The following is a 922746-nucleotide window of genomic DNA, read 5'->3' on the forward strand; positions in this document are numbered from 1 at the left end:
CAGGTCGGCCGTGAGCAGTTCCACGATCAGCGCCGCCGACGCCTCGGTACCCGGTGCCCGGACCTCGGGCGTCCGGTGTCCGGCCCAGTAGGCGGCGAGTTCGCGGTGCGCCGGGGAGGCGGCGAGCCGTCTCAGGCGAACGTCGGCGGCGGACACGTCACCGGCTTCGGCCGCGAGGGGTTCGACCCATGCCTGACAACCCTCCCGATGGCAGCGCAGCCAGCCGACCCCCTGGGCGGGAAGGCGGTCGGCCGCGTCCCACAGACTTTCGGGTACGGGCGAGTCGAGGCACCAGACGACCACGGCCGGCTTCCCGTCCGGGAGTCCGGTGCGCGCCTCGGCCATCGCCGCGATCCCCTCGGGGCCGGGGCGGGTGACGTCGGCGCCTTCCTCTGCGGCCCGGCGCGCCAGGCCGTCGGCCAGCGGCTTGTCGCCCAGGACGAGAACGGCCCGGCCGGCCAGCGGCAGTGCGGCCGGCGCCATGGCGCGTTCCGCGTATCCGGCGTCCTCGAACGCCGCCACGAGTCGCTCCAGCTCAGGGCTTCCTTCCCGGCCGCCTTCGAGCCTCGACACCAGTTCCTCGGGCGCCACCTGCCCGGTGTCCACGCGCAGGAACTCTCCGTCCTGCGTGCGCACCGCGAGGCCCTGTCCGGGCACGGTGACGAGCTCGACGCCTGGTGCGATTCTGCTGAGGGTCACGAGGAGGCTCCTAGGTGGGGAACGGCTGCGCAGACGGAGCGGGCCCGCCCAACGACTGGGCGGGCCCGCTCACTTGGTTCTACTTGTCGTCGTCGGCGGCGAACTCGGCGCCGTCGAAGGGGTTCTCGACGAGGGCGTTGGAGTGGGTCGCCGACAGGTGGGCCAGCTGACCCTGCTCGGCGATCGGGCTGAACACCTTGTGCTGCTCCATGAGAAGTCTCCATTCGCTTGTGGGACCGCGGCGCCCTGTCGGCGCCGCACCACAGACACTAATGAATACGATTATCATTCCGCAATAGCTCTTCAGGGGGCAGAGGGTGATCTGGGTAACACACCGGCCAGCCACCGACCGGGTCCACACCCACCCGCCCCGCGACGCCCAGCACTTCGGCCAGCAGGCCGGGGGTGACGATGCGTCCGGGCGGGCCGTCGGCGGCCACCCGGCCGTCCCGCAGAGCGACGATGCGGTCCGCGAAGCGCGCGGCGTGGCCCAGGTCGTGCAGCACCATCACCACGGTCAGGGAACGTTCCTCCCGGAGCCTCACCACCGTTTGCAGCACCTCGAGCTGGTGGCGCAGGTCCAGGTACGTGGTCGGCTCGTCCAGGAGCAGTACGTTCGTGTCCTGAGCCAGGGACATGGCCAGCCGGACCCGCTGGCGCTCACCGCCGGAGAGCGAATCGACCATCCTGTCCGACCAGTCGCTCACTCCCACATCGGCCAGTGCCCGCGCGCAGACGTCGTCGTCGCCCTCCCGGAGCATCCCGAGGGGGCCCCTGGACGCGTACCGCCCCTGTTTCACCAGCTGCCGAACCGTCATGCCCGGCACCGCGGGTGAGGACTGGTGGAGCAGTGCGACCCTGCGCGCGGTGGCCCGGCGGGAGAGCCGCGACACGTCCTCGCCGGCCAGCAGCACGCGCCCGGCCGAGGGCCGCAGCAGCCCGGCGACGAGTCTGAGCAGCGTGCTCTTCCCGCAGCCGTTGAGGCCCACCAGGGCCACCGACTCACCAGGGGCGACGGACAGGTGCACGTCCGAGAGGACCGTACGTCCCGGATAGCCGAAGCTCACTCCGTCCACGGAGATGGCGTCCTGCGGCGCGGTGCCGGTGACGCCCGCGGCTTGTGCCGCACCCGGCTCCCGCACAGCCGCGTCCGAGTTCTGCGGGATGGTCATCCGTCCTCCTGAATACACTGAGGTGTCACCTGTCGCGCTGTTCACACCTGTCCCGCCCCGTGGCGTCGGGCCACGACCAGCAGCAGCACGGCGCCCACGCATGTCGTCAACGCGCCCGCGGGCACGGTCATCCGCTCGGCGCCCAGCCCTTCCACCAGCAGCCGGGAGAGCACCTGCGCCGCCGCGTCCGCACCGCACACCACGACCGCGCCGATGAGCGCGGCGCCCGGCAGCGTGGTGCGCAGGTCGGCGCCGAAGACCGCGAGCGCCAGATGCGGCACCAGCAGCCCTACGAACCCGAGCGCCCCCACGGCGGAGACCGCACCGGCGGTCAGCGCGACGGCACCGACGAGTGCCGCTCCGCGCGCCCTCCCCACGGCCAGCCCCGCCGCCGTCGCCTGTTCGTCGCCGCACCGCAGCAGCGTCAGCGGTGCGGCCAGGGCGCAGGAGGCGACGCCCCACGCCAGCGCCCAGGGCCACAGGAGCGCCCAGTGCTCCCAGACCCGGCCCTCGGTCGAACCGATCAGCCACTGCACGACGCTCCCGAGTTCACCCGGCGCGACGAGCAGCACCATCGAGGTGAGCCCGGCGAGTACGGCGGAGACCAGGACCCCGTAGACCGCCGTCTCCTCGGGGTCGCTCTTGCGGCGCCCGGCGAGCAGCCACAGCAGTCCCGCCCCGGTGAAGCCGCCCAGACACGCGGCGACGACCACCGCCGCCGGAGACTCCCAGCCGGCCAGGCCCAGTCCGGTCGCGGTCACGGCTCCGAGTACGGCGCCGGGGGTGACGCCGGTGACCTCCGGTCCGGCCAGCGGGTTGCGCAGCGCGGACTGGAGCAGGAGACCGGCCAGGCCGAGGCTCGCGCCGGCACCGAGGGCGACGAGCGCGCGGGGCACCCGCAGCTGAAGCACGATGTGCCGGGCGGTGGAGTCCGCCTGGCCGGTCAGCACGTCCCACACCTGGCCGGCGGACGGGCTCCGCCCGGCGAACAGGCAGGCGCAGAACGTGACGGCCACGAGCAGCACGAGCAGGCCGAGCCTCGGCCCCGCTCCGAACGTGGCCGGTCCGCGCGGGTTCCCGGGCGCCCGTGTCCCTACAGCAGTCGGTACGCTCACCGTCCTCCTCCCACCATGACGTCACTCCCTTCGGACGCCTGCCGCGAGGGCCTGTCGCGCCGGATGCGCATCAGTGCCACGCCTGCCGGAACCCCGAGCAGCGCGGTCCACGCGCCGACCGGCGTCTCGACCGGCGCCAGCGCGAGCCGGGCAGGCTGGTCCGCGCACAGCACGACCAGCGCACCGCACAGGGCCGACCACGGCAGCAGGCTCAGGGCTTCCGACCCCGGTCGGATCCTTCGCGCCAGCTGCGGGGCGAGGAAGCCGACCCAGGCGACCGGACCGCAGACCGCCACGACCGGGGCGATCAGCACGATCGCGAGGGCCAGGGCACCGAAGCGGGCCCACCGGACACGTACGCCCAGGGCCCGGGCGTCGTCGTCGCCGAGGCGCAGCACACCGAGGACCGGAGCGCACAGCACCAGCGCGGGCACCGCGACGAGCAGCCAGGGCCCGAGGCCCACCACGTCGTCCCAGGTGCGGGCGGACAGACTGCCCAGCAGGTAGCGGTAGATCAGCTGGAGGTCCAGTTGGTCAGCCAGCACCATCAGCACCAGAAGCCCGGCCTGCAGTGCCGCCGACACGGCCGCCCCGGTCAGGAGCACGGCGGAGGGGCTGCGCCCGAATCCCGCCGCGACGAGCGTGAGCACCCCGCCGAACACCGCACCGCCGAGCGCGAGCAGAGGCTGCGCCGCGGCGGGGACCGAGAGCGCCAGCACCAGGGGCGCGGCGACGCCAAGGGCGGCGCCCGAGGAGACGCCGATCATCTCCGGCACCGCGAGGGGGTTGCGCAGCGCTTCCTGGAGCACCAGGCCCGCGGCTCCCAGACAGGCTCCGGCGGTGACTGCGAGGACCAGCCGGGGCAGCCGGAGTTCGGTCAGGATGACCGCCTCCAGGCCGTCCCCGGTCAGCGCCGCGGGCAGCTGGTGCGGTGCCACGTACGGCGTACCGAGGCAGAGCGCGACACCGGCGGCGGCCACCAGGAGGGCGAGAGCGCCCGCCAGTTGACGTATCACCGCAGGGCGGCCGTTGCCTCGTCGAGGACGATGCCGAGCGAACGGGTCCCCCGCCCCTTGGCCCAGACCTCGGAGTTCACCTCGACGACCTTGTCGTTCCTCACGGCCGGGATGCGCGACCAGAGCGGGTTGTCGGCGAGCTTGGCGGAGAGCTTCCCGTCCGAGGCGCCGAAGGAGAGCGTCTCGACGAAGAGCACGTCGACATCGCGGGCGAGGATCTCCTCCAGGCTGTAGCTGCCCTCGACGCCGCGCCCCTTCCAGGGATACGAGGAGATCTTCGGGAAGAGCCCGGCGGCGACGTCGTTCTTCGGCGTCGCCACACCGAAGTTCTCGTCACTGCCGAAGATGATCAGCGCGGTCTTGTCGCTCTTGTTCCTCTCCGCCGCGGCGAGCTTCGTCCGCAGCCGCTTCTCAGCCGCCTCGGCCTGCTCCGTACGGCCGGTCAGCGCGGCCAGGTTCCGCAGATAGCCGACGCTGTCCTCCCAGGTGGAGGGCTGGACCGGCCAGAAGGTGGTCGCACCCTTCAGGGCGGGGGCGAGCTTGCCGTGCGTGTCCTCCAGGCCGATGACGAGATCCGGCTCGTGCGACAGGATCGCCTCGGCCTCCGGGCTGATGAAGCCACCGGGGATCACCGGAATCCGGCCCGCCCGCTCGGGGCCCAGGAACGCCGGGTGGGCGAGCAGCGTGGAGTTGCTGGCCGTCGGGGTCATCCCCAGCTCGGCGAGCATGTCGTCGCACAGGGCGACGAGGCACACCACGCGCTTCGGCTGCCGCTCGGCGGTGATGGTGACGCCCTGGGCGTCGGTGATCGTGTGCGACGCCTCGACGGGCCGGACGTCCACGGACGTGCTCGGACCGGAGTCGTCCGCACCGGCCCTGCCTGGCGCGGGCTCCTCGGTGGCGCCGCATCCCACCAGGAACGACCCCATCACGATGGCCGCCGCCCACCGGCGGATTCCTCTTGCTGCGCGCGACATGACGTGCCCTCTGTTCCTGTTGATGGCCGGGACCACTGACCGGTGCCGAGGGGGCCGTCCCGGACCGGCCTCTCCCCACCGAGATTTAGACATGATAATCATTATCAAAGCAAGTCCCGTCCGCCGCCCAGCCCCCGGAGACCGCCCCATGCCCCTCGGACCGCGCCTGATCGTCGCCGACCAAGTAGCCGGACACATCAGGGTCGTCGACCTGCGCGACGGCCGTACGACAGCCCGGCTCGACGGGCGGCATCCCGCAGAGCACGCGGGCTTCCTCGCCCTTCCGCACGACCGCACCGCCTGCGTGGACGACCGGGCGGGCGAGCTGCTGATCCTCGATCCGTACGGGCCGGACTCGGGCCGCCCGCTCGTCGAACGCCGGATACCGGTCGCGGTGCCCGCCGAGCACCTGGCCGCCGACCCCACCGGCCGCCTGATCGCCGTCACCACCGGGCTCGGCCGCAACTGGTCCGCCTGGTCCGACCAGTTGACCGCCGTCGACCTGGCGGACGTGCGGGGTGCGGGGGCCGTGCGCGTACGGACCCGGGCCGGCGAACCGGGGGTCACGGTCACCGGACCCGCGGAGGATCCGATGGTCGTGCTGCGTCACCGGGAGCCCGGCGAGCTGACCGCCTACCGGCACTCCGCCCTCATGGCGGCCGCCCCCTCGTGCCCGCCCGCCGAACCCGTATCGACCCTTCCTCTCGGCGACGACGACGGGCACGGCGACGCCTACGACCCCCTGACGGGCCGGGTGTTCGCCGCCGCCGGCTCGGGGGTCCACCGGTCCTGTCCGGACGGGGACGTACTCCTGCGCGGTACGACCCTCCCCTGGGCGGCCGGCGGACGCGACGGGGGCCGCGGCTACTACCTGAGACTCGATGCCGCACACCGGATGCTCTGGTCCTGCGTACGCGGCGGCCCCGGGGCGCCCGAGAGCTGGCCGGACTGGACCAACGACGCCTGGTGGCACCACCTGGACACGGGCGGGACCGGCCGGCTGGACCTCGGACCCGGCCTGGTCTTCCGCCTGGCGGTGGCGGCGGACCATGTCGCCTTCAGCCGCGTCCACCCCGACGGCGACGAGCTCGTCCTCGTCTCCACCGGGGGTCGCACTCCTGCCGTCAGCGCGCGGTTGCCGCTGCCCCCCATGGCGGGCGCGCCGCGCCGGGGCGGCACCCCGTGGGACGGCGTCCAGCGCCGCGCCGTCGCGGCCTCGCCCGGCGGGTCCTTGATCGCCGTATCGCGCGGGGGTCACGGCGAGGTCCATGTCTTCGACGCCGCGACAGCCCGGCAGACCGCGCTCGTCACCGTGCCGACCCGACTGGACGAGGGCGGGCTGCTGGCACTGATGGAACCCGGCGACGGGGCATACCACGATCCGGTCGGCCGCTGACACAGGCGGCCCGCACCCCGGCGGGGGTGCGGGCCGCCGCGCTCAGCCGGGCACCGGCCCCGTCACCAGGACGACTTGGTGACTCCCGGCAGGAATCCCGCGTGCGCCTGCTCGCGCATCCGCACCCGGGACAGCCCGAACTTCCGCAGGTGCCCCCGGGGCCTGCCGTCCACGGAGTCACGGTTACGGACCCTGGTGGCACTCGCGTCACGGGGCTGAGCACGCAACTCCGCGACCGCTGAGGCCCGTTCGGCGTCGGTCGAGGCCGGCCGCCGGACGATCTCCTTCAGCTCGGCCCGCCGGGCCGCGTACCGCGCGACGACGCCCTTGCGCTTCTCGTTCTGCGCGATCTTGCTCTTCTTGGCCATCAGAGCTTCACTCCCCGCGCCCGAATACGGGCCACGGCGGCCTCGATGCCGATGATGTCGATGGCCTTGATGGCCCTGGCGCTGAGGGTCAGGCGCACATAGCGGCCCTCGCTCGGAAGCCAGTAGCGCTTGCGCTGGATGTTCGGGTCGAAGCGGCGCGAGGTACGCCGGTGCGAGTGGGAAATGCTGTTGCCGAAGCCCGGCTGGGCGCCGGTCAGCTGACAGTGGGCGGACATGGGTCTACCTGCTCTCTACGGACGGAATCTTAACGATAATGGAAACCATTCCCACATAGTAGCCCGCAGCGTTACGGACGGCCGGCTCGGCTCAGCGCGGACGCCATGGTCAAGGACTTCAAGCAGCGTGGTGTGCCCATCGACTGCGTGGGCTTCCAGAGCCACTTCAACAGCCAGTCCCCCGTCCCCGCCGACTACCAGCCGACGAGAAGACGCAAGGGCCCTTCGCGGGCGGGTTGTCCCACCGCCCGCGAAGGGCCCTTGCCACCCGTATGTGTGCCGGGCTACGGCGCGTCCGCCAGGATCTCCGTCGCCACCTCCATGTGCAGCCGCCGGGTGTGGTCGACCGTGCGCACCGGCCCGGTCAGGGTGACCCGGGCCGTCAGGCGCGCGTCGGTGCTCGACGCGCTCAGCCGCAGTTCGAGATCACCCGGTTCGACGATCCGGTGGCCGTCACGGCCAGTGAAGGACGCGAGGTCCGCCGGAACCCTCGCCCGCACCCTCGCCGCCTGCCCCGGAAGGAGGTCGAGGCGCACGTAACCGATGAGGCGCTGCACCGGCTGGACGACGGAGGCGACCGGGTCGTTGAGATACACCTGGAGCACCTCGGTCCCCGCCCGCCCACCGGTGTTGCGGATGGTGCAGGAGAGTGCGAACTCCCCGTCCGTGGGCGCCCGGCCGTGCTCCACGACGAGGTCGCTCCACTCGAAGCGGGTGTACGTCAGACCGTGGCCGAACCCGAACGCCGGCGTCGGGTCGATGCTGGACACATCGCTGGAGTGGCCGAGCCGCGACGCCAGATACGTGGACGGCTGGGAGCCCGGATGGCGCGGCACGCTGACGGGCAGCCGGCCCGACGGCGCGGTCCGGCCGCTGAGCACCGAGGCGATGGCCGTCGTCCCCTCCTCACCGGGGAAGAACGACTGCACGACGGCGGCGGCCCGCTCCACCGCGCTCCCGAGGGCGTAGGGGCGCCCGGCGAGCAGGGTGACGACGACCGGGGTGCCCGTGCCGAGGAGGGCGTCGAGCAACTGCTGCTGCACACCGGGCAGTGCCAGGTCCTCGGCGTCACACCCCTCTCCGCTCGTGCCGCGCCCGAAGAGCCCGGCCCGGTCGCCGAGCGCGACGATCACGAGGTCGGCGCCCGCGGCCAGTCCGGCGGCTTCGGCGAAGCCGTCGGTGTCGGAGCCGTCGATGTCCGCGCCTCGGGCGGTGACGATCTCGCAGTGCGGGAACTCCGCCGCCAACGCCGCCCGAAGTGTGGGGAGTTCGATGCCGAACGGTGTCTCCGGGTGCTGGCCGCCGACGTGGACCGGGAAGGCGTAGCAGCCGAGGACCGCGGTGGGGGTGTCGGCGTTGGGCCCGATCAGCGCGATGCGGGCGGGAGGCGTCGCCAGGGGCAGCGTGCCGTCGTTGCTCAGCAGCACGACGGCCTGCTCGGCTACGCGGCGGGCGAGTGCGCGGTTCCCGTCGGTGTCGAGCCGGACGGTTCCGCGCAGCGCTCCCGACCGCTCTGTGCCCGGTGCCATCCCGGACAGCGCCGGGGACACCGGACTCCAGTCCGGGTCCAGCAGCCCCAACCGGGCTTTCTGGACGAGCACGCGGCGTACCGCTCGGTCCACCAGGGCCTCGGGTACGAGACCCTCCTCGATCGCCTCGCTCAGCGGGCTGCCGAACGCCTTGACGGTCGGCAGCTCCACGTCCACGCCCGCGCCGAGCGCGGCACCGGCCGCCTCACCGAAGGTTCCCGCCACACCGTGCAGCGTCTTCAGGAACGCGATGCCGAAGTAGTCGGCGACGACGGTCCCCTCGAAGCCCCAGGTGTCGCGCAGCAGGCCGGTAAGCAGTGGTCCGTCGGCCGCGGAGGGTATCCCGTCGGTGTCGGTGTAGGCGTGCATGACGGACCGTACGCCGCTTTCGCGTACGGCCATCTCGAACGGCGTCAGGATGATGTCGGCCCGCTCGCGCGCCCCCATGCCGACGGGCGCGAGGTTGCGGCCCGCCCGTGAGGCGGAGTACCCGGCGAAGTGCTTGAGCGTGGCGACGACACCGGCCGACTCCAGGCCCCGCACGTACGCGGTGGCGACCGTGCCCACCAGGTAGGGGTCCTCGCCGATCGTCTCCTCGACGCGGCCCCAGCGTGCGTCGCGTACGACGTCGAGGACCGGGGCGAGGCCCTGGTGCACGCCGACGGAACGCATGTCGCGGCCGATCGCGGCGGCCATCTCACGGACCAGTTCCGGATGGAAGGTGGCACCCCAGGACAGGGGTACCGGGTAGGCGGTGGCACCCCAGGTGGCGAAGCCCGCGAGGCATTCCTCGTGGGCGAGCGCCGGGATGCCGAATCGATTCGCTCCGGCGATCCGCTCCTGGGTGCGCGACAGCGAGAGCGCTCCCACGGCCGCGTCGACCGGCGCCGTTCCGAATGGGCGGGTCAGCTGCCCGAGGCCGTACGGAAGGAGGTCGTCGAGGGCGACGGCCTCCTCCATGTCGTGCTGGAACGGGGCGACTTCGGCGCCCTCGTCGGACGCGCCCACCCAGACGCCGAAGAGCTGGGAGATCTTCTCCTGGAGGGTCATCGCGGCGATCAGGGCATCGGCCCTGGCCTCCGGAGCGAGCGTGGGATCGCGCCACGGCGTGGTGCGGTGGTCCGTGGCGCCGGATGCCGGCGCCCGGGAGTCGGTGGTCTCGGCGGGTGTCGGCACGCCGGCGCGGTCGATGTTGGCGGTCACTTTCCTCCGACTCCCATCAGCCCCTGGACCAGGGCACGACGGGCGAACAGGTAGACGATCAGGATGGGGAGCATGGAAAGGACGACCGCGGCGAGCAGCCCGGGGGTGTCGACTCCGTGTTCCGTCTGGAAGTCGTAGAGCCCCATGGTGATCACCTTGGTCTCCGCGGACTGCGTCAGGACGAGGGGGAAGAGGAAGCCGTTCCACGCCTGGAGCGCGGAGAAGACGATGATCGTCGAGACGCCGCTCCTGGACAGCGGCAGCACCAGCTGGAAGAAGACCCGCCGGGAGGAGGCACCGTCGATCGTCATCGCCTCGTACAGATCGGGGGTGATGTCACGCATCACGCCCGTGAGGATCAGCGCGCACACCGGCATCGCGAAGGCCGCGGTCGGCAGGATGACGCCGATGAGGTTGTCGTAGAGGCCGGCCTCGCTGATGACGAAGAACATCGGGACGACGACCGCCTGCGAGGGGATCGCCAGGCCGAGGAGGAACAGCCGGAACACCGTGGTGGTGGCCCGGCCCCGGCTCCTGACGATGGTGTACGCCAGGGGCGGGACGAGGAGCACGACGATGCCCACCACGCACATGGTGACGATCACCGTGTTGAGGAAGTACTGCGCGAAACCGCTGTTGAGGTCGTTGATGTAGTTGTCGAGCGTGAAGTGCTCGGGGAAGGCCAGCGGGCCGTTCGCCGCGTAGTCGGGGCGCGACTGGAACGTGGCGACGAGCATCACGTACAGCGGCAGCCCGACGACGAGGAGCCAGACCAGCGAGCCGAAACCGGCGAAGTAGTTGGGACGGTTCCTGCTCACAGTCCCTCCATGGTGCTGCGCATCTTGTCGTAGCCCGAGAGCCGCACCACGATCAGCGAGATGAGCGTGGAGACGAGGACGAGGAGGAGGGCGATGGCGGACGCCGCTCCGTAGTCGAAGCTCTTGAACGCCTTCTGGTACATGTAGTAGGCGCTGATGGTCGTGTCGCTGCCCGGTCCGCCCTGGGTCAGGATGAGCACGGTGTCGAAGGTCGTGAGTCCGCCGACCACCATCAGGATCATGGAGGTGATGATCGAGTTGCGCAGCTGAGGCAGCGTGATGTGGAAGAACTGCCGCACCGTGCCGGCGCCGTCGATCTGCGCCGCCTGGTAGAGGACCTGCGGCACCGCGCGGGCCGCGCCCTGGTAGATCAGTGTGTGCAGCGGGGTGAACTGCCAGGTGCTGACGAAGACCAGGACGCCGATCGCACTGGACTGCATCCCGAACAGGTTGCCGTCGCCGAAGAGCCACTTCGCCTGGGCGGGAACCCCGAAGTTGGGGTCCAGGACGGCGCGCCACAGGACGGACACGGCCGCGATGGACAGCAGCATCGGGACGAAGTAGATGGCCGAGAGGACGGCCCGGTTGCGCTGGTGCCCCGCCGCCCAGACGCCGAGCAGGATGCTCAGCGGGGTCTGGACGACGACCCCGAGCAGGGTGAGCAGGACGCTCAGCCAGAGGCTCTTGATCATGACCGGGTCGTCGAGGAGCTTCCTCCAGTTGTCGAGCCCGGCGAACTCGGGGTCGCTCAGACCGTCCCAGCTGGCGAAGGAGAGTACGGCGACCATGACGAGCGGGACGATGGCGAAGAGGCCGAAGAAGACGGCGGCGGGGGCCGCCCAGAGGAATCCCGGGCGGCCCGCTCCGATGCCGGACGGGCCGGCCCTCCTGACCTTCTCGCTGCGCGTGGCGGCTGTGGCAGGTGGGGTCATGTCATGTGTTCCGGGTCCGGATGTCAGGGAGCTCACGAGGTCGGCAGTGCCTGCATGGCCTCGATGAAGGCGTCCTCGTCCATCGAGCCGTTGAAGAACTGCTGGAGGGACTGGTGCATCGTGGTGGCCGCCGACTGGGGGTACGCCTGGTCCCAGGAGAGCTGGAACGCCGGGGCCGCCTTGACCAGGTCGTACTGGAACTTCGCGAACTCGGGGCTGGCCGCGGTGTCCAGGAAGCCTTCGGTGTTCGTCGTGGTCGGCAGGTTCCCGACGCCCAGCTGGGCCTTGACGAACTGGTCCGAGTACATGAGCTTCAGGAACTCGGCGACGGCCCGCGGGTGCTTCGTCTTCTTGTGGACCGAGTAGAAGTTGTTCGTGTTGCCGACGATGTTCGCCTGGTCGCCCTTGCCGCCCTCGACCGACGGGAAGGCGCTGTAGCCGAGGTCGTTCTCGGCGAACTCGGGGTGCGCGTCCTGCTGGGTCGAGTACTCCCACGAACCCATCAGCTCGAACGCGGCCTTACCGGTGGCCAGTAGCGTGGGAGATCCCTGGTCGGTGAACTTCACGGAGTCGTAGTTGGTGCCGAACGCCCCGGAGTCCACCAGCTCCTTGATCATGCCGAGCGCCTTCCTGCTGTCCGGGCTCGCCCAGGCGTCCTGGTCGCCGTCCAGGGCCTTCTGGAAGAGCTCCGGGCCGGCGATGCGGTCGTAGAGGTACTCGAACCACATCAGTGTCGGCCACCGGTCACCGCCGCCCAGCGCGATCGGGGTGACGCCGTCGGCCTTCAGCGCCTTGACCGCCGCCAGCAGGTCGTCCCAGGTCTTCGGCGGCTCTACGCCGGCCTCTTTGAGGACCTTGCCGTTGTTGAACAGCAGCACCGGCTGGGTCCCGCGCATCGGGACGCCGTACGACGTACCGTCGAGCACCGCGCTGTTGAACACGGACGGCAGGAACTTCGCCTTGAGGTCGGGCTCCTTGGCGATGAAGGGGTCCAGCGGGAGCAGCAGGCCGGCATCGACGAACGGCTTGATGCTGCCGCCGCCCCAGTTGAAGAAGACGTCCGGCGCCTGCTTGCTGCTGATAATCGTCTGCAGTTTGGCCTGGTAGTCGGCGCCCGGGATCGTATCCAGGACGGCCTTCACCTTCGAGGTCTTGTTGAAGGTGGCGACGAGCTCCTTCTCCACCTTGTTCGTCGCGTCCCCGTAGACCAGGACGTGGATGGTGTCGTCGCCGCCGGCCGCGTCGGAGCCCCCTCCGCACGCGGACAGGGACAGCACCAGGGCCAGCGCGGCACCACCGACGACAACGGTCCGCGAGAACCGTGCGCGTTGCTTCATCGACTCGCCTCTCGAAACATTTTCGGTACGATTACCGAAACTTCCTGAGTCGGGACGCTAGGACCCCTCACCTGGGGGGTCAACCCTCGGTCTCCGCGTTACCAAAGCGTTACGCCTCGGCGGCGGTTGTTCCGTGCTTTATGCTCCTCGCCATGCGCGATGACGAGGAAATGGGCCGTATCACCCTTGCCCAGGTGGCCCAGCAGGCCGGCGTCTCCATTTCGACAGTTTCGAAGGTCCTCAACGGGCGGCAGGACGTGGCTCCCCCGACGAGGGTCAAGGTGGAGCGCCTGCTGGAGACGCATGCGTACCGGCGCACCACGCGGTCGGCCCGCGAGGCACCGCTCATCGAGATCGTGTTCCACGAGCTGGAGAGCATCTGGGCGATGGAGCTGATCCGGGGGGTGGAGAACGTCGCCAAGGCGCACAACGCCGGCGTCGTCCTCACCGAGAGCGGAACCCGCCACTCACCCAGCCCCGACTGGATGGAGGCGATGCTCCAGCGCCGGCCGCTCGGTGTCGTCCTGGTCTTCTCCGCCCTGCCCAGCGAGGTGAAGCAGCAGCTCAGGGCGCGTTCGATCCCGTTCGTGATCATCGACCCGGCAGGCGACCCCGACCCCGACGTACCGTCGGTCGGCTCGGCCAACTGGAACGGCGGACTGGCCGCCACCCGCCATCTGATCGAGTGCGGGCACCGGCGCATCGGGATCATCACGGGACCCGAGGACATGCTGTGCTCCCGCGCCCGGCTCGACGGGTACCGGTCGGCGATGACCATGGCCGGACTGGAGGTCGACCCCGGGCTCATCCTGTTCGGCGACTTCCACGTGGAGGGCGGCTACGACCGCGCCACCGAGATGCTGTCCCGTCCCCAGCGCCCCACCGCGATCTTCGCCGGCAGCGACCTCCAGGCACTCGGCGTCCTGGAGGCCGCCCGGGTGCACGGCCTGCGCGTTCCGCACGACCTCTCGGTCGTCGGCTACGACGACGTGTCCATCGCCCGCTGGGCCAGCCCGGCCCTGACCACGGTCCATCAGCCGCTGCGTCAGATGGCGGAGGAGGCGGCACAGATGCTGATGCGGCTGCGGGCCCAGGAACCGGTGTCGACGCGGCTCGAACTGGCCACCAGCCTGGTCGTACGCAAGAGCACGGCACCGCCGCCGCCCGAGGGCTGAGCGGGACGGCGGGGTCGCGCGCCGAGCCGTCCGGCCCCGCCCACCATCGCCTTCCGCGCCCTGCAGGGCTTCTTCGGCGCGCTGCTGATGTCCGACACCCCCGGTCTGCCGCATGCGGTGTTCCCGGTCTCGATGGACGCCCGGACCGAAGCCGCGTTGCCGCGCCGGACACTCCTTCGGCGGCCAGACGGCGGGCAGTCTGCTGGTCCTGCGCGTCCTCGATCCGGTGAGCCGGATCGCAGAAGACCTCCTCGGTGCCGCCGCCGCTGAAGCGGACGGCGCTGCGCAGACCGCCGTGCCGCCTTGGGGCCGCGACCGTCCGTGAGCCCGGTGGTGACGGCTCAGGTCACCCGCGACAGGACCCTGGTCATGGTCGGGCTTCCTGCCGGGCGCGCGGGTCGTCCTCGCGGTGGAGCACGAGGTGCTCGTGGAAGAGAACGCCGTCGCGGACATCGCCGGTGGCGGTGAAGCCGGTGTCGTCGACGTAGTCGAGGTGGCTGCCGGTGACGGTGTAACGGCCGGTGTAGGCGCTCCGGCGGCTGCCCCGGGCCTCGTCGTAACGGCCGTTCGGCAGCAGTTCCTGGCGGATGAAGCCGTCCGCGGTCACCCACATCCCGACGTACGGGTGTGGATCGCGTGGCGTGTCGTTGCTGGTCATGACTCCACCCTCGGCCCTGCGGCGGGACGCGACCAGGCCGCCGTCCCCCCGGGTGAGAACTTCCTGGGTGCCGCGCACCCACCGTCAGGGGGGGCGTGATCACCGTCGCGCCTCCTGAGCGGACCGTCCGGGCCGCCCCTGGTTCACGTCGCCCCTCGCTCTCGACCGTGCCGGCGGCGACCACCGTGGGTGCGGTGGACCTGGGGAGACGGCGGCCTGGTTCCGATGACGGAACGCACCGAAGCTGATGGCGCAGAAGCCGCCCGGCGCCATCCGGCGCCCGCTCGGCCCGGAGCAGCGCACTTCGCGTATCGCCCACCGGAAATCCTGAACCCGTCTGAGGAGCGAGCCATGAGCACCACCGACACGGACATCGCGGGCTGGAACTCCCAGGCCCTCGACGACATCCTTTCGAACGACGCGGGACGTCCCGTGCTGTTCACCAACGCCCGCATCCTGACGATGGACCCGCTGATCGGGACCATGGCCGGCGCCGACATCCTGTTCGTCGGTTCCCTGATCGTGGCGGTCGGCCCGTCCCTGTTCACCGCCGCGGAGGACGACAACGCCATCGTCGTCGACTCCACGGGCATGACCATCGTCCCCGCCGTCGTGGACGCCGCCGCGCTGGCCGGCGGCCGCGGCGAACGCGCTGAGCACGTCGCGACGCTGACCCCGGGCAACGCCAGCGACCTGCTGGTGGTACCCGACGAGCTCGCCGCCGACGTACCGAGCGCCCTGGCCACGCTCATGTCCCGGCCGGAGCAGGTCCGCGCACTGGTCGCGGCCGGCCGTCCCGTGCTCTGGGCCGGCGGCGACGCCCCCGGCCGGGCCACCGCCCCCGCCGTGGGCATCCCGGCCTCCCCGGACCTGACCGGCAGCCCGCGGGTCGGCGTCTGGATCGACCAGGACGACTTCCTGCACCAGGAACTCACCGCCGACGGCCGCTACGACGAGACCCGGGGCGGCCGGCCGCACGCCTACCAGGGCCGGTTCTGGATCGACGGTGACCGGATCGACTACCTCGACGACCTCGGCTTCTGGGCCGTGGGCTACTTCCGCGGTCACGAACTGCACCACGTCGGCTACGTCATGCACCTGGGCTGACTCCCCCGGGCGGCCCCAGGTTCGGACAGGTGTGGCCGCTGATCGGCCTATGCCGCTGGTCCACCCGCCACGACGGGGAACGGCGTGAACAGCAGGTGCACACCGGGCAGGAGGTGGAGGAGGGCCGCGCGCCCCCGTGTTCGCGGTCGGGCGTCACCACCCGGACGCGGCACGGGCCTCTCAGGCAGTGGCCGTCCCGGCCAGCGTCGCCCTCGACGCGGCGGCGACGTCGTCCGGGTTGCCCGCCCCGGCCGAGCGGATCACCCGGGTGGTCTGCTGGAGCACCGTCTCCCGCAGACCACCGGCGACCCGCTGCCGCTCGCTGTGGACCAGTTCCCTCGCTTCCGGCAACAGGGCCGTGAGCGCCGCGTCCTGGCGGCTCAACTCCCGCCTGCGGCACGTGTTCATCAGCCACCCCGCCCCCCACGCGACCGTGATTCCCGAGCCGAGAGAGAAGAACAGCGGGGTGAGGGGGAAGAACCCGTGGAGCAGCAGTCGGAAAGAGAATCGACCGGCTCCCCGAGCCGCGTTCCGTCGACCGTCAGACGGCCGTCATCGAGGCTGTCGTACCTGGCGGTCCCTCAGGCGACCACGTCTCCGTCGGGAGTCGTGTCCGCTGCGAACGGGCCCTACGTGATCCGCTTCGGTGAGTCTTCCTGGTGCCCGGAGCGGGCGGTCGCCGCCAGCGAGCCGAGCAGGCGGAGCGCGTCCGCGGTCCGAGTGCCTTCCTGCGCGTGGTAGATGATCAACTGCTGGCCAGGAGCGGACCGTACGTCGAAGGTCTGCATGCGCAGGGTGAGCTCACCGACGGCGGGGTGCAGCAGGACCTTCGCGGCATCACTCTTGCCCCGTGCGTCCCGCCTCTGCCAGAGGTCGGCGAACTCGCGGCTGCTCTCCGATGCCGTCCGCAGGACCTCATGGATCCTCGGGTCGTTCGGCCGGGCGCCCTCCAGGAAGCGGAATCCCGCGACCGCGTTGGCGGCGGCCTTGCCCCAGTCCGCGTGGAACGAGCGGACCGACGGGTCGAGGAACATGGACAGCAGCAGGTTCTCGCCGGGTTCGAGGTGGGGGAAGACGGCCCGTCCCAGCGTGTTCATGGCCAGGACGTCGTACGCCCGTCCCAGGAGCAGGGCCGGCGTGCGGTCCCACAGTTCGGCCATCGCCAGCAGCTGGGGGTCGGCTCGCTCGATGGTGCCCTCGTGGCGCGGGAGCGGGGTCATGCCCGCGATCCGGTACAGGTGCAGCCGCCCGTCGTCGTCCAGCAGCAGCGCGTCGCTCAGGGCGTCCAGGACCTGCGTCGACGGGCGCCGCTCACGGCCCTGCTCCAGTCGCAGGTAGTAGTCGACGCTGATGCGGGCCAGCATCGCGACCTCTTCGCGGCGCAGACCGGGGACACGTCGCCGCCCGTCCTGCGGCAGACCGACGTCGGACGGCGTCACCCGCGCGCGCCGGCCTTGCAGGTAGTCACCCAGTCTCGAGGTTGTCATGTCAGCCAGGTTAGGCTCCCGCGCGGCTCGGAGCCTGGTCCCAGTGCCCCCAGGGTGGAGCATGAGGGCCACGCCCCCATCGTCGAGGCGGCGGCCGAGGGCGCGGATCCCGTCCTCGTCATCGGCGACAAGGGTGATGGCCGAACCGCGGCGCGATACCGCGGTCACCAGGGCACGGGGCCGGTGGCGCCGACGAAGGCAGGGGTCGGTGTGCCGGGCCCGGCGGTGGCGGCGGCGACGATCACCGCGGCGCCCTCCTCGACACTCTGGGTGCCCTGGTGGCCGTTCAGGTCGGTCGCGGTGAACCCGGGGTCGACCGAGACCACGCTGATTCGCGGGAGGGACCGAGCGTAGACGACGGTCAGCATGTTCAGAGCGGCCTTGGACGAGTTGTAGGCCAGCAGTGGCGCCCAAGCCGGGAGCAGATCGCCGTGGGCGGCCGGGTCGGCGTTGATCGTCAGCGAGCCGAGCGCGCTGGACACGTTCACGATTGCGGGCCGAGCCGCCTGCTGGAGCAGGGGCAGGAAGGCGCGGGTGGTGCGCACGGCACCGAAGACGTTGGTGTCGAAGACGTACCGCAGGTCGGCGGCGGTCAGCTCGTCGGCCGGGGCGGCTGGGCCGGCGACGCCCGCGTTGTTGACCAGGACATCGACCCGGCCCGCCTCGGCACGCACCTGTGCGGCGGCCGCGGCGACGGACGCGTCGTCGGTGATGTCGATCAGCAGCGGGCGGGCTCCGAGGAGCTTGGCGGCCCGCTCGCCGCGGTGGGCGTCGCGGGCCCCGGCGTAGACGGTGTGACCCGCCTCGACGAGGCGGCGGGCGGTTTCGAAACCGAGGCCCTTGTTGGCCCCGGTGATCACGGTGACGGTTGTTGTCATGCCGCTCAGCCTGCGCGGAACCGGACGGGGCAGGGAGAGCCCTCCCCGACGGGGGGTCGGCCAGTACCAGGCTTACCCAAGGACCGGCGGACAAGGGACACATGAACCGGCGCGGCAAGGAACGCGACATCGCCTGGAAGACCGTCCGGCCCGCCGTGCGGGGCCGCTCGGCCCTGTCGGCCCGTGCGCGACGGCCGGAAGAGTGACCCGTGGGCCTCCGGGGCCGGGCCCGGCGCTTGAGCTGCCGCCCTCGGATGCCGATGACCAAGGGCACGGCGGTCGAGTGCCGAGCCGCACGACAACGACTGCGAGACGGACGGGATGGGTTCGGGTGGACGTCAACGAGGTGCTGCTGCCCGGTGTGGGGCTGCTCTACGAGTTCGTCAATCGGGAGGGCGACAAGATCGGTGTGGTCGCACGGCGCTCGGGTGACTTCGAACTGGCGGTCTACGAAGAAGGGGACCCGGACCAGGCGCGGGCCGTGTTCCGACTCACCGGCGAGGAGGCGGACGTGGTCGCCGATATTCTCGGCGCACCGCGCATCGCCGAGCGGTTCGCGGATCTGACCAAAGAGGTGCCCGGTCTCAGCGCCGGGCAGGTCGAGGTACTCGCCGGCACCCCGTTCGCCGGCCGCCCGCTGGGAGAATCGAGGGCACGGACACGGACGGGCGCGTCGATCGTGGCGATCGTCCGTGGTGAGGATGTCATTCCCTCCCCTGGGCCGGAGCAGATCCTGAGAGCCGGGGACGTGCTGGTGGTGATCGGGACCCGCGAGGGAATCGCCGCGGTGGAACAGCTCGTCCGGAGCTGAGCGGATGCACATCTCGGTCGCCCTGCTGCTGGAGCTGGGCATCATCCTCGCCTTCCTGGGTCTGCTCGGCACGCTGGCGCGGCGTTTCGCGCTGTCCCCGGTCCCGTTGTACCTCCTGGTGGGCCTGGCGCTGGGCGAGGGAGGAATCGCCCCGGTGCCGGCAGCCGGGTCCTTCGTGGAGACCGGCGCGGGCATCGGCGTCGTCCTCCTGCTGCTGGTACTCGGTCTCGAGTTCACCGTGCCGGAGTTCACGGTCAGTCTGCGCCGCCACCTGCCGTCGGCATGGGTCGACCTCGTGCTGAACGCGACCCCCGGTGCGGTGGCGGGATGGCTGCTCGGACTCGACGCCGGAGGGATCCTCGCGCTCGCCGGGGTGACCTACATCTCCTCCTCGGGCATCATCGCCCGGCTCCTGGGCGACCTGCGGAGGATGAGCAACCGGGAGACCCCGGCCGTGCTGTCCGTGCTGGTGCTGGAGGACTTCGCGATGGCCGCGTATCTTCCGCTGCTCGCCGTCGTGGCCGCCGGCGGCACGTGGCAGCAGGCCCTGCTGGGAGTGCTGCTGGCCCTGGGCGCGGTGGTGGCCGCCCTCACCATGTCCTACTGGTGGGGGCATCATCTGGGGCGGCTGCTGTCGCACCCGGACGAGGAGCAGCTGTTGCTGCGCGTCCTGGGCGTGACACTGATCGTCTCCGCCCTCGCGGAGGCCGTCCACGTCTCGGCGGCAGTTGGCGCCTTCCTGGTCGGGCTGTCGCTCACGGGCGAGGCGGCCGACCGGGCACGGAAGGTGCTGAGCCCGCTGCGGGACCTGTTCGCCGCGGTGTTCTTCCTCGCCATCGGCCTGTCCATCCCACCGGACTCGCTGCTGCCGGTACTTCCGGTCGCCCTGCTCCTGGCCGTGGTCACCGCCGCGACCAAGGTGGCGTCCGGTTGGTACGCGGCACGCCGCGAAGGCGCGGGACGCCGAGGACGGCTGCGTGCGGGGACCGCGCTCATCGCCCGGGGCGAGTTCTCCATCGTCATCATCGGCCTGATGGGTACGGGCCATGACCGACTCGGTGCTCTGGTGGCCGCCTACGTCCTCCTGCTCGCCGTGGCCGGCCCGGTGATCACCCGCTTCACAGGCCCCCGCGCCTCCGGTACGAAGCACTCACCGCGCCAGGGCACGCCCGTGCCCTGAGCCGGGACGGCACCGCGGCGGTCGCACCGTGGTGGGATGACCCAGCCCCTCGAAGGAACAGCGGTACGGGCCCGCGGCCGTATCCGGAGAGGCCCACGGCCCCGCCCGAGGGCACCGGTCAGGCAGGTGGGGCCGAACGGCCCACCAGCGGGCCCGACCGGCACATGGCCCGCACCCCGGCCGGGGTGGGGTGCGTCTTCCGTCCCGCGTGTCCCCTCGTCCCCCACCGAGGCCGTTGCCGTCACACCCCTTGACCGTGCCGTCACACCACGTCGGGCACGACCACGACAGGGCAGCCGGAGTGGTGCAGGACCGTGTGGACGACCCGTCCGAGACGGGGGCCGAGGTGGCCGGGACGCCGTCGGCCGACGATGAGGAGGCCGGCGTCCCGCGAGGCGGCCAGGAGGACGCTGCGGGCGGGGCCCTCCACCGTGCGTCGCCGCAGTCGAACCTCCACGGGAGCCTCGGCGAGGGCGGCCTCCAGCTCCCTGGCCGCTCGTTCCTCGTACAGGCGCTCGGGATCACCCGTGAGCAGGGGGTGGTCGACCGTCTCGTGCATGGGGCACCGCCACGCCCGTACCGCCTCCAACGGCACATCGCGCCGCTTCGCCTCCGCGTAGGCGAAGCGCACGGCCGCTGTCGGCACGTCGGCCACTCCGACCGCGATGTGGCCGTGACGTCCGCCGACAGCGCGGTTGCTGTGGTTGCCACGGATCACGATGACCGGGCAGTTTGCTTGTGTGGCCACGGTCAGGCTGACGGAGCCCAGGAGGAGATCGGCGAGACCGCTGCGTCCGCGGGTTCCCATGACGAGGGCGGACGCGTTGCGGCCCTCGCGCACGAGGGCGTACTCGGGTTCCTCCGGCACGTCGGCCGTAGTCGTGGGCAGCTCGGCATGATGGCGCAGCGCACGCAGGGCCGCGGCTGCGAGGATGTCCTGCGCGGTGACCCGCCCGGACGAGCTGCCGACTTCCGGCGCGAGTGCGGGCCCCTCGTAGCGCTCCCACAGGGATGCGTACACGATCCGCAGGGGCACCCCGCGCAGGGCGGCCTCGTCGGCCGCCCAGTCGACGGCCCGCAGGCTGGGCTCGGAGCCGTCGACACCGACGACAAGGGGCAGGTTCATCGCTCTCAGCCTCCCGTGCCGAGGTCGAAGACGATGCGGGCTTTGACCTGACCGCGCAGGACCTCGTCGATCGATTCGTTGACGGCGGTGAGCGGGCGGGTCTCCTGGATGACCTTCGTCCGGCCGGCCGCGTGGAGCTGGAAGACCTCCGCGAGGTCCTGGCGGGTACCGACGATGGAGCCGATCACCGAGGTGCCGTTGAGCACGGTGTCGAAGATCGGCAACTGGATGGTGCCGTGCGCGGGCAAGGCCACCATGACGAGCTTCCCGCCGCGTCGCAGGCCCGAGTTGACGGCTTCGAACGCGGCCGGGCTCACGGCGAGGGCGAGGGCGACGTGGGCGCCGCCGTGCCGCTTCAGCTCCGCGCCGACATCCTGGGTACGGGCGTCGATGATGATGTCGGCGCCCAGTTCACGGGCGAGTGCGAGCTTCTCGTCGGTCACGTCGATGGCGGCGACGGTGGCGCCGGCGATCTTCGCGTACTGCACCGCCAGATGGCCGAGGCCGCCCACGCCGGAGATGGCGACGAGCTGGGCGGGCCGGACGTCGGCGACCTTCAGGGCCTTGTACGTGGTGACGCCCGCGCAGGTCAGCGGGGCGGCGTCAACGGCGCTGACACCCTCGGGCACCGCCTGGGCGAAGTCGGCCCAGGCCAGCATCTTCTCGGCGTATCCGCCGTCGCAGCCGTAACCGGTGTTGATCTGGCTCTCGCACAGCGTCTCCCAGCCCGACAGGCAGTGCTCGCAGCGCCCGCACGCCCGGCCGAGCCACGGCACGGCGACCCGTTGGCCGACAGCGAGATGGGTGACTCCCTCGCCGAGCTTCTCGACGAGGCCGACGCCTTCGTGACCGGGCACGAACGGCGGGGTGGGCTTGACGGGCCAGTCCCCGTGCGCGGCGTGGATGTCGGTGTGGCACAGCCCGCACGCCTCGACGCGGACGCGGACCTGCCCGGGGCCGGGCTCGGGGTCGGGGCGCTCCTCGATGACCAGGGGCTGACCGAATTCCCGGACGACCGCTGCCTTCATGATGTCCTCGCTTCTCCTGTGTCGGATGCTCTGGTTCCAGCATCGCGTTCGGCGGGTTCTCAGGGCAGGGGCCCGCTGGTCCCCCGCGGAGGCCGACCGGCCCCATCCGCGCGGGTGGGCGGCGCGGCGGGTCGGAGGCACCGGTGGTGTTCAGCCGTGGTCATCCGTTGCCTCGGGCGACCGGACGCCCGGACGCCAGGCGGCCACACCGCCATCATCACGGCCGGTGCGGCACCGGACCGGTACCGTGCCGACCGTACGCGCTCACAGGTGTCGGACCACTGCCACCGGGGCCGCGGCGTGGTGCAGCACCGCGTGCGTGACCGGCCCGACGTGCGTGCCGACCGGTGCGCGGCGTACACGCCGTCCCACCACCAGCAGTGAGGCCTCCGCGGAGGCGTCCACGAGGTGGCCGGCGGCCCTGCCGACGACACACTGTTCCGTGACCTCGACATCCGGGAAGGTGCCGCGCCACGGCCGCAGTACGTCTGTGAGCGCGCTCGCCTCGCCCAGTTCCCGGGCTACACGATGGCCGGGATCGGTGGCTGCGGGGTCGAAGTCGAAGGCGGCCGGAGCGGTCCGGCCGTGGATGACCCGCAGCCCGACCGCCCGAGCGGAGGCGGCCGCGAAGGCGTAGGCGATCAACTCGTCACACGGCCGGGAGAGGTCGAGGCCGAGCACCACGTCGAGGTGCTGCCTCGTGTCGGCCACGCTGTCACCGGCCTCGGGCCACAGTTCGCCCTCGGCCCGTGCGCCGGGCCGTACGACGACGACCGGGCACTCGGCACGTGCGATGACGGGCATGGACACCGATCCGGCCAGGAAACCGCTGAGGACACCGAGCCCTCGCGATCCCATCACCAGGACCTCCGCCTCCGCCGTCGCGGAGAGCAGCGCCTCGGCGGGGCGCCCGAAGACCTGCTCGACGCCGACGTCCAGGTCGGGATACTCCTCCCGCAGCCGGTCGGCCGTCTCGCCAAGGGCGCACTCCGCCCGGTGCCGGGTCATGGTCGTCCCGTCGGGCGTGGTGTCCGTGCCCCTCGACGGGGCGGGGCTGAAGACCGACGAACGGTCCTGCCGGGCGTGGAGGAGGTGCAGGGGCAGACCGCGCAGGCGAGCCTCCCGGGCGGCCCACGCCGCTGCGGCGAGCGACTCGGCCGAGCCGTCCACAGCGGCGATGACGGTACGTCGTGACATGGTTTCCTCCGAAATACGGGGTGCGTCAGGTTGAGGAGCGGTGGCGGAGCGGGGGCGAGGGCAGGGCAACGGCCCGGACGCGGTACCTGGCGGCGGCGAGCGGGCCGTTGACGGCGAGCCGTCCGTTTCCGGAAGAGCCGGAAGGGCCGGTGCGGTGGTGAGATGTCACTACAGGGCTGGGGTAATCAGTCCGTAGTGACCGTCGTAGCGGTGGTAGAGCACACTTCCCCGGCCGGTGCCGGTGTCGTGGAAGAAGACGAAGGGCAAGCCGGTCAGGCGCAGCCGCTGGACGGCCTCGCCCACATCGATCGAGGGGACGGGGACCGTGCTGACGCTCAGAGGTCCCTCGAAGTCCCTTTGCGGGCCGCTGCGGCCGAGCGACGCCATGCGGTGCCGGCCGGCCGGGACGTCCCGGTAGACCACGCTGTCGTACCCCGAGGCCAGGTCGGTGAAGACCCAGAAGTCGTGGTCCATGGCCTCCAGGTCGATCAGGGCGTCCTCGGGTGTCTGCCGGGCCAGGCTGAACGACTTGTGCCGGATGATGCGGCGCTCTTCGGCCGGAAGGTACTGGCGGTGCGGGCGGTGCTCATGGCCCGAGCCGTCCCACCATGTCCGGCCGTCCGGGCCGCCGCCATCGCGCGGTCCGCGCGTCCCGTGCCGCCGTACCCGGGCGATGCGCGCGGTCAGGCGCTCCTGCAAAAGATCGACGGCCTCGAACATGGTGGTCGCGGCGACATGGGCCCGTACCGGCCGGCCGTTGACGTCCACCACGGCCTGAGCCGTAGCCGGACGGGCCGCCGAAGCGTTGGCGGCTTGCGTGAGCTTCACCTGGGCCGACAGGACCGGTTCGCCCACATGGCTGATCACCGCGAGCACCTTCCTCCGGGCATAGGCTTCCGCACCGTCCGGTACCTGTCCTCGGTTCCGCACCTGGACGCCGACTTCTTCGCTGGTCCTGAGACCACTCATGGCAACTCCTCCTCGGTCTCTCCCAGCCTGGCTTTCGCCACCCCTCCCCGGCAGAGCCGACAGGTCCGCGCCGCAGTGCCACCCGTACCCGTGCCAGGCGCGTGCGCGAGGACCACCGGCCTGCCGGTGAGGGCCGGTCGGCCCACAACCACCAGGGGCTCCGCGAGGGTTGGACAGGCAAGCACGAAAAGCGTTACCAGGAACTCTTCTTCGCGTCGCGCCCCTGGAACTCCCCCGCCGCCGAGGGACCTTGACGGCTCGCACGGCCACGCTCGTGAACCGCCGGTGCCGTCACCGCGGCCAGTCGTTCGCGGCCCCGTGCGGCACACTCGTGCCCAGGTCGGACCGGGAGTCGTCGAAGCGGTGGGTGAGTCGGTTCACGACGTCGACGACTCCGTCGGTCTTGCGGGTCATGGCCACGGCGATCTCGGTCTCACTCCTGCGTTCCACCTGGCCCTGCAACGTGACGACGCCTTCGGTCACTGTGACGTCGATGCTGCCGGGGACAAGCCACAGTCCGCGCTCCAGCACCTCGTGGATCACCGACTCGCGGATCTCCGCGTCCGGGCGCAGGAAGACGCGCAGCAGATCATGCCGGGTGACGATGCCGACCAGGCGGTCTTCCTCGTCGATCACCGGGAGCCGGTTCACCCGGTGCTGAACCATGGTGCGGGCGGCCTCCACGACGGTGTCCTCGGCGCGCACACTGACGGCGGGGGCGGTCATCAGCCCGTCCGCCGTACGAGCCCGTGCCTTCGCCGTCCGTCGGCGGGCCCGGGGCAGCACCTGCGCGACGCGGAACCGCGGGGGCAACTCGTAGGCGAGTGGCGTCGCGGCCTGGTGGAACATCAGGTCCGTCTCGGAGACGACGCCGATGACGTGTTCCTCATCGTCCACCACGGGCAGTCCGCTGACGCGGTGTTCGGAGAGCAGCCTGGCAACGGTCTTGAAGGGGGTGCCGCACTCGGCGCGGACCACCTCGGTGGTCATCACGGCACCGATCTTCTGGTCCCTCATGTCTGTTCCTCCTCAGCTCGGTCGGCGCGGACAGGAGCCCTGCGGCCGGCGTGGCAGCAGGGGTGTCCGCGCGTCTCATACAGTGCCTCCGCAGGAGGCGGAAGGCCGGGTCGTAGCCGGGCCCGACGGGGTGTGCGGGTCCATGGCCGTTCCTGACAGCCGGTGGCGCACCTGCCCCGGCGGCGAACGGCCCGGTGTCGTGGACTGCGAGCGGCTGAACGGCTGAACGGCACACCCGGTGATGAGCCCTTCGGAGCGTGGCCGCGGGGTCCTGGCGCGTCAGTCGTGTGCGACGACGCGACTGGCGCGATGGCGTGGTGCATGGCCGCGTGGGCCACGGCACCGATGTGCGCGCCGAAGGGGCTGCGGCGCACGCGTCGGCCCACCACGACGAGGGAGGCGTCGCGGGAGGCGTCGATCAGGATGGCGGCGGGGCTGCCGAGCCGGGACACCTCGGTCACCTCCACCTCCGGGTACTTCTCCCGCCACGGCAGCAGCACTTCGCTGAGTGCCGTGGCCTGCTCCCGGATGACGTCCTCGCGGAGGTCTACACCGGCGGCCAGGCCGTACGCGTAGGAGGACGGCAGGTTCCAGCCCGTGGCGACGGTCAGCACGGCCCCGCGGCGCCGTGCCTCCTCGAAAGCAAAGGTGATCACCGAGTCGTCGGGACTGCCGGTGTCCAGGCCCAGGACCACGGGTCGGAAGCCGGTGGCGGCGGAAGGGATGCCGGCGGAGTCCTTGACGTGTTCGTCAGCGGCCTGTTCACCCGCTCGGACGAGGACCACGGGCACCTCGGCGCGGGCGACCACCGGCTGGCCGACCGACCCGACCAGGAAACCCGTGAGGCCACCCAGTGCGCGGGAACCCAGCACCAGCAGTTCCGCGTCGCGCGCGGCGTCGAGCAGGACCTCGACCGGAGCTCCCGTCCGCTGCTCGGTTCTCACCTCGACGCCGGGGTGACGCAGCATCAGGCTCTCCGCGGCTTCCCGGGGGATCCTCTCGGTCCAGTGCTGATGCGTCTCGGCGCCGAGAAGCGGAGCCTGGGCCATGTGATCCGGCACCGGCTGCCACACGTGGAGCAGCCGTACCGGCAGCTCACGCAGCGCCGCTTCGCGGGCCGCCCACTCAGCTGCTGCCCGGCTCTCGAGGGAGCCGTCGAGTCCTACGGTGATCGTGCGGGCCATGCTGCCCACCTCCTGTGTCATTCGGTCTGCTCCCAGCGTGTCTTGCGACGGCCGCCCGGGGCAGGGACCGCTGGTCCCGGAGGAGAGCCGACGGTCCCTTCGCCGCGCGGCTCGGCCGCGCGGACGGTGGAGGGCGACGTGCGGTCGTGGACCGCCCGGTCCGCCGACAGCACGCGCCGTGCACCCTGCCCTCCCTGGCTCTCCGGTTCCATGTCGCCGCCGAGCCTTCCGTGCCCGTTCCGCCGTGCCGGCCAGGCCGCCGCGGCGGCCTGGCCGGGATGCCGACGCCGTCGCTCCGTCGCGACGGCGGCCTGCTGGGCGAGGACCTGGAGCGGCTCGGTCTCCTGCGCGGTGAACTCCCGGCCGCCCAGATGAAGGGGATGCCGGGGAAGGTGTTCTCTTTCGCCTGCGTCAATGGGCCACGAGCCCACGCTCGCGGAACTGACCCCGTACCCGGTCCACCAGCGCCGGGTCGGGAACCGGAGTGTCGCGCAAGGGGAAGGGGATGCCCAGCGCGTCGTACTTGGCGGCGCCGAGCTTGTGGAACGGAAGGACGTCGACCCGCTCCACGCAGCCCAGGCCCGAGAGGAACGCGGCGAGTCCGTCGATGGCGGACTCGTCGTCGGTCCAGCCGGGCACCAGGACGTACCTGATCCACACCCGCTTGCCCAGCCGCTCGAGACGGGTCACGAAGCTGAGAGTGGGAGCGAGTGCGCCGCCGGTCAGCTTCTCGTAGGTGGTGATGTCGAAGGACTTGATGTCGAGGAGCACCAGATCGGTGTCGGCGAGGAGCTCGTCCGAGGCCCGGGCACCCAGGAGGCCGGAGGTGTCGAGGGCCGTGTGCAGACCGGCCTCCTTGCAGCGGCGCAGGAGCGTCCCGGTGAAGGCCGACTGGAGCAGGGGTTCACCACCGGTGAGGGTGACCCCGCCCCCGGCCGTGGTGATGAAGCCCCGGTACTTGCCGATCTCCGCCATCATCTCGTCGACGGTGGCCTCCCGCCCGTCGCGCATGTGCCAGGTGTCGGGATTGGCGCAGTACAGGCAGCGCAGCGGGCAGCCGCTCACGAACAGCACGAACCGGGTCCCGGGACCGTCCACGCCGGTGGACAGGTCCCAGGAGTGGATCCGGCCTGTGGTCACGTTGCTCACAGTGCTCCGTGGAAGGTGCGGCTGATCACGTCGAGCTGCTGCTCGCGGGTCAGGCGGACGAAGTTCACCGCGTATCCGGAGACCCTGATGGTGAGCTCGGGGTAGTTCTCCGGGTGCTCCATGGCGTCCTCCAGCACGGCCCGGTTCAGCACGTTGACGTTCATGTGGAAGCCGCCCGCGGCCACGTAGGCGTCGAGGATGCCGACCAGATGACCGGCGCGCTCCCCGGGGACGTGCCCCAGACCCTCCGGGGTGATCGTGGTGGTCAGGGAGATGCCGTCCCGTGCCGCCTCGTAGGGCAGTTTGGCCACCGAGAGGGCCGAGGCGGCGACTCCGTGCTTGTCGCGGCCGTTCATCGGGTTGGCGCCGGGAGCGAAGGGCTGTCCGGCTCGCCGGCCGTCAGGGGTGTTGCCGGTGTGCTTGCCGTACACGACGTTGGAGGTGATGGTCAGCACGGACTGGGTGTGCTCCGCGTCCCGGTAGGCGGGGTGCCGGCGCACCTTCGCCATGAACGACTCCACCAGCTCGACGGCGATGCTGTCGGCACGGTCGTCGTTGTTGCCGTACGCGGGGAACTCCCCCTCGGTACGGAAGTCGACGGCCAGTCCCGTCCGGTCGCGGAAGACTTTGACGCGTGCGTGCCTGACCGCGGACAGGCTGTCCGCGGCGACCGACAGACCGGCGATGCCGCAGGCCATGAAGCGGTGGACCGGATAGTCGTGCAGCGCCATCTCGATGCGCTCGTAGGCGTACTTGTCGTGCATGTAGTGGATGACGTTGAGCGCGTCGACGTACGTCTGCGCGAGCCAGTCCAGGACGCGGTCGTAGGCGGCCGACAGCTCGTCGTAGTCCAGGTACTCACCGGTCAGGGGCGGCATCTCGGGGGTGATCTGGTCGCCGGTCATCTCGTCCCGGCCACCGTTGACGGCATACAGCAGTGCCTTCGCGAGGTTGACGCGGGCTCCGAAGAACTGCATCTGCCTGCCCACCTCCATGGCGGAGACGCAGCAGGCGATCGCGGTGTCGTCGCCGGTGCGTTCGCGCATCAGGTCGTCCGACTCGTACTGGACGGCGCTGGTGTCGATGGACAACTGGGCGCAGAACTGCTTGAAGCCGTCCGGAAGCCGCGGCGACCACAGCACGGTGAGGTTCGGTTCCGGGGCGGGGCCGAGGTTGTAGAGCGTCTGCAGGAAGCGGAAGGAGGTTCGGGTGACCAGCGGGCGGCCGTCTGCGCCGACGCCGCCGATGGACTCCGTCACCCAGGTCGGGTCGCCGGAGAACAGCGAGTCGTACTCGGGGGTGCGCAGGAAGCGGACGATGCGGAGCTTGATGACGAAGTCGTCGATCAGTTCCTGGGCACGCGTCTCGTCGAGGAGTCCCTCGTCCAGGTCTCGCTGGAGGTAGACGTCCAGGAAGGTGGAGGTCCGGCCGAGCGACATCGCCGCGCCGTTCTGCTCCTTCACGGCGGCCAGGTAGCCGAGGTAGAGCCACTGCACGGCCTCGTGCGCGGTAGCCGCAGGACGGCTGACGTCACAGCCGTACGTCGCCGCCATGGCCGTCAGCTCGCCCAGTGCCCGGACCTGTTCGGCGAGTTCCTCCCGGTCACGGATGACGTCCGCGGTGGACGGCCTGGCGTCGAGGCCGGCACGTTCGGCACGCTTGGCCCCGATGAGCCGGTCGGTGCCGTAGAGGGCGACGCGCCGGTAGTCGCCGATGATCCGGCCGCGGCCGTAGGCGTCCGGCAGGCCGGTGATGATGCCGACCCTGCGGGCGGCGCGCATCGCCGGGGTGTAGGCGTCGAAGACGCCGGCGTTGTGGGTCTTGCGGTAGGTGTCGAACACCCTCGTCACGAACGGGTCGGGCTCGTAGCCGTACGCCTTCAGCCCGTTCTCCACCATGCGCAGGCCGCCGTTGGGCATGATCGCCCGCTTCAGCGGGGCGTCGGTCTGCAGGCCGACGATCAGCTCACGGTCGCGGTCGATCCAGCCAGGGGCGTGCGAGGTGATCGTGGAGGGGGTGGCGGTGTCCACGTCGAGGACTCCCCTGCGCCGCTCCTCGGGGAACAGCGCGCTGACCTTTTCCCATACCGCCCGTGTGCGGTCCGTGGCACCGGTCAGGAAGGAGGCGTCGCCTTCGTAGGGCGTGTAGTTGGCCTGGATGAAGTCACGCACGTCGATGCGCGCGCGCCAACCGCTCCCGGTGAACTGTCGCCAGGCGTCGGCGGTCCGGGGGACGGCTGTCACCGTCGTGGTCATCACAGGTCCTCTCGTCGGACGGTCTTGTCACTGCCGATGCTCGTCGTGCGGGCCGGTGGCGAGGAGTGCCGGACAGGGCACCGGGTGAGCCCCGTGCGGCCCCGATCGGCGGGACCTTCGGCCCCCCATGGGCAGATACGGGGCGCGGTGCGTCGAGCCGGTCAGCGGCAGTGTTCGATCCGGCGCCGAATGGACCTCCGGCACAGGGCGTAAGGGGCCGGGCGTAAGGGGCCGGGCGTAAGGAGCCGGGCGTAAGGGGCCGGGCGTAAGGAGCCGGGCGTAAGGAGCCGGGCGTAAGGAGCCGGGCCTCGTCGTGGCCGCTGGTCAGGTGGTGGGCAGGGCGGTGGCGAGCAGGACCACGCCGAGTGAGCCGACGAGGGAGACGACCGCCAGGGCGCGAGCCAGGTCGGCGCGGCCCCTGGCATGGGCGATGCCGTGGCAGGCCGCGGCGAGCATCACCACCACGAAGAGGGCGAGTTTGGTCGCCAGGGTCCGGCCGTAGCCGGGTTCTGCGAGGGAAGCCCAGGTCACTCCCCCGTGCCAGGCCATGGCCCAGCCGGTGGCCAGCTGTACGGGCAGGAACACCGTCCCGGTCAGCATGCCGAACCGGCGGCCGGCCGCGGCGGTGAAGCGGTCCTTGGCTTCCGGGGCGAGCAGATGGCGGGCGAGCGGCAGGACGACAAGGGAGAGGGCCAGCTGGCCGCCGACCCACAGGGCGGCGCCTGCCACATGCGCGAACCGTACGAGGGACCACCAGCCGACGGTGTCCACTACTTGCGCACCTCCACCATGCCGTGCGCGCCTGCTTCGGCGTGGCGCATGTCGTGGTCGACGAAGGCGTAGTGGCCGGCACCGGGGAATGTCGTCTCGACGAATCCGCCCTGCGCCGGAGCGAGGTCCAGGACCTGTGCGCCGCCCGGCTGACCCGGTTCCAGGAGATGGGCTCCTTCCTTGTACACGGTGTCGAACACGGTGCCGACGATGTGGAAGGCGATTGGGTCGCTGGGCCCCGCGGCGACCACCCAGAAGCGGGCCCGCTCACCGGCCTTCACCTTCAAGGGCTGCTGGGCGTACTGGTTGGCCACGCCGTTGAACGCCCATGCGTCCGGGGTGTTCTCCCGCATCTTCGCCACCTGGGCGGTGCTGCCGGGGGTACCGAGGTAGAGCGCGGAGGAGACCAGCAGGTACTCGTGGTCCACCTCCGCCAGGCCGGGTGGGTCGATGACGACGGCGCCGTACATCCCGTTGCCGATGTGCTGGAGCATCGGTGTGGTGCTGCAGTGGTACAACCACGCTCCGGCCTTCTCGGCGCGGAAGCGGTAGACGAGTCGTTCGCCCGGGTCGAGGGTGCGCATGGGCCTGTCGGGGGCGAGGGCGCCGGCATGGAAGTCGATGCCGTGGCCCATGCCGGTGTCGTCGTTGACGAGCGTGATCTCGAAGACGTCGCCGACCTTGCCGCGCAGGGTGGGGCCGGGTGCGGTGCCGCCGAAGGTCCACATCTGCTGCCTCACGCCCGGAGCCACTTCGACCATGGTGTGCGCGGCGCGCAGTTCGGATGTGTGGACCGTCCCGCCGGGCGCGGGCGCCAGATCGGCGTCGCGTGCCCGCCAGCCGGTGGAGAAGTCCGCGGAGAGGTCCAGGCCGGTGCTGTCGGCGGCCGATGCGTGTCCCTCGTGTTCGCCGCTGTCCTTCGCCGTGCCGTCGTGGCCCTTGACGACGATGTCCATCGTCATCCCGGCCGCCTTGTGACCTGGCAGGGTGCACCAGGCCTCACGGTTCCTGGTGACCGGTCCGACATCCAGCACGCGGGTGTCGCCCTGGGCGAGCATCGGGGTGGCGGGGCCGTCCGCCACCTTGAGGTCGTGACGCCGGGCGTCGTCGTTGGTGACCTTCAGACGCAGGACGGTGCCTGCCGCGACCTCGATCCGGGCGGGGCGGACGCGCATGTCGGCGAGGGTGACGTCGACCGTGCGGGTCGCGGCGACGGCGCCGCCTCCCGTCGCGGAGGCGACCGCCGGTTCGTCGGTGTCCCCGCCGCTGTTGGCCACGAGCACAGCGAGAACGGTCAGGACGACGCCCGCGGCAGTGCCCCACACGGCGGGACGCCGTGACGCGCTGCCCGTGCCCGCGTCCCGCGAAGGTGCCCGGCCGCTGCGGACGAGGACGACCGTCGTCAGGACCAGGAACGTGGCGCCGGACAGAGCGGCCAGCAGCACGCCGGCCGTCGCGGCCGGGCCGGACAGCGGGAGCGCCGTGAGCGCGACACCGGTGTTGAGCGCCACCAGCCGTGGCAGCCGGCCCCGCTCCAGCACTGTCCGTACGGCCGCCCGGTCCTTGGGACCACTGCTGAGGACGACCGGCAGCAGATAGGTGAGCGCGCCGATCAGGATCTGCGCGACGAAGCCGATCAGCAGCACCGGGAGCAGAGCGTCGAACCCGGCCTGTGCTTCCGCGAGCGGCCGTGCGGCCAGCCATGCCAGATCCGTCGCCACCGCGATCAGCAGCCAGCAGGTGGCCGCGGCGATCATCCAGGCCGCCGCCGCGGAGACGGGCCGGCTGCCGCGTACGGTACGGACGAGGAGGTTGACGGCGAGGGCCGCTCCCCCGGCGTAGAGGGCGAGGCCCGCCGCGGCCGGCCGGCGGAGGCCGAGCGCCAGAGCGGCGACCGCCACCAGCAGTCCGCTGCCGGTGAGCCACAGCACCCACCGCGACACCTTCGTGGTGCGGTCCTTCATCCGTACGCCCAGCACGGTCGGCCACAGCATGAACAGCGTGCCCAGGACGGGCAGACCGATCCAGCCGAGCAGAGTGACGTGGATGTGGGCCAGGCGCAGCCCGGCGTACCGGTCGGGCCCCCCGGCACCGCCGGTGGCCAGCAACCCGCCGAGGACGGCACCCGCGATCAAGGCCGCCGTGGCCACCCGGTAGTAGGCGACGATCGGCTTGAGCCGCCCTCCGAGCGCACCCCGCCCGAGGCGGATCAGCATCACCAGATGTGCGACGGCCGCGGCCACCAGCAGCGTGGCGGAGACAGCGGTCAGCGCCGGCGACGCGGTCCACATCCCGACGATCAGCCCGGCCACGGCGAGGTTGGCGGTCCCGAGCCGGGCGGCACTCCATCGTGCGTCGGGGACCTTGGCGTGCAGCAGGGCGACGGCGAAGTGCTCGCTCCAGATCAGGATGGCCGTGGTGACTGCGCCGAGCAGGAACATGTGCACGGCCAGCCACCGGGCCACCGGCAACGTCCCCTGCGCCGCGACCGCGAGCAGGGCCGCCGCCAGCCATGCCACGACCAGGACGTGGGCGCGCAGATGCCGGGCCTTCACACGCGAGGCCCTGAACCTGTTCGGGTACGTACCGGGCTCACTCCCGTTCCCGTTCCCGGTGCCGGTGGGCGGCCGGGCCTCGATGCTGGTCATGCCACTCCTTGACGTCGGGGCGAACCCTCGCCGGCGTTCTGGTGCGATGCGCTGCCGGCCGTGTGTCCACGGACCGGCCGGCCCTCGGCGCCGCTGCCGCCGGACACCAGCGCGGCCAGTTCGCGCTGGTACGGGAAGGAGCCGGGGACGTATCCGCACCACGGCTCCTCGGCATACGGGTCACCGGTGAGGCCGTACGCCCGAGCGGGTTCCTGCCGCTGGGCGCCGGAAGCGTGCGCGAGACGCCGTTGACGGAGATCTACCGGGCTGTGTCCGGCCGCCCTGGAGTCAGGGCGGACGAGGCGGGCGGCCGGACGGTGACCGGGCCTGACCGTGCGCGGCAGCCATCGTCGGCGGCGGTGGAATCGGCCTCCAGGGTGGTCTGCGTCGTCGTGCACGGTTCCTTCTTTCCTCGTGTGCTGCGGGGAGGACGGTGCGGGCACGCTGGTCGATCAACGACGGCGCGCCGTCTGAAAGACGGGAACGGCTTCCGGTCAGCGGTGGCTGAGCCTCAGCCGCCAGACCTCGGGGCCGCGTTCCAGGTACTCCACCGAGAACGTGCCGGGGCCGCGCTGCTCGATCTGGGCGAGCAGCGGCAGGGGGTCGTGCGGGGCGACCAGCACCATGGCGGTGCCCGCCGGGACGGCGTCGAGCGCGCCGAAGACCGTCGCGTGGCGCAGGGCGTGCGGCACCTCCCGCACGTCCAGTTCGGGTTCGGCCTCCTCCTCCTCGTCACCGCAGCCGCAGACTCCCCCGCAACCGCCGGTCTCCTCGGCCCGTTCCCGCGGGTCCTGTCCTTCCTCGGTGTTCTGAGCCCCTTCGGTGCCCGTGGCAGGCACGTCCCTCGCGAGCCGGCGGTGCGTGTCCGCGAGCAGCTCGGCCAGGGAGACCTCGGGCGTGATGGCGAGCAGGGGCAGCACGAGGCCGTTCTCCTTGGCCACGTGCTCCTCGAAGAGCACCTGCAGGGCCCTGGCGTCGGCCGCCGCGCCCGCCGGGCCGGATGCGGTGCGCAGGGCGTCGACGAGGGCGGTGAGGCAACGGTGTTCGCCGATCAGGCCCTCGATGAGCAGACGGGCCTCGGGCATGCCGTGGGCCACGGGGTAGAGCACGGCTTCCTCGGCCGCGGCGTGCGGCAGCAGCGAGCGGTCGCAGAAGGTGACGAGACCGGCGTGGATCTTCTCGGCGGCGCCCGGGTCGCGGTCCACGGCCGTGAGCAGCATCGTGACGCGTCCGGCCAGTTCCCCGGCCAGCCGGGCGTGGTGTGCCTCGGCGGCTTCGAGAGCCGTGGCGTCCTTGGGGTCCGAGGCGAGGGTGAGCACGCTCATGGTCGTGTCTCCAGCAGGTCGGGCCGGCGCGGCCGGCCGATGCGGGTGGGCTGGCATTCCGGTACCGACTCGCGGGGCGGATGCCGCGTCCGGCCGCAGAGAGCGGCCGGACGCTCGACCGAACCGGGTGCCCACGCGCCGTACGCGCCGCACCCGCGGCAGCCGGGGACGGGGAATTCGGCCGCCGGACGGGCACGGAACGCGGTGGCGCGGACGGGCACCTGCGGTTCGGTCATTGGCCAGCATGCACGCCAGGCACCGTGGGCTCGCTCGCCGACCGGACCCGGCACAGTGCCATTGGTCCCTGTTACGCCCGGCCAGATGGGGCCGGACGGTCATCCGGCAGGGACCGCCAGCCCAGGCACTCCCATGCCCGCGGCCCATAGCGTTCCCTGTCATGGAGAACGAGCAGAACGCACGGCGCAAGGCGTCGCCCACCGGAGAAGGCTGGCCGCTGGCGGCCCGCAGACTGCTGACACGCCGCGAGGTGTCGGCCGACGGCCGGGCCGTGTTCGGCGAGGGCGACCCGAAGTGGGAGAGTTTCTACCGGGACCGGTGGGCCCACGACAAGGTGGTGCGTTCCACGCACGGGGTCAACTGCACCGGGTCCTGTTCGTGGATGGTGTACGTCAAGGACGGCATCATCACGTGGGAGCACCAGGCCACCGACTACCCGTCCATCGGCACGGACTGCCCCGAGTACGAGCCCCGCGGCTGCCCGCGCGGGGCGTCGTTCTCCTGGTACACCTACTCGCCCAGCAGGGTCCGCTACCCGTACGTGCGCGGCGCGTTGCTGAAACTGTGGCGTGAGGCCCGCAAGCGCCTCGGTGACCCGGTGGCGGCCTGGGCCGAGATCACCGGCGACCCGGCCAAGGCCCGCGCGTACAAGCGGGCCCGCGGGAAGGGCGGCCTGGTGCGCGCCGGCTGGGAGGAGGTCAGCGAGCTGATCGCCGCCGCCCAGGTGCACACCGTGAAGGAGTACGGCCCCGACCGCGTCGCCGGCTTCTCTCCGATCCCCGCGATGTCCATGGCGTCGTTCGCGGCCGGGGCGAGGTTCCACTCGCTGATCGGCGGCACCCTGCTGTCCTTCTACGACTGGTACGCCGACCTGCCGATCGCCTCGCCGCAGGTGTTCGGCGACCAGACCGACGTGCCGGAGTCCGCTGACTGGTGGAACGCCGGCTATCTGATCATGTGGGGCTCCAACATCCCCGTGACCCGTACGCCGGACGCGCACTTCATGACCGAGACCCGTTACAACGGCACCAAGGTCGTCGCGGTCAGCCCCGACTACGCCGACAACGTCAAGCACGCCGACGAGTGGATGGCCCCGCACCCCGGCACGGACGGGGCGCTGGCGATGGCCATGGGCCACGTGATCCTGCGCGAGTTCCTCGTCGACCGCGAGGTCCCCTACTTCCAGGACTACATGCGGAAGTTCACCGACGCGCCGTTCCTGGTGACCCTGCGCGAACACGAGCACGGTCTCGTCCCCGACGGGTTCCTGACGGCGGCCGACCTGGGCCACGAGGAGGAGAACGCCCACTCCAAGACCGTTCTCCTCGACTCGGCCACCGGCGAACCGGTCGTGCCGAACGGCTCGCTCGGCTTCCGGTGGGGGGAGACGGGCGAGGGCCGCTGGAACCTCGACCTCGGCGAGGTGATACCCGAACTGACGCTGCTGGAGCGGGCGGAGGAGACGGCCGAGGTGGCACTGCCCCGTTTCGACGAGGGCGCCACCGAGGGTGGTTCCACCATGCTGCGCGGGGTGCCGGTGCGCCGGGTCGCGGGGCGGCTGGTCACCACGGTCTTCGACCTGATGCTGGCCCAGTACGGTGTCGTACGCCCCGGGCTGCCGGGCAGCTGGCCCACCGGGTACGACGACGCGAGCCAGCCGTACACCCCGGCCTGGCAGGAGACGATCACCTCGGTCCCGGCGGTGCAGGCGGCGCGGATCGGCCGCGAGTTCGCCCGCAACGCGGAGCGCACCCAGGGCCGTTCGATGATCGCGATGGGTGCGGGCACCAACCACTGGTTCCACTCCGACACCATCTACCGGGCGTTCCTGGCGCTGACGACGATGACGGGCTGCCAGGGCGTCAACGGTGGGGGCTGGGCGCACTACGTCGGGCAGGAGAAGGTGCGCCCGGTCACCGGGCAGCAGCACCTGTCGTTCGCCTTCGACTGGCAGCGGCCCACGCGGCACATGGCGGGCACGTCGTACTGGTACCTCAACTCCGACCAGTGGCGCTACGAGGCGTTCGGACCGGATGAGCTGGCCTCGCCGCTCGGCAGCGGCCGGTTCAAGGGCAAGGCGTTCGCGGACACTCTCGCGCAGGCCGTGCGGCTGGGCTGGACGCCCGGCCACCCCGGTTTCAACCGCAACCCCCTCGATGTGACGGACGAGGCAGCCGCCGCGGGCCGGCCGGTCGCGGAGCACATCGTCGACGAACTCAAGTCCGGCAGGCTGCGGTTCGCTGTCGAGGACCCGGACGACCCGGCGAACTTCCCCCGCGTGCTGACCGTGTGGCGGGCCAACCTGCTGGGCTCCTCCGGCAAGGGCAACGAGTACTTCCTGCGGCACCTGCTGGGCACCGACGCGGCCGTACGCTCCGAGGAGACCCCGCCCGAGGGGCGCCCGAAGGACGTGGTGTGGCGGGACGAGGCCCCCGAGGGCAAGCTCGACCTGCTGGTCACGATGGACTTCCGGATGACCTCCACCGGCCTGCTCTCCGACGTCGTCCTGCCGGCCGCGACCTGGTACGAGAAGGACGACCTGTCCAGCACGGACATGCACCCCTTCGTGCACGCCTTCACCCCGGCCATCGCCCCGCCCTGGCAGGCCCGCACCGACTACGACACCTTCCTGACCATGGCCGACAAGTTCAGCGAGCTGGCCGCCGAGCACCTGGGCACCCGTACCGACGTCATCGCCGTGCCGCTGCTGCACGACACCCCCGACGAACTCGCCCAGCCCGGCGGGACCGTACGGGACTGGAAGAACGGCGAGTGCGAGCCGATCCCCGGGCGCACCATGCCGAAGCTCGTCGTCATCGAACGGGACTACGCGGCCGTGGCGCAGAAGATGCGCGCCATCGGCCCGCTGCTGGACACCCTGGGCACCACCACCAAGGGCGTCACCGTCCACCCGAACCAGGAGATCGACGAGCTGCGGCGTCACAACGGCGCCGTCAGGGAAGGGATCGCCGCCGGACGGCCCTCCCTCGCCACCGCCTCCGACATGTGCGAGGCGATCCTCGCCCTGTCCGGCACCACCAACGGGCGCCTGGCCACCGAGGGCTTCCGGGAGCTGGAGCGGCAGACCGGCAGCAAGGGCCTGGTGGAACTGGCCTCCGAACGCGAGGCCGAGCGCATCACCTTCGCCGACACCCGCACCCAGCCGCGCGCGGTCATCACCTCGTACGAATGGTCGGGCTCGGAGACGGGCGGGCGCCGCTACTCACCGTTCGTCATCAACACCGAGCACAAGAAGCCCTGGCACACGCTCACCGGCCGCCAGCACTTCTTCGTCCAGCACGACTGGATCGCCGAACTGGGCGAGCAACTCCCCGTCTACCGACCTCCGTTGAACTCGCCACGGCACTACGGCGACGAGCACCTGCACGACAGCGGGCGCGCCGAGGTCACCGTCCGCTACCTGACCCCGCACTCCAAGTGGTCCATCCACTCGAACTACCAGGACAACAAGTACATGCTCGACCTGTCCCGCGGCGGCCCGACGATCTGGATGTCCACCGAGGACGCCGAGAAGATCGGCGTCAAGGACAACGAGTGGATCGAGGCGTACAACCGCAACGGCGTCGTCGCCGCCCGCGCCGTGGTCACCCATCGCATGCCCGAGGGCACCGTCTACATGCACCACGCCCAGGACCGCAACGTGAACGTCCCGAAGACCGAGGTCAGCGGCAAGCGGGGCGGCATCCACAACTCCCTCACCCGCCTCCTGCTCAAGCCCACGCATCTCGCGGGCGGCTACGCCCAGTTCACTTACGCCTTCAACTACTACGGCCCGACCGGCAACCAGCGCGACGAGGTCACCGTCATCCGCCGCCGCAGCCAGCAAGTGGAGTACTGACATGCGCGTCATGGCACAGATCGCAATGGTGATGAACCTCGACAAGTGCATCGGCTGCCACACCTGCTCGGTCACCTGCAAGCAGACGTGGACCAACCGCACCGGCGTCGAGTACGCCTGGTTCAACAACGTCGAGACCAAGCCCGGCGTCGGCTACCCGCGCCGCTACGAGGACCAGGAGCACTGGAAGGGCGGCTGGATGCTCGACAAGCGCGGGCGTCTCGTCCTGCGCTCCGGGGGGAGGGTCAAGCGGCTCCTCTCGCTCTTCTCCAACCCCGACCTGCCGTCCATCGAGGACTACTACGAGCCGGTCACCTACGACTACGACAACCTCGTCAACGCCCCGGCGGGCAAGGACATGCCCGTGGCCCGCCCCCGTTCCGTCCTCACCGGCAAGCCCACCGCCATCACCTGGGGCGCGAACTGGGAGGACGGCCTCGGCGGGGCTCCCGAGAACGCCGGCGGCGACCCGAACCTGACCGGCGAGTGGGCCGAGAAGGTGAAGTTCGAGTTCGAGCAGACCTTCCTCTTCCACCTGCCGCGGCTGTGCGAGCACTGCCTCAACCCGGCCTGCGTGTCGGCCTGTCCGTCCGGGGCCATGTACAAGCGGGTCGAGGACGGCATCGTCCTGGTCGACCAGGACAAGTGCCGCGGCTGGCGGATGTGCGTGACGGCGTGCCCGTACAAGAAGGTGTACGTCAACCACGTCACCGGCAAGGCCGAGAAGTGCACCTTCTGCTTCCCGCGCATCGAGGCCGGCCAGCCCACCGTCTGCTCCGAGACCTGCGTCGGACGGCTGCGCTACCTCGGCCTGCTGCTCTACGACGCCGACCGGGTCGGCGAGGCCGCCGCCACTCCCGACGAGAAGGACCTCCTGGACGCACAGCGCGGGGTCTTCCTCGACCCGCGCGACCCCGACGTGATCGCGGCGGCACGGGAAGCCGGGATCCCCGAGGACTGGCTGGACGCGGCCCGCCGCTCCCCGGTGTACGACCTCGTCATGCGGTACAAGGTCGCGCTGCCGCTCCACCCGGAATACCGCACCCTGCCCATGGTCTGGTACGTACCGCCGCTCTCCCCCGTCCTGGACGCCGTCGACGCCGCGGGCGGAAACCAGGACGACCCCGACCACGTCTTCGCCGCCGTCACCCGGCTGCGCATCCCACTGGAGTACCTGGCGGAGCTGTTCAGCGCCGGGGACGCCGACGTGGTCGCCGGAGTGCTGATGAAACTCACAGCCCTGCGCTCCTACATGCGCGAGCGCACCCTCGGCGAGGACGGCGACGAAGCCGTGCTCAAGGCCGTCGGCCTCACCGCCCAGGAGGCCACCGACCTGCACCGCCTGCTCGCCATCGCCAAGTACGAGGACCGCTACGTCGTCCCCGCCGCCCACAAGGAGGACGCCGCCGCGCTGACCGCCATGGAGGAGCGCTGCCCCGTCGAATCCTCCGGCGAGCCCGCGGAGGCCGGTGGCCGACGGGTGATGCTCGGCATCCCCACCCTGCGCCGCAAGACCACCGGAGGTCACGCGTGAGCCCGCTGCCCGCAAGCGTTCCCGCCCTCGTCCGCACCCGCATCCGGGCGGCCGTTCGCCGCCCGGCCCGGCTCTCGCCCGAGGAGACACAGGAGCGCGCCCTGCTGCTGCGGCTCTGCTCGCTGCTGCTGCAGTATCCGGACGACGAACTCGCCGCTTCCGCACCGGGGTTGGCGGCCACCATCGAGGCGCTGGCGCCCTCGCCCGCCGCCGGGCACCTGGCCGACTTCACCACCTGGCTCACGGGCCAGGAGACGGACGCCGTCGAGCGGCACTACGTCGAGACGTTCGACCTGCGCCGCAGGAGCAGCCTCTACCTCACCTACTACCTGCACGGCGACACCCGCCGCCGCGGCATGGCCCTGCTCACGTTGAACCAGCGCTACCGCGCCACCGGCTGGGACATCGAAGGGGGTGAACTGCCCGACCACCTCCCGGTCGTGCTGGAGTTCGCCGCTCTGATGGGCCCAGGCGGCGGCGAAGCACCGCTGCGCCAGCACCGGCGGGGGCTGGAGCTGATCCACCGGGCGCTGACCGACGCCGAATCGCCGTACCGGCACGTCATGACCGCGCTGCTCACCCTGCTGCCGCCGCCCACCGACGCGGACCGCGCGGCGGTGGCCCAGCTCGTCGCCGAGGGACCGCCGGACGAGGAAGTCGGCCTCGATCCCTACGGGACGTACGGGGAGGGGGAGTTCGCCCCTCCGGGCACCTTCGTGCCGCCGATGGCCGCTCCGCCGACCCGTGTGCCGCCCGCCGATCCGACCACCACCCGTATGGAAGGCACCCGATGAACGCCGTATCCCCGTCCCCGTCGGCCGCGGCGGCGGTGAGCGGCACCGACCTCCTGCTGTGGGTCGCCGTCCCCTACGTCTGCCTCGCGGTGTTCGTCGTCGGGCACGTCTGGCGCTACCGCCAGGATCAGTTCGGCTGGACCACCCACACCAGCCAACTCCTCGAACACCGCTGGCTGCGCTGGGGCAGCCCGCTGTTCCACCTCGGCGCCTTCATGGTGATCGCCGGCCATGTCGTGGGACTCGCCGTCCCCGACTCGTGGACCGAGGCGGTCGGCATCTCCGAGCACGCCTACCACACCACCGCCGTCTGGGCGGGCTCCGTGGCGGGCGTCGCCATGGTCGCCGGGCTGGGCATGCTGTGCGCCCGCCGGCTGCTGAACCGCACGATCCGCCTCGGCACCGACCGCAGCGACAAGCTCCTCTTCCCCCTGCTGTCGGCGACCGTCCTGCTCGGCATCACCGCGACCGCCGCCCACAACGTCTTCGGCGCCGGCTACGACTACCGCTCCACCGTCTCCGTATGGTTCCGCGGCCTGTTCGTCCTCCAGCCACAGCCCGAGGCGATCGTCGGGGCACCCCTGCTGTTCCAGCTGCACGCCCTGACCGCCTTCCTCCTCTTCGCCGCCTGGCCGTTCACCCGGCTGGTGCACGTGTGGAGCGCCCCGATCGGGTACCTCGCCAGGCCCTATCTCGTCTACCGCAGGCGGGCCGCACCGGCAGCGGCTCCGGGCCGATCGCGCTCGGCGTCCGGCTCCCGGTGAGCCGCGTGAAGCACGGGCCCGCACTCGCCCCGGACGCCGCGACCGGCCGGCGCGCGGGCCCGGTCGGAGCGAGCCGCCGAACGGGCCTGGTCATGCTCCTCACCGGGATCGTCGGCTGGCTCGCTTCCTTCCAGCTCACCGTGGACGACTGGCACCTCCTGAAGGACCCGTCCTACCGGCCGCCCTGCAACATCAGCCCGGTCGTGAGCTGCGGCAGCGTCATGTCCAGCCCGCAGGGCAGCCTGTTCGGCTTCCCCAACATGCTGCTCGGACTGGGTGCCTTCGCCGCCGTGGCCGCCCTCGGCGTGGCCGTGCTCTGCGGGGCGCGCCTGCACCGGCGGCTCTGGCTCGCACTGAACGCCGGGGCGCTGGTGGCAGTGGTGTTCGTCCACTGGCTGATCTGGCAGTCGCTCTACGAGCTCAACAAGCTGTGCCCCTACTGCGCCGTCGTCTGGGTGGTCACCATCGCCCTGTTCTGGTACCTCATGGTCCACTGCGTGGAACGGGGCATCGTCCGCGTGCCCCGTGGTGCGCTGGCGGTCGTACGGGACACGCACTGGATGCTGCTCGGCGCCTGGTACGGGGTCATCGCGATGCTGGTCCTCACCCGATTCTGGACGTACTGGAGCAGCCTGCTGTAACCGGCCGGGGCAGCACAGCGCCGGGGACCGGCCGGCGTGGTGAGCGGCTGCGCGTACGATCCGCGGTTCGCCGGTGACGGTGGGCAGGCCGGACCCGCCCACCACGGCGTGGTCATGTGCCGGCGAGCGGTTGGGCGTCAGCCGTGTTTGGCGACGGTGAGCAGCACCGCCGCGTCCTCGATCGCGTACAGACCGTGGCGGGCGTCGGGGATGGTGAGCAGGTCGCCGTTCCGGCCTTCCCAGGAGGTGTCCCCGCTGGTGAGCCGGACGCGCCCGCGCAGCACCAGCAGGGTCGCTTCGCCGGGGTTCTCGTGTTCGGCGAGCGAGGTGCCGGCGGTGAACGCGAGGACGGTCTGGCGCAGGACGTGTTCGTGGCCGCCGTAGACGGTGGTGGCGCTGCGGCCGGTGGAGACGGCGGCGGCGCGTTCCATGTGCTCGCGGGCGAGGGCGTCGAGTGAGAGCTTCTGCATGGTTCCCAGTCTCCATGGTTCCGCGGATGTGAGGGGGATCTTCGGCGAACCGTGCGAGTGGTGGCAGGCGAAATGCCGCTGCGGCGCCGACTGCGCGGCGGGGAGTCCGCAGGTCACATCTCGACGACCATGCCGCGCGTAGCGGATGCGCCGGCCGCCCTCACTCGTCCGAATTCACCCAGCCGTGATCACTGTCACCGGCCCCCGCGAGCCCGGCATGATCCAAAGGAAAGACCCTAGGTTCTGTCTGGAGTTCCAGCGCGGGAGAAGGAGCGGCGTCCGGTGCCGTCGAATCCAAGGCGGAGGAGGGAGCGATGGCGGAGCCCTCGCGACTGACGACAACGCCGGAGGCGGCGGTGCCGGACGCCGCGACGCCGCGGGGGAACTCCAGACAGGACCTAGCCCGCCGGCGCGGTGGAGAGGTGGGCGTCCACGTCGACGACACCATCGACGCCTTGGCACAGACCCACGACCACCGGCACGAGACGCGGTGCCGGGACGTGACCCCGAAGGGTGACGACACCTTCCCGGACCTCGACGGCGACGGTGCCCTCAGCCAGGTCGAGGATGCGCACCAGGACGTCCTGCTCCACCTCGCCGCGGATCTCGGCGTCGGAGCGGATGAAGGCGTCGAGCAGGTCGCTGCGGGTGACGATGCCGGTGAGGAGGTCGTCGTCGCCGACCACCGGTAGCTGCTTGACGTGCCGACTGCGCAGTTCCCGCGCGGCCCGGGGGATCGTCCAGTCGGCGCGGGCGGTGAAGACGGGGCTGCTCATGAGCGCGCCCGCGGTCCGTGCCCGCGCCTTGCTCCAGGCGTGTTCGTCGGTCCCGTTCTGCCCCTGCGGCTCGGGCGTGCCGGTCTCGTGCCGCAGTACGTCGGACGCCGACACGACGCCGACCGGGGCGCCGTCGTCGTCCAGGACCGGCGCCGCGACGATGTCGTTCGCGTCCAGCAGGGCGGCGGCCTCCCGGAGTGGTGTGCTGGGGCGGAGGGTGAGGACCTCCTTGGTCATCATGTCTCCGACCGTACGGCGGTGCAGCATGGCATCGGCCTCCTTCGCTGTGCGGCGGGGCGTCCGCGGTCGGACCGCCCGGCCGGAGCACGCGCGGTACGTCGGCTCGTACACGCCGTCTTCCCTACCCATGACAACACCGCACCGCTCCGGCAACCAGTGGCGTTCGGCCTGGCGGGGAGGGCCGAGGGTCCCCACGGCCGGGGTCGCGGCCGCACGGGCGGGAACCGCGGACGCCGTGCGCGCGGCCCTGCGCCTGCCGACGGGGTGATCAGCCACCCCATCCGGTCCGTGTGTGCAGCGTCATCGGGCTGCGGACCTCGGCCGCTGACACGCGGCATCCCACCCGGCTCCGGGCCGATCGCCCTCGGCGGCGGCGCCGGTTCGAGGCCGTATGGCGGGCTGGAAGGGGCCGGTCAACCCTCTCCCGAGCGGGGGTCCCTACGCAGAGTGGGCGAGACGGGATGAGCTTCGCAGAGGAGATCCACCATGCAGACCCGGAAAGTCGACGCCACAGCCGTCCAGTCCCTGTTGACCGCCGCGGTGGCCGCGCCGTCGATCCACAACACGCAGCCCTGGCGTTTCGGCCTGGACCCGGACAGCCGGTCGGTCGAGGTCCGCGCCGACTTCGGACGGCCGCTGCCGATGACCGATCCCGACCTGCGCGCCCAGCACCTTTCGGTGGGCGCGGCCCTCTTCAACCTCCGGGTCGCCGCAGCGCACCTGGGCTGGGAACCCGTCGTCCGGCTGCTGCCCGCCCCGGACGATCCCGATCTGCTGGCCACCGTGCGACTGTCCGGGTCCGCCGAGGACGGACCGGCGTCGCCGCGGCACCTGTACGAGGCCGTCGAGCGGCGTCACACCAGCCGCATGCCGTTCACCGGCCGTCCGGTGCCGGAACCGATCGTGGCGGAGATGATCAGCGCGGCACGGGCGGAGGGCGCGCATCTGGATGTGCCCGACATCGTGGGGACCCGGCGACTGCTGCGGTTGACCCGGACGGGCGAGGTCCGCAACGCGTCGCACCCGGGCCGCACGGACGAGGCACGCGGTTGGCTCACCGCCCCTGGACGCGGCACCGGCTACGGCATCCCCGTGACCGCGGTCGGGGCCTTGGACGCGTCCGGGCGGATGCCGATGCGGGACTTCACCGGCCGGCTGCCCGTGCCGCATCTTCCCGCCCTGCACTTCGAACGCCACGCGCAGGTGGCGCTGCTGTGGACGGCGTGGGACCGGCGGGAGGACTGGCTGCGTGCGGGTCAGGCTCTGCAGCATGTGCTGCTCACGGCGACCGCGTACGGGGTGCGGACCTCGATGCTGCATCAGGCGATGGAATGGATGGATCTGCGGACGGCGACGGGCGGATCACGCCAGCGGTGCTGCCCGCAGATACTGATCCGCTTCGGCTACGGCCCCGAGGGCGGGCGCACGCCCCGCGCGGCGGGCGCCCTGCCGCATCCCGCGCCCGGGACCTGACCCGGCAGCCTCCCGTGGGACGACCGCTCCTCGCGCACGACCGTGTCCGGTCAGCGGACGGCCGAGCCGCCGTTCCGAAGGAATCGCGCGAGCGATCCGGGGCACCGGTCCGAGGTGGAGGGCCGGCCGGACCGGAGTCGGGGACCGTCAGCCGCGCGGCAGGGACCCATGGCCCATGCCGCCCCAGTGACCCAGGGCCGACAGTGGCTGTGGGGTCGCCGAACCTCGGGCAAGAGGCCCGCGGTTCGCCTGCGGCCCCTGTCGCGGAACCACCGTGGGCAAGAGGGAAGGGACGGACAGCATGGTCCAGTCTTCGATGACGGAGAGCAACAGGACGGCCTCGGGTACGCCGGTGCCCGGCCGGGCCTGGCTGATGCTGGCCTTGGCCACTGTCGGTTTCGCCGTCAACTTCTGGGCGTGGGCGCTGCTCAGCCCGCTCGGCCCTCGGTTCAAGGACGGTCTCGACCTGTCGTCGTTCGAGCAGTCGTTGCTGGTGGCGGTGCCGGTCGTCGTCGGCTCCCTGGGCCGCATCCCGGTCGGCGCGCTGACCGACCGGTTCGGGGGACGCGTCATGTTCCCGATCGTGTCGGCGGCCACCATCGTGCCGGTGCTCTACCTCGGCCTGGCCGGACACTCCTCCCTCGCCGCCCTGCTCGTCGGCGGGTTCTTCCTCGGCATCGGCGGCACCGCCTTCGCTGTCGGCGTGCCCCTCGTCAACGCCTGGTTCCCGCCCGAGCGGCGCGGTCTTGCCATCGGCGTCTTCGGCGCGGGTATGGGCGGCACCGCCATCAGCGCCCTGACCACGGTGAAGCTGGTCGACGCCAACAGCATGTCCACGCCGTTCCTGATCACCGCAGGGGTCCTCGCGGTGTACGCCGTGGCTGCCGCGCTCCTGCTGCGTGACGCGCCCGGCCGCACGGTGCCGTCCGAGCCGCTGGCACGCCGCCTGGCCGCCACCGTCCGGCTGCCCATCACCCGGCAGGCGTCCGCACTGTACGCCGTCGCGTTCGGCGGCTACGTGGCCTTCTCCGTCTACCTGCCGACCTACCTCAAGACCGGCTACGGCCTCAGCCAGGCCGACGCGGCGAACCGCATGGCCGGGTTCGTTCTCCTCGCGGTGGCGATGCGCCCGTTCGGTGGCTGGCTGTCCGACCGGATCGGCCCGGTCCGGGTGCTGGCCGCCTCGCTGACCACGGTCGTGGCCGGTGCCGTCGCGCAGGCCTTCACCCCCGCTCTGGCGCCGGTGGGCACCATCGCCTTCCTGGCCATGGCCGCCGCACTCGGCGCCGGCAGCGGGGCGACCTTCGCCCTGGTGGCCCTGCGCACCCCGGCCGACCAGGTCGGCTCGGTGACCGGGGTGGTCGGCGCCGCAGGCGGACTGGGCGGATTCCTGCCACCGCTGGTGATGGGCTCGCTGTACGGGGCGTACGAGTCGTACGCGATCGGCCTCGTCCTGCTCGCGATCGTGTCCGCGGGAGCTCTGGCCTTCACCCTGACGGCCGTCCGCGCCCCTCATGCGGGCGGTGAGGGGAAGGCGCGCACCGGCCGACGGCGCGAGCCCCGCACCTCCGGCACCACCGCGTGAGTGCCGACGGCCCGGACCGACAGGAACGAAGGACAGGGAGAGAACCGGTGTGCGAGTACTGCGGCTGCCAGTCGCTGGCGTCGATAGACGAACTGACCCGTGAGCACGACGAGGTCGTCCGCCTGATAAGTCACCTTCACCCCGCCCGTCAGGACGGTGACGTCGCCCGGATGGCGCAGGTCGCCCGCGAGATCACCACGGTGCTCGCCCCGCACACCCGCGTCGAGGAGCACGGCCTGTTCCCCGCGATGGCGGTGGACTTCCCCGAACAGATCGCCGCCCTGGAGGCCGAGCACCGCCGCATCGAGGCGGTGCTCGCCGAGGCCTCCGACGGCGCGACGCCCTCGGACCCGGCCTGGCCGGACCGGCTCGTCGAGGCGATGGCCCTGCTGCGCGACCACATCCTCAAGGAGCAGGACGGCGTGTTCCCCGCCTCGCTTGCGACCCTGTCGACCGATCAGTGGGAAGCCGTCGAGGCGACACGCGCCGAAGCGGGCAGTGCCCTGACCCGGCCGGCCTACTGACCGACCGCCCCGGCCGGGCGGCCCCGATCGCTCCGGCCCGCCCGTTCACCGTTCCCCGTGCCCGACCGGACCTTCCGGCCGGGCACGGGGACGTTCGGCATGGTTCCGCGGAACCCCGAGGTAGCCGCTTCGGCTCGCGGAAGATCTCCATCAGCCGCATTTCGTCTGATCGCGGTGTGATGGTTGACCTTCCGGGGGGCCGCGGTCATAGAGTCGTTCGCGGCCGGACTTGATCACAACTCGACGGGCTCACTCGGCCCGGGGCGGAGTGGCACGGTGAGCTCGGAGACCAGGCGGGAACAGGCGGGCATGGACGGCGAGCTGGCGGAAGCGCTGGTGCGCAGTCGCCGCTTCTTCACCCGGGCGGAGGTGTCCAAGGACCTGCGCACCCTGCACAGGACCGGCGGGCGGCAGGCTGACGACTTCTACCGGGACCGCTGGTCGCACGACAAAGTGGTGCGCTCCACGCACGGCGTGAACTGCACGGGGTCCTGTTCGTGGAAGGTGTACGTCAAGGACGGCATCATCACCTGGGAGGCCCAGCAGACCGACTACCCCTCGGTCGGCCCGGACCGTCCCGAGTACGAGCCGCGCGGCTGCCCGCGGGGCGCCGCCTTCTCCTGGTACACCTACTCCCCCACCCGGGTGCGCTACCCCTACGTGCGCGGTGTGCTGCTGCGGATGTACCGGGAGGCGAAGGCCCGTCTCGGTGACCCGGTGGCGGCCTGGGCCGACATCGTCTCCGATCCCGAGCGTTCCCGCCGCTACAAGCGGGCGCGCGGCAGGGGCGGCCTGGTGCGGGCGAGCTGGGACGAGGCGGTGGAGATGATCGCCGCCGCCCACGTGCACACGATCAAGGAGTACGGGCCCGACCGGCTGGCCGGCTTCTCACCGATCCCGGCGATGTCGATGGTCTCCCACGCGGCCGGCGCCCGCTTCTACTCGCTGGTCGGCGGCGCGATGCTGTCGTTCTACGACTGGTACGCCGACCTCCCGGTGGCCTCCCCCCAGGTCTTCGGCGACCAGACCGACGTACCGGAGTCCGGGGACTGGTGGGACGCCGGGTACCTGATCATGTGGGGCTCCAACCTCCCGGTGACCCGTACACCGGACGCGCACTGGATGACGGAGGCCCGCTACCGGGGCCAGAAGGTCGTCGCCGTGTCGCCCGACTACGCGGACAACGTGAAGTTCGCCGACGAGTGGCTCGCGGCCCAGCCGGGCACCGACGGGGCGTTGGCGATGGCCATGGGGCATGTGATCCTCAAGGAGTTCTTCGTCGACCGGGCCACGCCGCACTTCACCGATTACGTCAAGAAGTACACGGATCTGCCCTTCCTGGTCGCTCTCGACGAAGACGAGGGCGAGCCGGGGACGTACCGGCCCGGCAAGTTCCTGACCGCCGCCGACCTCGGCGGCGAGGAGGCAACGGCCGAGCACGCGGATTTCCGCACGGTGCTGTTGGACGCGGACACGGGTCGGCCGGTGGTGCCCAACGGCACGCTGGGCGACCGCTTCGGCGAGTCCGGCGCCGGGAAGTGGAACCTGGACCTCGGCGACACCCGGCCCTCGCTGTCCGCCGCGGGTGGCGACGAGGCACCGGTCTCCGTCGAACTGCCGCGCTTCGACGCCTCCGACGGCGGCGCGGCTCGACTGCGGCGCGGCGTACCGGTGCGGCGGGTCGCCGGACGTCTGGTGACCACGGTGTACGACCTGCTGCTCGCCCAGTACGGGGTCGCTCGCGACGGCCTCCCCGGCCGGTGGCCCACCGGCTACGACGACGCGGAGGAGCCGTACACACCGGCCTGGCAGGCGGCGATCACCGGAGTGGACGCTCAGAAGGCCGCGCGGATCGCGCGGGAGTTCGCCGCCAACGCCGAGGAGTCCGGCGGCCGGTCGATGATCATCATGGGGGCGGGCACCAACCACTGGTTCCACTCCGACACCATCTACCGGGCTTTTCTGACGCTGACGACACTGACCGGCTGCCAGGGAGTCAACGGCGGCGGCTGGGCCCACTACGTCGGCCAGGAGAAGGTCCGTCCGATCACCGGCTACTCGGCGATCGCGACCGCCGCCGACTGGAACCGGCCGGCCCGCCAGATGATCCAGACCGCCTACTGGTACCTGCACGCCGACCAGTTCCGCTACGACCCGTTCTCCGCCGACACCCTCGCGGCGGCCGGTCCGGGCACGGGCGGCCCGTTCGCCGGGAAGACCACGGCGGACGTCATCGCGCAGTCGGCGCGGATGGGCTGGATGCCGTCGTATCCGACCTTCGACCGCAACCCACTCGACCTCGCCGACGAAGCCGACGCCGCGGGCCGCCCGGCCGCCGAGCACATCGTCGACGAGCTGAAGTCCGGGCGCCTGCGGTTCGCGGGCGAGGACCCTGACGCCCCCGAGAACTTCCCACGGGTGCTGACCATCTGGCGGGCCAACCTGCTCGGCTCCTCCGCCAAGGGAAACGAGTACTTCCTCAAGCACCTGCTCGGCACCGACCACGCGGTCCGGGCGGCCGAGGCGCCGCCGGACGCCCGGCCCAGGGACGTCGTGTGGCGGGAAGAGGCCCCCGAGGGCAAGCTCGACCTGCTGCTGACCCTGGACTTCCGCATGACCAGCACGACCGTCTTCTCCGACATCGTCCTGCCCGCCGCGACCTGGTACGAGAAGCACGACCTGTCCAGCACGGACATGCATCCCTTCGTGCACGCCTTCAACCCGGCGATCGCCCCGCCCTGGCAGACCCGCACCGACTGGGACGCCTTCCACACCATCGCCAAGGAGTTCAGCCGCCAGGCCGCCGATCACCTGGGCGTCCGCAAGGACGTGGTCGCCGCCGCACTTCAGCACGACACCCCGGACGAGATGGCCAACCCGCACGGCCGGGTACTCGACTGGAAGGCGGGGGAATGCGAGCCGGTTCCCGGCCGCACCATGCCGAAACTCGTGACGGTGGAACGCGACTACGCGGCCGTCGCCGACAAGATGAGTGCTCTCGGCCCCCTGCTGGACAGCCTGGGCGCAACCACCAAGGGCGTCACCTTCAAGGTCGGCCGCGAGCTGGAGTACCTGCGGCAGAAGAACGGCGTCGTGCGCGGCGGTGCGGCCGACGGACGGCCCTCGATCGCCCGGGACACGCAAGCCTGCGAGGCGATCCTCGCCCTGTCCGGCACCACCAACGGCCACCTCGCCACCCAGGGCTTCACCACGCTCGAAGCCCGCACCGGCACACAGCTCGCGGACCTGGCCGCCGAACACCAGGGCAAGCAGATCACCTTCGCCGACACCCAGGCCGCCCCCGTCCCGGTCATCACGTCCCCGGAGTGGTCCGGTTCGGAGACCGGCGGCCGCCGCTACTCCCCGTTCACCATCAACGTCGAGCGCCTCAAGCCCTGGCACACCCTGACCGGCCGCCAGCACTTCTACCTCGACCACGACTGGATGACCGCACTCGGAGAGCAACTTCCCGTCTACCGTCCACCGTTGGACATGCACGCCCTCTTCGACGAGCCCCGCATCGGCGAGACGGGCGAACTCGGCGTCACCGTGCGCTACCTCACCCCGCACAACAAGTGGTCCATCCACTCCGAGTACCAGGACAACCTGTTCATGCTCTCGCTGTCCCGGGGCGGCCCGACCATCTGGATGAGCACGCAGGACGCGGCGAAGGTCGGCGTGAAGGACAACGACTGGATCGAGGCGGTCAACCGCAACGGCGTGGTCGCCGCCCGCGCCGTCGTCTCGCACCGCATGCCCGAGGGCACGGTCTACATGCACCACGCCCAGGACCGCCTGATCGACGTGCCCCGCACCGAGACCAACGGCCGGCGCGGCGGCATCCACAACTCCCTGACCCGCCTGCTGATCAAACCCAGTCACCTCATCGGCGGCTACGCCCAGCTCTCCTACGCCTTCAACTACCTCGGCCCCACCGGCAACCAGCGCGACGAGGTCACCGTCATCCGCCGCCGCACGAACCAGGAGGTGACGTACTGATGCGCGTCATGGCACAGATGGCGATGGTGATGAACCTCGACAAGTGCATCGGCTGCCACACCTGCTCGGTCACCTGCAAACAGGCGTGGACCAACCGCACCGGCGTCGAGTACGTCTGGTTCAACAACGTCGAGACCCGCCCCGGCCAGGGCTACCCGCGCCGCTACGAGGACCAGGACACCTGGAAGGGCGGCTGGGAACTCAACAAGAAGGGCCGCCTCGCGCTGAAGGCGGGCGGCCGGTTCAAGAAGCTGATCCAGATCTTCTCCAACCCCAAGCTGCCGTCCCTCGACGACTACTACGAGCCCTGGACCTACGACTACGAGACCCTGACCAACGCCCCTCTCCAGGAGCACATTCCCGTCGCCCGGCCCAAGTCCCTGATCAGCGGCAAGGACATGAAGATCTCCTGGTCGGCGAACTGGGACGACGACCTCGGCGGCTCGGCGGCCACCAGCGAGCAGGACGTGCTGCTGAACGAGGTCTCCGAGAAGATCAAGTTCGAGTTCGAGCAGACCTTCATGTTCTACCTGCCGAGGATCTGCGAGCACTGCCTCAACCCGTCCTGCGCCGCCTCCTGCCCCTCCGGCGCGATCTACAAGCGGGAGGAGGACGGCATCGTCCTGGTCGACCAGGACAAGTGCCGCGGCTGGCGGATGTGCGTCACGGGGTGCCCGTACAAGAAGGTGTACTTCAACCACCGCACCGGCAAGGCCGAGAAGTGCACCTTCTGCTTCCCGCGCATCGAGGTGGGCCTGCCCACCGTCTGCTCCGAGACCTGCGTCGGCCGCCTTCGCTACATCGGGCTGGTCCTCTACGACGCCGACAAGGTCCTGGAAGCCGCCTCCACACCCGAGGAGACCGGTCTCTACGAGGCCCAGCGCAACGTCTTCCTCGACCCCGCCGACCCCCGGGTCATCGCCGGAGCCGAGGAGGCGGGCATCCCCCGCGACTGGATCGACGCCGCCCAGCGCTCCCCGATCCATGCCCTGATCAACACCTACAAGGTCGCCCTGCCGCTGCACCCTGAGTACCGGACGATGCCGATGGTCTGGTACATCCCGCCGCTGTCGCCGGTGGTCGACGCCGTGCGTGACACGGGCCGGGACGCCGAGGACCACCAGAACCTCTTCGCGGCCGTCGAGTCCCTGCGCATCCCCGTCGACTACCTCGCCCAGTTGTTCACCGCGGGCGATCCGAAGCCGGTGGACGCGGTCCTGCGTCGCCTGGCGGCCATGCGCTCGTACATGCGCGACATCAACCTCGGCCGCGAGCCGGACGACGCCATCCCCGAGGAGGTCGGGATGACAGGGGAGCAGGTGTACGACATGTACCGGCTTCTGGCGCTGGCCAAGTACGACGAGCGCTACGTCATCCCGTCCGCCCACGCCGAACAGGCCCACAAGCTCGAAGAGCTGGCGACCGAGTGCAGTCTCGACTACGAGGGCGGCCCCGGCATGGGCGGCTCGGGCCCCTTCGGGGAGATGTCCGGCGGTGGCGCCCCGATCGCGGTGGAGAACTTCCACGCCCTGCGTGACCGGCAGACCGCCGACACGTCGGCCACGCCCAGCGACAAGGCCTCCCGGGTCAACCTCCTGAACTGGGACGGCAAGAGCTCTCCGCCCGGCCTGTTCCCGGACAAACCGTCCGGCGACGACGGAGAGACGGAGCCGAAGCCATGAAGAGGAAGAACACCCGCACGGCGCGGACGGAGTCCTGGCTCGCCAACGCGTGGCAGGCCCAGTCCCTGTTGCTCGCCTACCCCGACGAGGAGTACGAGCAGCACCTGACCCTGGCCGCCCGGGTCGCCGCCACCCTGCCGGACCCGGTCGCCCGCCCCCTGCTCGGCTTCGTCGCCCACGCCGGGCAGACCGCCGCTGAGGACCTGGCCACCACCTATGTGGCCACCTTCGACCACCGCAAGCGCTGTTGCCTGTACCTGACGTACTACGCGCACGGCGACACCAGGAAGCGCGGCATCGGCCTGCTGCGGTTGAAGCAGACCTACGCCGCGGCCGGATGGCGCCTGGGCGACGACGAACTGCCCGACCACCTGGCCGTCGTCCTCGAATTCGCCGCCACCGACCCCGCCGCCGGAACGCGCCTGCTCACCGGACATCGCGCCGGCCTGGAACTCCTGCGGCTGGCCCTGAACGACGACGGCTCCCCCTGGGCCCAGGTGCTGGACTCCGTCTCCGCCACCCTGCCCGCCCTCGCCGGCAACGACCGCGAAGCCGTCATGCGCCTCGCCGCCCAGGGCCCGCCCGAGGAGCAGGTCGGCCTCGACCCGTACGCATCCACCGTGTTCCTGCCCGACCCCGTCGTAGGAGGTCCCCGATGACCGCGCCCGCGCAGCCCCTCACCCTGGCGGCGGACGCAGGAACCGGCGGCGTCCTGCTGTGGGTCGCCCTGCCCTACGTCGTCCTCGCGGTGTTCGTGCTCGGCCACCTCTGGCGCTACCGGTACGACAAGTTCGGCTGGACCACCCGCTCCTCCCAGCTCTACGAAAGCCGGCTGCTGCGCATCGGCAGCCCGCTGTTCCACTTCGGAGTCCTCGTCGTCCTGCTCGGCCACATCGGCGGACTGATCATCCCCAAGAGCTGGACCGAAGCGGTCGGCATCAGCGAGCACATGTACCACGTCGGCGCGGTCGTCCTCGGCACCGTCGCGGGCATCGCCACCCTGGGCGGGCTCGCCATCCTGATCTACCGGCGCCGCACCGTGGGCCCCGTCTTCTCCGCCACCACCCGCAACGACAAGGCGATGTACGTCTCCCTGACGGTGACCATCGCGCTCGGCCTGGCCGCCACGGTGGCCGCGAACGTCGTCGGCGGGGGATACGACTACCGCGAGACCATCTCCCCCTGGTTCCGCTCCATCTTCTACCTCCAGCCCGACCCCGCGCTGATGGCCGGAGCCCCGGTGCTCTTCCAGCTCCACGCGATCAGCGCCCTGCTCCTGTTCGCGGCCTGGCCGTTCACCCGGCTCGTGCACATGCTCACCGCACCACTGGGCTACCTGACCCGGCCGTACATCGTCTACCGCAGCCGTGACGCCCAGCTGGGCGCCCGAGCCCCTCATCGTGGCTGGGAACGCACGGGGTCATGAGCGGTCGGCCCCAGGGGGCGAGCCGTATCGGCTCCGGTTCGCGGATCAGCGGGCCGCCGACGCCCAGGGCCTGGCGAGGGCATCGGCGGCCTCTTCCGTATCGCGGTCACGCGTCGGCTTCCCTGAGGGAGGTGAGGGCTGCGTCGAGACGGCGGGTGGCCTCCTCCGCGACGTCGGCCATGGCGTCGAGGCCGGTGAGGGTGACCATGGTGCCGGGGTCGATGGCCTGCACCAGCATGTGGTCTCCGTCGGCGCGGACCACGACGTTGCAGGGAAGCAGGAGCCCGACCGAGCGGTCCACCTCAAGCGCCCGGTGGGCGAGGGGCGGATTACAGGCGCCCAGGATCAGGTACGGCTCCATGTCGTGGTCGAGCTTGGTCTTGAGCGTGGCCTGGACGTCGATCTCCGTCAGGACACCGAAGCCCTGATCCGCCAGGGCCTGGCGGACGGCCTGCACGACCTCCTCGAACGTCCCCTTCAGCTTCACGGTGCGGTCATAGGGCACGGCGTCCCACCTCGTTCCTCTCGTCGCCGACGTCGGCGAGCACGATTCGTACGCAACGGCTAATACACCTCGAAATATACCCCCGGGGGTAAGAATGATACGGTGGACGGCATACCCCGGGGGGTACTTTATATACGAAAGGAGTAGCCCTGTGTTCTTCGTTGACACCATCGAGCTGGAGGGCCTCGGCAACCGCAGCTACCTGGCAGGTGGCGCGCGGGCTGCGGTGGCGGTCGATCCGCCGCGGGACATCGACACCGTCCTGGAGGCCGCCGCCCGGCGGGGAGTGCGTATTTCGCATGTGGTGGAGACGCACATACACAACGACTACGTGACCGGCGGCCTGGAGCTGGCGCGGATCACCGGAGCCACCTATCTGGTTCCGGCCGGTGCGCGTGTCTCGTTCGCCCGGACCGCGGTCGCCGACGGCGACACCGTCGACATCGACGAGACGCTGACCCTGGCAGCCGTGGCGACCCCGGGGCACACACCGCACCACACGGCGTACGTACTGAGCGAAGCCGGCCGGCCCGTCGCGGCCTTCACCGGCGGTTCTCTGCTCATCGGTACGGTCGGCCGACCCGATCTCGTCGAGCCTCGCCTGACCGAGCGGTTGGCGCGCGCCCAGCACGCCTCCGCCCACCGTCTCGCGGACGCCCTGCCCGACGAGACCGCGGTGCTGCCCACCCACGGGTTCGGCAGCTTCTGCTCCTCGGCGCAGGCCGACGGGGACTCCACCACGATCGGCAAGGAGAAGACCGCCAACACGGCCCTCACCGTCGACGTGGACACCTTCGTCGCCGAGCTCCTCGCCGGCCTGGAGGACGTGCCCGCCTACTACGCGCACATGGGCCCCGCCAACGCAGCCGGCCCCGCGCCCGTCGATCTGACCCCGCCCGCGGTCGCCGATCCGGACGAGATCGCCGCCCGGCTCGCGGCAGGAGAGTGGGTGGTGGACCTGCGCAGCCGGATCGCGTTCGCCGAGGGACATGTCGCGGGTTCGTTCAACTTCGAGGCGGACGGCAAGATCGCCACGTACCTGGCCTGGATGATCCCGTGGGGCAAGCCCGTCACCCTGCTCGCCGAGTCGGCCGAGCAGTTGGCCGCCGCCCAGCGCGAGCTGGTCCGCGTCGGCATCGACCGCCCGGCCGCGGCCTCGACCGGCAGGCCCGCCGACTGGCTCCGGGACAACGAGAGCCCCGCGTCGTTCCCTCGCTCCACGTTCGCGGAGCTGGCGGAGCAGGACATGGGCGGGATCGTCGTGCTCGACGTGCGCCGTGACTCCGAACGCGCGGACGGCTGGATCAGGGGATCGGTCCACATCCCGATACACGAGCTGCACGGCCGCACGGACGAGGTGCCCGACGGCACGGTCTGGGTGCACTGCGCCGGCGGCATGCGTGCCGGTATCGCCGCCTCACTGCTGGATGCCGCCGGGCGACAGGTGGTCGCCGTGGACGACGGCTTCGACGCCGCCGACGAGGCCGGACTCGCCATCATCCGCGGCTGACACGAGCAGCGCCCGGCCGGACCGGGCCTGAGCCCCACCCGACAAGAAAGGTGACGTCGACGATGTTCCAGTTCCGTAAGAGCGCGGAGCGCCTGTCCACCGACGAGGCGCGCAGCCGTACGGGCGGCGACAAGCCCGAAGCGGTCCTGCTGGATGTGCGGGAGAAGCCCGAGTGGACAGCCGGACATGCTCCGGGCGCGGTGCACGCACCGCTGACCGGCCTGATCGCGGGCGCCGCCCTTCCGTCCGCGGCACAGGGTCACCCACTGGTGGTGATCTGCCGCAGCGGGCACCGCTCGCAGCAGGCGGCCAAGCTGCTGACCGAGCGGGGCGCGGACGCGGTGGACGTCAAGGGCGGTATGAACGCGTGGGCCGCCGCCGGATTCCCAGTCGTCGATGAGCGCGGGAACAGCGGCTCGATCGCGTGAGCACCCTCGTTCTCGCCCTCCTCGCCGGGGCCGTCATCGGTCTCGCCCTCGGCGCTCTGGGCGGCGGCGGCAGCGTCCTGGCCGTTCCGGCCCTGATCTACCTGCTCGGCTTCTCACCGGCATCAGCCACCACCGCCAGCCTGATCATCGTGACCGCCACGTCGGCCACCGCTCTCTACGCCCACGCGAGGGACGGGAACGTGGCCTGGAAGACGGGCGCGCTGTTCGCCGCGGCGGGCGTCGTCCCGGCCTTCCTCGCCGGAGCCGCCGCAGGCCACCTGCCCGAAGTGGCCCTCACCACGGCGTTCGCGGTCATCGCCGCGGTGGCGGCGCTTGGCATGCTACGGCCATCCAGCATCGAGCCGCCGGACCGTGTACGGCCTGTCAAGGCGGCCGGAGCCGGCGCGGGACTCGGAGTTGTGACCGGGTTCCTCGGCGTGGGGGGTGGGTTCCTCGCCGTACCCGCCCTGGTGAGCGTCCTCGGCCTGCGCATGAAACAGGCCGTGGGCACCAGCCTGCTCGTCATCACCGTCAACTCCCTCGCCGCTCTCACCGCGCGGACGGGAACCGGCGGCGATCTGCGCTGGGAGGTGATCGCGCCCTTCACCGGAGCCGCGATCCTCGGCGCCTGGGACGGTAAGCGCCTCGCGACGAAGATCACCGGTGCGACGCTGCAGAGGATCTTCGCCGGTGTTCTGCTGGCGGTCGCGGCCTTCATGCTCATTGATGTGATTCTCTGACGAGGAAGGCCGCCGGGATATCAGGCCAGGGAGAGGAACAGCTTCTCCAGCCGGCCGCGCATCTCGGCCCCGTCCGCACCGGAACGACGGCCGTCCTCCATCTCGGTCAGACACTGCTGCAGCCCGGTCGCGATGATCGCGAACCCCGCCCGGTCAAGCGCCCGCGAGGCAGCCGCAAGCTGCGTGACGACCTCCTCGCAGTCCCGGCCTTCCTCGATCATCCGGATCACTCCGGAGATCTGACCCTGCGCCCTGCGCAGCCGGTTCAGGACCGCCTTCAGCTCGGCTCCCGCCAGATCAAGCTCCATCTTCACTCCTCATAAATACCCCCAGGGGTAATATACTCCCCCGCTGGGGGCCACCACCGACAGAAAAGGATGACACCCGACGATGAACACCCCCACCACCCTCGCCACCCATGAGGCCCACAACCGCCTGCACGAGCTGACCGTCATCGACGTCCGCACCCCCGGCGAATACGCCGGCGGTCACCTCCCCGGCGCTCTCAACATCCCCCTCGACCAGATCCGGCGGGCCCTTCCCGACATCAGCCACGCCGCCGCCCGCGGTCACGTCCTGGTCGTCTGCGCGTCCGGCGCCCGCTCGGAGAACGCCTGCCGCATCCTCGCAGAGAACGGCATCACCACCGCCACCCTCAGTGGTGGCACCGGGGCCTGGGCCGCCGACGGCCACGACCTGCACCGCCCCCAGGGAAGTGCTCGCGCCACGTGGGGCATGGAGCGCCAGGTCCGCTTCACCGCGGGCACCGTCGTACTCCTCGGTCTGCTCCTCGGCTTCGTCCTCCACCCCGCCTTCCAGATCCTGTCCGCCGGGATCGCTGCCGGGCTGGTCTTCTCCGCCCTCACCAACACCTGCGGCATGGCCGCCGTGCTCGCCAAGCTCCCCCACAACCGGCCCCGCGCCGCCGACCTCGACGACACCCTCGCAGCACTGCGCAACCGCTGACGACGATGGGGCGGTCCCACTGCCCCGGCTCTCCGAGTACGGCTTCTCCCTGCGCCATCAGGGCCGGCGCGCAGCGGTGACCGGGGCCGTTCGGAGGCGGCCAGGGACCAACGGCCCCTGCTGCGGCGTCCCGTGACCGAGGGAAAGTGAGCACATCCGCAGACGACCCGTTACCGGAGGCTCGAATGCCCCGTACCGTAACCGCAGGTACCGACCCTTCGCGCGAGAGTCTCGCGGCGGTGCAATGGGCCGCCGCCGAGGCATCGCGGCGAGGGCTGCCGCTTCGGCTGCTCCACGTCCGGGAGGCCTCGCCGGCGGTGAACGCCTCGCTCACGGGGACCGAGCGGGCGGGTTGGCCCTACGGCGGACCGGAGCTGGCGGCCGAGGCCCTCCGGACCCGGCATCCGGGGCTCGAAGTGGCGGCCGACGACGTTCTCGGCAGGCCGGCCGAAGTCCTCTGCGCGGCGGCGAAGGACCAGGAACTCCTCGTGCTCGGCTCACGAGGCCTGGGCCGACTGGCGGGTTTCCTCCTCGGCTCCGTCTCGCTGTCGGTCATCGCCCGCAGCACCGCACCGGTCGTCCTGGTGCGGGCGGAGGACACCTCGTCCGCCCGGGAGTGGCGGACGTCAGGCGACGTCGTCGTCGGTGTGGACACCTCCCAGCCGTGCGACGCCGTGCTGGAGTTCGCCTTCGCCCACGCCGAACGGCACGGGCTCGCACTGCGGGCGCTGCACAGCTGGCAGCTGCCACCCGTGTACGCCGCAGACCCGACAGGCGCGATGCTGACGGTCCGGACCGAACTGGACAGGCTGACGAACGAGTGGCTGACGGAGGCTCTCGCGCCCTGGCGCGAGAAGTTCCCCGCGGTCGCCGTCACCGAGCGGTGCCGGCTGGGCCACCCCGCGCACGACCTCGTGGAGGCATCGCACGATGCCGGTCTCCTCGTCGTGGGCCGCAGAGAGCGTCGAGCGGGCGCAGGCATGCACATCGGCCCTGTCACACACGCGGTACTGCACCACTCCAAGAACGCGGTCGCCGTGGTACCTCACGCCTGACCAGACGACCAGGCTCCCGCGCGCAACCGGTAAGGCCGACGCCAGGACGAATGCCGTACGGGGCGGACACCCCGCCCCCTCCCTCCGCCGGGGCAGCCGCCTCCGGCCCACGAAAGGCAGGCTGCCCATGCCGCATTCGTGATGTCGGCCAGTCCGCGGTCCGTGCCCCTCCTGCGTCGGCCGGCACAGACGCCGGCCCGCAGTCGGCAACTGTCCGAGACGACCGAGGAGGCACTCACCGTGATCGTCACGGAACTGGCGACCAACGCGGTGCTGCACAGCGGAAGCCCTGACCTCTCGGTGATGTTCGAGGCCGACGACGCGTCGCTGACCGTCACGGTACGTGATGGCGGGCACTGGCGGGCCCGGCCGGCTCCGCGCTGCGAGGGGGCGGACATGGACGCGGCGTTCGGCCGCGGCCTCTCACTGGTCGACGCGTACTCCGTGGACACGTCGGTGCGCCGCTCCGCCGAGGGCACCGTGGTCCGCGCCGTCGTCGCCCTGTGAACCGGGCTGGGCGGCGTGTCGGTTTCCGGCCCGGCGCCCGGTCGGTGCGAAGGCGGGTGCCACCATCGGGGGATGGACATGTCCGCTGTCGGCCTCTCCGCTCGCCTGCGCGGCGGTCCGGTGCGAGTGGCGTGACCGAGCACCACACAGTTCACCGGCCCCCGCCCGGGACAGCACGAGGAGTGGATCGCCCGCCATGACCGCCAAGCGCACGCCGTTCGACGAGCTCGACCGGAAGATCGTCGCGATGCTGATCGAGAACGCCCGGGCGAGTTTCGCCGAGATCGGTACGGTCGTCGGCCTGTCGGCCACCGCCGTCAAACGCCGGGTGGACCGGCTGCGCAAGGACGGTGTGATCACGGGGTTCAGGGCGTCCGTCCGCCCCGCCGCGCTCGGCTGGCGTACGGAGGCGTACATCGAGGTGTACTGCGACAGCGCGGCACCGCCCAGGCGTCTCGCCGAGGTGGCCCGCAAGTACCCGGAGATCGCGGCGGCCATGACGGTGACCGGGGCGGCCGACGCGCTGCTGCACGTCAGAGCCACCGACGTCGGTCATTTCGAGGAGGTGCTGGAGCGCATCCGCAACGAACCCTTCGTCCGCAAGACGATCAGTTACATGGTGCTGTCCCACCTGTTGCCGGAGAGTCCTGAGGCGGGGGCCAGCGAGTCCGCGCCGGGCGCCTACGCCGACGGCCTTCCGGGTGACGCAGCGATCATGCTTTGACGGGACGATGCACGCAGTATTCCTGCGTATGCACGCAGTTCTTCGCTCTTGTCGCGCGTGCCAGAGGCTTTCTACGGTGGAAGCACCCCCGATCGTCACCGCAGGAAGCGGAGGGACCCTCTGTGCGCGCAGGACCTGCTCCGCACATCCGTAGCCGTCCCCGGCGCTACGTCATGTGCGAACCTCGCTACTTCGATGTGCGCTACACCATCAACCCGTGGATGAGCACCGACGATCCGGTCGATCTCACGCTCGCCCGTGACCAGTGGTCGACTCTCGTTCACACGTACCGCGAGCACGGCCACACGGTGGAGACGGTGGCTCCGGTGGAGGGCCTGCCCGACATGGTGTTCGCGGCGAACGCCGCGGTGGTCGTGGACGGCCGGGTCTTCGGCTCCTCCTTCCACGCGCCCGAGCGGCGGCCGGAGTCGTCGGTGTACCAGACCTGGTTCAAGGCGGCCGGATTCGACGTCCACCAGCCCGGTTCGGTCTGCGAGGGCGAGGGAGACCTGGTGCCGGCCGGCCGCTTCGTGCTGGCGGGGACCGGATTCCGTACGCACAGGGCCGCCCACCGCGAGGTGCAGGACTTCTTCGGCAGGCCGGTGATCAGCCTGGATCTGGTTGATTCCCGCTTCTACCACCTGGACACCGCACTGTTCTTCCTCGGCGGGGAGGGGGACGCGTCGCAGGACGGGGACATCGCCTACTACCCGGGGGCGTTCTCCCCCGGCAGCATCGAGGTCCTGCGGCGGCTCTACCCGCGCGCGGTGATCGCCACCGAGGAGGACGCCCTCGCGTTCGGCCTCAACTCGGTATCCGACGGCCGCCACGTCTTCGTCGCTCCGCAGGCGGGCGGCCTCGTCGCTCAGCTCGCCCACCGTGGATACGTCCCCGTCCCCGTCGACCTTTCGGAGTTCCGCAAGGCCGGCGGAGGAATCAAGTGCTGCACCCAGGAGATCCGATCATGACCGGTCCCACCACCCCTGCCCCCTCGTCCTGGCCCGCGTCCGGGTCCGCTTCCGAGACCCGTTCGTCGGCGCGGCTGATCCTCGCCGAGGCCCCGGTGCTCGCGCACAACTACCACCCGTTGCCCGTGGTCGTCGCCCGCGCGGAGGGCACCTGGGTCCAGGACGTCGAGGGCCGCCGGTACCTCGACATGCTGGCCGGCTACTCGGCACTCAACTTCGGGCACCGCCACCCCGCACTCATCGAGGCGGCGCACCGCCAGCTCGACCGGCTCACGCTCACCTCGCGCGCCTTCCACAACGACCAGCTGGTCGGCTTCGCCGAGCGCCTGGCCGCGCTGACCGGCCTCGACATGGTGCTGCCGATGAACACCGGCGCCGAGGCCGTGGAGAGCGCGGTCAAGGTGGCCCGCAAGTGGGCGTACGAGGTCAAGGGCGTCGCACCGGACCGGGCCACGATCATCGTCGCCGACGGCAACTTCCACGGCCGCACGACGACCATCGTGAGCTTCTCGACGGACGAAACGGCACGCGCCGGTTTCGGGCCCTTCACACCGGGCTTCCGTGTCGTCCCGTACAACGACCTCGCCGCGCTGGAGGCAGCCGTGGACGAGACGACGGCGGCCGTGCTGATCGAGCCCATCCAGGGCGAGGCGGGCGTTCTCATCCCCGACGAGGGCTACCTGGCCGGTGTCCGCGAACTGACCCGGCGCACGGGGTGCCTCTTCATCGCCGACGAGATCCAGTCCGGTCTGGGGCGTACGGGGCGGACGCTGGCCGTCGACCACGAGTCGGTGGTGCCGGACATCCTGCTCCTGGGCAAGGCCCTGGGCGGCGGCATCGTTCCGGTCTCCGCGGTGGTCGCCCGCCGTGAGGTGCTCTCCGTGCTGCGGCCCGGCGAGCACGGCTCCACGTTCGGCGGCAACCCGCTGTCGGCGGCGGTCGGTTCGGCGGTGGTCGACCTACTGGCCACCGGCGAGTTCCAGCGGCGGGCCGCCGAGCTCGGCGACGTAATGGACCGAGTCCTGGCCGCGCTCACCGGCGCGGGGGTCACCTCCTACCGGGTCCGTGGGCTCTGGGCGGGTGTGGACATCGATCCCGCGCTCGGTACGGGGCGCCAGATCAGCGAACGGCTCCTCGCCGAAGGCGTACTGGTCAAGGACACGCATGGCTCCACGATCCGGCTGGCGCCGCCGCTGACCATCACGGAGGAGGAACTGCGGTCCGCACTCGGGGCCCTGAAGAAGGTCCTGGGGTAGCCGCGGCCACCGCGGAGCCGGGGTGGCCGGCCGTGGTGTGGAGCCAGGCTGCTCAAGACCGCACGACACGTACTGGGTGGTTGTCAGCCTGCGGTGGGGCCGGCCCAGGCCACGGGGACGTGACCGAGGCGGACCCGCTGCGGGTGGTCGCCGACAGGGATCGAGGTGACCTTCCGGCCGGTGGCGAAGTCGATCGCCGTCACCTGGTCGGTGCCGCTCTCGGACACCACGCAGTGCTTGCCGTCTCCGCTGACGGTGGCCCAGTACGGCTTGGAGGCGGTGACGAGCGGGCCTTCCTGGAGCGTCTCGCGGTTCACGACGGTGACGTAGTCGTCCATGGTCCCGGCGATGCAGAGCTTGTCGCCCTGGGGGCTCATGGACATGCCGTGGTGGCGGGAGTCGTTGACGTAGGTGGTGCGTTCGTCGCTGGTGTCCGGGTTCTTCGGCAGCGTCTTCACACGGGTGATCTTGTCGTTGTGCACGTCGTACTCGACGAAGCCGTTGAAGAAGGAGACCTGGAAGTACATCTTCGACTCGTCGGGCGTGAAGGCGACGGGGCGCAGCGCGTCGGACAGGTCCTTGCGGCCGAAGGCGTCGAGCCGCTCGCGCATGTCGATGATCTTCTTGACCTCGAAGGTCCTCGCGTCGGCGACGGTGATGCGGCGGTCGCCCTTGGTGAAGTCCTGCCAGGGCGCGTCCATGTCGGTGTTCACCTCGCCGATGGCCATGTTCCAGAGGTACCTGCCGCCGTCGGTGTACACGTTCTCGTGCGGCTTGTCGCCCGTCTTGAAGCTGCCCGCCTCCTTGCCCGTCGCCATGTCGAGGACGTGCACGGTGCTGGAGATGGAGGAGGAGACGGCGACCTGGGTGCCGTCGGGCGAGACCGCCATGTGGTCGGAGCGGTAACCGGACACCGGGAAGCGCCAGTTGATCCTGCCGCTCTCCACGTCGATGGAGACCACGTCGGCGAAACTCGGCCGGGAGGCGACGACGGACCTGCCGTCCTTCGTGGTGTACATGTCGTCGACGTACTGGTCGTGACCCTCGCCCGGCCCCGTCCGGATACCGAGGAAGAAGGCGAGCTTGACGGGGTTGAGGTAGATCTCCCGCAGGCGCTCCTTCTTGTCGGGGATCATGTCGATCCGGCCGATCTTGCCGTAGTCGCCACGGGAGTTGATGACGTCGGCGGTGCCCTCCCAGTTGTTGCCGACGAAGAGCACCTCCTTGAGCTCCTCCGAAGCGGCTTCCCGTGCCTGCTTCGGGGTCTCGCTCGCGCCGGCCGGGCCGGGGGTGGAGGGCAGCACGCCTGCGGTCAGTCCCGCGGTGACGAGGGCGACCGCGCCGAAGGTGCGCAGGCGGTGTGCACGACGGGTGGGGGAACACGTCACGGTGAACTCCAGAGGCAAGGGGGTGGGCGGCGCGCCGTCAGGCAGGCCCGCAACTGTTACTGGAGGTAACGTAGCCAGGAGAGGGGAACTTGAACAGAGCCCGATCGAGATTCCTCGGCGTGCGGCCGTCGAGCCTCGGCTGCTTCTCGCTGCCCCCTCGCGGCTTCCCGGTCATGCGGCACCTTCCCAAGGACCGGTGGCGCCGGCATCTTCGGGCCGCTGCGGAACGCACCGGCCCGCGTGGCATTTGACCTGCGCGATCCAGCAAGCCGGCGGCCGATTGGAACGAGTGTCATGTGAGCATCACGAACGCCGTCTCAGCGTCAGGACACAGCCCGCAGCACCCGCACCGCACATCACCCGTACGCTCCGAACAGCAGGTCAGGCACCCTTTGTCAGCGGCTTGGGGATGGCCACGCACTCCACGTGCGACGTCATGGGAAGGACGGGCACCCGGAGCCGGACCCACGAACACGCAGGTAGTCAGCGTTTCCGCGGGCCTTTCCCTTTCGGTTGAGAGACCCTGAGCGTCGAACGAGCGTCATGACGGCTGGTTTCCGGGCCTGGCCGTCCGAGGCACGACAGACCGGCAATGGCACCTACCCGGCGGGGTCTGGCCCTCGCGTACCCGAATGGGGGCTCGCGCGCCAGCGAGAAATGAGGAGTGACGATGACCGTGCACGGGTCCGACGAGAAAGGTGAGGCGACCACTCGTGCTCCCGGGAATACGGGAGGCCGGGACGGGTCGATGACCTTGGCGAAGACGCTGGCGGCGGCGGAGGCCGCAGCGCCCGTGGAGTCGCTCGACGTGGTCGCGCGCATGCTCCAGGAGTACCTGGGGCAGCGTCGGTGTCGTTCCTGATCACCGACTTCACCGGCGGGTCGGTCGTACGGCTGGGGGTGGCCGACAGCGTCGACACCGAAGAACCCGCCCGGCGCATCACGCTGCGGGGCACCATGTACGACGACGTGATCCGCACCCAGCGGCCGAGCGTGGAGGGCGAGGGCGAGGGCGAGGGCGAGGGCTCACTGGTGCGAGTCGTCGCCCCGGTGACCAACCGCGGGGACGCCATCGGGCTCCTCGAACTGTTCCTGCGCGCGGCGCCGGACGCGGAGGTGATGCGTGAGATCGGCGAGACCGCGCACGCCCTGGCGTACATCGTCATCGCCAATCGGGCCTTCACCGACATGTACCAGTGGGGCCGCCGGACCATCCCTCTGAGCCTGGCCGCGGAGATCCAGCACCGGTTGCTCCCTTCCTCGCTGACGTGCGAGGCCGCACAGTTCGCGGTGGCCGGAGCGCTGGAGCCCGCCGAGCACGTCGGTGGTGACACCTTCGACTACGTGATCGACCGGGACACCGTCCAGCTCTCCGTCACCGATGCCATGGGGCACGATGTCGGCGCCGCGTTGCTGGCCACCCTCCTCGTGGGCGCCTTGCGCCGGGCACGCCGGGCAGGTGCCGACCTCGCCGAACAGGCTCACCAGGCCGACAAGGCCGTGCGTGCGCACGGCCTCCATGGCTACGTCACCGGCCAGCTCCTGCGCATCAGCCTGGTCGACGGCACGACCGAGTTCGTCAACGCCGGCCACCCCTGGCCGCTGCTGATGCGGGACGGACAGGTTCAGGAGATCGTGCCAGAGGTCGATCTGCCATTCGGCGTCGATGTCCCTCACACCTACCAGGTCCAGTCGCTTGACCTGCGGCCGGGTGACCGGCTGGTGATGCTGACCGACGGAATGCTCGGGCGCAACACCGACAGCCTCGATCTGTCCGGCCTGGTCGTGCGCACCCGCGAGCTGCACCCCCGCGAGGCCGTCCGCACCCTCGTCGCGACGGTCGCCGGCGCCAACGACGGCCCCCTCCGGGACGACGCGACCGTCATGTGCCTGGACTGGCACGGCATCGGCCATTCCCGGCGGCACGCCGACACCGGCGCCGACCTCGCCGACGCCTCCGCGCCGTCACCGATCGACCGGCAGGACCGCTCCTGAGCGATGACCGACCGCACTCGGCGGGACCGAACTCGGCGGGCCGTCCATCAAGCCCCTCCGAGAACTGCCCGGCACGATCCGACGGACCCCCGCAACATCCGCGCGGCCAGGGGAGAGACTGCGCGCGGCCGTGAACTCGCTTACTCCTTCACCAGCCGCACCAGACCGTTCGCGCGGACGAGCGTCCGGCGCCGGAACGGGCGTCGGACGAGTGTCCCGCCGGCCACCTCCACGCGATGTACCGACAGTCTTGTCGGTAACATCCGCTAGGATGCCGACACGTAAGTCGTCAAGTTTACGCAAAGCACCGGTTGCGTGCCGTCGCCTGCCCCCGCCACCCTCATCGCTCGGAGATTCCGTGTTCCTTGCCCTACGCGATCTGCGCTTCGCCCGCGGTCGCTTCGCCCTCATGGGTGCGGTGGTCGCACTCATCGCCGTACTCGGCGTACTCCTGTCCGGGCTCGCCTCAGGCCTGGCGGATGCCGGTATATCCGGTCTGCGCGCGCTGCCCATGACCCATATGGCCTTCGACGGGAAAGCGACCAGCGAGCAGTTCTCCCGTTCGACCGTGGAGCAGGAGGACTGGCAGGCATGGTCCGAGGCCCCGGGCGTGGAGCGGGCGGAGCCGTTCGGGAACACCCTGGCCAACGCCCAGGTGACCCAGGGTGCCGAGAAGGGCGAGCAGGTCAACCTCGCCGTCTTCGGTATGGCGCCGGACTCGCCCATGGCTCCCAGGTCCACCAAGGGCGAGGGTCTGAAGGAGAACGGTGCGGGGATCGTCATCACACAGGAGATCGCCGATCTGGGGGTCGAGGTCGGGGATGTGCTGACCGCGGACAAGAGCATGGTGCCGCTGAAGGTCGTCGGCATGGTCGCCGAGACCGTCTCCTACGGCCACATCGGGGTCGCCTACACGGACCTCGGCACCTGGCAGCGTCTGCACTACGGCCTGCCGGGTGACCTGCCCGAGGCCGCACGCCGGCAGGCCACGGCCGTCGCCCTGACTCTGGAGGAGGGTGCCGACGTCGCCGCTGTGGCGAAGGCGACCGACACCCGCGCCGACACCAAGGAGGCCACCTTCGACGCGTCCCCGGGCTACACGGCCGAGTCGAGCACCATGGCCCTGATCAAGGGCTTCCTGTATGCCATCTCGGCTCTGGTCGTCGGTGCCTTCTTCACCGTCTGGACCGTGCAGCGCAAGGCCGAGATCGCCCTGCTGAAGGCGCTCGGCGCGCCGACTGGATACATCCTGCGCGACGCACTGGCACAGGTCGTCGCCGTGCTCGTCGGTGCGACGGCCGTCGGCACCGCTGTCGGCCTGGCCCTGGGGAGCGCGATGATCGGAAAGGCCCCGTTCTCCCTCTCCGCCCCGGCCATCGCCACTTCCTCCGGCCTCCTCATCGGGCTCGGAACCGTGGGCGCCATCGTTGCCGTCCGCCGCATCACCGCCGTCGACCCCCTGACCGCTCTGGGAGCCACCCGATGACCACACCCTCCACCGACCACCGGGCCGCCTCGGACGCGACAGGATCCGGTGGGCTGCGACTGCTCGGCATCACCCTCACCCTGGGAGACGGCGACACCGCCGTCACCGCCCTCGACGACGTCGACCTGACCGTCGCTCCCGGAGAGTTCGTCGCCGTCGTCGGCCCCTCGGGCTCCGGCAAGTCCAGCCTCCTCGCCGTCGCCGGGGGCCTTCAGCAGCCCACCTCGGGCAGAGTCCACATCGCCGGCACCGAGCTGACCGCGCTGTCGGACAAGGAACGCACCGCGGCCCGCCGTCGCCATATCGGCTTCGTCTTCCAGCAGTCGAATCTGCTGGCCTCCCTGACCGTGCGGGAACAGCTTCTACTGCCCCTGCACATCGACGGCCGCCTCGACGCCGCGGCCCGGACCCGGGCCGACGAGCTCATCGACGCGGTCGGGCTCTCACACCGCGCCGGCTCCCGTCCGCACCAGCTGTCCGGAGGCGAACGCCAGCGCGCCGGTCTGGCCCGCGCGCTGATGACCTCCCCCGCCGTCCTGCTGGTGGACGAACCCACCTCCGCGCTGGACCGGGTACGTTCGGCCGAGGCGGTACAGCTGATCGCCGAGCAGACCCATGAGCGCGGCACGGCCACGGTCATGGTCACCCACGACACGGCGATAATGGACGCTGCCGACCGGGTGCACGAGATGGTCGACGGCCGCCTGTCCTGACCGGCGCCGCAGGCCGACGCCTCAGCGCCCGGCCCCGCTCGCCACCCAGGAGTCTGTCCCGCATGCCGAAGATCAACGCCTCCACCGTCGCCGAACATCGCGCCCAGCAGCGCGAAGCGCTGATCGGGGCAGCGATCGACATCCTGGTGACCGAGGGCGCCACCGCCGTCACACCCGCGGCGGTCGGCGCCCGGGCGGGCCTGGCCCGCTCCAGCGTGTATCAGTACTTCAACTCATCCGCAGCCCTGCTGGCCACCATCACCGAGGAAGCGTTCCGGCGCTCCAACGAAGCACTCACCAACGCCATGGCCGCCGCGAACGGCCCGGTGGAACGCGTCGAGGCGTTCTTCAGGGAAAGCCTCCGCCTCGGCGCCGAAGGCGCGCACCGGCCGACGGCCGCCCTCATGAGCGCCGGTCTGCCTCCCGCCGGCCTGGAGAGGCTGATGGAACTCCACCTGGAGCAGGTCGCACCGTTCCGTGACGCCGTCAGGGAGATCGACATCCCCGACCCCGAGCTCACGGCCGACCTGATCGCCGGAATGCTGCACACGGCCCTGTCCGCCGTGGAGCACGGCACCCCACTCGACACGGTCACCGAGCGCACTCTCACACTGGTACGCCGCTGCCTCACTCCGGCCGACAGCGTGATCCGCGAACCGAAGCAAGGCATCTGAAGGCCCGCCAGTAAGGCCGGCCCCGCTGCCTCGGCAGGGCAGAACCCGTGGCTGTGTGGAGAGAGCCGCACGGGGGCGACCGAGGCCGGGCCTGTTCCCCGGTGGAACAGTCGGACACGCCGCTGTACCGCACGGCCAGGTCGAGAGCCTCCCTGCCACCATCCGACGCCGCGAGCACCATGAGTTCCCTGACGCCCTCGCCCGCCTCGGCGGGACTCGCGGTCTTCAGAAGCGCTCTCAACCGGTCCATCCGGTCCGAGGTGTGGTCGCTTTCCAGTGCATCGCCGGTCGGTGTACCGGCGGAAGTCGGTGGTGTCATGGGAGGGACTGCAGGGGCTGGGTGAGACAACGGGAGCAGCACATGTTCCCCCGGTCGGCCGTCAGGCGACGGACGCCGTCGCCGGTCCGGAGGCCGGACCCTGCGGGCGCAGCAGATCCGTCGCCCGGAAGGCGGTGGCGTCCGCGTCGGGCGGCAGGAAGCGGCTGGCCTTGCCGCTCCAGCTGACGACGAGCTCGTCACGGGCGCGGGTGGCGGCGACGAAGACCAGGGATCGTGCTCGCTGTTCCTCCAGCCGGTAGCGGTCGGGGTTGGCGAGCCGGTACTGCTCGATACTCTGGCGCGGCACCTGCCCCTCGCCGACGGAGGTGAGGAAGACGCGCTGGAATTCGAGGCCCTTGAAGCGGTGCATGGTGCCGATGCGTACGGCGTCCTCGCCGGAGCGGACACCCTCCTTGCCGAGAGGAACGACCGGGATGCGGAACTCGTCGGCGAGCCGGTACGCGAACTCCTGGGCGGCGCTCTGGTCGGGCACGGCGACAGCCATGGCCGAGTAGGGCGTGCCGTGTGCGTCGTGGCGCTCCTTGATGAGAACGGCCACCGCCCGCATCTCGCTCGTCCGGTCGGGGGCACGCCAGAACTGCGGGGCGAGTCCGGTGAGTACGGACCGGTAGCCGTCGAGCGTGTCGGTTCCGGTGTCCAGGTCGTCGAAGGACGCGCCGGCGATCAGCCCGTTGGCGCTGCCCAGAATCTGTCGTGTGGTGCGGTAGTTGAGCGTGAGGCGTCGCGAGGCGCGGCCCCGGATCACGATGCCGTGATCGCTCAGGACGACCCGGCCCCCGTAGATCCGCTGGTGGGCGTCTCCGACGAGGAAGATGTCGTCGGGGCCCTTGCGGACCATGGCCCGGAGCATGCGCCAGTGCGAACCGGACAGGTCCTGGGCCTCGTCGACCACCACGTGCTGGTATCTGGGCCTGAGCCACATACCGCTGCCCGCCTCCCGGTGGATGAGGTCGCGGCCGCCCTGCTCGTCCTTGTAGCGGGCCTGCTCCTCGACGCGCGCCATCCGGTGCTGTTCGAGGCCGGCCGCCCGGTCGGCGATGACCGCGTAGGTCGTCCGCCGTGGCGCGACGGCCAGGCGGGCCTGGTACGCCTGAACGAGCTGCCACACCTCGTGGCGCTGAGGTGGGGTGATGCGGGGACGGCCGGTGCGGCCGATCCGCCGGTAGAGGTCCCAGGATCCGCAGCGCTTCGCGAGGATGACGTGCTTGAACTCGCTGTCGAGGAACTCGGCGTCGTAGTGGAGCAGCCCGGTCTCCACGCGGATGTCGTGCCAGAGGTTGATCGCCGCCTCGTCGTCCAGCGGCCTGCCGAGTTCCGTGCGGGACTCCTGGAGGATCTCGCGGGCGAGCACGTCGACGGACTTGACGTCGACCCGGCGCAACAGCTCGTCGCCGCCCAGGTCCCGCAGCCGTTCGCGCAGTTCGAGGGCGAGGTTGGTGTTGTACGTGGTGAGCAGCACGGCACGGTTGTGGCCGGGCGTCAGCCGGTCGACGAGTTGCTGTACGCGGTGCAGGGCGACGACCGTCTTGCCCGTTCCGGGGCCGCCGGTCACCTTGGCCGAACCCTTGAAGGCCGCCTTCGCGAGCCGGCGCTGTTCGGGGTGGAGGAAGAGCCGCCAGGCGTCGAATCCGTTGCCCAGAGCTTCGAGTACGGCGTCGTCGTCGGTCTCGGCCTGGGAGACGGCTCGCCGGGCCGCACCCGCCCAGTCCCGGACGTCGACGTCCTCTCCCTCGGGACGCCAGGTGCTCGTGATCAGGCGTTCCACATCCGCGGGGTCCCTGTGGTCGCGCAGGGCGGTCAGGACGTCGCGGGTGAGTTCCGGAAGGTTGTGGGTGAGCAGCTTGTCCAGTTGCTCATCCGTGGTGATCTTCCGGATGGCCGGCAGCAGGGACCGCACCACACCGAGCTTGACCAGGAGCTCGTCGTCGTGGGCGGCGAAGAGTGGTGGACGCAGACTGCTCGTGGAAGCGGTCGGCGCGGTGTCGGTGGCCGGCGGGGCGGGACCGGTGGCCGGCGTCCCGGTCCCGGAGCGCTCGGAGAGGGCGACGACGTTGGCGGTGGCCTCACCCTGATCGGCCACCTCGACGGCGCCGGACTCGGAGTTGATGGCGACGGTGAGACGGGTGAGTTCGTCGCGGGCGAAGGCGCCGTCCCGGACGGCGAGAAGCTGTACTTCGTCTCCGCCCTCGGTCGAAAGGAGCAGGACCATGCACCGGGCGTCTGCACGCCCCAGGTGGAGATCCGCCCCGTCACCGGCGGCGCGCAGGAAGCTCAGGCTCAGCGCCTTGTTGTGACGGTCGGCCCGCAGACGGCGGACGAAGACCCCGACGGCGTCCTTGACGGCCCCGCCCCGCCGGGTGATGTCCGCACCGGCCTGACGGCTCGCCCGGACCCGGGTCCTGGCCGGGCCTCCCGGCCGCCCTGCCGCCTGAGTCATCGGGTGTCCTCCTCTTCGCCCAGCATGCGGGCGAGCTCGTCGGCGTCCCACTCCCCCGGCGCGCGTACCTGCCATCCCGCCGCGGCACACCGCGCCATGTACTCGGCGTCCCCGGCGTCCTCGGCGAGGACGATCCCGACGCGGCGGTCGGGCCAGGCCAGTTCCACGGTGCGGGGCACCCCGTCGATGTCCCAGCCGGCCCGCCCCGCGGGGACGTCACCGCGGCCCGCGAGGCGCGCGGCGAACTCCGCGACATCGGGGTCGCCGTACTTGGAGAGCTCTCCCAGAACCAGCTGCCACACAGTCTGTTCGAGGGAGGTCCTGCCGGCCTCGGGTACCTCGGCCCGCGCGGCTCGCTCCTCGGCAGCCGGAGCCCGGACCGCCGCAGGGTCCCTCTCCCCTGGTTCCGCGTCGGGTTCGGGGAGGGGGAGCCCGGTGCCGGGCGCTTCGGCGCGCAGTGCGGGCAACAGCCCGGTGACCGGGCCCGCCGTGGCGGCGAGCAGCGCGGCGTCGAACCCGTCGAGCGTCGTACGGGCCAGCGCGAGTCCGTCGGCCTGCCCCGCACCGGTGGGGTCGAGGAACTGGATGATGTTGCCCCAGCCCAGCCACGCCTTCCAGCGGCGCCGGTGCTCGGGGCGGTCGCCGGCGACGGCCTCGTCCCGGTCGTCGAGGACGGCGAGGGCGCTCCACCGAAGCGCCTTGCCGTCGGTGCGTGAGGCGGCCGCGAGGACCAGAGGCAGTCCGGAACCGTCCTTGAGGCGCAGCAGTCTGAGCCCGTTCCCGCTGACTGCCGGCAGAGGTTCGTCGCGTACGGCGGCCTCGATCCAGCGGGTCGCGGAGGCCGGGTCCGCACCGACGAGTTCCCTCTGTCGCAGGGCCGCGGGCGCGCTGACGGCCAGCGTGGCCAGCAGTTGCCACTTGGCAGGCCGGGGATCGCGCAGAAACGCGAGCAGCGCGGGGACGGCTCCGGCGTACAGGGCGTCCACGTCTGCCGGGTCGTGGCGTCGCCGCTGCCACAGCTCCCGCACCTTGGCGCCGGGCCCCGCCGGGTCCGCCACGTCGTACGGCGGCCAGGCGGCGTCCGCCGCGGGGCCGGCGACGACGGCGGCGAGCGGGTCGGGCGCGGCGTCGGCCGCCGGTTCCGGACTCCCCCTGAGGGCGTGGTCCCATGCGACGACGTCGTCCCAGGTGATCTGCCAGACGAGTATCCCGTCGGCGCGCAGCCGGGCCCGTTTGGCCGCGTCGGAGGCGACGCGGTTGGTACGGGACGAGGCGTGCCAGCGGTATCCGTCGAGGTAGACGGCGATCGGCAGCGGTGGCGCCCCGTCGCCGGTGGTGTCCCCGGCCACGGGGCGGAAGAGCAGGTCGGGGCGGGTGCGGTAACCGTGGAGGTCCTTCTGGGCGACGACCTCCCAGCGCACGGCGTGACCGTCCGGCCGGGGCAGGGTGAACTGCTTGCCGTGCCTGCCGGTGGGCGTCTGCGTGTGATCGGCCGCGACCGCGTTGCCGGGGGCGGCGAGCCAGCGGTCGAGACATTCGATGAAGCGGAGTTCCAGGTCGCTCTCCGCCTGGTCGGCGAAGCGGAGCCGGGCGTCGGGGGCCTCCTTGCGGACGTCCCAGTCGCTGCCGCCGTCGGCGCCGAGCAGATGGTCCAGCATCCACAGGGCCTCCTGCCGGTCGACGTCCTTGTACTCCCTCTCGGGGGCGTAGGGCAGCAGGCAGCGGTGGCAGGCGCGGCGCGTGGTGTCGTCCTTGCAGGGGCAGGCGCGCAGGCGCTTCTGGGCCTCGGCGAGGACGTCGCGGAACTCCTCGCCCTCGCGGTCCGCGAGGCGCTGGAGGTAGCCGGTGCCGCCCGGAAGGGCGTCGTAGAGGACCAGGTAGTTGCGGGTGAGTCCGGTCTCCCGGTCGGGTTCGGTGACGGCGGCGGAGCGGATGTGCGCGGGGTCGCCGCCGTAGCGCAGGGCGAGGCCGAGGTGGAGGGTCGCGGAGAACGAGGCGAGGCGTTCGGGGACGTTGAGGGTGGCCGCGGGCAACAGGATGCGCAGGGCTTCCGTGCGGTGTTCGGTGGCGGTGATCACCTGGACGTCCTCGGGCCTGGCCTGCTTGTCGCGGCGCCGGACCACGCACCAGGGCCGGTGGTGGGCCAGTTCGGTCCTGCCGAGGAGGGACTGGCTGATGGCTTCCTGGGCGGGGCCGTGGCCGGGCTCGCGGTCGGTGGCACCGCCGCAGCGCGGGCAGACGGTGAACCCCGTCACCGTCGTCTCCCGGCCCGCGAAGAAGGTCTCGTCGCGCCGCCCGTGCCGGCTCTTGCCGAGGTTGAAGCGGCGGATGACGGCCTCGCGGACGTGGTCGACGCCGAAGGTCGTCTTCTGGTGCCGCCAGGTCTCCTTGATGTCGGCCGGGTCGATGTCGACGGCGGTGACCGTGGTGTAGGGCGTGCGCGTGCGGTTGTCGTGGTCGTCGACGATCCTGGCGTCGTCCCGCTTGTCGTGGGCGGTGACCTTGTGGGGCACGACGACCCGGTGCAGGGCGGTGCGTCCGCCGATGCCGGTGCCGCCGCAGCGCGGACAGGCCGAGGTGTCCTGTTCGGCCCGGTCGCCGGTGCGCACGTGCCCGCAGTCCTTGCACACCCGCCACAGCCGGAGGCCGACGGGCGTGTGGTCGGAGGAGTCCTCGCGTACGGGGCCGAGGTCGAAGCCGTCGACGACGTGCCGGTAACCGCGGACGTAGTAGGCGTTGCCCGGGGCGAGTTCGGTCAGGGCGGACGCCGCGGGGCGATCGTAGACCCGGGGCTCGCTGCGCCAGCGTTCGGCGGGGCCGTCCCCGCCGGCCACCGCGACCTCGCCGCGCTTCCTGCGCACCGGCTCCTTGCGGCTGAGCATGGCCTCCAGGCGTACCCCGTCCTCGACGAGGCTGTAGTTGGGGAGCAGCCCGTATTCGACGAGGAAGCCCTGGGCGCCGGCGAGCGCCATCGTCTGGAGGCGCGCCGCGACTCCGGCCGCTTCCCGGACGAGGTTCCGTTTCTCCCGGGCCTCGTCCTCCACGGCTTCCTGGAGGGAGTCGACCGCCTCGTTGATCAGGTGGCGGCGGCGGGCGAGTTCGGCGCGGTCGGCCTCCCAGGCGGCCTCCGCCGCGCGCAGCCGGTCGGCGAGCTTCTCCCGGGCGTACCGTCGTACGACCGCGCGCGCGTCCCGGGAGACTCCGGAGCCGGGCACGCCGTCGATGTCGGGGAACAGCCGCAGGAAGTCCTCGACGAGGTGCGCGTGGGAGGTCGCCGCTTCACGGAATTGCTTCAGCCAGGCGTTGCGGCCCATGAGCTGGGTGACCCGGTCGGGCAGCGGCGGGACGCCTTCCAGCTTCCCCCGGGCGGACCGGTCGATGAGGTAGGCGGTGTACTGCCGGCACAGCAGCTCGCCCGCGGACAGGAAGCAGCCGGGCGGCAGGATGGGACCGGCGATCAGGTGCCGGGGTTCCGCGAGGTGGTACAGCGCGCGCGGACTGGTGTCGGCGAGCGAGACCATGAACGCGTTGCCGGTGGAGCGGCCCGCCCGGCCGACCCGCTGGACGTAGCCGGCCGTGGTGGGGGGCAGCGAGGCGAGGACGACCGCTTCCAGCTGGCCGATGTCGATGCCGAGTTCCAGGGTGGGCGTGCAGGAGAGGACGTTGGGGTCGGTGTGCTTCTCACCGCGCCGGAAGCCCTTCTCCACCTCTTCGCGTTCCTTGCGGCTGAGGACACCGGTGTGCTCGGCGGCGACCACGCTGTACGGTTCGGCCTCCCGGTAGAGCCGCCGGTAGTAGTCGGAGCGGTAGTCGCGGGCGGCCCGGCCTCCGGCGTCGGCCGAGGGGCGGGCGAGGGTTCCCTCACAGCGCTTGAGCGGGCACCGGGTGCCCTGCCAGACGGCGGCACGCTCGGGCGGCACGGTCTGGGTCCAGCCGCACTCGGGGCAGGTGAGGGCGGCGGCACCGGTCTGTTCGTCCTCCAGGGGCCGGACGCGGATGTGCCCGGGGGTGAGCCCGTACACACCATGTCCCTGCCGGTTGTCGCCGCCGCTGATCCGTCGCCGGGCCAGCGCGCCGATCCGCTCGTCGGAGAGCTGCTCGAAGAGGGCGGCGAGGTACGTCCCGGCGGCCTCCTGGTCCAGGCCGAGACAGCGGCGGGTGAAGTCGACGTACCAGCTGTCGCGGGTGTCGATCCGCTCGAACTTCGTCCGCCCGCCGCCCGGTCCGACGAGGACGAACGCCGGGAACTCGGAATGGCGTCCGAACGCGGGCATGCCCGGCGGCCGGGCGGAGGAGAGGAGGTAGCGGTTGCGGCCGCCGTCGTCGATGAAGGCGTCCAGCCATCGGTGGTGGATGCCGCCGGACTGCCGGAGGTGTTCGAGCAGGCCGCGGACGTATCCCTCGAAGAAGCGCAGCCGCTCGGGTGTTCCTTCGGCGGGCGGCCCGGCCTGCCGCCCCCACGCGGCGGCCGGTGTCCCGTCACCGTCGCCGGGTGCGTCGGGAGTCAGGGGCAGTCGCGCGCTCAGCTGGACGTCGAACAGCGCCTCGGCCGCCTCGGCGGCTCTCGCGGGGTCGGGCAGATGCACCTCGGCCGCGACCGTGCGGGTCAGTTCCAGGGTCCGGCCGAGCCGGGAGTGGAGTCCGAACTCCAGGAGCGTGTTGAAGGCGAGGCGCTCGCCGACCAGCTTCCATGTCGCCCTGGTGACGTTCTTCTTGCCGTCGAGGAGGCGCCTGACCGGTTCGATGGTGTCCAGGTCGGGCGGTACGACGGCGGCGAGGAGTTGTTCGCCGGGCTCGGCCGAACGGGCCACGAGGGAGGCGATCAGTTCGTTGAGCGGTGCGCCGTGGGCCGCGTACTCCGGGCTCTCGGCGATTCCCGCCACCAACTGGTCGTGGAGGAGTGAGCGCAGCGAGAACTTCCAGGAGCGGCTGGCGACGAACCCGGCACGGTGAGCGGCGTCCTGCACCGAGTCGTTGAAGATCAGCGTCTTGCGGCGGTCCCGCTGCTGCTCGTCCGCCTTCGGCAGCTCGCCGCCGGTGAAGAGCTGGGTGACGACGACGGAGGCGAGCGGGGCGACGCCCGCACCGAGGAAGCGGATGCCCTGGTTCTGCCCGCAGGCGGGGCAACGGTCCTGCTCGGAGTAGTCGGCCTTCTCCGCGTGGTTGTCGAACCACGCCCACACGTAGACGCCGTTCTCCGGCGCCGGCGCGATCGCGCCGCCCTCCCCATGGGGCAGGACCTCGTCCGGGTCGAGGCTGCGCAGGGCTCGCCCGTTTTCCTCCAGGACCAGCAGGCTCGCGTCGTGGGCGGCGCCCTTGCGTGCCCGGTGGGCGGACTTGCGGGCGATCTTGGCCCGGGCCTGTTCGGCCGCTTCGGCCGGGGTGGCCGCGATCATGGCCCTCACGCGCCCCTTCGCGGCGCCACCGGACGCGGCGGCGCGATAGATCTCGTCGGAGGCGTGGTTCAGGTTCTGCGGGTCGCGGTCGGGGCAGATCGCCGCCCAGCCGGAGCGCCCGCAGTGCCGGCAGTAGGCGGCGGGCAGGCGCCCCGCTCCCCGCGCGTGCAGTCGCCGCTCGGCCTGCGCGGCGACGGTCACGGAGTGCCGCTCGGCCGCCGGGCCGTCCTGCGCGGCAGGAGCGACCTGGTCTCCGTCCGACCAGGAGAACACCGGCCGAGGTGCGACGAACCGCAGCACCCGCGACATGGCCCGGAGCCACAGGTGGTTCTCCACGAGCAGCAGCGGCCGCTCCCGCCCGTCGGGTCCGGGCTTCGGGTCGCGTGCCACCGAGATCAGCGCCACGAAGCGCGCGAGGGCGCGGGCGGCGGTGTCCGGGTCCCGCTCGGCCGCGGCACGCCAGGCCGAGGTGGCGGGGAAGACCTCAAGCGCTTCCACGGCGGTCAGCGGCGCGTCCTTGGACCGCAGCAGCTCGTGGGTGAGCGGGTGGGCCAGCAGGCGCCGCCCGAGCTCTCCCGCGTCGGCCGTGTCGCATCCGAGGGTCGCGCGCGCGATGGCGTCCATGCCGTCGGTCGTACGCGCCGGGTCCGGCAGGCCTGCCAGCTCGCCGGGCGACGGGAGCGGCAGCGAGTGGTCGACGGGCAGCAGGAACTCCTCGGTGTCCCGCCGGTCCTCACCGATCACGGCGTCGTCGGGGAACCGCACCCCGAACACCTGCGAGGCCACGTCCAGCATGGCCCGGGGACCGGACGCCGCCGGGTCCCCGCCCCCTGCGGAGCCGAGCGTCGCGGAGGTCGCGACCGGGCAGATCCCGCCCAGCGGACGTCCCTCGTCGTCGGCACCGACGACGGCGGCGAGCCGTCGGAGCAGCATCGCCACATCGGTGCCCTGGGCCCCGTCGTAGGTGTGGAACTCGTCGACGACGACGTAGGCCAGGTCGGCGTCCGCCCACAACTGGGCGTCCTGCTGCCGCTGGAGCAGCAGGTCGAGCATCTTGTAGTTGGTGATCAGGATGTCCGGGGGATTGCGGCGGATCTCCGCCCGGTCCACCATCACCCGCCCGTACGGCGACGTGCCCCCGGAGGACGCCTCGCCGATGTACAGCCCGGCCGTGACCTCGCCCAGCCGCGTGTCCCGGTCGAGGAGATCCCCGAGGCGGTCGGCCTGGTCGCCGGCGAGTGCGTTCATCGGATACAGCAGGACCGCCTTGATCCCGGCCCGCCCCGCCTCACGCTCCCGTCGGCAGTGGTCGAGCACGGGGATCAGGAAGGACTCCGTCTTGCCCGAGCCCGTCCCGGTGGTGACCAGGGTCGGCTCCGGCCTGTGCCCGTCCTTGCTGCTCAGCCGCACGAAGGACTCCGCCTGGTGCGCGTACGGCTGGAAGGCGTCGGGATACCAGTCGAGCCGCTCCTGCCAACCGTCCGCCGCGGGCCGGAAAGGCCGCCGGATCCGCAGATAGGGGCCGCGGAAGAGGCCGTCGGCCGGATCGGTGAGGAAGTCCTCCAGGGCCTCCTGGGTGTCGGGTTCGGCCAGCGCGAACGTCGTCGTCAGATACTCGACCGTGGTGTCGCGCAGTGTCTGCGCGGCGAGTGTGGGTCGCATGACGTGCGTGGCCCCCGTCTTCCCTTGCCGTCCCGTGGTGGTGCGCGATCCGGCCACCGGCGGCTCACCGTGGATGACCGGGACCGATCACGCCCACTCTACGAGGGGGGACCGACAGTCCCACCCCCTTCGACGGGATCGGCGGCACGCTGCTCGGCTCGGGCCGAGGCGGGCAGCGCGGAGCAGGAGGTCCCGCACTCGGCCAGACCGTCTTCCCCGGCCCCTGGGGCCTCGAGTGCGAGCCCCAGCGGGCGGCGGGCCCTTCGCGAGCAACAGCCCACGGCCTCCTCCGTCCCGCGAGCCCGGGAGCGCGGAGCCGTCCGGGCCTGGGGGGCACTCGCTCGGCCCGGGTGGCCGTGACTTGGGTCCGGGCGGCCGGGCGGGGCCGGACCGCGTTCGCGGACAGCTCCACGGTGCTCAGCACGACCGCTCCGTGCGGCCTCGGCCCGTACGGCACACCTCACTCGTCGAGCCGGACCGCGACCGGGCGACGGGCGAGGCGGGCGCCCCGGGGTGCGGAGGTGAACCGCAGGGCGAAGGACGGGGTACGCAAGTAAGGAAAGTCGCTGCTGGGTTGGGTGGTACGGCCGGGGCTGTCGAGGTTGCTCGTCATGACCAACAGCGCCCTCACGGTGGCGTAGCGTGACCAGCGGTGACGCATCGACGCGACCTCCTTGTACGCGCGGTGTCGGCCACCGGTACGTGGGGCACGGCATGACGGGCGCTCCGGCGTGGGCGTCGTCCGGGGAGGTTGGGTGCGATGACGGCGGAACAGACGGAGCGCGGGGCCGAGGCCGAGGCCGAGGCGTCGGATGGCGCGCGGGCTGCGGACAAATCAGGAAACGGAGTGGTCGCCGCTTTCGGGCAGACCCTGAAGACGCTGCGGTTGCGGGCGGGAATGGAGCGGGAGGAGCTCGGGAAACGGCTGGGGTACTCCGCTTCGAGCATCGCCTCGTTCGAGCAGGGGCGGAGGATTCCACCGCCGAGGGCGATCGACCGGGCGGACGAGGCGCTGGACGCGGGCGGGCTGCTGGCGCTGTGGAAGGAGGAGGTGGAGAAGGCGCAGTACCCGGTGTTCTTCCAGGGGATGGCGCAGTTGGAGAAGCAGGCGATGGAGCTGCTGGTCTACGACACGCACGTGGTCAACGGCCTGCTCCAGACCGAAGAGTACATGCGGGCACTCCTCGCCATGCGGCGACCGTACCTGGATCAGGAAACAGCCGAGCAGCGAGTATCTGCACGGCTGGCGCGCCAGGACATCTTCGACCGCCGCCCCACGCCTCTACTGAGTTTCGTGATGGACGAGTCGGTGCTGCGACACCGGTACGGCGGCAGAGACGTGGTGCGCGGGCAGCTGGAGCTGCTTCTCCTGATCGGCCAGAAACGCAACGTCGAGCTCCAGGTCATGCCGACCGAATGCGATGACAACGCAGGCGTGAACGGCCCGTTCACCGTCGTCACGCGGAAGGACGGCAAAAAGTTCCTGTACGTCGAGGCGTTGAACACCAGCTCGTTGGAAACTGAACCGGCGCAGACAGTTCTCGCTTCCGCCCGCTATGGGATCATCCGTTCACAGGCTCTCACCCCGCGAGAGTCGCTGGAGTTCATCGAGAAGTTGCTGGGAGAGCTATGAACAACGCTAAGCCCCTCTTGTGGTTCAAGAGCAGCTACAGCGGAACTGAGGGCGGCCAGTGCGTCGAGGTCGCGGCGAGCGCGGGAACCGTGCACGTCCGTGACTCGAAGGCCGTGACTGGCCCGGTCCTTCAGGTGTCGCGTGAGGCCTGGTCAGGGTTCGTCGGGCTCGCCACGGCGGAGTAGTACAACCAAAGTCTGTACGCGCGAGAGCCCTGCCGGTCCGAGTCGGACGGCAGGGCTCTCGCCCTGTACGGTCCGGGTCAGGCCCTGGCATCCTCCGGAGCCTTCGTGTCACCGGGCTCCCAGCCGACCGCCCGCATCCGCCGCGTGAACTCAGCGTGAGCGGCGTTCATTTCTTCCTTGCGGTTGGCCCGGTGGAGAGGAGCGGTGTACCCGTCCGGTACCTCGTGCTCGATCGGAAACGCCTCGGGCTTGCTCAACTGCTTCCACGCCTCCTTGGACTGCCCGTACCCGTACTGCTGATGGGCCTTGGCGATCCGTCGCCCCGCCGCGTCGAACCACATGTTCTCCTCGTACTGCTGGAGCACGGGGAATCTGGCGTCATACATGGCGACCAGCTCATTGGCGCTGATCCCAAGCCAGACGGCGACGAGGGCATCGATCTCGACGAGCGCGGCCCGCCGCGCGAACTCCGCGCGGAGGGGCGTGTCCCGGGTCCAGGTGGGTCCGACGCCGCCGGTGAGCGGCGGAGTGTCATCGGGCCATTCCTTCTCGGCAGCCCAGGTGTCGTGCTGCCAGGCGGAGTCGTAGAGCTCTTCCCAGAGAGGGGCGTAGGCGTTGGTCTGAGCGTTGAGACGGAGGGTACGGAGTAGGAGAGCCTGTTCAAGGGGGTGGCCTGGCGTGGGGGCGGGAAGCGACTTAGTCTCACCGATCCGGAGATCACTTCGACCGGTGGATCGTAGGAAGTAGTCCAAGGGGAGTGCAGCCATAAAGCCACCGGCCAAGGTCGTCTCGGTGGTGTCAGCCAGCGCCATGGAGTTCACCAAGTCGACATGGGCAGGGCCAGGCGGGACAACTGCCGCGAAGAGACTACGCTCAGTGTTGGAGGCAATCTGCCTACGCCACGCCACCCTGTAGAACTCTGAGTACGGTCGGAGGCTTGCCTCTCGAAGCAGCGCATTGGTGGCTCTGATCAGATCATCGCCACCCACCTTCGGATCGGCAGCCTTGACATCATCTTCCGCTGCGGCGACTGCCGCCAAGTTGCCCTGCAATTGCGTAAGACGACTGTGGTCTACCCAGCGGTCCTGTGCGGCCACGAACTTCGAACGGGAGCCGCTAGGCCGGTAGTTCGTTCGCGGGACTGCCTCCACGGCCAGGTTGAGGTGATCCCACGCCTCGTAGTCACGCATGCTCTTCGAGCCGCCCTCGGGTGGCTGCTTATGAAGGGGCGTCGCAATGTGAATGAGCGGCCCCTGCAGGATGACCTCCTTCCAACTGTCAACGGGGCCGGGGGTCCAGGAGAAGTAGCCAGCCGTGCGGTCGTTCTTCTCGTGGAATCCAGGGCTGATTCGCGGGATGAACGCTCCAAGCCGTCGTGGCCATTGCGCAAGGGCCGCGATTGCTGACTCTTCCGCCCGCGTCACGGGGTACAAGATCTTGGTCTGCTCCACCGGAGGCGGGTTCTCTTCTCCTGCCAGTGCACGCCACTTGACCAGGCGCGCCCTGTCCACCGTAACGATCCGCTCCCGGTGCGGGCGCAGGTCCCATTTACCCTGATCCTTGACGCCCGGCACAGGCCCTCCACCTCCATGTCGCACGGACCTGACAAGTACGCTCGGGTGCAAAAGCCAGCTCATGTGCTGAAAGCGAATGTCCTTGTCCTTGCCGTACACGTTCACGCTGAAGTGACTGCTGTTACCCACAGGGTTCGCAAAGATGAGCAGCTCATTGGTGAAGTCGGCATGGAACCGGAGATGCCGATAGGCGGCCGCGCGCAGCGCCCCCTCCTTCGCCCCCGTGAGGTGCGTCGACGGATGGATCAGCCCCGCCGTCCCCCGCTCTCCCACCGCTCGCCACACCAGCAGCATGAACGCCCGGTACAGATCCGGCTGCGTCCCCACCAGCTCCGGATACGTGTCCACCGACCCCAGGAACTGGCCCATCGCCGCATGGTCCGCCAGCTCACCCATGAAGGCCGACCGGACCCCCGGCCACGCCATCACCTCGGCCTTTCGCTCGTCCCATGCCTCGTTGCTCGGCTTCTCTGCCAGTTCGAACCACGGCTCGAACTCCGCGAGGACCCCGCTCTCCTTCCACTCCTGCTTGACCCACGGCGGATTCCCCACCATCAAGTCGAACCCACCCCCCGCAAACACATGCGCGAAGTCCAACTCCCAGTGGAAGAACCCCCGTTCCCGAGCGATCCGGGCCGCAGTCTCGTACCAGGGAAACGTGTAACCGAGGTCCATCGGCTCGGACCACGCCCCCATCTCGGCCATCAGCTCGCCGAGTTCGCGCTCCTTGGCGTCCAGCTCCTCCAGGCTCCGGACCCCGTCGAAGGACAGCAGCGCCCCCTGCTTCCCCTCCTCCGTCGTCGCGTCCACGCGTCCCACGACCGACTCGGCGAACTCCAGCCAGTCCTTGAGTTCCGTGAGAGCGACGCGGCGCCGGTGACTGTCCTTCGGCAGGGCGCGCAGGTCCTCGCCGCCCGGCCGGTACTCGAAGTCGTCCGAGCCGTCGAGCTGGCCGGTCTTCTCCAGCGGCCAGAACCAGAGCGCGCACCACGTGTCCATCAGCTGCTTGAGCCGCCAGTACGGGGTGCCCTCGCGGTGCAGGGCCGCCAGGACCGCGTCCCGGTCCACCGGCGTTCTGCCGCTGTCGCCGCCCACCACCGCCGCCGCTCCCCACACGTCGACGTGACGGGAGATCTCCTGCTCCGACAGCTTCAGGCGCATGACGACCAGGTCCCACAGGAACTCGACGCGGCGGGCGAGGCGGATGAGGCGGCCCGTCTCCGTCTTCTCGCCGGGCTCCCGGTCCTCGTCGGTGTCGGGGGCGGCCGTCGCGGCCGTCGCGGTCGGGGCGGCCGGGGCGGCGGCGGTCAGCGTGGGCTGGTCCCAGAACCCCATGCCGAGGTCCAGGAACAGTTCGTCCGTCTCCGCGCTCTGCGCCGCCACCGTCTTCTTCTTCGGCTTCGCGGTCGCCGTCTTCTTCTTCGGGTCGCCCTTCGGGTTGCGCCGCATCGCCGAGCGCCACTTGCGCAGCGCCTCGACGAGCTTCGGGTCCAGCCAGTCCACGACGTCGCCGTCGACGACGGCCTTCACGGTCTCGTCCGGCTTGCCCTTGTTCAGGGTCCGTACGGACACCTTCTCGCCGATCGAGCCCCAGCCCATCGCCGGCAGCAGGAACTGGTGCACCTCCCGTGACTTCAGCTTCTCCGCGAGCGGGACGGGCCTCGGCTTCTGCGGGGCCTTGGAGGTCAGCCAGCCGCCGTCGCGCAGGGAGTTGCCCGGGTAGACCCTGCGGGCCGCGCCGACGAGCGAGTTGCCACGGTGCAGGTGGAGCCCATACCAAGGGGCCCTCATCCCCCGGTACATGGTGTTCAGCCACAGCGAGATCTCGGCCAGCTCGACGGCGGTCTCGTTGAGGTCGACGCCGTAGGCGTTGTGCAGGGCGATGTAGGCCTTGGTCCTCTGCAGTTCGGCCTGGTAGTCCTCGGGGTCGATCTCCACGCCCCGCTCCCGCTGGGCGAGCCGCAGGTAGAGCTCGGCGAGCTGGTTGACGGCCTCGTTGAGGAACGCGCCGGAGCCGAGGGCCGGTTCGCAGACGCGCCAGCGCAGGACGTCGGCGGCGTTGACCCACGCCTTCTCCGGCTCCTTGGGGTCGACGGCGCCCTTCTCGTCGAGGCGGAAGCGCAGGGTCTGCTCCACCGTCGCCTGGGTGAGGGACTCGGGGGTGTAGTAGGAGGCGCTGGTCTGACGGTCGCGGCCGGCGAGGCGGTAGACGTAACTGCCGACCTTGTGCGGGATCGCGACCCGCTGCCCGGTCTGCGGGTTGAAGTCGGTCTTGACGAAGACGCTGTCGTCCGGGCCGTCCGGGTACCGCCCGGAACCGACCTGGGCGGGGCGGATCAGCCAGGAACCACCGCTGGGATCGCCGCCCTTGGCCACCTCGTACAGCGGCTCGTCGGCGATGAAGCCGGTGTACGACATCAGGCCCTCGTACACGGAACCGAGGTGGTTGATGCTGAGGTTGGCGTACGAGATGAAACCGCCCCGGCCGGTGCGGCCGGTGCCTTCGGCGATGGTCAGGTGGCGCAGCACCCGGTGCAGAACCCTGTTGCGGAGCCGCAGGTCGAGGGTGCGGGCTCCCTCCTGGGGCCTTCCCTCCGCATCGACGTCGCCGGGGTGGACGATCTTCTGGTCGACGAGCCCTATCGACGTGGGGTCGAAGAGGCGGGATCGCAGGGCCTCGATGCGTACGCCGGCGTGGCCGTCGTCCTCGGCCAGCTCGCCGGCCCCGGCCCCGGTGTCGGTGTCGGTGTCTGCCGGAAGGCCGCGCGTGGTGACCGTACCGGCGACCGGGTGGCCGGTGAAGACCTTCTCGAAGAGGAGGGCCAGGGAGTCGTGGAAGTGGTAGCGGTCGCGGGAGGCGCTGGACAGCTTCTCCTGGACGACGAGTTCGCGGAGCCGGGCCACGCTGTAGCCGGAGGCGTACTCCTCGCTCTTCATCGGAAGGATGTCGAGTTCGGGGCGGGCCTCCGCGTACAGCAGGAACAGGACGCGGTACAGGTACCGGAGGGATTCCTGCGTGAGGACGCGCTGGAGCGAGCCGGGCTCGGCGAGGGTGTCGGGAAGCCAGGCGGGCAGGTCGTCGGGGGTGACGCCCTGCTGGTCCGCTCGTTCCAGGACCTCGTTGGCGATCAGCTGGACGGACTCCTTCAGGCCCTCGCGCAGCGCCTCGGTCACGCCGACGGAGTGGTCGCGGGACTCCGCGACGAGACGGGAGATGTCGTCGTCGCCGCCGTCCTCGGCGGGGCGGAACGCCTGGGCGCCGAAGAGGGCGGCGATCACGTCGAGCTCTCCGGCCGTCGCGCCCTTCGTGCCCTTGCGGGGCAGTGCCACCTCCAGGCTGACGGCGAGGTGCCGGCCTCGGGAGTAGTTCTCGCGGTCGGCGAGAACCATGACACCGCCGAAGAGGAGAAGCGCGTAGCGGGGGGCGTCCTCGGCGGCGAGCAGCCAGGCGGCGAGGTCCGTGACGGTCGTGAGGGTGCGGCCGGAGGCGATGCGGATGGGGGCCGCGAGCCGGTTGGCGTGGCCGTCGCCGCGGGTGGCCGCGATGTCGTCGGCGAAGCCGCCGGTCAGGACGGCGATGCCGGGCTCGTGATGGGCGACGGGGAGGGCCACCGGGCCGGCGGCGCCGTGGACGGTGAGGTGTCCGGGTTCCGGGGTGAAGCCGAGGGCCTTCAGGACGTCCGTGTGCCAGGAGTCCAGGGCCGCCCGCCAGATCCCCTCGGGATCGTCCGGGTGCGTACGGGGGCCCGGTGCGGGCCGGAAGACCGGCGGCCCGTCCGGGCCGCTGTGGTCCTTGAGCTCCTCGACGGCCTGCCGCTGGGCGGCCTGCGCGCCGGGATCGGGCAGGGCGTTGAACTTCTCCGCCTCGCCGCCGAGCGTGATGCGTACGTCGAAGTAGCGGCCGCTGAGATCACGCAGACCCTGCCGCGGAGTGGGACGGCCGTGGCGCTCCTCGGCCGCCCACTCCTTCAGGCGGCCCGTCCTGAGCTGCTTGGGCAGGATCGTGTCCAGGTAGAAGGGCGGGAAGTACTCGCCCTGGTTGATCAGCGCGTCGAACTTCACGCGTGGCGCTCCTGCCGGATGACGTGACGGGTGGGACGGGGATCACGGGTCGCGTGCTGCGCGGTGGGCAGGGTCATGTGCTCGGCTCCAGGACGGCGAGGACCCGCACCATCGGGTCGTCACCGGCGGTACGAAGGCGGGTCGCGGCTCTCTTCAGGTTCTCCGCGGCCCGTTCGCGGGCGCCGCGGCCGCCGCTGAACCCCGGGAGGGGCTGCTCGTGCCAGAGGCCGACGCGCTCCTCGTACTCCCGCAGCGGCTGGTCGACGCGCTCCTCCGCCTTGCCCCGCAGCTCGGTCATCCTGTGGCGGGTGGCGGCCACGGCCTCCGCCACGTGGCACTGGAGCGCGGCCGGGTCGCCCTGGGCGAAGTGGTCGGGCATGTCCGGGCTCAGTCCGAGCTCGGCGAGGAGTTCACGGGTCAGCTTGCGGACGCGCGGTCCCGCTCCGTCACCGCCGAGCCGGTCGACGGCGAGGAACGCCACGACGGTCGGGCGGCCCTCCTGGTTGGACCAGACGCCCTGGGTCAGGAACACCGGTTCCGGGACACGGGCGCGGTCGACCTGGAGTACGAGCGCCTGCTGACGGCCGAGCTGGACGAGGACCTTGTCGGTGATCCACTCCAGGACGGGGTGCAGCTCCCCGACGTAGTGGGCGTCCGGCCAGAGGGAGGGCGAGTCGGCGTCCTCCCGGGCCCGCTTCAGTGAGTCCGCCGCGTCCTTCCCGCTGAAGGTGAGCTTCATGCGCTTGGTGATGCCGTGGTCGCGCAGATAGCCGGGCGGCAGGACGTCGAGCCGGTCGGCGAGGTCCTCCGGGGTGTCGAAGCTGAGGTCGGTGCCGTCGACGGTGGTGTCCAGGCGGAAGGACTCGAGATCGGCGAGTTCTTCGAGTCCGGTCAGGACGTAGTCGCGGCGGTCGGCGAAGAGACGCAGTTCCTCGATGAACCGGAGGGGCGCGGGGGCGCCGGAGGCGGGTCCGGGGGGCGTCGTCGCCCCGCCGGACGGTTCGGAGGGGGCGTCGTCGTCGGAGACGTCGTCGGGGGTGTCCTCGAAGTCGAAACCGGTCTCGTCCTCGAAGTCCGTTTCGAAGGAGAAGCCGAACTCCGCGTCGTCGTACGAGTCGCCACCCGTGCCGAACTCGGCGTTGAGCCGCTGGGCGAGCGGCAGATCCTGCGGCGCCGTCCCGGATTCCCCGGTCAGGGGAAAGGCCTCCAGACCGGCCACCGCTTCCTGCGCGGACGTACCCCTGAACAACGCCTCCATGACACGCCGCTCCTCCAGCGTGCCGTCGTTCTCCTTGGTCGCGGCCTCCACGGCGCCGAGGATGGCGTGCACCTTCTGTTCCCTGGCGAGGACCCGCTCGGCGACATGGGTGTCATCCAGTGCGCCCTCGACCGCCGATTCGAGGATCATCGCGCGGAACTCGGGGCGCTGGGTCTGGCCGTAGCGGTCGATGCGGCCGTTGCGCTGCTCGACGCGGATCAGGCTCCAGGGCAGATCCCAGTGGATCAGGTGGTGGCACTGACGGTGCAGGTTGACGCCTTCGGAGGCTCCGTCGCCGGAGAGCAGGAGGCGGACGTCGCCGCCTGCTCGGGCGAACTCGTCGACGTACTCCATCTGCACGCGGTCCGATACGCCGGTGCTGTGCAGCACCTTGACCGCCGCCTTGGCGTCGTCCCCGTCCTTCCAGCCGAGCAGAGGCGGAAGCACCTGGCCCAGCCAGTCGAGCGTCTCGCGGCGTTCGGAGAAGACGACCGCGCGGGTGGGGCTGCCCGCCCCGACGCCGATCTCTCTCAGTTCGTCGACGAGCCCCGCCAGTTTGGAGGCCTCATCCGGCGCACCGCCTCCGGCCGTCGCCTGCTCGATGGCACGGGCCAGCTCCATGAGACGCAGGAGCGAGGCCGCCTCCGGGGTGACGGGTTCGATCCCGCTCGGGCGCTCGTCGGTGATCCTGTGCGTGCCGGTGAGGGCGTGCCCGGTCTTGGCCAGCCGGTCGCGGGCCGTGGCGAACAGGGCCCGGTGGGAGGAGAGGAACGACTTCAGCAGGACGAAGGGGAAGAGGTGATCCTCGGCGCCGGCCCTCGTCGCCGTGCGGTCGGCGGGTCGCTTCAGCCAGTGGTCGGCAAGCTCCTGGAAGACCGCCTCTTCCCTGCCGTTGGCCTGACGCCGGACCGGGCGGGAGTCACCACGCGGCGCCCAGCCCTTCAGCTGGTCGGCCACCTCGGCGCTGACCTTGGTGCGGCGCACCATCAGGTGCTCCAGCTCGGCGGCCTTCGGGTCACGGGGGTCCTTGACGGCCATGGGGTCGAGCAGCCGGATCAGCCCGGTGAAGGCCGGCATGTCGCCGTTGTGCGGGGTGGCACTGGCCAGGATGAGGGCGTCGGTGCGCTCGGCGAGAAGGTCGGCGAGGGCCCGTCGGTCGCTGCCCTGGTTGATGAGGTTGTGGGACTCGTCGATGACGACGGCGTCCCAGTGGATGTGCTCCAGCCACGGTCGGTAGCGGCGGGGGTTCTTCAGCGTGTCCATGGAGATGATCACGCGCTTGTAGTAGGTGAACGGGTTGCGTCCTGCCGGGATCTTCCGCTCGATGCGGGCGATGCCCGCACTGTCCAGACGGACCAGCGGCAGGGAGAACCGCGTCCACATCTCGTGCTGGAACTGTTCCAGGACGGGTGCGGGCGTGACGACGAGGATGCGCTCGCCCCGTCCCCGGCGGATCAGCTCTCCGAGCAGCGCCCCGATCTCCAGGGTCTTTCCCAGCCCCACCACGTCACCGATCAGGAGCCGCGGCCGCAGCGGGTTGGCGAGTGCCTTCGCGGCGGGCCGGAGCTGGTAGTCCATGCGGTCCAGGAGAAAGCCGTCGGCCAGGGCGAGACGGCGCTCCGTCTGGGGCAGCGGGGTCTTGCGGAGCACGGCTTCCAGGAAGAGACGGCTGCGCCGGAAGTGCGGCGAACCGTCGGCGATCAGCTTCGTGTCCTGCGGACGCAGCACGCGGGGCCGGTCCATCGTCGGCGCGAGGAACCGGGCCTCCTGCCCGCGCACGAGGTCGGAGGCGCCGACGGCCTCGATCAGGTGCTCCCCGGGCCGCACCTGCCTGCTGCTGCGGACCATCCACTCCTCGTCGCGGACCTCGATGACCGTGCCGGCCGGCGGAGGGCCCCCGGGTGCCGGCGTGGCCTGGGTGTCGGTGCGGGCCTCGGTGGTGCCGGGCACTGCGTCGGACATCGGGGGTGGTCCTGCCTCTCGGTTCATGGGGGTCTTTGAAGGGTAGGCGGTCCGCGCGGGCCGGAGGGCGGGCCGGCTGAGCCGGTGCACCCGCACGGAACCGGTCGGCGGTCCCCTGCGTACCGGCGCCTCCTACAGGTCGCCCCGGTGCGCGTACGCCTTCCGCAGCTCCGCGGCGACCTGCAGGGCAGCCCGCGGCAGGACCGGCGGCCGGTTCTGCCGGGCGGGCCGCGGAGGCGCGAGGACGTAGCTCGTGGGCAGCGGTGACACCGGGACGGGCGCCTCGTGGGCCGGACCGGCCTCGACGGCCGGTTCATGGGGGGCCGGCTCCTGGGGCAGCCGCGCGGGGTCCAGGACCGTGGGTGTGTAGCCCTGGGGCTCGGCTTCCTCTTCCGGGGCACCGGCCCCGGCCGCCCACTCGCTCTCGTCCGTGTCGGCGACACCGTAGAAACCGGGGTCGAGGTCCGGAGCGACGGGGGAGGCACCCCCCGCCCAGGGCTCGTCCGGTGCGGCACCGTCGTCGACCGCCTTCTGGGCGATCGCCCGGATCAGTGGGTCCACGTGACCGGTGAGCGCCTCGGGAGGAAGCTCCGGGGTGAGCCCTGAGGCGTGGACGAGGGCCCTGAGCTGTTCCGCAGCGACCTCGGGCGTCAGGTCGGCCTGGGTGAGGACCGCCCGCAGTCCCATGTCCACGCCGTCGAGGTCAGGGCGCTGCCCGGCCGCGGAAACGAGGATCTGCCCGAGCAGGGGAAGGAAGTCGGTGTGGACACCGCTCCAGTTGGGCGGCGTCAGGAGCGGCTGCACCGGGTAGGGCGGACGGCCCGTCAGCGCGAAGAACAGCACCGCGCCGAGCGCGTACACGTCCGCCGGCTCCTTGACCTTCGGGAAGTCGTGGAGCTGCTCGTACGAGGCGTACGGCCAGGACCCCCACGCCTCGCCCGGCTTGGTGACGGCCTGGCTGGTACGGCGCTCCGCCAGGACCGCGAGCCCGAAGTCGAGGACGACCGGACCGTCCGGGCCCAGGACCACGTTCTGCGGCTTGAGGTCCCGGTGGAGAAGCCCGGCTCCGTGGATCGCGCGCAGCGCGTCCACCAGAGCGAGCCCGAAGGCCGCGCAGGGCCCCGGGGCGAGCGGGCCGGCCTTCTCGACCACCCTGCACAGGTCGGATCCGGCGATGTAGTCCATGGCGAACCACGGACGCGGAGAGCTCGGCGGAGCCGCGGCGATCAGTGCGGGAACCCGGTCGCTGACGACGGTGCGCACCGCGTCGATCTCCCGGTCGAACCGTTCCAGCGCCGTGGGCTGACCATCCAGCAGACCGGGCAGGATCATCTTGACGACCACGAGCCGGCTCTCCGCCGGATCCCCGTCACCGTCCGGCTCCGTCAGCCGGTACGCGGCGGCCAGTTCATCACTGAGGCCTTCGAGGGGAAGCGCCCGGGCCAGATAGGCGACGCCCATTCCTCCCGCACCCAGCCGGGCGACCAGCTCGAAGGGCCCCACCACACGCGGGTCGACATCTTGGTCCAAGGATTCCACCGACGCACTCCCCCACACGGTCGTCGCGGCCCTCGCCCCGGCCACGCGGCTGTCGATCAGTCTACGACCGCCTCGAAGGCCCCTTCCGCGCTTACGTGAGACCCGTGCCCCTGCCGGGCGGCCGCGTGACGCGAATACGCCCTTGCCAAGAGCTGACCAGCCACGGGACGACATCAAAGCTGCCGTCGCCGCCGCCTACCCGGACGAGGGTCCGTACACCGTAGGGACGACGGCTGCCCGGACACGAACCGCTGCGAGTGGCGCTCCCGCGAGCCCGCACCGGGAGGTGAGAGGAACCCCGGCCGCCGCACGGCTGGGGTTCCTCGAGGCGGTGGTGTCGGTCAGCGGGTGGAACCGACCCCGACGTGAACCGCTTGCACACACGCCTGCGGACCGCACCACATCACGGTCACCGTGGATCGGGAAGGTCAGCGTCGCAGGGTGAGGACGCCCGGCCGCCACGGCAGTCGGTTGTATTCGCCGCCCGCGTTGGGGTCCTTGCCCTGGTAGAGGAACTGCAGGTTGCAGGGGTCGATGGTCATGGTCTGGTCGGGGTTGTCGCGGACCAGGTCACCGTGACTGATGTCGTTGGTCCAGGTGGCGCCGCTGTTGGCCTTGCCCGCGAAGGGGTTGCTCTCACCGGCGGCCTGCGGGGTCCACGACCCGTTCAGGCTGGAGGCCGTGAAGGATCGGAAGTAGCGCCCGTTCGCGCCCATCGCCTCGACGATCATGAGGTACTGGTTCTGGCCCTGAACCTTGTAGACCTGTACGCCCTCGAAGAGGTTGGCCTTCGTGTCGCTCATGATCGTCGTGTACGACGAGCCGAAGCTGCCCGGGAAGTTCCCGATCGGCATGCTCGCCCGGTAGATCCTGCCGTTGTCACCGGCGAAAAACAGGTACATGTTCTGGCTGTCGGCGATCAGGGTCTGGTCGATCGGGCCGGTGTCGGAGCCGGAGATGCTCCCGGTGAACAGCGGCTGCGGGGAGGACCAGCCGTTGGGGTCGGTGGGGTCGCTCGACGTGCGGTAGATGAAGGGCCACGCACCCCACTGGTACGCCAGCACCCAGATGTTCTTGGGCGCGAAGTAGAACAGCGTGGGCGCCACCGCGGCCTGGCTCATCCCGGTCTGGCCGGCCGACGCCATGTCCGACCAGTTCGTGAAGGGACCGAACATCATCGAGCCGTACGACGATCCCGACACGTTCGACGCGTAGACCAGGTGCCTGCCGTTGTGCGTCACGGTGGTGAAGTCCTTCACCGCGGCCCACCCGTTCGCCGGCTGCGCCAGCACACCCGTCGACGACCAGCGGTACGCCGACGGAAGAGAACACGTGCCGTCCGTCGGCGGCGTCCCGGTCAGACCGCTCCACTTCTGGTTGCTGCCGCCGTTGCACGTCCACAGCTGCACCGCCGTGCCGTTGGCCGTACCGGCGCCCGCGACCTCCAGGCACAGCCCGGACTCCACGCCGACGACCGTGCCGTCGGAGTTCACCCGCCACTGCTGGTTCGCGCCGCCGGAACAACTCCAGATCTGCACCCGGGTGCCGGCCGTGGTGGCGTGGCCCGGAACATCCAGGCACTTGTCGCCGTACACCGTCAACTGGTTGGCGTCCGTCAACGTCCACTGCTGGTTGGTCCCGCTCCAGCAGTCGTAGATCTGCAGGTAGGTGCCGTCGGTCTGGACGGCGCCCGGCACATCGAGACACCGGCCCGAACCGACACCGCGCAAGGCGCCACTGGCAGCCGCCTGAGCCGGGGTGGCGACGAGCATCGCCGCCACCGCGGCCAGGGCCGCGACCACGGCGGCGAGCACCGCGGACGGATGCCTGCGGCTGAAACTTCCTCCGTGCATGGGGACTTCCTCAACCTTGAGTGGACGGTTCCGGGTGGCCTCGTCAGAGGTTGCCCGGACTGTCGGTGTGGTGCGGTGTGCAGCGATCTGTGAGCACCACGGCGTACCGCGGCATTGGCGAGGTCATGACATACGCGCACGGCACGACTCCTGGCGGCACCGCGTTCGGGCGGTGCGACCCGGAGTCGCCCTGCTGCGCGATGGAGCGACTCGACACGTTCGTAATATCGAACAAGGGTCGAGGTATCGATCGCCCCTAATGATAGGGAGCCGGCGAACGGCGTCAATACCTCTCACATGTGTCGCTGTCGACGCCGAAACATTTACGAGAACCCAAGCGCGAAACGTCGCACGTCACACCAGCCGGCGGCCGGGTCGCACCACACTTGGCGCCGAATGGAGGTGGTCCAGCGCGGCCCGGACACCAAAGGGTTCACGTCGGCGCCGACGCGGTGTCTCGGCGAGCAGACCTTCGGGACCGTCGCTGTCGCGCCGACCGGAGACACTCCGGAGGTGCGCGATACGGCTCGCCAGCCCAACGGCCCGCACGGAGAAGGGAAGTTGGGCAAGAGGCGCCCGCACGCTCGTCCCCGACCCCGACCCCGACCCCGGCCCTGCGGCATCCGACGGCGGCGGCGCCGGGGGTTCGCCGTCCGACTCACCGGAATCCCGAAAGTTTCGAACGGGGGACAGAAACTTTTCCTGCGGGGAGTATTGACGATGCATCGTCAATGCCTCAAGTATTCCTTTCTGGGAAACCGGCCACAGCTCGACACTTCGAAGCGCACCGGCCTTGGGCAGTCCGTGCCGCACGGCAGATCCACGCACCACCGCACTGCAGATCCGCACACCGAAGCACCTGCGCCACCCCGTTTCGTTCCGGTGAGGTTCGCACCAGCGCATCCTGGCTCTTCACGCAGCTGGAGAGGTACGCGACGCCGCGTGGCGGTCCCCCGGCTGAGCCGCGATGGAGTACCCCCGTGCCTGTGTCGAAGACCGTCCCGTCCCATGACCGCGGTGTCCGGTGATTCCGTGCTGCCCGGTCTCCGGCCCGCCCCGTCCGTCCGTCCGTCCGTCCGTCTGTCCGTCCGTCCGTCCGCCGAATGGGAGCGGACGACGCAATCCCCTGCGCTTCAGTCCTTCCGTGATTTCTACCTTGGAGGCACAGTCATGGGCTCGTATGCCCTTCCCAGACCCGTTGTCCGCCGGAAGATCCGCAGCCTGCTGTTGGCGCTGGTCGCCGGCGTCCTCGTTGCGGTCGCCGCACTGGTCGCGCCGCCGAGCGCACACGCCGCCGAGAGCACGCTCGGCGCCGCAGCGGCGCAGAGCGGCCGCTACTTCGGCACCGCCATCGCCTCGGGCAGGCTGGGCGACTCGACGTACACGACGATCGCAGGCCGTGAGTTCAACTCGGTGACGGCCGAGAACGAGATGAAGATCGACGCCACCGAACCGCAGCGGGGCCAGTTCAACTTCACCGCCGCTGACCGCGTCTACAACTGGGCGGTGCAGAACGGCAAGCAGGTGCGCGGCCACACCCTGGCCTGGCACTCCCAGCAGCCCGGCTGGATGCAGAGCCTCAGCGGCAGCACACTGCGCCAGGCGATGAATGACCACATCAACGGCGTGATGGCCCACTACAAGGGCAAGATCGCCCAGTGGGACGTCGTGAACGAGGCCTTCGCCGACGGCAGTTCGGGAGCCCGGCGGGACTCCAACCTGCAACGCACCGGCAACGACTGGATCGAGGTCGCCTTCCGCACCGCGCGCGCCGCCGACCCGGCGGCCAAGCTCTGCTACAACGACTACAACGTCGAGGACTGGACCTGGGCCAAGACCCAGGCCATGTACGCCATGGTCCGGGACTTCAAGCAGCGCGGCGTGCCGATCGACTGCGTCGGCTTCCAGTCGCACTTCAACAGCGGCAGCCCCTACAACGGCAACTTCCGCACCACTCTGCAGAACTTCGCCGCCCTCGGCGTCGACGTGGCCATCACCGAACTCGACATCCAGGGCGCCCCGGCCTCGACCTACGCCAACGTGACCAACGACTGCCTGGCCGTCCCGCGCTGCCTCGGCATCACCGTCTGGGGCGTGCGCGACACCGACTCCTGGCGATCGGAGCAGACGCCGCTGCTGTTCAACGGTGACGGCAGCAAGAAGCCCGCCTACACCGCCGTCCTCGACGCACTCAACGGCGGCTCCACCACGCCCCCTGCGGATTCCGGACAGATCAGGGGCGCCGGTTCGGGCCGCTGCCTGGACGTGCCCGGCACCAGCACCACCGACGGCACCCAGCTCCACCTGTGGGACTGCCACGGCGGCACCAACCAGCAGTGGACGTACACCGACGTCGGCGAGCTCAGGGTCTACGGCAACAAGTGCCTGGACGCCGCCGGCACCGGCAACGGCTCCAAAGTCCAGATCTACAGCTGCTGGGGCGGCGACAACCAGAAATGGCGCCTCAACTCTGACGGATCCATCGTCGGCGTCCAGTCCGGCCTCTGCCTCGACGCCGTCGCGGGCGGCACCGCCAACGGAACCCTGATCCAGCTCTACTCCTGCTCGAACGGCAGCAACCAACGCTGGACCCGGACCTGACGGGACCTGCCACCAACGAAAGGGCGCATCGATGACGGCCTGCGGTGCGGCTTCTCCCGCCCCTCCACGAAGTCGTCGTTGATGGTCCCGGGTCGCCGCCGTAGTGGCGGCGACCCTCGCGATCGGCATACTCGCCGCGGTGAATCCGGCGCCCGCCGAGGCGGCGACGGTGGACACCGGCAGTGGGCCGACCACAACGGGGCCAACCAACAGCGGCAGACGATCAAGCTGTCGTCCGGCGGCGGACGCGGGAGCACGTCCTTGCGCAGGGGAGGGCGCGGGGCAAGGAGCACGCCTTCATGCACCGCAGGTCAGCCCGGCCAAGGGCTCGTTGCCGCAGGCGGTGTATTCGAAGACCGAGATGCCCACCGCGACGCCCACCATGATGAGCACCGCTGCCGGCGGCGCGATCCGGATGGTCGCGAGCAGGAGTCCTCCCGCGCAGGGATCAGTCCGTCGAGGGGACGCCCAGGATGGCGTGCATACCGCGCAGCGCCCAGTCTTCCGTCTGGTTGTCGCCGTGAAGAAGTCTCGCCGGGGTGATGCCGGAAGCCAGGGACTCCAGCCCGAAGACGACCTGGGGCGCGTCCGTCCGGTGCGGGAGGTCCCCGGCGGCGACGGCGGCGCCGATGTCACGGCGAAGGGTGTCCCGCCAGCGGGCGCGGCCCTCGGCGATCCGGTCGTGCACAGCGCCGGTGCGACCGTCGTAGTCGTATGTGACCTGGGTGAGCAGGCAGCCCCCGGAGTAGCCCGGATCGACGGCGTAGCGCACCCAGGACGCGCAGACGGCCAACAGCCGCGGCAGCCCCGCATCGAGGTGGCGCACCGGTTGCCAGACCCGGGTGCGGAAGTCCTCCAGGACCAGTTCCACTGTCTCCAGCTGCAGCTTCTCCTTGCTGCGGAACTGGCCGATCACCCCCGCCTTGCTCATCCCCAGCCGCTCCGCGAGCCGACCGATGGTGACGCTGTCCAGGCCCTCCACTGAAGCGAGTTCGCCGGCGGCGCGCAGTACCGATCGCCGGGTCTCGAGCGCTGCCTGAGCCGATGCACGTCCTGCCATGCCCGACAGTTTAGCAAACGACCGTACGGCATTGACGTACGAACGATCGTACTCTTAAATCCTCGCCATGACGCCTTCCACCTCCACTCGTCGCGCCTCCGTCGCCCTGGTACTCGCCTGCGCGGGCACCTTCCTGAGCTTTCTCGACGCCACCGTGACCAACTTGGCGGTCCCGCCGATCGCGGACGACTTCGACGTCTCGCTGACCACCGTCTCGTGGGTCGCCACCGCCTATATGATCCCCTTCGCCGCCATGCTCGCCCCGGCCGGGCCGCTGGCCGACGCGGTCGGCCGTGCCCGTCTGTTCCTGATCGGCGTCGCCGTCTTCACGGCGTCGTCGCTGCTGATCGCCGTGGCCCCGACCCTGCCCGTGCTGCTCGGCGCCCGCGCCGTCCAGGGCCTGGCGGCGGCTCTGCTGGTACCCGCCTCGCTGGGGCTGGTACTCGCGGAGATCCCCGCCGAACGCAGGCGCGCCGCGATCGGCATGTGGAGCGCTGCGGGCGCGCTGGCCGCCGCCGCGGGACCAGCCCTCGGCGGCGTCATGGTCGAGGTGCTCGACTGGCGAGCGCTGTTCTGCCTCAACCTGCCGGTGGGCGTCTGGGTGCTGATCGCCGGAAGGAAGCTGCTGACCGGCGAGTCCCGCACCGGCCGGGGGCCCGACCTCGCAGGCGGCCTGCTGCTCGCCCTGTGCGTCGGCTCGGCGGTGTACGGCCTGACGCAGGGCCCCGGCCACGGCTGGTCCTCGGTGTACGTGCTGGCCGCCTCCGGCGTCACCGTGCTCTCGGGCGTGGCGACCGTGATGCGGGCGCTTCGGCATCGGCGACCGGCGCTGCGACTCGACCTCTTCCACAGCAGGTCCTTCGCCGTCGCGAGCGGCGTCTCCCTCGCGTACGGCACCGCACTGTTCACCTCGATGCTGCTCGGCGTGCTCTTCCTGACCGACGCCTGGAACTACTCCGCCCTGGAGGCCGGCCTCGCGATGAGCCCGGCGGCGCTCGTGACCGCCGTGGTCGCCATCGGCATCGGACGGCTGCGCATCGCCCTCACCCCACGCACGACGGTGGCGGCGGGCTCGGTCCTCGTCGCCGCCTCAACGGCCGCCCTGGCCCTGCTGATCGACACCGAGCCACACTTCTGGACGCTCTGGTTGCCGGCCGGAACGGTGATGGGAGTCGGCGTCGGCATGGCCACCGTCGGCATCTCCAGCGCCGCCACCTTCTCCGTCGCGCCCCAGCACTTCGCCGCCGGGACGGGCATGGTCATGGCGGCACGCCAGGTCGGCGGCGGCCTCGGCATCACCGCCACGGCCGTGATCATCGCGGAGGTCTCGGGCACGGGCGCGGAACCTTACGCCGCCGTGTACTGGTTCGCCACCGCCGTCACCCTGGCCGCCGCCGCCGGCGGTCTCGCCCTGCGCGTCGCGGCCCCACCCCTGCCGCACCCCGCAACCGCGGCCGACCGGTCCCCGGCCGCCGCCCGGATACTCGAAGGAGACCAGCGATGACCTCCCAGCCGCACCGGACCCCCGTCCAGGATCTGGCCGCCAACCCCGCCGCCGAGTTGTCCGACCCGTACTGCATGACCCCGGACGCCGCAGCCGAACTGCTCCGCGATCTCCCGTGGAACCGGCTGGCCGTGGCGGGCGACAGTGTCACCGCCGGCGTGATGGACCCCCTCCCCGGCTACCGCGACCGATCCTTCGCCGACCGCTTCACCGACGCCCTCGCCGCCACACGCCCCGGCTTCGCCGCGGTCAACCTGGCCACGCCTTACCTGCTTCTCGACGAGATCCGGGACCAGCAGCTCGGCCCTGCCCTGGAGTTCGAGCCGGACGTAGTGATGGTGAGCGCAGGCGGCAACGACGCCTTCCGCGGTTTCGACCCGGAGAAGCTGCGGGCCGAACTGGCCTCGTTCCTGACACCCCTCGCCGAGAGCGGCGCCCTTGTCATCACCATCGGTCTGTTCGACCTCGCCCGGTCGGGCCTCGTCCCGCCGGAACACGCCGACGGCATGGCCCGCCGCTTCGACGAGCTCGACCGCATCACCGCCGGCCTGGCACGCGCACTCGGCGGCGTCCACGTCGACACCCACCACCACCCGCTCGCCGCCGACCCGGGCATCTACTCCACCGACCGCATCCATGCCAACGCCCGCGGTCACGCGGTCGCCTTCGCCGCCATCGCAACCACCCTGGCCCAGTAGGGTCAGGGACTGGCGCGGTGGCTGGCGCTCCGTTTCCGGTCCCCGCCGCTTCATCCTCCAATGAGTCGCCCGCTTGGGGCAGTTGGGCGGGCACTACCACGAACCGAGTTGGGTGCAGATCTTTGAGGGTCTGGCCCACCTGCGGTTTTGTACGGATCGAGTCCATCGTCGCCACGGAGCCATCGCGGCCGACCTGCCCGTCCGTCTCTCACGGCACCCGTTCGTCCGCGTCGGCACCGAATGGCCGGGCGCAACTGACGCGGCGTAGCGGTGCTGGACCACGAACCCGCGTCCCCGCCGGCCACGGACGGAACGCCCCCGTATGGAGTGCGTGATCGAGTCCGTGGTGACCAAGCGTTTGGGCGCTCTGCCCGTCGCTGCCGGGTTTCTGCGCCGGCTGGATGTTGCGGGGATCGTCGATGCTCTTTGCCCGCCCGATCCCCGGGCGGAGCTGACGCACAGCCAGGTGATCGAGGTGCTGGTGGCCAACCGGGAGCCGGCCCGCCGGGCCGCGGCCGCCCGCGGCGAAAGCAAGGGCCAAAAGACCCGCCGCCCCCGCTGGACGCTCGCCCGGTGAGCCGTACGCGGCCGCGCTGGGGGACGACCACCGGGGAGTCGTCGCCCGCCGCGCGGCCGCAGGAGTTCGATGAGAACTGCACGATGCGGCGATGAGCATTCCCGGCCCGGCCGGTCTACCGTTCGTCAAGTGATCAGAAACCGCGAAGCAGGAGGAGCGACATGAGCCAGTTGCTGCGGGTCCAGAACTTCACCGTCTCGAGCGACGGGTTCGGCGCCGGCGAGGGCCAGAGCCTCGAGAAGCCTTTCGGCCATGCCGATCCGGGGAACTTGCTCGCGTGGGCCTTTGCCACCGACCACCCACCCATCAACCGCTCCGAACCTGGTGGCAGCCGAGGTCTGGACGACTACTTCACGCGGGACTACGCCCGCAACATCGGCGCCGAGATCATGGGCCGCAACAAGTTCGGACCGCAGCGCGGGCCCTGGCAGGACGACGAGTGGCAGGGGTGGTGGGGTGACGAGCCCCCGTTCCACACGCCGGTGTTCGTCATGACGCACCACAACCGCCCGTCGTTCACGCTCTCCGACACAACGTTCCACTTCGTCGACGGCGACCCGGCCGCGGTGCTCGCCCAGGCGAAGGAGGCGGCTCAGGGCCAGGACGTCCGGCTTGGCGGTGGGGCCACGATCATCCGGCAGTTCCTCGAGGCCGACCTCGTCGACACCTTGCATGTGGCGGTCGCGCCGACGAAGCTCGGCTCCGGGGCCCGGCTGTGGAAGTCCCCCGATGAGCTGCTCGACCGGTTCCACCAGGACGTCGTGCCCAGCCCGAGCGGCGTGACGCACCACCTGTTCTGGCGGAAGTGAGGCCGGACCAGCCAGCCGGCGCGGGCTCCGTCGCCGACGTCCAGCGGCGTCGGAGAAGCATTGAGCGAACACACTTGCGGATGCCGGGGGTTGAGCATGTAGGGCTGGCATGGGACCCAGCCTGATGCGGGCCGAGGTCCGGCGGCAGGCACAGATCCGGCGGGCTTGGTGCTGGTCATGAGGCGTGGTTCTCCTGTCGTGCCCTCTCAGGCCAACCCGCCGAAGCGGAACGTCTCACCCAAGGCTGACAGAGAGGGTGGGGGCCGGGAACGGCCCCGGACGAAGGAGGTTCAGCCGGCCAGCGAGCCGGTGAAGATCTGCCAGGCCAGGAGTGACTTCGCCACGAGGCTGAGAACCAGGTAGGCCTTCTCGCCGTATGCGTAGTCGGACCACCGGCCGACTCCGCGGTACTGGAGCCACTGGTTGAGACCGAAGCTGAAGAAGAGGGCGGCCTGGACGAGAACGATCCCGTACACGAAGCCGGGGATGGCCCCGGTCGCGACGATGTTGTACGTGATCGAGAGCCACGGCGTCACGCCGACCAGCGTCCCGAACCAGAACGGGAGCATCGTGGTCACCGCCCGTCCCGGCGGGTTCATCTCCTCCTCGATCCAGCCGAAGAGAATCATCCCGACGTTGGCGCCGATGACGGCGATGACGGCGTTGAGGCTGGTGATGCCCGAGTAGAAGCCGATGAGGAGCACCATCAGGGTCGCGCTCAGCGCGTACTCCAGCCACCTGAATCGGTTGATGCCGCGTCTGAGGTCGCGTTCGTAGGTGCCGCGGCACACCGTCGCCGTCAGCAGGTGGTCCAGTGCCGCGAGGGTGAGGAAGACGGCGACGGCCCAGCCGATCGGCACGTCGAACAGTGCTTCGGGGGCAGGCGCCTTCGTCCCTGGGGGCCCCTCGGGCAGAGAGGAGGTGACGGTGATCGAGAAGCTGCCGGCGAGGAAGAGGATCGCCAGGGCCTGGACCAGGTGCAGCAGCGTGAGCCCCACGTTCCACGCACGGAGCCCGGCGAGGCGTTCGGCGGTGACACCGGTGGCCACCGGTGTGCCGTCCTCTCTTCTCAAAATTCCTCCCGAGGGTCGGCGCCGCAGTACGTCTGCATGGTCGTCCCGTCCGGGTGGGGATGACGGCAATCACGTCGCTGCCCCGCCAAAAGCCACACGAGTGGCACAACGAACCGCCGCACCCGCCGCCGCACCCGCCGGTCTCCGGGACGGTCCGCGCGCCGAGAGCGAGTTCGCCCCCCATCCCCTTCGGTGCTGATGTGGCCCGCGTCCACGGCCGCATCTGTGCCGCGGTGATCAGCGAGGGCCCAAGCCGCGTCGCCGGGGGCCCGGCCCGATGATCGCCGCCATCGCTGTGGCCGAGGGCCTTCCCCTCCACTCCTCAGTAGGGCCGGGGACTGGCGCGGTGGCTCACGGCTCCGTTTCCAGTCCCCGCCGCTTCAAACCGTGCATGCAGTTCTCCCGCACACGGCTTTCCGACATCGTTCACCGGCTGGCATGCGCTGTCGCCCTGCGTACGTTCCCGGTAAGTCGATAGACCCCGAGCCGGGTGATCCACTCATAGGTATAGCGAGTGGCCCAGTTCCGGCTTTGTCGGGGCCGCTCTCACCCTCACCGGCATCCCCCGGATCAGGCTGCCCCCAGCTTCATCACCCTGCTGCGACAGGGACGATAGCGACGGTCTCTCACCTCCGCACGAGTTCACAGCGCCTCACGGCGCACTGACACCACCCCCCAGGTCATCCGTTCGACAGGGGGACACAGTCATGCCGGGCCCGGAGGCCAGCGGTCCCGTTGCAGGACCGCGAAGAACATGACGGGGGCAGCCAGACCCTGCTGATCCGTACCCCAGCAGGGTGAGGCGCGGCTCAGAGGTGCCGCACATACTCGTTTCCACTGCACGCCCGCCTGCGCGGCCATCCCCCACCTCCATGACCTCGCGTTCGGGTCGTGCCGGGCTCATCCAGCCCGACCCGAACGGGAGGCCCAGGCCGGTGAACCTCACCCTCCCGGGCAACACGGGATCCACGCCAGGTCCCACCGGGCCTGAGCAGGAGACGAATCACAGACACAGGAGCAGCGTCATGAGCGACATCACTCTCGGCCAGGTCGAGGTAACACGGGTCGAGGAACTGTACGGACCGGTCGGCATGACCCCGGAGGTCTTCTTCCCCGAATCGCCCAAGCACAAGTGGGACGAGCACCGTTCCGTCCTCGTCCCGGACTTCCTCGACGATGAGACCGGCATATGCAGGATCGCCGTGCAGACGTGGGTGCTGCGCAGCGAAGGCAGGACCATCCTGATCGACACCGGGGTCGGCAATCACAAGGAACGTCCCTACGCACCGTTCTGGGGTCACCTGGAACTGGACTTCCTGGGCAACCTGGCGCGGGCGGGCGTGCAGCCCGACGACGTCGACATCGTCATCAACACGCACCTGCACGTCGACCACGTGGGCTGGAACACCCGCCTGGAAGGCCAGTCCTGGGTGCCGACCTTCCGCAACGCCTCCTATCTGATGCACAAGGCAGACTTCGAGTTCTGGAACCCGGCCAACAACCCCAAGATCGCCGGCGGGGTCAACCAGAACGTCTTCGAGGACAGCGTCGCACCGGTGTACGCCGCCGGGCAGGTCACGCTCTGGGAAACGAGCCACCGCATCGACACCGCTCTCCATCTGCAGGCCGCGCCCGGCCACACCCCGGGATCGAGCGTCGTGATGCTGGCCTCCGGCACCGAACGCGCGGTCTTCGCGGGCGACCTGCTGCACTCCCCCTTCCAGATCATGCATCCCGAACACAACAGCTGCTTCTGCGAGGACGCCCACGCCGCCCGCAAGACCCGGGGCGAAATTCTCGGCCGGGCCGCCGACACCAACGCGCTCGTCCTGCCCGCCCACTTCACCGGCCACGGCGCGCTGGAAGTGGAACGCAGCGGCACCTCGTTCGGCATCAAGCGGTGGGCCTCGCTCGACCGGCTCTGACCCCCGGCCGGACCCCTGGCCGACACCGAAGGCCCGGGTTCCGGACCTGCTTCATCCCGGACACGTTCAGTCCGACCGCCCGCCGGGCCCAAGGAGAGGAACCCTCGTGAGACATGACACCGGCCCCCTCGTCACTACCGCTCAGGGAGCGGTCCGCGGCCTGCATCAGGACGCAGCCACCGTCTTCCTCAACATCCCCTACGCGGCTCCCCCCCTGGGAGCCGGCCGATTCACCCCGCCGCAGCCGCACGAACCATGGAACGACGTACGGGACGCCACCGTGCCGGGCCCCAACGCCCCTCAGTCCGAGCGCAAGCTCGGCGAGGTGGACATGACCCCCTACTTCGGTGCCGGCTGGAGCCGGGGAGCGGACTACCTCACCGTCAACATCTGGAGGCCCACCACCACGGACGAGGACCTGCCCGTCATGGTCTTCATCCACGGCGGCGGATTCGTCGCCGGATCAACACGGTCCGAGCTGTACGACGGCTCCGGCTTCGCCCGGCACGGCGTCGTACTCGTCACCGTCAACTACCGGCTCGGCATCCCAGGCTTTCTCGACCTCCCCGGAGCGCCCGCCAACCGTGGTCTGCTCGACGTGGTGGCCGCGCTGCGCTGGGTGCGACAGAACATCGCCGCCTTCGGCGGTGACCCCCGCAACGTCACACTCTGCGGCCAGTCGGCCGGGGCCACCATTGTCGGCGGCGTCCTCGCCACGCCCCGGGCCACCGGCCTCTTCAACCGGGCGATCATCCAAAGTGGCAGTGGGCTGGGGGCGTTCACCCCCCAGCAGGCCCGTCGCGTCACCCGGGCAGCAGCCGACGCTCTCGGGGTCGAGCCCCTCGCCGACGCCTTCGCGAGCATCTCCGACGAGCGGCTGGTCGAGACCGCCGGCCGGCTCGCGGGCATCGACCTGCGAACTCCGACCCACTACGACCCCTTGGTCGGACTCAGCCCCTTCAGCCTGGTCCTGGACACACAGCCCGCCATGTCCGTCGCCGCCGGCCACGGTGGCGATGTCGACCTGCTCATCGGAACCAACGCCGAGGAAGGAAACCTCTACCTCGTCCCCACCGGCAACTACGCCGCCTCGACCGCGGCCGACGTCAACGCGTTGGCTGCCCGGACGCACCCGGACCCGGTACGGCTCGTCGAGACCTACCGCACGGCACGGCCCCAGGCATCCTTCGGTGAACTGCGGTCCGCCATCATGGGCGATGCCGCGTTCGGTGCGGGCACCCGGGTTCTGGCCGACGCGCATGCTACACATGCCCGATCCCGCACTTTCGGCTACGAGTTCGCGTGGCGCTCCCAGGCCGTGGGAGGCGAACTCGGCGCCACCCACACGATGGAACTCCCCTTCGTTTTCGACCGCGCGCATCTCCCCGAACTGCACGGCCCCAACGGCCTGCTCGGCCCCCAGCAGCCCCCAGCGGACCTCGCTTCCAGGACGCACGGTGCATGGGTCCGGTTCGCCCGGACCGGCGACCCCGGCTGGGCCCCGTACACCCGTGAGCGCCGAACCACCATGCGCATCGACGCGGAGTGGACCGAGGCCGACGACCCCCGAAGCCAGGAACGACAAGCCTGGAGCTGACGCGCGTCCCACCCGCCCACACCCTCCTCCCACGGGCCACTGTGGAGTCGGCCGAGACCGTCCACTCCACGGTGCCGGGACGGGTCGTGCCCGGCTCCGATCGCTTGTCGCTGTGACCGTGACCTCAAACCCGTCGCCGCACGGTTACCGTCTGCGACAGTTCTTCCGTGACTGATCCCCAACTCCAGGACATCTCTTTCGGCGGAGTGCTGGTGCACCGGCAGCTCTCGGCGAACGCCCGCGACCTCGCCATGCGTGTGGTGGACGAACTCGCGGGCCAGTTGTCCGCCTACGGGGCGCTGCCGTTGGAGGAACTGCGCAGCGAGATCATGAGAGTGGCGTACCAGGGCATTCACGGTTTCGTCGAGGTGCTGCGCACAGGGGAGCTGCCGGGGCGTGAGCAGCTCGCCGTCATCCGGGAGGCGGCCGCTGACCGCGCCGAGGAAGGGCTGATGCTCGACTCGGTGATCAGTGCCTACCACCTGAGCGCGCAGGGTGGTGCTCGATACGTTGACGCCGATGGCGGGGCCGCACGACGTCCGGGCTGTCCTCACGCTGAACCGGGTGCTGATGCAGTACCTCGATGGTCGTCGGCCAAGTCATCGTGTACCGGCTGGAGAACCCGTCCCCGCCACAGGTCGACTGGCCGCGCGACCGGGTGCCGTACCCAGGACTGGACGCATTCGCCGAGGATGAGGCCACCGTGTTCTTCGGCCGGGAAGCGGTGGCTGCCGACCTGACAAGGAAGCTGCACACTTCGTCGGATCAACCGACGAACCGGTTCCACGTACTCGTCGGCGCGTCAGGTAGCGGTAAGTCCTCACTGGTCAAAGCCGGTGTGGTCCCACGGCTGCGGGAGCATCGGTGGACGCTCGTGCCCGTCTTCTCCCCCGGCCCGAACCCGCTCGGCGCTCTGGCTACCGCCCTGGCGGCCGCGAGTGACGGACAGGAACAGGTGACCGCCGTCCTGCGGCGGCTGCGCCAAGGGCCGGATGCCTTGAAAATCGAGCTGTCCCGGCTGCGCGGCGGCCGTTTCCGGCGCGTGCTTCTGGTAATCGATCAGTTCGAGGAAGTGGTCACCCTCACCAGCGAACGGGAACGTGCCCAGTTCTTCGACATGCTCCGTTCCTGCGTGGATCAGGACCCCAGTGTTCGTGTGCCGGCCACACTCCGGGTGGACTTCCTGGGCCGGATCCTGACCACAGAACATGCCGACCTGTTCCAGCACCCCATTACTCTGGGAACGTTGGGAAGAGAACAATTCGCACAAGTGGTAGAGCGTCCCGGCGCCCTGGTGGGACTTACATTCGCTCCCGGGGTGATCGACACGATCCTGGACGAAGCCGGAACGGACGATGCTCTGCCGCTGCTCGCCTACCTTCTCCAGGAGCTCTATTTCGCCTCCGGCCCCGGCGAGACGGTCACACCGGAGCTGTACCGCAGCCTCGGGGGTGTAGCGGGTGCTCTCGCACGGCAAGCGGACCAGACCGTGGCGGAACTCGGCCCGGACAACGGGATCGACTTCGTCCTCCGGGTCCTCCTCCGGTTCGTCACGGTGCAGGGCCAGGATGTTGCTCGCGAACGCGTGACGTTGTCGGACCTCACCGCTCGCGAACGGCGCGTCGTGGACGCCTTCGTCGATGCTCGGCTGCTCGTTTCGGACGCACACGGCGATGCGGTGTCCGGTCAGCAGCCCTGTGCGCAGGTGACGCACGAGGCCCTGTTCCGCCAGTGGGCGCCCCTGCGGCAGAAAGTCGAATCACGCATCGAGCAGTTGCGCGAGCGCGCCGAGCTGGGGCGGTGGGCCGAGGACTGGGAGCAGTCCGGCCGCAGCGACGACTATCTCCTCACGGGGGAGCGACTCTCCCTGGCCCAGCGCCGGCTCGCCGCGCTCGAAGAAATCGGCCAGGCGACACAGCCGGCCCGCACACTCGTCGAGCACTCCCAGCATCGTGATCTCACCTTCCTCCGCCGCCTGTCGGAGAACATCGGCCAGTACGCTCTCGGCAGCGCGGAGAGCCACCCGGAGCGGGCCATCCTTCTGTCCCTGGCCGCCCTCGGTGAGTGCACCCCGACGCCTTCGGCCCGTCGTGGTCTCATGACGGCATTGGCGTCCAGCCATCTCCGTGCCCGGCTGGACGGGCACACGGACACGGTCCGACACGTGGCCTGGTCACCCGGCGGCCAGTACCTGGCCACCGCCTCGCGGGACGGCAGCGCACGTATCTTCGACGCTGCGTCCGGCCGCTCGCTGCTCGTCCTGCCGTCAGACGGTGCCATGGTCGAGTCGGTCGCCTGGTCGCCAGACTCCAGCCTGATCGCAACGGCGGGCAGGGAGCGAGTCGTACGCGTATGGGACGCCCTGTCCGGGGAGCCCGTCCGGCTGCTGACCGGGGCCACGGACACCGTCAGGCAGGTGGCCTGGTCGCCGGACGGCAGGTACGTCGCCGCCACATCGAAGGACTGTGTCGTACGGGTGTGGGACGCCGAAACGGGCCGCATCACGCAGGAGTTACGCGGACACCGCGATGACACCTGGGGCGTCACCTGGTCACCGGACAGCACCCGCCTCGCCTCGGCCTCTCACGATCAGACAGCGATCGTCTGGGATGTGGCAGCCGGAGCATCCGTCGCCACCCTGACCGGTCACTCGGACTTGCGTGTGACCTGCTTGCCGAGACACTCCTGCATGTCATCAAGATCGTCTGCCAGTTTTTTCAACTGCGACGAGGTGTAAGCGAGTTCGGGTTCTTCACCCATGCCGGCCCCCCACGTTCGAACCTGCATTCCAAGCCGGAGACAACCCTAACAAGGGGACACACCTTCACAGGCATGCGGTGTCACGCACCGCGCATACCTCCATCGCCCCTGTCACAAGGGGCGGGCTTCGGAGGGCCAGACATATGGCCGACATGCGACCCGAGGCCCGCACGAACTCCGCTCAGGTGATGAGTAGCATCATTTGTGATTGCTTCTAGGGGGATCACCACCGTGCCGGACGAAGACCGCATCACTGTCAATTTCGCTACCTTGCAGCAGCTTTCGGGTGATCTGGAGGGCATCCTCCGCGTGCTCAACGAGAAGCTGGACACGTTGTACGAGCGGACCGCCAAAGCCATGCTGAGCTGGGACGGCGAGGCGCGTGAGGCGTTCATCGACGAGCTGGACAAGTGGAGCCACTCCGCTGGTGATCTCAAGGCAACCCAGGCTTCGGTGAGTCGGCCTGAGGCGCGGTGTCGGGATTGCTCCCGGTCCGTCTCCTCAGGCCGACTCACCGTTCTCGGCTTCCTGCGCTGATCACCCGTCCGGCAGGCCGCCCGTGCACTTCGGCGCGTGCGCGTGCCCCCATGACCGTCGCAAGGGGTGGCAGCGGCCCGCCCGACCCGGAACCGTCCGAGGGTCTCGATCGCCGGTTGACGCTCCTCGCGGGAGCCGGGGAAGCCGATCGCTCGCCGGTCGCGGACCCGGCGGTGGCCAGGGTGCGATTGGTTGATCGTGCGAGCGTGGGGACTCCTGCCCACATGCGGAAGGACGCAAGGACAGCGATCCCGACTGTCAGTACCGCCCCGCGGTGGCGTTCGCCGCGGGGCGGTGAAGCCGCTGTCCCTTCAAGGCTTGACGCAGGCCGGGGGTTCGGGACCTTTCACGGAAGCCCCACCGAAAGTGCTCTCACGCCCTTCCGTCCGCGGTCCTATCGACCGCTCCCGGCCGTGCGACACCGCATTGCCCCGGACCCGAGCAGCTGTCCCTCCCCTGCCCCTCGCAGCGACGACAGGGCGGACCTCGACGGTAACGTCGGTACCGGCGAGGATTCCGCTCACACGGAGGAACGAGGGGCACGGATGGACGCGGCGAGCTGGGACCAGCGGTATCAGGGCAGCGAACTGGTCTGGAAGGCGGAGCCCAACCGCTTCGTCGAGGAGGAGCTGGCCGGCCTGGAGCCGACCGGGCGGGCGGTGGACCTCGCCGCCGGCGAGGGGCGCAACGCGGTCTGGCTCGCGGAGCGTGGCTGGGAGGTCGACGCCGTGGATTTCTCCGCCGTGGCGCTGGAGAAGGCTGAGCGACTGGCCGCCGGGCGAGGCGTGCGGCTGCGAACCGTCCGCGCCGATCTGGCGCTCTGGACGCCCCCGGGAGCGACGTACGACCTGGCGCTGATCGCCTACCTGCACCTGCCCTGGGCACAGATGAGACAGGTACTGACGCAGGCCGCCGATGGACTGCGCGAGGGCGGAACCCTTCTCCTCGTCGGCCATGACGCGGCCAATCCCGAACGCGGTCACGGAGGCCCGCAGGATCCGCGTGTGTTGTACACCGCGGAGCAGGTCGCCGATCTCTGGCGACCGTACGCCGATATCCTGCGGGCCGAGGCGGTCACCCGGCCTGTGCCCGGCACCGAGGGCGGAAGCCGCAGAGCTGTCGACGCCCTCGTACGCGCTGTGCGGCGGTGACACCGTCCCGACGTGGTCACCGCACCCGCACCGGCACCGCAGCCCCGCACCCGGTGCGGGCCGCCGCCGGGATCGGGCCGGGCGACGAGGTGATCGTGCCCCCGCGTACGCCTTCCACGCCACCACCACCCCGCTGTGCTCGGAGCCCGCCCGCCCTCGCCGACGGCAGCGGACACGACGTCGGCCCCGGCCGTGCGCTCCCCGTTATGTCTTTCGCGGTCCTGAGCGGTCGGCATCCGCGGCCGGATGACCACGGCCTGCCGCGGCGGTAGTCGTGCGCGCGGGTCGCCCACACATCAGCGCCCGGGTCAGGACATCCCGGAGCTTGAGCACGGTCGGCGGCGAGGTATGAGGGCCGAACGGCACCCGCCACACCCTTTCGGCCTCTCGATCCGCCGCACGTTCCGGGGTCGACTGGAACCCGGCAGCTGTCGGCGCCGATAAGAAAGGGCAAGCCCCGTCATGACCAATACCGCACCGCAGGATCTCAGCTCGAGCCAACCGCACGACCCGGACGTGCACCGCTTCGAAGTGACCCATGTCGAAGGGGACGTCTACGCCGCGGACATCCGCGGTCACCGCTTCCAGGTCGACCAGCCCGTCGAGGCCGGAGGCACGGACAGCGCGCCCACCCCCACCGAGCTGTTCGCCGCCTCCCTGGCCACCTGCGTCGCCTTCTACGCGGGCCGTTTCCTGCGACGCCACGACCTGGACCAGGCCGGACTGCGCGTCCGTACAGAGTTCACCATGGCCACCGACCGACCCGCCCGTGTGGCCTCCATGCGCGTCACCATCGTGCCGCCGCCCGGGCTGCCCGAAAAGCGCCGCGCGGCCCTGTTCGCCGTCGCCTCCGCCTGCACGATCCACAACACGCTGCACCAGCCACCCGAGATCAGCGTCGAACTGGCGCCATGACACCCACCCTTGGCGCACGCGTCGAGGTGCGCGGCGCGGGCGTCACGGGCGTGGCTGCGGCATCCGCTCGCCTTCCGCTGCCTCTCGCTGTGCGGGCGGCTCACCCAGGGCCCCCGCCCGCTGATCTTCGCCGGCCGTGGTGCTCATGCGGGCGACGGGGGTGTGAAGGCCGGCTGTCGCTGTCGCTGTCGCTTCGCCCGGCAGATGCGGCAGCAGGCGCTGCAGCCGACGCGGCATCCACCAGGCGCTCCTGCCCAGGAGCGCCATGACGGCGGGCACCAGGACGAGCCGGACCAGGGAGGCGTCGATCGCGATGGCGACGGCGAGGCCGAAACCGAAGAGATTGACGGTCCGCTGGTCGTTCAGCTGGAAGCTGCCGAACACCACGACCATGACCGAGGCGGCGGCGGTGATGACGCGGGCGGTCGCGGCGACGCCGTCGCGGACGGATTTGCTGGAGTCCCCGGACCTCAGGTACTCCTCCCGCACGCGGCTGAGCAGGAACACCTCGTAGTCCATCGACAGGCCGAACAGGACAGCGAACAGCATGACCGGCGCGAACGACTCCACCGGCCCGGCCTCGGCCCCCAGGAGCCCGGCGCCCCAGCCCCATTGGAAGACCGCGACCACGACGCCGTACGCGGCTCCCACGGAGAGCAGGTTCATCACCGCGGCCTTGAGAGGCACGACGAGTGAGCGGAACTCGACCATGAGGAGCAGGAAGCTCAGTCCCACCACGAAGGACATGAACCAGACCATCTTGCTGCCGAGCCGGTCCGCGAGGTCGATGGCGGTGGCGGTGGTGCCGCCGAGGTGTGTCTCGGCGCCGTCGGCGGCGTCCGGGAGGACGTCCTCCCGCAGGCGGTGGACCAACTGCTCGGTGGACTTGTCGTCCGGCGAACTCTTGGGCACCACGGTGTACACCGCGGTGGTCCCGGCCTCGTCCAGTCGCGGCGGCCGTACCTCCTGCACCCCTTCGGTGCTCCGGAGTTCGGTGCGCAGCGCGCCGGCCTGCCGGTTCACGGCAGCCTTCGACTCCTGGCCGTCGAACTGCGCGGTCACCACCAAGGGGCCGGTCCAGCCGGGGCCGAAGTCCCGTGCGATCAGCTCGTACGCGCGGCGTTCCGTACTGCCCTCGGGTGCAGAACCGCCGTCGGCCGTACCCAGGCGCAGCGAGAACAGGGGGATGGCCATGGCGATCAGGACTGCGGCGGACGCGAGGAGGTAGGGCCAGGGGCGCCGCTGGACGTGGCCGGTCCAGCGGTGCCAGCCGCTCACCTGGCCCGTGCCGTGGTCGAACCGCAGCCGCCGCACGCGGAAGCGGTCCAGACCGGCGCCGAAGACGGCCAGCAGGGCCGGCAGCAGGGTGACGGCCGCCAGCAAGGTGGCGGCCACCGTGATGGCGCTCGCCAGGCCCAGGGCGGAGACGAACTGGATGCCGATGAGGTAGAGGCTCAGGATCGCCACGATCACCGTGGCGCCCGCCACGAGCACCGACCGGCCGGCGGTCGTCAGCGCAAGCCGGATCGACTCCTCAGGGGGGTGCCCGGCGTGCATGCCCTCCCGGTGCCGGGTGACCACCAGGAGCGCGTAGTCGATCCCCACCCCCAGGCCGATCATGGCCGCCACCACCGGACCGGACGTACCGATGGTGGCCACCTCGGCGACCATGGTGAGGACCGACATCCCCAGGGCCAGTGCGAACACGGCCGTCAGCAGCGGCACCACCATGGCGAAGACCGATCCGAATGCCACCAGCAGGACCAGAACCGCGGCGGCCAGGCCGATCGCCTCGCTCCCCGACGGGCCATTCTCCTCCTGGAGGACGGCACCGCTGTACTCGACCTGCGCCCCCGCCTCCCGCACCGGGCCGAACGCCTCCTGTGCGGCCTCGACGGACTCCGCGGGCACATCCTTGGCCCGCTCGGTGAACTGTACGGTCGCGAGCGCGGTGCGCCCGTCGTCGGAGACCATGGCGGGCCCCGGTCCGTACGGCGACTGGACCGCCGCCACATCCTGGGAGCCACGCACCTCAGCGGCAGCGTCCGTGACAGCCGCCTTCACCTTCGCCGAGGTGACCCCGGAGTCGCTGTGGATCACCACCTGCATTCCGTCGCCGGAAAGCTCCGGGTACCGCGTGCGCAGGGTGTCATAGGCGGCCTGCGAATCGGTGTTGCTCAAGGTGAGGTCGTTACTGAAGGAACCCCCGACCGATCCGGCGCCCAATGCCGCCCCGACGACGGCCAGCAGCCAGAGGGCGATCACCCACCATCGGTGCCGCACCGAAAAACGAGCAAGCGCAGAAAGCACGGGAGCCTCCATCGTCAGGGCGGGCGGGGTTCGCCCCACTCCGCGGCACATGCGTGTCGGCACAGAGTCGCGCGGCCGCTTCCACAATCTCAACCACGATGAATTCCAGGATGGGCAGCGGGCGGAGAAACCTGACACACGCGCCTGGCTTCCGGACGTCACCCGACGTGCTTCCTCGGGGCGAATACCCGGCGGTCGCCCCCCGTTCCGTCCGGGCCCTGCGGCGCGGACGCCCGCAAGCGGGCCGGAGCGGTCCGCGCGGATCGCGGGCCTTGACCCCGCTACATCCTGAGCCGGGGAGCGGTCGCTTCCCGGGCGCCTGATGAAATACTCCGGATCAACCAGGCATGGTTACGGCTCGTGGAGGTTGACTCGCCCCGGACCGACTTTCGTGGACGACCGGCGGAGCCTGGACCGTCTACGCGGTGTGGGGGCTCACCGCAGCCGTGCTCGCCGTCACCGGCGCGCAACGGTGAGACCGGTGAGAGGGTCGTCCGAAGTGGCAGAGTGGCAGCCCGCACCCGTAAGCGGGTGGTGGTCGGCCCCGGTGTGTCGTCGCCGTTACGCCGAGGCCGTCGGAATCCGCCTGACCGAGGCGCGTTGTCCAACTGCCCCGCCTGCCGGGCCTGCGGCAGGAAACCGGCACTCGAGGCGGTCGCACGCCGTCGGCACCGTCGGCCTCCGTTGCTGACTCCGGGTCGTTGACAAGCGTGGTCACCCCAGCCGTGGCGCAGCGACCGGGATGGTGGGTTGACGGCACTGTTCCTCATCGACGGCATCCGGCCGGTCACTGAAGACGCCGCGGGACCGGGGCTGTTGGACGCGGCGGGCCGGGTGCGTCACCGCAGCGGTACTGCGTGCTGCTGCCTGCGGCGTCAGGGGGTACGAGGCTGGTGTGAGGATTCGCGCAGCGCGACGCGCAAGGGCGGGGCGTAGATCCGGATTATTTCATCAGGCGCCATGGAAGCGACCGGTTCCAGGCGCAGGATGTAGCGGGTCACGACGAGGCCCGCGATCTGCGCGCAGAACGCTCCGGCCCGCTTGCGGGCGTCCGCGCCGCGGAGCCTGGCGGCGATCTTGTCGATTATTTCCCGTTCCATCATCTCTTTGACCAAGCCGGTGATGGCCTGGTCGTGGACGGCGCCGGTTATCAGGGCACGCAGCGGCGCGCCCGATTCGGGGTCCTCCCACAGGGCGAGCAGGTCGAGCAGCGCGCGTTGGGGGAAGGTGGCGGGGTCGCCCTCCGCGGTGCGCGCGAGGGTTTCGGCGGGGTTGGCGGACAGCGCGAGGGCCGCTCCGAACAGGCCCTTCTTGGAGCCGAAGTGGTAGCTGACCAGGGCGACGTCCACACCCGCCTCGGCAGCCACGGAACGCAGGGTGACTGCCGCGTATCCCCCTTCGAGGAAGCGCCGGCGGGCGACGTCGAGGATCTGGGCGCGCGTATCGGGTTTCCCGGCCCTCCTGCCCCGGCCCGATGAATTCATCATGGTTGAGATTGTAGAGGTGGCCGGCGCCAGCTTTGGGTCAAGGGCCCTCCCCCGCCGGGGGAGGGCGAAGTCAGAGACTTCCACTCGACCGCGCCGAACAGCGAGACCAGCGGCAGCAGTGTGAGCAAACAGCCGGTGGACCTCAACGACCCGCTGTCCGGCTACAAACAGGGCGGCATGAATGCCAGGTCGTACGACGTCACCGTATCGACACGCGGCTCGGGTACGACAGCAGCCGCACCCCGCCGTTCACCGTCATGACGTCGATGCCCTCCAAGTCCTAGCGCACGCCGAGAAAGGCCAGCACCACATGCCCCTCGAACAGAATTCTTGGGAAGCCGCCGTACGCCACAGAGCTGATGGCTCGGGCCGTCCCGGACCCCCGGGGCTGGACGGGTCTCGACGATTCGGCGCAGGACCCGGAGCGCGAGGGGTTTGCCACGTATCCGTTCGCTGTGCACCCCCCCGAGTACATCGCGCAGCGTCTCCGCGAGATCGATCGGGCCAGCGCCGAGAACCTGCTGCTGGCCCTCACGGACGACTGCTGCACCCTGTCCAGCCTGAAGCGCTTCACGGAGAGCGAAGGAGAATTGCGGGCGATGGCGAGGACGATCCTCGCACGTTACGGCGACGAGGCCACTTATCACACCAACGTCAGCCGGCCCGGCCCTGTGCCCGGAGCACTCGACTTCACGACGTCGCACTGGGGGGTACAACCCCCTGAGCGTGTACTCGGAGGACTGCGGTCTGATCGTCGTCTCGGACACCGAGGTCGGCATGTTCTGGAACTTCTCCGACCACTGAACCATTTGCCGCTCGTACGAGCGCAGGATCCGACCAGGTGATTTGAAAGGATGCACCGTGCCGACCCGCTCCGCCTCCTATCCCGACCGGAAGACCGCCCAATGGGCCACCCAGCAGGTGGTGACCGCGAACGAACAGGCCGTCCACCGCTGGCTCGCCCAGAACACCCGGGCCCGCCTCACCGTCGAGGCCGCCTGGCCGTCCCGTGAGGAGCCCGTGGGCCGGGTCCAGCTGGAGGGCGACCTGCTGGCCGGGCGAGGGCCCGTCGACGTGCGCGCGGCGCGCGTGGTGCTGCGCCGGGAGCCGACGAGTCCGCTCGGCTTCGTCGTCCACGCGACCGTTCCGTTCTACCTGTAGGGGTCACACGCACATGTCCATGAAGCCCCTCGAACACGACCGGCGGTACGGCGAGCTGGACCAGGTGATGCGCGCATACCTGGGGCAGCCGGCCGACGACACCCCGGAGCGGCGCAGTCGCGCCTTGGACGCGTATCTCCGTCACACCTGGCACACCCGCCCCTCGGCCGTCGCGGAAGCGGAACGCCAGCTACGCGAGTACAGCCGTAATCCTCCGGGCCGCATCCGGCAGGAGCTGGGTGAGTTCTACTCGATCCCGGACACCGGAAAGCCCCAGTCGGACATCGGTGACTGGCTGATGGTGCTGGCCGACCACCTGAAGAGGAGCATCGAGGAGGGGGACGTTCCGGAGCCATCGGTCCCGCAGACGCACTGGGAATGGCACGCGCGTTTCCCGGAGACCGTGCAACTGCTGGGCGGCTGGTTCTCACAGGACATCGTCGACGAGTTCCCCGGCCACGACGCCGCCGTCGCGGACTACGCCGACACCACAAACCCGCAGCTGCTCGCCCGCCTCGTGGGTGAACTCCACGAGTTGCTCGCTCTTCCCCTGAACGAGGGGGACTACGCCCTGGCCGCCGCCGAACTCGGCATGGAGGTGGGCCCGCCGGAGCCGTTCTCCCACGGCGCCTGGTTCCAGTCGCTGGCGGCGACACTGTCCGGCGTCTGATCCGGCTGGACCGTCGAGGCACGGGCGCTCCACCGCCGCAAGACCGCACGAACGTGGACAGCATCGCAGGGCCGAGCCCTCGCGAGACCCCACCTGAAGGTCCGACCGGCCGGTGACCGCAGTCCTTTGAGGACATCGCCAGGGCCTCAACAGCGCAACCCGGAGCAGACGCAGGCGATCCGCAGTCCGGGGCGGATGTATCTCAGCGCCCTGACCGCACCGACCGGGGCCAGGACGGCTACACCGACCTGGCCACCCGGGCAGCCAGATGGCTCGCGGCAGCCAAGAAACCTCTCCTCCGTAATGACGCGACGACCCGTACTGTGCCGTGGGTTCGAGGCTCACCTGACGCATCATCAGGACGAGCGTCAGATGAGCGTCGAGCCCGTCGCGCACCATTCCCGACGAAGGCCGCCGCAGACCGCTTGCCCCTGCGCTCTTGGGTGAAACCGCAGGTCAGAGCAGTGTGCCTGGACGGCCGCGCGCTCCACGTCATGTCCGGTGTGAAACATGTCGAGCGCATCCCGCCATGCCTGAGAACCCCGGGAAAACTGCAGGTCAGAGCCCCTTTGCAGCAGGCTCCAGGATCGCCACGCACTCCACGTGCGAGGTCATCGGAAAGAGGTCGAACGCCCGCAGCGTCCGTACCCTGTAGCCGCCCTCGCGGAAGTACGCCAGGTCGCGGGCCAGAGCGGCCGGGTCGCAGGCCACGTACGCGATGCGGCGGGCGCCCAGGGCGGCGAGGTGCTTGACCGTGGCCTTGCCGGCTCCCGCGCGCGGGGGGTCGAGAACGATCAGGTCGGCTTCCGTGATGCCGGTGCGCGGCAGGACCTGGTCGACCTTGCCGTGCTCGATCCGGACCCGCTCCAGGTCCTTCAGGTTGTGGCGGGCGTCCTCGACGGCGCGCTTGCCGGACTCGATACCGAGCACCGCGCCCTTCTCGCCGATGCGCTGGCCGATGGCGCCGGCGAACAGGCCGACGCCGCAGTAGAGGTCGAGCGCCGTGTCGTTCTTGCGGGGCAGCAGGCCCTGCATCACCGCGCGGACCAGCGTGTCGGCCGCCTGCGGGTGGACCTGCCAGAAGCCGCCGGAGCCGACGCGGTACGTGCGGTCGTCGGCGCGCTCGCGGACGAAGGCGCGTCCGTGGACGCGGTGGACGCCGCCGTCGTGCTCCTCGACGCGCAGCACGGAGACCGGCTTGTCCAGCTCGACGAGGGGGAGCCGGCCGCCGGGCTTCGGGGTGAGGATGACCTGGCGGTCGTGGGAGCCGGTGGCGGAGATGGCCTCCACCGCGGCCAGCTGCGGCCACTCGCGCTTCTCGATGCCCAGCTCGGTGACCCCGGGGGCGGCGATCATGCAGTGGTCGATCGGCTGGACCTCGTGCGAGCGGTGCTTGCGCAGTCCGGCCCGGCCCTCGTCGTCGATCGCGTACTGGACGCGGGTGCGCCAGGCAGGTACCTCGCCGGGCGGGAGCTTGTCGCCCTCGGCCGGCATGACCGTGCCGTCCCAGCCGGCCTCCTCGGGCGTCAGGCCCGCGAGGCGCTTCAGCTGTTCGGTGATGACCTCGCCCTTGAGCCGGCGCTGGGCGCCGGGCTTGGCGTGCTGCCAGTCGCAGCCGCCGCACATTCCGGGACCGGCGTACTTGCAGGGGGCCTCGACGCGGTCCTTGGAGGCTTCGATGATCCGGACGGCGTCGGCCCGCAGGAAGCGCGACCCCGTCTCGCCGTCCGTGACCCGGGCGACGATCTTCTCTCCGGGGAGGGTGTGCCGCACGAAGAGGACCTGGCCCTCCGCGGTGCGGGCGATGCAGTGGCCGCCGTGTGCGACGGGGCCGACCTCGACCTCGTACTCCTCCCCGATCAGCGAGTCCCCGGCCCGCGAGTCCCCGGCCTGCGAGCCCACGGCCTTCGAGTCCGTGGCCTGCGACGGAGTGGATTCGTTCTGCATGAGGGGGTGGCTCCAGAGATCAAAGGGAAAGCGGCCGGACAACGACCCTCCAGTCTACGCGGGTGTCGTCCGACCGCTTACCACAACCGGCTTCGCCGGTCAGCCCTTACCGGTGGGCTCCTTCTGTTTCCGTTCCACGGGGCCTCGGCGCACCGATCCCGGGGCGTTCCATTCCGCCCGCTTCCTCGCCCGCTTCCTCGCGGCCACGGACGACTCCAGCTGGTAAGGCACGGACGTCACCATGACCCCCGGCGTGAACAGCAGCCTGCCCTTAAGCCGCAGTGCGCTCTGGTTGTGGAGCAGGTGCTCGTACCAGTGCCCGACGACGTACTCCGGGATGTAGACGCTGACCACGTCGCGCGGGCTCTCCCGGCGCAGGCCCTTCACGTATTCGATGACCGGGCGGGTCACCTCCCGGTAGGGCGAGTCGAGGATCTTCAGCGGCACGTTGATGCCGCGCCGCTCCCACTCCTCCTTGAGCGTCCTGGTCTCGTCCGCGTCGACACTGACGGACAGCGCCTCCAGCCGGTGGGAACGGATCAGCTGCGCGTACGCCAGGGCGCGCAGTGTGGGCCGGTGGAGCTTGGAGACCAGCACGATCGAGTGGACCCGCGACGGCCGGACCATCTCGTCGGACGGCGTCTCGTCGGCGGCGATCTCCTCGGTCACACGGTCGTAGTGTTTACGGATCGCGGTCATCGTCCCGTAGAAGATCACCATGCCGAGCAGGGCGACCCAGGCTCCGTGGGTGAACTTCGTCGCGAGGACGACCACGAGGACGAGGCCGGTGAAGAAGGCGCCGAAGGTGTTGATCGCACGGGAGCGCATCATGTGGCGGCGGGCGGCGGGGTCCTTCTCGGTCCGCAGATGACGGTTCCAGTGCCGGACCATGCCGGTCTGGCTGAGAGTGAAGGACACGAAGACGCCGACGATGTAGAGCTGGATCAGCTTCGTCGAGTCGGCGCCGTAGACCCAGACCAGCAGGACCGCCGCACCGGCCAGCAGCACGATGCCGTTGGAGAAGGCGAGCCGGTCACCGCGGGTGTGCAACTGGCGCGGCAGGTAACGGTCCTGGGCGAGGATCGAGCCGAGCAGCGGGAAGCCGTTGTACGCGGTGTTGGCGGCCAGGAAGAGGACGAGCGCGGTGGCCGCGGCGAGGACCACGAAGAGGAAGGTCCCGTCACCGAAGACCGCGGCCGCGACCTGGGAGATCACCGGGTCCTGGACGAAGCTCTCGCCGACCGCGACGCCGTCGCGGATCAGGTCCTTCGCCGGGTGCTCGGCCATCTTCACGTCGGTGGCCATGGCCAGCCCGATGATGCCGCAGAACATGGTGACGGCCAGCAGGCCCATCATCGCGAGGGTCGTCGCGGCGTTCTTGCTCTTCGGCTTGCGGAAGGCGGGCACACCGTTGCTGATCGCCTCGACGCCGGTCAGCGCCGCACAGCCGGAGGAGAACGCCCGCAGGAGCAGGAAGACCAGGGCGAAACCGGCCAGCCCCTGGTGTTCCGCCTTGATCTCCAGTTCCGAGGTCGGGGCGTGCATGGTGTCACCGAGCACGAGCCCCCGGTACGCGCCCCACAGGATCATCAGGAAGACGCCGACCACGAAGAGGTACGTCGGAATGGCGAAGAACCTGCCGGATTCCTTGACGCCCCGAAGGTTCATCACCGTCAGCAGCACGATCGCCCCGACGGCGACGGGAACCTTGTGCTCGACGACGAACGGGATCGCCGAGCCGAGGTTCTCCACACCGGAGGAGATCGACACGGCGACGGTCAGGACGTAGTCGACGAGCAGTGCGCTGGCGACCGTGAGCCCGGCCTTGGGTCCCAGGTTGGTGTTGGCGACCTCGTAGTCGCCGCCGCCGCTCGGGTACGCACGCACGTTCTGCCGGTAGGAGGCGACGACCGTGAACATGAGCACCACGACGGCGAGCGCGATCCACGGGCTGAAGTGATAGGCCGACACACCCGCGATGGACAGCACGAGGAGGACTTCTCCGGGTGCGTACGCCACCGAGGACAGCGGGTCGGATGCGAAGACAGGGAGCGCGATGCGTTTGGGGAGGAGCGTTTCTCCCAGATTGTCGCTGCGCAGCGCCCGGCCGATCAGGATCCGTTTGGGCACGTCGGTCAGTTTGGACACGCAGAGGATCGTATGCGTTGCGTAGGAATGCCGATGAGGCACCACCCCACCAAAGCGGAACAATCCCCCCTATTTTCTGGTTTCAGGCAGAGAACTGCACTCAATCTTTAACGTCTTCCTTGCACTCATCCTTCCGCGAAGAGCGCGCTGTATCCGTTGAGCGCGGGCTGCCCGCCGAGATGGGCGTAGAGGACGGTGGCGTCGCGGGCGATCTCCCCGCGCGCGACCAGGTCGGCCATGCCCGCCATCGACTTCCCCTCGTACACCGGGTCGGTGACCATGCCCTCGGTCCGCGCGGCCAGCCGCATCGCGTCGAGAGTGGCCTCGTCGGGGATGCCGTACGTACCCCCGTGGTAACGCTCGTCGAGTTCGATGTCCGCCACGGTGAGCTCGCGCCGGACCCCGAAGAAGGAGGGGGTAGCGCTCGTACGAGGCCATGCCGGCCGGAGAGGTCGTCGTCACGGAAGCTCCTTGCGGTCTCGGGGTGGGCAGGAGGGGAACGGGCAGGGCAGGCGCTCAGGCGCTCAGGCGCCCAGGCAGGGAACGGTCAGGTCAAAGATCAGGGAGCCGGCGACTCGTCCGCGAGCTCCACCAGCACGCGCCAGATCTCCGCCGTGATCAGGGAAGCCGCCTCCGCGTCGCCCCCGGCGCAGGCGTCGATGAGCTGGTCGTGCAGTGCGGCCGAACCGTGCGCCGCACTCGCCGTGCCGAACCGACGCCACTCCAGACGGCGGATCAGAGGGGTGTAGCGCTCGACCGTGGCGGCGACCGCGCGGTTGCCGCAGGCGGCGACGAGCACGTCGTGCAGCTCGTCGTCGGCGCGCAGCGCGGCGGCGGTGTCGCCCTCGGCGGCGGCCGCCCTGAACCGGTCGTTCGCGGCCCGCATCGCCACGATGTCCGTCTCCGTGAGGTGCGGGACCGCGCTGCGGGCGGCCAGTTCCTGCATCGCGCGAACGACGGCCGCGGCGTCCCGGACGTCACGCGGGACGAGCCGGGTGACTCGGGTGTAACTCTGCGGCTTGCTCTCCACGAGCCCCTCGCCCGCGAGCCGGGACAGCGCGTCGCGGACGGGCGCCCGGGAGAGCCCGAGGCGTTCGGCGAGTTCGCCGTCACGGACGGACGTTCCGGGTGGGATGTCACCGCGGACGATGGCGTCGCGAATGGCTTCGTACGCGGTGTCCCGCAGCAGGGTCCGTCTGCCGGGCCGGAGGGTCTCCATGAACTGACATGTTAGATGTCTGTGTTCCTGTACTCAAGAGTCCGGACACAGCGCGGGCGGAGTGCGGGCAGCGGCCGGGAACCCGGGGCACACTCGGATGAGGCGGCCGGTGCGTTGCGGCATAAGCTCAATCCCGGGCAACGCCGAAGGCCGTTGCCCGGTTGTTTGCCCGGCAAGCTGAGAAAGAAGTGTGACCAGGGTGTTTTCGCAGGTCAGCGGGATGACCAGGACGGCGAGGTAGGCGCAAGGTGCACATCGTCATCATGGGTTGCGGGCGAGTCGGAGCCGCTCTCGCGCAGACCCTGGAGAAGCAGGGACACACGGTCGCCGTGATCGACCGCGACCCCACCGCGTTCCGTCGCCTGGGTTCCGGGTTCGGCGGCCGTCGGGTCACCGGGGTCGGGTTCGACCAGGACACCCTCCGCGAGGCCGGGATCGAAGAGGCCGGTGCGTTCGCCGCGGTGAGCAGTGGCGACAACTCCAACATCATCGCGGCCCGCGTGGCCCGCGAGATGTTCGCCATCGAGAACGTCGCCGCCCGGATCTACGACCCGCGGCGTGCCGAGGTCTACCAGCGCCTCGGCATCCCCACCGTGGCCACCGTCCGCTGGACCGCGGACCAGATGCTGCGGCGGCTGCTGCCGTCCGGCGCCGAGCCGCTGTGGCGCGACCCGAGTGGTGGTGTGCAGCTCGCCGAGGTGCACACCACCTCCTCGTGGATCGGCCACAAAATCAGCACGCTCCAGGAGCAGACAGGCGTCCGCGTGGCGTTCCTCACCCGTCTGGGTGAAGCGATCCTGCCGACGTCGCAGACGGTCCTGCAGGAGAGCGACCTGGTCCACGTGATGATGCGTACGGACGAGATCGCGAAGGTCGAGGCGGCCTTCGCCGAGGGCCCGGAAGAAGGCGGTCACTGATGCGCGTGTCGATTGCCGGGGCGGGGGCGGTGGGCCGCTCCATCGCGGCCGAACTGCTGGAGAACGGGCACGAGGTGCTGCTGATCGACAAGGCGCCGACCGCCATCTCGGTGGAGCGGGTTCCGATGGCCGAGTGGCTGCTCGCGGACGCCTGCGAGATCACCTCCCTGGACGAGGCCGCCCTCCAGCGGTGCAACGTCGTGATCGCCGCGACCGGCGACGACAAGGTCAACCTGGTCGTCTCGCTGCTCGCGAAGACCGAGTACGGCGTGCCGAGGGTCGTCGCCCGGGTGAACAACCCGAAGAACGAGTGGCTGTTCAACGAGTCCTGGGGCGTCGACGTCGCGGTCTCCACACCGCGGCTGATGTCGGCCCTGGTCGAGGAGGCGGTGAGCGTCGGCGACCTGGTCCGACTGCTGCGCTTCAGCCACGGCGACGCAAACCTGGTCGAGCTGACGCTGCCCCCGGAGTCGGCGCTCGCCGGCACCCGGGTCGGCGACGTGGCGTGGCCGGAGGACACCTCGCTGGTCACGATCATCCGCGGCACGCGCGTCCTCACGCCGAACGTCGAGGAGTCGCTGGAGGCCGGTGACGAGCTGCTCTTCGTGGCCGCCCAGGCGCGCGAGGAACAGCTGGAGGATCTGCTGTCGGTGCGCCGCGAGCTCACCGAGGACTGATCCGGGCCGCGGTACGCCCCGGGCCGGTACACCCGTACACCCGTACACCCGTACACCCGTACACCCGTACACCCAGGACAACGAGAGGGCCCCGCACCGTTCGCCCGTTCGCCCGGTGCGGGGCCCTCTCGCGTGCTGACTGTCAGCCTTCGTGACCGCCGGGCCGCGCGGCCCGCGCCTTGCGGTCCTTCTCGGCCTGCTCCTGCGCCTCCATCTCGGCGAAGACGTCGATCGGCGGCGGCGCCTTCGCGAGGAAGAGCCACGTCAGATAGACGGCGAGCAGGAACGGCGGGATCTTCAGCGCGACCAGCACCCAGCCGAGCTGAGTGGTGTCGGCCCACCAGTAGAGCGGGAAGAGGATCGCGCACTTGGCGAGCAGGATCAGCCCCCACGCCCAGCTGGCCTTGGCGTACGCGGCCTTGCGGCCGGGGTTCCTGGTGCGCCAGGAGAGGTTCTCCTTGAAGACCGGGCCCAGGATCAGGCCGATCAGCGGCACACCGGCGATCGTCGTGACGATGTAGGCGAGCGCCAGTCCGAGCGTGTAGATCATGCCCGGCAGATAGAAGTCCTTGGCGTTGCCCGTCATCATCGCGAAGGCCACGCCGAAGGCCACGCCGAAGACGCCGCTGAAGGCGTGCTTGACGGTGTCCTTGCGAACCAGCCGCACACCGACCATGAGCAGCGAGACGACCAGGGCCGCGATGGCCGCGGTGTGCAGATCCTTGTTGATGGTGAACATCGTGACGAAGAGCAGTCCGGGAAGGACTGTCTCCACCATGCCGCGGACACCGCCGAACGCCTCGGAGAGCGCGGCCTCGGTGACCGCCTTCGCGGCGGCCGCCTCGCGGGCGGTGGGGTGGGACCTGTCCGTGTGGGACGTGTCCGTGTCGGACGTCGGCTTGTCGAGAGACGTCACCGGCTACTCCTTGCCGAGCGGTCGGAGTTCGTATTTGGGGTTGAACAGCACCCGGCGTCCGTGGCTCATGGAGATACGGCCCGAGGCGATGAGCTTACGGCCCGGTTCGATGCCGACGATGGAACGCCGGCCCAGCCAGACCACGTCGAGCGGCGCCGTACCGTCGAAGAGCTCCGCCTCCAGGGCGGGCACTCCGGCGCGCGGGCGCAGGGTGACGGTCCGCAACGTACCAGTCACCTTCACGAGCTGACGGTCGGAGCACTCGGCGATGCGGGTGCACCCCGACGCCTGCGCGTCCTCCCTCAGCTCCTCGGACTCCAGGTCCTGCTGGGAGCTGGACAGGCGGTCGAGCATCCGGCGGAAGCGGCCGGACTGCCTGTCCGCCCTGCCGGGCTTCTCGAATCGGGGAACAGCGCTCATACCCGAAGGGTACCGGTGTCCTGGGGTGTCGGCGGGCGCCCGGGAGTGTCACTCGGACGGGCGACCTCGGTCGTCCTGGAATGACCCTCACGTCCCCCGTTTTCCGGCGGTCAGCCCCGCTCGAAGCGGTAGCCCATCCCCGGTTCGGTGACGAAGTGCCGGGGGTGCGAGGGATCGGCCTCCAGCTTGCGCCGCAACTGGGCCATGTAGACCCGGAGGTAGTTGGTCTCGGTGCCGTACGAGGGGCCCCAGACCTCCTGGAGCAGCTGCTTCTGGCTGACGAGCCGTCCACCGTTGCGGACGAGGACCTCCAGCAGATGCCACTCGGTGGGGGTGAGGCGCACGTCGCGTCCCCCGCGGTTGACCTTCTTGGCCGCCAGGTCGACGGTGAACCCCTCGGTCTCGACGATCACGACACCTTCGGCGCCGTCCGCTCCGACGGGTTCGGCCCGGCGTACGGCCGCCCGCAGCCGGGCCAGCAGCTCGTCCATGCCGAAGGGCTTGGTGACGTAGTCGTCGGCACCCGCGTCCAGGGCCTCGACCTTCTCGTCCGATGTGTGGCGGGCGGAGAGCACCAGGATCGGCACCCGGGTCCAGCCGCGCAGCCCCCGGATCACCTCGACGCCGTCCATGTCGGGCAGCCCGAGGTCGAGGACCACCACGTCCGGGTGACGGGCGGCGGCCAGCTGGAGGGCCGTCGCCCCGTCGGGCGCCGCGTCCACCTCGTACTTGCGCGCCTTCAGGTTGATCACGAGGGCGCGTACGATCTGCGGCTCGTCGTCGACCACAAGCACCCTGGTCATCGCGGACCTGCCTTTCTGCTGTCGGGAACGCACGGAACGTGTACGGGGTACGGGAGCGTCACGAGGTGACCTGGGCGGGGAGGCCGGTGCTGACGGGAACGTCTCCCGACGCCGCCCTGAGGGTGAGGACCATCGTCATCCCGCCGCCTGGGGTGTCCTCCGCGTCGAGCGTCCCGCCCATCGCCTCCGCGAAACCGCGGGCGACCGCGAGGCCGAGGCCGACCCCGGCGCCGCGCGGGGCGTCGCCGTAGCGCTGGAACGGCTCGAAGATCCGTTCCTTGCCCTCGTCCGGAACGCCCGGACCCCTGTCGGCGACACGCAGTTCGACGCGTTCGCCCAGCGAGCTGGCGGCGACGACGACCCGCTTCCCCTCGGGGCTGTACTTCACCGCGTTCTCGACGATGTTGGCGACGGCACGCTCCAGGAGCCCTGGATCGACGGCGACCATCGGCAGCGTCTCCGGGATGTCGAGGTCGACACTGCCCTCGGGTACGCCTCCGAGGGCCATGGGAACGACCTCGTCGAGGTCGATCTCGCGGATCAGCGGGGTGACGGTGCCGGTCTGGAGGCGGGACATGTCCAGGAGGTTGCCGACGAGGTGATCGAGCCGGTCGGCCCCGTTCTCGATGCCTTCGAGGAGCTCCGCCTCGTCCTCCTGGGACCAGGAGACGTCGTCGGAGCGCAGGGAGCTGACGGCGGCCTTGATGGCGGCCAGGGGGGTACGCAGGTCGTGACTGACGGCGGCGAGGAGCGCGGTCCTGATCCGGTTGCCCTCGGCGAGCCGTCTGGCCTCCTCGGCCTGTCCCACCAGGCGCTGCCGGTCCAGCACGACGGCGGCCTGGGCGGCGAAGGCGCCGAGCACCCGCCGGTCCTCAGCGGGCAGCACCCGCCCGGAGAGGGCCAGCGCCATGTGGTCACCGACGGGCATGTCCACATCGGCGTCCTCGGGGCGGACGACCGGGGAAGGTCCCACGAACCCGGCGCAGGTCCACGGCTCGACGTCGCTCTGCCGCTCCAGCAGGGCGACGGACTCCATCGCGAAGGTCTCGCGGACCCGCTCCAGCAGGGCGTCCAGGGCGGTTTCGCCCCGCAGGACGCTGCCGGCCAGGAAGGAGAGGATCTCGGACTCGGCGCGCAGCCGGGCGGCCTGATGGGTACGGCGGGCCGCCAGGTCCACCACGGAGGCGACCGCGACCGCCACCGCGAAGAAGATCACGATGGCGACGAAGTTCTCGGGGTCCTGGACGGTCAGGGTGTGGGTGGGCGGGGTGAAGAAGTAGTTGAGCAGCAGCGATCCCGCGGCGGCCGACGCCAGAGCCGGGCGCAGTCCGCCGAGCAGAGCGGCGCCGACGGTCAGGAACAGGAAGAGCAGGACGTCGTTGGCGAGCCCGGGCCCGTCCTCCAGCCCTCTGAGGAACAGCGAGAGGGCCACCGGTCCCCCGACGCCGACGGCCCAGCCCCACAGGATGCGGGCCCGTCCGAGCCGGTTGCCGCGCGCGAGGGGCAGCCCGCGGCCCTTGGCGACCTCCTCGTGCGTGACGATGTGGACGTCGAGGTCCGGGCCGGAGTCCCGGGCGACGGTGGCGCCGACGCCCGGGCCGTATATGTACTGCCATGCCTTGCGGCGGCTGGAGCCGAGGACGATCTGCGTGGCGTTGACCCCGCGGGCGAATTCGAGGAGCGCCGAGGGTATGTCGTCACCGATGACGTGGTGGAAGGTGCCGCCCAGGTCCTCGACGAGGGTGCGCTGTACGGCGAGTTCCTTCGGCGAGGCGGCGGTGAGCCCGTCGCTCCGGGCGATGTACACGGCGAGGATCTCGCTGCCCGAGCCCTTGGCCGCCATCCGGGAGGCGCGGCGGATGAGGGTGCGTCCCTCGGGGCCACCGGTCAGCCCGACGACGATGCGTTCGCGGGCCTGCCAGGTGGTGCGGATGTTGTGTTCGCCGCGGTACTGCTGGAGGTATTCGTCGACCCGGTCGGCGACCCAGAGCAGGGCCAGCTCGCGCAGTGCGGTGAGGTTCCCGGGGCGGAAGTAGTTGGAGAGCGCCGCGTCGAGTTTGTCGGGCTTGTAGATGTTGCCGTGCGCCATACGGCGGCGCAGCGCCTGGGGCGACATGTCGACAAGTTCGATCTGGTCGGCCCGGCGTACGACTTCGTCGGGGACGGTCTCGCGCTGCCGCACACCGGTGATCGACTCCACCACGTCGCCGAGCGACTCCAGGTGCTGGATGTTGACGGTCGAGATGACGTCGATGCCGGCCGCGAGGAGTTCCTCGACGTCCTGCCAGCGCTTGGCGTTGCGGGAGCCGGGCACATTGGTGTGGGCCAGCTCGTCCACCAGGGCGACCGCCGGTGCACGGTCCCGGACGGCGTCGACGTCCATCTCGGTGAAGTGGGCGTCCCGGTACTCGATGTCACGGCGCCGGACCTGCTCCAGCCCGTGCAGCATCACCTCGGTGCGCGGGCGGTCGTGGTGCTCCACGAAGGCGACGACGCAGTCGGTGCCCCGCTCCACCCGGCGATGAGCCTCGGAGAGCATCGCGTATGTCTTGCCGACGCCCGGTGCCGCACCCAGGTAGATCCGAAGCTTGCCGCGTCCCATGGCCCCATTGTCTTTCAGAATCGGCCGCGGCCGATGCGGCAGCCGATTCCGAAACTACTCCGAGGATTCCGGGCATATCGGACCGGGGGTGGCTCCGGGGTGCGTATTGACGGGATTCTGATGCCTGAGGGAATGCCCCGCCGGCTTCAGAGGGCCTTGGCGTGCTCCACGATGTGCCCGTCGCTGAGTTCCAGGACCCGGTCCGCGAGACCGAGCAGCTGGGCGTCGTGGGTGGCGACGAGAGCGGTGACGCCCTCACTGCGCACCACCGCGCGCAGCAGCCGCATGACGGCGAGGCCGGTCTCCGCGTCGAGCTGCCCGGTGGGCTCGTCGGCGATCAGCAGGGCCGGCCGGTTGGCGAGCGCGCGGGCGATGGCCACCCGCTGCTGCTGTCCACCGGAGAGCTCGCCGGGGCGTTGCCGGGCGTGGTCACCGAGCCCGACCAGCGAGAGCATCAGCGCCACGCGCTCCTCGCGCTCCTGCGGATCGGCCCTGCGCAGCCGCATCGGCACACCGACGTTCTCGGCGGCGGTCAGGATGGGGAGCAGCCCGAACGACTGGAAGATGAAACCGATCCTGTCGCGGCGCAGTTCGAGCAGCCCGCTCTCGCCCAGTCCGGAGAGATCCGTGCCGTCGACGACGATCCGGCCGCTGTCCGGCGAGTCCAGGCCGCCGACCAGGTTGAGCAGCGTCGTCTTGCCCGATCCGGAGCGCCCCTTGAGCGCGACGAGTTCGCCGCGCGGGATCTCGAAGGAGACGCCGCGCAGGGCGTGGACGGCCGCTGCGCCGGTCCCGTACGAGCGGCGCAGATCCTCGATCCGCACCATGGGCCCCCGCCCCGGTTCCCCGGCCACCGCCGTGCCGCCCTGCGCCACGATGCTCTCGGTCATGTCACTCCCCGTACGTACGCTTCCCCGCCGCCGCCAGTATGTGCATGGGGCACAGGGCCGGGCAATGGCCAGGTGCCGGGGATCGGTCCGGCGTACCGCACGGGACCGCGCGGGACCGCACAGGACCGCGAAAAGCCGGTGGGCCGTACCCCGGACATGCGGGTACGGCCCACCGGCCGATGCTGCGGGGGTGCGCCTCAGCGCACCTCGGTGATCTCGGGTCCGCGCTGGAGCTGACCCATTCCACCGGAGAACTTCGAGCCCTCCTGCTCCTCCTGCTGCACACCCTCCGGCACCATCTGGGCATCGTTGGGGAGCTTCAGGACGATGGGGTCACGCGGCGCCATCGGGCCTTCGCCACGGACGACCACGGTGTCCCGGAAGATCGTCTCCAGCAGTCCGGCGGCCTCGGGCTGCACGGCTCCCTGGCCGGAGATGACTCCGCGCAGGAACCAGCGCGGCCCGTCGACTCCGACGAAGCGCACGAGCTGTACGCCGTTCGTCCCGTCCGGAAGCTGTACGGGGACCTGGGCGCGCAGCTCCCAGCCCAGCGGACCCTCGACCTCGTCGATGATGCCGCCCTGCTGGGTGATGCCCGAGGCGATCTCCTCGCGGACCTCGCCCCAGATGCCCTGCTTCTTGGGGGCCGCGAACGCCTGGAGCTGGATCGCACTGTCCCGCAGGACCACCGTGGCGGCGACGATCGCGTCACCCGCCACCTCGACGCGCAGCTCCATGCCCTCGACTCCGGGCACGAAAACGCCACCCAGGTCGACCCGGCCCTCGCCGGGCTGGGTCACCTCGTCGACGTCCCACGGGCCGTCAGGCCTGGGGGCCGGCGGAAGGTTCATCCGGCGCGAACCGCTCGCGGCACCGTCGGTGAGCTCGTCGGCGACCTGCTCGGCCTCGCGCGCTTCGTCCGCCGCGTCCTCGGCGGAACCACTCTTCTTGCGACGTCCGAACACGTCACTGTCCTTCCCGGTCGGATACGACCGAAGCGTAGCTGTTCCCACCCTGGGTGATCCCGCCCCTGACGCCGTCCACCGCGGCATGACCGCCGGTGGACCCGAAGCCACCTTCGGCCCGCGCCGAACCGGGAAGTTCCGCCACCTCGTGGAAGCGCACCTTCTCGACCTGCTGGACGACCAGCTGGGCGATCCGGTCGAAACGTTCGAACCGCACGGTCTCGCGCGGGTCGAGGTTGACCACGATCACCTTGATCTCCCCACGGTACCCGGCATCAACCGTCCCTGGGGCATTCACGAGGGCCACTCCGCAGCGGGCCGCGAGGCCGGAACGGGGGTGCACGAACGCGGCGTACCCGTCGGGCAGGGCGATCGACACCCCGGTCGGCAGCACCACGCGTTCCCCGGGTGCGAGTTCGGCGGCCTCGGTGGTCACCAGGTCGGCCCCGGCGTCGCCGGGATGACCGTACGAGGGGATCGGCACCTCCGGGTCGAGCAGGCGGATCAGTACGTCGAGAGGAGGATGCATCAGGGGTTCACCTCGAAGGCGCGGGCGCGCTTGACCTGGTCGGGATCGGCCATGGCCGCCTGGATCTCGGCCGGACGGCCGTTCTCGATGAAGTGGTCGACCTTGACCTCGATGAAGAGGGCGTCGGCACGGACCGCGACCGGCCCGTCGGGGCCGCCGATGCGGCCGGTCGCCGTCGAGTAGATCTTGCGGCCGTGGACGGCGGTGATCTCGGCGTCCAGGAAGAGGACGGTGTCCACCGGTACCGGCCGGACGAAGTCGGTCTCCAGCCGTCCGGTCACCGCGATCACCCGCAGCAGCCAGTTGAGCGAACCGAGCGTCTCGTCCAGCGCCGTGGCCAGTACGCCGCCGTGCGCGAGACCCGGGGCCCCCTGGTGGGCGGCCTTCACGGTGAACTCGGCGGTGACGCGTACGCCCTCTCCTGCGCGGGCCTGGAGGTGCAGCCCGTGCGGCTGTCCCCCGCCGCAGCCGAAACAGTGTTCGTAGTGCGCGCCGAGGAGTTCTCCCGGCGCCGGGGCTTCGGGGTGCCGGACCGGCGCCACCGCGTCGGCCGGGGGCGTCAGGGCCCTAGATGTTCCACTCACAGGCGCAGACCTTACCCGCGCGGCCGACCGCGGGTCGCGCCGTGCCAAGCTTGGTTCCATGCAGCCTTCCGCAACGCCCTTCGACGAACGTCTCACCGCTCCCCGTTCGTGGTGGGTCATCGCCTTCGGGGTCGGCATCGCCTGTGCTCTGATGCTGCTGCCGCTCGGGACCTTGCCGCTGCTGGCAGGGCTGGCCGGCGGCACCGCGGCCGCCGCGGTGATCGTGAGTTCGTACGGTTCCGCGCGCATCCGCGTGGTGGCGGGCTCCCTCGTCGCGGGCGACGCGCGGATTCCGCTGTCGGCGCTCGGCGAGGCCGAGGTGCTGGACGCCGAGGACGCGCGTGCCTGGCGCTCGCACAAGGCCGACATGCGCGCGTTCATGCTGCTGCGCAGCTACATCCCGACGGCGGTACGGGTCGAGGTCACGGACCCGGACGACCCGACTCCGTACGTGTTCCTGTCGACCCGCGAACCGCAGGCGCTGGTGGCGGCACTGACGGCGGTACGGGCGGCCTGAGTCCCGGGCGCCTACGCCTCCGGCGCCCCGGGCAGCTGCTTGGGGTTCTCGGGCTGTTCCAGCGCGGGCAGGCCGGGAAGCCGGTCCCAGGGCACCTGATGCTCGCGCAGGTCCTTCCTGACCCGTTCGGCGAGCTTCTGGGTGTCCCGCCGGTTCATCACGGCGCCGACGGCGGCGCCGACCATGAACGGCAGCAGGTTCGGCAGGTCGCGCACCATGCGCTTCATGATCTGCTGGCGCAGTTCGCGCTTCATCTGACCGCCGAGTGCGGCGTTCAGCGTGGTGGGCCGCGAGACGTCGATACCGCGCTCCTCCGTCCAGGACGTCAGATACGCGGTGCCGCGCTGGCCGACGTTGCCGGGCGGGCGCTGTCCGTAGACCTCGTGGAGCTCGGCGACCAGCTTCAGCTCGATGGCGGCGACGCCGGTGATCTCCGCGGCCAGTTCGGCGATCATGGCGGGCGGTACGGGCATCATGGCGGCCGCCCCGATTCCCGCGCCGACGGCGGCGGTGGCCTTGCTCGCACCCGCGATGAGTCTGTCGGCCAGTTCGTCGGGGCCGAGCCCCGGGAACTGCCTGCGCAGGGTGGCGAGATCGCGCACAGGGACACGGGGAGCCGTGTCGATGATCCGGTCGGCCAGCTGGCCGGCCACGGCTCTCGCGCTCTCCCCGCTCTTGTGTACGCGCCGTTTCAGTGTGTTCAGACGGCCTGCCCCGGTCACGGGCTCCGTCCTGCCGGCATCTCCGGCATCGTCTGTGGTGCCTGCGCCTTCCGTCCGGACTGCTTCGAGCGAGGCCGATCGGCCTCGCTCGTCGTCAGTTGCGCCCACGGAGGGCGGCAGGGCGGCAGAACGCTCGGCAGACGGGCTTGCGCCTGCTGCCGGGCCGCCTGTACCGCCCTGATGCGCCTCCGCGGCTTTCCTGCGCCACAAGCGCCGCTTCCGGAACGGTGTGTCGCCTGCCACGGCCGGCCGACCTAGTCGCAGTCGCGGCAGATCGGCTGGCCGTTCTTCTCGCGGGCCAGCTGGCTCCTGTGATGCACGAGGAAGCAGCTCATGCAGGTGAACTCGTCGGCCTGCTTGGGCAGGACCCGTACGGCCAGTTCCTCGTTGGACAGGTCTGCTCCGGGCAGTTCCAGTCCTTCGGCCGCGTCGAATTCGTCGACGTCGACGGCGGACGCGGCCTTGTCGCTCCGACGAGCCTTGAGCTCTTCGAGGCTGTCCTGGTCCACGTCGTCGTCTGTCTTGCGTGGGGTGTCGTAATCCGTTGCCATGTCGCTCTCCCCCTCTTGGGTTTCTGCGGTGTCTCCAGCGCACGTAACGCGTGAGAGGCCGGGCTTGTGCCCGACCTGAGGCGGAGATTTTGCCTCACATCAAGGTCTGTTACTCAATCGACACCCAAACGCGCCCCTCGGGAGAGGTCGGCTTGGGTGGCGATGGGGACCGTACACGGTCCTGATACTGCGGTTCACAGGCGCTACCCCGTGTACTTCCCGTGATAACAACCCCCGAAAACCCGGACGATTCCCGGCTTTCCGACGGTGCTGCGATCACGGAGAGTGGAAGACGGAGTTTTAGCATCTGTGATCGATCGCACAGGGAATCACCGGGAACGGGTCCCGAAAATTCCGCCTAAAGCGAACAGTGCGATCCATTGCGGCCTCACACCACGAACCCTCTCAGACCGGCAGGGTGACGCGCATCACAAGACCACCGCCCTCGCGAGGCTCCGCGATGATACGGCCTCCGTGGGCCCGCGCGACGGATCGCGCGATCGACAGGCCGAGTCCGACCCCCTTGTCGCTGCCCGTCCGCTCCGTACGCAGCCGCCTGAAGGGCTCGAAGAGGTTGTCGATCTCGTACGCGGGCACCACGGGGCCCGTATTCGAGACGACGAGGAGCGCCTGTCCGGGCTGCACCTCCGTGGCCACCTCGACCCAGCCATTTTCGGCCACGTTGTAGCGGACGGCGTTCTGTACGAGGTTCAGCGCGATCCGCTCCAGCAGGACACCGTTGCCCTGGACGACGGCAGCGGCCCTCTCGCCGCGGATCTCCACGCCCTTGGCCACGGCCTCCGCGTGCGCCTGGTCGATGGCGCGCTCCGCGACCTCGGCCAGATCCACGGGTTTCCGTTCGACGTTCTGGTTGTCGCTGCGGGCGAGCAGCAGGAGCCCTTCGACCAGCTGCTCACTGCGCTCGTTGGTGGCCAGCAGGGTCCTGCCGAGCTGCTGGAGCTCCGGTGGGGCCTCCGGGTCGGAGAGGTGGACCTCCAGGAGCGTGCGGTTGATGGCGAGCGGGGTGCGCAGCTCGTGCGAGGCGTTCCCGACGAACCGCTGCTGGGCGGTGAAGGCCCGCTCCAGACGGTCCAGCATGTCGTCGAAGGTGTCGGCCAGCTCCTTCAGCTCGTCGTCCGGTCCGTCCAGCTCGATCCGGCGGGAGAGATCGGTTCCGGCCACCCTGCGGGCGGTGCGGGTGATCCTGCCCAGTGGGGACAGCACCCGGCCCGCCATGGCGTAACCGAAGGCGAAGGCGATGATGCTGAGGCCCACGAGGGCCAGGAGCGAGCGGTTGAGCAGCGTGTCGAGGGCCTGCTTGCGCTGGTGGTTGACGCAGATGTTCATGGCCGCGTTGAAGGCGTCGGGCGTGGCATTCTTGGGAAGGTCGCACACCTCACTGGTGACCTCGCCGGTCACGATCTTGAACGGGAGCTCACTGCCCACGTGCAGGGCCTGCGCCGCCAGCATGTAGATGATCGAGAGCAGCAGAATGCCCGCGATCAGGAACATGCCGCCGTAGAGCAGCGTGAGCCGTATGCGGATGGTCGGGCGCAGCCAGGGGTACTGGGGCTCCTGCTGTTTGGGCTCCCAGGTCGGCTTCGGTGGCGCTGTCACGGGCGCCGGGGCGGCGGGCACGGCGTCCTCAGATCCGGTATCCGGAACCGGGCACCGTGACGATGACGGGCGGTTCTCCGAGCTTGCGGCGCAGGGTCATCACCGTCACGCGCACCACGTTGGTGAACGGGTCGGTGTTCTCGTCCCACGCCTTCTCCAGCAACTGCTCGGCCGAGACGACCGCGCCCTCGCTGCGCATCAGGACCTCCAGTACGGCGAACTCCTTCGGCGCGAGCTGGATCTCCTGCTCGTCCCGGAAGACCTCGCGGCGGTTGGGGTCGAGCTTGATCCCCGCACGCTCCAGGACCGGCGGCAGCGCGACCGTCGTGCGGCGCCCGAGGGCACGTACCCGCGCGGTCAGCTCGCTGAAGGCGAAGGGCTTGGGGAGGTAGTCGTCCGCGCCGAGCTCCAGCCCCTCCACGCGGTCGCTGACGTCTCCGGAGGCGGTGAGCATGAGCACCCTGGTGGGCATCCCCAGCTCGACGATCCTGCGGCAGACGTCGTCGCCGTGGACCAGCGGGAGGTCCCGGTCCAGCACCACCACGTCGTAGTCGTTGACCCCGACACGCTCCAGGGCCGCGGCTCCGTCGTAGACCACGTCGACGGCCATGGCCTCCCGGCGCAGTCCGGTGGCCACCGCATCGGCGAGCAGTTGCTCGTCCTCGACGACGAGTACGCGCACGGCGCTGTCCTTCCTTAGGTACTTCGGCAGATCACGATGACGAACGGCCCTGGTCCGGGCCGCACCGCCGCACGGCCGGCAGAGTGACTGTGCGCGTCCATCCTGCCCGCAACGCGCATAAACCGGCGGTAAGACGACGCGGTACCGGCAGCGGTCCCGGGGAATGCGGAGGATTCACGGGCCAGTTGAGGTTTCTGGCGGATCCGGGCTGGGGATGACGACTTCACACCCGAGATCACACCCTGCACGTGGCATGACACTGCCCGTTCTGTCCCCCTGGGGAAGGCGTGATCACCCGCCCTCCGGCCCTCGGCCGGAGGAACCCCCGGGCACACCCCCGTGCCACCGACCCACGATGAAGGGGCGCTCCATGGACGCTTTCACCGCAGGTCTGCTGCAACGCATCAAGAACACCGAGTCCGACCTCACGAGGGCGCGCGAGACAGGTGACGACTTCCTCGCGGATGTCGAGCAGGGAGAGCTGGACGACCTGCGCCGCCTCGCGGCAGAACACGGCGTCGAAGTCAGCACCACAAGCGTCTGAGCCGTCGCAGGAGGGCCTCGGCTGCCATGACAGGCAACCGGGGCCCTCCTCCGTGTCCGTGCTCCCCCAGGGTCCCGCCAGGGGCCCCCTCGCGCCCGCCGGTCAGTCGTGCCAGGCGCCCAGCTCTTCCAGCAGCGCCTGAAGAGGTTCGAAGACACCGGGGCCGGCGGCCACCGTCAGTCCGCCGTCGGCGGGCCGTCCCGGACGTCCGCCGGTGAGCGCGCCCGCCTCCCGGGCGATGAGGTCGCCGGCGGCGAGGTCCCACGGGTGCAGTCCGCGCTCGTAGTAGCCGTCGAGACGGCCCGCCGCGACATCGCACAGGTCCACGGCGGCCGAGCCGCCCCGGCGGATGTCCCGCAGCCGCGGGATGAGCCGCGCGGCCACGGCCGCCTGGTGGGTGCGGACGTCGGTGACGTAGTTGAAGCCCGTCGAGACGAGCGCCTGGTCGAGCGGGGGCGCGGGGCGGCAGCGCAGCGCGGCGCCGTTCGCGTACGCACCGCCGCCGAGCACCGCGTGGTACGTCTCACGGCGCATCGGGGCCTCGACGACGCCGACGATCCGCTCGCCGTCGCGTTCCGCCGCGATGGAGACCGCCCAGGTGGGCAGGCCGTAGAGGTAGTTCACCGTGCCGTCGAGCGGGTCGATGACCCAGCGGATACCCGTACGGCTCTCGGAGCTCGCGCCCTCCTCGCCGAGGAAGCCGTCGCCGGGGCGGCGCTCGGAGAGGTAGCCGGTGATCAGTTTCTCGGCGGCGATGTCCATCTCGGTGACGACGTCGATGGGGCTGGACTTGGTCGCGGCCACCCCCAGGTCCGCCGGGCGGCCGTCGCGCAGCAGGGCGCCGGCCCGGCGGGCCGCCTCCAGGGCGAGGTCGAGGAGTTCGGTCAGGAAGGGGTCGGTCACGGTGCTCCCAGAAGTGTTGCGGTCACGGCGCGCCCCCGGGGCGCGGGACAAGGGCCTAGGCGTACGGGCTGTCGGCGCCCGCAGCCGCCGGCTTCGGGGTCCGGGCGGGGCAGCAGCCGGCCGGGCAGAGATCGTGACTCGGCCCGAGCGCGCCCAGGGCGCACCGCTCCACGGCCCGGCCCCGTTCGGTCGCGGTGCGTTCCGTGACCAGCTCACGGACGGCCGCGGCGAACCGGGGGTCCGCGCCGACGGTCGGGGACCTGCGTACGGGCAGACCGAGCTCGGCGGCCTTGGCGGTGGCCTCGGTGTCGAGGTCGTACAGGACCTCCATGTGGTCCGAGACGAAGCCGATGGGGACCATGACCACCCCGGTGGCGCCCTCGCCGTGGACGGCCTCCAGGTGGTCGCAGATGTCGGGCTCCAGCCACGGGATGTGCGGGGCGCCGCTGCGGGACTGGTAGACGAGCTGCCACGGGTACGCGGTGCCGGTCCGCTCGCGCACCGCGCCGACGATCACCCGGGCGACGTCGAGGTGCTGGGCGACGTAGGCACCCCCTTCGCCGTGCGCCTCCTCGGGGCCCGAGGTGTCGGCGGCGGAGGTGGGGATGGAGTGCGTCGTGAAGGCGAGGCGCGCGCCCGCCCTGACGTCCTCGGGCAGGTCGGCCAGCGCGGCCAGCACGCCCTCCGTCATGGGCTCCACGAAGCCCGGGTGGTTGAAGTAGTGCCGCAGCTTGTCGACACGCGGCACGGGCAGCCCCTCGGCCTCCAGGACCGCGAGCGACTCGGCGAGGTTCTCGCGGTACTGGCGGCAGCCGGAGTACGAGGCGTAGGCGCTGGTGGCCAGCACCGCGATCCGGCGGTGCCCGGCCGTGGTCATCTCACGCAGGGTGTCAGTGAGGTACGGCGCCCAGTTCCGGTTGCCCCAGTACACCGGGAGGTCCAGGCCGTGTTCCGCGAAATCTCTTCGCAGGGCGTCCAGCAGGGCCCTGTTCTGCCCGTTGATGGGGCTGACACCGCCGAACAGGAAGTAGTGCTTGCCGACTTCCTTCAGGCGCTCCTCGGGGATACCTCGGCCACGGGTCACGTTCGCCAGGAACGGAACCACGTCGTCCGGGCCTTCGGGGCCACCGAAGGAGAGCAGCAGCAGGGCGTCGTAGAGAGCGGGATCGCGCAGATCGGACATGGAACCGATCCTGCCACCCGGGTCCGACAGTGCGGCAGCCGACATCCACCGAGGTGTCGGACGCCCGGTTCCGCCCGTAAGCTGTATCGGCCATCTTCACGTGTGACAGGCTCGACCGGAGTGCCCCTTGCCCAGCCCCTACCGCGCCATCTTCGCCGCCCCGGGTTCCAAGGGATTCTCGACGGCCGGCTTCCTCGGACGGATGCCCCTGTCGATGATGGGGATCGGCGTCGTCACCATGGTCTCCCAGATCACCGGCCGGTACGGGCTGGCCGGCGCGCTCGCGGCCACCCTGGCGATGGCCGCGGCGGTCTTCGGTCCGCAGATCTCCCGGCTGGTCGACCGGTACGGGCAGCGCAGAGTGCTGCGTCCGGCCACGCTCGTCTCGGTGGCCGCGGTCACCGGACTGCTCGTCTGCGCCCAGCAGCGGTGGCCCGACTGGACCCTGTTCGTCTTCGCAGCGGGCGTCGGCTGCGTACCCAGCGTGGGCGCGATGACCCGGGCCCGCTGGGCGGACATCTACCGGGGCTCACCCCGCGAGCTGCACACCGCGTACGCGTGGGAGTCGATCATCGACGAGGTGTGCTTCATCTTCGGACCGATCATCTCGATCGGGCTCTCCACCGCGTGGTTCCCCGAAGCCGGTCCGCTGCTGGCCGGTGTGTTCCTGGCGATCGGCGTCTTCTGGCTGACCGCGCAGCGCGCCACCGAACCGCTCCCGCATCCCAAGTCGGCGCAGTCCCGCGGCTCGGCGCTCCGCTCCCCCGGCCTCCAGGTCCTGGTGATCACCTTCGTGGCTACCGGAACGATCTTCGGAGCGGTGGACGTGGTCACCGTGGCCTTCGCCGAGGAGCAGGGCCACAAGGCGGCTGCCAGCCTCGTACTGGCCGTCTACGCCCTGGGCTCGTGCCTCGCCGGAGCGGTGTTCGGACTGATGCACCTCAAGGGCAGACCGTCCACCACCTGGCTGGTGGGCGTCTGCGTGATGGCCGTGAGTATGATCCCCCTCCAACTGGCCGGGAGCCTGCCGTTCCTGGCCGTGGCGCTCTTTGTCGCGGGCCTCTCCGTCGCACCGACGATGGTGACCACCATGGCCCTCGTCGAGCAGCACGTACCGCGCGCCGAACTGACCGAGGGCATGAGCTGGACCGGCACCGGGCTCGCGGTCGGAGTGGCGCTCGGCTCCTCGGCCGCCGGCTGGGTGGTCGACACGTCCGGAGCGGAGGCGGCGTACGTGGTCCCCGTCGTGGCGGGAGCGCTCGCGGCCGCGGTGGCGTTCCTGGGGTATCGCCGGCTGTCGAAGCCGGTACCTACGGGAGGGCGCGGGGAAGATGAGCGACACCTACGCACGGACGACGACGAGCGCGTGGCGTAACTGGGCGGGGAACGTCACCGCCCGGCCACTACGGGCGGTGACCCCCGCCTCTGTGGACGAGCTCGCCGAGGTGCTCCGCAGGGCGTCCGAGGACGGCCTGAAGGTGAAGCCGGTCGGCACGGGCCATTCGTTCACGGCGGCCGCGGCCACCGACGGCGTGCTGATACGTCCCGATCTGCTCACCGGCATCCGGGACATCGACCGTACGTCGATGACGGTGACGGCGGAGGCCGGCACCCCGCTGAAGCGGCTCAACCTCGCGCTCGCCCGTGAGGGACTCTCCCTCACCAACATGGGCGACATCATGGAGCAGACGGTCGCCGGGGCCACGTCGACCGGCACGCATGGCACCGGCCGCGACTCGGCGTCCATATCCGCCCAGATCCGCGCCCTGGAACTGGTCACGGCGGACGGCACGGTGCTGCGCTGTTCCGAGGCGGAGAATCCCGACGTCTTCGCCGTCGCCCGCCTGGGGCTCGGTGCCCTCGGTGTGATCACCGCGATCACCTTCGCCGTGGAGCCCGTCTTCCTGCTGACGGCCCGTGAGGAGCCGATGACCTTCGACCGGGTCACCGCCGACTTCGACCGGCTCTTCACCGAGAACGAGCACTTCGAGTTCTACTGGTTCCCGCACACCGGCAACTGCAACACCAAGCGCAACAACCGCAGCGCGGGTCCGGCCGCACCGCCCGGCAGGGTCGGCGCCTGGGTCGATGACGAATTGCTCTCGAACGGCGTCTTCCAGGTCGCCTGCTCGCTCGGCCGCGCGGCCCCCGCGACGATTCCGTCGATCGCCAGGCTCTCCAGCCGGGCCCTTTCGGCCCGCACGTACACCGACATCCCGTACAAGGTCTTCACCAGCCCGCGCCGGGTCCGCTTCATGGAGATGGAGTACGCGCTGCCGCGGGAGAGCGCCGTCGAGGCGCTGCGCGAGGTCAAGGCGATGATCGACCGCTCACCCCTGCGAATCAGTTTCCCCGTGGAGGTCAGGACCGCGCCCGCCGACGACATCGCGCTCTCGACGGCCTCGGGCCGGGAGAGCGCGTACATCGCCGTGCATCTGTACCGGGGGACGCCCTACCAGGCGTACTTCACCGCGGTGGAACGGATCATGACCGCGCACGGCGGGCGCCCGCACTGGGGCAAGATCCACACCAGGGACGCCGCGTACCTGGCCGGGGTCTACCCCCGGTTCGGTGAGTTCACCGCCGTACGGGACCGACTCGACCCGGACCGGATGTTCGCGAACGACTACCTGCGCCGGGTGCTTGGCGACTGAACGGAGCCGTACGGGTGACCGGGGTCAGCCGGCGGTTCCCGCGTCCCCGGCCGCCTCGTCCTGCCGCGCCGGAGCCCCGGGCGTCCCGGCCGGGTCCGGGGTGGTGGTGGCACCGTCCGACGGCGTCGTCGGGGTGGGCGTGGGAGTCGGATTCGTCTCGTCGGAACCGGAGCCGGAGGGCGTGGGCGTCGGGCCGGTTGCCGTGCCGTCACCTGCCTGACCGGGGTTCGGGTCGGTGCTCGCACCGTCGCCCTGGTCCGTTCCCGGTGCGGTGCCCGTGCCGGTGCCGGACGGCGCTTCCTGCTCGGTGCCCCGCTCCTGGCCGGTGCTGCCGGACGGCGCGGGTCCGGCCGGCCCGGAACCCTGGTCCTCACCCCGTACGACGGAGCCGAAGGTCGTACCCCGGCCGCCGCTCAGGTCGTTGCCCGAGACGAGCTCGAAGGCGGTGATCCCGAGCATCGCCAGCACGAAGACCGCGACGGCCGCGAGCGCCGGCTTCCGCCGGCCCCGGTTGCGCGTGCCGTGCGTGGTGGCGCCGCGGAACGCGTCGTCCGGCTTCGGCGGCTGCGTGCCGTCCGGGTCGGCCCTCAAAACCTGCGTACGGTCCGGATCCGGCTTCAGGAGCTCCGTACGGTCGAGGCCCAGCATCCGGGTGCGGTCGAGGTCGGTCCCCACCGTCCCCACCGTCCCCACCGAACGCACGGTCCGCACGGTCCGCAATACGGTCGTCGCGTCGTCCACCGGCTGCCGCGGGGCCTGCCGTCCGCGCCCCGCCGAGGTCGTCTCCCTCGTCCGTACGGTCACCTGGCGGCCCGCCGGGTGCTTCACCTGGACCGTGACCTCGCGGATCTGCTCACCCGTGCGGCGGAAGAAGTGCTGGAACACGGAGCCCCCGCAGGTGGCCACGATGCTCATCACGCCCGCGCCGGCGATCGTCCCGTACACGCCCAGCCGCGAGGCCATGACGGCCGCGGCGACCGCTGCCACCGCACTGCCCGCGACCTGCGGCAGACTCAGATCGATACGCCTTTCCTTCGGCTCCGCGTCGCTTTCCGGCTTATCAACCATTACCTGCCCCTGCTTGGCTTCTCTCCCACCGTGCAACAAGAAGGGACCTTTGAGCGAAGTGAATAGTTCCGCTTCCGGTGATTCTGTGAAGCAGGACACGCATTGCACACATATGACCGGTCGGTGCAGGAGTCAACTCCCGTACCCCGCGAGAACCTCAGCGGCGCGCCGGTCCACCCGCGTGGCCCGAATGGAGTACTGTGGCGAGCCCTGGGGCCGGACTCCCGCATGGGTTTCCGCGCCTTACGGGAGGGGGCCGAAGACGGCACTCGAACCGGCGGCGCCGCGGCATCGCACGGCGCCTGCGACATGCGGTGACCACCCGGTCACCGTGCGTCGCGCACAGGTAACCGTGCCATCGCGGTGTTCAAGGGCCAAGGCCCGACACGCCGCGTAACTTGGAAAGGTTGTGGCAGGCTGCACCCGGGCAGGCCACACTCGACTAGCGGAAGCAGCGACGCACGTGACGTCGGCAGGCACCACCCGGGAGGTTCCCATGCCCGAACTGCGTGTCGTGGCCGTCTCAAACGACGGCACACGACTGGTGCTCAAGGCTGCGGACAGCACGGAGTACACGCTTCCGATCGATGAGCGGCTGCGCGCCGCCGTGCGCAACGACCGCGCCCGGCTCGGCCAGATCGAGATCGAGGTGGAGAGCCACCTCAGGCCCCGCGACATCCAGGCCCGCATACGGGCCGGTGCCTCCGCGGAGGAGGTCGCTCAGTTCGCCGGCATCCCCGTCGACCGTGTGCGCCGCTTCGAGGGCCCCGTGCTCGCGGAGCGCGCCTTCATGGCCGAGCGGGCCCGGAAGACTCCCGTGCGCCGTCCCGGCGAGAACGCCGGCCCCCAGCTGGGCGAGGCGGTGCACGAGCGCCTCCTGATGCGGGGCGCCGACAAGGAAACGGTCCAGTGGGACTCCTGGCGCCGCGACGACGGCACCTGGGAAGTCCTCCTGGTCTACCGGGTGGCGGGCGAGCCCCACTCGGCGAGCTGGACCTACGACCCGCCCAGGCGGCTCGTACAGGCGGTGGACGACGAAGCGCGCTCACTGATCGGCGAGACCGACGACGTCGCCGCGCCGGAGCCCAGCTTCCCGTTCGTACCCCGGATCGCACGGCTGCCTCGCGACCGGCCGCTGGACCGCGCCCTGGACCGCCAGATGGAGCGGCCCACTCCGCCACCGCCTCCCGAGCCCGAGGAGCGCATCGGCGGGGTGTCGGCCACCGAGCGCGATTCACTGACGAGCCTCCTGGAGGCCGTACCGAGCTTCCGCGGCGACATGGTCGTACCGGAACGGCCCCAGCAGCCCGAGCCGCCGGCCATCGAACCGGCGGTCCACGAGCCCGAGGCGGACGAGCCGCCCGCGGCGGCGGCCTCCGCCGGAGCGGGGTCGGCGTACGCGGACGTACTGATGCCCCGCGCGGTGGCCGGGCATCGCGACCGGCTCACCGGGACGACGGACCGGCAGGCCGAGGCCGACGGTGTCCGTCCCGGCCGCCGGGCAGCGGTGCCGAGCTGGGACGAGATCGTGTTCGGTACGCGCCGGAAGAAGCAGGACTGATCCGGTGACCGCTCTATGACGAGGGCCCGTACGCGACCACGTACGGGCCCTCGCTCTGCCGCGGCGCCGGAGCCGGCACCGCCCGGAGCGTTACTGCGGGTCCGGGCCCGTCGCGACCGGCCGGGACGCGTCGGAGGACCACTCGGACCAGGAGCCCGCGTACAGAGCCGCCCGGTGTCCGGCGAGCTCCAGCGCCAGCACCTCGTGGGCACCGGAGACTCCCGAACCGCAGTAGACGCCGATCGCACCGGCGTCCCCGTCGGCTCCCAGCCCGCCGAACCGTGCGGCAAGCCGCTCGGCCGGCAGGAACCGGCCGTCCTCGCCGACGTTCTCCGCCGTCGGCGCCGAGACGGCGCCCGGAATATGACCGCCGACCCGGTCGATCGGCTCCACGTCACCTCGGTAGCGCTCGGCGGCCCGCGCGTCGAGCAGCAGCCCGGAACGGGCGAGTGCGGCGGCCGCATCCGCGTCGAGCAGCGGCAGCGCCCCCGGCTCCGGCCGGAAGTCGCCCTCGGCGGGCGTCGGCGTCCCGGTCGAGAGCTCGCCGGACCAGGCCGCGAGACCGCCGTCCAGCACCCTGACGTCAAGATGCCCGGTCCAGCGCAGCAGCCACCAGGCTCGGGCCGCGGCCCAGCCCTGACCACCGTCGTAGACCACCACGGGGGTGTCGCGGGAGACCCCGGCGCGGCGCATCACCGCCCCGAACTCCTCCGGGTCGGGCAGGGGGTGCCGGCCGCCCTTGCCCGCCGGTCCCGCGAGCTCCGCGTCGAGATCGACGAAGACCGCACCGGGCAGGTGCCCGGCTTCGTAGTCGGGGCGGCCGTGCGGACCACCCAGTTGCCAGCGGATGTCCAGGAGCACCGGCGGACGTGGCCCCGCCGACTCGCTCGCACATTCGGATGCGGTGATGATGGGCTTCATGCCTGCCATCCTCGCGCAGGATCCACCCGGCTCGTAGCGGCCGCCGACAGGGACATGTCCACACGAATCGGAACACCCATGTCGAGAAGCCGTCGTAATGCGGCGCGGCCGGGGCCCGTCTCGCGTCAGGTGGTGCAAGCATCTGCACGGACGTACATCATTCCCCCACCCCCGGGCCGGTGTACCGGTCCTGTCCTTTCGTACGGCCACACAATGGTCCGAGGAGAGAGAAGACGATGACCGAGGCTGCCGAGCGGCGCACACCCGGAACGCCGTGCTGGGTAAGTCTGATGGTGCACGGGCTGACGGGCACCCAGGAGTTCTACGCGGCCCTGTTCGGCTGGGAGTTCCGGCCGGGGCCCGCTCAGCTGGGACCGTACGTCCGGGCACTGCTCGACGGCAAGGAGGTCGCGGGGCTCGGACAGCTGGCCCCCGACCGGCACCTGCCGATCGCCTGGACGACCTATCTCGCCACCGACGACGCCGACCTCACCGCGGAGACGATCCGTTCCTGCGGGGGAACGGTCGCGGTCGGGCCCCTCGACGCGGGCGAGGCCGGCCGGCTGGCCATCGCCTCCGACCCGAGCGGGGCGGTCTTCGGTCTCTGGCAGGCAGCCGCCCACCTCGGTACGGCCCTGGAGGGCGCCCCGGGGACCCCGGTCTGGAACGAGCTGGTGACCCGGGAGACCGCGACGGTCGGCAAGTTCTACCAGGCGGTCTTCGGCTTCGAGACGGAGGCGGAGGTCTCCGCCGACTTCGACTACCAGACACTGCGCCTGGACGGCCGCCCCGTGGCCTCGATGCATGGTGTGGGGCACGCGCTGCCGCGCGACCGGGGACCGCACTGGATGACCCACTTCGAGGTCGCCGACACCGACGAGGCCGCGGCCCGGGTGGTCGAGCTCGGCGGGCACGTCCTGCAGCCCCCGGCCGACGGCGCGACGGGGCGGCTGGCGACCGTCTCGGACCCGGAGGGCGCGCTCTTCACGATCGTACGGTCGGCCGCTCGCTGATCCGGGCCGCCCGGCTCAGCCCCGCCGTCCCCCGGGTGCCTTCACGGTGATCACCAGACCGGCCATCAGGCCGGCGAGGAGCACGCTGCCGATCGCCCAGGGGAGTGTGGCGGTGTAGGCACCGAGCAGTTCGCCGGTGAGCTCCTCGGCCGGCACCGCGTGCAAGCTGGCCGTGACGACCGTGCTGAGCACCGCCGAGCCCAGCATGAGACCCAGGTGCTGGGCCGCCGTGATGGCCGCGGACACGGCTCCCGCGCGGTGCGGGCCGACGGCCGCGGTGGCGACGGCGAGGAGCGGCATGAAGGCCAGACCCGTGCCGAAGCCGGTCAGGACCATGCCGGGCAGGATCTGGGCCGCGTAGGCGGCATCCGCCTCCAGGCCGGTCAGGAACAGCATTCCGACGGCCGTGATCACCAGCCCCGGCACGATCAGGACCCGGGGCGCGACCCGGCCCATCAGGCGCGCGGACACCTGCGTGGAGCCGATGACGAGCGCGACGATCATGGGCAGAAAAGCCGCACCGACCATGACGGGGGCGTATCCGCCGACGCTTGGGAGAGAGAAGGCCAGGACCGCGAACGAGAGCAGGGCACCGACGCCGGCCAGGAGCATGGCGAGGAAGCAGCCGAGGCGGTCATGGCCTCTGACCTCGGACGAGGCGACGGTCGCCGCGGGGATGGACTCCGTCCGCGTGGTCTGCCACGCCAGGAAGACCACGAGCAGGATGATGCCCAGCACGAGCGGCACCACGACCAGCGGGACCGTCCAGCCGCGCGGCTCCCCTTCGGACAGGCCGTAGGTGAGGGCGAGGAGTCCGCCGGTACCGAGCAGCGTCCCGACCGTGTCGGGGCGGGCGTCGGTGCGGCGGGGGGCGTCGCGCGGCAGCGTCAGCGCGCCGACGAGGATGATCACGGCGAGGGCGACGCCGGTGTACAGGGACCACCGCCACATCAGGATCTCGAGGAGCCATCCACCGGCGGCCAGTCCCAGCGCCGAGCCGCCGCCCGCGATCACGGCGTAGACGCCGAATGCCGTGCGCCGTTCCTTCGCATCGGTGAAACCGCTGACCACCAGGGCGAGAGCGGACGGCGTCACCAGCGCGCCGGCGACACCCTGCAGCAGACGCGCCACCACCAGGATGAGCGAATCGCCGGCCGAGCCGGCGAGCGCGGAGGCGAGCGCGTATCCGACGAGGCCGATGATCAGAGTGGGTCTGCGCCCCACGCGGTCCGCGAGGTATCCGCCGTAGCAGCAGCAGTCCACCGAAGCCGAGCGCGTAGGCCGTGAACATCAGGGTGACGTCGTCACGGGACATCGCCAGATCGGCCTGGACGGAAGGAACGGCCATGATGAACGCCTCCGCGTCGAGCAGCACCAGCAGCTGCGCGAGGGCGATCACCACCAGTCCCCACCAGCGCCTGGAGTGTGGGGGCGCGGCGTCCTGGAAGCCGGGTGGGGCCGGTTGTGCGGGCCAGGCGCCCGGGAGCGGGCCCGGCGGCGGACCGAAACCGGGCGCGAAGCCCGCGTGCGCCGGAGCCGTGGGAACGTACGCGGGCGGCGCGGGAAGCGGCTGGGGCCGCACGGCCGGAATGCGGGGGTCCGGGTCTGGTTGTACGACCGGTGTCTGGACGGGCAGTTCGGGGGCGTAGTCCAGCAACGCGGCAGCGTGACGGCCCAGTTGCGCCAGGACCGCGCCCGGCAGCCACTCCCCGGCCGGGGCCTTCGCCGTGCGCTCGGCGACCTGCTGGGGCGTGGGCCGCTTGGCCGGGTCCTTCTCCAGGCAGTCGCGTACGAGTTCGACGAGCGTCTCCGGTACGCCGGTCAGGTCCGCCTCGTCCTCGGCGATCCGGAAGAGGTGGGCGGGCAGGCCGGTGTCCGCGGCGCCGAACAGGAGGCGCCCGGTGGAGGCGTGGACGAGGACTGCGCCCAGGCAGAAGACATCGCTGGCCGGGGTGAGTTCGAGGCCGCGCACCTGTTCCGGTGACATGAAGCCGGGGGAACCGATCAGCATGCCGGTACGGGTGTGCAGGCTGTCCCCGGCGAGGCTGTCCATGGCCCGTGCGATACCGAAATCGATGACGCGGGGGCCGTCGACGGTGACGAGGACGTTGGACGGCTTCAGGTCACGGTGGATCAGACCCGCCTCGTGCACGCCCCGCAGAGCGAGGGCGAGGCGGTTGGCGAGGGTGTGTACCGAATGCTCGGGCAGGGGACCGTAGTCCTCGGCCACGACCGTACTCAGGTCGGGCCCCGGGATGTACTGGGTCGCCACCCAGGGGATGGCGGCCTCGGGGTCGGCGTCGAGCACCGCCGCCGTCCAGCTCCCGCCGACCCGCCGCGCGGCGGCCACCTCACGGGCGAAGCGCCTGCGGAACTCTGAGTTCCCGGCGTACTCGGCCTGCACGACCTTCACGGCCACGGTGCGTCCGGCTTCGGAGCGCCCCAGATAGACCAGCCCCATGCCGCCCTCACCCAGCCGGGCGATCAGGCGGTACGGGCCTATGTGTGCCGGGTCATCGGCGGTCAGCTGCTTCACTCGAGAAAGATAGTCCGGCTGTCCCGAGGGAGGTGAGGTGATCGGCCGAATCGTGTCGGGCGGAGTTGACGGGCAGGAAGTCCGGGGCGAGGTGAACTTGATCCGCTTTGAGGGGCATCCACGCGTGTCTCCTCGCCCGGCTCGGGTCACCGGCGCCCGCGCACCCGGCAGTGAACGACGGCCGTTTCGGCCGACACCCCTCAGTCGGAGGCCACCGGCAGGACGTCGGGCGAGAGCGCGCCGGCGTGGACCGAACCGCTCGTCATACGGCGACGATGGTGACGCCGGCACAACACCTCGTAGCCGACCTCCGCAGCGGGGCTGCTCACGTCACCGACGACGACCTGCGCGCCTTCCACCACCATCTCGCCGCCCACCGTGCGGGCGTTGTGCGTGGCACGCGCCCCGCACCAGCACAGTGCCTCCACCTGCAAGGTCTCCACGCGGTCCGCCAGCTCGAACAGCCGCCGCGAACCGGGGAAGAGCTTCGTGCGGAAGTCCGTGGTGATACCGAAGGAGAAGACGTCCAGGCCCAAGTCATCCACGATCCGCGCGAGTTGATCGATCTGCACCGGCTCCAGGAACTGCGCCTCGTCCACGATCAGGTAGTCGACCCTGCCGCCCTGCGAGACCCTGTCGACGACATAGGCGTACAGATTCATGCCCTGCACCGCCTCGACCGCCTCGGTCACCAGCCCGAGCCGTGAAGAGAGCTTCCCCTCCCCCGCACGGTCGTCCCGGGTGAAGTTCAGACCCTGAAGCCCTCTCGCCGACCGGTTGTGGGCGATCTGGAGAGCCAGTGTGCTCTTTCCGCAGTCCATCGTTCCGGAGAAGAACACAAGCTCGGGCATGAGGGGTTGAGCACCTTTCGGGCGGGCGTGACGCGGAGGGAGAAGAGGGCTTACGAGCGTACTTCGAGCAGGGGGACCAGCTGTTCGACGGAGGTCATCGAGCCGTGCATGCCGACCATCGCCGACTCGTGCGGTTCCTGGACGGACGCGGTGATCACCACGTCGTCGTGGGCGGCCGCCACCACGTCGCCGATCCTGCCGTGGACCCGCTCGTCGATCCGGGGGCCGAACCAGCCCGCCGCGATGGCCTCGTCCCGGCTCGCCACCCAGAACCGCTCGCCGAGCACTTCCTGCCAGACGGTCAGGACGTCGGCCTCGGCGCCGGGGACCGCGTACACATGACGGGCCCTGCCCTCGCCGCCGAGCAGCGCGACTCCCGCGCGCAGCTCCCAGTCCTCGTCGAAGTCGATCCGGGACTGCTCGTCGAAGGGGATGTCGATCATGCCGTGGTCTGCCGTGATGTACAGCGCCGAGCGGGGCGGAAGCTGCTCCGCCAGGCGCCGGGCGAGACCGTCGACGTACATCAGCTGGCCGCGCCAGGCGTCGGAGTCGATGCCGAACCGGTGACCCTTGCCGTCGACCTCGCTGTAGTACGTGTAGACCAGGGAACGGTCGCCCGCGGCCAGCCGTTCGGCGGCGATGTCCATGCGGTCCTCGCCGGTGAGCCGGCCGAGGAAGGAGCCGCCACTGAGCGCGACCTTGGTGAGCGGGGTGTGCTCGAAGGTGGGCGCGGACACCTGTGCGGTACGCACGCCGGCGGCGTCGGCGAGCTTGAAGACGGTGGGATTGGGCTGCCAGATCTTGGGTTCGGTCCAGGGGCGCCAGCGGAGCTGGTTCATCAGCGCGCCGGTCTCCGGATTACGGACCGTGTAGCCGGTGAGGCCGTGCTCCCCGGGCGGCAGCCCCGTACCGACCGAGGCGAGCGAGGTCGCGGTGGTCGACGGGAAGCCCGCCGTGATCGGGCGGCCCGTGCCACCGCGCGAGGACGACAGCAGGGAGTGCAGGAACGGAGCCTCGTCGGGGTGGGACCTGATCTGCTCCCAGCCGAGCCCGTCGATCAGGAACACGCAGTTCCGGTCGGCGGGGGCGAGTTCGGGGATCGTGGCCTCGAATCCCGGTACGCCCTGGCCGGCGACGAGCGTCGGCAGCAGGTCGGCGAGCGAGCCGCTCCCGTACTCGGGGACCGGGGCGGTGTCGAGGGGGAGCAGAACGGGGTCCTGCCACGCGGGCTGGACCATCAGCGGCCGGTCGCCGCGGTCGCCGCCGTCGCCTCGGAGAGCGCCTGGGCGAACGCGAGCGTCTCGCGCACGGTGTCCGGGCCGTCACCGGCCTCGCTGACCCGCAGGCTCAGGTCGTCCGCGGTCGAGCTGCCGGTGTACCCGTGGTCGGCCTCGCAGTTGGGGTCACCACAGGCGGCGGGCTCCAGGTCGATACGGGAGACGGCGCCCCAACCGATCGTGAGGACGACCTCGCGGGGCAGGGTCCCCGGCACGTACTTCTCCGGGTTGGCCACGACGCGGCTGAGCACGACGGACGAGATCCGGTCGAGCTTCACCGACTCGGTGGAAGTGGTGGCGAACGGCGTCGGCGAGTCCGTGTCCGCGGTCTGCTCGTCCGTGTGGCTGACGATGAAACGGTTGTCCGTCAGGACGAGCACCGTGACGTGGCGGCGCACCTCGTTGGAGTCGAAGGTGGTCTCCTGGTGCACCAGGTACGAAGCGACCGGCTCTCCGCCGACGGCGGCCTCCACCGCCTCGGCCACTAGGGCCGGGTAGTAGCCACTGCGCTCGATCGCCGCGCGCAGCCCCTGGGTCGTCGTACCGGTCTTTGCCATAGGGACCATCCTACGGGGGCCCGGTGGCTGCCGGGCACGCTGTGCGGCAGGTGCGGCGGGCGGAGGGCGGGACGCACGGAGCACGCTCAGTAACTGGGGAGGCGGCGGGGGCCGAGGTCACTGCGGGCGGGGGGCGGGGCGAGCCGGACGCTCGCTCCGAGGACGGTGAGCCCGGCCGTGGCCACGACCACGGGTTCGAGCGCGACGGAGACCACCTCCGGATGGTCGTCCACCAGCCGCGACACCCGGAGCAGCAGTTCTTCGAGCGCAGGGGTGTCGACGGGCGCGGAACCGCGCCAGCCGAAGAGCATCGGCGCCGCCTTGATGGACCTGACCAGCTCGGCGGCGTCCCGGTCGGTGGCCGGGACCAGCCGGTGGGCGGTGTCTCCGAGCAGTTCGGACGGGGCGCCCGCGAGGCCGAAGGAGAGCACCGCGCCCGCCGCCGCGTCGATCGAGGCGCGGACGACGGTGTCGACTCCGCGCGGCGCCATGGCCTGGACGACCGGCTGGAGTTCGGTCGCCTTCCCGAGGAGTCCGGTCAGCTCGCCGTACGCCCGCCGCAGCTCGCTCTGGTTGGCGAGGTCGAGCCGGACGCCTCCGAGGTCGGCGCGGTGACGCAGGTGGGGGGCGGTGGTCTTGAGCGCCACGGGGTAGCCGAGCCGCTCTGCGGCGGCCGCGGCCGCCTCCGGGGACGGCGCGGGCAGCGTGGGCCGGACGGTGATGCCGTAGGACCCGAGCAGCTCGCGCGCCTCGTCATGGGTGAGCGGACGGCCGCGGGGATCGGGGCCGGGGCCCAGCAGTGCGCCGATCAGGCGGGCCGCCCGGGCCTCGTCGACGGTGTCCTCGAAGTCGGGCACCTTGCCGGGGACGGCCGCCTGCCGGCGCCACTGCGCGTACCTCACCGCTTCGGCCAGCGCCCGGACGGCGCGCTCTGCGGCGGGGTAGGCGGGGATTCGGCCGACATGTGCGGGGGTGCCCGTGGCGGGCTCCGTGGCGGTCCCGGGGGCGGTCTCCGTGGCGGTCTCGGCGATCGACGGGGTGGCCGCCGGTTGCCGTGCGGGGGCGGTCCCGGCGGCCGGGGTGGCCGCCGGTTGCCTGGCGGGGGCCGCCCCGCGTGCCCCGCGGGCGGGAGTGACCGTGCCGGCGGCCGCGGCCAGGGCCTCGGCCAGGCCGCCGATCTCCACGTGGACCACCGCGACGGGCTTGGCGGGGCCGGTGGCCGCCGCGTCGCGCAGAGCCGCGGCCAGGACCTCGCCGTCGCCCGTCTCCGCCTCGCCGTTCTCCCCCACCCAGGGGATCGCGGTCACGATCACGGCGTCGCAGGTCTGGTCACCCAGCGCCCCGGCCAGCGCGTCCCGGAAGTCCTGTGGACTCGCCGCCGTGGTCAGGTCGAGGGGCGGGCGCGGACGCAGTCCCTCCGCGAGGCAGGCGTCGTACGTGAGCAGACCCAGCGACTCCGAGTTCCCGAGGATCGCTACGCGGGGGCCGGCCGGGAGCGGCTGGCCGGCGAGGAGCAGGCCCGCGTCGACCATCTCCGTCACCGTGTCGACGCGGATCACCCCCGCCTGGCGCATCAGCGCGGAGACCGTCGCGTCGGGGATCCGGCTGACGGGCACCGCGTGGCCGGGCGGGTTGGAACCGCTGTGCCGGGCGCCCTTCACCACGACGACCGGTTTCACGGCCGCGGTGCGCCGTGCGAGGCGGGTGAACTTGCGCGGGTTGCCCAGCGATTCGAGGTAGAGGAGGGCGACGTCGGTGTCCTGGTCCTCGTACCAGTACTGGAGGAAGTCGTTTCCTGAGACATCGGCCCGGTTGCCCGCCGAGATGAACGTGGACAGGCCGGCCCCGCGCCGGTGCAGTCCGGACAGCAGCGCGATGCCGATCGCGCCCGACTGGGTGAAGAGCCCTATGTGGCCGCGGGCGGGCGACTCGGGGGCGAGGGAGGCGTTCAGCCGGACGGCTTCGGAGGTGTTGATGATGCCGAAGGCGTTCGGGCCGATGATCCTCATGCCGTACGAGCGGGCCTGGCGGACGAGTTCGCGCTGCCGCTCGCGCCCCTCGGTGCCCTGTTCGGCGTATCCGGCGGAGAGGACGACGAGGCCGCGGACGCCGTGCTCACCGCAGTCGGCGACGGCCTCGGGCACCCGCTCGGCAGGCACGGCGAGTACCGCGAGGTCGACCCGCTCGTCGATCTCGCCGACGGACCGGTGCGCGGGGACGCCGTCGATCTCGGCCAGGTCCGTACCGAAGGCCCGGTTCACGGCGTACGTACGTCCCGTGTAGCCGGAGCCGAGCAGGTTGCGCAGCACGGTGCGGCCGACCCCGCCGTGGGTGCGGCCGGTGCCGACGACGGCGACGGAACCGGGGGCGAGGAGCCGCTGCACCGAGCGCGACTCGGCGCGCTGCTCGCGGCCGCGCTGGACGGCGAGGGATTCCGCCGTGGGTTCGAGGTCGAGCGTGAGGTGGACGGAGCCGTCCTCGAAGCTGCGCTGCTGGGTGTAGCCGGCGTCGCGGAACACCTTGATCATCTTGTTGTTGGCGGGCAGCACCTCGGCGGCGAAGCGGCGGATACCCCGCTCGCGGGCGACCGCCGCGATGTGTTCGAGGAGCGCGGACGCCACCCCGCGGCCCTGGTGGGCGTCCTGGACGAGGAAGGCGACCTCGGCCTCGTCGGCGGGCGCGGTGGCGGGCCGGCCCTGTGCGTCGATGCGGTCGAAGCGCACGGTGGCGATGAACTCGCCGCCGGTCGTGACGGCGAGCCCGACCCGGTCGACGTAGTCGTGATGGGTGAAGCGCCGCACGTCCTTGGCGGAGAGACGCGGATACGGGGCGAAGAAGCGGTAGTACTTCGACTCGTCGGAGACCTGCTCGTAGAAGCTGACCAGCCGCTCGGCGTCGTCGGTCGTGATCGGTCTGATGCGCGCGGTGCCACCGTCGCGGAGCACCACGTCCGCTTCCCAGTGGTCGGGGTACGCGTGATGCGGACTCTGTTCCGGCGTGGGCTGCATGGGCAAAGCCTACGGCTGACGCACCGGTCGCGGAGCGATCGGGGCCGAGGCAGTCTGAGGGTGCTCGGCCGGCCGCCGCGGCCGGGCCCGGGACCGGGCACGGCAGTGCGGACTGCATGAGAGACTGGTCTAGACAACCATTGATTCGTGAAGGGCAGAACCATGGCTGAGCGCCGCGTCAACGTCGGTTGGGCCGAGGGCCTGCACGCCCGCCCCGCTTCCATCTTCGTCCGTGCCGCCACGGCCTCCGGCGTCCCCGTGACGATCGCCAAGGCCGACGGCAACCCGGTGAACGCCGCGTCGATGCTCGCGGTACTCGGCCTGGGCGCCACCGGAGGCGAGGAGATCGTGCTCGCGTCCGAGGCGGACAACGCCGAGGTCGCCCTGGACCGTCTGGCCAAGCTCGTCGCCGAAGGGCTCGAGGAGCTTCCGGAGACGGTCTGATTCCAGCCGGATCCAACCGGATTCAATTCTGCGACGGAGTCGCGGCGTCCCTGAACGGATGCCGCGACTTCTTCGTTTCCGAAAAGCGTCGAGGGACGAATTCGCGCAGCACGAAGAAAGCCCTTCGCGGAATTACCTTATTTGCATACGGCGCAATTGTTAATGCCGGACGCCCGCGATGTGTACGGGATGTTGCGAAGTGCTCACCCGCGACGGCGCGGGACCGGACCCCGGACGGCCGGGCCGGGCCGGGCGCCGCAGCCGATGGGCCGCCGCAGCCCGCTCCGCGTGCTGGACTGCCAGCGCTCTGGCCCGGTCCGCGTCCCCCCGGGCGACCGCGTCCACGATCGCCCCGCGCTCGGCCCAGGACTCCGCGGGACGCGCGGGCTGATCGACGGCGTACATCCAGGCGATCTTGTGCCGGAGCTGGGTGAGCAGCGCGATGAGGCCGGGGCTGCCCGATGCCTGCGCGAGCGTCTCGTGGAACCAGCCGCCCAGGGAGCGCAGGTCCTCGCCATCACCCCGCCGTACTCGCTCCTGACCCAGTCTGACGAGGCCGCGCAGCACCTTGAGGTGCGCCTCGGTGCGCCGCTGTGCCGCCCGCGCCGCACCGAGCGGTTCCAGCAGCATCCGGACCTCCAGGAGATCGGCGGCCTCCTGCTCGGTGGGCTCGGCCACGCATGCGCCGGCATGGCGGCGCGTGACCACGAACCCCTCGGACTCCAGCGTGCGCAGGGCCTCGCGCACCGGGACGCGCGAGACCCCGTAACGACGCGCGAGCACCTCCTCGGTGAGGCGGCTGCCGCGATCGAAGACACCGGAGACGATGTCGTCACGGATTGCCGTGCATACCGAATGCGCGGGAATGCGCATGTCCGAACCTCCGCCTTAATCCCCGCGAAACGCGGCCGATCGACGCCTGTTCTGCGACTCTATTGCAATGAGCCCGAATTTCCGACGGCAGAACGGAATCCAGGGATATCTTCTGACCCCGCGGAGCTTCGGCGGACAGAGTCCGGGTGGTACGCCGAAGGCCCCGGCGGGAAGCCGGGGCCTTCGTGAAGCGCGGGGACGCGGCGCGTGGATCAGACGTTCACACCGTGCGAGCGCAGGTACGCGACGGGGTCCATGTCGGAGCCGTACTCGGGGCTGGTGCGGGCCTCGAAGTGCAGGTGCGGTCCGGTGGAGTTGCCGGTCGAGCCGGAGATGCCTATCTGCTGCCCGGAGGTGACGCTCTGGCCGACGGAGACGCCGATCGAGGCGAGGTGGCCGTACTGGGTGTACGTGCCGTCCGTCATCCGGAGCACGATGTTGTTGCCGTAGGCACCGCCCCAGCCCGCCTCGACGACCGTGCCGGCGCCGACCGCGACGACGGACGAGCCGGACGCGGCGCGGAAGTCGACACCGGAGTGGCTGCCCGAGGACCAGAGCGAGCCACCGGACTTGTAGCCGGTGGTGACGTAGGAACCGGCGACCGGAAGGTGGAACGAGGTCAGCCGCTTGCGCTCGGCCGCGCGGGCGGCACGGGCCTCGGCCTCGCGGACCTCCGCGGCACGGGCCTTCGCCTTGCGCTCGGCCTCCGCCTTGGCCTTGACCCTGGCTTCCGCCTCGGCCTTGGCCTCGGCGACAGCCTTGGCCTTCGCCTTCGCGGCGGCCTCGGCCTGCTGTTCCTGGGCCATCGCCTGGGCGGCGATCTGGTCGGCGAGGGCGCCGTCGATGGCGATGACCTGGGTCAGGCCGGTGTCGCCGACGGTACGGGCCTCGTCCGCGGCGAGGGCCGGAGTGGCCATCCCGCCGATGACGCCTGTGGTGGCCAGTGCCGCGATGCCGGCGACGCGAGCGCTCTTGCGCGTCAGGCGGCTCGGGGCACGGTGCTTCCCGGTGGCACGGGTGAACGCCATGGAGGGGCTGATCCTTTCCTTCCTTCTCGCCTACCGGGTTAGCTGACGGGTTCGGAGCAGGAAGGTCTCCTACGGACCGTCTCCGCCCCGAAGGAGCGCAGACGTCCGATTCACCCCAGGGACTTCGTGGGTCCCCGGCTCCCCAGGCTCGCGCCTGACGGGGACTCGGCGATGGCTGCCCGGCGCCACGGACGCGGCATACACATGACGGACAGCGGAGCCGACGCTAAACGGGGCCACTTTCAATCACCAAACGGACAGGCTGATTTGTCGTACATCCCACAGAGCAGACAGGTAGCCTTCGCGCCAAAATCGGACAAAAGGAAGGGACCCTGATGGGCAATTTGCCCATCGGGGTCCCTTTGGCACGCTTTTGCAAATGTGTTGAAGAGTGGCCGGACGTCAGCCGCTGACGACCGACACCTCGCCGATTCCCAGCGCGCGGACGGGCTCCGCGATCTGGGACGCGTCACCGACGAGCACCGTGACCAGGCGGTCCACCGGGAAGGCGTTGACCACCGCGGCCGTCGCCTCGACCGTGCCGGTCTCGGCCAGGCGCGCGTAGAGCTGGGCCTGGTAGTCGTCCGGGAGGTGCTGCTCGACCTGGTCGGCGAGGGTGCCCGCCACGGAGGCCGCCGTCTCGAACTTCAGCGGGGCGACGCCCACGAGGTTCTGCACGGCCGTCTCGCGCTCGGCGTCGGTGAGCCCCTCGGCCGCGAGGGTCCGCAGGACCTTCCAGAGGTCGTCCAGCGCCGGCCCCGTGGACTCCGTGTCCACCGAGCCGCTGATGGCGAGCATCGCCGCTCCCGTACGCCCCGAGGGGGAGCCCGGGCCCGTGGAGCGCAGGACCTGCGCGAAGGCGCGTACGCCGTAGGTGTAGCCCTTCTCCTCGCGCAGCACCCGGTCGAGACGCGAGGTGAGGGTGCCGCCCAGGCAGTACGTGCCGAGGACCTGGGCCGGCCAGACGCTGTCGTGCCGGTCGGCGCCGATACGGCCGATCAGCAGCTGCGTCTGCACCGCGCCGGGACGGTCCACGACCACGACACGGCCGCGGTCGTCAGCGGTGATGGGCGGGACCGGACGGGGCTCGGCGGTGTTGCCCGACCAGTCGCCCACGGTCTCCGCGAGGAGCGCGTCCACATCGACCCCGGTGAGATCACCGACGATGACGAGCGTCGCGGTGGACGGACGGACGTGCGCGTCGTAGAAAGCGCGCACGGCCGCGGCGTCGATCCGCGCCACCGTCTCCTCGGTGCCCTGCCGCGGACGCGACATACGCGCCGTGGCGGGGAAGAGCTCCTTGGAGAGCTGCTTGGCCGCCTTGCGGGCGGGGTTGGCCTGCTCGTGCGGGATCTCGTCGAGGCGGTTGCCCACCAGGCGCTCGATCTCGCTCTCGGAGAAGGCAGGAGCCCGCAGCGCTTCGGCGATCAGACCCAGCGCCTTGGTCAGCCGGGAGACCGGGACCTCCAGGGAGACCCGGACACCGGGGTGGTCGGCGTGCGCGTCGAGCGTCGCGCCACAGCGCTCCAGCTCGGCGGCGAACTCCTCCGCGGAGCGCTTGTCCGTGCCCTCGGACAGGGCGCGCGACATGATCGTCGCCACCCCGTCGAGGCCCTCGGGCTCCGCGTCCAGCGGCGCGTCGAGGAAGATCTCCACCGCGACCACCTGCTGACCGGGACGGTGACAGCGCAGCACCGTGAGGCCGTTGGGCAGGGCGCCGCGCTCGGGCGCGGGGAAGGCCCAGGGCCTGGCCACGCCCGCCGTCGGCTGCGGGTGGTACTTCATCGCTACTCCAGTCACAGCGGCGTCGCTCACTGCTCGGCCCCTTCGTGCGTGGCGGTGCCGGCTTCGGCATCCGCGTCGGCCGGCGCTTCGACCGGTTCGTAGACCAGGACCGCGCGGTTGTCGGGTCGCAGGCACGCCTTGGCGGCGGCCTGGACCTCCTCCGCGGTGACGTCGAGCACCCGCTGCACGGCCGTCAGGGCCAGCTGCGGGTCCCCGAACAGGACGGCGTACCGGCACAGTTCGTCGGCGCGGCCCTCGACCGTGCCGAGCCGGTCCAGCCACTCGCGCTCCAACTGCGCCTGGGCCCGCTCCATTTCCTCGGGCGTGGGGCCCTCGGCGGCGAACTTGGCCAGTTCCTCGTCGACCGCGGCCTCGATTTCCGGCACCTCGATACCGCCGGACGTCTTGACGTCCAGCCAGCCGAGCGAGGGCGCGCCGGACAGCCTCAGCAGCCCGAATCCGGCCGCCACCGCCGTACGATCGCGGCGGACCAGCCGGTTGTGCAGCCGGGAGGACTCGCCGCCGCCGAGCACGGTCAGTGCCAGATCCGCGGCGTCGCACTCCCGGGTGCCGTCGTGCGGCAGGCGGTAGGCGGCCATCAGCGCGCGCGCCGGGACCTCCGCGTGGACCACTTCGCGCAGCTGCTCACCGATGATGTCCGGCAGCGTGCCGTCGCGCGGCGGCTGCTTGCCGTCGTGGGACGGGATCGAACCGAAGTACTTCTCGACCCAGGCGAGCGTCTCCTGCGGGTCGATGTCACCGACCACCGAGAGCACCGCGTTGTTGGGCGCGTAGTACGTGCGGAAGAACGTACGCGCGTCCTCCAGCGTCGCCGCGTCCAGGTCGGCCATCGAGCCGATCGGGGTGTGGTGGTACGGGTGGCCCTCCGGGTAGGCGAGGGCCGTCAGCTTCTCGAAGGCCGTGCCGTACGGAACGTTGTCGTACCGCTGGCGACGCTCGTTCTTCACGACGTCGCGCTGGTTCTCCATGGACTCCTCGTCGAGCGCGGCGAGGAGGGAGCCCATGCGGTCGGCCTCCAGCCAGAGCGCGAGCTCCAGCTGGTGCGTGGGCATGACCTCGAAGTAGTTGGTCCTCTCGAAACTGGTCGTGCCGTTCAGCGAACCACCGGCTCCCTGTACGAGCTCGAAGTGCCCGTTCCCCTTGACCTGGCCCGAGCCCTGGAACATCAGGTGCTCGAAGAGGTGAGCCAGACCGGTACGCCCCTTGACCTCGTGGCGCGAACCGACGTCGTACCAGAGGCAGACCGCGGCGACCGGGGTCAGATGGTCCTCCGAGAGCACCACACGCAGGCCGTTGGCCAGGCGGTGCTCGGTCGCTGTTCTGCCGCCGGAGCCGGCCTGAGCTGTGGCCGTGTGACCCATGGGCATGTACGTCCCTTCGATCGCGATACAGGTTTTCCTGCCAGACCTGCCACTCTAGGCAAGCGCACGGGCACCTGGCGAAGTTCCCGATCCGTGGATGTTGTCGTAGATGCTGCCGTAAACGGTGGCCCCGGCGGGGCCCGCAGGACCGCTTCGGACGGGTCGAGGTCGGCGTTGTCAGTGCGGCGGTCCACAATGGTCCGCGTCAGAACCTGAGGTTGCCCGAACAGAATCCGTGAAGGAGTCGCAGCAGCGATGGCCCGCCGCAGCACGAAGACCCCGCCGCCGGACGACTTCGAGGAGAGAATCCTCGATATCGACGTCGTCGACGAAATGCAGGGCTCCTTCCTCGAGTACGCCTACTCGGTGATCTACTCAAGGGCCCTGCCCGACGCCCGCGACGGCATGAAGCCGGTGCACCGCCGCATCGTGTCCCAGATGAACGAGATGGGGCTCCGCCCCGACCGCGGCTATGTGAAGTGCGCCCGCGTCGTCGGCGAAGTGATGGGCAAGCTGCACCCCCACGGCGACGCGTCGATCTACGACGCACTGGTACGCATGGCACAGCCGTTCTCGATGCGCCTCCCGCTCGTCGACGGCCACGGCAACTTCGGCTCGCTCGGAAACGACGACCCGCCGGCCGCCATGCGGTACACCGAATGCCGGATGGCCGACGCCACCTCGCTGATGACGGAGTCGATCGACGAGGACACCGTCGACTACCAGTCGAACTACGACGGCCAGGAGCGGGAGCCGGTCGTCCTCCCCGCTGCGTACCCGAACCTCCTGGTCAACGGCACGACGGGGATCGCTGTCGGCATGGCGACCAACATGCCGCCGCACAACCTGGGCGAGGTCATCGCCGCCGCCCGCCACCTCATCAGGCACCCGGGCGCGGACCTGGAGACCCTGATGCGGTTCGTCCCGGGTCCGGACCTGCCGACCGGGGGCCGGATCGTCGGCCTCGGCGGGATCAAGGACGCGTACGCGGCAGGCCGTGGCACGTTCAAGATCCGCGCCACGGTCGCAGTGGAGGACGTCACGCCCCGCCGCAAGGGCCTCGTCGTCACCGAACTGCCCTTCACCGTCGGCCCGGAGAAGGTGATCGCCAAGATCAAGGATCTCGTCTCGGCGAAGAAGCTCCAGGGCATCGCGGACGTCAAGGACCTCACCGACCGGTCGCACGGCCTGCGACTGGTCATCGAGGTGAAGAACGGCTTCGTACCGGAAGCGGTACTGGAGCAGCTCTACAAGCTCACGCCGATGGAGGAGTCCTTCGGCATCAACAACGTGGCGCTGGTCGACGGCCAGCCGCTCACCCTGGGGCTCAAGGAGCTCCTGGAGGTCTACCTCGACCACCGCTTCGAGGTGGTGCGCAGGCGCAGCGAGTTCCGCCGCACCAAGCGCCGCGACCGGCTGCACCTGGTCGAGGGCCTGCTCGTCGCCCTGGTCGACATCGACGAGGTCATCCGCCTCATCCGGGACAGCGACAACTCGGCGCAGGCGAAGCAGCGGCTCATCGAGCACTTCTCGCTGAGTGAGATCCAGACGCAGTACATCCTGGACACTCCGCTGCGCAGGCTCACCCGGTTCGACCGGATCGAGCTGGAGAGCGAGCGGGACCGACTCGACACCGAGATCGGCCAGCTGACCGCCATCCTCGATTCGGACGCGGAGCTGCGCAAGCTGGTCTCCACTGAACTGGCCGCGGTCGCCAAGAAGTTCGGCACCGACCGCCGTACGGTGCTGCTGGAGTCGGCGGGATCACAGGTCGCTTCCGTGCCGCTGGAGGTGGCGGACGACCCGTGCCGGGTGCTGCTCTCCTCCACCGGGCTGCTCGCCCGTACGGCCAACGCGGACCCGATCGTCGTCGGGGAGGACGCCAAGCGCGCCAAGCACGACGTCATCGTGTCGTCCGTGCCCGCGACGGCCCGGGGCGACATCGGCGCGGTCACCTCGGCCGGCCGGCTGCTGCGGCTCGCGGTGATCGATCTGCCGCGGCTTCCTGACACGCACGCCGCCCCCAATCTGTCGGGAGGGGCTCAGGTCGCGGAATTCCTCTCGCTGGAGACGGGTGAGGAGCTGATCTGCCTCACGACGCTGGACGAGGCCTCGCCGGGTCTGGCGATCGGCACCCTCCAGGGCGTGGTGAAGCGCGTGGTGCCCGACTACCCGGCCAACAAGGACGAGCTGGAGGTCATCTCGCTCAGGGACGGTGACCGGATCGTCGGCGCGACCGAGTTGCGTACGGGTGAGGAGGACCTGGTCTTCATCACGTCCGACGCCCAGCTGCTGCGCTACCCGGCCGCTCAGGTACGGCCCCAGGGCCGCCCGGCGGGCGGAATGGCGGGCGTCAAGCTCGCGGCCGGTACCGAGGTGCTCTCGTTCACCGCGGTGGATCCGGCGGTGGACGCGGTGGTGTTCACCGTGGCGGGGTCGCACGGCACGCTGGACGATTCCGAGCTCACGTCGAAGCTCACCCCGTTCGACCAGTATCCGCGCAAGGGCAGGGCCACCGGTGGTGTGCGCTGCCAGCGCTTCCTCAAGGGCGAGGACGTCCTCGTCTTCGCCTGGGCGGGCGCGGTCCCGGCCCGGGCGGCGCAGAAGAACGGGGCGCCGGCGCAGCTGCCGGATCCCGACCCGCGCCGTGACGGTTCGGGCACACCGCTGACGAGCCCGGTCGCGGTGATCGCCGGACCGATGTAGCAGGAAGCCGGACGACGGCGCCGCGACTAGGTCCTGTCTGGAGTTCCAGCGCGGGAGAAGGAGCGGCGTCCGGTGCCGTCGAATCCAAGGCGGAGGAGGGAGCGATGGCGGAGCCCTCGCGACTGACGACAACGCCGGAGGCGGCGGTGCCGGACGCCGCGACGCCGCGGGGGAACTCCAGACAGGACCTAGGAGCGAGCGTCGTCGCCCGGCTGCTGCACGTCCGGGGCCAGCGCGTCCGGCTGCTGCACGTCCGGGTTCTGCACGTCCGGGTTCTGCACGTAGCGCAGAACACCCCACATACTCATGGCATCCGGTTCGGCGCTCTCACGGCAGTCCGCGAGTTCCCTGTACAACGCCTCCGCGTCGATGCCCGAACCGATCAGCACGAGCCGGGTGAGCCGCGGTTCGTCCCGCCCCCACGGCCGCGGTACGAACCGCAGGAACCGGCCCACCGCGTGCAGGGCGTACCGGTTGTCCCTGTCCCCCGCACCGAAGTCGGCGAATCCCTTGATCCGGTAGAGCCCTTCGGGCCGGGTGTCGAGAAAGCTCATGAAGCGACGGGGATTCAGCGGCACGTCGGCGGTGAAGGACACGCTCTCGTACGCCGTGTGGAGATGCTCCGCGTGCTCCTCACCGGCCTGGGCCTCCCGCTCCTCCAGGAACAGGTCCTCGAAGCTGAGCTGACGAGCCCCCTCGTCCTCGTCGGGCCGCAGAACGGGGTCGAAGAGCAGTCCGGGATCGATCCGCCCGTACGCGGCGGAGACGACGGCCGCCCTGCTGCCCACGGCCGCGACGGTCTCGCGCAGCCGCTCGTGTTCCGCTTCGCCGACCCGGTCGGTCTTGTTCAGCACCACGAGGTCGGCGACCGCGAGATGGCGGTCGACCTCCGGATGGCGGACCCGGGTGCTCTCGAATTCGGCCGCGTCGACGACCTCGACCAGTCCCCCGTACCGGATGCGCCGATTGTCGCTGGCCAGCAGCATCCGGACCAGTTCCTGGGGTTCCGCCAGACCGCTCGCCTCGATGACGATCACATCGAGACGGGCGGCGGGCCTGGTCAGAGTGTCCAGGTAGGTATCGAGTTCGCTCGCGTCGACGGCGCAGCAGAGACAGCCGTTGCCCAGCGAGACCGTCGAGCCGACCTGCCCGGCGACGGTCATGGCGTCGATCTCGATGGACCCGAAGTCGTTGACGATCACACCGATCCGGTTGCCCGCGCGGTGCTGGAGCAGGTGGTTGAGCAGGGTCGTCTTTCCCGAGCCCAGGAAGCCCGCCAGGACGATGACCGGGATCTGCGGAGTGCGGGGCGGGTTCAACGGAGGCCTTCCTCATGGAACGGTCAGGGTGCCGGGACCGGCGGGGGCACGGGCGTACCGATGGAGCGGGCCGCCCGGCGGATGATCTTGGAGCTCTCCGCCTGCTCCAGGATATTGGCGCTCCAGCCGATCACACGCGCCGCACAGGCGGTGGGCGTGAACATCTCGCGCGGCAGTCCGCAGAGCTCCAAGGAGCGCAGCATCCGCGAGCTCGGGTCCTCGGTGCGGTGCCCCGCACGGCGGGCTGGGTCGCCTCCGCCCTGGACGAGTACGGGGAACGCCCCTGGCATACGGCCCAGCGGGCAGTACGAGGGGCCCCGCCCCCCACTGCCACTGCCACTGCCTCCCCGCGCCCCCAGCCTGCTGACAGCTGAGCAACAGCCGGAGGATTTCGGAAAGGACCCGTGCGCCATTTACCTTCGTACGGTGACCGCCCCGCCGACCTCCGCCCGGGGACCCCGTCGGCTCGGCTGGCCGAAACGGGTCTTCTCCCAGGTCCTGCTGATCCAGCTGACCATCATCACCGGAGTCACGGTGCTGGTCACGGCCTCTTCCCGGCCCCTCTGAGCGCCCAGCTCGACGACCAGGCGATGCGGCGCGCCCTCGCCATCGCCCAGAGCACAGCGGCCCAGTCCCAGGTCACGGCGTCTCTGCTGACCACGGATCCGGCCGCGGCCGGACCGGTGCAGACCGCGGCCGAGCGGATCAGGAAGGCCACCGGTGCGAAGTACGTCGTGGTGATGGACCGGCGCGGAGTGCGCTGGTCGCACACCGACAGCCGGCAGATCGGCCACGTCGTCGCCACCGACCCCAGCGAGGCGCTCGCCGGCCGGGACGTCATGGAGATCGACAGCGGCACGCTGGGACGCTCGGCGCGCGGCAAGGTACCGCTCCACGACGCGTCCGACCGGATCGTGGGGGCGGTCTCCGTCGGCATCGCGTACGACAGCGTCCGCGCCCGGCTGCCGGCGGCGATCCCCGGACTGCTCGCCTACGCGGGCGGGGCGCTGGCCGTCGGTGTCCTCGCCGCGTATCTGATCTCCCGCCGGCTCCAGCGGCAGACCCACGACCTGGCGTTCTCCGATATCTCGGCGCTGCTCACCGAGCGCGAGGAGATGCTCCACAGCATTCGCGAAGGGGTCGTCGCCCTCGACGGGGCCGGCCGCATCCGGTTGCTGAACGACGAGGCGCAGCGCCTGCTCGGCCTCGGCCCCGAGGCCGCGGGCCGCCCGCTCGACGAAGCGCTGGGCAAGGACCGGACCGCGGACGTGCTGGCCGGCCGGGTGGTCGGTGACGACCTGCTGACCGTCCGGGGCACACGGCAAACGCGGTCTCGGTCTCGCGCTGGTACGACGGCTCGCGGAACGCCAGGGCGGAAGCGCGGCCGTCACCACGGCAGCGGCAGGCGGGGCGGTGTTCACGGTCGTCCTCCCGGAAGCGCTGCGCCACCCCGGAGCCCCGGACGCCAAGCGCCCGGACAGCCCGCTCGCGACGACGGGAGAAGCTCCGTGATCGAGGTGCTGATCGTCGACGACGACGTCCGCGTCGCCCGGATCAACGCGGCGTACGTCGCCAAGGTGCCCGGCTTCCGGGTGGCAGCCCAGGCGCACAGCGCCACCGAGGCGCTCGCCCGCATCGCGGAGGTCCCTGTCGACCTCGTCCTGCTCGACCACTACCTGCCCGACCGCAACGGCCTCTCCGTGGTCCAGGAGCTCCGTGCGCTCGGCCACCACACCGACGTGATCATGGTGACCGCGGCCCGCGACGTCGCCACCGTCCGGGCCGCGATGCGCCACGGCGCGCTGCAGTACCTGGTGAAGCCCTTCACGTATGCGGGCCTGCGCACCAAACCGGAGGCGTACGCCGCCCTGCACCGCACCCTCGAAGGCGGCGGTGAGGCCGAGCAGACCGAGGTGGACCGGCTCTTCGGCGCCCTGTGGACCGTCGGCGAATCCGACCTCCCCAAGGGGCACTCACCGACCACCGCGGAGTTCGTACGGCAAACTCTGCGGACCGCCGGGCAGCGCTCTCCGCCCAGGAGATCGCGGAGAGCGCTGGGATGAGCCGGCAGACCGCTCAGCGTTATCTGAAACTGCTGGAGCGGACCGGGCGGGTCCGGCTCACCCTGCGGTACGGCGAGACGGGCCGCCCGGAACACCGCTACACCTGGGCCGCAGGCAGCTGACAGCTCATCCCGGTCACACCGCGCCCGCCCCGGTCAGGGAGCGGACCTCGGTCTCCGCGTGCTTGGCCTCGTCGGGCGGTTCCGGCGAGGTCACCGTGCCCAGCCAGCCGGCCAGGAAGCCCAGCGGGATGGAGACGAGCCCGGGATTCTCCAGCGGGAAGAACTGGAAGTCCACACCCGGGAAGAGCGAGGCGGGACTGCCGGAGACGACCGGTGAGAGCAGCACGAGCAGGACGGCGGGGACCAGACCGCCGTAGACCGCCCAGACGGCTCCCCGGGTGGTGAAGTTCCGCCAGAACAGCGAGTAGAGCAGCGCCGGGAGGTTGGCCGACGCCGCCACGGCGAAGGCCAGTCCGACCAGGAACGCCACGTTCAGGTTCTGCGCGAGCAGGCCCAGGGCGATGGCGACCACTCCGACACCCGCTGCCGCGACCCTGGCCACCGCCACCTCGCTGTGCTGCCTGACGCCGGGGCGCCTGAGCGAGGCGTAGAGGTCGTGGGCGACGGACGCCGACGAGGCCAGGGTGATGCCGGCGACGACCGCGAGGATGGTCGCGAAGGCGACGGCCGCGACCACGGCGAAGAGAACCGTTCCGCCGGTGGAGCCCTCACCGCCGCCCAGCACCAGGGCCAGCAGCGGAACGGCCGTGTTGCCGGCAGCGTTCGACGCGCGTACGTCCACCGGCCCGACCAGCGCGGCCGCACCGAAGCCGAGCACGATCGTCATCAGGTAGAAGCTGCCGATGAGGCCGATGGACCAGACGACGGAGCGGCGGGCGGCGCGGGCCGTGGGCACGGTGTAGAAGCGCGAGAGGATGTGCGGCAGGCCGGCCGTACCGAGCACCAGGGCCAGGCCCAGGCTGATGAAGTCGAAGCGGGCCGTCCAGCTGCCGCCGTAACGGAGCCCGGGCGCGAGGAAGTCCTTGCCGTGGCCGCTGCGTTCGGCGGCGGAGTTGAGCAGCGCGTTGACGTTGCCGTGGAAGTGCACGAGGACGAGCACGGTGAGCGTGACCGCTCCCGCCATCAGCAGGACGGCCTTGACGATCTGGATCCTGGTGGTCGCGCGCATGCCGCCCATCGACACGTAGATCACCATCAGGGCCCCGACGCCCACGACGGTCCAGGAGCGGGCGGCATCGCTCGTGCCGCCGAGGAGCAGCGCCACGAGGCTGCCCGCGCCGACCATCTGAGCCACCAGGTACAGCACGGAGACGGTGACGGACGAGGCGCCCACCGCCGTGCGCACGGGCCGCTCCGCCATGCGGGCGGCGACCACGTCGGCGAGGGTGAACCGGCCGCAGTTGCGGACGAGTTCGGCCACGAGGAGCAGGACGACCAGCCAGGCGACGAGAAATCCGACGGAGTAGAGCATTCCGTCGTAGCCGAAGAGGGCGATCAGCCCGGAGATGCCGAGGAAGGACGCCGCCGACATGTAGTCACCCGCGATGGCGAATCCGTTCTCCATGGGCGAGAACAGCCGGCCGCCCGCGTAGAACTCCTCGGCGGAACCCTGCCGGTTGCGGCCCACCCACGTGGTGATGCCGAGCGTCACCGCGATGAACGCGCTGAACAGCAGGAGTGCCAGCGTCTGGTGGTCGCCGCCCCACTCGTCCCCGCTCAACGCCCGATCCCTCTCGTCATCTCCTGGGTGTCCCACCGCAGATCGAGCGCCGCCCGGTCCCTGCGCAGCCGCGCGTGCCGCGCGTACGCCCAGGTGAGGAGGAACGTGGTGAGGAACTGGCCGAGTCCGGCGACCATCGCCACGTTGACGGCTCCGATCACCGGGCGGGCCATCAGCTCGTGCGCCGTCGTCGCCGCGACGACATAGGCGACGTACCAGAGGAGGAAGGCGACGGACGCCGGGACCACGAAGCCGCGGTAGCGGCGGCGCACTTCGCGGAACGCCTCGCTGCGCTGCACCTCCAGGTAGATGTCGGCCGCGCTGGGGCCCTGCTCCGGCAGCCCGGGGCCGGGCGGCCCCGCCTGCACGCCGTTGCCCGTACCGTCCAGCTCGTCCCAGCCCAAAGGCGGCTCGTCGCACCACGGGTCGTCCAGCCGGACCGCTGCCGCCTCGGACCCTGCTTCCTTCTCCACCGAACAACTCCCTTGTCCACGGACCTTTTCGGCCGCATAGCCAAGAATGGGCAGATCGGGAAGATCCAGGGCACTTCATTCATCGGGCTTCACCTGTTCAGGTGACGTGTGCCCCGGTCGGTTGCGCGGTGACCCGAATGTGCGTGTACCGCATGCGTCAGGGGTCCTCCCGGGTACGGGAGGACCCCTGAGCGGAGACCCCTGAGCGGGGACCCCCGAGCGGCCTGGCGGAGATCACCGAACGGACATCCCCGGTCGCGCGTCAGACGTCGATGCGCGACCGGTCGAGCGTGGCGGCCGAGCTGGTGATGAATTCCTTGCGCGGCGCGACCTCGTTGCCCATCAGCAGGTCGAACACCTGCTCCGAGGATTCGAGGTCGCCGATGTTGATCCGCCGCAGGGTGCGGTGCCGCGGATCCATCGTGGTCTCCGCCAGCTGGTCCGCGTCCATCTCGCCGAGACCCTTGTAGCGCTGGATCGAGTCCTTGATCCGGACGTTCTTCCGCTGGAGTTCCAGCAGCGTCTGCCGCAGCTCGCCGTCGGAGTACGTGTAGATGTACTTGTCCTGGCCCTTCTTGGGCTGGACGAGTTCGATCCGGTGCAACGGGGGCACGGCGGCGAAGACGCGTCCCGCCTCGACCATGGGCCGCATGTACCGCTGGAAGAGCGTCAGCAGGAGGCAGCGGATGTGGGCCCCGTCGACGTCGGCGTCCACCAGCAGGACGATCTTGCCGTAGCGGGCGGAGTCGATGTCGAAGGTCCGCCCGGAGCCTGCTCCTATGACCTGGATGATCGCGCCGCACTCGGCGTTCTTGAGCATGTCCGAGACGGAGGACTTCTGGACGTTGAGGATCTTGCCCCGGATCGGCAGCAGAGCCTGGAACTCGCTGTTCCGGGCCAGCTTCGCCGTACCGAGTGCCGAGTCGCCCTCCACGATGAAGAGCTCGCTGCGGCCGACGTCGTCACTGCGGCAGTCGGCGAGCTTCGCGGGCAGCGAGGAGGATTCGAGCGCGGTCTTGCGACGCTGCGCGTCCTTGTGCTGACGGGCCGCGATCCTCGTACGGGCCGCGGCGACGACCTTGTCCAGCACCGACCTGGCCTGGGCCTTCGAGTCGCGCTTCGTGGAGGTCAGGAACGCCTTGAGTTCCTTGGCCACCACGTTGGAGACGATCCGGTTGGCCGCCGAGGTGCCGAGCACCTCCTTGGTCTGCCCCTCGAACTGCGGCTCGGCGAGCCGCACGGTGACGACCGCCGTGAGGCCCTCCAGGGCGTCGTCCTTCACGACGTCGTCCTCGGCGACGCGCAGCACCTTGGCGGACCTGAGCACCTCGTTGACCGTCTTGGTCACGGAGCGTTCGAATCCGGACACGTGCGTGCCGCCCTTGGGGGTGGCGATGATGTTCACGAAGGACTTGACGTTGGTGTCGTACCCGGTGCCCCAGCGCAGCGCGATGTCCACGCCGAGTTCCCGGGTCACCTCGGTGGGTGTCATGTGGCCGAGCTCGTCGAGAACCGGCACGGTCTCCTTGAAGGTGCCCGTGCCGGTCAGGCGCTGGATGTCGCAGACGGCCTTGTCCTGGGCGAGGTACTCGCAGAACTCGCTGATGCCGCCGTCGAAACGGAACGTCTCTTCCGTCTTCCCCTCGCCGTCGATGCCGCGCTCGTCACGGACGACGATGGTGAGGCCGGGTACGAGGAAGGCGGTCTGGCGGGCGCGCTGGTAGAGCGTCTCCAGGTTGAGTTTGGCGTCCTTGAGGAAGATCTGCCGGTCCGCCCAGTACCGCACACGGGTACCCGTGCGGTTCTTCGGGACGCGCTTGCCCTTGCGGAGCCCGTTGGCCGGGTCGAACGGGCTGTCCGGACCCTGCTCCGTGAACATCCCGGGGACGCCGCGCCGGAAGCTGATCGAGTGGGTCGAGCCGTTCCGGTCGACCTCGACGTCGAGGCGGGCCGAGAGAGCGTTGACGACGGAGGCACCCACGCCGTGCAGACCGCCCGAGGCCGCGTAGGAGCCGCCGCCGAACTTGCCGCCGGCGTGCAGTTTGGTCATGACGACCTCGATGCCGGAGAGGCCTGTCTTGGGCTCGAGGTCGACGGGGATGCCTCGGCCGTTGTCCCGGACCTCGACGGAGTTGTCGTCGTGGAGGATGACCTCGATGGAGTCGCAGTGGCCACCGAGGGCCTCGTCGACCGAGTTGTCGATGATCTCCCAGACGCAGTGCATGAGCCCGCGGCTGTCGGTGGACCCGATGTACATCCCGGGGCGCTTGCGAACCGCCTCCAGACCCTCAAGGACCAGAAGGTGCCGCGCGGTGTAGTTGGAGCTGTCCCTGTCTACGACGCCGCCTGCTCCGGTCAGCAGCGCAGTGGACGGCACGGACGTATCGGCGGTCACGCGGTTCGCTCCTCGCTGAATTTCATTTGGGGCCCACTGGGTGACGGGCTCGGCTTCGGTAGCCGCTGAGAGCCTACAGAGGCCTGGTAGAGCGGTTGTATCGCCACCCACGGGGAATCCTTATGCTAGTGCAGCGTCGCATACACGTTCGATCATTCGTTGGAGTGACGTGGACATCACGTTCCCTTCGAGGCATGAACCATTTAGGCTCCGGGCACGTCCTCATCAACAACCCGGCAAGCCGGCCGGGCGGGACGCACCCACCGAGACAAGCAACGCGAAACCGTAGCGCTACGCAATACGGCACATTCGCCGCCAACCGGCAGCAGACAGCCATCCTGAGAAGAAGTTTCGAAGAAAAGCCACGAGCGGGAACGTTTTCGGCCTGGTTGGATGTTGACCCTGGTACGACAGCTCGTCGAGCTAGAGAAGAGGCGACGTGACTACTGTTCTGACCCCCGCGAGCCCGCTGACCGCAGCAGACCGCTGTGACCGTTGCGGCGCCCAGGCATACCTGCGCGTCGTCCTCATCAGCGGCGGTGAACTGCTCTTCTGCGCCCACCACGGTCGCAAGTTCGAGCCGGAACTCAAGAAGATCGCCGCGGAAATACAGGATGAGACGGATCGGCTCACTGCCGTGCAGGCAAGTGCCGCCGACGAGGAACAACACTGACACCTCGCATCCACGACGAGCCAAGGGTCCGGTTCCCGCATCGGCCGACGGGCGGTCTTCCCCTCCAGGGGGAAGACCGCCCGTTCTCATGTCCTGCGGTGATGCCGGTCAGTGGCCTGCCATCCAGTCGATGGCCGCGGAAATCCGCGTGTACACCCCCGGGCTGTCCGCCTGGCCGCACCCGTTGCCCCAGGACACCAGGCCCACGAGCCGCCCACGGGCCACCAGAGGCCCTCCACTGTCCCCCTGGCACGCGTCGTGCCCGCCCTCGGGATCGCCCGCGCAGAGCATCGTTCCGGCCTCGTACGCGCCATCCGAGCCCCCCGGGTACGCCTGCTCGCACATCTGGTCGGGCAGCACCTGGACCGGGGCCACCCGCAGAGCGGAGGCGTAGGTCCCGCCTCCCGTGGTGTCGCCCCATCCGTAGACCTGGGCACGGGTGCCCGGCTCGTAGGCCGTGTCACCCTCCTTGGCCATCCGGACGACGCTGCTGTCCGGAAGCTCCCTGGACAGCGTCAGCACCGCCAGATCGCCAGCGTTGCTGTCCGGGTCGTACCCGGGATTGATCCAGGTGCCACGTACCGCGATCTCCTGCCCGCCCGCTCCGCGCAGCTCGTCCCGTCCCGCGATGACGAGCAGGTCGCGCACCTCGCTCGCCTCGGACCCGAGGACCTCACGTCCGAGGCAGTGCGCCGCGGTGAGGACCTTGGCCGGCGCGATCACCACACCACCGCAGAACTGACCTGCCCGGGTACCTCCGAACCGGTCACGGCTGGACACCGCCACGACCCAGGGACTGTCCGCGACGTGGGCCGGCTGCCCGCCGATGATGATGCTGTCCGCTGCCGCCGGAACGGCCGGTCCCCGCGGCAGCACGACGGCGGCAACGGTCAGGGCCAATGCCCCGGTCACGGTGCGGAGGACGGTACGGACCATGGCGACTCCTGACGCTGCGGTGAGCAAGGTCCACCCAGAGTCATCCAGTGCGCCCCGCGCCGCACGCGCGCGAAAGGCCGAGGGCCCGGTTTCCCCCATGGGGTCCGGGCCCTCGGCCTGCGTACGCTGCGGCCTAGTCGAGGTAGTCGCGCAGCACCTGCGACCGTGACGGGTGGCGCAGCTTCGACATGGTCTTCGACTCGATCTGACGGATGCGCTCACGCGTCACGCCGTAGACCTTGCCGATCTCGTCGAGTGTCTTCGGCTGACCGTCGGTGAGACCGAAGCGCATCGAGACGACGCCCGCCTCACGCTCGGAGAGCGTGTCGAGCACCGAGTGCAGCTGCTCCTGGAGCAGCGTGAAGCTGACCGCGTCGGCCGGAACGACCGCCTCGGAGTCCTCGATCAGGTCTCCGAACTCGCTGTCGCCGTCCTCACCCAGCGGGGTGTGGAGGGAGATCGGCTCACGGCCGTACTTCTGGACCTCGATGACCTTCTCGGGGGTCATGTCGAGTTCCTTGGCCAGCTCCTCCGGGGTGGGCTCACGGCCCAGGTCCTGGAGCATCTGGCGCTGCACGCGCGCGAGCTTGTTGATGACCTCGACCATGTGCACCGGGATACGGATGGTGCGGGCCTGGTCGGCCATGGCCCGGGTGATCGCCTGACGAATCCACCAGGTGGCGTACGTGGAGAACTTGTAGCCCTTGGTGTAGTCGAACTTCTCGACCGCGCGGATCAGACCCAGGTTGCCCTCCTGGATCAGGTCCAGGAACAGCATCCCCCGGCCGGTGTAGCGCTTGGCCAGGGAGACCACGAGTCGGAGGTTGGCCTCCAGCAGGTGGTTCTTGGCGCGGCGGCCGTCCTCGGCGATGATCTCCAGCTCGCGCTTGAGCTTCGGAGCGAGCTTGTCGGCGTTCGCCAGCTTGTCCTCGGCGAACAGGCCCGCCTCGATGCGCTTGGCGAGCTCGACCTCCTGCTCCGCGTTGAGGAGCGGGACCTTGCCGATCTGCTTCAGGTAGTCCTTGACGGGGTCGGCCGTGGCGCCGGCGACGGCGACCTGCTGCGCAGGTGCGTCGTCCTCGTCGTCATCGGAGAGGACGAAGCCCTTGCTCTCGCCCTCGCCCTCCTCTTCCTCGCTCTTGCCGGCCTTGACGTCCTCGGTCGACTCGTCGCCGTCGAGGATCTCGTCGTCCTGCTTGCCGGACTTCTTCGCCGCTGTCTTCTTGGCTGCCGTCTTCTTCGCGGCAGTCTTCTTGGCAACCGTCTTCTTGGCTGCCGCCTTCTTGGCCGGAGCCGTCGCGGTGGCGTCGTCGGCCACCGCATCGCCCTCGGCCGCCGGGGCGGCAGTGGCCGCGACGGTCCTCGTCACGGTCGTCTTGGCCGCGACAGTCTTGGTGGCGGTGCGCTTGACCGGGCTCTTCGCTGCGACGCTCTTGCGGGCGCGCTTCGGCGACTCCGCGGCACTGACCATCAGCGTCACACCCTCTTCCTCGAGGATCTGGTTGAGGCTGCGCAGAACGTTCTTCCACTGGGTTGGCGGAATCTGGTCAGCCTCGAAGGCCCGACGCACGTCGTCGCCGGCGATCTGCCCATCAGCCTTTCCCCGCTCGATGAGCGCCATCACAGACTCGGACTCGGCGATCTCCGGCGGGAGCGTACGGGATGTGCTGGCCGACACGAACAACCTCTCGGAACGATGGAAACGGCTTCCGGCCCGGCCCTCGAAGGGCTGGAACCGACGACCGTCGGCTGGGAATGTTGCCGACGGCGCGGGTTTGGCCTCAGAACTGCACAGCGCACTGGGTAGCTGCTGTATTCCTTCCGCGACGGTCACCTCTTAAGTCATCGCACTGTTTCGAGGAGTGTTACGCCCAATCCGCGTGGCCCGAGTCACACCCCATGTGCGACGAACAGTGCCAGAGGTGACATCTCTCCACAATTGTGCCGCCGGATCGGGGTGATCCGGCGACGCCCGGCCCGCGCACCCGGCCCTGCCGCGCTCAGTGCTCGCGGGGCGCGGGCACAACGCGCGGCTCCGCTTCCGGACGCGGCTCCACTTCCGGGTGAACCGTGAGCAACTGGCGCATCGCGAGCTCCGCGCCGGCGGAGTCGCCGGTGGCGAGGGCCTCCACGATCCGCGCATGATGGCCGAGCGATGCCTCGGTCGGCCGGTCACAGCCGGTAATGGGTGCGCCGGAGACCTGGAGCGCGGCCGAGACGATCCCGGAGAGGTGCTCCAGCATGCGGTTGCCCGCGGCCTGGATCAGGAGGGCGTGGAACTCGGCGTCGGCGCGGGAGAAGGTGATCCCGTCACTCTGTGCCATCGCGTGCCCCATGATCTCGACCATGTCGCCGAGGCGCTGCTGGAGGTCCTCGCGGCCGTGGCCGGCGGCGAGCCGGGCGGCCAGCGGCTCGATCGTCCACCGCAGGTCGCCGAGCTCCCTGCGCTGGTCGTCGCGCGACGGGCCGAACGCCCGCCATTCGATGATGTCGGGGTCCAGGAGATTCCAGTCGCTGACCGGACGGACCCTGGTGCCCACGTTCGGACGGGCACTGACCAGCCCCTTGGCCTCGAGAACGCGCAGCGACTCGCGCACGACGGTGCGGGAGACCTCGAAGCGCTGGCCGATCTCCTCCGGCACAAGCGGGCGGTCGGCCCCCAGATCCCCGGAAACGATCATCTGGCCCAGCTGCTGGACGAGTTGGCCATGGAGGCCACGGCCGCGGCTGGCCGCCCCTCGTCGGCTCGCCCGTCCCAACTCGGAATCGGCACCGCCCCAGGAACGCAGCGCGGCGCGTTCGCCGGCCGGCGCCTCCGCGTAGGGATAGCGGTCGAGTTCGCCCGAGCCGGCGAGGCCGGATTCGACGGTGCGGGCGGCGGTCATCATGGTGTGCGCAAGGGTACTCACGCATCCTTTGTCGGCGCGGCTCGCTCACCCCTTGAGGTCTTTGGTGAAAAGCACACGAAAGGGTGATCGGCGCCTACCCCGCAATTGACGACATATATGCATAAAGCGGGCATTTCGCCAGGATTTGCAGGCCGTCTACCGCTATCCGTCCCGCCCGCGATCACCAACGGGCCCTTCCCCGAAGGCTGGTGATCACATACGCGCAGATCAGGGCCGACAACGACAGGGAAAGCGCCGCCCCCACGGGCTGCGCCACGACCTTCACGACGCCGAGCAGCCACCGGTCCGCTTCGTACGGCCACTCCAGCCAGGTCAGTTCGCGCAGCCTGCCCGGAAGCCCGGTGACCGAGCGGGCGGACGGACCCGCCAGCACTTTCTGGACGAGTGGGACGACGAGAACGGGAACGGCCAGAACCGCGGCAATACCGGCTCCCGTCACCCGGAAGACGCCCGCGGCCAGCAGTCCCGCCCAGGCGCAGCCGACGGTGAGGCCTGCCCAACTCGCCGCCAGCGGAACGGCGTTCGACGGAACCTTGACCAAGTCTCCGCCGTACAGCAGCCGCAGGACCTGGGCGTCGGCCAGCACGACCAGCGCCGCCAGCAGAAGCCCGACCCCCGCGGAGACGACCAGCTTGGCCAGGAGCAGACCGATCCGGCGGGGGACGGTACCCCGGCCGGCCGCGAGCGCGGGATAGCGGAACTCGTCCCCGAAGGAGAGCGCCCCGAGCAGACCGGCTCCGAGTGCGGCCGGAGGCAGCGGCAGCAGGGCCGGCCAGGCGCCCAGGAGCTTCGGCAGCGGCGTTCCGCCGGAGCGGGCGAGCAGGACGGACAGTCCGGCGGAGACCACCAGAACGGCCGCCATGATCATGGTGGTTGTCCGCACACCGAACAGCCGGCGGAGCTCGTAGCGGAGCGGACGGAGCGGGCCACGCGCCGGACGTACCGGAATGGGCGGGGGAAGTTCGGAGAGGGCGACGGACGAGTCCGGCCGCTGTCCGGCGTCCGTTCCGGACGCTGCGGGGGGACCTGCGTCACCGACCTCGTCCGCGAGTTGGTGGACGGGGACACCGTGCCGGAACGCCGTGTCCCCGATCTCCGCGCAACTGCTCCCGTACACCGACAGCCGGCAGCTCTCCTCGGCGACGACCTCCACGGAACGCCGCGCGGCGCGCGCCTCGCGGCCGACCACGGCGGCGAGGCGGGCGGCCTGCGGAGTGCGGACCGCGACCCGTGGGCGCAGCCGCGTACGGGAGAAGTCGGCGACGTCCTGGTCCGCGACGAGACGCCCTTCGTCGATGGTGACGACGCGGTCGGCCGTGCGAGCGGCCTCCTTGGGATCGCTGGTGGTGTGCAGGACCGTTCCGCCCTTGGCGGCGTGCGCGCGCAGCAACCCGTACAGCCAGCTGGCCTCGCGCGGCGAAAGCCCGTCCGCGGGCTCGTCGAGAACAAGGGTGTGCGGGTCGCCCAGGAGCGCCGAGGCGAGGCCGAGCCGGCGGTCCATACCGACCGAGAGGGTTCCGATGCGCTGGTCCCCGAGTCCGGCAAGGCCGACCACTTCGAGCACGTCGTCCGCCCGGGACGCGGGCACACCCGCGGCGGCGCAGAGCATCCGGAGCTGGCCGCGGGCCGTACGGGAAGGATGGCCGGGTACGTCCCCGAGGAGCACCCCCACCTCACGCGGGGGGTGGCCGATGCGATGCAGCGGCCGTCCCCGGAAGTAGGTGACGCCCCGCCCCGGTTCGAGTTCGAGCATCAGACGCAGGGCGGTCGTCTTGCCGGAACCCGGGGCACCGAGCAGGGCGGTGACACGGCCGGGACCGGCTTCGAAGGTCAGATCGGCCACGGTGGGCGGAAGGTCGCGGTGGGGGCTGCTGGTGAGTCCGATGGCCTGGAGCATCGCTTCTCTCGCGGGAGGTGAGACCGCTCGGCGGCTGGGTGGGTACCGCAGCAACATAACGCGATAATTCAGACTTTTCGTGCAGCGAGCGCCTACGGGCGTTCCGCAGGACGTCCTGAGGTCAGACTTCGGGCCTCAGCATCGGCGGGTTGAGTACGGTGGCCGCACCCGCACGGAACAGCTGGGCGGGGCGGCCGCCCTGCCGGGTGGTCGTCCCTCCGGACGGCACCAGGAAGCCGGGAGTCCCGGTGACCTTGCGATGGAAGTTGCGGGGGTCGAGAACCACGCCCCACACGGCCTCGTAGACCCTGCGCAGCTCGCCGACGGTGAACTCCGGCGGGCAGAACGCCGTGGCCAGCGAGGAGTACTCGATCTTCGAGCGGGCGCGCTCGACGCCGTCGGCGAGGATCTGGGCATGGTCGAAGGCCAGCGGCGCGGATTGTTCGCCCTCGCGGCCGAAACCTCCCTCGGGACCGAGCATGTCCTCGACGGGCGCCCAGCGGGCGCTGTGGGCGTCACCGCCCGCGCGAGGGGCCGGCAGGTCGGGAGCCAGCGCGAGATGGGCCACACTGACGACCCGCATCCGGGGATCGCGCTTGGGGTCCCCGTACGTCGCGAGCTGCTCCAGGTGTGCGCCGTTTCCGACAGCGGGGGCCGACGGATCATGGGCACACAGCCCGGTCTCCTCGACCAGCTCACGAGCGGCCGCCGCGGCGAGGTCCTCGTCGGCCCTGACGAATCCGCCAGGCAGCGCCCATCTGCCCTGGAACGGTGACTCACCCCGGCGCACGACCAGTGCGCAGAGCGCGTGACGGCGCACGGTGAGCACAACCAGATCGACGGTGACAGCGAAGGGCGGGAAGGTCGACGGGTCGTAGGGCGGCATGCCGTGATCATAGTCGTCTGCCTGACGATAAACAGTCTCTTCGCGATGCTCGTCGTCAGCGGATTCGCGATGTCGGCGCGAGGGGAGGTTTGAGGGGAGGCGGCGGCGCCTGCGGGCGGCCCGGCGTCTTCGCTCGACGGTGATCTCGGGATCGGGCCCGGTGCCGCCCGCCGTACGCACCACGCCCGGGAACCGCGCACCGTCGGAGGTGAGCAGGCCTCCCTGCACGGCGATTGGTTCGCGTCCGCCGATACGCAGGTGGCAGCGGGAGAGCAGCCTGCGGCCGGACCGGTAGAAGCCTTCCCGACCCTGTCCGCTGAGCTGACCGTGTTCGTCGGAGACGGCCATCGACGAAAGGGCGACACAGATGACCGCCTGGTGCGCGGAGAGCAGCTCACCAGGGCGCTGGTCCGCGCCCGGAACAGGATCGGCAGCCCCCGCGGCCCGCACGGACGGAACGGATGGAGCGGGTGGAGCGGGTGGAGCGGCCTGGACGCACGGCACCGGCCGGACGGGCGGGATGGGCACGACGGCGGTGCCGGGAGCCGTCGGCGTGGGACGGCCAAGGTGGGTAACGGGTGAGGGGACCGCGGACTCGGGGTCTCCGGGAGGGACGGTGAGGGCCATGGTGGTCTTTCCGTGCCGTCCGTGCGCTCCGGACAGCCGCTGTGTCTGCGACGCCACGGGTCGTGCGACTCCGCCACCCCCGTGAACGGCTCCATGGGCCGCCCGGTCACGGCTGTCATCGCTCGCTCCTGCTGCCACGCCGGCCCTGGCGCCTGGATTCCCGTGCACGGCGGCGCACCACCACGGCTCCGGGGCCGCTGTCCCCCGGCGCGGTCCTCCGCCGCCGCGTCGCCTGCGAGGGAACGGTGCGTGCTTTGGGCCGCCTCCCCGTACGCCGTCCATCGCGGGCGCCCTGCCCGCCACGGACTTCACCATGGTCATGACGGTCCGCAGCGGCGCCGCGCTCCCCCCGCAGGCAGCGCCGCAAGGTCTCCGGGGCGAGACCCTCGTTGCACGCCTGGTGGAGCAGTTGAGCGAAGGTGTAGTCGGGGTCGGCGCGCAGTGCGAGCCCCAGAGCCACCCTGGCCGCCGGTTCGTCGCCGGTGGACCACGAGACCCAGCCGGCGAGAGTCAGCGGAGCTGCCGCGTGCTCCACATAGGGGCCGACACAGCGGCGGGCGAGCGCCCTCCACAGCCGCAGCGCCGACGCCGCCTCCGGGCCTTCCATCCATTCCGCCGCCTTGTCCCTCGTCTCCCGGTCCTGGAGCCCGAGAATCACGGCGGCGGCCTCGTCATGGCTGATCAGACGGTCGTCGTTCGTGTCCGCGGCGGACGGTGGTCCGGAGGGAGCCCGGCCGAGACGGTCCATGAGCGCGTGGGCGAGCTCCAGGGTCTCCCCCGCCACTTCGACCCGGCCTTCGGTGTCCAGGATCCTGGACACCAGCGCGACACCCGCCGAGTCGAGTGCCTGTTGCTGACTGTGCGCTCCGGCGGTGTCCAAAGGGGCGAGCCGCGCCTCCATGTCGCGCAGCGATCCACGTACATGAATGCCCGCGTAGGCCGCTGCCGCCGCCATGACCGTCGTACCCGGCAGGGCCAGTGGGTTGCCCTCCTCCGGGCAACACCGGGCGTCCGGGCAGCAGTACGACCAGTAGCGGCCCCCGGAGATGCAGAGCGCTTCCAGCACGGGCACGTCGAGCGTCCCGCAGGCCGTACGCAGCAGTTGCGCGAACGGCCTTAGTCGTTCCTTCGCCTGATGTCCCGTCACGCCTTCCTCCGGGTCCCGGCAGAGGAAGAGGACGATCGCGTCGGGCCGGGATCCGCGCCGCTCGCTGCCCGAGACCAGGCACTCGGCAAGCTGGTCGGCGACGGGCCCCCACTCCTGGGGCGACTGCGGAATTCCGAGCCTGAGCCGCCCGCCGAAACGCCCGCGTCCGCCGTGCAGCGCCACCATGACCACGCTGTCGCTGGGGTGGAAACCCATGAGGTACGGAAGGGCGTCGGCGAGCTCGGCAGGCCCGCGCAGGGTGATCTGCTGCTCGTCGGCCGGTACTACAGCCGGTCGTTCACGTGACGTGATGATGATCGGACTCGTTGGCGGTGTATGGGGCTGATGCTGCCGCCGGGTCTGGTCCGGCGTGATGAGTTGACTGCGGACGAGGTCCGGTCCTGGGATGCGGATCTGGAGGCGCTGTGTGCGTCGGTGGATGACGTGTTCCGTCGGCCGGCCTCGCGGGAGAACCTGCGGGCGCTGGTGCGCGGGCTGTTGTCGGATGTGCCGCGCAAGAACATGTGGCAGGTCGCGGAGGCGGCCGGGCATGCCTCGCCGGACCGGTTGCAGGACTTCCTGGCCCGTGCGTCCTGGGACGCCGACGAACTGCGGGATCATGTACGGGAGTTCGTGGTGGACTCGCTGCGGGCCGAGGACGCGGTGCTGATCGCGGACGAGACCGGTGACATCAAGAAGGGCACCAAGAGTGCCGGGGTGGCCCGTCAGTACACCGGTGTCACCGGACAGGTCGAGAACGCCCAGGTCAGCGTGCACCTCTCCTACGGATCCTCGCGCGGGCGGGCGATCATCGACCGGGAGCTGTATGCCGGGCGGCACTGGGCGGGCCGCGGCGAGGAACACCGCCGACGCTGCGAGGAGGCCGGGGTGCCCGAGGAGCGGGCCCGCACCGTGGTCACCAAGCCGGAGCTGGCCCGGCGCATGGTCGAGCGTGCTCTTGCGGCAGGAGTGGCCTTCACCTACTTCCTGGCCGACGAGCTCTACGGCGGCTCGCGGTCGCTGCGCGCCTGGCTGGAAGAACACCAGGTCCACTACGTGATGGCGATCCCGAAGAACGAGGTCCTCACCCTGGCCGACGGCCGCACCCAAGAGGCCCGGCAGCTGTGGGCGAGAGTTCCCGAGACGCTGATGGAGCGACGCAGTTGTGCGGACGGGGCCAAGGGCCCGCGCGCCTACGACTTCGCCGTCGTCGACCTGGCCGACACCGCCGCCGGACTGAAGCGCACCCTGCTGATCCGGCGATCCCCGGTGCCGAACAAGAAGAACAAGGCCGGTGAACTCGTCCGCGAGGTCGCCTACTTCCTGTGCCACCACGCCCCCGGCGCCACCCTGGCCGATCTGGTGATCGCCGCTGGTCAGCGGTGGATGGTCGAGGAGACCTTCCAGGCCGCGAAGAACGAAGTCGGCTTCGACCAGCACGAGGTCCGCAAGTGGTGCTCCTGGTACCGGCAGACCACGGTGTGCATGCTCGCTCTGGCCTTCCTCTCCGACGTACGGAGCCGACGCATACCAACCCACCGGGCCACCACCTGACTCCATCGGCCCGACCAGCGAACGAGAGGAAGTCGCCGTCCCGCTGTCCCTGAACGAGATCCGCCGCATGTACGACCGCATCGTCCTGGCTCCCGCCCGCGCCGCCAGGACCTGGCTCGCCCTCCACTGGAACCGCTGGCGCCGCCGACACCAGACCAGAGCCCGCATCAGCCACTACCGCCAACGAGACCACTCACCGTGACAACACCGGCTGTAGTACCGGTCCGGTGGATTCGTGGTGCTTGTTCATGGGATGACCGTCCCGCGAGTGGCAGAATTCCGAAACCCCCTGTGGATAACTTGCCCACAGGGCCCGGTCCGCCCGGTCGGATCAGCAATCCCGCCGGCGTCAGGGTATGGAAGACCGTGAGCGAGCCGAAGCTCGCCACGGTCACCGTGAATCCGGCGATGACGGGCCGCAGGAGAGCCGGTGGCAGTGCGGTGCACAGGCATAGCAAGCTGGTGAGCACGACCGGTTGGGCTCCGGCGGCGCCGTTCTCCGCGGCGCTCCGGGAGGTTTCGGGAGGTTTCGGTGAACATCCGGGGATCCATCCCCGGAGGGCCACGAGCTCGGCGAGCGAGTAAGGCGTAGCTCGCACGAGGGGGAGGGACGGGGCCCTCGCCCGCCTACCGGAATCCCCGCTACGCTCTGACCCGGATTCTCGGGCAAGGCCCGAACGGGTAAGGGGCCCATGGTGGTGGGAGTGGTGGTGGGAGATCGAATGGTTGCTGGTCGTGTGGTGCGTTTCGACAGCGTGCGGGGATACGGATTCATCGCACCGGACACCGGCGGGGACGACGTGTTTCTGCACGTGAACGACATGCAGATGTCCGAGGAGTACGTGCGCCCCGGCGTGAAGGTGGAGTTCGAGATCGAGAACGGTGAGCGCGGGCCGAAGGCCTCCGCGGTCCGCCTCGCGGAAGGAACGGAGGGCAGGCCGCCGCAGCCTCCGTACGACGATTCCCTGTGCGACGTACTCACGGCGGACGAGTTCGAGCGGGAGGTCACCGAGGTCCTTCTGGCGTCGGCCCCGTCGCTCACGGGTGAGCAGATCCTGCAGGCCCGCACCGGTCTGGCGCAGTTCGCGAAGAGCCACAGCTGGACCGAGGGCTGAACGAACGAAGACGGATCGCCGAGGCGCGGCCACGGCCCGGTGGCGAGACCTCCTGCCGGGCCGTGCCGTACGAGCTGCCCTCACCCCGCCGCGGCAAGAACCAGGGGAAGGACCTGTTCACCGCCTGCCTGGCGGAGCAGCCGGGCGGCGACGGCCAGCGTCCAGCCCGAATCGGTGGAGTCGTCCACGAGCAGGACCGGGCCGGGAGTGTTCGCCAGGGCGTCTGCCAGGTCCTCGGGGACGGCGAAGGCACCGGACAGCGCCCTGAGGCGTTGGGCGGAATTGCTGCGGCGTGCCGCGTGGGCGCCGCCAGGCGCCGTGTACGTGAGGGTTCCCAGGAAGGGAAGGCGGCCGATGGTCGCGATGCCCTGGGCGAGGGACCCGACCAGTTGCGGCCGGGACATGGACGGTACGGCGACGATTCCCACCGGCCGGGCAGCGGCGTCCGGGCTCTGGGACGCCCAGCCCCCCGGAGAGCGGGCCCAGTCGGCGAGGACCGCCACAGCGGCCCGCAGCACGTCGTCCGGGACCGGACCGTCGGGAGCGTTCTCGGCAAGGAGCGGGCGCAGCCGGTTGCCCCAGCCGATGTCCGAGAGCCGCCCCAGGGCGCGCCCGGTGGAGCACTGTTCCTTGGCCGGGATGCGTCCCTTGAGATCGATACCCAGTGCGGGCATTCCCGTCGGCCACATCCGGCGCGGCTCGATCTCCACCCCGGGCCGGTCCAGTTCCTTCGCCGCCCCGGTCAAGGTCTCCGCCGAAACGGAGGAGTCGGCCCAGGCCCCGACGCAGTTGTCGCAGCGTCCGCAGGGGGTCGCCCCCTCGTCGTCCAGCTGCTGGCGCAGGAACTCCATCCGGCACTGGGACGTGCTCACGTAGTCGCGCATGGCCTGCTGCTCGGCGGCCCGCTGCTTGGCCACCCACGCGTAGCGTTCGGCCTCGTACACCCACTCGGCGCCGGTGGCCGCCCAGCCGCCCTTGACCCGCTTGACCGCACCGTCGACGTCAAGAACCTTGAGCATCGACTCCAGGCGGCTGCGCCGAAGATCGACCGCAGCCTCCAGAGCCGGTACGGACAGGGGCCGTCCCGCGTCGGAGAGGGCGGCGAGTGTCTGTCGTACCTGGGTCTCGGGCGGGAAGGCGGTATCGGCGAAGTAGCGCCAGATGGCCTCGTCCTCCTTGCCCGGCAGCAGCAGTACGTCGGCGTGGGCGACGCCGCGCCCCGCACGCCCCACCTGCTGGTAATAGGCGATCGGTGAGGAGGGCGAGCCGAGATGGACCACGAAGCCCAGGTCCGGCTTGTCATAGCCCATACCAAGTGCGGAGGTCGCGACCAGCGCCTTGACCTTGTTCTCCCGCAGGTCGATCTCGGCCTGCAGCCGGTCGGCGTTCTCCGTCTTCCCGGTGTACGAGGCCACGTGGAACCCGCGCTGACGCAGGAAGGCGGTGGCCTCCTCGGCCGCGGCGACGGTGAGGGTGTAGATGATCCCCGAGCCCTGCAGCTCGTCCAGATGCTCGGCGAGCCAGGCCAGGCGGTGGGCGGCGTCCGGCAGCTGGACGACACCGAGCCGCAGGCTCTCTCTGTCGAGGGGCCCCCGCAGCACCAGTGCCTCGCCCGCTCCGGTGCCCAACTGCTCCGCCACGTCAGCGGTCACGCGCGCGTTCGCGGTCGCGGTGGTGGCCAGCACCGGCACACCGGCGGGCAGCTCTGCCAGCATCGCCCGCAGCCGCCGGTAGTCGGGGCGGAAGTCATGTCCCCAGTCGGAGATGCAGTGTGCCTCGTCGACCACCAGCAGGCCGGTCGTGGACGCGAGCTTGGGCAGCACCTGATCACGGAAGTCGACCGAATTGAGACGCTCCGGGCTCACGAGGAGCACATCGGTCTCGCCGCGCTCGACCTCCCCGTAGATCGTCTCCCACTCCTCCGGGTTCGCCGAGTTGATGGTGCGCGCCTGGATACCGGCCCGCGCCGCCGACTCGACCTGGTTGCGCATCAGCGCCAGCAGCGGCGAGATGATCACTGTCGGGCCGGAGCCGCGCCGTCGCAGCAGAGCGGTGGCCACGAAGTACACCGCCGACTTGCCCCAGCCCGTGCGCTGCACCACGAGCGCACGGCGGCGCTCCTGCACCAGGGCCGCCACCGCCTGCCACTGGTCCTCACGCAACCGCGCGGAACCTCCGGGGTCACCGACGAGCTCAGCGAGGATGGCATCGGCTTCGGAGCGGAGTTCCACGTTGTCCATGCCCCCATGCAACCTGATGGCACTGACAATCGGCGACTTCACCCCGCGTGACTGCGTCCTCACATGCGCCGGTATCACCGGCTCCGGGGAAGAATGGCCGCCATGACGACATGCAGGAAGTGCGGAGGGCAGAAGCGGCGTTGGCCTCGTTCGTGCTCACGATGCCGTAGCGAGTCGGACCGGGCGGAGGCGACCGCTGAGGCGGGTGAGCTGGCCGCGGAGCTGGGCGTATTCGGCTGGATGGGCCGTGGGATCGCGACAGGGCTGCGGGTTCTGCTGCGTGCTCTCGACTGACCGGGCCGTCCGGGCGCACGCGCTTCCGGTGCGGGGTCTGTCCCGCGATCAGCCCCGTTCGAAGCAGTGAAAGCGGCCGATGACGGAGAATCCGCGGCGCTCGTACCAGTGCCGTGGCCAGTCCGTCGCGTCAGCGGTCAGGAAGCGGGTCCCGCAGCCCAAGTCGGCGGCCAGGCGCAGAGCAGTGGTCAGGACGGCATCGCCATAGCCCCGACCGAGGTGGGCCTCCGAGGTGACGAGGTCCTCGATCTGAGCCGTACCGGTCGCCCGGTCCACGTAGAGGTCGGCCCACGAGGCCACCTCTCCCTCGTGCGTACGGGCTCCGACGAAGTGCACGAGGTCGGCCCCGCGGTGGCGGGCCTCCCTGCGGTCGACGAGGTGGCGCACGACCTCGTCCCCCACGTCCGGTAGAAAGCCCTGCCATCGCCGGGTGAGCGGGGCACGTATCGCGTCGAGATCCACCACCTCCGCGGCTCCGCCCGGCGGCACCGGACCCGTGTGCAGCATGACCAGACAGACGGAGTGCGTGTATCCGGCACGGGCCAAGGGCTCCACGCACGCCGCTCCGGCCTCGTCGTCGAGGACGGAGATCAGCCGGTGGGGCAGATGCCCGAGCGCCTCGTCCGCGAGGCCGGGCAGTGCCGCGGCGTCGACGACCGTGTCGATGACGACCTGGTTGTTCCCCCGGGAGTGCGCGAAGGCGTCGTCATATACGGCGAATCCGCCCGGAAGGCCGACGCCGCGTGCGGCCTGGCGGCGGGCGAAGGCGGACAGGAAGGCGGTGATCCGGTGCAGTTCGGCATGCGACATGGCGGGAGCGTAGGCACCCGCGCACCAGGGCCGCCTTCGAATTACCCTGGGCCGGAAGGGCCTTGCCGAGGGGGACCTTGCCCGGAGGCGGACCGTCCGGCTCGGACCCTCCGGCGTCGAACCAACACCCACCGCTACTGCGTCAGGGCTGCACAGAGCGGGCCACATGGCGTGTTTCCGCTGGTCCTCGCTGTTCGAACGTGACAGGTGGAGTCGCACTGGCACACTCTGGGCAGGGATATCAGTGTCATTCCGGCTGATTCCCGTCAGCCGAGCCAATTGCTCGTTGCCGCCTGCCGGTAGGCCAGCAAGAATTGGAGTCGCTCCCCGCACGGTCTTTTCGCGGCCCGACTGGGCCGTGCAGTGGCGCGCCCCCACCCGACCCTGCCCGCACCGTGGGCGCGTAGCGAAGGGAGGACCGTGACCTTCGGATTCTCTCCGTCCCAAGCCTCTTCGATGCCAACGTCCTCGGTGTCCGCAGGCTCCGTCAACAGCCTTGCCCGAACGCTGGAACCAGCCGAATGGGCCTCGGCCGGCATACCCCTGCTGCGGAGCCCACGAGAGGTCGTCAGCGGCCTGCACGCCCGCCATCGGCCGACTCCCGCGACCGCGGTCGTCGCCGTCCTCGACCACGAGGAGCGGCTCACCGCCAGCGCCTCGTTCGCCCGGCGGACGGGCGTGGCTGCCGACGGGTGGGAGTTCCGCAACGCCCTGCTGGCTCATCTGCGCCGGGTCCTCCCGCACGATCTGCGCCGCCGCGCTCCCATCCGTACCGCGGTCCTTCTCTACTGCCGCGAGGGCGACGAGCGCTGGACGGAGGAGGACGGTGCGTGGATGTGGGGACTGCGGGACGCCTGCACGCTGCACGGGCTGCGGTGCGGCGCGTACATCACTCTCACCCGGGGAGGGTGGCAGGTGCTCGGCGAGGGCCGGGGCGGGCGTCGGCCCAGTTCCGTATCACCGGCCTCGAAGCTCTCCGAGGCATCCGTGGATTCTGATCCGGCCCCGCAACGCACCGGCGGCGGGGCGGTGGACGCCCTGCGACGGACCGCCGCCCGCTGAGAACCCCACGGTCCCGGCCCCCCTCTACGGGCGGCCGGGACCTACGGAGTACGGCTCAGACTCCCGCACCCAGCACAGCGTTGATCTTCTGCGAGTCCCCGCACACGATCAGCAGCGCGTCGGCGCGGCCGCGGGCCACGGAGAGGGCGTTGGCGGTGGCGTCGTCGACGTCACCGTTGACCGCGACCACGACCACCGGGCGGGACGCGGCCCGGCCGGCCGCCGCGAGGTGAGCGAAGAAGACGTCGTCGCCGGCGTCGTGCTGCGCCCAGTAGGCGGCCTCTCCGAAGGAGATCTCGTGCGCCGTCCAGGGGTGCACCTCACCCGTGGTGAGGACCAGGATGTCGCCCGGCGCGCGCCCCGAGTCGAGCAGCAGGTCGACTGCCTCGTCGGCCGCGTCGAGGGCGCCGCCGGCCGGAGCCGGGATCAGCTGGAGCTGCGGCGCGGAACGATTCTCCGGCTGGGCCGGGCCCGCGTCGGGAGCGGCAGGGGTGGGTGTGGGCTGCGGGCGCGGCGCCGGGGGCGCGGGCCGCGCGGGACCGGGGCCCGGACGTCCGGGGCGCGGCGTGGCCGCGGAACGCGGGCCTGGTACGGGGCGGGGGGTCGGCGCGGTGCGGCCGGCGGCCGGCGTGGCGCGGGGACCCTGGGCACTCTCGGGAATCTGAGGCTCCTCGGGGGTGAGGCGTGAATGTGACGTTCGAGCGCCGACGCTTCGGGCGTCGGCGGGTGGGTACGCGTGCGCGATCAGAAGTCGAAGCCGAGCTGGCCCCCGCTTTCCAGTGCAGCCGCCTCGGCGGAGAATCGGACCTTCTTCAGGTGCTGCCACCTCGGCAACGCATCAAGGTAGGACCAGGAGAGGCGATGGTGGGGCGTGGGCCCCCGCTCCTCCAGTGCGGCCCTGTGTACCGGCGACGGGTATCCCGCGTTGGCGCCGAAGGCGAAGTCCGTGTACTCCCCGGATTCCGCGCCGAGTTCGGCCATCATCGTGTCCCGGTGGACCTTGGCGATCACCGAAGCCGCTGCCACGGCGATACAGGACTGGTCCCCTTTGATCACCGTACGGACCTGCCAGGGATCTCCCAGGTAGTCGTGCTTGCCGTCGAGAATCACGGCATCCGGCCGAACGGGCAGACCGTCGAGGGCCCTGACCGCCGCCAGCCGGAGCGCCGCCGTCATGCCGAGGTCGTCGATCTCCTGCGGCGAGGCGTGTCCCAGCCCGTAGGCGGTGACCCAGTTCTCCAGCAGCGGAGCCATTTCGGCGCGGCGTCTGGAACTGATCAGCTTCGAGTCCGTGAGCCCTTCCGGGGGTCGGCGGAGCCCGGTGACGGCAGCGCAGACGGTGACGGGACCGGCCCACGCTCCGCGTCCGACCTCGTCGACACCGGCGATGGTCCTGGCACCGGTGGTAGCGCGCAGTGAGCGCTCGACGGTGTGCGTGGGTGGTTCGTACGGCATGGCGCCAGCAAGCGTACGCCGACCGCAACGGCAAGAACACCCCGGGGCACCCGGTCTCCCGCGACTTCTCCCGACGCCGCCGCCCGGCAGGCGTCCGCCGTACGCCGTGAGGGGTCTGCGGGGCGCCTGCCGAGCGCCTGACGTGTCGCGTGGCACCACTTCGGACACCGCTCGGCGACAGCGCCGTCAGCGGTCGCCAGAGCGCGGAATCGGCGTCATGATCCCGCCGCAGTCGCGGGCCTCGTCCAGCGGCGGCAGCCCGCACGCGGCACTTCGCCCCGTCCGGGAGCGGCCGGCGGGTCGGGGGGTCGGCGGGTCGGTACGAGTGCTGTACCGACCCGCCGACCGGGAGCCGTCAGTAAGGGTCGTAGGGGTCGTAGAACTCGCCGTCGACGCCTTCCCCTTCGCCGCCCCTCTCGCCGCCCCGTTCGCCGCCCGTCCCGTAACGGCCCACCCCTTCGCACTCGTCCGCACGCTCCAGCGCGCTGCGTTCCGCGAAGATGTCGCGCGCCCGCGTCACACCCCAGCTGGAGGCGTACCAGGGCTCGTCCGAGCGGTCGAGGTTGCGCTCGATCCGGGCGAGCGCGCAGGAGCGCAGCGGTTCCGGCAGCCTGTCCAGTGCCGGTACGGCATCGGCCGAGAGCGTCCTCAGATAGTCGATGTCGATGGACTTCTCGTCCTCGTGCCGCTGGACGTTCTGCTCCGCGATCAGCCCGTCCGGCGAGACCAGGCCGAAAGCGAGCACACCGACGGCGGCACTCACGGCGACAGCGCGCGGGAGCAGCCGCGCACCGAACACGCCCGCGGCGATGATCAGGACCAGCACCACGCCGAGCCAGAGCTCCATGGCCGCGACGGAGATGCGCAGCCTGGTGAGGCCGTACGCGTCCACGTAGAGGTCCATGCGGCGCAGCGCCGAGGCGACGACCACGAGGGTGAGCACGCACAGGACGCCCAGCACTCCGCGTACCAGCGTCCGGTCCCTGGGGCCGCCGCGCGGCGCCCAGCGCAGGGCGAGCGCGATCACGAGAAGCGTGAGCAGGGTGGCCCACAGCAACTGCCAGAAGCCCTGGCGCGCGTACTCCGCGTAGGAGAGGTCGGTCTCGGCCAGCACCTTGTCGTATCCGCCGAACAGGACGGCGAGCTGGAGCGCGATGAACGCCGCGAAGAGCAGATTGAGGACAATCAGCGGAAGCGCCCACTCCACCCTCCCCCGGGCGGGGCCGGGCGTGATGGTGACCTGATCCCAACGGGCCGGGGCTGCCGCGGTGTACGCCGCGGCCAGTGCGCCGACGACACCCAGCAGGAACAGGAAGACCCGCCACGGGCCGTCCCCGATCGACACCTCGGGGACGAGGTTGCCCAGCAGGTCGGCAAAGGCCGCGTCGGCTCCGGCGAACAGCGTTCCGAACACGATGAGCAGCAATACGGCCACCGCCGTCGTACGGAGGACCATGCTCCAGCGCTCGCGTGAGACCTCCGCCTGGGACCGCAGTCCTCGCCACCCCCATCGCAGGCCGGGAACGGCCGAGCCGGCCAGGCCGACCGAACCGAGGAAGATGCCCAGCCAGTTGCGACTTCCGTGCAGCGCCAGCGAACCCAGCGCCAGAGCGGACACCAGGGCGAGGAAGGTCGGCCAGCCGGCGTCCCGGAGGGCAGGCACCGCAAGCAGCGCCAGGCCCCCGACCGCCCAGGTGAGCGTCCAGGGGCGCGGCCGCCGCCCCGCGTGGAGCGCGGCGAAGAAGGCCGCGAGCGCGGCCGGTACCGCGACGATCAGGAGGTTCGGGCCAAGGCCGTCTCCCAGCAGGACGGCGCTGAGGAGCCCGGTGGCGAGGACGGACCAGAGCGTTCCCGCCGGCACTCGAATCGAGGGACCCGGGTGCAGACGGGACCGCGCGCCCGGGGGCCGTACGCCGTGCCACGGATTGGGCTGCTGCCGCTGCCCCGGAACCGGGCGGGCGGGACCGGGGCTCCCGGGATGCGTGGGTGCGGGACCGGGGCTCCCGGGATGCGTGGGTGCGGGACCGGTTCGGTCGGACTCCGCGCCTCCGGTCACCGGCGACGCGCCGGTCCCTTCCCCCGCTGCCCGTGCGCGCGTGGGGCCGGCCCCGGAGACAGCGCCGGCCCCGGGGGTAACACTCACCTCAGGAGCAACGCTCACCTCGGGCGACTTTGACAGTCCGGATGACGTGGACAGTCGGGGTGACGTAGGCGTATCGGGTCGGCTCGGCTCGGCCTCGGACGGTTGATCGGACATTGGGACCCCTCCCCCACCGGGCCCGCTCGCACGGCAAGGAGGCGGCACGATCGCCCCGGCGTCTCGTTCGGCGCATGCCACTGACAAGATCAATGAGTGGCGGCGTGGCCGAAAGGGTATTCCTCCCGCGGCACGCCCCGCGGCCATGGACCGTGCTGTGGCAGGACCGTGACAGTGGACCCGGCCGGGGCGGGTTGTCAGCCGCGCGTCACGTCGAGCCAGGGCGGCGGCTCTTCCGTCTGCGCCAGCCAGTCGGCGGGCGGCGCCCCTGCGGCACCGGCCGAGACCACACCCCCGACGATGGCGCAGGTCGTGTCGACGTCACCACCGGCCTGGGCTGTCACCCAGAAAGCCTGCTCGTAATCCCCGAGACTCCGCGCCGCCGACCACAGGGCGAACGGCACGGTGTCATGCGCACTCGTCCGTCGCCCGTTGCCGAGAACGGCCGCCACCGTCCCCGCATCCCGGTAGTCGAGCATGTCGCGCGCCCGGCGCAGCCCCGCGCCGACCGCGCTGCGCGGCACGAGGGCGATGACACCGTCGAGAAGGTCGCCCGGTGGCGGCCGGCCTCCGGGCGCGGCGGCCAGCGAGGCGGCGGCGGCGACCGCCATGGCGCCGACGACCGCCTCACGGTGCTGGTGCGTCGTGTAGGAGGAGATCTCGGCCTGGTGAACGGCCTGCTCCGGGTCGTCCGCATACCAGGCGCCGAGCGGCGCGATACGCATGGCCGAACCGTTGCCCCAGGAGCCCTGACCGTTGAAGAGCGCGGACGCCAGCTCGCGCCAGTCGCCACCTTCCCGGACCAGTCTGAGCAGCCTGTTCACCGCGGGGCCGTATCCACGGTCGAAGTCATGGTGCCGGGCAAATGAGTGAGCGAGCGCGTCCTGGTCGATACGTCCGTGCTCGGCGAGCACGGCGAGCACGGAGGAAGCCATCTCGGTGTCGTCGGTCCACTGCCAGGGACCGGGCGGCAGAGCACGCCGTTTGAGCAGTGGATAGTTGACGGGGACGAAGAACTGGGAGCCCAGGGCGTCTCCCACGGACAGCCCACGCAGGCTGGCCAGTGCGCGTTCGAAGCGCGGGTCGGAAGAAGAATCAGCGGTCATCGCTCTGCCACTCTATCCGGTGATGCCGTACGGCTCCGGGGTGCGCCAGCGCTCGAACGGCCGGTCAAGCGCGTAGCGGCCGTCCTCACCCAGTACCAGGGTCCGCGTCTCCGCGTTGCCCGGGTTGGACAGCGACTCGAATTCCGCCACCGACCAGTGGAACCAGCGCATACAGAAAAGCCGCATGGTCAGCCCGTGCGTGACCAGCAGGACGTTCTCCGGATGGCTCGGGTCCTCGAAACTCCGGTACAGGCTCTCGAGGAACGCCCCGACCCGGTCGTACACGTCGGCCCCGGACTCGCCCTGGGCGAAGCGGTAGAAGAAGTGGCCGTACGCGTCCCGGTACGCCTTCTGCAGACGTACGTCGTCCCGGTCCTGCCAGTTCCCCCAATCCTGCTCGCGCAGTCTGGGCTCTTCGCGCACCCGCACCTTGTCCGGGTCCAGGCCGAAGAACCTGAACGTCTCGTGGGTCCGGCGGTAGGGCGAGACGTAGACACTGACCCGCTCGCCCTCGAACAGTTCGCGCAGCCGGACCCCGGTCTCCCTGGCCTGCCGCGACCCCTTGGCCGTGAGCCTCAGTGCGTGGTCGGGCTCCCGCTCATACACCGTGTCGTCGGCGTTGCCTTCGGACTCACCGTGCCGGACGAGAACAATGCGCTGCGGTCGTGCCATGCCACGACCCTAGGCCCCGCACGCCTCAATCGAGCAGTTGTCCGGACTCCATCCGGCGTATGTGACCAACGAAACGGCGGCGGAGAAGCCTGTCGTGGGATACCACGACGAGCGCACCCGACCAAGCAGACGTCACGCGTTCCAGAAATGCCGACGCGTTCACCTGGGCGCACGGTGAAGGAGACACCGGCGAGCAGGAGCCGGTCCCCGCGGGACACCGTCATGTCGCGCACAGCGATCTGAGTGGGCAAGAGCACCTCCAGCGTGGACGTCGTCCCGCAAACGCATCCAGCATCGCATTAAGAGGAGTGTGGCACACTTGGCAGCATTAACGCGACAAAAGTAGCAATTGACGAATGAACGGGCTTCCCCACCGGCCGGACCGGATTCCGCCCCCGGCTCCCGCCGTCCGGGCGGCCGCACAGCACGCACGCGAGCCGCCGTCCGCGACGCCGTCCTCACCGGTCTGACCGAGCACGGCTATCCGGGTCTGTCCGTGGAGTACGTGGCGGAACGGTCCGGCGTACACAAGACGACCCTCTACCGGCGCTGGGGCGGCCTCGAAGGGCTCGTCGTCGATGCGCTGGACCTGGCGGGTGAGGACAGCTGGAAGCCCCCCGAGACCGGCTCTCTGCGCGATGACCTGCGCGCGCTCACCCGGGAGACGGCAGCCTCGTTCGCCGATCCGGCCGCGGCGGCCGCGCCCCGCGCGTTCATCGCCGCGGCGTTCCAGTCGGCGAAGGCGGCCGACGCGCTGCACGCCTTCTACGCCGAGCGGTTCCGACGCTGTGAGTCCGTCGTCCTGCGGGCCGTCGAGCGCGGCGAGATCCCGCGGAGCACCGACGCCGGCGCGCTCGTCAGGGCGGCCACCGCCCCGCTGTTCCTCCGTCTGTTCGTCACCCGCGAACCGGTCGACGAAGCCCTCGCCGATCAGTCGGCGGACGGTGCGCTGGCGGCAGCTCTCGCGGGCGTGTTCACCACGCAACCAAAGCCCCAGCTACAGCCAGAACCCCAGCCCCAGCTGTGACCGTCGCCGCTACGTCGCCCCGCCCGCGTGTGCCCCCGTCACCCGACCGGCGACCGGCGACCGGACTCACACGGTCCACAGCGGCTGGAGCTCCACCACGTCCCCGGTCAGCTCCGCCACGTCCGTCTCGGTCTGCGCCCGCTCCGAGAGCCGCTCCACGCCTTGCGGCCGGTACTTGCCCCGCTCAGCGCTCGACTGCCACATCGACAACACAAGAAACTCGTGCCCCGGCGCTTCCCCGAACATCCCGCGCAGCATCCCCGGCGATCCGGCCATCGCGGGATTCCACACCTGTCGCTGCATGAGCGAGAAGTGCTCTCCGCGATCTTCGTGCACCCGGCTGTGCGCGACTCTGACCACATCCGCGTCGGTGAAGTGCGGTTCAAAACCCGTCTTCACGTCGAAGCGGTACTCGAAGAGCTTCACCTGCATGTCCCGGTACATCCCGGACTGCGCCGCGGCCAACCGGTCGTGACCGCGCGCCATGAAGGAATCGTAGAAGACTCGGTTCTCCCAGAACGCGAAGACATGAGCCACGTCCGGCTCCCTCCGGCTCCATCCCCCGCTCTGTCCCCTGAACCCCGGCTCACCCAGCAGCCCCGTCCACTTCCGCTGCCCCCGCTCGAACCCATGACGGTCCACGACGGTGCAGCGAATCCACTTGACCAGCACCGCGCCATCGTACGGCGCCCGGCATGGCGCGGGTCACGCTACGACGGAGTCCACCCGGGGCAATCCCCTCCGGTCGCAGAATGATCACCATCACCGCGCTGCACGCCAATCCCCTGTTCGCCCGGCTCGAGACCTCCAAGCGTGTTCTCGTCGCCGGCGCCGGCGGTGGGTTCGACATCTACGCGGGACTTCCCGTGGTGCTTTCCCTGATGCATCAGGGAAAACACGTCCAGCTCGCCAATCTCACGTTCAGCGCGATCGAGGGGCTCCCGCTCGACGAATGGCTCGCGCCCGACGTCGCCGCAGTCGGACCGCGAAGCTCGCTCCACCAGGCGTACTTCCCGGAACGCACCCTCGCCCAATGGCTCGAACTGCACGGCTATCCCAGCACGGTGCACGCGTTCTCCCGCGTCGGCGTGCAGCCGCTCCGCGCCGCCTACCGCGCGTTGATCGACGCCTACGACATCGATGCCGTGGTGCTCGTCGACGGCGGTACCGACATCCTGATGCGCGGCGACGAGACGGAGCTCGGCACCCCCGAGGAGGACCTCACCAGCGTCGCCGCGCTGGCGGGCATCGATGTGCCCGAGCGCCTGGTCGTCTCCATCGGCTTCGGCGTCGACGCCTACCACGGGGTGAGCCACGGCCTCGTACTGGAGAACATCGCCGCTCTGGAACGCGCGGGCGCCTACCTGGGCGCGTTCTCCGTGCCTCGTGCGACCCGTGAAGGAGCGCTCTTCGTCGATGCCGTGGCGCATGCCCAGCAGCACACCCCCCAACACCCCAGCATCGTCAACGGTTCGATAGGCGCAGCCGTCCAAGGAGCTTTCGGGGACGTCCAGTTCACTTCACGCACCCGTGGGAGCGAGCTGTTCGTCAACCCGTTGATGACGCTCTGCTTCGCCTTCGAACTGGAGGGACTGGCCCGGCAGTGCCTCTACCTCGACCGCATCGAGAACACTCACCTCATCCGCCAGGTCAGCTCCGCGATCGAGCTGTTCCGCGAGGAGGTCGTCCAGCGGCCCCCGCGCCGCATTCCCCACTGAGCGGCCCGGACACGACCATGGTCCGATTGCGTCGCCGCCCACCAAGGCGGTTGGATTCACCGACAGTTACGGTCATGATCGGGCGGTGAGATCGGTCCGCCGCCCGGCGCGAGGAGGGAAGTCCGATGAGCACGCCCAACAAGGACATCGACAAGGTTGAAGTCAGGCTGAAGTGGGACCCCAGTACGACCGGCGAGCCGGCACACGACCTGGACATCATCGCGGGGCCGTACACCACGGACGATCCGTACGGCAGCCCCGCCTATCTGGTGCACTTCGACAGCCGCTCACCGGACGGCACGATCACGCTCAACCGGGACAGCAGGACCGGCCAGGGGCTCGGATTCGACGAGATCATGACGATCGAACTGGACCGGATGGCCGAGACGTACGCCCGGGTGATCGTCGGGATCGCCATCCAGCAGCGGGACGGCCGGAAGACCTTCGGCGACATACAGCGCACCGGCGTACAGATCCTCGAGGGGTACACGAGCCTCTCGGAGAGCGACTTCTCGGAGGTGTCGGGGGCCACTGCGGCGGTGGTCGCGGTGTTCGCCCGGGACAGTTCCGGCGCCTGGACGTTCCACTCCGAGGTGCGTGGCTTCGACGGCGACCCTGACGAGTTCGCCGCTGCCATGGGAAGCCGGACCCCGGGCGACTGAGCGGCGGTCGCCCCCACGGACGCCGCGGCCGCGCGGGGTCGGGGGCAGCCGGTTCCGGTCGGCCGTACAGCGCTCAGGGCGGTGGCGCCGAATATCGGCTCCACCGCCCTGGGCAGGTGTTCTACGCCCTGACCGGGCGTCCTGGATCAGCTGCAGCCACTGGTGGAGCCGCAGCCCTCACAGATGTAGCAGGAACCGGCGCGCTGCATCTTCGTGCCGCAGGAGAAGCAGAGCGGCGCGTCCGCGCTGATACCGAGCTGCATCTCGACCAGCTCGGCCGAGGTGTGGGCCGTCTTCGGAGCCGGCTTCTCGGCCGCCTCCTCCGGGGCCGCGACCGCCTTCAGGGGCTCCACGTGAAGCGGAGCGGACTGGGCGAGGCTCTCGGTGTCCATGCCCTCGTCCTCGAACTCGAACGACGGCTCGTACGAACCGGTGTCGAGGTGACGCTGACGCTCATCGGCCGAGTGGATACCGAGCGCGGAGCGCGTCTCGAAGGGCAGGAAGTCCAGCGCCAGGCGGCGGAAGATGTAGTCGACGATCGACTGCGCCATCCGCACGTCCGGGTCGTCCGTCATACCGGCCGGCTCGAAGCGCATGTTGGTGAACTTCGAGACGTACGTCTCCAGCGGCACGCCGTACTGGAGACCGACCGAGACCGCGATCGAGAAGGCGTCCATCATGCCCGCGAGGGTCGAACCCTGCTTGGACATCTTCAGGAAGACCTCACCGAGGCCGTCGTCCGGGTAGGAGTTGGCGGTCATGTACCCCTCGGCGCCACCGACCGTGAAGGAGGTGGTGATGCCGGGACGGCCCTTGGGCAGACGCTTGCGGACCGGACGGTACTCGATGACCTTCTCCACCGCGGTACGGATGGTGTCCTCGGTCTTCGCGGTGATCGCGTCCTTCTTCTCCTCCCACTTCTTCGTGGAGAGGGGCTGGCCGACCTTGCAGTTGTCGCGGTAGATCGCGAGCGCCTTGACGCCCATCTTCCACGCCTCGAAGTAGACCTCTTCGACGTCCTCGACGGTGGCCGTCTCCGGCAGGTTCACCGTCTTGGAGAGCGCGCCGGAGATCCACGGCTGGATGGCCGCCATCATCCGGACATGGCCCATCGCGGAGATGGACCGCTCGCCCATCGCGCAGTCGAAGACCTCGTAGTGCCCGGGCTTCAGGCCCGGGGCGTCGATCACATTGCCGTTCTCGGCGATGTGGGCGACGACCGCCTCGATCTGCTCCGGCTGGTAGCCGAGGCGGCGCAGCGCCTGCGGGACGGTGCCGTTGACGATCTGCATCGATCCGCCGCCGACGAGCTTCTTGAACTTGACCAGGGCGAGGTCGGGCTCGAGACCGGTGGTGTCGCAGGACATCGCGAGACCGATGGTGCCGGTGGGAGCGATGACCGACGCCTGGGCGTTACGGAAACCGTTCTTCGCACCGAGCCGGATCACGTCCTGCCAGGCCTCCGTGGCGGCGGCCCAGATCGGCGAGTCCAGGTCGTCCACGTGCACCGCGACGGCGTTGGCGTCGGAATGCTGCTTCATGACGCGCTGGTGCGGTTCGGCGTTGCGGGCGTAGCCGTCGTACGCGCCGACGACCGCGGCGAGCTCGGCGGAGCGCTTGTACGAGGTGCCGGTCATCAGCGACGTGATGGCACCGGCGAGCGCGCGGCCGCCTTCGCTGTCGTAGGCGTGGCCGGTCGCCATGAGCAGGGCGCCGAGGTTGGCGTAACCGATGCCCAGCTGCCGGTAGGCGCGGGTGTTCTCGCCGATCTTCTGCGTCGGGAAGTCCGCGAAGCAGATGGAGATGTCCATCGCGGTGATGACCAGCTCGACGACCTTGGAGAAGCGCTCGGACTCGAAGGACTGGTGGCCTTCGCCGTCGTCCTTGAGGAACTTCATCAGGTTCAGCGAGGCCAGGTTGCACGAGGTGTTGTCCAGGTGCATGTACTCGCTGCAGGGGTTCGAGCCGTTGATCCGGCCGGACTCCGGGCAGGTGTGCCAGTGGTTGATGGTGTCGTCGTACTGGATGCCGGGGTCGGCACAGGCCCAGGCCGCCTCGGCCATCTTGCGGAAGAGGGACTTGGCCTCCACCTCCTCGATGACCTCACCGGTCATCCGGGCACGCAGACCGAACTTCCCGCCGGACTCCACGGCCTTCATGAACTCGTCGTTCACACGGACCGAGTTGTTGGCGTTCTGGTACTGGACGGACGTGATGTCGTCGCCGCCCAGGTCCATGTCGAACCCCGCGTCGCGCAGGGCGCGGATCTTCTCCTCCTCCTTGACCTTGGTCTCGATGAAGTTCTCGATGTCGGGGTGGTCGACGTCGAGAATGACCATCTTGGCCGCACGGCGGGTGGCCCCACCGGACTTGATCGTTCCAGCGGACGCGTCGGCGCCGCGCATGAAAGAGACCGGGCCGGAGGCGTTGCCACCGGAGGAGAGCAGCTCCTTGGAGGAGCGGATACGGGAGAGGTTCAGGCCGGCACCGGAGCCGCCCTTGAAGATCATGCCCTCTTCCTTGTACCAGTCGAGGATCGACTCCATGGAGTCGTCGACGGCCAGGATGAAGCAGGCGGAGACCTGCTGCGGCTGAGGCGTTCCGACGTTGAACCAGACCGGCGAGTTGAAGCTGAAGATCTGGTGCAGGAGGGCATACGCCAGCTCGTGCTCGAAGATCTCGGCGTCAGCGGGAGAGGTGAAGTAGTTGTAGTCCTCACCGGCCTTCCGGTACGTCTTGACGATCCGGTCGATGAGCTGCCGCAGACCGGTCTCGCGCTGCGGGGAGCCGACGGCACCCCGGAAGTACTTGCTGGTGACGATGTTGACCGCGTTCACCGACCAGAAGTCGGGGAACTCGACGCCACGCTGCTCGAAGTTGATCGAGCCGTCGCGCCAGTTGGTCATGACGACATCCCGGCGTGCCCACGCCACCTCGTCGTACGGATGCACTCCGGGGGTGGTGTGAATGCGCTCGATACGCAGACCCTGCCGATTCGCAGTCGACTTGGTGCCCTTGGTGCGGGAACCTCGTGCCGGGCCGCTCACCGTCTCTGTCATGCCGCCTCCCATATGTGGGCAAAAACGCCCTGAAGTACCCAGTTCTTCCCAGGGCACAGTGTGTGTCTGATGCTCCGGGCGCCGCTCGCAGCGCCGGGAACAGGTCTTGGTACCGCCCTGCCTCCGGCCGGCAGACCTCCGCCGCCCGACCGGTGCCGATCAGTCGGCGGCGATGGCGGGCGCGGGGACCTCGAGGGTCTCGCCGCTCCCGCGTTCGTTCGCGGGAGGCCGTTGCTCGCGGAGTTGCGCGATGGCGGCCTCGAAGTCGTCGAGTGAGTTGAACGCCCGGTACACGGACGCGAACCGCAGGTACGCGACGAGGTCGAGTTCCTGCAGGGGGCCGAGTATGGCCAGACCCACGTCGTGGGTGGTCAGCTCGGCGCTGCCGGTGGCACGCACCGCCTCTTCGACCCGCTGGCCGAGCTTGGCGAGCGCGTCCTCGGTGACGGGCCGCCCCTGGCACGCCTTCCGGACACCGGAAATGACCTTGGTGCGGCTGAAGGGTTCCGTCACACCGCTGCGCTTGACCACCATCAGCGAACAGGTCTCCACCGTCGTGAAACGGCGGGAGCAGTCGGGGCACTGGCGGCGCCGTCGGATCGACGTGCCGTCGTCGGTGGTGCGACTGTCGACGACCCTGCTGTCGGGGTGCCTGCAGAAGGGGCAGTGCATGGCTCCCAACCCTCCTTCACAGCGCGACTGAATAGCCTCGCCAGGCCCGTCACGGGCCCTTCGAAGCAGGCTCAAGCATAGGCGATCGCCGCTCCCCGATGAACCAGGGACCACAACCTCTGGGTGAGCGAGGCAATCCAACCACTAGATCTAGGGTTTCGCGGCACTTTCGGCCCTAGCGCGTGTCGCGCTTGCGGACCACTGCGGCGGCATGCGGCCAGGCATGAGAGTACGGGAGACACACGACTCCCCCGAGGGCGGGGCGCCGGCTGACGGACTGGCGCCGCGCCCGCCGAAAGGGCCCCCGCAAGCTCGCCGGGAAACTGCGGGCGCTACCGTAATGGCCGGAATTGCCGGTCGCCCTGGAGGCGGCCCATACACCCCGCCATAAGCTCTCGGCGGGCCTTTATTCGTTTTTCACTCGAACGTGTGTTTGGCGCAACCTTTCGAAAGCTACTACCGTTGTCCAACTAGGGAGAACATTCGAGAGGGGCCGACGTGACCACCACCGCAGACAGTGCCACCATCACTGCCCAGGACCACCGCTCCCAGAGCCGACTTGAGCCGGTGCATGCAATGAATGACTCAGTCGTGAACACGGAGGGGCCGGAGCCCGCGCGTCCCGCGCGCTCCATGCCCGGCCGCCCACCAGGAATCCGGGCGGACAGCTCCGGGCTCACGGACCGGCAGCGGCGGGTGATCGAGGTCATTCGCGATTCGGTTCAGCGCCGAGGGTACCCGCCCTCGATGCGGGAGATCGGCCAGGCGGTAGGGCTGTCCAGCACGTCGTCCGTCGCTCACCAGCTGATGGCCCTGGAGCGCAAGGGCTTCCTGCGCCGGGACCCGCACCGCCCTCGTGCGTACGAGGTCCGGGGCTCGGACCAGCCCAGCACCCAGCAGACCGACACGACGGGCAAGCCCGCCGCTTCGTACGTTCCGCTGGTGGGCCGGATCGCGGCCGGTGGTCCGATCCTCGCCGAGGAATCGGTCGAGGACGTCTTCCCGCTACCCCGCCAGCTCGTGGGCGACGGAGAGCTGTTCGTCCTCAAGGTCGTCGGCGATTCGATGATCGAGGCCGCGATCTGTGACGGCGACTGGGTCACGGTCCGGCGCCAGCCGGTCGCGGAGAACGGGGACATCGTGGCGGCCATGCTGGACGGTGAGGCCACCGTCAAGCGGTTCAAGCGCGAGGACGGCCATGTATGGCTCCTCCCGCACAACTCCGCCTACCAGCCGATCCCCGGCGACGAGGCCACCATCCTCGGCAAGGTGGTGGCGGTGCTACGGCGGGTCTGAAACCCGCCGGTTCCGACCGGGCCCCGGGATGCACTGCGCCGATCCCGGGGCCCTGCCATGTCTGCCGCCCGGTCGCCTACCGCCCGTCGGCCTTGGCCGCCGCGTCAATGGCCGCGAGCGAACGCCGCACCTGACTGCGGTCCGTGGTGTACCAGAAGTCGGGCAGCGAAGCGCGCAGATAGCTTCCGTACCGGGCGTTGGCCAGCCGCGGGTCAAGCACGGCGACCACCCCCTTGTCGCCCGTGGCCCGCACGAGCCGTCCGGCGCCCTGTGCCATCAGCAGGGCGGCATGGGTCGCCGCGACGGCCATGAATCCGTTGCCACCCGCCTCTTCGACCGCCTTCTGCCGGGCGCTCATCAGCGGGTCGTCAGGGCGTGGGAACGGAATCCGGTCCATGATCACGAGTTGGCAGCTCGCTCCGGGCACATCGACGCCCTGCCAGAGCGAAAGCGTGCCGAACAGACAGGTCTCCGGGTCGGCGGCGAAGTTCTTGATGAGTTCGCCGAGCGTCTCCTCACCCTGCAGAAGGATCGCCCTCCCGAGCCGGCCCCGCAGTTCCTCGGCCGCCGCCTGGGCCGCCCGCATCGAGGAGAACAGCCCCAGGGTCCGGCCACCTGCCGCCTCGATCAGCTCGGCGAGCTCGTCGAGCATGTCGGTGCGGGAGCCCTCCCGCCCCGGTGTGGCCAGATGACGGGCGACGTAGAGGATTCCCTGCTTCGGATAGTCGAAGGGTGAGCCGACGTCGAGGCCCTTCCACTGCGGGATGTCATCGCCCGCTGTGCCTTCCGGGGCAAGCCCCAGAGACGCTCCGACCCCGTTGAAATCGCCGCCGAGCTTCAGCGTCGCCGAGGTCAGGACCACGGAACGGTCCGCGAAGAGCTTCTCGCGGAGGAGACCCGAGACGGAGAGCGGGGCGACCCGCACCGAGGCACCGAAACGGTCGTGCCGCTCGTACCAGACGACGTCGTACTCGGAGCCCTGGGTGATGCGCTCGGCCACACCGTGAATCGTCTCGACCGACGCCATCGCCTGCTTACGGACCGCGTCCTCGTCCTGGACGGACTTGTCCCGGGTGGAGCCCAGCGCGGAGATCACCGTACGCGCGGCGTCCCGCAGCGCCATGAGCGCGTAGCCCAGGTCCTCGGGGACCTCTTCCAGACGCCCCGGAAGCGCCAGCTCCATCACCCGCTCGAAGCCCTCGGACGCGGTCAGGAGGGCATCGGCCGCCTTCTCGTTGACCAGCTTCGCCGCGCGGCGCACCGCCCGGTTCACCTGGCCGGGGTGAGCTCCCCCGTGGCCACACCCGTCACCCGGGACACCAGCTCATGGGCCTCGTCGACGATCAGCACCTCGTGCTGCGGGAGCACCGGGGCGCCTTCGATGGCGTCGATCGCGAGCAAGGCGTGATTGGTGACGACCACGTCGGCGAGCTTGGCCCGCTCCCGGGCCGTCTCTGCGAAGCATTCGGCGCCGTACGCGCACTTCGAAGCCCCTAGGCACTCCCGGGAGGAGACCGAGATCTGCGCCCACGCCCGGTCCGAGACACCGGGAGTGAGGTCGTCCCTGTCCCCGGTCTCCGTCTCGTCCGCCCAGTCCCGCATACGCAGCAGGTCCTGCCCCAGCTTGCTGGAGGGCGCTGCCGCCTCGAACTGATCGAAGAGGCCGTCCTCCTCTTCCTGCGGTACTCCCTCGTGGAGCCGGTGCAGGCAGAGGTAGTTCGACCGGCCCTTGAGCATGGCGTACTCGGGTCGGCGGCGCAGTATCGGATGCAGGGCGTCGACCGTCCGCGGAAGGTCTCGCTCCACGAGCTGCCGCTGGAGCGCGAGGGTCGCCGTGGCCACCACGACGCGCTCCCCGTGTGCCAGCGCGGGCACCAGATATCCGAGGGACTTGCCCGTGCCGGTTCCAGCCTGGACCAGCAGATGGGAATGGTCGTCGACAGCGTCGGCGACGGCCTCGGCCATGCTGACCTGGCCAGGCCGCTCCGTCCCGCCGACGGCGGTGACGGCGGCGTGGAGGAGTTCGGTGAGGGATGGCTTCGTCATAGCGCGACCAGCCTACGGCGCGGCACTGACAACGACGGTCACCCCCCAACCCGCCCCAGCGGGTGGAGCGGGTTGGGAACCGTGCCGTGGACGGCGGCGTGCGGGCGCTGCGAGCGGTCCCGGTAGCCGTCCACATGCAGACGGTTGCGGTTGAGGCAGAGACGCTCGATGCGAGGGGTCAGCATGTCGAACATCTCGAACCGGTCTTTGAGCTCCGGGAACCGTGCGTGATGCCGGACGATTTCCGCCCGCACGAGTGACCAGAATTCGTCTTCAGGCACTCCCAGCTGTTCCTCGCACAGGGGGGAGAGATAGCGGAAGACACCGACGAACAGTCCGGAGTGGATGAACTGGGTGAGAAAGGTGGGGCTCTCCGTCAGCAGGATGCGGCGCACTGCGTCCGGCATGCTGTCGTGCTCCGGCAGGGGCCGGGCGCTGATGTTCACATCGTCGACGAAGTCCTTGATCGCCAGACGTACCGGGACGTCCTGGTCGTCGAACACGACGATGGCGTTCTCTCCGTGCGGGGAAAAGACCGTGCCGTAGCGGTAGAGGAAATGCAGGAGCGGAGGGAGCAGGGCTCCGAAGAGCCGCGTCAGCCACACGGTGGGTGCCAGCCCGGACCGAGTGACAAGTTCCGCCACGAAGGCACGGCCCTCCGGGTCGGTGTGCAGCAACGACGCCAGCGTGCGGGCCCGCTCTCCGGCCGCGAGCCGGGTATGGAGAGGCTCCCGCCAGATCGCGCCGAGTATCTCCTTGAACTGGTACGGCGTTTCCGGCAGAAGGTCGTAGAGCGGGTGCTCGACGGCTACGGACGCGACCTCGCCGAGGAGGATGACGCCGCAGGTGTCCCGGAGGAACGGGTCGGATTCGCACCGTCCCTGGACCCAGGCCGTCACGGCCGGGGCCGCGAGCGTGCGCTCGGTGGGGAGGCCGCGCCAGACGAGGGTGTTGAGGATGGACAACGGCAGCTTGACCGTGTGCCGGTCCTTCCGTGCCACGTTGGTGAACGTACGGATGGACTGCTGGGGCAGCCGGAGATCGCCGTCGGGGTGCAGCCGCACGATGTCGCCGTCCGCGATCGCCGGAGCGAAGTGCGGCACGATCCACTCGTCCCACTGCCAGGGGTGTACGGGAAGGAACAGGTACTCCCGGGGGTCGAGGCCGCGGGCCCGCAGCGCTGCGTCGAAGGACCTGCGGACGGAGGGGTCCAGTTCCTGGGCGTAGAGCTGCTCGGGGGTGGCGAGACGGGGCACGCCCCGGTATCCCGCGATGCGTGTACTGACGGCGATCCAGGGCAGCCGGACCGCCCGGCGGGCTTCGGGCGCGAAGCAGGCCATGTCCTCGGCGGAGAATCCGAGCCGCCCCTTGTTGGCGACGAGCCAGGGATGGCCGGTCTGATGGCCTTCGAGCTCGGCGTAGTCGAGTTCCGCGAGACGGGCAGCGCTGACGGCGTTGTGATCGAGCCGGGCGTCGGCGGCGAGCGTGGTGGTGACTTCGCGGATGAGATGGCCCAGCGTGGCACCGTCGATTCCCAGAAGCCGGTGGGCACGAGCGAGGAACTGCAGGGGATCACGGAAGGGGCGCGGTACGGAGCGGGGGTTTCCGGCCGCCTCGGCCGGAGATCCCGCGTCGTCTTGGGCCCGGTGCGCGGCGTTGATCGCGGTGGCCGAGCCGGCGTTCGCGGTGGCCGAGCCGGCGTTGTTGCCGGTGGTGTCGGCGTCGATCGCGGTGGTCGAGCCGGCGGTGATCTCGGTGATCGATCCCGCCTCGACGCGCCAACTCCCGTAGACGCCTCGCCGGGCCCGGAAGCGCAGGGTGGCGCCGTCGTCGAGCGGAAGGGAATAGGTGTCGCCGCTCTTGTCCCCCTTGCCCACCGCGGCCGGCTCGATGACCTCCTCGTAAGCGAACTCGCCGAGCATTTTCGCGAGAAGCCGGACCGCGGCACGGTCCCAGCCCGTCCGGTTCAGTTCCGGAGTGCTGTGCGACGCACAGGGCTCCGCCGCGTCATTGCTCGCAGGATATTTCGGCACGGGGACTCCTCCGGGTGGAACCGATGGGGCTCGAGCGGTGTAAGTAGGTCAGCGAGCTGTTCACAGCTGGGCACGATGAGCTCGGTCGCGAACCATCAAAGCGGCGCGCTTGTCGGGCAGTTCGACCTCCGCCGAGAAGCGGAAGCCGGCACTCAGGAAGGCTGCGACGGAAGGGGTGTTACGCATGTCGGGTTCGGCGACCACGCGTCTGCACAAGGGAAGGCTGTCGAGTACGAGGTCGGCGACGGCACGCAGCAGTGTGGTGCCCACGCCCCGGCCACGGTTGGTCACACCGCCGATCAGCAGGTGGATACCCGTGTCGTGCGGCCTCGCCGGGTAGTGGCGCGCCAGCGGGTCCAGATCCGCCCGGTAGATCTCCCAGTAGCTCATGGGGATGCCTCCGAGGACGCCGAGGCAGGGCATGCTCCGTCCGTCCCCTCCCAGCTGCGGCCGGAGGTGATCGGCGGTGACGGTCTCGGCTCCGGCGAGCTCCCAGAACGCGGCGACGGCGGGGTCGTTCATCCAGCGGCTGATCAGCGCGAGGTCACGCTCCAGCCGTACCGGGACAAGCTGGAATACACCGGCGGAGGTGGTGACCGGGCGCCAGGCCGCAGGATCGCCGAGCAGATCGGAGGCGGCCGGCCGGGTGGCGGGCGCCGGGTCCTCACCGAACAGGGCGAGGAGTTCCTCGGAGAGCCTCAGGTCCAAAGTGTCCTCGGTGCCCGTGGCGAGTTGGGGGGCAACGTCGGTTCCGGTGTCCGTGTGCGCGTCGGCAGGAGGCACGTGACGCTCTCCTCTCGTGGGATCAGATGGGCATGTTGTTCAGGATCTTTCAGGGGTGAAGGGGGTTGGTGATGGTGACGTAGACGGACTGGGTGTCGACCGGTCCCACCAGTTCGTCGAGGCCGTGCAGCCGGGTCAGCAGGTTGGCCTTGCAGCGCAGTTGCGTCGTCTCCAGCAGGTACGCGGGCAGCGGGGAGCCCAGTCCTGAGACGCCGTCGAGGAAGCGACGGAATGCGGCGAGCAGCACCTGTTCGTCCGCGAGGCGCTGGGCGCCGAAGGCTCCGATGAGACCGAGGACGTTGTTGATGCCCAGGTAGTAGGCGAAACGCTCGTCCGTGACCGGGTCCGGGACGAAGGTGTCGCTGAGCGCGCCGATGCCGGGAAGCCGGTGTTCCAGTGCGGCCCGGTGGGATTCACGGAAGTAGTAGCCCTGGTTGTCCCGGTAACGGCCGCCGATGGGCCAGCCCTCGGGGTCGAGCAGCACCAGGGTGTTCTGCTGGTGGGCCTCAAGGGCGACTCCGGCCTTGGCGTCGAGCCACAGCACGGGACGTACGACACGGTCCAGGTAGCGAAGGAACCACTCGGCGGAAACGGCTGCCTTGGTCCGGCCGGTGCGTGCGGCCAGCCGGGAGACGCATTCGGCGAGCCGCGAGCGCATGACCGTGCGGTCCGGCCAGGGCCGTGGGGCTGTCAGTCCGGCGAGGCACACCGCGTCGTCCCCGGGGCCGAACGGGTTGTGCCGGAGCATGACGTCGAGTCCGGCGACAGGTTCGCCGTCCGGGGCGTCGACGGCCAGCCAGGCGGGGTCCCTGACGATGTCGAAGCCGGGGTGGACCGCGTGCCACTGGTCGGCGAGACCGCTGCGGAGCAGCCGGTGGACCTCTGCCCCTCGGTGGAGTTCCTTGCGGAGATTCTCACGACGGGAGTTGGTGATGCGTACGCCCAGGGACAGCTTCAGCATGAGCCCGGCGCCGGGCTGGTGCACCGTGCGGACGGAGGATGTGGGGTGCCACGGCGCTCCGTGTGTGCCGAGGTCGTGGAGGAGCCCCGCCTCGAGCAGTGCGCCGACTTCCGGGCGGCGCATCAGGTCGCCGGCCTGCCAGGGGTGGAGCGGGAGTGCCGTGGTGTGGTCGGGAAGGCACAGGCCGTCGGCGTGCGGTGCGACGAGGTGCTGGGCGGAAACCGGGCGGCCTCTCTGCGTCCAGGCCGACTCGGTGGCCAGTACCGACCGGTCGACGGCCATCCAGTGGAGAGGGAAGGAGCCACGCAACTCGGGCGAGTAGAGGCGGGCTTCGGCGTCGGAGAGACCTTGGCGGCTCTTGGGCGTGGGGTGCAGGGGGTGGCCGAGGAGGAGGGACTGCTCGGCGGTGAGGAACAGGTCGGCGTCGGCCGGCTCGGCGGGGGTGCGTCGCCGCTCGTCGATGAACGCGGCCGTGTGCCGTACCGAATCGGCCACCCGGGCCACGAGATCGGAGCCCCTATCACGGTCGGCCTCGCGGCCCAGAAGGGCGGCGAGGGTGACGGCATCGACGGGTGGGGCGGACTCGGGTGCGGTCTCCAGCGTGGGGGCGCCGAAGCGGTGCCAGCCGGTGGCGGACCAGTGGAGGACGGGGGCGAGCAGCGCGGTCCCGGTGGCGGGGAGCGGGATGCGCAGGACGCCGCGGTCCGGGCGGCGGAGGTCGTTCTCCCGGGTCCAGCAGCGCAGGAGGTTCTCGGTACCGGCCGCGTCGGCTGCCCTGAGCGGGTCCGGGTGGTCGAGGAGGTCCTGTGCCGCGCCGATGGATGCGCTCGCGGAGGAACGCCGGTCGCCGCGCGGCGCGGTCTTCTGACGTGGCACGGTCGTCGACTCGACTGCCACGGGACTGTCCGGTCCGTCCTGCCCGGAGTAAGGGCTGGTGAGAGGGCCGTCGGCCTCGGGCGCGGGGGTGGGGTTCACGGCAGTCTTCCTTACGAGGTGTCCGGGATCAGCGGTGCAGCCCGGCTGTGGTCCGACGGTGCGGTGAGCGCTCTGCGGCTGCCAGCGCGTCGGCGAGGCGGTCGACGACCGCTGTTGCCTGTTCGTCCGTGAGAGTCAGAGGAGGGAGCAGACGTACGACTGCGGAGTGGCGTCCGCCGAGTTCGACGATGAGGCCACGGCTCAGACATTCCTGCTGGACTGCGGCGGCGAGGATCGGATCGGCCGACGGGGCGGTCGAGGATGCGGACCGCCCGGCCGGGACGGTGGCCTCCGGGTCGACGAGCTCCATGCCGATCATCAGGCCACGGCCCCGGACGTCGCCGATGCTCGGATGGTCCGCGCGCAGAGCCTGGAGCCGGGCGAGCATCCGGGCTCCCAGCGTCGCGGCGCGTTCCGCGAGCCGGTTCTCGCGCACGTACTTGAGCGTGGCCGCGCCGGCGGCCATGGCCAGTTGATTGCCACGGAAGGTACCGGCGTGCGCTCCGGGCTGCCAGAGGTCCAGCTCGGACCGGTAGACGATCACCGCCAGCGGAAGGGAGCCGCCGATGGCCTTGGACAGCACCATCACATCCGGCACGATGCCGCTGTGCTCGACCGCCCAGAAGGCACCGGTCCGGCCGACGCCGGTCTGCACCTCGTCGGCGATCAGAGGAATGCCGCGCGCCACGGTGATCTCCCGCATGCGCCGCAGCCAGTCGTCGGGCGCGGGATTCACTCCGCCTTCGCCCTGGACCGGTTCCACGATCATCCCGGCGGGAGCGGGCACCCCTGCTTTCGGGTCGTCGAGGAGATGCTCCGTCCAGTGGGCCGCGATCTCCGCTCCGCGCTCCCCGCCCACGCCGAACGGGCAGCGGTACTCCTGCGGAAAGGGCAGGCGTGTCACTTGTACGTCCGGGGCGCCGCCCGACGCCGCCAGCGCTCCGGCCGTCATCCCGTGGTACGCGCCGGTGAAGGCGAGAAGCCCGGAGCGGCCGGTCGCGGCCCGGACCAGCTTGAACGCGGCCTCCACGGCGTCCGTTCCGGCCGGCCCGCAGAACTGGATCCGGGCGTTGTCCGCGAACTGCCGCGGCAGGGTCGCGAACAGCTCGGTCGTGAAGGCGTCCTTGACAGGGGTGGCGAGATCGAGCACATGCAGCGGTGCGCCCGAGTCGATGACCTTCCTGATCGCCTCCAGCACCACCGGGTGGTTGTGGCCCAGCGCCAGGGTGCCCGCCCCGGACAGACAGTCGAGGTAGCGCCGTCCGTCCGCTCCTTCGATGGTCAGCCCCCGGGCCCGGACGGGCACGATCGGCAGGGACCGCGCATAGGTGCGGGCCGCCGATTCACGCTGTGCCTGGCGTCGCAGAATTCCCTCGTGGGCGGGGGAGGGCATTACCGGAGCTGGTTCGGTCACGGCCACGGCTGTTGATCCTCCTGCTGTCACAGTTGCGTTGCACGTCAGTACGTTGCACCCGGGGAAGGGCCGTGACGGTGAACGCTGCCCGGGTGTCCCCCGTACGTACCAACGACGCCGGTCGCGGAGGATCACGGGTAAATCGGAAGATCCTTGCGGCGGCGGAACCATGGCCCTGGTGAGCGCCGTCCCCATCGGCACCGGCATAGTGGGGCGCGCACTCGGGACCGGGGCAGCCGTGCCGGCGTCCCGCGTGTGCGCGGCGCGCTACCACTCGCCACCGCGCCTTACCGAAGTGACGAATGACGAAGTCCCAGGGGGATCACCACATGCGACCCATTCGCCCGACCGATGCCGCACGCCGTGGGAGGAGCGCACGTCGCAAGCTCTCCCCCGTGCTCGCCGCAGCATCTCTCGCGACCGTTCTGGCGCTCACCGCCACCGCCTGCGGCCCGAGCGAAGAAGAAGCGAGCAACAAGCCGACCGACTCCGCGAGCCAGCCCTCCGACGGCAAGATCGCGATCCCGGACGATCTGAAGGACCGGCTCAAGGAGCACGGGATCGACCTCGACGAGTGGAAGAACGGCGAGTGGAAGAACTGGGACAAGGAGAAGTGGCTGCGTGAGGCCAAGGACTACGTCAACCCCGTCATCGAGGACCTCTGGGACCCGGACCGGATGCGGGATGCCGACAAGTCCCCGGAGAAGCCTGTCGACAACGACATCTCGGGTGACGACGGCGTAACGGACCCGACACCGGCTCCGGTGCCGGCCACTCCCCTGGCGACTCCGTACCACGACAACGCACCGGAGTCGGGCAAGCTCCTCTTCGACGGGCCCCAAGGCTCGATGGTCTGCTCCGCGACCGTCGTGAAGGACCCCGCGCACCCCGGCAAGTCCAACATGGTGTGGACCGCCGGACACTGCGTGCACGCGGGCAAGAAGGGCGGCTGGTACCGCAACATCGCCTTCGTCCCGGCGTACAACAACACGGGCATGTCGATGGCCGAGCTCGAGAACGCGACCAAGGAGCAGATCGCTCCCTACGGTGTGTGGTGGGGCCAGTGGGCCCAGACCTCCGAGCAGTGGATCTCCCAGGGCGCCTCGACCGGCGGCCAGGGTGCCCCGTACGACTTCGCGGTCCTGCACGTGACGCCGGAGAAGGGCGCTACGGGCAAGTCCCTGGAGGAGACGGTCGGTTCCGCGCTTCCGGTCGAGTTCAACGCCCCGGCTGTGCCCGAGATCGCCGAGATGACGGCCACCGGCTACCCGGCCGCCCCGCCGTTCGACGGTCAGAAGGCGCTCCAGTGCAAGGACAAGCCGGGCCGCCTCTCGGTCTTCCAGGCCGATCCGACCATGTACCGCATCGGCTGCACGATGACGGGCGGCTCCTCCGGTGGCGGCTGGGTCGGGGCGGGCCAGGACGGCAAGCCCGCACTGGTCTCCAACACGTCCATCGGTCCGGTGACGGCCGGCTGGCTGGCAGGTCCGCGCCTCGGCGCCGAGGCCAAGGGCGTCTTCGACTCGGTCAGCAAGAAGTTCGCCGGCCAGTAGGGCTCCGCCAAAATCCCCAAGATCCCCAAGCGGCACGCCGAAGGCCCGGTTCCCCCGACTGGGTTCCAACGGACCTCGCAACACCCGCGGTCTGTGGGAGTTGCGAGGACCGTCAGAACCCAAGGGGGGGGACCGGGCCTTCGGGTTGTGCGGTACCGCTGTGCTGGACCGTCAGCCGGTCACGGGAACGAACGTCGAGAGGTCCGCCGCCAGTTCCGCATGGACACGCGCCTTGAGGAGAGTGCCGTCCGGGGTGTGCTCCTCGGAAAGGACCTCGCCTTCGGCATGCACCCGGGAGACCAGACCGCCCTGGATGTACGGCACGAGTGCCTCGATCTCCACGGACGGCCGCGGCAGTTCCGCGTCGATCAGCGCGAGCAGTTCGTCGATGCCGGCGCCGGTCCGCGCCGACACGGCGATCGCGTGCTTCTCGATACGCAGCAGCCGTTGCAGCACGACCGGGTCGGCCGCGTCCGCCTTGTTGATCACGACGATCTCGGGAACGTCGAGCGCACCCACTTCGCGGATCACCTCACGGACCGCGGCAAGCTGCTCCTCCGGCACCGGGTGGGAACCGTCCACCACGTGCAGGATCAGGTCGGACTGGCCGACCTCCTCCATGGTGGAGCGGAACGCCTCGACGAGGTGGTGCGGCAGGTGCCGTACGAACCCGACGGTGTCGGCCAGCGTGTAGAGCCGACCGCTCGGTGTCTCGGCCCGGCGCACGGTCGGGTCGAGCGTGGCGAACAGTGAGTTCTCCACGAGGACGCCCGCACCGGTCAGCCGGTTGAGCAGGGAGGACTTGCCGGCGTTGGTGTATCCGGCGATGGCGACCGAAGGCACGTTGTTGCGCTTGCGCTCCTGGCGCTTGAGGTCACGGCCGGTCTTCATCTCCGCGATCTCCCGGCGCATCTTCGCCATCTTCTCGCGGATACGGCGCCGGTCCGTCTCGATCTTGGTCTCACCCGGACCACGCGTGGCCATTCCGCCACCACCACCGGAACCCGCGCCACCCATCTGCCGGGAGAGCGACTGGCCCCAGCCGCGCAGTCGCGGCAGCATGTACTGCATCTGTGCCAGCGATACCTGCGCCTTGCCCTCTCGGGACTTGGCGTGCTGGGCGAAGATGTCCAGGATCAGGGCGGTGCGGTCGACCACCTTGACCTTGACGACGTCTTCCAGGTGGATCAGCTGGCCGGGGCTCAGCTCACCGTCGCAGACGACGGTGTCGGCCCCGGTCTCGAGAACGATGTCGCGCAGCTCGAGTGCCTTGCCGGAACCGATGTAGGTGGCCGGGTCGGGCTTGTCGCGCCGCTGGAACACGGCGTCGAGCACCTGTGAACCAGCCGTCTCGGCAAGCGCCGCGAGCTCCGCGAGTGAGATCTCCGCATCGTGCACGGTGCCGGACGTCCAGACGCCGACCAGCACGACACGCTCAAGGCGCAGCTGGCGGTACTCGACCTCGGTGACGTCCTCCAGCTCGGTGGAGAGACCTGCCACGCGCCGCAGCGCCGTACGCTCAGAACGGTCCAGCTGATCGCCGTCCCGCTCACCGTCGATCTCGTGGCTCCAGGCGACGTCCTCTTCCATCAGGGCGTCGGCCCGAAGGCCCTCGGTGAGGCTTTCGGTCACGTTCTCCGTAGCGCTCTGCGCCTTCTGCGCGTCCTGGGGAAAGGAAGAAGAGGAGGTCATTGGATCCTTACGTCGATGGAATTCGCTTACGTCAGTCACAACGCGTGACCTTGCCGGATGATTCCCCTGCGGGGGTTCCGGGTCAGGTCGCCGCCCCGACCCGTTGATAGTGGCATGGCGCCGGCTGGCCCGTCACTCGGGTTTACCGGTGTTTCCGCCGTTGCCGCCCCGCCCCGGCCCCGCCCGGTCCGGTATCGGGTCACCGGCTCCGGGGCCTCTCGCTGCGCCAGTCCGGATGCCCGGGCATCGGGGGTGTCTTCTCCCCGTACAGCCACGCCTGGAAGAACGCGGTCAGATCGCGGCCGGCGATCCGGGAGGCCATGCCGGTGAAGTCCGCCGTGGTCGCGGACTCGTCCTTGTGGCGCCGCACCCACGTCCGCTCCAGCCGGTCGAAAGCGGCCACTCCGATCTCCTGCCGCAGTGCGTAGAGGACGAGGGCGCTTCCGTCGTACACCACCGGCCTGAAGAGGCTGATCTTGTGGCCCGGCTCGGGGGCGTCGGGGTGGGCCGGGGGGCCTCCGGCGGCCCGCCAGCCGTCGGACCGGGCATAGGCATGGCGCATCCGGCGTTCGAGCGGCTGCTCGGCGTGCTCCTCGGCGTACCGGGCCTCGTACCAGCTGGCATGTCCTTCGTTGAGCCACAGGTCGGACCACGACTTCGGGGAGACGCTGTTGCCGAACCACTGGTGGGCCAGCTCATGCACCATGATCGAGTCGACGTACCACTCGGGATAGCCGGGTTCGGTGAACAAGGACCGCTCGAAGAGCGAGAGCGTCTGGGTCTCCAGCTCGAAGCCCGTCTCCGTGTCCGCGACCAGCAGCCCGTACGTCTCGAAGGGATACCGGCCGACCTGCCGTTCCATCCACTCCATCTGGTCAGGGGTCTTCTTCAGCCAGGGCTCCAGCTTCTGCCGGTCCGCGGTCGGCACGACATCGCGCAGGGGCAGTCCGCCCGGTCCGGTCCGGTGCAGGACCGCGGAGCGGCCGATCGACACCTGGGCGAGCTCGGTGGCCATCGGATGCTCGGTGCGGTAGGTCCACGTGGTCGTGCCTCCCCGGCGCCGGGAGTCGACTGGCAGACCGTTCGCCACGGCGGTCAGCTTGTCGGGGGCGGTGATCCGGAAGGTGAAGTAGGCCTTGTCCGCCGGGTGGTCGTTGCCCGGGAAGACACGGTGCGCGGCATCGGCCTGGTTGGCCATGGCCAGGCCGTCGGCGGTACGCAGCCAACCCCCGTCGGCACGGCTGCCGTTCGGGTCACTGGTGTGCCGGACGGTGATGTGCAGGGGCACTCCGGCGGGGAGTGCCGCGGGTGCCTGGACCACCAGGTCCTCACCCTTCGTACCGAAGTCGGAGACCAGGCCGTTCACTTCGACGGCGCTGACCTTGCCCCGTGCGAAGTCGAGGTTGATGCGCTCCAGCGGTGCGGTGGTCCGTGCTTCGATCTTGGTGACGGCGTCCAGTGGCTTGCTGTTGCTGCCGTGGTACGTGAACGCGATGTCGTACGAGAGGACGTCGTACCCGGGGTTGCCGAGCTGGGGGAAGAGTCTGTCTCCGATGCCGAGCGGCTCGGGCGCGGGAAGGGTGGCGGCGACGAGGGTGGCCGAGGCGGTGGCCAGCAGGGCGGCACGCAGTCGACGGGAGGTGAGCGGCATGGACTACGGCTACCAGCGACCGTCCGCTCCGTCGGGGTGCCGCGCGCCGCACCACCCGAACGAGATCTTCCGGGGACCAGGCTGTCAGGTGGTGGTCGTCTGGTGCTGTGCGCGGCTCACGTCGTACACACCGGGCACGTCCCGCATGGCCCGCATGAGTCCGGGCAGTCCTGCGGCGTCGGGGATGTGCAGGGTGTAGGTGTGCCGGACCCGCTGCTCGCTGGGCGGTTCCACGGTGGCGGAGACGATGGCCGCGTCGGCCGTGGCGATCGCTTCGGTGAGGTCGGCGAGGAGCCTGGGCCGTCCGAAGGATTCCGCTACGAGAGTGACCCGGCACTCCCCCGCTTCCCGCCAGTCCCCGTCGTCGTTCCAGCGGGCCGCGACCGGTGGCCGCCCGGCCGCCCGCATACGGGCCACCGCCGGACACTCCCGGCGGTGCACGGTGACGGCACCGCCGCGCACGGTGAAGCCGGTGACCTCGTCGGGGGGTACGGGGGTGCAGCAGCCCGCGAGGCGTACCGCTGTTCCCGGCCCGTCCACGGCGACACTCACGACGCGTGCCCCCTGCTTGCTCCCGCCGCCCGACGCCTCGTCCGCGGGCTGGGGCTGGGGCTGGGGTTGCGATCTGGGGTGATCGGGCTGGCCGACAGGAGCTTGCGTGGCCTCGGGATGGGCGTCGATCCAGCCGGTGATGGCGATTCGGGCGGCCGCGGTGCGCGCGTGATCGAGCCAGTCGGGGGAAGGACCCGACGTCGCGTCCCGGCTGAGCAGCGGCTGCACGGTGTCGCCGTCGCTCAGGACGGTGCTGAGCGTGGCGAGCCGGCCGTTGACATGCGCTCCGATGCAGCCGTGCGCCTCCTCGCCGTACTGCGCGTACGCGGCGTCGACGCAGCTGGCGCCCGCGGGCAGACCGAGCGTCCCGCCCTCGGTGGAGAAGACGGTGATCTCCCGGTCCTGGGCCAGGTCGGCGTGGAGTGTGGTCCAGAAGGTGTCCGGGTCGGGGGCCGATTCCTGCCAGTCGAGGAGCCGGGAGAGCCAGCCGGGCCGGGTCGGGTCGGCACGCTCCCCTTCCGCCGGTTCCGACTGCTGGGCCGTCGTGCTGTCCGGGGTGTACGGGTTCCCGAGTGCGACGACGCCCGCTTCCGCGACCTTGTGCATCTGGTGCGTACGGACGAGGACCTCGGCGACGGCGCCGTCCCGGCCGACGACCGCGGTGTGCAGTGACTGGTACAGGTTGAACTTGGGGGCCGCGATGAAGTCCTTGAACTCCGAGATCACGGGCGTGAAACAGGTGTGCAGTTCACCGAGGACCGCGTAGCAGTCGGCGTCCTCGGCGACCAGGACCAGCAGGCGTCCGAAGTCGGTACCGCGCAGTTCGCCGCGTTTGATCCTGACCCGGTGCACGGACAGGAAGTGGCGGGGCCTGATCAGGACCTCGGCGGAGATGTCGGCGTCCTTGAGTGTCGCTCTGACGCGCTCGGCGATTTCGGTCAGCGGGTCGTCGCTGCCACCGGAACCGGCGATCAGCGCCCGGGTCTGTTCGTACTCCTCCGGGTGGAGGATCGCGAAGGCGAGGTCCTCCAGCTCTGTCTTGAGGGCCTGCACACCGAGCCGTTCGGCGAGGGGAATGAGGACGTCACGGGTGACCTTGGCGATCCTGACCTGCTTCTCCGGGCGCATCACCCCGAGGGTGCGCATGTTGTGCAGCCGGTCGGCGAGCTTGATCGACATCACCCGGACGTCGTTCCCGGTGGCCACGAGCATCTTGCGGAAGGTCTCGGGCTCGGCCGCCGCTCCGTAGTCGACCTTCTCGAGTTTGGTGACTCCGTCGACGAGGTAGCAGACCTCTTCGCCGAACTGCTCCCGCACCTGATCGAGCGTCACCTCCGTGTCCTCCACCGTGTCGTGGAGGAGCGAGGCGGTCAACGTCGTTGTCTCGGCGCCCAGTTCGGCGAGGATCAGGGTCACGGCGAGGGGGTGCGTGATGTACGGCTCACCGCTCTTGCGCATCTGGCCGCGGTGCGAGGACTCCGCGAGCACGTACGCCCGGCGGAGGATGGTGAGGTCGGCGTCAGGGTAGTGGGCCCGGTGGGCGTCGGCGACATGTCCGATGGCATCGGGCAGGCGGCCGCGGGAGGCCGGGCCGAGCAGCGCCACACGGCCGATCCTACGGAGATCGATCCGGGCACGGCCCCGCCTGCGAAGGGGAGCACCTGGGTTGGTGGCCTCTGCACTCATGGGGCGCCTCCGGCAGACGTCGACCGGCGGTGAGGAGGCGCGGATGCGTCCCCGGGCCGGTGCTTGATGCTACCGACCCCACCACGTGGCACAGTCCGGCTCTCGCTCAGCGTGAAACGGATCACCCATTCGAGCGAAGCTCTAACCGATCACGGTTTCGAGCCACAACGGGTCGATGAATCCTTCGGCGACGATGACAGCGGGCCCGGTCATCTCGATCGCACCGTCCGGGTGCTCGGTGATCACCAGCGTGCCGCCCGGCAGGTCCACCGTGTACGTCACAGGGCTGCCGGTGAGCGCGGGGTCGGCTCCGTCCCTGCGGGCGGCCGCGACAGCCACGGCGCAGGCGCCCGTGCCGCAGGAGCGGGTCTCGCCGGACCCGCGCTCGTGCACGCGCATCGCCACGTGGCGAGGTCCGCGGTCCACGACGAATTCGATGTTGACGCCGTCCGGGTAGACGGCGGCGGGGGCGAACTCCGGCGCGGCGTACAGGTCACCGGCGTGTGCGAGGTCCTCGACGAACGCCACGGCGTGCGGATTGCCCATGTTCACGTTGCGAGCGGGCCAGCTCCGGCCGTCCACCGTGACGGTGACCTGCTCCTCGGGGAGCAGGCGCCGGCCCATGGAGACGGTGATGCTGCCGTCCTCGGCGATGTGGACCTGCTTGACGCCGCCCCTGGTGGCGACGGCCAGGTCGCCCTCCTCGACGAGCCCGGCCCGCAGGAGGTAGTGGGCGAAGACCCGGACGCCGTTTCCGCACATCTCGGCGATCGTGCCGTCCGCGTTGCGGTAGTCCATGAACCACTCGGCCTCGGCCGCCATGGTCCGAGCCTCGGGATGCGCGGCGGACCGTACGACATGCAGCACGCCGTCGCCGCCGATGCCGGCCCGGCGGTCGCACAGACGGGCGACGGCGGCTGCGGGCAGGTCGATGGCGTTGCCCGGGTCGGGAACGATCACGAAGTCGTTCTCGGTGCCGTGGCCCTTGAGGAAGGCGATCTGCGAAGTGCTCACGGAGCAACTGTACGAGCCCGCACCGGCAGCCCGCGAAGGCGGAACGCGGAGAGAGGTACGGATCAGCGGAGGCGCGCCACGCGCCAGACGGCGAGCGCGACCAGTCCGGCGCCCACGGCGACGTACAGGGTGATCACACGCCAGTCGGGACGCTCACCGGTGCCCCTCGCGGGCAGGCCGGGCCAGGTGTGGCCGACGCGGCGGGCGGCCATCATGCCCCACCCTGCGGCGCAGCAGCTGATCAGCAGGCCCAGCATCGCGACGATGGCACCGCCGTCACCGAACTCGAAGGCGAGCGGGAAGGCGAACATCAGCGAGCCGACCGCGGCCAGCATGACGATCGGTGCGAGCTGCCAGATACGCAGTCGGCGTGCGGGGCGCAGCTCGACCTCGACCTCAGGGGTCACGTCAAGCTCGTCGGGCCCGTCGGGGCTCAAGCGTCCCGCCTCGTGCTGCGTGTCCGGTGCGTCTCGGTCTGTGTCGCGAGGGCCGGCTTCCATCGCCACGCGCCCTCCCAACTCGGACTCCACTGGTCGATCGATGCTCGATGATGGCACGCTCCCGGGCACCGAAATGACGGGCGGAGCGTCCCGATGCCATCACGTGATCAGGCTGTTATAGCCCCGATTTAGGGTTTATGCAGGTCAGATGCCTGCTGCTGGTCAGCGAGTCAGCAAAAGGTCAGCAAGAGTCCCAGGTCAGCGCCGGTTTTACCGGTCGCGACCACCCCTGAGAAGGAACCATCTCGATCATGTCGAACAAGCTTGCGCGGGGCATGGGCAGCTTCTTCAAGCCCTGCGAGTGCCGCCGGCCCTCCGGCTGCCCGCACCCCTACACCATCCGCTTCCGCAACACCCGCGGCAGGCAGTCCGAGGAGTCCGGCTTCCCCACCCAGGACGCGGCCATCGAACGCCTGACCGCGCTCTACACAGCCCGCAAAACCACGCCGAGGAGTGTCGCCGAACAGCAGGAGACGCTCGGCGAGATGACCTTCGAGGAGTACGCGAAGGCATGGTTCGCCCGCAAGCGTGGTCTCACCGGCAGCACGAAGGCCGCGACCGAGTCCCGGATGCGCACCCATGCCTATCCGGAGATCGGCTCGCGGAAGATGCACACCTTCGACAGCTTCGTGGTGGAGCGCTTCATCACCGCCATGGAACGCAGCAACGTCGGCGCCGCGACCCAGGCGCAGGTCTTCCTGCGGGTGAAGGGCATCCTCAAGGACGCGCACCGGCGCGGAATAATAGGTCTCGACCCGCTGCTCGATGTCAGCCCGCCGGAGTACCGCCCGGGCCCGACCGTGATCCCCACCAAGGAACAGGTCGGCCTGCTGCGCGCGGCCCGCGACGACGACGCCTTCCGCCTCATCGTCGACCTCATGGCCGGCATGGGCCTGCGCAACGGCGAGGCCCTCGCCGTCAACGCGAACAACATGGTCGCCAAGGACGTTTACCGGGTGCACCAGCAGGTCCACGACCGCACCGTCACCCTGGAACCCCTCAAGCACAGGAAAACCGGCGAGTTCCGCGAGGTGCCCCTGCCCGCTTTCGCCCGAGAAAGCATCGAACACTACGCCGCCACCCACGGAACCTTTCAAGGCGGCTACCTCCTCAAGACCATGCGCCCCAGCACCGGAAACGCGTTCCTCTCCCCCACCACCCTCCGAAGGTGGTGGACCAACCTCCAGCAGCAGAAGCCGGAACACATCCCCCAAGGGATGACCATGTACAGCTTCCGCCACTACTTCGCCTCCAACGCCCTCGGACAAGGCATCCCCATCACCGACGTCGCGGACTGGATGGGACACTCCGACATCAACATCACCTTCCGCACCTACCGCCACCTCCTCCCCGGATCCGTCTCCAAAGCCGCCACACTCCTCAACAACGGCCTCAACTTCAACACCCCGACCGTGGAAGGGCCCGAGGCCGCCACCGCGGCCTGACATATCGGTCGACATGGGACCGGTTCAGCCGCCCGAGGTAGTTCTTCGCACGCACGGAGCGAGGGAAGCGCAGGTTCCGTACGGGGCTTCAAGTCTCTCCATGATCGGGGCCCACCGGCCCAGGCACGCTTGCGTACACGCCAAGCGATCACATGCCCTACCTGTACGGACCCGGCCTCTACGCCAGCACTCGCGGCGCTGACGCCGCTGTCTTCCACTACGGACACGAACAGGGCTTCTCCGTCGCAGTGCACCTGGAATCAGGGGGACTGCGTGTCATCTGCCTGTCCAACAAGACTGACGTCCCGGCCGATCACATCACCGTCGCCGTACTCCAGAACCTCCGTGTCCATCCGTCACGCGACCACGGCCAGGTCCTCGCAGAGGCAGCGAAGATACGCCGGCCGACCCGCCAGGCTCCGCGCGCCCAGGGCGAGTCCGGCCCGCACACCGACATCGGCACCTTCACCTGCGACCAGGCCCCCGGCAGCCTGAGGCTCACGCGCACCACGGACGCCCTCCACCTGTGGCGTCGCGGCACCTGAGACCCACTCATCCGCTCCGGACCAGACACCTACTCCGGCAATGGGTACACGCTCACCCTGCCCGATTGCACAGGCGGGGTGAGCGGCTTCACTCTCGACCTCAAGCGGGCCCCGGGGCTCCAATACATCCGCCAATAGCCACACCTGACATAGGTCATTAGTTCGAATTCCACGGTCATTGTCAGTGCCTTCTGTCAAGGTGTGCGCAATACGAAGTGAGATGAGGGGCGACATTGGTGTTCCAGCGAGATGACTCGGGAGTATCCGAGTCATTCGATCTTGATTCGCTGACGGTGGGCGACCGCCTGCGATTGTTTAACTTCACCCAGCGTGATGACCATGTGGCGTATCTGTGGGTGCTGCGGGCGATGAACGTACTGCGGGCCGTACATCAGCTGCAGGTCCACCCCGACGATGTGGCGAGCGCGCTCAACGAGCTCGCGGCAGCCCATGACGAGGTGCCGTCTGCCGGAGACTTGCGCCTGCGGGCCATGCTCGACAACCTCTCCGCGGACAATGAGCAGGTCCTCTACCGAGTGGAGGACCCGTTGCGGTGCGGCAATTTGGCCGCATACCGAAACCGGCAGTCGGTCTACCAGTTCACGGAGATCGGTTATCGCGTCTACTGCGCCGTGGAGGAGGTCATCGGCTCCCGTGTGCAAGACGCGAACCTGTCACGGCTGGTCTTCGCCGACATCCTGGCGGACTTCAAGGCGCTGGCGGCCGCGAACCGGGAGGGCGACCGGGATGAGGTGTACCGCAAGCTCGCCCGTCTCGACAGCGTGTTGGAGGACATTACGCAGCGGGCGGCGCGTTTCTATCTGACCCTCAACGATGTGGCGCGTACGACAGATATCTCCCCAGAGACATTCCTGCGCTACAAGCACGCGTTGCTGGCGCACATGAGTGAGTTCACAGCAGAGCTGGAACGCTACGCGCCACGGCTGGCCGAGGCCGTGTACGAGGTGGAAGACAGCGGGGTGGAGACCCTGCTGGAGCGGGCCGCCGCTGTAGATGAGCGGCCCATGATGCGTCCGGCCGCGCGGCGTGAGGACTGGCGGCGGCGCTGGATGGGGCTCCGCCAGTGGTTCTTGGCCGAAGGCTCTGCCGAGACCAAGGCCGCCCAGTTGCAAGGCGCTACCCGCACCGCTATTTCCGGTGTCATCGCTCTGTTGCGTCAGGTGACGGAGTCGCGTCGAGGCGGGGTGAGCCGGACCACCCAGCTGCGCCATCTCGCAGCCTGGGCAGCGGGTGCGCCGGATGAGCAGGCGGCGAACGCCCTGGTGTCCGCCGCTTTCGACCTGCGCTCGGTGCGGCATCTGTCGGGCGCGCATGACGACGGTGACCAGATCTCGCCGCGGTCGACGTGGTGGGATGCGCCCGGGGTGGAGGTCAGCATCAGCTTGTTCAGGCATGGCAAGCGGCCGGCCCCGGGTGGCCCGCAGCCGGTCCGTGCGAGCCGTGGCGCCCATGCCCGGCTGCGTGAGCAGCAGCTGGCGGATCGGGCCGCGGACCGGGAGGCCGCCACGGATCTTCTGGACCATGGGCCCCACGATCGGGTGCTGAACGCGGCGGAGACCCGTGCTGTGCTCAAGCTGCTGACCCGTGCTCTGCAGGCGCGGACGATTGTGGCGGGCCGACTGCGTTCGGGGACCGGCAGCAGCGACGTCCTGACGCTGCGCCTGGTCCCGAGCGAGCGCGGAAGCCAGCTGCGGACCGAGACCGGCACACTGCACCTGCCCGGCTTCACTCTGGAGATCAAGCCCCATGGTGCGATGCGTCGGCGCCGAACGGAGACGTCCTGATGCCCGCCCATCGCGTAGCCGCAACTGTGGAGCCTGCGGACCTCGGCTCGTACCAGCAAGCGGCCCGGCTCATGCTGCTGCACGGCGTCGTCAACGAGACTTACCCGCGGGCCAAGGCCCTTGCGCTGGTGCTGCAGTGGGGCGACGAACTGGCCAAGGATTTCCGGGACCTGTTCGGCTACTCCTTGCAGACCAGCGCCCGTCACGCACGGCTGCTGCGCCGGCTGGATACCTTCGATGCCAGCCAGGCATTCCTCACGGTGAAGAGCAAGAAGCCGTTCGACCGACGACGGCTGGCCTACCTCTGTCTGATCCTCGCGTGCCTGCACCGGTCACGTGTGGAGATCAACCTCGCCGATCTCGTCAAACTCCTCGCGCCCTCCGCCAATACGATCGAGCACCTTGGCTTCGATGCGACCGCACCGGGTCACAAGGACGCGGTCGTTGACGTGGTGGACTGGCTGGTCGACCGCGGTGCGCTGCGGATCTCCGACGGGTCCATGGAGGACTGGGCCCGTGACCCCGACCGTGGGGACGCGCTGTTCGACATCGACCACGACACCTGCGCGGCGCTGTTCCGGCCGAACAAGCCCCTGCAGCACCTGGTCAGCGCTGCTGGCCTGCTGGACACGCCGACCATCAGCACCGGACGGGACCCCCGTCGGCGACTCGCTGCCCAGCGAGCCCGGCGGTTGCTCATCGAGTACCCGGTGGTCTACTTCGGCGACACCGACACAGAGACGGCGATAGCACTGCGCCAGCCCACCCTGGCCGAGGACATCGAACGGCTGACCGGGTTGCCGATCGAGCGCCGAGCCGAGGGGATCATGCTCGTCGACACCACTGGGCACTTCACCGACAAGCGGTTCCCCGGCCGCGGCGGAGCGGTCAACCGTACCGCCGGGCTGATGCTCGCGAAGATCGCAGACCTGCGGGAGGACCCGGACCGAGCCAGCAGTCTCCAGTATCTGCTGCCCGCCGATCCGGGAGGGGAACACGCGGATCTTTTGAGCCGTATCGATATGGCCCTACCGCAGGCCGGCACGCTCGAGGCCCTCGCTTATGACCCCCACGCGGACACCGGTCAACAGGCGGACGAGGCCGATCCGGACGCCACAGAGCACGAAGGGCAGACGGGCTTGCCTTTTGTGGAACACGGCACGCTCGAGCAGATGATCACCGAACTCTACGAAGAGTTCGGCCCCTCCTCCTTCACCAACAAATGGCAGGCCGATCCCGGCGGGCTGCTGGCAGAGGCGATCGCGCTCCTGGCAGACCTGCGCCTTGTCCATATCGTCCCCGGCGGGGTCCTGGTGCGGCCCGCGGCCGGCCGCTACCGCAACATCACCGCCGTCCTGCCACGTCCCGCGCTCGACGGCCAGTTCGCTCTCGACTTCCCCACTGAGGAAACTTCTCGATGACGCTCATCCCTCATTCCCGCACCGCTGACCAGCCGGAGGTTCGCTTCAAGCCCACGCGCGCCGGGGTGATCGGCCTCTGGGACTACACCGATGAGGAGTTCGTCTTCGCCGACGGCCGGCTGGTCCTGCGCGGGCACAACGGTTCCGGGAAGACCAAGGCACTCGAAGTACTGTTCCCCCTCGTACTGGACGGTGTCCTTGACGCGCGGCGTCTTGATCCGTTCAGCGGCGAGGAGCGGACCATGAAGTCGAACCTGCTCTACAAGGAGCAGGAGTCCGCTTACGGCTATGTATGGATGGAGTTCGCCCGCACCGGACCCGATGATGAGGTCCTTGAAGCCGTCACCGTAGGGATCGGCATGCGGGTGACGAAGCCCATGTCCACGCCGGCTCGCTTCTTCTTCGTCGCCGAGGGCAGGGTCGGCATCGACTTCGGTCTGCTGGATGCCGCCTCGCGCCCGCTGCGGGAGAACGCCCTGAAGAAGCTGCTGGGGGAAGGGACCACCTACCCCACGGCGGAGTCATACCGTGAGGCGATCGATGACCGGCTGTTCGGGCTGGGCCGCGAGCGCTACAACCAGCTGGTCAATCTTCTGCTCCAACTGCGGCGCCCTCTGCTGGCCAAGGACCTCGACCCGGTCAAGGTGTCCGACACCCTCACTGCCGGACTGCGCCCCGTCGATGAGGCCCTCGTTCTCCAGGCCGCCCGTGACTTCGAGAACCTCGCCGAGATCCAGGCGCTTCTCAACGCCCTTATGGGGGCGGATACCGCGGTCCGCAACTTCCTGCGTGAATACACCAGTTACCTGCGCGCCCATGCCCGTGACCGCGTCGACCATGTCTCCGGGCGTATCCAGGACACGGCCACCCACTGCGAGACAATCATGGAAGCGGCAGGCGACCGCCGCTCCGCCGATCAGCAGCTGACCGCGGCACAGCAGGAGCGGGATACCGGCGAACGCCGGTGCAACGAGATCGATGCCCGCCTGACCGAGTACAAGAACCACGACGCCATCAAGAAGCAGGACGGGCTCAAGGAGCTGCGCGAGCGCGTACGCACCGACCGCCTGGGTATCGCCGGCAGTGAACGCCACCTCAACCGGGCCCAGGAGAGTTTGGCCACTCTCAAGCGGGAGGCGGACCGCGCCCTCCATCGGCACGATGAACTGCGCAAGGCAGCCTCCCGGCACACCCACGGCCTCATGGACGCAGCGCGCCGTTGCGGCATCCTCCACGACGACGACACGCTGGATCTCGGTGCTGAGCTGGACACGCATATCGCGGGTCGGGTTGCCGCGCGTCGCAGCGAACTGCAGGACGTCCACGACCTGCTCGGGGCCTTCGAGAGCGCCACGAAGGACCAAGAGCGCGAGCAGGAGCACTGTGACGCGGCGAGTGGCGAGCTGACGGAGACCGAGCGGCAGTCCGCTGCGGCAGCGGAGAAGCTCACCACCGCCCGCGTCGAGACCGGGCAGGAACTGGACGACTTCATCGGCCGCTGGAGCGGCAGCGACGACACCGCGGTCCTGGTCGCCGCCGACGGTGACATGCTGCGAGCTGCCATCGGCGCCGTGGAGGAACCCGAAGCGGCCCCGCTGCCGGAGGTCTTCCATAACCTCGTCGACCGGCGCCGTACCCACGCACTTTCCCGCGTTGAGACGTTGAAGCGGCAGCACAGCGACATTGCGGACGCTCTGCGAGCCAGGCAGGCCGAGCACGACACCGTGGCAGCCGAGGGCGACGATGCACCCCCCTCCAGTGACCTGCGCCCTGCCAGCCGCGATGAGCGGCCGGGCGCCCCGCTGTGGCAGCTCGTACGGTTCGCCGATCACATCTCCGACGGCCACGCGGCTGCGGTGGAAGGCGCCCTATACGCGGCCGGCCTGCTTACCGCCTGGCTGCACCCCGACGCTGCACTGACCGACCAGGCTCTGCACGCCAAGGTCGCCGACGCCTATCTGCGCCCGCTGCCTCCCGCTCAGCGCCCCACCGGACGCACTCTGGCCGATGTCCTGCTCGTCGAAGATCAGCAGCACGTCACCTCTGCCACCGTCCAGGCTGTTCTGGCCTCCATCGCCGTCATGGACGACGCCCCGGCAGCGGACGATGCGCTCTCTGCTCCCTTGGTGACCACGGGGTCGCACTTCTGCCTCGGCGTCCAGGTCGGTGCGCATCCCAAGGCACAGCCCGAGTACATCGGGACCACCGCACGGGCCGCCCGCCGGCGCGAACGGCTGGAACGCCTCGAAGAATCCATCACCGCCCTGGAAGCTGAGCTCGCCGGCATCGAGGAACAGCAGCGGTACGCGCACGAAGCATTCGACGACTTCGACCGCGCCAGGCGCGAGCTCCCCCGTACCCAGGCGATCACCGAAGCCGTGCGTGAGGTCGCGGTGGTGGCGGAAAAGGTCGCCGGAGCCCGCCGCCGCCTCACCGAAGCACGCAAGCGACTCGACGGGGCGATCGCCCGGGCCCATGAGAAGAACCGGCAGCTTCGGCATGCCGCCACGGCCGCGCGACTGCCCACGCATCGAGAGGAACTGGACAACGTCGCCCAGGCCATCGACGATTTCGCCGACGCCGGCAAAGCGCTCTCCTCCTGCCGTGAGCAGACCGAGGCCGCCGAGCGCGACATCGCCGGCCGCAAGGAGATCATCGACGAGCAGACCGAGTCCTGTACGGAGCAGGCCGAGGCGCTGCAGGCGCGCAGGGACGAGTTCGCCGTTCAGGAGGAGCGTCTGCGGACCCAGGAGGCAACGCTCGAAGCCCCTCTGCAGGAGATTCTCCAGCAGATCGCGGACTCCGAAGAACAGCTCGCGGAGGCACAGACGACATACGGCCGTGCGAAGAAGGATGCGGAAGAGCAGCGAGACCGGCTTCTGAAGGCTGACCACGCCCTGGAGTTCGGCCGTGCAGCACTGGCCACGGCCGTGGCCGAGCAGGTGCGCACCACACTCACGCTGGAGCCGTACGCCCGGCCCGACCTTCTCGGCCTGCTCGAAGCAACCGCAGACGCCCTCTGGCTACCGCACGACATGTGGCCGAGTCCCGAGCAGGCAGTCCAAGCTCTCATGGACAGCCTCACCTCGCCCGATACCTCCCTCACGGGCACGGAGGCCGCCCGAAGCGTCGTCCCCGAATCCGTCGCCTCACTGATCACCGCGCTCGACGAGGCGACCCGTGGGCGCCCGATCACCGCGAGCCTCCTGAAGACCGTCACGACAAAGATTTCCACCGCCATCACCACGCTGGAGTCAGCCCTGCTGGAATCCGACCAGGGCTACCTCTTCGAGTGGGAGCCGTCCGGCGACATCATCCTGGCCCGGGTCACCGACAGCGAAGGACCCGCACCCGTAGCGGACTTCGGACGCCGTCTGGCCGAACAGCTCGCCGACCAGAGTGTGCTGCTGGAAGACAAGGAACGCACCGTCCTGGAGGACGGGCTCCTGACCGGACTGGCCCAGCAGATCCACGACCGCACCATCGCCGCCCGCGACCTGGTCAAAAGCATGGACGCCGATACCCGGGCCAAGCCGATGTCCTCCGGCGCGACGGTTGGCATCAACTGGGTCGTATCCGACGCCCTCACCGACTCCCAGCAGGCCGTCAACAGGCTGCTCGACAAGGACGCCTCCGGCCTTGGCCCCGCCGGGCTGGCCGAACTCCGCTCCCACCTGCGCAGCCAGATCCGCGCCAAGGCCGCTGCCGACAAGAAGCGCAGCTACCAGCAGGTGATCGCCGAAGTCCTGGACTACCGCGCCTGGCGCAGGTTCGAACTCCGCCTGTTCCGGCAGGGCATGAGCCCGGAGGAGAAGAAGAAGGGGGAGGTCCTCACCAAGGCCAAGCACAGCGTGATGTCCGGCGGTGAGAAGTCCGCCTCGATCCACCTGCCGCTCTTCGCAGCCGCCCACGCCCAGTACAGCTCCGCATACCCCACCTGCCCGCGCCTGATCGCGCTGGACGAGGCATTCGCCGGCATCGACGAGAAGTACCGCCCCGACCTTCTCGCCCTCACCGCCAAGTTCGACCTCGACCTCTTCATGACCGGCTACGACCTGTGGATCACCTACCCCGAGGTGCCGCAGATCTCGCACTACGACATGAAGCACGACGAGGCATCCCACACAGTCTCCGCCATGCTGCTCGTCTGGGACGGCGAACAGATCCTCGACGACCTCGAATACCCAGGATCCGACGACCTGGCCGCCGAACTCCTCGGCTTCACACCCCGTCGCCACGTCCCCGCGCAGACAGGACTGCTCGGTGACATCCCCGACGACGAGCCGACGAGCGACGACGCCGAGGAAGCAGAATGACCAAGGCAGCAGAGACATACGAGCGATACCGGGGCCCTGAGTTCCGCCGGCTCCTGGCCGCTGCCCGGCGCTCGCTCGAGCGCAACGGCGGTGAGATCGAGGGCTCCATCGGCCTGACCAACCCGACCACAGCCGAACGCAACGCAGTCATCGGCATCACCGGCACCTACCGCTCGCCCGACATCCGCCGCATCACCATCCCCCTCGCGGCGCTGGAGGAGAGCATCCGCAACGTCGCGGGCATGTCACTCCGCGATGTCCTGGAACGGATCGGCCCAGAGCTGCGCTTCCGCGCCGATGAACGGACCACACTCGAACAAGCCCGGCAGAGAATCCTGGCCGAGGGCGAGACCAGCCCCCTGCACACCGAGCACTCCTGGTACCAGCAATGGCTAGCCGGCCTCGCATCCGACGGCACGATCACCGGGCTGATCAACAAGAAGGACACCCACCTCCTCAGCCAGGCTGTCCGCGTCCTGGAGTTCCTCAACAGCCGACCCAGCGGATCACCCCCGGTCATGCTGCCTTCACTGGCCGACGCCACCACAGGGGACACCAAAGCTCTCAACCCCGGCCGCGGCTCTCTGCCGACCCTGGTCCTGCGAGCCCTGGCCATGGCACGCGGAATGCCACTCGAATCAGGAGCCGAGGCCCGGCGCGAGTTGTGGGACGCCTTCGACGTCATCGTCGACGACCTGGCCAGCCGCGTCCTCGTCCTCAACCTCCCCGCGACCGGACAAGGGCTGGGCCAGTGGCTCAGCGACGCCGCCCGCTACGGCACCCCTTTCCACATCACCCTTCACCAGCTCATCACCCTGCCGATCACCGTGAACCTGCCAACGGTGTACGTCTGCGAGAACCCCGCCGTACTGCGCCGCGCCGCTGGCGAACTTGGCGCGAGCAGCCCACCACTGATCTGCGCAGAAGGCCGCCCCTCAACCGCCTTCCACCGCCTTGCCCGCCTGATCGTCGACAATGGCGGCCTGCTCCGGTACCACGGCGACTTCGACTGGCCCGGCATCGCGATGACCAACGCACTGCGTACCCGCTACGGCGCCGAGCCATGGCGTATGAGCAGCGCGGACTATCTCAACGGTGTCCGTGCCGACATCGACCATGTCCCGCTCGACGGCAAGCCCCAGGACACGCTGTGGGACCCGAGACTCGCCGAGACCATGGCAAGGGAGAAGCTCGCCGTCTACGAGGAAGCCGTCGCCGACAACCTTCTGAAGGATTGGGCCCCTGCCGCCCACCGCCCTACGGAAGTATCTGGATAGCCGGGGCCTGTCCTACCACCTGCATGGCTCTAGAGCTGCAGCAGGCGGATCATGAAGCCGATCAAGCTCCTGGGCATGAGCATGTAAAACGCCGATTTCAAGCCAACGTCCAGTGCTCGGGGCCACACAGTCCGCGAGAGGCCGGATCATGGTCACCTCTCCCTTTTCTCATGGCCACTGGGATGAGTGCCCGGAGACCAGGCAAACTAGCGGCGTAAGTGACCCAAGCAGATGCTGACGTGGAAAGGCGTGGACTGAGCTCATGACCGGGAGCCCCACTCAGATTGGCCGCTATACGGTGGCTCGGGAGCTCGGCTCCGGCGGCATGGGCGAGGTATATCTCGCGTACTCCCCCGCGGGCTCTCCCGTAGCTGTGAAGGTCATTCGCACCGACAAGCTGGACCCGGTCACGCGAGCGCGCTTCGAGAAGGAAGCTCTGATCGCTCGCACAGTGATCGGCACCAACCGGGTGGCGCGGTTCCTGGATGCCGATCCGTTCGCGGATCGTCCGTGGCTGGCGATGGAGTATGTGGCTGGCCGAACCCTGATGGACTGCGTGGATAGTGACGGCGCGCTGCCGCTGCCGCTGGTGGCCAGCCTCGGAGCGCTCCTTGCCGAAGGGCTGAGTGCCGTACACGATGCGGGGCTGCTGCACCGAGACCTGAAGCCTCAGAACGTCATGCTGGGCAGCGAAGGCCCCATAATCATCGACTTCGGACTCAGTGCGTTCATGGACGCTGCCAAGGACACGCTGTCGCACAGCGGGATGATCATCGGGACCGTGCGTTGCATGCCCCCCGAGCAGGCGAGCGGGCATCCGCAGGTGACGCCGGCGGCGGATGTGTACGCGCTGGGCACGGTCCTCCTATACGCCGCGGCCCGGCACTATCCGTACGACGGACACCAGTGGGAAGCCGTCGCCATGCAGGTCTCGAACCCGGAGATCGGCCCGGACCTGAGCGGTGTGCCGGAAGGCTTCAAGGAGCTGCTCGCAGCGATGCTCGCTCACACGCCGGAAGGCCGGCCCACTCTGGCCAAGGTGGCGGATGCCTGCGCGGATCTCATGAAGGCAGCGGGCAGGACGCCAGCCGACGCGCGGCTCGCCCTCATCGACCGCACGACAGCAGCGGGCGGGAACACTCCGACGCCGGAACCGTCCTCTGCATCGATCGAGAAGCTGATCGATGAGCAGGCCGCGATCGTGGACTCGCACAACCTCGTCAGCCCGCTCGACATTCGGCCTGCGCCTGAGGAGCCGGAAGCCGACGAAGAACTGGTGCCTGAGCTGCCCACGCCACCTGTGAGGCCAAAAGCTCGCACTCCGCAGGAGCGGCGTGTGGCATCCAAGCGGGTGGCGGGCGAACTACGGGAGCAGTACGCGGTGAATTCCACCCTTTGACGGCCCGAGGCCGCTATTGCCTGGTGGGAGACTTGCTGGAACGGGTTCGAGTGGCCGGCTGATCTGCTGGCGGCAGGCCCGTTAGAAGTTGAGCGGCGTGAGTGCCGCTGGTGAAGGATCGGAGCGGACGTTGAGCGTCGAGGCGGGAGCCGCGGGCGGCCAGAGCGATGCGGTGTGGGATGCCTGGGAGCCCGACGAGCCCTCGCCCGAGCAACAGTCTCCCGCCACGTCCGGGTACGCAGCGGGAGCGCAGGTGGAGATCCGCGACGAGCTGTGGCTGGTCCGCAAGTGCCGGTCCACGGCCCGCGACGGGTGGATGGTCGAGGTCACCGGCATCTCCTCGTTCGTCCGTGGGGTCGAGGCCGTCTTCTACGACAAGCTCGATCTTGTGAGCGTGCTCGACCCCCACGAGACGCAACTGGTCGCGGACGACTCTGCCAACCATCGGAGAGCCCGCCTGTTCCTTGAGGCGATCATGCGGAAGACGTTCCTGCCCCAGACCGAGCACGGGCTGGCGCTGGCGGACAACTTCCTCATGGACCAGCAGGTCCACCAGCTGCGGCCGGCCGAGCTCGCGCTGTCGATGAAGAACCCACGACCGCGGATCCTCATCGCGGACGTGGTGGGTCTGGGCAAGACCCTGGAGATCGGGGTGCTCCTTGCCGAGCTCATCCGGCGCGGTCGCGGCGAGAAGATCTTGGTCGTGACGCCGCAGCATGTGCTGGAGCAGTTCCAGCGTGAGCTGTGGACCCGGTTCGCGATCCCGCTGGTACGGCTGGACTCGACGGGGATCCAACGGGTGCAGCAGGACATCCCCGCAGGCCGCAACCCGTTCGCGTATTTCAAGCGGGCCATCATCTCCGTGGACACGCTGAAGAGCGACGTCTACGCCCACCACCTGGAGCACACCGAGTGGGACGCCGTCGTCATCGACGAATCCCACAACCTCGTCAACCAGGGCACGAAGAACAACGCGCTCGCCAGGCTGCTAGCGAGGAAGACCGACGCGCTGGTGCTCGCCTCGGCCACGCCGCACAACGGCGATGCCTCTTCATTCGCCGAGCTGGTCAAGATGCTGGACGAGGCGGCGATCGCCAACCCGAACCGGTACGAGGTCAAGGACCTCGACCACCTCTACATCCGGCGTACGAAGACCACGGCAGAGGTACGCGAGTCCCTCAAGGGTGCCTGGGCGGACCGAGGCCCCTCCCAGCCGCTGCGAGCGCCGGCCGGTGAAAAGGAGCTCGCCGTCTTCCACGAGCTGGCCACGCGCTGGATTCCCGGTGACCCCGACCAGCCCTCGGTCAGCCGGCACCAGCTCGTGCCGTACCAGCTGCTCAAGTCTTTTCTGTCCTCGCACCGGGCCCTACGGGCGTCGATCAAGACGCGGATCGCGACGCTGGACAAGCCACCCGTCGAAAAGCCGGCCGACAAGAAGAAGCAGACCCGGCCGGTTGATCCGAAGGTCCGCGAGGCGGAGGCCAAGCGGGAGCGTGCGGCTCTGGTGGAGTTGCAGCAGCTGAACGAGCAGATCCAGGACTCCGACTCGGCGAAGCTCACCGCGCTCCTGGCGGAGCTGCGCGAGATGGGTGTCGGTCCGGGCTCGGACACCCGGGTTGTCGTGTTCTCCGAGCGCATCCCCACCCTGAGGTGGCTGGCCGAGACCGTACCGGCCGCGCTCGGCTTTCCGAGCGGGACCAGCCCGGATGAGAGCAAGCCGTGGCTGGGCTTCGGCGGTGCGGTGCAGGTCATGCACGGCGAGGCCAGCAGCGACGAAGAGCAGCGGGACATCGTGGAGAAGTTCGGGCTGCGCGACGATCCGGTGCGCATCCTGTTTACCGGCGACGTTGCCTCCGAGGGTGTCAACCTGCACCAGCAGTGCCACCTGCTCGTGCACTACGACCTGCCGTGGTCACTGATCCGTATCGAGCAGCGCAACGGCCGTATCGACCGTTACGGCCAGGCGTACCCGCCACAGTTCCGGGCACTGGTTCTGACCAGCGACATCCCGTGGCGCACGGATGAGGCCAGCGGGCAGCCGCGCACCCTCGATGACCGGCTGGTGGGCGAGAAACTCCTGGGGCGCGAGGAAGAAGCCCACAAGATTGAGGGCTCGGCCGAGGCCGTCACCGGCCTGTATCGGGCCAAGGAGGAGGAGAACCGCCTCACCCAGGACCTGATCGCCGGCCGTACCGTCGAGGAGTCGATCAAGCAGTCCCAGCAGGGAGGTGCCGCCTTCCTGGCCGGGCTGCTCGGTCAGGTCGGTGCGGTCCCCGAACACCCCGAAGTACCGCGCGCGGTGGTACCGACGCTCTTCCGCTCCACCGCCGACTATTTCGACGAGGCACTGCGGCAGGTCTGCCACCCCAACCCCGAGGACCAGCTGTCCCTGCGGCGCGACGATGACGGCACCATCGCCTTCGAGCCCCCGCGCGATCTGCTCTACCGGCTCAAGGCGCTACCCAAGTCGTACCTGGACGAGCAGCGGATCATGCCCCGTAAGACCGAACCGGGCCGGCTGCGCGTCACCTTCTCCAAGGACCTCGCTGACGCGCGTCTGAAAGCGGCCCGGGAGACCTCCAAGTCCCAGTGGCCCAACGTCTCTTACGTCACGGACGTCCACCCGGTCCTTGACTGGCTGACCGACAAGGTCCTCGTCGAGATCGGCCGCCACCAGGCCCCGGTACTCGCCGCCGCCGTTGACCGTCCCACCTTCCTGGTACAGGGCATCTACTCCAATGGTCAGGGCCGACCGACCATCGTGGAGTGGATGGCCGTCTCCGGCCTGCCCGAGGAACCGAACACAGTGGAGCTGACCGAAGAGGCCCTGGAGCGTTACGGAGTCGGCCCGAGCATGCCCGGCCGCGCCACTCCCCGGGATCTGCCTGGTCTGACCGCTCTGGTCCCCGCCGCGATCGATGAGGCCAAGAGGCACCTCGGCACGCTTGAGGAGCACTACCGCCAGCGCATCGAGAAGACCCTCGCCCCCTACCGCAAGCGCGTCACCCACTGGAAGCAGGACGCCCTCTCCGCCGGTCTGCGCCCGGACAAGCAGGGAGTCGGCCAAGCCGCGAGTGACCGGATGCGCCTGGCCAAGTCCCTGGAAACGAAGGGCGAGCCGATGCTGCGGCTCCTGGCTGTCCTGGAACCGCACACTGCTGAAGGGGGCACTGCACGATGAGCACCGACTTCGACTCCTTCGTCAATCGCGGCGAGTACCTGTCCGCGTACTACTTCGCCGAACAGCTCGGTGCCGACCTCAAAAAGGGACTGTTCGCCACCTGGACCCTACGCGAGGGCGACGAGAACGACCCGCGCAAGACCCCTCGCGAACAGGTACGCGCTCTGCGCTCCATGTACCTCGCCGAAGACGTACGCGCCTACTTCGCCGATGCGGCCGAACGCGATGCTGGTGACGATGCGCGATTCCATACGCACAACAACCCTGAGTGGGCCAAGCGGCTCACTGAGTGGCACCAGACCGTGCTGCGCGCCCTCGGATACGACGCCACCCCAGATGAACTCACCGTGCACCGCGCCGGACGCGAGCACACCCTGCCCGTCGCCTACCACGGCCACGGCATCATCGCGCTCGACTGCGGCTGGGCCGCCGACAACGACACCGCCCTGGGTGCCGACGGCTCCGGACGCCTCCTGTCGCCCCTGCGCGTCAGCGCGAGCGAGAGTTACGAGACGGGCGCGGATCTGGCCTCCTGGCTCTTCGAAAGCGAGCTGGACGAGCCCGGCGGCGCTCACCCCCGGTTCGTTCTACTGCTTATCGGCGGTGTGATCCTGCTCGCCGACCGCCAGTCCTGGCGCGAAGGCCGCTACCTCGCAGTGAACCTCGATGCCGCCCTGGAACGCAACGACCGCGCCCAACAGGGGGAACTGGCCACCATTGCAGCCCTGTTCAGTCTGGACATGCTCCGCCCCGGTGACAACGACCAGAGCCGGGCGATCGATGGCCTGCTCAAGTCGTCCAGTACCAACGCGGTCGGCGTGTCCAACGAACTGCGCTATGGCCTACAGCGCTCGGTTGAAGTCATCGCCAACGAAGTCCTCAGCCGAATGACCGAGCCGAAGAACAATGTCGCACCGGCCGACATCGAGAACCCGAAGATCCGCTTCGCCCGGGAACTCACCCGCGAATCCCTGCGCTACCTCTATCGGATCCTCTTCCTTCTGTACGCCGAGGCCCGACCCGAACTCGGCATCCTCCCCGCCGACGACGGCAGCTACGAAGCCGGCTACTCCATGGCCCGCCTGCGCGAACTCGTCGAGCGCGACGAGGAACTCGTCGATGAGGAAGCCAAGAACGGCTTCCACCTCTTCCAGTCCCTGGACGTCCTGTTCAACAAAGTCAACTTCGGCCACCGCCCGTACGGCAGCGAGCCCGACGACGACCAACCCGGGGACGACGAAGAGACTCGCGAGGCCAAGGCCGCACGCCGCAGCGAAGACCGCGGTCTTCGCTTCGAGCCCCTGCGAAGCGAACTCTTCGAACCCACCGCCATCCGCCTCATCGGCACCCGCATCCTGGACCCGACCAGCGACGAGGACAACGACCCGCACTGGCTCGACCTGCGCCTGCGCAACTCCGCCCTCCACGAAGTGCTGCGCCTGCTCACCATGAAGAAGGGCAAGCGCGGGGAACGTGGCGGATTCATTTCCTACCGCAACCTGGGCATCAATCAACTCGGCGCCGTATACGAGGGTCTGATGTCGTACACCGGCATCATCGCCGAGGAAGAGCTGTGCGAGGTCGCCAAGGGCGGCGACCCGGAGAAGGGATCCTGGCTCATCCCCTCGCACAAGCAAGACCAGTACCCCGACACGACCCTCATCCACTACAGCGAGGACGACGCCCGCAAGGGGCTACGCGGCGTCAAGAAGTACGACAAGGGCTCCTTTGTCTACCGGCTCGCTGGCCGCGACCGCGAGACCTCCGCCTCGTACTACACCCCCGAGTCGCTCACCCAGGTCACTGTCGAGCTCACTCTGAAAAACCGGCTCGACCAGGAACGTGACGCCGACGGCAACATCATCAAGACCCGCGCGTCCGAGCTCCTCAAGTACAAGATCTGCGAGCCGGCACTCGGCTCCGGGTCCTTCCTCAACGAGGCCATCAACCAAGTCGCCGACGAATACCTACGCCGCCGCCAGGACGAACTCGGCATTCCCATCCCCACCGCCGACGCGCTCACCGAGAAGCAGAAGGCCAGGGCCTACATCGCCCTACACAACGCCTACGGCGTCGACCTCAATGCCACCGGCGTCGAACTCGCGGAGGTGTCCCTGTGGTTGAACACCATGCACCCCGGCATGCGAGCCCCCTGGTTCGGGCTCCACCTGCGCCGCGGCAACTCCCTCATCGGCGCACGTCGAGCCGTCTATACGGGTGAGGAGGTCGCTTCACCAGCTAAAGCATGGCTGAAGAACAAGGGCGCTCTGGCACCGACTCCGCTGGCATTCCTTAAGGACGGCCAACCCCAACCACTGCCCCATGACGCGGTACACCAGTTCTTGCTTCCCAGTCCAGGATGGGCTGCGGTCGCGGGCTCGAAAGAGGCCAAGCAGCTGGCCGAGGAACACGTCAAGCATCTGGCCGAGTGGAAGAAGGGCCTTCTCCAACGCCCCAAGCGCAGCACCGCCCACCTCAACAAGGACGGCAGCCCAAAACTTCACCCCACGACCAAGCTACCGAAGGCGGAAGCGCCGTCACAGTTCACACGGTTGCGGGACGCCGCCCGCCGAGCCGAGTTCCTGTGGTCGCTCGTCGTCAAGCGCATGGAACTCTCCGAACAAGAGATCGCGCGCAGGATCGATGTCTGGCAGGCCGACCCGACGGATCCCGAGTACGCCTTCCTCCACCACCCTGATCAGGCAGTCCCCAAGGAGAAGGTTCTGGAGGACCTCTTCAACTCTGCCGACACCCCTTATTGGCGGTTGAAGAAGGTCATGGACGCCTGGTGCGCCCTGTGGTTTTGGCCCGTCGGTAAAGCCGGCCTACTGGATGGCACGGATGGCGACTACGCGGTCCGCACCGTGGTGAGCAGCGACAGCCTGAGCGAGCTACTGGGTGAAGTGCCTCTTACCGGCGAAGAGCTCAAGGAACAGGTGGCTCCCGAACCGTTGGCTGCCCCGACACCGAAGGCCGAGCCACGCTTCGTCGAAGCGACGGCACTTTTCGCGCTTGGCGCTGAGCAGACCTCCTTCGAAGATCTCGTACTGACCGCCGACGACGAAGCGATCATCGAGACCAAAGAGATCGGACCGAAGGCAGCAAAGCAGGTCGGCGCAAAGCCAAAGGGACCGATGCGCCGCCCGGTCATCCCGCTCAAGGAGCTGGACGACTGGCTGGACTTCTTGGAATCCATGCTTGGAAGAGCCGACGTACCTGACGGAACTTTCCTCGACAACTTCAAAACCCTGGCAGATCTCAAAACGTACGAAGAGACGCTCCCCGGCTTCATGGGAATGGACACCGGAAACCCGGAGGACGTCTTTCCATGGCTGCGCATTACTCGGGACATTGCCGAGGAGCAGGGATTTCTTCACTGGGAGTTGGAGTTCGCTCTCGTATTCGCTCGCAGCGGCGGCTTCGATCTCCAGGTGGGCAATCCCCCCTGGGTGCGTCCTGACTGGGATGAGGCAAGCGTCCTCGCCGAGCACGAACCTTGGTTTGAGTTGGCGGACAGGCCGTCAGCAACCGAGCAGAGCAAGCGGCGATCCATTGCACTGAATCAGCGAAGGACGTTCGATTATTACATTCATGAGCGCGAGAAAGTAAGCGGCTGCTCCTCGTTTTACGGGCATGAGACCACCTATCCCTTGCTCGTAGGAACTCGCCCAGATCTTTATCGGGCATTCATGCTTCAGGTATGGTCTCATCAGTCTCCGTCAGGTATGGCTGGGCTCGTGCATCCCGATACCCACTTCACCGGCGACAAGGAAGGGGCACTTCGCGAGGCCGCATACCATCGTTTGTGCGTCCACGGAGACTTCGTGAATGCCGGACAGCGTTTCTTCCCTCCGCCCGTCGGGCATGCAGCACACTTTGGCGTGCATATTTACGGCAGCCCTTCGGAAATCAATTTTGACCACATGTCATGGTTGGTGTCAGCGGACGCTCTCCGCGATTCAGCCGCGCATGATGGCTCCGGGGAAGTTCCGGGCGTGAGATGGCAAAATGGCGAATTCGATGAACGCCCTCACCGGTCACGCGTCATTCACGTGAACCGAGATCTTCTCGCCGAATGGCAGCGCCTACTGGATGAATCACACCTTCCAGTTGAACAATCCCGCCTTCTATTCCCTGTCAGCACAGCCGAGGCGTCTGCTATCACAGCTCTTTCTGAATACCCATTGCGGCTTGGTAGGTTCAACCCGCCGATCACGCGCGGGCTAATGGAAAGTGACGCAAAGGCTGCTGGGTTGATCGAATACAACCGTCCGAGCAGCCCCACCGGTCATCCATACCAGCCCGACAGGTGGCGTAATGTCATCTTGAAGGGAACTCAACTGGGTATCGCCACGCCAGTATTCAAGTGCCATGACGCTAATAGTAACGACCCTTACGGTCGGGATTTGACCACCCTTGCGTCAGACTTCGTCCCGGACACTGCCTATGTGCGTGCCCCCGGGATGGCGCAGTCGTATCTCGCCAAGCAAGATCGTTGGGTAGACGGCCGAGCCCTGGAGCGACTACGTTCTGACGGTAGGGCGGTATCCAAGGCGCGTTCGCAAATTGCATTGACCGACAACGTTCCAGAAAGCGATGTCGATCCTGCCAAGATTGATGCCCTACTCGAAGAACGAGCGCGTCGCCGATACGTGGTCTTTCCTCGGCTTGCCTGGCGTCGCCAGATCGCCCCGGACACTGAGCGTGCACTCTATGCCGCATTGGTGCCGCCAGGTGTAGCGCACGTTCACTTGGTACACAGCCTGGCCATGCCGAATCTTCGGCTAACCGCATTGGTAGCCGGTTTCTGGGCCTCGCTCCCGCTCGACTACTTCCTCCGCGCTACTGGTCGTGGCGACTTGCAAGTGAAGGGTGCTAAAGCGATGCCCTCACCCGCTGGCGATCACCCCCTCGCTTCCTCGCTACTCCTGCGAACATTGCGGTTGAATTTCCTTACCAGTGCTTACTCGGGGCTGTGGTCAGAACTGTACGACCCAACTTGGACCACACATGAGTCATGGGCGTGCGACTGGACTGGCCTACCGGCGCTGCACGAGGTGTCGCCAGTCTGGCGTCCGGAAACACCACTACGCACCGAGCGGGCACGACGTTCCGCTCTGGTGGAAATTGATGCTCTAGTCGCAGTGTGGCTCGGAATGGAAGCCGACGCTCTTGTCGCGGCATACAAGGGCCGCTTCCCTGTACTGCAGAAGTACGAGGCAGTGACTTGGTTTGATGCCGAGGGATCGAAGATCGCAGGCAACGCACGCACCTTCGGTCAGCGCCAGACCAAGGAAAGCTGGGGCCAATTTGAGGCGTATCAAGCCGACCCGAACAACTTGCCCGTGCCTGAGGGCTATGTCGCTCCCTTCTCCAAGGCGGATCGCGAAACGGAGATGCGAGAGGCGCACGCCGTCTTTCAGAAACGACTAGATGCCGCAGTCGCTCGCGGCGAGTGGGACCTGGAGAAGCAGGAGGTGCCGAAGCCGTGAGGCCGACGCTGGAGGCACGGGGGCTCAAGGAGAGCCTGTTGCAGTATCTGTCGACGACGTACGCGTTGACGGATGAGGGTGCGCGTGAGGCGCTGCACCGGTTCCTGGGTGATGAGACGTCGGGGATGTTCCGGGGCCCGTATCTGCGGATCCGGACGCCGTTCACGGTGGCCGGCGAGGAGTGGCGGCAGCATCTGGAGTGGCAGCGTGAGGGGTTCACCCCGTACGCCCACCAGGCCGTTGCCTTCGAGCGGCTGACGTCGGCGAACGGGCATGTGCCGCAGCCGACTCTCGTGACGACGGGGACGGGCTCGGGTAAGACGGAGGCGTTCCTGTACCCGGTGCTGGATCACTGTCTCCGCGAGCGGGAAGCGGGGAAGGCCGGCATCAAGGCGGTGTTCCTGTACCCGATGAACGCCCTCGCGACCGATCAGGCGCAGCGCATCAACGAGCTGATCACGGAGAACGATGCGCTGAAGAAGTTGTCGGCCGGGCTGTACATCGGCGACAAGGCGGCCATCAAGTACGACAACGTTCGTACGCGCCGCTCGGATATGCAGCTCTCGCCGCCGGACATCTTGATCACGAACTACAAGATGATGGATCTGCTGCTGCAGCGTGCGGATGACGCTCCGCTGTGGCGTGGGGCGGACATCCGGTACGTGGTGGTGGATGAGTTCCACACCTACGACGGTGCGCAGGGCACCGACGTGGCGATGCTGCTGCGGCGGCTCGCGGCTGCGGTGGGGTCGTCCGAGGAGGGGCGTCCGCTGGGTTCGATCTGTCCGGTGGCGACGTCGGCGACGCTCGCGTCTGGGACGGATACCGACGGAGTGGCCCAGCTGCTCGAGGTAGCGACGCAGGTCTTCGGTACGGAGTTCACGGCGGAGTCCATCGTCGGGGAGAACCGGCTGTCGGTGGAGGAGTTCATCCCGCTGGCGGACGTGAAGATGCAGGGGCTGCCGACGCCGGACGAGCTGCTGGCACTGCCCGATCCCGCGACGAGCGATGAGGCGATGCTGGACCTCATCGAGTCGGTTACTGGGGTCCGCAACGACGACCCCCTCGTATTGGGCGCCAACCTGAAGCGGCACCTGTTCACCCGGGCGGTGATGCAGGCGCTGGACGGTGAGGTGAAGACCGGCGCCGAAGTGCTGGACGTCATGTGGCGTGCAGGTGCGGCCGGTTGGGCGGAGGCGGTGGCCCGGCAGCCGGAGAAGGCCGCCGAGGCGCTCGCCCGGTTCGTGGCGCTGTTGTCGTACGCCCGTGACCCGAAGTCGCCGGTGGGAGAGCCGCCGCGGCCGTTCGTGCATGTCGAGGTGCACCAGTGGGCCCGGTCGGTCTCGCGGCTGCTGCGCGGCGTACTGCCGTGGCCCAAGGCGGAGTTCCGCTGGGATGTGGCCGGTGCGGCCGATGCCAGTGCGGGAAGCGGGAACCGTTCGGCGCCGGTGACGACAGCCACGTCGGGGCAGAGCGCGAATCTGTTTCTGCCGGCGGTCTACTGCCGGGACTGCGGGCGGTCGGGCTGGGCGGTGTTCTCGCCGGAGAGCGACGACCACGAGGTCCAGTTCGACACGTACAAGATCCGTCGTGCCTCGTTGGGGCAGGACAAGGCTCGGGTGCGGAACTTGGTCTCGGCGACCGAGCGCGAGGCGCGCGAGGGTTCTGGGGCGGCGGTGCTGCCGGCCAGCGGCCGGGGCGGCAAGGGGACCACGGCCCTGCAGAGTGCGGGCGGTCTGCTGATGGTGCTGGACGGTGCGCGCAAGCGGCTCCGGCTGCCCGATCCACTCAATGACTACGACAAGGAGTCCAAGGAGCCGCGGCTGACGGCCCGCGATTCGGCGTTCGTCCTGGTCAACTTCGGTGATACGGCGAATACCGCGGCCAAGGAGGACTGGTGCCCGGCGTGCGGTGAGCGCAACGCGATCCGCTATCTGGGTACTGGAGCGGCTGCGATGACGGCGGCGTCGATCACCCAGTTGTTCACGGGCGGGGAGCTCGACAAAGAGCGGCACGAAGACAAGACGCTGATGTTCAACGATTCGGTGCAGGATGCCGCGCACCGGGCCGGGTTCGTCGCGAACCGTTCGTACACCTTCTCGTTGCGCGCCCTGTTGGCGAAGCACCTGCGCAGCGACGTGCCCACCGCGCTGAACGATCTGATCGCGAACGTGGTCGAGGCCACGACCGACAAGGAAACCCTGGCCGCGGTGGTGCCGCCGGATCTGCATGGTTTCAAGGGCGTGGACCGGCTGCTGTCCGGGAAGGGGCGCGGCGGGGATCTGCCGACCTGGCGGCTGATCGGTCAGCGCCTGGCGTTCGAAGCGCTGATGGAGTTCGGGTTCCGTTCCCGCAACGGGCGCACCCTGGAGCTGACCCGGACCGCCGCCGCGCAGGTGCGCATCGCGGACCCTGCGGCCGTGGTGGCCCTGGTCAAGCGGATTCACGAGGAGTTCGAGCGCGCCGATCTGCCCCTGCAGCCGCAGGACGACGCACGCTATCTGGCGTTCGTGCGGGTGTTCTTGGAGCGCCTGCGTACGCGGGGCGCGATCGCGCACCAGTGGCTGGACAAGTACGTCGACGAGGCGGGCACCAGCCGCTACTTCATCTGGGGCAAGCGTGCACCCGGCATGCGCGCGTTCCCCAAGCGGGTCGCGGCGCCCGTGTTCCTGCTCGGCTCGCCGAAGAACGGCAGCGAGTTCGACTTCGCGACGGGCCGGCTGTCCTGGTACGAGCGGTGGGCCGGCCGCTGCCTGGGGCTGTCGCGTGAGGCGGCACCGGAGTTCTGGAGCCGCCTCCTGCCGGAACTGGCCGCGATCGGGCTGCTGTCGTGCCGTACGCCGAACGACACCTCGGTACGGGTCTACGGTCTCAAGCCGGGCAACGTAGAAGCGCTGCTCCTGGACGACGAACAGGTCCGGCACGCGTATGTGCGCTGCCCGGTGTGCTTCTGGGAACAGACGGTCCACCCCTCCCTTCTCGATCAGTGGCACGACCAGCCCTGCCCCTCCTACCGCTGCCGCAGAGGCCGTCTGGTGGCCGGAGACCGGCCCGAGCGGCTGGGAGTGCACCACCGCGACCGTGACTACACCCTGGACTACTACCGGCATCTGTACCGGAAGGCCGGTACCTACCAGGTGGTCACCGCCGAGCACACCGGCATGCTCACGCGCCCGCAGCGCGAGAAGGTGGAGGAGGCGTTCAAGCGGCGTACGGGCTTCAAGGACCCCAATGTGCTCTCCTGCACGCCGACGCTGGAGATGGGCATCGACATCGGTGACCTGTCCGCGGTAGTGCTGGCAGCGCTACCGCGCCGGCCGGCCAGTTACGCCCAGCAGGTCGGGCGGGCCGGACGCCGGACCGGCAATGCGTTCTTGCTGACGATTCCCGATCGTCGACGGCGTGACCTGTATTTCCTGGAGCGCCCCAAGGACCTGATCGCCGGCACGATCGTGCCCCCGGGCTGTCATCTCTCGGCGGTGGAGATCCTGCGCCGCCAGTACCTGGCGCACCTGCTGGACCTCGCGGCGGCCGGCCGCCTCGTCCGCGGTGACGGCATCGTGCTGCGCGCCCTGCCGACCAAGGCACCCGCCCTGTTCGGTCCGTCCGGCTACCTGATCGACCTGGTGGAAGTGGCCATCGCCCAGGGGGAAGAGCTCGCCAAGGGCTTCCTGGAGATGTTCCCCACCGGCGTCAACGACCGGGCCAAGGACGACCTGCGCGAGTACGCGACGCACGAGCTGCGCGGCGCGGTGGAAGAGGCCGAGCGGGAGTGGCGCCGCCGAGACCAGGCGCTGCGCGCCCGGCTGGCCCAGATCGACGAGGCCCACGACGAGCTCCACGACTCCGACCCGGATCAGGCGCGGCAGAAAGCCGAACTGGACGCAGAGCGGCGCGGAGTGGGCAGGCGCCTGCTCAACCTGGGCGATACCGCCGCCCAGAGCGCACTGTGCGACCTGGGGCTGCTGCCGAACTACGCGCTGATCGACTCGGTCACCACGCTGTCCGCGACGCTGTACGGCGAGGATGGGGTCGACCCGAAGACGGGGAAGGCGAAGTTCACCTCCACCACCGACTCCTACGACCGGCCGCGCCGCTACGCGCTCTCGGAGCTGGCCCCGGGCAACTCCTTCTATGTCAACGGCTACCGGCACGAGATCACCGGCCTGGAGATCTCCACCGGCGGTCGGCAGGAGTGGCGCACCTGGCGGGTGTGTCCAGGCTGCGGATTTGTGCGCACCGAAGACGCTGCCGAGGACCGCTCGCCGTGCCCGCGCTGCAAGAGCGCCCATATCGCCGACGACGGTTCCTGCCTGTTCCAGATCGTGGAGCCGTCCACCGTGACCTCGCGTGACAAGCGCGAGGACGCCCGGATCCGCGACGACAAGGACGACCGCGACCGCCGCAACTACTCCGTCGTAGACGCGGTGGACATCCCGGTGGGCGACATCGAGCCCGGCTCGTGGCGTCACAAGAAGCAGACGTTCGGCGTCGACTATTGCCGCAGTGCCATGATCCGCCGGATCAACGTGGGGCCGGTCCGTTACGACGCCCCGGCCCGCGATGACTTCGCCGGGCATCTGGTGCGCCTCAACCCGTTCCATGTGTGCACCGCCTGTGGGGCGGCCAGCGCGGACGGCAAGCCGGTCTTCGACCACGACACCGACGCTCTCGACTCCGCAGCAGCCCGTAGCCCGCAGCTCAAGCACCACCGCCCTTGGTGTCCGCTGCGCCGCGGCAAGCGAGACGGGGCCACCCAGGAGCCGGTGCTGCTGGCCCATACGTTGAAGACCGAGGCCCTGCGGGTGTTGATCCCGGCCGCAACGGCGGACGTGGACGCCAAGGTGCACTCCTTCCGTGCCGCGCTGCGGCTCGGTGTGGACCTGCACTTCGGCGGCGACCCGCAACACCTGGACACCACCGTGGCTTCCATGCCGGATGCCGAGAGCGGAGAGCGCCGTTGGTTCCTGGTGCTCTTCGATTCCCTGCCCGGCGGCACCGGCTATCTGGACCGGCTCACCGATCGCGTCGCCTTCCGCGACACCCTCGCGGCGGCGTACGAGATGTTGAAGGAGTGTCCGTGCGCCGAGGAACAGCGCCGGGCCTGCCACCGGTGTCTGCACCGCTATACGCCCGAGCGTTTCCAGGACATCGTCTCGCGTCAGTCAGCGCTGAACATGCTGGAGTCGCTGCTGTTCACGGCAGAGGGTGCGGACGGCTGGGATATCGCTGACGTTGATCACACCGGGCTGGTCGGTCTGGATGCCCAGGTCGAATCCGACTTGGAGGCGCGCTTCCTGGCCGCCCTGCGCGACTGGGTAAAGGTCACCGATGACGCAGCCCTGGATGAGGACGGCCACGCCAGCGGGCATCTGCGTTTCACCGCCGGTTCCGAGGTCACCCATTGGCGACTGACTGCCCAGCAGCAACTTCAGGGCACCCGGACTGATTTCACCTTCACCCGGGTCGACGGTCCGGCCCAGAGCGTCAAGGTCTATCTCGAAGGATTCCGTTTCCACGCCAGCCGTGAACACAACCGCATCGCCCATGACGCGGCTCAGCGCACGAAGCTGCGCGCCGAGGGAGAGATCGTCTTCCAGGTGACCTGGGCGGACATCGACCTGTTCGAGAAGCGCCCCACGCGGACCAAACCCGTCTGGCCGCCCTATCGAGGCACGGCCCAGGAACAGGCCAAGGCCGCCTACGAGCAGTACGGCGGACAGCGCGCCCACTTCGCGAACGCCGTCTTCGCCAACCCGATCGACACGTTGATCGCCTACCTGCGCGATCCTGAGGCCGACCGCTGGGCCCGCCGCTCCCGCGCGCTGGTCACCGGCCTGTTGAGCACTGCGGGAACCACTCCCGTCGCCGCGACCGGGCGCCGCAGCGAGCTAGTGGCGGCGCTGCGCAGTGAGCTGGCCACTTTCAGCAGTAGTGCGCGCCACGACAAGCCGGTTGTACCGGATGCCTCCGGGATCGGGCCCGTGCACGTGTTCCGGACCCAGGACGAGAACGGGCTGCCGATCCTCGTCACCCTGGATGCTGCCGACCCCGAAGCCCCGCGGTGGAGCGCACTCACCGTCCTCGACGACACCGATTCCGTCCTGGAGAGCGACGAGCACAAGCTGCGCTGGCGGTCGTGGCTGTACTGGAGCAACCTCACCCAGTTCCTGTCCCTGGCCGGAGGCGACGGCGTCCAGCTCGCCGCCAGCCGCGCCGCCGCTTTTGAAGTCGAAGTGCTCGCCGTCTGCGGAGGGCTCGGCGAACTCGATTCTCTCGTTGGCGCCCCTGTACCGACGCGCGCCAAACCCGAGGCACCCGCGCCGGCAGAAAGCGTCAAACCGGTCGATCCGAACCCGGACCATGACTCGGCCGCCGAGGCCACCCTCGTCCAGATGCTTCGGGACGCCGTCTGGGACGAGGACATCCTGGAGATACTGCGCGAGGAACCCATCGAGGCCCCTGACCTCCTGCGCCTTGCCGAAACCCTCGCCGACCGAGGCAAGCAGGCTCCCGTCTTCGGCTTCGAACTCGGCACAAGCCGCTGGCAAGCCGAATTCGCCTGGCAGTCCCCCGGACTCAAGATCGCCGTCATGACCGCTCACCAGGGCGAGGACGACCCCGAGGCCCAGCGGCGCGACGCCGCTTACACCGACGACGGCTGGCAGGTCCGCACGGCCGGCGAATGGCTCACCCATCTGGACGAGTTGCTCGACCAGATCCCCGACACGGAAGGCACCACCCGATGACCGCCCGGCTCAGCCTGTACCGCAAGGCCGAACAGGAGCTGTACAAGCTCGACCGCTCGGTCAAAGCCCAGTTCTACGATTTCTGCCACATCTTTAGGACCAACCCCGACCAGCCGGGGCTGAAGAAGCAGAAGCTCAAGGGCGACTCCCGTATCTGGTCAGCCCGGGTCAACCAGTCCTACCGCGCGCTGCTCACGCCCACCGGGGTCGACGCGGACGGTACGGAAAACTGGCTGGTCATCGCCGTACGCCACCGCAGATACGTCTACGAAGAACTCCAAGTCGCCGTCAACCGGGTCACCGGCGAGATCGAGTTCGTCGACCTCGCCGTCGTCGGCGACAGTGCGCTGCGCCGCGCAGGCATTACCCTCACTCCCTCGGAGCCCGAATCTCCGGCCCAGGCACCCGAGCCCGCCCCGGAACCGGTTCAGCACGTCGCCGAACCCGAGGCCGCACCTGCCCTGCTCGCCGCCTACGACGCCGGACAGCTGCGCGACCTCGGTGTCGCCGACCAGCTCATCGAGCTCGCCCTCGCTGTCACCGAGAGCACCGAGCTTGACCAACTCCTCCAGGGCGCCCCGCTGCTGTCCAAGGACGTCCTGTACGGCCTTGCGGCGGGCATGGACATCGACGAGGTCCGCAAGGAGATCACCAAGCCGGTCGAACTCGGCCAGCGGCCCGACCTCGACGACTTCGCCGCCGCCGCGACCCGTACCAAGGTCACCGCTGTCGACGACGACGTCCAGGCCGCCATCGACGAAGGCGACTTCCGCGCCTGGAAGGTCTTCCTGCACCCCACCCAGGAACGCATCGTCCACCGCCACTACAACGGCCCCGCCCGCGTATCCGGCGGTCCCGGCACCGGCAAGACCATCGTCGCGCTCCACCGGGTCAGGCACCTCGCCGAGCAGCTGCCCCCGGGCCACAACAAACCGATCCTGCTGACCACCTTCACCAAGAACCTCACCACCGACCTCCGCCTGCGACTGGCCTCCCTCGTCGAACCCGAACTCCTCGCCCGCGTCGAGATCGCCCACATCGACCAGCTCGCCGCCCGCGTCCTGGGCGAGAACACCGCCCCCGGCCGCGGCAAGCAGCGCGTCTACGACCACGTGGCGCTGAACGAGATGCGACAGCTCCTGGCTGAACTCGACGACCGCCGCTGGGAGCCGGAGTTCCTGCTGGAGGAGTGGGAACAGGTCATCCTCGGCCAGTCCGTCCCCACCCGATCCGCCTATTTCCAAGCCCGTCGCGCCGGCCGGGGGCGGGCACTGACCCGACCCGAGCGCAACCACATCTGGAAGCTCATCGAGCAGTTCACCGCCCGCCTGGACAAGCTCGGCGTGGAAACCTGGGGTCAAGCCTCCGAGCGCGCCGCCCGCTTCGAGATCGAACGCGCCGCGAAGATCAAGTCCCGTCGTGCGTACAAGGAAGAGATCGGCGGCAAGGACCTTATCCATCGCGACAACAGCTCCGGCATGCGCTACCTGGGCCACCGCTTCCAACACATCGTGGTCGACGAGGCCCAGGACCTTCGCCCCGCGCACTGGAAGATGCTGCGCGCCATGGCCGACCCCGATCTCGCCAACGACATGTTCATCGCAGGCGACACCCACCAGCGCATCTACGACCACCAGGTCACCCTCGGCGCCCTCGGCATCAACATCCGCGGTCGATCCTCCCGCCTGACCCTGAGCTATCGCACCACCAAGGAAATCCTCGTCCAGGCCATGCGCGTCGTCGACGACAAGAAAGCCACGTACGACGACCTCGACGACGGCACCGACAACCTCGCCGGCTACCGCTCCGTCCTCCACGGCCCCGCCCCCACGTTCGTCCCGTATGGCACCTGGGACGACGAACTCGCCGGCCTCGCCACCACCCTGACCACCTGGCGCGACGAACTGTCCACCAACGAGAACGGTGCCCCCAGCGACCCCAGTGGCCGCATCGCCGTCTGCGTCGCCGACCGCGACATGGTCAGCCAGGCCATGTACTACCTGGTCACCAAGGCCGGCATCACCTGCGCCGAGCTCACCAAGGACGGCCCCAAGGGCGACGGAGAAGTACACGTCGGCACCATGCACCGCTTCAAGGGACTCGAGTACCAGCGCCTCGCCATCGTCGGTGCCAGTGACGGCATCATTCCCCAGACCAGCCGAATCGAGCGCTACCGCACCGAAGACCCGCCGCGCTACGAGCGCGAGCAGCGCAAGGCCCGCTCGCTGCTCTTCGTCGCCACCACCCGCGCCCGTGACGCCCTAAGCATCAGCTGGCACGGCAAGCCCAGCCCATACCTGCCGGTCTAGCGTTGCCTCCGGGCCCCGGCCAACGCGCCACCGCCAGGGCCCGGAACTTCACACCGGAGTCAGAAGCGGGACAAGGAGCTCGCCTCGTAGCGCAGTTGGTAGGTACGCAGGCCCTCGCCGTTCATCCGGTAGATGGTGATCGCGGACAAGAACTGCTCCTTGATCTCCATGGTGCGACGGCGCTCCTTCCCGTCGATGTCGCTGATCCACTGCTCGATGTGCTTCGGGAGCTTGAACGCCAACTCGTAGGCGCCGGGCTCCTCTACCGGAGCCAGCGTCCACTCCGCTACCGTCCCGCTGCCGCGCCTCTTGATGCGCACCGCATGATCCGGTCTGGCCTCCGCATACCGAAGGAACCGACGGTGATCATCCGCAGCCAGCGGAAGGATGAACGGCGCGGAGGGGAAGCCGAGCAATAGCTCCGTCTCACTGCGCTGGCGAAGAGCAGCGACCAGTTGCTCGAGCGCGGCACGGGCGGCATTCTTGAACTTCCCCTCAGCAATGTCAGCCGAGGACAAGAAGTGCACCGGGGACGTCTCCAGGGCTTCCCTCAGCTGTCGCCGCATCCAGGTGACCGGGAACCCGGGGGGCTTGGGCAGGTACTTCTCCTGCGCCTGGAACAGGCTCCAGGCGGTGCTGCCGATGGCGCCGAGCAGCCAGGTGAATGAGGCTCCGGAGAGGTCCACCAACGAGATCTGGTGGGCCAAGGCGTATCTCTGCGCGTCCGCCGTGAAGCCACCCGCCGAGAACAACGCGTACGAGTACTGGTAGCGCTGCCGGGGGCGTGTGCCCGCATGCGTCATGAAGTTCTCGTTGACGTCGTGGACCACACCATGGGCGTTGCGGACAATCTCCAACCCACAGGGCTTCTGGTAGAACTTGGCCTCCAGAAACATCCGCACCGGCATGGAGAACGCGGGTGTGAAGGCGAACTCGCCGAGCACGTCTACCTGGTGCAGGGCACCACGGCCGCGTACACGAAGCGCCCCCTCTTGATCAACCAGTTCCTCGGGGTCCTGGTCCTCGTGAACCAACAGTCGATACCCACTGAACCGCAGCAGCCAAGCTAGCGATTCCTCCAGCAAGTACCCCCGCAAGACGGCGTCCGTGGCCACCGCTCCCCCTCCCACCGATGCGACACCATGACCCTGCCTGTGATCATCTCATCCGGAGACCGAAGCGGGCAGGGAAGCAGCCCTCCACACCCTGTGGGCAGTTCTGGCGGCGACCCGTGCGCACATCGGGCATGGCGCACACCGCTCACCCGAGCGATTGAACAAACCACATGCGTGACGCGCCCTGGATACCGATAGTGGCTGCATGGATCCGGTTGTCGTCGCCCGCGCCGTTGTAGAGAAACGTTATCCTGTCGCTCGCGCGGCTTTTCTGGGGGGCAGCGTGCTGACGGAGCGCCGCACGGCCTTGTCCGACTTGGACATCGTGGTGCTGTTGCATGGTCCGCCGGCTCCGTACAGAGAGAGCCTTCAGTACGGCGACTGGCCCGTGGAGCTCTTCGTGCACACCGAAGAATCCTGGCACGCATTCGTGGACCGGGAAATTCGCAAGCGCCGGTCCCCGCTCCTGTGGATGTGTGCGGATGGCGAACTGCTCTTCGACGTGGATGGGCTCGGCGTGAGTCTGGCTGCCGAAGCCAGGAAGCTGGCCCTCGCGGGTCCGCCAGCGGCAACAGTGGAGGAGATCGAGGACTTCCGATATTCGATCACGGATCTCCTGGACGATCTTGCTGGGTGCACCGATGAAGGTGAGCGGCTGTTCATCGCCTCAGAGCTGGCGAGACGGGCAGGCGAACTGGCGCTGGCGCTCGGTGGGGCGTGGGGTGGCGGCGGGAAGTGGCTGGCACGTCGCCTAGCCGACGCAGCGCCCGGCCTCAATGTGCGCCTGCACCATGCTGTTCGTGGGGCGTTGAACGGGCAGACCGAAGCCCTTGTTGGCGTCGTTGACGACGTCCTGGCGCGGGCTGGCGGGCGACTGTGGGTCGGGTATCGGCGCAGTGGGACACCGTGACCGATGGGACGGGCTGCGATGACGCCGATCGACACCGTTGGCGGCTCATCGGCTCTACCGTGGAGCGATGGCTGAAGGTCTGGAGGGTCGTGCTCCGTTCCAGGTGTTGGTGCTGCCGTACCGGCGGACTGAGGGAGGACTGTTCCACGCCGTGGTCCGTCGCTTGGACTGCGCCTACTGGCTGGTGGTGGTGAGGCGGGAGAAGCGCCGCCCCAGGCCGCCAGGCGACAGGCAACCGAAGAGGCTGGCCTGGCTGGCGACTTCGAGTTGCTCGAACTGGATGCTCAGTCGGCGATTCCGCTGGTGAGTGTCACTGGCGAGTTCACGTGGGGCCGGAGGTCTTGGTGATTCCTGAGCATGCATTCGGTGTCCGAGCCGACGCATCGGCGTTGGTGCTGTCCAGCGAGCACACCGAGTACAGCTAGTTCAATCTCAACTAGGCAATTTCAGCCGCGCCTTGGGATTCCAACCGCACAGCGTAGTGGGAACTTGACCACCGTCTCCACCACAGCTCGGTGCCCGGAAAAGTCTTGATGGCCATGGGGACGGCGGAGCGGTTCCGCCGTCCCCATGGCCCTGGCGGATGTGGTTCCACCACCCCGACGGCCGATGCCGTGATCTTCAGGTGTGCCCGCTATTTATGGCCTGCAGATTCACTCTGGGCCGGGGCGGTCTTGGTCAGCGTGTCCAGCCGCGTCGGTCGGCGAGCCAGCGCAGCGTGACTTCTCCGCACCAAGTCTGGTGCTGGCGGATGTACGGGGACCAGTCTGCTGGGGGCTGGGCTCCGGAAACGAGAAAGAACCCGGCGAGGGCAGCCAGGGCCGCGTCGAGCTGTTCTCCGTCGACTTCACGGCCGGTGGGGTGGTCCTCGAAGAGGGTGGTGGCGTCGTGTCCGTCGGCGTGTGCTGTGGCCAAGAGCAGCACAAGATCGAACCAGCTCGCAGCGAGACAAGGCCAGCTCCAGTCGCAGATCCAGGCAGCGCCTCCCGTGTCGATCAGGACGTTGTCCTGACGTAGGTCATGGTGGAGGACCGCATCGCCCGCTACGGCTTGTCGCCAGTGGGATTCCAGTTCGGCCAGGGCGCCGAGCCTGTCGGTGGGTACCCATTCCGGCAGGATGCTCGGGCTGGTGGCACCGCCGGTGAGGTCACGCCAGTCCGCAAAGTCGCTGCCGTCACCGATCGGCTTGAGCCCGACCTTCTGAAGTGCCGCCGAGGGCGTGGAGAGCGCCTCGGCCTTGACTGTGCAGGCGTCGAGGGTCGAGGCAAGCTCGTCAGGCTTCCAGGGCGCGGCAGGCATGCGTCCTCCCTCGACCGCATCGAAGCTAAGGACGATCCATCCGTCTTCCGTCTCCTCGGTCCACCGCAAGCGGGGCGCCGGAACCTCGATCGGCAGGGCTTGGTTAATCAATGCCTCGCGCTGGTAGCAGTCGGCGATCACCGCGTTCTCGTTGGCGTTGACTGCTTTGACGAACTCGGGCCCGCCAGCTCCACGGAGCACGGCGGCGAAGCCGCTAGTGAACCCGCTTCCGGCGCTCGGCCCTGCATCCACTACGCCACCCACGCGCAGGGAGATGAGTCGATGAATGCCCTGGGGGAGGTCGTCCCAGCGTGGGCGTACGGCCGTGGAGCTGTACTGGAGGCGCGGAGTGCTGATGTTCGGCATCCCATCACAGTGGAGGAAGGCATTGCCCCTGCGCGACGGATTTCTCGTACGGGACTGGGCTGATCCATCCGGTGATGGCCACTACCTGGCGCGCGATGAGGCCAACCGCTTTAGACGACGGCACACACTCGTACGCATGTCCGAATCTCGCTCTACTGTCATGTCGGAGACGCGGATTTAATCAGACCTTTCGCCCGGAGCTGGCCGGGGGAAACCGAGAGGAGAGCACAGATGGCAGACAGGACATCCTCGCCAGCGGGGACCAGCCCCGCGCTTCTGATCGCCGTGGAGGAGCTGGCAACTGCTCACGACCGCAGCGAGTCCGAGCGGTCCGACGTCACCAGCTCGCAGAACAGTGCGGGCGATGACGGCGACAACCGTGACCTGAACCTCCCGAAGGAGTAGGGGGATCCCATGGAGCACCGGCTCGTCACCCACATCGAGAAGGCTCTCGGCTGGGACGGGCCGGGTTCCGTGGGGACCGCGTTCGCACGCGGCCGTCTCACGGACCCGGAGCTACCCGCACGGCTGTTGACCCCGCACAAGCTGCTGGACCTGATCAAGCGCCGCCACTTGGGTAATCCGCAGCTGCGCTGCTACGCCCAGGGCGACGAAATGCACCCGTCCACATTCCTGTCCACCAATGTCAACCGGCGCAGGCAAGCCGTGAGTCAGGCCGACATGGCGGCGCTCGGACGGATCCTCAGCGAAGGGGGCACCGTCGTCCTGGACCATGTGGACTTCTTCGACCCGACACTGGAGGTCGCCTGCCGAGCCCTGGGCTGGTGGTCGGGCGAACTGACCTCCGCGAACGCATACCTCGCGGTCGGCGAAGCCGACGGATTCCATCTCCACTGGGATGATCACGAGGTCATCGCTGTACAGATTTCGGGCGAGAAGTCATGGGAGGTACGCGGCCCATCTCGGGCGGCACCGATGTACCGCGACGCGGAACGCAATCGCACCCCCTCCGAGGAAGTGCTGTGGAAGGGCACCATGCAGGCCGGGGACGTCATGCACATCCCCCGCGGCTTCTGGCACACCGCCTCCCGCCTCGGTTCCGGAAGCAGTGGCCACTCACTGCATGTGACGTTCGGGTTCACCAGACGAACCGGCGTCACGTGGGCCAACTTCCTCTCTGACGCAGCCCGCGCGGATCAGATATTCCGCCAAAATCTGGAGAGTGTGGAAGGAGTCGCGCACAAAGTGCTGGCGGACAAGCTCAGCGCCTTGGCCGCCGACTACAGTCCCGAGCGGTACCTGGCCGAACTGAGGTCCAGTACCCCGCCCGCACGCCACATGCCGCACGTAGCCGCCTTCGGCCGGCCGGAGGGAGTTGTGGCCGTCACTGAGTTCGCGCCATCCATCGTCCGCTCCGGGGAAACGGTACAAGTCTCCGGCGGTAGCAAGCGGCTGACCCTCCACGCGCGCGCAGAACCCGGCCTCCGGACGCTCCTGTCAGGCCATCCGGTCTACCTCGACGGCGCATCCGAGGACATCATCACTCTGGCCGACCTGCTGATCACGGAGGGGCTATGCGAACCGCTGACCGAGATATCGTCCTCGGGCTACACCGGTCTGGTCACTCCCGTGACCTACTCGAAGCAGCCGCCGACCTCGGCGTGAAACACCTCGACACCGCGTCTAACTACCTTCGTCATCGCTCCCACGAGGTCCTGAAGGCAACGGCCGGCGACCTGCTGCCGAAGTTCTCGGTCTCCACCAAGATCGGATTTTTCCCCGAGGGGCACAGCCTCGATCCCACCCGGCTACGCAGCGCCGTCGAGCAGGCAATCAAGGGTCTCGGGCGGGAGCCGGACGTGGTGTTCCTCCACAACCCGGAGCACTCGGTGCCGGACGCCGAGACGCTGGCGCAGGCATGCTCGGCCCTGGCCGACACCGTGCGAGCAGGGCTCTGCCGTTCCTGGGGCATCTCAACCTGGGACCCGCGCCCGCTCGTGGACCTCGATGTGCCGTGCCCTGATGTCCTCATGGTCCGGGCAGGGCTACTGGTTGGGATCGACATCCTCGAAGCGGCCGAATCTCTGGTGACGAGGTGGCGTCCGTCGCAGGTATGGGGCATGAGCCCCTTCAGCGGAAATGCGACCCAGGAGGTGTGGGAGCGCTTCGATCCGGGCGTCTTCCTGCGGGATTCCGCCTCGGTCACGAAAGTCCAGGCCGCGTTCCGCTCTGCCTACAACCTGCCCCGGGTCGACGCGGTCGCCGTCGGCACGGACAACGTCGATCATCTGCGGGAGCTGACCGAAGCTCTGACGTTCGAGGTGGATGACCAGATCGTCCAGGAGTACCGGCAGCTCCTCAAGGACCGTCAGGCGACCTGAAGTTCCTGCAGCAGTTGCTCTGCCATCTTCCGCGCGGGGACCAGGCGAGGGTCCTCGGGATCTGCGTACGGGCCGAGGATCTTCGCGGCGACGAAGAGCATCATCAGCTTGCCGTCCCGGCTCGCCAGATCGTGGCGCCGCTCCCTGCGGACACGATCGGCCAGAGCCGAGACGGCGAGGGAGGCTCCCCACAGATGTGCCGCGTCCAGGCCGCGCGGAGCCATGCCCCAGTCCTCCCAGTCAAACAAGCACAACACCGGGGCCGTCATATTTGCCCAGTTGAGATCCCCGTGAGCCGGCCGCCAATCGGCCACTGCCGTATCGACGTCGGCGAAGACGTTGCGGATCGTACCCGTGACCAGTTCCTGCGTAACGGTCTCGGTATCCGGTGTCGCGATCCGATTCGTGTGCTGCGCAGCGAGGGCATCCAACGAAACATTCAGCGAAGCCCACCACTCTACGGACAGTTGAGGGCCCTTCGCGACGACGGCGCTACCCACCGGTGCATCCGGCAGGAGCCCGGTCTCATCCGCCCGCCACACCACCGGATCCACCTCGTCCCGCCACGCGACACCGGCGAACCATGCTGGCTTGGCGATCCCGCGCAGGCCGTCCGCGGACGCGGTGCCATCCCCGCCCTGAACCCTGATCCGGTCGAGCCCACGCCGCTCGATGCGCACCCACGTACCACGGTCCGTACGAGCCCCCACAGACCGCCGCTTACGCACCATAGTCTCGCCATCGAGTCGCACCCCCAGCATTCGCTCGGCGCGATCCAGTACGACCTCTACAGGCTCCTTGCGCAAATCCACTGAACGCAGCGTCATACGCCAGAACGTACCAAGCCCCAGCTGCAGCAGTGCGCTCTTCGGATGCCGTAGGACCGCGTCAACAAGGTATGCGTTGGCCGCCTCGGCCCTGCCGGTGGATTATCGCAGTCGCACCGCGCGGGCTGCGTTCGGGCGATGTCCACTAAGTACTCAACTGGCTAGAGGTGTCCCCCTATCCGAGCAGGGTCACGACCCTAGCGGTTACGCGCTCTGGTGCATTGTCCGTGGCCGTTCTTACCCTTATGAGTTATGGCGAACGGCGTGTGGCACACCGGCTATCACCTCAAGATCGAGTTAACGCATGCGGACCTCGGCCACCCAGACCGTCCCGGTCTGTTCGACGAGATCACTCTGCCGATCGAACAGCGCGACCGTGAGCTGCTGCAGTGTTTGCAGCATCACGGCACCGGCATCTGCCAGGCCGAAGAAGAAGATCGGTCCCCCTGGATGACGATCCGTCGGCGTATAGTCGACGGGGTCACAACCCTGGTGGCCGCGCATTTGCCGGTACGCAACAAACCGACAGCCGATGAGAGCGACAAGCACAAGGCTCTCAAGGAGCGGATCGCGCGAGCCGCGCACCGCCACGGCCTCTCGGCACAGATTGAGGCCCGCAGCACAGACGGCAAGGTACGCAACGATGTCCTGGTGTCGGGTAGTGCAGGGCGCGTCGGGTGGGAGGCGCAGTACTCGCCGATCACGGCATCGACAGTTCGACGGCGTTCAACTGCCGCCGCGGACCGCGAGATCATGCCCCTGTGGGTAACCAACGACGACCGGGCAGCGCTGATCGACCGGGCACCCTGGGTGCGGGTCGATGACTGGCCCTGGCGCGACATCGCTTCCGCACGCACGATGCTCGTGCGCGGCGGAATACGGCATCTACAGGACTGGGCCTGCACGCCAGCCGCCCAGAGGCCCTGCCCCCTCAACGGCAGTTCGTGCGGGGGCCTGCACGTTGCCTGGACCCTGCCGGCGCTATGCCTGCCGCCCAAGCCACACACCCAAGTCGACGCCCTGGTCGCGGCCAGCGCCGAGGGCGACTACGTGCCCATGAAGATCCCTGCCAGCACAACCCCCGGGCCTCGACACGGCTATGGGCACCGACAGCCGACCGGGACCGCTGGCGCACCATCATCGGCGAGGACGAACCACTGCCCGACGCCGAACCCCCGGCGGAAGCAGGTCTGACGTTCACTGAACAGGAGCTCGACTCCACCTGCCGCTACGGCGAGGACACCCGCGTCTTCGACGATCGACGACCGCGCCGTGATCACGCTGAGGCATCCGGCCTGCACACCTTCCCCGACGTGCCCCAGCGGATCTTCCGCATCCCCCGACAACCTCAGCGCCTCCATGTCAGCCCCGAGCAGCGCGCCGAGGCGGCACGGTGCTACGGGTGTCCCATCTGGCATGTCGGCCCATGCGCCGGTTGCGGCGCACCCATTTATCGCTATGGCCCGGGCTCCGCACACGCCTGCACCACCTGTCGAAAGCGCGTGCGCTAGGCGGTGGTGTCTCATCAGAGTGTGGTCACCTCGAACCGGGTGTAGCTCTCGCCGAGGGGAAGGTCGTCGATCAGGTTATGAGGCCGTGGAGCAGTCTCAGCACCAGACGGATCGGTGTTCAAAGGCGGGCGGGTCAAGCCGACAGGCCATCTCTTATGAGCCCACGTACAGTTGATCGGCCATGCCAGACCGCAAGCGGCTCACAACCGTGCCATATCGGCAGACGAGACGATGGGAGAGTGACCGTATGGGCGGGTCCCCGACAAAGGCGTGGCTGCAGTTCAGGACCCGAGTGGAAGAACTGGGCGGCGAAGTGCTGGAGGCGCAGTGGCTCGGTAGCCCGGCCAAGCACCGGATTCGCTGCCCCAAGGGACACGAGACGACAGCGATTCCAAACGCAGTGCAACGGGGCCAGGGTATGTGCCGGCCTTGTTCCGGCAGCGATCCGGCCACAGCTTGGGCAGCGTTCAAGGCGCGGGTGCAAGAGCTCGGGGGCACTGTCGTCGAGCCGAAATGGCTAGGGAAGGACAAGCGCCACCGGGTGACCTGCGGGAACGGACACCCGTGCGCACCCCGGCCCGGCTACGTGCGAGCCGGCGGGGGTATCTGTTCAGTGTGCTCCGGCAATGATCCGACAACGGCGTGGGCGGCGTTCAAGGCCCGGGTGCAAGAACTCGGCGGGACCGTCGTAGAGCCGACATGGCTTGGGAAAGCAACACCGCACCGCGTCATCTGCGCGCAGGAGCATCCGTTCACACCCACGCCAAACAATATGCGCAGTGGCACTGGCCGATGCCTCAAGTGCGTCGGCCTTGATCCCGACGCATGTTGGGAGTGGTTTAGGAGCCGGGTGCAAGAACTCGGTGGAACCGTCGACGAACCGCAATGGCTCGGCGATGGAGCGCCGCACCGGCTGTCCTGCCGAGAGGGCCACCAGTGCAAGACCATCCCGAGTGGCGTCAAGCAGGGGCAGGGCATCTGCCGACGATGCACCGGCAAGGTATGGGACGTGTTCTACGTCGTGCAGGACCTGGGCACGGGATGTGTGAAGTTCGGCATTACCTCTGGTGACCCGCGCCCCCGGCTGCGGAATCACTCCGCAGCCGGATTCCGGACACAAGTGCGTGTTGTTCCCGACCTTCCCGGTGACTTCGCACCGAATCTGGAGAACTTCATCCGCCTCACTCTCGCTGACGAGTGTGTGAAGCCGGTGCGAGGACGGGAGTACTTCCCAATTTCTGCCACCCCTTTGATCCTCTCCATCGCTGAGCAGCAGCTCGGCGAGATCGGCCGCTGAGCAAAGCGATGTTCAGGGCTCGGTCTCCGCGCCTCAGCCAGGACGTGGGCGTCCGGACGGCCCGCGAGGACTCGTTCGACCAGGATCCTTCTGCCGTGAACGGTCAGCCGGGCATTACGGTGAGACACGAAGACCTCCAGTGCGGTGCAGTCCTAGACAGCTCCACCACAATGGAGGTCTTCGCCTTTGATCAAGACTCCCATGTCAACAACGTTCGTAATCAATACACCTAGCGGCCAGGGCGGTATAAAGGGGCCTGGTTAAGTGCGTGTTCTAACGTTACGAGGGGCCTCCACGCCGACCCTCCCTCTATTCGACACGCTGCGACTTCACCCAACGGTCAACCTCGCTGCGCCGATAACGCACCTTGGCGGTACGACCACGACCGAATTTGTACCGGGGGAGACCGAGCTGCGTCCCGTATTGGTAGAGCCAGGAAGTCGACACATCCAGATAGACCGCCAGCTCCTTCACTCCCATGAACTGCGAAGCCGCCGACTCATCCGAACGACTTACTACCTGCGTCACGGCTCCTCCAAAACCACCTCGCCCGTCAAGGGGCGAAAAACGAACCACCGAGGTCTGACATCCGCGCGATCCCCTGGTTCCTGAGATCAAGGATCGACGGCCACACTCATCCGCAGGACTCCACCAGCGGAGCCGTCCGCGAACTCCTCAATGGTCGCGACGATCGCCGGTTTGGCTAACCGGCGATCGTCGTCTATGTTGCGCGCCGCATCACGTACCCGACGTCTGCTCGGTCTCTCCATCGGTGAGGGAAAGTAGGTACGAGCGCAAGGCTCTGGGGGTGCTGTCCGACACCACCGCTAGCAGACCGTCGCTCGTAAGCCGGTCGAGATTCACCGTGGCGCAGCGCTCGGGAATCCCGAGGGCCTGCGCCACGTGTCGGGATGTGGTGCCGGGATGCCGTGCAACGTACGCAAGGACGACACGATCACCGCGGTACCCTCGTTGCAAGAGGTCTTCACCGAAAAGGCCGGCCGCACAGACACAGACGCAGAGCCCGGTGGACACCGCAAGGTAGTCGCCCGCCGTTTGGCCAACCCAAGCGTTCAGTCCGCCGAGGGCAAAAAGCGCCGGTGAAGTGAAGCGGGCAGATCGTATTGCGGATTCAGACAGACGGGCCTCCCAAGTAGGGGCCACGCCAGCCGGGCAACCCGCGCGACGCTTCGTTCCGATCGGTATCGGAAACCTGATCGCAGCCGAGCAGTAGCACCGTCTGACCTGGTGTTTGCGGGACGTTGTACGTTGACATAGCCCTGGCACAGCTATCCAGTCTTTCGGCGCTATTTCCTGTCTGCCGTGGCGAATCCGTCCCCGGGGGCCTGCTGAGGTAAGGCTCCCGCATGCGCCGCTGCGAGACGGGCGCGGCGCTTCAGCGCCCCATGGGCCAGATCCAGACCGGCGGCGAAGGCACCGTCATATCTCCGCGAACCCGTCCGACACGAGACGGCGTTGTCCATCGCCGTCCCGGTGTCGGACGCCGGCGCTCCCAGCAGATACCGCGACCCGGCCGCCCAGGTGTACAGCCTGGCTGCGCCGACCCAGTCTCGGGCGCGAAGAGCGAAGTGGCCCTGCGTTCGACGGCCAGGACGGTGTGCGGATGCCGCTCTCCGAGATCGTTGCGGACCTGAGCAGCCAACCGCTCCGCGGCCCCCCGGCGCCCCGCCACTGGGCCGCCCGGTCAGCGGCACGCACCAGCACCGGCAGCTCGTGACGATCAGGCATCCCGTCCATCCACCGCGGATCGACCGGGTCGGTCGGCCGCCTCAGCGGGTGGCGGTCGACGATCACCGCAGTGCCATCCGGGGCAACCGCACGGGCCTCCACCAGCCCATCGGGCCACGCCATAAGTCCAGCTCGGGCTCCCGGATCCTGCGGCGATGTATGGGGACTGACCACCCCCCATAGCCCAGCCGAGCTGGACGTGTGCCGAGATCGTTAGCAGGGGAAGAAAGAGCACGGGAGCTGGCCCCAGTTGCCATGGGGCCAGCTCCCGTCTGGTTCAAGGTCAGGCGAGCAGGTAGTCGAGCTCGCCGGCGCGTGCACCGTCAATAAGGGCCGCGACCTCGGCCTTGGTGTACACCAAGGGCTCCTGCGTCGGCCGCTTGGAGTCGCGCCAGACGATGAACTCGCCTGCCCGGCCGAACTCAGCGCAGTTGTTGTTCCCGCCGGTGAAGGACGTACGCCTCCATTCGACGGAGGAGAGGTCAAGCTCGGCCGCGATCGGCTTCTCGGAGTGCGCGGACTCGGCCGGGGTGGTGCTGCTCACTGATGTAGCTCCTTGATCACTTTCTCGACTCGGTCGAGAGCGGTTGCCAGCGGAATGGCCCGCTGCCAGAGGCTGTTGAATGCCTCGCAATAGGTTTCCACATGCTCTCGTTTCGAGAAGTACGAAGACTCTGCCAGCCCCTCCACCCAGACCACGCTCGGGTTGGGCACGGGAAAGTCCATGATCATGAACGGGCCGTACAGACCTGCGTGACACCCGGTCTCCAGCGGTAGAAGCCTCAGCGATACGGTGCTGAATTCGGCTACTTCCAGCAGCCGCTCCAGTTGCCGCTTCATCAGAGCGGGAGGCCCAACCGGGCGCCTCAGGGCCGCCTCGTCGACGACGGCCTGAAAGACTTTGCCGGCACCGAGCAGCCGCGCCTGGCGCTCCATTCGGATGGTCACCAGTGTCTTGACCTCACGCGCCGTGAGATCAGGTCGCATGGCCCGGATGACCGCCTCGGCGTACTCCTCGGTCTGCACCAAGCCGGGAAGGAGGGCGAGTTCGTAGGCCCGAAGGCCCGTGGCTCCGGCCTCGAACTTGAGATAGCCACCGTACTGCGTGGGGTTGAGTAGGCCGCTATGCCTTCTGTACGGGTCCTCTTCGGCGGAGTCCGCGCGCAGAAGATCGAACATCTTCTCGCGTTCGGAACCCGACACGAGAGTCGCGTAGCAGTCATCGAGAAGCCTGGTGAGCACTTCCTCGGAGACACCGCGGGTAGCCCGCTCGACACGGCTGAGGTGGCCACGGTCCACGCCAGCGACCGAGGCGACCTCGACCAGAGTGCGGCCCGATGCGGCTCGCAACTCCTTCAGAAGTTGCGCAAGTTCTCGGCGTGCCACGGATGCGGGCACTGTGCTCTTCGACTGCGCCATGGCCGCCAGTGTGGCGGCTGTCGGCGCGCTGAACAAGCTTTGTTCAGTCAATTTGACCAGTCACATTGCCACCGACCTCGCAGAGCGGCATGCTTAGCGAGCGTCACAATGCGTGGTACCCCCGTGGCGCCGCGTGGCATATGCGCATGCCCGAGCACTGCGGGAGAGGGGTCCTGGAAGGGTTCCCGTCGTGGAATCAGCTCACAGTACCCGTTGCAGTAAACCCAGTTGACCCTCACGGACAGGGACGGAGGCCATCATGACCTCACGCACGGCCGCCCCGACCTTGTTTCGCGTTCTGGCCCAGCAGCGACGGTGGACCACGTGGGAGATCTTCGCGATCCACTTCGACAAGGCTGCAGCTGCCGTCGTCAGGGCCCAGCCGTCAAGGAAGCCCAAACCGGTCACTGTTGCACGGCGTACGTTCGACCGCTGGTTCACCGGAACATGGCGCGGGCTCCCCCGCGCCGACACGTGCTACGTGCTCGAGCATCTCTTCGGCTTTCCGGCAGAGGACCTCTTCCGGCCCGCCCCAGTCGTTCTGCGCCCTGCGGCAACGCCAGCAGGCCCGGAACAAATCAGGGCGGCCCAGAGCATCGAGACCCGGTGGGCCACGTCCCGTCTGTCGCTCACCACGGCCGGCGGCAGTGGCTGGGACACTTGGGAGCTCGACGGGCGACGCGTGTTCGACGGGACCTCGCTGGCAGTCCACCTCCAGGCCGCGAACTCCCTCGACAACGGGGGCCGGCTGCCAGTCACGGAGCCCGACCAGCTCAAGGAGTTCCTCCGCCCTGTGCGGCGCGGACTCGTCTTAGGCACCCGGACCGCCGACGCAGGACACCAGGTGTTCGTGCTCGACGCTCTAACTGCCCGAAACCAGATCCGAGTCGGTCTCGGGGCCGAGTTCACTTTAGTCATCCCCGACGCTCATCAGCTCGACGACCTGACCTACGGGATCATCTGGGCCATCGCGAACATCGACGACGCCCTCCTGGCCGACGACCAGCTGCTCCACGCCGAGCACGGCGCCCTCAACGCCTACCTCGAACTGCCGCGGACAGCACCAAGCCGCTCTTCGATCCCGGGTCTGACCTCGGTCGGCGCTGCCTGGATCGGCTCCTACTTCTGCTACCGGCACATCACCCGCCACCTTGCCGATGCCTCGGACCTCCCCGTCTTCTGGACACGCGAGCAGTACGGCGAGTCCTCCGTGGGGTGGCTTCTCTGGGCCCACAAGCAGCGGTACCTGCGTGAGATCGAAGACCGCTTCGCAACCCGGCCGGGCCGGGAGGTCACCCGTGCGTTCTGCCTGCCTGAAGCGGCGGTCAAGGACAGCGAGCCGTACGAACTCATTCTCCTGTTCCTGTCCATCGCTCTGATGGAGATGCATCGCGTCAACGTCCACGTCAGCGACGAGCCAGAAATGACGGCCGTCGACGGGTTCGTGCTCGTTCCCGGCCAGCGCGCCGTCATCGCCAACTGGGTTCGCGCAGAGGGGATCTGGCAGGCCACCACAACCAATGGCCATGCCGCGATGCGCGACTACGCCGACGCTGCAGGACACGCAGCACACCACAGCGTGGCGCCCGGGACGACCTCCCCCGAGCGTCTTCAGGCCCTGGCTTCGTACCTCGGGCTCGACTGGGTCTGGACGACGCGCCGCTGCCGCGAGCTGGGCGAGCGGGGCATTGCCGGGATGATCCGCCCCCGGAGCCGGCTGATCGCACTCGACGAACTCGAATCGACGCTTCGCTTCGTCGGAGACCTGGCGACCTAGATCCCCCCTCCCCTCTCGAAAGGCCCCGCCTCGTGTCGCACCGTCCGGAAGTCCACCTCTTCGCCCTCGGTGGCACCATCGCCATGGCTCCCACCGACGGCGAGACGCAGGGCGTGAAGCCCCAGCTCGGCGCGGCGGACCTCCTGGCCGGGGTTCCAGGGCTTTCCGACCTGGATGTGACCCTCCGCTTCACCGACGTCTCGAAGAAGCCGGGGGCGTCGCTGTCAGTGGACGACATCGCGGCACTCGCCCAGATGATCGCCCAGCGCGAGCAAAATGGCGCATCGGGATTCGTCGTGACGCAGGGCACCGACACCATCGAGGAGACGGCGTACCTCCTCGACCTCCTCCATGCAGGCCAGGCGCCCGTGATCGTCACCGGAGCGATGCGACACCCCTCCATCCCCGGCGCGGACGGTCCGGCGAATCTGCTGGCCGCCGTCCAGACAGCGGCCAGCCGGGCCAGCCGGGGAATGGGGTGCCTCGTCGTGTTCTCGGACCAGATCCACGCGGCCAGGTTCGTACGCAAGGAGCACACAACCGCCCCGGGAGCATTCGCGTCACCCCATGCCGGGCCTATCGGGTTCATCGCCGAAGGCGCCCCTCGCCTCCTTCTAACGCCTTCCCCCCAGCAGCACGTGCCGCTGCCCCTTCTCGGGCCCGCGCGCGTCGTCCTAATCACTGCGGCCCTCGGGGACGACGGCGAACTGCTCCAAGGTCTCGGCGACCGTTTCGACGGCGTGGTCATCGCTGCGTTCGGCGCAGGACACGTTCCGGAGACCTGGGTCGAACCGTTGGAGAAGATCGCCGAGCAAATACCCGTCGTCTTCGCGTCGCGTACCGGCGCAGGGAGCACCGCCCGCAACACCTACGGGTTCGCCGGCTCGGAACGCGATCTGCTGCGCCGCGGGCTGATCGCCGCCGGTGACCTCGACCCTTACAAGGCACGGCTCCTCCTGCTCGCCCACCTTCGCGCCGGCACCGACCGCAACGGAATCACCGCCGCCTTCGCCTGATACCGGCTTCCGGGAGAAAACGACCTCATGCGTGCCACCCCATTGACCATCGGCCGGACCTTCGGCGTCGCGTTCGACGACGGGGACGACTTCATTCCGCAGCTCGGCGCGTTCTGTGCCGAGTACGGGATCCGCTCCGCCTACATCCCCATGTTCCTCGGCGGCTTCTACGCCGTGCAGCTCGTCGGCACCTGCGATCCGATCGACGACCCCAGCGCGCCTGTCTGGGCTGCCACGGAGTACACGACGCTGGAGGCGCTCGGCAGCGGAACGATCGCCTGGGACGAAGAGGGTGACGCCCTGGCCCCTCATATCCACGTCGCGGTCGGGCTCAAGGGCCAGGCTGCGGAGGGGAGGACGAGCCATCTCCTCGGAGGTCGTGTGCAGTTCATCTCGGAACTGTTCGTTGTCGAAGTCGCCGACCCACTCATGACCAGGCCCAAGCTCGGACACCACGAGGTGCCCACCTTGCAGTTCAGCCAGCCCACCGGGCCAGCCGCGAACCAGTAACGAAGGGCCTGCGATGCCGGCGCGCACCACCACCTTCCGCACCACCGTGCAAGAGCGACGCTGGACGTACGAGGCGTTCTGCATCCAGTGGAAGCGTGCCTGCCAGGAGCTGGCAGAACGAGACAGAGATCCCCGGCTCGCCACCATCCCGATGTCGCGCCGAACCTTCGACCGGTGGATGAAGGGCGACCTCAGCGAGCGGGGCCCGCGCCCGGACACCGCGCGAGTCCTTGAATACCTCTTCGGCATGGCCGTGTGGCAGGTCTTCGCCGAGTCCGATGAGGGTCTCGACGAGCTTCCGGCCGGCCAACTCTCCGGCCAGGAGCCGGACCAGGCCGAGGCAATCCGCCGAAGGCTCGAAGGAGTCCTTACCAGCGGCCATATAAGCGAAGCCGGGCTCGCTTCATGGGAAGAGACCCTGGCGTGGCACGGCCGGGCCACCCGGTTTCGTCCCGAGGGCGACCTCCTGCGGGACTTACGCCGCGATGCCGACGCGCTCAGCAGGGCGCTCGACCAACGGCAGTCGCTCGGCGCCATGCGCCGCTTGACGAGGTTCTCCGCCCAGATGGCCGGCCTGATGAGCCTGGTACTGGTCCGCCAGGGTGATGATCACAACGCGAACTCCTGGCTGCGCGTCGCCAGGATCGCGGCGGAGGAAGCCGACGACAGCGACGTCCGGGCCTGGATCCTCGCTGAAGACGCGTACGCCCTGTTCTACTGCGGCGATCTCACCGGAGCGGCCCGCGCCGCGCGCCGCGCTGAAGTCTCCAGTGGCCAGCCCACCGTCGGCGCCGCCCTGGCCGCTCCGCTAGAAGCTCGGGCCCACGCCGTCATGGGCGACCGCAGGGAAGCCGAGGCCGCCCTCGACCGGGCGGAGGACACACTGGCGCAGCTGCACGGAGACGACACTGCGGAGTCGGCATTCGGCTACAACGAGGCCCAGCTGCGATTTCACCAAGGCAACGCACTCACCCACCTCGGCCAGACAGACCGTGCCCGGGAAGCACAGCAGCGGGCTCTCCAGCTCTATCCGGCGGATGAGCATCTCGACCGGTCCCTGATCGAGCTGGACGCCGCCATGTGTCTACTCCTGGACGGCGAACCGGCCGCGGCGGCTATGAGTACGGCGGAGATCCTCCGAAACCTCCCGGAGCAGCACCGTTCCGGGATTATCTTGACCAGGGCCTGCCAACTGGAGGGGCTCCTCCCCACCGTCCGCAGCGGCCCCCCGCCCGTCCGGGAACTCCGCGATGTGCTCGCCCCCCCTCCAGCGGGGCACAGCCTCCGAACACGAAGGAAAGGCGTCATGAGCGAACTCACTGTGACACGAGCCGAATCAGCCGACGTGCCGTGCATCGCGGAACTCGTAACGGCCATCGAGCAGTACTACGGCGGCGCAGTGGAAGGCGATCTGCCTGACCGCGTCGGGCAGCTGCGGGACATGCTCTTCGGAGATCACCCGGCCGCCTCCATCCTTCTGGCACGGATCGGCGACGACGTGGTCGGGATGGCCTCCTTCTCGCTGCTCTGGCCAGCCGCCGGTGACAGCCACTCGCTGTACCTCAAGGAACTGTTCGTACGGGAGGCCAACCGTCGCGACGGGGTGGCGAGAGCCCTGATGGCACAGCTTCACGAAGTCGCCGCCCAGCTCGGATGCAGCCGGATCGAGTGGACCACCGACCGCGACAATCCCGATGCCCAGAAGTTCTACGAGGCACTCGGCGCGACCCCGCAGGACACCAAGATCTTCTATCGCCAGGCCGTCACCCCCAATGCCGCATAGGCGGTCCCGCCGGGCGCCGCCTGTGACGTGGCTGTCGACCACGCCGTGAGGCCGGACAAGAGGTAGAGCACCGGCTGCGCTCCGCTCCACCGACCAGGACCAGGAGGGAATCGACAGGTGACCGTACGCAACAACTACTTCCGTGTGCTCGTCCAGGAGCGGCGCTGGACCTACGAAGCCCTGTGTATCCAGTGGAAGAGGGCGCGCGAGGAGCTGGCGGAGAAAGACGGTGACCCTCGCCTGGCCAGCGTCGACCTTCCCCGCCGAACCTTCGACCGGTGGATGAAAGGCGAGCTCAGCGAGCGGGGCCCCCGCCCCGACTCCGCCCGCGTCTTGGAACATCTCTTCGGCATGACCACCGCGGCCCTCTTCGGCCCGCCACCGGACCGCACCACCGCCCAACAGCCGACTGCGGTCTCCGCGCCCGTTCCTACCAAGGGCGGTTGGGGAAGCCCCGGCGAAATCATTCTCCAAGCGCAGGAGCTGACCACCAGCAACACCGATCCCGCCCTGCTCACTCTGGCGTCGGAGTCGATCGAGAGCATCGTCCAGCGGTACGAGGACCAAGGACCCCAGCAGCTCGCGGGCGAAGCCCGGCTGCTCCGGAATCTGGTGCGCACCCTCCTACTGGGACGGCAGACCTCTATGCAGCGACAGCAGCTCTTCGGCCTGGCTGCCCGGTCGACCGGCCTGCTGGCTTACATGGCGGTCAACGCCGGCCACGCCGACGTGGCCGAGGCGTACTGCGTAGAAGCCGAGGCGTTCGCCGACCAAGTCGGCGACGTGGGAGCAAAGATGTGGATTTTGGGCACCCGGGCCCTGAACCTCTATTACGTCGGTGACTACGCCGCCTCCGACGCTGCGGCTGCCCAAGGGATCGCGCTTTCACCGCAGAGTCCCCAGGCGATCAGACTCTGGGTGAACGGCCGCGCCCGTGCCCTGGCCCGGCAAGGTGACCCCCGCGGAACTGTGCGAGCAATCGGGCGAGCACTTGACCTGAGCGACCAGCAGCAGCTCCCCGGCGGTGTCACCTCCTGCATCTCCTTCGAGGCGTACAGCCCCGCACGGACGCTCGCCAACGCCGTCACGGCCCATCTGTCGACCGGCGACGTCGCTAAGGTCCTTGAGTGCGCCGGTCAAATCGAAGAGCTGGTTGAGCAGTCACCCTCGCAGTGGACCCGGACGCTGGTGTCCCTGGACGTCGCTACCGCGTTGCTGCGGCAGGGTCGGCCCGATCTGGAGCAGGCGTTGTCTCTGGGCACCCAGGCCCTGCACACCAGCGGCAGCGCTCCCATCCATTCGGTGTGGCAGCGCGCTACCGAACTCCTCCAACACACTGGCAAGTGGCAGGCCGAGCCCATCGTGCGCGACTATGCCAGTGAACTGGCTGCCCTGAAATACCAGCCAGCCGTCCAGGCGGAACCCGACGCCGTCCAGGCGGAACCCGACGCGCGGCCGTGACGAACGGCCCGAGCCTCCAAGGAGATCTCTGGTGATGACCCCGCTGATCGACGACAGCAGGGCCTTCCCCGCAGCGCCGCCTCCTGATCTGGACGATCCCCAGAAGATCACTTCGAACGACTGGGATGCCTTCCGGACCGTGGAGAGGATGACCGATCACTGGGACCGGCCCGGATGGGCCCCGGGACACCGGGCCTACTACTGGATGCTGGCCTTCCCCGAGGAGCCGGAGCTGATCGCCCAGGCACTCTCGTGCCAGCAGGCCCTGAAGGGCCTGGACATGGACGAGGTGCCCTCCGATGGACTGCACATCACTCTGAACAAGATCGGTAGTTGCGCGGACATCGGACCTGGCGCGGTAGACGCCCTCGCCCAACTGGCAGACGGCACGCTCGGCGGCGGCTTCGAGATCCGCGCCGAGCCTATGGCCGGGTCCACGGGAGCCATCCGGTTCAGCATCACGCCGTGGACACCATTGGTGGAGTTGCACGCTGCCCTGCACCGCGCGGGACAGCGCGCCGACGTACCAGGCGGAAAGCCGAGCAGCCTCTTCCGCCCCCACCTCGGAATTCTCTACAACAACCGGGCCCGGCATGCCGCACCCGTGATCGACGCCGTGGCCCTTCTGAGGAACCGCCCCTCCGTTGCGCTCCCGGTTGAGCGGGTCGACCTGGTCGAACTGCGCCGGGAGGGACGTACGTACCGATGGCGCGTCCTGCACAGCCTGGCCCTGCCGGGCCGGCCGCCCACCCGCTGACTTCCGTGGCGCAGCTCGTACGGGAATTGGGGACGCCGGCGGGTGCCGGCGCCCCCAATTCCATACTCAGCTGCACCTTGCCACGCGAACACTCCGGGCCTTGAGCGCGATCTCGGCCGCTTCCACGTCCGGGCTGGACCTGGCCGTGACCGCCGCCCCGACCGGCAGCCAGGCCCGGCCGTCCCGCTGGAAGACGGTGCGCAGGAGCTGCGACCACTGGAGTCTGCCTCCGGGTGCCGCACACCCGACCAGGCCGTAGTACGGACCGCGCGGGAACTCCTCCAGCCGCGCGATCTCGGACAGCCCTTCGGTGGGCGAGGCCCCGGTGGGCAACACGCCCAGCAGAACGCTGGCCGGATCGCTTCCGGGCTTGGGCTCCACCTCCAGCCGGGTCATCCCGTGGACCAGTTCTTCGAGTCTCAGGAACTCCGGCGGCCCCGCGCTGACGGCGGCGAACTGGCTGTACGCACTCATCAGCGAGTCGATGGACGACCGGTGCTCTTCGACCAGGCGAAGATCCCAGTCCGGCGGTCGTCGACTGGCAGGACTGTGTCCGGACGTCCCGGACAACTTGTGGCAGGTGAAGTGTTCCAGCGAGCCGTCGACGAGGAGTTCCGGACTGCTTCCCGCGAACTCCAGCCCGCCGTGGTGGCAGTAGAACGAGCGGGACACCCCATGAGCGTCGGCCTGTCCGGCAGCCATGGTGGAGATCAGGTCCACCGGTCCACTCCAGCCGTGCCGCGTCGCGACCGTCAGCCGACGGCCCGGCACCTGCCCCACCCAGCCCAGGGCGTCGGCGACCATGTCGCGGAAGCGATTAACGGTGTCGTCGGCGAGCGCGGGCGGCGAGCCTGAACTGGTGGCTCGCTGCCCTCCCCTCGGCAGGTGCAGCGAACCGGACGCGGACGTGGCGCTGCCGTCGTCCCTGATCATCAGGACGGACTCCGGGGTGAACAGCATCACCTCCGGATCGGAGCCGACGGCCAGCGTGCTGCAACGGCTGTGGTGCGCTCCGAACCCGATGTACCCCATGACCCACCTGCCGTCAGCGGCCTCGAAGAAGGACCGGAGTCCGGCGAGCAGAGACTCCGGCGTTGTCGCTTCCTGGCCGGGAAGCGACAACGAGCACACTCCGCGGGTGACCTCCAACTGCCCCGAGCTGCCCACGCCGACGACGACGCGCCGGCGCGAGCCGTAGCTGAAGACCGTGTTCGACGGGTCCTCGATGCGATGCCCGGCGAGCACTGGCCGGGCGTGCCTGCGGGCATCAGAGATCAACTGGGCTCATTCCCAGGTAGTCCAGGAGGAAGCTGAGGTGGCCCGTGAGGAAGGCAGCCGTCCGGGGACGGTTCTCGCTCGCGCAGACGGCCGCCACCTCCCCGGCCGTCAGCATGCCGCCGAACTGCTCGTCGCGCTCCAGGAGCTTCTGGCGCGAGATCTCTTCCAGGATCTCGGAGACGCGGCCCCACTGCTCCTCGTCCAGTCCCGCGTCGCGGGCGGCCTGGAAGCGGCCGAGCAGGTGCCGGGTCTCGTCCTCGATCGTTCGATCAGCGACGGCAAGCACCTCGCGGTCCACCTCACTGGTGAGGTCCAGCAGGTCCTTCGCGGAGCGGATTCCGAAGTAGAGCCCCAGGCCGCCGCCCTCGGACAGGTCGACCGCGATGGCGCCGAGCTTGTCGTCTCGGTAGCCCAGCCGCAGCTCGGTGAGCGCGCCTCCCTCCCGCAGGTTCCCGAGTTCGGCGATCGCCGGCGGGGGCGTGGCGGACTCGATGAGCAGGAACAGGTCGTGCAGCTGGGCGTAGTGCCGCAGCTCGTCGGAGGCGAAGCTCAACTTGGTGTAGGTGCTCTTCAGCGGGGACGGCGCGACCGCCCCTTGGCCCAGCGGCGCGACCTCTTTGGCCACTTCGGCGATCATGCTTGCCACGGTCGTGTGCCGGGGGCCATAGACCCCACTCCCGGTCCACTCCTTGAACATCTGGTGCCCGATCCAGACCTTGTCGGAGACGGTGCTCCTGGCGCTCGAACCGAAGTAACGCAGGGCGATCTCGTGTTCCGCAGCCCAGTACGGGGCGCTCATACGCAGCGCCTGCTGGATCGTTCCCATGGGACCTCCTTGGTTGTGTGCGAGGGAAGGCGCTGCCCAGCTAGGAGGCGGCGCCGTCGGGGATGCGCTCGTGCAGAAGGCCGAAGGCGTTGTCGGCGGCATCGAGCAGCTCCGCGAGAGGCAGGTGCGACTCGGCGACGTGCCGGGACACGCCGTGGCGCTCCAGGACGAAGCGCAGCATTGGGGCCCGCTGGCGGTAGCGGGCGGGCAGACCGGGGGCGGGTCCGGCAGGGTTCCGCCAGTCGGGCGTGAGGTGCCCGGGTGTCGGCGCAAGCAGTGCGCGGCGCAAGGCGCCCTTGTCCGGGACGAGTTCGAGTACGGCGAGGGTGTGACCGGGCAGACCCCGAAGCACGTTCAGCAGATGTTCGGCCTGCACCGCGGTGGCCGGGTAGCCGTCCAGGACGAGGGTGTCGGCCGACCGGCTCAGGACGGCCGAACGCATCAGCCGGCACGCCAGCGGGCCGGGGATATGCCCGAGCGGGTCGCTGGTGTCACGCACAGCCGCAGCTATCGCCGGGCTCGCGGACGCTCGCCGCTCCGTGATGTCCGCAAGTGCGAGGACTTCTCCCTCATGGCGGCGGGCGAGGGCCCCGGCGACGCTGCCGAGCCCTGCTCCAGGCGGACCGATGACCGACAGGACTGTGACCGGCGGGCTGTCCGCAGGCTGCGCGGTCACACCGTCACCTCCATCCGGCGGTAGGCATCACCGGTGGCGTGGAGTTCGTTGCGTATCCGGCCGTAAGTGTCATCGACGAACGCGAGCTCCTCATGCGTCAGCGGCTCTCCGAGGCAGGAGTAGTTCTCACGGACCTGCTCGGGCGTGGTGAAGCCGACGATCACCGCCGTGTGGTCGGCCTGCTGGAGGCTGTAGCGCAGGGCGACGCGGACCAGAGCCTGCGGATGGCGGCCGAAGCGCTGGCGCAGCGTCTCCAGGCCGCGGTCGATGATTTCGAGACCGGGATTGGAGAACCACCGCTTGTGCCGTCGATGGTCGCCGGGACCGAAGACGGCGGGGGTGCCCGAGTGGTACTTGCCGGTCAGCAGCCCCTGTGCGAGGGGCTCAGTGAGCATCAGCGAGACCCCGTGGCGGGCGGTGAAGCTGAAGAGGTCCTCGCCGTCGACCAGGGTCGGCGGGCTCAGCGGGTTGCACCGAGTCCAGAGCACATCGGGGCGCAGCAGACGGAAGATTTTGGCGAACCGAGCGCTGCGCACGTCCGCCGCATCCTTGCGGTCCGAGGCGAGAGGGTGGGGTCCACGCATGCCGATGGCCTTGATGTAGTCGGCATCCCGCAGAGCGTGCATCTGGTTGATGGCGACATGCAGGTAGTAGTCGTCGTCCCCGAAGTCGAGGGTGTGGAGGAAGTAGGCGTCCAGATACTCGACGCCCAGGTTCTCCATGCTCTGCTCGAACTGATGGCGCAGCTTGGGGCCTGCGTAGGGGTGAGGCGCCGTGCCCCGCACCCATCCGACCTTGCTGGCGATGTGCACGGATTCCCGGTCGACTTCCTTGAGGAGCTGTCCCAGCAGCCTCTCGGAGTGGCCGTGTCCGAACACGTCTGCCGTATCAAAGAAGTTGGCGCCGTGCTCCAACGCGGTCCGCAGACCGTCGAGCGACTGCGTGTCCTCGACGGAGCCCCAGCCGACCGCATGGCCCGCGTTGACCGTCGGGCCTCCGATCGCCCAGCAGCCCACTCCGAGCGGATTGGCGGTCAGCCCGGGCGCGATGTGTCGTCGCTTGAGATCGAAGGCGGTCATCGTGAGCTGTTCTCCTGGAGCGCAATGGCGAACACCGCGACCACCGCCTTGCCGCCGGCCGTGGTCGGTTCGGCGAACCACTCCTCGGCCAGTCGCGCAACGATGCCGAGCCCGCGGCCGTTCTCGTCAGACTTCTTCGCAGACTTGACGGCCACCGCAGCGCAGTTCGCACCGGCGTCGAACACCCGCACCGTGGCCCGGTCCTGGTCCACCTCCAGCAGGAGGACCCCGATGCCCGGGGTGTGCCGGAGGGCGTTGGCGACCAGCTCGTCCACGACCAAGACCATGTCGTCGACCGTGGCCGCATCGGCCCTTCCTCGCAGCACCGTGCGGATGTGGGAGCGCGCGGCCTTGGTGGGCCACTCGCTGGCGCTGAGGTCGAGTCGATGCTGTTCGGGTGTGTGGTCGACACGACCAGACGGTTTCAGTGCAGCCGGCAGGGGTGGCACCATCGTCTCCCTCGTGCACGTGCGGTGACCGTCGATGGGCCGAGCCCGTCAGCGGAGGGCCCGGTGAAGGCCCGCTTCCACGGTGAGGGAATCCCGATGGCGTCGGTACGCCATTGGGTTGCCACTCCACTGCCATTTCGTTCTGTGACAAGAGCAGTGGATGCGGCTCATTTGAGATGAGTTATGCGCTTTGCCGGGATGGATGGGAGCGGTGTGCTCGCCGCCAAGTGGCAGAGAAGTGGCAGACGAATGGCGTACCGACGCCATACAGATCCGGCGAATGTAGACGCCAGCGGCCCTCGGCGAGCTGACGTACGGGCAGTTCGCCGAGGGCGGCATTCAGCGCGGCGCCCGGAGTGGCGCACCGCGCACCGATCCCGTTCCTCAGCCGGAGGCTGCCGTGCCCTTACCTTCCACGCCCGAGTCCGGGAACCGCCTCGCCCAGTGCGACACCATCGTCATCGGCGCCGGCCCGGCGGGCCTGCTCGCCGCGATGCGCGCGAGAACCGCGACCGGCCACGTCGTCGTCCTCGATCAGGGCGACGACATCGACGGGCGTATCCGGGCCCGCGAGCTGGGCTTGGACGAAAAGCGCACCATCACATCCGGGTTCGGCGGTGCCGGAATGTTCAGCGACGGCAAACTGTGCCTGTCGCACCGCATCGGTTCGACCGTCTCCCACCGCTTCCCCCCGCATGAGGTCGAGGCACGGCAGTCCGCCATCGACGAACTCTTGCGCGCCGGCGAGGATGCCCCCCTGCATGGCGCCGACAACGCCAAGGCCGCCGAGCTGGCCGAACTGGCCGGAGCCGAAGACCTCGAGTACTTGCATTACCCCGTCCGCCATGTCGGCAGCGACCAGCTCATGCGCATGACCTCCGCCCTGCGCCAGCAGGTCGAAGCCGTCGCTCCCGTGCTCTGCGGCATCCGCTGCACCGAGGTGCGGCCATCGCTCGCCGCTGGCCACCGCTGGGAGGTCCTGATCACCAAGGACGGCTGGCCGGAGCCGGAGGCACTACGCGCGAACAACGTCGTGCTCGCACCGGGAAAAATCGGCGCGGCCTGGCTGCGCGCCCTCGGTGACACCCTGGGGCTGCCCCGCAAGAGCGCGCAGCCCAAGCTCGGCTTCCGCCTGGAAGGGCCGCGAGAATTCCTGGACCTGCTGCTGAAGGTCGCCACCGACCCCAAGGTCATCTGGAAGCCCGGCGCGGGGGCCGAGGTCCGCACGCACTGCGTCTGCTTCGGCGGCGACGTCGTCCCGGCGCAGTACCAGGACCTCACCCTGGTCGGCGGACACTCCACCAGCGACCACGGGCACGACCGCAGCAACACCGCGGTGCTGGCCACCGCCGGAGACGCGTTCCCCCTGAGCACGGAGTACGTGCGCGACCTCGTCACCCGGATGAACCACGCCACCGGAGGCCGGGTCATGGCCCAGACGCTCGGCGACTTCCTGGCCGGCGTCCCCAGCACCGGCACCGTCCCCGACGCTGCGCACGGGTTCGCCCCCAGCATCCCCGACGCCGTCACCGGGAACCTCGCCGCGCTCTTCCCCCAGCCGATCGTCGTCCTGCTGCGCGACTACCTTCAGCGCCTCGCCCGGCTGTGCCCGCAGGTCCTGAATCCCGGCAACATGCTGTACGGGCCAGCCGTCGAGCGCTGGGCCGACCGCTTCGAAGTCGGCGACGACATGCAGGCCCCCGGCCACCCCGGTCTCTACCTGGCCGGCGACGGCCCCGGACTCACCGGCGGGATCATCGGCGCCGCCGACTCCGGCTGGCTCGCCGGTGACGCGATCGCCGCCCGCCACAGCGTCAACGCCTGACTCCCCCGGCCCCGCCTCCCAAGGACTCCCGCATGCTGACCTCCGCCCGCACACCCCGCCCCAAGTGGCTGACCTCCGACGAGGCCCCGCTGTGGGACCGAAGCACCTTCTCGCCCGAAGCCTGGACGTACACGCTCGCCCGCGAGGAGACCATCGAGATCATCGACGCGCTCACCATCGCGCAGAACCGGCTCACCGGCCAGGACATGTTCACCGGCCGCTACATCAACCGCGGGGACTTCCCCCTGGGCCACGTCGGCTCGATCCTGGAAGCGATCTCCAGCGAGGTCTCCGACGGCCGCGGCTTCGCAGTGCTGCGCGGACTGCCCGTCGACCGGCTCGACGAGCGCCAGAACGCGCTGCTCCTACGCGGCCTGACCACCTACCTGGGCCCCATCGCCACCCAGAGCCGGGACGGACAGCTCATCCGGCACGTCCGCGCGACCGGCCGCGCACTGGGCGACGCCACCGTGCGCGGCCACCAGACCGCCGACCGCCTGTGGTTCCACACCGACGGCGCCGACGCCGCCGCCCTGCTGTGCCTGACCGCGTCCGAGACCGGAGGGCTCTCCCGTCTCGCCTCGGCCGCCACCGTCCACAACCAGATGTTGAACGCCTCCCCGACGTGGACCGCCGAGCTGTACCAGCCGTTCCACTTCCACATGGCCGGCGGCAACGTACCCGGCCTGCCCCCCACCTTCATCTCGCCGGTCTTCTCCCTCCACCGAGGCCGCTTCTCCACCCGCTACGTCCGGCACACACTGCTGGAGACCCCCAACGTCACGGAAGTCCCGCTCCACCGGGATGCGATGGCCGCCTTCGATCTGCTGGAAGAGCTCGCCGACGAGAACAGCATCGACATGGAACTGCGCGCGGGCGACCTCCAGTTGGTCAACAACCACACGGTGCTCCACTCCCGCACCGCCTACCGCGACCCGCAGCCCCCCGCCGAGCCCCGCCACCTGCTCCGGTCATGGGTCACCTTCCCCCACTACCACGGCCGCCGGGCCGCAGAGGCCGACGAGTACCTCCGCTTCGGATGGCTCACCGACGACCAGCAACAGCAGCTCGCCACCTCCTGGAAGCCGCCGACCGCTCCCGATCCGGCCCCCACCGCATGAGCGTGCACCCGCCTGGGACGGCGTGGCACGCGGACGTCGTCGGCAAACTCCACCGCACCGCCCGCCAGCGGCCCGACCACCCCGCCGTCATCGACCGCCACGGCACAACGAGCTTCCGCTCCCTCTACCTGGCCGCCGCCCGCCAGGCCCAGGACCTGGAGTCCCGTCCCGATCACGGCGCGGGCGTCGCGGTACTGCGCGCCGCACCCAGCGCCGCGTTCTTCATCCAGGTGTGCGCCGCTCTCATGGTGGGCCGCACGCCCCTAGTCCTGCCCGCCCGCGCGCCCGAAACGGAGGCGCTGCGCGCCGTGCAGACGGCAAGGAGTGCCGGCTGCCGCCCGTGGAAGGCGGTCCTGGCCGTATCGGGCCACCAGCAGGTTCCGGTCGTGACGCACGGCGAATCACCCGCCGCCCCGCGCAAGGCCCGCGCTCTGGGCATGCTGCCCGGCGGCCGTGCCCTCTTCGCAGCCCCCATGCACCTGAACGGGCCGTTCGAGTTCGCGCTACGCCAGCTCCTCCTCGGCGGCTGCATCATCCTCGCTCCCCGCTTCGAGGCCGAGCAGTGGCTGGAGAGCGTCCGCGGCCATAAGCCGGACTGGGCGTTCTTGGTTCCGACGCAGATCCAACAGGTCTGGGACGCACGTCCGCCCCGCGAACTCCGCGGCGACTGTTCCTCGCTGCGTCTGCTCCTGCAATCCTCGGCCCCGTGCCCGCCCCCGCTGCGCCAGCGCCTGACCGACGTCCTGGGGCCCGAGCGTGTCGCGGAGTACTACGGGACCACCCTGTACGACGGGACCGTCAGCCCCTACACCTCTCGCGGCCCCGGCGGATCTCCGCTGCCCGAGACCGAGCTGCGGATCGTCGACCCCAACCGCTGGCCCGTAGCGGCCGGCACCCCGGGAACCATCGAGGGCCGCAGCCGGACCGGCCTCATCTCCCACCGCGCCGACCAGCCGTGCGCCAGCCGGCCGCAATGGCAGAGCGTCGGCGACCGGGGCAGGCGCATCAAGGACACCGACCGCATCGAGGTCACCGACGTGGCCGTCCCCGGCCGCGCCATCGTGGCGGGCGTCAAGATCGCTGTGGCCGAGACCCACGACACCCTGTCCGCCCACCCCGCCGTACGGGACTGCGAAATCCGTGTCAGCCCCCACGACCGGTTCGGATCCGTTCTGTCCGCCGTCGTGCACACCGAGGACCCGGCGCTCACCCCCTCGATCCTGCGTACCTGGTGCGCTCAGCGGCTGACACCACCTCAGCGTCCCCACGCCATCGAGCTGCGCCGGACCGCAGCTCTCGATCACGCGACCCTGTGAGAGGGACATGCTCGACTGTGACCTGTGCCAGGCCATCAACCCGGACATCGGCAACTGCACTCTGCAACGTCATCTCCATGCCGGTCAGCAACGCATCGTCGCCACGTCCGAGTACGCAGCGGCGGTTCCGACCATCGGCGCCTTCGTCCCCGGCTACCTGCTCGTGGTGCCCACCACCCACGTGCTCTCGCTCGGACAGCTGAACGACGACGAGCTGGCGGGGGTGGAGGACCTGGCCCACGACCTCGCCGACCAGCTGCACCAGGTCTACCGGCGCCCGATCCTCACCTTCGAGTACGGCCTCAACCTCCCCTCCGGGCGGCGCATCTGCCATGGCCATCTGCACATGCTGCCCAGCACCGCCGACCTCGGCGAATGGCTCACCGCACGGGCCCCGGGATACGAGATCGCGAACTACGCCCAGGTGCCCCGCAGCCCGGACACCTCCTACATCACCGTGCGGGACCAGACCGGCACCCTCACCTGCCACCCCGTCCCCAACGACGCCTTTCCCCGGATACGGCTGCGGGAGGTCGTGGCCCGGCTCGATCCGCAGATCGAGGACGCGGCATGGGACTGGCAGGCCCATCCGTTCCCCGAACTGATGCGCGCCACCGTCGACGACCTCACCGCCGTCACGCCGACGGCACGCAGGGCACCAGCGTCCAGGGCCGGAGCACCCAGGTGAGCGGTGAGCTCGACTTCGCGAGCCTGTGGCGGCGTATCGCCGCCGACCATCCGGGGCGCCCTGCTCTCATCCACGGCAGCAGCACGGTGACCTGGCGACAGTTCGACAACCAGGCCGCGACGTTGGCCGCGCATCTGCGCAGCCGCGGCCTCGGCCGCGGGGACGTCGCCGCACTCGCTCTGCCCAACCGGCCGGAGCATCTGGTTTGCCTCGCCGCGTGCCTGCGCATAGGGGTCGTGCCCGCCAACATCAACTACCGTTACCGGGCCCGCGAACTGGGTGGCATGCTCACCCTGCTCACGCCGAGCGCCGTCTTTCTGGCACCTGAACAGCTCACGGAGATGTCTGCGGCCCACACCGCACTGCCCGGCTGCCGGACGTGGATCGCTACCGGCCCGCAGGACCTGCCCGCCTGGACGCAATCGCTGGAACGGATCCTGAGCGCCCAGGGGTCGGCCGACCTGGACGATCCCTGGGTGTCCTCCCCGGACGACACCTTCATCAAGTGCACCGGCGGCACCACCGGGGAGCCCGCCGCGATCCGCTGGCGGGTGGGTGACCTTGCCCGCAATCTCAACGCCCACAATCCGTGGCTGCGCCGCAGCAGCATGGAGGCCGCGGGCCTGATCTCCGTCGCGGATGCCCGACTGGTCGTCGCGAGCCCGCTCATGCACGGCTCCGGGCAGACTCGCGCCCTGGGTGCCCTGTGCGCCGGCGGCACGGTGATCACCGTCCCCGAGCCTGGCCCCTCCGCCATCTGGGACACCGTCGCCCAGCACCGCGCCGACACCCTCGCCATCGTGGGCGACCCCCTCGCCCGCCCCCTCGCCACCGCCCTGCACCGCCGGCCCGACCGCTGGGACCTCTCCCGCCTGGCCACCATCACCTCATCCGGTGCCGCGTGGAGCCAGCAGGCCAAGCGCAGTCTCCTCAACGCCCTGCCCCACACACGGCTCATCGAGACGCTCGGCGCCACCGAAGCCACCGGCATCGGCTCCTCCACCGCCACAGCCGACTTCGTGCCGGCCACCGGGACCTTCGATCTCGGCGCCCACGCCGTCGTACTACGGCCCGACGGGACTCCCGCTTCCGTCGGACAAGACGGCCTCCTGGCCGTCGCCCAGCCCCACCCCCTCGGTCTCCACCCCACCGGCGGGCTTCCGGCCGAACGCTTCCGCATCAGCGACGGCACCACGTACCTGCTCTCCGGAGACCACGCCCGCCTGGCCGCGGGACGGCGCATCCTCCTGCTCGGCAGGGACAGCGAGTGCGTCGCCCTCGGCGGGGAGAAGGTCTACCTCCCCGAAATCACCCGCGTGCTGCTGGACCACCCCGACGTCCAGGACGCTGCCGTCATACCCCTGGCTCACCCCGTACGCGGACACACCCTGGGCGCTCTCCTGCACCTGGCGGTCGGTGGCGAGGTGGAGGACGTACGCCGCCACGCCTGCGACCAGCTCGCGGACTTCAAGGTTCCACGCACGATCGTGCGGGTCGCCGCCATCCAGCGCACCGAGGCGGGCAAGCTGGACACCACCGCCGCCCGTACCCAACTTGAGCAGGCACGACGCGCTGCCGCTCCCGTCAGCGAGGAACTCGTCATCGCCCCCCGAGCCCCTGCCACCAGTCCCGGCATCTGGCAGCACCTCACCCAGGTCGCCGAGCGCGAGCAACTCCTCCTGGAGAGTGCTCTGGCCTCCTTGTTCGTCGACCCGACCCTGGACGACAAGATCGGCAAAGCCCTCGGCTACCCCGACTGGCCCCAGCCGCTCACCCTCCTGCCGGTCCTGGCCCCCGAGCTGGCCAGCGCCACCGAGGACCTCGCGTTCTACCTTCAGGCGTCCGCCGACGCCACCGCGGAAGTGATCGACGCGGTCGCCCGGCATCACTGGCCGCGGCTCGACCGGCACGATCCCGCCGCCGTAGACGCAGTCTGGCTGCTGATGCAGCACGCTGATCTAGCGGGCGAGCGCAGAGACGAACTCCTCTTCGAAGCAACCCGCAACGTCACCACGCAGCTCATCGACGGCCGGCACCTGGCGCTGCTGGACGACCGTGTCCAGTCCCTGCACGGACAACCCCAGCGCTACGGCACCTTCGTACTCGTCCGCGACGAGGAACCCCGCTTTCTCTACCCGCTCGACGGCGCCTACGGGAAGGTCGACGAACGGCGCAGGCTCATCGGAATGCCCCTGCTGCACGAGGACCTCAGCCACGCCTACAGTCCGATCACGCCCTACGGCGCCGGACGGACAACCGCAGGCAACCGCTTCTCGCCCCGGCCGGGACCAGCCCGCTTGCACACGGCGGACCCGAACCGGACCCTGCCCAGCGAGAGCGTCCCTCCGGACGCCGTCCCGGTGTACCTCGCGGCCACGCTCCGCCACCGCAACGAAATCCGCCGGCTCCGCGACAGCCTGCCCGCTCCGCTGCACTCCACCTCGCGGTGGCTCGACCTGGACCCGCTCACCCGGCCCAGCTGCCAGTTCGACGCGGGGATAGCGCTCAACCGGCTCGCCGCACGGCTGTGTCTGGACGACGTCCGCCGCTCCAAGGTGCTGATCGCCATGGGGTGCAGCAGGCGCAGCGCGGGGCTGAGCGTGGAGATCGGATGCGCACTGGCCGCCGGCATCCCGGTCATCTACGTGGGCGAGCCGAGCTGTTCCTTCGACATGCTCCCCGAGGTCACCCTCGTGCCCGACGTGGACGCCGCGATCGAGACCGCCCTCACCTGGGCGGGCGACTGAACCGGCATACACGACTTGGCACCGGCGAAGGGGCCGACCCGTGAAACGCATCGCGGGTCGGCCCCTCCTTGTCGCGTCCTCAGCCTCGGCGGGGACTCGTGACGGTCGGCGCGGACATCGCCAGGCCAATCATGTCGGTCCACGCCGCGTCGCCCACGCTGTCCTGGAGCTCCTTGGCCGCGCGTTCATCGGCCGTCAGCACGCCGAACTCCACCCGCGTCTCATAGGGCAGGTAGTCGAGCGCCAGGCGCCGGCCGACGTAGTCCAGGACGGACGTGGCCTGCTTGATCTCGGGGTCGTTGGTCATGCCCGCGGGCTCGAATCGCATGCTGACGTACTCGCGGACGAACACCTCCAGCGGGACCTGGTGCCGCAGGCCCTGGGTGATGGTCGTGCTGAAGCCGTCCATCAGACCCGCCATGGTCGAGCCTTGCTTAGCCATGAAGATCGTGACCGCAGCAGGACGGCCCTCCTCGGTGCAGGCGACCGTGAGGTAGCCCTTCCCCTCACCGACGTTGAACGACCGCGTCGTCGACTTCAGACGCCTCGGGGCCCGCGGGGGCACCTGTCCAAGGGAGTGCTCCCCGCTCCTCTGCGTACGTGCCATGCCGTCAACGGTTCGGTCCGCCATCGAATGTGTCCTCTAAGTGGTCGAGAAGGGCATAACAGGGCTGACGCCCACAACCTATGGGCATCCAGCGTTCGATGACCACAAGATGTGGGATTCCCACCGTAGAGGTGAGGAGCGGTCGGCACCAATCGCGGCACGCCGAACGCGCGCCCCCAGCACGGTTGTTCCGCCGCCCGGGCCGCTCAGACCTCCATGAGGCGGGGCAGCGACCGGACGAGGACGCCGGGGTGTTGTTCGCGGAGCTCCAGGAGCCGCCCCAACACCCGGCGGCGGAAGTCGGGCCGGCCCGACCAGATCGCGCTCCCGGAGTAGGTGTCGCTGCGCGCCCAGTCACGCTGACTCCGCCCGTCGTCCTCGCTGGCCCCGAAGAGCGCCTCGTACATGTCGGTGGCCGGGAACGGCGTGAAGAAGTGATGCTTCTGCTCGTTGTACGGGAGCTGGGCAAGGTCCCGGACGAGACCGAACGTGAGGTCGCTGTCCTCGTCCGTCTCCTGCGGAAGGTCGTGGATCCAGCTGGTGAGCTGGACGATGCGGGCCGCCGACAGCATCCGGCAGCCGTCGATCGTGTGCTGGACCGTCGCGTTCTTCGTCATCAGCTTCAGCATCCGGTCGGACCCCGATTCGCAGCCGACGAAGATCGCGCTGAAGCCGACCTTCCGGAGCCGTTCGAGGTCGATGTGCCCGGCGAGGTTCACGATGTCCTTGGCCCGCATGTTGGCCCGCAGCTGGATGCACAGGCCGCGGCGCTCCATCTCCTCGACGATGCCGATCACCCGCTGGGTGTTCGTGGAGAAGTTCGGGTCCATCAGGCTGATCTGGTCCGGCGCGTAGGTCTTCCACAGCGCCTCGACCTCGTCGACGACCCGCTTCGGAGGCAGCCCCTTCCAGCGGCGCAGGCTGGTCTTGGGCTCGCTGCAGAACCCGCAGGGATGCGGGCAGCCCCAGGAGGTGAGGTAGCTCAGATCCCGGACCCTGTCGGTGTAGTACGCGGTGACCGGAATCAGGGTGTAGTCCAGGGGCGGAACGGTGCTCATGTCCGCCAGTGCGCCGTACGGGGTCTCCAGAATCCGGTCCGCCACCGCGCCGCGCAGCGAGATCTCGCGCCTCCCGTCCCGGTAGGCCAGATTCGGGATGGCCGCGAGGGAAGCGGGGTCGGTCAGGCCGCCTTCGCGCTCGGCCAGCTCGGCCAGTGCCACGGCTGCGGCTTCGCCCGGTCCCAGAACGACCACGTCCACCCACCGTTCCCGCAGGATCCCCCGGTAGGCGAGCGAGGCGTGGTAGCCGCCCCACACCACAGGTACGCCCGGCGCGTGCTCGCGTACCGTGCCGATCGCGTCCAGCACGTTGCCGATGCTCGGGCCCGTCATGCACGAAACCCCGACGTACAGGGCGTCCTTGGCCTCCTCCGCCAGCTTCGTGCGCCAGTCCGGCTCGATCTGGCAGTCGATGATCACCGGCATGTGCCCGGCGGCCCGCAAGGCGGTGCCGACCGTCAGCACGGACAGCGGATGCCAGGGGTAGTCGGACTCGCCGGTGGCAAGCGGGTCCACGCCGGCGAACAAGACGATCTTCCCCACTGAAGGTCACACTCCCAAGCCGTAGAGGTCAGTCGCCGCTCGACAGCGGCCACGGCCCAGCCTCGCGTCGCCACGATGGCGTCGGTACGCCACGGGCCTGCCACTCCACTGCCACTTCCCCGCCGGACCGGAATGGCGAGCCCGGGGGCGGGCTCTCGGGCACCAGCACCTTCCGGCTGCGCAATCCATTCGAGATCACCCCAAAGCGACCACGGCCCGTCGCAAGTGGCAGTGAAGTGGCAGACGAATGGCGTACCGACGCCACGCGCCAGGCGAAACGCTGATGACGGCGGCAACGCGTACGCCGCTGCCGCACCACTACACCGCCCCGACCAATGAGAGATCCGGACCTGTTGGCCATGACGACACAGACGCTCCCGCGCATCACCGGCACCGTCGCTGAGCAGGGCCGACTCCCCGTGCTTCATGGCCCCGACGCGCTCTGGCTGCTTCTGCCCACCCTGCACCCGAACGCTCCGGTGAAAGGGCTGGGCGGCCACCACGGCTGGAACACGGTTACCTTGAACCAGGGCCTGGGCATGTCGGTCCTGCATTCGCTCAGGGGGGCTGGGGTCCCCGTCGGACCCGTCCTGCACTGCGGTGTTCACCGAGCGGTGAACATGCTGGTCTCGACCTGGCCCGAAGGGCTGCCCACGCACGGGGTCCTGACTGTCCGTCGGGCCACCACGCGATGCCCCGACACCTCACACGAGTGCCCCGGTCAGTTGTGGCTGCTGCCCCCGGACGGGCAAGGCTTCTACCTGACCGAAGCCCGGCACCTCTTCCACGCTGTTCACAGCCTGCGATCCGCGCACCGCCGGGCCCATGCGACCTGCTGACCGCGCCCATCGGCCCCCGGCCCCACGGCCAACAGCGTGCTCGCCCCGCGCCGAGCTGCCGCCGGCCCCCCGTTCGCATGCGTCCGTTCCCTACCTGCCCGCGAGGAATCGATGATCAACGACATAGCGGATGCGGCTCCATGGGGCCTGGATGCGGCCCTCGCGGTCGCGGCCGCACTGATCGGACGCCGCTTGGCCAGGACCAAGCGACAGTTGCGCGAGCAGAGCGCAACTGCCACTTCGCAGATCCAGTCGCGCGACGCGGCCTTGGCCGAGCTGAACGACACGCGACTGCCGGCGATCGTCCACGCCATCTCCCAGGGCGAGCCCCTTCCCCCCGGGCGGCCTCCGCTCGACGACTTCACCAAGCACCTGCGCACGGCGGAGGAGCAGGTGGTGCGCGCCCTGGCGGAGGCGAGGGATCGCGCCGGCCAGGTGAGTCAGGGAACGCTGCTCGCGGTCACCCGCACCCTCCAGAGCCTGGTGAACGGCCAACAGGTGGCGGTCACGGACATGATCAACCGGCATGATTCCCCGGAGGTCGTCGCCGACTTGATGGTGTTCGACCACACCACGGGGCAGGTCCTGCGGCGCACCCAGTCGCTCGCCGTGGCCTGTGGCGCCTGGCCGGGAAAGCAGCACGACCCCACGCCGGCCTTTGACGTGGTCCGCGGGGCGCTCGGGCGCATCCTCGACTACCGCCGCGTTCAGATCACCCAGCCGGAGAGCAACCGGGCGGTGATCGGCCGCTCGGTCGAAGGTCTCGTGATCGCCCTCGCCGAACTCCTGGAGAACGCCACCCGCTACTCCCACCCCGACACCGTGGTGCAGGTGCAGTTCCAGCAGGCCCACAACGGCCTGTCGATCGTCATCGACGACGCCGGTGTCAGCCTGCCGCCCGGCGCGCGGGAGCGGGCCCGCCACTTCTTGTCCGGCGAGCACCCCATCGACGTCACCCGTCTCGGCGACCCGCCGAAGATCGGGTTCCCCGTCATCGGGGCCCTGGCCAGACGCTACGGCTTCACCGCGTCGGTCGACACCCCGTCCCCGTACGGAGGGGTGCGCGCCGTGGTCTACCTGCCCAGCGCCACGCTCACCGACGCGGTGCCTCAACCACCCCGCACCGCAGCAGCAGCCCCGCCGGCCCCGCCCAACGACCAGGTGGCAGCCGCCCCAGTGGGATCCACGGCTCACGGCCTGCCCAAGCGACGACGTCACGCGCCGACCGAAGCCCCTGCAGCAGCCGAGCCCTCGGCCAGGATCCGAACCCCCGAGCAGGCCGCCGCACCCTTCGACGCCTTCCTGCGCGGCACGCAGGCCGGCCGCGGGCAAAGCCATTCGACCGATGAAGGGAACACCCTCGCATGACCGACGCCGTGAAGAACGAGAGCAGGCGGCTGGCCTGGATGCTCAACCAGATCCTGGACCAGCCGGAGGTCTACGACGCGATGCTGGTGAGCGAGGACGGCCTGCTCCGAGCCTGTTCGGAGGGGATGAACGAGGCCGCGGCCGACCGGGTGGCCGCAGCCCTTTCCGGGGTCAGGTCCACGAGCGGCGCAACGGCGGAATTCTGCAGGTCGCGCCCCAACTCCTGGCAGCAGAGCCTCATGGAGTTCGGCGACGGCTACGTCATCATGATCAGCGCGGCCGACGGCACCTACCTGGCGGTGGCAACCTCCCGCAACGCGGACATCGCAGTGGTGGCCACCACGATGTACACCGTCGTCGGCCAGCTCGGCCAGGAGATGGTGAGCGCGCCGCGCCAGGAAGACGGCAGCTCGGCATGACGCCCAGGCGCACGCGCACCGACATGGTGCGGCAGTACGTCATCACGGGAGGCCGCTCCGCGCCGTCCCGAAACGCGCCGGCCCTGGACGTGGTCACCCTCGTGGTCTCCACCGGCGACCGCCCGCTGAACAGCCTCGGGCCGGAGCTGGCGGGCATCGTCGAGCTGTGCCTGGGAGGCCACCTCTCCATCGCCGAGGTGGCCTCCCGAACCCGGCTCCCGATGACGGTCACCAAGGTGCTCGTCGGCGATCTGATCGACTCCGGCCACGTGATCGCGCGGCGCCCGCCGCCCAAAGCAGCCCTGCCCGACCACGACCTCATGAAGAAGGTGCTGCGTGGCCTCGAGCGTCTATGACGGCATCTACGTTCGGGAATCCGTCGAGAACACCGCGAAGATCCTGGTGGTAGGGCCCTTCGGGGTCGGCAAGACCACTCTCATCGGCGCCGTCAGCGAGATCACGCCGCTGCGGACCGAAGAGGTCATGACGCAGGCAGGCGCAGCGGTGGACAGCCTGGCCGGGATCCACGGCAAGACGACGACCACGGTGGCCCTGGACTTCGGACGGCTCACGCTCGGCGACGACGTGGCCCTGTACCTGTTCGGCACGCCGGGCCAGGCACGGTTCACGCACATCTGGAACGAGCTCGCCAAGGGCGCCTACGGGGTCCTGATCCTGGCCGATTGCCGACGACTCGACGCCTCCTTCGAGGCGATGAGCCTGGTCGAGCAGCGCGGACTTCCGTACGTCGTGGTCCTCAACGTCTTCTCCGACTCGCCCGAGATTCCCGAGGAAGAACTGCGCGAGGCCCTCGATCTGGAACCCGAGACGCCGCTGGTTATGTGCGACGCCCGTAACCGGGCTTCCGTCGTCAGCGCACTCATCACCCTCGTCAAGCACTTGAGTACCCGCCTCCAGGAGTCCGTGTGACCTCGCACCCGCCCGCCCACGCCGCCGTGCCGCCGCCCGGCTGCCCGGCTCACCAGCCCACTGCGCCCACCGGACTGCCAGCCCTGTACGGGCCGTACTTCGCGGCCGAACCCGAGGCCACCTACCAGTTCCTCAACCAGCAGGGGCCCGCCTCCTGGGTCGAGCTCGCTCCCGGCGTCCAGAGCGTCGTGGTCACGGACTACGGTTGCGCGCTCGATGTTCTGCGCAGCCCCTACTTCAGCAAGGACGCCCGCCGTTGGGAGGCGCTTCGCCAGGGGCTGGTTCCCTCGGACAACGAGGTGCTCCCGATGATGGCGTGGCGCCCGTCCCTGCTCTTCGCCGACGCCGACCGGCACCTGCGGCTGCGCCAGGCCGTCGACGACAGCTTGGCCCGGGTCGACGCACACCAGCTGCGCGGCTTCGTCCAGCGCAGCGCGATCGGCCTGATCCGGCAGGTCTCGGCGGCCGGCAGAGCCGACCTGGTCGCTGAGTACGCCGACCGTCTGCCGGTGCTGGTGTTCACCCAGCTCTTCGGCTGCCCCGATGCGTGGGTGCAGGACATGGCCGCGGCCTGCGCCCAGATGATTGATGCCGAGCCCGCGGCGGCGCAGGCCGGCGGAGCACGCCTGGCCGGTCTCCTGGGCCAGCTGATCTCCGCCAAGCGCGAGCGCCCGGGCGCGGACCTTACATCCTGGATGCTGGAGCACCCGGTCGGACTCAGCGACGAGGAGATGGTCCACCAGCTCGTCGTCCTCATCGGAGCCGGAACGGTCCCAATGACCGCTTGGATCTCCAGCACCCTCATGGTGATGCTCACCGACGACCGATTCGCCGGCGACCTGTCCGGCGGAAGCCTGACCATCGGGGACGCACTCAACGACGTGCTCTGGTCCAAGTCCCCCATGTCGAACTTCTGCTTCCACTACGCGACTTCCTCGTACCGCCTCCGCGACAGCTACGGACGGGAGTTCGACATACCCCCGGGCGTCCCGGTCCTCATCAGCCTCGCCGCGGCCAACGCCCAACTCGGCGCCGGCGGATCAGGAACAACAGGTCGGCGCGCCGCCAACCACGCCCACTTGGCGTTCAGCGCGGGCCCGCACGTCTGCCCGGCACAGGACCTCTCCGGCGTCATTGCCGACGTAGCCGTCGAGACGCTGCTCGACCAGCTGCCCGACGTGCAGCTGGACGCCACGGCACTGTCCTGGCGCCCCGGCCCGTTCCACCGAACCCTCACCGCCCTGCCCGTGCGCTTCCCGGCCGTGCCCGTACCCACACCTACACCCCTTGGAGCCCCGATATGGAACCCGCAGCCCTCCGGCAGTGCCCCGTCCTGGACCCCACCGGCAGCTCCCTCCACGCCGAGGCCGCCAGCCTCCGCGCACAGGGCCCGGCGACCCAGGTGGCGCTCCCTGGTGGCGTCGTTGCGTGGTCGGTGACCCGCTTCGCCCAGATCAAGGCCCTCACGAGCGACCGCCGAGTGTCCCGTGACCCCCGCCGGCACTGGCCCGCGCTCGCCGAGATATCCGACGACTGGCCGCTGAGCGCCCTGGTTCTGCCGGAGAGCGCCTTCAACTCCTACGGTCCCGAGCACCGGCGCCTTCGCGGCCTCATCTCCACGGCCTTCACCCCGCGGCGGACCGAGGCCCTGCGCCCGCAGGTCCAGCGGATCGTCGACCGGCTGATCACCGACCTCATCGCTGTCGAGCCGGGACATCCCGTCGACCTCCGTGCCACCTTCGCGTACAAGGTGCCCACCGAGGTGATCTGCGATCTGTTCGGCGTTCCGTCCGAGCTACGGCCGTGGATGCGGCGTGTCATCGACGCCGCACTGCACACCGCGGCCAGCCCTGAGCAGGCCCAGGCCGACTTCCTCGACCTCCGATCCTGCATGGCCGCCCTCATCGCCGACAAGCGCGCTCACCTGGACCAGGACATGACCAGCGACCTGATCACCGCCCGAGACGCCGAAGGGCAACTCGACGAGGAACAGCTGATCGGCACCTGCATCCTCATGGTCGGCGCGGGGTCGGAAACGGCTGTCAACCTGATCCTCAAAGCCGTCCACGCTCTCCTCTCCCATCCCGACCAACTCGCTCTGCTCCGCATCGGGACGGTGACCTGGGGCCACGTGATCGAGGAGACTCTGCGCACCGAGGGGCCGATCGAGCACATGCCCCTGCGCTACGCGGTCGAGGACATTGACCTGGGCGAAGGCGTCCTCATCAAGGCGGGGGACGCCATCATCCTCGGCTTCGGTGCTGCCGGCCGGGACCCAGCCGTCCACGGCCCGGACGCCGACACCTTCGACGCCACCCGGGGCAACAAGGAGCACGTGGCCTTCGGCCACGGACCGCACTTCTGCCTCGGTGCCCCGCTAGCGCGTATGGAGGCCGACATCGCGCTGCGGGCCCTGTTCGAGACATTCCCCAACCTGACGCTCAGCGACCCCGGACAGGTCCCGCCCCACCAGGAGTCCTTCGTTGCCAACGGGTTCCGGGAGTTGTCCGTCCGCCTCTCGCCGGGACCGGCCGCCGTCTGACTCGGGGTCACCGGGCACGGCCCGCGTCCCGCCCGGGATCCCGCCACACCTCCATCCCTACCGAAGGGTGAATGACCATGGACGATCGCGTCTCGACGGCAGCATCCTCGCGGCTGGTCGACACAGTCCGTCTCGCCTGCCCCGAACTCCCGCCTCTGAGCGACGAAGACGCGAGCGACTACGACCTTCTCCTTCTCAACCCTGGACGACTGCGGTCCCGCCTGGAGCGGCAGCTCCACGACCACGCCGGCAGCATTCGCGTGACGGGTACGCTCGACCGGCGGCTGGTCCTCATCGAGCGGTCCGACGGGCAATGGGTCGCCTCTGATCTTTCCGGCAGTCCCCACGGCACTCGGCGATGGCCGGACTGGACGCACAACCGCCTGGAAGTCGAGGACCCTGACTCCTGGCTCTCGCTCGCACGCCTCGACGTCACCGCAGTGGAGAGGCTGTCGCGGCCAGACGTCCTTCTCGCCGCGTTGTACCACCCCGAGAACTTCCCCCTGCCGCGATTCCCCCTGGGCATCAGCGACGTGGCCCGCGCCGCCAGGGCAACACTGCTGGGCACCGTGTCCTTGACCGACATGCAGTTAGGCACCGAGCTGGAAAACCTGGTCAAACGGGTCACTACCGAGACCCCCGACATCCTCGGCGTCACCCGGCGCCACACCGCCAAGCCGGTCGCCCGCCTCACCACCGAGGACATCTTCCCGGAACTCGATCTGCTGCCGGCCACCTTCGAGCGCCACGGCGTCGCCCAGGTCGAGACCAGCCGGGGATGCACCAACACCTGTTCCTTCTGCCCGCGCGGCCACAAGGGCAAATGGGCGGGTGCCGGAGCTGCGGAACTGCCGTGGCTGCTCGCCGAGATGCGCCAGATCTTCGACCGCTACCCGGAGGTCTCGCGGACCCTCTACCTCGTCGACGAGGAGTTCATCGGCCGCGGCGGCGACGCAGTCGCCCGCGCGCTGAAAGTGGCCAACGTCCTGCACGCACAGGGCTTCAAATGGGAGTCGAGCTGCCGCATCGACCAGGTCGTAAGGGCCGACCCGGACGCGGCCTGGCACGTCGAGCGCGCCCAGATGTGGCGAGACCTGGTCAATCGGGGACCGCGGCGCATGCTGTTCGGCGTCGAGTCCGGGGTGGACTCGATCCTTGCCCGGTTCAACAAGGAGACGACCGGAGACCAGAACGCTCTCGCCATCCGTACGCTCTCCGCGCTCGGCGTGCCCACGAGGTACACCTACATCACCTTCGACCAGCTCATGACACTGGAGGAGCTGAATGCCACCTACGCCTTTCAGGGGCATCCGCCTCCTTACCCGGGTCTTGTCTGGTGCCCAGGTAAGAGCAAAACCTCACAGTCGTCGCCCGGGGGTGCAAAGGGGAGCCGCTGACCGCCGGTCATCCTCGGCGCAACAGAACTGAGGCGACTGCCGCGGGCCGACAAAGCGGTACCAGGCAATCCCCCGGAAGGGTTACCGCAACCCACATGAGTGATCGAACACAGCATCACAGCCCCCCTTGCCCGACCCCACAAGGAGGCGGCCCGGTATTCGAAATCAGGTTCTAGATTTCGCCCTCCTCCACCCGTTACGGCGACAGCAGAACCGCCGTTACCCGATCACCTGTCCGCATCTCGCCCCGAGGAGCCCCCATGCATCCCGCACACCGCCCTGCGCTCGTTCATCCTGCGTTCGAAAACACCGCTCCCTCCTCGGGTGCCCGCCTTCACCTCGCCTCCGACCGCACCGTCCTGCTGGCCGACGGATCACGACCGGATACGAGCTACCTGGCATGACGGCCTCCACTCGCCTTCCCTCCCCCTTCCACGCCTGGGTGGAGAGCGTGCTGGGCCCCCAGGACGCTGTGCGGGACTCCTCGCACGCTCGCGACAACTCCCACGTGTGGAGGGTGACCGGACCCGCCGGCGACCACTACGTGAAGGTGGCGCCCAAGCCGATCCTGTACACGCGGGAGACCCGTGCCTACCGGGTAGCCGTCCCTCACCTCGGTCACGGCAACGCCCCGGTGCTGCATGACAGTTCTGGGGAGCTGCTCGCCCTGATCCTGACCGCCGTGGACGGCGAGCCGTTGAAGGAAGAGGAGTCACCCGCGCGCCGCCGCACGGCCCACCGGCAAGCCGGCCAGCTCCTGCGCCGCTTCCACGACGCGATGACCGGCACCCTGCTCCAGCCGGAAGCCAGCGCAGTCGTCGAGAGCACGGTGGCCGGCCTGGACAAGCACCTCGCCGAGGCCGGCGACCACCTGTCCGCCACGGAAGCCGACCTGCTGCGGCACCTGGTGAGCGCGCTGCCCGGCTGCGGGCCGTTACCGGCCGGGTGGCGGCACGGGGACTTCTGGGAGCGCAATCTGCTCTGGAACGGCCAGCGCTGCGCATTGATCGACTTCGAGCGCAGCGAACCGGGCCCCTGTGTCGCCGACTTCGTCAAACTCGCCACCTCGCTGTGGCCTGATCGTCCCGAGCTGCGGACCGCCCTGTTCGAGGGGTACGGCCGACCTCTGTCCGAGGCAGAGGAATTCGCGCTAGCAGGGTTCGCAGCAGCTGACGCCGCCAGCGCTCTCGCCTACGGTCCCCGGCACGGCGACCCGCTCGTGACTGCGCGCGGCCGGCGAACCGTCGAGCGCCTGATGCAGGAGGGCCGTCTGTGAGCAACGGGCCTCACCTGCTGATCGCCGACGTGGCACAGGTCCTGCTCCGTGCAAACGGCGCCGCCCTGTGCGTACGTCGCAGACCGGACGCGGCCCTCGCACCAGGGCAACTCACCGTCGTGGGTGGCCATCTGGAGGCCGGCGAACCGCTCGACCACGCCGCGCGGCGCGAGGCGGAGGAAGAAACGGGGGTCCGCATCAGCGCCGAGCAGCAGGAGTTCTGCGGCCTCGTTCACCACCACGTACCCGGCGACGGCCCAGACCGGATCACCGCCGTCTTCGTCGCCCAGTCGTGGGCGGGCGAGCCGCACAACGCCGAGCCGCACAAGCACGAGGGGTTGTTCTGGGTGTCGATGGAGAAGCCCCCGCCGGGCTGCCATCCGTACACCACCGCCATCTTCCACATGCTCACCCACGGCCCGTCCTACCGGGCTCTGAACTGGCCGACGCAGGGAGGTACCGAGTGAAGCGATTCTTCGGCAAGGTCCGCATGGCGGAGCCCCAGGTCTCCGAGGCAGAACGCGAGCTCTTCGGCGGGCCGTTGCGCTACGACATGGGCTGGTCCCAACACGAGCATGCGGGCCTGGACTTGACCATGCGCTCCGCGTTGCGCCAGATGCCCAGACTCGTCGGCGCTGCCCTGCGGATGGCCTGGAGCGCGGATCGCCGTGCGCTCGTGGCGGTGGCGATCAGCGAACTCGGTCAGGGCATTGCCGCCGCGGTCGGTCTGCTTGCCATCAACGCGGTCATGCACGCGCTGTTAGGGGGCGGAGACGCTGTCGAGCGGCTGCACGCCCTGTTGCCGGGCCTACTCGCCGCCGCAGGCGTCGCCGTCGTGAACTCCGCTCTGGCCGGGTGGTCGACCTCTCGGGCCGGCCGCCTGGAGCCGAAGGTCGAGCGGATCGCCACCACGCAGTACCTGGCCGCGGCCACCGCCGTCGAACTCGAAGCCATCGACGACCCGGACTTCCGGCGTCTGATCGACATCGCCCAGTACGGGCCCGCCTCCGCGCGCCGCATGATCGGCGCCTGTGTCTCCGCGATGAACAGCAGCATCTCGCTGATCGCCACGGCCGGTGTGCTCACCGTTCTGCATCCGGCGCTGCTGCCCATGCTCCTGGTCATCGCCGCGCCCCGCGGGTGGGGCGCCATGCGGGTGGCACAGGAGCGCTACGTATCAATGATGAGCTGGATCGAGCACGTGCGGGCCAGCCGCCTTATCGGCAACCTCCTCACCGAACGCACCGCCTCACAAGAAGTACGCATCCACGCCGTCGGTCCCTTCCTCCTCGACCGGTACCGGCGCATGGCCGCCAGCGCAGAGTCGGAGCAGGAGCGTCTGGCCTCCAGTAAGGCCGTCACCGAATGGGTCGCCTCCGCGCTGTCCGGGCTGGCGATGGCCGCCACCTACGGAACGATGATCTGGCTGGTCATGGCCGGTCACATGAGCCTCGCCGTCGCCGGCACCGCCGTGATCGCGGTACGGACCGGGTCGGCGAGCCTGGGCGCACTGGTGATGAACATCAACCAGCTGCACGAGGAGTCCCTCTACGTGCGGGACCACGGTCAGTTCCTGGCCGAAGCTGCCCAACGCGCTATCCCCGAGACCGGCAGTCCCGTCCCTGACCAGGTCAAGCAGGTCTCCCTGGAACACGTCACCTACCGGTATCCCGACCGCGACGCACCGGCTTTGGACGACGTCACGCTCACCTTCCCCATGGGTTCGGTCACCGCCGTCGTGGGCGAGAACGGCTCCGGCAAAAGCACCTTGATGAAGATCCTTTCCGGTCTGCTGCTGCCTCACGACGGCACGGTGAAGTGGGGCGAGGCCGACATCTCGGGGCTGGAACGGGCTCAGGTCTTCCACCGCGTCTCCCTGCTCACCCAGGACTTCCAGCGCTGGCCCGTCACGGCCGCGATGAACATCCGCATCGGTCGCCCTGACCACGACGCCTCGGCGCACGACCTGCAGCAGTCCGTCGACTACGCCGGAGCCGGGCCCGTCACCGCCAAACTCCCCAATGGGCTGGACAGCATGCTCGGCCGCATGTTCCGCGGAGCCATCGAACTCTCGGGCGGGGAGTGGCAGAAAGTGGGTCTGGCCCGCACCCACTGGCGTAGCTCAACATCGCAATCGGACAGCGTCCTGATTGTCGACGAGCCGACTTCCGCCCTCGACCCCGAAGCCGAGATCGCTGCCTTCGACCGCATCCGGCGCCTCGCCGCCCCGCACAGGGCCGTCGTCCTGGTCACCCACCGCATGTCCGGCGTCCGCCACGCCGACCGCATCTACGTCCTCAACCAAGGCCGCCTCGTCGAGCACGGCACCCACGACGACCTCATGGCCGCAGGCGGGCGGTACGCCGCCATGTTCGACACGCAGGCCGCCCAGTATGCCCCGACCCCGAATGTCCCGAAGCCTGCTTCGCCCAGCGTCCTGGACAAGGCATGACCCGCTCGACCGAAAGGCAGAGCATGTCCTCCTCCCTCCCTCCGTCAGCACGAGTGGCCTCGCAGTCCGTTCTGTCAGCAGCGCAGTACGCCGCATCCCGGCACGCGGTGTGGCTCGGCGCCGCCGCGATCATCACCGACGAGATCGGCCGCGTCCTACTGGTCCACCCGACCTACCGCGACCACGGCCGGTGGCTGCTGCCCGGCGGAGTCGTCGAATCCGGCGAACACCCGCACGTCGCCTGCCGGCGCGAGATCACCGAGGAACTGGGCCTGGCGGACCTGGCCCTGTCGGGCGTCCTCGCCATGCACTCCCTCTCGCCGCGCCACCCAGACATCAGGCCCGGCACGCCCTTCCCAGGAGAGATCCGATACGTCTTCGACGGCGGAACGCTCACCCCCGACCAGGCGAATGCGATTCGCCTGCCTCGCGAGGAGCTGTCCGAGTACGCCTTCCTCGAAACCCGGGACGCGGTGCAGCGGCTGCGCCCCGTGGACGGGCAGATCATGCTCGCCGCCTACCGGGCTCGGCTCGGGAACACCGCCACCGCCCACCTCGCCGACGGCCGGCACATCCTCGACGTCCCCGCGCTGGACCGTCATGACGTCCACGTCCGCTATCGACCCATGTGGGACAGCCCCCTCAACCCTGGCCCCGTGCCCGAGCGGCTACCCGTGCAGCAAGCCTGGGCCTGGTGCTTCGTTCCCGACGGCAGAGTCGTCCTCGTTGCCGACCCCAGCCCCCGGGGCGCCCTGCCCATGCTGCCCGGCGGCACCGTGGAGCAGACCGACACGACGCCCGAGGACACCCTTCACCGGGAAGCCGACGAGGAGGCCCAGCTCACTCTGACCGACCCGGTGCGTCTGGGCTGGGTGCTCGATGAGACGGGCGAGGTGTACGGCGGGGTGGGGCCCAATGCCAGGGTTCGCCTAGCCGCCCGTGTCACCGACATCGGACCGGCAGCTGTCGACCCCGCCACCGGCCGCCCCTTCGCACGCCTGCTCGCCACCCCCGCCCAGGCAGCCGCCCTGCTCGGGTGGGGCCCCCCAGGAGCTCGGCAAGCCCAACTCGCCATTGAAACGGCCAGGGAGCGGTGGGGCCTGCCCACCGCTGGCCCCACCGCCATCGAGGAAGTCCCGGTCGAGGGGATGCAGCTGGGCTGAAGCGAACGCCCCCGCCTTGACTCGTTCCGCATCGCGCCCCTCTGAGGTACACCCATGCCGCTGTCGCACCACCACATCCGCACCACCGTCGAGACCTATCTCGCTCGTCACCCTCACGAGCGACCGCAGCTCGGCGGCCTCCTGGAAGCTCTCGACCGGCCCGCCGATGTCGCCAGCCGCTCCACCTTCTCCGGACACGTCACCTGCGGCGCCATCGTCGTCGACCCCCTCGGCCGCGTCCTGCACGTGCTGCACCTGGCGAGCGGGAAGGTACTCGCTCCAGGCGGACACGCCGAACCCGTCGATGAGTCCCTCGCAGAGGCGGCCCTGCGGGAGTTGCACGAGGAGACCGGGATCCCACCCCAAGCGGTGGCGCCGTGGCCCGGCTACGAGGACGTGCCGTTCGACGTCGACATCCACGATGTCGACGCCCGCCCGGGCAAAAGCGAGCCAGGACACCAGCATTTCGACGTCCGCTTCCTTTTCCGCCTGCGCTCAGCCGACCAGGTGTCGGTCGTCCTGCAGGAAGAAGAAGTCGGCGGCATCGAGTGGCGGTCCCTGGACAAGGTGGCCTCCCCCTCCCTGCGCGAAAAGCTGCTCAAGCTCACGCCCGCCGTCGAACCGGGGACCGCCAACGCCTCCGCCCTGATCTACAACGACCGCGGTGAGTACCTGCTCCACCTGCGCGACTACTTCCCCGGCCAGATCTGGGAGCCAGGCATGTGGTCGCTCCTCGGCGGCGGCCGAGAACCCCAGGACACCACCCTGGAACACACCGTGCGACGCGAACTCGACGAAGAAGCCGGACTACACATCCCCGACCTGACCCCGTTCGGCACCGAGGAAGCGGTCGACGACACCGGCGCGACCCTGCCCATCGCCATCTACGCCGGCAACTGGAACGGCGACGCTCGCGAACTCCGCCTAACGGAAGGGGTAATGCTCGCCTGGTTCGCTCCCGATGACCTCCACCGTCTGCGCATCACACCCTCCACCAGCGACCTCGTACGACGCCACGCCGCCACCTTCCCAGCCATCGTGTCCACTCTCACCTCACACGTCGCCCGCGCTTCGGAAGCCGAACGTCGACCGGCCTCTCCCCGCGGCACCGTCCCCAACGTGATCGGCGTCCACCTCTATCTGGAGCGCGCCGACGGAACCGTGCTGCTCGGGCTTCGCCACCCCGATTCCGCGTTCGCACCCTCCACCTGGCACACCCTGGCAGGCCACTGTGAGCAGGAGAGCGCTATCACGTGCCTGGTCAGGGAGGCCCGCGAAGAGGCCGGCCTACTGATCGAGCCGCAGGACGTCGAACTCGTCCACGTCGTCCACCTCGTCGACAGGGTCGGGGACCAGCCCCGCCTGGGATTCTTCTTCCGCGCGCGGACCTGGAGGGGCGAGCCGCAACTATGCGAGCCGGATAAGTGCACTGAGTGGAAATTCTGGGACCCGACCGCACTCCCGGAAGCACTCGTCCCCTACACCCGGGGCGTCATCGAAGCCATCCGCGCCGGTCACCTCTACTCGGAGACGGGATGGGCATGAGCCACCGCCGCAAGCTCGTCGAGGCTCTCCGTCGCCGCATCCTCGCCCTGCGCCCGTGGGAACTGGCCGCCCGTCCCGAGAACCTCGCCTGATCTCTATCCGTGTTTTCCACCCTGCCCTCGCCGTAAGGATGCGCCGTTGTTCACCACACAAGATGAATGGAATCGCGGCTACGCCGAAGGGCGCCGGTACCGGCCCCTCGACGACGACGAACGATCATTGCTCGCCCAGCACGTGCCCGTGCCCGACGGCGGCCAAGCACTCGACGTGGGATGCGGGGTGCGACACGAGGTCGCACGTGTTGAGTGGATTCGATTATGGAGGTCGGCCTATGCCGGAATCGTGATCCCGGGTTAGTGCTCAAACAACCCGTCCCCTCCTCGGCGTGCGTCGCGAGTAATTGCGGGGTGCGAAGCCCGGGGTAGAAGCCCAAGGGTGGCTGTCTCATCCAGCCGCTACAGGCAAGGGGAAGACCGGACGGGCGAACGCCAGTGAACCCTAACGATGCCTCGTTACGACTCGAAGGTCCGTAGATGAGTTCTCCAAGGGCCTTTAGGGCTAGCCGTTGGGAAACGGCAGGTGCCAGCCGACGATCCGCAGTCGGCTGGGAAGAGCACCACCGCCTCGGGGTAGTAAGGGCGCCCAACCCGGTCGTATCTCACACGTGTGGAACGTGGAAACCCCGATGGAGTCCCGCCACGGCGGGTAAGCCAACCGCAAGGGAGGCCCAATTCTCCAGCGGGAACAGGAAGGCCCGAGAAGCGAATGCCAGCACTCGAAAGGGAACGGGAAATCAGAAGAGGCATGCGGCACCTCCGCCGCACTCCTGAATAACCGGCTGGATACAGGTATTTACCTGACCCGAAAGGGAGCCCACGCGGGCCTGGTGAGTCTGTGGAGCGACGATGACGAAAACGCTGGAACCAAAGGACAAGTTGGACGACGTTCCCAAGGGGGCGCCGAACGGACCGGAGGACGACCCGGTTGACTGGCATGCCATTGACTGGCCTGCCGCCGAGCGGGAAGTAAAGCGCCTACGTCAGCGGATCTTCACGGCTTCGCGGAAAGGGGACCTCAAACAGGTCCGCAACTTGCAGAAGCTGATGCTCCGTTCACGATCCAACGCGCGCATTGCGGTTCGGAGAGTGGCGGAGAACAACGCAGGACGCACGACCGCGGGGATCGACGGGAAGACCGCGCTCCTGGCACCTACGAAGGCCGCCCTGGTCAAGTGGGTGCAAGAGAACGTGAACTCCTGGACGCCTATGCCGGTCAAGCGTGTGTACATTCCGAAGGCGAACGGGCGGCAACGTCCATTGGGGATTCCAGTTATCCGAGACCGCGCCCTCCAGGCGATGGTTCTCAACGCGCTGGAACCCGAGTGGGAGGCGCGCTTCGAACCGAGATCCTATGGATTTCGGCCGGGGCGCGGCTGCCATGATGCGATCGAGGCAATCTACCAAGTAGCGAAGGGCCGAAGGGCCCATCGTCGCTGGGTGCTCGATGCGGATCTGGCAGCGGCGTTCGACCGCATCAACCATGAACGCCTACTCGAAGCCCTGGGAACCTTCCCGGCTCGGAGCATGATCAGTGCTTGGCTGAAGGCCGGCGTGATGGAGAAGGGTCGATTCGCGCCCACTGCGGAGGGAACTCCACAGGGCGGCGTGGTCAGCCCATTGCTGCTCAATATCGCTCTCCATGGAATAGAAGAGGCCGCTGGTGTCAGATACCGCGATCACGGCGTGGACGCCGGGAAGACGGTTCGCTCTGATCCGGTGCTGATCAGGTATGCCGACGACTTCGTCGCGCTCTGCCACTCGGTGGAACAGGCACAAGAGGTCAAGGGCAGGCTTGCTACCTGGCTGATGCCGAGAGGGCTCGCCTTCAACGAGGACAAGACGAAAATCGTCTGCCTCGAAGAGGGATTTGACTTTCTCGGGTTCAACATCCGCCGCTACAAAGGGGGCAAGCTACTGACCAGACCGAGCCAGGCGGCAGTGAAGAGGTTCCGGGATCGGCTGCGGACCGAGGTCCGTACGCTGCGCGGCACGGACGCATACACGGTGGTGCAGACTCTCAATCCAATCCTCCGTGGCTGGGCCGCGTATTACCGGACCGGGGTGTCGAAGCAGATCTTCAACGATGTTGACGACCACCTTTGGTGGCTTCTCTATCGCTGGGCGCTGCGCTCGCACCCGAAGAAGTCAAAGAAGTGGGTCATGAAGCGCTACTTCGGCGCGTTCCACCCCACCAGACGGGCCCGATGGCTATTCGGCGACCGATACACAGGCCGCTACGTAGTCAAGACTGTCTGGACTCCGATCGTCCGGCACACTCTGGTACAACGGGACGCCTCCCCGGACGACCCGAGACTTGCCGATTATTGGGCACAGCGGCGGCGCAAGTACCAATGGTCCTGAGTTAGCTGCCCGGGGTGCGATGATCTTGGGGTGGAGCGGATTGAGGGTGTGGCCGCGGGGCGGCTGACGGATGACGTGTCGATCGGGTTGCTGGCGGCGGTGTTCCCGGAGGAGGCCGTGCGGGCGGCGATCGATGAGGCGGGGGCGCGTGAGGAGCGAACGCGGTCGTTGCCGGCGAAGTTGATGATGTATTTGTCGCTGGCGTTGTGGTTGGAGCCGGGCAAGGGGTACGTGCGCACCCTGCGGGGCCTGCTGGAGGGGCTGCGGTGGTCGCGGGGCGGCTGGGGCGAATACCGGGTGCCCAGTGACGGGGCGATCTCGCTGGCCCGTTACCGGTTGGGTGAGGCGCCGTTGCGGAACCTGTTCGACGAGGTCGCAGCCCCGGTGGCCGATGAGCGCACCCCGGAGGCGTTCTGGCGGGGGCTGCGGTTGATGGCGGTGGACGGCACGGTCTTCGATGTGCCCTCGGGGAAGCGGAACGAGGCGGCGTTCGCGGTTCCGGCCGGTGGAAGCCGGCCGCAGGTCCGCCTGGTGGCGCTGGCCGAGTGCGGCACGCTGGCCCTGACCGGGGCGGCCTTCGACTCCATCGCGGTCGGTGAACGCACCCTGTTCACCCGCCTGTTGGACCGGTTGGCGCCCGGCATGCTGCTGCTGGCCGACCGCGGCTTCCCCTCGTTCGGCCTGTACCGGGCTGCCGCCGCGACGGGCGCACAACTGCTGTGGCGCGTCTCGGCTTCCTTCACCCTGCCCGTCAAGAAACGGCTGGCCGACGGCACGTACCTGTCCGAACTGCGCGGCGAGCGGAAGTCGCAGCGGGTCACGGTACGAGTCATCGAGTACTCCGTCGCCGACGACGGCGGAATCAGCGAGGTCTTCTGCCTCATCACCACCCTGCTGGACCCTGAGCACGCGCCCGCTTTGGAGCTGGCCCGCAACTACGCCGAACGCTGGTCGGTGGAAGTGCTCTTCAAACTGCTCAAGGTCGACCTGCGGCAAAGTGGCGGCATCCTGCGCTCGGGCAAACCCGAGGGAGTACGACAAGAACTGTGGGCGCTACTCTGCGTCTACCAGGCCCTGCGCACCCTGATCGCCAGGGCCGCCGTGATCGCGGGCATCGACCCCGCCCGCATCAGCTTCCCGCCCGTCCTGGACGCCGTCAAAAGCTCCCTCAGGACGGCTTTTTCCCCCTGACCAGCTCGCGAAGGCCCTGCACTTCCTCATAGCCGACCTCCCCGGCATGCACATCCGAGACCGCCCCACCCGCACCACGCCCCGCACCACGAAACGCCCCCATCTCAGCTACCAAACCCGCAGCTCAACCGACCCCGGAACCCGGCGCGTCACCCGCACCATCGTGCTCCACACACTGACACCCGACCCGATCTAACTCATGGCCATTGGCGCAAGTACCGGCCTCCGCTCAGCGATGGATTCTCCATCCAGGTGAAACTCCAGCGCGGATGTTGCCCCTTCTGCGGCGAACTGCTCCTGTACGCCGACACACAACCACAGCATCCCGATCACTGGGAAACATGGTTCACCGCAATCCGTAGAGCGGTTGTCCGCAAGGTCATCGTCATCCACAAGGAAAGCGGCAGAGGAAACGATCGCGTCTTCCGACCTCAACTCTTCCATGCACATTGCGCGAAACGATGGGAGCAATCGAATGCAGCGCAGCCTGCGGTTTCGCCTACCGCAAGCCTTTAGGACTTGCTTGAGCCGTGTGCCGCGACGAGTGGCACGCACGGTTCTGAGGGGGGCCTCGGCCGGTAACGGCCGGGGCCTACCCGACACCGGCGAACTCGCCCTGCACCTGGCCTCCATGGGCTACGCCGTCGATGCCGTGGACTGGGCCAACTGTGCCTTCCCCAGTACCGACGCGCACCTCGACGATCCCGCCCACAGATCCGTCCGCTGGCAGCACCTGGACATCGAGCGTGCCAACCTCTCGAAATTGCAGGCGGACGGCTATGACCTGATCGTCCTGCGGATGGTGTTCGCGTTCCTGCGCGACCGCACGCGCCTGACCCGTACTCTGGGCCGCCGACTGCGCACGAACGGTGCCCTCGTCGTCATCACACCGCTCGCCGCGACCACCCCCGCCGAGCGACGAGGCATCGCCCTCGACGAGGACGAGGTCGCCCATCTGGTGAGCATGTGGGGCCAGGCACAACGCTTCGACGCGAACGGCATGGCCGTCCTGGTCCTGCGCGGGCTGAAGAAGCCCGCCGCACAGATCACGAACACACCCTCCCCGCCGCTGAGTTCGGTGACCGAAGTGCACGCCGTAGCCACCGACGCCCAGGGCCGCGTCCTTCTGGACCGCTCGCAACAGGGGTGGGAGCTGCCCGGCGCGTCGGCCGAGCCAGGAGAAGGATTCGAGCACACGGCCGTGCGCGCCCTGGCCGAGCAGACCGGCGTGACGGCCGTGCCGACCGACGCGCACGTCCTCGGACTGCACCTTGATGCCCCGGACGGCTTCCCGCGGACGAGCGTCGTGGTCCGCATCTCGGCTCACACCGGGCAGGTCCAGCCGCTGAAGCCGGACGAGGTCGAGCACGTGGACTGGCACCCGCTGCATGCCCTGCACCGTCTGGACCGACTATCCGCAACTTCCGCTCGGGCTCTGGACCTCGTCTGGCCGGGGGTCCTTCCGTACGTGCCCTCCGCGCACATGTATCCAGTCGACAGCACCTACCCGCCGGTGCCCGGGGAGCTGCCAGAGGCGGTCGAGCGGCGCGAGGCCATGGCTGACCGAGTCATTGCCGGCGGCTGGGCCCCCTCCCTGCCGGTACAGCAGGCACTGCGCGCGGTGCCGCGCCACCGCTACACCCCCGAGAGCCCTCTGCGGACGGCGTACCACAGCGACCTGGCCGTGGTCACCGAGCGCAACGACTTTGCGCTGGCGACCAGTTCCGTGTCTGCGGCCTGGCTCCAGGCCGACATGACCGAGCACCTGCGCCTGACCGCGGGGATGACGGTTTTTGAGGGCGGATCGGGCGGCTACAACGCCGAACTGATCGCACACGTCGTCGGCCCGGCCGGTCGCGTGATCACTGTCGACCTTGCCCCGTATGTCGTGCGCCGCACGCGACGGCTGACCGCCGAGGCCGGCAGCGGTCGCGTCACCGCAGTGCTCGGCTCTGCCAGCGACGGGGCCGCCGAGCACATGCCCCGCGGCGGGTTCGACGCCTCAGTGATCACTTACAACTGCTGGGACATCGCTCCCGCTTGGCGCGAACAGCTCGCCGACGGCCGCTATCTCGTGCTCCCGTTGGAAGTCCACGGCTACACCCGAGCCATCGCCTTCCACAAGCACGGCCTGGTGCTGCGTGCCACGGACTTCCAATTCTGCGGCTTCGTCCGCGACCGCGGGCCCGCTGCCTGCACCGTCCCCACCATCGACCTCGCCGACGGCGAACTGCAATTGCGGTTCCCGGACGGCGCCCCCGCCCAGACCGCCGATCTAGACAATGCCCTCGCGGGTCCGCGTCACGAGGTGGCCACGGGCGTGAGCGTGGCCAGCAACGAGTCGTTCGAGACTCTGCAGCTCTTCCTCGCCACCACGCTGCCCGGCTTCTGCCGCCTCGCCCGCAACCGTGAAAGGGACAGCGGCATCACCGCACTGCCCAAGGGCTCAGACGCCGCCGCGATCACAGCCGACGGCTCCCTCGCCTACCTGACCCACATCCTCGTCCAGGACGGCCCCACACCCGAGCAGCGCCGCTCGGAGTTCATGGCCCACGGCTTCGGACCATCCGGGCCCGCTCTTGCCGAACAGCTCGCCGCCGCCGTACGCCGCTGGGACGCCCATGAACGAGCTCACGGGTACCCGGAGTTGCAAGTGCATCCCGCCGGAACCCCGGACGCAGAGCTGCCCACAGGTCACGTGCTGGACAAGACCCACAGCCGGCTCGTGTGGACGTGGCGCTCCGACGCCCCCGACACCCCGGCCCTACAACCGGAAAAGGTGAGCGCCCATGAGTGATCCAGTATCCGGCCCGGTCGAGCCGCAGCACCGGATGGGCCTGTACGAGCGTTACTACGCCCAGGTGGAATCGGGCCGCAAGACCATCGAAGTCCGGGTGCGCACGCCCCGGATGACAGGCGTCGCGGTCGGCGACGTGCTCGTGTTCCACGGCGAAGAGTCGGGGCGCGAACTCGACGTGAGGGCCTCCCGGATCACGCCGTACGCCTCGTTCGCCGAGCTGCTCTCCGCCGAGGACGTCACCCGCATCGACCCTGATGCCGCGCGCGCGGAGCAGCTCGTCAACCTGCGCCGCATCTACCCGCCGGAGAGGGAGTCGCTGGGACCGCTCGCGATCGAGTTCGACCATCGGCCGGCACTCGCAGGGCAACCCATGCCCATGTCCGCCGAGGCGTACGTCCGAACCGTTCCGCACCACACGGTGTACGGCTGCTTCTACGTACGCGACGACCAGGATCGGCCCGTCCAGCTGCGTTCGGTATACGGCGGTCGATCCTGGCAGTTCCCCGGGGGGAACACGGACGCCGGCGAGGATCCTCTGGAGACCGCGCGCCGCGAGACGGCCGAGGAAATCGGGCTCTACCTCGGCCAGGACCCGCCGCGCCTGCTGCTGACGCACTACCTCCACCCCGGGCCTCGCTGGCCGATGGGCAAGATCGGCTTTGTCTTCGACGGCGGCTCGCTCACCGCTGAACAGCTGCGGCAGATTCGCCTCGACCCGGCGGAGCACGACCTGTGGGCGATCCACCGCCTCGACGAGTGGCGACGGCTGATGGGTAAGGAGGCGTTCGCCCGCCTGGAGGCCGTCGAACGGGCCCGCGCCGGTAGCGGCCCGCAGTACCTCGTCACCGGTTCCGCCTGACCCCGCCCTTCCCCCTTGGAGTTCTGATGTCCGTCGAGGTGTCCCCCAACCCCGAGACCTGGGCTGCCTACGGGCAGTTTCAGCTCGACCGGTCCTACATGCCGCCCCTGCCTGAACAGTTGCGCTGGGGCTTCTGGGACGGTGTCGGCCCCGGCGACGACGTGCTCGGCCCACTGGCCGGAAAGCGAGTCCTGGATATCGGATCCGGAGCTGGCCACTACGCCGTCCACCTCGCTCAGACCCACGGCGCACTCGTCGATGCGGTCGAACTCTCACCGACCCAACATCAACGCGCCACCGATCACTTCGGCGACGTACCCGGCGTCCGGTTCCTGCACGCGGACGTGGTCGAGCACCTTCAGCAGGCTCAACCGTACGAAGCGGCGTACGGCATCTGCACGCTCGCCGGAATCGACCCGCACATCGCGCTGCCCGCGCTGCGCGACGGACTACTCCCCAGCGCCCCCCTCGTCTTCTCCGCGCTGCACACCAACTGGCACGGCCACGGTCCCTCCGCCGCCGTTGCCCCGCGTGAGGAGACGGTCGGTCTCAAGGGAATGGAGCCGCTACCGCTGCAGACCTGGGTGCTGACCGCGCAGGTATGGGAGGACCTCCTGACGGACTACGGATTCACGGTGGAGGCCATCAGCCAGCTCCGTGCGCCCGAGCCGGACAACCCCGTGATCTGCCAGCTCATCCAGGCCCGGCGCAGAGCCGTCCTCCCGACGCAGATCACCAGCCGCCCCCGCTCTCAGCGCCCGCCTGTCCCGCACGCGGCGATCGGCGTGGGCGCCATCGTCCTCAGCGACCGTGGTCTGCTCCTGGGCCTCCACCAACGCGGCACTCTTGAGCTGCCGGGCGGATCCGTTGAGGTCGGCGAACCCCTGGAGCAGACAGTCGTGCGCGAGCTGGCCGAAGAGACCGGCATCTCCGCGCGTCCCGAGGACGTCACCCTCCTGGGCACCATCGTCGATCACGTCGGCGACGTCGTGCGCGTCACCGTGGGCGCCCTCGTCACCGCCTGGCAGGGCGAACCCGCCACCCAGCCGAGCGAGAGCATCGGCGACTGGGCCTGGTGGCCGCTCGACGAGCTGCCCGACGGACTGTTCGAGTGCAGCGCCCAGATCCTCGCCGCCTGGCGCCCCGACCTGCCCATCGACAATCCCCCGGCGCACTTCACCCCCTACGCCCGCCGCACGACACCGTCGTCCGACTCGGGAAGCGCAGGTGCATGAAACCATCCCCGCGTACGAGCCTGTGGCGGCACCGCGACTTCCGCCTCTACTGGACGGGCCAAGCCAGCGATGTGCTCGGCTCCTCGCTCAGCTCGGTGGCCATCCCGCTGGTTGCGGTCATCACGCTCCACGCCACGACCTGGCAAGCCGCCATCCTCGCCGCCGTACAGAAGACGCCGTCCCTGCTGTTTTCCCTGCCAGCCGGAGCCTGGTGCGACCGCCTCCGCAAGCGCCCCCTGATGGTCGCCACCAGCCTGGTCTGCGCAGTGGTGATGGGATCCATCCCCCTGGCAGCCGCCTGCGACAGGCTAACCCTCGCCCAGCTGTGCGTGGCGGCCTTCGTGGTCGGCTCCTGCCATGTGGTTGGCATGTCGGCGAGCCTGTCCTACATCCCCCAGCTTCTGCCGGCGGACCGGCTCCTAGAAGCCCACGCCAAACTGGCCGGCGCCAACACGCTGGCCGACATCGGAGGCCCGGCCCTCGCCGGAGCACTGATCGGCGTGATCGGCGCCGCCCGCGCGGTCGCCGCGGACTCCGTCTCCTACCTCGTCACCGCCTGGTGCACCCTGCGCATCCGCACCCCCGAGGCCGCCCCGCCCCCACCCGCAGAAACACCGTCACTGCGGCGGGAGATCCGGGCCGGTCTCGCCTACACCTGGCGCCACCCCATCATCGGGCCACTCGTGACCACCAACGCGATTACCTCCACCGTCCTGGCCGGCACCAGCGCAATCTGGATTGTGTTCCTGATCCGCGAACTCCACTGGTCACCCCAGGTGTTCGCCCTCGTCATGAGCATCGGGGCGAGCGGCGGGTTCCTCGCCTCGCTCACCACACCCCGCCTCACCGCTCGCTACGGAGCGGGCCCCGTCATGATCAGCGCACTGACCCTGGCACCGGCCAGCCAACTGCCGCTCCTGCTGGCCCACCCGGGCTCCGCCGGACAACTCGCCATCGGCTGCGGTCTCTTCGCTCAGCTCTTCGGCGCGGTCACCCACGGCCTGACCCAGCGCACCGTGCGCCAACGCGCCTGCGCGCCCGACATGCAAGGCCGCATGCAAGCAACCGGTCAATGGACCGCGTTCGGGCTCCGCCCCTTCGCAGCCCTCCTCGCGGGCTACGCCGGCACCACCCTGGGCCTGCGCACCACCCTGGCCATCGGCGCGTGCCTACTCCTCCTGCCGCCGCTACGCCTCGCCCTCACGCCGATTCGCGCCCTGCGCCTCGCCCCTACTCCCTGACCAAGACCGCCCCGACACGGTCCGCACACCACGCCAAAAATCAACCGAGAACTACAGGGGAGATCATGAAGGACCTGCACCAGCAAGCCGCCCGCTGGGACCAGTGGGCGCCGCACTACGACGAGGAGACCCGCAACCAGGACCCGAGTGCCGCCGCCGCCGTTCTCTCCGACCTCGCCGGAGACGGCGCGGCCCTGGAGCTGGGCGTCGGGGCCGGCCGCGTCGCTTTCCCGCTTGCCGAATGGGGGACGCCCGTCTTCGGCCTTGACGCCTCCCAGAAGATGATCAGCCGTCTCGAAGAGCACCAAAAGCAGACGCCCGAGGGGCGCTCGCCTGTCCAGGCGCGGGTCGGCGACATGGCGCGGTTCGACCTCGGCACGCACTACCCACTCGTCTACGTCATAGCGAGCACGTTCTTCCTGCTGACCAAACAAGAGGACCAGGTCAGCTGCTTCCGCAGCGCGGCCAGGCACCTCTCCCCCCAGGGCCGATTCGTCGTCGAAGCAGCAGTCCCGCACACCTCGGGCATGGCCTCCGAACGCCAGCAGATGATCGTCCGCGAAATGAGCGAGGAACACCTGAAATGGTCCGCCTACGTCCACGACCCCGTGCACCAGATCGTCCGGGCCCAGGAGGTACGCGTCGGCCCAGATGGCTGTCGCCTTCTGCCGAACGTCATGCGCTATGCCTATCCGGCCGAACTGGACCTGATGGCGCAGCTTGCTGGGCTGCGCCTGGACGGGCGGACCAGCGACTGGAAGGGCTCTCCGTTTACCGCGACCAGTACGCACCATGTGTCCGTCTATAGCCGCCAGTCAGCCGAAAACGACACCTCAACGACCATCGGGCCGTCAGCATGACCGTCCCTCGGCAGCGGCTCGCCGATGCCTTCGGTGACCGTGATGCGCAGACCTCTTGGTGGTCGACCTGCGCGGCACCGGGTTGTGGCGCGCGTCGAGGCGCACCTGCTCAGCACATGTTCGAAGAGCTGCCCCTCACCGGCGGGCTCGCCGGCAGCTAGCTCAGCACGCTGTCGAGATGGGCTTGTACCGGCTCGAAGAGGCCGTACGGAACGAGTTCCGGGATGTCGGCAAGCGCAGCCCATTTCAGCTCGGCCAGCTCGTCCTTGTCGGCCACGTAAGCGGTGCCGGAGGTGACCGCGCAGGCGGTATAGGACATGTTCCTTCCACTCTTGGGGTGAACCCGTTCGCCAAGAGCCTTGACCGCGGTCACGGCCAGGCCGACCTCTTCCTGCGTCTCGCGTACGGCCGCCTCCTCGGAAGTTTCCCCGTCTTCGATCTCGCCGGCGGGGAACTGCCAGGACAACTGGCCCTCGGAGACCCTGCGCCGCACCATCAGGACACGGTTCTCGTGGACCACGATCGCGGCAGAGATGCCCGACCGCTCCGCAGCCGTCTGCTCGGTCATATGTCTTCCTCCAGTACTTCCAGGATTGGCGGGTAAATGTTGTCGGCGGGTATGAAGCGGGTCATCGTGCTTTTGGCTACCCACGTCACGTCCACGTTCTCCACGGCATCGCTGTTCGTCGCGTCCCCAGCGAGGTATTCGCACAGGAAGTACAGGCAGTGCACGCCGGTCACCGGGTGGAGCCGCTCGCCGAGGCTCTGGCGGATGGCGCAGTGCACACCGGTCTCGTCCAGCGTCTCGCGGATGGTCGTGGTCTCAGGCCGGACGCCAGGCTTGATGACGCCCGCGGGGAACTGCCAAGAGATCCCGGACGCGTCATCGCCACGGCGGCAGACCAGCAGAACGTCGTCGCCACGGACGACGACAGCGATGGCGACGCGCAGGGCCTGGGCCTTGGGGACGGTGGCTGCGGTGTCCGCTTGGCCCATTGCCGCCGTCATCGATGCGAATCGTTTACGGACAGCGGCTGGTGCGTCCTCGTGCACGGAGTCGAGCAGTTGTTGCATCTCTGGGCGGGGGATGACGTCGGAGTCGGAGTGCCAGGTGGCGACGGTCCGTGGCGAGATACCCAAGCGGTTGGCGAAGGACTCGTTGGTCATACGGAGGGCGGATTGGAGTGTGCAGGCGAGCTGGCCGGTCCAGACGTCCACTACTTCCATCGCGGCCCTCACGTATCCGATCGGCGACGTGCATGGTCAATGCGCTACGACTGCACGGGAGTTGCACTGCCGCTTCATGGCGGCGGGAAGCGAACACCGGTTGACTCTAAGCCGTGCCGCCCCAGACAGACACCACCTTCTCGCACAGATGTACGAACGATGCGGTCATCCAAGCATGCTAGTTCAGACCCCTGGGGGTTACGCGAGTTGGAGGATCGAAGTCTCGTCCGAAAGAGGCCAAAAGTCGCCGCCCAGGTGCGGTCACGCTACGGCCACCCCAGGCGGCAGGGCGGTTCGTGCCCGCCCCACGTCGGGCACGAACCGCCCTGAGTAGCCCAAGAACGGGAGGACGTCCGATTTCACTCCGAAGACGCCCGTCCGGCGCCCGATGGGCATCACTTTTCGGCTATCGAATGTCCGTATCAGGAGGGTGAGCCAACACCGCCGTCTGTAGCCCAACTGCCGGGCTCTATGGGCTGATCCGGCGCAGGTAACCTCAGTCACTGACGTGCTGAGCGACCGTCATATCACCCGCGTGGCAGATGAAAGGGAACCATGCCCCAGGATCAGGACCAGACAGTGGAGCGCACGCTTGTGCTGCTCAAGCCCGACGCCCTCGTTCGTGGCTTCGGCGGGAAGGTCATCACCCGCTTCGAGGAAGCAGCGCTGAAGATCGTGGGGGTGAAGATGAAGCAGATGGACGCCGAGTTCACCCGGCGCCACTACTTCGACCTCGAAGAGCGCCTGGGCAAGGAGGTCTACGACTTCACCTCCGCGTTCATGCAGCAGGGGCCGGTCATCGCCCTGGTGCTCGAAGGCTTCGACGCGATCGCCACGGTGCGCAAGCTCGTCGGCAGCACCTACCCGAACGAGGCTCCGGCCGGGACGATCCGGGGCGACTTCTCGCACTACGGCAAGGCGGCCAGCGTGGCCTCCGGCAAGGCCGTGGCGAACCTCGTGCACGCCAGCGGCAACAAGGAGGAGGCCAAGCAGGAGGTGGAGCTGTGGTTCGACAAGGACGAGCTACACGACTACCGCACGCTCGCCGAGATCTTCGCTTGCTGAGGCGGACAACGTCACTACGAGGGCGCCGAAGCGTTGAGCACCACTGGGGCACACCGTTAATCGAAAGGGCACCATGACCAACCAGACACGTGTCGCGTCCGTTCAGGAACTGGAGTCGGTTTTCCAGCAGGAGCTGGCGACCGACCGATGGGCCGCGGCGGAGACGGCCTACGCGCTGGCCGTCCGACACCGCGATGCCGACGACTGGGAGAAGTCCCGCGAGTGGGTGAAGCAGACCCTCCAGCTCCTCGAAGGCTTCCCCGCCGAGACCGAGGAGCAGGTGGCCACGCAGCGCACCTCCGTCGGAGGCGTTGACCTGCCGAACTACCTGCACGAAGGCGTCGTGCGCAGCCGCTTCGGTGACCTCGGCTGACACACACGCGCCCTGATACGGCGGTGCGGCTCGCGTCCGCACGCTGACCGCACCGCCGTCGGCCACAACTGCATACAGCCCACCAACCGGACCAGCCAGGCCCCCGCCTGAGCGGGTTCGGACAGACCACCCATGCCCGAAGAAGGGACCAAGCCGTTGCCCATTGAGATCGAGATGCGTGCCCGGTACGACAAAGAGACCCACGACCGGCTCACCGCCCGCCTGGACGGCCAAGCCACTGACCTGGGCCGCGACGACAAGCACATCTACTTCTATGTCCTGCCCGACAAGCTACTCAAGGTCACGGACAACACCGCCGCCGGCACGGCCAAGATCACCCTCAAGCACAGCAAGATCGGCCAGGGCGCGGCCTTCCCGGAGACAGAGTTCCCCATCGCCCGCGAGGACGTCCCCGCGGCTGTGGCCCTCTTCAACGCCCTCGGCTTCGAGCCACACATGCACCAGGCGGACAACCAGCGGCACAACTACCGCTTCCGAGGCGTAGAGATCGCCGTGAAGTGGAGCGAGGCGTGGGGCCACCACGCCGAGTTCGAAGTGCTGCTGGACGACGACGCCAGCGACACGGCCCGCGAGGAGGCCGCAGCCCGCATCACCACCGCAGCCCAGGACCTGGGCGTGACACTGATGACCGAGCAGGAGCTGGCCGACTTCACCGCAGCATTCGAGTCTGCCGAGCAGGCCCGCAAGGATCAACTGTCGTTCGAGGAGATCGAACCGCAGACCTGATCGGTATCCGCCGTTCCGACCCACCGAGGGGGTAGGCCCGATGAGTACCACCCCGCCGGCCGACAGCTTGGTCGAGCTGGCTGCCCGCAAGCAGCTTCCGCACCACCAGTTCACCGACCACGCCACCGTGCGATGGATCGAGGCCAACCGGCCTGACTTCCCCGACACGGTGACTCCGGCGCTCCGGGCCACCTCCCAGCGGCTGGTCTACCGCTCGGCCATCCCCACCGCCTGGATGGCGAACTCCCAGCTTGCAGACTCGCTGCACGGCGTTCGCCACGCCATGCGCACCGCCACCCTGGCCGCACTTCTCGCAGACGCCGACGATCTCACCGAGCACGACACGGCGACGCTCGTGATGGCCGCAGCCGTCCACGACTGCCGCCGAGTCCACGACAAGGACGACCGCGGGCACGGGGCACGCGCCGCGATCTGGCTGACCGGCAACGCCGACATGGTCTGGGCGCACTTCCACATGGCGCCCACCCCGCAGCGCATCGTCTCGGTCGCGACGGCCGTCCGGCTGCACGACGTGCCCTACGACGTCTTCGCCCCGGACGACCTCACCGACTATGCACGAGCCCGGCACATCACCGACCTGCTCAAGGCCGCCGACGCCCTGGACCGTTACCGCCTCCCGAAACTCTCCTGGTGGCCGGATCCCTCCCGCGTACGGGCAGCCGGGTTCGCTGCCTTGCGTCCCACGGCGTTCGAACTCGTAGTGTCCTCCGAAGCCGCTCACCTCGCGGGCATCGACAGCGCGGACGCCGTACTCAAAGCTCTGGAGCAGCGGGGGTCAATCACCTGATGGACACCCACGACTCGTACCACCTGTGGGCCGATGCCCACGCCTTCTACGACACGCCGCTGTTACCCGACACCCGCGACCAGGCGGGGCCCCTCGCCGAGCAGTCTGCTCGGTGGGAGCGCCGGCTGGCTGACGAGACCCCCCACGGCGCGCTCCTGCGGACAAACGCCCTCTTCGACACCCTCAACGGGGATGGGCCGATGCACCTGCTGCACGTCACCCACGCCCTGGAAGAGATCAGCCAGAACGGCTTCCTGTACCCGTCGGGCGGGTGCCTGGTCGGGAGCATTTACTGCGCACCGCTGACTGTGCACGGCAGCGGGTTCCGGATGCACAACCTCGCCGAGTACGTCCTGAACAAGGAAGCCCCGGCGTTCGTGGCCAAGGGCGGCGAAGGCCGTACGCCGACCCCGCTGATCTTCGAGATCACCCGGCCCCGTCGTGCGTACCGCGGCCTGGCGGGCGTGGACTACTTGCGCCTGGGCGCGATCCACCTCAGCATCTACAGCGACCTCGAATATCTGCTGTCCAACGCCGAGCGGTCCGCACTGCGCGAGACGATCGTCAGCCGCATCAAGAACAGCACCGCCTTCCTCGCCCTCGCGGCAGCCATCGTCTACGAAGGCGTGGACGTCGCCGCCCCGTCCTTCCTTGAACTGCTGGACGAGACGATCCCGCGCCTGCCGATCCTCGGATACCTGTACTTCGAGGCCCTGGCCGAGTACCTGATGCTCCACTCCACCAGTGACCACACCCAGCAGCTTGCCGAGCGCGGCGAGTTCAACAATTGGCTCTACAAAGAGATGCTGTTCGCCACGTTCCCCGACATGGCAGGCAGGTTCGACCTCGCCAAGTTCCGCCCTGCCCCCGGCAAGTTCGACAAGCTCCTGGCCAGCGTCGACACCACCGTGGACCCCTTGCACGCCCGCGCCTACCTACGCGACCGGATCAGCTACCTCGTCGCCGCGCGCCTCTTCACCCCCGGCCAGATACCGGAAGCCTGGCGCCACACCCGCTGGGAGTTCGACAGCCTCGCCACCCAGATGGGACCGCTGCTCGGCCACCTCATCCACCGCGAGCTGCGGACCTTCGGCCGCTACCCCGATTTCTACTTCTACTTCGACCAGCACAAGGCGCTCCAGGCGTGGAACTACTGGAACCACATGGACATCATCGCGCCCTTCAACGGCACGATGCCCAAGGGGGAAGTCGGCATCAACCCGGCATACCCCGACCTGGAGTACAGCATCTACCGGGCCGTCCGGGACGAGGCCGGCCGAGTGCACCCCGTCGAGAAGTTGGACCTGACCATCGCGCCCCGGCTCGTGGACATCAAGTACACGCTGATGCGCAACAACAAATGGTCAGTCCCCGAACCCTCACCGAACTGATCCGGCCCCGCCAGGAGACGACATGACCGTGCACCCCGCCGCACCCTCGCTCGACCTCCTCCGCGAGCAGATCGCTGCCCTCCTGCAGGAACCTGCGACGGGCCACGGGCTCGCCCGCACCCTGCGGGCCACAGCCAAGGAGATCGAGATCAGCCGCTACCACCAGGCCAGCAGCAGGGCCTGGCCGAACGGCCGCATCGACACGACGCCAGATAAGGTGCAGATCGGCGGCGGCGCCCACCGGATCGACGGCTTCTTCAACATCGACGCCGTCCCGCCCGCCGACCTCCTGTGGGACATCCGTGAAGGCATCCCCCTGCACGATGCCAGCGTGCAGCTCATGTTCTCCGAGCACTTCCTGGAGCACATCGACTACCCCCGCTCCGTCAAGCACTACGCCTGCGAAGCGCACCGCGTGCTAGCCGACGGCGGACAGCTGGTCACGGGCGCACCCGACGCCGCGTTCCTCCTGAGGCATTACCCCGCCAACCCCGAGCTGGCCACCGAGATGGTGGAACGGTGGTACTCGAAGCGGGACTGCCTCGGCGACATCAACACCTTCCTCGATCTGATCAACTACACCTTCCGCGACCAGGACGACACCCTCAACTACACGCCTCACCTGTGGGCTTACGACGAAGAGAAGCTGATACAGCTATTCACCGAGGCCGGATTCCGGAGTGTAGAACCGTGGGACTTCGACGCCGCGATGGCTAATCCGAAGCGGCAGTGGGGCAGCGTGTACGTGGTCGCCAAGAAATAGCCCCAGCACGAGCAGCACCAGGGAGCACAACATCGTGAGCGCGCCGACCGCCGTCCTGCTCATCGGGATCACCGGCTCCGGCAAGACGAGCCTCGCCCAGGCCCTGGCCGTCCGCGGCCTGGTTCGACTCAGCGTGGACGAGGAGGTCCACCGCCTCCACGGCCGCTACGGCGTCGACTACCCCGAAAACACCTACTTCGAGCGCGAGGCCCCCGCCGTGGAAACCGTACGCACGCAGCTCGCGGAGCACCTGCGCGCCGGCCACCCCGTCGTCCTCGACCACGGCTTGTGGCTGCGTTCCGATCGTGACGAGTGGAAGAAGACGGTCCGGGCCGCCGGCGGACGTCCGCTCCTGGTCTACCTTCCTGCGTCCAAAGAGGAACTTCTGCGCCGGCTCGCCGCACGCAATGAACGCCAGGACGCCAATGCTTTGATCGTGTCGCCCCAGGCTCTCAATGACTTCTTCGCTCGGTTCGAACCGCCCGATGACGACGAAGATGCGGTGACATACAACGGTGATACAGAGATCATCCGCGCCATGGCCCGGTGACGTACACACCTGAGATCCAGGACCGCGCCCTACCCGCTGCACTCGGCTCGTTGGGTGCGCTCCCGCGCAACCTGGGGTTCAACGCTCTTGCGGACGTGCGACGTTCGGGTCCTCCGCAGCTGGCAGCCGCGCGTCCCTGGGGAGAACAACGACCTCGGCTCCGCTAAACAGTCGCCAGCTAAGAGGGGCTCCAGCGGCCTTCCGCGCGCGCCGGTACGTGAGGGCCCAGCCCATGCCCCGCTCGACCTTGCCGTCCGGTCCCATCCGGGTACGCCACCATAGCCAGCCTATCCAGGACTCCCGCTCCTTAAGGAGCGGCGCCGCGAAGGCATAGGCAGTGGTCGTCATCTGCGCCAACGCTCCAGCGAGTTGCTGCATTTCGCCCAGCGATACCAGGTCCTGCCTGATCGAGACCCGGGCCGCCCGTACGGCTCCGCGTACGACGGCCGCGATGAACATGGCGACGAAAACCCCGAGCAGGGCCCAGACCACGATCATCGTGAGGCCCCTATGGCTGCGCGGCTCGCTTCGATCGTGTCCGCCAGCGTGGTGTGGACTTGAAGCGCCGGGCGAGCGAGTGCGAGCTGCGTCACCACATTCGTGCGGCGTACATAGCCAGGATCCGTCCCGACGACGAGAGCGCCGCCCTCACCGACGAGCACCCCCAGTTCGTACAGAGCGATCGGCTGGTGGCTGGTGGGCGACTCCGGAAACCAGAACACGACAAGATGGGCTCGGCGCAAATGCCGGTACTCCCAACCGACTTGGGCCGCTTCCGCGTCCGGGTCGTGCAGCGGGAAGTTACTGCGCCGCGGGTTGAGCAGCGTGACATCGAGGTCATCGAGCGCGGCTGTCACGGTCTTCTGCCAGTCGGGGCAGTCAGAGATGCCCCCGGCGAGAAACAGGCAGGAGCCGGCACCGGTGAACTCCTCGGGGGCTTCGACGTAACGCATCAAGCCACTCCCCGCCCGGCGGTGACGTCGTAGCCGTAGAACTCCACGAGGGCGGGGTACAGCCGGCGCAGCGCTTGCTCGGCACGCTCGGTAGCGGCCTTGGCCTCTTCGGCTCGGGACCATGTCCGCATGGCCGTGCCATTGATGTAACGCATGTCGGTGTTGCGGGATAGTTCCGTGGGCACAGGAGAGTGCTTGTCGCAGTGCCGGATCCAGGCTGGGCGCATCTCCGCGAGCACCCTCACCTCTCGCGCTGCCTCTATCAGCGGGGCGACGAACGGCGCGTTCGGATCGACAAGGCCATGTCCCAGCGCATCAAGGGAGTTGATGATCGGGCCGCTGTCGACCAAGACCTCCGCGACGTGGAACAAGGAGTCCGGATCGCTCGCATCGACCTGCCGGAGGAACGGCGTGCGAGTGGCGACGTCCCACAGCGCAGACCACGCCAGCGCCCGCTCGCTGAACCGCTCCTCCTTCGTGGCCTGTCGCGCCTTCATACCGAACCAATCAGGCATGCGTCCCCCTCCTTCATCCTGCTCCGAAGAACACGGCGCCCCGAGGCGGATGTCAGGCTTACGGCAGCCGTGCCTGGCCTCGGTGGCTCCTTGCGTGTTGGCCACTTGACGGCACGCTACCCGGCTCGCGCCGCCGCTTCACCCCGACGCCGGGCCGACAGGGTTGGTACGCACGTACAGCACGGCAACAGGTCGGCCGGCCCGGGGTAGCGGTGCCGAACCAGCCGGGTTCGGCAGAACGAAGGCGCAGGCAAGACCATCTCTGGTGAAATGGGCCTGCCCCATCCTGACAACCCGGATCCGGTGGGTGCGCGACACAGTGAGCGAGGTGCGGGTTCAAGTGGTGCGACACGGACTCACCAACGAACAGGGCCTTACCGGCGCAGGTCGGGTCACTCTTGAAGTCCCAGGAGAAATCCGTGTACATGACCGGGATGTGACCGGCAGGGAGGAATTCACGACCACCCTCGCCTGTCCCGAGTGTCATGCGACCACTGGGCTGACGCTGGTCGCACGCGATGACTTGGCCTTCCTCGTCTGCCCCAACGGGCGCGCATTCCGCGCTGCGCTGCTCGACGCAGGCATGGTGCGCAAGCTCTTCCTGCTGCACCACGGCCCGAACGGCCCTCTGGATCTCGATCCCCTGGGCGTTGGACGGTTGGGCGTATTCGCCCCGCTTCCGCTCGACGAGGACCGCAGTATCGCCGAGAACTTCGAGGACACCGCCGACGAGGCCACGGAGCAGGTCGCCTGGTCGATCGGGCACACAGTGCGCGCGCTGGCGCCGTTCGATGAGGCGATGGCCTGGTCTCGCCATCTGCTGATTCGGGCGCTGATGCATGAAGGCTGGCTCTTCGAGACCGTGTTCAGTCCACGCAACGAGCCTGCCCTCGACGCCCACATGATCAGCGTGGCCCTGGGGCTGGCCTTGCACGAGATCGCCTGGCGCAACAGGGTCCAAGCCTTCGACAGGGTGTGCTTGCCGGACGTCCTGGACTTGCTCGGGCGGGGAGAGAACCCGACGCAGAGCGTCAACGAGAGGGGGCTGTTGCAGTCCCTTCGCCCGGCCGGCGCCAGAACCCGGGGCGGCCGACTGCGGCTGACCGATGTCGCACGGCTGGAGAACTGCACCGCCGAGGAGTGGAATCGCTGGTGTACCGGCGCGTTCCACGTGGTCTCCTTCCACATCCGGCAACAGCACAAATCGCTCTCGCACGACGTCTTCCAGACCCGCGGGACCCCATTTCACTTGATCGATTTCGGTCGCGATCACAAGGACTCCGGACGCCTCGATCCGTTCTGGTACGCCACGGAGAAGCCGAATCACAGCTCCTGAGCCCAGCACGGCCGCCACTTCGCCGAACCGTGCCGCGCGAGCGGCTACCGCAGCGGTGCGGAGCCAGAGAGCTCAGCGACCCAAGAGGATCTCCGCTACCGGCTCCCACGTCATCCGCCACCCGTCGAGGCCCTCGTCGAAAGTCCACGCCACGTCGAGGAGGTGTACGCGGTCGACGAGGAGCGAGGCGCGGCGTGGGACCACCTTGTTGCGCAACTCGCTGTTGAGCGGATCAGACGAGGCCGTGCCGTGTAACGGCAGCGTCAGATATTGGAACTCTCGGAATGCTTGGAGCTTTGCCATGGTTCGTCCATTCCGCTATTCGCGCTGGGTGCGGATCCTCTGAAGTGATGGTCGGGATCAAGCAGTGAGGTTGTAGGGGCCTCCCCCCTGAGTGGTGGACACGCTGATACTGGATCTGCTTGATCCGGAGGAAGCGAGAAGACGGCCGATGGCGATGAAGGACTATTCGGACGAGTTCAAGGCCGATGCGGTGGCCCTGTACGAGTCCACACCTGGGGCGATCTACAAGAGCATCGCCGCTGACCTGGGCATCAACCGGGCGACGCTGCGCGAGTGGGTGCTGCGGGACCGCGAACGCCGTGGCGTCACCGCCGCGGGGGCGAAGCCGGCCGCCGGCCGCCTTGCGGCGGTGTCGCCCGCTGATCCGGACGAGCGGGTCCGGCGGCTGGAGGCCCGGGTGGCGGAACTCGAGGCCAGCGAGCGCAAGCTCGCCACCGAGCGGGACATCCTCCGCAAGGCGGCCAAGTATTTCGCCGGAGAGACGAACTGGTGATCAGCCGCTTCCAGTTCGTTGACGACCACCGGGCCACCTACGAGGTGAAGCGGCTGTGCCAGGTCCTGGACGTGAACCGCTCCAGCTACTACAAGTGGCTCGCCGGCGCCGAGGCCCGGGCCAGCCGGAAGCATCAGGACCGAGTCCTGGCCGAACAGATCCGCCGGGTCCACGGTGAGTCGGGCGGCGCCTATGGCTCCCCGCGGGTGACGGCTGAGCTCCGCGAGAAGGGGCACCGGGTCAACGAGAAGCGGGTCGCCCGGATCATGCGGACGTTCTCCATCACGGGTATCCGCCTGCGCAGACGCGTCCGCACGACCGTCCCCGACCCGGCATCCGGGCAGGTCGCGGACCTGTTCGGCCGGGACTTCACCGCCACCGAGCCCGGGCGCAAGCTCATGGGAGACATCACGTATCTCCCGCTCCAGGGAGGGAAGTTCCTCTATCTCGCGACGGTGCTGGACTGCTTCAGCCGCAAGATCGTCGGCTGGTCCATCGCCGATCACATGCGCACGGACCTGGTCGCCGACGCCTTGCGGATGGCCGCCCGCACCCGCGGCTCCCTGGACGGGGCGGTGTTCCACTCCGACCACGGGGCCCAATACGGATCCAGGGCCTACGCCAGCCTCTGCGACCAGCTCAAGGTCACCCGGTCGATGGGCGCGGTCGGCACCAGCGCCGACAACGCCGCCTGCGAAAGCTTCCACGCCTCCCTGAAACGCGAGACCCTCCAAGGCGCCCACGACTACGGCGACGCCACCGCCTGCCGCCGCACCGTCTTCGCCTGGCTGACCCGCTACAACACCCGCCGCCGACACTCCACCAACGGCCACCTCAGCCCCGACGCCTACGAACGACGACACCACAGCGCTAAACTCACGCTCGCCGCGTGACCAATAACCGCGTGCCCACCTTCATGGGGGAAGGCCCTAGTTCTGCTGGTCAGGGCTGGGGTAGAGGCGTTGATGCTCGCGGGCTGCGTGGAAGATCCAGCAAAGTGGCGTGCGCCACACGGGTGGGCGGTTCGAGGCCCGGCTCCGCTGGGCAGGGTGCAGGGGCCGCAGCCGCGTGAGGCTGGTTGCGGCCGGTGCGGCGTGGTCGCGCCGTGGCGCGGTGGCAAGGGATACGAACTGATGGCGACTGGCACTGTGAAGTGGTTCAACTCCGAGAAGGGCTTCGGCTTCATCGAGCAGGATGGTGGGGGCTCGGACGTGTTCGTCCACTACTCGGCCATCGCCGCCAGTGGCTACCGCGAGCTGGCCGAAGGTCAGAAGGTCCAATTCGAGGTCACGCAGGGCCCGAAGGGCCCGCAGGCGGAAAACGTCAGCCCCCTCTGAGCTGACGACCGGCGCGCCGGCGTAGCACCTGGCACCTGGAACACCGGCAGAGCCCGGCCGCGATGCGGCCGGGCTCTTGTCGTACGGGCGGCGGCGCCGGCCTGGAACTGGCTGGTGGCGTGGTGGACGCTGGGGAAGCGTGCCGGCAGCGTGGTTGTCCATGAGACAAGCCCCAGACTCCGCGTGCGGTCCGCGCAGGGCAACGAGAGGGGACCTCCGATGGCTGGTCGCTGTCGCGGTGGCCTCCACGGTGGCGCAACTGGTTCTCGTCGCCCGCTGGGGACTCGACGGTGCCGATGCCGTCCTCCAACTCCGCGCTGATCCCGACCATCACTTCAGAGGATCCGCACCCATTCGCGCTTGCCGAGTGCCGGCAGACCACCCGAGGCCGTTCGGACACAGCGTCCACCACGGGCCGACCATTTGGCCACCAGCAGTTGACGGGCCATCGCGCACCACTGTGCTGCCTCGTCCTGATTCCCTGCGGCCCTCTGCCGGCCGGCCGCGAGCAGAGGGCCGCGCGGGTCTTCCCCTACAGCGGGTCGGCTGTCGAGGATCCGGTTCCGCCGACCAGGACCGCACCTTCACCTCGCAAATCCAGAGCCGGATGCACATTCGCTACAGCCTGTAGCTGGCACCCTCTCATCACTTGTGGTCTTTCGAAGCGGATTCATGATTCCCCGACGCCACACACGGTGACCGGAGGATCATGTCGGGTGACCGTCCCGCTCACTGGAGGTTCTTGATGCCGATCTATCACCGTGACGTCGCGCTCGTGGGTGCCCAGGGGCACGGGAGGACGTCGCTGGCCGCGGCGATCAGCCGTGTCGTGCGCGACCGCCGCCCCGACCTCAATGCCGGCATGACGACGTTCGACCAGCTCCACGACGCGCCCACGCACGCGCCGCGGGAGCAGGGGGGCATGGGGTTCGCGATGTCCCGGCTGGACTACAGCCTGCCTATGCAGACGTACTCCCTGTTCGACTGCCCGACGTACGACGACTACCTCACAGCCCTCGACCAGGACGCCCTGCCGAGGACCTGGGCGATCCTGGTCGTCAACGGCGCCACCGGCCCGACCGATGCGACATCCGATGCGTTCCGCCTGCTGGCGAGGACGAAAACTGCGGATGGCAGCACCCCCGCCACACCCCATGTGGCCATCGCCTTCACCCACGCCGACCAGCTCGCCGACGAGGGGAAGAGGGAAACCCTCAGTAGGCAAGCCGCCGCGAGGCTCATGCAGCTCGGCGTGACGTTCAACGCCGACCGGCCCACGGCCTGGCTGTCGCCGGCCAAGGCCCTGGACGGCGACATGGAAGAGGCCGACCGGTTCCTCGGCTTCCTGAAGGCAGCCGACGAGTTCTTCCCCCGGCCCGGCCGGTAGCCGCAGGAAGGCCGGGCGAGCGGCCCCACGACGGGCCGAACGGGAGCAGCAGCCGGGTGGGCGGCCGGCCGGTTGAGGTATTCCGGCCGGCCTGCGCGTGTGCGGTGTTACGGGTGCGGCTGTTCTGTCAGATGATGGAGTACCTGGTGTAGTCCTGGCCCAGGAACAGGTAGATGTCGGTGTAGTGGTAGGGCCGCTCACTGCTGCCGTCGGGTACGGAGCAGGCCGCATGGATCCCGCCGGCGTAGTCGGAGCCGGCCAGCCCGGGCCAGCCTTCGGCGATGGGCTTGGGACCGGCGACGATCTTTTCCTGGGTGGTGTCGTAGCGGACGTACTGGTCGCCGGTGAAGAGGTACAGATGGGGAGCGCCACCCGGTACGGGGGCGGCGGCGTCGATCTTGTCGGCGAAGGCGGTGTCCGCAAGACCCGGCCAGCCCGTCGCGATGGGTTTCGGACCGACGGTGATCTTCTCTGTGGCGGTGACGTAGCGCACATATTGGTTTCCCCGGAAGAGGTACAGGTCCGGGGAGGGCTGAGGTTGCTGGACGCTGTAGCCGGGGATTTGGGTGGCGGCGTCGATGCCCTGGGCGAAGGCGGTGCCCGCAAGACCGGGCCAGCCCGTCGCGAGGGATTTCGGACCGATGACGATCTTCTCCCCGTGGGCGTCGTAGCGGAGGTACTCGGCTCCCCTGAACAGGTACACGTCGCTGGGGTGGCCGGGCTTCTTCACGGCGGCGTCGATGCCCCCGGTGAAGGAGGTGCCTACGAGTCCTGGCCAGCCCTCCTCGATCGATTTCATCACCAGGGCCGTCTCGGGCAGGTGGCAGCGGATGTAGAGGCGGTAGTGGCCGTTGCTGCCGCTGAAGTTCCAGTAGTCCCGGGCGTCCGGGCGAAGGGCGAGTTCTGTCAGGGCGGGGCGGGTGAAGGCAAGGCTGCGGTCCTGGATCAGGTCGTCGTCGTTCGTGAACAACTCCAGCAGAAGGCCCAGCAGCGCGCTGACGATCGCGACGACCGCCGCCAGGCTGGCCTCCTGGCTCTCCCCGTGTTCCTGAATGTCCGCGCACGCCTCCGCGCACGTCTCGGCCACGTCCGCCAGGCCCTCGCGCAGGTCCTTCCAGATGTCGCCGCCGTCGCGTTCCCAGCACTCGATGTCCGTGATCAGAGTCTGGTGCACCGTGCCGCTGAAGATCGTGGCGTTGGCGTCGAAGGACTTCCATGTGTTGTCTTCGAGCGACCCGAACTCGGGTGAACTGTAGGTTTTGGTGGAGTGGTCGTCGGCGCCGGAGGCGGCCACCCAGTAGATCTCGTCATCTGGGCCAAAGAAGGTGTCGCCCGTACTGCGGATGCAGTGGAAGAGGTCCAGTGCCAGATTCGCGCGAAGTGGCGCGACGTCCTTGCCCGAGGGCAGCTCCGGCCCGGTCACTACCGTCGCTCCCGACCCGTACTCGGCGAGCGCCGCCAAAAACTCCTCGGAGTCCAGGCTGCCGCCCTCGGCGGTGAGGTCCGCGACGTTCACCACGTGCACGTTCGGCTGCGCCAGGATCTCGGGCCCCGCCGCCGCCAGGTCCGCCACCAGGTCCGCCATGGCGTAGCCCGTATCGGCTGAGCGTGCGGTGAACGTGGCAGGCAGCCAGTCCACCGTGTTCTTCCCCGTCGCCTCCCGCCAGGCCCGGCCGAACGCGGCGACCTCCTCCTGGGGCACCGCGGCGCGCAGGACACCGAGCAATCGCCCTTCCAGCTCGGTCAGCTCCCGGCCCGCTTCCTGACGCTCCGCGGCCCGCAGCATCACCCCGCCCAACAGGTTCTGCGCGCGGCTCCCCTTCTGCCGGTGCGCGGCGCGGCGGGACGTCGACGTCCCCGACAGGGTCGCCCGCACCCGGGCCAGACGCTCTTCAGCCGTGGTCTCAAGCTCAGACATTCCGTACTCCTTCAGTCCACTCACACCGGCGCGCACGGCGAGTAGTCGCCCGCATTCAAAGTGTGATGTGTGGCGGCCAACGACGGCCCTCATAGGGATGGCGTGACCGAAAAGCGGACGCAATGGGCCTGAAAGGGATGCTCGGATTCGAAGTTTCAGAGTGCCAGACATTGAGACTGGCTCGCGTTTCGGTCGCACCCCGGGCAGGGGTCCGGCGAATACCTCCAGGATCAGGCCGTGGGTGGTCGGGGTGCTGCCGGTCCACTTCCATGCCGGTGCGGTGCCGCAGCACGCCCTCGATCATCGAGGCGACCTCGGAGGCCGAACAGGACCTGAGCTGGGAGTCGAGAATTCGGGCCGGTGCGGCGGGAACCCGGGGAAGCCCGCCGCACCGTTCCTCAGGCAGGGTCAGCCGGTGCAGCCGGTAACGGGCTGGGGCCCTGCGCACTGGGTGGGCGTGTTCTGCCGGATGCTGCCAGGGGCGACGGTGGCGTTCCCCATGTTGTAGATGCCGCCACCCTGGCCGTTTGCCTCCCCGGCGGGGTCCGCGCGATTGTCACTGACGGTGGCATGGCCCTGCACGGTCAGGTGTCCCTCCCGATCGTTGAAGATGCCACCTCCGAGGCCGCCTCGAACGTCGCTGTCTTTCTTGGCGCTATTGCCTGAGACGGCGGCGGATTCCTTCATGGTCATCGTGCCGCGGTTGAAGACACCGCCGCCGCCGTACGGCCCGCTCACGTTGGAGTTCCCGCTGACGCGGCTGTTGCCGGACATGGTGAACGTGCCTGTGTTGGAGACGCCTCCGTTGGGGAACCCGGTCACTCGTGACTGGTCCCGCATTTCCATCGTTCCGTCTACCGACGCGCCGGTCTGCCCGGGTCCGGACAGTACGGACGTGCCCGCGAGGATGAGCGTTCCGAACGTTCCCTGCCCGTTCTCCGTGTCGCGCATGTCCCGCACGTGGACGGACGCGTCACCATTCGACTCGACTGTGACATCGCGCAGGGTCAGCGAACCTTCCGTGACCTGGATCGTTGCACCGTACTTCGATCTGGTCCTCGGCTTGATCGTGGCCCCGTTGCCCTGCACGACGACCCCCTCCGCACGCGAGGTGAGGTTCGTACTGGCGCCCGTCGTTGCCGAGGGCAGCTCGTAGACGCAGCTCGCCTTCTTGTTCGGGTTGAGGATGATCACGGTCTTCGTGTTCCTGGCCGCCTTGGTGAAGGAAATCCGCAGCAACTTGGCTTTCCCGCACCCCACCTTGTAGGTCGCCGACCCGGGCGCCGCCGTTGCCGGCGGCACCATCACTCCCACCAGGGCCGCAAGAGCCACACCCACCAGAGCTCGTCGCACAAGCCACTCCCACTTCACTCACCGGACCGGGCAGAACAGCAGGACGATCACTGTTCTGCCCGGTACAAAGAGCACCGGGCGGCGAAGTTACGACTGGCGCACGAAGATCCGGTCGCCCGAGCAAGTCGATCGAGCCCATGCGGCACTTCAACCTGAGGCGGACCAGAGCGCGCTCGCCCGTCAACTGCTGATGGCCAAGCGGTCGGCACGTCGCCGGCGCAGCGTACGAACCGTGTCAGGTGACCTGCCTCCCGGCGCCCCAACACTCGGGATGCGTAGGAAAACTCGGTCACAGCAGTGGCCACAGCTTTCAAGGGACAAGATCGTGAGACCAATCGGCCGTGGCCCTCAAATGAGACAACCGGAAAGCCCCAGCTCGCCGCAACGGAACGGGACATTCCAATTGCGGACCTACACGCGCGCGCACGACGTGCTGAAGGACTTCCCGATCACACCGGTCGCGCTTCCCTGGCTGCACATCACCGTCGAGCAGATCACTGACCGCGTGGGAGCGGACATTTCAACGGCTGAACGCGATGCTCTGGTCGCGGAGTTGGGTAAGCAGCTCGCGGAAATCGAGCCGTTCGACATCATGATCGGATCGCTGGAGTCGTATGCGACCGGAGTGATCGCCGACGTCCACCCCGACGAGCCCCTCAACGAACTCCACACCACCGTCCGCGCCGCGATCCAGGCCGTCCGCGGGCCCAACGCGACGGACTACCCCACCAAGGTCCCGCACCTCACGCTCGGATACGCGGCCGAGGAATGCGACTCCGACCAGGTCCAGAGGAAGCTCCGCAACGGAGTACGCCCGGGACACGCCCCGATGAGGGTGGACGCCGTTCACCTCGTGGACGTCACCGCGGACGCAGGGGCCAAGACGATCACATGGGACCACGTCGCGACGATCCCGCTCGGTGCGGGCAGCTGAGGATCGCCGTTCAGTTCGCCGGGCGGGTGCGTACCGGTCGCGTGGCGACGTCGGCCGCGTACGCCGCCCAGTCCCCGCCGCTGGAGTTCTGCCACTGCACGGCTACCGAGCGGTGGATGCCCAGCATGCGCACCAGGATCGCTGCCGGGACCTGAGAGGCCAGCGTGAACAGGGCGGTGCCTCGGTCCTGGCGCGGATTGACGCCCAGCGCCCTTAGCCGGATCACGAGTTGGTCATTGCTGAGTGGCTGGCCGGGGAGCCGCCCGGGGAAGAGCCACTGCCCTGGCGCATCCACGAGTGTGTGACCGCGCCGACTAGCGATCAGTTCCTCCATTAGGGCATCGAGCGGCGCGGGCAGCACGATCGGGCGGTCCCCGAGAAGGATCTCCGGCTTGTCGCCGTCGCGCTGCACATGGTCGACGGTGAGATGGCGGATGGTGTTGACGTGCTGGGCGTAGAGCAGCAGGAGCAGGCCGGCGACCCGGTCGGCGATCGGCGCGTCGTCCTCGTGCAGGAGCCGGCGCGCAACCTCCCACCGCCGGTCCTCATCATGCGGCCCGCTCGGGCCCGCCCACCGGGTGGCGGGAGCGGTGAGGTTGTGGGCGTGGCGGTGAGCCACGGCCCAGCGCACGAAGTGCGCTGTACGCGTCGGGTAGGTGGCGCGGTGGGCCATGAAGTCGTCCACTTCGCTCTGTGTGCACGCGCCCAGCGGCATGCCGTGACCCGCCAGGTCGTCGAGGAGCTGGACGGCGGCATTGATGTGGGTGCGGACGTTCTGGTCCTGGTCGACCGTCACCTGCTGTCCGCGCACGCGCTCACGCAGTCGGCGAAGGTGGTGCCAGATCGCGTATCCGTGCAGGACCCGCCGCTCTGCGAGGTCTTTACGCCCGGCCACTTTCTGGTTGATCCAGTGCTCCAGGTTGGCGAGGCGCTGATCGCGGGCCGGGAGCGAGCCGGTGGCCATCAGGAGGCCGCGCAGGTAGTTCAGGGTCTTGCCTGCCGGCAGCTCGTCGAGCAGCGCGTGGGTCACCGGGCGTGGGTCCTTGCCCAGGGCCGTCAACAGTGCGCGGACCTTTGGCTTGGTCAGCCAGCTCATGGCGTGGTCGGGGCGCTCCACAGCCACCAGCGCGCGCCGGAACGGCTCGAGTTCCTCCGCGACACCGGTGCCATCGCCGAGCAGCTCTCCGAGCTTCAGGTCGACAAGGCACCGCTGGCAGGGCTCGGTGCCGAACTGCCATGTCGTCTCGCAGAGAGGACAGCGGTCCCAGAAGTCCGGATCCGGGTTCAGGCACTGGGCGCACAGCGGGGCAACGAGGGTTCCTCCCTTGAGCGGCGACACCGTCCCGCAGGACGTGCACCGGATGTGCCGGACTCGGCAGTTGCGGCACCACGGCTCGCCCGTCGCGCGCGATGTGGCGCACCAGGTGAGCTGCCCGCAGACACTGCAGTCCTGGTCCTTCCGCGGGCTACACCTCTCACACCACGGTCCCTCTGCCGTGCGGGCTTTGACTTTCCGCCGCCGTCGGCAGCCCGTGCACGGTTCGCGGTTGGCTGGGTCACTCCTCCAGCAATCGGTGCATATCGGGCGGCCATTGTCGTCCCGAGAGCTCACCTTGCGGCGATTGCCGCAGCCCGAGCAGTCCTCGGCACGTGCTTCTTCTTCACAGCGCCAGCAGATCCGCTGGCCGTCCTGCTTCGCGCGCAGATGTTCGGTCGCGCCGCAGCGGGCACAGCCCGGCCGCACCACCGCCGTGGCGCCGGCCTCCACCAGGGCGTTGATGAACGTAAGCACGGACGGCGTGGGCGCCGTGTGCCCGGCGCCGGTGAGCAGCCCGGGCCGGTCGAGGACAGCCCAGGCCACCCGCCAGCGAACGGCGCGTTGAAGTGAGCATCCCGCCAGGGCCTCGGCCACCGTGGCCCGGCTCAAGCCAGGATCGACGCCCACCACCAAGTCGACCAGTTCCTCTGCCGGGTCGTCGTCGACAGGACACCGCTGGCACAGAGGGCGTCCCTTCCGGTCCCGGGTTCGGACATACGCGAGCATGCCGCAGCCGACGCACTCCTCCTTCGGGCGAGTGCACCCGCTACAGCACCACAGCCCGCCCTTGCGGCTGCACAGGCTCAGGATCTCGCGGTTGCAGTCGCAGCAACGCGGCCTCGCCAGCTGCTGTGCCCCCGTCTTCGCCAGCGCAGCCAGGAGTTTTCCCACTGACCAGATCGAGGGAGAGCCACCTGTGACCAGGACCTGCGGGTTGTCCCGCAGCTCTCGGGCGACGCGGCGCCGCGTCGTGGGACCGCGGAGTACAGCTTGCGCCACTTCCTGGATCCGATCGTGGGACAGACCGCGCTCCACGCGAGCTATCTGGTGTACGACGGCGCCGAGCGGGTCGTCTTGGATCAACTGGTCAATATCTATGGTCATCATTCAATCCCGGTGATGCGGGCCCGTTTGGGCCGCAGGGTCCCGAGCCCCGGCTCCGGTGCGCTGCCACCGGCCGCGGCGGCCTTCTTCGGCCGGCTTGCCGCCCCCGCAGCGGCGATCGGCTCGATCAGGTCGTCCATCCGGCAGTCGAGGATGTCGAGCAGCGCCATGAGCACCTTCATGCTCAGCCGCTCCGGGCGATCGGTCACCAGCCGGTAGACCTGGCTGGACGAGAGTGTGATGCCGCGCTCGGCGAGCAGTGGGCTCAGGTCGCTGGTGTTGAACATGTCGCGCTCGGCCATGACTTTGCGCAGGTGCCACTGGTAGTCGAGTTTCGCTGCGGGCATCGGGATGTCCTTCCTCAGCAGCGGTCTCAGGCGAAGGCCGGGGCCAGGGCCCGCTGCAGGGCCGAGTTCATGAAGTCGTCGCTGACGTGGGTGTAGGTGGCCATCGAACTGCTATTTTCGTGGCCAACCTGCTGCTGGATGAACCCGCGGTCCACCCCGTCCTCGGTGAGATGCGTGACGTACGAGTGGCGCAGCGAGTGGGGGACCAACTCCTTGTGGAGCCCAAGCGCGTCCCGGTACGTCTCGAACCGGTCGTTGATCGAACCGGGCTGGAGCCGACCACCCCGCTCCGTGATCCACAACGCCGGCTGATCCGGGAACCCGAAGCGCGGTCGGACATTCTCGACGTAGTCCACGACCGACCCGACAGCCCAGTCCATCACAGACAGCACGTTCCTCCGGCGCGGCGGCTGCCCCTTCTTCGCCTTGCCGTAGCGGACATTGAGCGTGCCGAACCTGCCGAACTGCGGCGCCTTTGCATTGCGCCCGAAGTCCACCAGGTCCAGCCGTGAGGTCTCCGTACGCCGCAGCCCCCACCCATAGATCACCTTGAATAAGGTGGCGTCCCGGTACGCGGCCAGCGCGCCCTTGCGGCCGGTCCGGACCGCGCGCTCGACCTGCTCGTCGGCGTAGTCGAAGAAGAGCTGCAGCTCCTCACGCGTGAACGGGCGGGCCTCCGGATCGCCCTCGTAGTCCTGCAGATGCGGAAGCGTGTTCCATTCATGGCAGATCGCCACGGGGTAGGTGCCGAACGCGTCCTCGCACGCCGTCGCCCACCCGTAACGCCGATCGATGAGGAACTCGGTGAACAGCCGCAACGTGCCGTGGTAGTTGCGCACCGACGAAGGCGACAGGTGATCTTCGCTCGTGAGTTGGGCGGACCATTCATCCATGTGGGCCGGGGTCCACGCCCAGGGATAGTCGTTCACGAACTTGAGGAACCTGCGGATCAGCTTCTCGCGGTTGCTGATCGTTTTCGCCTTGAGATTGCGGGCGAGCATTTGGTTCCGCCAGCCGCGCAGCATGGCGTCGAACATCGCGTCCTCGGGACGCAGGTGAACGACCCCGGAGACCAGCTCAAGGTGAGCCGACCCCGCCAAGTCCACGGTTCGGTACACGACGAAGATCCCCTTCCCGCCTGATGGGCATATCTTGCATCAGACGGGAAGAAGCATCAAGAGTGGCAGGTCAGGCGGCTAGCGAGTACGCTCCTCGGAGTTCCAGATCGTGGCTCCCGGGCCTGGCGACCAGGGCGTTCGCGCCCATCTGATGCAACTCCCGAGGGTTGCTGTAGCCGAGTGAGATGTGCGGGCGCCCGCCGGAGTGCTGAAGCGCCTCGCCACCACGGGCATTCCGGATCGCTGACCGGATCCGCTCGATGAGGGCAACGGTGTCCGCCTCGGGCCAGACGTCCAGGACGGCCCCCGCAATATTTCCGATGGGGGGACCGACCTGCGTTGTGAACGCGGGCACGTCCGACAGCTCCGCGCGCAAGGCATCTGCGACTTCGGTCAGGGCCGCCTCGTCGTACTCGGCGGACGGCGCATCGGCGAGCATCTCGCACGTGAGGTGCAGGAGGCCGGCGTCGCTCGGGTCACTGCCGCACTGCGGGTCGATCGGGTAGCCACCCAGGATCGGCCGGCACGTCTCAGCAAGGCCGAGCAGCTCGTCATCCACTCCAGGCCGAGGCAGCACGTATACGTGGAGGGCTCGCGACCCGCTCTCCCACGGGCGTCCCTGAAACTTCGGCACGAACGGTTCCACGCGTTCCTCCCCGCTGCAACGGACGCCGCTTCAACGCCCCTGGACCATGGTGACCGTCTGCACTGGGCCGGGGTGCCGCTTTCCAGATCTTCCTCAACTTCCCATGGGAGACAGGCCACTGCAGCCGGGAGGATGTGCCAGCCGGCCGCCTGTGCCGCTGCCGGTCAGAAGCGGATGCGCTCGCGGTAGAACGGAGCCAGGACGTGGCGCAGACCATTCTCTCCCGCGTGACCGGCACGCAGCGAGCTGTCGTCAAGGTCCCCGTATGCAGGCTCCTCATGTACGTAGTCCAGCGCGCGCCAGCGCACCGTGACCGGATCATCGGCATCGTCCAACGCATGTCCCAGCGCCACGAGCCGAGTTCGGATCCGCTCGTACGTGCGGAGCCTCCCGGCGCCGGGTGCCGAGTCAGCCAGCTCGTCCAGATCCTGCTCGCTGATGTCGGCCGGGGCGACGGAGCGTTCACGAGCAAGCAGGTAGAGGCTGACTGCCAAAGCCCCCGCAGCCTCGACGTAGTCGGAGCCGACGTCCATGGTGGACCAGGGCGGAGTGAACTTCTCGTCCCCGAACACGGGGGCCAGGACGGTGCGGGTCTGCCGCCACGCTGCGGCCCACAGGGGGTTGCCCTCCCGCTCCGCTTGCGTGACCAGCTCATCCAGGCGGGCGCGGACTGTCAGGACTGAGGAGCTGCCCAAGGGGAGTACCGCAAGGTGGTCCCACCTGTAGTACCCGAGGTCGAGGTCTTGGTGCATGTAGACGGCGTGCACGCTGCTGACGTTGATGTCCGCACGGTCCGGCCGAATCGAGCGAAGGCGGCGGTTGAAGTCGGCGTCATGGACGTCACCGGTGCGAAAGTACGAGAGCGTGGAGTGCGGCCACGGACGATCCATAGCCGGCCGCAAGGTAATGCCGTCCACACTGCAGACCGCCTCGCGGACTTGGTTGCTCACGCGGGCGAGCGCCGTCTCCGGGTACATGGCGACAGTCACGGCACTGGGGCCGGGCCAAACCGGGCCCATCTGGACGTCCGCACGTGTGCTGTCCATGGCCAGCTTGTAGCGGACCCGCTCAACCGCACGCTCCACCTGGTCCCGAGTCAGGCTGTGATGGATACCCAGTACCGTCCAGTGCAGCCACTCGGCCGGCACAGTCCCTACCTGGTGTCCGTACTCGGCCAGCAGTCCATGGTGCGCCCGTGTGTACTCCACGTACGCCGGGTCATCCAGCTTGGCCACGAAGTGCAGATACGGGCCCTGCGCCCATGTCCTCTTCGGAGAGAAGAAGCTCTCCACGCCCCCCACCCTTCCCTTGTCGGGATACGCATTGCGACACTGGCACGCTACCCAACGGTGCGGTACGCCGCCCGAGATGCTTGAGACACGGCCAAGTTGAGTCCCAGCACCCGATCGCCGTGGCGCAGCCGCCGGGAGACCTCTGCGCCCCTCTTACTGCCACCTCTCATTTGCTGATCGGTGTGCCGCTGGCTGACGGCGTCAAAGACTGATTCCCATGGCCATCCCTCCGAGAAGCGACGCCAGATATTCGGCCAGGGCGAGCAAGGTCAGGTCCGAGTAGTTCGGCCCCACGAGCTGTACGCCGATCGGGAGGCCGTCCGCGCTTCGCGCAACAGGTACGACGAGGCTGGGCAGACCGATGTGGCTGGTGAGGTTGGCCCAGCCGGTCTGGTCGAAGAAGCTCCGCTCGACGCCGTCAACCTTGAGAGCGCGGGTGCCGGCCGGGATGGCTGCGGTGGGAGCAGCGGGTGTGATGAGGACGTCGTGTTGGGCGTCAGCGAAGTACCGGTGCCACGTCTCCCGAAGCTGCATGCGTTCCTCGTTGGCGCGGAGCCAGGCACGGTGTGTCTGCGTTCGGTGACGAAGGAAGGCGGCCCGCGGGCTCGCGTCATCTGTGTGCAGGTCACGGGCTGCCGCGAGTTCGGCCGCGCCGGCATCGTCGTCGGTTGCGGCTGTCGCGGTGGCGTGGAGGAGCTGCTCGAAGAGGCGGAGGGAATCAGCGAAGCCGACCGGTCCCGAGGTGCGGCAGACGTTCGTGCCCGCAGAGGCCAGTGCCTGCTCGACGGCGGCGAGGGCGCCTGCGGTTTCACGGTCGACGGGGCAGCTCGTGTCCTCGGCCCACACCGCCACGCGAAGCTGGTCAGCTTCGCGGCGGGGGTTGTGCAGCTTCGCGAGCCAGGGGCTGTTCTCGGCGGGTGACGGCGTCGTCAGCGCGTCGAGGAGCAGGCCGAGGTCACGAGGGTGGCGGGCCAGAGGGCCGGGGGTGACCATGTCGCTGCTGGTGATCCATCCCGGCGGGCGGGGGATGTGGCCGCGAGCCGGGACGAGTCCGTGCGTGGGGCGCAGGCCGTAGACGCCGCAGTAGTGAGCGGGGAGTCGGAGGGAGCCGGCGAGGTCGCTGCCGAGGTCGGCGGGGGTCAGGTGGGCGGCGACCGCGGCGGCTGGGCCCCCGGAGGAGCCGCCGACGGTGCGCTCAGGATCGTGAGGGTTGAGCGTGCGGCCGAACAGGCTGTTGTCGGTGTGCAGGTCCTGGCAGTACGCCGGCGTATTCGTCTTACCCATGATCACGGCCCCTTGGTGGCGGAGCCGGGCGACCGCGTCGGCGTCGCGTACGGGTACGTGATCCGCGAGGGCTTCGGCACCGCTGGTGGTGCGCAGGCCAGCCGTCTCGAAGCTGTCCTTGATCGTGAGGGGAAGGCCGTCGAGGGTGCCGCTGCTCTCGTTGCGGGCGCGGCGTTCGTCTGCTGCTCCCGCGGCGGTCCGGGCTGCGTCGTCGTCGCGGGTGACGACGGCGTTCACGTGGCTCGCGTCGATCCGATCGAGATGGAGGTCAAGTAGCTCGCGGCTCGAGATCTCGCCGCGGTCCAGGGCCTGGAGCTGAACGTGAGCGGGCTGGTGGGTGAGGTCGTTGGTCATGCGGAGACTCGCTCAAGGTGGGGGGCTCGTGCGGGCTGGCGTGGCAGGTGGCGAGCGACATCGAGGAGAGCATTGATGTCGTCCATGGGCCGACTCGTCTGGCGTTCGGAGTCAGCGAACTCCGTGAGCTGGTCGGGCTCCGGGCGGGTGCCTTCGGCCCGGGCAGCGATTCCGGCGAGGATCTGGTCCGCCGTGACGGCGGCCGAAAGATCTTGACCGTGAAGCCCTCGGGCCCGGTGATGGGCTTCGCTGGCCTCGCGGACCGCAGCATCGAGATACCGACGGATCACGAACCGGCCGTCCCGGATCTCGACTGCTCGGCGGTAGAGCCGGATCGAGATGCGGCGAAAGCGACGCCGCTGGGCCCGGTCGACTCGGTCAATCGGCAGCTCGATCTCGGGCGCTTCGCTGTAGAACGCCAGCCAGAGAGGACGCAGGCCGTAGTAGCAGCGGTACTGCTTGATCCGGTACTGGACGCTCTGGGCCTGGTCGCTGATGGTGGGCACGAGCCAGCCGATGAGCGTGAGCATGGCGCCGACATCGCCGCAGGCCCAGGCGAAGCCTTCCCAGTCGGCGAGGGAGGTGTCGAGGGCGCCGGCGATCACGTTGCCGATGCGGACTGCGCTGTATCCGAGGGTGACGGTGGCGCCGAGGGCGACGATGCGCAGGCCGACGCGGACGGACCCGCGGGTGCTGCGGCGGGCCAGGCGCCAGCAGGCGCGGGCGAGGAACAGTTCTCCGATGGTGTAGGCCGTGATGTACAGGGTGAGGTACGCGGCGTACCAGCCGTCGTGCGCGTAGTACAGCGTGAAGTCGATCGGACGCGGCGCGCTGGGCGTCAGCAGAGCGAACAGCACCAGCAGCCCGGTGATCACAGCGAAGCCGGCCCTGAGCCACCGGCGACTGAATCGGCGGGCGACTTCGGGCGGAGACCCCCAGTAGGTGAGAACCACCTGCTGACAGGCGAGGAGCGCGACGACGCACCCCTGCGCGAGGGGTACGGAAAGATTGACGGTGCCGAGCACACGGTCGAGGTAGTTCCACATCGGGGTGATGGAGAACAGGAACGACAGCCCTGACAGCAGGAAGACGGCGGCCAGCGCGGTGGAGGCGGGATCACGGCGGCGGGTCGGCACGTCCCGCAGGAGGCAGAGGAAGCCGAGCGTGGCGACAACGAGGCTGATCGGATGGAGCAAGTCCTTCACGGCCGGGCCTCCCGTCGGCGCAGGAGCGTGTGCGTAACCCGGTCCTGGACTTCGTCCCCGGAGGACTCGTCGCTGCGCAGCCACCGGTCGATGATCCGGCGCTGGAGCAGCGAGGCGAGAAGCTCGGTGTCCCGCTCCTCGTCCTCGTCGTACTTCGTGCGCCCCAACATCATCTCCACGGTGGCCGAACCGACGCTGGTGAAGATCGTCGAGGAGAGCGCGGACGCCGGGCGGTTTTTGTGATGGCCGAGCAGCAGGTGGCTGAACTCGTGGGCGATGATGTGGTCCTGGTGCAGACAGCTGGTCCGCGGGTCGTAGTACACGTAGAAGGCACTCTCCGTGACGGCGCATGCTCCGCACACGGAGGGTGCCTGCTCACGGGGCTCTAGGACCACATTCCGTCCCGTGCGGCGTGAGACCTCGTCGCTGAGATCGCGGATATTGGTGACGTGCGGGAGCCGCAGCTCGGCCAAGAGGTCAGGCCGGCGCAGCCTGCGTACAGACCACATTGATTTTCCTTGATCACTTACTGAACTAAGGCCGATTCACGCGCCACTTGAGGGTGGCAACCCCTCGGATTTTCGTACGCTCTCGACGATCCCCAGGACGGCGTCCTTTCCGTCCGCGGAGACGTCGGATAGGCGAAGAAGAACGTTCTTGATCTTCGCGTCACGAAGCAGTGCGAGCAACTCCAGCTCCTGCACTGTCTTTTCGGCGACGGCATCATCGAACCAATAAGCGGGATCCACCCCGAAAAACCCTGCGAGCGCTTCGAGATGACGCTTCGTCGGGTTATCGCGCTGCCCGGTCCGCAGGAGCCACAGGTACTGCGCGGACAGCTTGCCCAGCCCTCGCTTTTCCATCAGCTCGGCCACTTCGGCGTTGCTGAAGGGGCCGCGATCGGGCGGGTGCACCGTATCGAACAGGCGGTTTAGGCGGTCCATGAGCCCCTGGGGGGGCACCTGGTCTTCGGTCGACTCTTCCATGATCCTTTTCTGGGTGGACTTCGTCGTCACTTCAACCACCACACTACCTCGCCATAAACACCAGTTGACGGCGCGATCCCGCGTATGGAAAGTTCTTCCTCACCAGCACGTTTCCGCGTGGCACGCACCGCCCATTTCGGGTCGGCCTGTCCGTTTCTACCGGCAGGAATGCTCCGGGCGACGTGGCGCGAGCCACATTTCCCTAGCGACATACGTCACGTCTGGCGCACGGGGCTTTTGATCTTCGAACGGAAAGCGTGGAGGCGGCAGTGGAAACACCTCATCCACATCGCATTTCCGCCGTGGGGAATACCAGGCACCCACTCAAATCCGGACACAATGATGCCATATCGGCATTCGGGGCAACCGCGGCAACGGTACCCCTCAACACTGGAAGACGGACCGCACCGAGCCCGAAGACGGCTCCAGCAGCAGATCGCGCGGTGACTCTCTGCAATCAGTACAGAGTTTAAGAACCAAGTCTGGATCTTGACACGGGTCCGTGCGTATGTTCGTCGTCCCCGGGCAGCCCGCCCGCGACGACGCATGTAAGGAGCCGGTGAGCACAGACCGGACCGAGTAGGTCCCGAAAACAGCGACGACGCCCGAGAGCGGTAACTCCCGGACGCCGAACGCTAAGTGGCACAACCGCCCCGGCAAGGGCGGAGATAGCCCACCATCACCACGCTGAGTCCTTCCAGGGGCGCACCAGCGTGGCAACACTGCAAAGGGGATTCTCGCATGCCTCCTGCCCTGCGCAAAAGGCCCATCCACACGGCCTGCGCGGCAGCCACCTCCGTCGCACCGAGCCGTCGGCCCCGCCTCGTGAGCGGGAGCGGCCGATGAGCGTCGAAACCCGCGAGTGGGTATGGAAGTACAGCTCCAGCCGGGGCACCGCGCGACTGGTCCTGCTGTCGATCGCCGACCGGGTGCCCGACAAGCAATGCGTCGCCTGGGCCTCAATGACGAGCCTGGTCGAGCGAACGAACGCATCGCTGACCGCCGTACGCGCGGCTCTCCGGGCGCTCGCCGAGGGCGACGAGCTGGAGCTGCTCGACGTCTACCAGGGCCCCCTTCGTACGACGGTCTACCGTCTGCCCCGCGCCGCTGCCTACCAGGCGAAGGTCGACGCGGCCAGGGAGGAAGACCCGAACGCGGAGGTCGAGCCGTCCGACGCGGATCCGGTGCCCGAGCTGCAGCCGGAGAGGCTCCAGCGGCACGGGATCTGGCCCACGAAGAGGACTGATTCCGCACCCTCACGACGGAATCCGACCGGTGCGAATTCCGCACCCTCGCGACGGAATCAGCACCCTCGACGGTCAGGAATCCGCACCCTCGACGGTACGGATTCCACACCCCAGAACCGTAGTGAACCGAAGGTGAACCGTAGGTACAGCAGTGGTGGCACCTCGCTCACCTCGGCAGCCGAGTGGCAGGTCGACCCAGACACCCACACTTGGACCCGCCAGCAAGGGCACCTCGACCGACTCGGCGAGGAGGGCCTGCAGGCAGCCGACGCGAAGTGGCGCGCCCACCGCGCCGACTTCAAGCCGCGAGGCGCGGGGGCCTGGGCTGCCGACTGGCGCTCCTGGATCGCCCGAGAGCACGCTCCGGGCCGCCCGAATCTCTACGCCCTGCCCGGCAAGGGTCCCGCTCAGCCGGGCGGCATGACTCGGGCAGAGGCCCACACCGCAGCCCTCCTCGCCGCTCTCGACGAGCCGACCGGAACGGAGGGCTGACCGTGGACCGCCGCGAAATCGCCGCCCTTCTGGCCTACATCGGCCGACTCGACCCCCGCACTATCCGCACCGACCGCGAGGCTGGTGACCAGCTCAACCAGTGGCACGAGCTGCTCGGAGATGTGCCGACGGCCACCCCGCACGGCTGGGACGCCAGCGTCGCCGCCCGCAAGCACATCAGCCTCTCGCCGTACCCGATCCTGCCCGCGGACATCGCTCGCCCGTGGGAGAGCTACCGCCGCGACCGCCTGGGCCGGCACACCGACCCCACGCCGTCCGTCGACCCGGACGACCAGGCCGCCTGGACCGCCGAGCTGGTCGGCGCCCGCCGAGCGGTAGCCACCGGCACCGCCCAGCCCGCACAGGCCCGGGCGATCACCATGGGCCAGCTCGATCCGGACCTGCAGGCGAGGCTGCGAGAGATCGGCTCCTGCATACCGCCCGCAGCCCGAGCAGCGCTCGCGCCCTACCGGCCCGCCCGCGCGGCCCGGGAGGCAGCCATCGCACAGGGCCAGCCCGACGCCCTCGGAGTGCGCTGCGACTGGTGCCAGACCCAGGTCGGCGAACCGTGCCGCCGCCGAAGGATCGGCCCCGACGGCGGAGCACGCGGAACCGCCCCGCGTGCCACCCCGCACCCTGGCCGCCTCGACCTCGCCGCCGCCCGGCAGGCCCAGGAGTCCACACCGGGCCGGCAGCCCGCGATGGCCTGACCGGCCTCTCCGCCGGTGCATCCCGCCCGGTGCCCCGCCGCAACACCACCGTCCCGTACCGGCTGCGGCACCGCCCTGCGCCGCAGCCGGCACCCGACGCCGCGTCCGTCCGCCACCGGCCCCCGACCGGCGACGCGGCAGCACATCGGAGACCACCTTGCGCCACATCACCACCCACGACGCCCCGGCCACCGGCCTGCGCGGCATCGGCGACACCAGCTGGCACAGCCGCGGTACGTGCCACGGCATGGACCCCGAGGACGCCGACGCCGTGTTCTTCCCGCTGCCCCGGGATCACGAAGACATCGCCGAGGCGAAGGAGCTGTGCGGCTGGTGCCCGGTCCGCCGCGACTGCCTCAACTACGCCCTGGAGAACGTCCTCAAGGAAGGCATCTGGGGCGGGCTCACCGAAGCCGAGCGGCGCCCCTGGCACGACGGCCTGCCCCAACGCCTCGACTACAGCCGCGTGAGCGCGTTCTTCACCGGACGCGACGTGCACCTGACCGAGGCCGAGCGCCAGATCGTCATCGACCACGCCTACGTCCGGGGCTGGCGCACCGACCGGCTCGCCGGCGCCCTGCAGATCAGCCACAAGCACGCCCGTGACCTGCTGCGACAGGCCGCCCTCAAGGTCTTCGACCGGGACCGCACCTACGGCGTGCCCAGGCCCAAGAAAAAGCGCGCAAAGGGCGCCCCGGCCAAGGGCACCCCCACCCCCAACAAGCCCGGTACGAGCCAGCCGGTGTCCCGTCCGGCGACGTCGGTCTCGGCGCACGCCCCTCTCGGAAAGGCCGCATGACCCACCTCGCCCTGCCCCTCGGCGCCGCACCGAACCTGCCTCTCCTCCTTGCGATCGGCGGGTCCGTCGCCGCCCTCGCCCTGGTGCTGACCGGCTGGGCGGCCCGGCGCCGGGGCGCGCGTTCGCAGAAACGTCTCGGCAGCCCGGCGGTCAAGGTCGCCGCGCTCGCCGCCCTGGGCTGCACCGCCTACAGCGCCGACACGTCGTGGCGCTTCGCCACCGACTACCTCGACATGGCCGGCACCGCAGAACGCGCCGGCATGTTCGCCGCAGCCGAGCTCGCACTCTTCGCGACCGCCCTGATGGCCCGGCAGAACCTGGCCACCCAGGGAGCACCCGGCCTGCCAGGCACTCTGGTCTGGGTCATCACCGGCGTACAGGTGATCCCCGCCTTCGCCGAGAGCGGCCCCGTCGGCGGCACGGTCCGCGCCTTCGTCGGCCCAATCATGGCGGCGATGCTGTGGCACCTCGCCATGGGCATCGAGCTCCGCCTCCACACCCCGGGTGCCGCGTCCCACGGATTGCTCGCCACCCTGGGGCGGGAGGCACGCGAGCGGCTGCTGTCCCGCCTCGGCATCGCCGCCCGAGACCGCGACGCCGCGCAGATCACCCGTGACCGGGCCACCGCCCGCGCGGTCGCCCTGGCCGCCCGACTCGCGGAGCGCACGCCTGAGCAACGGCAGAGCTGGCGCGGCCGACGGCTCACCCGGCGGCTGTCGAAAGCAGTCGGCCGGGCCTCGGTCGGCACCGACCCGCTCCAGCGCGTGCAGCTGCTCGACCAGCTGGCCGCCCGGCGGCACGCACTCGCGCTCGCCACGGTCTCGCTGCCCTCCCCCTGGTCCCCGCACGACGGCAGCATGACGACCTTCTCGGTCCCCTCGCCGAAGGCCCAGAGCGGGCCGGTCCCCAAGGACGGTCCCCACCGTGCCGTCGACATGACCGGGGACTGGGGACCGTGCAAGGAGAGGGGACCGGTCCCCGGAATCGGGGACCACGACGCGGGGACCGAGGACCGTGTCCCGGGGACCGAGCCCGTCAATCCGGAGCCCAACCAGGGTCCCAACGGTAGCGCGGGGACCGGCCGCCTTGCGGTCGAAGTGCCTGCTCAGGCCCAGGGTCCGCGCCGGGGACCGACGGACGCCGGATCGGGGACCGAGCCCACCGGGGACCGGGGACCGACCGACTCCGAAACGGGGACCGAGCCCACCGGGGACCGGGGACCGACCGACTCCGAAACGGGGACCGAGCCCACCGGGGACCGGGGACCGACCGACTCCGAAACGGGGACCGAGCCCACCGGGGACCGGGGACACAAGGTCCCCCTCCGGCGGAAGCCGACCACGAAGGCCAAGGGGAAGGGCAAGCGCAACGGCCGGTCCCGCAGCCCGCAGCCACAACGCCCGCCGCGCGAGTCGGAGCAGTCCGTGGACCAGCTCACCCAGCAGGTCCGCCCGCACGTCCCGGCTCTGCTCGCACGCGACGGCAACGAAGCGATCACCCGGGTCCAGCTGCGGGAGATCCTCCGGCGCGAGGGCCTCAAGGGCGGTCGGAACGACCGATTGAGCCTCGTCCTCCAGCAACTGCGAGACGGCGGCGACACAACGACAAGGAGCACCACCCGATGAAGACATGCCACCAGTTCAAGACCGTCCGTGCCGAGTACGAGCGGGAGATCGGCTTCATGACCGCCCACTCCGAACGGCACGCGGGCAGGCCGGCGGCGAAGTCCAGCGCGAAGCAGGCCGCATCGACGAAGGCACGGATGGCCAGGGCTCTCAGCAGCCACGTCGGGCGCTGCCCCGAGTGCGGCTGACCGGCAAAGCAGCAGCTCAATGCCCCTATCCGCCTCAGGTGGCCCCGCTCCGTGCCGGGCCACCGCCCCGTTCCAGGAGGTCCCCGTGATTCCGCGCCCCGCTCGCTCATCCGAGCCCACGTCCGCCGAGGCGGGTGCCTGGGCGGACGTTCTGGTTCGGTGCAGGCTCCTGCACTCCGCCGTCCTCACCCCAACCGGCCAATGGCTCGTCCAGGACCAGCCCGATGGACCCGTCCAAGTCCTCACCGGACCGGCAGACGTCGTCGAACTGGCCGCCACCATCCAGCACCGCTTCCGCTCCACGAGGACCGACTCCCGATGACGAACCCGCCCCAGAACGGCACCACCCCCGAGCCGTCCCGCGACATCAACTCGACCTCAGGGGGAGCAAGTTGGTGCAAGAGCATTGCTCCCGTTGGGAGCAATGCTCTTGCGTCTCCCGCCCCGGGGGTGGCGGGAGCGGATCGGCACCGGGGGGCGCCGACCGTTCAGGATGCGACCGAGGGCGGCTCGCATCCTGAAGAGGGGGGAAACCATTCCTGCCACAGCACCGACTGCACCCACGCCACGCCGCCGAAGCCCCACGTTCAGCAGCGTGAGCGCCTGCGCCACGAGAAGAAGCGCATGCACCAGCCGAGCTGCCGCATGAACGACGACGAGTACCAGCTCCTCGCCCGCGCCGCTGCCGCATGCAACATGAGCATCGCCAACTACCTTGCCCGCGCAGCCCTCAAAGCTGCCCGCAACCTCGACCTCACCGCCGCAGAAATCGCCGGCGAACGCGAGATGCTGAAGGAACTGTTCGACCTGCGCACCGCATTGAACCGGATCGGCAACAACCTCAACCAGGTTGCGGCAGCGCTGAACTCGGACGAGCCGGCACCGCAGACCAGAGCAGTCCTCGCAGGCGTCGACCGAGTCTCCCTGCGTGTGGACGCCTTGGTCCAGCGCTACCTGGACGGCGAGCGATCGGCAGCATGATCCCCTCAGTCCACGACATGGGCAATGACACCTACGGCCTGCTGCACTACCTGTACGGGCCTGGCAAGGCCGAGGAGCACATCGACCCCCACCTCGTCGCGGCATGGGACCGCTTGGCCCCCGACCCCGGCCGCGACGCCAAGGCGACAGAACGCGACCTGCAGCGGCTACTCGACCAGCCCGTCATGGCCCTGCCCGAAAGCGCCAGGCCCACCGAGCACGTATGGCACCTGTCCGTACGCGCCGCACCCGAAGACCCGATCCTCACCGACGAACAGTGGGCCGACGTCGCCCGCCGCATGGTCGCCGCCACCGGCATCGCCCCCGAAGGCGACGACGGCGCCTGCCGCTGGGCGGCCGTCCGCCACGCCGACGACCACATCCACATCATCGCCACCGTCGTCCGCCACGACGGCCGCCAAGCCCGCATCCGCCAGGACGGCGCCCGCTCCCAGGCGGAAGCCCGGAAAATCGAAGTCGACTACGGACTTCGCCGGTTGAACACCGGCGACGGAACCGCCGCGAAGCGTCCCACCAGCGACGAACGTCACAAGGCCCGACGCCAGGGCCGAGAGCGCACCGCACGTGAGGAGTTGCGCGAGACCGTACGCCGCGCGGTGGCCGGCGTGACGAGCGAGGAGGAGTTCTTCGACCGGCTGGCCGACGCCGGCCTTCTGATCCGCAAGCGCGTCGCTCCTTCCGGTGACCTGCTCGGCTACAAGGTGGCCCTGCCCGACGACCGCAACAAGGACGGCGAGCCCGTGTTCTACCCCGGCGCGCGCCTCGCTCCGGACTTGTCCCTGCCCCGGATACGGGAGCGCTGGTCCGCCGATGGCCCCGTCCAAGCTCCGTCGGCAGATGGTCTCGACCACGCGGCACCGGGCAGTCCGTCTGCCGCACGCCGGCGGACCGCTTCGGCCGCCTGGGCCGCGGTGCTGATCGTCGAGCACGGCGAGGACGCGGTCACCGCCGCGTACATCGCGGCGACCGGGGAGGTCCTGGACGCGCTCGCGAAAACCTCCGCCGCCCACACCCGCCAGGAACTGCGTGCCGCTGCCTCCGCGTTCGAACGCGCTTCCCGCTCCCACGTCCGGGCCGAACGCGGGACCGATCGAGCCCTGCGGCAGGTTGCCCGCGACCTCGTGAACGGCGGGCCCGCCCTTGGCCGGGGCGAGGACGGCGCGACCACCGCCATGGCTATCGACATGCTGTTCTTCCTCATCACCGCCACCATGCTCTGGCACGCGAAGAAGGGACACGCACAGCAGGCCGATGCCGCCTGCCAGGCTGCCGATCACCTGCGCTCCGCCTACCAGGCCGCCTCTGCCCAGCCCATCGGAGCCCTCAACCGGCGCGGCAAGAACCTGAACCGGCCGCTGCTCCAGCGGCAGACAGTGCTGCTGCGCGAGGCGCTTCCGGAGCTGGCTGAGCAGATCCTCGCCGAGCCCGGCTGGCACGCACTCGCCGCCACCCTCGCCGACGTCAAGGCGGCCGGGCACGATCCGGCCGCCCTGCTCACCGATGCAGCGGAGCGACGAGAGCTCGGCACGGCAGAGTCCGTCAGCGACGTCCTGGTGTGGCGACTTCGCCGAACCGCGGGCCTGCCCGCTGACTCCGGTGACAAGGTCAACCGTCGTCCGGGCACAGCCCAATCGATGCGGCCTGCAGGGCAGCGGACACCGGGGCGGCCCGGGTCTCAGCGCACCGGCCCGTGACTGTGGACTTTGTGAATTGAAGTGGTCGGGGAGTTAGGGCACGATCATGATGCGTGCAGGACGAGGAGAGAGGACGCCGGAGTGTTTCACCGAATGCGACGACGGGCCGCGGAGCCCAGCGAGGCGCAGCGCCGGTTCTTCGAGCTGTCGGCGCGGCTGGAGGGCCAGGTGCCGCCGGAGATCGAACGAGCATTGACTGCGGCGGAGCCGGCAGAGTCGGCCCCCGTGGTGGACGACTTCCTTCCGTCGGAGCTGCGCGTGCCGAGCCATGACCAGCTCGACGGCCGGATGACGTCCTGGAAGCAGCCGCTCGTCCTTGACGGCGAGATGGTCGCCTGTGCCGAGTGCGGCGCGTACCGAGACTGGCTCATCCTCTCCACCCAAGACCGGATCTGGCTGCGCTGCCGGGCGGGCCACCAGCAGCAAGAGACGCGCCTCGACACCGCCTGGTACAACCGGCACACCGGCCCCGCGGACGCGACGCACGCCACGTTCGAGGACGGCCTGCGCCACCTCGGCCACTGACCACCACCCCTGCGACCCTCCGGGCCCACGCGCCCGCACTGACCACCCGTCACCTAGCACCAAGGGGTCAGTCCACCATGCGCGTTCGCGTCGCCACCGCCCTCTCCCTCACCGCCATCACCGTCCTCGCCCTCCCGGCCTGCTCCGCCGAAACCACCAAGGCCGAGCCCAGCACCGCCTCCTCCGCTCGTACCGGGAAGCCGGCCGACACCGGCCAGAGCACCGCTCCGCTGGCGTCGGCCGCGCTGGAGAAGCGGCTGCTGGACGAGAGCGACCTCGGCTCCGGCTACCTGCGCAAGCCGGAGCGTCCCTCCCAGCACGACGACGTCACCGTCGTCGGGTGCCCCGCCCTCAACGAGCTGGGCGGCGACGCAGCGACCGGCGGCTCGCTCGACTTTCCCCGCCAGGCGAAGGCCACCTTCACCTACACCGGCGGCAGCAACTCGGAGATCTCCGAGGAGCTCTACAGCAACACCGCCGACAAGCTGTCCGACGGCATCGCCCAGATTTTCGACGCCATGACCGGGTGCCCCACCTACCAGGTCATCTCGGGCAGCACCACGATCGACATGGCCTCGCAGAAGATGACAGCACCCCAGTTCGGCGACGAGCAGTGGAGCCAGCTCCTGACCTTCTCCGCCGGTGGGCAGGACACCGTGGTGAAGCAAACCGCGATCCGTGACGGCAGCGTGCTGCTTGTCGTCTCCGGCCCCCCGGCCCTCGTCGACCGCCACCTCGCCAAGGCCCTCACCAAGGCGGCAGCAACCAGCTGACCCACATCTCCGACATGCTGCTGCCCCCGACCACCGGTCGGGGGCAGCAGTCGTGTGCGACGTGCGCCGCTGACCCATCCGGGCAGCGCCTAGACCTCGCGGCCGGGCTGGTGGAGTTCCATCGGCCCGTCCATTGAGGCGCCCTCGCCCTTGGCGAGAGCCCAGTAGCGGTCCCGAACGAGTAGTGCCACCATTCGAATCCGTAGTCGGGCCCCGTTGGATCCCAGCTCATCGGGACCGCCAAGACAGCTTCCACCAGCCTCTGCGAGACGGAACGTCCGAAGGCTGCGATTCCACCTGCTCGGGTTGCGGAGGTGGGGCGATTCTGTCCGGGCCCAGGCCGATCTTGTCCGGGTGTACGCACGCTGGCACCGCTACGTCGTCGCGGGTGTAGCGGCGCCCGTCCACCGGGTTGACTGGGCACTCCCAGGAGGGCCTGCTGTAGATCACGAACTGCTCTCGCGGGTACACCGTGGACGGGCAGAACCCGCAGACCGGCCTCGTCACGTCGTTGTGGTCCGGGTTGATGTACGGCAGCCCGGTGGGCTCCGGGATTTCCATGCAGCCAGAGGTTAGCGAGCTTCTCGCTCTGCGCCGGATTCTGCACCCCGGGCTCGGGCACCGGCTCCGAATCTCACGGCCCGCACGTGCTCTGGAGGGAAAAGCCAGAAGCCCGGCCTCCCCCTTCGGGAAGACCGGGTTTCGTACGTCGGATGAGAGGGAGCGCGGACCGCTAGCTCGCGGGTGCCCGCAGGAGTCGTTCCCTGGTGCTCTCGGGAAGCATTCGGCGCAGGACCGGTGCGGTCGAGCTGAGGGAGGTGGCGAACGCCGCGACGAGGTCGTGGGGCACGCTGGCGCCGAAGGACACCGCCCACAGGCAGGGCGTGCCGAGCACGGGCTCGGCCCATGCCTGCCATCCGGCCAGGGCCGCCTCGTCCACCTGGCTGGTCAGGGCATGCGGGTTGGCGTCCTGGATGAGGGGCGGTACCTCGCCAAGGCTGAGGTACGAGCTGAACGTGGGGTCCGTCGCTCCGCCGGTGGGCTGGTCGATGTCCCGGAGCCAGCCGTGCGCGGTGACGGCGTCGAGGACCAGCTCGGGGCCGGCGAGCGAGACGGCGGGCTGGTCGCGGGCGTCGAGCGCGACGAGGAAGTCGGCCAGAACTTCCCCGGGGACGTCGGAGGTGAAGTACGCCGACCACGCGGCGAGCGGGCTGCTCGTGTCCGCGCGAGCGGAGACCTGCCAGGCGATCGGCAGTTCCCCCAAGTGGAACGGCTCGTCCGCCAGGACCCACTGGGCCCAGCTCAGGGTGTCGGGGCTGATGTGCAGGACGGTGCTGCGCAGGACCTGCCGGGCCTCCGGGGCCTCGTCCGGCTCGTGTCGCCCGCGGACGATCGTCAGGCTCGTCCAGCCGAGGCCAGCAAGCGTGTCGGCGACGGCGTCGTAGAGGCGTCCGTCGTCACCGGCCAGGTGCCGGGGGCCTACCCAGTACGCGGACTGGGCGCTGGTCGGGGTGGACGGGTCGAGGGGGAAGTCGGGGTACAGGGGCGCCTCCAAAGGCTAGGTATGGGTCTACTTGCCGCCGGCGGTACGGCGGGCGCGGCGCGGGGGTGCCTGGACTGGGCCGTGCCAGGTCAGGGCGACGGCGACCTCGGGCGGCAGATGACCGAGCTGCGCGTCCGTCTCCCGCCCTTCGGCGAGGTAGACGACGGGCTGACCGGTCTCGTCCACGGACTGCACGACCCGCTCCACCTGGTGGGCCATCGGAAAGAACGGGTTCATCGCAAGGCGCACCGGCAGATCACGGTCGCAGGCGGTCAATAGGTCGATGAGATCGCCGACGGTCATTTCCGTGTGCGGCATGGACAGCCTCCTTGTGTGGGGGAAAGCGGTGAGCGGTGGAACTGTCATTCCCACGGCATTCCTGAGCACCGCCGAGACTTCCAACTCGAGTCTCTGACGTCAGACACGCCGGGAGGTTTCCAGCACGCGCGCCACTGCGGCGGCGACGACTTCGGCCGGCGTTTCGGTGTCGAAGGACAGGTGGTAGCCGCGTACCTTGGCCGTGCCGGTGACGGCGACTTTCCATCCCTCGCCGTTGGTGCCGGGGCGGCCGATCGGAAACCAGCCGAGATAGAAACGGCCATCACGGCTACTAACGTGCACGTCCGCACGGTCGTCCACGATCAGGTGGAAATCCTCGGCGGAGAACTGGTCCAGGACGAGCGTGGGCTGCCCCGGACCAAGTCGCCAATCACGCAGACGCAGGGCTTTGGTGGTGGTGGAAAATCCCGGGCTGACAGGCACTACGGTCACGAGCAATCACCTCTCTGACCTGGTGTTTCTTGCAAGGTCGTCTACGTTGACATGCCCCTGCCCGCGTTGGCCAGTCTTTCCGCGATTTTTCCTGTCTGCCCCCGGCGAACTGCTATTCCAAGTCACTTCGCGTCGAACTCACGAAGTCACCCCACGGGAAACGGGTGGCCGACCGGGGGCCTATGGGTGCATGCTGGCCCGTTTCCCATCGTGAGGAGAAGCAGATGGACATCCGGCCCCTTGAAGATTTGCGCGCCGCGGACGATCTGTCGCTGGCGTTCAACCCCTATGGGCTCGGCGGCCGTATGAAGCCCGAGGACGCTGCGGAGTTCCAGCAGCGTCAGATCGCCGACTGCGACCTGGCGGCGGGTGTCGCGGCTGGAACACGCGACTCCTTCGAGCGGCTGCGCACCGTCTTCGCATATGGCGTGCTGTGCTACGACGTGTACACCATGGTCGGCGACCAGGCGCTCCTCATCTACGAGCAGGCGTTGCGCGACCGCTTCATGGAGTGGTGCGCCGGCACTATCACCTTCCGCCTCACCCAGGGCCCGGACGTCTCCTACACCGTCACGTCGTACGACGACGTCAAGAAGCACGCGGGCAAAATGATGCGAGAACGGGCGAAGCTGGTCGTAGCCACCCACGCCATCGACTTCAACGGAATGCTGCACGGGCTCCGTCTGTGGGCGCGTGCGGCGGGTCTGCTCCGCGGGCGGCGCAGCCGCGGGGTCGAGGACGCGCTCGCCAAGCTGCGTAACTACGTTGCCCATCCCTCCGGCCACCATGTCGACACCCCCGTCGAGGCGGCCCGGACCGTGCGGGATCTGGCGGAGCTGATCAACCAGCTGTGGGGGCAGGCCACTCCCAATGGGCGCCTGTACCCGGCCCCTCTGCGTCGGGAGATCGTCGTGCTGAGCTGGAACGGTTCCGGGCGGGCGCGGATGGAGCCCGCCAGCTCTCTCACCGCCCCCGACCTCATGGAAGATCAGGAGGCCGATGCGTACCAGCACGTCGTGGTGCGGGCCATCCCCTTCGTATCGGGCAGTCGCTGGGATGACGCTCACTGGGCGGAGTTCGACACTCGCTACGAGACCACACGGTTCCCGACGGATTACCTGTGGGGGCCGGGCACCCGAGAGGAGGCCCGGGTGTGGCTGGAGCAGGAGCGCCCCGAGGGGGACAGCGTCGACTTCACCGACCGGGTGTTCCTCGTCCAGGACCACGAACGCCTGATGCCGCCGATGCGGCCGGCGGTAGCGGCTGGGCTGCCCGACGACAAACGCGTCGGGGTCTGGCATGCCGTTCGGGCCGACTTTCCCGACGACGCCTTCGCGCACGTCCGAGGCTCCGGGGACCGCAGCGCCGGCCATGCCCGCCGCCCCGGTGATTGTTCTGCCTGTTCTGCTGAGGTCCTTGGACTCGGCTCCTACGACGAAGCCCTCCACGCTGCAGCAGCCGCTCTCGGACCGATCCAGGCGGTACGGCTGCCCTCCGTCCGGCTGCCTCCGTCGATTTTCTGGCCCGACCGACCCTGAGCGGCGCAACGCGGCGAGGCGGACGGCAGGCCGACAACATCCATCGCCATCGGACATGGCCGCGACTGCGCCATGGCGACGGGAGTCAGCAGATCGGCGGCCCGTTGCACGGCGCCCGGAAGGGTCCAGACCCGTGCCAGAGTGATCCTCATGATCCCTGCACACATCGTCGACGAGCCGCCGCTCACCTACGCCGACAGCTTCGACGTACCGGTCCTGTTCCGTAACGGACCCGCGAACAAGCCCAAGAGGCAGTGGCGCACGGCGAAGCATGAGGCGTGGAGCGCGTCGGACGGGTTCCCGGCAACTGACGGCTGGTACGCCCCGACCACCACGTGGCGGGAAATCATCAAGGCCGCCACCGAGGTCGGCCGCGACGTCACCCCGCACCTGCAGAACCAGCCCCGGTACGCGCATGGGGAACTCGTCGCCCGGGTCTCCCCGCTGTACGCCTACCTTGGCGCGCACCCCGTCACACCCCGGCACCCCATACCGGGCGCAAAGGGCCAGCGCCTGACCCTGAACCCGGTGTACGAGCACGGCACCGAACGCACTGCGAAGAACGCCGCCGCCTACCGGCTGGGCATGACGATGACCGAGTGGGCGTGCCGCTCCCTGCTGGGACTCGGACAGACCCACCACCTCGAACTCGGCGGCCCCATCCCCGCCCTGAGCGGCACGTTCAAGGACCCGAAGAGGACGCTGCCCGACCTGTGGGGACGGCACGAGGCGGAAGAGATGTACTGGCTGATCGAGGCCAAGGGCGGCAGCGTCGGCGTCGGCGAGCTCCGCAAGGGGTGGGCACAACTGGAGGCCGGCAGCAAGATTCTCGGCTCCTACAAGCACCGCATCGTCCTGGTCGGGGCGTCCGTTCGGCCCGGAGACGACCTCTTCCTCACGATCGACCATGACCTGTACTCCGGCGAGCCGCCCCTCCCCCCGGCCGGATCCGGCGCTGACGACGCAGCGGTCGGCCCCGGCAACCTCGAAGACCACCTCGGGGACAGCGACGATGCGCTCATCGGTGCGGCCCGTGCCCAGATGCTCGCTTACCTGGCGCTGCGCTCCGCTCCCTCCTCTCAGTTGCGCACGGTACCGGTACCGGCCGACCGCGCTTCCCGCCACCGGCGTTCCGGGCTGACCACCCCCTTGGAAAACGACGACCTCACCCTTTCCATGCGTGCGGACGCCCGCGGAGCGGCGCTCCATATCGAGTCGCACACCCTGCGCGCCCAGATCCGCTCCTGGGGGCTCGACGACTTCCTCACCTGCCGCATCCCTGGAACCGAGGTCCACCTCGGCATGTCCAGAAAGCTGTTCGCCGCCTGCGCACGCCTCCACGAAGAAGATCTGGCCATCTCCCAGCGCACCCCGGGACTGCGCGCCGAGGATCAGCTGGCCCTCGACCAGGGGCTCAGCGACGAAGACCAGGAAGTACAACGACTCACCCAGCGAAGGATCTTCCGCGAGCAGCAGGAGGAAGCCCGCCCACGGCTGCGCCCCCTACTCCGCGACGCCTACGAGCGGGGAACGACGAGCGACTGGAGCGACCTGCTGCGCCGTCCCCAGGAGCCGAAGCTCGACCTGGAAGGCGACGAGGGTCTCCTCGAAGCAGCCACGCCGGAAACGTACCTGGCCGTCAGCCGCTACGACCTGCCTCCCGCACGCACCTAGTCCGGCCCGGGCGGCGTCCGGGGTGCCGCGTCTGTGGGTGGTCTGCCGTGTGGACGGGCACCGGCCGTGGCGCATCAGCGTGGACGTGCTCCCCGACCAGGATGTCCTCGCCGGCATCGGGTAGGCGGGGCCGGCTCGGACGATGGCGACTGCTTGGCAGCGCAGCATTACCCGGCCGGCCCATGGTCTAGCAGGCTTCGGCAGTTCCGCCCTCGGGCCTGAAGAAGGCAACGACGGCCCTGCGCAGCTGCGTAGCCAACTTGCGGGCGTCGCGTAGGTGGCTGCGTGCTGCTTCGGCTTCCTTGTACGTCTTGGTCACCCCGCGCAGCGTTCTCGTCACCTTCTCGCTGAACTGGGCGAGACGCTCGAGAAGCTCGATGCATGAGGACACGATGGAGGGGCGGGGTTCTGTAGCCATGCGATCAGTCTTATCGCCTGTTGGGCGTCTTGTCCGGGACTTGCGTAATGAGACGCCCTCAGCCCGAACGGGGTGGGAGCATCGCCCTGAATAGGCGTTAGGACGGCAGCAGGTAGCGTCGGAAACGGTTCGTCCGAACCGTTTCCGGGATTTCCGGTCGAGCCGCGGTAAGGCGTTCAGGAACTGGTTCGGTCGAAGTGTCAGAGCTCCCAGTCCGCCGAGGCAAAAGGTGGCCTCGCTGATCGCAGATGAGGGCTGCAATGCCCGCGGGGACGCGCCGATCTCGTACCGGGGCTCAGCGCAAACCGTCATGTCCGGCGCTGCGGGTCGGGCGCGAGCGTGATAGCCATCCAAGGCGCCGCCTCCTCGCGGTAGCTGTATCCGACCGGGGCCAGTTCAGCGCTGCGGGAAAGACTGAAGATCGCAACCATGATCATGTCCGAGCCGTCCGCGACGGAGGTGAGCTGGGTGCGGCAGCGCTGGCAGGACCCTCGATGAAGCGTCGGGCCTGTTAACCGAACTAACTCAGCTGTCTTCGCAGGTCAGAACAGGTATCTGCTAGCTTCCCGATGTGCTTGATGAGCAGCGGTCCGGAAGGGACCTGAAGAACTTTGTCCTGCCAGAGTTAGGCCAGTTGCTGAAGACGGGAGATCCCTGGGAGCCGTACAGGGTGCTGGATGGACGCGGGAGGCCGGTCGAGCCCGCTGCGCTCTACCTCAAGGAGCTGATGGCGAGGGACAGCTCGCCGTTGACGCCACGTTCGTACGGCATGGATCTGCTGCGCTGGTTCCGGTTCTTATGGGCGCTCGGGATCGAGTGGGACCGTGCGACCCGGGAAGACGCCCGGGACTTCATGTTGTGGATGAAGGTGGCGGACAAGCCAAAGCGTGTCCATTGGCGCCATCGCGGCAAGGCTCTCTCCAAGGTCCCGCCGCCTCGCATTGACAGGCCGACACCGGGGACGCCGAATCCGGTGACTGGTAAACCCACGGTCGGGACCAAGTACTCGCCGGCAACCCGTGCTCATTGCGAGACGGTGCTGCGGGAGTTCTACAACTTCCATCTGGATGGAAACACCGGTTCGTTGCTGGTGAACCCCTTCCCGTTGGCCCGTGGGCGCCGCTCGTCCCAGCTCGGGACACAGCGTGATGGTGGGCAGAAGCACCGGAACCGACGCACGGGCCTCTACCGGCCGACCGTTCCGCAGCGGGTCCCGCGGCGGATTCCTGACGAGATGTTCACCAAGGTCTTTGCCGGGCTCCGCTCTCATCGTGACCGCGCCTTGCTGGCCTTCTGGGTCGCTACTGGCGCCCGCGCCGAGGAGCTGCTCACGGTCAAGCAGGGCGGCGCGGTTGTCGGCGAGCAGACCGTCAGTGTGATCCGCAAGGGCACCCGCGACTACCAGGACCTGGCCACCACCCCGGACGCGTTCGTCTGGCTGCGGCTCTACCAAGAGTCCGCCTGGAAGAAGGGCGTCCCTCGAGGCCGTCACCATCCGCTGTGGTGGACGCTGCGGCGCCCATGGCGGCCGCTGGAGTACGACGCGGCACGCATGATGTTCAACCGCGCCAACGATCTCCTGGGCGCCAACTGGACCCTTCACGATCTGCGGCACACGGCGACGTTCCTCATGCTCGATGACCCGAACATGCCGCCGGTCTACGTGCAAAAGATCCTCGGCCACAAGTACCTGTCGACCCTGGACATCTACAACCGTCCGACCAGGGACGACGTCATCAGAGCCGGCCTTGCCCACCACGCCCGTCAGGAGAAGCGACGCGAGGAGACTCCTGTGCCTGTTGACGAGCCGTCCTACAACCCCGATTCCTTGTCCATCCTCTTCGGCCGGGACGCGTCATGACGAGCACTGCGACCCACGTCGGCTCGAGCTTCGTTCCGCGGGTCACAAGCATGGTGGGCGCCGAAGCGCTCACGCTGATGAACCGATTCCCGTATCGGGAACGACCAAGCACGTGGGAAGCGACCTCGGTCACGCGTGAAGAGGTCCTTAAGCGGCTGATTCGCCCACCGCTACGAGCTGTGGAACCCAGCGCCCAGGCGAATCGGATGTTCGGGGCCCGTCTCCTCCTCGACTGGCTAATGACTTTTCCGGGAGAAACCTGGCAACAGCGCTGGCAGAAGAGCCCTGCCCACGGCCAGCACATTGCGTCGCAGGGGTGGCGGGATGCCTTCGCAGCCTGGGCCCGCCCGGAAGGGCGAGTATCTCGCCGTGAAACGCTCCTCGTCGGGCTGCTGGCGCTGCTCTGCGCGGATGCCGTCAGACCCGACCCGGAATTCCTCATCGGGTCAAGATCGCGGCATCTTCGGCCGGCTCTGGAGACCACACGCGACCCCGAGGGGTTCGCCCGCTTGAGGGCTTCACTGCCGACGAACATCTCGGCTGCGAATATCTCGTCCGGACTGAAGACCATCGCGGAGATCTTGGCCTGCCGAGGCGGTGCCATCGAGGACATCGTCGTCGGCGATCTGCTGCTCTGGCAGAGCAAGAATCCGAGCAACAGCAATGGACGAATCCAGCTCGCCTACACCTGGCTACGCGACTTGGGTCTCTTTCCAGCAGACGCACCGCACACACTGTTCCGGATCTCGAACCGCACCGGGCAACTCACCCCAGCGGACCTTGTCGACCGCTACGAACTGCAGTGCCGTCCGATCCGCGACCTCTTGGTCGCCTACCTCTCCCATCGGTCCGTAGGGCTCGACTTCACGACACTGCAGGCGCTCACGATCTCGCTGGCGCTTCGGTTCTGGGGCGACCTGGAGCGGCATCATCCGGGCATCGACTCTCTTCGGCTTCCTGCCGAGGTGATCACTGCCTGGAAGGTCCGCCTCGCCACGAAGACCGTCCGCAAGCGTCTGCCCGACGGATCATTTCGTGAGTTCACAGAGCCACGCCGAGGTGCAATCGGGATCAAAACCCAGGTCAGAGCCTTCTACCTGGACCTGGCGGAGTGGGCAGTGGAAGACCCCGGCCAGTGGGCTGCCTGGGTGGCGCCCTGCCCGATCAGCGAAGCCGAGTGCTCGGGAAGAAAGGCTGAGAAGCAGCTCAAGGCCCGCATGGACCAACGTACTCGCGAGCGCCTGCCGGCGCTGCCCACGCTGGTGAAGACGGCTCACCGCCTGCTGAAAGAGGCCACGATGCGTCTCGATGCACTCAACGCTGCCCCGCTCGGTTCGGATTTCAGCGTGCTTGGTGAGACGTTCAGGGTTCCGCGCTTCAGTAAATGCGCTGACGGGCGTCCGATCCATGCCTGGGATGCGAAGGGCACCCGGCGCTCGTTCGCGGGTGAGGAGCGCAGCGCATTCTGGGGGTGGGCTGCCATCGAGATCTTGCGGCAGACCGGCATCCGCATCGAGGAACTCCTCGAGCTGGGGCATCACAGCATCGTCACCTACAAGCTCCCTACCACCGGACAGACCGTTCCACTCTTGCAGATCGCCCCGTCGAAGACGGATCAAGAGCGACTTGTCTTGGTCACGCCGGAGCTGGCGGACGTGTTAAGCACGGTCGTCTCTCGAGTCCGAGGCTCGGACGGAAGAGTCCCTGTTCTTCGTAGCTATGACCACTATGAACGGGTCTGGAACCCGCCGATGCCTCTCCTGTTCCAGGATCGCTCTGGTGGCTACCTGCGTCCGCTGTCACGAGCGACGATCCGTCGGGGACTCGACGTCACCTTGTTGGCCTCAGGTCTGACGGACAGCGCGGGTGACCCCCTCATCTTCCAGCCCCACGACTTCCGCCGGATCTTCATCACGGACTCCATCCTCAACGGCCTGCCACCTCACATCGCCCAGGTCATCGCTGGTCACGACCACATCGGAACGACGATGGGATACGCCGCGATCTACCCCACTGATGCCATCGAGGCACATCGAGCGTTCATCGCCCGGCGCCGGGCTCTGCGGCCTGCCGATGAATACCGCACCGTCACACCTGAGGAATGGGGAGAGTTTCTCGGACACTTTGAGCGCCGCAAGCTCGCCCTGGGCGACTGCGGCCGTGCATACGGAACTGACTGTGCTCACGAACACGCTTGTGTCCGATGCCCCGTCCTGATCGTCCACGCGACAGAGCGTCCCCGGCTTGTCGAAATCCGCGACAACCTCCTCGCGCGCATCTTGGAAGCCGAAAGGGAAGGCTGGTTCGGCGAGATCGAGGGGCTGCAGAGCAGCCTGACCCACGCCGAGGAGAAGCTTGCCCAACTCGACGCCCAGATCTCCCAGAAGCAGGAGTCTGTCGACCTGGGGATTCCTACCTTCCGGGAGATCGCTGCTCGTACCAGTGGGGTGGCAACCCCGCCGGGGCCTGCGTGACTGAATGGCATTACTCCGGCGTGCTCAGCGGACACCGCCGCAGAGCGCGGCGCTTGGACGGCTTCAGCCACGGATAATCTACGCCTCCTCGGCCCCACCACGGGCCAGTTCTACGGGCTGCGGGCCAGTAGGTGGGTGTCGAGGAAGCCCCGCTCTGACGCCGGGTCGTGGAGCAACCGAGCCACCATGACGAGTCCGGCCCCGGTCAGCAACTCGGCAAACTGGTCCGCCGGCCAGCTATAGGCAGGCGCCACCTTGTGGTCGAAGCGGACAGGCTCCGGCCCCTCGGTTCCGAAGAAGGACGCCAGGAGCAGGCCCCCTGGTGCCAGGACACGCACCAGCTCATCGAGTAGCGCGGGCAATTCTTCAGGCGGGGTATGGATCATCGCGTAGTGGGCCAACACTCCACCAAGCGCGCCGTCCTCGACCGGCAGGGCCTCCATTCGTGCTTCGTCGAACCGCAGCCCCGGATGGGCCCGCCGGGCGTGGGCGACCATAGCCGGGGAGAGGTCAAGCCCGAAGGAGTCCAACCCCAAGTCGTGCAGCATGGCCGTCAAGTGGCCGGGTCCGCACCCGACGTCGGCTGCCCGTAGGTTCCCCGTGCCACGCACGAGCTCGGCGAAGGTGCCGATCATGTTCCGCGCGAACGGCTGCGTCTCCAACCGATTAGCGAACAGCGATGCATACAGTTCGACGACCCCGTCGTAGGCCGTCCTGGTCTCGTCCTGGTATTTCCACACGGGGAGGAAGCTAACACCCGCGCCGTTCACAGCAGTTCTCCGGCCCCATACCGGCCCCCTTCCCCGCAGGACTGATCGTCCTGTCACTGACCACGGGACGCCTCGGTAGTTCGGAGAAGCCAAGTGGAGAAGTACGTCGGCGCACCTACCGGGCCCGTCCACTTCAGAGCGTCCCTGTGGAATCCGACCCACGCCATCGCCGGCGCTCCGGACAGGCGCGTGCAGTGCTCGCAGGAGCAGAGGTGGGGGTCGTTCGGAATACCGGTCGCCTGGTACGCGTGGTCGCCACACTGACAGTGCCCGGTCCATAGGTCGGGGACGACGATCGACTCGGCCATGGGTGGCTCCTCTGGTGCGAGAACTCTGATTTCCTGCGGCAGCTTGCCGCACCTCTGCACGCTCGCGCTGGCGTTCGGTATTGCCCGACACCAAAGAGGCGGCAAGTCCACCCCTGACGGTGAACGCGCGTACGAGTCTTCACGGTTCGGCGATACCCAAGGGCCATGCATGGGCGGGCGGGTGAATCGGCCGCATTGCACACCGCCTCCGCTCGCATCGGATACGCATCCACGACAGAACCCCCGGGATCGAATGATTCCGGGGGCTCTGCGTCATACCGTGAGTAAGGTCAGCTCTCGCTAGGTCCGTCGTCGGTGGAACTGTCCGTGCGTCGGCGGCGAGCCGCGATGAGGGCGGCGCTGCCCGCGACGACGAAGAGTCCGCCACTGCCGAGGATCCACGGGGTCGCGTCGGCTCCGGTATGGGCGAGGGAGCCGGTCGGGGTCTTCGGCGTCGTTTCCTCGGTCGCGGTTGCCTCCGGGAGAAGTGAGGATTCGGCGTCCGGTGTGGCGGAGTCGGCGGGGGTGGGCTGCGCCCCGTCTGAGGGGATGTCGGTCGTCTTGTCCGTCGGCTTCTCGGAGGGGTCGTCGGGCTTCGGCGTGGGCTTGTCCGTCGGCTTCTCGGACGGGTCGGGCTTCGGTGTGGTTGAGGTCTTGGCGTTGGTGACGGTCACGGTGACCGGGGCACCGGGGCCTGCGGCGAAGGTCTTCGCGGGCTTGTAGAGGTCGTAGCCCTGGGGAGCCTTGACCTGCTTGACCCAGAACTCAGTCTTTCGGCTGGTCATGGGCAGCTCACCCGTGGCCGTCCCCTGCGACCCGGTAGTGAGGGTGAGCAGCGTGTCGCTGCCCGTTCCGATGTTCACGGTGGAGCCGGGCAAGAGCTTTCCCGTCTTGTCGTCCTTGGCCTGGAGGAGGACCTTGGCGGCTTTGAACGGGTCGGTGATCGTCAGCCGCGCGGTCGCGCCTGGGGTGACGATGACGTCTTGGTCGGCAACGACCTCGTGGAGCGGGCTTCCGGAAAACGTTTCCTTCAGCCGATAGATGCCGGGAGGGAGGTCGGGGAAGGTCAGCTTCCCCTGTGCGTCGGTCTTCCCGCGCCCGGTCTCTTGACCGGTGGCATCGAGGAGGAGGAACGCCGCGCCCGACAGAACGTCCCCGGCGGTGTCCTTCTTGGTGATCGCGATGCTGCCTGCGTCCGGAGCGGGGGTCTCGATGGGAGAGGTGGAGGCGGAGGGTGTCGGCTCGGACGGCTGGGCGGATGCGGTTGGCGCCCAGGTGAGGGTGCCGGTCACCGCGGCGGCGAGGGCAGCCGATCGGACGGCGCCGCGGACGATACGAGCATGCACAGGGAAGGGGCTCCTTGATCAGGTGGGGTGGAGAAGTCATCGAGGACGGCCGGCAGCCGAGGCTGCTGGCGGCGGGGCGACGGGTGAGTAGCTGGGCGGTTGCTTGGTTGTCGGGTTGGCGACGCGGAGGTGCTGGCGTGTGGGGAAGGCGATGTCCTGGACGGTGCGCTGCAACGGTTCGGTGGAGATCAGCGAGGCGGTGAAGGCCGCGACGAGTGTCGGGGGCGTGCTGAACGAGAAGCGCGCTTGCCAGTGCGGTCTTGGCTTGGGTCCGCTCCAGGCCAGCCATTGAGGTCCGGCGGAGCCGAGGATTCCGTCGGCCGCATACCAGTGCCGCACGGTGCCGTGCCCATCCGGGGAGCGGAAGGTCTGGGTGCCGTCGGTCTTGATGTCGTGGCTCCAGCCGCGGGCGAGCAACGGTGTGTACGCCTCATGCGGTGCCGTTGTGTCCGCGAACAGCCGGTCGTGGTCGCTGTCGCGGTCTTCCAGGTAGAGGTCGAGAAGGCGGGCGTGGAGGTCGTGCAGCAGCTCGATGGGGGTGGTGGCGTCGAGCGAGATCCGCCAGACCGCCGATTCGAATGGGCGATGGTTTGCAGCGATGGTCCACGTCCCCTTGTCCAGACTTGTGGGGTGCGCGGCGAAGCGGGTCCACAGGCGCAGACACGGGCTGTGGGTATAGGCCGTGTCCTCATCGAGCTGGTGCAGTGCCCAGTTCTCGTCGAAGGGGAAGGGCCAGGCCGTCTTGAGGTCCATAGGACCGGGGCCGGCGAGATGGCGCGGGAGGATCTTCACGGCCTCGGCTGAGTCGAGGCCGCCGAGGGGATCGGGAGACATGCAGGGGCTCCTGCCGGGAAGCCTGCGCGGAACGCTGGGCGGTGGGTTCGGGCTGAGGATCAGCGCGCGCGGCCACCACTGAGAGTGGCGGGCGGGGAGGGAACCGTACGGGCTGCGCGGCCCGCAGATCGGCCCGACGCTGACGCGGGCCAGGCACCGGGGAACCAGACTGCGCTGTACTGCTCGATGGCGTCGCGCAGCCCGGTGGTGACGGCGCCCTCCCACGGTGGCTGGCCGGGGCGGTGGTACGTGTCGAACGTGCCGTACTGCTTGGTGCGCACCATGGTGCGCTGGGCTTCGTCTCGGCGGTGGAAGGTTCCGTGGTCCACGAAGCTGAGGGCCACGGCGTCGATCTCTCCGCGGTCCGCGTGGATGATCGCCAGGCGCAGGCCGCCGTAGGTGTCCGCGTGGATCGTTCCGGTAAAGCCGATCCGCAGACGCAGGGGTGCGCCCGGGGCTGGGGTGGCGTAGTAGGTGTTGCCCACGACGGCGTGGTCGGTGAAGGGGAGGCACAGTTCGGCGAAGAACTCGGGGGCCTGCAGGGACAAGAGGTCTCTCCGGTCGGGGTCGTGCTGGGGTTATCGGCGCGGGCCGGGCAGGGCCGGGCGGCTGGTGGTGCTCCAGCGCGGGACGCTGGGAGGCGGGAGGGCGGCCGGACGGCGTGATGAGGCGGCCCGTTGGAGGTCGAGTGGGGTGGGGGCCGACGGCTCTGAAGGCAGGATGGGAGTGAGGTGGGCCATGCCCTTGATGTAGCTGTAGGTGTCCTGTCGCCACCGGGGAAACGGTGCCGGGTCGGATACGCACTGGGTGACGGCGGCCAGCAGGGCGACTGGGGTATCGGTACTGGCGGTGGCGTACCAGGCGGGCCGGTCGATGGACTTGCCGACCCACAGGTGCCAGCGGGCGTCGCGTGTGGTCAGCTCGGCTTCTGGATCGAGGTCGCCGGTGGTGACCTCCATTCCGGCCAACCGGTCCGGCGACTGAACCGCGAAGATGCCCTGACGGCGACGCTCTATCTCCCAGCCCTGCTGGAAGAGTGGGCCCACGGCTCGGGCGGGGTCGTGCTCGTCGGTCCGGGCGTCCGGCCGGGCGAGGTAGGCGTCCGGCCCCTGTTCATAGGCTCCCGCGAGTGCGGTGGTGAAGGCTTGCACGAATTCGGTGGGGGTTCGGTCGTTGAAGCAGACGCCCCAGGCCGGCGGGCCGAACGCGTCCTTGTAGGCGTTGATGCGCCATAGCCCGTCGTCCTCACCTTCGGGGAGGTAACCCAGGCGCACGCGCCGGTCGGGGGCGGTCACGTAGGCGTTGCCGAGGTCGTCGTGCTGGAGGTCCCAGCCGAGGCCCAGGAGCGGAGCGAGGGCGGGGTCGCCAATCCCGGTCGTAGAGGCGAGATAGCGCGGGGAGACGAAGACATCCCCGTCGATGGCGAAGCGCGGATCGCTCTCCGGGGTCATCGGTCGACCTGCGTGGTGACGGTGATCTCGTCGGCGGCCGTGTCGAGCCGGTCGTTGACCTCGGTAGTGTCGCGGCCGGTGACGATGTAGAACCCGGCCCTGGCAGTGAACAGGTCGCCCTCGGGCGGCAGTAGGAGCGGGTCGCCGACCTTGCGGATCCACTGGACCTGCCGCAGCCAAGGGGTGTGGGCGGCGAACGGCTGGTTGATCTGCCGTTCCGTGAGGGTGCCGGAGGCCGCCGGGTAGAGCATGCGGATTCCCGCAGCCTGCTGACGGCTGGGGGTGATGTCCGGGTTGTGCCCGCAGGCGAGGGCGGCGGCGGCCCGGGGAAGGTCGATGCCGGTGGCAAGGCGGACGAGGTGGCCGATCATGTCGCCGCCCAGACGTGCGTTCACCTCGATCAGCCGGGGCTGGCCGTCGACCATGCGCACCTCGACGTGCTGCACGCCGTCGGTGATTCCCAGGGCCTTGACCGCGGCAGCGGCGACCGGAGCGACCTGGGCGAGGAGCGGATCGCGAGCATCGACGGTGTGCCCGGTCTCGTCGAAGTACGGTGCGGGCCCGAGACTTTTACGGGTCACCGCGACGGCAGTGGTTACGCCACGGTGGGTAACGCATTCGACGGAGACCTCCGGCCCGTCGAGGTACTCCTCGACCAGGACGGCGGTGTCCTCGCGGCTCTGGCTCGCCCCTGAGGCGAACGCGAAGGCGGCGGGCAGTTCCTCAGGCTGGTCGATGCGGATCACGCCGATGCTTCCAGCGAACGCGGTGGGCTTGATGACGGCCGGATAGCCGATGGTCATCGTCGCCAGTCCGGCCTCCAACAGCGTCTGGGCCTTCATTGACGCGGCCGACGGCACCCCGTGGCGGGCGAACAGGCTGCGGGCGGTGGCCTTGTTGCGGCAGGCCCGCATCACCTCCACAGGGTTCGCCGGCAGGCCGAGTCCGCGGGCAAGGCGGGCGGCGGGGACGAGGTGCCACTCGTCCCAAGTGACGGCACCGGCGAGTTCGTGACGTGCCGCCAAGGCCCGGCCGGCCGCCAGCAGGGCGGTGTCGTCATAGAGATCGACGACGGCATGGTCGACGATGTACGGCCTTTCCCACGAGGGCTCGGTGCCGGTGAGCAGGACGACGTCGTAGGCGGCGGCGACCTGCTCAAGACAGTACGAGCGATACGTCTCATCGCCAGGAGAAACGACGAGGACGAGGGGGCGTGCGGACAAGAAGAGGTTCTCCGAATCGGTGGACAGCAGGACGGGGGGAAGAGCTGTCAGTCGGCGCGGCGGCGCCGTAGCTCGAACGCGCTGGCCCACTTGGGGTGTGCGGCGACCAGCTGCCGGGCGTAGAGGGCGGTGAAGTTGTTGTTCAGCCCGGCCACGCCGTACGGGAGCTCTCGGCGCAGGTCCTCGAAGAGGTTCTTGAGGCCGACGCGGGTGGCGCCGGTGGCGAGCTGGCGGGCGGTCATACGCTCCAGCGCGCGGTATACGTGCGGGTGTTGGGCGTGGAAGGCGTGGAACTGATCGGTGATGGTGCGGCTGCGCGCACGGGTCGCTCCGGAACAGGCAAAGGACATGGGGAAGTTCTCCACAAGCTGGGGAAGAGCAGCGGGTCAGGAGCGCAGGGCGGGATCGGTGCGCAGGCGGGCGAAGGCGAGGAACAGGCCGAGGGCCTGCAGGGCGGCGCAAGCGGTGATGACGTGGCCCAGCGCGTCGGGCGGGGTGAGCGCTGTGAGTACGCCGGCGACGGGGAAGGGCAGCAGGAGGATGAGGATGGTGGCGGAGAGGGTGCTACCGAACCGGTCCGGGGGAATCAGGCGGGAGCGCAGCGTGCGCAGGACCACTGTCATGCCGCCCTCTGCGGCCATCAGGATCGCGACCAGGATCAGGTAGGAGAGGTAGTCGGGCGCCTGGGCTGCGGCGAGGCAGGCGAGTGAGGCGACGGCGGCGCAGGTGGCGCCGACCGGCCACAGGCCCAGGCGGTCGATCGCGAACCGGCAGATGGTGACGCTCAGGAGCGTGGCTGCTGCGGCGGCGGACCAGATGAGGCCGACGGCGGTGGTGGACTGCCCGTAGTGGTTGACGACGATCACGGGGCCGGCGGCCTGGAGGAAGCCGGTGGCCAAGTTGGAGAGAGTCAGGCCGGTTACCAGCCAGCCGAGGGCCGGCAGGGAGCGGATGGTGCGCCAACCGGTAAGCAGCCCCGCGCTCGTGTGATCCTTCGGGGCGCGGGCCGGGGCGACCGGTGAGGGTGGTGTGCGCAGCGCGAGCAGCGCGGCGAGCAGGGAGAACACGGTGATCACGGCGAGCATCTGGGGAGGCCCGGCGAGCAGCAGGAAGCCCGCTACCGCCGGGCCCGTCAGGGTGGCGGTCTGATCGATGCCGAGCAGGACGGCCTGGACACGGTGGGCTCGCCCCCCGGCTCGGCGGCCGGCGGCGGCGCCTGCCGTCTCGGCCGCGATGTACGAGAACTCGGTGAGAACGCCGGTGCTGGCGGCGAGCACCATCACCGTCGCACTGGCCACCGTGCCGGACGGGTGGAGATAGAGGGTGACCGCACCGGCGGCGAGGACCACTGCGCGGCCGAGGGACGCGAGGAAGAAGACGACCGACGCGCCTCGCCGGTCAACGATGGCTCCGGCCCAGCCGAAAGCGGCCAGTCTGGGTATCCACTCCAGGGCGAACGCCAGGCCCGTCAGCGCGGCGGAGCCCGTCGTGGCCAGGACCAGGAGCGGGATGCCGTAGGTGGACATGGCGAACGCGAGGGCATCGACCGTGCGGGGCAGATAGATCCCGCGCAGCAGTCCTGCGGTGTGAAGGGCGTGCCGGGGGGTGGTGCCACCGCTCACGCGACGTGCTCGGGCTCAGGGAGCAGGGGGACCTGCGGGTTGGCGTTCAGCCACTGGGCGAGCAGAGCGCGCGCGAGGCCAAGGTCCGCGTCGGGCTCGGGCGGGCTCTCGCCCGCCCGGCGCTGGGAGCCTTCGGCCGGGTCGGCCCCGAGCATGGGCGCCAGGAGAGCGAGGGTGTGCTGGAGGCGGGTGGTGAAGTCGCAGATAGGGGTCGGGTAGGCGTGGCGCCGTGCCCACCGGGCCATGGCGTCGTAGATGTCGGCCAGTTCCGCGCCGGACGTGGTGAGTTCCAGGCCGACCCCGGGTCCGACCCGGACGAGAGCGTGGGCGCGGGCCGCGTCGGTGGCCCGGCGGAGGCGGTGCGCGGAGAGGTCATGGAGTGTGCCGGCCAGCCTGCGCGGCGGTATCGGCCCGTTGTCGTCGATTTCGCTGATCAGACGGATCAGGGCCGTCGAGGACAACAGCGTGAAGGCGTTGCGGAGTTCGGCGGGGGTGAAGGAGGCGTTCATCGGCGCGGGCCTCCCGCCGGGAGTGCTGCCTTCGGGCGGGCCGCCGCGGTGTGCGAGAACAGATCCGGGTTCTGCCATGTCAGGCGGGGGTTCTGCCCAGTCCGGACAGGCGGCGGCGACGGGGCGGGAGCCGGGAGCCTCGATTGGTTGCTGACCCACGTCCGCGGACCGGCCGTTGCCTTCGGGCTTCCCCAGACGGGGTGTTGGGCGGCCCCTGCCAGGGGTCGCCCGGCCGACCACGCGGACAGAGCCCCGAAGAGGGGACCCAGACCGTGGCCTGCGACCGACAGGCGGTAGGGCTGCCCCATGCCGTCGGTGTCGACCAGGCCGTCAGCGACGAGCTGGCGCAGCGGCGGGTACACGTTGGTCCAGTCGCTGCTGGGCATGACGATGTTGGCCAGTGCCCGGCCGCTGACCTGCTCGCGGGATTTCAGCACCCACAGGAGGGCGGCGGCGTGCCGCCGGGTGAGCAGGGTGAGGCTGTCCTCGATCTGCTCGATCGCGGGCAGCGGGTGATCCGCCTTCTCCAGGTGCGCCTCGGCCCAGGTGACGATCATCGGCAGTACCGGCAGGAGGGCTGCGCCGCGCTCTGTGTGGCCGTAGGTGACGTGCCGAGAGCTGTGTTCGGTGCGCTGCACGAGGCCGGCGTCGCAGAGCGACTTGATCTTGGGGTGGAGCTGGCCGCTCTGCAGCCAGGAGACTTTGACCGCGATCTCGCTGTAGCGCTGTGGGGGGCCGGAGAGGGCCAGCAGGATCCGCACGTTCCAGCGCGGGGTGATCATGGCGAGTGCCTCGGTGACCCGGGCGATGTCAGCGTCGGTGTCGGGGGGCAGACCGGTGATGGCCAAGGGAGGAACTCCTGGATGCGTGTAAGGGGGTTACCCGCGGGGCTCAGCGGCTCCGTGCAGTGCTCACGGCCGGAGCGGGTGGGGCGGGAACGGCTGGCGCGGGTACCGGGGGCGGAGCTGGCGCGGTGACGCGGGCCAGGCTCTGGAGAACGGCGGAGGCCGATTGGGCCTGGATGTCCCGGACAGCGACGGCTTCGGCGATCCGGCGGGTGCCGTCGAGAAGGTGGGAGACCTCGTGGCGTCCGATCTGCCGCTCGGGGTGGACGAGTTGGGCGAGGCGGTCGCGGTGGAAGTCGATGCTGCGCTCGGCGAGGGCGAGGCCGTCGTGCATGCCGAGCAGGGCGGAGAGCATGCCGGGCGGCTGGTCCTGGGCGTGGGCTGCGAGGTCGTCGAGCGGTGAGCCGTACAGGTCCGCGATCCGTCCGGCTATCTCTGTGGACGTGAGGTGGGGCAAGCGGGGGCTTTCACGGTCGGCGGGACCGGGCCGCCCCGGCACGCTGCGGTGCCGGGGCGGCGACGGACGGCGGCGGGGTGGTGGCGACCGTCGCCTGCGTCAGGCGGACGGGGCGGGGCTGCTGGTCGGGCGGTGGCATCGTCCGCAACAGCTCGCCGAGCGCGGCGCGGTAGCCGTCGCGGGCATCGAGCGAAGCCTCCAGCCACTGCGAGTCCATCCGCAGGTCGTCCGCTGACAGCTCGTTCATGTCGCGCCCTGGCGCCATGGCTTCGTGCACGCGGTCACGGACACGGGCGACCTGTTCCTCGGCCAGGACGAGGAACGACCGCAGCTCCAGCACACGGGTCAGCGCGGGCGTCGCACTGGGGCCGACCGCCGTCGCGTACAGCTCGGCGACCGGGGCTGCGAAGGACCCTTCGATCTGGTCGTCAAGGGTGCTGGATTTGAAGCGGACGCTCACAGCGCGCCCCTCCCCGCCCGCAGGACGGGCGCGGGTGCAGGTGCGACCGCCGGACGCTGCGGAGGGCTGGTCTGCACCGCCGGGCCCTTGCGAGTCCCGCGGCTGAGACGGGCGAGGCGTTCAGCGGCGAGGCCCTGCTTCCCCGGAGCGGCCGGGTCGAGAAGCCACCGCACGACCATGGCCCGGCCGTCGCGCGCGGTGACGGCTGCGTTGACGCGGTGGGCGAGGCCCATCGTGGGGTCGTCGACCTCGCTGGGCTGCGACTGCAGCGCCCCGAGCAGGTCGTTCTCCGCGCGGTCGAGAGCGGTCTGCGAACCGACGAGAAGCCCGTGCCATTTGACGACATCGGTGGCGTCGGGATGAGCGGTCGGCGCGACGGCGACGGCGGCCTTCAGCTGATCCATGCCCATCTCGAAGTGCGCTTCGATCTGCTCGGTGAGCACGCCCACGACATCCTCAAAGCCGTCGTATATGTCATCGGGCAAGGGGGAACTCCTTTCCGGGTGGCGCAGACACCTGAGAGTTCAGGGGAATCGCCGGGCGATCAGTCAACTCAGCTGGGCAATCAGCGGGTTGCGTTGCTCCAGCTGTCAGTCGAGGCACATTCGGACGTCGCGGAAGACGTAAGTGCCGGAGACCCAGCCCTTTACGCCGGTGGTCTTGTCCGTGATGTAGAGCCAGTTCCCGCTCTTCTTGGCGACGCTGAAACGGTGGCTCTTGTAGAGCACCCCGACCGCCGTGGACTTCGTGGTGGCCTTGGACCGGATGGTCACGGCCTTGGCGTGGACCTCGTACGGGAGCGGCGGGAGGGACGAACAGCTGCTCGCACGGACGGCGGAGGCGACGGGGGCCGCGCTGGCGGTGGTGGCGGAGAGCATCGGCAGAGCGAGTGCTCCGAGTATCGCGGCGGATATGGCAATTCGGGTTGAGCGCATGCGGAAGGAACCTCCGTGCAGGCATAGGGATGGTGTGGAAAGGCGCCGCGTGTTGTTCCGGCGGCTGGATTAAGAGTCCGGAGATTCGCCGGTTTGGCTAACCGGCGATCGTCGGCTATGTTGCGGCGCGCCTGTCGGCTTTGCGGCTCAGTGCGAGCGGCCGGGAGGGCGCGGAGCGGGAGACTTCGGCAGGGCAGCGGGACGGGTGGATGACACTCCTGGGCGGACCGGTGGCAGGGGCCCGGCCGTGCCGCTGATCCGCTCCTGACACCACTGGACGGCCTCTTCGGCGGAGGCGAAACCGCCCTCGCGCAGGGTGTGCGTCCACGCCTCGGAGTCGACTTCTTCGATCACGACGCGGAACGGGGAAGAAGCCCGCCCATCCAGGGCGCGCAGGGCCGCGACGGTGACCATGTCGTCCGGGCTGTCGTTGGTGTAGGAGTACCCGCACGCGAAGTGGTCTCCGTCCCCCATGAGCCGGCGCTCCAGGGCCCGTGTGGCCTCGTCGGCTGGCGGGGGGCCCAGGTCGGGGTTGAGGTCGATGGCGTCGGGCGGGCAGCCGCGGTTGATGAGCAGGGACTGCGCCATCGACGGCAGGGGCAGCGGAACGTATTCGAAGTGGAAAGTCCGGGCAACCAAGTCTCGTTGGAGGTGGAGGGCGGCGATCTGTGGCTCTCCGGGAATCCCCCAGGTGACCGAGCTGTCGTGCAGGACGTAGAAGCTGTTCCCCCCGGAAGGACTGTGGTGCTCAGCCAGCGGGAGGAGCATGTCCTGGTTGAGGGAGACCGCGTGCAGGAATGCTTCCTCCACCTGTGGGTCTGTGGGCTCGAAGTCATCGAGTCGGAGGTCGAGTTCGGGTAGGGGCATAGATCTCCTCGTGGTCACCCGGGTTCAGCGGTGGGGTCGAGTGGGGGCAGCGGGCCAGGTGCGGGGCCTTGGCGGTGCCGGTGCCGCGAAGGGCTGGCGCCTGCGGCTGCCGGCCAGGGCGGTGCGGCCCGCGTCGGTCAAGGCGACGGGCTGCCCGGCTGTCACGGAGTGGTCGGGATCCCGGGAGACCAGGCCGGCGGCTTCGAGCCGCTCCAGGTGGGTGTACGCGACCCTGGTGCCGGAGGCGGTGGGGACGGACATGCGCCCAGTGATCAGGTGCGTGTGCACCTTGGCGCCGCCCGCGATCGACAGCAGCGCCGCCTGGTCGGCGGCCGACAGTCGCTCCGGGCCCTTCGGCTGCGATTGCTGGGCCGTGACCTGGATCGGCTCCAACGCGGCCAGCACCTGCCGTGCGGCCAAGTCGCGCACGTCGGCAGCCTCCTCCAGCTGGTCCACGGTGCGGTCGATGCGCTCGAACAGTGCGCCGTCGACGGGAAAGTCGCCGCTGGCCAGGCGGTGAAGGAGGGTGCGGTGGAAGATCACCCCTGTCTCGGCCTTGGCCAGCTCCCGGTGCCGGTCGACCAGGTCGGCGTGCGGCTCGTCGAGGATGCCGCGGTCGCGGTAGGCCCAGAGGGTGTCGACGTCCTGGCCGGTGACGACTTCGATGCGGTGGTCGAGTTGCGTTACGGAGCGCCGGGCTGCTGCCGGCAGGGGGTCTGGGGGCATAGGCGGGGGCTCCGTACGATCAGCGGGTGTGACCGGGCGAGGGGTGGTGCGCGGGGCGGGGAAGGCCCGGCATCGCGGAGGGCGGCGGGCTGGGCCTCGGCGCGGCGCTGCGGGGGGTGAGCTGCGGGGGGCGGGAGCGTGCCGCGTGGGTGCGGGCGCTCAGCGGCCGGCGGGCCATGCCCAGGCGGCGGCCGACCTCGTCGTAGATGTCGTTGCCGGCACGGGGCCGGACCGCGACGACGTGGATCTCTCGCCGTTGCGGGGAGCCCTCGGGGGCCGAGCGGAGTCCGTAGACAACGCGCCAGTCCTTCCGGGAGTCCACGACGATCTTGCGGTAGCCCTCCAGGTCGCCCGTGAGCCGAGGCCCGAAGCGCTCCGCGTTCACGACTTCCTGCAGATAGGAGAGTGTGAGATCGCGGATGTCGCCGGGTGCCTGGAGGAGGTCGGTCAGGGCTCGGGGGTCGAAGCTCAGGCCGAAGGCCGGCTGCTGATGCCCGCCGGTCATGACGTCGGCTCGTCCGGCTCCGCGGGCTCGGCAGGCGCCGACGCGTCGGCTGTCGCCTTCTCGGTGCGCGCCGACGGCGGCGGGCCGGGAAGGAGCCGGTGGGCGGCACGGTCCGGGGAGGTCATGCAGGCCGACAGCGGCCCGCCCGGTGAACGGATCGCGGCGACGGCGTGGGTGAGGAAGTCGCGGTGCCACACGAACAGCCCTGACAGGCCGGCCTCCGGGTCTTTGTGCTGCTGGTAAGCCAGCCACAGGGCATGCAGCCAGGCCACGACGTCGTCGTGCTCCTGCCACTGCAGGCACCAGGGTGCCGCGGTGGTGACCTCCGCCCCGTAGACCGGCAGGAGGAAGTCGTCGACCCAGTCGGACAAAGCGTCAAGCTCGTCCTCGCGTTCCTCGCCGTCCAGCTCCATGATCGGGCGGGGCTCCGGTGGCGCGGCCGAGGGCGGTCCGCCGAAGCCCGGCATCCCGAACGCCGCGAACGGCGACGGGCTGCCGGGGTCCGGCGCCGACGCCAGACGGTCGAGCTGCTGCTCGTGCTGGGCCTGCCGGTCCATCAGCCGCCGGACCGTGGCCTCTACCCCTTCCGAGTCGGGATCCAGAACTCGGACTGGCTCCAGCTCCCCCTCGGGCGAGGGCTCTACGGGTTCAGGCATGAGGAGAATGGCCTCCTAGAAGGCATGGAAATGGGGATGCAGAAGTCACGACGAGTGGATCGCTCGTCGAGCCGCAATAAATGAGTGGCGGGCCGTCGCTCTGAGCCAGAGAGCGATGACCAAATCCGCAGTCGAGAGGTGCGGTTGTAGCGTCAGGTGGTGAGCACCATGTCGTCCCGGGTGAGGGTTTCGCGGATCGTCTCGGTGAGCCGGTCGGCCGCGATCGACGCGTAGTGCTCGGTCTTCTCCACCCCGATAAAGTCGCGGCCTTCCAGCAGGGCGGCGACGCCTGTGGATCCGGAGCCGGCGCAGAAGTCCAGCACCGTGCCACCCGGCGGGGCGATCTGCACCAGCTGCTGCATCACGGAGACAGGCTTCTGGGTGATGTGCTGGCGCTTGGACCCCGACGGCTGCGAGGCGCTGTAGAGACCGGGCAGATAGACCGGATTCTTAGCGGCGTCGATCTTGCCCTTGGCACCCCAGACGATGTACTCGCAGTCCTGGCGGAACTTGCCCTTCTGCGGCCTGGCCTGCGGCTTGTGCCAGGTCAGGACGCCCAGCCACAGCCACCCGGCAGCCTGGAAGGCATCTGTCGTAGCGGGGAGTTGGCGCCAGTCGGTGAACAGCAGCGCTGTGCCGCCGGTCTTCGTCATGCGGTGCGCTTCGGTCATGATCTGGGTCAGCCAGAGCGTGTACGAGCGCTGGTCCATGTTCTCGCCGGTGAAGTCGGGCAGGGAGTGCTGTGCATCGGCGGAGGTGTACTTCTGCTTCGCGGAGCGGCTCGTGCGCTCCTTCGCAGTCCGACCGCCGGAGTTGTACGGCGGGTCGGTGATGACGGAGTCGACGCAGTTGTCCGGCAGGCCGGCAAGGACGCTGAGAGCGTCGCCCTGGTGCAGGGAAAAAGGCAAAGAGGAACCCCAGTTCAGGTGTGGAAACACGGAAGGGAAAGCCCGTCTCGCAGGCGAGTCCCCGCAGGCCGGAATGGGGCATAGAGATGCCCGGGCCACAGATCGGGGAGAGCGAGGGGGAGTCCAAAAACTGTAGAGGTGAAATCGCCGACGACCAAGAAGTGTGGGCGGAGGGTGCGGTTTCCGATCCCTCGCGCCTACTTTTTGGTCAACCGCCAATTCGGGCCTACTGTTTTTGAACCGCCCGGCGCACACCGCCGCTGGCTACTCCCCCACCACGCCTCTCGGAGGTTCACCCTGCCCCAATGGCCATGAGTTAGATCGGGTCGGGTGTCAGTGTGTGGAGCACGATGGTGCGGGTGACGCGCCGGGTTCCGGGGTCGGTTGAGCTGCGGGTTTGGTAGCTGAGATGGGGGCGTTTCGTGGTGCGGGGCGTGGTGCGGGTGGGGCGGTCTCGGATGTGCATGCCGGGGAGGTCGGCTATGAGGAAGTGCAGGGCCTTCGCGAGCTGGTCAGGGGGAAAAAGCCGTCCTGAGGGAGCTTTTGACGGCGTCCAGGACGGGCGGGAAGCTGATGCGGGCGGGGTCGATGCCCGCGATCACGGCGGCCCTGGCGATCAGGGTGCGCAGGGCCTGGTAGACGCAGAGTAGCGCCCACAGTTCTTGTCGTACTCCCTCGGGTTTGCCCGAGCGCAGGATGCCGCCACTTTGCCGCAGGTCGACCTTGAGCAGTTTGAAGAGCACTTCCACCGACCAGCGTTCGGCGTAGTTGCGGGCCAGCTCCAAAGCGGGCGCGTGCTCAGGGTCCAGCAGGGTGGTGATGAGGCAGAAGACCTCGCTGATTCCGCCGTCGTCGGCGACGGAGTACTCGATGACTCGTACCGTGACCCGCTGCGACTTCCGCTCGCCGCGCAGTTCGGACAGGTACGTGCCGTCGGCCAGCCGTTTCTTGACGGGCAGGGTGAAGGAAGCCGAGACGCGCCACAGCAGTTGTGCGCCCGTCGCGGCGGCAGCCCGGTACAGGCCGAACGAGGGGAAGCCGCGGTCGGCCAGCAGCAGCATGCCGGGCGCCAACCGGTCCAACAGGCGGGTGAACAGGGTGCGTTCACCGACCGCGATGGAGTCGAAGGCCGCCCCGGTCAGGGCCAGCGTGCCGCACTCGGCCAGCGCCACCAGGCGGACCTGCGGCCGGCTTCCACCGGCCGGAACCGCGAACGCCGCCTCGTTCCGCTTCCCCGAGGGCACATCGAAGACCGTGCCGTCCACCGCCATCAACCGCAGCCCCCGCCAGAACGCCTCCGGGGTGCGCTCATCGGCCACCGGGGCTGCGACCTCGTCGAACAGGTTCCGCAACGGCGCCTCACCCAACCGGTAACGGGCCAGCGAGATCGCCCCGTCACTGGGCACCCGGTATTCGCCCCAGCCGCCCCGCGACCACCGCAGCCCCTCCAGCAGGCCCCGCAGGGTGCGCACGTACCCCTTGCCCGGCTCCAACCACAACGCCAGCGACAAATACATCATCAACTTCGCCGGCAACGACCGCGTTCGCTCCTCACGCGCCCCCGCCTCATCGATCGCCGCCCGCACGGCCTCCTCCGGGAACACCGCCGCCAGCAACCCGATCGACACGTCATCCGTCAGCCGCCCCGCGGCCACACCCTCAATCCGCTCCACCCCAAGATCATCGCACCCCGGGCAGCTAACTCAGGACCATTGCACCCTGCCCCGGCACACCTAGCTCCCGGCCCGGCCATGCGCGGCGAGCGGCAACTCACCCGCACCGGCCTCCTCGATCGCCCACCACCGGCTGCCGCGCCCCTTCCACCACACCCTGCGTACGCGGCACGCCGGACACCGCACCCCGAAGGACACGTCCATGACGTCTCGCTACCCACCCATGCCCGAAATCGCTGACACGCGAGCAGTCCGCGCCGGTTGAAAGCGCTCGCCGCCGGCATCGGCGTCGTCTTCCTCTCCCCACTCCTGCTCGCCGGAACGGCCATGATGGTGGCCTCCTCCGCCGATGCCGTCCAGACCGCAGCGTTCTCCAGCGACTGCCTGACCGACATCGACTCCGGCGAGGTCGCCAAGCAGGTTTCCAAGATCCTCGACGGGTCGTCCGGCAAGAACGTCAAGATCAAGGGCCTGGACCTGCCGGCCGAGCAAGTCCCCAACGCGCAGACGATCGTGGCCAGCGGCATCAGCCTTGACGTGCCCAAGAAGGGCCAGATCATCGCGCTCGCCACCGCGATGCAGGAATCGCGCCTGCGCAACCTCAACTACGGAGACCGGGACTCGCTGGGCCTGTTCCAGCAGCGCCCCTCCCAGGGCTGGGGCACGGCCCAGCAGATCCGCGACCCGGTCCACGCCTCCGAGCAGTTCTACAAGCACCTGCTCAAGGTGAGCGGCTGGCAGCAGATGACCGTCACCCAGGCGGCACAGGCCGTCCAGAAATCTGCCCTCCCCGACGCGTACGCGCAGTGGGAGGGCCTGTCGACCGCGCTGCAGAAGGCCATCGCCGCCACCTTCCCAGGCGCCGGCAAGGACAAGGTCGACAAGGCGCCGGACAAGGTCAAGGAGCCGACGGCCGACACCACCGGCTGCGCTCCGTCCAAGGACGGCTCCGGCTTCGGCCGCATACCCGAGGGGAGCGTCCCGAAGGGATACAAGATCCCCAAGGACGCCGACCCGAAGGCCCGCAAGGCGCTGGACTGGGCGATGCACCAGCTCGGAACCCAGTACCAGTGGGGCGGCAACTGCACCGACTCGCACGGCCCCGACCCGATGGGCCGCTGCGACTGCAGCTCGCTGATGCAGCAGGCATACGCCCACACCGGCGTCACCCTCACCCGTACTACGTACACGCAGGTCAACGAGGGCAAGCCGGTCTCACCGAGCAAGCTCCAGCCCGGTGACCTGATCTTCAGCCGCGGCACCGCGAGCCGTCCCGAACATGTCGGCATGTACATGGGCGAGGGCCTCGTCATCGAGGCGCCGCGCACATCGAAGCCGGTCCGGATCACCCCGATCAAGGACTGGGACATTTTGGCCGCCCGCCGCGTCCTCTGACGCCGCCTCTCCCGGACACCGCCCCGCCCGGACAGCACCTCCGGGCGGGCCTGTGCCGCGGCCGTCTCCCGCACCCCGAGCGCTACCTCCCCCCTTCCCCGCCGGCCCCTCGCCTGGCCCGCGTACGCAAGGAGCCCCACCACGCCCATGCCCTTTCCCCTCGCAGACCGCGTCATCCAGCTCGCCTACGACCCAGGCATCAAGCCCCAGGGCGGCGGCCTGCCCGGCCTCGCCGTCCTGAAGAACGTCGTCAACAGCATCAACATGTTCGGAATCATCGCCGTTGTCGGTGCCCTCGCCGTCTCCCTCGGCGTGTGGGCCTGGGGCCACCACACCGGCGGCCACCAGGCCGAAGCCAACGGCAAGAAGGGCGCCGTCGTCGCCGCCGGCGCCGCCCTCGGCCTGGGCGCCGCGAACGGCATCGTCGCGTTCTTCTCGGCCCTCGGCTCGCAGGTCCAGTAATGCAGAAACGATTCCCCTCCGTCTCCTTGTCCTCCTACCGCATCGGCTGGTCGGCCAACAAGCGCATCGCCATCGTCGCGATCGTGGTCACCGCCCTGCTCGCCATCGCCGCTACCGTCGCCTGGCTGAGCGGGAGCAACGAGCAGGGCCAGGAACACGCTTCCCCGTCCCCGGCGAGCAGCCCTTCCTCCTCCGAGGCCGCCCCGAAGCCCGCCGCCGGATCGGGGTCAGTGCTCAAGCCTCCGCAGATCGCCGAGCCCGTCGAGTACGCCAAGGCCGCGGCCCAAATGCTGTGGTCCTACGACAGCCGCAACACCAGTCGTGACCAGCAACTCGCCGGTATGCGCGCGTGGATGACCGAGGAGACCACTTACGCCGACTGGGCGTCGGTCTCCGGCCAGGTCCCCGACCCGGTCCTCTGGTCGCGCATGGCCGACCAGGACCAGCACGCCAGCGCGTCCGTCACCGAGGGCCACTTCCCCTCCGCGTTCAAGGCGGCCCTGGCCGACGACCCGTCCGCGATCACGCAGGCGTACATCTACGTCGTCACCGTCAACGGCAAGCAGCAGATCGCCTGGAAGAAGGGCGGCGGCGGAGCCGAAGAGCGCGCCGTGACCCTCGCCGTGCAGTGCCGCCCCGACCACGACTGTTCCCTGGCCGCCATCGCTCCGAACGTCACCCAGTGACCCGCGCCTGACACAAGAAAGGAGGAACGACTCCCCGTGGGTTTCTGTGACTTCCCCCTGGCAGACAAGCTGTGCTCCGTCGGTGACGCCGTCGACTTCGCCTCCGACCCCGGCAAGGCCATCGGCGACTGGCTCGCGAAGTCAGCCGGCGAACTTGCCGCCGCGGCTGCCGACTTGGCAGCCAAAGCGGTCAACACCACGACCAACGTCGACTTGAACGCCGACTGGTTCCGCGACAACTACGAGATGCTGCTGCCGCTGGGCCTGGTCCTTCTCGTCGCGACATTCTGCGCGCAGCTCGTCAGAGCCGCCATCAAACGCGACGGGCAGGCCCTCACCCAAGCACTGACCGGCACCATATCGGGCGTGATGTTCGCCTTCTGCGCCATCGCCCTGACCACCGTCGCCATCGAGGTGGTCGACGCCATCTCCAACGGGCTGTTCAAAACCGCGCACCTGAACATCGAGACGGCCGTGCGCCGCATCGTGAAGGTCAACCAGATCGCCGGCCTGTCCGGGCTGGGCTGGCTCCTCCCGGTGGTCACCGGGCTCGGCGCCGCCGCCGGAGCCATCCTCTACTGGTGCGTGATGATGGTCCGCAAGGTCGGCATCCTCGTCATGGTCACCCTGGCGATCTTCGCCGCAGCAGGCGGCGGCTGGGAGGTCGCACGCCGCTGGCGCAAGGGCTGGATCGAAGCCACCGCTACCCTCGTGGTCTCCAAGCTCCTGATGACCGTGATCTTCGTTCTCGGCATCGCCGCCATGGGCAAGACCGAGGCCAAGGACGGCGTCGGCGCACTCGCCGACGTCATGGCCGGCATCGTGATCATGGTCTTGGTGTTGCTCTGCCCCTACGCCGTCTTCAAATTCGTGCACTGGGCTGCCGACGGCACCGACGGAGAGTCCATCCACCGCGCCGGTGGTGCCGGAGCCCAGGTCGCCAAGCAGCACGCCGAGAAGGCCGCCCGCAAGGCAGCCTCCGCAGCCGCCACCGCCGGAACCGGCGGCGCGGCGGCCGGAGCGGGAGCAGGCGCAGCCCCGCAGGGCCCCGACGGCGGAGGCGGCTTCCCCGGCGACATCGCCTCCAACCCCACGGAGGGAGGCGGCGGCAAGGAAGGTTCACTCGGCGGCACGGGCGTCTCGCCCGGCGCAGACGCCATCGAGTCCGGTGTAGAGAAGGCAGTCCAGCCCCCGCCGACGAGCGCCTCCGACGACACCAGCGGCCAGGTGGGCGGCAGCTCCGGACCCGGCGGCTCCGGAGCGAGCACCGCCTCCGGTCAGGAGGGCGGATGGCAGTCTGCCCCGCCGACCACGACCCCGCCACCACAGGGCGCACCGCCGTCCTCCGGCTCACAGAACGCCACCACCGGAGGAGCGGCTCCACCGCCGCCGCCGAGCGGCCTCTGATCCTCTGTCCGCTTACCGGGGGCGGGACGCACTCCACGCCTCCCGCCCCCGGGCCCCACCAGAGCTCCCAGGACCTGCCACTTGACTGACCTCTCCGCCGCCCCGGTCACGGTGAAATTCCCGCACCGGTCCCGCCGCGGCATCCTCCTCGGCCTCTCCTTTCCCCAACTCATACTCGTTTCAGGTGCGTTGGCACTGCTGTTGGTGACGGTGGTCTCCACCGGCCTGATCGGCGCCGTCGCCCTGACCCCGCTGTGGGCTGCAACCGGTGCGCTCGTCACGATCCGCCGGCACGGCCGCTCACTGATCGACTGGGCGCCGATCGTCGCCCGCTACGCCCAGCGCCGGCGCGCCGGCCAGACACTCTGGCTCGCCCGGCCCGTCACCCGGCCCCGTCAAGACGGTGTCCTCCATCTGCCCGGCACCGCGGCCTCCCTCAAGGTCGTCACGCCCGGCGACTCAGCCAACGGGGCCGCAGCCGTGCACGACCCGCACCGCCAGACCCTGACCGCCATCGCCCGCGTCACCAGCCGCGCCTTCGTCCTGCTCGACCCCGCCACTCAGAACCACAACGTCAACAGCTGGGGACGCGCACTGGCAGGCATCGCCCGCACCGGGCACATCGCCACCGTCCAGGTACTGGAGCGCACCGTCCCCGACAGCGGAGACACCCTCACTCGCCACTGGGCCCAGAGCGGTCAGCCCCAGGCCCCGGTCGCCGGACAGATCTACTCCGAGCTGGTCGCCTCGGCCGGCCCCGCCGCCGCGCCGCACGAGACCTACCTCGCCATCTCCCTCGACCTGAAGGCCGCCAGGCGCCTGATCTCGCAGGCAGGCGGCGGGTTGCCTGGCGCGTTCACCGTCATGGAGCAGACCACCGCGTCCATCGCCCAGGCCGCCCGGAACTCCGGACTGATGGTGGCGGGGTGGCTGAGCTCGCGGGAGATCGCCGCCGTCGTGCGCACCGCCTACGACCCCAAGGCCCTCGCCGCACTCCAGCAGTGGTCGGAGACCGGCCGCGCCGAGGCGGACCCCGCAGCCGCCGGCCCCGTCGTCCAGTTCGAGGAGTACGACCGCCTCGCCACCGACTCCGCCCGCCACGCCACGTACTGGGTGGAGAACTGGCCGAGGACCGAGATGGGAGCGGGCTTCCTCCACGGGATCATGTTCACGGCCGGAGTACGGCGCAGCCTGTCCCTTATATACGCGCCCCAGGGGCTCGAGTCCGCACTGCGGGACGTCCAGCGGAAGAAGGCTGCGATCATCGCCGACGCGAACGAGCGCGCCCGCAAGGGACAGGTCGACAGCGAAGAGGACTCCGTCGAGTACGCCGACGTCAAGACACGAGAGCGTCAGCTCATCGCAGGACACGCCGACGTCGCCCTGACCGGCCTGGTCACCGTCACCGCCGAGACCGATGCCCTCCTCGACGCCGCCTGCGCACAGATCGAGACCCACGCCGTCACCTCGGGAGTCGACCTGCGACGGCTCAACTACCAGCAGCCCGACGCCTTCGCGCTCACCGCACTGCCCCTCGCCCGGACCGCGCTGTGACCGGGGCACAGCTCACCACCGGTGCCGCTCCGCACCTGGTGGATGAGGTCTTGGCCAAGCCCGCCGCCAGTCGATCGCACTGCGGCGACCGCCACAGCCCCTGTCTCCCGGCAGGAAGGACCGCCACCTTTGACCTCTCCCACGCGTCCGAACGACGCGCATCCCTATCTCCGGGCAGCGAGCGCCGGAGTCCGCCACCACACCCGCGCCCTGGTGCAACCGGGCGTCGCCCCGGCCAAGCCAGTCGACCGTGTGCACCTCGACGTACTCCACGCTCACCTCACCGCCCTGCACCAGCTCCTCGACCGGCTCGCCGAGACCGCCCGGCCGCCGCACCCCGCCGCAGGCCGGCACCTCACCACCGCGCACACGCGCCTCTGGCAGGCCACCACCGAGATCCACTCCGCCTTCCACCTACTGCCCAGCCACACGGCGCCAGAGAGTACCCAGACGAACGAATGCCATCCGGAACGGCTCCCCGACGGACCACCCGTGCTGACTATCTGCCAGCGCCACCTCACTGCCGGACACGTCATCCGGCGCAAGACCACTCCCACCGATCTCCGCTCGCACACCACGGCCTGCGTGCGATGAGCACCACCCGCAGAATCGAGGGCCCCTGATGAACCACCGGCCCGCCCGTCGAGCCCGCCGCGCCAGCGCCAGCCCCCTGTTCACCCCCCACGGAACGGACCGGGCCAGCCGCAAAGAGGCCCGCCGCCAACTCTCCGAAGCCACCGCCAAGGCCCGTGCCGAAGCAAGCACTCATCCGGCAAGCGGCACTCCCGCCGAGAACGAGACTCCCGCCGCGCTCTACCCCCCGAGCGGACGCCCAGGACCCGCCTCGGCCCGCAAGAACCGGCTGAAGCTGCCCGCCCACCGCATGACGACCGCCGTGGCCGCCGGCGCCTACCCCTTCCTCGCCGAAGGGGGCCTCGGCGCCGAAGGCATCTACATCGGCCGAGACGTCCACGCCGAGGCATCGTTCGTCTTCGACCCGTTCGCCCTGTACGGCAAAATCGAAGGTTTCACCAACCCCAACATTTTGCTGGCCGGCGTGATCGGCCAGGGCAAGAGCGCCCTGGCAAAGAGCTTCGCATTGCGTTCGGTCGCCTTCGGCTACCGCGTCTACGTGCCGTGCGACCCCAAGGGCGAGTGGACGCCCGTGGCCAACGCGTTGGGGGGCACGTCCGTTGCCCTCGGCCCCGGGCTCCCCGGCAGGCTCAACCCCCTGGACGCGGCCCCACGCCCGGAGAGCATCGCCGAGGCCGACTGGGTCGGTGAGATTCGCAAGCGGCGCCTCCTCCTCCTCGGCTCCCTCGCCCGGACCGTCCTCGGCCGGGACCTGCTGCCCATGGAACACACCGCCCTGGACATCGCCCTCGACACCGTCGTCACCCATGCCACCGACACCGGCCGCACCCCGCTCCTCGGGGACGTCGCCGCCACCCTCAACAACCCCGTCGCGCTCGACGAGGCCGCCGGGATGATGTCAGGACGACTCGGTGACGCAGCCCGAGACCTGGCCCACGCCATGCGGCGGCTGATTCACGGTGACTTGGCCGGCATGTTCGACGCCCCCTCCACCGTGGCCTTCGATCCCAACGCGCCGATGCTCACCATCGACCTGTCCCGACTCGGCGGCTCCGGCGACGACACCGCGCTCGTCCTGGCGATGACCTGCGCCTCCGCCTGGATGGAATCCGCCCTCACCGACCCCAACGGCGGGCGGCGCTGGATCGTGTACGACGAGGCATGGCGCCTGATGCGCCACGCCGGCCTCCTGCAACGCATGCAGGCCCAGTGGAAGCTGAGCCGCGGCCTCGGCATCGCCAACCTCATGGTCATCCACCGGCTGTCCGACCTGCTCACCGCAGGCGACGCCGGTTCGCAAGGCCGCGCGCTCGCCGAGGGCCTCCTCGCCGACTGCAGCACCCGCATCATCTACCGCCAGGAAACCGACCAACTTCACGCTGCGGCCTCGCTGCTCGGCCTGACGTCCGTGGAGATGGACGCCATCGCGCACCTCAACCGGGGCCGCGGGCTCTGGAAAGTCGCCGGACGATCTTTCATCGTGCAGCACCTCCTGCACAGCCACGAGCTGGCGCTCTTCGACACCGACGCCCGCATGCATTGAAAAGCAAAGGGGCTCATGAATCCCGATATCCAACGCGAACTGATACCCCGCGACGACACCCTCCAACTTATCGGAGCACTCGACGAGATGAGGGCCAAACTCGCTGGCTCCGCCGAACAGTGGCACCTGCTGGACGACACCGGTCACGTGCCCGCCTCGGCCTCATACGCCGACCTGATCCAGCACTCCGAAATCGCACAGTCCCTCGCCCACGGCGTTGTCCAAATGGTCGCCGAGTTCGCCCGGACCCCGCACAGCACGAATCGAGCCGGCAGCACCGTCCTCACCCACCTCGCGACGGCCGCCACCATGTCGAGCTACGCAGCCCCGCACTTCGCCGACACCGCAGAAGCCGCTCTGGCCCTACCCCAGTCCCGCGACAATCAGTTCCTGGAAAACCGCATGGCCGTGCACCACGCCACCGCCCGTGCCTATCTGCGGCGGTCGTCGGAATCGCTCCGTGACGCGGTCAAGGAACTCCACGCCCACCTCGACCTCCACCGCTTCTTCCCGACGTACACCCTCCAGGAAGCAGTAACGCCTCCGCCGCCAAGGCCGAGCACGCGCCACCGATAGCCCGCGCTAGTGCCGATGCCGGCGCCATACAGCCAAGGAGCACCCTGAACCGCCCCGCCCATTACAGCGACGCAGACTGGGCCGAGTACCAGCAGTGCCAAGCCGAACACGATGACCTGATGGATCAGGTCGCCGACCGCGAAGCGCAGATGGAACACGGCCTGATCGACACGTACGACGAGTACGAATTCGACTTCTCCCCGCTACCACCGCCGCAGCAACCGCCGCAGCCCGCACGCCGGATGCCGTCCCTGCGCCGTACGCGTGCCCCGCACGGGAGCAACCGTGCCCGCTGACGGCAAGGGCACCCCGTACGCCGTCCGCGCTGGTACGCGCGACATGCCGGGTGATGCTTCTCCGCTCGCTCCGCTCCCCGACCACCGCGATGTGCACACCTCTCGGTGGGAGGTGCTGTGGCAGCGCCACGCACACCTCACTACACCCCTGCGGCAGCGCGGGCTGGAGTGCGACATCGAGTTCGGCCTCAGTGCCTACATCGTCCGCGTGTCGCTCCCCGACGACAGCTACCTGATCATCAGCCCGCCGCAGGAGCCTCCTCCGGACCGTCTGCCGGGGGACCCGGAGGGGTGGATCGTGACCCGCCAGCACACCGAGCGCCATGAGCTGTTCGAGTTGATCTACGACTCGGCTCCCTCCACCGATCCCAGCGCCCCGGAGCGGCCCGAAGCACGCCACGGTGGCAGTGCCTCACACCTGATCGAGGCCGTCGACCAGCGGCTCATCCAGCTCGGGCTGCTCGCCGTTCCTCCCTCGTCGGCCGGAGACCCGCTCGTGTCGGCAGTCAAACAGCGCGGCGCTCACCAAGCCCAGCACGGTGCGGCCGGGAAGGAGCAACACGGCGCCTACCTCTACGGCGACGCTCTCCTCGCTCTCACCGACCGGCTCAACGGAACCGACTCGCATGTGGAGGCCGCCGAGCTGCTGCACCAGATCCTGGACCCGACGGACGGCCTGCTGGAGCGGCTCGGCGAATTCTTCGAAGCAGCCGGGGAGAAGGCAAAGGAAGCTGAGGAGGACGACGGCTTCGATCTGTCATACGACTTCGCGGACGCCGCTGCCGAGATCAGGAACCTCGGGGAGGTGCTGCACGTGGCCGAGGAACGGATGCGCTCCCTTACCGCACCCCCGCAGCCCCACCGGCCAGCAGCACTCTCGACCCACGCGCCAGCCCTGCCGCCTACCGCCCTTCCTCCCGCCCGTCCACGGCACACACGCTGATGCCGCAACCCATCCGCGTCGCACCCAGGAGCCCATGCCCACGCAACGCACCGACCTCTCCGCCTTCGCCGCCGGCCTCGCCGAGCGCCTGCCCGGCGCCTGGACCAGCACGTACCAGCGCCACGCGGAGTACAAGGACCAGTTCCCCACCACCAACCAGCTCTGGGATTCCGGCCACGTCGGCTACATCGTCAGCACGTACGTTCTCGCTCACGACGCCGTCCTGCATGGCCCCGAGAACCAGCGGCTCTACGTCAGCGACAGGCCCCGGAATCCGCGCCAGTTCGTCGTCGCCCCGCTCGAACCCGACGACGATGACCTCAAGCCCCATCACTTCGACGAGGTCGAGGAACCCCACGGCATCGCCGTCGCCAACGACCCCGCGCGTGCCGCCGCCGACGTCACCCGCCGGGTACTGCCCCGATACGAGCAGGCTCTGCACGAGCTGTTCCGCTACGCGGTGGACCAACCCGAACCCCCGCACCGCCCCGCCCCACCACAGGTCTCCCAGGTCCTCACCCTGACGATGTACGACGACGGAGCCCTGGGCGCTCCGTACAAAAGCGTGCCACCTGATGCCCGTACGACGCTGTACGACGCCGGCTTCAATTACCACCCGCACCAGGCAGCCTTCCTCCTGTCCGCCGAACTCGGCGAGAGCGTGCACGCACTCCGCGTCCAGGCCGTGGCCCAACAGCTCACCGCCAAGGGCATCGGCGTGAACCTCCGCCACTGCGCACCCCGCACCAGCCCCGGGCTTCCGCCTGCGCCACCGCAGACCGCCCGCGCGCACCACCGTTGATCCAGACCGCACGTGCCCCACGGAGTTCCCCTGCTTTCCGAATACGACGCCATGAGCCAACTGCGCGCAGTGGCCGAGCGCATCTACCGGGCGGCCGACGAGATGCCGCTCACCGGCATATCGCAGTTCCCCCGCGACAGCCTCGACGAACTGGACGAAAGCGCCCGCGAGATCGCCGGACTGTTCATCCACATCGCGACCGCCGCCGCGTACGCCGACCGTGAGACGACCGGCCGTCCAGGTCAGACGGACGAGGCAACTCAGCGCCGCGTCACCGCACTGACGCGCGTCGCGGGCACTGTGGGACGCGCCCTCGCCGACCTCGGTGAAGCCGTCGCCCACGCCGGCGGCCTGCACCAGGTTGCCCGCCTACCCCGCTCTTCGGAACGCGCCAAAACCGAGCGTTCCCTGCGCACCGCACTCGACGACCGGCTCGACAGCGCCCGCCGCCACCTCCACGAGGCGGGCCGCCAGCTCTACGCCGACACCGAACGGCTCACCCCGCCGCGCACCCCCCGCAGCGCCCAAGCTCCGTCCCCGGTACCCGTCGCCCCACGACCCGCCACGCCGACCGCCACCCCCCGCACTCACTGATCACCGACCTGAAGAACTCTGGAGCCCCCATCCGTATTGCCCGTCGCACCCTGCCGCTGCTCGGCTCCGCCGTCGCTCTCGCCCTGGCTCTGACCAGCTGCGCCAACGACAGCAACAGCCACGGCAACGAGAAGGGCCCCAGCGCCCGCACCACGCCGAAGCCGACGCCCGCCCTCAGTACCACCCAGGCCCGGGACGTCATCACCCACTACGCAAAGATCAACAACGAGGCCAACGCCACACGCGACCGCGCCCTGCTCGACACTGCCGAGGACGGCCCGCTGTACGCGATGTCCGTCTCGGACTACACCGAGACCGAGGGCCTGCCCAAGGCTGACCGCAAGCCGTACAAGCCGTGGTCCTACGACACCGCGAGCGCCAAGCTGTACATCCCGCGGCTGACCCCGGGACAGGACCGCTGGTTCGCTGCCGCACTCTCGGACCAGAAGGGCAAGGCACCCTCGCGCCTGGCCGTGTTCGCCGAACGACCCCAGAACAAGCGCTGGGAGCTGGTCTCCGTCGTCGACCCTGAAGGCAAGAAGCTGCCCGACGTCGCCCTCGACCAGGACGGCTACGCAACGGCCGTCGCCGCCAACGGCAACAAGCAACTGGCAGCCGGCGCTGACCTTCTGCGGTCCGCGGTCCTCGACAACTTCGCCACCGGCGGCATGAATACCGGCACGAAGGTCTTCGAGCCGACCGTGGCGAGCAAGCAGCAGATCGAGGTCCACGACAAGACCGGCACCCGGTACGGAGACCAGGGCACCACCGTCTTCGCCGGTGCCGCCAACCGCTACAAGGACGCCTACGCGCTCAAAACGAGCGACGGCGGCGCCCTGATCCTCTTCTCCCACACGCACACCCAGACCGACGCCGTCGCGCACTCCGGCCTCCAGATCAACCCCGGCAAGGACGACCGGGCCTGGCTCCACGGCGTGCCGCGCAGCTCCATCCAGTACACGTTCGTGTGCAACGACGCCGCCACCGTCCCCGCGAAGGCCGCCCCGTCCCGGCTCATCGGCTACACCTGCGCGCGCACCGACGCCTCCGGCCCGCCAGTCGCTTCCGGATGGTCGGACCGCGCGTAGGCCATCCCCTCACCCCAGGGCCGAATCGGGCCCGGCTTCCCCCAACCCTCCGGGGCCCCGCCCGCTGGTCCGGGCCCCGGACAGCAGCCCACGGAGATGCCCTTGCCCCACCACAACCTCACCGCATTCGTCCACGCCGTCGGCACCCGACTGCCCGGCCGCTGGCAGGCCGAAGCCCACCCCACGTCACTGGCAGAAGACCCGGCCAGCGACCGCATCTGGAACTCCGGCCCCCTCGCCTACACCGCGCACCGCAGCTCCCCGACCCACCGGTCGGTCCTCACCTCGGCCAGCGGAATCCAGCTGTACGTCACCGAACACCCCTCCCGAAAAAGCCAGTTCGTCGTGGCGCCGATGCTCCCCGCAGGGACCAAGCACGACCACACTGCCGGGGTCGCCGCCCCTAAGGCCGTCACGGTTCCCGCCGATCCGGTGCGCGCCGCCGCTCTGGTCCGCCGCCGTCAGCTGTTCGACTACCGCGTCGCATCGATGATGGCGCAGAGCAGAGCTGGCGCCGGACCACACCTGCCCGTCGACATCACCCTCGGCACCGACGGCAGGCCCCGCGTGACCACGGTCTACGCGCGCGCCCTGTACGAACTCCTGGGAAGAGAAGGCTTCCTCCTCGACCCCGCGTCCGGCAAGTGCTACCTGCCCGAGACCGTCGAGGACCCCATTCCCCGCACCCGCCAGGCCGCGCAGCGGCTGGCCGACATCGGTTTCAGTCCCACGTTTCCGGAAGGCGACAACAACGCTGCCTCCGCCAGCGGAACGCAGGGCTTCTCTCCGTCCGCTCCGGCCGGCCCGCCTCCGCTCACTCCGGCCCGCACGCACCGTGCACCGCGCTGACCGACTCCGAACGCCAACATCCCGACTGTGGAGACCTCTCTGTCCACTCGATCCTTCATCGCCCGCCCCACCGACCCCCTGCACTACAGCGGTATCCAAGTCCGCCTCGACGGAGTACCCAGCCACCACCTCCCCCTGCTCCTGACCGCCTACCACCACAAGTTCGGGCGCGACCTAGTACTGCAACCGCATGTGGCGTGACAGGGCGCCGTCTTGGTCGTTGGACTGACTGTGTGATGAATCGCTGACGGTCGCGCAGATCGAGAACTGGTCCGAGGGGATAGCCGATCTTCATGCTCGCTTTGCGGGCCGTTTCGGCAGGTCGGAGCCGCGTGAGCGGGCGCTGGACTACCTGAGTACGTTGCTCGCACCGCTGGAGAAGAAAAACGGGTGGACGCTGGCCGAGCAGGCTGGCCAGCGTCGCCCCGACGGTTTCCAGCGGCTGCTGAACTTCGCCGACTGGGACGAGAATGCCGTCCGTGACGACGTGCGTGACTTCGTCGTCGAGACGATCGGCGCCAAGGACGCGGTGCTGATCGGGGACGACACCGGCTTCCTGAAGAAGGGCGTCAAGTCGGCCGGTGTCCAGCGGCAGTACTCCGGAACGGCCGGCCGCACGGAAAATTGTCAGATCGGCACGTTCCTGGCCTACGCCTCCGTGAAAGGCCGGGCGCTGATCGACCGGGAACTGTATGTCCCCGCCTCCTGGACCGATGACCGCGAGCGGTGCAGGCAGGCCGGGATCGGTGACGAGGTGCCCTTCGCCACGAAGATCGAGCATTTCAAGTGGATGCTGCAACGCGTGATCGACGCCCGTGTCCCCTTCGCCTGGGTCACTGCGGATGAGGCATACGGCCAGGTCAAACACATGCGGGCCTGGCTGGAGGAACGGCACGTCGCCTATGTACTGGCCACCAAGGTCAACGACATCGTGACCACCACCGATGGTGCGGTCGCCGAGGTGCGCGACCTGATCACCGCAGTGCCCCGGCAGAGATGGAAGCGGATCTCCGCCGGAGCGGGCGCGCACGGTCAGCGGTTCTACGACTGGGCCCGGATCGCTGTCCGCCCGCAGTGGCAGGACGGCTTCGGGCACTGGGTCCTGGCCCGCCGCAGCATCAGCGACCCCGCCGAGATCGCCTACTACGTCTGCTACGGCCCCGCCACCTCCCGGCTGAAAGACCTGGTCAGAACCGCTGGCGCACGGTGGCAGGTGGAGGAATGCTTCCAGATCGCCAAGGGCGAATGCGGCCTGGACCACTACCAAGTTCGTCTCTACCGGGCCTGGTACCGGCACATCACCCTCGCGATGGCCGCCCTCGCCTACCTGACCGCCACCCGTGCCGCAGAAGCCACAAAAGGGGCAGCCGAGACGACGAGCAAGACCTCATACCCCTCAGCGTCCCGGAGATCCGCCGGATGATCGGGCACGTCGTCATCACGCCCCGCTGCCACGACAACGAGCACCGTCTCCGCTGGTCACACTTCCGACGCCGCAGCCAGGCCCGAGCCCGCCGCTGTCACTACCAACGCCGAGGCCAAAACCCACACATGCGGTTGCAGTACTAGAGGCCATGTCCTGCCACCTTGTCGACAATGTCGCCATCGGCTGGGACCAGCTGGGAACCGATCTCCTCGACGACGCCCCGCCCGCGCTCATAGCCGCGCTGACCGGCGGTGAGCAGTGGCCCAGCCGCCCGCTGAACCTGATCACCCCGAACGGGGCCCCACCGGTGCGCATGACGGTCACCGACTACACCGCTGACGCCCAGGACATGCAGTGGGGCTACATCCTGCACAGGGAAGGCATCGAAGTGGTCAGCCTGCTCCACGAAGACCTCGGCCCGCTCGTGGACTGGTCCACCGACCCTCGCACCGTCTTCAGCGACGACCCGGAGCACTGGTCCTCCCTCGATCCCGCACCGGTCATCCAGGCCGTCCGCAACACGGCGCCCCAGAACGCACCTGTCGCAGTCCCCGCGACGGCCAGCCCTCAGCGCACCGTCGCGCACCGCTAGTCGCCCCTTCGTCTCCGGAGACTCCTCTGCCCCCGCACGCCACGCCCCTGATCACCGTCATCATCGCCAGCCGCCTGCGGGAGGACCGGCTCGGCTACCTGAGCGCCATGCACGCCAGCCTCACCCGGCAGTCCGTTCCCTGGGAGGCGATCATCTCGCTCGACGGGGTCTCTCCCGACCGCCTGCCCGCCCCGCTCGCACAGGACTCTCGCGTCCGCACCCTTGCCCTGCCTCGCCCGGTCGGCGCCGCATGCGCCCGAAACCTCGCCCTCCCGCTGGTCCGCACCCCGTACTGCAACTGGGCTGACGACGACGATGAGTTCACCGACGACGCCATGTCCGTGCGGCTGAACACTCTGGAATCGGCCGGGGTTGGCTGGTGTGCCGGATGGAGTGAGGACCGATACCTGGACGGGACCACTCGACTGTGGCGGTGCCCCGCCCCGCCCGGCAGGCACGAGGCCGGCGATGTGTGGACGTACTGGAAGTCCCCGGCAGACACCATTCCGATCGGGCCGACGACGATCCTCGCTCGCACCGAACTCGTACGCGCCGCCCCGATGGGTGGCCTCGTCCAGGGCGAGGACTACTGCACGGCCGTCGGCATATCGAATCTCGCCCCCGGGATTCTGCTGCCCACCCCCGTGTACAGATACCGAAAGCACGCAGGCCAGCTCACGGCCCAGCCCGGATACGACCTGCTGGAGACGGCGGCCCGCGAACACGCCTGGCAGTACGGCCGCAGCCTGCGCTCCCTCCTCCGCGACCACCAGCCGACGCCCGCGCTCAGTGTCCGGCCGCCGGAACTTGCCGCAGGGCCGCCCGCTCGCGCGCGCCTCTGACCTCGGGACTACCCACATGACCAACCCGCCCACCGCGGAAATCATCCTCTCGACCAGCCACACCCACGGCCTCGTCGCCATCGCTGCCGGCGAGGAGTTCCTCCAGGCCCGTGACGCCCTGCAGGAAGCCGGGTTCAGCCGCCTGCCCGGCGGCGCCTTCGCCGCCCCGCTGAGCGAGGCACAGGAAGCCCGCGACACCGCCAGCGCCCTGGTGCACCGCGCGCACGAACACGGCGCGAGCATCACCACCAGCAGCCGCCCCTACCTCGGCGACACCGGCCAGGAGATCGCCGCCCGACTGCCCGGCACCTGGAGCGCAAAGGTGGAGATCTATCCCCGCAAGCACTGGCAGGAGGACATCGTCGGCTCGCTGTGGGACAGCGGAGACCTCCTGAAGGCAATGCTCGACGTCCATATCCCGTGTGCGGTGGTGCTGAACAACCATGCCGGCACCGAGCTGATGCTGATCGAACGTCCCGGGCACGCCAGCGGCTACCTGGTGGGCGCCTTCGCCACCGAGGAGTACGACGACAACTGGGACGAGCCGAACGCGCCGCGCAGCATCCCGCTGCCCGCTGCGACGGACCTCGCCGCACGCGCTGTCGCCCACACCTTCCTGCCCGCCTACCGCAGGGCCCTGCACCACCGGCGGCTCGACACCGTCATGACCGCACTGGACCGGATCCGTCCGGAGCACGAGACGCTGCAGGCGGTCAAGGAGTCCGGCCGGTTCAGCGAAGGCGTGCCGCTCGCCAACTCGCGCCTGCTGCCGGAGATGGAGCGTGCATTCGCCGACCACGCCTGGCTCTCCTTCCGTGACGTCCTGCAGCACGCCCCGCTCCTGCTCAGCCGGTGCCGGCCCACCGCGAGCCCTTGGCCCCAGGACGCTGCCGCGATGGCCCGGCTGCGCGACGCACTCGCCGGCAGCCAGGACGCGTGGGCGGATTTCAATGACCTGCGCACGGAGCTGTACTCCATCCCCGCGGTCCTGCCGGCCCACGAGTGGAGCCAGGTGCGCAGCACGCTCGGCACCGCCGTCCTACCCGCGATCGAGACCTGGCTCGCGGACAGCGAGGCGTTCGAGCGCCAGGCCCGCGCCGCCGTCCCCGGCGGGCAGGTGGCCCTGTCCGCGCCCAGCCCCCGTCTGCTCACCACCCGCCCGGCCCAGCCCCCTGCGTCCCGGCCAGCGGCGAACGCACACCTGTAAATGCCGTAGAGAAGAGGACTTCCCCTGTCTGACCAATTCCGCTTCGGTACCCACCCCGACCTGGGCTTCGTCGCCGCCGCCTCCCCAGAGTTGCCCCAGCACCTGGCCGAATGGTTCCTGACCCGCGAGCAGTTCGAGCCCGTCCCCACCACACCCGGGCTGTACCGGCTCAGTGAACCCGAGCGCGATGGCCACCGTCGAACACGCCAGGCCGTAACTGACCTTCGTCGTCAAGGATATGCAGTGCACGCCGACATCGTCCTTGATCCCGCAGCCTCGCCCGGCCCGCCGCGTCCGGCTCTGCCGAATGGGCTTCTGGAGCGCCGCAGCCGCCTCGCCCAAGCTGCTGCCGGCCGGACGACGCAGCGCGGTACGCCGCCCACCACCTCGCCGCCTTCGGCCCGTCCGATCCCGCCGAAGCCCTCCTACGCGCCGACCGTCCACCTGACGGCCTCGGGTGCCGGGCGGTCCCGGTGAAGCCCGGCAGCGAGCCGGCCCCCGCAAGCCCCGTCCCGTCGGCATCCAGCCTTGCTGGCCGAGCTCGTGACTTCCGACTGCGGATGGCCGTCATCGACCTCAAGGCCGAGACCGCGCTCGACACGACACGGGACCGCTACGGGCGCACCGTTCACCCGGGCGCCGCGGCAACCACCCGCGCCCAGCGCTACCAGGCAGCCGTCGAGGCATACACCACACATCTCGCCCCGTACGCCGACGCACTGCTGGATGCCGCCCACCGTGCTCTCGACGAGCTGCCGCCTGCCCGCCACACCACCGGGTGGCGCACCGTACTCGACGGCCTCGCCGCCTCCACCGCCGAGATCCGCCACGCCCTGGATCGGCCCGCCGCCCCCGGCTCGGCAGCCGAACATGCGCAGCACACGGCCCTGTGGCCTCACCTCACCGCCTGGGCGGACCACAGCGCCATCGCCGCCAACCTCGCCGACCAGCACCAGCAGCCCCAGACCCCGCTGACCGGCGACGAACAGCAGATGTGGACCGAGAGGGCCCGGGTCGCGCAGAGGCGAGGGGAACTGGATCTGATCGAGTCGTGGTTCGCGGCTGACGGCCAGCCGATCACCCTCGCCTACCTGGTCGAAGACGACGACTCGACGGTGATCGCTCTGCGAGGCGACCCGGACGCACCGGGCTGTCAGGTGATCGGGCACTACACCCACGAATACGAGGCCGGGCAGGCGCTGCCCGCCGCTGTCCCGCCCGGCGTACTGCGGGCGGACGTCTCGCGGTTCAACCGCCCGGAGCCCGTCCCTGAGATATCCCTGCAGGAACTCATCCGGGACGTCACCGAAGCACAGGCCGCCGGTGACGCATCCAACGCGCTACTCACCGCCACCCAGCACGGATACGACGCGGGCCCGATGGTCCGCCTCAAGGAACTCTTGGAAACCGCAGGCCAGTTCAGCTCCGCACTGGAGACCGTGCAAGGCCGGCAGATCGCCGCCCGCCTTGCCGCACTCGGCCGGCAGATCGACTTCCTCACCACCGAAGTGCACGAGGCCGCAGAGGACCTCGGCGCGACCGTCGCCGTCCTGCCGCCGCACCGCGTCCCTGTGCCACGGGCCCGCCCGCGTCCCGCCGTGGACACCACACCGCCCGTGCCACCGCCCCGAGCCGCCGCGACCGTCCGCCACCGCTAGGCGCCATTCCCCGAGAGAAAGCCCCCGTTGTCCCTGACCGCACCACCGGCCCCCACGCCGCGCATCACCTATGGCGCGGTGCTGGGCAGCCCGTACGTCGCCCGCCTGCTCGGCGGCACCCTCACCGGCCGCCTCCCCAACGGAATGGCCCCCGTAGCCATCGTTTTGTGGGTCACCGCGACCGGGGGCAGCATCGCCTTCGGCGGACTGCTCAGTGCCCTGTACGGGCTGGCCTCCTCGGTGGCACAGCCGGTCAAGGGACGCCTGATGGACCGCCATGGCCAAAGCGCCGTGCACCTCCCCGCCGCCCTGCTCAACTCCGCACTTTTGGCAGCCCTGCCCCTGGCCGGCCCGCACGGTGGGCCGGCCCTCGCCACGGCGATCGTCGTCGCCGCCGGTCTGACCACGCCACCGTTGGAGGCCGGTCTCCGGGCCCTGTGGCCGAGCGTGCTGCCCAACCCCCGGCTGCGGCACGCCGCGCTCGCCCTCGACACCGGCACGCAGGGCGTGCTGTACATCGTCGGCCCGCTGCTCGTCGCCGCGCTCGCCTCCGCGTACGGGCCGTCCCTCGCGCTGGATGTCACCGCTGTCCTCGGCCTGGTGGGCACTGCCGTTGTCGCCTTCGCGCCGCCTTCCCGGCGTTGGTGCCCCGCACGGCCCGCGAGCGAGGACGCCGGCCGGGTACGCAGGCTGACCAGTCCCGGCCTGGTGTTGCTGTTCATCTCCCTCACCGGGGTCGGGTTCGCCATCGGAGGCATGAACGTGTGGGCCATCGCCATGGCCGAGCAGCACGGGCAGGACATGCTGTCCGGCATCATCCCCGCCGCGTTCTCGACCGGCAGCCTCCTGGGCGGTCTCGTCTACGGCCACCGATCCTGGGCCAGCTCCACCACCGGCCGTCTGGTCACCGCAGGAGCCGTGTTCCTGGCCGGGTGGCTCCCGCTCCTCGCGCTGCTGGGCCCGTCCGCGGCCACCCTCGCGGTCGCCGTCCCCGGCGCGTTGCTCACCGTGTTGGTGGCCTGCGCCTACCAGTCCACCGACGCGCTCGCTCCTGCGGGCCGCACCAGCGAGGCGTACGCGTGGCTGATCCTTTCGATCGGTGTCGGGCAGTCCACGGGCACCGCCCTCGCCGGACGCCTCGCCGACCACGCCCTCGCCGGCGCCGCACTCCCCGCCGCCGGCGCGGCCTTCGCACTCATCGTCCTGCTCGCGGCACGCCCGCACCTCGCCCCCGCCGGGCACATCGCCCGGCGCGGCCGACACCGGCGCCCGCTCTCAGGCCGACACAAAGCCCCCTGAGCAGCAGGCCAACACCCTTCTAATGCAACCTACTTGAGGAGAATCCTTTATGGCTGTCCGTACGCAGTGGACTGTCGAGCACTCGTGCTCCCACCAGGTCGTCCATGATCTTTCGAAGCGTCCCGCCGACAAGCGGGCCGGTTTCGCCCGCTGGCTCGCGGCCAAGGACTGCAGCGAATGCTGGAAGGCGGCTCGCGACGCCGACACCGAGTCCAAGGAAGAGTGGCTCGCCGCGAAGCGGGCCGAGGAGCAGCAGGCTGCCGTCGAGTGGGCGACGAAGTTCGACATGCCGCAGCTGGAGGGCCCGGAGCGGGCCTTGGACTGGGGTCAGCGGTCCCGTCACCAGCTGATGGTCTCCGCGCACGCCTCGCTGGTCGTCGAGGGGTCCTGGGACGAGGCGGACTGGGCGGAGCTGGAGGAGAAGGCCCGCTCGATCACCCGTGCTGGGTGGTGGATTGACCAGCGGGATGCGGAGGGCGCTGACCTGCTCGAACTCCTCGACGCAGCGGGCGAAGAAGACCGTGGGACGGAGAACCCGTTCCGGTGATGGAGGCGCAACATAGCCGGGAAACGCCGGTTAGCCAAACCGGCGATCTTCCGGACCATTGTTCCTCCCACCGCCACCCGCCTCGCGTGGAAGGAACCGTATGTCCCTGACCCCACCCACTCCGGTGTTCGCTCCGACACCGGACCCGCTCACCCCTGACCGGGACATCACCCACGCCCACTTCCGGGCCGGCGACACGGTCGTCGTCCTGAAGGGGGTCGCCGGGGGAGAACTGTGGGGAGACGCGATGCGCGTCATCACCCCGTCCTGGCACACCCCGACCGACGAGAACGGCTGGCGGCTGCGCGACGCGACCGGCGGCGCCCAGTCGTACATCACCGCCCACCCCCGTTACCTCGTCCACCTCTCCCGTCGCTGCCCGGACTGCCTGATCCACCTGCGCGCCATGGAGGACCGCCTCCTGCCGAAGCACACCGGGGACAACACGCTGATCGACTGCGGCTGGTACACCACCACCGCCCTCAACCAGCTGGTACACATCGCCGACGTTCGGGGCGGCCGGTGATTCCCCGTCTCCACGAGCGGGCCCACTCACCGCACGAGCCGCTCGCCGAGGCGCTGGGGCGCCCGGTGTCGCCGGACGAGGGACTCACCGAGCACACTGTCGTCGCCCACTGGCCGGGGCTCGACTACTACACCCTGGACGACGAGCAGAAGATCTGGACGTCCGTCGAGTGGACCGAACACCTCGAAGACCCCTATCTGGAATACCCGTTCGCCGCCAGCCCGCAGGATGACCGGCACGCCGTCTTCCACCTCAGTGTCCGGCTCCATCCCGACGACCGTGTGCTGGCCGGCCCCGAGTGGGCCGAGATCGCCCACCGGCTCGCCCGCGCCGCCGGCATCGAGGTCCCCGGTGACGAGAAGGGCTGCCGGTGGATCGCCCTCCAGGCCCAGCCCGGCCGCCTCGATCTGCTCGCCAACCTAATCCGCCTGGATGGCGCGTGGGCCCCCCAGCGTGGCGATGCCCTGCGGCGCCTCTCGGAGGAATCCCGCCGCATCGAGCAGGACCTGCGTCTTATCCCCGCACCAACTTCTCGGCCACAGAACGCCGACCGGCTCGTCCCCGTGGCGTCCACCCAGCTCGCGACCATCCTGTCGCAGCTCGCCGACGAGCAGTCCGGGCCGCTGGCCACGGTGCGCGGACTCGTCGAGCACACCGCTCACCGGATCGCACGACAGCCCGGCGCGGCCGGTGCCGCCACAGCGCATCGCCTGGAGCTCATCGCCCACCGGCTGCACTCCGTCCAGCAAGACCTGGACACCGCGGCAGCGCACCTGAGTGCCGCGGCCCGTCCCCGTGTAGCTGCCGCACCGCCTGCCGCAGCCCGGCACCCAGCACATCGATCGCCGTAGGAGAAACGTCTCTTTGCCCCTTGCCGACCGCTTCCTGGACATCCGCCGAGATCCGCACTCCGACGAGGTCCTCGCCCGCGGTGGAGACCCCGAGGCGCACAGCATCCTGCAGCGCACCGGTTTCGTCTCCGTCGTCCGCGTCCACGAGACCTACCACCGCGCCCCCACCGGTCTCGCCGAGGACGAGGAGTCCCGCCTCGCTACCGGCGCCGTCGCACGGCTTCGATCCGCCGGGTACCACGTCGACTGCGACACCGCCTTCGACACCCAAGCCCGCCCGCCCAGTTACCTGCCACTGGGCGCCACTGTCTCCCACCTCGCCGAGCGCATCCGCGCAGCCACCACGACCGAGGAGGTGGCCGACGCTCTCACCGAGCTGACCGCCGCCCACAACGGCATCCTCGCCGCCCTGGGCGAAGTCCTAGCTGCAACCGCCGAGTTCCATGACGAACTCGGCGAAGCAGCCGACCCGCATATCGCCAGGCGGCTGCGCTACCTCGCCGACGAGCGCCTGCGCTCCATCCGCACCGATCTCTGCGACACACGCAACGCGCTGGCCGACCGGCACGCCCCGCATCCCGGCCGCAGCACCTGCACCGAAGAGGTCTCCGCTGCCGAACGCGAGCGCTCCGCCGTGTGCGCCTGCCCGCCTCCGCCGCGCACGGTTCCCGCCCCGCCACCGCCGGTGGCCGCCGGACTGCGCCGCTGACCCCCACCTCGCCCAAGGACACCATGCACGATTACGAAGATTCCGAGCGCCTCGCCTCGTACGCCGACGTCCTCGCCGGTGAACTCCCCGGCGCCTGGACCAGCTCTTACCACTCGCCCCAGGACAAGGACGACCTCGTCGAACTGACCGAACGGGTCTGGGACCTGGACCTCGTCGCCGAGTCGCTCGCCGAATTCCCGCTCCAGCAGGCAGCCCTCCTGAGCCGCCCGGACGGAGCCCAGCTCGCCGTCCTCGACAGGCACGACGAAGGCGACGGCTTCCTCATCGCCGCCGTCGCCCCCCGCGCTCTCCCCGACGAGGCATACCGCGGAGTGCGCGAGCCCAATGGCATCGCGCTGACGGACGACCCGTTCCTGAGCGCCGAGACCGTAGCGGGCGACCTCCTCGCCCGCTACGACACGGCGCTCGCCCAGGTCCGCCACAACACCATCGGAGGCACCCAGCCGTCCCAGCCGGAAAGGGTCGTACTGACCTGGCAGCAGGACGGCAGCGTCGCCGCCGCGCCCGTCGGAGAAACAGCCGCCGCCGTCCTGGTGGCCAACGGCTTCGTCCAGGACACGCAGACCGGAATCCACCGCCTGAGCGGTGACGACACCACAGCGCAGGCTCGCGCTCTGCGCCAGATCGGCCCGCAGCTCGAAGCTCACGGTATCGGCACCGGCCTCCAGCACCTCTCCGGTCGGACCGCACCCGCCGCCACTCCGGCCGCCGTACCGCCGGCACCGGCTGCCACGCGTGTCCCGGCCCACAGGGCTCGCTGAAGCCGAGGAAGCAGCAGCTGCCCCCGCCCCCCGCCGAGGCTGAACTGGAGAACCTTCCATGGCCAATCTGGCCGACGAGTACGGCACCGACGTCGAGATCTACGTCAAGGCCCTGACCACGACCATCCACGCCGACACTCCCACCGGCGCCCCGGCCAAGCTCCACGACCTGCTCGAACAACTCGGCCTCGAACGCCAAGAGGTCCGTACCGCCGGGCCCGTCTACATCTGGCACGTTGCGCCCGAGCACCTCGGCGTCAACGAGCAGAGACGCCTTGCTACTCGCGCGATCCCCGCCCTCCTCCTGGCTGGCTACGAGGTCAGCTGCGCCGGCGAAGTCTTCGACGAGCCCGCCTACCAGCAGGCCGTGCGCGAGATCCGCACCGGGAAACCCAATCCTGCGGCGCAGCGCCCGGCACCGGCCGCATCTCCCTCGCACCCCGCACCGTCCCGCCGCACCCCGTGAAGCTGGCCGGGTGGTACCGGCTCCCCGCCGGTGTCACCCGGCCAGCACCGCCCGACCCATCGGAGAAACCTGTAGCACCCCCGCCCATCACGCCCCGCCTCAAGCCCCGCCTCGTGACCGCCCTGTTCCGCCGCTACCTGCGCGCCGTCACCGTCAGCAGCCACGACCGGACCAACCCACTGGCCGGCGGTCGCCCTGAGGCCGCGCTCGACGAAGCCCGGCGCCGCGACCTGTTCCTTCTCGTCGAAAGCCAGCGCATCCGCCACCACGACTAGCAGCCCGCCCGAGCCCATCCACCCAGGAGGCACATGACCGACCTGTCGTCCTACCCCGTACGCCTCGCCGAGGACATCACCGGCCTGCTCAGGACGCTGGATGACCACCTCGCCCAAGCCTCGCCCCAGATAGCCGCACAGATCCTCGGCAAGATCCTCGACCCCGACAACGGCGTCCTCACCGGGGTGACGGAGCTGATGGAAACCGGGTCGCGGTTCGCCCGGGACAACGTCCACCGCGGCGCTCTCCCGCCCGAGGTGTGGCTGGCCATGGGCCGCGCCGCCAACGAGTTGCACGACGTCGGCACAGACCTCAGCGATCACACCGACGCGCTGCGGCAGTTCGCGAAACCCCCGGCACCGGCCAGCACCGCGCCGCCGAAACCGGTGGCATCCGCCATGGTTGTGCGGCGGAGCCGGTGAAGAACAAGCAGTGGCAGGGCTGGGGAGCAGGCGAACAGGCCCAGCAGCACTACCTCATCGAGCCCCGCTCCCTCGCGGGCGGCGGCGACGTGCGCCACGTCTCCGAATTCCTGCGCGCCTCCGGCTGGCGGGACAAGTCGAAAACGGGCGGCCCCCTGGCCATGGAAAGCCCGGACCGCACCGTCCGCATCGCCTACGACCCCTACGTCCTGCCCGGCGGGTGGTCGATCCACGGCGCCGCGAGCGGCCACCAGGACGAGTGGTGGGCCGTCCTCGGCCGGCAGACGCCGGTGGAGATCGTCGCCGGTCTCACCGACGCCCTCACCCAGCCCCGCTCCGCGCACGCCCCCAACGTCTGGGCGCCGCTACAGGACCAGAACTGGAGCGACCAGCCCCACCCCGACCATGTAACCGCGACCAGTCCCGACGGCAACGCCTGGGTGCAGTACCACCAGAGCCCCGGCAGCGAGTCGATGTGGTGGGCCGGGGCGAAGGACGGCCAAGGCAACGGCTGGACCGCCCAGTTCGCACCCAGTACGCCGATGCACCTCGTGCAAGCCTTCTCGACCGCGCTCGCCAGCCCCGAGCCCGTGATGCGCCCGCTCGGCCGCGTCCCGCACAGCACACAGATCCGCACCACATCCGTCTCTGTGCTGCCCTCCCAGCTCAGCGCCTGGCAGCAGGCCCGGATCACCGCCGCCCGTGCCGCCACCTGGGCACGCAACACCACCCGAGGCAGCCGGCCCCGCACCACGGCCCGCCCCCACGCCAATGCCGGTGGCACCCGAACCCGCCGCTGACCTTTCGCCCCGCACCATCGAGGAGACCCATGCCCGCACTCACCCCGGACACCATCCGCACCGCGACCGAGACCCTCTCCCGCCTCACCGACTACCTGCTCGGCAATCCCCACCCCGAAGAGGCACTCGCCCTGGCCGAGCCCCTGCTGGATGAGCACACGGGCATACCCATGCAGCTCGCCGACATCCTGCGTGCCCTCGCCCGCACCGTGCAGGAGCACCCCGACACCCCCCGTAACCTGGAAGCCGACTTCCTGGTAGCGGAGTTGCGCGACGCGGCGTGGGAGCAGTCCGACCAGCACACCCTGCACTACGCCCTGGACGACCTGCGCGCCCTGGTCGAGAAGGCTCCCGCGAGCGAGCCGGAGTGCTGCTGGTGCCGGTGAGTGAACGGCAGCTCGCCGCCTTCGCCGCCAAGCACGCCGGGCAGATCCCGTTCGACACCAGCCCGCGCCACCTCGCCGGAGGAGGGGACGCGCGCCACGTCACCCACGGCCTGGCCGCCGCCGGATGGAAAGCCGTCTCCGACCCGCTGAGTGCCGAGATCGTCCTGCGCAGTCCTGACCTCCGCCACCACCTCAAGTTCGACCCGCAGTCCACCACCTCCGCATGGTGGTGGCTGCAGGCCGAGCACACCGACACCGAGCGAGGCTGGCACGCCGAGTTCGGCGAACTCCTCCCCGCCGAATTCCTCGCCGGCCTTACCGACGCGCTCATCTCCCCGGCACCCGCCTCGCATCCGGAACCCCTCACGGTGCTCAGGGCTGCGGGCTGGCAGGTCGGGCCGGACGACGCGGCGGTATCGCCGGACGGCATGTGCCACGCAGAGCAGCTTTCCCACCGGGACGCCCCGGCGTACTGGCGCGTTGAGACGTGCGAGCCGGGATACGGAACCCCCATGGGCCCGCGGATCTGGCACGCGTATTTCGACGCCAACACGCCCGAACACCTCGTGACCGCGTTCGTCACCGCACTCGCCGACCCCGCACCGCTCCAGCGCGCCATGTACGACCGCACCGCTCACTACAGCGCCGTGCAAGTGCCCAGCCCACTCACTCCGCAGCAGACGGTCGACGCGCACACCACCCGCATCGATTCGCTCCGCTCACACGCACGCGCAGCCCGCCGGCAGGCAACGAAACCCGCGACGACCCCGGCGACGACCAGTGCCGCCCGTCCGACCGTCCGCCGCTGAACCGACAGGACCCTGACCATCTCCGCCGATCACACCGCCCACCGCGAGTACCTCCGCCACCTCGACAGCTACCTGAGCGACAGCAAGCAGACCCTGGACGCCTGGGACGTCTACTCCGACGAACACACCGACCTCGACGGCTGGCCGCACGACGACCACGCCTACGGGCTGCGCGCCAGCCAGCGCGACGCCGACACCCACACGGCGTTCGAGCCACTGCGCACCAACGCCCGCCTCCTGCTGGGCACCGCAGAAACGCAGCTCGCCCACCTGCCCGCGAACACCGTACAGAGCCGCTGGGTCTACCAGTTGGGCGTCCTGCACGCCGCGCTCGAACGGCTCGAAGGGCTGCAGGAACAGTGGACGACGACCCTCGACACGCTCCCCGCCAACGCCCGGCCCGGGAGCCCGGTCTTCGACAACGCCCTCGCCGAGCACCACGCCGAATCATGGAGCTACCTCGACGACTGGGCCACCCACGGCCAGGCATTGCGGGAGATCAACTCCGCAGCCCTGAAAGCCCCCTCGCGTCTGGCGCCGCCACCGACCACGGCCCCCGTAACCGGCCGGGCCGCCCCGGTGAGGAAGTGAGTGTGCCCCCGCCCACCGAGAGTGTCGAGGTCGAGTTCATCACCCCGCGTCACCTGGCCGGGGGCGGAGACCCCGCCTGGGTCACCGTCCCGCTCCACCGCGCCTGCGGCTGGAGCTACGGCCATGACCCCCTGATGCCGCGCGTGCTGCTTTCCAGCCCCGACCAGAAGGCGCTCCTGCGCCTGGAGCCCGACCCCGACGGCCAGTGGTGGACCCTCCAACACGCCCCGGAGCCGGACCGGTCCGCCTGGTACGCGAGCTTCGGCGCCCGCACTCCCGTCGAGATCATTGCCGCGTTCACCGACGCCCTCACCGACCCGGCTCCGGCGGCGGCTGCCGACCCGTACAAGACGCTCCAGCAGGTCGGCTGGTCGCCTTACGGAGAGTGCGGCCTCGTGTCGCCCGACAACAAGGCGTACGTCGAGAGCCTGGGCACGCCGAAGGCTCCAGGGGCGTGGTTCGTCACCGTCACGCTCGGGCTGCAGAAGCAGGTGTGGCAGGCCCGATTCGGCGAGCACACGCCTGCGCACCTCGTCGCCGCGTTCACCGCTGCGCTCGCCGACCCGAGCCCCGTGCCGCGCACCGACAGCCTGCACGGCCTGGTGGCCCACGACCCCAACCTCATCGCCCGCACCCGCCGCGAGGTGCCCGCCGTGCAGGTCGCCACGGCTCTGGAAGAGCGTGTCCGCTCCCTGGCCGGCCGCCGCGCCGGACCTCCGGCGTGTCCTAGCCCGCTGCGACCGCCGCCTGCCACGAACGGCCGCAGCCGCTGACCCCTCCGTCCCCACCCCGGAAGCGCGTAGCCCTTTGCCCCCCTCCTCCAACAGCTCCACCGACGGGTACGACCTCGTCCTGCGCCTCCTGGTCGGAGTGCTCGCCGTCGTCGTTCCCCTGTCCCACCTCGCCTGGCTGTCCGGCAACATTGCCGCCTACCTGACCGGCATCACCTGGGCGCCGTACCAGCCGACCAACGCCCTGCTCCATCCCGAACGCCTATGGCCCCAGGCAGGGGAAACGTCCCTGCTCATCAGCACCCGTATCGTCCCCGTGCTCCTCCTCCTGGCCCTCGGTGCAGCGGCCGGCATCCTGTGGTCCCGGCACAAGAACCGCAGCGGCGGCCGGAAGAAGATCACCGACATGGCCAAGGCCCGGGACATCCAGCCGCTGATGGCCAAGGCGATCACCAACAAGGCCCGTTCGCTGCGCCCGAGCCTGAAGGACGCCAAGCACATCGACGCGAAGGACACCGGCATCCTGCTCGGCAACCTCCAAGGCAGCCGCCACGAGGTGCGGATGGGCTTCGAGGACGTCGCCGTCGCGATCATGGCCCCCCGGTCCGGCAAGACCACTTCGCTCGCCATCCCCTCCATGCTCGCCGCCCCCGGCCCGGTCCTTCTGACGTCGAACAAGGCCGCCGGGGATGCCTTCACCACCGCCTACGACGCCCGCACTCAGGTGGGACGGGTGTGGACCATGGACCCGCAGCAGATCGCCCACGCAGCCCGCGAAATGTGGTGGAACCCCCTCGCCAGCGCGAAAACCCTCGACGGCGCAGGCCGGTTGGCCGGTCACTTCCTCGCCGCGAGCGTGGATGCGAGCGCGCAGGGCGACTTCTGGTCCAAGGCCGGCAGCAACATCCTGTCCCAGCTCCTACTGGCCGCAGCCCTCGACGAGCGGCCGATCACCGACATCATGCAGTGGCTCGCCTTCCCCGCCGACCGCACCCCGCTCGACATCCTCCGCGACCATGATTTCGCCGCAGTCGCCGCCCAGCTCAAGGGCACCGTCGAAGGACCGCCGGAGACACGGGACGGCATCTACGAGACCGCCCGCCAGTACGCCGCCGCCCTGCTCAACACCGAGATCGCGGCATGGGTGACGCCGCAGAAGGACGTCCCCGAGTTCCGGCCCGCGCAGTTCGTCACCTCCACCGACACGCTGTTCCTGCTGAGCAAGGACGGCGGCGGCGGAGCCTCGGCATTGATCGCCGCCTGCGCGGACTCGGTCATGCGCGCGGCGACCGCCCAGGCCGAGCGCGCCGGCGGACGTCTCGACCCGCCGATGCTGGCGATCCTCGACGAGGCCGCCAACGTCTGCAAAATCTCGGACCTTCCGGACCTGTACTCCCACCTCGGCAGCCGCGGGATCATCCCGATCACCATCCTCCAGAGCTACCGCCAGGGCCAGAAAGTCTGGGGTGACGCGGGCATGGACGCCATGTGGTCCGCCTCGACCGTGAAGGTCATCGGGGCCGGCATCGACGACCCCGACTTCGCCGACAAGCTCTCCCGGCTCATCGGCGACCACGACGTGGAAACCACCTCCACCTCCCACTCCGACTCCGGCAAGTCGACCTCGGTGAGCATGCGACAGGAGCGGATCCTGCCCGCCGACGCGATCCGCGCCCTTCCCAAGGGCACCGCCCTGTGCTTCGCCACCGGCATGCGGGCCGCGATGCTCGACCTCCGTCCGTGGTACCAGGAGCCCGGCGCCGACGAGCTGTCCGCCGCCTCGGCCCACGCGTCCAAGGGCATCACCGCCCGCGCCATCGCCAAGCACGCTCTCCAGCAGGACGACTACGGCAGCGCCGCGTAGCTGTACCCAGCAACTGGAAGTCCTGTCCACCAGCCAGTACGCGGCCATGAAGGACGGGCACTGGAACCTCGCCAAACTCGCTGAAGCCTCCGCCCAGGTGTCGCACGCCGGAGCCCTGTGCGCCCGCGCCATCCACGCACGCACCGAAACGCTGCTCTACGACGACGCCGACGAGACACCCGAGGCGAGCCGCACTGTCCTGGCCGAGGCCGCCGAGAAGATGGGCTTCGCGTCCCAGGTGTACGTCGGGCTGGCACAACAGCTCTCCCGGCGAACCCTCTCCGCCGCCGCCCAGCAAGAGGACCAGCGGCTCATCCAGCACGCCCTCGCGGAGCTCGGAACTCCCGGCACCCCGTCCGCGGCGGCGCCCGCGGCGGAGAACAGTCTGCCCCCGCTCCCAGCGATACGCGGAGCCGCGCCGAGGAAACGGTGACCGCGGCCCGCTCAAACCTCCGGGCGTTGCACCCTCGGGCACGTCCCCTGACTGGAATCGCTCATGGACAGCTACGAACCCCACGACCTCGACGAGATGACGCCCACCCATTCCGAGCGGACCACCCGGAACTGCGGCACCTCGTCGCATCCGCTGATCCCCACATGTGCACCCGCCACTCAGGTCGCACGGGCGGCTGTCGCCCGCCTCTGATCTCTCGCCCTGCCCCCTCCTCCAACCCCGACCGCTAGGGAGAACTGCCCGGCCCCATGACGACACCAGGCTCTGACCAGCAACTCTTTGAAGTGCCGACACCACCTACGCCACCCGAGCAGCTCCTGCTTCTCGCGGCGGCCTTCACCCGGCACAACGACGCCCTCGTGGCTCTCAATTTCGAAGTCCCGCTCCCGGGGGCAGCGATCGGCGGGCACCACGTCAGCTCCGCGCAGCGGCTGGCCCGTGGCACTCTCGCCGCGATCAATGCAGTCAAGAACCAGCCGCTCTACCACCACGTCGAAACCGGCGACACCCTCGTGCGGCTCAACCAACTGGCATACCTGGCAACCGAGTCCGCCGACCATCTCATCGACGCCTCGGACATCCTCAGCACTGCGGCCAGAAAGGCAGCCGGCCTGGGTGACGAGCACGCCCACCCCTCCGTCATCTCGGCGGCGAGCCGTCGCGTCAGGCTTGCCGGCGAGTTGACCGCGCTCGCCCCGAGGCATCGGTCGAGGCCGCCGCCCACGTCGCCACAGAGATGCGCCGCCGCAGCCGCCCTCTTCCAACAGCTAGTGAGGACGTCGCTTTGTCGGCCACCCAGTACACCGCGCTGCAGGCCGCCGCCCGCGGGCACGTCCGCGTGACGGAGATGCTCGGCAAGCAGTACGTCCACAACCGCGACGGCGGAATGACGATCAGCACCATCCGCTCCCTCGAGGCCAAGGGCCTGCTGCAGCGCGAACCCCTGCCGGCCTCCTTCGCAGGGTCCGATCACCGGGCACGCCTCCACCTCACCTCCCATGGCGTCACGGCACTCGCACGCGCCTACGGCCGCCCCCATCCCGCCGCCCCAGACACCCGCGTCGCCCCGAAGCCCGCACTCGGCTCGACGGCGGTACGTACCCGCTGACCAGCACGGCCCGGGGCCTTGACGCCCGCCACCCACGAAAGCCCTCATGCCCGACGCATCCCAGTTCCTTGCCACCGTTCTCGCCCAGCCCCATCCCGCCCTCGGCGTCTTCGTTCCGGCAGGGCTGCATCCACCCGCTGCCGAGCGTCGGCTCATCGACGCGCTCACCCGCGCAGGCAGCGGCCTGATTGAGATCGGACTGCCTTCACATTCCGCGCCCCTCGATGGGCCAGTCATACGGGCCGCCTACCACCAGGCCCTGCGGCAAGGAACCGATCTGGCCCGCACGTTGCGTGCAGTCGAGCACGCGGCGGGCCGGGCCCCGACGGTGGTGATGGCCTACTGGGAGCCCGTCCAGCACGAGGGTCCGGAGCGGCTGGCTCTCGCCTGTGCGGCAGCCGGGGCTGCCGGTGTGATGGTCGTCGATCTTCCCGCGTGCATGGCCGGACGCTGGCGCGACGCCACGCAGGACGCGGGCCTGTGCGCCCCACGCCTCGTTCCGCGCCACACCCCCGGCACCGGCCTCGCGAGCGCGACCGCCGGTGCGTCGGGATGGCTCTACGCGCCCGCCAGCACGGCCACCACCGGCTACCAGGGCGCCCTGGACATTCCAGCCCTCGGCGCCTTCATCCAGCGCCTTCGCGCAGCGAGCCCGCTGCCCGTGGTCTCGGGGGTGGGGATCTCCACCCCGGGCCTCGCAGCATGTGTCGCCCCGCTGGTGGACGCGGTCGTGATCGGCACCCCCATCGTCCGCGCCCTGGCCGCCGACCCCGCCCAAGCCCCCTCGCTGATCGCATCGTTCGCCCGGGCCCTTCACCCGACCAGCACCACGGAGACCCGTGCCTGACTACCTCGCCCCGACCGAGGCCCTTTCCAACCTGACCACCGAAGCGCTCGACCTGCACCGAGCCCTGCGCGGCAGCGGCAGTGTCCACGTGCGCACCTTGGCCGCTCGGATCACCGAAGCCCAGACCCTTTCCGGCAACGCCCTGCGACTGCTCCTCACCCTCGCCCAGGACCAGCCGCGCAGCCGGGTCAAAGACCTGCTCCTCCTGGAACGGGTCGCGCAGATCGCCAAGGCTGGCCAGGACGCGGGCGCCGAACTGGCCGCGGCCCTCGCCCGTGCCGTGGAGAACCAACGCCGTTGTGCCGGCGCAGCGTCGGGGCCAGTGGTTCTGATCGGCCCCTCGCCGCAGCAGTTCATCGAGTCGGCTGCCGACCTCCTCGACTGCATTCCCGCCCATTACCACGCGATATACCGCGACGGCCTGCTGCCGCCCAATCTCCCCACGCACCAGCCCTCTTGAGGGCACCCCGTTTCCCTCACCCCAGGACAGGCCATTTCAGATCAGCCTCAATTCCGTGCCCTCTCGCTGGGTGCGGGAGTTCAGTCCAGCACCCTCCTCGCCCTCTCAGCGGAAGGAATTCTTCCCAAGGTCGATTACGCAATCTTCGCCGACACAGGTTGGGAGCCCGAAGCCGTTTACTCTCACTTGGACCGTCTGGAACATGAGATAGCAAGACCTGCTGGCATACACGTTTTTCGCGTCTCGTCCGGCAACATTCGCAGTGACGCCTTGAATCCCGATCGTCGATTCGCCTCCATGCCTCTTCACGTCCTCAATAAGGACGGCCGACCTGGGATGACTCGGCGGCAATGCACTGGCGAATATAAAATAAGGCCCATCAAGCAGAAGGTTCGCGAACTGCTCGGCCACCCCTATCCGTCACGGATCCCCACGGGGGTTTTCGTCGAGCAGTGGGTCGGCATCTCCACCGATGAATTCCATAGGGCCAAGGATGCCGACGTCAAATACATGCATAATCGGCATCCCCTGCTGGACCTGGGCTGGAGCCGAGCGGACTGCATCCGTTACCTGACCTCGCTCGGGCTGGCAGAAACACCAAAATCAAGTTGCCTTGGGTGCCCTTTCCACGGCAACGCCCAGTGGAGACACATCAGGGATACGTCTCCTTCTGAATGGGCGGACGTGGTCGCATTCGACGCCGCCATTCGTCAGGGAAATGCGCGCGCCAACGCAACGGGTAACAGGCTACTCGGCGAGGCATTTCTGCACCGCTCCCGCGTCCCCCTGAGCCAGGCGCCGATCGACCATGTCACCGCTGCGGAGCGGGCCGCCCTCCAGGACGAGGCGGACAAGCTGGAGAACGGTGTCGTGGACGGCTGCTCGCCCTGGGCGTGCCGCGGGGATACGGACGCGCCGGCGCAGGACGACTTCGGGCTGGCCACTTGATAGTTGATCTCTTCGCGGGTCCGGGTGGCTGGAGCAGAGCACTGGGAGTGCTCGGTGTTCGGGACGTCGGCCTGGAGTGGGACGAGTGGGCCTGCAAGACCCGGGTGGCCGCAAGCCAGTTGACGGTGCGGACCGACGTGGCGATGTATCCGACGTGGCCCTTCATCGGCCGTACCCGCGGGCTGATCGCGTCCCCTCCGTGCCAGGCATGGAGCATGGCCGGCAAGCGACTCGGCCTGGTGGACCAGCCGCTCGTACACGAGGCCGTCGAGAACCTCGCCGCCGGCCGCGACATTCGCGAACGCCTCCTCGCCGCCTGCCGCGACGAGCGCTCCCTGCTCGCGGCGGAACCGATGCGCTACCTCCACGCCCTGAACGCCGTCGGCGAACCCGAGTGGGTCGCCATGGAGGAGGTCCCGGACGTCCTGCCCTTGTGGAAGCAGTACGCCGCCGTCCTGAGGTCCTGGGGCTTCTCGACCTGGTGCGGCATCCTGAACGCGGCCGACTACGGCGTACCGCAGACCCGCAGGCGGGCGATCCTGCTCGCTTCCCGGGTGCGCACTGCCCAGCCCCCCACTCCGACACACGCCCAAGTCGGCGAGCCTGACTCGCTGTTCGGGCCGGGCCGCACGCGCTGGGTCAGCATGGCCGAGGCTCTGGGATGGGGCGCCACCGACCGGCCCGTTCCCACCGTCTGCGCCGGCGGCGGACCCGGCGGCGGCCCCGAACCCTTCCCCTCCGGGTCCCGCAAGACCCTGTCCGACGCCCGGGAGCGGGGTACCTGGACACCGCGGCCGGACGGGATCGTCCTGCAGTCCCGCCGCGAAGGCGCCGGGTGGGCGGCCCGGCACGGGGCCCGCGAGAACCGGGCCGCGAGCGCTCCGGCGCCGACGTTCACCGCTGAGGCGCACCGCTGGTCCTGGTCCCTGCGGAGCAACAACCAGGCCAACGCCACCATCCGCTCCATCGAGGAGCCGGCGGGGACGCTGTTCTTCGGGCACCGCGCTAATGAATGCACCTGGATCGCCGAACCACCCGCCGCTCAGCAGGAAGACGCGGCGTCGGCGCCCGTCCCGGAGCCGATTCGTATCACCGCCCGCGAGGCCGGCACCCTGCAGACCTTCCCGGCGAACTACCCCTGGGCGGGCAACAAGGGCCAGCAGTTCTCGCAGATCGGCAACGCCGTGCCCCCGTTGCTCGCGGCCCACCTGCTCGCCCCGCACTTGAACATTGCCCTCAACCCCGACGACTTCACCCTGGCCGCCTGATGCCCCGCACTCCCGCACCCGACGAGGACGACCTCGACTCCATCCCGCCGCCGCACCCGGTCTTCTACGTCGAGCAGGCCCTCCTCGGTGCTCTCCTGCTCGACCCGCAGCACCTTCGCGACGTGACCGGGATCGGACCCGACGCGTTCTCCACCGCGGCCCATGCAGCCCTGTTCACCGCGATCCGCTCCCTGCCGGCCCCCGACCCGGCCGAACACGCCAAGAACACGAAGTGGCTCGCCGCCGTGCTCACTGCCGCCCGCGAGCAGGCGCGCGGGCTGTCCGCCCCGTACCTGCACCATCTGATCCAGGTCTGCCCCTGGCCCCGGCACGCACCCGCGTATGCGCGGATGGTCGAGGCCGAGCACTCCCGGCGCCGTCTGGCGGGGGCCGCTCAGCGCCTCATGCACACCGCAGAGGACACCACGCTCCCGCAGCGCGTGGCCATGACGCTCGCCGAGGCCGATGCCCTCGCCACCGTGGTGGATGAGATCGCGGCGCGGTTCCCTCCACACGCCGGTTCCCTGCCCCGCACTCCGACTCCTGAGCCGACCGCAGCCCACGACGAGGACGCGGTCGACGAGGAGCGGCTGCTGCTCGCGACAGCGACCGTGCACCCCAGCGACGTCGAGCAGATGCGATGGCTCGTGCCCGGCGACTTCACGCAGCCTTTGCACGCCGGGCTGTGGCAGAGCCTGATCACCCTGACCCGGCGCCATGCGCCCGTCGATCCGGTGACGGTCCTGTGGGAAGCACGGCAACGCGGTCTGCTCGGCCCCGGGGCCGAGCCGCGAGAGCTGCTGGAACTCCTTGCCGGACCGGTCGGCTCCCCGGAGCACTGGGGCGAGCGCGTCCTGCAGCGCTCACTCCTCGCGACAACTCGGCACGTCGGCCGGCGGATCGAGGCGTTCACCAACGACCCGGCCACCACTCCGTACCAACTCGTCGTCGGCAGCCGCCGCGCGCTCGCCGACCTGTCCTCCCTACGCACCCGTTGGCAGCACGCCACCTCCTCACCGACTCCGGCGCAACGGACCGGACGCCCCAAGGCCACGAAGGCCACGGCCGTGCCCCGCGCCGGCCCCCCACGGACCACAGCACCGCCCGCCGCGCGCAGTTCCCGCTGACCCCCACCCGCCGGTCGCCGAACCCCCAGTGGTCCGGCGACCGGCAGAAGAGAGCCCCCTTCGTGACGACACCCGCCCTCGACGCGCACGTCCGCCTCGACAGCCACCCCACCCACTCCAGTGCCGTGACCGCCTCCCTGACCGGCGCCCAGGCCCACATCGCCCACCTGGCGCTGGAGGCCGACGGCTGGACCCCAGTCGGCGAGAACATCCTCGTCCTGGCCCGCATCGACAGCGAGGAGCCCTACTGGGCACAGCAGGCCGCCAGCGCCCTGAACGTCGCGGGGATCACCACCGAGATCACCCCCGGGCTGCGGGAGGCGATCGACGAGGAGTGGACCTGGGCCAACTATCCGATGCCCTGGTGCACCCGCAGCGAGATCCGTGAAGTCTCAGCCGAGGCCCAGAAGATTCACGACGACATCCGCCACGGCCATCTCCTCATCCACGCCCACGCCCAGGACGGCCACACCACCGTCGCGGTCGGCACGTACCTCAGCGGCGGGAAGAGCGTCTACCTTCACGGCGAGAATCACCTGCGGCAGATCGCCGACACCTTCGACTCGCCCGCCCAAGCCCTTGTCGCCTTCGAGAAGATGCACGGTGACACCATGCGTCCCGGCCCGGCACGCATGACCGACACCGAACGCGCTGCCGCTAAAGCCCAAACCCAGCTCGGCGCACCGGCTGTCGAGCCCGAGCCGCCGAGCCCAGGACCAGAGACCGTCCCGGTGTATGCCGGCGACGTCAGCGATCACGATGCCCTTCTGGACACCTTCCTCGACGCTCACAGCGACTGGTCGAAGTGGAGGACCTGGTCCGACGAGACCACCCACGCCATCCACGAAGACCAGACCCTGCGCATCGAGCTCATCCACGAATCGCCCGCCGACGACACCGCCTGGACCGTAGCGGCCTACGAGACACCGGTCTCCGACCGCATGTGGGCCCTCACCGCCACCGGCGCCACCCCCGCCCCCGTGCTGCAGGAACTGCTGGATGACCTCGCCGACGGCGAGTGGGACACCGCCGTCGGCACGCCGGTGGACGAGAAGACCGTCACCACCGCCACGCAGCCCCTTACCGACGCCGGGTGGAACCACACCGTAGACGGGCGATGGATCCGCTGGACAACCCCCGCCGGGGACGCCGGAGTCCAGTTCGACGCCTTCGCCGCCCAACATCATCCGGAACAGGCCCTCGCCACCTGGACTGTCTGGGCCGGCCCGAACCCCGACCGCCCCACCTGGACCCTCCACGCATCTCCGCACACCCCCAGCTCACTGCTGGCCAACCTCTCCGAGAACCTCGCCCACGGAACCGGCACCCACCAGGCGCAGGCCATCGGCCACGAACGCAGAGCCAACCTCGCCGCCTCACCGCCGACAATCCCAGCACCCAAGGCCGGCCCTGCAGTCAGCCGTACACGCTGAGCGCTGGGCCGTCGAAGCGGGGCAACATAGCGCCAGATCGCCGGTTAGCCAAACCGGCGATCCCGCGCATCATTGGTAGTCCACCGCCACGATCTGCCCGTGCGTCGAAAGGCACCACCCGCACCGAGTACCAAACCGCTTTAGCCAGATGCCCGGCAACCCTTCAGGCTGCTGCGTAGCTCGCCCGGAACAGATCCTCGGCACGCTCCACGTCCCGCGGGGTGCGCAGCTGCACCTCCAGGTCGCCCGTGCCGTGGTGGCCGAGTCCCGTCACGTTCCGGGTGAACCCGGGAATGAGATCGACCGCTTTTGGGTCGGCCTTGAGGTAGACGAGGAGTTTGCTCCGCTGTGGCGGGCAGACGCAGGCGAAGTTCCGCAGACGCTGATACGCCCGGTATTGCTTGCGCTGGATGCGGTTCACGCCGTTCCCCAGGCCCAGCAGTGCCTCGTCAACCGCCCGTACCAGCTCGTCCATCGGCTCACTCCGACCACCGACGAGCGTCTGCCGTTGCGCCCGGCGGGCTGTCGGTGTCCGGACGCTGACTGACGCCACGGTCTCAAGGCCCAGCAGCTCGCTGCCGAAAAGGCGGTAGCGCACCAGGTCGATGCTGCGCCGGTGCTCACGGACCGCGTGCACGTCGTAGCGCGTGAAGTCGCCGGCGATACAGATCAACCGCGGTCCGCTCCAGAGCACCTGGGCCGCAGCCGTCACCCCGAGCCGGTCGCGGACCAGGTGCTCGAACTCGCGGCGGTGGTCCACCAGCCACGAGAGGTAGAACAAGCCCTGGTTGATGACGCCGGCATCGACGCCACGCTTGTACTCCACGATGACCGGTGAGCCGTTCTCGTCGAGACCGAGCGAGTCGATCCGACCGCCGTGGACCGGCCCGGTGCTGTACTCGCTCGCCAGGAATCGGACACCCAGCAACGTCTCCATGTGCGCCTCGACGAGGCTCTGCACATCCGCCTCGACATCAGCAAGACGCGGCGTGACCTCGGTCACGCCGCTCTTTGTGTTGAACAGCTTCAGGCCCGACACCTTCCCCTCCTCGGTATGAATGCCGCAGGAGAACGCCCCCAAGGGCACAAATATTTCCGAAGGAGTCAACGGGCTGACTCGTTGCGATACCCCCGGGCATCGCAGCAGCTTGCCCGTGCGGCAGCCACAACACGCTCCGGCACCGCGACCACAGCCAAGCCATGAAACTGACTACCCGTCAGCCAAGTCAGCAATGGGTCAGCATTAATACCCGAAAAGGCTGTCCCTGAGTGTCGAAGCCTGATGAAGCCTCGCAACCCAAAAAACCCACTCTGACCTGCTGCGATCCAGCTCAGAGGGTACTCCCTGCTACGCTAGCCAACGCTGGTCACGTGATCAGGCCGTAACCGCTCGTTCGATCAACGCCAGCGCCAGGTGCGGGAGTTCCGCGCGCCGATCGGCGGCACCACTCAGCCACCGGACGCGCGGGTCGCGGCGGAACCAGGAGTCCTGACGGCGTGCGAAGCGCTTGGTGGCACGCACGGTATCGGTGCGTGCCTCGTCCTCGGTGCACTCCCCCGCGAGTGCCGCGAGGACCTGCTGGTAGCCGAGCGCCCGGGAGGCGGTACGCCCCTCGCGCAGCCCCAGGGCCTCCAGTGCGCGCACCTCGTCCACGAGGCCGGCTTCCCACATCCGGTCGACCCGGACGGCGATCCGCTCGTCGAGCTCGGGGCGCTCCACGTCCACACCGATCTGCACGGCGTCGTAGACCGCCTCGTCACCGGGGAGGTTCGCGGTGAACGGCTTGCCGGTGATCTCGATGACTTCCAGGGCGCGCACGATACGGCGGCCGTTGCTCGGCAGGATGACGCGGGCGGCCTCCGGGTCCGCGGCGGCGAGACGGGTGTGCAGGGTTCCGGAGCCGTCCCGTTCGAGGTCCTGTTCCAGCCGCGCGCGCACCTCGGGGTCCGTACCGGGGAACTCCAGCGCGTCGATGGCGCCCTTCACATAGAGCCCGGAACCGCCCACCAGGACGGGGGTACGGCCTTCGGCCAGCAGCCGGTCGATCTCCTTGCGGGCCAGCCGCTGGTACTCGGCGACACTGGCCGCCTCGGTGACGTCCCAGATGTCGAGGAGGCGGTGCGGAACGTCACCGCGCTCGGGGAGCGTCAGTTTTGCCGTACCGATGTCCATCCCGAGGTAGAGCTGCATGGAGTCCGCGTTGACCACTTCGCCACCGAGCCGCTGGGCGAGAAACACTCCCAGATCGGACTTTCCGGCTGCGGTGGGGCCTACAACGGTGATGACGCGGGGGGTGGGAGCTGATCTTCTCACCGCTCCAGTCTCCCAAACACCGGACCCCTTCCCGAACGAGCCGGTTCCGCGGTGCCCCGCGCCGGGAGCGGCCGGTGATTCCCGGCGTCCTGCCCCGGGGCGCGGCCGGGGAATTCACGGAACGACCGCACAGGGGAGAGTAAAATATTGTACAAATATGTAGTACACGTATTGCCTCCACGCCACCTGAGCATCGGTACGTCGGTGAAACAGCGGATAATGAAGCTGCAGAGCACGTCCGAGCACAGTCCCCACTGCACGGAAGGTGACCCATGGGTTTCCTCGACAACCTCAAGGCCAAGCTCGCTCCGGCCAAGGACAAGGTAGGCGACCTCGCGCACCAGCACGGGGGCAAGATCGAGCAAGGCCTCGACAAGGCCGCGCGCACGGTCGATCAGAAGACCAAGGGCAAGTACAGCGACAAGATCGTGACCGGCACCCAGAAGGCCAAGGACGCCGTGGACCGGATGGGCCATAAGGACGGGGGCGGCACCAAGCCGCCCGCTGCCTGATCCCGACGGAGCCGAGCACGACGGTGGGGCCCGGAGCATGCGCTCCGGGCCCCACCGTCGTGCTCGGGCCGGTCAGCCCGTCACGACCAGGCGGCGACGGTGTAGCCGACGCCGTACGGGGCGTCCGCGTACAACAGCTGTCCCCCCAGGCCCGCGCCCTCCGCGGCCCCTGCGAGGACCTGCCAGGGCGCCCTGCCGGACGCCTTGAGCGCGTACGACAGCGAGGGGTCGAGCGCGCTCAGCGCGGGAAGGTCCGCGTCGCCCAGTGCGCGGGTGGCGGCCGAGTCGAAGTCCACGGCGCGCTCGTCCAGATAGCCGGGGGACTTCACCGTGCGGCAGGCGCTTCCGTCGCCCATCACCAGCAGGGCGACCCGGTCGGCCCTCGCCGCCAGCTCCTTTCCCGCGAGGGCGCAGCTGTCGACCGCGAGCCGCTCGCCCACGGCCAGACCCTCGACCGGGATGCCTGACCACCGCGCCCGGTCCAGCAGCCACGCTCCGACGGCCAGGGACGCGGGCAGTTCGCGCCCCGCCGGAGCGGTATCGCCGGACGGACCTCCGAGCCGCACGGAGAGGCCGACACCGAACCCTGCGAAGGAACCGGCCGCCCCGGCGGGGTACGGCCCTTCCCTGTCGGCTTCGGCGGGCCCGACGACGACCAGCAGATCGGGCCGGGCCGCGGCGAGGACGCCCAGGGCGTCCCGGCACGCGGTCCGCGCGTCGTCGAGTTCAAAGGCCGCTCCGGCGGCGACCTCAGGAACCAGGAGCGGCGGGCAGGGGCAGACGGCGGCAGCGACAAGCATGCCGGTCAGCGTACTGCGGAGGTCTCCGGGTGCCGTGAACTGCGCCCCGGTGGCCCGAAGCCGCTCCCGGCGCTCCGGAGAACTCCGTCGTCAGCCGATGCCGCAGCCGGGAGCGGAGACAGCCGGCAGTGGTTCGGGGGCGCCGATACCGGGCAGGCCAAGCATCACTCCGGCGGGCCTGGCCGCCCCGGCGGCGGTCCGCGCCTCCCAGGCATCCCCGGAACGCGTCCGGCGTACGCCGAGGGGGGCGCCCTCGGCCAGCAGGTGGTGCGGGGCCGCGTACGTGATGTCGACCGTCACCACGTCACCGGGGCGCACCGCCTGCGCGGGCCTGGTGAAGTGCACCAGACGGTTGTCCGGTGCGCGGCCGGAGAGACGGTCCGTGGAGCCGTCCTTGCGGCCCTCGCCCTCCGCCACCATGACTTCCAGGGTGCGGCCGACCTGCTTCTTGTTCTCCTCCCAGGAGATCTCCTCCTGGAGGGCCGACAGGCGCATGTACCGCTCCTGGACGACCTCCTTGGGAATCTGGCCCTCCATGTCGGCGGCGGGTGTCCCGGGGCGCTTGGAGTACTGGAAGGTGAAGGCGTTCGCGAAGCGTGCCTCCCGGACCGCGTGCATGGTCTGTTCGAAGTCCTCCTCGGTCTCACCCGGGAAGCCCACGATGATGTCGGTCGAGATGGCGGCGTCCGGCATCGCGGCACGCACCTTCTCGATGATCCCCAGGAAGCGCTCCTGACGGTACGAGCGTCGCATCGCCTTGAGGATGGTGTCCGAGCCCGACTGCATCGGCATGTGCAGCTGAGGCATCACGTTCGGGGTCTCCGCCATCGCGGCGATCACGTCGTCGGTGAAGTCACGCGGGTGCGGCGAGGTGAAGCGGACGCGCTCCAGGCCCTCGATGGCACCACAGGCACGCAGCAGCTTGGAGAACGCTTCCCGGTCGCCGATGTCGGAGCCGTACGCGTTCACGTTCTGTCCGAGCAGGGTCACCTCGGAGACGCCCTCGGACACGAGTGCCTCGATCTCGGCGAGGATGTCGCCGGTACGGCGGTCCTTCTCCTTGCCGCGCAGAGCCGGGACGATGCAGAAGGTGCACGTGTTGTTGCAGCCGACGGAGATCGACACCCATGCGGCGTAGGCGGACTCACGGCGGGTGGGGAGCGTGGAGGGGAAGGCTTCCAGGGACTCGGCGATCTCGATCTGCGCCTCCTCCTGGACGCGGGCGCGCTCCAGCAGCACCGGGAGCTTACCGATGTTGTGCGTACCGAAGACGACATCCACCCAGGGGGCCCGCTTGACGATGGTGTCGCGGTCCTTCTGCGCGAGACAGCCCCCGACCGCGATCTGCATCCCGGGGCGCTTGGTCTTCATCGGGGCGAGCCGGCCGAGGTTGCCGTAGAGCTTGTTGTCGGCGTTCTCCCGCACCGCGCAGGTGTTGAAGACGACGACATCGGCGTCACCGTCGGCGTCCGCGGGCGCACGGACGTATCCGGCGTCCTCCATGAGCCCCGACAGGCGTTCCGAGTCGTGGACGTTCATCTGGCACCCGTAAGTGCGTACCTCGTAGCTCTTCTTGACGTCCACTGCTTCGCTCCGGTTGCCGCTGCTCATGCGACAAGGGTAGGCGGTACCGGGAACGCCCCTCGCCGCCCGGCTCCCGGCGCGGGGTCCCGGGGCCGCTCCCGAAGCCGCCCCCGAAGCCAGGGCCTGGCCATTACGGGGAGTGGCTGGCAGGATCGCGCCATGCTCTCCGTACTGTCCCGGTTCGACCGCCGACGCACCCTTAAGGGCGGTGCGGCCGTGACGGTCGTCCTGGGCCTGCTCCTGTGGTGGGTGCTCCCCCTGGGTGAGTCCTCGCCCACGGGGACACTGACCTTCTCCACAGGGGTGCGCAACGGGGTCTACCAGCGCTATGGCGAGCGCCTCGAAGCGGCGCTCGCCAAGGACATGCCCGAGGTGTCCATCACGCTTCAGACCAGTGAGGGCTCCCAGCAGAACATCGAGCGGGTGGCGACGGGGAAGGCGGACTTCACCATCGCCACCGCCGACGCCGTCGCGAACTTCATGCAGAACGGCAGACCAGGAGCTCAGCGCCTGCGCGCCTGCGCCCGGCTGTACGACGACTACATACAGCTGGTCGTCCCCCGCGACTCGGACGTGCAGACGGTCGCCGACCTGAAGGGGAAACGAGTGGGTGTGGGGCAGCCCGGATCAGGGGTGCGGCTCGTCGCGGACCGGCTGATGAGCGCCGCCGACCTCGATCCGGCCAAGAGCATCACTCCGGTGCCGGTCGGCATCGACACCATGCCGGCCCGCCTGGCGAACGGCACGCTCGACGCCTTCTTCTGGTCCGGCGGCCTGCCGACGAACGCCGTGCAGGAACTGTCGGAGCGCCTGCCCATCCGGCTGGTGCCGCTGGAGGACCCGCTGATCGCCCGGCTCCAGGCCGTCGGCGGTTCGACCCGGTACTACCGCTCGGCCGTGATGCCGGCCGACGCCTACCTCAACGCCCAGCAGGGGCAGGCCGTGCCGACGGTCGCGGTCGCCAATCTGCTGGTCACCACGGACCGTACGGACCCCGCGATGACCGAGGCGTTCACCCGGACCGTGATCGACAGCCGCGACCGCATCGGACGTGAGGTGCACTCGGCGCAGGTCGTGGATCTGCGGACGGCCATCTACACCGATCCGCTGCCGCTGCACGAAGGCGCCGGGCGCTACTACCGGTCGGTCAAGCCGTAGGCGGTCGGACCGCAGCTCGGCAAAGCCGTGGAAGTGCTGCCCGCTGCACCGCTCAGGCGTCGGGAGCGTGGCGCGGCACGGTCACCGTCACCCGCAGACCGTGGGGCTCGTTCCCGGCGTACGCGATCGAGCCGCGGCCCGCGGTGAGCAGCGCGCGCGAGATCGACAGCCCGAGCCCGGACCCCTTGACGTTCTGATGCCGGTTGCTGCGCCAGAAGCGGTCACCGATGCGCTCCAGCTCCTGTCCGGTCAGCCCCGGCCCCCGGTCCGCGACCCGCACGGTGACGTTCTCGCCGGTGGACGCGACGGTGACGCGTACCTCCTCGCCGGACGGCGTGAACTTGAGGGCGTTGTCCACCACGGCGTCGAGCGCGCTGGAGAGCGCGATCGGGTCCGCCCAGCCGGTGGCGGCCGACAGCCCGTCCTGCAACAGTCGCACCCCCTTCTCGTCGGCCAGCGGACGCCATGAGGCGACACGCTCGGCCGTGAGGGCGCCGATGTCCGTGAGCCGGAGGTCGGCTGCGGCGTGCTCGGCGAGCGCGAGGCCGAGCAGGTCGTCGAGGACCTGGGCGAGGCGCTTGCCCTCCGTACGCACCGCGGCGATCTCCTCGTTCCCCTCGGGAAGTTCGAGGGCGAGAAGCTCGATGCGCAGCAGCAGGGCGGCCAGCGGGTTGCGCAGCTGGTGGGAGGCGTCGGCGACGAAGGCGCGCTGCTGCTCCAGAACGTCTTCGACGTTGTCTGCCATCTCGTTGAACGAACGGGCCAGGCGGCGGAGTTCCGGAGGTCCGCCGGACGCGGCGACCCGGGACCTCATCCGGCCGCTGGCGATGTCGTGCGTGGCGGCGTCCAGGATGCGCACGGGCAGCAGCACCCAGCCGGTGAGCCGGAACGCGGCACCGACCGCGACGAGCAGGGCCAGGGCCTCACCGAGGCCGATGAGCAGCCACCCCCGCAAGGTCCTGGACCGCATCTCGCCGGTGGGCGAGTCGATGACCACGACGGCGACGACGTCGCCGTCCCGTACGACGGGCGAGGCCACGACGACCCGGCCGGTCTGCCAGGGCCAGACCTGGCCCTGATCGTGGGAGCGTCGCCCCAGGAGAGCCTCCCGGAACGCCTCCCGGCCCTCGCCCTCGGTCGGCACCATCCAGGAGGCCGGGGCCTTCGCCAGGGACTGGTCGTCGCGGTAGAAGACGCCGGCCCTGATCCCGTACACCGAGTCGTAGGCGTCGAGTTCGGCCTGGAGGATGCGCTGCCGTTCCTCGTTGCCCGGGAGCGACACGCTGACGAACTGGGCGAGCGCTCCGAAGCGCGCCGTGTCGTCGATCCGGTCCACCACGAGGCGCTGCTGCTCGGCGGCGGCCACCCGGCCCGCGAGCGGGACGCCCAGGGCGAGCAGCACGGCCGCCATGAGGATGATGAGCAGGGGGAGCAGACGGGTGTGCACGGGGTGCGTACGCCCTTACACGGACGGCGAGACGAGCCGGTAACCGACGCCTCGCACGGTTTCGATCAGCGCGGGCAGCCTCAGTTTGGAGCGCAGCGACGCCACATGCACCTCAAGTGTGCGGCCCGTCCCCTCCCAGCTCGTGCGCCACACCTCGCTGATGATCTGCTCGCGCCGGAAGACCACGCCGGGCCGCTGGGCCAGCAGCGCCAGGAGATCGAACTCCTTGCGGGTGAGCTGGACCTCTTCGCCGTCGACGCTGACCCTCCGGGTGGGCAGCTCGATCCGGACAGGGCCCAGGCGCAGACCGTCGGCCGGCGTGGAAGCGGGCTCGTCACCGGCCGTCTTGCGCCGCGCGACGGCGTGGATGCGTGCGAGCAGTTCGCCGGTGTCGTACGGCTTGACGACGTAGTCGTCCGCCCCCAGGTTGAGCCCGTGGATCCGCGACCGGACGTCGGCACGCGCGGTCACCATGATCACCGGGATCGCGGACCGCTTGCGGATCTTGCCGCACACCTCGTAACCGTCCTGGTCGGGCAGGCCGAGATCCAGCAGCACGACGCCGAAGGGTTCCTTGTCCGCGGGCAGCAGGGCCCGCAGGGCCTCTTCGCCGTTGCGGGCGTGCACGACCTGGAAACCGTGCCGGGCGAGCACGGCCGACAGTGCCGCCGCGACATGGTCGTCGTCCTCGACGAGCAGCAGTCTCATCGGCCCTCCTTCCGGTGCCCGGCATTCCGGGACGGCTTGCGCGGCTGTTCGTGATGCCTACCAGGGCATCCACTCCGATGAGCGGTACGTCAGTCAAGACCTTGCCGGTCACAGCAGGGTTTCCGTTACCCACCCGGTACGCCCCAGCAGCGTCGAGGACGTCCTGTTCACGCGGTGTGTCCGGTTGCAGCCGGATCGTTATGCTCAATTTCCGCTCAGATGTAATGACGTTGGTCGCACTGCGTCACTAGTGTCCTTGCCAACCGAGGAGGACGGAGCATTAAGCCGATGAGCGGAGTTTCAGTGACCAAGGCCGCCGAGGATGCCGCGCCGGCGGCGAACGACCTTGTCGTACTGAGCAACGTCAACAAGCACTTCGGCGCGCTGCATGTGCTCCAGGACATCGACCTGACCATCGCCCGTGGCGAGGTCGTGGTCGTCATCGGGCCTTCGGGGTCCGGAAAGTCCACGCTGTGCCGCACCATCAACCGCTTGGAGACGATCGACTCGGGCGCGATATCGATCGACGGCAAGCCGCTTCCGCAGGAGGGCAAGGAACTGGCCCGCCTGCGCGCCGACGTGGGCATGGTCTTCCAGTCGTTCAATCTCTTCGCGCACAAGACGGTGCTCGAGAACGTGATGCTGGGCCAGCTCAAGGTCCGCAAGATGGACAAGCAGGCCGCCACGACGAAGGCCCGCTCGCTACTGGACCGGGTGGGCGTCGGCTCGCAGGCGGACAAGTACCCGTCCCAGCTCTCGGGCGGTCAGCAGCAACGCGTCGCCATCGCGAGGGCCTTGGCGATGGACCCGAAGGTCATGCTCTTCGACGAGCCCACGTCGGCGCTCGACCCCGAGATGATCAACGAGGTGCTGGAGGTCATGCAGCAGCTCGCCCGGGACGGCATGACCATGGTCGTCGTCACCCACGAGATGGGCTTCGCGCGGTCGGCCGCCAATCGCGTCGTCTTCATGGCGGACGGAAAGATCGTCGAAGAGGCAGCGCCCGACCAGTTCTTCAGCAACCCGCGCAGTGACCGGGCCAAGGATTTCCTGTCGAAGATCCTTCACCACTGAGTCCCGGATCAGCTGACCACTCACCTCGCGCACATCGCGTCAACCTAGGGAATTCCACCATGCAGCTTCGTAAGGTCACCGCCGCCTCGGCCGCCGTGCTCGCGCTCGCCCTCACCGCCACCGCCTGCGGTTCCGAGGACAAGGACAGCAAGTCGGGCTCCGGCGGCGAGAAGATCACCATCGGCATCAAGATCGACCAGCCGGGTCTCGGCCTGAAGACGCCCGACGGCACGTTCGTCGGCTTCGACGTCGATGTCGCGACGTACGTCGCCAAGGAGCTCGGCTACGACGCGAAGAACATCAACTTCGTCGAGACGAAGAGCGCGGACCGCGAGACCGCCATCGAGCGCGGCGACGTGAAGTTCATCGCCGCGACGTACTCCATCAACGACGAGCGTCTGCAGAAGGTCGACTTCGCGGGACCGTACCTCCTGGCGCACCAGGACGTACTCATCCGGGCCGACGACGACTCCATCAAGGCGCCCGAGGACCTCAACTCCAAGAAGCTCTGCTCCGTGACCGGTTCGACCTCCGCGAAGAACGTCAAGGAGAAGCTGGCCCCCAAGGCTCAGCTGCAGAACTACGGCGGTTACTCCGAGTGCCTCACCGGCCTGGAGAACGAGGCCATCGACGCGCTGACCACGGATGACTCCATCCTCGCCGGATACGCGGCGCAGGAGGCCCACAAGGGCAAGTTCAAGCTGGCCGGCTTCAAGATGACCAACGAGAACTACGGCATCGGCCTGAAGAAGGGCGACGCCGACCTCAAGAAGAAGATCGACGCCGCGCTGACCAAGATGGTCTCCGACGGTGCGTGGGACAAGGCGGTCACTGACAACTTCGGCCCGGCCAACTACAAGAACGAGCCCGCGCCGAAGATCGGCAACGTCGTCAAGTAGGGCTCCCGTCACCGGGCGGTCCGAAGCCGGGCTGAGCGGTCCGAAGCCGGGCCGATGAGGTGCGCCGCCGTACAGGCGGCGCACCGAGCCCTCCCCACACCTGGAAGCACGGGAGATCGTGTTCGACTTTCTTGAAGGTTACGACCTACTGGGGGCCTTCTGGGTGACGGTGAAACTCACCGTCTACTCCGCCCTCGGTTCCCTCATATGGGGAACGTTGCTGGCCGGTATGCGGGTCGGCCCGGTCCCCCTGATGCGCGGGTTCGGTACCGCCTATGTGAACATTGTCCGCAACATCCCCTTGACCGTCATCATCGTCTTCGCATCGCTGGGTCTCTTCCAGACCTTGCAGGTCACCCTCGGTGGCGGCGACAACTTCGAGGTCATCAACTTCCGGCTCGCGGTCCTCGCGCTCGCTCTCTACACGGCCGCCTTCGTCTGCGAGGCGTTGCGCTCGGGCATCAACACGGTGCCGGCGGGCCAGGCCGAAGCGGCACGCGCGCTCGGGCTGAGCTTCACCCAGGTCCTGCGGCTGATCATCCTCCCGCAGGCATTCCGCTCGGTCGTGAACCCGCTGGCCAACGTGCTGATCGCGCTGACCAAGAACACCACCGTCGCTGCGGCGATCGGTGTGGTCGAAGCGGCGTACCTGATGAAGGACATGATCGAAGCAGAGGCTCAACTGATTCTGATCTCGGCCATCTTCGCCTTCGGATTCATCTGCCTCACCCTCCCGACCGGGCTCCTCCTCGGCTGGCTGAGCAAGAAGGTGGCGGTGAAGCGATGACGACGTCCGTCCTCTTCGACGCACAGGGTCCCCGTGCCAAGCGGCGCAATGTCCTGTACACGGTCATCTTCCTGGCGGCTCTCGCGGCCGTGCTCTGGTGGGTCTACACCGCACTCGACGAGAAGCACCAGCTCGACTGGGTCAAGTGGGAGCCGTTCTTCACGAGCTCCCAGCCCTGGGAGACCTACCTCTGGCCCGGGCTCCAGAACACACTCAAGGCCGCGTTCTTCGCCCTGCTGATCGCACTGCCGCTCGGGGCACTGTTCGGTATCGGACGGCTCTCCGAACACCGGTCGGTACGGACGCCGTCCGGCATCGTCGTGGAGTTCTTCCGCGCCATCCCCGTGCTGATCCTGATGATCACGGCGAACGCCGCGTACTCGGAGTTCACCGACATCGCCAGCGACGTGCGTCCGCTGTACGCCGTCGTCACCGGGCTGGTGCTGTACAACGCCTCCGTCCTCGCCGAGATCGTGCGGGCCGGGATCCTGTCCCTGCCGCAGGGGCAGACCGACGCCGCGAAGGCGATCGGTATGCGCAAGGGCCAGACCATGCGGTACGTGCTGCTGCCGCAGTCGGTCACCGCCATGCTGCCCGCGATCGTCAGCCAGATCGTGGTCATCGTGAAGGACACCGCTCTCGGCGGTGCGGTCCTCACCTTCCCGGAGCTGCTCGCGTCGGTCCGTCCGATGAGCGCGAACTACGGTGCGAACACCATCGCGTGCTTCACCGTCATCGCGTTGATCTTCATCGCGGTGAACTTCGCGCTGACCTCCTTCGCGAGCTGGCTCGAGAAGCGCCTGCGGCGCGCCAAGAAGAGCACGGGCACGGTGGTCGGTGCCGGCCCCGATGGCGGCCTCAAGACCATCGGGACACCGCCCCTCGTGATCGAGGACGGACACGGGTCCTGACGGCTCGTCGATAATCCGACCGCGGGGAGCACGGGTACGTCTGCCGTGCTCCCCGCCACGGGTCTCTGTCACTTGACGCAAGCACCGGCAGTAGGTTGCATACGTTCTGTGATCGCGCCCCGAGCCTCCGTCCCCGTTTCTCCTACGACCGTACGGGCCGGAGGGTGTGCGCCGTGGACCCGGTGATCGTCGTCGGTGCCGGGCCCGTCGGTCTGGTGCTGTCGCTCGCCCTCGCCGCACAGGGCGTCCCCTCCGTCGTCCTCGACGAAGGCCCCGGGAAGGACGAGCAGCGGTCCGCACGCACCGTCGTCCTGCGCGAGGACACCGCCGCTCTGGTGGAGCGGCTCGGCTGTGCGACCCTGCGCGACGAGGGCCTCCGGTGGTCCGGATGGCGTTCGATGCGGCGCAAGCAGCTGGTACGCGAGCTGCCGCTCGGCGAGGTGCCGGATACCGGCCCGCTGCTTGCCCCCGTCCATCTGCCGCAGCACGCGCTGACCCGCGGGCTTCGTGCCGCGGTGGCCGCGCAGAGCCTGGTGCGGATGGCACCGCTGAGCCGCATCGACACCCTTGAACAGGACCCGTCCGGCGTCACCGTGCACACGAGGGGGCCAGATTCCACCTGGTGGCGGGGGAGTTATCTGGTCGGCTGCGACGGCGCCCGGTCCACCGTACGCAAGCTTCTGGACATCAGGTTTCCCGGCCGCACGGCGGTGGAACGTCACGCCGTCGCCGCGCTGCGAACCGAACTGCCGTGGCCGGGCGAAGCCGTACTGCACCGGGCAGCGCCGTGGCGCACCGCCGGCCCCGAGGTGACCGCCCGGCCCCTGCCCGACGGCGTCTGGCGGCTGGACTGGCTGCTTCCGCCACGCGGTGAGCTGGTCACTCCGGACGCGCTCATCATCCGGGTCAGGGACACACTGGCGGGCTGGTGCGGAGAGACTCCGGCGTACGAACTGCTGGACACGGGGGTGTACACGCTGCACCACCGGCTGGCCAGGCGCTGGCGGTCGGAGCGGGCGTTCCTGGCCGGTGACGCCGCCCATCTCCTGGGGGCACTCGGCACGCAGGGCCTGGACGAAGGTGTGCGGGACGCCGAGAACCTGGCCTGGAAGCTGGCGCAGAGCTGGCACCACGGTGCCTCCGAGCTGCTGCTCGACAGTTATCAGGCGGAGCGCAGGGCCGCCGTCGCCGCACGACTGCGTGCCGCCGACCAGTCACTGCCGATACTGCGCGGGGGCGGCGGACTGCGAACCCTCGTACCGGGCAGCGCACGTGGTCACGACACGTTGCTCACCGATGGCCATCTGGGGTGCGGACCGCTGGGTGCACCCCCTTCGTACACGCATTCGCCCCTTGCGCCTCCGCGCACCGAGGCGCACGCCCCGGTGGGTACGCCCCCCGGTGCGCCGGTCGTCGATGTACGGGTGACCGCGCCCGACGGTACGAGCGTCCGCCTGCGCGAGCGGCTGGGGCGGGGACATCTGCTGGTCGTCCTGGTCGCTCCGGGCACCGGAGTGTGGGACCGGAGGCACTGGCTCACCGCGGGCGTCATGCCGCGGCTCATCGACGCCGTCGCCGCGCTGCCGGTGAAGGGTGAGCTTCTGGTGGCGGAGAACTACCCCGGTGCGTCGGCGCACACCGTACTGCTGGTCCGCCCCGACGGACACCTCGTGGCGGCCTTCGGAGGAGTCCTTCCGGCGGAGCTCTTCGCTGCGGCCGACGCGGCTCGCGGAGGCGGCATCGAAACGGCCGACGGCGGTGGTACGGGTGCGGCGCGGGACGAAGCGCGGCACCGGTCTCCGCGCTCGGAGCGTGCCGCGCACGTCAATTGACTGAGCCAGGACGTCGACCGAACGGGACAGTTGACCGCAGGGCGGGGCAGGGCACGCAACGAACTGGAGTGGCGGCTCGATCCGTGGGGAAGCCATCGCGCCATCGCGCCATCGCGCCATCGCGCCGGTGAGCCGGTGAGCCGGTGAGCCGGTGAGCCACGATCTCCGGGTGGTGGTGATCTGCAACGAGGGGTACGCGTCGAGCCTGGCGGCCGCGTCCCTGCACCGCCTGGGACTGCACCGGGCGACCGACCTGACCGGTGGATTCCAGGCATGGCGTGCGGCGGGGCTCCCGGTCGAGGTGTGACCGGGAGCCCGTGAAGCCGGTGCGGGCGGTCACTGCCTGGAGGTGGCCACCTCCACCGGGAGGGGCCTGAGCGCCAGCCGTCCGGGAGGGGCAGTGGCCACCAGGACCAGCAGCGCGGCGGCGCCCAGCACCGCGGCGTACACCGTCGGCAGGACTGCGGGCGCCGCGCTGCCGGTCATTCCGATACTGAGGGCGGTCAGGACGCGAGGGAAATGCCGCTGCCCAGGACCGCGGCGATCAGCAGAAGCGCCAATGTCGATGAATTGACTGTGAAGCCAGGCGGCGAGCGGCAGCCCGGCGAGCGAGTCTTGCCGTTGCCCTTGTGCTTGACGGCGGTGCGGTGGATGTTCTGGTCGGCCGAGACGACGAGCGGTGTGGAGGTGTGGCGGCGTAGCGCTCGGTGGCGATCTTTCCCCGCAGACCGGTCTCCAGGAATGTGCCGCGGCCGTGATGAGAGCGGCTGCGCACATGAGGCCAGTAACGCGCCCAACCCGCCCTTCCGGTCCCGGATGGTGTGCAGGGCGTAGCGCAGCATCATGATGCGTCCGTCTCCGGTCGATGGTCTGCGGGGCTGGGTGCCGGGAAGGCGAGCAGTCGCGTGAGGACCGTGCGTGCTCCGGGCGGCGTCGCGGCGTCCGGGCGCTTGTACCGGTTCATCAACGCGATGTACTCCTCGAGGAACGCGCGCGGTTCGGGGAGCGTGAGCCGGATGGAGCCGCGCGAGTACGGGAAGGCGTCACCCACTCGTCGCCCGGATCGGGCTGATCGGTCCGGGCGGACTGGTGGGTCAGGTCAGTCCGGTCAGTTCGGTCGGGCTGTCCGCTGTCGCGTTGGAGCTGCTCGAAGAGGGCCAGGTCCGCGGCGTAGGCATGCCTGTTGAGCTCGTCCGTGACGCGTCGTGTCGCGGGTGTCTGGCGGGACCGCGGCAGGAAGCGCCGGTCACCCGGAACGGCTCTCCACCAACATCGCCTTCTGCCTCCCGACCCTTCGGCCCCGGAGCCCGTGAGCTCTGCGGCAGGGGTCTCGACGTCCTGTGGCACGGTCTCCTCCACGAAGCCGTACCTGGCCAGTTCGCGCAGGTGACAGCTGGTGGCTCCGGTGTTCAGCCCGAGCGCCCGGGCGAGGATCGCGGACGTGGCCGGTCCGTACAGGTGAAGTGCTGAAGGGTCTTTGGCGCCGTGGCTGGGCGAGCGCCTTGAGCGCCGCCAGCTCCGTGATCTCGGTACCACCGGGTTTCTCTGGCATGCCCCACACACTGCTCTGCGCACAGCTGGCGGTGCACAGCAGTATTCCGGCGTCTTCGCACGGGGTTAGCCCCCTCGTCGCCCTCCTCCGGCCGACTGCACGCGCGCCCCGGAATCCGCGCCGTCCCACCCGAACGCCACGCCCCAGTGGAGCGATCGCCGTGAGCCCCGCACATTCACCTCACCACCGAGGAACGAAATGTACGGAGATGCCGGCCGATGAAGACCCTGTACCTCACCCCCGATCAGCTCGACGCCCAGGTCTCCCACCTCCACGACACAGCAGCGTGGCAGGACATCATCACGGGCTGGGAACACACAGCACCCGAAGCGCCATTGCCCGCGAAGCCTGGACCGGCGCCCCGACCGGAACCAGGACCCGAGTCTGAGCCGGGCCGGAAGCCAGGGCCGGAATCCAAGCCGGAGCCCGAGTCGGCATCTGCATCTGCATCGGCGTCGGCGTCGGCGTCGGCGTCGGCCAAGGGCAGCGCGACACGCGCCCTGGACCGAGCCCCGGCCCCCACCAGGGACTCGGCCGACTGGCGGGATCTGCTGTCCGTACCCGTCGATCAGCTCATCGACGAGTCCGTGCGGGCGCTTGCCACGCCACCGCCCCGCGAACGCCGGCTTCCCGGGCGACTGGGCGCGGTCCTGCCCGAGCGCCTGCACAGCTGGCGGCGTATCGGTCAGCCCGATGTGCGCCCCTCCGTCCATCTCGGCTACGCCCGGCAGATCCTGGTCGAGTGGGGCTGGCAGAACACCCCGTACCGGTTGCGCGATGCCCGGGGCGCCCGGTGCCTCTGTGGCGCCCTGCTCACCGCTCACCGCCTCGGGTACGGATCCCTCGACACCATGGACCGGGCCGGGGCCTGGCTGATCACCGAGCTCCGTTCACAGGGCTGGACCGGTCTGATCGGCCCATGGAACCGGCACCCCGGCCGTACCGCCGCCGACGCCCTGTCTCTGCTCGATGCCACCATCCGACGGGCCTCACACGCAGGCCACTGACCCCTCCGGCCGCCCTGGCTGACCGCTCTTGACCGCTCTGACCGCCCTGGCCCGTCACCCGAGCGTTCCAGCCCGGCCCGGCGCACCCGCATCCCGGACGCACTCCCGCCCTCGACCACAGCCTCCCCCGACCGGGCCTCCTCCCCCCGTGGGCCGCGTCCTCAGAAGGACTCGTCCAGGCCCTCCGTCTCCTCGCCCTCTTCCGCCAGGGCTTGCCTCACTACGCGCAGGGCCATCCCCTCCCCATACCCCTTGCGCGCGAGCATCCCAGCAAGGCGGCGCAGGCGCTTGTCCCGGTCCAGGCCGCGGGTGGAGCGGAGTTTGCGCGCCACCAGCTCCCGCGCCGTCGCCTCCTCCTGCTCCGGGTCCAGTTGCCCGACGGCCTCGTCGATCAGCCCTGAGTCCACGCCCTTGGTGCGCAGCTCACGCACGAGAGCCCGGCGTGCCAGCCCCCGGCTGCGATGCCGGGACTCCACCCACGCCTCCGCGAACGACCCGTCGTCGATCAGCCCGACGTCCTCGAACCGTGACAGCACCTCTTCGGCGGCCTCGTCGGGAATCTCCCGCATACGCAGGGCGTCCGCGAGCTGCTTCCGTGTGCGTGGCGTCCCGGTGAGCAGGCGCAGACAGATGTTGCGCGCCTGCTCCACCGGGTCCTGCGGTTCCCCCTTCTCGGCCCTCGACGAGGAGGAGGAACCGCCGCTTCTGCTGTCGGTGCGGGAACGACGGCCGGCGCCGCCCGGCCCCGAACCTTCGCCGAACCCTCGGCCACCTTCACCGAACCCCCCGCCCGAGCTCCTCCCCCGACGGCGCCCGTTCCCCGCAGCGGGCTCGGTCCGGGAACCGGCCCTGCCCCCGGGACCGGACTCCGGCTCGGATTCATGGGCGGACCGGGCGGACCCGGCGAATTCACGACCGGCGCCCGTGCCGGGGCCGATGTCGTCCGACCACTCCGTACGACGCGTCACGGTCTAGCTCTTGGCCGCCGCAGCCTTGGTGGCCTTGGCCTTGGTGACCGGCGCGGCCACGGACTTCGCCGAAGCGTCATCCGCGCCATCGGCAGTGACGGCCGGGACGGCAGCGGGCTCGGCCGCCGGGACCTCGGCCCGCACACCGATACCCAGCTTCTCCAGGATCTTCTTCTCGATCTCATTGGCGAGGTCGGGATTGTCCTTGAGGAAGTTACGGGCGTTCTCCTTGCCCTGGCCGAGCTGGTCGCCCTCGTACGTGTACCAGGCGCCGGCCTTGCGGACGAAGCCGTGATCGACGCCCATGTCGATCAGACCTCCCTCGCGGCTGATGCCGTGGCCGTAGAGGATGTCGAACTCGGCCTGCTTGAACGGCGGCGCGACCTTGTTCTTGACGACCTTGACCCGGGTCCGGTTACCGACAGCCTCGGTACCGTCCTTGAGCGTCTCGATCCGTCGGATGTCGAGACGCACCGAGGCGTAGAACTTCAGCGCCCGGCCACCTGTCGTGGTCTCGGGGGAGCCGAACATCACACCGATCTTCTCGCGAAGCTGGTTGATGAAGATCGCGGTGGTCTTGGACTGGTTGAGCGCGCTGGTGATCTTGCGGAGCGCCTGGCTCATCAGACGCGCCTGCAGACCCACGTGCGAGTCACCCATCTCGCCCTCGATTTCCGCACGCGGCACCAGGGCCGCGACGGAGTCGATGACGATCAGGTCGAGCGCGCCGGAGCGGATCAGCATGTCCACGATTTCCAGCGCCTGCTCACCGTTGTCCGGCTGGGACAGGATGAGATTGTCGATGTCGACGCCGAGCTTCTTCGCGTACTCGGGGTCGAGAGCGTGCTCGGCGTCGATGAAGGCCACCGTGCCGCCGAGCTTCTGCGCGTTCGCCACGGCGTGGAGCGTCAGCGTCGTCTTACCGGAGGACTCCGGCCCGTACACCTCCACCACACGGCCGCGTGGCAGACCGCCGACGCCCAGGGCGACGTCCAGTGCGGTCGATCCGGTGGGGATCACCTCGATGGGCTCGTTCGGCCGCTCACCGAGGCGCATCACCGCGCCCTTGCCGAACTGTCGTTCAATTTGTGCGAGTGCGGCGTCCAACGCCTTCTCGCGGTCGTTACCTGCCATGGGTTCCACCCGATTTGCTTGAGTCGATCGCTTCACGTCAAAGACGCTAACCCCTGCCACTGACAATGGGCCTCGACGTCCTCCCGGCCTGTGGACAACTCCACGGTCGGGCCCGGGAAAACCCGGCCGGAACCTCATGAGAATGGATGTTCGATTTCAGTGTCAAGCGCACCGCGCCGGACCATCCAGTCGAGAGTAGCCGCTTATAACAGCACAGGGCTAGCAAGTCAATGAAAGTGTTTGACCTCACGCTAGATTCCGGGCACGCGGGGACATCTCCGACATGAAAAGCCGCCCTTGTCGCGGGCGGCACCGGCGGTACGGGAAGAGGCATCGCGGCCGAGGTCGGCGCCGCCGGAGCGACCGTCTATGTGACGGGACGCACCAGCGGCTCCGAACGGTCCGAGATGAACCGCCCGGAGACGATCGAGGAGCGCATCCGAAGCGAGCGGGGCGCGCTCTCCACATGCCGTGGCGCCCACTCCGGCCGGCTCAGGTCCCAGGCCATGCTCCAGGCGCACGGCCACCGAGGCCAACTGGCGCGAGGCGATCGCGCACTCGCCCCACTTCGCCATCTCCGAGAGCCCTGCCCACGTCGGCCGCGCCGTCGCCGCCCTGGCGCCCAGGACCCCGAGGTGGCGCGCTGGAACGGAAATTCTCTGTCCAGCGGCGGGCCGGCGCAGGTCTACGGCTTCACCGACATCGACGGCAGCCGGCCCGATGCCTGGCGCTACCTCACCGAGGTCCGGGACCCCGACCTTCCCGCGGACGGCACCGGGTATCGCTGACCCCGCGGAAACTCCTCACCCGGGTGCGTCCGTGCCGCTCTCCGGCTCGTCCCCCCGGCCATCGGGCTTCCGCAGGACCTGCCCCATCCGCGCCCGTGCCGACACGCCTCGGCGCCCGCGACGGCCGCCGTGCATCCTCGGGTCGTCCGTCACCTTGTACCGCTTCACGTACGCGCCGAGGAACGCCTGCAGCGTCGCGATCGCCGGGATGGCGATCAGTGCCCCCACGGCACCCATCAGCGCCGCCCCGGCAACGACCGAGCCGAACGCGACCGCCGGATGGATGTCCACGGTCTTGGAGGTGAGCTTGGGCTGCAGCACGTAGTTCTCGAACTGCTGGTAGACCACTACGAAACCGAGGACCCACAGCGCGTACCAGGGGTTGACGGTGAAAGCGATCAGCATCGGCAGGGCGCCTGCCAGATACGTACCGATGGTGGGGATGAACTGGGAGACCAGGCCGACCCAGACCGCGAGCGCCGGAGCGTAGGGCACGCCCAGGATCACCAGCAGCACGTAGTGCGCGACTCCGGAGACCAGAGCCATCAGTCCGCGCGAGTAGAGGTAGCCGCCGGTCTTGTCGACGGCGATCTCCCAGGCGCGCAGCACCTCGGCCTGGTGCGCGGGCGGCAGTACGGAACACAACGTGCGGCGCAGCCGGGGCCCGTCGGCCGCGAAGTAGAAGGCGAACAGGAAGATCGTCAACAGCCTGAACAGTCCGCCGAGCACCGTCGTCGAGACGTCGAGGACACCGGTCGCACTGTTCTGGACGTACTTCTGCAGCCAGTCGGAGTGCAGCAGACTGTCCTGGACGTCGACCCGGGACAGCTTGGTGCGGAAGGTCTGGTTCCCCCAGTTGATCACCGAGTCGAGGTACGCCGGAAGATCCTCGACCATGTCGAGGATCTGGCCCGCGAGCATCGAGCCGAGCAGCAGGATGAAGCCGACCGCGGCGGACAGGACCGCGATGAAGACCAGGAACGTGGCAAGGCCGCGGCGCATACCGCGCGACGCCATCCGGCTCACGGCCGGTTCGATCGCCAGCGCCAGGAAGAACGCGAGCAGTATGTTGATCAGCAGGCCGATGAGCTGGTCGAACGCCCAGCTGCCGAGCTGGAAACAGGCGTAGAGCGCGAGCGCGAGCACCATCGCGCGCGGCAGCCAGCCGGGCATACGGGCCGGGCCGGCACCGGTGAGCGGCGCAGGTGGCGCGGTCGGCGGGACGGGCGGCTGGGTCTGGGCGGTCTCGTCTGTCGGTGCCACGGGACAAGTCTCGCCCATGCGTGTGGCAACCGGCCGCCCGCCCCGGACCCCACCAGTGGCAGCTGCCCGGTTGCCGTCAACACTGCCCGGCTCCCCCGCTCGTCCGGAGGACCTCACCGAGCCCTGTCCGAGGGCTGTCCGGCGTCCTGGGAAAGCCGTCAGCGCTTTTCGGCAGGAACGCCGGCCGCCGCGCAGACCGCGCGCCAGACGTCCTTCACGTCCCATCCGGCAGTCAGCGCCTGGTGCACCGTACGGCCTCCGAGTTCGGACATCACATGATCGCGCGCGAAGGAGTCCGCGTAGGCCTCACCGAAGTGGTCCGCCATCCGCTCCCAGAAAATCGTCAACCGCATGCATCCATTATCCCGCTCCTGAGGGTGCAGCCGGGCCGCCCGACCGTGCCGACAGCGCTTTCCGCTCTACGGTCGCTCCATGGCTGGAACCGGAGCACATCCACTCGCCCGCGCCGAGCAGTTCATCTGGCTCACGGCCCGCGTCCTCGAACAGCGGCGGTTCGCCCAGGAGTTCCTGGGCGGCAGCACGGACGCGGTCGAGACCGCACTCGCCGCGTACCTCAACGAGGACAGCGGTTACGGGCACGCGCTGGAACCCGATCTCCGCGGTCCCGTGAGCCAACCGCTGCACACCGCTCACGCACTCAGCGTGCTCGACTCCATCGGCCGGTGCACCGGCATGCGGGTGGAGCGCATCTGCCGCTATCTGAGCGACGTGTCGACCAAGGAGGGTGCACTGCCCGCGATCCACCCCTCACAGCGCGGCTACCCGGCCGCCCCCTTCATCCCCGTCGTGGACGACCCTCCCGCCGAGCTGCTCGCCACCGGTCCCGTCGTCGGGCTGCTCCACCGCAATCAGGTGTGGCACGCGTGGCTGTTCCGGGCCACCGATTTCTGCTGGGCCGCCATCGACGCACTCGAGCAGTCCCATCCGTACGAGATCCAGGCGGCCGTCGCCTTTCTGGACGACGTCCCGGACCGGGCACGCGCCGAATCCGCGGCGGACCGTCTGGGACGGCTGGTACGCGACCAGCGGCTGGCGGTGCTGGACCCGGACCGGCGTACGGACTACCCGGTGGCCCCCGGCTACGCACCGGGCGAACACCACTTCCCGTACGACTTCGCCCGCACACCTGGATCGCTCGCCCGCGGGTGGTTCACCGACGAGGAGCTGGAGCGCTCACTCGACCACCTGGCGGACGGACAGCAGGAGGACGGCGGCTGGCCGGTCACCTGGCGCCAGTGGGCGCCGGGAACAGCCCTGGAAGGCCGCCCGCTCGTCACGCTCAGGGCGCTCCAGACGCTGAGGGCGTACGGCCGCAGCCTCGGCTGATCCGTCTCCGGCCGCGGCACTCTCCAGCAGAACGTCTACCCCAGGGCACGTACCCCGGCCGTCACCGCCACGGCGGCCCCGATGACCACAAGGAAGGGTGCGCGAAGGACCAGGGCGAGGGCCGCCGCCGCCAGACCCGCTCCCCGGGCGTCCAGAGTGAGCTGCTGCCCGTCCGCGAACGTCTGCTGCGCGGTGAGCGCCGCCAGCAGCGCTACGGGCAGGAGCGCGGCCAGACGTTGCACCAGGGGACGTTCCAGCGCTCCGGCGGGAACGAGCAGTCCCAGGAGCTTGGCGAGATAGCAGCCGACGAAGGTGAGCCCGATGGCGATCCAGACGTTCATCGGGTGCTCTCCTCGTCCTGTGTCACGACGGTCGTTCCGTTCGTGCCGTCCTGTGTCCCCACGGTCGTTCCATTCGTGCGGCGCGCCATCAGAAAGAGGACGGCAGGTGCGGCGAGCGCGGAGAGCAGCACCGGAAGTCCCGCAGGCAGCACCGGCAGGAGCCCCAGGGCGAGCAGCACGGCGAGGGCGCCCGTGACGCGCTCCGTGGTGCTCTTCAGCATCGGTGCGAGCAGCGCCAGGAACACGGCCGGGCTCGCCGCGTCCAGCCCCCACGCGTTGGTGTCACCGAGCGCCTCGGCGCCGAGTGCCCCCACCAGGGTGGTCAGGTTCCACAGGACGTACAGGGTGAGCCCGGTGACCGTGAAACCGATCCGGGCCGCACGCCTGGTGGGCTGCGGCAGTGTGACGGCCGTCGTCTCGTCGATGACCCACTGTGCGGCGAACGGACGTACCGCACGGGGCAGCGCCAGCAGCTGCGAGAGCCGCAGCCCGTAGAACGCGTTCCGCACACCGAGGAAGAAGGCCCCGGCCGCCGCCGTGTACGGGTTCCCCCCGGCTGCGAGCGCGCCCACCAGGGCGAACTGCGAGGCGCCGGTGAAGACCAGAAGACTGAGCGCGCAGGTCTGGAGCAGAGTCAGTCCGGCGCCGGCCGAGGTGACCCCGAAGGCGAATCCGGAGAGCCCGACGGCGATACCGACACCGAGCGCGTCCCGTACGACCTCCGCGTCCCGCCTGGGGGCGACGGCTGTCGGCGTACCGGATGTGCCCCGGCCGGGCGCTGCGGCCGGTCCTGCCCCCGGTCCGTCGGGTGTGCCGGCGTCCACGCGGCCGCTTCCTGGGGGTGCTGTCTGTTCTGCCACGTCCGGAACGCTACGTCGGGGTGTCCGTACCGGTCTTGTACGTTCTTGCGCGCCCGCGCTGGTACGCCCCGGGTGGCACTCCCACGATCCGGGTGAAGTGACGGTTGAGGTGGGGCTGATCCGTGAAGCCGACGGCTGCGGCGGCGTCGGCGGGTGCGGTGCCCCCGTCCAGCATGAGACGGGCCCGCCTCACCCGGGCGTCGGTGAGCCAGGTGTGCGGCGGCATTCCGTACTGCTTCTTGAAAGCGCGGAGCAGTGCGAACGGACTGGTCCCGAGTTCGACGGCGAGCGTCTCCAGCGTCGGCGGCGCGGCCATCCGCTCCTGGAGTACCGTCCGGGCCCGCGCGGCGTCCCGGGCACCCGCCGAGTGGGGTACGGAAGTGGGCAGCACCCCGCCGTGCCGGCCCAGGAGTCTGGCGACCATGACGCGGAGCAGGCTGTCCGCCGCGAGGGCGTTGCCCTCCTCGGCGGCGCGGTGGATCTCGGTGATCAGCCGGGCCGCGTGCGGGTCCGGCACGCTGCTCTCGGCGAAGCCGACGGTTCCGCGCAAATTGGTCATGTCGGCCGCGATGTCGTTGATCACCTGCGCGGAAGGGTAGAGCGTGGCGTACACCCAGCCCTCCGGGACACCGGCACGGGCGGTGTGCGGAACCTCCGGATTGATCATGACCACGGCGCCGGGGCCGGCGTGCACGGTGCCGCCGGGCAGGCCGACGTCCTCGACACCGCGCGTGATCGTGCCGAAGACGTAGCCCTCGTGGGTGTGGCGCCGGAAGGTGTGGCGGACGTAGCGGGCCCGCAGGAGATCGAGTTCGGGCAGCTCCGCGTACTGCCAGTACCGCGCCCACTCCTTCTCCGCCCCCGCTGCCATAGGCGCATTCTCTCAGGTCCGGGGGCCGCCCCGCAGATCATGTCACCGCCATGGCCCGCCGTCACCGGCCGTTGTCAGTGGCGAGGTGCACGATGGGGGACATGGCCGGTACCGCACTCGACTCCTTCTCCCCCGCGACCCGCAGCTGGTTCACGGGAGCCTTCAGCGCGCCCACTGCGGCGCAGGAGGGGGCGTGGCGGGCCATCGCCGAGGGTTCGGACGTGCTGGTGGTCGCGCCGACGGGATCGGGCAAGACCCTCGCCGCGTTCCTGGCCTCGCTGGACAGGCTGGCCGCCGTCCCCCCGCCCGCCGAGGCCAAGAAGCGCTGCCGCGTGCTGTACGTGTCCCCGCTCAAGGCCCTCGCCGTGGACGTGGAGCGCAACCTCCGTTCACCTCTGACGGGCATCCGCCAGGAGTCCGTACGTCTGGGACTTCCCGAGCCCGAGGTGCGCGTCGGGATCCGCTCGGGCGACACCCCGCCCGCCGAGCGCCGCTCCATGGCGACCAGGCCTCCCGACATCCTGATCACCACACCCGAATCACTGTTCCTGATGCTCACGTCCTCGGCCCGGGAGGCCCTCGCGGGCGTCGAGACGGTGATCCTCGACGAGGTGCACGCCGTCGCCGGCACCAAGCGCGGCGCCCACCTCGCCGTCTCCCTGGAGCGTCTCGACGAGCTGCTGCCCCGGCCCGCACGACGGATCGGGCTGTCGGCGACGGTCCGCCCGGTCGACGAGGTGGCACGCTTCCTGTCGCCGCAGCGGAAGGTGGAGATCGTCCAGCCGCCGTCCACCAAGCAGTTCGACCTGTCGGTGGTCGTGCCCGTCGAGGATCTGGGCGAGCTCGGTGGCTCCCCCGCCACGGACGGTGGGGCCGACCAGGCCGAGAAGCCCTCGATCTGGCCGCACGTCGAGGAACGGATCGCCGATCTCGTCCAGTCCCACCGCTCCACCATCGTCTTCGCCAACTCCCGCCGCCTCGCGGAACGGCTCTGCAACCGGCTCAACGAGATCGCGTACGAGCGGGCGACCGGCACCGCGTTCGACGAGCACACCGCCCCGTTGCCCGAGGCCCACTCCCCCGCCGAGATCATGGCCCAGTCGGGTGCCGCCAAGGGCGCCCCGGCACTGCTCGCCCGCGCCCACCACGGATCGGTGTCCAAAGAGCAGCGCGCCCAGGTCGAGGAGGACCTCAAGGCTGGACGACTACCCGCCGTCGTCGCCACGTCCAGCCTGGAGCTCGGCATCGACATGGGGGCGGTCGACCTCGTGATCCAGGTCGAGTCCCCGCCGTCCGTCGCCTCCGGACTGCAGCGCGTGGGCCGCGCCGGACACCAGGTGGGGGCCGTCTCCACCGGAGTGGTCTTCCCCAAGTACCGGGGCGACCTGGTCCAGGCGGCCGTCGTCACCGAGCGCATGCGCGTGGGCGCCATCGAAGCCCTCCGGGTCCCGTCCAACCCCCTGGACGTCCTCGCCCAGCAACTGGTCGCCATCGTCGCCCTGGACACCTGGCAGGCCGACGACCTGCTCGCCCTGGCCCGCCGTGCCGCCCCCTTCGCCTCCCTCCCGGAATCCGCGTTCACGGCCGTGCTCGACATGCTCGCCGGCCGCTATCCGTCCGACGCCTTCGCGGAACTGCGCCCCCGCGTGGTGTGGGACCGCGTCGCCGGTACGGTCACGGGCCGCCCGGGCGCCCAGAGGCTCGCCGTCACATCCGGCGGGACCATCCCCGACCGAGGACTCTTCGGCGTCTTCCTCGCCGGAGCCGACCCCAAGAAGGGCGGGGGGCGCGTCGGCGAGCTGGACGAGGAAATGGTCTACGAGTCCCGGGTCGGCGATGTCTTCACCCTGGGCACCACGTCCTGGCGCATCCAGGACATCACCCGGGACCGCGTCCTGGTCACCCCGGCACCGGGAGTCCCCGGCCGGCTGCCGTTCTGGAAGGGCGACCAGCTCGGCCGCCCCCTGGAGCTCGGCCGCGCGCTGGGCGCGTTCCTCCGGGAGATCGGCGGACTCTCCGCAGAGGACGCCAGGGCCAGACTGCGCGCCGCCGGTCTGGACGACTGGGCGGCCGACAACATCCTGTCCTACCTGGAGGAACAGGTCCGGGCCTGCGGTCACGTCCCGGACGACCGCACCATCCTGGTCGAGCGGTTCCGCGACGAACTGGGCGACTGGCGGGTGGTCGTGCACTCCCCCTTCGGGGCTCAGGTCCACGCTCCCTGGGCACTGGCCCTCTCCGCCCGGCTCGGCGAGCGGTACGGGATGGACGCCCAGGTCATGCATGCCGACGACGGCATCGTGCTGCGCCTCCCCGACGCCGACCTGATGGGTCTCGATCTCCTGGACTTCGGTCCGGCCGACCCGTCCCAGGAACCCGTCAGCGGCGCCGGCGAGCGGGGCCTCGGGCTGCCGGACGCGGCCTTCGACAGCGAGCAGGCACCGGTCGGCGCGGCCGACGTCGTCTTCGACAAGGGGGAGATCGGTCAGCTCGTCACCGACCAGGTGGGCGGCTCCGCGCTCTTCGCCTCACGGTTCCGCGAGTGCGCGGCACGCGCGCTGCTGCTCCCCCGGCGCAGCCCCGGTAAACGCACACCCCTCTGGCAGCAGCGCCAGCGTGCGTCCCAGCTGCTCCAGGTCGCTTCCGAGTTCGGTTCGTTCCCGATCGTCCTCGAGGCGGTCCGCGAATGCCTCCAGGACGTCTTCGACGTCCCGGGCCTCACCGAACTGATGGGTGATCTCGAAGCCCGGCGTATCCGCCTCGTCGAGGTGACCACCCAGGAACCCTCCCCGTTCGCCCGCTCCCTCCTCTTCGGCTACGTCGCACAGTTCCTTTACGAGGGTGACTCGCCCCTCGCCGAGCGGCGGGCGGCCGCCCTCTCGCTCGATTCACATCTCCTGGCCGAGCTGCTCGGCCAGGCGGAACTGCGTGAACTCCTGGACCCCGAAGTGCTCACCGAGCTGGAGCAGGAGCTCCAGTGGCTGACCGAGGACCGGAAGATCAAGGACGTGGAGGGAGTCGCCGACCTCCTGCGCGTCCTGGGCCCCCTGACCGATACGGAGCTGGCCGAGCGCGGTGCGCAGCCGCGGTGGGCGCCGGACCTGGTGTCGGCCCGCCGGGCGATCCAGGTCCGCATCGCCGGAGCCCCCCACTGGGCGGCTGTCGAGGACGCGGGCCGTTTGCGCGACGCGCTGGGCACCGCGCTCCCCGTCGGAGTCCCCGAGGCGTTCACCGAACCGGTCAAGGACCCCCTTGGCGACCTTCTCGCCCGCCACGCCCGTACGCACGGCCCGTTCACCTCCACCCAGGCCGCCGACCGCTTCGGCCTGGGCACCGCGGTCACCGACGGGGCCCTTCAGCGGCTCTCGGCCTCTGGCCGGATCGTCCAGGGCGAGTTCCACCCGGCCGGCATCGGCCAGGAGTGGTGCGACGCCACCGTCCTGCGCCGGTTGCGCCGCCGCTCGCTCGCCGCGCTCCGTCACGAACTGGAACCGGTGCCCCCCGCCGCCCTGGCCATCTTCCTCCCCCAGTGGCAGCACCTCGGTGACAACAGCCTGCGCGGAATCGACGGACTGGCCCGCGCCATCGAGCAGTTGCAGGGCGCCCCCGTTCCCGCGTCCGCGCTGGAGAAGCTCATCCTGCCGAGCCGTGTCCAGGGCTACACCCCCGCGCTCCTGGACGAACTGACGACGACCGGCGAGGTCGTCTGGGCCGGTGCGGGCGCACTCCCCGGCAAGGACGGCTGGCTCTCCCTCTACCTCGCCGACAGCGCACCGCTGCTGCTGCCCCCGCCGCACCCACTCGAACAATCCGCACTGCACGAGTCGGTCCTGACCACGCTCTCCGGCGGATACGGCCTGTTCTTCCGCCAGATCGCCGACCAGGTCCGCGCGACCACCCACCCCGACTGCACCGATCCGCAACTGGCCGACGCGCTCTGGGACCTGACCTGGTCGGGCCGTCTCACCAACGACACCCTCGCCCCGCTGCGCGCACTCCTCGGCTCCGGACGCACGGCAGGGTCCACGGCCCACCGCGCCAGACGCAGCGTGCCCCGCGGCCGGTACGGCTCGCTGACCGCCGCCGCCCGGCCGGCCTCCCGCACCGGCCCACCCACGGTCTCCGGCCGCTGGTCCCTGCTCCCGGCGGCCGAGCCCGAACCGACACACCGGGCGCACGCACTGGCCCGCACCCTCCTGGACCGCCACGGCGTCGTGACGCGCGGCGCGGTGCAGGCCGAAGGCGTCGAGGGCGGCTTCTCCGCGACCTACCGCATCCTCGCCGCCTTCGAGGACAACGGGCAGGCGCGGCGCGGCTATGTCGTCGAGGGCCTCGGAGCGGCCCAGTTCGCGATGGAGGGAGCGGTGGACCGGCTGAGGGCCGCATCCACGGCCCGCGACCGTTCGGACCCCGGCACCGCTCCACGCGCGGTGGTCCTGGCCGCGGCCGATCCTGCCAACGCGTACGGGGCCGCACTGCCCTGGCCCGAACCACCCGACGGCGCGGGACACAAGCCCGGCCGGAAGGCCGGCGCGCTCGTGGTCCTCGTCGACGGCGAACTGACGCTCTACATGGAGCGCGGCGGGAAGACCCTGCTGGCCTGGCCGACCGACCCCGACGACCCGGCGCTCAGGGCCGCGGCCGAGGCTTTGGCCTCCGCCGCGCGGGCGGGAGCGCTCGGCACGGTCACGGTGGAACGCACCAACGGAGCCTCGTCCCTCACCTCGCCCCTGGGCCGCACCCTGGAAGCAGCCGGTTTCCTCGCCACCCCTAGGGGCCTGCGCCTCCGCGCCTGACCCGACCGCCCGCCGGACCCACAACCCGGCCACGTGCGCCCGATGCCCCGCAATGCCCCGCCCCGAACCCGCCCCGAACCCGCAAAATGGAGGCATGCCCGAAGGAGACACCGTCCTGCAGACCGCCACCCGTCTGCACACCGCGCTCGCGGGTCAGGTCCTCACCCACTCCGACCTCCGCGTCCCCCGCCTCGCCACCGTCGACCTGACCGGCCGGGAAGTCCTCGACGTCACCGCTCGCGGCAAACACCTCCTCACCCGGATCGAGGGCGGTCTGACCCTCCACAGCCACCTGCGGATGGACGGGGCCTGGCGCGTCTACGCGGCGGGCGAACGCTGGCGCGGCGGCCCCGCCCACCAGATCCGCGCCGTGCTCGGCAACGGCACCCACACCGCCGTCGGGTACCGCCTCCCCGTCCTGGACCTCCTCCGCACCCGGGACGAGGAGAAGATCGTCGGCCATCTCGGCCCCGATCTGCTGGGCCCCGGCTGGGACGCCGACACCGCGCTGCGCAATCTGCTCGCCGACCCGGACCGCCCGCTCGGGCAAGCGCTTCTGGACCAGCGCAATCTCGCCGGCATCGGCAACGTCTTCATGTGCGAGCTGTGCTTCATGGCCCGCGTCACCCCCTGGCTCCCCGTCGGACGGCTCCCCGCCACCACTGCCACCCGGCTGGTCAGCACCGCCAAGCAGCTCCTCGAAGCCAACCGCGACCGACCCACCCGTACCACCACGGGTCCGACCCCCGCAGTCGCCGCCCACGCGCCCACCCGGGCCCGCCCGCAGGAACACCTCTACGTGTACGGCCGGGAGCGCCGTTCCTGTCTGCGCTGCGGCACTCCCATCAGGAAGGTCACCGAAGCAGACCGCCCCACCTACTGGTGTCCGCGCTGCCAGGTGGGCCCCACACGCTAGTTGACGACCCGTCAGTTCCAGTCGTACGGTCCCGTCATGCCCCTCACCGCGTACGACCTCACCGGCCGGTCCGCGTTCATCACGGGCGCGGCAAGCGGCATCGGCCGGGCCTGCGCCGTCCTGCTCGCCGAAGCGGGAGCCACGGTCCACTGCGCCGACCGGGACGAGAAGGGCCTGCACGCGACCCATGAACTGGTCACCGGCTCAGGTGGCACGGCACACACTCATCTCCTGGACGTGACAGACCGTAGCCAGGTCCGGTCCGCGGTCACGGAGGCGGGCGAGGTGGACATCCTGGCCGCCGTCGCGGGGATCATGCACACCAGCAGCGTCCTCGACACCGAGGACGCGGATCTCGACCGGGTCATGGCGGTGAACTTCAAGGGCGTGCTCCACGCCTGCCAGGAGGTCGCCCGCAGCCTCCTCGCCCGCTCGGCGCCCGGGTCGCTGATCACCATGGCCTCGGGCGCCATCGACTCCGCGAGCCCCGGGCTGCTCTGCTACAGCGCGGCGAAAGCCGCGGTCGTCCAGCTCACCAGGACTCTCGCCACCGAGCTCGGCCCGTACTCCATCCGGGTGAACGCCGTCGCTCCCGGCTGGATCCGTACACCGATGACCGACCGACACGACGCGGACCAGCAGCACCGGGCTGAAGCCTCGATGGTCCGGATATCCCCGCTGGGTCGCGTCGGAGAGCCGATGGACGTGGCCCACACGGTCCTGCACCTCGCATCGGACGCCTCGGCGTTCACGACCGGTCAGATCCTGCGTCCCAACGGCGGGGTCGCCATGCCCCGGTGACAGCAGCTGTCGCACACCCCCGGTGACACCCACCGCCGCACGCCCCCCGTGACGGTCGCAGCCGCGCACGCCCCGCAGCCGCCCTGCCTGGGCGGCACTCACCGCCGCACGCCCCCGGAGTCACCCTCCCCCGCGGACCGGCGCCCCCCGCCGGCCGGCCGCGCGGTCGCCGTCACATGGACCGGCAGCAGGCTCAGTCCCCACCCGCCCGCCGCCACCGCGCCCTCGATCACCCCTGCGTGCACCGGCTCAAGCACCAGCCGCAGCACGGCCCACCACCACAGCCCGCCGAGGACGAGCGCCGGCACCCATCGCCGCGTCATGGCTGCCTCCTCCGGCTCACGCGCCTCCTGGGCAGTCTCCCCCCGGACCGGCAGCACTGCATCCGAACAGCCCCGCACACTGCCCTCCTGCCCGCACACCGAGAAGCCCCGGCCCACCCCCAAGGGGCGGACCGGGGCTCCGGTTCACACATGCATGACCGCGCGGATCAGGCGGCGACGACATCCACCGCTTCCGCGGGTGCCTTGATGGTCACCCGGCCGGTCGGCACACCTGTCACCGACGAGACGGAGACGGAATTGAGCCTCGGGCGTACCGGTACAGGTACCGGATCACTGGCTGCCGCCGATTCGGCCAGTTCGGCCAGGGACAGCTCATCGCTCACTTCACGCATGAGCTCGGACATCCGTACGTCAAGCGCGTCGCAAATCGCGGAGAGCAGCTCAGAGGATGCCTCCTTCTGCCCCCGCTCCACCTCGGACAGATAACCGAGCGAGACCCGGGCGGACGAGGAGACTTCGCGCAGAGTACGGCCTTGGCGCTGGCGCTGCCGACGCAGCACGTCACCCAGCAGGCGACGGAGCAGAATCATCGGTGGCTCCCTCCTCGGACCGCGTAGCCGCATCCTTCACGCCCCACCGTACCGCCTTGCGCTGCGGCTGTGCGGGGAGCGATGTCGTGTTCACTCAGGGCTGCAAACATCAGATCCCCCCGATCTGTTCCGTATCCTGTGCCCTCGCATTTTCACCGAGTTCTCCGGACAGCAGTTCGAGGACGCTCCGTACGCTCTGTTTACGGATGTCCGCCCGCCCGCCGTTCAATCGCAACGCGGCGACCTTCTCCACGCCTCCCGGCCCGGAAACCGCTACGAAGACCGTACCGACGGGCTTGCCGTCCTGCGGCTCCGGCCCCGCGACCCCGGTCGTCGAGATGCCCCAGTCCGCGCCCAGTGCCCGCCGCACCCCGGCGGCCATGCCCAGCGCCACCTCGGGATCCACAGCACCGCGCTCGGCCAGAAGGGGCCCGTCGACACCCAGCACATCCCTCTTCAGGACGGTGGCGTACGCCGTGACGGCCCCGCGGAAGGACCGCGAGGCACCGGGCACGGAGGTGATCTCGGCCGCGACCAGACCGCCGGTCAGCGACTCCGCGACGGCAAGGGTCTCGCCGCGCTCCACGAGCCGCCCCAGTACCCGGGCCGCGGCGGTCACCGTTCGGCCTCCGCCGGGCCCCGGGCCTGGGCACGCGTACGGGAGACGTCCGCTCCGGCGTCGACGCCCCCGGGGCTCCCGGTTCCCTGCGCCTCGGCACCCGGCGTTCCGGCCTCCTCCGCATCGGCGGCGGACGTGACAGCTTCCAGGGCCGCGACGCGCTCGGCCGCGAGCCCCTTGCGCCGCAGCACCACGGCCTGGCGCACATAGTCGAGACCGGTGAGCACCGTCAGCGCGACGGCGATCATCATCATCCAGAAGCGGAGCGTGGCCAGCGGCCCCGTCATCACGAGGACGTACATGCCCACGGCCGTGCCCTGGGCCAGCGTCTTCAGCTTGCCGCCGCGGCTTGCCGGGATCACCGCGTGGCGGATCACCCAGAAGCGCATCAGCGTGATGCCCAGCTCGCGGAAGAGGATCACGCCCGTGATCCACCAGGGCAGATCGCCCAGGACCGACAGCGAAACCAGTGCCGCTCCCATGATCGCCTTGTCGGCGATCGGGTCGGCGATCTTCCCGAAGTCCGTGACCAGGTTGTACCGGCGTGCCAGATGGCCGTCGAAGAGGTCGGTGATCATGGCGACCGCGAACGCGGCCCAGGCGAAGGCACGCCAGACCGGGTCGTAGCCGCCGTCGTGGAACAGCAGCATGACGAAGCCGGGCACGAGCAGCAGTCGCACCATGGTGAGGATGTTCGCGATGTTCCACAGGCTGGCCTGGTTGACGGCCGCAGTGCCCAGCTTGCCGCCGCGGACCGGCTTCGCGCCGGACCCGCCTGCCGCGGATGCCGGGGCTCCGGTCATCTGGCCACCTCCGCGAGCTCGTGGTGTTCGGCCACGAGGTCCACTCCCTCGGTACCTACGACCTTTGCCTCGACCATACGGCCCGGCACGAGTCCCTCGCGTGTGGTGAAGACGACCTGTCCGTCCGTTTCGGGCGCCTGGTGTGCCGCACGGCCCACCGCGACCGGGCCGTCAGCGACCTGACCGTCCTCCTCGACGGATTCGACGAGCACCTGAAGACTCTCGCCGATCCGCTCCTCGGCGCGCTGCGAGGTCAGTTCCTCGGCCAGCTGCGAGATGTGGGCGAGTCGCTCGGCGATCACGTCGGCGTCCAACTTGTTCTCGTAACCGACCGCTTCGGTGCCGTCCTCGTCGGAGTACCCGAAGACGCCGATGGCATCCAGCCGGGCTCCGGTGAGGAAGCGTTCCAGCTCTGCGAGGTCGGCCTCGGTCTCACCGGGGAAGCCCACGATGAAGTTCGACCGGGCACCGGCGTACGGCGCCTTGCCGCGGATCGTGGCCAGGAGCTCCAGGAAACGGTCCGTATCGCCGAAGCGGCGCATGGCCCTGAGCACCTCGGGGGCGGAGTGCTGGAAGGAGAGGTCGAAGTACGGGGCGACCTTGGGCGTGGACGTCAGGACGTCGATCAGGCCGGGGCGCATCTCGGCGGGCTGGAGGTAGCTGACCCTGATCCGCTCGATCCCCTCGACCTCCGCCAGTTCCGGCAGGAGCGTCTCCAGAAGGCGGATGTCGCCGAGGTCCTTGCCGTACGAGGTGTTGTTCTCGGAGACGAGCATGACCTCCTTGACGCCCTGCTCGGCCAGCCAGCGGGTCTCGCCCAGGACGTCGGAGGGACGCCGGGAGATGAAGGAGCCACGGAAGGAGGGGATGGCGCAGAAGGAGCAGCGGCGGTCGCACCCGGAGGCGAGCTTCACCGAGGCGACGGGGCTCGTACCGAGCCGGCGGCGCAGCGGGGCGCGCGGGCCGGAGACCGGAGCGACACCCTCCGGCAGGTCATCGGGGGCCGCGGCGATCTCCTGTGCGTGCCCGGGGAGCGCCACGGAGGCGTCCTGGCGCTCCGCCGGACTGATCGGCAGCAGCTTGCGCCGGTCGCGAGGCGTGTGCGAGGCGTGGATGCCGCCGTTGAGGATGGTCTGGAGCCGGTCGGAGATATCGGCGTAGTCGTCGAATCCGAGCACCCCGTCCGCCTCCGGCAGGGCCTCGGCGAGGTCCTTGCCGTAACGCTCGGCCATACAGCCGACGGCGACCACGGCCTGGGTTGTGCCGTGGTCCTTCAGATCATTGGCTTCGAGGAGGGCGTCGACGGAGTCCTTCTTGGCGGCTTCGACGAACCCACAGGTGTTGACGACGGCGACATCGGCGTCGGAGGCGTTCTCGACGAGCTCCCAGCCGTCCGCTGCCAAGCGGCCTGCAAGCTCCTCCGAGTCCACCTCGTTACGGGCGCATCCGAGAGTGACAAGGGCGACGGTACGGCGTTCGGGCATGGACTCAAGACTACTTTGTCCCGGCACTGGCCCCGCCGTGCAGGGTTCCCCCTTACAGGCAGTGACAAAGACGGTGAGCGCCCGGCAGAACTGCCGGACGCTCACCGCGGTGGAACAGGAGGGAGAGGGTCAGCCCGCTTCGGGGTCGCCCTTGGTGTAGGAGAGCCGCTCGACCTGTCCGGGCTCGAACCGGTCCTGGACCTTCTTGCCGTTCACGAAGAGCTCGATCGCCCCGGCGTCGCCGAGGACGAGGTCGATGCGCTCCTTGTCCTGGAAGGTCTTGGACTGGCCCTGGAGCAGCAGCCCGTCGAAGAGCAGTCGCCCGTTGTGGTCCTTGGCGGAGATCCAGCTCTTGCCCTGTACGGCGCTGAGCTTGACCGTCACCTTGTCCAGCGGAGCCGCCGCGATGGCGCTCTCCGAGGGCACGGGCTTGGGATCGGACGGCTTGGTCGTGGTGGGCTTGGGAGTGGTCTTGTCGGCCGTCGAGCCTTCGGCCACCTGAGCCGTGCTCGGGCGTTCGTCCTCGCCGCTGAACAGCGTGAAGCCGACGAAGCCGACCACGGCGACGATGGCCGCGACCATGGCCGCGGTCCAGTTGGGCCGTCGGGGTTCCGAACGGATGCGTTCGGCCTCGAACAGCGGCGCCGCGGGAGTGGGAACCGGACGGCCGCCGTGCTCGTCATCGAACTGAGCGACAAGCGGGACCGGATCGAGACCGATGGCACGGGCGAGCGTACGGATGTGACCGCGCGTGTAGACGTCGCCGCCACAGCGCGAGAAGTCGTCCTCCTCGATCGCGTGCACGATGGGGATGCGCACCCGGGTGGAGATGCTGACTTCCTCGACCGTCAGACCTGCGGCGATACGAGTCTGCTGGAGCACGCGACCGATCGAAGGCCGGTCGTCTTCGGGGGAGTTGCCGATGGACACGTGGGCGCCTTTCGAGCGTGAGCCACCTGCTGGATGTTCAGTCTAGGGGGGGTACGAAAGGGTGGGGCAACCGGGAGGGACGACTTTGTACGCCATCGGGTTCGCCGGGCAGCCCTGCGGGCAGGGTGGGAAGCGGAACATCTTCCCGTCCCTCCCCCCAACTTGACGTACGACCGGGCGAAACGGTTGCCCACGAAACCTCTACGACGCCGTTTCCCCCCGAATGATGGACAACACCCCGTCGAGCTCGTCCGGTTTCACGAGCACGTCCCGGGCCTTGGACCCCTCGCTCGGCCCGACGATGCTGCGCGACTCCATCAGGTCCATCAGCCGGCCGGCCTTGGCGAAGCCGACCCGGAGCTTGCGCTGGAGCATCGAGGTCGAACCGAACTGTGTGGACACGACGAGCTCGGCGGCCTGACAGAGCAGGTCGAGGTCGTCGCCGATGTCCTCGTCGATCTCCTTCTTCTGCTTGGTGCCGACGACGACGTCCTCGCGGAAGACCGGCGCCATCTGGTCCTTGCAGTGCTGGACGACGGCGGCGACCTCGTCCTCGGTGACGAACGCGCCCTGCATACGGGTGGGCTTGTTGGCCCCCATCGGCAGGAACAGTCCGTCACCCTTTCCGATGAGCTTTTCGGCGCCGGGCTGATCGAGGATCACGCGGCTGTCGGCGAGCGAGGAGGTCGCGAACGCCAGACGGGACGGCACGTTGGCCTTGATCAGTCCGGTCACGACGTCGACCGAAGGACGCTGTGTGGCAAGCACCAGATGGATTCCGGCGGCGCGGGCCAACTGGGTGATGCGGACGATGGAATCCTCCACGTCACGGGGCGCGACCATCATCAGGTCGGCAAGCTCGTCGACGATGACCAGCAGATACGGGTACGGCGACAGCTCGCGCTCACTGCCCTCGGGCGCCTTCGCCTTGCCGTTGCGCACGGCGTGGTTGAAGTCGTCGATGTGCCGGTACCCGTACGCCGCGAGGTCGTCGTAGCGCAGATCCATCTCCCGAACGACCCACTGCAGCGCCTCGGCGGCCTTCTTCGGGTTCGTGATGATGGGGGTGATCAGATGGGGGATGCCCTCGTACGCGGTCAGCTCGACCCGCTTCGGGTCGACCAGGACCATACGGACGTCGTCCGGGGTCGCCCGCACCATGACCGAGGTGATCAGACAGTTGATGCAGGAGGACTTGCCGGATCCGGTCGCGCCCGCGACCAGGACGTGCGGCATCTTCGCGAGGTTGGCCATCTCGTAGCCGCCCTCGACGTTCTTGCCGAGCGCGACCAGCATCGGGTGGTTGTCCTCGGCCGCGTCCGCGAGGCGCAGGACGTCGCCGAGGTTGACCATCTCGCGGTCGGAGTTGGGGATCTCGATGCCCACGGCGGACTTGCCCGGGATCGGCGAGATGATCCGGACGTCGGGGCTGGCCACCGCGTACGCGATGTTCTTGGTCAGGGCCGTGATCCGCTCGACCTTGACGGCCGGACCGAGCTCCACCTCGTACCGCGTGACCGTCGGCCCGCGCGTGAAGCCCGTGACGGCCGCGTCGACCTTGAACTCCGTGAACACGTTCGTCAGCGAGGCCACGACGACGTCATTGGCGGCGCTGCGCGTCTTGCCGGGCCCACCACGCTCCAGCAGGTCGAGTGAGGGCAGCGAGTACGTGATGTCACCGGACAGCTGGAGCTGCTCGGCACGGGAGGGCAGCGACTGGGAACGCTCCGGGGCCGGCTTCGTCAGATCGGGTACGCCGCCGGACGGCGGTGCCACCCTCTCGCCGGGCCTGGGCCGCTCGGCCTCTCGGGCGCCGGGCACCGGCGTGCCGGACGACCCGCGGCCACGCTCACGGTCCACGGAGACGCCCTGCGTCAGATCGGCGACGACCGGCGAGGGCGGCATCCCGTTGAGGACCGCGCCGTCGAGGGCCGCCGCCGCGGCGGCGGCGACGTCCACGGCGTCCATGGTGCGGTTCATGGCGGGCTGCACGGACGGCCTGCGGGGCCGGCGTCGCTTCGAGAGTGCCGCGGACTCCGCGTGATCCGGGTCGTAGTCCGCGTCCGCCTCGGAGCGGCGTGCGGTGCGGCGCGACCGCTCGGGCAGGGCTTCGCGCCACTGCTCGTCGTACCGCTCGTCGTCGCTGTCCCTCTCCCCACCCGGCTCGTACGCCGGTTCCACGATGCCGAGCTTCACGCCCAGCAGGCGCAGCCGCTGAGGAATGGCGTTGACCGGGGTCGCGGTGACGACCAGCAGCCCGAAGACGGTCAGGAGCAGGAGCAGCGGTACGGCGAGCACGTCGCCCATGGTGAAGACCAGCGGCTTGGACGCGGCCCAGCCGATCAGTCCGCCCGCGTCCTGCATCGCTTCCGTACCGTCCTCGCGGCCTGGCGAACCGCAGGCGATGTGGACCTGTCCGAGCACGCCGAGCACAAGGGCGGACAGGCCGATGACGATACGGCCGTTGGCCTCGGGCTTCTCGGGATACAGGATCAGCCGTACGGCGACGGCGCCCAGCAGTATCGGTACGAGCAGATCGAGCCGGCCGAACGCGCCGGTCACCAGCATCTCGACGAGATCACCGACCGGCCCACGCAGATTCGACCAGGTGCCCGCGGCCACGATCAGCGCGAGGCCCAGCAGCAGCAGGGCGAGACCGTCCTTGCGGTGGGCGGGGTCGAGTCCCTTCGCACCTCGCCCTATGGAGCGGAACATCGCTCCGACGCCGTGCGCGATCCCGAGCCAGATCGCGCGAACGAGCCGGTAGATGCCCCCGGTCGGGGACGGTGCCGGCTTGGGCGCCGCCTTCTTGGCAGGCGCCTTCCTGGGCGGCGCGGTCTTCTTCGCGGCGGACTTCTTCGCGGGCGCGGCTCTTTTCGCCGGCCCCTGGGTACGGCCGACGCGCTTCGCGGTGCCCGCCGTGCCCTGGGAACCCTTGCCGGACGTACGTGAGGCCATGGGCCCGAGGTTACCGGTGCCGACGCCGGTGGACACGTGTGCCTACCGCTTCACTCGACCGTGTCGCCCTGCGCGGGCCGGAAACTGACGCCCGCTCACGCCCTGCCCCGCGGCCCGAGCCGCGCGGGAGCACCAGAAGACCGAGGTGTCAGCCCTGCGAAGGCAGGACGGCCGAGGAGCCGCCCGTACCCGGCTCCAGTGCGTCGAGCGCACGGCGGAGTCCGGTGAGCTTGCGTTCGAGATGGGCCGCGGTCGCTACGGCCGCCGCGTCCGCCGATTCGTCGTCCAGCTGCTTGGAGAGCGCTTCCGCCTGCTCCTCGACCGCCGCGAGCCGCGCCGAGAGTTCGGCCAGCAGACCGGCCGGCTCCTTCTCGTGGTTCGCGCCCGCGTGTCCGCTGCCCTCGAGCTGGAGCCTCAGGAGCGCGGCCTGCTCGCGCAGCTGACAGTTCTTCATGTAGAGCTCCACGAAGACCGAGACCTTGGCGCGCAGCACCCATGGGTCGAACGGCTTCGAGATGTAGTCCACCGCGCCGGCCGCATAACCCCTGAAGGTGTGATGCGGACCGTGGTTGATCGCGGTCAGGAAGATGATCGGGATGTCCCGGGTCCGCTCCCGCCGCTTGATGTGCGCGGCGGTTTCGAACCCGTCCATGCCCGGCATCTGGACGTCCAGCAGAATGACCGCGAAGTCGTCCGTGAGCAGCGCTTTGAGCGCTTCCTCCCCTGACGATGCCCGTACCAGTGTCTGATCGAGCGCAGAGAGGATGGCCTCCAGCGCCAGCAGATTCTCCGGCCGGTCATCGACCAGGAGGATCTTGGCCTTCTGCACCATGGCCCGTCCTCCTCGCCCCGGAATCGCACCGGGTGCCGCCCCAGGGGACGACTCCCTTGCGCCGTCCGTCCTTGTGCCGGTCATGGTAGCCGCACCCCGCCCGTCGCCACACCCTGTCACCGCGATGTCACTGTGCACGTACCGAAAACGCGGTGGGAGACGAGAAGGTTCCCCGGATACACCGCACTCACACCCGTTCAGACAGAGTCGATCAGCAACTCATCGCGATTCTTCCTGTTTGCCATCACTCTCCGCGCATCCACTGCTCCATGACGGACAGCAAGTGATCAGAATCGACCGGCTTGGTGACATAGTCAGAAGCGCCGCAGTCGATCGCCTTCTCCCGGTCACCCTTCATCGCCTTCGCGGTGAGCGCGATGATCGGCAGCCCCGCGAACTGCGGCATCCTGCGGATCGCCGTCGTCGTCGCGTAACCGTCCATCTCGGGCATCATGATGTCCATCAGTACGACCGTCACATCGTCGTGCTGCTCCAGGACTTCGATGCCCTCACGGCCGTTCTCCGCGTACAGCACCGACAGGCCGTGCTGCTCCAGCACACTGGTGAGCGCGAAGACGTTACGGATGTCGTCGTCGACGATCAGCACCTTCTCGCCATGGAACCGGAACGTCCGCCGCGGCTCCTGCCCCTCCTGCCCCGTCGGCGTTTCCTGCACCCACTCCTCGTGCGCCGCGCCCCCCGCGCTCTGCGAGCCGCTCGGCAGAGCGGTCTGCCGAGCGGAACCGCCCAGGGCCTTGCGCCGGCGCCGGAACATCCCGGCCGTAGCCGCCGGGTCACCCAGCGGGGGCTGCGCCCCGGCTCCGTGGGCCGTCGGCATCTCCGGACGGAAACCGCTCTCGACCGCGTTGCCGTGCGCCTCGATGGAGCCGGGCCCCATCTGCGGGTAACCCTGCGAGGGCAGTTCGCTCGCGTGCAGCGGCAGGTAGAGCGTGAAGGTCGAACCACGGCCCGGCTCGCTCGCCGCGTGGATCTCACCGCCCAGCAGCCGGGCGATCTCCCGGCTGATGGAGAGGCCGAGGCCCGTGCCGCCGTACTTGCGGCTGGTCGTCCCGTCCGCCTGCTTGAACGCCTCGAAGATCACCAGCATCTTGCTGGAAGCGATCCCGATGCCGGTGTCAGTGACCGAGAACGCGATCAGATCGGCGTCGGCGTCCCGCAGCGAACCCGCTTCCAGCAGATGCTCCCGGATCGAGTCGGGCACATCGGCACCGGCCGGCCTGATCACCAGCTCGACGGCCCCGCTGTCGGTGAACTTCACCGCGTTGGACAGGAGGTTGCGCAGCACCTGCAGGAGCCGCTGCTCGTCCGTGTGCAGCGTGGCCGGAAGCTCCGGCGACACCCGCACGGAGAAGTCGAGCCCCTTCTCCGCGGTGAGCGGCCGGAACGTCGCCTCGACGTAGTCGACCAGCTGGACCAGCGCGATCCGGGTCGGACTGACATCCATCTTGCCCGCCTCGACCTTCGAGAGATCGAGGATGTCGTTGATCAGCTGGAGCAGATCGGAACCGGCCCCGTGGATCGTCTCGGCGAACTCGACCTGCTTCGGCGAGAGATTGCCCTCGGCGTTGTCCGCGAGCAGCTTGGCCAGGATGAGCAGCGAGTTGAGGGGGGTACGCAGCTCGTGCGACATGTTCGCCAGGAACTCGGACTTGTAGCGCATGGAGACCGCGAGCTGCTCGGCACGCTCCTCCAGCACCTGACGGGCCTCCTCGATCTCGGTGTTCTTCACCTCGATGTCGCGGTTCTGCTGGGCCAGCAGCTCGGCCTTCTCCTCCAGTTCGGCGTTGGACGCCTGAAGCGCCTTCTGCCGGTTCTCCAACTCCTGCGAGCGGTCGCGGAGCTGTTCGGTCAGCTCCTGGGACTGCTCAAGGAGCTTCTCCGTCTTCGTGTTGACGCTGATGGTGTTGACGCTCGTCGCGATCATCTCGGCGAGCTGGTTGAGGAAGTCCCGCTGGATGTGCGTGAACGGCTGGAACGAGGCCAGCTCGATCACGCCGAGGATCTTCCCCTCGAAGAGCACCGGCAGCACGATCACATGAGCGGGCGGTGCCTCCCCGAGACCGGAGGAGATCTTCAGGTAACCCGGCGGCACGTTGTCCACCTGGATCGTCCGCTTCTCCTCGGCGGCCGTCCCGATGAGCGTCTCACCGGGCCGGAAGGTCGTCGGCATCGAACCGGCCGAGTAGCCGTAGCTGCCGCGCATGTGCAGCACGTACGCGCTCTCCCGGCCGTCGTCCGCACCGACCTCGTCGGTGTCACCGGCCGTCATGGCCAGGAAGAACGCGCCGTGCTGGGCGGAGACCACCGGAGTCAGCTCGCTCATGATCAGCGACGCCACGTCGTCCAGATCGCGGCGGCCCTGCATCAGACCGGAGATCCGGGCGAGGTTGCCCTTGAGCCAGTCCTGCTCCTTGTTGGCCAGGGTCGTGTCGCGCAGGTTCGCGATCATGGTGTTGATGTTGTCCTGCAGCACCTGGATCTCGCCGGCCGCATCGACGTCGATCTTGAGATTGAGATCGCCACGGGTCACCGCGGTGGCGACGGCCGCGATGGCGCGCACCTGCCGGGTGAGGTTCCCGGCCATCTCGTTCACCGATTCGGTGAGGTCGCGCCAGGTGCCGTCCACGTCCCGGACCCGGGCCTGACCGCCCAGCTGCCCCTCGGTGCCAACCTCGCGGGCCACCCGGGTCACCTGCTCGGCGAACGACGACAACTGGTCGACCATCGTGTTGATCGTGTTCTTCAGTTCCTGGATCTCACCACGCGCGTCGATGTCGATCTTCTTGGTCAGATCACCCTTGGCGATCGCCGTGGTCACCGTCGCGATCTGCCGAACCTGACCGGTCAGGTTGGACGCCATCGAGTTCACCGACTCGGTGAGGTCCTTCCAGGTACCCGCGACACCCGGGACGCGAGCCTGGCCCCCCAGCTCGCCCTCCGTACCCACCTCACGGGCCACACGCGTCACTTCGTCGGCGAACGAGGACAGCGTCGTCACCATCGTGTTGACCGTGTCCGCGAGCTCGGCGACCTCGCCGCGCGCCTCGACCGTGACCTTCTTCGTCAGATCGCCGTTGGCGACCGCGGAGGAGACCCGGGAGATGTTGCGCACCTGACTGGTCAGGTTGTTGGCCATCAGGTTGACGTTGTCGCTGAGGTCCTTCCAGATGCCCGTCGCGCCACGCACCCGGGCCTGACCGCCGAGGATGCCCTCGGTACCCACCTCACGGGCGACCCTCGTGACCTCGTCCGCGAAGTTCAGCAGCTGGTCGACCATCGTGTTGACGGTCGTCACCAGTTCGAGGATCTCGCCCTTGGCGTCAACGGTGATCTTCTTGGAGAGGTCACCCTTGGCGACCGCCGTGGTGACCTCCGCGATGTTGCGCACCTGCATGGTCAGGTTGTTCGCCATGCCGTTGACGGACTGGGTCAGGTCCTTCCACGTACCGGACACACCCTGCACCTCGGCCTGGCCGCCCAGGATGCCTTCCGTACCCACCTCGCGGGCGACCCTGGTCACCTGCTCGGCGAAGTTGGACAGCTGGTCCACCATCGTGTTGAGGGTGTTCTTCAGCTCCAGGATCTCGCCCCGGGCATCCACATCGATCTTCTGCGACAGATCGCCCCGGGCCACCGCCGTGGCGACCTGGGCGATGTTACGGACCTGAGCGGTCAGGTTCCCTGCCATTCCGTTCACGGAATCGGTCAGATCACGCCACACACCGGCCACGCCCGGCACCTGCGCCTGGCCACCGAGCCGCCCGTCCGTACCCACCTCGCGGGCCACCCGGGTCACCTGCTCGGCGAAGGCGGAGAGCTGGTCGACCATCGTGTTGATGGTGTTCTTCAGCTCCAGGATCTCGCCCCGGGCATCCACATCGATCTTCTGCGACAGATCGCCCCGGGCCACCGCCGTGGTCACCTGCGCGATCTGACGCACCTGGGAGGTCAGGTTCCCCGCCATGAAGTTGACGGAGTCGGTGAGCTCCTTCCACGTACCGGAGACACCGTCGACCCGTGCCTGGCCGCCCAGGCGGCCCTCCGTACCCACGTCCCGCGCCATCCGGGTCACCTGGTCGGCGAACGAGGACAGCTGCGCCACCATCGTGTTGACGGTGTTCTTCAGCTCCAGCATCTCGCCGGCCACGTCGACCGTGACCTTCTGCGACAGATCACCGTTCGCGACCGCGGTGGTCACCTGCGCGATGTCCCGCACCTGACCCGTCAGGTTCCGGAACGCCGTGTTCACCGAGTCGGTCAGGTCCTTCCACGTCCCCGCCGCACCCGGCACCTCCGCCTGCCCGCCGAGCCGGCCCTCGACGCCGACCTCCCGCGCGACCCGGGTCACCTCCGAACCGAAGGACTGCAGCTGGTCCACCATCGTGTTGACGGTGTTCTTCAGCTCCAGCATCTCGCCGGCCACGTCGACCGTGACCTTCTGCGTCATGTCGCCGCTGGCCACCGCCGTCGTCACCTGCGCGATGTCCCGCACCTGGGTCGTCAGGTTCCGGAAGACCGTGTTCACCGAGTCGGTGAGGTCCTTCCACGTCCCGGCCGCACCCGGCACCTGGGCCTGACCACCCAGCAGCCCCTCGCCACCGACCTCGCTCGCCACCCGGGTGACCTCGTCCGCGAAGGTCCGCAGCGTCTCGGTCATCTGGTTGATCGTCTCGGCCAGCTGCGCGACCTCGCCGCGCGCGCTCACCGTGACCTTCTGGGACAGGTCACCGTTGGCCACCGCCGTCGTCACCTCGGCGATACCGCGCACCTGGGACGTCAGGTTCCCGGCCATCGTGTTGACGGAGTCGGTCAGGTCCTTCCACACCCCGGCCACGCCAGGCACCGTGGCCTGACCGCCCAGCTCACCCTCCGTACCCACCTCACGTGCGACCCGGGTCACCTCGGAGGAGAACGACGACAGCTGGTCCACCATCGTGTTGACGGTGTTCTTCAGCTGCAGCATCTCGCCGGCCACGTGAACGGTGACCTTCCGCGACAGATCGCCCTTGGCGACCGCCGTCGTCACGAGTGCGATGTCACGCACCTGCGCCGTCAGCCGGTACGCCATGGTGTTCACGGAGTCCGTGAGGTCTTTCCACGAACCGGACATGCCACGTACCTGGGCCTGCCCGCCCAGCTTGCCTTCGGTGCCCACCTCGACCGCGACCCGCGTCACCTGCTCGGTGAACGCCGACAACTGGTCAACCAAATTGTTGACCGTGCGCGCGACCTTCAGGAACTCACCACGCAACGGCCGTACCGTCTCGTCGGCCGTGTGCGACCGCAGCTCCATACGCTGCTCCAGGTCACCGTCGGCGACCGCCGACAGCACCCGCCCGACCTCCGACACCGGCCGTGCCAGATCGTCCACGAGCTCGTTGGACGCATCGATGGCAGCCGCCCAGGACCCCTCACAGGCCCCGGTCTCCAGTCGCTCGGTGAGCTTTCCCTCACGTCCGACCACGCGACGTACACGTGCCAGCTCGCCCGTGAGGTGGAGATTCCGGTCCGCGACCTCGTTGAAGACCGCCGCGACCTCGGTCAGCACCCCGTCGCCGGAGACGGTCAGCCGCCTGCGGAAATTCCCGTCACGCATCGCCACGAGGGCCGACAGCAGTCTGTTCAGAGCTGCCGCGTCCACATCAATGGTTGCATTGCGCTGTTTTTTCACGGACTGTCCGCCTTTTGTGCGCGTGCCTGAACCCCGCGCCGCCACGCCAGACTCCACCGTGTCCCTCCCGCAGGGGTTGACCGTATCGCTCGGGCCTATCCGGAAACTTTCCCAGTTCTTGTTTGGCTCACCGCCACAGGACACCGTCGAGGGGTGACCATGCGGACGTCAAATCGTTGAAACGTACCAGGCCACGCCCGACCGGGGTGGAACCTCCAGCGAGTACCCCCCATCCTCCCTCCTGAACTCGACAGTTGTGGGCCCGCGCACCACTCCCGGGTCTCCTCCGTACCTAAGTCGGCCCTCGTGTACCCGGGACGGTGAACGAGCGTCTAGCCTGGCTAGGCGAATCGAAGCGGCAAGAATCGGGCACAGGACTCGGGGAAGCGACGAGACACCATATGGGGAGTGCTGTGATCACCGGCCGCGCGGCCGCCACCTTCGACCCGGTCGGGCGTTCGGTCGCGACCGCCCGCGCCTTCGTCCGTGACACGCTCCAGGGGTGGGGCTACACCGACGTCGTCGACGACGCCGTCGTACTCACCAGCGAACTTGTCACCAATGCAGTCGTGCACGCGGGGACGGCGGCGGACGTCCTGTGCCTGCGCACCGAGGACGGCGTACGCATCGAGGTCTCCGACCACTACCCGGATCGGGAAGTCCCGCTCCAGGGGTCGGTCCTGGACACCAGCCCGGAGCGCGAGAGCGGCCGCGGCCTGCTGCTCTGCGCCGCGCTCGCGTCCCGCTGGGGCGTCGAATACACCCCGACGCAGAAGCACGTCTGGTTCCAGCTCGATCTGCCCGAGCGCCCCGTCGGCATCCGCTCGGCCGGCCCCGTCCTGCCGATCGCCATGCTGCCCGTCACCGATGAACGCGTACGGGTGGCGGTCGTCCAGATCGACAGCACAGGCGCCGTCACCGCGTGGAACGACGACGCCGGTTTCCTCTTCGGATACGCGGCCGACCAGGTCACCGGCAAGCAGCTCACCGACTTCACGGCCTGGCCGCAGACCCCCGGCACCAGCACCGGCATCGCCGACGCGCTCCAGCTCTCCCGCTGGGAGGGCAGTTACGGATTCCGCGGCGCCGACGGCCGCGTCATCCCCGTCTACGCCTCGCATCTGCGGGTCCGCGACACCCAGGGCGAACCGTCCACGGTCTGCCTCCTGGTCCGCGACTACGAACGTGCCGTTCTCATGTCCCCCGTGCGCACTCCGGTCACCGACACGGGCGCCGAGAGCCGGGCCACTGACCCGTTCGAGGTCTTCATCGGCTCCCCCGCCCCCGACGACCTCGACGGCCTGCTCCAGCGCACGGTGGAACGGGCACGCGACATGCTCGACGCCGACTCCGCGTTCCTGCTGCTCGCCACCGACGACGAGACCGAGCTCGAAGTACGGGCCACGACCGGCCTCCCCTCGGCCCGCCAGCGCTTCGCCCGGGTCCCGGTCGAAGCCGGCACCGGACGCTACGGCTCCGCCAGAATGCCCGCGGTCCACGAGGACCTCACGGCCGTGCCCGGCGCAGTCCCGCTCCTCAGCGACACCGGAATGCGATCCGTCGTCACCGTGCCGCTGAAAGTCGAAGGCCGTCTCACCGGCTCCCTCGGCGTCGCCGCCGAAGCACCCGGCCGCTACACCAACGAAGAGGCCCTGCGCCTCCAGTTCGCCGCCGACCGCATCGCCCTGGCCGTCGAATCCGCCCGCCTCGGCGAGCTGGAACGGCTGCGCCGCGGTTCCCTGTCCTTCCTCGTCGAGGCGTCGGACCTGCTCGCGGGCACCCTCGACCGGGACCAGACGCTGGCGCTGATGGCCCAGATGACGGTCCCCACCCTGGCCACCTGGTGCGCCGTCTACACGATCGCCGACCAGCCCTCGGAGCCATACCTCTCGTTCGTCCTCCACGAGGACGAGGAGCGCATCGACGGCCTCAAGGCCCTGCTCTCCAAAATCCCTCCCCCGGACCCGGTCCCCGCCCCCGGAGCGCGTGTCTGGTCCGCACCCTCGAAGGCGGCTCACCGGGCGGCCCTCCACACATCCACGCGCAGCCTGGACCGCGACGCCCCCCTGAGCATGGGGATGGCGACGCGCACCATCCTGGCCACGGCCTCCGCGGTGGGCGGCGAGACGGTGGTGCTCCCCCTGGTCGCCCGTAACCGCGTCATCGGCATGCTCACGCTGGGCAAGCCCTCGGACGACCACTTCCGCCAGGAGATCCTGGAGCTGGCCGAGGACCTTTCCCGCCGGGCCGCGCTGGCCCTGGACAACGCCCGCCTCTACTCGGAGCGCATGGCGATCAGCCAGTCGCTCCAGCGCAGCCTGCTGCCGCCGGGGCTGCCCGACGTGCCCAACGTCGAGATCGAGGTGATCTACCGCGCGGCCGGCGAGGGCAACGAGGTCGGGGGCGACTTCTACGACGTCTTCCCGATCCATGACGGCGCCTACGGCTTCGCCATCGGTGACGTCTGCGGTACGGGCCCCGAGGCAGCGGCGGTGACGGGCCTCGCCCGGCACGCCCTGCGCCTGTTGGCACGCGAGGGCTTCACCGGCCCCGCGGTCTTGGAGCGCCTGAACGCTGCCATCCTCGACGAAGGCACCCGCAGCCGCTTCCTCACCCTCCTGTACGGCGAGCTGTGGCCCCAGGAGGACGGCAGCGCTCTCCTGAAGATGGTCTGCGCGGGGCACCCCCTGCCGCTGCGCCTGCGGCAGGACGGCACGGTCGTCGCCGCGGCGGAACCTCAGCCCCTGCTCGGCGTCATCGAGGATCTGGAGCTGTACGAGCAGGAGATCACGCTCGACCCGGGCGATGTCCTGCTGTGCGTCACCGACGGCGTGACCGAACGCCGTGAGGGCGCCCGGATGCTCGGTGACGACGGCCTGGCGGACGTCCTGGCCACGTGTACGGGCCTCACTGCCGGCGCGGTGGCCGCACGCATCCTGCGGGCGGTCGAGCGCTTCGCCGCCGAACCGGCCTCCGACGACATGGCCATCCTGGCCATGAGGGTGCCCGAGCCGCCCACCGTCTGAGGGCTGCCCCGCACCAGACCTTGCGGGTGACGGCGGTCTCTGCCCCTTCATCGAACCGTACGGCGGGGACTACTGGCTGAAGCCCGGGGCGGCGGCATCACGGTGTGGCCCTACGAGGACGGCACCCCGGCAAGGATCGTCCTGGAGTGCGCGGTGGTCGACGCCACCGGCAGCCGGCTGGACTGCGGTCACCAGAGAGCTCCCGACCAGCCCTTGGACGTCAAAAAAGGCCCCCGCCATTGGCGGGGGCCTTTTTCATTGCTGAGCCCCAATGCGGAATCGAACCGCAGACCTTCTCCTTACCATGGAGACGCTCTACCGACTGAGCTATTGGGGCCTTGCTGCCCTGCGGCAACGAGCTAAAGCATACCCTGAGTTCAGGGGTACGCAAAACCCCGGCGATCACCCGATCACCTCTGCCGGAACGCCGGCCCGCACAGGACATACATACACATGGTGCCGTAAACGCAGGAAAGCCCCGTACCTTGCGGTACGGGGCTTTCCCGGAATAATTGTTCGGCGGCGTCCTACTCTCCCACAGGGTCCCCCCTGCAGTACCATCGGCGCTGAAAGGCTTAGCTTCCGGGTTCGGAATGTAACCGGGCGTTTCCCTGACGCAATGACCACCGAAACACTATGAAATTTGAACGCTGGCATGAACACAGCTGTTCGTTATTTCAGAACTAACACAGTGGACGCGAGCAACTGAGGACAAGCCCTCGGCCTATTAGTACCAGTCAGCTCCACCCGTTACCGGGCTTCCACATCTGGCCTATCAACCCAGTCGTCTACTGGGAGCCTTAACCCCTCAAAGGGGGTGGGAATACTCATCTCGAAGCAGGCTTCCCGCTTAGATGCTTTCAGCGGTTATCCTTTCCGAACGTAGCCAACCAGCCATGCCCTTGGCAGGACAACTGGCACACCAGAGGTTCGTCCGTCCCGGTCCTCTCGTACTAGGGACAGCCCTTCTCAATATTCCTACGCGCACAGCGGATAGGGACCGAACTGTCTCACGACGTTCTAAACCCAGCTCGCGTACCGCTTTAATGGGCGAACAGCCCAACCCTTGGGACCGACTCCAGCCCCAGGATGCGACGAGCCGACATCGAGGTGCCAAACCATCCCGTCGATATGGACTCTTGGGGAAGATCAGCCTGTTATCCCCGGGGTACCTTTTATCCGTTGAGCGACAGCGCTTCCACAAGCCACTGCCGGATCACTAGTCCCGACTTTCGTCCCTGCTCGACCCGTCGGTCTCACAGTCAAGCTCCCTTGTGCACTTACACTCAACACCTGATTGCCAACCAGGCTGAGGGAACCTTTGGGCGCCTCCGTTACTCTTTAGGAGGCAACCGCCCCAGTTAAACTACCCATCAGACACTGTCCCTGATCCGGATCACGGACCCAGGTTAGACATCCAGCACGACCAGAGTGGTATTTCAACGACGACTCCACAACCACTGGCGTGGCCGCTTCAAAGTCTCCCACCTATCCTACACAAGCCGAACCGAACACCAATATCAAACTATAGTAAAGGTCCCGGGGTCTTTCCGTCCTGCTGCGCGAAACGAGCATCTTTACTCGTAGTGCAATTTCACCGGGCCTATGGTTGAGACAGTCGAGAAGTCGTTACGCCATTCGTGCAGGTCGGAACTTACCCGACAAGGAATTTCGCTACCTTAGGATGGTTATAGTTACCACCGCCGTTTACTGGCGCTTAAGTTCTCAGCTTCGCACACCCGAAAGTGCACTAACCGGTCCCCTTAACGTTCCAGCACCGGGCAGGCGTCAGTCCGTATACATCGCCTTACGGCTTCGCACGGACCTGTGTTTTTAGTAAACAGTCGCTTCTCGCTGGTCTCTGCGGCCACCCCCAGCTCACCGAGTAAATCGGATCACCAGTGATGGCCCCCCTTCTCCCGAAGTTACGGGGGCATTTTGCCGAGTTCCTTAACCATAGTTCACCCGAACGCCTCGGTATTCTCTACCTGACCACCTGAGTCGGTTTAGGGTACGGGCCGCCATGAAACTCGCTAGAGGCTTTTCTCGGCAGCATAGGATCATCCACTTCACCACAATCGGCTCGGCATCAGGTCTCAGCCTTGATGTGTGACGGATTTACCTATCACACGGCCTACACCCTTACCCCGGGAACAACCATCGCCCGGGTTGGACTACCTTCCTGCGTCACCCCATCGCTTACCTACTACAAGTCTGGTTCATCGGCTCCACCACTTCCCTCAACTCCGAAGAGATCGGGCCGGCTTCACGGACTTAGCATCGCCTGATTCAGTACTGGGCGTTTCAAAGCGGGTACCGGAATATCAACCGGTTGTCCATCGACTACGCCTGTCGGCCTCGCCTTAGGTCCCGACTTACCCTGGGCAGATCAGCTTGACCCAGGAACCCTTAGTCAATCGGCGCACACGTTTCTCACGTGTGTATCGCTACTCATGCCTGCATTCTCACTCGTGAACCGTCCACAACTCGCTTCCGCGGCTGCTTCACCCGGCACACGACGCTCCCCTACCCATCCACACGGGCGTTGGCCCTATATGTGTGAATGACACGACTTCGGCGGTACGCTTGAGCCCCGCTACATTGTCGGCGCGGAATCACTTGACCAGTGAGCTATTACGCACTCTTTCAAGGGTGGCTGCTTCTAAGCCAACCTCCTGGTTGTCTCTGCGACTCCACATCCTTTCCCACTTAGCGTACGCTTAGGGGCCTTAGTCGATGCTCTGGGCTGTTTCCCTCTCGACCATGGAGCTTATCCCCCACAGTCTCACTGCCGTGCTCTCACTTACCGGCATTCGGAGTTTGGCTAAGGTCAGTAACCCGGTAGGGCCCATCGCCTATCCAGTGCTCTACCTCCGGCAAGAAACACACGACGCTGCACCTAAATGCATTTCGGGGAGAACCAGCTATCACGGAGTTTGATTGGCCTTTCACCCCTAACCACAGGTCATCCCCCAGGTTTTCAACCCTGGTGGGTTCGGTCCTCCACGAAGTCTTACCTCCGCTTCAACCTGCCCATGGCTAGATCACTCCGCTTCGGGTCTAGAGCGTGCAACTCAATCGCCCTATTCGGACTCGCTTTCGCTACGGCTTCCCCACACGGGTTAACCTCGCTACACACCGCTAACTCGCAGGCTCATTCTTCAAAAGGCACGCAGTCACGACTGCATGTGCAAGCACATACAGCGACGCTCCCACGGCTTGTAGGCACACGGTTTCAGGTACTATTTCACTCCGCTCCCGCGGTACTTTTCACCATTCCCTCACGGTACTATCCGCTATCGGTCACCAGGGAATATTTAGGCTTAGCGGGTGGTCCCGCCAGATTCACACGGGATTTCTCGGGCCCCGTGCTACTTGGGTGTCTCTTAAACGAGCCGTTGATGTTTCAGCTACGGGGGTCTTACCCTCTACGCCGGACCTTTCGCATGTCCTTCGCCTACATCAACGGTTTCTGACTCGTCTCACAGTCGGCAGACCATGAAAAAGAGATCCCACAACCCCGTATGCGCAACCCCTGCCGGGTATCACACGCATACGGTTTGGCCTCATCCAGTTTCGCTCGCCACTACTCCCGGAATCACGGTTGTTTTCTCTTCCTGCGGGTACTGAGATGTTTCACTTCCCCGCGTTCCCTCCACACTGCCTATGTGTTCAGCAGTGGGTGACAGCCCATGACGGCTGCCGGGTTTCCCCATTCGGAAACCCCCGGATCAAAGCTTGGTTGACAGCTCCCCGGGGACTATCGTGGCCTCCCACGTCCTTCATCGGTTCCTGGTGCCAAGGCATCCACCGTGCGCCCTTAAAAACTTGGCCACAGATGCTCGCGTCCACTGTGCAGTTCTCAAACAACGACCAGCCACCCATCACCCCACCCTTACAGGCGAGTTCACTGGGGCCGGCACCGAAGATCCAGACAAAAATGCCCGTACCTTCAGATACCCAACAGCGTGCCCGACCCGACCGACCCATTCCCTCTTTCCACGCCGAAGCAGTACTTGAGAAAACCAACCTGTCGTGCCGAATAGTCAACGTTCCACCCTTGAGCAACCACCGTCGAACATTTGCCGACGAAATGGTCTCTGGATTCCCCGAAGGAAACCTAGATGCTCCTTAGAAAGGAGGTGATCCAGCCGCACCTTCCGGTACGGCTACCTTGTTACGACTTCGTCCCAATCGCCAGTCCCACCTTCGACAGCTCCCTCCCACAAGGGGTTGGGCCACCGGCTTCGGGTGTTACCGACTTTCGTGACGTGACGGGCGGTGTGTACAAGGCCCGGGAACGTATTCACCGCAGCAATGCTGATCTGCGATTACTAGCAACTCCGACTTCATGGGGTCGAGTTGCAGACCCCAATCCGAACTGAGACCGGCTTTTTGAGATTCGCTCCGCCTCGCGGCATCGCAGCTCATTGTACCGGCCATTGTAGCACGTGTGCAGCCCAAGACATAAGGGGCATGATGACTTGACGTCGTCCCCACCTTCCTCCGAGTTGACCCCGGCAGTCTCCTGTGAGTCCCCATCACCCCGAAGGGCATGCTGGCAACACAGAACAAGGGTTGCGCTCGTTGCGGGACTTAACCCAACATCTCACGACACGAGCTGACGACAGCCATGCACCACCTGTATACCGACCACAAGGGGGGCACCATCTCTGATGCTTTCCGGTATATGTCAAGCCTTGGTAAGGTTCTTCGCGTTGCGTCGAATTAAGCCACATGCTCCGCTGCTTGTGCGGGCCCCCGTCAATTCCTTTGAGTTTTAGCCTTGCGGCCGTACTCCCCAGGCGGGGAACTTAATGCGTTAGCTGCGGCACCGACGACGTGGAATGTCGCCAACACCTAGTTCCCAACGTTTACGGCGTGGACTACCAGGGTATCTAATCCTGTTCGCTCCCCACGCTTTCGCTCCTCAGCGTCAGTAATGGCCCAGAGATCCGCCTTCGCCACCGGTGTTCCTCCTGATATCTGCGCATTTCACCGCTACACCAGGAATTCCGATCTCCCCTACCACACTCTAGCTAGCCCGTATCGAATGCAGACTCGGGGTTAAGCCCCGAGCTTTCACATCCGACGTGACAAGCCGCCTACGAGCTCTTTACGCCCAATAATTCCGGACAACGCTCGCACCCTACGTATTACCGCGGCTGCTGGCACGTAGTTAGCCGGTGCTTCTTCTGCAGGTACCGTCACTTGCGCTTCTTCCCTGCTGAAAGAGGTTTACAACCCGAAGGCCGTCATCCCTCACGCGGCGTCGCTGCATCAGGCTTTCGCCCATTGTGCAATATTCCCCACTGCTGCCTCCCGTAGGAGTCTGGGCCGTGTCTCAGTCCCAGTGTGGCCGGTCGCCCTCTCAGGCCGGCTACCCGTCGTCGCCTTGGTAGGCCATTACCCCACCAACAAGCTGATAGGCCGCGGGCTCATCCTTCACCGCCGGAGCTTTTAACCCCGTCCCATGCAGGACAGAGTGTTATCCGGTATTAGACCCCGTTTCCAGGGCTTGTCCCAGAGTGAAGGGCAGATTGCCCACGTGTTACTCACCCGTTCGCCACTAATCCACCCCGAAGGGCTTCATCGTTCGACTTGCATGTGTTAAGCACGCCGCCAGCGTTCGTCCTGAGCCAGGATCAAACTCTCCGTGAATGTTTTCCCGTAATCGGGACGACACCACGAGAGCGGAACGACCGAGTCGGAATATGACCGGTCGTTCACAGCGTCCTCGCTAGTGTTGCCTACCCGGACCACGAGGGCCCGGAATAGGACTTTTCAAAGGAACCACCAACCTGCCGAAGCAGGCCGGGGTATCAACATATCTGGCGTTGACTTTTGGCACGCTGTTGAGTTCTCAAGGAACGGACGCTTCCTTCGGTCCCGTTTCACCGGGGCCCTCCGGGCGCTTCCCTTCGTTCTTGCGTTTCCGACTCTATCAGACTCTTTCGCGTCCGATTCCCGGTCGAAGCGGGATTCGCTTTCCAGTTCCTCGCTTGCGCGTTTCCCTTTCCGGCGATTCCAACCTTACCAGAATCATTTCGTACCGTTTCCGGTTCGAATTTGCTTCCGGTGGCCTGTTGGAGGGCCTTTGCCTTTCGGCTGATCCGACTTTATCAGAGATTCTGAGTCGGAATTCCCCGCCCTGTTCGAGTACTCCCGGCGCACGAGTGCGCGCGGTGCTTCCCGGTCAGGCGGAGACGTAAACGTACTGGAGCGGGGCGCCACGATGCAAATCGTGGCGCCCCGCTCCGCGTTGGTGCTGGTCGGGGTCAGACCTCGACCACGACGGGAAGGATCATCGGGCGCCGGCGGTAGGTGTCGGAGACCCACTTGCCCACCGTGCGGCGGACCAGCTGCTGAAGCTGATGCGGCTCCATCACGCCGTCCTGAGCCGACTTGTTGAGGGCGTCCTGCACCTTCGGGACTACGGCGCTGAACGCCGCGTCGTCGATGCCGGAGCCCCGGGCCTGGATGTGGGGACCGCCCACGATCTTGCCGGAGGAGCTGTCGACGACGATGAAGACGGAGATGATGCCCTCGTCTCCCAGAATGCGGCGGTCCTTGAGAGAGGTCTCGGTGACGTCACCGACCGAGAGGCCGTCGACGTACACGTATCCCGCCTGGACCTTGCCGACGATCTTGGCCTTGCCGTCGATGAGGTCGACGACGACGCCGTCCTCGGCGATGACGATGTGGTCCTTGGGCACGCCTGTGAGAGCACCCAGTTCCGCGTTGGCCCTGAGGTGGCGCCATTCGCCGTGGACCGGCATCAGGTTCTTCGGCTTGCAGATGTTGTAGAAGTACAGAAGCTCGCCGGCCGAGGCGTGGCCGGAGACGTGCACCTTGGCGTTGCCCTTGTGGACGACGTGCGCGCCCCAGCGGGTCAGGCCGTTGATCACGCGGTAGACCGCGTTCTCGTTGCCCGGGATCAGCGACGAGGCCAGGATGACCGTGTCGCCCGGGACGATGCGGATCTGGTGATCGCGGTTGGCCATGCGGGACAAGGCGGCCATGGGCTCACCCTGCGAACCCGTACAGACGAGCACGACCTCGTCGTCCGGCAGGTCGTCGAGGGTCTTCACGTCGACGACGAGGCCCGCGGGGACCTTGAGGTAGCCGAGGTCACGGGCGATGCCCATGTTGCGGACCATCGAGCGGCCGACGAAGGCGACCCTGCGGCCGTACTCGTGGGCGGCGTCCAGAATCTGCTGAATACGGTGCACATGGCTGGCGAAGCTCGCCACGATGATGCGCTTCTGGGCGTTCGCGAACACCGTGCGCAGCACATCGGAGATGTCCCGCTCGGGCGGTACGAAGCCGGGAACCTCGGCGTTCGTCGAGTCCGAGAGGAGAAGGTCGATGCCTTCCTCGCTCAGCCTCGCGAAGGCATGCAGGTCGGTGAGCCGGCCGTCCAGCGGGAGCTGGTCCATCTTGAAGTCGCCGGTGGCGACGACCAGACCCGCGGGGGTGCGGATGGCGACCGCGAGGGCGTCCGGGATGGAGTGGTTGACCGCGATGAACTCGCAGTCGAACGCGCCGATGCGCTCGCGCTGGCCCTCGGTGACCTCAAGGGTGTACGGGCGGATCCGGTGCTCCTGGAGCTTCGCCTCGATCAGCGCGAGGGTCAGCTTGGAGCCGATGAGCGGGATGTCCGCCTTGAGGCGCAGCAGATACGGGACGCCACCGATGTGGTCCTCGTGTCCGTGCGTGAGGACGATGCCCTCGATGTCGTCCAGCCGGTCCCGGAGGATGGTGAAGTCCGGCAGGATCAGGTCGATGCCCGGCTGCTCCTCTTCGGGGAAGAGGACACCGCAGTCGACGATGAGCAGACGGCCGTCGTACTCGAAGACCGTCATGTTGCGGCCGATCTCCCCCAGGCCGCCGAGCGGGGTTACGCGCAGACCGCCCTTCGGGAGCTTCGGCGGGGTACCGAGTTCGGGATGCGGATGACTCAAAAGACTCTCCTTACCACGCGCGCCACGTACCGCTGAGGGCACGTGGCGCGCATGTCATTTCGTGCACTTGCCGTTGTCTGGGATGGCGCTGTCGCGAGTGTTTCCTCGCGTATTCAGTTGTGAAGTCCGTGGTCAGAGCTCTACCCCGCCGGCAGCCAGGTCGATCTTGAGCTGCGCCGTCTCCTGGGTGGTGAGTTCCACCAGGGGAAGGCGGAGCGGACCGGCCGGCAGCCCCCGCAGGGTGAGTGCGGCCTTGGTGGTGATCACGCCCTGGGTGCGGAACATCCCGGTGAAGACCGGGAGCAGCTTCTGGTGGATCTCCGTGGCCTTGTGGACGTCGCCGCCGAGGTGGGCCTCGATGAGGGCCCGCAGGTCGGGGGTGACGACGTGGCCGACCACCGAGACGAAACCGACGGCGCCGACCGAGAGCAGCGGGAGGTTCAGCATGTCGTCGCCGGAGTACCAGGCGAGGCCGGACTGGGCGATGGCCCAGCTGGCGCGGCCCAGGTCTCCCTTGGCGTCCTTGTTGGCGACGATGCGGGGATGCTCGGAGAGCCGTACGAGTGTCTCTGTGTCGATCGGCACACCGCTGCGGCCCGGAATGTCGTACAGCATCACGGGGAGGCCGGTGGCGTCCGCGATGGCGGTGAAGTGGCGCAGGAGGCCTTCCTGCGGCGGCTTGTTGTAGTACGGCGTGACGGCGAGGAGGCCGTGGGCGCCGGCGCGCTCTGCGGTGCGGGCCAGCTCGGTGCTGTGCCGGGTGTCGTTGGTGCCGATGCCGGCGACGACGTGTGCCCGGTCGCCCACCGCTTCGAGGACAGCCCGTACGAGCTGGTCTTTCTCCGCGTCGCTGGTGGTCGGGGACTCACCGGTGGTGCCGTTGATGACCAGGCCGTCGTTGCCTGCGTCCACCAGATGGGCGGCGAGCCGCTGCGCACCTTCGAGGTCGAGGGCGCCGTCCGCCGTGAAGGGCGTGACCATAGCGGTGAGGACCCGCCCGAAGGGGGTCTGCGGAGTGGAGATCGGAGCCATGGGTAACACGCTACTCGTTGCTCGGAGCGCCGTGTCCCCTCGGGGGGACGGGGAAGTGGAGCCCGGCACTGCCTGCTCGGGGGTTCAAGCAGTGCCGGGTCCGTTTGATCAGCCTAGATGAACTTCTCGAAACGCCGCAATACGGACACCGCTTACGGGGCGACCCGTCCATTCTTGTTGAAGGCCGCATGAGTGAGCGGCATGAGCTGCGCCCAGTGGGCTTCCATCTGCTCGCCGACCATCTCGATCTCGCGCTGCGGGAAGGACGGAACCTTCGCGAGCTCGTGCTGCGTACGCAGGCCGAGGAAGTGCATCAGCGAGCGGGCGTTGCACGTGGCGTACATCGTCGAGAACAGGCCTACGGGGAGCACCGCCCGGGCCACCTCGCGGGCCACTCCCGCGGCGAGCATCTCCTGGTACGCCTCATATGCCTGGCGATAGGAGTCCTCCATGGCGCGGCTCGTCAGCTCGTGCTGCTCACGGGTGCCCTCGACGAACTCGTACTTGCCCGGACGGCCCTGCTGGATGAGCTTGCGGGACTCGCCGGGGACGTAGAAGACCGGCTCCAGCTCCCTGTAGCGGCCCGATTCCTCGTTGTAGGACCAGCCCACGCGGTGCCGCATGAACTCGCGGAACACGAAGATCGGGGCGCTGATGAAGAAGGTCATCGAGTTGTGCTCGAAGGGGCTGCCGTGGCGGTCCCGCATGAGGTAGTTGATGAGACCCTTGGAACGCTCGGGGTCCTTGGTGACCTCTTCGAGGGACTGCTCACCGGCCGTGGAGACACGGGCGGCGAAGAGTACGTCGGAGTCACTCGCGGCGTGTTTCACCAGGTCGACGGTGACATCGCTGCGGAAGTGGGCCTTCGTGGGCTCGGGGGTCTCGCTCACCGGCGGGGGTCCTTCCAATTGCTTCGCACGGGCGGCGTCCACTCTACGGGCCGCGGCGAGGGCCTCCGTACGGCGGCCGTGCGCGGGAATTCTTCGATTGATTCGGCGATTCGGGGCACCGATCGGGGCCGTCGTACGTCTGACTCATCAGCAGCAGCCGTCACATAGTTCAAGGAGAGCTTCCTCATGTTCCGCCGGCGTGAATCCGTCCCGTTCTCGTTCGTTGCCGAGGCCGACCGATTCCGCAGCAACGTCAATCCTCCGCCCCGTGAGCGGGCCAGCGTCTCGCAGCTGGCCGGCCGATACCTCGTCGGACTCGTCGTGATCACCGGACTGGCCGGATCACTCCTGTTCGGCCTTCCGGCGCTCGACAGCGACCGGAGCCCGTCGCACAGCCAGAAATCCGAGGCTTCTCGGAACCGCTGACTCGTACGGACCCCCTGGGGTGGTCGGGCCCGGCACGTCCTCGGTAGCCTCACCTGGCACAGCAATCGAGCGTGCTTGTGAGTGAGGATCAGTCGTGCCCCTGCCCTTTCTGACGGCCGACCGCGCATTCGACGCGGGCGCAGAGGACATCGCGCTGCCGTTCGACGACCACGACAGCTGGCGACGGCCCTACCGCCCGGGCCCGTGGCGGGTCGCGGCGGCGGCAACCTTGTTGCTGCTCGCCTCGTTCGTCCTGCTCGCAGGGGTCATCACCGCTGCGGCCGGCGAGCTTTCCGGGGCCGCGATGTGCCTGGCGCTCGCCGCCGCGGTGATCGTCTGCGCCCTGCGGCTGCTGCGCGTCGGTGCGTGGGTCAGCCGGCACGGGGTGCGTCGGGTGGGGTTCTTCCGCACGACGACGGTGCGCTGGGAGCGGGCGGCTGCCGTGCGTACGGTTCAGCAGCCGGTGAAGTGGCTCGGCCTGCCGCGGACCGTGCAGGGTCAGGCGCTGATCGTGGTGCGTCAGGGGGGCGAGACCTTGCCGCCGCTGGTGACGGACCACAACGCGGACTTCCTGGCGCGGAGCGAGGCGTTCGAACGCGCCACGGATGCGATCGAGGCCTGGGGCGACGAGTATCTCCGCGGCTAGCCGAGGCGTCCGGGTGCCGGTTCCGGTCCGGTGGACGGCTGGTCCGGTCCGGTAGACGATTCGTCCCCGATCGCCGGACAGGCTCGACAGCGGCCTGTCCGGCTCCGGCGCGCCCGGGCCCGAGGACGTCCTCGACCGCCGGACGGGCTCAGGTCGTGGGGGCTGACGCGGCCCGTGCTGGGTTCGCCCTGTGCAGGGCGATGGCTCTCTGCATGGCCTTGCGGGCTCTCGGGGTGTCCCTGGCGTCCTGGTAGGCGACCGCCAGGCGGAACCAGCAGCGCCAGTCGTCGGGGGTGTCCTCGGTCTCCTCGCGGCGGCGGGCGAACACGGCGTCCGCCGAAGCGCGGTCGATCCGGCCGGACGGGGTGCGGAGCAGTTCGTCGACCGGAAGGCCGCCCTCGGCTTCGAGTTCCGCGGCCAGGGCGTTGGCCCTGCGGACGAACTGCGTGTTCTTCCAGAGGAACCAGATGCCGATCACCGGCAGGATCAGGACAGCGATGCCGAACGTGATCGTCAGCAGGGTGCCGTGCCGTATGAGCAGGACGCCACGGCTGCCGACCAGGGCGAAGTAGAAGACCAGGACGGCAGCGGTGACGGTGTACGTGATCTTTGCGCGCATGGTGGTGGCTCAGTCAGTTCAGGTCGAGGAAGTGTTCCAGGCCGAACGTGAGGCCGGGAGTGTTCACCACACGGCGCGTACCGAGCAGGATGCCCGGCATGAAGCTGCTGTGGTGCAGGGAGTCGTGGCGGATGGTGAGGGTCTCGCCCTCGCCTCCGAGCAGGACCTCCTGGTGGGCGAGGAGGCCCCGGAGCCGGATGGAGTGGACGGGGACGCCGTCCACCTGCGCGCCGCGGGCGCCGTCCAGGGCCGTCGTGGTGCCGTCCGGCTGGGCGGCCATGCCGGCCCTCTCACGGGCCGCCCCGATGAGCTGGGCCGTGCGGGTGGCCGTCCCCGAAGGCGCGTCGACCTTGTGCGGGTGGTGCAGCTCGATGACCTCGACGGATTCGAAGTAGCGGGCCGCCTGTTCCGCGAACTTCATCGTGAGGACCGCACCGATCGAGAAGTTCGGCGCGATGAGCACGCCGGTCTCCGGGGAGCCGTCGAGCCAGGTGGTGAGCTGCGCGAGCCGCTCGTCGGTCCAGCCGGTCGTACCGACGACCGCGTGGATGCCGTGCCGGATGCAGAAGTCGAGGTTGCCCATCACCGATGCCGGGGTGGTGAGCTCGACGACGGCCTGGGCGCCGGTGTCCGCGAGGGTCTCCAGCTTGTCGCCACGGCCCAGTGCGGCCACCAGTTCCATGTCGTCGGCGGCCTCGACGGCTCGTACCGCCTCGGCACCGATCCGTCCCTTGGCGCCGAGAACGGCCACGCGCAGCTTGCTCATGTGTCTGCTTCCTTACGGGGAGGGTTAGGAGACCGCTTCGTGCAGGCGGTCGGCCTGCTTGTCCTTGAGCGGACCGATGACGGAGAGCGAAGGACGGTGGCCCAGGACCTCGGCCGCCACGGAGCGGACGTCGTCGGGCGTGACCTTGGCGATCCGCTTCAGCATGTCGTCGACCGACATCTGCTCGCCCCAGCACACCTCACTCTTGCCGATGCGGTTCATCAGCGCGCCGGTGTCCTCCAGGCCGAGGACGGTGGAGCCGGAGAGCTGGCCGATGGCACGGCTGATCTCCTCGTCGTCGAGCCCGTCGGTCGCGACGCGGTCGAGTTCGTCGCGGCAGATCTTGAGGACGTCCTGGACCTGGCTGGGCCGGCAGCCCGCGTACACGCCGAAGAGTCCGCAGTCGGCGAAGCCCGAGGTGTACGAGTACACGCTGTAGGCGAGGCCGCGCTTCTCCCGCACCTCCTGGAAGAGGCGGGAGGACATGCCTCCGCCGAGCGCCGTGTTGAGGACGCCGAGCGCCCAGCGGCGTTCGTCCGTACGGGCCAGGCCCGGCATGCCGAGGACGACATGGGCCTGCTCCGTCTTGCGGCTCAGGTGCTCCACACGGCCCGCGGTGCGCAGGGTGCGGGAGCCCTCGCGCGGCGCCATCGGGACGGCGTCGGTACGGGACAGGGCACCGGCCCGGTCGAATGCCTTGCGGACCTGGCGTACGACCGTGGCGTGGTCGACGTTGCCCGCGGCGGCGACGACGAGGCGCGTGGGGTCGTAGTGCTTCTTGTAGAAGCGTGCGATCTGGCCGCGGCTCAGTCCGTTGACCGTGTCGACGGTGCCGAGGACCGGGCGGCCGAGCGGGGTGTCGCCCAGCATGGTGTGCGCGAAGAGGTCGTGCACGCAGTCGCCCGGGTCGTCCTCGGTCATCGCGATCTCTTCGAGGATGACGCCGCGCTCGGCGTCGACGTCCTCGGAGGTGACCAGCGAGCCGGTCAGCATGTCGCAGACGACGTCGATCGCCAGCGGCAGGTCCGTGTCGAGGACCCGCGCGTAGTAGCAGGTGTACTCCTTCGCCGTGAAGGCGTTCATCTCGCCGCCGACCGCGTCGAGCGCGGACGAGATGTCGAGGGCACTGCGCTTGGCGGTGCCCTTGAAAAGGAGGTGTTCGAGGTAGTGCGTCGCGCCGTTCAGCGCGGGCGTCTCGTCGCGTGATCCGACGTTCGCCCAGATACCGAAGGTGGCGGAGCGTACGGAGGGCAGGGTCTCGGTGACGATCCGGAGACCGCCGGGGAGGACCGTACGGCGTACTGTGCCGATGCCGTTGGCGCCCTTGATAAGCGTTTGGGTACGGGCGACGGCCCGCGCCTCCGAGGAGGTGCGGGCCGTCGTCACGGAACTACGGGACGTCACTTGTCGGTGTCGTCCTTCTCGTCGGCCTCTTCGCCCTCGACCACGGGGATGAGGGAGAGCTTTCCGCGGGAGTCGATCTCAGCGATCTCGACCTGGACCTTGGAGCCGATCGCGAGCACGTCCTCGACGTTCTCCACGCGCTTGCCACCGGCGAGCTTGCGGATCTGCGAGATGTGCAGCAGGCCGTCCTTGCCGGGCATGAGGGAGACGAAGGCACCGAAGGTGGTGGTCTTGACGACCGTACCCAGGTAACGCTCGCCGACCTCCGGCATGGTCGGGTTGGCGATCGCGTTGATCGTGGCGCGGGCGGCCTCGGCCTGCGAGCCCTGCTGGGCACCGATGTAGATGGTGCCGTCGTCCTCGATCGTGATGTCGGCGCCGGTGTCCTCCTGGATCTGGTTGATCATCTTGCCCTTCGGGCCGATGACCTCACCGATCTTGTCCACCGGGATCTTGACCGTGATGATCCGCGGGGCGTTCGGGGACATCTCGTCCGGAACGTCGATGGCCTCGTTCATGACGTCCAGGATGTGCAGACGCGCGTCACGGGCCTGCTTCAGCGCGGCGGCCAGGACCGAGGCGGGGATGCCGTCGAGCTTGGTGTCGAGCTGGAGCGCGGTCACGAAGGTCTTCGTACCAGCGACCTTGAAGTCCATGTCACCGAACGCGTCCTCCGCACCGAGGATGTCGGTGAGGGCGACGTAGTGCGTCTTGCCGTCGATCTCCTCGGAGATCAGACCCATGGCGATACCGGCGACGGCGGCCTTGAGGGGCACACCGGCGTTCAGCAGGGACATGGTGGAGGCGCAGACCGAGCCCATGGACGTCGAGCCGTTGGAGCCCAGCGCCTCGGAGACCTGACGGATCGCGTAGGGGAAGTCCTCGCGCGAGGGCAGCACCGGCACGATGGCGCGCTCGGCGAGCGCTCCGTGGCCGATCTCGCGGCGCTTGGGCGAGCCCACGCGGCCGGTCTCACCGACGGAGTACGGCGGGAAGTTGTAGTTGTGCATGTAGCGCTTGCGGGTCACCGGGGAGAGGGTGTCCAGCTGCTGCTCCATCCGGAGCATGTTGAGGGTGGTGACGCCCAGGATCTGGGTCTCGCCACGCTCGAACAGCGCCGAACCGTGCACGCGCGGGATGGCCTCGACCTCGGCGGCCAGCGTACGGATGTCCGTGACGCCGCGGCCGTCGATGCGGACCTTGTCCTTGATGACGCGCTCGCGGACCAGCTTCTTGGTCAGCGCGCGGTAGGCACCCGAGATCTCCTTCTCGCGGCCCTCGAAGGCCGGGAGGAGCTTCTCGCCGGCGATCTCCTTGATGCGGTCCAGCTCGGCCTCGCGCTCCTGCTTGCCGGCGATGGTGAGCGCCTTGGCGAGCTCGGTGCGCACGGCGGAGGTGAGCGCCTCCAGGACGTCGTCCTGGTAGTCGAGGAAGACCGGGAACTCGCCGGTGGGCTTGGCAGCCTTGGCGGCGAGGTCGGACTGGGCCTTGCAGAGGCCCTTGATGAAGGGCTTGGAGGCTTCCAGACCTGCGGCGACGATCTCCTCGGTGGGAGCCTCGGCGCCGTCCTGGACGAGCTGGATGGTCTTCTCGGTGGCCTCGGCCTCGACCATCATGATCGCGACGTCGCCGTCCTCCAGGACGCGACCCGCGACGACCATGTCGAAGACGGCGTCCTCGAGCTCGGTGTGCGTCGGGAAGGCGACCCACTGGCCCTTGATCAGGGCGACGCGGGTGGCGCCGATGGGGCCGGAGAAGGGCAGACCGGCCAGCATCGTGGAGCAGGACGCGGCGTTGATCGCGACCACGTCGTACAGGTGGTCGGGGTTGAGCGCCATGATCGTCTCGACGATCTGGATCTCGTTGCGCAGGCCCTTCTTGAAGGAGGGGCGCAGCGGGCGGTCGATCAGGCGGCAGGTGAGGATCGCGTCCTCGGAGGGCCGGCCCTCACGGCGGAAGAACGAGCCGGGGATCTTGCCGGCCGCGTACTGCCGCTCCTCGACGTCCACCGTGAGGGGGAAGAAGTCGAGCTGGTCCTTGGGCCTCTTGGAGGCGGTGGTGGCCGACAGCACCATGGTGTCGTCGTCCAGGTACGCGACGGCGGAGCCGGCGGCCTGCTTGGCGAGGCGGCCCGTCTCGAAGCGGATCGTGCGGGTGCCGAAGGTTCCGTTGTCAATAACGGCCTCGGCGTAGTGGGTCTCGTTCTCCACTAGTGTTTTCTCCATACTCGTCGTCTTTCGTCCTTCCGCCCGTGTGGCGGGAGGACGGTACGGAGAAGCGCTCCCTGCATGCGGGCCGGTCTTCGATCGAAGCACCCGGGCGTTGTCCCGGGGGCCACTACCGAGGACCGGCGGAGGCGGGAGGGCGCTCCTCCTCGTTCTGGTGTTGTACGTCCAGGTTACTGAGCTTGACCCAGATCCCGCACGTACAGCAAAGGGAGCGGCCCCCTAGAAGGGGGAACCGCTCCCTCTCACAGCGTCCTTACTTGGCGCCGCCGGCCGCACCGCGGCGGATGCCGAGGCGGTCGACGAGCGCACGGAAGCGCTGGATGTCCTTCTTGGCGAGGTACTGCAGAAGGCGGCGGCGCTGGCCGACCAGGATCAGCAGACCACGACGGGAGTGGTGGTCGTGCTTGTGCAGCTTGAGGTGCTCGGTCAGGTCCGAGATCCGGCGGGAGAGCATCGCAACCTGAACCTCGGGGGAACCGGTGTCGCCCTCCTTCTGCGCGAACTCGGTCATGATCTGCTTCTTCGTTACGGCGTCGAGCGGCACGCGGTACTCCTCTGGGTATTCGATGCGCCCACGAGTGCCCCTGGTCTGGTTCTCAGGGGAGCTTGTGCGACTCGGGAGCGAAGGTCCGATGAGCGCAGCCCCCAGAATCAACCGGGAACGCGTACACAAACGGCCACTGGTCAGACTACCAGCCGTTGCGGAGCGCTCGGGAACGGGCTAGCTCGTCATCGCGCGGGCCTTGCTGAAGATGTCCAGGACCGCCAGGCACAGCGGCACGAGGGAGAGGAGCAGGGCGCTCTCGGTGAGGTCGAGGAGGCGGCCCCAGAAGGGGGAGAGGCCCTTGCGCGGGATGATCAGGCCGATCGCTGTGAGCAGGGCCGCGCCCGCGGCCACCGCGGCGGAGAGCCAGATCGTACGGACGTCCAGGGCGCCCCGGTCGCCGTAGCGGGCGAGCTCGTACAGCAGGTCGGTCGGCGGGTTCAGTGAGAGGCCGAGGACCAGCAGGGCGATCGCGCCGATGCCCGCGACCAGGACGCACGCCACCTGCGAGGTGTAGCGGAAGAGGCGGGCGCGCAGCAGCATGGCGAGACCGGCGGCGAGGGCGAGGATCTGGCCCCAGATGTTGTCGGAGAAGCCGAGTACGGCGGCCGAGCCGACGGCGACGGCCGCGCAGCCGCCGACCAGGCCGAGAAGCATCTCGTGGCCCCGGCGGGCCTGGGCCGCGATGCGCTCGGCGTCGACGGGCTCGGCCTCTGGGCCGTCGTTCGCGTCGGCGAAGCTGTCGTCGTAGCCGGCCGGCGCGGTGCGCGGGGAGGCGTATCCGATGGGGAGCCGGGCGAAGCGTGCGGAGAGACCGGGCAGGAAGGCGACCAGTCCGAGGGCCACGGGGGCGCAGACGGCCGCCGTCTCGGTGGCCGACACCTCGGTCAGGACCGCGACGAAGGTGGCGAGGGTGCCGACGGTGGCGAGGAAGGTGGCCGCGACGAACGGCGCGTCCCCGCTGGGCGTCAGCGCGACCAGGACGACCGAGGCGATCAGCACGGCGACGCAGCCGAGCAGGAACTGCAGCCGGCCGGGGCCCTGGCCGGCGTCCGGGCCGATGATGCCGGAGCCGGCGATGAGGACGAGCGGGAGTGCGCCGAGGCCGAGGGCGACGGCGGTGGCACGGTCCGCGTAGACCCGGGCCCGCACGCCCGCGAAGGCGGTCAGCAGCAGGCCCGCGGACCCGGCGATGATGCCGGGCAGGCTGTGCATGTCGTGGCGCAGGGGGTCCGCGAACCAGAGCACGAAGCCCATGAGTACGAGGAGCAGTACGCCGCCGAGCAGCCCGGCTCCGCGCAGCAGTTCGTCGCTCCACAGGTGCCGGTCGCGGGTGACGGCCGAGGCGACGGCGTCCGAGACGTCGTCGAACACGGCGGGCGGCAACGACTGGGCGAAGGGGCGCAGGCTGAGGAGTTCGCCGTCCAGGACCTGCTGGGACGCGAGCGTACGGGCGCCGTCGAGGACGGTGCCGTCGCGGCGTACGAGGTGATAGCCGGTGGGTGTTCCGGCCGCCTGGGTCTGGCCCGTGAGGCGCAGGATCTCCGGGTAGACGTCGGCGACGGCGATGTCCTCCGGGAGGGCGACGTCGATCCGGCTGTCGGGCGCCACGACGGTGACGCGGCAGAAACCCGTCGCTGCGGTCGTACTCACGTGTCTGGTCCCCCTGATTCGCGGTTGCGCACAGTGCGCGCGCCACCCTACCGGGAGGGGGACGGGTGATCTGCAAGTAGGATCACCGTCGCGCGGAGGGAAGTCCGCGGACACGCAGCCACGGGGGCGTCGGTGCGGACCAGACCGGCCTTCCGCCCGTCCGTATTGAGGGATTGATGTTCCGGTGAGCCAGATCGTCGTGAAACGACCTCCGCGGTCTCTGCCGCCGGAAGTACCCGCGGAAGAGTTGACGTTGGAGGCCCCTCCCGAACTGCCGCGCGGGCAGCAGGAGGGCATGCTGATGCAGATTTTGCCGGTGCTCGGCATGGGGTCGTCGGTGGTGTTCTTCTTCTCGCCCCAGGCGCCGCCGTTCATGCGGATCATGGGTGTCCTGATGCTCGTCTCGACCGTCGGCATGGTGGTCGCCCAACTGGTCCGCCACCGTCGCGGTACGCAGGGGCAAATGGCCGATGTGCGGCGCGACTACCTCAAATACCTTGCGCAGACCAGGCGTACGGTCCGCAGGACCGCCCGGGCGCAGCGTGACGTACAGCTCTATCTGCACCCCGCGCCCGAGCAGTTGTGGTCGGTGGTCGCGGAGGGCAGCCGGGTCTGGGAACGGCGCGTGGGCGACAAGGACTTCGCGCATGTACGGGTCGGTCTGGGCACCCAGCAGCTGGCGACGCCGCTGATCGCTCCCGAGACCGCTCCGGTGGACGAGCTGGAGCCGATGTGCGCCGGCGCGATGCAGCAGTTCCTCGCGGTGCACGGGTCGTTGGACGGGCTGCCGATGGCCGTCTCGATGCGGGCCTTCTACCACGTCACGGTCTCCGGGCAGCCGGAGGCGGCGCAGTCCACGGCCCGGTCGCTGGTGGCACAGCTGGTGACGCTGCACTCCCCCGAGGACCTGCTGGTCGCCGTGGTGGCGGCCCCCGGAGCCGTGGCGCGCTGGGACTGGACGAAGTGGCTGCCGCACACGCAGGTGCCCGGTCAGGTCGACGGGGCCGGGACCAAGCGGCTGTTCGGCGACGACCTGGGTGAGCTGGAGCAGTTGCTGGCGAGCCGTCTGGAGGGACGGCCTCGGTTCGGCCGGGAGAGCCAGCCGGTGCTGGACCAGCCGCACGTCGTGGTGGTCCTGGACGGGGGGATGGTGCCGCCCGACTCGCTGTTCGCGGCGGCCGAGGGCCTTCAGGGCGTGACGATCGTCGAGGTGGTGCCGGGCGAGCTGGACGAGCCGCGTGGTGGTCTCTCCGTCGTGGTGCGGCCGGGTCTGCTGCGGCTGGAGTCCGGCTCCGGACTCGCGTACGAGGGTGTGCCGGACGGGATCTCGCTGCCTGCGGCCGAGGCGCTGGCCCGGCAGCTCGCACCGCTCATGATGGGCGGGGGCGACGACGACGAACCGCTGCTCGCCAATCTGGACTTCACGGACCTGCTGAACCTGGGTGACGCCGCCTCGGTCGACGTGGCGCGCACCTGGCGGCCCCGGTCGGTCTCGGAGCGGCTCCGGGTGCCGATCGGTGTGGGCGAGGGCGGCGAGCCGGTGATGCTCGACCTCAAGGAGGCCGCGCAGGAGGGCATGGGTCCGCACGGACTGTGTGTCGGTGCCACGGGTTCCGGTAAGTCGGAGCTGCTGCGGACCCTGGTGCTGGGGCTCGCGGTCACGCACTCCTCGGAGACGCTCAACTTCGTACTCGCGGACTTCAAGGGCGGTGCCACGTTCGCCGGGATGTCGCACATGCCGCACGTGGCCGCGGTCATCACCAACCTCTCGGACGACCTCACGCTGGTCGACCGCATGGGCGACGCGATCCGGGGCGAACTCCAGCGCCGTCAGGAGCTGCTGCGTTCGGCGGGGAACTACGCCAACATCCACGACTACGAGAAGGCACGGGCCGCGGGCGCCGCGCTCGAACCGCTGGCCTCGCTGGTCCTGGTCATCGACGAGTTCTCCGAACTCCTCACGGCCAAGCCGGACTTCATCGACATGTTCATCCAGATCGGCCGGATCGGCCGCTCCCTGGGTGTGCATCTGCTGCTCGCCTCGCAGCGTCTGGAGGAGGGCAAGCTGCGCGGTCTCGACACCTATCTCTCGTACCGGATCGGGCTGCGGACCTTCTCGGCGGCCGAGTCGCGCACGGCACTGGGTGTGCCGGACGCGTACCACCTGCCTTCGGTGCCCGGCTCGGGTTATCTGAAGTTCGGTACGGACGAGATGACCCGGTTCAAGGCCGCGTACGTGTCGGGGGCGTACCGCACGGGCGGCCCCGACCTCTCGGTGGGGCAGCTGCCGGTCGAGCGGCGGCCCGCGGTGTTCAGTGCCGCTCCCGTGCCGGTGGTGTACGCGGCTCCGGACCCGGCGCAGCTGGCCGCGGCGGCCCGTGCGGGGGCGGACGACGACGCGCTCGCCGACACGGTGCTCGACGTGATCGTGCGGCGGCTGGAGGGCCAGGGGGTGCCGGCCCACCAGGTGTGGCTGCCGCCGCTGGACCGGGCGCCGACGCTGGACCAGTTGCTTCCCGGGCTGGCGCCGACCGCGGACCGCGGTTTCACGGCGACCGAGTACACCCGGCCCGGCGGGCTCGCGGTTCCGCTCGGCCTGATCGACAAGCCCTTCGAGCAGCGGCGCGAGGTGCTGTACCGGGACTTCTCTGGTGCGGCGGGCCACATGATGGTCGTCGGCGGTCCGCAGTCGGGCAAGTCCACGATGATGCGGGCGCTGATCTCGTCGTTCGCACTCACGCACACCCCGCACGAAGTGCAGTTCTACGGACTGGACTTCGGTGGTGGCGGTCTCGTCTCGCTGGCGGAGCTGCCGCATGTCGGCGGGATGGCGTCGCGGCTCGACCCCGAGCGGGTGCGCCGCACGGTCGCCGAGGTCTCCGGGGTCCTCAACCGGCGTGAGGAGTTCTTCCGGGCGAACTCGATCGACTCCATCGCCACCTATCGGCGCAAGCGCGCCCTGGGTGAGCTGCCGGGTGAGGCGTGGGGCGATGTGTTCCTGGTCATCGACGGCTGGGGCGGCTTCCGCGCCGAGTACGAGATGCTGGAGCAGACCGTCACGGACATCGCCTCGCGCGGTCTCGGTTACGGCATCCACGTGGTCATCACCGCGGCCCGCTACATGGAGGTCCGGGCGGCGCTGAAGGACCAGATCCTCAGCCGGCTCGAACTGCGGCTCGGCGATGTCATGGACTCGGAGTTCGACCGCAAGGTCGCGGTGAACGTACCGCCGGGTGTTCCCGGCCGTGGGCAGGTACCGGAGAAGCTCCACTTCATGGGCGCCCTGCCGCGTATCGACTCGGTCAGCAGCGCCGCGGACCTCTCCGACGGCACGGCCGCGTTCGTCGCCGCCGTGCGGTCGAACTGGTCGGGTCCCTCGGCCCCGGCCGTACGTCTGCTGCCGCGCAAGCTGCCTGCGGACCAGCTGCCGAAGGGCTTCGAGTTCCCGGAGCGGGGCATCGCGATCGGTATCGACGAGACGGCGCTGGAGCCGGTGTTCGTCGACTTCGAGACGGACCCGTTCTTCCTGATCTTCGGTGAGAGCGAGTCCGGCAAGACGAACCTGCTGCGGCTGATCGCCAAGCAGATCGCGGAGCGTTACTCCCCCGACGAGGCGAAGCTCGTCGTCGGTGACTACCGGCGGGCCCTGCTCGGCGCCCTGCCGGAGTCCCATCTGCTGGAGTACGCACCGATGGCGAGCTCCATGCAGATGCACATGGAGGCGCTGGCAGGGGTGTTCGCCCGTCGTCAGCCGCCGACGGACGTCACTCCGCAGCAGCTGCGGGACCGCAGCTGGTGGAGCGGTCCGCAGATCTTCATCATCGTCGACGACTACGACCTGGTGGCGACGAACGCGGGCAATCCGCTGGCCCCGCTGGCGGAGTACCTGCCGTTCGCGCGGGACACCGGTGTCCGCTTCATCATCGCGCGCAACTCCGCAGGCGCTTCGAGGTCGATGTACGAGGGCTTCATGCAGCGCATCAAGGAGCTGGGCGCGCAGGGTGTCGTGCTGTCGGGTGATCCGTCCGAGGGCGACCTGATCGGCTCGGTACGCGGTCACGCGATGCCGCCGGGGCGCGGTTACTTCGCCTCACGCAAGCGCGGGACCCCGCTGGTGCAGATCGGTCGGCTGCCCGAGCAGCGCTGAGGCAGGTGCCACCGAGCCACCCGGGATCCCGCACAGCGTGTGTGCGGGGTCCTGGTGCGTTCCGGTCTGTGCGCCGGCGCGTCGAGGGCACGTCCGAAGAGGCGTGAACGTGGGCCCGGACCAGGAACCGGTATCGATGTGTACGTGCGGTGGCGGCAAGTGCGCCGACTGGGCCACCGGTCCGGCGAGCACCAAGCTGGGCGAGACCTGGGACAAGCGCGGCTGCTGCACCCCAACCCCGTGAACCAGGCGCGATCTCGCACCCCCGGGCTCATGTGCGGGGATAATCACGGACGGGCGAGGAACACGTTCCGCCGTACGAGACGAAAGGCAGCTGATGGGCACGCAAGCGGAGAAGGACGAGCTGTACGCGCTGGACATCTCGGGGGTGGAGTGGCTGGGCGCCCCCGGTACCGAGGAGGCGGAGGAGCGGGTCGAGATCGCTCATCTGCCGGGCGGGGCCGTGGCGATGCGGTCGTCGCTGGATCCGGAGACCGTGCTGCGGTACACGGAGGCCGAGTGGACCGCGTTCGTGCTGGGTGCGCGTGACGGCGAGTTCGACCTGAAGTAGTGCGTTCCTGCGGAGGGAACGACGAAGAGGGGCACGCTCCGCCGAGCGTGCCCCTCTCGCGTACGAAAATGTGGGTCAGTACGACTCGGTGAACAGGCGCGAGGCCTTGACGTCCGTCGAGCGGTAGCTGTCCTTGCCGGTCTCGATGATCTTCGCGACCTGCTCCAGCCGGTCCTTCATGTGGTCGGCCTTGCCCTTGTACTTGCCCTGCAGCGTGATGTACTCCGCGTGGGCGTCACCGTCCCAGGTGTCGGTGACGACCTTGAGGGCGGCGTCCATCTCCTGGAGGTCCTTGATGATGTTGCGCGAGACCACACGGATGCGGTTCGCCATCTCCTGGACGTTCTCGTACCTGACCTTGGTGTTCGGATCCCCAGCCATCAGTCTTCTCCTGTGTGCTCAGCGTGTACGTGGAAGGGTGCCGCGGCGCGGCTCAGACGCCGTTCAGCCCGGACGTGTTGCCCGAGGACGCCGGCGCCTTCACGGCGTTGAAGGCCGCGCGGACCTCGTCGTCGTTGGCGTTGCTGAGGTTCTTGGTCTGGCTCACGGCGTTGAGGAGCACGTTGAGCAGCCGGCGGATCTCGTCGTGGTCCTCGTTGATCACGAGCTGTGCGGACGAGAATCCCGAGGCGCCCACTCCGGTCCAGCCCGCGCTCACCGTGGCGAGGATGTCTGCCAGCTCCCTGGCCTGCTTGGACACCGCCTCGGCGGTGTCGATGATCTTGTTCTTCGCCTGGACGATCGGATCGTCGGCAAGTCCGAAACCACCTGCGGGGTTGCTCATCCGGAGGTCCTATCTCTCAGTTCCCGGGCCTGTCCGCCGGTCGCGGCCAGGCTTCTTGCTGCCCCCGTGTGCTCCGGATACGGAGTGGGGTGAGCACGGGGTCCTCGGAGCGCGCGGCGGCGTTCCCATCCGCCCGCATCGGACTCGGCCACTTCTCGTTCCCCCGTCACACACGTGAAGTCTGCTACCACCCTAGTCACTTCGTCATCTTGCCCCAACTGGGGTTTCCGGGGAGAGAGGTACTTCACTGGACCGCGCTCTCCCGCAAACCGCGCCGCCGCCGGACATCACGGACGACGGTCGCGGTACCGGCGACGACGGAGACCAGCACGCCCGCCAGGACCAGGGCGTAGGTGGCGTAGCGCTCACTGCGCTCCTGCGGTGTCTCGGACATCGCCAGATGCGCGGGCTCCGGTGCCTGCGCCCTGGGCGGCGGGGCATCGGGGCGCGCGGCGTCCAGGGGTACGTCGTCCTTGTCACCGGCCAGGGCGCGGACGGGGTCGACGACGCCCCAGCCGACGAAGTCGTCGTGGCCGGTGACGGACCGCTCGGCGGTCTGCTCGATGCGTGCGACGATCTGCGCGGCTGTCCAGGTGGGGTACTTGGCCTTGAGGAGGGCGGCGACCCCGGCGACGTACGGCGCGGAGAAGCTGGTGCCGTTGTCGGCGCACTGGCCGTTGCCCGGGACGGTGGAGATGATGTCCACGCCGGGGGCCGCCACGCCGACGAAGGCTCCGGCCTGCGAGAACTCGGCGCGTTCATTGTTGCGGTCGGACGCTGCGACGGCGAGCACGCCGTCGAACGCCGCCGGGTAGGTCGTCTTCCGTTTGCCGTCGGTGCCGTCGTTGCCCGCGGAGGCGACGACCACGATGTTCCTGGCGAGCGCCTTGGCCACGGCCCGGCCGAGGGCGGAGGTCGCGGCGAGCGGCTTGGTGGTGTCCTGGGAGATGTTGATGACGTCGGCGCCCTTGGCGATCGCGTGCTCGATCGCGGTGGCCATCGTGGTGTCCTTGCCGCTGTTCTTCTCGTCGTTCTGCCGGATCGGGATGATCGTGGCCTCGGGGGCCAGCCCGACGAATCCGGTGCCCTTGCGGGGGCGGGCCGCGATGATGCCGGCGACCTTGGTGCCGTGACCGATCTCGTCGGCCGTGCCGTCCCCCTTGGCACTGAGGAGGTCACGGCCGGCGGAGACGTCGACGGCCGTCTTGAGCTGCGGGTTGGCGTTGTCCACCCCGGTGTCGATGACGGCGACGCGGACGCCCTTGCCCTTGGAGTCCTGCCACAGCTCGTCGAGCAGGACGCGCTGGAGCGACCAGGGTCTGCCCGCGAACTGCTTCTTCATCGGGAACGTGCACTCACCGCTGCCGCTGATCCCGAGTCCGCCCGCTCGACCGGCCCCCGTGTCCGCGTGCGCGGCCTGCGGCGCCGCGAGCGCGGCCAGTGCGGCCAGTGCGGCCGTGGCCGCCGTCAGCAGCGCGGTCTTCCGGTACACCATCTGTTCCTCTCCCCCGAGTCCGTGATCCCAGTGCGCACGAAGCGGTTACGAGCCCTGCGGCTGGCGGGCGCTGTTGGTGTCGAGCCGGGGGCCCTTGGACAGGAACTCCGACCACGCGATCGGTACGAGGGAGGGCACGACCTTCTCGTAACCGAGCCTGATCTGCGCCTGGCTCGGCTCCGGGCGGCCGTCACCCTGGCCCTGCTGGTCACCCGTGCCGATGTCGGACCGTTCGGCGTCGCTGTCGCCGTTCGCCTGGACCGCGTAGCGCAGTCCGGTGTCCGTCACCAGGAAGAGCGAACCGTCGGGCCTGGTCTGCCGGCCCCGGATCTGGGTGTAGAGCAGGCCGCTGCCGGGGGTGACGTAGGTGCTGGTCCCACCGGCGTTGATCGCAGCCGGGTACTCCGTACCGGCCCAGACGCTCAGCGTCGAGCGGCCCGCGTCGTCCACCTTGCGCAGCACGCTGCAGACGGTGTCCCGGCCGCCGCCGGACGCCGAGTTGACCTGCTTCGCCTTGTGGGCGGGCCAGCGCGCGCCCTGGCCCGCGAACGTCCGGCTGTCCGGGACGAAGTCCTGGAGTCCGACGGCACGTGACTTGCTGTCGAGGTTCAGGGGCGCCGTCTGGGGGGAGTTGATCAGCAGCCAGGCGGTGAACTCGGAGACGGGCTGGACCTTGCCCTCCAGCACGACGTAGTGCTGGGTGCCGTTGCCGGTCTCGGTCCTGAGCACCATGCCGACCTTGTTCTCCTCGGCGGAGAGCTGGCCCTGGATGTGGGCGGGTGCGCCGATGGTGCCGGGGATCTGCGGGAAGGCGACGGGGGTGCCGTCGTGCAGGGTGGCGAGCCAGTCGTCGGTGACGGGCTGCGGGAGGCTGCTGCCGACGAGGGCGTTGGTGAGGTGTCCGTTGTCGGTGGCCACCTCGTCGACGCGGTACTTGGTGCCGCTCGCGTCGACGAGGTAGCGGGTGCGGTCCTGGCCCTGGACGTAGAGCACCTGGCCGGCGCGGAGCTGCTTCCTGCCCTCGGTCAGCTTCAGGTCGCGCTCGGCGAAGACGAAGGCCGCCTTCTGTACGGAGTTGCCCTTGCCGCCGGGCTGTTCGCAGACCGCCCACCGCTTGGGTGTGCCCGCGTCCTTCCACTCGGGGAGCCGGTCGGGGGCGTACGGGATACCGAGGATCGGTCCACGCGGCGGCTTGCCCGCGTCCAGGATCTTGTCGCCGACCTGCACCACGGCGAACTGCTGCGGCGTGAGCAGCAGTCGGGCCGAGGCGAGGTTCAGCACGGGGTGGAGCAGCGTCTTCCTGCCCTTGCCCTTGCCTGTGCTGAGCACCACGTAACGGGTGGTGGAGTCCTTGCCGACGATGACCTTGGTGCCGGGCTTGTCCCAGTCCTTGGGCGCCGTCGGCTTGAACATGCCCCAGGCGCCGAATCCCGCGAGGATCAGCGCGCCGACGATCAGGCTGGGGACTACGGCCCGCAGCGGGCGGGGGGCGCCTTCCTCGGTCCCGGTGGGAGACGGTTGAAGAAAAGCCGCCACCGTGCGCTTCTTCGCAAAGGTGTACGCGTTGAGCTCATCCCGCCGTGATGCCATGAGTCTGTCTGTCTCCCGTGTCTCCCCGCGCGGCCCAGGAGCGGACGCATCCCCGCCCCCTGTGCCGGACCCCGGATGCCGGACCCTGGTGCCGGACCGGCCCCCTACTATGCCTGCTGACGGCGGGCACCCGTGGGCCGGGTAGGCTGATCCAGCCGCCGAAGCCCCGGCGGGGCAGGGGCGATCGGGTGGAGTTGGGCCTTATGAACGGGGGAAAGCCGGAATGATGGCTTCCGCGACGCGGACACGTCCGGCCGGGAACACACAGGGATCCGGGGCTCCCGGATCCGGCGGCCCACGGGCCTCACGCCGCGCTTCACGCACGCCCTCAGCGGGCGCCTCGGGCGCCGGCGGAGCGGCCTCACCGCGACTGAACGGACGGGCCGGACAGTTCGGTTCGTTCCGATTGCAACAACTCGTACTGATCGAGATCGCGGCCGCGCTGCTGGTCGTCGCCTGGGTCGTCGGACCTCTGCTGCTGGCTCCGGCCGGTGTGGCCGCCGCGATCCTGGTGCTGCTCGCCGTCGTCCGCAGACACCGCCGTTCGCTGCCGGAGTGGCTCAGCACCGTCTTCGCCCTGCGCGCCCGGAGCCGCCGCGCCGCCTCCCTCGTCCTGCCCGCGGGTACGGAACCGGGACTCGCCCCGGCCGTCGAGTGCGAGCCCGCACTGCGCACGTACTCATTCAGCGACCGTGACCGCCGCCCGGTCGGCATGATCGGTGACGGTACGTTCCTGACGGCCGTCATCCAGGTCGAGTCGGACTCCACGGCGCTGCGGCCTGACCGCTCGGCACAGCCGCTTCCCCTGACTCTGGTACGCGATGTGCTCGACGTCGACGGAATCCGTCTGGAATCCGCACAGATCGTTCAGCACACCCAGCCGGCGCCCGCGCCGCACCTGCCGTCGCAGTCGGTCGCCGCACGCAACTACGCGCCGCTGCAGGCCCAGACGGGTTCGCCCGCCCTGCGGATCACCTGGATCGCTCTCAAGCTGGACCCGGAACTGTGCCCGGAAGCCGTACAGGCGCGCGGCGGTGGCATCGTCGGGGCGCAGAAGTGCGCGGTACGGGCCGCCGACCAGCTGGCGAGCCGGCTGACCGGGGCCGGGTTCCGCGCGACGGTGCTGACCGAGCAGGAACTGACCTCGGCGATCGCGACGTCGGCTTGCGTCAGCCCGCTGGCGATGGCGCAGGCCAGCCGGTCGGAGACGCCGGGCCGCCGCACCGAGGAGACGTCGCGTACCTGGCGCTGCGACGACCGGCGCCACACGACGTACTGGGTCGGCCGCTGGCCGCAGTTCGGCGGTGGCGGCGCTTCGATGCCGCAACTGGTCGCGCTCCTCACGTCGGTTCCCGCCCTCGCGACGACCTTCAGCCTGACGCTGGGCCACGGCGACCGCTCGGAGGTCTCGGTCACCGGACACATCCGGATCACCGGGCGCAGCGACGAGGAACTGGTCGCCTCGCGCCATGAGTTGGAGCGCACCGCGCGCGGTGTGAAGACCTCGCTCGTGCGACTGGACCGCGAGCAGCTGCCCGGCGTGCTCGCCACACTGCCGCTCGGAGGTACCCGCTGATGTCCACACCGCCGAGCACCCGGGCCCGGCTGGGCTTCGGCCTGATCGGGCCCCGCCGCAGCCGGCACGCGGTCCCCTTCGACGAGCTGGCATCGCTGAACCTGCCGGTCGGCGACGACGGCACGGTGATCGGTGTGGACGCCGAGGGGCGCCCCGCCGTGCTGGGTGTCAACCGGCCCACCCCGTACGAGGTCACGCTGATCGGCGGGCTGTGGACGGCGCAGGTACTGGCGCTGCGCGCCGCGGCCACGGGCGCCCGCATCGCCGTGGAGACCGGCCGGGCGGCCGCTTGGACGGCGCTGGCCCAGGCGGCGGGCGGCGGGCAGCCGTGCATCTCGCTGCACGACGTGGGACGGGTGCCGCCACAGGGCGCATCGGCCGGTTCGCCGGTCGTCGTGGTGCGGGACTGCGGGATGCGCCCGCCGCGCGGACGGGTGGTGGCGGGCCCCTGGCAGTCCGTGGTGACACTGCTGCCGTATCTGAGCCCGGTGGCGCCGCGCCTGATGGCGAAGTCGGCACTCGTCGGTATCCAGCGGGTCTCCCCCGACGAGGCGGCGCAGATCGGGCGCATCCTGCATCTGTCGCCCTCCGAGTCGCAGGCGTTGTCCACCCTGGCCGACGGTGTCACGCTGTGGTGCGCGAACCGCGACCGGCAGTTCGTGATGACGCAGGCGACCGACGCCGAGACCGGATTGTTGGGCAGCGCGCGCCGGATGGACTGAGCCGTCCCGCACCGCTCGATGCGTACGGAAGTCTCCTCATTCCGTACGCAGATACACGATTTTGACCGCTTCCGTCCTCACGCTCAGCCGCTCGGGGCGTGGTTGGGCTCCGGGGACGGCCGACCGGACGCTTCTTGCGACCCGGTACGGCCTGCCGTAGTGAGCCCGGTGGCGATTAGGGTGGGTGGGGCGCGGCTGATGAAACCTGTGGACAGGTCATGCGCGTCGCAAGGGGGAGAGCCGGGCGGATCGGACAACGGGAACGGTCGCCCCCACCCACCACGGCACAAGGGTGCTCGACCACACCAGGAGGCAAAGTGAACGGCGATCGGGACGAGATCCGCGGGGGATGGAACACGCCCGTCGACGAGTCGTCCGACGCGGATCCCGCCGAGATGACGGGTGAGTTCACCATCGACTACACCCCTCCCGCCTGGTACACGCAGAACGCTGCGGGGGATTCGTCAGGCGGTGCCGGTTCGCATCTGGCACCGCCTCCGCCGCCGAACGGGGCGCCGGTCTCCGTACCGGGGCTGCCTGCGGGGAGCGGCTTCGAGCCCAACTGGGCCGCTTCGCGCTCCGAGGAGGCTTCGGCCGCAGCGCCTGCTTCCGGGCCTGCTTCCGGAGCTGCGCCCGGCACAGGCCCTGCGGACGGTGAACCCTCGGCTGCGCCCGAGTCCGCCGCTCCGTCGGCATCTTCCACGTCGTCGGCGCCCTCGGCGTCTTCCGTGTCCTCGGCCTCATCCGCCGCGCCCGGCGGCTCCGGTGCCGCGGCGGAGCCGTTCGGTGGTGGCGACGTGGAGAGCGGCGCGACCATGCGGTTCTCACCCGCAGCCCTGAAGCGGGAGATCGAGGAACGGGAAGCGGCAGCCGGGGCGGAGGCGGCGATCTCCGGGCCGGGCTCTGGAACGGGCGCGAGCTCCGAAGCGGGCGCGGGCTCCGGAACGGGCTCCGGCTCCGGCTCCGGCCGTGAACCGGACTCTTCGGACGCTCCGGACCAGTCGGCCCCGGACGTCACCCCGGTGACGGACGAGACCGGGAGTGCGCCTGAGGCGTCGGAGGACGGGCCGGCGGACGGGGCCGGTGCTCCGTCGGCCTCCGTGGCGGCCGGTCCCTCGCCTGCCGTGGACATGACCCCCGAGGCGCCGGGGAACCCCGGGCCCGCCAGCGCGGCAGCCACACCCGCCGCACCGGCCGACGAGCACTCGGACGCCTCCGCGGACGCGGCGCCCCCGGAGGCACCGCCGGCCGAAGCTCCCCCTCACTCCTCCCCTGCACCCTGGGCCCCGGCGCCGCCCGTACCGGGCGCCCTGCCGCCGCTGCCGCCCGCCTTCCAGCCGGCCGCCCCGCAGCCCGCCGCGCCCCAGGCGGCGGCGGAGTGGCCCGCGCCGGCACCGACGCACGGAGCTCCCGGCGGTTACGGCTTCCCGCACACGGCACAGGCACCTCAGCCGCCGCAGGCACCGGTTCCGGCGGACCGGCCCAACCTCCCGGTTCCGCAGGGCGGTTACGGATTCCCCCAGGCCTCGCAGCCGCAGGCACCTGCCCCGCAGGCACCGCAGGCACCGCAGGCACCGCAGGCACCGCAGGCACCGCAGGCACCGCAGGCACCGCAGGCACCGCAGGCACCGCAGCAGCACGGTCAGGGCGGCTACGGATTCCCGCAGGCACCGGGCGGTTACGGATTCCCGCAGCCGCCCCATATGCCTCCGGACCCCGCCCCTCAGCAGCCGCACTTCCCCGCGCAGAGCGCACCGCTGCCTCCGCAGGCCCAGCAGCACCAGCAGCAACCGCAGCAACCGCAGCAACCGGTCCAGGGGACACCCAACCTGCCCGCACCCCTCGCTCCCGTCCCGCCGCAACAACAGCAGCCTCCACAGCACCAGCTCTACCAGGCTCCTCCGCAGCACCCCCAGTACCAGCAGCATCCCCAGCAGCAGGCACCACAGGGCGCACCGCAGGGGCCCCCCGTGGACCCCCGCACCGGCAGCGCCTGGCCGACCTCGGTCACCCACGACCAGCGCGAGCGTTCCGTGCCGGGCGCCCCGCTCGGCTACACGGCCGCCGTGGAGCTCTCCTCGGACCGCCTGGTCCGCGGCAAGCAGAAGGCCAAGAGCAGCCGCAACCCCTCCGCCTCCGCCCGGTTCAAGCTGGGCGGCAAGAAGGAGGAGATCGAGCGGCAGCGCAAGCTGGAGCTGATCCGTACACCGGTGCTGTCCTGCTACCGGATCGCGGTCATCAGCCTCAAGGGCGGTGTCGGAAAGACCACGACGACGACGGCCCTCGGTTCCACCCTGGCCACCGAGCGGCAGGACAAGATCCTCGCCATCGACGCCAACCCGGACGCCGGCACGCTCGGCCGCCGGGTGCGCCGCGAGACCGGGGCCACGATCCGTGACCTGGTCCAGGCGATCCCGTACCTCAACTCGTACATGGACATCCGTCGCTTCACCTCGCAGGCGCCCTCCGGTCTGGAGATCATCGCCAACGACGTGGACCCTGCCGTCTCGACGACGTTCAACGACGAGGACTACCGGCGCGCGATCGACGTGCTCGGCAAGCAGTACCCGATCATCCTGACGGACTCGGGCACCGGTCTGCTGTACAGCGCGATGCGCGGGGTGCTGGACCTCGCGGACCAGCTGATCATCATCTCGACGCCGTCGGTCGACGGTGCCTCCAGTGCGTCGACGACGCTGGACTGGCTGTCGGCCCACGGGTACGCGGACCTGGTGCAGCGTTCCCTCACGGTCATCTCCGGAGTCCGTGAGACCGGAAAGATGATCAAGGTCGACGACATCGTGCAGCACTTCGAGACCCGCTGTCGCGGCGTCATCGTGGTGCCCTTCGACGAGCACCTCTCGGCGGGCGCCGAGGTCGACCTCGACATGATGCGGCCGAAGACCCGCGAGGCGTACTTCAACCTCTCGGCGCTGGTCGCCGAGGACTTCGCGCGGGCCCAGCAGCAGCAGGGACTGTGGACCGCGGACGGCCGCAGCCAGCCGCCGCAGTTCGCCCCGCCGATGCCCGGACACCAGACGCCGGGTCAGCAGACGCCGGGTCAGCAGCCGTACGTGCCTCAGCAGCAGCCAGGACAGCCGCTGCCGGGGCAGCCGCAGGCCGGGCAGCCCTACCAGCCGTACCCGCCGCAGCAGCAGCCACACCCGCAACAGCCCTATCAGCAGCAGCCGTACGGTGGACAGCAGCCCCCGCAGCAGCAGCCTCACCAGCAGCCGTACCCGCCGCACCCCGGCCCCGGCGCGCAGCAGAACGGCTGGCAGCAGTCGCTTCCCCCGCAGGCCCAGTCGGGTACGAATCCGGCCGGAGCCCCGCCGGCGCACCCGCAGCACGACGGCCGGTCCGGGGAGTCGGAATTGCAGGGTCCGGTTCCGCCCGCAGGATGGCAGCAGCAGCCTCCGCAGCCCCCACCAGCCCCTCAACAGTAGGGCAGTAGAGGTCTAAACCAATGAGGGCTCGCATCGTTCACACGATGCGAGCCCTTCTTGCATTCCCGCAGCCCACACGCCGTTTGGCACACCGTTGACGCGGCTCGACCACCGCTGATAGACCTTCGCTTCACCAGCTGGCGAACCAGAGATCTGCCCGCCTTCTCCATGCGAGTCATGACGCGAGGTCAACGTCCCATGGTCACAAGAGTTCCACCTCTCTCTTCCCGTCCCCGCCGCAGCATGCGTCTCCTGCTGGCCTCCTGCGCGGCCGCGCTCGCGCTCGCCGCCGGTTCGGTCGTACCCGGAAATCCGCTCGCACCCGCGCCGCAGGAGGCCCAGGCCGACGACAGCGGCAAGACGACCCTGACGGTCGCGGTCGCACAGAGCGTCGACTCCCTGAGCCCGTTCCTCGCGCAGCGCCTGCTCAGCACGAGCATCCACCGGCTCATGTACGACTACCTGACCAACTACGACGCCAAGGACAACCACGCGATCCCCGCGCTCGCCACCCAGTGGGAACCGTCGCCGGACAAACTGACCTGGACGTACACGATCCGTTCCGACTCGAAGTGGTCGGACGGGCAGAAGGTCACCGCCGAGGACGCCGCGTGGACCTTCAACAAGATGATGACCGACGAGGCCGCGGCCACCTCCAACGGCAGCTTCGTCGGCAACTTCAGGAAGGTCACCGCTCCGACGCCGGAGCAGCTCGTCATCGAGCTGAAGAAGCCGCAGGCCACGATGACGGCGCTCGACGTGCCGATCGTCCCGAAGCACGTCTGGGAGAAGGTCGGTGACTTCTCCAAGTTCAACAACGACCAGAAGTTCCCGATCGTGGGGAACGGCCCGTTCATCCTGACGGACTACAAGGTCGACAGCTACGTGAGGCTCAAGGCGAACAAGGACTTCTGGCGCGGCTCGCCCAAGTTCGACGAGATCGTCTTCCGCTACTACAAGGACCAGGACGCCGCCGTCGCCGCCCTGCGCAAGGGCGAGGTCTCCTTCGTCGCGGGCAGCCCCAGCCTGACGCCCGCTCAGTCCGCCTCGTTGAAGACCGCGGAGAACATCAAGGTCAACGACGCGCCCGGCCGGCGCTTCTACGCGCTGGCGACCAACCCGGGCGCACGCACGAAGGACGGCACGAAGTTCGGTGACGGACATCCGGCGCTGCTCGACCAGAAGGTCCGTCAGGCGCTCTTCATGGCCGTCGACCGCGAGACCGTCATCGACAAGGTCTTCCAGGGCCACGCCGTGGAGGGTGCGGGCTACATCCCGCCGCGCTTCTCCGACTACTTCTGGCAGCCGTCCGCCGACCAGAAGCTCAGCTACGACCCGGCGAAGGCCGCCGCGATGCTCGACGAGGCGGGCTACAGGAAGAACGGTGCGGGCAAGCGCGTCGGCAAGGACGGCAAGCCGCTCGACTTCCGCATCCTGTGCCACGCCACGGACCCGAACGACAAGGCGATCGGCAAGTACCTCCAGGAGTGGTGGGGCGACCTCGGCATCGGCCTGAAGGTGGACTGCATCGACAACGTCTCCGACCCCTGGTACGCCGGTGAGTACGACCTCGCCTTCGACGGCTGGTCCGTCAACCCGGACCCGGACTTCGTGATGTCGATCCACACCTGCGCCGCACTGCCCGCCAAGCCGAAGGAGTCCGCGGCGACGGACAACTTCATCTGCGACAAGCAGTACGACGAGCTCTACGCGAAGCAGCTGGCCGAGTACGACCCCGCCAAGCGCGCCGATCTGGTGAAGCAGATGGAGTCACGGCTGTACGACACCGGGTACATGAATGTCATGGCCTATCCGAACGCCGTCGAGGCGTACCGTACCGACCACATCAAGTCGATCACGACGATGCCGTCCGCCGCGGGCAACATCTACGGCCAGGACGGGTACTGGAGCTGGTGGTCGGCGGTTCCGGCCGCCGGGGCGTCGAGCGGTTCCTCCGACGACGGTGGCAGCTCCACCGGAGTCCTCGTCGGGATCGGCGTCGCCGTCGTCGTCCTCGTCGGTGGCGGACTGCTGTTCGCCATGCGTCGTCGTTCCACCGCGGAAGACCGTGAATAGTCCATGAGCACAGACAGCACACCCGCGCTGCTGAAGAGCGCGCCGGGCGTGGACAGTGCGCAGACCGACGGTCCGGCTCCGGCCGGGCCGTCGGCCCGCGGTCCGCGATCCCGCAGCACGACCGCGTACCTCCGCTATGTGGCGGGCAAGCTGGCCGGTGCGGCCGTCTCCCTGTTCGCCGTGCTCGTCACCAGCTTCTTCCTGTTCCGGCTGATCCCCGGCGACCCGGTGAAGCAGATGACCGGCGGCCGCCAGGTGTCCACGGAACAGATCGCCGCGATGCGCCGCGAGTTCGGGCTGGACCTGCCGCTGTGGCAGCAGTTCACCCAGTACTGCGGAAAGGCGCTCACCGGGGACTTCGGTACCTCGTACCAGTTCCGCGCCCCCGTCATGGACAAGATCTCCGAGGCCCTGCCCGCGACGCTGCTGCTCACCGGCACCGCCTTCGTGATCTACACGGTGATCGGCATCTGGCTGGGTGCGAGGTCGGCCTGGCGCAACGGCTCCTTCGGAGACCGCTTCAGTACCGCGTTCGCGCTGACGCTGTACTCGGTGCCGTCCTTCTGGCTCGGGCTGCTGCTGATCATCACGCTGTCGGTGGGCATCGGCCCGATCCCCGGGATCTTCCCGACCGGCGGCATGGAGTCCGGCGACGAGAGCGGCTTCGGATACGTCCTGGACGTGGCCCACCACCTGGTGCTGCCGGTCGTCACCCTCGTCGCCGTCGAGTACGCCCGCACCCTCCTGGTGATGCGCTCCTCGCTGCTCGACGAGATGGGCAGCGACTATCTCACCACCGCGCGTGCGAAGGGGCTGCGCGACGATGTCGTACGCCGCCGCCACGCCGTGCCGAACGCGATGCTGCCGACCGTGACCCTGCTCTTCGTGAACCTGGGCAACACGGTGGCGGGAGCCATCCTCGTGGAGACCGTGTTCTCCTGGCCGGGCCTCGGCGGGCTCTTCTACCAGGCGCTGAGCGTGCCCGACCTGCCCCTGGTGCAGGCACTGTTCTTCGTCTTCGCCGCCGCGGTGATCCTGATGAACACGCTCGCCGACGTGATCTATCCGCTGCTCGATCCCCGGGTGGGCCGATGACGACCTCGACCGATGCCGTGAAGACCAGCAGTCCGCGGGCGCTCGCCCGGGCACGTCGGCGCCGGGCCGTGGTCCGCTTCTGGCGCGCGTACCGCACCCACCGCGCGGGGATCGCCGGGCTCGTCGTGCTCGGGGTGATCGGTCTGCTGGCGATCGTCGCCCCCCTGCTGGTGGGCGCCGACTCGCGGAGCGTCACCGGGGCGACCGGCGGCCCGATGGAGTCGCCCAGCTCAAAGTTCCCTCTCGGCACCGACCAGTTCGGGCGCAGCCTGCTGGCGCTGCTGCTCTGGGGTACGAGGGTCTCGCTGACCGTCGGCCTGCTCGCAGCGTTCCTCTCAGTGGCGATCGGCACGCTGGTCGGCATCACCGCGGGACACTTCAAGGGCTGGTACGGGACCGTGATCATGCGGATCACCGACTGGTTCCTCGTCATGCCGACCCTCGTGCTCGCCATCGCGCTGGCCACGGTGCTCTCCCGGTCGGTCTGGACGACGATCCTGGCGATCGGCGTGACGACCTGGCCGACGACCGCCCGTCTGGTGCGCGCCCAGACCCTGTCCGTCGAGTCACGCCCGTACATCGAGCGGTCCAAGGCCCTCGGCGGCGGGCACGGCCACATCATGTCCCGCCACGTCCTGCCCAATGTGATGCCGCTGGTGCTCTCGCAGACCACGCTGGTGATCTCCACCGCCATTCTCACCGAGGCGACCCTGGCCTTCCTCGGGCTCGGTGATCCCACGATCGTCTCCTGGGGCGGACTGCTCCAGGACGCCCGCGAAGCGGGTGCGGTCAGCTCCGGGAACTGGTGGTACCTCGCTCCGCCCGGACTCGCCATCGCCGTCGTCGCCCTCGCGTTCACGCTGTGCGGCCGCACGATCGAGTCCGTGCTCAACCCCAAGCTGGGGGTGACCCGTTGACCACATCCGAGCCGACGACCGGGCAGCCGTTGCTCGACGTCAGAAATCTCCACGTCACCTATGGATCGGGGGCATCGGCCGTCCCCGCCGTGCGCGGCATCGATCTGCGGGTCGATGCCGGACAGAAGCTCGGCATCGCCGGGGAGTCCGGCTGCGGGAAGTCGACACTCGCGCTCGCGCTGCTGCGGCTGCTCCCCGCGTCCGCGACGCTGACGGGCGAGATCCTGCTCGACGGGGAGGACATCCTCGCCATGAAGTGGGGCCGGCTGCGGGCGGTCCGCTGGGCCGGGGCCTCGATCGTCTTCCAGGGCGCCATGCACTCGCTGAACGCCGTGCACCGCATCGGGGACCAGATCGCCGAACCGATCCTGCTCCACAGGAAGGCGACACCCGCCGCCGCGCGCAGGCGAGCCGGTGAACTGCTGGAACAGGTCGGTCTGCCGACGGCCCGCGCCGACGCGTATCCGCACGAGCTCTCCGGTGGTCAGCGCCAGCGCGTGATGATCGCGATGGCCCTGGCCTGCGATCCGCGGCTCGTCATCGCCGACGAGCCGACCACGGCGCTCGACGTGATGATCCAGGCGCAGATCCTGCGGCTGATCGAACAGCTCGTCGCCGACCAGGACCTCGGCCTCATCATGATCAGCCATGACCTGGCGGTCCTCTCCGACACCTGCGACCGGCTCGCCGTGATGTACGCGGGGCGGGTCGTCGAGGAGGGTCCGGCCAAGCAGGTCTACGACAACGCCGCCCACCCCTACGGAAACGCGCTGTCCGCCGCCTTCCCGAGGATCGGTGACCTGTCGTCGCGGCACGCCCCGCGCGGCCTGCCGGGCGACCCGCCGGACCCCTCGGCGCTGCCGTCCGGCTGTACGTTCCATCCGCGCTGCCCGGTCGCGCTCGGCACCTGCGCGACCGAGGACCAGCACCTGCGCAGCGCCGGAGCCGGGCGCAGCGCGGCCTGTGTGCTCGTCGGGCCCGGCGGCGGGCCGACCGCCGAACCGGCCGCCGAGGAAGCAAGGAGCACGACATGACGGCCACTCCCCTGCTCAGCGCGGAGGCCCTGAAGATCACCTTTCCGGGCCGGCGCGGCGCCGATCCGGCCCGCGCCGTCGACGGGGTGGACCTCGACATCCGGCCCGGTGAGATCGTGGCCCTGGTCGGCGAGTCCGGCTGCGGCAAGACGACCCTGGCCCGCTCTCTGCTGGGCCTGGTCCCGCCGTCGGCCGGCCGGGTCACCTTCGGTGGCGAGCCGCTGGACTACTCCGGCCGCGCCCTGAAGGCGTACCGCAAACGGGTCCAGTTGGTGCTCCAGGACCCCAGCGGCTCGCTCAACCCCCGCCACACCGTCTACGACGCGGTGGCGGAGGCCTGCGCATCCACGGGTATCCGGGTGACGAGCAGGCGGCCGTGGCCGAGGCGCTGTCGCGGGCGGGGCTGCGGCCCGCGGAGCGGTTCTTCCTGCGCTATCCGCACGAGCTGTCCGGCGGTCAGCGCCAGCGGGTCGTGATCGCGGGCGCGCTCGTTCTGGAGCCCGAACTGATCGTGGCCGACGAGCCGGTGGCCTCGCTGGACGCGTCGGTACGCGGCGAGATCCTCGCACTGCTGCTGCGGCTGCGCGAGGAGCTGGGCCTGTCGGCGCTGGTGGTCACGCACGATCTGGGTCTGGCGTGGAACATCGCGGACCGGGTGGCCGTGATGTATCTCGGCCGGATCGTGGAGACGGGCGAGGTGGAGCAGATCCTGACGGCGCCCCGGCACCCGTACACCCAGGCCCTGCTGTCCGTACTGCCGGAGGCGGAGGGCGAGCCGGTGATCCTGACCGGGGAGCCGCCGGACCCGTCGAAGGTGCCCTCCGGATGCCGCTTCCACGCGCGCTGCCAGATCCTGGCCTCGGGCGAGGCGGAGCGGGCGGGGGTGGCCGACGCGTGCCGTACGAAGGACCTGCCGGTGCTCGCGGGCGGCGGGGCGACCCAGGTCGCGTGCCACTGGGCGGCCGCGGCCGCCGTGTAGACCCGGCCGCCTCACTACGGCGTACGGCCCCGGACCGGTCGGTCCGGGGCCGTACGCCATCCGTGTGTGCCGCTCAGGCCTGGTTGTCGTGGGCGGCGATCAGCTCGCTGGAGCGCTTCACATCGGCGGCCATCGCCACGAGCAGCTCGTCGATCGAGTCGAACTTCATCATGCCGCGTACGTAGGCGAGGAAGCCCACGGCCACGTGCAGCCCGTAGAGCTCGAGGCCCACGCGGTCGATCGCGTACGCCTCAACGGTGCGCTCGGTGCCGTCGAACTGCGGGTTCGTGCCGACGGAGATGGCGGCGGGCATCGCCTCGCCGTTCACGTGCAGCCAGCCCGCGTACACGCCGTCGGCGGGGATCGCGGTGTGCGGCAGCGTCTCGACGTTCGCCGTAGGGAATCCCAGCTCACGGCCGCGCTGCGCGCCACGGACGACAATGCCCTCGACGCGGTGCGGGCGGCCGAGGATCTCCGCGGCGCCCCGCACATCGCCCTCGGCGATCAGCCTGCGGGTCAGGGTGGAGGAGAACGGCTCGCCGCCGCCCGCCTCACCGCTCACATAGAGGTCGATGACCTCGACCGTGTAGTCGTACGTTCCGCCGAGCTCGGTGAGCAGCCGCACGTTCCCGGCGGCCCGGTGTCCGAACCGGAAGTTCGGTCCTTCGATGACCGCCTGCGCGTGCAGCTTGTCGACCAGGACCTTCACGATGAAGTCGGCGGGCGACAGCTTCGAGAACTCGGTCGTGAACGGCAGGATCAGCACCGCGTCCACGCCCAGTTCCGCCATCAGCTCGGCACGCCGGTGATGCGGGGCCAGCAGGGGCGGGTGGCTGCCGGGGCGGACGACCTCGCTGGGGTGCGGATCGAAGGTGACGACCACGGCGGGAACGCCGAGGTCACGCGCCCGCTCCACGGCGCGGCCGATGATCAGCTGGTGTCCGCGGTGCACACCGTCGTAGGAGCCGATGGTGACGACGCTGCGCCCCCAGTCCTGGGGGATGTCCTCCAAGCCACGCCAGCGCTGCACTGTGACCGCTCCTCGCCCGAACCCGTGTACGTGCCTGTCCATTACGCAGGTCTAAGACTGCCATGCTCACGTCCCGCGGCCTGCATCGGCACCGTCATCGCGGGCTGTGACGTCTCCAGGGCCTCCAGCGTCCGCCGGGCACCGGGCCCGACGACGGCCGCCCACTCCTGCGGGGCGTCGGCCAGCCAGCCGGTGACCAGGCCCGCGAAGCCGGGCACGTCACGAGCGAGTTCGACCAGACGTCGGTCGAAGCGCGCGGCGCCTTCCGGGGTCCTTACGAGGAGCATCCCGGTGCGGTGCACCAGCGCCCTCGTCCGGACCGGTGAGCGCGTCCCCGAGCCGGTTGCCGCGGCGTGCAGGAGGGCGTCGAGCACCTCGGGGTCCCTGCCGGTGTCCTGCTCGAACTCCAGCAGCACCTCGAGGAGTTCGGTCCGCAGCGGGCGCGAGGCGCTGCTCCCTGACTCGCCCAGTACCCGGGCGAGGGCCCCGCGCACGGCTGCCGGCGCGGGCTGGTCCCGCAGCAGGCCGGTGACCAGGGGCAGCAGCAGGGCACGGGCCGCGGGGCCCTGTTCGAGCCGGACGCCGACGTACGCGGCGGCCCGCGTCCCGTCCCCGGGACGGGCGCGGACGTAATCGCGTACGAGACCGGCGGCGTGCAGCGCCAGCGCGGGGGCGTCCAGCCCGGCCAGCGTGAGGAGTACGTCCCCCGCCCCGTCGTCCGGGCGCGTCAGCCTGGCCCGCAGCGCGGCGAGAACAGGCTCGGGGTGGGCCGGGTACACCTCGGCGAGCAGGGCCACCGGCGGTCGCGGGTCACCGGCGGCGAACGCCCGCAGCGCCTGCGGCAGGTAGCGGCCCCTGGTCACCGGATCGTGGACGAGGACGGTGAGCGCCGCTCCGTGCAGGGCCGAGTCGGCGGGGCGTGCGAGCAGGTGGAGGGCGGCGCCGCGCAGCAGGGCGCGGTCGGTGTCCGACGCGGCGTGGGCGAGGAGGGCCATGGCGTACGCCGCGGCGGCGGCCCGCCGCTGGGCCCCCTCCTCGTCGCGGGCCCAGCGTTCGACGGCCCGGCAGAGCGCGGACGTCTCGTCCTCGACGAGGGTGCCCAGCAGTTCCTCCGCGCGCGGATGCGCGGTCGCGACGAGGGCGTCGGTGAGCGCGTCGACGTCCAGGTCGCGGCGGGCGTAGAGCAGGGCCTGCGCGGCGGCGGCCACGGTGGGCCGCATCGGCAGGCCCTCCGTCGCGTGCAGGGGCCGCTCGTCGGTGAACCAGGTGCAGAGCAGCGCCTGCACGGTGCGCGGGGCGGCGGAGAGCCGCCGGTCCACGGCGTCGAGGTAGTGCGTGTCCCCGTCGGCGCGGGGGGCGCCGTCGGCGGGCAGGAGCCGGCGCAGCAGATCGATCCGCTCCTCCTCCGGGAGCCGCAGCCGCCGCCAGAACCAGGGCCCGAACTCCCCGTACGCCCCCAGCCGCGAGGGCCCGCCCCTCACGGCTGACCGCAGGGTGATCCGCGCGGCGAGGACCCGGAGCACGCCGAGATACGGACGCGCGTCGGGGACCCGGAGCAGGCTCTCGCCGAGCAGGTGAGCGGCCCACCAGAGGGCGTCACCTGTCCCGCCGGGCGCGGGAGCGGGTACGCCGGCGCCCTCCCCGGGCACGGCCCGTACCCCGTCGGCGCCGTGCTCAGGCGGGTGCGCCGACAGCCGGTCGGTCGCCTCGATCAGGTCAGCCATGCGGTGCGCCAGCGCGGACGCCCCCTGGCGCCGTCCGAGGAGCAGCATCGCCTGGATCACCGGGCCGATCCGGTGGCGCGGCACGGGCAGCGTGCGGGGTTCCCCCTGCGGCTCGGGGGCGGGCCCGGGTTCCGGACCGGCGGCCGGCCGGGGCGCGGGCGCCCCGCGTCCGGTCCGCGCCGCCCGGCGTCGCGACACAGCCGCGTCCCCGGCCCGGTACGGTGCCCGGTCCCCGGCCTCGCCGCCGCCCTCGCCGCCGCCCTCGCCCTCGCGCGCGGCCGGGGCGGGCGGCGCGTGCCAGCGGTGGACCAGGGAGCGCAGGGCGGCGTCCAGGTCCAGGTGGGCGCCCTGGATCCAGTCGCCCAGTTCCTCGTGGGCGAAGCGGTAGCCCGCGCCCGCCGGGGTCAGGAGCCCCTCCGTGAGGACGGCCGACGCCCAGCCCGTGCGCCAGGGGAACAGCTCCTCGAACGCGGCCCGGTCCAGCTCTCCCTGGCCCGGGCCGAGACAGCGTCGCGCCGCCTCGTGGACCTGGCCCGCCACCTTCACCGCCAGCCGTCGCACCGCCGCGCCCCGGAGCCGCTGCTCGTCCCCCGCCGCGATCCGGACGGCGATGCGGACGCACATGAGGTCCAGGTGGGCGCCGAACACCTCCTCCGTGCCGGGCCGGCCCGGGACGTCCGGTGGCAGTGCTTCGCGCACCTCGGCCAGCAGCCGCAGGGTGAGCGGATGCCGCTCGTGGCCGGGGGTGATCGCGCCGTCCGGGATGCCGTAGCGCTCCCTGGCCCGCTCGGCCTGGCTCGCGGTGAGGTCGCCCAGGCGGACGGCGGGAGGCAGCAGCCCCGCGGGCCGTTCCGGGCGGTGCAGGGCGTCGGCCGGGTAGAGCGCTCCCGCGGTCTCCCAGTGCTCGGGACGGCAGGCGACGACCATCCGTACGCCGTTGGCACGCAGCCAGCGGGCCGTGCCCGCGGTCCATTCAGCCAGCCGGTGGGCCAGCAGCGGCGGCATCTCCTCCGGGCCGTCGAGCACGACGAGCAGTGGGCTGCCGGCGTCGGTCGCCGACGCGGCCACGCTCTCGGGAGTGGCCGCCGTCATGTCTCCCCCGGCGCCTGCGGCGGCGAGGATCCGCCCCGAGCGCTGAAGGGTCCGTGCCATGGCAGCGGCGACCGAGGTGTCGTCGGCCAGCAGATCGGCGCCCCGCAGCCAGAGCGTGAGGGCGGGAACAGAGCCCTGCGCACGGCGGGCGGCCAGGGCGGCGAGCTCGGTGGTACGGCCGGTGCCGGGTGCCCCGACGAGGCCGAGCACCTGCCCCCTGCCCGCGTCGAAGGCGGCGAACGCCCCGGCGATGTCAGGGCGGTCGACCGGCTCCGTACGCTCGCGCGGACCGCCGAGCGAGCCCACCGACGTGGCGGTCAGCTGGTGGGCGCCCGCCAGGTTGAGGTCGTGTCCGTAACCGGGCACGGTCGCCGCGTTCCGCCGCATCAGGGCCCGCAGGAGAGCGGATCCGGCCACCGCCGGGCCCGTGAGCGGCACCGCCAGCCCCGCCGCTTCGTGTCCCGTGCTCAGGGCCGTGGAGAGCAGGCCGAGTACGGCTCCGGTCTCCGGGTCCGTCACCGGCCCGCCCACGGCCGTTCCGCCCGAGCGCAGCGCGTCGCGCCCGTCGGTGCCGAGGGCCAGGACGAGCGCCCCGTCGATCCGGTGGCCGCGCCCCGCCGTCGTGTACGTCGCCGCGGTCTCGCCCAGCACCCGTGCCTCACGCCACCCGTGAGCGGCGATGCGCACGTACGTGCCGGTTCCGATCCGGTCCCGGACGGTCACGGGCAGCGGGCGCGCCCCCAGCGCGTCGGGGCCCGGGGTGCCCACCAGGGCGAGGCCGAGCTCCGGCAGTGGTGTGACGGCGTCCGCCTCGACGGCGCAGTGACGGCCGTCCGGCCCGTGCAGGGTCAGGGGTACGGCGGTGGCGACGACCTCGTGACTGGTGACGACCGTGCCGCGGTCGTCCGCGACGAATCCCGTCCCCCGCGGCCGGCCGGCACGATCGCAGATTCTTACCAGCTCCGGCCGGTCCCCGCTGCCCATGGTTCGACGGTAGGTCGGCAGGGAGCGGAGCGTGGAGCAGACAGTGGAAAAGCGCCCCCGCGCACCCCGTATTCACTCCGAGCGCCCGTCCATTGGGGTGAATTCACCGGGTCAAATGGACAGAACTCTCCGGGGGAGGGGGAACGTGGAGCGGGCACAGGGGGCGCTGCCCGCTCCACGGCGCGACGGGAGGGGCGGTGGTGCGGGTCAGGCGAAGACGGCGAGACTCTTGGCCTTGCCGTGGTGCTCCTCGACGAGCACCAGGAACCGCCCGTCGGGACCGAATGCCGCGACGGGCCCCGGCGGATACGAGGGCATGTCCAGGCGGACGCCGTTGAGCAGCAGCTTGGCGCGCCTCTCGTCGACGTCCCAGCGGGGGAACGCCGAGGAGGCGGCCTCCGCGACGGGCATCACGGTCAGCTCCTGCTGGTGCTGGTCGAGCGTCTTGGCCATGTCCAGTCCGTACGGGCCCACCCGGGTGCGGCGCAGGGCGGTCAGATGTCCGCCGACGCCGAGTCCGCCACCGAGGTCCCGGGCGATGGCACGGATGTACGTACCGGAGGAGCAGACCACGGAGACGATCACGTCCACGACCGGGGTCCCGTCCTCCGCCACGGCCTGGCACACGTCGTAGACGTGGAAGGACGAGATGGTCACCGGGCGGGCCGGGATCTCGAAGTCCTCGCCGCCGCGCACCCGTGCGTAGGACCGCTTGCCGTCGATCTTGATGGCGCTGACCTTGGACGGCACCTGCATGATCGCGCCGGTCAGGGCCGCGACGCCCGCGTCGATGCCCTCACGCGTCACGGCCGACGCGTCGGTGGACGAGATGATCTCGCCCTCCGCGTCGTCCGTCACGGTGTCCTGGCCGAGCCGGATCGTGCCGAGGTACTCCTTCTCGGTCAGGGCGAGGTGGCCCAGCAGCTTGGTGGCCTTCTCCACCCCGAGCACGAGCACGCCCGTGGCCATCGGGTCCAGCGTGCCGGCGTGGCCGACACGGCGGGTACGGGCGATGCCGCGCATCTTGGCGACGACGTCGTGCGAAGTGAAGCCGGACGGCTTGTCGACGATGACCAGGCCGTCCGGCGTCTTGTTCTGCTGAGTCATGCGGAGGCAGGACCCTCGTTCTCGACGGAGCCCTCGGCCGCGCCGGCCTCTTCGGCCGCCTCGGCCTCGTCGTCCTCGTCCTCCGGCTTGCGGTACGGGTCGGCCCCGCCCGCGTACGTCGCGCCGGTCGACACCTCGCGCACCGCCGCGTCCTTGGCACGCGCCTTGTCGAGGAGGTCCTCGATGGTGCGGGCGTTGTCCGGGAGGGCGTCCGGCACGAAGGCGAGGGTCGGCGTGAACCGGACCCCGACCTGCTTGCCGACCTCGGAGCGGAGAACGCCCTTGGCGCTCTCCAGCGCGGCGGCCGATGCCGCGCGCTCCTCGTCGTCGCCGTAGACCGTGTAGAAGACCGTGGCCTCCCGCAGGTCGCCGGTGACACGGGCGTCCGTGATCGTCACGAATCCGAGCCGCGGATCCTTGATACGCCGGTCCAGGGTCTCCGCGACCACGACCTGGATCCGATCGGCCAGCTTGCGGGCCCGCGCGTTGTCGGTCACCGGTCCGTCACTCTTCCTTCTGGGTTTGGCTTCGCTTGTTCAGTCTTCGTCGCTGTGCAGCCGCCGTCGAACCGACAGCAGCTCCACCTCGGGGCGCTCGGCAACCAGCCGCTCGCACCTGTCCAGGACGTCCGTGAGGTGTCCGGTGTCCCCGGAGACCACGGCGAGGCCGATCTCGGCCCTGCGATGGAGATCCTGTTCACCCGTCTCCGCCACGCTCACCGCGTACTTCCGCTGAAGTTCGGCGACGATCGGCCGGACGATGGAGCGTTTCTCCTTCAACGAACGTACGTCGCCGAGGAGCAGATCAAAGGACAGTGTCCCCACATACATGTGTGTCCGGATGTCCCGCCGGTTCGGGTTCGCGCCCTGCCAGCGCTTGGCAGGGACACAAGAACCGTACACGGAACGGCCGGGGCCGATCGACGGAATAAGACCCGTCGATCGGCCCCGGCTGTTGAGGTACGGATCAGCCGCGGGGCTTCTCGCGCATCTCGTACGTCGCGATGACGTCGTCGATCTTGATGTCGTTGAAGTTTCCGAGGTTGATACCACCCTCGAACCCTTCGCGGATCTCGGTGACGTCGTCCTTGAAGCGGCGCAGACCGGAGATGTTGAGGCTCTCCGCGATGACCTTGCCGTCGCGGAGCAGGCGCGCCTTGGTGTTGCGCTTGACCTCGCCGGACCGGACCAGCACACCGGCGATGTTGCCCAGCTTGGACGAGCGGAAGACCTCGCGGATCTCCGCCGTACCCAGCTCGACCTCTTCGAACTCCGGCTTGAGCATGCCCTTGAGGGCCGCTTCGATCTCTTCGATCGCCTGGTAGATGACCGAGTAGTACCGGACGTCCACCCCTTCGCGCTCGGCCATCTGCGCGGCACGCCCTGCGGCGCGCACGTTGAAGCCGATCACGATGGCGTCGGAGCCGGTCGCCAGGTCGATGTCCGACTCGGTGACCGCACCCACACCGCGGTGCAGGACCCGGATGTCGACCTCTTCACCGACGTCGAGCTGGAGCAGCGAGGACTCGAGAGCCTCCACCGAACCGGACGCGTCGCCCTTGATGATGAGGTTGAGTTCCTGGACCAGACCGGCCTTGAGCGCCTCGTCCAGGTTCTCCAGGGAGAACCGGACACCCTTGCGGGCGAAGTTGGCGTTGCGCTCACGAGCGGCACGCTTCTCGGCGATCTGACGGGCCGTGCGGTCCTCGTCGACGACCAGGAAGTTGTCGCCGGCACCCGGGACGTTGGTGAGACCCAGCACCAGGACGGGGGTCGCGGGACCCGCTTCCTGGACGTTGTTGCCGTTGTCGTCGAGCATCGCCCGGACACGGCCGTACGCGTCGCCGACCACCATCGTGTCGCCGATGCGCAGCGTGCCGCGCTGGACGAGGACGGTGGAGACGGCACCGCGGCCGCGGTCGAGGTGGGACTCGATCGCAATACCCTGCGCGTCCTGGTTCGGGTTGGCCCGCAGGTCGAGCGAGGCGTCGGCGGTGAGGACGACGGCCTCCAGAAGAGCCTCGATGTTGAGGCCCTGCTTGGCGGAGATGTCGACGAACATCGTGTCGCCGCCGTACTCCTCGGCCACCAGACCGAACTCGGTGAGCTGACCGCGCACCTTGACCGGGTCGGCACCCTCGACGTCGATCTTGTTGACCGCGACCACGATCGGCACGTCGGCCGCCTTGGCGTGGTTCAGCGCCTCGATCGTCTGCGGCATCACACCGTCGTTCGCCGCCACCACGAGGATCGCGATGTCGGTGGACTTCGCACCACGAGCACGCATGGCGGTGAACGCCTCGTGACCCGGGGTGTCGATGAAGGTGATGCGACGGTCCTCGCCGTTGACCTCGGCGCCGACCTGGTACGCACCGATGTGCTGCGTGATACCGCCGGCCTCGCCCGCAACGACGTTCGTCTTGCGGATCGCGTCCAGCAGTCGGGTCTTACCGTGGTCGACGTGACCCATGACGGTCACGACCGGCGGACGGGAGACCAGGGCCTCTTCGCCGCCCTCGTCCTCGCCGAACTCGATGTCGAAGGACTCGAGCAGCTCGCGGTCCTCCTCCTCGGGGCTGACGATCTCCAGGACGAAGTTCATCTCGTCCGCGAGCATCTTCAGCGTCTCGTCCGGGACGGACTGCGTCGCAGTGACCATCTCGCCGAGGTTCATCATCACGCCGACAAGCGACGCCGGGTTCGCGTTGATCTTCTCCGCGAAGTCCGTGAGGGACGCACCGCGTGACAGCCGGACAGCCTGCCCGTTGCCGCGAGGCAGCATGACGCCGCCCACCGACGGGGCCTGCATCGACTCGTATTCCTGGCGCCTCTGGCGCTTCGACTTGCGGCCACGACGCGCGGGACCACCGGGACGGCCGAACGCACCCTGTGTGCCACCACGGGCACCCGGGCCGCCGGGACGTCCACCGAAGCCGGGACGACCGCCGAAGCCGCCGCCACCACCGGGGCGACCGGGAGCGCCACCGCCACCGGGACCACCGGGACGGCCTGCGAAACCGCCGCCACCGCCACCGGGACCAGCCGGACGGCCTGCGAAACCGCCACCGGCCGGACGGCCTGCGCCGCCACCGCCACCGGGACGACCGCCGCCGCCACCACCGGGACCACGGCCACCGCCGGCGCCACCGGGGCCACCGCCGGGACGCGGACCCGCAGCGGGACGCTGCGGCATCATGCCCGGGTTCGGCCTGTTACCTGCCGGGGCACCGCCCGGACGGGGAGTCTGCGGACGGGGCATGCCGCCGGGACTCGGACGGCCACCACCCTGACCCTGCGGGCGCGGGGCGCCGCCGGGGCCGCCCTGCGGACGCGGGGCGCCGGCGCGCTCCGGACGGTCCTGACCGCCACCGGGGCGCGGAGCGCCGCCGGGCCGGGGGGCCTGGGGGCGCGCCATGCCGGTGGAGCCACCGGATGTGAAGGGGTTGTTGCCCGGACGGGGACCCGCCGGACGAGCACCGGCAGGTCGCGGCGCTCCCTGGCCTGCGGGACGCGCGGGGCGGTCGCCGCCACGCTCGCCACCACGGCCACCGTCACGCGGAGCCGCGTCACGCTGGCCACCGTCACGCGGGCCGGCGGCCGGAGCCGGACGGGTCGCGGGGCGGGGGCCGGGGGTGGCACCCGCGGGACGCGGGGCCTGCTGCTGCGGCTGGGCCGGCTGCTGAGCCGGGGCCGGAGCGGAGAATTCAGCCGCGGGCACCGGGGTGACCGGTGCGGGCTTCGGCGCGGGCTTGGGGCCCGGACGGGGCCCTGCGGACGGCGCGGAAGACGCGGCGGGGGCGCTGCTCTCCGGGGCCTCGGCTGCGACAGGCTTGGCAGCCTGGACGCCGGGCTTCGGGGCAGCGGGACGTGCCGCAGCGGCCGGGGAGGGCGCTGCGGGCTTCGAGGGCGCGGCCTTGCGGGGCGCGCCGGGCTTCGCAGCGGACTTGCCGGCGTTGCCGCCGGGCCCCTGCAGTGCGTCAGTCAACTTGCGTACAACCGGCGCCTCGATCGTCGAGGACGCCGAACGTACGAATTCACCGAGTTCTTGGAGCTTGGCCATGACGACCTTGCTCTCCACCCCGAACTCCTTGGCGAGTTCGTATACCCGGACCTTAGCCACTTCGCTCCTTTTAGGTCCGGGTTACCGCCGGACCGTCGCTACTTCATGGGCGTACTCATCGCGTACTCATCGAGTGCTCATCGCAATCTCGACCTACTTCCAACTCGCGAGGTACCTGACCGCACGGGGTCCCGTGCCGTTCACTTTTCTTGCGTTGTCACCCGCTCGACGAACCGCTGCAGTGCCGCGGAACCGAACGGCCCCTTGGCCTTGAAGGCCCGGGGGAATGCCCGGCGGCGGACCGCCAGGTCGAGACAGACAGAGGCGGGGTGCAGATACGCACCCCGGCCGGGCAGCGTACCGCGCGGATCGGGTACGCATTCACCCTCATCCGCCACGATGCGCAGCAACTCGGTCTTGGCCGCCCGCTCCCGGCATCCGACACAGGTTCGTTCGGGGCAAGCGCGGGCTAGCGTCCGGCCAGACACGGTTAAGTCTACCTCCCCGCACCGACCTCACCCCTTCGGGGCAAGAATCGAACGGATGTTGTCGTGATCTCAGCGTCGTGACGCCCGGATCTATTCCCTGGGGCGGGCCTCGGAACAGCCCGGGCCCCTGCCCCGTACCTCCCCCGGCTGCCCGCCGGAGGAGTCGTGGATCAGCCCCGCTCGGACCGCTCCCTGGCGCGCTCGGCACGCTCACGGTCCGCGATGTCCCGCTCCTCGTCCGTCTCGGTGTCCGGGCGGATGTCGATGCGCCAGCCGGTGAGGCGGGCGGCCAGGCGGGCGTTCTGCCCCTCCTTGCCGATCGCCAGCGACAGCTGGTAGTCGGGGACGGTGACCCGGGCGGACCGGGCACCGAGGTCCACGACCTCGACCTTGCTCACCCGTGCGGGCGACAGCGCGTTGGCGACCATCTCGGCCGGGTCGTCCGACCAGTCCACGATGTCGATCTTCTCGCCGTGCAACTCGGCCATGACATTGCGCACACGGCTGCCCATCGGGCCGATGCAGGCGCCCTTGGGGTTGAGACCGGCACGGGTGGAGCGCACCGCGATCTTGCTGCGGTGGCCGGCCTCGCGGGCGATCGCCTCGATGACGACCGAGCCGTCCGCGATCTCCGGGACCTCCAGCGCGAAGAGCTTCTTCACGAGGTTGGGGTGGGTGCGCGACAGCGTCACGGACGGACCGCGGACGCCCTTGGCGACCCGTACGACGTACGTACGCAGCCGGAGGCCGTGGGTGTACTCCTCGCCCGGCACCTGCTCCTGCACCGGCAGGATGGCTTCCATCTTGCCGATGTCGACCAGGACGTTCTTCGGGTCCTTGCCCTGCTGGACGAGACCGGTGACGACATCGCCCTCGTGGCCGGCGTACTCGCCGAACGTCCTGTCGTCCTCGGCGTCCCGCAGCCGCTGCAGGATGACCTGCTTGGCGGTGGTCGCCGCGATCCGGCCGAAGCCGGACGGGGTGTCGTCGAACTCCTCCGGCTCCTGGCCCTCTTCGAGGTCCGCCGGGTCCTCCTTGGCCCACACCGTCACATGGCCGCGGTCGGTCAGCTCGACGCGCGCACGGCGGTGGCTGCCTTCGGTGCGGTGGTACGCGATGAGGAGGGCCGACTCGATCGCCCCGACGAGCACGTCGAAGGGGATCTCCTTGTCCTGCGCCAAGCCCTTCAGCAGCTTCACATCGATATCCACGGCTACGCCTCCTCTTCCTTCTTGTCCTTGCGGTTGAATTCGATCTCCACGCGCGCCTTGGCGATCTCGTCGAAGGAGACCCGGCGGGACGTGGGCTTGCGGCCCTTGACGCCCGGCACTTCGAGGTCCAGTCCTTCGTCGTCGACCGCGATGATGCGGGCCACCAGTTCGTCGCCCTCGGTCAGCTGGAGCCGCGCGAGGCGGCCGGTGGCGCGTACGTAGTGGCGGTGCTCGGTCAACGGGCGGTCGGCGCCCGGAGAGCTCACTTCGAGGACGTACTCGCCCTCGCCCATCACGTCGGTCTCGTCGAGCTTGCCGGAGATCGCGCGGCTCAGCTCGGCGCAGGTGTCCAGTTCGACACCCTGTTCGGAATCCACGATGACCCGAAGCACCTGCCGCCGTCCGGCCCGGGCCACCTCGATCTCTTCGAGATCCAGTTCCTCGGCGCTGACGAGCGGTTCCAGCAGTTCGCGCAGCCTCTCGCTCTGGGTGGTACTCATCCCGGGTGACTCCTCGGCCGCGTGTGCTGTTGTGGGGATCTTCGTGTGTCAGGTCAAAGGGTATCCGGTCCGGAGGGGTGTTGCCGTCCGCCTGGCTCTGAGCGCGGGTACGCTCACCAACGGTGATCACTTCAGGACAGAAGCGGTCAGTACCGAACGACACCCGAAGGAGACACGTGCGGCGGACGGGGACGACGCGCAGGGCCGCGCTCGCGGCCACTGGAGCAGTTTCGATGGGTGCGGTACTGGCGGGCTGCGGTGACGGCCCCCAGGCCTTGGAGCGGTCCTCCAACTCCGGCTCGCGGGCCGACGCCCGGGCGCGCGCCCGGGCCGCTGACGCCGGCGTCCAGCGGACGCTGCGCAAGAGCGCGAGTCTCGTCAGCGCCTCCCTGCTCGCCCAGTACGACCAGGTCGCCGCGGCGCACCCCGCGACGGCTGCCGGACTGGCCCCGCTGCGGTCGGCGGTACGGGCACACACGGCGGCCCTCTCGAAAGGCGCGGGGCGGATGGCGCCGGCCCGGCCCGCGACGGCTCCGGCCGTCGACCCGAAGGCCGCCCTGAAGGACCTGGCCGCCGCGGCACGCCGCTCGGCCGACGCCCACACCGCGTCCCTGACGGAGGCGGAGCCGGAACTGGCCCGGCTGCTGGCCTCCGTGGCGGCGGCCGGCGCCGTACACGCGTACCTGCTCACCGAACTCGCCAAGGACACCGCGTCATGAGCGTCATGGACACCGGGGCCGAGAACCGCTCGGGGGAACTGAAGGCCGCACAGGCCGCCTTGGCGGCCGAGCACGCCGCGGTGTACGGATACGCGGTGCTCGGCGGCCGGCTCACCGGGAAGCCCGGCACGCAGGCCACGGCCTCGTACGACGGGCACCGGGCACGGCGCGACGCCCTGGTGCGTACCGTGCGTGACCTGGGCGGTGCGCCGGTCGTGGCCGATGGCGCGTACGCTCTGCCGTTCGCGGTGCGGGACCCGGCGGCGGCGGTGCGGCTCGCCGCCGTGCTGGAGGACCGGATCGGGGGCGTCTACTCCGATCTCGTACGGGCCACCAGAGGCACCCGGCGGCGTGAGGCCGCGGGCGCTCTGCGGGAGGCCGCCGTGCGCGCGGCCCGCTGGCGGGGCACCGGCGTAGCCTTTCCCGGGCTCCCGGAGAAGGCCACGGCTTCCGAGGCCGCGGGTCCTGCGGGGCCGGGCGGGACGCACTGAAAAGGGCTCTGAAAGGGAACAAGGCACGTATGGGTTTCGAACCGCCGCAGCGTCTGGTGCGAGCGCTCGGCGAGATGTACGGGGACACCGCCGCGGCCGACTGGCTGGGACGGCTTCCCGCACTGACCGAAGAGGCGCTTTCCGCGGGTACGCGGGAGCTGTCCGTCGAGCGGGTGGTCGCCCCCGGCGGACGCAGCAGCCTGGCGCTTCTGGTACGGCGGCCCGACGGGACGCCCGGCGTGCTGAAGATCGCCCCGCCCGAGGCGGCGCCCGGGTGCGAGCGGGCGGCGCTGGCCCACTGGAACGGCTGGGGCGCCGTGCAGCTTCTCGATCCGTCCGGGGAGCTCCCCGGCGACGCGCTGCTCCTGGAGCGGCTGCACCACGAGGTGTCCCTGCGTTCGCTCCCGGAGGCGAAGGCCCTGCTGGAGGCGGCGGGCACGGTGCGCAAGCTGTGGGTCGACCCGCCGGCCGGGCACTCCTTCGAGACGGTGACGGAGCGGACGGAGCGTCAGGCGGGGCCGATGCGGGCGGCGGCCGAGGCCGATCCCGGGCTGGCGCCTCTCGTGTCGGCCGCTCTGGCGGCCCGTGCGGAGCTGGTCGCCCACTCCCCCGAACACCTGCTGCTGCACGGCAACTTCCGCCAGAGCAAGGTGCTGTCGGGTGAGCGTTCCCCCTGGCTGACGGTCGGCCCCGAGCCACTGGTCGGCGAGCGCGCCTACGATCTCGCACGGCTGGTGCGGGACCGGGCCGAGGATCTGATCGCGTCTCCCGGCGGGGCCGCGACGGCCCGGCGGCGGGTCAAAAAGCTCGCCGACTCCCTGGACGTGGACCGGGAACGGCTGCACGGCTGGACCCTGTTCAGGGCCGTGGAATCGGGCACCCGGGCGCTGACCGCGGGACGCCGCCAGGACGGCGAAGTGACCCTGGAGTTCGCGGGCTGGCTGTAGGCCCGGTCCGTACGCCGTGCACGAAGGCCCCCGCCATCGGGGGCCTTCGTGGCATACGGGCCGGACTCAGCCCCGGTCGGTGAGGCGCGCGATCGCCTCGTCCACGGTGAGCTCCTCGCGCTCGCCCGTGCGGCGGTCCTTGAGTTCCAGGACGCCCTCGGCCGAGCGGCGGCCGGCCACCAGGATCTTCGGCACACCGATCAGCTCGGCGTCGGTGAACTTCACACCGGGCGAGACACCCGGGCGGTCGTCGACCATGACCCGGACGCCCGCCGCGTTGAGCTTCTCGGAGACGTCGAGCGCAAGCTCGGTCTGGAGCGCCTTGCCCGCGGCGACGACGTGGACGTCGGCCGGGGCGATCTCGCGGGGCCAGCACAGGCCCTGCTCGTCGGCGGTCTGCTCGGCTAGCGCGGCCACGGCGCGGGAGACGCCGATGCCGTACGAGCCCATCGTGACGCGGACGGGCTTGCCCTGCTGGCCGAGGACGTCGAGGGAGAAGATGTCGGCGTACTTGCGGCCGAGCTGGAAGATGTGACCGATCTCGATGGCGCGGTCCACCTGAAGGCCGGCGCCGCAGTTCGGGCAGGGGTCGCCCGCCTCGACGACGACGACGTCGAGGTGGTCGTCGACCTGGAAGTCGCGGCCCGCGACGACGTTCTTCGCGTGCTTGCCCTCCTTGTTGGCACCCGTGATCCAGGCGGTGCCCGCGGCGACGCGGGGGTCGGCGATGTAACGGACCTTCTCCAGGCCCTGCGGGCCGACGTAGCCACGCACCAGGTCGGGGCGGCCCACGAAGTCCTCGGCGGTGACGAGCTCGACGACAGCGGGGGCGAGGTGCTCGCCGAGCTTGCCGAGGTCGACCTCGCGGTCACCGGGCACGCCCACGGCCACGATCTCGCCGTCGACCTTGACCAGGAGGTTCTTCAGAGTGGCGGATGCCTCGACGCCCAGGTGGGCGGCGAGGGTCTCGATGGTCGGGGTGTCCGGGGTGTCCAGCTCCTCGACGGGGCCGTGCGCCGAGCCGTCGACGGGGGTGGCCTTGAAGGTCACTGCCTCCGTGTTGGCGGCGTAGTCGCAGTCGGGGCAGTCGACGAAGGTGTCCTCACCGGCCGGGGCGGGGGCCAGGAACTCCTCGGAGGCGGAGCCCCCCATGGCGCCGGACACGGCGGAGACGATGCGGTGGTCGAGGCCGAGGCGCTCGAAGATCCGGATGTACGCGGCCCGGTGCAGCTGGTAGGCCTCGACGAGGCCCTCGTCGGTCGTGTCGAAGGAGTACGAGTCCTTCATCTGGAACTCACGGCCGCGCAGCACACCGGCGCGGGGGCGGGCCTCGTCGCGGTACTTGGTCTGGATCTGGTACAGGATCACCGGCAGGTCCTTGTAGGACGAGCACATGTCCTTGACCACCTGGGTGAAGATCTCCTCGTGCGTGGGGCCGAGGAGGTAGTCGGAACCCTTGCGGTCCTGGAGCCGGAAGAGCAGGTCGCCGTACTCGTCGTACCGGCCGCTCGCCTCGTACGCCTCCTTCGGCAGGAGCGCGGGAAGCAGCACCTCCTGGCCGCCGATGGCGTCCATCTCCTCGCGGACGACGCGGGTGACGTTCTCCAGGACCTTCTTGCCCAGCGGCAGCCAGCTCCAGATACCGGCGGCCGTGCGACGTACGTATCCGGCCCGGACGAGCAGCTTGTGGTTGAGCGTCTCGGCGTCGGCCGGGTCGTCGCGCAGTGTCTTGATCATCAATCGGGACATGCGCTGGACCTGGGCCATGGTGAACTCCTGCTCGGAAGGGTGATGGGCCGAGGTTAGCCGGGGGGCGGGGGCGGGCGGAAATCGATTGCCTGCCCGCGGCGGAGCGGGAGGGGTGCGCCCATCACCGCGTAGGGCTTGGGAGCGCTGGGGAAGTGCACCTGCCGGGCCAGGTCCCGGTAACCGAGGGCGCGGTACAGACCGCGGGCCGGGCTCTCCGTGTCGATCGCGGAGAGGATGGAACGGGGCTGGCCGACGGCGTCCGTGATGGTGGTGATCAGGGTCCGTCCGATGCCGTGCTGCTGGTGGTCCGGGTGGACGTGCAGTTCCGTGATCACGAACGAGTCGTCGAGCCAGCCGTCTGAGCCGGTGGCCCGGAGGTAGGGCTCGACGACGGTGGACCACCACTGGGAGCGGTCGTTGGGCAGCCCGTACACGAATCCGACGAGCCGGCCGGTGGGTGTGGTGGCTCCGAGGGCCCGGGCCTGGGGGTGGTCGAAGTGCCGCAGCACGATGTGGCGGCGCACCTCGACCTCTTCCGGGCCCAGGCCGAAGGCGACGGCCTGCACCGCCAGTGCCTCGTCGACGCGGGCGGCCAGGTCGAGGGGGCCGATCAGGATGCCGGGGGCCCCGGGACCGCTCCCGGAAACTGCTGCTGCCATGCCGGAACCCTACTGTCCGCACGGCGGCCGTGTGGCCGGAGCCGGGTGGTCAGAACAGGACGCTCATGAAGGCTCCGGTCTCGCGGAAGCCGACACGGGCGTACGCCTTGCGCGCGGGGGTGTTGTAGTCGTTCACGTACAGGCTGACGATGGGGGCCACATCGGCCAGTGCGTAGCGCAGGACCGCTGCCATGCCGGTCTCGGAGAGGCCGCGGCCGCGGTGTTCGGGGGCTACCCAGACGCCCTGGATCTGGCAGGCCAGCGTGGTGGCCGCGCCGATCTCCGCCTTGAAGACGACCTTGCCGTCCTCGATGCGGGCGAAGGAGCGTCCGCTTGCGATCAGCTCGGCGACCCGTGCCTGGTAGAGGAGTCCGCCGTCGCCCGCCATCGGTGAGATGCCCACCTCCTCGGTGAACATCGCCACGCAGGCCGGCAGGAGGACGTCCATCTCCTCCTTGCCGATGCGGCGCACGTGGGGGTCGGGCTCGACGTCGGCGGAGGGGTGCTCGGTGACCATGAGCGGCTGGTTGGCCCGGACCTCGCGGGCGGGGCCCCAGCCCGGTTCGAGCAGGCGCCACAGCTGGGTGGTGGGTCCGGCGGGGCCGACGATCGACGAGCAGCGGCGGCCGGCCCTGCGGGCGCGGTCGGCGAAGGCCCTGATCGCTTCCGGTGTCGCGCAGATGGGGACGAGATTGGCCCCGGAGTAGCACAGGGAGCGCAGTCGCCCGTCGGCGTACCAGCCCCACATCTCGCCGCCGAGGCGCCAGGGGTCGAGCCCCGCGACCTGTACGCGGGACGTGACGAAGGCGTTGGCCACGGGCTCGCTCTCCAGGATGGCGAGCGCGGCGCCGAGGTCGCTGGGTTCGAGGACCCGGGTGGTGGTCTGCGTCAACACGAGGGGGCCTCACCATACGGTCTGCTGATTTCCGCACTGTACCGAAAGGGGGCGGCGAGCGCCCCTCGCGTCCGGAAGCGGGACGGGGAGACCGCGTCCTTCCCCGCGTCCCCCGCGTCCCCCCGCGTCCTCGGCCGCCTTCTCCCCCGCGTCTTCCCCCGCGTCTTCCCCTGCATGGCAACGGCCGCGCCCCGCCGGACAGAGTCCGGCGGGGCGCGGTGAAGCTCTTCGGCGTGCGGGTCAGCTGATGGAGACCTGGGGCTCGCCGGAGGAGATGCCGTCCTTCTCCATCTGCTCGGCGATCTTCAGGGCTTCCTCGATGAGGGTCTCGACGATCTTCGACTCCGGGACGGTCTTGATGACCTCGCCCTTCACGAAGATCTGGCCCTTGCCGTTGCCGGAGGCGACGCCCAGGTCGGCCTCGCGGGCCTCACCGGGACCGTTGACGACGCAGCCCATGACCGCGACCCGCAGCGGGACCTCCATGCCTTCGAGGCCCGCACTGACCTGGTCCGCCAGCTTGTACACATCGACCTGCGCGCGCCCGCACGACGGACACGACACGATCTCCAGGCGACGCTGCTTCAGATTCAGCGCCTCGAGGATCTGCAGTCCGACCTTGACCTCCTCGGCCGGCGGAGCCGACAGCGAGACACGGATCGTGTCCCCGATGCCCTCCGACAGCAGCGCGCCGAACGCCACCGCGGACTTGATCGTCCCCTGGAACGCCGGACCGGCCTCCGTGACACCGAGGTGCAGCGGGTAGTCGCTCTGCGCCGCCAGTTGCCGGTAGGCGTTCACCATGATGACCGGGTCGTTGTGCTTCACCGAGATCTTGATGTCACCGAAGCCGTGCTCCTCGAAGAGCGACGCCTCCCACAACGCCGACTCGACCAGCGCCTCAGGCGTGGCCTTGCCGTACTTCTTCAGCAGCCGCGCGTCCAGCGAGCCCGCGTTCACGCCGATGCGGATCGGCGTCCCGGCGTCCTTCGCCGCGAGCGCGATCTCCTTGACCTTGTCGTCGAACTGCTTGATGTTGCCCGGGTTCACCCGCACCGCCGCGCAGCCCGCGTCGATCGCCGCGAACACGTACTTCGGCTGGAAGTGGATGTCCGCGATCACCGGGATCTGGGACTTCCGCGCGATCGTCGAGAGCGCGTCCGCGTCGTCCTGGGTCGGGCACGCCACTCGCACGATCTGGCAGCCGGAAGCCGTCAGCTCCGCGATCTGCTGCAGCGTCGCCCCGATGTCCGACGTACGCGTCGTCGTCATGGACTGCACCGAGACAGGTGCGTCGCCGCCGACCGCGACCGATCCGACCTGGATCTGGCGGCTGACCCGTCGGTCGGCGAGCTTGGTCGGAACGGCCGGCATTCCGAGAGAAATCGCAGTCATGCGCTGAGCATCCCCAAGGTGTGGATCAAGGTCCCGAGATCGGCGGGCTCCGGTCTTCGAGGTTACGGCACCGAAGGGGCGGCGCACGCACCCCGTCCGGCGATACCTCCCGGTTTCGGGTGGCCGGCCACCTCAGGTGTGACCGGCCACCACACGTGGTGCGCGTGGGTCGGTCAGGTGATCTTGACCGGGTTGACGATGTCGGCCACCAGGACCAGCAGCGTGAAGCAGATGAAGATTCCGGCGACCACGTAGGCCACCGGCATCAGCTTCGCCACGTCGAACGGACCGGGGTCGGGCCGGCGGAAGGCGCGCGCCAGGTTGCGTCGCAGGGACTCCCAGAGGGCCCCGGCGATATGCCCGCCGTCGAGCGGCAGCAGGGGCAGCATGTTGAAGAGGAAGAGCGAGAGGTTGAAGCCGGCCAGCAGGAACAGCATCATCGCGACCTGGTTCTGCGCCGGGACGTCGAGCGTCATGACCTCCCCGCCGATGCGGGCCGCGCCGATCACGCCGACCGGCGAGTCGTCCGCGCGTTCTCCGTCGCTGAAGGCCGCGTTCCAGAGGTCCGGGATCTTGGACGGCAGGGCGATGATCGAGTCGACGCCGTTCTCGATCATGTCTCCGATGCGGACGACCGAGTCACCGAAGGAGAGCGGAATGATCTCCGTGCGGGCGGCGAAGCCCAGGTAGCCGGCGTCCACGAACTCCTCCGGCACGACCTGGCCGTCGGAGTCCTTCTGCGCCACCGAGTTCTTCTGGAGCACGGCGTGCAGGGTCAGCTCCTGCCCGCCGCGCTCGACCACGATGGTGGCGGGGCCGATGGTGTCGCGGATGCTCTCGGAGAGAGTCTCCCAGTCGTCGATCCGCTGCCCGTCGAAGGAGACGATCCTGTCGCCCTCCCGCAGTCCGGCCGCCTTGGCGGGCGAGACCGGGTCGCCCTTCGCGCACTTGTCGCGGTCCTCGCTCTGCGAGATCACGCACTTCTGGACGCCCGCGACCTCGGTGGTCTGGGTCTGGAAACCGAACGTCATGGAGACGCCGAGGAAGATGGCGACGGCCAGCACCAGGTTCATGAACGGCCCGGCGAACATCACGATCACGCGCTTCCACGGCTTGCGCGTGTAGAAGAGGCGGGTCTCGTCGCCCGGTTCCAGCTCCTCGAACGCGGCGGACCTGGCGTCCTCGATCATGCTGCGCCACGGCGAGGTGGAGCGTGCCTCCATGCGTCCGTCGGCGCCGGGCGGGAACATGCCGATCATGCGGATGTAGCCGCCCGCGGGGATCGCCTTGATGCCGTACTCGGTGTCGCCCTTCTTGCGCGACCAGATGGTCGGGCCGAAGCCGACCATGTACTGCGGCACGCGGATGCCGAAGAGCTTGGCGGTCGAGAGGTGCCCCAGCTCGTGCCAGCCGATCGAGAACAGCAGACCCACGGCGAAGATGGCGATCCCCAGGATCGTCAACAGGATCGTCGTCAAACTCATGCGCGCGCCTCCGCTGTCGCTTTCGCCGAAAGCTCCTGGGCCCGGGCTCGCGCCCAGGTCTCGGCTTCGAGGACGTCCGCGACCGTCAGTGAAGTTCCCGTGGCAGGGGTGCCGTGTTCGGCCACCACTGCGGTGACCGTATCCATGATTCCGTTGAAGGGGAGCCGTCCCGCCAGGAACGCGTCCACGCACTCCTCGTTCGCGGCGTTGAACACCGCGGGGGCCGTACCGCCGAGAGTACCGACGTGCCGGGCGAGCCCGACGGACGGGAAGGCCTCGGTGTCCAGCGGGAAGAACTCCCAGCTGGACGCCTTCGACCAGTCGAAAGCGGGCGCGGCGTCCGGAACGCGGTGCGGCCAGCCGAGGCCGATGGCGATAGGTCCGCTCATGTCCGGCGGGGTGGCCTGGGCCAGCGTGGAGCCGTCCGTGAACTCGACCATGGAGTGGACGTACGACTGCGGGTGGACCACCACTTCGATCCGGTCGAACGGAATGTCGTAGAGGAGGTGCGCCTCGATGACTTCCAGGCCCTTGTTGACGAGCGTCGCCGAGTTGATCGTGATGACCGGGCCCATCGCCCAGGTCGGGTGCGTGAGTGCCTGCTCCCTGGTGACGTCGGCCAGCTCGCTCCTCGTACGCCCCCGGAAGGGACCGCCGGACGCGGTGACGACGAGTTTGCGCACATCGGCGCGGGTACCCGCTGCCAGGGCCTGGAAGAGCGCGGCGTGTTCCGAGTCGACCGGGATGATCTGGCCGGGGGCCGCGAGCGCCTTCACCAGAGGGCCGCCGACGATCAGCGACTCCTTGTTGGCGAGCGCGAGCGTGCGGCCCGCCTTCAGGGCGGCGAGCGTCGGGGCGAGACCGATCGAGCCGGTGATGCCGTTCAGCACCGTGTGGCAGTCGCTCTCGGCGAGCCGGGTGGCCGCGTCGGGCCCGGCCAGGATCTCGGGGAGCGGCTCGCCCGCCCCGTACTCCTCGCGCAGCGCCTCGCGCAGGGCGGGCACCTTGTCCTCGGCGGCGACGGCGACGGTACGCACCCTCAGGCGCCGCGCCTGCTCGGCGAGGAGGACGACCCGGCCGCCCGCGGCGGAGAGTGCGGTGACCCGGAAGCGGTCGGGGTTGCGCAGCACCAGGTCGATGGCCTGGGTGCCGATGGACCCGGTGGAGCCGAGGATCACGAGATCCCGGCGGCCGTCCGCGGCGTCGAAGATCAGATGCGGATCGGCGAGGGGGGCAGGGCTGTCGCTCATGCCCCCATTGTTGCCGCAACGGCTGTGCGCCGGGACAGGGCGTCCCCGACGGAGTCGTTTCACGGTGTCACTTCTCCATGGGATGCGCGCACAGCATTTCCTGCTCGGCGCTGTAGTGCAGGTACACGATCCAGTCCCTGCCCCAGCACTTCTCGCCCTCCGAGAGCCAGAACTCGGCCTCCTGCGAGCTGCACCCGACCTCTTCGAGATCCTGTTTCGGCCACTCGGCGTTGTTCCGTCCGCAGTCGCCGGCCATGAACTTGGCCGGGGTGGACGGGATCAGCGGCGGTACGGCGAAGACTCCGACGGCCGCGACGAGGGCGGTGACGACGGTCAGGGCGGGCAGCCGGGCCAGGACGCGGCGGCCGGGGGCGAGCTGCGGCCGCAGACTGCCCACGGGGTGCGGCAGGGCGCGGATCCGGCGGCGGGCACCGATGTTCATGAACAGGGTGACCGGGGCCGCGAACACGGACAGCAGTCCCCACCAGCCCTGCCAGAGGGTGTCCGAGGTCATCTTCCGGTACAGCGAGGTCCCGCAGGTGCGGCAGAAGGTGCCTTCCTCCGTCAGGAAGCGCAGGGTGACGACGAGCCCCTGATGACCGCGGACGACGGTGTGGACGGCGGGTATCGCTCCGCAGATGTCGCACGGAAGCGGCCGGGTACCGCCGAATCCGTACGGGGGCAGGGGCTGGTGCGACGGCGTGGCCATGAGATCTCCTGGGACGCGAGGACCGGGAAACCCTAACTGGCCGTCGTGGCAGCGGAATCCGCGAAGGTCGCAAACCGGGGAGGTGGATGACGGTCACGGGAATCCATCCTGCCGCGCGGCGGGCACGGCGGCGGGGCACGTCCAGCGCGTGGACGTGCCCCTCGGGACGGGTTCAGCGGATGGGCCGGTGGACGTTCTCCTTCGTCGATGGGCCCGGGGTGGCGTCGGCGATCCACGGGCCGTCGCCGCTCGGGTCCACGACCCCGTCCTCCAGCCAGGTGTACGTCCCCGACAGGACGCCGTCGACCACGCGCCGGTCGAGGTCGTCGGTGTTGGACCACAGGCGGGTGAAGAGTTCCTCGACCCGGATGCGGGACTGGTGGCAGAAGACGTCGGCCAGCTGGTAGGCCTCGCGGCCGTGCTCGCCCGTGGTGCGCAGGAGTTCGGCACGGACGCAGGCCGCGCTCATCGCGAAGAGTTCGGCGCCGATGTCGACGATCCGGCCGAGGAAGCCCTGTTTGGTCTCCATGCGGCCCTGCCAGCGGGACATGGCGTAGAAGGTGGAGCGGGCGAGCTTGCGGGACGCGCGTTCGGCGTACCGCAGATGGGTGGACAGGTCCGGGTGCCCCGTCGGGTGGAACTCGCTGTACGTACGGGGCAGTTGTCCGGGGCCCGTGACCAGCTTCGGGAGCCAGCGGGCGTAGAAGCCGGCCGCGTTCGCACCGGCCTTCGCCTTGGCTGACAGCGGCTTCTCGGGGTCGATGATGTCTCCGGCCACCTTGAGGTGGGCGTCGACGGCCTCGCGGGCGATCAGCAGGTGCATGATCTCCGTGGAGCCCTCGAAGATCCGGTTGATCCGCAGGTCGCGGAGCAACTGTTCGGCCGGAACGGCCCGTTCACCGCGGGCGGCGAGCGAGTCGGCGGTCTCGAAGCCGCGTCCGCCCCGGATCTGGACCAGTTCGTCGGCGATGAGACAGCCCATCTCGGAGCCGTACAGCTTGGCCAGCGCGGCTTCGATGCGGATGTCGTTGCGGTCCTCGTCGGCCATCTGCGAGGCGAGGTCGACGATGGCCTCCAGCGCGAAGGTGGTCGCGGCGATGAAGGAGATCTTCGCGCCGACGGCCTCGTGCCGGGCGACGGGCCTGCCCCACTGCTCCCGCACGGCCGTCCATTCGCGGGCGATCCTCAGGCTCCACTTGCCCGCTCCCACGCACATGGCGGGCAGCGAGAGGCGGCCGGTGTTGAGGGTGGTCAGGGCGATCTTGAGGCCGGCGCCCTCGGGGCCGATGCGGTTGGCGGCGGGGACCCGGACCCGGTGGAACCGCGTGACGCCGTTCTCCAGGCCGCGCAGGCCCATGAAGGCGTTACGGTGCTCGACGGTGATGCCCGGGGCGTCGGCCTCGACGACGAAGGCGGTGATCCCACCCTTGTGGCCCTCGGACACCGGGACCCGGGCCATGACGACGAGCAGATCGGCTACGACCCCGTTGGTGGTCCACAGCTTCACACCGTCGAGCACGTAGTCCTCGCCGTCGGGCACGGCGGAGGTGGCGAGCCTGGCCGGGTCGGACCCGACGTCGGGTTCGGTGAGGAGGAACGCCGAGATGTCGGTACGGGCCAGCCGGGGCAGGAAGGCGTCCTTCTGCTCCTGTGTGCCGAAGATCTTCAGCGGCTGCGGTACCCCGATCGACTGATGCGCGGAGAGCAGGGCGCCGATCGCGGGGCTGGCGGAGCCGATCAGGGCGAGGGCCTTGTTGTAGTACACCTGGGTGAGCCCGAGGCCGCCGTAGCCGGTGGAGATCTTCATGCCGAGGGCGCCGAGTTCCTTGAGGCCGTTGATCACCTCGTCGGGAATTCTGGCCTCGCGCTCGATCAGCGCGCCGTCGATCCTCGTCTCGCAGAAGTCCCGCAGCCGGGCGAGGAACTCCTCACCGCGCCGTACGTCCTCGTCGGCCGGGAGCGGATGGGGGTGGATCAGATCGAGCCGGAAGCGGCCGAGGAAGAGTTCCTTGGCGAAACTGGGCTTGCGCCAGTCCTGCTCACGGGCGGCCTCGGCCACCCTGCGCGCTTCACGCTCGGTGACTTTGGGTGCCTGGGGCGGTTCGGGTGGTGCGGATGGGGCGGACATGAGGAGCTCACCTCGCCGCTGTCGGGTCGGGTGGGGCCGGTTGGATCGCGGTACCGGCCGGTGGTCTTTCCCCGGTCGGTACCACTCGTCCGTGTGTACCCGATGCGACCCGCTCCCACCACCCCTGCGGCAGGGCGCGCGAACGGCCGCAGCCCCCGCACAGTGGTCGCCCCTCAAGTGCCCTGACCTGGCACTCTGCTCTGACCTGCAAGGACGTTGAGCGCCTCGACCCGCATCAACCCGCCTCGGCCCGTCCTGGGCCGGTTCAGCAGACCTCCGTGTTCGTTCCCACGGGAACACGGCCGGGCGGTGAGAGCTGGTATCCGCCGGAACAGGGCGCTCGCCGCCACCCTCCTGCGGACACGCTCAGAGTTGGCAGAAACTGATCCGCCGCTCGAGTTAGCCGGCGAGGCCCACCGGCCGTACTGGACCGGCGGTTCACGGGTGTCCTGTCCCCTCAGCGCTCCGGGACCCACTTCCCTTCGGAGGACCCGAGTGGGTGCCGCCCGCAAGGGAGCTCCCACGGACCGATCGCACGGACCTCTGCCGGGCCGAGGCGGCACTAGTACGACTGGACGTCGCTGGCCGCGCCACCAATGCTCATGACCGCGTAAGGGACTGACCACACTGCCGGGTGGGCAATCCCCCGACCGTGGTACCCGTCATCCCCGAAGGCGTCGCCGTGGTCGGCGCACAGGATGACCAACCACGGCCCGCGCTGGGCCAGCCCCTCCATGAGTCGGCCGAGGTGCTCGTCTGCGTACCGCAGGGCAGCAGCCTGCGACTCCCACGAATCCGTGCTCTGGCCGAGGTAATGCCCGTGTGGGACATGCGTCGCGCTCACGTTGACGAACAGGAACAGTGGTCGCCCGCTGTGCCGATCCGCTACATCGAGCGCCTTGTCGACCTGGTGTCGTGTGGAATCCGGGTCCGGGGAGCAGAACTCCGGTCGCCAGTAGTCCTCTTGGAACATGTTCGGCAGGACGGACCCGAGCGGAGTCTCACGTGAGAAATAGGTGACGCCTCCCACGCAGGCCGTCCGGTATCCGTGCTGCGTCAGCCCGGTCAGCAGGTCCGGGGCATCGAAGACGAACGTCGAGGGGTGCGGTGTCTTGAAGGCTGGCGGTCGGCACTCCCACAGCCGCGGCGGCTGTACGGGCTGTGGGAGCTTCGGCAGGAACCCTGAGAAGAACGCCATGTGCGCAGGCAAGGTGAAGGTGCCCGGTGTCCTTCGGTCCTCCCAATGCTCTCCCGGCAACCAGTTGGCTAGGCGAGGCGTGCCGCCCGCCGCGGTGGTGGCACGGGCCACGTCGTACCGCAAGGAGTCCAGCGTCACGAATGCGATGCCGTGGCCCTGGCCGACGACTTCCCGGACATAGATCATGCCGCGGCGTCCTGCACCGCCACCAGGTCCCGCCGGTCCACGACGCGGCCCTTGGCGCCTTCGTTGACAGGGATCGGCACGTTGTCGGTCTCGATCATTTCGCGGATCTCGGCCAGGTGATCCTCTTCAACCGACTGACCGTCCGATCCGAACAGACTGATGGTGACCGTCTCGCCGCCGACGTCGCCTTGGGCCGTCGCGATCAGCGCAGCCGGCACACCGCCGAGGCCGGCCGCGACCCGCAGCAGTGTCCGTTCGTCCGCCGCCCCCAGGTTCGACACCTCACACGCCCAGTGCTGGGCATTCATCGCGCCCCGCTGAAAGCCGTCGGCGAACTCCAAGCTCGTCGCCTCACCGTCGTGCGCGAGGACGAGCCGGCTGGTCTTGCTGACGACGACGAAGCAAGAGGCGACCCACCAAGACACCCCCTCGTGGATCTCGCCGGGGAACGCACCAGATGCACGGCCATCACGGATAACGGCGGCAGTCCTGATCGGATTAAGCACGACTGATCTCCAGGGTGGTCACGATGGTGGCGGCCAGCTCTTCGGGCGTCTGGTCATCGGTGTCCAGGACGACGCCGGTCGGGTCCTCGGCGGCCACGGCGGCGAAGTTCCTCAGGAGCGTGGACAGGCGGCCGGGGACGTCGAACAGTGCGGTGTCGTCCTCTTTCAGGTCCGACTTGTTCTTCATCCGGGCCCTCAAGGTCTTCTCGGAGCACAGGAGGTAGAACGTGTGATCCGGGACGGTGAAGTACGAGGCGAACGGGGCGACCAGGCGGCGCACCGCCTCGACGGGGACACCGTTGACGGCGGCGTGGCAGGCGATGACCGAGGACAGGTACCGGTCAGCGACGACCGGGCCCTTGGCCAGGCCCTCCGAGATCACGTCGGAGGCGTGCAGGGCTCCGGAGAGGTAGAACGCGAACTGCGGGAGCGCCCTGGCCTCCCGGTTGACCGCCGACGACAGCCGGGTCATCGGCTCCGGCAGGGTGTGCAGGGTCACGGCGCCGAGCTGCTCGGCGACAGCCCGCGTCAGCGTGGACTTACCCACGCCAGACACCCCCTCGATCACAACGAACGGGCCCTGCCGTTCCACATCTGCGGGCGTGTACGGGCCGGACAGCAGACTCATAGGGTCCCCTCAGTGAAGGCAGTCATGTGCGCCGCTACGGCAGCCGGGATGGTCTCCGGATCGGACAGTAGCGGCAGGACGTCCAGGCGTAGATCGTCGCGCAGCAGGCACGGCTGAATCCCGCCAGCGTGGTCCAGGCGCAGAGCCCAGAACCCTTCAACGCAGTTCGCTCGCTGGGGGCACGGCCCGCACTGCCCGACGTGGTGTCGCCCCAAGCCCTTCTGGATGACGTCGATTTCGATTCCGTCGACACGGAACACGCGGCGCCCCTGACCGACGCCGACGATCTCCACGCTCTCGCTGTCGGTCAGCGTCCGCAGCTGATCGATGATGCCCTGCGCGGACACAGCGGAGCTCTGGCGGTCGCCGTTGAAGTCCGTGTCCACCAGCTCGATGAACTGCACCGGCATCCGGTGATCGAGTGCGTAGTCCAGGATGGCCCGGACCTCGTGCTCGTTCTCACGCTGGAGGAGCGTGTTCAGCTCGACTCGGTCGAAGATCTCCCGGGCGGCCTCAATGCCGTCCAGGATGGTCGCGATCCCGATGCGGGTATGCGCGATCGCGCGCAGCGTCTCGTCGGAGAAGTAGTGAAGGCTCACCTTCACTTTGTCCAGCGGCGTCTGGGCCAGCCACTCCTGGTGAGTGCGCACCAGCGTGCCGTTGGTGATGAGGGTGTACGAGGTGTCGGGGCCGGGCGCCGACAGCTGAGTGAGGACTGGCCGCGCCAGCGGTGACGCCAGCGGTTCACCGCCGGTGAAGTACACGCGCTTGAGCCCGGAATCGACCAGGCCGGCGATCAGTCCCAGGTAGTGGTCGGCTGCCAGCTCACGGGCTCGTGGCTGCGCTTCCCTGTTCAGGTGGGTGAAGGGCGGAGGGACGTCACCCTCGTTGTGACAGAACCAGCACTTGATGTTGCAGCGCGGTGTCAGTGAAACACGCAGCTGACCGCGCAGCGTCGCGAAGTTCCGCAGTGCTGTCCAGTCAACAGCCTCTGTGATCGGTGGTGGTGCGACGTGGGACACGTTGCCTCCGATGGTGTTGGCGGCCAGGGCCACTCGGCCCCGCCTTCGGCTGTGTTCGGGCGGGTGTTTGCGGGCGCTCAGCGCTGCGCGTTGTACTCGCGGACCAGGACCTCCAGCCGCTGGACGCACGGCTCGCAGGCATGCATCGGGGCGTGCCCGTGGTCCTGCCTCTGTACGGGGCCGAGCCACATCACCGCCACGTCGGCGTCGTCGCAGCGCCAGCACAAACCCACGACCCAAGTCGCTTCCACGGGTCGGCTACCCACGGAGGATGCCGAGGGCCAGGGCGCCGATCAGCCCGAAAAGGGTCAAGACGTAGACGATCTGGTGGGTGCGCTCACGCACGGGGCTTCTCCTCGGCGGCCGAGAGGCAAGCCCCGGAGACAGTGGTGGACCCACCCCGGCCGTTCTCGTGCCCGGGGGAGCGCACAAATGCCGCACGGGCCGCGGCCAGCCGGGGTGGAAGCCTCGTGGCAGGACCACGCTCGATCACGGCGACTCCTCAACAGTCGTCGCCCCGGGTATGCGGACAGCATTACTCCCGGGGCCTTCAACGTCGAGAGTGGTATTCCTGCGATACCCCCGCGTCCCGGCGAGCGGTATCCCCATGATGGGTAGACGCCCTGAACCGCCGCCGCGCAGACTCGCGTCAGCAGGATGAAGCACCGCATGACCTACAAGCCGTCTACGGCCCTGCCGCGTGACCTCCTGGACGACGACGAGGTACAACGTGCGCTCATGGCGCACGACTTCGGAGTGGTGTTCCGGATTGCGCGCGAACGAGCAGGGATCAGCTACTCGAAGATCGCGGCCGAATGCGACATCAAGCCCGAGCGAGTCGGGACGCTCGCGCGCGGCCAAGGTCGGATCACCACGTTCGAGAAGATCGCGCAGATCGCCGATGCCTTACGAGTCCCGGGGTGCGTGGTCGGCCTCACCGCCCGCCCATGGGAGGTGGCCGACGCTCCTGCTGGAAGTCCCAGCGCAGAGAACGGACCACACGTGCGTCGCCGAGCAATCCTCCAGGCAGCAACCGGCCTTGCCGCCGCCCTCCCCACCCTCCACCAAACAGCCCCGCCACTCCGCATCACCGACACCTACGTGGACCGGCTCCGTGAACGCACCGCCCGCCTCCGGCGCCTGGACGAAGTCCTCGGCGGTGGCGACACGTACCGCGTGTACCTCGGCGAAGTGCAGCGCACGAAGAGTGACCTGCGAAGCGCCTCGTTCACTGTTGGGGCGCGACGCCGGCTGACCGCGCTCCTCGCCGAGCAAGCACAGCAAGCGGGCTGGGCGGCGTTCGACGGTGGCCGCCCGCGCGACGCCGTGGCCCTGTACGAAGAGAGCCGCACGTACGCCCGCGAGGCCGGGGACGTCGACCTGTACGGCAACTCCTTGGCGTTCCTCGCGTACGAGGCTCTCGCAGATGACCGGCGTACCGCGGTGGGTTTCGCGGTCGACTCCTGCGCGACCATCACCGCCCGTACGCCGTCCACCGTCCAAGCACTCCTGTACGAACGTCTCGCCTGGGCGTGCGCCGTCGACGGCCAGGCGAAGGCCACCGAGAAGGCCCTGACCCTCGCCTGCGAAGCTCTCGCCGATCCACGCGCCGGCGAGCCGCAGCCGGACTGGTCCGTCTGGGTCGACAACACGGAACTCGACATCATGACCGGCCGCTGCTGGACGGCGCTGCGCCGCCCCTTGCGTGCCGTGCCGGTCCTCTCCCGCGCCCTGGACCGGTATTCCGACGACCACGCACGGGACAAGGCCCTGTACCTGTCCTGGCTCGCCGACGCCTACCTCACCGCTGGTGAGGTCGAGCAGGCAGCCGCAACGGTCGGGCGCGCCCTCGAACTCTCCATGGACGTCGCATCCATCCGGCCGCGGCAGCGCCTCGTCCCGCTCCTCGAATACCTACGCCCCCACGCGGAACTGCAAATCGTCCGTGACGTCCTGGAGCTGGCCGCCAGCTAGTCCCCTGCCACAGAGTCGCCGATCCACTGCAACGACCGTTCGGCCCCCAACACGATCGGTACGGCGCACAGCTCCGGGTTGTCCCACGGGTGATGCTCCAGGAGGTGCGCCTCAAGCTCCGGGTAGCGGACCTTCGACGTCTTGAGGAGGAGCTGCCACTCCTCGCCGGTGCCGTACTCGCCCAAGTGCCAGAACACGCTGGTGACCGGCCCAATAATCTGGGCGCCTGCCGCGAGCCGATACTGAACTGCCCCCGCAGCAAGGGCAACGGCCTGCTCTCGGGTTCTTGTAGCCGTGGATACCTGCACGTAGTCAGTCATGGGCGGGAGCCTAACCACACAGCCTCACGCCCGGCAGCACGCCCGAGAGCGCGACCGGCCCTGGGGGCCTTGACCACGCAAACACGAAAACGCCCGCCCGTAATGAGCGGGGCACCTTCGTCGGGTCCTGGCAGCACAGCTCCTGAACTCAGCACGAGGGACAAGGCCGTTCTGCTGGATATGAGCTTTGGCGGACGTCCTCGCCTCCAGAGCAACTACGGAAGTGGTCCGCCGAGTTGGAGCGGGCACGCAGAGAGTTCGCGCGCAAAGCCCGCAACGAGCTCGGCGGCGCCCCCGCCGCCTGACGTCAGCACCCCATCCGTAGCGCCCTGGCGAGGAGATCGTTCGCCCGCGTGCCCGGGTGCCGGACGTACGCCGCGTAGACAACCCGACCACGGACCTCGAACCGCAGCGCCTTCGCCCTGCGGGGTCGGATGATGTGCGGCCGAGTGCCGTCCAGGACGAAGCGAGTCGCCAGGTGATCGCAGACGATGACCCCCTGCAGCCCCCGCACAGCGGGCTGCGGCCGTTCGCCGTGCCGCCTGCTGCGATCGCTGTCCGGGCGGAAGGCAGGCGGCCGTTCGGGGGGTCCTACAGGGCGAGGCCGGTGAGGACGAGGACGCGCTCGTAGGTGTAGTCGTCCATCGCGTAGCGCACGCCCTCGCGGCCGACGCCGGACTGCTTGGCACCGCCGTACGGCATCTGGTCCGCGCGGTAGGAGGGGACGTCGCCGATGATCACGCCGCCCACCTCCAGGGCGCGGTGGGCGCGGAAGGCGGTCTGCAGATCGTGGGTGAAGACACCAGCCTGGAGGCCGTACTTGGAGGAGTTGACGGCGGCGAACGCCTCCGCCTCGCCGTTCACCTTCTGCACGGACAGGACCGGGCCGAAGACCTCTTCGCCGCAGAGCGTGACGTTGTCCGGGAGCTCGGTGAGCACGGTCGGGGCGTACGTCGCACCGTCGCGCTTGCCGCCGGTCAGGAGTGCGGCGCCGGCCTCGACGGCCTCGTCGACCCAGGACTCGACGCGCTTGGCGGCGTCCTCACTGACCAGCGGGCCGACGTCGGTGGTGGCGTCGGACGGGTCACCGGTGACCAGGGCCTCGACGGCCGAGACGATCTTCGGGACGAGACGGTCGTAGACCGAGGCGTCCGCGATGACGCGCTGCACCGAGATGCAGGACTGGCCGCCCTGGTAGTTGGAGAAGGTCGCGATGCGGGTCGCGGCCCAGTCCAGGTCCTCCTCGGATGCCCAGTCGCCGAGGACGACCGCCGCTCCGTTGCCGCCGAGCTCCAGGGTGCAGTGCTTGCGCGGCACCGAGTCCATGATCGAGTAGCCGACCGGGCCGGAACCGGTGAAGGAGATCACGGGCAGCCGCTCGTCCTGGACGAGGGCCGGCATGCGGTCGTTGGGGACCGTCAGCACGGACCAGGAACCGGCCGGGAGGTCGGTCTCGGCCAGCAGCTCGCCCAGGATCAGCGAGGAGATCGGGGTCGCCGGGGCGGGCTTGAGGATGATCGGGGCGCCGACGGCGATGGCCGGGGCGACCTTGTGCGCGCTCAGGTTGAGCGGGAAGTTGAAGGGCGAGATACCGAGGACGGTGCCCTTCGGGAAGCGCCGGGTGAGCCCGAGGCGGCCGGTGCCGCCGGCGTCGGTGTCCAGGCGCTGGGCGTCGCCGCCGTTGAAGCGGCGGGCCTCCTCGGAGGCGAAGCGGAAGACGGAGACGGCGCGGCCGACCTCACCGCGGGCCCACTTGATGGGCTTGCCGTTCTCGGCGGAGATCAGCTGGGCGATCTCCTCGGTGCGCTCCACGAGGCGGCGCACGACGTGGTCGAGCGCGGCGGCCCGGACGTGTGCCGGGGTCGCGGCGAACTCCTCGCGGACGGCGTGCGCGGCGGCGACGGCTTCTTCGGTCTGCGCGGCGGTCGGCACGCTGACCGTGCCGACGAGACGGCCGTCCCAGGGGTTGGTGACGTCGAAGCTGTCCTCGCCGGTGGCCTGGCGGCCGGCCAGCCAGAAGGCGTGGGTGGAAGTCATGGCGGGTCCGGCCCTTCGGAGGTCGTGGAGCTCGTGGGTGTGCTGCTCCCCCACCGTAGGGCGGCCGGGCCTGGATGACGTTTGTCCGGCGTGGAGCACAGGGGCCGGCCGATGCTCCGCTTTGTCGGGGATCAAGCCCCGGGGGTGCCGGGGGTGCCGGGGGTGCCGGGGGTGCCGGACGCTGCGGCCGTCGTGACCTTCAGCGCCAGCCAGAGCTCCATCCGGACGTCCGGATCGTCCAGCGACCGGCCGAGGATCTCCTCCACGCGGCGCATCCGGTAGCGCAGGGTGTGGCGGTGCACGCCCAGGTCGGCGGCGGCCGCGTCCCACTGGCCGTGCCGGGAGAGCCAGGCACGCAGAGAGGCGACGAGATCACCGCGCCCCTTGGCGTCGTGCTCGTACAGGGCACGGAGCATCCCGTCGGCGAAGGCCCGTACGGCGTCGTCGGCGAGCAGCGGGAGCACGGAGCCCGCGGCCAGTTCCTGGTGCTCGACGAGGGCCCTGCCGCGCCGGCGGGCCACCGAGAGCGCCTGCTCGGCCTGTTTGTACGCGGCGGAGACGGCGATCGGTCCGGAGGGCGCGGAGAGGCCGACGACGACCTCGCCGTCCTCGGTGCCAGGTTCGCGGGCCGGGCGGTCGTCCTGGGTCTCGGCGTATCCGCCACAGGCGGTGACCGCCGCTCCCCCGTCGGCGGCGAGCACGACGATCCGTTCGCCTTCGGGCACCATCAGCAGCGCCTCTCCGGCGCGGGCCGCGGCGGCCTCCATGGTCTCGGCGAGGAGTTCGGGGGTGGACCCCGGTGCCGCTTCCGCGATCAGCAGCCGGAAGGGGGCGTCGAGCAGTTCGCCGTACAGGTCTCCGGCGACGGCCCGGGCGTGGTCCGACTGTCCGGCGAGCAGCATGCGCAGGACGGCGGCGCCGAGTCGCTGCTCGGCGCCCTGGAGCGAGCGGGAGCGAGCGGTGGTGAGCGTGAGGAGGGCGACCGCGGAGTGCACGGCGTACCGCTCGGCGGTTCCGAGGGCCGCGCCCGTACCGACGGCCAGGGCCCCGCGGACCCGGCGGCCGGTGCCCAGGGACTGGAGCTCGACCCGGTCGTCGGTGTCGCCGACGACGACGCTGGCGGGGGCGGGGCGGTCCCGGAGGCGCTCCACATCGGGGGTGAGGCGGGCGGCCCGTCTGGCGGCCCAGTCGGGCGCGGCGGCCACGACGGCGCCGGAGGTGTCGTACAGGGCGGCCCAGCCGTCGACGTGGGCGGCGAGGCGGGCGAGGAGCTCACCGGGCCCGTCGCCGGCGACGGCGGCCTTGGTCAGCTCGCGCTGGGCCTCGAAGCCGGCCGTGACGGCGCGGTACTGGTCGGCGGCGATGGCCGCGGACACGGCCTTGCTGATGGCGAGGAACGGGGTGCGGCGCGGAACTTCCAGGAGCGGGAGCCCGGCCTCGTCCGCGGCGTCGACGAGGGCCTGCGGGACCTCGTCGTAGTTCACGCCGACGGCGAACCCGAGCCCCGCGACTCCGGCGGCGGCCAGCCGCCGGACGTACCGGAGCATCGCCGCACCGTCCTCGGCGTCGAGGTTGGTGGCGGTGACGAGTAGGAGCTCCCCGCCCTCCATGTAGGGCACCGGGTCGGTGAGCTCACTGGCGTGCGCCCAGCGCACGGGGGTGTCCAGGCGGTCGGCCCCCGCGCGGACCGTGAGCTTGAGCGCCGAGTGCTGGACGAGCGAGGCGAGTGTGGGGGGCATGGGACGGCAAAACCTCTGGATAGATTTCGCCGTCCCGTACGAACGGCTCCTTCGATTCTGCCAGGGCGGCAGAGTCCATGGAGCCGCTCACCGCCCTACCAGCCGGTAGGGCGGCTCAGCCGCTGAGGTCGACCAGGAGCGGTGGCACGTGCTCACCGTCCACGGTCGTCAGCGAGAGGACGGCGTGCCCGGCGGGAACGGAGTACGCCAGTTCGGAGGCCGACCAGCGTTCCCGCTCGACCTGGCGGACGGTCACGGCGTCCGTCGTCACCGCCTTGCCGGTCACCAGCTTGCGCAGGGCGTGCAGGGCCCGGGTGAAGGGCTGGTCGGCGAAGACCGTGTGCTGGGCGACCTCCCGCGTCGACACCCATTCCTTGCCCCAGACCTCCGCGAACCGCTTGCCGTCCCAGGTGGTCACGCCGGAGAACGCCATGCGGCAGCCGACGGCGCCCAGCAGCGCGGTGTGCAGCCCCTCGGGAACGTCGTCGACGGTACGCAGTACGAGGACGGCGCCGGCGTTGACGGAGCGCAGCCGCCGGACGCCGCGAACGGTCTCGGGTGTCACGGTGTGCGTCGCGTCGTCCAGGACCAGGCAGACGAAGAGGGAACGGTCGCCGCGCGCCGCGGCCACGGCCGTGAACTGGGCGAGAATCAGCCGGGCGAGGAGCCGCGAGGCCTCCGCGTGGGTGCGCTCCGGCAGATCGATACGGACCCGCAGCGGGAGCTGTCCCAGGGACCGCAGCGAGAAGGGCCGGGCGTCTTCCCCGGTGGTGAAGAATCCGGCGAACGCGGGCCGGTCGAGCAGCGCGATCCGGTCGGCGAGCACAGCCCCTGGGTCCCCGGCGCCGCCCGCCTGCCGGGTCCTGACCTCCAGCTCACGCAGCATGGCCCCGTGGCCGCCCGCCTCCAGCGCCCCTCGCAGCCCGGCGAGTGCGTCCGGGGCACCGTCGAGCAGTTCCCGGAGTTCGGGGACGCGGGGGAAACGGCCGTGGACGGTGTGGAAGGGGCCGAGCAGCTGGGCCAGCACCGTGGCAGCGCGCCGGCTGTCCGCCGTTGGCACGTCGCCGATGAGCCCTTCGGCAAGTACCCCGGCGGCCTCGTCGGGATCGGTCGTCCCCCCGAACAGGTCGAAGTCGTGGAGGGACCGGGGGTCGCCGATCCGTACGACGACGTCGTACGCCTCGTCGGGGCCGAACGCGGCTCCGCCTGCGCCCACCGCGAGTACGGCTGCCTGCCCGGCGAGCGCCCGGAGTGCGAGGGACTCGACGACGGGCCGTACGAGTGAGGCCGACTTGCCCGAGCCCGGCGGTCCCACCGCCAGCAGGGAGGTGCCCAGCGTCATGGGTTCCAGGGCGACGCCCGAGCCCCGGCGCCCGTACGGATTGTGGGCGTCGTCGGCGCACCCGCCGATGCGCACCTGCCCGGTCAGGACATCGTGCCGGGCGGTACGGAGCGGCAGGTCACGGTAGCCGGAGGGGTGCAGGGCTGCGGCGCCCCCGGCACGCAGGACGGCGTCGGTGAATCCGGCGAGGAGCTCGGGGTGCGCGCGGGCGACGGTCCAGGCGTGGCGCAGCCGTGCGCAGTCCACGTCGTTCATACGGCCGGCGCGCACCTCTGCCGTGAGCGTCTCCGCGGCGTCCGTCTGCGCGGCCGCGCGCAGCTCGGGCCACCGGTCGGCGGCCGTGTCCGCCGCCGTGTCCGCCGCCGGTTCGGCCGCGGGAGCGCCGTCCTGGCCGGACCGGCCCTCGCGAAGGGTGGCGAGGAGTTCCCGCCAGCGGCCCAGGCGGGCGAACGGGTACAGCACCGCGGCGGTGATCAGCGCGTAGACCACGTTCACGACGCTCTGGCTCTGGAAGACCTCACCGCCCGCGACGGAGGCGACCAGAACCAGGACGGGCCTGACGAGCGGCACGGCGTCCTGCCAGACGAGGAGCTGCGCCAGGCCGGCCATCGCAAGGGTGGCCCCTCCCAGGAAGGGCTGTCCGCGCCCGGTGACGTGCCGCCGGAAGAGTTCCGCCCAGTTGCCCAGGCGCCCGCAGCCGTACACGAGCAGCCCGAACAGGACGGCCTCGTAGACCGTCAGGGCGTCGACGCCCTCCACGGTCCGCGGGCCGCCGGCAGAGCCGACGTACCACCACTCGCGCGGGGTGAAGATCTTCAGCGGGACCAGCCGGTACGGGATGTACCCGTTGCGCCACAGGGACCAGACGAGCACTCCGCACAGCACGGCGATCACCGTGCCGACCACCAGGGAACGGTCGGAGACCCCCTCGGGCTTCTCGGGCGGCCGGGGCGTGTGGCCGTACCTCCAGACACCGGGCTCCTGCGGGAGGCGCGGGGTGCGCAGCCACTCGTCCAGCCGCGGGCCCACGACCGGTGCACGGTCCGGGCGGGGCGGCCCGGGCGGGGGGCCTGCCGGTGGCCGGGGCGGCGCGGCCGACGGGGGTCCCGCGTGCGGGGGCGCCGTGGGTGGGGGCGCCGTGGGTGGGGGCGTGGCGGGACGGGGCACCTGATTCGCCCGTGTGTCCCGTGCGCCGTACGTGCCTTCGGTGTCCATGAACCGCTGCCCCCTGACCGGCCTGGTCCGTCCGCTGCCCCGGTCAATCTAGTGCGCCCGCACAAGGAGTTCAGCCAGGCGCCCGAGCCGGTCCCCTGCCGAAAACCCCGCCGTCCTGTCGCCCATCTGTCCGGAAGGGACAAGGACACGCCCCCATCACTCCCGATCGGCGCATGACCCTCGGCGCTCGCCGCCCCTAGCCTGCAAAAAGAGAAGCGTACGAAACACCCCCCAGGAGCCCCTCATGAGCGCAGTCCCGCAGGAGCGCAGCCTCGTCACCGCCATTCCCGGCCCGAAGTCGGTCGAGCTCCAGGCCCGCCGTGTCGCGGCTGTCGCCGCGGGGGTGGGCTCCACTCTGCCGGTGTTCACGGCCCGCGCCGGTGGCGGGATCATCGAGGACGTGGACGGCAACCGTCTGATCGACTTCGGCTCCGGTATCGCCGTGACGTCGGTGGGCGCCTCCGCCGAGGCCGTCGTACGCCGCGCGACCGCCCAGCTCGCCGACTTCACCCACACCTGTTTCATGGTCACGCCGTACGAGGGGTACGTCGAGGTCTGTGAGCAGCTGGCCGAGCTGACCCCGGGCGACCACGCGAAGAAGTCGGCGCTGTTCAACTCGGGCGCCGAGGCCGTCGAGAACGCCGTGAAGATCGCCCGCGCCTACACCAAGCGCACCGCGGTCGTCGTCTTCGACCACGGCTACCACGGCCGGACCAACCTCACGATGGCGCTGACGGCGAAGAACATGCCGTACAAGCAGGGCTTCGGCCCGTTCGCGCCCGAGGTCTACCGCGTGCCGGTGGCGTACGGCTACCGCTGGCCGACCGGTGCCGAGAACGCCGGTGCCGAGGCGTCCGCGCAGGCCATCGACGAGATCACCAAGCAGATCGGCGCGGAGAACGTCGCCGCCATCATCATCGAGCCGGTCCTCGGCGAGGGCGGCTTCATCGAGCCGGCCAAGGGCTTCCTCCCGGCGATCGCCCAGTTCGCCAAGGACAACGGCATCGTCTTCGTCGCGGACGAGATCCAGTCCGGCTTCTGCCGCACCGGCCAGTGGTTCGCCTGTGAGGACGAGGGCATCGTCCCCGACCTGATCACCACCGCCAAGGGCATCGCGGGCGGTCTGCCGCTCTCCGCCGTGACGGGCCGCGCCGAGATCATGGACGCCGCGCACGCGGGCGGCCTCGGCGGCACGTACGGCGGAAACCCGGTGGCCTGCGCGGGTGCGCTGGGCTCCATCGAGACGATGCGCGAGCTGGACCTGAACGCCAAGGCCAAGCGCATCGAGGAGGTCATGAAGGGCCGCCTCGCCGAGATGCGGTCCAAGCTCCCCAACGGCGACATCATCGGTGACATCCGCGGCCGCGGCGCGATGATCGCGATCGAGCTGGTCCGGTCCGGCACGAAGGACCCGAACCCGGAAGCCGCCGCGGGCCTCGCCAAGGCCTGCCACGCCGAGGGTCTGCTGGTCCTCACCTGTGGCACGTACGGCAACGTCCTGCGCTTCCTGCCCCCGCTCGTCATCGGCGAGAACCTGCTGAACGAGGGCCTCGACATCATCGAGCAGGCTTTCGCCACGGTTTGATCCGTGCGAATCCCCGCCGAACGCCGGAAGGGGAACACGCGGCGAAAGCAGGGCCCGCGTGTGGGCCTGTGAAGAACGTGTGGGGGGCCGATGGCGGGATCCGATTCCGACTGTCGGTCCCCCTTCGGCTGACGTACGGTTTCTGCAGATGAGAGAAACACGCCGCTCGCAGGAGACTGCGGGCGACTCCGGTTCGGCGCTTCCCCAGTGCCGTCCGGGTTGTGCCCACGCGCACACCACTGGGGCCTCCGGCTCCGGAACTCCTCACCGATCGGATGGCCGCCCGCCCCACACCCCCCGGGGCGCGCGGCGAACCGATCCCGCCGGTGGCCCAGGAACAATCCCCCCTGTTCCTGGGCCACCGGCTCCTCTCTTTTCTCCGGCGGGTATCACGACGGTCGTGGCCCCGCTGCTGGTGGTCTTCGCCCTCATCACCTGGCAGGTCGTGGCCGGCGGTCCCCTGCTCGGTCCGGACGAACGCGTCAGTGAGGCGCTGGCCGGCCGCGGCCCCGTAGCGCTCACGGAGGTCTTCACCGACCTCGGCAACATGCAGGTCGCCCTCCCCGTGCTGGTCTGCGCGATCATCTTCGCGCTGGTCCGTGGCGACCGCCGCGAAGCCCTGTACGCCGCCCTCGCCATGGCCGCCGTGCCCGCGCTGGTGATTCCGCTGAAGCTGTGGACCGACCGCCAGGGCCCGCTGACCGAGGCGACCGGCTACTACCCGTCGGGTCATACGGCCACCTCCGCGGTGGCGTACGGGGCCGCGGCGATGCTCCTGGTCCCGTATCTGAAGCGCTCATGGACGACGCCCGCCGCCGCCGTCCTGCTGACGGCGGCGACGAGCGCCGGTCTCGTGCTGCGCGGTTACCACTGGCCGCTCGACGTGGTCGCCAGCTGGTGTCTGAGCGGGGTGCTGCTGGTGGCGCTGTGGGTGCTCAGTTGCCGAAGTAGGCGTCGAAGTTCTTCGAGAACTCCCACTGGCCGAAGCGGTCCCAGTTGATCGACCAGGTCATCAGTCCGCGCAGTGCGGGCCAGGTGCCGTGTGTGCCAGTTCGGCGTCGGCGGCGCCCGCGGCCGGCGCGGTCGCGACCAGTCCCGCCGCGGCGAGCAGCGTCGCCGCGAGGGCGGCCAGAAGTCCCGACCATCGGGTGGGGGGTCCCGTGCGTTCCACAACAGCCTCCGGACAGGGGGGAATTGGGGGGTGGCGTGCCACAACATGGTCCAGACCAATCAATTTGTCAAGACCTCTGGCAGTCGCCGCCGCCGCCCGCGTCCCCGCCCGTCAATCCAGGCCACCACCCCGCGCCGCGGCCCCCGCGGCCTCGTGCATCGCGAGTTCCAGCAGGACGGGGTCGGTGAGCGTCCCGGAGCCGTCCGGCGGGATCGGCCAGCGCACCCCGCCGGACGCCCGGCCGGGGTACGGGACGACGATCCAGGCGCCCTGACCCGCTCCCGGTACACCGGTGCCGAGCCGGCGGTTGACGGTGCCCGGCGGCACGAAGAAGCCCATCCGCGCGTCACTGAAGTCGGCGAGCACGGGCCCCGGCCTGCCGATGAGGCGGGTGAGGACGCCGAGGGTCGGAAAGCCGAGCTCTCCGGGGAGAACCAGCACGTCCCGCCGCCTGCCGGCGGGCAGGAGTGCGATCCCCTGCGGGTCGCGCTCCCATTCCCACCGGCAGGCGGCGGATCCGGTGCCACTGATGCGAGCCACTCCACTGCGGGCTCTGCCCCCGGGCCGGTCATGGCGGGCCTTCCGTTCCAGTGAGCACCGGCAGGTCCCTGCCGGTGCTCACGGAGGAGAGAGCGCCGCGCCCGGTTCATTACACGGGTTCGGGGACTTGCCGCATGTGAGCCGGATCACATGGGCCGGGCCCGGCTCAGCTGTCGAATCCGAAGCCCGCCCGGTCCATCGCCTTCAGCCACAGGTTGCGGTGGCCGCCGTTGCTGTCGGCCCTGGCCAGCGACCGCTTGGTCAGCTCGATGCCCGCCCAGGCGAACGGCTCCGGCGGGAAGGGAACGGGCTTGGAGCGGACCATCTCCAGGGAGGTCCGCTCCGTCGGCTCGCCGGAGAGCAGATCGAGCATCACATCGGCGCCGAAACGGGTCGCGCCGACGCCGAGCCCGGTGAATCCGGCCGCATAGGCGACCCGCCCCTGATGAGCCGTACCGAAGAAGGCGGAGAAGCGCGAGCAGGTGTCGATCGCTCCTCCCCACGCGTGGGTGAAGCGCACCCCGGCAAGCTGCGGGAAGCACTCGAAGAACTGGCCGGCGAGCTTGAGGAAGGTCTCCGGCCGCTGGTCCAGATCGGCGCTCAGCCGGCCCCCGTACGGATAGATGGCGTCGTATCCACCCCACAGAATCCGGTTGTCCGCGGAGAGCCGGAAGTAGTGGAACTGGTTGGCGCTGTCGCCGAGCCCCTGTCGGTTCTTCCAGCCGATCGAGGCCAGCTGCTCCTCGCTGAGCGGCTCGGTCATCAGCGCGTAGTCGTAGACCGGGACGGTGTACGGGCGTACGCGCTTGACCAGCGACGGGAAGATGTTCGTCCCGAGCGCGACCCTGCGGGCCAGGACCCGCCCGTACGGGGTGCGGACCGCCATCCCGGGGCCGGACTTGACCAGATCGAGGCCCCGGGTGTGCTCGTACACCCGCACGCCGAGTTCGACGCACGCCCGCTTGAGGCCCCAGGCCAGTTTGGCGGGGTGCAGCATGGCGACACCGCTCCGGTCCAGCAGCCCGCCCAGGAAGGTCGGTGAGTCGACTTCCGCCCGCACCGCGTCCTGGTCGAGGAACTCCAGCCCGGTGAAGCCCAGTTCCGTGGCCTCCCGGTGCCAGGCGCGCAGCTCTTCGAGCTGGTGCGGTTCGGTGGCGACGTCGATCTCGCCGGTGCGCTCGAACTCGCAGTCGATGGAGTAGCGGGCGACGGCGGCCTCGATGGCGTCGAGGTTCCGTATCCCCAGCTCCTCCAGCTTCCTGATCTCGTCCGGCCAGCGCTCCACACCATTGGGCAGGCCGTGGGTGAGGGAAGCGGCGCAGAAGCCGCCGTTGCGGCCCGAGGCGGCCCAGCCCGCCTCATGCCCCTCGATCAGGACGACGTCGCGCCCGGGGTCCCGTTCCTTGGCGATCAGCGCGGTCCACAGACCGCTGTACCCTCCGCCGACGACGAGGAGGTCGCAGCGCTCCTCCCCGATGAGGGCGGGGAGCGCCTCCGGCTTCGCGGGGTCGTCGAGCCAGTACGCGAGCGGCTTGGCGCCGGCGAGCGATTGTGCGGCAGTACGCATGGCGGCTGGGGCCATGGTTTCCAACTCCTTCAGAGCTTTCTAGGGTTGCGCGTTGTTCTTCCGCCGGTTCGCGACGAGCTGGCCGACGAGGACCACCGTCACCGCGATGACGAACATCGCCGTGCCGATGACGTTGATCTGTACGGGCGTGCCGCGCTGTGCCGAGCCCCAGACGAACATGGGGAAGGTCACGGTCGAGCCCGCGTTGAAGTTGGTGATGATGAAGTCGTCGAAGGAGAGCGCGAAGGCGAGCAGCGCTCCCGCCGCGATCCCCGGGGCCGCGATCGGCAGGGTCACCCGGAGGAAGGTCTGTACGGGCCCCGCGTAGAGATCACGGGCGGCCTCCTCCAGCCTCGGGTCCATCGACATCACCCGTGCCTTGACCGCGGTCACCACGAAGCTGAGGCAGAACATGATGTGGGCGATCAGGACGGTCCAGTAGCCCAGCTCGGCGCCCATGTTGAGGAAGAGCGTGAGCAGCGAGGCGGCCATGACGACCTCGGGCATCGCCATCGGCAGGAAGATCAGCGAGTTGATCGCACCGCGCGCCCGGAAGCGGTAGCGGACGAGCGCGAAGGCGATCATCGTGCCGAGTACGGTCGCGCCGATCGTCGCCCAGATCGCGATCCGGAAGGACAGCGAGAGCGACGAGCACAGGTCGGCGACGCCACAGGGGTCCTGCCAGGCGTCCAGCGAGAACCGCTGCCAGGCGTAGTTGAAGCGCCCGTTGGGCTTGTTGAACGAGAACACCATCACGACGATGTTCGGCACGATCATGTACGCGAGGGTCAGCAGACCCGCGATGACGATCATGTTGCGGCGAATCCAGCGCAGTGCGGGCATCAGACCAGGTCCTCCGTCCCGGAGCGGCGGATGTAGAAGGTGACCATGAACAGAACGACCGCCATGAGGATGAAGGAGAGCGCGGCCGCGGTCGGATAGTCCAGGACCCGCAGGAACTGAGACTGGATGACGCTGCCGACCATCTTGGTGTCGGTGGAGCCGAGCAGTTCCGCGTTGACGTAGTCACCGCTGGCGGGGATGAAGGTGAGCAGCGTGCCGGAGACGACTCCCGGCATCGAGAGCGGGAGCGTCACCTTGCGGAAGGTCGTGGCGGGGGTGGCGTACAGATCGCCCGCCGCCTCGTGCAGCCTGCCGTCGATCCGCTCCAGCGAGGTGTAGAGCGGCAGGATCATGAACGGCAGGAAGTTGTACGTCAGACCGCAGACGACCGCCATCGGCGTGGCGAGCACCCGGTTGGACTCGGTCCAGCCGAGCCAGCTGGTGACGTCCAGGACGTGCAGCGTGTTCAGCAGGTCCACGACCGCGCCGCCGTCCGCGAGGATCGTCTTCCAGGCGAGCGTACGGATGAGGAAGCTGGTGAAGAACGGGGCGATGACCAGGACCAGCACCAGGTTGCGCCAGCGGCCGGCCTTGAACGCGATGAGATACGCGAGCGGGTAGCCGAGCACCAGACACAGGATCGTGGCGGAACCCGCGTACAGCAGGGACCGGATGAACTGCGGGTAGTAGTCCTTCAGCGCGTCCCAGTACGTCTGGAAGTGCCAGGTGACCTCGAACCCCTTCTCCAGGGATCCCGTCTGTACGGAGGTCGACGCCTGGTAGACCAGCGGCACCGCGAAGAAGACGATCAGCCACAGGATGCCGGGGAGCAGCAGCCAGTAGGGCACGAGCCGTTTGCGGGCGGAGGGCTTGCGCACCTTGAGTGCGGTGGGTGGCGCGGGGGGCGCCTCGGTGACGGTCACGCCGCGTCCTCCACCGTCTCCACACCGGCGTCGATGTCCTGGGAGGCGTCCAGGCCGAAGGTGTGCGCCGGATTCCAGTGCAGGACCACTTCGGCGCCGGGCACGAGGCCCGCGCGGTGCTCAACGTTCTGCTCGTACACATGGAGTGCCTTGCCGGCCGGGCTCTCCACTACGTACTGCGTGGAGACCCCGATGAAACTGGAGTCGACGATCCGGCCGGTGACCCGGTTGCGTCCGTCGGCTATCCGCTCGGCGGCGTCGGCGTGCGCCAGGGAGATCTTCTCGGGTCGTATGCCGAGGAGGAGCTTGCCGCCGGCCGCGGCGGGTGCGGAGCACCGGTCGGCGGGCAGCCTGAGCCTTCCGCCGCCGGCCGAGACGACGAGGTCCGTGCCGGTCCCGACGACCTCGCCCTCGATGAGGTTGGAGGTTCCCAGGAAGTTGGCGACGAACGTCGTCTTCGGGTTCTCGTACAGATCCGCCGGGGCGCCGAGCTGTTCGACCCGTCCGCCGTTCATCACGGCGACCGTGTCGGCCATGGTCATGGCCTCCTCCTGGTCGTGCGTGACGTGGACGAAGGTGATGCCGACCTCGGTCTGGATCCGCTTGAGCTCAAGCTGCATCTGGCGGCGCAGCTTGAGGTCGAGGGCGCCGAGCGGCTCGTCGAGGAGCAGCACCTGCGGGTGGTTGATGAGCGCGCGGGCGACGGCGACGCGCTGCTGCTGGCCACCGGAGAGCTGGTGGGGCTTGCGCCGGGCGAAGTCACCGAGCTGGACGAGCTCCAGCATGGCGTCGACCTGCTTCTTGACCGACTTGATGCCGCGCCGGCGCAGACCGAACGCGATGTTCTCGGTGATGTCCAGGTGAGGGAAGAGCGCGTAGCTCTGGAAGACGGTGTTGACGGGCCGTTTGTACGGGGGCAGGGCGGTGATGTCCTTGCCGCCGAGCGAGACCGTGCCGGTGGTGGCTTCCTCCAGTCCGGCGATCATCCGGAGCGTGGTGGTCTTTCCGCAGCCGGACGCGCCGAGCAGCGCGAAGAACGAACCCTGCGGGACGGTCAGATCGAGCGGCTGTACGGCGGTGAAGGAGCCGTACGTCTTGCTGATCCCGGTGAGACGGACGTCGCCGCCTGCTGTCTGCTGCTGTGTCATGGGTCGCAGTCCCAGTGGTGGAAGGGAGGGTGGGGGAAGGGAAGGCCGGCGTCGGGGCAGGCCCTAGGCGCCGATGAGCTTGGCGAACTTCTCTTCGTACGCCGTCTCTTCTTTGGAACTGAGCGAGCGGAAGGCGCGTGACTTCGACGCCATCTCCTTGTCCGGGAGGATCAGCGTGTTGGCGGCCATCGACTCGTCGATCTTGGCGAGTTCGTCGCGGACGCCGTCGACCGGGCAGACGTAGTTGATGTACGCGGCGAGCTGGGCGGCCACGGAAGGCTCGTAGTAGTAGTCGATGAGCTTCTCGGCGTTGGTCTTGTGCCGCGCCTTCGCGGGGACCAGCAGGTTGTCGCTGGAGGTGATGTAACCGGCGGCCGGGATCGAGAACTTGATGTCCGGGTTGTCGGCCTGGAGCTGGATGATGTCTCCGGCCCAGCCGATACAGGCGGCGAGGTCGCCCTTGCTCAGGTCCGCGGTGTAGTCGTTGCCGGTGAAGCGCCGGATCTGCTTCTTGTCGACGCCCTTCTGGAGGCGGCCGATCGCGGCGTCGAAGTCGGCGTCCGTGAACGTGCCGGGGTCCTTGCCCATGTCGAGCAGCGTCATGCCGACGGAGTCGCGCATCTCGGAGAGGAAGGACACCCGCCCCTTGAGCTTGGGGTCGTCGAGCAGCTGCGTGACGGAGTCGACCTTGCGGCCCCCGGTCGCCTTGGAGTTGTAGGCGATGACGGCGGGGATGCCGGTCCAGGGGTACGAGTAGGCGCGGCCCGGGTCCCAGTCGGGGGTGCGGAACTGGGACGCGAGGTTGGCGAAGGCGTGCGGCAGGTTCGCCGGGTCGAGCTTCTGGGCCCAGCCGAGCCGGATCATGCGGGCGGCGAGCCAGTCGGTGACGCATACGAGGTCGCGTCCGGTGTTCTGGCCGGCCGCGAGCTGTGGCTTGATCTTCCCGAAGAACTCGACGTTGTCGTTGATGTCCTCGGTGTACTTGACCTTGATCCCGGTGCGTTTCGTGAACGCCTCCAGGGTCGGGCGGCCCTTCTCGTCCTCGCTGACGTCCATGTACTCGGTCCAGTTGGAGAAGCTGATCTGCTTCTCCTTCGCCGAGTGGTCGTCGGAGGCGGCTGCCGCGTCGCCCTCGCGCTTGGCGGGCGGGATGCCGCAGGCGCTCAGTGTGCCCAGGCCGCCGAGCGCGAGGGCACCCATGCCCGAGGCGCGCAGCATCGAACGGCGGGTGAGGGCGCCCCTGCCCGTGGTCAGACTTCGCCTCATGGCCGCCAGCTGGGCGGGAGAGAGGTGCTCGGGCTCGTACTGCTCCATGCGCGTTGCCCTTTCGGGTGTGTGTGGCCGCTGGTCGGGCGACGGCTGCTATCGGTCCCCGAAGATCGTGCGGTGCCAGTCCTTGCGGGCGACCGCGGTGTTGTCGTACATGACGTGCTTGACCTGCGTGTACTCCTCGAAGGAGTACGCAGACATGTCCTTGCCGAAGCCGCTGGCCTTGTACCCGCCGTGCGGCATCTCGCTGAGGATCGGGATGTGGTCGTTGATCCAGACACAGCCCGCCTTGATCTCGCGGGTGGCCCGGTTCGCCCGGTAGAGGTCACGGGTCCAGGCGGAGGCCGCGAGTCCGTACGGGGTGTCGTTGGCGAGGGCGATGCCCTCGTCGTCGGTGTCGAACGGGAGGACCACGAGGACCGGCCCGAAGATCTCGGACTGGACGATCTCGCTGTCCTGGGCGGCGCCCGCGACCAGGGTCGGCCGGTAGTAGGCGCCGTCCCGGAGGTCCCCGCCGGGGGCCTCGCCGCCGGTGACGACGGTGGCGTAGGCGCGGGCGCGCTCCACGAAGGCGGCGACCCGGTCACGCTGTGCGTGGCTGATCAGCGGGCCGAGGTCCGTCGAGGGGTCGAAGGGGTCACCCAGCCGGACGGTCTCCATGAGCGCGGCGACGTCCCGGACGAAGGCGTCGTAGAGCGGACGCTGCACATAGGCGCGGGTGGCGGCGGTGCAGTCCTGCCCGGTGTTGATGAGGGAGCCGGCCACCGCCCCGTTGACGGCCGCCTCGAGGTCGGCGTCGTCGAAGACCACGAAGGGGGCCTTGCCGCCGAGCTCGAGGTGGAGGCGCTTGACGGTGGACGTGGCGATCTCCGCGACCCGCTTGCCGACGGCGGTGGAGCCGGTGAAGGAGGTCATCACGACGTCGGGGTGGCCGACGAGATGCTCACCCGCGTCCTTGCCCGCCCCGGTGACGATGTTGATCACACCGTCCGGAATACCGGCCTCGGTGGCCGCCTGGGCGAACATCAGCGAGGTCAGCGGGGTGATCTCGGCGGGCTTCAGCACGATGGTGTTGCCCGCGGCGACGGCCGGGAGCACCTTCCACGCGGCCATCTGGAGCGGGTAGTTCCAGGGAGCGATCGAGCCGACGACCCCGATGGCCTCACGGCGTACGTACGAGGTGTGGTCACCGTCGTACTCGGCCGCCGCCTTGCCCTCCAGATGGCGGGCGGCGCCCGCGAAGAAGGCGGTGTTGTCGACGGTGCCCGGCACGTCGAACTCGGTGGAGAGCTTGATCGGCTTGCCGCACTGGAGCGACTCGGCGTACGCGAAGTCGTCGGCCCGCGCGGCCAGCACGGCGGCGAAGCGGTGCATCGCCTCCGACCGCTCGCCGGGGGTGGCGCCGGACCAGCCGGGGAAGGCGGCCGCCGCCGCGGCGACGGCCGCGTCCACGTCCTCGGTGCCGGCCAGTTCGTAGCGGTACACCGTCTCGCCCGTCGCCGGGTTCACCACCTCGTGGTGGCGACCCGAGGTACCGGACCGCAGTTTTCCGCCAATGTACTGTGCGCCGCCCGCGAAGCGGTCCTGCACGTGGAAGCCGTTGCCCATGACGCTCTCCTCCGCCGCTCCCCCGCTGAGCAGGGGCGGCGTAGCTTCTGGTCGAGTTGAGTGCCGATCCTGACAGAGGGAGTACACGCCAACAAGGGATTCCGTTGTTGCCTTTTGGTTACGCAACGGAATCTGTCGACCATGTGTCGCGTCGGCACGAAGATCCGCGTACGGAGTGTCAGTGGCGGATGCCAGACTCACCTGCCATGGGGCGCACCGAAGATCTTGTGGCGAAGCTCGCGCGTGGCGAGAAAGTGAAGTACCTGCCGTTCTGGGGGCACCGTCCGAGCCCCGACGGCAGGCTCGGATCCAGCTGTCTCAGTCAGTGGTGGCCGTCGCCGTTCACCGTCGGCGAGGTGACGTACGCGTCCGCGGAGCACTGGATGATGGCGGGCAAGGCACGGCTCTTCGGCGACGAGGAGGCGGAGATACAGGCCGTCGGGGCGAGCAGTCCGGCCGCGGCGAAGAAGGTCGGCAGGCTGGTCCGCGGCTTCGACGAGAGCGTCTGGGTGCGCGAGCGGTTCGCCCTGGTGGTGGAGGGCAGCGTCCATAAGTTCGGCCAGGACCCGGCGCTGCGCGGATATCTGCTGAGCACAGGGGAACGGGTGCTGGTCGAGGCGAGCCCCGTCGACCGGATCTGGGGCGTCGGCCACGCCCGGGACGACCCGAGGGTGACCGATCCGGCCCGCTGGGCAGGGCTGAATCTGCTCGGCTTCGCGCTCATGGAGGCGCGGGCGCGACTGCGCGCGCACTGACGTACAGCGGCCGGACAGCGGCCGGCGCCGACTGCGTGGCCGTTCGCCGGACGGCCGGAGTTCCGGTCCGTCCGGCGAACAGGGCCGGAGCCGCTAGCGGCCGCTCTCGACCACGAGCGACGTGGCGTACGGATCGTCCTCGTACTCGTTGACCTCGTCGAAGTCGCCACCGTGCGTGGCGAACAGCCAGATGAAGAAGCCGATGATCGCCGCGCCGAGGGCGAGACCGATCGACCCCAGGATGACACCGGCCAGCGCCTGACCGCCGTTGTCTGCTTCACCGCGGGCCACGCGCTTGCGCCCCAGAATGCCGAAGATCAGGGCGAGTACGCCCAGGATCAGGCTCGGGATCCCGTAGACGCAGAACAGGCAGACGGCCAGGATGCCGAGCACCATGGCGGCCGTGCCGAGCCCGTTCGCGGGCGGCGCGCCACCGCCCCAGCCGGGCTGGCCGCCGTAGCCGGGATACCCCGGGTAGCCGTACTGCGCGGTGGGCGCGGCCGGATAGCCGTACTGCCCCGCGGGCGGAACGGGCTGTCCGGGGCCATGGGGTCCAACCGGCGGCGGCGGTACGGACGCGTCGCCCGGACCGAATCCGGCGCCCCCCTGGGCGGGCCCGTATCCGGCGCCTGCAGGCCCGAATCCGGGCGCCGCGTCACCCGGTCCGTACCCCGGACCGCCGGCTCCGGGCGCCGGGCCGCCGCCCACGCTCGGCATCGCGCCGATGGTCGGCTGGTCGTGCACGGGCGGTGGTCCCGCGGCGGCCGGCTTCCCCAGCTCCACCCTGCTGTCCGGCGGCGCCCAGGGATCGTGCGGCGCGGGCCCGCCCCCGGGCTGCTCTGTGCTGTCTGACATGGGCCTCCCCCATCGTGGTCCCGTCATGCTACGGCCCGGCTCCTGGCCGGCCACCCCCGCATACGATGATCGGTGCGGCCGGTGCCCCCGGCCGAAAGACGCCGACCGCGAAGACCTCCGGAGAGTCCGATGAACGATCTGCACCCCTTCATCGCGGGCCTGCCCAAGGCCGAGCTGCACGTCCACCACGTCGGCTCCGCCTCTCCGCGCATCGTCTCGGAACTGGCCGCCCGCCACCCCGACTCCAAGGTCCCCACGGACCCGGATGCTCTGGCGGACTTCTTCACCTTCACCGACTTCGCGCACTTCATCGACGTCTACCTCTCCGTGGTTGACCTCGTCCGCACCCCCGAGGACGTGCGGCTGCTCACCTTCGAGGTGGCCCGGGACATGGCCCGCCAGAACATCCGGTACGCGGAGCTGACCGTCACCCCGTTCAGCTCGACCCGGCGCGGCATCCCGGAGGTGGGCTTCATGGAGGCCATCGAGGACGCCCGCAAGGCCGCCGAGGCCGAGCTCGGAGTGGTCCTGCGCTGGTGCTTCGACATTCCCGGCGAGGCCGGCCTGGAGTCCGCCGCCGAGACCACCCGGCTCGCCCTCGACCTGCGGCCCGAAGGACTCGTCTCGTTCGGGCTCGGCGGCCCGGAGGTCGGCGTCGGCCGTCCCCAGTTCAAGCCGTACTTCGACCGGGCGATCGCGGCGGGCCTGCACTCGGTCCCGCACGCCGGGGAGACCACGGGCCCCCAGACCGTCTGGGACGCGCTCACCGCCCTGCGCGCCGAGCGCATCGGCCACGGCACCAGCTCCGTGCAGGACCCGGCGCTGCTCGCCCACCTGGCCGAGCACCGCATCGCCCTGGAGGTCTGCCCGACCTCGAACATCGCCACCCGCGCGGTCGCCGATATCGACCGGCACCCGGTCCGGGAGATGGTCGAGGCGGGTGTGCTCGTCACGATCAACAGCGACGACCCGCCGATGTTCGGCACCGACCTCAACGGCGAGTACGCCGTGGCGGCCCGCATCCTCGGCCTCGACGAGCTGGGGGTGGCCGGCCTCGCGAAGAACGCGGTGGAGGCGTCCTTCCTGGACCCGGCCGGCAAGCGGAAGCTGGCCGCCGAGATCGACACGTACACGGCGAACTGGCTGCGGACGCCGGCCCAGTAACCCCGCTCGCCGCCACAATGGCCCCATGGCTCACGCTCTCGACACCGCCCCCGCCGTCACCGCCGTGGCACATCGCGGCGATCCGTACCGTGCCCGCGAGAACACGCTGCTCTCGGTCCGCTCCGCCCTGGAACGCGGGGCGGACGCGGTCGAGATCGATGTCCGCGTCACCCGCGACGGCGTGCCCGTCCTGCTGCACGACTCCACGCTGGAACGGCTGTGGGGGCACGAGCTGCGGCTCGACCGGCTCCGCCATCAGGAGCTGACCGAGCTGACCGCGGGCGGTGTGCCCACGCTGCATGAGGCACTGCTCGCCACCCCGGACCACCGCCTCATGATCGACCTGCCCGGCTGCACCGACGCCTCCGTGCGGACCATCGTGGGGGTGGTCCACGCGTGCGGGGCCGCCGACCGGGTGTACTACTGCGCGGGCGGCGGGGCGATGCTCCGCGTCCGGGCCGCCGATCCGTCCGCCGAGATCGCCCTGACCTGGAACACGCTCGCGCCGCCGCGCGCCGCGCTCCTGGACGCGGTGCGGCCCCGCTGGATGAACTACCGGTTCGGTCTGGTGAGCCGGGAGCTGACGGACCGGGTGCACCGGGACGGCATGCTGGTCTCCGCCTGGACGGCCGACACCAAGCGCACGATGCGCCGCCTCATCGGGCGCGGCGTCGACTCGATCACCACGAACCGCGTCGACGCGCTGCATGGCCTGCTCGCCAACTTTCCCGCCCGTAAGGCGGCTTGATCGATCCGGCATGATGGACGCGCGGCATCGCCCGTGATGCCCGGCCCTGTACCAGAGGAGCAGACGTGACCGACCCCAGCGCCGCATCCGTCCCCGCCCGCGTCCGTTCCGACGTGGCGCACAACGCCCGGGTATGGAACTACTGGCTGGGCGGCAAGGACAACTATCCCGTGGACCGCACGGTCGGCGACCAGGTCACCGGCATGTACCCGAGCATCGGCGAAGTGGCGCGCGCCGACCGGGCGTTCCTCGGCCGGGCGGTACGGCATCTGGCCGGGGACGTGGGCATCAGCCAGTTCCTGGACATCGGGACGGGCCTGCCGACCTTCAACAACACCCACGAGATCGCCCAGCACACCGCCCCGCACTCCCGCATCGTGTACGTCGACAACGACCCGATCGTGCTGGCGCACGCGCGGGCACTGCTCACCAGCTCGCCCGAGGGCGCCACCGAGTACATCGACGCGGACGCCCACCACCCGGAGCAGATCCTGCGCTCCGTCGAGCCCACCCTGGACCTGGAGCGGCCGGTCGCGGTGATGATGCTCGGCATCCTGAACTTCGTCCTGGACACCGGCGAGGCGCAGGGCATCGTACGCAAGCTGATGGACGCCATGCCGTCCGGAAGTTATCTGGTGCTCACCCACCCCACGCTGGAGCTGGGCGGTGAGGGCAACGAGGCGGCGATGCGCTTCTGGAACGAGAACGCCACTCCGCCGATCACCGCCCGCACACGCGCCGAGTTCGCCTCGTTCATGGACGGTCTGGACGTCCTGGAGCCCGGCATCGTGTCCTGCGCCCGGTGGCGTACGGAACCGGGCAGCCCGGCGGCCGAGGTCGCCCAGTTCGGCGCGGTGGGCCGGAAGCCGTAGTGGACCCGACGGGGATACGGTCCCGGGCGCTGCGCGCCAGGAGCCCGTGGCGGGGGTGCCCAGTCGATGCGGCGCGGGAGCCGGGAGCGGAAAACGGCCCCGGGCGGGTGCCCGGGGCCGTCCTCACCGCTGTGCGGTACGCGTCTCAGCCGTCTCGGCCGTCTCAGCCGTCTCGGCCGTCTCAGCCGTCTCGGTCGCCTCAGCCGTCTCGGTCGCCTCAGCCGTCGAGCGACGTCATGACGTGCTTGATGCGGGTGTAGTCCTCGAAGCCGTACGCGGAGAGGTCCTTGCCGTAGCCGGACTTCTTGAATCCGCCGTGCGGCATCTCGGCGACGAGCGGGATGTGGGTGTTGATCCACACACAGCCGAAGTCGAGGTTCTTGGACATCCGCATGGCGCGGGAGTGGTCCTTGGTCCACACCGAGGACGCCAGCGCGTACTCGACGCCGTTCGCGTACTCCAGCGCCTGGGCCTCGTCCGTGAACGACTGCACGGTGATGACCGGGCCGAAGACCTCGTTCTGGATGATCTCGTCGTCCTGCTTGAGGCCGGAGACAACGGTGGGGGCGTAGAAGTAGCCCTTGTCACCGACCCGCTGACCGCCCGCCTCGACCTTGGCGTGGGCGGGGAGGCGCTCGATGAAGCCGCTGACCTGCTTCAGCTGGTTGGCGTTGTTGAGCGGGCCGTAGAGCACGTCCTCGTCGTCCGGCAGCCCGGTCTTCGTGTCCGCGGCGGCCTTGGCGAGCTGGGCGACGAACTCGTCGTGGATCGACTCGTGGACCAGCACGCGGGTCGCGGCCGTGCAGTCCTGACCGGCGTTGAAGAAGCCCGCGACGGAGATCCCCTCGACGGCCTTGGCGATGTCGCTGTCCTCGAAGACCACGGCGGGCGCCTTGCCCCCGAGCTCCAGGTGAACGCGCTTGACGTCCTTGGCCGCGGACTCGGCGACCTGCATACCGGCCCGTACCGAGCCGGTGATGGAGGCCATCGCCGGGGTCGGGTGCTCGACCATCGCGCGGCCGGTGTCCCGGTCGCCGCAGATGACGTTGAAGACGCCCTTGGGGAGGATCTGTCCGATGATCTCGGCGATCAGCACGGTCGACGCCGGGGTGGTGTCGGAGGGCTTGATGACGACGGTGTTGCCCGCGGCGAGCGCCGGGGCGAACTTCCAGACGGCCATCATCATCGGGTAGTTCCACGGCGCGACCTGGGCACACACGCCCACCGGCTCACGGCGGATGATGGAGGTCAGCCCCTCCATGTACTCGCCGGCCGAGCGGCCTTCGAGCATCCGGGCGGCACCCGCGAAGAAGCGGATCTGGTCCACCATCGGCGGGACCTCTTCGGTACGGGTGAGCTCCAGCGGCTTGCCGGTGTTCTCCGACTCGGCCGCGACGAGGTCCTCCGCGCGCTCCTCGAAGGCGTCCGCGATCTTGAGCAGAGCCTTCTGGCGCTCGGCGGGCGTGACGTCACGCCAGGCCGGGAACGCGGCGGCTGCCGCCTCCATGGCGGCATCGACGTCGGCCTGTCCGGAAAGCGGGGAGGTCGCGTAGACCTCTTCCGTCACCGGGTTGACCACGTCGATGGTCCGCCCGTCCGCGGCGTCCCGGAACTCTCCGTTGATGTAGTTGCGCAGACGGCGCACCTCGGTGGTCACAACCACCCCTCCTGTCGACTGTCCGATGGATGAGATTCCCAGCCTAATCGCTTCGGTGACGCTTTCGACATACCCATCGGGTGCCAACTTCGGATTCCGTGTGATCCAGGTCCGCAAACAACGAATTTCATCGATCTAGGGTTGCCAGACAGACGAGTCCCGGTGCAGAGTGGCTCTGTGGCCAGTCGCAGCGCAGACTCCAGGACCGGGAACGGATCGTCCCCGACGGTCGATGCCGTCTCCCTCGCAATCATCGAGCAGCTCCAGGAGGACGGACGCCGTCCGTACGCCGCGATCGGCAAGGCCGTGGGCCTGTCGGAAGCGGCTGTACGCCAGCGCGTCCAGAAACTGCTCGACCAGGGCGTGATGCAGATCGTCGCCGTCACGGACCCGCTCACCGTGGGACTCCGCCGGCAGGCGATGGTCGGCATCAATGTCGAGGGAGACCTCGACCCCGTCTCGGAAGCCCTGGCGGCCATGGCCGAGTGCGAGTACGTGGTGATGACCGCGGGCTCGTTCGACCTGATGGTGGAGATCGTCTGCGAGGACGACGACCACCTGCTGGAGACGATCAACAAACGCATCCGGGCCATTCCCGGCGTGCGCTCCACCGAGAGCTTCGTCTACCTCAAGCTCAAGAAGCAGACCTATATGTGGGGAACCCGATAGCCGTGAGCAAGGACCTCAGCCGAACCGCGTACGACCACCTGTGGATGCACTTCACCCGCATGTCGGACTACGAGAACGCGCCCGTTCCCACCATCGTGCGTGGCGAGGGCACCTACATCTTCGACGACAAGGGCAAGCGCTATCTCGACGGCCTCTCCGGCCTGTTCGTGGTCAACGCCGGTCACGGCCGTCACGAGCTCGCCGAGACGGCGTACAAGCAGGCGCAGGAGCTGGCCTTCTTCCCGGTGTGGTCGTACGCCCACCCGAAGGCCGTCGAGCTCGCCGAGCGTCTCGCGAACTACGCCCCGGGTGACCTGAACAAGGTCTTCTTCACGACCGGTGGCGGCGAGGCCGTCGAGACCGCGTGGAAGCTGGCGAAGCAGTACTTCAAGCTCACCGGCGAGCCGACCAAGTACAAGGTCATCTCCCGCGCGGTGGCATACCACGGCACCCCGCAGGGCGCCCTGTCGATCACCGGCCTGCCGGCCCTGAAGGCTCCCTTCGAGCCGCTGGTCCCGGGCGCCCACAAGGTGGTCAACACCAACATCTACCGCGCCCCGATCCACGGTGACGACCCGGAGGCCTACGGCCGCTGGTGCGCCGACCAGATCGAGCAGGAGATCCTCTTCGAGGGCGCCGAGACCGTCGCCGCGGTCTTCCTGGAGCCGGTGCAGAACGCCGGTGGCTGTTTCCCGCCGCCGCCCGGATACTTCCAGCGGGTCCGCGAGATCTGTGACCAGTACAACGTGCTGCTCGTCTCCGACGAGACGATCTGCGCCTTCGGCCGCCTCGGCACGATGTTCGCGTGCGACAAGTTCGACTACGTGCCGGACATGATCACCTGCGCCAAGGGCATGACCTCGGGCTACTCCCCGATCGGCGCCTGCATCATCTCCGACCGCCTGGCGGAGCCGTTCTACAAGGGTGGCAACACCTTCCTGCACGGCTACACCTTCGGCGGCCACCCGGTCTCCGCGGCCGTCGGTATCGCCAACCTCGACCTGTTCGAGCGCGAGGGCCTCAACCAGCACGTCCTCGACACCGAGGGTTCGTTCCTCAAGACGCTGCAGAAGCTGCACGACCTGCCCATCGTCGGCGACGTCCGCGGCAACGGCTTCTTCTACGGCATCGAGCTGGTGAAGGACAAGGTCACCAAGGAGACCTTCACCGACGAGGAGACCGAGCGCGTCCTGTACGGCTTCCTCTCCAAGGCGCTGTACGAGAACGGTCTGTACTGCCGGGCCGACGACCGCGGCGACCCGGTCGTCCAGCTCGCGCCGCCGCTGATCTCCGACCAGGCGACCTTCGACGAGATCGAGGGCATCCTGCGCGCCGTGCTCACGGAGGCGTGGACGAAGCTCTGACCCCGACGGTGACCGCTGGGTGAGGACGTTCCAGCGGTCATTTCATACGGTCCACGCGGCCCGGATACGCCTTTCGAGTGAGAAGGAGCGCATCCGGGCCGCGTGCTGTGCGCACACCCGGGCCGGGCTGCCTACCGTGCCGAGTGACCGATCGGCCGCGTCTTCGTTCCCCCGTTCGGGGGACGGGAAAACTGATCTGAACCGAGGTGTACGCCATGGTGGCCCCGCCGGACAACGACGTGATCTGGGCGCGTTCCCTGCACCATTCACACAACGGCTCACCCGGTCTCGGCGGTGTCTCCGTCGGCATCCGCGACGGCGAGATCCTGGCCGTGACCGGGCCGCGCGGCAGCGGGAAGACGACGCTGCTGCGCTGTCTGTCCGGACAGCTGGTACCCCAGCAGGGCGAGGTCTGGTTCAACAGCGTCCCGATCCACACGATGGGCCCGCGCCTGCGCGAACAGCTGCGCCGCGAGCGCTTCGCCTGGATCGCCCCCGACCCGCAGCTCGTACCCGAGCTGACCACCTGGGAGAACGCGGCCCTTCCGCTGCTCCTGCGGGGCGCCTCGCACCGGGCCGCCAAGAAGGCCGCGCTGGAGTGGCTGGAGCGCCTCGACATCGCCGCGTTCGCCAAGAAGCGTCCGCACGCCCTGCTCCAGGCACAGCGCCAGCGGGTCTCCGTCGCCCGCGCGCTGACCGCATCGCCGTCGGTGATCTTCGCCGACGAGCCGACCGCGACACTCCACCGTGCCGAGCGCACCCAGCTCCTGCGCACCCTGACGACCGCGGCCCGCTCGCACGAGATCACGGTCGTCCTCGCCACTCATGACGTGGAGATCGCCGCCCTCGCCGACCGCGCGGTCGCCCTGCTGGACGGCCGCCGCGTCAGCACCGTCGCCCTGCCCGCCGTACCGGATACGGAAGGCCGCCCGGCGTGCTCGCTCTCCGTCTGACCCGTGGTACGCATCCCCTGGTCCTGATGCGGCGCCTGCTCGTCGCCGCCGCATCGGCCGGGACCGGCTTCCTGCTGCTGTGCACCCTGGGGTACGCCTCCGGGCACCCGGCGCAGGCCACAGGATCGGTTCTGCGGCTGCTGTGGTGCCTCGTCCCGCTGGCGGCCACCGTGCAGTTCGCCGTCGCGGTGGCCCGGACGGACCCGGGCCACCGACCCCGCACGGGGCTCTCCGCCATCGGGCTCGGACCGGTCAGGCTGTCGGTGCTCGCGGCCGTCTCCACAGCGGTGTCCACCACCCTCGGCTCGATGGTGGCCCTCCTCTTCTTCCTCCATCTGCGCGGCGATCTCACGGGGCTGCCGTTCGACGGAAACGCGGCCGAACTGCTGGGCGCGGACGCCCCGTTGCCGCTGGCGGCGGCCCTCACCCTGCTCGCCCTCGTACCCGTGGCCTCGGCGCTCGCGAGCGCGCTCGCACTGCGCGCCCGGCCCCTGACCCCCGCCACCGGCACCTCCGAGGCCGCCGAGGAGGCCCGTCCTTCCCTGGCTCCGACGGGTCTGCCGTGGGGGGTCGCCCTGACGGCGGCCGGTCTGGCCGTCGAGGCGTACGCGAGCCAAGGGGCGGCGGGCAGCCCGTTCCCGCTGCCGGGCAGGCTGGACGCCACCCCGGCCGGTGTCCTCGCGGGCTGGACCCTGACGGCGATCGGCCTGGCCATGGCCGGCCCCGGCCTCACCCACCTCTGCGGCCGACTGCTCCAGGCGGTGCGCCCGGGAGCCGTCCGCCTGCTCGCGGGCCGCGTCCTGATGGACGAGTCGCGCCGGATCGGCCGCCCGATCGGGGTCGTCTGCGCGGTGCTGTCCGGGGTGTTCGCGGCCGCCGAGCTGTACGGGACCGGTCCCCGCCCCTTCGGCCCGCTCACCGCGCTCGGCGCGGCGCTCGTCCTGGGCTGTACGACCGCGACGCTGCTGACCTCGGTACTGGAGGCCAGACAGTCCCGCGCCGAGACGGCCGACGCGCTGCTGCGGATGGGCGCCCCGGCCTCGGCGCTGCGCAGCGCCACCGCACTGCGCGCGGGCGCCCTGCTGGCGGTGTTCGCCCCGCTGACCTGGGCGGTGGCGGCGCTGGCCGCACTGCCCCTGACCGCCTGACGGGTCCGCGAGCCGGATCGAGGAGCGCGGGGCATCAGGCGTTCGCGAAGATCACGCGTCGCGAGGATCAGGCCTTCGCCAGGACCGTGGCGAGGCTGTCGAAGAACGCCTCCCAGCCGTCCTCCGCCGCCGCGTACTGCTCGGCCGTGAGGTTGCCGCCGCGCTGCCGGAACGTCATCTCGGTGGTGCGCCCGCGACCGGTGAACGTGGCGGTGACGATCTCCCCCTCCGCCTCTTCGGCGGCGCTGTCGTCCTTCAGCGTGAAAACCAGCCGATCGGGCTCGACCACCTCGCGGTAGACCCCGTGGAAGGGCATCTCGGCGCCCGGCACGACCAGGACCAGGCTCCACTCGCCGCCCGGCCTGACATCCATCGACACCCGGTCCAGCGGTACGTCGGCGTGGCCCCCGTACCAGGCGGCGAAGCGTTCCGGGGTCGTCCACGCCTCGAACACCCGCTCCCGTGGAGCGTCGAAGACGCGGGTGAGGTCGATTCCCTCGCGTACTGACCCGTTCATGGTCCTGGTCCTTTCCTGGGCCTTCGGCCGGGCGGAGCTGACGGTTCCAGGGGAACAGGCCGCGAGGCGGGCCGCCAGCCGGTCAGGCCCCGGTCACGTCCCCGAGCCGCCCCCGGCCGGCGCCAGGACCACCGTCTCGGCCACATCGAAGGTCACGCCGACCGCGGCGCCCTCGTCCGGGGTGTCCCGCAGCGCACACTCGGCCTCCAGCACGGGCCCGCTCTCCGGGTGCAGCAGGACGGAGACGTGGTGCCCCCGGAACGTACGCGCCCCCACCGTGCACCGCAGGCCGTCCTCGGGGGCGCCGATCCGTACCCCGGCCGGCCGCACCAGCAGCTCGCACGCCCCCTGCCATTCCCTCCCGGCCACCGCCAGCTTGCCCCAGACGGTGTCCGCGGCCGTGCCCGTGACCTCGGCGTCCACGACGTTGTCGAAACCGAGGAACCGGGCGACGAAGGCGGAAGCCGGCCGCTGCCACACCTCCAGCGGGGTCCCCGTCTGGGCGATCCGCCCGTCGCGCATCACCACCACCCGGTCCGCGAGCGCGAACGCCTCTCCCTGGTCGTGCGTGACCGCCAGCACCGTGGTGCCCAGGCGGCCGAAGAGCGTACGGAGTTCGACGACAAGGCGTTCGCGCAGGCTCCGGTCCAACTGCCCGAGGGGCTCGTCCAGCATCAGCAGCTTCGGGCTGGGGGCGAGCGCACGGGCCAGGGCCACGCGCTGCTGCTCGCCGCCCGACAGTGCGGCGACGGCCCGCCGCTCGGCGCCCGGCAGCCCGACCAGCTCCAGCAGATCCGCGACTCCGCGTTCCCGCTCCGCCCGCCCGGCAGCGTGCATCCGCAGTCCGAAGGCGACGTTGGCGCCGACATCGCGGTGCGGGAACAGCTGGTGGTCCTGGAACATCAGGCCCAGGCCCCGCCGGTGCACCGGCACCCCCGCCTGGTCGGCGCCGCCCAGCAGCACCCGGCCGCCGTCCATCGGCTGCAGCCCGGCGACCACCCGCAGCAGCGTCGACTTCCCGCTGCCGCTCGGCCCCAGCACACAGACGATCTCGTGGTCGGCGACCTCCAGGTCCACCGCGTCCAGCGCCATCCGCCGCCCGAAGCGGACCGTGGCCGATTCCAGTGTCAGCATCGTCAGAACTCCCCGGATCGGTCGGTGCGGATGCGTTCCAGCAGAAGCAGAGACACCGCGCAGACGAGCATCAGAATCGTGCTGAGCGCCATCGCCTGCCCGTAGTTGAGCTCCCCGGACCGCCCCAGCAGCCGGGCCACCGCCACCGGCAGTGTCGGATTGTCGGGACGCGCGATGAACACCGTCGCCCCGAACTCGCCGAGCGACACGGCGAACGCGAAGCCCGCGGCCACCAGCAGCGCCCGGCGCACGAGCGGCAGATCGACCTCGCGCCAGGCACGCAGGGGCGAGGCCCCGAGGGCCGCCGCCGCCTCCCGGAGCCGCCCGTCCACCGCACGCAGGACCGGCAGCATGGTCCGTACGACGAAAGGGACACCCACCAGCGCCTGCGCGAGCGGCACCAGGATCCAGGAGGTCCGCAGATCGAGCGGCGGCTCGTCCAGCGTGATCAGGAAGCCGAAGCCGACGGTCACCGCGGACACCCCGAGCGGCAGCATCAGCAGTGCGTCGAAGCCGCGGACCAGCCGCCCGGCCCGCCTGGTGAGCGCCGCCGCGGCGAGCCCGCCGACGAAGAGCGCGATGAGCGTCGCGACGAGCGCGTACCGCAGCGAGTTCCACACCGCTTCGAGCGGCGGGACGAGGAAGGTGGAACCGCTCGCGTCGGCGGACTGCAGGGCGCGGTAGAACTCGAACCCGTAGCCGCCCGAACCGTCGAAGGAGCGCTCCACCAGCACACCGAGCGGCAGCAGTATCAGCAGCAGGACCGTCAGCAGCACCCCGCCGAGCAGTGCCCACTGCCCGGCGCCGCGCGGCCTGCGGGCGGTCTGTTCCGGATCGACGAGCTTCAGCGCTGTCTCACGCCGCCGCACGGTCCAGGCGTGCACGGCGAGGATCGCGCCGACCGCGGCGAACTGGACGAGGGTCAGCACGGCGGCCGTCGGCAGATCGAGGAGCTGGGCGGTCTGCCGGTAGATCTCCACTTCGAGCGTGGAGTACGCCGGGCCGCCGAGGATCTGTACGACGCCGAAGGAGGTGAACGTGAAGAGGAAGACCATCAGCGCCGCCGCGGCCACGGCGGGCGCCAGCGCGGGCAGGGTGACCCGCCGCCAGGCCGCGAACCGCCCTGCCCCGAGAACCCTGGCGGCCTCCTCCTGCCGGGGGTCGAGCTGCGACCACAGGCCGCCGACGGTGCGGACGACCACGGCGTAGTTGAAGAAGACATGGGCGAGCAGAATCGCCCACACGGTGGTGTCCAGCCGCACCCCCCACAGCTCGTCGAGGAAGCCGCCGCGGCCGAGGAGAGCCAGGAACGCCGTCCCGACGACCACCGTCGGCAGCACGAACGGCACCGTGACGACGGCCCGCAGCAGTTGCTTGCCGGGGAAGTCGAAGCGGGCGAAGACATAGGCGCCGGGCAGCGCGAGGACCAGGGTGAGCCCGGTGGAGGCGAGGGCCTGCCAGGTGGTGAACCACAGGACGTCGAGGATCTCCGGCCGGCCCAGCACCTCACCGATCCGGCCGAACTGCCAGCGGCCGGCGTCCTTCAGCCCGCGGCCGACGATCGCGGCGACGGGGTAGGCGAAGAACAGCGCGAAGAACGCGACGGGCACGGCCATCAGGCCGAGCCGCACCGCGTTCCCGCGTGCCTGCCCCTTGAGTCCCCGTCCGTCGCGCACGGAGCGGCCGGCTACTTCACCACGATCGCGGACCATGACCGGACCCACTGCTCACGGTTCTCGGCGATCTTCTCCGGGGCCACGGTCGCCGGCTCGTCGATCCGCGCACCGAACTCCGTGAAGAGTTCGGGCAGCTTCGCGTCGCTGACGACCGGGTTCACGAACATGTTCAGCGGCATGTCCTCCTGGAACTTCTGGCCGATCAGGAAGTCCAGCAGGGCCTTGCCGCCCGCCTCGTTCTTCGCCCCGTCCAGCAGCCCCGCGAACTCGATCTGGCGGAAGCAGGTTCCGGTGGCGACACCGGTCGGGGCCTCGGCCGGCTGCGGCTCGGCGTAGAGCACCTCGACGGGCGGGCTGGAGGCGTAGGAGACCACGAGCGGCCGGTCGGCGTTGGCCTTCCTGCCGCCCGCGGAGCCGGAGAACTCGTCGTTGTACGCCTGCTCCCAGCCGTCCACGACCTTGACGCCGTTGTCCTTCAGCTTCTTCCAGTAGTCCTCGTAGCCGTCCTCGCCCTTCGCGGCGACGGTGCCGAGGAGGAATCCCAGACCGGGCGAGGAGGTGGCGGCGTTCTCGGTGACCAGAAGGTTCTTGTACGCGGGCTTCAGCAGGTCGTCGAAGGACTTCGGCGGCGCGAGCTTCTTGTCGGCGAAGTACTTCTTGTCGTAGTTGACGCAGATGTCACCGGTGTCGACGGGCGTGACCCGGTGCTCGTCCGCGTCGAGCTGTACGTCGTCCGCGACCCGGCCGAGCCCCTTCGCCTCGTACGGCGTGAACAGGCCGTTGTCGAGGGCGCGGGAGAGCAGCGTGTTGTCGACACCGAAGAACACGTCACCGCGCGGGGAGCCCTTGGTCAGGATCTCCTGGTTGAGCGCGGCACCGGCGTCGCCGCTCTTCAGCACCTTGACGGTGTAGCCGGTCTCCTTGGTGAACGCCTTCAGGACGTCCTTCGAGGCGTTGAAGGAGTCATGACTGACCAGCGTGACGGTCTTGGAGCCGGAGCCCTTCGTTCCCTCGGACGCCTTGTCGTCGGAACTGCCACAGCCGGCGAGAGCCGTGACACCGAGCGCGGCGGCGACCGCGGTCACGGTGATCTTCCTGGTGGTGCTCATGTGATTCCTCCTGGACGTGACCAGGAAGAGACGCGGCCCTGCCCGCCTCCCGGTTGAATCATCGGAAAGCGGGCAGGGCGCAACAGCTTGAGTATGGTCCGAACTTCCTACCCGGAATGACCCGGGCGAGGTTCAGAGGGTCTGCGGCCGACCTGTCCTTGGTGCCGCACTCTCAGCGCTGTGGCGCTCCCCTGTCGGAATATGAAGTTGGATCTGGCGCCCAGGCTACACCGGGCCCCTTCCACCTCAGCGCTCGGAGGCCGCCAGCTGTCCGCAGGCCCCGTCGATCTCCTGGCCGCGGGTGTCCCGGACCGTCACCGGCACGCCGTGGGCCGCGATGGCGTCGACGAACGCCTTCTCGTCCTCGGGCCGCGAGGCGGTCCACTTGGAGCCCGGCGTCGGGTTCAGCGGGATCAGGTTGACGTGCACCCGCTTGCCCTTGAGCAGCCGGCCGAGCCGGTCGCCCCGCCAGGCCTGGTCGTTGATGTCGCGGATCAGCGCGTACTCGATGGAGATACGGCGGCCCGACTTCGCCTCGTACTCCCAGGCGGCGTCCAGCACCTCCCGTACGTTCCAGCGCGTGTTCACGGGGACGAGTGTGTCCCGCAGCTCGTCGTCGGGGGCGTGCAGCGAGACCGCGAGACGGCACTTGAAGCCCTCGTCGGCGAAGCGCAGCATCGCGGGCACCAGGCCCACGGTGGAGACGGTGATCCCGCGCTGCGAGAGACCCAGCCCGTCGGGCTCGGGATCGGTCAGCCGGCGGATGGCACCGACGACGCGGTTGTAGTTGGCGAGGGGCTCACCCATGCCCATGAAGACGATGTTGGAGAGCCGGGCGGGCCCGCCCGGAACGTCGCCGTCACGCAGCGCCCGCATCCCGTCCACGATCTGGTGCACGATCTCGGCGGTCGACAGATTGCGGTCGAGCCCGGCCTGCCCCGTGGCACAGAACGGGCAGTTCATCCCGCACCCGGCCTGCGAGGAGATGCACATGGTCACCCGCTCCGGGTAGCGCATGAGGACGGACTCGACGAGCGTCCCGTCATGCAGCTTCCACAGGGTCTTGCGGGTGGTGTCGTCGTCGCAGCTGATGTGCCGGACCACGGACATCAGATCAGGGAACAGCGCCTCGGCGAGACCCGCCCGCGACGCGGCCGGAATGTTGCTCCACTCCGACGGGTCGTGCGCGTACCGCGCGAAGTAGTGCTGCGACAGCTGCTTGGCGCGGAACGGCTTCTCGCCGATCGCGGCGACTGCTTCCTTGCGCTCGTCGGGCGTGAGGTCGGCGAGATGCCGCGGCGGCTTCTTGGCTCCGCGGGGCGCGACAAAAGTGAGTTCTCCGGGCTTAGGCATGGTTCACCCAGTGTCGCAGACACACCGTCGTAGTCGAGGTCGTCGTCGGCTCGGAGGGCCGGGCCCGACCGCGACCGGTCGACGCCGGTCGGTGTCCGTCGACGTCAGCGGCCCTGTGACGGCCCACAGGCGGCCCCGGCGGCGGGCACGAGGGTGACCGATCGCACCGGAGAGGAGCAGTACGCAGATCGCCCCACCGAGACCTAGAATCGAATACGTGTCCGAAAACCTCAGCCGCCTGGATCGTCTGCGCATCGTGCGCGAGTGGCAGGCGTACCAGCTCGGCCGAACCGAGCGGACGATCGCCGAACTGGAAGAACACGAGGCCGCGGCCGCCCGCGCCGCGCGCGTCCTGCCGCCCCCGGCGCCCGGCTGGAAGCTGTCCATGCTGCGCGCGGCCGACGGGGCTCATGCCGACGCCGTCCACACGGACGACTGCGGCATGAGCGGAAAGCAGACGCGGCCGATGACCCGCGCGCAGGCCCTGCGCGCCCTCACGGAGGACGGCATCACGGCGTGCCCGTACTGCCGGCCGGACAGAGACCTCGGCGTGCTCTGAGCCGGGGTCCGCCGAAGCCCGGACAGCGGCGCCGCACGATGCCGCGCGTCGCGTGAGACGAGTGAGGGCCCGCCGTCCCGATGGACGGCGGGCCCTCACCACCTGCGAGGAGGAACGGTGTGCCGACGCCGCGCGTCAGCCCGGTCCGACGAAGATCACCAGCAGGAGCCAGACCACCGGAGCGGTCGGCAGCAGAGAGTCCAGCCGGTCCATGATGCCGCCGTGGCCGGGCAGCAGCGTGCCCATGTCCTTGATGCCGAGATCGCGCTTGATCATGGATTCGCCCAGGTCACCGAGGGTGGCACTGGCGGCGACCGCGAGGCCCAGCAGCAGACCCTGCCACCAGGCTCCGCCGTCGATCAGGAACTCCATGCACAGCGCACCGGCGACCATGGCGAACGCCACCGCACCGAGCAGGCCCTCGCGGGTCTTGCCGGGGCTGATGCGGGGCGCGAGCTTGTGCTTGCCGAAGCGCCAGCCGACCGCGTACGCCCCCGTGTCGCTGACCACGGTCAGCAGCAGAAACGTCAGGACACGCTGCGGTCCGTCGTCGGCGGTGAGCAGCATCGCGACGAAGGTGGCCAGGAACGGCACGTAGAAGGCGGCGAACACGCCGGCCGTGACGTCCTTGAGGTAGCCCTCGGGCGGTTCGGTCATCCGCCAGACCAGCACGGCGAGCGCGGTGAGCGCCATGGCGACCCAGGCGCCCTCCGCTCCCCGCACATATCCGGCGATCACCATGGCCGCCCCGCCCACCGCCAGCGGTACGAGGGGCGCCTTGATGCCCTTGCGCTCCTCGAGGCGGGAGGTCAGTTCCCACAGACCGACCACGACGGCGGCGACGATCACGCCGATGAAGGCGGCCTTCACGACGAAGAGCGAGGCGAAGATGACGGCACCGAGCCCGACACCCACCCCTATGGCGGCACGGAGATCACGCCCGGCGCGCTTCTTCGGCGGGGGCTGCGTCGGGGTGGACATGGGCTCCTGCGGCATCTCGTCACGGAACAGGGGACCGCTCGCGCGCGCGGCCTCCCTGTCCCGGTCGTCGCGGTTGTCAGCGTCTCTACCTGCGTCGGGAAGGTCCGGCACTATGGGCATGGGCCGAGTCTGCTGGGCGTCATGCACATCGTATGCAGGACCCGCCGGGGCGGCTCCCATATGGGGCGCGCCCCGGTAACCGGCTCCCTGCCGGGCACCCCAGGAAGAGTCGTTCATCAGACTTCGAGCAGCTCGGCTTCCTTGTGCTTGAGCAGCTCGTCCACCTGAGCGACGTACTTCGCGGTGGTGTCGTCGAGCTCCTTCTCCGCTCGACGCACCTCGTCCTCGCCGGACTCCTTGTCCTTGACGAGCTTGTCGAGCGTCTCCTTCGCCTTGCGGCGGATGGAGCGGATCGAGATCTTGGAGTCCTCGGCCTTGGTCTTGGCGACCTTGATGTACTCCTTGCGACGGTCCTGCGTGAGCTCCGGGAACGTCACACGGATGATGTTGCCGTCGTTGCTCGGGTTGACGCCGAGGTCGGAGTCGCGGATCGCCTGCTCGATGTTGCGCAGTGCGGTCTTGTCGAACGGAGTCACCACGGCCATCCGCGGTTCGGGAACCGAGAACGAGGCCAGCTGGTTGATCGGGGTCAGCGCGCCGTAGTAGTCCGCGACGATCTTGTTGAACATCGCCGGGTGCGCACGGCCGGTGCGGATCGCGGCGAAGTCCTCTTTCGCGACGACAACGGCCTTCTCCATCTTCTCCTCGGCCTCGAGGAGGATTTCTTCGATCACCACGTGCTCCTGCGTGTCTTGAGTGGGCCCGGCATCGTCGGACCCTGCGGATCATCCTGCGTCGCGTCCTCACCTGCACGGTGTCCGACCGGCAGGCTTTGTCCATCCTTGGGGCCGTCAGGCCCTGGTGCTCTCGTCACTCACGAGCGTGCCGATCTTCTCACCCTTGACCGCGCGGGCGATATTGCCCTCGGCGGTCAGCTCGAAGACGAGGATCGGCAGCTGGTTGTCACGGCAGAGCGTGATGGCGGTGGCGTCGGCGACCTTGAGGTCGCGGGCGAGCACCTCGCTGTACTCCAGGGCGTCGAACTTCACCGCGCCGGGGTTGGTCTTCGGGTCGGCGTCGTAGACCCCGTCCACCCCGTTCTTCCCCATCAGCAGGGCCTTGGCGTCGATCTCCAGGGCTCGCTGGGCGGCGGTGGTGTCGGTGGAGAAGTACGGCATGCCCATGCCTGCGCCGAAGATCACGACGCGCCCCTTCTCCAGGTGCCGCACGGCACGCAGCGGGATGTACGGCTCCGCGACCTGGCCCATGGTGATGGCGGTCTGGACGCGCGAGTCGATGCCCTCCTTCTCCAGGAAGTCCTGGAGAGCAAGGCAGTTCATGACCGTGCCGAGCATGCCCATGTAGTCGGACCGGGCCCGGTCCATGCCGCGCTGCTGGAGTTCGGCACCGCGGAAGAAGTTCCCGCCGCCGATCACGACCGCGATCTCCGCGCCGTCCCGTACGACCGCGGCGATTTCGCGGGCGATGGTGTGCACGACATCGGGGTCGACACCGAGGCCCCCGCCGCCGGCGAACGCCTCCCCCGAAAGCTTCAGCATGAAGCGTCCGGAAATCGTGCCCTCGTCGCGCTTGTGGTCGGCCTGTGTGGCGTCCGCGCCCTTGTCCATGGAAATTCTCCTCGTGCACATACGAAGAAGGCCATTGCCGGTGGGTCTGGTGTCCCTCAGCGGCAATGGCCTCCTCGTCAGATCTGCGGTCGTACGGCATGAGTGCGGCCGTCGACTGCACTAGACCCTATCGGGGTCCACCGTTGTTCGCGGACGGACTCAGATGCCGACCTTGATGCGCGAGAAGCGCTTCAGGCTGACACCGGCCTCGTCCAGGACCTTCTGGACGGACTTCTTCGGGTCCTTGGCGAACGCCTGGTCCAGGACGACGACGTCCTTGAAGAAGCCGTTGACGCGACCCTCGACGATCTTCGGAAGGGCGGCCTCGGGCTTGCCCTCCTCGCGAGAGGTGGCCTCGGCGACCCGACGCTCGTTCTCGACCGTCTCGGCCGGGACCTCGTCGCGGGTGAGGTACTTCGGAGCGAAGGCAGTGATGTGCTGCGCGACGTCCTTGGCGACCTCGGCGTCTTCCTTGTCCAGCTCGACGAGCACGCCGACCTGCGGCGGGAGGTCGGGCATGGTGCGGTGCATGTACGCAGCCACGTAACCGCCGGTGAACTGCGCGAAGCGGTCCAGGACGATCTTCTCACCCAGGTTGGCGTTGGCCTCGTCCACGTACGCCTGGACGGTCTTGCCGGGCTCGATCTCGGACGCGAGCAGCGTCGCGATGTCGGCCGGGGAGGTGGCGGCGACGTGCGCGGCCAGCGCGTTGGCGACGGCCTGGAACTTCTCGCCCTTGGCGACGAAGTCCGTCTCGCACTTCAGCTCGAGCAGAACGCCGGAGGTCTTGTCCTCGGAGATGAGGGAGACGACGGCGCCGTTCTCGGCAGAACGGCCTTCGCGCTTGGCGACGCCCTTCTGACCCTTGATACGGAGGGCCTCGACGGCCTTGTCGACGCTGCCGTCGGCCTCGTCGAGGGCCTTCTTGCAGTCCATCATGCCGGCGCCGGTGAGCTCACGGAGCTTCTTGACGTCAGCGGCGGTGTAGTTCGCCATGAGTCTTTATGTCTCTCTCGAAGTCTGAAAGATCTACGGGTGAACGGCGGGGGCGGTGCTTGTGGCACCGGCCCCCGCCGTCTTCAGCCGTAACGGGTGTCAGGCCTGCTCAGCGTCCGCGGCCGGAGCCTCGGCGTCCGCGGCCGGAGCCTCGGCAGCGGGGGTCTCGACCTCGGGGGTCTCGGCAGCAGCCTCGGCGGCGGGGATCTCAGCAGCCTCGGCGTCCGCGACCTTCTCGGTCTCGGCGGAGGTCTGAACCTCGGCGTCGGGCTTCTTGTCGCCCTCGAGCAGGTCGCGCTCCCACTCGGCGAGCGGCTCGCCGGCGGCCTTCGCGCCCGGCTTCGAGTCACCGGTGGCGGCACCGGAACGGGCGATGAGGCCCTCGGCGACGGCGTCGGCGATCACGCGGGTGAGCAGGGTGACGGAGCGGATCGCGTCGTCGTTGCCCGGAATCTTGTAGTCGACCTCGTCGGGGTCGCAGTTGGTGTCGAGGATCGCGACGACCGGGATGTGGAGCTTGCGCGCCTCACCGACGGCGATGTGCTCCTTCTTGGTGTCGACGATCCAGACGGCGCTGGGGACCTTCGACATCTCGCGGATACCGCCGAGAGTCTTCTCCAGCTTGATCTTCTCGCGCGAGAGAACCAGGAGCTCCTTCTTGGTGAGGCCCGACGCGGCCACGTCCTCGAAGTCGATGAGCTCCAGTTCCTTCAGGCGCTGGAGGCGCTTGTAGACGGTGGAGAAGTTGGTCAGCATGCCGCCGAGCCAGCGCTGGTTGACGTAGGGCATGCCCACGCGCGTCGCCTGCTCGGCGATCGCTTCCTGCGCCTGCTTCTTGGTGCCGACGAACATGATGGAGCCGCCGTGAGCGACGGTCTCCTTGACGAACTCGTAGGCGCGGTCGATGTACGACAGCGACTGGAGCAGGTCGATGATGTAGATGCCGTTGCGCTCCGTGAAGATGAAGCGCTTCATCTTCGGGTTCCAACGACGGGTCTGGTGACCGAAGTGGACGCCGCTTTCCAGCAGCTCCCGCATCGTGACGACGGCCATGGCCGTACTCCTTGAGGTACTCGGTTATCGCGACCGCAGGATTGCGATCACGCCTGACGCCCCGACGCGCCGTGCCACAAGGGACCGAGGAGCGCGGCCACCGTCCGCAGAGAGGGTGGTGGCGGGGCGTGCGAAGTCGACCCGGTCACCCGGATCGCCAAAGGAAGTGTACGGGACCCGTCGGGTGCCGGGTGACGGCGATGTCCACAACCGGTCCGTCGTCCACAGATCGGCTCCAAGATCCCCGCGCATCGGCCCGGCCGGGCAGCGTGGCGGTCATGCGCCGCACCCCTGCACCACCCTTGCCCCGCTCCCCGGCCGCCGTCCTGTTCGCCGCGTCCGCGGCCCTGCTCGCGGTACTGGCCGCATGCGCCGGAGCCCACGCCTCCGGGCGGCCCGCACCGGGCGAAGACCGCTCGTGGCCGCTGGCGGACCGGCCCGCGGTGGTCCGCGGCTGGGAGCCGCCCGCCGGGCCGTACGGGCCGGGGCACCGCGGCGTCGACCTCGCAGCGGAACAGGGCATCCAGGTGCTGGCGGCGGCCCCGGGGCGGGTGTCGTTCGCCGGGCCGGTGGCCGGCCGGGGAGTGCTCGCCATCGAGGTGGCCGGGAGCGGTCAGCCACCGCTGCGCACCACGTACGAGCCGGTACGCCCGCTCGTCACCAAGGGCGCGGAGGTCGTCGCGGGTCAGCCCGTGGCGGTTCTGGAGCGGGGACCGTTCCACTGCCCCGGAGCCTGTCTGCACTGGGGGCTGCGGCGCGGCGGAACATATCTGGATCCGCTGACACTGCTGCCGCCCGCGCTGCTGAGGCGCGGCCCGTCCCGGCTGCTGCCGGTGTTCGGCGTACCGGAACCGCCGTCACATCTGCCGGCCGGGGCCGGATCCGCGCCTGCGGCCGGGGTCCGTGAGGCGGGATACGGCGAGCGCGGGCTCCTGGGACATGCCGTCCACGCGGGAATGCTCGCGGTGGCCGCGGCCGTGGCGGCCGTCAGCCCCTCACACCGCGCAGGATCATCGCGACGGCCGTGTCGGCGACCACCCCCGGTTCCTCGGCCGCACCCAGCTCGATACGGCGCACCGCGGCGTCCACCGATCCCTGCAACAGCATCGCGGCGAGCCTCGGCTGGGCATGTCCGAGATCGCTCAGCGCTTCGACGATCATGGCGATCAGCCCGCCGTGCGCGGCCCGGATCTTCTCGCGTGCGCCGGCGTCCAGCTCGCTCGCGGAGATCGCCACGACCGCCCGGTGGCGCCTGTCCCCTACGAGGTCGAGCTGTCGGCGGACGTACGCCTCGATCTTCTCCTCCGGAGTCCCGGCACGCGCCATCGCGTTCTCGACCTCGGCGGCCCAGACGGGGAAGTCGACGGCGCAGAGTTCCTCGACGACGGCGGCGCGGGAGCGGAAGTACTCATAGACGGAGGACCGTGCGAGCCCTGTGCGCTCGGCGAGAGCGGGGAAGGTCAATGCCTCCGTACCACCCTCGGACAGCAAAGAGCGTGCGGCGTCCAGGAGGGCGCCGCGCTGCATGGTCCGGTGCTCGGCCACAGAGGCCGCTCGAATCCTGGGCACGCGTCCACTCTACGGCGGCAGGGGTTCGGGAGACGGTGCGTGCCTCGGTTCGGCTGGCCGAAGCCGGCCCGGCCAGGCGCCGGAGGGACACGGTCCAGGGACCGCTCAACGTCCCGCGTCGGCCAGTTTCGCCCGGAGCTGCAGCACGGACTTGGTGTGGATCTGACTGACCCGGCTCTCGGTGACCCCGAGGACATTGCCGATCTCGGCGAGGGTCAGACCTTCGTAGTAATAGAGGGTGACGACCGTCTTCTCCCGCTCCGGGAGCGTATTGATGGCCCGGGCGAGCAACCGTCTGAGCTCACGGCCCTCGGCGACCTCCACCGGATTGTCGGCAGCGGTGTCCTCCAGCGTGTCCATCAGGCTCAGCCGGTCGCCGCCCTCGCCGCCGACATGCAGGAGCTCTTCCAGCGCCACCACGTTCGCCAGTGACAACTGGCTGAAAACAGCGTGCAGTTCCTCCAGGGCGATGCCCATTTCCGCGGCGACCTCCGCCTCCGAGGGGGTGCGCCGCAGCTGCGCCTCCAGCGTGGCGTAGGCGCGTTCCACGTTGCGCGCCTTCTGCCGCACGGAGCGGGGGATCCAGTCCAGTGCCCTGAGCTCGTCGATCATCGCGCCACGGATCCGGGTGATCGCATACGTCTCGAACTTGATGGCCCGCTCGATGTCGAACTTCTCGATGGCGTCGATGAGTCCGAAGACCCCGGAGGAGACGAAGTCGGCCTGCTCCACGTTGGACGGCAGCCCCACGCTCACACGGCCCGCGACGTACTTCACCAGGGGCGAGTAGTGCAGGATCAGCTGCTCCCGCAGCCTCCCGTCGCCCGTGGACTTGTAGGAACGCCACAACTCGTCGAGGGGGGAGGTGGCAGTTGGACGCACAGTGCCACACGCGGCCGGTGGTACTGCCGCGCGGTCAGACCCGGAGGTGTGCTGGGGCATGTGGTGCCTTGAGCCGTTCTGCTGTGAAGCGCTGGGGAACTTCTGTCTGGTGTGGAATCCTTGTGAGCGTAGCGTGACGAAGGGGTAGCGGTGTGCGCAGGACCGGGGACCCGCACCGGGCGATTCTGCCCCATCACGCGCGCCGCCGGTCATGACCGCGATCCGGGGCAGACGCCGCGTGCGCCGGCCCCGGAGGCATCACCGAGCGAGCCGCCGAGGTCATCGGCTTCACCTTTTCACCCGAATGCTCCAGGTCAAGTACCGCCTCGCCGCACGTCCCCGTCGCATGTCGCCCTCCGCGTCAATCGCCATCCGTCGCCTTCCCGTTCGACGAACCCCAGTGAGTGCAGTTCGTACAGTCGGCCGAGCGCCTCGTCGGCGGTGACACCCGCGGTGCGCGCCACCTCCCGGCCGTCGACGGCGCCCCGGTACGGCAACGCCTCCAGGACCCGTGCGGTCACGGCGTCGAGCAGGTCCCTGGGGAGTACGGGCCCTCTTCTGGCGGGCGCGAGATCGCCGATGTCGCCTACCAGTTCGGCCACTTCGGAGGCGTCGGTCACCAACACCGCCTCCCCGCGCAGCAGTTCATGGACTCCGGCCGACAGGCCACTGGTGGCGGGACCGGGCACCCCTATCGTGAACCGGCCGAGCCGCTGCGCGCTGCGGGCGGTGACCAGCGAACCGCTGCGGTATTCGGCCTCGACCACCACCGTCCCCCTGGTCAGAGCAGCGATCACCCGGTTGCGCATCACGAACCTGCTGCGCGTCGGATGGTCACCCGGCGCCAACTCACTCAGGATCAGGCCCTGTTCGGCCATGCGTCCGATCAACTCGGCGTGACCCCGGGGGTAGGTGACGTCCACCCCGCAGGCGAGCACGGCCATCGTCGCGCCGCCCACGGCGAGGGCACCGCGATGGGCCGCCCCGTCCACACCGAACGCCGCTCCGGAGACCACCACCCAGCCGCGCTCCGCGAGCCCCGAGCCGAGATCGGCGGCCATATGCGCCCCGTACGGTGTGCAGGCCCTGGCGCCCACAACCGCGACGGAGCGCAACGCCCACAGGCGCAGGTCCGAACGCCCCCGCACCCACAGACCGACCGGTCTGGCGTCGCCCAGGTCGTCGAGCTGGGTCGGCCACTCCCGGTCGCCTGGACAGACGAACCGCCCGCCGGCCGCGGCCACTGCCGCCAGATCCCGCTCCGGTTCGGTGGCCGCGGCCCGTAAGCGGTAGCCGCCCAGTCGCACCGCCGTCATCCCCGGCAACTGCTCCGCCGAGCCGTCGGCGGTGCTGAGACGCCGGACCAGTTCGACCGGACCCGTCTCCCGGAGCCAGCGGCCCGTACGCTCGTCGCCCGGTTCGGTGATCCGCGTCAGCGCGACCCGCGCGAGCCGTGCCCGTTCATCGCACGCGGTGTCCTCCCCCTCGTTCCTCAGCCGGCTCACGATGCCCCGGCTTCCATCGGCACCCCTCGGTGGATGCCCGTCCGCAACTCCAGTGCCACCGCGATGTCCGAGGCGTCGGGACGGTCGGCGGCGCGGAGGTCCGCGACGGTCCACGCCACTCTCAGCACGCGGTCCAGCCCCCGGGCCGTCAGGATTCCCCGTTCCATGTCGCGTTCGGCGGCATGCAGCGCGCCGGGGGCCGCGAGGAGACGGGTCCGCAGCTCGTGGCCCGGCACTTCGCTGTTGGTGTTCCAGGGGGTTCCGGCCAGCCGGTCGGCCGCCCGCTCCCTCGCCTCCCGCACCCGGGCGGCCACCTCGGCCGTCGTCTCGCCTCGCCCGCCGCGCCCCATGAGGTCCGCCCGGCTGACGGGTTCCACCTCGACCCGTAGATCGACCCGGTCCAGCAGCGGCCCGGAAAGCCTCGACTGGTAGCGGCGGATCATGGCGGGCGGGCATTCGCAGCCGGCTCCGCTGAGGGTGTGCCGGCCGCAGGGACAGGGATTGGCGGCCAGCACCATCAGGAATCGCGCGGGCAGCCGCACCACCCCCGCCGCGCGGGCGACCACCACGTGTCCGGACTCCAGCGGTTGCCGCAGCGCGTCGAGCGCGCGTCCGGAGAACTCAGGTGCCTCGTCCAGAAAGAGCACACCTCTGTGGGCCAGCGAGACCGCTCCGGGCCTTGGAAGGCCGTTCCCTCCGCCCACCAGGGACTGCATCGTCGCCGAGTGATGTGGAGCGCAGTACGGCGCCCTGGTCACCAGGGGTTCGCCCGGCGGGAGGATTCCCGCCACCGAATGGACCGCCGTCACCTCCAGGGATTCCTGACGGGTCAGGGGCGGCAGGATCGCCGAGAGCCGCTCCGCCAGCATCGTCTTGCCGGCGCCCGGCGGACCCGAGAGGAACAGATGGTGGCCCCCTGCCGCCGCCACCTCCAGAGCCTTGCGCGGCCGGTGCTGACCGGCGACGTCCGCGAGGTCGGGCCGGTGGCCGTCGCTGCCCTGCACCGCGAACGGGGCGAGCCCCGTCCCCACACCCGCCCCCGGCATCATCAGTCCGGCCAGCATGCTGTCGGGGCGGCCCTGGGCAGCCGGCGGTTCCTCGGGGACCGGCTCGTCCGCGAGCACGGCGATCAACTGCCGCAGGCTCCGTACGCCCAGGACCGAGACGCCCGGTACGAGAGCCGCCTCCCCGGCGGTCTGTTCGGGGACGACCACATGCCGGTACCCCGCCTCCGCAGCGGCGAGCACCGCGGGCAGCACCCCGCGCACGGGACGCACCCGGCCGTCCAGGCCCAGTTCGCCGATCATCACCACATCGGCGATGGCCGCCGGGTCGATGCGTTCCGCCGCACCGAGCACGGCACACGCCACGGCGAGATCGAAACCACTGCCACTCTTCGGTACCGATGCCGGGGAGAGGCCCACCGTGAGTTTCTTCTGCGGCCATTCGGCACCGGAGTTGACCACGGCCGCCCTGACCCGGTCCCGGCTCTCCACCAGGCTCTTGTCCGGCAGTCCCACCAGGGTGAACGCCGCCACCCCCGGCTCCAGGTCCGCCTGGACCTCCACCACCACACCCTCGACGCCGACCAGCGCCACCGAACACGCACGGGCGAACCCCATCAGGCCACCCCCCGCACGTGCTCGGCGACGGGCGCTCCGCGCCTGGGCAGGATCACACCGACCAGATCGATCCGGACCCCGCCGGACGGTGGTCCGCCGTGCTGGTCGAGCCAGATCCCGGCGAGCCTTCGCAGTCGCTCGGCCTTGACCGGTGTGACGGCCGCCATCGGATGTTCGAAGGCTCCGGCCCTGCGGGTCTTGACCTCGCAGATCACCAACGCATCGCCCTCACCTGCGACGATGTCGATCTCTCCGGCCCGGCACCGCCAGTTGCGTGCCAGTACCGCCATGCCCGCTTCGGTCAGCAGCCGCGCCGCCAGATCCTCGCCGTACCGCCCGAGTGCCCCCCGTGCGTTCATTCGGCACCACCTCCGGCACCGACTCTGCCGTCTCGGGCCGGAACGGGTGGATCTTGGTGGATAACTCAGTGATTGTGGATAACTCAGCCACCCGGAAGTTCGAGATCGCTCTTGTTGAGCTCCTCGATGTTGACGTCCTTGAAGGTCAGAACACGGACCTGCTTGACGAACCGGGCGGGCCGGTACATGTCCCAGACCCAGGCGTCCGCCATGGACACCTCGAAAAAGACCTCACCCTGGACCGAGTGCACTTGCATCTCGTAATCGTTGGTGAGGTAGAAGCGCCGTTCGGTCTCGATCACATATTTGAACAGACCGACGACATCGCGGTACTCCCGGTAGAGCTTCAGCTCCATCTCGGTCTCGTACTTCTCGAGGTCCTCGGCGCTCATGGCATGTTCCCCTTCAGCCGTGCGTCCCCCTATTGTGCGTCAGCCTCTCCCGCTCCCGGCCGATTAGACGATTTCGGGAGCCAGGACCAGCGGATGACGTGGAGGACCCTCGTCGAGCAGCGTGCGCAGCAGCTCGGCGAGTCTGGTCGGGTACACCGTCTCACGCGCCGCCAGCAGTTCGGTGGAAGTCCACCACCTGGAGCCCGCGATACTGCGCAGCTCCAGGTCGGTGAAGGCCGTCGGGACCGTGACGGTCCGCGCCGTCCGGGCGAGGAAGTACCACTCGTCCTGGTCCCAGCGCCGCCCGTCGAACGGAAACGAGCAGGTCCGCTTCCAGAGAACCGGGCCGAGCTCCACGTCCACGATCCCCGTCTCCTCCGCGAGCTCACGCAGCGCGGCCTCTTCATGGGTCTCCTGGCCCTCCAGGCCGCCACCCGGGGTGAACCACCAGGTCTCCGCCGGGTCCGCCGGCTCGAACCCGTGCAGGAGGAGAACGCGGTCGTCCGGATCGAGGAGTACCACCCGGGCGACCCTGCGCGACTCAGCGGCCACGCGCGGGCTCCGCCGTGCGGGTGCGGCGCGAGGCCCGTGCGACGACGGCGCTGTGGACGGACCCGGCCAGGATCAGCAGGGCACCCACCGCCGCGGCGCCCAGCTGGAGCAGCAGCGGTCCGGCGGCCGAGATCCCGCCGGGCAGTCCCGCGAAGCTCCGCGGCCGCTCGATCAGGCTCTGGGACGGCCAGGCGACGGCGTCCAGTCGGGCGTGCACGGCGCTGAGCGGCACCGATCCCTGTCCGGGGTCGTCCAGGTAGACCCTGGAATCCAGCGAGGTGCTGCGCTCGTCACCTAGGAGGAACACCCGCCCCTTGGGCACCGCTGCCCTGAAGTCCTGCTGCGCGACCGGGGCCCCTGCCCGGCCCTCACCGAAGGACTGCCCCTGCAGATACGGTTCGTCAATGGGTTCGCCGTTAACGGTCAGCCGTCCGTCGGCATCGCAGCAGGCGACCTTGTCGCCGCCGGTCCCGACCACTCGCTTCACCATCGGCTGGTCACCCCACACCGAGTCGGTGAAGACCACCACGTCCCCACGCCTCACGTCGGCGCCGTCGATCCGCTCCGCGAGCACCCGGTCCCCGGCCGCGACCGTCGGGCTCATGGACGCAGTCGGCACCGTGTAGGGCTTGTACACCACGGCTCCCCAGGCGAAGCCGCCGAGGAAGAGCACACAGCCGACGGCCACGGCCAGGCTCGACAACACATTGCCGAGCCGGCCGCGGCCGTCACCCGTTCGTCCTGTTCCGCTCATCCCAGCGCTCCCCCATCGGAGATCGACAATCGCTGATCCGAGTCGGCACCCTACCCGGCGGTACGCCCGCGGGTCAGCCTCCGGCGACGCCACAACACGAGGGGCAACGCTGCGACTGCACCGAGTGCTCCCGGCATCAGCCCCGTTGCCACGTTGATCCCCGGCTGGTCGAATGTGCTCGGGATCGGCAGGGTCGCCCAGCGGTTGATCGGCCACGCGACCACGATGGCCCGGCCGACGACCTCGTCCGTGGAAACCGTGCCCTGGCCAGGAAGTTCTTGGTGATATCGGGAATCGCGCGAATTCTGCCGGTGATCACCCATCACCCAGATGCGCCCCTCGGACACCTTGATCGGCCCGAACGGCTCATCGTTGCAGGGCGTGTCCCCGGCGAAGATGAACGACTTTTCCTCCAGAGCCTTGCCGTTGACGGTCATCGGTCCGTTCTTCTTGCACTCCACCGTGTCGCCGCCCACCGCGATGACCCGTTTGATCAGGTCCTTCTCCTCGGCGGAGGGCATGAGCCCGATGAAGCTGAGGAACTTCTGCGCCACGTTGGGCTCGGGCGTCACTGTGTCCTCGAGCCAGCCGCCCGGGTCGTGGAAGACCACGACCTCGCCGCGCTCCGGCTCCGCGCCGAACCACGGTGTCAGCTTGTCGACCAGCACCCGGTCGCCCCGCTGCAGAGTGTTCTGCATCGAGTCGGACGGGATCGAGAACGCCTGCACCAGGAACGTCTTGATCAGCAGCGCCAGAATCAGCGCGATGCCGATGAGCAGAGGCAGTTCCTTCCAGAAGGAGCGCTGCTTCTTCGGAGCCCTGCCACCGCTGACCGGGGAGTCGCCGTCACTCTCCGTCCGGTCCACCGACGGCTCCCCCCGAGCCCCGGCGCTCGAAGGCCGGTCCTCGGGTCCGTCGTGTCCGGATCGTGCGCCGACCGCCAAATCCCCCACATCCACTCCTCAATCCGTGCCACCGCCCGCACCCCGGTTGGCGCAGGCCCACCACTCCCATAACGAGCGGGAGTTCCGCAGGGATCGGGAGCAGGACCATTCCTTAACGATCCTGGGAGGACACACTATTCGACAGGCCGACGCCCTCCTCGCCCTGAGCTCGCGCTGCCGATCGCCGTACGTGCCGCCGGCTTCACCTCCAGGCCATCGGGCCCGGTGATGTGCCGACGCGAAACGGGGCGATGTCTTCCGGCTGACGACAGCCGAAATTCACCGCCCCGTCTCAGGTCAGCACGCCCCTCATGCTTCAGAGCGACGCGAGGGTCAGGAAACGCCGCACGTCCAGTACCCCCACATTCCCCACTCGCCACTCGAGTACTCGCCCAGGCCGGCCTGGATGCAGACCCCGGTCCCCTCCGCGTACGCCTTGTTCACCGACACCGTGTTGCCCGCCGACTGCGTGTTCCAGATGGTGAAGTCGTACCCACCATCCGACTTGTAAGGAGCGACGTCCACCTTGAGAACCGCCGACCAGCCGTCCGCACAGGAGTCGGTGAGATTGAATATCTCGCCGGCATCCTCGAACCGACCGTGCGAGCCGTTGGCGCAGCTGGACTTGACGCTTTGGCCCCAAGAGGAGACCGACGTCCCTGCCGAAGCCGGCGAACTGGCCAGTCCTACCAGCGCGGCCGAAGCCGCCACCGCCCCAAGTACCCGAATCCGTGTCGTGCGCATACCAATCCCACCCCACTATCGAACATCTTGTGAACGCAAGTAAAAATAAAGGGTACTGATCTTGAGCAGAGCCGCTTCGCGCGCCTGTGTCCCAACCGTTAGCTTCACTCCTGCGGAGGGCGGGGCTCCGGTCGGGCCCCGCTCCACGGCAACGGGTCCACGGGGCCGCACCCCAACGCCGCCGCCACACCAGTGGCGCAGCACTCAGAATCCCGATCACCCGGGTACAACTGGTGATAGCGAGAGCCCATCGAGTCGTGGCGGTGAGCGCCCATCACCCAGAGCCTGCCTTGAGGCACTTCACCTTGAACCGGTCACCCGGATCGCCGACGTCCGGGAAGTCGCCTTCACTCTCCGTCCGGCCCACCAACGCCTCCCCCTGAGCCCCGGCGTTCACCGGCCGGTCCTCGGGTTCGTCGTGTCCGGATCGTGCGCCGACCGTCAGATCCCCCACATCCACTCCTCAATCCGTGCCGCCGCCCGCACCCTGGTCGGTGTAGGCCCACCACTGCCATAACCAGCGCGAGTTCCGCGAAGATCGGGAGCAGGACCGTTCCGTAACGATCCTGGGAGGACAGACTTCTCGACGGGGTGGACGCCTCCGTCGTCCCGGCGCGCGCGTTCGGGACCGAGGCGTAGGTATCCGGTTCTTCCAGCTTGCGCCAATGACCGATCGGCCAGGCGATCACGACGGCGCGTCCTACCACCGCGTCTTCGGAGACCGTGCCGTTGGCCGTCTTGTCCAGGTGGAAGCGCGAATCGGCGGAATTGGAGCGGTGGTCGCCCATCACGAAAATCCGGCCGGCCGGAACCTTTACCTCGAATTCAAGCGTGGAGGGCGGATTGCCCGGATACAGATACGGTTCGTCGAGCGGGACGCCGTTGACGGTGATCCTGCCGTCTTCGTCGCAGCACTTCACTGTGTCGCCGCCGATCGCGATCACGCGCTTGATCAGGTCGTGTTCGTCGTCGGAGGGCAGCAGCCCGACAGCGGTCAGGGCTTGCTTCACCTGCTTGACGACGACGGGCGATTCCTCCTCCTGCACCGTAACCGGCGGGGTCCAGTCGGAGGGGTTGTTGAACACGACGACGTCGCCGCGCTCCGCTTTCGACCCGAACCACGGCGTCAGCTTGTCGACCAGTACCCGGTCGCCGATCTGGATGGTCTGTTCCATCGAACCGGACGGAATCACGAACGCCTGCACGAGAAAGGTCTTGAGCACCAGCGCGATCAGCAGCGCCACGAGGATGAGGAGGGGTATCTCCTTCGCCGCCGACCTGCGCCTGCGCCGCTTGACCTTGCGGGCCAGCTTGCGGCGCTCCGCCCTGGTCGGCAGGGAGCGGCGTGAGGTCGGCCTGGTCCCGGTCGGCAGCGGGATCTCCTCCTCGGACGCACCGCGCGGGCGCCCGCGGTTACCCATGGGCTCCGCCCGGTACCCCTACGCCGTCGAATGCGCCGGTTCCGGGCACGGAGCCCAGCCGGCCCAATGGCCAGCCGAGCCAGTCGACCCGCCCGATCACCATGTCCACGGGGACCATCCCGCCACCGGGCCGGCCCAGAAGCTCCCGGGAGTCGCGGGAGTTGCTCCGGTGGTCGCCCATCATCCACAGGGAGCCCTGGGGGACGACGACGTCGAACGCCACCGAGGACGGTTCGTCGCCCCGGTAGAGATACGGCTCGTCCACTGACCGGCCGTTCACCTGGAGTCTCCCCCGCTGGTCGCAGCAGACCACGCGGTCGCCGCCCACGCCCACCACCCGCTTCACGAAGTCGGTCTCGGCGGGTTCGGCCAGACCCAGGGACGACGCCGCACCGCGCAGCAGCGCGGCGAGGGGGTCGCCCCCGGACGTCTCCTGCACGAAGGAGCCCGTGCCGTCGAAGACCACGACGTCGCCGCGCTGCGGAGCGGGGCCGAAACGGTACGCCAGTTTGTTGACGAGCACCCGGTCCCCGACCCGCAGCGTCGGCTCCATCGAGCCGCTGGGTATGAGGAAGGGCTGCACCACGAAGTTGCTGAACAGGAGCAGCACCACCGTGAGGGCGGCCCCCAGCGAGACGGCCCGTCTCCAGGACATCGCGGTGGACATCCGGCCCTGGATACGCGAGAAGCGCGACCCCTCCTCCGGCCCTTCTGCGGGTCCGAAGGAGCGATCGCGCTCTGTGTGCTGTGTGTCCGTGTCCATCGGAGCCGAAGCTTATCCGGCCGTACCGAGGACCTTGGAGTCAGCTCAGCGGTCGCGCTTCTCCTTGATCTTCGCGGCCTTGCCGCGCAGCTCACGGAGGAAGTAGAGCTTGGCGCGACGGACGTCACCGCGGGTGATGAGCTCGATCTTCTCGAAGATCGGGCTGTGCACCGGGAAGGTGCGCTCGACGCCGACACTGAAGGAGACCTTGCGGACCGTGAAGGTCTCGCTGACGCCCGCGCCCTGGCGGCGGATGACGACGCCCTTGAACTGCTGGATACGGGAGCGGTTGCCCTCGATCACGCGCACGTGGACGTTGATGGTGTCACCGGCGCGGAACGCCGGGACGTCGGTACGCAGCGAGGCGGCGTTGACGCCATCGAGCAGATGAGTCATGTGTTTCTGCTTTCTTCGCCGATGCCACAGGTCATCGACGGGAGAGAGGGAAGATTCGGGTGCTGATCGCGTCGGGCGGGCGTCTGTCCCCCTGTGGCAGGGGCGCACGCCGGACGTACAGCAGCGTCATTCTTCCATGCCCTCGGGCCTGCGCCAAAATCGGCCGCCCGGCCCCGGGGACCAGCCCAGGATGGAAAGCATCTCCCGGTCCTTCTTGTCGAAGCCCGAGGCATCGCAACGCTCGATCAGATCAGGCCTGTTGAGCGCGGTACGGCGGAAGGCCTCGTCCCGGCGCCATCGCGCGATCTTTCCGTGGTGCCCGCTGAGCAGCACCTCCGGAATGCCCCGGCCGCGCCATTCCGGCGGCTTGGTGTAGACGGGGCCCTCCAGCAGACTGGCCATGGCTCCGGGCGCGAAGGAGTCGTCGCGATGCGATTCGGCGTTGCCGAGGACGCCCGGCAACAGCCGTGCCACGGCTTCCGTGATGACCAGTACGGCGGCTTCCCCGCCGGCCAGGACGTAATCGCCGATGGACACCTCGATGACCCGCACACGGGTGGTGTACTCGTCCATCACCCTGCGGTCGATGCCCTCGTACCGGGCGGGCGTGAAGATCAGCCACGGCCGCTCGGAGAGCTCGACGGCGAGTTCCTGGGTGAAGGGCCGGCCGCTGGGCGTGGGCACCACGATCACCGGGGAGTGCGCCCCGGCCTCGTAACCGTCGGCCAGCGTCTCGTCCAGGCAGTCGCCCCAGGGGCCGGTCTTCATGACCATGCCCGGACCGCCGCCGTACGGGGTGTCGTCGACCGTGTTGTGCCGGTCGTGGGTCCACTCGCGGAGGTCGTGGACGTGCACGTCGAGCCGGCCGCGGGCGCGCGCCTTGCCGACGAGAGAGACGTTCAGCGGCTCCAGGTACTCCGGGAAGATCGTGACGACGTCGAGCCTCATCGGGTGCCGTCCCCGGACGGGGCGGACTCGTCGCCCTCCTCGCCCTCCTCCTCGCGTGAGGTGGCGACCACGGCCTCGCTCTCGTCGATCAGCCCGGGCGGCGGTGTGATGACCACACGCTGCTCCTCCAGGTCGATCTCACCGACGATCTCCTCGACGAAGGGGATCATCACCTCGCTGCCGTCCGGGCGCTCCACGATGAACAGGTCCTGGGACGGCAGGTGCGTGATCTCGGTGATCCGGCCGACCTCGGTGCCGTCGGCGAGGACCACGTCGAGGTCCATGAGCTGGTGGTCGTAGAACTCCTCGGGGTCCTCGGGAAGCTCGTCCGGGTCCACCTCGGCGATCAGGAGGGTGTTACGGAGGGCCTCCGCGCCCGAACGGTCCCGTACGCCTTCGAAGCGGAGCAGCAGCCTTCCGCTGTGGACCCTGCCGGTCTCGATCGTCAGCGGTCCGGTCTCTGCGGGCTCGGTGGCCAGAACGGCACCGGGGCCGAGCCGCAGCTCGGGCTCGTCCGTGCGCACCTCGACGGTGACCTCGCCCTTGATGCCATGGGCACGGCCGATCCGTGCGACTACCAACTGCACGCTGCTTCTCCTGGTGATCGTTTACGGACGACAAAGGCCGGGGACGGCTCGAAAGCCCTCCCCGGCCCTGGCCGGTGTTCAACTCCTCAGCGAGCCTGATCCACGTCGACGAGGTCGACGCGGATACCACGGCCGCCGATGGCACCCACGACGGTACGCAGAGCGCGAGCGGTGCGGCCGTTACGGCCGATCACCTTGCCGAGGTCGTCCGGGTGAACCCGGACTTCCAGCACGCGTCCACGGCGCAGGTCGCGCGAGGCGACCTGCACATCGTCGGGATTGTCGACGATGCCCTTCACGAGGTGCTCGAGAGCCTCCTCGAGCATGCTCAGGCCTCGGTCGACTCGGTGGACGCAGCGTCAGCCGCCTCGTCCGCCTTCTTGTCGGCCTTCTTGGCCTTCTGGGTGATGGCCTCACCCTTGGCCTCGTCGCCGTCCGAAGTCAGAGCCTCGAACAGGGCGCGCTTGTCAGCCTTGGGCTCCGGCTGCAGGAGCGGCGGCGGGGCCGGAAGGCCCTTGTGGGCCTGCCAGTCGCCGGTGAGCTTGAGGATCGCGAGAACCGGCTCGGTCGGCTGAGCGCCGACGGAGAGCCAGTACTGCGCGCGCTCTGCGTTGACCTCGATGCGCGAGGGGTTCTGCACCGGGTGGTACAGGCCGATCTCCTCGATGGCCCGACCATCACGGCGGGTACGGGAGTCGGCGACGACGATGCGGTAGTGAGGCGAACGGATCTTGCCCAGACGCTTCAGCTTGATCTTGACTGCCACGGAAGTGGTGTCTCCTGGTCTTGACGTGGTTGGGCACAACGTAGATGCCACGTGGGGTTGCGGTACTCGCGTGCCCGACGGACGCGTCAGCCGGAGGAGAGAGGGGTCCTATGCGACTGTCGAGTAACAGCTGTCCATTGTGCCACACCGCAACGGGTCACCCCACCGCGACCGCCGCTTCCGGGATCCTGAACGGCTTTCCGCAGCCCCCGCAGACGATCGGGGCCTGCGCGAGGACCGAGGGGACCACGCGCACATTGCGTCCGCAGTCGCAGACGGCCTTGACCCGCACGCCGCCTCCGGAGGAGCCGTGCCTGGCGGCCGGCCCGCGGAAGGACCGCTTGGTGTCGGCGGCCGTGGCGACGGTGTGCGCCTTGAGGGCGCGCTGGAGCCGTTCGATGGTGGGCCGGTACCTCCGCTTGGCCTCCGGGTTGAGGGTGACCAGCGAGAATCCGCTGCTGGGATGAGGCTCCTCGGCATGATCGAGGCCCATCTCCTCTGCGATCGCGAGGAATCGCCGGTTGTGGTATCGGCCTGCGCGTGAGGTGTCGCGGACACCTCTCGCGGCGGCGATGCCGTGGACTGCCTCATGCAGCAGTCGCTCGAAGGAGAGTTCGGCGCCACAGGCGGACGACGACTCTCCGATCAGGGACTCGGGCGCGGCAAGATCGGGCAGCTCGGGGTGGTACCGCTGAATATCGGCCCACGCCTGTGCCAGCTCTGCGGCAAGTACAGGTGGTGTCGTGCTCACGTCGTGACAACGAGCCTGAGTGCCCCGGTGTTCCTATTCCGGGGCATCCCAAATAATTTGCACGTACCAGTCAGTTGCCGTCGATGCGTCCGGACGAGGGCGGGTGCGCTGATCTGAGGAGAAGTCACACAGCTCGCACCAAGGTGGTACGTAGCGCCGCGTACGTCCGGCGCGTAGTCGCGGGGCGGCGTGGGAGCCCCTGCGGGCTCCGGCGCGGCGGCAGCCGGGACAGGGCCGACCCTACCCGGCGTTCCGTACGCCCGGGGACCGGCCCGGGCGTACGGAGCCCGCTGAACCCGGCGCGGAGCGCTCGACGTGCTCCCGGTCACGTGTCGGGTAAGACTGGGGAGGGAAGAGCACGAGCCCGCAGAGCCCGATGTCGTGTGAATCCGTCCGCCGAAGCTGCTGGTCGGCGGGGGTGCACGACCTGGGCGGACAAGCATGGCCATCCAACCCCTGGACGAGACCGCGGATGCGGAGTTCTCTGACATGCGGGGGGCTGCGGGCGTACGCACACGGGGGGCCGTCCACTCGGGCACGACCGACCTCTTGGCGGATTGGGGCGCTTTCATGACACCAACGCTCGTCCGGCACCACAGGTATGCGGATTCGTCCGCCACGGTGGACGCCGGTACCCGTGCCCGCGACTGGGCCGAGATCCAGGAGCGGATGCTGGCACCGCTGTACGAGGCGGTGTACCAACGGCTCGAAGTCGGGGCCGCCACGCGGATGCTCTCCATCGGCTGCGGATCCGGGCTGGCACTGCTGATCGCGGCCGCTCGTGGCGCACGCGTCACCGGCGTCGACACCGACCGTGAACGGCTCGCGCTGGCCCGCGAGCGTCTCCTGCCCGACGCCGGATGGGCCGGCACGCCGGAACAGGCACCGGCGGAGCAGCCGAGGCTGTTCGTCGGTGGACCGCCCGCCGCCGCCCCCGCCGCGGGCGAGGCACCGTACAACCTCCTGACCGCGTTCAACCCGATCGGCTGTGTGACGGGTGATTCCGAAGGGCTCTCGCCCGCTCTGGAATCGGCGGTGCGGCTGGCCGCCCGGGGCACGACCGTGGTCCTGACCGGCTGGGGCCCGCCCGAGCGGTGTGCCACGGCACCGGTACTGCGGGTGGCGGCCCGGCTGGCGGAGTCCGCCCGGGCACCGCGGTCGGCCGGCCTGCGGGCGGCCCGCCGCGACGATCTGGAGGACGTGGCGGCGCGGGCAGGGCTGAAGCCGGACGGTTCGGGCCGGGTGTCCTGTCCGTTCGGGTACGCCGATATGGACAGTGCGGTGCGCGGGCTGCTGTCGACCGGGCTCTTCGACTCGGCCGTCCGGGCGACCGACCGGTCCCAGGTCGAGAAGGAGGTCGCGGAGGCACTGCATCCGCACCGCCGGCCTGACGGCACGGTGTGGATGCCCAACGTGTTCCGCTATCTGGTGTGCGTCTCCTGAGACCGTGCACCCGGGACATGCGTAAGGGGCGCCCTCTCCGGGAGGGCGCCCCTTACGCGTGTCCCTCGGCGACCGGATCAGCCCATGAACTTCTTGAACTCGTCGGGCAGCTCGAAGTTCTTGTCCTCCTGGGCCGGCAGACCCAGCGCACCGCCCTGCGCCGCCTGCTCACGGCGGGCCGCCTCGGCCTGCTCCTCGGCCTTGCGCTTCATCGGGTTACCGCTCTTGCGCTTGCCCTTGGCCTGCTTGACCTGCTTCTTCTGACGGCCGGGGCCGCCACCCATGCCCGGCATGCCCGGCATCCCGGGCATGCCGCCGCCCTGGGCCATCTTCGACATCATCTTGCGGGCTTCGAAGAACCGCTCCACCAGGTTCTTCACGGCGGAGACCTCGACACCCGAACCCTTGGCGATACGGGCCCTGCGCGAACCGTTGATGAGTGTCGGCTCGGCGCGCTCCTTCGGGGTCATCGACTTGATGATCGCGGCCGTACGGTCCACATCGCGCTCGTCGATGTTGTTGATCTGGTCCTTGATCTGCCCCATGCCGGGCAGCATGCCGAGCAGTTTGGAGATGGAGCCCATCTTCCTGACCTGCTCCATCTGCGACAGGAAGTCGTCGAGGGTGAAGTCCTTGCCCTTGCTCGACGCCAGCTTGGAGGCCATGTTGGCGGCCTCTTCCTGGCTGAACGTCTTCTCCGCCTGCTCGATCAGGGTGAGCAGGTCACCCATGTCGAGGATGCGCGAGGCCATGCGGTCCGGGTGGAAGGCGTCGAAGTCCTCGAGCTTCTCGCCGTTCGACGCGAACATGACCTGCTTGCCCGTGACGTGGGCGATCGACAGGGCGGCGCCACCGCGGGCGTCACCGTCGAGCTTGGAGAGGACCACACCGTCGAAGCCGACGCCGTCGCGGAAGGCCTCGGCGGTGTTGACCGCGTCCTGGCCCATCATCGCGTCGACGACGAAGAGGATCTCGTCGGGGCTGACGGCGTCGCGGATGTCCGCGGCCTGCCGCATCAGCTCCTGGTCGATGCCGAGGCGGCCGGCGGTGTCGACGATGACGATGTCGTGGACCTTGGTCTTCGCGAACTCGATCGAGTCCTTGGCGACCTTGACCGGGTCACCGACGCCGCTGCCCGGCTCCGGTGCGTACACCGCGACCCCGGCACGGTCCGCGACGACGCTGAGCTGGTTGACGGCGTTGGGGCGCTGGAGGTCGCAGGCGACGAGCAGCGGGGAGTGGCCCTGGCCCTTGAGCCAGAGACCGAGCTTTCCGGCGAGGGTCGTCTTACCCGCACCCTGCAGACCCGCGAGCATGATCACGGTGGGCGGGTTCTTCGCGAACCGCAGGCGCCGCGTCTCGCCGCCGAGGATGCCGACAAGCTCCTCGTTGACGATCTTGACGACCTGCTGGGCCGGGTTCAGGGCCTGGGAGACCTCGGCGCCGAGCGCCCGCTCCTTGACCTTGGCGATGAAGGCGCGGACCACGGGGAGCGCGACATCGGCTTCCAGCAGCGCGATACGGATCTCGCGAGCCGTGGCGTCGATGTCCGCCTCGGACAAGCGGCCCTTGCCCCTGAGGTTCTTGAAAGTCGCGGCAAGGCGGTCGGAGAGAGTATCGAACACGGCGCTCGTCGGTCCTCAGGGTCGGGGGCGGGGCAGGTCAGTCGCACTCCAGGGTATCCGGCCACCGGAGAACACGAAGCCCTCGCCCGTCTCTCGTGACGGACGGGGGCCGTTCCGCCGCTCCGGAAGGCGGAGCGGCGGGCATCCGGCAGGGTCAGCCGAGGGCCTTCTCGACCTCTCCGGCGACCCGGGCCGCCCGGTCGTCGGGCAGCGGGTTCCCGTCGGCGTCCGTGACGTAGAACGCGTCCACCGCGTTGGCCCCGAGCGTCGACGCATGGGCGCTGCGCACCCGTACGGAGCTCTGCTCCAGGGCCTGGCCGATCCGGTGCAGCAGTCCCGGGGCGTCCTGGGCGCGGACCTCGATCACCGTGGCGACCTGGGAGCCCGCCGCGGCGACGGTCACCCGGGGCGGCGGGGCCTTGACCCCGCGTCGGCGGGGGTAGGCGGCTTCGCGTTCGGCGAGGCGTGCCCTGATGTCCAGTGAGCCGTCCAGGGCCCGGACGAGGTCGGTGCGGAGCCGGGCGGCCTGCGGGAGCGATCCGTACTCGGCGGCTACCCGCCAGCTCAGCAGCAGCAGACCGGCGCTGTCGCCGAGTTCGGTGGGGAGCTCCACGGCACGCAGATCGGCGGCGCGGACCGTGAGGCGGTGCAGCGCGAGGACTCCGGCCGCCGCGGGCAGGACGCCCGGACGGTCGGGCAGGGCGATGAGCAGTTCGACGCCGACCGGTTCCGGTGCCCCGTCCTCGGACGGGGCCTCGGTCTGCGCGTGCAGGGCGAGTACGGGCTCACCGGTCCGCAGTGCCTCGATGGCGAGGCGTTCCTGCTCCGCGCTGGGCGCGGCGGGTTCCGGTTCCGGCGTGGCCTCGCCGGCGAGTACGGCGGCGGCGCGCCTGACGAGGTCGCTGACGAGCGAGGCGCGCCAGGTGCTCCAGGCGGCGGGCCCGGTCGCGAGGGCGTCCGCCTCGGTCAGGGCGTGCAGGAGTTCCAGGGTCGAGGTGGTGCCCACCGCGGTGGCGACGGAACGGACCGTCGCCGGGTCGTCGAGGTCGCGCCGGGTGGCGGTCTCGATGAGCAGCAGATGGTGGCGTACGAGGGTGGCGATGACGCCCACGTCGTGTCTGTCGAAACCGATGCGGGCCGCCATGTCCCGGGCGATGACCTCACCCGCCACGGAGTGGTCACCGGGCCAGCCCTTGCCGATGTCGTGGAGCAGCGCGGCGACGAGGAGCAGGTCGGGGCGGCCGACGCGGCGGGTGAGGGTGGCGGCGCGGACGGCCGTCTCGACGAGGTGGCGGTCGACGGTCCAGGTGTGGACGGGGTTGCGCTGCGGGCGGCAGTGGACCCGTTCCCAGTCGGGCAGCAGCCGGGTGATGATCCCTTCCGATTCGAGCGCTTCCCAGACTCCCACGGTGGCCTCGCCGGCCCCGAGCAGGGTGACGAGTTCCTCGCGGGCCTCGGCGGGCCACGGCACGGGCAGCGGGCGGGCGGAGCTCGCCAGGTGGCGTACGAGGTGGCGGGAGAGCGGCAGTCCGGATTCGGCGGCGGCCGCTGCGGCTCTGAGGGTGAGTACGGGGTCCTTCTCCGGGCGTGCGGTCCGGGCGAGGACGACCTCGCCGTCCGCCTCGACGACCCCGTCGGCGAGCGGGGTGCGGTCGGGGACGGGCTTGCCGCCGCCCAGCATCGCGCGCAGCCGGGGCCGTACGGAACGGGCGCGCAGCACGCGGTTGACCTCGCGCCAGGTGACGTCGGTGGCGTACGAGACGGTGCGGGCGGCCTCGTAGACCTGGCGCAGCAGCGCGTCGGCGTCCAGGAGGCCCAGTTCGGCGGCGACCTGGTCCTGTTCCTGGAGGGCCAGGCGATCGGTGGCGCGGCCGGTGGTGAGGTGGAGGGCGTCGCGGGCGTCGAGGAGGACGCGGCGGGCCTCGGAGAGCCCTTCGCGCGGGGCGTCGGCGACCCAGGACGCGGCGATCGCGCGCAGGGCGGTGGCGTCGCGCAGGCCGCCCCGTGCTTCCTTGAGGTCGGGTTCCAGGAGGAACTGGAGCTCGCCCATCCGCTCGGCCCGTTCGCGGCAGAGTTCGTCCAGGGCCGGGAGCCGCTTGGGTGCCTGGTTGCGCCAGTCGGCGAGGATCGCGGTGCGCAGGCCGGCGGCGAGGCCGAGGTCGCCGGCCACCGGCCGGGCGTCGAGCAGTCCGAGCTGGACCTTGAGGTCCTCCCCTGCTGTCCTGCGGGCCTCGGCGGGGGTACGCACGGAGTGGTCGAGGGCGAGGCCGAGGTCCCAGACCGGGTACCAGACGCGGTCTGCGAGGGCGGCGAGGGCGGCCGCGTCGGCGCTGCCGTCGTGCAGGAGCAGGAGGTCGAGGTCGCTGCGCGGGGAAAGCTCGCCGCGGCCGTACCCGCCGACGGCGACGAGGGCGGCGCCCCCGACGCCCGTTTCTTCGGCCGCGGTGGTGAAGAGCGCGTTCAGCCAGCCGTCGGTCAGTGCGGCGAGGGCAGCACGGCGCGGCGGCCCGGACCGCGCCTTCTCCTGGAGCAGGCGCAGCCGGGCCGCCGCGTAGCCGCTGGGTCCCGATTCTTCGGATTCGGTGGTCACTTCAGTGCTCGTCACCCAGCTGCCTCTCGGTTGTACGGGACGCTCAGAGTGCGTCGGGTCCGCGTTCCCCGGTGCGTACGCGGATCGCTGTCTCGACCGGCACGCTCCAGACCTTGCCGTCACCGATCTTGCCGGTGCGGGCGGCCTTGACGACGACGTCGATGAGCTGTTCGGCGTCCTCGTCCTCGACGAGTACCTCGATACGGATCTTCGGCACGAGGTCGACGGTGTACTCGGCACCGCGGTAGACCTCGGTGTGTCCGCGCTGGCGGCCGTAGCCGCTGGCCTCCGTGACCGTGAGGCCCTGGACGCCGAAGGCCTGGAGGGCCTCCTTGATCTCGTCGAGCCGGTGCGGCTTCACGACTGCGGTGATGAGCTTCATGCGTCCACCTTCTTCGTCTTCGCTGCTGCCGTGTCCTGGGAGGCCGTGGTGCGCGGGGCGGTACCGCCGCCGGCACCACTGAAGTCGTACGCCGTCTCGGCGTGCTCGACCTGGTCGATGCCGGAGATCTCGTCGTCCTCGGGGACCCGCATCCCGATCGTCCTGTCCAGCAGGAAGGCCAGGACCGCGGAGACGACCAGAGAGTACGCCAGGACCGCGAGGACTCCGACGGCCTGCTTGCCGAGCTGGTCGAGGCCGCCGCCGTAGAAGAGGCCCTTGGCGTCGGACTGGACGCCACCGGTGGCGAAGAAGCCGACGAGCAGGGAGCCGGCGATCCCGCCGACGAGGTGGACACCGACGACGTCCAGGGAGTCGTCGTAACCGAACTTGTACTTCAGGCCGACCGCCATGGCGCAGAGCACACCGGCGATGGCGCCGACGGCGATCGCGCCGAGCGGGCTGACGGCGCCGCCGGCGGGGGTGATGGCGACGAGACCGGCGACGGCACCGGACGCGGCGCCCAGGGTGGTGAAGGAGCCGTGGCGGACCTTCTCGTACCCGAGCCAGGCGAGCATCGCGGCGGCGGTGGCGACCTGCGTGTTGACGAACATGACCGCGCCGACACCGTCGTCGTTGCCCAGCCACGAGCCGGCGTTGAAGCCGAACCAGCCGAACCAGAGCAGACCGGCTCCGAGCATGACGAGCGGCAGGCTGTGCGGCCGCATCGGGTCCTTCTTGAAGCCGACGCGCTTACCGATGACGAGGATCACGCCGAGCGCCGCCGCACCGGCGTTGATGTGGACGGCCGTACCACCGGCGAAGTCGATGACGCCCATCTCGAAGAGCCAGCCGCCGGAGCCCCAGACCCAGTGCGCGACGGGGAAGTAGACGACGGTCACCCAGAGCGTGATGAACAGGGCCCACGAGGTGAACTTGACCCGGTCGGCGAGTGCGCCGCTGATCAGGGCCGGGGTGAGAACGGCGAACATCAGCTGGAAGACCGCGAAGACGTAGACCGGGATGGTGTAGCCGTCCCAGAGTTCGTTGACGCCGATCCCGCTGAGGCCGACGTAGTCGGAGGTCCAGCCGACGACCGAGCCGATGTCGGAGCCGAAGGCCATGCTGAATCCGTAGAGCACCCACAGGATCGTCACGATCCCGAGGCTGATGAAGCTCATCATCAGCATGTTGAGGGTGCTCTTGACCCGGACCATGCCTCCGTAGAAGAAGGCCAGGGCCGGAGTCATGAGCATCACCAGCGCGGAGCAGATGAGCATGAACCCGGTGTTGGCGGCAGACAGCTCTGGGGCGTCTGCGGCGAACGTCATGATGCCTGGGGGCATCGGCGTCTCCTCGTCGTCGGTGCGGCCGCGTGCGGGCGAGATCGCGTGGCCACTGGGGAAAAAGGTGCGGGCCGGTTATGCGCCATGAGATTGGCCCAGCGCCGTTTCCGCAGATGCTGCACGGTGTTTCGCCGCAGTGACGAAGAGGCGCGGTGTGTTACGTCCGAATGAACCGGGAGTGGCCTGAGCGCTGCGCTGCCTACCATGCGTTCCGCGCCGCATACGGTGCGGTTGAACCGCCCGGGGACGTGAACCGGCCACGACGACCACCCGGTGGCCTGGCGATGGGGAGCCGAGACGGGCTGTGCGGGGTGGTGGTCGTGGCTGGTGGCGAGGGGGCCGGGTCAGACGGCTTCGGCGGTCTCCGGCAGTTGCTCGTGGAGCAGCTCGGTGAGCCTGGCGACATCGGCGACATCGCCGAAGTCCCTGGCAGCGGTGTCGACGGTCTTGCGGAGCCGGGTGTTGACCCGCTCGGAGCGGACCTTCCTGGCGACCTTCAGGGCATGGGTGGCGAGCACGGTGGACCGCTCGGGCTCACGCTTGAGCAGATGGACGGTGGCCATGCCGATCAGGTTCAGTGCGTACGACCGCTGGTGCTCGTCGTCCTCGCCGAAGAGCTCGACCGCCCGCTCCATGACGGGCTCGGCCAGCGAGGCGTACGTGGGGCTGCGGCCCGCCACATAGGCCAGGTCACGGTAGGAGTGGGCGTTTTCCCCGTTGAGCTCGGCCTCGGAGAAGAACCGGATCCAGTCGGGCTCGGGCTCGCCGTCGAGTCCCGCGTCGAGGAAGGTGTCCTCGGCCATCCGGACCGCTCGCTTGCACTTGCTGGGCTGGCCCATGTTCGCGTAGGCACGGGCCTCCATCGCATACAGCATGGCCTGGGTGCGCGGGGTGGCGCAGTCCCGGCTGCCGTACTGCGCGAGATGGATGAGCTCAAGGGCGTCGTCCGGGCGTCCGAGGTGGATCATCTGCCGGCTCATGCTGGAGAGCACGTACGAACCGAGGGGCTTGTCGCCGGCCTCCTTGGAGGCGTGCAGGGCGAGGACGAAGTACTTCTGGGCCGTGGGCTGGAGACCGACGTCGTAACTCATCCAGCCCGCCAGCTCGGCCAGTTCGGCCGCGCAGCGGAAGAGCCGGGTGGCGGTGGCCCCGGGCTGCGGCTCCTGCAGCAGGTCGGTGACCTCGTGGAGCTGCCCGACGACGGCCTTGCGCCGCAGTCCGCCGCCGCACTGGGCGTCCCACTGGCGGAACATGGCGGTGGTGGACTCCAGAAGGTCCAGCTCGGGGCCCGAGAGCCGGGAGGGACGGCGGGCAGCGGCGGGTGATTCGGGTTCGGCGGGCCCCGCTGCGGGGACGGGCACCAGCCAGCGCTGCATGGGCTCGATCAGGGCGGGACCGGCGGCGAGCGCGAGCGAGGAGCCGAGGAAGCCGCGCCGGGCGAGCATCAGGTCGCTGCGGGAGAACTCGGAGAGCAGGGCGACGGTCTGGGGGCCCGCCCACGGCAGGTCGACGCCGGACACGGAGGGCGACTGGTGTGCCGTACGCAGTCCGAGGTCCTCGACGGCGACCACGGCGCCGAAACGCTCCGAGAACAGCTCGGACAGGATGCGCGGGATCGGCTCGCGGGGCTGTTCGCCGTCGAGCCAGCGGCGCACCCGGGAGGTGTCGGTGCTGATGTGGTGGGCGCCGACCTGACGCGCTCTCCGGTTCACCTGTCGTGCGAGTTCGCCCTTCGACCAGCCGCTGCGCACGAACCAAGATCCCAATTGCCCGTTGGGGCGCTTTCCGGCATTCGTCTCGCCTGCGCCGCTGCCACTCACTGGAACGCCCCCATCCCGCCGAAACCCGTCGCGCGAACCACTATCAGAATGTCGTGCATCGATTCTGCACGTACGGAGATGAACACCCTCGCACAAGGAGTCGGGTTGCCTCCGGCATACCCGTGTGCGCTCATACTTCCAGGGTTCGTGTACCGACGGTAATCCTACGATCACCCCTCTCGCGAGGGCCTTTACGGAAACGCCACCATTCGCCACCCCTTCGGATGAACGCACCTGGGGCCTCTCGCGATTCACTTGACAGGCGGCGATCAGCAGAGGGCGGAATGGGGCACTCGGGGGCGTGCGGAATGTGGCACACACCCCCGACAGCATCCGTACCCCGACGGATCGACGGCGACACGGCGGGCGGTTCGGTGCCCCCGGGTCGTAACCACCGGTGAGTCGGACCCGTTGGAGGGGGCATGGGCTTCACGATCGGCGACATCCGTGAGATGCGATCCGGCTCGCGGCGCCGCGGCCGTTCGGCCGAGGGCACAGCGGTGGCCGAGTACACAGGACTCTGGGGCTGGGCGGTGGCCCCCGGAGCGCGGGCCTCCGCGGGCAGCTGCTCATGCGGAGACACGGCCTGCGCCGCCCCCGGCGCACATCCGCTGGCCTTCGCCGGAGAGATCCCCGCGGGCGCCCCGCTCGACATCGCCACGGGCGCCTGGGCGGAGGTGCCCGGCGCCGCGATGCTGCTCCCCGTCGGGCGCACCTTCGACATCCTCGACGTCGCGGAGGCCGCCGGGCGCCGCGCTCTCGTGCGACTGGAGCGGATGGGACTGCCCCTCGGCCCGGTGGCCGCCACCCCGACCGGACGCGCACAGTTCTTCGTGGCCCCCGGGGCCGCGGCCGAACTGCCCGAGCTGCTCTACCGGCTGGGCTGGGACGACGCGGATCTCGATCTGCGGGCGCTGGGCCGCGGCTGCCACATCACGGCCCCGCCCTCCGACCTCGGCGGCCTGGGCCCGGTCCGCTGGCTGCGCCCGCCCTCGCCGGACACCGCGGGCGCTCCCCCGCAGGCGCGGCTGCTGCTGGGCACGCTGGCGTACATCTGCCACCGTCTGTAGCGCGCGGACACACGTGAGGGCCGGGCAGGCCGGCAGTCGGCTCGCCCGGCCCTCGTACGTACGGGGACGGCCCGGTGGGTGTCAGTCGCCGATCAGCGCGTCCACGAACGCCTCGGGTTCGAACGGGGCGAGATCATCGGGACCCTCACCGAGACCGATCAGCTTCACCGGCACGCCCAGCTCTCGCTGGACTGCGATGACGATGCCGCCCTTGGCGGTGCCGTCCAGCTTGGTCAGGACGATGCCGGTGATGTCGACGACCTCGGCGAAGACACGGGCCTGCACGAGGCCGTTCTGTCCGGTGGTCGCGTCCAGCACGAGCAGGATCTCGTCGAGCGGACCGTGCTTCTCGACGACCCGCTTGACCTTGCCGAGCTCGTCCATCAGACCGGTCTTGGTGTGCAGACGGCCCGCGGTGTCGATGAGTACGACATCGGCGCCCTCGGCGATACCTTCCTTCACCGCGTCGTACGCGACCGACGCGGGGTCGCCGCCCTCCGGTCCGCGGACGGTGCGGGCACCGACACGCTCGCCCCAGGTCTGGAGCTGGTCCGCGGCGGCGGCCCGGAAGGTGTCGGCCGCGCCGAGCACGACGCTGCGGCCGTCGGCGACGAGCACCCGGGCCAGCTTGCCGGTGGTCGTGGTCTTGCCGGTGCCGTTGACCCCGACGACCATCACGACACCGGGGGTCTCGGCCCCACCCTCCGTCTTGACCTCGCGGTCGAAATCGGTGCCGAGGAGGGCGATGAGCTCCTCGCGCAGCAGCGTGCGGAGCTGGTCGGGGGTACGCGTACCGAGGACGCGGACCCGTTCACGGAGCCGCTCCACGAGTTCCTGGGTGGGTGCGACGCCGACGTCGGCGGTGAGGAGCGTCTCCTCGATCTCCTCCCAGGTGTCCTCGTCGAGGTTGTCGCGGGACAGGAGCGTGAGCAGGCCCTTGCCCAGCGAGTTCTGGGAGCGGGCGAGCCGGGCGCGCAGCCGTACGAGACGGCCGGCGGTGGGCTCGGGGACTTCGATCGCGGGGGCGGCGGGCGCCTCCGGTTCGGCGGTGGCCGGGGCTTCCGCGGTATCGGGAAGTCCGGCCTCCTCGATGGTGCGCCGCGCTTCGTCGCGCGGCGCCTCGGCCTCCTCGCCGACCTGGGGTTCGGCGGGAGGAGTGATGGTCGGCGCGCTCGGCGGCGGAGGGGGCAGCTTCTTCTTGCGGCTGCCGACCACGAGCCCGGCGATCAGGCCGACCGCGACCACGGCGATGACTACGGCAAGGATGACGATTTCGGCGAGTTCCATAACCCGTCCAGTATCGGCCACGGCCGCGACAGGGGCACTGCTGCGACTGCCACCCGGAGGCACTCGGGGGCGTAATACACCTTTTGGCGGTAAGGAGCGTTCCAGCGGGGGCCGGCGGGGTAGCCGGCCCCCTACCTTTCTGACGGTACGTCAGCTACTGTGCCGCCTCGCCAGGCCGATCCGGCGAAGGGGACATGCCATGCCGTTCACCGTGCTCCGATTCAATCTCGTCGATCCAGCGGCCACCCCGGACACGCTCTCGGCCCGCTACCGGGCGGCGCTGGAGATGGCCCGGTACGCAGATGAACACGGCATCGACACGGTACAGACCGAGGAGCACCACGGGGCTGACAACTCCTGGCTGCCGTCCCCCTTCGTCTTCGCCGGTGCGGCGTTCGGAGCGACCCGGCGCATAGCGGTCACGGTCTCGGCGGTCATCGGGCCGCTGCACGACCCGCTGAGGCTGGCCGAGGACATCGCGGTGCTCGACCTGCTGAGCGCCGGCCGGCTCGTGACGGTGGCGGGCATCGGCTACCGGCCCGAGGAGTACGAGCGGGCGGGCGTCGAGTGGGGGCGGCGCGGCAGGCTCCAGGACGAGCTGCTGGAGACGCTGCTGCTGGCGTGGACCGGAGATCCGTTCGCCTACCGGGGACGTACGGTGCGGGTCACCCCACGCCCGTACACCCGGCCCCGTCCGATGCTCCTGGTGGGCGGCAGTTCACAGGCCGCGGCGCGGCGGGCGGCTCGGCTGGGGCTGCCGTTCTTCCCCAGCGCGCATCTGCCTGAGCTGGAGGCGTACTACCTGGAGCGGTGCGCGGAGTACGGGACCGAGGGCTTGTGCATGATGCCGGGCGCGAAGACCGCGCTGCTGCATCTCTCCGAGGACCCGGACCGGACCTGGGCGCATTACGGCGAGCACTTCCTGCACGAGGCGCGTACGTACGCCTCCTGGCAGTCCAAGGAGATCCGCTCGGCCGTGCGGTCGGTGGCGACGACGGTGGAGGAACTGCGAACCGAGGGCGTGTACCAGGTCCTCACTCCGCAGCAGTGCGCGGAGCTGGACGCGGACAGTCTGGTACTGCATCCGCTCTGCGGCGGGATGCCCGTCGAGGAGGGGTGGCGCAGCCTGCGGCTGTTCTGCGAGGTGACGGGACGCGGGACCGCCCCGGCGCAGCAGGGCTGAACCGGGGCGGTCCCTGTTCGAGGAGAGGGGCAGCGGGGATTAGCCCATCTCCTCCAACGCCTTGCCCTTGGTCTCCTTCACGAACTTGAGCACGAAGGGGATCGAGAGCACGGCAAAGAAGGTGTAGATGACGTAGGTGCCGGAGAGGTTCCAGTCCGCGAGGCTCGGGAAGCTCGCGGTGATCGCCCAGTTGGCGATCCACTGCGCGGAGGCGGCGACGCCGAGTGCGGCGGCCCTGATCCGGTTCGGGAACATCTCGCCGAGGAAGACCCAGACGACGACACCCCACGACAGGGCGAAGAAGAGCACGAAGACGTGGGCCGCGATCAGGGCGACGACGCCCTGGGTGTTGGGCAGTTTGCCGTCGACCAGGTCCGCGGAGAACGCCCACGCCTCGACGGCCAGCGCGATCGCCATACCGCAGGATCCGACCAGGGCGAGCGGTCGGCGGCCCACCCGGTCGACCAGGATCATCGCGATCACCGTGCCGATGATGTTGATGATCGACGTGGTGAACGAGTAGAAGAACGATTCGGTCGGGTCGATGCCGACGGACTGCCACAGCGTCGCCGAGTAGTAGAAGGCCACGTTGATGCCGACGAGCTGCTGGAAGACCGACAGTCCGATACCGACCCAGACGATCGGCAGGAAGCGGAAGCGGCTGCCGAGCAGGTCACTGAAGCTGGACTTGTGCTCACGGTGCATGGCCGTCTCGATCTCGGTCACCCGTGCGTCGAGGTCCACGTTCTTGCCCTCGACCTCGGCCAGGATCTCCCTGGCCCGGCCCTTCTTGCCGACCGAGATCAGGAACCGCGGCGACTCGGGGATCGCGAACGAGAGCAATCCGTACAGGACGGCGGGGACGACCATCACGCCGAGCATCCACTGCCAGGCTTCGAGGCCGGCGATCTCTCCGCGCTGGTCGCCGTCGGCGATCTGGAGGATGCCGTAGTTGACCAGCTGCGAGACGGCGATGCCGACGACGATGGCCGCCTGCTGGAAGGACCCGAGCCGGCCGCGGTAGGCGGGGGGCGAGACCTCGGCGATGTACGCGGGTCCGATCACCGAGGCCATACCGATGGCGAAACCGCCCACGACCCGCCACAGCGCCAGGTCGAGGAGCGAGAACGGCAGGGCCGAGCCGATGGCGCTCGCGGTGAAGAGCACCGAGGAGATCTGCATGCACCGGATGCGCCCGATCCGGTCGGCGATGCGTCCCGCCGTCGCGGCGCCGATCGCACAGCCGATCAGGGCGATGGCGATGACCTGGGCGAGCGTCCCGGAACCGATGTCGTACCGATCGCGGATCGCTTCGACCGCGCCGTTGATCACTGAGCTGTCGTATCCGAAGAGGAAGCCGCCCATCGCTGCGGCTGCCGTAATGAAGATGACATGGCCGAGGTGGTCCGGATGAGCCTTTCGGGCCCCGGACGCCGGTCCGTTCGCTGTGCTGGTCACGTGAACTCCTGATGCCTGGCCGCTACGTCAGACGTGGGGGGCGAGCTCTCCCTAGTGGCCCACAACTTTCCCGGCGCCACCACTTGAAGGCAAAAACAACGTTGCAGAGACTATGCGTTCAAGTTTCGAAGTCAAACGCCAAGGAAGGTCAGGCGAAGTCTCACATCCACCCAGGAGCACCCAAAGTGCGCGTTGAAGTTGTGACGATTGAGTAAAGAGAGTCTGCGCAGTCAGCGGAGGCGCTGGCTGATCACCTTGGAGACACCGTCGCCCTGCATGGAGACTCCGTACAGCGCGTCGGCGACCTCCATCGTCCGCTTCTGGTGCGTGATCACGATGAGCTGCGAGCTCTCCTGAAGCTCCTCCATGATCCGGATCAGCCGCTGCAGATTGGTGTCGTCCAGGGCCGCCTCGACCTCGTCCATCACATAGAACGGGCTGGGCCTGGCCTTGAAGATCGCGACCAGCAACGCCACGGCCGTCAGGGACCGCTCGCCGCCCGACAGCAGGGAAAGCCGCTTGACCTTCTTGCCCGGCGGACGCGCCTCGACGTCCAGGCCGGTCGTCAGCATGTTGTCCGGATCGGTGAGGATCAGCCGTCCCTCGCCGCCCGGGAAGAGCCGCGAGAAGACGCCCTCGAACTCGCGGGCGGTGTCCCGGAACGCCTCGGTGAACACCTGCTCGACCCGCTCGTCGACCTCCTTGATCACCTGCATCAGATCGGCCCGGGTCTTCTTCAGGTCTTCAAGCTGCTCGGAGAGGAAGTTGTGCCGCTCCTCCAGGGCCGAGAACTCCTCGAGGGCGAGCGGATTCACCTTCCCGAGTTGCTGATACGCCCGTTCGGCCGCCCTGAGCCGCTTCTCCTGCTCGGCCCTCACGAAGGGCTGCGGCCGGTTGCGCGGATGCTCCGGATCGTCCGGCAGTTCCTCGCCCTCGGCCGCCGGGGACGGCGGCACCAGCTGATCGGGGCCGTACTCGGCGGTCAGCCCGGCCGGCTCCACCCCCAGCTCCTCCAGGACCTTCGCCTCCAACTGCTCGATCCGCAGCCGCTTCTCGGCACCCAGCACCTCCCCGCGGTGAACGGAGTCGGTCAGCTTGTCCAGCTCGTCCTTGAGCGCGCGGCCCCTGCCCCGCTCGGCCGCCAGACCCCGTTCGCGCTCCGCCTTCGCCGCCTCGGCCGAGGTCCGCTCCTCCTCGGCCCGTACGACGGACACCTCCACGTGCGCGAGCAATTGACGGGCGCCGGAGGCCACAGCCGAGGCGACCTCGGCCTCGTGGCGCAGCCGCGCGCGGCGCTGTTCGGCGCGAGCACGGGCCTCCCGTTCGGCGCGGGCGCCGCGGTCCAGGGAGTCAGCACGTCCGGCGAGCGCCTTGACCCGTTCCTCGTGTGTACGCGCCTGGAGGCGGGCCTCCATCTCGGTCTGGCGGGCGTTGGCCCCGTCGGCGGCGAGCCGGTCACGCACGGAGGTGTCGGGCTCCTCCTCGACCGGCGTCTCCTCGGCGACCAGCAGCCGTTCGGCCAGCTCCTCGGCCTCCCCGGCCGCGCGCTCCGACGCCTCCTGGGCGCGTGCCGCCGCAGCGGCCGTACGCTCCGCCTCCCCCGCCGCCCCCCGGGCCTGCCCGGCGAGCCGGCCGAGCCGCTGGGCCACCCCGGACTTCTCGCGCTCGGCAGCCCTTCGGTGCTCCCCCAGCTCCTCGACAAGATGGGCGCGGTCGCGGCGCCGCTCCTCCGCGAGCTGCTGGGCGGCGGCGAGTTCCTCGCACCGTACGGCCAGTTCCGACAGTTCGGCCGCGGCCTCGTCGACCGATGCCTGCACTTCGAGGAGGCTGGGCGCCCCGGCCGAACCGCCCTGCGCGAAGGAGGCGCCCAGAACGTCGCCCTCCAGCGTCACGGCAGTCAGTCCGGGGTGGGCGGCGACGAGATCCTCGGCGTCCTCCAGCGTGCCGACGACCACCATGTCGCGCACCAGCGTGCGGACGGCGCCCATCAGCCCGGCCGGTCCGCTCACCAGGTCCACGACAGCGGGCAACCGGCCGGCGAACGGCCCGGGGCCCTCCTCCGCGGCGGTGTCCCGCGACCGGGGCTCCGCACCGAGGAGCAGCGCCGCGCGCCCCGCGTCCTGTTTGCGCAGCAGCCTGATCGCGTCCGCGGCGGCCGCCGGGTCCGTGGCCGCGACCGCGTCGGCCGCCGCGCCCAGGGCGGCCGCCACCGCCATCTCGTACCCCGGCACCACCGTGAGCAGCTCCGCGGCCGGGCCGATCAGCCCGGCCGGCCGGTTCTGCGGGTCGAGGAGCGCGCCCGTCCCGTCCTTGCGTCGCAGACCCAGTGACAGCGCCTCGTGGCGGGCGGCCACCGCGGCCCGCTTCCGTTCCGCCGCCGTCACCGCCTCGCGGGCGGCGCCGTGCGCGGCCTCCGCCCCGGCGAGATCCCGCCTGGCCGCGTCGTGCCGCTCACCCAGGTCCGCGTCGTCCGCGTCCAGCCCGTCCACCTCGGCCTTGAGCTGCTCGTACTCCTCCTGCGCGGCGACGGCACGCCCCCTGGCCTCGTCGCGGGAGGCGGCCAGCCGGTCGATCTCCGCCTGCGCCGAACCGGCCCGGCCGCGGGCGGCGTTGACCTGGCCGCGCAGCCGGGCCAGGCCCTCGCGCCGGTCGGCGATGGCACGGGCCGCGTCCTTGAGCCTGCGTTCCTCGGCGGCCAGCTCCCGCTCCAGCTCGGCGCGGTGTGCGGTGGTGTCCTCCAGCGCGTGCTCCGCCGCCTCCAGCGCGGCGGTCAGCTCGGCCTCCTGCTCGCGAATCCGGGCGGCCTCGCGCTCCATGCTCTCCGGGTCCCTGAAACCCTGCCCGCGCCGCTCGTCCTCGGGGGCTTCGGTGGCGCTCTTGACCCGGGCGTCGGCGAGGGAGACCGTGCCGCGGACCCGCTCGGCGAGCTGCGAGAGCTCGTACCAGGTCTGCTGGGCCCGCTGGAGCCGCGGCGCCAGCCGCCGTACCTCGTCCTCCAGCTCCGCCTCGCGTCCCAGGGCGGCCTTCAGATCCGCCTCGGCCGCCTCCCTGCGCTGCCTGAGCGCGGCCTCGTCGGCGATCTCGGTGCGCAGTGCGTCGTTGAGGCGCACCAGGTCGTCGGCGAGAAGCCGCAGCCGGGAGTCGCGGAGGTCGGCCTGGATGACCGCGGCGCGGCGGGCCACGGCGGCCTGCCGGCCCAATGGCTTCAGCTGCCTCCGCAGTTCTCCCGTGAGGTCCTGGACGCGGGCCAGATTGGCTCCCATCGCCTCCAGCTTCCGCAGCGCCTTCTCTTTGCGCTTGCGGTGTTTGAGGACTCCGGCGGCCTCTTCGATGAATGCGCGCCGCCCCATGGGATCGGCGTGCAGTACGGAGTCCAGCCGGCCCTGGCCGACGATGACGTGCATCTCGCGGCCGATACCGGAATCCGAGAGGAGTTCCTGAATGTCGAGGAGCCGGCAGGTGTCGCCGTTGATCTGGTATTCGCTGCCGCCGTTGCGGAACATGATCCGCGTGATGGTGACTTCCGCGTACTCGATCGGCAGCGCACCATCGGAATTGTCGATGGTCAGCGAGACCTCGGCCCTCCCGAGCGGCGGCCGGCCCGTGGTTCCGGCGAAGATCACGTCTTCCATCTTGCCGCCGCGCAGGGATTTGGCTCCCTGCTCACCCATCACCCACGAGAGCGCATCCACCACATTGGATTTGCCTGATCCATTGGGGCCGACGACGCAGGTGATCCCGGGCTCGAACCGCAGGGTCGTGGCGGAGGCGAATGATTTGAAACCACGCAGGGTCAGGGCCTTGAGGTGCACGCCGCCGGACTCTACCTTTCACTCTCGGTTTCGCTGATGAAGGTGCAGGGCACATCAGACGGTAAGGGAAGGGCGGTACGTCCGGGGCGGACCGGGGGGATCTCTGCGGGGGAAAGAAAAAGGGACGCCGAAGCGTCCCCTGTACTTGAATCGGCCTGCGCTACGGACCGAGGCCGCGGTTCACGAGCAAACCTCGAAGACCAGGGACGACGATCCGTGACGAAGGCATTCCGGTGGTGAGATCAAGCGGGTGCCGTATGCGACGCCCGGCCGGCCCCGTCAGGGTTCCGGTCAGGTCAGCGCGGGCTCCGCTTGGGGTACGTCGATGTCCATGCTGTCGAGCAACGAATCCTGGTGCTGAGCGGCGGCGTTCAGCGCGTCGTTTTCGTCCTGGATCCGGACAAGCTCGGATTCCAGGTCCTGGACGCGCTGCTGGAGCCGTCGCATCTCGGCGAGGAGTCGCGGATCGGAACCGCCGACGTAACCGAGAAGCGCCTTTGCCATGATGGATGGTCCTCCACACTGAGTGACCGACCGATGCGGTGTGGGTCGTGAGGGAATCGCACCCGCGGTGCTCGGCAGTGCTCTGTCTCCACTGCGGTTCTGCTGCCAATCAGCTCTGCCAAACAGCTAAGGTGCGCGGGGTTTTCAGCGTCTCACCAAAAAGTTTGACGGTCAACACGATCACACCCCGCAGAGGCGTGCATCCCCGGGGCGCGCGGCCTATGGATCATGCGGCGCGACTCTCCTGCGGGGCCCCGAGGGGCGGGAGGCTCTTCGTTACCGCCGCAGCCTGGCATGTCGGCCCGCTCTTGGCAACCATCACCGGCCGTGCGTCAATTCGCAGGTCATTTCGGGTGCGCGGCCCCTGGAGGGACCTCGGTCACCCCTCGCCGCACCCCGAATACGGAGTGGAACGGAGCCGGATCGCCGACTTCCGTTCAACGGATCGCGAATCCCTCATAACCGCCGCGCGGGGTGTCCCAGATCTCAGTCACTCCGTCCACGTGGCCGGGTGTGTCGTCGGAGCGCAGCCAGTCCAGCAGTCGGTGGCAATTCTCACGTGGGCCCTCGGCCACCACCTGCACCCTGCCGTCGTCGAGATTGAGCGCGAAGCCGCGGAGGCCGCCGATCTCCAAAGCGTTTGCCCTGGTGAACCAGCGGAACCCTACTTGCTGTACTCGGCCGCGTACCCAAACAACGAGTCTTGCATCTTCGTTCATAGCCGAACGCTAACGGGCCAATTGTTCGCGGGGCACGTCACCCCTTTACTCCATGGCGTACAGTCCGGTCGCAATAGCCTCACCCGAACGGGTGAGGCTCATGGGAGTAACGGTGACGCCGCGAGGGCGTCCGGAGCACATGGAAGGCACAGCGCATGGGACGCCACGGCAAGAAGCGGGCCTCGATCCCTGTACGCACGGGTCTCCTCGGCGTCTCCGCGGCCATGGCCGTCGGCGCCGTCGCCGTCACCTCCGGTCTGCTGCCCGGCGGTGACACCTTCGAGGTACGCGGCAGCTCATCGGCCGACCAGGTCCGCTCGGGAGGTGCACCTGACCTGCTGACCCAGGGCGGGCAGACGGCCTCACCGACCGGCCGCGCCTCGGCCTCCGCCGGGACGAGCCGCTCCAGTGAACGGCCCGCAGCCCCTTCCACCTCGCCTTCTTCGAAGTCCGCAGAGCCCAGCAAGCCGGCCGCGACCCCTTCGAAGAGCGCGGCGAAGCCGAAGCAGCCGACCAAGGCGCCCACGAGGAAGACCCCCCGGAGACGAGCGCGGCACCGGCCACCAAGACACCGGCCGCCCCGAAGACCTCGCCCGCCGCCCCGGCCCCCAAGCCCTCGGCCCCGGACACCGGCACGACCCAGTCCGCCCGTGCCTCCGTGCTCGCTCTCGTCAACGAGGAACGCGCGAAAGCCGGCTGCAGCCCGCTCGCCACGTCCCGCGGGCTGACCTCCCTCGCCCAGGACCTCAGCGAGGACATGGCCGCGCGCGGCTTCTTCGCCCACACCGACCCCGACGGCGCGACCCCGTGGGACCGGGCGGCGAAGGCGGGCGTGCTGGGCCTCGGCGGCGAGAACATCGCCCGCGGCCAGGCCGACGCGCAGTCCGTGATGGACGGCTGGATGAACAGCGACGGCCACCGTGCGAACATTCTCAACTGCGACTACAAGACGCTCGGCGTCGGCATCCACCACGGCTCCGGCGGCCCCTGGTGGACGCAGGACTTCGGCTTCTGAGAAACCCACAGGTCAGAGGCTTTCGACCGCCCTTGGGCCGTCTCAGGGCCGTGGCATGTGCCCAGTCCTCTTGAAGACGTCGTCCACCGCAGCTCGGGTACGGGTCTCGCTCGCGGGCATCAGGTGGGTGTACGTCCGTAGCGTGAAACCGGGGTCGTGGTGCCCCAGGTACTCACTGAGTGCCTTGATGCTCTCCCCCGCGTCCAGAAGCACCGACGCATAGAAGTGCCTCAGAGCGTGCGTGCCGTTGTCGCGAACCGTAGGGACGCCCGCGGCTTCGAGAGCGGGCTTCCACACTCGGTGGTTGAAGCGATTGCGATTCAGTGAGAGGCCCTCAGGGCTGTAGAGGATGAGAGCCGCGGTGACGGGCTTCCCGTCCACGGACTTCCACGGCAAGGTGACCGGCCTTGCCGGGTATCGCGCCATGTGGGCCCGCAGCGCATCCGCGACGGACTCAGGCAGCGGAACGTCCCTTTCCTTGCCTCCTTTGGGCGGGGCGAACACCGGCCGGTTCCGCAGTAGCTTCACCTGCCGCACCACGTGCACGACTCCACTGAGGAAATCCACGTCCTCTACAGCCAGTCCGAAGACTTCCCCCTGTCGCATCCCGCACCCTGCGGCAGGCTCCACCAAAACGCGGTAGCGCGCGGGAAGTGCTGCCTGCACAGCCATGACTTGGTCGGCCGGCCACGGCTTCACCTTGCGTGGATCGAGGCGGGGAGCCTTGACCGAACGGGCGCTACACGGATTCGAGCGGATCAGCCGATCCTCGACCGCTGCCGTGAACACCGTTGAGACGTGAGCGAAGATTCCGCGCCGGTATGCCGGGGAGAGTCCGGCATCCTCCAGGGTCCGGATCCACTGTCGAAGGTGGGTCGGATTGAACGAGGCCAAGGAACGCTGTCCCAGGTGGGGAATCGCGTGCAAGCGAAGCCGCATCTCCACAGACTCCCGCGTCGAGGGATCTGTCATCTGAGTCGTCATCCACTTGACGGTGTACTGCTCGAACGTCACTTTCCCTGCATCCAGGTCGACGTAGTCGCCGCGCGCCATGTCGGTCTCGATCTGCGACAACCACTGCTCTGCGAGGCGCTTCTGTCGGTCGGGGAAGGACTTGGACTTCTCGGTGCCGTCAGGACTGACGTAGCGGGCGCGGTATCGCATTCCGGTTCCGTGGCGATCGCTCTTGATCCTGACGGGCTTTCCGCTGGGGGCGGTCTCGGTCTTGAACCAGCGGTCCTGAATATGGCCAGCCATGTGGACTGTGTCCTCTCGACGAGTTGATGTGAGGGAGGCGGCCTGTGCCGCTCGGTGCGCTGTTCTGAGAGGAGTTTTCGGAGTATCCGGGTGGCGCCTCCCTGCCTCCCTGGACGCTGTTTGCGCTGGTCAGGTACAGGGAGGTGGGTCAGGGATGCGGTGAGGGAGTTCTCCCTGACTCCCTGGACGGATTGGGGTCCTCTCCCTGCAAGGGCGTGGGGGTGGGGCGAGCGCACATCGGCGGCTGTGCCGCCTTGCGCGGGGTGCGGCGCCACCCCCTTTACCGGCTTTACCTTGCAGGCCAGAGGCCCTTACCTAGCCCTCTACCGGGGTAGAGGGCTCCCCTTACCCGGGCAGTCCGGATAAGGGGGCCCGCTGCCCTCGCGACCGCCGCGCCGTCGCGGGGCGCAGGTCAGGGGGTGGGGCTTTACCTCTGCCAGTCAGGTGGCGGCGCGGGCTGCCTGCTGGTCGATCCAGGCGCGGACGGCGGCGGGGTCGTAGCGGACGTGGCGGCCAACTCGGAAGCCGGGCGGTCCGATGCGCTGCTTGCGCCAGTGGTAGACGGTCTCGATCGGGACGGTGAGCAGTGCGGCGAGGTCTTCGGGGGTGAGGTAGCGGTCGGGGAGTCCGGCGCGGAGCGTGGAGCGGGGGTCGGTCGGGTCGATCGGGAGCCTGGCCATGCAACCGTTCCTTCCGTCTTGTTCAACTCGGGCGGGTCGACCGGTCGGGGTGTGACGCGGGTCGTCACGCAGGTCAGGGGCCGACCGATTGGTCTCGTCGGGGTGTGGTCGGTCCGGGGTCGATCGGTCGAGTGCGGGTCGACTGGTCACCACTGCGCGCGCAGTGGACGGGCCCACCGGTTGCCGGGTCCCGGGGGCGGGGCGGCGCCGATCTGGTACGTGCCGTCGTCGGTCCGTACGACCAGCGGCAGGGGCACGGGGACGTTGCTGCGGATGAGATCGAAGCAGTGCCGGGTGTGCTGCCGGTCGGGCAGCAGACGGCGGTGCAGCCACGCCCCACTGCCTTGCGGGTCGGGGATGCGCGCCAGGTCCTCGCTCACCGCGCGGCCGAGCCGAACGAGGACGGCTGCGGGGACGCGGGCCGCGCCTTCGCGAACCTGACGCGCCAGGCTGCGGGCGTCGAGGCGACCGGCGCCTGGATTGCGGGCGTACCCGGACAGAGCCAGGCCGGCGGCGGCTTCGCCTGCCGTCATGCAGCGCGACCGTGCGCCCTCGTAGGAGAACGACACGGCCAGCCGGTAGGCGTACCAGCGGCATGCCCCGACTTCGGGGAACTCCACGGAGTCCAGTCCTGAGAACGCGTCGGTGGTCTCCACGAGTCCGGCCGGTCCCAGCTCGGTCATGGCCGTGCCGAGCAAGGCGTACAGGGCGTCCGTGGAGATGCCGGGCACGGCGTATTCGTCGCTGTAGACCTCGAACAGTGCGGCGGCAGTTTCCTCGCGGCAGAGCTCCATGCCCGCCACGGGAACTGACAGCGGCCCTGCCCCGCCCGCACGGCGCACCAGAAGGGCGCCGCGCGGGCGGGCTGGCACCTGGGCGAACAGTGCAGCCACGTGCGCAGTCGCGGCCCTCATGCGCGCGCCATCTGGCGAATCGTTGCTGCCGCGTGGACCGGGCACATCATGGCCAGCGAGTCGCAGCCCTCTTCGAGGTGCATCCGGATGCGGCGGGTGCCCCGGCACGGGCAGTCGCCGTCGACCTCGCCGACGTGGTTGCGGAGGCGGGTCTCCTCGCTCATGCGGTCGCGGTAGACGCTGCTTGCCGCCTGCTGGTCGGCCGCGACCAAGCGCCCTGCCTTCGGGAACCGCTGCTCGTGCCGCTGCTGAATCTGAACGCTCACCAGGCCATTGAGGTCGAGCAGACGGTGTCCGCGCAGGAAGGCACCCCAACGGGCCGTCTCCTCACGGCCGAGCCGCTCAAAACCCTGCGCGATCCAGTCGCGGAGCTGCTCAGCCGAGTGGCGACGGCGCCCGGTCGGCATGTCCGACACGTACAGAGCCACGGCCCGCTCAGAGCCGGTCAGGCCCCTGACGATGTCCAGGCGCGTAACGCCCATCTCCTGCGGAGCGATACGCGTGATGGTGGCGGTTTCAGGCATCATGGAATTGCCCCTTCGTGGGTCGGGGAGCGGCTATCTGCTTGGCGGTAGGGGCCGCCCCCCGGGGAGAGAGCCCTGGCCTTTTGGTCAGGGCTTTCTTTCAACCAGCGCTAGGCGCGGCGCTGCTGCCCTTCCGGCGATCGGACCGACTGGTAGGCACATCCCTAAGGTTCCCTAGGGCACCCTAGGGTGTCAAGGGGTACGCTAGGGAACGCATCGATTGAGACGAAGGAGCTGACGTGGTGTCGGAGCAGGTCGGTCATCGGGCCCCGTACGCACGGATCGCCGCCCACTACACAGATTTGATCGCCTCGGGGCGGCTGCAACCCGGGGAGCTGCTGCCCAGCATCAAGACGCTGGCGCAGGAGTGGGGGGTCAGTACGGCGACTGCCGAGAAAGCCTTGAGGCAGCTCCGCAGCGAAGGACTCGTGCGAGGCATCCACGGCATCGGCACCGAGGTGGTTGACCGTCCCACCCCCATGTCCTCGGGGTCTCAGCGGCAGGATCGGGGACGTCGCAACGGTTCGAGTTGGGGGGCAGGCGAGCGGTCCGACTCACACGAAGCGTCTGTGGTCTCGGCGCCGGCCGACGTGGCGGAGGCGCTGGACATCGTTCCGGGGACGGACGTGATCCGCCGCAGGCGCGTCTACCGCGATCGGCGTGGCATCGTCGCGCACTCCACATCATGGATTCCGGTCGAGCACGGAAGGCTCGTGCCTCAGTTGGCCGAGAGCGAGCGCCTAACCGGCGGCACGTCATTGCAGCTCATCGCCCGGGCCACAGGGCAACCGATCACTCGTCGCATTGACACAGCGTCAGCGCGTTTGTTGACTGCTGCGGATGCGGAGCTTCTGGAACTGAACTCCGCGAACCTGCCCACGGAACCCGTGGTTGTCATGACCGCAAAGTTCATCGACAGCACAGACCGCGTTGTGGAATACGGCGTGGACCTCGGCGGCCCGGGCCGGACGTGGCTTACGGAGTCAGAGGTCAATCACTGATGGCGGCTCCGGCCCGTGGGCCCTTCTGTGTCCTGATGGCGGGCCTCCCTGGCTCAGGCAAAACCACGCTCTCCCGCGCTCTCACGGCGCGAGGGTTCGTCCGGTTGTGCCCAGACGAGGAGATGTTTCGTCGGCATGGTGTCTACGGGGTCGACTTCGCCCGGGGCACCTTCCCGACGCTGGAACGGCCAGTGCTCGAAGACATCGGAATGGAGCTCCGTGTGCAACTCCGGGCGGGACGCAATGTGGTGGTGGATCACGGATTCTGGACCCCTAAAGACCGCGCGCATTGGCAGTCGATGGCCGTGGATGTAGGCGCGCTGCCGGTGCTCGTCTACCTAGAGGCGAATCACGAAGAGCTCTGGAAGCGGGTATCCAGGCGGAATGCTCGACACGAAGCAGATCCGAACTCGATCTACTTCTCGGAGAGCGACCTGGCCCGTTACCGAACCAGGTTTGTCCCGCCTCAGGCTGATGAGCCTCACATTCTCTACACCGGTGGCCCTGACTCGGTGCTCAAGGTACTTGAAGAGGCAGGGTTGCAGGGGCACTAGTCACTCCCAGCCCTGACCCCCTTCCTGTCAGGTCCGCTACCTCCGCTACCTCCGCTACCGTGCAGGTCAGGGGCATGATCGAGGTAGCGGATGGGGTAGCGGGTAGCGGACGATGCTGCTACCCGCCTCCCCTTCCCCTGAGAGTCCGCTACATCCGCTACGCCGCTACATCGCAGGTCAGAGGCATGATTTCTGTAGCGGATCGGTAGCGTGTAGCGGCTACGGCCGGTGCGCGCTACCGATCTGGGCCCGTCCCGCCGCAGGAGAAGCGCGCGCCAAAACGAACAGCAACGGGGACGGCCTCACGGCCGACGACCTTCGGCGCACACTGCCGGATGCAGACGGGGCAGGTTCGGCGAAGCTGGGGCCGGTGGTGGCGGCAGGAAGGCTTTTCAGGTCCCGGCGTTGCTGGGGGCTCATGAGGCGTTCTCCCTCGGCCAGCAGGTCCGGATGGACCAGTTGAGGGCGCTGCGCACGATGGAGCGGCACTCGGCAGCGGACAGTCCGGCCGATTCACCCGCGACCTGAAAAGCCTGCTCTAAGTGGTCCCGGCCGTCGCCCCGCGCTGGCAGACAGGGGCCCACTGAGCCTTCCAAGGGGGGCGCCTCCCTTGGAAGGCTTCATGAGGTACCCACCTTCCGCAGGCGTGTACGGGCCGCCGCGAACTCCCGCCGTGGGCGCCCGAAAGTCGTCCGCCCGGCAGGGCGGTCCTTTCAGCCCTTGGGGCTTGTCCCGCTTGTGGCGTGTAGCGGGACCTGTCCGCTACACGCCACCGATCCGCTACAGAAATCATGCCTCTGACCTGCGATGTAGCGGCGTAGCGGATGTAGCGGACTCTCAGGGGAAGGGGAGGCGGGTAGCAGCATCGTCCGCTACCCGCTACCCCATCCGCTACCTCGATCATGCCCCTGACCTGCACGGTAGCGGAGGTAGCGGAGGTAGCGGAGGTAGCGGACCTGACAGGGGGAGGGGAGGGGACTCTCGGTACGCCAGGACGATTCTGGCAGTGGAGCAGCGGGCAGCGCTGCCCGCTTGGGAGCGACCCCGGGCCGTCTGTGGGCCGTGCCGGGGTCGCCAACGTTCACCAACGTTCACCAATGCTGACCGTTGGTGCGCAGGTCAGGGCGACAGAGGGACACCATTACGCAGACCGTAAGGCAGGGGTCCCAGTTCTTCGGCTTCTGAGGATCGGCGCGCAGGACTTCGGCTGCTGAGGGGCCGGTGTCGGACTACAGCGGCTGGGCGCGCGGCGGGCGCTGGCAGCGCGGGCAGTAGTAGCTGGAGCGGTTCATCCAGGCGCGGCGGCGGATCGGCGTACCGCAGCGGTGGCAGGGCTCGCCCTCCCGTCCGTACGCGTCGAGTGACCGGTCGAAGTAGCCGGACTCGCCGTTCACGTTGACGTAGAGGCTGTCGAAGCTGGTGCCGCCCTGGGCGAGCGCCTCGTTCATGACGTCCCGGACGTGTCCGAGCAGCGCCGTCGTCGCGGGGCGGGTGAGCGTCGCGGTGGGCCGCTCGTAGTGCAGCCGGGACCGCCACAGGGACTCGTCCGCGTAGATGTTGCCGACGCCGCTGATCAGCGTCTGGTCGAGGAGGGCGCGCTTCACCGTGGTGCGGCGCAGGCGCAGAGCCGTGTGGAACGCGGCGTCGTCGAAGGCCGGGTCGAGCGGATCGCGGGCGATGTGCGCGATCGTGTCGGGCAGACCGAGCGGGGTGTTCTCGTGGAGCGAGAGCCCGCCGAAGGTCCGCTGGTCGACGAAGCGCAGCTCGGTGCCGAGGGCGTCGTCGAAGACGATCCTGATCCGCAGATGCTTCTCGTCGGGAGCGTCCTGCGGCTGTACGAGCAGCTGACCGCTCATCCCCAGGTGGCCGAGGAGCGAGAACGTCATGTCGTCGAGCGGCACCCAGAGGTACTTGCCGCGGCGCATGGCCGTGCCGAAGCGGATTCCGTGCAGCCGGGCCGCGAAATCGGGTCCGCCCGCGAGGTGCCGGCGGACCGCACGCGGATGCAGCACCTCCACCCCGCCGACGGTGCGCCCCGTGACCCAGCGCTCCAGACCCCGCCGTACGACTTCGACCTCGGGCAGTTCGGGCACGGTGACTCCTGGGGGACTGGGCGGGGCGGGAAAGGGAAAACCCCCCGGTGCACCAGGCACCGAGGGGCTTTCTCATGGTTCAGGCCGGAGCGACGTCCGTGTCCGGCGACGACAGTTCGGCAGGAGTGACGGCGGCCCCTGCCTCGGCGGCGGCCTTGGCCGCTGCCTGTCGCGATTCCGCGTCGGCGCTGATTTCGCGCCAGGCGGATTCTGCCGCCTGTTGCTCCGCTTCCTTCTTGCTACGGCCGGTGCCGGTGCCGTACGAGACACCACCGACGCGAGCGGCAGCAGTGAAGGTCTTCTCGTGATCCGGGCCGGTCTCCGTGACGAGGTACTCGGGAACCCCGAGGCCCTCGCTCGCGGTGAGTTCCTGGAGGCTGGTTTTCCAGTCCAGGCCGGCGCCGAGGTTGGAGGACCTGTCGATCAGCGGGTCGAAGAGCCGGTGAACCAGCTCCGAGGCCACGCCGAGGCCCTGGTCGAGATAGACGGCGCCGATCACTGCTTCCAGTGTGTCGGCGAGGATGGAAGCCTTGTCCCGGCCACCCGTACCCTCTTCACCGCGGCCGAGCCGGATGAAGGAGCCGAGTTCGAGGCCGCGGCCCACTTCCGCAAGTGCACGCGAGTTGACCACCGCGGCCCGCAACTTGGCCAGCTGGCCTTCGGGCAGGTCGGGGTGGGTGCGGTACAGCGTGTCCGTGACCACCAGGCCGAGCACCGAATCCCCGAGGAATTCGAGACGCTCGTTGGTGGGCAGACCGCCGTTCTCGTACGCGTACGAACGGTGGGTCAGCGCACGCACCAGAAGGGCGGACTCGAGGTGATACCCGAGCCGCCCTTCCAGAAGCGTGTGGGACGAGGCTGTGTTGACGTTGTCTGCCTGCTTCTTGGCGCTGGACAACTCAGACATCGGGCCTCTCACCAGCCGCTCAGACCTCGAGGACCTGGCGCTTGTTGTAGGTGCCGCAGCTCGGGCACGCAATGTGCTGGAGCTTCGGCTCCTGGCAACGCTCGCACGAAACCAGGGTGGGGACCGCAGCCTTCCACTGCGACCGGCGGTGGCGCGTGTTGCTGCGCGACATCTTCCGCTTCGGAACAGCCACGGCTACTTCTCCTGCTTCTCGTCGACGCCTGCTTCGGCGCCGCCCATGTTGTCCTTCTCGCCGTCCTGAACGGTCTCGGCGAGTCCTTGCAATGCCGCCCAACGAACATCGACGGCATCGTGGTGGTGTCCGGGATTCTCGTTCAGCCTGATTCCGCATTCGGAACACAGACCGGCACAGGTCTCCTTGCACACCGGCTGCAGCGGCAGTGCGAGCACCACCGCGTCACGCAGCACTGACTCGAGGTCGAACAAGCCGTCCTCGAGGAAGAACATGTCCTCGTCGTCCTCGGCGTCGTCGACCGGCTCCGCAGTCCTGCTGCGGCCCCGGTCATCGGCGTCAGGGTACGAGAACATCTCCTGGAAGTCCGCTGAAACCTCTCGGCTCAGCGGCTCCAGACACCTTACGCACTCCGCTTCGGCCGTTGCACGGGCGGTGCCTGTGACAAGCACCCCTTCCATGACCGACTCGAGACGGAGGCTGAGCGCCAGGGGTGCGCCTTCCGGCACACCGATGACTCCGTCGATACCCAGATCCTTGGGTGCCTCCACCGAGCGGGTCAGCCGCTTGAGGGCACCAGGACGCCGACCCAGCTCACGCGTATCGAACACGAGAGGGTTGCGGTGGTCGAGGTGGCCGTTCAGGGCTTTTCCTGCTTTCGAATCATGTGCATCGCGCTGTTCCGGGGAAGACTGTCCCGGCTTCGGATGAGAAGCGGGCAGCCGGGATCGCGGACATAGGCGCGACCGAACAGCCAGGATACTGGACGCACCGCCCAGCACCCAATCGGGTCCTAGCGGCTCCGGACCGGTGCCGGCCGGAACTCCGTCCGGCCCGGTCAGCGCCCCTGTTCGTAGCGGCGCAGCTGCTCCAGGTCGATCATGCTGGTGTCGAAGAGGCTGGTCTCGTCGAGCGCGCTCTCACCCTGCTGCGCCGGGGGCTGGGCCGGCTGCTGCGACCAGCCGTACTCCTGCTGCTGGGGCTGCCCCTGGTTCGGGTCATAGCCCTGCTGCGCGTACGCGGCGTACGGATCGGGCTGCTGCTGGTACCCGTAGACGTCCTGCTGGACGGGCTGGTCCTGGTACCCGTACGTCTGCGCGTACTGCGGCTCCGGCTGTGCCTGGACCGGGAAGTCGGGCTGCGCCTGGGGCGCGTAGTCCGGCTGTCCCTGGGGCGCGTAGTCCGGCTGGACCGGGCTCGTGTAGTCCGGCTGAGCCGGGCTCGTGTAGTCCGGCTGCGTCCGGCCCGGGAAGCGTGGCTGCTGGGACGCGGGCTCCGGCGTGGAGAGCTCGGCCAGGCCGGCCCAGTGGTCCTCGTCGCTGGTGTGCCCCTGGCTGCCCGCGGCGTCCTGGGCGGCCATGTGCGCCCCGAGGTCGTCGGTGGCCACCCGGCCGAGCAGCTTCTGCCGGCCCCGGCCGACCGCCTCCAGGGTCTTGGCGAGTACGGCCTCGAAGGCGCCGAGCTTGGTGTCGACGTACTCGTCCGCGCGCCGCTGGAGCGTCTCCGGGTCGGCGCTGCGCTCGGGCGCCTCGGCGAAGTCCGGATCGTCGTAGCCCTGGCCTTCGTAGCCCTGGCCCCGGCCGAGGAGCTTCTCCCGGCCCCGGTCCACGGAGCCGATGGTCTTGGTGAGGACGACCTCGAAGTTGGCGAGCTTGCTGTCGACGTACTCGTCGGCCTCGGCCCTGACCTCTTCGGCGTCCTTGCGGGCCTCCGAGAGAATCCGGTCGGCCTCGTCCTTCGACCGGCGGGCGATCTCCGTGTCCGAGACCAGCGAGCCGCGCTGGGCGTGGGCGGACTCGATGATCCGCTCGGCCTCCTGGCGGGCCTGCTCGACCAGCTGCTCCCGTCCGCCGATGAGCTCCTGGGCGTGGGCGAGGGACCCGGGCAGGGCCTCCCGTACCTCTTCGAGCATGGCGAGCAGCTCGGCGCGGTTGACCACGCACGACGCCGACATCGGCATGGACCGGGCGTTCCCCACCGCTTCGACGATCTCGTCCAGCTTCTTCTGCACGTCCACCGTGTGCTCGCCACTCTCTGCCGCTGTTGGAGACGGACGGGACGACTGTAAGGCCAGTCGGCTCCCGTCCGACACCTGGTGACGGTCGGTCAGTGCCTCACTGCTCTCCCAGGCGCTCCGCGAGGGCCTCGTGGACCCTGGGCGGCAGCAGATGGGAGACGTCGCCGCCCCACGTCGCCACTTCCTTGACCAGGGAGGACGACAGGAAGCTGTACGTGGGGTTGGTCGGCACGAAGAGCGTCTCGACGCCGGAGAGGCCGTTGTTCATCTGGGCCATCTGGAGCTCGTAGTCGAAGTCGCTGACGGCCCGCAGGCCCTTCACGATCGCGGGGATGTCGCGCTCTTTGCAGAAGTCGACCAGGAGGCCGTGGAAGGACTCGACCTCGACGTTGCCGAAGTCGGCGGTGACCTCGCGGATCAGCTCGATCCGCTCCTCCACCGTGAACAGTCCCTTCTTGGACTGGTTGATCATCACGGCGACGTGCACGACGTCGTACAGCTTCGAGGCACGGCCAATGATGTCGAGATGTCCGTTGGTGATGGGGTCGAACGACCCCGGGCAGACGGCGCGGCGCAACGTGATTCCCTCCCTCTCCGGTCCGGTCATCGTGCGTCTTCGCACGTAGAGGCGGCGCGACCGTACCAAAGCGTTCCCTCGCCGTAACGACGGGCCCGCAGTGGCTCGAATCCCCTGGGCCAGTTGAACTCTCCGCCTCGGGTGCTGCGCTCCACGGTGACGAGCGCGTCGTCGGTGAGCCACCCCTGAGTACGGAGTGTGAGCAGGATCTCGCCAAGAACGCCGTTCGTGACTGCGTACGGGGGATCGAGGAACACCACGTCGTAGGGCTCGGCGGGCGCCGGTCCCGTCACGATCTGTTCGGCTTTGCCGGCCCGGACCTCGGCACCGGGCAGACCGAGCGTGCGGACGTTGTCGCGCACGACGCGGACGGCCCGGGCATCGGCCTCGACGAGGAGGGCGTGGACGCCGCCCCGGGAGAGCGCTTCGAGGCCGACGGCTCCGGAACCCGCGTAGAGATCCGCGATGCGGATGCCCTCCAGGGTGCCGAGGAGCGCTTCCCAGGTCGAGAACAGGCCCTCGCGCGCCCGGTCGGACGTGGGGCGGGTGCCGGTGCCGGGCGGGACGGCCAGGCGGCGTCCGCCGGCCGAGCCGGCGATCACGCGGGTCATGGGTGTCTGGTCCTAGCGTCGCGGGTGGCACACAGGTCGGTACGCGTGCCGTGCACCCACGATATGGCGTCCGGGCCGATCAGGCCCCGGTCACCCCTTGTCGAGGTACTCCTCCCGCTCCTTGTCCAGGAGCGCGTCCAGAGCCGTACGCAGCTCCGGCAGGTGCTCCAGTGCGGGGTCGGCCGCGACGACGGCCACGGCCTCCTCGCGGGCCGCGGCGATGACCTCCTCGTCGTCGATGACGCTGAGGACCCGGAGGGAGGAACGGACACCGGACTGGGCCTGGCCGAGGACATCGCCCTCGCGGCGCTGCTCCAGGTCGATGCGGGACAGCTCGAAGCCGTCGAGCGTGGCGGCGACCGCCGAGAGCCGGGCCCGCGCGGGGCTCGCCTCGTGGGCCTCGCTGACCAGCAGGCAGAGGCCGGGCGCCGAGCCGCGTCCGACACGGCCTCGCAGCTGGTGCAGCTGGGATACGCCGAAGCGGTCCGCGTCCATGATCACCATCGCGGTGGCGTTGGGGACGTTCACACCGACCTCGATGACGGTCGTGGCGACCAGGACGTCGGCCTGCCCCGCGGCGAAGCGGCGCATCACGGCGTCCTTGTCGTCGGGGTGCATCCTGCCGTGCAGCACCTCGATACGGAGCCCGGCGAGCGCGCCCTTGCGCAGTTCCTCGGCGATCTCCAGCACGGCGAGCGGCGGGCGCTTCTCGCCGTCGTCCTCAGGCGCGGCGCCCTTGGCTCCCTTCCCCTTCTTCTTCTCCGCCGCCTCGTCGGCGTCGTCACCGATGCGCGGACAGACGACGTACGCCTGGTGGCCGTTCTCCACTTCCTCGCGGACCCGTTCCCAGGCGCGGCTGAGGAAGTGCGGTTTGTCCTTGGCGGGGACGACATGGCTGGCGATCGGGGAACGGCCCGCCGGGAGCTGGTCGAGTACGGAGGTCTCCAGGTCCCCGAAGACCGTCATCGCGACCGTACGGGGAATGGGGGTGGCGGTCATGACCAGCAGATGGGGCGGCTGCTTCCCCTTGGAGCGCAGCGCGTCGCGCTGCTCCACACCGAAGCGGTGCTGCTCGTCGACGACGACGAGCCCCAGGTCGTGGAACTGCACCTTGTCCTCGATCAGCGCGTGGGTGCCGATCACGATCCCTGCCTCGCCGGTGACCAGGTCGAGCAGTGCCTGTCTGCGGGCCGGGACGCCCATGGAGCCGGTGAGCAGGACGACCTTGGTACCCAGGGCGGAGCCGCCGAGCATGCCTCCCTCGGCGAGCTCTCCCATCATCTCCGTGATGGAACGGTGGTGCTGCTGGGCGAGCACTTCGGTGGGCGCGAGCATCGCTGCCTGCCCGCCCGCGTCGACGACCCCGAGCATGGCGCGCAGGGCGACCATGGTCTTCCCCGAGCCGACCTCTCCCTGGAGCAGGCGGTGCATCGGGTGTTCGGTCGCCAGGTCGTCGAAGATCTCCCTGGACACCTTCTCCTGGCCCTCGGTGAGGGTGAACGGCAGCTTCGCGTCGAAGGCGTCGAGCAGCCCGTCCGGTACGGACCGGCGGGCGACGGCCGGAAGCTGGGTGTCGGCGTAGCGGCGGCGGGCCAGTGCGACCTGGAGGATGAAGGCCTCGTCCCACTTCAGCCGGTCCTTGGCGTCCGCGACGTCGGCCCTGGTCTGCGGGCGGTGGATCTTCAGCAGTGCCTCGGGCAGCGCCGCGAAACCGCGTCCCTCGCGCAGGGTGGGCGGCAGCGGGTCGACGGCGTCCTGGGCGCTGGGCAGCACCGCGTCGACAGCCTTGGCGATCCGCCAGGAGTCGAGCTGCTTACAGGCCGGGTAGATCGGCAGCAGCTTCCCGGCGAAGGCGTCGACCGCCTCCGTCGCCTCGTCGGCGTCGGTGGCGTCCAGCAGTTGGTACGTGGGGTGGGCGAGCTGCGTCTTCCGGTTGAACACGGAGACCTTGCCCGCGAACATCGCCCGCCGGCCGGGCAGCAGTTCCTTGTGCGGCTTGTGGACTCCGTGGCCGAAGAAGACGAGTTGGAGACGCCCGCTGCCGTCGGTGAGGGTCACTTCGAGACGCTTGCCCCTGCCGTTGTTGAACACCATGATCCGCGCGTCGGCCACCTGCGCGACGACGGTCACGTGCTCGTCCCGCGGGAGGTCGGACAGCGCCGTGAGCTGGCCGCGCTCCTCGTACCGCCGCGGGTAGTGGTGGAGCAGGTCACCGACCGTGTGCAGGTCGAGGTGTTCGGCCATCACCTTCGCGGTGGCTCCGCCGAGCAGCTTCTTCAGGGGTTCATCGAACGAAGACACGCGGTCCATTGCACACCACGCCACTGACAAATGTCCGGCGGGCGCCCTGGGGCGGCTCTCGTGCCGTTACTCGACGCCGATCAGCAGGGGTGCCACCTGGCGGCCGCCCCGGTAGACGACTGTGTCCACGGCCAGGTATCCCTCGCGTACGTGCTCCGCCAGCGCGTCGGCCAGCGCGTCGGGTACGTCCTCGCCGAGGATCAGCGTGACGAGTTCGCCGCCCGCCGACAGCATCCGGTCCAGGACGGTGCGGGCGGTCGCGGGCACCTCGGATCCGATGACGGCGACGTCCCCGTCGATCAGGCCGAGGATGTCACCGGCCTGGCAGACGCCCGCCATGGTCCACGACTGCCGCTCGGCCACGGCCAGTTCGGCGTACCGGGTGGCTCCCGCAGCGGCGGTCATGGCCACCACGTCCTCGTCGAAGCCCCGGTCCGGTTCGTGGACGGCGAGCGCGGCGAGGCCCTGGACGGCGGCGCGGGTGGGGATCACCGCGACCCGGACGCCTTCGGTGCGGGCCTGCTCGGCGGCGGCGCCGGCGGTGTGGCGCAGCGTCGCGTCGTTGGGCAGGAGGACCACTTCGCGGGCGTGCGCCCGGCGGATCGCGTCGACGAGTTCGCCGCTGGCGGGCGGCTCCCCGGGGCGCGCGAGCACGGTGGTCGCCCCCGCCTCCGTACACAGTCCCGCGAGCCCGTCGCCCGGGACCACGACGACGACCCCGCGCTGGGCGGGCTCGGCCTGGGCGTGGACCCGGTCGGCGCCGAAGTGGGTGATGCGGATGCGGTACGGCCGTCCGGCCTCGACCCCGGCCTCCACGGCGGCGCCCGCGTCGTCGACATGGACGTGGACGTTCCACAGCCCGTCGCCGCCCACCACCACGAGCGAGTCACCGATTCCGTCCAGCCGGGTCCGCAGCCGGTCGACGGCCTCGTCCCGGGCCTCCAGCAGGTAGATCACCTCGAAGGCGGGCCCTTCCGCGGCCGCACAGTCGTCCGCCGGCCCGGCCGGCATCCCGGGTTCCACGGCCCACGACGTCCGCTTCGGCGCCTGCCCCGAGACGGCTTCGAGCAGTGCCCCGAGTACGGTCACCAGGCCCCGCCCGCCCGCGTCCACGACGCCTGCCCGTCCGAGGACGGCGAGCTGGCCGGGGGTGGCGGCGAGCGCGGTGCGCGCACGGTCGTACGCCGCTCCCACCACGGCGGTGATGCCCCCTTCCGCGCGTTCGGCCGCCTCGGCGGCCGCGGTGGCCACGGTCAGCACCGTGCCTTCGACGGGGTGGGCGACGGCCTGCCGTGCCGCCGCGGCGGCTCTGGTCAGGGCAGTTCTCAGATGGGCCGCGTCCCCGCCGTCGGCCAGCACCCCGGCCATGCCCCGGAGCAGCTGCGCGAGGATCGTGCCGGAGTTCCCGCGGGCGCCGATCAGCGCGCCGTGCGCCATGGCCCGTACGGCATCGGCCCGGCCCGCCACCAGGGAGCCGGTCTCGTGGGCGGCGAAGACCGCTTCCACGGCCGCGGTCGCGGACTCGACGGTCAGATAGAGGTTGGTGCCGGTGTCCCCGTCGGCGACGGGATACACGTTGATCGCGTCGATCTCCTCGCGCTCCCGGCCCAGGGCCTCCAGCGCGAGTGAGCACCAGGTGCGCACCGCGACGGCATCCAGATCGTCGGGGAGCTGCGGCACCTGATGGTCCTCCTTGAAGCGGCCGTCGGCGGCGGGTTGCACCGCAGACTAGCCCGCCGAGCCGCGGCTCCGGCGGGGACAGGGGCGGGGCGGGCGACCGGGCCGGACATGGTAGTTTCGTATCTCCGACGCAGCCGTTGTATGCTGCTCCGGTTGCCCGATGAGAGTCGGGCCATTCCCTCCGGTACCGCCACTTCAGTCAAATGAATCCGGCGCGCCGGAATTCACTGTAAGTGCATCTGAAGTCTTTGGAGTGACCCGTGGCTGCCAACTGCGACGTTTGCGGCAAGGGGCCGAGCTTCGGCAACAGCATTTCGCACTCGCACCGCCGTACGTCCCGTCGCTGGAATCCCAACATCCAGCGCGTGCGTGCAGTGGTCGGGCGTACGCCGAAGCGGCTCAACGTCTGCACCTCGTGCATCAAGGCCGGCAAGGTCGCGCGCTGACGTCTCGTCGTAGCGCAGCCTTACCGGTTGCCCAAAAGGCCGGTCCACCTCGGTGGACCGGCCTTTTGCTGTGCCCAGAACTCCGCTGTGCCCAGAACTCCGCTGTGCCCCAGGAATCCCGCTGTGCCGGGAATCCGCGGCGCCCCGTCAGTGCGGCGTGCGCGTCAGCCAGCCGTGGTCGACGGGGCCGATCCCGCCACCGAGCGGGAATCCTGCCGCGATCGCCCCGGTGACGTACGCCTTCGCGGCCCGGACGGCCGCCGGTACGTCCTCGCCACGGGCCAGACCGGACGCGATGGCGGACGCGAGGGTGCAGCCCGTGCCGTGCGTGTGCCGGTTGTCGTGGCGGGGTGCGCGCAGCCAGTGCTCCTCGTCGCCGTCCGTGAGCAGGTCCACGGCCTCACCCGGCAGATGACCGCCCTTGATCACCACCCAGCGCGGCCCATAGGCCAGCATCCCGGCGGCGGCCAGGCGCATTCCGGGCTCGTCGGTGACGGTGACACCGGTGAGCTGCGCCACTTCGTCGAGGTTCGGGGTGGCCACGGTGGCGACGGGCAGCAGCTTCGTCCGTACGGAATCCAGCGCCTCGGCGGCCAGCAGCGGATCTCCGTGCTTGGAGACGCCGACGGGATCGACGACGACGGGGGCGTCCGTGTCCGCCAGCAGCGCGGCGACCGTCTCGACGAGAGCGGCCGAGGAGAGCATTCCGGTCTTGACGGCCTGGACCCCGATGTCGTCGACGACGCTGCGGTACTGGGCGCGTACGGCTTCCACCGGAAGTTCCCAGGCGCCCTGGACGCCCACGGAGTTCTGCGCGGTCACGGCCGTCAGCACGCTCATGCCGTGCACGCCGAGTGCCAGCATCGTCTTCAGATCGGCCTGGATGCCCGCACCGCCGCCGGAGTCGGACCCGGCGACGGTGAGGACACGAGGCGGTACAGCGGAGCGTATGGGCATACGCGGCAATCTACTGGGCGTCCTCGATGTCCCCGAAATGGTCCCAGCCGCCCTTGCTCGTCCAGGGCGCACCGTCGACCGTCACCTGGGGCAGCGCCGAGGGGTTGAGGACCTCGCCGATCACCTTCCAGCGCGCCGGGAGCTTCACGTCCGGCGGGAAGGTCGCCACGATCGCGTGGTCCTCTCCCCCGGTCAGCACCCACTGCAACGGGTCGACGCCGACGGCCTGGCCGATGTCGGACATCTGCGAGGGGATGTCGATGAGTCCCGAACGCAGGTCGATGCGGACCTTGCTGGACTCGGCGATGTGCCCGAGGTCCGCCACGAGCCCGTCGCTGACGTCCGTCATGGCGGTGGCGCCGAGTCCGGCGGCCGCGGGGCCCGCGTGGTACGGCGGTTCGGGCCGCCGGTGCGCCTCGACGAAGGCGCGTGGTGAGCGGAAGCCCCGGGAGAGCACGGCGAATCCGGCGGCCGACCAGCCGAGCCATCCGGTGACGGCGACGACGTCGCCGGGTCTGGCGCCGGCCCGGGTGACGGGCTCGTGGTTGCGCAGATCGCCGAGAGCGGTGATCGCGATGGTGATGGTGTCGCCGCGGACGACGTCACCGCCGACCACGGCGGCGCCGGCCACCTGGCACTCGTCGCGGATGCCGTCCATCAGCTCGCCCGCCCAGGTGACCGGGAGTTCGGCGGGCACGACCAGGCCGAGCAGCAGCGCGGTGGGCACGGCGCCCATGGCTGCGATGTCGGCGAGGTTCTGCGCGGCGGCCTTGCGGCCGACGTCGTACGCCGTCGACCAGTCACGGCGGAAGTGCCGGCCCTCCAACATGATGTCGCTACTGGCCACGACCCTGCGGTCGGGAGCGGCTACGACCGCGGCGTCGTCGCCGGGTCCCAGCCTCACCGCCGGAGTGGTGGTGAGCCGGGAAGTGAGCTCTCTGATGAGCCCGAACTCCCCCAACTCGCCCACGGTTCCCTTCACCGAGTCTCACCTCTCATTTATCGCACCGGACACCTGTCCGGGCTGCTTCAGCGGACCGAGGTCCCGGCCGTGGTCCGTCGGCCGCCGGGGGCTTTCCGCCCCGGGACGTACTGGCATGTCCGTCCCCCTTCTGCGCCGGTGGGCTTGCGGTCGCGTGCCGTCACCGCTGTCGGTACCGTCAAGAGATACGTCAACTTCTGTCTTCCGTACGCCACGCTGTGGGAGTCATACGGCCCGCAGGTCTCCCCGTGGCCCGCGGCGACGCGATACCGTGGCGTCCCTTTCCCCCACATGATCCTCGTGGCCGCCCTGGAGGTTCCGTGGTACAGGCGTACATCCTTATTCAGACAGAGGTGGGCAAGGCGTCGACAGTCGCCGAGTCCGTCGCGAAGATCCCGGGAGTCATTCAGGCAGAGGACGTCACAGGCCCCTACGACGTGATCGTGCGCGCACAGGCCGACACCGTCGACGCACTCGGCCGCATGGTGGTGGCCAAGGTTCAGCAGGTGGACGGCATCACACGAACACTGACCTGCCCGGTCGTCCACCTCTGACCCCCGTCTAGGCTGGGCCGGTGATGCACTCCGGCCGCAAGCTCCCCCGTTCGCTGTTCCTCGCCCCCTCCGCCGCCGCGCTCGTCCTGGTCGCGGCGGGCTGCTCCTCCAGCGACGCGCAGACCTCGATCACGGTTCCCACACCGTCCTCGGAGGCCGCAGCGTACTGCGAGGCGCTGCACGAGGAGCTGCCGGAGACCGTCGCCGGTATGGACCGGAGCGATCCCGAGCCGGACTCCGACCTCACGGCCGGATGGGGAGACGGGGCGATCGTACTGCGCTGCGGCGTTCCCCGGCCCTCGAAGATGGGGGACGTCCAGTCGGAGGGGATCGAAGCGGACGGCGTCAACTGGCTGCTGGAGCAGCGGGAGGGCGCCGGTCCGCGGTTCACCACCGCTTATCGCAAGGCGTATGTGGAGGTGACGCTCCCCCGGGAGTTCGCCCACGACATCACGCCGCTCGCCGAGTTCGCCGCGTCCGTCAGGAAGACGGTCCCCGAGCGCCTGTGAAGGGCCCCGGGGTCCTCCCGGCGGACGCGGCGGCGCGTCAGCGCAGGCCCGTGGGCCTGTTCAGCGCGGCCTGGATCAGCCGGTCCACCAGTTCCTGGTAGTCGACACCGCTCTCCTGCCACATCCGCGGGTACATGGAGATCGGCGTGAAGCCCGGCATCGTGTTGATCTCGTTGATGACGAAGTCGCCCTCGTCGGTGAGGAAGAAGTCGGCGCGCACGAGGCCCTCGCAGGAGGTGGCGTCGAAGGCGGCGACGGCCAGCCGCTGGACCTCCGCGGTCTGCTCCGCCGTGAGCGGAGCGGGCACCAGTCCGGCCGCCGAGTCGATGTACTTGGCCTCGAAGTCGTAGAAGTCGTGCGAGGTGACCGGCGGGATCTCGGCGGGCACGCTGGCGCGCGGGCCGTCCTCGAACTCCAGGACACCGCACTCGATCTCGCGGCCCCGCAGCAGCGACTCCACGAGGAACTTGGGGTCGTGGCGGCGGGCCTCCTCGATCGCCTCGTCGAGGCCCGAGAGGTCGTCGACCTTGGTGATACCCATCGAGGAACCGCCGCGGGCGGGCTTGATGAAGAGCGGGAAGCCGTGCTCGGCGGCGAACTCCACGAGGCGCTTGCGGGCGGTGGGACGGTCGTTGTCCCACTCGCGGGGGCGCACCACCTCGTACGGGCCGACCGGCAGCCCGAAGGAGGTGAACACCCGCTTCATGTACTCCTTGTCCTGTCCGACGGCGGAGGCCAGGACACCGGCGCCCACGTAGGGGACACCGGAGAGCTCCAGGAGCCCCTGGAGTGTGCCGTCCTCGCCGTACGGGCCGTGCAGCACCGGGAAGACGACGTCGACCTCACCGAGCGCCTTGGGGACCGCGCCCGGTTCGGTGTAGACGACTTCGCGGCTGCCGGGGTCGACGGACAGCACGACACCGCCTTCGTCGGACTCCGCGAGCTGGGCCACGTTCGGCACCTCGCGGTCCGTGATGGCCATGCGTGCGGGATCGTCGGCGGTGAGCGCCCAGCGGCCGTCCGAGGTGATGCCGATCGGCAGGACGTCGTACTTCGTCCGGTCGATGGCGTTCAGTACGGCGCCGGCCGTGACGACCGAGATGCCGTGCTCGGAGCTGCGGCCGCCGAACACGACGGCAACCCGCGGCTTACGGCCCTGCACAGGGCTCTCGGGGCTCTCAGGGCTCTGGGGGAGGTTCTCGCTGCTCATATCGCGATGAGCGTACCTGCTGGTAAGAGAGACGTCAGCGCCGCTCGGGCTTGGCGCTGCGCGCCATCAGCTCCTTGAGCGCGACGACCGGCGGCTTGCCCTCGTGGACGATGCCGACGACGGTCTCCGTGATGGGCATGTCGACTCCGTGCCGGCGTGCCAGATCGAGCACCGATTCGCAGGACTTGACGCCCTCGGCGGTCTGCCGGGTGGCGGCGATCGCTTCCTGGAGCGTCATCCCGCGGCCGAGGTTGGTGCCGAAGGTGTGGTTGCGCGACAGCGGGGAGGAGCACGTCGCCACCAGGTCGCCGAGGCCGGCGAGTCCGGAGAAGGTGAGCGGGTCGGCGCCCATGGCCAGGCCCAGGCGGGTGGTCTCGGCGAGGCCGCGGGTGATGAGGGAGCCCTTGGCGTTGTCGCCGAGACCCATGCCGTCGGCGATGCCGACGGCCAGGCCGATGACGTTCTTGACGGCGCCCCCGAGCTCGCAGCCGACCACGTCCGTGTTGGTGTACGGCCGGAAGTACGGGGTGTGGCAGGCGGCCTGGAGGCGCTGGGCCACCGCTTCGTCCTGGCAGGCGACCACGGCGGCGGCGGGTCGGCGCTCGGCGATCTCCTTGGCGAGGTTGGGGCCGGTGACGACCGCGACGCGGTCCGGGGTGACACCGGTGACGTCGGCGATGACCTCGCTCATCCGCTTGGCGGTGCCGAGTTCGACGCCCTTCATCAGCGAGACGAGCACCGTGCCGGGTCCGATGTGCGGGGCCCAGTCGGCGAGGTTGGCGCGCAGGGTCTGCGAGGGCACCGCCAGGACGGCGAAGTCGGCGCCGCGCAGGGCCCGGGCGGCGTCGGTGGTGGCGCTGACCGAGGAGGGGAGTTCGATGCCCGGCAGGTAGTCCGGGTTGGTGCGGGTCGTGTTGATGGCCTCGGCGACCTCCGCGCGGCGGCCCCAGAGGGTCACGTCGCAGCCTGCGTCGGCGAGGACCATGCCGAAGGCCGTACCCCATGAGCCGGTTCCGAAGACGGCTGCCTTCGCGGGGTGCGTCACGTAAGTCCCTTTCCCTCTGCCTTGCGCCGTTGCTCGGCGCGGGCCTTGCGGTGATCGTAGAGCTCGGTGGGTGCCTTCTCGCCCCGTACGACCTCCAGCTGTGCGGTGACGGCGGCCATGATGGCCTCGGTCGCCTCGCGCAGCACCTCGGGCGTGGGCTCCAGGCCGTAGAAGCGGTCGAGGTCCACCGGCGGACCGGCCTGCACCTGAAGGGTCTTGCGGGGGAAGAAGCTGAACTTGTTCTGCTTGGCGTACGGCGGCATCGCGAGGTTGGCACCCCACTGGGCGACGGGAATGACCGGCACCTTGGTCAGCAGCGCGACCCGGGCGGCGCCGGTCTTGCCGGCCATCGGCCACATATCGGGATCACGGGTGAGCGTGCCCTCGGGATAGAACGCGACGCATTCGCCCCGCTCGATCGCGTCGACCGCGGCGCGGAAAGCGTCCAGCGCATTGGTCGTCTCGCGGTACACGGGGATCTGGCCGGTGCCTCGCAGCATCATTCCGACGAAGGGCGTGCTGAACAGTCCCGCCTTCGCCAGCAGCCGCGGCACCCGGCCGGTGTTGTACTGGAAATGTCCGTACGAAAGCGGGTCCAGGTACGAATTGTGGTTGACCGCGGTGATGAATCCACCCTCGGCCGGAATGTGTTCCATTCCCCGCCAGTCGCGCCTGAACAGAACCACCAACGGCGGCTTGGCGATGACCGCCGCCAGGCGGTACCAGAAGCCGATTCTGCGGCGGGACACTCGGACGCCTTCCTCTAGGACCTGACCTGCTGCCTGCCTACCGACGGTCAAGTTTCGCCCCAGGCCCCTGTTCTGTCGAGAACACCGTACGCCCCGCCTTCCTGGGCGGATCTCCGGGTTGTCACACCGGCAGGCGAGAATGAGTCGCATTGCGTACGGAGGGGGAGATGGCCACGAACACCGACCTGACCGGGTCCTGGTCCCTGATCGTCCCGCTGAAGCCGCTCGCGCGGGCCAAGAGCAGGCTGGGGCGGACGGTGGGCGGGCTGCTGAGACCCCGTCTCGCCCTGGCGTTCGCCCAGGACACGGTGGCCGCGGCGCTTTCCTGCCAGGCGGTGCGGGATGTGTTGGTCGTCACGGACGATCCGGCGGCCGGGGAGGCGCTTTCGGCACTGGGGGCGCGCGTCGTCGCGGATTCACCCGCGGCCGGGCTCAACGCGGCGCTGACCCACGGGGCGCGTACGGCGCGGTCCCTGCGGACCGGTGCGGCGGTGGCCGCGCTCAATGCGGATCTTCCCTCGCTGCGGCCCGCGGAATTGGCTCGGGTGCTCGATTTTTCTGCCGAATTTCCCCGCGCTTTTGTGACGGATGCGGCGGGAATCGGTACGACATTTCTGTCCGCGTCGCCCGGTTCGGAATTGCGTCCGGCTTTCGGCGGTTCCTCGAGGGCCCGGCATCTGGCTTCGGGAGCCGCGGAAATTACGCTCTCCGGGATCGATTCGGTCCGCCAGGACGTGGACACCGGCGAGGATCTCCTGGTGGCACTGGCCCTCGGGGTGGGGCCGCGCACCGAGGGGCTGCGCGCTTCGGCCGGTCCCGCACGGGACCGATAGGCTTTCGCCCATGCAGGCGACCGCGTACACGTACGACTCCGAGACCCGTTCCGGCAGTGTGCTTCTCGACGACGGCACCCCGATGGCCTTCGACGCATCGGCCTTCGACGCGGGCGGCCTGCGGCTGCTGCGTCCGGGGCAGCGGGTGCGGATCGAGGTGAGCGGTGAGGGCGCCTCGCCGCGGATCAGCCTGGTGACGCTCCAGACGTTCTGAAAAGCCCGCGGGCCGGGCTCCCCAGGGGGAGCCCGGCCCGGCGCGTGTGAGAGGTACGAGCGCTGCCCGTCCTCACTTCTTGCGTGCAGTGGCCTTCTTGGCCGTGGTCTTGCGCGCCGTGGTCTTCTTCGCGGGCGCCTTCTTCGCCGTGGTCTTCTTGGCGGGCGCGGTCTTGCTGGCGACGGCGGCCTTCTTCGCCGGAGCGGCCGTCTGCTTGGCGGTGGCGGCCTTCTTGGTGGTGGCCGTCGCCTTCTTCGCCGCCGGCGTCGCCTTCTTGGCGGTGGCGGTGGTCTTCTTGGCCGGCGTGACCTTCTTGGCGGTGGCTGCCTTCTTCGTCGCCACGGCCTTCTTGGCGGTGGCCTTCTTGGCCGCGGCCTTCGCCGTCGTACGGGTGGAAGAACCGCCCGAGAGGCTGCCCTTGGGCGCCTTCTTCACGGCCACATCGTTCTTGGGGAGCTTCTTCGAGCCGCTCACCAGGTCCTTGAAGCCCTGTCCCGCACGGAAACGGGGCACGGACGTCTTCTTGACCCGCACGCGCTCACCCGTCTGCGGGTTGCGGGCGTAACGGGCGGGGCGGTCGACCTTCTCGAACGAGCCGAAGCCGGTGACCGAGACACGGTCCCCTGCGACAACTGCGCGGACGATCGCATCGAGTACCGCATCGACAGCGTCTGCGGCCGGCTGACGGCCGCCGACCTTGTCGGCAATCGCTTCTACGAGCTGCGCCTTGTTCACGTCTTCCCCTTCGGAGACATTGCCAGAACGAAAGTGTTCAAGCGTTTTCGCACGTTAGGCAGATATATACCGCAAATCAAACACGAAACGGGCTAATCACCCTAGTGCCGCAACGAAGTCGACCACTGCGCTGTTCCGCAGAGTCAGTCACCTTCGGGGAATCGGCCCTCATCGAGGTCCTTCATCAACCGGTCCAGACGCCTTGCCGCATCTGGGAGATCGTGCTTCGCCGCGGCCGTGACGACCAGCAGCTTCCGGGTCAGCGCCATCCGTACGCCCTCCGGGACTTGCAGTGCGCGCACTGTTGCGTGCGCTTCCTTCAATCGGTCGGCGACTTGGCCATAGAGCTTGAGTTGGCTGTCGCGTTCCATGCACCGATTGTGCCATCTGGGGCGAGTTGTCGCCCGACGGGGTCTCAACAAGCGACTGCGCCCCCTGCCGGAAGGCAGGGGGCGCAGTCCCGGAAAAGCGCTGCTCAGACCTCAATCGTACGCGGCTTGTGGGTCGGCCTCGCCGCCTCATAAGTCGCAATGTCCGCTTCGTTCTGAAGGGTGAGGCTGATGTCGTCGAGGCCGTTCAGCAGCCGCCAGCGGGCGTTCTCGTCGAGCTCGAAGTCGGCCGTGATGCCCTCCGCGAGGACCTGGCGCTTCTCCAAGTCCACGGTGATCTCGGCAGTCGGGTCGGCCTCCGTCAGCTCCCACAGCGCGTCCACGACCCTCTGGTCGAGCACGACGGTCAACAGACCGTTCTTCAGCGAGTTGCCGCGGAAGATGTCGGCGAACCGGGAGGAGATGACGGCCTTGAAACCGAAGTTCTGCAGGGCCCAGACGGCGTGTTCACGCGAGGAACCCGTGCCGAAGTCGGGACCCGCCACCAGGACCGAGGCGCCTGCCCGCTCGGGGCGGTTGAGGACGAAGCTCCCGTCCTTGCGCCAGGCCTCGAAGAGGCCGTCCTCGAAGCCGTCCCTGGTGACCTTCTTCAGCCAGTGGGCGGGGATGATCTGGTCGGTGTCGACGTTGCTGCGGCGCAGCGGGACGACCCGGCCGGTGTGTGCGGTGAATGCTTCCATGGCTATCGGGCTCCGGCGGACGAGAGGGCATCGGACAGGTCGGCGGGCGAGGCCAGATGGCCCAGCACGGCGGTGGCCGCGGCGACCTGCGGGGACACCAGGTGCGTACGGCCGCCCTTGCCCTGCCGGCCCTCGAAGTTCCGGTTCGAGGTGGACGCCGACCGCTCACCGGGGGCCAGCTGGTCGGGGTTCATACCGAGACACATCGAACAGCCCGCGTGCCGCCATTCGGCCCCCGCGGTGGTGAAGACCTTGTCCAGGCCCTCCTCGATCGCCTGGAGGGCGACACGCACGGAGCCCGGGACGACCAGCATCCGTACGCCTCTCGCGACTTTGCGGCCGTCCATGATCGAGGCCACGTTGCGCAGGTCCTCGATACGGCCGTTGGTGCAGGAACCTACGAAGACGGTGTCGACCTTGATGTCGCGCAGCGGCTGCCCGGCGGTCAACCCCATGTACTCCAGGGCCCTTTCGGCGGCGTGCCGCTCCGAGGCGTCCTCGTACGAAGCGGGGTCGGGGACGTTGGCCGACAGGGGCGCACCCTGGCCGGGGTTGGTGCCCCAGGTGACGAACGGCGCCAGTTCGGCGGCGTCGATGACGACCTCGGCGTCGAAGACGGCGTCGTCGTCGGTGCGCAGGGTCTCCCAGTACGCGACGGCCGCGTCCCACTCCTCACCCTCGGGGGCGTGGTCACGGCCCTGGAGGTAGTCGAAGGTCGTACGGTCCGGGGCGATCATGCCCGCGCGGGCGCCGGCCTCGATCGACATGTTGCAGATGGTCATCCGGGCCTCCATCGAGAGCTTCTCGATGGCGGAGCCGCGGTATTCGAGGATGTAGCCCTGGCCGCCGCCGGTGCCGATCCGGGTGATGATCGCCAGGATCAGGTCCTTGGCCGTGACGGTGTCGGGCAGTTCGCCCTCGACGGTGATCGCCATGGTCTTCGGGCGGGCCAGCGGGAGCGTCTGGGTGGCCAGAACGTGCTCGACCTGGCTGGTGCCGATACCGAAGGCCAGCGCGCCGAACGCGCCGTGCGTGGAGGTGTGGGAGTCGCCGCAGACCACGGTGGTGCCGGGCTGCGTCAGTCCGAGTTGGGGGCCGACCACGTGCACGACGCCCTGCTCGACGTCGCCCAGGGGGTGCAGCCGGACGCCGAAGTCCGCGCAGTTCTTGCGCAGGGTCTCCAGCTGCACACGGGAGACCGGGTCGGCGATCGGCTTGTCGATGTCGAGGGTCGGGGTGTTGTGGTCCTCGGTGGCGATGGTGAGGTCGAGACGCCGCACCGGGCGTCCGGCCTGCCGGAGGCCGTCGAACGCCTGCGGGCTGGTCACCTCGTGCAGCAGGTGCAGATCGATGAAGAGAAGGTCGGGCTCGCCCTCCGCGCGCCGGACGACATGGTCGTCCCAGACCTTCTCCGCGAGTGTCCTACCCATCGCGTTCCCTCCGGCCGGCGTCTTCGCCGGCTCAACTAGAGCTTTCGGTGCACCGTCCGGCACCCCCGTGCGGGGCGGTGGCTACGGGCCCTTGTGTGGCCGCCCGTACAGGTTCGCAACTTCCGCCGGAAATTGAACTTGCGTTTCACAGAGTGAGACGCGAGTATCGTCGTATGGACAACTCTAGCGGCGTCGGCGTTCTCGACAAGGCAGCTCTGGTATTGAGCGCCCTGGAGTCCGGTCCGGCCACCCTCGCCGGGCTGGTCGCGGCGACCGGGCTCGCACGACCCACGGCTCATCGACTGGCCGTGGCACTGGAACACCACCGCATGGTGGCAAGGGATATGCAGGGCCGTTTCATTCTCGGACCCCGTCTGTCGGAACTCGCGGCCGCGGCCGGTGAGGACCGTCTTCTGGCGACGGCGGGTCCGGTGCTCACGCATCTGCGGGACATCACCGGCGAGAGCGCGCAGCTCTACCGCCGGCAGGGCGACATGCGGATCTGTGTGGCGGCGGCGGAACGGCTGTCCGGACTCCGGGACACCGTGCCGGTGGGCTCCACGCTCACCATGAAGGCCGGATCGTCCGCGCAGATCCTGATGGCCTGGGAGGAGCCGGAGCGCCTGCACCGCGGCCTCCAGGGCGCCCGCTTCACGGCGACGGCACTCTCCGGCGTACGCCGCCGGGGCTGGGCGCAGTCGATCGGCGAGCGGGAACCGGGCGTCGCCTCGGTCTCGGCGCCGGTGCGGGGGCCCTCGAACCGCGTGGTCGCCGCCGTCTCGGTCTCCGGACCCATCGAGCGGCTGACCCGCCACCCGGGCCGGATGCACGCCCAGGCGATCATCGACTCGGCGGCACGGCTGAGCGAAGCCCTGCGCCGCACGGGCTGACGCGCCCTGCGACGCCCCCTGCCCTCAAGGTCGCCCCAGCGCCGTGGCGGCCCCCTTCGGCTCTCCTCCCGCTCGGCCCTTCCGCTCGGCCGCTCCGCTCGGCCTTCCGGTTCCGTGGACGAGCGGTGCGCGAGACGGCCCGCCGCCCGGCGGCCTCGCGCCTCGACCGGCAGCACACCGGCCGCCGCCGCCGGTCCGGCTCGAACTGGGCGAACTCTCCCCCGTACACCGCTCCCTGGTCGCCTCCATGGCGACGCCCGTCCGGCTGGGATACCCGTGCGACATCGAGTATCTGACCCAGCAGGCCCGCTTCATGGAGAACGCGGTGGCGTCGGCCGTGCTCCACGAGCCGTTGCTGATGTCGCTGCGACGGTCCGGCGCAGAGCGAGAAGCGGCCCCGCGGTACGGCCTCCGAGTCGCGAAAAAGGCCCTCCACCGAAGTGAAGGGCCTTATCCTGTCGAGCTGTTGTACCCCCGACCGGATTCGAACCGGCGCTACTGCCGTGAGAGGGCAGCGTGCTAGGCCGCTACACAACGGGGGCTTGTTACTTCGGACTTGCGCTGGGCTACCAGGACTCGAACCTAGAATGACGGTACCAGAAACCGTAGTGTTGCCAATTACACCATAGCCCATGGTGTTACAAGTACCCCCGACCGGATTCGAACCGGCGCTACTGCCGTGAGAGGGCAGCGTGCTAGGCCGCTACACAACGGGGGCCCTAGCGATCCTCCACCCGGCGTCAGCCGGATATTTTCACCACGAGAACATGGGTGCGACCCAGGTGTTCCTGCGGGATGGATCTGTACCCCCGACCGGATTCGAACCGGCGCTACTGCCGTGAGAGGGCAGCGTGCTAGGCCGCTACACAACGGGGGCCTGATACTTCGGATTACTTCAGTCTTACGCTGGGCTACCAGGACTCGAACCTAGAATGACGGTACCAGAAACCGTAGTGTTGCCAATTACACCATAGCCCACTGAAACGCAACCCCTTGTGGGGTTTCATTTCTGTCTGCGCTTCCCTGTCGGATCTTTCGTTCCGCTCGGGCGGCGCAGGAAGAACACTACCCGAAGGTGTCCGGCGCTCCAAAACGGGTATTGCCCACCAGCAGCCCGGGCAGCTGATCGAGTCCGGTGATCCGCACGAGATCCGGCCGCCCTCCCCGGTCCTCCCGGTCCAGCCAGATGCCCTTCAGACCGGCCGCCACGGCCCCACCTGCGTCGATGTCCGGTTCATTACCCACGTAGGCCACCTCGTGCGGAGCCAGCGCGAGCGCCTCGCAGGCGGCGTGGAAGGCCGCGGCCTCGGGCTTGGAGATCCCCAGTTCCGCCGCGCAGAGCACCGACTCGAAACGGTCCCGTACGCCGAGGACGGTCAGCTTGCGATGCTGGTGCTCCAGCGAGGAGTTCGACAGGACGGCATGGCGGTACGCCGTCCTCAGCGCGTCCAGCGCCGGCACGGTGTCCGGGAAGAGCGACCAGGCCGACTCGTAATGACGGATGTGCCGACCGAACCACTCGTCGGCCTCGGCGTCGCTGAGCGGCCGCCCCAGGAAATCCCTGGCCCGGTCCCGGCGCTGCCCCTCCCAGTCGGTCACTCCCGCCGCGAAACGCTCCCAGTGCCGTCGCGTGAGCTCGTCCCAGGCGTCCAGGGCGTCCTGCGTGGAGCGGTAACTCCCGGGCAGCCCCTCGGCCGCCATATGCCTGCTGAGACCGGCGGCAGCCGCTGATCCGTAGTCGAAGAGGGTGTCGTCAACGTCCCAGAGGACGGCTCTGATCGCCATGGGCCGACTCTAACGGCCCGTGTACGCGGATAGGCCCGGACGATCCGCTCGGCGCGGTCCGTCCGGGCCTGGCCCATGCCCGTCATACCGGTACTACACGGCCAGCTTGGCCAGTGCCGCGTCCACGCGGGCGATCGTCTTCTCGCGGCCCAGGATCTCCAGGGACTCGAAGAGCGGCAGGCCGACCGTGCGGCCCGTGACGGCCACCCGGACCGGGGCCTGGGCCTTGCCGAGCTTCAGGCCGTGCTCCTCGCCCGCCGCGAGGACGGCGGCCTTGAGGGCCTCCGCGTTCCAGTCGGCGGCGATCAGCTTGGCGCGGGCCGTGACGAGGAGGTCGCTGGAGCCCTCCTTCATCGCCTTGGTCCAGGACGCCTCGTCCTCGACCGGCTCGTCAAGGAAGAGGAAGTCGACGTTGGCCGTGATCTCGGAGAGGACGGTCAGCCGGGTCTGGGCGTACGGGGCGATCGTCGCGAACTGCTCCGCGTCGAACGCCTCGGGGGCCCAGGGCGCGAACGGGGCCTTCAGCCAGGGGCCGCACGCCTCGGTGAACGCCTGCACGTCGAGCCTGCGTACGTGCTCGGCGTTCACGTGCTCGGCCTTCTTCAGGTCGAAGCGGGCCGGGTTGGCGTTGACGTCCTCGATGTCGAACGCCGCGACCATCTCGTCGATGTCGAAGATGTCGCGGTCCTCGGCGATCGACCAGCCGAGGAGCGAGAGGTAGTTCAGTAGGCCCTCGGGGAGGAAGCCGCGCTCGCGGTAGAGGTTGAGCGAAGCCTGCGGGTCGCGCTTGGAGAGCTTCTTGTTGCCCTCGCCCATGACATAGGGGAGGTGGCCGAAGAGCGGGATCTCCTTGGCGATGCCCAGCCCGATGAGCGCCCGGTAGAGGGCGATCTGCCGGGGGGTCGAGGAGAGCAGGTCCTCGCCGCGCAGGACGTGGGTGATCTCCATCAGGGCGTCGTCGACCGGGTTGACCAGCGTGTAGAGCGGGGCCCCGTTGGCGCGGACGATGCCGTAGTCCGGCACGTTCTCGGGCTGGACGGTGATCTCGCCACGGACCAGGTCCGTGAACGTGATCGCCTCGTCGGGCATCCGGAAGCGCACGATCGAGACGCGGCCCTGCGCCTCGTACGCGGCGGTCTGCTCCGCGCTCAGGTCGCGGCAGTGGCCGTCGTAGCCCGAGGGCTTGCCGGCGGCGCGGGCGGCGTCGCGGCGGGCGTCGAGCTCCTCGGTGGTGCAGTAGCAGTGGTACGCGTGGCCGGCCACGAGCAGCTTCTCGGCGACGTCCGCGTAGACGTCCATGCGCTGCGACTGGCGGTACGGGGCGTGCGGGCCGCCGACCTCGGGGCCCTCGTCCCAGTCGAAGCCGAGCCAGCGCATCGACTCGAGCAGCTGGTCGTAGGACTCCTCGGAGTCACGGGCCGCGTCGGTGTCCTCGATACGGAAGACCAGGGTGCCCTTGTGGTGCCGGGCGAAGGCCCAGTTGAACAGGGCGGTACGGACCAGGCCCACATGGGGGTTACCGGTCGGGGAGGGACAGAAACGTACGCGAGGGGGTACCCCCTGCTCGAGCGGAGCCGAGAGCTTGGGGGATGGTCCGTTAACCACGCTTGATCACCTTGTTGGTGAGAGTGCCGATGCCTTCGATGGTGACGGCGACCTCGTCGCCGACGTGCAGGGGGCCGACCCCTGCGGGGGTTCCGGTGAGGATCACGTCGCCCGGGAGCAGCGTCATCGCTTCCGTGATGTGGACGACCAGGTCTTCGATGGAGCGGACCATGTCGCTCGTACGGCCGAGCTGGCGCTGCTCTCCGTTGACCGTCGCCTGAATGGTGAGGTCGCCGGGGTCCAGGTCGGTCTCCACCCAGGGGCCGAGCGGGCAGGAGGTGTCGAAGCCCTTGGCCCGCGCCCACTGCTTCTCGCGCTGCTGAGCGTCACGGGCGGTCACGTCGTTGGCGCAGGTGTAGCCGAAGATGACGTCCTTGACACGCTCACGCGGGACTTCGCGGCACATGCGGCCGATGACCACGGCCAGTTCGGCCTCGTGGTGCAGTTCGTTCGAGAAGGAGGGGTACTCGATGGCGTCACCCGAGCCGATCACCGACGTGGTGGGCTTGAAGAAGGCGACCGGGACGTCCGGGACCTCGTTGCCCAGTTCGGCGGCGTGCTCCGCGTAGTTGCGGCCGATGGCCACGACCTTGTTGGGGAGCACGGGGGGCAGGAGCCGGACCTTGCTCAGCGGGACCTTGGTGCCGGAGAGCTCGAAGTCGGTGTACGGAATGCCCCTGATGATGTCGAGGACGAGGTCACCGGATTCAACGGTGCCCTCACCCTCCACGGCGCCGAAGGCGACATTGCCGTCGATGGAGAACCTGGCGATGCGCACGGGAAGCTGTCGCCCCTCACTTGCTGGCTGGCTGACTGAAGACTGACGCTCCAGGCTAGCGCGCCGGGCGAGGCGCCGAAGCGGGCGAGGGGGACAGCGCTGCCGATCAGGCGACGGTCGTGACCGGGGCTTCCATCAGGATGGTGCGGCGGGGGTTGGCCGTCTGGGTGGGCAGGTCGACCGAGTGCTCCGGCCGCTCCGGCGTCTGCAGTGCCGCGGCGTCCTCGAGGTGCGCCAGCGTGGTGCGCCGGGGGTTGGCAATGTTGCGGAACATCATCGTGGTCTTCATCTGCCGTCTGGGCCCTGTCGGTCTGGGCGCCACCCGAAGGGGCGCCGGCTTGTCGGATTCGCCATGCCTGTAAAGGGTCAGGCTAAACATCCGATTCCCACCCGGCGCTCCGGAGAGACGGCGATCATCGTGTGAGTTTGCTCACGAAGTTGCCGACAAATGCCGCATCACGGTCAGTCGAGCACGCGTCATGAAACGGACATTGCATAGCTGAACGCGCCATTCCGCTCCCGATCGTCGCTACTGGGGCACCCCCTACCCGTAAGGGACTCATCCCCGTTCGTCCGATTTGACCGCGAACACTCTCCACACCTTGTTACATATTCATCACAACGTGTCACTCAGGTCACAGGCCGGTACAGGGGCCTTGTTGGAGATCCTGCACTGTGCTGGAATTCCACGCACCGTCGCGGGTTTCAGGCCGGCGCGCAGGGCGCAACGCAGCGCCGAGTGGCGGCGGGAGGGGGAGAACGCCGGTCACTCACGACCACCATGGGGCGCGTCCAGCGCCCCACGACGCCGACACCGTCCCGACCCGCGCAGGCGGAAGGGACGCCTGGTCCAGAGGTTGCGACGCTAGTGCAGGGACGTTTCAAGAGGGATGGCACGGGGTCTCCCCAAGCCCGCCAGGGCCGAGGGGAAGCTCCGGCAGATCAGGAGCCGCGCGGCGGGAACGACCGCGGTTCCTCGCCCCAGCACGCCCAGAACCCCGGGCAGGCCGCGGCCGGTGACAGTGGTGACCGCGCGCAGCGACCGGGCACCACGACGAGCAGCGGCACGGAGCCCGTCACCGGGTTCCAGTCGCGCGGACCGGTCAACACCGGCTCACGAATAGCTCTCCGTAACTGGCGCATCAGCACGCGTCTGGTCTCGCTCCTCGCCCTTCCCGTGGTGGCGGCGACCACGCTGGGCGGACTCCGTATCAACGAGTCCATGAACGACATGCAGCAGCTGGAGCACATGCAACTGCTGTCCCAGATGACCAAGCAGGCGACCGCGCTCGCCCAGGCGCTCCAGGAGGAGCGCGACAAGTCGGCGGGCCCGCTGTCCAACGGAACGGCGCCCACGGACTTCAAGGTCACCGAGCCCCGGAAGAAGACCGACCGTTCCAAGGACGCCTTCCTCGAGGCGACCGAGGCGATCGACAACGCCGACAGCGACGAGGCCCTCGACAGCATCCACTCGAGCGTCAGCCAGATCTCGGTCCAGCTGGGGCAGATCCGCGACATCCGCGAGGACGCGTACGCCAAGGGCACTCCGAGTCTCAACACGGTCGACCAGTACAGCCAGTTGATCACCTCGCTGCTGAGCCTCTCGCAGGACATGGCGCAGGCGACCAACAACCCCGAGATGATCAAGCGGACCCGGGCCCTGGCGGCCTTCTCCTCCTCCAAGGAGTACGCCTCGGTCCAGCGGGCGATCATCGCCGCGGCGCTGCCCGGCGGTGACAGCGCGAAGACGAACCTCGACAAGAACGACCAGCAGTTCGGCCGCAACGCCCTCCGCAAGGAGGCGCAGACGCTCGCCTCGTTCAGGTCGACGTACGAGAGCACCGGCAACAGCGCCGACGAGCTGACGGCGTCGCTGTCCAACGGCCACCCCGAGATCAACGCCGCGGACATGTACGCGAAGCAGGTCCTCGTGAGCCCGACGGGCATGGTGGGCAAGAAGTCCCGCTCGTACATGGACTGGTACGACCAGAGCTCCACCAAGATCTCGGCCATGAAGACCATCGAGGAGACCCTCCTCAGCGAGATGGAGGGCAAGGCCCGCGAACTCCGCGAGGAGTCCCAGCGCGAGGCCATCCTCAACGGTGTCGTCATCCTCCTCGTCCTCGGTGTCTCGCTGGTGGGCGCGTTCGTCGTGGCGCGGTCCATGATCCGCTCGCTGCGGAGGCTCCAGGACACCGCGACCCGGGTCGCTCAGGACCGGCTGCCCGAGCTCGTCAAGCAGCTCTCGGAGACGGACCCGCAGGACGTCGACACCTCCGTCGAGTCCGTCGGTGTGCACTCCCGGGACGAGATCGGCCAGGTGGCCGCGGCCTTCGACGACGTGCACCGCGAGGCCGTCCGGCTCGCCGCCGAGCAGGCGCTGCTGCGAGGCAACGTCAACGCGATGTTCACCAACCTGTCCCGGCGTTCGCAGGGCCTCATCCAGCGCCAGCTCTCGCTCATCTCCGAGCTCGAGTCGCGCGAGGCCGACCCGGACCAGCTGTCCTCCCTCTTCAAGCTCGACCACCTCGCGACCCGTATGCGCCGTAACGGCGAGAACCTCCTCGTCCTCGCGGGCGAGGAGCCGGGCCGTCGGTGGACCCGCCCCGTGCCGCTGGTCGACGTGCTCCGTGCCGCCGCCTCCGAGGTGGAGCAGTACGAGCGCATCGAACTGACCGCGGTGCCCGCCACCGAGGTCGCGGGCCGCGTGGTCAACGACCTCGTGCACCTGCTCGCCGAGCTGCTGGAGAACGCCACGTCGTTCTCCTCGCCGCAGACGAAGGTCAAGGTCACCGGTCACGCGCTGCCCGACGGCCGGGTGCTCGTCGAGATCCACGACACGGGTATCGGCCTCTCCCCCGAAGACCTCGCGGCGATCAACGAGCGGCTCGCGGCGCCGCCCACCGTGGACGTCTCGGTCTCCCGGCGCATGGGTCTGTTCGTGGTCGGCCGGCTGTCCCTGCGACACGGCATCCGCATCCAGCTGCGCCCCTCGGACTCCGGCGGCACGACCGCGCTGGTCATGCTTCCCGTCGACGTAGCCCACGGAGGAAAGCAGCCCCCGTCCAAGCAGGGCCTCGGGCAGCAGCAGGGCGCTCCGGGCGGGCTTCTCGCCGGTGGTGCCCCGGGCAGCGCCCCGCGCCCCGGCCTCGGCGGCTCCGCGGCGGGCCCCTCGGCCGCGCTCGGCGCCGGTGCGCAGCGCGGGCAGGTCGGTGCGGCCTCCGGTCCGCGTGCCGCGCTGCCCTCGCGCGACGGCGGCCCGCGTCAGCCGCAGAACGGCTCCCAGAGCAACGGCATGCAGGGCGCCACCGGCATGCAGGGCAACGGTCCGCAGAACGCGGGCCGGCCCCACCAGGCGCCGCCCGCGGGCGGCCTCACCGGCGCCTTCGGCGGCGGTGCCCGTATGGGCTCCCGCGGTGACCAGGGCGAGGCTCCCGGCCGTACGGACTCGGGTCAGCCCAATCTGTTCGGTCACGCGGGGCAGAGCCGGCCCGGTCAGCAGCAGGGCGGCCCGTTCGGTCAGCAGGGCCAGCAGAGCGGCCCGCCCGTCCGGCAGCAGCAGCAGCAGCAGCCCAGGCACGCCCAGAACGACCAGGGCGGTTTCCAGCAGCCCGGCGGCCCCGGCCGCCAGCTGCCGCCGCCCGGCGGTCCCCGGGCCGAGCTGCCCGGTGGCAGCCCCCAGCCGCAGCGCCCGCAGAGCACGAGCTGGGGTGTCGAGGAGCAGGGCGCTCAGCGCCAGTCCCCGCCGGACGCCCCGCGTGGTCACGAAGAGCCCGGGAACACCGGCCAGTTCGCCCGGCCGACCGGCCCGAACCAGCCGTACGGCGCCTCGGACCCCCTCCAGGGCCCCGGCGCCACGGCGGAGTTCGCCCGTCCTGACTTCTCGGCGCCGCAGGCATCCCAGGACCCGGCAGGCACCGCCCAGTTCGCACGCCCCGACTTCGGCACCCCGCAGCAGAACCAGGGGATGCCGGCGCCGCGGCAGCGCGGGCGGGACGACGCCGGCTTCGGCGCTCCGCGTCCGCCGGCCTCACCCGCGGGTGAGATGCCGCACCGGCCGGCACTGCCTCAGCAGTCACAGCCCGAGTCGCTTCCGCCGGCCGGTCCGGGGGACGGTCGTACCCCGCTGTACGACACCCTTGAGACGAACTGGTTCCACGGACCGCAGCAGGGTGGCCAGCCGCCCGCTCCCGAGGACCGGAACGCGGCCGCTCCGGCGGCCCCGGCCGCCACGCCCGTTCCTCCCATGCCACGGCGTGGTGACACCGACACCGGTGCCACCAGCACCTGGCGCCCCTCGCCCAACGACGAACTCGTACGGCAGGCGGAGCGGGTCAAGAAGCCCGCTGCGGGCGGGATCACGACATCCGGACTTCCCCGCCGGGTTCCCCGTGCCAATTTGGTACCGGGCACCGCCCAGCAGCAGAATCACCAGTCCGGACCCCAGGTTTCGCGTGCGCCCGATGACGTACGCGGACGTCTGACCAATCTCCGCCGGGGCATCCAGCAGGGTCGGCAGGCCAACAACGGCCAGTCGACCGGCGGTTTCCATCTCGGCCCCACTCACCAGCAGGAGCGTTAGTTGAGCCCCATGAGTCAGGCCGCACAGAATCTGAACTGGCTGATCACCAACTTCGTGGACAACACCCCCGGGGTGTCCCACACCGTCGTGGTCTCCGCGGACGGCCTGCTGCTGGCGATGTCCGAAGGCTTCCCGCGCGACCGCGCCGACCAGCTGGCGGCCGTCGCCTCCGGTCTGACGTCGCTGACCGCGGGCGCCTCCCGGATCTTCGAGGGCGGCGCCGTGAGCCAGACGGTCGTGGAGATGGAGCGGGGATTCCTGTTCCTCATGTCCGTCTCGGACGGGTCGTCGCTGGCCGTCCTCGCCCACCCGGACGCCGACATCGGTCTGGTCGGGTACGAGATGGCTCTCCTCGTCGACCGTGCGGGCACCGTCCTCACGCCCGACCTGCGCGCCGAGCTCCAGGGCAGTCTGCTCCACTAGGCGGCCATGCAGCGGATCCCAGGCACAATCCCCCCAGGTACTGCCCACAACCCTCACCCGTCCGGCCGCCCCAGACCCCCCACCGGCCCCTTCAGACGGCAAGCCGACACACCGCTGTCACGCCCGGAGGATTCATGACCCCGCCACCCGCCTCACCTGATCCGTACGGCGCACTGCACCACGCGTCGTACGACGGTGAAGGCGACCAGCCGCTGGTCCGTCCCTATGCCATGACCGGCGGCCGGACCCGGCCGCGTTACCAGCTCGCGATAGAGGCCCTGGTCAGTACCACGGCCGACCCCGCACACCTGGGGACCCTGCTCCCCGAGCACCAGCGGATCTGCCACCTGTGCCGTGAGGTCAAGTCGGTGGCAGAGGTCTCGGCACTGCTGTCCATGCCCCTCGGCGTGGCCCGCATCCTTGTGGCGGACCTGGCGGAAGCCGGCATGGTGGCCATCCACCAGCCGGGCAACGGAGAGGCCGGCGGCGCGCCGGATGTGACACTGCTCGAAAGGGTGCTCAGTGGACTTCGCAAGCTCTAACGGCGGGACGGGCCGTGCCACCACTTCGGCGAAGATCGTGGTGGCGGGCGGCTTCGGCGTGGGTAAGACCACGTTCGTCGGTGCCGTTTCGGAGATCAATCCGCTGCGCACCGAAGCCGTGATGACGTCCGCTTCCGCGGGCATCGACGACCTCACACACACCGGGGACAAGACCACCACCACGGTGGCCATGGACTTCGGACGCATCACCCTGGACCAGGACCTGATCCTGTACCTCTTCGGCACCCCCGGACAGGACCGCTTCTGGTTCATGTGGGACGACCTCGTACGCGGCGCCATCGGCGCCGTCGTCCTCGTCGACACCCGCCGCCTCGCCGACTGCTTCCCCGCGGTCGACTACTTCGAGAACAGCGGCCTCCCCTTCGTCATCGCCCTCAACGGCTTCGACGGACACCAGCCCTACACCCCCGACGAAGTACGCGAAGCACTCCAGATCGGCCCCGACGCCCCGATCATCACCACCGACGCCCGCCACCGCGCGGACGCCAAGAGCGGTCTGATCACTTTGGTGGAACACGCCCTCATGGCACGTCTCAAGTAGACGTAAGTCCGTATTTCCCTACGGAAGTTGCTGTAGTCACACGGGGACGGCCTGTGTCGTTTGACACGATCCGCCCCCGTGTTCATAACGTTTCGACAGAGAAATTGCCCCCGCATCAACACACGATGCGTTCGACTGGTACCACTCTGCTCATGCGAGCCCCGCCTTTTGGCGGGGCTCGCTCTTTATGCCCGTTTTGCCTGCGGTGTAGACCACTCGGAATCACTCATTCCGACTGTTTGGAACGCGGCCGGTCCCGTGCTGGAATTCGTCGAACTACCGAGCAGTACGGCCCTGAACGAATACTTCGGCACAACGTTGGTGCCGACGCCGAGAGGTTGTTGGTCGAGTGAGGCGAAGCAACGAGGGCTCCCCGGCGCAGCCGGAACGGGGCAACTTCACCCCGCCGCCCCGCGCCGGGGCGTCGTCCGCGGACATGTCCGCGCCCGAACCGGCCGGTGGCTCCACCAGCCGGCTGTCCCCGCGCAACTGGCGTGTGCCCACGCGGCTGAACGCGATCCTCCTGATCCCCGCGCTGGTCGGCCTGGTCATGGGCGGCTTCCAGGTGAAGGGATCGATCGACACCTGGAACGAGGCCCAGGACGCCGAGAAGACCGCGCGGATCGTGCGCGCGGCTTCGGAGTACGGGCAGGCGCTGCTCAACGAGCGTGACCTCACCGCTCAGCCACTCCTGTCGAACAAGCGCACCGCCGACGTCGTCGAGGAGGCCCGTTCCACCACGGACGAGGCCAAGACGAAGTTCGACACCGCCGTACAGGACATGCCGTCGGAAGGCCGCCTGGAGCGCCGCCTCAAGCTGTTCAGGGTGGAGGAGCCCCAGCTTCCCGAGCTGCGTAAGGCCGCCTACGCCGAGGCGCTGGACCCGGTGAAGACCGAAGAGGGCTACACCAAGGTCCAGCACTCCCTGATGGAGTTCTCCAACGACCTCGGCCTCGGTACCGGCAACATCACCAGTTACGGCCGTACGGTCTACGCGATCGAACTCTCCAAGGCCGCGCTATCGCTTCAGCGCTCCATCGGCATGCACCTGCTGGTCCGTCCCAGCCAGGAGCGCGGCACGTTCCAGGCGCAGGTCAAGGCCTTCAGCTCGTACAACTACCTGGAGCAGATCGCCCTCGCCGAGTTCGTCTCCGGTGGTACGGAGGCCGACGCGACCCGCCTCAAGACCGTCATGACCGGCAAGGCCGCCGAGGGTGCCAAGCAGCTGAAGGCGGCCGCCGAGCAGGCCCAGGCCGCCGGCAAGCCGTTCGTGCCGCCGCCCAGCATCAACGGTTCGGTCTTCGACGGCATGGCCCAGCAGATCGGCCAGGGCCGGACGCCGGCCGAACTCCGGGCCAAGGGGATCACCCCCGAGACCTGGATGGCCGGCGCAACCGCCAAGTTCGACGGTTACTCCACGGTCGGCGACGAGCTCGTCGACAAGGCCGTGACCGAGGCCGCGGAGATCTCGTCCGACGCCAAGACGGACGCCATCGTCAACGGCCTGATCGTGGTCATCGCGCTGCTCGCGGCGTTCGTCGTCGCCGGCCTCATGGCCCGGCAGATGAGCCGCGCGATGCGCCAGCTGCGTACCGCCGCCTTCAGTATCGCCGAACAGCGGCTGCCGATGCTGGTCGACCAGCTGTCGCGGACCGACCCGGGCCGGGTCGACACGCGCGTCCAGCCCATCCCGATCAACACGCAGGACGAGATCGGCGAGGTCGCCCGCGCCTTCGACCAGGTGCACCGCGAGGCCGTCCGGCTCGCCGCCGAGCAGGCCATGCTCCGGGGCAACGTCAACGCGATCTTCACCAACCTCTCGCGCCGCAACCAGTCGCTCATCGAGGGCCAGCTGACCCTCATCACCGACCTGGAGAACAACGAGGCGGACCCGGACCAGCTGGAGAGCCTGTTCAAGCTGGACCACCTGGCCACCCGTATGCGCCGTAACGGCGAGAACCTCCTCGTCCTCGCGGGCGAGGAGCCGGGCCGCCGCTGGAACCAGCCGGTGCCGCTGGTCGACGTCCTGCGGGCCGCCTCCTCCGAGGTGGAGTCGTACGAGCGCATCGAGCTCACCGGCGTACCGGAGAGCGAGATCCACGGGCAGGCCGTGACCGACCTCGTCCACCTGCTGGCCGAGCTGCTGGAGAACGCCACCACGTTCTCCTCCCCGCAGACCAAGGTCCGGGTCACCGCGACCCGGCTGCCCGACGGCCGTGTGATGGTCGAGATCCACGACAAGGGCATCGGCCTCACGGCCGAGGACTTCGCGGACATCAACCACAAGCTGGCCAACCCGCCGACCGTGGACGCCGCGGTGTCCCAGCGCATGGGCCTCTTCGTGGTCGGCCGCCTCGCCGACCGGCACGGCGTCCGTGTCCAGCTGCGCCCCTCGGGGGAGCAGGCCGGTACCACCTCGCTGGTCATGCTGCCGGACGCGATCACCCACGGTGGCGGTGGAGAAGCCGTCGCGCAGGACGACTTCACCGTCTCCTCGATCATTCCGGAGCAGCAGCAGCCTGCGTTCGACCCGATGCCGCAGCAGACCACGATGCGTACGGCGGCGGAGCTCGGCTTCGACGACTCCCGGTACGAGACACCCGACGGGGACGCCCAGCTCGACCCGGTCGGCCGTTCGCTCCTGCGTGAGGAGCGACGGGCCGCGCTGGAGGCCCAGGCCGGCGGCGAGCAGGCGGCGCTCCAGAGCCGGCCGCAGCAGTACGGGCAGGAGCAGTACGCCCAGGAGCCGCAGCCCGCACAGCAGGAGTACCAGCAGCCTTCGTACGAGGCCGCCCCGTACCAGCCGTATGGCACCGGCTACCCGCAGCAGGATCAGCAGGGCGGTTATCCGGAATCGGCCTATGGCGCTCCGGAAGCCCAGCAGGCCCAGTACGGCGAGCAGTTCAACACCGCCGCGGCCCAGTCCCCCCAGGATGACTGGCCGGCTCAGGACGGCTACCAGGGAGCGTACGAGCCTGCACCACAGGCTGAAGCGGAATCTTTTCCGAGCGCTCCCGCAGCGGCTCAGGAGAGCGTAGGATTCGACCGTTCGGGCCCCGTCCCGAACACCGCGCAGGAGCTGACCGAAGCCGGTCTGCCGCGACGGGGTGGCGCGCAGCACTGGCAGCCCACCGGCCGCGGAAACGAATCTGCGGAATCGGTTCCGGTTCCGGTTCCGGTTCCGGCGCCGGTTCCGGCGCGGGACACGCAGCAGCCGCCTTCCGCCCCGGCGACCGGCGAAGGCCCCGACGACTGGCGCTCCACGAACGACGAACGCTGGGAGCGGGCCGAGAAGCTCCGCGACCCGAAGGCGGGCGGGATCACCCCGTCCGGTCTCCCCCGTCGCGTCCCCAAGGCCAATCTGGTCGAGGGCACGGCGGAGCAGACGCAGCAGGGCGGCCCCCAGGTCTCCCGCGCACCCGAGGACGTCCGTGGCAGGCTGAGCAATCTGCGGCGCGGGGTCCAGCGGGGCCGCGACGCGGGGTCGGACACAAGTAACACCTACAACCAGGAGCGTTAGTGTGAGCCCGATGAGCCAGGCGGCGCAGAATCTGAACTGGTTGATCACCAACTTCGTGGACAACACCCCCGGGGTGTCGCACACGGTGGTGGTCTCCGCTGACGGCCTGCTGCTGGCGATGTCCGAAGGCTTCCCGCGCGACCGCGCCGACCAGCTGGCGGCCGTCGCCTCCGGTCTGACGTCGCTGACCGCGGGCGCCTCCCGGATCTTCGAGGGCGGCGCCGTGAATCAGACCGTTGTGGAGATGGAGCGAGGATTCCTCTTCATCATGTCCATCTCCGACGGATCATCTCTTGCCGTCCTTTCGCATCCGGACGCCGATATCGGCCTGGTTGGGTATGAAATGGCGCTTCTGGTCGATCGCACCGGCAGCGTTCTGACCCCGGACCTCCGCGCGGAGCTCCAGGGAAGTCTTCTTAACTAATAGGCAGACAGTGCGTTTCTCGCCACCGCCCCTTAAGGTGCGGTGGCGCGGCCCCACTGGTATCGGCGACTGGCATTCGGAGGAGGAAACGTGGCAGCACCCACAGGCGGACACCCATATGAGGGTGGTCAGCGGGTTCCCGGTGAGCACGACGACAACCGTTTCAACTTCCCCTCCGCCCCCGGCAGACAGGGTGCGCAACAGCCTTATCAGCCGCAGCAGCCCTACCAGCAGCCGCAGAGCACGCAGGGGTCCGACTGGCCCCAGCAAGGCTCGGACTGGCCGCAACAGGGTTCGTGGCCGCAGCAGCCCCAGCAGCCGTACGGATCGCCCCAGGCGCCCCGTATCCAGCCGGTGCAGCCACGGCGGGCCGCGGCGCCCGCACCCGCGGCGCACAACCCGCTGGTCCGTCCGTACGCCATGACAGGCGGCCGGACCCGGCCGCGGTACCAGCTCGCCATCGAAGCGCTGGTGAGCACCACGGCCGATCCGTCGCGGCTCCAGGGGCAGTTGCCCGAGCATCAGCGGATCTGCCAGCTCTGCGTGGAGATCAAGTCGGTGGCCGAGGTCTCGGCCCTCCTCTCGATCCCGCTCGGCGTTGCCCGGATCCTCGTCGCCGACCTGGCAGAGGCCGGGCTCGTCGCTATCCATCAGCCCGGCGGCGACGAGGCCGCCGGCGGCCAACCAGACGTGACACTGCTCGAAAGGGTGCTCAGTGGACTTCGCAAGCTCTAGCGGCGGAGCGGCCCGCTCAACTACCTCGGCGAAGATCGTGGTAGCAGGGGGCTTCGGCGTGGGTAAGACCACGTTTGTCGGTGCCGTTTCGGAGATCAATCCGCTGCGCACCGAAGCCGTGATGACGTCCGCTTCCGCGGGCATCGACGACCTCACACACACCGGGGACAAGACCACCACCACGGTGGCCATGGACTTCGGACGCATCACCCTGGACCAGGACCTGATCCTGTACCTCTTCGGCACCCCCGGACAGGACCGCTTCTGGTTCATGTGGGACGACCTCGTACGCGGCGCCATCGGCGCCGTCGTCCTCGTCGACACCCGCCGCCTCGCCGACTGCTTCCCCGCGGTCGACTACTTCGAAAACAGCGGCCTCCCCTTCGTCATCGCCCTCAACGGCTTCGACGGACACCAGCCCTACACCCCCGACGAAGTACGCGAAGCACTCCAGATCGGCCCGGACACCCCGATCCTGATCACGGACGCCCGCCACCGCGGGGACGCCAAGAGCGCGCTCATCACGCTGGTTGAGCACGCCCTCATGGCTCGCCTGCGCTGACGGCCCCGGTACGACGGCAGGCCCCGCACTCCGGAAGGAGTACGGGGCCTTTCGCATGCGCCCCGTGCGGGGCGCGGGGCGTTCTCAGCCCTGCCAGCTGTGCGGGGCGCGGAAGCCGGGCGTGCGCTCCAGACGGCGCCATCCGGCGGTGTTGCGGCCTCGGTGGGCGGGTGCGGCGGGCTGGGCGGCCGCACGGGCGAGCAGGACGGCGGTGATGGCCGCCAGCTCCTCGGGGTCGGCGAGACCCTTCTCGACGCGCAGCACGGACTCGGCGGGGGTGATGCTCATGGGGTGTGTCTCCGTCTTCTCGGCAGATGGCGCGGGCGGCGGCGGGGGTCACCCGCGTCGGCCGGGCTACTGCGGCGGGTTGCCGTGCTTACGGGACGGCAGGTCGGCGTGCTTGTTGCGGAGCATCGCGAGCGAGGCGATGAGGATTTCTCGCGTCTCGGCGGGGTCGATGACGTCATCGACCAGGCCGCGCTCGGCGGCGTAGTACGGGTGCATGAGTTCGGCCTTGTACTCCTTGACCATGCGGGCCCGCATGGCTTCGGAGTCCTCGGCCTCGGCGATCTGGCGGCGGAAGATGACGTTGGCCGCGCCCTCGGCGCCCATCACCGCGATCTCGTTGGTGGGCCAGGCGTACGTGAGGTCGGCTCCGATGGACTGCGAGTCCATGACGATGTACGCGCCTCCGTATGCCTTGCGCAGGATCAGGCTGATCCTCGGCACGGTGGCGTTGCAGTACGCGTAGAGCAGCTTCGCGCCGTGCCGGATGATCCCACCGTGCTCCTGGTCGACGCCCGGAAGGAAGCCGGGGACGTCCAACAGGGTGACGATCGGGATGTTGAACGCATCGCACATCTGGACGAAACGAGCGGCCTTCTCGGACGCCTCGATGTCCAGGACGCCCGCCATGGCGAGCGGCTGGTTGGCGACGATGCCGACGACCCGGCCGTCGAGGCGGGCCAGCGCGCAGATGATGTTGCGGGCCCAGCGCTCGTGGATCTCCAGGTAGTCGCCGTCGTCGACGAGCTCCTCGATGACCTTGTGCATGTCGTAGGGACGGTTGCCGTCGGCCGGGACCAGGTCGAGCAGGGTGTCGCCGCGCCGGTCGGCGGGGTCGTCGCTCGTCACCGTGGGCGGGTTCTCGCGGTTGTTGGAGGGCAGCATCCCGATCAGGTAGCGGACCTCGGCGATGCAGGTCTCCTCGTCGTCGTACGCGAAGTGCGCGACGCCCGAGGTCTCGGCGTGCACGTCCGCGCCACCGAGGCCGTTCTGGGTGATCTCCTCACCGGTGACCGCCTTGACGACGTCCGGTCCGGTGATGAACATCTGCGAGGTCTCGCGGACCATGAAGACGAAGTCGGTGAGGGCGGGGCTGTAGGCCGCGCCGCCCGCGCAGGGGCCGAGCATCACGCTGATCTGCGGGATGACACCGGACGCCCGGGTGTTGCGCTGGAAGATCCCGCCGTATCCGGCGAGCGCGGAGACGCCCTCCTGGATACGGGCGCCGGCGCCGTCGTTCAGGGACACCAGCGGGGCGCCGGCCGAGATGGCCATGTCCATGATCTTGTGGATCTTCGTGGCGTGGGCCTCGCCCAGCGCCCCGCCGAAGATCCGGAAGTCGTGGGCGTAGACGAAGACCGTGCGGCCCTCGACGGTGCCCCAGCCGGTGATGACGCCGTCGGTGTACGGCTTCTTCTCCTCCAGGCCGAACCCGGTCGCCCGGTGCCGGCGCAGCTGCTCGACCTCCTTGAACGATCCCTCGTCGAGCAGCAGTGCGATGCGCTCGCGGGCGGTCAGCTTGCCCTTGGCGTGCTGTGCCTCGGTCGCGCGCTCACTCGGTCCCCGCCGGGCCTGCTCTCGCAGCGCCAGCAGTTCGGCCACCCGGCCACGCGTGTCGCCCGGCTCGCTCAGGGTCTCGTCCACAACGGTCATGTACTGACCCTACGAACCCCACGGCACAAATCGTGCCGTTGACTCCACACAGTCTCCTGCCCGGTTTCCTGGTGGACCCCGACAGAACCCGAACGCCGCACAGCCGTCCCGCCAGCTCACAGCCCTCCGCCTTTGTGGGGGGCCGACAAAGCCGAGGATGTGTCGCCGGGCACATCGTCCGTACCGGCCAGGCGTACGGAGACGCTACGGCACGGGCGCGGGACCGTGTCCCACGCCCGTGCCCCGGCAGGTCCAGGGGTCAGCTGCCGCAGTGGAAGCGTGCGCTGCCCCAGTCGGCGTGGTCGTTGCCGTTGCCGTCCCCGGCCTCGGTGACGATCAGATCGACGTACTTGGCGCCGGTGACGTCCGCGGTGAGCGGGCGGGCCGGGTCGGCCGCCCTCAGTACGGGGGTCGCCGCCACCTGCCTGCCGTCGGCGGCGACCTCGAAGGTCACCGTGCCCCGCGATACCTGTGCGTCGTCCACCCCGACATCGGCGGTGAAGCCGGTGCACCGCCCGCCGAGGTAGTAGCGGATCTTCGCGGCTGCGTGGCTGCCGATGCCCTTGGCGTGGACCACTCCGCCGATCGTCAACGGGGTGCCGTCCTTGGCTGCCTGACCTCCGTTGGACATGTCCCGCTCGACCGGTCCCCAGCCGTTCTCGGCGGATGTCCAGTCGATGTCGCTCGCCCAGACATCGCCGGTGGGCGGCGGCTGCAGGGTCCGTACGGAACTGGAGGCGTCCAGCGAGCGGGGTGTGCCGCCGGCCGTGTATCCGGCCTTGGCCTTGAGGGTGTACGGCACGTACGCGGCGTCCACCGGAGGGGTGACCTGCCAGACCGCGGTCGCCTTGGCGCCCGTGGCGACACTGTCGTGCGTGACCGGTGCCGCGGGGGCGGCCGTCCAGCCCTCGGGCAGGTCGAGTGACAGCCGGACGTCGCTCGCGGCGGTCTGCTCGAAGTTGGTGAAGGTGGCGGTGACCTCGTTCTTCTGCCCGGGTTCGAAGGTGGTGGCCTTCGGGGTGAGGGCGAGAGTGGCGCAGGCCGACTGTTCGTCGGACGGGCCGAGGTCGGTGACCGTGAACCCGTCAAGGATGAAGTCGGCCTTGGCGTGCGCGTCGTCGCGCATCCGCAGTCCGGTCCAGGTGTCGCCGCAGCCCGCGTTCACGGTCTGGCTGAAGTGGGCGGTGGTGCGGGCCTGGGGGACGGCGGTGCGGCGGGTCTCGACGGACTCGGGCTTCCCGGCGGCGATCCGGTCGTATCCGGTGACCCATTCGAAGGAGCCGGCGTGGCCGGTCTGGTAGTCGAACTCGATCTCGTAGCTGTGCCCTTCCACCATCGGCACGGTGGCCGGGGCGGTCCGGTAGACGAGTCCCTCGTTGCCCTCGTGGGTCTTGAGCGACTCCTCGCCCGCCAGGACGTCGTCGACGAGCTTGCCGTTCCAGCCGGCCTGGGTGTACGGGGCGTTCTTCTGCGCGATGTGCGTGCGCGGGTCGTTGGAGCCTCCCGCGGAGCCCTTCAGGAAGGGCCCCCACGCCTGGTCGACGTCCTCGAAGTCCTCGTACACGATGGTTCCCGCCTTGGTGGCGGGCGCGTTGGCGACGACGCGTACGTCGTCGGCCCGTACGGTCGCCGTTCCCTTGCCCGCGTCGATCCGCAGGGTCGCGGTGCCGGTGGCGGGGGCGGTGAAGTTGACCTTGACGCGCTGCATGTAGGTGTCGTGCCAGTCGCTCGCCGCGATCCTGTTCATGACCGTGGACCGTTCGACGGCGACCTGCTTGCCGGCGACCGACAGGGTCGTGCGCCGTTCCTTGCCGGGTTCGATCTCCAGCCAGGCGGAGGCGGTGTAGCGCTCTCCCGGCGTCAGCCCGGTGATCGTCTGGCCGGCCGCGCCGTCGATCCGGGCGCTGTTGCGGCCCATCCCGTCGGTGTCGCGGGTGACGGTGCCGGTCTTGACCCAGTCGCTCAGATCACGGTCGTTGAACCCGGGGTCGGCGACGGGGCCGCCCTGCCCCCAGCCGGCGTCGCGCAGGCCGGGGGCGTGGTCGGGGTAGAGGACATACGGCCGGCCGGCGGTCGCGGTGAGCGTGACGCGGCCGTCGGCGGGCTTCACCGTGCCGGTCTTCACCCGCCCGTTGTCGGTGAGCTCGTAGACGGTGTACGCGCCGTCGCCGGGTACCGCCCAGCTGCTCGTACCACCGTCCTCGCTGTAGTGGTAGAGCTTCTTCCCGCCGTCCCACGGCAGGAGGTAGTCGCCGCCGCTGAGGACCTTGCGCCCGTCGTCGTAGAACGTCCGCTTCCCGTCCTCGACGGTGCCGCGGACACCCCCGGTGAAGGTGATGTCGTTCGTCCCGGAGTCCCAGCGGGTGATCTTCTCCTGCTGGAGGAACTTCGCGGGCAGGTTCTGCTGCCAGACCGCGCCGTAGAAGGCGTTGAAGTCCTGCTCGCCTGTCCATCCCCCGAAGCCTTCGAGGACGGACTGGCCGAGGACCGGGTGCTTGTTCCAGACGTCCTTCTCACCGTTGCGGATGAAGCGGATGATCTGCGAGTTGAGGCCCTTGTTGGTGGCGCCGCCGTAGTCCAGGTCGTTGGCCCAGTGCGACCACAGCGAGGAGCGCTCGAACTTGTCGGCCCACTCGGTGCCGACGGTCCAGCCCTGCTTCCGCACGGCCCGCATGGTCTTGTCGGCGATCCAGCCGTGCGAGTAGTACACGTCGATGTACAGGAACGACAGGTTCGGGTCGGTCTCGTCCCGCAGCTGCTGGAACCGCTTGGCGAGGTCACCGCTGTTGATGTCGCGGCGCTGGTCCATGTAGTAGCTCTGGTTGAGCCAGTTCCAGCCCGGGCTGTTCTTGTCGGCGAGCGACTCGCTGAACGCCTTCGCCTCGGGGTACGACTCGGTGGCGTTGACGTGTACGCCGAAGGTCGCCCCCCAGTCCTTGCCCTGCTTGAGCAGCTTGTTGAGGTCCTTGAGCCCGCCTGCGCGCTTGTTGTAGTTGCCGCCGTAGTCGGGGTGGGCGGAGTCGTGGCCCTCGGAGCCGTAACCCTTGAGGACGGCCAGCTGACCGAGGCCGTCCGTGGCCAGGGAGACCCGCTTGACGTCGTCGAGGGTCCGCAGGAAGGGGTGGGTGGCCTGGCTGGCGAAGTTGAACGGGATGTGGGTGATGACCCGGTCCGCCGTCTCGTCGCCGCCCGGCGCGATGACGCCGATGGAGCGGAAGGCTATGGCGCCGTCCTGCCAGTCCACGGTCCTGTCACCGTTGGCGTCGGGTGTGACGACGACCTTCGCCCACGGCAGGTCCGCGCCGCTCTCGGGCTCCGGGGCGCCGGCGCCCCGGTAGGTCCACTGTCCGGACCGGACGCCGACGCGGACGCTGCCGTCGGCGGCCTTGCGGGCCTGGTGCAGGAAACGCGAGTTGTCGCCCTTGGCGAGACCGCCCGGACTGTCCGTGGAGGCGTTGGACTCGACGGCCGCGGCAAGGGAGCCGGTGTGGAGAATCGCGTAGGTGGCGCCCACGGGTGCCGCATCGGCGGCGGTCTGCGGAGTGACCTTCGCGAAGACGTCGGCGGTCTTCGTGGAGTCGGGGTCGAGGCGGGTGAACGCGGTCGCCGCGCCGGTGTCCGTGGAACCCACGGAGACGAGATCGTGGCCGGGTATGTCGATGGTCCCGACGCGGAAGGTCTCGGTGTCGCGTACGGCGGTCACCTTGAAGGTGGTGGCGCGCCCGGAGACCTCGATGGAGGCGTCGATCTCGATGCCGGGCAGGTCGGGGAAGGTGAGCGTGTAGCGGGCGGCCGAGGCGGTGACCTCGGGAGCCCCCTTGAGCCGCACCGTGCGCGCGGTGCCGTTGAGGGTGACCTCCGTGACCGGCCGGGTACTGCCGGACAGCTGCTCGCCGCCGGCCTTGTCGGTGTACGACAGGACGCGCGGGAAGTCGTCGGCCACGGCGACCGACAGCTGCGCCGATCCGATGACGGCGGTGCCGGAGGCCGCGGCCGCGGCGGCGGCGGCGGGAAGTGGAGCGGCTGCTACGGCGGGGAGGCTGGTCCCCACGAGCGCCAGGACGGCTGCTGAGGCGGCGGCTACAGCGCCCGCCGAAGTGAGTCTTCGCGACATGTGCACTGAGTAGCCCCCCTCTCCTGACAGCGTCAACGGCGTACGGCCCGGACGGGCTTACCAGTCCAACAACCGCTCTCTTTTAGTCCAAGTGGGGCCGGAGCGGGCCGGAACGGGGCCGCGTTCGCCTCCTGTTCACCGGCCGCAGGCGATTGGGGACGCGCGGTCAATTAAGTGCCGTATGCCGGGGATGAGTTGTGAAGACATCCCACTTCTGAGAGCGCTCTCAGTCATAACTCTTGACGCTCCACCGGAGCATCGTGAAAGTGGTGCGCACCGCAGACGCCCCCACCGTGTCAGCCCCCCGAAAACCATGTCCGTCTGCGGCCCCCCACACCTCGGGAGTACCTCGTGATCTCACGCAGACTGTTCCTGTCAGGCGCCGCCGCGTCCGCGACCGCGCTCACCTATCCCCTCTGGGGCAGCGCCCTGAGCCCGCGCGCCTCCGCCGCCCCGGCCACCTGCGAACTGGCCCTGGAGAACCGTTCGCTGCCGGGCACGGTGAACGCGTACGTGACCGGCCACGAGCAGGGCACCGGCCGCTGGGTGCTGCTGCGGGCCGACGGCGGCGTCTACCGGCCCGACTCCCCCGGCGCTCCGCAGACCCCGCTGCCGGTCGACTGCGCCATCCCGCTGAAGGGGGCGGGTGCCGGACCGGTGGTCCTGACGCTGCCCCAGATGTACGGGGCCAGGATCTACTTCGTGCGCGACGACAAGCTGGACTTCTACCTCAACCCGGGGCCGTCGCTGGTCGAGCCCGCCTTCGCGACACCCACGGACCCGAACTACGGGCGGACCTGGTCGTTCTGCGAGTTCACCTTCAACCCGCAGCAGCTGTACGCCAACATCAGCTACGTCGACCTGGTGACCGCGCTGCCGATCGGCCTGAACCTCCAGGGCGACACCACGCACACCGTCGCACCCCTCCCGGACGGCGCCGTGCAGCGGATCGCCGACGATCTCACCGCGCAGGCGGCCTCCGACGGACAGCCCTGGGACAAGCTGATCACCCGGGGCCCGGACGGAAAGGTCCTGCGGGTGGTCTCGCCGCAGAACCTGATGGCCCCGTTCTTCGACCGGCCCGACCAGATGCCGTTCCGGGATCTGTTCACGGCGCAGGTCGACGAGGTCTGGACGGAGTACCGCTCGACCGATCTGCGGATCGACCTCCAGGGCGGCCGGGGCACCCTGGCGGGGCGGGTCAGCGGTGACACGCTGACGTTCGAGGGCGGCCACACCTTCGCGCGGCCCACGTCCAAGGACATCTTCACCTGCAACCACGGGCCGTTCACGAACAACCCGGGTGACTCCGACGACAAGAAGGCGCTGCTCGCCAGGATCTCGGCGGGCTTCAACCGCTCGATCATGCTCAGCCACCCGCAGCAGCCGAACGGCACCACGGTGGCGGACTACTACAAGGGCACGGTGACCAACCACTGGTCCCGGGTCGTCCACGCGAACGCGCCGATCGGTTACGCCTTCCCGTACGACGACGTACGCCCGGACGGCGAGCCCGACGTGTCCGGCGCCGCGCACGACGGCAACCCCAGGCGCTTCACGGTGAGCGTCGGGTCCTGACCCATCACCCCTGCGCGTGCGGGTGCCCCCGTCCCGCCGGACGGGGGCACCCGTGCGTACGGCTCAGCAGCCGCCGCAGTTGTAGTACGTCACGTCCCAGTGGTGGCCCTCGTCCGCGTAGATGTTGCCGGAGCCGGACCGGTACTGGGGAGCGCCGTCGCCCCGCACGCCGATGTAGGTGAAGACGCCGCGGACGTAGTTGTCGAGGCAGGTGGACTTGGAGAAGTCGAGCTTGTAGCCGTTCCAGTGCGAGTACGTGCCGCCGGCGTGGCCGGTCTCCGTGCCACCGGTGATGTTCAGCGCGCAGCCCGTGGCGCTCTTGAGGGTCTGGGCACCCTGGGCACTGGCCAGATTGAGCTGCTCGAACGAGGTGCAGGTGGAGACGTTCCGGTTGGAACAGCCGCCCGACGACGACCAGGTGATGTTCGACGAGCGGAACATCGAGGTGGCGGTGGAGTGGCTGATCTTGGTGACGGCGAAGGCGTCGGTCGCGCTGGTGACGACGCCGACGCCCGGGGCGAAGAAGGCGCCGATGACGAGGGCGAGTGCGGTCAGGGCGGAGCGGAGCGTGGGGCGGTAGGACACGGAAAAATTCCTCCTGCTCATGACAATCAGACGAGACGGTCGCACCGTCGGGCACGGGAGATGGTGCCCGAGTTCTACGCGCGTCCGCCAGAGGGCGACACCGCCACCGGGAAGCGGAGGGGTGACTTCCGGACCGGCCTGGACCCTTGCTGTTGAAACTTGAACTAGATTGCTCTACAGTCAATCTCGTTGAAGGTTAAACAACCACTCGACATCCGCTCGATCACGTCCCCCGAGGAGGAGCCATGGCTCTGTTCAACCGCAGGAACACCACCGCCCCGTCCACCACCGCCACGCTCGCTGCGGACCCCGCGCTGGCCGCCCTGAGCGGCGACTACGTGATCGACCCGGCCCACAGCAGCATCGGATTCACGGTGCGTCACGCCATGGTCACCAACGTCCGCGGTTCCTTCGGTGAGCACGAGGGCACCCTGAAGCTGGACGGCGCGAACCCCGCGAACTCCTCGGCCTCGATCGACGTCAAGATCGCCAGCATCGACACCGGCATCGCCGACCGCGACGGTCACCTGGTCAGCGGCGACTTCTTCGACGCCGAGACCTTCCCGCTCATGTCCTTCCGGTCCACGAGCGCCGAGCAGCTCGGCGGCGACACGTACCGCGTCACCGGCGACCTCACGATCAAGGACGTCACGCGTCCGCTCGCCATCGACCTGGAGTTCAACGGCTCGGCGACCGACGTCTACGGCAACGAGCGCGTCGGCTTCGAGGGCGGCACGGACATCCTGCGCTCGGACTGGGGTCTGACCTGGAACGCGGCGCTGGAGACCGGCGGCGTGATGGTCAGCGACAAGGTCAAGCTGAACTTCGACATCTCCGCGATCAAGGCCGCCCCGCAGGCCTGATCCTCCGGGTGGCACCGCACGAGCGAGCGCGCCCGCCTCCGCTTCCCTCCGGGGAGCGGGGCGGGCGCTCGTGCGCGGGTCTCACCGCCGGTACGCGGCCACGGCGCTGCGGGTGTCATCGGCGGTCAGGTCCGCGTTGATCGCCGCCGCGGCCTTCAGCCCCGCGTTCGCGGCGCCGATGACCTGCTCGGTCAGGCTGGCGACGTTTCCGGCCACCCAGACGCCGGGCACCTCTGTCGCTCCCGTCGGATCGGCGGCTATGTACGTGCCGACCACGTGCCCGGCCATCTCCTGCTCGGCAGCCACGAGGCCCAGGCTCCGCAGGACCTCGGACCGTGCGGTGAAGCGAGGCTGGACGACCACCGCCTCGCGGGCGATCACCCGCCCGCCGGCCAGCCGCACGCCGGTGAGCCGGTCGCCGTCCACCTGGAGACCGGCCACCTCCCCGTCCACGACGGCGATGCCCCGGGCGGCGAGCTGCTCGTACTCCGCGTCGTCCGGTTCGGGACCGGTGTGGCGGAAGAGCGTGATGTCCTCGCTCCACTGCCGCCACATCAGCGCCTGGTGCACGGCCATCGGGCTCACGGCGATGATGCCGATCGGGCGGCCCGCGACCTCCCAGCCGTGGCAGTACGGGCAGTGCAGCACCTCGCGGCCCCACCGCTCCGCCAGGCCCGGCACCGGGGGCAGCTCGTCGACGAGTCCGGTGGTCACCAGGAGCCGGCGGGCCGCGACGGCGGCGCCGTCCTCCCGTACGACCAGGAAGCCCTCCTCGTCAGGGAGCTTCCCGGCGGACACCACGGTGCCCTCGGCGATCTCGGCGCCGTACCCGGCCGCCTCCGCACGCCCGGCGGCCAAAAGCTCCGAGGGGGCGGTGCCCTCGCGGCCCAGATAGTTGTGCACATGGGCCGCGGGTTCGTTGCGCGGCTCCCCCGCATCGATCACGAGCACCGAACGCCTCGCCCGGGACAGGGCCACCGCGCCGCTCAGGCCGGCCGCTCCGCCGCCCACCACCACTACGTCGTACCGCTTCGTGCTGTCGTCCATACGAGACATTTCCATGGACGGAAGACTGCGGGACGGGCAGAAGAAGTGACAACTTTGCTTGCCGTATCGGCAAATCCGAGAAATGGCCGGATCTAGTCGTCCTCCGTCGGGCTGATGGCCTGCTCCCACCAGATGACCTTGCCCGCGGGGGTGTCAACGGGTGCCCCAGCGTTCGGCGAACTGGGCGACGAGGAACAGACCTCGGCCGGCTCCGCGTTCCCGGCGCGCCAGAAGTTGGCCATGCCGAGGACGACGCCGCGCGCGTGCAGCGGCACGGAGATGAGGGAGTGGATGCCGTATTCCATGACCTTCGCCCCGTGCTCGGGGTCCCGCTGCCGCCATTGCCGCGCCGCCGAGAGATCGGATTCCATCCAGGTGTGCCCCGCGCTCGTACCCACGGCTCCGGCGCTGGTGGGCGGGAGTTTCCCCGCGGCGTCGCGGCGTCCGGCACCGCCGCCTCCGGCGTTGTCGTCAGTCGCGAGGGCTCCGCCATCGCTCCCTCCTCCGCCTTGGATTCGACGGCACCGGACGCCGCTCCTTCTCCCGCGCTGGAACTCCAGACAGGACCTAGTGTTACTCCGCGTTAGTTCGTGGAGGGGTGTTGATCAGGCTGGCTGGTCGCCGAGGTAGAGGTAGCAGGCGCAGTCCAGGCAGTCCTCGGGGCTGCCGAAGGGCAGGCCGGTGGGCAGGATGTTGTCCTGGTAGGTGTTGCGGCTGGCCAGGTAGAGGGCGAAGCCCCAGGTGTGCAGGACTCCGGTGAAGCGCAGGCGACACAGGGGGATCTGCTCGCCGTCCTCCAACTCGCCGCTCACGTAAGCGAATCCGGTGCGGAAGCGGACCTCGACGCGGGCCAGTTGCGGCCAGCGGTCCTTGGCTCGGGCGTTCAGACGAACGCGCAGGTGGTGCTGCATCGAGTCGGGTGGGTTCTTCGGCACGGACCCCATCCTGCCCGGTCCGCAGGCTAGCCGCCATGATCATCGATCATGAACGTACGCAGGCATCCGGGCGGAGCGGTCGCGGCGGTGGCCGTCACCTTGGACGAGACCACGCACAAGGCCCTGGAGCAGTTGACGGCATCAGCGAAAGCCCAGGTCCGCGACGTTCTGCGGGCCAGGATCGTGCTCGCGGCCGCCGGCGGCCAGACCAACGCGGAGATAGCACGCGAGCTAAACGTCGCCATCAACACGGTGCGCAAGTGGCGCGGCCGCTTCGCCGAGCGCGGGCCGGACGGCCTGAAGGACACCGGGCGCCCGGGCCGGCCCAAGGTGTACGACGACCGGGTACGTGTGGCGATCGTGGCCGCCGCGACCAGCGAACCACCGCACCCGGCGGCCACCTGGACCCATCGGGCAATCGCCGAGCGGGTCGCCAGCACCGTCTTCGCAGCCGTCTCGCCCTCCCACATCGGGCGGATACTGGCGGACCTGGACCTCAAGCCGCACAAGGTCCGCAGCTGGCTCACCCGCCGCGACACCCCCGACTTCTGGCAACGCGCCGAGCACATCTGCGACCTCTACCGCAACCCGCCCCAGGACGCGGTGCTGCTGTCGATCGACGAGAAGACCGCGATCGCCGCCCGCTCCCGCAAACATCCCGGCCGCCCCACCACCCCAGGCCAGGCAGCCCGCCAGGAGTTCGAGTACGTCCGCCACGGCACCGCCTCCCTGGTTGCCGCACTCGACGTGCGCACCGGCGAGGTCCTCACCGAGGTGATCGCCCGCAACAACGCGGCGACCTTCACCGAATTCCTCGACCGGATCAACGCGCTCATCCCCGACAGCACGGACATCCACGTGGTGCTGGACAACGGTTCTTCGCACACCGCCAAGCACACCAAGGCATGGTTCAAGGCCCATCCACGCTGGACAGCGCACTTCACCCCGCCCCACGCCTCGTGGCTCAACCAGGTCGAGCTGGTCTTCTCCGCCCTGACCCGCAGCGTCCTGCGGCACGGCGACTTCGCCGGCCGCGATGACCTCATCGACAAACTGGACAGCTACATCATCAACCGAAACAAAACCGCGAAGCCCTTCCGCTGGACCTACGACGGCACCCCACTCAAGGAAGCAGCCTGACAACACCCCTCCACGAACTAACGCGGAGCAGCACTAGAACCCGCCCCCGTCGAACCCTCCGCCGCCTCCGAACCCTCCGCCGTCGCCGAAGCCGCCGAAGTCCGAGGAGCTGAAGTCGGAGCCCGAGACGTCACCGCCGCTCCACTCGCCCCCGGAGCCGAAGTCTCCGCCGCCGTACTCGGCGGCGTACGCGGGGGTCGCGAGCATCGAGCCGAGCATCGTGCCCACCAGCAGGCCCGGCAGCAGTCCGCCGCCGAAGTAGCCGCCGGCCCAGGGTCCGTACGCCGGTCCCGCCTCCCAGTACGGGCGGCGGCGGCCGTCCCCGACGTCGACGGTGCGGCTCATCGGGTCCTCGCCCTCGCGCAGCCGGACCTCGTCCGCGCCGCAGACCGGGACCTCACGGGCGGAGCCGCCGGACGGCGTCCACCGGACGTCGGCGACCGCGGGGCCGTGGCGGGGGTCGAAGAAGCAGGGCGGGCGGCGGGCGGGGAGTTCCGCCCCCGTCCTGCGGGCCTCCAGGACGGCGAGGGAGTAGCGGCCGTCCTCCAGGGCCTGGGTGACGCCGCGCACCTCGGAGGGGTGCCGGGCCCGTTCCATCCTCGTCTTCGCGCTCTCGTACGAGTCGAGCGCGCGCGTGTAGTCGGCGCGCATCGTGTCGTCGGCACCCGGTTCGGCGGGGTGGAAGTCGAGTCGCTCCAGCGTTTCGCCGTACGCGGTGATGTCCTCGTCGACGACCACTCGGAGCTTGTCGAGGGCGGCCCGCTCCTCTTCCTCCTTGCGGCGACGGTTGCGGCGGACGACCGCGTACGCGCCGGCGCCGCCTGCCACGGCCACCGCGCCGAGCACGACCAGGCCGGTCGCGGAGGGGGCTGCGCCGTCGTCAGCGGTGCCGCCGGACCAGGAGGCGGGTGCGTTGCCCCGGGCCTGTTCGACGGCTTGGTCGACGAAGGCGTTGAGCTGCGTCGCCGCGTCCGCGCCCGCGTCCTGGGTCTTCACCGAGGCGACCAGGTTGTCGACGGCCCGGACCGGCATCACGCTGCTGTCGGCGCCGGCGTCGAAGCCGTCGCCGAGGCGGACCGCGTAGAGACCGGTGATCCCGGTGTCGTTGCGCAGGTTGGCGAGGAGTCCCTCTTCGGGGAAGTCGGAGGACTGTGGCAGGACCGCCACGAACACCGGTTTGTCGGCGTCCTTTATCTTCTTCTCCAGGGCGTCCGCCTCGGACGCGGAGAGCTGGCCGGCCGCTGCCGGGTCGACGTACACCGGGCCCTGGCGCAGTGCCTGGGCGGCCTCGTCGATCGTGGCGGGGGCGGACGGCGCGGCGTGCGCCACCGCCAGCACGGCCGCCGAAAGCATCAGCAGCAGGCAGGACCACAGGAGCGCGAACAGCCTCTTCCGCATACTCCGAAAGTAACCCAAGTGGGCGACAAACGCGTCGCCCACTTGGGGATTATTTGTCCGATTACGTGACTAGGCGGCGCGATAGGCCGCGCGGAGCTTTGCCACGGCCCCGGTGAGATCACCGGAGAGCAGCAGGTGGTCGGCGTCGGCGAACGGCTTGGACACCGCCGCGGTCAGCCCGCCCTTGGCCTTCTCCTGCACCAGCAGCCTGGCCGCGTCCACGATCGCCTTGCCCTGCGGGGTCTTCCCCAGGCCCGCCTTCTCCGCGGCGTGCGCGGCGACGGCGAGGGCGGAAAGGGTGAGTTCGCCGCCCGCGGGAGCCTTCTTCAGCGTGGTCAGGCCCCAGCCGTAGGGGAACTGCGGGTCATAGGCCGCGTCGCCGACGTTGACCGGCAGCTGCGACTCGGACTTCGGCCAGGTCACCGGGAGCTGCCCGGTGAAGGCCCGCTTGCCGTACAGGACGTCGGCCACTCCGTCGCCCTCGGTGCCCGGCAGCCAGGAGGCCACGAGCGCGTCCATGGCGCCGAGCCGGTCGCCGATGAGCTGGGGGCGCCCGGAGACGACCAGGACGGCGCACTTCATGGCGGCGCAGACCGTGTCCACGGCTGCCCGGTCGGCGGCCGTGAGCTCCAGGTCGTGGCCGTTGCCGACGTCACCGATGCCTTCGGCGTACGGGGCCTCCCCGACGACCACCACTCCGACGTCGTAGCCGTCCATGGGCGCCGAGGCGTCCTTGGAGTAGGCGACGGAGGCCGGGTCGGCGGCTGCCTTCCTCATGCCTTCCAGGATCGTCGTCCCCGTGGTGGTCCTCCCCGAGGCACCCTGCCAGCTGACGGTCCAGCCGCCGGCCTGGTTGCCGAGGTCGTCGGCGTTGGATCCGGCGACGTACACCTTCTGGGAGGGCCTGACCGGGAGGACCGCCCCCTCGTTCTTCAGGAGCACCTGGGACTTGGCCGCCGCCTCGCGGGCGACTGCCCGGTGTGCGGCGGAGCCGACCTTGTCCAGGTTGGCGGGGTCGGCGTACGGCTTCTCGAAGAGCCCGAGCCGGAACTTCTGGGTCAGGATGCGGGAGACCGCGTCATCGATCCGGGCCTCGCTGATCCGGCCCGCGGCGACCTCGTCCCGGAGCGTCTTCGTGAAGTCCTGGTACGCGGTCGGGACCATGATCATGTCGAGCCCGGCGTTGACGGACGTGCGGACGTCACTGGCGTAGTCGCCGGGGATCTGGTCGATGGCCTGCCAGTCGCTGATGACGAAGCCCTTGAAGCCCATCCGGTCCTTGAGCACGCCGTTGATCATCTCGGCGTGCGCGTGCATCTTCACCGGGCCCTCGTCGTCGCCGATGATGTCGAGCGAGGAGTAGGACGGCATGACCGTGCCGACGCCCCTGTCGACCGCCTCGGCGAACGGCGCGAGGTGCACCGCCTCCAGTTCCTCGCGGGTGACCTTCGTGACGCCCTGGTCGATCGTGTACGCGCCCGTGGTGGAGGAGCCGAACTCCGTACCGCCGTCACCGACGAAGTGCTTGGCACTGGCCAGCACCTTGTCGTCGCGGTCCAGGTCCTTGCCGGACGGGCTGCCCTGCATGCCCCTGATCACCGTCTCCATGGACTCCACCAGGGCGGGGTCCTCGCCGTACGCCTCGTAGGAACGGCCCCAGCGCTCGTCGCGGGTCACGCAGACGCACGGGGCGAAGTCCCACGGGATGCCCGTCGCGCGGACCTCGCCGGCGGTGACGGCGCCGGTCTTCTCGGCCAGCTTCGGGTCGCGGCCCGCACCGATGCCGATGTTGTGCGGCATGATCGTCGAGCCGATCACGTTGTTGTGGCCGTGCACCGCGTCCACGCCGTAGATCAGCGGGATCTGGAAGCGGGTGGCCTGCGCGCGCAGCTGGTAGGCGTCGACCATCTTCGCCCAGGCCGCGGCCGTGTTCGGGGTGGGTACGGAGCCACCGCCGGAGAGCAGCGAGCCGAGGTCGTACGCGGCGATGTCGCCCTGCGACTTCAGTGCGTTGCGCTCGGCCTGCGTCATCTGGCCGGCCTTCTCGGCGGGCGACATCCGCGACACCAGGTCGGCGACGCGCTTCTTCACCGGGAGTCCGGCGTTCTGGTACGGGAGTCCGTGGGCGTCGATGACGACCTGCGGGTTCTCCTTGGGCGGCTTGGCGCCGGTGACGGTGAGTTCGACCGGGACGGTCTCCGCCGACTCGGCGTCCCCGTCCTTCGCGGTGGCCACGGCGATCGTGTGCGAGGTGCCGGAGGCGGTGCCCGCCGGGAAGGTGTGGGTGCCGGCGACCGGGGTGTAGTCGGCTCCCGATGCGCTGCCGCCCTTGGTCGTGTACGCGACGGTGACGGGCTCCCCGATGGGAAGTGAGCCGGTGGTGGCGACGGAGATCTCGATGTCGGCGGTGGCCCCCTCCGTCACCGGGTGCACGGCCGAGTCGATGACGACGCTCGACTTCAGTGCCGGGTCGGGCTTCCCGTACAGCTCGACGCCGTCCATGGCGAACGCGCCGGGGGCGCCGGTCGGCAGCGTGAGGGCGTAGCCCCACATCTCGTTCAGCCCGAGGACCTGGTCGATGCCGCCGACGGGCTGGTAGTCGGCCCGGTAGACGAAGTCAGCGAACGGGATCTCGACCTGGTGCCAGCCCTCCCAGTCGTCGGTGAAGGACGTGGTCCACAGCTCGGACGCACCGCCGTTGGCGCCGCCGTCCTTGATCTCGAAGTTGACGCGCTTGCCCGAACCGGGCGGCAGGGGCGCGGTGTTCTGTCCGTACCACCAGAAGCGGATGCCCTTGTGGGTGGTCCAGTTCTTCGGCGGCTGGTCCACGGCGAACTCATGGCTGAGTCCGCCCCAGGCGCTGATGTCGTAGGTGCCCCGCAGGACCTTGGCGCCCTCGGGGGCGTCGGCCCGCTCCTCGAACTCCAGCGTCGGCCGGTCGTCGGCGTCGCCGCCCCAGGTGAAGAGTGAGTCGGCGGGCGGGTTGCCGAACGGGACCTCGCCCTCGAACCGGTCGACGAGGACCGGCGCGGGTTCGTCTCCCTGGGCCGCCGCGCTGGGGACGGCTCCGGCGAGGAGTCCGGCCAGGACGGTGACGGCGGCGAGCGCCGCGGTGGCCGGTCTCGCCCTGTGGCGGGTGCGGGTGTGCGGGGTGCGTGACATTGCGGCTCCTGTGACGACTGCGGGTCCGGGAAGTGGGGAGTGCGGAGGAGGAGGCCGGGAACGGCCGGTCCGTCAGGGCGCCGAACGGCGCACGATCAGTTCGGTGGGCAGGACCACCGGTTCGTCCGGTACGGCGGTGCCACCGAGGTGTGAGAGAAGCATTCGTGCCGCCGTCTCACCCATCTGCCGGGTGGGCTGGCGCACGGTGGTCAGCGGCGGTTCGATGTGCCGGGCCACCGGGATGTCGTCGAAACCGACGACCGCGATGTCGTCCGGAACGCGGCGCCCCGCAGCGTGCAGGGCCCTCAGCGCGCCCACCGCGCTGATGTCGTTGTGCGCGAACACCGAGTCGAATTCCGCTCCCGAGGCGAGCAGTTGTTCCACAGCGAGACGGCCGCCCCGCTCGGTGAAGTCGCCGTGCGCGACGAGGCCGGTGGGCAGGACCGAACCGAATCCCCGCATCCGGTCGCGTACACAGCCGAAGTCCTGGGGCCCGGTGACGACCAGCGGCCGAGTGCGCCCGGAGTCCCGCAGATGGCGGGCCGCCGAGGCACCTCCCTCGTAGTTGGTCGTCACGACGGAGGGGAACGCGGGGTGGTGGCCGCGATCGTCGATCAGCACGATCGGCAGGCCCGCGCGGTGCAGCGCGGTGAGGTGGCCGAGGGTGTTCTCCGGTTCGACGACGACGAGTCCGTCGAAGGCGCGCGCCGACACCTGGCCGGTGAACCGCCGTACGGACTCCGCGCCTCGGTTGCAGGTGAAGAGCAGCAGTCCGTAGTCGGCGGCCTCGACCGTGTCGACGACTCCCTGGAGCAGTTCACCCATCCACGGCCAGGTCAGCGAGGGCACCAGCATCCCGACGGTGCGGCTGCTGCCGCGGGCCAGCCCGACGGCGCCGGAGCTCGGTACATAGCCGAGTCCCGCAATCACTTCCCGAACGCGGTAGGCCGTCGAACGGTCCACGTCCGCCTTGCCGTTGACGACCCTGGACACCGTTGTCTTGCTGACGCCGGCCGCGCGGGCCACATCGGCGATGGTGACACGCATCGTGGCCTCCGGAGTCAAGGCGGGGCATGACGGAGCGGGACGTACCGGGCGGGTACGGCGGTGTCCGGTACCGGTTCCACAACTGCGGCCGGAACCGGTTCCGGCGTCGCGGCTGGAGTTAACCGCGCCGAAAAGGTGCCGTCAATACTTCACGCCGAGATTGGTCCGTACCCAATCCCTCACCTGGCCGGACGCGCCGTCCGTTCGTTTTATGAACGTAGGACGAGCCTATTGACGCGGACACGTGAAGGCGGTTGAGGCAGCAGCCATGATCCGTACCGGCAGAGCAGCGAGGGACCTTCTCGCCACGGCGCTCGCGACCGCAGGTCTGGCCGGGCCCTCCTCCGGTACCGCACGGGCCGCCGGGGAGAGCGTGAACATCGCGCCGACCACCACGGACGGCTCCGGTGGCCGCCATGTCACCCGTGGCCTCCAGGCCCAGACGCCGATCGCCTTCGGCCCGGGGAACGGCGGCCGGGCACGAACATCACGGTCGACGAGAACACCCGCCAGTTCCGGGCCGGACCTCGGCGACGTTCACCTGGTCGGGCACCCCGTCCGGCTCGACGGACAGGTCGGGTGCCCTCACCGGCATCGGCGGGAAGTGCCTCGATGCCACGGGTGACAGCGCGCGGACGGCACGGCCGTCCAGATCTGGGACTGCACCGGTGCGTCCAACCAGCGCTGGACGGTGGCGGGCGACGGCTCGGGCCGGGCGCTCGGTGCCTGCCTGGACGTGACCTCGGGTCCGACGGCGAACGGGGCAGATCTGGACCTGCACCGGAGCCGCCGACCAGAAGTGGCGGCTCCGGTGAGAAGGGCTCCGATGAGAAGGGCTCCGGTGAGAAGGCCCTAGTCGAGAGGCTCGACGCCGGCCCGCAGCAGGCCGTACGTGTACGCGTCCTCCAGCGACTGCCAGGAGGCCGCGATGATGTTCTCGGCCACGCCCACCGTCGACCAGTCACCGGCTCCGTCACCCGTGGTGATCAGTACCCGGGTGGTGGAGTCGGTGCCGGTCGTACCCTCCAGGATACGGACCTTGTAGTCGACCAGCTCCAGTTTGGCGAGCTGCGGATAGATCCGCTCCAGGCCGACGCGGAGTGCCCGGTCCAGTGCGTTGACCGGGCCGTTGCCCTCCGCGGTGGCGACGATGCGTTCGCCCTTGGCCCAGAGCTTCACGGTCGCCTCGTTGGCGTGCGTGCCGTCGGGGCGGTCCTCGGTGATGACCCGCCAGGACTCCGTACGGAAGTAGCGGCGGGCCCGGCCCTCGACCTCGCTGCGCAGGAGGAGTTCGAAGGAGGCGTCGGCGGCCTCGTAGGTGTAGCCATGGAGTTCGCGCTCCTTGACCCGGGCGACGACCCGGCCGACGAGCTCGCGGTCACCCCCGAGGTCGATGCCGAGCTCCTTGCCCTTGAGCTCGATCGAGGCACGGCCCGCCATGTCGGAGACGAGCATCCGCATGGTGTTGCCGACGAGCTCCGGATCGATGTGCTGGTAGAGGTCCGGATCGACCTTGATCGCGGAGGCGTGGAGGCCGGCCTTGTGGGCGAAGGCGGAGACACCCACGTAGGGCTGGTGGGTGGAGGGCGTGAGGTTGACGACCTCGGCGATGGCGTGCGAGATCCGGGTCATGTCGGCGAGCGCGCCCTCGGGGAGGACGGTCTTGCCGTACTTGAGTTCCAGGGCTGCGACGACGGGGAAGAGGTTGGCGTTGCCGACCCGCTCGCCGTATCCGTTGGCCGTGCACTGGACGTGGGTGGCACCGGCGTCGACGGCGGCGAGGGTGTTGGCCACGGCGCAGCCGGTGTCGTCCTGTGCGTGGATGCCGAGGCGGGCCCCGGTGTCCGCGAGGACGGTGGCGACCACGGCCTGGATCTGGGCGGGGAGCATGCCGCCGTTGGTGTCGCACAGGATGACGACGTCGGCGCCCGCCTCGGAGGCGGCCCGGACGACGGCCTTGGCGTACTCGGCGTTGGCCCGGTAGCCGTCGAAGAAGTGCTCGCAGTCGACGAAGACGCGCCGCCCCTGCGCGCGGAGGTGGGAGACGGTGTCGCGGACCATCTCCAGGTTCTCTTCCAGCGTGGTGCGCAGGGCTAGTTCGACATGGCGGTCGTGGGACTTGGCGACCAGCGTGATCACCGGCGCACCGGAGTCGAGGAGCGCCTTGACCTGTGGGTCGTCGGCCGCGCTGCCGCCCGCTCTGCGGGTCGCGCCGAACGCGACCAGCTGGGCGTGGGCGAAGTCGATCTCCTTCGCGGCGCGGGCGAAGAACTCCGTGTCGCGCGGGTTGGCCCCCGGCCAGCCGCCCTCGATGAAGCCGACGCCGAAGTCGTCCAGGTGCCGGGCAATGGTCAGCTTGTCCGCGACCGTCAGGTTGATGCCTTCACGCTGTGCACCGTCGCGCAGTGTGGTGTCGAAGACATGGAAACTGTCGTCGGTGGCCGTGGCCTTGGTGGTCATGCTGTCTGACTCCTGTCGGATGAGTGGATCCGGACGATCGGGCTCCACTTGCCCCCATCATCCCGCGCGCGCCGCCCCGGCCGGGGTGAGGGCCGAAAAACGAAAAAACCTCTCGCGGGTGCGAGAGGTCTGCGCGCGGGTCTGGGGCACGGTGGCCGCGCCGTACATGGTGGTACGGGGCGATCACTGCGGACCGGCGCGCCTGTTGCCAATAATCATGACGAACGAGGACACGCTCGCAGTCTTGCACAGCGCCGGCCACCGCCCCCGGCCCGTCTCAGAATGCGGTCGTGACGTCCGTCGCGGCCGGCTCGTCCGGATTCACGGCGCGGGCGGCGGGAACAGCGCGTCGCGCAGGAACTCCCGCACATGGGAGAGGACCTGCTCCCGCCCCGTACCCGGTATGCCGACGGCGACGTGGACGCTGAACCCGTCGAGCAGGGCCCGCAGCCGGGCGGCGAACCGGTCGGGGTCCACGGCACGGAACTCGCCGCGCGAGATCCCCTCGGCGAGCAGCGCCACCAGGTCGCGGTGCCAGGCCCCCTCGATCGCGGCCTGCCGTCCGCGCGCGTCCGCGTCGGCGTCCTGTGAGCGGTTCCAGACCTCAAGCCAGAGCGTCCAGTGCGGGTCCCGCGGCCCTTCGGGCAGGTAGAGCTCCACGTACGCGCCGAGCCGCTCGGCGGCGGGCGCCTGCCCGGACAGCAGGGCACCGCGCTCGGCCCCGAGCCGGCCCTCGCTCCACTCCAGGGTCTGCAGGAGCAGTTCGTCCTTGGTACGGAAGTAGTAGAGAAGGTGCCCACTGCTCATTCCGACCTCGCGGCCGAGCCCGGCCATGGTCAGCCCGTCGAGCCCGCGCTCGGCGATGGTGGCCATGGCCGCGACGAGCACGGACTCCCGGGGCGGGGCGATGTTGCGCCGGCGGGCGGGTGGCGGGGTCATGCGGCGGCCGGTGCGCGGAGCATCTCGTTCACCCGTACGTTCTACCGGATCCGGGACTCAGCCGTGCACGGCCGGCTGCTGCTGGGTGATGCAGTGGATGCCGCCGCCGCCCGCGAAGATCGTCCGGGCGTCGACCAGCTCGACCGTGCGGCCGGGGTGGAGACGGCGGAAGATGTCCGCGGCCTGCTCGTCGCGGGGGTCGTCGAAGGCGCACAGCACCACTCCGCCGTTGCAGAGGTAGTGGTTGATGTAGGAGTAGTCGGTCCACTCGCCGTCCTCGTCCCGGACCACTGTCGGGGCCGGGACCTCGACGACCTCCAGGGGGCGGCCCTTCGCGTCCGTCTGCGACCTGAGCATCGCCACGTTCTCCCGGCAGAGCGCGTGGTCGGGGTGGGACGGGTCGGGCTGGGTGTGGGCGACGACCACCCCGGGGGCCGCGAAGGCGGCGACGATGTCGACATGGCCGAGGGTGCCGTAGCCGTGGGGCGGGTAGTCGCCGGTGAGGCCGCGCCTGAGCCAGATCGCCTTCGTGGTACCGAGCTTGGCGTGGATCTCGGCCTCGGCCTCGGCCTTCGTCCATCCCGGGTTGCGCTCGGCGCCCAGCTGCACCGTCTCGGTGAGCAGGACCGTTCCCTCACCGTCGACGTGGATGCCGCCGCCCTCGTTGACCAGGGGCGAGCTGTGCACGGGGACGCCCACGAGGTCCGCGACATGGCGGGCGATCTTCGCGTCGTGCTCCCAGGTCGCCCAGTCCTGGGCTCCCCAGCCGTTGAACACCCAGTCGACGGCCGCCAGCCGGGTGCCGTCGGTGACGAAGGTGGGGCCGATGTCGCGCATCCAGGCGTCGTCCAGCTCACGTTCGACCACCTCGATGTCCGGGCCGAGCAGGCCGCGGGCCTCCTCCGACTGGCCGGGGCCGGTGACCATGGTCACCGGCTCGAAGCGGCGTACGGCTCGCGCGACCGAGGCCCAGGCCTCGCGGGACTCGGCGAGGTCGTCACCGGAGAAGGTGACGTTCGGGCCCGGCCACGCCATCCAGGTCCGTTCGTGCGGGGCCCACTCGGGCGGCATACGGAAACTCATGTCGTCGTACTCCAGAGTGCGGTGTTCTAAAGGAAGTAGAGGCGGTTCAGGGAGACCGATCCGGCCGGTTCGGAACGCATCGGGGCACCGTCCAGCGTGACCAGACCGCTCTTCGCGTCCACCCCCACCGCACCGATGCGGGAGTTGAGGCGGAGGTCCGCTGGACCGATCCCCCGGGTGCCGCGCACGGCGACCCTTCGGCGCCGGGTGGGCATCAGGTCGGAACCCAGGTCGGTCGCGGCCTTGGCCACGAAGGCCACCGAGATGTCTGCGGGTGTCGCGCCGTACCCCCCGAACAACGGTCCCAGGACCAGCGGTTCACAGGTGTCGGTCGCGGCGTTGGGGTCGCCCGTCACCCCCCAGGCGGGGAAGCCCGCCTTCAGGACCATCTGCGGCTTGGCCCCGAAGAACTGCGGCTTCCACAGCACGATGTCGGCGAGCTTGCCCACCTCGATCGAGCCGATCTCGTGCGCGAGGCCGTGCGCCAGGGCCGGGTTGATCGTCAGCTTCGCCATGTAGCGCAGTACCCGGGCGTTGTCGTCGTGCGGACCGTCGCCCTCCAGGGGCCCCAGCTCGGCCTTCATCTTCCCGGCCATCGCGAAGGTACGGCGTACGGTCTCGCCCGCACGCCCCATCCCCTGCGCGTCCGAGGAGGTGATGCCGATCGCGCCGAGGTCGTGCAGCACGTCCTCCGCGCCCATCGTGCCCGCCCTGATCCGGTCCCTCGCCATGGCCGCGTCGCCGGGCAGGTCGGTCTTGAGGTCGTGTACGGAGACGATCATTCCGTAGTGCTCGGCCACCGCGTCCCGGCCGAAGGGCAGCGTCGGGTTGGTCGAGGAACCGATGACATTGGGCACGCCCGCCATCTTCAGGACGTTCGGCACGTGTCCGCCGCCGCACCCCTCGATGTGGAACGCGTGGATCGTCCGGCCGTCCAGGACGCTCAGGGTGTCCTCGACGGACAGGCACTCGTTCAGCCCGTCGCTGTGCAGGGCGACCTGTACGTCGTGCTCCTCGGCCACGCGCAGGGCGGTGTCGAGCGCACGGGTGTGGGCGCCCATGTCCTCGTGGACCTTGAAGCCGGACGCACCGCCCTCGGCCAGCGCCTCCACCAGCGGTGCGCCGTCGGACGACGAACCGCGCGCCAGGAAGCCGATGTTGACCGGCCAGGCGTCGAAGGCGCCGAAGGCGTGGCGCAGCGCCCACGGCGAGTTGACTCCGACACCCCACACCGGGCCGAACTCCTGGCCGATGACGGTGGTCACGCCGGAGGCGAGCGAGGCCTCCATGATGCGGGGCGAGAGCAGATGGACATGGGTGTCCACGGCGCCGGCCGTCGCGATCATGCCCTCGCCCGAGACGATGGTGGTCCCCGTGCCGACGACGACGTCGACACCGTCGAGGGTGTCCGGGTTCCCGGCCCGGCCGATCGCGTGGACACGGCCCTCACGGATACCGATGGAGACCTTCCGGATGCCCAGGACGGCGTCGATGACCAGCACGTTGCTGATGACGACGTCACAGGTGTCGCGTACGGCGGCGGCCTTCAGATGCAGCCCGTCGCGCGCGGTCTTGCCGAATCCGGCGAGGAACTCGTCGCCGTGCCGCTGAGAGTCCGATTCGACGCGCACCACCAGGCCGGAGTCACCGAGGACGACCCGGTCGCCGGCGCGCGGTCCGTGGACCGAGGCGTATTCGCAGGGGTCCATCAGACGTCTTCCGCTCCGAGATAGCCGCAGGCCGCCGCACGCCGCAGGGCCTCTTCCTTCGCGCCGGGCGCGTCCAGCGGGCCGTCGACGAGACCCGCGAAACCGATCGCGATCCGCGCGCCGCCGATCGGCACGAGGCCGACCTCGGCCCCGCCACCCGGGTCGAAGCGGACCGACGATCCGGCGGGCACCGACAGCCGCATTCCGTAGGCCGCGGCCCGGTCGAAGTCGAGGCGCGGGTTGGCCTCGAAGAAGTGGAAGTGCGAGGTGACGCTGACCGGGACGGTCGCGGTGTTGCGCACGCGCAGCCGCAGCGCCGGTCCGGGCTCGGCGTGCGGTGCGGCGGGCAGTACGGCGCCGGGCGCCCCGTCACCGAGACCCCCGCCCCCGATGGGCGCGGACACGACCGCCAGCCGGGAACCGTCGTCGAAGACGGCCTCCACGTGGACCTCGGTGACCACGTCCGCCACGCCGGGCAGTACGTCGTCGGGCCCCAGGACGGCCCGTGCGGCCTCGATGGCCTCCGCGAGCCGCCGCCCGTCGCGGGCCGCCTCGCAGACGGTGTCCGCGATGAGCGCGGTCGCCTCGGGGACGTTGAGCCTCAGCCCACGCGCGCGGCGCGCCCGCGCCAGTTCCGCGGCTCCGAAGAGCAGCAGACGATCGCGCTCGGTCGGGGTCAGTCTCATGACACCACACCTCCTGATTAGAGCGACACTCTAACCATGATTGTCACGCACTGAAAGCCTTGATGCTGCTGTTGTGCGTTCACTTTGAGCAACACTCAAATCCAAGTGCGGGCCCGTGGGCAGGAAGGGACCCGCCCCCGGATACGGCTCAGGCGCCGTACGGGCTCGTACGGCGCCTGAGCGGCTGGACCACCCGGACTAGCCGAGGGGGTGCATCCAGCCGTGGGTGTCCTCGGCGATGCCGCGCTGGATGTCCAGCAGGCGGTCGCGCAGCTTCATGGTGACCTCGCCGGGCGTGCCGTCGCCCTGGACCCACTCGCCGTCGGCGGACTTGACGGTGCCGACGGGCGTGATCACGGCGGCGGTGCCGCAGGCGAAGACCTCGGTCAGGGTGCCGTTCGCGGTGTCGGCCTTCCACCGGTCGATGGAGACGCGGCCCTCCTCGGCCCCGTAACCGAGGTCACCCGCGACCCTCAGCAGCGAGTCGCGGGTGATGCCGGCGAGCAGCGAGCCGGTGAGCTCGGGAGTGACGATCCGCGTCGTGCCGTCCTCCTGCCCGTACACGAAGTACAGGTTCATGCCGCCGAGCTCCTCGACCCACTTGTGCTCCACGGCGTCGAGGTAGGCGACCTGGTCGCAGCCCTGGGCGGCCGCCTCGGCCTGCGCCAGCAGCGACGCGGCGTAGTTGCCGCCGGTCTTGGCGTCCCCCATGCCGCCGGGAACGGCGCGGACGCGGTTCTCGGAGAGCCAGATGGAGACGGGCTTCACGCCGCCGGGGAAGTACGCGCCGGCGGGCGAGGCGATGACGATGAAGAGGTACTCGTTGGCCGGCCGGACACCGAGGCCGACCTCGGCCGCGATCATGAACGGGCGCAGGTAGAGGGACTCCTCGCCACCGTGCTCCGGAACCCATGCCTTGTCCTGCTGGACGAGGGCGTCACAGGCCGCGATGAACGTCTCGACCGGAAGCTCTGGCATCGCGAGCCGGTCCGCGGACCGCTGGAAGCGCTCGGCGTTGGCCTGGGGGCGGAAACTGGCCACCGTGCCGTCGGGCTGACGGTACGCCTTGAGGCCCTCGAAGATCTCCTGCGCGTAGTGCAGGGTCATGTTGGCCGGGTCCATCGACAGCGGGCCGTACGGGACGAGCTGGGCGTCGTGCCAGCCCCTGCCCTCGGTCCACCTGATCGTCACCATGTGATCGGTGAAGTGGCGGCCGAAACCGGGGCTGGCCAGGACCGCCTCGCGCTCCGCGTCGGACAGCGGGTGCGAGGAGGGCTTGAGCTCGATCGTGGGCGTCGTCATGAGTGCGTGTCCTTCACCGGTCTTGTGTGTGATGGACCGCGCTACGCCCGCTCCCGCCCGACGGATGTCGGACAGGCCTCGGGACGTCCGGACATTGCCGCGAGCCACGGCCCCGCGTTCGATTATCTCCCGGGGGTGGCCGTGCGCGAAATGACGTGATTGCGGTCCAGGGTCGATGGTGGCACCCGGAGACCGCATTGGAGAAGCCGCCGGGTGCGTTGTGACCCGGCGGCTTCGAAGTGGAGTCGTCGGGTCAGCTCGCTACTCGTACCGCGAGGGCGTCGCCGATCTCGTCGGTCGTACGGGTGGTGACCCCGTCGCGCCCCGCGAGATCCGCGGAGACGGCGTCCTCGATGCGCACGGCCTCGGTCTCGTAGCCGAGGTGACGCAGCAGGAGGGCGACGGAGAGGATCGTGGCGGTCGGGTCGGCCTTGCCACTGCCCGCGATGTCGGGGGCGGAACCGTGGACCGGCTCGAACATCGACGGGAACGTGCCCGTCGGGTTGATGTTGCCGGAGGCGGCCAGGCCGATTCCGCCGGTCACGGCGGCGGCGAGGTCCGTGAGGATGTCACCGAAGAGGTTGTCGGTGACGATGACGTCGAAGCGCTCCGGCTGGGTGACGAAGAAGATCGTCGCGGCGTCGACGTGCAGATAGTCGGTGGTGACCTCGGGGTACTCGGCCGCGACCCTGTCGAAGATGTTCTTCCACATGTGGCCCGCGTACACGAGGACGTTGTTCTTGTGCACCAGCGTCAGCTTCTTGCGCGGGCGGGCCTTGGCCCGCTCGAAGGCGTCACGGACGACGCGCTCCACCCCGTACGCGGTGTTGACGCTGACCTCGGTGGCGACCTCGTGCTCCGTACCCGTACGCAGCGAACCGCCGTTGCCCGTGTACGGGCCCTCGGTGCCCTCGCGCACGACGACGAAGTCGATGTCGGGGCGTCCGGCGAGCGGGGTCGCGGTGTTCGGGAAGAGCTTCGACGGGCGCAGGTTGATGTAGTGGTCGAAGGCGAAACGCAGCTTCAGCAGGAGCCCTCGTTCCAGGACGCCGGACGGCACGGACGGGTCACCGATCGCGCCGAGCAGGAGGGCGTCGTGGCCCTTGAGCGCTTCCAGCTCCGCGTCCGGGAGGGTTTCACCGGTGCGGTGCCAGCGCTGGGCGCCAAGGTCGTACTCCTTGGTCTCCAGCTTCACATCCTGCGGGAGAACAGCGTTGAGGACCTTGAGTCCCTGGGCCACGACCTCCTGGCCGATACCGTCACCGGGGATCACTGCGAGATTGATGCTGCGAGACATATCGGCACCCTACTGTTCGTCCCAGCCCATGACATCCGCTGTCCATCATGCGGACGGCGATGCCATGGGGCACGGGCGCGTCGCGGCCCTCAGTGGCCGGTGGATCCGCCGTTGTCCCTGCGGTCGAGGGCCCTCTGGAGCGCGGCGGCGGCATTGCGACGCTCGGACTCCGTGGGGCGGTGGGTGCGACGGACGCGGCGGACAGTGGTCTCGGCCATGATGGATCGACTCCTTGAGATCGCGAGGATTTCGAGATCGAGATTCGAGATCGGGATTTCGAGGTGCCGGAAGGGGCGGGGAGCGTGCCGCAGGGGTTGCCTGCTTCGGGGCACGCGCTCACAACCGCCAGTCGCTCGATCGAGCGAGTCGTTCGGCTTCTACAAAGCTAGGACAGGTGGGCCGTTCTGTCTCCACAGTTACTCGGACTTCCTACTATCTGAGACGGGCGCGTCGAAACCGGAGGCTCCGAACTCCTGGATGCCGACCACCCGGAGCAGGCGCAGCCGCTCGTACGTCTCGCTGCCGGGGCTCGCCGTACGGATCACCAGCCGCTGCCCGCGGTCGGCGGTGAGCAGGACCTCGCAGCCCAGTTCGAGAAGGCCGACCAAGGGGTGCGGAAACCGCTTGGTCCCGGCGCGCCGTACCGCCACCCGGTGCTCGGTCCACAGGGCGTCGAACTCCTCGCTCGATGCCCGCAGCTCCTTGACCAGCGCGGCGAGCGGCGCGTCCTCGGGGCGGGCGGCAAACACCGCGCGGAGCTGCGCCACCTGCGTACGGGAGTGGGCGGCGTGGTCCTCGGGCGGGAAGACCCGCCGTACGGCCGGAACGGTGAACCACTTACGGGTCATGTTCTCGCCGGCTCGATCTCGCCGCCCAGGGCGACCGCCATCGCGTTCTGCGCAAGCAGCTCGCCACGGTCGCTGCAGACCTGCGCCGGTGCGTCGTGCAGCCGGTCCAGGACCAGCAGGAGGCCGGGGCGCACATGCTGCGTGGGGCCGTGGCGGGCCCGCGGCGGCTCATCCCCCGCCAGGTGGAAGAGATGGTCCCGCTCGTCCTCGCTCAGCCGCAGCGCAGGCGCCAGCGCGGAGAGCGTCTGCCGCGAGGGGCGCGAGCCGCGGCCCTGCTCCAGGCGCGTGTAGTGGTCCGCGGACGCCCCGGTGAGCTGGGCGACCTCCTCCCGTCGCAGTCCGGGAGTACGCCGCCGGGTGCCGGCCGTCTTGTCCTCAGTCGCCGGACGGGCTCGGTTGAGGCTGACGGCGTTTTCGCCCGACGCGCGTGCCGGCTCAGGGACAGGTCGACACCGGCCAGATCAAGCCCGTCCGGCGATCGAGGACAGAACTGTTCGCCGGACGGGCTTGTCGTCAGGGGGAAGGTCAGTACACCGTGACCCCGTACGCGGCCAGGGCCTCCTTGACCGGCTGGTGGATCGCGGAGCCGCTCGTGCCGGTGCAGCCGGAGCTGCCCGAGTGGATACCGAGGGCGACGGAACCGGCGAAGTGGGCGCCGCCGCTGTCGCCGCCGGCCGAGCAGGCGGTGGTGCGGACCATGTTGTAGACCGGGCCGTCGCCGTAGTTGACGGTCACGTTGACCGCGGTGACCGTACCGCTGGTGACCTTGGTGGTGGAGCCGCTCTTCCTGAGGGCCTGGCCCACGACCGCGTCGGCGGCGGAGGCGATGTCCTGGAAGCTGCCGTTGTAGAGGTTGACGTTCCCCGCGGGCGCGGAGCCGTCGGTGTAGCGGACGATGCCGTAGTCGTTGGTCGGGAAGCTCGTGCCCTCACGGACACCGATCACCGCTCCGCCGGAACTCGCGGACCAGTTGGCCGAGATGTTGGTGCAGTGGCCGGCGGTCACGAAGTACCGGGCGCTGTTCTTGGTCACGTTGAACGCGGCCGAGCAGCGGCTCCCGCCGCCGTAGATGGCGCTGCCGCCCGCGACCTCGCGGTGGAAGACGCCGGGCACCCTGGTGATGCGGACGGCCCCGTCGAGCCGGTCGGCGACGGCCTTGATGCGGGCCATCTCCCGTACGGAGACCGACTCGTCGGCCTCCAGCGCGACCTGGTTGGTCCGGGGGTCGATGCCCCAGGAGGTGCCGGTGATCTTCGCACCGGCCTCCAGCGCGTCCATCGCGGCGCCGAGATCCGCCGCGCTGCGCGTCACCCGGCGGGCGGTCGCCCCTGCGGAACGGGCCTGTTCGGCGGCGCGGTCGCTGGTGACGGTGACGACGAGGCCACCGGTCCTCGCGTCGAGGTAACTGCCCGCGCTGTCCGCTCCGAGCTGCCGTTCGAGTGCGGCGTCCAGGGCGTACGGGGCCGGGGCGGGGGTGGCGCTCGCGGCGGGAACGGCCTCGGCCCCGGCGGGGGTCGCGCCGAGGCCGAGGGTCGCGCCGACGAGCAGGGAAACGCCGATGCGCGCACGAAGGGTGCGTCTCATGGGGGAGCTCCTTCTCGGATGACGTGTGGGGACGTACGTACCGAGCAGGAATTTGACATGCCCATTACCTCTACCGCAAGGGCGCGTGGCTGGATCCGGCGGTCGCGGGGACCCGGGCGCACATGGAAACCGCCCCCCGGCCGGCTGGGGGGCCGGGCGGGGGGCGGGACTCGTGGCGGGGCTTGCCTGCGCGGCGCCCCGGGCGGATCAGCCCTGGTGGGGGTAGGTGTAGTCGGTCGGCGGGACCAGCGTCTCCTTGATGGCGCGGGTCAGCGTCCAGCGCTGCAGGTTCTGCGGCGCACCGGCCTTGTCGTTCGTACCCGAGGCACGGCCGCCGCCGAAGGGCTGCTGGCCGACGACGGCGCCGGTCGACTTGTCGTTGATGTAGAAGTTGCCCGCGGCGTAGCGCAGCTTCTCCATCGTGCGGGCGGCCGCGGCGCGGTCGTTGGAGATGACCGCACCCGTCAGCGCGTAGTCGGACGCCGACTCCATCTGCTCAAGCATGGCGTCGTAGTTCTCGTCCTCGTAGACGTGGATCGCGAGGATCGGCCCGAAGTACTCGGTCGTGAAGACCTCGTTCGACGGGTCCGAGCAGGCGATGACCGTCGGGCGGACGAAGTAGCCGACCGAGTCGTCGTACGTGCCGCCCGCGATGATCGTGCAGCTCGGGTCGGCCTTGGCACGGTCGATCGCGGCCTTGTTCTTCGCGAAGGAACGCTCGTCGATCACGGCGCCGATGAAGTTCGACAGGTCGGTGACGTCACCCATGGCGATGCCGTCGACCTCGGCCGCGAACGCCTCCTTGAAACCGGAGTTCCAGATGGAGGCCGGGACGTAGGCGCGCGAGGACGCCGAGCACTTCTGGCCCTGGTACTCGAAGGAGCCACGGGTCAGCGCGGTCTTCAGGACGGCGTGGTCGGCGCTGGGGTGCGCGACGACGAAGTCCTTGCCGCCGGTCTCGCCGACCAGTCGCGGGTATGTGCGGTACTTGGCGATGTTGTTGCCGACCGTCTTCCACAGGTGCTGGAAGGTCGGGGTCGAACCGGTGAAGTGGATACCGGCCAGATCGCGGTGGTTCAGCGCCACCTCGGAGACGGCGATGCCGTCACCTGTCACCAGGTTGATGACGCCCTTCGGCAGTCCGGCCTCCTCCAGGAGCTGCATCAGCAGCACGGCGGCGTGGGTCTGCGTGGGGGACGGCTTCCAGACCACCACGTTGCCCATGAGGGCGGGGGCGGTGGGCAGGTTGCCCGCGATGGCCGTGAAGTTGAACGGCGTGATCGCGTAGACGAAGCCCTCCAGCGGGCGGTGGTCCATACGGTTCCACACGCCCGGCGAGTTGGCCGGGGGCTGCTCGGCGAGAATCTGGCGCGCGTAGTGCACGTTGAAGCGCCAGAAGTCGACGAGCTCGCAGGGAGTGTCGATCTCGGCCTGCTGCGCGGTCTTCGACTGGCCGAGCATCGTGGAGGCGGCCAGCGTCTCGCGCCAGGGGCCGGCGAGCAGCTCGGCGGCGCGCAGGATGATCGCGGCGCGGTCGTCGAAGGCCATCGCGCGCCACGCCGGGGCGGCGGCGAGAGCGGCGTCGATGGCGTCCTGCGCGTCCTGCCGCGTGGCGCCGGCGAAGGTACCGAGGACCGCCTTGTGGTTGTGCGGCTGCACGACGTCGAAACGCTCACCGCCACCCATCCGCTTCTCGCCACCGATGGTCATCGGCAGGTCGATGGGGTTCTCGGCGAGCTCCTTGAGCTTCACTTCGAGGCGGGCGCGCTCGGGTGATCCGGGGGCGTAGGAACGGACCGGCTCGTTGACCGGCGCGGGGACCTGGGTAACAGCGTCCATGAGTGCCTTGTCTCCTTGTATCAGCGGGTGGGGGTCAGCCGGGCAGGTCAGCCCTTGGTGAGGATGGAACGGCCGAAGAACAGCAGGTTGGCCGGCTTCTCCGCGAGACGGCGCATGAAGTAGCCGTACCAGTCGGTGCCGTACGCCGTGTAGACGCGCATCCGGTGGCCCTCGGCCGCGAGCCGGATCTGCTCGTCGCTGCGGATGCCGTACAGCATCTGGAACTCGTACTCGTCCAGTTTGCGCCCGGCCTTGCGGCCGAGCTCCTGGGTGATGGCGATGAGGCGGGGGTCGTGGGACCCGATCATCGGGTAGCCCTGGCCGTCCATCAGGATCTTGATGACGCGGACGAACGCCTTGTCGATCTCGGCCCTGTCCTGGTACGCGACGGAGGCGGGCTCCTTGTAGGCGCCCTTCACGATGCGGACACGGCTGCCGGCGGCGGCCAGCCGGCGGGCGTCGTCCTCGGTGCGGAACAGGTACGCCTGGATCACACAGCCGGTCTGCGGGAAGTCCTTCCGCAGCTCCTCGTGGATGGTGAACATCGAGTCGAGGGTGGTGTGGTCCTCGGCGTCCAGGGTGACCGTGGTGCCGATCACGGCGGCGGCCTCGACGACGGGGCGCACATTGGCGAGTGCCAGCTCGTGGCCGCCGTCCAGGGACTGGCCGAACATCGACAGCTTGACGGACATCTCGGCCTTGGTGCCGAGGCCCAGCTCCTTGAGCCGGCCGATCAGCTCCAGGTAGGCGTCCCGCGCGGCGGCGGCCTGCTCGGGGGTGGTGATGTCCTCACCCACGACGTCGAGGGTGACCTCCAGGCCCTTGCCCGCGGCGTCCTTGACGATCGGGACGACCTGCTCGACGGTCTCACCGGCGATGAACCGGTCGACGACCTGCTTCGTGCCCGGCGCTGCCGAGATGAAACGACGCATCGTGTCGCTGCGTGACGCGGCGAGAATCACGGGACCCAGCACGGGGCACCTCCACGGAATGAACGAACGAAGGCTGTAGAGGCACGAAGCGACACGGACCGGTACAGCACGGAGAACCACCGTGAAATCTAAGGATCCCTCCGATCCTGTGCCATCGACACCTGTCACGCATCTGTGGCCGGTACCTCAGACATATGTCTGAAGGGGTGCGAGAATGAGGGGGTGAAAGGCGATTACCAGGAGCTGGTCGACGAGATCTCCGCGCTGCTCGGCGCTCCGGCGGTCCTGGAGAACCGGGACTTCGGCCTGGTCGCCTTCGGTGCCCACGACAGCGACGACGACACCGCGATGGACCCCGTCCGCACCCGGTCGATCCTGACCCGGCGCTCCACACCGGCGGTCCGGGCCTGGTTCGAGGGCTTCGGCATCGCCCGCGCCACCGGCCCCGTCCGTATTCCGGCCGCCCCGGAGGCCGGTGTCTTCCGGGGCCGCATCTGCCTTCCGGTACGCCATCGGGGCGTCGTGCTCGGTTACGTGTGGTCCCTCGAAGCGGACCCCGGCCCGACGGACGACCAGCTGACGGCGGCGATGGACGTGGCCTCCCGGATCGGGGCGCTGCTCTCCGACGAGGCGCGGGCGGGCACGGACCTGTCCCGGGAATTCGGTGCGGTCCTCACGGCGGAGCGCGGCTGGCAGCACGACATGGCGGTGGCCGCGCTGCGCGAGGCGCTCGGCCCGGACGCGGACGGCCTGCACACGGTGGTGTGCGTGAACCCGTGGGCGGACGAGACCCCTTCCGTACGTACGGTGCCGTCGGCGGCGGCCCTGTCCACGGTCGCGAACGCGGCGGGAGGCGCCGCGCCGACGGGCGCACCCTCGCCCGAGCAGGCTCCCGCCTCGGGCACGGTGTCCCTGGCGGCGCTGGTCAGGCTGCGCTCGCCCGACGTCCTGGACCCGGCGACGACGGCGGCGGACCGGTTGCGCTCCGCCGCCGGACCGGGAGCCACGGCCGGAATCGCGGTCCCCCGGCGGGGCCTGGCGGAGCTGTCCGCCTCCTGGCACGAGGCCGTGTCCGCGTCCCGCGCCGCCACGGCCGAGACCCGCTTCGGGAAGGTCGCCGACTGGCGGGCCATCGGCCCGTACCGGCTGCTGACCTCGCTCCCCCGGCCCGTGGACGCCGCCCCCGACCCCGCTGTGCGCACCCTGCTGGCCCCGGCCCACAGCGAACTGGCCCGCACCGCCGAGGTGTTCCTCGACTGCGCGGGCCAGGCCGGCCGGACGGCCGCCGAGCTCGGCATCCACCGGCAGACGCTCTACTACCGGCTCTCCCGCGTCCACCAGCTGACGGGGCTCGACCTGAACGACGGCGAGGACCGGCTGCTGCTGCACATGGCCCTGAAGGCGGCACGCCTGTGACGGACCCGCTCCGGGGCCCGCGTCCGGCCTGATCCGAACGAAGGCCCTAGGGTCCTGTCTGGAGTTCCAGCGCGGGAGAAGGAGCGGCGTCCGGTGCCGTCGAATCCAAGGCGGAGGAGGGAGCGATGGCGGAGCCCTCGCGACTGACGACAACGCCGGAGGCGGCGGTGCCGGACGCCGCGACGCCGCGGGGGAACTCCAGACAGGACCTAGCAGGCGTCGTCCTCCGGCAGCTCGACTATCGGCCGGTCGCTGACGGCGGCCGCCATGACCACGGGCGCGTCCCCGGCACTGTGCCCGGCGCTCACCGCCACCCACCGCTGTACGGCACCGGAGCCGTCGGCGCCCACCGGCCCCCAGACCGTCAGGTCGCCGTAGCAGTCCTGCGCCAGCAGGGCGTCGAACAGCGGCGGCAGGGCCGCTCCCCGCTGCTTCCGGAACAGCGGTACACGCAGGGCCACCCTGCGGTGGGCACCCCAGCGTCCGTCCAGCTCCCGGACGAGCGTGGCGAGGTGGGCGTCGGCGGCGTCCACGGCCTCGTTCCATCCTGGCCCGTACAGCCCGGTGAGCGGCTCGCCCTCCCACAGCGGCACGATCCGGAAGCCCTCGCCCCGCGTGGTGGTCCACTCCCCCGTGGCCGGATCGCCCACGGCCACGGTCGGCCCGGCCGCCGGGACCCGCGCGGCCAGCAGCGCGTCGACGTCGGCGCTCGCGCGTACGGTGTCGAACTCCTCCCCAGCCCTGGCGCTCACGGCGCGGCCCCCACCGGGCGCGGCAGCGCCTGGAGTGCCCCCGTCTCGCGCAGGCGCAGGTTGGCCCGCAGCACCGCCTGGACGTCACCGGGTGCGGCGATCTCCAGGAGTACGCCCTGGGAGCCCACCTCTTCGCGGGCGCCCGTGATGTCGTCGGGCAGCAGGGCGGCACGCGCCGAGGAGAGATAGCCGGTCCAGCCGACGGACGGCTCGTCGGGGGCGAAACCCCCTTCGTCCTCCAGGGCGTAGAGGACGTCGTCGTTGCTCACGCTCCCGAAGTCCGCCTCCCACACCTCGGCCACCGCCGTAAGAAGTGCGGCGTCGGGCACCTCCGCACCCTCGGGCGGCCGGATGCCGATGACGACTGCCTGGAGCAGGTACTCCGACGTACCGCCGGCCCGCCCGCTGACGTCGACCTTCCAGCCGGTCGCTCCCGCCGCGACGAACCGCATGCTGGTGCCCGTACGGTCCGACCAGCCGTCCGAGGCCTGGGCCGCGCGGACGGCGGCGAGCAGGGTCTCCTCGTCCGGCCGCAGGGCGGCGGCGGGCCCGGAGCCCGGCACGTTCCGCCAGGTCCCGTCGCGCCCGGCGCCTGCGCACACGTCCGGCAGCAGTACGTCCAGCCGGTCGAGCGTCTGCTTCCATCGCCGTGCCAGCGCCTCCGCGCACTCCTGCCTGGGACCCCAGAATCCCCGCACCGCACGCCGCATGCCTGCCTCCGTACCTCGCGCCGCTCTCTTCGTCGGTTCCGGACGCCTCGTCGGTTCCGGACGCTGTCACCCCAGGACGTTTCGCGCGCCCCCTGTCAGGAGACCCTGCCCTCCAGCACCGCCTTCAGTCCGTCGGTCAGGTCCTGCGCGGAGGGCGCGGACTCCCCGTCGGTCATCCACTGGACCATCACCCCCGTGAGCAGGGCCTGACAGAACAGCCCCGCGACCCGCGCCCTTTCGGGATCGGCTTCGGGGTCGATGCCCAGCATGGTCCGGGCGAGACCGTTGCGCGCGTCGCCCTGCGGGCCCGCCAGCGCCTTCCGGAGGGCGGGATCGGTGTCGATCCGCGAGATGACCTCCAACTGGAGCTGCCAGACGGCACGGGTCTCCCCGTAGGAGCCGATGACCCGCTCCCAGACCTCACGGAACTGCCCGAACGGGTCCTCGGGCGCATCGGCCGCGGTCTTTGCGCCGAGCCGATCGGGCGCGTCCGTGGTGGTGTCGCCCCACTCCTCCGTCACCTGGAGGAAGGCCAGGTCGAGCAGCGCCTCCTTGGAGCCGTAGTGGTAGCCGATGGAGGCGAGGTTGGTGCCGGAGGCGGCCACGATGTCGCGTGCCGTCGTCCGGGCGTACCCCTTCTCCAGCAGGCAGCGCTTGGCGCCCTCGAGCAGATCCTCACGGTGTCCCATAAACGCAGCGTACCCGGCATACAGACAACCGTGTAAGACGGACGTCTATATGCCAGGTACGGGGTGCGAGCGGCGGACGGTCAGTCGGTGAGGTTCACCGAACGGGCCGAGGCGGCGCCGATCTCCTCGGAGATGTCGGTCAGGACCTGCGGCGGAACGGTGTCGTCGACGGTGAGGACGACCAGCGCCTCGCCGCCCACGTCCGCCCGCGAGACCTGCATGCCGGCGATGTTGAGCCCGGCCTCACCGAGGATGCGGCCGACCGCGCCGACGACACCCGGACGGTCCTGGTAGCGCAGCACGACCATGTGGTCGGCGAGCGCCAGGTCGACGTCGTAGTCGCCGATGGCCACGATCTTCTGGAGGTGCTTGGGGCCGGCCAGCGTGCCGGAGACCGCGACCTCCTCGCCGCTCGACAGCGTGCCGCGGACGGTCACCACGTTGCGGTGGTCCGGCGACTCGGAGCTGGTGGTGAGGCGTACCTCGACACCGCGCTCCTGCGCGAAGAGCGGGGCGTTGACGTAGCTCACGGTCTCGTCGACGACGTCCTCGAAGACGCCCTTGAGAGCGGAGAGTTCGAGCACCTTCACGTCGTGCTGCGTGATCTCGCCGTACACCTCGACATCGAGGCGGGCCGCGACCTCGCCCGCGAGCGCGGTGAAGATCCGGCCGAGCTTCTCGGCGAGCGGCAGTCCGGGACGGACGTCCTCGGCGATGACGCCGCCCTGGACGTTGACCGCGTCCGGCACGAGTTCACCGGCGAGGGCCAGACGCACGGACCTGGCGACCGCGATGCCCGCCTTCTCCTGGGCCTCGTCGGTCGAAGCTCCGAGGTGCGGGGTACAGACGACCTGGTCGAACTGGAACAGCGGGGAGTCCGTGCAGGGCTCCTTCGTGTACACGTCCAGACCGGCGCCGGCGACGCGGCCCTCCTTGAGGGCGGAGGCCAGCGCCTCCTCGTCGACGATGCCGCCGCGGGCGGCGTTGACGATGCGTACGGAGGGCTTCACCTTGTGCAGCGCGTCGTCGCCGATGAGGCCGAGCGTCTCCGGCGTCTTGGGGAGGTGCACCGTGATGAAGTCGGCGACCTCGAGCAGCTCGTCGAGGGTGAGGAGCTTGACACCCATCTGCGCGGCACGCGCGGGCTGTACGTAGGGGTCGTACGCGACGATCTTCATACCGAAGGCCGACATGCGCTGCGCGACCAGGACACCGATGCGGCCGAGGCCGACGACGCCGAGGACCTTCTCGCTGAGCTCGACGCCCGTGTACTTGGAGCGCTTCCACTCGCCGTTCTTCAGGGCGGTGTTGGCCTGCGGGATGTTGCGCGCCGTGGCGACGAGCAGACCACAGGCCAGCTCGGCGGCGGTGACGATGTTGGAGGTCGGGGCGTTGACGACCATCACGCCGGCCTTGGTGGCCGAGGAGACGTCGACGTTGTCCAGACCGACACCGGCGCGGGCGACGACCCGCAGCTTCTTGGCCGCGGCGATGGCTTCGGCGTCGACCTTGGTGGCGGAGCGCACCAGGATGGCGTCGACGTCGACGATCGCGGGGAGGAGTTCGGCGCGGTCCGCGCCGTTGCAGTGCCGGATCTCGAAATCCGGACCCAGAGCGTCGACCGTGGCGGGCGACAGCTCTTCAGCGATGAGTACGACAGGTTTCGAGCTCACGAGAGTCCTCACATGTCCAGTGCGGACGGCCGTCCCGACGGCCGCAGGCGGTGGAGGGGCTAGCCGCGTGGGAGACGCACGACACTGTGGGCCCTGACGCGTGTATGTGTTGAGAAGTGTAGTCATGCAACAGAGCGCGCCTTGCGCCCCGGTGGAAGGATCACCCACACGAGGGTGGACGACTTGTACACACATTCGATGCAGCCGCTTCCACCTCCGCTGTCCGCAGTGACACGGAAGCCGGGACGGGCGGTGTGCCGCGGGGGCGGACCATCGGTCCGCCCCCGCGGCGGAGGACTTACGCGTCCTCGTCGTTCACCCAGCTCATGAGCTTGCGCAGCTCACGGCCCGTGGTCTCCAGCAGGTGGTCGCTGTCGGCCTTCTTGTACTCGTTGTACTTGGGCAGACCGTTGTGGTATTCGGCCATCCAGGCGTTGGCGAAGGTGCCGTCCTGGATCTCGGTGAGGACCTTCTTCATCTCGGCCTTGGTGGCGTCCGTGATGATCCGCGGACCGGTGACGTAGTCGCCCCACTCGGCGGTCTCCGAGATGGACCAGCGCATCTTCTCCAGGCCGCCCTCGTACATGAGGTCCACGATGAGCTTCAGCTCGTGGAGGCACTCGAAGTACGCGATCTCCGGCTGGTAACCGGCCTCGGTCAGGGTCTCGAAACCGGCCTTGACCAGGGCGGCGGTGCCACCGCAGAGGACGGCCTGCTCACCGAACAGGTCGGTCTCGGTCTCCTCGGTGAAGGTCGTCTTGATGACGCCGGCGCGCGTGCCGCCGATGCCCTTCGCGTACGAGAGGGCGAGGGCCAGGCCCGTGCCGGTGGCGTCCTGCTCGACGGCCACGATGCACGGGACGCCGCGGCCCTCCTCGTACTGGCGGCGGACGAGGTGGCCCGGGCCCTTCGGGGCGACCATGCAGACGTCGACGTTGGCCGGCGGCTTGATGAAGCCGAAGCGGATGTTCAGTCCGTGGCCGAAGAAGAGCGCGTCTCCGTCCTTGAGGTTGTCCTTGATGGACTCCTCGTAGACCTGGGCCTGGATCGGGTCCGGGACGAGGATCATGATGACGTCCGCCTCGGCGCTGGCCTCGGCGGGCGTCACCACGCGCAGGCCCTGCTCCTCGGCCTTGGCCTTGGACTTCGAGCCCTCGTGCAGACCGACGCGGACGTCGACGCCGGAGTCACGGAGCGACAGCGCGTGGGCGTGGCCCTGGCTGCCGTAGCCGATGACCGCGACCTTGCGGCCCTGGATGATGGACAGGTCGGCATCGTCGTCGTAGAACAGCTCGGCCACTGGGTCTTCTCCTTGGTGTGCAGGTGTTGCGTCCCACCGTACGGCGGGGTGCGTCGAATACGTTGTCGGGTCTCGCCATGCGAGCGGCGGAGCGGCGGCGGAGCGCCCGTTCCTACGCCGAGCGGTCGAGGGCGCGCAGGGAGCGGTCGGTGATCGACCGTGAGCCCCGCCCTATGGCGATGGTGCCGGACTGGACGAGCTCCTTGATGCCGAACTGCTCCAGCATCTTGAGCATGGCCTCCAGCTTGTCGGCTCCTCCGGTCGCCTCGATCGTGACCGCCTCCGGGGAGACGTCCACGGTCTTGGCGCGGAACAGCGAGACGATCTCGACGATCTGGGAGCGGGTCTCGTTGTCGGCGCGGACCTTCACCAGGACGAGCTCGCGCTGGATCGCAGCGCCGGGCTCGAGTTCGACGATCTTCAGGACGTTGACCAGCTTGTTCAGCTGCTTGGTCACCTGCTCCAGGGGCAGGTCCTCGACACCCACCACGATGGTGATGCGGGAGATGTCGGGGTGCTCGGTGGTACCGACCGCGAGTGAGTCGATATTGAAGCCGCGCCGGGAGAACAGAGCCGTGATCCGGGCGAGGACACCCGGCTTGTTCTCGACCAGGACGGAGAGTGTGTGCTTCGTGGACATGAGGTCGGTCTCTCTCTGTCTCTCAGTCGTCTTCGTTGTCGCCGAAGTCGGGGCGGACACCGCGGGCGGCCATGACCTCGTCGTTGGAGGTGCCGGCGGCGACCATCGGGTACACCATGGCGTCCTCGTGGACGATGAAGTCGATCACGACGGGGCGGTCGTTGATGGAGTTGGCCTCTTCGATGACCTTGTCCAGGTCGGCGGGGTCCTCGCAGCGGATCGCGTAACAGCCCATGGCCTCGGACAGCTTGACGAAGTCAGGCACCCGGGTGCCCTTCGCCGGAACGCCGTCGGTGTCGGTGCCGGAGTGCAGCACGGTGTTGGAGTACCGCTGGTTGTAGAAGAGGGTCTGCCACTGGCGGACCATCCCGAGGGCGCCGTTGTTGATGATCGCGACCTTGATCGGGATGTTGTTGAGCGCGCAGGTGGTGAGTTCCTGGTTGGTCATCTGGAAGCAGCCGTCACCGTCGATCGCCCAGACCGTGCGGTCGGGCATGCCCGCCTTGGCACCCATCGCGGCCGGGACCGCGTAGCCCATCGTTCCGGCGCCGCCGCTGTTCAGCCAGGTGGCGGGCTTCTCGTAGTTGATGAAGTGGGCGGCCCACATCTGGTGCTGGCCGACGCCCGCCGCGAAGATCGTGCCCTCGGGGGCGAGCTGTCCGACCCGCTGGATGACCTGCTGCGGCGAGAGGCTGCCGTCCTCCGGCAGGTCGAAGCCGAGCGGGTAGGTGTCCCGCCAGCGGTTGAGGTCCTTCCACCACGCCTCGTAGTCACCGGTGTTTCCCTCGGTGTGCTCGGCCTGGACGGCCTGGACGAGGTCGGCCAGGACCTCGCGGGCGTCCCCGACGATCGGGACGTCGGCGGCGCGGTTCTTGCCGATCTCGGCCGGGTCGATGTCGGCGTGGACGATCTTCGCGAAGGGCGCGAAGCTGTCCAGCTTTCCGGTGACGCGGTCGTCGAAGCGGGCTCCGAGGGCGACGATCAGGTCGGCCTTCTGCAGCGCGGTGACGGCGGTGACCGCACCGTGCATGCCCGGCATTCCCACGTGCAGCGGGTGGCTGTCGGGGAATGCGCCGAGCGCCATCAGTGTGGTGGTGACGGGCGCTCCGGTGAGCTCCGCGAGGACCTTGAGTTCGCCGGTGGCCCCCGCCTTCATGACGCCCCCGCCGACGTACAGGACGGGGCGCTTGGCCTGCGTGATGAGCTTGGCGGCCTCGCGGATCTGCTTGGCGTGCGGCTTGGTGACCGGCCGGTAGCCGGGCAGGTCCTGGGCGGGCGGCCAGCTGAACGTCGTCTGCGCCTGGAGGGCGTCCTTGGCGATGTCGACGAGGACGGGTCCCGGGCGGCCGGTGGACGCGATGTGGAACGCCTCGGCGATGGTGTGCGGGATGTCCTCGGCCTTGGTGACCAGGAAGTTGTGCTTCGTGATCGGCATCGTGATGCCGCAGATGTCGGCTTCCTGGAACGCGTCCGTACCGATCGCCTTGGAGGCGACCTGGCCGGTGATCGCGACCAGGGGCACCGAGTCCATGTGCGCGTCGGCGATCGGCGTGACGAGGTTGGTCGCACCGGGTCCCGAGGTGGCCATGCAGACCCCGACCTTGCCGGTGGCCTGTGCGTAGCCGGTGGCCGCGTGGCCCGCGCCCTGCTCGTGCCGGACCAGAACGTGGCGCACCCGGGTGGAGTCCATCATCGGGTCGTACGCCGGAAGGATCGCGCCGCCGGGAATGCCGAATACGGTGTCGGCCCCGACTTCCTCGAGAGAACGGATGAGGGACTGGGCGCCCGTGACGTGCTCGACGGTGACGGACGACGGTCCGTTGTGACGGGCCCGCGGCTGCGGGTGGTGGGCCCCGGTGGCCTGCTCGGTCATCGGCATTCTCTTCTCGAAGCTGAGGGTTTTTGCGGGGTTTTTGCGGGGTTCTGGGAAGCGCCGGTGCAACAAAAAACCCCTCGTGCCGTGAGGCAAGCGAGGGGAGCGCGCCGGTGCGGTCTGCAGGGTGTCATCGAGGGACCCTGCTTCAGCCGACGCGCTTTCCAAGTACGAGAATTCGGGTGCGCATGGCATTGACCATCTCTCCGGCACGCGTACGGTGTCAAGTAGGTGGGACAGGCGTCTCAGCATGTGAGCCGGTGAGGAGTGGGATGGAGCCGCCCGTCAGGACGGGCTGAGCAACGGGACTGCCCGGTACGGGGAACTCCCCCCGCACCAGGGCACGGCGCAGCCGGTACTCGTCGAGCGGCCCCGAGAAGGCCATCCCCTGGCCGTGCGTGCAGCCCATGGCGCGCAGCGCGAGGACCTGTTCCGGTACGTCGACACCGTCGGCCACGGACTGCATCCCGAGATCGCAGGCGATCCGGAGCAGCCCACTGGTGATCTTGTGCAGCCGGGGGGACTGCACCACCCCTTCGACGAGACCGCGGTCCAGCTTCAGTACGTCGATGGGGAGCCGGCGCAGGGCGTTGATCGCCGCGTAACCACTGCCGAAGCCGTCGAGCGCGATCCGCACGCCCAGGCGGCGCAGGGCCACCAGCCGCTGCTCCAGTTCGTCGAAGGAGATCCGGGGATCACTGTCGGCGACCTCGATCATCAGAGCCCCGGATGGGAGCCCGTGCCGGGTCAGGAGCGCTTCGATGGAACCGAAGGGCAGCGCCCGGTCGAGCAGCCGGCCGGCGGAGAGCCTCACGGACACCGGGATCGGGTGTCCGGCCCTGGCCCGGTCGGCGGCCTGCTCGACGGCCGCCTGCAGGAGCCAGCGGCCCAGCTCGGCGGTGCGGTTGTTGTCGTCGGACACCCTGAGGAACTCGGCGGGGGTGAAGAGGATGCCCTGCGCCGAGCGCCAGCGCGCCTGCGCCGTCACGGCGGCGACGGTGCCGCTGGCGAGATGGACGACCGGCTGGTGCAGCAGGGCGAACTCACCGTCGCGCAGGGCGGTACGCAGCCGGGCCGCCAGTTCGGAGCGGCGTACGACATCGGCCTGCATCTGTGGGGCGTACAGCTCGACCCGGTCCTTGCCGCCCGCCTTGGCCCGGTACATGGCGAGGTCCGCGTTGCGCATGAGGTCGGTGGGGGTGATGGCGGGCTCCGCGAACGCGACGCCGATGGAGGCGGCCACGCGGACCTCGCTGGCCCCGATGCGGTACGGCTGGGAGAGCGTGAGGCGCAGCCGGTCGGCGATCTCGTGCACCTGGTACTCCCGGGCGCCCTGGTCCCGGGTGCCGTCGCCGACGATCAGCGCCGCGAACTCGTCACCGCCGAGACGGGCCGCGGTGTCCCCGGCCCGTACGGACTCGGCGAGGCGGCGGGCGGCCTGGATGAGGAGCTCGTCACCGGCCTGGTGGCCGATGGTGTCGTTGACCGCCTTGAAGCCGTCGAGGTCGATGAAGAGGACGGCGGTGCCCGAGTCGCCCGCCCGCCGGCCCGCCAGCGCACGGCGGACCCGGTCGGTGAACAGCGCGCGGTTGGGCAGGTCGGTGAGCGGGTCGTGTTCGGCGTTGTGCTGCAACTGGGCCTGGAGTCTGACCCGTTCGGTCACGTCCCGGCTGTTGAGGAGCAGTCCGCCCTGGTGCCGGTTGACGGTCGACTCCACGTTGAGCCAGTCACCGGTACCCGATCTGAAGCGGCACTCGATGCGGGTGGTGGGCTCTTCGTGGGGCGAAGCGGCCAGGAAGCGCCGCACCTCGTGGACCACCCCGCCGAGGTCTTCGGGGTGGATGATGGAGGCCAGTTCGCAACCGACGAGATCGTCCGCCTCGCGCCCGTACACCCCGGCCGCCGCCGGGCTGACGTAGCGCAGCATCCCGGTGGGGGCGGCGATCATGATGACGTCGCTCGATCCCTGCACCAGCGAGCGGAAGTGGTTCTCCTTCTGGGCCAGCTCCTGGGTGAGCGAGATGTTGTCGAGGAGCATGATGCCCTGCCGGACGACCAGGGCGAGGACGACCGTGCATCCGGTGAAGATCACCACGCGGTCGACCCTGCGCCCCTCGACCACGGTGTGCAGGATGCCCAGGGTGCAGACCGCCGCCGCCAGATAGGGCGTCAGGGCGGCGAGTGAGCCGGCGATGGGACGGCTGGTCGGGCGCATGGCCGTGGAGCCTGGCGGCAGGTCTTCGGTGTCGCGGTGCCGGGCGCCCCAGGGGGCGTACGCGAGCAGGAGCGAACCGGTGAACCATCCCGCGTCGAGCAACTGGCCGGAGTGGTACGTCGAGCGGAGCAGCGGCGAGGTGAACACGGTGTCGCACAGGACGGTCAGGGCGAGCGCGGCGACGGCCGTGTTCACCGCGGAGCGGTTGACGCTGGACCGCCGGAAGTGCAGCGCGAGCACCATGGAGACCAGCACGATGTCCAGCAGCGGATAGGCGAGGAAGAGCGCGGCCCTGGCCACGCTCCCGCCCTCCAGGTCGGCGACATGTGCCGTGTGGGCGAGAGCGAGGCTCCAGGAGAGCGTCAGCAGCGATCCGCCGATCAGCCAGGAGTCCAGGGCCAGACAGATCCAGCCGGCCCGGGTGACCGGGCGCTTGGCGAGGACGAGCAGCCCGACGATGGCGGGCGGCGCGAAGCACAGGAAGAAGAAGTCGGCGAGGGACGGCGTGGGCACGGGGAGGCCCAGCACCACCTCGTACCACCCCCAGACCGCGTTGCCGCAGGCGGCCATGAGGGAGGAGAGCGAGAACAGCAGCCAGGCCGGCCGGAGCCGGCAGACCGTGGACCTCGCGTAGAGGAAGCATGAGAGCGCAGCGGCCAGTGACGCGACGCTGAGCCCGAAATCACCCATGAACAGAGCCGCTTGCGTGGAGCCCCAGCCGAAGGAGGCACCGACGGCGTATCCGGCGCAGACCGCGGCCAGGGTGATCTGGCCGCGTAGGCCCGCACCGTCTCCCGAGCCCTCGCCCAAGCCCTCGCCCGTGACCGACTGCCGGGAGAGCGGGGCCCCGACGGCGCTCACCGGAGAGCTCCCCGGGTCGCGTCCCGCGCCCCCGGAGTCCGGCCCGCTGCTCGCCGTGGACACGGGCGGGGCGGAGTCCTGTTTGGCATCAGTGCCGATGATCGCCATCGCTCGCCCTGCCGCGTCGGATCGTCTCTCCATTGGCCGCACATCGCCCGTAGCCCCCTCGCGTTCTACTTCCTCCCCCGCGTCGCCCCTTCCACGACGCAGCCCCCCGGTCTGGACGATACACCAGAACGGTCACTCAGGGACATAGTTCGTCTACTCTCCGTGACAACCTGCGGCGTTGCGGGAACTGGCTGCGATGAACGTACTCCGGAGCGTGTTCAGCCGGTGGTGAGTACGACGTTTCGCACCGGCTCACCCTCGGCGAAACGGGTCAGCTGTGCCGCCAGCAGACGCTTGGCCCTCGGCAGGAACGCCGAGGTGCTGCCGCCGACATGAGGGGTGATCAGGACATGGGGAGCATGCCAGAGGGGATGGCCGACGGGCAGCGGTTCGGGGTCGGTGACATCGAGAGCGGCGCGCAGCCGGCCGCACTCGAGTTCGGACAACAGGGCCGCGGTGTCGACCACTTGTCCCCGGGCGACGTTGACGAGGAGTGCGCCGTCGCGCATCGCCCTGAGGAACTCGGCTCCCACCAGGCCCTGGGTGGAGGGGTTCAGCGGGGTGGACAGGATGACGATGTCGGCCTGGGGCAGCAGCGCGGGCAGGTCGTCGAGCGTGTGCACGGGGCCGCGCGCTGTCGTCCGCGCAGAGCGCGCGACGCGCGCCACCCGCGCGCACTCGAACGGTTCGAGCCGGTCCTCGATCGCCGAACCGATCGACCCGTAACCGACGATGAGCACCGACTTGTCGGCGAGCGCCGGGTAGAAGCCTGCCCGCCACTCCTCCTTGTCCTGACCGTGCACGAAGCCGGGGAACCCCCGCAGCGAGGCGAGGATCAGGGCGAGGGCCAGCTCGGCGGTGGACGCCTCGTGCACTCCCCTGGCATTGCAGAGGCGTACGCCGGCGGGAAGCAGACCGAGGCCGGGCTCCACGTGGTCGATACCCGCGGAGAGCGTCTGCACGACCCGTACCGCGCCCATGGCGTCGAGCGGCCGGACCGCGATCGGCGGACCCTTCATATAGGGAACGACATAGAAGGCGCAGTCTGCGGGATCGGCGGGGAAGTCCTGTCCGCCGTCCCAGAAGTGGTAGTCGAGGCCCTCGGGGAGCCCCTCGATCTCATCGGCCGGAATCGGCAGCCATACGTCGCCGGCAGTCGTCGAAGTCATGCTCAGGAGGCTAGGCGACGGCTGCTCGGCGACGCCGTGGGGGCAGAGGTTACGTTTGGGTGCGGTGTGGTCCCGTGACCGTGGGACCGAGGGAGGGTTCGGGGAGTTGGAGCGCAGGACTATCGGTGCGGCGGCGCTCGCCGTGGGCGCGGTCGGGCTGGGCTGTATGCCGATGAGCTGGGCGTACAACACATCGCAACAGCGCGGCGACCGTTCGGTGCGGACGGTGCACGCGGCGCTCGACGCGGGTGTTCGGCTGCTCGACACGGCGGACATGTACGGCCCCTTCACCAACGAGCTGCTCGTGGGACGGGCGCTCAAGGGACGGCGGAGCGAGGCGTTCCTCTCCACCAAGGGCGGGCTCCTGGTGGGTGATCAGCACATCGTCGCCAATGGGCGTCCCGGCTATGTGCGGCGGGCCTGTGATGCCTCGCTGCGGCGGCTGCAGACGGATGTGATCGATCTGTACCAACTGCACCGGGCCGACCCCGAGGTACCGGTCGAGGAGACCTGGGGAGCGATGGCCGATCTGGTCGCGGCGGGGAAGGTGCGCTCGCTCGGACTCTGCGCCGTGGGGGCGCGCGCCCCGCGCCGGGCGGGCGCGCGGCTGCATGACGGAACGATCCGTCAACTGGAGCGCGTCCAGCAGGTCTTCCCGGTCAGCGCCGTCGAGGCGGAGCTTTCCGTGTGGTCGCCGGAGGCGCTGGAGTCCTTGCTGCCGTGGTGCACGGCGCGTGGTGTGGGGCTGCTGGCCGCCATGCCGCTCGGCAACGGGTATCTGACGGGCACGCTGACGCCGGGGCAGGGCTTCGAACCGGACGATCCGCGGGCCAGGCACCCGAGGTTCACGGCCGAGATGATGGCGGCGAACCAGCCGGTGGTGTCCGGGCTCCGGCGCATCGCGGAGCGCCATGGTGCCACTCCGGCGCAGGTGGCGCTGGCGTGGGTGCTGCGGCAGGGGCCGCACGTGGTGCCGGTGCCGGGCGCGAAGCACGAGGAGTGGGCGGTGGAGAACGCGGGCGCCGCACGGCTGGAGCTCGACGACGCGGATCTGGCGGAGATCGCGGGGCTGCCGCGAGCGCGCGAGTCGTGGGACTGAGGCTGCCACGAGACAATTGGCCGGGATCGGGAACCCTGGGCGGGCCCGCGGTGTAGGAACAGTAGTCGTGCGGCCGTCGAAAGGATCGTTTCTGTGTTCGGATCTGCTTTCTCCCCCGCTGTGCGCAAAGGGGTGGTGGCCGTGCTGGCCACGGCTTCGCTGCTGGTCTCCGCGGCCTGCTCGTCCGGGCAAGGCCCGCAGAGTACGGGGGGCCGGGAGGGCGACGCGTCGGTGCCGTCCGCCTCCTCTTCCGCTGCCGCCTCCGCTTCCGCGTCGCCCTCGGACCTGGCACCCGCCAAGGGGTCGGTGAAGGTCGTCTCCACGCTCACGGAGGGGCTGGCGAGCCCGTGGGGTCTGGCCGCGCTGCCCGGCGGCGACCTGCTGGTCGCCTCCCGCGACGACGGCACGGTCACCCGGGTCGACGGCGAGAACGGGAAGAAGACGCTGCTGGGCTCCGTACCAGGCGTGTCGCCCGGCGGCGAGGGCGGGCTGCTCGGCCTCGCCGTCCCGGCGACCTTCGGCGCGGACCGTCAGGTGTACGCGTACTTCACCACCACGTCCGACAACCGCATCGCCCGCATGCTGTACGACGAGCGCAGGCCGGCCGGTCAGCAGCTGGGCGCCCCGGACACGATCCTGCGGGGCATCCCGAAGGGCGCCGTCCACAACGGCGGCCGGATCGCCTTCGGACCGGACCGCATGCTGTACGCGGGCACCGGCGAGACCGGGGAGACGGGACTGGCCCAGGACAAGAAGTCGCTGGGCGGCAAGATCCTGCGCATGACGCCCGACGGCGAGCCGGTGCACGGCAACCCGGAGGCCGACTCGGTGGTGTATTCGTACGGGCACCGCAACGTACAGGGCCTGGCCTGGGACGGACAGAAGCGGCTCTGGGCCGCCGAGTTCGGCCAGGACACCTGGGACGAGCTGAACCTGATCGAGCCGGGCGGGAACTACGGCTGGCCCGATGTGGAGGGCAAGAAGGGCGAGGAGGGATTCGTCGACCCGGTGGCCCAGTGGAAGACCGCGGAGGCCTCGCCGAGCGGGATCGCGGTCGTCGGCGGATCGGTCTGGATGGCGGGGTTGCGCGGCGAGCGGCTGTGGCGCATTCCGCTCTCGGGCAAGGCCGGTCAGGAACCACTGGCGCAGCCGCAGTCGTTCCTCGACGGGAAGTACGGCCGGCTGCGGACCGTGCTCGCGGCGGGCGGCGACAGACTGTGGCTGGTCACCAGCAACACGGATGGCCGTGCCACGCCGAAGCCGGGAGACGACCGGATTCTTCTGCTGGAGGTGCGCTGAGGGCCGGACAGGCCCTCAGGGGCACCGCCAGGGCGTGCCCCGCATGCCGTATGCCGCGCCGGGGACCCGGGGCGGATGCCCTGGACCGGGTCCGGCGAGGAGGAGGGACACCGGACGCGGGGCCGGACCTCGGCTCCGGCCGGTGCCTCGGGGGCAGGCGTCAGCCGCCGGTGGTGGCGGCCGCGCTGGGCAGCGAGACGAACAGGTCGAAGTACATGCCGACGGAGATGAATACGCCGAGCACACCGAGCACGACACCCGCTAGGGCGACGGCGCGGATCCAGCCGGGCTGCGGGCGCTCGGCGGGCGTGCCGAAGGCGGGACGAACGAGGACGAAGACGCCGACCAGCAGGGCGAGCAGGGCGAAGAGGCCGTTGACCAGCGCGGTGGTGTGCCAGGCGTCCGCGTAGATCTCGGAGATCTGCTGGGCCGCGCTGCCGCCGCCGGAGGTCTTGATCTGGCCGATCAGGGTTTCCCGCTCGGCGGCGACCCGGCCGGTCCAGGCACCGGTGAGAGCGACGACGCCGAGCCCGGCCGCGACGACGGCCGCGGCGCCGGAACCGACGCCGGAAGCGGCTGCCGCCTCGGCCTCGGCGTACTCGTCGAGCTCCAGGTCACCGTCGTCCGAGAGGTCCACGACGTCGTCACTCGCCTCGTCACTCGCCTCGTCGTTCGCGGTCGTGCCGGTGCCGGTGCCGGGGGCCACGGTCGTGTCCTTGGTGTCCTTCACTGCGCTCTCGTCCGTCACCGAGTTCTCCTCGCGGTCGTCGTCGACGGCGGGAGCGGTGGGGGTCTTGGAGGTGGAGGTGTTCATGCGCCGCACGCTAGGTGTCCCGGATGAGAACCCTCTTAACGTTTGGTCCTGTCCCGCTCTCAGCCGCGCTGAGCACGCCATTCCGGCGCCAGAACGGACCAGATCTCCGAATCGTGCCGCTCCCCCCGATAGAGGTAGCGCTCGCGCATCACTCCGTCGCGTGTCATCCCGAGCCGCTTCGCGACCGCGACACTGCGGGTGTTCGCCGAGGAGGCGACCCACTCCACCCGGTGCATGCCCCGTACGTCGACCGCCCAGTCGATCAGCTTCCGCATCGCCCGGGTGACCAGGCCGCGCCCCTCCCCCGCCGGTTCGAGCCAGCAGCCGACCTCGCAGTTCCCGGTCCCGGCCTCGAACGTACGGAAGAGGACGCCGCCGACCAGCGTGCCGTCCAGCCAGATGCCGTAGAGCCGGCCGGTGTCGGCCGCCTGGCTGTCCGCGTACCGCTGGAGCAGGGCCCGCGCCGAATCGAGGTCGGCGGCGGCCGCGGCGAACGGGATCCAGGGGTCGACGAGCGCGCGTGCCCGGTCCATGTGGCTCAGGAACTCCTGGGCCTGCCAGGTCTCCAGCGGGCGCAGCTCCGCCCCGTCGTCACCCAGGGATATCGCGAACATCGTGCTCCTCCGGTCTCAGTGAACGGGCTCGACGGGCTCGGCCCGGACGGGCCGGGGCTCGGCTTCGCCACCCTCGCCCGAACGCGCCCCCGGAATTTTCGCATGACCCGCCCCGCGGTCCGGCGCCTCGATACTGATCCGCGGCAGCCACCGGTCCAGCCAGCCCGGCAGCCACCAGTTCGCACCGCCCAGCATGTGCATCAGGGCGGGCACGAGCAGGGTGCGCAGGACGAACGCGTCGAGCGCGACGGCCACGGCGAGCGCGATACCGAACATCGCGATGACGCGGTCACCGCTGAGCACGAAGGCGAGGAAGACCGAGATCATGATCACGGCGGCCGAGTTGATCACTCTGCTGGTCTCGGCGAGCCCGACACGGACCGCCCGCCGGTTGTCGCCGGTCTCCAGCCACTCCTCGTACATCCGGCCGACCAGGAACACCTGGTAGTCCATCGAGAGCCCGAAGAGCACCGAGACCATGATCACTGGCAGGAAGGGCTCGATCGGTCCAGCGCTGCCGAGCCCCAGCAGTTCGCTCCCCCACCCCCACTGGAAGACGGCGACGACGACGCCGAAGGAGGAGGAGACCGCGGCCACGTTCATCACGGCTGCCTTCAGCGGAATGCCGATGGAGCGGAAGGCCAGCAGCAGGAGCAGACAGCCGAGCCCGATGACCACACCGACGAAGAGCGGAAGCTTGCCGATGATGATCTCGGCGAAGTCGTCGTAACTGGCGGTCACGCCGCCCACGTGTGCCCGGAGCGAGGTGTTGTCAGCCGCCTCGGGCAGCACGTCCGCCCGCAGCCGGTCGACGAGCTCGCTGGTCCGCTGCGACTGCGGCGCCGAGTCCGGCACGACGGTGACGAACGCCGTATCGCCGCCGCTGTTGTAGATCACGGGGCTGACCGATGCCACACCCTCCGTGTCGCGCAGGGTGGCGGGCAGGGCGTCCAGGGCGAGCCGGTCGTCGGCGCCGTCCAGCTGCGCGGCGATCGTCAGCGGCCCGTTGACCCCGGGCCCGAACGCCTCGCCCAGCAGGTCGTACGCCTGCCGGGTGGTGGCCGTCGCGGGGTTGTTCCCCTGGTCGGACGTGCCCAGGTGCAGTCCCAGGGTGGGCAGGGCCAGCACCAGCATCACGACGGCGGCGACCGCACCGAGCAGCTTGGGGTGCCGTTCGACGAAAGCGGACCAGCGGGCGGCGAAGCCGGTGGGAAGCTCCGGCTGCGGCCCCCTCTCGGCGAGCTGCCTGCGCTCACGCCGGCTCAGCGCGCGCATCCCGATGAAGGAGAGCAGCGCGGGCAGCAGGGTCACGGAGGCGGCGACGGCCAGTACCACGGTGAGCGAGGCGGCGATCGCGACCCCGTTGAGGAACCCGAGCCGCAGAACGAGCATGCCGAGGAGCGCGATGCAGACGGTGGCCCCGGCGAAGACGACGGCGCGCCCGGTCGTCGCGACGGCGTTCTGCGCCGCGTCGGTGACCGAGAGACCGCTCCGGAGTCCTCTGCGGTGCCGGGTGACGATGAACAGCGCGTAGTCGATGCCGACACCGAGGCCGATCAGCATGCCCAGCATCGGTGCGAAGTCGGCCACCGTCATCACGTGACCGAGCAGCACGATGCCCGCGTAGGCCGTGCCGACGGAGACGAGCGCGGTGGCGATGGGCAGCATGCTCGCGGCGAGGGAGCCGAAGGCGAGGAAGAGGACGACCGCGGCGACGACCACCCCGATGGCCTCGCTGAGGTGGGCCGATGGCGCTTCCGTGAGGGCGACGGCCATGCCGCCGAGCTCGACCTGGAGCCCGTCGGCCGAGGCCGCCTTCGCGGTGTCGACGAGGGCCTGGGCCTGCTCCGGCGCAATGGCGTCGGCCTGATGGTCGAAGGTGACCGTGGCGTACGCGGTACGGCCGTCCGCGCTGATCTGTCCGGCGCCCATCGATCCGTAGGGACCGGTGACGCCGCCGACTCCCGGCAGCTCCTCGATCGCGTGGAGCGTCCGGGTCATCGTCTGCTCGACATCGGTGGCCCGGACGGTGGAGCCGCTGGTGTGCCAGACGACGGTGTCGGTGTCACCGCCGAGATCCGTGAAGCCCCGCTGGAGGAGGTCGGTGGCACGGCCGGACTCGGTTCCGGGCACCTCGTAGTCGTTGGAGTAGGCCGAACCCGCGAAACCCGCTGCGGTGGCCGCGCCGCCGAGGGCGAACAGCCAGATGAGGACGGCGACGAGCCGGTGCCTGAGACACCAGCGAGCAATGGCAGCCAACGGACGCGCTCCCTGGGGGTTCGTAGATCTTTGGCGGGAAATGACCTGAATATCCCGTTAAAGAACTCATGACCTGATAACTGCCACCCTGACAGGCAAACCTGATCGTTTGTCCCTTTCGTGGCCATGCTCACAGAGCTTGAAATCTCCCCCACAGGTCCCACCGGCCCCATGCACGCACGCCCCACCGGCCCCATGCGGCACGCCCCACCAGCCCCATGCGCGCACGCCCCACCGGCTCACCAGCCCCTCGGCACACGACTGGGCGGGCGCCGGTTCGGCGCCCGCCCAGTCGAGCAGCTTCGGATCAGCCCGATACGCTCGCCCTGCCGTTCTCGATGTGGCCCATGAGCCGCCGCCGGAACGCCGCGTCCCTGTCGACCGTGACCTCCAGGTCGTACCAGCCGCGTGCGTCGGCCGCCGAGTGCACGACCGTACGGCTGCGTCCGGGCTTCACGGAGATGCGCCGGGTCCACCCGCGCAGGTCCTCCTCGTCGACGTACCCGAGAGGCCGCACGGTGAAGGTGAGCGTCCGCCGTCCCGTGTTGCGCAGAGTGAGATGGAGATCCCTCTCACGGGCGTCGAGCCGCGAGCCGACCTCCGCGTCACCACCGGCCGCGCCGGCGAACTCGCGACGGAAGCCGTTGGGCCCGGTGACCGTGAAGCGGTAGGCGTCCCCGGTGAAGGGGACCGCCCATTGCCCCGTACCCCTTACGTCCCGGTGCTGCGGGGCGGGGAACTCACCGGCGTACGGATAGAGCGTGAAGTGCGCCGAGGAGCGCCCCGTGTTGCTGAGGCCCACCTGCACCGCGCCGTCCGTGACCCACGCCTGCGCGTCGGGCTGGTAGGGCAGCGGCCTGGCGGGGCGTGTCCCCGTCTCCGGTACGGGCATCCGCTGGACGGCCGGCGGCTTGGGCTGCCAGCGCCCCCCGAACGCCGGAATGGCCGCCGGACGGTCCACCTCCGGCTGCCGTCCGCTCCGCGAGAAGTCGAAGGCGGAGGTGAGGTCGCCGGTAACCGTGCGCCGCCAGTCGCCGATGTTCGGCTCCTTCACCCCGGTCCACCGCTCCAGGAAGCGGATCACGGAGGTGTGGTCGAAGACCTCGGAGCAGACGTAGCCGCCGATGGTCCACGGCGAGACGACCAGCATCGGCACCCGCACACCGAGACCGGTGGGCTTGCCGTCCCAGCGCTCATCGGCCACCTCGGGGGGCGCGACCGGCGGCGGCACGTGGTCGAAGAATCCGTCGTTCTCGTCGTAGTTGATGAAGACGGCGGTGTGCCGCCACACGTCGGGGTGGCTGCCCAGCGCGTCGAGCACCTTGTACAGGATCGTCGCGCTGTGCACCGGGGAGGAGACGCTCGGGTGCTCGGAGTCCACGGCCGACGGCACCAGGTAGGAGACCTCGGGCAACGTCCCCGCCGCCACGTCCTCGGCGAAGCGGTCGGCCAGCGTGCCCGTCTCCACCCGTCGCAGCCCGCGCTCGAAGAGGCTCCGCTCGGTCTCGTCGAGCGTCGCGACGCCCTCTTCGAGGAGCCCGAGCAGACGCTTCCGCTCGCTCGCGTCGTCCGTCTCGCGGACCTGGGCGTAGAAGGACTCCATGAAGGTGTGCCCGCCGGTCCGGGCGAGGGCCTTGCGGGCGATCGCCTTGAAGGTGGCGAAGAACTCGATCTGGTTGTCGGTGAAGTTCTCCCACTCCGTGTACGTCTGCCAGCTGTGCCCGGCGGCCTCCAGCCGTTCCGGGTAGGTGCTCCAGTCGTACCCCGGGTGCGTGCCCTCGTTGTACGCGTCGTTCCCGACGGCCCGCTTGCCGTTCGCCTCGAAGCCCGTCTTCCCGCTCCACAGGTGGTTGCGGTTGGGGCTGGTGGAGGTGTGGACCGACGAGTGGTAGGCGTCGCAGACGGTGAAGGTGTCGGCCAGTTCGTAGTGCAGCGGGATGTCACGGCGGTCGTAGTACGCCATCGTGGCGGCCGTCTTCGTGGTGACCCAGCCGCTCATCCACCCACCGGCCCAGGCCCGCCCGCCGCCGCTCCAGGAGTGGTCGAGCGCACCGATGTACTGGAGGTCCTTCTTCTGCGTCTCGGCGGCCTCGCGCACCGCGAACGGCAGCACGGACGTGCCCAGTGGGCCGGGCTGCTCGAAGACGGGCTTCCCCGAGGGGAGTTCGACGGCGTTGCGGTCGCCGAAGCCGCGTACGCCGCGCAGCATCCCGAAGTAATGGTCGAAGGACCGGTTCTCCTGCATCAGGATCACGACGTGCCTGATCTCGTCGAGCCCGCCGCCGGACCCCGCCGGGCGGGCGGGCTGCGCGGCGATGGCGGCCTGGAGCGACGGCGGCAGGAACGATCCGGCCGCCGCCGCGCCGAGCGCGCCGCCGCCGAGGGCGAAGAGCCGGCGCCGTGAAATGTCCGTGGTCAAGTGAGCCTCCCGAATCGGTCGTACGCCGGGAAGCTAGTCAAGGGAGGTGGCGGCCGGAAGACCGCCGTACGGCACAGCGGTGAACGTCCAACAGATCGTCCCGGAAGTCCAGGTCCGCCCCGCGTCCAGCACGCTCGCAGGAGGGGTGTCAGGAACGTGCAAAGGGGCGGTGCGCCCGGAGTTCCGGGTGCACCGCCCCTTCGCGTACGTCGGTACGCCGCAGGGTCAGCCCTCGACGCCGAGCTTCTCCAGGATCAGCTCACGCACGCGTGCCGCGTCCGCCTGGCCGCGCGTGGCCTTCATGACCGCGCCGACGAGCGCGCCCGCTGCCGCGACCTTGCCGCCGCGGATCTTGTCCGCGATGCCCGCGTTGGCGGCGATCGCCTCGTCCACGGCCGTGCCCAGCGCGCCTTCGTCCGAGACGACCTTCAGGCCGCGCTTCTCCACGACGGCGTCCGGGTCGCCCTCGCCCGCGAGGACACCCTCCAGGACCTGGCGTGCCAGCTTGTCGTTGAGGTCACCCCTGGCGACGAGCTCGGCGACCCTGGCGACCTGCGTGGGGGTGACACCCAGCTCGTCGAGGGCACGGCCGGTCTCGTTGGCGTTACGGGCGAGCTCGCCCATCCACCACTTGCGGGCCTGGTCCGCCGGAGCGCCCACCTCGGTCGTGGCGACGATCAGGTCGACCGCGCCCGCGTTGAGGATGGACTGCATGTCGTGCTCGGAGACGCCCCACTCCTCCTTGAGCCGCGCGCGGCGCAGCCGCGGCAGCTCGGGGAGGCCCTTGCGGAGCTCCTCGACCCATTCACGGGCCGGGGCGACGGGCACCAGGTCCGGCTCCGGGAAGTAGCGGTAGTCCTCGGCGTTGTCCTTGATGCGGCCGGCCGTGGTGGAGCCGTCCTCCTCGTGGAAGTGCCGGGTCTCCTGCACGATCGTTCCGCCCGAGTTCAGTACGGCCGCGTGGCGCTGGATCTCGAAGCGGGCGGCGCGCTCGACGGAACGCAGGGAGTTCACGTTCTTCGTCTCGGAGCGGGTACCGAACGCCTCCCGGCCGTGGGGCCGCAGCGACAGGTTCACGTCGCAGCGCATCTGCCCCATTTCCATCCGCGCTTCCGAGACACCGAGCGCCTTGATGAGCTCACGGAGCTCGGCGACGTACGCCTTGGCGACCTCGGGAGCGCGTGCGCCGGCACCCTCGATCGGCTTGGTGACGATCTCGATGAGCGGGATGCCCGCACGGTTGTAGTCGAGCAGCGAGTGGGAGGCGCCGTGGATACGGCCGGTGGCACCGCCGACGTGCGTCGACTTGCCGGTGTCCTCCTCCATGTGGGCGCGCTCGATCTGCACGCGGAAGATCTCGCCGTCCTCCAGCTGGACGTCCAGATAGCCGTTGAAGGCGATCGGCTCGTCGTACTGGGAGGTCTGGAAGTTCTTCGGCATGTCCGGATAGAAGTAGTTCTTCCGGGCGAAGCGGCACCACTCGGCGATCTCGCAGTTCAGTGCGAGGCCGATCTTGATCGCGGACTCGACGCCGATCTCGTTGACGACCGGCAGCGCGCCGGGCATCCCGAGACACACCGGGCAGGTCTGCGAGTTGGCGTCCTGCTTGAGCTCCGTGGAGCAGCCGCAGAACATCTTGGTCTTGGTGCCGAGCTCGACATGGACTTCGAGGCCCATGACGGGGTCGTACGTCGCGAGGGCGTCCTCGTACGACTCCAGGTCAATGACAGTCACGGTGAAACTTTCCCTCTCAGCCCAGCAGGACGTCGTCGTCGCCGAGACGCTTCAGTTCGCGATAGAGGATCGCGAGGCCGGTGACGATGGCCGCGGCGGACACCGCGGCGTCGATCAGGCGCAGCATGTCGCCGTCGCTGCGCGCGAGCTTCGCCTGCTTGGCGACGCTGATCGCACCGACCGCCGTGCTGGCGAGCGACACGTACACCCCGGTCTTCGACTTCTTGAAGTTCTTGGCCTTCTTTGCCATGGCACTCACAACGACGGAGCCTCCTCGAGCAGCGGGTGTCCCCACTGTTCCACGAAGGCGGCCTCGACGGCGGCTCCGACCTTGTACAGCCGGTCGTCCTTCATGGCGGGGGCGATGATCTGCAGTCCGACCGGAAGACCGTCCTCCGGGGCCAGGCCGCAGGGAAGCGACATGGCGGAGTTGCCGGCGAGGTTGGTCGGAATGGTGCACAGGTCCGCGAGGTACATCGCCATCGGGTCGTCGGCACGCTCGCCGATCGGGAAGGCGGTGGTGGGCGTCGTCGGCGAGACGATGACGTCCACCTGCTCGAACGCCTTCGCGAAGTCCTGCGTGATCAGGGTGCGGACCTTCTGCGCCGAGCCGTAGTACGCGTCGTAGTAGCCGGAGCTGAGCGCGTACGTACCGAGGATGATGCGGCGCTTGACCTCGTCGCCGAAACCGGCCTCGCGGGTGAGCGCGGTGACCTCCTCGGCGGACTTCGTCCCGTCGTCGCCGACCCGCAGGCCGTACCGCATGGCGTCGAAGCGGGCGAGGTTCGACGAGCACTCCGACGGCGCGATCAGGTAGTACGCCGACAGCGCCAGGTCGAAGGACGGGCAGTCCAGCTCGACGATCGTGGCACCGAGCGACTTCAGCAGCTCGACCGACTCGTTGAAGCGCTGGACGACACCGGCCTGGTAGCCCTCGCCCGCGAACTGCTTGACGACGCCGACGCGCATGCCCTCGACGGAGCCGTTGCGCGCGGCCTCGACGACCGGCGGGACCGGGGCGTCGATGGACGTGGAGTCCATCGGGTCGTGTCCGGCGATGACCTCGTGGAGCAGGGCCGCGTCCAGGACCGTACGGGCGCAGGGCCCGCCCTGGTCGAGGGAGCTGGAGAACGCCACCATGCCGTACCGGGAGACGCCGCCGTAGGTGGGCTTGACGCCGACCGTGCCGGTGACGGACGCGGGCTGACGGATGGAACCGCCGGTGTCCGTGCCGATGGCGAGCGGAGCCTCGTACGAGGCGAGCGCGGCCGAGGAGCCGCCGCCCGATCCGCCGGGGATACGGGTGAGGTCCCACGGGTTGCCGGTGGGACCGTAGGCGCTGTTCTCGGTGGAGGACCCCATGGCGAACTCGTCCATGTTGGTCTTGCCGAGGATGACGACGTCGGCGGCCCTGAGCTTCTGTGTCAGCGTCGCGTCGTACGGCGGGATCCAGCCCTCGAGGATCTTGGATCCGACGGTGGTCGGCATGTCCTTCGTGGTGAAGATGTCCTTCAGCGCGAGGGGGACGCCGGCCAGCGGGCCGAGCTTCTCGCCCGCGGCCTTCTTCGCGTCGACGGCGCGGGCCTGCGCGAGCGCGCCCTCGCGGTCGACGTGGAGGAAGGCGTGGACCTTCTCGTCGATCGCGTCGATCCGGGCCAGGTGGGCCTCGGTGACCTCGACGGCCGAGAGCTCACCGGAAGCGATCTTCGCGGCGATCTCGGCTGCGGTCAGCTTGATGATGGTGCTGATGTCCGTCATGACTTTTAGTCCTCCCCCAGGATCTGCGGCACCTTGAAACGCTGCTGCTCCTGGGCCGGGGCGCCGGAGAGCGCCTGCGCGGGGGTGAGCGACGGACGGACCTCGTCCGCGCGCATGACGTTGGTCAGCGGCAGCGGGTGGGAGGTCGGCGGTACGTCTTGGTCGGCGACCTCGGAGACGCGGGCGACCGCGCCGATGATGTCGTCGAGCTGACCGGCGAAGTGATCGAGCTCTTCGCCCTTCAGCTCCAGACGCGCCAGCCGGGCGAGGTGGGCGACCTCCTCGCGCGTGATGCCAGGCATGCAGCGATCCTCAGGGTTCGGTGTGTGGTTTTGGCCCAATCCTATGGGGTCGCCCGCCTCCCGATTCCAAGCCCGTCCCTGGATCGAGGACAAAGCGGCCACCGGGCGCCTCCGTTCCGCCCCCGTCGGCTCCGGTTCAGGCCGTCGCCGGCCCCGACACCGCACGCCCCGTGGGCCGGTGCTCCAGCTCGGGAACCCCTGCCGCACCACCCACCGCGCCCGCGCCCGCCGCCGCGGCCCTGGCCGCCGCCTCCAGCTCCGCCGGACGCCGCCAGCCGTGCTCGCCGCGCGCCCGCAGCCAGGCCGTCGTCTCCTGCGGCGGCATCGCGGCCGCCACCAGCCAGCCCTGCACCGCGTCGCAGTGCAGATCCCGCAGCCGCTCCCAGGTCTCGTCGTCCTCGACGCCCTCCGCCACGACCAGCAGGCCGAGCGAGTGGGCCAGGTCGATGGTGCAGCGGACGATCTCCGCGTCCTCGTGGTCGACGGCCAGCCGGGCGACGAACGAACGGTCGATCTTCAGCTCGCTGACCGGCAGCTTCCGCAGATGGACCAGCGAGGAGTAGCCGGTGCCGAAGTCGTCCAGGGACATCTTCACACCGTGTCCGGTCAGCCCGGCGAGGGTGTCGGCGGCGCGCTGCGGGTCCTCCAGGAGCACATGCTCCGTTATCTCCAGCTGGAGGGCTCCGGCCGGGACGCCGTGCCGCGCCAGGCGGGCCGCGACGCTGCCGGCGAAACCGGGAGTGTGGACATCGCGCGGGGAGACGTTGACCGCGACCGGGACGCACAGTCCCTGGGCCCGCCAGCGGGCGACCTGGGCCAGCGCCGTCTCCAGGACGTATTCGGTGAGGTGCGGCATCAGGCCGGACGACTCGGCGATGGCGATGAACTCGTCCGGAGGGACCCGCCCGCGCTCCGGGTGCACCCAGCGGACCAGGGCCTCCAGTCCGGCGACCTGGCCGTCGAAGCGCACCTTCGGCTGGTAGTGCAGCTCGACCTCGCCCGCGTCCAGGGCGCGGCGCAGGTCGCCGAGCAGGCCAAGCCGGTCCGGGGTGTTGCTGTCGCGCTTGGACTCGTACACCTCGACGCCCGTGCGGTCCCGCTTGGCCTGGTACATCGCCACGTCCGCGCGCCTGAGCAGCCCTTCGGCGTCCAGCGCGTGATCCGGGTAGACGGCGACCCCCGCGCTCGCCTCCAGCACCAGCGTGAGGCCGTCGAGGCCGAGCGGCGACGACAGCTCCGCGACCAGGTGACGGGCGACCCGCTGGGCGCTCGTCGTGGAGTCCGCGGCGGGCAGCAGTACGGCGAACTCGTCGCCGCCCAGTCGCGCGACCTCGGCGCCGCGCGGCAGGGCCAGCCTCAGCCGGTCCGCTATCTGCAGGAGCAGCCGGTCCCCGGCCAGGTGGCCGAGGGTGTCGTTGACGGCCCGGAACCGGTCGAGGTCGATGAGGACGAGTGCCGCCCTGGAGCCGATGCTCTCGGCCTCCTCCAGCGCCGTCCAGGTCCTTTCGAGGAGCCACTGGCGGTTGGGCAGCCCGGTCAGCGGGTCCCGCAGCTGCTCCTCGGCCCGTGCGCGGGCGATCCAGAGCGTGGAGTCGAGGGCGATCAGCGGAACCGCGAAGAGCGGCAGCAGGACGGGCATGGCCACGGCGACCACGCAGATCAGCGGGGCGATCCCGAGCAGAGCGACCGCCACGAGCCCCTGGCGCAGCAGCGCCGTACGGGCGATCGTCGGCAGCCCGCCGCCCTGTGGGGCCCTGGCATACCACAGCAGGACCCGGGTGACGAGGAGATAGGTGGAGGCGGCGAGCAGAACTTCCGGCAGGGCGTCGATGCCCCAGTCGAGTGGCCGCCAGGGCTGTTCGACGGTCGGCACCTCGCCTAAGGCGGCGAGCACGAGCGCCGCGGCGCCGATGCCCAGGATGTCGACGGCGCCGTGGAGCATCCCCTGCCACCAGCGGTGGCGGCGGGCCGCCCCGACGAGCACCACGACGACCAGGCTGACCAGTCCGGCGGGCACCCAGCCGTAGACGAGCAGCACGGCCAGCGTGAGCGCGGCCCCTGAACCGGTGCCGCCCCACCAGCGGTCGCGTCCGAGCGCGACCAGATGGCCGACGATGACTCCGGTGAGCAGGGCGAGCGACCAGCCCGCGGCGCCGTCGGGGAAGAGGGCGTGTTCGTCTTGCACCGTTCGGTACAGCCCGGTCGCGAGCTGAATGGTCGCGATCGCCACAATGACGGCTCCCACCCGGGGAGTGAGGCCGACGAAACCTTGCAGCCGCGACACCGGTGAGGCGCTCTCGGTCGGTTTCATTCCGTCCCTCTCACAGCCGGCAGTGCAGATGTCACACCATGGCCGCCGCTGTCATGCCGCTACGACCCATTTCCCACCACGCAGCCGTGCACGGCAGGTGCACGTTCAACAGTAGGCCGCCAAAGCCCCTCACGGGCAGCGCTCTACCGCTCTTGCCCGACTGCGAACCGGCGGTCCGTCAGCTTCCGATATGCGCCGAACGGGTGACATCAGCCGCCGTGCCGGACCACGCGCGCTCTCTTGTCCGCCTTCTTCCCCTCTCCCCCTGGCGCCACTCCCTGACGGCATGTCGATGGCATATCGATCGGCGCCGGAATCCGATCGGATAACCGATCGGATCGGTCGGATGTTCGCCCCGCGGTCATCCCTCGGCCGGAACCGCCGCCTCGCGCGCGGCGTCCGGGCCCTCGTCGAGCAGGACGGCGAAGCCGCCCTCGTCGAGCACGGGAACCTTCAGCTGCATCGCCTTGTCGTACTTCGAGCCCGGGTTGTCGCCCACCACCACGAAGGAGGTCTTCTTCGAAACGGATCCGGTGACCTTCGCCCCACGGCTCTGGAGTGCCTCCTTCGCACCGTCCCTGGTATGGGAGGCCAGCGTGCCGGTGACGACGACGGTGAGCCCTTCCAGCGGGCGGGGCCCCTCGTCCTCCCCTGCGCCCTCGTCCTCCATCCGGACCCCGGACTCCCGCCACTTGCGCAGGATCTCGCGGTGCCAGTCCTGCGCGAACCACTCCTTGACCGAGGCGGCGATGATGGGGCCGACTCCGTCGGCGGCGGCCAGTTCCTCCTCGGAGGCCTCGTCGATCCGGCCGATGGAGCGGAACTGACGGGCCAGTTCCTCGGCGGCGACCGGCCCCACGTGCCGGATCGAGAGCCCGGTGAGAATGCGGGCCAGCGGCGCCGCCTTGGCCGCGGCGATCGCCTCCAGCATCGCGAGGGCGTTCTTCTTCGGCTCGCCCTGCTGGTTGGCGAAGACCGTCGCGATCTTCTCCTCGCCGGTCTTCGGGTCACGCTTGGGCAGTCCGCTGTCCTGGTCCAGGACGTAGGCCCGGATCGGCAGCAGCTGTTCGACCGTCAGGCCGAAGAGGTCACCCTCGTCCAGCAGGGGAGGCTCGGCCGGCTCCAGCGGCTTGGTCAGGGCGGCTGCCGCCACATAGCCGAAGTGGTCGATGTCCAGGCACTTGCGGCCCGCGAGATAGGCGACGCGCTCACGCAACTGGGCCGGGCAGGAGCGCGCGTTGGGGCAGCGGAGGTCGATGTCTGCCTCCTTCATCGGACGCAGCGCGGTACCGCACTCGGGGCACTCCGACGGCATCACGAACGGCCGCTCGCCGCCGTCACGCAGATCGACGACCGGTCCCAGAATCTCCGGGATAACGTCGCCCGCCTTGCGGAGCACCACCGTGTCACCGATGAGGACGCCCTTCGCCTTCACCACGTTCTGGTTGTGCAGGGTGGCGAACTCGACCTCGGAACCGGCCACTTCGACGGGCTCGACCTGGGCGTACGGAGTGACTCTGCCGGTGCGTCCGACGCCGACCCGGATGTTCACCAGCTTGGTGTTGACCTCCTCCGGCGCGTACTTCCAGGCGATCGCCCAGCGCGGAGCGCGCGAGGTCGAGCCCAGCCGGCCCTGGAGCGGGATCTCGTCGAGCTTGACGACGACGCCGTCGATCTCGTGCTCCACGGAGTGCCGGTGCTCGCCGAAGTAGGCGATGAACTCCCGTACGCCGTCGATGGAATCGACGACCTTGTTGTGCCTGGCGGTGGGCAGGCCCCACTCCCGCAGCAGCTCGTACCCCTGGGACAGGCGGTCGATGTCGAAGCCCTCGCGGGCCCCGATGCCGTGCACCACCATGTGCAGCGGGCGGGTGGCGGTGACCTTGGGTTCCTTCTGGCGCAGGGAACCCGCCGCGGCGTTGCGCGGATTGGCGAAGGGCTTGTCGCCGGCCTCGACCAGCCGGGCGTTGAGCCCCTCGAAGGCCTCCATCGGGAAGAACACCTCGCCGCGGATCTCGACCAGCTCGGGAATCCGCTCACCCTTCAGCCGGTGCGGGATCTCGGCGATCGTACGGACGTTGGGTGTGATGTCCTCGCCGGTGCGGCCGTCGCCCCGGGTGGCCGCGCGGGTGAGCCTGCCGTGCTCGTAGGTGAGGTTGACGGCGAGGCCGTCCACCTTGAGCTCGCACAGGAAGTCGTAGCCGCCGGTGCCGACGTCCTTGGCGACGCGCTCGGACCAGGCCGCAAGCTCCAGGTCGTCGAAGGCGTTGTCCAGGGAGAGCATGCGCTCGCGGTGCTCCACGGAGGTGAACTCGGTCCGGTAGGGCCCGGCGACCTTCTGGGTCGGCGAATCCGGCGTGCGCAGCTGCGGATACCGCTCCTCCAGCGCCTCCAGCTCACGCATCAGCCGGTCGAACTCGGCGTCACTGACGACCGGCTGGTCCTTCACGTAGTACCGGAAGCGGTGTTCCTCGACCTGCTCGGCAAGGAGCGCGTGCCGCTCCTGCTCCTGTGCCGGCACCGCGATCCGCTGCGCCTGCTGTTCGCCGGCCATCGTCCTGTCCTCCCGTTGCCCCGTGCCCCGTTACTCCGGGTTGTCTGCGAGCGATCTCGCGGCCCGGGCGCAGTGGGCGAGCGCGGCACGCGCGTACGCGGGCGAAGCCCCCGCGAGCCCGCACGACGGAGTGACCACCACGGACTCGGCGAGAGTCCCCGGATTCAGCCCCAGCCTGCTCCACAACGTCCTGACACCCATGACGCTACCGCCAGGGTCCGACAATCCGTCCGAGGCGGCGTCGATGCCGGGCACCACACCGAGGAACAGCTGGGTGCCGGCCTCGACGGCTTCCCCGATCGTCTCCTCCTCCCGCTCGGTGAGCAGCGAGAAGTCGAACGAAACGGCGTCCGCGCCGGCCCGTCGCAGCAGCGCGAAGGGCACCTCGGGCGCGCACGAGTGGACGACGGTCGGCGCCTCACCGTTCACCGCCAGCACCTCACGCAGGCCCGCCTCGACGACCTGCCGGTCCACGGCCGGGTAGGTGCGGTAGCCGCTCGCCGACCTGACCCGTCCGAGCAGCACGGTGGTCAGGGAGGGCTCGTCGAGCTGGAGCACCACCTCGGCTCCGGGCACTCGGCGGCGTACCTCGGCGAGGTGCCCGCGCAGCCCCTCGGCCAGCGAACCCGCCAGGTCGCGGCAGGCGCCCTGGTCCCCGAGCATGGCCTCGCCACCCCTCAGTTCCAGTTCCGCGGCCAGCGTCCAGGGGCCCACGGCCTGGACCTTGACCAGGCCCTCGTAACCCTGGGTGAACTCCTCAAGCGCGTCGAGGTCCTCACCGAGCCAGGAGCGGGCCCGGCGGGTGTCGCGGCCCGGCCGGTCGCTGATCCGCCAGCCGCTCGGCTCGACATGGCCGAACATCTCCACGAGCATCCCGATGGTCCGCCCGGTCATGTCGGCGCCGGGGCCGCGGGCGGGGAGTTCCGCCAGATACGGCATGCCCTGGCCGTCTGCGAAGGACCCGGTGACGGTCTTCGCCGCCTCCCGGGCGTCGCCGCCCGGCATGGACCCGATTCCGGTGGCCGGACACCCGCTGAACCTGCTCTTCTCGCTCACGCCGGAAGCCTACGGCCCGCGGCGGGCGGACACGGGCGGGCCCCGGCCGGTCGTCCGCGTGATCGTCGGGCCGGTGCCGGGCGGACGGGCCCGGCCGGTGGGCCGCGTGCCGTCCCGTCAGCGGCCCGGGCGGACCGTCAGGTCGTTGACCTCGGCGTCGCGGGGCAGGTCGATGGCCATCAGGATCGTGGTGGCCACCGAGTCGGGGTCGATCCAGCGGGAGGCGTCGTACTCCTTGCCCTCCTGCTGGTGGACCTTGGCCTGCATGGGGCCGGCCGTGCGCCCCGGGTAGACGGAGGTCACCCGTACGCCGTTCTCGTGCTCCTCGTGGCGCAGGGAGTCGGCGAGGGCCTTCAGGCCGTGCTTGCTCGCGGCGTACGGCCCCCACTCGGCGTGCGCGCTGAGCCCGGCGCCCGAGTTCACGAAGAGGACGTGGCCGCGGGCCATGCGGAGCTGAGGCAGCATGAGACGGGTGATCTCGGCGGGGGCGATCAGGTTTGCGTTGAGCTGGAAGTGCCATGCCTTGGGCGTCAGGTCGCCGATCCGGCCGAGCTCGACGACACCCGCGACGTGCAGGAGCGAGTCGATCCGGTCCGGCATGGTCTGCTGCCCGAACGCCCAGGAGAGCCGGTCGGGGTTGCCGAGGTCACCGACGAGGGTGCGGGCCCCGGGGTGGAGTGCGGCCAGCTCCTTGGCACGGCCCGCGTCACGGGCCAGCAGCCAGAGTTCGTCACCGCGCTCGTGGAGGCGGCGGGCGACGGCGGCCCCGATGCCGGAACCGGCACCGGTGATGAGATGAGTAGGCATGCGCCCCATGATCCCACCGACCCGTCCGGTCACCGCACTCCGGCCGACTCCTCCAGGTAGGCGAGTGCGCCCACGCCGTCCTCCGCGAAGAAGACCAGCTCGGCGAGGGGCATCGGCAGGAAGCCCTCGGCCTCCATGCGCCGGAACTGCTCCTTCAGACCGTCGTAGAACCCCGCCACGTTCAGCAGGACGACGGGCTTGGTGTGCTTGCCGTGCTTCTTGAGCTCGAGGATCTCCGTGGCCTCGTCGAGCGTCCCGGTGCCGCCCACCATGATCACGACGGCGTCGGACTTCGCCAGGAGCAGTGCCTTGCGCTCGGCCAGATCGCCCGCGATCACCATCTCGTCGGCGTTCGTGCGCGCCTTGGCCGCCAGGAAGTCCACCGATACGCCGACGAGCCGCCCTCCGGCCTCCTGCACCCCGTCGGCGACGACCTTCATGAGCCCGCTCTCGGAGCCTCCCCAGACCAGGGTGTGTCCCCCCTTGCCGAGCAGTTCGGCGAACTCCCGGGCGGGCCGGGTGTAGCGGGCGTCGAGATCGGCGGCGGAGAGGAAGGCACAGATGTTCATGCGCCCACGGTACGAGCCGCCGCGGACACCTCCCGGGGGCGGGGTGCGAGGGCGGGAAGAATCCGGCCGGTTCCACCGCTGATACCTGCATGACTTCCCTGCGAGGACACCGCATCACCGTCGAGCCCGGCACCGAGCACGTGCGGGTGGTACGCGACGGACAGGTGCTTGCCGAGAGCCGGCGCCCGCTCGTGCTGCGCGAGACGGGCTGCCCGGTCCGCTACTACCTGCCGCCCGAGGACGTCCGTACGGAGCTGCTGACGCCTTCGGGCTCCCGTACGCACTGCCCGTTCAAGGGGGATGCCTCCTACTGGTCGCGGCCGGGCGCCGCGGACCTGGTGTGGGCCTACCTCGACCCCAAGGACGAAGTGGCCGCGATCAAGGACCACTTCTGTTTTTATGACACCGAGATCGTCACCGGGTCCGCCGACGGGTGATCCCCGACCGGCCGTCAGCAACCTTCGCGGCGAGGGGAGCCGAGGGTTCTCAGAGACTTCTCGGCCGCAGCGATGAGTTTCTCCGCGCGCCGAAGTCCACCCCTGCATGGACAGGACTCTCTCGCGCGACGGGACCGCGATCGCGTACCGCCGCCAGGGCGACGGGCCCCCGCTGGTCCTGGTGGGCGGCGCGCTGAGCACCGCGGCGACCGACGCTCCGCTGGCTTCCCTGCTGGCGCCGTACTTCACGGTCGTCACGTACGACCGCCGGGGGCGCGGCTCCAGCGGAGACGGCGGGCGGTACGCGGTGGGGCGCGAGATCGAGGACCTGGCGGCCCTGATCGGCGAAGTGGGCGGGGCCGCCTCCGTCTTCGGCATGCTCTCCGGCGGGGCGCTGGCCCTGGAGGCGCAGGCGGCCGGTCTGCCGGTCGGTCTCCTCGCGGTGTACGAGCCGCCGTACACGCCGGGACCCGACGGCCTGCTGCACAAGGCCCGCTGCACCGCGCGTCTGCACGGCCTGTTGTCGGCGGGCGACCGGGGCGGGGCCGTGGAACTCTTCCTGTCCCTGACAGGCGTCCATGAGGAGACGATCGGGCGGATGCGGTCCGCCCCGCTGTGGCGCGGCCTGGAGTCGGTGGCGCACACCCTCGCGTACGACGACGCCCTGCTCGGCGACGGCGCCCTGCCGGCGCAGCGGCTCGCGTCCGTCACGGCCCGCACGCTGGTGGTCTGCGGCGGTTTCAGCCCGGCTCGGGTCCGCGCGACGGCCCAGGCCCTCGCGGTCGCGGTGCCGCGAGGCCGCCACCGCACCCTGACGGGTCAGACGCGCGAGCCGGCGCCGCAGGCGATCGCCCCGGTCCTCAAGGACTTCTTCGCGCAGGAGGCGACCCTGCGCCAGGCCTCGTGACCCGGTGCCCGGTCAGCCGGCCGAGGCGGTCTCGCGGCGTACCGTCGTCGCGATGGTGGCCGAGCCGACCACCCGGGTGCCGTCGTACAGCACGACCGCCTGGCCGGGGGCCACGCCCCGTACCGGCTCGGTGAAGGAGACGTGCAGCGTGCCGTCGACCAGCTCGGCGGCGGCCTCGGTCTCGCCGCCGTGGGCGCGGAGCTGCGCGGTGTACGCGCCGGGGCCCGACGGGGGCGTGCCGCACCAGCGGGGCCGGATGGCGGTCAGCGCGGTGACGTCGAGGGCCTCGACGGGGCCCACGGTGACGGTGTTGTTCACCGGGGAGATGTCCAGGACGTAGCGCGGCTTGCCGTCGGCGGCCGGGTGTCCGATGCGCAGACCCTTGCGCTGGCCGATGGTGAACCCGAAGGCGCCGTCGTGCGTGCCGAGCTTGGCGCCCGCCTCGTCGAGGATGTCGCCCTCCGCCTTGCCGCCCAGGCGGTCGGCGAGGAAACCCTGGGTGTCCCCGTCGGCGATGAAGCAGATGTCGTGGCTGTCGGGCTTCTTCGCGACGGCCAGACCGCGGCGCTCGGCCTCGGCGCGGATCTCGTCCTTGGTGGTGAGGGTGTCACCGAGCGGGAACATCGCGTGGGCGAGCTGCTTCTCGTCCAGGACGCCGAGCACGTAGCTCTGGTCCTTGGCCATGTCGGACGCCCGGTGCAGTTCGCGGCTGCCGTCCTCGTTGAGCACCACCGTGGCGTAGTGACCGGTGCAGACGGCGTCGAAGCCGAGGGCGAGGGCCTTGTCGAGAAGCGCGGCGAACTTGATCTTCTCGTTGCAGCGGAGGCACGGGTTGGGGGTGCGGCCCGCCTCGTACTCGGCGACGAAGTCCTCGACGACGTCCTCGCGGAAGCGTTCCGCCAGGTCCCAGACGTAGAAGGGGATGCCGATGACGTCCGCCGCGCGGCGGGCGTCACGGGAATCCTCGATGGTGCAACAGCCGCGTGCCCCGGTCCGGAAGGACTGCGGATTCGCGGAAAGGGCGAGGTGCACACCGGTCACGTCGTGCCCGGCCTCGGCGGCGCGGGCCGCGGCGACGGCGGAGTCGACACCGCCCGACATGGCGGCGAGGACACGGAGGGGGCGCTGGGAGGTCTGAGTCATAGCCTCACCAGGGTACGGGGCCCCGGGAACCGAATGCTCACGGATAAGCGTTGTGGATCACATGGGGACCAAGGGGAGCGCCGGAGCGCAGGGCTCGAAGCCCGCGCGCGGCATCGGCCGACGCGCTGTACTGATCGGCGGCGCGGTGACGGCCGTGGGCACTGCCGCCCTGGCGCGGGACGAGCTGAAGCGCGTCTGGTGGCGGGTGCCGGGCGTACGGAAGCCCCGTAAGGCGGGGGAGCTCGATTTCGCCGGTGCCCAGTGGGTGGCGGCCTCGGAGGCGAACTGGCGGATGGCGGACCGCCCGGACGACTACGGGATAGACCGGGTGATCATCCATGTCACCCAGGGGAGCTTCCGCAGTGCGGTGAGGGTCTTCCAGGACCCGGGGCACGGTGCGGCGGCGCATTACGTGGTGGGCCAGGACGGCCGGGTGGCGCAGATGATCCGCGAGCTGGATGTGGCGTTCCACGCGGGGAACCGCTCGTACAACGAGCGCAGCATCGGCATCGAGCACGAGGGCTTCGTCGACCGCCCCCGCGACCTCACCCCGCAGATGTACGCGTCGTCGGCGCGCCTGACGGCCGAGATATGCGAGCGCTACACGATCCCCGTGGACCGGGAGCACATCATCGGGCACGTGGAGGTCCCGGGCACGGACCATACGGACCCGGGACCGCACTGGGACTGGGACCGCTATCTGAAGCTGGTCCGGACCGTGAGGGCGAGCCCGTCCCCGGGGAAGGGCACCGCTAGCTGAGTCCTGCCGTCCTGGCGCGTTCCACCGCCGGGCCTATCGCGCGTGCCACATCCTCGATGTCCTGCCCGGTCGTGGTGCGGCCGAGCGAGAAGCGCAGGGTGCCGCGTGCCAGGTCCGGATCGGTGCCGGTCGCCAGGAGTACGTGGCTGGGCTGGGCGACCCCGGCCGTGCAGGCGGAGCCGGTGGAGCATTCGATGCCCTGGGCGTCCAGGAGCAGCAGCAGCGAGTCGCCCTCGCAGCCCGGGAAGGTGAAGTGGGCGTTGGCCGGGAGCCGGCCGCCCGGGGCGGGGTCGCCGCCGAGGACGGCGTCCGGTACGGACGACAGCACCGCCGCGACCAGTTCGTCGCGGAGCGAGCCGACCCGCCGGGCGAAGTCCTCGCGCCCGTCGGCGGCCAGCCGTCCGGCGACGGCGAAGGAGGCGACGGCCGGTACGTCCAGGGTGCCGGAGCGCACATGACGCTCCTGCCCGCCGCCGTGCAGGACGGGTACGGGGGTGTACTCGCGGCCCAGAAGAAGCGCCCCGATACCGAAGGGACCGCCGATCTTGTGGGCGCTGACGGTCATCGCCGCCAGTCCGGAGCGGGCGAAGTCGACCTCCAGCTGACCGAACGCCTGCACCGCGTCGGCATGCATGGGTACATCGAACTCGCATGCCACAGCAGCCAGTTCATGTACCGGCATGACGGTGCCGATCTCGTTGTTGGCCCACATCACGGTGATCAGCGCGATGTCGTCGGGGTCGCGGAGGACCGCCTCGCGCAGCGCTTCCGGATGGACTCGGCCGTAACCGTCGACAGGGAGGTAGTCGACGGTGGCGCCCTCGTGTTCGGCGAGCCAGTGGACGGCGTCGAGCACGGCGTGGTGTTCGACGGGGCTGGCGAGGATCCGGGTGCGGCGGGGGTCCGCGTCGCGGCGGGCCCAGTAGAGGCCCTTCACCGCGAGGTTGTCCGCCTCGGTGCCGCCGGAGGTGAAGACCACCTCGCTCGGCCGTGCGCCGAGTGCGTCGGCGAGGGCTTCTCTCGACTCCTCGACGGTACGGCGGGCCCGGCGTCCCGCGGCGTGCAGGGAGGACGCGTTGCCGGTGGCGGCGAGCTGGGCGGTCATCGCAGCGATCGCTTCCGGAAGCATCGGCGTGGTCGCGGCGTGGTCGAGGTAGGCCATGGTGGGCTCGATTCTACGAGCCCGGGGCCGGCGCGTGCAGGGCGCGTCACCGCAGGCCGTCCGCGCACACCGCGGCCGCGTACGGACCAGCACGTCGGGCGAGGTGCGCTGGGCGGTGCTCGGCCCCGAGGAGGCGCCGCCTGTCGTCCTCGTGCACGGCACGCCGTTCTCCTCGTACGTGTGGCGTGGCATCGCCCGCGCGCCGGCGCAGGCCCACCGGGTGTACGTCTGGGACCTGCCCGGCTACGGCGCCTCCGCCCTGCACACGGACCAGGACGTCTCGCTCCGCGCCCAGGCCGTCGTCCTCACCGAACTCCTCCACCACTGGGGAGTGAGCGGACCGGCCGTGGCCGCCCACGACTTCGGCGGCTGCGTCGCCCTGCGCGCCCACCTGCCGCACGGGGCCCGCTACCGCCGCCTCGCGTTCGTGGACCCGGTGGCACTGGCGCCGTGGGGCTCGCCCACGTACCGGCTGCTGGGCAGCCGTGTCCGGAGGTCTTCGAGCAGTTGCCCGCCGGGCTCCACCGGGCGCTGGTGATGAAGTAGGTCGCCTCGGCGAGTCACGCCGGACTGCACCCGGACGTACTCGGCCGGCTCGTCGCGCCGTGGCGCACGCAGGACGGACAGCCGGCCTTCTACCGGCAGATCACCCAGAACGACCAGCGGTTCACCGACGAGATCCAGGGGAGGTACGGCGAACTCGGTCTGCCGGTACTGATCTGCTGGGGCGCCGAGGACACCTGGATCCCGGCCGCCCGGGGGCACGAGCCGGCCGGGCTGATCCCGGGCGCGGAGCTGCGGCTGATCGGCGGGGCCGGACACCGGCGTCCAGGAGGACGCCCCGGCGGAGCTGACCGCTGCGCTCACGGGATTCCTGCGGTCACGATGAGCCGGAGGCCTCGCTTCACATCACAGCCAGCCGCTGCGCTGCGCCTGCAAGGCCAGCTGAAAGCGGTTCGCCGCACCCAGCCGGGCCATGAGGACCTGCAGCCGGCGGAACAGTGTGCGCCGGCTGACTCCCAGCTCGCGGGCGATGACCTCGTCGCTCGCGCCGCCCGCGAGGAGCCACAGGAGGCGGCGGTCGGCGGGCGGCAGTCCGCCCGGGGCGGTGGTGCGGCCGTGGAACGGCAGGGCGTTCTGCCAGGACTGCTCGAACAGGGCCATGAGCGCGGACAGCAGCCCGCACGGCTGCACGACCAGCATGGTGCTGTGCACGTCGGCCTCCTGGATCGACAGCGACACGAGCGCGTACGCCTCGTCGATGATCACGAGCTTGACCGGTACCGACGGCAGCACCCTGGCCTGTTCGCCGGCCTTGACGCACGGTTCGATGACGTCCTTCAGGCGGCCCGGATGCTCCAGCGACTCCCGGGAGTACACGACACGCTGCGTCACCCCGCGGGCGAGCGTGGCCAGCGCGTCGTCCGTCGCCCTGGGCAGCGGGAAGTACGGCGGTGACTCCAGCTGCCGGATCTGCTCACGGGCGCTCGCCCAGGCGTGACTGACCCTGGGGCCGATGGCATCGCCGGTGACGACCTCGACGAGGTGGTCGCTGTACGCGGCGAGCCTCTGGCGGCGGAACGACTCGAACGCGCCCCCGACGGTGAGGCGCGACTCCTCGACCTCGGCCGCCCGGTGCCGGGCGAGGACCGCCAGGCCGGCGGTCGGCGGAACAGGGGCCACCACGTCCTCACCCGCCTCGGCGGCACTGGCCAGGCCCGCGTCGACCAGGGCGCCGTACGCCGCGGTGAACTCCGCGCCGCCCACACCCGCCGCGGCCCCGATGGCACGCAGCGGAGCCGGGGCCAGCTCCAGCAGCGCCAGATAGACCCGGCCCGCCGCCTGGCCGACTCCCAGCAGCCGGAGGGCGTCACCGAGTTTCTCGTTCGTCATACGCCGCATTATCGACGCCGCCCACGGAGACGGTGGCCGATCCGTGCCAGTGGCACGCCTGGGCACCACATGTACCCGGGGCGCCTTACCGTCCAGGAACCGCCGACGACCGGCGACCCTCCAGAAGAAGGTGTACGACGTGGCGAAGCACCGAAAGAACGGTCTGTACTCAGGGATCTCCGAGGAACTCTCCGCGCTGATGCGGACGGGCTGGGCGGACACCGAGCAGCACGACCTGCGGCTCGACGAGCAGGCTCCGTACGCGGCCCTCCGCCGCGCCGCGCTCTCCGCGCTCTTCCCCGGCGAACGCCTCGTGATCCCCTCCGGGAACCTCAAGGTCCGCTCGAACGACGACACCTATGCGTTCCGCCCCTACTCGGGCTACGTGCACATGTCCGGAGACCGGGCCCGCGACGGCGCCCTCGTCCTCGTACCGCGTGCGGAAGGCGGCCACGACGCCTACTGCTACCAGCTGCCCCGGGACAGCAGGACCGACGACGAGTTCTGGACCGGCGCCACGGCCGAGCTGTGGATGGGCCGGCGCCGCTCCCTCGCCGAGGCGGAGCGCGTACTCGGCCTGCCCTGCCGCGACGTCCGCACGGCGGCCGAGGACCTCGCGGCGGCTTCCGGCGCGCCGACCCGGATCGTCCGCGGCCTCGACCCGTCCCTGGAGGCGGCCGTCACGACCGAGGAGGAGCGGGACGCCGAACTGGAAGGGGCGCTCAGCGATCTCCGCCTCGTCAAGGACGCCTGGGAGACCGCCGAACTCCGTAAGGCCGTCGACTCCACCGTGCGCGGATTCACCGATGTGATCGGTGAGCTCTCCAGGGCCGTCGCGTCGTCCGAGCGATGGATCGAGGGCACGTTCTTCCGCCGCGCCCGGCTCGAGGGCAACTCCGTCGGCTACGGCTCGATCTGCGCCGCGGGCGAGCACGCCACGATCATGCACTGGACGGACAACGACGGTCCGGTGCGCCCCGGCGACCTGCTCCTGCTCGACGCCGGCGTGGAGACCCACACCCTCTACACCGCCGACGTCACGCGCACACTGCCGATCGACGGGACCTTCACTCCCCTCCAGCGCACGGTCTACGACGCGGTGTACGAGGCCCAGGAGGCCGGGATGGCCGCCGTCAAGCCGGGCGCCGCGTACCGCGACTTCCATGAGGCGGCGCAGCGCCACCTGGCGGTCCGGCTGGTCGAGTGGGGCTTCATCGAGGGTCCGGCCGACCGCGCGTACGACCTCGGCCTCCAGCGGCGCTTCACCATGGCGGGCACCGGCCACATGCTCGGCCTGGACGTCCACGACTGCGCGCAGGCCAGGAACGAGGGGTACGTCGACGGCGTGCTGGAGCCGGGCATGGTCCTCACCGTCGAGCCCGGCCTGTACTTCCAGCCTGACGATCTCACGGTGCCCGAGGAGTGGCGCGGTATCGGCGTCCGCATCGAGGACGATCTGCTCGTCACCGAGGACGGGCACGAGAACCTGTCGGCCGCCCTGCCCCGGTCGGCGGACGACGTCGAGGCGTGGATGGCCCGGCTGGCGGGCTGAGCAGGCGCGACGGAGCCGCGTGGCCGGGACGTGCGGAGGGCCTACCTGAAGCAGTCGAGGATCAGCGGAAGGTCCTCGAGCCACTCCTTGAGGCGGCTGGTCCTGCGGGCGTGGACCAGTTGCTGATGGGCCGTGCCGTCGTGCAGCCGAACGGTCACCATGAGGTGTTTGCGGGGCTCGGCCGTGTGGTCGACGGCGCTGATCCGGTCCCAGCCGAAGTGGAGGCTCCGCGTATCGGATTCGAGGAGCACTCCCCCGGCGTCGATCAGGACGGCACTCCTCACGTCCGCCGCCGTGAAGACGGGGCCACCGCCGGCCTGTTCCGGCCCGGGACGGGCGGGCGCGGTCTCGGTAGGTGCCTGGTGGACGGGGACCGGCTCGGCGGGCTGCCGGGGCACGGCCACCGCGGGTGCGTACACCGTGGGCGAGTAGGCCGTCGGGTCCGGCGCCAGCAGGTCCAACAGGCGCTCGGGCGTGGGCCTTTGGGCGGGGTCCTTGGCCAGGCAGGACGCGAGCACCGGCCACAGGCCCGCGGGCACCGCGGACAGGTCCGCCGGCTCGTGCACCGCACGGTACATCAGGCCCATCGGCGTGCCCCCGCCGAAAGCGCTGCCGCCCGCCGCCGCGACCAGCACGGCCCCGAGGGCGAACACATCGGCCGCACCGCCGACTTCCTCGCCCTGCGCCTGCTCGGGCGCCAGGAATCCGGGGGTCCCGAACGCCACCCCGGTGGAGGTCAGGCGGCTGGACTCCATGGCGCGCGCGATGCCGAAGTCGAGAACCCTCGGGCCGTCGGGGGCCATGATGATGTTGCTGGGCTTGAGGTCGCGGTGCACCAGACCGCAGCCGTGAATCGCCGCCAGCGCCTCGGCGAGGGCCGCTCCCAGCTGCCGCAGCCGCTCCTCGCCCATCGGGCCCTCCGCCCCGAGCAGGGCGGCCAGGGTGGGGCCGGGGATGTACGCCGTGGCCAGCCAGGGCGCCGGCGCCTCCGGGTCCGCGTCCACGACCTGCGCCGTGTGGAAGCCGCCCACCCTGCGGGCGGCCGCGACCTCGGCGCCGAACCGCGCGCGGAAGTGCGGGTCGGCCGCGAGTTCCGGACGCGCCACCTTCACGGCAACCGAGCGCCCGCCGCGCGAGCGCGCCAGATAGACGGTGCCCATCCCCCCGGCGCCCAGCTCCCGTTCCACCGCGTACACACCGATACGCTCCGGCACGTCCACCCCGCTCACCCCGTACTCCATGCGCCGCACGCCCCCTGTGCTGTCGCGCATCAGTATGACGTGGCCCTAGCCGCGCGGAGCCCTGGCCAGTTGACGGGACTGGGCGACCAGCCGGTCGGCGCTGTCCCAGACGTCCGCGTCCTCCTCCAGGAACCCGCCCGCGAGGTTACGGGTGGTGATGGAGACGCGCAGGGGGCCGGGGGCGGGGCGGCAGCGGATGTGGGTCGTCAGCTCGATGGTGGGCGTCCAGCCCTTGAGGCCCAGTTCGAACGAGGTCGGGGGCATGGCGTCCACCGTGAGCAGCAGGGAGAGCGGGTCCGCGTCGCGCCCGTCCGCCAGACCGAACCAGCCGCGCATCTCGCCCTTGCCGGACGGGGCGCCGATGGCCCAGCCGACGGTCGCGGGGTCGAGCTTGACGGAGAGGCGCCCGGTGATGGCGGAGCTGCCGGGGATCGGGGCCGGCCCGTCGCCCGCGCCGAGGCACTGCTCAAGCGGCGGGATCGCGGGCGGCTGGGCCGAGGTGCGGATGTCGTCGGTGAGTGCCTCCAGGTCTCCGTAAGTGGCGAGGACCCGGATGCGCTCGGTCTCGGTGCCGTCCTCCGCGTACTGGAAGAGGGAGGCCTGGCCGGTGGAGAGCGTGCGGCCGGTGCGGACTACCTGCGTACGGATCACCGCGGGGCCGGGTACGGAGGCGGTGAGGTAGTGCGCCGAGACCGAGAACGGGTCGGAGTGCGGGAGCGACTGTCCAAGGGCCCGGCCGAGCATGGCCAGCAGATAGCCGCCGTTGACGGCGTGGATGATCGTCCAGCCCGCGGAGAGTTCCGCGTCGTAGACTCCCTCCTCACGGAGCGTGACAGCGGTGTCCCGGTCGAACTCGCTGTCCCCGATGGTTGCCTGCGCCGTCTGCGCCATCTGCGCTGCCTGTGCCATGGAATGCACGGTACACCGATTGTATTACTGAGCGGTAGCTTTTTCGCATCGCGGGGTCGCGGGACGGAGCCCCGACCCCCCTCGCCCCCGGCCCTGCGCGGCCTAGCCTTCCTCGGCCCTGGCCGAACGGCGGTTGTACGCGCGCGGCGCACGCCAGTGGAAGCGCATCGCGAGCAGCCTCAGCGTGAACGCGGTGATCACCGCCGCACCGCTGGTGAAGGCGCTCAGTGTGTCGAAGCGGATGCACAGCGCGACCATCGCGGCCCCCACGATCGCGGGCACCGCGTAGAGGTCGCGGTCCCAGCGCAGCAGTGAGGGCACCTCGTTGGCCAGTACGTCGCGCAGGACACCGCCGCCGACCGCGGTGGTCAGCCCGAGGGCCGCCGACGCGGTCAGACCGAGGCCGTACTCGTACGCCTTCACCGTCCCCGTGACGCAGAAGAGCCCGAGACCCGCGGCGTCGAAGACGTTGACGCCCACCTGGATGCGCTCGACGTGGGGGTGCAGGAAGAAGACCAGTCCCGCGGCGAGCAGCGGGGTGGTGAAGTAGCCCAGATCCGTGAAGGCGGCGGGCGGGATCGCGCCGATGATCACGTCACGGAACAGCCCTCCGCCCAGCGCTGTCACCTCGGCGAGTACCGCGATGCCGAAGACATCGAAGTTCTTGCGTACGGCGAGCAGTGCGCCCGAGATCGCGAAGACGAAAATCCCGGCGATGTCGAGCGCATGCTGGACGGAGGGCGTGAACAGTTCGAGGAGCACCGGACAGTTCTACAGGGTCCGGCGGCTCCGACGCCGCCCGGAGTGCTCAGACGGTGTCGGCCTTCTCCGCGGCCTCGCGCGGCGCGGGCACCGCCCCGGACTCCCCGGCCGGTTCGTCGGCGGGTTCCGCCGCCTCGACGAGCGGAGGAGTGCCCTCGCCCACGACCGCCTCGATGCCGATCGGCCGGTTCAGCCCGACCGTGCCGGCTTCGATCTCGGCCGCGAAGTGGCAGGCCACCTTGTGCCCGCCGCCGACATCCGTCAGCACCGGGCGCTCCGTGGCGCACAGCGTGTCCTGCGCCCAGGGGCACCGCGTGTGGAAGCGGCAGCCGGCCGGCGGATTGGCGGGCGAGGGCAGGTCGCCCTGGAGCAGGATCCGCTCCCGGCGGTCCTCGACCTCCGGGTCGGGCACCGGCACCGCGGACATGAGCGCCTTGGTGTACGGGTGCTTCGGCTCGGCGTACAGCGCGTCGCTCGGCGCCTCCTCCACCAGTGAGCCCAGGTACATGACCCCGATGACGTCCGAGATGTGGCGGACCACGGCGAGGTCATGGGCGATGACGAGGTACGTCAGCCCCAGTGACTCCTGCAGTTCCTCCAGGAGGTTGATGACCTGCGCCTGGATCGACACGTCGAGCGCCGAGACCGGCTCGTCGCAGATGATCACGTCCGGTTCGAGCACGAGGGCCCGGGCGATACCGATGCGCTGACGCTGTCCGCCGGAGAACTCATGGGGATAGCGGGACAGCGAGTTGGTGGGCAGGCCGACCTTGGCGAGGATCGCCTTGATCTTCTCCCGGCGGTCCGCACGGTCGGTGCCGATCCCGTGGGCCGCCATGCCCTCGGAGAGGATCGACTCGATGTTCTGGCGCGGGTTGAGACTGCCGAGCGGGTCCTGGAAGACCATCTGGAGCCTGCGGCGGTAGCGCCGCATCTCCTCGTCCGGCAGCTTGGCCAGGTCGGTGCCGTCGAAGACGACCCCGCCGGCGGTGATGTCGACCAGCCGCAGCACCGCCCGGCCCAGCGTCGTCTTGCCGCAGCCCGACTCGCCCACCAGGCCGTACGTCTGTCCGGCCTCGACGCTCAGCGAGATGCCGTCGACGGCGTAGACGTGTCCGACCGTACGGTCGAACACGAGGCCCTTCTTGACGGGGAAATGAACCTTGACATCGTCGAGTTCGAGCAGGCTCATGCCGATACCTCCGCCTTGGGCAGGACCGGGTTGACGCAGCGCACCTGGTGTCCGGCCGTGCGTGGTTCGGTCAGTTCAGGAGTGCCGGTCAGGCACTCCATCGTGTAGTGATCGCAGCGGGGTGCGAAGGCGCAGCCGTCGGCCCAGGCGATCTTGTCGTTGATCGATCCCCGGATGGGGCGGAGCGGCTCGCCGCGCGGCGCGTCCAGACGCGGGATGGAACCGAGCAGCCCGTGGGCGTACGGGTGCGTGGGCGCGGCGAACAGTTCCCGCCGGTTCGCGGACTCCACCGCCCGGCCCGCGTACAGGACATTGACCTCGTCGCAGATTCCGGCGACGACACCGAGGTCGTGCGTGATCATCAGCAGGGCGGTGCCCGACTGGTCGACGAGTTCCTTGAGGAGTTCCAGGATCTGCGCCTGGATGGTCACATCGAGCGCGGTGGTCGGCTCGTCGGCGATGAGCAGCCGCGGTGCACAGGCCACCGCCATGGCGATGAGCGCGCGCTGGCGCATACCGCCGGACAGCTGGTGCGGGTATTCCTTCAGCCGCCGGCGCGGGTCGGGGATGCCGACCCGGTCCAGGAGACCGGCGGCCTCCTTGCGGGCGGCCTCCCCCTTCAGCCCGCGATGGCGCTGGAGGATCTCGGTCACCTGGATACCGATGGGGATCACCGGGTTCAGCGAGGACAGCGGGTCCTGGAAGATCATCGCCAGCTGGCTGCCGCGCATCCCGCGCAGCTTGCGCGGGCTCATGGTCAACAGGTTCTCCCCGTCGAACTCCACGCGTCCGCCGACCTTCACACCCTTGTCGGGCAGCAGGCCCATCAGCGCGAGGGAGGTCACGGACTTGCCGCAGCCCGACTCGCCCACCAGGCCGACGACCTGGCCCTGGTCCACGGTGAAGGAGACACCGTCGACCGCGACGGAGTCCTTGCGGCCGCGTCCGCCGAACGTGACGCTGAGGTCTTCGACATTGAGCAGTGCCATGGGAGATCAGCCTCGCAGCTTCGGGTCGAGGGCTTCGCGCATGGCCTCGCCGAGCAGGGTGAAGCCCAGTGCGGTGATGATGATCCCGACGGCCGGATAGGCGGCCATCATGGGTTCGTTGTCGAAGAACCGTTGCGCCTGGGAGAGCATGACTCCCCATTCCGGGATGGCCGGGTCTGGGTTGCCGAGACCGAGGTAGGACAGCGCCGCGGCCTCGATGATCGCGGTGGCGAGGCTGAGCGTCGCCTGGACGATCACCGGGCTCAGCGAGTTCGGCAGGATCTGTGTGAGAACGATCCGCTTCTTCCGGATGCCGAGCGCCTTGGCCGCCAGTACGTAGTCCGCGCCGCCCTGGGCGAGCATCGAACCGCGGAGCAGGCGTGCGAAGACGGGGATCTGGACGACGCCGACGGCGATCATCACCGTGGTCAGGGACTGGCCCATCACCGCGGCGATGGAGACGGCCAGGAGTAGCGAAGGCAGCGACAGCATCAGGTCGGTGAAGCGCATGATCACGGTGTCGATCCGCTGGCCCGTCCTGCCGCCGAGCGTCGCGGCCGCACCGGACAGCACACCGACGGCCGCACCGATGACCAGGCCGATGAGCATCGAGACCACACCGACGAGGAGGGTCTGGCGCGCGCCGACGAGCATGCGGGAGAAGAGGTCACGGCCCAGGTGGTCGAGGCCGAACCAGTTCTCGCCGCGCATGCCGACGAACTTGCCCTGGTTGGCGAAGACTTCGCCCCGCCAGGTCTGCGCTGTGGGACTGTAGGGAGCGACCCACGGTCCGACGATCGCCATGATCACGAACGCGCCGATGACGACCGCGCCGATGATGGCCATCTTGCTGCTTCGCAGGCGTCGCAGCGCCTCGCGCCACAGGCTCGCACCCGCGGTCGCATCGGTCTGCTGGGTCAGCTCGGCCAACCGGTCGATCTTGTCGGCCTTATTGGTCAAGGTCGTCACGTCAGTGCACCCGCACTCTCGGGTCGATGATGCTGTACGCGAGGTCGACCAGCAGGTTGATGAGGACGTACACCGTCGCGATGAAGAGGATGAACCCGACGAGGACCGGGTAGTCACGGCCATCGATAGCCGTGCGGATGAACGAGCCGATGCCGCCGAAGTCGAACACGGACTCGGTGAGCACCGCGCCGGACAGCAGGCTTCCGGTCAGCAGGCCGACCGCGGTGACCACCGGCAGCAGCGCGTTGCGCAGCACGTGACGGCCGCGCACGATCCGCTTGTCGAGGCCCTTGGACTCGGCGGTACGGATGTAGTCCTCGCCGAGCACCTCCAGGACGCTGGCCCGGGTCATCCGCACGATCACGGCGAGCGGGATCGACGAGAGCGCGAGAGCGGGCAGCACCAGGTGCATGATCGCGTCCCAGGTGGCGTCGAGCTCACCGGTCAGCAGACCGTCCAGAGTGGCGAACCCGGTGACGTCGGTGGCGTTGAGTCCGGTGGAGAGCCGGCCGGAGCTGGGGAAGAGACCCAGCTCGACGGAGAAGATCGACCGCAGCAGCAGGGCGAGGAAGAACACCGGGATGCAGATGCCGATCAGCGATCCGGAGACCGAGGCGACGTCGAGCCAGCCACCTCGGTGCTTGGCCGCCAGATAGCCGAGCGGGATCCCGATCACCACGGCGAGGAGGATGGCCGCGACGCTGAGCTCCACGGTGGCCGGGAAGCGCAGGACGAACTCGTCCCACACCGGCTGTCCGGTCTGGGTGGAGGTGCCGAGGTCCAGTTCGAAGATGCGCTTGAGGAAGCGCCAGTACTGGACGTGAATAGGTTCGTCGAGCCCCAGCGCCCGGTTGATGCGCGCCACTTCGGCTTCGGTCGCCCGCTCGCCCAGGATCGCTGAGGCGGGTCCGCCGGGCAGCCGGTTCAGCCACAGGAAGAGCAGAACCGACAGGCCGAGCAGGGTGGGTATGAGCTGTAGCAGTCTTCGTACGACGAGTCGCAGCACCCCGCGTGCCCCTTTCTTACGTGTCGAAAAGTGGGTTCGCCCGGCCACCGGGAAGCTGTGGCCGGGCGAACCCACTGATGTGCGGTTACTTGAAGGAGACCTCGGCGAAGTTCTCCTGCGTCAGCGGGGAGACCTTCGGCGGGTTGACGTTCTTGGCGAACGCGATGGCGGGCGGCGAGGACGAGATCGGGAGACCCGGCAGGTACTCCATGATCGCCTCGTTGGCCGTCTTGTACGCCTCGACGCGGCCGGCCGGGTCGGTCACCTTGGACGCGGCGTTCACCGAGTCGAAGACCTTGGCCTCGTCGAAGCCCCACTGCTTGTCTTTGCCGGCGAACCAGGTACCGATGAAGTTGAAGCCGTCGTTGAAGTCACCGGTCCAGCCGAGCATGTGCAGGGCGCAGGAGCCGGCCTCAGTGGCGTCCAGGTAGTCCGGGGCCCACTTCATGGCCTTCGGGACGACCGTGATGCCGGCCTTCTCCAGGTCCGCCTTCATCAGCTCGAACATGTCCTGCGGGGCAGGCATGTACGGGCGGGTGACCTCGGTCGGGTAGCAGAACTCGAGCGAGAGCTTGCTCTCGCCGGCGTCCTTGAGGAGCTGCTTCGACTTGTTCGTGTCGAAGGGGTACTCCTTCACCTTGTCCGAGAACCCGGCGACCGTGTCGGGCATGAACTGCGTGGCGACCTTGCCGCCCTCGGGCAGCTGGGTCTTGACGATGTTCTCGCGGTCGATGGCGTGCGCGATGGCCTGGCGGACCTCGGGCTTCTGCAGCGCCTTGTTCTTCGACTGGGTCATGCCCACGTAGAAGAGGTTGAAGACGTCACGGGTCGGGACCTCGTAGCCTTCGCCCTCCAGCGTCTTGATGTCCGCCGGCGCGACCAGGTCGTAACCGTCGATGTCACCGGCCTGCAGCGCCTGGCGGCGCGTCTCCTCAGTCGAGATGGTGCGGAAGACCAGGTTCTTCACCTTGGCCTTGGCGCCCCAGTAGTCGTCGAAGCGCGCGAGGCTGACTTCCTTGTTGCCCTTGTTCCACTTGGTGATCTTGTACGGGCCGGTGCCGGCGACCGTGCCGGCCTCCTGGCTGTACTTGGGGTACGTGATGGCGTCGCCCTTGGCGGTCGCGTCCTGCTTCTCGTACTCCTTGATGGCCTTCGGCGAGTGGATCGCCAGGGCCTGCAGGGAGAAGCCGCCGGGCAGGTTGGCCGAGGCCTCGTTGACCTCGATGACGGCGGTGCCGGCGTCCTTCGCTGTGCAGGACTTGTAGTTCGCCTTCGGCGCCTCGGCGTCCTCGTTCTTCGCGAAGCCGCCCATGATGGACTGCCAGTAGTACGAGACCGCGCTGGACTGGTAGGTGCCCTTCCAGTTGAACCAGTGGTCGTAGTTCGCGCAGACCGCGGCGGCGTCGAACGTCTCACCGTCGTGGAACTTCACGTTCTTACGGAGGTTGAACGTCCACACCGTGCCGGCGGGGTTGCTCTCCCACGTCTCGGCCAGTCCGCCGACGAGCTCGCTGCCGCCCGACTCGTGCTCGAGCAGTGCCTCGAAAGCCTGTCGGGTGACCCGGAAGGTCTCACCGTCGCTCGCGAGCGCGGGGTCCAGGGAACCCGGGTCCCCCGCACCGGCGAAGACGAAGGTGTCCTTCTCCCCGCCCTTGGCTTCGTCGGTCCGCTCACTGGAGCAAGCCGTCGCGATCAGACCGACAGCTACGGCTGCGGTGATCGCCCGAACAGCTCGGGACGTTTGTATTCGCATGTGGGCCCACCCGGGTCAGCAGTATGTGAAGAGCTAGCGATCGCCCGAACACTACATTCGCGAGGCTGCGCGGAGAACAGTCCGGATAGCGGTGATACCTACCTGAGACCCGGACACTCAACAAACCCGACAGACAGCCCACATCGTGCTCACCGCATCCAACCCGAGCGAAATCGGGGCGGGTTCAGCGGAGTGCGGAGGGCGGGTAGCCGTAGCCGGGTGCGGCGGGCGAACCGCCCGCCGGGGCGTGCGCCTCGCGGTCGTAGAAGGGCCGGGAGTTGGCGCGCAGCCACATCGCGACGGGGTCGTACTCGTCGGACATGGAGACGGTGGAGACGGGCAGGCCGTCGGGAACCGTGCCGATCGACTGCTGCATCATCACGCGCACGGCGTCGACAGACGGCCGCCCCGTGTCGTAGAGGTCGAGGCCGATCGCGAGGTACGGGACACCGAGCGCGGGCTGCACCCAGGCGCGGCGCAGGGAGCGGACGGCCGGGGTGCGGTGGGCGTTCTGCGTGAGCATGGCGTAGAACTGCGGGATCTCGATGGCGGGCTCGGAGAGCCGCAGCGGCCCGGCGGGCATGCGGTCGAGCCCGGTGGCGATCCGGCGCAGGTCGAGCCAGGGGATGCCGACGCCGCCGCCCGGGGCGTGCGGGTTGAGCCAGATCCCCCAGCGGTCGGGGAAGAGCGCGCGGGCGATGTCACGTCCGGTGACCAGCTCGTGGGCGCGGTTCCAGCCGCTGGCCGAGAGCTCCTGGGCGGAGGTCACACAGGGGGCGTAGCCCAGCCCTTCGACCTGCATGTTCCCGTACTGGGCGTCAGGGGCGCCGGCGGTGCCGTGCCAGAGCAGCATCCAGACCCGGCCGTCGGTGAGGGCCTGGAGAAGAGCTTCGTACGCGTCGTAACGCCCGGGCGTCACCTGGCCCAGCATGTGCTCGATCTGCCCGGCCGCCGCGGTGCCTGACACGCTCACTCTGGGTCCCGCCCCTCATCGATCCGCTGTGTCGCCCCGCCACTTCCGGGCATACGGGTGCGACCCCGCCGTGCCATCAAACCAGCTTATGCCTCGCTTCTGACACCGGCTTGACGGCGGCCGGTGTCCCGCGCGCCGCTAAATCAGTGTCCTTCGCGCCGGTAGAAGGGACGCACCTTCGCCAGCATCCAGTCCCCGACCGGGTCCTGTGCCACGTCGAGCAGGACGAGATTGACCGGCCAGGGCGGCTGGACCCGGCCGAGCGCGCGGCCCAGGGCGTCCATCGGGGCCCGCTGCCCGGCGCCGTCCCAGGTGGCGAACTCGACGCCGACGAAGAGGACGGGATCGCCGCCCTCGATGGTGGCCAGCGCCCGGCGGGCGGTGCTCACCACGCCGCTCGCCTCGAACTCGCCGGACACCGCGGCGAGGAAGTCCACGGGGTCCTGCTGCCAGTCCGGCTCGTAGAGCGTGACCCGGCCGCCTCCGGCGGGACCGTCCAGCGGGGTGCGGCCCGCCCGGCACAGTTCGGCGACGGCGGCCGGCGGCAGGGGCAGTCCGACGGCGCCACCCGGATTCACCGCGACGCCGACCTGCGGGGGGAGCCCGCGGGCGAACTCGCGGGCGGGCGCCACGGCGAAGGAGAGGTGCGTGCCGACACACAGCAGGAACTGCGCCTCGGAGCTGTAGACGGGGACGTACGCGGCGCCGTCGATGTCCATCATCGGAAGGTCGAGGTCCGCGCTCGCGGGGCTGCCGCCGCTGGGCAGCGGCACCCATATCTGACTGCGGCCGAGCACTTCGAGCAGCCGGCCGCCCGCTTCCGGGACGCCGAGGGAAGCGGTCAGCACTTCTTCGAGCTCGTTGGCCGGCCAGCCATGGTGCGGCTGCGCCCCGAACGGCGCCGGATTCTCCACTGGTCCCCTGCTTCCCCTCTGGTCATGCCTTGCGGCAGCGATCGTAGACGAGCGGCCGAACGGGGCAGGCGCCGTGGCCACTCACGTCTGCCGGCTCTCGAACGTGACCCGGTCGAGGGCGTCGGCGGCCCCGCGGTCCAGCAGGACCGCCGAGGCGCATCCCGCCGGGAGCAGGCCGGTCTCCGTGTCGCGCATCAGCCGGCCGACCGAGCGGCGGTGGCGGGCGAAGGCGTAACCGGAGACGCCGCGTCCACGCTCGCGCTGGCCCTCCCGCGCCACCTCGGGCGTGACGTCGAGCAGGACGAGGTGCAGGATGCGGCCCCGGCGCCGGGCGTCCCGGGCCAGCCAGCGCCGTACCCAGGTCTGCGTGCCGCAGTCGTGGACGACCACGGACTCACCGGATCGCAGTGCCTGCCAGAGCCCGGTGTAGTGGGCGGCCCGGACGAGGGGGCGGTAGAGGGCGTAGGGAAGTAAACGGGGCAGGGCGCGGGCCCAGCGGTCCCGGGTGTCCTGCGAGTCGATGGCCCGGTCCGTCACGGTGCGGCGGATCAGGGTCGACTTGCCGCTGCCGGGCAGCCCGGAGACGACCACCACGTCGCCCGCGGCGAAGTCCAGGCTGCGAGGGCTCCGCCCGCCCCGGCTGCGCAGATCGCGCACGACGGGCGCGTGCGTACCGAATGTTTCACGGACGGGCACCGCCTTCTGCGGTGACACCGCGCCGTGCGCGGCCCCCGCGGTCGTCGCGTAACGCTGCAACGTCGTCGCCTCCCCCTGTCCGGTGACCCATATCTGCCCAAGAAGTGTAAAGAAAAGGTAATGCGGCACAACCGGCCGACCGTCCAGCATCCGTCGGGACCGGACGCCCCACTCTCCCGCATACCGTGCGATGATGACCCCGCCAACTGCATACCGGCCGTTTGAATCCGCGCGGGAGAGTTCCGGACACTGTGTGTGCCGGGCGCCGAAGGAGCAAGTTCCTCCCTTGAATCTCTCAGGCCCCGTACCGCGTGGATGAGGCAGATCTGAAAAGCGAGCCGTTCCGCGGCTCCACCCAAGGTGCAAGCCGACCTCTGCAGGGACGACCCCTTCAGGGCATCTCGGCGAACCTCTCAGGTTCCGATGACAGATGGGGAGGGATCATCCTCTGTCGTCATGCCCTGGAGCCGTATCCATGAGCACTGCCCCGAGCAATGCCCCCCGTCACACCGCGCTGGACACCCTGCACCGTTCGCTGGGCGCGACCATGACCGACTTCGCGGGCTGGGACATGCCGCTGCGCTACGCCAGCGAGCGCGACGAGCACAACGCCGTACGCACCAGGGCCGGTCTCTTCGACCTGTCGCACATGGGCGAGATCACGGTCACCGGCCCGCAGGCGGTCGATCTGCTGGACCACGCGCTCGTCGGCAACATCGGCACGGTCGGCCTCGGCCGGGCCCGCTACACCATGATCTGCCGCGAGGACGGCGGCATCCTGGACGACCTGATCGTCTACCGCCTGGGCAAGACCGAATACCTGGTCGTCGCGAACGCGGGCAACGCGCAGACCGTCCTCGACGCGATCACCGGGCGCGCCGCCGGTTTCGACGCCGTCGTGCGGGACGACCGTGACGCGTACGCGCTGATCGCCGTACAGGGCCCGGAGTCCCCCGGCATCCTCAAGTCCGTCACGGACGCCGACCTGGACGGGTTGAAATACTACGCGGGCCTGCCCGGCACCGTCGCCGGTGTCCCCGCGCTGATCGCGCGTACCGGATACACGGGGGAGGACGGCTTCGAACTGTTCGTCGCCCCCGAGCACGCCGAGCGGCTGTGGAAGGCCCTCACCGAGGCCGGCGCCCCGGCCGGGCTCATCCCCTGCGGGCTCTCCTGCCGCGACACGCTGCGCCTGGAGGCGGGCATGCCGCTGTACGGGCACGAGCTGACCACGGCGCTGACCCCGTTCGACGCGGGTCTCGGCCGGGTCGTGAAGTTCGAGAAGGAGGGCGACTTCGTCGGGCGCGAGGCCCTGCGGGCCGCCGCCGAGCGCGCCGAGACCGCTCCCCCGCGCAAGCTCGTCGGCCTGGTCGCCGAGGGCCGCCGGGTTCCGCGCGCGGGCTTCCCCGTGGTCGTCGGCGGCGAGGTCGTCGGCGAGGTCACCTCGGGCGCCCCTTCGCCCACGCTGGGCAAGCCGGTCGCGATGGCGTACGTGGACGCGGCGCACGCCGCGCCCGGGACCGCGGGCGTCGGAGTCGACATCCGGGGCACCCACGAGCCGTACGAGGTCGTGGCCCTGCCGTTCTACAAGCGCCAGAAGTAACCACTGCGCCGTAAGAGGCACCCGGGACGGTTTCCGAGGGCATCCCGGCGCTCCGGCACTCCCGGCGTGACGCAGTCGCGTCTCACACCGTAAGACCACCGTTCATCAGCACTCCCCCGCGTACAGGAGAATTCAGGTCATGAGCAACCCCCAGCAGCTGCGGTACAGCAAGGAGCACGAGTGGCTGTCGGCCGTCGAGGACGGTGTGGCCACGATCGGCATCACCGAATTCGCCGCCAACGCGCTCGGCGACGTCGTCTACGCCCAGCTCCCCGAGGTCGGTGACACGGTGACCGCGGGCGAGACCTGCGGCGAGCTGGAGTCGACCAAGTCGGTCAGCGATCTGTACTCGCCGGTCACCGGTGAGGTCACCGCGGCCAACCAGGACGTCGTGGACGACCCGTCGCTGGTGAATTCCGCTCCCTTCGAGGGCGGCTGGCTGTTCAAGGTACGCGTCACGGACGAGCCGGAGGACCTGCTCTCCGCCGACGAGTACACCGAGTTCTCCGGCAACTGAGACCCAAGGGACCCCCTGATGTCGCTTCTCAACTCCTCCCTCCACGAGCTGGACCCGGACGTCGCCGCCGCTGTCGACGCCGAGCTCCACCGCCAGCAGTCCACCCTCGAGATGATCGCCTCGGAGAACTTCGCTCCGGTCGCGGTCATGGAGGCGCAGGGCTCCGTCCTCACCAACAAGTACGCCGAGGGCTACCCGGGCCGCCGCTACTACGGTGGCTGCGAGCACGTCGACGTCGTCGAGCAGATCGCGATCGACCGCATCAAGGCGCTGTTCGGCGCCGAGGCCGCGAACGTCCAGCCGCACTCCGGTGCGCAGGCCAACGCCGCCGCGATGTTCGCGCTGCTGAAGCCGGGCGACACGATCATGGGCCTGAGCCTGGCCCACGGCGGTCACCTGACCCACGGCATGAAGATCAACTTCTCCGGCAAGCTCTACAACGTGGTCCCGTACCACGTCGACGAGACCGGCGTCGTGGACATGGCCGAGGTCGAGCGCCTCGCCAAGGAGTCCAAGCCGAAGCTGATCGTCGCGGGCTGGTCCGCCTACCCGCGCCAGCTCGACTTCGCCGCCTTCCGCCGCATCGCGGACGAGGTCGGCGCGTACCTGATGGTCGACATGGCGCACTTCGCCGGCCTGGTCGCGGCGGGTCTGCACCCCAACCCGGTGCCGCACGCCCACGTCGTCACGACCACCACGCACAAGACCCTCGGTGGTCCGCGCGGTGGCGTGATCCTGTCGACGCAGGAGCTCGCCAAGAAGATCAACTCGGCGGTCTTCCCCGGCCAGCAGGGTGGCCCGCTGGAGCACGTGATCGCGGCCAAGGCCGTCTCGTTCAAGATCGCGGCGGGCGAGGAGTTCAAGGAGCGCCAGCAGCGCACCCTGGACGGCGCCCGCATCCTCGCCGAGCGTCTGGTGCAGCCGGACGTCACCGAGGTCGGCGTCTCGGTCCTCTCCGGCGGCACGGACGTGCACCTGGTCCTCGTCGACCTGCGTGACTCCGAGCTGGACGGCCAGCAGGCCGAGGACCGGCTCCATGAGCTGGGCATCACGGTCAACCGGAACGCCATCCCCAACGACCCCCGGCCGCCCATGGTCACCTCGGGTCTGCGGATCGGTACGCCGGCCCTGGCCACCCGCGGTTTCCAGGCCGAGGACTTCACCGAGGTCGCGGAGATCATCGCGTCGGCCCTCAAGCCGTCCTACGACGCGGACGACCTGAAGGCCCGCGTCATCGCGCTGGCCGACAAGTTCCCGCTGTACCCCGGCCTCAAGTAAGACATCCGCAGTTTGCACGTCCGGTGGGGGCACCGCGCACACTGAACAGTGAGCACGGTGCCCTCATCGCTGCCCCGCGCTCCGCGGGCCCGCCGGCCCGTCCCGCACCACCCGGCAGACAACGGCGTCTACCAACCCTCTTAGGAGTCCTCCCGTGGCCATCTCGGTCTTCGACCTCTTCTCGGTCGGCATCGGCCCGTCCAGCTCCCACACCGTCGGCCCGATGCGCGCGGCCCGTATGTTCGCCCGCCGTCTGAAGAACGAGGGCCTGCTGGCCCACACCACTTCGATACGGGCCGAGCTGTACGGTTCGCTCGGCGCCACCGGTCACGGCCACGGCACTCCCAAGGCCGTCCTGCTCGGCCTGGAGGGCGAGTCGCCCCGCACGGTCGACGTCGAAGGTGCCGACGCACGCGTCGAGGAGATCCGTTCCTCCGGGCGCCTCAATCTGCTCGGCATGCACGAGATCGCCTTCGACACCGACGAGCAGCTCGTCCTGCACCGCCGCAAGGCCCTGCCGTACCACGCCAACGGCATGACGATCTTCGCGTACGACCACGAGGGCGCACCGCTCCTGGAGAAGACGTACTACTCGGTCGGCGGCGGCTTCGTCGTGGACGAGGACGCGGTGGCCGGGGAGAACCCGATCGTCCCGGACGACACCGCGCTCAAGCACCCCTTCCGCACCGGTGACGAGCTGCTGCGCCTGGCCCGTGAGACGGGTCTGTCCATCTCCTCACTGATGCTGGAGAACGAGAAGGCGTGGCGCACCGAGGCCGAGATCCGCTCCGGTCTGCTGGACATCTGGCGCGTCATGCAGGCGTGCGTCGCGCGCGGCATGGCGACCGAGGGCATCCTGCCCGGCGGCCTGAAGGTCCGCCGCCGCGCGGCGAACTCCGCCCGTCAGCTGCGCGCCGAGGGCGACCCGCAGGCCCACTCCATGGAGTGGATCACCCTCTACGCGATGGCGGTCAACGAGGAGAACGCGGCGGGCGGCCGGGTCGTCACCGCCCCCACCAACGGCGCCGCGGGCATCATCCCCGCCGTTCTGCACTACTACATGAACTTCGCGGCAGGCGGCTGCACCGAGGCCGAGAAGGAGGACAGCGTCGTACGCTTCCTGCTCTCGGCCGGGGCGATCGGCATGCTGTTCAAGGAGAACGCCTCGATCTCCGGCGCCGAGGTCGGCTGCCAGGGCGAGGTCGGCTCCGCGTGCTCCATGGCGGCGGGCGCTCTCGCCGAGGTGCTCGGCGGCTCGCCCGAGCAGGTGGAGAACGCCGCGGAGATCGGCATGGAGCACAACCTGGGCCTGACCTGCGACCCGGTGGGCGGGCTCGTCCAGATCCCCTGCATCGAGCGCAACGGCATGGCGGCGGTCAAGGCCGTCACCGCGGCCAAGATGGCACTGCGCGGCGACGGCACGCACAAGGTCTCCCTCGACAAGGTCATCAAGACCATGAAGGAGACCGGTGCCGACATGAGCGTCAAGTACAAGGAGACGGCGCGCGGCGGGCTCGCGGTGAACATCATCGAGTGCTGAGGACTTAGCCTCTGATCAGGGGTTTCTCGCCTTTCAGCCCTGTCACGGACTGTCCACCTCGTATGGCGGATCATCCCTGGAAAGTCCCTCTGGCAGAGCTGAAAGTCCCTGAAAAGTCCCTGGCATATCCCCCAGGACAGGTATCTGGCCTGGGCTTCGTAGCATGCACTCAACAACAAATGCCCCTCGGGCAAGCTGCCCGGTGGCTCATCGCAGCGCCGTCCACACGCTGAACCCGCCCTCCGGAAAGCCTAGTTCGGCCTCACGCGCCACGACGGTGACGCCTTGTCTGCGCGCTGCCGCCATGACTTCGGCGTAGGGGTGCCCGATCAGCTCCATGCCCCGGTACACCACTTGTGCGGGCCGGGCCATGACGACGCGTGTCACGCGGTCCTCGGAGTCGTATCCGACAGCCGCACCCACTGACAGAAAATGGTCCTGCGAGACGGGACCGAATTCGGGTTCGGACTCCATGCCGCCGCCGAGCAGTTCACGCACTTCTTCCTTCGGGGACCCCAGCCGAACGACTCCGAAGCCACGGTGAGAATCCACTTCGAAGCTCCCCGGCGCGATTCGCCCTTCCCCTTCGAAGAAGGAGAATTCATAACTCACTCGGGTGCGTGAGGAGATGAGGACGCTGCGGAAGTCCCCCGGAGTGTCCGCATGCGGATTGCCGAGTACGATGCCCATCCCCGGGACAACCCAATCAGAGCCCTTCTGCTCCACGGGGACACCGGCGGATCGGAGCTCCGCCAGTACCTCCGCGTGGGAACGGCCGAGCAGTCCCACGCCTCGCAGACTCAGCTCCGCCGGGGCGGCCACCTCGATTGAACACAGCGAGTCCCTGTCGTCGTATCCCAGGATCATCCCCAACTCGTGATAGGCGTCCGAGAGAACCGGAGCGTATGACGAGCGGCGAAAGATGGACGGCTCCCCCCAGAGCCGCTCTGACGGACTGCCTGGACATCCCGAAGCGCACCTCGGGAAAGCCCTCCAACGGCAGAATCTCCATGTCGATCAAGGTGGCCTCCGGGATTAGGTGATCGGCCGGTTGAACCCGGCCTTGTTTGCGGCTTCGATGAAGTTGGGCAGCTTCGTGACCATCTCATCGATCGCGGCATCGTACTTGCCTGGGAACATCGACTTCACGTTGTCGATGTCCATCTGGAGAGCGTCTGTGAGGCGCCCTTGCTTGAGAAGATACGACTGGTGGGAACGGTGCATCTGTCCGTCGTAACTGCTGCCCCAGCTTTCCGTGGCGTGATGATCGGACTTGTCCATTTGGATGGTCAGACCCTGCCCCTCCGGCATTTTGAAGGCATCCTTGATGGACTGGCTCGCCGACATGTGGTTACGCATCACGCCCTTCTTCGCATGCTGGTCCTTGTACTGGCCACCCCGGTAGGGCCCACCGGTGACGGCGCAGGCGCCCTGGACCGGCGGGTTGGCGTTGTGGACCAGCGCCATAGGGCCGGCGACGTACACGAAGTAGGTGTGGACTCCATCGACCGTGAGGTTGTAAACCCTCTGGATCCGTCGTAGACCGTCTCCGACGTGTAGTCGGTCGCGTCGGTCGTCGTCTCGACACCGCGCGGGCTGATCTCCTTCGTCTGATTGCCGACCTCGTCCAGCGAGCGCCTGATCAACTACCCCACGCAGTACGCCAAAGCCCTCGTCATCAACTTCAACCGATGGCCCGCCGTCCCAGGCCGCGGCGCCGGTATCTTCCTCCACGTCAACGGCAACGGCGCCACCGCCGGCTGCGTGTCCGTGCCGCGCCCGACCATGGACCGGATCATGAGCTGGGTCACGCCGTCCAGCCACCCGCGCATCGCCATCGGCTGACCAACCGCCCGGCCTCCAGCGACGCGCCGGGTCCCCTCCCGAGGAGGGTCCCGGCTCCTCTTCTCCGGCCCGCACGTGGCCGCCCCGCACCCGGAAGCAGTCATGAAGACCAACACGTCACGCCGTCTCGCGCCCGCCGTCACCGCGGCCGCCCTGCTCGCCGGCCTCACCACCGGCTGTTCGAGCGAAAGTCCCGCACCCGCCAAGGCCGAGCCTTCCCTGCCCTCCGCAGCGGAAAGTCCCTGGAATCTCCCTGAGACAGGCATGGAAGTCCCTCAAGAGTCCCTGGGACTTCCATGCCGAGCGAGGGGTGATCCTGGACGCGGAAGGCGTCTTCGTGCTGCCCGGCTCCCGCAGCCGGCTGAAAAGGTACGGGCTGGGCGCACCGGAAAGCGAGGCCTGTCGTGAGAGTCCGCCTACGATCCGTCGTCGTGCCGGTACGCCGCCGGACCGCGGGGAGGGAGCGGGGATGTCCGAGCTGGAGCGGATCATGGCTCGCCGGAGCGAGCTGGACGTGCGCGCCGAGGAACTGGGCGAGCGACTCTTGAGGAGGTTCAGGCGGAGCGAGAGGAACTCGCGATCGCCGAACGGGTGCCGCACCGGCTGGCCGAACAGGACCGCATCGAGGCGGAGCCGCCGCTGCGGTGGCTCCGGTGAAAGCGCAGGTGGCGGGGCGTGCGGTGCTACTGATCCGGCGCCGCGGCGAGGCCCCGGACGAGACCGCGCTGCCCGGTGACTACCGCCAGATCGTTCGGGCCGCCGACAGCCTGGTGCAGGTCAGGACGGTGGGCGAAGAACTGGGACTGGAGGTAGCGGTGCGCGGGAAGCTGGAGCCGCTGCGGGCGAAGATGACCAAGCTCGCCGATCGCGGCTGGCTGCACAAACGGCCCGACGGGAAGTTCACCGCCCGCCGGTAGCCACGCCGGGACGAGGGGCAGCTGGCCGGGGCATGACCAGCGGGCCCCGGCGGCAAATGAGTTTGGTGGCCGAATGCCAAGTACAAGGAGACGGCGCGCTGGCGGTCAACATCATCGAGTGCTGAGGTTCTAGTTGCACGGTGGCGAACAGTTCCGATGTCGAGCACAAGGAGCACGCCGAAAGGGAGCCGAAGCCGGAACCCATCGGCCGCACGCGCGAACGCATTCCACTGTTGCCGGCGTCACCGAAGACGCCCGAACATCAACTCGAACAAGGCAGGGCCTCGCTCGAAGCGCACGTCGCCGCCGGTACCCGGTGCTGTCCTCGCCCAGGTCGCCGGCAGACACGACCCGGCGGCAGCGCGTCCTTCCGGCCGGCTCGCGGTGCACAGCCGCCCAGTCGGAGTACGACAGCTACGGCGGGAACAGGCCAGCCCCACGTCGCTCGGCCGAAAAGGGGAGCCCGTGTCCGCAGTGAGGTAGCTTGCCTTTTCGTGATCGCCCGAAAAGACGTCTCGCCAGGCACGTACCGGGGCGGCCACGACAGGAGGGAAGGGCTATTCCATGCGGAACAGAGGAATGGACGAACTGGGTGAGGCGCTGGCCGCTGCGGAGGCCGCCCCGCCGGTGGAATCCGTCGACGTCATCGCCACAACTCTGCGAAGGCAGCTCGGCGCCCGGTCGGTGTCGTTCCTGATCACCGACTTCACCGGCGCCTCCGTCGTCCGCCTGGGCACCGCGGACGACATCGACCTGGAGCGTCCCGCAGATCCGATCGCCGTCTCCGGCACCGTCTACGACAGGGTGATACGGGCCCAGCAACCGCATGTGGAGGCCATAGAGGGCAGTGCTTGGACGCGGGTGATCGCACCGGTCACCAATCGCGGGGACGCGCTCGGGCTGCTGGAGCTTCATCTGCCCCACCACCCCGGCCCGGACACCCTGCTGAAAATCAGCCGGAGCGCCCACGCCCTGTCCTACATCATCATCGCGAACCGGCCCTTCACCGACCTGTACCAGTGGGGCCGCCGCACCACTCCGCTGAGCCTGGCCGCCGAGATCCAGTACCAGCTGTTGCCCAGCTCCCTGGCCTGCGAGGCCGCCCAGTTCGCGGTCGCCGGGGCCTTGGAGCCGGCCGAGCATGTCGGCGGCGACACCTTCGACTACGTCATAGACCGCGACCACGTCCAACTGTCCGTCACCGACGCCATGGGCCACGACGTCGACGCCGCCCTCCTGGCCACCCTGCTGGTCGGCGCGCTGCGCCGCGCACGCAGGCAGGGAGCCGGCCTCGCCGAACAAGCACGGATCGCCGACCAGGCCGTCGCCGAGCACAGCGGCGGCCGCTACGTCACCGGGCAACTGCTGCGGATCAGCCTGCACGACGGTCAAACCGAGTTCGTCAACGCCGGCCATCCCTGGCCCCTGCGCCTGCGCGCCGGGAAGGTCGAGGAGATCAAGCCGGCCATCGACATGCCCTTCGGCTTCCTGGCCCCGCACACCTACACGGTCCAGCGCCTGGACCTGCGGGACGGGGACCGGCTGATCATGCTCACCGACGGAATGCAGGAGCGCAGCGCCGCGCATCTCGATCTGCCGGCCCTCATCGAGAGCACTCAGGACCTGCACCCGCGGGAGGCCGCTCGTGTCCTCATCGAGCACGTCGTCAGTGCCCATGACGGCCTCCTTCACGACGACGCGACCGTGATGTGCCTGGACTGGTACGGCACCGAGTCCACCCGCCGCGACGCCGACCACGGCGCTGACGTCATCGACGCCTCCCCCACGGCCGGACAGCACACCGCACCCCCAGGGCCCGCAGATCCCAGAAAGTGAAGTCTCCCGGCCAGGTTCATCCCAGGACCGGGACCGGACAGGCGCCCTCGGCGCCGTCAGCGACAAGACCTCGTCACCACCCCTGCCCGGACCATGGGCGACTTCGGCCACTGCGACCGCTGACCCGTAGCCGCGCCGAGACACCTCGGCAGCGGTGAGGGTCCGACCGGTGCACCCGGTCGGACCCTCATCGCTGCTTGTCGGCGGCTCGCGCCTGCCCATCGGTCAGGCGGCCACAGAGGCGCCGAGCGCCGCGGACGCGCGCTGCAACGGGCTGAGAACGCGGGTGGGGGCGGAGGCCTTGGGAAGGTCTCGGCAGGTGAAGCCGAGTTGCGCCATGGCCCGCAGGACTTCGCCGGCGCTGAAGTCGCGGCGGTCCTGGCGTGTGACGACCTGTCCGACCTGCTTGACGGGGTAGGTGCGTCGGCCGATGATCACGGACTCGCCGGAAACCCGCTCGGGCTTGATGCCGTTCATCGATTCCAGGACGCCGCTCCTCGTGAGGTCGAACGGGAAGCGGGCGATGACACAGCGCATGATGCCTCACAAGGAGAGGAGAGGAGAAAAGAGGGTTGTGTCGCGGTGAGGCAGTTCAGCCGGCAAGGGCGAGGATGCCCGAAGTGCTGAATCGTGCGTCGGCGGCGGGCAGCGCATAGAGCAAGCCGCCGCGCTTTGCATGCTCGGCTTGACGCATCGTGGTCACGGGCGGGGTGGGCGGCCTGCGGTCGCCGAGGATGTCGCGCAGCTGAACCCGGTCGGTGTAGTCGGGGCTGTCGCGTACTGCGGCGAGCTGTGCCCATGTGACCAGCTGGGTGCACGGGCCGTAGGGGTCGCAGACAAGCAGGTGCCCGGTGCGGGCACTGACCATGACAGACAGCGCGACCTCGACAGTCATGTCGTCACAGACCTGAGGTCCGCCTGTGCCCTTGGCTTTGGCCGCCGCCGTGTGCCCGAGGGTGGCACTGGCCGAGCGGGATTGCATCTGAACCAGCGTCAACGTGTGTCTCCTGCGGAGGTTGGGCAGTTTCCTGATCACGAGGGTTCTAGGCCGCCGCATCGAAGGAGGACTGATGCGCGGTCACGCGCCGTGCAGCCGAGGCGGGGCTGCGCCGTCCGCGTGAGGAGGCGCCGCGCTGACGACGCTCGACCACCGGCGCGGTGATCGTCACGGGAATACCGGAAGGGGTCTGGGCGCCGGTGATCCGACCGAGTGCCTCTTCGCCGGAGCGGACCTGGGTGGTCTGGGGCACGATGCCGGCGGCGGTCATGAGGTGGGTCATGTCGCGGCGCTGGTTGGGAGTGACCAGGGTGACGACGCTGCCGGACTCCCCGGCCCGCGCGGTTCGGCCGCCGCGGTGGAGGTAGTCCTTGTGATCGGTCGGCGGGTCGACGTTGACGACGAGGTCGAGGTTGTCGACGTGGATACCGCGGGCGGCGACGTTCGTGGCCACCAGCACGGTGACGTGCCCGGTCTTGAACTGGGCCAGGGTGCGGGTGCGCTGCGGCTGGGACTTGCCGCCGTGCAGGGCCGCGGCCCGTACACCGCTGGCCAGCAGGTGATCGGTGAGCTTGTCCACGGCCCGCTTGGTGTCCAGGAACATGATCACCCGGCCCTCGCGCGCCGCGATCTCGGTCGTCGTCCGGTGCTTGTCGGCGCCGTGGACGTGCAGGACGTGGTGCTCCATCGTGGTGACCGCGCCTGCGGACGGATCGACGGAGTGGACGACCGGGTCGGTGAGATAGCGGCGGACCAGGCGGTCGACGTTGCGGTCGAGGGTGGCGGAGAACAGCATCCGCTGGCCCTCGGGGCGGACCTGGTCGAGCAGCGCGGTGACCTGGGGCATGAAGCCCATGTCGGCCATCTGGTCGGCCTCGTCCAGGACGGTGATCGCGACCTGGTTGAGCCGGCAGTCACCGCGGTCGATGAGGTCCTTGAGCCGGCCCGGCGTCGCAACGACGACCTCGGCACCGCCACGCAGCGCGTTGGCCTGCCTCCCGATCGACATTCCGCCGACGACGGTGGCCAGGCGCAGCCTCACCGAGCGGGCATAAGGGGCCAGGGCGTCGGTCACCTGTTGTGCCAGCTCACGCGTCGGCACGAGGACGAGGGCCAGGGGCTGGCGGGGCTCGGCCCGCTGACCGGCGGTGCGGGCGAGCAGCGCCAGGCCGAAGGCGAGGGTCTTGCCTGAGCCGGTTCGCCCGCGTCCCAGGGCGTCGCGGCCCGCCAGGGTGTTGGGCAGGGTCGCACCCTGGATCGGGAACGGAACACTCACGCCCTGCGCGGTCAGTGCGACCAGCAGCTCCCCGGGCATGTCGAGGTCGGCGAACGCCTCGACCGCGGGCAGCGCGGGAGTGACCGTGACCGGCAGGGCGAACTCGCCCTGGACGGCGGCGGGCCGCCGACCCTGGCCGCCCGAACGGACCGGACCGCCGGAACCCCTCGGGGCGGACGAGCCGGAGCGGCTGCCCCGGCCTGTACCCGCGCCCGAGTCGACGGTGCGGCTGCGGGAGGATCGGCTGTTCGTACGTGTGGGGTTCATTCAGAACCTTCCTTGATACGGCACGTATCAAGGAATTCCCGCAGCGGGAGAACAGCGCGGGGAATCACAAGAACGGGCCGAACAGAATGCGAAGTTGATCGGACGTGCGGTTGCCCCCGGAAGGGGATGCAGCCCATGAATTGGGCGACGTCATCTGGACGAGGAATCCAGGACGGCGCCGGGGTGCAGCTCCGATGGAGCAGTCGCTTGCGGAGAAGACTCCGCGGGAGGCGGTTTCCCCGCAGGTGACACCACTGCGGAGAATGCCCGTAGCCGGGGCCCACACCCGAGGGATGCGGGCCCAGCTACGTCAGCGTCAGGCGGGGACGATGTTCTCGGCCATCGGGCCCTTCTGGCCCGGCGCGATGTCGAAGGTGACCTTCTGACCCGCGAGCAGCTCAAGAAAGCCCTGGGCGGCGACGTTCGAGAAGTGGGCGAACACGTCAGCGCCGCCACCGTCCTGCTCGATGAAGCCGAAACCCTTGGCTGCGTTGAACCACTTCACAGTGCCTGACGCCATGTCATGTCTCCTTTGGGGGCAGTACGTCGGGATCCGATATGCACGGATGCCGCGTCGCCGCGATGATGCCCCGCCCGGAGGAAACCGGAAATACAATGAAGCTTTCCCTGGCCGAAAATGCCGACTAAGAAGCTTGAAGTTTTGGGAACCACAACTGCAACTGAGATGGACAGTAGCATGCCGTAATGGTCCGCGTACGGTGAATAATTCCACGCTCTCCGCTACGGTAAAAACACTCCCTGCACTGCGCATTGAACCCTCACTTCGTGACCGTAGATATTGGTCCACCCGGAGTGCAGGGTCGTAGGAGAACCACCACCCTTGAGGGCCAGGTAACACCGGGTGTGGAGCCGGCGCGGGGCTCCGGCCCACCGGACACGGAACGCGATGCCGGCCAACGCGCCCGCCCAGACGGTCCACAGCAGCACGGACCGCTGGTTCGGCTGCAGGAGGAACACGGCCAGGGGGGTGCGGGATCCGGCTTCCACCTCCGCCGGCGTCTGTCACCACTACGACTGCCCGACCCATCGCCTGCAGGCACAAGAAGGCACACCGTTCTTCAGGCTGGGCCGTCACGGCGACATTGCGCAAAGAGCAAAGAGCAAGGAGCAAGGAGCAAGGAAGAATCCCAGGTCACGGGCATTGCGTTCTAGGGTTCCTTGAGCCGCCTTATGGATTCCAACCCGAGAACGTGAAGTACAAGGAGACCGCGCGCGGCGGGCTCGCGGTGAACATCATCGAGTGCTGAGGCCGCGGACGGACGGGGCTCCGGCCGCCGCCGGAGCCCCGTCCCGGATCAGCTGGTGGGGAAGCTGTCGGGGGTACTGATCCGGTTCTTGAGCAGGGCCCCTGACTCGGTCAGCACACCACTGCTGCTGTAGTCGCTGCCGTTGCAGGTCCCGGGCCTGAAGGCCGCGCTGCTCTCATCGGCGTCGGAGTAGGTCCAGTTCGCGTAGCCGATCTTCAGCTGGTCGAGCAGGTCCAGCCAGGCCGTGGTGCTCGCCCGGTCCATCGCCCCACCGCCGGTGGCGCTGACCGTGCCGAACTCGGTGACGAACAGCGGCAGCTTCGAGGCCGCCCGGCTCAGCGTGGCGCGGTAGGAGTCCTTGTGGCTCGCGGCGTAGAAGTGGAACGCATACATGATGTTGGTGGCATTGACGGGGGCGTTGACGACCTCGCTCTCGTTGGAGCCGTCCGAGACACCCAGCGAGGACCAGCCGCGGGTGCCGACGATGACGACGGCGTCCGGGTCGGCCGCCCGGATCACCGGGATGACCTGCTCGGCGTAGCTCTTGATGGCCGCCCAGCTCACGCCGTTCGGCTCGTTGGCGATCTCGTAGATCACGTTCTTCTTGTCGGCGTTGCGGGCCGCGACGGACGCGAAGAAGGTCTTGGCGCGGTCGAGGTTGTGGTTCGGGTCACCCGGCGTCAGGGTGTGGAAGTCGATCATCGCGTACATGCCGCGCGCCTCGGCCATGTCGACGAGGCCGTTCACCCGGCTGGTGAAGCCCGCCGGGTCGGTCTCGTAGCCGCTCTCCTGCACGTACATGGCGACACGCAGCAGGTCCGACTTCCAGTCCTTCGCCAGCGCGTCCACGGACGCGGCGTTGTAGCACTTGCTGAACCACTGGATGCCGTGCGTGCTCATCCCCCGCAGCTGTACGGGGCGGTTGTACTGGTTGCACAGGTTCACGCCGCAGACGTGGAGCTTTCCGTTGACGTCCACCGGGGTACCGGTGCCCGGGACGGGCGGGTCGACGGGCGGCGGCTCTTCGACGGAGCCCGTACAGGCGACGCCGTTGAGTGTGAACGCCGTGGGCTTCGGGTTGGCGCCCGTGAAGGAACCGACCATCCCCAGATCGGCCGACGCACCGGTGGCCAGTGAGCGGTTCCAGTCGACACCGACGGCGGTGGCCGTGGAACCGGACTGCGACCAGGTGGCGTTCCAGCCCTGCACGACCTTCTGCCCCGCGTCGGGCATCGTGAACTTCAGCGTCCATCCGTTGACGGGTTCGCCCAGGTTGGTGACCTTCACTCCGGCCTGGAAACCACCCTGCCACTGGCTGGTGACCGTGTAGTCGACCTTGCATCCGGTGGCAGCCATCGCCGGGGGACTGGACAGGGCCGAGAGGCCCAGGACCGTCGCACAGGTCGCCAGTAGAGCCAAAAAGCGTTTCACAGCATTCCTCCTGGTACGAAGTGGGAACGACACGGGGGGAGCGCTCCCGAAGGACGTCGGCACGAGCCCGTGCGCCCGGGTCCGGGCCGGCCGCTCATCGTCGTGATGCCGTCGCGCAGGCCCTGTCATTCAGGCGGAAGACCTGCGGGTCGTTCACCAGACCGGTGGGCAGGCCGTTGAAGCCGAACCGCACGGTGCCGCCGGGCGCGAGAGCGGCGTTCCAGCTCAGGGCCTCCGCGGTGACCAGGGGGCCGGTCTGCCGGAGATCCGCGCCCCAGGTGTCGGTCACCCGCTGCTGGTCGGCGAACGTCCATTCCAGCCGCCAGGGCCGGACGGACTGGGCGCCGGTGTTCTTCACCACGACCTGGGTGGTGAAGCCGTTGCCCCAGCGCTGCGAGGTGTAGGTGACCTCGCACTGCGCCTTCACGGGCGCGCCGCCGCCCAGATCGTCCACGTAGGACGCGACCCAGGCGAGCGGGGCGTTCCAGTTGACGGTGATCTCGTTCGTGGCCCAGGACTCGATGTCGTCGATGTAGCACATCGCCGGTGCGCAGCCCTTCAGCTTGGCCTGCGCGACCGGGTCCTCGATGGAGGCGTTCGGTCCACCGGCCAGCGATCCGGGGGCGGGGTTCGGCAGGGCCGGGTCGAGCTGGTGGGCCCAGAACCGGTGGTGCTGGTTGCGTGAGTCCCGCTCGCCGTATCCGGTGACGTAGGACTGGTTCAGCGCGTTGCGGCCCATCAGGTAGTCCAGTCCGCGCAGTACCGCGTCACGGTAGACCGTCCTGCCGGTGAGGTCGTGCGCCGATCCCAGGACGACCATGTTGTTGGCGACCTGGCTGTTCGAACCCCACACGTAGTGCCCGTTGTCGGGCGCGTACGGAAGACCGTACGCGGCCTCGGCCGAGTCGGCCGCGTAGCCGTCGGCGGCTTCGGTCACCATGCCCCGCACCGTGGCGAGTTGTTCGGTGGACAGCTTGCTCGGCACGGTCGAGAGGTTCAGGGCGCCGAGCCCGGCGACCGACCCCCAGGACATGCCGCCGCTCGGGAAGACCATGTCGGTGTCGCCGTGCAGCGGGGAGTCGAGGACCGCGAGGCGGTACACGTCCTCGCCGGTGGTGAGGAAGAGCTCCGCCGCAGCCCAGTAGAACTCGTCCCGCACGTCGTTGTCGCTGTAGGCGCCGCCGCCCGTGCCGTCCTGCGGATCGGCGAGAACGGCCGGGTGGGCCTTGGCCGCGGTCCACGCCGTCCGCGCGGCCGACCGGCACTGCGCGGCGAAGTCCGCGTCGTAGACCTGGAAGAGGCGGGCGCACTGGGCGGCGGTGGCCGCCAGGTTGAGGGTGGCCGCCGTGGTCGGCGGGTGCAGCTCCCGGGGCTGGGGGTCACGGTCCGGCCGGAGCGGCAGTCCGGTCCACGCCTTGTCGTGCAGCTTGTGGTGGGCCATGCCGGCCAGCGGCTCCCCCGCCGGCACCTGCATCCGCATGAGGAACTCCAGCTCCCAGCGGGCCTCGTCGAGGATGTCGGGGGTGGCGTTCGCGTGCTCGGGCAGCCGGAGCGCGCCGTCACCGAGCGGGCCCGCGTCGGCGTTCTCCTCGTACAGGGTCCGCTCGAAGACGGACATCAGCTGGGCGACGGAGATCCCGCCGTTGACGACGTACTTGCCGTGGTCACCGGCGTCGTACCAGCCCCCCGCCGCGTCGAGGCGGTAGTCGCACACACCGGGCTGGCAGGGCACGTCGTTGTCGCCCTGGTTGGGGCTCACCCCCACATGGCCGGCCGGCCGCGCGTACTCCTCCCCCACGATGTCCGCGTCGATCTCGATGCCGCTGCGGTTGTGGTAGAAGTACGCGAGCGCGTCGGTGCGCAGCGAGTCGTAGAGGTCGTCGCCGATGGCGAAGGGCTCGCTCCTCTCCCCCGCGACCGTGACGGTGTAGCCCTCCCCGGCGGTGGTCACCGCGCCGAAGTCGAAGGTGTGGACGTTCTGCCGCGAGGCCGTGTCCACGCCCGCCGGAGTGGTGGTACCGCCGGCCAGACGTGTCCCGTCCGCCGCGTCCAGCGTCCAGGGCAGCGGGTCGGTCCCCTCGGTGACGACGGTGCCGCTCTTGGGACCGTGGGTGAGGTATCCGACCTGGTTGACCCGGACCGGCGACCCGGTGTCCGGTTCGTACGGCGGTGGCGCGGTCCCGCCGCGCAGCGATACGTCATCGACGCAGAAGGTGAGCGCCTGGGCGCTGCCCCCCATCTGGAAGGCGAGTTGCGCGGCCTCGTGGTCGGCTCCGGCGGTGAAGGTCTCGGTGACGCGTTCCGCGGTCGTACCGACCGGCTGCGCGGTGGAGAGTTCCGTGCTCCACGGTTCGGTCGCCATCTGCACGTTGGTGCGGATGGTGACCGGCACGGTGGACGTCGCCGTGTAGCTCAGGGTGTATCCCTCGCCGGCGGTGAGGGCGAGCCCGTTCTGTCCGACGATGGCGTCCCACGCGTTGGCCGTGCCCGCGGGGACGTCGGCGCACAGGCGTCCGTCCACGACGGCGACGGGACTGTTGGCGGTCGACCACCACGGGGCGCTGCCTGCGGAGAAGTCCCCGTTGACGATGACCTCGGGGGCCTCACCGGCGGGTTCGGCCGCACCAGCGGGTGCGGCCAGGATGCCGGCCAGCAGCCCGGTGGTGGCCGCGACGCCCGCTAGCACGCCGGCGCGTCCGGAGCGGCCCGGTCGGTGGAACATACGGGACGGACGAGAAGTAAGAGGCTGAGGTCGCGGCACACTGAAGTCCTTACGGGAGGGGGAAAGGCACGCAGTGACGGGAGCACCGGCGGTGCGTCCGGTGGGGCACAACCCTAGTGGGAGCGCTCCCAATCTCGGGGGTCGTGAGACGCGCCGTCAAGCCGTTGGACAGGATTCGCCGCCGCCACCGCGTTTCCTGACGGCCCGCCAGGACCTGTGGCCACATACCTGCCGGGCCGTAGGATCGGGTGCTCTTGGGGGTGGGAGCATGCTGAAGCGAAGTTCCGGCACACCGACGCTGGAGGAAGTGGCCGCCCTCGCCGGAGTGGGGCGGGGCACGGTCTCCCGGGTGATCAACAACGCGTCGGGGGTCAAGGCGTCCACACGCCGTGCCGTCCAGCGTGCCATCGACGAACTGGACTACGTGCCCAATCTGGCCGCCCGTTCACTGGCCGGCCGCCGCGCGGGCGCCGTCGCGCTGGTGATGACGAAGACGGACTGGCGGCTGTTCGGGGAACCGTTCTTCTCGGAGGTCGTGCGGGCGGTCGGGGACGCCCTGACGGAGGCGGGCGTGCAGCTGCTGCTCACACTCGTCCGCACGGACGCCGAGCGGCAGCGGCTCGTGGAGTACGTACGCGGCGGCCGGGTGGACGGGGCCCTGCTGATGTCCGTGCGGGCCGAGGACCGGTTGCCGGACATGCTCGCCGACGCCGGGCTGCCCACCGTGCTGCTGGGCAGACGCTCGGGTGACGAGCGGGTGACCTACGTGGACGCGGACAACGTGGGCGGCGCACGGGAGGCGGTCAGCCATCTGGTGGCCGGCGGGCGGAGGGCCATCGCCACGATCACGGGCCCGCCCGAGATGTACGTCGCCCGGTGCAGGCTGCGCGGCTACCGGGAGGCACTCAAGGACGCCGGGCTCGACGAAGTGCCGTCCCTGGTCGTGGAGGGCGACTTCACCGAGACCAGCGGGCGGCGGGAGATGGCCGGGCTCATCGAGCGGCACCCGGAGGTCGATGCCGTCTTCGCCGCGTCGGACAGCATGGCCGCCGGTGCGCTGGCCGCCCTCCACGCGGCGGGGCGGCGGGTACCGCGGGACGTGGCGGTGGTCGGCTTCGACGACTTCGAGCTGGCCGAGCAGACGGAGCCGCCGCTGACGACCGTCCGCCAGCCGATGGAGGAGATCGGCCGGACCATGGTGCGGCTGCTGCTGGAGGAGATGGACCGGCCGGAGGTGGCCTGGCGGCATGTGATCCTGCGGACTCGGCTGGTGGTGCGCGAGTCGGCCTGACGCGCCGTCGTACGCCGCCCAGCTGCCGTGACAGCCGGGCGGGACGGAGTGGGGCACCCGCCGGACGCCGACGCCGGCATCTCACCGACGCCGGCATCTCACCGGCGCCGTCCCCGAACCCGCCCCGAGGGCCACGCCCAACCCGGCCAGGACACCCGGCCGGCCCGTATGCCCAGCCGGCCAGGACACCCACACCCACGCCCCCGCCGACGTGGGCGTCCTCCGCGTTCGGCGGCGCCACCTGATCTCGATGCCGCCGGAATCCGCGCGACGGATTTCGTTCCGATGGGTTGCCAGGACACAGCGACGCTCCTACAGTCCCCTACGAACAGCGGCTGGGAGCGCTCCCATGAGTGGGACGGTTACGTGCTCCTGATTCCGTGATCGCCCCATCCGGTCATCCCTCCCAGAGAGGCCCCGCATGCGAGCGTCACCGCACGACCCCGGTACCGCGCGCAGTCTGCTCATCACTCACCACGCCGTCGACCCGGTCCGCCCCCGGCCGGCTGCCGGAAGCCGGCGTTCACCCTGCGCTCCGGGCACCGGATCACATACGCGTGCACGGTCCATGCCCCGAGGCCGGGCCTCGCCCGGTCGCGCCTCCTCCCGGGCAGCTTCGCCGTGCTGTGAGCGGCGCGGTACGACCCGGCCCTCGCGTCGTCAACTCCTGCCGCCGCACTGCTGATCCGCCCGAGGCGGCCTTCCGCCCAGGTCCGGCCGGTCCCGTGGGGCGAGGCCGACGACCACGGCCGCATACCTGCCACGGTCCGCACCGCACCGCCGCCCGGCGATCCCCGGACGCCTCGCCTCCGGGCTCGCCCGGAGCACACCGCCCTCCTGATCCGCGCACGCCCCCCAGACTCCTCGCCCGTCAGCCGGGCGCCTTCCCCGGACGGGCGAGGGCCCTCACCGGATGGTGACCGCAGGAGAGAAGTGCAACCGGAACAATCCCCTCACAGGCACAGGAGACATGATGGCTCGACGCAGGAAACAACTCGCCTCTCTGGTGGCGGTGCTCGCGACGCTGCTCGGCGGGATCGCCCTGACATTGATGGGCCAGGGCAACGCCCAGGCGCACGGCGTCACGATGACACCGGGATCGCGTACCTACCTCTGCTGGCTGGACGCCAAGACCAGCACCGGCGCGCTGGACCCGACCAACCCCGCGTGCAGGGCCGCGCTCGACGAGAGTGGTGCGAGCTCGCTGTACAACTGGTTCGCCGTGCTCGACTCCAACGCGGGCGGGCGAGGACCGGGGTACGTCCCGGACGGAAAGCTGTGCAGCGCCGGTGACCGGTCGCCGTACGACTTCACCGGGTACAACGCGGCCCGCGCCGACTGGCCCCGGACGCACCTGACGTCCGGCAGGACGATCCAGATCAAGCACAGCAACTGGGCCGCGCACCCGGGCTCGTTCCGGGTGTACCTGTCCAAACCCGGCTACTCACCCAGCACGGCACTGGGCTGGGACGACCTGGAGCTGATCGAGACCGTCACCAACCCGCCGCAGACGGGCTCGCCCGGCACGGACGGCGGCCATTACTACTGGGACCTGGCCCTGCCCTCGGGCCGCTCGGGTGACGCGGTGATGTTCATCCAGTGGGTGCGCTCGGACAGCCAGGAGAACTTCTTCTCCTGCTCCGACGTCGTCTTCGACGGCGGCAACGGCGAAGTCACCGGCATCCGCGGCTCGGGCGGCACCCCGACTCCCACACCCACTCCGACCCCCACACCCACTCCGACCCCGACTCCCACCGACCCGCACACCGGGTGCATGGCCGTCTACAACGTGACCAACTCCTGGAGCGGCGGCTTCCAGGGTTCTGTCGAGGTCATGAACCATGGCACGACGGCGCGTGAGGGCTGGGCGGTGAAATGGACGCCCGGCGCGGGCGCCAAGGTCAGCAGCGTGTGGAACGGTGCGCTGACCACGGGGTCCGATGGCACGCTCACGGTCAGGAACCTCGACTACAACCGGACCGTCCCACCCGAGGGCAGCGTCACCTTCGGGTTCACGGCGACATCGACCGGCAACAACTACCCGGTCGGCTCGATCGGCTGCGTCACCCCGTAGCCGCTGATGCGGGCAGCGCCGGTTCCCGCTTCGCGCGGGGACCGGCGCTGTCGTGTGCGCGGCCCCCACGGACGGCCCGGGAGATCCTGCGACTGGGCCGTTCACCTCAACTCGGCCGCCAGTCCCAGAAGTTCACCCGAGCCCCAGAAACGCTCAGCCGTCCGCGGCGATCAAACGATTCCGGTCACAAACCGCTTCCGTCAGCCGCCGTCAAAGGGTTCACTAGGTCCTGTCTGGAGTTCCAGCGCGGGAGAAGGAGCGGCGTCCGGTGCCGTCGAATCCAAGGCGGAGGAGGGAGCGATGGCGGAGCCCTCGCGACTGACGACAACGCCGGAGGCGGCGGTGCCGGACGCCGCGACGCCGCGGGGGAACTCCAGACAGGACCTAGGGGTCACGCATGGTGACGCGAGCGGCCCCGACAGCTCGCGCACGGCTCCGATGCTCCGGGCACCCGGCGGAGGGAAGTGGACCGCGATGACCGCCTTACCTCGTAGGGTGACCCTCTGTCCAGGGCTGACACACCCAGGGCACCCTCCCGCCGATGAGCCGGCACCGATGCGTGAATTCGATCAATTCCCGGTTCGTATCGTTCATCCGCATCGTTTCGACGAGGGGCACCAATGAGCCAGATTGTGTTACCGGCGTTTCATATGCCGTTCCAGAGCGCAGGGTGCAATCCAGGCATGGAGCAAACGAGGAAGGCCGCCTGGGAGTGGGCGGAATCCAATGATCTCCTGTTGTCCCCGGTGGCCAGGAAGAAGATGCTGCGGACGCGGCCGGAGCTCTGGATATCCCTCATCTTTCCGTCCGCCTCGCAGAAGCACCTCGATCTCTTCTGCCAGTGGCTCTTCTGGGCCTTCCTGGTGGACGACGAGTTCGACGACGGCCCGGCCGGGCGCGATCCGCAGATGTGCGAGGAGGCGATCGCCCGGCTCGTGGACGTACTGGACGGCGCCGTGCCGCACGGCCCGATGGAGCGCGCGCTCGACGGACTGCGGTGGCGAACCTGCCAGGACCGTTCCCAGCGCTGGGTCCGGCAGTTCCGCCGGGACACCGTCGCCTGGCTGTGGACGTACTACGCGGAGGCCGTCGAGCGAGCCGCGGGACAGGTGCCCAGCCGGGCCGACTTCGTGAAGCACCGCCGGGACTCGGTGGCGATGCAGCCCTTCCTCGACCTGCACGAGATCACCGCGGGGATAGATCTACCGGAGTCCGCCCGCAGCCTTCCCGCGTATATCGCACTGCGTGACGCGGTGACCGATCATTCGGGCCTGTGCAATGACATCTGCTCCTTCGAGAAGGAGGCCCTGCTCGGTTACGAGCACAACGCCGTCCGGCTCATTCAGCGCGACCGCAGATGCACGCTCCAGGAAGCGGTCGACGAGGCCGGGGTCCAGCTGGCCCGCATAGCCGAGCGCGTACAGCGGGCCGAAAAGGCACTCGCCGACGAAATAGACGCGGCGGGTATCGACGGAGGAACCAAAGCCGCCCTGGAGCGCTGCGTCCAGGACTATCGCGGGCTCGTCCGGGGCGATTTCGACTACCACGCGCGCGCCGAGCGGTACACACGCCCCGATCTGCTGGAGTTCGACGAGCGGGAGGCGATGTCGGGTTACTTCGCCGCCTGACGCCGGAAGCGGGCACCCATGCGGTCGCGGCACGGTGGAGCGGGGGGGGCGTGCGGGACGCGGTCATGGTCAGGCCGACGACATCCGAACGGGGGTGACCGCGCACGGTCCGTGGATACGGTTCGCCGCGTCCGGCGATCCCGAGCCGTACCGCGACTGACGGGGGACCGTCTCCAGCGGCCCCCGGCCCTGCGGCCGGGGGTCCTCCAGGCGGGTCAGGCCTTGTTCTGCGCGGCCCAGAACTCGTCGAAGGTGAGGAGGCCGTCACCGTTCGCGTCGTTCGAGTTGATGATCGCCTGCGCCACCGTCTCGGTGACGAACGGGTCGCCGAGCTGCGCCATCGCGCTCTTGTACTCGTTCGCCGTTATGAGGCCGTCCCCGTTCTGGTCGAACCGGTCGAATGCCTTGCGTGCCGACTCGATGTCCGCCACTGTTCCGCCCCTTCGTCCTACGTCACTGACGGGGGTCAGATTATCGGGCGCATGCGGTGGCACCGGCGGCGGCCGGTGAACAAGCACGTCGGCGGCGTCCGCCGAGGGGTCCGCCTGGGGGTGCGCCGAGCCACGGCGAGGAGTCGACCGTCATGTCCGGTGCACCGGCGGAGGTGTTGGCGGCGGCCCAGCAGTCGCCGGGGAGGCCCGCGCGCTTACGTTCCAGGCGGTCGGCTACCGGGCGGTGGGCGCCGAGGCGGTGCTGACGCCCGTCACGTCCGCACGGAATCTTCACTTGGATGATCAATGAAATACTCGCCCCATTCCATGATTATGCACTGAAAGCCAGGCGAGTGACCCAACACACCTACGATTCATCCGCGAGATGGGCGTCTACGTAGGCTATTGTCCGGATTGCGACTTTGGCACCGGGGGCGCCGGTCTGCCATAGTCGGTCGCACGACCCCCATCGACCCGGGCCAGGTCGTCCAGAGCGGCCGTGAACACACCCCCCCCCATTCACGGCTTCCCACAGAGGTCCCCGACGTGCCGCACAACGGCTGACCGGGGGCTTCTGTGCGTCCGGACGCGGTGACGGGTGGAGCTGGACAGGGGCCGGACAAGGGCTGGGCGGGCGCCGGTCAGGGCGGACCCGACGGATTCAGCGGTCGGAGATCCTCATCTCGAACCAGGTGGTCTTCCCGCGCGGTAAGAGGTCCACGCCCCAGCGGTCGGAGAGCTTGTCGACGAGGAAGAGTCCCCGCCCGCTGACATCCATCTCCCGCACGGGCATCAGGCAGGGCAGTCCGCGCGAGGGGTCGCGCACCTCGACCCTGATCCAGCCCCGACGGCGCACCATGCGCAGACCGAAGACGCGGGCGCCGGTGTGCCGCACCGCGTTGCCGACGAGTTCCGAGACGAGCAGGACCGCGTGCTCGGCGATCAACGGCGAGAGCGCCCACTGCCGCAGCACCACACCCGAGGTGAGCCGGCGGGCGGTCGCGGCGGACTCCGGGCGCGAGGGCAGCCGGACCTCGTCCTCCGTCGGATTCCCGAACAACTCCAGCGCTTTCAAAGCCTGTTCGTCCTCACTGGCCGATGTCCAGCGTGCCGCGGTCGCGCTGCTGCGCGGTCGCGGCTGTTCCAAACCCTCCAGGCCCGCCATGCCCACCATCATGGCCGGACGGAGCGGGTTCCGGGGCCGTTCCAGGGGAATCCCTCCCCCGGAATCAAGTATTCCGCGGGGCCGGGTAGACATATGCCACTGGCAGAACGTTGCCCCCCCTAGCCCACCTGACCTGTGAATACACCCTCCGGAACGGGATGTGCCAGGCCTGAGGGACCACTGGGCCTCAAGGTTTCCTCAAGGCCCAGCTAATCCGCCCGCACGGATGAACGTCCGTCCCGTTGAGCGCGACTGACGTTCGGTCAGAGGAACTGGGCCTTGCCGGGTCCCTCCTCCACGAAGCTGCGCATTCCTCGCTCGGTGTCCTCGGTGGCGAACAGACCCGCGAACCAGTTCCGCTCGATCGTGAGCCCGGTGTCGATGTCGGTCTCCAGCCCCGCGTCCACGGACTCCTTGGCGGCGCGCAGCGCCAGCGCCGGTCCCTGGGCCAGTCGTGCGGCCCAGGCGTGGGCCTGCTCGTACACCTCGGCCGCCGGCACCACCCGGTCCACCAGGCCCATCGTCAGGGCCTCCGCCGCCTTCACCTGACGACCCGTGAAGATGAGGTCCTTGGCCCGGGACGGGCCGACCAGCCGGGCGAGCCGCTGGGTTCCGCCCGCGCCGGGGATCAGCCCGAGCAGGATCTCCGGCTGGCCGAGCTTCGCGTTGTCCCCGGCGATCCGGAAGTCGGCGCAGAGCGCCAGTTCGCAGCCGCCGCCGAGCGCGTAGCCGGTGACGGCCGCGACGACGGGCTTGGGGATGCGCGCGACGGCGGTGAAGGAGTCCTGGAGCGCCTTGGACCGCTTGATCATGGCGGTGTGGTCCATCGCCCGCATCTCCTTGATGTCCGCGCCGGCGGCGAACACCTTCTCACCGCCGTAGAGGATCACGGCCCGCACGTCGTCGCGGCGGGTGGCCTCCTCGGCCAGCTCGCGCAGACGGTCCTGGACGGCGACGTCCAAGGCGTTCATCGGCGGCCGGTCCAGCCGGATCGTGCCGACGTTGTCGCTTACTTCGAGGGTTACGGTCATGGGAGGCAGGTTAACGCTTGCTAACGACAACGGGCCCGGTGCTGTTGCTCACAGCACCGGGCCCGCTCCGTCGAACCGGAGAACCTACGCGGTCCACTCCGACCAGGCCATGTTCCAGCCGTTGAGGCCGTTGTCCGGCTGAATCGTCTTGTCCTTGGAGTTCTTCACCACGACCACGTCCCCGATCAGGGACTTGTCGAAGAACCAGGCCGCCGGGGTCTGGCCGTCGTAGCCGCCGCGTACATCGCGCAGACCGACACAGCCGTGGCTCGTGTTGGTCGTGCCGAAGATGCTCGAGCTGCCCCAGTAGTTGCCGTGGATGAAGGTGCCCGACGTGGACAGGCGCATCGCGTGCGGCACGTCCTTGATGTCGTACTCGCCGCCGAAGCCGACGGTGTCACCGTTCATCCGGGTCACCTTGAGCTTCTCGCTGATGACCATCTGACCGTTGTACGTGGTCGTGGCCGGGGCGCCGGCGGAGATCGGGATGTCCTTGATCTGCTTGCCGTCCCTGACGACCTTCATCCGCTTGGACGTCGCGTCGACCGTGGAGACCTGGCTGCGGCCGATGGTGAACTTCACCGTCTTGGCCTGCTTGCCGTAGACACCCGGCCGCCCCTCGACACCGTCGAGGTCGAGGCGCACGGTCACCTTCGTGCCCGCTGCCCAGTAATTCTCCGGACGGAAGTCCAGCCGGTCGTTGCCGAACCAGTGGCCCGCCACCTCGACGGGCGGATCGGCGGTCACGCGGACCGCGTTCTCCACGGCGTCCGGATCGGTGATCCCCCGGGTGAAGTGGATCGACACCGGCATGCCGACGCCGACGGTCGAACCGTCCTCCGGCGTGTACTGCCCGATGAAGGTGTTCTGCGGAACGAGTGTGGTGAAGGTGGTGTCCTTCGCCGATTCACGCCCCTTGGCGTCCTTGGCGACCGCGTGCACCCTGTACTTCGTCGCCGCGGCCAGATGCCGCTCCGGGACCCAGCCGGACCCGTCCGCCGAGATCTCGCCCTCGACCTCGTTGCCCTTGGGATCAGCGACCTTGACCGTACTCAGCTTGCCCTTGGCCGCCGAGACCTTCAGGGCTCCGCTCGTCGCCACCGAGTCCGCGCCGTCCTCCGGAGCGATCGTCACGACGGCCTGCGAGGCACTCGTGTCGGCGGACTTCGGCCCGTTGTCCTTCGGCGGCTCGTTCCCGGCCCCCGTGGCGTCCCCGCCGCAGGCCGTGACCAGCAGCAGCAGTGCGCCCAGCACCAGAGCCAGGAGTCCGGACGCCCCGCGCCCACGCCGTCCGCCGACTGCTCCGGCCGATGCCCCCCATATGGGCTGCCCGTTCAATGTGGTCGTCTCCCCTCGCACGGCCCGGCGACCCCGCCGGAACCCGCACCCCCGCGCGCTGAACATGCGCGCCCGGCGCTAGATAATCACACCGGAAGCGGAGATTGCCCCCCTGCGCATGTCACCGTTCAGTCCCAACTTGTCCGGTGACATGCGCAGGTGACACGGGGTGCGGCGGACCGGCGGACCGGGCGTCAGCGCAGCGCGGAGCCCGCCTTCCAGGCCTTCCAGCTGAGGTTCCAGCCGCTGAGACCGTTGTCGGGTGCGACCTTCCTGTCGGGCGAGTTGACCACCTCGACCACGTCACCGATGAGGGTCCGGTCGAAGAACCAGCCGCCCGGGGCCGCCGCGCTGCCGCCCTTCACATCGCGCAGACCGATGCAGCCGTGGCTGGTGTTGAGCGAGCCGAAGGTGTCGTACGGGGCCCAGTAGTTGCCGTGCAGGAAGGTGCCGGACTCGGTGAGCCGGATGGCGTGCGGGACGTCCTTGATGTCGTACTCGCCACCGAAGCCGACCGTGCGGCCGTCCATCCTGGTCACCTCGTGCAGCTCGGTGACCACCATCTTGCCGTTGTACGTGGTCGTCTTCGGGGCGCCCGCCGTGATCGGCACCGTACTGATCAGCTCGCCGTCACGGCGTACCTCCATGGTGTGCTCGGCGGCGTCCACCAGGGACACCTGGGACCGGCCGACCGTGAAGCCGACCGTCTTGCGCTGGCTCCCGAACACCCCGGGTGCGCCCTCCACATCGCGCAGGCCCACGTCGACCGTCACCTCGGTGCCCGGTTTCCAGTACGCCGCGGGCCGGAAGTCCAGCCGGTCCTTGCCGAACCAGTGGCCCACCACTTCCACCGGGGGGTCCGCGGTGACCTCGATGGCTTTCTCCACGGCCGCGCGGTTACGGATGGGGCGGTTGAAGTCGAAGGACACGATCATGCCGGTGCCCACCGTCGAGCGGTTCTCCGGCTTGAAGTACCCGATGAAGCGGTGCTCGGGGACCACCGTGGTGAAGGAGGTGTTACGGGCCGAGCGGCGGCCCGCGGCGTCCACCGCCACCGCCTCGACGCTGTACTTGGAGGCGAGCGCGAGCCGGCCGGCGGCGCCCACGGCCGCCCAGGAGAGCCCGTCCTTCGAGATCCGGCCGGCGACCACCTCACGCTGCGCGTCCTCGATCCGGGACACCTTCACCCGCTCCAGGCGCCCGTCGGGGACCTTCACCTCGATCCGGCTCCGCGGGCCGACGTCTTCGGCACCGTCCTGCGGGGAGATCTGGATCGCGTCGCGGGGTGAGCGGGGCTTGCCCTCCCCGATGTCCCGCATTCCTTCGGTGCAGCCGGTCAGTACGGCCAGCACGGTGAGCAGTCCGGCCCATGTCAGCACGGCGGCCGAACCCGCCCGTGCCCTTTTCGCTACGTGGTTCACGCACCCCCAACGACCAGGGCCGCTCGGGGGAAACGTGAGTGCGGGGGCCGCCGTGGGCAGAACAGAGGGAAGGACCACATCGGGATGGCCACGGCCGGGACGCCGTGCGCTCTCTCGCCGGTGCCGGTCCGAACGAGCCGCGGGAGGCTGAGAGGTGTCGAGCGCAGCCGAGCAGGAGGCAGTGCAGGAGTCGACCGGGAAGGCGGTGGAAGGGAGATCCGGGGTCGTGGCCGCTCACGGCGCACCACCCGTATGGCCGGGGGCGCCCATGCCGCTGGGTGCCCGGTTCCGGGTGGGGCCGGACGGGGTGGCGGGGACGAACTTCGCGCTCTGGGCGGGCGGGGCGGAGTCCGTCGACGTGTGCCTCTTCGACGAGCGGGGCCACGAGACGCGCTGTCCGCTGACCGAGCTGACGCATGAGATCTGGCACGGGTTCGTCCCGGGCGTCCGGCCGGGCACGCGCTACGGCTACCGGGTGCACGGCCGCTGGGACCCCTGGACCGGCGCCCGGTGGAATGCGGCGAAGCTGCTCCTCGACCCGTACGCGCGTGCGGTGGACGGTACCTTCACCCTGCCGGCCGAGGTGTACGGCCATGTGCGTGACTGGCCGCAGCAGCAGGTCGCGGACACGGTGCGCGACGACCGGGACTCCGCGCCCTTCGTGCCCAAGGGCGTCGTCGTCCACGACGACGACGACTGGGCGGAGGACCGGCGCCCCAAGACGCCCTGGGCGGACTCCGTCATCTACGAACTCCACGTACGCGGCTTCACCAAGCTCCACCCGGACATCCCCCCGGAGCTGCGCGGTACGTACGCCGGGCTCGCCCATCCGGCGGCCGTCGGGCATCTGAAGCGGCTCGGGGTGACGGCGGTCGAGCTGCTGCCGGTGCACCAGTTCGCGCACGAGGACCATCTGCTGAGCCGCGGGCTGCACAACTACTGGGGCTACAACTCCATCGGCTACTTCGCCCCGCACGCCGACTACTCGGCAAGTGGCACCGCGGGCCAGCAGGTCGGCGAGTTCAAGCGGATGGTGCACGCCCTGCACGACGCGGGGATCGAGGTGATCCTCGACGTGGTCTACAACCACACGGCGGAGGCGGGCGAGCTGGGCCCGATGCTGTCGCTGCGCGGCATCGACAACCGCGGCTACTACCGGCTCCAGGCCGACGCCCGCAGATACGCGGACTACACGGGCTGCGGCAACACCCTGCACGTGGTGCAGCCGCAGGTCCTTCGACTGATCACCGACTCGCTGCGGTACTGGGTGACGGAGATGGGCGTGGACGGATTCCGCTTCGACCTGGCGGCGGCGCTCGCCCGCTCGATGCACGACGTCGACATGCTGTCCCCGTTCCTCGCGGTGATCGCCCAGGACCCGGTGCTGCGCCGGGTCAAGCTGATCGCCGAGCCGTGGGACGTCGGAAACGGCGGTTACCAGGTCGGTGCGTTCCCGCCGCTCTGGACCGAGTGGAACGACCGCTACCGTGACGCCGTACGCGACTTCTGGCGCGGCGCCCTGCCCGACGTGCGGGACCTCGGCTACCGGCTGACCGGCTCCAGCGATCTGTACGCCTGGGGCGGCCGCCGGCCGTACGCCTCGGTCAACTTCGTCACGGCGCACGACGGCTTCACCCTGCGCGACCTGGTCAGTTACGAGCAGAAGCACAACGAGGCGAACGGTGAGGGCAACCGCGACGGTACCCACGACAACCGTGCGTGGAACGGCGGCGCCGAGGGCGAGACGGATGATCCCGGCGTCAACGCGCTGCGCCGCCGCCAGCTGCGCAACCTCCTCACCACGCTCCTCCTGTCGACCGGTGTCCCGATGCTGGTGGCGGGCGACGAGATGGGCCGTACGCAAGGGGGCAACAACAACGCGTACTGCCAGGACAACGAGGTCAGCTGGCTGGACTGGTCGCTGCTCGACCAGCCGGAGTGGCGCGGGCTGACCGAACTGACGGCCCGGGTGCTGTCCCTGCGCCACACCCATCCGGTGCTGCGGCGCCGGGCCTTCTTCTCGGGCCGCGCCCAGGCACCGGACGGGTTGCGGGACCTGGCGTGGTTCACCCGGGAGGGCAGGGAGATGACGGAGCAGGACTGGTACGCGCCCGCGGCGACACTCGGGCTGTACCTCTCCGGGCGTGACATCCCCGGCCGGGACGCCCGGGGCGAACAGGTGACCGACGACAGCTTCCTGACGGTCCTGCACGCCGGCCACGAACCGACCGGTTTCACCCTCCCGGGACCGCCCTGGGCGGCGGCGTACGAACTGGTTCTGGACACCTCGCTGGAGGACCAGTCGGCCGCCCCGGGAAGCCCGCACCCGGGTGGTTCGACCCTGACCGTTCCCGGGCGGGCGGTGCTGCTGCTGCGGGTGCGGGCGTAAGTGATGCGGGGTTTCTCACGAGGTGGCGACGTAGCAGGCGAGGTCGCCCATGAGCTGATGCGTGGAACCCCCGGGGCCGCTGCTCGACACGATGGCGACACCGGTACCGATGGCGCCTGGTGTGCAGGTGGAAGGGGGTGCCGTCGCCAGTACGGTGGGGTCACGGTCAGGCGGATCCGGCCAGAAAAGGACATGAGAGATGTCAGTGGTGAACCGTAGGCTCACTCCTGATGCCCGAAACACTTGCAGAGCGCACGGACCGGTCCGCCGTGCGCTCGCTGCTGCGCCTGTGGCCCTACGTACGCCCCATCCGCCTCCGGCTGTTCGGCGCGGCGTTCGTCGCGGTCCTGGCCTCGTGCCTCGGGCTCGTGATCCCGCTCGTGCTGAAGTGGATGGTGGACGGTCCGGTCACCGACCGCGACCCCGGGGGCGTATGGCTGGGGGCGCTGTACCTGCTGCTCCTCGGGACGGCGGAGGCGGCGCTCTTCGGACTGCGGCGGTGGCTCGTGGCGCGGCCTCTCGCGGGCGTCGAGGCGTCGATGCGCGCGGACCTCTACCGGCATCTGCAGCGGCTGCCCGTGGCCTTCCACGACCGCTGGCCGTCGGGACAGCTGCTATCGCGCGGGACCACGGACCTGATGCTGCTGCGGATGTTCCTGGCTTTCCCCCTGACCTTCCTGGTCGTCAACGCGACCACGATCCTGGTCGGTTTCGTCATCCTGTTCGACCAGGAGTGGTCACTCGGTCTGGTGCTGCTCGCGCCGGCCGTTCCCCTGGTGATCCTCTGTTCGCTGTTCGAGACGAAGTTCTCCCTGGTGGCGCGCAAGGCCCAGGACCAGGTGGGTGATCTGACGACGGTCGTCGAGGAGAGCGTGCTCGGCATCCGCATCGTCAAGGGCTTCGGCCGGCACCGGAGCCAGGCTCTGGCCTTCCGCGAGCTCTCGCAGCGGCTGCGCGGTACGGAACTGACCAAGGCCAGGCTGCTCGCCGGGATCTGGGCCCTCATCACCACCATCCCGGAACTGGCGATCTGTGCGGCGCTGGTGCTCGGCACGATCCAGGTGGCCGAAGGCGACCTGTCCGCGGGCACGCTCGTGGCCTTCCTGGCGACGGCCCTGGCGCTGCGCTGGCCGGTCGAGTCGATCGGCTTCCTGCTGGCGATGAGCCAGGAGTCGGCGACGGCGACCGAGCGGTTCTTCGAGGTCATGGACGTGGCGGAGGAGCGGGGCATCGAGGGGGACGGCCGTGGCCGGGTGGCGGACGAGCCCGGCATGGTCTTCGAGGGCGTCGAGTTCCGCTATCCCGACGCCGATCCCGGTTCGGTGCCGGTGCTCGCGGGCATCGACCTGCGCATCCGCTCCGGCGAGACGATGGCCCTGGTGGGCGCCACGGGCTCGGGGAAGACGACGCTCACCGCTCTCGTTCCCCGGCTGCACGAGATCACCGCCGGCCGGATCATGCTGGACGGCGAGGACATCGCGGGGATGGCCCGGCCGCGGCTGCGCGAGCTGGTGTCTGTGGCGTTCGAGGAGCCGACCCTCTTCTCGGCGTCCGTCGGCGAGAACGTGCTGATGGGCGCCGAAGGGGCGGGCGACGAGGAGTTGCGCCGGGCCCTCGCCGTCGCGCAGGCCGGCTTCGTGTACGACCTTCCGCACGGTCTGGACACCCAGGTCGGCGAGCAGGGGCTCAGCCTCTCGGGCGGTCAGCGCCAGCGTCTCGCGCTGGCCCGTGCGGTCGTGGGGCGACCCCGCTTCCTGGTGCTGGACGATCCGCTCTCCGCCCTGGACGTGCACACGGAGGCACTCGTCGAGGCGGCGCTGCGGCAGGTGCTCGAGCGGACGACCGCGGTGGTCGTCGCACACCGTCCGTCCACCGTGATGCTCGCGGACCGGGTGGCGCTGCTCTCCGAGGGCCGGATCAGCGCCGTCGGTACGCACCAGGAACTGCTGCGTACCAGCGCCGAGTACGCCTGGCTGATGTCGGGCGCCGCGGAGCCGGAAGACGCCGGGAGCCCAGCGGACACCGCTGCCGCCGCCGAGGACGCCACTGCCGAGGAGGGCAGCACCCGATGACCGGTACCACGACCGAAGGACCCGCTCTCGCCGACGACGGCCCGGCTCCCGGACAGCCGGAGCGGGGCGCGCCCGCCGGTGATCCCTTCGACCGGGACGCCCTGCCCGTACCGCGTGGCGCGACCCGGGCGCTGCTCTTCTCGCTGCTGCGTCCGCTGCGTGGCCGGGTGTGGGTGGCCGCACTGTTCCTGGTGCTCCAGCAGGCAGCCGTCCAGGCGGGGCCGCTCCTGGTGGCGTACGCCATCGACAGCGGCGTACCCGCGTTCAGGGACAGCGACCACGGTCCGCTGATCGCCGTGGCGGTCGGGTACGCGCTCTGTTCGCTCGGTGCGGGAATCCTCCAGTACGCGTTCATCAGGGGCTCCGCGCGGATCAACCAGGACGCTCTGCTCGATCTGCGCGGCCGGATCTTCCGGCACGCGCAGGCGCTGAGCGTGGACTTCCACGAGCGCTACACCTCCGGCCGGCTGATCTCGCGTTCCACCACGGATGTGGAGTCGCTGCGGGAACTGCTGAGTGAGGGGCTCCAGGAACTGATCGGCGTGGTCCTGTCGTTCGTGTCCATCTCGCTGCTGCTGCTCTGGCTCGACCCGGCCATGGGCTCGATCGCCGTGCTCTCCTTCGTACCCCTGTATCTGCTGGTGCGCCTGTACCAGCGCCGGGCGGGGAAGGCGTTCGCCACCCGGTCCACGGCCATCGCGTCGGTCATCGTCAAGTTCGCGGAGACGATGAACGGCATCCGGCCGGTCCAGGCGTTCCGCCGGGAGCGGGGCAACGACGCGGACTTCGCGGTGCTCAACCACCGTCACGAACGGGCGAACGGCGACGCGATGCTGGAGATGGCGCGCTATGTCATCGGCTCCCGGCTGGTCGCCAACACGGCGGTCGCGGCGATGGTGCTGTGGGGTGCCTACCGCGTCGCCTCCGGGACGCTCGCCCTCGGGGTGCTGGCCGCGGCCGTGCTGTATCTGCGGCGGCTCTACGACCCGATCGACCGGCTCGGGATGTTCCTGAACTCCTACCAGTCCGCCGCCGCCTCGCTGGACAAGATCGCGGGCCTGCTGGCGCAGACGCCCACCGTCCCGGAGACGGCCGATCCGAAGGAGCTCCCGCCGCTGACCGGTGACCACCCGGGCCGCGAGGTGACCTTCGAGGGGGTGCGCTTCGCGTACCGCACGGGCGGCGAGGTGCTGCCGCGCTTCGATCTGACGGTGCCTGCCGGGCAGACCGTCGCCGTGGTCGGTTCGACGGGAGCGGGGAAGTCGACGCTGGCGAAGCTGCTGGCCCGTTTCTACGATCCGACCGAGGGCCGGGTCCTGCTGGACGGCACCGATCTGCGGGACCTGGCGACGGCCGAGCTGCGGCGGGGCGTGGTGATGGTGACCCAGGAGGCGTTCCTGTTCTCCGGGACGGTCGCGGAGAACATCGCGATCGGCCGGCCCGACGCGACGCCCACGGAGATCGAGCGCGCGGCGAAGGCCATCGGCGCGCACGACTTCATCAGCAGCCTGCCCGACGGCTACGACACGGACGTACGCAAGCGGGGCGGCCGGATCTCCGCGGGCCAGCGCCAGCTCGTCGCGTTCGCCCGCGCCCTGCTCGCCGACCCGGCGGTGCTGATCCTCGACGAGGCGACGAGCTCTCTGGACATCCCGGGTGAACGGGCGGTCCAGCAGGCGATGGACACGGTGCTGCACGGCCGTACTGCGGTGTTGATCGCGCACCGGCTGTCGACCGTGGAGATCGCGGACCGGGTGCTGGTGATGGAGCGGGGCCTGATCGTGGAGGACGGGACTCCGGCCCAACTCATCGGCGGCACGGGCCGGTTCGCAGGACTGCACAGGGCCTGGCGGGAGAGCCTGGCCTGATCCTGCCGCGGCCCGGCCCGCAGCCGGACCGGTGTCCGGTCCTTGAGCCTGCGGGACGGCGCGGAACGAGCCACACTCCGCGCCGTCTCAGCAGGTGGTCACCGGCCGGAAACCCATGGGTCGTTCGAACACGCCCCAGGTGCCCGGAGCCCCCGGTCACCCTGGGAACACCAGCTCCGCCGAACTCCGGACGACATCGCGGGGATGATCGCGGAAACGTCCGCTTAACGAACATGGCCCATCGGGCAACGAACGAATTCCGGCCAACTTCTTGACGCGGTCCTGACAGGTGGCCTCAACTGCTGACACTCTTCACCCCGTTCTGCGCACCGCTAGCTCTGCCCGGATGGCTCACCCGGCCGCCCGAACACCCCCCTCGCAGAAGGAGTCAGCGTGAGATCCACGCACAGCCGTCGTGCCACCGCGACCGGCGCTCTGATAGCCGCGGCAGCCATGCTCGCCGTCGGCATCCAGACCGGTACCGCCACCGCCGCTCCCGGCAGTGGTCCCGTCGCCGCCCCGGCCGCCGCCAAGGCGGACCCGGGCTCGCTCCCCGCGCAGCTCTCGCCCTCCCAGCGCGCCGAACTCCTCCGCGAGGCCAACTCCACGAAGGCCGCCACCGCCAAGCGGATCGGCCTCGGCCCGCAGGAGAAGCTCGTCCCCCGCGATGTCGTCCAGGACCGCGACGGCACCACCCACACCCGCTACGAGCGCACCTTCGACGGGCTGCCGGTCCTCGGCGGCGACCTCGTCGTGCAGGAGACCAAGGCCGGGAAGACCGAGGGCGTCACCAAGGCGTCCAAGGTCACCACCGCTCAGCTGAAGGCCGTCGGCACCACGGCGGACATCGCGCCGGCCACCGCCGAGAAGCAGGCACTGGGCGCCGCGAAGACCGAGGGCTCGAAGGCGACCGAGGCCAGCAAGGCCCCGCGCAAGGTGGTCTGGATGGCGAGCGGCAGTCCGCAGCTCGCGTACGAGACCGTCGTCGGCGGCCTGCAGCACGACGGCACGCCGAACGAGCTGCACGTCGTCACGGACGCCTCCAGCGGCAAGAAGCTCTTCGAGTGGCAGGCCGTCAAGAACGGCACCGGCAACACCCAGTACAACGGTCAGGTGACGCTCGGCACCGCGCCCTCGTACACGCTGACCGACACCACGCGGGGCAACGGCAAGACGTACAACCTGAACCGCGGTACGTCCGGCACCGGGACGCTCTTCTCCGGCGCGGACGACATCTGGGGCGACGGCACTCCGCAGAACCTGGAGACCGCCGGCGCGGACGCGCACTACGGCGCCGCCGAGACCTGGGACTACTTCAAGAACGTGCACGGCCGTACGGGCATCCGCGGTGACGGCGTCGCCGCGTACTCCCGCGTCCACTACGGCAACGCCTACGTCAACGCGTTCTGGCAGGACAGCTGCTTCTGCATGACGTACGGGGACGGGGCCGCCAACCTCAAGCCGCTGACCTCGCTCGACGTCGCCGCCCACGAGATGGCGCACGGCGTCACCGCCGCGACGGCCAACCTCGTCTACAGCGGTGAGTCCGGCGGCCTCAACGAGGCGACCTCCGACATCTTCGCCGCGGGTGTGGAGTTCTACTCCAACACCGCCGCGGACCCGGGCGACTACCTCGTCGGCGAGAAGATCGACATCAGGGGCAACGGCACCCCGCTGCGCTACATGGACAAGCCGAGCAGGGACGGTTCGTCCAAGGACGCCTGGTACTCGGGCATCGGCTCGATCGACGTCCACTACTCCTCGGGCCCGGCGAACCACTGGTTCTACCTGCTCTCCGAGGGCAGCGGCGCCAAGACCGTCAACGGCGTCTCCTACGACTCGCCGACCTCCGACGGACTGCCCGTGACCGGCATCGGCAGGGACAAGGCCCTGCAGATCTGGTTCAAGGCCCTCACCACGAAGTTCACCTCCACCACGAACTACGCGGGAGCCCGCACCGGCACCCTCGCCGTGGCCGGTGAGCTGTACGGCACGACCAGCGCCGAGTACAAGGCCGTGGCCCACGCCTGGGCCGGCATCAACGTGGGCTCGCGCCCCGGTGACGGCGGCGGCGGCACCGTCTTCGAGAACACCACCGCCGTGGCGATCCCGGACAACGGCGCGGCCGTCACCAGCACGGTCAACGTCACCGGAGTCACGGGCAACGCACCGGCCACCCTCCAGGTCGGCGTGGACATCACGCACACCTGGCGCGGTGACCTGGTCATCGACCTCGTCGCACCCGACGGCAGCACCTACCGGCTGAAGAACTCCTCGGGCAGCGACTCCGCGGACAACGTGGTGGCGACCTACACGGTCAACGCCTCGTCCGAGGTGGCGAACGGCGCCTGGAAGCTCAAGGTCCAGGACGTCGCCGCGCAGGACACCGGCAGGATCAACAGCGTCAAACTGACCTTCTGAGGTCCACCGGCCACTGAGATCACCGCGATCCACTGAGATCACCGCGATCCACTGAGGTCCACCGAAACGGAACGGCCCGGGCGGAGTTCACTCTCCTCCCGGGCCGTTCGCCATTTTCCGGCGGTGACGGCCGTCAGCGCAGCAGTACGCCCGGGCCGTCCACCGCCTCCTCCACCGCCCCCTCCGCCGGCAGCGCCACCAGGCCGAGCTCCGCGCCGGAAGCCAGCAGCCGGTGGGACGGCAGGACCCGCACGGTGTAGCCGTAGGGTCCCGTCCGGTCCAGGGCCAGCGGACCCTCGTACAGCCAGCGGTCCTCCAGGTCGTGACCGCCCGCCGGCTTCAGCGGGAACGCCTGGGCGTCCGCGATGGCGTCGCCGGAGTCGACCCGCCCGGCGACCACCTGCACCTCGACGTCGTCGGGGTCCAGCCCGCCCAGGGCGATCCGCACCCGGAGCGACAGGGTGGACCCCAGCTCCGCCGAGCCGCCCGCGACCGTGGCGGCCGTCGCCTCCACGTGGTCGACGGCGACCCCGGGCCAGGCGGCCCGCACCCGGGCCTTCCACTGCGCGAGTTCCCGCGCGGCCGCCGGGTCGAGGGAGCGCCGGGCCAGCGCGGCGGGCGCGTAGAGCCGCTCCACGTACTCACGGACCATGCGCCCCGCGAGCACCTTGGGGCCGAGCGTGGCCAGGGTGCGGCGGACCATTTCGACCCAGCGCTCCGGCAGCCCCTCGGCGTCCCGGTCGTAGAAGCGCGGAGCGACCCGGTCCTCGATCAGCGCGTAGAGGGCGTTCGCCTCCAGCTCGTCGCGCCGGTCCTCGTCCGTGGCGGAACCGTCGGCGGTGGGGATCTCCCAGCCGAAGTCCGGCTCGTACCACTCGTCCCACCAGCCGTCGCGGACCGAGAGGTTGAGGCAGCCGTTGAGCGCCGCCTTCATCCCGCTGGTGCCGCACGCCTCCAGGGGGCGCAGCGGGTTGTTGAGCCAGACGTCGCAGCCCGGGTAGAGCTTCTTCGCCATGCCCATGCCGTAGTCCGGCAGGAAGACGATGCGGTGGCGGACCCGCGGGTCGTCCGAGAAGCGCACCAGCTCCTGCACCAGCCGCTTGCCGCCGTCGTCCGCCGGGTGTGCCTTGCCCGCGACGACGATCTGGATGGGGCGCTCCGGGTGGAGCAGCAGTCCCGTCAGCCGGTCGCGGTCGCGGAGCATGAGCGTGAGGCGCTTGTACGAGGGCACACGGCGGGCGAACCCGATGGTCAGCACCTCCGGGTCGAGCACCCCGTCGATCCAGCCGAGCTCGGCCGTACCGGCGCCGCGCCTGCGCCAGGAGGCGTAGAGCCGCTTGCGCACCTCCGTCACCAGCTGTTCGCGCAGGACCCGGCGCAGGTCCCAGATCTCCCGGTCCGGGATGCCGGCGACGGCGTCCCAGCGCTTGGGTGTGCCGCCGGGGCGTCCGAGCGACTCGCCGTCGAGGGCACCCTCCACCGGCCCGCCGGAGAGCGCGTCCCCTGCCCGGCCGGCTCCGACCTTCCCGGCACCGAGCCTGAAGACCTCCGGCGCCACCCAGGTCGGGGCGTGCACCCCGTTGGTCACCGAGGTGATCGGCACCTCGGAGGGGTCGAATCCCGGCCACAGCCCGGAGAACATCTCCCGGCTGACGGCCCCGTGCAGGGTGGAGACGCCGTTGGCGCGCTGGGCGAGGCGCAGCCCCATGACCGCCATGTTGAAGAGGCCGGGTTCGCCGCCCTCGTAGGTCTCCGTACCGAGCGGGAGGATCCGCTCGACGGGGACGCCGGGCAGTTCCCCGTCGTCCCCGAAGTGCCGGGCCACCAGCTGGCGGTCGAAACGGTCTATGCCGGCGGGTACCGGGGTGTGGGTGGTGAAGACCGCGCCGGCCCGCACCACTTCCAGGGCGGCGCCGAAGTCCAGGCCGGTCCCGCAGAGTTCCCGGATGCGTTCGAGGCCGAGGAAGCCGGCGTGTCCCTCGTTGGTGTGGAACACCTCGGGGGCGGGGTGCCCGGTCAGCCGGCAGTAGGTCCGCACGGCGCGTACTCCGCCGATGCCGAGCAGCATCTCCTGGAGCAGCCGGTGGTGGCTGCCACCGCCGTACAGCCGGTCGGTGACGTCGCGCTCGCCCGCCGCGTTCTCCTCCACGTCGGAGTCGAGCAGCAGCAGCGGTACGCGGCCGACCTGGGCCTGCCAGACGCAGGCGTGGAGCGAGCGCCCGCCAGGGAGCGCCAGCACCACCCGGCTGGGGGTGCCGTCGGCCTCCCGCACCAGGGTGAGCGGCAGTTCGTTCGGGTCGAGGACGGGATAGTGCTCCTGCTGCCAGCCGTCGCGCGACAGGGACTGGCGGAAGTAGCCGTGCCGGTAGAGCAGGCCCACTCCGATGAGTGGTACACCCAGGTCGCTGGCGGCCTTGAGGTGGTCGCCCGCCAGGATGCCGAGGCCGCCGGAGTACTGCGGAAGGGCCGCGGTCACCCCGAACTCGGGTGAGAAGTAGGCCACGGCGGCGGGGAGTTCCGCACCGGCGGCGAGCTGGTCCTGATACCACCTCGGGCCGTCACGGTAGGCACGGAGGTCGTCGGACACCTCGGTCAGCCGGCGCAGGAACTGCGGGTCCCCGGCCAGTTCGGCGAGGCGTCCGGCGGACACGTTGCCGAGCAGCCGCACGGGGTCGGCGTCCGCGGGCCGCCAGCCCTCGGGGTCGACGGCCTGGAAGAGCTCACGGGTCTCGGTGTGCCAGGACCAGCGCAGGTTGCGCGCGAGATCCTGCAGCGGTTGAAGGGAATCGGGGAGGACAGGACGCACGGTGAATCGACGAATGGCCTTCACGTATTCCACCTTTACAGGGGACGTACGAATCCGAGGGACGCACCACGGGTGCGCACCCTCTCCGTCACCCTCGAAGGTAGCGGCGCGCCGTGGAACCCGGCCACGGCGTACGACCGGCTCACCCGGTCCGGCATTCACCTCCCGCCCGCACCCCCGCGCCCCGGCTCCGCCCCCGCGCCCGCCTGCCCGGCACCTGCCGGCGCATCAGGCCCGCTGCGTACGGCACGCTTCTCGCGCCCCGTCCGCCCCGTCCGACCCGTTCGCCTCAGGCGATATGGCCGATTCCGCCCCTCATGCAGCCTTGTGGCACTTCGGGGTACAAGGAAGGCTTCCGAGTGGCGCCCGGGGAACGGGGAACCGCCGCGGGGCGCCCGGCAGCTACGACCGAGTAGTTGGCACGGCACCGGATTGGCCACCCGCGGACGGTGGGCAGGCTTTCCCGGTACACGACCTCGGCAGTCCGTATCCGCGTACCGAATCGGTCGCGGATACCCCGCGCACCACCCATTCGAGTGCCATTCGAGTGAACGCGGACAGGAGCGGCCATGCCCACACCCAGCCAGCCGACAGCAGAGCGGCTACAAAGGACAAACCCCAACAAGCGCGTCGCACCCGTACGGCTCTCCGCAGCACCGCCGTACCCCGCGCCTCCCGAGCTCCGGCCCCCAGGTGATTCCATGATCGGTCGCATTCCCGTCCTCGACGTCCGTCCGCTCGTCGACTGCGGCAGAAGGCCGGCGAAAGCCGTTGCCGGTGAGACCTTCCAGGTCACCGCCACCGTCTTCCGTGAAGGCCATGACGCGGTGGCCGCCAACGTCGTCCTGCACGACCCGAGCGGCCGTCCCGGTCCCTGGACTCCGATGCGTGAACTGGCACCGGGAACGGACCGCTGGGGCGCCGACGTCACCCCATCGGCCGAAGGCCGGTGGACTTACACGGTGGAGGCATGGAGCGATCCGGTCGCCACCTGGCGGCACGCCGCCCGGATCAAGATCCCCGCGGGCATCGACACCGAGCTGGTGCTGGCGGAGGGCGCCGCGCTCTACGAGCGGGCCGCCGAGGAGGTACCGAAGCAGGACGGCCGGGAGGCGGTGCTCGCCGCCGCCGACGCCCTGCGCGACACCACCCGCCCGGCGGCCACCCGGCTCGCCGCGGCGCTCGCCGGCGCCGCCGGGGAGGCACTGTCCCGCCACCCGCTGCGCGAACTGGTCACCGCCTCCCGCCCGTTGCCCCTGACCGTGGAGCGCCGGCGGGCCCTCTACGGCTCCTGGTACGAGCTGTTCCCGCGCTCGGAGGGCGCCCGGGTGGAGGAGGTCAAGCCACCCAGGGGCACCAGGAAGGGCCGGGCGGGCAAGGCCGCGAAACCGCTGCCGCCCACCACCCGGATCGTCAGCGGTACGTTCCGCACGGCCGCGGAGCGGCTGCCGGCCGTGGCCGCGATGGGCTTCGACGTCGTCTACCTCCCGCCCGTCCATCCCATCGGCACGACCCACCGCAAGGGCGCGGACAACACCCTCACCCCCGGCCCCGACGACCCGGGTGTGCCGTGGGCGATCGGCTCGGCCGAGGGCGGCCACGACGCCGTCCACCCCGAACTCGGCACCCTGGCCGACTTCGACCACTTCGTCGAGACGGCCCGCACCCTGCGGATGGAGGTCGCCCTGGACTTCGCCCTCCAGTGCTCCCCCGACCACCCCTGGGTGACCGAGCACCCGGAGTGGTTCCACCACCGCCCCGACGGCTCCATCGCCTACGCGGAGAACCCGCCCAAGAAGTACCAGGACATCTACCCGATCGCCTTTGACAAGGACATGCAGGGGCTGGTCGCCGAGTCCGTCCGCGTCCTGCGGTTCTGGATGGACCACGGGGTACGCGTCTTCCGCGTCGACAATCCGCACACCAAGCCGGTGGTCTTCTGGGAGAAGGTGATCGGCGAGGTCAACCGCACCGACCCCGACGTGATCTTCCTGGCGGAGGCGTTCACCCGGCCCGCGATGATGCGCACGCTCGCCGCGGTCGGCTTCCAGCAGTCGTACACGTACTTCACCTGGCGTAACACGAAGCAGGAACTCACCGAGTACGTCACGGAGCTTTCGGGGGACTCCGCCTCGTACATGCGGCCCAACTTCTTCGTGAACACCCCCGACATCCTTCCCGGTTACCTCCAGGAGGGCGGCCGCCCCGCCTTCGAGGCGCGGGCCGTCCTGGGCGCGACCCTGGCCCCGTCCTGGGGCGTGTACGCGGGATTCGAGCTGTGCGAGAACACCCCGGTGCGTCCCGGGAGCGAGGAGTACCTGCACTCGGAGAAGTACGAGATCAAGCCCAGGGACTGGGAGGCCGCCGAGCGCGAGGGCCGTTCGCTGGCACCGCTGATCACCTCGCTCAACCGGATCAGACGACGCCATCCGGCGCTCCAGCAACTGCGCGACGTGCACTTCCACTCCGTCGACAACGAGGCCCTGATCGCGTACAGCAAGCGTTCGGGTTCCGACATCGTCCTGGTGGTCGTCAACCTCGACCCCCACCACACCCAGGAGGCCACAGTCTCGTTGGACATGCCACAGCTCTGCCTCGACTGGCATGAGCGCGTGCCGGTGCGCGATGAGCTCACCGGCGACACCTATCACTGGGGCAGGACCTTCTATGTGCGTCTGGAGCCGGGTGTCACACCCGCGCACGTCGTCGTTCTGCGACCGTCCCCGCCGACCGGAGGGTCACCCACACCATGATCGTCAACGAGCCCGTCCACGACACGTTCGAGGACACTCCCGCCAAGGACCGCGATCCCGACTGGTTCAAGCGTGCCGTCTTCTACGAGGTCCTCGTCCGGTCCTTCCAGGACTCCAACGGCGACGGCATCGGCGACCTCAAGGGCATCACGTCCAAGCTCGACTACCTGCAGTGGCTGGGCGTCGACTGCCTCTGGCTGCCGCCCTTCTTCAAGTCGCCGCTGCGTGACGGCGGTTACGACGTCTCCGACTACACCGCCGTGCTGCCGGAGTTCGGTGACCTCGCCGACTTCGTCGAGTTCGTCGATGCCGCGCACCAGCGCGGCATGCGCGTGATCATCGACTTCGTCATGAACCACACGAGCGATCAGCACGACTGGTTCCAGCAGTCCCGCACGGACCCCGGGGGGCCCTACGGCGACTACTACGTCTGGGCCGACGACGACAAGCAGTTCCAGGACGCGCGGATCATCTTCGTCGACACGGAGACGTCCAACTGGACCTTCGACCCGGTGCGCAAGCAGTACTACTGGCACCGGTTCTTCTCGCACCAGCCCGATCTCAACTACGAGAACCCGGCGGTGCAGGAGGAGATCATCTCGGCGCTGCGCTTCTGGCTCGACCTGGGGATCGACGGCTTCCGCCTGGACGCCGTGCCGTATCTCTACCAGCGCGAGAACACCAACTGCGAGAACCTCCCCGAGGCCCACGACTTCCTCAAGCGGGTCCGCAAGGAGATCGACGCCAACTACCCGGACACCGTGCTGCTGGCCGAGGCCAACCAGTGGCCCGAGGACGTCGTCGACTACTTCGGTGACTTCCAGACCGGCGGGGACGAGTGCCACATGGCATTCCACTTCCCGGTGATGCCCCGCATCTTCATGGCCGTACGGCGCGAGAGCCGCTACCCGGTCTCGGAAATCCTGGCGAAGACCCCGGCGATCCCGAAGAACTGCCAGTGGGGCATCTTCCTGCGCAACCACGACGAGCTGACGCTCGAAATGGTCACGGACGAAGAGCGCGACTACATGTACGCGGAGTACGCCAAGGACCCGCGGATGCGGGCCAACATCGGCATCCGCCGTCGGCTCGCGCCCCTCCTGGACAACGACCGCAACCAGATCGAGCTGTTCACGGCCCTGCTGCTCTCCCTGCCCGGCTCCCCGATCCTCTACTACGGGGACGAGATCGGCATGGGCGACAACATCTGGCTCGGCGACCGGGACGCGGTACGCACCCCGATGCAGTGGACCCCCGACCGGAACGCCGGATTCTCCTCCAGCGATCCGGGACGGCTGTACCTCCCCACGATCATGGACCCGGTCTACGGCTACCAGGTCACCAACGTCGAGGCGTCGATGGCCTCGCCGTCCTCACTGCTGCACTGGACGCGGCGGATGATCGAGATCCGCAAGCAGAACCACGCGTTCGGGACGGGCTCGTACGCGGAGCTGCCGTCCTCGAACCCGGCTGTCCTGGCCTTCATCCGGGAGGCCCCGCCCAACGGCGACGGCACCGACGATCTGGTGCTCTGCGTCCACAACTTCTCCCGGTTCGCGCAGCCGACGGAACTGGATCTGCGGACGTACGGCGGCCGTCATCCGGTGGAGCTGATCGGCGGGGTACGTTTCCCGGCCATCGGCCAGTGGCCCTACCTGCTCACCCTCGCGGGGCACGGCTTCTACTGGTTCCGGCTGCGGAAGGACCCGCCCGTCGTCTGACGGCGAGCAGTCGCGTTCGACCTCTCGCGGGGCGGTTTCCGCCGCCCCGCAGGGGGCACTCTCCCCCATATCGAGCTCTTCCGGGATCCTCCGGCTCTTTCGGGGTCAAAGATCGAGTCCGTACGGACTTTTCCTCTCCCGACACGTCCCGCACAGCCGGACAGCCATTGCCGCAATCCGGGACACTCTTCGCATCCTGTGGTGTGCCCGGGGAAAGGACGCGATGCCATGTCGGAGGCTGCATCCACTCGAGTCGCCACATCGAAGAGAAAGACGAAGAGCACGACAACCAGTGCGAGCACGCCGGCGGTCGCGAGCGCCGGCACGAGCACGACCGCCGGCACGAACACGACAGCGAGCACAGCGACGAATACGCCCATGAGCACGGCCGCCGGCGAGGACCTGCTGTCCTCCCTCGCCCCCCTGCTCCACGCCTGGCTGCCGGGCCGGCGCTGGTTCGCGGGCAAGGGACAGCCGGTCACCCACTTCTCGCTCGTCTCGGCGACCGAGATACTGCCTGCGCGCTTCGCCGGTACGGGACCCGGACTGCTCCACCTGCTGGTCAGGGCCCACCAGCCCGGTCTGCCGACGGACGCCCCCGGCGACTGCTACCAACTCCTGCTCGGGGTGCGGGCCATGCTTCCGCCACGGCTGGCCGCCGCCCGCATCGGGCGGGTCCAGGACGGCCCGCTGGCCGGCCGCACGGTCTACGAGGGCCTGCACGACCCGCGTGTCGCCGAACTCCTGCTGGAACGGTTCCGCCGTCCCGGCACCCTCGGCCCGCTCCGCTTCGACGGGACCACCGCGATCCCGGCCGGGCTCACGCCCCGCCTGCTCGACACGGAGCAGTCCAACTCCTCGCTCGTCTACGGGGACTCCCACATCCTCAAGATCTTCCGCCGGGTCTTCCCGGGCACCAACCCCGATCTGGAGCTGCCACTCGCCCTCTCCCGCGAAGGCTGCCGCCGCGTACCCGCCCCGGTCGCCTGGTTCGAGGCCACCACCCCGCAGCCGGTGACGCTCGGGGTGCTGCAACCCTTCCTGCGCGGCGCGAGGGACGGATGGCAGCTCGCCCTCGGCGCACTCGCGGCGGGCCGGGACTTCGTACCGGAGGCCCGCGCACTCGGCCGGGCCACCGCCGAGGTCCACATCGCGCTCGCCGCGGCGCTGCCGACTCCGGCGCTGAGCCTCTCGCAGACCAGGCAGCTCGCCGACGGGATGACGGGGCGGCTGGAGGCCGCCGCCGGGGCCGTACCGGCGCTCGTGCCGTATGTGCCGGGGCTGCTCACCGCCTTCGACGCCGTCGCCGCCCTCGGCCGCGGGGACAGCGGCTGCGCGGTCCAGCGGGTCCACGGCGATCTCCATCTCGGCCAGACGCTGTGCGCCGAGGACGGTTTCTGGTCACTGATCGATTTCGAGGGGGAGCCCGCCCGGCCCCTTCCGGAACGCCGCCGTCCGCAGCCACCGGTGCGCGATGTCGCGGGAATGCTCCGCTCCTTCGACTACGCGGCCCGCTCGCACCGCCCGTGGGACGACGCGTGGGCGGCGCGCTGCCGCGCCGCGTACTGCGAGGGATACGCACAGGCCGCGGGTTCCGACCCGCGCGGCGAACCGGAACTGCTCCGCGCCTACGAGACCGACAAGGCGGTGTACGAGGTGCTGTACGAGGCACGGAACCGGCCCGACTGGCTGCCGGTGCCGATGGCCGCGATCCAGCGCCTGGCCGCGGCGACCGACTGATCCACCCCGCTTCCCCTCCCTCTCCCCTCCGCTTCTCTCCCCCTCCGAGGAGGCAGTCCCTGTGACCGCCCGCAAGCCGTCCCGCAAGCCGTCCCGCAAGCCGTCCCGCATGACGTCGAATCCCATCGAGGCTCCACCCGTCCAGAAGCCGGTGACCACCGAGGTCTCCGCACCGACCGCACCCGCCGCGCCGGCAGCGCCCGCAGCACCCGCGACACCCGCCGCGGCCGCCGCGCCACCGGCCAAGCGCGCCCGCGCCAAGCGGACGGCCGCCACGCCGCCACGCCCCGGGCGGGGCGGTGCCGGCAAGGGCGTACTTCCCGCCGTCGCCCTGGACGGTGGGGACCGGGCCCGGCTGCTCGCCGGTGAGCACCACGCCCCGCACGACGTACTGGGCGCGCATCCGACCGGCGGCGGGGTGGAGTTCCGCGTGCTGCGGCCCTTCGCGCGTTCGGTGACCGTGCTCGCCGATGGAGTGCGGGCGGAGCTGCATGAGGACGGCGACGGCTTCTTCGCCGGGGTCCTGCCCCTGTCCGAGATCCCCGCGTACCGGCTCGCGGTCGCCTACGAGGACAACGAGACGGAGGTCGACGACCCCTACCGCTTCCTGCCCGCACTCGGCGAACTCGACCTCCATCTGATCGGCGAGGGGCGGCACGAGGAGCTGTGGACCGCTCTCGGCGCCCAGCCGATGGAGCACCAGGGCGTGACCGGTACGCGCTTCACCGTGTGGGCGCCGAACGCCCGCGGGGTGCGGGTCGCCGGGGACTTCAACTACTGGGACGGCAAGGGCCTCCCGATGCGCTCGCTCGGATCGACGGGCGTGTGGGAACTGTTCGTCCCGGCGATCGGCGAGGGCGCCCTGTACAAGTTCGACATCTGCCGCCCCGACGGCTCGCACACGATGCGGGCCGACCCGATGGCCCGGCGGACGGAGGTCCCTCCCGCCACCGCGTCGGTGGTGACGGCCTCGCACCACCAGTGGCAGGACGCGGACTGGATGGCGCACCGGGGCGACCGCCCGGTGCACGAGGCCCCGTTCTCGGCGTACGAGGTCCACCTCCCCTCCTGGCGCCCGGGGCTGACGTATCGCCAGCTCGCCGCGCAGCTTCCCGCCTACGTACGCGACCTCGGCTTCACGCACGTCGAGCTGATGCCGGTCTCCGAGCATCCCTTCGGCGGCTCCTGGGGCTACCAGGTCACCGGCTTCTACGCCCCGACCTCGCGCATGGGCGGCCCCGACGACTTCCGGTATCTCGTCGACGCCCTGCACCAGGCGGGCATCGGGGTCATCGTCGACTGGGTGCCCGCGCACTTCCCGCGTGACGACTGGGCGCTCGCGGAGTTCGACGGCCGCCCGCTGTACGAGCACTCGGACCCGTCCAGGGCCGCACACCCCGACTGGGGCACGCTGGAGTTCGACTACGGCCGCAAGGAGGTGCGCAACTTCCTGGTCTCCAACGCCACGTACTGGTGCGAGGAGTTCCACATCGACGGCCTGCGGGTCGACGCGGTCGCCTCGATGCTCTACCTCGACTACTCCCGCGAGGACGGCCAGTGGTCGGCGAACGAGCACGGTGGCCGGGAGAACCTGGACGCCGTCGCCTTCCTCCAGGAGATGAACGCGACCGTCTACCGGCGCAACCCCGGGGTCGTCACGATCGCGGAGGAGTCCACCGCCTGGGACGGCGTCACCCGCCCCACGGACCAGGGCGGTCTCGGCTTCGGCCTGAAGTGGAACATGGGCTGGATGCACGATTCGCTGGTGTACATCGGCAAGGAGCCGGTGCACCGCAAGTACCACCACAACGAGATGACCTTCTCGATGGTGTACGCGTACAGCGAGAACTACGTCCTGCCGATCTCGCACGACGAGGTGGTGCACGGCAAGCAGGCGCTGGTCAGCAAGATGCCGGGCGACTGGTGGCAGCAGCGTGCCAACCACCGCGCCTACCTGGGCTTCATGTGGGCGCACCCGGGCAAGCAACTCCTCTTCATGGGGCAGGAGTTCGCCCAGGGGGCGGAGTGGTCCGAAGGGCACGGCCCCGACTGGTGGCTGGTCGACTCCTCGTACGAGGCCTCGGACGACCACCGCGGCGTACGCACCCTGGTGGGGGATCTGAACGCGGTGTACGGCGCCGTACCCGCCCTCTGGCAGCGTGACACCGTGCCGGAGGGTTTCGCCTGGGTCGACGGGAACGCGTCCGAGGACAACGTGTTCTCGTTCCTGCGGTACGACGCGGACGGCTCGCCGCTCCTGGCGATCTCGCACTTCTCACCGGCGGTGCGCCAGGACTACCGGGTCGGTGTGCCGGAGGGCTTCGAGAGCTGGGTGGAGGTCATCAACACGGACGCGGCCCGTTACGGCGGCAGCGACGTCCGCAACGAGGAGCCGCTGAAGCCGGAGGCGGTGACCATGCACGGCAGGCAGGAAAGCGTCCTCCTGACGCTGCCGCCGCTGGCCACGGTGTACTTCCGGCCGGCGTGACCGGCTGAGCCCACGTCCGGCCCGCTGAGGGGGCCCGCACCGCGTACGCCGGTGCGGGCCCTCCCTCACTCCCCGCCCAGCGCTTCGAAGGTGCTCGCCCGGGAGTCGCGGCCGTGCCCCTTCGCGCGATCGCATGGGGCCTGCACAGAGGAATGGTCACCCGACGCTCGAACCCCGAAGCTCGGGAGACGAGTTGCGGGACCGGCGCCTCACTCTTTCGTGCGTACGGACGAGGGGAACGCGACCGATGCTCGCAGCTCGGGACCCAGGCGCCGGGACGCGAGCTTCGGGATGCGAGCGCCTTCTTCAACTGGTTGGTCAGTAGGGGAGGTTGAAACCACCCCACCCTCCCCACCCCGTAACGGCGATCAAGTGTGACTATTCGCGACCGACTTGCGACGCGGCGTCACGGCTGCTTACGGTTCCGGAAACGAAACGACCCCGACACGGTGTTCTCAGCACCACGCCGGGGTCTCACCCCAAGATCGAAAGAGGCGATCCCGTGGCTGCCACAAACCTTAGCGCCGCCCTGCCCGCGCACGTGTCTTCACTCCCGTGCCCGATGGCCAAGCCCGGCTACGGCAAGCGCTCCGCCCCGGACCAACTCCGGACCCCGCCCACCGAGGCCTTCGCACTGCTCCCGGGGCGGGAGCAGCACATCGCCGCGTTCATCGACCGCCTGCCCGAGGGCGCGTCGATGAGCGTGAAGACCCTGGCCAGGCAACTCCCGCTCTACGGCCAGCAGGCCGTCAGCACCGCACTGACCGCCCTGTCCGTGGCGGGCCATCTGCGGCGCGTCCGCTGCCTGGTGGGTGCGAGCGACCAGGTCCGCTGGGTGTTCCGCACCTACTGGTCCCGCACCGCCCACGACAACGAGTGGTGGGCCACCCACCTGGCGGCGGAGACAGCGCCCGCCGGCCTGCCCCCGAAGGCCCCCATCTCGCCCGACCCGGTCCAGCCCGCCCCCGCCCCTGCCCCTGCCCCTGCCGTACCGAAGCAACCGAACGCGGCTCGGACCGTCCCAACGGCAAGCAGCCCCGCCTCCCCCGCCTACCGTGCGCTGGCCCAACTCGGATGCGTGGAACCACGCCTGCCCCTCTCCGCAGCCGACTGCGAGGCACTGGAGGAACAGGCCACCGAATGGCTGGACAGGGGAGCGACCCCCGCCTACCTCATCCAGGCCCTGACCGCCGGACTGCCCGAAGTGATCAACTCACCAAGGGGTTTCGTCCACCGCAGGCTCAAGGACAAGCTGCCACCCCGCTTGCCCACCGCCCCCGCCGCGACCAGCGCACCGCCCCGAAGCGTGATGATGGAATGCACCCAGTGCGGCGTTCCCGGCCCCCCGGAAGCTCTCCCCGACGGCCTCTGCCGCACCTGCCGCAAGCCCGCCGCAGGCGCGGACACGGCCACAGAACCTGCAACCAGCCGGGCCGCCACTGAAGCCGTCGCCCAGCGCGACGTACACACCCTCGTCGCACACCTCCGCGACATGCTCAGAACCCCATGACCTCGCCGACTCGTACGCAGGAACCGCGTACGAGCTCACACAGTGGACAGCGCCCGTCACCGAACGTGAGCATGAGCGCGTCGAGAGGGGCATCCCATGACAGCCATCAGCGAACCCGAACCATCCGACAGCCTCAAGGCATTCGGCGCCATCCTGAAGGTCTTCCGCGAGCGGGCCGCACTCACTCAGGAGCAGTTGGCGCTGCTCGTCAGCTACTCACCGCATTTCGTCGCTTCCGTCGAGCAGGGCCGCCGCTTCCCGCCCGAGGACTTCGTCGACCGGGCGGAGTACGCGCTGGAGGCATTCGGGGTGCTGCGGGCGGCAGCCCAGCATCTCTCACGCCAGCCGGGCCTGGCGGCCTGGTTCCGCATGTGGGCGAAGCTGGAGGCGACGGCGGTGAGTCTGTGCACCTACGAGTGCCGGGTGGTGCCGGGACTGCTGCAGACGGAGGCGTACGCGCGAGCGGTCATGATGAACGTTCCGCCGCCGCCCACAGAGGAGGAGGTCGAGCAGCGGCTGTCCGCCCGTCTGGCGCGTCAGGACCTGCTGACCCGCCGGCCGCCGATCGCGTTCAGCTTCATCATCGAAGAGGCCATACTGCTGCGGCACACTGGAGGCGAGGCGGTCACGACCGGAGTCCTGGACCAGATCGTCGTGCGAGCTGAGCAATGGAATGTCGAGATCCAGATCATGCCGCTCAGGCAGCCTCAACACGCGGGCACAGACGGCCCGTTGCAGCTGCTGGAAACAGCGAAGAACCAGTGGCTCGGATATTCGGAGGGTCAGAAGACCGGCCAACTGATCGCGGACCGAAAAGACATCAGTGTGCTCCAGATGCGCTATGCCAAGATGCGCTCACAGGCCCTGTCCCCCGCGGACTCGGCAGACCTGTTGCAGCGGATGCGAGGAACGCTATGAGCACCACAGACGAACTGGACTGGTTCAAGAGCAGTTACAGCGGCTCGGAGGGCGACAGTTGCATCGAGGTCGCCACCCGCCCCAACAGCGTCCATGTCCGTGACTCCAAGGACGCTGCAGGCCCACACCTCACTCTTCCCTCCCACGCATGGGCTGCCTTCGTCACATCGGCGGCAGATACGTCGGCGTCATGGCGGCCGGTCGCCTGACCCAGCGCGACGATGCCGGCCTGGGACGTGTCCGGCCGATCAATTGACTACTTCGTGTCCGGGTCGTTGATGTGGACATGGGGCGGGACGGCAGTGGATGCCACGCGCAGCCCGACGTGGCCCCGAACACGATCACGGTCCGTCGTTGTGCGATTGCGTCCCCCACAAAACCGGGGGTGGGCAAGGCAGATCGTTGTCACCGCCCCGTCGCGCGAGGGCTCGCGAGTTGCCTTACGGTGATACGGGAGGGTTTGGCCGCCAGCGGGGGACGCGGGCTGGGGAGCGGCTGACCCGGGGGCGACACACGATGACTCGTGAATGGGCGGATATCCCATGGACGACAAGATTGTGCCGCCGGGCGAACCGGTGCCGGAAGAGGGCTGGATTTACGTCCGGCTCGAGGGAGACGCGAAGCAGCGCGGCGAACAGCACGGGAAGGCACTGGCGAAGGAACTGCGAGACGCCCTCGACGTCGGTGACTTCATGGCTGAGTGGGACACCGGCGAACACCTGACGAATTTCGCCGCTATAGCCAAGGAGGCGTTCGGCACCTACGACGCACACGGCAAGTTCACCGGTTACACCATCGACGACGAATACCTGGACGAAATCAAGGGCATCGTCAAGGGCGCTACGAGTGGCGGAAATCCCTCGGTCACACCCAAGAGAAAGGTCCCCATCACCGAGGAGGTGCTGATCGCCTGGAACGCGTACAACGAACTGGTCGGCACGTGGTGGCCCCTGGATCCGCCAAAGGAAGAGCCCGTCGGCACGCGCGTCAGAAGCTCCCCGGGGCGATGCAGTGCCTTCGCCACCACCGGGGCGGCCAGCGACGGCGGGAAGATCGTGATGGCCCACAACACCTGGGACCGTTACTCCGTCGCCGAGTGTTACAACATCATCCTCGATATCGTCCCGCCCAAGGGCAAGGGACATCGCATGCTGATGCAAGCGGCCCCCGGCTACATCACCAGCGGCGCGGACTGGGTGGTGACCGACGCGGGGCTGATGATCTGCGAGACCACCATCGGGGGCTTCACCGGACACTTCCTCAAGGGCAAATCCCCCGAGTTCCAGCGTTCCCGGAAGGCGGCCCAGTACGGCGACAGCATCGAGACATGGCAACAGTTGATGCTCGAAGGGAACAACGGGGGCTACGCCAACACGTGGCTCGTCGGAGAGGCCAAGAGCGCAAACAAGAGGATCGCCCGCATCGACGTGGGTACGGCCTATCACGGCTCCGAGGAGCGCACCGATGGATACTTCGCCTGCTGCAACGTCGCCTCGAACCTCAAAGTGCGCAACCAGGAGACCTCCGGTCCCGGCGCATATTCCGACATCCGCGGCAACGGCGCCCGGCGCGTGCGTTTCGGCCAACTGCTGGGAAACTCCGTCCGGATGACCGCCGAGCAGGCCGAGAAAGTGATCGCGGATCACCACGATGTCTACTGCGACAACGCGATCCGCCCCGGTTCACGGTCGATCTGCGGGCATCTCGACCTCGACGACGGCCGTGCCGGCAACCACGGCCGGGAGCCCTTCTACCCCTACGGGGCCAACGACGGGAAGGTCATGGACAGCGACATGGCAGCGAACATGACGTTCCAGGCCCGCTGGGGCAACTCCTGCGGCCTCCCCTTCGATGCCAAGGACTTCCTGGCGACGCACCCGCAGTACGACTGGCTGGCGGACTGGTTGCACGACCGGCCCACCCGGAAATGGACCACCTTCCCCCCGAAGCGGTGAACGACAGGGTCGAGAGCCCGAGCTGGAAAGGGAGACGACATGCCGAACAACCCGAAACCCGGCGACATCAAGTCGGTGGTGAAGAACGCCATAGGTCCCATGGAGGACTACGCCATGGGCTACCTCAACCCCGTGGGCACCGACCCGGTGTCCTCTTCACAGGGCACAGGATACGTCGCGACCATGAAGCTCTCTGTGGGCACGGTGGGCATCAGTGATGCCGACATCCTGGACGAGGGCACCGAGAACATCGTGTCCTACGACCGATGTGAGGCGGCCGACGCCAACATCAGCCAGATCAACATGGGCACCGCCTCCTCATTCTGCGGCCTGAACGGAGCCCTGTGGGGGTACCACCTCGCACAAGCAGAACTCCCCACGACCAAGGTCTTCTCGATCCCCGCCAACGGTGGCAAACCCTTGGACGTCTACGACGCCACCCCCCTGCTCGACGCGACCTACCGGCTCTTCGGCAGCGTCGACGTCCCACGGCACCCGCCCCTTCCAGGAGCACATGTCATCTGCGCCAACAAGAACATCACCGTACGCGGGCCCTCCTACGCCTGGGCCTTCATAGCGATCGCCATCGCCGATGACCCCAGGGAGAGCAACCTGTTCATCGAGGACTGCGGCGAATTCCCCGCGCGTCCGTACGAGACGTACGACAAGGATGGGCATGCGGTGAAGACCGTCTTCCCCACCGGCGACCAAGTCAGCGACCTGCTCCTGAAACACGAATACGCCGTCGCGAAAAGCGTCCAGCTGTGCGGAGCGGACTACCGCAAGAAGGCCTACTCGAAGATGTACGCCGTCAGCCGCGCCGTGTACGCCGCGCCCGGCGAGGTGGGCTCCGCGCTCGCCTGCGCCCCGTACGTCCTGCTCGCCCAGCACGATGTCCCGAATCAGTGGACGACGGACAAGCTCGTCGACAGCAAGCTCACAGCGTGGCAGTCGGCGCTGTGGAGTGACAAGCTCCAGCCCTACCCCTTCAAGGACCGCGAGATCGTCGGCGCACCGTAGGAGATGCGATGACCGTCACCCAGCTCGAGAAGGACATCACCAACCAGTGGGCGGAGCTCTGCCCTGTCGCCGGGTACACATCCGGTTGGCCGCAGAACAAGGACATCGCTCACCTCTTCATCCCCACCACGGACGCGGTGCACGAGGCCAATGCCAAGATCGGCGCCCTGCGCAAGCGCCTGTCGGAGATCTCCGACGCCGACCTGCGCACGACCGCCGACAAGCAGCTGACCCTGCTCGCCACACAGCTCGCCTGGCCACAGCCAGGCGCGGCCGTCCAGGACTGCGGCGACGGCGCTTTCTACATCAAGCTCCTCAACACGGAGTTCGGCCGCCCCGACCCCAAAGGCTGGCTCCCGGGCTTCCTCGACAGCGCCGCCAAGAAGATCGACTTCGAGACGGACCGGCTGACCAAGATCCCGCTGGACGTCACCCACCGCAGGCAGTGCCTCACCGCGGCCGCCTACTGCGACGCCACCATGCGGATCCTCGAAAAGGACCACTCGGCGAAGATCGACACCGTCCTCAAGAAGCTGGATCACTTCAAGCAGACGGTGGACGGATCGTTCAAGGGACTCGACGCGGACGACATACCGACCGTGATCCACGTCCTGCGGGAGCACACCGTCGCTCCCACGTACACCGACGGATACCCACAGCTCCTCGCCGACCTGTACGACTTCGCCCCCAGCGCCGCGGACCTCGACACGACCGCGACCACCTGGCTCGGCCAGGACCTGACCATCGTGAAGGCCCTGGCCGCCGAACTCGCGTCGCTGCTGAAGCTGCCACGCGGCTCCTCCGTGGGCGAGGTGTGGGCCGAAGCCGGCCGCAAGTGGCCGGTGGGCGCCACCTCGGTCAAGGACGCGGCGAAGACCTGCGCGAACTTCGCCGACACGTACCTCCTCGAGGTCCCCGATGGGCTCAGTCTGAGCCCGACACCGCCCTTCCTGGTGCCCATGATCACAGGCGGGCAGGACATCGCGGTCGACTTCCTGACGGCCAAGCCGCAATCGTGTCTCTACTACACCGAGGACAAAACCAGCGCCCTGCTCACGATGCTCAACGTCGTGGTCCACGAGTACTCGCACGGCATCAACTTCGTCCTCTCGGCCCAGCGCGCCGGCTCTCCCCTGCTCAACCTCGCCGGGCCGATGCAGGTGCCGCTCACAGAGGGGCAGGCGTTCTGGCGCGAATGGGACTTCTGGCATGCGGCGGCCGACATCGTCGGGCACTCCGGTCTCACCGACACACAGCACAGGTACCTGAACCTGTACGGGCAGACCACCTGTCAACAGTCCCAGGCGATCCGCGCCGCCCAGTTGGAGACCTACATCTGGCGCGTGGTGCGCCATCTGCGGGCGATGTGCGATGTCGAGGTCAACATGGGGTGGCGCACATTCGTGGACTTCCTCGACCAGGCGAGCGAACAGACCGGCCTGACCGAGGAGTTCCTGTTCGGCGAATGCTTCACCTTCCTCGCCCAGCCCGGCTACGCCCCTGCCTACGCCATCGACGGAATCCGCTACGGACAGCTCCAACAGCATGCCGTCGCGAAGGCAGGCGCGGTGAAGGACTTCAACACGAAGGCATCCGCTCTGGGCTTCTACCCCTGGACCATCTGCGATAGGAAACTTCAGACATGACGCCTGGGGGTCAGATGGGCTCCGGACGAGCATGCCGAACCAGTGCTCGATCTCGGTCCCCCTTGGCCCGACGCGCCCGGCTGTCTCGTGCAACGTCGGGCTGCACGTGGCGGCAACTTCCGCCGGTGTTCGGGCCGAGTCGGCAGACGGACCGGTGGTTCGCCCAGTGGAGCCGGGCCCGCGTCTTGGCGAGGCTCCACCGCGTCATCCCTCTCCACCGCGTCATCCTCGACGAACTCGGTGGGCCTCTGACGGGACCGAATGCGACCGGCCGGAAGCCGGCGCGAGCACGTCCTCCAGTTCCTGGAGCAGCTTGCGCTTGGGGCGGGCGCCGACCATGGACTTCCGCGGTTCGCCGTCCCGGAACACCATCAGCGTCGGCATCGAGAGCACCGCGTACCGGGAGGCGATCTCCGGGTTGGCGTCCACGTCGATCTGGACGATCTTGATCCGGCCGCTCTCCTCCGCCGCGATCGCGCTGAGCACCGGGGCGAGCTGACGGCAGGGGCCGCACCAGTCCGCGGTGAACTCGACCAGGACCGGGAGCTCCGCTCCCAGCACCTCCTCCTCGAAGGTCGCGTCGGTGACCTCGGCCACACCTTCTGCGTGCGTCATTCGTCATCCTCCCAGTTGGCAACGTGGTTCGGGGCCGCCGGGCAGGTACGCCGACGCCTCCAGTTCGGCGCGGGCGAGCTGCGTACCCACTTCCGCCCTGACCGTCTGCAACTGCTCGATGAGCGTGTCGAGTTCGCCGAGCTTGCGCCGGTAGACGGCGAGGGAGGCGGGGCATGCGTCACCGGCCGGGTGGCCGGCGCGCAGGCATTCGACGAACGGGCGGGTCTCCTCCAGATCGAACCCGAAGTCCTGCAGGGTCCGGATCTGCTGGAGCATCCGCAGATCGTTCTCGTCGTACGTGCGGTAGCCGTTCACCGCCCGCCGTGCGTGAAGCAGCCCGCGTGACTCGTAGTAGCGCAGAGTCCGCGTGGTCGTCCCTGCCCGCTCGGCCAGCTCCCCGATTCGCATATGTCGACCGTAATCCTTGACGCGGACGTCAAGGCAAGGCTCCGGCGCCGAGATCCGTGCCGTCACCTGGTGACGGCGCGTCGGGCACGTCGTTCCGGCAATGGGCGGTTCGGCGGCTAGCGTCGGCCGCATGGACGGTGATCGTCGAGCGTGGCGCCGGTGCGGGCTCGGCGGGGCGGTGTTTGCCGTGTGCATGATCGGCACCACCCTGCCGACCCCGCTGTACGGCCTCTACCAGGAGAAGTTCGGCTTCTCCGAGCTGTTGGTCACCGTGGTGTACGCCGTGTACGCCTTCGGGGTCATCGGTGTGCTGCTGCTGGCGGGCAACGTCTCGGACGCCGTGGGCAGGAAGCCGGTACTGCTGTGCGGACTGGTACTCGCGGCGGCGAGCGCCGTTTGCTTCCTGTCCGCCACGGGGCTGGGCTGGCTCTGTGCGGGGCGGCTGCTGTCGGGGCTGTCCGCCGGCCTGTTCACCGGGGCCGCCACGGTGTACGTGATGGAGCTGGCGCCGCCCGGCGGTGCCTCCCGGGCCACGTTCGTCGCGACCGCCGCCAACATGGGCGGGCTCGGCTGCGGTCCGCTGCTCGCCGGAGTGCTCGCGCAGTACGCCGCCTGGCCGCTGTACCTGCCGTTCGCCGTACACCTCGCGCTGGTGGCCGGCTCGGCCGCCGTCCTGTGGTGGCTGCCGGAGACCGTACGCGAGCGGCGGCCGCTGAGCGCCGTGCGGCCGCAGCGCCCCGGCCTGCCCCCACAGGTGCGGGCGGTGTTCGGTCCTGCCGCGGCCGCCTCGTTCGTGGGGTTCGCACTGTTCGGGGTGTTCACGTCCGTCAGCCCGGCGTTCCTCGCACAGTCCCTGGACGTGCGCAACCACGCCGTGAGCGGCAGCGTCGTCGCGCTCGCCTTCTTCTCCTCGACCGCGGGCCAGCTGGCGGTCGGCCGGGTCGGTGCGGCCCGGTCGCTGCCGCTGGGCTGCGCCGGTCTTCTCGCCGGGCTCGCACTTCTCGCGGGCGCGCTGTACTGGGATCTGCTGCTGCTGGTGGTACTGAGCGCCCTCGTCGGCGGGGCCGGGCAGGGACTGTCCTTTCGCGGGGCGCTGTCCGCGGTGACCGAGGCATCTCCTGCGGACCGTCGTGCGTCGGTGGTCTCCACGCTGTTCGTGGTGGCGTACGCGGGCATCTCGGTTCCGGTGATCGGCGTGGGGTTTCTGTCCGGTCCGATCGGTCTGGAGGGGGCGGGGCTGGTCTTCATCGTCTGCATGGCCGCCCTGGTCTCGACGGCAGCTGTCTACCTGCTCCGGCACCCGGTGCGGGCCGGGACATGAACCCAGCCCCCCGGATCGTCACCCGACTGCTCCGACTCCACGCCGAGGGCCGACGCGCTGGGCCTGATCACCTGGGACGTGACCGTCGGCTCCACGGTCGGCCGGGCTCCCCGGGCCGGGTCGTCCTAGCGCGGGGGAACCGGGCGGTCGTACACGTTGCCCGGCGTCACGATCTCGGTGATCGCCCTGGCGAGCAGCGAGGAGGGCTCCTGGCCCTGTGAGGTGATGTCGGTGTTGAGCATGAGCACCAAGGTCGCCTTCTGCGAGGGCAGGTAGACGGTCACGGTCTCGTATCCCGGGATGGAGCCGTTGTGCCCGATCCAGCCGCCGCTCTTCATGATGCCGAGGCCGTAACTCGTGCCGGGAAAGCCCGTCGGCAGCGTCTTGAGCCGCTCGGCCTGGGTCTCCGGGCTGAGTAGCGTGCCGGTGGCGACGGTCTTCGCCCAGCGACGCAGGTCGTGCAGGTCCGAGATCATGGCTCCGGCCGCCCAGGCCCAACTGGGGTTCCAGTTCGTGGAGTCGGTGACCTCACCGCTCAGAGTCTGGTCGGTGTACCCGCGTGGGTGCGGTTCGGGGAACTCCGCGCCCTTCGGGAACAGTGTGTGGCGCAGGTGGGCCGGTCGGAGCACCCTCCTGTCGATGAAGTCGGCGAGCCGGTGACCGCTGACCTTCTCGATCACGAGGCCGAGGAGGACGAGGTTGCTGTTGGAGTACTGGAACTGCTTCCCCGGGCGGAAGGTGTTCTTGTGCTTGAAGCCGTACGCGAGCACCTCCTGCGGGGTGAACGTGCGGCTCGGGTCGCTCAGGAGATCGTGATCGAAGTCCGGGTCGGCGCTGTACGGGAACAGGCCGCTGCGCATCTCTGCGAGATGACGCAGCGTGATCCGGTCACCGTTGGGCACGCCGTCGATGTAGGCGGAGATCGGGTCGTCCAGCCGCACCTTTCCGTCGTCGACGAGCTCGAGCAGCGCGGTGACCGTGAACGTCTTGGTCTCGCTGCCGATCCTCAGGAACACGTCGGGGGTCATCGGCTTGCGGGTGGCGGTGTCCGCGACACCGGTCGCGCGGACATAACTTCCCTTGCCCGGCATCCACAGTCCGACGACGACGCCGGGGATGCCGGCCTGCCGGCGGACGTCCTCGACGGCCCTGTCCAGCCGGGCGGCCAACTCGGGCCGCAGACCGTCCGGGGGGCAGTCGTCCTGGTCGTACCGGTCGACGCCTGCGTGGACAGCCGTGGCGGGAGTCCCCGCCATCGGGGCAAGCACGGACGCCACGAGCAGGGCCGCGGCGAGCAGACGGCGGGAGGGGGTACGTCTCATGTCGGACGCCTTCCGGTTCAGGGGCTTCGGACGACAACAGCACCATCCGGGCCCTTGCCCGAGGCCCCCGTTCCGTTGTGCGTCCGGACGAGTCCACTCGTACGGATCCATGCGGGGTGGCCCGGGAACAGGTGTGGCCGGTACGGAGCCCCGTACCGGCCACACTCGCGACCACCTGCCGGCCACTGCCCGCCTCCGGACGCGCAGAAGATTCCGCCGCCGCGATCCGTGCTGCCGCCCGCCCTTGCGCCCCGTCCGTCAGACCTTCGCGGGCACCTCGCCGGCCTCACGGGGCTCGGGGACCGCACTGTCCGTCTCGGCGTCGTCGGTGAGCGTCTTCTCGTCGAACGGCATCCGGCCGGCGAGGACTTCACCGACACGGTCCTTGTCGATCTCCTTGGTCCAGGTGCCGACCAGGACCGTGGCGACCGCGTTGCCCGCGAAGTTCGTCAGGGCGCGGGCCTCGCTCATGAAGCGGTCGATGCCGACGATCAGGCCGACGCCGTCGACCAGTTCGGGGCGGTGCGACTGGAGGCCGCCCGCGAGGGTGGCGAGACCGGCGCCGGTGACGCCCGCGGCGCCCTTCGACGCGATCACCATGAAGACCAGGAGCGAGATCTGCTCGCTCGCGGTCAGCGGGTCGCCCATCGCGTTGGCGATGAAGAGCGAGGACATCGTGAGGTAGATCGCGGTGCCGTCGAGGTTGAAGGAGTAGCCGGTCGGCACGGTGATGCCGACGACGGGCTTGCTGATGCCCAGGTGCTCCATCTTCGCGATGAGCCGGGGCAGGGCCGACTCCGAGGAGGAGGTGGACAGGATCAGCAGGAACTCGCGGCCCAGGTACTTCAGCAGCGACAGCAGATTGACCCCGGCGACGAGCCGCAGGATCGTGCCGAGCACCACGAAGACGAAGAGCGCGCAGGTGATGTAGAAGCCGATCATGATGATCGCCAGGGACTTCAGCGCGTCGAGGCCGGTCTCGCCGACCACGGCGGCCATCGCACCGAACGCGCCGACCGGGGCGGCCCACATGATCATGGCGAGGATCCGGAAGACGAGGCGCTGGATGTGGCCGATGCCGCGCAGGACCGGTTCGCCGGCCGCGCCCATCGCCTGGAGTGCGAAGCCCGCGAGCAGCGCGATGAGCAGTGTCTGGAGGACTTCGCCGCCGGTGAAGGCGGAGACCATGGTGGTCGGGATGATGCCGAGCAGGAAGTCCACGGTCGACTCGCCGGCGCCCGCCGCCTGCTTCTCACCCGCGGCGCGGGCCGCCTCGGTGATGTGCAGACCGGAGCCGGGCTCCAGGATGTTGCCGACGATCAGGCCGATGGCCAGGGCGACCGTCGACATGACCAGGAAGTAGCCGAGGGCGAGACCGCCGACGGCACCGACCTTGGCGGCCTTGCGCACGGAGCCGACGCCCAGCACGATCGTGCAGAAGATGATCGGCGAGATCATCATCTTGATCAGGTTCACGAAACCCGTACCGACGGGCTTGAGCTCCACGGCCACCCCGGGGGCCACGAAGCCCACGAGAACGCCGAGAACCACGGCTCCGATCACGGCCAGGTAGAGATAATGGGTCCGGTCCCGCCTTGCGGCTGCAGTTGCCACGGGGGCCTCCTCGGCTGATGTCGCGGTCGCTCCCCCGTCCCTGGGGGCCTCGGCGACTATCCATCTCCCTGTGACCCCCGTCACCCTTGCGTTCATATCGTTCACAGGCGAGTTCAAGCCACCTCCCGCCGGGCGGACCCGGCATGCAGACTGGACGGCATGCGCCTCCCCCTTACCCGCCCCCGGAGCCTGGCCGGACAGCTCTTCGCCATGCAGGTCGTGCTGGTGGCCGCTGTCGTCGCCGGGTGCGCGTTCTTCGCGTACGCCTCGGGGAGCGCCCAGGCGGAGGAGACCGCCGCCCGGCAGGTGCGGGCCGCGGCGGTCGCGGTGGCCGGTTCCCCGTCCGTGCGGGAGGCGATCCGCTCTCCGGACCCCTCGGCCGTGCTCCAGCCGTACGCGGAGCAGGTCCGCGAGGAGACCGGGATCGCCTTCGTCACGATCATGAATCCGCGGCTGGTCCGCTGGACGCATCCGGACCCCGAGCGGATCGGCGAGACGTTCCTCGGACACACCGCGCAGGCACTGCGCGGTGAGACGTTCACGGAGACGTACACCGGCACGCTCGGGCCCTCGATACGGGTCGTGACCCCGGTCATGGACGGCGGCAGGATCACCGGGCTCGTCAGCGCGGGCATCACCGTGGAGCGGGTCTCCACCCAGGTACGTGAACAGCTGGGTGCCCTGGGTCTCGCGGCGGGCGGGGCGCTGGCTCTCGGCGGCCTCGGCACGTATGTGATCAACGCCCGGCTGCGGCGCCACACGCACGGTATGAACGCGGGCGAGCTGAGCCGGATGCACGACTATCACGAGGCCACGCTGCACGCGCTCCGCGAGGGTCTGCTGATGCTCGACGGGCGGCGCCGGATCGCTCTGATCAACGACGCGGGCGGGGAGTTGCTCGGCCTGGGACCGGGCGCGGTCGGCCGCACCGTGGCCGAGCTGGAGCTGCCCGCCCCGCTGACCGGCGCGCTGCTCGCCTCCGAGCCGCGGGTCGACGAGGTGCATCTCGCCGCGGACCGGGTGATCGTCGTCAACACCCGCCCGGTGGTGGGCGGGGAGCAGCGGGGCACCGTGGTGACCCTGCGGGACCACACGGAACTGCTGGCCCTCTCCGGGGAGCTGGACTCGGAGCGCGGCTTCACACAGGCCCTGCGCTCCCAGGCGCACGAGGCGGCGAACCGGCTGCACACGGTCGTGTCCCTGATCGAACTGGGCCGCGTCGAGGAGGCGGTGGACTTCGCCACGGCGGAACTGGAACTGGCCCAGGTCCTCACCGACCGGGTCGTCGGCGCGGTCGCCGAACCGGTGCTGGCCGCGCTGCTGCTCGGCAAGGCGGCGCAGGCGAACGAGCGGGGCGTGGAGCTGGTGCTCGCCGACAACAGCCTCATCGACGACGGGGCGCTGCCCCCGACGCTGGCGCAGCGCGATCTGGTGACCATCCTCGGCAATCTGATCGACAACGCGGTCGACGCCGCCTCGGAGGCGGCGACCGGCGGCCCGGGCGCGGTGGGCGCGGAGCCCGGCCTCGCGGTGGCCGTCCCGTCCCCGCGCTCCGGCTCGCGGGCCCGGGTCACGGTGACGGCGCTCGCCGGCGACCGCGAACTGCTGCTGCGGGTCGCGGACACCGGTGCGGGCATCGGCCCCGACGACGCCGACGAGGTCTTCCGGCGCGGCTGGTCGACGCGCGGCGCCGGACGCGGTCTCGGGCTCGCCCTCGTACGGCAGGCGACGCAGCGCAACGGCGGGACGGTCTCGCTCGGCCGGGGCGCGGAGGGCGGTGCCGAGTTCACGGTGCGGCTCCCGCTGCGGGACCGTACGGGCGAGGAGGTCACCGCGTGATCCGGGTGCTGGTCGTCGAGGACGACCCGGTGGCGGCGGACGCCCACCAGCTGTACGTGGACCGGGTGCCGGGCTTCGAGGTGGCGGCGGTGGCGCACTCGCGCGCGGAGGCTGCGCGGGCCCTGGACCGTACGCCGGTGGATCTGCTGCTCCTGGACCTGTACCTGCCGGACGGGCACGGCCTTCAGCTGCTGCGCTCGCTGCGGGCCGCCGGGCACGCGGCCGACGTCATCGCCGTGACGTCGGCGCGTGATCTCGCGGTGGTGCGGGAAGGGGTGTCGCTCGGTGTCGTGCAGTACGTGCTGAAGCCGTTCACGTACCCCACCCTCAGGGACCGGCTGGTGCGGTACGCGGAGTTCCGTGCGGCGGCGGGTGAGGCGAGCGGCCAGGAGGAGGTGGACCGGGCCCTGGGCGCGCTGCGGGTCTCCCACCCGTCGGCGCTCCCCAAGGGGCTGAGCGGTCCCACGCTGGAGGCGGTGACCCTTGCCCTGCGGTCCGCCGGGCAGGGGCTGACGGCAGCGGCGGCGGGCGAGGCGCTGGGCATCTCGCGGATCACGGCCCGCCGCTATCTGGAACATCTGGTGACGACGGGCCGCGCGGCGCGCAGACCGCATTACGGGCAGGTCGGGCGCCCGGAGCTGCACTACCGCTGGGTTCCGGAGGGCCACTGACCGCATCGGAACGGCCCGGTTCGTCCTAGTAGCTTCCTACGAAGGGTGATCTGGGCGGAACCGGCCGTAGCCAGGGGGTCCGCAGGCTCTTACGGTGGGGCCGTGCACCCCACTCCGCCCTTCAACGCCCCCGCCGCGCGCCGACTTCGCGAGGCTCTGGGGATGGCGCCAGGTCATGTCGCGTACGGTCTCGCAGCTCAGTACGGCCTCCGGCTCCCACCGGAGACGGTGATCGCCTGGGAGCGGGGTACCGCGACGCCCACCGACCGCGAGCTGACGGCGCTCGCCGGTGTGCTGTGGTGCGCGCCGGGCGAGCTGCTCTCCGCCGCCTCCACCCTGCGGGAGCACCGGCTGACCCAGGGCCTCTCGGTCGAGGAGCTGGCCGGGCGGACGGGGCTCAGCGGCGCCTCGTACCAGCGGATGGAGGAGTCGAACCGCTGGCGCGGCAACGAACGGCAGTCCGCCGCCCTGTGCGAGGCACTGGAGCTGTCGGCCGCGCAGTTCCTGACCGCGAGCGGCCGGAACGAGGAACTGGCCGAGCTGCTGAACAGCGCGGTGACGACACGCTGGCAGGCCTATGTGCGCCCGGTCACCAAACTCGTACAGCTGGACCGGGTCCTGATCCAGAGCGTGCTGGAGCAGCTGCACGCCGACTACCAGGCGCTGATGGTGTCGACCCTGAGCTGGAGCAGCGCGGACACGCAGCGCCCGGAGACGACGGGCGACTCGGGCCGCGCCTTCCTGGCCCGGATCGTCGAGCACTTCTGGCGCACGGCGGGCGTGTAGCCGCCCGGGGCCGTACCGGTCCGAGCCCGGTCCCAGGTCCGAAGGACCGACTCGGCCTCGTACATCCGGTCCAGGTCGGAAGGACCGACTCGGCCTCGTACATGGTCCGGGTCAGAAGACCGACTCGGCCTCGTACATCCGGTCCGCCGGGACGGTCTTGAGCCGGGTCACCGCGTCGGCGAGCGGGACCATGGCGATGTCGTTGCCCCGCAGCGCCGTCATCCTGCCGAACTCGCCCCGGTGGACCGCCTCGACGGCGTTCCAGCCGAAGCGGGTCGCGAGCACCCGGTCGTACGCGGTCGGTGTGCCACCCCGCTGCACGTGTCCGAGGATGACCGGCCGGGCCTCCTTGCCGAGCCGGCGCTCCAGTTCGATGGCGAGGCGGTTGCCGATACCGGTGAAGCGCTCGTGGCCGAACTTGTCGATCTCGCCCTTGGCGTACGGCATGGAGCCCTCGGCCGGGTGCGCGCCCTCCGCCACACAGATCACGGCGAACTTCTTGCCGCGCGCGAAGCGTTCCTCGACCATCTTGACCAGGTCGTCGACCTGGAACGGACGCTCGGGCAGGCAGATCCCGTGCGCACCGCCCGCCATGCCGGACTCCAGCGCGATCCACCCCGCGTGCCGGCCCATCACCTCGACGACCATCACCCGCTGATGCGATTCGGCGGTCGTCTTGAGCCTGTCTATGGCTTCGGTGGCGACGCCCACGGCGGTGTCGAAGCCGAAGGTCCGGTCGGTGGCGGAGATGTCGTTGTCGATGGTCTTGGGCACACCGACGACGGGCATACCGGCGTCCGACAGCATCCGGGCGGCGGTCAGGGTACCCTCGCCGCCGATCGGGATGAGCGCGTCGATGTCGTAACGGCGGCTCAGCTCGTCGCAGTTCTCGGCGGCTTCCCTCAGCCGGTCGCGCTCCAGGCGGGCCGAGCCGAGGATGGTTCCGCCCCGGGCCAGGATGCCGCTGACCGCGTTGAGATCGAGGGGGCGGAAGTGGCCGTCGAGCAGGCCTTTGAACCCGTCCTCGAAGCCGATGACTTCATCGCCGTGACCCACGACCGCGCGGTGCACGACCGACCGGATCACTGCGTTCAGGCCGGGGCAGTCGCCGCCCGCCGTGAGAATTCCGATGCGCATCGTGCTGGGTCTCCTGCTCGCTAGCCGTACATGCGGAGGGCTCCTCGAAGAGACCCCCGTACCGTGAGCCACCTCGATTGTCCCACGCCGGCCGCACCCCCCGCGCTTTCGGCTGCGCCGGCGGAAGAACCGGTCGGGGTTCCCCGAAGGACACCGGACAGGCTTTCCGGCTGCCGGCGGACCCCCCGGAACGGGCCCGGGAGCGGCCTCCGGCCGGGGCCCTCTCCGGCGGGCGTCCACGCCGCCCCCGCAGGTATCGTCAAGTGCAATGCAAGCCAATGACACCCCTTTCGGGATATCAGCACCCCCACCGGACGAGTCGGCCGATCAGAACGGGAGAGCACGCGTGGCGCGCAGCGTGTACGTGACGGGAATCGACCGGGGGGACGGCCGCCAGGTCGTCGACCTGGGCGTCATGGAGCTACTGACGCGTCAGGTGGACCGGGTCGGAGTCTTCCGGCCGCTGGTGCACGACGGCCCCGACCGGCTGTTCGAACTGCTGCGGGCCCGCTACCGGCTCACCCAGGACCCCGCGAGCGTCTACGGCCTGGACTACCACGAGGCGTCCGCGGTTCAGGCGGAGCAGGGCACCGACGAACTGGTCTCCCTGCTCGTCGAGCGCTTCCACCGCGTGGCCCGGCAGTACGAGGTGGTGCTGGTCCTGGGCTCCGACTTCGCCGCCACACAGCTCCCGGACGAGCTGGCGCTGAACGCCCGGCTGGCCAACGAGTTCGGCGCCTCCGTGATCGCGGTGGTCGGCGGCAAGGGCCAGCCCCCCGAGTCCGTACGGTCCGAGACCGGCAACGCCTACCGCGCGTACGCGGGCCTCGGCTGCGACGTCCTCTCGGTGATCGTGAACCGGGTGGCCCCCGAGGACCGCGAGAAGCTCGCCGAGCGGCTCTCGGCCCGGCTGCCCGTCCCCTGCTCGGTCCTCCCGGACGACCCGGCGCTCTCCGCTCCCACCATCGCCCAGATCACCGCGGCGCTCGACGGCACGGTGCTCCTCGGCGACGACGCGGGTCTGTCCCGGGACGCCCTGGACTTCGTCTTCGGCGGAGCCATGCTGCCGAACGTACTGAACGCGCTGACCCCGGGCTGCATGGTGGTCACCCCAGGGGACCGCGCGGACCTCGTGATCGGCGCGCTGGCCGCGCACAGCGCGGGCACCCCGCCCATCGCGGGACTGCTGCTCACGCTGGACGAACGGCCGGGCGAGGAGATCCTGCGGCTCGCCGCCCGCCTCGCGCCCGGTACCCCGGTCGTCGCGGTGTCCGGCGGGTCCTTCCCCACCGCGGCCGAGCTCTTCACGCTCGAGGGCAAGCTGAACGCGGCGACGCCCCGCAAGGCGGAGACCGCGCTCGGCCTCTTCGAGCGCCATGTGGACACCGCCGCCCTGCTGGACCGGCTCTCCGTGGCGCGAAGCGGCCGGGTCACGCCGATGATGTTCGAACACGACCTGCTGGAGCAGGCACGTGCCAAGCGTCGCCGGGTCGTCCTGCCCGAGGGCACCGAGGAACGGGTGCTGCGCGCCGCCGACGTACTGCTGCGGCGCGACGTCTGCGAGCTGACGCTCCTCGGCGACGTCGACGTGATCCGCAAGAAGACCGCGGCCCTGGGCATCGATCTGGCCGGAGTCCAGCTGATCGACCCGCAGACCTCCGAACTGCGCCAGCCCTTCGCCGAGCGGTACGCGCAGCTGCGGGCGCACCGGGGAGTCACGGTGGAGCTCGCGTACGACGTCGTCTCGGACGTGAACTACTTCGGCACGCTGATGGTCCAGGAAGGCCTGGCCGACGGCATGGTCTCCGGCTCCGTGCACTCCACCGCGGCGACGATCCGTCCCGCCTTCGAGATCATCAAGACCAAGCCGGACGCCTCGATCGTCTCGTCCGTCTTCTTCATGTGCCTCGCCGACAAGGTCCTCGTGTACGGCGACTGCGCCGTCAACCCGGATCCGGACGCGGAACAGCTCGCGGACATCGCCGTGCAGTCGGCCGTCACCGCCGCCCGGTTCGGGGTGGAGCCCAGGATCGCGATGCTGTCGTACTCGACGGGCACCTCGGGAACGGGCGCGGACGTCGACAAGGTACGGGAGGCGACGGAGCGGGTACGCGCGGCCCGGCCGGACCTGCGGATCGAGGGCCCGATCCAGTACGACGCGGCCGTCGAGCCGTCCGTCGCGGCGACGAAACTGCCCGGTTCGGAGGTGGCGGGACAGGCCACGGTGCTGATCTTCCCCGACCTCAACACCGGCAACAACACCTACAAGGCCGTGCAGCGCTCGGCGGGCGCCGTGGCCGTCGGCCCGGTACTCCAGGGGCTGCGCAAGCCGGTCAACGACCTGTCCCGCGGCGCTCTCGTCCAGGACATCGTCAACACCGTGGCCATCACCGCGATCCAGGCGCAGGGCGAGGAGCGAACCGTATGACCGACCCGACGAGTGAAGGTACGACCACCGTGGCAGCCGTACACCCCCATCGCGTCCTCGTGCTCAACTCCGGCTCCTCGTCGGTGAAGTACCAGCTCCTCGACATGCGCGACCACTCCCGGCTCGCCACCGGACTGGTCGAGCGGATCGGCGAGGAGACCTCCCGGCTCACCCACACGCTCCAGCCCGGCAGCGGCGCCGAGCCGCGGACACGCACCGGCCGCATCGCCGACCACGACGAGGCCCTCAAGGCGGCGGCCGGGGAGCTGGCCGCCGACGGGTTCGGCCTGGACTCCCCCGAGCTGACGGCGATCGGCCACCGGGTGGTGCACGGCGGACTCCGGTTCACCGAGCCCACCGTGATCACGGACGAGGTGCTGACGGAGATCGAGCGGCTCGTCCCGGTCGCCCCGCTCCACAACCCGGCGAACATCACCGGCATCCGGACGGCGCGCGCGCTGCGCCCCGACCTGCCGCAGGTCGCGGTCTTCGACACGGCGTTCCACACCACGATGCCGGAGAGCGCGGCGCGGTACGCGATCGACGTCGAGACGGCCGACGCGCACCGCATCCGCCGCTACGGCTTCCACGGCACCTCGCACGCGTACGTCTCCCGCAGGACCGCGGAGCTGCTGGGCCGCCCTCCGCAGGACATCAACGTGATCGTCCTGCATCTGGGCAACGGCGCTTCGGCGTCCGCGGTGGCGGGCGGCCGGTGTGTGGACACCTCGATGGGACTGACCCCCTTGGAGGGGCTGGTCATGGGTACGCGTTCAGGAGACATCGATCCTGCCGTGGTCTTCCACCTGGAGCGGGTGGCGGGGATGTCCACGGACGAGATCGACGTCCTGCTGAACAGGAAGAGCGGTCTCGTCGGGCTCTGCGGCGACAACGACATGCGGGAGATCCGACGCCGGGTCGACGAGGGCGACGAGCGGGCCGCGCTCGCGTTCGACATCTACATCCACCGGCTGAAGAAGTACATCGGCGCCTATTCGGCGGTCCTCGGGCGGGTGGACGCCGTGGTGTTCACGGCGGGTGTCGGGGAGAACTCGGCCCCGGTGCGGGAGGCTGCCATCGCCGGCCTGGCGGAACTCGGGCCGGTGGTGGACGGGGACCTCAACGCCGTGCACTCCCGCGAACCCCGGCTGATCTCGCCGGATCACGCGCGAGTGGCGGTCGCCGTGGTGCCGACGGACGAGGAACTGGAGATCGCCGACCAGACTTTCGCGCTCGTCGGAGAGGGTGACCCGCTCGTCGGAGAGGTCGACAACTGAGCACCCCCGCGCCCCTTTGTATCTTCCACCAGACGGAATATTCCGCAACGAAACAAACCGATAGGATCCGCCTCATGCGCCGTTCCAAAATCGTCTGCACCCTCGGTCCCGCCGTCGACTCCCATGAGCAGCTCGTCGCTCTGATCGAGGCCGGCATGAGCGTGGCCCGTTTCAACTTCAGTCACGGCACCCATGAGGAGCACCAGGGCCGATACGACCGGGTCCGCCAGGCCGCCGCCGAGACGGGCCGCGCGGTCGGCGTGCTCGCCGACCTCCAGGGCCCGAAGATCCGCCTGGCGAAGTTCGCCGAGGGGCCCGTCGAGCTGGTCCGCGGGGACGAGTTCACGATCACCTCCGAGGACGTCGCGGGCGACAAGTCGATCTGCGGCACGACCTACAAGGGTCTGCCCGGCGACGTCGTCAAGGGCGACCCGATCCTGATCAACGACGGCAACGTCGAGCTCAAGGTCGTCGCGGTCGAGGGCCCCCGGGTCCGGACCATCGTCATCGAGGGCGGTGTCATCTCCGACCACAAGGGCATCAACCTGCCCGGCGCGGCCGTGAACGTACCCGCCCTGTCCGAGAAGGACGTCGACGACCTGCGCTTCGCCCTCCGGATGGGCTGCGACCTCGTGGCCCTGTCCTTCGTCCGGGACGCCGAGGACGTCAAGGACGTCCACAAGGTGATGGACGAGGAGGGCCGCCGGGTCCCCGTCATCGCCAAGGTGGAGAAGCCGCAGGCCGTCGAACACATGGAGGGCGTCGTCGCCGCCTTCGACGGTGTGATGGTGGCCCGTGGCGACCTGGCCGTCGAGTACCCGCTCGAAAAGGTCCCGATGGTGCAGAAGCGCCTCATCGAGCTGTGCCGCCGCAACGCCAAGCCGGTGATCGTGGCGACCCAGATGATGGAGTCGATGATCACCAACTCGCGCCCGACGCGCGCCGAGGCGTCCGACGTCGCCAACGCGATCCTGGACGGGGCCGACGCGGTCATGCTGTCCGCCGAGTCCAGTGTGGGCGCGTACCCGATCGAGACGGTCAAGACGATGTCGAAGATCGTCGTCGCCGCCGAGGAGGAGCTCCTCTCCAAGGGCCTCCAGCCGCTGGTGCCGGGCAAGAAGCCCCGTACGCAGGGCGGCTCGGTCGCCCGCGCCGCCTGCGAGATCGCGGACTTCCTGGACGGCAAGGCACTGGTCGCCTTCACCAAGTCCGGTGACACGGCCCGCCGGCTGTCCCGCTACCGCGTCTCGCAGCCGATCCTCGCCTTCACCACGGAGGAGGCGACCCGTAACCAGCTCGCGCTGAGCTGGGGCGTCGAGTCCCACGTCGTCCCGCACGTGGACAACACCGACGCCATGGTCGACCTCGTGGACGCGGAGCTGCTGAAGCTGAACCGCTACAACGACGGCGACACGATGGTCATCACCGCCGGCTCGCCCCCCGGCGTCCCCGGCACCACGAACATGGTCCGGGTGCACCACCTGGCCGGGGTCGTCGACCGCGACTGACGCGTCCGACGACACGTACGGCCGTGGGCCGCACCCCTTCCGACGGAACGGGGCGCCGCCCACGGCCGTTCGTGCTTACCAGTGGTCGGTCGGCAGCTCGACCGGGTCCGCCGGCGCCGGCACGGTGCCCTTGCCGTCGACGTACAGGGCAGGCGTCCCCGAGCGTGGCCCGGCGGGTAACAACATGATCAACAAGTGGTTCTTTTTGTCCTCCGCTGGGACCGCGCGCACCCTTGGCGAAGACTATTCGATCTCCATTTGATCTTCACTTGCCTAGCGGTGCCCCCAGATGAAGGCCACGGCCATTGAAGGCCTGACCGGCACCGACCAGCAGCTCCGAGACGTCGTCGGTGACATCGGCTGGATCGGCTTCGGCCCCCTCGGCCAGGCCAGCAGCGCCGACGAGGAAGCCGGCAGCGCCTACGCCGACGCGACCACGGCCCGTACCAACGGCCTCAACGCCGCCAAAAGGCCCTGTCGCGAATCGGCCTGGCCCAGCGACGACATGCAGTTCCAAGCGCCGGTGTTCGGCGAGGGCGTCAGCACCTTCACCCTCGTCACCCAGAAGGAACTCGCCGGGTGTGGGCCGTACCCCTCGCGCGAGGGGTACGGCCCACACCCGTACCTTGCGGCTCCCGAACGGGTCCGTGCCGGCTAGCTGTTGCCACCGGTGAAGTAGTTCGACAGTCCGGGCACCCGGAGCGAACCGCCGAACTGGCCCGCCTGCGTCACCTTCACCTTGGTGAAGAAGGCGAAGGGTACGTTCAGCGGCGGCGGGGTCTGCGGGCTGAAGGTGACCGGGATGAGGCCGAAGAGGTTGCCCTTCAGCTCCTCGGTGTACATCGTCACCTCGCCGTTGCGGATCGTGGACGTGGAGCCCTTGTCCGACGTGACGTGACCGGTCGTGCCGGCCGGTCCCACCGTCAGCTGGTGGAGGTCCTTGATGTCGATGGAGCTCGCGGTGAACTTCAGCACCTTCTTGATGCTGCCGTCCGACCGCTTCACCTCGACGATGCCCTTGTAGTCGAGCCCGTTGAGCGTGAGCATCGTCGACTCCAGGACCCACGGCTCGTTCGGGAGCAGCGGGATGCCCTGCTCCAGGTCGGCCGCGGCGAGTGCCTCGGGATCGGGGGTCGGACACGGGAAGCGCTCCTTGGCGCCGTCCGGGATGTCCTCGTCCTTCACCGGGTCCAGGCCCTTGACGTCCTCGTCGAGCTCCTCGACCTGCTTGCCCGCCCGGTCCGCCGCGTCGCGGATGGCGTCGGCGGTCCTGTCGACCGGGTCCTTCGCCTCGTCGGCCGTGTCCGCCGGGGTGGTGGGAGCGGTCTTCTCCGGTGCGGTCTCCGCAGGGGCGGGCGACTCGGTGGTGGGAGCCGGGGACGGGCTCGCCGTCTCCTTGTCCGGTCCGTCGAAGAGGTCCTTGAGCGCGTCACCGACACCGAGCGGGTCGAACGGGTTCTTCGTCGCGGTGGGCTCGGGTGTCGCGGTCGGCGTCGCCGCGGGCTTGTCCTGCGCCGTGGTGGCGGGCGCTGTCGAGCTCGCCGAGGGCTCGGGCGCGGCCGGTCCGGTCGCGTCCGGCTTCCCTGCCGGTTCGGTGGCGCCGGCGCTCGGCGTGGTGCTCGCCGTGGCACTCGGGGTCGGCGTCGCCGTGGGCTCCGGCTCCTGCGACTCGGCCGGCTCGTCGGAGCGGGTGACACAGGGCCCCGGCGCGAAGGGGATGTCCGAGGTGTCGTCGGCCATCGCGAGCTTGGGGGTGAGCCCCATACCGACGAAGACCGCCGTGGGCATCGCGGCGAGCGCGAAGGCCTTGCCCGCGGGTATCTGCAGCTTCGTCAGCAGCGACTTCCTCGGGGCCGCGTGGCGCGGCCCCCTCCGCTCACGGAGGTCGTCGCCGGTGACGGTGTTCATCGGCTGTCCGTCGTCACCCCGCACGATGCCCCCCGCCGTCGGCGTCAACTGCCGTGTCGTACGGGGCCGGCTGCTGCTGAGGTACTGCCGCCCCGTGGAACGCCTCTTCCTCCGAAGGTGCGGCCTGCGACCGCTTCTGAGGTACGTCCTCGCGGTACGGGTCCCCGTCCGCCGCCGGCTCGCCCGGCGCCCAGGAGATGGACAGCGCGCCGCCCAGCATCGAGAGCAGGAAGCCGATCAGGAACCCGCCGATGTTGGCGACGGGTATGGAGACCAGCGCGAGCAGGATCGCCGCGACACCGGCGAACACCCGCACGATCTGGTGGAACCACATCGTCAGACCCAGCGTGATCAGCAGGATCCCGATGATCAGGGATCCGGCGCCGGCGGTGGTGGACATCGCCAGCGTCATGTTGCCGAGTTGGAGATCGGCGTAAGGGAAGTAGGCGATGGGTACACCGCCCACGATGGTGAACAGGCCCGCCCAGAACGGCCGGTTACCCCGCCAGGTGCGGAATCCCCGCCGGAAGACGGTGAGGTGGTGCTCGTTCTGCCCTGTGGACTCGGGGCTCATGGAAAACAGCTCCCTGGAACCGGTACTGCTGTGAGAAGAGAAGGGGTGGGGTGGGCGGCCGGAGGCCCTCAGGGAGCGTTCCGGCCACCCGGGCGAGTGCTTAGAAGCACTCCTTGACGCCCTTGTGCAGCTTCAGGCTCAGGTTGCTGAGCCGGAAGGTGCCGGCCGTGGTCGCCCAGGCCGTCTGCTCCACGTTGGTCAGGGTGGCCTTCTTCGCGCGCTGCGCGAAGCCGCCCTTCTTGACCGCCTCTTCCGTGCCGGGCTGGATGCCGGGGGCTCCGAGCGAGCCGGCGCCGACGCCGATGTCGATCTGCTCGAAGTACGCGTCCGCGTCGAGCTGGGCGATGTCCAGGTACAGGTTGGTCGCCCTGACCGGCTTCTCCGGGTCGGTACCGGCGTTCAGCTCCAGGCTGACGCTGCCGAGACCGAAGGGCAGGTTCGGCGTGACCACCGACTGGCACATGTTGGTGATGGTGGCCTTGCTGAAGCCGGACACCGCGACCGGGTGCGCCTGCGTCTTCTTGCCCTCGATGTCCGTGCCGACAGCGACGCTGCCGTACTGGACGAAGTCCTCACCGACGAGCTTGTCCGTGCTGACCTTGAAGCTCTGGCCGGACACGGCGAAGGACGCCGCCAGCGCACCCTGCGCGAGACCGACACCCACCGCTGCGGTCGCGACGACGCTCGGCACCATGACCAGAGCGAAACGCTTCCATCTCGTCCCACCGCGGATTTGGGAACTCATATTTTTCCTCCTTCTCGGACGTACATCTCCGGTCGGGCTCGTGCCCGCCTGGGAGGGGAGAAGTGCTACGTCCTCGGGAAGGAGAGCGCCCGGACCGGAGGCGTGTACCGCTTCCGGATCACCGGCGATCACCCCCGAGCGACAACCACTGGTCACGCTTCTGCGCAACCGGTTCGGACAGGCCCTGCCGTACGGCAGGAACCCCCCTGTCCGCGATCGGCGCCACTGCCGCCGACCACCCGGTGGGGACCCAAGGGCCGCTGGGCCCCGACTGGCGGTGGGGCTGGCGGTATTGGACCGAGCCTGGCCGATCGTGGTGCATTCACGCCCGCGATACAAGGGGGGTCGTTACCCGCTGGTAACGGGCCGATAACCGAGCTGCGACGGGGCGACACCGACCGGCCACACAGGGTGGCGCCGAACGGACACCGGAATCGGAAGAATGGGGACCTTGGAGGACAGATCCCAGGATGCGACTTACTGCGAGTAACAGTCCGCATCTTTGTCAAGATTTGGCAAAGCGGAGGAGGGTCTCTTATCGCCCCGAACGCGAAAACGGCCGTGGCGCCCGAGGGCGACACGGCCGTGTTGTCATGTCAGAACAAGACGCGAGCGAGGGCCGTACGCGCGGCGGCGACCCTGGGGTCGTCGGGGCCGATGACCTCGAACAGTTCCAGGAGGCGGAGCCGTGCGGCGTCCCGGTCGTCACCGAAGGTACGGCGGACGGTCTCCACGAGACGGCCGAACGCGTCCTCGACGTGTCCTCCCACGAGGTCCAGGTCGGCGGCGGCCATCTGCGTCGCGAGGTCGTCCGGCTTCTCGGCGGCGTCCTTGCGCACCTGCTGCGGGTCCATCTTCTGGACGCGCCCCAGCAGTTCCGCCTGAGCGAGGCCGAGCTTGGCCTCGACGTTGACCGGGTCGTCGGCGAGCACGTTCTTGTACGCCTGGACGGCGCCGCCGAAGTCGTTGGCGTCCAGCGCCTGGGCCGCCGCCTCCAGCAGTGCGTCGTACGGGCCCGCGGGCACCTCGGCCGGCATCTGCCCCGCCTCGCCCTGCGCCTCGGCGTCGACGACGATCCCGGTGAGGCCGAAGCGCTCCTCGCCGACCTGGATCAGCTGATCGAGCGTCTCGCGGATCTGGGCCTCGGGGGCCGCGCCCTGGAAGAGCGGGAGTGCCTGCCCGGCCACGACGGCGAAGACCGCCGGGATGCTCTGGATGGCGAACTGCTGCATCAGCATCTGGTTGGCGTCGACGTCGACCTTGGCCAGCACGAAGCGGCCGTTGTACTCGACGGCCAGGCGCTCCAGGAGCGGGCCGAGCTGCTTGCACGGCTGGCACCACTCCGCCCAGAAGTCGATGACGACGGGAACCTCGGTGGAGCGGGTCAGCACATCGCGCTCGAAGCCCGCCTCGTCGACGTCGATCACAAGGGAGCCGGGGGCCGCGGCAGCGCCGCCGCCCTGCCGGGAGGCGTCGGCACGGGCCTGCTCGGCCTTGGCCTTGGCCTCACTGGCCGCTTTTACGGCGCCGAGGTCGACGACGCCGCTCATGGACATGTTCCTAGGCTGCATACGTACATCCTCCCCCCTGGACCGGCTGTTCCGTGAAGCGATACGGGAACCGGCCCCGTCCGCAGCCTCCGCCGGTGTGCGTGGCGTGCGGACAGACACGGTTCCGGGGCTACGGAATGCCCCTGTTCTCGGTGCCGGGTCCCCACCCGGCTCCTGTGGCTGTCGATCGGTCGTCGCGCGAGGCCGGTGATGACCTTCGTCCTTACGCTACGACCCGTAGCGTAACTGCCGGAGCCCGCTCCCGGACAGGTGGCCCCGGTGATCTCTCTCACGGCCACCGGGCACGGCCGGCCGTACTTACTGACGGGTATGGTCGCGGGATGCTGAGCCACAGCCACCCCGAACCCGCCCGAACCGGGCGTCCGCGCAGTGCCGCGGCGGACGAGGCGATCCTGGAGGCGACCCGTGCGTCCCTCGTGGATCTCGGCTGGTCCAAGCTGACGATGGGGGACGTGGCCCTGCGCGCGGGAGTCGCCAAGACGACGCTCTACCGGCGCTGGGCGGGCAAGAACGAGCTGGTGGTCGATGCCGTCGCGGTCCTCTTCGACGAACTGGAACTCCCCGACCTGGGCAGCCTGTCGGCCGACATACAGGGAGTGGTGCTCCAGTTCGCGGCGCTGCTGGAGCGGCCGGAGACCAGGACCGCGCTGATGGCGGTGGTCGCGGAGTCGACGCGCGACGAGGCGCTGCGGACCCGGATCCGGAATTCGATCGTGGAACGCCAGAAGCGTCTGGTGCTGCTGGGGCGGGAGCGGGCCGAGCAGCGCGGGGAACTGCCCGCGGAGCCGGACGCGGACACGGCGGCGCGCACCGCGGACCTGATCTTCGATGTGATCGCCGGGGCCGTGGTGCACCGGGCACTGGTGAGCGCCGAACCCGTCGATGCCGTCTGGGCCCGGCGCTTCACCGTGCTGCTGCTCGCGGGGCTGGGGGCAGCCGCGTCGGAGCGGATGGATCAGATGGAACGGATGGACCGGCCGGCTCAGAAGCCGGGCGGCTCCGTGTAGGTGCCCCACTCCTCGCGCAGGACGCCGCAGATCTCGCCGAGGGTCGCCTCGGCCCGTACGGCCTCCAGCATCGGCACGATCATGTTCGAGCCGTCGCGCGCGGCGGCCAGCATCGCCTCCAGCGCGTCCCGGACCCGGGTGTCGTCCCGGGCGGCCTTACGGCTGACGAGCTCCCGCACCTGCTCCCGCTCGACCTCGTGGCTGACGCGGAGGATCTCCAGGTCACCGGTGACGGAGCCGAGCGCGGTGTTGACGCCGACGACCTTCTTGTCGCCCTTCTCCAGCGAGCGCTGGTACACGAAGGCGGACTCGGCGATCTCGCCGGTGAACCAGCCGTCCTCGATGCCGCGCAGGATGCCGGAGGTCATCGGCCCGATCGGGTGCTTGCCGTCCGGGTGGGCCCGGGTGCCGCGCTCCCTGATCTGGTCGAAGATCTTCTCGGCCTCCGCCTCGATACGGTCGGTGAGCTGCTCGACGTACCAGGAGCCGCCCAGCGGGTCCGCGACGTTGGCGACGCCGGTCTCCTCCATCAGCACCTGCTGGGTGCGCAGGGCGATCTCGGCGGCCTGCTCGGAGGGGAGCGCGAGGGTCTCGTCGAGGGCGTTGGTGTGCAGCGAGTTGGTGCCGCCGAGGACGGCGGACAGGGCCTCGACCGCGGTCCTGACGACGTTGTTGTACGGCTGCTGGGCGGTGAGCGAGACACCGGCGGTCTGGGTGTGGAAGCGCAGCCACTGCGCCTTGTCGGTCTTCGCGCCGTACACCTCCTTCATCCAGCGGGCCCAGATCCGGCGGGCCGCGCGGAACTTGGCGATCTCCTCGAAGAAGTCGAGGTGCGCGTCGAAGAAGAAGGAGAGCCCGGGGGCGAAGGTGTCGACCTCCAGCCCGCGGGACAGGCCGAGCTCCACGTAACCGAAGCCGTCGGCGAGGGTGTACGCGAGCTCCTGCGCGGCCGTGGCTCCGGCCTCGCGGATGTGGTAGCCGGAGACCGAGAGCGGCTTGTACGCGGGGATGTCGCGGGCGCAGTGCTCCATCAGGTCGCCGATGAGGCGCAGATGGGGCTCGGGCTGGAAGAGCCACTCCTTCTGCGCGATGTACTCCTTGAAGATGTCGGTCTGGAGCGTGCCGTTGAGCACGGCCGGATCGACGCCCTGGCGCTCGGCGGCGACCAGGTACATGCAGAAGACGGGTACGGCGGGGCCGCTGATCGTCATCGACGTCGTGACGTCACCGAGCGGGATGTCCTTGAACAGGACCTCCATGTCGGCCGCGGAGTCGATGGCCACGCCGCAGTGCCCGACCTCGCCGAGCGCGCGGGGTTCGTCGGAGTCACGGCCCATGAGGGTCGGCATGTCGAAGGCGACACTGAGTCCGCCGCCGCCCGCGGCGAGGATCATCTTGTAGCGCTCGTTGGTCTGCTCCGCGTTGCCGAAGCCGGCGAACTGGCGGATGGTCCAGGTCCGGCCGCGGTAGCCGGTCGGGTGGAGTCCCCGGGTGAAGGGGTAATCGCCGGGCCAGCCGATCCGCTCGAACCCCTCGTACGTGTCGCCAGGGCGTGGCCCGTACGCGGGCTCCACCGGGTCTCCGGAGAGCGTGGTGAAGTCCGCGTCGCGCTTGCGGGCCTTGTCGTAACGGGCCTGCCAGCGTCGGCGGCCTTCCTCGATCGCGTCAGCGTCCATACCTCGAATTTACTAGGACGTCCTAGTAAATGTCGATGGCAAACCGCCCGGCGCTTTTCGCGCGGGGCGGTCGGGGGGTCAGGCCTCGGCGGTGACCGGCGCGGAGTCGGTGACCAGGGCGCGGGCCTCGCGGCTGACCTTCGGCTCGACGAAGAACGAGGCGAAGGGGATGCAGCCCGCGGCCAGCACCCACAGGAGCTTGCCGAAGGGCCACTTCGCCTTGGAGCCGAGATCGAAGGCGAAGACGACGTAGACGATGAACAGCACACCGTGGATCTGGGAGATCAGCATGGTGTCGCCGGTCCCGAATCCGTACTTCGCGATGATCGCCGCGGTGAAGACGAGCAGCCAGACGGCGGTGACGTAGGCCATCACCCGGTAGCGGGTGAGCACGTTCTGTTTCATGACCACGAGCGTAACGGGGCGACGGGGGCGATCTTCGCGCGGCCCCGGCCCTGCCCGGGGGGCCGCCCTGCCACCTCGGCTCACCCCTCGTCGAAGTCCTTGGCCGCCACCCGCAGCGGGCGCAGCATCGCGAAGACCTCGGCGCACTCCTCCGCGTCGTACACCCCGAGCCCGAAGTCCATGGCCATCAGGTCCCGGGTGGCCGCCTCGACGACCTCGCGGCCCTTGTCCGTGATGGAGGCGAGGGTTCCGCGGCCGTCGTTCGGGTTGGGCCGCTTGTCCACGAGACCGGACCTGACCAGCCGGTCCACGGTGTTCGTCACCGAGGTGGGGTGCACCATGAGGCGTTCGCCGATCTTGGACATCGGGAGTTCACCGGCCTGCGAGAACGTGAGCAGCACCAGCGCCTCGTAGCGCGCGAAGGTCAGCCCGTACGGCTTGACGGCGGCGTCGACCTCGGCCAGCAGGATCTGCTGCGCCCGCATGATCGAGGTGATCGCCCCCATCGAGGGCACGGGCCCCCAGCGGCGCCGCCAGAGTTCGTCGGCGCGGGCGATCGGATCGAAGGGAAGGCTGAGCGGCTTCGGCACGGCACGACCTTACCCACTGGTCACATGCCGGTCAGCCCTGTCTCGCACTTCGGTATCGGACTCTTGTTCGGAACCCGTCCCGGGGCGGTTCTGCGTACCTCGGCGATCAGCAGGAGGGTGCACGCGGTACCGATGGCGCCGGATGCCGCGACGACCTGACGTGCTGTGCGCACTCGACGAACCGGCCGGGACGAGCGCGCTGGCGCACCGGCTCTCGCTCGCCCCCTCCTCCGTATCGGAACACCTGTCGGTGCTCCGGGCGGCCGGGCTGCTGACCTCGCGGCGCTACGGACACCAGGTGCTGTACGAGCGCACGCCCCTCGGGATCGCGCTGGCGGTGTCGGACCACCACTCAGGGTGACCGTTGTGTCACGATTGATCCCGCTTGTGTAACCGTTTCGTGCCATGCCCTTGCCTGCCCGTGTGCCACTGTCCGAGGGGGCTGGATGTCCGGCCGCAGAATCTTCCCCGCATTCACCGCAATCACCACCGTGGTTCTCGGCGCCGCCCTGGCGGCGGGCTGTTCCTCGCCCTCGTCCGGCACCCAGGAAGCGCCCACCGGTCCCCCGGTACGGGGCGAGGCCGCGCCGAGCGCCGCCGCCCCGTACTGGGTGGACCCGAACAGCGACGCCGCCCGCCAGGTCCGCGCCTGGGAGAAGCAGGGCCGCGCGGAGGACGCCGAGATCCTCCGGCGGATCTCCACCCGCCCGGTCGCGGACTGGCCGTCCGGGGAGGCGCCGGCCCCCGAGATCCGCTCGGCCGTCCGCAGCGCGGCCAAGACCCGTCAGAGCGTGCTGCTGGTCGCCTACAACATCCCGCACCGGGACTGCGGCGCGTACTCGGCGGGCGGCGCCGCCGACGCGGCTTCCTACCGCTCGTGGATCGGCGAGTTCGCCGCCGCCATCGGCAAGGCCCCGGCCACCGTCGTCCTGGAGCCCGACGCGCTCCCCCACATCGCGGACGGCTGCACCCCGGCGGAGAACCACGACGAGCGCTACATGCTCCTCTCGGAGGCCGTCGACACCCTCAAGAACCTGCCGCACACCAAGGTCTACCTCGACGCGGGCAATCCCGACTGGATCAACGACCCCGCCACGATGGCCGAACCGCTCAAGCGCGCCGGGATCGACCGGGCCGACGGCTTCGCGCTCAATTCCGCCAACTTCCAGACCAACGCCACGGTGCGGTCGTACGGAGCCAGGCTCTCCGCCCTGGTGGGCGGAGCCCACTTCGTGATCGACACCAGCCGCAACGGCAACGGCCCCCTGCCCGGGGACCGTGCCGAAGCCTGGTGCAACCCGCCCGGGCGGGCCCTGGGAACACCGCCGACCACCCGCACCGGCGACGACGGCCTCGACGCCTACCTGTGGATCAAGCGGCCCGGCGACTCGGACGGCACCTGCCGCGGCGGCCCCCCGGCGGGCACCTGGTGGCCGGACTACGCCCTGGGCCTGGCCGCACGCGCCAAGTCCTGAACAACCCTGCGGCCACCGTCGCCTCAGCCGACCTTGACCCACTTCGCCTCGGACGGCGTTCCGTCCGTGTCGGTGACGAAGAGCATGTACCAGCCGGGCGGTACCAGCGTGCTGTCGTCCGGCAGCTCCACCGTCACCGCGCCCTTCCCCCTCTTCAGACCCAGCTCGATCGAACGCTGTTCGACGTCGGTGGTGTGCGTGACGGCACTCGGCCGCATCAGCCGGGCGGTCGCGATCCTCGTGGGGTCGGCGACCTCGTACGTGGCGCTGCCTCCCCGTACGACGTCCTGCGGTCCGGCGCCGATCACCGGCCGCTCGCCCTTCCCGTGCAGCGAGGGGGGCGTGTAGATCTCCATGCGCTGCTCGAACTTGCCGAGCTTGGTGTTGTCCTTGTCGCCGTAGAGCGAGTCGGAACCGAAGGTCGCCACGCGGCCGTCGGGGAGCAGCAGCGCCTCGGAGTGGTAGTTGCGGCCGACGGTCGGTTCGGCCGCCTCCTGGAAGGCGTTGGTCTTCGGGTCGTAGAACTGCGCCTTGAGGATGTTGCTGGCGCCGCGCCCCCGGTAGTCCGTCGATCCCCCGCTGGTGAAGACCGTGTCGTCCGGCATGATCACGCTGTTCAGGTAGCGGGTGCCCTGCGGAAGGTCCGGCCCGTCCTCGAAGACGGGACTGTCGGCCTTCAGATCGATGATCGCGGTACGGGCGGTCGACTTCTTGGACTCGCCCACCCCGCCGCCACCGAGGATCATCACCTTCTGGTCCTGGGCCGGGGCCAGCATCAGGGAGGCCGCGGTCTCGGTCTCCTCGGTGTCCGTCAGCCCCTGGACCTCGGTGAAGGTGTTCGTCTTCAGGTCCCACACTCCCGGGGCCCGGCCCTTGTCCGCGGGCCCGTACCCGGCGTTGGCGCCCGGGTAGAAGAGCTTGCCGCCCTTGGTCAGGAAGAGCGCGGGGTACGTCGGGAAGTAGTGGAAGGGCCCCTTGGACCACTTCTTCGTCCTCGGGTCGTAGATCTCGTTGTCGCCGGGCAGGATCGCCCCCACGTCGTCGAGGCCGGAAACGGCGAGCACCTTGCCGTCCTCCAGGCCGACGAGCGTCGGATACCAGCGGGCCTCCTTCATCGGGTCGACGCGGATGTACTTCTCGGCCGTCGGATCGAATTCGTACGCCGCCCTGATCCCCTGGAAGTCCTGCTTGTCCATGGTGATCTTCTCGGCGAGGCCGTACGAGTTGCCGGCGGCCTTGCCCTTGAGGCCCTCGATCTCGTACTGGGCGGCCTCGGTGGTCACCGCCTGCGGTCCGTCCTTCAGCGACTCCACGAAGACCCGCGCCTCCGAGGCGGTCACCTTGGTCTTCCAGGGCTTCATCTGGCCGCTCTTGAAGTAGTCGACCTCGAACTCCCGCTTGGCCTTGGGCACCGTCACGTCGAACTGCGAGACGTACTCGACACCGGACGGCGAACGGAAGACGGTGCCCTTCCTGAGCGTGAGCGGCTTGTCGGGGTTCTCGTTCTTCACCCGCATCCCGCCGCCGGCCCGCTTCACCTTGTCGTCGAGGACCTCGTAGCGGGCGGTGCCGCCCGCGATCAGCAGCCGGCCGTCCGGGAGCGCCGCGTGGCCGCCGCAGAAGAAGTCCTCCGGCGTGGCGATCTTCTTGAAGACGTTCGTCCTCGGGTCCCACAGGATCGTGTCGAACGTGCCCTCGTCGAAGCTCTTCTCGTCATTGCCCGAGCCCGCGACGATGAGCACCTTGCCGGTGTGCAGCAGAGCCGCGTGAATGGCGTTCGTGCGGTACTCGTCCGGGATGTTCACCTGGTCCCAGGAGCCGTACCGGGCCTTGTAGGCGGGCTGGTCGATCTTGTAGGCGTGGTAGCGGTCCTCGGCGAAGGAAAGCGCGGCCGGGGCGTTGAGCCCGGCGAGCAGCACGATGGCACCGCCGCCCAGCAGCGTCTTCCTCATCCGTTTCGTGGGCGTGTACGCCATCCTCAGTTCCCTCCTGCGGTCGTGGTGGTGGTCGTGGCGGCGGCCGACGCCGAGGGCGCCGGTGACGCGGTGGCCGTCGTGGTCGTGGTGGTCGTGGTGGTGACGTAGGCGGACTCCGGCGGCTTCATCGGTACGGACACGACGCCGCGGGGCCGGCTACGGCGTTCCTGCCAGGTGGTCCACGACCAGACCACGACCGGTGACACGGAGATGGCGAGGGCGAGCACCGCCCAGGTGCGCATCGCCACGTGCGTGTGGCCCAGCTGCACGGAGGCGATGAGCGAGCTCAGCAGCACGACGGCCCAGAAGAGATGGATACGGAACGTGAGGAGCCGGTCGGGGCTGGCCTCGCCGCCCTTGGGGGTGACGACGAACCGGCCGTCGGTGCGCAGCACCGCCGAGCCGAGCGACTTCAGATAGATCGGCGCGGACAGCGCGGACATCGCCATGCCCGCCAGGCCGCCCGATCCCTCGGGTTCGTGCGGGGAGACGTTGTGGCGCCGGTTCCAGAGGTAGAGCCCGATCTGGAGGGCCGCGGCGTCGCTGTACAGCATCAGCCAGATCGAGGCCGCGACCTGGGTGCCGGAGGCCCCGAGCCAGAGGAACAGCACACAGCTCAGGACACCGAGCAGCCAGTTCACCGCGGTCATCGGGTAGTAGACGAGCATCAGCGTGTAGCTGAGGAGCCGGCCGGGCGGGACCCGGAACAGCGCCTTGCCGTACTGCCTGAACAGCGTCTCGTACGTCCCCCTCGACCAGCGGAGCTGCTGGGTGAAGAAGTCCGTCCAGGAGGCCGGTCCCTCGCCGACGGCCAGCACGTCCGGCGTGTAGACCGAGCGCCAGAACTTCCCGGTCAGCGGGTTGCGGCGGCGGTGGATCTCGAAGCCGGTCGCCATGTCCTCGGTGATCGAGTCGTACAGGCCGCCGACCTGGCGCAGTGCGGCGATGCGTACGACGTTGTTGGTTCCGACGAACATCGGGGCGCCGTAGCGGTTGCCCGCGCGCTGGATCAGCGCGTGGAAGAGGAACTGCTGGGACTCGGCGGCCTTGGTGACCGCCGAGTCGTAGTTCCCGTAGACCTGCGGTCCGACGACGAAGGCGATGTCGGGGTCCCGGAAGTAGCCCGTCATCCGCTCCAGGAAGTTGGGCATCGGCACATGGTCGGTGTCGACGGAGGCGAAGAAGTCGTAGCCGTCCCCGTGCATGGCGAGCCAGGCGTTGTAGTTGCCGTGCTTCGTCCGTGCCTTGTGGACGCCCTTCTTGCGGTTCCACTCGGGCACCCCGTTGCGGGTGAAGTGGTGCACGCCCAGTTCGGCGCAGAGCATCCGGGCCGCCGGGTCGTCGCCCTCGTCGAGCAGCCAGATGTCCAGCGGCCCGTCGTGGTGCATCCGCACGGCGCCCTGGAGCGTGGCCCTCACCATCGAGAGGGGTTCCTTGCCCGGCACGTACGTGGTGAGGAACGCGACCCTTGTACCGGGCTCCGGCCTGACGGGGACCGGGTCCCGGGCCACCAGTGTGGCGTGCGCCACCGAGACGACGTTGACCAGCATGAACAGCTCGATCAGGCCGATCGAGGTGAGCATCACCGCGTCGGCCCACACGAGCCAGCTCTCACCGTTCTCGCGCTCGGTCCAGTGCGTCGGCCAGACCAGGTACAGGAGCAGGGCGCCGGTGAGCACCGGGGCCAGCGTCATCAGGAGGACGGCTCTTATTCGGTGCTTCTCCGTCGACAGCAGACTCCGGTACCGCACCCGGTAGCCCGCCGCGTCCGGCTCCGTGAGCGGACCCGCGAGCCGGCTGTGGGTGTCGTAGTCGTAGCCCTCCGACCGCACCGTGCCTCCAAGTGTCGAACGGGTTGGTAGTCCCCACATGAAGGGACGCGCAACGGCGTGTCGACTCGGCAGGTCCGAGTGAGGGGTTTTGGAATCGGAACGCGAGAGACCCCCGGCCGTATGACGGCGGGGGCCTATCGGGTGAACGCGGAGGTGTGCGACGCGGACGGGGCGTCAGCCCGCCAGATGCCGTTCCACCGTCTCGACCTTGGACGTCAGACCGTCGGTGACGCCCGGACGGATGTCGGCCTTCAGTACCAGGGAGACGCGTCCGGCGCGTGCCTCGACCGCGGCGACGGCCCGCTTGAGGACGTCCATGACCTCGTCCCACTCACCTTCGATAGCAAAGCTTGGAGTACATAAAATCGGCTTCACCCCCTACGGAGCACGCTTCACGCCGTCGAGCGGGACCGTCCACTCACGACCCCCACCCTCGGGCCACACAAACGCCGTCGGCCGCTTCCTGCGCTCCCCCGGTGGGTCCGACGGGTCCTCGTAGTCCCGGATCACATCGCGCAGGATGCCGATCCTCCCCGCACCGTCCTCGACCCGGTGGCCTATGTCCTCACTCGTGACCATCGGGGTGCGTCCGCATCAAGATGTTGGCGTCCGTCACAGTCGTCCAGTCCCCGCCAGCGCGCGCACGGGTCCGGACGTTGGCCAGCTCTGCGCAACCGGCGCAACCGGCGACGGGTGTCGGCTCCAGCTCTCCGGACCGATCCGGGAGGTCAACCGGAGCGCTGGGATACGTTCTTGGCTCGGTCATGGGGCGATCCTCCGGCTGGTCGCTGGGACGGGGGAAAACAGGCACATCGTTCCAGACGCCCGAACCAGCACCCATCCGCCTTGACCAAAGACATAGGGGCACCCCCCCCCCGAACGTCGTTCCACCATTCCCCCGACGAAACCCCGCCCGAAGTGCGACATCACCTCGACCCTAGGCGCAGCCACCGACAACGCCGCCAGAGGTCCCCGCGCCCCCTGGGGCACCGAACGGCCCGCCACCGGGGCAATCCCAGTAACGGGCCGCGAACGGCGCTCAGGCGCTTACAGCAAGCTCTCTTGCCGCGCAATGTCGTCCAAGACATCCTGCCGAATCTCGTCGTGCTCTTCCTCCGACATAACGCGCCGGCGGGGCAACTCCTCAGTCTCAGCGGCAGCAATAGCAGCAAGCTCAGCGGCCTCAGGATCGGTTGGACCCCACGCGATTTCAAGGCGCTCCGCCCGTTGCTTGGGGTGCAGCGTCACCGTGAGGTGCATTGCTTCAAGCAACCGGCTCTTACCTGCGTCGTCCAGCGCCGCCCACGCCTCGCCCATAGTGCGACCCGTCGGTGTGGCCACCTCGCGAACTTCGGGGTCATGTGCGGCCAACAGCGCGGCATATGCGGCTTCGAGCTTCGCGCTCATCTCTTCGTACGTGCCCATCATCAGCGGTCCGGCCGTCGCCATCTGGGCACCGATGCGTGCAGCTTGCTCCTGGGCTTCGATCATTTCCGCCGAAAGGTCGTTGCCGCCTTCAAGGTGGACGTTGACTTCGTTGAAACATCCCCACACCTTGAGGAATTCATCCTCAACCCGCCGGTCAAGGGTCTCTGCGTAGACAGTGACGTGACCTGCCTTGCACCTGTAGAGCCGCACCCCCTTGTCGCTGGTGCCTCCGTTCAACCGGCCGTCACAGCGGTGACAAAACGCCATCCCAGCGCATAGGGGCGCTGCCTGACGGGGAGCACGGTCAGCGCCGGTCGCAAGGTCAAGCATCCGTTGGCGGACGGCCATCAGTTCAGCGGCAGACAGGATCGGTTCGGCAAACTCGACCGGGGTCACCCCGTCGGCGGCCATGACCAACTTCCCCTTATGGGCGCGCTGCCCCCGGAACGTCGGCGACTTGAGCATCCGCCGCCATTGGGGTTCGCTCAAGCCAGTCGTACGCGCTGTCCCGGCGACGGTACCCCCGTCGATCAACTCCCTTACCGCTGAGCGAACTTGAGCGGCTTGGGCGTCGTCGATCTCAAGGTATGCGGCACCGTCCCGGCGGACCGTCTTGTACCCGAACGGTGCACGTCCGGCACCCCAGCGCCCCAAGCTCCGCCGGGTCTCGTGCCCTTCGCTGATTCGGGCGGAAATCATCCCCCGTTCCCACTCCGCGAGCGAAGCAAGAACGGTGGCGACCATGCGACCCGTCGGCGTGAGCGTGTTCACTGTGTTGTCGGTCGTGGCAAGCCGTATACCCGCCGCCTCAGCCCACGCCACGAGCCGAAGGAACTCCGAGACCGATCGGGCGAAGCGATCCAGCTTCCACGTGATCACCACGTCAGGGCGGGCCGCCATGAGCGCACGGAGCCCAGGGCGTTCCTCAATGGGCTTCGCGCCGCTGACGTTGTTGTCCACGTACTCGACAGCGTCAGCGGGGTCGTGATCGTTGGCGGTCAGCCATCGACGGCAGGCAGCGCGCTGGGTGTCGAGTGAGGCACTGTCGTCAGCTTCGCGGGACAACCGTAGGTAGATCGCTACTGAGGTCATGTACTCAAAGGTACGCGCACTCACCTTCGACGGAGGTGAACATCGCGTCGGTGCGGTTGGGCAGTCCGGACTCGCGGACCACGCGGACCGCGTCGGCGACGTACTCACCGACGTCCTCGCCGACACCGAGCGGGGAGACCGAGAAGGCGACGATCACGCGACGACGCCTTCGCGGCGGGCCCGGCCGGCGATGACGCCGTCGGACTCGTACCGCTTGATGAGCTTGTCGCCGTACAGCCCGCCGAAGGGCAGGATCGACAGCACGAAGAACAGCGCGACGCGCTTCAGCGGCCACTTGGCCTTGACCCACACGTCCAGCAGGAACACGGCGTAGATCACGAAGAGAGCGCCGTGCAGGACGCCGAGCGGCATCATCAGGAAGTCGATGTCCGAGACGCGGCTGAGGATCGAGCCGAAGAGGATCAGCGCCGGGAAGGAGAGCGCCTCGGGAACCGAGATGAGGCGCAGCCGGTGCAGGGCGGAAGCGGTCTTGATGTCCACGGGGGCACCTTCGGTGGGAGGACGGTGACGGCTTGTGAACGCAGGCACAAGCGCCCCCCATTGTGGCACCGGCACCGGCCTGCCCGGGGAGCGGGGTGGCCGTAGCGCCCGGGGCCCTGTCCGCTGCGCCCCACTCCGGTTACCGTCTACGCGTGGCAATGTTCCGGCTCCAAGGCGGCAAGACGCTCGCCGTCGACCTCACGGGCGACGGCGTCAAGGCGAAGAACGGCTCGATGGTCGCGTACGACGGCCGGATGGCCTTCAAGAAGATGTCCGGCGGGGGTGAGGGCATCCGAGGCATGGTGACCCGCCGGCTGACCGGCGAGCAGATGACGATGATGGAGGTGACGGGGCAGGGGACCTGTTACTTCGCCGACCGGGCGAGCGAGATCAACCTGGTCACACTGCGGGGCGACAAGCTGTACGTAGAGGCGAGCAATCTGCTGGCCACCGACGCCGGGCTGCGCACCGGCACCACCTTCACCGGACTGCGCGGCGGGGCGGGCGGCAACGGTCTGTTCACCACGACCGTCGAGGGCACCGGCCAGGCGGCGATCATGTCGGACGGCACGGCGGTGGTGCTGCGGGTGACGACCCGGTACCCGCTGAGCGTCGACCCAGGCGCCTACATCGCCCACCAGGGCAACCTCCAGCAGCACTTCCAGTCCGGGGTGAACTTCCGCACGCTCATGGGCGAGGGGTCCGGCGAGTCGTTCCAGATCCGCTTCGAGGGCGAGGGCCTGGTCTACGTGCAGCCCAGCGAACGCAACACCCTCGGGGGCGACGTCTGATGCCGTTCCGCGAGATCAATTCGAAGATGGTCGAGGCCACGGTGGTCCCGGGCCAGAAGATGTACAGCCAGCGGGGGGCGATGCTCGCCTACCGCGGCGACGTCTCGTTCACCCCGAACCTCCAGGGCGGACAGGGCGGCCTCGCCTCGATGATCGGGCGCCGGGTGGCCGGCGAGGCGACCCCGCTGATGACGGTCGAGGGCAGCGGCACGGTGTTGTTCGGCCACGGCGGCCACCACATCCAGGTGATCGCCCTGGCCGGCGACACCCTCTACGTGGAGGCGGACCGGCTGCTCGCGTTCGACGGGACCCTCCAGCAGAGCACGATGTTCATGGGCTCGCAGGGCGGGGTCATGGGCATGGTGCGCGGCCAGGTGACCGGGCAGGGTCTGTTCACCACGAGCCTCAAGGGTCACGGCTCCGTCGCGGTGATGGCCCACGGCGGGGTGATCGAGCTGCCGATCACCCCGGGCCGTGAGGTGCATGTGGACCCGCAGGCGTACGTCGCCCACCACGGCGACGTACGCAACAAGCTCTCCACGGCGCTGGGCTGGCGGGACATGGTGGGGCGCGGCTCCGGCGAGGCGTTCCAGCTGGAGCTCAGCGGCAGCGGTGCGGTGTACGTCCAGGCGTCGGAGGAGAAGCTGTGAGCACACCCGTGATCCACGACCCGATGACACTGCCCTCGGACGACAACGTCAACGCGTACACCTTCTGCGTGGAACTCACGGGGAGCCAGTGGTTCCTGCAGAAGGGCAAGATGATCGCCTACTACGGGCAGATCGAGTTCAACGGCATCGGACACGGCCGTTTCGAGCGGCTGATCCGTAAGAGTTTCCACTCGCCGCTGCACGCGAGCGACTGGGTGGTGGCCGAGGGCAGCGGCAAGATGCTGCTCGCGGACCGGGCCTTCGACGTGAACTCCTTCGACCTGGAGAACGGGAACCTGACGGTCCGCTCCGGCAATCTGCTGGCCTACCAGCCGACGCTGGCCCTGAAGCAGTCCATCGTGCCGGGCTTCGTCACACTGATCGGGACGGGGAAGTTCGTCGCCGCTTCCAACGGTCCCGTGGTCTTCATGGAACCGCCTCTGCGGGTCGACCCGCAGGCCCTGGTGGGCTGGGCGGACTGCCCCGCCCCCTGCCACCACTACGACCACGGCTACATGTCGGGCGTGATGGGCGGGCTGCGGTCCCTGACCGGGATCGGCGGGGCCTCGGGCGAGGAGCACCAGTTCGAGTTCGTCGGGGCGGGCACGGTGCTGCTCCAGTCGACCGAGGTGCTCATGGCGGAGCAGCCGACGGGCGCCGTTCCGCAGCAGGCCGGGGTGCCCGGGGGGAGTGCGGGTGGTGCGGGTCAGCATGGCTCCGCGCCCCGTCTGCCCGGCCAGCTGGGGGACCTCCAGCGTCGATTCGGTTTGTGAACGGTAGGCTCCGGAGTGTGACGTCGAACGTCTGCGCGCGCGTGCCGGGTGTCACATCCTCACACTTCGTCCGGCTTTCAACTTCTTAGGTAGAATCCATATATGGAGACCGAGACGGCCACTCGCTGGCTGAGCGATGCTGAGCAGTGCGCCTGGCGCACCCACCTGGACGTCAGCAGGCTGCTGATGCACCAGCTGGAGAAGGACCTCCAACCGTTCGGCCTGACCAACAACGACTACGAGATCCTGGTCAATCTGTCGGAGTCGGACGACCAGCGCATGCGGATGAGTGACCTGGCCGCGTCGACGCTGCAGTCCAAGAGCCGGCTCTCGCACCAGATCACCCGCATGGAGAGCGCGGGCCTGGTCCGCCGCGAGAACTGCGAGTCCGACCGGCGCGGGCTGTACGCGGTGCTCACCGAGCAGGGTGCGCAGACCATGAAGGAGGTCGCGCCGCACCACGTCGCGTCGGTGCGCAAGCACTTCATGGACCTGCTGTCCCCGGAGGCGCTGGCGGAGCTGCACACGGCACTGACCCCGATCGCGGACCACCTGCGCGGACTGCGCGGCAAGCCGTAGCCTCCCGTGTTCCTCCATCGCCGGACGGGCTTGACTTCCACGCCGTATCTCAAGCCGGTCCGGCGATCGATGACCAGGCGTTCAGGCGAACCGGGGCAGTCGGAGCAGGAACAGCGCTCCGCCCTCCGGGGCGTCCCCCACCGTCAGCGTGCCTGCGTGCCGGGCCGCCACATCCCGGCGGCCACCTCCGCCTCCAGGTCCGCGCGGTCGATGAGGTCGGCGCGCAGGACGAGGAGCACGGCACGCCGCCCCAAAACCGCTCGGCGGCTCACCCGCCGCTGGTCAGGCCCGCCACCAGTTCGTCGGCCGCCGCGTAAGGGTCGAGCCGGCCCGCCACGATGCGCTCGGCGAGCGTGTCCAGGCGGCGGTCGCCGTGCAGATCGGCGATCCGCTCGCGCAGGGCGGTGACCGCGATCGTCTCGACCTCGTGGGCCGCACGCGTGGTGCGCCGCGCGGTCAGCACCCCGTGCTCCTCCATCCACGCCCGGTGCTTCTCCAGGGCCTCGACGACCTCGTCGATGCCCTCGCCCCGGGCGGCGACCGTCTTCACGATCGGCGGGCGCCAGTCGCCCGGCCCCCGGGACTCCCCGAGGCCCAGCATGTGGTTGAGCTCGCGGGCGGTGGCGTCGGCGCCGTCCCGGTCGGCCTTGTTGACGACGTACACATCGCCGATCTCCAGGATTCCGGCCTTGGCCGCCTGGATGCCGTCGCCCATGCCGGGCGCCAGCAGGACGACGGAGGTGTCGGCCTGGGCCGCGATCTCCACCTCCGACTGACCGACGCCGACCGTCTCCACGAGGATCACGTCGAAGCCGGAGGCGTCCAGCACCCGGATCGCCTGCGGGGCCGACCAGGCGAGGCCGCCGAGATGACCGCGGGTGGCCATGGAACGGATGTAGACACCCGGGTCGGACGCGTGGTCCGACATCCGGATCCGGTCGCCGAGGAGCGCGCCCCCGGAGAACGGTGACGACGGGTCGACGGCGAGGACGCCGACCCGCTTCCCCGCCCGCCGGTACGCCGAGACGAGCGCCGACGTCGAAGTCGACTTGCCGACACCGGGCGAGCCGGTGAGCCCGACGACGTACGCGTTCCCGGCCAGCGGTGCCAGCGCCGCCATCACCTCGCGCAGCTGCGGCGAAGCCCCCTCCACCAGGGAGATCAGCCTGGCCACGGCCCGCGGCCTGCCCTCCCGCGCCTGCTCGACCAGGGTGGGGACGTCCACCATCACCGCTCCGTTCACTCGTGGGGCTGTCGCTGCTCGGACACCTCTGTGCCTGGGGTGTCTCTACTTGGGGACGCGGATGATCAGCGCGTCACCCTGACCGCCGCCGCCGCACAGCGCCGCCGCACCGGTACCGCCGCCGCGGCGCTTCAGCTCCAGGGCGAGGTGCAGCACGACGCGGGCGCCGGACATCCCGATGGGGTGGCCGAGCGCGATGGCGCCGCCGTTGACGTTGACCTTGTCGGACGTGACGCCCAGGTCCTTCATCGACTGGACGGCCACCGCCGCGAACGCCTCGTTGATCTCGATCAGGTCGAGGTCCCCGACCTCCAGCCCTTCCTTCTTCAGGGCGTGCCGGATCGCGTTGGACGGCTGCGACTGGAGCGAGTTGTCCGGGCCCGCCACGTTGCCGTGGGCGCCGATCTCGGCGATCCAGTCCAGGCCAAGCTCCTCGGCCTTGGCCTTGCTCATGACGACCACGGCGGCGGCGCCGTCGGAGATCTGCGAGGCGGTGCCCGCCGTGATCGTGCCGTCCTTGGAGAAGGCCGGGCGCAGCTTGCCGAGCGACTCGACGGTCGTCTCGGCGCGGATGCCCTCGTCCTTCGAGAAGAGCACCGGGTCGCCCTTGCGCTGCGGGATCTCGACCGGGGTGATCTCGGCCTCGAAGATGCCGTTCTTCTGGGCGGCGGCGGCACGCTGGTGGGACTGGGCGCCGATCTCGTCCTGCTCCGCGCGCTTGAGGCCCAGACGGGTGTTGTGCGTCTCCGTCGACTGGCCCATCGGGATGTTCTCGTACGCGTCGGTCAGGCCGTCGTGCGCCATCGAGTCGAGCATCTCGATCGCGCCGTACTTGTGGCCCTCGCGGGACTTCGGGAGCAGATGCGGAGCGTTCGTCATGGACTCCTGGCCACCGGCCACCACGATGTCGAACTCACCCGCGCGGATCAGCTGGTCGGCGAGGGCGATCGCGTCGAGCCCCGACAGACACACCTTGTTGATCGTGAGCGCGGGCACGTTCATCGGGATACCGGCCTTGACCGCGGCCTGGCGCGCCGGGATCTGCCCCGCCCCGGCCTGCAGGACCTGGCCCATGATCACGTACTCGACCTGGTCGCCGCCGATGCCGGCCCGGTCCAGCGCGGCCTTGATGGCGACGCCGCCGAGGTCGGCTCCCGAGAAGGACTTGAGGGAGCCCAGGAGGCGGCCCATGGGCGTCCGGGCGCCCGCGACGATCACAGAAGTGGTGGTACCGGTCGTTCGTGACATGGGCACGGCCCCTAGGGGTGAGAAGTGAACGAGGGTTTACATGAATGTACTGAGCGGTACCTCGCCCGTCATCCGGCAGCGGGTGTGATCGCGCGCACGTTGCGTAACCAAGGACGGGGCGTTGCACTGGTTCCATGCTGACGCGAATCGACCACATCGGGATCGCCTGTTTCGACCTCGACACCACCGTCGAGTTCTACCGCTCGACCTACGGGTTCGAAGTGTTCCACTCCGAGATCAACGAGGAGCAGGGCGTACGGGAGGCCATGCTCAAGATCAACGATACGTCCGACGGCGGCGCCTCGTACCTCCAGCTGCTGGAGCCCACCCGCGAGGATTCGGCCGTGGGCAAGTGGCTGGCCAAGAACGGTGAGGGCGTCCATCACATCGCCTTCGGTACGGCCGACGTGGACGGGGACGCCGCGGACATCCGCGAGAAGGGGGTACGGGTGCTGTACGACGAGCCCAGGACCGGCTCGATGGGGTCCCGGATCACGTTCCTGCACCCCAAGGACTGCCACGGTGTCCTCACGGAACTGGTCACGTCCCGGACGGAGCACTGACCCCCGGATACCCGGCCCGGTAGAGTGGGCGGTTCCGGGCCGGGGCCGGGTCGGGGCCGCGCCGCGTCCCTGCCGTTGATCTGTCACCATTCCCCGGGGGACCGCTCCTGACGAGCGGTGCTCGTTTGAGAATTTCGACCAGGGTTGGGGTCTCCCCTGCTCGAACGAAGTTGAGAGCTCGGGGAAGGATGGGACCGCGTAGTGCGGGGCTACGAACGCCAGGAGAGCCACCGAGCTGAAGACGACCATCTCTCGCGGTTCGAAGCCGAGATGGACCGGCTGAAAACCGACCGGGAGAAGGCCGTCCAGCACGCCGAGGACCTCGGTTACCAGGTCGAGGTCTTGCGTGCCAAGCTGCACGAGGCCCGGCGCAATCTCGCGAGCCGTCCCGCGTACGACACCGCGGATCTCGGCTACCAGGCCGAGCAACTGCTCCGTAATGCCCAGATCCAGGCCGACCAGCTGCGAACCGACGCGGAGCGCGAGCTGCGTGACGCCCGGGCCCAGACCCAGCGGATCCTTCAGGAGCACGCGGAGCACCAGGCCCGCCTCCAGGCCGAGTTGCACGCCGAGGCCGTACAGCGCAGGCAGCGGCTCGACCAGGAACTGGCGGAGCGCCGCCAGACCGTCGAGTCCCACGTCAACGAGAACGTCGCCTGGGCCGAGCAGTTGCGTGCCCGCACCGAGGCACAGGCCCGCCGGCTCCTGGAGGAGTCCCGCGCCGAGGCGGAGCAGTCGCTCGCGGCGGCCCGCGCCGAGGCCGGCCGGCTCGCGGAGGAGACCCGCCAACGCCTGGGCTCCGAGGCCGAGTCGGCCCGTGCCGCAGCAGAAGCGCTCCTGCTGCGCGCCCGCAGGGACGCCGAACGCCTGATCAACGCCGCGTCGGACCAGGCCCAGGAGGCCACCTCACACGCCGAGCAACTGCGCACCTCCACAACGGCGGAGACCCAGCAGACCCGGCAGCAGACCGCCGAGCTGAACCGGGCGGCCGAACAGCGCATGCAGGAGGCCGAGACGCAGTTGCGCGAGGCCCGCCTGGAGGCCGACAAGGTCGTCACCGAGGCGAAGGAGGCCGCCGCCAAGCGGCTGGCCGGCGCCGAGTCGCAGAACGAGCAGCGCACCCGTACGGCCAGGTCGGAGATCGCCCGGCTGGTCGGCGAGGCCACGAAGGGCGCCGAAGCGCTCAAGGCGGAGGCCGAGCAGGCGCTCGCCGACGCCCGCGCCGAGGCGGACCGCCTCAAGTCCGAGGCGTCCGAGAAGGCACGCACCGCCGCCGCCGAGGACGCCGCGGCCCAGCTCGCCAAGGCGGCCAGGACCGCCGAGGAGGTGCTGACCAAGGCCTCCGAGGACGCGAAGTCCACGACCAGGTCGGCGAGCGAGGAAGCCGACCGCATCCGCCGCGAGGCGGAGGCCGAGGCCGACCGGCTGCGCGGCGAGGCCGCCGAGCAGGCGGACCAGCTCAAGGGCGCGGCCAAGGACGACACCAAGGAGTACCGGGCCAAGACGGTCGAGCTGCAGGAGGAGGCGCGCAGACTGCGCGGCGAGGCCGAGCAGCTGCGTTCCGAGGCGGTCGCCGAGGGCGAGCGCATCCGCGGCGAGGCCCGCCGTGAGGCCGTCCAGCAGATCGAGGAAGGTGCCCGCACCGCCGAGCAACTGCTGACCAAGGCCAAGGCGGACGCCGACGAGCTGCGGACCTCCGCGGGCGCCGAGAGCGAGCGGGTCCGCACCGAGGCCGCCGAGCGGGCCACCGCCCTGCGCAAGCAGGCGGAGGAGACCCTGGAACGCGCCCTCGCCGAGGCCGAGCGGCTGCGGACCGAGGCCGACGAGCAGGCCGAGTCCACCACGGCCGCCGCCGAGCGCGCGGCGACGGAGCTCCGCGAGGACACCGAGCGGGCGGTCGCCGCCCGGCGGACAGAGGCCGCCGACGAGCTCGCCCGGCTGCACACCGAGGCCGAGAAGCGGGTCGCCGCCGCCGAGGAGGCGCTCGGAGAGGCCCGTACCGAGGCCGAGGGCGTACGTCGCGAAGCGAACGAGGAGGCCGACCGGCTGCGCGCGGAGGCCGCCGAGCGGATCCGCGCCCTCCGGGAGCAGGCCGAGACGGAGGCCGAACGGCTGCGCACCGAAGCCGCCGCTGACGCCGCGCAGTCCCGCGCGGAGGGCGAGTCCGTCGCCGTACGGCTGCGCACCGACGCGGCCACGGAGGCGGAGCGCCTCAAGTCCGAGGCACAGGAGAGCGCCGACCGGGTACGGGCCGAGGCGGCGGCTGCCGCCGAGCGGGTCGGTACGGAGGCCGCCGAGGCCCTCGCCGCCGCCCAGGAGGAGGCGAACCGGCGCCGCCGCGAGGCCGAGGAGACGCTCGGCGCCGCACGCGCCGAGGCGGACCAGGAGCGCGAGCGGGCCCGCGAGCAGAGCGAGGAGCTCCTCGCCTCCGCCCGCAAGCGGGTCGAGGACGCCCAGACCGAGGCCCATCGGCTCGTCGAGGAGGCGGACCACCGGGCGACCGAGCTGGTCTCCACCGCCGAGCAGACCGCACAGCAGGTACGGGATTCCGTCGCCGGTCTCCAGGAGCAGGCCGAGGAGGAGATCGCCGGACTGCGCTCGACCGCCGAGCACGTCGCCGAGCGCACCCGGACCGAGGCGCAGGAAGAGGCCGACCGGGTCCGCGCCGACGCCTACGCCGAGCGGGAGCGCGCCACCGAGGACGCCAACCGCATCCGCCAGGTCGCCCACGATGAGACCGAGGCGGCGAAGGCGCTGGCCGAGCGCACGCTCGCCGACGCGATCACCGAGTCCGAGCGGATGCGCGCGGACACCTCCGAGTACAGCCAGCGGGTCCGTACCGAAGCCTCCGACGCGCTCGCGTCGGCCGAGCAGGACGCCTCGCGCTCCCGCGCCGAGGCCCGCGACGACGCCAACCGCATCCGCGGCGAAGCGGCGGCGCAGGCCGACCGGCTCATCGGTGAGGCGACCAGCGAGAGCGAGCGGATCAGTACCGTGACGGCGGAGCAGTCGCAGCGACTCCTCCGCGAGGCCACCGAGGAGTCCGAACGGCTGCGCGCCGAGGCCACCGAGCAGCACAACCGGCTCGTCGGCGAGGCCACCGACGAGGCCGAACGCCTGTGCGCGGAGGCGGCGGAGACGGTCGGTTCGGCGCAGGAGCACTCGGCACGGACCCGTGCCGAGTCCGAACGGGTGCGGGGCGAGGCGGAGTCGGCGGCCGAGCAGATGCGTGCGAGGGCCCGCCAGGAGGCGGACCGGATGCTCGACGAGGCACGCGAGTCCGCCTCGAAGCGCCGTGCCGACGCCGCCGAGCAGGCCGACCAGCTCATCAACAAGGCCCAGGAGGAGGCGCTGCGCGCCGCCACCGAGGCCGAGGCGCAGGCGGACACGATGGTCGGCGCGGCCCGCAAGGAGGCCCTGCGGATCACCTCGGAGGCGACGGTCGAGGGCAACACCCTGGTGGAACGGGCCCGTACGGACGCCGACGAGCTGCTGGTCGGCGCGCGCCGCGACGCCACGGCCACCCGGGAGCGGGCCGAGGAGCTCCGGATCCGGCTGGAGAGCGAGATCGAGGAACTGCACCAGCGGGCCCGCCGCGAGACGTCCGAGCAGATGAAGACCGCGGGCGAGCGCGTGGACAAGCTGATGAAGGCGGCGACCGAGCAGCGCGACGAGGCGGCGGCGAAGGCCAAGGAGCTGCTCGCGGACGCGAGTTCGGAGGCCGGCAAGGTCCGGATCGCCGCGGTGAAGCGCGCCGAGTCGCTCCTCAAGGAGGCCGAACTCAAGAAGGCCAGCCTGATCCGCGAGGCCGAGAAACTGCGTGCCGACGCGGAGGCGGAGGCGAAGCGGACGGTGGACGAGGGCCGGCGCGAGCTCGATCTGCTGGTGCGCAGGCGCGAGGACATCAATGCGGAGATTTCCCGTGTCCAGGACGTGCTGGAAGCTCTGGAGTCCTTCGAGGCGCCGACAGCTGGCGGGAAGACGGCCAACGGAAGTACATCCGGTGGTGTCAAGGCCGGAGCCACGGCCGCCGGCCGATCGGGGGGCAAGTCGTCCGACGGCTAGCCGGTCGACCGCGTCCCATGCTTCGGCATGAACATTCAACCCTTCGAGTGGCAAGCGCTCAGGGGGTCAGCCACTCAAAAGGGGTGTCATTCTCCAGATCAAAGCGGCATCTGCACGTTGACACGCCGCTCAGGCCCCTAGGATTCCCCCTATCACCTCACCGGTCTCATTCGACAGGAAACCCATGAGCGACCCTTCCTCCCCCTTCGGCTTCGAGCTCGTGCGACGTGGTTACGACCGCGGGCAGGTGGACGACCGCATTACCAAGCTCGTCGCCGACCGTGATAGTGCTCTGGCCCGAATCACCTCTCTGGAAAAGCGCATCGAGGAGCTCCACCTCGAAACGCAGAACGCCCAGGCCCAGGTCAACGACGCGGAGCCGTCGTACGCCGGTCTGGGCGCGCGCGTCGAGAAGATCCTCCGCCTCGCCGAGGAGGAGGCGAAGGACCTGCGCGAGGAGGCCCGTCGCGCCGCCGAGCAGCACCGCGAGCTGGCCGAGTCGGCAGCCCAGCAGGTGCGCAACGACGCGGAGTCGTTCTCGTCCGAGCGCAAGGCGAAGGCCGAGGACGAGGGCGTTCGCATCGTCGAGAAGGCCAAGGGCGAGGCGAACACGCTGCGCACCGAGGCGCAGAAGGACGCTCAGCAGAAGCGTGAGGAGGCCGACGCCCTCTTCGAGGAGACCCGCGCCAAGGCCGCCCAGGCCGCCGCGGACTTCGAGACGAACCTGGCGAAGCGCCGCGAGCAGTCGGAGCGCGACCTCGCGTCCCGTCAGGCGAAGGCGGAGAAGCGTCTCGCCGAGATCGAGCACCGCGCCGAGCAGCTCCGCCTGGAGGCCGAGAAGCTCCGCACGGACGCCGAGCGCAGGGCGCGTCAGACGGTGGAGACGGCGCAGCGCCAGGCCGAGGACATCGTGGCCGACGCGAACGCCAAGGCCGACCGTATCCGCAGCGAATCGGAGCGCGAGCTCGCGGCGCTCACCAACCGCCGCGACTCGATCAACGCCCAGCTGACCAACGTCCGCGAGATGCTGGCGACGCTGACGGGTGCCGCGGTGGCCGCCGCCGGCTCCCCGGTGGACGACGAGCCCGCCACCCGCGGCGTTCCGGCTCAGCAGACGCGCTGACCCCGGAGCACCGCAGCTGTACCCCCTGGCATGCTCCCGCGCGCCCGGTTCCGCCGTTGTGGTGGCGCCGGGCGCGCGGCCGTTCTAGCGTGAGCGCATGATCGAGCTGGAGGGCCTCACCAAGCGGTTCGGCGACAAGGTCGCCGTCGACCATCTGTCGTTCCAGGTCAGACCTGGAATGGTGACGGGCTTTCTCGGCCCCAACGGGGCGGGCAAGTCGACCACGATGCGGATGATGCTCGGTCTCGACAATCCCACCAGCGGCACGGTCCGCATCGACGGCAGGCACTACCGCGAGCTGGACGAACCCCTCAAGTACATCGGGGCTCTGCTCGACGCGAGGTCGATGCACGGGGGCCGCAGCGCGTACAACAACCTGCTCTGCCTCGCCCAGAGCAACCGCATCCCCACCAGCCGGGTGCCCGAGGTCCTCGACATGGTCGGGCTGAGCCCGGTGGCGAGGAAGAAGTCGAAGAGTTTCTCCCTCGGTATGGGCCAGCGGCTGGGAATCGCGTCGGCGCTTCTCGGTGATCCCGAGATCCTGATGTTCGACGAACCCGTCAATGGTCTGGACCCCGAGGGAATTCACTGGGTCAGAAATCTCATGAAGGCCCTCGCGGCGGAGGGCCGGACGATCTTCGTCTCGTCCCATCTGATGAGCGAAATGGCGCTCACCGCTGATCACTTGATCGTCATCGGCCAGGGCAGACTGCTCGCCGACACCTCGATGGCCGATTTCATCCATGACAACTCCCGCAGTTACGTACGGCTGCGTTCCCCGCAGCGGGAGCGGCTGCGCGATGTGCTGCGCGGGGAGAACGTCGTCGCCGTCGAGGCGGGCAACGGCACGCTGGAGATCGACGGCGCCACCACGGAGGAGCTCGGTGAGCTCGCCGCCAGGCACCAGATCGTGCTGCACGAGCTGAGTTCCCAGCGGGCCTCGCTGGAAGAGGCGTTCATGCAGATGACGGCGGGTTCCGTGGAGTATCACGCGCATTCGGAACACGACGCCGCGAAGCCGCCCGCGGGTCCGCGGTGGGGCGGCGAGTGGGACCGGTCCGTCGGCGGAGTCTCCGAACACGGCAAGGGAGCATGACCACGATGGCATCGGTACCCGCGGTCCTGACCTCCGAGTGGACCAAGATCCGTACGGTCTCCTCGACCACCTGGACGCTCATCTCCGCCTTCGCGGTGACCGTCGCCATGAGCGCGGCGCTCTGCGCGCTGATGAACTCCCAGTTCGACGATCTCTCCGACGCGGAGCGCGCCACCTTCGACCCGACCTTCGTCAGCTTCTCCGGGATGATTCTCGGCCAGCTCGCGATGGTGGTCTTCGGCGTCCTGGTGGTCGGCACGGAGTACAGCTCCGGCATGATCCGTACGTCACTGGCGGCCGTGCCCCAGCGCGCCACGTTCCTTTTCAGCAAGATCGCGGTGGCGGGCGTCCTCGCCCTCGCGGTCGGCCTCGCGACCAGCTTCGTCTCGTTCTTCCTCGGCCAGGCGCTGCTCGGCGAGCACCGCACGGACCTGGGCGCGGACCATGTGCTGCGGGCGGTCTTCGGCGGCGGCATCTACATGGGTCTGATCGCGATCTTCTCGATGGGCGTGGCCACGATGCTGCGCAGTTCGATGCTGTCGCTGGGCATCCTGATGCCGTTCTTCTTCCTCGTCTCGCAGATCCTGTCGGCCGTCCCGGGCGCGAAGAACGTGGCCCGTTACTTCCCCGACCAGGCCGGGTCGAAGATCATGCAGGTCGTCCCCGACGCCATGAACAGCGATCCCGCGCCGTACGGGCCGTGGGGCGGCCTGGGCATCCTGGTGGCGTGGGTGGTGGCGGCCCTGGCCGGCGGATACGCCGTACTGAAGAAGCGGGACGCGTGACAACTTGGCTGGAACCGTCAAGGCGCGGTTATCCTCCTAACTCTTACGGGGGCGTGCGGCCGGGTGGCCTGTGCCCCGACGACAGATAAGTCGATGGGGCTGGAGAATGATCGAGGCAGTCGGCCTGACCAAGCGCTACGGCGCCAAGACGGCCGTGTACAACCTTTCCTTCCAGGTACGGCCGGGGGCCGTCACCGGGTTCCTCGGTCCCAACGGGTCCGGCAAGTCCACCACCATGCGCATGATGCTCGGCCTGGACAATCCCACCTCGGGCCATGTGACGATCGGCGGCCACGCCTTCCGCGACCTGCCGAACGCACCGCGTCAGGTGGGCGCGCTGCTCGACGCCAAGGCCGTCCACGGCGGCCGCAGCGCACGGAACCATCTCCTCTCCCTGGCCCAGCTGTCCGGAATCCCCGCCGCCCGGGTCGACGAGGTCCTCGGTGTCGTCGGTCTCCAGGACGTGGCACGCAAGCGTTCCAGCGGGTTCTCCCTCGGTATGGGGCAGCGCCTCGGGATCGCGGCGGCCATGCTCGGCGATCCCCAGGTGCTGCTCTTCGACGAGCCGGTCAACGGTCTCGACCCGGAGGGCATCCTCTGGGTCCGCAATCTCATGAAGATGCTGGCCTCGGAGGGACGCACGGTCTTCGTCTCCAGCCATCTGATGAGCGAGATGGCGCTGACCGCCGATCACCTCATCGTGATCGGGCGCGGCCAGCTGCTCGCCGACATGAGCGTCACGGACTTCATCTCGGCCAACTCCGCCGACTTCGCCCGCGTCCGGGTCCCTTCCGACCTGCCGGAGCAGCGCGAGAAGCTCACCGCCTCGCTCACCGAGGCGGGCGGCCAGGTCATGTCGGAGCCGGACGGTGCCCTGCGCATCACCGGTCTCCAGCTGTCCCGGATCAGCGATGTGGCGCACGCCGCCGACGTACGGCTGTGGGAGCTCTCGCCGCACCAGGCGTCGCTGGAGGAGGCGTACATGCGGATGACGCAGGGCGCCGTGGACTACCGCTCGACCGTGGACGCCAAGGCGGCGCTCCAGCAGCCCCCGGCGGGCTACGGACAGCAGGCCGGCTACGGACAGCAGGCCGGCTACACGCAGCCGCAGCCGCTTGCGCAGCCCGAGATGCCGCAGCAGGGCTGGTACGCCCCGCCGCCGCCCGGCCAGAACCCGTACGCGTCCGCACCGGCCGCCCCGGCCCCCGTCGAGGCCCAGGCACCCGCTCCGGCCCCGGCAGCACCCGCTCCGGCCACGCCTCCCGCCGCCGCCCCCGCAGACATGACCAAGCGCGAGACCAGCGAGGACTCCCGATGACGACGCCGGCGCCCCAGGCCCCGTACCAGCCCCCGCAGGACCGGCAGGGTGCTTCCGGGGGCTTCTACCACTCGCCGATCCCGGTGCGCCGCGCCAGTCTCGGCGACGCGATCGCCTCCGAGTGGACGAAGATCCGCTCGGTGCGCTCCACGATGTGGACGCTCGGCGTGATGATCGTGCTGCTGCTCGGCATCGGACTGCTGTCGGCGTTCGTCGTCAGCGCCTCGGAAGCCGATCTGGAGGGCACCCCCGTGCTCAGCCTCGGCTTCTTCGGGGTGCTGCTCGGCTCGATCTGCGTGATCACGCTCGGCGTGCTGACCATCGCGTCGGAGTACGGCACGGGCATGATCCGTACGACGCTGACGGCCTGCCCCAGCCGTTCCCGGGTGCTGACCGCGAAGGCGATCGTCTTCTTCCTGCTGTCCTTCGTGATCACCACGGTGATGACGACGGTCGTCGGTGTCCTGCAGAGCGCGATGGTGGACGGTGCGGAGCCCACCGGCGACGACTGGCTGCGCTCCACCGTGGGCGTCGGTCTCTACATCGCGATGCTCGGACTGCTCTCGCTCGCGCTCGGTGCGCTGATCCGGCACTCGGCGGGTGCGATCACGATCATGATCGCCGTGGTCCTGCTGCCGCTGGTCCTGGCGATGTTCATGTTCTCCGAGTCGCTGGCGGGCCTCCAGCAGGCGCTCTTCGAGTACTCGATCCCCAACCAGCTCGGCGCGTTCTACGACGCCTCGGTCACCACCTCGGGCCCGACCGGCTGGGAGCCCCTGTGGATCATGCTGGGCGTGACGGCCGTCGCCATGGCGGCGGCGTACCTCACGCTGGACCGCCGCGATGTCTGACGCGGGCCCTCCGCTCAGTGGCGCGGATCAGTAGCGCGGATCAGTAGCGCGGAGCGTTCCTGGACCGCTGCACCCGGGTGGTGCGGCGGTCCCTCGCGTTCCAGCACGCCTTGTGCCAGTGCCTGCGGTCGTCGATGCCGCCGAACTCGGGCCAGGTGACGAGATGCGGGACGCCGGACGGGATCTCCTGGTCGCAGCCGGGACAGCGGTACCGTTTCCCCCCGGCGCTCGCACCGCTCACCGGGCGCACCGACCACTCCTCGCCCTGCCAGCTCTCGGTGGCGCCGCCTCCGCCCCAGCGCTGCCCCTCAGCGAATGGACTGCTGGTGGGGCTCTCGCCGCCTCGGGGGCGGTTGCGGCGCGGAGACACGAGACACCTCAGGGGGGCAGAGCGGGCGGTTTCCCTTCCAGCGTAGGCCCAAGGCGCCCGGCAGCCGGCCTGAACGGCATGAGACGGTGGCCGCGCCGGGGCGAGTTAGCGGAAAATCGCAACAACTTCTCCATGGACCGTGCCTTTGGCACGTGTCAGACGTTGTTGCCCATGGGGAAGAACCGCGTCGGCCGCAAGGAGGCGACAGGCGATGCGCGTCGGAACGTTCGTACTGGCAGCTCAGTTTCCGGGCCAGGGACAGGGCGAAGCACTGCACCGGGCCGTCCGGTCCGCAGAGGTCGCGGAGGAATCCGGACTGGACTCGGTCTGGCTGGCAGAACACCATTTCGTGCCGTACGGGGTCTGCCCGTCCGCCATCACACTGGCCGCACTGCTGCTCGGCCGCACGCGCAGAATCCGGGTCGGTACGGCGGTCAGCGTGCTGCCCACCCAGCATCCCGTCGCCCTCGGCGAGCAGGCCGCGCTGCTGCACATCACCAGCGGAGGCCGGTTCTCGCTCGGAGTGGGACGGGGCGGGCCCTGGGTGGACCTGGAGGTGTTCGGCGGGGGCCTCGCGGCGTACGAGAAGGACTTCCCCGAAGCGCTGGACCTGCTGCTCGACTGGCTGAGCAAGCCCCGGGTGGCCGGAACCGGGGAGCGGTTCGGGTTCCGTGAGGTGGCGGTCGTACCGCGCGCCGACGAACTGCTGGCCGACGGCCCGGCGGGGCCCGGGGGCGGCCCGGAGGTGGTCATGGCGTGCACCTCGCCGAAGAGTGTCCGGCTCGCCGCCGCGAAGGCACTGCCGATGCTCCTGGGGATGCACTGCGGGGACGAGGAGAAGGCCGAGATGCTCGCCCTGTGGCGCACGGCCGCCCGGGAGGCCGGTCACTCGCCCGACGTCGTACGGAGCGTCGGACATGTGTCCGCGGGGGTGGCCCAGATCGCGGACAGGCCGGCGGACGCCGTGGAGACGCTCGTGAAGGCGATGCCGGGTTGGCTGAAACAGGGGCTGGACGCCCATGTGACGGTCGACGGCAGGCACCGGGTGATGCGCGACCCCGTCGGATACACGGAACTGCTGTGCGACATGCATCCGGTGGGCCCGCCCCGCCTCGCGGCCGACCGCCTCGCGGCGACCGCGGAGCGGACCGGCATCACCCGCTTCGCCCTCCTGGTGGAAGGCTCCGGCGACCTCGCCGCGACCGAGGAGAACGTGCAACGCCTGGGCACCGAAGTGCTTCCGCTGCTGACGTGACGCGTTCGTGCCATCGGTCAGGGCCGTGCCGGTAGTTCTGGTCGCGCTCATGGTTCCGGTGGTGCTGATCGTGCCGGTGGTACGGGAGCTGCCGCCCCTGGCCTGTCGAATCTCCCGCGGCCCGGAGCGGCAGCAGAAGCGTTCAGCAGTCCCGTAGTCCGGGCGACTGGTTGAGCAACTGGCCCCTCACCGAGGTGAAGCGGGCCAGACGCTCGTCGACCGAAGCGTCCAGCGGGAACACCGCCAGGCGGTGGCAGTTCTGGAATGCCAGACGCACTCCGAAGTGCCGCTGAAGTGCGCCACGTATCGCATCACTCGCGAGTGCTCGCAGCAGCTGACCACGTGCCTGCTCGTCCGGCGGCGGCGTCTGGTTGTCGGCGAACTGTCCGCCGTCGACCTTCAGCTGGGCCACCAGAGAGCTGATCATCTCCCATGCGTAGGGCAGGGAGGTCCGGACGCAGTCGACGAAGTCGGCTTCGTCGACCTCGCCTCGCTCGGCCTGTTCCAACAGCGCCGGTGAGACGTCGAGCGACATGGGTTCTCCTCTCGCGACCCCGACGGTGGGCCGGGGCCTTACGGGCAGGGAAGGAGGACGGCGACGCAGCGTACACGGACGGCGACCTCCTGCTTACACGGTAAGCGCGCAGTCCGGGCCGCACCAGGAGATTGGGAACACAACCGGCCAATAACGAAGGCTCTCAAAGAGGGGCAAGCCCGATGGGCCGGGGCGCCTGTACGCGGGAGTGGACTACGGGAATCGCGTGGAGCACCCGTCGTCGAGTAGCGTTGCCGACCATGCGTCTCGTCATCGCCCGCTGCTCCGTCGACTACGCGGGCCGGCTCACCGCCCACCTGCCCTCCGCGCCCCGTCTGATCCTGGTGAAGGCGGACGGCAGTGTGTCGATCCATGCCGACGACCGGGCGTACAAACCGCTCAACTGGATGTCCCCGCCGTGCGCCCTGAAGGAGGGCGCCGACGGCGACGAGGGCGTCTGGACGGTGGTGAACAAAGCGGGCGAGAAACTGATCATCACGATGGAGGAAATCCTCCATGACACCTCGCACGAACTGGGCGTCGACCCCGGCCTGATCAAGGACGGCGTGGAAGCACACCTCCAGGAACTCCTGGCCGACCGGATCGAGATCCTCGGCGAGGGCCACACGCTGATCCGCCGCGAGTACCCCACCGCCATCGGCCCCGTGGACATCCTGTGCCGCGACGCGGACGGCGCGACGGTGGCCGTGGAGCTGAAGCGCCGCGGTGACATCGACGGAGTGGAACAGCTGACCCGCTATCTGGAGCTGCTCAACCGCGATCCCCACCTCGCGCCGGTGAAGGGCGTCTTCGCGGCCCAGGAGATCAAGCCGCAGGCACGGGTCCTGGCGACGGACCGCGGTATCGGCTGCGTGGTCCTGGACTACAACGCGATGCGGGGCATCGAGGACGACAAGCTGCGGCTGTTCTGACCGCCGGTTCCTGTGACGTGGGACGCCGGCCGGGCTCGCATGCGAGCCCGGCCGGCGTTCTGTGTGCTGGAGCGGTTCAGGCCGGGGACGACTGCGCGCTGTCCGGGGCCGGCGGCGTGCCCTCCGAGGGACCGGTCGCCGTGAGGGAGGTCTCGGGAGCGGAGGGCGGCGGCTCCTCCGTGGTCGGCGGCGGGTCCGTCGGCTCGGTCGGCGGGTCCGTCGGCTCGGTCGGGGTGTCCGTCGGCGGCTTCGTCGTCGGCGGCTTCGTCGTCGGTGCGGTGGTCGGTGCGGTGGTCGGCGACCCCGTGGAGGGACGCCCCGTCGGGCTCGTACTCGAAGGGTCGTCCGTCGTCGGCGTGATGCTCGGATCCGAGGGGCCCGTGGGCGGGGTCGTCCCGGCGGACGGGGTCGCATGGCCGGACGGGCCAGGCGACTCGGTGCGCTCTGCGGGCGTCCCGCTCTTCCCGGGCGCGCCCGGCGTCGCCTCGTCCTCGGGGAAGCCGTTCTCGCCGTCCTCCTCTTCCGTGGACTGCTCCGTGGTCACGTTCCGGCTGTCCGGCTCCTCGCTGCCCGAGGTCGCCCCGAGCCCCACGACGGTGCCGAGCAGAGCCACCAGCAACGCTCCCGCACCGGCCCCGACCATGTTGCGCCGGGCGCCGCGCAGGAACGCGGGGCCGCGGACCGCCGGGGTGTGCGGACGGGAGATCACCGCGGTCGTCCCCTCGGGCACGGGCAGCCGGGGGAAGGGCGGCAGTGCCGCCGGGGTCCCGGCCGACGGCGAGGCCCCCTCCTCGTAGCGCGCGGCCGCGCGGTCCTCGCCCACCGGTGCGAGGACCCCCGGCACCGGCCCGCCGGAGCGGTCCGACACGAGGGCGAGCGCCCTGCGTCCGGCCACCGCGCCGGGCTTGTCGGCGAGCGCGCCGCGCATGCCGATCGATGCCTCCAGCTCGGCCCGCGCCCGCTCCAGGTGGCCGGTGCAGAGCGCGAGTACGCCCAACTCGTGGTGGAAGTACGCCTCCTCCGCCACCTCACCGGCGATCCTCGCGCCCTCCTGGCCCATTCTGAGGGCCTTCTCCCAGGCTCCCCACTGCATTCCGGCGGCGAAGGCCGGGGAGGCACTACGGGCCAGCAGCACGGCGACGCTGGCCTGTCCTGCCCTGCCTCCCGGCACCAGCTGCGCCAGCGAGGCGAGGACGGCGTCGGCCTCGGCGACCGCCCGCCCGGGTGTGACCGAGGGGTGACCCGCCCACCAGGCGTAGTGCTGGGCGGCGGTCCTGGCGCGGTCGGCGGCGCCCTCGCCGAATCCACCGGCCTCCAGCTGGGCGACGACACCGGCCGCGAGGCGGTAGCGGGGGCCGGCCGGGGAGAGCAGCCCGCACCCGGCGAGTTCACCGAGGGCGGCGTCGGCGTGGGTGTCCCCGACGAGCGCCGGCAGATGCGCCTGGTGCGGCACCTCACCGCCGAGCGCGACGGCGAAGCGCAGGGTCTCGCGGGCGGCCTCGCTCAGCCGGGAGGCGAGCAGCACCGCGGGGGCCGCTCCCTCGCCGAGGCTGGGCAGCGGTGTCTCCCACGCATCCGCGGGAACGGAGGGCGCGCCGGAGGCGTACCCGTCGAAGGCTTCCGGGTCGCGCAGGAGGTCGCGGTGGCGCAGCAGTGCGCCGGCCTGGACGAAGCGCAGGGGCAGGCCCTCCGACTCGAACCAGAGGTCACCCGCCCAGTTCGCCTCGTCCTCGGTGAGTGAGCGTTCGACGACCTTCTCCATCAGGTCGACCGAGGCCGCGCGTCCGAGCCCGGTGAGGGAGAGTTCTTCCAGGTGGGCGTCGGGGCCGGGTGCGGCGGTATCGGGCGTCGCGGCGAGCACGAACGCGCACTCCGGGGTGGCGTCGAGCAGTTCGTCGAGTCCGGCGCCGCCGAACTCCAGGTCGTCGAGGACGACGACGGCGCCGATGCCCCGGAGGAGTCCGAGGAGTTCCTCGCGACCGGGGCGGTGCGACGGCGCGCGGCAGACCGCCGCGAAGAGCGCGTACTGGAGGTCCGTGGTGGTGCGCTTGTGGCCATTGAGCCGTACGACGCCGTCGGGCGCCAGGTCGGCGCAGTCGGCTGCGACCGCGTCCAGCAGGGCCGTGCGGCCCGAGCCGGGGGGCCCTGTGACGCGTGCCGACCGTCCGCGTGCCAGCAGCCGTACCAGTCGTTCGCGGAGCTCCTGGCGTTCCAGGAGCGGCAGTTGCGGGCCGGGCGGTCCCGGGGGGACGGACGGGGTGGCGGCGCGTCCGCGGTCCGCGCGCTCGGTGGCGGTGTGCCGTACCAGTGCCTCTGGCTGCCGGCCCGGCGGGCAGGGTTCGACCTCGCTGCCATCGACCGGATTGACCGTGAGGAGCAGGTCGCCCGATATGAGCTGGACCGTGCGGGCCTGCTGCGGCGTCTGGAGCCCGAAGTCGGGTGTCAGCGGTTCACGGGACTGCCGCTGCGGCACACCGTCGTCCTGGAAGCCGTCGTGGTCCCGGCCGTACTCTTCGGGTCCCCGGTTGTTCGGGTCCATTGCAAAGCCCCCAGATGCGTCGAGTGCGGTTGCCCTCCCGGCCTCGCACGCCCTGCTGTCGCAACTGGTCCGGTGTCCGCCCATGGGTCCGTCGATCGGCAGACGGCCGAACCCTAAACCTTCGCACAGTATCTACGAACCGGCGGGGTGCCGCGCGGCCCGGGACGTCACGGTCTCGTGAGGATTGTGCGGACGAACGGCGCCGGTCCGCCGGCGACGGACCTCAGACGCGCGGCAGTGACTCCGCGGCGATTCCGCCCTCGATGGCCAGGATGCGGTGCAGCCTGGTCGCGACGAGCAGGCGCTGCATCTGGGGCGGTACGCCGCGCAGAACGAGCCGTCGGCCGGCCCGTCCGGCCCGTCGGTGGGCACCCATGATGACGCCGAGTCCGGTGGCGTCCCAGGAATCCAGTTCGGTCAGGTTCAGTACGAGATCGCCGACGCCGTCGTCGACGGCCGAGTGGAGGACCGTACGGGCGTCCGCCGCGCTTCGGACGTCGAGGCGGCCCCCGACGACCAGCTCGGCGTGGTCGCCCCTGATATGCATATGCGCTCCCCTGGAATGCTCCGTAGCAAGGTCCGTCTGTCTGTTCTGTCTCTGCCACAACTGACTGCCGCAACGACAAGGAAGTTGCCGTCTGTAAGCGAACCGATACCGAATTCACTCCGTGGAGTGACATCGACGGCTCGCCGCTGACTGAATTCCGGGAGCCGGATCCCTCCGGTTCCCGGAACCCCGGGCCTGATCGACGGCGGATCGGGCGGCCCGGGGCATGATCGGTGTCAGTAGGTGTAGAAGCCCTGCCCGCTCTTGCGGCCGATGTCACCTGCATCGACCATCCGGCGCATCAGCTCCGGGGCGGCGAACTTCTCGTCCTGCGACTCCGTGTAGATGTTGCCGGTCGCGTGCAGCAGGATGTCGACGCCGGTCAGGTCGGCCGTGGCGAGGGGGCCCATGGCGTGACCGAAGCCCAGCTTGCAGGCGGTGTCGATGTCCTCGGCCGAGGCGACGCCCGACTCGTACAGCTTGGCGGCCTCGACGACCAGCGCCGAGATGAGGCGCGTGGTGACGAAGCCGGCGACGTCACGGTTGACGACGATGCACGTCTTGCCGACCGACTCGGCGAACTCCCGCGCGGTGGCGAGGGCTTCGTCGCTCGTCTTGTAGCCGCGCACCAGCTCGCAGAGCTGCATCATCGGGACCGGCGAGAAGAAGTGCACACCGACGACCCGCTCGGGCCGCTCCGTCACGGCAGCGATCTTGGTGATCGGGATGGCGGAGGTGTTGGAGGCGAGCACGGCGTCCTCGCGCACGATCTTGTCGAGCGCGCGGAAGATCTCGTGCTTGACCTCCAGCTTCTCGAAGACGGCCTCGACGACGACGTCCGCGTCGGCGACGGCGTCGAGGTCGGTGCTCGTGGTGATGCGGGCCAGCGCGGCCTCGGCGTCGGCCGCGTCCAGCTTGCCCTTGGCGACGAACCGGTCGTACGACCCCTTGATGCCGTCCAGGCCCCGGGCCAGTGCCGCGTCGGTGACGTCGCGCAGGACGACGTCCCAGCCCGCCTGGGCAGAGACCTGCGCGATCCCGGACCCCATGAGTCCGGCCCCGATGACGGCGAGCTTCCTGGCCACTTTTGCACCCCTTTGGATAACGGTTGTTCACACGCTCTCCGGCGGAGGTTAGTACCCGTGAGGGGCCCTGGGGAGACGAAGAGATGCGCGTCACGTCTCAAATGACGGACATCACACCGGTGCGCCTCATTCGGTGGCGCACCACGTGCAGTTGGCCACCTGCGTCCCCGTGCGGACGCGGACCTCCTTAGGCTGGCCCCATGGTCAATCTGACGCGCATCTACACCCGTACCGGCGACCAGGGCACCACGGCCCTCGGCGACATGAGCCGGACCGCCAAGACCGATCTGCGGATCTCGGCCTACGCCGACGCCAACGAGGCCAACGCCGTCATCGGCACGGCCATCGCGCTCGGGCAGTTGTCCGAGGACGTGGTGAAGGTCCTCGTCCGCGTGCAGAACGACCTCTTCGACGTCGGTGCCGACCTGTCGACGCCGGTCGTGGAGAACCCGAAGTACCCGCCGCTGAGGGTCGAGCAGTCCTACATCGACAAGCTGGAGGCGGACTGCGACAGCTTCCTGGAGGAGCTGGAGAAGCTGCGCAGCTTCATCCTGCCGGGCGGTACGCCCGGGGCGGCCCTGCTGCACCAGGCGTGCACCGTCGTCCGCCGGGCGGAGCGGTCCACCTGGGCGGCGATGGAGGTACACGGCGAGGTGATGAACGCGCTGACGGCGACGTACCTCAACCGCCTCTCCGACCTCCTGTTCATCCTCGCGAGGGTGGCGAACAAGGAGGTCGGCGACGTGCTGTGGGTACCGGGCGGCGACCGCTGAGGGCCGCCGTCCGGGCCCGGGATCAAGCTCCCTCGGGCGCCCGCTTCGGGAACAGGGTGTAGCCCGCGGCGATGACCAGGTTGATGCCGATCAGCCACAGCATCTTCTGCTGCCACATCTCCAGCGACCCGGTGTTCCCGTCGTCACCGACGTACCAGATCGCGGCCTGGAGCAGCGCCATCGCGGTGACCGCGGCAACGGTCCAGCGGCCCGCGGTGCGCCACTCGTGGGCGGCTCGGGCCATCCCGTACTTCGGCGGCTTCACGGGCGGCGGGCCGCCCGCGAAGCGGTGGGCGAACCGGGCGTCCGCCCACTTGATCGCCGAATGGCCGAGGCCCACGGTGAACCCGATGTAGACGGCGGCGAGTCCGTGCTTCCAGTCGGGCTCGGCGCCGTTCCTCAGGTCGATGGCCGTGACGACCAGCAGTACGACCTCCAGCAGCGGCTCGCACAGCAGCACTCCGGCGCCGAGCCGGGGCTTCTTCGCCAGGTAACGCAGCGCGAGTCCGGCCGCCAGCAGCACCCAGAAGCCGACTTCGCAGAGCACGATCAGTACGACGATCACGGTTCTTCTCCTCCCGGTCCCTTCCAGACTCCCAAGCGGGAGGCGCCGATTCCTCGTCGGCGGTGACGAATCCCGACTGCCCCCTTCGATGTATCCGCGGCTCACCCACCGTGCGGAGGTCCACCGCCGTGCGGCCGTGTTGGATGGGAGAGTGCTCACCGTCTCCCGCCCCCACCGCCACGACGTACTGATCGCGGCCATCGGGCTGCTCGGCGGTCTGCTCCTGTGGCTGATCGGGCTGCACATGCAGGGGCCGCGCCCCCTGGACGAGCCCTGGGTGGCACTGGTGCCGCTCGCCGTGATGGCCGGGCTCGAACTGCTGCGCAGGAGCGCCCCGCTGACGGCTCTGCTCGTCGCGGTGCCGGCCCTGGTCGCCGACCAGTTCACGGTCGGGAACCTGGCCACCGTCCTGATGTTCACGGACGTCGTCTACGCGGCCGTGGTGTACGGGTCCCCGGCCGCCACCCGCCGCATCCCGGTGGCCTCGCTCCTGGTCACCGTGGGCTTGACGATCGGGTTCGTGGCCTGGCTCCGTACGGCGGAGTCGCTGCTCATCGGGGTGGCCGCCGGCCTGGTGTCGTTCGCGCCCGCCATCACCGGAGTCAGCGTGCGCAACCACCGCGACGCGGCGGAGACCGCCCGGCTGCGGGCCGACCAGACCGCGCTGCTCGCCGAGATGGACCGCGCCCAGGCGGTGACGGCCGAGCGCGCGCGGATGGCCCGCGAACTGCACGACATGGTCGCCAACCACCTGTCCGCGATCGCGATCCACTCCACCGCCGCGCTCTCCATCGACGACCCGGTCACCTCCCGCACGGCGCTCGGAGTGATCCGGGAGAACAGCGTCGAAGGACTGGCTGAAATGCGACGGTTGATCGGGCTGCTCCGGCACAGCGGGGTGGACGCGGAGCCCAGTGCCGCGCCCACGCTCGCCTCGCTGGACGTCCTCGTCGAGCAGGCCCGTACCAACGGCACGCCGGGCGGTCTGACCTGCACGCTGGAGGACACGCGCGGGACACCCGAGCGGCTGCCCGCACCGGTCGAGCTGGCCGCGTACCGCATCGTCCAGGAGTCCCTGACGAATGCCCTGAAGCACGCCGCCGCGGGTCCGGTGGCGGTACGGCTCACGCGCGAGGGGGGCCTCCTCTCGGTCGAGATCACCAGCCGGTCCGGCAGCAGGCCGGGGCCGCGTGCGCCCGGTTCGGGGGCGGGTCTGATCGGCATGCGGGAACGCGTGGCGCTGCTCGGGGGCACGATCACCGCGGGCCCGGAAGACGCGGCGGACGGGCGGAAGATCTGGCGCGTGCGGGCCGAACTGCCCGTGGACGAAAGGACGGCGAAGGAATGACGATCCGGGTACTGGTCGCGGAGGACCAGTCGGCCGTACGCGCGGGGCTGGTGCTGATCCTGGGCAGCGCGCCGGACATCGAGGTCGTCGGAGAGGCGGGCGACGGCGAGGCGGCCGTGCGGCTGGCCAGGGAACTGCGCCCTGACGTGGTCCTGATGGACGTGCAGATGCCCCGGCTCGACGGAGTGTCGGCGACCCGGCAGGTGGTGGCGGAGCAGCTCGCGGACGTGCTGGTGCTGACGACGTTCGATCTGGACGATTACGTCTTCGGGGCACTTCGGGCCGGGGCCGCGGGCTTCCTGCTGAAGAACACCGAGGCGCGCGACCTGCTGGAGGCGGTACGCACGGTCGCGCGCGGTGAGGGGCTGATCGCCCCGGCGGTGACGCGGCGGCTGATCGCGGAGTTCGCCGGGGCCACCTCCGTACGCCGGGCAGGCGTTCCCGCTCCCCCGGGCCTGGAGACGCTCACGCGGCGCGAGCGCGAGGTACTCGGCTGCCTGGGCGAGGGGCTCTCGAACGCGGAGATCGCGGTGCGGCTCTCGATGGCGGAGGCGACGGTGAAGACGCACGTCAGCAGGCTCCTGGGGAAGCTGGGGCTGCGGAGCCGGGCGCAAGCGGCGGTGATCGCTCAGGAGTTGGGTCTCTGAGGTTTACTCAGGGTCTTTGGTCTGGACCTCTTGACGATTGGTCCAGACCTTCCTAATCTCACCGAGCACACTGCGGTGAGTGCGCCATGACAAAGGCGCACTCTGGGCGGCGCAGGGTTTGCAGTCCACGGACCATCCCCCGTTTGTCGGACCTCACCCGAGGAGCACCGTTGAGCACTGAGACCCCCCCACGCCGGGCCGGATTCAGACAGCGACTCAGTACCGGCACCACCATCCGATCCAAGGCCGTAGCGGGCGTCACCGCGCTGCTTCTGCCGCTCGCCGCGATGGTCGGCCTGGCCGGCCCGGCCGAGGCCGCCACGTCGGCGACCGCCACCTATGTCAAGAAGTCCGACTGGGGCACCGGCTTCGAAGGCCAGTGGACGGTGAAGAACACCGGTACCACCGCGCTCTCCTCCTGGACGATCGAGTGGGACTTCCCCGCCGGCACCGCGGTCGGCTCCGCCTGGGACGCCACCGTCACCGGTTCCGGCACCCACTGGACCGCCAAGAACCTCAGCTGGAACGGCTCCGTCGCCCCCGGTGCCAGCATCAGCTTCGGCTTCAACGGGACGGGCTCCGGCTCCCCCAGCGGCTGCAAGCTGAACGGCGCCTCCTGTGACGGCGGCAGCGTCCCCGGCGACAACGCCCCGTCCGCGCCGGGCACCCCCACCGCGAGCCTGATCACCGACACCTCCGCGAAGCTCACCTGGGCCGCGGCGACCGACGACAAGGGCATCAAGAACTACGACGTCCTGCGCGGCGGCACCAAGGTCGCCACGGTCACCGGCACCACGTACACGGACAGCGCCCTCACCGCGGGCACCGACTACTCGTACACCGTGCGGGCCCGCGACACCGCGGACCAGACCGGCCCGGTCAGCGGCTCGGTCGCGGTCCGCACCACCGGCGGCGGCACCACGCCCCCGCCCGGTGACAAGATCAACCTCGGCTACTTCACCAACTGGGGCACCTACGGGCGCAACTACCACGTGAAGAACCTGGTGACCTCGGGCTCCGCCTCGAAGATCACGCACATCAACTACGCCTTCGGCAACGTCCAGGGCGGCAAGTGCACCATCGGTGACGCCTACGCCGACTACGACAAGGCGTACACGGCCGACCAGTCGGTCGACGGGGTCGCGGACACCTGGGACCAGCCGCTGCGCGGGAACTTCAACCAGCTGCGCAAGCTCAAGGCGAAGTACCCGAACATCAAGGTGCTGTGGTCGTTCGGCGGCTGGACCTGGTCCGGCGGCTTCGGTGCCGCGGCGCAGAACCCGGCCGCGTTCGCCCAGTCCTGCTACGACCTGGTCGAGGACCCCCGCTGGGCCGATGTCTTCGACGGGATCGACATCGACTGGGAGTACCCCAACGCCTGCGGTCTCACCTGTGACACCAGCGGCCCGGCCGCGCTGAAGAACCTCTCCACCGCGCTGCGCACCAAGTTCGGCGCGAACAACCTCGTCACCGCCGCCATCACCGCGGACGGCTCCGACGGCGGCAAGATCGACGCCGCCGACTACGCGGGCGCCGCGCAGTCCATGGACTGGTACAACGTGATGACGTACGACTTCTTCGGCGCCTGGGCGGCCAAGGGCCCGACGGCCCCGCACTCGCCGCTGACCTCGTACACCGGCATCCCGCAGGCGGGCTTCACGGCCGCCGACGCGATCGCCAAGCTCAAGGCCAAGGGCGTCCCCGCCAAGAAGCTGCTGCTCGGCATCGGCTTCTACGGCCGCGGCTGGACCGGCGTCACCCAGTCCGCTCCGGGCGGCACGGCGACCGGAGCGGCCCAGGGAACGTACGAGGCGGGCATCGAGGACTACAAGGTCCTCAAGAGCAGCTGCCCGGCCACCGGGACCATAGCCGGCACCGCCTACGCCCACTGCGGCACCAACTGGTGGAGCTACGACACCCCGGCCACCGTCGTCTCGAAGATGACGTGGGCGAAGAACCAGGGCCTCGGCGGCGCCTTCTTCTGGGAGTTCAGCGGTGACACCACCAACGGCGAACTGGTGAGCGCGATCAACAGCGGTCTCCGGTAATCCCCACGCCGTAGCACCACCGTGCGGCCCGTACGACCCCGCACGGCCCCGCACGGCCCCGACATACGACCGGGGAGACAGGTCCGCCCCCTGTCTCCCCGGTTTTTCGCTGTCCGTGTACGGCCGGCCCTCCCGGACCAGTCCTGTACGGCCCTCTCAGGCCACGTTCACCCGCTGGCCGGGCGGTGCCGCCTCCAGCCAGGCGAGGAAGCCGGTGAGGGCGTCCTCGCTCATCGCCAGCTCCAGGCGCGTCCCACGGTGGAGACAGCCGAGCACGACAGAATCGGACAGAAGTGCGAGTTCTTCTTCGCCCTCGGGCAGCCGGCGGGCGACCACCTCGATGGAGGCGCGCTCAAGGGCTCGGCGGGGACGGGGATCGTAGGAGAAGACCCGGAACCAGTCGACCCGGTCACCGCTGTAGCGGGCGACGCCGTAGACCCAGCCCTTGCCGGTGGGGTCCGGTTCCTTCGAGACGTCCCAGCGCAGACTGCAGTCGAACGTACCGCCGGAGCGCTGGATCAGCCGACGGCGCAGGCCGAACACGAACAGACCCAACAGGACCAGTACGACGACCAGAGCGCCAACCCACAGAGCGAGGACCATCTCCACCGACCTCCTCGCAACGTCGATTACGGATATCCGGACCGAACTGCATCTGCATTGCCTCAGCCGCAGCCCGGACTGGAGACTTCCAGTCCGGGCCGCGGCTGAGTGAAAACATCTGTCGGCGGGGGTGCTAGCGCAGCACCGCCACCGCGCGCAGACGTACATCGGCGCGCCGCTCGGCGGCGGCGTCCGTGTCCGACTTCGCGCGCTCCAGCGCGCGCTCGGCGCGCTGGACATCGATCTCGTCCGCCAGCTCGGCGATCTCCGCCAGCAGCGACAGCTTGTCGTCCGCGAACGAGATGAATCCACCGTGCACAGCGGCGATGACGGTGTCGCCTCCGCTGGTGCGGATCGTCACCGGGCCCGATTCCAGCACACCGAGAAGCGGCTGGTGACCGGGCATGACGCCGATGTCGCCGGATGTGGTACGCGCGACGACGAGGGTGGCCTCGCCGGACCAGACACTGCGGTCCGCGGCGACCAGCTCGACATGCAGCTCAGCAGCCAAGGGTGGCTCCTCGGGTCACCACCCGGCGGTCGAGCCGGGTGTTGGGTCAATTCTACGGGGCGTGGTGAGGGGGGCGGGACACACCCACCCCCCTCGGTGAGCCGGAGGCTCAGGAGACGCCGAGCTCCTTGGCGTTGGCCTTGAGGTCCTCAATGCCACCGCACATGAAGAACGCCTGCTCCGGGAAGTGGTCGTACTCACCGTCGCAGATCGAGTTGAACGCGGCGATCGACTCGTCGAGCGGCACGTCCGAACCGTCCAGGCCGGTGAACTGCTTGGCGGCGTGGGTGTTCTGCGACAGGAAGCGCTCGACGCGACGGGCACGGTGGACAACAAGCTTGTCCTCCTCGCCCAGCTCGTCGATACCGAGGATCGCGATGATGTCCTGGAGGTCCTTGTACTTCTGCAGGATTCCCTTGACACGGGTGGCCGTGTCGTAGTGGTCCTGCGTGATGTAGCGCGGGTCCAGGATGCGGGACGTGGAGTCCAGCGGGTCCACGGCCGGGTAGATGCCCTTCTCGGAGATCGGACGGGAAAGAACCGTCGTCGCGTCGAGGTGGGCGAACGTGGTGGCCGGGGCCGGGTCGGTCAGGTCGTCCGCGGGGACGTAGATCGCCTGCATCGAGGTGATCGAGTGACCACGCGTCGAGGTGATGCGCTCCTGGAGCACACCCATCTCGTCGGCCAGGGTCGGCTGGTAACCCACTGCGGACGGCATACGGCCGAGCAGCGTGGAGACCTCGGAACCGGCCTGCGTGAAGCGGAAGATGTTGTCGATGAAGAGCAGCACGTCCTGCTTCTGCACATCGCGGAAGTACTCCGCCATGGTCAGGGCGGACAGGGCCACGCGAAGACGCGTGCCCGGCGGCTCGTCCATCTGGCCGAAGACCAGTGCGGTCTTCTCCAGAACGCCCGACTCCGTCATCTCGTCGATGAGGTCGTTGCCCTCACGGGTACGCTCACCGACGCCGGCGAACACCGACACACCGTCGTGCAGCTTCGCCACACGCATGATCATTTCCTGGATGAGGACCGTCTTGCCGACGCCCGCACCACCGAACAGACCGATCTTGCCGCCCTTGACGTACGGGGTCAGCAGGTCGACGACCTTCAGGCCGGTCTCGAACATCTCGGTCTTGGACTCGAGCTGGTCGAAGGCCGGGGCCTTGCGGTGGATCGGCCAGCGCTCGGTGATCTGAGCTTCGGCTTCCGGGTCGTTCAGGATCTGACCGAGGGTGTTGAACACCTTGCCCTTGGTGATGTCACCGACCGGCACCATGATGCCCTTGCCGGTGTCGGTCACCGGGGCCTGGCGGACCAGACCGTCGGTGGGCTGCATCGAGATCGCACGGACCACGCCGTCACCCAGGTGCTGGGCGACTTCGAGGGTCAGCAGCTTGCGCGCGCCGTCCTCGGCCGGGTCGTCGACGGAGACGTGCAGCGCGTTGTAGATCTCCGGCATCGCGTCGACGGGGAACTCCACGTCGACGACCGGGCCGATGACCCGGGCGACGCGGCCCGTGGCAGCGGCCGTCACAACGCTGTCGGTAGTCGTCGTCATTTACTTGTCACTCCCCGCGGTCGCGTCGGCCAGAGCACTGGCACCGCCGACGATCTCGCTGATTTCCTGGGTGATTTCGGCCTGGCGGGCCGCGTTGGCAAGCCGGGAGAGGCTCTTGATGAGGTCCCCGGCGTTGTCGGTCGCCGACTTCATCGCGCGGCGGCGGGCAGCGTGCTCGGAAGCGGCGGCCTGCAGCAGTGCGTTGTAGATACGGCTCTCGACGTAGCGCGGCAGGAGGGCGTCGAGGACGTCCTCCGCCGACGGCTCGAAGTCGAACAGCGGAAGGATCTCGCCCTTCGTGCCGCTCTCTTCCGAGACCTTGTCGAGCGAGAGGGGCAGCATCCGGTTGTCCACCGGGTTCTGCGTCATCATCGACACGAACTCGGTGAAGACGATGTGCAGTTCGTCGACGCCGCCCTCGGCCGAGTCCTTCGTGATGGCCTCGATCAGCGGCGCGGCGACGTTCTTGGCATCCCCGTACGCAGGGCTGTCGGTGAAGCCGGTCCACGACTCCGCGACCTTGCGCTCGCGGAAGCCGTAGTAGGCGACACCCTTGCGGCCGACGATGTACGTGTCGACCTCCTTGCCCTCACCCGCGAGCCGCTCCCGGAGCCGCTCCGCCGCCTTGATGGCGTTGGAGGAGTAGCCGCCGGCCAGACCGCGGTCGCTCGTGATGAGCAGGACCGCGGCACGGGCCGGGGACTCGGCTTCGGTGGTGAGCGGGTGCTTGGTGGAGGAACCCGTCGCCACCGCGGTCACCGCGCGGTTCAGCTCGGTTGCGTACGGCATCGAAGCCTGCACCTTGCGCTGCGCCTTGACGATGCGCGAGGCGGCGATCATTTCCATCGCCTTGGTGATCTTCTTGGTCGCGGTGACGGCTTGGATGCGGCGCTTGTAAACGCGAAGCTGAGCGCCCATCTATCAGCCCTCGCCCAGAAGCTTGCCGTCCGAGGTCTCGAACTGCTGCTTGAAGGCGGCGATCGCGTCAGCGATCGACTGCAGCGTGTCGTCGGACATCTTGCCGCCCTCGGCGATGCTGGTCAGGAGGTCCTTGCGCTCGCGGCGCAGGTACTCCAGCAGCTCGCCCTCGAAGCGACGGATGTCCTCGACCGGGACGTCGTCCATCTTGCCGGTGGTGCCGGCCCAGACGGAGACGACCTGCTCCTCGACGGGGAAGGGGGCGTACTGCGGCTGCTTCAACAGCTCGACCATGCGCTTACCGCGCTCCAGCGAAGCCTTGGAGGCCGCGTCCAGGTCGGAACCGAAGGCGGCGAACGCCTCCAGCTCGCGGTACTGGGCGAGGTCCACGCGAAGACGGCCGGAGACCTGCTTCATGGCCTTGTGCTGGGCGGAGCCACCGACTCGGGAGACCGAGATACCGACGTTGAGCGCCGGACGCTGACCCGCGTTGAACAGGTCGGACTCCAGGAAGCACTGGCCGTCGGTGATGGAGATGACGTTGGTCGGAATGAACGCCGACACGTCGTTCGCCTTGGTCTCGACGATCGGGAGGCCCGTCATCGAGCCCTTGCCCATCTCGTCGGAGAGCTTGGCGCAACGCTCCAGCAGACGCGAGTGCAGGTAGAAGACGTCGCCCGGGTACGCCTCACGGCCCGGCGGGCGGCGCAGCAGCAGCGACACGGCGCGGTAGGCGTCGGCCTGCTTCGACAGGTCGTCGAAGATGATCAGGACGTGCTTGCCGGCGTACATCCAGTGCTGGCCGATGGCCGAACCGGTGTACGGCGCCAGGTACTTGAAGCCGGCCGGGTCGGACGCCGGGGCGGCGACGATGGTCGTGTACTCCAGGGCGCCGGCCTCTTCGAGGGCACCACGCACGGAGGCGATGGTGGACCCCTTCTGACCGATGGCGACGTAGATGCAGCGCACCTGCTTGTTCACGTCGCCCGAGCGCCAGTTGTCGCGCTGGTTGATGATCGTGTCGACAGCCAGAGCGGTCTTACCCGTCTGACGGTCACCGATGATCAGCTGACGCTGGCCACGGCCGATCGGCACCATGGCGTCGACGGCCTTGTAGCCGGTCTGCATCGGCTCGTGCACCGACTTGCGGACCATGACGCCAGGGGCCTGCAGCTCGAGGGCGCGACGGCTGTCCGTCGCGATCTCGCCGAGACCGTCGATCGGGTTGCCGAGCGGGTCGACGACGCGGCCGAGGTAACCCTCGCCGACGCCGACGGAGAGCACCTCACCGGTGCGCTGCACCGGCTGGCCCTCTTCGATTCCGCTGAACTCGCCGAGGACGATCGCACCGATCTCGCGCTCCTCGAGGTTGAGGGCGAGACCGAGGGTTCCGTCCTCGAACTTCAGCAGCTCGTTCGCCATGGCGGAGGGCAGACCCTCCACCTTCGCGATGCCGTCGCCGGCAGCGCTGACCGTACCGACCTCCTCGCGCGAGGCCGCGTCCGGCTTGTACGACTGGACAAAGTTCTCCAGTGCGTCCCGGATCTCCTCCGGCCGGATCGTGAGCTCCGCCATCTGGGTTCCCTGCTCTCCTTGTTGGGCCCGAAGTTTCTTAAGGGGGTCTGGGGGCGACCCCCAGGAATCTTCTGCAATTTCTGCACGGCCCAACCGGGCCGCTGTTCTTGCTCGTTCAGGTGGTACTTGTGCGCTGCGCGCTGTCAGCCGGCCATCCGGCGGGTGACCTCTTCGAGGCGCTCCGCGATCGTGCCGTTGATGACCTCGTCACCGACGCGCACAGAGATCCCGCCGAGGACCGCGGGGTCCACGTCCAGGTTCAGGTGCATCTGCCGGCCGTAGATCTTCGCCAGGGCGGCGCCGAGGCGCTGCTTCTGCCGATCGGACAGCGGTACCGCCGAGGTGACGACGGCGACCATGCGGTCCCGGCGCTCCGCGGCGAGCTTGGACAGGGAGTCGAGTCCCGCCTCCAGGCTACGTCCACGGGGCTGGGTCACGAGGCGCGTGACGATTCGCTCGGTGACGGGCTGCGCCTTGCCGCCGAGCAGGCTGCGGAGCAGCTCGCCCTTGGCGGCGGTGGACGCGGTCCGGCTGGTCAGCGCGGAACGCAGTTCCTTGGCGGAACCGACGATCCGGCCGAACCGGAAGAGCTCGTCCTCGACGTCGTCGAGTGCACCCGCGCGCTGGGCCGCGGTGAGGTCTGCGGTGTTCGCCAGCTCCTCGACCGAGTCGACCAGGTCACGCGACTGCGACCAACGGGAACGGACCATGCCGGAGACCAGGTCCACGGCTTCGCCGCCCACCTGACCGCTCAGCAGTCGCCCGGCCAGCTCGGCCTTGGCCTCGCCGCTCTGCGACGGGTCGGTGAGGACCCGGCGCAGCGATACCTCGCGGTGGAGCAGCGCGGTGACGGCTGCCAGCTCCTCGGCGAGCTTCGCCGACTCAGCGACCGACGATGGGGTCTCCCCAGCGTAGCGAGGGGAATTGTCGGTCAGTGCGTCGAGACGCTCACGTGCGGCAGCCAGCGCCTCGCGGCTCGCTCCGTTCATCGGACGGCCTCGGCCTTCGCCTCGAGTTCATCGAGGAAACGGTCGACGGTACCGCTCTGCCGGGCGTGGTCCTCGAGGGACTCTCCGACGAGCTTGCCTGCCAGGGCGGTGGCGAGCGTGCCCACGTCCTGACGCAGCGCGGAGGACGCGGCCTTGCGGTCGGCCTCGATCTGGGCGTGGCCGGCGGCGACGATTTCCTCGCGCTGCCGCTGACCTTCCGCCCTCATCTCCTGGATGATGACGACGCCCTGCTCCTGCGCCTCCTGGCGCATACGAGCGGCTTCGTGGCGGGCCTCGGCGAGCTGAGCCTTGTACTGCTCAAGAACGCTCTGGGCCTCGGTCTGGGCCGCATCGGCCTTTTCGATACCGCCTTCGATGGCCTCGCGACGCTCGTCCAGAACCTTGTTGATGTTCGGGAGGAGCTTCTTGGCGAGGAAGCCGAAGACGATGAGGAAGGCGATGAGGCCGATGACGAGCTCTGGAATCGGCGGGACGAGGGGATTTTCAAGTTCCTCGGCCGCGACCGTAAGCAGCTGGCTCACATCATTGCCTTTCGTCTGGTGGGCTGGTCGTGGATCCGAGGACCACTACTTGCCGTAGACGAACGGCATGACCAGACCGATGAGGGCGAGCGCCTCACAGAAGGCGAAGCCGAGGATCTGGTTGGCGCGGATGAGACCGGCAGCCTCGGGCTGACGGGCGAGAGCCTGGGTGCCGTTACCGAAGATGATGCCGACGCCGACGCCGGGACCGATGGCAGCGAGGCCGTAACCGATGGAGCCGAGGGAGCCGCTGACGGCAGCAAGGGTCTGGGACATGCCAGTTCTTCCTTCTCTTTCACGGACCAGTGGGGGTTGGCCACCGGACGACTTAAGGGTCGGAGCGCGGGATGCTCAGTGGTGCTTGGCGAGCGCGCCCTGAATGTAGGTGCAGGTCAGGAGCACGAAGACATATGCCTGCAACGCCTGGATGAAAAGCTCAAAGGCGGTCATCACGATGACCATCACGAACGAGACGCCGGCGTAGGCGAACCCGATGCCGTTGAGCAGGTACCAGCTGGCGATCGTGAACAGCAGCAGGAGCGTGTGTCCTGCGAACATGTTCGCGAAGAGTCGCACCGCGTGGGTGAACGGCCGCACCAGCAGGTTCGAGAAGAACTCGATGAGCATGGCGAGCGGAAGCACCGGGCCGAGCGACTTGTCGTAGCCAGTGATGTTCTTGAACGCCCCGACGAAGCCGTGACGCTTGAAGGTCAGGCTGACCCACGTCACGTACACGATGAGCGCGAGCACCGCGGGGTACGCGATGATCGACGTCACCGGGAACTGGGCGACCGGAATGATCGACCAGAGGTTCATCATCCAGACGAAGAAGAACAGCGAGACGACGAGGGGGACGTACTTCTCACCCTCGCGCTTGCCGATCGTCTCGTAGACGATGCCGCGGCGGATGAAGTCGTACCCCATCTCCGCGATCGACTGCAGCTTGCCGGGGACCATCTTGGGCTTGCGGAAAGCCGCCCAGAAGAAGCCGACGATGATGATCGAGCCGAGGAGCGCCAGGAGCATCGGCTTGTTGAAGTACAAGTTGCTGTCCGGGTCACCCCACAGCGGCTCGAACAGGAACGAGTGCAAGCCGGGTGCCGGGAAACCACAACCGTCGAAGATGTGGCAATCGGTCTCGAAGGCGAGCACCTGTGTCGGGTCAGCACTCACCGCGGGCTCCTTCAGCGTGGCGCATAGGTACGGCAACCTCGTTGTGTCGGCGCGGCGCGCAGCCGCGGTTCGGCACTGGACTGGTGTTACGGATGTGTGAGCGGCAGTCAGGCATTGAGCCTCGCGATCGAGCAGGCGTCAGCTCACATGCCCGCGCCCGCAGTGCCGCAGTTGGAACCGGACGATAGCAGGGTCCCGGACCCGCACTTATTCCGCCCCTACCCTTCACGTCGACGACCCCGTGTTCTTGGGCTTGTCGCCCTTGTCGGAGTCGGGTTCGACGTAAAGGATCTTGGCCGTCATGTGCGCACGCGCCTGTGCGCCGATCCACGCGAGAGTCGTCGCGACCAGCGTGATCGCGAAAGCCTTCGGGTTGAACACCTCGGTGTTCTTGAACGCGGCGACGAAGATGAACAGCAGCAGGAGCTGTGCCGTGTACAGCATCAGCCCCATCGCCTGGAACAGATGCGGGAGGGACCTGGCGGTCCGTTGCAGGACGACGAGCCCGATCCCCATGAAGAGGATCACCACCAGCGTCGCAACGACCGCGCCCAGGGCTCCCTTGCCGCCGGCGACCACACCGCTGATCACGGCGGCGACAGCGCCGACGACAGCAGTGGGCACGGCGGTCTGGAGGAGAGTCCGGACGTCGTTGGACGGCATGGCGGCAACTCCGCTTTGCAGGGGGTGGGCAGTGGTGTCGTCATGGACGAGCGTAGGCCCGGCGCGAGTCGAAGCTCGGCCAATGGACCCTCTTACCAAGGTCCTTCGGCTCTATCACCGGGTCTCGTGAACGCTATCACAAACTATTTGATGAGGTCTTTACCTGAAAAGTGTGCCCACTGTCACACATGAGAGCGACCCTGCGCGTTTGCGCGGGACAAACCCACACATTGCATGGTAATGGGCATGCGCTGCCGAAACGTCAACGCGATGAATCGGCCCTGCGCTGGTCGTGCGTACGCGCGCGGGAGCCGATCGCCGTCGCCCCGTTGACGCCCGAGACCCCGACGGCCACCGGGGTCCGCTCAGCGGCCTCCGAGGCCATCTCCGGGCCGTCCGGGCCCTGTTGCCCGAAAGCGACCACACGTTCCGACTTGGCGGCGTGCCTGCGGCGCCGGTAACGGGGCGGTACGAAGGAGTCGGCCCAGTCAGGGGTCCGGGGCGTGAAGCGGGGCATCAGCAGCAGGATCAGACCCACGGCGCTCGCCCCCATGATCGCGAGCACGATCCACATCGACGCCGAGTGGACCGAGTACCCCACCGCACCGAAGGCGATCAGCGCGGACCAGAAGTACATGATCATGACGGCCCGGCTGTGGGAGTGCCCGATCTCCAGCAGCCGGTGGTGCAGATGTCCTCGGTCGGCGGCGAACGGCGACTGACCGTTCCAGGTACGCCGCACGATCGCCAGCACCAGGTCCGCGGCCGGGATCGCGATGATCGTCAGCGGCAGCAGCAGCGGGATGAAGACCGGCAGCATCGCGTGGGTCGCCTGCCGCTCACTGCCCTCGAACAGCTTCATCGTGTCCGGGTCGACCTGCCCCGTGACGGAGATCGCGCCCGCCGCGAGGACGAGACCGATCAGCATCGATCCGGAGTCGCCCATGAAGATCCGCGCGGGGTGCATGTTGTGCGGCAGGAAGCCGAGGCACATGCCCATCAGGATCGCCGCGAAGAGCGTCGCGGGGGCCGCCGCCTCGATCCCGTATCCGTACCAGAGCCGGTAGGTGTAGAGGAAGAACGCGGCCGAGGCGATGCACACCATGCCGGCCGCCAGGCCGTCCAGGCCGTCCACGAAGTTGACGGCGTTGATCGTGATGACGACCAGCGCGACCGTGAGCAGCGTGCCCTGCCACTGGGTGAGGGCGACCGTGCCCACGCCGGGGATCGGCAGCCACAGCACCGTGAGGCCCTGGATGACCATGACGGCCGCGGCGATCATCTGTCCGCCGAGCTTGATCAGCGCGTCGAGTTCGAACTTGTCGTCCAGGACGCCGATCAGCCAGATCAGCGCGGCGCCGGAGAGCAACGCCCTTGGCTCGTTGGAGAGTTCGAAGACATCCGTGAGGTTGTTCAGATGGGCGGCGACGATCAGTCCCGCGCACAGTCCGCCGAACATGGCGATGCCACCGAGCCGCGGTGTCGGTTCTCGGTGTACGTCGCGCGCCCGGATCGCGGGCATGGCCCCGATCGCGATGGCGAACTTACGCACCGGTCCGGTCAGCAGATAGGTAACTGCGGCCGTGACACAGAGCGTCAGCAGGTAATCACGCACGGGCTGCCCCACAGAAATCGCCGGCCATCTCAGCCCCACACCCTAGCCTCAGGAACAAGGACTCCACGGTACGGGAGATGGTTGCACCTTCTTCGCCTACCCCGGATAGGGGGGATTCCGCTCCGTGAGTTCGCGCACCTCCGCCAGCAGATGACCGGGGTCGTCGGCCTCCCGGACCGCCGCGCCGAAGAGCTCCGCGATCCGCACCATGTCGGCCTCGTCCATGCCCTGGGTGGTGACGGCGGCCGTGCCCAGCCGGATGCCCCGGGCGTCGCCGTAGGGCAGCGCGCAGGTGTCCAGGACCATGCCCGCCGCGGCCAGCCGCTCCCGTGCGGTGCGGCCGTCGACGCCCAGGGGGGCAGGGTCCGCGACGATCAGGTGGGTGTCGGTTCCCTCGGTGGTGACGTCGAAGCCCTCGGCCTCCAGACCGGCGGCGAGTACCCGGGCGTGGGCGACGACCCGATGGGCGTAGAGCGTGAACGCCGGGGTCGCCGCCTCGCCGAAGGCGACGGCCTTCGCCGCGACCGAGTGCATCTGGGCGCCGCCCTGGGTGAAGGGGAACACCGCCCGGTCGATCCGTTCCGCCAGTTCCGGACCGCACAGGATCATGCCGCCGCGCGGTCCGCGCAGCACCTTGTGCGTGGTGGCGCACACCACGTCCGCGTACGGCACGGGGCTGGGCGCCGCTCCCCCGGCGATCAGGCCCATCGGGTGGGCGGCGTCCGCGATCAGATAGGCACCGACCTCGTCGGCGATCTCCCGGAACAGCTCGTAGTCGGGGTGCCGGGGGTACGAGATGGAACCGCACACGATCGCCTTGGGGCGCCGGGCCCGGGCCAGGGCGCGGACCTGTGTGTAGTCGATCAGACCGCTGTCGGGGTTCACGCCGTAGCCGACGAACTCGAACCAGCGGCCGGAGAAGTTGCCGGGCGAGCCATGGGTGAGGTGTCCCCCGTACGGGAGCCCCATGGCCAGCACCGTGTCGCCGGGCCGCAGCAGGGCGGCGTAGGCCGCGAGGACGGCGGAGGAGCCGGAGTGCGGCTGGACGTTGGCGTGCTCGGCGCCGAAGAGCGCGGTGGCCCGCCGGATCGCGATGCGTTCGGCGGCGTCCGCCTGTTCGCAGCCGCCGTGGTGACGGGCGCCTGGGTAGCCCTCGGCGTACTTGTTGGCGAGCGGGGAGCCGAGGGCGGCGAGGACCGCGGGCGAGGTGAAGTTCTCGGCGGCGATCAGCTGGAGGGTGCCCGCCTGCCGGTTCACCTCCCCCAGCAGCACATCGGCGATCTCCGGGTCCTCGCGGAGCAGGGCGCCGAAGTCCTGCGGGAGGGCTGTCCGCGAGCGGGACACGGCTGCGGGTGCGGCTGGAGTGGTGACCGGCATGTGACGGCTCCGGGCCTGGGGAGGGGTGGGCTCTGCGACCAATGTAGGCCCGTGTGTGCGGCCGTGCCCGCTGCCGGACGGCCCGGTACGCCGGTCGGCGCACGGCCGGTGCGCCATAGGGCTCAGTGCGGAGTCCGTACGCCCGTCAGTGCGGTGACGACCGGGTCGAGGGCCTGGTTGATCTCGTCGCCGATGGAACGGAAGAACGTGATCGGGGCGCCGTACGGGTCGTACACCTCGTCCGCCTCGGCGGTGGGGGCCAGCAGCCAGCCGCGCAGCGCCGCCGCCGCCCGCACCAGGGCGCGGGCGCGCTCGACGACACCCTCGCCGCGCGGGTCCGGGAGCGTGGCGGGGTCTATGGCCCGGACGAGCCGGGTGAACTCCTTGAGCGTGAACGTCCGCAGCCCGGCCGAGTGGCCCATCGAGATCACCTGGGCCCGGTGGTCACGGGTGGCGGTGAGCACGAGGTCGGCGCGGATCACGTGCTCGTCGAGCAGTTCGCGGCCGACGAACCCCGTGGCGTCCGCGCCGAAATCGGCGAGGACCACTTCGGCGTTGGCCTCCATGGGTGCGCCTTCGTGCCCCCAGGTGCCCGCGCTCTCCACGATCAGGCCGCCGCTGAGCGGATCGCCGAGGCGGTCCACCAGGGCATGACGGGTCAGCCGCTCGGTGATGGGCGAGCGGCAGACGTTGCCGGTGCTGACGTGGAGGATGCGGAAAGTGTCGGTCTGCCCCGCTATGCCACGCCCCTCAGGGGCGGTCAATTGGCCACCTCGAGGTCGGGTACCACCTTGCGCAGCTCCTCTACGGAGAGCGCGCCGGCGCGCAGCAGGACCGGGATCTTGCCCGTGACGTCGACGATGGAGGACGGCACGATACCGGGCGTCGGTCCGCCGTCGAGGTAGACGGAGACGGAGTCGCCCAGCATCTCCTGGGCGGCGTCGCAGTCCTCCGGGGAGGGGTGTCCGGTGAGGTTGGCGCTGGAGACGGCCATCGGGCCGACCTCGGTGAGCAGCTCGATGGCGACGGGGTGCAGGGGCATCCGGATGGCGACGGTGCCCCGGGTGTCGCCGAGGTCCCACTGGAGCGAGGGCTGGTGCTTGGCGACGAGGGTGAGCGCGCCGGGCCAGAACGCGTCGACGAGCTCCCACGCCTGCTCGGAGAAGTCCGTGACCAGGCCGTGCAGGGTGTTCGGGGAGCCGATCAGGACAGGGGTCGGCATGTTGCGGCCGCGGCCCTTGGCGTCGAGCAGATCGCTGACGCCCTCGGAGCTGAAGGCATCCGCACCGATCCCGTACACGGTGTCGGTGGGCAGCACGACCAGTTCGCCGCGGCGGACGGCGGACGCGGCCTCACGCAGGCCGGTCGTACGGTCGGTCGCGTCGTTGCAGTCGTATCGCCGTGCCATCAGCCGGCCTCCTCAAGCATGTACGGGTAGGGCGGGTACAACGGGTGGTGCGGGTCCGGATCACCGGTCACGGCATGGCCCTGCGGGCGGTCGCGAAACGGGGCCGGTTGTTCAGGTCGGGGTGGTCGGCCGCGTCGGCCCAGCCCCGCTCCTCGGTGAAGATCCACGGCACCTGGCCGCCCTGGGTGTCGGCGTGCTCGATGACGACGAGGCCGCCGGGGCGCAGCAGGCGGTGCGCGGTCCGCTCGATGGACCGGATGAGGTCGAGGCCGTCCTCGCCGGAGAAGAGGGCCATCTCCGGGTCGTGGTCACGGGCCTCGGGTGCCACGTACTCCCACTCGGTGAGCGGGATGTACGGCGGGTTGGAGATGACCAGGTCCACCTGGCCGTCGAGCTCGGGAAGGGCCGTAGCCGCGTCTCCGCGGTGCACGGTGACCCTGGACCCCTCGGCGTTCTTCCTGGTCCATGTGAGGGCGTCCTCGGACAGCTCCACGCCGTGCACACGCGAGCGCGGCACCTCCTGTGCCATCGCGAGGGCGATGGCACCCGATCCCGTACAGAGATCGACGATGAGCGGTTCGACGACGTCCATCGCGCGGACGGCGTCTATGGCCCAGCCGACGACGGACTCGGTCTCCGGGCGGGGCACGAAGACACCGGGCCCCACCTGGAGCTCCAGATAGCGGAAGAAGGCGCGGCCGGTGATGTGCTGGAGGGGTTCGCGGGCCTCGCGGCGGGCGATGGTCTCCCAGTACCGGGCGTCGAAGTCCCGGTCCGGCACGTTGTGCAGTTCGCCCCGCTTGACGCCGTGCACGTAGGCGGCGAGTTCCTCGGCGTCGAATCGCGGTGAAGGGACACCGGCGTCGGCCAGCCGCTGGGTGGCCTGGGCCACCTCGGCGAGCAGCAGGTTCATCGCGGTTCTCCGTACGGGGTCACGGGCGGGGCGGGCGGGTTACGCGTTGGCGAGCTTGGCGGCCGAGTCGGCGTCGACGCATGCCTGGATGACGGCATCGAGGTCACCGTCGAGCACCTGGTCCAAGTTGTACGCCTTGAAGCCGACGCGGTGGTCCGAGATCCGGTTTTCCGGGAAGTTGTACGTACGGATCTTCTCGGAGCGGTCGACGGTACGGACCTGGCTGCGGCGGACGTCGGAGGCTTCCTGCTCGGCCGCTTCCTGGGCCGCGGCAAGGAGCCGGGAACGCAGGATGCGCATGGCCTGCTCCTTGTTCTGGAGCTGGCTCTTCTCGTTCTGGCAGGAGGCCACGACACCGGTCGGCAGGTGCGTGATGCGGACCGCGGAGTCGGTCGTGTTGACGGACTGGCCGCCGGGACCGGAGGAGCGGTAGACGTCGATGCGCAGGTCGTTGGCGTGGATCTCGACTTCGACCTCCTCCGCCTCGGGCGTGACGAGCACACCGGCGGCGGAGGTGTGGATGCGGCCCTGGGACTCGGTGGAGGGCACGCGCTGCACACGGTGCACGCCGCCCTCGTACTTCATCCGCGCCCAGACGCCCTGGCCGGGCTCGGTGGCACCGTTGCCGCCCTTGGTCTTCACGGCGACCTGGACGTCCTTGTAGCCGCCGAGCTCGGACTCGGTGGAGTCGATGATCTCGGTCTTCCAGCCGACGCGCTCGGCGTAGCGCAGATACATGCGCAGCAGATCGCCGGCGAACAGGGCGGACTCGTCGCCGCCCGCGCCCGCCTTGATCTCCAGCAGCACGTCCTTGTCGTCGCTGGGGTCGCGCGGGACGAGGAGGAGACGGAGCTTCTCGGTGAGTGCTTCGCGCTGCTTCTCCAGGTCCTTCACCTCGGCGATGAAGTCCGGGTCGTCGGCGGCGAACTCGCGAGCGGTCTCGATGTCGTCGCCGGTGCGCTTCCAGGACAGGTACGTGGAGACGATCGGGGTGAGCTCCGCGTAGCGCTTGTTGAGCTTGCGCGCGTTGGCCTGGTCCGAGTGGACCGACGGGTCGGCGAGCTTCTTCTCGAGACCGGCATGTTCACCGATCAGTTCCTCGACCGCCTCGAACATCGGGGGCTCCTGGTTAGTTACGTCGACGGGCCTGCTGGAGGGCGTGCTGTCCGGGGTTTCCGGGGGGCGTCCCCCGGACGTCCGGCCGGAAAAAACGCCGGCCCCGACGCCCCCTGGAATGAGGGCACCGGGAACCGGCGCAGTGGCTCGCTACTTGCTGGCGGAGCCGGCAGCCTTGCCGAAGCGGGCCTCGAAGCGGGCCACGCGGCCACCGGTGTCGAGGATCTTCTGCTTGCCCGTGTAGAACGGGTGGCACTCGGAGCAGACGTCGGCGCGGATGGCACCGTTGCCGATGGTGCTCCGGGTGGTGAACGACGCACCGCAGGTACAGCTGACCTGGGTCTCGACGTACTCGGGGTGAATGTCGCGCTTCAAGGTGTCTCCTAGTTTCGGGAGGGCTCCGGGTCGTCCGCGCTGATTGCGCGTCCGTGAACCGGGGCCGACGTACCAGTCTGCCAGGACTGGGCGTATCTCCCAAAACCGGGGTCGGGCCGCACGTATTCCCGGACCGCCGGAAACGCCGTCCCCGGACGCGGCGGTGTCGAAAGAGCCCCCGCGTCCGAGGACGCGGGGGCTCTTGACAGCGGTGCTGCCGCCTGTGGTGCCTGTGGTGCCTGTGATCAGCCGAACAGGTTGTAGCTCGCGGCCCCGGAGCCCAGGAGCTTGCGGGAGCCGAAGATCCCGCTGTCGGACCGGCCGGTGCCCGGGTAGAGGTACAGCTCGCCGGTCTTCACGCGGACGATGATGTCCGCGATGCCGTCGCCGCTGAAGTCACCGGTGGTGACGAGCGCGTTGGCGACGTCCCAGGTCCGCACGAGCTTCTTCGACGCGAACGGCGCACTGGCCTTGCCGGTGCCCGGGAAGAGGTACATCTTGCCGCCGGCGCCGCGGGCGATGATGTCGGCCTTGCCGTCGTTCGTGAAGTCACCGCTGCCGCGCACCATGGAGTAGTTGAGGCCGCCGCCACCGATCCGGCTCCGGGCCGCGAACGAGCCGTTGCCCTTGCCGGGGTACAGCCAGAAGTCACCGGCGGAGTCCGTCGACAGGACGTCGGGGTGGCCGTCGCCGGTCAGGTCGCCGGGCGACAGGATCTGCTTGCGGGAGCTCCAGCCGGTGGCGATCCGCTTGCTCTCCCACTCCTGGGTCGCCGGGTTGATCCAGTCCCAGTACAGGCTCCCGTCGCTGGTGCGGTAGATCAGGTCCTGGTAGTCGTCACGGTTGAGGTCCGTCTGGAGCACGAGGTTGAGACCGCCCCAGTTGCTGCCGAAGGTGTACTTCGACATGGAGCTGCCGTTGGAGAGGAACCCGTACATGGTGTTCGTCGACGCCTTGCGGGCCAGCAGGTCCGCGCGGTGGTCGTAGTTCAGATTGGTGTCGTACGCCCGCGCGTTGATGGCGGGTACGTAGCTGCTCACCTTGGCGAAGACGCTGTACATGCCCGCGCCGACACAGTTCTCGATACCCCACGACACGATCCCGACCAGCTTGCCGCCGACCACCAGCGGGCCGCCGGAGTCGCCGTTGCAGGCGCCGGTCGTCGCGGAGTCCGTCGCGCCCGTCTTGCCCGCGCAGACCATGTGGCCGGCCTTGAACCAGCTCCCGTAGGAGCTGGTGCACGCCGAGTCGGAGACGATCGGCAGGGTCGCCGAACGCAGGGTCGTGGAGATCCCGTTGTCGGTCGAGCTCGTACGGCCCCAGCCGTAGACCTTGGCCTGGGTGCCGGCCGCGTAGAGGGCCGTGTCCGTCTTGGCCATCACGGGCAGCGGCTTGGCGGCGACCGGGTCGCTGAGCGTGAGCACCGCGATGTCGTTGTCGGCCGCGCCGTCGTTGTCGTTGTACAGCGGGTGGTTCCACTGGCGGTAGGGCCAGCTCGCTTCCCCGGTGCCGGTCGTCTCGGTGGAGACGGCTCCGGTGACGACCGTGCCGTTCGCGGCCCAGTCGAAGCCCTTGACGCAGTGGGCGGCCGTGGCGATCTTGGTGGGCGCGATCACCACACCACCGCAGAAGAAGCCCCCGGTACCGTCGTCGTACCAGAGCTGCGCCATCCACGGGGCGGTGGTGAGGGACGTCTCCGTGCCGCCGATGACCATCGGGGCGGGGCCGGGGTCGTCCGTGGCGTTGAGCTTGGACGGTGCGAGCGCCTTGCGGTCGGCCTCGGCCGCCTTGACCACGCGCTCGCGCAGTTCGGTGTCCGACGGCGCGACGGGCCGGTCCACGGCTCCTGCCGCGACGGTCAAAACCGGCTCCTCGGCCTGGGAGCTGGACATCGTGAGTCCCGTGCCCACGAGGGCGAGGACCGTGACAGCCACGGCCGGAACGGCGAGCTTGAGCCGGCGCGAGTGCCGGCCGCCCCTGGTGCGTATATGCACGCGGCGATCCTTCGTATCGGAACCGGCGGTACGCGAGAGCGCCGCCGGATCGTGGACGGCGGGGGCTCGGCAACAACTGCCCGCAACAGGGCAGCAGGCAGCACAAAGAAGGGCTTTCGCCTCTACGGTGCTGCCGGGATGGCCCCCCACCTCAACTGACGCAGATATTACGCCAGGATCAACAAAAGGGGGACTGCGGAGGAAGACAAAAAGAATCCGCCCCGTCACCGGAGTAACGGGGCGGATTTCAGGGACGGTTGAACTGTCCCGATTCAGCTTCTCTGGTCAGTCGTTCCCATTGCCGGGAGTCGTCTTCTGAATCTGCAGAAGGAACTCGGCGTTGGACTGGGTCTTCTTCATGCGGTCGAGCAGCAGCTCGATCGCCTGCTGCTGGTCGAGTGCGTGCAGCACCCGGCGCAGCTTCCAGACGACTGCCAATTCGTCGGTACCGAGAAGGATCTCTTCCTTACGGGTGCTGGACGCGTCGACGTCCACCGCGGGGAAGATCCGCTTGTCCGAGAGCTTCCGGTCGAGCTTGAGCTCCATGTTTCCGGTGCCCTTGAACTCCTCGAAGATCACCTCGTCCATGCGCGAGCCGGTCTCGACGAGCGCGGTGGCCAGGATGGTCAGCGAACCGCCGTCCTCGATGTTGCGCGCCGCACCGAAGAAGCGCTTCGGCGGGTACAGCGCGGTCGAGTCGACACCGCCGGACAGGATGCGTCCGGACGCCGGCGCCGCGAGGTTGTACGCACGGCCCAGACGGGTGATCGAGTCGAGCAGGACGACCACGTCGTGACCCAGCTCGACGAGACGCTTGGCGCGCTCGATGGCCAGCTCGGCGACCGTGGTGTGGTCCTCGGCCGGGCGGTCGAAGGTCGAGGAGATGACCTCGCCCTTCACCGACCGCTGCATGTCGGTGACCTCTTCCGGACGCTCGTCGACCAGGACGACCATCAGGTGGCACTCGGGGCTGTTGACCGTGATCGCGTTGGCGATGGCCTGGAGGATCATGGTCTTACCGGTCTTCGGCGGGGCCACGATGAGGCCACGCTGCCCCTTGCCGATGGGGGCGACCATGTCGATGATCCGGGTGGTCAGGATGTTGGAGTCGGTCTCCAGGCGGAGCCGGTCCTGCGGGTAGAGCGGCGTCAGCTTCTGGAACTCCGGGCGGCTGCGGCCGGACTCGGGCGCCATGCCGTTGACCGAGTCGAGCCGGACCAGCGCGTTGAACTTCTCGCGGCGCTCGCCGTCCTTGGGCTGACGGACCGCGCCCGTGACGTGGTCACCCTTGCGCAGGCCGTTCTTGCGGACCTGTGCGAGCGAGACGTACACGTCGTTCGGACCGGGCAGGTAGCCGGAGGTCCGGATGAACGCGTAGTTGTCGAGGATGTCCAGGATGCCCGCGACGGGGATCAGGACGTCGTCGTCGGCAACCTGCACGTCGGGGGCGAAGGTGTCCTCGCGGCCACGACGCCCGCGGCGGTCGCGGTAACGGCCGCGGCGGCCACGGCGGCCGCCCTCGTCGTCGAAACCGTCGTCCTGGGGTCCGCCACCCTGCTGGCCCTGGCCGGACTGGCCCTGGCCCTGGGTCTGGCCCTGGGTCTGGCCCTGGGTCTGGCCCTGGGTCTGGCCCTGGCGCTGCGGCCGCTGGCCGCCGCCCTGCTGGCCCTGGTCGTCGCCCTTGCCGCGGCGGTCACGCTGGCGCTCGCGACGCTCACCGCGGTCGCCACGCTCACCGCGGTCGCCACGCTCACCGCGCTCACCGCGCTGGCCGCGCTCCTGACGGTCGCCGCGGCGGCCCTCGGCGTTGTCGACGGCGGACTCGGCCTTCGCCTCGCCCTTCGCCTCGCCGCGGTCGTCGCCACGGGCCTCGCTCTTCGGCTCGGCCTGCGGTTCCGTCCTGACGTCGGTCTTGGTGTCGGGGCTGCCCGCCTGCGCGGTCGCACGGCGACGACGACGCTCGCCCGCGGGCTGGTCCTCGTTGGCCGGCTGACCGGGGATGTCGATCTGCTGCTGGGCCGTGGCCTTGCTCTCGGGCGAGACGGCGGCGGCCTCGTCCCCGGTGCGCGCCTTGGACGTGGCACGCCGCTTCGGCTTGCTCTCGGCGTCCGTGCCGGCGGGGGCCGCGGCGGCCTTGGAGGCAGTCTTGGGTGCGGAGGAGCCCCCGGCCTGCGCCTCCTTGATGACCTCGATCAGCTGGCTCTTGCGCATCCGCGCAGTGCCCCTGATGCCGAGGCCGGACGCGACCTGCTGCAGCTCGGCCAGGACCATGCCATCGAGGCCGGTGCCGGAGCGGCGGCGCCGTGCGGTGGTGCCAGTGGCAGCACCTTCGGCGGGCGCGGCGCTGTCGACGCTCTTGTCGGCAGTAACGCCCATCAGATCGGTGGTGTCGCTCACGAAGGGTCCTTCCCTGGAGCGGACGTCGGCCTTCTGGCTCGGCGACCGGTTGTGCTGTCCGACTGCGGTCTGTGATCTTGTCGATCGCGGACCGTGCCGGGGCGGTGGTCCGCCGGGTACGGCGGAGAGATGAGATGTGCGGGGTCCGGCGCGAGATCCCCCTGCTCGGCCCACTCCTGGACATAGCGAGGGGGTGTCGTGCCGGTTCCGGAGCGTGCTCGAAACTGCTCAGGCAGGCTGCTCAGGCAGTTGGGGAGGCTCCCGGAAGAATGGTGGTCCCTGACGGGGACACGAAGCAACGCGCCACAAAGACGTCGGTTGCAGACTTGAGGTTAACACTACCGGCTCCAACAAACATTCCCCCTCTCACTCACCGGTAATCACATGTGACTACGGTGCGAGCGGCAGCACGCTCGCGCCCGTGGCGTCGAGTGCGAGCCGGTTCGCCGCCCAGCCCTCGCCCGCCAGTCGGGCGACCTTGTCGGCCGAACCCTCGTCGGCCAGTGCGAGGACCGTGGGGCCCGCACCGGAGATGACGGCCGGTACACCGTCGGCCCTCAGACGGTTGACCAGTTCCATGCTCTCCGGCATCGCGGGCGCCCGGTATTCCTGGTGGATCCGGTCCTCGGTGGCTGCGAGCAGCAGCTCGGGACGCCTGGTCAGGGCCTCGACGAGAAGGCCGGCACGACCGGCGTTGGCCGCCGCGTCCACGTGCGGGACGGTGCGCGGGAGCAGTCCACGGGCAGTCTCGGTGAGGACCGGCCTGCCCGGCACGAAGACCACCGGGACTACGGAATCCGCCGGGTCCATCCTGATCGCCCTGGCGGCTCCGCCGTCCATCCAGGCGAGGGTGAAGCCGCCGAGCAGACAGGCGGCGACGTTGTCGGGGTGCCCCTCGATCTCGGTCGCCAGCTCCAGCAGGGCCGCGTCGTCGAGGCGGGCGTCACCGCCGGTCGTCACGGCGCGGGCGGCGACGATTCCGGCGCAGATGGCGGCGGAGGAGGAGCCGAGGCCGCGGCCGTGCGGGATGCGGTTGGCGCAGACGATCTCGAGGCCGCGGGGCTGTCCGCCGAGCAGGTCGAAGGCGGTGCGCAGGGAGCGTACGAGAAGGTGGCGCTCGTCGCGGGGCAGGGTTTCGGCGCCCTCACCCGCGATGTCGATGTGCAGCCCCGAGTCGGCGACCCGGACCACGACGTCGTCGTACAGCCCCAGGGACAGGCCCAGGGCGTCGAAGCCCGGGCCCAGATTGGCGCTGGTCGCGGGGACGCGCACCCGGACGGCGGCAGCTCGGAACGCGGGACCGGCCATCGGCTGGACGACTCTCCTTGTAAGGCGGCGGGGATGTGGTGCGGTGGATCGGCGTGCGGGGGTCTGGAGCGGGGCGGCTGTGGAGTCGTGGTGCGGGTGAGGCGGATATCCGGTGGCGGACCCGACGGCCACGACGGCAACCGCGCCGCGTCGACTTCGACGGAGCGTATGGGTACAGCTTATCGAAGGAAGGTTCTGCCGCGACATAGGGCGCACAGGAGGCGCACGATGCGTGTCGCCCGCCTCCTATGCGCTCTCCGCCCCGAAAAGGGGCGGTTGAGCTGGTCCTGCCGCCGTTTCGTCGCCTCGCCGGACGGGCCGGACGAGGCGACGGGAGCAGGTCCTAGACGAGGCCCAGCTTCTCGGCCGCGGCGACCGCGTCGACCGGGACCGTGACCGGCTGCGGGGCGCCCGCGACGGCCCAGTCGGGGTCCTTGAGGCCGTTGCCGGTGACCGTGCAGACGATCGTCTGGCCGGGATCGACCTTGCCCTCTTCGGCGGCCTTGAGCAGTCCGGCGACCGATGCGGCCGAGGCCGGCTCGACGAAGACGCCCTCCTGGGAGGCCAACAGGCGGTACGCCGACAGAATCTGACGGTCCGTCACCTCGTCGATGAAGCCGCCCGACTCGTCCCGCGCGGCCAGCGCGTACTGCCAGGACGCCGGGTTGCCGATCCGGATCGCCGTGGCGATCGTCGAGGGGTCCTTGACGATCTCGCCGCGCACGATGGGCGCGGAACCGGACGCCTGGAAGCCCCACATGCGGGGGGTGCGGGCGGCCAGGCCGTCCGCCGCGTATTCGGTGTAGCCCTTCCAGTACGCGGTGATGTTGCCCGCGTTGCCCACCGGCAGGACATGGATGTCCGGGGCGTTGCCGAGCGCGTCGACGATCTCGAACGCGGCGGTCTTCTGGCCCTCGATACGGACCGGGTTGACCGAGTTGACCAGCGCCACCGGGTAGTTGTCCGAGAGCTGGCGGGCCAGGGTGAGGCAGTCGTCGAAGTTGCCGTCGACCTGGAGGATCTTGGCACCGTGGACCAGCGCCTGGCCCATCTTGCCGAGAGCGATCTTGCCCTGCGGCACGAGGACGGCACAGACCATGCCGGCCCGCACCGCGTAGGCGGCGGCGGAGGCCGAGGTGTTGCCGGTGGAGGCGCAGATGACGGCCTTCGCGCCCTCCTCCTTGGCGCGGGTGATCGCCATGGTCATGCCGCGGTCCTTGAACGACCCGGTGGGGTTGGCGCCCTCCACCTTGAGGTGTACCTCGCAGCCCGTGCGCTCGGAGAGGACCTGAGCGGGAACGAGCGGCGTGCCACCTTCACGGAGCGTGACGACCGGAGTCGTGCTCGTGACCGGAAGGCGGTCCCGGTACTCCTCGATGATGCCGCGCCACTGGTGGGTGCGCTTGGTGGTCATGGGTCCTTACTCCCCTTCAACACGCATGATGCTGGCGACACCGCGCACGGTGTCCAGCTTGCGCAGCGCCTCGACGGTCGCCGAAAGGGCGGCGTCGGGCGCGCGGTGGGTGACGACGACGAGGGAGGCCTCGCCGCCGGTTTCCTGACTGTCCGGCCGGCTCTGCTGGCGGACCGTATCGATGGATACGCCCTGTTCGGCGAAGACTGTCGCGACCTGGGCGAGTACGCCAGGCTTGTCGGCCACGTCGAGACTGATGTGGTACCGCGTGACGACCTCGCCCATGGGGCTGACCGGCAGACGCGTGTACGCGGACTCACCGGGGCCGGTGGCCTCGCCGAGCTTGTTGCGGCAGACCGCGACCAGGTCGCCGAGGACCGCGGAGGCGGTCGGCGCGCCACCGGCGCCGGGGCCGTAGAACATCAGCTGCCCGGCCGCCTCGGCCTCGACGAAGACCGCGTTGTACGCCTCGCGCACGGAGGCCAGCGGGTGACTGAGCGGGATCATCGCCGGGTGGACACGGGCGGTGACGGACCTGCCGTCGGCGGCGCGCTCGCAGATGGCGAGGAGCTTGACCGTGCAGCCCATGCGGCGGGCGGACGCGATGTCCGCCGCAGTCACCTCGGTGATGCCCTCGCGGTGCACCTCGCCGATCTTCACCCGGGTGTGGAAGGCGATACCGGCCAGGATCGCGGCCTTCGCGGCGGCGTCGAAGCCCTCGACGTCTGCGGTCGGGTCGGCCTCGGCGTATCCGAGGGCGGTGGCCTCGTCGAGCGCCTCGGAATATCCGGCTCCGCTCGTGTCCATCCTGTCGAGGATGAAGTTGGTGGTGCCGTTCACGATGCCCAGGACGCGGTTGACCTTGTCCCCCGCGAGGGATTCGCGCAGCGGACGTACGAGGGGAATGGCACCGGCCACGGCCGCCTCGTAGTAGAGATCCCGGCCCTGACTCTCCGCGGCGGCGTGGAGTGCGGCGCCGTCCTCGGCGAGCAGCGCCTTGTTGGCGGAGACGACGCTCGCGCCGTGCTCGAACGCTGTCGTGATCAGCGTCCTGGCCGGCTCGATGCCCCCGATGACCTCGATGACCACATCGATGTCACCCCGTTTGACCAGGGCGGTCGCGTCGGTGGTGATCAGTGCGGGATCGATTCCCGCCCGCACCTTGGAGGGTCGGCGGACGGCTACACCGACGAGCTCCACCGGTGCGCCGATGCGCGCGGCGAGGTCGTCGGCGTGCGTCGTCATGATGCGCGCCACCTCTGAGCCGACCACTCCACAGCCCAGCAGCGCCACCTTCAGCGGACGCGTACGCATCATCCGACCTCGTTTCTCATACATCTGGTGTGTGGACCAGTCTCACTCACCGGACGGGAGTTTCTGCCACCAGTCCGGATCCTGAGACGACTATTTCATCAGCCGACATCGAGTGACAGAAGATCTTCCTCTGTCTCCCGTCGGACGATGACGCGCGCCTCGCCGTCCCGCACGGCGACGACCGGCGGGCGGAGGGCGTGGTTGTAGTTGCTCGCCATGGAGCGGCAGTACGCACCGGTGGCGGGCACGGCGATCAGGTCGCCGGGTGCGAGGTCGGCCGGCATGAACGCGTCCTTGACCACGATGTCGCCACTCTCACAGTGCTTGCCGACGACACGCACGAGCATCGGCTCGGCATCGGAGCGGCGGGACACGAGCGAGACGCTGTACTCGGCGTCGTACAGCGCGGTGCGGATGTTGTCCGACATCCCGCCGTCGACGCTGACGTACGTACGGAGGCCTTCGAGGGGCTTGATGGTGCCGACCTCGTACAGCGTGAACGCGGTGGGGCCGACGATGGCGCGGCCCGGCTCGACGGAGATGCGCGGGGTGGCGAGTCCTGCCGACTCGCACTCACGGGTCACGATGTCGCTGAGCGCCTTGGCGATCTCGTGCGGCTCGCGCGGGTCGTCCTCGGAGGTGTAGGCGATGCCGAGCCCGCCACCGAGGTCGATCTCGGGGAGCTCGACGCCGTGCTCGTCGCGCACCTCGGCGAGCAGTTGCACGACACGGCGTGCGGAGACCTCGAAGCCGGCCATGTCGAAGATCTGCGAGCCGATGTGCGAGTGGATGCCGATGAGTTCCAGGCCGTCGAGGGTGAGCACCCTGCGGACGGCCTCGGCGGCCTGTCCCCCGGCCAGCGCGATGCCGAACTTCTGGTCCTCGTGGGCGGTGGCGATGAACTCGTGGGTGTGTGCCTCGACACCGACGGTGACGCGGATCTGCACGCGCTGCCGCTTGCCGAGACGCTGGGCGACATCGGCGACCCGCACGATCTCCTGGAAGGAGTCGAGCACGATCCGTCCCACGCCGAGCCGGACCGCGCGCTCGATCTCGTCCTGGCTCTTGTTGTTGCCGTGGAAGGCGATGCGCTCGGCGGGCATCCCGGCGTCGAGCGCGGTGGTCAGCTCGCCGCCGGAGCAGACGTCGAGGTTCAGCCCCTCTTCCTGGAGCCAGCGCACGACGGCGCGCGACAGGAACGCCTTGCCCGCGTAGAACACGTCGGCGTCCCGCCCGAAGGCGTCGGACCAGGCGCGGCACCTGGCCCGGAAGTCGCTCTCGTCGAGGAAGTAGGCGGGGGTGCCGAACTCCTCGGCGAGCCGTGCCACCCCGATGCCGCCGACGGTGAGCGCGCCCTCCGCGTCGCGGGTGACGGTTCGGGACCAGACCTTCTCGTCCAGGACGTTCAGGTCGGCGGGCGGCGCCGAGTAGTGCCCTTCGTGGAGGACATCGGCGTGACGGGGGCCGGCGGGGTGGGCGGATCGGCTCATCGTGGTGTTCTGCTCTTTCGGGTCTCAGAGGTGTCGGGGCGCGCTGATGCCGAGCACGGACAGGCCGCCTGCCAGCACCGTTCCGGCGGCTTCGGCAAGGGCCAGCCGGGAGCGGTGGGCGGCCGAGGGTTTCTCGTCGCCGACGGGGAGCGGCGCGCGGGCGTCGTGGAAGTCGAAGAAGGCGTGCGCCACCGTTTCGAGGTGCCGGGCGACCCGGTCGGGTGCGTGGTGGCGTGCGGCCGCGGCGAGGACGCCGGGGTAGTCGGCGAGTGCGGCGTGGAGCGCGGGCGCCTCGACGTCCTCCTCGTACACGGCGGAGAAACCCAGCCGCGCGGCAGCGCGAGTGAGCGCGTGGGCGCGGGCGCGGCCGTAACGGACGAGGAAGAGCGGATTGGCCGCGCCTTGCACGAGGAGGTCGTCGCCGAGCTGGGCGCGGTCGTGACCTGCCGGCCTGAGCAGCCCCCAGAGGGCGGCGTCGGGGCCGAGCCGGGCGAGCAGCTCACGGGCCGTGGCACCCGCGGGGACCGGCCGGATCTCGATGCTCCCGGGGGCTCCGTCGTGCGGGACGAGCGGAGCCCGCAGCCACTCCCAGTCGCTGTCGGCGTCCTCGGTGCAGCCGGTGAGCACCTGGCCGCCCTGGGTGCGCAGGACGCGCCCCACGGACCCGGCGACGGCCGCGGCCCGGACCTCGCGCCGGTGGTGCAGCCGGTGGAGCTGCCCTGCGTTCGAGGTGACGCACCCGTACCGGAGGCCCTTCTCCCGCACCTCGTGCACGAGGGCCGCGCGGGCGTCGGCGTCGGCCGAGGCGTCGAGCGTGAAGCTCAGGAAGCCGGGGCCGGTGATCTCGACCCGCCCGATCCCGGGCGTACCGGCGACCCGGTCCCGGAGGAGCCGCGCCACCTCGCGGGGCGCCAGGGCGGCGGGACCGGCCAGCTGGAGAGCCACGGCGCAGGCGTAGTCGCCGCTGCCGCCGGGCCTGGTCCTCTCCACTCGCACGCGCGCGGGTACGGGCACGTGCAAGGCATCCTCGTCGACCGCGCGCCGCACGGCGTGCAGCACGGTTCGGGAGAGATCTGCCGGAGTCACGGGACAAGCGTATGGGAGGAGGGGGGGCACCTCGCGACCCCGTTTCGCCATGCGGTCAGCCCGCCGGGCTCCCCGCGCGCCCTGCACCACGCCTGTCGTCGACCGACGGCTGGTCCTCACGGTGCATCAGACGACGGACCATCCGCACCAGCTCGCTCGGCTCGAACGGCTTGGCCAGAAAGGCATCCACCCCTGCGGCGACCCCCGCTTCGACCTCGTACGGCGTGCAGGCGCTGACGATCGCGACGGGCAGATGACTCGTCCGGGGATCGGCACGCAGCCGGGCGGCGGTCTGGACTCCGTCGAGCCGGGGCATCACCACATCGAGTGTGATCACATCCGGGCAGAGCCGGTGCACCAGATCCAGGCACTCCGCACCATCAGCCGCGGTCACGACCTCGAAGCCCTCCAGCTCGAGATTGACCCTGATCAACTGCCGGATGACCTTGCTGTCATCGACAACAAGCACGCGGCCGGACGCGCCAGACACCCTCCGAGGGTAGGTCCGCCGGAGAGGCCGCGTCCGGGTTTTACCCACTTCCGGCTGCGGTCGGACGTCCCGGGGACGCGTGAATACCTGTTCACGGACAGCCCGCGGAAGCTGGTAGGGTTTCACTCGTCGCCGCACAACACAGCGACACGCCCCCGTAGCTCAGGGGATAGAGCATCGGCCTCCGGAGCCGGGTGCGCAGGTTCGAATCCTGCCGGGGGCACTCCAGCCGGGACAACGCGATCAACTCGCCGACCAGCTGAAGTGCCAAGCATGAAGGCCCGGACTCAGTTCTGCTGAGTCCGGGCCTTCGTCGTTGTCGGCATTGATCACGAGCGCGCGACGGTCGGGACACCTCTGCCGCAGCGGATGCCTGCGGCCACCGGCCGCGTCCGGCGCCGGGTCGGCTCGTCGCTCTGCCCGAGACCCAGGTTCCTCCAGGACGCCGGAGCTCCGGCCGACGACGCTTCCTGATGGCCCTCTGCCCAGCGGAAATGCTGAGCAGAGGGCCTTTTTTCGTGCCCACTTCGCGCTGCGGCGTACGGCAGTGCACCGTCACTCTGGCTCCGGTGCCAGGGCTTTCGTGACCGCCGACGCCGCACGGGCGATCAGGCGGTCGTCGTAGGCGGCGTCCTCGCTTCTGCCGTTCGACATGATCGCCATCACGACGGGCGCGCGGCCGGGCGGCCACACCACCGCGATGTCGTTGCGGACGCCGTAGGCGCTTCCGGCGCCCGCCCTGCCGCCCACGACCCAGTCCTCGGGCACGCCGGCCCTGATGAGAGTGGTCCCGGTGGTGCTGGAGCGGAGCCAGGCCGCGAGCTGGGTGCGTTCGTCCTTGCCGAGGGCGTCTCCGAGTACGAACGCCCGCAGATCTTCGGCCAGGGCCCTGGGGGTGCTGGTGTCCCGGGTGGCGCCCGGGGACCACTGGTTCAGTTCGGTCTCACGGCGGTCCGTGCGGGTCACGTCGTCGCCGATCTCCTTGAGTACGGTGTTCAGGCCCTGGGGGCCGCCGAGTTGGCCCAGGAGCAGGTTGGCCGCGGTGTTGTCGCCGTGCCTCAGGGCCGCGTCGCACAGGGAGGCCAGGGTCATCCCCGTACCGGCGTGCTTCTCCGTCACCTCGGAGCGGGGCACCAGGTCGTCGCGGGAGTAGGTGACGACCCGGTCGAGGCCGCGCAGGGAGTACCTGCGCAGGACGGCTGCGACGGCCAGCGCCTTGAAGGTGGAGGCGTGGGCGAAGCGTTCGTCTTCGTTGTGCGTCACCTCGCGGCCCGTACCTGTGTCCACGGCGTGCACGCCGAGGCGAGCGTCGAACTCCCGCTCCAGGGCGGTGAACTTCCGTTCGAGGGCGGCCGATCCGCTGCGTTCGGCGTTCGGAGTCCCGGACGGGACGCCCGTGGTCCCGGACGGGGATCGCGCCGGGGTGGCGTCCGTTCCGCAGGCCGTCAGCACCACCAGCGCGAATGCGGCGAGGGCGGAACGCCGGGCGCGGGGTCGCTGCATGGAGGCCATCCTGACCCGGGGTGCCGGAGCGGTCAAACTTCCCTCGCTCCAGGCCCTGTCGGGGTCCGAAGCGGGTTCCGGCGGTGCGAGCGGGGAGAGAGCGGCAGAAGAGCAGCCGGTGCCACGATGGCGCGTACGAGCCCCCCACCGGCGGTCGAGTCACGATCTCCCGCAGCCCATCCCGTTCGCCCGCACCGGGCCCCACACCCGGTCCGGTCAGGCGGGACAAAGTCTCCGCCCCAGGGAGCCAGCCTTCGTATGCCTGCGGGCGCCGGCTTCCGGGTGCGGTCACGCGCCCTGCTCTGGGCGCGAACACCAGAAAAAAGGACGGGAAGTTGAGACGCAGCATAGTAAGACATGCGCGTGTTCCGGTCGCCGCTGTCGCCGCTCTCGCAGTGGCCTGCGGTGTCGGAACGACGCAGGCGTTCGCGGACGCCGTACCCCCGGGGGCAGCCAACGGCTGGTCCTCGCCCACCGCTCCCCCGGCCGACGGGGCCGGCCCCGGAGTCAGGCCCCGCTCGGTTCCCGCGAAGGAGCGCGCCGAGGTACTGGGAGCTGACCACCGGGCCTCCGCGGACCGGGCGTTCACCACGTCAGGTGACGGTTCGGGCTTCCACGTGATGGTGGCCGACGAGAAGGACGGCTACCGGTGGAAGACCGCCGCCTCGCTGTCCGAGCCGGGCTTCGACACGGACGCGTGGATCGGAAACGCCTGTCTGACCGAGTCGGGCCGGTACGCCGCCGTGGCCTACGCCCCCCGTACGTTCACGAACAAGCCCGACCTGATGAGCCGCGGCGCGTTCACGGCCATCGTGGACCTGCGTAACGGCGACGTACGCAAGCTGCCGTTCCAGGCCACGCTGGCGTACTTCTCCCCCGGCTGCGGCACGGGCGAGGACGTGGTGTTCTCCCAGTTCACCGACGAGAACACCTCCAAGAGGAACGAGACCCGGCTGGTCAGGGTCGCGGCCCGTACGGGCACCGCGACCAAGGCCACGGTGGCCGGTCAGGTCACCTCGGCGGTTCCGGTCGGCGGCGAGATCGTCGCCGCGCGCGGCCGGCAGCTCGTGAAGATCGACGGCGCGAAGGTGCGGACGGTCGCCCCCACCCACGCCCCGCCGTTCCAGCTGAAGCCGGACGCCGACGGGGGTGTGACCTTCATCGACCGCCTCCCCGGCGGGAAGGCGGGATCGTCGGCCGACGACCGGGCGGCCGTATCCCGGGTCGGCGCGGGCGCCCTGCGTGCGTCGAACGGGAAGGGCAGGGCTGCGAAGCTCGCCGAGGGCGGGCTGAGCCGGTTCGACATCGCTCGTACGCCCTCGGGCGCGGTGTACGTCACCGGAGAGGCGCGCAGCAAGGGCGCCTTGCCTGCCGCCGTCCGCAACCCGGGTGGCATCGCCAAGGACGCGCGGATCTCCAGCCACGGAGCCGCAGCGGTCACCACCGCGTGGGCCGACGGCAAGGACTCACGGATCTCGGCGCAGGACGCCGCCTCACCGCGCGCCGCCCGGATCACCCTGAAGGCGCTCGACACGGGTGAGACGGCCGTTCTGGACGCCGCGCCGGGCAACCGGTTCGGCGACGAGAGCGCCCAGCGCGCCGCGACGGCGATGAGCCCGGCACTGACCGGGGCGGCCAGGTCCGGCGGTGTGTCGACGATGGCCACGCCGGTCGACGCGGACCGTACGTGCTCGGTGCCCAGGAACGACGTGAAGAAGCAGGCGTTCCAGCCGACCCCGCGGCAGATCGAGTGGGCCGTGGACCAGGCCGTCGTCGGCCAGCTCAACAAGCATGTGACCAGGCCGGCGAACTGGAAGAACACCGGCATGGCGGGGTACGCCCCGCAGTCGATGTTCCCCCTGACGCCCCTGGCGGGCGGCAGTGGTGCCGACTGGCACGTACCGGCGCAGGTGATGCTCGGCATCACGGCGCAGGAGTCGAACATGTGGCAGGCCACCCGGTACGCGGTTCCGGGTGTCTCGGCCAACCCGCTGATCGGCAACTTCTACGGCATCGAGTACGCGTCCGACGGTGAGCAGAGCGACCCCTGGCTCATCAACTGGAGCAAGTCCGACTGCGGTTACGGTGTCACGCAGGTCACCGACGGCATGCGGCTCCCGGGCAAGGGCCAGCCCACGAAGACGGTGGCGCAGCAGGAGGCCATCGCGCTCGACTACGCGGCGAACATCGCGGCGGGTGTGAACATCCTGATCGAGAAGTGGAACCAGACGCGCGCCGACGGGCTGATGATCAACGGCGGCAACCCGAAGTACATCGAGAACTGGTTCTTCGCCCTGTGGGCGTACAACAGCGGCTACTACACGCAGGCCTCGTCCGGCACCACCTCGGGCAAGTGGGGCGTGGGCTGGACGAACAACCCGGCGAATCCGCTGTGGAAGGAGAACCGCACCCCGTTCCTGGAGGACTACGCCGGCTACGACGACTACAGCCACGCCGCGCACCCGCAGGACTGGCCGTACTCCGAGAAGGTAATCGGCTGGGCCGCCCGGCCGCTCGCGGCGATGTTCAAGCCCGGCGACTTCCAGCCCGGTTACCGCGCGGCCTGGTGGACGTCCACGGCCAACCGTACGACGGCCAAGCCCCCGATCGGCCTGTTCTGCGACGCGAGCAACGACTGCAACCCGTCGAAGATCAGCACGGGTGCGACGAACAACACCGGTGGCGGCCCCTGCCTGCTGCCCGGCAACGAGTCCGACCCGCTGTACCTGAAGTGCTGGTTCCACAAGTCCGTCACCTGGAAGAACTGTGACTCCAGCGCCCAGTGCGGGCACCCGCTCCACCGCTTCAACGACACCTATCCGGAACAGCCGGACGAGAACTCCTATCCGCCGCGGTGCACGGCAGGACTGCCCACCGGCACGAGGATCGTCGACGACGTGGCCAACGGCGTCACCCCAGTGGGTTCCGCCACGCGCTCCTGCGGTGCGGTCGGCTCGTCGGGGACGTTCAACTTCGACTTCGGTACCGCCTCGTCGAGGATCGACCTCCATCAGATCGGCGCGGGGAACGAGAACCACTTCTGGTTCACCCACACCAACAAGGTGGGGACGACGGACGCCACCCGTCTCAAGACGACGGGCACCTGGACGCTGGGCACGACGGACCGGGGCTGGATGCGGGTCTGGGCGCACGTGCCCGACCACGGTGCGCACACCCGCCAGGCCGCCTATGTCGTGGGCGGTACGAACTCCACCAGCCCGAAGCGGGTGAAGCCCCAGCGTGTGCTGGAGAACAAGTGGGTGTCGCTCGGGGCGTTCTACTTCACCGGCGTGCCGACCGTGGCGCTGTCGAACGTGACGGAGGACGGAAACGGGACCGAGGACGTGGCGTGGGACTCGGTCGGCTTCGAGCCGCTGGGCGCCAAGCCGAGTCACCAGGTCGTCGCCATGGGCGACTCGTACTCCTCGGGTGAAGGCGCCTCCGAGAACGGCGGTGACGACTACTACACCGAGTCCGACTACTACAGCGCGCAGCAGCCGGACACCGAGAACACCTGCCACCGGTCCAAGTACGCCTGGTCCCGGCAGGCCACGCTGCCCGGCTACACCAAGTCCATCGGGGCGATGGCCGACGACCGCGACAAGATCATGGACTACCAGTTCGTGGCGTGTTCGGGAGCCCGGTACTACAACATCCTGAGCAAGGGCCAGAACAGCGAACTGCCGCAGATCCAGCAGGGCTACCTCGACCAGAACACCACGCTGGTCACCCTGTCGGTCGGCGGTAACGACGCCCGGTTCGCCGACATCATCAAGGAGTGCGTCACGGCCGGCACCGTGTGCAACAACAACTCCATCGACGCAGTCGATCCCGACAACGGGAGCAAGACCGGCGGCACGACCGGCCCGCTGGACCAGTGGGCTCCGAAGTGGCTCAACGAGCAGATCCGGCCGCGTCTGACCGGGATGCTCAACGAGCTCCACAAGAAGGCCCCGAACGCGAAGATCGTGCTCATGGGCTACCCGAGGCTCCTGGAGGGCGTCGGAGGGTGTGTCCTCGGCATCGGTACCGCGGAGGCGCCGTGGCTGAACAGCATGGCGGACACGCTGGCCGGCGAGATGCAGGGTGCGGTCAATGACGCGAACCGTCTGTACGCGGCCAAGGCCGTGTTCTCCGACCCGCGTGACGAGTTCGCCGGCAAGGCGATCTGCGGTGACCCGGAGACGGTCCACGGCATCGTGCTGTCCGGACACGCCAAGGCCGACGCCCGTGACCCGAGCTGGCTGCCGGGCAACATCGCCCCCTCGATGAAGTCGTTCCACCCGAAGATCCCGGGTGCGCGGCTCTACGCCGACAGTCTGCAGAACACGCTGTAGGTACGGAGAAGCCCGGAGAATCGGCAGGGGATCTGAGTACGTGTACTCAGGTCCCCTGCCTGCGCCATGAAAGGCTGAAGGTATGACGATTACGGTGGGAATCCGCGCCGCTCGCGGAGCGAAGGGCGCGGTCGCGTCGGCGGTGGCCGCCACCGCCTGCTACCTGATGTGGTCGGGCGGCAGGGACTGGGCGTCGGACGCACGGGCAGCCGAGCCGGACGCCTTCCTGGCCGGCTCCGTCGAGTCGGTACTGGCGTTGGTCGCCGGCGTGGTGCTGATGCCGGTGCTGCTGTGGGCGGGGATGCGCGTGATGCGGGAGCGGGGCAACCATCTGCTCGTCGTCGCGGGCACCGGGGTGTGGTTCCTCCTCGGAGGCCATGTGGTCGAGGACCCGGTCGACGGCGTCGGCACGGTGCTGTTCCTCGCCCTGTTCGCCGTGCTGGGCGGGCTGCTGTCCCTCGTCCGTACGCCGGACAAATAAGGGCCCCTGACTGTCCCTGGCCTCAGCCGTACAGCTCGCGGTACGAGGGGAAGTCGCCGCCCGGTCCGTCGACGCTCTCGGCGGTCAGGGCCGCGTGCACCACGGCCCGGGTCAGCACGTCGGCCCCGGCCGCGAGCACCGCGTTGAGCTCCATGGCCTCCAGGTGCGCGCCCCAGCCCGAGCGGTGCTCCGCACCGCCGGGGGGCTCCTGGCTCTCCGGCACCAGCGGCAGCCTGGCGGTGGAGAGCGCGAACACGGTGTCGCCGTCGGTGAGCAGATGCACCGGGCGCACCGCGCGGGCGAGGCCGTCGTGGGCGGTGCCGGCCAGCTTCTGTGCCTGTGGACGGGTCAGCGTCGCGTCCGTGGCGATCACGGCCAAGGTGGTGTTGAGCGGCTGTGCCTCTCCCGACTGGCGCCGCCGGGTCTCCGCGCGGGCCGCGAGAAGCCGGTCCCGCGCCCGGGTGTGCCGTTTCCCGCCCGGGTCCGCGGCGAACAGCCCGCGCGCCAGGAACTCGTCACCGAGGCCCGTGCGGGCGCCGTAGAGGACTCCGCTGCCGGGGTCGAGCAGCGAACCGGCCGCGTTCACGACCGCGAGGGCCGCCACGGTCGCCCCGGACGGCAGGACGACACTCGCCGTACCGACGCCACCCTTGATCCCGTCGGCCACCGCGCCGGTGCCCGCACCGACGCACCCCAGTGCCACCGGGGCACCCGCCTCCGTGGCGTCCGCCGCTTCGACGGCCGCGCGCCCGAGGTCCGCGTCCGGCCTGGCCCGCCACCGCCCGCCGCGCCCGAGGTCGAACAGGGCCGCGGCGGGGACCACCGGGACCACCTGGTCCGGGCGGGCTCCCACCCGGAAGCCGCGCCCCCGCTCCTCGAGCCAGCGCGCCACACCGCCGGCGGCGTCGAGCCCGAAGGCGCTGCCGCCGGTCAGCACCACCGCGTCGATCCGCCCCACGAGGTTGCGCGGGTCCAGTGCGTCGGTCTCCCGGGTCCCGGGGCCGCCCCCGCGCACGTCGACGGCGGCCACGACGCCGTCCTCCGGTGCGAGGACCACGGTGACACCGGTCAGCCAGCCGTCACCGTTGCGCCCCGCGTGCCCGACGCGCAGCCCGGTGACGTCCGTCAGCGCGTTCAGCGGCCCCGTCACCGGCGGCCCCGCCCCGTCCGTCCCCTGACGCACACTCATCCGCTGTCCTCCCCGAGACACCCGCCCCTGCGGCGCGATCCCCTCAAGGTACCGGGCACCCCACGGCGCACAGGGGTCCCCGCGGGCCCAAGGACAGCACCTTCCGGCAGCCATGCCCCGTACGCATCGCGGGGCACCGCAAAGGGCATGACCGATTCCCCGCCAATGCGGCGGGAGACCCGCGCCCGGGACCGGCTGCTCGCCTACGCTGGTGGCCGTGGCTCCCGACACGGCACCTGCGCCCGGCCCCCACGTACCCCCCTGGCTGGCCGACGTGGCCGTGCGGGCCGGCCGGGACAGCGCTCCCGAACTGGAGCGGTACACCTCGCCAGATCCCGCGTCAGGCAGGTCCTCCGCCGTCCTGGTGCTGTTCGGCGCCGGGGAGGACGGGCCCGACCTGCTGTTCCTGCGGCGGTCCGGCGCGCTGCGCGACCACCCCGGGCAGGTGTGCTTCCCCGGCGGCTCCGTGGGCCCGCAGGACCGCGACCCGGTGCACACCGCCCTGCGTGAGACCGCGGAGGAGACCGGTCTCGACCGGGCGGCCATCCACGTCGTCGCCGCGTTGCGCCCGCTGTACCTGGCCTGGAGCGGCTTCTCCGTCACGCCCGTGCTGGGCTGGTGGGAGGGCGGTACGGTCCCCGTCGGCGACGGCGGCGAGATCGTGTCCGTGCACCGGGTGCCCGTACGGGACCTCGCCGATCCCGCGGGCCGGCTGCGGGTGCGCATGACGGAGGGCTACACCGGCCCCGGCTTCCTGACCGGGGAGCTGTTCCTGTGGGGATTCACCGCGAGCCTCGTCACCTGGCTGCTGCGGCTGGCGGGGTGGGAGCGCCCCTGGGACGCCACCCGGGTCGAGGAACTCGCCGACGCCAAGCGCCGCTACGGGGGCGTCGGTTGAGCCGCCCCCGCGGTGAGCGCCGTCAGCCCGCCTCGCCGCGGCGGGCCGCGCGTTCGCGCTGGCTCTTGCGGAAACCGTCCACCGGTCCGGTGGAGCCCCGCATCAACGCGAGGTACTCCCGCGTCTCCACCGCGACGGCCTCTTCCCCCGAGACCCCGAGACCGCCCATGACGGCGGCCTTCAGATGGCGCAGGCAGTCGCCCGGCACAGCGGCCAGCGTGGCGGCGAGCGCGGTGGTCTCCTCGCGCAGCCGGTCCTTGGGAACCGCCCGCAGGGCCAGCCCCGTCGACACGGCTTCGGCGGCCGTGAGCCAACGGCCGGTCAGCAGCATCTCCATGGCGGGCTGGAGCCCCATCTTGCGTACCGCCCGGTGGGAGGCGCCGGCGCCCGGCATGTGGCCGTACGGCGTGTGGACGTCGCCGATCCGCGCCTCCTCCGAGATCAGCACCAGATCGCACGCCATGGCCAGTTCGAAGCCGCCCGCCCGCGCCTTGGCCTGCACCATCGCGATGGTCGGCATGGGCAGCCGTTCCAGGGCGAACGCGACCCGGTTCATCCGCTCCAGGTAGACCTCGAACATCTCGGTGTCGCCCTTGTCGCCCGCCAGCACCTCGCCCAGGAACCCCAGGTCGCTGCCGATGCAGAAGGCCCGGTCACCGGCGCCCGTGAACACGAGCACCTTGGTGACCCCGTCGTCCGCCACCCGCGCGAAGGCGTCGATCAGCTCGTGGTGCATGCGCTCGGTGGTGGCGTTGAGCCGCTCGGGCCGGTTGAGGGTGACCCAGGCGATGCCGTCGGCACGTTCGAGGATGATCGTCTCGTAGGTGTCCGGGTGGAGGCCGGCGGGCCCGGCGGGCGGGCCCCCGGCAGCGGTGCCCGTCATCGGACCGTTCACCGGATCAGGTCGGCGGCGAGCGGGTACTCGGTCATCGGCCGGCCGCGCACCGTCGTGTCGGCCCGCACGAAGACCAGCGAGTAGGCCCGCCGGGGCCGGTCGGTGAGGTTGGGGCCCGAGCCGTGCAGGGTGTTGATGTGGTGCACCAGGGCGCTGCCCGCCGGGACGGGGTACGGCACCGTCTCCTGGTCGGTCAGGGCCTCGACGAGGACGGCACCCTCCTCGGGGCGCACGTGCTCGACCTTGCCCAGGTGATGGGTGCCCTTCACGTAGTGCACGCAGCCGTTCTCCAGGGTGGCGTCGTCCAGGGCCATCCAGATGGTGACGGCGTCCGGCGGGTCCAGGTGCCAGTAGCGATTGTCCTGGTGCAGCACCAGGCGGCTGCGTTCGCCCTTGCCCGCGGGCTTGTAGAAGGAGTGGTCACGGAAGAGCCGTACCGGTCCGCCGAGAAGGGCCTCCACCCGGGGCACCAGGTCGGGGCGGCGGATCTGCTCCTCGCACACCGGGTCGTTCTGCCAGATGCCGATCTTCTGGAGCAATGCCCGGTCGCTCGGCCTCTCCGTCGTCTCGGACAGGTCGAGGACGCCGTCCGCGGGCTCGTCACCCCCGGCGAAGAACGCCCGCTCCATGGACGCGCGGAGCGCGATCACCTGGGAGGGGGTCAGGACGTTGTCCCAGCGGATCACTCCGTCCCGCTCGAACGTCTCCCGGTCCGCCTCGGGGTCCGACGTGATCGTCAGCACGTCCGCTGCGTCGGCCGGTCGCTGGAAAGCGGTCATCGGTACCTCTCCGGAGCACGTGCAGGGTCACTTCGATCCGCTGAACTCCGCAGCGATGCTGCCACAGAGTCGGCGCCCGGCACAGCAGCCGTTGACGCATCGCCGTGATGCGCCGACGGCATGGCCGAAGAGGGTTCGCGCGCCCATGCCACCGCAGTGCGGGGGTGACCCGGTAAAGGCATTGGACGGCGTACGGGGGCCGTGGTGCTCTGGAGCACACGTGCAGTCCGGCCCAGCTCTTCCAGCACCGCTGTCGATCGACCGGAGTCGCCTCCGGGCACTTCTTCACGCCGGACCCGACACCCGGCGCCCCCCGTCCCCGATCACCAGCTGACGACCGGAGCAGGCCCACCGTGTGACTCGCGGGCCGCACGCACAGCACGTCGCCGGCCCACAGGCCCCGTGTGCACACAGGCTGCGGGCGGTCAGCCCGGCCGCGCCTGAGGACTGTCCACTCGCAGGAGGCAGACAAGCATGCAAGTTCTTCTCGTGAACGCTCGCCGGTCGGCGTACTCAGGGGAGTCGATCTCCGCACCGCAGTTGGGGCTGCTGTCCCTGGCCGCCGTACTGCGGGAGGGCACCTTCCACGACACCGCGGGCACCGATGTCCACTTCATCGACGACCAGCTCTTCGTCCTGCAGAGGCCGCTCGCCACGCCCAACGAGCCGCTGCGGGGCTACAACCCGGACGTCGTCGGCATCCAGGTGCTGACCTCCAGCCTCAAGAACGGCGTCAAGCTCGCCTCCGAGGTCAAACACCACCACCCGCGGGCGCTGACCGTGCTCGGCGGTGTCGGCGCGACGCCGCTGGCCCGCCGGCTGGTCGAGGACGGCTCCGCCGACGTCGTCGTCAAGGGCGAGGGGGAGGTCACCTTCTCGCACCTGGTCCACGAGTTCGGCAACAACGGCCGCAAGAACTTCCACAAGGTGCGTGGCATCGTCTTCCGCGACGACGAGGGCGAGGTCGTCGAGACACCCGCCGCCCCGCAGGTGATGCGCCTGGACAAGCTGCCGATGCCGGCCCGCGACCTGGCCGACATGGAGCGGTACCGGACCATCTCGCGCGGCCGGGCCGGCAATGTCGTCACCGCCCGCGGCTGCTCGTACGCCTGCGCCTACTGCTACTCCAAGCACCAGTGGGGTGTCGGCCAGCGCCGGCACAGCGCCGGGCGGGTACTGGCGGAGATCCGCGAACTGGTCGAGGTGCACGGATTCGACCGTATCCGGATCGAGGACGACGACTTCGTCGAGGATGTCCCGCGCATGCAGGAGCTCTGCCAGGCCATCGAGGACTCCGGTCTCCAGGGCAAGTTCGAATGGGAGGCCAAGGCCAGGCCCGACCTGATCGACGACGACATGGCGAAGATGCTGCGCAAGTCCGGCTGCTTCCGGCTGCTGGTGGGCGTGGAGACGCTCGACTGGTCGCTGCTCAAGCGCCTGGGCCGCCCGGTCAAGGTCGCGGTGACCGAACGGGCCCTGGACTCCCTGGGCAAGGCCGGGATCGGCACCCAGGCCACGATGATCCTCGGCATCCCCGGCGAGACCGACGAGGCGATGCGCTCGACCATCACCTGGCTCCAGGCCCGGCTCGGCGACAACCCGCACGACATCGTCTCCCCGTGCTTCTTCGTGCCGTTCCACGCGGACCTGGAGAAGGACATGGCCAAGCGCGTCGAGTTCACGGTGGAGACCAGCGACACCGACTGCTACACCGGGCACGTCCCGGTGACGTCGAGTCCGGCGTGCTCCATCGACGAGCTGTGGAAGCTCTACGACGACATGACCCCGACCCGCAAGGACGGCCAGTACAAGCGCATCGCCTTCCTCGCGAACCTCAAGACCGTGCAGACGCGCCTCGGTCTGATGGACGGCGGCGCCCCGATGGCCAAGGAGCCCGCGGCCCTGGTCCCGGAGGTCCAGTGACGATGCTCACGACAGCGGCCGGGACGGCCTCCCCGGCTGTCCCGGGCACTGGGGGCACCCTGGACGTCCCGGCGTACTCGGGCTCGCGCCCGGTGATGTCGAACCGTCCCGGGCTGCTGGACGACGGTGCCGGGCGGCCGCTGGCGCGGCTGGGCAACGCCGGTCGGCTGGTGCAGTTCGGCATGGCGCAGGAGGCGGAGAAGACGGCCCGGGTCCTGCGCGGGATCGACGACGACGCCTGGTTCGGGCTGCTGCGCGACGCGGCCGGGCGGCTCACCGCCCGGCTGGACGGCGGTGAGCTCGGCCCGTGGCTGCGGGCGCTGTCCGCCGCGACGGGTCTGCCGCTGCGGCGGGCGGAGCGCGGGGTCCGTACGGTCGCTGACGACCTGGGCCGTATGGAGGAGATCCTCGCCGCGCAGTCCCCGGACGGGACCGTCTCCGCGTACCGGACCGGTGGCGACGACCCGCGGTGGAGCTGGCGGCCCGCCGGGCGCTCCGTGCACGTGCGGGTGCCCGACAACTTCCCGACCATCGGCATCGAGTGGATGCAGGCGCTGGCCGCGCGCCGGCCCGTGCTGCTGAGCACCTCCGCCAGGGACCCGTTCACCGCGGTGCTGGTCACGGAGGCGCTGTACGCCGCCGGGCTGCCGGACAACGCGGTGTCGCTGGTCCACGGCGACGCGCCCGCCCTGCGCCGGCTGGCCGACCAGGTGCTGTGGCCCGGCGAGGATGTGCCGGGGGACTTGCCGCCGGGGAAGGTCAAGACGTACCACTACGGCCGCAGCAGGGCGCTCGTCGGTGACGGCGTTCCCCAGGACGCCTGGGGGCGGCTCGCCCGGGAGGCGTTCGCCGGCTGCGGCCGGCTGTGCACCAACATCAGCTCCCTGGTCGTGCTCGGTGACGCCGAAGAGGCCGCCGGGCAGCTCGCCCGGGAGTTCGCGGACCGCCCGGTGCTGCCGCTCGACGACCCGTCGGCGTCGGTGCCCGCCTTCCCCGACCGTGCCGTGCGGGACGCGCTGGCGACGCGTGTCGAGCGGGAGATCGCGGCGGGCGCGGTCGACGTCACCGGGGCCGCCACCGGGGTGCCACTGCGGGTGGATCTGGACGGCGTGGCGTACCTGCGTCCCACGGTGCTGCTGCTGGACGCGGGTTCACCGCTGTTCGGGACAGAGCTGCCGTTCCCCTTCACGGCCGTCGCGCACGTGCCGCGCTCCAAGGCGGTCACGGCCTGCGCGGGTTCGCTGATCGTGTCCGTGCTCGGTGAGGCGGGCGGGCTGGTCAGGGCGCTCGCCGAGGAGCCGGGCGTCGACAAGGTCTTCGGCGGCGACGACTTCGACCGCGGTTACGACCCCCGCGATCCGCACGAGGGGTATCTGGCCGACTTCCTGTTCAAGAAGAAGGCAGTTCTGCCGGGCGCCTCCGCGTGACCGGCGGCAGGAACAGCATCAGAGAAGAGGGAACCGCCATGCCAACGCCGAGCGCGTCCGTGCTCCGTCAGATCACCGATGCCGACGTTCGCCGGACCGTCCGCCTCCACTTAGACCCCCGGCATGGCACCCCCTACTGGCTGGAGCGGGACCGGCGCATGGGCACCAACGGCCTGGAGAAGGTCCAGAGTTTCCAGAACGCGGTCACCCTGCTCGGGCTGACGGAGGGCGCCGACCAGATGCACTACGAGGAGGCGTCGCGGCGTACCCCTCTGGAGAACTTCGTCCCCAGGTCGGTGCTCGGCGAGGGCGGCGCGCTGTGGGCGGCGCAGACCGGCGGCACCACCGGGCCCGCCAAGCACGGCACCTGGGGCGCCCGCTACTGGGCGGACATCCTGGAGTTCTCCGACGAGTTCCTGGATCTGCACGGGGTGCCGAGGAACACCAACTGGCTGTTCGTCGGGCCGATGGGCCCCCACACGACGGGCCGGCTCGTCGTCGCGTTCGCCGAGCGGCGCGGCGGCATGTGCTTCTCGATCGACCTCGACCCCCGGATCGTGAAGATCTTCGGCGAGGAGGGCATGACGGCCGCGTACGACCGGTACGTGCGGCACATCTGGGACCAGGTGGAGGAAGTCGTCCGTTCCCAGGACATCGGAGTGGTGTTCTGCACCTCGCGGCTGCTGGACATGCTGCCCGAGCGGCTGGGCACCGAGCCGCTGGCCGGTGTGCGGGCCATCGTGCACGCCGGTACGACGATGGAGCCCGACGCCCACCGCGAGCTGCGCGAGGAGGTCTTCCCCGGGGTGCCGGTCGTCGGCATGTACGGCACGTCGACCACCGGCATCAACTGGCAGAAGCCGTTCGAGGCCGAGGACGGCCACCGGGTGGTCTACGTCCCCTGCCGCCCGCACGTCGCCCTGGACGTCATCGACGAGCACGGCGCCGAGGTGCCGTACGGCGAGGAGGGCCGGGTCCGGGTCTGGCGGCTGACCGACGACGCGCTGGTCCCCGGCTTCCTGGAGCGCGACCGGGCCCGCCGGGTGCGCCCGTACGGGGTGGCCGCCGAGCGCTATCCCTGGCCCTGGCTGGGGGACCCGTACTCCCCCGAATTCACCGAAGGACGACGCGTCGAAGGGGTGTACTGACATGGCCGGCTTCCTGCTGCGCTGCCACTCGGGCCCGGTGGAGTTCCAGCCCCTGGGACCGGGTCGCGGACTGAGCACGCTGGTGGTGCGCGAGGGCGCGGACACGCTGGTCGTGCACGGTGACCGGCTGACCGAGGAGGCCCCGCCGGTCCACGCCCCGCTCGACGAGCTGCTGTCCTGGACCGAGCGGTCCCACGCGCGCTACTGCGCGGTGCTGGTACGCGGCGGCCGGGCCACCCTCTGGAGCGACGTGGGCGCCACCTGCCCGCTGCACTACGCGCGCGGCGCCGACGACACCCTGCTGGTCGCCACCTCGGCCGGCGCGGTGCTGCCACTGCTGGCCGGGCCCCCGGTGCTCGGCGGCGCGGCACAGTCGCTGCTGCCGGGCGGGCGCTTCGCGGGCGTGACGGCGGTCCCGGCGAACACCGCGGTGACGCTGGCCGTGGAGGCGTACGGAACCGAGCCGGTCGCCACCCGTCAGGTGCGCGGGCTGCCGGACAGGCCGGTGACGACCGGTCCCCAGGAGGCGGTGGCCGCCGTCCGCGAGGCGCTGCGGTCCTCGGTGGCCCGACTGGCCGCCGGGTCCGACGAACTGGGGGTCATGCTGAGCGGCGGTGTGGACTCCTCGACGGTCGCGGCGCTGGCCGCCCGGGAGAGCTCCGGCGCGGAGCTGCACACGTACACCGTGGGAACGCCGTTCGGCGACGAGTTCGAGCAGGCCGCGTGGTTCGCGGACCGCCTGGGCAGCAAGCACCACGAGCTGATGTTCGGCCCCGAGCAGCTCACGGAGCTGCTGCCGGACATGATCCGCTCACTGGAGACCTGGGACCTGCTGACGCTCCAGATCGCCGCACCGGCCTGCTTCCAGCTCACCGCCATGGCCGCCGAGCGGCGTCAGGTCCTGCTCTCCGGCTACGGGGCCGACCTGCTGTTCGCCGGGCTCGGAGGCACCGGCGGCGAGGAGGACATCGAGCGGGCGGTGGTCGCGCAGACCGCCGCGACCGCCCGGAGCAACGAGTTCGGCCCGGCCTTCGCCGACGCCCGCGACATCGTCGTCCGCTACCCGTACTGGACGCGTGAGGTGATGACGGCGGCCCTGGGCATCCGGGGCCGGCTCAAGGTCCGCGAAGGCACGGCGAAGTGGGTGCTGCGCAGTGCCGCGGCCGAGGTCCTGCCCGCCGAGGTGGCCTGGCGGCCGAAGCGCGGCATCCACGAGGGCACCGCCATGAGCCGGATGTTCGCCACCGCCCTGGGCGGCGACGACCCCCGCGTCCAGTCGGAGCGGCTGCACGCCATCGCGACCTCCGTCTTCTGCCAGGACGGGCCGTCGGCCCGGGGCACCGGCACGGGGAACGGGACCAACGAAAGGGAGGGACTCGATGAGGGTCTTGCTGGTGTGGCCTCGTAACGAACGGGCCCTCCTCAGTGACCGGCTGAGCTGCTGCGAGCCGCTGCCGCTGGAGTATCTCGGCGGCGCGCTGCGCGGCGACCACGACGTGACCATCCACGATCTCCGGCTGGACCCGCCGCTGGAGACGTACGCGCAGACGCACGAGCCCCCCGACCTGATCGGTGTGGCCATCCCGTACACGACCAGCGTGCACGTCTCGCGGGAGGTGAGCCGGGAGGCGCGGCGGCTCTGGCCCGACGTGCCGATCGTGCTCGGCGGCCACCATCCGACGGTGTCGGCGGAGTGGCTGAACGGCTTCTCGGCCGACTGGATCGTCGCCGGTGAGGGCGGCGCCGCTCTCAGCCACCTGGCCTGCGAGCTGGAGGCCGGCCGCTCCCCCTCTCCCGTGCAGGGCCTCGCCCCGTACGACTCCCGCACCGGCCTGGAGCGCGACCGGCGCCCCAAGCCGGCGGCGCTCAACGACCTGCCGATGCCCGACCGTTCGCTGCTCTCCCACCACCGCGGTGACTACTTCCACTCGGTGTACCGCCCGGTGTCGCTGATCCGGTTCACCGCCGGCTGTCCGTACACCTGCAAGTTCTGTTCGCTGTGGCGGATGACGGACCGGCGCTACCTGGTCAAGGACATCGACCGGGTGCTCGCGGAGATGGCGGACATCGAGGGCAGCAATCTTTACGTGGTGGACGACGAGGCGTTCATCCAGCCCGGACGGATGCTGGAGCTCGCCGACGCCATCGACAAGGCCGGATTCCGCAAGCGCTTCCACATGTACATACGGACCGACACGGCACTGCGCAGGCCCGACGTGATCGCCCGCTGGGCCGAGGTCGGGCTGGACTCGGTACTGGTCGGCGCGGAGTCGATGACCGACGACGAGCTGTCGGGTTACCGCAAGGGAACCGATCCGGGCCAGACCCGGCGGGCCCTGGACCTCTTCCACGCCAACGGGGTGAAGGTCCGGGCCAACTTCATCGTGCAGCCCAACTGGCTGGACGAGGACTTCGCCCGGCTCAACCACACCGTGCAGGAGCTCCAGGTCGACATGCCGAGCTTCTCGGTACTGACCCCGCTGCCCGGCACGGACCTGTACGACGAGAGCCGGTCTCAGCTGATCAGCGACGACCCGGAGCTGTTCGACTGCTACCACGCCCTGTTCCCCACCCGGCTGCCGCTGGAGACCTTCTACCACCGGCTCGCCGACCTGCTGGCGGGGGCGAGCGCCCGCTCCTCACCCGGTGTCACCTCCGGCGCCGACCCGTCGGTCTTCTACTACTCCGACGACAGCGCGTTCGACGAGATGCTGCGTGCCATCCGCGGAGGCGCGGACTGGTCGCGTCCCTGGGAACCGGAACCCGTACCCAGCACGAAGTAGCAGAACCGGTGCCCACCGAGAGAACCGTCCGACCACGAGGAGCCGTGACCAGCATGTCCGCCGAACTCCCCCGCCGCGGCCGCAAGGTGTACTTCGTCGGCCTCAACGCGTTCCCCTTCCTGCCCCTGGTGGCCGGACTGCTGCGCACCTACGCGGAGCAGGACGAGAACATCGCCTCCGCCTACGACTTCCAGGAGCCCGTCTTCCTGGTCGCTCCGGTCCGGGAGATGGCGGACGGCATCGTCGAGCCCGACGTCCTGGCCCTGTCCTGCTACGTGTGGAACTTCCGCCGCCAGATGAAGGTGGCGAAGCTGGTCAAGGAGCGCTACCCGAACGTGCTGGTGGTGGCCGGCGGGCCGCACGTCCCCGACCGGCCGGGGGACTTCTTCGAACGGCATCCGTACGTGGACGTCCTGGCGCACGGCGAGGGAGAGGTGGCGTTCCGGGGGCTGCTCGCGGAGCGCCTGACCGCGAGTCCGGACTACACGACGGTGCCCGGCGTGACGGTTCGCCGGGAAGGGGCGGCGGTCGCCGGGCCGAAGGCCGTACGGCTGCCGCGTCTGATCGACACGCCGAGTCCCTACCTGCTGGGCGTGATGGACGGGGCCGTGGCCACCTGCCGGAAGCGGGGGCTGCGCTTCTACGCCCTGTGGGAGACCAACCGCGGCTGCCCGTACTCCTGCTCGTTCTGCGACTGGGGCTCGGCGACGATGAGCACCCTGCGCAAGTTCGAGGACGAACGCCTGCAGGACGAGATCGACTGGTTCGCCCGCCATGACGTGGAGGACCTGTTCATCTGTGACGCCAACTTCGGCATCATGCCGCGCGACCTGGAGATCGCGCACGCGCTGGCGGAGGCACGGGCCGAACTGGGGGCCCCGAGGCAGGTCCGGGTCAACTTCGCCAAGAACTCCAACGACCGGGTCTTCGACATCAGCAAGACCTGGCACGACGCCGACCTGCTGATGGGCACCACCCTGTCGATGCAGAGCACAGACATGGACGTCCTGGAGGCCATCGACCGCAAGAACATCGGTCTGGACAACTACCGCAAGCTCCAGCAGCGGTACGCCGGGGAGAACATCCACACCTACACCGAGCTGATCCTGGGGCTGCCCCTGGAGACCGCGCGCTCGTTCCGCGACGGCATCGGCTCGCTGCTGGAGGCGGGCAACCACGAGGACCTGAGGGTCTACGAGCTGGCCATCCTCCCCAACGCGCCGCTGAACACCCCGGAGAAGATCGCCAAGTACGGGCTGCGCACGGTCCCGAAGCGGATGTACGTGGAGCGCGAGGGCACACCCGACGACGAGGCGGAGACCATGCAGATGGTCATGGAGACCAACGCCATGCCGCGCGCCGACTGGGTCGAGTGCTTCAGTTTCATCCAGTCCGTGCAGTTCCTGCACAACGGCTGCTACACCCGCTACCTGTCGATCTTCCTGCGGCAGGAGCACGAGATCGGTTACACCCGCTTCTACGAGGGGCTGCAGAAGTACTTCAGCAGCCGCCCCGAGAGCGTGCTGGGCGCCCTGTACCTGCGGATGCGCAGCCTCTACCACGACTACATCGACGTCCCCACGCTGCCGCTGGCCAACCTGGTCGCCAGCCAGCCCGACATGGCCGCCGACCTGGCCCCGTACGGCAAGCGCCGGGGCTGGACGATCGACAACTGGGGCTGGCTCCGCGTCGCCAGGGACTTCGACCGCTTCCACGCCGAGCTGCGGGAGTACCTGGGCACGCTGGGCCTGAACCCGGACCAGGACGCCAGGCTGGACGACGTGCTGCGGTTCCAGCGGGACATCATGCTCCGGCCGGACTACTCCCCGGACGAGGGCAAGTCCGCGGAGTACGCCCACGACTGGCCGGGCTACTTCACCGGCGGGGCCCTGGAGCCGCGCCGGGTGCGGGTCGGCTACGGCGACCGGAGCTTCGGCGCGAACGGGCGCTACAAGCCGGTGGCCGGTGACCTCAAGGCGTTCACCATGGCGGCGATCGGCACCAGTTACCCCGTCTCCCGCATGGGCCACTACTGCCACCGCTTCGAGTCCGCCGAGGTGACGTCCGCGGAACCAGTGGCCGGCGAACTGCGGTGAGGAAGGCTCCGGGCCGCACGCCGGCCGGCACCCGGCGTGCGGCCCTGGGCGTGCTCGCGGGGGCCTGCGGGCTCTTCTCCCTGCTCCAGCTCGGTGTCGCCACCCTGCTGCCGCAGATCCAGCACGCCTTCGGGGTCTCCGGCACCGACGCGGCGTGGATCGTCTCCGGCCATCTGCTGGTCGGCTGTGTCGCCACCCCGGTGGTGGGGCGCCTGGGCGACCTCTACGGCCGCCGGGTGGTGCTCGTCGCCGTGCTCGCCGTCGTGGCGGTGGCGGCCGTCGTGGCCGCCGCCGCCCAGTCGTTCACCGTCCTGCTCGTCGCCCGGCTGGTGCAGGGCGTCGCGGCCGGGCTCTTCCCGCTCGCCATCGGCCTCCTGCGGGAGGGGTTCCCGGGGCGGTCGCTGGCGGGGCCCTCCGGGGTGCTGTCCGCGGCCTTCGGGACGGGCGGCGGCATCGGCATCCTGCTGGTCGGTGTCTTCGGTGACGGGGCCGCCGCCTTCCGGGGGCTGTTCGTCACGGCGGGCGTGCTGGCGGTCGTCCTGCTGCTGGCGGGCCTCGCGGTGCTGCCCGAGACCCCGCGCAGGGCCGGGACCCGGGTGGACATTCCCGGTCTCCTGCTGCTCAGCGCGGTGAGTGCCTGTCTGCTGCTGGCCCTCAGCCAGTACGGCAGGGAGGGGATCGGCTCGGCCACCGGGGCGCTGCTGCTGCTGGCCGGGGCGGCGGGCTGTGTGCTGCTCGTCCAGGTGGAGAGGCGCTCCGCGCAGCCCGCGATCGACACCCGGCTGCTCGGGCGGCGGCCGATCTGGACCCTCAACGTGGTGAGTCTGCTGACCGGTCTGGTGATGTTTCAGACCGGCATCCTGGCCCCGGTTCTCGCCGACGCCCCCCGCTCCACGGGCTACGGGCTGTCCGCCGACGGCGCGCTCACCGTGCTGGTGATGCTGCCGATGCAGGTCGCCGCCGTGACCGGCGGGCTGCTTTCGGGCTGGCTCCGGCAGTCCGGCCGGATGACGGCGCGGGCGGTGATGATCACGAGCACCGTGCTGTTCGCCGCCTCCCCCGCCGTGTTCGGCCTCATGACGGGCACGGCCGCCGGCCTGGCGCTGGGCACGGCACTGACCGGGCTGGGCACCGGGCTGCTGGGCGGCGCCATGGCCGAGCTGCTGACGCTGGCCTCACCGAGTGGTTCGACGGGGGTGACTGTCGGCATCAACAGCGTGCTCCGCAACCTCGGGGGCTCGTTCGGGGTGCAGGTCAGTTTCATGGTGCTGGCCGTGACGACGAGCACCGGTGGGTATCCGGCCGTCTCCTCGTACACGGCTGTCTTCGTGGGGGCCACCGTCCTGGCCGCCGCCGGCATCGCCGCGGCCCTGGCCTTCCCTCGTACGGCCGGGCAGCCGGAGGCGGAAGGTCCGATCAGCTCCGGACAGGTCACCCGCCCGATCCGGCCAACTACCTGACGGCGGCCCTGCGAGCACTCGAACGGCCTTACGGTGGCGAGACGTACGTCACACGAGGCCCGTACCGCCCCTCCTGCCGCGACGGCTGGAGTTCGCGGTCCGACGGTGGAGGGGTGCTGGATGTTCGATCTTCGGCGTTCGGATGTGGCCTTGCTGCAAGCGGTCTCCGACCACGGGAGCCTGCACGCGGTGGAGCGGGGCGGCCGGATGACGCAGTCGTCGGCGAGCCGCCGCCTGATCAAGCTGGAGCGGCGGCTGCGCACTCCGCTCGTGTCGCGCAGTTCCACCGGGACCGAGCTCACCGAGGCCGGGCACGCCCTGCTGAACGCGGGACGGCGGCTGGTGGGCGCGATCGACTTCGCGATGGCCACCTCGCACCACCGCACCGATTCGCGGGAGCGGCTGCCGGTCGTGCAGTTCGCGGTGGGCACGGAACGGGCGTACGGCATGGCCCGTGACCTGGCGGACCGTTTCCCCGAAGCCGTGTTCGACGTCGTTCCGGGTGACAGCCGTGATGTCTGGCAGCGGTTCGAGCGGTACGCGGTCGACGCCGCCTGCGGCTGGGAGACCACCCGCAGGCCGGGGCTGCGGCGCAGCGAGGCGCTGGTGCGCAACGTCGTGGACGAGCCCCAGTGGGTGGCGCTGCCCCGGGACCATCCGCTCGCCCGGCAGGAGACGCTCGATCTGCACGACCTGGCCGACGCCGAGTGGGTGGCCACGGTGGGCGGCGACGCGTGCGACGACCAGGGGTGGGCCTTCTCCCTCCTGTCCCCCGCTCCCCGCGTCAGCTTCACCGTCCGCTCCCAGAACGCGGCCCTGGAGCTGGTCGGCCGCGGCTACGGCGTCGCGCTCGTCTCCCCCCTCTCCCCGGAGCCGGAGCACGAACCGAGCCTGGTGCTGCGCCCGTTGCGCCAGCGGCTGGTCCGGCGGCTGACGATGGCGGTGGACCCGCTCGTCGTCCCGCTGCCCCTCGCCCACGAGCTGTGCGCCTGGCTGCGGTACGGCTACGCGCAGCGCGCGGCGAAGCGCAATCCCGTGTACGCCGCCTCCGCCTCCTTCCCCCCGCTCGCCGAGGGGCCGGGGCGTCCGTTACGGGCCAGACCCGAGGCCGGCGCGTCCTCGCCGGGGGCCCGCGGGCCGCTGCCCGTCCTGCTGTCCGAACTCCACTGGACCGGACCGGACTCGGACAACCCCTTCGAGGCGGAGCACCTGCATCTGCTCCGGGTCATCGACCGGATCGGCAGCCTGAACCGGGCAGCCGCCACCCTCCTGGTCACCCAGCCCGCGCTGACCCGGCGCATCCACCGGCTGGAGAAGGGCTGCGGGCTGCCGCTGGTCTACAGCACCGCACGCGGTACGTCGCTGTCCGCCGCCGCCCGCAGGCTGCTGGACTGTACGGGGCCGGCCGAGAGCCGGCTCGACGAACTGGTCGGCCGTATGCGGCAGATCGCGGCGGCGCAGTCGGCCGGCGTCCCGGCCGCTTCCCCCATCGGCGCACCCGTCGCGCCCCCGGAAACCCCTTCCCGGACCGCCGCCTGCGCCGAGGAGCGCAGCAACTCCGTCAGCGCCTCGGTGACCTCGCCCGCCCGCTAGGTCCTGTCTGGAGTTCCAGCGCGGGAGAAGGAGCGGCGTCCGGTGCCGTCGAATCCAAGGCGGAGGAGGGAGCGATGGCGGAGCCCTCGCGACTGACGACAACGCCGGAGGCGGCGGTGCCGGACGCCGCGACGCCGCGGGGGAACTCCAGACAGGACCTAGGGACCGGGTCGTCGCGGAGAGCGCTCAGCAGGGAGGTGAGGGCGGCCGTGGTCTCCGCCGCCGTGCGGTGGTGGACGGTGGCCATGCCCAGGGCCGAGGCGGCGCGCACGTTACGGCCCAGGTCGTCCACGAACACGCACTCCTCGGGGCCGCGGCCCAGCAGGCGGGCTGTGTGCCGGAAGATCTCCGGCTCCGGCTTGCGCATCCCCACCTCGCAGGAGATCACCACCGCGTCGAACAGCCCGTCCCAGCCCTCGCGGTCGTAGCGGTGGCCCCAGGAGTTGGAAAGCAGCGCCACGGGGACCCCGGCAGCGCGCACCCGGCGCAGCAGCCCGGTCATGACCGGGTCCATGGCGAAGGGCGCGAACATGCGCTGCACCAGGCCCCCCGCCGGTACCGGCGTCCCGTCGGTGCGCCGCAGGAGCGCGGCCAGCACGGACTCGAAGTCCGCCACGGACAGCTCGCCCCGCTCGACCCGGTGGAAGGGGTTGGGTCCGCCGTCCGGCACCGCGTCGGGCCCCAGCAACCGACCCAGTACCGCGTCGAACTCCGCGGCGGCGACGTCCTCGGCGGCGGCCCACACCTCGATCGCCTCGTTGAACGACTGCGTCAGTACGCCGCCCCAGTCCACGATCACGGCCGACACGGACCCCGCTCCCGCCATGCGAATCCTCCAGCTCCCGGTCAGCAGTCCACCCACTCTAGGGGCGACGAAGCCCCGTACGCCCTATGCCATTTGGGCCCTGCCCCGAAGCGTCCGCGGCCGTTCCGTTGCCGGTGCGCCGGGGGCTTGCACATAGTCGAGTCACACACAGAGTTCTTGACGCCGCACGCCCTTGCGCGTACAGAAAGGTGGAGCCGATGCCCCTGCGCCAGTCGATCGCAGACCTCTCCGGCGAACTGGAGGAGCGCGGTGTCATCCAGCTCGACGACCTGGTGCCCGAACCAGCCCTCGATCTGATGCGCCGCGGCTGCTCGGATCTCATCCGGCGGACCGAGGACATGCGCTACAGCACCTTCGGATGGCAGCTGGAGTCGGACGGCGAGGGCGGCGGATGGGCCGCGCGCGCCGCCGGCAAGGAGTGCATCCCGGGCAAGGTACGCGTCGTGGGCATGGCCCACGAGCACTCGCCCGAACTGGCCGCCGTCCCGGAGCTGATCAACCTCAACGAGGGTCTGGTCCGCCCGCTGCACGGTGTCGCGGGCGACTTCTACAACACCTTCCTGTGGGCGAAGCCCTCCGAGGTCGGCTCGGAGAAGCCCTGGCACCAGGACGCCCTCTTCCTCAAGGAGGAGTTCTACGAGAAGTACGAGGACGTCTACACCATCTGGATCGCGGTGGACGACGCCCGCGAGGACAACGGCTGCCTCCAGTTCCTGCCCGGCTCGCACCGCGAGCGGATCGCGTACAAGCCGGACGGCATCAACCAGGACGACCTCTTCGCCTCGCCGCGTGAACCCACGCTCGACATCAAAAAGCTCTGGCCGGAACTGACCCCGGTCACACTCCCCCGGCGTGCCGGTTCCGCGGTGCTGTTCGGCGGTTTCACCGCGCACACCTCGGCCCCCAACCGCACCGAGGACGAGCGCCGGGCGGTCAGTTACGTCTACTCGCTCCCCCGGCGGGACAAGGGCCCACGGCAGGACGAGGGCGGCGCGGGCGCGGCCCGATGACGGCTCCCGCCCCCGGGGACCGCGGTGCGCCCGGCCTGGTCCCCCTCGATCCGGACGCCCACACGGAGACGGTCTGGCGGCTCGCCCGCGAGCGTGACCTCGCCGCGCTGGGCCGGGAGGAGACGACACGGGCCTGGATCACCGGCCGGCTGACCGCCCCGGGTCTGGACGCCCGGAGGGACGCCCGGCTGTTGCCTGGCGCCGACGGCAGGCCCGTGGGCGCGGTGTGGCTGAGCAGCGCGTCGGGGATCGCGGGGTGGACGGTGGAGCTGGTGCTCGGCCCTGACGCCACCGCCGACGACGGGGCGAGACTCCTTGAGTTCGCCGAGCGCCGCTGCGGCGAACAGCCGGCCGGGGGCGAGGGGGAGCTGTCCTGCTTCGTCTCGGAGGGCGAGCAGGCCGCCCGCGCCGCACTGCACAGCCGCGGTTACGGCTCCCCGCACCCGTACTACCGCATGGCGGTCACGCTGGACGACGCGCTCCCGCAGCCACCCGACGTGCCGGGTGCGGTGGTCCGCCACCTCGACGGCGAGCGGGACTTCCGCACCTTCCACGCGGTGAAGAACACGGCGTACGCCGCCGAGGAGGCGGGCAAGAGCGAGGACGGGTTCGACACCTGGCTGGAGTGGTGGCGCACTGACCCGGGCGTCGCTCCGGCGCAGTGCGCGCTCCTGGAGGTGGACGGCACGGCCGTCGGCTTCGCCAACATCACCGACCGCATGCTGGAAAGCCGCGACGCGGCGTACGTACGGCAGATCGGTGTCGCGCCGCATGCCCGGCAGCGGGGCCTGGGAAGTCTGCTGCTGCTGTCGGTGATGCACGCGTCACGGAGCCGGGGCCGTACGGCGATGGTCCTGACCGTGGACACCGCCAACGCTCCCGCGCTCGCCCTCTACCAGCGGCTGGGCTGGCGGGTGGAGACCCGCTTCGACGACTTCCGCCGTACGGTGACGCGCTGAGGCACTGGTCCGGGGGCCGGGGCATCCGGCCCCCGGACCACCCGGTCAGCTCTGTCCGATGATGCGGCGCATCCGTACCTGCGCCTCGCCCGCGGCGAACGCCTTGCGGTGCGAGTCCTTGGCCTCGGCGCGGAGCCGCTCCAGCCCCTCCACGAACGGTGCGTTGACCCGCGGCCGGGTGCCCTGCACCGCCTCCGGGGTGTAGCGCGCCAGGGTGCGCGACAGTTCCAGCGCGCGGCCCAGCGTGTTCTCCACCGGCCGCACCTCGTGGAGCAGGCCGTCGGCGAGGGCCCGCTGGGCGGGCCACTCCTCGCAGGTGTAGAGCATGCGCTGCATGACGGTGGTGCCGACGGTGTACCGCAGCATGAATCCGCCGAAGTTGCAGGCGATGCCCACCTTCAGCTCCGGCATCACGAGCCGGGCGTTCTCGCTGCCCACCCGGTAGTCGCAGCACAGGGCGATCTGGAGGCCGACCCCGATGGCGTAGCCGTCGATCGCGGCGACGACCGGCTTGGAGATCCCCGCGATCGTCGCGTACAGGTCGGTGATGTCGTCGATCCAGCCGTTCACCTCGTCGCCGCCGGTGAACATGGAGACCTCGTTGAAGTCGCCGCCGACGCCGAAGGAGCGCCCCGGCCCGCCGTACAGCAGGACGCACCGCACCTTGTCATCCGCGTCGACGTCACGCATCAGCGCGGTGAGTTCCCGCATCCGGGCCCGGCTGAAGGGGTTCTGCTCATGCGCTCCCGTGAATTCCGCGAGCAGTACACCGTCATCGTCCTTGGAACACGCTATGGACTCACCGGACTGGTTGGAAACGCTGGATTCGCTGGATTCGCTGGACTGTGACGTCTGATTCACCATCGGACTCCTTCCCTCGGGTCGGCCCCTGTGGCCTGCGGTCACCGTCGAATGGCTGGATCACACCGCCGAAGAGTTCGTTGCGCCTCACCGGCCGATCTCGGCGATTCCGGCCAATTACTCATTGGCCGAATGCACGCCCATGGCGAATCGCCTGGAACACTAAGGACGGCGCGAGGGCCAGTCAACGCCCAATTCGGTCAACCGTCACGGGTTCAGGGGAACTTCCTCGATAGAGCCGGCGAAGAGACCGGGGAGAGGAAGTGGAATCACGATCTCCTTGCGCGCGTAACAGTCTCCGCCGACGGAAGGATCACGAAGGTGGCGCCACTCACCATCGTCCTGGGCACCGGCCGTTGCGGCTCCACCATGCTCTCGGACCTCGTGAACGAACACCGCGGGGTCCTCAGCCTCAGCGAGTTCTTCGCCTGTCTGGACCCCTGGGGTTTCTCGGCCGGGGAGCTCGACGGCCCGGCGTTCTGGAATCTGCTCAGCGCACCTCGTCTGAAGCCGAACACACTGATGCGCAAGGGTGTGACGGTCCCCGAGTACCGTTACCCGCTCGGCTCGGGCCGCTATGCCGCCGGAGACGTGCCCGCTCTGTCGGTGATGACACTGCCCCCGCTCACCGACGACCCGGACGCGCTGCTGGACCGCATCCGGGACGAGGTGACCGGCTGGCCGGTGGCCCCGCTCCCCCGCCAGTACCTCCGCCTCTTCACCTGGTGGGCCTCGCTCGCCGGCCGCGAGGTCGTGATCGAGCGCTCGGGTGCCGCACAGCGCTTCCTGCCCGATCTCCTCACCTACTTCCCCGAGGCCCGCTTCGTCCACATGTACCGGCACGGCCCCGACTGCGCGGTGTCGATGAGCCGCCACCCCATCTTCCGCCTGGCGGTGAAGATCAGGGAGATGCGCAAGATCCTGGGGGTGGACCCGTACGCGGTCCACGACCCGGATCACCCCCGGCAACTCCCCGACGACCTGCGCGCGTTCGCGCCGGACACCCTGGACGCCTCGGCGCTCGCGACCGCCGAGCTCCCGCTGGAGCGGTTCGGGACGATGTGGTCGTACAGCACCGGCGCGGTCAAACACCTCGCCGGCATCCCTGGGGACCGGCTGCTCCACATCTCCTACGACCGGATCGTGGCCGACCCGGTCCCGGAACTCACCCGCTTCGGCCGGTTCGCCGGCATCCCGGAACCGGCGGCCTGGGCGACCCGGGTCGCGGACCGGGTGGACACGGGCCGTACCGGAGCCTCCGCCACGCTCTCCCCCCAGCAGACCGAGGAACTGCACCGCGCCTGTGCTCCCGGCATGCAGCGCCTGGCCGCGTTCGTGGGCGGGGCACCACGCGCCGGCTGAGTCCGGCGTCAGCCCTTCTTCGCCGCGGCGAGGATCTTCCCGACGGTATGGAAGAACCGGACCGTCGCGTCCTTGCCGAGAACCCGTTCCTGGAAGCCCTTGGCGGCTGGCGCCCTGCCGCCGGTCAGATGCCAGACGACGAACGCCTCGTACGGCTGGGTGCTGACGATCTCGATGTCCTTCTTGGGCGACATCAGCGGCAGTTCCAGCCCCGGGTCGATGCGCTCGGTCGTGAACACGACACAACAGCGCATGTCCTCGGTGACCGTGACGTCCTTGAACGGGTCGAGCGCGACCAGCGCCTCCAGCTCGGGAACCGTACGCAGACAGACGGCCACCTCGAACCCGAGGGCCTCGCCCAGGCCCCGGCGAATGGTCGCGCCCAGCACCTCCCGGTCTTCCTCCTCCGATTCGAAGAAGACGTTCCCGGTCTGGATGTAGCTACGGACGGACGCGAAGCCCATCTCGGTGAACAGCTCGCGCAGATCCTCCATCTTCACCGAACGGCCGGGAACGTTCAGGCCACGCAGAAACGCGATGTACAGCACACCCGACCCCTTGCCCGCCTTCGGAAACACACCTGGCCCGAAGGTACCGCCGTACAGCCCGCACGCCTCACACTCCTTCGTGGAGTCTTCGTAGCGGAAGACGCTCCATCCGTTCCGCAAGCGGGAGGTCGGGTAGCGCCTGACCGCGGGTCAGACCGGCATGACCGGTACGTCGTACTGCGGGATCCACTCGTTCCGGGTGACCAGCACCATCCCTTCGGCCTGCGCCTGTGCGATCAGCATCCGGTCGAAGGGGTCGGTGTGCACCATCGGCAGCCTGCCGGCCCGCACCCCGTGCGCAGCGGTGACAGGCACAGTCGCGAACGGGACGTCACGCACCTGCTCGGCCAGATCCCCTCACACCAAAAAAGGGGCCTGAGTACGAGGTACACGTCTATGTGGACGATAAAGGGAGCATAGTCGGGAAGCCCATCAGGCTCAAGACCGGGTGGGCATCAGACAAAAGCGTCCGGCAGGCCGTGGACGCAATCAACGAAGACCCGAAGCTCCGTGCACGGCTGCTGGCGAAGACCAAGTCGGCCAAGCAGCATATGGATGAGCACAACTGGGGCAACATAGAAAATCGCTCACCCGAAATGCAAGCACTCATCGACAAGCTGGAGAATTGGCCGTGAACGCAATCAAATTTCTCACTCTTCTCATCAGGTCAGGGCGTCTCCACGGACTCGGAATCGGCTCCACCCTTGGCGAGGTGGACCAGGCGATCAACTGCGACTTCATCGATGAAGTCAGCAGGTCGGGCCTCTCGATGCGTCGGGACTACGGGTTCGTTGAGTTCTCTTTCAACCCCGGAACGGAGTGGGTCATGTCTGGTGCATCGATCAGACTGCATAGACTGGCCTCGGGATACGAGATGGCGGAAGAATGGCAGAAATCCACGGGGGTTAACTTCCCGCAGTACGCCACTTGGCGTGAGCTGCAGGGTGCGCTTTCACATTTCAAGGACTCCCCACCGCTCACAGTCACGGAGCAAGATGATTTTATTGAGTACCGAGCAGGCGCCACAAACGTTTCGATCACCGTGAACAACAATCATGAAAAGCGTGGACGTTCAGTTGCGCATGGAGACCTGTGGAGTGTCAGCCTATGGAGTTATGGAATCAACTAAATTCGATGCACCTCCTTTTAAGTCGAGGAAGGTTTCATGCAGAATGCCACCACAGGGCTCAAATCCGCGCAGGGGTCAGGGGTCGAGTGCTACGGAACCCGGAAAGGTGACCACAGACATTCTCGGACCACCTTCGGTCCCGTACTTTCTTGGCTGCATTTCGCTGCTTGTTTGGCATTTCGCCGGATGTTCTTCAGCGTCCGCTCGCCTGTAAAGGGTTTAACTTCAGAGGGAACGTCGCCTTGGACTAATAGGGCGTCTCACGTGGCAAGTTTCGCGAGCTTCTTGTAGCAGGTCAGGGCAGCGGCCAGGCCGAGGAAGGCGAGGAGCCTTTTCGTTCGTACCGGATGGTCAGGCGGCGGTAGCCGAAGAGCCAAGCGATCGACCGCTCGATCTTCCAACGGTGCCGACCAAGGCGTTCGTCGGACTCGATGCCTGGCCGCGCGATGCGCGCGACCAGCCCACGCTCGCGCAGCCAGCTGAGGTGTTCGGCGGAGAAGTACGCCTTGTCCGCACGGAGTTTGACGGGCCGGCGCCGCCGTGGTCCCCGGCGGGATCGGACGGCGTGGATGCCGAGGATGAGCGGCTTGAGGATGAGACTGTCGTGCATGTTCGCACCTGACACGGCGACGGTGAGCGGGATGCCCTGGGCATCGGACAGCATGTGCAGCTTGGTGCCCTTCTTGCCGCGATCGACCGGGTTCGGCCCCGTCAGCGATCCCCTCTTTTGGCGCGAACGGAGGCCGCGTCGACGATCGCCGAGGTCCAGTCCACCTTGCCCCGGACCCCGAGTTCGTCCGGCACCGCCCGATACAGCCGACGCCACAGGCCGACCTCGGTCCATGCCGTGACGCGGCGATGCGCGGTGGCCGAGGACGTGCCGAACGTTGGCGGCAGATGCCGGCAGGCACAGCCGCTGGTCAGCACGTACACCACTGCGGTGAACACGGCCCGCTCGTCACGCGGAGCGGTCCCGCCACCTTGCGGTCGAGCCGCGAACGACGGCAGTAACGGGGCGACCCAGAGTTCATCAGGAACCAGACGCTTCGACAGATCAGCACTCACGGCCGACATCATGCCGCTCGAACATCAAGGCGCGTGGGACAGCCTTCTATGCCTTGACTCATGCGGCCGATCTGGCGGCCTGCTCGATCTTCGCGCAGTAGGCGGTGCGGGCGTCCTCATCAATCTGCCTCTCGTGTTCGGGGCGCATCCCGGTTCGGCCGTCGACGCCTTCGCGCAGGATGTCGGCGTGCCCGGCATGCCGGTTGGTCTCGCCGAGGACGTGGACCAGGATGGCGAACAGGTTCGTGTTGGGATAAGGCTCTGGCCACCACGGCACGTGGCCGGGGGCATCGAGGGCAAGCTCGCCGATCGTCGCGTCTGAGTGTTCCCACGTGCGCCGGTAGGACTCGATGATCTGCTCGCGCGCCTCGTCCTCAGCTGCCCACAGATCGCTGCCGTCGTGGTCCTGCCAGCGGGGCAGCGGTTCCGGGGACGGCCTGTCGAAGACCTCGCCAAAGTACCTGGCCTCGACGCTGGCCACGTGTTTGACCAGGCCGAGGAGGTTGGTCCCGGTCACTGTCAAAGGCCGGCGGGCGTCGTATTCGGACAAGCCGTCGAGTTTCCAGAGCAGCGCCTTGCGGTCCCGCCGCAGTCTCCCGTGCAGGTTGTCCCTCGCGAATTCATCGATCATGCGGCATGAGCCTGCCATGGGCTACTCATGGCCTCAAGATCCCGTACGTGGACCGCAACGACCGGCAGAGCCGGAGCCTGGCCACGGCCCTGAGCTACTCAAGAAGCTCGCGGAACTTGCCACGTGAGACAACCTCTAATACTCCAGTGAGATTTCGTGTCCTGAGCTGCTGCTTGTCGATGTTCGGGTATGGATGTGATGCCTGAAGCCGATTGCTGGAAAACTGAGTTGAAGTCAGGGGAACCTTCCTTGGCCGGAACTGAATGCCTACCCCGTGCGGAGGATACGGCCCGGTTCAGTCTCCTCCGCACGGGGTAGAGGTTCGGCCCGAGTGGATGACTTCACAATCTGCCTGCTCCAGGACGATCGGAGCCATGGCGCTGAAGATTCTCCACAAGCCCCCGTCCGTCACTGACACCGAGCGGCCGGTGCCCCGCTGGGCGATGCGCCTGGCCTACGCGCTTCCGCTGCTTCTGCTGCCGTCGTGCCTGTGGCGTCTGCCCTTCGCCCTGCACTTCGATATGGGGCAGGTTCAGGAGGCCAGCATGCCGACCTATTGGGTGAGCATCCCGTACGTCCTCGGACTGAGCGTGCTCTCGGAAGTGATTGCGATCTTGACCATCGGGCTGGTCCGGGGTTGGGGGGAGGTGGCGCCCGCCTGGATCCCCATCATCGGCGGCAGACGCGTCCGGCCGATGGCGGCCATCGTCCCCGCCGTCCTCGGCGGCCTCATCCTCAGCCTTCTGTTCACCACCCTTCCGATCGGCAACGGTCACAGACTCGCTCTGTACGGCATCATTGACACCGTCGAATACACCAACGACGCCTGGCAGAAGCTTGCGACGGTGTGCGTCACCCCCATCGCCGCATGGGGACCCATCACCATCGCTCTTGCGATCGCTTACTACCGCCGCCGAACCCCCGCCAAAGCCGGGTAGAACCGCTACTACCGGGAACGTTCAGGCCACGCAGAAACGCGATGTACAGCACAGCCGACCCCTTGCCCGCCTTCGAGAACACACCTGGCCCGAAGGTACCGCCGTACAGCCCGCACGCCTCGCACCCCTTCGCGGAGTCTTCGTAGCGGAATACGCTCCGCCCGCTCCGCAAGCGGGAGGTCGGGGAGCGCCTGACCGCGGGTCAGACCGGTATGACCTGTACGTCGTACTGCGGGATCCACTCGTTCCGGGTGACCAGCACCATCCCTTCGGCCTGCGCCTGTGCGATCAGCATCCGGTCGAAGGGGTCGGTGTGCACCATCGGCAGCCGTCCGGCCCGCACCCCGTGCGCAGCGGTGACCGGCACCGTCGCGAACGGGACGTCACGCACCTGCTCGGCCAGTTCGCCCGGGCCTTCGCACGTCCCGAGGTACTGCCTGATCGTGATCTCCCACGCCGATACGGCACTGACGTACACACCCGGCTCGGTGTCCAGCAGCTCCTTGACCTGCGGGGACAGTTCCCGCGAGTCGTCCAGCCACCACATGACGACCCGGGTGTCCAGGAGAAGTCTCATCAGCGCACCCCGAAGGCTTCGGCGATGGTGGCGGGCGGGTCGTCGAAGTTCGCGGCGATTCGGATACGGCCCCGGAGCGAGCCGCGTCCGACGCGCAGCACCTTCGGGGGTGACGGAGGTGGCGGCGGCGGAGGTGGTGGCGGCGGTGGCGGTGGCGGTGGCGCCATGGGTACGGGCTCACCGGCCCGGCTGACCACGATCGGTCGGCCATCGATCATCAGCACCAAGGTGCCGGTGAAGCGCGGCCCGGCACTGCGCGCCCTGCGGCGGCGGAACCTCTTCCACAAGCCCCTCACGACGCGGCCACCGGCCCCCCAGTCCGTACGGTCACCGGTTCCGCCGCATCGAGGCGCAGGGCCGGACCGCCGTCGTCGAGGGCGATGATGACGGCGAGCCCTCCCGACGCGTACCGCTCACTCCGGACCGTTCGGACCGTGCGCCAGGCACCCCACACGCGTACGCACTGGCCGGGGCGGACGGTGACCGCCGCGATCTTCAGGTCCGGCGGCGCGGGATCGACGCCGGGGGCCAGCAGCTCCGCCCAGACGGTCTTGCCGATCCCGGCCGGGCGCTCGTCGACACCCCAGCGATGGGCCAGGGCCTCCACAAGCAGGAGCCCCCGCCCGGTTGCGTCCAGCTCACCGGCCCGCTGCACCTCTGGCCGACCCGCCCCCGCGTCGCTCACTTCCAGGCGGAGGCGTTCGCCCTTCCCCGTGCACACGATGCGTACGCCGACCATCCGGTCGCCGGGCGCGGGGACCCGCAGGGCGTTGGTCACCAACTCTGAGAGCACCAACTCGCCATCCGCCAGCGTGCCCTGACCGGCCCGCCACTCACCGAGCTTGGCCCTCAGAACGGTCCGCGCCCTGGGGACGCTGCCGTGGCAGCGGGGGAGCCTGAAGTTCACTTCGTCCGATGTAGCCACAGCAGCTCCAAGAAGATCGATTCTCGACTGGATCCCATGCGGGTAGGGGAGTTCGCGTCGCTCGACGCAGCTTCCTCATCACCAGCAGAGTGAACGAATCACACATCAATCTGCAACGTTGCCGACGGGCATCATGCCGTTTTTCGCTCTTTCGAGTAACCTCACCCCTGGGAGCCGCCACTTTGCTAAAGGTGTTCACATGCCCGCGAAGCCCATCACCACGACTCCATCAACCGTCCTTGGCCGCCAACTCGGGGATGAACTACGCCGAATGCGAGAGGCAGCCGGACTGACGACGGCCCAGTCGGCCGAGGCACTCGACTGCACCAAGGGCAAGATCAGCCGGATCGAGAACGGCCGCGTCGCGGTGCGACTGCCCGATCTGACCGCGATGTTGCACGCGTACAAGGTGTCCGACCAGGAAGTCCGTGACCGCCTGAGCGTGCTTGCCCGTAAGGCCAACCGCAGGCGCAGGGAAGGATGGTGGAACCAGTACGGCTCGGTCCTCGCCGATACGTACCGGGACTACATCGCCCTGGAGGCGATGGCGGGTTCTGTCCGTACCTTCCAGGCGCAACTGATCCCAGGGCTGCTCCAGACCCCCGAATACATCCGGGCCGTCACCGTGGCTTCGCGCCAGTGGCAGACAGCGGACGAGATCGACAAGTTCGTCCACGTGCGTCTTGCCCGGCAGGAACGCCTGGCGGACCATGCGCCGTTGCATCTCTGGGCCGTCCTCTCGGAAGCGGTACTGCTTCAGCAAGTTGGTGGCGCGGCGGTCATGAGCGCGCAACTTGAGCATGTACTGGCCAGCTCGGAGAACCCCAATGTCACGGTGCAGGTGCTGCCGTTTTCCCGTGGGGCGCATGCGAGTATGTTCGGCCCGTACGTGGTGCTGGGATTTCCCGAGGAAGGGGCGCTCGACGTGGTGCTGGCGGACAACCCGTCCGGCTCCATGTGGCTGGAGCGAGAGGCCGATGTCTCCCGCTACCAAGACCTGTTCGACGCCGCGCGCACATCCGCGCTCTCGCCGACGGAGTCCCGCGCCCTCATCCATAGCAGGGCCAAGGAGCACAGACCATGAAAAGCGCACACCGCGACCTGCCGGACCTGTCGGGCGCGAGGTGGCGCAGCAGCACGTACAGCGGCGGCAACAACGAGTGCGTCGAGGTCGCCGCCAACCTCCCCCACCTCATCCCCGTCCGCGACAGCAAGCGCCCCACCGGCCCGGCCATCGGCTTCAGCCCCGACGCCTGGCGCACGTTCATCAGTCAGCTGGGCTGAGCCGCTCGAGCCGGGGGGAAGGCAGCAGCCACACACATCATCCCTTTTGAGTGAGGCGTGAGCGGTTTCAGCGACCGCAATGGTGAAGCGCGACTCAGGTCACCGGGAGACAGGGCACCCCTCGCTGCCGGCCCCGGTCCGCGCCCCGGCCCGGCGCGCGACGCTCCACTCGACGACTGGCCGGCCACTTTCATGCGTTGCTCCTGAGAAGCGTGCCGTGGCAGCATTCGACGGGTGTTCGATAACGGGGATGACGTAACAAAGCCTGTCCGGCGTTCGAAGATCGCTGACTTGGCGGACTGGCCAGCGACCGAGGCGCCACCGGCACCACGTGAAGCGCCCGCGCCGGTCCCTGCCATGGCAGCGACAGACGATCCGGCGGCGGCGGCTCGGCATGAGTTTGCTGTGTTGCTGGGTGAGTTCCGGCGTACGGCGGTGCTGGTGCCGCTGGATGCGAATGGTGATCTGTGGTCGGCGGAGCAGAACGACGTGCGCTGGATTGTTGCGTTCTCGGACGAGGAGGCGCTCGCCAGGTTTGCGTTCGCTCGTGGGGACGCCGGGCGTGAGTGGACGTACCGGACGGTGCTGGGTGCCAGGTTGCTGGATGTGATGGTGCCGTTGCTGCCGGGCCCTGCGGGGGTGGCGTTGGATGCGGGCAGTGAGGACGGCGGGATGTTGTTCCCGCCGGTGGCGGGGATCGTGCCGGACGCGGTCGGGCGGTGGATGTCGGGGGGACGCGGTGAGCGGGGAGAGTCCTGATCTTGATGTGCCGCCGGAGGCGCTGGCCGCGATCGCGAAGGGGATCAACCTCGCGCATGCCGAGTTGAAGGACCTCGGCATGATCGGCGAGGCGTCCACCGGCCGGGGGTTCTCGGATCTCGCCTTGTCGGGGCTGGAGTTGGGGCACAGCGGGCTGGCGGCGGAGTTTCGGACGTTCTGTGACCGCTGGGAGTGGGGTGTGCGGGCCCTGACGCAGAAGGGGAACGGTTTCGCGCTCGGAGTCGGGTTGTCGGCGGGCTCTTTCGCGGAGCAGGAGCAGTACGTCAAGGACTCGTTCAAGGTCGGTGTGAACTCCGTGAACGGTAATCCGCACCTGTCCGAGGACGAGGTCAAGGCGATGAGCTGGGACACGGTCAGCCGTCAGTCCGCGTACGACAGTCCGGACTACAGCGCGGAGTCGATGACCGAGGCCCACGGCGAGGTGAAGCAGAACTGGCAGGACACCGCCTACGACGTGGAGGACTCCGCACTCGATTCCATGGAGCGCAGTGGGCTGATCGACCCGGGGGTGCGGGCGGCGGCGGATGAACGGCTCAAGGAGCAGCTCGATCCGTCGCAGGAGACGATCGATCAGGCTGAGCAGCCGCGGTGGGGGGAGAGTCGCTGATGGTGGACTGGGGGAAGCTCGGCGGGGACCTGTACGACGGGGCCGGTGATCTGGTCGACAAGGGCAAGGAGCTCGTAGGTACGGGGATCGACAAGGGCACCGATTTCGTCGGCTCGGGTCTGGAGAGGGTCGGTGCCGACTCGTGGGCGGACTCGGTCGAGGACTGGGGTGATGAGACCGCGTCCTCGCTGGGTGCGGAGGTCGGGGAGCAGCAGCTCGGGCAGAGTGAGGATGCGAACGAGCTGATTCATGGCAGGCCGGAGAAGATCGCCGCGGCGGTGAAGGACCTGCGGGACTTCCAGAAGGCGTTCGATCTCGTGGGCGGTGGGATGAAACGCCTCGATTCCGGTCACTGGAAGGGTGTGGCCGCCGATACGTTCCGGGAGAAGTTCCAGACGCTGCCCACCGACTGGGTGCGGGCGGCGGCTGCGTTCGAGGACGCGGCCTCGGCGTTGGAGACGTACGCCGGGACGGTCACCAGCGCGCAGGGCAAGGCGCGTGAGGCGATCGCTCTCTACAAGGAGGGCAAGCAGGACTACGAGACGGCCGCTGCCGCGTTCCGGAAGAAGGCGGCAGCCTACGACGCGGTCCGCAACACCGATCATCCGCTGCCGCATCCGGGGGAGTTCTCCGATCCGGGCACGGTCAAGCGGCAGCACGCACAAGAGATCCTGGAAGGTGCCCGGCGGGCGCGTAACGAGGCTGCCGAGGCGGCCAAGGCGGCGGTTACCGCCGCCATGGCCCATGCTCCGAAGGAGCCCACCGGCCTGGACCGGGCCAAGCAGGAGCTCGTCGACTACGGCGTGGGCCAGGGCATCGAGCTGGCCCACTTCGGTGGCGGTGTCATCAAGGGCACCGCGGGGCTGGTGAACTTCGTCCGCTCGGTCAACCCGACAGACGCCTACAACCTGACGCACCCGGCCGAGTACTACAAAGGCGTCAACATGACGCTCTCCGGCCTCGTCTCCACCGCCGCCAACCCCGACCGGGCACTCAAGAACGCCTGGGACGCCGCCAAGGGCGACCCCTCCGAATTCCTCGGGCGACTGATCCCCGAACTGGTCGGCACCAAGGGCGGCGGCGTTCTCAAGGGCCTCGCTCGCCACGGGCTGAAAGATGGGGCGGAGAGTGCTGCCCGCAAGGGTGTCGAGGATCCGGCGAAATCGTCGAAGCCCGACAAGGGAGTGGAGAAGGACCCCACGGACCCGGTCGATCTGGCCACTGGAACGATGTACCTGCCGCAGACGGACATCGTGCTGCCGGGGGCGCTCCCGCTGGTCTTCCGCCGCCGGGTCGCTTCCGACTACCGCGCGGGGCGGTGGTTCGGTCCTTCATGGTCCTCCACGGCCGACCAACGACTGGAGATCGACTCCCAGGGCATCGTCTTCGTATGCGAGGACGGTCTGCTGCTGTCCTATCCGCACCCCTCGCCGGGCGTGCCGGTCATGCCGAGCCATGGCCCGCGCTGGCCACTCGATCTGGATACGGAGGGGCAGTACACGGTCTCCGATCCGGACAGCGGCCGAATACGGCACTTCAGCCCGCGCACCGCGGACCTCGCGCTTCTGGTGCAGATCGACGACCGTAACGGCAACTGGATCCAGTTCGAGTACGACGAGACCGGGGCACCCGCAGGCATCATCCACTGCGCCGGCTATCACCTGAAGCTCACCACGAGCGAGAGCCGGATCACCGCACTCCACCTCGCAGGGGCCGCTCCCGACGGTACCGACCAGGAAATCCTCCGCTACCGCTACACCGACGGCCACCTCACCGAAGTCATCAACTCATCAGGACTTCCACTCCGGTTCGCCTACGACGACCGTGGCCGAGTCACGTCCTGGACCGACACCAACGACAGCCGGTACGACTACACCTACGACGACCGGGACCGGTGCACAGCCGAAGGCGGCGCCGCAGGCCACATGTCACTGCGCCTGGACTACAACGGCACCGATCCCGAGAGCGGGATGCGCGTCACCACCGTCACCAGCAGCACCGGAGCCGTCCACCGCTACATCATCAACGACAGACACCAGGTAGTCACCGAGACCGATCCTCTGGGCGCGACCACCCACTTCGAACGCGACCGCTACAACCGCCTGCTGTCCCGCTCAGACCCACTCGGCCGCACCAACCGCTTCGAATACGACGAGTCAGGCCAGCTGACCACCGTGGTACGCCCGGACGGCCGGGAGACATCCGCACAGTACAACGACCTCCGGCTGCCGGTCCGCGTCACCAACACGGACCGGACCGTGGTCCGCCAGGAGTACGACGAGCGAGGCAACCGTGTAGCGGTCACCGACCCGTCCGGCGCCGTGACACGCACCACCTTCAACGCTTCCGGCCACGTGACCTCCGTGACTGACGCGCTCGGCAACACGACCCACATCCGCAGCGACGCGGCCGGTTTGCCGCTCGAGGTAGCCGGCCCACTCGGCGCCAAGACTCGTCTCATCCGGGACGCGTTCGGCCGCCCGGTCACCCTGACCGACTCGCTCGGCGCCGTCACCCGCCTCGAATGGACCGTGGAAGGCAGGCTGTCCCGTCGCACCGACGCGGACGGCACCACACAGTCCTGGACGTACGACGGAGAGGGCAACTGCCTCACCCACACCGACGCCATGGGTGCCGTCTCCCGCTACGAGTACACCCACTTCGACCTCCCGCTCGCCAGCACACGGCCCGACGGCGCGCGCTACGAGTTTGAGCACGACCACGACCTGAACCTCACCCGGGTTACCGGCCCGCAGGGCCTGACCTGGACGTACGGCTACGACGCGGTCGGTGGCATCGCCACCGAGACCGACTTCGACGGTCGCACCCTCACCTACCGCGTGGACGCCGCGGGCCAGCTTGCCGAGCGGGTCGACGCACTCGGCGGGACCGTCTCTTTCGAGCGCGACCAGCTTGGCCAGGTGGTCCGCAAGGACGTCGACGGCCGGGTGACGACGTACACGTACGATCCGGCGGGCCGCCTCGTGGAGGCGCTCGGTCCGGAGAGCGAACTGCGGTACCGATACGACCGCTGCGGACGGGTCAAGACCGAGTTGGTCGACGGCCGGCCCCTCGTCTATGCCTACGACGACCTGGGCCGCCGAATCCGCCGCACCACGCCGACCGGTCATGTCACCTCGTACTCCTACGGCGCCGATGGACTGCCGGAGCGGCTGACTACCGGCGGCCGGCGGGTCGACTTCGCCCACGACGCGGCCGGCCGCGAGCTCGCCCGCACCTTCGGTGAAGTGCTCACCGTGACTTCTGCGTGGGACGCGGCCGGCCGGCTCGCAGGGCAGCGGATCACCGCCGGAAACCGTGCTGTGAACAGCCGTGCGTACTCCTACCGCGCCGACGGCCATCTGCTCTCCGTCGTGGACGGGTTGTCGGGCACCCGCACCTTTGATCTCGACGGTATGGGCCGGGCCACCGCCGTCCACGCCCCGGGTTGGACCGAGCGGTACGCGTATGACGACGCGGGCAACCAGACCTCTGCGTCCTGGCCGGATCGGCACCCGGGCAGCGAGGCCACCGGACCGCGCGCCTATCACGGCACCAGCATCACCCGTGCCGGTGGTGTCCGTTTCGAGCATGATGCCCTCGGCCGAGTCACCCTGCGACAGAAGACCCGCCTGTCCCGCAAGCCCGACAACTGGCTCTATGAGTGGGACGCGGAAAACCGCCTCACGTCCATCACTACCCCTGACGGAACTCGGTGGCGCTACCGCTACGACCCACTCGGGCGCCGCACCGCGAAGCAGCGCATAGCCGCTGACGGCGAGACCGTGGCCGAAGAGGTCCGTTTTGCCTGGGACGGCCTCACCCTTTGCGAAGAGACCAGTCACCGACCGGACGGCCAGAACACGGTTGCCCTCACCTGGGACCACCGGGACGTCGTCCCGCTGGCCCAGACCGAGCGCATCCTCACGGCCGATGGCCGCCAGGAGGAGATCGACCGCCGGTTCTTCGCCATCGCCACCGATCTCATCGGCACGCCGACCGAGCTGATCGACGAGTCGGGCGCCATCACCTGGCGTAGCCGCAGCACTCTGTGGGGCACCACGGCCTGGGCCCGCGGCAGCAGCGCTTACACACCGCTCCGGTTTCCGGGCCAGTACTACGACCCCGAGAGCGGGCTCCACTACAACTGCTTCCGCCATTACGACCCCGAGACCGGCCGCTACATCTCACCGGACCCGCTGGGCCTGGCTCCCGCACCGAATCCTCTCGGATACGTGGACAACCCTTACGTGGGGTGCGACCCGCTTGGCCTGATGCCCAAGTACACAAAGGAGGAGAAGGCTCAGCAGGCCAGGGAAAAGGCCAGGGAACGGGCCATCAAGGCCGCGGACGGCGTCATCGACAGGGCACAGGACGGTGCGTTCCGCAAGCATCCCAAGTACCACGGGGACGATATGCATGGTTTCTCCGACGAACGGGTCCTGGAGATCCTGAAGAACCCGGACGCGGTGTATCACTCGGCGGGATCCGCTGGAAAGCTCATCTTCCGGCAGGGCGAGGACGTCGTCGTGGCTCATGGGGCCGGCTCCCAGTCCGGCCAGGCCATCACGGTGTACGGACCGTCGGGCATCAAGGGCGAGTCCGGCGCGACGGCGCTGGGCGGCAAGGCTACGGACCCTGGTGCGCCGATCACCCATGAGGACATCGTGGGGGGAAGAATTCCGGGCAAGGACGGATTCATGCCCCCCGCCCCGTGGATCAAATGAGGTAGCACCGACTATGAGACTGACCTTCGACAACGACTGGCACGCGACGGTGCTAGGGGATCTTCTGCCAATCACCCCCCGCTTCTCGGGTAACTCCGTGGACATCGCGAACTACGTGGATGTGAAGGAACGTGAGCGGTTCCTCGCGGCGACATTCGGCAGCCAGGAGTGGCTGTGGGACACGCCCGACGTCCTCCGGTTTGACTCGGACAGCCGGAAGCTGACCGGTGCCGAATTTCAGCTGCCGGGAGTGTCCGCATCCGCCGAGGACTCTGCCCGCGTTTCCGTCCTGCCCGCGGTACGCCCGGGCGGGCTCCGCGCGGACGAGGTCCGGGACTTCCGGCTGGAGGCGTGCGAGGTGCTGTGCCGCGCTCCTGGGGACACCGTGCTGACCGCTCTGCGTGACCTCGACGTCCTCGACGAGCCGCTGGAGGCCCGCGTCGGTATTGCACCCGACGTGTCCCTCCTCGTCCAGCGCGGCATCGTCGTCGGTTGGAGCCTTACGGATCCGGCGCGCTACCTGAGCCAGGTGTTCGCGGACCCCGCCCCCAACCCGCCGTCCCCGGCCACCCGTCGATTGCTCACCGAGTGCCTGGATCTGATCACCGAGCCGGTGATCGACGACGTGATGGACGGCGAACCGGCCGCCCTGGCCCGGCTCCGGGCCGCCGACCAGGACCTGCACGCCCAGCACGAGGACCGTCCTCGGGCCGATGTGCTGCTCGCGCTCATCGCAAACATGGTCACTGACCAGGCAAATTGATGCTGAAGAAGATGGGGTGAGCCTGGTGCTGCAGAGCGCTCCAGCGTGCCGGGTCACCTTCGGCGCGAGAGACGAAGGGCCGCGGCATGGCGAGGACATCGGGGGCGTAGGCATGGATCGCCTGTTCCAGCGCCCGCTGGTCGTTGAGGTGGGCCGGCACGGGGCTCTGGACGCGGCTGGAACCTGAGGCTCACCACGAGCGTGAGCCGGATCACCGCACTCCATCTCGCAGAGGCCGCTCCCGACGGTACGGACCAAGAAGTCCTCCGCTACCGCTACACCGACGGCCACCTCACCGAAGTCATCAACTCGTCAGGACTCCCGCTCCGGTTCTCCTACGACAACCGTGGCCGGGTCATGTCCTGGACCGACACCAACGACAGCCGGTACGACTACGCCAACGACGACCGGGACCGGTGCACAGCCAGGAACGTATACAATCCCAACAGTCCGCACTATTATCCAGATGCGGCTGGATCATCAGACATCTTGTGGCCTGAAGAGTTCAACGGGATTTAACGGTGAGTATCGTGGCAGTAGGCGAAAAGAACTTCCTCGGAATCGCCGGCAGATTGACATCCGCCCCCCTGCGTCAACTGCAGCGCCAGGGGTTGAGAGGGTCAGAAGTGGAGCATTTCGACTATTTGTCGAACGAGTATTTCCATCCCTGAAGCGGGTCGACACGAGATCCCGTTAGCCGCTCCCAATTCTTCGTCATACGTCATCAACCCTCACACCATTGGTGACCCCCTAGTGTCTCGTGATTCCGTCAGCGTTACTTGATCTTGTATGGCAGGGTCTCTTGGTATGGAGCTCTCCGTGGAACAGGCCGCCGAGTTGCGGGAGTTGGTGAACAGCCGGGACGTTCCTGAGGACATAGCAACGCGAGGCCGGATCGTGCTGTGGTCGGGCGAGGGGCGCCGACGCAAGGACATTGCCGAGCTGCGACGCGCATGACGCCGCCGGACGGCACGGGGCTTTCGCACTGGTCCACACGGGAGTTGGCGAAGTACCTGGAGCGGGCCGAGAACGTCACCGTGTCCTGGCACTACATCGCCCGGATCTGGCGGGAGGAGAGCCTGAAGCCGCACCGCAGCGGCACCTTCAAGATTTCCAGAGACCCCGCGTTCGCGGAGAAGGTGGCCGATGTGATCGGACTGTATCTGGCCCCGCCGGGCGGCGCGGTGGTTCTCTCGATCGACGAGTCGGGTCGGACCGGGGCGCGGTGACACCATTCCTGGTGTTCCGTTTCCCCGGCCCGCCCGCCGAACCGGACGTGCCCGTCTCCGAGCATCCGGCTCTCCACATGCTCTTGCCTCTGGTCAGCCGACGGTTGCCGGTATCGGCGTCCATGGTGTCGGTATGTTCCGCCCCCGGTATCGGTAGCGGACCACCGGAACCTTTTGGGGTTGGAACAGCGAGATCCCGTCCTCGGTCGGCCGTTTCCCCGGGAGGAAACGCCGGAACAAGGAAGCCCACGGGACACGAGGATGTCGTTTACGCAGCCAGCGGGTCACCCGATGCCAGGAATACTCATCGAGATAGCCGAAGGTGGCCGCCGACACACCATGTCGGAAGTAGGCACACCAGCCCCGCAGCACAGAATTCAACTGACGCAGCAGGTCGGACAGATGCCGGTGTTTCGATCTGCCGGTAATCGCCCGGACCTTGTCCACGATGGAGGCAAGCGCCTTCTTCGAGGGATAGGTATAAACGACGTTCCGGTCTGTGCCTCGTTTCCGCCGGCGCTGGATGTGCCAGCCCAGAAAATCGAAGCCCTCGTCGATGTGAACCACCTGTGTCTTGGCCTCCGACAGGCGCAAGCCCATCGGCGCCAAGACTGCTGCGGCCTCGGCCCGCAGCGCTTCGGCGTGCTGACGCGTCCCCGAAACCATGACCACCCAGTCATCCGCATAGCGGATGAGACGGCACATGGGCAGGCCGCGTCTGCGACGCGCGGTGCGCTGGTAGTCCGATCCATAGCTCTGCCAAGTCTCGGCGAAGTGCTCGTCGAGCTCGGACAGGGCGATGTTGGCCAGCAGTGGGGACAGGATTCCCCCCTGGGGAGTTCCGGTGATCGAAGCGCCCTCAGTGCCATCGGTATGCATGATTCCGGCCTTGAGGAACGCCTTGACCAGGGCCAGGACCCGCTTGTCTCCGATTCGTGCGCGCACGCGGTCCATCAGGGCCGGGTGCGCGATCTCGTCGAAGCACGCCTGAATGTCCGCTTCCAGAACCCATTCATAAGAGCGGGATCCAAAGAAGTGGATCTCGGCGATCGCATCCTGAGCCCGCCGTTTGGGACGGAACCCGTAGCTGCACGGGAGAAAATCCGCCTCAAATATCGGCTCCAGCACCAGTTTCAGAGCCGCTTGCACAACTCTGTCGCCCACAGGAGGGATGCCCAGCCGACGGAGCTTTCCACTTCCGCCCTTGGGAATCATCACCTCCCGTACCGGGAGAGGGGTGAACGTCTGCGTCTTAAGATCTCGACGGAGACGGTCCAGGAAGAGATCTTCCCGTCCTGATAGCCGCACGGCATGAGCGGAAATTCCGTCCACACCTGCGGTTCGGGCACCCCGATTGGTCCGCACCCGCTCCCATGCAACCAGCAGGAATGCGGGGTCACATACGAGGTTGAACAGATCGTTGAACCGGCGACCGGTGTCATCAGTCGCCCATTGGTGCAGTTTGGTCTGGATCCCCAGTACCCGCCGCTCGGCCCAGAACAGGGCGTCCGACGGATCGTCAATATTCATCAACGGACTCCTGGCCTTCCAGAACCATCATTGCGAACATGCTGCCGCTCTTCGCCATGCGGACGGCTTTCCCGTCCTCGGACTACTACAGCGGCTCCGCCCCGACGGGATGCTGCCGGTGGACGATGCACCTGCCCGCCACCGGCCTGGATGGCCGACGGAAAGGGAAGCATCCGGACGGTTCCCACGTTCACTGCCGGATCGATCGACGGATGAGGTGCCCGACTTTGCCCCTGCGGCCTCGCCACGCCTACGCCGCAGGCATTCAACGTGACCTCCCGACCGACGACTTCAACCGGCCCAGGAGTCACCCCACTCCCCACCTCGGGGAGCGAAATGTGCACCGCAATCCAGCCCACATCCGCCAGGTTCGAGCTGGTGGATCTCTTAAGGGGCTTTACACGCCGGTTCCTCACGTGCACCTTTCCGTCTCGCTTGCCGGACCCGCGCCGTCTGGCAGTGCCAGCGCGTCCCGTCGTTGTCGGGGCTGCTTTCCGCCCTTACCGGCATCTCCCGGTTCGAACTGCCCCCAGCTTCGCCATGCTGCTGCGACAGCATGGCGGCGGAGTCCTTTCACCTCCGCTCGATCCCACAGCGCCTCGTGGCGCACGAAGACGCAGATCCAGGCGCTGGACCGGACCCAGCCGGTGCTGCCGGTCGCCTTCGCGGCGAGCGAGAAGCGCACGGCCGACTACGTCCGGCACGGCACCACGAACCTGTTCGCCGCTCTGAACGTGACCACCGGCGAAGTACTCGGCGAGTGCAGGCCAACCCGGAACGGCAAAGACTTTTCCTGGCCTTCTTGAAGAAGGCGGTGAAGCCGCACGCCGGGAAGGACATCCATGTCGTCCTGGACAACCTCTCCACGCACACCACCCCGGAGGTCAAGGAGTGGCTGGCAAAGAACCCGCACGTCCACTTCCATTTCACCCCCGTCGGCTCGTCGTGTCTGAACCAGACCGAGATCTGGTTCGGAATCCTGACCCGGCAGTCGATCCGCCGCGGCACGTTCTCCAGCGTCAACGTCCTGATCAAGCAGATACGCAACTACACCAACTCCTGGAACACGACGGCGAAACCGTTCACCTGGACCGCGACCGCGGGCGAGGTCCTTGCGAAGGTCCGGCTCGTCGCGACCAATATGAAGAAACTCGTCAATAACAACTCGAACTGACATGAACAGGATCACGAGACACTAGGGCTGATGCCCCCAGAGTGCAAGGAAGTCACTCGGAAAGCCGAAGGGCAAAGGTCAACACCGAGCGTTCGGCCACAGTCGCCAACGATGAGTGGCAGATCAATACCGGCCATGGATTTGATCGCCATCGTCTGAGCTCGGTCACCACCCGGCCAGAAGTGGCGATACACCTACGATGCGCTCGGGCGACGCGTTGCGAGGCTCCGCGTCGCGGACGATGAGTGCACGGTTTTGGAGCAGATTTTGTTCACCTGAACATGCACCAACTCCATGAGTAGCGCAATGAAAGGAATTCGATGTATGAATTTCACGGTTGGTTCGGAGTCGCTGAATCTAGCGAGGAATCAAATGCCGGAAGTCTCGACTCCGGCATCGTCGAACTGCGGACGCGGATCGACGAAATCAAGTGGGAGACTGGTGAAGTCTCTTTGAAACTTCACAATGGTGAGTTTTTCGTTCTTGCTAATGGTCTTATGAACCGGCGTCGCGACGAGGCCGCAGACCTGGACGGTCTTCTGCATTACATTGCAAGCCGTTTCCCCGGTTCGTGGGGAATCCTCTATGAGCGTTCTTCGGACATGGATGTACCGCCAGGACAGGGGGCATTCCGCGTTCGCGTTCTGGCCAGGGGCGAGGTCAGTGTCCGGTTGGACCCCTTCCTCTCTCCAGTCCGGCCGATCATCGAAGACTGAAATCGAGCGCGATGGTAGTGAGCGCCCTTAAACTGATCGCCTCATGCATTACATCGGGGCGACTGCACGGCATTGGCATCGGCTCCACTCTCGGGGAGCTTCAGCAGGCAATCAACTGCGAGTTCGTGGATGTAGTCAACGAGGGTAGCGATTCCATGCGACGCGACTACGGGTTCATCGAGTTTTATCTCAACTCTGGCCAGAACTGGACGGTATCAGGGGGCTCCATCGAATTGCACAGATTGGCTGCTCGACCCCATATGGCCGATCGGTGCCGCATTGCGATGCGTGAAGATTTTCCCCAATATCTCACATGGGATGAACTATACGGGGAGCTTTGCAAGCTGCCATATCCTCCAGTCCTCCAAAAAATCGATCAAGGTGATTTTCTGGAATATCGCGCATCAGCAACGAGAGTCTCCGTCCTGGTCAATAATGATCACGAGGAACGCGACGGATGGCTGGGGCATGGAGACGTATGGAGTGTCAGCCTCGGCTGACGGTGGTGCCATCGCACGTGCATCTCAGTGAGTGTTTTCAGCGTTGCCTCTCCAGGTTGCGGACGGCTTTGGACACTGACGTCATGCGGTTGGGGCTGATCCGGGATCCTCGGAAGAATCGCCAGGGCGCTCACCGGACTCGATGCCGGGCCGGGCGATCCGAGGAACAAGGCGGCGATCGCGGAGCCAGCGCAGGTGTTCCGCGGAGTAATACGCCTTATCCGCGCGGACCTTCACCGGTCGTCCGCGGCGGGGTCCGCGCCGGGAGCGGACGGCCGGTATCCCCAGGATGAGCGGCTTGAACGCCTGGCTGTAGTGCAGGTTCGCACCCGACACCGCCACGACCAGCGGCAGGCCCTGCCCCTCGGACAGCACGTGTAATTTGCTGCCCTTCTTACCGCGATCGACTGGATTCGGACCGGTCCGCGAGCCCCCCTTTTTTGCCCGCACCGACGCGGCATCGACGATCGCGGACGACCAGTCCAACTCACCCCTGGCGCCGAGTTCGTCCAGCACCGCCCGGTGCAGTCTGCGCCACAACCCGGCCTCGGTCCACACGCTGAAACGACTGTGCGCGGTGGCCGGCGATACACCGAATGATTCCGGCAGATACCGCCACGCACACCCACTCGTCAGTATGTACGCCACAGCCGTCAACACCGCCCGCTCGTCACGCGGAGCGGTCCCGCCACCTTGCGGTCGAGCCGCGAACGACGGCAGTAGCGGGGCGACCAGCTCCCAGAGCTCATCAGGAGCCAGACGCTTCGACAGATCAGCCCTCACGGCCGCCATCATGCCGCTCGAACATCAAGCCACTTGGCACAGCCCTCTATGCCTTGGCCGATGCGGCCGATCTGGCGGCCTGCTCGATCTTCGCTCGGCCACCACACCCGACGGAGCGGTGTGGCGCTACCAGTACGACGCTCTCGGCCGGCGCACCGCGAAACAACGCTTGGCCGAGGACGGGCACACGATCCTGGAACAGACCATTTTCACCTGGGACGGCCCCACCCTCTGCGAACAAACCACCGAGACCGACACTCTGTCCAACTCAGTCACGCTGACGTGGTATTACGACGGATTGCGGCCGCTCAGCCAGGAGGAAAGAAGCACGGGCGCGTCGCAGGAGGTAATCGACGAGCGTTTCTTCGCGATCGTCACCGACCTCGTCGGCAGTCCGAGCGAACTGGTGGACGAAACCGGGACCCTGGCGTGGCGTAAGCGCAGCAGCCTCTGGGGGGCGACCACCTGGTCAATTGACAGCACGGCATATATCCCACTCCGTTTTCCCGGGCAATAATTCGATCCAGAGACCGACCTTCACTACAATTTCCACCGATACTACGACCCGGAAACTGCACGTTATCTCACCTCCGACCCACTTGGAATCGCCCCGGCACCCAACCCTTCGACGTACGTTTCGAACCCACACTCATTGATAGATCCTTTTGGCCTGTTCGGGTGCCCTGAAGAGGATCACCTCTTTCGCGGAACGACTCGCGGCTACGACGCCAGCGACGGAACCCAGGCATCGGGATATACGCCGACGTCAACCGACCCAGGCGTCGCCACTATGTTCGCGAGGCACTCCGAGCAATTCGGCGAGGGGATCGTTCAACTCTTCCCTCGCAGCGCTCTGGACGGAATAGCGCTTGAACGAGGTGTCATTCGAGCCGAAGCAGCGTTCCCAAGGTGCACAGCATTGGCGGTATAACTGACGCGCTAGAATGGGATGTACCCAAGCTTTCACCGGGACAAGTATCGCAATTCGTTGCGGAGGCGTATAAGCATGGCCGAACCTAGTCGACTGCAGATTTACGAGGTCGAGAGCTCCGACGACCGCGGAGGAGTTTGCACCGTAAGGTGCATCAGCGGAGTCGCACGCATCGGGCAGGTGTTTGGCCCCGATGACACCACTGACGAGCTGCCTGCCAGCTTCCTCATCACCCTCACAGCAATCGAGCGATACAGGCAGAATGTCGACTTCTTCGATCCGCCACACACGGCCAGGGTTTCGTTCGCAGGGGAATCGGTGGCGGCTTTGCACCGGGGCTCAGTGGTTTCAGAGATGTCCTGAAAAGGCAGGAGCATCAAGGATGCTCACCCGCCCCGTCGCGGACCCGCAGGGAAAGGGTAACTAGGAGTCGACTCCACCTTTGGCGAGATGTGCCAGGCGCTTCTCTGACCAGCCTTCGGTCCCGTTTATCTCGTGGCTGCATTTCGGAGTGCGTGCGGCATTCCCCTGGATGCTCCTGAGCGAGCTCGCAAAGAACTGGACGGCGGTGAGGTCAATCTGCACTCCCGCCGAGTTGCGGGCCGAGCTGGTGCACGATGCGGGCACCACCGGCGTTCGCCGGGGAACGCCGGTGGTGCCGCCGACCGGGTCAGGCCACCACCAGCCCCCGACGCCGGGAAGGCCGCCATCGACCATGGCGTCGATCGGTGTCCACTACGCGGACCGTCGAGAAGTGTGCCGATTCGGAGCATGGACGGTGAGCAAACCGGATAGCTTCTTGGGGACTTGAACGGTTTCGACGGTCGGGGGACCGTATGACTTCGGGGGAACATCACCATTTCGGGCCGGAGCCGGGGCCCTGGCATGCACCGGGAGGATCACCGGTGCCGCCGGCCGCGCCGCCCGCGGTCGGGCCGCCGCCTCCCGGGGCCGCGCTGCGGTCCCTGGCCGTCGGGTTGCTCAATCTCTCGGGGCTCGGGCTCGGCTATGCACTGATGGGGCGCTGGTACAGAGCGGCGCTCTGCTGGGCGGCGACCGGTGGGCTGCTGCTGGCCGCGCTCCCGGCGGAGCCCGACGGGGTGCCCGCGGGGATCGTCGTCAGTTTCCTCGTCGTGCTCGTGCTCACTGCCGCCGACGGGGCGTGGACCGCGAGGCGTTCGGCCGTGGGTGGTTCATGGCGGCCACTGGTGGCGGCGGCGCTGGGTCTGGTGCTGCTGGGGGTGCCGGCGGGTGGCGCCGTGGTGTACGGCTCCGAGCGCGACGAGGCCGTCCAGCAGATGCTGCTCGACCGGCTGGAGAAAGGGGACCGGGCCGTCGCCGCCGCGGCGAAGCAGTCGTCGTTCGCCGGGGGCAGGGTGAAGTACCGCACCGCGCTCGACATCTACCGTGAACTCGGTGAGGACCATTCCGGTTCGCGGGCCGGGAAGCTGGTGCCGTCGCGGCTGAAGGCGTACTACAAGGCCGTCTCGGCCCCGTACGAGGCCAAGGACCACTGCCAGGCCGTCGAACCGCTGACCCATCTGCGAACCGTCCCCGACTCGGTCGACGCGAAGCTGCTGGGCTCCCTGGCCGCATGGCCCGACGAGCCGCTCGCCGAGTCGCTGTACGGGTGCGGGGTGTCCAAGATCGGTGACGGGAGCGACACGAACGACGCCTCGGACGGCGGCGAGCTGGGCGAGCTGCTGCGTACACTGCCCGACTCGGCACAGGCCAAGCAGGTCGGACCGGCGGTCACCGGGAAGATGGACGAGCAGGTGAAGGCCGTGCGCGGGGGTGAACCGTGTGCCGCTACCGAGGTGTTGCGGCGCATCGGCGCGACCGTGGCCGCGATGCCCGACAGGACCGTGGCCGCGCTGAGCGCGAAGGCCGACGACGGTGTCCAGGACGGTGTCTACGCCTGCGGGGTGGACGAGTTCAAGGACAAGAAGTTCACCGAGGCGCGGGAGACGCTGAGCGGTTTCGCCGACACGTACAAGAAGGACGGGCGCCGACAGCACGCCCGGGACATCGTCATCGCCGCGGAGATAGCCGAGGACCGGCCGTCGGCCGGCAAACGACTGCCGCCCCGGCAGGGGCCTGGCGGGCCACGGATGGAGCTCGTCCTCAGCAACGACGCGCCGAACGCGGTCGAGATCCTCTACACCGGCCCCGTGTCCGGCAGCGTCGAGCTGAAGGGGTGCGGGAGTTGCAAGCGGTACAGCGCGTCGGACGGACCGAAGCTCGCCTGCCGGGCGAGCGGCAAGAGGTATCCGAAGGTGACGCTCCGACTCCCGGCGGGCGAATACCACTTCCTGTACAAGCACGGCACCGGGGCGTCGGCCGACGTGGACAGCTATGCGTCGGGGTCGCGCGTCCAGTCCGGTTACACGTATACGAGTTGTACGTACGTGACGACCGAAAGCGATGCGGCGCCGGGACTCGACCTGCCCTCCATCCCGGATGCGATCAAGCCCGCCTCGACGGGGTGATCCAGGTTGGCCGGTCGGGTGGCCGGCGCCCCCGTCAGGCCGACGCGCGCTTCTTCGCGGTGGCCTTCCCGGCGGTGGCCTTCTTCGCCGTGGTCGACTTCGCCGTGCCGCCGCTCGACGAGGACTTCCTCGCCGTGGACGACTTCGATTCCGAGGTCGCCTTGCGGGTGGTGGTCTTCTTCGCGGCCGTCTTCCTGGGGGCCGCCGTGGACTTCTTCGTGTCGGAGGACTTGGGGGACGACCTGGCGGAGGACTTCTTCACCGCGCCCTCGCCCGAGCGCGTCACCGTCTTGCCCGTCGGCGTCCTGTGCGTGGTCTTCTCGGCGGTCTTCTCGGCGGTCTTCTCGGGGGCCTTCCGGGTGGTCTTCCTGGCTGTCCCGCGACCCTTGATCGGGTGGACTTCCGCGTCCTCGCCCTCGCTCGCCCCCTGGTCCGCCTCCTCGTCCCGGGACTTCTTCGCCGCGCGGACGCTGTTCTCCAGAGCCGCGATCAGGTCGATGACCTTGCCGCCCTGGTCACCGCCCCCGGCCGGAGCCTCCAGCGTCTCGCCTGACGCCTTCGCCGCGACGAGCGCCTCGACCGCCTCGCGGTAGTCGTCGTGGAGGGTGTCCATGTCGACCTCCCCGAGGGTGTCCATCAGGGCGTCCGCCAGGTCGAGTTCGGCGTCGCGCACCGTGACCTCGGTGTCGGGGGCGACGCCCTCGGGGGCGCGGATCTCGTCCGGCCACAGCAAGCCGTGCATCGCGATCACGTCGTCGACCACGCGCAGCATCCCGAGCCGTTCACGGCCGCGCAGGGCGAACTTCGCGACAGCCACCTTCCGGCTTCGCTTGAGTGCCTCGCGCAGCAGCGTGTACGGCTTGGCCGCCGGGACGCCGTTCGCGGAGAGGTAGTACGCGGCTTCCATCTGGAGCGGATCGATCTCGGAGGCGGGCACGAACGCGACGATCTCGATCGTCTTGGCGGTCGGCAGCGGAAGCGCGGCCAGGTCCTCGTCGGTGATCGGGATCATCGAGCCGTCGGCGTCCTCGTAGGCCTTGCCGATGTCCGCCGCCGTCACTTCCCGCTCGTCGAGTTCGCACACCTTGCGGTACCTGATCCGGCCACCGTCCTCGAGATGGATCTGCCGGAAGGAGATCGAATGGTTCTCGGTGGCGTTGACCAGTTTGATCGGAATGCTGACCAGCCCGAAGGAGATGGCGCCGTTCCAAATGGACCTCACGGTTCACCCCGTTCATGCCTGTATCAATTACTTAGGCCGTGTTTCGTGTGATTCTTATCGTATGACGCCGATCACGGAGGTGGAGGGGCGGCGGCTGGCGCTCAGCAATCTCGACAAGGTGCTGTATCCGGCCACCGGGACCACCAAGGGCGAAGTGCTGCACTACTACGCGGCCACGGTCGCGGCGCCGTTGCTCGCGCATCTGGACGACCGGCCCGTGTCCTTCCTCCGCTATCCGGACGGGCCCGACGGACAGCTCTTCTTCACCAAGAACCCACCGCCCGGTACACCCGACTGGGTGCGGACGGCCGAGGTGCGGCGGCACGAGGCGCAGAGTTCACGCCAGGTCGTCGTACAGGACCTCGCCTCCCTGGTGTGGGCCGCCAATCTGGTGGTGGAATTCCACACTCCGCAGTGGCGGGCCGAGGCTCCGCGCATCGCCGACCGGCTGGTTCTCGACCTGGACCCCGGGGCGCCCGCGAGCATCGTGGAGTGCTGCGCCGTCGGGCTCTGGCTGCGGGAACGGCTCGCGGCGGACGGACTGACCGCCTACGCCAAGACGTCCGGCTCCAAGGGGCTGCACCTCCTCGTCCCCCTGGCACCGACCCCGTCCGAGCAGGTGTCGGCGTACGCCAGGGTGCTGGCCGTGGAAGCGCGGAACAGCCTTCCCGAGCTGGTCGTTCACCGCATGACCCGGGCACTGCGCCCGGGAAAGGTGTTCGTCGACTTCAGCCAGAACGCCGCCGCCAAGACGACCGCCACTCCGTACACCTTGCGGGCCCGCGCCGAACCGACCGTGTCCGCGCCCGTCACCTGGGACGAGATCGAGGACTGCGAGGCACCCGGCGACCTGGTCTTCCTCGCGGGCGACATGGCCGGGCGGCTGGAACGGTACGGAGATCTGCTCGGCCCGCTCTTCGACCCGGACCTGGCACGGCCGCTGCCGGACAGAGCATAGGCCTGAGCAGGGGCAGCCCTGACCTGGACCCGGAATCACCGTAGGTCGGACCCGGAATCACCGTAGGCCCACAGGTCCGGAATCACCGTAGGTCCACAGGTCCGGACGCCCCGTGAACCCATGGCCCCGGGTCGGCGTGGGCCTTTGGGCCCAGGTCTCTGAAACGCCCTGATTGCGCCCCTGTGACTGTGCCAGGAAAGGCCACAAGTCGTGGGTGGATTGTCGGGGCCGTGGTGCACACTCTGCCCAGGGCGCCGCTTGAGACCGCGGTGTCCGCCGCCGGGTGCGGGGGCGTTCGCGGGGGAGGGGATGGCGTGTTCGCGGGGATCGACGAGGTCGAGTGGGCTTCGATGGAGCATGCCTACGGGCCGGCCGACGACGTGCCTGAGCTGCTGCGCGGCCTGGCGTCCGCCGACCCGGCCGAGCGCGAGAGCGCCCTGGACGGCATGTACGGGGCCGTCCACCACCAGGGCGACGTGTACGGGTGCACGCTGGCCTGCATCCCGTTCCTCTTCGAGCTGCTGGTGGACCCGGGGATACAGGACCGTGGCTGCATCGTCGAGCTGCTGACCAGCATCGGCGGCATCGATCTGGACGAGGACGACGAGGAGGAGATCGACGAGGAGGAGATCGAGGGCGCCGCCAACTACGCGATGGCGGCAGCCGCCGTGACGGCGGGCGCCGGGGTCTTCTTCGAGCTGATCGCCGACGAGGACCCAGCCGTGCGGCTCGCCGCACCGCTGGCGCTCGCCACCCTGCACAGCCACCCGGTGCGCGTCCTCGCCCTGCTGCGGGAGCGGCTGCCCGTGGAGCCCGACGAGGAGGTACGGATGGCGCTGGTCGAGGCGGCCGGACGGGTCGCCCTGCGCCACCGTCCGCTCGCCGGCCGGGCCGCGGAATGGCTGAGCAGGCTGTCCTCGCGGGAGTACGGGCCGGGACTGCGGCTCGCGGCCCTCGCCCAGCTCTCGCGCTGCTCCCCCGACTCGCTGCCGCGCGATGTGGTGGCGGTCGTCGCGACGCTCATGCGGGAGCTGCGGTCCGTTCCGCCCGCGGCCGAACCGCCCCAGGACAGCTGCCCTCTCCCGAGCGGCGACCCCGCACCGCACACCGGCACCCCGACGCTGGTGGGGCAGTTGCGCGCACTGTCCGCCGAGGAGTCCGCGGGGCGCAGCGCACCCTGGTCGGCCGACCTGCTGCGGACGCTGCACGTCGGACTGGACGACCGGGTCGCGGAGCGTACGGCGCTGCTGACCGATCAACTGCGCAGCACGGACCCGTGGCAGCGCATCGACGCCGTACGGATGAGCGGCGGGCTGATCAGGGCCTGGCGCGGCTCGTACGAGGAGCTGGTCGCCCTGATCGGCGTCCAGCTCGCCGACCCGGAGCCACGGCTGGCCGATGCCGCATCCCACGTACTGGAGGAACTGTTCGGTCTGGCGGCCCCGGCCGCGGACGCGCTGGCCGCGCGGATGGCGGCGGATCCGGGGGCCTGGGTGAAGGAGTGGGCGAGTGGTCCGCCGGGGCTCGGGTCCACCGTGAAGGCGCTGGCCCGGCTGGGGGACGCCCGGGTGGTGCCCGCACTGGCCGCCGCCCTGGACCGGCCCGAGGTCCCGCACGACGTCGGCTTCGTCATCGGGCGCGTCGGTGCGGCGGCGGCCCCGCTCGCCGAGGCGCTGCGGCGCAGACTCGCCGAGGTCCGGCTCGACGAGAGTGCGTTCGACCGGGCGAGCCCGCTGCTCGGGGGGCTGACCGCGCTCCGGGCGGGCGAGGCCGCGCCCGAGGTGCTGCGGATGCTGCGGGGCGCGCCGGAGTACCGCGGCGAGTGGCTGCGTACGGCGGCGCTGCGGGCACTCGGTGCGTTCGGGCCCGCGGCGCACTGCGCCGTCCCGGATCTGCGGGCACTGCTCCGCCGCCCCGGGACCGCGGTGGCGACCGAGGCGGCGGAAGCGCTGTGGGCGGTCGACGCGGACGCCGACACGGTGCTGCCGGTGCTCGTCGAGGGGCTGTGGGCGGATCAGGTGCACGACCGGCGGGCGGCGGCGAGCGCGCTGGGCGGACTCGGCGAGCGCGCCGCGCCGGCCGTACCGAAGCTGCGCGCGCTGCTGCGCCACGAGGAGCTGTGGCTGCGCGTGGACGCTGCGATCGCGCTCTGGGAGGTGACGGGCCGGGCCGGTGACGTGGTGCCCGTCCTCCTGGCGGCGTGGGAGAAGAACCGTCACGTCAGAGTCCGGGTCGCGGAATGCCTGGCGCGGATGGGGGCTGCTGGTGCAGGGTCGGAGGCAGCACGTGTGCTGCGCGCCGAGCTCGCCTCCGTACGCCGTCACAACGCGATGGACGGCGGGTACGGCAGCCACGACACATATGAGGACGAAAAGTTGCTGGCACTGTGCCGGCGAACGTTGCAGGGGAACACGGGGAAGGGAACCACATCATGATCATCTTCGGTACGAAGGGGTATCTGTACCAGCTGGCCATCCTGACGATGGTGTGCGGATGGTGCGGCAATCCCGCCGCGCACACGCTGCGCAAGAGGGTAACGAAGTTCACGCTGTTCTTCGTGCCGCTCTTCCCGTTCTCCACGAAGTACGCCACGCAGTGCACGTTCTGCGGCGGGGAACGGCAGATCCCGAAGGAACAGGCCGATCAGCTGCTGGTCCAGCACGCCGCGGACCAGGACGGCAATCCGTTCGGCCAGGCGCAGCAGCAGCCGGGCTACGCGCCTCCCGGCCAGGGCCAGAACCCGTACCAGCGCTGATCCCCCGGCCGGCCGGTAGCCGCGCCCCGTGACCCGCCTACGAGGCAGGGCGTGCGCCCGTCCCGTGCCCTGGCGGCGGTCTCGGTCGCCGTCGCCGTACAGGTCTACCTGCGGGGCCGGGGCGGGCAACCTCGCGCGGCGGGGCCCGGCTCTTCCGTAACCCCCCCGGAAGGCGGAGCGGAAGCACGGCTCACCCTCCCGGAGTACGTGGCGCCCGACGGCGTATCGGAGGCCGGAGGCGGTCCCGGGGCGGGACCAGGGCATCCCTCCGCCCCGTAGAACAGCAAAACGGGACCTATCACGCATAGCGATGTATTGCGGACACTCAGTGGCGAACCTAGTGTGAAAAACGCGAGCCGTGCCCACGGCCCCTCGCTCCCCGCCCCTTCCTCTTGGAGGCAGCATGTCCGCTCAGCCCCGTCCGGGATTCCGCCGCATGGCTCTCTGCGTCGCCACCGGCGTCCTCGCGGCCGTCACGGTCGCGGCCCCGGCATTCGCCGCGGGTCCCGCCGAGCCGCCGCCCGCCCCGCCCGCGGAGGCCGCGGCGCCGGTGGCCGAGCAGGCCGAAGCGGCGGCCGCCGCCGCCGACCACGCCGACTACCTCGGGCGCGTCACCGCCCGGACCGGGCTGCTGCTGCGCGACCGCCCCACCCGGAGCAGCCGGATCGTCGGCCAGGTCCCGTACAACGCGGTGGTGCACATCTTCTGCAAGACCACCGGCGACAACGTCGACGGCAACAACCGCTGGTACCTCCTCACCGACGGCACCTGGGCCTGGGGCTCGGCCCGTTACATCGCGAACATCGGTACGGCCCCCCGCTGGTGCTGACCACCGGCACGTCATAGCGCGTCTGTCCCGATTCGTCCCCCGGGACAGGCGCGCCATGACGTCGGGGAAAGCGCCAGAACACAAGCGCTAGGACATAAGGGAAATAACTCCCGCCTCTTGCTACGTTGCGTGGCATGACCGCAACGAGGGCGGACGCTCCCCCGCCCGAGCTACGCCTGCCCAAGCGGCGCGGGGTGGAGCTCTGCCTCCTCATCGGGGCCGTCCTCATCTCCGTCTGCGGATACGCCGACGTCGGCCTCGCCAGGAACGGCGCCGTGCCGCCCGACGTCGCAGGCTACGGCGCCGGGCTCGGCCTGCTGGCCCTCGTCGCCCATCTCGCCGTCCGCTTCCGCGCCCCGTACGCCGATCCGCTGCTGCTCCCGATCGCCGTCCTGCTCAACGGCCTCGGTCTGGTGCTGATCTACCGCCTCGACCTGGAGACCCCCAAGGACCAGGCGGCCCCCACCCAGCTGATCTGGTCGACACTCGGAGTCGCGCTCTTCATCACGGTCGTCGTACTCCTGCGCGACCACCGGGTGCTCCAGCGCTACGCGTATCTGTCCGTCGCCGCGGCCCTGGTGCTGATGATCGTGCCGATCTTCTTCCCCGCGGTGAACGGCGCCAAGATCTGGATCAGGGTCGGCGGATTCTCCTTCCAGCCCGGCGAGTTCGCCAAGATCCTCCTCGCGGTCTTCTTCGCCGCGTATCTCGCCGCCAACCGCAACGCCCTCGCCTACACCGGCCGCACGCTGTGGAAGCTCCAGCTCCCCACCGGCCGGGTCCTGGGGCCGATCGTGGCGATCTGGGTGCTCAGCGTCGGCGTCCTGGTCCTCGAACGCGATCTGGGCACCTCGCTCCTCTTCTTCGGGCTCTTCGTGATCATGCTGTACGTGGCGACCGGCCGGACCGGCTGGATCGCCGTCGGCATGGTGCTCGCCGCTGTCGGCGCCTTCGTCGTCGGCTCGTTCGAACCCCATGTGCACAGCCGGGTGGAGGACTGGCTCGACCCGTTCGCCTCCATCGACGCGGGGCAGGGGCCGAGCCAGCTGGCCCAGTCGCTGTTCGCGTTCGCCGCGGGCGGGATGCTCGGGACCGGCCTCGGGCTCGGCCACTCCATCCTCATCGGCTTCGCCGCCAAGTCCGACTTCATCCTGGCGACGGCGGGCGAGGAGCTCGGCCTGTCCGGACTGACCGCGGTCTTCCTGCTGTACGCGCTGCTGGTGGCCCGCGGCTACCGGGCGGGCCTGGCGCTGCGCGACCCGTTCGGACGGCTGCTCTCCATCGGCCTCGCCTCGATCCTCGCCCTCCAGGTCTTCGTGATCGCGGGCGGGGTGATGGGGCTGATCCCGCTGACGGGCATGGCCATGCCCTTCCTGGCGCAGGGCGGCTCCTCCGTCGTCACCAACTGGATCATCGTCGCGCTGCTCATCCGGGTCAGCGACGTGGCTCGCACCCCCCACCCCGACCACGCCGACACGGGAGTCATCGCACCGGTCCTGGAGGACGAGTCGTGATCCGCTACATCCGGCGGGCCGCCGCCTTCTGTCTGCTGCTGCTCGTGGCCCTGCTCGTGAACGCCGCCCGCATCCAGCTCTTCGAAGCCGACGAACTCGACGCCAACCCCGCCAACCGCCGCACCACCATCGACCGTTACGACCAGCCGCGCGGGAACATCCTCGTCGGAGACGAGTCCGTCACCGGCTCCAGGGACACCGGCGAGCAACTGGCGTACGAGCGCACCTACACACACGGTCCGCTCTACGCACCGGTGACGGGATACGCCTCGCAGACCTACGGCACCACGCTCATCGAGAACGCCGAGGACGACATCCTGTCCGGCTCCGACCCCCTCCTCGCCCCGCTCCCCCTGTGGAACGACATCACCCGCGGCAGGCAGCCCGGCGGACACGTCGTCACCACCATCAAGGACTCGATGCAGCGCGCCGCCTACGACGGGCTCGGCGGGAGGCGGGGCGCGGTGGCCGCCCTCGAACCGTCCACCGGCAAGATCCTGGCTCTGGTCTCCACCCCCTCGTACGACCCCGAGCGGCTCTCCGGTACGGGCTCGGCGGTCACCGACGCCTGGACCCGGCTCACCACGTCGAAGAGTCAGCCGATGCTCAACCGGGCCATCCGTCAGACGTATCCGCCCGGCTCCACCTT

General features: G+C 69.6%; 769 protein-coding genes, 7 tRNA genes, 3 rRNA genes, 32 pseudogenes and 2 riboswitches (2 of these 813 only partly in view). Of the genes and pseudogenes, 357 read left to right on the forward strand and 454 right to left on the reverse strand.

Going from position 1 to position 922746, the window contains the following annotated elements:
* The 6 genes from F0344_RS06295 to F0344_RS06315 form a co-directional block, all read right to left on the reverse strand.
* Positions 1-699: the 5' portion of a hypothetical protein gene (locus F0344_RS06295; RefSeq protein ID WP_185297835.1), read on the reverse strand. 153 nt of this gene lie to the left of the window's left edge; 699 of the gene's 852 nt are visible here — the first part of the coding sequence; it begins with the start codon at positions 697-699; the stop codon falls past the left edge of the window.
* A 79-nt stretch (positions 700-778) separates the two neighbouring features.
* A complete protein-coding gene (gene amiA, locus F0344_RS35490) occupies positions 779-910 on the reverse strand; it encodes a streptamidine family RiPP (RefSeq protein WP_258049706.1) in 132 nt (43 codons plus the stop codon).
* A gap of 58 nt (positions 911-968) precedes the next feature.
* Positions 969-1871, reverse strand: coding sequence for an ABC transporter ATP-binding protein (locus F0344_RS06300; protein ID WP_185297836.1), 903 nt, complete (start codon positions 1869-1871; stop codon positions 969-971).
* Between the two features lie 41 nt (positions 1872-1912).
* Positions 1913-2863: a FecCD family ABC transporter permease gene (locus F0344_RS06305; protein WP_445585682.1), complete on the reverse strand. Its 951-nt coding sequence runs from the start codon at positions 2861-2863 to the stop codon at positions 1913-1915.
* A 119-nt stretch (positions 2864-2982) separates the two neighbouring features.
* Positions 2983-4002: a FecCD family ABC transporter permease gene (locus tag F0344_RS06310; RefSeq protein WP_374940065.1), complete on the reverse strand. Its 1020-nt coding sequence runs from the start codon at positions 4000-4002 to the stop codon at positions 2983-2985.
* Positions 3999-4979: an ABC transporter substrate-binding protein gene (locus F0344_RS06315; RefSeq protein ID WP_185297837.1), complete on the reverse strand. Its 981-nt coding sequence runs from the start codon at positions 4977-4979 to the stop codon at positions 3999-4001. Before F0344_RS06315 ends, F0344_RS06310 begins: the two co-directional genes overlap by 4 nt.
* A 148-nt stretch (positions 4980-5127) precedes the next feature.
* Here F0344_RS06315 and F0344_RS06320 point away from each other — a divergent pair, with 148 nt between their 5' ends.
* Positions 5128-6375 (forward strand): hypothetical protein, encoded by a 1248-nt coding sequence (locus tag F0344_RS06320; protein ID WP_185297838.1) that lies wholly within the window; start codon positions 5128-5130, stop codon positions 6373-6375.
* 62 nt (positions 6376-6437) lie between these two features.
* Here the strand turns inward: F0344_RS06320 and rpsN are convergent, their stop codons facing one another.
* Together rpsN and rpmB (F0344_RS06330) are read right to left on the reverse strand one after the other, a co-directional pair.
* The gene (gene rpsN, locus F0344_RS06325; RefSeq protein WP_185297839.1) at positions 6438-6743 is read right to left on the reverse strand and encodes a 30S ribosomal protein S14; all 306 of its coding nucleotides are present in this window, start codon (positions 6741-6743) and stop codon (positions 6438-6440) included.
* Positions 6743-6979: a 50S ribosomal protein L28 gene (gene rpmB / locus F0344_RS06330; protein WP_185297840.1), complete on the reverse strand. Its 237-nt coding sequence runs from the start codon at positions 6977-6979 to the stop codon at positions 6743-6745. Before rpmB (F0344_RS06330) ends, rpsN begins: the two co-directional genes overlap by 1 nt.
* Positions 6980-7084: 105 nt before the next feature.
* Between rpmB (F0344_RS06330) and F0344_RS06335 the strand changes: the two are divergent.
* A pseudogene (locus tag F0344_RS06335) lies at positions 7085-7195 on the forward strand (endo-1,4-beta-xylanase); the annotation flags it as partial.
* Positions 7196-7263: 68 nt separating this feature from the next.
* On the opposite strand, the gene F0344_RS06340 reads toward F0344_RS06335, so the two are convergent.
* The 4 genes from F0344_RS06340 to F0344_RS06355 are packed head-to-tail and all read right to left on the reverse strand — an operon-like array spanning position 7264 to position 12798.
* A complete protein-coding gene (locus F0344_RS06340) occupies positions 7264-9711 on the reverse strand; it encodes a beta-xylosidase/alpha-l-arabinosidase (protein ID WP_185297841.1) in 2448 nt (815 codons plus the stop codon).
* On the reverse strand, positions 9708-10529 hold the full coding sequence (locus F0344_RS06345) for a carbohydrate ABC transporter permease (RefSeq protein WP_185297842.1): 822 nt from the start codon (positions 10527-10529) through the stop codon (positions 9708-9710). Before F0344_RS06345 ends, F0344_RS06340 begins: the two co-directional genes overlap by 4 nt.
* A complete protein-coding gene (locus F0344_RS06350) occupies positions 10526-11461 on the reverse strand; it encodes a carbohydrate ABC transporter permease (RefSeq protein WP_258049708.1) in 936 nt (311 codons plus the stop codon). The genes F0344_RS06345 and F0344_RS06350 overlap by 4 nt, the downstream gene beginning before the upstream one ends.
* Positions 11462-11493: 32 nt before the next feature.
* Positions 11494-12798, reverse strand: a complete 1305-nt coding sequence (locus F0344_RS06355) for an ABC transporter substrate-binding protein (RefSeq protein ID WP_185297843.1) — start codon at positions 12796-12798, stop codon at positions 11494-11496.
* 140 nt (positions 12799-12938) lie between these two features.
* Here F0344_RS06355 and F0344_RS06360 point away from each other — a divergent pair, with 140 nt between their 5' ends.
* Positions 12939-13973, forward strand: a complete 1035-nt coding sequence (locus tag F0344_RS06360) for a LacI family DNA-binding transcriptional regulator (protein ID WP_185297844.1) — start codon at positions 12939-12941, stop codon at positions 13971-13973.
* Between the two features lie 367 nt (positions 13974-14340).
* Here the strand turns inward: F0344_RS06360 and F0344_RS06365 are convergent, their stop codons facing one another.
* The gene (locus F0344_RS06365) at positions 14341-14631 is read right to left on the reverse strand and encodes an Atu4866 domain-containing protein (RefSeq protein WP_185297845.1); all 291 of its coding nucleotides are present in this window, start codon (positions 14629-14631) and stop codon (positions 14341-14343) included.
* A 351-nt stretch (positions 14632-14982) separates the two neighbouring features.
* Between F0344_RS06365 and F0344_RS06370 the strand changes: the two genes are divergently transcribed.
* Positions 14983-15738, forward strand: a complete 756-nt coding sequence (locus tag F0344_RS06370; protein ID WP_185297846.1) for an Atu4866 domain-containing protein — start codon at positions 14983-14985, stop codon at positions 15736-15738.
* Between the two features lie 180 nt (positions 15739-15918).
* Here the strand turns inward: F0344_RS06370 and F0344_RS06375 are convergent, their stop codons facing one another.
* From F0344_RS06375 to F0344_RS06385, 3 genes are all read right to left on the reverse strand, one after another.
* Positions 15919-16146 (reverse strand): hypothetical protein, encoded by a 228-nt coding sequence (locus tag F0344_RS06375; RefSeq protein ID WP_185297847.1) that lies wholly within the window; start codon positions 16144-16146, stop codon positions 15919-15921.
* Between the two features lie 221 nt (positions 16147-16367).
* Positions 16368-17225 (reverse strand): helix-turn-helix transcriptional regulator, encoded by an 858-nt coding sequence (locus F0344_RS06380; protein ID WP_185297848.1) that lies wholly within the window; start codon positions 17223-17225, stop codon positions 16368-16370.
* A 164-nt stretch (positions 17226-17389) separates the two neighbouring features.
* Positions 17390-18103, reverse strand: a complete 714-nt coding sequence (locus F0344_RS06385; protein ID WP_185297849.1) for an SDR family NAD(P)-dependent oxidoreductase — start codon at positions 18101-18103, stop codon at positions 17390-17392.
* 331 nt (positions 18104-18434) lie between these two features.
* On the opposite strand from F0344_RS06385, the gene F0344_RS06390 reads away from it, so the two are divergent.
* A complete protein-coding gene (locus F0344_RS06390; RefSeq protein WP_185297850.1) occupies positions 18435-18914 on the forward strand; it encodes a cation:proton antiporter regulatory subunit in 480 nt (159 codons plus the stop codon).
* A gap of 4 nt (positions 18915-18918) precedes the next feature.
* The gene (locus F0344_RS06395) at positions 18919-20094 is read left to right on the forward strand and encodes a cation:proton antiporter (RefSeq protein ID WP_185297851.1); all 1176 of its coding nucleotides are present in this window, start codon (positions 18919-18921) and stop codon (positions 20092-20094) included.
* A gap of 262 nt (positions 20095-20356) precedes the next feature.
* On the opposite strand, the gene F0344_RS06400 is transcribed toward F0344_RS06395, so the two are convergent.
* From F0344_RS06400 to F0344_RS06460, 13 genes are all read right to left on the reverse strand, one after another.
* On the reverse strand, positions 20357-21220 hold the full coding sequence (locus F0344_RS06400; protein WP_185297852.1) for a universal stress protein: 864 nt from the start codon (positions 21218-21220) through the stop codon (positions 20357-20359).
* Between the two features lie 5 nt (positions 21221-21225).
* Entirely contained in the window at positions 21226-22248 is a 1023-nt protein-coding gene (gene adhP, locus F0344_RS06405; protein ID WP_185297853.1) for an alcohol dehydrogenase AdhP, read from the reverse strand.
* Between the two features lie 264 nt (positions 22249-22512).
* Positions 22513-23445, reverse strand: a complete 933-nt coding sequence (locus F0344_RS06410) for a universal stress protein (RefSeq protein ID WP_185297854.1) — start codon at positions 23443-23445, stop codon at positions 22513-22515.
* A 168-nt stretch (positions 23446-23613) separates the two neighbouring features.
* The gene (locus F0344_RS06415; RefSeq protein WP_185297855.1) at positions 23614-24414 is read right to left on the reverse strand and encodes an HPF/RaiA family ribosome-associated protein; all 801 of its coding nucleotides are present in this window, start codon (positions 24412-24414) and stop codon (positions 23614-23616) included.
* A gap of 291 nt (positions 24415-24705) precedes the next feature.
* Positions 24706-25431, reverse strand: a complete 726-nt coding sequence (locus F0344_RS06420; RefSeq protein WP_185297856.1) for a CBS domain-containing protein — start codon at positions 25429-25431, stop codon at positions 24706-24708.
* On the reverse strand, positions 25428-26615 hold the full coding sequence (locus F0344_RS06425; protein WP_374940066.1) for a universal stress protein: 1188 nt from the start codon (positions 26613-26615) through the stop codon (positions 25428-25430). The genes F0344_RS06420 and F0344_RS06425 overlap by 4 nt, the downstream gene beginning before the upstream one ends.
* A gap of 17 nt (positions 26616-26632) precedes the next feature.
* Positions 26633-27046 carry a hypothetical protein gene (locus F0344_RS06430; protein ID WP_185297857.1) on the reverse strand — a complete coding sequence of 138 codons (414 nt, stop codon included), beginning with the start codon at positions 27044-27046 and terminating at the stop codon, positions 26633-26635.
* Positions 27027-27764, reverse strand: coding sequence for a pyruvate formate-lyase-activating protein (gene pflA / locus F0344_RS06435; protein ID WP_185297858.1), 738 nt, complete (start codon positions 27762-27764; stop codon positions 27027-27029). Before pflA ends, F0344_RS06430 begins: the two co-directional genes overlap by 20 nt.
* The gene (gene pflB / locus F0344_RS06440) at positions 27761-30019 is read right to left on the reverse strand and encodes a formate C-acetyltransferase (RefSeq protein ID WP_185297859.1); all 2259 of its coding nucleotides are present in this window, start codon (positions 30017-30019) and stop codon (positions 27761-27763) included. Before pflB ends, pflA begins: the two co-directional genes overlap by 4 nt.
* A gap of 324 nt (positions 30020-30343) precedes the next feature.
* On the reverse strand, positions 30344-30790 hold the full coding sequence (locus F0344_RS06445; RefSeq protein WP_185297860.1) for a hypothetical protein: 447 nt from the start codon (positions 30788-30790) through the stop codon (positions 30344-30346).
* Complete coding sequence (locus F0344_RS06450; protein WP_185297861.1) at positions 30790-33438, reverse strand: multicopper oxidase domain-containing protein; 2649 nt, start codon at positions 33436-33438, stop codon at positions 30790-30792. The genes F0344_RS06445 and F0344_RS06450 overlap by 1 nt, the downstream gene beginning before the upstream one ends.
* The gene (locus F0344_RS35500) at positions 33435-33836 is read right to left on the reverse strand and encodes a hypothetical protein (protein ID WP_185303029.1); all 402 of its coding nucleotides are present in this window, start codon (positions 33834-33836) and stop codon (positions 33435-33437) included. Before F0344_RS35500 ends, F0344_RS06450 begins: the two co-directional genes overlap by 4 nt.
* A gap of 96 nt (positions 33837-33932) precedes the next feature.
* Positions 33933-34763 carry a DUF2249 domain-containing protein gene (locus F0344_RS06460; protein ID WP_185297862.1) on the reverse strand — a complete coding sequence of 277 codons (831 nt, stop codon included), beginning with the start codon at positions 34761-34763 and terminating at the stop codon, positions 33933-33935.
* Between the two features lie 397 nt (positions 34764-35160).
* Between F0344_RS06460 and F0344_RS06465 the strand changes: the two genes are divergently transcribed.
* Genes F0344_RS06465 through F0344_RS06485 form a run of 5 tightly spaced genes read left to right on the forward strand, consistent with a single transcriptional unit; the run spans position 35161 to position 42592 of the window.
* Positions 35161-38859 (forward strand): nitrate reductase subunit alpha, encoded by a 3699-nt coding sequence (locus F0344_RS06465; RefSeq protein ID WP_185297863.1) that lies wholly within the window; start codon positions 35161-35163, stop codon positions 38857-38859.
* 1 nt (position 38860) lies between these two features.
* Positions 38861-40393 (forward strand): nitrate reductase subunit beta, encoded by a 1533-nt coding sequence (narH, locus tag F0344_RS06470; protein ID WP_185297864.1) that lies wholly within the window; start codon positions 38861-38863, stop codon positions 40391-40393.
* Entirely contained in the window at positions 40390-41187 is a 798-nt protein-coding gene (narJ, locus tag F0344_RS06475; RefSeq protein WP_185297865.1) for a nitrate reductase molybdenum cofactor assembly chaperone, read from the forward strand. Before narH (F0344_RS06470) ends, narJ (F0344_RS06475) begins: the two co-directional genes overlap by 4 nt.
* Positions 41184-41951, forward strand: a complete 768-nt coding sequence (gene narI, locus F0344_RS06480) for a respiratory nitrate reductase subunit gamma (RefSeq protein ID WP_185297866.1) — start codon at positions 41184-41186, stop codon at positions 41949-41951. Before narJ (F0344_RS06475) ends, narI (F0344_RS06480) begins: the two co-directional genes overlap by 4 nt.
* Positions 41952-41956: 5 nt before the next feature.
* On the forward strand, positions 41957-42592 hold the full coding sequence (locus F0344_RS06485; RefSeq protein ID WP_258049712.1) for a vitamin K epoxide reductase family protein: 636 nt from the start codon (positions 41957-41959) through the stop codon (positions 42590-42592).
* A gap of 137 nt (positions 42593-42729) precedes the next feature.
* On the opposite strand, the gene F0344_RS06490 is transcribed toward F0344_RS06485, so the two are convergent.
* A complete protein-coding gene (locus tag F0344_RS06490) occupies positions 42730-43062 on the reverse strand; it encodes a cupin domain-containing protein (protein WP_185297867.1) in 333 nt (110 codons plus the stop codon).
* Between the two features lie 398 nt (positions 43063-43460).
* The gene (locus tag F0344_RS06495) at positions 43461-44105 is read right to left on the reverse strand and encodes a CBS domain-containing protein (RefSeq protein WP_185297868.1); all 645 of its coding nucleotides are present in this window, start codon (positions 44103-44105) and stop codon (positions 43461-43463) included.
* Positions 44106-44564: 459 nt separating this feature from the next.
* On the opposite strand from F0344_RS06495, the gene F0344_RS06500 reads away from it, so the two are divergent.
* From F0344_RS06500 to narI (F0344_RS06530), 7 genes are all read left to right on the forward strand, one after another.
* Positions 44565-45551, forward strand: a complete 987-nt coding sequence (locus F0344_RS06500; RefSeq protein WP_185297869.1) for an Acg family FMN-binding oxidoreductase — start codon at positions 44565-44567, stop codon at positions 45549-45551.
* Positions 45552-45867: 316 nt separating this feature from the next.
* Positions 45868-47136 (forward strand): MFS transporter, encoded by a 1269-nt coding sequence (locus F0344_RS06505; RefSeq protein ID WP_374940143.1) that lies wholly within the window; start codon positions 45868-45870, stop codon positions 47134-47136.
* 47 nt (positions 47137-47183) lie between these two features.
* On the forward strand, positions 47184-47660 hold the full coding sequence (locus F0344_RS06510; RefSeq protein WP_185297870.1) for a hemerythrin domain-containing protein: 477 nt from the start codon (positions 47184-47186) through the stop codon (positions 47658-47660).
* Between the two features lie 309 nt (positions 47661-47969).
* A complete protein-coding gene (locus F0344_RS06515; protein WP_185302541.1) occupies positions 47970-51659 on the forward strand; it encodes a nitrate reductase subunit alpha in 3690 nt (1229 codons plus the stop codon).
* Positions 51659-53341, forward strand: coding sequence for a nitrate reductase subunit beta (gene narH, locus F0344_RS06520; RefSeq protein ID WP_185297871.1), 1683 nt, complete (start codon positions 51659-51661; stop codon positions 53339-53341). Before F0344_RS06515 ends, narH (F0344_RS06520) begins: the two co-directional genes overlap by 1 nt.
* Positions 53338-54000: a nitrate reductase molybdenum cofactor assembly chaperone gene (gene narJ / locus F0344_RS06525; protein ID WP_185297872.1), complete on the forward strand. Its 663-nt coding sequence runs from the start codon at positions 53338-53340 to the stop codon at positions 53998-54000. The genes narH (F0344_RS06520) and narJ (F0344_RS06525) overlap by 4 nt, the downstream gene beginning before the upstream one ends.
* Positions 53997-54767 (forward strand): respiratory nitrate reductase subunit gamma, encoded by a 771-nt coding sequence (gene narI / locus F0344_RS06530; protein WP_185297873.1) that lies wholly within the window; start codon positions 53997-53999, stop codon positions 54765-54767. The genes narJ (F0344_RS06525) and narI (F0344_RS06530) overlap by 4 nt, the downstream gene beginning before the upstream one ends.
* 106 nt (positions 54768-54873) lie before the next feature.
* Here the strand turns inward: narI (F0344_RS06530) and F0344_RS06535 are convergent, their stop codons facing one another.
* Positions 54874-55272, reverse strand: coding sequence for a DUF302 domain-containing protein (locus tag F0344_RS06535; protein WP_185297874.1), 399 nt, complete (start codon positions 55270-55272; stop codon positions 54874-54876).
* Between the two features lie 151 nt (positions 55273-55423).
* On the opposite strand from F0344_RS06535, the gene F0344_RS06540 reads away from it, so the two are divergent.
* The 3 genes from F0344_RS06540 (at position 55424) to F0344_RS06550 (ending at position 57950) form a co-directional block, all read left to right on the forward strand.
* On the forward strand, positions 55424-56782 hold the full coding sequence (locus F0344_RS06540; RefSeq protein WP_185297875.1) for an MBL fold metallo-hydrolase: 1359 nt from the start codon (positions 55424-55426) through the stop codon (positions 56780-56782).
* 62 nt (positions 56783-56844) lie between these two features.
* Positions 56845-57210, forward strand: coding sequence for a rhodanese-like domain-containing protein (locus F0344_RS06545; RefSeq protein ID WP_185297876.1), 366 nt, complete (start codon positions 56845-56847; stop codon positions 57208-57210).
* Positions 57207-57950 carry a sulfite exporter TauE/SafE family protein gene (locus F0344_RS06550; RefSeq protein WP_185297877.1) on the forward strand — a complete coding sequence of 248 codons (744 nt, stop codon included), beginning with the start codon at positions 57207-57209 and terminating at the stop codon, positions 57948-57950. Before F0344_RS06545 ends, F0344_RS06550 begins: the two co-directional genes overlap by 4 nt.
* Before the next feature lie 20 nt (positions 57951-57970).
* On the opposite strand, the gene F0344_RS06555 is transcribed toward F0344_RS06550, so the two are convergent.
* A complete protein-coding gene (locus F0344_RS06555) occupies positions 57971-58258 on the reverse strand; it encodes a metal-sensitive transcriptional regulator (RefSeq protein WP_185297878.1) in 288 nt (95 codons plus the stop codon).
* An 82-nt stretch (positions 58259-58340) separates the two neighbouring features.
* Between F0344_RS06555 and F0344_RS06560 the strand changes: the two genes are divergently transcribed.
* From F0344_RS06560 to rocD, 6 genes are all read left to right on the forward strand, one after another.
* A complete protein-coding gene (locus F0344_RS06560; protein WP_185297879.1) occupies positions 58341-58916 on the forward strand; it encodes a rhodanese-like domain-containing protein in 576 nt (191 codons plus the stop codon).
* Between the two features lie 185 nt (positions 58917-59101).
* Positions 59102-59971: a universal stress protein gene (locus F0344_RS06565; protein WP_185297880.1), complete on the forward strand. Its 870-nt coding sequence runs from the start codon at positions 59102-59104 to the stop codon at positions 59969-59971.
* A gap of 141 nt (positions 59972-60112) precedes the next feature.
* Positions 60113-60478, forward strand: a complete 366-nt coding sequence (locus tag F0344_RS06570; protein ID WP_185302542.1) for an ATP-binding protein — start codon at positions 60113-60115, stop codon at positions 60476-60478.
* A 196-nt stretch (positions 60479-60674) separates the two neighbouring features.
* The gene (locus F0344_RS06575; protein WP_185297881.1) at positions 60675-61202 is read left to right on the forward strand and encodes an Lrp/AsnC family transcriptional regulator; all 528 of its coding nucleotides are present in this window, start codon (positions 60675-60677) and stop codon (positions 61200-61202) included.
* A 173-nt stretch (positions 61203-61375) separates the two neighbouring features.
* Entirely contained in the window at positions 61376-62170 is a 795-nt protein-coding gene (gene ddaH / locus F0344_RS06580; RefSeq protein ID WP_185302543.1) for a dimethylargininase, read from the forward strand.
* On the forward strand, positions 62167-63426 hold the full coding sequence (gene rocD, locus F0344_RS06585) for an ornithine--oxo-acid transaminase (protein ID WP_258049713.1): 1260 nt from the start codon (positions 62167-62169) through the stop codon (positions 63424-63426). Before ddaH ends, rocD begins: the two co-directional genes overlap by 4 nt.
* An 83-nt stretch (positions 63427-63509) precedes the next feature.
* On the opposite strand, the gene F0344_RS06590 is transcribed toward rocD, so the two are convergent.
* On the reverse strand, positions 63510-64814 hold the full coding sequence (locus tag F0344_RS06590) for a YncE family protein (protein ID WP_374940067.1): 1305 nt from the start codon (positions 64812-64814) through the stop codon (positions 63510-63512).
* A gap of 748 nt (positions 64815-65562) precedes the next feature.
* Here F0344_RS06590 and F0344_RS06595 point away from each other — a divergent pair.
* From F0344_RS06595 to F0344_RS06610, 4 genes and pseudogenes are all read left to right on the forward strand, one after another.
* Positions 65563-66809: pseudogene (locus F0344_RS06595) on the forward strand (PP2C family protein-serine/threonine phosphatase).
* Between the two features lie 358 nt (positions 66810-67167).
* Positions 67168-68295 (forward strand): ABC transporter permease, encoded by a 1128-nt coding sequence (locus tag F0344_RS06600; RefSeq protein WP_185297882.1) that lies wholly within the window; start codon positions 67168-67170, stop codon positions 68293-68295.
* The gene (locus F0344_RS06605; protein WP_185297883.1) at positions 68292-69008 is read left to right on the forward strand and encodes an ABC transporter ATP-binding protein; all 717 of its coding nucleotides are present in this window, start codon (positions 68292-68294) and stop codon (positions 69006-69008) included. Before F0344_RS06600 ends, F0344_RS06605 begins: the two co-directional genes overlap by 4 nt.
* 62 nt (positions 69009-69070) lie before the next feature.
* Positions 69071-69682: a TetR/AcrR family transcriptional regulator gene (locus F0344_RS06610; RefSeq protein WP_185297884.1), complete on the forward strand. Its 612-nt coding sequence runs from the start codon at positions 69071-69073 to the stop codon at positions 69680-69682.
* A 380-nt stretch (positions 69683-70062) separates the two neighbouring features.
* On the opposite strand, the gene F0344_RS06615 is transcribed toward F0344_RS06610, so the two are convergent.
* From F0344_RS06615 to F0344_RS36485, 3 genes are all read right to left on the reverse strand, one after another.
* Complete coding sequence (locus F0344_RS06615; RefSeq protein WP_185297885.1) at positions 70063-72459, reverse strand: UvrD-helicase domain-containing protein; 2397 nt, start codon at positions 72457-72459, stop codon at positions 70063-70065.
* Positions 72456-79517: a DEAD/DEAH box helicase gene (locus tag F0344_RS06620; protein WP_185297886.1), complete on the reverse strand. Its 7062-nt coding sequence runs from the start codon at positions 79515-79517 to the stop codon at positions 72456-72458. Before F0344_RS06620 ends, F0344_RS06615 begins: the two co-directional genes overlap by 4 nt.
* A 460-nt stretch (positions 79518-79977) precedes the next feature.
* Complete coding sequence (locus F0344_RS36485) at positions 79978-80178, reverse strand: hypothetical protein (RefSeq protein WP_308460892.1); 201 nt, start codon at positions 80176-80178, stop codon at positions 79978-79980.
* Between the two features lie 99 nt (positions 80179-80277).
* On the opposite strand from F0344_RS36485, the gene F0344_RS06630 reads away from it, so the two are divergent.
* Entirely contained in the window at positions 80278-81150 is an 873-nt protein-coding gene (locus F0344_RS06630) for a helix-turn-helix domain-containing protein (RefSeq protein ID WP_185297887.1), read from the forward strand.
* Entirely contained in the window at positions 81147-81335 is a 189-nt protein-coding gene (locus tag F0344_RS06635) for a DUF397 domain-containing protein (protein ID WP_185297888.1), read from the forward strand. Before F0344_RS06630 ends, F0344_RS06635 begins: the two co-directional genes overlap by 4 nt.
* A gap of 77 nt (positions 81336-81412) precedes the next feature.
* On the opposite strand, the gene F0344_RS36490 is transcribed toward F0344_RS06635, so the two are convergent.
* The 4 genes from F0344_RS36490 to F0344_RS06655 form a co-directional block, all read right to left on the reverse strand.
* The gene (locus F0344_RS36490) at positions 81413-86971 is read right to left on the reverse strand and encodes an Eco57I restriction-modification methylase domain-containing protein (RefSeq protein WP_185297889.1); all 5559 of its coding nucleotides are present in this window, start codon (positions 86969-86971) and stop codon (positions 81413-81415) included.
* Between the two features lie 73 nt (positions 86972-87044).
* Positions 87045-90191: a DEAD/DEAH box helicase gene (locus tag F0344_RS06645; RefSeq protein WP_185297890.1), complete on the reverse strand. Its 3147-nt coding sequence runs from the start codon at positions 90189-90191 to the stop codon at positions 87045-87047.
* A 132-nt stretch (positions 90192-90323) separates the two neighbouring features.
* On the reverse strand, positions 90324-91730 hold the full coding sequence (locus F0344_RS06650) for a serine/threonine protein kinase (RefSeq protein WP_185297891.1): 1407 nt from the start codon (positions 91728-91730) through the stop codon (positions 90324-90326).
* A 428-nt stretch (positions 91731-92158) separates the two neighbouring features.
* Positions 92159-93583 (reverse strand): non-reducing end alpha-L-arabinofuranosidase family hydrolase, encoded by a 1425-nt coding sequence (locus tag F0344_RS06655; protein WP_185297892.1) that lies wholly within the window; start codon positions 93581-93583, stop codon positions 92159-92161.
* A 1170-nt stretch (positions 93584-94753) separates the two neighbouring features.
* On the opposite strand from F0344_RS06655, the gene F0344_RS06660 reads away from it, so the two are divergent.
* Entirely contained in the window at positions 94754-96184 is a 1431-nt protein-coding gene (locus F0344_RS06660) for an endo-1,4-beta-xylanase (protein WP_185297893.1), read from the forward strand.
* Positions 96185-96632: 448 nt separating this feature from the next.
* Here F0344_RS06660 and F0344_RS06665 read toward each other — a convergent pair whose 3' ends face one another.
* Positions 96633-97244 carry a TetR/AcrR family transcriptional regulator gene (locus F0344_RS06665; RefSeq protein WP_185297894.1) on the reverse strand — a complete coding sequence of 204 codons (612 nt, stop codon included), beginning with the start codon at positions 97242-97244 and terminating at the stop codon, positions 96633-96635.
* Positions 97245-97311: 67 nt separating this feature from the next.
* Between F0344_RS06665 and F0344_RS06670 the strand changes: the two genes are divergently transcribed.
* The 4 genes from F0344_RS06670 (at position 97312) to F0344_RS06685 (ending at position 100832) form a co-directional block, all read left to right on the forward strand.
* Positions 97312-98748 carry a DHA2 family efflux MFS transporter permease subunit gene (locus F0344_RS06670; protein ID WP_185297895.1) on the forward strand — a complete coding sequence of 479 codons (1437 nt, stop codon included), beginning with the start codon at positions 97312-97314 and terminating at the stop codon, positions 98746-98748.
* On the forward strand, positions 98745-99446 hold the full coding sequence (locus tag F0344_RS06675) for an SGNH/GDSL hydrolase family protein (RefSeq protein WP_185297896.1): 702 nt from the start codon (positions 98745-98747) through the stop codon (positions 99444-99446). The genes F0344_RS06670 and F0344_RS06675 overlap by 4 nt, the downstream gene beginning before the upstream one ends.
* Positions 99447-99777: 331 nt before the next feature.
* Positions 99778-100023, forward strand: coding sequence for a DUF4277 domain-containing protein (locus tag F0344_RS35510; RefSeq protein WP_258049714.1), 246 nt, complete (start codon positions 99778-99780; stop codon positions 100021-100023).
* 161 nt (positions 100024-100184) lie between these two features.
* A complete protein-coding gene (locus F0344_RS06685; protein ID WP_185297897.1) occupies positions 100185-100832 on the forward strand; it encodes a dihydrofolate reductase family protein in 648 nt (215 codons plus the stop codon).
* Between the two features lie 290 nt (positions 100833-101122).
* Here the strand turns inward: F0344_RS06685 and heR are convergent, their stop codons facing one another.
* A complete protein-coding gene (heR, locus tag F0344_RS06690; RefSeq protein WP_185297898.1) occupies positions 101123-101881 on the reverse strand; it encodes a heliorhodopsin HeR in 759 nt (252 codons plus the stop codon).
* A 1049-nt stretch (positions 101882-102930) separates the two neighbouring features.
* Between heR and F0344_RS06695 the strand changes: the two genes are divergently transcribed.
* The 7 genes from F0344_RS06695 to F0344_RS06730 all read left to right on the forward strand — a co-directional run bounded on the left by F0344_RS06695 (position 102931) and on the right by F0344_RS06730 (position 110790).
* The gene (locus tag F0344_RS06695) at positions 102931-103830 is read left to right on the forward strand and encodes an MBL fold metallo-hydrolase (RefSeq protein ID WP_185297899.1); all 900 of its coding nucleotides are present in this window, start codon (positions 102931-102933) and stop codon (positions 103828-103830) included.
* 106 nt (positions 103831-103936) lie between these two features.
* On the forward strand, positions 103937-105427 hold the full coding sequence (locus tag F0344_RS06700; protein WP_185297900.1) for a carboxylesterase/lipase family protein: 1491 nt from the start codon (positions 103937-103939) through the stop codon (positions 105425-105427).
* 167 nt (positions 105428-105594) lie between these two features.
* Entirely contained in the window at positions 105595-106167 is a 573-nt protein-coding gene (locus tag F0344_RS06705; protein WP_185297901.1) for a hypothetical protein, read from the forward strand.
* Positions 106131-108164: a WD40 repeat domain-containing protein gene (locus F0344_RS06715; RefSeq protein WP_374940068.1), complete on the forward strand. Its 2034-nt coding sequence runs from the start codon at positions 106131-106133 to the stop codon at positions 108162-108164. The genes F0344_RS06705 and F0344_RS06715 overlap by 37 nt, the downstream gene beginning before the upstream one ends.
* Before the next feature lie 254 nt (positions 108165-108418).
* On the forward strand, positions 108419-108724 hold the full coding sequence (locus F0344_RS06720; protein WP_185297902.1) for a WXG100 family type VII secretion target: 306 nt from the start codon (positions 108419-108421) through the stop codon (positions 108722-108724).
* Between the two features lie 545 nt (positions 108725-109269).
* Complete coding sequence (locus tag F0344_RS06725) at positions 109270-109875, forward strand: class I SAM-dependent methyltransferase (RefSeq protein ID WP_185297903.1); 606 nt, start codon at positions 109270-109272, stop codon at positions 109873-109875.
* A 462-nt stretch (positions 109876-110337) separates the two neighbouring features.
* Positions 110338-110790, forward strand: a complete 453-nt coding sequence (locus F0344_RS06730; RefSeq protein WP_185297904.1) for an OsmC family protein — start codon at positions 110338-110340, stop codon at positions 110788-110790.
* A gap of 42 nt (positions 110791-110832) precedes the next feature.
* Here the strand turns inward: F0344_RS06730 and F0344_RS06735 are convergent, their stop codons facing one another.
* Together F0344_RS06735 and F0344_RS06740 are read right to left on the reverse strand one after the other, a co-directional pair.
* Positions 110833-113100, reverse strand: a complete 2268-nt coding sequence (locus F0344_RS06735; RefSeq protein WP_185297905.1) for an MMPL family transporter — start codon at positions 113098-113100, stop codon at positions 110833-110835.
* 875 nt (positions 113101-113975) lie between these two features.
* Positions 113976-114587 carry a TetR/AcrR family transcriptional regulator gene (locus F0344_RS06740; RefSeq protein WP_185297906.1) on the reverse strand — a complete coding sequence of 204 codons (612 nt, stop codon included), beginning with the start codon at positions 114585-114587 and terminating at the stop codon, positions 113976-113978.
* Positions 114588-115448: 861 nt separating this feature from the next.
* Between F0344_RS06740 and F0344_RS06745 the strand changes: the two genes are divergently transcribed.
* A complete protein-coding gene (locus tag F0344_RS06745) occupies positions 115449-115748 on the forward strand; it encodes an RNase A-like domain-containing protein (RefSeq protein WP_185297907.1) in 300 nt (99 codons plus the stop codon).
* 13 nt (positions 115749-115761) lie between these two features.
* Positions 115762-116418: a contact-dependent growth inhibition system immunity protein gene (locus F0344_RS06750; protein WP_185297908.1), complete on the forward strand. Its 657-nt coding sequence runs from the start codon at positions 115762-115764 to the stop codon at positions 116416-116418.
* Between the two features lie 558 nt (positions 116419-116976).
* Here the strand turns inward: F0344_RS06750 and F0344_RS06755 are convergent.
* The 4 genes and pseudogenes from F0344_RS06755 to F0344_RS06770 all read right to left on the reverse strand — a co-directional run bounded on the left by F0344_RS06755 (position 116977) and on the right by F0344_RS06770 (position 121732).
* Positions 116977-118365, reverse strand: coding sequence for a class I SAM-dependent RNA methyltransferase (locus F0344_RS06755; protein ID WP_185297909.1), 1389 nt, complete (start codon positions 118363-118365; stop codon positions 116977-116979).
* A gap of 99 nt (positions 118366-118464) precedes the next feature.
* Positions 118465-120513, reverse strand: coding sequence for an APC family permease (locus F0344_RS06760; protein ID WP_185297910.1), 2049 nt, complete (start codon positions 120511-120513; stop codon positions 118465-118467).
* A 125-nt stretch (positions 120514-120638) separates the two neighbouring features.
* Positions 120639-120917: pseudogene (locus F0344_RS06765) on the reverse strand (pyridoxal-phosphate dependent enzyme); the annotation flags it as partial.
* 155 nt (positions 120918-121072) lie between these two features.
* A complete protein-coding gene (locus F0344_RS06770) occupies positions 121073-121732 on the reverse strand; it encodes a GntR family transcriptional regulator (protein WP_185297911.1) in 660 nt (219 codons plus the stop codon).
* 248 nt (positions 121733-121980) lie between these two features.
* Here F0344_RS06770 and F0344_RS06775 point away from each other — a divergent pair, with 248 nt between their 5' ends.
* A complete protein-coding gene (locus tag F0344_RS06775; RefSeq protein ID WP_185297912.1) occupies positions 121981-122649 on the forward strand; it encodes a potassium channel family protein in 669 nt (222 codons plus the stop codon).
* The gene (locus tag F0344_RS06780) at positions 122649-123326 is read left to right on the forward strand and encodes a potassium channel family protein (RefSeq protein WP_258049716.1); all 678 of its coding nucleotides are present in this window, start codon (positions 122649-122651) and stop codon (positions 123324-123326) included. The genes F0344_RS06775 and F0344_RS06780 overlap by 1 nt, the downstream gene beginning before the upstream one ends.
* A 142-nt stretch (positions 123327-123468) precedes the next feature.
* On the opposite strand, the gene F0344_RS06785 is transcribed toward F0344_RS06780, so the two are convergent.
* From F0344_RS06785 to F0344_RS06820, 8 genes are all read right to left on the reverse strand, one after another.
* Positions 123469-124242, reverse strand: a complete 774-nt coding sequence (locus tag F0344_RS06785) for a DUF3159 domain-containing protein (protein ID WP_185297913.1) — start codon at positions 124240-124242, stop codon at positions 123469-123471.
* A 3-nt stretch (positions 124243-124245) separates the two neighbouring features.
* Entirely contained in the window at positions 124246-124662 is a 417-nt protein-coding gene (locus F0344_RS06790; RefSeq protein ID WP_185297914.1) for an OB-fold nucleic acid binding domain-containing protein, read from the reverse strand.
* Positions 124663-124772: 110 nt separating this feature from the next.
* Positions 124773-125465 carry a response regulator gene (locus F0344_RS06795; RefSeq protein WP_185297915.1) on the reverse strand — a complete coding sequence of 231 codons (693 nt, stop codon included), beginning with the start codon at positions 125463-125465 and terminating at the stop codon, positions 124773-124775.
* Positions 125466-125523: 58 nt separating this feature from the next.
* Positions 125524-128067 carry a sensor histidine kinase gene (locus tag F0344_RS06800; RefSeq protein WP_185297916.1) on the reverse strand — a complete coding sequence of 848 codons (2544 nt, stop codon included), beginning with the start codon at positions 128065-128067 and terminating at the stop codon, positions 125524-125526.
* A 146-nt stretch (positions 128068-128213) separates the two neighbouring features.
* A complete protein-coding gene (locus tag F0344_RS06805; protein WP_185297917.1) occupies positions 128214-128957 on the reverse strand; it encodes an ABC transporter ATP-binding protein in 744 nt (247 codons plus the stop codon).
* 197 nt (positions 128958-129154) lie between these two features.
* Positions 129155-129922, reverse strand: coding sequence for a DUF3710 domain-containing protein (locus F0344_RS06810; RefSeq protein ID WP_185297918.1), 768 nt, complete (start codon positions 129920-129922; stop codon positions 129155-129157).
* Between the two features lies 1 nt (position 129923).
* The gene (dut, locus tag F0344_RS06815) at positions 129924-130451 is read right to left on the reverse strand and encodes a dUTP diphosphatase (protein ID WP_185297919.1); all 528 of its coding nucleotides are present in this window, start codon (positions 130449-130451) and stop codon (positions 129924-129926) included.
* On the reverse strand, positions 130451-131035 hold the full coding sequence (locus F0344_RS06820) for a PaaI family thioesterase (protein WP_185297920.1): 585 nt from the start codon (positions 131033-131035) through the stop codon (positions 130451-130453). Before F0344_RS06820 ends, dut begins: the two co-directional genes overlap by 1 nt.
* 58 nt (positions 131036-131093) lie before the next feature.
* Here F0344_RS06820 and F0344_RS06825 point away from each other — a divergent pair, with 58 nt between their 5' ends.
* Positions 131094-131552 (forward strand): DUF3093 domain-containing protein, encoded by a 459-nt coding sequence (locus tag F0344_RS06825; RefSeq protein ID WP_185297921.1) that lies wholly within the window; start codon positions 131094-131096, stop codon positions 131550-131552.
* Between the two features lie 11 nt (positions 131553-131563).
* Here F0344_RS06825 and F0344_RS06830 read toward each other — a convergent pair whose 3' ends face one another.
* The 4 genes from F0344_RS06830 to F0344_RS06845 form a co-directional block, all read right to left on the reverse strand.
* Positions 131564-132517, reverse strand: a complete 954-nt coding sequence (locus tag F0344_RS06830; RefSeq protein ID WP_185297922.1) for a hypothetical protein — start codon at positions 132515-132517, stop codon at positions 131564-131566.
* An 11-nt stretch (positions 132518-132528) separates the two neighbouring features.
* Positions 132529-132825 carry a DUF4193 domain-containing protein gene (locus F0344_RS06835; protein ID WP_030577297.1) on the reverse strand — a complete coding sequence of 99 codons (297 nt, stop codon included), beginning with the start codon at positions 132823-132825 and terminating at the stop codon, positions 132529-132531.
* 405 nt (positions 132826-133230) lie between these two features.
* Positions 133231-134463 (reverse strand): sensor histidine kinase, encoded by a 1233-nt coding sequence (locus tag F0344_RS06840; protein WP_185297923.1) that lies wholly within the window; start codon positions 134461-134463, stop codon positions 133231-133233.
* Positions 134464-134470: 7 nt separating this feature from the next.
* Complete coding sequence (locus tag F0344_RS06845) at positions 134471-135124, reverse strand: response regulator transcription factor (RefSeq protein ID WP_073721987.1); 654 nt, start codon at positions 135122-135124, stop codon at positions 134471-134473.
* A gap of 370 nt (positions 135125-135494) precedes the next feature.
* On the opposite strand from F0344_RS06845, the gene F0344_RS06850 reads away from it, so the two are divergent.
* Entirely contained in the window at positions 135495-135668 is a 174-nt protein-coding gene (locus tag F0344_RS06850) for a hypothetical protein (protein WP_185297924.1), read from the forward strand.
* 102 nt (positions 135669-135770) lie between these two features.
* On the opposite strand, the gene F0344_RS06855 is transcribed toward F0344_RS06850, so the two are convergent.
* Positions 135771-136571: an inositol monophosphatase family protein gene (locus tag F0344_RS06855; protein WP_185297925.1), complete on the reverse strand. Its 801-nt coding sequence runs from the start codon at positions 136569-136571 to the stop codon at positions 135771-135773.
* A gap of 55 nt (positions 136572-136626) precedes the next feature.
* Positions 136627-137754: a ferrochelatase gene (locus F0344_RS06860; RefSeq protein ID WP_185297926.1), complete on the reverse strand. Its 1128-nt coding sequence runs from the start codon at positions 137752-137754 to the stop codon at positions 136627-136629.
* 127 nt (positions 137755-137881) lie between these two features.
* Between F0344_RS06860 and F0344_RS06865 the strand changes: the two genes are divergently transcribed.
* Together F0344_RS06865 and F0344_RS06870 are read left to right on the forward strand one after the other, a co-directional pair.
* Positions 137882-139129 (forward strand): MFS transporter, encoded by a 1248-nt coding sequence (locus tag F0344_RS06865; protein ID WP_185297927.1) that lies wholly within the window; start codon positions 137882-137884, stop codon positions 139127-139129.
* Positions 139086-140408, forward strand: a complete 1323-nt coding sequence (locus F0344_RS06870; RefSeq protein WP_185297928.1) for a D-arabinono-1,4-lactone oxidase — start codon at positions 139086-139088, stop codon at positions 140406-140408. The genes F0344_RS06865 and F0344_RS06870 overlap by 44 nt, the downstream gene beginning before the upstream one ends.
* A gap of 24 nt (positions 140409-140432) precedes the next feature.
* Here the strand turns inward: F0344_RS06870 and F0344_RS06875 are convergent, their stop codons facing one another.
* The gene (locus F0344_RS06875) at positions 140433-141476 is read right to left on the reverse strand and encodes a hypothetical protein (protein WP_185297929.1); all 1044 of its coding nucleotides are present in this window, start codon (positions 141474-141476) and stop codon (positions 140433-140435) included.
* 496 nt (positions 141477-141972) lie between these two features.
* On the opposite strand from F0344_RS06875, the gene sepH reads away from it, so the two are divergent.
* A complete protein-coding gene (gene sepH / locus F0344_RS06880; RefSeq protein ID WP_185297930.1) occupies positions 141973-143037 on the forward strand; it encodes a septation protein SepH in 1065 nt (354 codons plus the stop codon).
* A gap of 90 nt (positions 143038-143127) precedes the next feature.
* Here the strand turns inward: sepH and F0344_RS06885 are convergent, their stop codons facing one another.
* Positions 143128-143958 (reverse strand): sulfurtransferase, encoded by an 831-nt coding sequence (locus F0344_RS06885; RefSeq protein ID WP_185297931.1) that lies wholly within the window; start codon positions 143956-143958, stop codon positions 143128-143130.
* A 236-nt stretch (positions 143959-144194) separates the two neighbouring features.
* Between F0344_RS06885 and F0344_RS06890 the strand changes: the two genes are divergently transcribed.
* Positions 144195-144971, forward strand: coding sequence for a VOC family protein (locus F0344_RS06890; protein WP_185297932.1), 777 nt, complete (start codon positions 144195-144197; stop codon positions 144969-144971).
* A 15-nt stretch (positions 144972-144986) separates the two neighbouring features.
* Here the strand turns inward: F0344_RS06890 and F0344_RS35515 are convergent, their stop codons facing one another.
* The 6 genes and pseudogenes from F0344_RS35515 to F0344_RS06920 all read right to left on the reverse strand — a co-directional run bounded on the left by F0344_RS35515 (position 144987) and on the right by F0344_RS06920 (position 153200).
* A complete protein-coding gene (locus F0344_RS35515; RefSeq protein WP_258049719.1) occupies positions 144987-146195 on the reverse strand; it encodes an MFS transporter in 1209 nt (402 codons plus the stop codon).
* Positions 146196-146763: 568 nt separating this feature from the next.
* Positions 146764-147432: pseudogene (locus F0344_RS35520) on the reverse strand (serine/threonine-protein kinase); the annotation flags it as partial.
* A 275-nt stretch (positions 147433-147707) separates the two neighbouring features.
* Positions 147708-148358: a thymidine kinase gene (locus F0344_RS06905; protein WP_185297935.1), complete on the reverse strand. Its 651-nt coding sequence runs from the start codon at positions 148356-148358 to the stop codon at positions 147708-147710.
* A 50-nt stretch (positions 148359-148408) separates the two neighbouring features.
* Entirely contained in the window at positions 148409-149596 is a 1188-nt protein-coding gene (locus F0344_RS06910; protein WP_185297936.1) for an alkaline phosphatase family protein, read from the reverse strand.
* Complete coding sequence (locus F0344_RS06915) at positions 149596-150192, reverse strand: DUF5998 family protein (RefSeq protein ID WP_185297937.1); 597 nt, start codon at positions 150190-150192, stop codon at positions 149596-149598. Before F0344_RS06915 ends, F0344_RS06910 begins: the two co-directional genes overlap by 1 nt.
* A gap of 86 nt (positions 150193-150278) precedes the next feature.
* The gene (locus F0344_RS06920; RefSeq protein WP_185297938.1) at positions 150279-153200 is read right to left on the reverse strand and encodes a bifunctional acetate--CoA ligase family protein/GNAT family N-acetyltransferase; all 2922 of its coding nucleotides are present in this window, start codon (positions 153198-153200) and stop codon (positions 150279-150281) included.
* Positions 153201-153362: 162 nt separating this feature from the next.
* On the opposite strand from F0344_RS06920, the gene F0344_RS06925 reads away from it, so the two are divergent.
* Entirely contained in the window at positions 153363-153644 is a 282-nt protein-coding gene (locus F0344_RS06925; RefSeq protein WP_185297939.1) for an HPr family phosphocarrier protein, read from the forward strand.
* Positions 153645-153803: 159 nt separating this feature from the next.
* Here the strand turns inward: F0344_RS06925 and F0344_RS06930 are convergent, their stop codons facing one another.
* The 4 genes from F0344_RS06930 to F0344_RS06945 form a co-directional block, all read right to left on the reverse strand.
* Positions 153804-154517 carry a GntR family transcriptional regulator gene (locus F0344_RS06930; protein ID WP_185297940.1) on the reverse strand — a complete coding sequence of 238 codons (714 nt, stop codon included), beginning with the start codon at positions 154515-154517 and terminating at the stop codon, positions 153804-153806.
* A 212-nt stretch (positions 154518-154729) separates the two neighbouring features.
* Positions 154730-155545 (reverse strand): M23 family metallopeptidase, encoded by an 816-nt coding sequence (locus F0344_RS06935; RefSeq protein ID WP_185297941.1) that lies wholly within the window; start codon positions 155543-155545, stop codon positions 154730-154732.
* Positions 155546-155558: 13 nt separating this feature from the next.
* A riboswitch (cyclic di-AMP (ydaO/yuaA leader) is annotated at positions 155559-155726 on the reverse strand.
* 221 nt (positions 155727-155947) lie between these two features.
* Entirely contained in the window at positions 155948-157330 is a 1383-nt protein-coding gene (locus F0344_RS06940) for a M16 family metallopeptidase (RefSeq protein WP_185302547.1), read from the reverse strand.
* A gap of 26 nt (positions 157331-157356) precedes the next feature.
* Positions 157357-158718 carry a M16 family metallopeptidase gene (locus tag F0344_RS06945; protein WP_185297942.1) on the reverse strand — a complete coding sequence of 454 codons (1362 nt, stop codon included), beginning with the start codon at positions 158716-158718 and terminating at the stop codon, positions 157357-157359.
* A 249-nt stretch (positions 158719-158967) separates the two neighbouring features.
* Here F0344_RS06945 and F0344_RS06950 point away from each other — a divergent pair, with 249 nt between their 5' ends.
* Positions 158968-161418 carry a DNA gyrase/topoisomerase IV subunit A gene (locus F0344_RS06950; protein ID WP_185297943.1) on the forward strand — a complete coding sequence of 817 codons (2451 nt, stop codon included), beginning with the start codon at positions 158968-158970 and terminating at the stop codon, positions 161416-161418.
* A gap of 188 nt (positions 161419-161606) precedes the next feature.
* Here F0344_RS06950 and F0344_RS06955 read toward each other — a convergent pair whose 3' ends face one another.
* Complete coding sequence (locus F0344_RS06955) at positions 161607-162737, reverse strand: CobW family GTP-binding protein (RefSeq protein WP_185297944.1); 1131 nt, start codon at positions 162735-162737, stop codon at positions 161607-161609.
* A gap of 23 nt (positions 162738-162760) precedes the next feature.
* A pseudogene (locus tag F0344_RS06960) lies at positions 162761-163003 on the reverse strand (citrate/2-methylcitrate synthase); the annotation flags it as partial.
* Between the two features lie 160 nt (positions 163004-163163).
* Between F0344_RS06960 and F0344_RS36745 the strand changes: the two are divergent.
* Positions 163164-164059: pseudogene (locus F0344_RS36745) on the forward strand (PAS domain-containing protein); the annotation flags it as partial.
* A gap of 186 nt (positions 164060-164245) precedes the next feature.
* A pseudogene (locus F0344_RS06970) lies at positions 164246-164922 on the forward strand (response regulator).
* A 13-nt stretch (positions 164923-164935) separates the two neighbouring features.
* Here the strand turns inward: F0344_RS06970 and F0344_RS06975 are convergent.
* The 3 genes from F0344_RS06975 to F0344_RS06985 all read right to left on the reverse strand — a co-directional run bounded on the left by F0344_RS06975 (position 164936) and on the right by F0344_RS06985 (position 169411).
* Positions 164936-166543, reverse strand: coding sequence for a solute symporter family protein (locus F0344_RS06975; protein WP_185297945.1), 1608 nt, complete (start codon positions 166541-166543; stop codon positions 164936-164938).
* Positions 166540-167016, reverse strand: a complete 477-nt coding sequence (locus tag F0344_RS06980) for a DUF485 domain-containing protein (RefSeq protein ID WP_185297946.1) — start codon at positions 167014-167016, stop codon at positions 166540-166542. Before F0344_RS06980 ends, F0344_RS06975 begins: the two co-directional genes overlap by 4 nt.
* Positions 167017-167278: 262 nt before the next feature.
* Entirely contained in the window at positions 167279-169411 is a 2133-nt protein-coding gene (locus F0344_RS06985; RefSeq protein WP_185297947.1) for a DNA gyrase/topoisomerase IV subunit B, read from the reverse strand.
* Positions 169412-169850: 439 nt separating this feature from the next.
* On the opposite strand from F0344_RS06985, the gene F0344_RS06990 reads away from it, so the two are divergent.
* On the forward strand, positions 169851-170084 hold the full coding sequence (locus F0344_RS06990) for a DUF7455 domain-containing protein (RefSeq protein ID WP_014153643.1): 234 nt from the start codon (positions 169851-169853) through the stop codon (positions 170082-170084).
* Between the two features lie 108 nt (positions 170085-170192).
* Here F0344_RS06990 and F0344_RS06995 read toward each other — a convergent pair whose 3' ends face one another.
* From F0344_RS06995 to F0344_RS07020, 7 genes and pseudogenes are all read right to left on the reverse strand, one after another.
* Positions 170193-171020: a S1 family peptidase gene (locus F0344_RS06995; protein ID WP_185297948.1), complete on the reverse strand. Its 828-nt coding sequence runs from the start codon at positions 171018-171020 to the stop codon at positions 170193-170195.
* A 133-nt stretch (positions 171021-171153) separates the two neighbouring features.
* Positions 171154-172698 carry an RNA polymerase sigma factor gene (locus F0344_RS07000; RefSeq protein WP_185297949.1) on the reverse strand — a complete coding sequence of 515 codons (1545 nt, stop codon included), beginning with the start codon at positions 172696-172698 and terminating at the stop codon, positions 171154-171156.
* Between the two features lie 322 nt (positions 172699-173020).
* Complete coding sequence (locus tag F0344_RS07005) at positions 173021-173908, reverse strand: FadR/GntR family transcriptional regulator (RefSeq protein WP_308461006.1); 888 nt, start codon at positions 173906-173908, stop codon at positions 173021-173023.
* A 181-nt stretch (positions 173909-174089) separates the two neighbouring features.
* Positions 174090-175826: an ATP-binding cassette domain-containing protein gene (locus F0344_RS07010; protein WP_185297951.1), complete on the reverse strand. Its 1737-nt coding sequence runs from the start codon at positions 175824-175826 to the stop codon at positions 174090-174092.
* 121 nt (positions 175827-175947) lie between these two features.
* Complete coding sequence (locus F0344_RS35535; protein ID WP_258050248.1) at positions 175948-176712, reverse strand: NUDIX hydrolase; 765 nt, start codon at positions 176710-176712, stop codon at positions 175948-175950.
* A 132-nt stretch (positions 176713-176844) separates the two neighbouring features.
* Positions 176845-177339 (reverse strand): annotated as a pseudogene (locus F0344_RS36495) (glycogen debranching N-terminal domain-containing protein); the annotation flags it as partial.
* Between the two features lie 115 nt (positions 177340-177454).
* Complete coding sequence (locus tag F0344_RS07020; RefSeq protein WP_374940069.1) at positions 177455-178702, reverse strand: DUF4192 domain-containing protein; 1248 nt, start codon at positions 178700-178702, stop codon at positions 177455-177457.
* A 120-nt stretch (positions 178703-178822) separates the two neighbouring features.
* Between F0344_RS07020 and F0344_RS07025 the strand changes: the two genes are divergently transcribed.
* From F0344_RS07025 to F0344_RS07030, 3 genes are all read left to right on the forward strand, one after another.
* Positions 178823-180040: an IS701 family transposase gene (locus F0344_RS07025; protein ID WP_185300799.1), complete on the forward strand. Its 1218-nt coding sequence runs from the start codon at positions 178823-178825 to the stop codon at positions 180038-180040.
* Between the two features lie 67 nt (positions 180041-180107).
* On the forward strand, positions 180108-180242 hold the full coding sequence (locus F0344_RS35545) for a hypothetical protein (protein WP_258049725.1): 135 nt from the start codon (positions 180108-180110) through the stop codon (positions 180240-180242).
* A 520-nt stretch (positions 180243-180762) separates the two neighbouring features.
* Complete coding sequence (locus F0344_RS07030) at positions 180763-181155, forward strand: cold-shock protein (RefSeq protein ID WP_185297954.1); 393 nt, start codon at positions 180763-180765, stop codon at positions 181153-181155.
* Between the two features lie 80 nt (positions 181156-181235).
* Here F0344_RS07030 and F0344_RS07035 read toward each other — a convergent pair whose 3' ends face one another.
* Both F0344_RS07035 and F0344_RS07040 read right to left on the reverse strand, forming a co-directional pair.
* Entirely contained in the window at positions 181236-183395 is a 2160-nt protein-coding gene (locus F0344_RS07035) for a RecQ family ATP-dependent DNA helicase (RefSeq protein WP_185297955.1), read from the reverse strand.
* A 342-nt stretch (positions 183396-183737) separates the two neighbouring features.
* Positions 183738-184499, reverse strand: coding sequence for a GNAT family N-acetyltransferase (locus F0344_RS07040; RefSeq protein ID WP_185297956.1), 762 nt, complete (start codon positions 184497-184499; stop codon positions 183738-183740).
* Positions 184500-184919: 420 nt separating this feature from the next.
* On the opposite strand from F0344_RS07040, the gene F0344_RS07045 reads away from it, so the two are divergent.
* Entirely contained in the window at positions 184920-185561 is a 642-nt protein-coding gene (locus F0344_RS07045) for a hypothetical protein (protein WP_185297957.1), read from the forward strand.
* Between the two features lie 55 nt (positions 185562-185616).
* Here the strand turns inward: F0344_RS07045 and F0344_RS07050 are convergent, their stop codons facing one another.
* The 5 genes from F0344_RS07050 to F0344_RS07070 all read right to left on the reverse strand — a co-directional run bounded on the left by F0344_RS07050 (position 185617) and on the right by F0344_RS07070 (position 191051).
* On the reverse strand, positions 185617-186222 hold the full coding sequence (locus tag F0344_RS07050; RefSeq protein ID WP_185302549.1) for a hypothetical protein: 606 nt from the start codon (positions 186220-186222) through the stop codon (positions 185617-185619).
* 83 nt (positions 186223-186305) lie between these two features.
* Positions 186306-187016, reverse strand: coding sequence for a ribonuclease HII (locus F0344_RS07055; RefSeq protein WP_185297958.1), 711 nt, complete (start codon positions 187014-187016; stop codon positions 186306-186308).
* A 355-nt stretch (positions 187017-187371) separates the two neighbouring features.
* Complete coding sequence (locus F0344_RS07060; protein ID WP_185297959.1) at positions 187372-189273, reverse strand: DUF4153 domain-containing protein; 1902 nt, start codon at positions 189271-189273, stop codon at positions 187372-187374.
* 197 nt (positions 189274-189470) lie between these two features.
* Complete coding sequence (locus tag F0344_RS07065) at positions 189471-190379, reverse strand: ADP-ribosylglycohydrolase family protein (RefSeq protein WP_185297960.1); 909 nt, start codon at positions 190377-190379, stop codon at positions 189471-189473.
* A 12-nt stretch (positions 190380-190391) separates the two neighbouring features.
* Positions 190392-191051 (reverse strand): histidine phosphatase family protein, encoded by a 660-nt coding sequence (locus F0344_RS07070; protein ID WP_185297961.1) that lies wholly within the window; start codon positions 191049-191051, stop codon positions 190392-190394.
* Between the two features lie 349 nt (positions 191052-191400).
* Between F0344_RS07070 and F0344_RS07075 the strand changes: the two genes are divergently transcribed.
* Positions 191401-192078, forward strand: coding sequence for a TetR/AcrR family transcriptional regulator (locus F0344_RS07075; RefSeq protein ID WP_185297962.1), 678 nt, complete (start codon positions 191401-191403; stop codon positions 192076-192078).
* 66 nt (positions 192079-192144) lie between these two features.
* Here F0344_RS07075 and F0344_RS07080 read toward each other — a convergent pair whose 3' ends face one another.
* The gene (locus tag F0344_RS07080; RefSeq protein WP_185297963.1) at positions 192145-192750 is read right to left on the reverse strand and encodes a YdbC family protein; all 606 of its coding nucleotides are present in this window, start codon (positions 192748-192750) and stop codon (positions 192145-192147) included.
* Positions 192751-192839: 89 nt separating this feature from the next.
* Here F0344_RS07080 and F0344_RS07085 point away from each other — a divergent pair, with 89 nt between their 5' ends.
* Both F0344_RS07085 and F0344_RS07090 read left to right on the forward strand, forming a co-directional pair.
* Entirely contained in the window at positions 192840-193796 is a 957-nt protein-coding gene (locus tag F0344_RS07085; protein ID WP_374940145.1) for a DUF1152 domain-containing protein, read from the forward strand.
* A 125-nt stretch (positions 193797-193921) separates the two neighbouring features.
* On the forward strand, positions 193922-194458 hold the full coding sequence (locus tag F0344_RS07090; RefSeq protein ID WP_185297965.1) for a TerD family protein: 537 nt from the start codon (positions 193922-193924) through the stop codon (positions 194456-194458).
* A 146-nt stretch (positions 194459-194604) separates the two neighbouring features.
* On the opposite strand, the gene F0344_RS07095 is transcribed toward F0344_RS07090, so the two are convergent.
* Entirely contained in the window at positions 194605-197517 is a 2913-nt protein-coding gene (locus F0344_RS07095; RefSeq protein ID WP_185297966.1) for a vitamin B12-dependent ribonucleotide reductase, read from the reverse strand.
* Positions 197518-197676: 159 nt separating this feature from the next.
* Entirely contained in the window at positions 197677-198189 is a 513-nt protein-coding gene (gene nrdR, locus F0344_RS07100; protein WP_185297967.1) for a transcriptional regulator NrdR, read from the reverse strand.
* Positions 198190-198687: 498 nt separating this feature from the next.
* On the opposite strand from nrdR, the gene lexA reads away from it, so the two are divergent.
* Positions 198688-199485 (forward strand): transcriptional repressor LexA, encoded by a 798-nt coding sequence (lexA, locus tag F0344_RS07105; protein ID WP_185297968.1) that lies wholly within the window; start codon positions 198688-198690, stop codon positions 199483-199485.
* Positions 199486-199561: 76 nt separating this feature from the next.
* Here the strand turns inward: lexA and F0344_RS07110 are convergent.
* The 5 genes and pseudogenes from F0344_RS07110 to F0344_RS07130 form a co-directional block, all read right to left on the reverse strand.
* A pseudogene (locus F0344_RS07110) lies at positions 199562-201531 on the reverse strand (ATP-dependent DNA helicase).
* 38 nt (positions 201532-201569) lie between these two features.
* On the reverse strand, positions 201570-203564 hold the full coding sequence (locus tag F0344_RS07115; RefSeq protein WP_185297969.1) for an IucA/IucC family protein: 1995 nt from the start codon (positions 203562-203564) through the stop codon (positions 201570-201572).
* 60 nt (positions 203565-203624) lie between these two features.
* Positions 203625-204347, reverse strand: a complete 723-nt coding sequence (locus F0344_RS07120; protein ID WP_185297970.1) for a GNAT family N-acetyltransferase — start codon at positions 204345-204347, stop codon at positions 203625-203627.
* Between the two features lie 49 nt (positions 204348-204396).
* Positions 204397-206283 carry an IucA/IucC family protein gene (locus tag F0344_RS07125; protein ID WP_185297971.1) on the reverse strand — a complete coding sequence of 629 codons (1887 nt, stop codon included), beginning with the start codon at positions 206281-206283 and terminating at the stop codon, positions 204397-204399.
* A gap of 28 nt (positions 206284-206311) precedes the next feature.
* Positions 206312-207703 carry a diaminobutyrate--2-oxoglutarate transaminase family protein gene (locus F0344_RS07130; protein WP_185297972.1) on the reverse strand — a complete coding sequence of 464 codons (1392 nt, stop codon included), beginning with the start codon at positions 207701-207703 and terminating at the stop codon, positions 206312-206314.
* 323 nt (positions 207704-208026) lie between these two features.
* Here F0344_RS07130 and F0344_RS07135 point away from each other — a divergent pair, with 323 nt between their 5' ends.
* On the forward strand, positions 208027-209250 hold the full coding sequence (locus tag F0344_RS07135) for a trypsin-like serine peptidase (protein WP_185297973.1): 1224 nt from the start codon (positions 208027-208029) through the stop codon (positions 209248-209250).
* 171 nt (positions 209251-209421) lie between these two features.
* Here the strand turns inward: F0344_RS07135 and hflX are convergent, their stop codons facing one another.
* From hflX to F0344_RS07160, 5 genes are all read right to left on the reverse strand, one after another.
* Positions 209422-210942, reverse strand: coding sequence for a GTPase HflX (gene hflX / locus F0344_RS07140; RefSeq protein WP_185297974.1), 1521 nt, complete (start codon positions 210940-210942; stop codon positions 209422-209424).
* A 199-nt stretch (positions 210943-211141) separates the two neighbouring features.
* Positions 211142-212593 carry a M1 family metallopeptidase gene (locus F0344_RS07145; RefSeq protein WP_185297975.1) on the reverse strand — a complete coding sequence of 484 codons (1452 nt, stop codon included), beginning with the start codon at positions 212591-212593 and terminating at the stop codon, positions 211142-211144.
* 84 nt (positions 212594-212677) lie between these two features.
* Positions 212678-214831, reverse strand: coding sequence for a RelA/SpoT family protein (locus F0344_RS07150; protein ID WP_185297976.1), 2154 nt, complete (start codon positions 214829-214831; stop codon positions 212678-212680).
* 141 nt (positions 214832-214972) lie between these two features.
* On the reverse strand, positions 214973-215845 hold the full coding sequence (gene dapF, locus F0344_RS07155) for a diaminopimelate epimerase (RefSeq protein ID WP_185297977.1): 873 nt from the start codon (positions 215843-215845) through the stop codon (positions 214973-214975).
* A 62-nt stretch (positions 215846-215907) separates the two neighbouring features.
* Positions 215908-216345, reverse strand: a complete 438-nt coding sequence (locus F0344_RS07160) for a hypothetical protein (protein WP_185302550.1) — start codon at positions 216343-216345, stop codon at positions 215908-215910.
* A gap of 251 nt (positions 216346-216596) precedes the next feature.
* Between F0344_RS07160 and F0344_RS07165 the strand changes: the two genes are divergently transcribed.
* The 11 genes from F0344_RS07165 to F0344_RS07215 all read left to right on the forward strand — a co-directional run bounded on the left by F0344_RS07165 (position 216597) and on the right by F0344_RS07215 (position 246284).
* Positions 216597-217790, forward strand: coding sequence for a tyrosine-type recombinase/integrase (locus F0344_RS07165; protein ID WP_258049731.1), 1194 nt, complete (start codon positions 216597-216599; stop codon positions 217788-217790).
* 152 nt (positions 217791-217942) lie between these two features.
* Positions 217943-218335, forward strand: a complete 393-nt coding sequence (locus F0344_RS07170) for a hypothetical protein (RefSeq protein WP_185297978.1) — start codon at positions 217943-217945, stop codon at positions 218333-218335.
* A gap of 236 nt (positions 218336-218571) precedes the next feature.
* Positions 218572-220140 carry a TIGR02677 family protein gene (locus F0344_RS07175; protein WP_185297979.1) on the forward strand — a complete coding sequence of 523 codons (1569 nt, stop codon included), beginning with the start codon at positions 218572-218574 and terminating at the stop codon, positions 220138-220140.
* Positions 220140-221561, forward strand: coding sequence for a DUF2398 family protein (locus tag F0344_RS07180; protein WP_185297980.1), 1422 nt, complete (start codon positions 220140-220142; stop codon positions 221559-221561). The genes F0344_RS07175 and F0344_RS07180 overlap by 1 nt, the downstream gene beginning before the upstream one ends.
* A complete protein-coding gene (locus tag F0344_RS07185; RefSeq protein ID WP_185297981.1) occupies positions 221558-225877 on the forward strand; it encodes a TIGR02680 family protein in 4320 nt (1439 codons plus the stop codon). The genes F0344_RS07180 and F0344_RS07185 overlap by 4 nt, the downstream gene beginning before the upstream one ends.
* On the forward strand, positions 225874-227154 hold the full coding sequence (locus F0344_RS07190) for a TIGR02679 family protein (RefSeq protein WP_185297982.1): 1281 nt from the start codon (positions 225874-225876) through the stop codon (positions 227152-227154). The genes F0344_RS07185 and F0344_RS07190 overlap by 4 nt, the downstream gene beginning before the upstream one ends.
* A 262-nt stretch (positions 227155-227416) precedes the next feature.
* Positions 227417-228553, forward strand: a complete 1137-nt coding sequence (locus F0344_RS07195; RefSeq protein WP_185297983.1) for a serine/threonine-protein kinase — start codon at positions 227417-227419, stop codon at positions 228551-228553.
* A gap of 130 nt (positions 228554-228683) precedes the next feature.
* Positions 228684-231734: a DEAD/DEAH box helicase gene (locus F0344_RS07200; RefSeq protein WP_258049732.1), complete on the forward strand. Its 3051-nt coding sequence runs from the start codon at positions 228684-228686 to the stop codon at positions 231732-231734.
* Positions 231731-237226 carry a hypothetical protein gene (locus F0344_RS07205; protein ID WP_185297984.1) on the forward strand — a complete coding sequence of 1832 codons (5496 nt, stop codon included), beginning with the start codon at positions 231731-231733 and terminating at the stop codon, positions 237224-237226. The genes F0344_RS07200 and F0344_RS07205 overlap by 4 nt, the downstream gene beginning before the upstream one ends.
* Positions 237223-243975, forward strand: coding sequence for a DEAD/DEAH box helicase (locus F0344_RS07210; RefSeq protein WP_185297985.1), 6753 nt, complete (start codon positions 237223-237225; stop codon positions 243973-243975). The genes F0344_RS07205 and F0344_RS07210 overlap by 4 nt, the downstream gene beginning before the upstream one ends.
* Positions 243972-246284 carry a UvrD-helicase domain-containing protein gene (locus F0344_RS07215; RefSeq protein ID WP_185297986.1) on the forward strand — a complete coding sequence of 771 codons (2313 nt, stop codon included), beginning with the start codon at positions 243972-243974 and terminating at the stop codon, positions 246282-246284. The genes F0344_RS07210 and F0344_RS07215 overlap by 4 nt, the downstream gene beginning before the upstream one ends.
* A 59-nt stretch (positions 246285-246343) precedes the next feature.
* Here F0344_RS07215 and F0344_RS07220 read toward each other — a convergent pair whose 3' ends face one another.
* Positions 246344-247318: a restriction endonuclease gene (locus tag F0344_RS07220; protein ID WP_258049733.1), complete on the reverse strand. Its 975-nt coding sequence runs from the start codon at positions 247316-247318 to the stop codon at positions 246344-246346.
* Positions 247319-247604: 286 nt separating this feature from the next.
* Here F0344_RS07220 and F0344_RS07225 point away from each other — a divergent pair, with 286 nt between their 5' ends.
* Together F0344_RS07225 and F0344_RS36755 are read left to right on the forward strand one after the other, a co-directional pair.
* Positions 247605-248309 (forward strand): nucleotidyltransferase domain-containing protein, encoded by a 705-nt coding sequence (locus F0344_RS07225; RefSeq protein WP_185297988.1) that lies wholly within the window; start codon positions 247605-247607, stop codon positions 248307-248309.
* 168 nt (positions 248310-248477) lie between these two features.
* Positions 248478-248657: an NUDIX domain-containing protein gene (locus F0344_RS36755; RefSeq protein ID WP_185302553.1), complete on the forward strand. Its 180-nt coding sequence runs from the start codon at positions 248478-248480 to the stop codon at positions 248655-248657.
* Between the two features lie 330 nt (positions 248658-248987).
* Here the strand turns inward: F0344_RS36755 and F0344_RS07235 are convergent, their stop codons facing one another.
* On the reverse strand, positions 248988-249974 hold the full coding sequence (locus tag F0344_RS07235) for a phosphotransferase (RefSeq protein WP_185297989.1): 987 nt from the start codon (positions 249972-249974) through the stop codon (positions 248988-248990).
* Between the two features lie 231 nt (positions 249975-250205).
* Here F0344_RS07235 and F0344_RS07240 point away from each other — a divergent pair, with 231 nt between their 5' ends.
* From F0344_RS07240 to F0344_RS07250, 3 genes are read left to right on the forward strand one after another with little or no spacing between them, the layout of a single operon-like run.
* A complete protein-coding gene (locus F0344_RS07240) occupies positions 250206-250379 on the forward strand; it encodes a hypothetical protein (RefSeq protein WP_185297990.1) in 174 nt (57 codons plus the stop codon).
* Positions 250380-250388: 9 nt separating this feature from the next.
* Complete coding sequence (locus F0344_RS07245) at positions 250389-251600, forward strand: JmjC domain-containing protein (protein ID WP_185297991.1); 1212 nt, start codon at positions 250389-250391, stop codon at positions 251598-251600.
* Entirely contained in the window at positions 251510-252316 is an 807-nt protein-coding gene (locus F0344_RS07250; protein WP_185297992.1) for an aldo/keto reductase, read from the forward strand. The genes F0344_RS07245 and F0344_RS07250 overlap by 91 nt, the downstream gene beginning before the upstream one ends.
* On the opposite strand, the gene F0344_RS07255 is transcribed toward F0344_RS07250, so the two are convergent.
* Entirely contained in the window at positions 252304-253143 is an 840-nt protein-coding gene (locus F0344_RS07255) for a hypothetical protein (RefSeq protein WP_185297993.1), read from the reverse strand. The two genes, F0344_RS07250 and F0344_RS07255, sit on opposite strands and share 13 nt — an antisense overlap.
* A gap of 252 nt (positions 253144-253395) precedes the next feature.
* Between F0344_RS07255 and F0344_RS07260 the strand changes: the two genes are divergently transcribed.
* Both F0344_RS07260 and F0344_RS07265 read left to right on the forward strand, forming a co-directional pair.
* Positions 253396-254337, forward strand: coding sequence for a competence protein CoiA family protein (locus F0344_RS07260; RefSeq protein ID WP_185297994.1), 942 nt, complete (start codon positions 253396-253398; stop codon positions 254335-254337).
* A 1167-nt stretch (positions 254338-255504) separates the two neighbouring features.
* On the forward strand, positions 255505-255951 hold the full coding sequence (locus F0344_RS07265; RefSeq protein WP_185303031.1) for a GIY-YIG nuclease family protein: 447 nt from the start codon (positions 255505-255507) through the stop codon (positions 255949-255951).
* A 32-nt stretch (positions 255952-255983) separates the two neighbouring features.
* Here F0344_RS07265 and F0344_RS35550 read toward each other — a convergent pair.
* The 4 genes and pseudogenes from F0344_RS35550 to F0344_RS07280 form a co-directional block, all read right to left on the reverse strand.
* Positions 255984-256079, reverse strand: a pseudogene (locus F0344_RS35550) (IS481 family transposase); the annotation flags it as partial.
* A 181-nt stretch (positions 256080-256260) separates the two neighbouring features.
* A complete protein-coding gene (locus F0344_RS07270) occupies positions 256261-256479 on the reverse strand; it encodes a helix-turn-helix transcriptional regulator (RefSeq protein WP_185297995.1) in 219 nt (72 codons plus the stop codon).
* Positions 256480-257983: 1504 nt separating this feature from the next.
* Complete coding sequence (locus tag F0344_RS07275) at positions 257984-258244, reverse strand: DUF397 domain-containing protein (RefSeq protein WP_185297996.1); 261 nt, start codon at positions 258242-258244, stop codon at positions 257984-257986.
* A complete protein-coding gene (locus F0344_RS07280) occupies positions 258241-259119 on the reverse strand; it encodes a helix-turn-helix domain-containing protein (protein WP_185297997.1) in 879 nt (292 codons plus the stop codon). Before F0344_RS07280 ends, F0344_RS07275 begins: the two co-directional genes overlap by 4 nt.
* A 259-nt stretch (positions 259120-259378) precedes the next feature.
* Here F0344_RS07280 and F0344_RS07285 point away from each other — a divergent pair, with 259 nt between their 5' ends.
* From F0344_RS07285 to F0344_RS07310, 6 genes are all read left to right on the forward strand, one after another.
* On the forward strand, positions 259379-260896 hold the full coding sequence (locus F0344_RS07285) for a transcriptional regulator, XRE family protein (protein ID WP_185297998.1): 1518 nt from the start codon (positions 259379-259381) through the stop codon (positions 260894-260896).
* Positions 260897-260928: 32 nt separating this feature from the next.
* The gene (locus F0344_RS07290) at positions 260929-261912 is read left to right on the forward strand and encodes an asparaginase (RefSeq protein WP_219732117.1); all 984 of its coding nucleotides are present in this window, start codon (positions 260929-260931) and stop codon (positions 261910-261912) included.
* A gap of 27 nt (positions 261913-261939) precedes the next feature.
* The gene (locus F0344_RS07295) at positions 261940-262422 is read left to right on the forward strand and encodes a PPC domain-containing DNA-binding protein (protein ID WP_185297999.1); all 483 of its coding nucleotides are present in this window, start codon (positions 261940-261942) and stop codon (positions 262420-262422) included.
* A gap of 13 nt (positions 262423-262435) precedes the next feature.
* A complete protein-coding gene (locus F0344_RS35555; protein ID WP_258049736.1) occupies positions 262436-264205 on the forward strand; it encodes a GNAT family N-acetyltransferase in 1770 nt (589 codons plus the stop codon).
* A gap of 117 nt (positions 264206-264322) precedes the next feature.
* Positions 264323-265666, forward strand: coding sequence for a hypothetical protein (locus F0344_RS07305; protein WP_185298000.1), 1344 nt, complete (start codon positions 264323-264325; stop codon positions 265664-265666).
* 34 nt (positions 265667-265700) lie between these two features.
* Positions 265701-266423, forward strand: a complete 723-nt coding sequence (locus F0344_RS07310; protein WP_185302556.1) for a 2'-5' RNA ligase family protein — start codon at positions 265701-265703, stop codon at positions 266421-266423.
* A gap of 66 nt (positions 266424-266489) precedes the next feature.
* Here the strand turns inward: F0344_RS07310 and F0344_RS07315 are convergent, their stop codons facing one another.
* Genes F0344_RS07315 through F0344_RS07335 form a run of 5 tightly spaced genes read right to left on the reverse strand, consistent with a single transcriptional unit; the run spans position 266490 to position 270734 of the window.
* A complete protein-coding gene (locus F0344_RS07315; RefSeq protein WP_185298001.1) occupies positions 266490-267701 on the reverse strand; it encodes a chorismate-binding protein in 1212 nt (403 codons plus the stop codon).
* Complete coding sequence (locus F0344_RS07320; protein ID WP_185298002.1) at positions 267691-268527, reverse strand: hypothetical protein; 837 nt, start codon at positions 268525-268527, stop codon at positions 267691-267693. Before F0344_RS07320 ends, F0344_RS07315 begins: the two co-directional genes overlap by 11 nt.
* Before the next feature lie 40 nt (positions 268528-268567).
* A complete protein-coding gene (locus F0344_RS07325; RefSeq protein WP_185298003.1) occupies positions 268568-269203 on the reverse strand; it encodes a nucleoside monophosphate kinase in 636 nt (211 codons plus the stop codon).
* Entirely contained in the window at positions 269200-270282 is a 1083-nt protein-coding gene (locus F0344_RS07330) for an aldo/keto reductase (protein ID WP_185298004.1), read from the reverse strand. The genes F0344_RS07325 and F0344_RS07330 overlap by 4 nt, the downstream gene beginning before the upstream one ends.
* The gene (locus tag F0344_RS07335) at positions 270279-270734 is read right to left on the reverse strand and encodes an ATP-binding protein (RefSeq protein ID WP_185298005.1); all 456 of its coding nucleotides are present in this window, start codon (positions 270732-270734) and stop codon (positions 270279-270281) included. Before F0344_RS07335 ends, F0344_RS07330 begins: the two co-directional genes overlap by 4 nt.
* Positions 270735-271131: 397 nt before the next feature.
* Here F0344_RS07335 and F0344_RS07340 point away from each other — a divergent pair, with 397 nt between their 5' ends.
* From F0344_RS07340 to F0344_RS07360, 5 genes are read left to right on the forward strand one after another with little or no spacing between them, the layout of a single operon-like run.
* Positions 271132-272556, forward strand: coding sequence for an FAD-dependent protein (locus F0344_RS07340; RefSeq protein ID WP_258049737.1), 1425 nt, complete (start codon positions 271132-271134; stop codon positions 272554-272556).
* 32 nt (positions 272557-272588) lie between these two features.
* Entirely contained in the window at positions 272589-273677 is a 1089-nt protein-coding gene (locus F0344_RS07345) for a TauD/TfdA family dioxygenase (protein WP_185298006.1), read from the forward strand.
* A complete protein-coding gene (locus F0344_RS07350) occupies positions 273674-274993 on the forward strand; it encodes a class I adenylate-forming enzyme family protein (protein ID WP_185298007.1) in 1320 nt (439 codons plus the stop codon). Before F0344_RS07345 ends, F0344_RS07350 begins: the two co-directional genes overlap by 4 nt.
* A 7-nt stretch (positions 274994-275000) precedes the next feature.
* The gene (locus F0344_RS07355; protein ID WP_185298008.1) at positions 275001-275681 is read left to right on the forward strand and encodes an HIT family protein; all 681 of its coding nucleotides are present in this window, start codon (positions 275001-275003) and stop codon (positions 275679-275681) included.
* On the forward strand, positions 275678-278428 hold the full coding sequence (locus tag F0344_RS07360; RefSeq protein ID WP_185298009.1) for an AMP-binding protein: 2751 nt from the start codon (positions 275678-275680) through the stop codon (positions 278426-278428). Before F0344_RS07355 ends, F0344_RS07360 begins: the two co-directional genes overlap by 4 nt.
* A 79-nt stretch (positions 278429-278507) precedes the next feature.
* On the opposite strand, the gene F0344_RS07365 is transcribed toward F0344_RS07360, so the two are convergent.
* Entirely contained in the window at positions 278508-279035 is a 528-nt protein-coding gene (locus F0344_RS07365; protein ID WP_258049738.1) for a TSCPD domain-containing protein, read from the reverse strand.
* A gap of 206 nt (positions 279036-279241) precedes the next feature.
* Positions 279242-280636: a B12-binding domain-containing radical SAM protein gene (locus F0344_RS07370; protein ID WP_185298011.1), complete on the reverse strand. Its 1395-nt coding sequence runs from the start codon at positions 280634-280636 to the stop codon at positions 279242-279244.
* 359 nt (positions 280637-280995) lie between these two features.
* Here F0344_RS07370 and F0344_RS07375 point away from each other — a divergent pair, with 359 nt between their 5' ends.
* The 20 genes from F0344_RS07375 (at position 280996) to F0344_RS07465 (ending at position 305173) form a co-directional block, all read left to right on the forward strand.
* Complete coding sequence (locus tag F0344_RS07375) at positions 280996-281475, forward strand: hypothetical protein (protein WP_185298012.1); 480 nt, start codon at positions 280996-280998, stop codon at positions 281473-281475.
* Positions 281476-281586: 111 nt separating this feature from the next.
* Complete coding sequence (locus F0344_RS07380; protein ID WP_185298013.1) at positions 281587-282843, forward strand: ATP-binding protein; 1257 nt, start codon at positions 281587-281589, stop codon at positions 282841-282843.
* Positions 282840-283262 carry a roadblock/LC7 domain-containing protein gene (locus tag F0344_RS07385; protein WP_185298014.1) on the forward strand — a complete coding sequence of 141 codons (423 nt, stop codon included), beginning with the start codon at positions 282840-282842 and terminating at the stop codon, positions 283260-283262. The genes F0344_RS07380 and F0344_RS07385 overlap by 4 nt, the downstream gene beginning before the upstream one ends.
* Positions 283259-283618: a DUF742 domain-containing protein gene (locus F0344_RS07390; RefSeq protein WP_185298015.1), complete on the forward strand. Its 360-nt coding sequence runs from the start codon at positions 283259-283261 to the stop codon at positions 283616-283618. Before F0344_RS07385 ends, F0344_RS07390 begins: the two co-directional genes overlap by 4 nt.
* Positions 283599-284192 (forward strand): GTP-binding protein, encoded by a 594-nt coding sequence (locus tag F0344_RS07395; RefSeq protein WP_185298016.1) that lies wholly within the window; start codon positions 283599-283601, stop codon positions 284190-284192. Before F0344_RS07390 ends, F0344_RS07395 begins: the two co-directional genes overlap by 20 nt.
* Complete coding sequence (locus F0344_RS35560; RefSeq protein ID WP_258049739.1) at positions 284189-285631, forward strand: cytochrome P450; 1443 nt, start codon at positions 284189-284191, stop codon at positions 285629-285631. Before F0344_RS07395 ends, F0344_RS35560 begins: the two co-directional genes overlap by 4 nt.
* On the forward strand, positions 285628-286734 hold the full coding sequence (locus F0344_RS07400; protein WP_258049741.1) for a cytochrome P450 family protein: 1107 nt from the start codon (positions 285628-285630) through the stop codon (positions 286732-286734). The genes F0344_RS35560 and F0344_RS07400 overlap by 4 nt, the downstream gene beginning before the upstream one ends.
* Positions 286735-286811: 77 nt before the next feature.
* Positions 286812-288131 (forward strand): hypothetical protein, encoded by a 1320-nt coding sequence (locus F0344_RS07405; RefSeq protein WP_219732118.1) that lies wholly within the window; start codon positions 286812-286814, stop codon positions 288129-288131.
* 400 nt (positions 288132-288531) lie between these two features.
* Positions 288532-289407, forward strand: a complete 876-nt coding sequence (locus F0344_RS07410) for an aminoglycoside phosphotransferase family protein (RefSeq protein ID WP_185298018.1) — start codon at positions 288532-288534, stop codon at positions 289405-289407.
* Positions 289404-289874, forward strand: coding sequence for an NUDIX domain-containing protein (locus F0344_RS07415; protein ID WP_185298019.1), 471 nt, complete (start codon positions 289404-289406; stop codon positions 289872-289874). The genes F0344_RS07410 and F0344_RS07415 overlap by 4 nt, the downstream gene beginning before the upstream one ends.
* Complete coding sequence (locus F0344_RS07420) at positions 289871-291859, forward strand: ABC transporter ATP-binding protein (RefSeq protein ID WP_185298020.1); 1989 nt, start codon at positions 289871-289873, stop codon at positions 291857-291859. Before F0344_RS07415 ends, F0344_RS07420 begins: the two co-directional genes overlap by 4 nt.
* A gap of 53 nt (positions 291860-291912) precedes the next feature.
* Entirely contained in the window at positions 291913-293022 is a 1110-nt protein-coding gene (locus F0344_RS36500) for an NUDIX hydrolase (protein WP_308460893.1), read from the forward strand.
* Positions 293023-293076: 54 nt separating this feature from the next.
* Positions 293077-294567, forward strand: a complete 1491-nt coding sequence (locus F0344_RS07430; RefSeq protein ID WP_185298022.1) for an NUDIX hydrolase — start codon at positions 293077-293079, stop codon at positions 294565-294567.
* Between the two features lie 905 nt (positions 294568-295472).
* Positions 295473-296987 carry a group II intron reverse transcriptase/maturase gene (ltrA, locus tag F0344_RS07435; RefSeq protein ID WP_185298023.1) on the forward strand — a complete coding sequence of 505 codons (1515 nt, stop codon included), beginning with the start codon at positions 295473-295475 and terminating at the stop codon, positions 296985-296987.
* A gap of 30 nt (positions 296988-297017) precedes the next feature.
* Complete coding sequence (locus F0344_RS07440; RefSeq protein WP_185297178.1) at positions 297018-298178, forward strand: IS4 family transposase; 1161 nt, start codon at positions 297018-297020, stop codon at positions 298176-298178.
* Positions 298179-298722: 544 nt separating this feature from the next.
* Entirely contained in the window at positions 298723-300975 is a 2253-nt protein-coding gene (gene fxlM, locus F0344_RS07445; protein ID WP_258049742.1) for a methyltransferase, FxLD system, read from the forward strand.
* Positions 300968-301837 (forward strand): NUDIX domain-containing protein, encoded by an 870-nt coding sequence (locus F0344_RS07450; protein ID WP_258049743.1) that lies wholly within the window; start codon positions 300968-300970, stop codon positions 301835-301837. Before fxlM ends, F0344_RS07450 begins: the two co-directional genes overlap by 8 nt.
* 26 nt (positions 301838-301863) lie before the next feature.
* Positions 301864-303072, forward strand: a complete 1209-nt coding sequence (locus F0344_RS07455) for a bifunctional class I SAM-dependent methyltransferase/NUDIX hydrolase (RefSeq protein WP_185298025.1) — start codon at positions 301864-301866, stop codon at positions 303070-303072.
* A complete protein-coding gene (locus tag F0344_RS07460) occupies positions 303069-304313 on the forward strand; it encodes an MFS transporter (protein WP_185298026.1) in 1245 nt (414 codons plus the stop codon). The genes F0344_RS07455 and F0344_RS07460 overlap by 4 nt, the downstream gene beginning before the upstream one ends.
* Positions 304314-304378: 65 nt before the next feature.
* The gene (locus tag F0344_RS07465) at positions 304379-305173 is read left to right on the forward strand and encodes a class I SAM-dependent DNA methyltransferase (RefSeq protein ID WP_185298027.1); all 795 of its coding nucleotides are present in this window, start codon (positions 304379-304381) and stop codon (positions 305171-305173) included.
* A 157-nt stretch (positions 305174-305330) separates the two neighbouring features.
* On the opposite strand, the gene F0344_RS07470 is transcribed toward F0344_RS07465, so the two are convergent.
* Positions 305331-305741, reverse strand: coding sequence for an NUDIX hydrolase (locus F0344_RS07470; RefSeq protein WP_185298028.1), 411 nt, complete (start codon positions 305739-305741; stop codon positions 305331-305333).
* Positions 305738-306400 (reverse strand): NUDIX hydrolase, encoded by a 663-nt coding sequence (locus tag F0344_RS07475; RefSeq protein WP_185298029.1) that lies wholly within the window; start codon positions 306398-306400, stop codon positions 305738-305740. Before F0344_RS07475 ends, F0344_RS07470 begins: the two co-directional genes overlap by 4 nt.
* 555 nt (positions 306401-306955) lie before the next feature.
* Between F0344_RS07475 and F0344_RS07480 the strand changes: the two genes are divergently transcribed.
* The 7 genes from F0344_RS07480 (at position 306956) to F0344_RS07510 (ending at position 312097) form a co-directional block, all read left to right on the forward strand.
* Complete coding sequence (locus F0344_RS07480; RefSeq protein ID WP_185298030.1) at positions 306956-307465, forward strand: nucleoside-diphosphate kinase; 510 nt, start codon at positions 306956-306958, stop codon at positions 307463-307465.
* A 73-nt stretch (positions 307466-307538) separates the two neighbouring features.
* A complete protein-coding gene (locus F0344_RS07485) occupies positions 307539-307838 on the forward strand; it encodes a hypothetical protein (RefSeq protein ID WP_185298031.1) in 300 nt (99 codons plus the stop codon).
* A gap of 156 nt (positions 307839-307994) precedes the next feature.
* A complete protein-coding gene (locus F0344_RS07490) occupies positions 307995-308585 on the forward strand; it encodes a CYTH domain-containing protein (protein WP_185302559.1) in 591 nt (196 codons plus the stop codon).
* Between the two features lie 40 nt (positions 308586-308625).
* Positions 308626-309393 (forward strand): hypothetical protein, encoded by a 768-nt coding sequence (locus F0344_RS07495; RefSeq protein ID WP_185298032.1) that lies wholly within the window; start codon positions 308626-308628, stop codon positions 309391-309393.
* Positions 309393-310784, forward strand: coding sequence for a hypothetical protein (locus F0344_RS07500; RefSeq protein ID WP_185298033.1), 1392 nt, complete (start codon positions 309393-309395; stop codon positions 310782-310784). Before F0344_RS07495 ends, F0344_RS07500 begins: the two co-directional genes overlap by 1 nt.
* 22 nt (positions 310785-310806) lie before the next feature.
* Positions 310807-311547, forward strand: a complete 741-nt coding sequence (locus F0344_RS07505) for a class I SAM-dependent methyltransferase (protein ID WP_185298034.1) — start codon at positions 310807-310809, stop codon at positions 311545-311547.
* 34 nt (positions 311548-311581) lie between these two features.
* Complete coding sequence (locus tag F0344_RS07510; protein ID WP_185298035.1) at positions 311582-312097, forward strand: AAA family ATPase; 516 nt, start codon at positions 311582-311584, stop codon at positions 312095-312097.
* Between the two features lie 78 nt (positions 312098-312175).
* Here the strand turns inward: F0344_RS07510 and F0344_RS07515 are convergent, their stop codons facing one another.
* The 3 genes from F0344_RS07515 to F0344_RS07525 are packed head-to-tail and all read right to left on the reverse strand — an operon-like array spanning position 312176 to position 313565.
* Positions 312176-312595, reverse strand: coding sequence for a hypothetical protein (locus F0344_RS07515; protein ID WP_185298036.1), 420 nt, complete (start codon positions 312593-312595; stop codon positions 312176-312178).
* Complete coding sequence (locus F0344_RS07520) at positions 312592-313050, reverse strand: nucleoside 2-deoxyribosyltransferase domain-containing protein (protein ID WP_185298037.1); 459 nt, start codon at positions 313048-313050, stop codon at positions 312592-312594. The genes F0344_RS07515 and F0344_RS07520 overlap by 4 nt, the downstream gene beginning before the upstream one ends.
* Positions 313050-313565, reverse strand: a complete 516-nt coding sequence (locus tag F0344_RS07525; RefSeq protein WP_185298038.1) for a hypothetical protein — start codon at positions 313563-313565, stop codon at positions 313050-313052. The genes F0344_RS07520 and F0344_RS07525 overlap by 1 nt, the downstream gene beginning before the upstream one ends.
* A gap of 307 nt (positions 313566-313872) precedes the next feature.
* On the opposite strand from F0344_RS07525, the gene F0344_RS07530 reads away from it, so the two are divergent.
* On the forward strand, positions 313873-314901 hold the full coding sequence (locus F0344_RS07530) for a hypothetical protein (RefSeq protein ID WP_185298039.1): 1029 nt from the start codon (positions 313873-313875) through the stop codon (positions 314899-314901).
* Positions 314902-314973: 72 nt separating this feature from the next.
* Here F0344_RS07530 and F0344_RS07535 read toward each other — a convergent pair whose 3' ends face one another.
* Positions 314974-315204, reverse strand: a complete 231-nt coding sequence (locus F0344_RS07535) for a hypothetical protein (RefSeq protein ID WP_185298040.1) — start codon at positions 315202-315204, stop codon at positions 314974-314976.
* A 148-nt stretch (positions 315205-315352) separates the two neighbouring features.
* Between F0344_RS07535 and F0344_RS07540 the strand changes: the two genes are divergently transcribed.
* The 3 genes from F0344_RS07540 to F0344_RS07550 all read left to right on the forward strand — a co-directional run bounded on the left by F0344_RS07540 (position 315353) and on the right by F0344_RS07550 (position 318421).
* Positions 315353-316590 (forward strand): IS3 family transposase gene (locus F0344_RS07540; protein ID WP_374940070.1). Its coding sequence is split into 2 segments (ribosomal slippage): positions 315353-315683 and positions 315683-316590, totalling 1239 coding nucleotides; the frame shifts between segments, so codons are not numbered across the junction.
* 240 nt (positions 316591-316830) lie between these two features.
* Positions 316831-317034 (forward strand): cold-shock protein, encoded by a 204-nt coding sequence (locus F0344_RS07545; RefSeq protein WP_185298041.1) that lies wholly within the window; start codon positions 316831-316833, stop codon positions 317032-317034.
* A gap of 745 nt (positions 317035-317779) precedes the next feature.
* The gene (locus F0344_RS07550; protein ID WP_185298042.1) at positions 317780-318421 is read left to right on the forward strand and encodes a hypothetical protein; all 642 of its coding nucleotides are present in this window, start codon (positions 317780-317782) and stop codon (positions 318419-318421) included.
* A gap of 127 nt (positions 318422-318548) precedes the next feature.
* On the opposite strand, the gene F0344_RS07555 is transcribed toward F0344_RS07550, so the two are convergent.
* Together F0344_RS07555 and F0344_RS07560 are read right to left on the reverse strand one after the other, a co-directional pair.
* The gene (locus F0344_RS07555) at positions 318549-320339 is read right to left on the reverse strand and encodes a hemopexin repeat-containing protein (RefSeq protein WP_185298043.1); all 1791 of its coding nucleotides are present in this window, start codon (positions 320337-320339) and stop codon (positions 318549-318551) included.
* Positions 320340-320747: 408 nt separating this feature from the next.
* Positions 320748-321677, reverse strand: a complete 930-nt coding sequence (locus tag F0344_RS07560) for a hypothetical protein (RefSeq protein ID WP_185298044.1) — start codon at positions 321675-321677, stop codon at positions 320748-320750.
* A gap of 418 nt (positions 321678-322095) precedes the next feature.
* Between F0344_RS07560 and F0344_RS07565 the strand changes: the two genes are divergently transcribed.
* Positions 322096-322626, forward strand: coding sequence for a 2'-5' RNA ligase family protein (locus tag F0344_RS07565; protein ID WP_185298045.1), 531 nt, complete (start codon positions 322096-322098; stop codon positions 322624-322626).
* Between the two features lie 10 nt (positions 322627-322636).
* Here the strand turns inward: F0344_RS07565 and F0344_RS35575 are convergent, their stop codons facing one another.
* From F0344_RS35575 to F0344_RS07610, 9 genes are all read right to left on the reverse strand, one after another.
* A complete protein-coding gene (locus tag F0344_RS35575; RefSeq protein ID WP_258049745.1) occupies positions 322637-323965 on the reverse strand; it encodes a hypothetical protein in 1329 nt (442 codons plus the stop codon).
* Between the two features lie 1082 nt (positions 323966-325047).
* Positions 325048-325395 (reverse strand): helix-turn-helix domain-containing protein, encoded by a 348-nt coding sequence (locus F0344_RS07575; protein ID WP_185298047.1) that lies wholly within the window; start codon positions 325393-325395, stop codon positions 325048-325050.
* A 26-nt stretch (positions 325396-325421) separates the two neighbouring features.
* On the reverse strand, positions 325422-326513 hold the full coding sequence (locus F0344_RS07580) for a tyrosine-type recombinase/integrase (protein WP_219732119.1): 1092 nt from the start codon (positions 326511-326513) through the stop codon (positions 325422-325424).
* Between the two features lie 70 nt (positions 326514-326583).
* Positions 326584-327147 carry a hypothetical protein gene (locus F0344_RS07585; RefSeq protein WP_185298048.1) on the reverse strand — a complete coding sequence of 188 codons (564 nt, stop codon included), beginning with the start codon at positions 327145-327147 and terminating at the stop codon, positions 326584-326586.
* A 176-nt stretch (positions 327148-327323) separates the two neighbouring features.
* The gene (locus F0344_RS07590) at positions 327324-328451 is read right to left on the reverse strand and encodes a hypothetical protein (RefSeq protein ID WP_185298049.1); all 1128 of its coding nucleotides are present in this window, start codon (positions 328449-328451) and stop codon (positions 327324-327326) included.
* Positions 328452-328652: 201 nt separating this feature from the next.
* Positions 328653-330089: an amidase family protein gene (locus F0344_RS07595; RefSeq protein ID WP_185298050.1), complete on the reverse strand. Its 1437-nt coding sequence runs from the start codon at positions 330087-330089 to the stop codon at positions 328653-328655.
* Positions 330086-331294: an MAB_1171c family putative transporter gene (locus F0344_RS07600; RefSeq protein ID WP_185298051.1), complete on the reverse strand. Its 1209-nt coding sequence runs from the start codon at positions 331292-331294 to the stop codon at positions 330086-330088. Before F0344_RS07600 ends, F0344_RS07595 begins: the two co-directional genes overlap by 4 nt.
* The gene (locus F0344_RS35580) at positions 331291-331803 is read right to left on the reverse strand and encodes a hypothetical protein (protein ID WP_258049746.1); all 513 of its coding nucleotides are present in this window, start codon (positions 331801-331803) and stop codon (positions 331291-331293) included. Before F0344_RS35580 ends, F0344_RS07600 begins: the two co-directional genes overlap by 4 nt.
* A 36-nt stretch (positions 331804-331839) precedes the next feature.
* Positions 331840-332310, reverse strand: coding sequence for an XRE family transcriptional regulator (locus F0344_RS07610; RefSeq protein ID WP_258049747.1), 471 nt, complete (start codon positions 332308-332310; stop codon positions 331840-331842).
* Positions 332311-333122: 812 nt separating this feature from the next.
* On the opposite strand from F0344_RS07610, the gene F0344_RS07615 reads away from it, so the two are divergent.
* The 10 genes from F0344_RS07615 (at position 333123) to F0344_RS07660 (ending at position 341335) form a co-directional block, all read left to right on the forward strand.
* Entirely contained in the window at positions 333123-334019 is an 897-nt protein-coding gene (locus tag F0344_RS07615) for a helix-turn-helix domain-containing protein (RefSeq protein WP_185298052.1), read from the forward strand.
* 2 nt (positions 334020-334021) lie between these two features.
* Entirely contained in the window at positions 334022-334729 is a 708-nt protein-coding gene (locus tag F0344_RS07620) for a zinc finger domain-containing protein (protein ID WP_185298053.1), read from the forward strand.
* A 157-nt stretch (positions 334730-334886) separates the two neighbouring features.
* Positions 334887-335528, forward strand: a complete 642-nt coding sequence (locus tag F0344_RS07625; RefSeq protein ID WP_185298054.1) for a WhiB family transcriptional regulator — start codon at positions 334887-334889, stop codon at positions 335526-335528.
* The gene (locus tag F0344_RS07630; protein WP_185298055.1) at positions 335525-337153 is read left to right on the forward strand and encodes a hypothetical protein; all 1629 of its coding nucleotides are present in this window, start codon (positions 335525-335527) and stop codon (positions 337151-337153) included. Before F0344_RS07625 ends, F0344_RS07630 begins: the two co-directional genes overlap by 4 nt.
* Positions 337150-337341, forward strand: coding sequence for a hypothetical protein (locus F0344_RS07635; protein ID WP_185298056.1), 192 nt, complete (start codon positions 337150-337152; stop codon positions 337339-337341). Before F0344_RS07630 ends, F0344_RS07635 begins: the two co-directional genes overlap by 4 nt.
* Before the next feature lie 85 nt (positions 337342-337426).
* Positions 337427-337663 carry a hypothetical protein gene (locus F0344_RS07640; protein WP_185298057.1) on the forward strand — a complete coding sequence of 79 codons (237 nt, stop codon included), beginning with the start codon at positions 337427-337429 and terminating at the stop codon, positions 337661-337663.
* Positions 337660-338322: a plasmid mobilization protein gene (locus F0344_RS07645; RefSeq protein WP_185298058.1), complete on the forward strand. Its 663-nt coding sequence runs from the start codon at positions 337660-337662 to the stop codon at positions 338320-338322. The genes F0344_RS07640 and F0344_RS07645 overlap by 4 nt, the downstream gene beginning before the upstream one ends.
* Positions 338319-340037, forward strand: coding sequence for a relaxase/mobilization nuclease domain-containing protein (locus F0344_RS07650; RefSeq protein WP_185298059.1), 1719 nt, complete (start codon positions 338319-338321; stop codon positions 340035-340037). Before F0344_RS07645 ends, F0344_RS07650 begins: the two co-directional genes overlap by 4 nt.
* 93 nt (positions 340038-340130) lie before the next feature.
* Complete coding sequence (locus F0344_RS07655) at positions 340131-340562, forward strand: hypothetical protein (protein WP_374940071.1); 432 nt, start codon at positions 340131-340133, stop codon at positions 340560-340562.
* Between the two features lie 77 nt (positions 340563-340639).
* Entirely contained in the window at positions 340640-341335 is a 696-nt protein-coding gene (locus F0344_RS07660) for a hypothetical protein (RefSeq protein ID WP_185298061.1), read from the forward strand.
* Between the two features lie 733 nt (positions 341336-342068).
* Here F0344_RS07660 and F0344_RS07665 read toward each other — a convergent pair.
* The 3 genes from F0344_RS07665 to F0344_RS07675 all read right to left on the reverse strand — a co-directional run bounded on the left by F0344_RS07665 (position 342069) and on the right by F0344_RS07675 (position 343649).
* A complete protein-coding gene (locus F0344_RS07665) occupies positions 342069-342890 on the reverse strand; it encodes a DUF317 domain-containing protein (protein ID WP_185298062.1) in 822 nt (273 codons plus the stop codon).
* A gap of 15 nt (positions 342891-342905) precedes the next feature.
* Positions 342906-343196, reverse strand: a complete 291-nt coding sequence (locus F0344_RS07670; protein WP_185298063.1) for a hypothetical protein — start codon at positions 343194-343196, stop codon at positions 342906-342908.
* 99 nt (positions 343197-343295) lie between these two features.
* Positions 343296-343649, reverse strand: coding sequence for a DUF317 domain-containing protein (locus tag F0344_RS07675; protein WP_185298064.1), 354 nt, complete (start codon positions 343647-343649; stop codon positions 343296-343298).
* Positions 343650-343873: 224 nt separating this feature from the next.
* On the opposite strand from F0344_RS07675, the gene F0344_RS07680 reads away from it, so the two are divergent.
* Both F0344_RS07680 and F0344_RS07685 read left to right on the forward strand, forming a co-directional pair.
* Positions 343874-345187, forward strand: a complete 1314-nt coding sequence (locus F0344_RS07680; RefSeq protein WP_185298065.1) for a hypothetical protein — start codon at positions 343874-343876, stop codon at positions 345185-345187.
* A gap of 150 nt (positions 345188-345337) precedes the next feature.
* Complete coding sequence (locus F0344_RS07685) at positions 345338-346861, forward strand: gamma-glutamyltransferase (RefSeq protein ID WP_258049748.1); 1524 nt, start codon at positions 345338-345340, stop codon at positions 346859-346861.
* Between the two features lie 187 nt (positions 346862-347048).
* On the opposite strand, the gene F0344_RS07690 is transcribed toward F0344_RS07685, so the two are convergent.
* Positions 347049-347279, reverse strand: a complete 231-nt coding sequence (locus tag F0344_RS07690; protein ID WP_185298067.1) for a hypothetical protein — start codon at positions 347277-347279, stop codon at positions 347049-347051.
* Positions 347280-347850: 571 nt separating this feature from the next.
* Between F0344_RS07690 and F0344_RS07695 the strand changes: the two genes are divergently transcribed.
* On the forward strand, positions 347851-349140 hold the full coding sequence (locus F0344_RS07695) for a tyrosine-type recombinase/integrase (protein ID WP_219732120.1): 1290 nt from the start codon (positions 347851-347853) through the stop codon (positions 349138-349140).
* The gene (locus F0344_RS07700) at positions 349137-351614 is read left to right on the forward strand and encodes a site-specific integrase (RefSeq protein WP_258049749.1); all 2478 of its coding nucleotides are present in this window, start codon (positions 349137-349139) and stop codon (positions 351612-351614) included. The genes F0344_RS07695 and F0344_RS07700 overlap by 4 nt, the downstream gene beginning before the upstream one ends.
* A gap of 110 nt (positions 351615-351724) precedes the next feature.
* Here F0344_RS07700 and F0344_RS07705 read toward each other — a convergent pair whose 3' ends face one another.
* The 21 genes from F0344_RS07705 to F0344_RS07800 form a co-directional block, all read right to left on the reverse strand.
* Positions 351725-352354: a class I SAM-dependent methyltransferase gene (locus tag F0344_RS07705; protein ID WP_185298068.1), complete on the reverse strand. Its 630-nt coding sequence runs from the start codon at positions 352352-352354 to the stop codon at positions 351725-351727.
* 83 nt (positions 352355-352437) lie between these two features.
* Positions 352438-352863, reverse strand: a complete 426-nt coding sequence (locus F0344_RS37040) for a GFA family protein (RefSeq protein WP_445585670.1) — start codon at positions 352861-352863, stop codon at positions 352438-352440.
* A 119-nt stretch (positions 352864-352982) separates the two neighbouring features.
* Positions 352983-354038 (reverse strand): SpaA isopeptide-forming pilin-related protein, encoded by a 1056-nt coding sequence (locus F0344_RS07710; RefSeq protein WP_185298069.1) that lies wholly within the window; start codon positions 354036-354038, stop codon positions 352983-352985.
* Between the two features lie 36 nt (positions 354039-354074).
* Positions 354075-354872, reverse strand: a complete 798-nt coding sequence (locus F0344_RS07715) for a DUF317 domain-containing protein (protein ID WP_185298070.1) — start codon at positions 354870-354872, stop codon at positions 354075-354077.
* 59 nt (positions 354873-354931) lie between these two features.
* Positions 354932-355420 carry a hypothetical protein gene (locus F0344_RS07720; protein WP_185298071.1) on the reverse strand — a complete coding sequence of 163 codons (489 nt, stop codon included), beginning with the start codon at positions 355418-355420 and terminating at the stop codon, positions 354932-354934.
* A gap of 30 nt (positions 355421-355450) precedes the next feature.
* Positions 355451-356323 carry a DUF317 domain-containing protein gene (locus F0344_RS07725; RefSeq protein WP_185298072.1) on the reverse strand — a complete coding sequence of 291 codons (873 nt, stop codon included), beginning with the start codon at positions 356321-356323 and terminating at the stop codon, positions 355451-355453.
* On the reverse strand, positions 356320-357546 hold the full coding sequence (locus F0344_RS07730) for an ATP-grasp domain-containing protein (RefSeq protein WP_185298073.1): 1227 nt from the start codon (positions 357544-357546) through the stop codon (positions 356320-356322). The genes F0344_RS07725 and F0344_RS07730 overlap by 4 nt, the downstream gene beginning before the upstream one ends.
* Before the next feature lie 47 nt (positions 357547-357593).
* Positions 357594-357896 carry a hypothetical protein gene (locus tag F0344_RS07735; protein ID WP_185298074.1) on the reverse strand — a complete coding sequence of 101 codons (303 nt, stop codon included), beginning with the start codon at positions 357894-357896 and terminating at the stop codon, positions 357594-357596.
* A gap of 36 nt (positions 357897-357932) precedes the next feature.
* The gene (locus tag F0344_RS07740; protein ID WP_185298075.1) at positions 357933-359168 is read right to left on the reverse strand and encodes an MFS transporter; all 1236 of its coding nucleotides are present in this window, start codon (positions 359166-359168) and stop codon (positions 357933-357935) included.
* Positions 359165-359677 carry a regulator gene (locus F0344_RS07745; protein ID WP_185298076.1) on the reverse strand — a complete coding sequence of 171 codons (513 nt, stop codon included), beginning with the start codon at positions 359675-359677 and terminating at the stop codon, positions 359165-359167. The genes F0344_RS07740 and F0344_RS07745 overlap by 4 nt, the downstream gene beginning before the upstream one ends.
* Positions 359674-360525 carry a winged helix-turn-helix transcriptional regulator gene (locus tag F0344_RS07750; RefSeq protein ID WP_185298077.1) on the reverse strand — a complete coding sequence of 284 codons (852 nt, stop codon included), beginning with the start codon at positions 360523-360525 and terminating at the stop codon, positions 359674-359676. Before F0344_RS07750 ends, F0344_RS07745 begins: the two co-directional genes overlap by 4 nt.
* 43 nt (positions 360526-360568) lie before the next feature.
* Entirely contained in the window at positions 360569-360979 is a 411-nt protein-coding gene (locus F0344_RS07755) for a hypothetical protein (RefSeq protein WP_185298078.1), read from the reverse strand.
* Positions 360980-360989: 10 nt separating this feature from the next.
* Positions 360990-361439, reverse strand: a complete 450-nt coding sequence (locus tag F0344_RS07760) for a hypothetical protein (RefSeq protein WP_185298079.1) — start codon at positions 361437-361439, stop codon at positions 360990-360992.
* Positions 361436-361924, reverse strand: a complete 489-nt coding sequence (locus F0344_RS07765) for a hypothetical protein (protein WP_185298080.1) — start codon at positions 361922-361924, stop codon at positions 361436-361438. The genes F0344_RS07760 and F0344_RS07765 overlap by 4 nt, the downstream gene beginning before the upstream one ends.
* 105 nt (positions 361925-362029) lie before the next feature.
* Positions 362030-362374 (reverse strand): SH3 domain-containing protein, encoded by a 345-nt coding sequence (locus F0344_RS07770; protein ID WP_185298081.1) that lies wholly within the window; start codon positions 362372-362374, stop codon positions 362030-362032.
* Positions 362375-362521: 147 nt separating this feature from the next.
* Positions 362522-363241: a hypothetical protein gene (locus tag F0344_RS07775; protein ID WP_185298082.1), complete on the reverse strand. Its 720-nt coding sequence runs from the start codon at positions 363239-363241 to the stop codon at positions 362522-362524.
* A 24-nt stretch (positions 363242-363265) separates the two neighbouring features.
* Positions 363266-363967, reverse strand: a complete 702-nt coding sequence (locus tag F0344_RS07780; RefSeq protein ID WP_185298083.1) for a hypothetical protein — start codon at positions 363965-363967, stop codon at positions 363266-363268.
* A gap of 19 nt (positions 363968-363986) precedes the next feature.
* Entirely contained in the window at positions 363987-364472 is a 486-nt protein-coding gene (locus tag F0344_RS07785; protein WP_185298084.1) for a hypothetical protein, read from the reverse strand.
* Positions 364469-365029 carry a DUF4913 domain-containing protein gene (locus tag F0344_RS07790; protein WP_185302565.1) on the reverse strand — a complete coding sequence of 187 codons (561 nt, stop codon included), beginning with the start codon at positions 365027-365029 and terminating at the stop codon, positions 364469-364471. Before F0344_RS07790 ends, F0344_RS07785 begins: the two co-directional genes overlap by 4 nt.
* A gap of 251 nt (positions 365030-365280) precedes the next feature.
* Positions 365281-366036, reverse strand: coding sequence for a DNA-methyltransferase (locus tag F0344_RS07795; protein ID WP_185298085.1), 756 nt, complete (start codon positions 366034-366036; stop codon positions 365281-365283).
* Positions 366037-366548: 512 nt separating this feature from the next.
* Entirely contained in the window at positions 366549-367709 is a 1161-nt protein-coding gene (locus F0344_RS07800; RefSeq protein ID WP_185297178.1) for an IS4 family transposase, read from the reverse strand.
* Positions 367710-367970: 261 nt separating this feature from the next.
* Here F0344_RS07800 and F0344_RS07805 point away from each other — a divergent pair, with 261 nt between their 5' ends.
* The 46 genes from F0344_RS07805 to F0344_RS08030 all read left to right on the forward strand — a co-directional run bounded on the left by F0344_RS07805 (position 367971) and on the right by F0344_RS08030 (position 404927).
* A complete protein-coding gene (locus F0344_RS07805) occupies positions 367971-369104 on the forward strand; it encodes a C40 family peptidase (protein ID WP_185298086.1) in 1134 nt (377 codons plus the stop codon).
* 147 nt (positions 369105-369251) lie between these two features.
* Positions 369252-369566 carry a DUF6112 family protein gene (locus tag F0344_RS07810; protein ID WP_185298087.1) on the forward strand — a complete coding sequence of 105 codons (315 nt, stop codon included), beginning with the start codon at positions 369252-369254 and terminating at the stop codon, positions 369564-369566.
* On the forward strand, positions 369566-370252 hold the full coding sequence (locus F0344_RS07815) for a hypothetical protein (protein WP_185298088.1): 687 nt from the start codon (positions 369566-369568) through the stop codon (positions 370250-370252). Before F0344_RS07810 ends, F0344_RS07815 begins: the two co-directional genes overlap by 1 nt.
* Before the next feature lie 36 nt (positions 370253-370288).
* Entirely contained in the window at positions 370289-371659 is a 1371-nt protein-coding gene (locus F0344_RS07820; RefSeq protein WP_185298089.1) for an SCO6881 family protein, read from the forward strand.
* 81 nt (positions 371660-371740) lie between these two features.
* Positions 371741-373213: an SCO6880 family protein gene (locus F0344_RS07825; RefSeq protein WP_185298090.1), complete on the forward strand. Its 1473-nt coding sequence runs from the start codon at positions 371741-371743 to the stop codon at positions 373211-373213.
* Positions 373214-373342: 129 nt separating this feature from the next.
* Positions 373343-373807, forward strand: coding sequence for a DUF6238 family protein (locus F0344_RS07830; protein WP_185298091.1), 465 nt, complete (start codon positions 373343-373345; stop codon positions 373805-373807).
* Positions 373808-373835: 28 nt separating this feature from the next.
* The gene (locus tag F0344_RS07835; RefSeq protein ID WP_185298092.1) at positions 373836-375350 is read left to right on the forward strand and encodes a VirB4 family type IV secretion system protein; all 1515 of its coding nucleotides are present in this window, start codon (positions 373836-373838) and stop codon (positions 375348-375350) included.
* Between the two features lie 15 nt (positions 375351-375365).
* The gene (locus F0344_RS07840; protein ID WP_185298093.1) at positions 375366-375926 is read left to right on the forward strand and encodes a hypothetical protein; all 561 of its coding nucleotides are present in this window, start codon (positions 375366-375368) and stop codon (positions 375924-375926) included.
* Between the two features lie 119 nt (positions 375927-376045).
* Positions 376046-376222 (forward strand): hypothetical protein, encoded by a 177-nt coding sequence (locus F0344_RS07845; RefSeq protein WP_185298094.1) that lies wholly within the window; start codon positions 376046-376048, stop codon positions 376220-376222.
* Entirely contained in the window at positions 376212-377165 is a 954-nt protein-coding gene (locus F0344_RS07850) for a hypothetical protein (protein WP_374940072.1), read from the forward strand. The genes F0344_RS07845 and F0344_RS07850 overlap by 11 nt, the downstream gene beginning before the upstream one ends.
* Before the next feature lie 34 nt (positions 377166-377199).
* Complete coding sequence (locus F0344_RS07855) at positions 377200-377967, forward strand: hypothetical protein (protein ID WP_185298095.1); 768 nt, start codon at positions 377200-377202, stop codon at positions 377965-377967.
* A 51-nt stretch (positions 377968-378018) separates the two neighbouring features.
* Complete coding sequence (locus tag F0344_RS07860) at positions 378019-378561, forward strand: hypothetical protein (protein ID WP_258049752.1); 543 nt, start codon at positions 378019-378021, stop codon at positions 378559-378561.
* A gap of 290 nt (positions 378562-378851) precedes the next feature.
* The gene (locus tag F0344_RS07865) at positions 378852-379649 is read left to right on the forward strand and encodes a hypothetical protein (RefSeq protein ID WP_185298096.1); all 798 of its coding nucleotides are present in this window, start codon (positions 378852-378854) and stop codon (positions 379647-379649) included.
* Positions 379650-379751: 102 nt separating this feature from the next.
* Complete coding sequence (locus tag F0344_RS07870; protein WP_185298097.1) at positions 379752-380498, forward strand: hypothetical protein; 747 nt, start codon at positions 379752-379754, stop codon at positions 380496-380498.
* A gap of 27 nt (positions 380499-380525) precedes the next feature.
* Positions 380526-380699, forward strand: a complete 174-nt coding sequence (locus F0344_RS07875; RefSeq protein WP_185298098.1) for a hypothetical protein — start codon at positions 380526-380528, stop codon at positions 380697-380699.
* Between the two features lie 58 nt (positions 380700-380757).
* Positions 380758-381921 carry an IS701 family transposase gene (locus tag F0344_RS07880; protein WP_185302568.1) on the forward strand — a complete coding sequence of 388 codons (1164 nt, stop codon included), beginning with the start codon at positions 380758-380760 and terminating at the stop codon, positions 381919-381921.
* A 151-nt stretch (positions 381922-382072) separates the two neighbouring features.
* Positions 382073-382516 (forward strand): hypothetical protein, encoded by a 444-nt coding sequence (locus F0344_RS07885; protein ID WP_185298099.1) that lies wholly within the window; start codon positions 382073-382075, stop codon positions 382514-382516.
* Between the two features lie 47 nt (positions 382517-382563).
* Complete coding sequence (locus F0344_RS07890) at positions 382564-383358, forward strand: glycosyltransferase family 2 protein (RefSeq protein WP_185302569.1); 795 nt, start codon at positions 382564-382566, stop codon at positions 383356-383358.
* A gap of 16 nt (positions 383359-383374) precedes the next feature.
* Positions 383375-384565, forward strand: a complete 1191-nt coding sequence (locus F0344_RS07895) for a hypothetical protein (protein WP_185298100.1) — start codon at positions 383375-383377, stop codon at positions 384563-384565.
* A gap of 24 nt (positions 384566-384589) precedes the next feature.
* A complete protein-coding gene (locus tag F0344_RS07900; protein ID WP_185302570.1) occupies positions 384590-385042 on the forward strand; it encodes a hypothetical protein in 453 nt (150 codons plus the stop codon).
* 83 nt (positions 385043-385125) lie between these two features.
* Positions 385126-386223 (forward strand): hypothetical protein, encoded by a 1098-nt coding sequence (locus F0344_RS07905; RefSeq protein ID WP_258049753.1) that lies wholly within the window; start codon positions 385126-385128, stop codon positions 386221-386223.
* Between the two features lie 27 nt (positions 386224-386250).
* Positions 386251-387522 (forward strand): MFS transporter, encoded by a 1272-nt coding sequence (locus F0344_RS07910; protein WP_258049754.1) that lies wholly within the window; start codon positions 386251-386253, stop codon positions 387520-387522.
* A gap of 49 nt (positions 387523-387571) precedes the next feature.
* Complete coding sequence (locus F0344_RS07915; RefSeq protein ID WP_185298102.1) at positions 387572-388069, forward strand: hypothetical protein; 498 nt, start codon at positions 387572-387574, stop codon at positions 388067-388069.
* Between the two features lie 100 nt (positions 388070-388169).
* Positions 388170-388595 (forward strand): hypothetical protein, encoded by a 426-nt coding sequence (locus F0344_RS07920; protein ID WP_185298103.1) that lies wholly within the window; start codon positions 388170-388172, stop codon positions 388593-388595.
* A complete protein-coding gene (locus F0344_RS07925) occupies positions 388592-389446 on the forward strand; it encodes a relaxase/mobilization nuclease (protein ID WP_185298104.1) in 855 nt (284 codons plus the stop codon). The genes F0344_RS07920 and F0344_RS07925 overlap by 4 nt, the downstream gene beginning before the upstream one ends.
* Before the next feature lie 13 nt (positions 389447-389459).
* Positions 389460-390155: a hypothetical protein gene (locus tag F0344_RS07930; protein ID WP_185298105.1), complete on the forward strand. Its 696-nt coding sequence runs from the start codon at positions 389460-389462 to the stop codon at positions 390153-390155.
* 23 nt (positions 390156-390178) lie between these two features.
* A complete protein-coding gene (locus F0344_RS07935; RefSeq protein WP_185298106.1) occupies positions 390179-390937 on the forward strand; it encodes a hypothetical protein in 759 nt (252 codons plus the stop codon).
* Positions 390938-390995: 58 nt separating this feature from the next.
* Entirely contained in the window at positions 390996-391403 is a 408-nt protein-coding gene (locus F0344_RS07940; protein WP_185298107.1) for a hypothetical protein, read from the forward strand.
* Positions 391404-391516: 113 nt separating this feature from the next.
* Positions 391517-391678, forward strand: coding sequence for a hypothetical protein (locus F0344_RS07945; protein WP_185298108.1), 162 nt, complete (start codon positions 391517-391519; stop codon positions 391676-391678).
* A gap of 33 nt (positions 391679-391711) precedes the next feature.
* Complete coding sequence (locus F0344_RS07950; protein ID WP_185298109.1) at positions 391712-392101, forward strand: hypothetical protein; 390 nt, start codon at positions 391712-391714, stop codon at positions 392099-392101.
* Positions 392098-392901 (forward strand): DUF317 domain-containing protein, encoded by an 804-nt coding sequence (locus F0344_RS07955; RefSeq protein WP_185298110.1) that lies wholly within the window; start codon positions 392098-392100, stop codon positions 392899-392901. Before F0344_RS07950 ends, F0344_RS07955 begins: the two co-directional genes overlap by 4 nt.
* A 29-nt stretch (positions 392902-392930) precedes the next feature.
* Complete coding sequence (locus tag F0344_RS07960) at positions 392931-393287, forward strand: hypothetical protein (protein WP_185298111.1); 357 nt, start codon at positions 392931-392933, stop codon at positions 393285-393287.
* Positions 393278-394096: a DUF317 domain-containing protein gene (locus F0344_RS07965; protein WP_185298112.1), complete on the forward strand. Its 819-nt coding sequence runs from the start codon at positions 393278-393280 to the stop codon at positions 394094-394096. The genes F0344_RS07960 and F0344_RS07965 overlap by 10 nt, the downstream gene beginning before the upstream one ends.
* A gap of 309 nt (positions 394097-394405) precedes the next feature.
* On the forward strand, positions 394406-394687 hold the full coding sequence (locus F0344_RS35585; RefSeq protein ID WP_258049756.1) for a hypothetical protein: 282 nt from the start codon (positions 394406-394408) through the stop codon (positions 394685-394687).
* Positions 394688-394689: 2 nt separating this feature from the next.
* The gene (locus F0344_RS07975) at positions 394690-395460 is read left to right on the forward strand and encodes a DUF317 domain-containing protein (protein ID WP_258049757.1); all 771 of its coding nucleotides are present in this window, start codon (positions 394690-394692) and stop codon (positions 395458-395460) included.
* Between the two features lie 34 nt (positions 395461-395494).
* Entirely contained in the window at positions 395495-397282 is a 1788-nt protein-coding gene (locus F0344_RS07980; RefSeq protein WP_185298114.1) for a type IV secretory system conjugative DNA transfer family protein, read from the forward strand.
* A 46-nt stretch (positions 397283-397328) separates the two neighbouring features.
* Complete coding sequence (locus F0344_RS07985) at positions 397329-397715, forward strand: hypothetical protein (RefSeq protein WP_185298115.1); 387 nt, start codon at positions 397329-397331, stop codon at positions 397713-397715.
* Positions 397716-397778: 63 nt separating this feature from the next.
* Positions 397779-397928, forward strand: a complete 150-nt coding sequence (locus F0344_RS07990) for a hypothetical protein (protein WP_185298116.1) — start codon at positions 397779-397781, stop codon at positions 397926-397928.
* A 56-nt stretch (positions 397929-397984) separates the two neighbouring features.
* The gene (locus F0344_RS07995; protein ID WP_185298117.1) at positions 397985-398578 is read left to right on the forward strand and encodes a hypothetical protein; all 594 of its coding nucleotides are present in this window, start codon (positions 397985-397987) and stop codon (positions 398576-398578) included.
* The gene (locus F0344_RS08000) at positions 398521-398844 is read left to right on the forward strand and encodes a hypothetical protein (RefSeq protein WP_185298118.1); all 324 of its coding nucleotides are present in this window, start codon (positions 398521-398523) and stop codon (positions 398842-398844) included. The genes F0344_RS07995 and F0344_RS08000 overlap by 58 nt, the downstream gene beginning before the upstream one ends.
* A 46-nt stretch (positions 398845-398890) precedes the next feature.
* Positions 398891-399691, forward strand: a complete 801-nt coding sequence (locus tag F0344_RS08005; RefSeq protein ID WP_185298119.1) for a tryptophan synthase subunit alpha — start codon at positions 398891-398893, stop codon at positions 399689-399691.
* Positions 399684-400151 carry a hypothetical protein gene (locus F0344_RS08010; protein ID WP_185298120.1) on the forward strand — a complete coding sequence of 156 codons (468 nt, stop codon included), beginning with the start codon at positions 399684-399686 and terminating at the stop codon, positions 400149-400151. The genes F0344_RS08005 and F0344_RS08010 overlap by 8 nt, the downstream gene beginning before the upstream one ends.
* 66 nt (positions 400152-400217) lie before the next feature.
* Positions 400218-401099 carry a hypothetical protein gene (locus F0344_RS08015; RefSeq protein WP_258050250.1) on the forward strand — a complete coding sequence of 294 codons (882 nt, stop codon included), beginning with the start codon at positions 400218-400220 and terminating at the stop codon, positions 401097-401099.
* Positions 401096-402367 carry a DNA cytosine methyltransferase gene (locus F0344_RS08020; RefSeq protein WP_185298122.1) on the forward strand — a complete coding sequence of 424 codons (1272 nt, stop codon included), beginning with the start codon at positions 401096-401098 and terminating at the stop codon, positions 402365-402367. Before F0344_RS08015 ends, F0344_RS08020 begins: the two co-directional genes overlap by 4 nt.
* Positions 402367-403494 (forward strand): DnaB-like helicase N-terminal domain-containing protein, encoded by a 1128-nt coding sequence (locus F0344_RS08025; RefSeq protein WP_185298123.1) that lies wholly within the window; start codon positions 402367-402369, stop codon positions 403492-403494. Before F0344_RS08020 ends, F0344_RS08025 begins: the two co-directional genes overlap by 1 nt.
* 62 nt (positions 403495-403556) lie before the next feature.
* Positions 403557-404927 (forward strand): DUF317 domain-containing protein, encoded by a 1371-nt coding sequence (locus tag F0344_RS08030; RefSeq protein ID WP_185298124.1) that lies wholly within the window; start codon positions 403557-403559, stop codon positions 404925-404927.
* 163 nt (positions 404928-405090) lie between these two features.
* On the opposite strand, the gene F0344_RS08035 is transcribed toward F0344_RS08030, so the two are convergent.
* Positions 405091-405966 carry a DUF5655 domain-containing protein gene (locus F0344_RS08035; protein ID WP_185298125.1) on the reverse strand — a complete coding sequence of 292 codons (876 nt, stop codon included), beginning with the start codon at positions 405964-405966 and terminating at the stop codon, positions 405091-405093.
* Between the two features lie 336 nt (positions 405967-406302).
* The gene (miaA, locus tag F0344_RS08040; RefSeq protein ID WP_185298126.1) at positions 406303-407241 is read right to left on the reverse strand and encodes a tRNA (adenosine(37)-N6)-dimethylallyltransferase MiaA; all 939 of its coding nucleotides are present in this window, start codon (positions 407239-407241) and stop codon (positions 406303-406305) included.
* A gap of 272 nt (positions 407242-407513) precedes the next feature.
* Here miaA and F0344_RS08045 point away from each other — a divergent pair, with 272 nt between their 5' ends.
* Positions 407514-407753 carry an antitoxin gene (locus F0344_RS08045; RefSeq protein WP_185298127.1) on the forward strand — a complete coding sequence of 80 codons (240 nt, stop codon included), beginning with the start codon at positions 407514-407516 and terminating at the stop codon, positions 407751-407753.
* Between the two features lie 80 nt (positions 407754-407833).
* Here the strand turns inward: F0344_RS08045 and F0344_RS08050 are convergent, their stop codons facing one another.
* Positions 407834-408553, reverse strand: coding sequence for a class III extradiol dioxygenase subunit B-like domain-containing protein (locus tag F0344_RS08050; protein WP_185298128.1), 720 nt, complete (start codon positions 408551-408553; stop codon positions 407834-407836).
* A 90-nt stretch (positions 408554-408643) separates the two neighbouring features.
* Positions 408644-410164 (reverse strand): tRNA (N6-isopentenyl adenosine(37)-C2)-methylthiotransferase MiaB, encoded by a 1521-nt coding sequence (miaB, locus tag F0344_RS08055; RefSeq protein ID WP_185298129.1) that lies wholly within the window; start codon positions 410162-410164, stop codon positions 408644-408646.
* Between the two features lie 132 nt (positions 410165-410296).
* Between miaB and F0344_RS08060 the strand changes: the two genes are divergently transcribed.
* Positions 410297-411295, forward strand: a complete 999-nt coding sequence (locus F0344_RS08060) for a TAXI family TRAP transporter solute-binding subunit (RefSeq protein WP_185298130.1) — start codon at positions 410297-410299, stop codon at positions 411293-411295.
* A gap of 52 nt (positions 411296-411347) precedes the next feature.
* Here the strand turns inward: F0344_RS08060 and F0344_RS08065 are convergent, their stop codons facing one another.
* Positions 411348-412742 carry a sensor histidine kinase gene (locus tag F0344_RS08065; protein ID WP_185298131.1) on the reverse strand — a complete coding sequence of 465 codons (1395 nt, stop codon included), beginning with the start codon at positions 412740-412742 and terminating at the stop codon, positions 411348-411350.
* 15 nt (positions 412743-412757) lie between these two features.
* Positions 412758-413450, reverse strand: a complete 693-nt coding sequence (locus F0344_RS08070) for a response regulator transcription factor (protein ID WP_185298132.1) — start codon at positions 413448-413450, stop codon at positions 412758-412760.
* A 288-nt stretch (positions 413451-413738) separates the two neighbouring features.
* On the opposite strand from F0344_RS08070, the gene F0344_RS08075 reads away from it, so the two are divergent.
* The 6 genes and pseudogenes from F0344_RS08075 to F0344_RS08100 all read left to right on the forward strand — a co-directional run.
* Entirely contained in the window at positions 413739-414524 is a 786-nt protein-coding gene (locus F0344_RS08075; RefSeq protein ID WP_185298133.1) for an amino acid ABC transporter ATP-binding protein, read from the forward strand.
* 59 nt (positions 414525-414583) lie between these two features.
* Positions 414584-415423, forward strand: a complete 840-nt coding sequence (locus F0344_RS08080) for a glutamate ABC transporter substrate-binding protein (protein WP_185298134.1) — start codon at positions 414584-414586, stop codon at positions 415421-415423.
* 118 nt (positions 415424-415541) lie between these two features.
* Positions 415542-416210 carry an amino acid ABC transporter permease gene (locus F0344_RS08085; RefSeq protein ID WP_185298135.1) on the forward strand — a complete coding sequence of 223 codons (669 nt, stop codon included), beginning with the start codon at positions 415542-415544 and terminating at the stop codon, positions 416208-416210.
* Positions 416207-417121 (forward strand): amino acid ABC transporter permease, encoded by a 915-nt coding sequence (locus F0344_RS08090; protein WP_185298136.1) that lies wholly within the window; start codon positions 416207-416209, stop codon positions 417119-417121. The genes F0344_RS08085 and F0344_RS08090 overlap by 4 nt, the downstream gene beginning before the upstream one ends.
* A 173-nt stretch (positions 417122-417294) precedes the next feature.
* Complete coding sequence (locus F0344_RS08095) at positions 417295-418953, forward strand: FAD-dependent monooxygenase (protein WP_185298137.1); 1659 nt, start codon at positions 417295-417297, stop codon at positions 418951-418953.
* A 15-nt stretch (positions 418954-418968) separates the two neighbouring features.
* Positions 418969-419260 (forward strand): annotated as a pseudogene (locus F0344_RS08100) (rhodanese-like domain-containing protein); the annotation flags it as partial.
* Positions 419261-419289: 29 nt separating this feature from the next.
* On the opposite strand, the gene F0344_RS08105 reads toward F0344_RS08100, so the two are convergent.
* The 3 genes and pseudogenes from F0344_RS08105 to F0344_RS36505 form a co-directional block, all read right to left on the reverse strand.
* A complete protein-coding gene (locus tag F0344_RS08105) occupies positions 419290-419439 on the reverse strand; it encodes a hypothetical protein (RefSeq protein ID WP_185298138.1) in 150 nt (49 codons plus the stop codon).
* A gap of 122 nt (positions 419440-419561) precedes the next feature.
* Positions 419562-419798, reverse strand: a pseudogene (locus F0344_RS08110) (hypothetical protein); the annotation flags it as partial.
* Positions 419795-420004, reverse strand: a complete 210-nt coding sequence (locus F0344_RS36505) for a hypothetical protein (RefSeq protein WP_308460894.1) — start codon at positions 420002-420004, stop codon at positions 419795-419797. The gene F0344_RS36505 and the pseudogene F0344_RS08110, both read right to left, overlap by 4 nt.
* Positions 420005-420723: 719 nt before the next feature.
* Between F0344_RS36505 and F0344_RS08120 the strand changes: the two genes are divergently transcribed.
* Complete coding sequence (locus F0344_RS08120; protein WP_185298139.1) at positions 420724-421512, forward strand: DUF6197 family protein; 789 nt, start codon at positions 420724-420726, stop codon at positions 421510-421512.
* Positions 421513-421673: 161 nt separating this feature from the next.
* Here the strand turns inward: F0344_RS08120 and recX are convergent, their stop codons facing one another.
* The gene (gene recX, locus F0344_RS08125; protein WP_258049760.1) at positions 421674-422480 is read right to left on the reverse strand and encodes a recombination regulator RecX; all 807 of its coding nucleotides are present in this window, start codon (positions 422478-422480) and stop codon (positions 421674-421676) included.
* 3 nt (positions 422481-422483) lie between these two features.
* A complete protein-coding gene (recA, locus tag F0344_RS08130; protein ID WP_185298140.1) occupies positions 422484-423614 on the reverse strand; it encodes a recombinase RecA in 1131 nt (376 codons plus the stop codon).
* Positions 423615-424070: 456 nt separating this feature from the next.
* On the opposite strand from recA, the pseudogene F0344_RS08135 reads away from it, so the two are divergent.
* Positions 424071-424402, forward strand: a pseudogene (locus tag F0344_RS08135) (short-chain dehydrogenase); the annotation flags it as partial.
* A 15-nt stretch (positions 424403-424417) separates the two neighbouring features.
* Here the strand turns inward: F0344_RS08135 and F0344_RS08140 are convergent.
* Positions 424418-425575 carry an AI-2E family transporter gene (locus tag F0344_RS08140; RefSeq protein WP_185302574.1) on the reverse strand — a complete coding sequence of 386 codons (1158 nt, stop codon included), beginning with the start codon at positions 425573-425575 and terminating at the stop codon, positions 424418-424420.
* Between the two features lie 248 nt (positions 425576-425823).
* Positions 425824-426018 carry a DUF3046 domain-containing protein gene (locus tag F0344_RS08145; RefSeq protein ID WP_185298141.1) on the reverse strand — a complete coding sequence of 65 codons (195 nt, stop codon included), beginning with the start codon at positions 426016-426018 and terminating at the stop codon, positions 425824-425826.
* A gap of 79 nt (positions 426019-426097) precedes the next feature.
* Here F0344_RS08145 and F0344_RS08150 point away from each other — a divergent pair, with 79 nt between their 5' ends.
* Complete coding sequence (locus F0344_RS08150; RefSeq protein WP_185298142.1) at positions 426098-427012, forward strand: hypothetical protein; 915 nt, start codon at positions 426098-426100, stop codon at positions 427010-427012.
* A 35-nt stretch (positions 427013-427047) separates the two neighbouring features.
* Here F0344_RS08150 and F0344_RS08155 read toward each other — a convergent pair whose 3' ends face one another.
* From F0344_RS08155 to F0344_RS08165, 3 genes are read right to left on the reverse strand one after another with little or no spacing between them, the layout of a single operon-like run.
* The gene (locus F0344_RS08155) at positions 427048-427353 is read right to left on the reverse strand and encodes an AzlD domain-containing protein (RefSeq protein WP_185298143.1); all 306 of its coding nucleotides are present in this window, start codon (positions 427351-427353) and stop codon (positions 427048-427050) included.
* Positions 427350-428213: an AzlC family ABC transporter permease gene (locus F0344_RS08160; protein ID WP_374940073.1), complete on the reverse strand. Its 864-nt coding sequence runs from the start codon at positions 428211-428213 to the stop codon at positions 427350-427352. Before F0344_RS08160 ends, F0344_RS08155 begins: the two co-directional genes overlap by 4 nt.
* A 10-nt stretch (positions 428214-428223) precedes the next feature.
* Entirely contained in the window at positions 428224-429084 is an 861-nt protein-coding gene (locus tag F0344_RS08165; RefSeq protein WP_185298144.1) for an AraC family transcriptional regulator, read from the reverse strand.
* Between the two features lie 101 nt (positions 429085-429185).
* Here F0344_RS08165 and F0344_RS08170 point away from each other — a divergent pair, with 101 nt between their 5' ends.
* The 3 genes from F0344_RS08170 (at position 429186) to F0344_RS08180 (ending at position 435597) form a co-directional block, all read left to right on the forward strand.
* Complete coding sequence (locus F0344_RS08170) at positions 429186-433880, forward strand: Lhr family helicase (protein ID WP_185298145.1); 4695 nt, start codon at positions 429186-429188, stop codon at positions 433878-433880.
* A gap of 94 nt (positions 433881-433974) precedes the next feature.
* Positions 433975-434796, forward strand: a complete 822-nt coding sequence (locus F0344_RS08175) for an Fpg/Nei family DNA glycosylase (RefSeq protein WP_185298146.1) — start codon at positions 433975-433977, stop codon at positions 434794-434796.
* A 36-nt stretch (positions 434797-434832) separates the two neighbouring features.
* Positions 434833-435597, forward strand: coding sequence for an SDR family NAD(P)-dependent oxidoreductase (locus F0344_RS08180; protein WP_185298147.1), 765 nt, complete (start codon positions 434833-434835; stop codon positions 435595-435597).
* Positions 435598-435695: 98 nt separating this feature from the next.
* Here F0344_RS08180 and F0344_RS08185 read toward each other — a convergent pair whose 3' ends face one another.
* The 9 genes from F0344_RS08185 to F0344_RS08225 all read right to left on the reverse strand — a co-directional run bounded on the left by F0344_RS08185 (position 435696) and on the right by F0344_RS08225 (position 449789).
* Complete coding sequence (locus tag F0344_RS08185; protein WP_185298148.1) at positions 435696-435920, reverse strand: hypothetical protein; 225 nt, start codon at positions 435918-435920, stop codon at positions 435696-435698.
* A 167-nt stretch (positions 435921-436087) separates the two neighbouring features.
* Positions 436088-436471, reverse strand: a complete 384-nt coding sequence (locus F0344_RS08190) for a helix-turn-helix domain-containing protein (protein ID WP_185298149.1) — start codon at positions 436469-436471, stop codon at positions 436088-436090.
* Positions 436472-436580: 109 nt separating this feature from the next.
* Entirely contained in the window at positions 436581-437090 is a 510-nt protein-coding gene (locus F0344_RS08195; RefSeq protein ID WP_185298150.1) for a CinA family protein, read from the reverse strand.
* Positions 437087-437893: a CDP-diacylglycerol--glycerol-3-phosphate 3-phosphatidyltransferase gene (gene pgsA / locus F0344_RS08200; protein ID WP_185298151.1), complete on the reverse strand. Its 807-nt coding sequence runs from the start codon at positions 437891-437893 to the stop codon at positions 437087-437089. Before pgsA ends, F0344_RS08195 begins: the two co-directional genes overlap by 4 nt.
* A complete protein-coding gene (gene rimO, locus F0344_RS08205; protein WP_185298152.1) occupies positions 437890-439377 on the reverse strand; it encodes a 30S ribosomal protein S12 methylthiotransferase RimO in 1488 nt (495 codons plus the stop codon). Before rimO ends, pgsA begins: the two co-directional genes overlap by 4 nt.
* A gap of 129 nt (positions 439378-439506) precedes the next feature.
* Positions 439507-440307 (reverse strand): helix-turn-helix domain-containing protein, encoded by an 801-nt coding sequence (locus F0344_RS08210; protein WP_185298153.1) that lies wholly within the window; start codon positions 440305-440307, stop codon positions 439507-439509.
* A gap of 201 nt (positions 440308-440508) precedes the next feature.
* Positions 440509-443265: a DNA translocase FtsK gene (locus tag F0344_RS08215; RefSeq protein ID WP_185298154.1), complete on the reverse strand. Its 2757-nt coding sequence runs from the start codon at positions 443263-443265 to the stop codon at positions 440509-440511.
* A 148-nt stretch (positions 443266-443413) separates the two neighbouring features.
* Positions 443414-444097, reverse strand: coding sequence for a response regulator (locus tag F0344_RS08220; protein ID WP_185298155.1), 684 nt, complete (start codon positions 444095-444097; stop codon positions 443414-443416).
* Positions 444098-444341: 244 nt separating this feature from the next.
* Entirely contained in the window at positions 444342-449789 is a 5448-nt protein-coding gene (locus tag F0344_RS08225; RefSeq protein ID WP_185298156.1) for a HAMP domain-containing protein, read from the reverse strand.
* Positions 449790-450190: 401 nt separating this feature from the next.
* Here F0344_RS08225 and F0344_RS08230 point away from each other — a divergent pair, with 401 nt between their 5' ends.
* Positions 450191-452815 (forward strand): SpoIIE family protein phosphatase, encoded by a 2625-nt coding sequence (locus tag F0344_RS08230; protein WP_185298157.1) that lies wholly within the window; start codon positions 450191-450193, stop codon positions 452813-452815.
* 264 nt (positions 452816-453079) lie between these two features.
* Here F0344_RS08230 and F0344_RS08235 read toward each other — a convergent pair.
* The 7 genes from F0344_RS08235 to thyX form a co-directional block, all read right to left on the reverse strand.
* Positions 453080-453152, reverse strand: a tRNA-Thr gene (locus F0344_RS08235).
* 177 nt (positions 453153-453329) lie between these two features.
* Positions 453330-453446: ribosomal RNA gene (gene rrf, locus F0344_RS08240) — 5S ribosomal RNA — on the reverse strand.
* 76 nt (positions 453447-453522) lie between these two features.
* A 23S ribosomal RNA gene (locus F0344_RS08245) occupies positions 453523-456649 on the reverse strand.
* A gap of 301 nt (positions 456650-456950) precedes the next feature.
* Positions 456951-458476, reverse strand: a 16S ribosomal RNA gene (locus F0344_RS08250).
* The 16S, 23S and 5S rRNA genes sit together here with 1 tRNA gene alongside, the layout of an rRNA operon.
* Positions 458477-459093: 617 nt before the next feature.
* Positions 459094-460779, reverse strand: coding sequence for a ribonuclease J (locus F0344_RS08255; protein ID WP_185298158.1), 1686 nt, complete (start codon positions 460777-460779; stop codon positions 459094-459096).
* Positions 460780-460911: 132 nt separating this feature from the next.
* Complete coding sequence (gene dapA, locus F0344_RS08260; RefSeq protein WP_185298159.1) at positions 460912-461811, reverse strand: 4-hydroxy-tetrahydrodipicolinate synthase; 900 nt, start codon at positions 461809-461811, stop codon at positions 460912-460914.
* Between the two features lie 152 nt (positions 461812-461963).
* Positions 461964-462701, reverse strand: a complete 738-nt coding sequence (gene thyX, locus F0344_RS08265; protein ID WP_185298160.1) for an FAD-dependent thymidylate synthase — start codon at positions 462699-462701, stop codon at positions 461964-461966.
* Positions 462702-462887: 186 nt separating this feature from the next.
* On the opposite strand from thyX, the gene F0344_RS08270 reads away from it, so the two are divergent.
* Positions 462888-463127 (forward strand): hypothetical protein, encoded by a 240-nt coding sequence (locus F0344_RS08270; RefSeq protein ID WP_185298161.1) that lies wholly within the window; start codon positions 462888-462890, stop codon positions 463125-463127.
* 94 nt (positions 463128-463221) lie between these two features.
* Positions 463222-463773 (forward strand): hypothetical protein, encoded by a 552-nt coding sequence (locus F0344_RS08275; protein ID WP_185298162.1) that lies wholly within the window; start codon positions 463222-463224, stop codon positions 463771-463773.
* Positions 463774-463921: 148 nt separating this feature from the next.
* On the opposite strand, the gene F0344_RS08280 is transcribed toward F0344_RS08275, so the two are convergent.
* From F0344_RS08280 to eccD, 6 genes are all read right to left on the reverse strand, one after another.
* Positions 463922-464392 (reverse strand): tetratricopeptide repeat protein, encoded by a 471-nt coding sequence (locus F0344_RS08280; RefSeq protein ID WP_185298163.1) that lies wholly within the window; start codon positions 464390-464392, stop codon positions 463922-463924.
* A gap of 13 nt (positions 464393-464405) precedes the next feature.
* A complete protein-coding gene (gene dapB / locus F0344_RS08285) occupies positions 464406-465158 on the reverse strand; it encodes a 4-hydroxy-tetrahydrodipicolinate reductase (protein ID WP_185298164.1) in 753 nt (250 codons plus the stop codon).
* 24 nt (positions 465159-465182) lie between these two features.
* The gene (locus F0344_RS08290) at positions 465183-466562 is read right to left on the reverse strand and encodes a M16 family metallopeptidase (protein ID WP_185298165.1); all 1380 of its coding nucleotides are present in this window, start codon (positions 466560-466562) and stop codon (positions 465183-465185) included.
* Positions 466559-468772 carry a polyribonucleotide nucleotidyltransferase gene (locus tag F0344_RS08295; protein ID WP_185302575.1) on the reverse strand — a complete coding sequence of 738 codons (2214 nt, stop codon included), beginning with the start codon at positions 468770-468772 and terminating at the stop codon, positions 466559-466561. The genes F0344_RS08290 and F0344_RS08295 overlap by 4 nt, the downstream gene beginning before the upstream one ends.
* Before the next feature lie 271 nt (positions 468773-469043).
* On the reverse strand, positions 469044-469334 hold the full coding sequence (gene rpsO / locus F0344_RS08300) for a 30S ribosomal protein S15 (RefSeq protein ID WP_185298166.1): 291 nt from the start codon (positions 469332-469334) through the stop codon (positions 469044-469046).
* A gap of 177 nt (positions 469335-469511) precedes the next feature.
* Entirely contained in the window at positions 469512-470987 is a 1476-nt protein-coding gene (eccD, locus tag F0344_RS08305; RefSeq protein ID WP_185298167.1) for a type VII secretion integral membrane protein EccD, read from the reverse strand.
* A 184-nt stretch (positions 470988-471171) separates the two neighbouring features.
* Here eccD and eccCa point away from each other — a divergent pair, with 184 nt between their 5' ends.
* Together eccCa and F0344_RS08315 are read left to right on the forward strand one after the other, a co-directional pair.
* The gene (gene eccCa, locus F0344_RS08310) at positions 471172-475134 is read left to right on the forward strand and encodes a type VII secretion protein EccCa (RefSeq protein ID WP_185298168.1); all 3963 of its coding nucleotides are present in this window, start codon (positions 471172-471174) and stop codon (positions 475132-475134) included.
* Between the two features lie 337 nt (positions 475135-475471).
* Positions 475472-475705 carry a DUF397 domain-containing protein gene (locus F0344_RS08315; protein ID WP_185298169.1) on the forward strand — a complete coding sequence of 78 codons (234 nt, stop codon included), beginning with the start codon at positions 475472-475474 and terminating at the stop codon, positions 475703-475705.
* A gap of 75 nt (positions 475706-475780) precedes the next feature.
* On the opposite strand, the gene F0344_RS08320 is transcribed toward F0344_RS08315, so the two are convergent.
* The 4 genes from F0344_RS08320 to eccB all read right to left on the reverse strand — a co-directional run bounded on the left by F0344_RS08320 (position 475781) and on the right by eccB (position 479574).
* Complete coding sequence (locus F0344_RS08320; protein ID WP_185298170.1) at positions 475781-476086, reverse strand: WXG100 family type VII secretion target; 306 nt, start codon at positions 476084-476086, stop codon at positions 475781-475783.
* A 52-nt stretch (positions 476087-476138) separates the two neighbouring features.
* Complete coding sequence (locus tag F0344_RS08325; protein WP_185298171.1) at positions 476139-476489, reverse strand: hypothetical protein; 351 nt, start codon at positions 476487-476489, stop codon at positions 476139-476141.
* A 244-nt stretch (positions 476490-476733) separates the two neighbouring features.
* A complete protein-coding gene (mycP, locus tag F0344_RS08330; RefSeq protein ID WP_185298172.1) occupies positions 476734-477984 on the reverse strand; it encodes a type VII secretion-associated serine protease mycosin in 1251 nt (416 codons plus the stop codon).
* Positions 477985-478029: 45 nt separating this feature from the next.
* Positions 478030-479574: a type VII secretion protein EccB gene (gene eccB / locus F0344_RS08335; RefSeq protein ID WP_185298173.1), complete on the reverse strand. Its 1545-nt coding sequence runs from the start codon at positions 479572-479574 to the stop codon at positions 478030-478032.
* Positions 479575-479800: 226 nt separating this feature from the next.
* Here eccB and eccE point away from each other — a divergent pair, with 226 nt between their 5' ends.
* From eccE to F0344_RS08375, 8 genes and pseudogenes are all read left to right on the forward strand, one after another.
* Positions 479801-481150 (forward strand): type VII secretion protein EccE, encoded by a 1350-nt coding sequence (gene eccE / locus F0344_RS08340; RefSeq protein WP_185302576.1) that lies wholly within the window; start codon positions 479801-479803, stop codon positions 481148-481150.
* On the forward strand, positions 481150-481872 hold the full coding sequence (locus F0344_RS08345; RefSeq protein ID WP_185298174.1) for a hypothetical protein: 723 nt from the start codon (positions 481150-481152) through the stop codon (positions 481870-481872). Before eccE ends, F0344_RS08345 begins: the two co-directional genes overlap by 1 nt.
* Before the next feature lie 317 nt (positions 481873-482189).
* The gene (locus tag F0344_RS08350; protein WP_185298175.1) at positions 482190-485318 is read left to right on the forward strand and encodes an SCO5717 family growth-regulating ATPase; all 3129 of its coding nucleotides are present in this window, start codon (positions 482190-482192) and stop codon (positions 485316-485318) included.
* A gap of 198 nt (positions 485319-485516) precedes the next feature.
* Positions 485517-487394, forward strand: coding sequence for an ABC transporter substrate-binding protein (locus F0344_RS08355; RefSeq protein ID WP_185298176.1), 1878 nt, complete (start codon positions 485517-485519; stop codon positions 487392-487394).
* A gap of 3 nt (positions 487395-487397) precedes the next feature.
* Positions 487398-488489, forward strand: coding sequence for an ABC transporter permease (locus F0344_RS08360; protein ID WP_185298177.1), 1092 nt, complete (start codon positions 487398-487400; stop codon positions 488487-488489).
* Complete coding sequence (locus tag F0344_RS08365) at positions 488486-489406, forward strand: ABC transporter permease (protein WP_185298178.1); 921 nt, start codon at positions 488486-488488, stop codon at positions 489404-489406. The genes F0344_RS08360 and F0344_RS08365 overlap by 4 nt, the downstream gene beginning before the upstream one ends.
* On the forward strand, positions 489403-490440 hold the full coding sequence (locus F0344_RS08370) for an ABC transporter ATP-binding protein (protein ID WP_185298179.1): 1038 nt from the start codon (positions 489403-489405) through the stop codon (positions 490438-490440). The genes F0344_RS08365 and F0344_RS08370 overlap by 4 nt, the downstream gene beginning before the upstream one ends.
* Positions 490437-491419, forward strand: a pseudogene (locus F0344_RS08375) (oligopeptide/dipeptide ABC transporter ATP-binding protein). The gene F0344_RS08370 and the pseudogene F0344_RS08375 overlap by 4 nt, the downstream one beginning before the upstream one ends.
* A gap of 73 nt (positions 491420-491492) precedes the next feature.
* On the opposite strand, the gene F0344_RS08380 reads toward F0344_RS08375, so the two are convergent.
* From F0344_RS08380 to rimP, 9 genes are all read right to left on the reverse strand, one after another.
* The gene (locus tag F0344_RS08380) at positions 491493-492449 is read right to left on the reverse strand and encodes a bifunctional riboflavin kinase/FAD synthetase (protein ID WP_185298180.1); all 957 of its coding nucleotides are present in this window, start codon (positions 492447-492449) and stop codon (positions 491493-491495) included.
* Positions 492450-492490: 41 nt separating this feature from the next.
* A complete protein-coding gene (locus tag F0344_RS08385) occupies positions 492491-496249 on the reverse strand; it encodes a trypsin-like peptidase domain-containing protein (RefSeq protein ID WP_185298181.1) in 3759 nt (1252 codons plus the stop codon).
* A gap of 207 nt (positions 496250-496456) precedes the next feature.
* A complete protein-coding gene (truB, locus tag F0344_RS08390) occupies positions 496457-497356 on the reverse strand; it encodes a tRNA pseudouridine(55) synthase TruB (protein WP_185298182.1) in 900 nt (299 codons plus the stop codon).
* Complete coding sequence (gene rbfA, locus F0344_RS08395; RefSeq protein WP_185298183.1) at positions 497353-497853, reverse strand: 30S ribosome-binding factor RbfA; 501 nt, start codon at positions 497851-497853, stop codon at positions 497353-497355. The genes truB and rbfA overlap by 4 nt, the downstream gene beginning before the upstream one ends.
* 39 nt (positions 497854-497892) lie before the next feature.
* A complete protein-coding gene (locus F0344_RS08400) occupies positions 497893-498186 on the reverse strand; it encodes a DUF503 domain-containing protein (protein WP_185298184.1) in 294 nt (97 codons plus the stop codon).
* Positions 498187-498322: 136 nt separating this feature from the next.
* The gene (gene infB, locus F0344_RS08405; protein WP_185298185.1) at positions 498323-501475 is read right to left on the reverse strand and encodes a translation initiation factor IF-2; all 3153 of its coding nucleotides are present in this window, start codon (positions 501473-501475) and stop codon (positions 498323-498325) included.
* Between the two features lie 140 nt (positions 501476-501615).
* The gene (locus F0344_RS08410; RefSeq protein WP_185298186.1) at positions 501616-501903 is read right to left on the reverse strand and encodes a YlxR family protein; all 288 of its coding nucleotides are present in this window, start codon (positions 501901-501903) and stop codon (positions 501616-501618) included.
* A 170-nt stretch (positions 501904-502073) separates the two neighbouring features.
* The gene (nusA, locus tag F0344_RS08415) at positions 502074-503114 is read right to left on the reverse strand and encodes a transcription termination factor NusA (RefSeq protein ID WP_185298187.1); all 1041 of its coding nucleotides are present in this window, start codon (positions 503112-503114) and stop codon (positions 502074-502076) included.
* 2 nt (positions 503115-503116) lie between these two features.
* Complete coding sequence (gene rimP, locus F0344_RS08420; protein WP_185298188.1) at positions 503117-503614, reverse strand: ribosome maturation factor RimP; 498 nt, start codon at positions 503612-503614, stop codon at positions 503117-503119.
* A 176-nt stretch (positions 503615-503790) separates the two neighbouring features.
* On the opposite strand from rimP, the gene F0344_RS08425 reads away from it, so the two are divergent.
* The 3 genes from F0344_RS08425 to F0344_RS08435 are packed head-to-tail and all read left to right on the forward strand — an operon-like array spanning position 503791 to position 505771.
* Positions 503791-504333 (forward strand): hypothetical protein, encoded by a 543-nt coding sequence (locus F0344_RS08425; protein ID WP_185298189.1) that lies wholly within the window; start codon positions 503791-503793, stop codon positions 504331-504333.
* A complete protein-coding gene (locus tag F0344_RS08430; protein WP_258049768.1) occupies positions 504330-504824 on the forward strand; it encodes a ferritin-like domain-containing protein in 495 nt (164 codons plus the stop codon). Before F0344_RS08425 ends, F0344_RS08430 begins: the two co-directional genes overlap by 4 nt.
* A 29-nt stretch (positions 504825-504853) precedes the next feature.
* Entirely contained in the window at positions 504854-505771 is a 918-nt protein-coding gene (locus tag F0344_RS08435) for an aminoglycoside phosphotransferase family protein (protein ID WP_185298190.1), read from the forward strand.
* A gap of 66 nt (positions 505772-505837) precedes the next feature.
* Here the strand turns inward: F0344_RS08435 and F0344_RS08440 are convergent, their stop codons facing one another.
* The 13 genes from F0344_RS08440 to F0344_RS08500 form a co-directional block, all read right to left on the reverse strand.
* Positions 505838-507538: a proline--tRNA ligase gene (locus F0344_RS08440; protein WP_185298191.1), complete on the reverse strand. Its 1701-nt coding sequence runs from the start codon at positions 507536-507538 to the stop codon at positions 505838-505840.
* A gap of 35 nt (positions 507539-507573) precedes the next feature.
* The gene (locus tag F0344_RS08445) at positions 507574-508179 is read right to left on the reverse strand and encodes a GNAT family N-acetyltransferase (protein ID WP_185298192.1); all 606 of its coding nucleotides are present in this window, start codon (positions 508177-508179) and stop codon (positions 507574-507576) included.
* Between the two features lie 49 nt (positions 508180-508228).
* Complete coding sequence (locus tag F0344_RS08450) at positions 508229-509074, reverse strand: GNAT family N-acetyltransferase (protein WP_185298193.1); 846 nt, start codon at positions 509072-509074, stop codon at positions 508229-508231.
* 240 nt (positions 509075-509314) lie between these two features.
* Complete coding sequence (gene ispG, locus F0344_RS08455; protein WP_185298194.1) at positions 509315-510469, reverse strand: flavodoxin-dependent (E)-4-hydroxy-3-methylbut-2-enyl-diphosphate synthase; 1155 nt, start codon at positions 510467-510469, stop codon at positions 509315-509317.
* 173 nt (positions 510470-510642) lie between these two features.
* On the reverse strand, positions 510643-511953 hold the full coding sequence (locus F0344_RS08460; protein ID WP_185298195.1) for a M50 family metallopeptidase: 1311 nt from the start codon (positions 511951-511953) through the stop codon (positions 510643-510645).
* Positions 511950-513203 carry a 1-deoxy-D-xylulose-5-phosphate reductoisomerase gene (gene dxr / locus F0344_RS08465; RefSeq protein WP_185298196.1) on the reverse strand — a complete coding sequence of 418 codons (1254 nt, stop codon included), beginning with the start codon at positions 513201-513203 and terminating at the stop codon, positions 511950-511952. The genes F0344_RS08460 and dxr overlap by 4 nt, the downstream gene beginning before the upstream one ends.
* 67 nt (positions 513204-513270) lie before the next feature.
* On the reverse strand, positions 513271-513912 hold the full coding sequence (locus F0344_RS08470) for a hypothetical protein (protein ID WP_185298197.1): 642 nt from the start codon (positions 513910-513912) through the stop codon (positions 513271-513273).
* A gap of 172 nt (positions 513913-514084) precedes the next feature.
* Positions 514085-516040 carry an acyl-CoA dehydrogenase family protein gene (locus F0344_RS08475; RefSeq protein ID WP_185298198.1) on the reverse strand — a complete coding sequence of 652 codons (1956 nt, stop codon included), beginning with the start codon at positions 516038-516040 and terminating at the stop codon, positions 514085-514087.
* A 562-nt stretch (positions 516041-516602) separates the two neighbouring features.
* Positions 516603-517424 (reverse strand): STM4013/SEN3800 family hydrolase, encoded by an 822-nt coding sequence (locus tag F0344_RS08480; protein ID WP_185298199.1) that lies wholly within the window; start codon positions 517422-517424, stop codon positions 516603-516605.
* A complete protein-coding gene (locus F0344_RS08485) occupies positions 517421-517930 on the reverse strand; it encodes a hypothetical protein (RefSeq protein ID WP_185298200.1) in 510 nt (169 codons plus the stop codon). Before F0344_RS08485 ends, F0344_RS08480 begins: the two co-directional genes overlap by 4 nt.
* Entirely contained in the window at positions 517923-518558 is a 636-nt protein-coding gene (locus F0344_RS08490) for a dTMP kinase (protein WP_185298201.1), read from the reverse strand. The genes F0344_RS08485 and F0344_RS08490 overlap by 8 nt, the downstream gene beginning before the upstream one ends.
* Positions 518555-519613: a radical SAM protein gene (locus F0344_RS08495; protein ID WP_258049771.1), complete on the reverse strand. Its 1059-nt coding sequence runs from the start codon at positions 519611-519613 to the stop codon at positions 518555-518557. The genes F0344_RS08490 and F0344_RS08495 overlap by 4 nt, the downstream gene beginning before the upstream one ends.
* A gap of 44 nt (positions 519614-519657) precedes the next feature.
* Positions 519658-519813, reverse strand: coding sequence for a hypothetical protein (locus tag F0344_RS08500; protein WP_185303032.1), 156 nt, complete (start codon positions 519811-519813; stop codon positions 519658-519660).
* Between the two features lie 436 nt (positions 519814-520249).
* On the opposite strand from F0344_RS08500, the gene F0344_RS08505 reads away from it, so the two are divergent.
* Positions 520250-521554: a helix-turn-helix domain-containing protein gene (locus F0344_RS08505; RefSeq protein ID WP_185298202.1), complete on the forward strand. Its 1305-nt coding sequence runs from the start codon at positions 520250-520252 to the stop codon at positions 521552-521554.
* Here the strand turns inward: F0344_RS08505 and cutA are convergent.
* From cutA to F0344_RS08525, 4 genes are all read right to left on the reverse strand, one after another.
* Positions 521551-521874 carry a divalent-cation tolerance protein CutA gene (gene cutA, locus F0344_RS08510; RefSeq protein WP_185298203.1) on the reverse strand — a complete coding sequence of 108 codons (324 nt, stop codon included), beginning with the start codon at positions 521872-521874 and terminating at the stop codon, positions 521551-521553. The genes F0344_RS08505 and cutA overlap by 4 nt on opposite strands.
* Before the next feature lie 591 nt (positions 521875-522465).
* Positions 522466-523911 carry an aldehyde dehydrogenase family protein gene (locus F0344_RS08515; protein WP_185298204.1) on the reverse strand — a complete coding sequence of 482 codons (1446 nt, stop codon included), beginning with the start codon at positions 523909-523911 and terminating at the stop codon, positions 522466-522468.
* A gap of 131 nt (positions 523912-524042) precedes the next feature.
* Complete coding sequence (locus F0344_RS08520) at positions 524043-525650, reverse strand: PucR family transcriptional regulator (RefSeq protein WP_185298205.1); 1608 nt, start codon at positions 525648-525650, stop codon at positions 524043-524045.
* A 115-nt stretch (positions 525651-525765) separates the two neighbouring features.
* Complete coding sequence (locus tag F0344_RS08525; RefSeq protein WP_185298206.1) at positions 525766-528207, reverse strand: ATP/GTP-binding protein; 2442 nt, start codon at positions 528205-528207, stop codon at positions 525766-525768.
* A gap of 244 nt (positions 528208-528451) precedes the next feature.
* Here F0344_RS08525 and gabT point away from each other — a divergent pair, with 244 nt between their 5' ends.
* Entirely contained in the window at positions 528452-529792 is a 1341-nt protein-coding gene (gene gabT, locus F0344_RS08530; RefSeq protein WP_185298207.1) for a 4-aminobutyrate--2-oxoglutarate transaminase, read from the forward strand.
* A 148-nt stretch (positions 529793-529940) separates the two neighbouring features.
* Positions 529941-530792, forward strand: coding sequence for a phosphatase PAP2 family protein (locus F0344_RS08535; RefSeq protein ID WP_185298208.1), 852 nt, complete (start codon positions 529941-529943; stop codon positions 530790-530792).
* 12 nt (positions 530793-530804) lie between these two features.
* Here F0344_RS08535 and F0344_RS08540 read toward each other — a convergent pair whose 3' ends face one another.
* The 8 genes and pseudogenes from F0344_RS08540 to F0344_RS08575 all read right to left on the reverse strand — a co-directional run bounded on the left by F0344_RS08540 (position 530805) and on the right by F0344_RS08575 (position 538861).
* Positions 530805-530963, reverse strand: a complete 159-nt coding sequence (locus F0344_RS08540; protein WP_185298209.1) for a hypothetical protein — start codon at positions 530961-530963, stop codon at positions 530805-530807.
* 111 nt (positions 530964-531074) lie between these two features.
* A pseudogene (locus F0344_RS08545) lies at positions 531075-531535 on the reverse strand (hypothetical protein).
* 134 nt (positions 531536-531669) lie between these two features.
* Positions 531670-533085: an NAD(P)/FAD-dependent oxidoreductase gene (locus F0344_RS08550; protein ID WP_185298210.1), complete on the reverse strand. Its 1416-nt coding sequence runs from the start codon at positions 533083-533085 to the stop codon at positions 531670-531672.
* 24 nt (positions 533086-533109) lie between these two features.
* The gene (locus tag F0344_RS08555) at positions 533110-533913 is read right to left on the reverse strand and encodes an ABC transporter permease (protein ID WP_185298211.1); all 804 of its coding nucleotides are present in this window, start codon (positions 533911-533913) and stop codon (positions 533110-533112) included.
* A complete protein-coding gene (locus F0344_RS08560) occupies positions 533913-534836 on the reverse strand; it encodes an ABC transporter permease (RefSeq protein WP_185298212.1) in 924 nt (307 codons plus the stop codon). The genes F0344_RS08555 and F0344_RS08560 overlap by 1 nt, the downstream gene beginning before the upstream one ends.
* Entirely contained in the window at positions 534833-535984 is a 1152-nt protein-coding gene (locus F0344_RS08565) for an ABC transporter ATP-binding protein (RefSeq protein WP_185298213.1), read from the reverse strand. Before F0344_RS08565 ends, F0344_RS08560 begins: the two co-directional genes overlap by 4 nt.
* A gap of 63 nt (positions 535985-536047) precedes the next feature.
* Positions 536048-537298 (reverse strand): ABC transporter substrate-binding protein, encoded by a 1251-nt coding sequence (locus F0344_RS08570; protein ID WP_185298214.1) that lies wholly within the window; start codon positions 537296-537298, stop codon positions 536048-536050.
* 48 nt (positions 537299-537346) lie between these two features.
* Positions 537347-538861, reverse strand: a complete 1515-nt coding sequence (locus F0344_RS08575; protein WP_185298215.1) for a gamma-aminobutyraldehyde dehydrogenase — start codon at positions 538859-538861, stop codon at positions 537347-537349.
* A 206-nt stretch (positions 538862-539067) separates the two neighbouring features.
* Between F0344_RS08575 and F0344_RS08580 the strand changes: the two genes are divergently transcribed.
* Entirely contained in the window at positions 539068-539616 is a 549-nt protein-coding gene (locus F0344_RS08580) for an NADAR family protein (protein ID WP_185298216.1), read from the forward strand.
* Between the two features lie 93 nt (positions 539617-539709).
* Here the strand turns inward: F0344_RS08580 and F0344_RS08585 are convergent, their stop codons facing one another.
* Positions 539710-540471, reverse strand: coding sequence for a DUF4190 domain-containing protein (locus tag F0344_RS08585; RefSeq protein ID WP_185298217.1), 762 nt, complete (start codon positions 540469-540471; stop codon positions 539710-539712).
* 129 nt (positions 540472-540600) lie between these two features.
* Here F0344_RS08585 and F0344_RS08590 point away from each other — a divergent pair, with 129 nt between their 5' ends.
* The 3 genes from F0344_RS08590 (at position 540601) to F0344_RS08600 (ending at position 543255) form a co-directional block, all read left to right on the forward strand.
* Complete coding sequence (locus F0344_RS08590) at positions 540601-541635, forward strand: adenosine deaminase (protein ID WP_185298218.1); 1035 nt, start codon at positions 540601-540603, stop codon at positions 541633-541635.
* 25 nt (positions 541636-541660) lie between these two features.
* Positions 541661-542383, forward strand: coding sequence for a glycerophosphodiester phosphodiesterase (locus F0344_RS08595; protein WP_185298219.1), 723 nt, complete (start codon positions 541661-541663; stop codon positions 542381-542383).
* A gap of 65 nt (positions 542384-542448) precedes the next feature.
* Complete coding sequence (locus F0344_RS08600; protein ID WP_185298220.1) at positions 542449-543255, forward strand: SAM-dependent methyltransferase; 807 nt, start codon at positions 542449-542451, stop codon at positions 543253-543255.
* Between the two features lie 217 nt (positions 543256-543472).
* On the opposite strand, the gene F0344_RS08605 is transcribed toward F0344_RS08600, so the two are convergent.
* On the reverse strand, positions 543473-544912 hold the full coding sequence (locus F0344_RS08605; RefSeq protein WP_185298221.1) for a gamma-aminobutyraldehyde dehydrogenase: 1440 nt from the start codon (positions 544910-544912) through the stop codon (positions 543473-543475).
* A 177-nt stretch (positions 544913-545089) separates the two neighbouring features.
* Here F0344_RS08605 and F0344_RS08610 point away from each other — a divergent pair, with 177 nt between their 5' ends.
* From F0344_RS08610 to F0344_RS08625, 4 genes are all read left to right on the forward strand, one after another.
* On the forward strand, positions 545090-545581 hold the full coding sequence (locus F0344_RS08610; protein WP_185298222.1) for an Lrp/AsnC family transcriptional regulator: 492 nt from the start codon (positions 545090-545092) through the stop codon (positions 545579-545581).
* On the forward strand, positions 545566-546945 hold the full coding sequence (locus tag F0344_RS08615) for an aspartate aminotransferase family protein (protein WP_185298223.1): 1380 nt from the start codon (positions 545566-545568) through the stop codon (positions 546943-546945). The genes F0344_RS08610 and F0344_RS08615 overlap by 16 nt, the downstream gene beginning before the upstream one ends.
* 215 nt (positions 546946-547160) lie before the next feature.
* A complete protein-coding gene (locus F0344_RS08620) occupies positions 547161-547898 on the forward strand; it encodes an ABC transporter ATP-binding protein (RefSeq protein WP_185298224.1) in 738 nt (245 codons plus the stop codon).
* A complete protein-coding gene (locus F0344_RS08625; RefSeq protein ID WP_185298225.1) occupies positions 547880-549046 on the forward strand; it encodes a hypothetical protein in 1167 nt (388 codons plus the stop codon). Before F0344_RS08620 ends, F0344_RS08625 begins: the two co-directional genes overlap by 19 nt.
* A gap of 67 nt (positions 549047-549113) precedes the next feature.
* Here F0344_RS08625 and F0344_RS08630 read toward each other — a convergent pair whose 3' ends face one another.
* From F0344_RS08630 to rlmN, 5 genes are all read right to left on the reverse strand, one after another.
* On the reverse strand, positions 549114-549563 hold the full coding sequence (locus F0344_RS08630) for an SRPBCC family protein (RefSeq protein ID WP_185298226.1): 450 nt from the start codon (positions 549561-549563) through the stop codon (positions 549114-549116).
* Positions 549564-549656: 93 nt separating this feature from the next.
* Entirely contained in the window at positions 549657-550697 is a 1041-nt protein-coding gene (locus tag F0344_RS08635; protein ID WP_185298227.1) for an ABC transporter ATP-binding protein, read from the reverse strand.
* Between the two features lie 2 nt (positions 550698-550699).
* Positions 550700-552313 (reverse strand): ABC transporter permease, encoded by a 1614-nt coding sequence (locus tag F0344_RS08640; protein ID WP_185302579.1) that lies wholly within the window; start codon positions 552311-552313, stop codon positions 550700-550702.
* A 71-nt stretch (positions 552314-552384) separates the two neighbouring features.
* The gene (locus tag F0344_RS08645) at positions 552385-553482 is read right to left on the reverse strand and encodes a thiamine ABC transporter substrate-binding protein (protein WP_185298228.1); all 1098 of its coding nucleotides are present in this window, start codon (positions 553480-553482) and stop codon (positions 552385-552387) included.
* Positions 553483-553728: 246 nt separating this feature from the next.
* Positions 553729-554835: a 23S rRNA (adenine(2503)-C(2))-methyltransferase RlmN gene (gene rlmN / locus F0344_RS08650; protein ID WP_185298229.1), complete on the reverse strand. Its 1107-nt coding sequence runs from the start codon at positions 554833-554835 to the stop codon at positions 553729-553731.
* Positions 554836-555052: 217 nt separating this feature from the next.
* Between rlmN and F0344_RS08655 the strand changes: the two genes are divergently transcribed.
* Positions 555053-555394 (forward strand): DUF6233 domain-containing protein, encoded by a 342-nt coding sequence (locus tag F0344_RS08655; protein ID WP_185298230.1) that lies wholly within the window; start codon positions 555053-555055, stop codon positions 555392-555394.
* 135 nt (positions 555395-555529) lie between these two features.
* Here F0344_RS08655 and F0344_RS08660 read toward each other — a convergent pair whose 3' ends face one another.
* From F0344_RS08660 to rpsB, 5 genes are all read right to left on the reverse strand, one after another.
* On the reverse strand, positions 555530-556612 hold the full coding sequence (locus tag F0344_RS08660) for a phosphatidate cytidylyltransferase (RefSeq protein ID WP_185298231.1): 1083 nt from the start codon (positions 556610-556612) through the stop codon (positions 555530-555532).
* Positions 556612-557169: a ribosome recycling factor gene (frr, locus tag F0344_RS08665; RefSeq protein WP_073726823.1), complete on the reverse strand. Its 558-nt coding sequence runs from the start codon at positions 557167-557169 to the stop codon at positions 556612-556614. Before frr ends, F0344_RS08660 begins: the two co-directional genes overlap by 1 nt.
* A 117-nt stretch (positions 557170-557286) precedes the next feature.
* The gene (gene pyrH / locus F0344_RS08670; RefSeq protein WP_185298232.1) at positions 557287-558063 is read right to left on the reverse strand and encodes a UMP kinase; all 777 of its coding nucleotides are present in this window, start codon (positions 558061-558063) and stop codon (positions 557287-557289) included.
* A 159-nt stretch (positions 558064-558222) separates the two neighbouring features.
* Positions 558223-559059 (reverse strand): translation elongation factor Ts, encoded by an 837-nt coding sequence (gene tsf / locus F0344_RS08675; RefSeq protein WP_185298233.1) that lies wholly within the window; start codon positions 559057-559059, stop codon positions 558223-558225.
* Positions 559060-559158: 99 nt separating this feature from the next.
* Positions 559159-560112, reverse strand: a complete 954-nt coding sequence (rpsB, locus tag F0344_RS08680; protein ID WP_185298234.1) for a 30S ribosomal protein S2 — start codon at positions 560110-560112, stop codon at positions 559159-559161.
* Between the two features lie 200 nt (positions 560113-560312).
* Here rpsB and F0344_RS08685 point away from each other — a divergent pair.
* Positions 560313-560966, forward strand: a pseudogene (locus F0344_RS08685) (peptidoglycan DD-metalloendopeptidase family protein); the annotation flags it as partial.
* Between the two features lie 133 nt (positions 560967-561099).
* Here F0344_RS08685 and F0344_RS08690 read toward each other — a convergent pair.
* The 19 genes and pseudogenes from F0344_RS08690 to F0344_RS08775 form a co-directional block, all read right to left on the reverse strand.
* Positions 561100-561657 (reverse strand): TetR/AcrR family transcriptional regulator, encoded by a 558-nt coding sequence (locus F0344_RS08690; RefSeq protein ID WP_185302580.1) that lies wholly within the window; start codon positions 561655-561657, stop codon positions 561100-561102.
* A 129-nt stretch (positions 561658-561786) separates the two neighbouring features.
* Complete coding sequence (gene whiG, locus F0344_RS08695) at positions 561787-562623, reverse strand: RNA polymerase sigma factor WhiG (protein WP_185298235.1); 837 nt, start codon at positions 562621-562623, stop codon at positions 561787-561789.
* A 254-nt stretch (positions 562624-562877) separates the two neighbouring features.
* A complete protein-coding gene (gene dprA, locus F0344_RS08700; RefSeq protein WP_185302581.1) occupies positions 562878-563990 on the reverse strand; it encodes a DNA-processing protein DprA in 1113 nt (370 codons plus the stop codon).
* Positions 563991-564064: 74 nt separating this feature from the next.
* Positions 564065-565690 (reverse strand): YifB family Mg chelatase-like AAA ATPase, encoded by a 1626-nt coding sequence (locus F0344_RS08705; RefSeq protein WP_185298236.1) that lies wholly within the window; start codon positions 565688-565690, stop codon positions 564065-564067.
* Positions 565690-566049: a YraN family protein gene (locus F0344_RS08710; protein WP_185298237.1), complete on the reverse strand. Its 360-nt coding sequence runs from the start codon at positions 566047-566049 to the stop codon at positions 565690-565692. Before F0344_RS08710 ends, F0344_RS08705 begins: the two co-directional genes overlap by 1 nt.
* Positions 566050-566132: 83 nt before the next feature.
* Positions 566133-566441, reverse strand: coding sequence for a DUF2469 domain-containing protein (locus F0344_RS08715; RefSeq protein ID WP_003965949.1), 309 nt, complete (start codon positions 566439-566441; stop codon positions 566133-566135).
* Positions 566442-566504: 63 nt separating this feature from the next.
* Positions 566505-566993, reverse strand: a complete 489-nt coding sequence (locus F0344_RS08720; RefSeq protein WP_185298238.1) for an NUDIX hydrolase — start codon at positions 566991-566993, stop codon at positions 566505-566507.
* Positions 566983-567747: a signal peptidase I gene (gene lepB, locus F0344_RS08725; protein ID WP_185298239.1), complete on the reverse strand. Its 765-nt coding sequence runs from the start codon at positions 567745-567747 to the stop codon at positions 566983-566985. The genes F0344_RS08720 and lepB (F0344_RS08725) overlap by 11 nt, the downstream gene beginning before the upstream one ends.
* 50 nt (positions 567748-567797) lie before the next feature.
* Complete coding sequence (lepB, locus tag F0344_RS08730) at positions 567798-568691, reverse strand: signal peptidase I (protein ID WP_185302582.1); 894 nt, start codon at positions 568689-568691, stop codon at positions 567798-567800.
* Positions 568594-568833, reverse strand: a pseudogene (locus F0344_RS35590) (signal peptidase I); the annotation flags it as partial. The gene lepB (F0344_RS08730) and the pseudogene F0344_RS35590, both read right to left, overlap by 98 nt.
* Positions 568834-569024: 191 nt before the next feature.
* Positions 569025-569435, reverse strand: coding sequence for a hypothetical protein (locus F0344_RS08735; protein WP_185298240.1), 411 nt, complete (start codon positions 569433-569435; stop codon positions 569025-569027).
* Between the two features lie 347 nt (positions 569436-569782).
* Positions 569783-570856, reverse strand: a complete 1074-nt coding sequence (gene lepB / locus F0344_RS08740; RefSeq protein WP_185298241.1) for a signal peptidase I — start codon at positions 570854-570856, stop codon at positions 569783-569785.
* On the reverse strand, positions 570849-571619 hold the full coding sequence (lepB, locus tag F0344_RS08745; protein ID WP_185298242.1) for a signal peptidase I: 771 nt from the start codon (positions 571617-571619) through the stop codon (positions 570849-570851). The genes lepB (F0344_RS08740) and lepB (F0344_RS08745) overlap by 8 nt, the downstream gene beginning before the upstream one ends.
* Positions 571620-571664: 45 nt before the next feature.
* Positions 571665-572015, reverse strand: coding sequence for a 50S ribosomal protein L19 (rplS, locus tag F0344_RS08750; RefSeq protein ID WP_185298243.1), 351 nt, complete (start codon positions 572013-572015; stop codon positions 571665-571667).
* A 126-nt stretch (positions 572016-572141) separates the two neighbouring features.
* Entirely contained in the window at positions 572142-572963 is an 822-nt protein-coding gene (trmD, locus tag F0344_RS08755) for a tRNA (guanosine(37)-N1)-methyltransferase TrmD (protein WP_185298244.1), read from the reverse strand.
* Positions 572960-573550, reverse strand: a complete 591-nt coding sequence (gene rimM, locus F0344_RS08760; protein ID WP_185298245.1) for a ribosome maturation factor RimM — start codon at positions 573548-573550, stop codon at positions 572960-572962. Before rimM ends, trmD begins: the two co-directional genes overlap by 4 nt.
* An 86-nt stretch (positions 573551-573636) precedes the next feature.
* The gene (locus F0344_RS08765; protein WP_173316147.1) at positions 573637-573876 is read right to left on the reverse strand and encodes an RNA-binding protein; all 240 of its coding nucleotides are present in this window, start codon (positions 573874-573876) and stop codon (positions 573637-573639) included.
* A gap of 2 nt (positions 573877-573878) precedes the next feature.
* Entirely contained in the window at positions 573879-574316 is a 438-nt protein-coding gene (gene rpsP, locus F0344_RS08770) for a 30S ribosomal protein S16 (RefSeq protein ID WP_185298246.1), read from the reverse strand.
* A gap of 157 nt (positions 574317-574473) precedes the next feature.
* Positions 574474-575067: a hypothetical protein gene (locus F0344_RS08775; protein WP_185298247.1), complete on the reverse strand. Its 594-nt coding sequence runs from the start codon at positions 575065-575067 to the stop codon at positions 574474-574476.
* Between the two features lie 570 nt (positions 575068-575637).
* Here F0344_RS08775 and F0344_RS08780 point away from each other — a divergent pair.
* Positions 575638-576510, forward strand: a complete 873-nt coding sequence (locus tag F0344_RS08780) for a methyltransferase domain-containing protein (RefSeq protein WP_185298248.1) — start codon at positions 575638-575640, stop codon at positions 576508-576510.
* Positions 576511-576587: 77 nt separating this feature from the next.
* Here the strand turns inward: F0344_RS08780 and ffh are convergent, their stop codons facing one another.
* The 5 genes from ffh to nsdA form a co-directional block, all read right to left on the reverse strand.
* Positions 576588-578135: a signal recognition particle protein gene (gene ffh, locus F0344_RS08785; protein WP_185298249.1), complete on the reverse strand. Its 1548-nt coding sequence runs from the start codon at positions 578133-578135 to the stop codon at positions 576588-576590.
* 154 nt (positions 578136-578289) lie between these two features.
* Positions 578290-580740 carry a [protein-PII] uridylyltransferase gene (locus F0344_RS08790; RefSeq protein ID WP_185298250.1) on the reverse strand — a complete coding sequence of 817 codons (2451 nt, stop codon included), beginning with the start codon at positions 580738-580740 and terminating at the stop codon, positions 578290-578292.
* A 28-nt stretch (positions 580741-580768) separates the two neighbouring features.
* Positions 580769-581107 carry a P-II family nitrogen regulator gene (locus F0344_RS08795; RefSeq protein WP_014048583.1) on the reverse strand — a complete coding sequence of 113 codons (339 nt, stop codon included), beginning with the start codon at positions 581105-581107 and terminating at the stop codon, positions 580769-580771.
* Positions 581104-582450, reverse strand: a complete 1347-nt coding sequence (locus F0344_RS08800) for an ammonium transporter (RefSeq protein WP_185298251.1) — start codon at positions 582448-582450, stop codon at positions 581104-581106. Before F0344_RS08800 ends, F0344_RS08795 begins: the two co-directional genes overlap by 4 nt.
* Before the next feature lie 344 nt (positions 582451-582794).
* Positions 582795-584270, reverse strand: coding sequence for a transcriptional repressor NsdA (nsdA, locus tag F0344_RS08805; protein ID WP_185298252.1), 1476 nt, complete (start codon positions 584268-584270; stop codon positions 582795-582797).
* 422 nt (positions 584271-584692) lie between these two features.
* Between nsdA and F0344_RS08810 the strand changes: the two genes are divergently transcribed.
* Complete coding sequence (locus F0344_RS08810) at positions 584693-585340, forward strand: bifunctional DNA primase/polymerase (protein ID WP_185298253.1); 648 nt, start codon at positions 584693-584695, stop codon at positions 585338-585340.
* An 81-nt stretch (positions 585341-585421) separates the two neighbouring features.
* On the opposite strand, the gene ftsY is transcribed toward F0344_RS08810, so the two are convergent.
* Positions 585422-586627, reverse strand: a complete 1206-nt coding sequence (gene ftsY / locus F0344_RS08815) for a signal recognition particle-docking protein FtsY (RefSeq protein WP_185298254.1) — start codon at positions 586625-586627, stop codon at positions 585422-585424.
* A 199-nt stretch (positions 586628-586826) separates the two neighbouring features.
* Here ftsY and F0344_RS08820 point away from each other — a divergent pair, with 199 nt between their 5' ends.
* Positions 586827-587810 carry an LLM class flavin-dependent oxidoreductase gene (locus tag F0344_RS08820; RefSeq protein WP_185298255.1) on the forward strand — a complete coding sequence of 328 codons (984 nt, stop codon included), beginning with the start codon at positions 586827-586829 and terminating at the stop codon, positions 587808-587810.
* Between the two features lie 39 nt (positions 587811-587849).
* Here the strand turns inward: F0344_RS08820 and F0344_RS08825 are convergent, their stop codons facing one another.
* From F0344_RS08825 to F0344_RS35595, 5 genes are all read right to left on the reverse strand, one after another.
* Positions 587850-589268 (reverse strand): sugar porter family MFS transporter, encoded by a 1419-nt coding sequence (locus tag F0344_RS08825; RefSeq protein WP_185298256.1) that lies wholly within the window; start codon positions 589266-589268, stop codon positions 587850-587852.
* 230 nt (positions 589269-589498) lie between these two features.
* Positions 589499-593080 carry a chromosome segregation protein SMC gene (smc, locus tag F0344_RS08830; protein WP_185298257.1) on the reverse strand — a complete coding sequence of 1194 codons (3582 nt, stop codon included), beginning with the start codon at positions 593078-593080 and terminating at the stop codon, positions 589499-589501.
* A gap of 291 nt (positions 593081-593371) precedes the next feature.
* Complete coding sequence (locus tag F0344_RS08835; protein ID WP_185298258.1) at positions 593372-593584, reverse strand: hypothetical protein; 213 nt, start codon at positions 593582-593584, stop codon at positions 593372-593374.
* A 437-nt stretch (positions 593585-594021) separates the two neighbouring features.
* A complete protein-coding gene (locus tag F0344_RS08840; protein WP_185298259.1) occupies positions 594022-594303 on the reverse strand; it encodes an acylphosphatase in 282 nt (93 codons plus the stop codon).
* Between the two features lie 79 nt (positions 594304-594382).
* Positions 594383-594829 carry a hypothetical protein gene (locus F0344_RS35595; RefSeq protein WP_258049787.1) on the reverse strand — a complete coding sequence of 149 codons (447 nt, stop codon included), beginning with the start codon at positions 594827-594829 and terminating at the stop codon, positions 594383-594385.
* A gap of 132 nt (positions 594830-594961) precedes the next feature.
* Here F0344_RS35595 and F0344_RS35600 point away from each other — a divergent pair, with 132 nt between their 5' ends.
* The gene (locus F0344_RS35600) at positions 594962-595318 is read left to right on the forward strand and encodes a CAP domain-containing protein (RefSeq protein WP_258049788.1); all 357 of its coding nucleotides are present in this window, start codon (positions 594962-594964) and stop codon (positions 595316-595318) included.
* A gap of 42 nt (positions 595319-595360) precedes the next feature.
* On the opposite strand, the gene F0344_RS08850 is transcribed toward F0344_RS35600, so the two are convergent.
* The 4 genes from F0344_RS08850 to F0344_RS08865 all read right to left on the reverse strand — a co-directional run bounded on the left by F0344_RS08850 (position 595361) and on the right by F0344_RS08865 (position 598696).
* Positions 595361-596482 carry a tyrosine-type recombinase/integrase gene (locus tag F0344_RS08850; protein ID WP_374940074.1) on the reverse strand — a complete coding sequence of 374 codons (1122 nt, stop codon included), beginning with the start codon at positions 596480-596482 and terminating at the stop codon, positions 595361-595363.
* A 533-nt stretch (positions 596483-597015) separates the two neighbouring features.
* Positions 597016-597255, reverse strand: coding sequence for a helix-turn-helix transcriptional regulator (locus tag F0344_RS08855; RefSeq protein WP_185298261.1), 240 nt, complete (start codon positions 597253-597255; stop codon positions 597016-597018).
* Between the two features lie 146 nt (positions 597256-597401).
* Positions 597402-598148: a hypothetical protein gene (locus tag F0344_RS08860; protein WP_258049789.1), complete on the reverse strand. Its 747-nt coding sequence runs from the start codon at positions 598146-598148 to the stop codon at positions 597402-597404.
* A gap of 17 nt (positions 598149-598165) precedes the next feature.
* Positions 598166-598696 carry a hypothetical protein gene (locus F0344_RS08865; protein WP_258049790.1) on the reverse strand — a complete coding sequence of 177 codons (531 nt, stop codon included), beginning with the start codon at positions 598694-598696 and terminating at the stop codon, positions 598166-598168.
* Positions 598697-598932: 236 nt separating this feature from the next.
* Here F0344_RS08865 and F0344_RS08870 point away from each other — a divergent pair, with 236 nt between their 5' ends.
* The 3 genes from F0344_RS08870 to F0344_RS36510 all read left to right on the forward strand — a co-directional run bounded on the left by F0344_RS08870 (position 598933) and on the right by F0344_RS36510 (position 600776).
* Entirely contained in the window at positions 598933-599694 is a 762-nt protein-coding gene (locus tag F0344_RS08870) for a GntR family transcriptional regulator (RefSeq protein ID WP_374940075.1), read from the forward strand.
* 35 nt (positions 599695-599729) lie between these two features.
* Positions 599730-600248: an AAA family ATPase gene (locus F0344_RS08875; protein ID WP_258049792.1), complete on the forward strand. Its 519-nt coding sequence runs from the start codon at positions 599730-599732 to the stop codon at positions 600246-600248.
* A 405-nt stretch (positions 600249-600653) separates the two neighbouring features.
* Complete coding sequence (locus F0344_RS36510; RefSeq protein WP_308460898.1) at positions 600654-600776, forward strand: hypothetical protein; 123 nt, start codon at positions 600654-600656, stop codon at positions 600774-600776.
* 701 nt (positions 600777-601477) lie between these two features.
* Here F0344_RS36510 and mutM read toward each other — a convergent pair.
* The 9 genes from mutM to F0344_RS08920 form a co-directional block, all read right to left on the reverse strand.
* Positions 601478-602341 carry a bifunctional DNA-formamidopyrimidine glycosylase/DNA-(apurinic or apyrimidinic site) lyase gene (gene mutM, locus F0344_RS08880; protein WP_185298263.1) on the reverse strand — a complete coding sequence of 288 codons (864 nt, stop codon included), beginning with the start codon at positions 602339-602341 and terminating at the stop codon, positions 601478-601480.
* 79 nt (positions 602342-602420) lie between these two features.
* Positions 602421-603248: a ribonuclease III gene (rnc, locus tag F0344_RS08885; protein ID WP_185298264.1), complete on the reverse strand. Its 828-nt coding sequence runs from the start codon at positions 603246-603248 to the stop codon at positions 602421-602423.
* A gap of 19 nt (positions 603249-603267) precedes the next feature.
* Entirely contained in the window at positions 603268-603441 is a 174-nt protein-coding gene (rpmF, locus tag F0344_RS08890) for a 50S ribosomal protein L32 (protein ID WP_003965982.1), read from the reverse strand.
* 2 nt (positions 603442-603443) lie between these two features.
* A complete protein-coding gene (locus F0344_RS08895) occupies positions 603444-604052 on the reverse strand; it encodes a YceD family protein (protein WP_185302586.1) in 609 nt (202 codons plus the stop codon).
* 227 nt (positions 604053-604279) lie between these two features.
* Positions 604280-605458 (reverse strand): ATP synthase F0 subunit B, encoded by a 1179-nt coding sequence (locus tag F0344_RS08900; RefSeq protein WP_185298265.1) that lies wholly within the window; start codon positions 605456-605458, stop codon positions 604280-604282.
* A 97-nt stretch (positions 605459-605555) separates the two neighbouring features.
* Positions 605556-606035, reverse strand: a complete 480-nt coding sequence (gene coaD, locus F0344_RS08905) for a pantetheine-phosphate adenylyltransferase (protein ID WP_185302587.1) — start codon at positions 606033-606035, stop codon at positions 605556-605558.
* 26 nt (positions 606036-606061) lie between these two features.
* The gene (rsmD, locus tag F0344_RS08910; RefSeq protein ID WP_185298266.1) at positions 606062-606646 is read right to left on the reverse strand and encodes a 16S rRNA (guanine(966)-N(2))-methyltransferase RsmD; all 585 of its coding nucleotides are present in this window, start codon (positions 606644-606646) and stop codon (positions 606062-606064) included.
* Positions 606647-606736: 90 nt separating this feature from the next.
* Positions 606737-608956, reverse strand: a complete 2220-nt coding sequence (gene recG, locus F0344_RS08915) for an ATP-dependent DNA helicase RecG (protein ID WP_185298267.1) — start codon at positions 608954-608956, stop codon at positions 606737-606739.
* Between the two features lie 57 nt (positions 608957-609013).
* Positions 609014-610627 (reverse strand): DAK2 domain-containing protein, encoded by a 1614-nt coding sequence (locus tag F0344_RS08920; RefSeq protein ID WP_185298268.1) that lies wholly within the window; start codon positions 610625-610627, stop codon positions 609014-609016.
* Positions 610628-610887: 260 nt separating this feature from the next.
* On the opposite strand from F0344_RS08920, the gene rpmB (F0344_RS08925) reads away from it, so the two are divergent.
* On the forward strand, positions 610888-611073 hold the full coding sequence (gene rpmB, locus F0344_RS08925; protein WP_003965989.1) for a 50S ribosomal protein L28: 186 nt from the start codon (positions 610888-610890) through the stop codon (positions 611071-611073).
* Positions 611074-611220: 147 nt separating this feature from the next.
* Here the strand turns inward: rpmB (F0344_RS08925) and thiD are convergent, their stop codons facing one another.
* Positions 611221-612030 carry a bifunctional hydroxymethylpyrimidine kinase/phosphomethylpyrimidine kinase gene (thiD, locus tag F0344_RS08930; RefSeq protein WP_185298269.1) on the reverse strand — a complete coding sequence of 270 codons (810 nt, stop codon included), beginning with the start codon at positions 612028-612030 and terminating at the stop codon, positions 611221-611223.
* 10 nt (positions 612031-612040) lie between these two features.
* Positions 612041-613012 carry a thiamine-phosphate kinase gene (locus F0344_RS08935; RefSeq protein WP_185298270.1) on the reverse strand — a complete coding sequence of 324 codons (972 nt, stop codon included), beginning with the start codon at positions 613010-613012 and terminating at the stop codon, positions 612041-612043.
* 320 nt (positions 613013-613332) lie between these two features.
* Here F0344_RS08935 and F0344_RS08940 point away from each other — a divergent pair, with 320 nt between their 5' ends.
* Both F0344_RS08940 and F0344_RS08945 read left to right on the forward strand, forming a co-directional pair.
* Positions 613333-613566 (forward strand): Lrp/AsnC family transcriptional regulator, encoded by a 234-nt coding sequence (locus tag F0344_RS08940; protein ID WP_185298271.1) that lies wholly within the window; start codon positions 613333-613335, stop codon positions 613564-613566.
* Between the two features lie 23 nt (positions 613567-613589).
* Entirely contained in the window at positions 613590-614075 is a 486-nt protein-coding gene (locus F0344_RS08945) for a DUF3515 domain-containing protein (RefSeq protein WP_185302588.1), read from the forward strand.
* Between the two features lie 37 nt (positions 614076-614112).
* Here the strand turns inward: F0344_RS08945 and F0344_RS08950 are convergent, their stop codons facing one another.
* Genes F0344_RS08950 through F0344_RS08960 form a run of 3 tightly spaced genes read right to left on the reverse strand, consistent with a single transcriptional unit; the run spans position 614113 to position 617079 of the window.
* On the reverse strand, positions 614113-615285 hold the full coding sequence (locus F0344_RS08950; RefSeq protein ID WP_185298272.1) for a D-alanine--D-alanine ligase family protein: 1173 nt from the start codon (positions 615283-615285) through the stop codon (positions 614113-614115).
* A 34-nt stretch (positions 615286-615319) separates the two neighbouring features.
* Positions 615320-616330 (reverse strand): NAD(P)H-dependent glycerol-3-phosphate dehydrogenase, encoded by a 1011-nt coding sequence (locus tag F0344_RS08955; RefSeq protein WP_185298273.1) that lies wholly within the window; start codon positions 616328-616330, stop codon positions 615320-615322.
* The gene (locus F0344_RS08960; protein ID WP_185298274.1) at positions 616327-617079 is read right to left on the reverse strand and encodes a lysophospholipid acyltransferase family protein; all 753 of its coding nucleotides are present in this window, start codon (positions 617077-617079) and stop codon (positions 616327-616329) included. Before F0344_RS08960 ends, F0344_RS08955 begins: the two co-directional genes overlap by 4 nt.
* Positions 617080-617228: 149 nt before the next feature.
* On the opposite strand from F0344_RS08960, the gene cofC reads away from it, so the two are divergent.
* Complete coding sequence (cofC, locus tag F0344_RS08965; protein ID WP_185298275.1) at positions 617229-617912, forward strand: 2-phospho-L-lactate guanylyltransferase; 684 nt, start codon at positions 617229-617231, stop codon at positions 617910-617912.
* Positions 617913-617922: 10 nt separating this feature from the next.
* Positions 617923-618126 (forward strand): hypothetical protein, encoded by a 204-nt coding sequence (locus tag F0344_RS08970; protein WP_185298276.1) that lies wholly within the window; start codon positions 617923-617925, stop codon positions 618124-618126.
* Between the two features lie 72 nt (positions 618127-618198).
* On the opposite strand, the gene F0344_RS08975 is transcribed toward F0344_RS08970, so the two are convergent.
* From F0344_RS08975 to leuC, 4 genes are all read right to left on the reverse strand, one after another.
* Complete coding sequence (locus F0344_RS08975) at positions 618199-618861, reverse strand: HU family DNA-binding protein (RefSeq protein ID WP_185298277.1); 663 nt, start codon at positions 618859-618861, stop codon at positions 618199-618201.
* Between the two features lie 143 nt (positions 618862-619004).
* Positions 619005-619232, reverse strand: coding sequence for a hypothetical protein (locus F0344_RS08980; protein ID WP_185298278.1), 228 nt, complete (start codon positions 619230-619232; stop codon positions 619005-619007).
* 104 nt (positions 619233-619336) lie between these two features.
* Positions 619337-619930 (reverse strand): 3-isopropylmalate dehydratase small subunit, encoded by a 594-nt coding sequence (leuD, locus tag F0344_RS08985; protein ID WP_185298279.1) that lies wholly within the window; start codon positions 619928-619930, stop codon positions 619337-619339.
* A gap of 2 nt (positions 619931-619932) precedes the next feature.
* A complete protein-coding gene (leuC, locus tag F0344_RS08990; protein WP_185298280.1) occupies positions 619933-621360 on the reverse strand; it encodes a 3-isopropylmalate dehydratase large subunit in 1428 nt (475 codons plus the stop codon).
* A 173-nt stretch (positions 621361-621533) separates the two neighbouring features.
* Between leuC and ndgR the strand changes: the two genes are divergently transcribed.
* Complete coding sequence (gene ndgR / locus F0344_RS08995) at positions 621534-622250, forward strand: IclR family transcriptional regulator NdgR (protein WP_024490257.1); 717 nt, start codon at positions 621534-621536, stop codon at positions 622248-622250.
* 469 nt (positions 622251-622719) lie between these two features.
* On the opposite strand, the gene F0344_RS09000 is transcribed toward ndgR, so the two are convergent.
* From F0344_RS09000 to F0344_RS09040, 9 genes are all read right to left on the reverse strand, one after another.
* Positions 622720-622792, reverse strand: a tRNA-Glu gene (locus tag F0344_RS09000).
* Positions 622793-622811: 19 nt separating this feature from the next.
* Positions 622812-622883 (reverse strand) — tRNA-Gln (locus tag F0344_RS09005).
* Between the two features lie 12 nt (positions 622884-622895).
* Positions 622896-622968, reverse strand: a tRNA-Glu gene (locus F0344_RS09010).
* Positions 622969-623054: 86 nt separating this feature from the next.
* Positions 623055-623127: transfer RNA gene (locus tag F0344_RS09015), tRNA-Glu, on the reverse strand.
* A 29-nt stretch (positions 623128-623156) separates the two neighbouring features.
* A tRNA-Gln gene (locus tag F0344_RS09020) sits at positions 623157-623228 on the reverse strand.
* An 87-nt stretch (positions 623229-623315) separates the two neighbouring features.
* Complete coding sequence (locus F0344_RS09025; RefSeq protein ID WP_185298281.1) at positions 623316-624035, reverse strand: HAD family hydrolase; 720 nt, start codon at positions 624033-624035, stop codon at positions 623316-623318.
* A gap of 93 nt (positions 624036-624128) precedes the next feature.
* Positions 624129-625640, reverse strand: coding sequence for a glutamate--tRNA ligase (gltX, locus tag F0344_RS09030; protein WP_185298282.1), 1512 nt, complete (start codon positions 625638-625640; stop codon positions 624129-624131).
* Entirely contained in the window at positions 625633-626418 is a 786-nt protein-coding gene (locus F0344_RS09035) for a fumarylacetoacetate hydrolase family protein (protein WP_185298283.1), read from the reverse strand. The genes gltX and F0344_RS09035 overlap by 8 nt, the downstream gene beginning before the upstream one ends.
* A 106-nt stretch (positions 626419-626524) precedes the next feature.
* The gene (locus tag F0344_RS09040) at positions 626525-626707 is read right to left on the reverse strand and encodes a hypothetical protein (protein ID WP_185298284.1); all 183 of its coding nucleotides are present in this window, start codon (positions 626705-626707) and stop codon (positions 626525-626527) included.
* A 579-nt stretch (positions 626708-627286) separates the two neighbouring features.
* Here F0344_RS09040 and F0344_RS09045 point away from each other — a divergent pair.
* From F0344_RS09045 to F0344_RS09080, 8 genes are all read left to right on the forward strand, one after another.
* Positions 627287-631000, forward strand: coding sequence for a sensor histidine kinase (locus F0344_RS09045; protein WP_258049795.1), 3714 nt, complete (start codon positions 627287-627289; stop codon positions 630998-631000).
* 9 nt (positions 631001-631009) lie between these two features.
* Positions 631010-631423 (forward strand): roadblock/LC7 domain-containing protein, encoded by a 414-nt coding sequence (locus F0344_RS09050; RefSeq protein ID WP_024495006.1) that lies wholly within the window; start codon positions 631010-631012, stop codon positions 631421-631423.
* A gap of 134 nt (positions 631424-631557) precedes the next feature.
* Positions 631558-631965, forward strand: a complete 408-nt coding sequence (locus tag F0344_RS09055; protein WP_003966010.1) for a DUF742 domain-containing protein — start codon at positions 631558-631560, stop codon at positions 631963-631965.
* Positions 631946-632527, forward strand: a complete 582-nt coding sequence (locus F0344_RS09060) for a GTP-binding protein (protein ID WP_073213974.1) — start codon at positions 631946-631948, stop codon at positions 632525-632527. The genes F0344_RS09055 and F0344_RS09060 overlap by 20 nt, the downstream gene beginning before the upstream one ends.
* A 349-nt stretch (positions 632528-632876) precedes the next feature.
* Positions 632877-636047, forward strand: coding sequence for a nitrate- and nitrite sensing domain-containing protein (locus F0344_RS09065; protein ID WP_185298286.1), 3171 nt, complete (start codon positions 632877-632879; stop codon positions 636045-636047).
* Between the two features lie 10 nt (positions 636048-636057).
* Positions 636058-636471 carry a roadblock/LC7 domain-containing protein gene (locus F0344_RS09070; protein WP_185302589.1) on the forward strand — a complete coding sequence of 138 codons (414 nt, stop codon included), beginning with the start codon at positions 636058-636060 and terminating at the stop codon, positions 636469-636471.
* Positions 636472-636561: 90 nt separating this feature from the next.
* Positions 636562-637206, forward strand: coding sequence for a DUF742 domain-containing protein (locus F0344_RS09075; RefSeq protein ID WP_185298287.1), 645 nt, complete (start codon positions 636562-636564; stop codon positions 637204-637206).
* Positions 637187-637768, forward strand: coding sequence for a GTP-binding protein (locus F0344_RS09080; protein WP_185298288.1), 582 nt, complete (start codon positions 637187-637189; stop codon positions 637766-637768). Before F0344_RS09075 ends, F0344_RS09080 begins: the two co-directional genes overlap by 20 nt.
* An 84-nt stretch (positions 637769-637852) precedes the next feature.
* On the opposite strand, the gene F0344_RS09085 is transcribed toward F0344_RS09080, so the two are convergent.
* The 3 genes from F0344_RS09085 to F0344_RS09095 all read right to left on the reverse strand — a co-directional run bounded on the left by F0344_RS09085 (position 637853) and on the right by F0344_RS09095 (position 643820).
* A complete protein-coding gene (locus F0344_RS09085) occupies positions 637853-638056 on the reverse strand; it encodes an acyl-CoA carboxylase subunit epsilon (protein ID WP_185298289.1) in 204 nt (67 codons plus the stop codon).
* Positions 638057-638122: 66 nt separating this feature from the next.
* On the reverse strand, positions 638123-639706 hold the full coding sequence (locus F0344_RS09090) for an acyl-CoA carboxylase subunit beta (protein WP_185298290.1): 1584 nt from the start codon (positions 639704-639706) through the stop codon (positions 638123-638125).
* A gap of 259 nt (positions 639707-639965) precedes the next feature.
* Entirely contained in the window at positions 639966-643820 is a 3855-nt protein-coding gene (locus tag F0344_RS09095) for an endo-alpha-N-acetylgalactosaminidase family protein (RefSeq protein ID WP_185298291.1), read from the reverse strand.
* A gap of 351 nt (positions 643821-644171) precedes the next feature.
* On the opposite strand from F0344_RS09095, the gene F0344_RS09100 reads away from it, so the two are divergent.
* Positions 644172-645398, forward strand: a complete 1227-nt coding sequence (locus tag F0344_RS09100; protein WP_185298292.1) for a glycoside hydrolase family 64 protein — start codon at positions 644172-644174, stop codon at positions 645396-645398.
* Between the two features lie 63 nt (positions 645399-645461).
* Here the strand turns inward: F0344_RS09100 and F0344_RS09105 are convergent, their stop codons facing one another.
* Complete coding sequence (locus tag F0344_RS09105; RefSeq protein WP_185298293.1) at positions 645462-645983, reverse strand: hypothetical protein; 522 nt, start codon at positions 645981-645983, stop codon at positions 645462-645464.
* 245 nt (positions 645984-646228) lie between these two features.
* On the opposite strand from F0344_RS09105, the gene F0344_RS09110 reads away from it, so the two are divergent.
* Positions 646229-646846 (forward strand): YceI family protein, encoded by a 618-nt coding sequence (locus F0344_RS09110; RefSeq protein WP_185298294.1) that lies wholly within the window; start codon positions 646229-646231, stop codon positions 646844-646846.
* An 81-nt stretch (positions 646847-646927) separates the two neighbouring features.
* On the opposite strand, the gene F0344_RS09115 is transcribed toward F0344_RS09110, so the two are convergent.
* The 3 genes and pseudogenes from F0344_RS09115 to F0344_RS09125 form a co-directional block, all read right to left on the reverse strand.
* Complete coding sequence (locus tag F0344_RS09115) at positions 646928-647902, reverse strand: NAD(P)/FAD-dependent oxidoreductase (protein ID WP_258050252.1); 975 nt, start codon at positions 647900-647902, stop codon at positions 646928-646930.
* A gap of 83 nt (positions 647903-647985) precedes the next feature.
* Positions 647986-648178 (reverse strand): annotated as a pseudogene (locus F0344_RS36760) (hypothetical protein); the annotation flags it as partial.
* Positions 648179-648498: 320 nt separating this feature from the next.
* A complete protein-coding gene (locus F0344_RS09125; RefSeq protein WP_185297068.1) occupies positions 648499-648828 on the reverse strand; it encodes a hypothetical protein in 330 nt (109 codons plus the stop codon).
* A gap of 48 nt (positions 648829-648876) precedes the next feature.
* On the opposite strand from F0344_RS09125, the gene F0344_RS09130 reads away from it, so the two are divergent.
* On the forward strand, positions 648877-649968 hold the full coding sequence (locus F0344_RS09130) for an IS630 family transposase (RefSeq protein ID WP_185297067.1): 1092 nt from the start codon (positions 648877-648879) through the stop codon (positions 649966-649968).
* A 33-nt stretch (positions 649969-650001) separates the two neighbouring features.
* On the opposite strand, the gene F0344_RS09135 is transcribed toward F0344_RS09130, so the two are convergent.
* The 3 genes from F0344_RS09135 to F0344_RS09145 form a co-directional block, all read right to left on the reverse strand.
* The gene (locus F0344_RS09135) at positions 650002-651366 is read right to left on the reverse strand and encodes a hypothetical protein (RefSeq protein WP_185298297.1); all 1365 of its coding nucleotides are present in this window, start codon (positions 651364-651366) and stop codon (positions 650002-650004) included.
* Positions 651367-651435: 69 nt separating this feature from the next.
* Complete coding sequence (locus F0344_RS09140) at positions 651436-654528, reverse strand: glycoside hydrolase family 3 N-terminal domain-containing protein (RefSeq protein ID WP_185298298.1); 3093 nt, start codon at positions 654526-654528, stop codon at positions 651436-651438.
* Between the two features lie 72 nt (positions 654529-654600).
* On the reverse strand, positions 654601-655575 hold the full coding sequence (locus F0344_RS09145) for a LacI family DNA-binding transcriptional regulator (RefSeq protein ID WP_185298299.1): 975 nt from the start codon (positions 655573-655575) through the stop codon (positions 654601-654603).
* Positions 655576-656227: 652 nt separating this feature from the next.
* Between F0344_RS09145 and F0344_RS36765 the strand changes: the two genes are divergently transcribed.
* A complete protein-coding gene (locus F0344_RS36765; RefSeq protein WP_374940147.1) occupies positions 656228-656431 on the forward strand; it encodes a hypothetical protein in 204 nt (67 codons plus the stop codon).
* Here F0344_RS36765 and cimA read toward each other — a convergent pair.
* The 12 genes and pseudogenes from cimA to F0344_RS09205 form a co-directional block, all read right to left on the reverse strand.
* Positions 656428-658035, reverse strand: a complete 1608-nt coding sequence (gene cimA / locus F0344_RS09155; protein ID WP_185298300.1) for a citramalate synthase — start codon at positions 658033-658035, stop codon at positions 656428-656430. The two genes, F0344_RS36765 and cimA, sit on opposite strands and share 4 nt — an antisense overlap.
* Positions 658036-658356: 321 nt before the next feature.
* Positions 658357-658974: a TetR/AcrR family transcriptional regulator gene (locus F0344_RS09160; RefSeq protein ID WP_185298301.1), complete on the reverse strand. Its 618-nt coding sequence runs from the start codon at positions 658972-658974 to the stop codon at positions 658357-658359.
* 57 nt (positions 658975-659031) lie between these two features.
* Positions 659032-660057, reverse strand: coding sequence for an agmatine deiminase family protein (locus tag F0344_RS09165; RefSeq protein ID WP_185298302.1), 1026 nt, complete (start codon positions 660055-660057; stop codon positions 659032-659034).
* 26 nt (positions 660058-660083) lie between these two features.
* Entirely contained in the window at positions 660084-661766 is a 1683-nt protein-coding gene (locus F0344_RS09170; RefSeq protein WP_185298303.1) for an urease subunit alpha, read from the reverse strand.
* Entirely contained in the window at positions 661766-662452 is a 687-nt protein-coding gene (ureA, locus tag F0344_RS09175) for an urease subunit gamma (RefSeq protein WP_185298304.1), read from the reverse strand. The genes F0344_RS09170 and ureA overlap by 1 nt, the downstream gene beginning before the upstream one ends.
* A gap of 198 nt (positions 662453-662650) precedes the next feature.
* On the reverse strand, positions 662651-663754 hold the full coding sequence (locus F0344_RS09180; RefSeq protein ID WP_185298305.1) for a branched-chain amino acid aminotransferase: 1104 nt from the start codon (positions 663752-663754) through the stop codon (positions 662651-662653).
* Positions 663755-664007: 253 nt separating this feature from the next.
* On the reverse strand, positions 664008-665051 hold the full coding sequence (locus F0344_RS09185) for a 3-isopropylmalate dehydrogenase (protein WP_185298306.1): 1044 nt from the start codon (positions 665049-665051) through the stop codon (positions 664008-664010).
* A gap of 89 nt (positions 665052-665140) precedes the next feature.
* Positions 665141-665269 carry a hypothetical protein gene (locus tag F0344_RS35610; RefSeq protein WP_258049799.1) on the reverse strand — a complete coding sequence of 43 codons (129 nt, stop codon included), beginning with the start codon at positions 665267-665269 and terminating at the stop codon, positions 665141-665143.
* Positions 665270-665467: 198 nt separating this feature from the next.
* Positions 665468-666294: pseudogene (locus F0344_RS09190) on the reverse strand (helix-turn-helix transcriptional regulator); the annotation flags it as partial.
* 130 nt (positions 666295-666424) lie between these two features.
* Entirely contained in the window at positions 666425-667483 is a 1059-nt protein-coding gene (locus F0344_RS09195; protein WP_185298307.1) for a S1 family peptidase, read from the reverse strand.
* A 207-nt stretch (positions 667484-667690) separates the two neighbouring features.
* A complete protein-coding gene (gene pruA / locus F0344_RS09200) occupies positions 667691-669322 on the reverse strand; it encodes an L-glutamate gamma-semialdehyde dehydrogenase (RefSeq protein WP_185298308.1) in 1632 nt (543 codons plus the stop codon).
* A 47-nt stretch (positions 669323-669369) separates the two neighbouring features.
* Entirely contained in the window at positions 669370-670296 is a 927-nt protein-coding gene (locus F0344_RS09205; RefSeq protein ID WP_185298309.1) for a proline dehydrogenase family protein, read from the reverse strand.
* A 180-nt stretch (positions 670297-670476) separates the two neighbouring features.
* On the opposite strand from F0344_RS09205, the gene F0344_RS09210 reads away from it, so the two are divergent.
* Positions 670477-671670 (forward strand): PucR family transcriptional regulator, encoded by a 1194-nt coding sequence (locus F0344_RS09210; RefSeq protein ID WP_185298310.1) that lies wholly within the window; start codon positions 670477-670479, stop codon positions 671668-671670.
* A 209-nt stretch (positions 671671-671879) separates the two neighbouring features.
* Here the strand turns inward: F0344_RS09210 and F0344_RS09215 are convergent, their stop codons facing one another.
* The 9 genes from F0344_RS09215 to F0344_RS09255 form a co-directional block, all read right to left on the reverse strand.
* Positions 671880-672422 carry a hypothetical protein gene (locus F0344_RS09215; protein ID WP_185298311.1) on the reverse strand — a complete coding sequence of 181 codons (543 nt, stop codon included), beginning with the start codon at positions 672420-672422 and terminating at the stop codon, positions 671880-671882.
* Entirely contained in the window at positions 672419-673132 is a 714-nt protein-coding gene (locus F0344_RS09220; protein WP_185298312.1) for a hypothetical protein, read from the reverse strand. Before F0344_RS09220 ends, F0344_RS09215 begins: the two co-directional genes overlap by 4 nt.
* A gap of 95 nt (positions 673133-673227) precedes the next feature.
* On the reverse strand, positions 673228-673821 hold the full coding sequence (locus F0344_RS09225) for a TetR/AcrR family transcriptional regulator (protein ID WP_185298313.1): 594 nt from the start codon (positions 673819-673821) through the stop codon (positions 673228-673230).
* 80 nt (positions 673822-673901) lie between these two features.
* Positions 673902-675494 (reverse strand): phosphoglycerate dehydrogenase, encoded by a 1593-nt coding sequence (serA, locus tag F0344_RS09230; RefSeq protein ID WP_185298314.1) that lies wholly within the window; start codon positions 675492-675494, stop codon positions 673902-673904.
* Between the two features lie 298 nt (positions 675495-675792).
* Positions 675793-676794, reverse strand: coding sequence for a ketol-acid reductoisomerase (ilvC, locus tag F0344_RS09235; protein ID WP_185298315.1), 1002 nt, complete (start codon positions 676792-676794; stop codon positions 675793-675795).
* A 112-nt stretch (positions 676795-676906) separates the two neighbouring features.
* Positions 676907-677434, reverse strand: coding sequence for an acetolactate synthase small subunit (gene ilvN / locus F0344_RS09240; protein ID WP_185298316.1), 528 nt, complete (start codon positions 677432-677434; stop codon positions 676907-676909).
* A 22-nt stretch (positions 677435-677456) separates the two neighbouring features.
* Complete coding sequence (locus tag F0344_RS09245; protein WP_185298317.1) at positions 677457-679313, reverse strand: acetolactate synthase large subunit; 1857 nt, start codon at positions 679311-679313, stop codon at positions 677457-677459.
* Positions 679314-679530: 217 nt separating this feature from the next.
* A complete protein-coding gene (locus F0344_RS09250; protein ID WP_185298318.1) occupies positions 679531-682383 on the reverse strand; it encodes a putative bifunctional diguanylate cyclase/phosphodiesterase in 2853 nt (950 codons plus the stop codon).
* Positions 682384-682709: 326 nt separating this feature from the next.
* Positions 682710-683660 carry a 2-hydroxyacid dehydrogenase gene (locus F0344_RS09255; RefSeq protein ID WP_185298319.1) on the reverse strand — a complete coding sequence of 317 codons (951 nt, stop codon included), beginning with the start codon at positions 683658-683660 and terminating at the stop codon, positions 682710-682712.
* Positions 683661-683802: 142 nt separating this feature from the next.
* Here F0344_RS09255 and F0344_RS09260 point away from each other — a divergent pair, with 142 nt between their 5' ends.
* Together F0344_RS09260 and F0344_RS09265 are read left to right on the forward strand one after the other, a co-directional pair.
* Entirely contained in the window at positions 683803-684759 is a 957-nt protein-coding gene (locus tag F0344_RS09260; RefSeq protein WP_185302590.1) for an aldo/keto reductase, read from the forward strand.
* A gap of 93 nt (positions 684760-684852) precedes the next feature.
* Complete coding sequence (locus F0344_RS09265) at positions 684853-686058, forward strand: PQQ-dependent sugar dehydrogenase (RefSeq protein WP_374940076.1); 1206 nt, start codon at positions 684853-684855, stop codon at positions 686056-686058.
* Between the two features lie 160 nt (positions 686059-686218).
* Here the strand turns inward: F0344_RS09265 and F0344_RS09270 are convergent, their stop codons facing one another.
* The 13 genes from F0344_RS09270 to F0344_RS09330 all read right to left on the reverse strand — a co-directional run bounded on the left by F0344_RS09270 (position 686219) and on the right by F0344_RS09330 (position 703255).
* Positions 686219-686872, reverse strand: coding sequence for a hypothetical protein (locus F0344_RS09270; protein WP_185298320.1), 654 nt, complete (start codon positions 686870-686872; stop codon positions 686219-686221).
* 59 nt (positions 686873-686931) lie between these two features.
* On the reverse strand, positions 686932-687486 hold the full coding sequence (locus tag F0344_RS09275; protein ID WP_185298321.1) for a GNAT family N-acetyltransferase: 555 nt from the start codon (positions 687484-687486) through the stop codon (positions 686932-686934).
* A gap of 15 nt (positions 687487-687501) precedes the next feature.
* On the reverse strand, positions 687502-689745 hold the full coding sequence (locus tag F0344_RS09280; protein WP_185298322.1) for an MMPL family transporter: 2244 nt from the start codon (positions 689743-689745) through the stop codon (positions 687502-687504).
* Positions 689746-690052: 307 nt separating this feature from the next.
* The gene (locus tag F0344_RS09285) at positions 690053-692164 is read right to left on the reverse strand and encodes a phosphocholine-specific phospholipase C (protein ID WP_185298323.1); all 2112 of its coding nucleotides are present in this window, start codon (positions 692162-692164) and stop codon (positions 690053-690055) included.
* A 225-nt stretch (positions 692165-692389) separates the two neighbouring features.
* On the reverse strand, positions 692390-693898 hold the full coding sequence (gatB, locus tag F0344_RS09290) for an Asp-tRNA(Asn)/Glu-tRNA(Gln) amidotransferase subunit GatB (protein ID WP_185298324.1): 1509 nt from the start codon (positions 693896-693898) through the stop codon (positions 692390-692392).
* A gap of 16 nt (positions 693899-693914) precedes the next feature.
* A complete protein-coding gene (locus F0344_RS09295) occupies positions 693915-694148 on the reverse strand; it encodes a hypothetical protein (protein WP_185302592.1) in 234 nt (77 codons plus the stop codon).
* Positions 694149-694153: 5 nt separating this feature from the next.
* Positions 694154-695656: an Asp-tRNA(Asn)/Glu-tRNA(Gln) amidotransferase subunit GatA gene (gatA, locus tag F0344_RS09300; RefSeq protein WP_185298325.1), complete on the reverse strand. Its 1503-nt coding sequence runs from the start codon at positions 695654-695656 to the stop codon at positions 694154-694156.
* 5 nt (positions 695657-695661) lie between these two features.
* Positions 695662-695958: an Asp-tRNA(Asn)/Glu-tRNA(Gln) amidotransferase subunit GatC gene (gatC, locus tag F0344_RS09305; protein ID WP_003966094.1), complete on the reverse strand. Its 297-nt coding sequence runs from the start codon at positions 695956-695958 to the stop codon at positions 695662-695664.
* Between the two features lie 136 nt (positions 695959-696094).
* A complete protein-coding gene (locus F0344_RS09310) occupies positions 696095-698269 on the reverse strand; it encodes a putative bifunctional diguanylate cyclase/phosphodiesterase (protein ID WP_185298326.1) in 2175 nt (724 codons plus the stop codon).
* A 361-nt stretch (positions 698270-698630) separates the two neighbouring features.
* A complete protein-coding gene (gene ligA / locus F0344_RS09315) occupies positions 698631-700823 on the reverse strand; it encodes an NAD-dependent DNA ligase LigA (RefSeq protein WP_185298327.1) in 2193 nt (730 codons plus the stop codon).
* A gap of 30 nt (positions 700824-700853) precedes the next feature.
* Entirely contained in the window at positions 700854-701879 is a 1026-nt protein-coding gene (locus tag F0344_RS09320; protein WP_185298328.1) for a methionine synthase, read from the reverse strand.
* Positions 701880-701996: 117 nt separating this feature from the next.
* Positions 701997-702686, reverse strand: a complete 690-nt coding sequence (locus F0344_RS09325) for an SDR family oxidoreductase (protein ID WP_185298329.1) — start codon at positions 702684-702686, stop codon at positions 701997-701999.
* A gap of 29 nt (positions 702687-702715) precedes the next feature.
* Positions 702716-703255, reverse strand: a complete 540-nt coding sequence (locus F0344_RS09330) for an LOG family protein (RefSeq protein ID WP_185298330.1) — start codon at positions 703253-703255, stop codon at positions 702716-702718.
* 89 nt (positions 703256-703344) lie between these two features.
* Here F0344_RS09330 and F0344_RS09335 point away from each other — a divergent pair, with 89 nt between their 5' ends.
* Both F0344_RS09335 and F0344_RS09340 read left to right on the forward strand, forming a co-directional pair.
* On the forward strand, positions 703345-703692 hold the full coding sequence (locus F0344_RS09335; protein WP_185298331.1) for a DUF427 domain-containing protein: 348 nt from the start codon (positions 703345-703347) through the stop codon (positions 703690-703692).
* A gap of 106 nt (positions 703693-703798) precedes the next feature.
* On the forward strand, positions 703799-704599 hold the full coding sequence (locus F0344_RS09340; protein ID WP_185298332.1) for an alpha/beta fold hydrolase: 801 nt from the start codon (positions 703799-703801) through the stop codon (positions 704597-704599).
* 12 nt (positions 704600-704611) lie between these two features.
* On the opposite strand, the gene mnmA is transcribed toward F0344_RS09340, so the two are convergent.
* Positions 704612-705742: a tRNA 2-thiouridine(34) synthase MnmA gene (mnmA, locus tag F0344_RS09345; RefSeq protein ID WP_185298333.1), complete on the reverse strand. Its 1131-nt coding sequence runs from the start codon at positions 705740-705742 to the stop codon at positions 704612-704614.
* Between the two features lie 61 nt (positions 705743-705803).
* Between mnmA and F0344_RS09350 the strand changes: the two genes are divergently transcribed.
* Positions 705804-706502, forward strand: coding sequence for an N-acetylmuramoyl-L-alanine amidase (locus F0344_RS09350; protein ID WP_185298334.1), 699 nt, complete (start codon positions 705804-705806; stop codon positions 706500-706502).
* Here the strand turns inward: F0344_RS09350 and F0344_RS09355 are convergent.
* Positions 706495-707664: a cysteine desulfurase family protein gene (locus F0344_RS09355; protein WP_185298335.1), complete on the reverse strand. Its 1170-nt coding sequence runs from the start codon at positions 707662-707664 to the stop codon at positions 706495-706497. The genes F0344_RS09350 and F0344_RS09355 overlap by 8 nt on opposite strands.
* A gap of 34 nt (positions 707665-707698) precedes the next feature.
* On the opposite strand from F0344_RS09355, the pseudogene F0344_RS09360 reads away from it, so the two are divergent.
* Positions 707699-708553 (forward strand): annotated as a pseudogene (locus tag F0344_RS09360) (alpha/beta fold hydrolase).
* A 20-nt stretch (positions 708554-708573) separates the two neighbouring features.
* Here the strand turns inward: F0344_RS09360 and F0344_RS09365 are convergent.
* On the reverse strand, positions 708574-709557 hold the full coding sequence (locus tag F0344_RS09365; protein WP_185298336.1) for a LuxR family transcriptional regulator: 984 nt from the start codon (positions 709555-709557) through the stop codon (positions 708574-708576).
* A 139-nt stretch (positions 709558-709696) separates the two neighbouring features.
* Between F0344_RS09365 and F0344_RS09370 the strand changes: the two genes are divergently transcribed.
* Positions 709697-711109 (forward strand): aminopeptidase P family protein, encoded by a 1413-nt coding sequence (locus F0344_RS09370; RefSeq protein WP_185298337.1) that lies wholly within the window; start codon positions 709697-709699, stop codon positions 711107-711109.
* Between the two features lie 41 nt (positions 711110-711150).
* On the opposite strand, the gene F0344_RS09375 is transcribed toward F0344_RS09370, so the two are convergent.
* The 11 genes from F0344_RS09375 to F0344_RS09425 form a co-directional block, all read right to left on the reverse strand.
* Positions 711151-712350 (reverse strand): serine/threonine-protein kinase, encoded by a 1200-nt coding sequence (locus tag F0344_RS09375; protein WP_185302593.1) that lies wholly within the window; start codon positions 712348-712350, stop codon positions 711151-711153.
* Between the two features lie 45 nt (positions 712351-712395).
* Positions 712396-713259 (reverse strand): thioesterase family protein, encoded by an 864-nt coding sequence (locus F0344_RS09380; protein WP_185298338.1) that lies wholly within the window; start codon positions 713257-713259, stop codon positions 712396-712398.
* A gap of 102 nt (positions 713260-713361) precedes the next feature.
* Positions 713362-714021 (reverse strand): trimeric intracellular cation channel family protein, encoded by a 660-nt coding sequence (locus F0344_RS09385; RefSeq protein WP_185298339.1) that lies wholly within the window; start codon positions 714019-714021, stop codon positions 713362-713364.
* A 46-nt stretch (positions 714022-714067) separates the two neighbouring features.
* Positions 714068-715213, reverse strand: coding sequence for an ABC transporter ATP-binding protein (locus F0344_RS09390; RefSeq protein ID WP_185298340.1), 1146 nt, complete (start codon positions 715211-715213; stop codon positions 714068-714070).
* Entirely contained in the window at positions 715210-716202 is a 993-nt protein-coding gene (locus tag F0344_RS09395) for an ABC transporter ATP-binding protein (RefSeq protein ID WP_185298341.1), read from the reverse strand. Before F0344_RS09395 ends, F0344_RS09390 begins: the two co-directional genes overlap by 4 nt.
* Before the next feature lie 6 nt (positions 716203-716208).
* Positions 716209-717171, reverse strand: a complete 963-nt coding sequence (locus tag F0344_RS09400; RefSeq protein WP_185298342.1) for an ABC transporter permease — start codon at positions 717169-717171, stop codon at positions 716209-716211.
* A gap of 1 nt (position 717172) precedes the next feature.
* Positions 717173-718177, reverse strand: a complete 1005-nt coding sequence (locus F0344_RS09405; RefSeq protein WP_185298343.1) for an ABC transporter permease — start codon at positions 718175-718177, stop codon at positions 717173-717175.
* Positions 718178-718262: 85 nt separating this feature from the next.
* A complete protein-coding gene (locus tag F0344_RS09410) occupies positions 718263-719930 on the reverse strand; it encodes an ABC transporter substrate-binding protein (RefSeq protein WP_185298344.1) in 1668 nt (555 codons plus the stop codon).
* A gap of 184 nt (positions 719931-720114) precedes the next feature.
* Positions 720115-720903 carry an enhanced serine sensitivity protein SseB C-terminal domain-containing protein gene (locus tag F0344_RS09415; RefSeq protein WP_258049801.1) on the reverse strand — a complete coding sequence of 263 codons (789 nt, stop codon included), beginning with the start codon at positions 720901-720903 and terminating at the stop codon, positions 720115-720117.
* Between the two features lie 143 nt (positions 720904-721046).
* Positions 721047-721817 (reverse strand): enhanced serine sensitivity protein SseB, encoded by a 771-nt coding sequence (locus F0344_RS09420; RefSeq protein ID WP_185298345.1) that lies wholly within the window; start codon positions 721815-721817, stop codon positions 721047-721049.
* Positions 721818-721898: 81 nt separating this feature from the next.
* Positions 721899-722573 carry an AAA family ATPase gene (locus F0344_RS09425; RefSeq protein ID WP_258049802.1) on the reverse strand — a complete coding sequence of 225 codons (675 nt, stop codon included), beginning with the start codon at positions 722571-722573 and terminating at the stop codon, positions 721899-721901.
* A gap of 162 nt (positions 722574-722735) precedes the next feature.
* A riboswitch (glycine riboswitch) is annotated at positions 722736-722833 on the forward strand.
* Between the two features lie 155 nt (positions 722834-722988).
* Between F0344_RS09425 and gcvT the strand changes: the two genes are divergently transcribed.
* From gcvT to F0344_RS09445, 4 genes are all read left to right on the forward strand, one after another.
* Positions 722989-724116 (forward strand): glycine cleavage system aminomethyltransferase GcvT, encoded by a 1128-nt coding sequence (gcvT, locus tag F0344_RS09430; RefSeq protein ID WP_185298347.1) that lies wholly within the window; start codon positions 722989-722991, stop codon positions 724114-724116.
* A gap of 139 nt (positions 724117-724255) precedes the next feature.
* Positions 724256-724633 (forward strand): glycine cleavage system protein GcvH, encoded by a 378-nt coding sequence (gcvH, locus tag F0344_RS09435; RefSeq protein ID WP_185298348.1) that lies wholly within the window; start codon positions 724256-724258, stop codon positions 724631-724633.
* Between the two features lie 18 nt (positions 724634-724651).
* Positions 724652-725911, forward strand: a complete 1260-nt coding sequence (glyA, locus tag F0344_RS09440) for a serine hydroxymethyltransferase (protein WP_185298349.1) — start codon at positions 724652-724654, stop codon at positions 725909-725911.
* A gap of 154 nt (positions 725912-726065) precedes the next feature.
* A complete protein-coding gene (locus F0344_RS09445; protein WP_185298350.1) occupies positions 726066-727451 on the forward strand; it encodes an L-serine ammonia-lyase in 1386 nt (461 codons plus the stop codon).
* Between the two features lie 207 nt (positions 727452-727658).
* Here F0344_RS09445 and F0344_RS09450 read toward each other — a convergent pair whose 3' ends face one another.
* Together F0344_RS09450 and F0344_RS09455 are read right to left on the reverse strand one after the other, a co-directional pair.
* Positions 727659-728003 (reverse strand): hypothetical protein, encoded by a 345-nt coding sequence (locus F0344_RS09450; protein WP_185298351.1) that lies wholly within the window; start codon positions 728001-728003, stop codon positions 727659-727661.
* A gap of 483 nt (positions 728004-728486) precedes the next feature.
* Positions 728487-728936, reverse strand: coding sequence for a hypothetical protein (locus F0344_RS09455; protein WP_185298352.1), 450 nt, complete (start codon positions 728934-728936; stop codon positions 728487-728489).
* Positions 728937-729080: 144 nt separating this feature from the next.
* On the opposite strand from F0344_RS09455, the pseudogene F0344_RS09460 reads away from it, so the two are divergent.
* The 3 genes and pseudogenes from F0344_RS09460 to F0344_RS09470 all read left to right on the forward strand — a co-directional run.
* Positions 729081-729296, forward strand: a pseudogene (locus F0344_RS09460) (L,D-transpeptidase family protein); the annotation flags it as partial.
* Between the two features lie 653 nt (positions 729297-729949).
* Entirely contained in the window at positions 729950-730213 is a 264-nt protein-coding gene (locus F0344_RS09465; protein ID WP_258049803.1) for a hypothetical protein, read from the forward strand.
* A 564-nt stretch (positions 730214-730777) separates the two neighbouring features.
* Positions 730778-732049 carry a PP2C family protein-serine/threonine phosphatase gene (locus F0344_RS09470; protein ID WP_185298353.1) on the forward strand — a complete coding sequence of 424 codons (1272 nt, stop codon included), beginning with the start codon at positions 730778-730780 and terminating at the stop codon, positions 732047-732049.
* 225 nt (positions 732050-732274) lie between these two features.
* On the opposite strand, the gene F0344_RS09475 is transcribed toward F0344_RS09470, so the two are convergent.
* The 6 genes from F0344_RS09475 to F0344_RS09500 all read right to left on the reverse strand — a co-directional run bounded on the left by F0344_RS09475 (position 732275) and on the right by F0344_RS09500 (position 740010).
* On the reverse strand, positions 732275-732586 hold the full coding sequence (locus tag F0344_RS09475) for an SCO5918 family protein (protein ID WP_185298354.1): 312 nt from the start codon (positions 732584-732586) through the stop codon (positions 732275-732277).
* A gap of 55 nt (positions 732587-732641) precedes the next feature.
* Complete coding sequence (locus F0344_RS09480) at positions 732642-733046, reverse strand: hypothetical protein (protein WP_374940077.1); 405 nt, start codon at positions 733044-733046, stop codon at positions 732642-732644.
* A 46-nt stretch (positions 733047-733092) separates the two neighbouring features.
* Positions 733093-734589, reverse strand: a complete 1497-nt coding sequence (locus F0344_RS09485; protein ID WP_185298355.1) for a DEAD/DEAH box helicase — start codon at positions 734587-734589, stop codon at positions 733093-733095.
* Positions 734590-734905: 316 nt separating this feature from the next.
* On the reverse strand, positions 734906-735109 hold the full coding sequence (locus F0344_RS09490; protein ID WP_185298356.1) for a cold-shock protein: 204 nt from the start codon (positions 735107-735109) through the stop codon (positions 734906-734908).
* 796 nt (positions 735110-735905) lie between these two features.
* A complete protein-coding gene (locus F0344_RS09495; RefSeq protein WP_185298357.1) occupies positions 735906-737288 on the reverse strand; it encodes a cellulase family glycosylhydrolase in 1383 nt (460 codons plus the stop codon).
* Positions 737289-737382: 94 nt separating this feature from the next.
* Positions 737383-740010: a glycoside hydrolase family 9 protein gene (locus F0344_RS09500; protein ID WP_185298358.1), complete on the reverse strand. Its 2628-nt coding sequence runs from the start codon at positions 740008-740010 to the stop codon at positions 737383-737385.
* Positions 740011-740278: 268 nt separating this feature from the next.
* On the opposite strand from F0344_RS09500, the gene F0344_RS09505 reads away from it, so the two are divergent.
* The 3 genes from F0344_RS09505 (at position 740279) to F0344_RS09515 (ending at position 745003) form a co-directional block, all read left to right on the forward strand.
* Entirely contained in the window at positions 740279-741301 is a 1023-nt protein-coding gene (locus F0344_RS09505; RefSeq protein ID WP_185298359.1) for a LacI family DNA-binding transcriptional regulator, read from the forward strand.
* Between the two features lie 973 nt (positions 741302-742274).
* A complete protein-coding gene (locus tag F0344_RS09510; RefSeq protein ID WP_185298360.1) occupies positions 742275-743375 on the forward strand; it encodes a lytic polysaccharide monooxygenase auxiliary activity family 9 protein in 1101 nt (366 codons plus the stop codon).
* Positions 743376-744058: 683 nt separating this feature from the next.
* Entirely contained in the window at positions 744059-745003 is a 945-nt protein-coding gene (locus F0344_RS09515) for a terpene synthase family protein (protein ID WP_445585671.1), read from the forward strand.
* A 215-nt stretch (positions 745004-745218) separates the two neighbouring features.
* On the opposite strand, the gene F0344_RS09520 is transcribed toward F0344_RS09515, so the two are convergent.
* The 5 genes from F0344_RS09520 to F0344_RS09540 form a co-directional block, all read right to left on the reverse strand.
* Entirely contained in the window at positions 745219-745434 is a 216-nt protein-coding gene (locus F0344_RS09520) for an EF-hand domain-containing protein (protein WP_185298361.1), read from the reverse strand.
* A 661-nt stretch (positions 745435-746095) separates the two neighbouring features.
* Positions 746096-746611 (reverse strand): ATP-binding protein, encoded by a 516-nt coding sequence (locus F0344_RS09525; RefSeq protein ID WP_185298362.1) that lies wholly within the window; start codon positions 746609-746611, stop codon positions 746096-746098.
* Between the two features lie 251 nt (positions 746612-746862).
* The gene (locus F0344_RS09530; protein ID WP_185298363.1) at positions 746863-747630 is read right to left on the reverse strand and encodes an enoyl-CoA hydratase/isomerase family protein; all 768 of its coding nucleotides are present in this window, start codon (positions 747628-747630) and stop codon (positions 746863-746865) included.
* 84 nt (positions 747631-747714) lie between these two features.
* A complete protein-coding gene (locus F0344_RS09535) occupies positions 747715-748968 on the reverse strand; it encodes a L,D-transpeptidase (protein ID WP_185298364.1) in 1254 nt (417 codons plus the stop codon).
* A 194-nt stretch (positions 748969-749162) separates the two neighbouring features.
* Positions 749163-750389, reverse strand: a complete 1227-nt coding sequence (locus F0344_RS09540) for a L,D-transpeptidase (protein ID WP_185298365.1) — start codon at positions 750387-750389, stop codon at positions 749163-749165.
* A gap of 154 nt (positions 750390-750543) precedes the next feature.
* Here F0344_RS09540 and glgX point away from each other — a divergent pair, with 154 nt between their 5' ends.
* The 4 genes from glgX (at position 750544) to F0344_RS09560 (ending at position 759139) form a co-directional block, all read left to right on the forward strand.
* Entirely contained in the window at positions 750544-752778 is a 2235-nt protein-coding gene (glgX, locus tag F0344_RS09545) for a glycogen debranching protein GlgX (protein WP_185298366.1), read from the forward strand.
* Between the two features lie 230 nt (positions 752779-753008).
* Positions 753009-754850, forward strand: a complete 1842-nt coding sequence (locus F0344_RS09550; RefSeq protein ID WP_185298367.1) for an ABC transporter ATP-binding protein — start codon at positions 753009-753011, stop codon at positions 754848-754850.
* A complete protein-coding gene (locus F0344_RS09555; RefSeq protein ID WP_185298368.1) occupies positions 754847-756718 on the forward strand; it encodes an ABC transporter ATP-binding protein in 1872 nt (623 codons plus the stop codon). Before F0344_RS09550 ends, F0344_RS09555 begins: the two co-directional genes overlap by 4 nt.
* 393 nt (positions 756719-757111) lie before the next feature.
* The gene (locus F0344_RS09560) at positions 757112-759139 is read left to right on the forward strand and encodes a M4 family metallopeptidase (RefSeq protein ID WP_185298369.1); all 2028 of its coding nucleotides are present in this window, start codon (positions 757112-757114) and stop codon (positions 759137-759139) included.
* Between the two features lie 133 nt (positions 759140-759272).
* Here F0344_RS09560 and glgP read toward each other — a convergent pair whose 3' ends face one another.
* On the reverse strand, positions 759273-761969 hold the full coding sequence (gene glgP, locus F0344_RS09565) for an alpha-glucan family phosphorylase (RefSeq protein WP_185298370.1): 2697 nt from the start codon (positions 761967-761969) through the stop codon (positions 759273-759275).
* A 677-nt stretch (positions 761970-762646) separates the two neighbouring features.
* Between glgP and F0344_RS09570 the strand changes: the two genes are divergently transcribed.
* The 11 genes and pseudogenes from F0344_RS09570 to F0344_RS36770 all read left to right on the forward strand — a co-directional run.
* Positions 762647-764698 (forward strand): alpha-1,4-glucan--maltose-1-phosphate maltosyltransferase, encoded by a 2052-nt coding sequence (locus F0344_RS09570; RefSeq protein ID WP_185298371.1) that lies wholly within the window; start codon positions 762647-762649, stop codon positions 764696-764698.
* The gene (gene treS / locus F0344_RS09575; RefSeq protein ID WP_185298372.1) at positions 764695-766419 is read left to right on the forward strand and encodes a maltose alpha-D-glucosyltransferase; all 1725 of its coding nucleotides are present in this window, start codon (positions 764695-764697) and stop codon (positions 766417-766419) included. Before F0344_RS09570 ends, treS begins: the two co-directional genes overlap by 4 nt.
* A 228-nt stretch (positions 766420-766647) precedes the next feature.
* Complete coding sequence (locus F0344_RS09580; protein WP_185298373.1) at positions 766648-768159, forward strand: maltokinase N-terminal cap-like domain-containing protein; 1512 nt, start codon at positions 766648-766650, stop codon at positions 768157-768159.
* A 61-nt stretch (positions 768160-768220) separates the two neighbouring features.
* A complete protein-coding gene (gene glgB / locus F0344_RS09585; RefSeq protein WP_185298374.1) occupies positions 768221-770647 on the forward strand; it encodes a 1,4-alpha-glucan branching enzyme in 2427 nt (808 codons plus the stop codon).
* A gap of 502 nt (positions 770648-771149) precedes the next feature.
* Positions 771150-772157, forward strand: a complete 1008-nt coding sequence (locus F0344_RS09590; RefSeq protein WP_258049807.1) for a MarR family transcriptional regulator — start codon at positions 771150-771152, stop codon at positions 772155-772157.
* Positions 772158-772253: 96 nt separating this feature from the next.
* On the forward strand, positions 772254-773075 hold the full coding sequence (locus F0344_RS09595; RefSeq protein WP_185298375.1) for a helix-turn-helix domain-containing protein: 822 nt from the start codon (positions 772254-772256) through the stop codon (positions 773073-773075).
* The gene (locus F0344_RS09600) at positions 773072-773284 is read left to right on the forward strand and encodes a DUF397 domain-containing protein (protein ID WP_185298376.1); all 213 of its coding nucleotides are present in this window, start codon (positions 773072-773074) and stop codon (positions 773282-773284) included. The genes F0344_RS09595 and F0344_RS09600 overlap by 4 nt, the downstream gene beginning before the upstream one ends.
* 333 nt (positions 773285-773617) lie before the next feature.
* On the forward strand, positions 773618-775030 hold the full coding sequence (locus F0344_RS09605; protein WP_185298377.1) for a C45 family autoproteolytic acyltransferase/hydolase: 1413 nt from the start codon (positions 773618-773620) through the stop codon (positions 775028-775030).
* Between the two features lie 39 nt (positions 775031-775069).
* On the forward strand, positions 775070-776050 hold the full coding sequence (locus F0344_RS09610; protein WP_185298378.1) for a histidine decarboxylase, pyruvoyl type: 981 nt from the start codon (positions 775070-775072) through the stop codon (positions 776048-776050).
* 8 nt (positions 776051-776058) lie between these two features.
* Positions 776059-777696, forward strand: a complete 1638-nt coding sequence (locus tag F0344_RS09615) for a hypothetical protein (RefSeq protein ID WP_185298379.1) — start codon at positions 776059-776061, stop codon at positions 777694-777696.
* Positions 777697-777785: 89 nt separating this feature from the next.
* A pseudogene (locus tag F0344_RS36770) lies at positions 777786-777903 on the forward strand (transposase); the annotation flags it as partial.
* Between the two features lie 15 nt (positions 777904-777918).
* Here the strand turns inward: F0344_RS36770 and trxA are convergent.
* Together trxA and F0344_RS09630 are read right to left on the reverse strand one after the other, a co-directional pair.
* Positions 777919-778311: a thioredoxin gene (gene trxA / locus F0344_RS09625; RefSeq protein ID WP_308460912.1), complete on the reverse strand. Its 393-nt coding sequence runs from the start codon at positions 778309-778311 to the stop codon at positions 777919-777921.
* Positions 778312-778314: 3 nt separating this feature from the next.
* Positions 778315-778719 carry a MerR family transcriptional regulator gene (locus tag F0344_RS09630; RefSeq protein WP_185298380.1) on the reverse strand — a complete coding sequence of 135 codons (405 nt, stop codon included), beginning with the start codon at positions 778717-778719 and terminating at the stop codon, positions 778315-778317.
* Positions 778720-778849: 130 nt separating this feature from the next.
* Between F0344_RS09630 and F0344_RS09635 the strand changes: the two genes are divergently transcribed.
* A complete protein-coding gene (locus F0344_RS09635) occupies positions 778850-780040 on the forward strand; it encodes an MFS transporter (protein ID WP_185298381.1) in 1191 nt (396 codons plus the stop codon).
* A 125-nt stretch (positions 780041-780165) separates the two neighbouring features.
* On the opposite strand, the gene F0344_RS09640 is transcribed toward F0344_RS09635, so the two are convergent.
* Entirely contained in the window at positions 780166-781362 is a 1197-nt protein-coding gene (locus tag F0344_RS09640; protein WP_185298382.1) for a serine hydrolase domain-containing protein, read from the reverse strand.
* 258 nt (positions 781363-781620) lie between these two features.
* Complete coding sequence (locus F0344_RS09645; RefSeq protein WP_185298383.1) at positions 781621-782976, reverse strand: cation:dicarboxylate symporter family transporter; 1356 nt, start codon at positions 782974-782976, stop codon at positions 781621-781623.
* A gap of 159 nt (positions 782977-783135) precedes the next feature.
* Here F0344_RS09645 and F0344_RS09650 point away from each other — a divergent pair, with 159 nt between their 5' ends.
* From F0344_RS09650 to F0344_RS09660, 3 genes are all read left to right on the forward strand, one after another.
* Positions 783136-784815 carry a sensor histidine kinase gene (locus F0344_RS09650; protein ID WP_185298384.1) on the forward strand — a complete coding sequence of 560 codons (1680 nt, stop codon included), beginning with the start codon at positions 783136-783138 and terminating at the stop codon, positions 784813-784815.
* Positions 784812-785486 carry a response regulator gene (locus F0344_RS09655; RefSeq protein ID WP_185298385.1) on the forward strand — a complete coding sequence of 225 codons (675 nt, stop codon included), beginning with the start codon at positions 784812-784814 and terminating at the stop codon, positions 785484-785486. Before F0344_RS09650 ends, F0344_RS09655 begins: the two co-directional genes overlap by 4 nt.
* Positions 785487-785648: 162 nt before the next feature.
* Complete coding sequence (locus tag F0344_RS09660) at positions 785649-786272, forward strand: helix-turn-helix domain-containing protein (RefSeq protein ID WP_185302600.1); 624 nt, start codon at positions 785649-785651, stop codon at positions 786270-786272.
* Positions 786273-786383: 111 nt separating this feature from the next.
* On the opposite strand, the gene F0344_RS09665 is transcribed toward F0344_RS09660, so the two are convergent.
* Positions 786384-787409 (reverse strand): ATP-dependent 6-phosphofructokinase, encoded by a 1026-nt coding sequence (locus F0344_RS09665; protein WP_185298386.1) that lies wholly within the window; start codon positions 787407-787409, stop codon positions 786384-786386.
* A 346-nt stretch (positions 787410-787755) separates the two neighbouring features.
* Between F0344_RS09665 and pta the strand changes: the two genes are divergently transcribed.
* The 4 genes from pta (at position 787756) to F0344_RS09685 (ending at position 793280) form a co-directional block, all read left to right on the forward strand.
* Positions 787756-789837 (forward strand): phosphate acetyltransferase, encoded by a 2082-nt coding sequence (gene pta / locus F0344_RS09670; RefSeq protein WP_185298387.1) that lies wholly within the window; start codon positions 787756-787758, stop codon positions 789835-789837.
* A complete protein-coding gene (locus F0344_RS09675; RefSeq protein ID WP_185298388.1) occupies positions 789834-791114 on the forward strand; it encodes an acetate kinase in 1281 nt (426 codons plus the stop codon). The genes pta and F0344_RS09675 overlap by 4 nt, the downstream gene beginning before the upstream one ends.
* Positions 791115-791188: 74 nt before the next feature.
* Entirely contained in the window at positions 791189-792622 is a 1434-nt protein-coding gene (pyk, locus tag F0344_RS09680) for a pyruvate kinase (protein ID WP_185298389.1), read from the forward strand.
* A 289-nt stretch (positions 792623-792911) separates the two neighbouring features.
* Positions 792912-793280, forward strand: a complete 369-nt coding sequence (locus F0344_RS09685; protein WP_185298390.1) for a hypothetical protein — start codon at positions 792912-792914, stop codon at positions 793278-793280.
* On the opposite strand, the gene F0344_RS09690 is transcribed toward F0344_RS09685, so the two are convergent.
* From F0344_RS09690 to F0344_RS09705, 4 genes are all read right to left on the reverse strand, one after another.
* Positions 793277-794554, reverse strand: coding sequence for a hypothetical protein (locus F0344_RS09690; protein WP_185302601.1), 1278 nt, complete (start codon positions 794552-794554; stop codon positions 793277-793279). The two genes, F0344_RS09685 and F0344_RS09690, sit on opposite strands and share 4 nt — an antisense overlap.
* Positions 794544-795104 (reverse strand): DUF6114 domain-containing protein, encoded by a 561-nt coding sequence (locus F0344_RS09695; protein WP_185298391.1) that lies wholly within the window; start codon positions 795102-795104, stop codon positions 794544-794546. The genes F0344_RS09690 and F0344_RS09695 overlap by 11 nt, the downstream gene beginning before the upstream one ends.
* Before the next feature lie 100 nt (positions 795105-795204).
* Positions 795205-795849 (reverse strand): DUF6230 family protein, encoded by a 645-nt coding sequence (locus tag F0344_RS09700; RefSeq protein WP_185298392.1) that lies wholly within the window; start codon positions 795847-795849, stop codon positions 795205-795207.
* A gap of 596 nt (positions 795850-796445) precedes the next feature.
* Positions 796446-797420, reverse strand: coding sequence for a tetratricopeptide repeat protein (locus tag F0344_RS09705; RefSeq protein WP_185298393.1), 975 nt, complete (start codon positions 797418-797420; stop codon positions 796446-796448).
* Positions 797421-797740: 320 nt separating this feature from the next.
* Here F0344_RS09705 and F0344_RS09710 point away from each other — a divergent pair, with 320 nt between their 5' ends.
* Positions 797741-798427, forward strand: coding sequence for a TetR/AcrR family transcriptional regulator (locus F0344_RS09710; protein ID WP_185298394.1), 687 nt, complete (start codon positions 797741-797743; stop codon positions 798425-798427).
* Here the strand turns inward: F0344_RS09710 and F0344_RS09715 are convergent.
* The 3 genes from F0344_RS09715 to F0344_RS09725 form a co-directional block, all read right to left on the reverse strand.
* Positions 798403-800103 (reverse strand): acyl-CoA mutase large subunit family protein, encoded by a 1701-nt coding sequence (locus F0344_RS09715; protein WP_185298395.1) that lies wholly within the window; start codon positions 800101-800103, stop codon positions 798403-798405. The two genes, F0344_RS09710 and F0344_RS09715, sit on opposite strands and share 25 nt — an antisense overlap.
* A 78-nt stretch (positions 800104-800181) precedes the next feature.
* Positions 800182-800508 (reverse strand): DUF3817 domain-containing protein, encoded by a 327-nt coding sequence (locus tag F0344_RS09720; RefSeq protein ID WP_185298396.1) that lies wholly within the window; start codon positions 800506-800508, stop codon positions 800182-800184.
* Positions 800509-800588: 80 nt separating this feature from the next.
* Positions 800589-801098, reverse strand: coding sequence for a MarR family winged helix-turn-helix transcriptional regulator (locus tag F0344_RS09725; protein WP_185298397.1), 510 nt, complete (start codon positions 801096-801098; stop codon positions 800589-800591).
* A gap of 151 nt (positions 801099-801249) precedes the next feature.
* Between F0344_RS09725 and F0344_RS09730 the strand changes: the two are divergent.
* Positions 801250-801459, forward strand: a pseudogene (locus F0344_RS09730) (ArsR/SmtB family transcription factor); the annotation flags it as partial.
* A gap of 85 nt (positions 801460-801544) precedes the next feature.
* On the forward strand, positions 801545-802573 hold the full coding sequence (locus F0344_RS09735; RefSeq protein WP_185298398.1) for a glycoside hydrolase family 6 protein: 1029 nt from the start codon (positions 801545-801547) through the stop codon (positions 802571-802573).
* A 23-nt stretch (positions 802574-802596) separates the two neighbouring features.
* Here the strand turns inward: F0344_RS09735 and F0344_RS09740 are convergent, their stop codons facing one another.
* From F0344_RS09740 to F0344_RS09770, 7 genes and pseudogenes are all read right to left on the reverse strand, one after another.
* Positions 802597-804549, reverse strand: coding sequence for a kelch motif-containing protein (locus F0344_RS09740; RefSeq protein WP_185298399.1), 1953 nt, complete (start codon positions 804547-804549; stop codon positions 802597-802599).
* A 2-nt stretch (positions 804550-804551) separates the two neighbouring features.
* Entirely contained in the window at positions 804552-806420 is a 1869-nt protein-coding gene (locus F0344_RS09745; protein WP_258049809.1) for a glycosyltransferase family 2 protein, read from the reverse strand.
* A 135-nt stretch (positions 806421-806555) separates the two neighbouring features.
* A pseudogene (locus F0344_RS09750) lies at positions 806556-806726 on the reverse strand (thiamine-binding protein); the annotation flags it as partial.
* A gap of 33 nt (positions 806727-806759) precedes the next feature.
* Positions 806760-806960: a hypothetical protein gene (locus F0344_RS09755; RefSeq protein ID WP_185298401.1), complete on the reverse strand. Its 201-nt coding sequence runs from the start codon at positions 806958-806960 to the stop codon at positions 806760-806762.
* Between the two features lie 468 nt (positions 806961-807428).
* Positions 807429-808901 carry a recombinase family protein gene (locus tag F0344_RS09760; RefSeq protein WP_185298402.1) on the reverse strand — a complete coding sequence of 491 codons (1473 nt, stop codon included), beginning with the start codon at positions 808899-808901 and terminating at the stop codon, positions 807429-807431.
* A 19-nt stretch (positions 808902-808920) separates the two neighbouring features.
* Positions 808921-809058, reverse strand: a pseudogene (locus F0344_RS09765) (thiamine-binding protein); the annotation flags it as partial.
* Positions 809055-809402, reverse strand: a complete 348-nt coding sequence (locus F0344_RS09770) for a DUF3817 domain-containing protein (protein ID WP_185298403.1) — start codon at positions 809400-809402, stop codon at positions 809055-809057. The gene F0344_RS09770 and the pseudogene F0344_RS09765, both read right to left, overlap by 4 nt.
* Before the next feature lie 158 nt (positions 809403-809560).
* On the opposite strand from F0344_RS09770, the gene F0344_RS09775 reads away from it, so the two are divergent.
* From F0344_RS09775 to F0344_RS09790, 4 genes are all read left to right on the forward strand, one after another.
* Positions 809561-810193 carry an AIM24 family protein gene (locus F0344_RS09775; protein ID WP_185302602.1) on the forward strand — a complete coding sequence of 211 codons (633 nt, stop codon included), beginning with the start codon at positions 809561-809563 and terminating at the stop codon, positions 810191-810193.
* The gene (locus F0344_RS09780; protein ID WP_185298404.1) at positions 810193-810843 is read left to right on the forward strand and encodes an AIM24 family protein; all 651 of its coding nucleotides are present in this window, start codon (positions 810193-810195) and stop codon (positions 810841-810843) included. The genes F0344_RS09775 and F0344_RS09780 overlap by 1 nt, the downstream gene beginning before the upstream one ends.
* The gene (locus F0344_RS09785; protein ID WP_185298405.1) at positions 810840-811616 is read left to right on the forward strand and encodes an AIM24 family protein; all 777 of its coding nucleotides are present in this window, start codon (positions 810840-810842) and stop codon (positions 811614-811616) included. The genes F0344_RS09780 and F0344_RS09785 overlap by 4 nt, the downstream gene beginning before the upstream one ends.
* 102 nt (positions 811617-811718) lie before the next feature.
* On the forward strand, positions 811719-812195 hold the full coding sequence (locus F0344_RS09790) for a MarR family winged helix-turn-helix transcriptional regulator (protein ID WP_185298406.1): 477 nt from the start codon (positions 811719-811721) through the stop codon (positions 812193-812195).
* A gap of 81 nt (positions 812196-812276) precedes the next feature.
* Here the strand turns inward: F0344_RS09790 and F0344_RS37045 are convergent.
* The 3 genes and pseudogenes from F0344_RS37045 to F0344_RS09800 all read right to left on the reverse strand — a co-directional run.
* Positions 812277-812405: pseudogene (locus F0344_RS37045) on the reverse strand (ATP-binding protein); the annotation flags it as partial.
* Positions 812406-812463: 58 nt separating this feature from the next.
* The gene (gene meaB / locus F0344_RS09795; RefSeq protein ID WP_185298407.1) at positions 812464-813423 is read right to left on the reverse strand and encodes a methylmalonyl Co-A mutase-associated GTPase MeaB; all 960 of its coding nucleotides are present in this window, start codon (positions 813421-813423) and stop codon (positions 812464-812466) included.
* A 60-nt stretch (positions 813424-813483) separates the two neighbouring features.
* A complete protein-coding gene (locus tag F0344_RS09800) occupies positions 813484-814686 on the reverse strand; it encodes an acetyl-CoA C-acetyltransferase (RefSeq protein ID WP_185298408.1) in 1203 nt (400 codons plus the stop codon).
* 134 nt (positions 814687-814820) lie between these two features.
* Here F0344_RS09800 and mce point away from each other — a divergent pair, with 134 nt between their 5' ends.
* From mce to F0344_RS09835, 7 genes are all read left to right on the forward strand, one after another.
* Positions 814821-815249 carry a methylmalonyl-CoA epimerase gene (gene mce, locus F0344_RS09805; RefSeq protein ID WP_185298409.1) on the forward strand — a complete coding sequence of 143 codons (429 nt, stop codon included), beginning with the start codon at positions 814821-814823 and terminating at the stop codon, positions 815247-815249.
* Between the two features lie 201 nt (positions 815250-815450).
* A complete protein-coding gene (gene scy / locus F0344_RS09810; protein ID WP_185298410.1) occupies positions 815451-819314 on the forward strand; it encodes a polarized growth protein Scy in 3864 nt (1287 codons plus the stop codon).
* Positions 819315-819498: 184 nt separating this feature from the next.
* Positions 819499-820437: a cellulose-binding protein gene (locus F0344_RS09815; protein WP_185298411.1), complete on the forward strand. Its 939-nt coding sequence runs from the start codon at positions 819499-819501 to the stop codon at positions 820435-820437.
* A gap of 97 nt (positions 820438-820534) precedes the next feature.
* Positions 820535-821533 carry an ABC transporter ATP-binding protein gene (locus tag F0344_RS09820; RefSeq protein WP_185298412.1) on the forward strand — a complete coding sequence of 333 codons (999 nt, stop codon included), beginning with the start codon at positions 820535-820537 and terminating at the stop codon, positions 821531-821533.
* Positions 821534-821538: 5 nt separating this feature from the next.
* Positions 821539-822318: an ABC transporter permease subunit gene (locus F0344_RS09825; protein WP_185298413.1), complete on the forward strand. Its 780-nt coding sequence runs from the start codon at positions 821539-821541 to the stop codon at positions 822316-822318.
* A gap of 106 nt (positions 822319-822424) precedes the next feature.
* Positions 822425-823636: an ABC transporter ATP-binding protein gene (locus tag F0344_RS09830; protein WP_185298414.1), complete on the forward strand. Its 1212-nt coding sequence runs from the start codon at positions 822425-822427 to the stop codon at positions 823634-823636.
* The gene (locus F0344_RS09835) at positions 823633-824487 is read left to right on the forward strand and encodes an ABC transporter permease subunit (RefSeq protein ID WP_185298415.1); all 855 of its coding nucleotides are present in this window, start codon (positions 823633-823635) and stop codon (positions 824485-824487) included. The genes F0344_RS09830 and F0344_RS09835 overlap by 4 nt, the downstream gene beginning before the upstream one ends.
* A 40-nt stretch (positions 824488-824527) precedes the next feature.
* On the opposite strand, the gene F0344_RS09840 is transcribed toward F0344_RS09835, so the two are convergent.
* Complete coding sequence (locus F0344_RS09840; protein ID WP_185298416.1) at positions 824528-824857, reverse strand: ATP/GTP-binding protein; 330 nt, start codon at positions 824855-824857, stop codon at positions 824528-824530.
* A gap of 211 nt (positions 824858-825068) precedes the next feature.
* Between F0344_RS09840 and F0344_RS09845 the strand changes: the two genes are divergently transcribed.
* A complete protein-coding gene (locus F0344_RS09845; protein ID WP_185298417.1) occupies positions 825069-826112 on the forward strand; it encodes an LLM class flavin-dependent oxidoreductase in 1044 nt (347 codons plus the stop codon).
* Between the two features lie 142 nt (positions 826113-826254).
* Here F0344_RS09845 and F0344_RS09850 read toward each other — a convergent pair whose 3' ends face one another.
* Complete coding sequence (locus F0344_RS09850; protein ID WP_185298418.1) at positions 826255-826647, reverse strand: SCO5389 family protein; 393 nt, start codon at positions 826645-826647, stop codon at positions 826255-826257.
* 260 nt (positions 826648-826907) lie between these two features.
* Here F0344_RS09850 and nucS point away from each other — a divergent pair, with 260 nt between their 5' ends.
* The gene (gene nucS / locus F0344_RS09855) at positions 826908-827579 is read left to right on the forward strand and encodes an endonuclease NucS (RefSeq protein WP_185298419.1); all 672 of its coding nucleotides are present in this window, start codon (positions 826908-826910) and stop codon (positions 827577-827579) included.
* Between the two features lie 76 nt (positions 827580-827655).
* On the opposite strand, the gene F0344_RS09860 is transcribed toward nucS, so the two are convergent.
* The 3 genes from F0344_RS09860 to F0344_RS09870 form a co-directional block, all read right to left on the reverse strand.
* Entirely contained in the window at positions 827656-830118 is a 2463-nt protein-coding gene (locus F0344_RS09860; protein ID WP_185298420.1) for an ATP-binding protein, read from the reverse strand.
* A gap of 223 nt (positions 830119-830341) precedes the next feature.
* Positions 830342-830665, reverse strand: a complete 324-nt coding sequence (locus tag F0344_RS09865; protein WP_185298421.1) for an STAS domain-containing protein — start codon at positions 830663-830665, stop codon at positions 830342-830344.
* Between the two features lie 236 nt (positions 830666-830901).
* On the reverse strand, positions 830902-831750 hold the full coding sequence (locus F0344_RS09870) for a 3-hydroxyacyl-CoA dehydrogenase family protein (protein ID WP_185298422.1): 849 nt from the start codon (positions 831748-831750) through the stop codon (positions 830902-830904).
* Between the two features lie 200 nt (positions 831751-831950).
* Here F0344_RS09870 and F0344_RS09875 point away from each other — a divergent pair, with 200 nt between their 5' ends.
* A complete protein-coding gene (locus F0344_RS09875; RefSeq protein WP_185298423.1) occupies positions 831951-832523 on the forward strand; it encodes a cob(I)yrinic acid a,c-diamide adenosyltransferase in 573 nt (190 codons plus the stop codon).
* A gap of 22 nt (positions 832524-832545) precedes the next feature.
* Here the strand turns inward: F0344_RS09875 and F0344_RS09880 are convergent, their stop codons facing one another.
* Positions 832546-833088 (reverse strand): hypothetical protein, encoded by a 543-nt coding sequence (locus F0344_RS09880; protein WP_185298424.1) that lies wholly within the window; start codon positions 833086-833088, stop codon positions 832546-832548.
* A gap of 151 nt (positions 833089-833239) precedes the next feature.
* Between F0344_RS09880 and F0344_RS09885 the strand changes: the two genes are divergently transcribed.
* From F0344_RS09885 to F0344_RS09895, 3 genes are all read left to right on the forward strand, one after another.
* Positions 833240-834436, forward strand: coding sequence for a sensor histidine kinase (locus tag F0344_RS09885; protein ID WP_185298425.1), 1197 nt, complete (start codon positions 833240-833242; stop codon positions 834434-834436).
* Positions 834433-835083 carry a response regulator gene (locus F0344_RS09890; RefSeq protein ID WP_185298426.1) on the forward strand — a complete coding sequence of 217 codons (651 nt, stop codon included), beginning with the start codon at positions 834433-834435 and terminating at the stop codon, positions 835081-835083. Before F0344_RS09885 ends, F0344_RS09890 begins: the two co-directional genes overlap by 4 nt.
* 170 nt (positions 835084-835253) lie before the next feature.
* Positions 835254-837131, forward strand: coding sequence for a glycoside hydrolase family 18 chitinase (locus F0344_RS09895; RefSeq protein WP_258049818.1), 1878 nt, complete (start codon positions 835254-835256; stop codon positions 837129-837131).
* 156 nt (positions 837132-837287) lie between these two features.
* On the opposite strand, the gene F0344_RS09900 is transcribed toward F0344_RS09895, so the two are convergent.
* The 25 genes from F0344_RS09900 to F0344_RS10020 all read right to left on the reverse strand — a co-directional run bounded on the left by F0344_RS09900 (position 837288) and on the right by F0344_RS10020 (position 863963).
* A complete protein-coding gene (locus tag F0344_RS09900) occupies positions 837288-837734 on the reverse strand; it encodes a DUF2550 domain-containing protein (protein WP_185298428.1) in 447 nt (148 codons plus the stop codon).
* 133 nt (positions 837735-837867) lie between these two features.
* Positions 837868-838245: a F0F1 ATP synthase subunit epsilon gene (locus F0344_RS09905; protein ID WP_185298429.1), complete on the reverse strand. Its 378-nt coding sequence runs from the start codon at positions 838243-838245 to the stop codon at positions 837868-837870.
* 109 nt (positions 838246-838354) lie between these two features.
* Complete coding sequence (atpD, locus tag F0344_RS09910) at positions 838355-839806, reverse strand: F0F1 ATP synthase subunit beta (protein ID WP_185298430.1); 1452 nt, start codon at positions 839804-839806, stop codon at positions 838355-838357.
* Positions 839807-840724: a F0F1 ATP synthase subunit gamma gene (locus tag F0344_RS09915; RefSeq protein WP_185298431.1), complete on the reverse strand. Its 918-nt coding sequence runs from the start codon at positions 840722-840724 to the stop codon at positions 839807-839809. It lies immediately after the preceding gene.
* A 3-nt stretch (positions 840725-840727) separates the two neighbouring features.
* Positions 840728-842299 (reverse strand): F0F1 ATP synthase subunit alpha, encoded by a 1572-nt coding sequence (gene atpA, locus F0344_RS09920; RefSeq protein ID WP_185298432.1) that lies wholly within the window; start codon positions 842297-842299, stop codon positions 840728-840730.
* Between the two features lie 143 nt (positions 842300-842442).
* The gene (locus F0344_RS09925) at positions 842443-843288 is read right to left on the reverse strand and encodes a F0F1 ATP synthase subunit delta (protein ID WP_185298433.1); all 846 of its coding nucleotides are present in this window, start codon (positions 843286-843288) and stop codon (positions 842443-842445) included.
* On the reverse strand, positions 843285-843830 hold the full coding sequence (locus F0344_RS09930) for a F0F1 ATP synthase subunit B (RefSeq protein ID WP_185298434.1): 546 nt from the start codon (positions 843828-843830) through the stop codon (positions 843285-843287). The genes F0344_RS09925 and F0344_RS09930 overlap by 4 nt, the downstream gene beginning before the upstream one ends.
* Before the next feature lie 45 nt (positions 843831-843875).
* Positions 843876-844106: an ATP synthase F0 subunit C gene (gene atpE / locus F0344_RS09935; protein ID WP_024884520.1), complete on the reverse strand. Its 231-nt coding sequence runs from the start codon at positions 844104-844106 to the stop codon at positions 843876-843878.
* A gap of 75 nt (positions 844107-844181) precedes the next feature.
* A complete protein-coding gene (atpB, locus tag F0344_RS09940) occupies positions 844182-845003 on the reverse strand; it encodes a F0F1 ATP synthase subunit A (RefSeq protein ID WP_185298435.1) in 822 nt (273 codons plus the stop codon).
* A gap of 225 nt (positions 845004-845228) precedes the next feature.
* Positions 845229-845666 carry a hypothetical protein gene (locus F0344_RS09945; RefSeq protein WP_185298436.1) on the reverse strand — a complete coding sequence of 146 codons (438 nt, stop codon included), beginning with the start codon at positions 845664-845666 and terminating at the stop codon, positions 845229-845231.
* Between the two features lie 262 nt (positions 845667-845928).
* Positions 845929-847293, reverse strand: coding sequence for an MraY family glycosyltransferase (locus F0344_RS09950; RefSeq protein WP_185298437.1), 1365 nt, complete (start codon positions 847291-847293; stop codon positions 845929-845931).
* A gap of 84 nt (positions 847294-847377) precedes the next feature.
* On the reverse strand, positions 847378-848658 hold the full coding sequence (gene glyA, locus F0344_RS09955; RefSeq protein ID WP_185298438.1) for a serine hydroxymethyltransferase: 1281 nt from the start codon (positions 848656-848658) through the stop codon (positions 847378-847380).
* 122 nt (positions 848659-848780) lie between these two features.
* The gene (locus F0344_RS09960; RefSeq protein WP_185298439.1) at positions 848781-849422 is read right to left on the reverse strand and encodes an arsenate reductase/protein-tyrosine-phosphatase family protein; all 642 of its coding nucleotides are present in this window, start codon (positions 849420-849422) and stop codon (positions 848781-848783) included.
* A complete protein-coding gene (locus F0344_RS09965) occupies positions 849419-850066 on the reverse strand; it encodes an L-threonylcarbamoyladenylate synthase (RefSeq protein ID WP_185298440.1) in 648 nt (215 codons plus the stop codon). Before F0344_RS09965 ends, F0344_RS09960 begins: the two co-directional genes overlap by 4 nt.
* A 67-nt stretch (positions 850067-850133) precedes the next feature.
* Positions 850134-850979 carry a peptide chain release factor N(5)-glutamine methyltransferase gene (prmC, locus tag F0344_RS09970; protein WP_185298441.1) on the reverse strand — a complete coding sequence of 282 codons (846 nt, stop codon included), beginning with the start codon at positions 850977-850979 and terminating at the stop codon, positions 850134-850136.
* Between the two features lie 39 nt (positions 850980-851018).
* Positions 851019-852095, reverse strand: coding sequence for a peptide chain release factor 1 (prfA, locus tag F0344_RS09975; RefSeq protein ID WP_185298442.1), 1077 nt, complete (start codon positions 852093-852095; stop codon positions 851019-851021).
* 150 nt (positions 852096-852245) lie between these two features.
* On the reverse strand, positions 852246-852470 hold the full coding sequence (gene rpmE, locus F0344_RS09980) for a 50S ribosomal protein L31 (protein ID WP_185298443.1): 225 nt from the start codon (positions 852468-852470) through the stop codon (positions 852246-852248).
* Positions 852471-852715: 245 nt separating this feature from the next.
* Positions 852716-854464, reverse strand: a complete 1749-nt coding sequence (locus F0344_RS09985; RefSeq protein ID WP_185298444.1) for a trypsin-like serine protease — start codon at positions 854462-854464, stop codon at positions 852716-852718.
* Positions 854465-854749: 285 nt separating this feature from the next.
* A complete protein-coding gene (gene rho / locus F0344_RS09990; RefSeq protein ID WP_185298445.1) occupies positions 854750-856861 on the reverse strand; it encodes a transcription termination factor Rho in 2112 nt (703 codons plus the stop codon).
* Positions 856862-857251: 390 nt separating this feature from the next.
* On the reverse strand, positions 857252-858169 hold the full coding sequence (gene thrB / locus F0344_RS09995; protein ID WP_185298446.1) for a homoserine kinase: 918 nt from the start codon (positions 858167-858169) through the stop codon (positions 857252-857254).
* Between the two features lie 343 nt (positions 858170-858512).
* Entirely contained in the window at positions 858513-859583 is a 1071-nt protein-coding gene (gene thrC, locus F0344_RS10000) for a threonine synthase (protein ID WP_185298447.1), read from the reverse strand.
* Positions 859584-859589: 6 nt separating this feature from the next.
* Positions 859590-860900 carry a homoserine dehydrogenase gene (locus F0344_RS10005; protein WP_185298448.1) on the reverse strand — a complete coding sequence of 437 codons (1311 nt, stop codon included), beginning with the start codon at positions 860898-860900 and terminating at the stop codon, positions 859590-859592.
* A gap of 95 nt (positions 860901-860995) precedes the next feature.
* Positions 860996-862387: a diaminopimelate decarboxylase gene (gene lysA / locus F0344_RS10010; protein WP_185298449.1), complete on the reverse strand. Its 1392-nt coding sequence runs from the start codon at positions 862385-862387 to the stop codon at positions 860996-860998.
* Positions 862388-862411: 24 nt separating this feature from the next.
* A complete protein-coding gene (gene nrtL / locus F0344_RS10015; RefSeq protein WP_185298450.1) occupies positions 862412-863473 on the reverse strand; it encodes an ArgS-related anticodon-binding protein NrtL in 1062 nt (353 codons plus the stop codon).
* Positions 863474-863528: 55 nt separating this feature from the next.
* Complete coding sequence (locus tag F0344_RS10020) at positions 863529-863963, reverse strand: response regulator (RefSeq protein WP_258049823.1); 435 nt, start codon at positions 863961-863963, stop codon at positions 863529-863531.
* Positions 863964-864114: 151 nt separating this feature from the next.
* Here F0344_RS10020 and F0344_RS10025 point away from each other — a divergent pair.
* Positions 864115-864186 (forward strand) — tRNA-Arg (locus tag F0344_RS10025).
* 332 nt (positions 864187-864518) lie between these two features.
* On the opposite strand, the gene bla is transcribed toward F0344_RS10025, so the two are convergent.
* On the reverse strand, positions 864519-865475 hold the full coding sequence (bla, locus tag F0344_RS10030; protein WP_185298452.1) for a class A beta-lactamase: 957 nt from the start codon (positions 865473-865475) through the stop codon (positions 864519-864521).
* Between the two features lie 326 nt (positions 865476-865801).
* On the opposite strand from bla, the gene F0344_RS10035 reads away from it, so the two are divergent.
* Together F0344_RS10035 and F0344_RS10040 are read left to right on the forward strand one after the other, a co-directional pair.
* Positions 865802-869803, forward strand: a complete 4002-nt coding sequence (locus F0344_RS10035) for a GDSL-type esterase/lipase family protein (protein WP_258049824.1) — start codon at positions 865802-865804, stop codon at positions 869801-869803.
* 82 nt (positions 869804-869885) lie between these two features.
* Positions 869886-870284, forward strand: coding sequence for a hypothetical protein (locus tag F0344_RS10040; protein ID WP_185298453.1), 399 nt, complete (start codon positions 869886-869888; stop codon positions 870282-870284).
* A gap of 22 nt (positions 870285-870306) precedes the next feature.
* Here the strand turns inward: F0344_RS10040 and F0344_RS10045 are convergent, their stop codons facing one another.
* Positions 870307-871473, reverse strand: coding sequence for a P1 family peptidase (locus F0344_RS10045; RefSeq protein ID WP_185298454.1), 1167 nt, complete (start codon positions 871471-871473; stop codon positions 870307-870309).
* A gap of 217 nt (positions 871474-871690) precedes the next feature.
* On the opposite strand from F0344_RS10045, the gene F0344_RS10050 reads away from it, so the two are divergent.
* Entirely contained in the window at positions 871691-872371 is a 681-nt protein-coding gene (locus tag F0344_RS10050) for an NUDIX hydrolase (protein ID WP_185298455.1), read from the forward strand.
* A 22-nt stretch (positions 872372-872393) separates the two neighbouring features.
* Here F0344_RS10050 and F0344_RS10055 read toward each other — a convergent pair whose 3' ends face one another.
* Together F0344_RS10055 and F0344_RS10060 are read right to left on the reverse strand one after the other, a co-directional pair.
* Positions 872394-873254, reverse strand: coding sequence for an enoyl-CoA hydratase/isomerase family protein (locus tag F0344_RS10055; RefSeq protein WP_185298456.1), 861 nt, complete (start codon positions 873252-873254; stop codon positions 872394-872396).
* 8 nt (positions 873255-873262) lie between these two features.
* Positions 873263-874045, reverse strand: coding sequence for a phytanoyl-CoA dioxygenase family protein (locus F0344_RS10060; RefSeq protein WP_185298457.1), 783 nt, complete (start codon positions 874043-874045; stop codon positions 873263-873265).
* A gap of 474 nt (positions 874046-874519) precedes the next feature.
* On the opposite strand from F0344_RS10060, the gene F0344_RS10065 reads away from it, so the two are divergent.
* From F0344_RS10065 to F0344_RS10100, 8 genes are all read left to right on the forward strand, one after another.
* Positions 874520-875968 (forward strand): B12-binding domain-containing radical SAM protein, encoded by a 1449-nt coding sequence (locus tag F0344_RS10065; protein ID WP_185298458.1) that lies wholly within the window; start codon positions 874520-874522, stop codon positions 875966-875968.
* Positions 875969-875970: 2 nt separating this feature from the next.
* Positions 875971-877395, forward strand: coding sequence for an aldehyde dehydrogenase family protein (locus tag F0344_RS10070; RefSeq protein ID WP_185298459.1), 1425 nt, complete (start codon positions 875971-875973; stop codon positions 877393-877395).
* A 38-nt stretch (positions 877396-877433) separates the two neighbouring features.
* Complete coding sequence (locus tag F0344_RS10075; RefSeq protein ID WP_185298460.1) at positions 877434-878543, forward strand: AMP-binding protein; 1110 nt, start codon at positions 877434-877436, stop codon at positions 878541-878543.
* A 1-nt stretch (position 878544) separates the two neighbouring features.
* Positions 878545-879951: an asparagine synthase C-terminal domain-containing protein gene (locus tag F0344_RS10080; RefSeq protein WP_185298461.1), complete on the forward strand. Its 1407-nt coding sequence runs from the start codon at positions 878545-878547 to the stop codon at positions 879949-879951.
* The gene (locus F0344_RS10085) at positions 879923-881326 is read left to right on the forward strand and encodes a B12-binding domain-containing radical SAM protein (RefSeq protein ID WP_185298462.1); all 1404 of its coding nucleotides are present in this window, start codon (positions 879923-879925) and stop codon (positions 881324-881326) included. The genes F0344_RS10080 and F0344_RS10085 overlap by 29 nt, the downstream gene beginning before the upstream one ends.
* Before the next feature lie 53 nt (positions 881327-881379).
* A complete protein-coding gene (locus tag F0344_RS10090; RefSeq protein WP_185302604.1) occupies positions 881380-883422 on the forward strand; it encodes a B12-binding domain-containing radical SAM protein in 2043 nt (680 codons plus the stop codon).
* Positions 883419-884882, forward strand: a complete 1464-nt coding sequence (locus tag F0344_RS10095; protein ID WP_185298463.1) for an MFS transporter — start codon at positions 883419-883421, stop codon at positions 884880-884882. Before F0344_RS10090 ends, F0344_RS10095 begins: the two co-directional genes overlap by 4 nt.
* A 120-nt stretch (positions 884883-885002) precedes the next feature.
* The gene (locus F0344_RS10100; RefSeq protein ID WP_185298464.1) at positions 885003-886475 is read left to right on the forward strand and encodes a LysR family transcriptional regulator; all 1473 of its coding nucleotides are present in this window, start codon (positions 885003-885005) and stop codon (positions 886473-886475) included.
* On the opposite strand, the gene F0344_RS10105 is transcribed toward F0344_RS10100, so the two are convergent.
* Positions 886444-887301, reverse strand: a complete 858-nt coding sequence (locus F0344_RS10105) for an HAD family hydrolase (protein WP_185298465.1) — start codon at positions 887299-887301, stop codon at positions 886444-886446. The two genes, F0344_RS10100 and F0344_RS10105, sit on opposite strands and share 32 nt — an antisense overlap.
* A gap of 197 nt (positions 887302-887498) precedes the next feature.
* Between F0344_RS10105 and F0344_RS10110 the strand changes: the two genes are divergently transcribed.
* Both F0344_RS10110 and F0344_RS10115 read left to right on the forward strand, forming a co-directional pair.
* Complete coding sequence (locus F0344_RS10110; protein WP_185298466.1) at positions 887499-888311, forward strand: phytanoyl-CoA dioxygenase family protein; 813 nt, start codon at positions 887499-887501, stop codon at positions 888309-888311.
* Positions 888308-889270 carry a GNAT family N-acetyltransferase gene (locus F0344_RS10115; protein WP_185298467.1) on the forward strand — a complete coding sequence of 321 codons (963 nt, stop codon included), beginning with the start codon at positions 888308-888310 and terminating at the stop codon, positions 889268-889270. Before F0344_RS10110 ends, F0344_RS10115 begins: the two co-directional genes overlap by 4 nt.
* A gap of 45 nt (positions 889271-889315) precedes the next feature.
* Here F0344_RS10115 and F0344_RS10120 read toward each other — a convergent pair whose 3' ends face one another.
* Positions 889316-890134 carry an enoyl-CoA hydratase/isomerase family protein gene (locus tag F0344_RS10120; protein WP_185298468.1) on the reverse strand — a complete coding sequence of 273 codons (819 nt, stop codon included), beginning with the start codon at positions 890132-890134 and terminating at the stop codon, positions 889316-889318.
* 318 nt (positions 890135-890452) lie between these two features.
* On the opposite strand from F0344_RS10120, the gene F0344_RS10125 reads away from it, so the two are divergent.
* Positions 890453-891493 (forward strand): sulfotransferase, encoded by a 1041-nt coding sequence (locus tag F0344_RS10125; RefSeq protein WP_258049826.1) that lies wholly within the window; start codon positions 890453-890455, stop codon positions 891491-891493.
* Between the two features lie 8 nt (positions 891494-891501).
* Here the strand turns inward: F0344_RS10125 and F0344_RS10130 are convergent, their stop codons facing one another.
* Both F0344_RS10130 and F0344_RS10135 read right to left on the reverse strand, forming a co-directional pair.
* Positions 891502-892041 (reverse strand): DUF1697 domain-containing protein, encoded by a 540-nt coding sequence (locus F0344_RS10130; RefSeq protein ID WP_185298469.1) that lies wholly within the window; start codon positions 892039-892041, stop codon positions 891502-891504.
* Positions 892042-892191: 150 nt separating this feature from the next.
* Positions 892192-892398: pseudogene (locus F0344_RS10135) on the reverse strand (type II toxin-antitoxin system VapC family toxin); the annotation flags it as partial.
* A 122-nt stretch (positions 892399-892520) separates the two neighbouring features.
* Between F0344_RS10135 and F0344_RS10140 the strand changes: the two are divergent.
* Both F0344_RS10140 and F0344_RS10145 read left to right on the forward strand, forming a co-directional pair.
* On the forward strand, positions 892521-892676 hold the full coding sequence (locus F0344_RS10140; RefSeq protein WP_185298470.1) for a hypothetical protein: 156 nt from the start codon (positions 892521-892523) through the stop codon (positions 892674-892676).
* A 77-nt stretch (positions 892677-892753) separates the two neighbouring features.
* Positions 892754-893170 carry a hypothetical protein gene (locus tag F0344_RS10145; RefSeq protein ID WP_185298471.1) on the forward strand — a complete coding sequence of 139 codons (417 nt, stop codon included), beginning with the start codon at positions 892754-892756 and terminating at the stop codon, positions 893168-893170.
* A 260-nt stretch (positions 893171-893430) separates the two neighbouring features.
* On the opposite strand, the pseudogene F0344_RS10150 reads toward F0344_RS10145, so the two are convergent.
* Together F0344_RS10150 and F0344_RS10155 are read right to left on the reverse strand one after the other, a co-directional pair.
* A pseudogene (locus tag F0344_RS10150) lies at positions 893431-894235 on the reverse strand (IS5 family transposase).
* Positions 894236-894293: 58 nt separating this feature from the next.
* Entirely contained in the window at positions 894294-894866 is a 573-nt protein-coding gene (locus tag F0344_RS10155) for a DinB family protein (protein ID WP_185298472.1), read from the reverse strand.
* A gap of 374 nt (positions 894867-895240) precedes the next feature.
* Between F0344_RS10155 and F0344_RS10160 the strand changes: the two genes are divergently transcribed.
* Complete coding sequence (locus F0344_RS10160; RefSeq protein WP_185298473.1) at positions 895241-895804, forward strand: hypothetical protein; 564 nt, start codon at positions 895241-895243, stop codon at positions 895802-895804.
* Between the two features lie 202 nt (positions 895805-896006).
* Here F0344_RS10160 and F0344_RS10165 read toward each other — a convergent pair whose 3' ends face one another.
* The 3 genes from F0344_RS10165 to F0344_RS10175 form a co-directional block, all read right to left on the reverse strand.
* Positions 896007-896381: a type II toxin-antitoxin system VapC family toxin gene (locus F0344_RS10165; protein WP_185298474.1), complete on the reverse strand. Its 375-nt coding sequence runs from the start codon at positions 896379-896381 to the stop codon at positions 896007-896009.
* Positions 896381-896599, reverse strand: a complete 219-nt coding sequence (locus F0344_RS35635) for a hypothetical protein (RefSeq protein ID WP_258049827.1) — start codon at positions 896597-896599, stop codon at positions 896381-896383. Before F0344_RS35635 ends, F0344_RS10165 begins: the two co-directional genes overlap by 1 nt.
* A 74-nt stretch (positions 896600-896673) precedes the next feature.
* Positions 896674-897306 carry an ATP-binding protein gene (locus F0344_RS10175; RefSeq protein ID WP_185298475.1) on the reverse strand — a complete coding sequence of 211 codons (633 nt, stop codon included), beginning with the start codon at positions 897304-897306 and terminating at the stop codon, positions 896674-896676.
* Between the two features lie 199 nt (positions 897307-897505).
* On the opposite strand from F0344_RS10175, the gene F0344_RS10180 reads away from it, so the two are divergent.
* The 9 genes and pseudogenes from F0344_RS10180 to F0344_RS36775 all read left to right on the forward strand — a co-directional run bounded on the left by F0344_RS10180 (position 897506) and on the right by F0344_RS36775 (position 906696).
* Complete coding sequence (locus F0344_RS10180; protein WP_185298476.1) at positions 897506-898390, forward strand: helix-turn-helix domain-containing protein; 885 nt, start codon at positions 897506-897508, stop codon at positions 898388-898390.
* A complete protein-coding gene (locus tag F0344_RS10185; protein ID WP_185298477.1) occupies positions 898387-898590 on the forward strand; it encodes a DUF397 domain-containing protein in 204 nt (67 codons plus the stop codon). The genes F0344_RS10180 and F0344_RS10185 overlap by 4 nt, the downstream gene beginning before the upstream one ends.
* Positions 898591-898947: 357 nt before the next feature.
* Positions 898948-899349 carry an SseB family protein gene (locus F0344_RS10190; protein WP_374940078.1) on the forward strand — a complete coding sequence of 134 codons (402 nt, stop codon included), beginning with the start codon at positions 898948-898950 and terminating at the stop codon, positions 899347-899349.
* Complete coding sequence (locus tag F0344_RS10195) at positions 899330-899977, forward strand: hypothetical protein (RefSeq protein ID WP_185298479.1); 648 nt, start codon at positions 899330-899332, stop codon at positions 899975-899977. Before F0344_RS10190 ends, F0344_RS10195 begins: the two co-directional genes overlap by 20 nt.
* Positions 899977-904704, forward strand: coding sequence for a putative T7SS-secreted protein (locus tag F0344_RS10200; protein WP_185298480.1), 4728 nt, complete (start codon positions 899977-899979; stop codon positions 904702-904704). The genes F0344_RS10195 and F0344_RS10200 overlap by 1 nt, the downstream gene beginning before the upstream one ends.
* 13 nt (positions 904705-904717) lie before the next feature.
* Complete coding sequence (locus F0344_RS10205) at positions 904718-905467, forward strand: hypothetical protein (protein WP_185298481.1); 750 nt, start codon at positions 904718-904720, stop codon at positions 905465-905467.
* A gap of 174 nt (positions 905468-905641) precedes the next feature.
* Positions 905642-905893, forward strand: a pseudogene (locus F0344_RS10210) (hypothetical protein); the annotation flags it as partial.
* Positions 905894-906274: 381 nt separating this feature from the next.
* A complete protein-coding gene (locus F0344_RS10215) occupies positions 906275-906424 on the forward strand; it encodes a hypothetical protein (protein ID WP_185298482.1) in 150 nt (49 codons plus the stop codon).
* Positions 906421-906696: a hypothetical protein gene (locus F0344_RS36775; RefSeq protein WP_374940079.1), complete on the forward strand. Its 276-nt coding sequence runs from the start codon at positions 906421-906423 to the stop codon at positions 906694-906696. The genes F0344_RS10215 and F0344_RS36775 overlap by 4 nt, the downstream gene beginning before the upstream one ends.
* A gap of 93 nt (positions 906697-906789) precedes the next feature.
* Here F0344_RS36775 and ltrA (F0344_RS10225) read toward each other — a convergent pair whose 3' ends face one another.
* Positions 906790-908226: a group II intron reverse transcriptase/maturase gene (gene ltrA, locus F0344_RS10225; protein WP_185298483.1), complete on the reverse strand. Its 1437-nt coding sequence runs from the start codon at positions 908224-908226 to the stop codon at positions 906790-906792.
* A 556-nt stretch (positions 908227-908782) separates the two neighbouring features.
* Here ltrA (F0344_RS10225) and F0344_RS37050 point away from each other — a divergent pair.
* From F0344_RS37050 to F0344_RS10245, 3 genes are all read left to right on the forward strand, one after another.
* Positions 908783-909400, forward strand: coding sequence for a transposase (locus F0344_RS37050; RefSeq protein ID WP_445585672.1), 618 nt, complete (start codon positions 908783-908785; stop codon positions 909398-909400).
* A gap of 320 nt (positions 909401-909720) precedes the next feature.
* Complete coding sequence (locus tag F0344_RS10240) at positions 909721-910116, forward strand: Imm7 family immunity protein (protein WP_185298484.1); 396 nt, start codon at positions 909721-909723, stop codon at positions 910114-910116.
* A gap of 11 nt (positions 910117-910127) precedes the next feature.
* The gene (locus F0344_RS10245) at positions 910128-910616 is read left to right on the forward strand and encodes a hypothetical protein (RefSeq protein ID WP_185298485.1); all 489 of its coding nucleotides are present in this window, start codon (positions 910128-910130) and stop codon (positions 910614-910616) included.
* 37 nt (positions 910617-910653) lie between these two features.
* Here the strand turns inward: F0344_RS10245 and F0344_RS35115 are convergent.
* Positions 910654-910740, reverse strand: a pseudogene (locus tag F0344_RS35115) (IS5/IS1182 family transposase); the annotation flags it as partial.
* A 20-nt stretch (positions 910741-910760) separates the two neighbouring features.
* A pseudogene (locus tag F0344_RS35640) lies at positions 910761-911411 on the reverse strand (IS5 family transposase); the annotation flags it as partial.
* Between the two features lie 76 nt (positions 911412-911487).
* Here F0344_RS35640 and F0344_RS35645 point away from each other — a divergent pair.
* Positions 911488-912084: pseudogene (locus tag F0344_RS35645) on the forward strand (RHS repeat-associated core domain-containing protein); the annotation flags it as partial.
* A 1082-nt stretch (positions 912085-913166) separates the two neighbouring features.
* Positions 913167-914819, forward strand: a complete 1653-nt coding sequence (locus F0344_RS10260; protein WP_258049831.1) for a hypothetical protein — start codon at positions 913167-913169, stop codon at positions 914817-914819.
* Between the two features lie 34 nt (positions 914820-914853).
* Here the strand turns inward: F0344_RS10260 and ku are convergent, their stop codons facing one another.
* Entirely contained in the window at positions 914854-916041 is a 1188-nt protein-coding gene (ku, locus tag F0344_RS10265; protein ID WP_185298487.1) for a non-homologous end joining protein Ku, read from the reverse strand.
* Positions 916042-916102: 61 nt separating this feature from the next.
* Here ku and ligD point away from each other — a divergent pair, with 61 nt between their 5' ends.
* The 6 genes from ligD to F0344_RS10295 form a co-directional block, all read left to right on the forward strand.
* Positions 916103-916999 carry a non-homologous end-joining DNA ligase gene (gene ligD, locus F0344_RS10270; protein ID WP_185298488.1) on the forward strand — a complete coding sequence of 299 codons (897 nt, stop codon included), beginning with the start codon at positions 916103-916105 and terminating at the stop codon, positions 916997-916999.
* 314 nt (positions 917000-917313) lie between these two features.
* The gene (locus F0344_RS10275; protein ID WP_185298489.1) at positions 917314-919434 is read left to right on the forward strand and encodes a HEAT repeat domain-containing protein; all 2121 of its coding nucleotides are present in this window, start codon (positions 917314-917316) and stop codon (positions 919432-919434) included.
* Complete coding sequence (locus F0344_RS10280; RefSeq protein WP_185298490.1) at positions 919431-919754, forward strand: zinc-ribbon domain-containing protein; 324 nt, start codon at positions 919431-919433, stop codon at positions 919752-919754. Before F0344_RS10275 ends, F0344_RS10280 begins: the two co-directional genes overlap by 4 nt.
* Positions 919755-920157: 403 nt before the next feature.
* Entirely contained in the window at positions 920158-920583 is a 426-nt protein-coding gene (locus tag F0344_RS10285) for an SH3 domain-containing protein (RefSeq protein WP_185298491.1), read from the forward strand.
* Positions 920584-920717: 134 nt separating this feature from the next.
* Positions 920718-922097 carry an FtsW/RodA/SpoVE family cell cycle protein gene (locus F0344_RS10290; protein WP_185298492.1) on the forward strand — a complete coding sequence of 460 codons (1380 nt, stop codon included), beginning with the start codon at positions 920718-920720 and terminating at the stop codon, positions 922095-922097.
* Positions 922094-922746, forward strand: the 5' end (the start) of a protein-coding gene (locus tag F0344_RS10295; RefSeq protein WP_185298493.1) for a peptidoglycan D,D-transpeptidase FtsI family protein. Its footprint extends 805 nt past the window's final position; 653 of the gene's 1458 nt are visible here — the first part of the coding sequence; its start codon is at positions 922094-922096; its stop codon lies off the right edge, out of view. Before F0344_RS10290 ends, F0344_RS10295 begins: the two co-directional genes overlap by 4 nt.

The organism is Streptomyces finlayi (assembly GCF_014216315.1).
Classification (GTDB): domain Bacteria; phylum Actinomycetota; class Actinomycetes; order Streptomycetales; family Streptomycetaceae; genus Streptomyces; species Streptomyces finlayi_A.

Coding starts and splice junctions, on each gene's coding strand:
- F0344_RS07520 (WP_185298037.1), bottom strand. CDS start 313,050: ATGCGTTACGTCGAAGCCCCCGAGGAGTTCACCGGTGCCGGCTCCTGC.
- F0344_RS09740 (WP_185298399.1), bottom strand. CDS start 804,549: ATGGCGTACACGCCCACGAAACGGATGAGGAAGACGCTGCTGGGCGGC.
- F0344_RS07985 (WP_185298115.1), top strand. CDS start 397,329: ATGAAGGACGGGCACTGGAACCTCGCCAAACTCGCTGAAGCCTCCGCC.
- F0344_RS06755 (WP_185297909.1), bottom strand. CDS start 118,365: ATGCAGAACGAATCCACTCCGTCGCAGGCCACGGACTCGAAGGCCGTG.
- F0344_RS08280 (WP_185298163.1), bottom strand. CDS start 464,392: ATGCGCGCAAAGATCACGTACACCGTCACCGCTGCCGTCCTGGTCTTC.
- ltrA (WP_185298023.1), top strand. CDS start 295,473: ATGACGAAAACGCTGGAACCAAAGGACAAGTTGGACGACGTTCCCAAG.
- dxr (WP_185298196.1), bottom strand. CDS start 513,203: ATGAGCGACAGCCCTGCCCCCCTCGCCGATCCGCATCTGATCTTCGAC.
- F0344_RS08970 (WP_185298276.1), top strand. CDS start 617,923: ATGCAGGCGACCGCGTACACGTACGACTCCGAGACCCGTTCCGGCAGT.
- nrdR (WP_185297967.1), bottom strand. CDS start 198,189: ATGCACTGCCCCTTCTGCAGGCACCCCGACAGCAGGGTCGTCGACAGT.
- amiA (WP_258049706.1), bottom strand. CDS start 910: ATGGAGCAGCACAAGGTGTTCAGCCCGATCGCCGAGCAGGGTCAGCTG.
- F0344_RS08365 (WP_185298178.1), top strand. CDS start 488,486: ATGACGACCTCGACCGATGCCGTGAAGACCAGCAGTCCGCGGGCGCTC.
- F0344_RS08980 (WP_185298278.1), bottom strand. CDS start 619,232: ATGGAACGCGACAGCCAACTCAAGCTCTATGGCCAAGTCGCCGACCGA.
- F0344_RS09820 (WP_185298412.1), top strand. CDS start 820,535: ATGATCGAGCTGGAGGGCCTCACCAAGCGGTTCGGCGACAAGGTCGCC.
- F0344_RS09775 (WP_185302602.1), top strand. CDS start 809,561: ATGTTCCGGCTCCAAGGCGGCAAGACGCTCGCCGTCGACCTCACGGGC.
- F0344_RS07735 (WP_185298074.1), bottom strand. CDS start 357,896: ATGTCCTTTGCCTGTTCCGGAGCGACCCGTGCGCGCAGCCGCACCATC.
- F0344_RS06850 (WP_185297924.1), top strand. CDS start 135,495: ATGGACGCTTTCACCGCAGGTCTGCTGCAACGCATCAAGAACACCGAG.
- bla (WP_185298452.1), bottom strand. CDS start 865,475: ATGGCCTCCATGCAGCGACCCCGCGCCCGGCGTTCCGCCCTCGCCGCA.
- F0344_RS10070 (WP_185298459.1), top strand. CDS start 875,971: ATGCTCACGACAGCGGCCGGGACGGCCTCCCCGGCTGTCCCGGGCACT.
- F0344_RS09600 (WP_185298376.1), top strand. CDS start 773,072: ATGAGCACCACAGACGAACTGGACTGGTTCAAGAGCAGTTACAGCGGC.
- F0344_RS07060 (WP_185297959.1), bottom strand. CDS start 189,273: ATGTCCGATCAACCGTCCGAGGCCGAGCCGAGCCGACCCGATACGCCT.
- rplS (WP_185298243.1), bottom strand. CDS start 572,015: ATGACTCATCTGCTCGATGGCGTCAACGCCGCCTCGCTGCGTACCGAC.
- leuD (WP_185298279.1), bottom strand. CDS start 619,930: ATGGAAGCATTCACCGCACACACCGGCCGGGTCGTCCCGCTGCGCCGC.
- F0344_RS09630 (WP_185298380.1), bottom strand. CDS start 778,719: ATGCGAATCGGGGAGCTGGCCGAGCGGGCAGGGACGACCACGCGGACT.
- recA (WP_185298140.1), bottom strand. CDS start 423,614: ATGGCAGGTAACGACCGCGAGAAGGCGTTGGACGCCGCACTCGCACAA.
- F0344_RS07295 (WP_185297999.1), top strand. CDS start 261,940: ATGCGTGCCACCCCATTGACCATCGGCCGGACCTTCGGCGTCGCGTTC.
- F0344_RS10090 (WP_185302604.1), top strand. CDS start 881,380: ATGTCCGCCGAACTCCCCCGCCGCGGCCGCAAGGTGTACTTCGTCGGC.
- F0344_RS07065 (WP_185297960.1), bottom strand. CDS start 190,379: ATGACCGCTGATTCTTCTTCCGACCCGCGCTTCGAACGCGCACTGGCC.
- F0344_RS09945 (WP_185298436.1), bottom strand. CDS start 845,666: ATGCCGTCCAACGACGTCCGGACTCTCCTCCAGACCGCCGTGCCCACT.
- F0344_RS06860 (WP_185297926.1), bottom strand. CDS start 137,754: ATGTCCGATCTGCGCGATCCCGCTCTCTACGACGCCCTGCTGCTGCTC.
- F0344_RS07525 (WP_185298038.1), bottom strand. CDS start 313,565: ATGCCTGATTGGTTCGGTATGAAGGCGCGACAGGCCACGAAGGAGGAG.
- F0344_RS06380 (WP_185297848.1), bottom strand. CDS start 17,225: ATGACAACCTCGAGACTGGGTGACTACCTGCAAGGCCGGCGCGCGCGG.
- prfA (WP_185298442.1), bottom strand. CDS start 852,095: ATGTTCGAGGCGGTCGAGGAACTGATCGGTGAACATGCCGGTCTCGAG.
- F0344_RS07650 (WP_185298059.1), top strand. CDS start 338,319: ATGATCCCCTCAGTCCACGACATGGGCAATGACACCTACGGCCTGCTG.
- F0344_RS07615 (WP_185298052.1), top strand. CDS start 333,123: ATGAGCGTCGAAACCCGCGAGTGGGTATGGAAGTACAGCTCCAGCCGG.
- F0344_RS09660 (WP_185302600.1), top strand. CDS start 785,649: ATGGCGCCAGGTCATGTCGCGTACGGTCTCGCAGCTCAGTACGGCCTC.
- F0344_RS08325 (WP_185298171.1), bottom strand. CDS start 476,489: ATGAGCAACCCCGCAGGTGGTTTCGGACTTGCCGACGATCCGATCGTC.
- F0344_RS06360 (WP_185297844.1), top strand. CDS start 12,939: ATGCTCCTCGCCATGCGCGATGACGAGGAAATGGGCCGTATCACCCTT.
- F0344_RS09640 (WP_185298382.1), bottom strand. CDS start 781,362: ATGAGACGTACCCCCTCCCGCCGTCTGCTCGCCGCGGCCCTGCTCGTG.
- F0344_RS07470 (WP_185298028.1), bottom strand. CDS start 305,741: ATGACCGAGCAGACGGCTGCGGAGCGGTCGGGCATCTCTGCCGCGATC.
- F0344_RS09475 (WP_185298354.1), bottom strand. CDS start 732,586: ATGCGCTGTGTCATCGCCCGCTTCCCGTTCGACCTCACGAGGAGCGGC.
- F0344_RS07555 (WP_185298043.1), bottom strand. CDS start 320,339: ATGTCTGAGCTTGAGACCACGGCTGAAGAGCGTCTGGCCCGGGTGCGG.
- atpD (WP_185298430.1), bottom strand. CDS start 839,806: ATGACGACGACTACCGACAGCGTTGTGACGGCCGCTGCCACGGGCCGC.
- F0344_RS07350 (WP_185298007.1), top strand. CDS start 273,674: ATGAGCGTGCACCCGCCTGGGACGGCGTGGCACGCGGACGTCGTCGGC.
- F0344_RS06495 (WP_185297868.1), bottom strand. CDS start 44,105: ATGCTGCACCGCCGTACGGTCGGAGACATGATGACCAAGGAGGTCCTC.
- F0344_RS09050 (WP_024495006.1), top strand. CDS start 631,010: ATGAGTCAGGCCGCACAGAATCTGAACTGGCTGATCACCAACTTCGTG.
- F0344_RS06460 (WP_185297862.1), bottom strand. CDS start 34,763: ATGAGCGTGCTCACCCTCGCCTCGGACCCCAAGGACGCCACGGCTCTC.
- F0344_RS36485 (WP_308460892.1), bottom strand. CDS start 80,178: ATGCGTCACCGCTGGTCACGCTACGCCACCGTGAGGGCGCTGTTGGTC.
- F0344_RS09070 (WP_185302589.1), top strand. CDS start 636,058: ATGAGCCAGGCGGCGCAGAATCTGAACTGGTTGATCACCAACTTCGTG.
- F0344_RS06610 (WP_185297884.1), top strand. CDS start 69,071: ATGCCGAAGATCAACGCCTCCACCGTCGCCGAACATCGCGCCCAGCAG.
- F0344_RS10065 (WP_185298458.1), top strand. CDS start 874,520: ATGCAAGTTCTTCTCGTGAACGCTCGCCGGTCGGCGTACTCAGGGGAG.
- F0344_RS06365 (WP_185297845.1), bottom strand. CDS start 14,631: ATGACCAGCAACGACACGCCACGCGATCCACACCCGTACGTCGGGATG.
- F0344_RS07385 (WP_185298014.1), top strand. CDS start 282,840: ATGACCGACGCCGTGAAGAACGAGAGCAGGCGGCTGGCCTGGATGCTC.
- F0344_RS08440 (WP_185298191.1), bottom strand. CDS start 507,538: ATGGCCCAGGTCCAGCGCATGTCCCGATTGATGATCAAGACACTGCGC.
- F0344_RS07790 (WP_185302565.1), bottom strand. CDS start 365,029: ATGGACCGGCAGGCCCAGCACGAGCAGCAGCTCGACCGTCTGGCGTCG.
- F0344_RS06370 (WP_185297846.1), top strand. CDS start 14,983: ATGAGCACCACCGACACGGACATCGCGGGCTGGAACTCCCAGGCCCTC.
- cimA (WP_185298300.1), bottom strand. CDS start 658,035: ATGACCACCAAGGCCACGGCCACCGACGACAGTTTCCATGTCTTCGAC.
- F0344_RS08810 (WP_185298253.1), top strand. CDS start 584,693: ATGGGCTTCACGATCGGCGACATCCGTGAGATGCGATCCGGCTCGCGG.
- F0344_RS07815 (WP_185298088.1), top strand. CDS start 369,566: ATGCAGAAACGATTCCCCTCCGTCTCCTTGTCCTCCTACCGCATCGGC.
- F0344_RS08850 (WP_374940074.1), bottom strand. CDS start 596,482: ATGCGATACCGCGCCCGCTACGTCAGTCCTGACGGCACCGAGAAGTCC.
- F0344_RS10075 (WP_185298460.1), top strand. CDS start 877,434: ATGCCAACGCCGAGCGCGTCCGTGCTCCGTCAGATCACCGATGCCGAC.
- glyA (WP_185298438.1), bottom strand. CDS start 848,658: ATGCCGGTCACCACTCCAGCCGCACCCGCAGCCGTGTCCCGCTCGCGG.
- F0344_RS06490 (WP_185297867.1), bottom strand. CDS start 43,062: ATGCAGAAGCTCTCACTCGACGCCCTCGCCCGCGAGCACATGGAACGC.
- F0344_RS07865 (WP_185298096.1), top strand. CDS start 378,852: ATGTCCGTCTCGGACTACACCGAGACCGAGGGCCTGCCCAAGGCTGAC.
- F0344_RS07240 (WP_185297990.1), top strand. CDS start 250,206: ATGGCAGACAGGACATCCTCGCCAGCGGGGACCAGCCCCGCGCTTCTG.
- F0344_RS06750 (WP_185297908.1), top strand. CDS start 115,762: ATGTCCATGAAGCCCCTCGAACACGACCGGCGGTACGGCGAGCTGGAC.
- F0344_RS07500 (WP_185298033.1), top strand. CDS start 309,393: ATGGACACCCACGACTCGTACCACCTGTGGGCCGATGCCCACGCCTTC.
- narJ (WP_185297872.1), top strand. CDS start 53,338: ATGAAGAGGAAGAACACCCGCACGGCGCGGACGGAGTCCTGGCTCGCC.
- F0344_RS08875 (WP_258049792.1), top strand. CDS start 599,730: ATGGCGGGCCTCCCTGGCTCAGGCAAAACCACGCTCTCCCGCGCTCTC.
- F0344_RS09635 (WP_185298381.1), top strand. CDS start 778,850: ATGGACGGTGATCGTCGAGCGTGGCGCCGGTGCGGGCTCGGCGGGGCG.
- F0344_RS08800 (WP_185298251.1), bottom strand. CDS start 582,450: ATGCCCCCAGGCATCATGACGTTCGCCGCAGACGCCCCAGAGCTGTCT.
- F0344_RS06560 (WP_185297879.1), top strand. CDS start 58,341: ATGAACACCCCCACCACCCTCGCCACCCATGAGGCCCACAACCGCCTG.
- trmD (WP_185298244.1), bottom strand. CDS start 572,963: ATGAGGCTCGACGTCGTCACGATCTTCCCGGAGTACCTGGAGCCGCTG.
- F0344_RS09515 (WP_445585671.1), top strand. CDS start 744,059: ATGGAGCAAACGAGGAAGGCCGCCTGGGAGTGGGCGGAATCCAATGAT.
- F0344_RS08855 (WP_185298261.1), bottom strand. CDS start 597,255: ATGGCCAGGCTCCCGATCGACCCGACCGACCCCCGCTCCACGCTCCGC.
- F0344_RS08535 (WP_185298208.1), top strand. CDS start 529,941: ATGAGAGAAACACGCCGCTCGCAGGAGACTGCGGGCGACTCCGGTTCG.
- F0344_RS09180 (WP_185298305.1), bottom strand. CDS start 663,754: ATGACGACGCCCACGATCGAGCTCAAGCCCTCCTCGCACCCGCTGTCC.
- F0344_RS07135 (WP_185297973.1), top strand. CDS start 208,027: ATGCGACCCATTCGCCCGACCGATGCCGCACGCCGTGGGAGGAGCGCA.
- F0344_RS07040 (WP_185297956.1), bottom strand. CDS start 184,499: ATGTCGCATGCCGAACTGCACCGGATCACCGCCTTCCTGTCCGCCTTC.
- F0344_RS10005 (WP_185298448.1), bottom strand. CDS start 860,900: ATGATGCGTACGCGTCCGCTGAAGGTGGCGCTGCTGGGCTGTGGAGTG.
- F0344_RS06505 (WP_374940143.1), top strand. CDS start 45,868: ATGACGGAGAGCAACAGGACGGCCTCGGGTACGCCGGTGCCCGGCCGG.
- F0344_RS10155 (WP_185298472.1), bottom strand. CDS start 894,866: ATGATCGATGAATTCGCGAGGGACAACCTGCACGGGAGACTGCGGCGG.
- F0344_RS09790 (WP_185298406.1), top strand. CDS start 811,719: ATGGAGACCGAGACGGCCACTCGCTGGCTGAGCGATGCTGAGCAGTGC.
- F0344_RS08865 (WP_258049790.1), bottom strand. CDS start 598,696: ATGATGCCTGAAACCGCCACCATCACGCGTATCGCTCCGCAGGAGATG.
- F0344_RS08060 (WP_185298130.1), top strand. CDS start 410,297: ATGCTCTCCGTACTGTCCCGGTTCGACCGCCGACGCACCCTTAAGGGC.
- F0344_RS06770 (WP_185297911.1), bottom strand. CDS start 121,732: ATGGAGACCCTCCGGCCCGGCAGACGGACCCTGCTGCGGGACACCGCG.
- F0344_RS08590 (WP_185298218.1), top strand. CDS start 540,601: ATGAACGATCTGCACCCCTTCATCGCGGGCCTGCCCAAGGCCGAGCTG.
- F0344_RS08460 (WP_185298195.1), bottom strand. CDS start 511,953: ATGAGTTTGACGACGATCCTGTTGACGATCCTGGGGATCGCCATCTTC.
- F0344_RS06915 (WP_185297937.1), bottom strand. CDS start 150,192: ATGGCAAAGACCGGTACGACGACCCAGGGGCTGCGCGCGGCGATCGAG.
- F0344_RS09675 (WP_185298388.1), top strand. CDS start 789,834: ATGACCGACCCGACGAGTGAAGGTACGACCACCGTGGCAGCCGTACAC.
- F0344_RS07905 (WP_258049753.1), top strand. CDS start 385,126: ATGGCCGTCATCGACCTCAAGGCCGAGACCGCGCTCGACACGACACGG.
- F0344_RS07495 (WP_185298032.1), top strand. CDS start 308,626: ATGAGTACCACCCCGCCGGCCGACAGCTTGGTCGAGCTGGCTGCCCGC.
- F0344_RS09525 (WP_185298362.1), bottom strand. CDS start 746,611: ATGATGGTGGGCATGGCGGGCCTGGAGGGTTTGGAACAGCCGCGACCG.
- F0344_RS06665 (WP_185297894.1), bottom strand. CDS start 97,244: ATGGCAGGACGTGCATCGGCTCAGGCAGCGCTCGAGACCCGGCGATCG.
- F0344_RS07935 (WP_185298106.1), top strand. CDS start 390,179: ATGCACGATTACGAAGATTCCGAGCGCCTCGCCTCGTACGCCGACGTC.
- F0344_RS10280 (WP_185298490.1), top strand. CDS start 919,431: ATGATCATCTTCGGTACGAAGGGGTATCTGTACCAGCTGGCCATCCTG.
- F0344_RS08155 (WP_185298143.1), bottom strand. CDS start 427,353: ATGAACGTCTGGATCGCCATCGGGCTCACCTTCGTCGGCTGCTATCTC.
- F0344_RS08075 (WP_185298133.1), top strand. CDS start 413,739: ATGAGCGGAGTTTCAGTGACCAAGGCCGCCGAGGATGCCGCGCCGGCG.
- F0344_RS10080 (WP_185298461.1), top strand. CDS start 878,545: ATGGCCGGCTTCCTGCTGCGCTGCCACTCGGGCCCGGTGGAGTTCCAG.
- F0344_RS06805 (WP_185297917.1), bottom strand. CDS start 128,957: ATGACCGAGAGCATCGTGGCGCAGGGCGGCACGGCGGTGGCCGGGGAA.
- F0344_RS09220 (WP_185298312.1), bottom strand. CDS start 673,132: ATGCGGCGTGCGGTGCGGGGATTCTGGGGTCCCAGGCAGGAGTGCGCG.
- lysA (WP_185298449.1), bottom strand. CDS start 862,387: ATGAGCCGATCCGCCCACCCCGCCGGCCCCCGTCACGCCGATGTCCTC.
- F0344_RS07225 (WP_185297988.1), top strand. CDS start 247,605: ATGGATCCGGTTGTCGTCGCCCGCGCCGTTGTAGAGAAACGTTATCCT.
- leuC (WP_185298280.1), bottom strand. CDS start 621,360: ATGGGTAGGACACTCGCGGAGAAGGTCTGGGACGACCATGTCGTCCGG.
- F0344_RS06800 (WP_185297916.1), bottom strand. CDS start 128,067: ATGGGACGCGGCAAGCTTCGGATCTACCTGGGTGCGGCACCGGGCGTC.
- F0344_RS06615 (WP_185297885.1), bottom strand. CDS start 72,459: ATGACTCAGGCGGCAGGGCGGCCGGGAGGCCCGGCCAGGACCCGGGTC.
- dapA (WP_185298159.1), bottom strand. CDS start 461,811: ATGGCTCCGATCTCCACTCCGCAGACCCCCTTCGGGCGGGTCCTCACC.
- F0344_RS09325 (WP_185298329.1), bottom strand. CDS start 702,686: ATGCCTACTCATCTCATCACCGGTGCCGGTTCCGGCATCGGGGCCGCC.
- F0344_RS09720 (WP_185298396.1), bottom strand. CDS start 800,508: ATGAAACAGAACGTGCTCACCCGCTACCGGGTGATGGCCTACGTCACC.
- F0344_RS06410 (WP_185297854.1), bottom strand. CDS start 23,445: ATGTCACGACGTACCGTCATCGCCGCTGTGGACGGCTCGGCCGAGTCG.
- F0344_RS08580 (WP_185298216.1), top strand. CDS start 539,068: ATGGGGCGCACCGAAGATCTTGTGGCGAAGCTCGCGCGTGGCGAGAAA.
- F0344_RS06545 (WP_185297876.1), top strand. CDS start 56,845: ATGTTCCAGTTCCGTAAGAGCGCGGAGCGCCTGTCCACCGACGAGGCG.
- ndgR (WP_024490257.1), top strand. CDS start 621,534: ATGGACAACTCTAGCGGCGTCGGCGTTCTCGACAAGGCAGCTCTGGTA.
- F0344_RS09350 (WP_185298334.1), top strand. CDS start 705,804: ATGGGGACCAAGGGGAGCGCCGGAGCGCAGGGCTCGAAGCCCGCGCGC.
- F0344_RS07960 (WP_185298111.1), top strand. CDS start 392,931: ATGCCCGCACTCACCCCGGACACCATCCGCACCGCGACCGAGACCCTC.
- F0344_RS07430 (WP_185298022.1), top strand. CDS start 293,077: ATGCCGCTGTCGCACCACCACATCCGCACCACCGTCGAGACCTATCTC.
- F0344_RS09865 (WP_185298421.1), bottom strand. CDS start 830,665: ATGCATATCAGGGGCGACCACGCCGAGCTGGTCGTCGGGGGCCGCCTC.
- F0344_RS08165 (WP_185298144.1), bottom strand. CDS start 429,084: ATGGCAGCGGGGGCGGAGAAGGAGTGGGCGCGGTACTGGCAGTACGCG.
- F0344_RS07455 (WP_185298025.1), top strand. CDS start 301,864: ATGTCCGTCGAGGTGTCCCCCAACCCCGAGACCTGGGCTGCCTACGGG.
- F0344_RS10190 (WP_374940078.1), top strand. CDS start 898,948: ATGGCAGCGACAGACGATCCGGCGGCGGCGGCTCGGCATGAGTTTGCT.
- F0344_RS06905 (WP_185297935.1), bottom strand. CDS start 148,358: ATGCCCGAGCTTGTGTTCTTCTCCGGAACGATGGACTGCGGAAAGAGC.
- F0344_RS07950 (WP_185298109.1), top strand. CDS start 391,712: ATGACCGACCTGTCGTCCTACCCCGTACGCCTCGCCGAGGACATCACC.
- mnmA (WP_185298333.1), bottom strand. CDS start 705,742: ATGACTCAGACCTCCCAGCGCCCCCTCCGTGTCCTCGCCGCCATGTCG.
- F0344_RS08315 (WP_185298169.1), top strand. CDS start 475,472: ATGGGCACGCAAGCGGAGAAGGACGAGCTGTACGCGCTGGACATCTCG.
- F0344_RS06500 (WP_185297869.1), top strand. CDS start 44,565: ATGCAGACCCGGAAAGTCGACGCCACAGCCGTCCAGTCCCTGTTGACC.
- gatC (WP_003966094.1), bottom strand. CDS start 695,958: ATGCCTGGCATCACGCGCGAGGAGGTCGCCCACCTCGCCCGGCTGGCG.
- F0344_RS09245 (WP_185298317.1), bottom strand. CDS start 679,313: ATGCCGATGACCGAGCAGGCCACCGGGGCCCACCACCCGCAGCCGCGG.
- gcvH (WP_185298348.1), top strand. CDS start 724,256: ATGAGCAACCCCCAGCAGCTGCGGTACAGCAAGGAGCACGAGTGGCTG.
- F0344_RS09160 (WP_185298301.1), bottom strand. CDS start 658,974: ATGACCCCGCCACCCGCCCGCCGGCGCAACATCGCCCCGCCCCGGGAG.
- F0344_RS07310 (WP_185302556.1), top strand. CDS start 265,701: ATGACCCCGCTGATCGACGACAGCAGGGCCTTCCCCGCAGCGCCGCCT.
- rimP (WP_185298188.1), bottom strand. CDS start 503,614: ATGAGTACCACCCAGAGCGAGAGGCTGCGCGAACTGCTGGAACCGCTC.
- F0344_RS07020 (WP_374940069.1), bottom strand. CDS start 178,702: ATGGGTTTCCACCCCAGCGACAGCGTGGTCATGGTGGCGCTGCACGGC.
- F0344_RS07995 (WP_185298117.1), top strand. CDS start 397,985: ATGACGACACCAGGCTCTGACCAGCAACTCTTTGAAGTGCCGACACCA.
- F0344_RS08045 (WP_185298127.1), top strand. CDS start 407,514: ATGGGTTTCCTCGACAACCTCAAGGCCAAGCTCGCTCCGGCCAAGGAC.
- F0344_RS07390 (WP_185298015.1), top strand. CDS start 283,259: ATGACGCCCAGGCGCACGCGCACCGACATGGTGCGGCAGTACGTCATC.
- F0344_RS07460 (WP_185298026.1), top strand. CDS start 303,069: ATGAAACCATCCCCGCGTACGAGCCTGTGGCGGCACCGCGACTTCCGC.
- F0344_RS07920 (WP_185298103.1), top strand. CDS start 388,170: ATGTCCCTGACCCCACCCACTCCGGTGTTCGCTCCGACACCGGACCCG.
- F0344_RS06400 (WP_185297852.1), bottom strand. CDS start 21,220: ATGAACCTGCCCCTTGTCGTCGGTGTCGACGGCTCCGAGCCCAGCCTG.
- F0344_RS06645 (WP_185297890.1), bottom strand. CDS start 90,191: ATGTCCGACGCAGTGCCCGGCACCACCGAGGCCCGCACCGACACCCAG.
- rsmD (WP_185298266.1), bottom strand. CDS start 606,646: ATGACCCGCGTGATCGCCGGCTCGGCCGGCGGACGCCGCCTGGCCGTC.
- F0344_RS08345 (WP_185298174.1), top strand. CDS start 481,150: ATGTCCACACCGCCGAGCACCCGGGCCCGGCTGGGCTTCGGCCTGATC.
- F0344_RS08660 (WP_185298231.1), bottom strand. CDS start 556,612: ATGAACGACTCTTCCTGGGGTGCCCGGCAGGGAGCCGGTTACCGGGGC.
- F0344_RS07655 (WP_374940071.1), top strand. CDS start 340,131: ATGCGACGACGGGCCGCGGAGCCCAGCGAGGCGCAGCGCCGGTTCTTC.
- F0344_RS10205 (WP_185298481.1), top strand. CDS start 904,718: ATGAGACTGACCTTCGACAACGACTGGCACGCGACGGTGCTAGGGGAT.
- pgsA (WP_185298151.1), bottom strand. CDS start 437,893: ATGACCGGAGCCCCGGCATCCGCGGCAGGCGGGTCCGGCGCGAAGCCG.
- F0344_RS08105 (WP_185298138.1), bottom strand. CDS start 419,439: ATGACCGGCAGCGCGGCGCCCGCAGTCCTGCCGACGGTGTACGCCGCG.
- rlmN (WP_185298229.1), bottom strand. CDS start 554,835: ATGCCTAAGCCCGGAGAACTCACTTTTGTCGCGCCCCGCGGAGCCAAG.
- F0344_RS08170 (WP_185298145.1), top strand. CDS start 429,186: ATGGCCGGTACCGCACTCGACTCCTTCTCCCCCGCGACCCGCAGCTGG.
- F0344_RS35635 (WP_258049827.1), bottom strand. CDS start 896,599: ATGATCGATGGCCGACCGATCGTGGTCAGCCGGGCCGGTGAGCCCGTA.
- F0344_RS07260 (WP_185297994.1), top strand. CDS start 253,396: ATGGCGAACGGCGTGTGGCACACCGGCTATCACCTCAAGATCGAGTTA.
- F0344_RS07835 (WP_185298092.1), top strand. CDS start 373,836: ATGAACCACCGGCCCGCCCGTCGAGCCCGCCGCGCCAGCGCCAGCCCC.
- cutA (WP_185298203.1), bottom strand. CDS start 521,874: ATGACTGACTACGTGCAGGTATCCACGGCTACAAGAACCCGAGAGCAG.
- F0344_RS10245 (WP_185298485.1), top strand. CDS start 910,128: ATGGTAGTGAGCGCCCTTAAACTGATCGCCTCATGCATTACATCGGGG.
- F0344_RS07450 (WP_258049743.1), top strand. CDS start 300,968: ATGAGTGATCCAGTATCCGGCCCGGTCGAGCCGCAGCACCGGATGGGC.
- F0344_RS07575 (WP_185298047.1), bottom strand. CDS start 325,395: ATGCCCGCAGCGAAACTCGACTACCAGTGGCACCTGCGCAAAGTCATG.
- F0344_RS09965 (WP_185298440.1), bottom strand. CDS start 850,066: ATGGCACGGCGATACGACTGCAACGACGCGACCGACCGTACGACCGGC.
- F0344_RS09760 (WP_185298402.1), bottom strand. CDS start 808,901: ATGACCTCAGTAGCGATCTACCTACGGTTGTCCCGCGAAGCTGACGAC.
- F0344_RS08150 (WP_185298142.1), top strand. CDS start 426,098: ATGGCTGGAACCGGAGCACATCCACTCGCCCGCGCCGAGCAGTTCATC.
- F0344_RS07320 (WP_185298002.1), bottom strand. CDS start 268,527: ATGGGAACGATCCAGCAGGCGCTGCGTATGAGCGCCCCGTACTGGGCT.
- F0344_RS07725 (WP_185298072.1), bottom strand. CDS start 356,323: ATGACCCCGGAGAGCGATCCGCGCTTCGCCATCGACGGGGATGTCTTC.
- F0344_RS06375 (WP_185297847.1), bottom strand. CDS start 16,146: ATGAACACGTGCCGCAGGCGGGAGTTGAGCCGCCAGGACGCGGCGCTC.
- F0344_RS06575 (WP_185297881.1), top strand. CDS start 60,675: ATGACCGCCAAGCGCACGCCGTTCGACGAGCTCGACCGGAAGATCGTC.
- F0344_RS08765 (WP_173316147.1), bottom strand. CDS start 573,876: ATGCTCGAGGAGGCTCTCGAGCACCTCGTGAAGGGCATCGTCGACAAT.
- F0344_RS06780 (WP_258049716.1), top strand. CDS start 122,649: ATGCGCGTGTCGATTGCCGGGGCGGGGGCGGTGGGCCGCTCCATCGCG.
- F0344_RS08565 (WP_185298213.1), bottom strand. CDS start 535,984: ATGACACAGCAGCAGACAGCAGGCGGCGACGTCCGTCTCACCGGGATC.
- F0344_RS07595 (WP_185298050.1), bottom strand. CDS start 330,089: ATGACCAACGACCTCACCCACCAGCCCGCTCACGTTCAGCTCCAGGCC.
- F0344_RS09330 (WP_185298330.1), bottom strand. CDS start 703,255: ATGAACATCTGTGCCTTCCTCTCCGCCGCCGATCTCGACGCCCGCTAC.
- F0344_RS08400 (WP_185298184.1), bottom strand. CDS start 498,186: ATGTATGTGGGGACACTGTCCTTTGATCTGCTCCTCGGCGACGTACGT.
- F0344_RS09140 (WP_185298298.1), bottom strand. CDS start 654,528: ATGTCACGCACCCCGCACACCCGCACCCGCCACAGGGCGAGACCGGCC.
- F0344_RS08320 (WP_185298170.1), bottom strand. CDS start 476,086: ATGGCTGGGGATCCGAACACCAAGGTCAGGTACGAGAACGTCCAGGAG.
- F0344_RS09650 (WP_185298384.1), top strand. CDS start 783,136: ATGCGCCTCCCCCTTACCCGCCCCCGGAGCCTGGCCGGACAGCTCTTC.
- F0344_RS07190 (WP_185297982.1), top strand. CDS start 225,874: ATGACCAAGGCAGCAGAGACATACGAGCGATACCGGGGCCCTGAGTTC.
- prmC (WP_185298441.1), bottom strand. CDS start 850,979: ATGAACCTGCTGCTCGCCGAGGTGGCCCAGGCCACCCAGCGGCTGGCC.
- F0344_RS07055 (WP_185297958.1), bottom strand. CDS start 187,016: ATGCCGTACGAACCACCCACGCACACCGTCGAGCGCTCACTGCGCGCT.
- F0344_RS06995 (WP_185297948.1), bottom strand. CDS start 171,020: ATGGTCCGTACCGTCCTCCGCACCGTGACCGGGGCATTGGCCCTGACC.
- F0344_RS09145 (WP_185298299.1), bottom strand. CDS start 655,575: ATGCGTGTCACCATCGCCGATGTGGCCCGCGCGGCCGGCGTCAGCAAG.
- F0344_RS06925 (WP_185297939.1), top strand. CDS start 153,363: ATGGCTGAGCGCCGCGTCAACGTCGGTTGGGCCGAGGGCCTGCACGCC.
- tsf (WP_185298233.1), bottom strand. CDS start 559,059: ATGGCGAACTACACCGCCGCTGACGTCAAGAAGCTCCGTGAGCTCACC.
- ilvN (WP_185298316.1), bottom strand. CDS start 677,434: ATGTCCACGAAGCACACACTCTCCGTCCTGGTCGAGAACAAGCCGGGT.
- F0344_RS09410 (WP_185298344.1), bottom strand. CDS start 719,930: ATGCGAATACAAACGTCCCGAGCTGTTCGGGCGATCACCGCAGCCGTA.
- F0344_RS08175 (WP_185298146.1), top strand. CDS start 433,975: ATGCCCGAAGGAGACACCGTCCTGCAGACCGCCACCCGTCTGCACACC.
- F0344_RS09085 (WP_185298289.1), bottom strand. CDS start 638,056: ATGAGCATCACCCCCGCCGAGTCCGTGCTGCGCGTCGAGAAGGGTCTC.
- F0344_RS09255 (WP_185298319.1), bottom strand. CDS start 683,660: ATGACTTCGACGACTGCCGGCGACGTATGGCTGCCGATTCCGGCCGAT.
- F0344_RS08640 (WP_185302579.1), bottom strand. CDS start 552,313: ATGGCCGTGCCCGTCGCGTTCTTCGCGCTGTTCTTCGCCTACCCCGTC.
- F0344_RS06885 (WP_185297931.1), bottom strand. CDS start 143,958: ATGAAGCCCATCATCACCGCATCCGAATGTGCGAGCGAGTCGGCGGGG.
- F0344_RS08180 (WP_185298147.1), top strand. CDS start 434,833: ATGCCCCTCACCGCGTACGACCTCACCGGCCGGTCCGCGTTCATCACG.
- F0344_RS06565 (WP_185297880.1), top strand. CDS start 59,102: ATGCCCCGTACCGTAACCGCAGGTACCGACCCTTCGCGCGAGAGTCTC.
- F0344_RS07700 (WP_258049749.1), top strand. CDS start 349,137: ATGACGAGCACTGCGACCCACGTCGGCTCGAGCTTCGTTCCGCGGGTC.
- F0344_RS08620 (WP_185298224.1), top strand. CDS start 547,161: ATGGTGGCCCCGCCGGACAACGACGTGATCTGGGCGCGTTCCCTGCAC.
- eccB (WP_185298173.1), bottom strand. CDS start 479,574: ATGGCATCACGGCGGGATGAGCTCAACGCGTACACCTTTGCGAAGAAG.
- thiD (WP_185298269.1), bottom strand. CDS start 612,030: ATGCCCATACGCTCCGCTGTACCGCCTCGTGTCCTCACCGTCGCCGGG.
- F0344_RS09365 (WP_185298336.1), bottom strand. CDS start 709,557: ATGACGAACGAGAAACTCGGTGACGCCCTCCGGCTGCTGGGAGTCGGC.
- F0344_RS09195 (WP_185298307.1), bottom strand. CDS start 667,483: ATGAGACGCACCCTTCGTGCGCGCATCGGCGTTTCCCTGCTCGTCGGC.
- F0344_RS09700 (WP_185298392.1), bottom strand. CDS start 795,849: ATGAGTTCCCAAATCCGCGGTGGGACGAGATGGAAGCGTTTCGCTCTG.
- F0344_RS07205 (WP_185297984.1), top strand. CDS start 231,731: ATGAGCACCGACTTCGACTCCTTCGTCAATCGCGGCGAGTACCTGTCC.
- F0344_RS09355 (WP_185298335.1), bottom strand. CDS start 707,664: ATGGCCTACCTCGACCACGCCGCGACCACGCCGATGCTTCCGGAAGCG.
- F0344_RS07330 (WP_185298004.1), bottom strand. CDS start 270,282: ATGACCGCCTTCGATCTCAAGCGACGACACATCGCGCCCGGGCTGACC.
- F0344_RS08595 (WP_185298219.1), top strand. CDS start 541,661: ATGGCTCACGCTCTCGACACCGCCCCCGCCGTCACCGCCGTGGCACAT.
- F0344_RS08515 (WP_185298204.1), bottom strand. CDS start 523,911: ATGACTTCCACCCACGCCTTCTGGCTGGCCGGCCGCCAGGCCACCGGC.
- F0344_RS08145 (WP_185298141.1), bottom strand. CDS start 426,018: ATGCGGTTGACGATTTTCTGGGAGCGGATGGCGGACCACTTCGGTGAG.
- F0344_RS07475 (WP_185298029.1), bottom strand. CDS start 306,400: ATGGAAGTAGTGGACGTCTGGACCGGCCAGCTCGCCTGCACACTCCAA.
- rnc (WP_185298264.1), bottom strand. CDS start 603,248: ATGTCTGAGTTGTCCAGCGCCAAGAAGCAGGCAGACAACGTCAACACA.
- F0344_RS07940 (WP_185298107.1), top strand. CDS start 390,996: ATGGCCAATCTGGCCGACGAGTACGGCACCGACGTCGAGATCTACGTC.
- F0344_RS09335 (WP_185298331.1), top strand. CDS start 703,345: ATGACTTCCCTGCGAGGACACCGCATCACCGTCGAGCCCGGCACCGAG.
- F0344_RS06870 (WP_185297928.1), top strand. CDS start 139,086: ATGAGCGACACCTACGCACGGACGACGACGAGCGCGTGGCGTAACTGG.
- F0344_RS09490 (WP_185298356.1), bottom strand. CDS start 735,109: ATGGCGTCAGGCACTGTGAAGTGGTTCAACGCAGCCAAGGGTTTCGGC.
- F0344_RS07895 (WP_185298100.1), top strand. CDS start 383,375: ATGACCAACCCGCCCACCGCGGAAATCATCCTCTCGACCAGCCACACC.
- F0344_RS09170 (WP_185298303.1), bottom strand. CDS start 661,766: ATGGACCCCTGCGAATACGCCTCGGTCCACGGACCGCGCGCCGGCGAC.
- F0344_RS09915 (WP_185298431.1), bottom strand. CDS start 840,724: ATGGGCGCTCAGCTTCGCGTTTACAAGCGCCGCATCCAAGCCGTCACC.
- F0344_RS10290 (WP_185298492.1), top strand. CDS start 920,718: ATGACCGCAACGAGGGCGGACGCTCCCCCGCCCGAGCTACGCCTGCCC.
- F0344_RS08480 (WP_185298199.1), bottom strand. CDS start 517,424: ATGATCTATGTCCGGGAAGTCGTCGGCCAGGGCCACGGCATCGCATTC.
- F0344_RS08185 (WP_185298148.1), bottom strand. CDS start 435,920: ATGACGCGGCGATGGGTGCCGGCGCTCGTCCTCGGCGGGCTGTGGTGG.
- F0344_RS09225 (WP_185298313.1), bottom strand. CDS start 673,821: ATGGGACACCGTGAGGATCTGCTCGAGGGCGCCAAGCGCTGCCTGCTG.
- F0344_RS07515 (WP_185298036.1), bottom strand. CDS start 312,595: ATGATCGTGGTCTGGGCCCTGCTCGGGGTTTTCGTCGCCATGTTCATC.
- F0344_RS07645 (WP_185298058.1), top strand. CDS start 337,660: ATGACGAACCCGCCCCAGAACGGCACCACCCCCGAGCCGTCCCGCGAC.
- F0344_RS08005 (WP_185298119.1), top strand. CDS start 398,891: ATGCCCGACGCATCCCAGTTCCTTGCCACCGTTCTCGCCCAGCCCCAT.
- F0344_RS09835 (WP_185298415.1), top strand. CDS start 823,633: ATGACGACGCCGGCGCCCCAGGCCCCGTACCAGCCCCCGCAGGACCGG.
- F0344_RS09185 (WP_185298306.1), bottom strand. CDS start 665,051: ATGTCTCGCAGCATCAATCTCGCAGTGATCCCCGGTGACGGTATCGGC.
- F0344_RS37040 (WP_445585670.1), bottom strand. CDS start 352,863: ATGCATGGCCCTTGGGTATCGCCGAACCGTGAAGACTCGTACGCGCGT.
- F0344_RS10055 (WP_185298456.1), bottom strand. CDS start 873,254: ATGACGGGCACCGCTGCCGGGGGCCCGCCCGCCGGGCCCGCCGGCCTC.
- adhP (WP_185297853.1), bottom strand. CDS start 22,248: ATGAAGGCAGCGGTCGTCCGGGAATTCGGTCAGCCCCTGGTCATCGAG.
- F0344_RS08710 (WP_185298237.1), bottom strand. CDS start 566,049: ATGAACGCACGGGGGGCACTCGGGCGGTACGGCGAGGATCTGGCGGCG.
- F0344_RS09055 (WP_003966010.1), top strand. CDS start 631,558: ATGACCCCGCCACCCGCCTCACCTGATCCGTACGGCGCACTGCACCAC.
- thrB (WP_185298446.1), bottom strand. CDS start 858,169: ATGGCCGGTCCCGCGTTCCGAGCTGCCGCCGTCCGGGTGCGCGTCCCC.
- pruA (WP_185298308.1), bottom strand. CDS start 669,322: ATGGACGCTGTTACCCAGGTCCCCGCGCCGGTCAACGAGCCGGTCCGT.
- lepB (WP_185298239.1), bottom strand. CDS start 567,747: ATGAGCGGAACAGGACGAACGGGTGACGGCCGCGGCCGGCTCGGCAAT.
- F0344_RS08230 (WP_185298157.1), top strand. CDS start 450,191: ATGGGGAGTGCTGTGATCACCGGCCGCGCGGCCGCCACCTTCGACCCG.
- F0344_RS06425 (WP_374940066.1), bottom strand. CDS start 26,615: ATGGCCCGCACGATCACCGTAGGACTCGACGGCTCCCTCGAGAGCCGG.
- F0344_RS09500 (WP_185298358.1), bottom strand. CDS start 740,010: ATGTTCCACCGACCGGGCCGCTCCGGACGCGCCGGCGTGCTAGCGGGC.
- miaB (WP_185298129.1), bottom strand. CDS start 410,164: ATGAGCAGCGGCAACCGGAGCGAAGCAGTGGACGTCAAGAAGAGCTAC.
- F0344_RS06620 (WP_185297886.1), bottom strand. CDS start 79,517: ATGCGACCCACACTCGCCGCGCAGACACTGCGCGACACCACGGTCGAG.
- F0344_RS35580 (WP_258049746.1), bottom strand. CDS start 331,803: ATGTGGTCTGTACGCAGGCTGCGCCGGCCTGACCTCTTGGCCGAGCTG.
- F0344_RS08585 (WP_185298217.1), bottom strand. CDS start 540,471: ATGTCAGACAGCACAGAGCAGCCCGGGGGCGGGCCCGCGCCGCACGAT.
- F0344_RS06940 (WP_185302547.1), bottom strand. CDS start 157,330: ATGAAGTACCACCCGCAGCCGACGGCGGGCGTGGCCAGGCCCTGGGCC.
- F0344_RS06315 (WP_185297837.1), bottom strand. CDS start 4,979: ATGTCGCGCGCAGCAAGAGGAATCCGCCGGTGGGCGGCGGCCATCGTG.
- F0344_RS06685 (WP_185297897.1), top strand. CDS start 100,185: ATGAGCCAGTTGCTGCGGGTCCAGAACTTCACCGTCTCGAGCGACGGG.
- meaB (WP_185298407.1), bottom strand. CDS start 813,423: ATGGTGGACGTCCCCACCCTGGTCGAGCAGGCGCGGGAGGGCAGGCCG.
- rimO (WP_185298152.1), bottom strand. CDS start 439,377: ATGCCCGAACGCCGTACCGTCGCCCTTGTCACTCTCGGATGCGCCCGT.
- F0344_RS07715 (WP_185298070.1), bottom strand. CDS start 354,872: ATGTCTCCCGATCCCCTCGGCGGCCTCGACTCAGCCGAGGCCGTGAAG.
- F0344_RS07410 (WP_185298018.1), top strand. CDS start 288,532: ATGACGGCCTCCACTCGCCTTCCCTCCCCCTTCCACGCCTGGGTGGAG.
- F0344_RS08090 (WP_185298136.1), top strand. CDS start 416,207: ATGACGACGTCCGTCCTCTTCGACGCACAGGGTCCCCGTGCCAAGCGG.
- F0344_RS09925 (WP_185298433.1), bottom strand. CDS start 843,288: ATGAACGGAGCGAGCCGCGAGGCGCTGGCTGCCGCACGTGAGCGTCTC.
- F0344_RS07285 (WP_185297998.1), top strand. CDS start 259,379: ATGACCTCACGCACGGCCGCCCCGACCTTGTTTCGCGTTCTGGCCCAG.
- F0344_RS10260 (WP_258049831.1), top strand. CDS start 913,167: ATGACTTCGGGGGAACATCACCATTTCGGGCCGGAGCCGGGGCCCTGG.
- F0344_RS07235 (WP_185297989.1), bottom strand. CDS start 249,974: ATGCCGAACATCAGCACTCCGCGCCTCCAGTACAGCTCCACGGCCGTA.
- F0344_RS10110 (WP_185298466.1), top strand. CDS start 887,499: ATGCCCCTGCGCCAGTCGATCGCAGACCTCTCCGGCGAACTGGAGGAG.
- F0344_RS09845 (WP_185298417.1), top strand. CDS start 825,069: ATGCGCGTCGGAACGTTCGTACTGGCAGCTCAGTTTCCGGGCCAGGGA.
- F0344_RS08355 (WP_185298176.1), top strand. CDS start 485,517: ATGGTCACAAGAGTTCCACCTCTCTCTTCCCGTCCCCGCCGCAGCATG.
- F0344_RS07770 (WP_185298081.1), bottom strand. CDS start 362,374: ATGCGCTCAACCCGAATTGCCATATCCGCCGCGATACTCGGAGCACTC.
- F0344_RS06450 (WP_185297861.1), bottom strand. CDS start 33,438: ATGACCAGCATCGAGGCCCGGCCGCCCACCGGCACCGGGAACGGGAAC.
- F0344_RS07550 (WP_185298042.1), top strand. CDS start 317,780: ATGCCGATCTATCACCGTGACGTCGCGCTCGTGGGTGCCCAGGGGCAC.
- F0344_RS10105 (WP_185298465.1), bottom strand. CDS start 887,301: ATGGCGGGAGCGGGGTCCGTGTCGGCCGTGATCGTGGACTGGGGCGGC.
- atpE (WP_024884520.1), bottom strand. CDS start 844,106: ATGTCCCAGACCCTTGCTGCCGTCAGCGGCTCCCTCGGCTCCATCGGT.
- narH (WP_185297871.1), top strand. CDS start 51,659: ATGCGCGTCATGGCACAGATGGCGATGGTGATGAACCTCGACAAGTGC.
- F0344_RS09580 (WP_185298373.1), top strand. CDS start 766,648: ATGTCGGAGGCTGCATCCACTCGAGTCGCCACATCGAAGAGAAAGACG.
- pyrH (WP_185298232.1), bottom strand. CDS start 558,063: ATGGACAAGGGCGCGGACGCCACACAGGCCGACCACAAGCGCGACGAG.
- F0344_RS07005 (WP_308461006.1), bottom strand. CDS start 173,908: ATGATGACCGCCGCCCGCACCGTCGAATCCGGCCTCGCCGGCTCGGGC.
- F0344_RS09550 (WP_185298367.1), top strand. CDS start 753,009: ATGCCCGAAACACTTGCAGAGCGCACGGACCGGTCCGCCGTGCGCTCG.
- F0344_RS10160 (WP_185298473.1), top strand. CDS start 895,241: ATGGCGCTGAAGATTCTCCACAAGCCCCCGTCCGTCACTGACACCGAG.
- F0344_RS07535 (WP_185298040.1), bottom strand. CDS start 315,204: ATGGCAAAGCTCCAAGCATTCCGAGAGTTCCAATATCTGACGCTGCCG.
- F0344_RS08445 (WP_185298192.1), bottom strand. CDS start 508,179: ATGGCAGCAGCAGTTTCCGGGAGCGGTCCCGGGGCCCCCGGCATCCTG.
- treS (WP_185298372.1), top strand. CDS start 764,695: ATGATCGTCAACGAGCCCGTCCACGACACGTTCGAGGACACTCCCGCC.
- F0344_RS09135 (WP_185298297.1), bottom strand. CDS start 651,366: ATGCGGAAGAGGCTGTTCGCGCTCCTGTGGTCCTGCCTGCTGCTGATG.
- F0344_RS08435 (WP_185298190.1), top strand. CDS start 504,854: ATGGGTTTCGAACCGCCGCAGCGTCTGGTGCGAGCGCTCGGCGAGATG.
- rpsB (WP_185298234.1), bottom strand. CDS start 560,112: ATGGCCGTCGTCACGATGCGGGAGCTGCTGGAAAGCGGCGTCCACTTC.
- F0344_RS09340 (WP_185298332.1), top strand. CDS start 703,799: ATGGACAGGACTCTCTCGCGCGACGGGACCGCGATCGCGTACCGCCGC.
- F0344_RS09800 (WP_185298408.1), bottom strand. CDS start 814,686: ATGTCACGAACGACCGGTACCACCACTTCTGTGATCGTCGCGGGCGCC.
- F0344_RS07215 (WP_185297986.1), top strand. CDS start 243,972: ATGACCGCCCGGCTCAGCCTGTACCGCAAGGCCGAACAGGAGCTGTAC.
- F0344_RS06945 (WP_185297942.1), bottom strand. CDS start 158,718: ATGCCCATGGGTCACACGGCCACAGCTCAGGCCGGCTCCGGCGGCAGA.
- F0344_RS07025 (WP_185300799.1), top strand. CDS start 178,823: ATGGGGCTGATGCTGCCGCCGGGTCTGGTCCGGCGTGATGAGTTGACT.
- F0344_RS07170 (WP_185297978.1), top strand. CDS start 217,943: ATGCCCTACCTGTACGGACCCGGCCTCTACGCCAGCACTCGCGGCGCT.
- F0344_RS06555 (WP_185297878.1), bottom strand. CDS start 58,258: ATGGAGCTTGATCTGGCGGGAGCCGAGCTGAAGGCGGTCCTGAACCGG.
- F0344_RS06570 (WP_185302542.1), top strand. CDS start 60,113: ATGTCGGCCAGTCCGCGGTCCGTGCCCCTCCTGCGTCGGCCGGCACAG.
- F0344_RS06740 (WP_185297906.1), bottom strand. CDS start 114,587: ATGATGAATTCATCGGGCCGGGGCAGGAGGGCCGGGAAACCCGATACG.
- F0344_RS09570 (WP_185298371.1), top strand. CDS start 762,647: ATGATCGGTCGCATTCCCGTCCTCGACGTCCGTCCGCTCGTCGACTGC.
- F0344_RS07635 (WP_185298056.1), top strand. CDS start 337,150: ATGAAGACATGCCACCAGTTCAAGACCGTCCGTGCCGAGTACGAGCGG.
- rpmB (WP_185297840.1), bottom strand. CDS start 6,979: ATGTCCGCCCACTGTCAGCTGACCGGCGCCCAGCCGGGCTTCGGCAAC.
- ddaH (WP_185302543.1), top strand. CDS start 61,376: ATGTGCGAACCTCGCTACTTCGATGTGCGCTACACCATCAACCCGTGG.
- F0344_RS09695 (WP_185298391.1), bottom strand. CDS start 795,104: ATGAGCCCCGAGTCCACAGGGCAGAACGAGCACCACCTCACCGTCTTC.
- F0344_RS07095 (WP_185297966.1), bottom strand. CDS start 197,517: ATGACAGAGACGGTGAGCGGCCCGGCACGAGGTTCCCGCACCAAGGGC.
- F0344_RS09130 (WP_185297067.1), top strand. CDS start 648,877: ATGAACGTACGCAGGCATCCGGGCGGAGCGGTCGCGGCGGTGGCCGTC.
- narH (WP_185297864.1), top strand. CDS start 38,861: ATGCGCGTCATGGCACAGATCGCAATGGTGATGAACCTCGACAAGTGC.
- sepH (WP_185297930.1), top strand. CDS start 141,973: ATGCCCGAACTGCGTGTCGTGGCCGTCTCAAACGACGGCACACGACTG.
- narI (WP_185297866.1), top strand. CDS start 41,184: ATGAACGCCGTATCCCCGTCCCCGTCGGCCGCGGCGGCGGTGAGCGGC.
- F0344_RS06465 (WP_185297863.1), top strand. CDS start 35,161: ATGGAGAACGAGCAGAACGCACGGCGCAAGGCGTCGCCCACCGGAGAA.
- F0344_RS09310 (WP_185298326.1), bottom strand. CDS start 698,269: ATGAAACCGACCGAGAGCGCCTCACCGGTGTCGCGGCTGCAAGGTTTC.
- thrC (WP_185298447.1), bottom strand. CDS start 859,583: ATGACCACCAAGCGCACCCACCAGTGGCGCGGCATCATCGAGGAGTAC.
- F0344_RS06395 (WP_185297851.1), top strand. CDS start 18,919: ATGCACATCTCGGTCGCCCTGCTGCTGGAGCTGGGCATCATCCTCGCC.
- dapB (WP_185298164.1), bottom strand. CDS start 465,158: ATGAGCAAGCTGCGCGTGGCCGTTCTCGGCGCCAAGGGACGGATCGGT.
- F0344_RS10100 (WP_185298464.1), top strand. CDS start 885,003: ATGTTCGATCTTCGGCGTTCGGATGTGGCCTTGCTGCAAGCGGTCTCC.
- atpA (WP_185298432.1), bottom strand. CDS start 842,299: ATGGCGGAGCTCACGATCCGGCCGGAGGAGATCCGGGACGCACTGGAG.
- F0344_RS07465 (WP_185298027.1), top strand. CDS start 304,379: ATGAAGGACCTGCACCAGCAAGCCGCCCGCTGGGACCAGTGGGCGCCG.
- F0344_RS08645 (WP_185298228.1), bottom strand. CDS start 553,482: ATGAGCACCACCAGGAAGATCACCGTGACCGCGGTCGCCGCCGCGCTC.
- F0344_RS09470 (WP_185298353.1), top strand. CDS start 730,778: ATGCGGAACAGAGGAATGGACGAACTGGGTGAGGCGCTGGCCGCTGCG.
- F0344_RS07685 (WP_258049748.1), top strand. CDS start 345,338: ATGATCCCTGCACACATCGTCGACGAGCCGCCGCTCACCTACGCCGAC.
- hflX (WP_185297974.1), bottom strand. CDS start 210,942: ATGACCTCCTCTTCTTCCTTTCCCCAGGACGCGCAGAAGGCGCAGAGC.
- F0344_RS10040 (WP_185298453.1), top strand. CDS start 869,886: ATGACGATTACGGTGGGAATCCGCGCCGCTCGCGGAGCGAAGGGCGCG.
- F0344_RS08080 (WP_185298134.1), top strand. CDS start 414,584: ATGCAGCTTCGTAAGGTCACCGCCGCCTCGGCCGCCGTGCTCGCGCTC.
- F0344_RS06675 (WP_185297896.1), top strand. CDS start 98,745: ATGACCTCCCAGCCGCACCGGACCCCCGTCCAGGATCTGGCCGCCAAC.
- F0344_RS09270 (WP_185298320.1), bottom strand. CDS start 686,872: ATGAACACCTCCACCTCCAAGACCCCCACCGCTCCCGCCGTCGACGAC.
- F0344_RS10165 (WP_185298474.1), bottom strand. CDS start 896,381: ATGAGACTTCTCCTGGACACCCGGGTCGTCATGTGGTGGCTGGACGAC.
- F0344_RS08525 (WP_185298206.1), bottom strand. CDS start 528,207: ATGGACACCGAAGGCACGTACGGCGCACGGGACACACGGGCGAATCAG.
- narI (WP_185297873.1), top strand. CDS start 53,997: ATGACCGCGCCCGCGCAGCCCCTCACCCTGGCGGCGGACGCAGGAACC.
- F0344_RS07345 (WP_185298006.1), top strand. CDS start 272,589: ATGCTGACCTCCGCCCGCACACCCCGCCCCAAGTGGCTGACCTCCGAC.
- F0344_RS09815 (WP_185298411.1), top strand. CDS start 819,499: ATGAGCGACCCTTCCTCCCCCTTCGGCTTCGAGCTCGTGCGACGTGGT.
- F0344_RS06795 (WP_185297915.1), bottom strand. CDS start 125,465: ATGACCAGGGTGCTTGTGGTCGACGACGAGCCGCAGATCGTACGCGCC.
- F0344_RS08140 (WP_185302574.1), bottom strand. CDS start 425,575: ATGCCCGGCTGGCTGCCGCGCGCGATGGTGCTCGCGCTCGCGCTCTAC.
- F0344_RS09860 (WP_185298420.1), bottom strand. CDS start 830,118: ATGGACCCGAACAACCGGGGACCCGAAGAGTACGGCCGGGACCACGAC.
- F0344_RS07840 (WP_185298093.1), top strand. CDS start 375,366: ATGAATCCCGATATCCAACGCGAACTGATACCCCGCGACGACACCCTC.
- F0344_RS06875 (WP_185297929.1), bottom strand. CDS start 141,476: ATGGTTGATAAGCCGGAAAGCGACGCGGAGCCGAAGGAAAGGCGTATC.
- F0344_RS08475 (WP_185298198.1), bottom strand. CDS start 516,040: ATGTCCGCCCCATCCGCACCACCCGAACCGCCCCAGGCACCCAAAGTC.
- F0344_RS08950 (WP_185298272.1), bottom strand. CDS start 615,285: ATGAGCAGCGAGAACCTCCCCCAGAGCCCTGAGAGCCCCGAGAGCCCT.
- gatA (WP_185298325.1), bottom strand. CDS start 695,656: ATGACGGACATCAGCACCATCATCAAGCTGACCGCAGCCGAGATCGCC.
- F0344_RS07860 (WP_258049752.1), top strand. CDS start 378,019: ATGAGCCAACTGCGCGCAGTGGCCGAGCGCATCTACCGGGCGGCCGAC.
- F0344_RS07010 (WP_185297951.1), bottom strand. CDS start 175,826: ATGCTCCAGGCCATCGGACTCACCAGCAGCCCCCACCGCGACCTTCCG.
- F0344_RS07160 (WP_185302550.1), bottom strand. CDS start 216,345: ATGGAAGCCGGCCCTCGCGACACAGACCGAGACGCACCGGACACGCAG.
- F0344_RS06910 (WP_185297936.1), bottom strand. CDS start 149,596: ATGGTCCAGCCCGCGTGGCAGGACCCCGTTCTGCTCCCCCTCGACACC.
- F0344_RS07195 (WP_185297983.1), top strand. CDS start 227,417: ATGACCGGGAGCCCCACTCAGATTGGCCGCTATACGGTGGCTCGGGAG.
- eccE (WP_185302576.1), top strand. CDS start 479,801: ATGGCTTCCGCGACGCGGACACGTCCGGCCGGGAACACACAGGGATCC.
- F0344_RS35535 (WP_258050248.1), bottom strand. CDS start 176,712: ATGCCGCCCTACGACCCGTCGACCTTCCCGCCCTTCGCTGTCACCGTC.
- F0344_RS07250 (WP_185297992.1), top strand. CDS start 251,510: ATGCGAACCGCTGACCGAGATATCGTCCTCGGGCTACACCGGTCTGGT.
- F0344_RS09555 (WP_185298368.1), top strand. CDS start 754,847: ATGACCGGTACCACGACCGAAGGACCCGCTCTCGCCGACGACGGCCCG.
- F0344_RS09295 (WP_185302592.1), bottom strand. CDS start 694,148: ATGGCAAAGAAGGCCAAGAACTTCAAGAAGTCGAAGACCGGGGTGTAC.
- F0344_RS07780 (WP_185298083.1), bottom strand. CDS start 363,967: ATGCCCCCAGACCCCCTGCCGGCAGCAGCCCGGCGCTCCGTAACGCAA.
- F0344_RS10115 (WP_185298467.1), top strand. CDS start 888,308: ATGACGGCTCCCGCCCCCGGGGACCGCGGTGCGCCCGGCCTGGTCCCC.
- F0344_RS06420 (WP_185297856.1), bottom strand. CDS start 25,431: ATGAGGGACCAGAAGATCGGTGCCGTGATGACCACCGAGGTGGTCCGC.
- F0344_RS07165 (WP_258049731.1), top strand. CDS start 216,597: ATGTCGAACAAGCTTGCGCGGGGCATGGGCAGCTTCTTCAAGCCCTGC.
- F0344_RS06920 (WP_185297938.1), bottom strand. CDS start 153,200: ATGCAGCCCACGCCGGAACAGAGTCCGCATCACGCGTACCCCGACCAC.
- F0344_RS07670 (WP_185298063.1), bottom strand. CDS start 343,196: ATGCCGCACACGGAAATGACCGTCGGCGATCTCATCGACCTATTGACC.
- F0344_RS10185 (WP_185298477.1), top strand. CDS start 898,387: ATGAAAAGCGCACACCGCGACCTGCCGGACCTGTCGGGCGCGAGGTGG.
- F0344_RS09390 (WP_185298340.1), bottom strand. CDS start 715,213: ATGAGCCTGCTCGAACTCGACGATGTCAAGGTTCATTTCCCCGTCAAG.
- F0344_RS09685 (WP_185298390.1), top strand. CDS start 792,912: ATGAAGGCCACGGCCATTGAAGGCCTGACCGGCACCGACCAGCAGCTC.
- mce (WP_185298409.1), top strand. CDS start 814,821: ATGCTGACGCGAATCGACCACATCGGGATCGCCTGTTTCGACCTCGAC.
- F0344_RS09890 (WP_185298426.1), top strand. CDS start 834,433: ATGACGATCCGGGTACTGGTCGCGGAGGACCAGTCGGCCGTACGCGCG.
- F0344_RS08025 (WP_185298123.1), top strand. CDS start 402,367: ATGCCCCGCACTCCCGCACCCGACGAGGACGACCTCGACTCCATCCCG.
- F0344_RS09605 (WP_185298377.1), top strand. CDS start 773,618: ATGGACGACAAGATTGTGCCGCCGGGCGAACCGGTGCCGGAAGAGGGC.
- F0344_RS08220 (WP_185298155.1), bottom strand. CDS start 444,097: ATGGTGCAGAAGGCCAAGATCCTCCTGGTCGATGACCGGCCGGAGAAT.
- whiG (WP_185298235.1), bottom strand. CDS start 562,623: ATGCCCCAGCACACCTCCGGGTCTGACCGCGCGGCAGTACCACCGGCC.
- F0344_RS07365 (WP_258049738.1), bottom strand. CDS start 279,035: ATGGCACGTACGCAGAGGAGCGGGGAGCACTCCCTTGGACAGGTGCCC.
- F0344_RS09165 (WP_185298302.1), bottom strand. CDS start 660,057: ATGAGTTTCCGTATGCCGCCCGAGTGGGCCCCGCACGAACGGACCTGG.
- F0344_RS09395 (WP_185298341.1), bottom strand. CDS start 716,202: ATGGCACTGCTCAATGTCGAAGACCTCAGCGTCACGTTCGGCGGACGC.
- F0344_RS06725 (WP_185297903.1), top strand. CDS start 109,270: ATGGACGCGGCGAGCTGGGACCAGCGGTATCAGGGCAGCGAACTGGTC.
- F0344_RS10120 (WP_185298468.1), bottom strand. CDS start 890,134: ATGGTGAATCAGACGTCACAGTCCAGCGAATCCAGCGAATCCAGCGTT.
- F0344_RS07355 (WP_185298008.1), top strand. CDS start 275,001: ATGCTCGACTGTGACCTGTGCCAGGCCATCAACCCGGACATCGGCAAC.
- F0344_RS07150 (WP_185297976.1), bottom strand. CDS start 214,831: ATGAGTGCAGAGGCCACCAACCCAGGTGCTCCCCTTCGCAGGCGGGGC.
- F0344_RS06350 (WP_258049708.1), bottom strand. CDS start 11,461: ATGACCCCACCTGCCACAGCCGCCACGCGCAGCGAGAAGGTCAGGAGG.
- F0344_RS07255 (WP_185297993.1), bottom strand. CDS start 253,143: ATGACGCTGCGTTCAGTGGATTTGCGCAAGGAGCCTGTAGAGGTCGTA.
- rocD (WP_258049713.1), top strand. CDS start 62,167: ATGACCGGTCCCACCACCCCTGCCCCCTCGTCCTGGCCCGCGTCCGGG.
- F0344_RS09380 (WP_185298338.1), bottom strand. CDS start 713,259: ATGGCACAGGCAGCGCAGATGGCGCAGACGGCGCAGGCAACCATCGGG.
- F0344_RS07990 (WP_185298116.1), top strand. CDS start 397,779: ATGGACAGCTACGAACCCCACGACCTCGACGAGATGACGCCCACCCAT.
- F0344_RS07405 (WP_219732118.1), top strand. CDS start 286,812: ATGGACGATCGCGTCTCGACGGCAGCATCCTCGCGGCTGGTCGACACA.
- F0344_RS08715 (WP_003965949.1), bottom strand. CDS start 566,441: ATGAGCGCCGAGGACCTCGAGAAGTACGAGACCGAGATGGAGCTGAAG.
- trxA (WP_308460912.1), bottom strand. CDS start 778,311: ATGACGCACGCAGAAGGTGTGGCCGAGGTCACCGACGCGACCTTCGAG.
- F0344_RS07035 (WP_185297955.1), bottom strand. CDS start 183,395: ATGGACAACGTGGAACTCCGCTCCGAAGCCGATGCCATCCTCGCTGAG.
- F0344_RS10285 (WP_185298491.1), top strand. CDS start 920,158: ATGTCCGCTCAGCCCCGTCCGGGATTCCGCCGCATGGCTCTCTGCGTC.
- F0344_RS09665 (WP_185298386.1), bottom strand. CDS start 787,409: ATGCGCATCGGAATTCTCACGGCGGGCGGCGACTGCCCCGGCCTGAAC.
- F0344_RS09505 (WP_185298359.1), top strand. CDS start 740,279: ATGCTGAAGCGAAGTTCCGGCACACCGACGCTGGAGGAAGTGGCCGCC.
- F0344_RS06655 (WP_185297892.1), bottom strand. CDS start 93,583: ATGCACGGAGGAAGTTTCAGCCGCAGGCATCCGTCCGCGGTGCTCGCC.
- F0344_RS09755 (WP_185298401.1), bottom strand. CDS start 806,960: ATGGTCACGAGTGAGGACATAGGCCACCGGGTCGAGGACGGTGCGGGG.
- F0344_RS08190 (WP_185298149.1), bottom strand. CDS start 436,471: ATGATTCTGCTCCGTCGCCTGCTGGGTGACGTGCTGCGTCGGCAGCGC.
- F0344_RS08215 (WP_185298154.1), bottom strand. CDS start 443,265: ATGGCCTCACGTACGTCCGGCAAGGGTTCCCAGGGCACGGCGGGCACC.
- F0344_RS08430 (WP_258049768.1), top strand. CDS start 504,330: ATGAGCGTCATGGACACCGGGGCCGAGAACCGCTCGGGGGAACTGAAG.
- F0344_RS06935 (WP_185297941.1), bottom strand. CDS start 155,545: ATGGCGTTCACCCGTGCCACCGGGAAGCACCGTGCCCCGAGCCGCCTG.
- F0344_RS08490 (WP_185298201.1), bottom strand. CDS start 518,558: ATGAGTCTGCTGTCCGGCCCGTACACGCCCGCAGATGTGGAACGGCAG.
- F0344_RS10200 (WP_185298480.1), top strand. CDS start 899,977: ATGGTGGACTGGGGGAAGCTCGGCGGGGACCTGTACGACGGGGCCGGT.
- F0344_RS07785 (WP_185298084.1), bottom strand. CDS start 364,472: ATGACCGGCGGGCATCAGCAGCCGGCCTTCGGCCTGAGCTTCGACCCC.
- F0344_RS06300 (WP_185297836.1), bottom strand. CDS start 1,871: ATGACCATCCCGCAGAACTCGGACGCGGCTGTGCGGGAGCCGGGTGCG.
- F0344_RS06730 (WP_185297904.1), top strand. CDS start 110,338: ATGACCAATACCGCACCGCAGGATCTCAGCTCGAGCCAACCGCACGAC.
- F0344_RS09375 (WP_185302593.1), bottom strand. CDS start 712,350: ATGGAGTACGGGGTGAGCGGGGTGGACGTGCCGGAGCGTATCGGTGTG.
- F0344_RS09745 (WP_258049809.1), bottom strand. CDS start 806,420: ATGTGGGGACTACCAACCCGTTCGACACTTGGAGGCACGGTGCGGTCG.
- F0344_RS09850 (WP_185298418.1), bottom strand. CDS start 826,647: ATGTCGCTCGACGTCTCACCGGCGCTGTTGGAACAGGCCGAGCGAGGC.
- F0344_RS06660 (WP_185297893.1), top strand. CDS start 94,754: ATGGGCTCGTATGCCCTTCCCAGACCCGTTGTCCGCCGGAAGATCCGC.
- F0344_RS08795 (WP_014048583.1), bottom strand. CDS start 581,107: ATGAAGCTCATCACCGCAGTCGTGAAGCCGCACCGGCTCGACGAGATC.
- F0344_RS09275 (WP_185298321.1), bottom strand. CDS start 687,486: ATGTTCGCGATATCCCTGGGTGACGACGGGGCGGAGCTGCGCCCGCTG.
- F0344_RS08050 (WP_185298128.1), bottom strand. CDS start 408,553: ATGCTTGTCGCTGCCGCCGTCTGCCCCTGCCCGCCGCTCCTGGTTCCT.
- F0344_RS10215 (WP_185298482.1), top strand. CDS start 906,275: ATGGAGCTCTCCGTGGAACAGGCCGCCGAGTTGCGGGAGTTGGTGAAC.
- F0344_RS08270 (WP_185298161.1), top strand. CDS start 462,888: ATGTTCCGCCGGCGTGAATCCGTCCCGTTCTCGTTCGTTGCCGAGGCC.
- F0344_RS07915 (WP_185298102.1), top strand. CDS start 387,572: ATGGCTGTCCGTACGCAGTGGACTGTCGAGCACTCGTGCTCCCACCAG.
- F0344_RS09530 (WP_185298363.1), bottom strand. CDS start 747,630: ATGACCGTAACCCTCGAAGTAAGCGACAACGTCGGCACGATCCGGCTG.
- mycP (WP_185298172.1), bottom strand. CDS start 477,984: ATGGTGTACCGGAAGACCGCGCTGCTGACGGCGGCCACGGCCGCACTG.
- F0344_RS09830 (WP_185298414.1), top strand. CDS start 822,425: ATGATCGAGGCAGTCGGCCTGACCAAGCGCTACGGCGCCAAGACGGCC.
- F0344_RS06825 (WP_185297921.1), top strand. CDS start 131,094: ATGCAGCCTTCCGCAACGCCCTTCGACGAACGTCTCACCGCTCCCCGT.
- F0344_RS09110 (WP_185298294.1), top strand. CDS start 646,229: ATGGCTCTGTTCAACCGCAGGAACACCACCGCCCCGTCCACCACCGCC.
- F0344_RS07480 (WP_185298030.1), top strand. CDS start 306,956: ATGCCCCAGGATCAGGACCAGACAGTGGAGCGCACGCTTGTGCTGCTC.
- F0344_RS08820 (WP_185298255.1), top strand. CDS start 586,827: ATGCCGTTCACCGTGCTCCGATTCAATCTCGTCGATCCAGCGGCCACC.
- F0344_RS07505 (WP_185298034.1), top strand. CDS start 310,807: ATGACCGTGCACCCCGCCGCACCCTCGCTCGACCTCCTCCGCGAGCAG.
- F0344_RS07630 (WP_185298055.1), top strand. CDS start 335,525: ATGACCCACCTCGCCCTGCCCCTCGGCGCCGCACCGAACCTGCCTCTC.
- F0344_RS07145 (WP_185297975.1), bottom strand. CDS start 212,593: ATGCCGCTCACCTCCCGTCGACTGCGTGCCGCCCTGCTGGCCACCGCC.
- ltrA (WP_185298483.1), bottom strand. CDS start 908,226: ATGAATATTGACGATCCGTCGGACGCCCTGTTCTGGGCCGAGCGGCGG.
- F0344_RS07885 (WP_185298099.1), top strand. CDS start 382,073: ATGTCCTGCCACCTTGTCGACAATGTCGCCATCGGCTGGGACCAGCTG.
- truB (WP_185298182.1), bottom strand. CDS start 497,356: ATGACTCAGCAGAACAAGACGCCGGACGGCCTGGTCATCGTCGACAAG.
- F0344_RS07680 (WP_185298065.1), top strand. CDS start 343,874: ATGGACATCCGGCCCCTTGAAGATTTGCGCGCCGCGGACGATCTGTCG.
- F0344_RS06630 (WP_185297887.1), top strand. CDS start 80,278: ATGACGGCGGAACAGACGGAGCGCGGGGCCGAGGCCGAGGCCGAGGCG.
- ligD (WP_185298488.1), top strand. CDS start 916,103: ATGACGCCGATCACGGAGGTGGAGGGGCGGCGGCTGGCGCTCAGCAAT.
- F0344_RS09615 (WP_185298379.1), top strand. CDS start 776,059: ATGACCGTCACCCAGCTCGAGAAGGACATCACCAACCAGTGGGCGGAG.
- F0344_RS09735 (WP_185298398.1), top strand. CDS start 801,545: ATGTCCGGCCGCAGAATCTTCCCCGCATTCACCGCAATCACCACCGTG.
- F0344_RS08470 (WP_185298197.1), bottom strand. CDS start 513,912: ATGGCCACGCCGTCGCACCAGCCCCTGCCCCCGTACGGATTCGGCGGT.
- F0344_RS08385 (WP_185298181.1), bottom strand. CDS start 496,249: ATGGGCAGCGGGGACCGGCCGGAGCTGGTAAGAATCTGCGATCGTGCC.
- F0344_RS07545 (WP_185298041.1), top strand. CDS start 316,831: ATGGCGACTGGCACTGTGAAGTGGTTCAACTCCGAGAAGGGCTTCGGC.
- glyA (WP_185298349.1), top strand. CDS start 724,652: ATGTCGCTTCTCAACTCCTCCCTCCACGAGCTGGACCCGGACGTCGCC.
- F0344_RS09780 (WP_185298404.1), top strand. CDS start 810,193: ATGCCGTTCCGCGAGATCAATTCGAAGATGGTCGAGGCCACGGTGGTC.
- F0344_RS07775 (WP_185298082.1), bottom strand. CDS start 363,241: ATGCCCCTACCCGAACTCGACCTCCGACTCGATGACTTCGAGCCCACA.
- F0344_RS07090 (WP_185297965.1), top strand. CDS start 193,922: ATGAGCACGCCCAACAAGGACATCGACAAGGTTGAAGTCAGGCTGAAG.
- ligA (WP_185298327.1), bottom strand. CDS start 700,823: ATGGCCGGCGAACAGCAGGCGCAGCGGATCGCGGTGCCGGCACAGGAG.
- F0344_RS09115 (WP_258050252.1), bottom strand. CDS start 647,902: ATGTCTCGTATGGACGACAGCACGAAGCGGTACGACGTAGTGGTGGTG.
- F0344_RS06790 (WP_185297914.1), bottom strand. CDS start 124,662: ATGAGCGCTGTTCCCCGATTCGAGAAGCCCGGCAGGGCGGACAGGCAG.
- F0344_RS35555 (WP_258049736.1), top strand. CDS start 262,436: ATGCCGGCGCGCACCACCACCTTCCGCACCACCGTGCAAGAGCGACGC.
- F0344_RS06835 (WP_030577297.1), bottom strand. CDS start 132,825: ATGGCAACGGATTACGACACCCCACGCAAGACAGACGACGACGTGGAC.
- F0344_RS09090 (WP_185298290.1), bottom strand. CDS start 639,706: ATGACCGTTGTGGACGAGACCCTGAGCGAGCCGGGCGACACGCGTGGC.
- F0344_RS07855 (WP_185298095.1), top strand. CDS start 377,200: ATGCCCACGCAACGCACCGACCTCTCCGCCTTCGCCGCCGGCCTCGCC.
- F0344_RS07745 (WP_185298076.1), bottom strand. CDS start 359,677: ATGAACGCCTCCTTCACCCCCGCCGAACTCCGCAACGCCTTCACGCTG.
- ftsY (WP_185298254.1), bottom strand. CDS start 586,627: ATGGAACTCGCCGAAATCGTCATCCTTGCCGTAGTCATCGCCGTGGTC.
- F0344_RS08635 (WP_185298227.1), bottom strand. CDS start 550,697: ATGCTGACACTGGAATCGGCCACGGTCCGCTTCGGGCGGCGGATGGCG.
- F0344_RS06695 (WP_185297899.1), top strand. CDS start 102,931: ATGAGCGACATCACTCTCGGCCAGGTCGAGGTAACACGGGTCGAGGAA.
- F0344_RS08555 (WP_185298211.1), bottom strand. CDS start 533,913: ATGCCCGCACTGCGCTGGATTCGCCGCAACATGATCGTCATCGCGGGT.
- F0344_RS09510 (WP_185298360.1), top strand. CDS start 742,275: ATGGCTCGACGCAGGAAACAACTCGCCTCTCTGGTGGCGGTGCTCGCG.
- F0344_RS06930 (WP_185297940.1), bottom strand. CDS start 154,517: ATGCGCATTCCCGCGCATTCGGTATGCACGGCAATCCGTGACGACATC.
- gcvT (WP_185298347.1), top strand. CDS start 722,989: ATGAGCACTGCCCCGAGCAATGCCCCCCGTCACACCGCGCTGGACACC.
- dut (WP_185297919.1), bottom strand. CDS start 130,451: ATGCATCCTCCTCTCGACGTACTGATCCGCCTGCTCGACCCGGAGGTG.
- F0344_RS06890 (WP_185297932.1), top strand. CDS start 144,195: ATGACCGAGGCTGCCGAGCGGCGCACACCCGGAACGCCGTGCTGGGTA.
- F0344_RS07660 (WP_185298061.1), top strand. CDS start 340,640: ATGCGCGTTCGCGTCGCCACCGCCCTCTCCCTCACCGCCATCACCGTC.
- F0344_RS08520 (WP_185298205.1), bottom strand. CDS start 525,650: ATGCCCCCCACACTCGCCTCGCTCGTCCAGCACTCGGCGCTCAAGCTC.
- F0344_RS09710 (WP_185298394.1), top strand. CDS start 797,741: ATGCTGAGCCACAGCCACCCCGAACCCGCCCGAACCGGGCGTCCGCGC.
- F0344_RS08630 (WP_185298226.1), bottom strand. CDS start 549,563: ATGAACGGGTCAGTACGCGAGGGAATCGACCTCACCCGCGTCTTCGAC.
- F0344_RS37050 (WP_445585672.1), top strand. CDS start 908,783: ATGGCGGCGGAGTCCTTTCACCTCCGCTCGATCCCACAGCGCCTCGTG.
- F0344_RS09485 (WP_185298355.1), bottom strand. CDS start 734,589: ATGAACCCCACACGTACGAACAGCCGATCCTCCCGCAGCCGCACCGTC.
- F0344_RS09610 (WP_185298378.1), top strand. CDS start 775,070: ATGCCGAACAACCCGAAACCCGGCGACATCAAGTCGGTGGTGAAGAAC.
- F0344_RS09595 (WP_185298375.1), top strand. CDS start 772,254: ATGACAGCCATCAGCGAACCCGAACCATCCGACAGCCTCAAGGCATTC.
- F0344_RS06670 (WP_185297895.1), top strand. CDS start 97,312: ATGACGCCTTCCACCTCCACTCGTCGCGCCTCCGTCGCCCTGGTACTC.
- pflB (WP_185297859.1), bottom strand. CDS start 30,019: ATGACCACGACGGTGACAGCCGTCCCCCGGACCGCCGACGCCTGGCGA.
- F0344_RS09875 (WP_185298423.1), top strand. CDS start 831,951: ATGGTCAATCTGACGCGCATCTACACCCGTACCGGCGACCAGGGCACC.
- F0344_RS07245 (WP_185297991.1), top strand. CDS start 250,389: ATGGAGCACCGGCTCGTCACCCACATCGAGAAGGCTCTCGGCTGGGAC.
- F0344_RS07375 (WP_185298012.1), top strand. CDS start 280,996: ATGACGACACAGACGCTCCCGCGCATCACCGGCACCGTCGCTGAGCAG.
- F0344_RS09900 (WP_185298428.1), bottom strand. CDS start 837,734: ATGGTCCTCGCTCTGTGGGTTGGCGCTCTGGTCGTCGTACTGGTCCTG.
- F0344_RS36775 (WP_374940079.1), top strand. CDS start 906,421: ATGACGCCGCCGGACGGCACGGGGCTTTCGCACTGGTCCACACGGGAG.
- F0344_RS10045 (WP_185298454.1), bottom strand. CDS start 871,473: ATGAGTGTGCGTCAGGGGACGGACGGGGCGGGGCCGCCGGTGACGGGG.
- F0344_RS35545 (WP_258049725.1), top strand. CDS start 180,108: ATGTACGACCGCATCGTCCTGGCTCCCGCCCGCGCCGCCAGGACCTGG.
- F0344_RS10240 (WP_185298484.1), top strand. CDS start 909,721: ATGTATGAATTTCACGGTTGGTTCGGAGTCGCTGAATCTAGCGAGGAA.
- F0344_RS08780 (WP_185298248.1), top strand. CDS start 575,638: ATGACACCAACGCTCGTCCGGCACCACAGGTATGCGGATTCGTCCGCC.
- F0344_RS09825 (WP_185298413.1), top strand. CDS start 821,539: ATGGCATCGGTACCCGCGGTCCTGACCTCCGAGTGGACCAAGATCCGT.
- F0344_RS08570 (WP_185298214.1), bottom strand. CDS start 537,298: ATGGAGCAGTACGAGCCCGAGCACCTCTCTCCCGCCCAGCTGGCGGCC.
- F0344_RS06355 (WP_185297843.1), bottom strand. CDS start 12,798: ATGAAGCAACGCGCACGGTTCTCGCGGACCGTTGTCGTCGGTGGTGCC.
- F0344_RS35610 (WP_258049799.1), bottom strand. CDS start 665,269: ATGGCCGAGACCACTGTCCGCCGCGTCCGTCGCACCCACCGCCCCACG.
- F0344_RS07845 (WP_185298094.1), top strand. CDS start 376,046: ATGGATCAGGTCGCCGACCGCGAAGCGCAGATGGAACACGGCCTGATC.
- F0344_RS10180 (WP_185298476.1), top strand. CDS start 897,506: ATGCCCGCGAAGCCCATCACCACGACTCCATCAACCGTCCTTGGCCGC.
- F0344_RS07380 (WP_185298013.1), top strand. CDS start 281,587: ATGATCAACGACATAGCGGATGCGGCTCCATGGGGCCTGGATGCGGCC.
- F0344_RS09025 (WP_185298281.1), bottom strand. CDS start 624,035: ATGGCGATCAGAGCCGTCCTCTGGGACGTTGACGACACCCTCTTCGAC.
- F0344_RS06515 (WP_185302541.1), top strand. CDS start 47,970: ATGGACGGCGAGCTGGCGGAAGCGCTGGTGCGCAGTCGCCGCTTCTTC.
- F0344_RS06635 (WP_185297888.1), top strand. CDS start 81,147: ATGAACAACGCTAAGCCCCTCTTGTGGTTCAAGAGCAGCTACAGCGGA.
- F0344_RS08835 (WP_185298258.1), bottom strand. CDS start 593,584: ATGGCAAAGGCGCTTCTCGGTTACGTCGGCGGTTCCGATCCGCGACTC.
- nucS (WP_185298419.1), top strand. CDS start 826,908: ATGCGTCTCGTCATCGCCCGCTGCTCCGTCGACTACGCGGGCCGGCTC.
- F0344_RS08575 (WP_185298215.1), bottom strand. CDS start 538,861: ATGGGCAACGGCTTCCACGTGCAGGACCGCTTCGCGGGCGGCGCACAG.
- F0344_RS07070 (WP_185297961.1), bottom strand. CDS start 191,051: ATGGCACGACCGCAGCGCATTGTTCTCGTCCGGCACGGTGAGTCCGAA.
- recG (WP_185298267.1), bottom strand. CDS start 608,956: ATGGACCGCGTGTCTTCGTTCGATGAACCCCTGAAGAAGCTGCTCGGC.
- F0344_RS07280 (WP_185297997.1), bottom strand. CDS start 259,119: ATGGCGCAGTCGAAGAGCACAGTGCCCGCATCCGTGGCACGCCGAGAA.
- F0344_RS08070 (WP_185298132.1), bottom strand. CDS start 413,450: ATGAGACTGCTGCTCGTCGAGGACGACGACCATGTCGCGGCGGCACTG.
- F0344_RS06950 (WP_185297943.1), top strand. CDS start 158,968: ATGGCCCGCCGCAGCACGAAGACCCCGCCGCCGGACGACTTCGAGGAG.
- F0344_RS06320 (WP_185297838.1), top strand. CDS start 5,128: ATGCCCCTCGGACCGCGCCTGATCGTCGCCGACCAAGTAGCCGGACAC.
- F0344_RS08735 (WP_185298240.1), bottom strand. CDS start 569,435: ATGCGCACGACACGGATTCGGGTACTTGGGGCGGTGGCGGCTTCGGCC.
- rpsN (WP_185297839.1), bottom strand. CDS start 6,743: ATGGCCAAGAAGAGCAAGATCGCGCAGAACGAGAAGCGCAAGGGCGTC.
- F0344_RS09705 (WP_185298393.1), bottom strand. CDS start 797,420: ATGCAGCCTAGGAACATGTCCATGAGCGGCGTCGTCGACCTCGGCGCC.
- F0344_RS07335 (WP_185298005.1), bottom strand. CDS start 270,734: ATGGTGCCACCCCTGCCGGCTGCACTGAAACCGTCTGGTCGTGTCGAC.
- F0344_RS08505 (WP_185298202.1), top strand. CDS start 520,250: ATGACCTACAAGCCGTCTACGGCCCTGCCGCGTGACCTCCTGGACGAC.
- F0344_RS07810 (WP_185298087.1), top strand. CDS start 369,252: ATGCCCTTTCCCCTCGCAGACCGCGTCATCCAGCTCGCCTACGACCCA.
- F0344_RS08705 (WP_185298236.1), bottom strand. CDS start 565,690: ATGGGGTTCGCCCGTGCGTGTTCGGTGGCGCTGGTCGGCGTCGAGGGT.
- lepB (WP_185298241.1), bottom strand. CDS start 570,856: ATGGGTAACCGCGGGCGCCCGCGCGGTGCGTCCGAGGAGGAGATCCCG.
- F0344_RS07180 (WP_185297980.1), top strand. CDS start 220,140: ATGCCCGCCCATCGCGTAGCCGCAACTGTGGAGCCTGCGGACCTCGGC.
- lepB (WP_185298242.1), bottom strand. CDS start 571,619: ATGGACACGGACACACAGCACACAGAGCGCGATCGCTCCTTCGGACCC.
- F0344_RS08945 (WP_185302588.1), top strand. CDS start 613,590: ATGCACTCCGGCCGCAAGCTCCCCCGTTCGCTGTTCCTCGCCCCCTCC.
- F0344_RS07690 (WP_185298067.1), bottom strand. CDS start 347,279: ATGGCTACAGAACCCCGCCCCTCCATCGTGTCCTCATGCATCGAGCTT.
- F0344_RS08120 (WP_185298139.1), top strand. CDS start 420,724: ATGAAGACCCTGTACCTCACCCCCGATCAGCTCGACGCCCAGGTCTCC.
- ureA (WP_185298304.1), bottom strand. CDS start 662,452: ATGAGACTGACCCCGACCGAGCGCGATCGTCTGCTGCTCTTCGGAGCC.
- F0344_RS07185 (WP_185297981.1), top strand. CDS start 221,558: ATGACGCTCATCCCTCATTCCCGCACCGCTGACCAGCCGGAGGTTCGC.
- F0344_RS10085 (WP_185298462.1), top strand. CDS start 879,923: ATGAGGGTCTTGCTGGTGTGGCCTCGTAACGAACGGGCCCTCCTCAGT.
- F0344_RS06385 (WP_185297849.1), bottom strand. CDS start 18,103: ATGACAACAACCGTCACCGTGATCACCGGGGCCAACAAGGGCCTCGGT.
- F0344_RS08360 (WP_185298177.1), top strand. CDS start 487,398: ATGAGCACAGACAGCACACCCGCGCTGCTGAAGAGCGCGCCGGGCGTG.
- gabT (WP_185298207.1), top strand. CDS start 528,452: ATGAGCGCAGTCCCGCAGGAGCGCAGCCTCGTCACCGCCATTCCCGGC.
- pyk (WP_185298389.1), top strand. CDS start 791,189: ATGCGCCGTTCCAAAATCGTCTGCACCCTCGGTCCCGCCGTCGACTCC.
- F0344_RS06605 (WP_185297883.1), top strand. CDS start 68,292: ATGACCACACCCTCCACCGACCACCGGGCCGCCTCGGACGCGACAGGA.
- F0344_RS08840 (WP_185298259.1), bottom strand. CDS start 594,303: ATGAACGAAGATGCAAGACTCGTTGTTTGGGTACGCGGCCGAGTACAG.
- F0344_RS09040 (WP_185298284.1), bottom strand. CDS start 626,707: ATGAAGACCACGATGATGTTCCGCAACATTGCCAACCCCCGGCGCACC.
- F0344_RS06415 (WP_185297855.1), bottom strand. CDS start 24,414: ATGAGTGGTCTCAGGACCAGCGAAGAAGTCGGCGTCCAGGTGCGGAAC.
- F0344_RS07485 (WP_185298031.1), top strand. CDS start 307,539: ATGACCAACCAGACACGTGTCGCGTCCGTTCAGGAACTGGAGTCGGTT.
- F0344_RS08550 (WP_185298210.1), bottom strand. CDS start 533,085: ATGGCCCCAGCCGCCATGCGTACTGCCGCACAATCGCTCGCCGGCGCC.
- F0344_RS09095 (WP_185298291.1), bottom strand. CDS start 643,820: ATGTCGCGAAGACTCACTTCGGCGGGCGCTGTAGCCGCCGCCTCAGCA.
- F0344_RS09715 (WP_185298395.1), bottom strand. CDS start 800,103: ATGGACGCTGACGCGATCGAGGAAGGCCGCCGACGCTGGCAGGCCCGT.
- F0344_RS10060 (WP_185298457.1), bottom strand. CDS start 874,045: ATGACCGCTTTCCAGCGACCGGCCGACGCAGCGGACGTGCTGACGATC.
- ispG (WP_185298194.1), bottom strand. CDS start 510,469: ATGACTGCGATTTCTCTCGGAATGCCGGCCGTTCCGACCAAGCTCGCC.
- F0344_RS07030 (WP_185297954.1), top strand. CDS start 180,763: ATGGTTGCTGGTCGTGTGGTGCGTTTCGACAGCGTGCGGGGATACGGA.